Annotated in this window: 776 protein-coding genes, 49 tRNA genes, 10 rRNA genes, 1 other RNA gene, 8 pseudogenes and 1 riboswitch (1 of these 845 only partly in view); of the genes and pseudogenes, 323 read left to right on the top strand and 521 right to left on the bottom strand. The window is 44.0% G+C overall.

Features of this window, described 5'->3' with window-relative positions; all coding sequences use genetic code 11:
* Window positions 1-121, bottom strand: partial view of an ATP-dependent Clp protease ATP-binding subunit ClpA gene (gene clpA / locus AACU28_RS14050; RefSeq protein ID WP_004736550.1) — the 5' end (the start) only. Its footprint begins 2,153 nt before the window's first position; only the first 121 of its 2,274 coding nucleotides appear in the window; it begins with the start codon at window positions 119-121; its stop codon lies beyond the left edge, outside the window.
* A gap of 39 nt (window positions 122-160) precedes the next feature.
* Window positions 161-481: an ATP-dependent Clp protease adapter ClpS gene (gene clpS, locus AACU28_RS14045; RefSeq protein WP_004736549.1), complete on the bottom strand. Its 321-nt coding sequence runs from the start codon at window positions 479-481 to the stop codon at window positions 161-163.
* A 586-nt stretch (window positions 482-1,067) separates the two neighbouring features.
* On the opposite strand from clpS, the gene cspD reads away from it, so the two are divergent.
* Window positions 1,068-1,289 (top strand): cold shock domain-containing protein CspD, encoded by a 222-nt coding sequence (cspD, locus tag AACU28_RS14040; RefSeq protein WP_004736548.1) that lies wholly within the window; start codon window positions 1,068-1,070, stop codon window positions 1,287-1,289.
* A gap of 372 nt (window positions 1,290-1,661) precedes the next feature.
* Here the strand turns inward: cspD and AACU28_RS14035 are convergent, their stop codons facing one another.
* Entirely contained in the window at window positions 1,662-3,887 is a 2,226-nt protein-coding gene (locus AACU28_RS14035; RefSeq protein WP_121603086.1) for an NADP-dependent isocitrate dehydrogenase, read from the bottom strand.
* A 321-nt stretch (window positions 3,888-4,208) separates the two neighbouring features.
* Here AACU28_RS14035 and AACU28_RS14030 point away from each other — a divergent pair, with 321 nt between their 5' ends.
* Window positions 4,209-4,937, top strand: coding sequence for a pseudouridine synthase (locus AACU28_RS14030; RefSeq protein ID WP_102540031.1), 729 nt, complete (start codon window positions 4,209-4,211; stop codon window positions 4,935-4,937).
* 137 nt (window positions 4,938-5,074) lie between these two features.
* On the opposite strand, the gene AACU28_RS14025 is transcribed toward AACU28_RS14030, so the two are convergent.
* Entirely contained in the window at window positions 5,075-6,082 is a 1,008-nt protein-coding gene (locus AACU28_RS14025; protein ID WP_017083949.1) for a porin, read from the bottom strand.
* Between the two features lie 516 nt (window positions 6,083-6,598).
* On the opposite strand from AACU28_RS14025, the gene dinG reads away from it, so the two are divergent.
* The 5 genes from dinG to AACU28_RS14000 all read left to right on the top strand — a co-directional run bounded on the left by dinG (window position 6,599) and on the right by AACU28_RS14000 (window position 11,533).
* A complete protein-coding gene (gene dinG, locus AACU28_RS14020; RefSeq protein WP_121603085.1) occupies window positions 6,599-8,689 on the top strand; it encodes an ATP-dependent DNA helicase DinG in 2,091 nt (696 codons plus the stop codon).
* A 128-nt stretch (window positions 8,690-8,817) separates the two neighbouring features.
* On the top strand, window positions 8,818-9,597 hold the full coding sequence (locus AACU28_RS14015; protein WP_004736543.1) for a sulfite exporter TauE/SafE family protein: 780 nt from the start codon (window positions 8,818-8,820) through the stop codon (window positions 9,595-9,597).
* A gap of 22 nt (window positions 9,598-9,619) precedes the next feature.
* Window positions 9,620-10,168: a primosomal replication protein gene (locus AACU28_RS14010; RefSeq protein WP_121603084.1), complete on the top strand. Its 549-nt coding sequence runs from the start codon at window positions 9,620-9,622 to the stop codon at window positions 10,166-10,168.
* On the top strand, window positions 10,158-10,328 hold the full coding sequence (gene rsmS / locus AACU28_RS14005; protein WP_121603083.1) for a pleiotropic regulatory protein RsmS: 171 nt from the start codon (window positions 10,158-10,160) through the stop codon (window positions 10,326-10,328). The genes AACU28_RS14010 and rsmS overlap by 11 nt, the downstream gene beginning before the upstream one ends.
* A 71-nt stretch (window positions 10,329-10,399) precedes the next feature.
* Entirely contained in the window at window positions 10,400-11,533 is a 1,134-nt protein-coding gene (locus AACU28_RS14000) for a ribosomal protein uL16 3-hydroxylase (RefSeq protein WP_121603082.1), read from the top strand.
* Between the two features lie 158 nt (window positions 11,534-11,691).
* Here the strand turns inward: AACU28_RS14000 and AACU28_RS13995 are convergent, their stop codons facing one another.
* Window positions 11,692-13,809: a methyl-accepting chemotaxis protein gene (locus tag AACU28_RS13995; protein ID WP_054542790.1), complete on the bottom strand. Its 2,118-nt coding sequence runs from the start codon at window positions 13,807-13,809 to the stop codon at window positions 11,692-11,694.
* Between the two features lie 499 nt (window positions 13,810-14,308).
* Here AACU28_RS13995 and emrD point away from each other — a divergent pair, with 499 nt between their 5' ends.
* The 3 genes from emrD to xthA all read left to right on the top strand — a co-directional run bounded on the left by emrD (window position 14,309) and on the right by xthA (window position 18,918).
* Complete coding sequence (emrD, locus tag AACU28_RS13990; protein WP_121603081.1) at window positions 14,309-15,514, top strand: multidrug efflux MFS transporter EmrD; 1,206 nt, start codon at window positions 14,309-14,311, stop codon at window positions 15,512-15,514.
* Window positions 15,515-15,849: 335 nt separating this feature from the next.
* Window positions 15,850-17,940, top strand: coding sequence for a S9 family peptidase (locus tag AACU28_RS13985; protein ID WP_183091209.1), 2,091 nt, complete (start codon window positions 15,850-15,852; stop codon window positions 17,938-17,940).
* A 171-nt stretch (window positions 17,941-18,111) separates the two neighbouring features.
* Window positions 18,112-18,918, top strand: coding sequence for an exodeoxyribonuclease III (xthA, locus tag AACU28_RS13980; protein ID WP_121603079.1), 807 nt, complete (start codon window positions 18,112-18,114; stop codon window positions 18,916-18,918).
* A 123-nt stretch (window positions 18,919-19,041) separates the two neighbouring features.
* On the opposite strand, the gene AACU28_RS13975 is transcribed toward xthA, so the two are convergent.
* The 5 genes from AACU28_RS13975 to AACU28_RS13955 all read right to left on the bottom strand — a co-directional run bounded on the left by AACU28_RS13975 (window position 19,042) and on the right by AACU28_RS13955 (window position 25,341).
* Window positions 19,042-21,906, bottom strand: a complete 2,865-nt coding sequence (locus AACU28_RS13975) for an ImpA family metalloprotease (protein ID WP_121603078.1) — start codon at window positions 21,904-21,906, stop codon at window positions 19,042-19,044.
* A 225-nt stretch (window positions 21,907-22,131) separates the two neighbouring features.
* Window positions 22,132-22,809, bottom strand: a complete 678-nt coding sequence (locus AACU28_RS13970; protein WP_004736535.1) for an ABC transporter permease — start codon at window positions 22,807-22,809, stop codon at window positions 22,132-22,134.
* Between the two features lie 2 nt (window positions 22,810-22,811).
* On the bottom strand, window positions 22,812-23,552 hold the full coding sequence (locus AACU28_RS13965; protein ID WP_004736534.1) for an ABC transporter permease: 741 nt from the start codon (window positions 23,550-23,552) through the stop codon (window positions 22,812-22,814).
* A 78-nt stretch (window positions 23,553-23,630) separates the two neighbouring features.
* Window positions 23,631-24,401: an ABC transporter substrate-binding protein gene (locus AACU28_RS13960; protein WP_017107255.1), complete on the bottom strand. Its 771-nt coding sequence runs from the start codon at window positions 24,399-24,401 to the stop codon at window positions 23,631-23,633.
* Window positions 24,402-24,570: 169 nt separating this feature from the next.
* Window positions 24,571-25,341: an ABC transporter ATP-binding protein gene (locus AACU28_RS13955; protein WP_017107256.1), complete on the bottom strand. Its 771-nt coding sequence runs from the start codon at window positions 25,339-25,341 to the stop codon at window positions 24,571-24,573.
* Between the two features lie 790 nt (window positions 25,342-26,131).
* On the opposite strand from AACU28_RS13955, the gene AACU28_RS13950 reads away from it, so the two are divergent.
* The 7 genes and pseudogenes from AACU28_RS13950 to AACU28_RS13920 form a co-directional block, all read left to right on the top strand.
* A complete protein-coding gene (locus AACU28_RS13950) occupies window positions 26,132-27,673 on the top strand; it encodes a DUF3360 family protein (protein WP_004736531.1) in 1,542 nt (513 codons plus the stop codon).
* A gap of 307 nt (window positions 27,674-27,980) precedes the next feature.
* Entirely contained in the window at window positions 27,981-30,257 is a 2,277-nt protein-coding gene (pflB, locus tag AACU28_RS13945) for a formate C-acetyltransferase (protein ID WP_004736530.1), read from the top strand.
* A gap of 200 nt (window positions 30,258-30,457) precedes the next feature.
* A complete protein-coding gene (locus tag AACU28_RS13940) occupies window positions 30,458-31,459 on the top strand; it encodes a lipid A deacylase LpxR family protein (protein ID WP_054542035.1) in 1,002 nt (333 codons plus the stop codon).
* A 164-nt stretch (window positions 31,460-31,623) separates the two neighbouring features.
* Complete coding sequence (gene pflA / locus AACU28_RS13935) at window positions 31,624-32,364, top strand: pyruvate formate lyase 1-activating protein (protein WP_054542036.1); 741 nt, start codon at window positions 31,624-31,626, stop codon at window positions 32,362-32,364.
* 415 nt (window positions 32,365-32,779) lie between these two features.
* Complete coding sequence (locus AACU28_RS13930) at window positions 32,780-33,280, top strand: YfbU family protein (protein ID WP_004736527.1); 501 nt, start codon at window positions 32,780-32,782, stop codon at window positions 33,278-33,280.
* 396 nt (window positions 33,281-33,676) lie between these two features.
* The gene (locus tag AACU28_RS13925; protein ID WP_121603077.1) at window positions 33,677-34,246 is read left to right on the top strand and encodes an outer membrane beta-barrel protein; all 570 of its coding nucleotides are present in this window, start codon (window positions 33,677-33,679) and stop codon (window positions 34,244-34,246) included.
* Window positions 34,247-34,258: 12 nt separating this feature from the next.
* Window positions 34,259-34,336 (top strand): annotated as a pseudogene (locus tag AACU28_RS13920) (type IV pilin protein); the annotation flags it as partial.
* 202 nt (window positions 34,337-34,538) lie between these two features.
* On the opposite strand, the gene AACU28_RS13915 reads toward AACU28_RS13920, so the two are convergent.
* Window positions 34,539-35,294, bottom strand: coding sequence for a MipA/OmpV family protein (locus AACU28_RS13915; protein WP_183091193.1), 756 nt, complete (start codon window positions 35,292-35,294; stop codon window positions 34,539-34,541).
* A gap of 354 nt (window positions 35,295-35,648) precedes the next feature.
* Between AACU28_RS13915 and AACU28_RS13910 the strand changes: the two genes are divergently transcribed.
* The 3 genes from AACU28_RS13910 (at window position 35,649) to AACU28_RS13900 (ending at window position 40,572) form a co-directional block, all read left to right on the top strand.
* A complete protein-coding gene (locus AACU28_RS13910) occupies window positions 35,649-37,583 on the top strand; it encodes a PrkA family serine protein kinase (RefSeq protein ID WP_004736581.1) in 1,935 nt (644 codons plus the stop codon).
* 143 nt (window positions 37,584-37,726) lie between these two features.
* Window positions 37,727-38,998: a YeaH/YhbH family protein gene (locus AACU28_RS13905; RefSeq protein WP_017078142.1), complete on the top strand. Its 1,272-nt coding sequence runs from the start codon at window positions 37,727-37,729 to the stop codon at window positions 38,996-38,998.
* An 11-nt stretch (window positions 38,999-39,009) separates the two neighbouring features.
* Complete coding sequence (locus tag AACU28_RS13900) at window positions 39,010-40,572, top strand: SpoVR family protein (RefSeq protein WP_004736579.1); 1,563 nt, start codon at window positions 39,010-39,012, stop codon at window positions 40,570-40,572.
* Window positions 40,573-40,770: 198 nt separating this feature from the next.
* On the opposite strand, the gene sohB is transcribed toward AACU28_RS13900, so the two are convergent.
* The gene (sohB, locus tag AACU28_RS13895; RefSeq protein WP_009849001.1) at window positions 40,771-41,832 is read right to left on the bottom strand and encodes a protease SohB; all 1,062 of its coding nucleotides are present in this window, start codon (window positions 41,830-41,832) and stop codon (window positions 40,771-40,773) included.
* A 143-nt stretch (window positions 41,833-41,975) separates the two neighbouring features.
* On the opposite strand from sohB, the gene AACU28_RS13890 reads away from it, so the two are divergent.
* The 4 genes from AACU28_RS13890 to AACU28_RS13875 all read left to right on the top strand — a co-directional run bounded on the left by AACU28_RS13890 (window position 41,976) and on the right by AACU28_RS13875 (window position 48,301).
* Window positions 41,976-42,716: a YciK family oxidoreductase gene (locus AACU28_RS13890; protein ID WP_004736577.1), complete on the top strand. Its 741-nt coding sequence runs from the start codon at window positions 41,976-41,978 to the stop codon at window positions 42,714-42,716.
* 155 nt (window positions 42,717-42,871) lie between these two features.
* On the top strand, window positions 42,872-43,579 hold the full coding sequence (gene imuA / locus AACU28_RS13885; RefSeq protein WP_108122202.1) for a translesion DNA synthesis-associated protein ImuA: 708 nt from the start codon (window positions 42,872-42,874) through the stop codon (window positions 43,577-43,579).
* A 3-nt stretch (window positions 43,580-43,582) separates the two neighbouring features.
* On the top strand, window positions 43,583-45,067 hold the full coding sequence (locus tag AACU28_RS13880) for a Y-family DNA polymerase (RefSeq protein WP_121603076.1): 1,485 nt from the start codon (window positions 43,583-43,585) through the stop codon (window positions 45,065-45,067).
* A gap of 141 nt (window positions 45,068-45,208) precedes the next feature.
* On the top strand, window positions 45,209-48,301 hold the full coding sequence (locus AACU28_RS13875) for an error-prone DNA polymerase (protein WP_121603075.1): 3,093 nt from the start codon (window positions 45,209-45,211) through the stop codon (window positions 48,299-48,301).
* 332 nt (window positions 48,302-48,633) lie between these two features.
* On the opposite strand, the gene AACU28_RS13870 is transcribed toward AACU28_RS13875, so the two are convergent.
* Together AACU28_RS13870 and mlc are read right to left on the bottom strand one after the other, a co-directional pair.
* Window positions 48,634-49,575, bottom strand: a complete 942-nt coding sequence (locus tag AACU28_RS13870) for a chemotaxis protein CheV (RefSeq protein ID WP_004736572.1) — start codon at window positions 49,573-49,575, stop codon at window positions 48,634-48,636.
* A 168-nt stretch (window positions 49,576-49,743) separates the two neighbouring features.
* The gene (mlc, locus tag AACU28_RS13865; protein WP_017084008.1) at window positions 49,744-50,961 is read right to left on the bottom strand and encodes a sugar metabolism global transcriptional regulator Mlc; all 1,218 of its coding nucleotides are present in this window, start codon (window positions 50,959-50,961) and stop codon (window positions 49,744-49,746) included.
* Window positions 50,962-51,280: 319 nt separating this feature from the next.
* Between mlc and pyk the strand changes: the two genes are divergently transcribed.
* Window positions 51,281-52,729, top strand: coding sequence for a pyruvate kinase (gene pyk / locus AACU28_RS13860; RefSeq protein ID WP_004736568.1), 1,449 nt, complete (start codon window positions 51,281-51,283; stop codon window positions 52,727-52,729).
* A 180-nt stretch (window positions 52,730-52,909) separates the two neighbouring features.
* Here the strand turns inward: pyk and AACU28_RS13855 are convergent, their stop codons facing one another.
* Window positions 52,910-54,124, bottom strand: a complete 1,215-nt coding sequence (locus AACU28_RS13855) for a patatin-like phospholipase family protein (RefSeq protein ID WP_017088593.1) — start codon at window positions 54,122-54,124, stop codon at window positions 52,910-52,912.
* Between the two features lie 41 nt (window positions 54,125-54,165).
* Window positions 54,166-54,255, bottom strand: coding sequence for a cytochrome bd-I oxidase subunit CydH (gene cydH / locus AACU28_RS13850; RefSeq protein ID WP_099165371.1), 90 nt, complete (start codon window positions 54,253-54,255; stop codon window positions 54,166-54,168).
* 145 nt (window positions 54,256-54,400) lie between these two features.
* Between cydH and AACU28_RS13845 the strand changes: the two genes are divergently transcribed.
* Entirely contained in the window at window positions 54,401-54,994 is a 594-nt protein-coding gene (locus AACU28_RS13845; protein WP_029404968.1) for a hypothetical protein, read from the top strand.
* A gap of 111 nt (window positions 54,995-55,105) precedes the next feature.
* Here AACU28_RS13845 and AACU28_RS13840 read toward each other — a convergent pair whose 3' ends face one another.
* The 15 genes from AACU28_RS13840 to yceD form a co-directional block, all read right to left on the bottom strand.
* Window positions 55,106-55,510: a hypothetical protein gene (locus AACU28_RS13840; RefSeq protein ID WP_017078132.1), complete on the bottom strand. Its 405-nt coding sequence runs from the start codon at window positions 55,508-55,510 to the stop codon at window positions 55,106-55,108.
* A gap of 229 nt (window positions 55,511-55,739) precedes the next feature.
* Window positions 55,740-57,170: a PTS glucose transporter subunit IIBC gene (gene ptsG / locus AACU28_RS13835; RefSeq protein ID WP_004736562.1), complete on the bottom strand. Its 1,431-nt coding sequence runs from the start codon at window positions 57,168-57,170 to the stop codon at window positions 55,740-55,742.
* A 444-nt stretch (window positions 57,171-57,614) separates the two neighbouring features.
* A complete protein-coding gene (locus tag AACU28_RS13830) occupies window positions 57,615-58,382 on the bottom strand; it encodes a TatD family hydrolase (protein WP_017093784.1) in 768 nt (255 codons plus the stop codon).
* Entirely contained in the window at window positions 58,373-59,338 is a 966-nt protein-coding gene (locus tag AACU28_RS13825) for a DNA polymerase III subunit delta' (RefSeq protein ID WP_054547258.1), read from the bottom strand. The genes AACU28_RS13830 and AACU28_RS13825 overlap by 10 nt, the downstream gene beginning before the upstream one ends.
* Before the next feature lie 6 nt (window positions 59,339-59,344).
* Window positions 59,345-59,977, bottom strand: coding sequence for a dTMP kinase (gene tmk / locus AACU28_RS13820; RefSeq protein ID WP_065605493.1), 633 nt, complete (start codon window positions 59,975-59,977; stop codon window positions 59,345-59,347).
* Window positions 59,978-59,987: 10 nt separating this feature from the next.
* Window positions 59,988-61,004 carry an endolytic transglycosylase MltG gene (mltG, locus tag AACU28_RS13815; RefSeq protein WP_012603571.1) on the bottom strand — a complete coding sequence of 339 codons (1,017 nt, stop codon included), beginning with the start codon at window positions 61,002-61,004 and terminating at the stop codon, window positions 59,988-59,990.
* Entirely contained in the window at window positions 61,001-61,879 is an 879-nt protein-coding gene (gene pabC / locus AACU28_RS13810) for an aminodeoxychorismate lyase (protein ID WP_121603074.1), read from the bottom strand. The genes mltG and pabC overlap by 4 nt, the downstream gene beginning before the upstream one ends.
* A 104-nt stretch (window positions 61,880-61,983) precedes the next feature.
* Window positions 61,984-63,228 carry a beta-ketoacyl-ACP synthase II gene (gene fabF, locus AACU28_RS13805; RefSeq protein ID WP_004736554.1) on the bottom strand — a complete coding sequence of 415 codons (1,245 nt, stop codon included), beginning with the start codon at window positions 63,226-63,228 and terminating at the stop codon, window positions 61,984-61,986.
* A 93-nt stretch (window positions 63,229-63,321) separates the two neighbouring features.
* A complete protein-coding gene (gene acpP / locus AACU28_RS13800) occupies window positions 63,322-63,555 on the bottom strand; it encodes an acyl carrier protein (RefSeq protein WP_012603569.1) in 234 nt (77 codons plus the stop codon).
* A 166-nt stretch (window positions 63,556-63,721) separates the two neighbouring features.
* Entirely contained in the window at window positions 63,722-64,456 is a 735-nt protein-coding gene (fabG, locus tag AACU28_RS13795; protein ID WP_183091208.1) for a 3-oxoacyl-ACP reductase FabG, read from the bottom strand.
* A 25-nt stretch (window positions 64,457-64,481) separates the two neighbouring features.
* Window positions 64,482-65,405, bottom strand: coding sequence for an ACP S-malonyltransferase (fabD, locus tag AACU28_RS13790; RefSeq protein WP_017078125.1), 924 nt, complete (start codon window positions 65,403-65,405; stop codon window positions 64,482-64,484).
* A gap of 80 nt (window positions 65,406-65,485) precedes the next feature.
* A complete protein-coding gene (locus AACU28_RS13785) occupies window positions 65,486-66,436 on the bottom strand; it encodes a beta-ketoacyl-ACP synthase III (protein ID WP_010437276.1) in 951 nt (316 codons plus the stop codon).
* 5 nt (window positions 66,437-66,441) lie between these two features.
* A complete protein-coding gene (plsX, locus tag AACU28_RS13780; protein WP_017062152.1) occupies window positions 66,442-67,467 on the bottom strand; it encodes a phosphate acyltransferase PlsX in 1,026 nt (341 codons plus the stop codon).
* 9 nt (window positions 67,468-67,476) lie between these two features.
* The gene (rpmF, locus tag AACU28_RS13775) at window positions 67,477-67,647 is read right to left on the bottom strand and encodes a 50S ribosomal protein L32 (protein ID WP_004737376.1); all 171 of its coding nucleotides are present in this window, start codon (window positions 67,645-67,647) and stop codon (window positions 67,477-67,479) included.
* A gap of 44 nt (window positions 67,648-67,691) precedes the next feature.
* The gene (gene yceD / locus AACU28_RS13770) at window positions 67,692-68,219 is read right to left on the bottom strand and encodes a 23S rRNA accumulation protein YceD (RefSeq protein WP_004733994.1); all 528 of its coding nucleotides are present in this window, start codon (window positions 68,217-68,219) and stop codon (window positions 67,692-67,694) included.
* A 149-nt stretch (window positions 68,220-68,368) separates the two neighbouring features.
* Here yceD and AACU28_RS13765 point away from each other — a divergent pair, with 149 nt between their 5' ends.
* Window positions 68,369-68,950 (top strand): Maf family protein, encoded by a 582-nt coding sequence (locus tag AACU28_RS13765; RefSeq protein ID WP_121603072.1) that lies wholly within the window; start codon window positions 68,369-68,371, stop codon window positions 68,948-68,950.
* A 281-nt stretch (window positions 68,951-69,231) separates the two neighbouring features.
* Here AACU28_RS13765 and rluC read toward each other — a convergent pair whose 3' ends face one another.
* On the bottom strand, window positions 69,232-70,176 hold the full coding sequence (gene rluC / locus AACU28_RS13760; protein ID WP_017088582.1) for a 23S rRNA pseudouridine(955/2504/2580) synthase RluC: 945 nt from the start codon (window positions 70,174-70,176) through the stop codon (window positions 69,232-69,234).
* Between the two features lie 618 nt (window positions 70,177-70,794).
* On the opposite strand from rluC, the gene rne reads away from it, so the two are divergent.
* Window positions 70,795-73,953 (top strand): ribonuclease E, encoded by a 3,159-nt coding sequence (rne, locus tag AACU28_RS13755; RefSeq protein WP_121603071.1) that lies wholly within the window; start codon window positions 70,795-70,797, stop codon window positions 73,951-73,953.
* Between the two features lie 258 nt (window positions 73,954-74,211).
* Complete coding sequence (locus AACU28_RS13750) at window positions 74,212-75,759, top strand: SulP family inorganic anion transporter (protein WP_004733998.1); 1,548 nt, start codon at window positions 74,212-74,214, stop codon at window positions 75,757-75,759.
* 111 nt (window positions 75,760-75,870) lie between these two features.
* On the opposite strand, the gene AACU28_RS13745 is transcribed toward AACU28_RS13750, so the two are convergent.
* Window positions 75,871-76,320: a low molecular weight protein-tyrosine-phosphatase gene (locus AACU28_RS13745; protein WP_121603070.1), complete on the bottom strand. Its 450-nt coding sequence runs from the start codon at window positions 76,318-76,320 to the stop codon at window positions 75,871-75,873.
* An 84-nt stretch (window positions 76,321-76,404) separates the two neighbouring features.
* On the opposite strand from AACU28_RS13745, the gene cobO reads away from it, so the two are divergent.
* Complete coding sequence (gene cobO, locus AACU28_RS13740) at window positions 76,405-77,010, top strand: cob(I)yrinic acid a,c-diamide adenosyltransferase (protein WP_029224603.1); 606 nt, start codon at window positions 76,405-76,407, stop codon at window positions 77,008-77,010.
* Between the two features lie 235 nt (window positions 77,011-77,245).
* Here the strand turns inward: cobO and AACU28_RS13735 are convergent, their stop codons facing one another.
* The 3 genes from AACU28_RS13735 to apbC form a co-directional block, all read right to left on the bottom strand.
* A complete protein-coding gene (locus AACU28_RS13735; RefSeq protein ID WP_017095946.1) occupies window positions 77,246-79,372 on the bottom strand; it encodes an AsmA family protein in 2,127 nt (708 codons plus the stop codon).
* Window positions 79,373-79,478: 106 nt separating this feature from the next.
* Window positions 79,479-80,120: a uridine kinase gene (udk, locus tag AACU28_RS13730; RefSeq protein ID WP_004734002.1), complete on the bottom strand. Its 642-nt coding sequence runs from the start codon at window positions 80,118-80,120 to the stop codon at window positions 79,479-79,481.
* 258 nt (window positions 80,121-80,378) lie between these two features.
* Entirely contained in the window at window positions 80,379-81,455 is a 1,077-nt protein-coding gene (apbC, locus tag AACU28_RS13725) for an iron-sulfur cluster carrier protein ApbC (protein WP_017078118.1), read from the bottom strand.
* A gap of 158 nt (window positions 81,456-81,613) precedes the next feature.
* Here apbC and metG point away from each other — a divergent pair, with 158 nt between their 5' ends.
* Together metG and AACU28_RS13715 are read left to right on the top strand one after the other, a co-directional pair.
* Complete coding sequence (gene metG, locus AACU28_RS13720) at window positions 81,614-83,674, top strand: methionine--tRNA ligase (protein WP_017084023.1); 2,061 nt, start codon at window positions 81,614-81,616, stop codon at window positions 83,672-83,674.
* A gap of 221 nt (window positions 83,675-83,895) precedes the next feature.
* Complete coding sequence (locus tag AACU28_RS13715; RefSeq protein WP_017084024.1) at window positions 83,896-84,375, top strand: YehS family protein; 480 nt, start codon at window positions 83,896-83,898, stop codon at window positions 84,373-84,375.
* 142 nt (window positions 84,376-84,517) lie between these two features.
* On the opposite strand, the gene fadR is transcribed toward AACU28_RS13715, so the two are convergent.
* Entirely contained in the window at window positions 84,518-85,357 is an 840-nt protein-coding gene (fadR, locus tag AACU28_RS13710; RefSeq protein WP_065605503.1) for a fatty acid metabolism transcriptional regulator FadR, read from the bottom strand.
* Between the two features lie 639 nt (window positions 85,358-85,996).
* Here fadR and nhaB point away from each other — a divergent pair.
* On the top strand, window positions 85,997-87,589 hold the full coding sequence (gene nhaB / locus AACU28_RS13705; protein WP_004734008.1) for a Na(+)/H(+) antiporter NhaB: 1,593 nt from the start codon (window positions 85,997-85,999) through the stop codon (window positions 87,587-87,589).
* A gap of 411 nt (window positions 87,590-88,000) precedes the next feature.
* Window positions 88,001-88,510 carry a disulfide bond formation protein DsbB gene (dsbB, locus tag AACU28_RS13700; protein WP_032545975.1) on the top strand — a complete coding sequence of 170 codons (510 nt, stop codon included), beginning with the start codon at window positions 88,001-88,003 and terminating at the stop codon, window positions 88,508-88,510.
* A gap of 123 nt (window positions 88,511-88,633) precedes the next feature.
* Here the strand turns inward: dsbB and AACU28_RS13695 are convergent, their stop codons facing one another.
* Window positions 88,634-89,254 (bottom strand): YecA family protein, encoded by a 621-nt coding sequence (locus AACU28_RS13695; protein ID WP_017078113.1) that lies wholly within the window; start codon window positions 89,252-89,254, stop codon window positions 88,634-88,636.
* Between the two features lie 211 nt (window positions 89,255-89,465).
* On the opposite strand from AACU28_RS13695, the gene AACU28_RS13690 reads away from it, so the two are divergent.
* Both AACU28_RS13690 and dusC read left to right on the top strand, forming a co-directional pair.
* Window positions 89,466-90,020 (top strand): prepilin-type N-terminal cleavage/methylation domain-containing protein, encoded by a 555-nt coding sequence (locus AACU28_RS13690; protein WP_102481761.1) that lies wholly within the window; start codon window positions 89,466-89,468, stop codon window positions 90,018-90,020.
* A 71-nt stretch (window positions 90,021-90,091) separates the two neighbouring features.
* Window positions 90,092-91,048: a tRNA dihydrouridine(16) synthase DusC gene (dusC, locus tag AACU28_RS13685; protein WP_017084026.1), complete on the top strand. Its 957-nt coding sequence runs from the start codon at window positions 90,092-90,094 to the stop codon at window positions 91,046-91,048.
* Window positions 91,049-91,091: 43 nt separating this feature from the next.
* Here the strand turns inward: dusC and AACU28_RS13680 are convergent, their stop codons facing one another.
* From AACU28_RS13680 to yfbV, 4 genes are all read right to left on the bottom strand, one after another.
* Window positions 91,092-92,558 (bottom strand): GGDEF domain-containing protein, encoded by a 1,467-nt coding sequence (locus AACU28_RS13680; RefSeq protein WP_108112068.1) that lies wholly within the window; start codon window positions 92,556-92,558, stop codon window positions 91,092-91,094.
* 189 nt (window positions 92,559-92,747) lie between these two features.
* Complete coding sequence (gene malZ / locus AACU28_RS13675) at window positions 92,748-94,616, bottom strand: maltodextrin glucosidase (protein WP_121603069.1); 1,869 nt, start codon at window positions 94,614-94,616, stop codon at window positions 92,748-92,750.
* 190 nt (window positions 94,617-94,806) lie between these two features.
* Entirely contained in the window at window positions 94,807-95,772 is a 966-nt protein-coding gene (locus AACU28_RS13670) for an ABC transporter substrate binding protein (protein ID WP_017078108.1), read from the bottom strand.
* Between the two features lie 349 nt (window positions 95,773-96,121).
* Window positions 96,122-96,574, bottom strand: a complete 453-nt coding sequence (gene yfbV, locus AACU28_RS13665; protein ID WP_017084030.1) for a terminus macrodomain insulation protein YfbV — start codon at window positions 96,572-96,574, stop codon at window positions 96,122-96,124.
* Between the two features lie 344 nt (window positions 96,575-96,918).
* Here yfbV and AACU28_RS13660 point away from each other — a divergent pair, with 344 nt between their 5' ends.
* Together AACU28_RS13660 and pta are read left to right on the top strand one after the other, a co-directional pair.
* Complete coding sequence (locus tag AACU28_RS13660) at window positions 96,919-98,115, top strand: acetate kinase (RefSeq protein WP_004734016.1); 1,197 nt, start codon at window positions 96,919-96,921, stop codon at window positions 98,113-98,115.
* Window positions 98,116-98,262: 147 nt separating this feature from the next.
* Window positions 98,263-100,428 carry a phosphate acetyltransferase gene (gene pta / locus AACU28_RS13655; protein ID WP_004734017.1) on the top strand — a complete coding sequence of 722 codons (2,166 nt, stop codon included), beginning with the start codon at window positions 98,263-98,265 and terminating at the stop codon, window positions 100,426-100,428.
* 91 nt (window positions 100,429-100,519) lie between these two features.
* On the opposite strand, the gene AACU28_RS13650 is transcribed toward pta, so the two are convergent.
* The 11 genes from AACU28_RS13650 to moaA all read right to left on the bottom strand — a co-directional run bounded on the left by AACU28_RS13650 (window position 100,520) and on the right by moaA (window position 111,128).
* Entirely contained in the window at window positions 100,520-101,458 is a 939-nt protein-coding gene (locus tag AACU28_RS13650) for a glutathione S-transferase family protein (RefSeq protein WP_065605507.1), read from the bottom strand.
* A 354-nt stretch (window positions 101,459-101,812) separates the two neighbouring features.
* Window positions 101,813-102,799 carry a murein tripeptide/oligopeptide ABC transporter ATP binding protein OppF gene (gene oppF / locus AACU28_RS13645; protein ID WP_004734019.1) on the bottom strand — a complete coding sequence of 329 codons (987 nt, stop codon included), beginning with the start codon at window positions 102,797-102,799 and terminating at the stop codon, window positions 101,813-101,815.
* Window positions 102,796-103,767 (bottom strand): ABC transporter ATP-binding protein, encoded by a 972-nt coding sequence (locus tag AACU28_RS13640; protein ID WP_017078105.1) that lies wholly within the window; start codon window positions 103,765-103,767, stop codon window positions 102,796-102,798. Before AACU28_RS13640 ends, oppF begins: the two co-directional genes overlap by 4 nt.
* A 42-nt stretch (window positions 103,768-103,809) precedes the next feature.
* Entirely contained in the window at window positions 103,810-104,712 is a 903-nt protein-coding gene (gene oppC / locus AACU28_RS13635; protein WP_004734021.1) for an oligopeptide ABC transporter permease OppC, read from the bottom strand.
* A 15-nt stretch (window positions 104,713-104,727) separates the two neighbouring features.
* Window positions 104,728-105,648 carry an oligopeptide ABC transporter permease OppB gene (oppB, locus tag AACU28_RS13630; protein WP_004734022.1) on the bottom strand — a complete coding sequence of 307 codons (921 nt, stop codon included), beginning with the start codon at window positions 105,646-105,648 and terminating at the stop codon, window positions 104,728-104,730.
* Between the two features lie 116 nt (window positions 105,649-105,764).
* Complete coding sequence (locus tag AACU28_RS13625; RefSeq protein ID WP_017093479.1) at window positions 105,765-107,396, bottom strand: ABC transporter substrate-binding protein; 1,632 nt, start codon at window positions 107,394-107,396, stop codon at window positions 105,765-105,767.
* Between the two features lie 663 nt (window positions 107,397-108,059).
* Window positions 108,060-108,533: a molybdopterin synthase catalytic subunit MoaE gene (gene moaE, locus AACU28_RS13620; protein ID WP_102248946.1), complete on the bottom strand. Its 474-nt coding sequence runs from the start codon at window positions 108,531-108,533 to the stop codon at window positions 108,060-108,062.
* Between the two features lie 2 nt (window positions 108,534-108,535).
* The gene (gene moaD / locus AACU28_RS13615; protein WP_004734025.1) at window positions 108,536-108,781 is read right to left on the bottom strand and encodes a molybdopterin synthase sulfur carrier subunit; all 246 of its coding nucleotides are present in this window, start codon (window positions 108,779-108,781) and stop codon (window positions 108,536-108,538) included.
* Complete coding sequence (moaC, locus tag AACU28_RS13610) at window positions 108,778-109,257, bottom strand: cyclic pyranopterin monophosphate synthase MoaC (protein ID WP_004734026.1); 480 nt, start codon at window positions 109,255-109,257, stop codon at window positions 108,778-108,780. Before moaC ends, moaD begins: the two co-directional genes overlap by 4 nt.
* Window positions 109,258-109,269: 12 nt before the next feature.
* Window positions 109,270-109,782: a molybdenum cofactor biosynthesis protein B gene (gene moaB / locus AACU28_RS13605; protein WP_017084034.1), complete on the bottom strand. Its 513-nt coding sequence runs from the start codon at window positions 109,780-109,782 to the stop codon at window positions 109,270-109,272.
* 356 nt (window positions 109,783-110,138) lie between these two features.
* Window positions 110,139-111,128: a GTP 3',8-cyclase MoaA gene (moaA, locus tag AACU28_RS13600; protein ID WP_009848642.1), complete on the bottom strand. Its 990-nt coding sequence runs from the start codon at window positions 111,126-111,128 to the stop codon at window positions 110,139-110,141.
* A riboswitch (molybdenum cofactor riboswitch) is annotated at window positions 111,117-111,269 on the bottom strand. Its footprint overlaps the gene before it by 12 nt.
* A 194-nt stretch (window positions 111,270-111,463) precedes the next feature.
* Between moaA and AACU28_RS13595 the strand changes: the two genes are divergently transcribed.
* Entirely contained in the window at window positions 111,464-112,351 is an 888-nt protein-coding gene (locus AACU28_RS13595) for a YvcK family protein (RefSeq protein WP_017063463.1), read from the top strand.
* Between the two features lie 90 nt (window positions 112,352-112,441).
* On the opposite strand, the gene luxU is transcribed toward AACU28_RS13595, so the two are convergent.
* From luxU to uvrB, 3 genes are all read right to left on the bottom strand, one after another.
* A complete protein-coding gene (gene luxU / locus AACU28_RS13590) occupies window positions 112,442-112,786 on the bottom strand; it encodes a quorum-sensing phosphorelay protein LuxU (RefSeq protein WP_017063462.1) in 345 nt (114 codons plus the stop codon).
* Window positions 112,787-112,810: 24 nt separating this feature from the next.
* Complete coding sequence (gene luxO / locus AACU28_RS13585) at window positions 112,811-114,199, bottom strand: quorum-sensing sigma-54 dependent transcriptional regulator LuxO (protein WP_004734031.1); 1,389 nt, start codon at window positions 114,197-114,199, stop codon at window positions 112,811-112,813.
* A gap of 302 nt (window positions 114,200-114,501) precedes the next feature.
* On the bottom strand, window positions 114,502-116,532 hold the full coding sequence (gene uvrB / locus AACU28_RS13580) for an excinuclease ABC subunit UvrB (protein WP_121603068.1): 2,031 nt from the start codon (window positions 116,530-116,532) through the stop codon (window positions 114,502-114,504).
* 509 nt (window positions 116,533-117,041) lie between these two features.
* Here uvrB and AACU28_RS13575 point away from each other — a divergent pair.
* The 10 genes from AACU28_RS13575 to AACU28_RS13530 all read left to right on the top strand — a co-directional run bounded on the left by AACU28_RS13575 (window position 117,042) and on the right by AACU28_RS13530 (window position 125,997).
* A tRNA-Asn gene (locus AACU28_RS13575) sits at window positions 117,042-117,117 on the top strand.
* A 368-nt stretch (window positions 117,118-117,485) separates the two neighbouring features.
* Window positions 117,486-118,064, top strand: a complete 579-nt coding sequence (gene rsxA, locus AACU28_RS13570; RefSeq protein ID WP_004734039.1) for an electron transport complex subunit RsxA — start codon at window positions 117,486-117,488, stop codon at window positions 118,062-118,064.
* A gap of 2 nt (window positions 118,065-118,066) precedes the next feature.
* Window positions 118,067-118,660 (top strand): electron transport complex subunit RsxB, encoded by a 594-nt coding sequence (gene rsxB, locus AACU28_RS13565; RefSeq protein WP_004734040.1) that lies wholly within the window; start codon window positions 118,067-118,069, stop codon window positions 118,658-118,660.
* Window positions 118,661-118,667: 7 nt separating this feature from the next.
* Window positions 118,668-121,595 (top strand): electron transport complex subunit RsxC, encoded by a 2,928-nt coding sequence (gene rsxC, locus AACU28_RS13560; RefSeq protein ID WP_121603067.1) that lies wholly within the window; start codon window positions 118,668-118,670, stop codon window positions 121,593-121,595.
* Entirely contained in the window at window positions 121,595-122,641 is a 1,047-nt protein-coding gene (gene rsxD, locus AACU28_RS13555; RefSeq protein WP_004734042.1) for an electron transport complex subunit RsxD, read from the top strand. The genes rsxC and rsxD overlap by 1 nt, the downstream gene beginning before the upstream one ends.
* 13 nt (window positions 122,642-122,654) lie before the next feature.
* On the top strand, window positions 122,655-123,284 hold the full coding sequence (rsxG, locus tag AACU28_RS13550) for an electron transport complex subunit RsxG (protein WP_017085651.1): 630 nt from the start codon (window positions 122,655-122,657) through the stop codon (window positions 123,282-123,284).
* A complete protein-coding gene (locus tag AACU28_RS13545) occupies window positions 123,284-123,976 on the top strand; it encodes an electron transport complex subunit E (protein ID WP_004734044.1) in 693 nt (230 codons plus the stop codon). The genes rsxG and AACU28_RS13545 overlap by 1 nt, the downstream gene beginning before the upstream one ends.
* 206 nt (window positions 123,977-124,182) lie before the next feature.
* Window positions 124,183-124,818 (top strand): endonuclease III, encoded by a 636-nt coding sequence (gene nth, locus AACU28_RS13540; protein WP_010437137.1) that lies wholly within the window; start codon window positions 124,183-124,185, stop codon window positions 124,816-124,818.
* 126 nt (window positions 124,819-124,944) lie between these two features.
* Entirely contained in the window at window positions 124,945-125,361 is a 417-nt protein-coding gene (gene gloA, locus AACU28_RS13535) for a lactoylglutathione lyase (protein ID WP_004734046.1), read from the top strand.
* A 201-nt stretch (window positions 125,362-125,562) separates the two neighbouring features.
* Complete coding sequence (locus AACU28_RS13530; RefSeq protein ID WP_004734047.1) at window positions 125,563-125,997, top strand: DUF2753 domain-containing protein; 435 nt, start codon at window positions 125,563-125,565, stop codon at window positions 125,995-125,997.
* A 95-nt stretch (window positions 125,998-126,092) separates the two neighbouring features.
* On the opposite strand, the gene motY is transcribed toward AACU28_RS13530, so the two are convergent.
* The gene (motY, locus tag AACU28_RS13525; RefSeq protein WP_017080932.1) at window positions 126,093-126,974 is read right to left on the bottom strand and encodes a flagellar protein MotY; all 882 of its coding nucleotides are present in this window, start codon (window positions 126,972-126,974) and stop codon (window positions 126,093-126,095) included.
* Between the two features lie 188 nt (window positions 126,975-127,162).
* Between motY and rnt the strand changes: the two genes are divergently transcribed.
* A complete protein-coding gene (gene rnt / locus AACU28_RS13520; protein ID WP_017061178.1) occupies window positions 127,163-127,807 on the top strand; it encodes a ribonuclease T in 645 nt (214 codons plus the stop codon).
* A gap of 65 nt (window positions 127,808-127,872) precedes the next feature.
* Entirely contained in the window at window positions 127,873-129,198 is a 1,326-nt protein-coding gene (locus tag AACU28_RS13515; RefSeq protein WP_017084039.1) for a Na+/H+ antiporter family protein, read from the top strand.
* A 206-nt stretch (window positions 129,199-129,404) separates the two neighbouring features.
* Here the strand turns inward: AACU28_RS13515 and AACU28_RS13510 are convergent, their stop codons facing one another.
* Both AACU28_RS13510 and AACU28_RS13505 read right to left on the bottom strand, forming a co-directional pair.
* Window positions 129,405-130,034 (bottom strand): DsbA family protein, encoded by a 630-nt coding sequence (locus tag AACU28_RS13510; RefSeq protein ID WP_017079304.1) that lies wholly within the window; start codon window positions 130,032-130,034, stop codon window positions 129,405-129,407.
* A 97-nt stretch (window positions 130,035-130,131) separates the two neighbouring features.
* On the bottom strand, window positions 130,132-130,470 hold the full coding sequence (locus tag AACU28_RS13505) for a Grx4 family monothiol glutaredoxin (protein ID WP_017076187.1): 339 nt from the start codon (window positions 130,468-130,470) through the stop codon (window positions 130,132-130,134).
* Window positions 130,471-130,739: 269 nt separating this feature from the next.
* On the opposite strand from AACU28_RS13505, the gene sodB reads away from it, so the two are divergent.
* The 3 genes from sodB to AACU28_RS13490 all read left to right on the top strand — a co-directional run bounded on the left by sodB (window position 130,740) and on the right by AACU28_RS13490 (window position 133,102).
* Window positions 130,740-131,324 carry a superoxide dismutase [Fe] gene (sodB, locus tag AACU28_RS13500; RefSeq protein ID WP_004734050.1) on the top strand — a complete coding sequence of 195 codons (585 nt, stop codon included), beginning with the start codon at window positions 130,740-130,742 and terminating at the stop codon, window positions 131,322-131,324.
* A gap of 311 nt (window positions 131,325-131,635) precedes the next feature.
* Window positions 131,636-132,139 (top strand): VC2046/SO_2500 family protein, encoded by a 504-nt coding sequence (locus AACU28_RS13495; RefSeq protein WP_280544625.1) that lies wholly within the window; start codon window positions 131,636-131,638, stop codon window positions 132,137-132,139.
* Between the two features lie 279 nt (window positions 132,140-132,418).
* Window positions 132,419-133,102 (top strand): SDR family oxidoreductase, encoded by a 684-nt coding sequence (locus tag AACU28_RS13490; protein ID WP_004734052.1) that lies wholly within the window; start codon window positions 132,419-132,421, stop codon window positions 133,100-133,102.
* 190 nt (window positions 133,103-133,292) lie between these two features.
* On the opposite strand, the gene adhE is transcribed toward AACU28_RS13490, so the two are convergent.
* Window positions 133,293-135,998: a bifunctional acetaldehyde-CoA/alcohol dehydrogenase gene (gene adhE / locus AACU28_RS13485; RefSeq protein ID WP_017084041.1), complete on the bottom strand. Its 2,706-nt coding sequence runs from the start codon at window positions 135,996-135,998 to the stop codon at window positions 133,293-133,295.
* A gap of 638 nt (window positions 135,999-136,636) precedes the next feature.
* On the opposite strand from adhE, the gene AACU28_RS13480 reads away from it, so the two are divergent.
* Window positions 136,637-137,275, top strand: a complete 639-nt coding sequence (locus AACU28_RS13480; protein ID WP_004734056.1) for a YchE family NAAT transporter — start codon at window positions 136,637-136,639, stop codon at window positions 137,273-137,275.
* Between the two features lie 149 nt (window positions 137,276-137,424).
* Window positions 137,425-138,270 carry an ion transporter gene (locus tag AACU28_RS13475; RefSeq protein WP_029224605.1) on the top strand — a complete coding sequence of 282 codons (846 nt, stop codon included), beginning with the start codon at window positions 137,425-137,427 and terminating at the stop codon, window positions 138,268-138,270.
* A 70-nt stretch (window positions 138,271-138,340) separates the two neighbouring features.
* Here AACU28_RS13475 and AACU28_RS13470 read toward each other — a convergent pair whose 3' ends face one another.
* The gene (locus tag AACU28_RS13470) at window positions 138,341-138,862 is read right to left on the bottom strand and encodes a prepilin-type N-terminal cleavage/methylation domain-containing protein (RefSeq protein WP_102560685.1); all 522 of its coding nucleotides are present in this window, start codon (window positions 138,860-138,862) and stop codon (window positions 138,341-138,343) included.
* A gap of 120 nt (window positions 138,863-138,982) precedes the next feature.
* The gene (gene asd, locus AACU28_RS13465; protein WP_017079532.1) at window positions 138,983-140,101 is read right to left on the bottom strand and encodes an aspartate-semialdehyde dehydrogenase; all 1,119 of its coding nucleotides are present in this window, start codon (window positions 140,099-140,101) and stop codon (window positions 138,983-138,985) included.
* Between the two features lie 500 nt (window positions 140,102-140,601).
* Between asd (AACU28_RS13465) and nhaC the strand changes: the two genes are divergently transcribed.
* Complete coding sequence (nhaC, locus tag AACU28_RS13460) at window positions 140,602-142,038, top strand: Na+/H+ antiporter NhaC (RefSeq protein ID WP_004734059.1); 1,437 nt, start codon at window positions 140,602-140,604, stop codon at window positions 142,036-142,038.
* Window positions 142,039-142,126: 88 nt separating this feature from the next.
* Here the strand turns inward: nhaC and AACU28_RS13455 are convergent, their stop codons facing one another.
* The 3 genes from AACU28_RS13455 to yejK form a co-directional block, all read right to left on the bottom strand.
* Window positions 142,127-143,305, bottom strand: a complete 1,179-nt coding sequence (locus AACU28_RS13455) for a chemotaxis protein (protein ID WP_121603065.1) — start codon at window positions 143,303-143,305, stop codon at window positions 142,127-142,129.
* A 76-nt stretch (window positions 143,306-143,381) separates the two neighbouring features.
* On the bottom strand, window positions 143,382-144,752 hold the full coding sequence (locus AACU28_RS13450; RefSeq protein WP_121603064.1) for an Hpt domain-containing protein: 1,371 nt from the start codon (window positions 144,750-144,752) through the stop codon (window positions 143,382-143,384).
* 105 nt (window positions 144,753-144,857) lie between these two features.
* The gene (gene yejK, locus AACU28_RS13445; RefSeq protein WP_017079528.1) at window positions 144,858-145,862 is read right to left on the bottom strand and encodes a nucleoid-associated protein YejK; all 1,005 of its coding nucleotides are present in this window, start codon (window positions 145,860-145,862) and stop codon (window positions 144,858-144,860) included.
* Window positions 145,863-145,946: 84 nt separating this feature from the next.
* On the opposite strand from yejK, the gene AACU28_RS13440 reads away from it, so the two are divergent.
* From AACU28_RS13440 to AACU28_RS13430, 3 genes are all read left to right on the top strand, one after another.
* The gene (locus AACU28_RS13440) at window positions 145,947-146,174 is read left to right on the top strand and encodes a YejL family protein (protein WP_004734063.1); all 228 of its coding nucleotides are present in this window, start codon (window positions 145,947-145,949) and stop codon (window positions 146,172-146,174) included.
* Between the two features lie 28 nt (window positions 146,175-146,202).
* Entirely contained in the window at window positions 146,203-148,011 is a 1,809-nt protein-coding gene (locus AACU28_RS13435) for a DUF3413 domain-containing protein (protein ID WP_004734064.1), read from the top strand.
* 138 nt (window positions 148,012-148,149) lie between these two features.
* Window positions 148,150-148,240: transfer RNA gene (locus tag AACU28_RS13430), tRNA-Ser, on the top strand.
* 534 nt (window positions 148,241-148,774) lie between these two features.
* Here AACU28_RS13430 and AACU28_RS13425 read toward each other — a convergent pair.
* The 6 genes from AACU28_RS13425 to AACU28_RS13400 form a co-directional block, all read right to left on the bottom strand.
* A complete protein-coding gene (locus AACU28_RS13425; protein WP_121603063.1) occupies window positions 148,775-149,677 on the bottom strand; it encodes a DnaJ C-terminal domain-containing protein in 903 nt (300 codons plus the stop codon).
* Between the two features lie 135 nt (window positions 149,678-149,812).
* Complete coding sequence (gene dnaK, locus AACU28_RS13420) at window positions 149,813-151,702, bottom strand: molecular chaperone DnaK (protein ID WP_102560716.1); 1,890 nt, start codon at window positions 151,700-151,702, stop codon at window positions 149,813-149,815.
* A 108-nt stretch (window positions 151,703-151,810) separates the two neighbouring features.
* Window positions 151,811-152,317: a general stress protein gene (locus tag AACU28_RS13415; protein ID WP_121603062.1), complete on the bottom strand. Its 507-nt coding sequence runs from the start codon at window positions 152,315-152,317 to the stop codon at window positions 151,811-151,813.
* 753 nt (window positions 152,318-153,070) lie between these two features.
* The gene (locus AACU28_RS13410) at window positions 153,071-153,262 is read right to left on the bottom strand and encodes a hypothetical protein (protein ID WP_065204961.1); all 192 of its coding nucleotides are present in this window, start codon (window positions 153,260-153,262) and stop codon (window positions 153,071-153,073) included.
* A gap of 30 nt (window positions 153,263-153,292) precedes the next feature.
* Complete coding sequence (locus tag AACU28_RS13405) at window positions 153,293-154,477, bottom strand: NnrS family protein (protein ID WP_121603061.1); 1,185 nt, start codon at window positions 154,475-154,477, stop codon at window positions 153,293-153,295.
* Window positions 154,478-154,514: 37 nt separating this feature from the next.
* A complete protein-coding gene (locus tag AACU28_RS13400; RefSeq protein ID WP_121603060.1) occupies window positions 154,515-154,958 on the bottom strand; it encodes an RrF2 family transcriptional regulator in 444 nt (147 codons plus the stop codon).
* 325 nt (window positions 154,959-155,283) lie between these two features.
* Here AACU28_RS13400 and AACU28_RS13395 point away from each other — a divergent pair.
* Window positions 155,284-155,374: transfer RNA gene (locus AACU28_RS13395), tRNA-Ser, on the top strand.
* A gap of 65 nt (window positions 155,375-155,439) precedes the next feature.
* Here the strand turns inward: AACU28_RS13395 and AACU28_RS13390 are convergent.
* Window positions 155,440-156,360: a histone deacetylase family protein gene (locus AACU28_RS13390; protein WP_121603059.1), complete on the bottom strand. Its 921-nt coding sequence runs from the start codon at window positions 156,358-156,360 to the stop codon at window positions 155,440-155,442.
* Between the two features lie 261 nt (window positions 156,361-156,621).
* Here AACU28_RS13390 and AACU28_RS13385 point away from each other — a divergent pair, with 261 nt between their 5' ends.
* Window positions 156,622-157,308, top strand: coding sequence for an SDR family oxidoreductase (locus AACU28_RS13385; protein ID WP_121603058.1), 687 nt, complete (start codon window positions 156,622-156,624; stop codon window positions 157,306-157,308).
* 7 nt (window positions 157,309-157,315) lie between these two features.
* On the top strand, window positions 157,316-158,317 hold the full coding sequence (locus tag AACU28_RS13380; RefSeq protein ID WP_121603057.1) for a DUF3080 domain-containing protein: 1,002 nt from the start codon (window positions 157,316-157,318) through the stop codon (window positions 158,315-158,317).
* Window positions 158,318-158,370: 53 nt separating this feature from the next.
* Here the strand turns inward: AACU28_RS13380 and AACU28_RS13375 are convergent, their stop codons facing one another.
* Window positions 158,371-160,332, bottom strand: a complete 1,962-nt coding sequence (locus tag AACU28_RS13375) for a DNA topoisomerase III (protein ID WP_121603056.1) — start codon at window positions 160,330-160,332, stop codon at window positions 158,371-158,373.
* 194 nt (window positions 160,333-160,526) lie between these two features.
* Between AACU28_RS13375 and AACU28_RS13370 the strand changes: the two genes are divergently transcribed.
* Window positions 160,527-160,799 (top strand): hypothetical protein, encoded by a 273-nt coding sequence (locus AACU28_RS13370; protein WP_121603055.1) that lies wholly within the window; start codon window positions 160,527-160,529, stop codon window positions 160,797-160,799.
* A gap of 111 nt (window positions 160,800-160,910) precedes the next feature.
* Here AACU28_RS13370 and AACU28_RS13365 read toward each other — a convergent pair.
* From AACU28_RS13365 to AACU28_RS13345, 5 genes and pseudogenes are all read right to left on the bottom strand, one after another.
* Window positions 160,911-161,451, bottom strand: a pseudogene (locus AACU28_RS13365) (transposase).
* A gap of 264 nt (window positions 161,452-161,715) precedes the next feature.
* Window positions 161,716-162,684 carry a YadA C-terminal domain-containing protein gene (locus AACU28_RS13360; protein ID WP_121603054.1) on the bottom strand — a complete coding sequence of 323 codons (969 nt, stop codon included), beginning with the start codon at window positions 162,682-162,684 and terminating at the stop codon, window positions 161,716-161,718.
* A gap of 306 nt (window positions 162,685-162,990) precedes the next feature.
* Window positions 162,991-163,473 (bottom strand): hypothetical protein, encoded by a 483-nt coding sequence (locus AACU28_RS13355; RefSeq protein ID WP_121603053.1) that lies wholly within the window; start codon window positions 163,471-163,473, stop codon window positions 162,991-162,993.
* 493 nt (window positions 163,474-163,966) lie between these two features.
* Window positions 163,967-164,515, bottom strand: coding sequence for an NAD(P)H nitroreductase (locus AACU28_RS13350; RefSeq protein WP_004734087.1), 549 nt, complete (start codon window positions 164,513-164,515; stop codon window positions 163,967-163,969).
* Between the two features lie 245 nt (window positions 164,516-164,760).
* A complete protein-coding gene (locus AACU28_RS13345) occupies window positions 164,761-166,770 on the bottom strand; it encodes an NADPH-dependent 2,4-dienoyl-CoA reductase (RefSeq protein ID WP_004734088.1) in 2,010 nt (669 codons plus the stop codon).
* A 279-nt stretch (window positions 166,771-167,049) separates the two neighbouring features.
* Here AACU28_RS13345 and sppA point away from each other — a divergent pair, with 279 nt between their 5' ends.
* Both sppA and ansA read left to right on the top strand, forming a co-directional pair.
* Window positions 167,050-168,900: a signal peptide peptidase SppA gene (sppA, locus tag AACU28_RS13340; RefSeq protein ID WP_004734089.1), complete on the top strand. Its 1,851-nt coding sequence runs from the start codon at window positions 167,050-167,052 to the stop codon at window positions 168,898-168,900.
* A 118-nt stretch (window positions 168,901-169,018) separates the two neighbouring features.
* A complete protein-coding gene (gene ansA / locus AACU28_RS13335) occupies window positions 169,019-170,035 on the top strand; it encodes an asparaginase (RefSeq protein WP_004734091.1) in 1,017 nt (338 codons plus the stop codon).
* A gap of 206 nt (window positions 170,036-170,241) precedes the next feature.
* Here ansA and AACU28_RS13330 read toward each other — a convergent pair whose 3' ends face one another.
* Window positions 170,242-170,523, bottom strand: a complete 282-nt coding sequence (locus tag AACU28_RS13330; protein WP_004734093.1) for a YeaC family protein — start codon at window positions 170,521-170,523, stop codon at window positions 170,242-170,244.
* A 113-nt stretch (window positions 170,524-170,636) separates the two neighbouring features.
* On the opposite strand from AACU28_RS13330, the gene AACU28_RS13325 reads away from it, so the two are divergent.
* A complete protein-coding gene (locus AACU28_RS13325; protein ID WP_029222678.1) occupies window positions 170,637-171,443 on the top strand; it encodes a DUF2989 domain-containing protein in 807 nt (268 codons plus the stop codon).
* Between the two features lie 143 nt (window positions 171,444-171,586).
* Here the strand turns inward: AACU28_RS13325 and msrB are convergent, their stop codons facing one another.
* On the bottom strand, window positions 171,587-172,024 hold the full coding sequence (msrB, locus tag AACU28_RS13320; protein WP_017079511.1) for a peptide-methionine (R)-S-oxide reductase MsrB: 438 nt from the start codon (window positions 172,022-172,024) through the stop codon (window positions 171,587-171,589).
* 319 nt (window positions 172,025-172,343) lie between these two features.
* Between msrB and gap the strand changes: the two genes are divergently transcribed.
* The 11 genes from gap (at window position 172,344) to AACU28_RS13265 (ending at window position 188,701) form a co-directional block, all read left to right on the top strand.
* Window positions 172,344-173,339 (top strand): type I glyceraldehyde-3-phosphate dehydrogenase, encoded by a 996-nt coding sequence (gene gap / locus AACU28_RS13315; protein WP_026012234.1) that lies wholly within the window; start codon window positions 172,344-172,346, stop codon window positions 173,337-173,339.
* Window positions 173,340-173,632: 293 nt separating this feature from the next.
* A complete protein-coding gene (locus AACU28_RS13310; protein WP_121603052.1) occupies window positions 173,633-174,517 on the top strand; it encodes a D-hexose-6-phosphate mutarotase in 885 nt (294 codons plus the stop codon).
* Window positions 174,518-174,814: 297 nt separating this feature from the next.
* Window positions 174,815-176,851, top strand: a complete 2,037-nt coding sequence (locus AACU28_RS13305) for a methyl-accepting chemotaxis protein (protein WP_102571677.1) — start codon at window positions 174,815-174,817, stop codon at window positions 176,849-176,851.
* 193 nt (window positions 176,852-177,044) lie between these two features.
* Window positions 177,045-177,860 (top strand): 23S rRNA (guanine(745)-N(1))-methyltransferase, encoded by an 816-nt coding sequence (rlmA, locus tag AACU28_RS13300; RefSeq protein ID WP_102560680.1) that lies wholly within the window; start codon window positions 177,045-177,047, stop codon window positions 177,858-177,860.
* 75 nt (window positions 177,861-177,935) lie between these two features.
* Window positions 177,936-178,895 (top strand): ChaN family lipoprotein, encoded by a 960-nt coding sequence (locus AACU28_RS13295; protein WP_121603051.1) that lies wholly within the window; start codon window positions 177,936-177,938, stop codon window positions 178,893-178,895.
* Window positions 178,896-179,148: 253 nt separating this feature from the next.
* A complete protein-coding gene (locus AACU28_RS13290; RefSeq protein ID WP_029406343.1) occupies window positions 179,149-179,502 on the top strand; it encodes a hypothetical protein in 354 nt (117 codons plus the stop codon).
* 193 nt (window positions 179,503-179,695) lie between these two features.
* Entirely contained in the window at window positions 179,696-181,582 is a 1,887-nt protein-coding gene (locus AACU28_RS13285) for a BCCT family transporter (protein WP_017079506.1), read from the top strand.
* 193 nt (window positions 181,583-181,775) lie between these two features.
* Entirely contained in the window at window positions 181,776-183,353 is a 1,578-nt protein-coding gene (locus AACU28_RS13280) for an alkaline phosphatase (RefSeq protein ID WP_017092490.1), read from the top strand.
* Between the two features lie 398 nt (window positions 183,354-183,751).
* The gene (locus tag AACU28_RS13275; protein WP_108179998.1) at window positions 183,752-184,516 is read left to right on the top strand and encodes a hypothetical protein; all 765 of its coding nucleotides are present in this window, start codon (window positions 183,752-183,754) and stop codon (window positions 184,514-184,516) included.
* A 292-nt stretch (window positions 184,517-184,808) separates the two neighbouring features.
* Window positions 184,809-186,524 (top strand): dsDNA nuclease domain-containing protein, encoded by a 1,716-nt coding sequence (locus AACU28_RS13270; protein WP_121603050.1) that lies wholly within the window; start codon window positions 184,809-184,811, stop codon window positions 186,522-186,524.
* Window positions 186,521-188,701, top strand: a complete 2,181-nt coding sequence (locus AACU28_RS13265; RefSeq protein ID WP_259462738.1) for a DEAD/DEAH box helicase — start codon at window positions 186,521-186,523, stop codon at window positions 188,699-188,701. Before AACU28_RS13270 ends, AACU28_RS13265 begins: the two co-directional genes overlap by 4 nt.
* 375 nt (window positions 188,702-189,076) lie before the next feature.
* Here AACU28_RS13265 and AACU28_RS13260 read toward each other — a convergent pair whose 3' ends face one another.
* On the bottom strand, window positions 189,077-189,514 hold the full coding sequence (locus tag AACU28_RS13260; protein WP_017067609.1) for a YcgN family cysteine cluster protein: 438 nt from the start codon (window positions 189,512-189,514) through the stop codon (window positions 189,077-189,079).
* Between the two features lie 159 nt (window positions 189,515-189,673).
* Between AACU28_RS13260 and AACU28_RS13255 the strand changes: the two genes are divergently transcribed.
* Both AACU28_RS13255 and aqpZ read left to right on the top strand, forming a co-directional pair.
* Entirely contained in the window at window positions 189,674-189,922 is a 249-nt protein-coding gene (locus tag AACU28_RS13255) for a YkgJ family cysteine cluster protein (protein ID WP_004734153.1), read from the top strand.
* A gap of 93 nt (window positions 189,923-190,015) precedes the next feature.
* Window positions 190,016-190,705, top strand: coding sequence for an aquaporin Z (gene aqpZ / locus AACU28_RS13250; RefSeq protein ID WP_017084067.1), 690 nt, complete (start codon window positions 190,016-190,018; stop codon window positions 190,703-190,705).
* Window positions 190,706-190,800: 95 nt separating this feature from the next.
* Here the strand turns inward: aqpZ and recR are convergent, their stop codons facing one another.
* From recR to AACU28_RS13220, 6 genes are all read right to left on the bottom strand, one after another.
* A complete protein-coding gene (recR, locus tag AACU28_RS13245; protein WP_017079504.1) occupies window positions 190,801-191,400 on the bottom strand; it encodes a recombination mediator RecR in 600 nt (199 codons plus the stop codon).
* Between the two features lie 80 nt (window positions 191,401-191,480).
* Entirely contained in the window at window positions 191,481-191,810 is a 330-nt protein-coding gene (locus AACU28_RS13240) for a YbaB/EbfC family nucleoid-associated protein (protein WP_004734156.1), read from the bottom strand.
* A gap of 167 nt (window positions 191,811-191,977) precedes the next feature.
* Complete coding sequence (dnaX, locus tag AACU28_RS13235; protein WP_121603049.1) at window positions 191,978-194,263, bottom strand: DNA polymerase III subunit gamma/tau; 2,286 nt, start codon at window positions 194,261-194,263, stop codon at window positions 191,978-191,980.
* An 18-nt stretch (window positions 194,264-194,281) separates the two neighbouring features.
* Complete coding sequence (gene apt / locus AACU28_RS13230) at window positions 194,282-194,827, bottom strand: adenine phosphoribosyltransferase (protein ID WP_121603048.1); 546 nt, start codon at window positions 194,825-194,827, stop codon at window positions 194,282-194,284.
* A gap of 161 nt (window positions 194,828-194,988) precedes the next feature.
* Window positions 194,989-195,360, bottom strand: a complete 372-nt coding sequence (locus AACU28_RS13225; RefSeq protein WP_029222189.1) for a YbaN family protein — start codon at window positions 195,358-195,360, stop codon at window positions 194,989-194,991.
* Between the two features lie 360 nt (window positions 195,361-195,720).
* Window positions 195,721-196,824, bottom strand: coding sequence for a response regulator (locus AACU28_RS13220; RefSeq protein WP_004734168.1), 1,104 nt, complete (start codon window positions 196,822-196,824; stop codon window positions 195,721-195,723).
* A 228-nt stretch (window positions 196,825-197,052) separates the two neighbouring features.
* Here AACU28_RS13220 and AACU28_RS13215 point away from each other — a divergent pair, with 228 nt between their 5' ends.
* On the top strand, window positions 197,053-197,928 hold the full coding sequence (locus AACU28_RS13215; protein ID WP_004734167.1) for a LysR family transcriptional regulator: 876 nt from the start codon (window positions 197,053-197,055) through the stop codon (window positions 197,926-197,928).
* Between the two features lie 79 nt (window positions 197,929-198,007).
* Here AACU28_RS13215 and purF read toward each other — a convergent pair whose 3' ends face one another.
* The 9 genes from purF to AACU28_RS13170 form a co-directional block, all read right to left on the bottom strand.
* A complete protein-coding gene (gene purF, locus AACU28_RS13210; protein ID WP_004734166.1) occupies window positions 198,008-199,522 on the bottom strand; it encodes an amidophosphoribosyltransferase in 1,515 nt (504 codons plus the stop codon).
* 33 nt (window positions 199,523-199,555) lie between these two features.
* On the bottom strand, window positions 199,556-200,047 hold the full coding sequence (locus AACU28_RS13205) for a CvpA family protein (protein WP_004734165.1): 492 nt from the start codon (window positions 200,045-200,047) through the stop codon (window positions 199,556-199,558).
* A 61-nt stretch (window positions 200,048-200,108) separates the two neighbouring features.
* A complete protein-coding gene (locus AACU28_RS13200; RefSeq protein WP_004734164.1) occupies window positions 200,109-200,681 on the bottom strand; it encodes an SPOR domain-containing protein in 573 nt (190 codons plus the stop codon).
* Window positions 200,682-201,944: a bifunctional tetrahydrofolate synthase/dihydrofolate synthase gene (gene folC, locus AACU28_RS13195; RefSeq protein WP_004734163.1), complete on the bottom strand. Its 1,263-nt coding sequence runs from the start codon at window positions 201,942-201,944 to the stop codon at window positions 200,682-200,684.
* Between the two features lie 42 nt (window positions 201,945-201,986).
* Window positions 201,987-202,913, bottom strand: coding sequence for an acetyl-CoA carboxylase, carboxyltransferase subunit beta (gene accD / locus AACU28_RS13190; protein ID WP_004734162.1), 927 nt, complete (start codon window positions 202,911-202,913; stop codon window positions 201,987-201,989).
* 176 nt (window positions 202,914-203,089) lie between these two features.
* Window positions 203,090-203,884 (bottom strand): tRNA pseudouridine(38-40) synthase TruA, encoded by a 795-nt coding sequence (gene truA / locus AACU28_RS13185; protein WP_004734161.1) that lies wholly within the window; start codon window positions 203,882-203,884, stop codon window positions 203,090-203,092.
* A 196-nt stretch (window positions 203,885-204,080) separates the two neighbouring features.
* Window positions 204,081-209,105 carry a FimV/HubP family polar landmark protein gene (locus AACU28_RS13180; RefSeq protein WP_121603047.1) on the bottom strand — a complete coding sequence of 1,675 codons (5,025 nt, stop codon included), beginning with the start codon at window positions 209,103-209,105 and terminating at the stop codon, window positions 204,081-204,083.
* Between the two features lie 207 nt (window positions 209,106-209,312).
* The gene (locus tag AACU28_RS13175; protein WP_004734159.1) at window positions 209,313-210,326 is read right to left on the bottom strand and encodes an aspartate-semialdehyde dehydrogenase; all 1,014 of its coding nucleotides are present in this window, start codon (window positions 210,324-210,326) and stop codon (window positions 209,313-209,315) included.
* Window positions 210,327-210,338: 12 nt separating this feature from the next.
* The gene (locus AACU28_RS13170; RefSeq protein WP_054542235.1) at window positions 210,339-211,472 is read right to left on the bottom strand and encodes a 4-phosphoerythronate dehydrogenase; all 1,134 of its coding nucleotides are present in this window, start codon (window positions 211,470-211,472) and stop codon (window positions 210,339-210,341) included.
* 161 nt (window positions 211,473-211,633) lie between these two features.
* Here AACU28_RS13170 and AACU28_RS24570 point away from each other — a divergent pair, with 161 nt between their 5' ends.
* The gene (locus AACU28_RS24570; RefSeq protein WP_102384724.1) at window positions 211,634-211,846 is read left to right on the top strand and encodes a hypothetical protein; all 213 of its coding nucleotides are present in this window, start codon (window positions 211,634-211,636) and stop codon (window positions 211,844-211,846) included.
* 140 nt (window positions 211,847-211,986) lie between these two features.
* Here AACU28_RS24570 and fabB read toward each other — a convergent pair whose 3' ends face one another.
* Entirely contained in the window at window positions 211,987-213,198 is a 1,212-nt protein-coding gene (fabB, locus tag AACU28_RS13165; protein WP_010436883.1) for a beta-ketoacyl-ACP synthase I, read from the bottom strand.
* A 56-nt stretch (window positions 213,199-213,254) separates the two neighbouring features.
* Between fabB and mnmC the strand changes: the two genes are divergently transcribed.
* Window positions 213,255-215,402 carry a bifunctional tRNA (5-methylaminomethyl-2-thiouridine)(34)-methyltransferase MnmD/FAD-dependent 5-carboxymethylaminomethyl-2-thiouridine(34) oxidoreductase MnmC gene (gene mnmC / locus AACU28_RS13160; RefSeq protein WP_121603046.1) on the top strand — a complete coding sequence of 716 codons (2,148 nt, stop codon included), beginning with the start codon at window positions 213,255-213,257 and terminating at the stop codon, window positions 215,400-215,402.
* A gap of 167 nt (window positions 215,403-215,569) precedes the next feature.
* On the opposite strand, the gene AACU28_RS13155 is transcribed toward mnmC, so the two are convergent.
* The 3 genes from AACU28_RS13155 to AACU28_RS13145 all read right to left on the bottom strand — a co-directional run bounded on the left by AACU28_RS13155 (window position 215,570) and on the right by AACU28_RS13145 (window position 217,083).
* A complete protein-coding gene (locus AACU28_RS13155; protein WP_121603045.1) occupies window positions 215,570-216,091 on the bottom strand; it encodes an NADPH-dependent FMN reductase in 522 nt (173 codons plus the stop codon).
* A 188-nt stretch (window positions 216,092-216,279) separates the two neighbouring features.
* Entirely contained in the window at window positions 216,280-216,543 is a 264-nt protein-coding gene (locus AACU28_RS13150; protein WP_004734185.1) for a YfcL family protein, read from the bottom strand.
* Between the two features lie 9 nt (window positions 216,544-216,552).
* The gene (locus tag AACU28_RS13145) at window positions 216,553-217,083 is read right to left on the bottom strand and encodes an elongation factor P hydroxylase (protein ID WP_017079495.1); all 531 of its coding nucleotides are present in this window, start codon (window positions 217,081-217,083) and stop codon (window positions 216,553-216,555) included.
* 299 nt (window positions 217,084-217,382) lie between these two features.
* On the opposite strand from AACU28_RS13145, the gene AACU28_RS13140 reads away from it, so the two are divergent.
* Window positions 217,383-218,006: a trimeric intracellular cation channel family protein gene (locus AACU28_RS13140; RefSeq protein ID WP_004734183.1), complete on the top strand. Its 624-nt coding sequence runs from the start codon at window positions 217,383-217,385 to the stop codon at window positions 218,004-218,006.
* Window positions 218,007-218,114: 108 nt separating this feature from the next.
* Here the strand turns inward: AACU28_RS13140 and aroC are convergent, their stop codons facing one another.
* Window positions 218,115-219,200, bottom strand: coding sequence for a chorismate synthase (gene aroC, locus AACU28_RS13135; RefSeq protein WP_004734182.1), 1,086 nt, complete (start codon window positions 219,198-219,200; stop codon window positions 218,115-218,117).
* A gap of 297 nt (window positions 219,201-219,497) precedes the next feature.
* Between aroC and AACU28_RS13130 the strand changes: the two genes are divergently transcribed.
* Window positions 219,498-220,001 (top strand): GNAT family N-acetyltransferase, encoded by a 504-nt coding sequence (locus AACU28_RS13130; RefSeq protein WP_121603044.1) that lies wholly within the window; start codon window positions 219,498-219,500, stop codon window positions 219,999-220,001.
* A gap of 113 nt (window positions 220,002-220,114) precedes the next feature.
* On the opposite strand, the gene AACU28_RS13125 is transcribed toward AACU28_RS13130, so the two are convergent.
* Window positions 220,115-220,191: transfer RNA gene (locus AACU28_RS13125), tRNA-Arg, on the bottom strand.
* A gap of 210 nt (window positions 220,192-220,401) precedes the next feature.
* On the opposite strand from AACU28_RS13125, the gene folD reads away from it, so the two are divergent.
* Window positions 220,402-221,259, top strand: coding sequence for a bifunctional methylenetetrahydrofolate dehydrogenase/methenyltetrahydrofolate cyclohydrolase FolD (gene folD, locus AACU28_RS13120; protein ID WP_004734180.1), 858 nt, complete (start codon window positions 220,402-220,404; stop codon window positions 221,257-221,259).
* A 170-nt stretch (window positions 221,260-221,429) separates the two neighbouring features.
* Here the strand turns inward: folD and AACU28_RS13115 are convergent, their stop codons facing one another.
* The 5 genes from AACU28_RS13115 to AACU28_RS13095 all read right to left on the bottom strand — a co-directional run bounded on the left by AACU28_RS13115 (window position 221,430) and on the right by AACU28_RS13095 (window position 227,293).
* Window positions 221,430-223,244, bottom strand: coding sequence for a cation:proton antiporter (locus AACU28_RS13115; RefSeq protein ID WP_121603043.1), 1,815 nt, complete (start codon window positions 223,242-223,244; stop codon window positions 221,430-221,432).
* A 215-nt stretch (window positions 223,245-223,459) separates the two neighbouring features.
* Window positions 223,460-224,659 carry a NupC/NupG family nucleoside CNT transporter gene (locus tag AACU28_RS13110; protein ID WP_004734178.1) on the bottom strand — a complete coding sequence of 400 codons (1,200 nt, stop codon included), beginning with the start codon at window positions 224,657-224,659 and terminating at the stop codon, window positions 223,460-223,462.
* 205 nt (window positions 224,660-224,864) lie between these two features.
* Window positions 224,865-225,785 carry a LysR family transcriptional regulator gene (locus AACU28_RS13105; RefSeq protein ID WP_102534306.1) on the bottom strand — a complete coding sequence of 307 codons (921 nt, stop codon included), beginning with the start codon at window positions 225,783-225,785 and terminating at the stop codon, window positions 224,865-224,867.
* 188 nt (window positions 225,786-225,973) lie between these two features.
* A complete protein-coding gene (locus AACU28_RS13100; protein WP_017079489.1) occupies window positions 225,974-226,972 on the bottom strand; it encodes a lytic murein transglycosylase in 999 nt (332 codons plus the stop codon).
* A 30-nt stretch (window positions 226,973-227,002) separates the two neighbouring features.
* Entirely contained in the window at window positions 227,003-227,293 is a 291-nt protein-coding gene (locus AACU28_RS13095; protein ID WP_017084079.1) for a YcgL domain-containing protein, read from the bottom strand.
* A 221-nt stretch (window positions 227,294-227,514) separates the two neighbouring features.
* On the opposite strand from AACU28_RS13095, the gene minC reads away from it, so the two are divergent.
* From minC to minE, 3 genes are read left to right on the top strand one after another with little or no spacing between them, the layout of a single operon-like run.
* Window positions 227,515-228,177 (top strand): septum site-determining protein MinC, encoded by a 663-nt coding sequence (gene minC, locus AACU28_RS13090; RefSeq protein WP_017084080.1) that lies wholly within the window; start codon window positions 227,515-227,517, stop codon window positions 228,175-228,177.
* 21 nt (window positions 228,178-228,198) lie between these two features.
* On the top strand, window positions 228,199-229,011 hold the full coding sequence (minD, locus tag AACU28_RS13085) for a septum site-determining protein MinD (protein ID WP_009848498.1): 813 nt from the start codon (window positions 228,199-228,201) through the stop codon (window positions 229,009-229,011).
* 6 nt (window positions 229,012-229,017) lie between these two features.
* Window positions 229,018-229,281 (top strand): cell division topological specificity factor MinE, encoded by a 264-nt coding sequence (minE, locus tag AACU28_RS13080; protein ID WP_010436847.1) that lies wholly within the window; start codon window positions 229,018-229,020, stop codon window positions 229,279-229,281.
* Window positions 229,282-229,394: 113 nt separating this feature from the next.
* Here the strand turns inward: minE and rnd are convergent, their stop codons facing one another.
* From rnd to AACU28_RS13040, 8 genes are all read right to left on the bottom strand, one after another.
* Window positions 229,395-230,513, bottom strand: a complete 1,119-nt coding sequence (rnd, locus tag AACU28_RS13075) for a ribonuclease D (protein ID WP_032500282.1) — start codon at window positions 230,511-230,513, stop codon at window positions 229,395-229,397.
* Between the two features lie 142 nt (window positions 230,514-230,655).
* Window positions 230,656-232,350: a long-chain-fatty-acid--CoA ligase FadD gene (gene fadD, locus AACU28_RS13070; protein ID WP_102448545.1), complete on the bottom strand. Its 1,695-nt coding sequence runs from the start codon at window positions 232,348-232,350 to the stop codon at window positions 230,656-230,658.
* Window positions 232,351-232,456: 106 nt separating this feature from the next.
* Entirely contained in the window at window positions 232,457-233,413 is a 957-nt protein-coding gene (locus AACU28_RS13065) for an alpha/beta hydrolase (protein ID WP_121603042.1), read from the bottom strand.
* Between the two features lie 47 nt (window positions 233,414-233,460).
* Window positions 233,461-234,021 (bottom strand): Slp family lipoprotein, encoded by a 561-nt coding sequence (locus AACU28_RS13060; protein WP_102512607.1) that lies wholly within the window; start codon window positions 234,019-234,021, stop codon window positions 233,461-233,463.
* 39 nt (window positions 234,022-234,060) lie between these two features.
* Complete coding sequence (locus AACU28_RS13055; RefSeq protein WP_004734193.1) at window positions 234,061-234,366, bottom strand: hypothetical protein; 306 nt, start codon at window positions 234,364-234,366, stop codon at window positions 234,061-234,063.
* Window positions 234,367-234,457: 91 nt separating this feature from the next.
* Entirely contained in the window at window positions 234,458-235,159 is a 702-nt protein-coding gene (gene tsaB, locus AACU28_RS13050; protein WP_004734194.1) for a tRNA (adenosine(37)-N6)-threonylcarbamoyltransferase complex dimerization subunit type 1 TsaB, read from the bottom strand.
* 59 nt (window positions 235,160-235,218) lie between these two features.
* Window positions 235,219-237,147: an ATP-dependent DNA helicase gene (locus AACU28_RS13045; RefSeq protein WP_004734195.1), complete on the bottom strand. Its 1,929-nt coding sequence runs from the start codon at window positions 237,145-237,147 to the stop codon at window positions 235,219-235,221.
* 160 nt (window positions 237,148-237,307) lie between these two features.
* Window positions 237,308-237,508 carry a hypothetical protein gene (locus tag AACU28_RS13040; RefSeq protein WP_065606287.1) on the bottom strand — a complete coding sequence of 67 codons (201 nt, stop codon included), beginning with the start codon at window positions 237,506-237,508 and terminating at the stop codon, window positions 237,308-237,310.
* Between the two features lie 282 nt (window positions 237,509-237,790).
* Between AACU28_RS13040 and purU the strand changes: the two genes are divergently transcribed.
* Window positions 237,791-238,624, top strand: coding sequence for a formyltetrahydrofolate deformylase (purU, locus tag AACU28_RS13035; protein ID WP_017093523.1), 834 nt, complete (start codon window positions 237,791-237,793; stop codon window positions 238,622-238,624).
* 312 nt (window positions 238,625-238,936) lie between these two features.
* Here the strand turns inward: purU and AACU28_RS13030 are convergent, their stop codons facing one another.
* A complete protein-coding gene (locus AACU28_RS13030; protein WP_076646500.1) occupies window positions 238,937-239,533 on the bottom strand; it encodes a VOC family protein in 597 nt (198 codons plus the stop codon).
* Window positions 239,534-239,883: 350 nt separating this feature from the next.
* Here AACU28_RS13030 and argS point away from each other — a divergent pair, with 350 nt between their 5' ends.
* Both argS and AACU28_RS13020 read left to right on the top strand, forming a co-directional pair.
* Window positions 239,884-241,617, top strand: coding sequence for an arginine--tRNA ligase (argS, locus tag AACU28_RS13025; protein ID WP_121603041.1), 1,734 nt, complete (start codon window positions 239,884-239,886; stop codon window positions 241,615-241,617).
* Window positions 241,618-242,042: 425 nt separating this feature from the next.
* Window positions 242,043-242,471: an HIT family protein gene (locus AACU28_RS13020; RefSeq protein ID WP_121603040.1), complete on the top strand. Its 429-nt coding sequence runs from the start codon at window positions 242,043-242,045 to the stop codon at window positions 242,469-242,471.
* Window positions 242,472-242,607: 136 nt separating this feature from the next.
* Here AACU28_RS13020 and AACU28_RS13015 read toward each other — a convergent pair whose 3' ends face one another.
* From AACU28_RS13015 to znuA, 5 genes are all read right to left on the bottom strand, one after another.
* Complete coding sequence (locus tag AACU28_RS13015) at window positions 242,608-242,838, bottom strand: FeoC-like transcriptional regulator (RefSeq protein WP_076646498.1); 231 nt, start codon at window positions 242,836-242,838, stop codon at window positions 242,608-242,610.
* On the bottom strand, window positions 242,835-245,108 hold the full coding sequence (gene feoB, locus AACU28_RS13010) for a Fe(2+) transporter permease subunit FeoB (RefSeq protein ID WP_102456985.1): 2,274 nt from the start codon (window positions 245,106-245,108) through the stop codon (window positions 242,835-242,837). The genes AACU28_RS13015 and feoB overlap by 4 nt, the downstream gene beginning before the upstream one ends.
* The gene (locus tag AACU28_RS13005) at window positions 245,109-245,330 is read right to left on the bottom strand and encodes a FeoA family protein (protein ID WP_004734203.1); all 222 of its coding nucleotides are present in this window, start codon (window positions 245,328-245,330) and stop codon (window positions 245,109-245,111) included.
* Window positions 245,331-246,026: 696 nt separating this feature from the next.
* Entirely contained in the window at window positions 246,027-249,410 is a 3,384-nt protein-coding gene (locus tag AACU28_RS13000) for an AraC family transcriptional regulator (RefSeq protein WP_121603039.1), read from the bottom strand.
* Window positions 249,411-249,657: 247 nt separating this feature from the next.
* Window positions 249,658-250,542: a zinc ABC transporter substrate-binding protein ZnuA gene (gene znuA, locus AACU28_RS12995; RefSeq protein WP_121603038.1), complete on the bottom strand. Its 885-nt coding sequence runs from the start codon at window positions 250,540-250,542 to the stop codon at window positions 249,658-249,660.
* A gap of 83 nt (window positions 250,543-250,625) precedes the next feature.
* Between znuA and znuC the strand changes: the two genes are divergently transcribed.
* Both znuC and znuB read left to right on the top strand, forming a co-directional pair.
* Window positions 250,626-251,405: a zinc ABC transporter ATP-binding protein ZnuC gene (znuC, locus tag AACU28_RS12990; RefSeq protein WP_121603037.1), complete on the top strand. Its 780-nt coding sequence runs from the start codon at window positions 250,626-250,628 to the stop codon at window positions 251,403-251,405.
* Complete coding sequence (znuB, locus tag AACU28_RS12985) at window positions 251,405-252,190, top strand: zinc ABC transporter permease subunit ZnuB (protein ID WP_017084084.1); 786 nt, start codon at window positions 251,405-251,407, stop codon at window positions 252,188-252,190. Before znuC ends, znuB begins: the two co-directional genes overlap by 1 nt.
* A 167-nt stretch (window positions 252,191-252,357) precedes the next feature.
* On the opposite strand, the gene sucD is transcribed toward znuB, so the two are convergent.
* The 8 genes from sucD to sdhC form a co-directional block, all read right to left on the bottom strand.
* Window positions 252,358-253,230: a succinate--CoA ligase subunit alpha gene (gene sucD, locus AACU28_RS12980; RefSeq protein WP_004734209.1), complete on the bottom strand. Its 873-nt coding sequence runs from the start codon at window positions 253,228-253,230 to the stop codon at window positions 252,358-252,360.
* Window positions 253,230-254,396: an ADP-forming succinate--CoA ligase subunit beta gene (sucC, locus tag AACU28_RS12975; RefSeq protein WP_004734210.1), complete on the bottom strand. Its 1,167-nt coding sequence runs from the start codon at window positions 254,394-254,396 to the stop codon at window positions 253,230-253,232. Before sucC ends, sucD begins: the two co-directional genes overlap by 1 nt.
* Before the next feature lie 206 nt (window positions 254,397-254,602).
* A complete protein-coding gene (odhB, locus tag AACU28_RS12970; RefSeq protein ID WP_004734211.1) occupies window positions 254,603-255,811 on the bottom strand; it encodes a 2-oxoglutarate dehydrogenase complex dihydrolipoyllysine-residue succinyltransferase in 1,209 nt (402 codons plus the stop codon).
* Between the two features lie 21 nt (window positions 255,812-255,832).
* On the bottom strand, window positions 255,833-258,652 hold the full coding sequence (gene sucA, locus AACU28_RS12965; protein WP_017079473.1) for a 2-oxoglutarate dehydrogenase E1 component: 2,820 nt from the start codon (window positions 258,650-258,652) through the stop codon (window positions 255,833-255,835).
* A gap of 97 nt (window positions 258,653-258,749) precedes the next feature.
* The gene (locus tag AACU28_RS12960) at window positions 258,750-259,463 is read right to left on the bottom strand and encodes a succinate dehydrogenase iron-sulfur subunit (RefSeq protein WP_004734213.1); all 714 of its coding nucleotides are present in this window, start codon (window positions 259,461-259,463) and stop codon (window positions 258,750-258,752) included.
* 12 nt (window positions 259,464-259,475) lie between these two features.
* A complete protein-coding gene (sdhA, locus tag AACU28_RS12955) occupies window positions 259,476-261,242 on the bottom strand; it encodes a succinate dehydrogenase flavoprotein subunit (RefSeq protein WP_009847321.1) in 1,767 nt (588 codons plus the stop codon).
* The gene (gene sdhD, locus AACU28_RS12950) at window positions 261,243-261,590 is read right to left on the bottom strand and encodes a succinate dehydrogenase, hydrophobic membrane anchor protein (protein ID WP_004734215.1); all 348 of its coding nucleotides are present in this window, start codon (window positions 261,588-261,590) and stop codon (window positions 261,243-261,245) included.
* A complete protein-coding gene (sdhC, locus tag AACU28_RS12945; RefSeq protein WP_012604532.1) occupies window positions 261,584-261,976 on the bottom strand; it encodes a succinate dehydrogenase cytochrome b556 subunit in 393 nt (130 codons plus the stop codon). The genes sdhD and sdhC overlap by 7 nt, the downstream gene beginning before the upstream one ends.
* 414 nt (window positions 261,977-262,390) lie before the next feature.
* Between sdhC and AACU28_RS12940 the strand changes: the two genes are divergently transcribed.
* Complete coding sequence (locus AACU28_RS12940; RefSeq protein WP_004734217.1) at window positions 262,391-263,680, top strand: citrate synthase; 1,290 nt, start codon at window positions 262,391-262,393, stop codon at window positions 263,678-263,680.
* Window positions 263,681-263,816: 136 nt separating this feature from the next.
* Here AACU28_RS12940 and AACU28_RS12935 read toward each other — a convergent pair whose 3' ends face one another.
* The gene (locus tag AACU28_RS12935; RefSeq protein WP_102453294.1) at window positions 263,817-264,575 is read right to left on the bottom strand and encodes a Nif3-like dinuclear metal center hexameric protein; all 759 of its coding nucleotides are present in this window, start codon (window positions 264,573-264,575) and stop codon (window positions 263,817-263,819) included.
* Window positions 264,576-264,665: 90 nt separating this feature from the next.
* Between AACU28_RS12935 and AACU28_RS12930 the strand changes: the two genes are divergently transcribed.
* The gene (locus AACU28_RS12930; protein WP_121603036.1) at window positions 264,666-265,424 is read left to right on the top strand and encodes a DUF1853 family protein; all 759 of its coding nucleotides are present in this window, start codon (window positions 264,666-264,668) and stop codon (window positions 265,422-265,424) included.
* Between the two features lie 164 nt (window positions 265,425-265,588).
* Here AACU28_RS12930 and pgm read toward each other — a convergent pair whose 3' ends face one another.
* Window positions 265,589-267,235, bottom strand: coding sequence for a phosphoglucomutase (alpha-D-glucose-1,6-bisphosphate-dependent) (gene pgm / locus AACU28_RS12925; protein ID WP_121603035.1), 1,647 nt, complete (start codon window positions 267,233-267,235; stop codon window positions 265,589-265,591).
* 92 nt (window positions 267,236-267,327) lie between these two features.
* Complete coding sequence (gene seqA, locus AACU28_RS12920; protein ID WP_004734221.1) at window positions 267,328-267,867, bottom strand: replication initiation negative regulator SeqA; 540 nt, start codon at window positions 267,865-267,867, stop codon at window positions 267,328-267,330.
* 93 nt (window positions 267,868-267,960) lie between these two features.
* On the opposite strand from seqA, the gene AACU28_RS12915 reads away from it, so the two are divergent.
* The 3 genes from AACU28_RS12915 to fldA all read left to right on the top strand — a co-directional run bounded on the left by AACU28_RS12915 (window position 267,961) and on the right by fldA (window position 269,640).
* Window positions 267,961-268,722: an alpha/beta fold hydrolase gene (locus AACU28_RS12915; protein WP_102450870.1), complete on the top strand. Its 762-nt coding sequence runs from the start codon at window positions 267,961-267,963 to the stop codon at window positions 268,720-268,722.
* Window positions 268,723-268,830: 108 nt separating this feature from the next.
* Complete coding sequence (locus AACU28_RS12910) at window positions 268,831-269,049, top strand: DUF2788 domain-containing protein (protein ID WP_004734223.1); 219 nt, start codon at window positions 268,831-268,833, stop codon at window positions 269,047-269,049.
* 57 nt (window positions 269,050-269,106) lie between these two features.
* A complete protein-coding gene (gene fldA / locus AACU28_RS12905; protein WP_004734224.1) occupies window positions 269,107-269,640 on the top strand; it encodes a flavodoxin FldA in 534 nt (177 codons plus the stop codon).
* Window positions 269,641-269,736: 96 nt separating this feature from the next.
* Here the strand turns inward: fldA and AACU28_RS12900 are convergent, their stop codons facing one another.
* Window positions 269,737-270,243, bottom strand: a complete 507-nt coding sequence (locus AACU28_RS12900; protein WP_017092672.1) for a DUF4442 domain-containing protein — start codon at window positions 270,241-270,243, stop codon at window positions 269,737-269,739.
* Window positions 270,244-270,450: 207 nt separating this feature from the next.
* Here AACU28_RS12900 and fcrX point away from each other — a divergent pair, with 207 nt between their 5' ends.
* Complete coding sequence (gene fcrX / locus AACU28_RS12895) at window positions 270,451-270,900, top strand: ferric iron uptake transcriptional regulator FcrX (RefSeq protein ID WP_004734226.1); 450 nt, start codon at window positions 270,451-270,453, stop codon at window positions 270,898-270,900.
* Window positions 270,901-271,098: 198 nt separating this feature from the next.
* On the opposite strand, the gene glnS is transcribed toward fcrX, so the two are convergent.
* Together glnS and nagE are read right to left on the bottom strand one after the other, a co-directional pair.
* Window positions 271,099-272,766, bottom strand: a complete 1,668-nt coding sequence (gene glnS, locus AACU28_RS12890) for a glutamine--tRNA ligase (RefSeq protein WP_017084091.1) — start codon at window positions 272,764-272,766, stop codon at window positions 271,099-271,101.
* Between the two features lie 302 nt (window positions 272,767-273,068).
* Window positions 273,069-274,628 (bottom strand): N-acetylglucosamine-specific PTS transporter subunit IIBC, encoded by a 1,560-nt coding sequence (nagE, locus tag AACU28_RS12885; RefSeq protein WP_017079465.1) that lies wholly within the window; start codon window positions 274,626-274,628, stop codon window positions 273,069-273,071.
* 475 nt (window positions 274,629-275,103) lie between these two features.
* On the opposite strand from nagE, the gene nagA reads away from it, so the two are divergent.
* The 4 genes from nagA (at window position 275,104) to asnB (ending at window position 281,033) form a co-directional block, all read left to right on the top strand.
* Window positions 275,104-276,240 carry an N-acetylglucosamine-6-phosphate deacetylase gene (nagA, locus tag AACU28_RS12880; RefSeq protein ID WP_017079464.1) on the top strand — a complete coding sequence of 379 codons (1,137 nt, stop codon included), beginning with the start codon at window positions 275,104-275,106 and terminating at the stop codon, window positions 276,238-276,240.
* A 2-nt stretch (window positions 276,241-276,242) separates the two neighbouring features.
* Complete coding sequence (gene nagC / locus AACU28_RS12875) at window positions 276,243-277,457, top strand: DNA-binding transcriptional regulator NagC (RefSeq protein ID WP_004734232.1); 1,215 nt, start codon at window positions 276,243-276,245, stop codon at window positions 277,455-277,457.
* 84 nt (window positions 277,458-277,541) lie between these two features.
* Window positions 277,542-279,128, top strand: a complete 1,587-nt coding sequence (locus AACU28_RS12870) for a cation:proton antiporter family protein (RefSeq protein ID WP_121603034.1) — start codon at window positions 277,542-277,544, stop codon at window positions 279,126-279,128.
* Window positions 279,129-279,362: 234 nt separating this feature from the next.
* Window positions 279,363-281,033, top strand: a complete 1,671-nt coding sequence (asnB, locus tag AACU28_RS12865) for an asparagine synthase B (RefSeq protein ID WP_121603033.1) — start codon at window positions 279,363-279,365, stop codon at window positions 281,031-281,033.
* 87 nt (window positions 281,034-281,120) lie between these two features.
* Here asnB and rfaH read toward each other — a convergent pair whose 3' ends face one another.
* A complete protein-coding gene (gene rfaH, locus AACU28_RS12860; RefSeq protein WP_004734235.1) occupies window positions 281,121-281,627 on the bottom strand; it encodes a transcription/translation regulatory transformer protein RfaH in 507 nt (168 codons plus the stop codon).
* A 502-nt stretch (window positions 281,628-282,129) separates the two neighbouring features.
* On the opposite strand from rfaH, the gene AACU28_RS12855 reads away from it, so the two are divergent.
* Window positions 282,130-283,515: a peptide MFS transporter gene (locus tag AACU28_RS12855; protein ID WP_004734236.1), complete on the top strand. Its 1,386-nt coding sequence runs from the start codon at window positions 282,130-282,132 to the stop codon at window positions 283,513-283,515.
* Between the two features lie 90 nt (window positions 283,516-283,605).
* Here AACU28_RS12855 and hemH read toward each other — a convergent pair whose 3' ends face one another.
* From hemH to htpG, 3 genes are all read right to left on the bottom strand, one after another.
* Window positions 283,606-284,568, bottom strand: a complete 963-nt coding sequence (gene hemH, locus AACU28_RS12850; RefSeq protein ID WP_121603032.1) for a ferrochelatase — start codon at window positions 284,566-284,568, stop codon at window positions 283,606-283,608.
* Between the two features lie 277 nt (window positions 284,569-284,845).
* Window positions 284,846-285,490, bottom strand: a complete 645-nt coding sequence (gene adk, locus AACU28_RS12845) for an adenylate kinase (protein ID WP_004734238.1) — start codon at window positions 285,488-285,490, stop codon at window positions 284,846-284,848.
* A gap of 388 nt (window positions 285,491-285,878) precedes the next feature.
* Window positions 285,879-287,783 carry a molecular chaperone HtpG gene (gene htpG / locus AACU28_RS12840; RefSeq protein ID WP_121603031.1) on the bottom strand — a complete coding sequence of 635 codons (1,905 nt, stop codon included), beginning with the start codon at window positions 287,781-287,783 and terminating at the stop codon, window positions 285,879-285,881.
* Between the two features lie 269 nt (window positions 287,784-288,052).
* On the opposite strand from htpG, the gene AACU28_RS12835 reads away from it, so the two are divergent.
* The 3 genes from AACU28_RS12835 to AACU28_RS12825 all read left to right on the top strand — a co-directional run bounded on the left by AACU28_RS12835 (window position 288,053) and on the right by AACU28_RS12825 (window position 289,952).
* Window positions 288,053-288,964: a transcriptional regulator gene (locus tag AACU28_RS12835; protein WP_017084093.1), complete on the top strand. Its 912-nt coding sequence runs from the start codon at window positions 288,053-288,055 to the stop codon at window positions 288,962-288,964.
* A gap of 1 nt (window position 288,965) precedes the next feature.
* Entirely contained in the window at window positions 288,966-289,481 is a 516-nt protein-coding gene (locus AACU28_RS12830) for a regulatory protein ToxS (protein ID WP_004734241.1), read from the top strand.
* A gap of 150 nt (window positions 289,482-289,631) precedes the next feature.
* Window positions 289,632-289,952, top strand: coding sequence for a SelT/SelW/SelH family protein (locus AACU28_RS12825; protein WP_017090181.1), 321 nt, complete (start codon window positions 289,632-289,634; stop codon window positions 289,950-289,952).
* 30 nt (window positions 289,953-289,982) lie between these two features.
* Here the strand turns inward: AACU28_RS12825 and yfcE are convergent, their stop codons facing one another.
* The 5 genes from yfcE to AACU28_RS12800 are packed head-to-tail and all read right to left on the bottom strand — an operon-like array spanning window position 289,983 to window position 292,845.
* On the bottom strand, window positions 289,983-290,528 hold the full coding sequence (gene yfcE / locus AACU28_RS12820) for a phosphodiesterase (RefSeq protein WP_121603030.1): 546 nt from the start codon (window positions 290,526-290,528) through the stop codon (window positions 289,983-289,985).
* A gap of 47 nt (window positions 290,529-290,575) precedes the next feature.
* Complete coding sequence (locus tag AACU28_RS12815) at window positions 290,576-290,983, bottom strand: CBS domain-containing protein (RefSeq protein WP_004734244.1); 408 nt, start codon at window positions 290,981-290,983, stop codon at window positions 290,576-290,578.
* Window positions 290,980-291,330, bottom strand: coding sequence for a P-II family nitrogen regulator (locus tag AACU28_RS12810; RefSeq protein ID WP_004734245.1), 351 nt, complete (start codon window positions 291,328-291,330; stop codon window positions 290,980-290,982). Before AACU28_RS12810 ends, AACU28_RS12815 begins: the two co-directional genes overlap by 4 nt.
* On the bottom strand, window positions 291,320-292,114 hold the full coding sequence (locus tag AACU28_RS12805; protein WP_017079456.1) for a DUF1538 domain-containing protein: 795 nt from the start codon (window positions 292,112-292,114) through the stop codon (window positions 291,320-291,322). The genes AACU28_RS12810 and AACU28_RS12805 overlap by 11 nt, the downstream gene beginning before the upstream one ends.
* Entirely contained in the window at window positions 292,111-292,845 is a 735-nt protein-coding gene (locus AACU28_RS12800; protein WP_065606319.1) for a DUF1538 domain-containing protein, read from the bottom strand. The genes AACU28_RS12805 and AACU28_RS12800 overlap by 4 nt, the downstream gene beginning before the upstream one ends.
* A gap of 350 nt (window positions 292,846-293,195) precedes the next feature.
* Here AACU28_RS12800 and AACU28_RS12795 point away from each other — a divergent pair, with 350 nt between their 5' ends.
* From AACU28_RS12795 to AACU28_RS12775, 5 genes are all read left to right on the top strand, one after another.
* Entirely contained in the window at window positions 293,196-294,110 is a 915-nt protein-coding gene (locus AACU28_RS12795) for a TIGR01777 family oxidoreductase (protein WP_121603029.1), read from the top strand.
* Between the two features lie 43 nt (window positions 294,111-294,153).
* Window positions 294,154-294,981 carry an SDR family oxidoreductase gene (locus AACU28_RS12790; RefSeq protein WP_104215956.1) on the top strand — a complete coding sequence of 276 codons (828 nt, stop codon included), beginning with the start codon at window positions 294,154-294,156 and terminating at the stop codon, window positions 294,979-294,981.
* Window positions 294,982-295,376: 395 nt separating this feature from the next.
* Entirely contained in the window at window positions 295,377-296,231 is an 855-nt protein-coding gene (locus tag AACU28_RS12785) for a co-chaperone YbbN (RefSeq protein ID WP_121603028.1), read from the top strand.
* Between the two features lie 197 nt (window positions 296,232-296,428).
* Window positions 296,429-297,358: an SPFH domain-containing protein gene (locus AACU28_RS12780; RefSeq protein ID WP_004734251.1), complete on the top strand. Its 930-nt coding sequence runs from the start codon at window positions 296,429-296,431 to the stop codon at window positions 297,356-297,358.
* Window positions 297,359-297,361: 3 nt separating this feature from the next.
* On the top strand, window positions 297,362-297,817 hold the full coding sequence (locus tag AACU28_RS12775) for an NfeD family protein (RefSeq protein ID WP_121603027.1): 456 nt from the start codon (window positions 297,362-297,364) through the stop codon (window positions 297,815-297,817).
* A 36-nt stretch (window positions 297,818-297,853) separates the two neighbouring features.
* Here AACU28_RS12775 and cueR read toward each other — a convergent pair whose 3' ends face one another.
* Entirely contained in the window at window positions 297,854-298,249 is a 396-nt protein-coding gene (gene cueR / locus AACU28_RS12770; protein ID WP_017085964.1) for a Cu(I)-responsive transcriptional regulator, read from the bottom strand.
* 360 nt (window positions 298,250-298,609) lie between these two features.
* Here cueR and AACU28_RS12765 point away from each other — a divergent pair, with 360 nt between their 5' ends.
* Window positions 298,610-298,786: a hypothetical protein gene (locus AACU28_RS12765; RefSeq protein WP_004734254.1), complete on the top strand. Its 177-nt coding sequence runs from the start codon at window positions 298,610-298,612 to the stop codon at window positions 298,784-298,786.
* A 37-nt stretch (window positions 298,787-298,823) separates the two neighbouring features.
* Here the strand turns inward: AACU28_RS12765 and AACU28_RS12760 are convergent, their stop codons facing one another.
* From AACU28_RS12760 to zipA, 5 genes are all read right to left on the bottom strand, one after another.
* Complete coding sequence (locus AACU28_RS12760; RefSeq protein ID WP_004734255.1) at window positions 298,824-299,189, bottom strand: DUF2799 domain-containing protein; 366 nt, start codon at window positions 299,187-299,189, stop codon at window positions 298,824-298,826.
* A gap of 63 nt (window positions 299,190-299,252) precedes the next feature.
* Complete coding sequence (locus AACU28_RS12755) at window positions 299,253-300,644, bottom strand: hypothetical protein (RefSeq protein WP_004734256.1); 1,392 nt, start codon at window positions 300,642-300,644, stop codon at window positions 299,253-299,255.
* The gene (locus tag AACU28_RS12750) at window positions 300,625-300,780 is read right to left on the bottom strand and encodes a hypothetical protein (RefSeq protein WP_004734257.1); all 156 of its coding nucleotides are present in this window, start codon (window positions 300,778-300,780) and stop codon (window positions 300,625-300,627) included. Before AACU28_RS12750 ends, AACU28_RS12755 begins: the two co-directional genes overlap by 20 nt.
* A 389-nt stretch (window positions 300,781-301,169) precedes the next feature.
* Window positions 301,170-303,182, bottom strand: coding sequence for an NAD-dependent DNA ligase LigA (gene ligA / locus AACU28_RS12745; RefSeq protein WP_121603026.1), 2,013 nt, complete (start codon window positions 303,180-303,182; stop codon window positions 301,170-301,172).
* A gap of 92 nt (window positions 303,183-303,274) precedes the next feature.
* A complete protein-coding gene (gene zipA / locus AACU28_RS12740; protein WP_121603025.1) occupies window positions 303,275-304,318 on the bottom strand; it encodes a cell division protein ZipA in 1,044 nt (347 codons plus the stop codon).
* 229 nt (window positions 304,319-304,547) lie between these two features.
* Between zipA and cysZ the strand changes: the two genes are divergently transcribed.
* The 5 genes from cysZ to crr all read left to right on the top strand — a co-directional run bounded on the left by cysZ (window position 304,548) and on the right by crr (window position 309,535).
* Window positions 304,548-305,306 (top strand): sulfate transporter CysZ, encoded by a 759-nt coding sequence (cysZ, locus tag AACU28_RS12735; protein ID WP_004734260.1) that lies wholly within the window; start codon window positions 304,548-304,550, stop codon window positions 305,304-305,306.
* A 223-nt stretch (window positions 305,307-305,529) separates the two neighbouring features.
* A complete protein-coding gene (gene cysK / locus AACU28_RS12730; RefSeq protein WP_017079444.1) occupies window positions 305,530-306,498 on the top strand; it encodes a cysteine synthase A in 969 nt (322 codons plus the stop codon).
* A 302-nt stretch (window positions 306,499-306,800) separates the two neighbouring features.
* Window positions 306,801-307,058, top strand: a complete 258-nt coding sequence (locus AACU28_RS12725; RefSeq protein ID WP_004734263.1) for an HPr family phosphocarrier protein — start codon at window positions 306,801-306,803, stop codon at window positions 307,056-307,058.
* Window positions 307,059-307,194: 136 nt separating this feature from the next.
* Complete coding sequence (gene ptsI / locus AACU28_RS12720; RefSeq protein ID WP_017079443.1) at window positions 307,195-308,919, top strand: phosphoenolpyruvate-protein phosphotransferase PtsI; 1,725 nt, start codon at window positions 307,195-307,197, stop codon at window positions 308,917-308,919.
* Between the two features lie 106 nt (window positions 308,920-309,025).
* Entirely contained in the window at window positions 309,026-309,535 is a 510-nt protein-coding gene (gene crr / locus AACU28_RS12715; protein ID WP_004737851.1) for a PTS glucose transporter subunit IIA, read from the top strand.
* A 578-nt stretch (window positions 309,536-310,113) separates the two neighbouring features.
* Here the strand turns inward: crr and AACU28_RS12710 are convergent.
* The 4 genes from AACU28_RS12710 to AACU28_RS12695 all read right to left on the bottom strand — a co-directional run bounded on the left by AACU28_RS12710 (window position 310,114) and on the right by AACU28_RS12695 (window position 314,251).
* A complete protein-coding gene (locus AACU28_RS12710; protein WP_004736189.1) occupies window positions 310,114-311,247 on the bottom strand; it encodes a flagellin in 1,134 nt (377 codons plus the stop codon).
* A gap of 297 nt (window positions 311,248-311,544) precedes the next feature.
* Entirely contained in the window at window positions 311,545-312,678 is a 1,134-nt protein-coding gene (locus AACU28_RS12705) for a flagellin (protein WP_104215879.1), read from the bottom strand.
* A 122-nt stretch (window positions 312,679-312,800) separates the two neighbouring features.
* On the bottom strand, window positions 312,801-313,724 hold the full coding sequence (locus AACU28_RS12700) for a Dyp-type peroxidase (RefSeq protein WP_121603024.1): 924 nt from the start codon (window positions 313,722-313,724) through the stop codon (window positions 312,801-312,803).
* 65 nt (window positions 313,725-313,789) lie between these two features.
* Complete coding sequence (locus tag AACU28_RS12695; RefSeq protein ID WP_029222110.1) at window positions 313,790-314,251, bottom strand: DUF2919 domain-containing protein; 462 nt, start codon at window positions 314,249-314,251, stop codon at window positions 313,790-313,792.
* Window positions 314,252-314,360: 109 nt separating this feature from the next.
* On the opposite strand from AACU28_RS12695, the gene AACU28_RS12690 reads away from it, so the two are divergent.
* Window positions 314,361-314,705 carry a DUF2956 domain-containing protein gene (locus tag AACU28_RS12690; protein WP_054541672.1) on the top strand — a complete coding sequence of 115 codons (345 nt, stop codon included), beginning with the start codon at window positions 314,361-314,363 and terminating at the stop codon, window positions 314,703-314,705.
* A gap of 12 nt (window positions 314,706-314,717) precedes the next feature.
* Window positions 314,718-315,050: a DUF4156 domain-containing protein gene (locus tag AACU28_RS12685; RefSeq protein ID WP_017086263.1), complete on the top strand. Its 333-nt coding sequence runs from the start codon at window positions 314,718-314,720 to the stop codon at window positions 315,048-315,050.
* Window positions 315,051-315,173: 123 nt separating this feature from the next.
* Here AACU28_RS12685 and AACU28_RS12680 read toward each other — a convergent pair whose 3' ends face one another.
* On the bottom strand, window positions 315,174-315,461 hold the full coding sequence (locus AACU28_RS12680; protein WP_029224613.1) for a winged helix-turn-helix domain-containing protein: 288 nt from the start codon (window positions 315,459-315,461) through the stop codon (window positions 315,174-315,176).
* Window positions 315,462-315,666: 205 nt separating this feature from the next.
* Between AACU28_RS12680 and AACU28_RS12675 the strand changes: the two genes are divergently transcribed.
* The 4 genes from AACU28_RS12675 to AACU28_RS12660 all read left to right on the top strand — a co-directional run bounded on the left by AACU28_RS12675 (window position 315,667) and on the right by AACU28_RS12660 (window position 318,189).
* Entirely contained in the window at window positions 315,667-316,014 is a 348-nt protein-coding gene (locus tag AACU28_RS12675) for an ArsC family reductase (RefSeq protein ID WP_121603023.1), read from the top strand.
* Between the two features lie 99 nt (window positions 316,015-316,113).
* On the top strand, window positions 316,114-317,250 hold the full coding sequence (dapE, locus tag AACU28_RS12670) for a succinyl-diaminopimelate desuccinylase (RefSeq protein ID WP_121603022.1): 1,137 nt from the start codon (window positions 316,114-316,116) through the stop codon (window positions 317,248-317,250).
* Window positions 317,251-317,296: 46 nt separating this feature from the next.
* Window positions 317,297-317,971 carry a M15 family metallopeptidase gene (locus AACU28_RS12665; protein ID WP_121603021.1) on the top strand — a complete coding sequence of 225 codons (675 nt, stop codon included), beginning with the start codon at window positions 317,297-317,299 and terminating at the stop codon, window positions 317,969-317,971.
* Window positions 317,972-317,979: 8 nt separating this feature from the next.
* Window positions 317,980-318,189: a DUF2897 family protein gene (locus AACU28_RS12660; protein WP_004734277.1), complete on the top strand. Its 210-nt coding sequence runs from the start codon at window positions 317,980-317,982 to the stop codon at window positions 318,187-318,189.
* Between the two features lie 166 nt (window positions 318,190-318,355).
* Here the strand turns inward: AACU28_RS12660 and bamC are convergent, their stop codons facing one another.
* Window positions 318,356-319,402 (bottom strand): outer membrane protein assembly factor BamC, encoded by a 1,047-nt coding sequence (gene bamC / locus AACU28_RS12655; protein WP_017084128.1) that lies wholly within the window; start codon window positions 319,400-319,402, stop codon window positions 318,356-318,358.
* A 49-nt stretch (window positions 319,403-319,451) separates the two neighbouring features.
* Window positions 319,452-320,330, bottom strand: coding sequence for a 4-hydroxy-tetrahydrodipicolinate synthase (dapA, locus tag AACU28_RS12650; protein WP_004734279.1), 879 nt, complete (start codon window positions 320,328-320,330; stop codon window positions 319,452-319,454).
* A 374-nt stretch (window positions 320,331-320,704) separates the two neighbouring features.
* Between dapA and AACU28_RS12645 the strand changes: the two genes are divergently transcribed.
* Both AACU28_RS12645 and bcp read left to right on the top strand, forming a co-directional pair.
* Entirely contained in the window at window positions 320,705-321,247 is a 543-nt protein-coding gene (locus AACU28_RS12645; protein ID WP_017079431.1) for a glycine cleavage system protein R, read from the top strand.
* 12 nt (window positions 321,248-321,259) lie between these two features.
* Window positions 321,260-321,730, top strand: coding sequence for a thioredoxin-dependent thiol peroxidase (gene bcp / locus AACU28_RS12640; RefSeq protein WP_065681342.1), 471 nt, complete (start codon window positions 321,260-321,262; stop codon window positions 321,728-321,730).
* Between the two features lie 138 nt (window positions 321,731-321,868).
* On the opposite strand, the gene AACU28_RS12635 is transcribed toward bcp, so the two are convergent.
* The gene (locus tag AACU28_RS12635) at window positions 321,869-322,945 is read right to left on the bottom strand and encodes an AI-2E family transporter (protein ID WP_017084129.1); all 1,077 of its coding nucleotides are present in this window, start codon (window positions 322,943-322,945) and stop codon (window positions 321,869-321,871) included.
* Window positions 322,938-323,177 (bottom strand): sulfurtransferase TusA family protein, encoded by a 240-nt coding sequence (locus AACU28_RS12630; protein WP_004734311.1) that lies wholly within the window; start codon window positions 323,175-323,177, stop codon window positions 322,938-322,940. The genes AACU28_RS12635 and AACU28_RS12630 overlap by 8 nt, the downstream gene beginning before the upstream one ends.
* Window positions 323,178-323,355: 178 nt before the next feature.
* Here AACU28_RS12630 and AACU28_RS12625 point away from each other — a divergent pair, with 178 nt between their 5' ends.
* The 4 genes from AACU28_RS12625 to AACU28_RS12610 all read left to right on the top strand — a co-directional run bounded on the left by AACU28_RS12625 (window position 323,356) and on the right by AACU28_RS12610 (window position 326,334).
* On the top strand, window positions 323,356-324,810 hold the full coding sequence (locus tag AACU28_RS12625; RefSeq protein ID WP_004734312.1) for a beta-barrel assembly-enhancing protease: 1,455 nt from the start codon (window positions 323,356-323,358) through the stop codon (window positions 324,808-324,810).
* A 139-nt stretch (window positions 324,811-324,949) separates the two neighbouring features.
* A complete protein-coding gene (gene arsC / locus AACU28_RS12620; protein ID WP_017084132.1) occupies window positions 324,950-325,300 on the top strand; it encodes an arsenate reductase (glutaredoxin) in 351 nt (116 codons plus the stop codon).
* Window positions 325,301-325,306: 6 nt separating this feature from the next.
* Window positions 325,307-325,900 carry an NAD(P)H:quinone oxidoreductase gene (gene wrbA, locus AACU28_RS12615; RefSeq protein WP_017084133.1) on the top strand — a complete coding sequence of 198 codons (594 nt, stop codon included), beginning with the start codon at window positions 325,307-325,309 and terminating at the stop codon, window positions 325,898-325,900.
* Window positions 325,897-326,334 carry a DUF2069 domain-containing protein gene (locus AACU28_RS12610; RefSeq protein ID WP_004734315.1) on the top strand — a complete coding sequence of 146 codons (438 nt, stop codon included), beginning with the start codon at window positions 325,897-325,899 and terminating at the stop codon, window positions 326,332-326,334. The genes wrbA and AACU28_RS12610 overlap by 4 nt, the downstream gene beginning before the upstream one ends.
* A gap of 128 nt (window positions 326,335-326,462) precedes the next feature.
* Here the strand turns inward: AACU28_RS12610 and AACU28_RS12605 are convergent, their stop codons facing one another.
* Window positions 326,463-327,728 (bottom strand): DUF2066 domain-containing protein, encoded by a 1,266-nt coding sequence (locus tag AACU28_RS12605; RefSeq protein ID WP_121603020.1) that lies wholly within the window; start codon window positions 327,726-327,728, stop codon window positions 326,463-326,465.
* Between the two features lie 278 nt (window positions 327,729-328,006).
* Here AACU28_RS12605 and AACU28_RS12600 point away from each other — a divergent pair, with 278 nt between their 5' ends.
* The gene (locus tag AACU28_RS12600; protein ID WP_004734317.1) at window positions 328,007-329,245 is read left to right on the top strand and encodes a uracil-xanthine permease family protein; all 1,239 of its coding nucleotides are present in this window, start codon (window positions 328,007-328,009) and stop codon (window positions 329,243-329,245) included.
* Between the two features lie 150 nt (window positions 329,246-329,395).
* Here the strand turns inward: AACU28_RS12600 and upp are convergent, their stop codons facing one another.
* Window positions 329,396-330,022, bottom strand: a complete 627-nt coding sequence (gene upp, locus AACU28_RS12595) for a uracil phosphoribosyltransferase (protein WP_004734318.1) — start codon at window positions 330,020-330,022, stop codon at window positions 329,396-329,398.
* 168 nt (window positions 330,023-330,190) lie between these two features.
* Between upp and purM the strand changes: the two genes are divergently transcribed.
* Window positions 330,191-331,231 carry a phosphoribosylformylglycinamidine cyclo-ligase gene (gene purM, locus AACU28_RS12590; RefSeq protein ID WP_004734319.1) on the top strand — a complete coding sequence of 347 codons (1,041 nt, stop codon included), beginning with the start codon at window positions 330,191-330,193 and terminating at the stop codon, window positions 331,229-331,231.
* Window positions 331,232-331,351: 120 nt separating this feature from the next.
* On the top strand, window positions 331,352-332,038 hold the full coding sequence (gene purN, locus AACU28_RS12585; protein ID WP_121603019.1) for a phosphoribosylglycinamide formyltransferase: 687 nt from the start codon (window positions 331,352-331,354) through the stop codon (window positions 332,036-332,038).
* Window positions 332,039-332,178: 140 nt separating this feature from the next.
* On the opposite strand, the gene AACU28_RS12580 is transcribed toward purN, so the two are convergent.
* Both AACU28_RS12580 and lpcA read right to left on the bottom strand, forming a co-directional pair.
* Window positions 332,179-333,024, bottom strand: coding sequence for a class II glutamine amidotransferase (locus AACU28_RS12580; RefSeq protein ID WP_017080724.1), 846 nt, complete (start codon window positions 333,022-333,024; stop codon window positions 332,179-332,181).
* A 65-nt stretch (window positions 333,025-333,089) separates the two neighbouring features.
* The gene (gene lpcA, locus AACU28_RS12575) at window positions 333,090-333,665 is read right to left on the bottom strand and encodes a D-sedoheptulose 7-phosphate isomerase (RefSeq protein WP_004734322.1); all 576 of its coding nucleotides are present in this window, start codon (window positions 333,663-333,665) and stop codon (window positions 333,090-333,092) included.
* A 327-nt stretch (window positions 333,666-333,992) separates the two neighbouring features.
* Between lpcA and fadE the strand changes: the two genes are divergently transcribed.
* A complete protein-coding gene (fadE, locus tag AACU28_RS12570; RefSeq protein WP_121603018.1) occupies window positions 333,993-336,458 on the top strand; it encodes an acyl-CoA dehydrogenase FadE in 2,466 nt (821 codons plus the stop codon).
* Window positions 336,459-336,620: 162 nt separating this feature from the next.
* On the opposite strand, the gene AACU28_RS12565 is transcribed toward fadE, so the two are convergent.
* Together AACU28_RS12565 and dnaQ are read right to left on the bottom strand one after the other, a co-directional pair.
* Window positions 336,621-337,868, bottom strand: a complete 1,248-nt coding sequence (locus AACU28_RS12565; RefSeq protein ID WP_102444477.1) for a TIGR03503 family protein — start codon at window positions 337,866-337,868, stop codon at window positions 336,621-336,623.
* Between the two features lie 9 nt (window positions 337,869-337,877).
* The gene (gene dnaQ, locus AACU28_RS12560; RefSeq protein ID WP_017084141.1) at window positions 337,878-338,645 is read right to left on the bottom strand and encodes a DNA polymerase III subunit epsilon; all 768 of its coding nucleotides are present in this window, start codon (window positions 338,643-338,645) and stop codon (window positions 337,878-337,880) included.
* 56 nt (window positions 338,646-338,701) lie between these two features.
* Here dnaQ and rnhA point away from each other — a divergent pair, with 56 nt between their 5' ends.
* Window positions 338,702-339,166, top strand: a complete 465-nt coding sequence (gene rnhA / locus AACU28_RS12555) for a ribonuclease HI (protein ID WP_004734327.1) — start codon at window positions 338,702-338,704, stop codon at window positions 339,164-339,166.
* Between the two features lie 138 nt (window positions 339,167-339,304).
* Here rnhA and AACU28_RS12550 read toward each other — a convergent pair whose 3' ends face one another.
* Entirely contained in the window at window positions 339,305-340,087 is a 783-nt protein-coding gene (locus AACU28_RS12550; protein ID WP_004734328.1) for a class I SAM-dependent methyltransferase, read from the bottom strand.
* A gap of 53 nt (window positions 340,088-340,140) precedes the next feature.
* On the opposite strand from AACU28_RS12550, the gene gloB reads away from it, so the two are divergent.
* The 3 genes from gloB to AACU28_RS12535 all read left to right on the top strand — a co-directional run bounded on the left by gloB (window position 340,141) and on the right by AACU28_RS12535 (window position 343,227).
* The gene (gloB, locus tag AACU28_RS12545; protein ID WP_004734329.1) at window positions 340,141-340,899 is read left to right on the top strand and encodes a hydroxyacylglutathione hydrolase; all 759 of its coding nucleotides are present in this window, start codon (window positions 340,141-340,143) and stop codon (window positions 340,897-340,899) included.
* Window positions 340,900-340,969: 70 nt separating this feature from the next.
* Window positions 340,970-342,544 (top strand): LysM peptidoglycan-binding domain-containing protein, encoded by a 1,575-nt coding sequence (locus AACU28_RS12540; protein ID WP_017079415.1) that lies wholly within the window; start codon window positions 340,970-340,972, stop codon window positions 342,542-342,544.
* The gene (locus AACU28_RS12535) at window positions 342,541-343,227 is read left to right on the top strand and encodes a YIP1 family protein (protein WP_004734331.1); all 687 of its coding nucleotides are present in this window, start codon (window positions 342,541-342,543) and stop codon (window positions 343,225-343,227) included. Before AACU28_RS12540 ends, AACU28_RS12535 begins: the two co-directional genes overlap by 4 nt.
* A 107-nt stretch (window positions 343,228-343,334) precedes the next feature.
* On the opposite strand, the gene AACU28_RS12530 is transcribed toward AACU28_RS12535, so the two are convergent.
* The 21 genes from AACU28_RS12530 to rpsB form a co-directional block, all read right to left on the bottom strand.
* Window positions 343,335-344,177: an endonuclease/exonuclease/phosphatase family protein gene (locus AACU28_RS12530; RefSeq protein ID WP_121603017.1), complete on the bottom strand. Its 843-nt coding sequence runs from the start codon at window positions 344,175-344,177 to the stop codon at window positions 343,335-343,337.
* Between the two features lie 61 nt (window positions 344,178-344,238).
* Window positions 344,239-344,577 carry a nitrogen regulatory protein P-II gene (gene glnB / locus AACU28_RS12525; RefSeq protein WP_004738609.1) on the bottom strand — a complete coding sequence of 113 codons (339 nt, stop codon included), beginning with the start codon at window positions 344,575-344,577 and terminating at the stop codon, window positions 344,239-344,241.
* A gap of 130 nt (window positions 344,578-344,707) precedes the next feature.
* The gene (locus AACU28_RS12520; RefSeq protein ID WP_029222103.1) at window positions 344,708-345,019 is read right to left on the bottom strand and encodes a c-type cytochrome; all 312 of its coding nucleotides are present in this window, start codon (window positions 345,017-345,019) and stop codon (window positions 344,708-344,710) included.
* A gap of 58 nt (window positions 345,020-345,077) precedes the next feature.
* Window positions 345,078-346,412, bottom strand: coding sequence for a tRNA lysidine(34) synthetase TilS (tilS, locus tag AACU28_RS12515; protein ID WP_121603016.1), 1,335 nt, complete (start codon window positions 346,410-346,412; stop codon window positions 345,078-345,080).
* 124 nt (window positions 346,413-346,536) lie between these two features.
* Window positions 346,537-347,496 (bottom strand): acetyl-CoA carboxylase carboxyl transferase subunit alpha, encoded by a 960-nt coding sequence (gene accA, locus AACU28_RS12510; RefSeq protein ID WP_004734336.1) that lies wholly within the window; start codon window positions 347,494-347,496, stop codon window positions 346,537-346,539.
* A gap of 45 nt (window positions 347,497-347,541) precedes the next feature.
* Window positions 347,542-351,021, bottom strand: a complete 3,480-nt coding sequence (dnaE, locus tag AACU28_RS12505; protein ID WP_121603015.1) for a DNA polymerase III subunit alpha — start codon at window positions 351,019-351,021, stop codon at window positions 347,542-347,544.
* A 193-nt stretch (window positions 351,022-351,214) separates the two neighbouring features.
* Entirely contained in the window at window positions 351,215-351,835 is a 621-nt protein-coding gene (gene rnhB / locus AACU28_RS12500; protein ID WP_121603014.1) for a ribonuclease HII, read from the bottom strand.
* A 33-nt stretch (window positions 351,836-351,868) separates the two neighbouring features.
* Window positions 351,869-353,065: a lipid-A-disaccharide synthase gene (gene lpxB, locus AACU28_RS12495; RefSeq protein WP_004734339.1), complete on the bottom strand. Its 1,197-nt coding sequence runs from the start codon at window positions 353,063-353,065 to the stop codon at window positions 351,869-351,871.
* Window positions 353,066-353,194: 129 nt separating this feature from the next.
* Entirely contained in the window at window positions 353,195-353,983 is a 789-nt protein-coding gene (lpxA, locus tag AACU28_RS12490; protein ID WP_004734340.1) for an acyl-ACP--UDP-N-acetylglucosamine O-acyltransferase, read from the bottom strand.
* A 1-nt stretch (window position 353,984) separates the two neighbouring features.
* Entirely contained in the window at window positions 353,985-354,437 is a 453-nt protein-coding gene (fabZ, locus tag AACU28_RS12485; protein ID WP_004734341.1) for a 3-hydroxyacyl-ACP dehydratase FabZ, read from the bottom strand.
* 93 nt (window positions 354,438-354,530) lie between these two features.
* The gene (lpxD, locus tag AACU28_RS12480; RefSeq protein WP_017079409.1) at window positions 354,531-355,562 is read right to left on the bottom strand and encodes a UDP-3-O-(3-hydroxymyristoyl)glucosamine N-acyltransferase; all 1,032 of its coding nucleotides are present in this window, start codon (window positions 355,560-355,562) and stop codon (window positions 354,531-354,533) included.
* A 4-nt stretch (window positions 355,563-355,566) separates the two neighbouring features.
* Window positions 355,567-356,067, bottom strand: coding sequence for an OmpH family outer membrane protein (locus tag AACU28_RS12475; protein ID WP_004734343.1), 501 nt, complete (start codon window positions 356,065-356,067; stop codon window positions 355,567-355,569).
* Window positions 356,068-356,094: 27 nt separating this feature from the next.
* Complete coding sequence (bamA, locus tag AACU28_RS12470; protein WP_004734344.1) at window positions 356,095-358,500, bottom strand: outer membrane protein assembly factor BamA; 2,406 nt, start codon at window positions 358,498-358,500, stop codon at window positions 356,095-356,097.
* Between the two features lie 48 nt (window positions 358,501-358,548).
* Complete coding sequence (gene rseP / locus AACU28_RS12465; protein ID WP_004734345.1) at window positions 358,549-359,907, bottom strand: sigma E protease regulator RseP; 1,359 nt, start codon at window positions 359,905-359,907, stop codon at window positions 358,549-358,551.
* A complete protein-coding gene (gene ispC, locus AACU28_RS12460) occupies window positions 359,904-361,112 on the bottom strand; it encodes a 1-deoxy-D-xylulose-5-phosphate reductoisomerase (RefSeq protein ID WP_017086231.1) in 1,209 nt (402 codons plus the stop codon). The genes rseP and ispC overlap by 4 nt, the downstream gene beginning before the upstream one ends.
* A 51-nt stretch (window positions 361,113-361,163) precedes the next feature.
* Window positions 361,164-362,006: a phosphatidate cytidylyltransferase gene (locus tag AACU28_RS12455; protein WP_017084153.1), complete on the bottom strand. Its 843-nt coding sequence runs from the start codon at window positions 362,004-362,006 to the stop codon at window positions 361,164-361,166.
* A gap of 15 nt (window positions 362,007-362,021) precedes the next feature.
* On the bottom strand, window positions 362,022-362,774 hold the full coding sequence (locus tag AACU28_RS12450) for an isoprenyl transferase (RefSeq protein WP_004734348.1): 753 nt from the start codon (window positions 362,772-362,774) through the stop codon (window positions 362,022-362,024).
* 98 nt (window positions 362,775-362,872) lie between these two features.
* The gene (gene frr, locus AACU28_RS12445; protein WP_004734349.1) at window positions 362,873-363,430 is read right to left on the bottom strand and encodes a ribosome recycling factor; all 558 of its coding nucleotides are present in this window, start codon (window positions 363,428-363,430) and stop codon (window positions 362,873-362,875) included.
* 98 nt (window positions 363,431-363,528) lie between these two features.
* Window positions 363,529-364,260 (bottom strand): UMP kinase, encoded by a 732-nt coding sequence (gene pyrH / locus AACU28_RS12440; RefSeq protein ID WP_017072669.1) that lies wholly within the window; start codon window positions 364,258-364,260, stop codon window positions 363,529-363,531.
* Between the two features lie 156 nt (window positions 364,261-364,416).
* A complete protein-coding gene (gene tsf / locus AACU28_RS12435) occupies window positions 364,417-365,262 on the bottom strand; it encodes a translation elongation factor Ts (RefSeq protein WP_017072670.1) in 846 nt (281 codons plus the stop codon).
* 138 nt (window positions 365,263-365,400) lie between these two features.
* Window positions 365,401-366,135: a 30S ribosomal protein S2 gene (gene rpsB / locus AACU28_RS12430; protein WP_004734351.1), complete on the bottom strand. Its 735-nt coding sequence runs from the start codon at window positions 366,133-366,135 to the stop codon at window positions 365,401-365,403.
* Window positions 366,136-366,593: 458 nt separating this feature from the next.
* Here rpsB and map point away from each other — a divergent pair, with 458 nt between their 5' ends.
* From map to AACU28_RS12415, 3 genes are all read left to right on the top strand, one after another.
* Window positions 366,594-367,472 (top strand): type I methionyl aminopeptidase, encoded by an 879-nt coding sequence (gene map, locus AACU28_RS12425; RefSeq protein WP_004734352.1) that lies wholly within the window; start codon window positions 366,594-366,596, stop codon window positions 367,470-367,472.
* Window positions 367,473-367,610: 138 nt separating this feature from the next.
* The gene (gene glnD / locus AACU28_RS12420; protein ID WP_017084157.1) at window positions 367,611-370,232 is read left to right on the top strand and encodes a bifunctional uridylyltransferase/uridylyl-removing protein GlnD; all 2,622 of its coding nucleotides are present in this window, start codon (window positions 367,611-367,613) and stop codon (window positions 370,230-370,232) included.
* A 218-nt stretch (window positions 370,233-370,450) separates the two neighbouring features.
* A complete protein-coding gene (locus tag AACU28_RS12415) occupies window positions 370,451-370,834 on the top strand; it encodes a DUF3461 family protein (protein WP_004734354.1) in 384 nt (127 codons plus the stop codon).
* A 125-nt stretch (window positions 370,835-370,959) separates the two neighbouring features.
* Here the strand turns inward: AACU28_RS12415 and truC are convergent, their stop codons facing one another.
* Together truC and AACU28_RS12405 are read right to left on the bottom strand one after the other, a co-directional pair.
* On the bottom strand, window positions 370,960-371,709 hold the full coding sequence (gene truC / locus AACU28_RS12410; RefSeq protein WP_102494903.1) for a tRNA pseudouridine(65) synthase TruC: 750 nt from the start codon (window positions 371,707-371,709) through the stop codon (window positions 370,960-370,962).
* Window positions 371,709-372,023: a YqcC family protein gene (locus AACU28_RS12405; RefSeq protein ID WP_017084159.1), complete on the bottom strand. Its 315-nt coding sequence runs from the start codon at window positions 372,021-372,023 to the stop codon at window positions 371,709-371,711. Before AACU28_RS12405 ends, truC begins: the two co-directional genes overlap by 1 nt.
* Window positions 372,024-372,110: 87 nt before the next feature.
* Between AACU28_RS12405 and AACU28_RS12400 the strand changes: the two genes are divergently transcribed.
* Window positions 372,111-373,151 carry a DUF3549 family protein gene (locus AACU28_RS12400; RefSeq protein WP_017079398.1) on the top strand — a complete coding sequence of 347 codons (1,041 nt, stop codon included), beginning with the start codon at window positions 372,111-372,113 and terminating at the stop codon, window positions 373,149-373,151.
* Window positions 373,152-373,298: 147 nt separating this feature from the next.
* Window positions 373,299-373,607 carry a DUF3301 domain-containing protein gene (locus AACU28_RS12395; protein ID WP_004734358.1) on the top strand — a complete coding sequence of 103 codons (309 nt, stop codon included), beginning with the start codon at window positions 373,299-373,301 and terminating at the stop codon, window positions 373,605-373,607.
* Here AACU28_RS12395 and AACU28_RS12390 read toward each other — a convergent pair.
* Window positions 373,573-374,091: a GNAT family N-acetyltransferase gene (locus AACU28_RS12390; RefSeq protein ID WP_017095538.1), complete on the bottom strand. Its 519-nt coding sequence runs from the start codon at window positions 374,089-374,091 to the stop codon at window positions 373,573-373,575. The two genes, AACU28_RS12395 and AACU28_RS12390, sit on opposite strands and share 35 nt — an antisense overlap.
* A gap of 769 nt (window positions 374,092-374,860) precedes the next feature.
* Between AACU28_RS12390 and AACU28_RS12385 the strand changes: the two genes are divergently transcribed.
* The 3 genes from AACU28_RS12385 (at window position 374,861) to AACU28_RS12375 (ending at window position 376,584) form a co-directional block, all read left to right on the top strand.
* Window positions 374,861-375,145 (top strand): hypothetical protein, encoded by a 285-nt coding sequence (locus AACU28_RS12385; RefSeq protein ID WP_065205035.1) that lies wholly within the window; start codon window positions 374,861-374,863, stop codon window positions 375,143-375,145.
* A 121-nt stretch (window positions 375,146-375,266) separates the two neighbouring features.
* Window positions 375,267-375,710, top strand: coding sequence for a YaiI/YqxD family protein (locus AACU28_RS12380; RefSeq protein WP_004734361.1), 444 nt, complete (start codon window positions 375,267-375,269; stop codon window positions 375,708-375,710).
* A 118-nt stretch (window positions 375,711-375,828) separates the two neighbouring features.
* Entirely contained in the window at window positions 375,829-376,584 is a 756-nt protein-coding gene (locus AACU28_RS12375; RefSeq protein WP_121603013.1) for a MipA/OmpV family protein, read from the top strand.
* Window positions 376,585-376,689: 105 nt separating this feature from the next.
* Here AACU28_RS12375 and AACU28_RS12370 read toward each other — a convergent pair whose 3' ends face one another.
* The 3 genes from AACU28_RS12370 to AACU28_RS12360 all read right to left on the bottom strand — a co-directional run bounded on the left by AACU28_RS12370 (window position 376,690) and on the right by AACU28_RS12360 (window position 379,051).
* A complete protein-coding gene (locus AACU28_RS12370) occupies window positions 376,690-378,276 on the bottom strand; it encodes an AbgT family transporter (RefSeq protein WP_004734363.1) in 1,587 nt (528 codons plus the stop codon).
* A gap of 387 nt (window positions 378,277-378,663) precedes the next feature.
* A complete protein-coding gene (gene ykgO / locus AACU28_RS12365) occupies window positions 378,664-378,789 on the bottom strand; it encodes a type B 50S ribosomal protein L36 (RefSeq protein WP_010436457.1) in 126 nt (41 codons plus the stop codon).
* Window position 378,790: 1 nt separating this feature from the next.
* Window positions 378,791-379,051, bottom strand: a complete 261-nt coding sequence (locus tag AACU28_RS12360; RefSeq protein ID WP_004734366.1) for a type B 50S ribosomal protein L31 — start codon at window positions 379,049-379,051, stop codon at window positions 378,791-378,793.
* A 124-nt stretch (window positions 379,052-379,175) separates the two neighbouring features.
* Here AACU28_RS12360 and tsaA point away from each other — a divergent pair, with 124 nt between their 5' ends.
* The 5 genes from tsaA to AACU28_RS12335 all read left to right on the top strand — a co-directional run bounded on the left by tsaA (window position 379,176) and on the right by AACU28_RS12335 (window position 383,204).
* Complete coding sequence (gene tsaA, locus AACU28_RS12355; protein WP_017093235.1) at window positions 379,176-379,871, top strand: tRNA (N6-threonylcarbamoyladenosine(37)-N6)-methyltransferase TrmO; 696 nt, start codon at window positions 379,176-379,178, stop codon at window positions 379,869-379,871.
* A 101-nt stretch (window positions 379,872-379,972) separates the two neighbouring features.
* Window positions 379,973-381,688, top strand: a complete 1,716-nt coding sequence (locus tag AACU28_RS12350; RefSeq protein ID WP_121603012.1) for a proline--tRNA ligase — start codon at window positions 379,973-379,975, stop codon at window positions 381,686-381,688.
* A gap of 224 nt (window positions 381,689-381,912) precedes the next feature.
* A complete protein-coding gene (locus tag AACU28_RS12345; RefSeq protein WP_102449314.1) occupies window positions 381,913-382,602 on the top strand; it encodes a tellurite resistance TerB family protein in 690 nt (229 codons plus the stop codon).
* A 205-nt stretch (window positions 382,603-382,807) separates the two neighbouring features.
* On the top strand, window positions 382,808-383,011 hold the full coding sequence (locus tag AACU28_RS12340) for a YaeP family protein (RefSeq protein ID WP_009847436.1): 204 nt from the start codon (window positions 382,808-382,810) through the stop codon (window positions 383,009-383,011).
* Between the two features lies 1 nt (window position 383,012).
* The gene (locus tag AACU28_RS12335; RefSeq protein WP_010436438.1) at window positions 383,013-383,204 is read left to right on the top strand and encodes a DUF4250 domain-containing protein; all 192 of its coding nucleotides are present in this window, start codon (window positions 383,013-383,015) and stop codon (window positions 383,202-383,204) included.
* 63 nt (window positions 383,205-383,267) lie between these two features.
* On the opposite strand, the gene AACU28_RS12330 is transcribed toward AACU28_RS12335, so the two are convergent.
* Entirely contained in the window at window positions 383,268-384,590 is a 1,323-nt protein-coding gene (locus AACU28_RS12330) for an IS4-like element ISVbsp1 family transposase (protein ID WP_102265968.1), read from the bottom strand.
* A 282-nt stretch (window positions 384,591-384,872) separates the two neighbouring features.
* Here AACU28_RS12330 and AACU28_RS12325 point away from each other — a divergent pair, with 282 nt between their 5' ends.
* Window positions 384,873-385,199 carry a hypothetical protein gene (locus AACU28_RS12325; protein ID WP_004736794.1) on the top strand — a complete coding sequence of 109 codons (327 nt, stop codon included), beginning with the start codon at window positions 384,873-384,875 and terminating at the stop codon, window positions 385,197-385,199.
* Window positions 385,200-385,560: 361 nt separating this feature from the next.
* On the opposite strand, the gene glyA is transcribed toward AACU28_RS12325, so the two are convergent.
* Window positions 385,561-386,811, bottom strand: a complete 1,251-nt coding sequence (gene glyA / locus AACU28_RS12320; protein ID WP_009847439.1) for a serine hydroxymethyltransferase — start codon at window positions 386,809-386,811, stop codon at window positions 385,561-385,563.
* A gap of 347 nt (window positions 386,812-387,158) precedes the next feature.
* On the opposite strand from glyA, the gene AACU28_RS12315 reads away from it, so the two are divergent.
* The 3 genes from AACU28_RS12315 to AACU28_RS12305 all read left to right on the top strand — a co-directional run bounded on the left by AACU28_RS12315 (window position 387,159) and on the right by AACU28_RS12305 (window position 390,420).
* Window positions 387,159-387,761 (top strand): YitT family protein, encoded by a 603-nt coding sequence (locus AACU28_RS12315; protein ID WP_016784986.1) that lies wholly within the window; start codon window positions 387,159-387,161, stop codon window positions 387,759-387,761.
* 82 nt (window positions 387,762-387,843) lie between these two features.
* Window positions 387,844-389,409: a winged helix-turn-helix domain-containing protein gene (locus AACU28_RS12310; protein WP_121603011.1), complete on the top strand. Its 1,566-nt coding sequence runs from the start codon at window positions 387,844-387,846 to the stop codon at window positions 389,407-389,409.
* Between the two features lie 102 nt (window positions 389,410-389,511).
* A complete protein-coding gene (locus tag AACU28_RS12305; RefSeq protein WP_121603010.1) occupies window positions 389,512-390,420 on the top strand; it encodes a hypothetical protein in 909 nt (302 codons plus the stop codon).
* Between the two features lie 146 nt (window positions 390,421-390,566).
* Here AACU28_RS12305 and treC read toward each other — a convergent pair whose 3' ends face one another.
* The 5 genes from treC to gmhB all read right to left on the bottom strand — a co-directional run bounded on the left by treC (window position 390,567) and on the right by gmhB (window position 396,060).
* Window positions 390,567-392,252, bottom strand: a complete 1,686-nt coding sequence (gene treC / locus AACU28_RS12300) for an alpha,alpha-phosphotrehalase (RefSeq protein ID WP_121603009.1) — start codon at window positions 392,250-392,252, stop codon at window positions 390,567-390,569.
* A gap of 140 nt (window positions 392,253-392,392) precedes the next feature.
* A complete protein-coding gene (treB, locus tag AACU28_RS12295; protein WP_016791314.1) occupies window positions 392,393-393,817 on the bottom strand; it encodes a PTS trehalose transporter subunit IIBC in 1,425 nt (474 codons plus the stop codon).
* Between the two features lie 203 nt (window positions 393,818-394,020).
* Complete coding sequence (gene treR, locus AACU28_RS12290) at window positions 394,021-394,965, bottom strand: trehalose operon repressor TreR (protein WP_121603008.1); 945 nt, start codon at window positions 394,963-394,965, stop codon at window positions 394,021-394,023.
* Window positions 394,966-395,054: 89 nt separating this feature from the next.
* Window positions 395,055-395,390 (bottom strand): MliC family protein, encoded by a 336-nt coding sequence (locus AACU28_RS12285; RefSeq protein WP_004734375.1) that lies wholly within the window; start codon window positions 395,388-395,390, stop codon window positions 395,055-395,057.
* Between the two features lie 118 nt (window positions 395,391-395,508).
* Complete coding sequence (gmhB, locus tag AACU28_RS12280; RefSeq protein ID WP_004734374.1) at window positions 395,509-396,060, bottom strand: D-glycero-beta-D-manno-heptose 1,7-bisphosphate 7-phosphatase; 552 nt, start codon at window positions 396,058-396,060, stop codon at window positions 395,509-395,511.
* 240 nt (window positions 396,061-396,300) lie between these two features.
* Here gmhB and metN point away from each other — a divergent pair, with 240 nt between their 5' ends.
* From metN to AACU28_RS12265, 3 genes are all read left to right on the top strand, one after another.
* A complete protein-coding gene (gene metN, locus AACU28_RS12275; protein WP_004734373.1) occupies window positions 396,301-397,335 on the top strand; it encodes a methionine ABC transporter ATP-binding protein MetN in 1,035 nt (344 codons plus the stop codon).
* Window positions 397,325-398,008, top strand: a complete 684-nt coding sequence (locus tag AACU28_RS12270) for a methionine ABC transporter permease (protein ID WP_004734372.1) — start codon at window positions 397,325-397,327, stop codon at window positions 398,006-398,008. The genes metN and AACU28_RS12270 overlap by 11 nt, the downstream gene beginning before the upstream one ends.
* Before the next feature lie 81 nt (window positions 398,009-398,089).
* A complete protein-coding gene (locus AACU28_RS12265) occupies window positions 398,090-398,899 on the top strand; it encodes a MetQ/NlpA family lipoprotein (RefSeq protein WP_004734371.1) in 810 nt (269 codons plus the stop codon).
* Window positions 398,900-398,991: 92 nt separating this feature from the next.
* Here AACU28_RS12265 and AACU28_RS12260 read toward each other — a convergent pair whose 3' ends face one another.
* The 3 genes from AACU28_RS12260 to AACU28_RS12250 form a co-directional block, all read right to left on the bottom strand.
* On the bottom strand, window positions 398,992-400,197 hold the full coding sequence (locus AACU28_RS12260; protein ID WP_004734370.1) for a carbohydrate porin: 1,206 nt from the start codon (window positions 400,195-400,197) through the stop codon (window positions 398,992-398,994).
* Between the two features lie 405 nt (window positions 400,198-400,602).
* Window positions 400,603-401,379, bottom strand: coding sequence for a Zn-ribbon-containing protein (locus tag AACU28_RS12255; protein WP_017079382.1), 777 nt, complete (start codon window positions 401,377-401,379; stop codon window positions 400,603-400,605).
* 229 nt (window positions 401,380-401,608) lie between these two features.
* Entirely contained in the window at window positions 401,609-410,662 is a 9,054-nt protein-coding gene (locus tag AACU28_RS12250) for a VCBS domain-containing protein (protein WP_121603007.1), read from the bottom strand.
* A gap of 368 nt (window positions 410,663-411,030) precedes the next feature.
* Here AACU28_RS12250 and AACU28_RS12245 point away from each other — a divergent pair, with 368 nt between their 5' ends.
* The 3 genes from AACU28_RS12245 to AACU28_RS12235 all read left to right on the top strand — a co-directional run bounded on the left by AACU28_RS12245 (window position 411,031) and on the right by AACU28_RS12235 (window position 414,950).
* Window positions 411,031-412,344 (top strand): TolC family outer membrane protein, encoded by a 1,314-nt coding sequence (locus AACU28_RS12245; protein WP_121603006.1) that lies wholly within the window; start codon window positions 411,031-411,033, stop codon window positions 412,342-412,344.
* Entirely contained in the window at window positions 412,344-412,955 is a 612-nt protein-coding gene (locus AACU28_RS12240) for an OmpA family protein (protein ID WP_102444378.1), read from the top strand. The genes AACU28_RS12245 and AACU28_RS12240 overlap by 1 nt, the downstream gene beginning before the upstream one ends.
* Before the next feature lie 336 nt (window positions 412,956-413,291).
* On the top strand, window positions 413,292-414,950 hold the full coding sequence (locus tag AACU28_RS12235; RefSeq protein WP_108177419.1) for an ABC transporter substrate-binding protein: 1,659 nt from the start codon (window positions 413,292-413,294) through the stop codon (window positions 414,948-414,950).
* 100 nt (window positions 414,951-415,050) lie between these two features.
* Here the strand turns inward: AACU28_RS12235 and syd are convergent, their stop codons facing one another.
* Complete coding sequence (gene syd / locus AACU28_RS12230; RefSeq protein WP_017089736.1) at window positions 415,051-415,596, bottom strand: SecY-interacting protein; 546 nt, start codon at window positions 415,594-415,596, stop codon at window positions 415,051-415,053.
* Between the two features lie 131 nt (window positions 415,597-415,727).
* Between syd and queF the strand changes: the two genes are divergently transcribed.
* The 5 genes from queF (at window position 415,728) to xni (ending at window position 423,233) form a co-directional block, all read left to right on the top strand.
* Window positions 415,728-416,573: an NADPH-dependent 7-cyano-7-deazaguanine reductase QueF gene (gene queF, locus AACU28_RS12225; protein ID WP_108195360.1), complete on the top strand. Its 846-nt coding sequence runs from the start codon at window positions 415,728-415,730 to the stop codon at window positions 416,571-416,573.
* A 58-nt stretch (window positions 416,574-416,631) separates the two neighbouring features.
* Window positions 416,632-418,890, top strand: a complete 2,259-nt coding sequence (locus tag AACU28_RS12220; RefSeq protein ID WP_017087478.1) for a tetratricopeptide repeat protein — start codon at window positions 416,632-416,634, stop codon at window positions 418,888-418,890.
* A gap of 118 nt (window positions 418,891-419,008) precedes the next feature.
* Window positions 419,009-420,574: a GGDEF domain-containing protein gene (locus AACU28_RS12215; protein WP_004734387.1), complete on the top strand. Its 1,566-nt coding sequence runs from the start codon at window positions 419,009-419,011 to the stop codon at window positions 420,572-420,574.
* A gap of 376 nt (window positions 420,575-420,950) precedes the next feature.
* Window positions 420,951-422,318 (top strand): nucleotide 5'-monophosphate nucleosidase PpnN, encoded by a 1,368-nt coding sequence (gene ppnN, locus AACU28_RS12210; protein WP_004734386.1) that lies wholly within the window; start codon window positions 420,951-420,953, stop codon window positions 422,316-422,318.
* Between the two features lie 141 nt (window positions 422,319-422,459).
* Entirely contained in the window at window positions 422,460-423,233 is a 774-nt protein-coding gene (xni, locus tag AACU28_RS12205; protein ID WP_121603005.1) for a flap endonuclease Xni, read from the top strand.
* A 193-nt stretch (window positions 423,234-423,426) separates the two neighbouring features.
* Here the strand turns inward: xni and AACU28_RS12200 are convergent, their stop codons facing one another.
* From AACU28_RS12200 to pomA, 8 genes are all read right to left on the bottom strand, one after another.
* Window positions 423,427-425,457, bottom strand: coding sequence for a TonB-dependent receptor plug domain-containing protein (locus AACU28_RS12200; RefSeq protein WP_121603004.1), 2,031 nt, complete (start codon window positions 425,455-425,457; stop codon window positions 423,427-423,429).
* A 387-nt stretch (window positions 425,458-425,844) separates the two neighbouring features.
* Window positions 425,845-426,936 carry a 23S rRNA (cytidine(2498)-2'-O)-methyltransferase RlmM gene (gene rlmM / locus AACU28_RS12195; protein WP_121603003.1) on the bottom strand — a complete coding sequence of 364 codons (1,092 nt, stop codon included), beginning with the start codon at window positions 426,934-426,936 and terminating at the stop codon, window positions 425,845-425,847.
* Window positions 426,933-427,331 (bottom strand): DUF423 domain-containing protein, encoded by a 399-nt coding sequence (locus AACU28_RS12190; protein WP_121603002.1) that lies wholly within the window; start codon window positions 427,329-427,331, stop codon window positions 426,933-426,935. The genes rlmM and AACU28_RS12190 overlap by 4 nt, the downstream gene beginning before the upstream one ends.
* The gene (locus tag AACU28_RS12185; RefSeq protein ID WP_121603001.1) at window positions 427,321-427,944 is read right to left on the bottom strand and encodes an alpha/beta fold hydrolase; all 624 of its coding nucleotides are present in this window, start codon (window positions 427,942-427,944) and stop codon (window positions 427,321-427,323) included. The genes AACU28_RS12190 and AACU28_RS12185 overlap by 11 nt, the downstream gene beginning before the upstream one ends.
* The gene (locus AACU28_RS12180; RefSeq protein ID WP_017080068.1) at window positions 427,937-428,845 is read right to left on the bottom strand and encodes a transcriptional regulator GcvA; all 909 of its coding nucleotides are present in this window, start codon (window positions 428,843-428,845) and stop codon (window positions 427,937-427,939) included. The genes AACU28_RS12185 and AACU28_RS12180 overlap by 8 nt, the downstream gene beginning before the upstream one ends.
* Before the next feature lie 677 nt (window positions 428,846-429,522).
* Complete coding sequence (thiI, locus tag AACU28_RS12175) at window positions 429,523-430,971, bottom strand: tRNA uracil 4-sulfurtransferase ThiI (RefSeq protein ID WP_004734408.1); 1,449 nt, start codon at window positions 430,969-430,971, stop codon at window positions 429,523-429,525.
* A 339-nt stretch (window positions 430,972-431,310) separates the two neighbouring features.
* On the bottom strand, window positions 431,311-432,258 hold the full coding sequence (locus tag AACU28_RS12170) for a flagellar motor protein MotB (RefSeq protein ID WP_121603000.1): 948 nt from the start codon (window positions 432,256-432,258) through the stop codon (window positions 431,311-431,313).
* A gap of 12 nt (window positions 432,259-432,270) precedes the next feature.
* A complete protein-coding gene (gene pomA / locus AACU28_RS12165) occupies window positions 432,271-433,035 on the bottom strand; it encodes a flagellar motor protein PomA (protein WP_004734406.1) in 765 nt (254 codons plus the stop codon).
* Window positions 433,036-433,333: 298 nt separating this feature from the next.
* On the opposite strand from pomA, the gene xseB reads away from it, so the two are divergent.
* Genes xseB through dxs form a run of 3 tightly spaced genes read left to right on the top strand, consistent with a single transcriptional unit; the run spans window position 433,334 to window position 436,386 of the window.
* Window positions 433,334-433,576, top strand: coding sequence for an exodeoxyribonuclease VII small subunit (xseB, locus tag AACU28_RS12160; RefSeq protein WP_004734405.1), 243 nt, complete (start codon window positions 433,334-433,336; stop codon window positions 433,574-433,576).
* Window positions 433,577-433,596: 20 nt separating this feature from the next.
* Window positions 433,597-434,481, top strand: a complete 885-nt coding sequence (gene ispA / locus AACU28_RS12155) for a (2E,6E)-farnesyl diphosphate synthase (RefSeq protein WP_004734404.1) — start codon at window positions 433,597-433,599, stop codon at window positions 434,479-434,481.
* 21 nt (window positions 434,482-434,502) lie between these two features.
* Complete coding sequence (gene dxs / locus AACU28_RS12150; RefSeq protein ID WP_054542966.1) at window positions 434,503-436,386, top strand: 1-deoxy-D-xylulose-5-phosphate synthase; 1,884 nt, start codon at window positions 434,503-434,505, stop codon at window positions 436,384-436,386.
* A 125-nt stretch (window positions 436,387-436,511) separates the two neighbouring features.
* Here the strand turns inward: dxs and AACU28_RS12145 are convergent, their stop codons facing one another.
* The 15 genes from AACU28_RS12145 to AACU28_RS12075 all read right to left on the bottom strand — a co-directional run bounded on the left by AACU28_RS12145 (window position 436,512) and on the right by AACU28_RS12075 (window position 449,728).
* Window positions 436,512-436,871 carry a putative quinol monooxygenase gene (locus AACU28_RS12145; RefSeq protein ID WP_004734402.1) on the bottom strand — a complete coding sequence of 120 codons (360 nt, stop codon included), beginning with the start codon at window positions 436,869-436,871 and terminating at the stop codon, window positions 436,512-436,514.
* 50 nt (window positions 436,872-436,921) lie between these two features.
* Window positions 436,922-437,428: a phosphatidylglycerophosphatase A gene (pgpA, locus tag AACU28_RS12140; RefSeq protein ID WP_029222743.1), complete on the bottom strand. Its 507-nt coding sequence runs from the start codon at window positions 437,426-437,428 to the stop codon at window positions 436,922-436,924.
* Window positions 437,428-438,402, bottom strand: a complete 975-nt coding sequence (gene thiL, locus AACU28_RS12135; RefSeq protein WP_061022387.1) for a thiamine-phosphate kinase — start codon at window positions 438,400-438,402, stop codon at window positions 437,428-437,430. The genes pgpA and thiL overlap by 1 nt, the downstream gene beginning before the upstream one ends.
* 115 nt (window positions 438,403-438,517) lie before the next feature.
* A complete protein-coding gene (nusB, locus tag AACU28_RS12130; RefSeq protein WP_004734399.1) occupies window positions 438,518-438,985 on the bottom strand; it encodes a transcription antitermination factor NusB in 468 nt (155 codons plus the stop codon).
* Window positions 438,985-439,455, bottom strand: a complete 471-nt coding sequence (ribH, locus tag AACU28_RS12125) for a 6,7-dimethyl-8-ribityllumazine synthase (RefSeq protein ID WP_004734398.1) — start codon at window positions 439,453-439,455, stop codon at window positions 438,985-438,987. The genes nusB and ribH overlap by 1 nt, the downstream gene beginning before the upstream one ends.
* 280 nt (window positions 439,456-439,735) lie before the next feature.
* Window positions 439,736-440,845: a bifunctional 3,4-dihydroxy-2-butanone-4-phosphate synthase/GTP cyclohydrolase II gene (gene ribBA, locus AACU28_RS12120; protein ID WP_004734397.1), complete on the bottom strand. Its 1,110-nt coding sequence runs from the start codon at window positions 440,843-440,845 to the stop codon at window positions 439,736-439,738.
* 108 nt (window positions 440,846-440,953) lie between these two features.
* The gene (locus tag AACU28_RS12115; RefSeq protein ID WP_004734396.1) at window positions 440,954-441,610 is read right to left on the bottom strand and encodes a riboflavin synthase; all 657 of its coding nucleotides are present in this window, start codon (window positions 441,608-441,610) and stop codon (window positions 440,954-440,956) included.
* A gap of 84 nt (window positions 441,611-441,694) precedes the next feature.
* A complete protein-coding gene (gene ribD / locus AACU28_RS12110; RefSeq protein WP_061022389.1) occupies window positions 441,695-442,789 on the bottom strand; it encodes a bifunctional diaminohydroxyphosphoribosylaminopyrimidine deaminase/5-amino-6-(5-phosphoribosylamino)uracil reductase RibD in 1,095 nt (364 codons plus the stop codon).
* A gap of 40 nt (window positions 442,790-442,829) precedes the next feature.
* Window positions 442,830-443,279 carry a transcriptional regulator NrdR gene (gene nrdR / locus AACU28_RS12105; RefSeq protein ID WP_004734394.1) on the bottom strand — a complete coding sequence of 150 codons (450 nt, stop codon included), beginning with the start codon at window positions 443,277-443,279 and terminating at the stop codon, window positions 442,830-442,832.
* A 156-nt stretch (window positions 443,280-443,435) separates the two neighbouring features.
* Window positions 443,436-444,686, bottom strand: a complete 1,251-nt coding sequence (locus AACU28_RS12100; RefSeq protein WP_121602999.1) for a glutamate-5-semialdehyde dehydrogenase — start codon at window positions 444,684-444,686, stop codon at window positions 443,436-443,438.
* A gap of 66 nt (window positions 444,687-444,752) precedes the next feature.
* Entirely contained in the window at window positions 444,753-445,937 is a 1,185-nt protein-coding gene (proB, locus tag AACU28_RS12095; protein ID WP_017084187.1) for a glutamate 5-kinase, read from the bottom strand.
* Window positions 445,938-446,013: 76 nt separating this feature from the next.
* Window positions 446,014-446,403: a sigma factor-binding protein Crl gene (gene crl, locus AACU28_RS12090; RefSeq protein ID WP_004734391.1), complete on the bottom strand. Its 390-nt coding sequence runs from the start codon at window positions 446,401-446,403 to the stop codon at window positions 446,014-446,016.
* 143 nt (window positions 446,404-446,546) lie between these two features.
* Window positions 446,547-447,800, bottom strand: coding sequence for an esterase FrsA (frsA, locus tag AACU28_RS12085; RefSeq protein ID WP_029222300.1), 1,254 nt, complete (start codon window positions 447,798-447,800; stop codon window positions 446,547-446,549).
* Between the two features lie 89 nt (window positions 447,801-447,889).
* Window positions 447,890-448,354 (bottom strand): oxytetracycline resistance phosphoribosyltransferase domain-containing protein Tet(34), encoded by a 465-nt coding sequence (gene tet(34), locus AACU28_RS12080; RefSeq protein WP_017084190.1) that lies wholly within the window; start codon window positions 448,352-448,354, stop codon window positions 447,890-447,892.
* Window positions 448,355-448,438: 84 nt separating this feature from the next.
* A complete protein-coding gene (locus AACU28_RS12075) occupies window positions 448,439-449,728 on the bottom strand; it encodes an NCS2 family permease (RefSeq protein WP_017080057.1) in 1,290 nt (429 codons plus the stop codon).
* A 1,064-nt stretch (window positions 449,729-450,792) separates the two neighbouring features.
* On the opposite strand from AACU28_RS12075, the gene AACU28_RS12070 reads away from it, so the two are divergent.
* A complete protein-coding gene (locus AACU28_RS12070) occupies window positions 450,793-452,265 on the top strand; it encodes an aminoacyl-histidine dipeptidase (protein WP_017087469.1) in 1,473 nt (490 codons plus the stop codon).
* Window positions 452,266-452,436: 171 nt separating this feature from the next.
* Here AACU28_RS12070 and AACU28_RS12065 read toward each other — a convergent pair whose 3' ends face one another.
* Window positions 452,437-452,976 (bottom strand): DUF3332 family protein, encoded by a 540-nt coding sequence (locus AACU28_RS12065; RefSeq protein WP_004734414.1) that lies wholly within the window; start codon window positions 452,974-452,976, stop codon window positions 452,437-452,439.
* Between the two features lie 271 nt (window positions 452,977-453,247).
* Here AACU28_RS12065 and AACU28_RS12060 point away from each other — a divergent pair, with 271 nt between their 5' ends.
* Complete coding sequence (locus AACU28_RS12060; RefSeq protein ID WP_004734415.1) at window positions 453,248-454,294, top strand: succinylglutamate desuccinylase/aspartoacylase family protein; 1,047 nt, start codon at window positions 453,248-453,250, stop codon at window positions 454,292-454,294.
* A gap of 193 nt (window positions 454,295-454,487) precedes the next feature.
* Here AACU28_RS12060 and AACU28_RS12055 read toward each other — a convergent pair whose 3' ends face one another.
* A complete protein-coding gene (locus AACU28_RS12055; protein WP_004734416.1) occupies window positions 454,488-454,805 on the bottom strand; it encodes a DUF3622 domain-containing protein in 318 nt (105 codons plus the stop codon).
* 354 nt (window positions 454,806-455,159) lie between these two features.
* Between AACU28_RS12055 and AACU28_RS12050 the strand changes: the two genes are divergently transcribed.
* The gene (locus tag AACU28_RS12050) at window positions 455,160-456,170 is read left to right on the top strand and encodes an adenosine deaminase (RefSeq protein ID WP_121602998.1); all 1,011 of its coding nucleotides are present in this window, start codon (window positions 455,160-455,162) and stop codon (window positions 456,168-456,170) included.
* Window positions 456,171-456,261: 91 nt separating this feature from the next.
* Here AACU28_RS12050 and AACU28_RS12045 read toward each other — a convergent pair whose 3' ends face one another.
* Window positions 456,262-457,446 (bottom strand): NnrS family protein, encoded by a 1,185-nt coding sequence (locus AACU28_RS12045; protein WP_121602997.1) that lies wholly within the window; start codon window positions 457,444-457,446, stop codon window positions 456,262-456,264.
* Between the two features lie 308 nt (window positions 457,447-457,754).
* Between AACU28_RS12045 and AACU28_RS12040 the strand changes: the two genes are divergently transcribed.
* Entirely contained in the window at window positions 457,755-458,309 is a 555-nt protein-coding gene (locus AACU28_RS12040; protein WP_061022396.1) for a gamma-glutamylcyclotransferase family protein, read from the top strand.
* 165 nt (window positions 458,310-458,474) lie between these two features.
* Here the strand turns inward: AACU28_RS12040 and AACU28_RS12035 are convergent, their stop codons facing one another.
* Entirely contained in the window at window positions 458,475-458,807 is a 333-nt protein-coding gene (locus tag AACU28_RS12035) for a tRNA-binding protein (protein ID WP_004734420.1), read from the bottom strand.
* Window positions 458,808-459,004: 197 nt separating this feature from the next.
* On the opposite strand from AACU28_RS12035, the gene AACU28_RS12030 reads away from it, so the two are divergent.
* Complete coding sequence (locus tag AACU28_RS12030) at window positions 459,005-460,003, top strand: substrate-binding domain-containing protein (protein WP_017080052.1); 999 nt, start codon at window positions 459,005-459,007, stop codon at window positions 460,001-460,003.
* 219 nt (window positions 460,004-460,222) lie between these two features.
* Here the strand turns inward: AACU28_RS12030 and galM are convergent, their stop codons facing one another.
* The 4 genes from galM to galE form a co-directional block, all read right to left on the bottom strand.
* On the bottom strand, window positions 460,223-461,302 hold the full coding sequence (gene galM / locus AACU28_RS12025; protein WP_017091092.1) for a galactose-1-epimerase: 1,080 nt from the start codon (window positions 461,300-461,302) through the stop codon (window positions 460,223-460,225).
* Window positions 461,303-461,413: 111 nt separating this feature from the next.
* The gene (galK, locus tag AACU28_RS12020) at window positions 461,414-462,574 is read right to left on the bottom strand and encodes a galactokinase (RefSeq protein ID WP_017084196.1); all 1,161 of its coding nucleotides are present in this window, start codon (window positions 462,572-462,574) and stop codon (window positions 461,414-461,416) included.
* A 194-nt stretch (window positions 462,575-462,768) separates the two neighbouring features.
* Window positions 462,769-463,821: a UDP-glucose--hexose-1-phosphate uridylyltransferase gene (locus AACU28_RS12015; protein WP_121602996.1), complete on the bottom strand. Its 1,053-nt coding sequence runs from the start codon at window positions 463,819-463,821 to the stop codon at window positions 462,769-462,771.
* 261 nt (window positions 463,822-464,082) lie between these two features.
* The gene (galE, locus tag AACU28_RS12010) at window positions 464,083-465,102 is read right to left on the bottom strand and encodes a UDP-glucose 4-epimerase GalE (RefSeq protein ID WP_054547556.1); all 1,020 of its coding nucleotides are present in this window, start codon (window positions 465,100-465,102) and stop codon (window positions 464,083-464,085) included.
* Window positions 465,103-465,495: 393 nt separating this feature from the next.
* Between galE and ebgR the strand changes: the two genes are divergently transcribed.
* The 7 genes from ebgR (at window position 465,496) to ygjK (ending at window position 477,896) form a co-directional block, all read left to right on the top strand.
* Entirely contained in the window at window positions 465,496-466,479 is a 984-nt protein-coding gene (gene ebgR, locus AACU28_RS12005) for a transcriptional regulator EbgR (RefSeq protein WP_017060801.1), read from the top strand.
* 324 nt (window positions 466,480-466,803) lie between these two features.
* Window positions 466,804-469,920 (top strand): beta-galactosidase subunit alpha, encoded by a 3,117-nt coding sequence (gene ebgA, locus AACU28_RS12000; RefSeq protein ID WP_121602995.1) that lies wholly within the window; start codon window positions 466,804-466,806, stop codon window positions 469,918-469,920.
* 3 nt (window positions 469,921-469,923) lie between these two features.
* Complete coding sequence (locus AACU28_RS11995) at window positions 469,924-470,376, top strand: beta-galactosidase subunit beta (protein ID WP_121602994.1); 453 nt, start codon at window positions 469,924-469,926, stop codon at window positions 470,374-470,376.
* 165 nt (window positions 470,377-470,541) lie between these two features.
* Window positions 470,542-471,966, top strand: a complete 1,425-nt coding sequence (locus AACU28_RS11990; protein WP_004734429.1) for an amino acid permease — start codon at window positions 470,542-470,544, stop codon at window positions 471,964-471,966.
* Window positions 471,967-472,540: 574 nt separating this feature from the next.
* Complete coding sequence (locus AACU28_RS11985; protein WP_108117502.1) at window positions 472,541-473,974, top strand: amino acid permease; 1,434 nt, start codon at window positions 472,541-472,543, stop codon at window positions 473,972-473,974.
* Between the two features lie 448 nt (window positions 473,975-474,422).
* Entirely contained in the window at window positions 474,423-475,487 is a 1,065-nt protein-coding gene (gene ygjJ, locus AACU28_RS11980; RefSeq protein ID WP_121602993.1) for a protein YgjJ, read from the top strand.
* Between the two features lie 15 nt (window positions 475,488-475,502).
* Window positions 475,503-477,896 carry an alpha-glucosidase gene (gene ygjK, locus AACU28_RS11975; protein ID WP_121602992.1) on the top strand — a complete coding sequence of 798 codons (2,394 nt, stop codon included), beginning with the start codon at window positions 475,503-475,505 and terminating at the stop codon, window positions 477,894-477,896.
* 164 nt (window positions 477,897-478,060) lie between these two features.
* On the opposite strand, the gene AACU28_RS11970 is transcribed toward ygjK, so the two are convergent.
* The 4 genes from AACU28_RS11970 to AACU28_RS11955 form a co-directional block, all read right to left on the bottom strand.
* A complete protein-coding gene (locus AACU28_RS11970; protein ID WP_121602991.1) occupies window positions 478,061-481,207 on the bottom strand; it encodes a beta-galactosidase in 3,147 nt (1,048 codons plus the stop codon).
* Window positions 481,208-481,369: 162 nt separating this feature from the next.
* Window positions 481,370-482,596 carry an ABC transporter substrate-binding protein gene (locus tag AACU28_RS11965; protein ID WP_004734434.1) on the bottom strand — a complete coding sequence of 409 codons (1,227 nt, stop codon included), beginning with the start codon at window positions 482,594-482,596 and terminating at the stop codon, window positions 481,370-481,372.
* A 177-nt stretch (window positions 482,597-482,773) separates the two neighbouring features.
* On the bottom strand, window positions 482,774-483,625 hold the full coding sequence (locus AACU28_RS11960) for a carbohydrate ABC transporter permease (RefSeq protein WP_004734435.1): 852 nt from the start codon (window positions 483,623-483,625) through the stop codon (window positions 482,774-482,776).
* The gene (locus AACU28_RS11955) at window positions 483,625-484,545 is read right to left on the bottom strand and encodes a carbohydrate ABC transporter permease (RefSeq protein ID WP_004734436.1); all 921 of its coding nucleotides are present in this window, start codon (window positions 484,543-484,545) and stop codon (window positions 483,625-483,627) included. The genes AACU28_RS11960 and AACU28_RS11955 overlap by 1 nt, the downstream gene beginning before the upstream one ends.
* A 296-nt stretch (window positions 484,546-484,841) precedes the next feature.
* On the opposite strand from AACU28_RS11955, the gene AACU28_RS11950 reads away from it, so the two are divergent.
* The 3 genes from AACU28_RS11950 (at window position 484,842) to AACU28_RS11940 (ending at window position 488,140) form a co-directional block, all read left to right on the top strand.
* Window positions 484,842-485,924, top strand: coding sequence for an ABC transporter ATP-binding protein (locus AACU28_RS11950; RefSeq protein ID WP_017087456.1), 1,083 nt, complete (start codon window positions 484,842-484,844; stop codon window positions 485,922-485,924).
* Between the two features lie 281 nt (window positions 485,925-486,205).
* Entirely contained in the window at window positions 486,206-487,546 is a 1,341-nt protein-coding gene (locus tag AACU28_RS11945; protein ID WP_121602990.1) for an MATE family efflux transporter, read from the top strand.
* Window positions 487,547-487,837: 291 nt separating this feature from the next.
* Window positions 487,838-488,140, top strand: coding sequence for a DUF1330 domain-containing protein (locus AACU28_RS11940; protein ID WP_017084205.1), 303 nt, complete (start codon window positions 487,838-487,840; stop codon window positions 488,138-488,140).
* A gap of 190 nt (window positions 488,141-488,330) precedes the next feature.
* Here the strand turns inward: AACU28_RS11940 and AACU28_RS11935 are convergent, their stop codons facing one another.
* Window positions 488,331-490,028: a solute:sodium symporter family transporter gene (locus AACU28_RS11935; protein WP_121602989.1), complete on the bottom strand. Its 1,698-nt coding sequence runs from the start codon at window positions 490,026-490,028 to the stop codon at window positions 488,331-488,333.
* Window positions 490,029-490,129: 101 nt separating this feature from the next.
* Window positions 490,130-492,232 (bottom strand): alpha-galactosidase, encoded by a 2,103-nt coding sequence (locus AACU28_RS11930; RefSeq protein WP_121602988.1) that lies wholly within the window; start codon window positions 492,230-492,232, stop codon window positions 490,130-490,132.
* A 248-nt stretch (window positions 492,233-492,480) separates the two neighbouring features.
* On the opposite strand from AACU28_RS11930, the gene AACU28_RS11925 reads away from it, so the two are divergent.
* Window positions 492,481-493,554 carry a LacI family DNA-binding transcriptional regulator gene (locus AACU28_RS11925; protein WP_065606112.1) on the top strand — a complete coding sequence of 358 codons (1,074 nt, stop codon included), beginning with the start codon at window positions 492,481-492,483 and terminating at the stop codon, window positions 493,552-493,554.
* A 234-nt stretch (window positions 493,555-493,788) separates the two neighbouring features.
* Here AACU28_RS11925 and AACU28_RS11920 read toward each other — a convergent pair whose 3' ends face one another.
* Window positions 493,789-494,715, bottom strand: a complete 927-nt coding sequence (locus AACU28_RS11920; protein ID WP_102533775.1) for a LysR family transcriptional regulator — start codon at window positions 494,713-494,715, stop codon at window positions 493,789-493,791.
* 100 nt (window positions 494,716-494,815) lie between these two features.
* Here AACU28_RS11920 and chrA point away from each other — a divergent pair, with 100 nt between their 5' ends.
* Window positions 494,816-495,964, top strand: coding sequence for a chromate efflux transporter (gene chrA, locus AACU28_RS11915; protein WP_121602987.1), 1,149 nt, complete (start codon window positions 494,816-494,818; stop codon window positions 495,962-495,964).
* A gap of 150 nt (window positions 495,965-496,114) precedes the next feature.
* On the opposite strand, the gene AACU28_RS11910 is transcribed toward chrA, so the two are convergent.
* From AACU28_RS11910 to AACU28_RS11835, 16 genes are all read right to left on the bottom strand, one after another.
* Complete coding sequence (locus tag AACU28_RS11910; protein ID WP_121602986.1) at window positions 496,115-497,035, bottom strand: glycosyltransferase family 2 protein; 921 nt, start codon at window positions 497,033-497,035, stop codon at window positions 496,115-496,117.
* Window positions 497,028-498,809: a hypothetical protein gene (locus AACU28_RS11905; RefSeq protein WP_121602985.1), complete on the bottom strand. Its 1,782-nt coding sequence runs from the start codon at window positions 498,807-498,809 to the stop codon at window positions 497,028-497,030. Before AACU28_RS11905 ends, AACU28_RS11910 begins: the two co-directional genes overlap by 8 nt.
* Before the next feature lie 18 nt (window positions 498,810-498,827).
* Window positions 498,828-499,832 (bottom strand): tetratricopeptide repeat protein, encoded by a 1,005-nt coding sequence (locus AACU28_RS11900; protein ID WP_017080032.1) that lies wholly within the window; start codon window positions 499,830-499,832, stop codon window positions 498,828-498,830.
* Window positions 499,829-500,800 carry a type II secretion system F family protein gene (locus AACU28_RS11895; protein ID WP_102498635.1) on the bottom strand — a complete coding sequence of 324 codons (972 nt, stop codon included), beginning with the start codon at window positions 500,798-500,800 and terminating at the stop codon, window positions 499,829-499,831. Before AACU28_RS11895 ends, AACU28_RS11900 begins: the two co-directional genes overlap by 4 nt.
* A 3-nt stretch (window positions 500,801-500,803) precedes the next feature.
* Window positions 500,804-501,769, bottom strand: coding sequence for a type II secretion system F family protein (locus AACU28_RS11890; protein WP_102498636.1), 966 nt, complete (start codon window positions 501,767-501,769; stop codon window positions 500,804-500,806).
* Between the two features lie 9 nt (window positions 501,770-501,778).
* On the bottom strand, window positions 501,779-503,227 hold the full coding sequence (locus tag AACU28_RS11885) for a CpaF family protein (protein WP_121602984.1): 1,449 nt from the start codon (window positions 503,225-503,227) through the stop codon (window positions 501,779-501,781).
* Window positions 503,228-503,260: 33 nt separating this feature from the next.
* Entirely contained in the window at window positions 503,261-504,481 is a 1,221-nt protein-coding gene (locus AACU28_RS11880; RefSeq protein WP_017066692.1) for an AAA family ATPase, read from the bottom strand.
* A gap of 26 nt (window positions 504,482-504,507) precedes the next feature.
* Window positions 504,508-505,005, bottom strand: a complete 498-nt coding sequence (locus AACU28_RS11875) for a TadE/TadG family type IV pilus assembly protein (protein ID WP_181257507.1) — start codon at window positions 505,003-505,005, stop codon at window positions 504,508-504,510.
* Window positions 505,005-505,433, bottom strand: a complete 429-nt coding sequence (locus AACU28_RS11870) for a TadE/TadG family type IV pilus assembly protein (RefSeq protein ID WP_102498639.1) — start codon at window positions 505,431-505,433, stop codon at window positions 505,005-505,007. Before AACU28_RS11870 ends, AACU28_RS11875 begins: the two co-directional genes overlap by 1 nt.
* 2 nt (window positions 505,434-505,435) lie before the next feature.
* Window positions 505,436-506,704, bottom strand: coding sequence for a TadE/TadG family type IV pilus assembly protein (locus tag AACU28_RS11865; protein ID WP_102535117.1), 1,269 nt, complete (start codon window positions 506,702-506,704; stop codon window positions 505,436-505,438).
* 16 nt (window positions 506,705-506,720) lie between these two features.
* Window positions 506,721-507,017, bottom strand: coding sequence for a hypothetical protein (locus AACU28_RS11860; protein ID WP_102432818.1), 297 nt, complete (start codon window positions 507,015-507,017; stop codon window positions 506,721-506,723).
* Window positions 506,980-508,434: a type II and III secretion system protein family protein gene (locus AACU28_RS11855; RefSeq protein ID WP_102498641.1), complete on the bottom strand. Its 1,455-nt coding sequence runs from the start codon at window positions 508,432-508,434 to the stop codon at window positions 506,980-506,982. Before AACU28_RS11855 ends, AACU28_RS11860 begins: the two co-directional genes overlap by 38 nt.
* Before the next feature lie 8 nt (window positions 508,435-508,442).
* Window positions 508,443-509,192 (bottom strand): Flp pilus assembly protein CpaB, encoded by a 750-nt coding sequence (gene cpaB / locus AACU28_RS11850; protein WP_017080023.1) that lies wholly within the window; start codon window positions 509,190-509,192, stop codon window positions 508,443-508,445.
* Window positions 509,185-510,534 (bottom strand): ATPase AAA, encoded by a 1,350-nt coding sequence (locus tag AACU28_RS11845; protein WP_017080022.1) that lies wholly within the window; start codon window positions 510,532-510,534, stop codon window positions 509,185-509,187. The genes cpaB and AACU28_RS11845 overlap by 8 nt, the downstream gene beginning before the upstream one ends.
* 37 nt (window positions 510,535-510,571) lie before the next feature.
* Entirely contained in the window at window positions 510,572-511,102 is a 531-nt protein-coding gene (locus AACU28_RS11840) for a prepilin peptidase (protein WP_102561174.1), read from the bottom strand.
* A gap of 157 nt (window positions 511,103-511,259) precedes the next feature.
* Entirely contained in the window at window positions 511,260-511,430 is a 171-nt protein-coding gene (locus tag AACU28_RS11835) for a Flp family type IVb pilin (protein ID WP_086715348.1), read from the bottom strand.
* Between the two features lie 194 nt (window positions 511,431-511,624).
* Here AACU28_RS11835 and AACU28_RS11830 point away from each other — a divergent pair, with 194 nt between their 5' ends.
* The 3 genes from AACU28_RS11830 to AACU28_RS11815 all read left to right on the top strand — a co-directional run bounded on the left by AACU28_RS11830 (window position 511,625) and on the right by AACU28_RS11815 (window position 515,384).
* Window positions 511,625-512,368, top strand: coding sequence for a helix-turn-helix domain-containing protein (locus tag AACU28_RS11830; RefSeq protein ID WP_102535114.1), 744 nt, complete (start codon window positions 511,625-511,627; stop codon window positions 512,366-512,368).
* Window positions 512,369-512,451: 83 nt separating this feature from the next.
* Entirely contained in the window at window positions 512,452-514,140 is a 1,689-nt protein-coding gene (locus AACU28_RS11825; RefSeq protein ID WP_121602983.1) for an AMP-binding protein, read from the top strand.
* A gap of 338 nt (window positions 514,141-514,478) precedes the next feature.
* Window positions 514,479-515,384, top strand: coding sequence for a LysR substrate-binding domain-containing protein (locus AACU28_RS11815; RefSeq protein ID WP_121602981.1), 906 nt, complete (start codon window positions 514,479-514,481; stop codon window positions 515,382-515,384).
* Between the two features lie 56 nt (window positions 515,385-515,440).
* Here the strand turns inward: AACU28_RS11815 and AACU28_RS11810 are convergent, their stop codons facing one another.
* On the bottom strand, window positions 515,441-515,647 hold the full coding sequence (locus AACU28_RS11810; protein WP_017080015.1) for a DUF1127 domain-containing protein: 207 nt from the start codon (window positions 515,645-515,647) through the stop codon (window positions 515,441-515,443).
* Window positions 515,648-515,750: 103 nt separating this feature from the next.
* Between AACU28_RS11810 and AACU28_RS11805 the strand changes: the two genes are divergently transcribed.
* Window positions 515,751-516,701, top strand: a complete 951-nt coding sequence (locus AACU28_RS11805) for a LysR substrate-binding domain-containing protein (protein WP_121602980.1) — start codon at window positions 515,751-515,753, stop codon at window positions 516,699-516,701.
* Window positions 516,702-516,746: 45 nt separating this feature from the next.
* The gene (locus AACU28_RS11800; RefSeq protein WP_004734468.1) at window positions 516,747-516,965 is read left to right on the top strand and encodes a VF530 family protein; all 219 of its coding nucleotides are present in this window, start codon (window positions 516,747-516,749) and stop codon (window positions 516,963-516,965) included.
* Window positions 516,966-517,087: 122 nt separating this feature from the next.
* On the opposite strand, the gene fusA is transcribed toward AACU28_RS11800, so the two are convergent.
* Both fusA and radA read right to left on the bottom strand, forming a co-directional pair.
* On the bottom strand, window positions 517,088-519,175 hold the full coding sequence (gene fusA / locus AACU28_RS11795; protein ID WP_004734469.1) for an elongation factor G: 2,088 nt from the start codon (window positions 519,173-519,175) through the stop codon (window positions 517,088-517,090).
* Window positions 519,176-519,409: 234 nt separating this feature from the next.
* Window positions 519,410-520,792 (bottom strand): DNA repair protein RadA, encoded by a 1,383-nt coding sequence (radA, locus tag AACU28_RS11790; protein ID WP_017092478.1) that lies wholly within the window; start codon window positions 520,790-520,792, stop codon window positions 519,410-519,412.
* 161 nt (window positions 520,793-520,953) lie between these two features.
* On the opposite strand from radA, the gene AACU28_RS11785 reads away from it, so the two are divergent.
* Window positions 520,954-523,302, top strand: coding sequence for a PilZ domain-containing protein (locus AACU28_RS11785; protein ID WP_121602979.1), 2,349 nt, complete (start codon window positions 520,954-520,956; stop codon window positions 523,300-523,302).
* Window positions 523,303-523,424: 122 nt separating this feature from the next.
* On the opposite strand, the gene serB is transcribed toward AACU28_RS11785, so the two are convergent.
* Window positions 523,425-524,405, bottom strand: a complete 981-nt coding sequence (gene serB, locus AACU28_RS11780; protein ID WP_004734472.1) for a phosphoserine phosphatase — start codon at window positions 524,403-524,405, stop codon at window positions 523,425-523,427.
* Between the two features lie 109 nt (window positions 524,406-524,514).
* On the opposite strand from serB, the gene AACU28_RS11775 reads away from it, so the two are divergent.
* Window positions 524,515-525,126: a YtjB family periplasmic protein gene (locus tag AACU28_RS11775; RefSeq protein WP_017080011.1), complete on the top strand. Its 612-nt coding sequence runs from the start codon at window positions 524,515-524,517 to the stop codon at window positions 525,124-525,126.
* Window positions 525,127-525,364: 238 nt separating this feature from the next.
* Here the strand turns inward: AACU28_RS11775 and deoD are convergent, their stop codons facing one another.
* The 12 genes from deoD to ubiT form a co-directional block, all read right to left on the bottom strand.
* Entirely contained in the window at window positions 525,365-526,084 is a 720-nt protein-coding gene (gene deoD / locus AACU28_RS11770) for a purine-nucleoside phosphorylase (RefSeq protein ID WP_004734474.1), read from the bottom strand.
* A gap of 64 nt (window positions 526,085-526,148) precedes the next feature.
* Window positions 526,149-527,369 carry a phosphopentomutase gene (locus AACU28_RS11765; protein WP_029224167.1) on the bottom strand — a complete coding sequence of 407 codons (1,221 nt, stop codon included), beginning with the start codon at window positions 527,367-527,369 and terminating at the stop codon, window positions 526,149-526,151.
* 76 nt (window positions 527,370-527,445) lie between these two features.
* A complete protein-coding gene (gene deoA, locus AACU28_RS11760; RefSeq protein WP_026012373.1) occupies window positions 527,446-528,774 on the bottom strand; it encodes a thymidine phosphorylase in 1,329 nt (442 codons plus the stop codon).
* Window positions 528,775-528,885: 111 nt separating this feature from the next.
* Entirely contained in the window at window positions 528,886-529,662 is a 777-nt protein-coding gene (deoC, locus tag AACU28_RS11755) for a deoxyribose-phosphate aldolase (protein WP_004734477.1), read from the bottom strand.
* A 523-nt stretch (window positions 529,663-530,185) separates the two neighbouring features.
* The gene (locus tag AACU28_RS11750; protein ID WP_004734478.1) at window positions 530,186-531,448 is read right to left on the bottom strand and encodes a NupC/NupG family nucleoside CNT transporter; all 1,263 of its coding nucleotides are present in this window, start codon (window positions 531,446-531,448) and stop codon (window positions 530,186-530,188) included.
* A gap of 204 nt (window positions 531,449-531,652) precedes the next feature.
* Entirely contained in the window at window positions 531,653-532,516 is an 864-nt protein-coding gene (locus AACU28_RS11745) for a TatD family hydrolase (protein WP_121602978.1), read from the bottom strand.
* A complete protein-coding gene (locus AACU28_RS11740) occupies window positions 532,446-532,601 on the bottom strand; it encodes a DUF5363 family protein (protein ID WP_183091191.1) in 156 nt (51 codons plus the stop codon). The genes AACU28_RS11745 and AACU28_RS11740 overlap by 71 nt, the downstream gene beginning before the upstream one ends.
* A gap of 105 nt (window positions 532,602-532,706) precedes the next feature.
* Entirely contained in the window at window positions 532,707-534,287 is a 1,581-nt protein-coding gene (gene prfC / locus AACU28_RS11735; RefSeq protein WP_004734481.1) for a peptide chain release factor 3, read from the bottom strand.
* Between the two features lie 173 nt (window positions 534,288-534,460).
* A complete protein-coding gene (rimI, locus tag AACU28_RS11730) occupies window positions 534,461-534,916 on the bottom strand; it encodes a ribosomal protein S18-alanine N-acetyltransferase (RefSeq protein ID WP_029222735.1) in 456 nt (151 codons plus the stop codon).
* Entirely contained in the window at window positions 534,909-535,307 is a 399-nt protein-coding gene (locus AACU28_RS11725; RefSeq protein WP_029224631.1) for a DNA polymerase III subunit psi, read from the bottom strand. Before AACU28_RS11725 ends, rimI begins: the two co-directional genes overlap by 8 nt.
* A gap of 154 nt (window positions 535,308-535,461) precedes the next feature.
* Window positions 535,462-535,965 carry a GNAT family N-acetyltransferase gene (locus AACU28_RS11720; RefSeq protein WP_121602977.1) on the bottom strand — a complete coding sequence of 168 codons (504 nt, stop codon included), beginning with the start codon at window positions 535,963-535,965 and terminating at the stop codon, window positions 535,462-535,464.
* Window positions 535,949-536,476 (bottom strand): ubiquinone anaerobic biosynthesis accessory factor UbiT, encoded by a 528-nt coding sequence (ubiT, locus tag AACU28_RS11715; protein ID WP_004734485.1) that lies wholly within the window; start codon window positions 536,474-536,476, stop codon window positions 535,949-535,951. Before ubiT ends, AACU28_RS11720 begins: the two co-directional genes overlap by 17 nt.
* 258 nt (window positions 536,477-536,734) lie before the next feature.
* On the opposite strand from ubiT, the gene AACU28_RS11710 reads away from it, so the two are divergent.
* The 3 genes from AACU28_RS11710 to AACU28_RS11700 all read left to right on the top strand — a co-directional run bounded on the left by AACU28_RS11710 (window position 536,735) and on the right by AACU28_RS11700 (window position 540,863).
* Window positions 536,735-538,774 carry a sensor domain-containing protein gene (locus AACU28_RS11710; RefSeq protein WP_017084241.1) on the top strand — a complete coding sequence of 680 codons (2,040 nt, stop codon included), beginning with the start codon at window positions 536,735-536,737 and terminating at the stop codon, window positions 538,772-538,774.
* A gap of 178 nt (window positions 538,775-538,952) precedes the next feature.
* Complete coding sequence (gene ubiU, locus AACU28_RS11705) at window positions 538,953-539,966, top strand: ubiquinone anaerobic biosynthesis protein UbiU (RefSeq protein WP_121602976.1); 1,014 nt, start codon at window positions 538,953-538,955, stop codon at window positions 539,964-539,966.
* A gap of 18 nt (window positions 539,967-539,984) precedes the next feature.
* On the top strand, window positions 539,985-540,863 hold the full coding sequence (locus AACU28_RS11700) for a U32 family peptidase (RefSeq protein ID WP_183091190.1): 879 nt from the start codon (window positions 539,985-539,987) through the stop codon (window positions 540,861-540,863).
* 85 nt (window positions 540,864-540,948) lie between these two features.
* Here AACU28_RS11700 and AACU28_RS11695 read toward each other — a convergent pair whose 3' ends face one another.
* The 17 genes from AACU28_RS11695 to rlmE form a co-directional block, all read right to left on the bottom strand.
* On the bottom strand, window positions 540,949-542,286 hold the full coding sequence (locus AACU28_RS11695) for an MATE family efflux transporter (protein ID WP_004734489.1): 1,338 nt from the start codon (window positions 542,284-542,286) through the stop codon (window positions 540,949-540,951).
* 89 nt (window positions 542,287-542,375) lie between these two features.
* The gene (locus AACU28_RS11690; protein ID WP_017090142.1) at window positions 542,376-542,783 is read right to left on the bottom strand and encodes a MarR family winged helix-turn-helix transcriptional regulator; all 408 of its coding nucleotides are present in this window, start codon (window positions 542,781-542,783) and stop codon (window positions 542,376-542,378) included.
* Window positions 542,784-542,960: 177 nt separating this feature from the next.
* A complete protein-coding gene (gene nlpI / locus AACU28_RS11685; protein ID WP_004734491.1) occupies window positions 542,961-543,884 on the bottom strand; it encodes a lipoprotein NlpI in 924 nt (307 codons plus the stop codon).
* A 124-nt stretch (window positions 543,885-544,008) separates the two neighbouring features.
* Entirely contained in the window at window positions 544,009-546,129 is a 2,121-nt protein-coding gene (pnp, locus tag AACU28_RS11680) for a polyribonucleotide nucleotidyltransferase (protein WP_121602974.1), read from the bottom strand.
* A 379-nt stretch (window positions 546,130-546,508) separates the two neighbouring features.
* Window positions 546,509-546,778: a 30S ribosomal protein S15 gene (gene rpsO, locus AACU28_RS11675; protein ID WP_004734493.1), complete on the bottom strand. Its 270-nt coding sequence runs from the start codon at window positions 546,776-546,778 to the stop codon at window positions 546,509-546,511.
* Window positions 546,779-546,996: 218 nt separating this feature from the next.
* Window positions 546,997-547,950: a tRNA pseudouridine(55) synthase TruB gene (gene truB, locus AACU28_RS11670; protein ID WP_004734494.1), complete on the bottom strand. Its 954-nt coding sequence runs from the start codon at window positions 547,948-547,950 to the stop codon at window positions 546,997-546,999.
* Entirely contained in the window at window positions 547,950-548,363 is a 414-nt protein-coding gene (gene rbfA, locus AACU28_RS11665; protein ID WP_004734495.1) for a 30S ribosome-binding factor RbfA, read from the bottom strand. Before rbfA ends, truB begins: the two co-directional genes overlap by 1 nt.
* A gap of 134 nt (window positions 548,364-548,497) precedes the next feature.
* Window positions 548,498-551,188: a translation initiation factor IF-2 gene (gene infB, locus AACU28_RS11660; RefSeq protein WP_004734497.1), complete on the bottom strand. Its 2,691-nt coding sequence runs from the start codon at window positions 551,186-551,188 to the stop codon at window positions 548,498-548,500.
* A 22-nt stretch (window positions 551,189-551,210) separates the two neighbouring features.
* Window positions 551,211-552,698: a transcription termination factor NusA gene (gene nusA, locus AACU28_RS11655; RefSeq protein WP_004734499.1), complete on the bottom strand. Its 1,488-nt coding sequence runs from the start codon at window positions 552,696-552,698 to the stop codon at window positions 551,211-551,213.
* 35 nt (window positions 552,699-552,733) lie between these two features.
* Entirely contained in the window at window positions 552,734-553,189 is a 456-nt protein-coding gene (rimP, locus tag AACU28_RS11650) for a ribosome maturation factor RimP (protein ID WP_004734501.1), read from the bottom strand.
* Window positions 553,190-553,426: 237 nt separating this feature from the next.
* Window positions 553,427-553,503 (bottom strand) — tRNA-Met (locus tag AACU28_RS11645).
* 53 nt (window positions 553,504-553,556) lie between these two features.
* Window positions 553,557-553,641 (bottom strand) — tRNA-Leu (locus tag AACU28_RS11640).
* A gap of 16 nt (window positions 553,642-553,657) precedes the next feature.
* Complete coding sequence (gene secG / locus AACU28_RS11635; protein WP_004734504.1) at window positions 553,658-553,990, bottom strand: preprotein translocase subunit SecG; 333 nt, start codon at window positions 553,988-553,990, stop codon at window positions 553,658-553,660.
* Between the two features lie 278 nt (window positions 553,991-554,268).
* Complete coding sequence (glmM, locus tag AACU28_RS11630; RefSeq protein ID WP_004734505.1) at window positions 554,269-555,609, bottom strand: phosphoglucosamine mutase; 1,341 nt, start codon at window positions 555,607-555,609, stop codon at window positions 554,269-554,271.
* 21 nt (window positions 555,610-555,630) lie between these two features.
* Window positions 555,631-556,461, bottom strand: a complete 831-nt coding sequence (gene folP / locus AACU28_RS11625) for a dihydropteroate synthase (protein WP_121602973.1) — start codon at window positions 556,459-556,461, stop codon at window positions 555,631-555,633.
* 90 nt (window positions 556,462-556,551) lie between these two features.
* Window positions 556,552-558,522 carry an ATP-dependent zinc metalloprotease FtsH gene (gene ftsH / locus AACU28_RS11620; protein WP_102534911.1) on the bottom strand — a complete coding sequence of 657 codons (1,971 nt, stop codon included), beginning with the start codon at window positions 558,520-558,522 and terminating at the stop codon, window positions 556,552-556,554.
* A gap of 107 nt (window positions 558,523-558,629) precedes the next feature.
* Window positions 558,630-559,259 carry a 23S rRNA (uridine(2552)-2'-O)-methyltransferase RlmE gene (gene rlmE, locus AACU28_RS11615; protein WP_004734508.1) on the bottom strand — a complete coding sequence of 210 codons (630 nt, stop codon included), beginning with the start codon at window positions 559,257-559,259 and terminating at the stop codon, window positions 558,630-558,632.
* 114 nt (window positions 559,260-559,373) lie between these two features.
* On the opposite strand from rlmE, the gene yhbY reads away from it, so the two are divergent.
* Entirely contained in the window at window positions 559,374-559,670 is a 297-nt protein-coding gene (gene yhbY / locus AACU28_RS11610; protein ID WP_004734509.1) for a ribosome assembly RNA-binding protein YhbY, read from the top strand.
* A gap of 125 nt (window positions 559,671-559,795) precedes the next feature.
* Here yhbY and greA read toward each other — a convergent pair whose 3' ends face one another.
* On the bottom strand, window positions 559,796-560,269 hold the full coding sequence (gene greA / locus AACU28_RS11605; protein WP_017079993.1) for a transcription elongation factor GreA: 474 nt from the start codon (window positions 560,267-560,269) through the stop codon (window positions 559,796-559,798).
* 513 nt (window positions 560,270-560,782) lie between these two features.
* Between greA and AACU28_RS11600 the strand changes: the two genes are divergently transcribed.
* A complete protein-coding gene (locus AACU28_RS11600) occupies window positions 560,783-561,826 on the top strand; it encodes a porin (protein ID WP_121602972.1) in 1,044 nt (347 codons plus the stop codon).
* 139 nt (window positions 561,827-561,965) lie between these two features.
* Window positions 561,966-563,399 (top strand): serine-type D-Ala-D-Ala carboxypeptidase, encoded by a 1,434-nt coding sequence (dacB, locus tag AACU28_RS11595; protein ID WP_121602971.1) that lies wholly within the window; start codon window positions 561,966-561,968, stop codon window positions 563,397-563,399.
* A 134-nt stretch (window positions 563,400-563,533) separates the two neighbouring features.
* Here the strand turns inward: dacB and AACU28_RS11590 are convergent, their stop codons facing one another.
* Both AACU28_RS11590 and tyrS read right to left on the bottom strand, forming a co-directional pair.
* Window positions 563,534-564,379 carry a magnesium transporter gene (locus AACU28_RS11590; protein ID WP_121602970.1) on the bottom strand — a complete coding sequence of 282 codons (846 nt, stop codon included), beginning with the start codon at window positions 564,377-564,379 and terminating at the stop codon, window positions 563,534-563,536.
* A gap of 428 nt (window positions 564,380-564,807) precedes the next feature.
* Window positions 564,808-565,995, bottom strand: a complete 1,188-nt coding sequence (gene tyrS, locus AACU28_RS11585) for a tyrosine--tRNA ligase (RefSeq protein WP_004734518.1) — start codon at window positions 565,993-565,995, stop codon at window positions 564,808-564,810.
* A gap of 129 nt (window positions 565,996-566,124) precedes the next feature.
* Between tyrS and AACU28_RS11580 the strand changes: the two genes are divergently transcribed.
* Window positions 566,125-567,414 (top strand): peptidoglycan DD-metalloendopeptidase family protein, encoded by a 1,290-nt coding sequence (locus AACU28_RS11580; RefSeq protein WP_121602969.1) that lies wholly within the window; start codon window positions 566,125-566,127, stop codon window positions 567,412-567,414.
* A gap of 96 nt (window positions 567,415-567,510) precedes the next feature.
* Here the strand turns inward: AACU28_RS11580 and AACU28_RS11575 are convergent, their stop codons facing one another.
* The 3 genes from AACU28_RS11575 to erpA all read right to left on the bottom strand — a co-directional run bounded on the left by AACU28_RS11575 (window position 567,511) and on the right by erpA (window position 572,434).
* Window positions 567,511-570,618, bottom strand: a complete 3,108-nt coding sequence (locus AACU28_RS11575) for an efflux RND transporter permease subunit (protein ID WP_121602968.1) — start codon at window positions 570,616-570,618, stop codon at window positions 567,511-567,513.
* Window positions 570,619-570,628: 10 nt separating this feature from the next.
* The gene (locus AACU28_RS11570; RefSeq protein WP_121602967.1) at window positions 570,629-571,753 is read right to left on the bottom strand and encodes an efflux RND transporter periplasmic adaptor subunit; all 1,125 of its coding nucleotides are present in this window, start codon (window positions 571,751-571,753) and stop codon (window positions 570,629-570,631) included.
* 339 nt (window positions 571,754-572,092) lie between these two features.
* On the bottom strand, window positions 572,093-572,434 hold the full coding sequence (gene erpA / locus AACU28_RS11565; RefSeq protein WP_004734539.1) for an iron-sulfur cluster insertion protein ErpA: 342 nt from the start codon (window positions 572,432-572,434) through the stop codon (window positions 572,093-572,095).
* 296 nt (window positions 572,435-572,730) lie between these two features.
* On the opposite strand from erpA, the gene hemL reads away from it, so the two are divergent.
* From hemL to AACU28_RS11495, 14 genes are all read left to right on the top strand, one after another.
* Window positions 572,731-574,026 carry a glutamate-1-semialdehyde 2,1-aminomutase gene (hemL, locus tag AACU28_RS11560; RefSeq protein ID WP_017084255.1) on the top strand — a complete coding sequence of 432 codons (1,296 nt, stop codon included), beginning with the start codon at window positions 572,731-572,733 and terminating at the stop codon, window positions 574,024-574,026.
* A 343-nt stretch (window positions 574,027-574,369) separates the two neighbouring features.
* Window positions 574,370-575,455: an AI-2E family transporter gene (locus AACU28_RS11555; RefSeq protein ID WP_004734536.1), complete on the top strand. Its 1,086-nt coding sequence runs from the start codon at window positions 574,370-574,372 to the stop codon at window positions 575,453-575,455.
* Window positions 575,456-575,565: 110 nt separating this feature from the next.
* Window positions 575,566-576,588 carry a 16S rRNA (guanine(1207)-N(2))-methyltransferase RsmC gene (gene rsmC / locus AACU28_RS11550; RefSeq protein WP_017088379.1) on the top strand — a complete coding sequence of 341 codons (1,023 nt, stop codon included), beginning with the start codon at window positions 575,566-575,568 and terminating at the stop codon, window positions 576,586-576,588.
* Window positions 576,589-576,804: 216 nt separating this feature from the next.
* Window positions 576,805-580,194 carry a response regulator gene (locus AACU28_RS11545; protein WP_121602966.1) on the top strand — a complete coding sequence of 1,130 codons (3,390 nt, stop codon included), beginning with the start codon at window positions 576,805-576,807 and terminating at the stop codon, window positions 580,192-580,194.
* Between the two features lie 711 nt (window positions 580,195-580,905).
* Window positions 580,906-582,588 carry an ABC transporter substrate-binding protein gene (locus AACU28_RS11540; RefSeq protein WP_004734533.1) on the top strand — a complete coding sequence of 561 codons (1,683 nt, stop codon included), beginning with the start codon at window positions 580,906-580,908 and terminating at the stop codon, window positions 582,586-582,588.
* A 169-nt stretch (window positions 582,589-582,757) separates the two neighbouring features.
* A complete protein-coding gene (locus AACU28_RS11535; RefSeq protein WP_004734532.1) occupies window positions 582,758-583,744 on the top strand; it encodes an ABC transporter permease in 987 nt (328 codons plus the stop codon).
* 2 nt (window positions 583,745-583,746) lie between these two features.
* Complete coding sequence (locus tag AACU28_RS11530; protein WP_004734531.1) at window positions 583,747-584,772, top strand: ABC transporter permease; 1,026 nt, start codon at window positions 583,747-583,749, stop codon at window positions 584,770-584,772.
* Between the two features lie 2 nt (window positions 584,773-584,774).
* The gene (locus AACU28_RS11525) at window positions 584,775-585,758 is read left to right on the top strand and encodes an ABC transporter ATP-binding protein (RefSeq protein WP_102487634.1); all 984 of its coding nucleotides are present in this window, start codon (window positions 584,775-584,777) and stop codon (window positions 585,756-585,758) included.
* A gap of 87 nt (window positions 585,759-585,845) precedes the next feature.
* Entirely contained in the window at window positions 585,846-586,841 is a 996-nt protein-coding gene (locus tag AACU28_RS11520) for an ABC transporter ATP-binding protein (protein WP_017080764.1), read from the top strand.
* A 98-nt stretch (window positions 586,842-586,939) separates the two neighbouring features.
* On the top strand, window positions 586,940-588,661 hold the full coding sequence (locus AACU28_RS11515) for a glycoside hydrolase family 9 protein (RefSeq protein ID WP_121602965.1): 1,722 nt from the start codon (window positions 586,940-586,942) through the stop codon (window positions 588,659-588,661).
* Window positions 588,662-588,663: 2 nt separating this feature from the next.
* A complete protein-coding gene (locus AACU28_RS11510) occupies window positions 588,664-589,548 on the top strand; it encodes an N-acetylglucosamine kinase (RefSeq protein WP_121602964.1) in 885 nt (294 codons plus the stop codon).
* Window positions 589,549-589,560: 12 nt separating this feature from the next.
* On the top strand, window positions 589,561-591,522 hold the full coding sequence (locus tag AACU28_RS11505; RefSeq protein WP_121602963.1) for a beta-N-acetylhexosaminidase: 1,962 nt from the start codon (window positions 589,561-589,563) through the stop codon (window positions 591,520-591,522).
* Window positions 591,523-591,668: 146 nt separating this feature from the next.
* Window positions 591,669-594,074, top strand: a complete 2,406-nt coding sequence (locus AACU28_RS11500; protein WP_121602962.1) for a GH36-type glycosyl hydrolase domain-containing protein — start codon at window positions 591,669-591,671, stop codon at window positions 594,072-594,074.
* A gap of 74 nt (window positions 594,075-594,148) precedes the next feature.
* Window positions 594,149-595,561, top strand: a complete 1,413-nt coding sequence (locus AACU28_RS11495; RefSeq protein WP_102454388.1) for a phosphoglucomutase/phosphomannomutase family protein — start codon at window positions 594,149-594,151, stop codon at window positions 595,559-595,561.
* A gap of 153 nt (window positions 595,562-595,714) precedes the next feature.
* Here AACU28_RS11495 and AACU28_RS11490 read toward each other — a convergent pair whose 3' ends face one another.
* The 10 genes from AACU28_RS11490 to hrpB form a co-directional block, all read right to left on the bottom strand.
* On the bottom strand, window positions 595,715-596,743 hold the full coding sequence (locus AACU28_RS11490; RefSeq protein WP_004734523.1) for an ABC transporter ATP-binding protein: 1,029 nt from the start codon (window positions 596,741-596,743) through the stop codon (window positions 595,715-595,717).
* Complete coding sequence (locus AACU28_RS11485; protein WP_017088371.1) at window positions 596,743-598,368, bottom strand: ABC transporter permease; 1,626 nt, start codon at window positions 598,366-598,368, stop codon at window positions 596,743-596,745. Before AACU28_RS11485 ends, AACU28_RS11490 begins: the two co-directional genes overlap by 1 nt.
* A 245-nt stretch (window positions 598,369-598,613) precedes the next feature.
* Entirely contained in the window at window positions 598,614-599,627 is a 1,014-nt protein-coding gene (locus AACU28_RS11480; protein ID WP_017093921.1) for a Fe(3+) ABC transporter substrate-binding protein, read from the bottom strand.
* Window positions 599,628-599,924: 297 nt separating this feature from the next.
* Entirely contained in the window at window positions 599,925-601,154 is a 1,230-nt protein-coding gene (locus tag AACU28_RS11475; RefSeq protein ID WP_121602961.1) for an ammonium transporter, read from the bottom strand.
* 27 nt (window positions 601,155-601,181) lie between these two features.
* Window positions 601,182-601,520, bottom strand: coding sequence for a P-II family nitrogen regulator (glnK, locus tag AACU28_RS11470; protein WP_004738200.1), 339 nt, complete (start codon window positions 601,518-601,520; stop codon window positions 601,182-601,184).
* Window positions 601,521-601,779: 259 nt separating this feature from the next.
* Window positions 601,780-602,148, bottom strand: coding sequence for a YacL family protein (locus tag AACU28_RS11465; RefSeq protein ID WP_017088701.1), 369 nt, complete (start codon window positions 602,146-602,148; stop codon window positions 601,780-601,782).
* A 267-nt stretch (window positions 602,149-602,415) separates the two neighbouring features.
* Window positions 602,416-605,004, bottom strand: a complete 2,589-nt coding sequence (gene acnB, locus AACU28_RS11460) for a bifunctional aconitate hydratase 2/2-methylisocitrate dehydratase (RefSeq protein WP_026012369.1) — start codon at window positions 605,002-605,004, stop codon at window positions 602,416-602,418.
* Between the two features lie 272 nt (window positions 605,005-605,276).
* The gene (locus tag AACU28_RS11455; RefSeq protein ID WP_121602960.1) at window positions 605,277-607,610 is read right to left on the bottom strand and encodes a patatin-like phospholipase family protein; all 2,334 of its coding nucleotides are present in this window, start codon (window positions 607,608-607,610) and stop codon (window positions 605,277-605,279) included.
* 38 nt (window positions 607,611-607,648) lie between these two features.
* Window positions 607,649-610,048 (bottom strand): penicillin-binding protein 1B, encoded by a 2,400-nt coding sequence (mrcB, locus tag AACU28_RS11450; protein ID WP_102572184.1) that lies wholly within the window; start codon window positions 610,046-610,048, stop codon window positions 607,649-607,651.
* Window positions 610,045-612,543 (bottom strand): ATP-dependent helicase HrpB, encoded by a 2,499-nt coding sequence (gene hrpB / locus AACU28_RS11445; protein ID WP_121602959.1) that lies wholly within the window; start codon window positions 612,541-612,543, stop codon window positions 610,045-610,047. Before hrpB ends, mrcB begins: the two co-directional genes overlap by 4 nt.
* 34 nt (window positions 612,544-612,577) lie before the next feature.
* Here hrpB and sfsA point away from each other — a divergent pair, with 34 nt between their 5' ends.
* The 7 genes from sfsA (at window position 612,578) to panC (ending at window position 618,732) form a co-directional block, all read left to right on the top strand.
* A complete protein-coding gene (gene sfsA, locus AACU28_RS11440) occupies window positions 612,578-613,339 on the top strand; it encodes a DNA/RNA nuclease SfsA (RefSeq protein WP_019350583.1) in 762 nt (253 codons plus the stop codon).
* A gap of 135 nt (window positions 613,340-613,474) precedes the next feature.
* On the top strand, window positions 613,475-613,921 hold the full coding sequence (gene dksA, locus AACU28_RS11435) for an RNA polymerase-binding protein DksA (RefSeq protein ID WP_017073117.1): 447 nt from the start codon (window positions 613,475-613,477) through the stop codon (window positions 613,919-613,921).
* 198 nt (window positions 613,922-614,119) lie between these two features.
* The gene (gene gluQRS / locus AACU28_RS11430) at window positions 614,120-614,995 is read left to right on the top strand and encodes a tRNA glutamyl-Q(34) synthetase GluQRS (protein ID WP_121602958.1); all 876 of its coding nucleotides are present in this window, start codon (window positions 614,120-614,122) and stop codon (window positions 614,993-614,995) included.
* Between the two features lie 183 nt (window positions 614,996-615,178).
* Window positions 615,179-616,534 (top strand): polynucleotide adenylyltransferase PcnB, encoded by a 1,356-nt coding sequence (gene pcnB, locus AACU28_RS11425; RefSeq protein WP_004735460.1) that lies wholly within the window; start codon window positions 615,179-615,181, stop codon window positions 616,532-616,534.
* Window positions 616,531-617,013 carry a 2-amino-4-hydroxy-6-hydroxymethyldihydropteridine diphosphokinase gene (gene folK / locus AACU28_RS11420; protein WP_121602957.1) on the top strand — a complete coding sequence of 161 codons (483 nt, stop codon included), beginning with the start codon at window positions 616,531-616,533 and terminating at the stop codon, window positions 617,011-617,013. The genes pcnB and folK overlap by 4 nt, the downstream gene beginning before the upstream one ends.
* A 25-nt stretch (window positions 617,014-617,038) precedes the next feature.
* Window positions 617,039-617,833, top strand: coding sequence for a 3-methyl-2-oxobutanoate hydroxymethyltransferase (panB, locus tag AACU28_RS11415; RefSeq protein WP_121602956.1), 795 nt, complete (start codon window positions 617,039-617,041; stop codon window positions 617,831-617,833).
* An 8-nt stretch (window positions 617,834-617,841) separates the two neighbouring features.
* Window positions 617,842-618,732, top strand: a complete 891-nt coding sequence (gene panC / locus AACU28_RS11410) for a pantoate--beta-alanine ligase (RefSeq protein WP_017079968.1) — start codon at window positions 617,842-617,844, stop codon at window positions 618,730-618,732.
* Between the two features lie 106 nt (window positions 618,733-618,838).
* On the opposite strand, the gene AACU28_RS11405 is transcribed toward panC, so the two are convergent.
* The 3 genes from AACU28_RS11405 to AACU28_RS11395 form a co-directional block, all read right to left on the bottom strand.
* Window positions 618,839-619,609, bottom strand: a complete 771-nt coding sequence (locus AACU28_RS11405; RefSeq protein WP_121602955.1) for an ABC transporter permease — start codon at window positions 619,607-619,609, stop codon at window positions 618,839-618,841.
* A 1-nt stretch (window position 619,610) separates the two neighbouring features.
* Window positions 619,611-620,528, bottom strand: coding sequence for an ABC transporter ATP-binding protein (locus AACU28_RS11400; protein WP_017087409.1), 918 nt, complete (start codon window positions 620,526-620,528; stop codon window positions 619,611-619,613).
* Window positions 620,529-620,849: 321 nt separating this feature from the next.
* Window positions 620,850-622,481: a SulP family inorganic anion transporter gene (locus AACU28_RS11395; protein ID WP_029222729.1), complete on the bottom strand. Its 1,632-nt coding sequence runs from the start codon at window positions 622,479-622,481 to the stop codon at window positions 620,850-620,852.
* 287 nt (window positions 622,482-622,768) lie between these two features.
* On the opposite strand from AACU28_RS11395, the gene can reads away from it, so the two are divergent.
* The gene (gene can / locus AACU28_RS11390; protein WP_004735453.1) at window positions 622,769-623,428 is read left to right on the top strand and encodes a carbonate dehydratase; all 660 of its coding nucleotides are present in this window, start codon (window positions 622,769-622,771) and stop codon (window positions 623,426-623,428) included.
* Between the two features lie 77 nt (window positions 623,429-623,505).
* Here can and hpt read toward each other — a convergent pair whose 3' ends face one another.
* On the bottom strand, window positions 623,506-624,036 hold the full coding sequence (gene hpt / locus AACU28_RS11385) for a hypoxanthine phosphoribosyltransferase (RefSeq protein WP_004735452.1): 531 nt from the start codon (window positions 624,034-624,036) through the stop codon (window positions 623,506-623,508).
* Between the two features lie 337 nt (window positions 624,037-624,373).
* On the opposite strand from hpt, the gene AACU28_RS11380 reads away from it, so the two are divergent.
* Complete coding sequence (locus tag AACU28_RS11380; protein ID WP_017079965.1) at window positions 624,374-624,979, top strand: LuxR/HapR/OpaR family quorum-sensing transcriptional regulator; 606 nt, start codon at window positions 624,374-624,376, stop codon at window positions 624,977-624,979.
* A 190-nt stretch (window positions 624,980-625,169) separates the two neighbouring features.
* Here the strand turns inward: AACU28_RS11380 and lpdA are convergent, their stop codons facing one another.
* The 5 genes from lpdA to ampD form a co-directional block, all read right to left on the bottom strand.
* Window positions 625,170-626,597 (bottom strand): dihydrolipoyl dehydrogenase, encoded by a 1,428-nt coding sequence (gene lpdA, locus AACU28_RS11375; protein ID WP_004735450.1) that lies wholly within the window; start codon window positions 626,595-626,597, stop codon window positions 625,170-625,172.
* A 242-nt stretch (window positions 626,598-626,839) separates the two neighbouring features.
* Window positions 626,840-628,729, bottom strand: a complete 1,890-nt coding sequence (aceF, locus tag AACU28_RS11370) for a pyruvate dehydrogenase complex dihydrolipoyllysine-residue acetyltransferase (RefSeq protein ID WP_121602954.1) — start codon at window positions 628,727-628,729, stop codon at window positions 626,840-626,842.
* 26 nt (window positions 628,730-628,755) lie between these two features.
* Window positions 628,756-631,419 (bottom strand): pyruvate dehydrogenase (acetyl-transferring), homodimeric type, encoded by a 2,664-nt coding sequence (gene aceE / locus AACU28_RS11365; RefSeq protein ID WP_121602953.1) that lies wholly within the window; start codon window positions 631,417-631,419, stop codon window positions 628,756-628,758.
* Between the two features lie 62 nt (window positions 631,420-631,481).
* Complete coding sequence (gene pdhR, locus AACU28_RS11360; protein ID WP_009847596.1) at window positions 631,482-632,243, bottom strand: pyruvate dehydrogenase complex transcriptional repressor PdhR; 762 nt, start codon at window positions 632,241-632,243, stop codon at window positions 631,482-631,484.
* 480 nt (window positions 632,244-632,723) lie between these two features.
* Window positions 632,724-633,323 carry a 1,6-anhydro-N-acetylmuramyl-L-alanine amidase AmpD gene (ampD, locus tag AACU28_RS11355; protein WP_017087406.1) on the bottom strand — a complete coding sequence of 200 codons (600 nt, stop codon included), beginning with the start codon at window positions 633,321-633,323 and terminating at the stop codon, window positions 632,724-632,726.
* Window positions 633,324-633,406: 83 nt separating this feature from the next.
* On the opposite strand from ampD, the gene nadC reads away from it, so the two are divergent.
* The 8 genes from nadC (at window position 633,407) to yacG (ending at window position 640,554) form a co-directional block, all read left to right on the top strand.
* On the top strand, window positions 633,407-634,297 hold the full coding sequence (nadC, locus tag AACU28_RS11350) for a carboxylating nicotinate-nucleotide diphosphorylase (RefSeq protein WP_061022514.1): 891 nt from the start codon (window positions 633,407-633,409) through the stop codon (window positions 634,295-634,297).
* Window positions 634,298-634,551: 254 nt separating this feature from the next.
* On the top strand, window positions 634,552-635,025 hold the full coding sequence (locus AACU28_RS11345; protein ID WP_121602952.1) for a pilin: 474 nt from the start codon (window positions 634,552-634,554) through the stop codon (window positions 635,023-635,025).
* Window positions 635,025-636,710: a type IV-A pilus assembly ATPase PilB gene (gene pilB / locus AACU28_RS11340; protein WP_121602951.1), complete on the top strand. Its 1,686-nt coding sequence runs from the start codon at window positions 635,025-635,027 to the stop codon at window positions 636,708-636,710. Before AACU28_RS11345 ends, pilB begins: the two co-directional genes overlap by 1 nt.
* A gap of 14 nt (window positions 636,711-636,724) precedes the next feature.
* Window positions 636,725-637,954, top strand: coding sequence for a type II secretion system F family protein (locus AACU28_RS11335; RefSeq protein WP_102291214.1), 1,230 nt, complete (start codon window positions 636,725-636,727; stop codon window positions 637,952-637,954).
* 67 nt (window positions 637,955-638,021) lie between these two features.
* Entirely contained in the window at window positions 638,022-638,891 is an 870-nt protein-coding gene (locus tag AACU28_RS11330) for a prepilin peptidase (protein WP_121602950.1), read from the top strand.
* A 2-nt stretch (window positions 638,892-638,893) separates the two neighbouring features.
* Complete coding sequence (gene coaE, locus AACU28_RS11325) at window positions 638,894-639,508, top strand: dephospho-CoA kinase (RefSeq protein WP_108192748.1); 615 nt, start codon at window positions 638,894-638,896, stop codon at window positions 639,506-639,508.
* A gap of 26 nt (window positions 639,509-639,534) precedes the next feature.
* The gene (zapD, locus tag AACU28_RS11320; protein ID WP_017087400.1) at window positions 639,535-640,275 is read left to right on the top strand and encodes a cell division protein ZapD; all 741 of its coding nucleotides are present in this window, start codon (window positions 639,535-639,537) and stop codon (window positions 640,273-640,275) included.
* A gap of 81 nt (window positions 640,276-640,356) precedes the next feature.
* Window positions 640,357-640,554, top strand: coding sequence for a DNA gyrase inhibitor YacG (gene yacG, locus AACU28_RS11315; RefSeq protein ID WP_004735515.1), 198 nt, complete (start codon window positions 640,357-640,359; stop codon window positions 640,552-640,554).
* A gap of 312 nt (window positions 640,555-640,866) precedes the next feature.
* Here yacG and rplS read toward each other — a convergent pair whose 3' ends face one another.
* The 5 genes from rplS to ffh form a co-directional block, all read right to left on the bottom strand.
* On the bottom strand, window positions 640,867-641,220 hold the full coding sequence (gene rplS, locus AACU28_RS11310) for a 50S ribosomal protein L19 (protein WP_004735514.1): 354 nt from the start codon (window positions 641,218-641,220) through the stop codon (window positions 640,867-640,869).
* A 59-nt stretch (window positions 641,221-641,279) separates the two neighbouring features.
* The gene (gene trmD / locus AACU28_RS11305; RefSeq protein WP_004735512.1) at window positions 641,280-642,020 is read right to left on the bottom strand and encodes a tRNA (guanosine(37)-N1)-methyltransferase TrmD; all 741 of its coding nucleotides are present in this window, start codon (window positions 642,018-642,020) and stop codon (window positions 641,280-641,282) included.
* Between the two features lie 26 nt (window positions 642,021-642,046).
* Window positions 642,047-642,601, bottom strand: coding sequence for a ribosome maturation factor RimM (gene rimM / locus AACU28_RS11300; protein WP_004735510.1), 555 nt, complete (start codon window positions 642,599-642,601; stop codon window positions 642,047-642,049).
* Window positions 642,602-642,625: 24 nt separating this feature from the next.
* Entirely contained in the window at window positions 642,626-642,874 is a 249-nt protein-coding gene (gene rpsP, locus AACU28_RS11295; protein WP_004735508.1) for a 30S ribosomal protein S16, read from the bottom strand.
* Window positions 642,875-643,086: 212 nt separating this feature from the next.
* Window positions 643,087-644,481 (bottom strand): signal recognition particle protein, encoded by a 1,395-nt coding sequence (gene ffh, locus AACU28_RS11290; protein WP_004735506.1) that lies wholly within the window; start codon window positions 644,479-644,481, stop codon window positions 643,087-643,089.
* A gap of 200 nt (window positions 644,482-644,681) precedes the next feature.
* On the opposite strand from ffh, the gene AACU28_RS11285 reads away from it, so the two are divergent.
* The gene (locus AACU28_RS11285) at window positions 644,682-645,476 is read left to right on the top strand and encodes a cytochrome C assembly family protein (RefSeq protein WP_017079954.1); all 795 of its coding nucleotides are present in this window, start codon (window positions 644,682-644,684) and stop codon (window positions 645,474-645,476) included.
* Window positions 645,477-645,603: 127 nt separating this feature from the next.
* A complete protein-coding gene (locus AACU28_RS11280; RefSeq protein ID WP_004735502.1) occupies window positions 645,604-646,875 on the top strand; it encodes an HlyC/CorC family transporter in 1,272 nt (423 codons plus the stop codon).
* Window positions 646,876-647,079: 204 nt separating this feature from the next.
* On the opposite strand, the gene luxS is transcribed toward AACU28_RS11280, so the two are convergent.
* The 24 genes from luxS to pncC all read right to left on the bottom strand — a co-directional run bounded on the left by luxS (window position 647,080) and on the right by pncC (window position 666,248).
* On the bottom strand, window positions 647,080-647,598 hold the full coding sequence (gene luxS / locus AACU28_RS11275; RefSeq protein WP_017079953.1) for an S-ribosylhomocysteine lyase: 519 nt from the start codon (window positions 647,596-647,598) through the stop codon (window positions 647,080-647,082).
* A 24-nt stretch (window positions 647,599-647,622) separates the two neighbouring features.
* The gene (locus AACU28_RS11270; protein ID WP_004735500.1) at window positions 647,623-648,273 is read right to left on the bottom strand and encodes a transglycosylase SLT domain-containing protein; all 651 of its coding nucleotides are present in this window, start codon (window positions 648,271-648,273) and stop codon (window positions 647,623-647,625) included.
* A 10-nt stretch (window positions 648,274-648,283) separates the two neighbouring features.
* Window positions 648,284-649,852 (bottom strand): glutamate--cysteine ligase, encoded by a 1,569-nt coding sequence (gene gshA, locus AACU28_RS11265; protein WP_102448381.1) that lies wholly within the window; start codon window positions 649,850-649,852, stop codon window positions 648,284-648,286.
* Window positions 649,853-649,951: 99 nt separating this feature from the next.
* Complete coding sequence (locus tag AACU28_RS11260) at window positions 649,952-652,810, bottom strand: M16 family metallopeptidase (RefSeq protein WP_121602949.1); 2,859 nt, start codon at window positions 652,808-652,810, stop codon at window positions 649,952-649,954.
* A gap of 9 nt (window positions 652,811-652,819) precedes the next feature.
* A complete protein-coding gene (locus tag AACU28_RS11255; RefSeq protein ID WP_004735497.1) occupies window positions 652,820-653,281 on the bottom strand; it encodes a YqaA family protein in 462 nt (153 codons plus the stop codon).
* 6 nt (window positions 653,282-653,287) lie between these two features.
* Window positions 653,288-654,241 carry an NADP-dependent oxidoreductase gene (locus AACU28_RS11250; RefSeq protein WP_121602948.1) on the bottom strand — a complete coding sequence of 318 codons (954 nt, stop codon included), beginning with the start codon at window positions 654,239-654,241 and terminating at the stop codon, window positions 653,288-653,290.
* A gap of 171 nt (window positions 654,242-654,412) precedes the next feature.
* Window positions 654,413-655,543, bottom strand: a complete 1,131-nt coding sequence (locus AACU28_RS11245) for a sodium ion-translocating decarboxylase subunit beta (protein ID WP_004735495.1) — start codon at window positions 655,541-655,543, stop codon at window positions 654,413-654,415.
* A 9-nt stretch (window positions 655,544-655,552) separates the two neighbouring features.
* On the bottom strand, window positions 655,553-657,334 hold the full coding sequence (gene oadA, locus AACU28_RS11240; RefSeq protein ID WP_121602947.1) for a sodium-extruding oxaloacetate decarboxylase subunit alpha: 1,782 nt from the start codon (window positions 657,332-657,334) through the stop codon (window positions 655,553-655,555).
* A 31-nt stretch (window positions 657,335-657,365) separates the two neighbouring features.
* Complete coding sequence (locus AACU28_RS11235) at window positions 657,366-657,623, bottom strand: oxaloacetate decarboxylase subunit gamma (RefSeq protein ID WP_010435831.1); 258 nt, start codon at window positions 657,621-657,623, stop codon at window positions 657,366-657,368.
* Window positions 657,624-657,998: 375 nt separating this feature from the next.
* Window positions 657,999-658,075 (bottom strand) — tRNA-Arg (locus AACU28_RS11230).
* 83 nt (window positions 658,076-658,158) lie between these two features.
* Window positions 658,159-658,235: transfer RNA gene (locus AACU28_RS11225), tRNA-Arg, on the bottom strand.
* An 84-nt stretch (window positions 658,236-658,319) separates the two neighbouring features.
* A tRNA-Arg gene (locus tag AACU28_RS11220) sits at window positions 658,320-658,396 on the bottom strand.
* A gap of 100 nt (window positions 658,397-658,496) precedes the next feature.
* Window positions 658,497-658,573 (bottom strand) — tRNA-Arg (locus AACU28_RS11215).
* Between the two features lie 84 nt (window positions 658,574-658,657).
* Window positions 658,658-658,734, bottom strand: a tRNA-Arg gene (locus AACU28_RS11210).
* An 84-nt stretch (window positions 658,735-658,818) separates the two neighbouring features.
* Window positions 658,819-658,895: transfer RNA gene (locus AACU28_RS11205), tRNA-Arg, on the bottom strand.
* 84 nt (window positions 658,896-658,979) lie between these two features.
* A tRNA-Arg gene (locus AACU28_RS11200) sits at window positions 658,980-659,056 on the bottom strand.
* A gap of 85 nt (window positions 659,057-659,141) precedes the next feature.
* Window positions 659,142-659,234, bottom strand: a tRNA-Ser gene (locus tag AACU28_RS11195).
* A 48-nt stretch (window positions 659,235-659,282) separates the two neighbouring features.
* Window positions 659,283-659,359 (bottom strand) — tRNA-Arg (locus AACU28_RS11190).
* Window positions 659,360-659,405: 46 nt separating this feature from the next.
* Window positions 659,406-659,498: transfer RNA gene (locus tag AACU28_RS11185), tRNA-Ser, on the bottom strand.
* Between the two features lie 477 nt (window positions 659,499-659,975).
* Window positions 659,976-660,173 carry a carbon storage regulator CsrA gene (gene csrA / locus AACU28_RS11180; protein ID WP_004415691.1) on the bottom strand — a complete coding sequence of 66 codons (198 nt, stop codon included), beginning with the start codon at window positions 660,171-660,173 and terminating at the stop codon, window positions 659,976-659,978.
* A gap of 92 nt (window positions 660,174-660,265) precedes the next feature.
* Window positions 660,266-661,447: an aspartate kinase gene (locus tag AACU28_RS11175; RefSeq protein WP_121602946.1), complete on the bottom strand. Its 1,182-nt coding sequence runs from the start codon at window positions 661,445-661,447 to the stop codon at window positions 660,266-660,268.
* A gap of 220 nt (window positions 661,448-661,667) precedes the next feature.
* A complete protein-coding gene (gene alaS / locus AACU28_RS11170) occupies window positions 661,668-664,250 on the bottom strand; it encodes an alanine--tRNA ligase (protein ID WP_121602945.1) in 2,583 nt (860 codons plus the stop codon).
* Between the two features lie 323 nt (window positions 664,251-664,573).
* On the bottom strand, window positions 664,574-665,614 hold the full coding sequence (recA, locus tag AACU28_RS11165; RefSeq protein WP_004735435.1) for a recombinase RecA: 1,041 nt from the start codon (window positions 665,612-665,614) through the stop codon (window positions 664,574-664,576).
* 139 nt (window positions 665,615-665,753) lie between these two features.
* The gene (pncC, locus tag AACU28_RS11160) at window positions 665,754-666,248 is read right to left on the bottom strand and encodes a nicotinamide-nucleotide amidase (RefSeq protein WP_029222254.1); all 495 of its coding nucleotides are present in this window, start codon (window positions 666,246-666,248) and stop codon (window positions 665,754-665,756) included.
* 124 nt (window positions 666,249-666,372) lie between these two features.
* Between pncC and mutS the strand changes: the two genes are divergently transcribed.
* A complete protein-coding gene (gene mutS, locus AACU28_RS11155) occupies window positions 666,373-668,934 on the top strand; it encodes a DNA mismatch repair protein MutS (protein WP_017092190.1) in 2,562 nt (853 codons plus the stop codon).
* Between the two features lie 144 nt (window positions 668,935-669,078).
* On the opposite strand, the gene rpoS is transcribed toward mutS, so the two are convergent.
* The 13 genes from rpoS to rlmD all read right to left on the bottom strand — a co-directional run bounded on the left by rpoS (window position 669,079) and on the right by rlmD (window position 683,296).
* Complete coding sequence (gene rpoS, locus AACU28_RS11150) at window positions 669,079-670,059, bottom strand: RNA polymerase sigma factor RpoS (protein WP_004735404.1); 981 nt, start codon at window positions 670,057-670,059, stop codon at window positions 669,079-669,081.
* 98 nt (window positions 670,060-670,157) lie between these two features.
* On the bottom strand, window positions 670,158-671,072 hold the full coding sequence (nlpD, locus tag AACU28_RS11145; protein ID WP_121602944.1) for a murein hydrolase activator NlpD: 915 nt from the start codon (window positions 671,070-671,072) through the stop codon (window positions 670,158-670,160).
* Between the two features lie 34 nt (window positions 671,073-671,106).
* Window positions 671,107-671,733 (bottom strand): protein-L-isoaspartate(D-aspartate) O-methyltransferase, encoded by a 627-nt coding sequence (locus tag AACU28_RS11140; protein ID WP_004735402.1) that lies wholly within the window; start codon window positions 671,731-671,733, stop codon window positions 671,107-671,109.
* Window positions 671,734-672,477, bottom strand: coding sequence for a 5'/3'-nucleotidase SurE (gene surE, locus AACU28_RS11135; RefSeq protein ID WP_004735400.1), 744 nt, complete (start codon window positions 672,475-672,477; stop codon window positions 671,734-671,736).
* 76 nt (window positions 672,478-672,553) lie between these two features.
* Window positions 672,554-673,600: a tRNA pseudouridine(13) synthase TruD gene (gene truD / locus AACU28_RS11130; RefSeq protein ID WP_029405000.1), complete on the bottom strand. Its 1,047-nt coding sequence runs from the start codon at window positions 673,598-673,600 to the stop codon at window positions 672,554-672,556.
* 22 nt (window positions 673,601-673,622) lie between these two features.
* Entirely contained in the window at window positions 673,623-674,102 is a 480-nt protein-coding gene (ispF, locus tag AACU28_RS11125) for a 2-C-methyl-D-erythritol 2,4-cyclodiphosphate synthase (protein WP_004735397.1), read from the bottom strand.
* A gap of 2 nt (window positions 674,103-674,104) precedes the next feature.
* Window positions 674,105-674,806 carry a 2-C-methyl-D-erythritol 4-phosphate cytidylyltransferase gene (gene ispD, locus AACU28_RS11120; RefSeq protein WP_121602943.1) on the bottom strand — a complete coding sequence of 234 codons (702 nt, stop codon included), beginning with the start codon at window positions 674,804-674,806 and terminating at the stop codon, window positions 674,105-674,107.
* The gene (ftsB, locus tag AACU28_RS11115) at window positions 674,806-675,087 is read right to left on the bottom strand and encodes a cell division protein FtsB (protein ID WP_004735394.1); all 282 of its coding nucleotides are present in this window, start codon (window positions 675,085-675,087) and stop codon (window positions 674,806-674,808) included. The genes ispD and ftsB overlap by 1 nt, the downstream gene beginning before the upstream one ends.
* Window positions 675,088-675,398: 311 nt before the next feature.
* On the bottom strand, window positions 675,399-676,697 hold the full coding sequence (gene eno, locus AACU28_RS11110) for a phosphopyruvate hydratase (RefSeq protein ID WP_004735393.1): 1,299 nt from the start codon (window positions 676,695-676,697) through the stop codon (window positions 675,399-675,401).
* Window positions 676,698-676,778: 81 nt separating this feature from the next.
* Entirely contained in the window at window positions 676,779-678,419 is a 1,641-nt protein-coding gene (locus AACU28_RS11105; RefSeq protein WP_004735392.1) for a CTP synthase, read from the bottom strand.
* A gap of 132 nt (window positions 678,420-678,551) precedes the next feature.
* Window positions 678,552-679,367, bottom strand: coding sequence for a nucleoside triphosphate pyrophosphohydrolase (mazG, locus tag AACU28_RS11100; protein ID WP_004735391.1), 816 nt, complete (start codon window positions 679,365-679,367; stop codon window positions 678,552-678,554).
* Between the two features lie 247 nt (window positions 679,368-679,614).
* A complete protein-coding gene (gene relA, locus AACU28_RS11095; protein WP_004735390.1) occupies window positions 679,615-681,840 on the bottom strand; it encodes a GTP diphosphokinase in 2,226 nt (741 codons plus the stop codon).
* A gap of 136 nt (window positions 681,841-681,976) precedes the next feature.
* Window positions 681,977-683,296, bottom strand: a complete 1,320-nt coding sequence (rlmD, locus tag AACU28_RS11090) for a 23S rRNA (uracil(1939)-C(5))-methyltransferase RlmD (RefSeq protein ID WP_121602942.1) — start codon at window positions 683,294-683,296, stop codon at window positions 681,977-681,979.
* 165 nt (window positions 683,297-683,461) lie between these two features.
* Between rlmD and barA the strand changes: the two genes are divergently transcribed.
* The gene (gene barA, locus AACU28_RS11085; protein ID WP_121602941.1) at window positions 683,462-686,275 is read left to right on the top strand and encodes a two-component sensor histidine kinase BarA; all 2,814 of its coding nucleotides are present in this window, start codon (window positions 683,462-683,464) and stop codon (window positions 686,273-686,275) included.
* A gap of 288 nt (window positions 686,276-686,563) precedes the next feature.
* Here the strand turns inward: barA and acpS are convergent, their stop codons facing one another.
* The 11 genes from acpS to rpoE form a co-directional block, all read right to left on the bottom strand.
* Window positions 686,564-686,944: a holo-ACP synthase gene (gene acpS / locus AACU28_RS11080; protein WP_017077798.1), complete on the bottom strand. Its 381-nt coding sequence runs from the start codon at window positions 686,942-686,944 to the stop codon at window positions 686,564-686,566.
* Window positions 686,945-687,039: 95 nt separating this feature from the next.
* Window positions 687,040-687,777, bottom strand: a complete 738-nt coding sequence (gene pdxJ, locus AACU28_RS11075; RefSeq protein WP_009847651.1) for a pyridoxine 5'-phosphate synthase — start codon at window positions 687,775-687,777, stop codon at window positions 687,040-687,042.
* Window positions 687,774-688,502: a DNA repair protein RecO gene (recO, locus tag AACU28_RS11070; protein ID WP_012604785.1), complete on the bottom strand. Its 729-nt coding sequence runs from the start codon at window positions 688,500-688,502 to the stop codon at window positions 687,774-687,776. Before recO ends, pdxJ begins: the two co-directional genes overlap by 4 nt.
* Before the next feature lie 102 nt (window positions 688,503-688,604).
* On the bottom strand, window positions 688,605-689,576 hold the full coding sequence (gene era / locus AACU28_RS11065; protein WP_121602940.1) for a GTPase Era: 972 nt from the start codon (window positions 689,574-689,576) through the stop codon (window positions 688,605-688,607).
* Complete coding sequence (rnc, locus tag AACU28_RS11060; protein WP_004735383.1) at window positions 689,569-690,246, bottom strand: ribonuclease III; 678 nt, start codon at window positions 690,244-690,246, stop codon at window positions 689,569-689,571. The genes era and rnc overlap by 8 nt, the downstream gene beginning before the upstream one ends.
* A 26-nt stretch (window positions 690,247-690,272) precedes the next feature.
* Window positions 690,273-691,169: a signal peptidase I gene (gene lepB, locus AACU28_RS11055; RefSeq protein ID WP_004735382.1), complete on the bottom strand. Its 897-nt coding sequence runs from the start codon at window positions 691,167-691,169 to the stop codon at window positions 690,273-690,275.
* Window positions 691,170-691,414: 245 nt separating this feature from the next.
* Window positions 691,415-693,208, bottom strand: a complete 1,794-nt coding sequence (gene lepA / locus AACU28_RS11050; protein WP_017084320.1) for a translation elongation factor 4 — start codon at window positions 693,206-693,208, stop codon at window positions 691,415-691,417.
* Window positions 693,209-693,345: 137 nt separating this feature from the next.
* On the bottom strand, window positions 693,346-693,816 hold the full coding sequence (locus AACU28_RS11045; protein WP_017084321.1) for a SoxR reducing system RseC family protein: 471 nt from the start codon (window positions 693,814-693,816) through the stop codon (window positions 693,346-693,348).
* A complete protein-coding gene (rseB, locus tag AACU28_RS11040) occupies window positions 693,813-694,775 on the bottom strand; it encodes a sigma-E factor regulatory protein RseB (protein ID WP_004735379.1) in 963 nt (320 codons plus the stop codon). The genes AACU28_RS11045 and rseB overlap by 4 nt, the downstream gene beginning before the upstream one ends.
* Complete coding sequence (locus AACU28_RS11035; RefSeq protein ID WP_004735378.1) at window positions 694,772-695,395, bottom strand: sigma-E factor negative regulatory protein; 624 nt, start codon at window positions 695,393-695,395, stop codon at window positions 694,772-694,774. The genes rseB and AACU28_RS11035 overlap by 4 nt, the downstream gene beginning before the upstream one ends.
* Window positions 695,396-695,421: 26 nt before the next feature.
* Window positions 695,422-696,000, bottom strand: coding sequence for an RNA polymerase sigma factor RpoE (rpoE, locus tag AACU28_RS11030; protein ID WP_004735377.1), 579 nt, complete (start codon window positions 695,998-696,000; stop codon window positions 695,422-695,424).
* Between the two features lie 389 nt (window positions 696,001-696,389).
* On the opposite strand from rpoE, the gene nadB reads away from it, so the two are divergent.
* Window positions 696,390-698,006 carry an L-aspartate oxidase gene (gene nadB / locus AACU28_RS11025; RefSeq protein ID WP_004735376.1) on the top strand — a complete coding sequence of 539 codons (1,617 nt, stop codon included), beginning with the start codon at window positions 696,390-696,392 and terminating at the stop codon, window positions 698,004-698,006.
* A gap of 73 nt (window positions 698,007-698,079) precedes the next feature.
* Here nadB and AACU28_RS11020 read toward each other — a convergent pair whose 3' ends face one another.
* A complete protein-coding gene (locus tag AACU28_RS11020) occupies window positions 698,080-698,520 on the bottom strand; it encodes a protein YgfX (RefSeq protein WP_308822225.1) in 441 nt (146 codons plus the stop codon).
* The gene (locus tag AACU28_RS11015; RefSeq protein ID WP_004735374.1) at window positions 698,468-698,728 is read right to left on the bottom strand and encodes an FAD assembly factor SdhE; all 261 of its coding nucleotides are present in this window, start codon (window positions 698,726-698,728) and stop codon (window positions 698,468-698,470) included. Before AACU28_RS11015 ends, AACU28_RS11020 begins: the two co-directional genes overlap by 53 nt.
* 167 nt (window positions 698,729-698,895) lie before the next feature.
* On the opposite strand from AACU28_RS11015, the gene ygfZ reads away from it, so the two are divergent.
* The 3 genes from ygfZ (at window position 698,896) to AACU28_RS11000 (ending at window position 701,101) form a co-directional block, all read left to right on the top strand.
* Window positions 698,896-699,867, top strand: a complete 972-nt coding sequence (gene ygfZ / locus AACU28_RS11010) for a tRNA-modifying protein YgfZ (RefSeq protein WP_017095256.1) — start codon at window positions 698,896-698,898, stop codon at window positions 699,865-699,867.
* A 4-nt stretch (window positions 699,868-699,871) separates the two neighbouring features.
* A complete protein-coding gene (locus tag AACU28_RS11005) occupies window positions 699,872-700,333 on the top strand; it encodes an aminoacyl-tRNA deacylase (protein ID WP_029405992.1) in 462 nt (153 codons plus the stop codon).
* A 561-nt stretch (window positions 700,334-700,894) separates the two neighbouring features.
* Window positions 700,895-701,101 (top strand): DUF1107 domain-containing protein, encoded by a 207-nt coding sequence (locus AACU28_RS11000; RefSeq protein WP_004735370.1) that lies wholly within the window; start codon window positions 700,895-700,897, stop codon window positions 701,099-701,101.
* A gap of 148 nt (window positions 701,102-701,249) precedes the next feature.
* Here AACU28_RS11000 and AACU28_RS10995 read toward each other — a convergent pair whose 3' ends face one another.
* The 3 genes from AACU28_RS10995 to AACU28_RS10985 are packed head-to-tail and all read right to left on the bottom strand — an operon-like array spanning window position 701,250 to window position 704,264.
* The gene (locus tag AACU28_RS10995) at window positions 701,250-702,473 is read right to left on the bottom strand and encodes an FAD-dependent 2-octaprenylphenol hydroxylase (RefSeq protein ID WP_121602939.1); all 1,224 of its coding nucleotides are present in this window, start codon (window positions 702,471-702,473) and stop codon (window positions 701,250-701,252) included.
* Between the two features lie 12 nt (window positions 702,474-702,485).
* Window positions 702,486-703,664: a 2-octaprenyl-6-methoxyphenyl hydroxylase gene (gene ubiH / locus AACU28_RS10990; protein ID WP_102441585.1), complete on the bottom strand. Its 1,179-nt coding sequence runs from the start codon at window positions 703,662-703,664 to the stop codon at window positions 702,486-702,488.
* A gap of 24 nt (window positions 703,665-703,688) precedes the next feature.
* On the bottom strand, window positions 703,689-704,264 hold the full coding sequence (locus AACU28_RS10985) for a YecA/YgfB family protein (RefSeq protein ID WP_004735367.1): 576 nt from the start codon (window positions 704,262-704,264) through the stop codon (window positions 703,689-703,691).
* Between the two features lie 307 nt (window positions 704,265-704,571).
* Between AACU28_RS10985 and zapA the strand changes: the two genes are divergently transcribed.
* The 5 genes from zapA (at window position 704,572) to serA (ending at window position 707,948) form a co-directional block, all read left to right on the top strand.
* Window positions 704,572-704,880, top strand: a complete 309-nt coding sequence (zapA, locus tag AACU28_RS10980) for a cell division protein ZapA (protein WP_004735366.1) — start codon at window positions 704,572-704,574, stop codon at window positions 704,878-704,880.
* Window positions 704,881-704,891: 11 nt separating this feature from the next.
* Window positions 704,892-705,074: non-coding RNA, 6S RNA (ssrS, locus tag AACU28_RS10975), on the top strand.
* A 6-nt stretch (window positions 705,075-705,080) separates the two neighbouring features.
* Window positions 705,081-705,680 (top strand): 5-formyltetrahydrofolate cyclo-ligase, encoded by a 600-nt coding sequence (locus AACU28_RS10970; protein WP_017087218.1) that lies wholly within the window; start codon window positions 705,081-705,083, stop codon window positions 705,678-705,680.
* A 121-nt stretch (window positions 705,681-705,801) separates the two neighbouring features.
* On the top strand, window positions 705,802-706,458 hold the full coding sequence (gene rpiA / locus AACU28_RS10965) for a ribose-5-phosphate isomerase RpiA (RefSeq protein WP_017077789.1): 657 nt from the start codon (window positions 705,802-705,804) through the stop codon (window positions 706,456-706,458).
* A gap of 260 nt (window positions 706,459-706,718) precedes the next feature.
* On the top strand, window positions 706,719-707,948 hold the full coding sequence (gene serA, locus AACU28_RS10960; RefSeq protein WP_017077788.1) for a phosphoglycerate dehydrogenase: 1,230 nt from the start codon (window positions 706,719-706,721) through the stop codon (window positions 707,946-707,948).
* A 119-nt stretch (window positions 707,949-708,067) separates the two neighbouring features.
* On the opposite strand, the gene AACU28_RS10955 is transcribed toward serA, so the two are convergent.
* Together AACU28_RS10955 and AACU28_RS10950 are read right to left on the bottom strand one after the other, a co-directional pair.
* Window positions 708,068-708,781, bottom strand: coding sequence for an oxidative stress defense protein (locus tag AACU28_RS10955; RefSeq protein ID WP_004735362.1), 714 nt, complete (start codon window positions 708,779-708,781; stop codon window positions 708,068-708,070).
* Between the two features lie 110 nt (window positions 708,782-708,891).
* The gene (locus AACU28_RS10950) at window positions 708,892-709,788 is read right to left on the bottom strand and encodes a LysR family transcriptional regulator ArgP (RefSeq protein WP_029222260.1); all 897 of its coding nucleotides are present in this window, start codon (window positions 709,786-709,788) and stop codon (window positions 708,892-708,894) included.
* A 142-nt stretch (window positions 709,789-709,930) separates the two neighbouring features.
* Between AACU28_RS10950 and AACU28_RS10945 the strand changes: the two genes are divergently transcribed.
* Window positions 709,931-710,560 carry a LysE/ArgO family amino acid transporter gene (locus AACU28_RS10945; protein ID WP_004735360.1) on the top strand — a complete coding sequence of 210 codons (630 nt, stop codon included), beginning with the start codon at window positions 709,931-709,933 and terminating at the stop codon, window positions 710,558-710,560.
* Between the two features lie 111 nt (window positions 710,561-710,671).
* On the opposite strand, the gene mscS is transcribed toward AACU28_RS10945, so the two are convergent.
* The 5 genes from mscS to tkt all read right to left on the bottom strand — a co-directional run bounded on the left by mscS (window position 710,672) and on the right by tkt (window position 717,738).
* Window positions 710,672-711,538 carry a small-conductance mechanosensitive channel MscS gene (gene mscS, locus AACU28_RS10940; protein WP_029222261.1) on the bottom strand — a complete coding sequence of 289 codons (867 nt, stop codon included), beginning with the start codon at window positions 711,536-711,538 and terminating at the stop codon, window positions 710,672-710,674.
* 378 nt (window positions 711,539-711,916) lie between these two features.
* Window positions 711,917-712,993, bottom strand: a complete 1,077-nt coding sequence (gene fbaA / locus AACU28_RS10935; RefSeq protein WP_004735492.1) for a class II fructose-bisphosphate aldolase — start codon at window positions 712,991-712,993, stop codon at window positions 711,917-711,919.
* 155 nt (window positions 712,994-713,148) lie between these two features.
* Window positions 713,149-714,312: a phosphoglycerate kinase gene (locus AACU28_RS10930; RefSeq protein ID WP_004735491.1), complete on the bottom strand. Its 1,164-nt coding sequence runs from the start codon at window positions 714,310-714,312 to the stop codon at window positions 713,149-713,151.
* Window positions 714,313-714,478: 166 nt separating this feature from the next.
* Entirely contained in the window at window positions 714,479-715,528 is a 1,050-nt protein-coding gene (gene epd, locus AACU28_RS10925) for an erythrose-4-phosphate dehydrogenase (RefSeq protein ID WP_032545991.1), read from the bottom strand.
* A 215-nt stretch (window positions 715,529-715,743) separates the two neighbouring features.
* On the bottom strand, window positions 715,744-717,738 hold the full coding sequence (tkt, locus tag AACU28_RS10920; RefSeq protein ID WP_121602938.1) for a transketolase: 1,995 nt from the start codon (window positions 717,736-717,738) through the stop codon (window positions 715,744-715,746).
* Window positions 717,739-718,114: 376 nt separating this feature from the next.
* On the opposite strand from tkt, the gene metK reads away from it, so the two are divergent.
* From metK to AACU28_RS10875, 9 genes are all read left to right on the top strand, one after another.
* Window positions 718,115-719,269, top strand: coding sequence for a methionine adenosyltransferase (gene metK / locus AACU28_RS10915; RefSeq protein WP_004735487.1), 1,155 nt, complete (start codon window positions 718,115-718,117; stop codon window positions 719,267-719,269).
* A 368-nt stretch (window positions 719,270-719,637) separates the two neighbouring features.
* On the top strand, window positions 719,638-720,435 hold the full coding sequence (locus AACU28_RS10910; protein ID WP_004735486.1) for a DUF2189 domain-containing protein: 798 nt from the start codon (window positions 719,638-719,640) through the stop codon (window positions 720,433-720,435).
* Between the two features lie 78 nt (window positions 720,436-720,513).
* Window positions 720,514-721,014 carry a SprT family zinc-dependent metalloprotease gene (locus AACU28_RS10905; protein ID WP_012604825.1) on the top strand — a complete coding sequence of 167 codons (501 nt, stop codon included), beginning with the start codon at window positions 720,514-720,516 and terminating at the stop codon, window positions 721,012-721,014.
* A gap of 97 nt (window positions 721,015-721,111) precedes the next feature.
* The gene (locus tag AACU28_RS10900) at window positions 721,112-721,843 is read left to right on the top strand and encodes an endonuclease (protein ID WP_102489085.1); all 732 of its coding nucleotides are present in this window, start codon (window positions 721,112-721,114) and stop codon (window positions 721,841-721,843) included.
* A 159-nt stretch (window positions 721,844-722,002) separates the two neighbouring features.
* Window positions 722,003-722,734 (top strand): 16S rRNA (uracil(1498)-N(3))-methyltransferase, encoded by a 732-nt coding sequence (gene rsmE, locus AACU28_RS10895; RefSeq protein WP_102489086.1) that lies wholly within the window; start codon window positions 722,003-722,005, stop codon window positions 722,732-722,734.
* 9 nt (window positions 722,735-722,743) lie between these two features.
* Window positions 722,744-723,694 (top strand): glutathione synthase, encoded by a 951-nt coding sequence (gshB, locus tag AACU28_RS10890; protein ID WP_004735482.1) that lies wholly within the window; start codon window positions 722,744-722,746, stop codon window positions 723,692-723,694.
* Window positions 723,695-723,811: 117 nt separating this feature from the next.
* On the top strand, window positions 723,812-724,375 hold the full coding sequence (locus AACU28_RS10885; RefSeq protein ID WP_017095267.1) for a YqgE/AlgH family protein: 564 nt from the start codon (window positions 723,812-723,814) through the stop codon (window positions 724,373-724,375).
* 60 nt (window positions 724,376-724,435) lie between these two features.
* Complete coding sequence (gene ruvX / locus AACU28_RS10880) at window positions 724,436-724,858, top strand: Holliday junction resolvase RuvX (RefSeq protein WP_004735480.1); 423 nt, start codon at window positions 724,436-724,438, stop codon at window positions 724,856-724,858.
* Between the two features lie 98 nt (window positions 724,859-724,956).
* Complete coding sequence (locus AACU28_RS10875) at window positions 724,957-725,118, top strand: hypothetical protein (RefSeq protein ID WP_017090793.1); 162 nt, start codon at window positions 724,957-724,959, stop codon at window positions 725,116-725,118.
* 58 nt (window positions 725,119-725,176) lie between these two features.
* On the opposite strand, the gene AACU28_RS10870 is transcribed toward AACU28_RS10875, so the two are convergent.
* Both AACU28_RS10870 and AACU28_RS10865 read right to left on the bottom strand, forming a co-directional pair.
* Window positions 725,177-726,286 (bottom strand): PilT/PilU family type 4a pilus ATPase, encoded by a 1,110-nt coding sequence (locus AACU28_RS10870; protein WP_004735479.1) that lies wholly within the window; start codon window positions 726,284-726,286, stop codon window positions 725,177-725,179.
* A 14-nt stretch (window positions 726,287-726,300) separates the two neighbouring features.
* The gene (locus AACU28_RS10865) at window positions 726,301-727,338 is read right to left on the bottom strand and encodes a type IV pilus twitching motility protein PilT (protein ID WP_004735478.1); all 1,038 of its coding nucleotides are present in this window, start codon (window positions 727,336-727,338) and stop codon (window positions 726,301-726,303) included.
* A gap of 26 nt (window positions 727,339-727,364) precedes the next feature.
* On the opposite strand from AACU28_RS10865, the gene AACU28_RS10860 reads away from it, so the two are divergent.
* The 7 genes from AACU28_RS10860 (at window position 727,365) to hemW (ending at window position 732,248) form a co-directional block, all read left to right on the top strand.
* Window positions 727,365-728,069, top strand: coding sequence for a YggS family pyridoxal phosphate-dependent enzyme (locus tag AACU28_RS10860; RefSeq protein ID WP_017077775.1), 705 nt, complete (start codon window positions 727,365-727,367; stop codon window positions 728,067-728,069).
* Between the two features lie 112 nt (window positions 728,070-728,181).
* Window positions 728,182-729,000, top strand: coding sequence for a pyrroline-5-carboxylate reductase (proC, locus tag AACU28_RS10855; protein WP_065682910.1), 819 nt, complete (start codon window positions 728,182-728,184; stop codon window positions 728,998-729,000).
* A gap of 75 nt (window positions 729,001-729,075) precedes the next feature.
* The gene (locus tag AACU28_RS10850; protein ID WP_004735475.1) at window positions 729,076-729,633 is read left to right on the top strand and encodes a YggT family protein; all 558 of its coding nucleotides are present in this window, start codon (window positions 729,076-729,078) and stop codon (window positions 729,631-729,633) included.
* Between the two features lie 29 nt (window positions 729,634-729,662).
* Complete coding sequence (gene yggU, locus AACU28_RS10845) at window positions 729,663-729,953, top strand: DUF167 family protein YggU (protein WP_009847703.1); 291 nt, start codon at window positions 729,663-729,665, stop codon at window positions 729,951-729,953.
* A gap of 28 nt (window positions 729,954-729,981) precedes the next feature.
* Window positions 729,982-730,413, top strand: coding sequence for a DUF4426 domain-containing protein (locus AACU28_RS10840; RefSeq protein ID WP_004735472.1), 432 nt, complete (start codon window positions 729,982-729,984; stop codon window positions 730,411-730,413).
* A 48-nt stretch (window positions 730,414-730,461) separates the two neighbouring features.
* Complete coding sequence (locus tag AACU28_RS10835; RefSeq protein ID WP_121602937.1) at window positions 730,462-731,061, top strand: XTP/dITP diphosphatase; 600 nt, start codon at window positions 730,462-730,464, stop codon at window positions 731,059-731,061.
* On the top strand, window positions 731,061-732,248 hold the full coding sequence (hemW, locus tag AACU28_RS10830; RefSeq protein WP_121602936.1) for a radical SAM family heme chaperone HemW: 1,188 nt from the start codon (window positions 731,061-731,063) through the stop codon (window positions 732,246-732,248). Before AACU28_RS10835 ends, hemW begins: the two co-directional genes overlap by 1 nt.
* 124 nt (window positions 732,249-732,372) lie before the next feature.
* On the opposite strand, the gene glsB is transcribed toward hemW, so the two are convergent.
* Both glsB and trmB read right to left on the bottom strand, forming a co-directional pair.
* On the bottom strand, window positions 732,373-733,293 hold the full coding sequence (gene glsB, locus AACU28_RS10825) for a glutaminase B (RefSeq protein WP_004735469.1): 921 nt from the start codon (window positions 733,291-733,293) through the stop codon (window positions 732,373-732,375).
* A 187-nt stretch (window positions 733,294-733,480) separates the two neighbouring features.
* Window positions 733,481-734,200: a tRNA (guanosine(46)-N7)-methyltransferase TrmB gene (gene trmB / locus AACU28_RS10820; protein WP_121602935.1), complete on the bottom strand. Its 720-nt coding sequence runs from the start codon at window positions 734,198-734,200 to the stop codon at window positions 733,481-733,483.
* Between the two features lie 165 nt (window positions 734,201-734,365).
* Between trmB and mutY the strand changes: the two genes are divergently transcribed.
* From mutY to AACU28_RS10740, 16 genes are all read left to right on the top strand, one after another.
* Window positions 734,366-735,427 carry an A/G-specific adenine glycosylase gene (gene mutY, locus AACU28_RS10815; RefSeq protein ID WP_017077771.1) on the top strand — a complete coding sequence of 354 codons (1,062 nt, stop codon included), beginning with the start codon at window positions 734,366-734,368 and terminating at the stop codon, window positions 735,425-735,427.
* A 28-nt stretch (window positions 735,428-735,455) separates the two neighbouring features.
* Window positions 735,456-735,728, top strand: coding sequence for an oxidative damage protection protein (locus tag AACU28_RS10810; protein ID WP_004735465.1), 273 nt, complete (start codon window positions 735,456-735,458; stop codon window positions 735,726-735,728).
* Window positions 735,729-735,797: 69 nt separating this feature from the next.
* Complete coding sequence (gene mltC / locus AACU28_RS10805) at window positions 735,798-736,931, top strand: membrane-bound lytic murein transglycosylase MltC (protein ID WP_017077770.1); 1,134 nt, start codon at window positions 735,798-735,800, stop codon at window positions 736,929-736,931.
* 103 nt (window positions 736,932-737,034) lie between these two features.
* Window positions 737,035-737,110 (top strand) — tRNA-Phe (locus AACU28_RS10800).
* A 74-nt stretch (window positions 737,111-737,184) separates the two neighbouring features.
* A tRNA-Thr gene (locus tag AACU28_RS10795) sits at window positions 737,185-737,260 on the top strand.
* Between the two features lie 7 nt (window positions 737,261-737,267).
* Window positions 737,268-737,343 (top strand) — tRNA-Phe (locus tag AACU28_RS10790).
* A gap of 56 nt (window positions 737,344-737,399) precedes the next feature.
* A tRNA-Asn gene (locus AACU28_RS10785) sits at window positions 737,400-737,475 on the top strand.
* Between the two features lie 70 nt (window positions 737,476-737,545).
* A tRNA-Thr gene (locus AACU28_RS10780) sits at window positions 737,546-737,621 on the top strand.
* Window positions 737,622-737,628: 7 nt separating this feature from the next.
* A tRNA-Phe gene (locus tag AACU28_RS10775) sits at window positions 737,629-737,704 on the top strand.
* A gap of 74 nt (window positions 737,705-737,778) precedes the next feature.
* Window positions 737,779-737,854 (top strand) — tRNA-Asn (locus tag AACU28_RS10770).
* Window positions 737,855-738,240: 386 nt separating this feature from the next.
* Complete coding sequence (locus AACU28_RS10765; protein WP_121602934.1) at window positions 738,241-739,866, top strand: methyl-accepting chemotaxis protein; 1,626 nt, start codon at window positions 738,241-738,243, stop codon at window positions 739,864-739,866.
* 235 nt (window positions 739,867-740,101) lie between these two features.
* Window positions 740,102-740,177: transfer RNA gene (locus tag AACU28_RS10760), tRNA-Phe, on the top strand.
* 56 nt (window positions 740,178-740,233) lie between these two features.
* Window positions 740,234-740,309 (top strand) — tRNA-Thr (locus tag AACU28_RS10755).
* Window positions 740,310-740,333: 24 nt separating this feature from the next.
* Window positions 740,334-740,409 (top strand) — tRNA-Asn (locus AACU28_RS10750).
* A gap of 36 nt (window positions 740,410-740,445) precedes the next feature.
* Window positions 740,446-740,521: transfer RNA gene (locus AACU28_RS10745), tRNA-Thr, on the top strand.
* A 29-nt stretch (window positions 740,522-740,550) separates the two neighbouring features.
* Window positions 740,551-740,626: transfer RNA gene (locus AACU28_RS10740), tRNA-Asn, on the top strand.
* Between the two features lie 344 nt (window positions 740,627-740,970).
* On the opposite strand, the gene AACU28_RS10735 is transcribed toward AACU28_RS10740, so the two are convergent.
* The 22 genes from AACU28_RS10735 to dusA all read right to left on the bottom strand — a co-directional run bounded on the left by AACU28_RS10735 (window position 740,971) and on the right by dusA (window position 766,882).
* Window positions 740,971-741,366: a DUF2391 family protein gene (locus AACU28_RS10735; RefSeq protein ID WP_121602932.1), complete on the bottom strand. Its 396-nt coding sequence runs from the start codon at window positions 741,364-741,366 to the stop codon at window positions 740,971-740,973.
* A gap of 989 nt (window positions 741,367-742,355) precedes the next feature.
* Window positions 742,356-742,432 (bottom strand) — tRNA-Asp (locus tag AACU28_RS10730).
* A 30-nt stretch (window positions 742,433-742,462) separates the two neighbouring features.
* Window positions 742,463-742,578: ribosomal RNA gene (gene rrf, locus AACU28_RS10725) — 5S ribosomal RNA — on the bottom strand.
* 42 nt (window positions 742,579-742,620) lie between these two features.
* A tRNA-Thr gene (locus tag AACU28_RS10720) sits at window positions 742,621-742,697 on the bottom strand.
* A 73-nt stretch (window positions 742,698-742,770) separates the two neighbouring features.
* A 5S ribosomal RNA gene (gene rrf / locus AACU28_RS10715) occupies window positions 742,771-742,886 on the bottom strand.
* Window positions 742,887-742,981: 95 nt separating this feature from the next.
* Window positions 742,982-745,874, bottom strand: a 23S ribosomal RNA gene (locus AACU28_RS10710).
* 337 nt (window positions 745,875-746,211) lie between these two features.
* A tRNA-Ala gene (locus AACU28_RS10705) sits at window positions 746,212-746,287 on the bottom strand.
* Between the two features lie 21 nt (window positions 746,288-746,308).
* A tRNA-Ile gene (locus tag AACU28_RS10700) sits at window positions 746,309-746,385 on the bottom strand.
* Window positions 746,386-746,451: 66 nt separating this feature from the next.
* Window positions 746,452-748,006: ribosomal RNA gene (locus tag AACU28_RS10695) — 16S ribosomal RNA — on the bottom strand.
* Between the two features lie 426 nt (window positions 748,007-748,432).
* Window positions 748,433-748,548: ribosomal RNA gene (rrf, locus tag AACU28_RS10690) — 5S ribosomal RNA — on the bottom strand.
* Window positions 748,549-748,645: 97 nt separating this feature from the next.
* Window positions 748,646-751,539, bottom strand: a 23S ribosomal RNA gene (locus AACU28_RS10685).
* Window positions 751,540-751,982: 443 nt separating this feature from the next.
* A 16S ribosomal RNA gene (locus AACU28_RS10680) occupies window positions 751,983-753,539 on the bottom strand.
* A 411-nt stretch (window positions 753,540-753,950) separates the two neighbouring features.
* A 5S ribosomal RNA gene (gene rrf, locus AACU28_RS10675) occupies window positions 753,951-754,066 on the bottom strand.
* A 115-nt stretch (window positions 754,067-754,181) separates the two neighbouring features.
* Window positions 754,182-757,073: ribosomal RNA gene (locus tag AACU28_RS10670) — 23S ribosomal RNA — on the bottom strand.
* A gap of 355 nt (window positions 757,074-757,428) precedes the next feature.
* Window positions 757,429-758,983, bottom strand: a 16S ribosomal RNA gene (locus tag AACU28_RS10665).
* The 16S, 23S and 5S rRNA genes sit together here with 4 tRNA genes alongside, the layout of an rRNA operon.
* 676 nt (window positions 758,984-759,659) lie before the next feature.
* Complete coding sequence (locus AACU28_RS10660; protein WP_017093960.1) at window positions 759,660-760,436, bottom strand: phosphoadenylyl-sulfate reductase; 777 nt, start codon at window positions 760,434-760,436, stop codon at window positions 759,660-759,662.
* Window positions 760,429-762,156 (bottom strand): assimilatory sulfite reductase (NADPH) hemoprotein subunit, encoded by a 1,728-nt coding sequence (gene cysI, locus AACU28_RS10655; protein ID WP_017093961.1) that lies wholly within the window; start codon window positions 762,154-762,156, stop codon window positions 760,429-760,431. The genes AACU28_RS10660 and cysI overlap by 8 nt, the downstream gene beginning before the upstream one ends.
* Window positions 762,156-764,021 carry an assimilatory sulfite reductase (NADPH) flavoprotein subunit gene (locus tag AACU28_RS10650; protein ID WP_029406238.1) on the bottom strand — a complete coding sequence of 622 codons (1,866 nt, stop codon included), beginning with the start codon at window positions 764,019-764,021 and terminating at the stop codon, window positions 762,156-762,158. Before AACU28_RS10650 ends, cysI begins: the two co-directional genes overlap by 1 nt.
* Window positions 764,022-764,144: 123 nt before the next feature.
* Window positions 764,145-764,375, bottom strand: coding sequence for a hypothetical protein (locus tag AACU28_RS10645; RefSeq protein ID WP_004735813.1), 231 nt, complete (start codon window positions 764,373-764,375; stop codon window positions 764,145-764,147).
* Between the two features lie 192 nt (window positions 764,376-764,567).
* Window positions 764,568-765,254 carry a TIGR04219 family outer membrane beta-barrel protein gene (locus AACU28_RS10640; RefSeq protein WP_017080082.1) on the bottom strand — a complete coding sequence of 229 codons (687 nt, stop codon included), beginning with the start codon at window positions 765,252-765,254 and terminating at the stop codon, window positions 764,568-764,570.
* A gap of 114 nt (window positions 765,255-765,368) precedes the next feature.
* Complete coding sequence (pspG, locus tag AACU28_RS10635; protein WP_004735816.1) at window positions 765,369-765,590, bottom strand: envelope stress response protein PspG; 222 nt, start codon at window positions 765,588-765,590, stop codon at window positions 765,369-765,371.
* Window positions 765,591-765,880: 290 nt separating this feature from the next.
* Window positions 765,881-766,882, bottom strand: a complete 1,002-nt coding sequence (gene dusA / locus AACU28_RS10630; RefSeq protein ID WP_017080832.1) for a tRNA dihydrouridine(20/20a) synthase DusA — start codon at window positions 766,880-766,882, stop codon at window positions 765,881-765,883.
* Between the two features lie 161 nt (window positions 766,883-767,043).
* Between dusA and AACU28_RS10625 the strand changes: the two genes are divergently transcribed.
* Both AACU28_RS10625 and AACU28_RS10620 read left to right on the top strand, forming a co-directional pair.
* On the top strand, window positions 767,044-767,364 hold the full coding sequence (locus tag AACU28_RS10625) for a tyrosine-type recombinase/integrase (RefSeq protein WP_121602931.1): 321 nt from the start codon (window positions 767,044-767,046) through the stop codon (window positions 767,362-767,364).
* 76 nt (window positions 767,365-767,440) lie between these two features.
* Window positions 767,441-769,192: a KAP family P-loop NTPase fold protein gene (locus AACU28_RS10620; protein WP_121602930.1), complete on the top strand. Its 1,752-nt coding sequence runs from the start codon at window positions 767,441-767,443 to the stop codon at window positions 769,190-769,192.
* Window positions 769,193-769,212: 20 nt separating this feature from the next.
* On the opposite strand, the gene AACU28_RS10615 is transcribed toward AACU28_RS10620, so the two are convergent.
* Window positions 769,213-769,371, bottom strand: coding sequence for a hypothetical protein (locus AACU28_RS10615; protein WP_183091189.1), 159 nt, complete (start codon window positions 769,369-769,371; stop codon window positions 769,213-769,215).
* The gene (locus AACU28_RS10610; RefSeq protein WP_121602929.1) at window positions 769,371-769,550 is read right to left on the bottom strand and encodes a hypothetical protein; all 180 of its coding nucleotides are present in this window, start codon (window positions 769,548-769,550) and stop codon (window positions 769,371-769,373) included. Before AACU28_RS10610 ends, AACU28_RS10615 begins: the two co-directional genes overlap by 1 nt.
* A 247-nt stretch (window positions 769,551-769,797) precedes the next feature.
* Between AACU28_RS10610 and zur the strand changes: the two genes are divergently transcribed.
* Complete coding sequence (zur, locus tag AACU28_RS10605; RefSeq protein ID WP_017078243.1) at window positions 769,798-770,256, top strand: zinc uptake transcriptional repressor Zur; 459 nt, start codon at window positions 769,798-769,800, stop codon at window positions 770,254-770,256.
* 17 nt (window positions 770,257-770,273) lie between these two features.
* A complete protein-coding gene (locus tag AACU28_RS10600) occupies window positions 770,274-770,735 on the top strand; it encodes a chemotaxis protein CheX (RefSeq protein ID WP_004735847.1) in 462 nt (153 codons plus the stop codon).
* Window positions 770,736-770,874: 139 nt separating this feature from the next.
* Here AACU28_RS10600 and pgi read toward each other — a convergent pair whose 3' ends face one another.
* A complete protein-coding gene (gene pgi / locus AACU28_RS10595) occupies window positions 770,875-772,527 on the bottom strand; it encodes a glucose-6-phosphate isomerase (protein WP_004735848.1) in 1,653 nt (550 codons plus the stop codon).
* 326 nt (window positions 772,528-772,853) lie between these two features.
* Between pgi and AACU28_RS10590 the strand changes: the two genes are divergently transcribed.
* Window positions 772,854-773,273 carry a secondary thiamine-phosphate synthase enzyme YjbQ gene (locus tag AACU28_RS10590; RefSeq protein WP_121602928.1) on the top strand — a complete coding sequence of 140 codons (420 nt, stop codon included), beginning with the start codon at window positions 772,854-772,856 and terminating at the stop codon, window positions 773,271-773,273.
* A gap of 117 nt (window positions 773,274-773,390) precedes the next feature.
* Here AACU28_RS10590 and AACU28_RS10585 read toward each other — a convergent pair whose 3' ends face one another.
* Genes AACU28_RS10585 through AACU28_RS10575 form a run of 3 tightly spaced genes read right to left on the bottom strand, consistent with a single transcriptional unit; the run spans window position 773,391 to window position 777,103 of the window.
* Window positions 773,391-774,596, bottom strand: a complete 1,206-nt coding sequence (locus AACU28_RS10585; protein ID WP_102447833.1) for a BamA/TamA family outer membrane protein — start codon at window positions 774,594-774,596, stop codon at window positions 773,391-773,393.
* Between the two features lie 23 nt (window positions 774,597-774,619).
* Window positions 774,620-775,705 carry an alanine racemase gene (gene alr, locus AACU28_RS10580; protein ID WP_017080826.1) on the bottom strand — a complete coding sequence of 362 codons (1,086 nt, stop codon included), beginning with the start codon at window positions 775,703-775,705 and terminating at the stop codon, window positions 774,620-774,622.
* Window positions 775,706-775,711: 6 nt separating this feature from the next.
* The gene (locus AACU28_RS10575; RefSeq protein WP_004735852.1) at window positions 775,712-777,103 is read right to left on the bottom strand and encodes a replicative DNA helicase; all 1,392 of its coding nucleotides are present in this window, start codon (window positions 777,101-777,103) and stop codon (window positions 775,712-775,714) included.
* Window positions 777,104-777,279: 176 nt separating this feature from the next.
* On the opposite strand from AACU28_RS10575, the gene AACU28_RS10570 reads away from it, so the two are divergent.
* Complete coding sequence (locus AACU28_RS10570) at window positions 777,280-778,179, top strand: DUF481 domain-containing protein (RefSeq protein WP_029222163.1); 900 nt, start codon at window positions 777,280-777,282, stop codon at window positions 778,177-778,179.
* A 325-nt stretch (window positions 778,180-778,504) separates the two neighbouring features.
* On the opposite strand, the gene rplI is transcribed toward AACU28_RS10570, so the two are convergent.
* The 5 genes from rplI to rnr all read right to left on the bottom strand — a co-directional run bounded on the left by rplI (window position 778,505) and on the right by rnr (window position 783,520).
* Window positions 778,505-778,957, bottom strand: coding sequence for a 50S ribosomal protein L9 (gene rplI, locus AACU28_RS10565; RefSeq protein ID WP_004735854.1), 453 nt, complete (start codon window positions 778,955-778,957; stop codon window positions 778,505-778,507).
* A 38-nt stretch (window positions 778,958-778,995) separates the two neighbouring features.
* Window positions 778,996-779,223: a 30S ribosomal protein S18 gene (rpsR, locus tag AACU28_RS10560; RefSeq protein ID WP_000090472.1), complete on the bottom strand. Its 228-nt coding sequence runs from the start codon at window positions 779,221-779,223 to the stop codon at window positions 778,996-778,998.
* A gap of 132 nt (window positions 779,224-779,355) precedes the next feature.
* Window positions 779,356-779,769, bottom strand: coding sequence for a 30S ribosomal protein S6 (gene rpsF / locus AACU28_RS10555; protein WP_004735855.1), 414 nt, complete (start codon window positions 779,767-779,769; stop codon window positions 779,356-779,358).
* A gap of 292 nt (window positions 779,770-780,061) precedes the next feature.
* Window positions 780,062-780,802 (bottom strand): 23S rRNA (guanosine(2251)-2'-O)-methyltransferase RlmB, encoded by a 741-nt coding sequence (rlmB, locus tag AACU28_RS10550; RefSeq protein ID WP_004735856.1) that lies wholly within the window; start codon window positions 780,800-780,802, stop codon window positions 780,062-780,064.
* A 219-nt stretch (window positions 780,803-781,021) separates the two neighbouring features.
* Window positions 781,022-783,520, bottom strand: a complete 2,499-nt coding sequence (gene rnr / locus AACU28_RS10545; protein WP_017078239.1) for a ribonuclease R — start codon at window positions 783,518-783,520, stop codon at window positions 781,022-781,024.
* Between the two features lie 248 nt (window positions 783,521-783,768).
* On the opposite strand from rnr, the gene AACU28_RS10540 reads away from it, so the two are divergent.
* Window positions 783,769-785,178, top strand: coding sequence for an amidohydrolase (locus AACU28_RS10540; protein WP_065607474.1), 1,410 nt, complete (start codon window positions 783,769-783,771; stop codon window positions 785,176-785,178).
* A gap of 155 nt (window positions 785,179-785,333) precedes the next feature.
* Here the strand turns inward: AACU28_RS10540 and motX are convergent, their stop codons facing one another.
* Together motX and AACU28_RS10530 are read right to left on the bottom strand one after the other, a co-directional pair.
* Window positions 785,334-785,969, bottom strand: a complete 636-nt coding sequence (gene motX / locus AACU28_RS10535) for a flagellar protein MotX (RefSeq protein WP_004735859.1) — start codon at window positions 785,967-785,969, stop codon at window positions 785,334-785,336.
* 318 nt (window positions 785,970-786,287) lie between these two features.
* Window positions 786,288-787,604: an adenylosuccinate synthase gene (locus AACU28_RS10530; protein ID WP_017078237.1), complete on the bottom strand. Its 1,317-nt coding sequence runs from the start codon at window positions 787,602-787,604 to the stop codon at window positions 786,288-786,290.
* A gap of 172 nt (window positions 787,605-787,776) precedes the next feature.
* On the opposite strand from AACU28_RS10530, the gene AACU28_RS10525 reads away from it, so the two are divergent.
* Entirely contained in the window at window positions 787,777-787,965 is a 189-nt protein-coding gene (locus AACU28_RS10525) for a DUF2065 domain-containing protein (protein ID WP_026012244.1), read from the top strand.
* 181 nt (window positions 787,966-788,146) lie between these two features.
* Here AACU28_RS10525 and hflC read toward each other — a convergent pair whose 3' ends face one another.
* The 8 genes from hflC to tsaE all read right to left on the bottom strand — a co-directional run bounded on the left by hflC (window position 788,147) and on the right by tsaE (window position 797,705).
* Window positions 788,147-789,124, bottom strand: coding sequence for a protease modulator HflC (gene hflC / locus AACU28_RS10520; RefSeq protein ID WP_004735862.1), 978 nt, complete (start codon window positions 789,122-789,124; stop codon window positions 788,147-788,149).
* A gap of 2 nt (window positions 789,125-789,126) precedes the next feature.
* Entirely contained in the window at window positions 789,127-790,329 is a 1,203-nt protein-coding gene (gene hflK, locus AACU28_RS10515; RefSeq protein ID WP_004735863.1) for an FtsH protease activity modulator HflK, read from the bottom strand.
* 27 nt (window positions 790,330-790,356) lie between these two features.
* Complete coding sequence (gene hflX, locus AACU28_RS10510; RefSeq protein ID WP_004735864.1) at window positions 790,357-791,664, bottom strand: ribosome rescue GTPase HflX; 1,308 nt, start codon at window positions 791,662-791,664, stop codon at window positions 790,357-790,359.
* A gap of 44 nt (window positions 791,665-791,708) precedes the next feature.
* On the bottom strand, window positions 791,709-791,975 hold the full coding sequence (hfq, locus tag AACU28_RS10505) for an RNA chaperone Hfq (protein ID WP_004735866.1): 267 nt from the start codon (window positions 791,973-791,975) through the stop codon (window positions 791,709-791,711).
* A 192-nt stretch (window positions 791,976-792,167) separates the two neighbouring features.
* Window positions 792,168-793,100 (bottom strand): tRNA (adenosine(37)-N6)-dimethylallyltransferase MiaA, encoded by a 933-nt coding sequence (miaA, locus tag AACU28_RS10500; protein ID WP_004735867.1) that lies wholly within the window; start codon window positions 793,098-793,100, stop codon window positions 792,168-792,170.
* Window positions 793,101-793,197: 97 nt separating this feature from the next.
* Window positions 793,198-795,474 carry a DNA mismatch repair endonuclease MutL gene (gene mutL, locus AACU28_RS10495; RefSeq protein ID WP_121602927.1) on the bottom strand — a complete coding sequence of 759 codons (2,277 nt, stop codon included), beginning with the start codon at window positions 795,472-795,474 and terminating at the stop codon, window positions 793,198-793,200.
* Window positions 795,475-795,525: 51 nt separating this feature from the next.
* A complete protein-coding gene (locus tag AACU28_RS10490; RefSeq protein WP_017078233.1) occupies window positions 795,526-797,247 on the bottom strand; it encodes an N-acetylmuramoyl-L-alanine amidase in 1,722 nt (573 codons plus the stop codon).
* Complete coding sequence (gene tsaE / locus AACU28_RS10485; RefSeq protein ID WP_004735870.1) at window positions 797,241-797,705, bottom strand: tRNA (adenosine(37)-N6)-threonylcarbamoyltransferase complex ATPase subunit type 1 TsaE; 465 nt, start codon at window positions 797,703-797,705, stop codon at window positions 797,241-797,243. Before tsaE ends, AACU28_RS10490 begins: the two co-directional genes overlap by 7 nt.
* Before the next feature lie 247 nt (window positions 797,706-797,952).
* On the opposite strand from tsaE, the gene queG reads away from it, so the two are divergent.
* Window positions 797,953-799,095, top strand: coding sequence for a tRNA epoxyqueuosine(34) reductase QueG (queG, locus tag AACU28_RS10480; protein WP_121602926.1), 1,143 nt, complete (start codon window positions 797,953-797,955; stop codon window positions 799,093-799,095).
* Window positions 799,096-799,727: 632 nt separating this feature from the next.
* On the opposite strand, the gene AACU28_RS10475 is transcribed toward queG, so the two are convergent.
* The 18 genes from AACU28_RS10475 to orn form a co-directional block, all read right to left on the bottom strand.
* Window positions 799,728-799,803, bottom strand: a tRNA-Gly gene (locus tag AACU28_RS10475).
* A gap of 77 nt (window positions 799,804-799,880) precedes the next feature.
* Window positions 799,881-799,957: transfer RNA gene (locus tag AACU28_RS10470), tRNA-Met, on the bottom strand.
* 88 nt (window positions 799,958-800,045) lie between these two features.
* A tRNA-Gly gene (locus AACU28_RS10465) sits at window positions 800,046-800,121 on the bottom strand.
* A 77-nt stretch (window positions 800,122-800,198) separates the two neighbouring features.
* A tRNA-Met gene (locus AACU28_RS10460) sits at window positions 800,199-800,275 on the bottom strand.
* Window positions 800,276-800,336: 61 nt separating this feature from the next.
* A tRNA-Gly gene (locus tag AACU28_RS10455) sits at window positions 800,337-800,412 on the bottom strand.
* Between the two features lie 75 nt (window positions 800,413-800,487).
* Window positions 800,488-800,564 (bottom strand) — tRNA-Met (locus AACU28_RS10450).
* 103 nt (window positions 800,565-800,667) lie between these two features.
* Window positions 800,668-800,743 (bottom strand) — tRNA-Gly (locus tag AACU28_RS10445).
* Window positions 800,744-800,802: 59 nt separating this feature from the next.
* Window positions 800,803-800,879, bottom strand: a tRNA-Met gene (locus tag AACU28_RS10440).
* Window positions 800,880-800,940: 61 nt separating this feature from the next.
* Window positions 800,941-801,016: transfer RNA gene (locus AACU28_RS10435), tRNA-Gly, on the bottom strand.
* Between the two features lie 75 nt (window positions 801,017-801,091).
* Window positions 801,092-801,168: transfer RNA gene (locus tag AACU28_RS10430), tRNA-Met, on the bottom strand.
* Window positions 801,169-801,229: 61 nt separating this feature from the next.
* Window positions 801,230-801,305 (bottom strand) — tRNA-Gly (locus AACU28_RS10425).
* Between the two features lie 75 nt (window positions 801,306-801,380).
* A tRNA-Met gene (locus AACU28_RS10420) sits at window positions 801,381-801,457 on the bottom strand.
* Window positions 801,458-801,518: 61 nt separating this feature from the next.
* Window positions 801,519-801,594 (bottom strand) — tRNA-Gly (locus tag AACU28_RS10415).
* A gap of 76 nt (window positions 801,595-801,670) precedes the next feature.
* Window positions 801,671-801,747 (bottom strand) — tRNA-Met (locus AACU28_RS10410).
* A gap of 61 nt (window positions 801,748-801,808) precedes the next feature.
* Window positions 801,809-801,884 (bottom strand) — tRNA-Gly (locus AACU28_RS10405).
* A gap of 55 nt (window positions 801,885-801,939) precedes the next feature.
* Window positions 801,940-802,016: transfer RNA gene (locus AACU28_RS10400), tRNA-Met, on the bottom strand.
* A gap of 60 nt (window positions 802,017-802,076) precedes the next feature.
* Window positions 802,077-802,152: transfer RNA gene (locus tag AACU28_RS10395), tRNA-Gly, on the bottom strand.
* 179 nt (window positions 802,153-802,331) lie between these two features.
* Window positions 802,332-802,877 carry an oligoribonuclease gene (orn, locus tag AACU28_RS10390; RefSeq protein ID WP_004733351.1) on the bottom strand — a complete coding sequence of 182 codons (546 nt, stop codon included), beginning with the start codon at window positions 802,875-802,877 and terminating at the stop codon, window positions 802,332-802,334.
* Window positions 802,878-803,026: 149 nt separating this feature from the next.
* On the opposite strand from orn, the gene rsgA reads away from it, so the two are divergent.
* The 5 genes from rsgA to AACU28_RS10365 all read left to right on the top strand — a co-directional run bounded on the left by rsgA (window position 803,027) and on the right by AACU28_RS10365 (window position 810,075).
* Window positions 803,027-804,082 carry a small ribosomal subunit biogenesis GTPase RsgA gene (gene rsgA, locus AACU28_RS10385; RefSeq protein WP_004733350.1) on the top strand — a complete coding sequence of 352 codons (1,056 nt, stop codon included), beginning with the start codon at window positions 803,027-803,029 and terminating at the stop codon, window positions 804,080-804,082.
* A gap of 125 nt (window positions 804,083-804,207) precedes the next feature.
* The gene (asd, locus tag AACU28_RS10380) at window positions 804,208-805,119 is read left to right on the top strand and encodes an archaetidylserine decarboxylase (protein ID WP_121602925.1); all 912 of its coding nucleotides are present in this window, start codon (window positions 804,208-804,210) and stop codon (window positions 805,117-805,119) included.
* A 297-nt stretch (window positions 805,120-805,416) separates the two neighbouring features.
* The gene (locus AACU28_RS10375) at window positions 805,417-806,832 is read left to right on the top strand and encodes an SLC13 family permease (RefSeq protein ID WP_102454322.1); all 1,416 of its coding nucleotides are present in this window, start codon (window positions 805,417-805,419) and stop codon (window positions 806,830-806,832) included.
* 283 nt (window positions 806,833-807,115) lie between these two features.
* The gene (locus tag AACU28_RS10370; protein WP_121602924.1) at window positions 807,116-808,996 is read left to right on the top strand and encodes a methyl-accepting chemotaxis protein; all 1,881 of its coding nucleotides are present in this window, start codon (window positions 807,116-807,118) and stop codon (window positions 808,994-808,996) included.
* A 191-nt stretch (window positions 808,997-809,187) separates the two neighbouring features.
* Window positions 809,188-810,075: a DMT family transporter gene (locus tag AACU28_RS10365; RefSeq protein WP_016799445.1), complete on the top strand. Its 888-nt coding sequence runs from the start codon at window positions 809,188-809,190 to the stop codon at window positions 810,073-810,075.
* Window positions 810,076-810,209: 134 nt separating this feature from the next.
* On the opposite strand, the gene epmA is transcribed toward AACU28_RS10365, so the two are convergent.
* Entirely contained in the window at window positions 810,210-811,181 is a 972-nt protein-coding gene (gene epmA, locus AACU28_RS10360) for an elongation factor P--(R)-beta-lysine ligase (RefSeq protein ID WP_121602923.1), read from the bottom strand.
* A gap of 451 nt (window positions 811,182-811,632) precedes the next feature.
* Between epmA and frdA the strand changes: the two genes are divergently transcribed.
* The 4 genes from frdA to frdD are packed head-to-tail and all read left to right on the top strand — an operon-like array spanning window position 811,633 to window position 815,003.
* Window positions 811,633-813,456 (top strand): fumarate reductase (quinol) flavoprotein subunit, encoded by a 1,824-nt coding sequence (gene frdA / locus AACU28_RS10355; RefSeq protein ID WP_017096120.1) that lies wholly within the window; start codon window positions 811,633-811,635, stop codon window positions 813,454-813,456.
* Entirely contained in the window at window positions 813,456-814,220 is a 765-nt protein-coding gene (locus tag AACU28_RS10350) for a succinate dehydrogenase/fumarate reductase iron-sulfur subunit (RefSeq protein WP_004733343.1), read from the top strand. The genes frdA and AACU28_RS10350 overlap by 1 nt, the downstream gene beginning before the upstream one ends.
* Before the next feature lies 1 nt (window position 814,221).
* Window positions 814,222-814,605, top strand: a complete 384-nt coding sequence (gene frdC, locus AACU28_RS10345) for a fumarate reductase subunit FrdC (RefSeq protein WP_121602922.1) — start codon at window positions 814,222-814,224, stop codon at window positions 814,603-814,605.
* Window positions 814,606-814,616: 11 nt separating this feature from the next.
* Window positions 814,617-815,003 (top strand): fumarate reductase subunit FrdD, encoded by a 387-nt coding sequence (frdD, locus tag AACU28_RS10340; RefSeq protein ID WP_054547900.1) that lies wholly within the window; start codon window positions 814,617-814,619, stop codon window positions 815,001-815,003.
* Window positions 815,004-815,587: 584 nt separating this feature from the next.
* Here frdD and efp read toward each other — a convergent pair.
* Window positions 815,588-816,154, bottom strand: coding sequence for an elongation factor P (efp, locus tag AACU28_RS10335; RefSeq protein ID WP_004733338.1), 567 nt, complete (start codon window positions 816,152-816,154; stop codon window positions 815,588-815,590).
* Window positions 816,155-816,187: 33 nt separating this feature from the next.
* Between efp and epmB the strand changes: the two genes are divergently transcribed.
* The 3 genes from epmB (at window position 816,188) to AACU28_RS10320 (ending at window position 818,336) form a co-directional block, all read left to right on the top strand.
* A complete protein-coding gene (gene epmB, locus AACU28_RS10330; protein WP_121602921.1) occupies window positions 816,188-817,210 on the top strand; it encodes an EF-P beta-lysylation protein EpmB in 1,023 nt (340 codons plus the stop codon).
* Window positions 817,211-817,223: 13 nt separating this feature from the next.
* Window positions 817,224-817,742, top strand: a complete 519-nt coding sequence (locus AACU28_RS10325) for a prepilin-type N-terminal cleavage/methylation domain-containing protein (RefSeq protein WP_102572174.1) — start codon at window positions 817,224-817,226, stop codon at window positions 817,740-817,742.
* A 105-nt stretch (window positions 817,743-817,847) separates the two neighbouring features.
* Window positions 817,848-818,336, top strand: coding sequence for an MgtC/SapB family protein (locus AACU28_RS10320; RefSeq protein ID WP_004733333.1), 489 nt, complete (start codon window positions 817,848-817,850; stop codon window positions 818,334-818,336).
* Between the two features lie 65 nt (window positions 818,337-818,401).
* Here the strand turns inward: AACU28_RS10320 and AACU28_RS10315 are convergent, their stop codons facing one another.
* The 7 genes from AACU28_RS10315 to AACU28_RS10285 form a co-directional block, all read right to left on the bottom strand.
* Window positions 818,402-819,880 carry a sensor domain-containing diguanylate cyclase gene (locus AACU28_RS10315; RefSeq protein WP_019350854.1) on the bottom strand — a complete coding sequence of 493 codons (1,479 nt, stop codon included), beginning with the start codon at window positions 819,878-819,880 and terminating at the stop codon, window positions 818,402-818,404.
* Between the two features lie 240 nt (window positions 819,881-820,120).
* Window positions 820,121-820,678: a VC2662 family protein gene (locus AACU28_RS10310; RefSeq protein ID WP_004733330.1), complete on the bottom strand. Its 558-nt coding sequence runs from the start codon at window positions 820,676-820,678 to the stop codon at window positions 820,121-820,123.
* A gap of 674 nt (window positions 820,679-821,352) precedes the next feature.
* The gene (locus AACU28_RS10305) at window positions 821,353-822,417 is read right to left on the bottom strand and encodes an acyltransferase family protein (RefSeq protein WP_183091188.1); all 1,065 of its coding nucleotides are present in this window, start codon (window positions 822,415-822,417) and stop codon (window positions 821,353-821,355) included.
* 291 nt (window positions 822,418-822,708) lie between these two features.
* On the bottom strand, window positions 822,709-822,813 hold the full coding sequence (locus tag AACU28_RS10300; protein ID WP_241909124.1) for a recombinase family protein: 105 nt from the start codon (window positions 822,811-822,813) through the stop codon (window positions 822,709-822,711).
* Window positions 822,814-823,395: 582 nt separating this feature from the next.
* Window positions 823,396-825,042 carry a chaperonin GroEL gene (groL, locus tag AACU28_RS10295; RefSeq protein WP_017079119.1) on the bottom strand — a complete coding sequence of 549 codons (1,647 nt, stop codon included), beginning with the start codon at window positions 825,040-825,042 and terminating at the stop codon, window positions 823,396-823,398.
* Window positions 825,043-825,093: 51 nt separating this feature from the next.
* Window positions 825,094-825,384 carry a co-chaperone GroES gene (locus AACU28_RS10290; RefSeq protein ID WP_004733324.1) on the bottom strand — a complete coding sequence of 97 codons (291 nt, stop codon included), beginning with the start codon at window positions 825,382-825,384 and terminating at the stop codon, window positions 825,094-825,096.
* 182 nt (window positions 825,385-825,566) lie between these two features.
* A complete protein-coding gene (locus AACU28_RS10285; RefSeq protein WP_183091187.1) occupies window positions 825,567-826,685 on the bottom strand; it encodes an LPS O-antigen chain length determinant protein WzzB in 1,119 nt (372 codons plus the stop codon).
* 156 nt (window positions 826,686-826,841) lie between these two features.
* Here AACU28_RS10285 and AACU28_RS10280 point away from each other — a divergent pair, with 156 nt between their 5' ends.
* Both AACU28_RS10280 and AACU28_RS10275 read left to right on the top strand, forming a co-directional pair.
* Complete coding sequence (locus AACU28_RS10280) at window positions 826,842-828,191, top strand: MATE family efflux transporter (protein ID WP_121602918.1); 1,350 nt, start codon at window positions 826,842-826,844, stop codon at window positions 828,189-828,191.
* 60 nt (window positions 828,192-828,251) lie between these two features.
* Window positions 828,252-828,734 (top strand): methylated-DNA--[protein]-cysteine S-methyltransferase, encoded by a 483-nt coding sequence (locus tag AACU28_RS10275; protein WP_121602917.1) that lies wholly within the window; start codon window positions 828,252-828,254, stop codon window positions 828,732-828,734.
* Window positions 828,735-828,929: 195 nt separating this feature from the next.
* Here AACU28_RS10275 and gpmM read toward each other — a convergent pair whose 3' ends face one another.
* Window positions 828,930-830,462: a 2,3-bisphosphoglycerate-independent phosphoglycerate mutase gene (gene gpmM / locus AACU28_RS10270; protein ID WP_121602916.1), complete on the bottom strand. Its 1,533-nt coding sequence runs from the start codon at window positions 830,460-830,462 to the stop codon at window positions 828,930-828,932.
* 350 nt (window positions 830,463-830,812) lie between these two features.
* Here gpmM and wecA (AACU28_RS10265) point away from each other — a divergent pair, with 350 nt between their 5' ends.
* Window positions 830,813-831,877: a UDP-N-acetylglucosamine--undecaprenyl-phosphate N-acetylglucosaminephosphotransferase gene (gene wecA, locus AACU28_RS10265; protein ID WP_121602915.1), complete on the top strand. Its 1,065-nt coding sequence runs from the start codon at window positions 830,813-830,815 to the stop codon at window positions 831,875-831,877.
* 273 nt (window positions 831,878-832,150) lie between these two features.
* Here wecA (AACU28_RS10265) and wecA (AACU28_RS10260) read toward each other — a convergent pair whose 3' ends face one another.
* The 21 genes and pseudogenes from wecA (AACU28_RS10260) to AACU28_RS10160 form a co-directional block, all read right to left on the bottom strand.
* Entirely contained in the window at window positions 832,151-833,230 is a 1,080-nt protein-coding gene (gene wecA, locus AACU28_RS10260) for a UDP-N-acetylglucosamine--undecaprenyl-phosphate N-acetylglucosaminephosphotransferase (RefSeq protein ID WP_121602914.1), read from the bottom strand.
* Window positions 833,231-833,340: 110 nt separating this feature from the next.
* Window positions 833,341-834,561: a glycosyltransferase family 4 protein gene (locus AACU28_RS10255; RefSeq protein WP_121602913.1), complete on the bottom strand. Its 1,221-nt coding sequence runs from the start codon at window positions 834,559-834,561 to the stop codon at window positions 833,341-833,343.
* An 86-nt stretch (window positions 834,562-834,647) separates the two neighbouring features.
* A complete protein-coding gene (locus AACU28_RS10250; protein ID WP_121602912.1) occupies window positions 834,648-835,850 on the bottom strand; it encodes a hypothetical protein in 1,203 nt (400 codons plus the stop codon).
* On the bottom strand, window positions 835,847-836,839 hold the full coding sequence (locus AACU28_RS10245; RefSeq protein WP_121602911.1) for a polysaccharide deacetylase family protein: 993 nt from the start codon (window positions 836,837-836,839) through the stop codon (window positions 835,847-835,849). Before AACU28_RS10245 ends, AACU28_RS10250 begins: the two co-directional genes overlap by 4 nt.
* Window positions 836,836-837,831 (bottom strand): lipid II:glycine glycyltransferase FemX, encoded by a 996-nt coding sequence (locus tag AACU28_RS10240; protein ID WP_121602910.1) that lies wholly within the window; start codon window positions 837,829-837,831, stop codon window positions 836,836-836,838. Before AACU28_RS10240 ends, AACU28_RS10245 begins: the two co-directional genes overlap by 4 nt.
* Window positions 837,800-838,426: a CatB-related O-acetyltransferase gene (locus AACU28_RS10235; protein ID WP_121602909.1), complete on the bottom strand. Its 627-nt coding sequence runs from the start codon at window positions 838,424-838,426 to the stop codon at window positions 837,800-837,802. The genes AACU28_RS10240 and AACU28_RS10235 overlap by 32 nt, the downstream gene beginning before the upstream one ends.
* Window positions 838,427-838,495: 69 nt before the next feature.
* A complete protein-coding gene (locus AACU28_RS10230) occupies window positions 838,496-839,827 on the bottom strand; it encodes a hypothetical protein (RefSeq protein WP_121602908.1) in 1,332 nt (443 codons plus the stop codon).
* Window positions 839,820-840,836: an alanine racemase gene (locus AACU28_RS10225; RefSeq protein ID WP_183091186.1), complete on the bottom strand. Its 1,017-nt coding sequence runs from the start codon at window positions 840,834-840,836 to the stop codon at window positions 839,820-839,822. The genes AACU28_RS10230 and AACU28_RS10225 overlap by 8 nt, the downstream gene beginning before the upstream one ends.
* On the bottom strand, window positions 840,823-842,538 hold the full coding sequence (locus tag AACU28_RS10220) for an asparagine synthase-related protein (protein WP_121602906.1): 1,716 nt from the start codon (window positions 842,536-842,538) through the stop codon (window positions 840,823-840,825). The genes AACU28_RS10225 and AACU28_RS10220 overlap by 14 nt, the downstream gene beginning before the upstream one ends.
* Window positions 842,513-843,940, bottom strand: coding sequence for an oligosaccharide flippase family protein (locus AACU28_RS10215; RefSeq protein WP_121602905.1), 1,428 nt, complete (start codon window positions 843,938-843,940; stop codon window positions 842,513-842,515). Before AACU28_RS10215 ends, AACU28_RS10220 begins: the two co-directional genes overlap by 26 nt.
* Window positions 843,934-844,623, bottom strand: a complete 690-nt coding sequence (locus tag AACU28_RS10210) for an acylneuraminate cytidylyltransferase family protein (protein ID WP_121602904.1) — start codon at window positions 844,621-844,623, stop codon at window positions 843,934-843,936. The genes AACU28_RS10215 and AACU28_RS10210 overlap by 7 nt, the downstream gene beginning before the upstream one ends.
* The gene (locus AACU28_RS10205) at window positions 844,623-845,684 is read right to left on the bottom strand and encodes a nucleotidyltransferase family protein (RefSeq protein ID WP_121602903.1); all 1,062 of its coding nucleotides are present in this window, start codon (window positions 845,682-845,684) and stop codon (window positions 844,623-844,625) included. The genes AACU28_RS10210 and AACU28_RS10205 overlap by 1 nt, the downstream gene beginning before the upstream one ends.
* A 3-nt stretch (window positions 845,685-845,687) precedes the next feature.
* Entirely contained in the window at window positions 845,688-846,350 is a 663-nt protein-coding gene (locus tag AACU28_RS10200) for an acetyltransferase (protein WP_016789189.1), read from the bottom strand.
* Complete coding sequence (gene neuB / locus AACU28_RS10195; protein ID WP_121602902.1) at window positions 846,343-847,416, bottom strand: N-acetylneuraminate synthase; 1,074 nt, start codon at window positions 847,414-847,416, stop codon at window positions 846,343-846,345. The genes AACU28_RS10200 and neuB overlap by 8 nt, the downstream gene beginning before the upstream one ends.
* A gap of 7 nt (window positions 847,417-847,423) precedes the next feature.
* Window positions 847,424-848,614, bottom strand: a complete 1,191-nt coding sequence (gene neuC / locus AACU28_RS10190; RefSeq protein ID WP_121602901.1) for a UDP-N-acetylglucosamine 2-epimerase — start codon at window positions 848,612-848,614, stop codon at window positions 847,424-847,426.
* 16 nt (window positions 848,615-848,630) lie between these two features.
* Window positions 848,631-849,782, bottom strand: a complete 1,152-nt coding sequence (locus AACU28_RS10185; RefSeq protein ID WP_121602900.1) for a LegC family aminotransferase — start codon at window positions 849,780-849,782, stop codon at window positions 848,631-848,633.
* A gap of 12 nt (window positions 849,783-849,794) precedes the next feature.
* The gene (locus AACU28_RS10180; protein WP_121602899.1) at window positions 849,795-850,985 is read right to left on the bottom strand and encodes a UDP-N-acetylglucosamine 4,6-dehydratase; all 1,191 of its coding nucleotides are present in this window, start codon (window positions 850,983-850,985) and stop codon (window positions 849,795-849,797) included.
* A complete protein-coding gene (wecC, locus tag AACU28_RS10175) occupies window positions 850,985-852,250 on the bottom strand; it encodes a UDP-N-acetyl-D-mannosamine dehydrogenase (RefSeq protein ID WP_121602898.1) in 1,266 nt (421 codons plus the stop codon). Before wecC (AACU28_RS10175) ends, AACU28_RS10180 begins: the two co-directional genes overlap by 1 nt.
* Window positions 852,251-852,267: 17 nt before the next feature.
* Entirely contained in the window at window positions 852,268-853,392 is a 1,125-nt protein-coding gene (wecB, locus tag AACU28_RS10170; protein ID WP_121602897.1) for a non-hydrolyzing UDP-N-acetylglucosamine 2-epimerase, read from the bottom strand.
* A 384-nt stretch (window positions 853,393-853,776) separates the two neighbouring features.
* Window positions 853,777-854,097: a hypothetical protein gene (locus tag AACU28_RS10165; RefSeq protein ID WP_102453432.1), complete on the bottom strand. Its 321-nt coding sequence runs from the start codon at window positions 854,095-854,097 to the stop codon at window positions 853,777-853,779.
* A 183-nt stretch (window positions 854,098-854,280) separates the two neighbouring features.
* A pseudogene (locus tag AACU28_RS10160) lies at window positions 854,281-855,543 on the bottom strand (helix-turn-helix domain-containing protein).
* A gap of 286 nt (window positions 855,544-855,829) precedes the next feature.
* Here AACU28_RS10160 and AACU28_RS10155 point away from each other — a divergent pair.
* The 3 genes from AACU28_RS10155 to AACU28_RS10145 all read left to right on the top strand — a co-directional run bounded on the left by AACU28_RS10155 (window position 855,830) and on the right by AACU28_RS10145 (window position 857,617).
* Window positions 855,830-856,351, top strand: coding sequence for a hypothetical protein (locus AACU28_RS10155; protein ID WP_121602896.1), 522 nt, complete (start codon window positions 855,830-855,832; stop codon window positions 856,349-856,351).
* Window positions 856,303-856,875, top strand: coding sequence for an N-acetylmuramoyl-L-alanine amidase (locus AACU28_RS10150; protein ID WP_121602895.1), 573 nt, complete (start codon window positions 856,303-856,305; stop codon window positions 856,873-856,875). The genes AACU28_RS10155 and AACU28_RS10150 overlap by 49 nt, the downstream gene beginning before the upstream one ends.
* 406 nt (window positions 856,876-857,281) lie before the next feature.
* Window positions 857,282-857,617: a hypothetical protein gene (locus AACU28_RS10145; RefSeq protein ID WP_016784030.1), complete on the top strand. Its 336-nt coding sequence runs from the start codon at window positions 857,282-857,284 to the stop codon at window positions 857,615-857,617.
* A 470-nt stretch (window positions 857,618-858,087) separates the two neighbouring features.
* On the opposite strand, the gene AACU28_RS10140 is transcribed toward AACU28_RS10145, so the two are convergent.
* From AACU28_RS10140 to wecB (AACU28_RS10005), 28 genes are all read right to left on the bottom strand, one after another.
* The gene (locus AACU28_RS10140) at window positions 858,088-860,259 is read right to left on the bottom strand and encodes a polysaccharide biosynthesis tyrosine autokinase (protein ID WP_121602894.1); all 2,172 of its coding nucleotides are present in this window, start codon (window positions 860,257-860,259) and stop codon (window positions 858,088-858,090) included.
* 195 nt (window positions 860,260-860,454) lie between these two features.
* Entirely contained in the window at window positions 860,455-860,895 is a 441-nt protein-coding gene (locus AACU28_RS10135; RefSeq protein WP_004733272.1) for a low molecular weight protein-tyrosine-phosphatase, read from the bottom strand.
* 83 nt (window positions 860,896-860,978) lie between these two features.
* Window positions 860,979-862,112 carry a polysaccharide export protein gene (locus tag AACU28_RS10130; RefSeq protein ID WP_121602893.1) on the bottom strand — a complete coding sequence of 378 codons (1,134 nt, stop codon included), beginning with the start codon at window positions 862,110-862,112 and terminating at the stop codon, window positions 860,979-860,981.
* Between the two features lie 668 nt (window positions 862,113-862,780).
* The gene (locus AACU28_RS10125) at window positions 862,781-865,048 is read right to left on the bottom strand and encodes a YjbH domain-containing protein (RefSeq protein ID WP_121602892.1); all 2,268 of its coding nucleotides are present in this window, start codon (window positions 865,046-865,048) and stop codon (window positions 862,781-862,783) included.
* The gene (locus AACU28_RS10120; protein WP_121602891.1) at window positions 865,048-866,052 is read right to left on the bottom strand and encodes a capsule biosynthesis GfcC family protein; all 1,005 of its coding nucleotides are present in this window, start codon (window positions 866,050-866,052) and stop codon (window positions 865,048-865,050) included. The genes AACU28_RS10125 and AACU28_RS10120 overlap by 1 nt, the downstream gene beginning before the upstream one ends.
* A gap of 21 nt (window positions 866,053-866,073) precedes the next feature.
* Window positions 866,074-866,778: a YjbF family lipoprotein gene (locus AACU28_RS10115; RefSeq protein ID WP_102532960.1), complete on the bottom strand. Its 705-nt coding sequence runs from the start codon at window positions 866,776-866,778 to the stop codon at window positions 866,074-866,076.
* Window positions 866,779-866,917: 139 nt separating this feature from the next.
* Window positions 866,918-867,157 (bottom strand): hypothetical protein, encoded by a 240-nt coding sequence (locus tag AACU28_RS10110; RefSeq protein ID WP_017629890.1) that lies wholly within the window; start codon window positions 867,155-867,157, stop codon window positions 866,918-866,920.
* Between the two features lie 478 nt (window positions 867,158-867,635).
* Entirely contained in the window at window positions 867,636-869,549 is a 1,914-nt protein-coding gene (locus AACU28_RS10105) for a nucleoside-diphosphate sugar epimerase/dehydratase (RefSeq protein WP_121602890.1), read from the bottom strand.
* 14 nt (window positions 869,550-869,563) lie between these two features.
* The gene (locus AACU28_RS10100) at window positions 869,564-870,112 is read right to left on the bottom strand and encodes a sugar transferase (protein WP_121602889.1); all 549 of its coding nucleotides are present in this window, start codon (window positions 870,110-870,112) and stop codon (window positions 869,564-869,566) included.
* A complete protein-coding gene (locus tag AACU28_RS10095) occupies window positions 870,112-870,996 on the bottom strand; it encodes an NAD-dependent epimerase/dehydratase family protein (RefSeq protein ID WP_121602888.1) in 885 nt (294 codons plus the stop codon). The genes AACU28_RS10100 and AACU28_RS10095 overlap by 1 nt, the downstream gene beginning before the upstream one ends.
* Before the next feature lies 1 nt (window position 870,997).
* Complete coding sequence (locus tag AACU28_RS10090) at window positions 870,998-872,209, bottom strand: glycosyltransferase family 4 protein (RefSeq protein ID WP_121602887.1); 1,212 nt, start codon at window positions 872,207-872,209, stop codon at window positions 870,998-871,000.
* 45 nt (window positions 872,210-872,254) lie between these two features.
* Window positions 872,255-873,385, bottom strand: coding sequence for a non-hydrolyzing UDP-N-acetylglucosamine 2-epimerase (gene wecB / locus AACU28_RS10085; RefSeq protein ID WP_121602886.1), 1,131 nt, complete (start codon window positions 873,383-873,385; stop codon window positions 872,255-872,257).
* 2 nt (window positions 873,386-873,387) lie between these two features.
* On the bottom strand, window positions 873,388-874,497 hold the full coding sequence (wbjC, locus tag AACU28_RS10080) for a UDP-2-acetamido-2,6-beta-L-arabino-hexul-4-ose reductase (RefSeq protein WP_121602885.1): 1,110 nt from the start codon (window positions 874,495-874,497) through the stop codon (window positions 873,388-873,390).
* A complete protein-coding gene (locus tag AACU28_RS10075) occupies window positions 874,498-875,535 on the bottom strand; it encodes a polysaccharide biosynthesis protein (RefSeq protein WP_121602884.1) in 1,038 nt (345 codons plus the stop codon).
* A gap of 24 nt (window positions 875,536-875,559) precedes the next feature.
* A complete protein-coding gene (locus tag AACU28_RS10070) occupies window positions 875,560-876,723 on the bottom strand; it encodes a glycosyltransferase family 4 protein (protein ID WP_121602883.1) in 1,164 nt (387 codons plus the stop codon).
* Between the two features lie 20 nt (window positions 876,724-876,743).
* Window positions 876,744-877,937 carry a glycosyltransferase gene (locus AACU28_RS10065; RefSeq protein WP_121602882.1) on the bottom strand — a complete coding sequence of 398 codons (1,194 nt, stop codon included), beginning with the start codon at window positions 877,935-877,937 and terminating at the stop codon, window positions 876,744-876,746.
* Window positions 877,938-877,953: 16 nt separating this feature from the next.
* Complete coding sequence (locus tag AACU28_RS10060; RefSeq protein ID WP_121602881.1) at window positions 877,954-879,063, bottom strand: DegT/DnrJ/EryC1/StrS family aminotransferase; 1,110 nt, start codon at window positions 879,061-879,063, stop codon at window positions 877,954-877,956.
* A 29-nt stretch (window positions 879,064-879,092) separates the two neighbouring features.
* Window positions 879,093-879,500 (bottom strand): sugar 3,4-ketoisomerase, encoded by a 408-nt coding sequence (locus AACU28_RS10055; protein WP_121602880.1) that lies wholly within the window; start codon window positions 879,498-879,500, stop codon window positions 879,093-879,095.
* Window positions 879,501-879,515: 15 nt separating this feature from the next.
* The gene (locus AACU28_RS10050) at window positions 879,516-880,526 is read right to left on the bottom strand and encodes an EpsG family protein (RefSeq protein ID WP_121602879.1); all 1,011 of its coding nucleotides are present in this window, start codon (window positions 880,524-880,526) and stop codon (window positions 879,516-879,518) included.
* 45 nt (window positions 880,527-880,571) lie between these two features.
* The gene (locus AACU28_RS10045) at window positions 880,572-881,990 is read right to left on the bottom strand and encodes an oligosaccharide flippase family protein (protein ID WP_121602878.1); all 1,419 of its coding nucleotides are present in this window, start codon (window positions 881,988-881,990) and stop codon (window positions 880,572-880,574) included.
* Entirely contained in the window at window positions 881,991-883,019 is a 1,029-nt protein-coding gene (locus AACU28_RS10040; RefSeq protein WP_147434304.1) for a TDP-N-acetylfucosamine:lipid II N-acetylfucosaminyltransferase, read from the bottom strand.
* A gap of 22 nt (window positions 883,020-883,041) precedes the next feature.
* On the bottom strand, window positions 883,042-884,193 hold the full coding sequence (gene rffA, locus AACU28_RS10035; RefSeq protein WP_121602876.1) for a dTDP-4-amino-4,6-dideoxygalactose transaminase: 1,152 nt from the start codon (window positions 884,191-884,193) through the stop codon (window positions 883,042-883,044).
* A gap of 1 nt (window position 884,194) precedes the next feature.
* Window positions 884,195-885,352, bottom strand: a complete 1,158-nt coding sequence (locus AACU28_RS10030) for an ATP-grasp domain-containing protein (protein ID WP_121602875.1) — start codon at window positions 885,350-885,352, stop codon at window positions 884,195-884,197.
* On the bottom strand, window positions 885,349-885,999 hold the full coding sequence (locus tag AACU28_RS10025; RefSeq protein WP_121602874.1) for a formyltransferase family protein: 651 nt from the start codon (window positions 885,997-885,999) through the stop codon (window positions 885,349-885,351). Before AACU28_RS10025 ends, AACU28_RS10030 begins: the two co-directional genes overlap by 4 nt.
* Window positions 886,000-886,169: 170 nt before the next feature.
* On the bottom strand, window positions 886,170-887,030 hold the full coding sequence (rfbA, locus tag AACU28_RS10020; RefSeq protein ID WP_121602873.1) for a glucose-1-phosphate thymidylyltransferase RfbA: 861 nt from the start codon (window positions 887,028-887,030) through the stop codon (window positions 886,170-886,172).
* Window positions 887,030-888,118 (bottom strand): dTDP-glucose 4,6-dehydratase, encoded by a 1,089-nt coding sequence (gene rfbB / locus AACU28_RS10015; RefSeq protein WP_121602872.1) that lies wholly within the window; start codon window positions 888,116-888,118, stop codon window positions 887,030-887,032. The genes rfbA and rfbB overlap by 1 nt, the downstream gene beginning before the upstream one ends.
* Window positions 888,118-889,395, bottom strand: a complete 1,278-nt coding sequence (wecC, locus tag AACU28_RS10010; RefSeq protein WP_121602871.1) for a UDP-N-acetyl-D-mannosamine dehydrogenase — start codon at window positions 889,393-889,395, stop codon at window positions 888,118-888,120. Before wecC (AACU28_RS10010) ends, rfbB begins: the two co-directional genes overlap by 1 nt.
* A gap of 17 nt (window positions 889,396-889,412) precedes the next feature.
* Window positions 889,413-890,537, bottom strand: a complete 1,125-nt coding sequence (gene wecB, locus AACU28_RS10005) for a non-hydrolyzing UDP-N-acetylglucosamine 2-epimerase (RefSeq protein ID WP_121602870.1) — start codon at window positions 890,535-890,537, stop codon at window positions 889,413-889,415.
* Between the two features lie 837 nt (window positions 890,538-891,374).
* On the opposite strand from wecB (AACU28_RS10005), the pseudogene AACU28_RS09995 reads away from it, so the two are divergent.
* From AACU28_RS09995 to AACU28_RS09970, 6 genes and pseudogenes are all read left to right on the top strand, one after another.
* Window positions 891,375-891,608: pseudogene (locus AACU28_RS09995) on the top strand (N-acetylmuramoyl-L-alanine amidase); the annotation flags it as partial.
* Between the two features lie 271 nt (window positions 891,609-891,879).
* Window positions 891,880-892,314, top strand: coding sequence for a rhodanese-like domain-containing protein (locus tag AACU28_RS09990; protein ID WP_102482942.1), 435 nt, complete (start codon window positions 891,880-891,882; stop codon window positions 892,312-892,314).
* Between the two features lie 99 nt (window positions 892,315-892,413).
* The gene (gene secB, locus AACU28_RS09985) at window positions 892,414-892,890 is read left to right on the top strand and encodes a protein-export chaperone SecB (protein WP_004733234.1); all 477 of its coding nucleotides are present in this window, start codon (window positions 892,414-892,416) and stop codon (window positions 892,888-892,890) included.
* Between the two features lie 267 nt (window positions 892,891-893,157).
* The gene (gene gpsA, locus AACU28_RS09980; RefSeq protein WP_102482941.1) at window positions 893,158-894,222 is read left to right on the top strand and encodes an NAD(P)H-dependent glycerol-3-phosphate dehydrogenase; all 1,065 of its coding nucleotides are present in this window, start codon (window positions 893,158-893,160) and stop codon (window positions 894,220-894,222) included.
* A 183-nt stretch (window positions 894,223-894,405) separates the two neighbouring features.
* On the top strand, window positions 894,406-895,227 hold the full coding sequence (cysE, locus tag AACU28_RS09975; RefSeq protein ID WP_009847961.1) for a serine O-acetyltransferase: 822 nt from the start codon (window positions 894,406-894,408) through the stop codon (window positions 895,225-895,227).
* Between the two features lie 62 nt (window positions 895,228-895,289).
* Entirely contained in the window at window positions 895,290-896,441 is a 1,152-nt protein-coding gene (locus AACU28_RS09970; protein WP_121602869.1) for a murein hydrolase activator EnvC family protein, read from the top strand.
* Window positions 896,442-896,981: 540 nt separating this feature from the next.
* Here AACU28_RS09970 and AACU28_RS09965 read toward each other — a convergent pair.
* Both AACU28_RS09965 and AACU28_RS09960 read right to left on the bottom strand, forming a co-directional pair.
* Window positions 896,982-897,620, bottom strand: coding sequence for a TetR/AcrR family transcriptional regulator (locus AACU28_RS09965; RefSeq protein WP_004733226.1), 639 nt, complete (start codon window positions 897,618-897,620; stop codon window positions 896,982-896,984).
* A gap of 108 nt (window positions 897,621-897,728) precedes the next feature.
* Complete coding sequence (locus AACU28_RS09960; RefSeq protein ID WP_121602868.1) at window positions 897,729-898,892, bottom strand: nucleotide sugar dehydrogenase; 1,164 nt, start codon at window positions 898,890-898,892, stop codon at window positions 897,729-897,731.
* Window positions 898,893-899,043: 151 nt separating this feature from the next.
* Between AACU28_RS09960 and rfaD the strand changes: the two genes are divergently transcribed.
* From rfaD to AACU28_RS09940, 4 genes are all read left to right on the top strand, one after another.
* Window positions 899,044-899,985 (top strand): ADP-glyceromanno-heptose 6-epimerase, encoded by a 942-nt coding sequence (gene rfaD, locus AACU28_RS09955; RefSeq protein ID WP_121602867.1) that lies wholly within the window; start codon window positions 899,044-899,046, stop codon window positions 899,983-899,985.
* Window positions 899,986-900,119: 134 nt separating this feature from the next.
* Window positions 900,120-901,073, top strand: coding sequence for a lauroyl-Kdo(2)-lipid IV(A) myristoyltransferase (gene lpxM, locus AACU28_RS09950; protein ID WP_121602866.1), 954 nt, complete (start codon window positions 900,120-900,122; stop codon window positions 901,071-901,073).
* 77 nt (window positions 901,074-901,150) lie between these two features.
* On the top strand, window positions 901,151-902,494 hold the full coding sequence (locus AACU28_RS09945) for an O-antigen ligase family protein (RefSeq protein ID WP_259462667.1): 1,344 nt from the start codon (window positions 901,151-901,153) through the stop codon (window positions 902,492-902,494).
* Window positions 902,481-903,185: a glycosyltransferase family 32 protein gene (locus AACU28_RS09940; protein WP_121602864.1), complete on the top strand. Its 705-nt coding sequence runs from the start codon at window positions 902,481-902,483 to the stop codon at window positions 903,183-903,185. The genes AACU28_RS09945 and AACU28_RS09940 overlap by 14 nt, the downstream gene beginning before the upstream one ends.
* 87 nt (window positions 903,186-903,272) lie before the next feature.
* On the opposite strand, the gene AACU28_RS09935 is transcribed toward AACU28_RS09940, so the two are convergent.
* Genes AACU28_RS09935 through AACU28_RS09915 form a run of 5 tightly spaced genes read right to left on the bottom strand, consistent with a single transcriptional unit; the run spans window position 903,273 to window position 908,323 of the window.
* Window positions 903,273-904,352 (bottom strand): glycosyltransferase, encoded by a 1,080-nt coding sequence (locus AACU28_RS09935; RefSeq protein ID WP_121602863.1) that lies wholly within the window; start codon window positions 904,350-904,352, stop codon window positions 903,273-903,275.
* Window positions 904,349-905,398 carry a glycosyltransferase family 52 gene (locus tag AACU28_RS09930; RefSeq protein WP_121602862.1) on the bottom strand — a complete coding sequence of 350 codons (1,050 nt, stop codon included), beginning with the start codon at window positions 905,396-905,398 and terminating at the stop codon, window positions 904,349-904,351. The genes AACU28_RS09935 and AACU28_RS09930 overlap by 4 nt, the downstream gene beginning before the upstream one ends.
* A gap of 2 nt (window positions 905,399-905,400) precedes the next feature.
* Window positions 905,401-906,480 carry a glycosyltransferase family 4 protein gene (locus AACU28_RS09925; protein ID WP_121602861.1) on the bottom strand — a complete coding sequence of 360 codons (1,080 nt, stop codon included), beginning with the start codon at window positions 906,478-906,480 and terminating at the stop codon, window positions 905,401-905,403.
* Between the two features lie 10 nt (window positions 906,481-906,490).
* A complete protein-coding gene (locus AACU28_RS09920; RefSeq protein ID WP_121602860.1) occupies window positions 906,491-907,282 on the bottom strand; it encodes a glycosyltransferase family 2 protein in 792 nt (263 codons plus the stop codon).
* A 9-nt stretch (window positions 907,283-907,291) separates the two neighbouring features.
* The gene (locus AACU28_RS09915; protein ID WP_121603678.1) at window positions 907,292-908,323 is read right to left on the bottom strand and encodes a CDP-glycerol glycerophosphotransferase family protein; all 1,032 of its coding nucleotides are present in this window, start codon (window positions 908,321-908,323) and stop codon (window positions 907,292-907,294) included.
* 132 nt (window positions 908,324-908,455) lie between these two features.
* Between AACU28_RS09915 and waaA the strand changes: the two genes are divergently transcribed.
* Window positions 908,456-909,718 carry a lipid IV(A) 3-deoxy-D-manno-octulosonic acid transferase gene (gene waaA / locus AACU28_RS09910; protein ID WP_121602859.1) on the top strand — a complete coding sequence of 421 codons (1,263 nt, stop codon included), beginning with the start codon at window positions 908,456-908,458 and terminating at the stop codon, window positions 909,716-909,718.
* A 33-nt stretch (window positions 909,719-909,751) separates the two neighbouring features.
* Here the strand turns inward: waaA and AACU28_RS09905 are convergent, their stop codons facing one another.
* Window positions 909,752-910,465: a 3-deoxy-D-manno-octulosonic acid kinase gene (locus AACU28_RS09905; RefSeq protein ID WP_121602858.1), complete on the bottom strand. Its 714-nt coding sequence runs from the start codon at window positions 910,463-910,465 to the stop codon at window positions 909,752-909,754.
* A 96-nt stretch (window positions 910,466-910,561) separates the two neighbouring features.
* Here AACU28_RS09905 and AACU28_RS09900 point away from each other — a divergent pair, with 96 nt between their 5' ends.
* From AACU28_RS09900 to coaD (AACU28_RS09885), 4 genes and pseudogenes are all read left to right on the top strand, one after another.
* On the top strand, window positions 910,562-911,662 hold the full coding sequence (locus AACU28_RS09900; RefSeq protein WP_121602857.1) for a glycosyltransferase family 9 protein: 1,101 nt from the start codon (window positions 910,562-910,564) through the stop codon (window positions 911,660-911,662).
* A 1-nt stretch (window position 911,663) separates the two neighbouring features.
* The gene (gene coaD / locus AACU28_RS09895) at window positions 911,664-912,146 is read left to right on the top strand and encodes a pantetheine-phosphate adenylyltransferase (RefSeq protein ID WP_121602856.1); all 483 of its coding nucleotides are present in this window, start codon (window positions 911,664-911,666) and stop codon (window positions 912,144-912,146) included.
* A 313-nt stretch (window positions 912,147-912,459) separates the two neighbouring features.
* Window positions 912,460-913,212: a glycosyltransferase family 25 protein gene (locus AACU28_RS09890; RefSeq protein ID WP_121602855.1), complete on the top strand. Its 753-nt coding sequence runs from the start codon at window positions 912,460-912,462 to the stop codon at window positions 913,210-913,212.
* A 42-nt stretch (window positions 913,213-913,254) separates the two neighbouring features.
* A pseudogene (coaD, locus tag AACU28_RS09885) lies at window positions 913,255-913,362 on the top strand (pantetheine-phosphate adenylyltransferase); the annotation flags it as partial.
* 62 nt (window positions 913,363-913,424) lie between these two features.
* Here the strand turns inward: coaD (AACU28_RS09885) and AACU28_RS09880 are convergent.
* The 6 genes from AACU28_RS09880 to radC form a co-directional block, all read right to left on the bottom strand.
* Window positions 913,425-914,429, bottom strand: a complete 1,005-nt coding sequence (locus AACU28_RS09880) for an NAD-dependent epimerase (RefSeq protein WP_121602854.1) — start codon at window positions 914,427-914,429, stop codon at window positions 913,425-913,427.
* 91 nt (window positions 914,430-914,520) lie between these two features.
* Window positions 914,521-915,330 (bottom strand): bifunctional DNA-formamidopyrimidine glycosylase/DNA-(apurinic or apyrimidinic site) lyase, encoded by an 810-nt coding sequence (gene mutM / locus AACU28_RS09875; RefSeq protein ID WP_121602853.1) that lies wholly within the window; start codon window positions 915,328-915,330, stop codon window positions 914,521-914,523.
* 2 nt (window positions 915,331-915,332) lie between these two features.
* Window positions 915,333-915,863, bottom strand: coding sequence for a hypothetical protein (locus tag AACU28_RS09870; protein WP_121602852.1), 531 nt, complete (start codon window positions 915,861-915,863; stop codon window positions 915,333-915,335).
* A gap of 347 nt (window positions 915,864-916,210) precedes the next feature.
* On the bottom strand, window positions 916,211-916,378 hold the full coding sequence (gene rpmG / locus AACU28_RS09865; RefSeq protein WP_002535344.1) for a 50S ribosomal protein L33: 168 nt from the start codon (window positions 916,376-916,378) through the stop codon (window positions 916,211-916,213).
* Between the two features lie 13 nt (window positions 916,379-916,391).
* On the bottom strand, window positions 916,392-916,628 hold the full coding sequence (gene rpmB / locus AACU28_RS09860) for a 50S ribosomal protein L28 (RefSeq protein WP_004728407.1): 237 nt from the start codon (window positions 916,626-916,628) through the stop codon (window positions 916,392-916,394).
* A 292-nt stretch (window positions 916,629-916,920) separates the two neighbouring features.
* The gene (radC, locus tag AACU28_RS09855) at window positions 916,921-917,595 is read right to left on the bottom strand and encodes a RadC family protein (RefSeq protein ID WP_026012282.1); all 675 of its coding nucleotides are present in this window, start codon (window positions 917,593-917,595) and stop codon (window positions 916,921-916,923) included.
* Window positions 917,596-917,818: 223 nt separating this feature from the next.
* On the opposite strand from radC, the gene coaBC reads away from it, so the two are divergent.
* The 3 genes and pseudogenes from coaBC (at window position 917,819) to lpxL (ending at window position 920,811) form a co-directional block, all read left to right on the top strand.
* Window positions 917,819-919,060: a bifunctional phosphopantothenoylcysteine decarboxylase/phosphopantothenate--cysteine ligase CoaBC gene (gene coaBC / locus AACU28_RS09850; protein ID WP_108180977.1), complete on the top strand. Its 1,242-nt coding sequence runs from the start codon at window positions 917,819-917,821 to the stop codon at window positions 919,058-919,060.
* Between the two features lie 139 nt (window positions 919,061-919,199).
* The gene (slmA, locus tag AACU28_RS09845; RefSeq protein ID WP_016768952.1) at window positions 919,200-919,790 is read left to right on the top strand and encodes a nucleoid occlusion factor SlmA; all 591 of its coding nucleotides are present in this window, start codon (window positions 919,200-919,202) and stop codon (window positions 919,788-919,790) included.
* Between the two features lie 39 nt (window positions 919,791-919,829).
* A pseudogene (lpxL, locus tag AACU28_RS09840) lies at window positions 919,830-920,811 on the top strand (LpxL/LpxP family Kdo(2)-lipid IV(A) lauroyl/palmitoleoyl acyltransferase).
* 129 nt (window positions 920,812-920,940) lie between these two features.
* Here the strand turns inward: lpxL and pyrE are convergent.
* Together pyrE and rph are read right to left on the bottom strand one after the other, a co-directional pair.
* Window positions 920,941-921,584 (bottom strand): annotated as a pseudogene (gene pyrE / locus AACU28_RS09835) (orotate phosphoribosyltransferase).
* Between the two features lie 215 nt (window positions 921,585-921,799).
* Window positions 921,800-922,517 (bottom strand): annotated as a pseudogene (gene rph / locus AACU28_RS09830) (ribonuclease PH).
* Window positions 922,518-922,746 lie beyond the last annotated feature (229 nt).

The raw sequence follows: 922,746 nt of genomic DNA, 5'->3' as shown, positions 1-922,746 counted from the left end.
TGGCCGCATCATTTTCTAATAATGCTAGTAGGAGGTGTTCGACAGTCATGAATTCATGTCGCTTGTCTCGCGCACGAGCAAATGCACCATTTAAACTCGTCTCTAATTCTTTATTTAGCATAAGTACCTCCTAAGGGAACAACAGTGTTGTTCGAGCAATTTATACTTGCTCCATTGTACATAGTAGCGGATGCTCATTTTCCTTTGAGTACATCTTTACTTGCGCTACCTTTGTTTCCGCTATTTCAGCACTGTATGTGCCGCATATAGCTTTACCTTCATAATGAACCTTGAGCATCACTTCCGTTGCTTGTTCGATATCTAGTGAGAAGAATCGCTCTAGGATCTCGATTACAAAGTCCATAGGCGTGTAGTCATCGTTATTCAATACAACGTTATACATCGCCGGTGGCTTTACTTTTGTCTCTTCTTTCTCCAGTAAATCTGAGCCTGGAGATGCCCATTCAAAGTTTCTGCTCATATCGCTTTGCTAAGAGTTATTTTTCGGAAGTCGTGAGTGTTACGTCATTCAAATTTACCACATTCACGCATTACGGTGTACTAAGAAACTGCACCGAGAAACAGTACCAAAAAATATTCCTCTATACTGAGCCTAATCCACCATTTCCATCGCTGCAAATAAAAGATCTCTATTAACAGGATTAACATATGTGATTGATTAAAAAGACACCATAACTATTGATGCTAACGATAAGATTACCGCTAAGTTACTATTTAGTTAATAGTTTGCAGTTAATCTCGAATGTGATTTGTTATTAAAATTGATCACTTTTATACCAATTTACTATTGACTGCGCTCAATCATTAGCTACATTGGAGCTAAAAGGTTTTTCTGATACAACTTTATAACAAGATTCGAAATCGAGTAATACGCGTTAAGAATGACCAATAAGGAATAATTACGCAGGGTAGCGTTAATTTCCGTAAGCAATGTATGAGATTCAAGCTATCAGCTGAAATTCTTTAGTTGGTAGGAATGATATCAATCGCACTTACAACAATTGATATAACAACGTTAGTAACAAAATGCATGAGGGATGTATAGCATGGCTACAGGTACAGTAAAATGGTTTAACAATGCCAAAGGGTTTGGCTTTATTTGTCCAGAAGGTGAAGACGGCGATATTTTCGCGCACTACTCCACAATACAGATGGAAGGTTATCGAACCTTAAAGGCAGGTCAGCAGGTCGACTATGAAGTAGAAAGTGGACCTAAAGGCTCGCACGCTAGCTCTGTTGTTCCTGTAGAAGGCAGCGCCGCTAAATAGGCGATGGCCAAATCATGTTAACCTCCATCAGTCGTAATTAACGGCTGACAGGTAAGCAGAATATTGAAACCGCTCATTTGATACCCCTAATACAGGATTAAATGAGCGGTTTTTCGATCTAGAAGCTATAACGTCGCTCACAATACGATTCGCTCGAGGATGTTTGCCCCCAAGGTACTTCTGGGTCTAGGTCTAGGTCTAGGTCTAGGTCTAGGTCTAGGTCTAGGTCTAGGGAAGCATTATGAATAAAAAAGACGCTTTAACGTTATCGTTAAAGCGTCTTTCGTTTTGTCTTGGTCTACGATCTAACTGTCAGACCAAGCAACTCGTTAGTAAATCATGACCATAATTTGCTAACGGTGAGTCTAATCACTATGCGTCAATGAATGCGTTCAGTGTTGAACTTGGACGCATTAGTGATGAAACCAATGCATCATCAAGTAGGTAATAACCACCTAAATCACCTGCTGGACCTTGAGCGTTGTTTAGCTCAGCAACGATAGCTTCTTCACTTTCAGCCAATTGACTTGCCACACCTGCAAACTCAGCAGCAAGGTCAGCGTCAACCGTTTGCTCAGCAAGCGCTTTAGCCCAATATGCTGCTAGGTAGTAATGGCTACCACGGTTATCAAGCTCACCTACTCGACGTGAAGGAGATTTGTTTTTATCTAGGAACTCACCCGTCGCTTTATCAAGCGCGTCAGCTAGAACTTGTGCTTTAGCATTGCCAGTGACCACGCTTAGGTGCTCTAGAGATGCCGCTAATGCCAAGAATTCACCCAGAGAATCCCAACGCAGGTGGTTTTCTTTCTCTACTTGTTGCACGTGCTTAGGAGCAGAACCGCCAGCACCTGTTTCAAACAGACCACCACCGTTCATTAGTGGAACAATCGATAGCATTTTAGCTGACGTACCAAGCTCTAGAATTGGGAATAAATCCGTTAGGTAGTCACGTAATACGTTACCTGTAACAGAAATAGTATCTAGACCTTCTTTGATACGAACCAATGAATATTGAGTTGCTTCAAGTGGAGCAAGGATCTTAATTTCAAGACCATCAGTATCGTATTCAGGAAGGTATGCTTCTACTTTCTCAATAAGCTGAGCGTCATGCGCGCGAGACGCGTCTAGCCAAAATACCGCAGGAACACCCGATGCACGAGCACGAGCAACCGCTAGCTTAACCCAATCTTGAATTGGTGCATCTTTAACCTGACACATACGGAAGATATCACCTTCCTCCACGTCTTGCTCAAGAAGCACTGAACCTGAAGCGTCTACAACTTGAACCTGACCAGCAGCTTCAAGGATGAAAGTCTTATCGTGAGAACCGTACTCTTCCGCTTTTTGAGCCATTAGACCAACGTTTGGTACACTGCCCATCGTTGTAGGGTCGAAAGCGCCGTTCTCTTTACAGAAATCAATAACAGCTTGGTAGATGCTCGCGTAGCTACGATCTGGAATCATTGCTTTCGTGTCTTTTTGCTTACCTTCTGGATCCCACATTTGACCTGAAGAACGTAACATTGCAGGCATCGATGCATCAACAATGATGTCACTTGGAACGTGTAGGTTAGTAATGCCACGGTCTGAGTCAACCATCGCTAGTGGAGGCTGAGTTTCGTATACTGCTTGCAGGTCAGCTTCGATTGCCTGTTTCTGATCTTGAGGAAGTGCAGCGATTTTTGCGTATACATCGCCGATGCCGTTATTTACATCAACACCTAACTCGTTGAACAGCTGACCGTGCTTAGCAAATACGTCTTTGTAGTAAACCTTAACCGCATGACCAAAAATCACTGGGTCAGACACTTTCATCATCGTCGCTTTCATGTGAAGAGAAAGCAGTACACCTTGCTCTTTAGCCGATGCGATTTCTTTCTCAAAGAACGCAACCAAAGCAGCTTTGTTCATCACTGACGCATCAATGATCTCTTTATCTTGCAGTGCAAAAGCTGGCTTCAGTGTTTTCTTCGCGCCATCTTTGCCAACAAATTCGATGCTCACTTCTGTGGCACCTTCAATCGTTACTGACTTTTCGCTACCGAAGAAGTCTTTGTCGTCCATACTTGAAACGTGCGACTTAGAATCTGCAGACCATGCACCCATTGAGTGTGGGTTCTTCTTCGCATAGTTCTTAACAGAAAGTGGAGCACGGCGATCCGAGTTACCTTCACGTAGTACAGGGTTTACTGCACTACCTTTGATTTTATCGTAAGTCGCTTTAACGGCTTTCTCTTCGTCAGTGTTTGCTTCTTCTGGGTAATTAGGAAGTGCGTAACCTTTTGACTGTAGCTCTTTGATCGTTACTTGAAGCTGAGGTACAGATGCAGAGATGTTTGGAAGCTTGATAATGTTCGCTTCTGGTGTCTTAGCCAATTCACCTAGTTCTGCTAATGCATCACCAATACGTTGCTCTTCGTTCAAATAGTCAGGGAAGTTGGCAATAATACGCCCTGCAAGTGAAATGTCGCGAGTATCAACGTTAATACCAGAAGAAGCTGTAAAAGATTGAATGATTGGCAGCAGAGAGTAAGTTGCTAGCGCCGGAGCTTCGTCTGTAATGGTATAGATGATCGTTGGTTTTTCAGTAGGCATGAAATTTCCCTATAGTTCTTACAAGCTCATTTAAAGTATTGAGCATGTTATAAATTGACCAGTAAGCCACTCAAAGAGTGAAAACTGCTTACTCGATAGTCGTACTCTATCTTATTTTTCATGCAATCTTGATGACAGCATGAACCAAATCCGTGAGTGCGTTGTTATAATAAAACACGAAGGTATAATTAAACAAATCAGGCTTAAGAGTCCATCAACTTGTTCTATTTTGTGTCTTTTAGGCGCGCAAATGATAGCTCAATTCCGTTTCAGTGAAAACTTTTCAGCACACTTCGTTTACATTTTTGCAAGGTAGTTAACATGTCTACTCGCTCACACAGCGTATCTCGTTCAGACAAACCAGCTCGTGCTGGTGCAACATTAAAACAAAGCGGTAATAGACAAAACCGAAGCAGTGATAAAAATAACACGGGTAGTTCGCATAAAAAATCGCACTCGAGTAAGCACCGATATAAAAGTAAACCTACCAACGTGAAACCTAAGGTGGCAATCGAAGATCGCAAAGTCATTTTGTTCAATAAGCCTTTCGATACTCTCAGCCAGTTCACTGATGGCGAAGGCAGGAAAACACTCGCAGACTTTATTCCTGTTAAAGATGTTTACGCGGCGGGTCGACTTGATCGCGACAGTGAAGGGTTAATGGTCTTGACCAATGATGGCATCTTCCAAGCCAAATTGACTCAACCAAACTCAAAATCACCAAAGACTTACTGGGTGCAGGTTGAAGGCGCACCTTCTGAGGAAGATTTAGATAAATTGAGAAAAGGTGTGGAGCTAAAAGACGGCATGACACTGCCTGCTCAAATTGAGGTGATGTCTGAACCTGTTGTGTGGGAAAGAACCCCTCCAGTGCGTTTCAGAGCCGCAATACCGACAACATGGTTAGCGATTACTATCATTGAAGGGCGTAACCGTCAGGTAAGACGAATGACAGCAAATATCGGCTTCCCTACCCTGCGACTTATTCGCTATTCAATGGGCAACATGAATGTAGGACAACTTCAGCCTGGTGAGTGGAAAGAGATTTAAAGTGATACTTCGATAAGTAGAGAAATGGCCGCTATATAAGTGGCCATTTTTATATGCATTGATGAATTTCAGACACAAAAAAGCCAGTCATAAGACTGGCTTTTATCAACATTTAACAATTACTGATTAAGTAACTATTAGAAGCTGTAGAATGCAGCTGCGAAGATGTAAGTTTCTTCGTCGTTGCCTTTACCAGCATCGATGTCTTGTAGGATATCGATACCCATATCTACGCGGTCGTTAAGTGTGTACATTGCAGCAACGTTTACGCGAGAGATGTCTTTGTCAGCTTTGCCATCTTCAGTAGTAGAGTTAGCGTTGTAACCAGCGGCAAGAGTTAGTTGCTCAGTTACTGGGTAACCGGCAGATAGGTAGTAGCCAACTGTTTCTAGGTTAGTAGTGTTCTTAGTCGCTGTTTTGTCGTCTGAACCATCGTTAATCCAGAAGTTAACACCTAGGTCTAGCTCACCAACTTTAGAGTTACCAGATACAGAGTAAACTTGGTAATCAGCTTCGTCACGAGTTTCGTAACCACCGTAAACATTTACTACTTCGCTTTCAAAACCAACGTAACCGTTCACGCCTTTATCAGCAGCAGAGTGGTCGTCATCAGTTTCGAAGTAAGAGATACCGTAAGCGAAGCCTGAAGTAGCGCCTTGGAACTTAACTACGTTGAATGCATCAGAAGCATCACCAGCAGAAGAACCGAACTCGTAAGTCATGTCGCCAGCGCCATCAACTTTATCAAGAGCAGTATCGTTTTCCCAACCGAAAGATGCAACACCAACACCAGTGTCAAAACCTAACCATGCTTTATCAACGTCAGTACCGAATTCGTTTTTAACGCCGAAGCCGTTGTCGTTTTCGTCAGTTGTCCAGTTAAGTTCGAAATCAGTTTCGAAGTAACCAACTAGGCGGTTGTTTTTGTAGCTAACTGCTAGAGTAAGAGCTGTTGCCCAGTCATCGTACATCGCGTTAGTTTTAGTATCGTAGTAACCACCAAGACCAAGTGAACCAGAAACAGAGAACTGTTCTTTGTGCATTGGGTCAAATTCAAATGTTGGTTTTGCGTTGCCTAGGCCTACGTTCGCGAAAGCTGAAGTTGAAGCTGCTGCGATTGTTAGCGCTAATAGAGTCTTTTTCATAATAAATCCACTGCCTTTTCTAAGAATGGGAGATCCTTGCCCGGTTCCCTTTTTTTATTTTGTGCGACTGGTCATTACCACTCTTTGTTGGTTAATCACCGTCACTAAATTTCGAGGTCTAGATTGCAAAAGATTATCCTGCGTGTCAAATAAACTAAAAACACATCTAAAAAAAACACAAAGCAATAACAATCAAAGACTTACATTTTTTTTCATTGTTTTACGAGTAACTTATCCTTAGTTTTATCAGGAAATATAATAATATAAAAAAAGAACATAACAGCATTTAAAACCAGACAAGCCAATAAAAAAACAACAAATCAGAACTTAACACCTACAAGTCAGTCTTTTTTAATATTTATATTTCACAACATAAATAAAACCGTTAAGTTCCTGATGGTTCAGTTTTTTTTTGTGAACAAGATCTACCTTTGATTTAAAAGCAAGCTATTTCGCCGCAAATGTACCGACTAGTGATATGTGCTACTATCCTCGCTCCGTTATGTAGGTCACAGTATGCTAACTACTAAAATTCAAAAATCCATTCGCACCAGTTATCAAAACCTCCAAGATCAGTTGGACAACTTTGTACCTCGACGTGCTCAAAATTACCTAGTTGCAGAAATAGCTAAGACACTTTGTGGTCAATACCACAAAAGTAATCGCATGATTGTGGCTGAAGCGGGAACAGGAATCGGGAAATCACTCGCCTATCTCATGGCAACGATTCCTGTCGCTGTGCTAAATAATCGAAAAATCATCATTTCGACAGCTACAGTTGCCCTACAAGAACAACTCGTCAATAAAGATCTCCCTCTATATAGAAGACTTACTGATAGAGAGTTTTCTTTTATATTAGCGAAAGGAAGACAGCGTTATTGTTGCTCCGAGAAGTTAGCCGCTGCTTGTGGGCTTGATGGTGGACTAGTTGATGGTGGACAAATGGCCATGTTCGAGTCCAAACCAAAAAAGAAAGACATCGAACAACTCCAAACCATGTACCGCAGCCTAACCCAAGGTAAATGGGATGGCGACCGTGATTCGTGGCCAAAACCTATCGACAACATGATTTGGCAGATGATCGTCAGTGATAAACACAGCTGTAACAACAGTATGCCTACGCACAGAGACTGCCCTTTCCAAAAAGCGCGTTCAGAGCTAGATAAAGCAGACGTGATTATCGCCAATCACAGTTTAGTGATGGCAGATGCTGACCTAGGAGGCGGTGTGATACTGCCCGAACCAGAAAACAGCATCTATATATTTGATGAAGCTCACCACTTACCACACGTAGCCAGAGATCATTCCTCTGCGGCCGCAAGTTTAAAAGGAGCTGCATCGTGGCTCGAGCGTTTGAATCAATCCATCACCAAGCTTTCAGGCCTCGCCGACGAAAAGCGTGTTCATCGATTTAGAAATGAACTACAAGACTCAGTGCAACAGCTAATCCCTACCCTGACTCAAATGAGCAAACAGTTTGATGCTAGCCACTTTGAAGACGGCTTGTATCGCTTCGAGCATGGCGACTTACCTGATTGGCTAGAGAATGAATCTAAAGATCTCAAGCAACTCACACAAAAGGCGAGCCAGGCCGTTGCGAAGATTGCAGACCTGATTGCAGAACGAGTTAAAGACGGAGAGCTTTCAGCAAAGCTTGCAGAACCTGCACTTGCAGAAATTGGCTTCTATATACAAAGAACAGAGAACCTTGCCCAAGTTTGGCGCTTAATGGCTGAACCTAAGAGAGAGAAAGGAGCGCCTTTAGCACGTTGGCTTGAACTGAATAAAGAAAGTGAAGGCGATTTCGTTGTGAATGTTTCGCCACTAGAGGTGGGTTGGCAACTGGACCAACAGATCTGGAGTCGTTGCGTTGGTGCAGTACTCGTCTCTGCGACAATGAGAGCACTCAACTCCTTCAACTTTTTCTGCCATCAAGCAGGTATCAGTCAAAAAGCCGAGGACGGTGTACAATTTCTTGCTTTGGCATCGCCGTTTGATTATCAGAACCAAGCTGAGCTGGTTGTTCCTGCAATGAAGTACGAACCACAAGCACCTCAGTTTACTGAATATCTTATTGAAATATTGCCTAAGGTAATAGAAGACAACAAAGCCAATCTCGTTTTATTCTCTTCTTACTGGCAAATGAATAAAGTTGCAGAAGCTTTGGCAACAGATTTCGTTAAAAAGTCGTGGGCATTGCAGGTTCAAGGTGATACTTCACGAACCGAAATCCTAAAAAAACATAAAAAGCTGATAGACCAAGGTAAAACCAGCGTCCTTTTTGGAACGGGTAGCTTTTCTGAAGGTCTTGATCTACCTGGTGAGCTACTTGAAAACCTCGTGATTACCAAGATTCCTTTTGGTGTTCCTACCTCTCCTGTAGAGCGAGCACATTCAGAATATATTGAATCACGCGGCGGTAATCCTTTTATGCAGATTACTGTTCCAGAAGCGAGTAAAAAGCTTATTCAATCTGTGGGTAGATTGCTGCGTAAAGAACGAGATTCTGGTAGAGTCACGATCCTTGATAGACGCATAGTCACGAAGCGATACGGGAAATCCCTACTCGATTCGCTACCGCCTTTTAAAAGAACAATAAAATACTAATTTTACTGCCCTTAAGGTAGTTATGGGCCTGTCATCGCTAGGTCCTTGCATTCACAACCCAACATGGCTAATCCATTGATTATTCATGTGGCTGCCCTAACAGCCGATAACGAGAACACTAGCTATTTATGGAAATGATTGAGCCAACCATGTTGGTCATACTTGCCTTGGTTGCATTTGCAGCAGGCTTTATCGATGCTGTCGCCGGTGGCGGAGGGATGTTAACCGTCCCAGCTTTGCTATCGCTTGGTTTACCGCCACATATTGCACTCGGAACTAATAAGCTGGCCGCAACGTTTGCCTCATCAACTGCCGCTTTTACTTACTATCGTAAGAAACTGTTCAAACCTGAATGTTGGACCAATGCATTCATATCGACATTAATAGGTGCAACAATCGGCACCCTAACTGTTGATGCCATCAGTACAGAATGGTTAGAGAAGGTATTGCCATTAGTTATTCTTGCCGCTGCTGTCTATACCATTTTTCATAAGACTCCGGATGTGAGCCATAATGTATCTCCTAAACCGTGTCCGGTACTTAAAAGAAAACAAAAGTACCAAGGATTCATTCTTGGCTTTTATGATGGTGTTGCAGGCCCAGGTACTGGCGCGTTTTGGACGGTGAGTTCTATGGCGCTTTATCGCTTAAATATCTTACTGGCTTCTGGTTTGTCTAAAGCGATGAACTTCACTAGCAACTTCACCTCTTTGGTGACCTTTGCGATTCTCGGTCATATTGATTGGGTTCTAGGTTTAACCATGGGGCTTTGTTTGATGGCTGGTGCATTTGTTGGAGCACATTCTGCTATTCGCTTTGGTGCTACATTTATACGACCTGTCTTTGTGACTGTTGTGAGTGTCCTTGCGATTAAACTGGCTTACGAAGCGTGGTTTGTAAACTTATAGCCACCAGCCAATGGGAAGCGAAATGAACCATTTTTCAAATCTTAAAAGTGTACTGGATACCTTAATTGGGCACAGTTCTCAGGTCGACAAAGCCCGTGGTGCTTATCATCAAGCCTTGTTTGACCGAACCTTATTTAAGTGTAGCTCTTCTATTTTAATGCCCTACGCACTTGAAACTCAAGCAACGTACAACACCATTATTCGTGAACAACATACAAATCAACTGACCGCATCTCGGGCCAACTACCTGACGGAAAAGCTGACTAACCAGATAGCTGCAATCCAAAGGGAGCTCGCTAACCATGATTTACGCTTAGACCGAAAAAGTAAGTCAGGCAAAAATCTCAACGACCTATACAACGAACTCGCTCAGCACCAAGATTGGCAAAAGCGACTGGTCGATTTAGTACGAGTACGAAAGTTAGCGTTTGATTCTGCGCCTCGCCACAGTAAGAAAAAAGCGGACGAGGCTTGGCAATTAGCAAAAGAACGATTAGAACGCTGTGAAGACTCAATGAAAAATATTGAGAGACTGATTAACTTAGAGAACCCTAAGCGAAATGAACACTGATAACACATCATCACCACTGGATAATGCGCCAGAAGAAGTTAAGTTAGCTGTCGACCTGATCTATCTGCTCGAAAGCAACGAAATCGACCCAAAAGTGGCGTTAAAAGCAATTAAGATTGTCCAACAGGATTTACAAGCCAAACTAGCATCTAGCATCTAGCATCTAGCATCTAGCATCTAGCATCTAGCATCTAGCATCTAGCATCTAGCATAAAAACATACAGGATTCACATGTACCAACTTAGCTTTTCTATGCCCGAATTTCTTGAAAACTACTGGCATAAAAAACCAACCATCTTAAAAGGTGGCTTCCAAAACTTCGTCGACCCAATTTCGCCGGAAGAACTTGCTGGTTTATCGATGGAAGAAGAAGTGGATTCTCGCTTTGTTTCTAATCTCGATAACCAATGGACTGCAGAACATGGTCCATTCTCCGAAGAAAAATTTGGCGAGCTAACTAAAACACATTGGCAATTGATCGTTCAAGCAGCGAACCACTGGCACCAAGGTGCAAATCAGCTGACAGAAGCGTTCCAAGCTTTACCAAACTGGTTATTCGACGACCTAATGATCTGCTACTCAGCACCAGAAGGTGGCGTTGGCCCCCATATTGATCAATACGATGTATTCATCATTCAAGGCCAAGGTAAACGCCAGTGGAAAGTCGGCGCAAAAGATGTGGGCCAATACAAAGAGACCGTTCAAGCTTCTGCACTTCGTCAAATCGAAGGTTTTGAACCGATCATTGATGAAACCTTAGAGCCGGGCGATATCCTTTATATCCCACCGGGTTTCCCGCATGAAGGCAACACGTTAGAGCCATCAATGAGCTATTCTATAGGCTACCGCTCTCCTAAAGAGCAAGAGCTAATCAGCAACTTCGCCGATTTTGTGCTTGCTCATGATATGGGTGACGTTCATCTTCACGATCCAGAATTCAAAACGCAAGAAGGCTACGGCAAAATTCGTTCATCGGATTTAAGCAATCTCACTGACATGTTGAAATCTGCACTAGAGCAACCTGAAACCATCAGTGAATTCATGGGTTGTCTACTCAGCCAATCACGCCACCAGCTTGATATCGTCGCTCCTGATCCATTATGGACAAAAGAAGAGATCGCTCAGCACTTAGAGTCAGAAGGCGAGATCTGTCGAGTATCGGGCTTAAAAGCGCTCTACCATGAGAATGAAAGCAACACGGCTTACATCAATGGTGAAGTGGTCAAGGTTGAAGATGCGGATTCATCGCTACTAAACGTACTGTGTGATGACTCGGTGATTAACTCAGCAACCACTTTGACTCCTTCAGGTATCACTGTCGTGACTGAATTGGTAAACAAAGGTTACTGGTTTATCGAAGACTAACTTGGTTAATTGGTTTCGGTGGATATCATCGAGATCTAAAGCCTTAGAACCTTAGAAAAACAGAAAAGGGACAAATGAAATCTTCATTTGTCCCTTTTTCGATTCAACCGTTAGCTAAACTTAAATAGCCAAACCGTGAACAACTAGAGTGTCAACTACTAGACCTTGAACTGATTCACCAATTTCTGTTGCTGTTGAGATAGTTGCTCGATTTCGCTGCCCACTTGCTCAGAAGCTGCAGCTTGTTCCAAAATTTTCGCACTTAAGTCGCGAATGTTAACCACACTTTGATTCACTTCGCCGGATACCGATTGCTGCTCTTCTGCTGCTCTCACGATCTGGCTATTCATATCGCTGATCTCTTCAATTGAAGTGAAAATCGAACCAAGATCTTCAACTGCATTTTGAACATGTAACGCAGTATCGTTGGCTAAGATATTACCTTCTTGTATCGCTTCGACAACATCTTGAGTTCCAGCATGAACCTTGTCGATCACCGCTCTGATTTCACCAACCGATGATTGCGTACGACTTGCTAAGTTTCTTACCTCATCAGCTACAACAGCAAAACCTCGCCCTTGCTCACCCGCCCTCGCCGCTTCAATCGCCGCATTCAATGCTAGTAAGTTGGTTTGCTCAGAGATCCCTTCAATAACACTTAAGATTTCGGTGATGTTACCGTTATTTTTAGCTAACTCTTCAACAATAGGAACAGCGCTCGACATACGCTCCACCAGCTTTCTCATTTCTCCAGCTGAGAGCTCGATGACTTGTTGCCCTTGTCGAGCAGAACGGTTCGCTTCACAAGCAGCATCAACTGCAACTTCTGCATTTTGTACCACTAAGCCAGCAGTCTGAGTCATCTCTTCTGCAGCTGTTGCCACTAGATCGACTTCTTTAAATTGAGATTCACTGCTTTCACGTGTACTCGATGCTGATGCCTTAGCTTGACTTGTCGTACTCGCTACTTGCTCAGTGGTTTGAATCACTTCTTTAATCGTGTGCTGAAGCTTGTCTAAGAACAGGTTAAACCCTTGTGATAACTGACCAATTTCGTCTTGAGATTTCACTTCCAAACGCTGAGTCAAATCACCTTCACCAGAAGCGATATCATTGAGCCTTTCGACTACCTGTCGGATAGGCTTAACAATAGACAATGAAGAAAACGCGATAATAGCTAAACCAAAAAGAATAAAGATGATGCCTGCAATCACTTCCGTTTGGATGCCTTCGCTTACTTTAGTACTAATGATTGAATCCAATCGGTTAGCATCGGCAACCACACTCTCACGCGGGATCTCAAACAGCACGCCCCAAGTTTGGTTCGCCGCGGTAACAGGAGCAAATGCGAGTAACCACTCACCATTCTCACTCCACTGAGTCGTCACTTCACCACCGAAGATAAAGTCGGTCATTAAATCACTGTTGGTATTGTCACTTTGAAAGACCGAGCCGACTGCAATACTTGAGTCATCTGAAGCAATAACCGAACCGTCTAGGCTGACAACATAAACGGCACCAGCGCCATCAAATAAGCTTTGATCTGATTGCGTGACCACACTGGTCAAGCCATCTAGCCTTAGGTCAATACCCAAGAAGCCAATAGCAACATCATCAACTAAGATAGGTACTGAAATTGAAGAGGTAAGTAATGCAGTACCACCGCTGTTCACGACTCGTGGAGTACTAATACACGTTTGCCCTGAAGACAAAGGACAATAAAAGCGTTCGCTATTGCTATCATCGCTCAAGATAGGTTCTGACAGAACGTTCGCTAGAACATTTTCGCCGTTATCCGCCACCTTCCAATAAGGAGCAAAACGACCCTTTTCATTAGATCCAACATAGTCCGCATCGACATAATTCGCATCTTCACCATCAAGTAAATCAGGTTGGAAAACTAAATATGCACCTTGAATAGAATCAAAGTTCAAAACTGAGCGACGAACCATTTCATCTAACGCAGTACGAAGCTCTTCACTTGGGGTAAAGTTTTCATCCGCATTGTTCTTTAGAAACTGAGCACTGGCTGCTAACATTTCTGCGCGGTAAACCGCTTCGTCTACATAGCGTTGGGTTTCTTGAGCATTAAGCTGAGAAACAGACGCCAGCAACTGCTGAGTTTTATTGATAACTGATTCTGAGCTTTGAGATTTGATGACTTGTTGGTTACTGGTCGCGTTATAGATTGAAAAACCAATAAGAGACAGTGAAGTAATGATTAGACAGCAGCCTGCAAGCAGGGTGATTTTCCACTGTACCGATAGTGAGCGCATTTAATATCCTTATTTAAGCCAAAAGACTTCCATAACCGTAACTACCACATTGAGATGAATTGAAGAGCACAATGTAAATAAGTTTGACGAATAGCTTAGCGGATAATTACAGCACAAATTGCTTACATATAAAACGAAAGTTTACATAAATGTTAATAGGCCGTGTCTTTTGCCTTTTTTCTGTGATTTCAACTAAATGTATTCACGCCATCATGGGCCATGTAACTATTGAACTAACACTTTGGGCATAACCATAGCATCGAAATTTCTAGGAAAAACATTCCCCCTTTTGATCTTTGAGAACACAGTAACTTCGGATTAGTTTTAATAATCCAAACTATAGATTTTTATCTTGATCAACTTCACACTTTTTGATTGCTAACTCGGCATTCAAGATCTAATATCTCGCGCCTAGATTCCCTGAACACTTTATTCATTTGGCTCTCCTCAAAGGAGCGCTAAGGCTTTTTACGTCTTTATTTTTTGGAGAGATACGCAAATGTCCGCCTCGTTTCCATTAGCGAAACTTACCTTTTTAATCGCTATTCTGACTGCCGTAGGTCAAATGACTCAAACGATGTACGTGCCTTCTATCGGTCATATGTCGGGTGAGTTCTTGGTTTCGGCGTCTTCACTCCAAGCAGTGATGGCGTGTTACTTGATCCCTTATGGTCTGTCGCAATTTGTCTACGGTCCACTTTCTGATCGCCTAGGTCGTAAACCGATCATCGTGATTGGTTTGATCATCTACATCATCGGCACTCTGGTGGCATTGTTCGCTCACGAGTATGAATGGTTCTTAGCGGGTAGCTTTATCCAAGGTTTGGGTATCGGTTGTGGCGGTGCGATGTCTCGTACATTGACTCGCGACTGTTTTGAAGGCGCAGAACTGCACCGTGCAAACAGCTTAATTAGCATGTGTGTGATTTTCTCACCATTGATGGCTCCTGTATTGGGTGGTTACCTAACAGAAGCTTTCGGCTGGCGTTCTAGCTACTTGTTCCTTGCGCTGTTTGGTATCGCCGTTGTGATTACCATGATGACGAGCATGATGGAGACTCTGCCGAAAGAACGACGCAAGCATGAATCAGTTGCCAACAGCTACAAATTCGTTCTGTCTGACAAACGTTTCCAAGGTTTCTTATTGGTATTAGTCGCAACCTTTGCTGGCGTAGCGGTATTCGAAGCAGCGGCAGGCGTACTGCTTGGCGGTGTACTTGGCTTACCAGCAACCACAGTAAGCTTGTTGTTTGTCTTACCCATTCCGGGTTACTTGGTGGGTGCAGGCCTATCTAGTTACATCGCACAACGTCGCAGTGAGCGCCGCGTATTGAATGTTGGTCTAGTTGCTATCTTGGTAGGCTCAACAGTGGTATTTATACCGGGTCTATTCGGTCAAACAACAGCATTAACGTTGATTGGCGGTGCAACGATTTACTTCTTAGGCGCTGGTATCTTATTTCCAGCAGCAACTACGGGAGCGCTTTCGCCATTCCCATTCCACGCAGGTACAGGGGGCGCGATCCTCGGTGGTATGCAAAATCTAGGTGCTGGCATCGCAACACTATTGGCATCGTTCTTCCCTGCTCAAGACCAACTGCCACTCGGTTGCTTGATGATTGCAATGTCATTCATCGCCATGCTTGGTTTACGTTGGGTTAATCGTAAACCTGACCATTCAAACGAAATGCCATTAGCTATCTAAAGTAAAACTCGAACCCAGCCCAAACAACGAAGAGGGACATACTGAAAAGTGTGTCCCTTTTTTGTTTCGCATTTATTCCTTCCATTCTCACGTATCAGCAATTTCATTTAACATTACTTTGATTTTTTGAAAACAATAACAGACACTTACGCTGAAAGTGCATATCCAGAATCCAATTATAAATAACATCACTGGAAGAAACCTAACCAACAAAGGATGCTGGCATTAAAACGAGTAAGGTGCACACTAAGGATATAAAGATGCGTTTCGCTTTAACCACATTAGCCGTATCGGTCGCGCTTGTCGCCGGATGCAGCAATCAAGGAATAACAACCATGAACCACTACTCTCCATCGCAACTTGTCGCCCAGCAAACACAAGCTCCTGTTGCTAGGAAAGTCCCTCATGCAATGACGATTCATGGTGATACCCGAATCGACGATTACTACTGGATGCGCGATGATGAACGCCAAGACCCAGAGATCTTGAAACAACTTGAGCAAGAGAATCAGTACGCAGATACGGTGCTTAAACATACAGAAGCGGCACAAAAACAATTATTTGAAGAGATCAAAGGGCGAATCGCAAAAGACGACAATTCAGTACCGGTTCGCAAAGGCAGTTACTTCTATTCGAATGAAGTCACAGGTGACAACGAATACCCCGTTCACTTACGTGAAAAAGACTTTGCAGGCGCAGACAAGCAAATCATTTTAGACGTTAACGCACTGGCAAAAGAACATGAATTCTTCAGTGTTGGTGGCTTGACGATCAGTCCAAACGAAAACTTGTTGGCCTATGGCGAAGATACGCTGAGCCGCCGAATCTACACCATCAAGATTAAAGACCTCACGACAGGTGAATATCTGAAAGATGAAATTGAAGGTGCCTCAAGTGCAATTGCATGGCAAAACGACAACCAAGCCTTCTACTACATCAAGAAAGATCCACAAACATTGCTGGGTTACCAAGTTCTACGACATGTATTGGGCACATCTCAGACAAGCGATGAGCTAATCTACGAAGAAACTGACAGCGCTTACTACACCTCTTTGAGTAAAAGCAAAGACGGTGAACAGGTCTACATTTGGCACTCGAGCACTGAAACCAGTGGTGTTTCGATCATTGATGCCAACAACCCAAACGCGAAAGCAGAACCTTTCTACCCACGAGAGACTGGCATCGAGTACAGCATCGCTAAGCTAGATGATTGGTATTACATCGACACCAACTACCAAGCCGTCAACTTCCGTTTAATGAAAGTAAACACAGCAGACATGCATGACCGTTCAAAATGGGTCGACGTCATCCCAGCAGACGACGACACTCAACTTGTAGATTTCGAACTGTTTGATGACCATCTTGTTTACGAACAACGTGCGAATGGCTTGTCTACCGTGAAAGTTCGCCAACTATCAACAGGCAACGAGTTCCCACTTGAATTTAACGACACCGCATTTGCCGCTTACCTAACGAGTAACTATGAATTAGATAACTCAAAAGTTCGTGTCTATTACAGCAGCTTAACTACGCCAGGTACTTACTATGATTTCGATCTAAGTACAGCTGAATCTGAGCTAATGAAGCAAACACCTGTATTAGGTAATTTCGAAGCGGATAACTACCAATCAGAGCGAATCATGGTAGCGGCTCGCGATGGTCAACAAGTTCCTGTGTCTTTGGTTTATCGTAAAGATCTATTCAAGAAAGACGGTACCAACCCTATTTACCAATACGGCTACGGCTCTTACGGCCACACAATCGAACCAACCTTTGGATCGGCTCGCCTCAGCTTACTTGATCGCGGATTCGTTTATGCTATCGCACATATCCGTGGTTCAGAAATGCTTGGTCGCCCTTGGTATGAAGATGGCAAGAAACTGACCAAACAAAACACGTTCAACGACTTTATTGATGTCACTAAAGGGCTTGTTGAAGAAGGTTATGGTGCTAAAGATAAAGTATTTGCGGTAGGCGGCTCAGCGGGCGGTCTATTGATGGGCGCAATCATCAACCAAGCACCAGAACTGTACCGTGGTATTGGTGCACATGTTCCGTTTGTAGACGTGGTGACGACTATGCTTGATGAATCGATTCCTCTCACCACCAACGAGTATGACGAATGGGGCAACCCCAACGATAAAACCTACTACGATTACATGCTAGGTTACTCGCCATATGACAATGTGAAAGTTCAAAGCTACCCGAACATGTTAGTGACAACAGGCCTGCATGACTCACAAGTACAGTACTTTGAACCAATGAAGTGGGTGGCGAAACTGCGTGAAATGAAAACAGACAATAATGTGTTGTTGTTCAAAACCGATATGGAAGCTGGTCACGGCGGGGCTTCTGGTCGCTTCAAAAGATTGAAAGAAGACGCACTTGAATACGCGTTCTTTTTAGACTTACTAAAAACTCAGTAGACTCAGCGTAACTGTAGGTATTCACACAATTTAACGTCGCCATTTAGTCTTTATAAAGTGGCGACAGAAATTATTAAGCATGGTTAAATACGATTAACCATGAAATCCACCAAATCAACAAACCCTTGATAAACAAGCAAGCACAAGGGTTTACGAGAGGTATAAAAACAAATGAAAGTCATTAGCTTCAACATAAATGGCCTTAGAGCCCGTCTTCACCAACTGCAAGCTATTATCGATAAGCACCGACCCGACGTGATTGGTCTTCAAGAGATAAAAGTGCACGATGAAGCCTTCCCATTAGCCGATGTTGAAGCAATGGGTTACAAGGTTTACTTCCACGGCCAAAAAGCGCACTACGGTGTAGCAATGCTGTGTAAGCAAGAACCTATCTCTGTGCAGAAGGGGTTTCCTACTGACAATGAAGACCATCAAAAACGCATGATCATGGCGACGTTTGAAGATGAAAATGGTGAAAAGGTTACCGTACTAAATGGTTACTTCCCTCAAGGGGATAACATTAAGCATGAAACCAAATACCCGTATAAGCGTGAGTTCTACAAAGACTTAATGACGTACCTGAACGATTACCACAACAAAGATGAACAAGTGATCGTAATGGGCGACATTAATATCAGCCCTACCGATATTGATATCGGTATTGGTGAACCTAATGCGAAACGTTGGTTGAAAACAGGTAAGTGTTCTTTCCAACCAGAAGAGCGCGAATGGTTGAAAACACTGATGGATTGGGGTTTTGTGGACAGCTTCCGTTTACTACACCCTGAAGTGAACGATCAATACTCGTGGTTTGATTACCGCTCAAAAGGCTTCGTAGACAACCGTGGTCTGCGTATTGATGTGGTCCTCGCAACTCAAAAGCTTGCTGACAAATGTACTGAAGCCGGTATCGACTACGAACTGCGTGGCATCGAAAAACCGTCAGATCACGCTCCGATTTGGTCGACGTTTAAATAGTTATTTTTAGGTAACAAAACTTAGCCAGATCAAGCAGCAAACAAATAGTGCTCACAACGCTGATCAGAAGCTAATAAGGAAAGAGAGGAGATAATATCCCCTCTCTTTTTTATATCGTATGGTCTAGTTCAGCGGCCAAGCAGTCGTGCCATCAACATCCAGCGCTGCCTTGGCAAACTCGTCTAAACAATACCCTTGATTAGATGATGCAAAATATGTCAAAGGCATGTTACTTAGACTAAGAGCCGTGACTTGTTGCTTCGCTTTATCACTGAAACTGAACCCCCACATGTCTAAGTATTGCGTCATATTCCGTTCTGCAACGTAACTCAATGCGATAAGCAACCAATCATTGTTTGTAATATCTACCGCTTCTTGTCTCGTATAATCTGAAAAACCAATCGAGCCTTTTCGATCGTTCCAAAGTTCATCACCGCCTTTCAAGCGATTAAACTCTCTCTCAATCAAGTGCAAGCGCCCTAATAAATGCCAACCCGAATTCAATACACCCTGCTGCTCTGCAAGCATCATCATTTGAATGTAGATACGAGCTCCCCAACTCCAACCAGTTTGATTTTGAGCCGCCATAAAAGCATTGGGATCAGGTTGAGTCCGGCTCTGCTGTAAAAGCCGATACTGCCCTTTAAAATCTAAGCCTTGGCAAGAAGATACCTTTCCGGTGTCTTTGTAGTATTTTGATTTGCTAAAATACGAATAGTAGTTGGTTGTTGAATGACCATCCCATCCAGAAAATCTGAAACGACCTCTCTCTAATCCATGCCCTAACTCATGAAGATCACCATGCCCTAACGGGTGAAAAGACCAGTAAGCATCGTAAGGATTTCCTGAACAGCCGTAACCACAGTTCGCTTGATCGGCATTCATGTGCTTCACTATATCAATGTTCGCGATTTCCCAACCCTTTGCCTCACCGTATTGATGTACTTCAGTAATTTCATCAATCCCAGGACCTCTAAAACCTGCAAGCGCATGAGGAAAGTTATGTACATAACGCTCAGTGGCGAGTGCCATATCATGCGGCTGCGCCCAATCTGAGGCACCGATAGACTCTTTCATCTTGTCTAGTTTAGAATGGACTTCGAACCCAGGTGTAACCAACTCGGCCCAATCAAACTTTCCTTCTTCAAGCTGGGCGACAAAACTGTCGTTGTCGGCTTCACTTCGCCAAACAGGGTGTTGAGCAACATTCTCAAAACGCAGTTCAACATCAATATCATTGGTATCAAAATGAACCTGTAATGTTCCGCCATAGGCAGAAGTCAGATAAATCGTCTCTCCTGTTTTCACGGGATAGGTTACTGAGGTCAAAAACTTCGGCCTAGCATAGCCGTCATCGCCCGAAAATTCGTGAGTCGCGCCACTACGTAGGGTATTAAATGCTATCGATGTCGCCACCTCATTACCGTCCAAACGAGTCACTTTGATTGTCTTACCCGGCAAAGCATAAACACCAGCCGCACGAAAGTTTCTCTTAGACTCTAAGGAAATAAGCTTGGTGACCAACGGTACATTATCAAAACTCTTAGAGCTGAAATTACCTAAGCTTGGTTGCGCTGCATTATACAAACGGCTGTTGTATGTGGCGTAATCACTATAGTAAGAATGGAGAAACTCGATTCTCTCAGTTACGCCTTTACCCATCGGGTATTGAACATCTTGGCGATAACGATCAGCGAGTAACAGCAACAACTTTTCATATTCGTAATCATCGGTTGCAAACAGATCAATTTTTTTGCTATCAAGAGTCGTTAGGTGTGAACGAATACTGTTCGCAGCGGCATAGAACTCTTCATTCATGTTGGAATCGTCAGGACAAGATTTGTCATCACACGAATTCAGATCGATGGTGAAGCTGTTGTCTTTCAGTCGCTGTAAAAGCGCTTGTTGTTGAACAATATTATCCGGCATTCGATCTATCAGCTGTGTAGAATCCCAGTTCGATAAACCGAGCTTACGCCAATAGTTGTCGCCAACGTAAGTCATGTGCATTTCTGAAAATAGTGCGTTACCTAAATCCGTCATGCCGCCATCAAGGTGTAGATATAACACTGGTATATTTTTATTGAACGCCAAGCGTAAACCCGTAATCACATCTTCAATGTCATCACCATCATTCAGCTTTTGAGACAAAACCAGTAAATCAGGGTTATTGTTTTCAATGCATTGACTCAACTTACCGCCATCACAAGTATTGTCGGCATTAATAACCATTGAAGGATTGATATTGCTAGTCAACCAGTTGCGTGTAGCTTGGTCGTCAGGAAAATAATGAGATTGATCGAGCTGAGCTAATACGACATTTTGTGGTGAATCATTATCAGCAGCCCACTTAACCAAGTTTTCTAGCCAAATATCCATCTCTTCGTTGACAGAATCTGGAAAGCGTTGCTTAGTTCGAAACGGGTTACTTGCCAATGCTGCATAGCGACTGTTATCTGACGTATAACCCGCGATACCAATGACAAGCTCTTGGTCGGAATACCCATCTTGCATCGCTTTATTGGTTTGCAAGATGACATCGTTAAAACCATAAGTTGGTAAGATAATTGCCGTATCGTGTGTTGGATCCCAATGAAGATTGCGTAAAGGCTCACCATCAGAGTTTTGTGATAGAGCTTGCTTAATGTGGTTGTAGTTCGAGTTGTATTCAGTAACTAACGCTTGGCTTGCATCAATGAATTCATTGGAGTCTGCTACATAAGAAGCGTCACCTGTGGACAACGCCTTTTGAACAGCAGTTTGTGGAGCCGGAGTGATACCAGGCTCGCCACTTCCGCCGCCTTCATTACCTTCCCCTCCAGAACCTCCAGAACCTCCAGAACCTCCAGAACCTCCAGAACCTCCAGAACCTCCAGAACCTCCAGAACCAGTTTGGGCACTTTCACCGCCACTACCACCTCCACATCCTAAAAGTGATAACGCGATAACACAAACAACCAAATTCGACAGTAAGTAACTCTTTTTCATCATTATTCCATACAACAACAAAATTTCGATGAGTCTATCTATCGCCAAACCTAAAGCAATCAATCTCATGAATGCGTGAGTTTAATTTGAAGCAAGGTAACTATTTCGTTGGGATGTAGCTTCTCGAAAGTTCGTGGAATTCAAAAGCACACGACTTATTTAATGCTATTAAAAACGGCGCTATAGAAGCGCCGTTTTTTTAACTATGATTTGTACAAAGTGCAATTAGCTAAGTGGTCTTAAGTAAGCTAAGAAACGTTTCTCTGCGAATTTGAAAATCGCAATGATGATAAACGTTAACCCCATATAGAACAGGCCTGCCGTTAGGAACGATTCAAATGGCGCGTAGTAACGTGAGTTGACCAAACGGGCAGCTCCCGTTAGATCCATAATGGTTACGATACCTGCTACCGCTGAGCCATGAAGCATAAAGATAACCTCATTACTGTAAGCCGGTAATGCTCGACGTAAAGCACTTGGAAGAATGATGCGGCGGTATGTCTTGGGTGTGCTCATACCATAAGCTTTTGCTGCTTCAACCTCACCTTTAGGCAAGCCGTTGATAGCGCCACGAATGATTTCTGCTGTGTATGCCGATGTGTTAAGAATGAATGCCACCAAAGCACAAAACCATGCATTCTCCCATAGTGTATCTTTTACCGGGAAGAACTGATCCATTCCGTAGTAAATCAGGTACAACTGCACCAATAATGGCGTACCACGGAAGAAATAGATGAACGACCAAGCAGGGGCGTTAATCAGCATATTTGGGCTGTTACGAGCGATAGCTAATGGTATTGCTACACATAAGCCAATGATCAAAGCGACGCAAACCATCCAAGCCGTTGTCCATAAACCACTAAGGTAAATCGGCAGGCTTTCAATTATCAATGAAAAGTCCATAACTACCTCGCGTGGATACTGAATTTACGTTCAACCAACTTAAGCAAGCCCGTCGAAACACTGGTGAAGAATAGGAAAATAAGTGCCACTGTCATATAAAAGGTAAATGGCATTTTGGTTGAGCCTGCAGCCAACGCGCTAACACGTACCATGTCTTCTAGGCCGATAATCGAAACCAACGCGGTGGTCTTAAGTAAAACCAACCAGTTGTTACCAAAACCCGGCAGTGCGTGACGAATCATTTGAGGTAATAGAATACGGCGGAACGCTAATACAGGGCCCATACCGTAGGCCTTTGCCGCTTCCATCTCTCCGCTATCAACAGCCATGATGGCACCACGGAAGGTTTCAGCCATGTAGGCACCGAAGATAAAGCCAATCGTTAAGACACCGGCAATAAATGGGCTGACATCAATATAATCCGGTAAGTAAGCGGTCCACTCGTGGTTAGGGTCACTCGACGTGAACCACTCATTGAGCCACTCATTGATGGAGTACAAACTGTTGTTTAAAAGGATTTGTCCACCAAAGAAAATCAACATCATCAATACGAGGTCAGGAATGCCTCGAATAACGGTTGTGTAGAGGGTTGCGATAGCACGAGCCCAGCGATAAGGCGCGAGTTTAGCTAAGGCACCTAGCATACCAAGAACCATAGCTAAAATTAGCGACAGCAAGGCAACTTCGATCGTAAGCACCGCCCCTTTCAGGATCGAAGCTTCATATCCTTGTAAATCAAACATAATGAATTCCAACAGAACTGCGAAAAAGTTGGTAGACAGGGAGAGGATAACCTCTCCCTTAAGAAGTGACGCTAGAGATTACTGGCCGTATACGTCGTAGTTGAAGTATTTAGCCGCGATATCTTGGTAGATGCCTTTTTCACGTAGTGAAAGGATTGCAGCATCTAACTGTTTAGTCAGATCTTTGTCTTGCTTACGTAGAGCAATACCAAAACCATCGCCGAACCATTTAGGATCGGTTAGAGATGGACCAACAAACTCGTAGTCTTCGCCACCCGCTTTGTTGAGTACGCCTTCTTCTAGAGCCGATGCATCACCCAGAACAGCAGCAACACGGCCGTTAGCTAGGTCAAGGTAAGCTTCATCAAATGAACCGTAACGAACGATTTCTACTGTGTCGCCGTAGTTGTCTGTTAGGTACTTATCGTGAGTTGTTGCACGTTGAACGGCAATTTTTTGACCACTTAGATCATCAAAGTTAAGGCCTGCACCTTTTTTAGCGATGAACTTGTTTGGGATAAGTGCGTACTTACCAGTAAAGTCGATTTTTTTCTTACGCTCTTCTGTAATCGACATTGCCGCGATGATCGCATCATATTTACGAGCAAGTAGAGAAGGAATAATGCCATCCCAATCTTGCGCTACGATCTTACACTTCACCTGCATTTCAGTACAAAGTGCGTTCGCCATATCGACGTCAAAGCCTTTTAGTGAACCATCAGCTTCAGTCCAGCTAAATGGAGGGTAAGCACCTTCAATACCGAAGCGTACTGTTTTCCATTCTTTTGCTTGAGCTACGCCCGTTGCAGCAGTTGCAGCAAGTGCCGCTACTAATAACCACTTTTTCATATCCCTACTCCTGTGATTTAGGTTTTTATGTTTTGCTAATTTTAATATTGTGTTTGTTGTTACTTATTAAATTACTTGTTGTGTTTTATTGCTTATACCGCTGTCATTGACCTTAACAACAATATTTCAATTTTTATTTACTTCAATCGACTGCGTACATAGCTGCTTATTAGTAGATAGAAGAGATAAACTGTTGTAGACGCTCTGATTCAGGTGCCGTAAACAGTTTAGCTGGATCGCCCTGTTCTTCCACCAGACCTTGATGTAAGAACATCACGTGGTTGGATACATCACGAGCAAAAGCCATTTCATGTGTTACCACAAGCATGGTTCTTCCTTCTTCGGCTAAGTCACGCATTACACCAAGAACTTCCCCTACTAACTCAGGGTCAAGTGCAGATGTCGGTTCATCAAATAGCATTACTTCAGGATCAACCGCTAACGCTCTTGCAATCGCAGCACGCTGTTGTTGACCGCCAGATAAATGACCCGGGTAGTAATCTTTACGTTCATATAGTCCTACTTTCTTCAGTAGCAGCTCAGCATTTTCAATTGCTTGTGCTTTAGGTACGCCTAAGACATGAACGGGTGCTTCGATAACATTTTCGAGAACGGTCAGGTGAGACCAAAGGTTGAAGCCTTGAAAAACCATAGCCAAACGAGAACGGATTCGTTGAACTTGTTTTTCATTTGCAGGAACGGAAACGCCTTGGCGGTTATTTTTCATTTGAATTAATTCGCCATTAACCCAAATCTCGCCAGCAGTAGGTGTTTCTAAGAGGTTGATACATCTAAGGAAAGTACTTTTACCCGATCCTGAAGATCCGATAATCGAGACTACATCGCCTTTATGCGCAGAAAGTGAAATTCCCTTTAAAACTTCATTTTGACCAAACGTTTTGTGTAGATCCTTTATGTCCAGCGCTGGTACATCTTTCATGCGCTTTCTCTCCCAAGTTTGTGAAAATGCAAGGTACTCCGACCTTTTCATGCGATACAAACTAGCACCACACGGAATAACATGCAACAAATTATTAACCTAATAATTTGGAATAAATAGCGATTCACTCTGACTTATTATGCAAAAGGTAGCGTTTTCACCTCAATTTAATGAATGAGTTCTATCAATAAGTCGTAATTACCACTCTTACATTGTTTAAATAAAGTTAATCAAAATGAGATTCTCGTAGCCTGATAGCTCACAAGAAAAACACGTTTTGTGAACTTAGAAACATCGCTGTCGAAAACATACAACCAATGCATTCAGCACATCCCCTCCATCAATCACCGTTCTGTTTGAAGTCATTACACGGTAAGTATTTCAAAAGGAATGGATGACAATCGAATAATAGTGAAATAACTCAGTTGGCGTTGAGCATTCAGCTAATGCCATAACGGGAGAGGCTCAAAGAAGATTGGAAAACGTCAGTTTGTGAAAACAAATTACACTTTTTATCAACGGTACGTTAATGAATCGCTGCGTTTTGTAGCTTTCTTTCACATACACTCATAAAGTGATCAAGATCAATCACCCTAAAGGGTAAGCTTGTTAGACTCCTCAATACAAAATAAGGCATTAAAAATGCCAAACATTTCTTTTAACTTAGCTGCATAAAGCACATCAAAACCGTGCAACATAATGTTAATAAGTTATAACTAAGAAATAACGCAATTACGCGAACTTATTTAATTCAATTTTAGAATTACTAACATAAAAATATGAGGAATCTATGTCAGACGTTGTGAATAATGCGAACTCTGAAGTAGAAGAGAAAAGCTATAAAGAGCTACACCGCCCTTCTTCGGAATTTGAGAGCCGCTCAGATTATCTAGATCACGAACTTCAAATCATGAAGCCTCGCCGCTTCGGTTTAAACCTTCCAGGCCGTGATTTCCGTTTTGAACTTGAAGATCTTGTTCCTGCACTTGCTGGTACCATCGGTATCATCGCGATGTACTCAGCAGTTATGATGTCTTGGGCTGATGGCCTAACTCAAGCTTGGGATCACGTAAACCTAGGTAAAGACTTCGCAATTGAAGTTGCTCGTGTAGAAATGCTGATTCCTGCACTGCTGTTCTGTATTCTTGCTTCTGGTTTCTTCAACCCTAAAGCAAACCTTGCCGGTAACCACGGCCCAATGATTCCTCTTATTGGTACCATCGCTCTCGCTGGTGCTCACCCTCTTGCATTGGCAATCCTTATCGGTGTCTTCGGTCTAATCCTAAGTTTCCTAAAAGGCGGTTCCAAGCTGGTTAACCTGACTTCCGAAGGTACCGCTGGCGGCTTGCTCATTTTCTTAGGCCTAACAGGCACCATGAGCCAAATTAACTCGATTCAAGAATGGGCGGTTGGTCTTCAATCTTCTACTGTCGAAGCGGGTAGCATGGGTTACGTTGGTTTGATCGTTCTTGCTATTACGATTGCTATCTACGCTTTCTTAGCAAAAGTGAACAAGCGTTGGTTGGCTATCCCAGTTTGTGCATTCACAGGCCTTGCTATTGCATTAGCACTAGGTGCTGGTTTCGATATCGTATTCGAAACTGAAATGGGCATTCCAAACCTAAACCCAGTTTACTGGTGGGGTTCTACTTCTGAAGGTTGGATGCTTGGCTTGCCAAACGTTGAACACTTCATTGCTTCTTTACCATTCGCAATTCTTGCCGTAGCAATGTGGTCGCCAGATTTCCTAGGTCACCGTATCTTCCAAGAACTGAACTACCCTAAACGTTCTGAAAAAGTTCTGATGGATGTTGATGACACAATGACTATGTGTTCAGTTCGTCAAATGGTGGGTACTGCAGTTGGTGGTGGTAACATCACATCTTCTTGGGGTACTTACATGATCCCAGCAGCAATCGCGAAACGTCCAATTCCTGGCGGCGCAATCTTGCTTGGTTCTCTGTGTATTATTGTTGCGATTCTTGGTTTCCCAATGGACGTAGCTGTATGGCCACCAGTGATGCGTGTTGCGCTGCTTGTAGGTGTATCTCTGCCTCTACTTGAAGCGGGTATGCAAATGGTTAAGGATTCAAAAGATTCTCAAGCAGCTGGTATCTGTATCTTCGGTTCAGCGGTTGTTAACCCAGTATTAGCATGGGCACTGACTATGCTTCTAGATAATAACGGTCTAATTGGTGATAAAGAGCGTGCGAAGCGTCTATCATTTGTAGACAAGATTGTTATCCCAGTTGGCGTTTTAGTTATCTGTTTAGTAGCAATGCTTGCAGTTGGTATGCTAGAAAGTCAATATGGCCTAAAAGCTTGGCTATAATGGTTCTAACTACACAAAAGTAGTATTGGGATTAAAAAAAAGTTTGGGTGGCAACCCCTGCCACCCATTTTTTTTCAACTTTTTTTGGCATTTATTGATTTAGTTTAAGGTTTACAGAAATTTTTTAGCGTAGTCTTGAATACATAGAGTAAAGACAACATATAAAAGGTAGTGACAATATATATAACCATATGATGCGAATATGCTCATATATATTGTTATTAATAAGAGTGTACTACCCTTACGAGGGGCGCTGGCTCAACAGTGTTAATGTACGTATTTTTTCTACTAAAAAGGTAGGTATGTCATGGCAGAGCAATTTGCTAAAGCTTGGGAAGATTTTGCTGCAGGTGAGTGGCAAAGCGAAGTAAACGTTCGTGATTTCATTCAAAAGAACTACACGCCGTATGAAGGCGACGAGTCTTTCCTAGTTTCTGAGGGTACTGAAGCAACTAACAAGCTTTGGTCTTCGGTAATGGAAGGTATCAAACAGGAAAACGCAACTAAAGCACCTGTAGATTTCGATACTTCTGTTATCTCTACCATTACTGCTCACGATGCAGGTTACATTGAGAAAGATCTTGAGACTATCGTTGGTCTACAAACTGAGAAGCCACTAAAACGTGCAATCATCCCTAACGGTGGTGTACGTATGGTTGAAGGTTCTTGTAAAGCATACGGTGAAACTCTTGACCCAATGGTTTCAAAAATCTACTCAGAATACCGCAAAACACACAATGCTGGCGTTTTCGATATCTACACTCCTGATATCCTAAAATGTCGTAAGTCTGGTGTTCTGACTGGTCTTCCTGATGCTTACGGCCGTGGTCGTATCATTGGTGACTACCGTCGTGTTGCACTATACGGTATCAACTTCCTAATGAAAGACAAAGCGGCTCAATTCGCATCTCTACAAGAGCGTTTCGAGAACGGCGAAGATCTTTCTGCAACAATGCAATTGCGTGAAGAGATCTCTGAGCAACATCGTGCTCTAGGTCAAATCAAGCAAATGGCTGAGAAATACGGTTTCGATATCTCTGAGCCAGCTCAAACTGCTCAAGAAGCTATCCAGTGGACTTACTTCGGCTACCTAGCTGCTGTTAAATCTCAAAACGGTGCTGCAATGTCTCTAGGTCGTACTTCGACTTTCCTAGACATCTACATCGAGCGTGATATCGCTGCTGGCAAAATCACAGAAGACCAAGCACAAGAGATGATCGACCACTTCGTAATGAAGCTGCGTATGGTTCGTTTCCTACGTACTCCTGAGTACGATGAGCTATTCTCTGGCGACCCAATCTGGGCTACAGAGTCTATGGGTGGTATGGGTGTCGATGGTCGTACGCTAGTAACGCGTTCGAACTTCCGTTTCCTTAACTCTCTATACACTATGGGTCCTTCTCCAGAGCCAAACATCACGGTTCTTTGGTCTGAGCAACTGCCTGACGGCTTCAAGCGTTTCTGTGCGAAGGTATCTATCGATACTTCTTCTATCCAGTACGAAAATGATGACCTAATGCGTCCTGATCTTGGTTCTGATGATTACGCAATCGCTTGTTGTGTATCACCAATGATCGTTGGTAAGCAAATGCAGTTCTTCGGCGCTCGTGCTAACCTTGCAAAAACTATGCTTTACGCAATCAACGGCGGCGTTGATGAGAAGCTTAAGATGCAAGTTGGTCCAGTTGGCGACAAGATCACTGACGAAGTACTTAACTACGATGACGTAATGGGTCGCCTAGACACATTCATGGATTGGTTAGCTAAGCAATACGTGACAGCTCTAAACAGCATTCACTTCATGCACGACAAGTACAGCTACGAAGCGTCTCTAATGGCTCTTCATGACCGTGACGTTCGTCGTACTATGGCTTGTGGTATTGCAGGTCTGTCTGTTGCTGCTGACTCACTGTCTGCAATCAAATTCGCGACTGTTAAACCAATCCGCGACGAAGATGGCATCGCAACTGACTTCGAAATCGAAGGCGATTACCCTAAATACGGTAACAACGACTCTCGTGTAGATGACATTGCTTGTGAACTAGTTTCTACGTTCATGAACAAGATCCGTAAGCTTAAGACTTATCGTGATTCAATCCCTACGCAGTCAGTTCTTACTATCACGTCTAACGTGGTATACGGTAAGAAGACAGGTAACACTCCAGACGGTCGTCGTGCTGGCGCTCCTTTCGCTCCTGGTGCTAACCCAATGCACGGTCGTGATGAGAAAGGCGCTGTAGCTTCACTAACGTCTGTAGGTAAACTACCGTTTGCTGATGCTCAAGATGGTATCTCTTACACTTTCTCTATCGTGCCAAACGCGCTAGGTAAAGAACAAGACAGCCAACGTGCTAACCTTGCAGGCCTAATGGATGGTTACTTCCACCACGAAGCTGGCATTGAAGGTGGTCAACACCTTAACGTTAACGTTCTTAACCGCGAAACTCTTGAAGACGCAGTTAAGCACCCTGAGAAATACCCTCAGCTAACGATTCGTGTTTCTGGTTACGCTGTACGCTTCAACTCTCTAACTACAGAGCAGCAAGCTGACGTAATCGCACGTACATTTACTGAGTCTCTATAAGCTCACGCTAAATAGACGGTAAATATTATTAGCCTCGCCAATGTGCGGGGCTTTTTTATATCTGCTGTAAATCGCACTGAACTCACCTACCTCCCAAAATGTTAGGTTGAGCAAGAAAGCACCCAATCATTCACTTTTTTTCCACAAATTCACTTAAATTACGGTAATATCTCTGTTCATAATTTAAGAGTAACTGCTCCATGAAATACCTGCGTTGTTTACCCCTGATTCTCCTCTCTTTTTCATCTTTGGCATCTGATCGTTCTACGCTGACTTTTGCTTTAGATAACGATGGTATTTTTGGTGTTGACCAAGACTATACCAACGGCTTATTTCTGGGTTACACATCATCAAGTATTACGCCATATAATTGGGTAAAACCATTGAGTCTTTCCTACTGGGGGGCAAGCTCTCTAGACAAGTGGGAAATCACCATTGGCCACAAGATGTATACACCTTCTGACATTGAGTTAGAAACACCATCGCCTAATGATCGCCCATACGCAGGTTACCTTCACACCGAATTCAACTACATCAGCTTGAACCCACAGCAAGCCCAGCGTTTTAATATCACGTTTGGTACTACGGGCGAACGTGCACTGTCTGAAGATGCTCAAAAGCTGGTCCACTCGATCACAAAATCAGATGAACCGATGGGTTGGGAATACCAAGTTGATGATGAGTGGGCGGGAAGCGTTGGTTACCTAAGCCATTTCAACTTAATGCGTAATCAAGCACTAGCAAATACAGACTTCGAGATCTCTAACGTTTCAGAGATCAATGTGGGTAACTTTAGAAGTGATATCTCGACTGGTTTTATGTTTCGTTGGGGTACGGACTTAGGCGGTAACTTTGGTGCAGCTAACATCACCACAGAAAACCCATTCAAACCGGGCATGATCGGCGCATCAAACACAGGTTGGTTTACCTATGCAGGCCTTGAGGGTCGTTACCGATTCAACGATCTGACTATCGAAGGCGATCGTTCTGGTGTTGATGAATACGCTAACAAAAACAATGAAGATCCCGCTATCTACGATGTAACTTTAGAAAACATTCAAGCTACTGCTGTACTTGGTGTGGCATGGTATAACCAATACGTTGGTGCCTCTTTCGCACTAACAGCAAAAACACCGGATTACGAAGAAGCAAAAGAGTCAGTGTACACCACTGGCGGTATCACCATGTTTGCATTCTTCTAGCCACCAGTAAGGGCTTTCGTCCTTTACTTTTCAAGTTTAATAAAGGCAATCATCTTCACAGGTGATTGCCTTTATTTTTAAAGGTCTCGTTACCATTTGACCCTATTTTATGTACCGTTTTTGTAATAAAATAAACGGTATAAATTCCTCTACGAGAATAGCTCATGTCTACAACTGGTCGCATTCACTCATTCGAATCTTGTGGTACTGTCGATGGCCCTGGTATCCGCTTCATTGTGTTTCTTCAAGGCTGCTTAATGCGTTGTATGTACTGCCATAACCGCGATACATGGGATCTTCATGACGGAAAGGAAGTAACGGTCGAAGAGATCATCAACGAGGCAAAATCATACCGTCATTTCATGAAAGCATCGGGCGGTGGTATCACCTGTTCTGGTGGTGAAGCGATGCTACAACCTGAGTTTGTTCGTGACTTTTTCCAAGCGGCGCAAGCTGAAGGCATTCACACTTGTCTTGATACTAATGGCTACATTCGTAAGCACACTGAAGTGGTCGATGAAGTACTAGAAGCCTCTGATCTAGTGATGCTGGATCTTAAACATATGCGAGATGAGATACACCACGATTTCATTGGCGTATCAAACAGACGTACTCTGGATTTTGCACGCTACCTGCACAAAATCGGTAAGAAGACGTGGATTCGTTACGTGATAGTTCCTGGCTACACGGATACGCCTGAAGATGCTCATCTTCTTGGTGAATTCATTAAAGACATGGATAACATCGAGAAAATAGAACTGCTTCCATACCACAAGCTTGGTGCTCATAAATGGGAAGCGCTTGGTTATGACTACCCTCTTGAAGGTACAAACCCGCCAAGCAAAGAGAAAATGGACGAGATTGTTGCGGTTCTAAACCAGTACCATTCAAACGTAAAGTACTAGTACTGGCTAAAGTACCAATACTGACGACGTTAAACCCCCTTTTTAAACGCCTCAATTTCGATTGGGGCGTTTTGTTTTATGGTTATACCAATCGTAGTAAATAACTGGTCATCCTAGCTGGTTAAAACGCTCAATAACTGCGTTAGAAATTTTGATTGTAGAATAACCACTTATCGAAACTCTTTGTCGAATAGAGCTGCCTTGTTCTCAAGCCTTTTTCCTGCGCTATTTATGATCACTTATTTACTGTGATTGGTATCAAAACAATCCTTTCACTTTTCTTTACAACTTTTGTTTATCAATTCAAAAAATCATATTAAATCCGTGTTGAGATCATGTTTCCACTCGTAGGAATGCTGTTACTCTTACTGCAACAAAAGAATATAACATTTAGTTTTTTAGTGAGGCTCCTCCCATGGAAATGACCAATGCTCAGCGTCTAATTCTATCAAATCAATACTACCTAATGTCTCAAATGGATCCTGAGAACTCCGCTAAATACCAACGTCTACAAACGGTTGTAGAACGTGGTTACGAACTTCAAATGCGTGAACTTAATAAAGAATTTGGCTGTTTGACTGAAGCCGAGTGTCGCGAAGTTATCGACATCATGGAGATGTACCATGCCATGCAAGAGTCGAATAAAATGCTTGCAGAACAAGAACGTGCTGAAGTAGACCAACGTCGCCTACAGTTCCTAGGTTTTGATATCGCTTCTGAAGCTCAGAGCGTACATTACGTGCGTTTCCTTGTTGATTCTGAAGGTCTTTACCCTCAATTCGACAAAGCAGATCACCACTTCAATAGCCAAATGCCAATGCTAGAGAAGTACCGTCGCATGCTAACAACATGGCGCAACTGCCCTCGTCAGTACCACCTATGTGCGACAGAGCTATCTCAAATCTTTAGCGCTTAATACGTTAATAGATCAGCGATAACTTTTTAAAAAGTTTCAAGAAAAAGGGTTACTCATCATGAGTAACCCTTTTTTAATGTTCGCATACAAACAGAAAACGGGACTTATGAAGCGATGTGGATAAAAAGTGTACTTTATATACAGAAAACGCAATTAACCATGAAGATAAGATATTAAACATTGAACCATTTTCAATTAATTTCTCTGATATCGCCCATTAGCCAACGAACACAAACCTAGAATTTACAACCAATTAAGTCATTCATCTTTATTAATTCCACTTCGAAACATTTAATACAAATTAAAAACCACCGATCTATTTTGAACGGTGTTTTTTATTTCAAATAAGATAGCTAGAATGCTCCCCGAAATTTATTAACCAGAGCGATAAACAAAATGAGAACATTCATCCTTGCATCACTAGCTATCATGTCTACTTCAGCTTTCGCAGCTAACGAAATGTACGTACTTGGTGGCGTTGGCATCAACGAAGACGACACAGGCGTACAATTCACTGTTGGTTCACAAGTTCTTGATACAAATTTTTATCTAGAATCAACCATGAATTACATCGATTCAGATAACAGTGATGTAACTTCAGACGTAAACGGCAAGCTAACTAAGTACAAAGGCAATTTGAAACACTTCAAAATGTCTTTAGCTCCAATGTATAAATATAGCTTCGATGAGTCTTTTGCTATCTACGGTAAAGTTGGTCTTGCATACTCTAACCTCAATTCTAAATTAACGACTACTGATAAAGATGGCTCAGTGTATAACAAGCATTCAAATAGCGAATGGGGTGCAACTTACGGCATCGGTGCTGAATTTAAGTCAGCGCAGCCAATGTTTGGTAACTCGAAGTTTATGGCACGTGTTGGTTTTGATTGGTACGACTTCAGCTCAGGTGGTCTAAACCTAGGCAGTGACGGCACTCTAGGTCTACAGGCCGGTTTCACTTTCTAAGGTATGAAGTAGAAAGGTTTTACACTAATTGAGCTGATCATCGTTATTGCTATTCTTGGTATCTTAGCGTTAACCGCTGCCCCAAGTTTTCAAACCACTGGGTGAAGAGTTTGGTAGTAGGTTGATTTGTAGAAAAGTCACTGGTGGGAGCTAAATCTAGCCATGTCTTTCCTTGATTCGATTCGATTCGATTACTGTAATAATCGGTCGGTACTTCGCATAAATAAAAAGGGTTACTCATCATGAGTAACCCTTTTTTAATGTCCGCATTTAGAGAGGGAAACCAAAGCAACTAGAAGACGTAAGCAACACCGACGTTTGCGGCCATGTTGATGCCACTTTCAAGTATTGGGCTGTTCTCAATATCACCTTCAAGGTTGGTATAACGAACGCCACCAGTGACCCGGATATTTGGCGTCACATGCAAGTAACCACCTAAACTAATAAAGTACTGACCATCCCAGTCTGCATCGAACTCATTCAAATTAGTTCTCGACGCTTCTGCTGAACTCACCCCGTATAAGTGGTTATTCAAGCGCTCACTGTTATAAGCATAACCAATAGAGGGTGTAATCGCCCACCCATTGCGACGAATCGGTAAACGCCATGCAGCTTCCGCATAGATACCATTATGCCTAAACCCTAAGTCAGAGCCTGCTGTCGCTTCAAACATCCCGACCAAGGTGATCACTTGGTAGCTAATGCCACCTAATACTGATGCTTTACGTTCATCTAACTTTTGAATATCAACGTTATCAGAATCACCCGGCTTTAATGTTCTAGAATCATAAACCGCTCGAAACACAATATTCTGTGGTGAGCCCGCAGGAAGTAAGCGATAACCTGCACTGAATCCACGCATGAAAAAGTGCTCACCTTCATAACCAATCATAGGAATCACAGCGCGGTTTGACGGTGTATCTTTATAGACAGCAGGAGAATAAGAAGCGGCAACGCCCAGTGACCACTGTGATATTTTTGCATGTGTTGCTGTCGAAGCCAGTAACGCAACACTGATAGCCACTATTTTTAACCCATAATTCTTCACTATATCTACCTATTTATTGAGCAATTTTTGATAACGCTGCGCATTATATGGTACTTCATTCCAGTAAATCAATAGAGCTCAGTTATACATCTAATACACATAAATCCAGTGTGAGTATTATTAAGCGACCTAAAATCACAAAACAAACGGCTAGATCCCCTCGAATGTAAAATAATTGGATTCTACACGCCTCAAGTTGCCTATTGCGCTCGCTAGGTTTTTCACACGCAAAATTGTAAATAAATACATAATTGTTAAGCAAAATTGTGCAAGCGGGTCTAACCTTAAAATGTAGGGAGAGCCTATTTTTCAATCGCTCATCAGTTTTGACTGGTTAACAAGGGGAATGTGACTATGAGTATTTTTGACCACTATCAATCACGTTATGAAGCAGCCAAGGAAGAAGAGCTCACATTGCAAGAGTTCTTAGGGCTGTGTAAAGACGATAAAAGTGCTTACGCTAACGCTGCTGAGCGCTTACTACTGGCCATCGGCGAACCGGAGGTTATAGACACCGCTCAAGACCCCCATCTAAGTCGTATTTTCTCGAACCGTGTCATCTCACGCTACAGCGAATTTAAAGATTTCTACGGCATGGAAGATGCGATTGAACAGATTGTTTCTTACCTAAAACACGCTGCACAAGGCTTAGAAGAACGGAAGCAAATCCTTTACCTGCTTGGCCCTGTGGGCGGTGGTAAATCTTCCCTTGCTGAAAAACTCAAAGCACTGATGCAAAAGCTACCAATCTATGTGCTGTCTGCAGATGGTGAGCGAAGCCCTGTGAATGATCACCCCTTCTGTCTATTCGACGTAAACGAAGATGGCGACCTTTTGAAACAAGAGTACGGAATAGAGAAACGTTACATACGCTCTATCATGTCTCCTTGGGCAGCGAAACGCCTCCATGATTTCGGTGGTGATATCTCTAGATTTAAAGTCATCAAACTACGCCCTTCGATTCTCGACCAAGTTGCGATCGCGAAGACAGAGCCTGGTGATGAAAACAACCAAGATATTTCGTCTCTGGTTGGTAAAGTCGATATTCGTAAACTTGAACACTTCTCTCAAGATGACCCTGATGCCTACAGTTACTCTGGTGCGCTGTGTAAAGCCAACCAAGGTGTGATGGAATTCGTGGAGATGTTCAAGGCGCCAATCAAAGTCTTGCACCCACTTCTAACGGCAACGCAAGAAGGTAACTTCAACGGTACTGAAGGACTTTCTGCACTGCCGTTTGACGGTATGATTCTAGCTCACTCAAACGAATCCGAGTGGCAGACCTTCCGTAACAACAAAAACAACGAAGCCTTCCTCGACCGTGTGTACATTGTAAAAGTCCCTTACTGTCTGCGCGTCTCTGAAGAGGTTAAGATCTACCAGAAACTGCTTGAGCACAGTGAGCTGTCCAAAGCCCCTTGTTCACCAAGCACACTCGATCTGCTATCGCAATTCAGCATCCTATCGAGACTGAAAGAGCCAGAAAACTCTTCTCTGTTCTCAAAAATGCGGGTTTACGATGGTGAAACTCTAAAAGACACCGATCCAAAAGCGAAGAGCTACCAAGAGTACCGAGATTATGCGGGTGTTGACGAAGGCATGTCTGGGCTATCAACGCGTTTCGCCTTTAAGATCCTGTCTCGTGTGTTTAACTTCGACCAAGCCGAAGTAGCCGCAAACCCAGTGCACCTGTTCTATGTGATTGAACAGCAAATCGAACGTGAGCAGTTCCCTCAAGAGACCGCTGAGAAGTACCTTGAGTTCTTGAAAGGATACTTAGTGCCACGCTACGTTGAGTTCATCGGTAAAGAGATTCAAACTGCTTACCTAGAGTCTTACTCTGAGTACGGTCAGAATATCTTCGACCGCTATGTCACCTACGCTGACTTCTGGATTCAAGACCAAGAGTACCGCGATCCAGAAACAGGCCAGCTATTTGACCGTGCTTCTCTGAATGGTGAACTAGAGAAAATCGAGAAAACAGCCGGTATCAGTAATCCTAAAGACTTCCGAAATGAGATTGTGAACTTTGTGCTTCGTGCCAAAGCCAACAATAACGGTCAAAACCCAGTTTGGACAAGCTACGAGAAACTGCGCACTGTGATTGAGAAGAAAATGTTCTCTAACACTGAAGAACTGCTTCCTGTTATTTCGTTCAATGCTAAGACCTCAACGGATGATCAGAAAAAACACGACGACTTCGTTGCTCGTATGATGGAAAAAGGCTACACCGAGAAACAAGTGAGACTGCTATCCGAGTGGTACCTAAGAGTTCGTAAATCCTCATAACCAAACCGTACTGAGCTGCTCAAGTGAGCAGCTCGTACAAACCAATAACTTTTATACCCTAGTAAACGAATAGCTCTAATAAACCAATAACTCTTAAAACCTATAAAAAGTAGGATCGCGACATCAGCTGAGAGGGAGTTCTTATGGCACAATTTATCGATCGGAGGCTCAATGGCAAGAATAAGAGTGCTGTGAATAGACAGCGTTTCTTACGACGTCATAAAGAGCAAATCAAAGAATCTGTGGCCGATGCAGTCAACCGACGCTCAATCACCAATACTGAAACCGGTGAAGACGTCACTATTCCCCATAAAGACATCAAAGAGCCAAGCTTTCACCAAGGTCAAGGCGGCGTAAGAGAACGCGTTCACCCAGGTAATGACCAGTTCATCACGGGCGATAAAATTGAACGTCCTAAAGGTGGCGGTCAAGGTGGTGGCGCAGGCCAGGGTGACGCAAGCCCTGATGGCGAAGGCCAAGATGAATTTACATTCCAAATTTCAAAAGATGAATATCTTGATATTCTCTTTGAAGATTTAGCTCTTCCTAATCTAGAGAAGAATCAGGTCAACAAAATCACCGAATGGAAGACACATCGCTCTGGTTATCAAAGCGCGGGGATCCCTTCCAACATCGCGATCGTTCGTTCACTGCAGCAATCTCTGGCTCGTCGAACCGCGATGACAGCAGGTAAAAAGCGCGAGCTTAACCTACTGATGGAGCAGCTTGACCAAGTTAAAATGACGGAACCAGCACAACCCTTTGAAGAAAGTCGTTTAAAAGAAGAGATTGCCGAGTTACGTAAAAAAATTGAAAGCGTGCCATTTATTGACACCTTCGACCTGCGTTTTAAAAACTACGAGAAGCGCCCTATTCCATCTAGCCAAGCCGTCATGTTCTGCCTAATGGATGTATCTGGCTCAATGGATCAAGCCACGAAAGACATTGCGAAGCGCTTTTATGTCCTTCTGTATCTGTTCCTAAATCGCACCTACGAAAACGTCGATGTTGTGTTTATTCGTCACCATACTCAGGCTAAAGAAGTCGACGAACACGAGTTTTTCTATTCACAAGAAACCGGTGGCACCATCGTTTCCAGTGCACTGAAACTGATGAAGGAAATTGTCGCAGATCGCTATCCTGCAAATGAGTGGAACATCTATGCAGCACAAGCCTCTGATGGCGATAACTGGGCTGATGACTCGCCTCGTTGTAAAGAGCTATTAGTCAATACACTTCTGCCAACTTGCCAATATTACTCTTACATCGAAATAACACGCCGCTCTCATCAAACACTTTGGCACGAATACGAAAAACTCGAGAGTAGCTTTGACAACTTCGCCATGAAAAATATTAAAACGGTGGATGATATTTTTCCTGTGTTTAGAGAACTGTTCCAGAAAGAGACAGCGTAAGGGGGCTTGCCATGACAGCGAAATCAAACGTTGCAGAAAAAGACAAAGCGACACAGAAGAGAAACGACAAGATGCTGCCTGATGGTCCAGATTGGACATTCAACCTCTTGGAACAATATCACGTAGAAATCAAGCGTGTGGCGCAGCATTACCGTTTAGATACTTACCAGAACCAAATTGAAGTGATTACTTCTGAGCAGATGATGGATGCTTACTCGAGCATCGGTATGCCGATCAATTACAATCACTGGTCATTTGGCAAAAAATTCATTCAAACCGAGCAAAACTACAAGCATGGTCAGATGGGATTAGCGTACGAAATCGTGATCAATTCAGATCCTTGTATCGCATATCTGATGGAAGAGAACACGGTCACGATGCAGGCGCTCGTAATGGCTCATGCTTGTTACGGCCATAACTCTTTCTTTAAGGGCAACTACCTATTCCAAACCTGGACCGATGCCAGTTCCATCATCGACTACCTATTATTCGCTAAAAAATACATTACCGATTGTGAAGAAAAATATGGTGTTGCCGAAGTCGAACAACTTCTCGACTCTTGTCATGCCCTCATGAATTACGGCGTAGACAGATACAAACGCCCTGAGAAGATTTCCATAGCTGAAGAGACAGCAAGGCAAGAAGAACGTGAAGCGTATCTGCAATCTCAAGTCAATGAGCTGTGGAGAACTGTGCCTAAAAATCAAGACAAGGAAAAAGAGACCAAAATTCGCTTTCCTAGCGAACCTCAAGAAAACATTCTCTACTTTATCGAGAAGAACGCACCACTACTTGAACCTTGGCAGCGTGAGTGTGTTCGTATCGTTCGAAAGGTGAGCCAATACTTCTACCCTCAAAAGCAAACTCAAGTAATGAACGAAGGCTGGGCAACCTTCTGGCACTACACCATTCTTAACCACCTTTACGACGAAGGCTTGGTGAGTGACAAGTTCATATTAGAATTCCTACACAGCCACACCAGCGTGGTCGCACAGCCCGCCTACAACAGCCCTTATTTCAGCGGGATAAACCCTTATGCGCTTGGCTTTGCGATGTTTAGAGACATCCGACGTATCTGTGAAGAACCAACCGATGAAGACAAAGAGTGGTTCCCTGAGTTAGCCGGAAGTGATTGGTTAGAAGCGGTGCACTTTGCCATGCACAATTTCAAAGATGAAAGCTTCATCAGCCAATACCTCTCACCAAAGATCATTCGAGACTTTAAACTATTTTCTGTGCTCGACGACGACCGCAAAAACACCATTGAGATAAGTGCTATTCACGATGACCCAGGCTATCGCTTGATTCGTGAAAAGCTTGCGGCGCAATACAACCTAAGTAACCTTGAGCCGAATATTCAGGTGTTTAACGTCGATGTTCGTGGTGATCGCTCGATGACATTGCAGTATGTGCCTCACGGCCGTATACCGCTTGATAAAGGCTACGACGAAGTGATGAAACATCTCTATCGCTTATGGGGCTTTGATGTAATTTTGGAAGAGCTCAAAGATACGGGTCATAGAGAGATTCTGACTACTTGTCCAAAACGTAATGATTATGGAGCCAAGATTTAATATCAATCACAGTAAGTAAGTGCTTGGTATAAAACTCCGCTCCCCCTACAACATAGTGGTCACCCGCTCGGAAGTGGAGCAATAAAAAAGCGCATAAGTCTGATGACTTATGCGCTTTCTTTTTAAGGCTCAAACGTCTTCAATAGACGCAAGGCACTAAACCTAGATACTAGATACTAGAGCTAAAACTAAATAAGCTTAAACAATCGGCTTTTGGCCGCGTTCAATCAGCTTCATCAGCACGCTGTCTGCAGATTTACCTGCCACGCCCGCTAGTTTGTCTGACAGCTTTTTCTTCTGTACGTAGTGAATCGCTAGAACCGTTTTGTCCTTACATGCCGCTACGACTAAATCATCAGAAGTGCTGATCTCATCCACCAGCCCAAGCTCATGTGCTTGTGTACCAAACCAGTGCTCACCCGTTGCTACTTTTTCAAGATCGAGTGCTGGACGATGGTCACGGATGAAGTCTTTGAATAGGCCATGTGTCTCTTCGAGCTCTTCTTTAAACTTCTCGCGTGCTTTATCGCTGTTCTCACCAAACATAGTAAGTGTGCGTTTGTACTCACCCGCCGTTAGCTGTTCGAACTCAATATCATGTTTTTTAAGCAATTTATTGAAGTTTGGCAGTTGAGCAATAACACCAATAGAGCCAACAATAGCAAAAGGTGCAGATACAATTTTGTCCGCGATACATGCCATCATGTAACCACCACTCGCGGCTACTTTGTCTACCGAGATAGTCAGAGGCAGGCCTGCTGCTTTGATACGGTCGAGTTGAGAAGACGCCAAACCATAGCCGTGAACCATGCCACCGCCAGACTCAAGCTTAAGCAATACTTCATCACCTTCACGAGCCACAGCCAACACCGCCGTTACCTCTTCACGTAGCGAAGCCACTTCTTTCGCATCAATGCTGCCGTTAAAATCGAGAACGAATAGATGTGGTTCACGCTTGCTATCAAGCTCACCCTCTTTCGCTGCTTTTTTCACTTCTTTGCCACGTGATTTTACTTTTTCTTTTTCCGCTTTCTTTTCTGCTTTATCACGGGCTTTGATGAAAGCATCATCGTGTAGATGGTGCTCTAATTGTTCAATCGTCTGTTTATGGTGCTCAGATAGGTTCGTGATTTCCAGCTCACCTTTAATCGCGCTTGATTTTCCACCCACCGATTTAGCAATCACTAAAATTGCAATGATGGCGATTACAACGGTCGCAATCTTGGCTAAAAACAAGCCGTAGTCCAACAAAAATTCCAATGTCATATCCCCTAATGTATGAATTAGTGTATTGTAACCATCTTGTCACGATTACCAAGAATTTCTCATCATTCCTGCGTTTATCTGTGTGATTAAACACCAATGGAATGACGAACATAATAAAAGAAAGAAGGATAAGCACAGTGGATTACCCAATCTCTACAGATGCCCTCAAAGATAAAGTAATTTTGGTTACAGGTGCCGGTGCTGGCATTGGTCGCCAAGCCGCACTAAGCTTCGCTCAACATGGTGCAACTGTCATTCTGTTAGGCCGCAATGTTAAAAACCTTGAATTCATTTACGATGAAATCGAAAGTGCTGGTTACCCTCAGGCTGCGATCATTCCGCTAGACCTCAAAGGAGCAACAAAGCAGAACTACATTGATATGGCTGAAACCATTGAATCACAGTTCGGTCGTTTAGACGGCCTACTGCATAACGCAGGTGTGCTTGGCACGTTAAGTCCATTTGATCAAATCGATGAAGAGACGTTTGATGGCGTTATGCAAATCAACGTTAAAGCTGAATTTCTAATGACTCAAGCATTACTGCCTGTCATTAAAAAAGCTGAAGCCGGTCGTATCGTATTCACCTCTTCTACAGTTGGTCACTCTGGCCGTGCATTCTGGGGCACTTATGCGATTTCTAAGTTTGCTACCGAAGGCATGATGCAAATCCTAGCGGACGAACTTGAAGACACCAACATCCGTGTAAACGCGATCAATCCTGGCGGCACTCAAACACGCATGCGTGCAAAAGCGTACCCAGGTGAAGATGCGAACAAGCTGAAAACGCCACTCGACATCATCCCGCTTTATCTACACTTAATGAACCCAAGTGTGACAGACATTAATGGCCAATGTATCGATGCTCAACCTAAGTAACTGATATCATTAACCAACAGTAAGAAGCCGCTTCCATAGCGGCTTTTTTTGTATCTAAATCAACCATCTAATATTTAGTTCATCTGATTTTCGTCATTTTTCTTTGCATCTTTTCCATTGTTAAATATACTGTATAAATATACAGGTATTTAATTATGCATGAACTAATAAAAAACTTACAAGACCGCCAGCTAATCTGGACAGGGTTACAATCAACAACGCAAGGAAGTACTACTTCAACAGGCTATTCTCAATTGGATAAACAGCTTGATGGTGGCTTTCCGACGCATGGTGTTATTGAGGTTGAATCGCAACAAGGGATCGGTGAACTTCGCCTGCTTACACCCTATTTAGCTCAACAAAACTCACAACAATTGGCCATCTTCATTAACCCACCGGGGAAGATCTGTGCTGAGTTTTTTAGCAGCCAAGGTATTGAACTAGAGAACATCCTCGTTATCCAACCTCAGCGCGATCTCGATGCATTGTGGGCAGCTGAGCAATGCCTTAAAAGCGGCGCCTGTCACTCGGTATTGCTATGGGGAGCCGACCTAGAAATACACCAAACCAAGCGCCTACAAGCAGCAAGCGAAACCGGTAAGTGTCTGCAATTTCACTTTAAGGCCACCAGCCATAATCAGTTATCCCTACCCGTTTCTCTAAGCATGAAGCTATCTTCTCACGCCCAAGGGCTAAAGGTTGAGGTCACAAAAAGGAAAGGCAGTTGGTCGTATGGCAGCTTTATTCTAGACATGAGCCAAAATTGGCCGTTACTCACTGAAAAAATCACCCTTCAAGACAGTTCACATAGTGCTTTATCAAATAACACCGTGCTGGCTTTTCCTATTGCGAAACAAGGCTAGCGTATGTTGTGGCTTTATCTGCACTTTCCATCTCTGCAGTTGGATACCTTGTTTAATTCTGAGCTATCTAACTCCGAGAAAGTTCACTCTAATGAAGAGTCACACGAGCAACCTATTATCATCGTGGATGAAAAAGATCACCGTGTGCTGCAAGCTAACCAAGCTGCGCTGCAATCGGGAATTTCACTTGGTATGGGGCTAGGGTCTGCGGCGGCGCTTTGCCATAACTTACACGTCCACCCTTACAGTATTGAGCTAGAAAAAAGTAAGCTCAAAGAGATCGCTCAATGGGCGTATTTGGTCACTTCTGACATGGCTTTACTACCACCGAATGGTTTGTTGATTAAAGCATCTAATATGCTGTCACTTTACGATGGGCTAGATAACTACTGGCATCAGCTCAAAAGCCACTTAGAAACGCTCAATATCCAGTTCAGCTTCGCGACAGGTTACTCGCCACTTTCTGCGATCCTTTTGGGTAAGCAATCCATCAACCAAGTCACTAATAATGTTGAGCAAATGAAAGCATGGGTCAATCAACAAGCATTGAGTTCTAGTGAGTTGCCAACTAAGCAAGTGGAACGTCTGAACCGTGTCGGCATTAACTTAGTGGATGACCTATTGAAACTGCCTTTGCAAGATGTCGCACGTCGCTTTGATATCGATTTGGTGAACTATGTGGGTCGCCTTAACGGCCAGTTCAAGCACCCGATTGATTTCTACCATCCACCGGAGAATTTTCAGCAATATCTCGAGCTATTGTTTGATATTGAAAACATCCTGTTTATCGAAAAGCCGTTACTGAAATTATTAAATCAACTCGAGTGTTTTTTGAAGCTACGCGACCGAGTTGCTTTCGAGTTAACGCTGACTTTGCATCTGAGAGATAAAGACGACCACCCTGTCTCTTTCTATTCAGCACAAGGCGATTACCTTGCTGCAAAGTGGGCGAACCTGACTCATCTAACCTTAGAATCACTGAAGATCACGGCACCGGTTCAGGGGCTGACCCTTTCCGTAATTCGTCATGGAGAACCGCAAATGGCCTACCGTGATCTTTTTGATGGCAATACAGGAACACTTGCCGCGTTAGATTTGCTCTCATTACTGCAAGCTAAGTTAGGGCAAGCCTGCATTCAAACACCGAAAATACAACACGACCCAAGGCCAGAAAAAGCCAATCAGTACTCGCTTCCAACACTGAGTAAGTCTATGGCAAAGAGGCAAACACCCCCAGAGTTCGAGCAACAAACAGCGACTCTCAACATCAACCAACAGCGACTCAGGCCCAGTATTTTATTGCCAGAGCCCGAAGCCCTAACCGAAAATGTCACCTTATCCCAAGGCCCTGAGCGCATTGTTTCTGGCTGGTGGGATGGCGAGAAAATCATTCGTGACTACTTTATTGCTCACAGCGAAAACGGTCGGTGGCTATGGATCTTTAGAACGCCAGATAAGCAGTGGTTTTTACACGGCTTATTTAGCTAGCTTGTAGGAAAGTAAGTCAGTAAGAAAGCTAGTCTGTAAAAAAGTCAGTAAGAAACTTCGTTAGCTCGTCCGTTCCACGTACTCAATTTCAACATCCCTTTTCAATCATGTTCACTCGCAATGGTTAAGTAAGATTACGTTATGTCTCAGCAATACTCAGAGCTATTTTGCCAAAGTAATTACTCCTTCCTTGAGGGAGCCTCACACGCAGAAGAGCTTGTTTTACAGGCCGACTTCTTACGTTATAAAGCACTCGCTGTCACTGATGAGTGCTCGGTGGCGGGCATCGTTAAGGTTCACTCTGCAATCAAGCAACATAAACTGTCGCTCAAGCAAATTGTCGGGAGTATGTTTTGGTTAAATGAAGAGTGCCAAGTGATCTTGATATGCCCAAACAGACAAGCCTACGCCGAACTGTGCCGTATTATTACCAATGCTAGACGTCGTAGCACCAAGGGACATTATCAGCTCTCTGAGTGGGATATCATGTCGGCTAAGCATTGTTTTATTCTTTGGCTCCCTCAACAGAAAAATGAAGACGCACACTGGGGGCAATGGCTCTCCCAGCATCATTCAGGCCGGTTGTGGATCGGCTTACAACGACACCTAAAACAAACCGACCAGCAGTACACAGATTACTGCGTCGAGCTGTCACAACATCATCACCTGCCGATAACGGCTTGCGGCGGTGTATTGATGCACAATGCTAACCGCTTACCCTTGCAGCACTCACTCACTGCGATCAAGTACCAAAAACCCATTACTGAAGTGGGTAGTCACTTACTGGCCAATGCCGAGCGCTGTTTACGAAGCATCAATAAGCTCTCACGTATTTTCAAAGCGGAGTGGCTAGAAGAGAGCAACCGAATCTCAGAACTGTGCGAATTTGAGTTAAACAGTTTGCGCTACGAATATCCCAGTGAACTGATTCCTCAAGGTGAGACACCCATGAGTTATCTGCGCATGTTGGTCGAGAGAGGGAAACAAGCTCGCTTCCCACAAGGTGTGCCTAGCAACATTCAACAAATCATAGATAAAGAACTCGGATTGATTGATGATCTCGACTACCCTTTCTTCTTTCTCACCATTCATGACATCGTCATGTTTGCCAAAAGCCAAGGTATTCTTTATCAAGGTCGAGGTTCAGCGGCCAATTCCGTAGTCTGTTACTGCCTAGAAATCACCTCTGTCGATCCAAGACAGATCTCGGTGTTATTTGAGCGCTTCATCAGTAAAGAGCGCGATGAGCCGCCTGATATTGATGTCGATTTTGAACACGAACGCCGTGAAGAAGTCATCCAATACATCTACCAAAAATACGGTAGAGAACGGGCCGCGCTTGCTGCAACGGTCATTTCTTATCGCTTTAAAAGTGCGGTAAGAGATGTTGGTAAAGCATTAGGGCTACAAGAAGCCCAGCTCGACTACTTCATCAAGAACACCAACCGTAGGGACAAAAGCCTAGGTTGGCAGGCTCAGTTAACTCAATTGGGGCTGCAACCTGATTCTTTGAAGGGGCAACAATTTATCCACTTGGTGAATGAGATCATCGGCTTTCCACGTCACCTATCTCAACACGTTGGTGGCTTTGTCATATCTTCAGGGCCTTTGTATGAACTGGTTCCCGTCGAGAATGCCGCAATGCACGATCGAACCATTATCCAATGGGATAAGGATGATCTTGAAACATTGGGGCTGCTGAAGGTTGATGTGCTCGCGTTGGGTATGCTCTCTGCGATTCGTAAATGTTTCGACCTAATCAAACGCATTCATGGTCGCTCGCTAACGATCGCAGAGATCACACGCCTCAAAGACGATCCTCAGGTTTACGGCATGATTCAACGGGCAGACACAGTAGGGATATTCCAAATTGAGTCACGAGCGCAAATGAGCATGCTGCCAAGGCTTAAACCGAGAACTTATTACGACTTGGTGATTCAAATCGCTATCGTGCGTCCAGGGCCTATTCAAGGCGATATGGTGCATCCGTTCCTAAAACGTCGAGATGGCATTGAGCCAATCAGTTATCCATCTAAAGACGTGGAATCAGTACTGTCGCGCACCTTGGGTGTACCGATATTCCAAGAGCAAGTGATTAAACTCGCGATGGTGGCCGCAGGCTTCACAGGCGGAGAAGCGGATCAACTCAGACGCGCGATGGCCGCTTGGAAGAAAAATGGCAACGTCTTTAAGTTTAAAAACAAGCTTATCGAGGGCATGCAAAAACGTGGCTATGAGACAGAATTTGCCGAACAGATCTTTAAACAGATATGCGGCTTTGGCGAGTACGGCTTTCCTGAAAGCCACTCGGCTTCATTTGCAGTATTAGCGTATTGCTCAGCTTGGTTGAAATGTTACTACCCAGAATGTTTCTACGCTTCTTTGCTGAATAGCCAACCCATGGGCTTTTACAGCCCTTCACAGTTGGTACAAGACGCACAACGACACAATGTGGTGATACTTCCGGTATGTGTGAACGCCTCACAAGACAACCACATAGTCGTTGAACATCAGAACGGTTTAGCGATTCGCTTAGGGCTGCGACAAATCAAAGGATTCAGCGAGCATGGAATTCAAAGCGTGCTCGCCAATCGTCCACCATCCGGTTATCGACACCCTAGTCAGGTGAAACAGTTATCGATGAATAAGAAAGACATCGAACTACTGGCATCGGCCAATGCGCTACATAACGTTTCTGGAGACCGCTTCCAGACTCGCTGGGCGATCATGGACTCAGCCTCTGATCTACCTTTGTTTAACCAAGTCGATGACTATGCAGAAGATGATAATGGCGAGCTCTCATTGCATCAACCCAGTGAGATGCAAGATCTACTCGAAGATTTCACCAGTGTCGGGATTTCATTAAACAAACACCCAATCACTGTGCTCGAAGAAGCCAATCGATTAGGTCGATTCACACACATGAAGGACTTAATACAACAGAGACACAAATCCATGGTCACCGTTGTCGGATTGGTCACGGGTAAACAATCACCTGGCACCGCAGCTGGGGTCACCTTTGTCACATTGGAAGATAACACAGGCAATATTAATGTTGTGGTCTGGGGAGCCACCGCGCGCGCCCAACAACAAGCTTATCTCACAGCCAAGGCTTTAAAGGTACAAGGGATATTAGAAAAAGAAGGGGAAGTCGTGCATGTTATAGCGGGGAAGCTCATCGATATTACCGAAGAGATTGTTGGCTTGAACACCAAGTCTCGGGATTTTCATTAGCTATGTACCAACTGTTTTTCTATCGTTCATTGACTAAGAAACGATAGACGGAGAAACGAAAAAGGAAAGCATCAGCTTCCCTTCGATTCCAATTGTTGAGTTATGACTCAACTTCAGCTTCCGTACGTCTTTTCTTAAATTCCCTATACAGTAATAAGCTCAAAGTCATTACGACTTTAGAAGTCAACCATATCATTAAGAGGAACTACCTTAGATTGTGTGTGAAAAGTTACGCTAGTAGTTGAGCATATTTCGTTAAGAAAAATATGCTGTATGAATATTAGCAAACGTTTTCCATAAGGTCACTCAAAATAACCGTACAGCAGTCTTAATTATAAAATCTGACGCATTCGTTCTTGAGTCACTTCAACCAGAAGGTCCGGTTGGAACTTAGAAATAAAGCGATTACACCCTACTTTCTCAACCATGGCTTCATTAAAACTTCCACTTAATGAAGTGTTTAGCGTGATGAATAGGTCATGCATTCTTGGATCCGTACGCACTTCATGCGTCAGTTTATAGCCGTCCATTTCAGGCATTTCGGCATCGGTGATCATCAGCAATATTTCTTGATTGATGTCTTTGCCTTCATCACACCAACCCTTAAGTAAGGTCAGTGCTTCTAAACCATCACAACATTCAATAATGTTCAAACCCAGTTGCGATAAGGTACCTTTAATCTGGTTACGCGCGGTTGAAGAGTCATCAACGATAAGTACATTGCGTCCAACCATTTCATTGGCAAGTTGCTCATCTAATACACCGTCAGAAATCGAAACATCATAATCGATGATTTCAGCGAGTACCTTTTCAACATCAATAATCTCAACGATCTTGTGCTGCTCTTCTTCTTGAATATGCGTGATAGCCGTCAGGTAATTGGCACGACCCGTTGTCTTTGGCGGCGGCTGAATTTCAGTCCACGTCGTATTCACGATATTACGCACTTGTCCAACCAAGAAACCTTGCACAGTTCGGTTGTATTCCGTGATGATCAAGTTATTTTCTTGAGTCTCATCTCGTGACGGTGGGAAGCCAATCGCGCTGCGCAAATCGATAACAGGCACCGATTCACCACGTAGAGACGCAACACCCGTAATATGATGGTGAGAGCCCGGCAAGCGAGTGAGTACTGGCACTTTTAGGACTTCTTTCACTTTAAATACGTTAATCGCAAAAAGTTGACGACTGTTTAAGCTGAATAACAAGAGCTCCAGACGGTTTTCACCGACCAGTTTGGTTCTCTGATCAACCGAATTTAAAACGCCAGACATACAACACCTTAGTGACAAATAATAACTGTGGCTACAATAGCCTACTTCAATAGGTTAAAGCAAAGCGCCAATGCACAGAATGCTTAAACTAAGTACAACAAATGATGTTATACAAAGCTTAAGTACATGGAAAGGTTTCGGGTGAGGCTAAAAGACGAGTATAAGGAGTTAACCTTCAACAACTTTCATTAACAGTTGGCCATCATATAAGGCTTGTTTAACAAGCGCAGCACCAGGCATGGTTGCTTGTTTATAGAATCGAGATTCCACCAGCTCTAAATCTTGATGGTAAACCGATAAACTCTGCTCTTCGATACACTTTTGAATCGCAGGGTACAACACGCTTTTAGCCTGATTGATAACACCACCCACCAAGATTTTCTCAGGGTTGAAAAGGTTAATCACAATCGCTATCGCGGCACCTAAGTAACGACCTAGCTGTTCAATAACTTCAACAGCCAATGGATCGCCATCAGCAGCGGCAGCACAGATCTGTTCAATAGTGACATCTTCAAACACAGTTAATGACGATGCTTCACCATTAGCCAGTCGCTCTTTCACTTGATCACGGATCGCCTGAGAACTCGCGACTGTTTCTAAGCAGCCTCGGTTACCACAATGACAAAGTTTGCCCTGCTTATCGATCTGAATATGCCCAAGTTCACCGATATTACCGTGGCGACCTTGCAACACTCGGCCGTCAAGGATGATCCCAGCACCGACACCATGGTGAATCGAGATAAGAACTGAATTATCGTTGTCTTGTGAGTGACCAAACAGCTTCTCTGCTAATGCCCAAGCTCGGGTATCATTGGCAATAAAAACAGGCAGACCGGTTTCTTTGTAAATCTCAGGACCCAACGCTAAATTTTTAACGTTGTAGTGCGGCATCTGCAACACAATACCTTGCTCAGAATTCACAAGGCCCGGTAGCGTAACCGCAATGCTTGTTACCCTATCGAGTTGCTCAGCATAGGTTTGGAAAAATTCATCAATTTCATGTAGAAGACGCGCAAGTACATCATCTTGGTCACGTTCATGAATATCAATCTTGGTATCGATAAGCACGTCACCGCCCAATTCATGAAGCGCGATCGTCAAGTATCCGCGACCAAGACGCATCGACAGAAACTGCCAACCTTCGTTATTGGTTTGCAGACCGACAGCAGGACGCCCACGAGTCGTGGCTTCTTGAACCGTCGTTTCGTGAATAAGGTGAGCTTCAATGAGTTCACGGGTAATTTTAGTAATACTCGCCGGAGCCAACTCACTTTGCTTGGACAGATCGATACGAGAAATAGGACCTTTAAGGTCAATTAGTTTATATACACGACCAGCATTGACCTGTTTGATATGATCAATATGGCCCGGTTGAGCCATGTACATTTTACGCTCCAGAAATCATCAACGAGTTAATTTTTTTACTTTGCGAAGTAATTGTGAAGTCACTTGGTATATCGCCGTGACCAGTATCACGTATATACATGAATCTTTGTGTATCGAGTCAAATAGTTCGAGGAAAATTAACACCAAAATCGATAAATTGAGACTTAATTTTCAGAATAAAACATCGTTATTGAGCCCTGAATTCAATAATTAGAGACAAATAATGAAATATCTCCCTAGCTCCCAATAAATAATCAATTAATGCATATACTTAATTCAGTCTTTTAAAAGATTACTTGGCCTCACTCTAGGAGTATTCATGACAGCCGAATTAAGAAAAACGAAAATCGTCACAACGCTAGGCCCTTCTACTGATAAAGGTAACGTGCTTGAAGAGATCATCAAAGCCGGTGCCAATGTCGTCCGCATGAACTTCTCTCACGGCACCAGCGACGACCATATACAACGCGCAGAAAACGTCAGAGCAATTGCAAAAAGACTTGGCACTCAAATCGCTATTCTCGGTGACTTACAAGGCCCCAAGATTCGAGTATCGACATTCAAAGATGGTAAAATCCAACTTGCTGTGGGTGACAAATTCACTCTCGACAGTAGCCTAGGTTTAGGTGCAGGCAACCAACAAGCGGTCGGTCTTGATTATAAAGAATTACCTAACGACGTTTCAGCTAACGACATCCTGTTACTCGACGATGGTCGTGTTCAGCTGAAAGTGACCGAAGTGGAAGGCTGTCGCGTTCATACAGAAGTCATCATTGGCGGTCCACTGTCAAATAACAAAGGCATCAATAAAAAAGGCGGTGGCCTTTCCGCAGAAGCGCTGACAGAAAAAGATAAGCGCGACATCGTCACCGCAGCCCAAATCAAAGTGGATTACCTCGCAGTGTCTTTCCCACGCAACGGCGCAGACATGCACTACGCTCGTCAGCTTGCACGAGAAGCGGGCTTAGAAGCTCACCTTGTAGCAAAAGTAGAGCGAGCAGAGACGGTAGCCACTGTTGAGAACATGGATGACATCATAATGGCCTCAGATGTGGTCATGGTGGCTCGTGGTGACCTCGGAGTAGAGATTGGCGACCCTGAGTTGGTCGGGGTACAAAAACAGCTTATACGCCGTGCTAGAGCGCTTAACAGAACTGTCATCACCGCAACTCAGATGATGGAATCAATGATCTCAGCACCAATGCCAACCCGTGCCGAAGTGATGGACGTTGCCAATGCGGTACTTGATGGAACAGATGCTGTCATGCTTTCAGGTGAAACCGCTGCCGGTGATTACCCAGTTGAAACCGTAAAATCGATGGCAGAAGTCTGTATTGGCGCAGAGAAAATGGCGGGCATTAATAACCAATCTAATTACCGTATTGACCGTACTTTTGTCACCGCCGAAGAAACTGTCTCAATGGCAACCATCTATTCTGCAAACCATATGGAAGGCATTAAGGGCGTAGTCACTCTCACCGAGTCAGGCCGTACTGCACTGATGATGTCTCGTCTAAGTGCTGATATGCCTATCTACGCGCTGTCTCGTAACGAAGGAACACTTAATCGCTGCACCTTATACCGCGGTGTGACACCTATCTACTTCGAGACAGAAGCCGAAGATAGCTTTGACATTGCCCTATCTACGCTCACTTGCCTAAAAGAGAAAGAGCATCTTAAGTTTGGCGATCTCGTGATCGTCACTCAAGGCGACATTATGGACGTGGCAGGATCAACCAACTGTATGAGAATCTTGCCTGTCACTTAATCAGTTAGTGTTTGATTAGGTCAGTTCGTTGATCAGCGACCCAGCCAAGATCAAAAAAGGGTTATTGAACTAAGTTCAGTAACCCTTTTTCACTTCAGAACCTTGTTAGCTCATTACGTACTAACTTTCAAATTCGAGTATTACTTATCAATTTCGAATATTACTTAGCAATTTCGAATATTATTTATCAGCAGCGCAAGTCGCCAACTGTGGCATATGTGAGCTGCGAGCGTTTTCCGTTGAAGTATAGGTTTCTACAAATCGGTAACCCGCCTCTAAACCTAAGTCGTAATCGTACAGCAAATCTTCCTTGTCACTCATCAAAGAGCTCGACTTAAGCGGTTTGCTGGGTGCAATTTGAACAACAAACGCATCGTCCGGTGGAGAGTTCAAAAAGTTCTGAGTTAATGAGTAGGTCTGATAATGAACCATCAACATGTCAGCTAAGCCAGAATCAAACTTATCGCCAATCAAATGACTTAAACGATAAATATCATCAGCACCAAATAGCCATCGTCCACCATTGAGCAGGTCAAGGTGCCCTCTATCGCGCTTTTGCTCCTTTGAACGGAGAATTTGCTGCTGAAAGAATGACGTCCAATCGGTTTTCCATTGTTCTACTTTTTGTTGCCAATGATCTTGCACACTATCAAACGACTCACGGAACCATTCCAACTCCTCAGCCGATATAGGCTTAGGTGCTTTCATTAAGGCATGTTTACCTTGAATCTCCTTGGATAGCTCGGCTCCCTCTTCCAATACAGGCTCAGTACGTATCACGACTATCGATCGAGCTTGCCTACGCCATGCTTCTTGCACAGGAATAGACGCAGACACGCCACCGTCAACATAAGCACTGTCACCAATGAAGATTTCATCATTGTACAAACGAGGGATGGCACAGGTCGCAATCATCACTTTGTACCAGTCTTCTCCCATCAACGGAAAATAATGGTCTCGTAAGTCTTTAGAATCGGTTACTGCCGCCGAGAAATGGCGATCACCTAAGGTTTGTCGTCCCAAATCAAGATCAAGCTTGTATGGGTAAGCCATGATCTGTTCTAAGGCCCACTCTAAACCTAAGTTCTGTCGCTTTCGTATATAAGAGAAAAGATTGAAGAATTCTGGAGCCGTCGTTAAATCAAGAACGAAAGAACGACCTAGCCCTTTATCACGGCACAGATAGGCACACAAATTAAGCGCACCCGCTGAGGTGCCAAAGAATTCGTCGAAAGGGTCAAAATTAGAAAGAAGAAATGCGTCCAGCACACCAGCCGTAAAAATACTTCGCTGTCCGCCGCCTTGGGCAACCAGTGCTGTTTTTCCAGCAATAAACTTAGCGTAGTAATCTAAGTCTATTGCCGAATCAATATTGGTTATAATCCCACTATTCATTATTCCCTGAGTCTAGAAACTCAGCCTCGCAATAGATGGTATTAGCTACCAATCGCAATAAAGCCAAATGAAAGAATGATGGTGTAGATTACTACTGTTATTTGTAGCGCATTTTTCAGATTATGGTCCATAAACACCTCTGGCTTATTATTAATTTGTCGAGTATCTATTTAAGTATTATCAGGTGTGTGAAGTATCTTCAAGAATCGTCGAAATTAGTCGCACAATATTGATGTAACCATCACAATTAGTAAGTGTATGGATAAGGATATACTCATGAATAACAAAGCAAATATGATTGCGCTTGTTGCGCTCATTTCCGCTTCAAACTTGTATGCAGCGCCGGAAATTATTATCACTCCGATGATTGGTTATACAGGTGGTGGTAGCGTCGAAGACCAGGATGGTAATACTTATGATATGGAAGGTTCAGAAAACTTCACCTTCGCCATTGAAACTCCTCTTGAGAAAGGTCGTATCGGCTTTTTCTATTCCAATCAGAGCTCTGAGTTAGAAACGCTCAATCTAAGCTCCTCAATTCAATACCTGCACTTTCAAAGCAGTATCTACTACCCTGCTTCCTCTGCGTTGTCAGGATATCTAGGGTTAGGTCTTGGTGCTTCTTACGTTGATGTAGATTGGGCGAAAGATAAATATGGGTTCTCAACTTCTATCTTTGGTGGCTTAGAGTACAAATTCAGTAACCGCTTAGCGTTAAATACACAATTACGTTGGCTAGGTACTGTGGTCGACAACGACACTTCTGGTGTTTGTAACGTACCGAGCAATGGCCAAGACTGCATCATCCGCTTTGATACTGACTGGATGAACCAATTCCAAGCCAATGTTGGATTGAGTTTTACCTTCTAGGTTGAGTCCCCATATTGGATCAATCAGTCTTTAGACTAGAAGTATTCTAACGAAATGAAAAAACCAGCTTGATGCTGGCTTTTTCATTATAAAAACGGTTTTCAGTTCAACTTAGAACTTGTAGGTCACACCTAGTGCGCCGCCTACTTGTAACTCAACACCTTTGTACATGTCGAGCTCAGGGTGAACTTGTGCGTAAGCATTCCAACCTTCATAGAAATTCACTTTCACGCCTAGCGGCAAACGCAAACCAAAATCGTCATTCCATTCAGCCCAAGCACCTGCACCAACATACCAACTTAAAGGCGCTTCAGTTTCAAACTGACCACGCTTAAAAATATAGTCAAATGCGGCACCATCGTTACCAACGGTTGCACGATACTTTTGATCAAACTCAACAACGACACTTAAATCTTGGTCGAGGGCTAAACCAACTTCTAGGTTTGGAGCTTCAGAAGCGTGAGCGAACGAAATCCCACTGCAGCACATAAGGCCAATCAAGTAACGATGTTTCATAATATTCTCAGACTGTTTTGAAAAAACGGTAGGTTACTTGAATCATAGCTAAAGATGTCATCACTTGGTTAAAGATCGCAGCCATTAAACGATCAAGAACGAGTAACAACACATCGAGTTAAGTGGTAATTCACTGATTTTGAAAAGATGAAACGTAGAAAGGTCTTTATGTTGCAGAAAACAAAAAAGGAGGCCTTTCGGCCTCCTTTCAATTTATTGAATCAGTGAATTAACCGTTGTTACGAATCCACTCATCCATGTCTGTCTTAAGGTTGTCAGACTTAGTACCGAAGATAGCTTGTACGCCACCAGCAACTACAACAACACCTGCAGCACCTAGTTTCTTCAGTTTGTCTTGGTCAACAGCTTCTGTATCAGCTACTGCAACACGTAGACGAGTAATACAAGCGTCAAGACCAGTGATGTTCGCTTTGCCACCGAATGCAGCAACTAACTCACCAGCAAGCTCAGTACCAGTTGCAACGATGTCGTCTTCTGACTCGTCTTCGCGACCTGGAGTTTTAAGGTCAAGTGCTTTAATCACAGTGCGGAATACAATGTAGTAAATTGCAGCGTAACCAATACCACATACAACCATTAGGCCCATCTTAGACGCGTTGCCAGATAGAACTAGGAAGTCGATTAGACCGTGTGAGAAAGATGTACCGTGTACAAAACCTAGAGTGTTCGCAAGAACGTATGCAGAACCAGCTAGTAGAGCGTGGATTGCGTACAGTACTGGAGCAACGAATAGGAATGAGAATTCGATTGGTTCAGTGATACCCGTTAGGAATGAAGTCAACGCAGCAGAAGCCATGATGCCCATTACTTTAGCTCGGTTTTCAGGCTTAGCTGAGTGTGCAATTGCGATTGCAGCAGCCGGTAGGCCGAACATCTTGAACATGTAACCACCAGCTAGCTGACCGAAGCCATTGCCCGCTGCACGAGATGCGTCATCAGCAACTAGGTAACAAGTAAGAACACCGTTTTGAGTTTCGCCAGCAGCGTTTACACAAGTACCAGCTTCAAAGAAGAAAGGTACGTTCCAAACGTGGTGAAGACCAAATGGAATTAGAGAACGCTCAACGATACCGTAGATACCAAACGCCACTTGTGGGTTTTGGTGAGCAGCCCAATCAGAGAACGCAGAGATAGCGCCGCCAACTGGTGGCCATACTACAGATAGTAGGATTGCTAGACCAATCGCAGAGAAACCTGTGATGATTGGCACGGCACGCTTACCAGCGAAGAAGCCTAGGTACTCTGGTAGTTGAATACGGAAGAAACGGTTGAATGCCCAAGCAGCAACACCACCGACTAGGATACCACCTAGTACACCAGTATCGATTTTATCAACGCCCATTACACCAGCCATTACGCCAAGTGTAGCAGTCATGATGCCGTAACCAACGATAGCAGCTAGACCAGCTACACCGTCGTTATTAGTAAAGCCAAGTGCTACACCTACTGCGAACAGTAGTGCCATTTGACCGAATACTGAACCACCCGCTTGTTCCATTAAGTTTGAAACAATTTCTGGAATGAAAGGAAGGTCTGCTGCACCGACACCTAGCAAAATACCCGCAACTGGTAAAACTGATACTGGTAGCATCAGAGACTTACCAACTTTCTGCAGGTTAGCAAAAAGGTTCTTAAACATGTTTATGCTCCTGATAAAGATAAAATAATTATATGGGTTCTAACGGCACACCCCCGTAGCCTATATGTTAGCACCCAGTGAAAATGTAACCATGTATTGCATTATATTTTCTGCCGCTAAATATATATTGATGCGGAACTAACTTTCTAGTCACTTACGAAATTTAGTTTCAAAACACGTCTTGGATCACATGTCAAATCTAGAAATGCAATGCTTTACAAGACATTAAATCATTGAAATATAAATATATTTTTTGATGGGCGTATTATTTTACTGGGTAAATAAAATAGGAGCTAATGTTATTTTTAGTAACAAAATTACAAATGATGTAAATAGTGCTCTCAAGTTCAACATAATTAGTAAACATTAAAAAAAAACGTACTTTTGGTGATCAAAAACACAAAAAGGGAGCTTTCGCTCCCTTTTATTTGTTTAGTTAGTTTTTTATCGCAAAAAAAGTTTTCGGTAATTTTTGGTTGTTTGTTCAGCAACCTCTTTCATTGACAGCCCTTTCAACTGCGCGATATAAGCCGCTACTTCGACCACATATGCAGGCTGATTCTGTTTACCTCGATATGGAATCGGAGCCAAGTATGGCGAATCCGTCTCGATCAGCAACCTATCTAGCGGTAGGTTTTTCACAACATCTTTAAGTTCTGTGGCTTGTTTAAAGGTCACAATACCTGAGATCGAGATATAAAAACCTAACTCCATTGCCGCTTCGGCGAACGCTTGATCTTCAGTAAAGCAATGAATCACACCGCCGCACTTCTCTGCTCCACCATCGCGTAAAATAGCTAACGTATCTTCACGCGCGTTACGCGTGTGGATGATCAAAGGTTTATTAAGCTCAACAGCCAACTCAACGTGCTGCTTGAACCTAAGCTGTTGTAGTTCTGCCGTCTCTGGCTGGTAGTGATAATCTAAGCCTGTCTCACCTATCGCCACAACCTTTGGATTGCTCGCATACTCACGCATTCTTTCTAGACAGAAATCGCTCTCTACATCGAGAGGGTGAACGCCACAAGAAGCTTTAACGTTATCGAACGGCGAGATCATCTCAAGCATATTTTCAAACGAGTCTAATGTCACACCGACAGAAAGCAGTTGGTCTACGTTTGCTGCCTTCGCCTTATTAACCACGTCTTCTACACTGGTGTGTAAATCTTGGTAATCCAGTTTGTCCAAATGACAGTGGGAATCTACGAACATGTTTCCTCGCAAGTGGCAATCAGCCAGTTCATTATGAGTAGCTCCGTATTGAGCCCGGGGTGTTGCTTTAACTGCTCAATCAATATCAACAGTTTATTCGATGCTGCGTAAGCACTTTGATAAGACATTACCTCAACCAAAGCTTTCGCACTCGGAGTCATCGCCTGATTCGCCAAACCAAAATGCAGCTTTTGCACGTCAGACAGTAAGTGCCATAGCCAGCCTAGTTGAACCAAAGGATCTTTACTAAGCTCTGTGGAAAACTTCAGCATGTCAGGTTGAGTGCCTTTGATTACATTGACAAAGCCATCGAGCACTTTTGTTGAGGCTTCAACACCGCCTTGCTCAAACATGGCTTTCGCTTTCAAAGGCGCGTTGTCATTGAGCGCTAGAATATACTGCGGAACCGCTTTACCTACTTCCCCATCTAGCCAAGTCGATCCAGTATCCAACTGTGGGCTAACCACATTGAATTGCTGACAGCGGCTAATAATAGTCGGCATTAAGCGATTACTGTTACGAGTAGAAAGAATGAAGATGCACTTACTTGATGGCTCTTCTAGAGTTTTCAGCAATGCGTTCGACGCCGATTCGTTCATCGCCTCTGCAGGGTTAAGCAAGATAACGCGCAAACCACCTAACTGGGACGATTGTTGAGCCCAGCGGTTACTCGCACGTACTTGGTCAACGGTAATCGATTTACCTTCTTTCTCAGGTTCAATCACATGGAAATCCGGATGACTCCCCGACTTCATCAATTCACAACTGTGGCAAAATCCACACGACTCGCTTTCGTAATTAGTACACATTAATGCATCGGTAAGTTGGCTAATCAGCGCATCAACGCCGAGCCCTTCCGGTGCATTAACAATAACAGAGTTAGGAAAACGTTCTGCATCGAGACTTTTTTTCCACTCACTCCATACCGGTGTGAGCCAAGAATACACTTCAGCCATGACTACCTACTGTTTATTGAGCCAAGCACTGAGCGCGACTTTAATATCAGCGGCTACTTGCTCAATTTCTTGCTGCGCATTAATCACGAGTACAGAATCGTCTTGCCCTGCAATTTCTAAGTAACGCTCACGCGTGCGATCGAAAAATGAGATGTCCATTTTTTCAATTCTATCAAGCTCACCGCGGCCTCTAGCACGCTCTAGTCCTACTCTAGGGTCTAGGTCCAAATATAGCGTTAGATCTGGCTTAAAGCCGCCTAGCGTGGTTGCTTTCAGTGATTCCATCGTAGTGCGTGCTATCTGACGACCACCACCTTGATAAGCTTGAGATGACATATCATGGCGATCACCCAACACCCATTTACCGCTGTCTAATGCGGGCTTGATGACGTTCTCGACTAATTGAACACGTGCCGCGTACATCAGCAATAGTTCCGTCATATCTTGAAGCTTCTCACCTTCGTGCTCTTCTTTAACCAATGAACGCATCTTTTCAGCTAAGACAGTGCCACCCGGCTCACGAGTATTGACGATATCTTCAACACCCGATGCTTTTAATGTCTCAACGATGGCATTGATTGCTGTACTTTTGCCAGCACCTTCAAGGCCTTCAACTACGATAAATTTCGACTGATTCATAATTATTTCTTTATTTGTTTTTTCTTAATTGCTTTAAGTAAGCTCGTACTGCACGGTTATGCTCAGTCAAACTCTTTGAAAATACGTGACCGCCGGTTCCACTCGCAACGAAATACAGGTAGTTACTCTTCTCTGGATTCAGCGCAGCATTGATAGACGCTTTGCCCGCCATTGCAATCGGCGTCGGTGGTAAACCACTCATTGTATAGGTGTTGTATGGCGTTGGAGTACGTAAGTCTTTCTTACGTATATTGCCTTTGTAACTGTCGCCCATGCCGTAGATAACCGTTGGGTCAGTTTGCAGACGCATACGCTTGTTCAAGCGATTAACGAACACAGAAGACACACGTTCACGCTCTGACGCTACTGCAGTCTCTTTCTCAATGATAGACGCAAGAATTAGCGCTTCATATGGCGATTTAAGAGGCAGTTTATCGGCTCTATTTTCCCACTCATCATTGACCACGTTCATCAGATCTCGGTGGGCGCGTTTCAACAAATCTAAATCCGTTGTGCCATAGGTGTAGTGGTATGTTTCCGCTAAGAAAAGGCCTTCTAGCTTTTCATTTTCGATACCAAGCTTTTGTGCGATCTCTTTTTCAGAGACATCATTCAACGTCTGCTGAATGAATTCGTTGTCTTTTAGCTGAACAAGCCACTCGTCAAAACGACTGCCTTCTACGAAGGTAATGGTAAATTGGTGCTCCTTACCTTCTACAAGCACTTGTAGCGCCTGCTCTAGAGTTAAACCGGGTTCAAGCAGGAATGTACCCGCTTTTACGTCTACAAGCTCAGGATGTAACTTACGGATTAATTTCTCGTAAGGAGAAGCCTCAAAAAGCCCCTCGTTAATCAACTGTGCTAGAACACGGTTAAAGCTGCTACCTGAAGCAACGGTAACCACCTGCGGTTTTTCTAATTGAATAACTTGTTTCAGGTTATCTTGCGCTTGGTTGTAAACGTAGAACCCAGCAGCTGCGGCTGCAATTAGGCACAAGATAATAAAAATAAATAACTTTTTGATCACGAGTTTAGTTGTCCTTGAAGGCTACGAGTAACGGTTCCAATGTTAAATTGGGTATCACTAATACGGGTAACTGGGGCAACCCCTAAGATGGAGTTGGTCATGAAAATCTCATCAGCTTGCATGAGTTGAGATAAGCAGTAGTCACTAATTGTAACGGAAAGTTCAGCTTGATTCAGCGCGGTTAACACTTGCTTACGCATAACCCCCGCTACACCACTTTGCGTGAGTTGAGGTGTATATATCATCTGACCTTTGCGCCAAAACAGATTAGCCATGGTGGTTTCAATCACATTGCCCGAGATATCAAGAACTACACCATCAGCTTCATCGGCCTGATCCATTTCATCTTTCATCAAGATCTGCTCAAGACGATTATTGTGCTTATGGCCTGCGAGCAATGGGCTCAAACCTAGTGCTTGTTGGCAGATACCGAGTTCTACACCAGAATCTTGCCACGCTGAATAATGACTAGGGAAATCAAATGTACTGATGGTTATCGTTGGCTTGGCGATATTCTTGGTACTGTAGCCACGACCGCCGACCCCACGGCTAACGTGTAGCTTTATCCCAGCTTTTTGATTATGAGGCTTGTTTGTATCATGGAGGATCTTTGAACCATAAAGGCTCTTTGTTCCATGAAGATCGTTATCTTGGATATGTTGAAGTGCATTATCGATCCAAAGGCTAACAACATCCCAATCAAGTGTTGGTATACGCAACGCTTTAAGGCATTCGTCGACACGACATTGATGATCATAAAAATGCTGAACCTGACCCTCTTGGACAAGCATGGTGGTAAAACAACCATCCCCGTACTGGAACGAACGATCCAAGATATCGACAGTTTGCTGGCTTTCTCCATCAACCAAAAACATGTTTTTCCCCATAAAAAGAAACGGCTCAATGCTAAAGCATCAAGCCGTTTAAAAACAAGTCTAATTATGACTATCTACGAATGTTTACATCTTTAATAAGATGATTAAATCTTTTTGAAGATCAAACAGCCGTTTGTACCACCGAAACCGAATGAGTTACATGCAGCATATTCCATACCGCTAACTTTACGCGCAGTGTGGGGTACTAAGTCAATATCTAAGCCTTCTTCAGGATCATCTAAATTGATTGTTGGTGGAACAATTTGATCAATTAGAGACATCGCTGTGATAATCGCTTCAGCAGAACCTGCAGCACCTAGAAGGTGGCCTGTCATTGACTTCGTAGAAGAAACCAAGACTTGCTTGCTGCCTGCTTCGCCAAGAGCACGCTTGATGCCCTTAACTTCCGCTACGTCACCTGCAGGAGTCGAAGTACCGTGTGCATTAACATAACCGATTTGTTCACCAGTAATGCCAGCATCACGCATAGCCGCTTCCATTGCTAGTGCACCACCAGAGCCATCTTCACTTGGAGATGTCATGTGGTAAGCGTCACCCGACATACCGAAGCCAACTAGCTCACAGTAAATCTTAGCGCCACGAGCTTTAGCATGTTCATACTCTTCAAGAACCATCATGCCTGCACCGTCACCAAGAACGAAGCCGTCACGGCCTTTGTCCCATGGACGAGAAGCTTTTTGAGGCTCATCGTTACGAGTAGACAGTGCTTTAGCCGCACCAAAACCGCCCATACCTAGTGGTGTAGATGCTTTTTCAGCACCACCCGCTAGCATTGCGTCAGCATCGCCGTATGCAATCATACGAGCCGCGTGGCCAATGTTATGTAGGCCAGTCGTACATGCTGTAGAGATCGCGATGTTTGGACCGCGTAGGCCACGCATGATAGACATGTGACCCGCAATCATATTCACGATCGTCGACGGTACGAAGAACGGGCTGATTTTACGAGGGCCTTTTTCAGTTAGAGCCTTGTGACCGGCTTCGATCAAACCAAGACCACCAATACCAGAACCGATAGCAACGCCTACACGAGGAGCGTTTTCTTCAGTAATAGTTAGGGCTGAATCATCTAAAGCTTGAATACCTGCTGCGACGCCGTACTGGATGAACAAGTCCATCTTACGAGCATCTTTTTTAGTCATATACTCTTCGCAGTTAAAGTCTTTAACTAGACCTGCAAAACGAGTTGAGAAATTGGTTGCATCAAAATGATCGATATTAACGATACCACTTTGACCAGCTAGCAGGGCTTTCCAAGAAGATTCTACAGTGTTGCCTACCGGCGACAACATACCCATGCCAGTGACAACTACACGACGCTTGGACACGATATTACACTCCGGGGATTGAGGTGATTTAAGATGAGGATAGATGAGTTAGATAAAACACAGGCGGTCAAGGTGACCGCCTGGGAGAGATTATTACTGAGCGCTAGTTACGTAATCGATAGCAGCTTGAACAGTAGTAATTTTCTCAGCTTCGTCATCTGGGATTTCAGTGTCGAATTCTTCTTCTAGAGCCATTACTAGCTCAACTGTGTCTAGAGAATCTGCACCTAGGTCATCAACGAAAGAAGCTTCGTTTTTAACTTCAGCTTCGTCTACACCTAGCTGTTCAACAATGATTTTCTTTACGCGTTCTTCGAGGTTGCTCATTTTTTCTTTTCCTTTACAGAGTTCGCTTTATGCGATGTTTTCCGTAGTTTATTCAATCTATTGAAAGTTGCAAGGTCAACTTTTCTGGTCAAACCACAATTTTCACGATTTTAACCGAAATTACGTATGATCTTGACTTAAATCATGCACAAATGTTGCACATAATTTACACCATGTACATACCGCCATTGACGTGAAGTGTTTCACCTGTGATATAAGCTGCCGCAGGTGACGCCAAAAATACCACAGCTTCAGCGATTTCGCGAGGGTCACCTAGTCGACCTGCTGGTACATTCGCCAAAGTTGCTGCACGTTGGTCATCATTTAGCGCTTTAGTCATGTCTGTTTCGATGAAACCTGGCGCTACAGTGTTCACTGTAATACCACGAGACGCAACTTCACGAGCCATTGATTTAGTGAAACCAATCACACCAGCTTTTGCTGCTGCGTAGTTAGCTTGACCAGCGTTACCCATAGTACCTACTACAGAACCAACGTTTACGATACGGCCTTGACGCTTTTTCATCATGCCACGCAATACAGCTTTAGACATGCGGAAGATAGGCGTTAGGTTAGTATCGATGATGTCATTCCATTCATCGTCTTTCATACGCATAAGAAGGTTATCACGAGTGATACCTGCGTTGTTAACCAGAATGTCAATCGTACCGAATTCATCGTTGATGGTTTTCAGTGTAGCAGCAATTGAGTCAACATCAGTGACATTAAGAGCAAGACCTTTACCGTTCTCACCAAGGTACTCGCTGATTGCAGCAGCGCCGCCTTCAGACGTAGCAGTACCGATAACTTTAGCACCACGCTCAACTAAAAGCTCAGCGATTGCACGACCGATGCCACGGCTTGCGCCTGTAACTAGTGCAACTTTGCCTTCTAAATTCATCATAACTTCTCTATTAATTGGTTATTTACTTAGCAGCGTCTAGTGATGCAGTGTCATTAACTGCAGCAGCTGTCATAGTTTTAACAATACGTTTTGTTAGACCAGTAAGAACCTTACCTGGGCCTAATTCTAGTAGCTTTTCAACGCCTTGCTCATTCATCGCTTGTACACCTTCAGTCCAACGAACTGGGCTGTATAGCTGACGAACAAGTGCGCTTTTGATTTTTGCAGGGTCTGTTTCAGCAATAACATCGACGTTATTGATAACAGGCAGTGCCGGTGTGTTGAACTCTAGAGCTTCTAGAGCAACCGCTAGCTTGTCTGCTGCAGGCTTCATAAGGGCACAGTGAGACGGCACAGATACGGGTAAAGGAAGAGCACGTTTAGCGCCTGCTTCTTTACATAGTGCACCAGCGCGCTCTACTGCCGCTTTGTTACCCGCGATTACAACTTGGCCAGGTGAATTGAAGTTAACTGGAGACACAACTTCGTCTTGTGCCGCTTCTTCACACGCTTTAGCAATCGCTTCATCATCTAGACCGATGATTGCGTACATTGCACCAACGCCAGCAGGAACCGCTTCTTGCATCAGCTGACCACGTAGCTCAACTAGCTTGATCGCTTCTTTAAAGTCGATAACACCCGCACACACGAGTGCAGAGTATTCGCCTAGGCTGTGACCTGCTAGGTTTGCAGGTTGCTCTAGACCAAGCTCTTGCCATACACGCCAGATTGCAACAGACGCAGTGAGTAGAGCCGGTTGAGTACGGAAAGTTTCATTTAGATTTTCTACTGGACCATCTTGAACCAATGCCCATAGATCGTAACCAAGTGCTTCTGAAGCTTCAGCAAATGTCTTTTTAACAACATCATACTGTTCGCCTAGGTCAGCAAGCATACCGATAGCTTGAGAGCCTTGGCCTGGGAATACGATAGCAAATTTGCTCATTGTAATTTTCCTTTAAGCAAAGCAAAAAATTGAATAAGGCACATAAGTTATGTGCCTTGTTTGTTGATTATCGCTTGGGGTTAGAATTTAACTAACGCAGAACCCCAAGTGAAGCCGCCGCCAAATGCTTCGAGTAGAAGCGTTTGACCACGTTTAATTCGCCCGTCGCGAACAGCCTCATCAAGGGCCGTTGGTACGGTAGCTGCCGACGTATTGCCGTGCTTATCAAGAGTAATCACAACTTGATCAAGCGACATCGTCAGCTTTTTAGCGGTTGCCGAGATAATACGGTAATTCGCTTGGTGTGGAACTAACCAATCAAGCTCTGACTTATCCATATTGTTCGCCGCTAATGTGTCTTTAACTAGCTTAGAAAGCTGAGTTACCGCCACTTTAAATACTTCGTTGCCCGCCATGTGCAGCCATTTGTCTGCATCACCGCCACGCTCTGGAACTTCTAAGCTTAGAAGCTCACCATATTTACCATCAGAGTAAATGTGAGTAGACAAAATACCTGGCTCTTCGCTTGCGCCTACAACCACCGCGCCTGCAGCATCACCAAATAAGATGATAGTAGAGCGGTCAGTCGGATCACAGGTTTTTGACAGTGCATCCGCACCGATTACCAAAACGTTTTTACACATACCAGTCTTGATATGTTGATCAGCAACAGACAGTGCATAGACAAAGCCAGAACACGCCGCAGCTAAATCAAACGCAGGGCAGCCTTTGATACCAAGCTTACCTTGTACCTGACATGCCGAAGACGGGAATGTATGGCTACTGCTGGTTGTCGCGACGATGATTAAATCAATATCTTCTTTGTCGATACCTGCCATCTCAATGGCATTCTCAGCAGCGTAAAACGCCATATCCGCAACGGTTTCGTTTTCCGCTGAAATACGACGCTCTTTAATACCTGTTCTAGCAACGATCCACTCATCGCTAGTCTCTACCATTTTCTCTAAGTCTGCGTTAGTACGCACCTGAGATGGCAAGTAGCTGCCAGTACCTAAAATTTTGCTATACATGAAGACTAATAATGCCTCTCGAGTAAAACCGCTTCCAAACGATCGCTAATGCGGCTGGGGACTTGTCGTTTGACCTCGTGTACTGCTTCACCAATCGCGTTGACGACTGCAGACACATCAGCACTTCCATGACTTTTAATGACAATGCCGCGCAATCCTAACAAACTTGCGCCGTTATACTGGTCGGGGTTCAAGGTTTTTAATTCAGTAAATAGCTCAGAAAACAACATTCTGGCGATCCAACCCTTTATTGTTGAAGCCATCATGCGCGTTTTTAGCTTATCAATAAAGAGCTGAGCCGTACCTTCGCACGTTTTTAAGCAGACATTGCCCACAAAACCATCACATACGACGACATCAGCAGCATCTTGAAGTAATTGATTACCTTCAATATAGCCTATGAAGTTCACAGACTGAGTATTAGACAACATTTCCGCGCATCGTTTCACAAGGTCATTGCCTTTGATTTCTTCTGCACCGATATTCAAGATAGCGACACGTGGAGCGCGACCTAAATGTTGTTCTGCCAATGCACTGCCCATTACAGCAAACTGAAACAGTGAATCTGCGTCACTAGAAACGTTCGCTCCTAAATCAAGCATCCATGTACGATTGCCAGAAGCAGTAGGCAAAGCTGAAACCAATGCAGGCCTATCAATACCGGGAAGGAGTTTAAGTCTGAAACGAGATAACGCCATCAGTGCACCAGTGTTACCACCACTCACACAAGCATCAGCCTGTGATTCGGCAACCAGATCGATAGCAGCACGCATAGAACTACCTTGACTATTACGTAAGGCTAGTGAAGGTTTTTCAGAATTGGAAATGACTCGATCACAATGCTGGATACTCAAACGAGAATCAGGCATTCGACCTAATGAAGATAATTGAGATGTGATCGCATTTCGATCACCTATGAGAATGACTTTTAGCTCTGGGAAATACGACAGTGCCTGCACGGCGGCAGGCACTGTTACACGAGGACCGAAGTCCCCGCCCATTGCATCAAGCGCAACGGTTAGATTTTGCAAAGGTCAACCTTACTTGTTGATAACCTTTTTGCCGCGGTAGAAACCTTCGGCAGTCACGTTGTGACGTAGGTGAGTTTCACCTGAAGTTGCGTCTACAGAAAGTGCAGCTGTAGTTAGCGCATCGTGTGAACGACGCATGCCACGCATTGAACGTGATTTCTTGCTCTTTTGTACGGCCATTGACCCTACTCCTATGTAAATTCTTAAAGATACTTATTAATAAGTTACTTCTTTAAGTTTTTTAAAACATCAAATGGATTCGGCTTTTTATCTTCCTCAATTTCTTCAGGAAGTTCACCAAACACCAAGTTATTTGAGTTAACGCTACATTTCGCATCGTCGTGCATTGCTATTTGTGGCAATCCAAGGATGAACTCGTCTTCAACTAATTGAATCAGGTCTAACTCACCGTACTCGTTCAGATCTACCAAATCGTACTCTTCCGGTGCTTCCTCTTCACTTTTCTCGCTGTAAACAGGAGTATAAGTAAATTGGACATCGCACTCATGTGCGAAAACCTCATTACAACGTTGACACTCTAAATCGACTTCGACGTTAGCTTTACCAGAGATAACGACTAATCGTTGTTCATCAAGCCCAAATGACATTGAGACTTGCGCGTCACGTTTTACGCCTTCAGTTGTTTCAGTTAAACGCTTCAAAAGACTGACTTGAATGATACCATCCATATCGAGTCGTTTTTGAGCCGTTCTTGCCGGATCAACTGTACGCGGTATTTTTTCCTTTTGCATAGGGCGCGAATCTTATCTTCCAAATCGTGTTTAGTCAAAGGAAATGGCAAAAAAAATGTACTTTCCTACCTTTCCTGTTCAGAGCATTATGAATAGCAGGATAAGTTACGTTATCCTGAACTAAATGCTTACACGAATTGTAAATTAAAATGAGAAATTACCAACTAGTTTTAGCTTCTACATCTCCATTTAGGCAAGAGATCCTCAAAAAACTACAGTTAGACTTTGTCACAGCGAAGCCTGACTGCAATGAAACACCACTTCCAGAAGAGACACCTCAACAGTTAGTGATGCGTCTTGCCGACACAAAAGCCAAGTCTTGTACTGTCGAACAACCAAGCCTAGTGATTGGTTCCGATCAAGTGTGTGTGATTGATGGAGAAATCATTGGTAAACCACACACTCGTGAAAAAGCGATTGAGCAGCTATCTCGCCAAAGCGGCAAAAGCATCACTTTCTATACTGGGATAACCATATGGAACAGCGAAACCAATAAAGCCGACACTCGCTTAGATACCTTCATCGTACATTTCCGTGATTTAACACAGCAGCAAATCATTTCTTATGTTGAGAAAGAACAGCCTTATTACTGCGCAGGCAGCTTTATGTGTGAAGGGTTAGGTATCGCGCTATTTAAACAGATGGAAGGTAAAGACCCGAATACCTTGATCGGTTTACCTCTGATCGATCTGGTTGATATGTTAGAAGCGCAAGGAATGAGCGTACTATAATGGATACTCTCTCTTTGTTAGAGATTCCCTACTCCTTCCTTCGTCAGTCTAGGGAATGACGAAGATAGCCACATTATCCAATCAGCTCATGATGTAGAACCTGACTTTAAAAAGTCGTCATCCTCAAGAGCGAGGAAAGAGCGAGTTGAGGATCTTCTACAACAGATGAAAACAAAAAAGGTTGACGAATTTCGTCAACCTTTTTTGTTAATAGATAAGTAAGGCTAGAAACAGCTAACCCTTTCGTATCTAGTATCTAGTATCTCGTATCTCGTATCTTCTTAAAGCTTACGTAGACCAGTGAGTGCTCTCTCTAGCCTTTTTTCCATTGGAGCCGAGATATCTATCTTCTCTTCGCTACCTGGGTGGGTAAACTTAATGTTGGCGGCATGTAAGAACAAACGATTCAATCCTACTTTACCCGTGTAAGCATCAAAACGACGATCACCGTAACGGTCGTCCCAAGCAATTGGGTGGCCAGTATACTGAGCATGTACGCGAATTTGGTGCGTACGGCCGGTAATTGGGCTTGCCTGAACTAACGTCGCATCTTGGAATTTTTCCAAAACCTTAAAACGAGTTTCAGAAGCCTTACCATTCGGGTTAACGCGAACAATACTGTTTACTTCATTTTTCAATAAAGGGGCATTAACCACTTTACAGCTGTTCTTCCATTCGCCCATCACTAAAGCGAAGTAGTATTTTTGAACCGTTTTTTCACGGAACTGTGCTTGAAGGTGTCTTAGCGCTGAGCGCTTCTTAGCAACAAGCAAAATGCCAGACGTATCTCTATCAATACGGTGCACTAATTCAAGAAAACGAGCATCAGGGCGAAGTGCACGCAATGCTTCAATCGCGCCAAACTTTAGCCCGCTACCACCATGAACCGCAGTTCCTGATGGTTTATTCAGAATCAGCATGTGATCATCTTCATAAATGATGCACTGTTCTAATTCAGAAACCTTATTGAGTTTCGTGCTTGGCACGTTCTCTTCTGTTTTCTCTTCAATAGTGACTGGCGGGATACGAACTAAATCACCTGCTTTTAGTTTGTATTCAGCCTTGATGCGTTTTTTGTTTACGCGGACTTCGCCTTTACGCACGATTCGGTAAATCATGCTTTTCGGGATGTTTTTTAATTGGTTGCGTAAGAAGTTATCAATACGCTGACCAGCCATATCTTCGTCAATGTCGACAAATTGGACTTGGGTTCTAATTTCGCTCATTGGGCCATTGTATCACTGTCACTTTTGATAATTGAGATTTTCTTAACCCTATTCTGAACTTATTTATCTATAATCCCTGCCGATCTATCCCTAAAAGGTCATTGAAGTTCTATATTTCTTTGATTCTTCGAACAAAAAAGCACCAAGCTTCCTGCAAATTAAAATATCAATTGATAAATTATTTATAGACAGTGAGTTAGAGCTATCAAAACCCAAACAAAAACTGTTTTTTTTACCGCATTACGACAAAGCAGATTGCTGTGTTTACCGACCACTGCTATAGTTCACAGCTGCTATCAATGGATTGACTAATATTTAAACAGCTAACCATTCATAAGCAAGTAAATGAGTAGATGACTCAGATTAGACAGTGCTGCAATCGGCGTAAGACACGGTCAACTGAGTTCCTTATCGCTCTACTCACGTACACTCATGTTGAGTATTCACCGCCACATCGCGGATCATAGGCTAACTCCCTATGATGACTGACGTGCCCCAGAGCATCCCTACTCCAGCCGGGAGGCTGCACCGATAAAGCCATGGGATCTGGCACCATGAGAAACGAATAAAGCGATAAGACCAATGATGAAAATAAGAAAAGACAATGAGAATTTCTAAATGAAAAGAATGTTAATTAACGCAACTCAAAAAGAAGAGTTGCGTGTCGCTTTGGTTGATGGCCAGCGACTGTTCGATCTAGATATCGAAAGTCCAGGTCACGAGTCAAAGAAAGCGAATATCTACAAAGGACGTATTACCCGTATTGAACCAAGCCTAGAAGCGGCATTTGTTGATTACGGCGCAGAACGTCACGGTTTCCTCCCTCTTAAAGAAATTGCCCGCGAATACTTCCCTGAAGGTTATACATACCAAGGCCGTCCTAGCATTAAAGAAGTGCTAAGAGAAGGACAAGAAGTAATCGTACAAGTTGAGAAAGAAGAACGTGGTAGCAAAGGCGCTGCACTGACAACTTTCATCTCTTTGGCTGGTAGTTACTTAGTTCTTATGCCTAATAACCCTCGTGCTGGCGGTATTTCTCGTCGTATCGAAGGTGATGAACGCACTCAACTGAAAGCAGCATTAAGCACTCTTGAGCTTCCTCAAGGCATGGGCTTAATCGTGCGTACAGCAGGTGTTGGCAAAAGTGCAGAAGAGCTAGAGTGGGACTTGAATGTTCTATTGAATCACTGGGGCGCTATTAAGCAAGCTTCTGATTCAAATGCAGCTCCTTTCCTTATTCACCAAGAAAGTAACGTTATCGTTCGTGCGATTCGTGACTATCTACGTCGTGATATTGGCGAGATTCTAATCGACAGCAATACTATTTTTGAACGTGCACAAGCGCACATTCAATTAATACGCCCAGATTTCATGAATCGCGTTAAGAAATACGATGGTGAAGTGCCACTATTTAGCCATTACCAGATTGAAAGCCAGATCGAATCAGCTTTCCAACGTGAAGTTCGTCTTCCGTCTGGTGGTTCTATCGTGATCGACCCAACAGAAGCTCTAACTTCTATCGATATCAACTCTGCTCGTGCAACAAAGGGCAGCGATATTGAAGAAACAGCGCTAAACACTAACCTAGAAGCAGCCGATGAAATTGCACGTCAATTACGTCTACGTGACCTAGGTGGTCTTGTTGTTATCGACTTCATCGATATGACTCCGGTTCGCCACCAACGCGAAGTTGAAAGCCGTCTACGTGACGCCGTTCGTTTAGATCGTGCGCGTGTTCAGATTGGTCGTATTTCTCGCTTTGGTCTTCTAGAGATGTCTCGTCAACGTTTGAGCCCATCACTAGCAGAAGCAAGCCACCACATTTGTCCTCGTTGTACAGGTACTGGTGTTGTTCGTGATAACGAATCTCTAGCACTTTCTGTTCTACGTTTGATTGAAGAAGAAGCTCTGAAAGACAACACAGCACAAGTACTTGCTGTTGTGCCTGTTCCAATCGCCTCTTACCTTCTGAACGAAAAACGTCGCTCAGTAAACCACATCGAGAAGAACCAAGAAGTTAAGATTACTGTTGTTCCTAACTCTGACATGGAAACACCACACTTTGAGGTTATCCGTGTTCGTGAAGGTGAAGAGTTCGATCTACTCTCTTACTTGCTGCCTACCAAGCTAGAAGCTTTAAAAGAAGCAGAAAGCAAAGAACCAGTAGAACAGACTATTCGTCCTAAGAAGATCGAAGAGCCTGCTCTGAAAGGTTTCGCGGCTCCAGCTCAATCAGCACCTACTCCTGCACCAGCTCCTAAAGCTGTTGAAGAGAAGAAAGTTGAACCAGCTGCAACGCAAGAACCTAGCCTAATTGGTCGTTTCTTCAAAGCTATCGGTAGCTTCTTATTTGGCTCTTCAACTCAAGAAGAGAAGAAAGAAGAAGAGAAGCAAGAAGAAAAACCTAAGAACAATCGCAACAACGGTAACCGTCAACGCCGTGATCGTAACGACAACCGCCGTCGTAACCAACGTGGTGACCGCGGCGAACAACGTAACGAACGTGGTGACAATCGCAACGAAAACCGTGACAACAAACGCCGTCGTAAACCTGTACGTGATGAGAAACCTGAAGAGCAAAAAGAAGCAGCTCCACAGCAAACTCGTCAGCCTCGTAAGCCTAAGCAAGATCGTCGCAATAAGCCACGTGATGAGCAGAAGCAACAGGAAGAGCAAGTACCATCTAAATTAGCAGAAGAAGGTCTACAGCTAGCGGCAGAAGCTCAAGCTGATAAACCAGAAGCGCCAAAGGCGAAGCCTGAAGCAAAAGCTGTGAAAATTAAAGAGCGTCGTCAACGTCGTAAGCTGAACAAACTGGTTCGAGTTAAAGACCAGCAAGCTCAAGCAGAAGCTGACAACAATGCCGATAACGCTTCAAAAGAGCAAAAGGCACAAACAGCAAATCACGAACAAGCTGTGGCTCAAGAGCAAAAAGTTGTGGAACAAGTAGAAGCAACTCAAGTAAATGCTGAGCAAACAGAACAGGAAGAGCCGAAGCAACGTCGTAACCGTCGTTCTCCACGTCACCTACGTGCAAGTGGTCAACGTCGTCGTCGCGGTCGTGATCGTCGCCCTAACCCATTCCGCCTACGTAAAGGTGGTGTAGCTTCTCCTGAGATGGCTATGGGTAAAGTGATGCCTCGCTTCATTCCAAAACCTCACCACAATCAGACAAAACCTGAAGTGGCTGAAATGGACGTTGCTGTTGAAGCTCAAGTTGCTACTGAAACTCAAGTTGCTGTTCAGGCTCAAGAGCAAAATACAGCTCAAGAGAATGCACCTCAAAGCAACGTAGTGATGGCTGGCGGTTTTGCTTGTCCTGAATTAGCTATGGGTAAAGTAATCATCTCTCGTGAAGACGCGGTTGTTGCTGAAGAAACTCGCTCTGAAGCTCAGGTAACTGAAGCTCCTGTAGTCGTTGAAGAAGCACCAGTGGTCGTTGAAACTGAGAAAGTTGAAGCTCCAGTGATTGTAGAATCGACGAAAGTCGAAGCGGCTGTTGCAGTAGAAGAGACAACACCAGTTGTTGAAGCTGAAAGTGCAAAAGTTGAAGAAGCGCCTGTTGTAAAAGCAGAAGCTCCTCAAGCTGCACCAAAAGCAACGGTTGCTAAGAAGCAAGCAGGCTCACCAATGACTAAAGCTCCTGGTCCACAAGAGATCAAAGAGATTGAAGTTGTTGCAGCTCCGTTCCGCGCTGAGCGTTTTGTACCGAAAGGTGCAGGTAGTCAGGCAGCGTCGAACCAAGCTGGCGCAGGTATGACTAAGCCAAACTACTAGCGATTACTGATAGATAATCACAAGTAAATAGAATCAAAGGCTGCTTATTAAAGCAGCCTTTTTCATATCTACTAATCGAATAAAAATTAACAGATATATTACTCAAAGTTAGGTTCAACCTTGAACTTAGTCACATTTTTGGGTAGCATTCGCGCACTTATCTTTTCGACACTTCGCTATTGCCGCTCTTTTCCATCACTGTTTGGCTACGCAATACACTCGTGTCGGTAAATCCATTTTTAGCATAGCTGAGCAAACATGTTCGAATTCCCACAATTTTCAAAGCACTCTGTAAAGAATGACGTGCTTTCAGGTCTTACAGTAGCCCTAGCTCTGGTACCTGAAGCCGTAGCATTCGCCTTTGTTGCTGGCGTTGACCCAATGGTTGGTCTTTACGCAGCATTCATCGTAGGTTTAATCACTTCCGTTTTCGGTGGTCGTCCAGGTATGATTTCTGGTGCAACTGGCGCAATGGCCGTTGTAATGGTGAGCCTAGTGGCAACCCATGGCGTTCAATACCTATTCGCAGCCGTTATGCTGGCTGGCCTTCTGCAAATTGCAGCGGGTGTATTCAAGTTAGGTAAATTTATCCGTATCGTTCCACACCCAGTAATGATTGGTTTCGTGAACGGTTTGGCAATTGTGATCTTCCTAGCTCAGCTTGGTCAATTTAAAGCGCCAGACGTAACGGGTGCATTAACTTGGTTACCAAGCGGTCAAATGACACTGATGTTAGGCCTAGTCGCACTCACTATGGGTATCATCCACTTCCTACCTAAACTCACTACAGCAGTACCTTCTTCATTGGTAGCTATTGTAACGGTAACGGCTTTGGTTGTAGGCCTTGATCTTGAAACTCGTACTGTTGTTGACTTCCTACGTACTATGTCTGGTGACGAAGCCGCTACGCTAGCGGGCTCTCTACCAACGTTCTCTATTCCTGCAGTTCCGTTTTCTTTCGAGACACTTCAGATCATCCTGCCATACGCAATTATCCTTGCAGCTATCGGCCTGATCGAGTCTCTACTGACACTAACGGTACTAGACGAAATGACAAACACTCGTGGCCAATCTAACCGTGAATGTGTTGGTCAAGGTATGGCTAACGTAACGTGTTCTGTATTCGGTGCGATGGGTGGTTGTGCGATGATCGGTCAATCGATGATCAACGTAAACTCAGGCGGTCGTGGTCGTCTTTCAGGTATCGTAGCGGCAGTCGCACTACTGATGTTCATCCTGTTTGGTTCTGCACTGATTGAAATGATTCCTCTAGCAGCACTTGTGGGCGTAATGTTCATGGTTGTTATCGGTACGTTTGAATGGGCAACCTTCAAGCTTGCGCGTCGCGTTCCTAAGCAAGATTTCTTCGTTATCGTTCTGGTTACCGTGGTAACAGTACTAACGGACCTTGCGGTCGCTGTTGGTGTGGGTGTTGTTGCTTCGGCACTAATGTTCGCATGGCAACATGCTAAACACATCTACGCAGACAAATCAGTTAACGCTGAAGGCTCTAAAGAGTACAAAGTTAACGGCCCAATCTTCTTTGGTTCAACCGCTAACTTCCTTGAGTTGTTTGACGCATACAACGATCCACAAGATGTTATCGTTGATTTCGCAAACTCACGCGTAACAGACCACTCTGCAATTGAAGCGATCGACACGATTGCTGACCGTTACGCTGCACTAGGTAAAACACTTCACCTTCGCCACCTAAGCCAAGACTGTGTTGCTATGCTGCACAAAGCCGGTAGCTTAGTTGAAGCGAACGTTGCAGAAGACCCAATCTACAAAGTAATGTCTAAGTAAGCTTAGTCATGGCTTAAAGCTAGATTTAGAAAGGCCGACATTCGATGTCGGCCTTTTTTATATCGATGAACCTTGATACTTTATCGCCCAACCAAGAACACAGCCTCTACGCTACATTGAACGCAGTATCGCTTCGCTAGACTCTTCGATTAAATCCAACACCAACTCAAAGCCATTTCCCTCACCATAATAAGGATCCGGTATCTCTTGATATTGTGACTCTCCAAAGCTCAAGAATAGCGCAAGTTTGTATTGAAGGTGGGCTGGGCACTGATTCGTTAAATCATCTAAATTCGCCTGATCTGCGGCTAGTATTAAATCAAACTCATCAAAATCATGCATCACTACCTTGCGAGACGTAATACCTTTGAAGCTGTAGCCACGATTTTCACCTGCTGACTTAGAACGTGAATCTGGTGGGTTACCTTGATGAAAGCCAATCGTCCCCGCGGAGTCGACCGTTACATCAATATCCATCTGTTGAGCTTTCTTTCTAAGCACCGCTTCACCTGTTGGCGAACGACAAATATTCCCCATGCAAACAACGAGTATCTTTTTCATCCGTAATCACCTGTTCTTCCGATGGTTTTTGCTATCGTTAAGTTAGGCTATGATAGGCGCAATCACAACTTAAAAGGATTTGTTATGTCGACCGAAGACAACAAAGAACAACGCCATAAAGCAAGACAACAGAAAGTAAAAGAACAAGTTGATGCACGAGTGGCTGCAGCACAAGAAGTGAAAGGCCTGTTATTGGTTATCACTGGTAACGGTAAAGGTAAATCAACATCCGGATTTGGCACCATCACTCGTGCCGTCGGTCACGGTAAGAAGTGTGCAGTCGCTCAGTTTGTGAAAGGAACTTGGGACAACGGCGAAAAAAACGTTCTCCAAAAGCTAGATGTTGAATTCCAAGTAATGGGGACTGGCTTTACATGGGAAACCCAAGACAAAACAAAAGATATTGAAGCCGCACAACGTATCTGGAAAGAATGTCAGCGTATGTTGGCTGATGAGTCCATTGACGTGATTCTGTTTGATGAGCTGACTTACATGGTGAGCTATGGCTACATCGAGCTAGATGAAGTGGTAGAGGCTCTGAATAACCGTCCTAAAATGCAGTCAGTAATCATTACTGGCCGTGGCGCGCACCGTACTCTTACAGAGATGGCGGATACGGTATCTGAAGTCCGTAACGTGAAACACGCTTTCGAATCGGGTGTTAAAGCACTGCAAGGTGTCGACTGGTAATCACATTCAACTAGAGATCCCCGACTCGGTCATTCTTCCCTCTCGGGGGTGACGACCACTAGACTGTCACGTACTTGAACAAAGCACGACAACCTATCGTCATTCCCTAGAACGAGGAACGAGTCTCATAGGGAGTCTCTTTGCTTACTAAGCCCGGATAATAATCAGCACCCAAACAAAAGCGCCACTCCTACAACAGGAATGGCGCTTCTTTTATATGCGAGTTAGGTAAAGATTAGTTAAAGAAACCTTTCAACAAACCGTCAACCGCTTCTTTGGTCTTCTCGTCTTTGATCTTATCCGTTAGCTTATTCACACCACGGTCGATCTCTTTTTGTGCTTTTTGCTTCAACACATCATCAAAAACAAGCGCAAATTTCGGGTCAGCCCATTGGCCTGTTACCTTAATTGGGATGGTCACATCTTTCAGGTCATCAATGTTCTTACCGCCCTGACCTTCAAGCGAACCAACAATCGATGTACGTACAAGGAAGTCGACCGTTTCATTAATGAAGTTTGCTTTACCTTGACCTGTCACGCGTAGCAGTGGTGACTGTGCCGATAAGTCGTTCGTTGAAACCCAACCTTTGTCGACCTTCAGTGTCGCTTTCATTGCACTGAAGTCCGTTTTTTGAGCTTCATTTGTGCTTTCAACTTTTTCGCCTTTGATCTTAGCGTAGTTTTCTCGAATCAATTGAGCAACGTTGATGCCATTCACCGCACCATCTTCAAAGTTAATCACGATAGTACCGACTAGGTTCTTCTTGATTCCTGTTGGCGTCAGGCTCTTACCTTTAACGTTAACATCGATATTACCGGTACCTTCCAGCATGTCGTTGTTCGCTACATCAACCAGTAACGGTTGAACCTTCACACCTCTAATTTTCTTCTTAGCCGTGTAAGTCGCTGGTGTTTTACGAGCGTCTAGCTTAGCGGTCGCAGAAATAGAACCTTGGTAAAGATTCGATGTGAATGAGGTTAGCTCTGCGATACCACGGTTAACCGAAAATGCCGTTTTAACATTCTGCATCTTCGCGTTGTTCGCCTTGAACTTATCAATCGTGATGTCACCTTTCACGTCTAACGTTTTCAGAGCCGACAGATCAGGTTCTACTTCTTTAGCAGGAGCTGAACTACCAGAGTTTGACGTTGAGCCACCAGCAGAACCAGAAGGAGCTGTGCTCGCTGTTTCTGTTGTATTGCCTAAGCCTAAGAACTCGTCCAAGTCGATATTCGGGCTATGAAGAGAGAAACGAACCTTTGGTATTTCAGATAGGGTTACGTCTGCTTTACCGTCTAAAGCAATAGCGTTAGCTTGTAGCTTCTCTAACACAAAGCTCAGGTGGCTCTTATTAAGATCGAAGCTTAAATCAGACAGCATGTCGACTTTCATTGGAGACTGAGGAAGCGTGTCACCTTTGAATGTTGAATCTAACGTTAGCTTATTCAGCGTTACTTTTGAAATCGCGCTATCAACCGTAAGTTCACCGCCACCTTTAAGATCAAGGTCAAGGCCAGCCGCATTGCCGATTACAGCGTAAGTCAGTTGGTTTACCTTATCGAACTCAAACGTATTCAAACCAATCTTTGCTGACTCAATCGACGTTGCTGGATCATTGAACTTAGCGTTTAGGTCAATATTACGCAGTGCGTAACTTGCGAAGCCTTCCGCTAATTTGAATTCTGCACTGCCGTTTGCAGAGAACTTCTGTTGGTTGTTTTCACCAGAAGCCGCAAACGTCGCGGTTGTCCATGTATCAACGGCAAACTCAGAAAGGTTCAAAGACACATCGTATAGCTTAGTGAATGAACCTGCTTGCTTGTCGTCCATCTCAAACAATGCATTTGAAACAGTGACGCCTGCAAGGTTGATCGTCCAACCAGATGCGTCTGTAGCACTTTGCTCTTGAGGCGCAGGTGTTGATTCAGAACTTGCGTCGGCTACAGGCTCAGACTCTTGAGGAGCTGATGCTTGCGTTAGCGCGTCGATATTCTTACGACCATCTTTAAGCGTTTCTAAATAGAATTCTGCACCATCTAGAGTAATGTTGCCGATCTCTAGTTGGTTGCTAAATAGCGGGGTAACCGAAACATCAACGCCAACGGTATCAACCTTAAACAGGTTTGGTTGGGTGAATCCTTCAGGGTTACGTAATTCAGTTTGACCAAGTTCGAAGCCAATAGATGGGAAGAATTGCCAGCTGATATCGCCCTCGATCACGAGCTCTAGGCCTGTGTGTTTTTGGGCTTGTTCGACAATTAATGGCTTAAATTGGTTAGGGTTCACTAACAGCACTAGTGCCAGAATTGCTGCAACGACAACAAACACTGGTACAGCTATGAAAATGAGTAGTTTCTTCATCCGCATATTCCTTGCTTAGATTCCAAAAGAAAGTGGCACTATAAAAGTGCCACTGATTCGGTAAAAAATAAAGCTAAGTGAGTCACTTAGGCAAATTTTTATTCGATTAAGACTTCAACAACTTCGCAATGTGCGCTTTTAGCACGTCAATCGCAATACGGTTTTTACCACCACGAGGAACGATGATGTCTGCATGTTGTTTTGAAGGCTCGATAAACTGCATGAACATTGGACGTACTGTTTCTTGATATTGCTTAAGTACCGTGTCCATTGTACGACCACGTTCTTCTACATCACGCTTAACACGGCGTAGTAGACAGATGTCTAACGGTGTATCCATAAACACGCTTGCGTGCATTAGTTTACGAAGGCGTGGGTCTGTTAGAAGCAGAATACCTTCTAAAATGATCACTTTCTTAGGTGTAAGTGTAGTCGTTTCAGAAGTACGTGTGTGTTCTGTGTAGCTGTATTCAGGAACTTCTACCGCATTGCCACTCATTAGCTGCTGTAGGTGTTCACATAATAGATCATGATCCAGTGCATTTGGGTGATCGTAGTTAGTTTTAACACGCTCTTCCATACTCAAGTGGCTTTGGTCGCTGTAGTAGCAATCTTCCGTGATAACACCAATTTGATGGTCGCCTACTTTCTCGCGCAACTCATTATAAATTGTACTAGCAATCAGACTTTTTCCTGATGCTGAAGCGCCAGCGATACCTACGATGACACATTGATTATTATCAGACATTAATTTTGCACCCGATATGGTTTGGTGGTGGGAAGAGATAAACCGCCTGATTATAGGGGCTAAACAACATAGATTCTAGTCGCCATTCTAGCTAATTGCAGTCAAATTGATGTTATCTATACATTAAATGAATACAATCGTTTGCTTTAGAATAACTGGCGTACAACTATTTGCACAAACCCAACGGCTCTTTAGCCAAATACAAAAGCTATTTATCTCACCCAAACATTATTTATACGGCCTTAAGACTTATCTACTCTAATCAACCATAGAAAAGTTGATCGCTTCCGGTCTCGCTTTTCCCGTCCAGAACATTTTCGCAGCCACATTTTCAGCCAATTCTAGGTAATGACGAGTGTGTTCGCTGTCCGGGCGACGTATAACCGTTGGGCAACCCGCGTCGATGTCTTCTCGTACATCAATATGCAGTGGAATTTGCGCCAAAATATCGAGGAAGAACTCTTCCGACATGGCTTCTGCACCACCAGCACCGAAGATATGCTCTTTTTCGCCACAGTGACTACAAATATGGTAGCTCATGTTTTCCACTAAGCCTGCAACTGGCACGCTCACTTTATCGAACATCGCTACACCTTTACGTGCATCGGCTAAAGCCAAGTCTTGAGGAGTCGTCACGACTACCGCGCCCGTTACTGGGATCTGCTGTGAAAGCGTTAGCTGAATATCACCTGTGCCCGGTGGCATGTCGATAACAAGATAATCCAACTCTGGCCATACGGTTTCGTTAACAAGCTGACCTAAAGCCTTCGCTGCCATTGGGCCACGCCAGATTGCTGCATCATCTTTCGACACAAGATAGCCAATAGAATGAGTAAAAATGCCATGCGCCTCGATTGGCATCATCCATTTGTTGTTCTGTACTTCTGGCTTGGCATCCAACTGACCGAGCATCATAGGCACAGATGGACCATAGATATCCGCATCCAACAAGCCCACTTTTGAACCTGACTTAGATAACGCAAGCGCAAGGTTTACCGAAGTTGTCGATTTACCCACCCCACCCTTTGCTGACGTCACGGCGATAATGTTCTTAACGCCTTTCAATGGTGTTGCGACTGTAGTTTCTAGCGCAGACGGCTTCACTTTTACTTCAAACTGAAAAGTGCTGACAAGCTGTTGTTCAATCTGGGAGTGAATCCACTGTTCCAGTTCAACCGCGAGCTGATTAGCTGCAAAAGGCAAGGTAATGACAAATGACCCACGAGGATCAACCGATACTATATTTTGGTGTAGCGCCCACTCTGGGATGAGGATTGGTGACTCGAACTCATTCAACCATGAACAGAAATCTTGCTTAGAAGTAAAGTTACGCATTGGGGCTCCTTTTTTTATTTATGCTATCACCCACGAGATGAAGACTGAACCCCTAAAAAACTAGGGGAATCCTTTGTCTGATACCTTGGCGTATCACACGTTATAAAGTAGTATTACCTCTCAAAATTTATACCTATCAAAAAAGCGAATTATTAAGTATGGCAACTGATCCAAGACAACTTTTGGTAACTTGTGCGCTTCCGTACGCTAACGGCTCTATTCACCTTGGCCATATGCTTGAGCATATCCAAGCTGATATCTGGGTTCGATACCAGCGTCTGCGTGGCAACACTGTAAACTTCATCTGTGCTGACGATGCTCACGGCACGCCAATTATGCTTAAAGCTCAACAGATGGGTATCACGCCAGAAGAGATGATCGCTGCTGTTAGTGAAGAGCACCAAAAAGACTTCGCTGGCTTTGATATCAGCTTTGATAACTACCACAGCACACATAGCGAAGAGAACCGTGAACTGGCTTCTCACATCTATCTAGAACTTAAAAAGAACGGCTTCATTTCTAGCCGTACTATTTCTCAGCTTTTCGATCCTGAGAAAGAGATGTTCCTACCAGACCGCTTCGTAAAAGGTACTTGCCCTAAGTGTAAGTCAGAAGACCAGTATGGTGATAACTGTGATAACTGTGGTGAGACATACAGCCCAACTGAGCTAATTAACCCTAAATCAGCGGTTTCTGGCGCAACTCCAGTAATGAAAGATTCTGAGCACTTCTTCTTCGACCTACCTCAGTTCGAAAGCATGCTTAAAGAGTGGACTCGTTCTGGCTCTCTACAGAATGAAACTGCAAACAAAATGCAGGAATGGTTCGAGTCTGGTCTGCAACAGTGGGATATCTCACGTGATGCACCTTACTTCGGCTTCGAAATCCCAGGCGAGAAAAACAAATTCTTCTACGTATGGCTAGACGCTCCTGTTGGCTACATGGCTTCTTTCAAGAACCTATGTGACAAGCGTGACGATCTAAACTTTGACGAATACTGGAAGAAAGACAGCACAACTGAGCTTTACCACTTCATCGGTAAAGACATCGTTTACTTCCACAGCCTATTCTGGCCTGCAATGCTAGAAGGCGCTGGTTTCCGTAAGCCAAACAACGTATTCGTACACGGCTACGTAACGGTGAACGGTGCGAAGATGTCTAAGTCGAAAGGCACATTCATCAAAGCAAGCACGTACTTAAACCACCTAGACCCTGAGTGTCTACGCTACTACTACGCTGCGAAACTAAACAGCCGTATTGATGACCTTGACCTTAACCTTGAAGACTTCACTCAACGTGTAAACGCTGACGTCGTAAACAAGATTGTTAACCTAGCGTCTCGTAACGCTGGCTTCATCACGAAACGTTTTGAAGGCAAACTTGCTGCTGAATTTGCAGAACCTGAGCTATACAACGAATTCGTTGCTGCTGCTGAGCGTATCGGTCAGCTATACGAAACTCGTGAGTTCAGCCGCGCTATCCGTGAAATTACTGCACTAGCAGATAAAGCTAATCAGTACATTGACGAAAAAGCACCTTGGGTTCTTGCGAAAGAAGAAGGCAAAGAGAAAGAGCTTCAAGAAGTTTCTTCTGTCGGTATTAACCTATTCCGCGTGCTAATGGCTTACCTGAAACCAGTTATGCCAGAGCTTGCGGCTCGCACTGAGGCTTTCCTAAACGAAGAGCTAACGTGGGAAGCGATTGCTACACCGCTAACTGATCACGAAATCACTAAGTTCAAAGCGCTGTTTAGCCGTATTGATCCGAAGAAAGTGGAAGCAATGATCGAATCTTCTAAAGAAGATGCAGCCGCAGAAGCAGCTGCGAAAGAAAAAGCAGAAGCTGAAAAAGAGCAAGCAAGCCAAACTGAGCTAGACAAAGAGCCAATCGCAGACGAGATTGAGTTCGATGCCTTTGCAGCAGTCGATATGCGTATTGCTCGTATTATCTCATGTGAAGAAGTACCAAAAGCGAACAAACTACTGAAGTTCCAACTGGACATCGGTGGTGAAACTCGCCAAGTATTCTCTGGCATCAAGTCAGCATACAAACCTGAAGAGCTAGAAGGCAAGCTAACCGTAATGGTTGCAAACCTAAAACCTCGTAAGATGAAGTTTGGTATGTCTGAAGGCATGATCCTAGCCGCGGGCCCTGGTGGCAGCGACCTGTGGATCCTTGAGCCACACGAAGGTGCTCAACCTGGTATGCGTGTAATGTAATTCTGGCTTCAGTCAGATAACAAGCACTCATAGCGAAATCCCTAATGCACTTTTAACTTGAATGAGTTAATAAGCATTGGGGATTTTTTATATCTACCGAAAATAAGCGTTCTCTGTTAGAGTCGCCGTCAACTATGCTATGTAGAGTAGAAATTGGTTTGTCGACGATAACGGGCTAACCAACACCTCTTTACTCTCCAAACCCTTTTTAGGAATCCCCAGTGACTAACAACGAAATCTTGCGTCGTATTCAACACGCGCTAAACCTTAAAAATGCACAGATCATTAAAGCTATCGAGCAAGCTGATGTGACCGTTGCTCATGACCAAGTGATCAACTGGCTAAAAGAAGACAACGACAAGTCATGCTCTACGATGAAAGATAAAGAGTTAGCGGTATTCCTAAATGGTTTTATCAACCTTAAGCGTGGAAAAAAGGAGGGTGTTCAGCCTAAACCTGAAGTTGCTCTGACTAACAACATGATTTTCATGAAGCTGCGTATTGCGTTGAACATGAAAGCAGAAGATGTATTAGATATATTAGAAGTGGTAGGCATCAGCCTAAGTAAGTACGAAATTGGTGCCTACTTCCGTAAGCCAGAGAACAAGAACTACAAAGTATGTGAAGACCAACTACTTTGCGATTTTCTAAATGGCGTGCAATTTACTAACCGTCCAGACTCAGAAGAGTTTGCAGGGTAAGTTACTGCCTATTGATAAGTTTTCACCAACTATCGATAAATAAAAAGCGGCGAGATAATTTGATTATCTCGCCGCTTTTTCGTTTTCTTTACGTCGTTTACTTAATAAGTAAACCAACCTAACAGTACTTTAATGAAAAGACTTAGCTGTCGTCTTCAGTAAAGTTTGTTGGTAACGTTGTTTTCATCTCGTTCCAAATCTGTGCGCTTGCGATACCGTAGTTACGAATCACAAGTGGCAAGTTTTCACGCTCACCACTTTCACAAATAACAAACAAGTCTTTGTAGAACTCCATGGCTAAGCGACGAGCTTCTGGGTTAGAGAAGTAGTAGCTGCCAACACGGTCGTACAATTTACGAACACCGTTGAAGATCAGACCATAAATTTGGTTACCTGAATGGAATGCTAAACGTTGGAAAAGCATGTAATCGTAGAAGTTAAAAGTTTTAGCAACTAAGATCGTTTGACGCTTCGTTTCATCTTTTTCTACGTCTTCTTTCACTGATTGTTTGATCTTGTCAGCGTACGGGGAAGACTCTAAGAATTCATCCCATGTCGGTGCCGCAAGTAAAGCTTCACAAGATTCAATCACGTTAGTAATCGTACGCTCAGAAGCTTCTTTATTTGCTTTAAATGCATAACGCATAAAAATAGGGCTGATGTTGGTACGTGCAGCAAGTAAGTCTTCTACCATTTTGCTTGCGTTATCAACATCCAACGTCATTAATGTATCAAGAATATGAAGACCTGACGTTTCCATAAACTGGTTAACTTTAGTTGGCTTACCGTGTTGTATTGTCAACCAACCATCACGAGCAAGACGCTGAAGTACTTCACGAAGCGTAGTACGTGTAACACCAATCAGCTCAGAAAGCTCACGCTCTGCGGGCAAGATAGAACCTGGAGCGAAACGGCCATTCCAAATACTTTCAATGATATACTTTTCTGCAAATCCTGCCGGGCTTTTAGCCTTAATGACCATCTACACTTCAATCCAATTTAATTATTCTGTTCTAATTTACTCATCATACCACTAGTTCACACCCAGCGGAAACACCCTCAAAAATTTTACTCCTCCAAAACACCAGTAGAGTTAAAACTCTAAAGTTCAGCACACGTTTGCACCCTAGGTTTGAAAAGCAAGCAACGATAAACCACCATTTCAACAAACTATTAACACAACAAATTTTCTTTAAAATCAATGAGATTGGTCATAATTTCAAAGTTATTAATTTGCAATATTAAGTTGTAATAATCATATATAAACCGTCGTTATTCTGTTAATTTCAATCATTTCGCTGAAATATTGATTCTAGTCGGTTTTTATCACATTTTAAGTGGTATGCTTGCGCTACTTTGATCGCGTTTCTCAACAAAAAAGAGGTATTTTTAGGGCTACAGGGGTTTTCCTGTTGACTAAATGTTATCTAAGAGTAGAGTTGCGCTCAAAAATTAGCAGTGCTTGAGTTTCTAAGGGAGTGACTTGGCAAGACCACAGAACATTACATGGAATGTAGTTTTTCTAAGTCACTGTTAGTTATAGTTTTTAACAACCTCTATAGCTCGATTCTCAAATGTTGTATTGCTTATCTATTCATAATCAACATAAAAGAGTATTAACATGCCGATGTCTCTCGGAAACGCTTTTATCAAGAACTTCCTTGGTAAGGCTCCTGATTGGTATAAACTTGCCATCATTTCCTTTTTAATCATCAACCCGTTTGTTTTCTTCCTAGTTGACCCATTTGTTGCGGGCTGGCTATTAGTGGTTGAGTTTATTTTCACTCTAGCTATGGCTCTAAAATGCTACCCTCTTCAACCGGGTGGTTTATTGGCAATTCAAGCGGTCGCCATTGGCATGACCAAACCCGAAATGGTTTATCATGAGCTACAAGCAAACCTTCCAGTTTTACTCTTATTAGTATTCATGGTTGCTGGCATCTATTTCATGAAAGAACTTCTTTTGTTCATTTTCACGAAGATCCTGCTTGGCATTCAATCCAAAGTTCTACTCTCTGTCGCTTTCTGTATCGCAGCTGCTTTCTTGTCAGCATTCTTAGATGCTCTAACAGTAATCGCCGTTGTTATTAGCGTTGCGGTTGGCTTCTACTCTATCTATCACAAGGTTGCATCAGGTAAGGGCACAACGTCAGCGCACGATCATACTCATGATGAAGAAATCTCTGAGCTTACACGTGACGATTTAGAAAACTACCGTGCTTTCCTACGTTCACTACTTATGCACGCTGGTGTGGGTACTGCACTCGGTGGTGTAATGACCATGGTAGGCGAACCGCAAAACTTAGTGATTGCTAAGCAAGCAGGCTGGGAATTCGGTGAATTTATCATCCGTATGTTGCCAGTAACATTGCCTGTATTCATCTGCGGCATTATCACTTGTGCACTTGTAGAGAAATTTAAAGTATTTGGCTACGGTGCAGAACTGCCAAATAACGTTCGCCAAATCTTAGTTGAATTTGACAACAAAGAACGCGCAAACCGTACAAAACAAGACGTAGCAAAACTATGGGTTCAAAGTGCAATCGCAGTTTGGCTTATCGTAGGCCTTGCGCTTCACGTCGCTGAAGTCGGTTTGATTGGCCTTTCAGTTATCATCTTAGCAACGGCGTTTACTGGTGTAATTGAAGAACACTCGATGGGTAAAGCCTTTGAAGAAGCGCTACCATTTACTGCACTTCTTGCTGTCTTTTTCGCTGTCGTTGCTGTAATCATTGACCAGGGACTGTTTAAGCCAGTGATCGATGCAGTACTTCACGTTGAAGATAAAGGCGCACAGCTCGCACTATTCTATGTGGCCAACGGTATCTTATCGATGGTGTCAGATAACGTGTTCGTAGGTACGGTTTACATCAACGAAGTGAAAACTGCACTGGTTGAAGGCATCATCACTCGTGACCAATTTGACCTACTTGCTGTTGCTATCAACACAGGTACTAACCTACCTTCTGTTGCTACGCCAAACGGTCAAGCTGCATTCCTATTCTTATTAACATCGGCACTTGCCCCGTTAATTAGACTGTCTTACGGCCGCATGGTTATCATGGCTTTGCCATATACTATCGTACTGGCTCTTGTTGGCCTTGCTGGTATCGTGTTCTTTGTTGAGCCTATGACCGCTTGGTTCTACGATGCAGGTTGGATCATTCAGCGTACTGGTGAGGTTGTCGCTCCAGTTATCTCTGGTGGTCACTAATCCGATTTTGTGTTGCGAAACACAATAAGTGTATTTAGGGCGTGTTGACCTTTCGAGCTGATTTTGCAGCGAGTTGCTGGGTATTTATACAAGGCAGAGGCTTTGATATGTAGCTAGCCTACATGAGAAGCCGATAACGTAGTAGAAATGACCAGCAAACGCTGCCCGAAGGGTTCGGCTAAAAGCGTTTTACTCTTTGTTGAGGGGAATTTGCTTAGAATAACTAGGCTACTTTCCCCTCGCCGCGATTAAAACGCTTTTATCTCGAACAAAATTTAACCGCGAAAGGTTAACACGCCCTAGCTAATCAAAAATATTAGTTGATTAGGAAACTTATCCAAGATAAAAAGCTCTGAGTATTCAGAGCTTTTTTATTTTATAGACGGGATTAAATTCGTGAACTTTTTTGCAATGCTCAAAGACTTCTCTAAGGGACGTTTATCTTGGCTTTTACTGCTGGCTTTTATTGTCTTTTTTGAGGCATGCGCTCTCTTCTTTCAACACGTGATGATGCTTGGCCCTTGTGTTATGTGTATCTATGAGCGCGTTGCTATGCTTGCTATCGGTGTCGCTGCAATGATTGGTGCTATTGCTCCGAATAACCCAATATCACGTTGGTTAGGCCTTGCTGGTTGGGGATTTGGCGCCTACAAAGGTTTGACGTTGGCTTTAGAGCACGTCGATTACCAGTTTAATCCGTCTCCTTTCGCAACCTGTGATTTATTCGTTACTTTCCCTAGCTGGGCACCTTTAAACCAATGGGCTCCGTGGATGTTTGAAGCTTACGGTGACTGTAGCAAGGTGGTATGGCAGTTCTTAGAGCTTTCAATGCCTCAATGGCTAGTGATTATCTTTGCGGGTAACTTGGTTGCTTTCGGTTTTGTGGTTATATCTCAATTTGTAAAATCGAAAAACGATTAACACTAGATCATCTAAATTAGAACAACAAAAAAGTCGACCACAAGGTCGACTTTTTTATCGCTAAAGATTTTTATCACTTAAAGAAAGTCTGTTACTCAAGCTGAGTTACTCAACAAGCCGTGATTAACTGTTTTTGCCACAACATTGTTTAAACTTTTTTCCGCTTTCACATGGGCAAGGGTCGTTTCGACCGATATCTTTAAATGGGTTCACACTCTGTGACTTATTACCCAGCATCGCCTCATCAGCCGCCATTGCAACCTCTGAAATCATCAGATCTATTTGATCGATTAAATCGGCAAGTGCTGGTGGATTTTCGAGCCCGGCCGCAACCATTTGTTGTTGAGTTTGCTCTTCATCAATCCCAAGCATCAAGGTTGTTAGGAGTGCTTGCAGCATACGCAGAGTACCATCCGCGACAGTCACACTTTGCCACTGCTTTTCCACTGTTGGCCAAACCATCATGAAGCCTTCAGCGAAATCCGCGAATTGTTCGTTAAAGTCACCATCAACAAGTACGTCTGTCAGTAAGTATTCACTACGCTGAATCAGGTTGTGCTGGCGATTAATCTGTTCCGTCACGATTGTTACAAGCTCTTTACCTGTTTCAGGTGCAACGATAGCTAACCATTCTTCTGGATCGAGTGGTTTAGTCGCTAAGTTGGAAGCAAGGATTGAACCTTCAATGAACTGTGGAGTAATGTCAGTGATTGATTCCGGTAGGCTTAATAATTGATATGTCATGAAAGCTCTGAATATTGGGGCATTTTCGATATTATAACGCCATACTCCCCAAGATGTCGCCAACCACTTACCTCTGTTTTCCCGCCAGTAACCATACGCAAACCATTGCTATTCAAATATCGTCGACATTTTACTTATTTCGCTTTGATAATCAGAATATTGGGTGTAAAAAGCCCACTGAAACATTCAGTTACATATAGGCGTATTCATCATGAAATCAAGGTCCCAAGGTTTTACATTACTCGAGCTTATCGTGGTGATCGTTATTTTAGGTGTATTAGCGGTAACCGCGGCGCCTCGTTTTCTTGGTGTTCAGCGAGACGCTCATGAAGCGTTAGCGCAAGGTGCGTTTTCAGCATTTAGAAACAGCATCGATATGTACCACTCGCAATGGCTTGTCGATGGTGAGCCTGCTTTTGATCAAGTGGTGAATTATGGTGAAGGAGATGTATATCCGTCGGAAACTGGTTTTCCAATTTCGGTTAGAGAACAACCGCCTACAGGAGATCCGCAAGTAGAAGGTGACCAATGTGTGGCACTTTGGAACTCTTTAATTGATTCTGATTTAGTCGCTCGTTCTCAATATGACACTGGCTTTATCCTTCCTTCTGATGAAGCGATTGTTAGTTGGTATACAGGAACACCCGAGTGCTATTACTACTACACTCCGAGCTTTACAACTTCTGAACGTTTACCCATTCTCTATTATTCACCGATTACCGGAGAAGTGAGAGTAACCCGAGAAATGGCGAACACCGCTCCTTAGTGACAATCTAACTAACAAACCGTACAATCACGCCTCGAATTTTTCGGTTCACTTAGTTTCGGTAAAGCAGCATGCGAGTAATACTTGGCCCTATGGAGGGCGTACTAGACCACCTAATGCGTGAGATTCTTACAGAGATCAATGATTACGATCTCTGTGTGACAGAGTTTGTGCGCGTCGTTGATCAACTTCTTCCTCCGCATGTGTTCCACCGTATTTGCCCAGAGCTGCATCAAGGCTCTCAAACCATGGCTGGTGTGCCAATCCATCTGCAACTTCTAGGGCAACACCCGAACTGGATGGCCGAAAATGCTTTTCAAGCGGCAAACTTAGGCGCTAAAGGCATTGATCTTAATTTTGGGTGCCCAGCAAAAGCGGTAAACAAAAGTAATGGTGGGGCTTCACTGCTAAAAGAGCCAGAGCTCATCTATCAAGTGGTGAACGCCTGTCGAGAAGCAGTCCCTGCGCACATTCCCGTGTCCGCAAAAATCCGATTGGGTTGGGAGCACCCGGAAGAGTGCTTTGAAATTGTCGACGCTATCGAGCAAGCAAAAGCTGACGAACTCACTGTGCATGCAAGAACCAAAGTAGGCGGCTATAAAGCCAGTGAAATCAAATGGGATTACATCAATCAAATAAGAGAGAAAACCTCTCTGCCGTTGATTGCTAATGGGGAAATCTGGAACTACCAAGATGGTCAAGATTGCATAGAAGCCACAGGTGTTGATTCATTGATGGTCTGCCGCGGCGCTTTTAATATTCCCAATCTTGGCAACGTTGTTAAGCACAACCACCAGAAAATGCCATGGGATAAAGTAATCGCACTTTTACTGCGCTATTCCGAGTTTCAAATTAAAGGGGATAAAGGCATGTACTACCCCAATAGAGTGAAACAATGGTTTGTCTATTTAAGTAAAGGCTACCCTGAAGCGAACGAACTATTTAAAGAAATTCGTACTTTCAAAAAAGCGCCACCTATTGTAGAGCGCCTTCAACGTTATCAAGAAGAATACCACCAACCCGTTTGAGTTAGTTCCCCCCCCTATCGCAATATTGAACTTCATAGAGTGGCTAAAATACGATCTGGTCTTTACCTGTCGTCTTAGCCACGTACAGTTTTTCATCGGCGTATTTAAATATCTCTTCAAAGTTAAGCTTGTTTTGCTCTGTTTCAACAATACAAACACCGCCAGACACCGTAAAACCATTAGGAACAATGTCGGCCGAGTTTGCGCAGACCGCATTTTTTACACGCTCTAATGTCCTTATCAACGTCTCACGATCATCGCCTTTCATATAAACGACAAACTCTTCTCCGCCAAACCGTGCTGCCACATCACTACTTCGAACACTGTTACTAATTTGACGTGACATATAACGAATCACATCATCACCTTTATCGTGACCATGAGTATCGTTAATTGACTTAAAATCGTCTATATCAAATACCGTTAAGGCAAACAGTTGATCGTGCTCTACGCTGCGCCAAAACGCTTCTAAGCCTCGTCGATTCAATAACCCGGTCATTGGGTCTTTAGCTGCTAATTCTTTGAAGTAACCACGTTCAATATTGGAGTTAACATAAAAGAAAATCGTAACCGAGAACAGATACACGATAATAGCGACGATTAGGCTGTCTTTTTCATAAACGAAAAAGTGCTCCACTTCGTTAGCAAGATCCAACTCGTAGTACATCGCATGATGAGACGCGACCCCTTCTAGCTTAATCTCGTGATAGAACGTGGCCGTATCAATCGGGTTAGCTAAAGTCGTATCAATAATATCGATCCGACCCGCTAGGTGCTCATTAGAGCTCGCGAGTAACCTGTCAGCATCAATATCTACTGAGAGCATCCCTTGGTGCACTCCTTGATGGAACACGGGAATCGTCATACTAATAATTCGGTCAAGGGAGTCAAACCGATATGCAGGGCCAGATAAAGTCAGTAGATCTGGGTTGTTAGCGGTTCTTTGCCAATATGGACGGCTTTTGATGGTCGAAAGTAATTCCTTTCCTAGCCCTTTAGCAAAATCTTCCGGTGACGAAATAACGTATCCGCGTTTATCAATAAAATGCACACCATTGTGGAATTCATCAAGTTGAGAGAGAAATGAAAGAATAGGTGCTAGAGCTATTTTCTCGGAAGCACTTTTATAGGTACCGCTGGTTTCTGTACACAAAGATTCTTCACCGACCAGCATATAATCAATATCAACGGAAGGAATGTCGGTAGTTTTGCCATCGGCAAGAAGCAGGCTATCGATAGGCCAAATACGGCAAAGACCATCAACCACTTGCTTGTTGTGGTCGAGGAAAAGAGGATTACCGGATTTGTAGTAATTTGAGAAACTGTAGTCTAAGGCGGTGACAACTTTAGTGGTTCCTTTGAACACATCTTCAATACGGTTGAATTCGCTGCTGATGTCTTTTTCTACCGCGTCAAAGTGGTTCTTTCCTATTAGGCCAAGTAGCATCGCGGCGATCACTGCGGGAAACCCGAAGACAAAGGTAAGGCTAAAGTGCCTGTTTACTTTCATATAATGTGCTCTTAGCGATCAGCTGTTTTCATTTACTTCATTAATATTATTACATTAATGGACATTTTCCTCGAGGTAAAAGAGTGTAAGTTGATATGAATCAGGCCGTATCATTGAACAATCGACTCCTTTAAAAAACTACCCCTGCATTAAGCAGGGTTAGCGGATACTGTCTTAGTCAGTTTAAATTCAACGATTTACCACGTCATAAATCTTAGCTTCCATCGCTGTGACCACAAGATCAACGACACCATTAACAATTGGCTCGCCCTTCACTTTACCTTGTAAGTCAATCAACTCACCTTGTAATTCAATCAACTTCCCTTGTTCTTGTCCGAGCATCCACACAGGTAAAGACAACACTTTTTCATCTTGAGATAGGTTGAGCACAACCAGTGTCTTTTCACCCCTAAGGCAACGAGTAAACACTAACGTCTCTGCATCACAATATAACTCTAGGTAAGCACCACTTTGTAAGCTGCAGCGTTCTGTTCTCAATTTTATCAACGCTTTATGGAAAGGGAACCAATGCGAAGTATCTTCTTTATCCCACGGGAAGCATCTGCGATTATCTGGGTCTTGACCACCTTCTAATCCCACTTCTGTCCCATAGTACAAACATGGAGTTCCGACATAAGTAAACAGTAGTGTCAGCGCCAGTTTTTGCTTAGCTTGGTCACCATTTAGAAGCGTTAGCAGTCGAGCCGTATCATGACTGTCCAGTTGATTTAGCTGCGATAATTGATTCAACCAAGGAACTTTAGCTCTCGCTTCAGCTAACCAATCAGAAAAAGCCAACATATCAATATCAATCGGCTCGTACGCGATGTCTTGCTTTGCCAATAGCGCACGAACTGGGTGAGCAAATCCATAATAGTTCATCGACCCGTCTTCTTGCTCTCCCTGTAACCATGATGTGGCCTCGAAGAAGTGCTCTCCCAAAATGTAGGCTTCGGGGTTCTCTGCTTTTGCTGAGTCACGGAATGCTTTCACATAATGTGCGTTGTTATAGGCTCCCTCCCCTTCACCTAACATATGAATCACATCGAAGCGCCAGCCATCGATGTTATAAGGTGCTTTTAACCAGTGCTTAATCACAGAGTCTTGTGACTGGTATATATGTTCTCGCACGGAAACATTGGAGAAGTTTAAGACTGGAAGTGAGCTAATATTTTTCCAACTAACATATTGCTGAGTGTTTTCGGGGTCGAAAAAATAATAGTCATGAAATGCCGAACCTGGGTTGTCATATGCACCGGAGTCAGTGGCTTTCAGTTTATCAAACCAAGGGTGCTCAACCGAAGTGTGATTAAATACCGCATCCAGAACGATTCTCATATCACGCGTGTGAATGTCTTTTGAAAGTGCAGAGAACTCATCATTGGTCCCGAAATGGGAGTCGACATTGTAGTAATCGGTTGTGTCGTATTTATGGTTGCTCGGTGACTGAAAAATGGGGTTGAGATACAACGCGGTGATGCCTAGATCTTGTAGGTAATCTAACTTGCTATGAATACCCGCTAGGTCTCCACCAAAGAACTCTGCGGCGCCCGTTCCATTGTGTCCTTCGACAGGCTCGCCCCATTCTTTCACTACGACATCTAAGGTATCTTCTTTTAAGCGATACTCGCCCGCTTTGACACTGATAGTCGGATTTCCGTTGCAAAATCGTTCAGGGAAGATTTGATAAAATACCTGCTCCGACACCCATGATGGTGGGCGATGTTGGGTATTAAACTTAAAGTGAAACTCACGACTCGCGACGCGGCTATGGACGCCCTTAGCATCAAGCCAATACTGTCCTTTTGAATCGACAAGCTTGAACGCATAGTGAGTAACGTTTCTGTCTGTATTCGCAGGGAAAGAGGCTTGCCACAGCGTCAACCGCCCTTCAGTACCAACTTGCACCATGTCGAGTAGATACTCTTCGTTATCTGGCTCATGCCTCAACTGAACCTTATTCCAGTCAGTGCGTTCAGACACTAATGTTACGGTTAGCACACCCTCTTTTTCGTGAAAGTAATCGGAGGTTTGAGCATGAAAGATAAAAGGTTTCATAGCGGTTCTCGAGCAATATTTAATTTGCTTAAGATATGAAAAATTTCTTTGACCACAACGAGAAAAATAACATCAGTCAAAGTAGATCACGCTTTGTAGATCCACTTTGTTTACAGTAAGTCGATTTCTCTCAAAATGATCAAATGAATCGACCATTTTTCAAGAGGAGGTCCAATTTTCAATTACTCCATCAACGGCTAACTATCGCACGATCAATCACAGACTGAGGCAATGTGACACCAAGCTCTCGAGCAGCATCCAAATTCACAACCAGTTGCGAACTCTGTGCAGTTTTAACACTCAGCTTCCCCGGTTTTTGTCCGTTCAGAATAGCAGCTACATAATCGGCGGTTTGCACCCCAACATCATAGTAGTCTAGACCTAAGCCAGCTATCGCCCCCTTACCCACATAAGACGTCGCTCCGGCAACCACTGGCGTTCCAGCCCGGTTCGCAGCTTCTATAAGCCCTTCGATACCACTTGCAACAGTGTTATCTGTCAATGCGTAAATAACATCAGACTTCTTAGCAATGGATTCGGTTTTTGATTCTACATCATCGATGGTTAGCGCTTTTTCAGTGTGCAGAGTAAAACCAAAGTCTCGTGCCGACTTCTTCAATAGCCCAACTAACGCGACGGCATTTGCCTCGGCGGGGTTATAAACCACCCCGATTGAATCTGCATTAGGGAGTAGCTCTTTAATAAGAGATACGTGCTGGGAAATAGGTGATAAGTCAGAAAGGCCCGTGACATTTCTTCCCGGTTTATCCAATTGTTTAACAAGCCTTGCACCGATAGGGTCCGTAACCGCGGTAAATACAATCGGTATTGAGCGAGTCGCAGAGACCAAAGCTTGCGAAGTCGGTGTCGCGATGCCAACTAAGACATGAGGGTTTTCGCTGACGAGCTCTCTGGCAATTTTTGCTGCCTGAGCGGGGTTACCATCAGCCATTTCATAGGAGAATTCTAAATTTTTTCCCGGTTCGTAACCTTTGGCTCTTAACCCTTCAAGAAGCCCTAGACGCGTCGCATTCAGATCTGGATGGTCGACAACTTGTGAAACCGACACTTTGGCGACGTTCGCCATTACATTGCCAGTCCATAGCAACAACAGACAGCTTAAAACTGCTGCCAATACCTTTCTTACAGAACTCATTATCGCTCCCTAAATCAAGCTCTACTCGTTATTACTCGCTCGAAGAGAACAACATCAAAAATCACTATTGACATTATTACCAGTAACCATTGATAACTTGAAGTGATATTTAACAAAAATACAACAAGGTTCGAATTATGCGGGGATAAGCGGGTTTGTTTAATTTAAAAGGTAAGAAACTCAATGAATACAAGATAAGCACGGCAAATAAAGGCAAGGCTATGTGGATCAAGGGAGGCTAAGCGAATAAAAGACAAGTGAAGCGATTAGAAGAGAGGAGCAAATCTGAGAACGAGTTATCGATGATGTATGACTGTTCTCAGACTAGAGGGAGAGATAAGACGACCTGCTAGAACCAACGTTCCATTGAAGATTTGTCTAGCTGACGAAATGCGCGATTCAAAATGATCGCCAACTCTTTGTAACGAGGGCGTGGTTTCATTGGTTCCAATGCAAAACCTGTTTCGCTGATCTTCTCGTGCAACTCTCGATACCAAGAAACCAATGCTGGCGGTAATTGAGTATTCGAACGGTTACCTAACCACCACATGCCTTGAAGCGGCAAGCTGATCGCAAACAACGCCATAACCACAGCTTGCGGCATCGCATGATAATTGTTGAAGACCATTTGTGTCAGAATACTAATAGCAGCTATCGCTGGCATCACTTTCACACCAAAACGCGTGGCTTTAATGATGCGCTGTTCAGGGAAGATAGCGTTTAACTCTTTTCGAACAGGCCAGAGATCCATGTACTTTTGGCCATCTTTTAAACTGCTCGCTAAACCAACTCTATTACTCATATGAGTCTCCCATTAAAAAAAAGTTGAAATCATCAACTAAAAACACAAAAATTTGACGAAAAATAATATTCTTTCAAATTTTTTTGTTATATTTGCACAATATCGCTATTATTTGCAGACCTCAATCTCATTGTTGCCCTTATTTACAATTTAAGCAACTTTGAGACGACTTCTGCAAGGAATGCAAAAGCCTCTTTTTCTGAAAAAGTGCGCTTTCACTTTAATACGGAAATTAACGTTTTTTTGACCAAGGTTAGTACGCAAGCCTATGTGCTTCGACTATTCTTGAGATTAATTTTCATCCTTAACTGATTTCGATCAGAAAAATAAACAGGTAGTCATTAATGTCTAAGCTAGTTTTAGTTTTAAACTGTGGTAGTTCTTCTCTTAAATTTGCTGTTGTTGATGCAGAAACAGGTGCTGAGCACCTAACTGGTCTTGCTGAGTGTCTTGGTCTTCCAGAAGCTCGTATGAAGTGGAAACTTGACGGCAAGCATGAAGCACAACTAGGCGCGGGCGCAGCTCACGTAGAAGCACTATCTTTCATGGTAGAAACTATTCTTGCTTCTAAGCCTGAGCTTAAAGCTAACCTTGGCGCTATCGGTCACCGTATCGTACACGGTGGCGAACAGTTCACTTCTTCTGCACTTATCACTGATGAAGTTCTTAAGGGTATTCAAGACGCTGCGACTTTCGCACCTCTTCATAACCCAGCTCACCTTATCGGTATCGAAGCGGCTCAACAGAACTTCCCTGGCCTACAAAACGTTGCTGTATTTGACACTGCGTTCCACCAAACAATGCCTTCTGAGTCTTACCTATACGCTCTACCGTACAACCTGTACAAAGAGCACGGCATCCGTCGTTACGGCATGCACGGTACTTCTCACCTGTTCATTACTCGTGAAGTTGCTGGTCTACTAAACAAGCCAGTTGAAGAAGTTAACATCATCAACTGTCACCTAGGTAACGGCGCATCTGTATGTGCTATCAAGAACGGTCAATCTGTAGATACTTCTATGGGTCTTACTCCTCTTGAAGGTCTAGTAATGGGTACTCGTTGTGGTGACCTAGATCCTGCGATCATCTTCCACCTACACGACGCTCTTGGTTACTCTGTTGAAGAAATCAACAACATGCTAACTAAAGAGTCTGGCCTAGCTGGTCTAACTGAAGTGACTTCTGACTGTCGTTTCGTTGAAGACAACTACGGTGAGAAAGAAGAAGCAACTCGTGCAATGGACGTGTTCTGTCACCGTCTAGCTAAGTACGTTGCTGGTTACACTGCAACTCTAGAAGGTCGTCTAGACGCAATCACTTTCACTGGCGGCATCGGCGAGAACTCTGGCCCAATCCGTGAAATGGTTCTTAACCGCCTAGGCATCTTCGGCATCGAAGTTGACAGCGAAGCTAACCTTAAAGCACGTTTCGGCGGCGAAGGTACTATCACTACAGCTAACAGCCGTATCCCTGCAATGGTTATCTCTACTAATGAAGAGCTAGTAATTGCTGAAGACACTGCGAAACTAGCAGGTCTTTAATTGATTTTCCTGACTAGCTTCACTCGAAGCTAGTCAGTTTTTCATATCAAGAAAATGGGGCTCAACTTCTATTCCTACCCCAATTTAAATGTCGGTAGGAATAGCAGTTGAGCTTTTTTTATTTCCAATAGTCAAAGGTGTTCGTCAATGTCCCGTACTATTATGCTTATCCCTACAAGCGCTGGTGTTGGTCTTACTAGTGTTAGCATGGGTGTTCTTCGCGCTATGGAGCGTAAGGGCGTAAGTGTTTCTTTCTACAAGCCAATCGCTCAACCTCGCAGCGGTGGTAATCAACCTGATTTAACGTCTACTATCATCAGCGCAAACAGCGACATTAAGATTGGTGAGCCAATCGCAATGACTAAAGCTGAAGCTTTGATCGGTAGCGAAAAAATGGACGAGCTTCTAGAGTCTGTTGTTGAGCAATACAACAAGATAAACAAAGATGCAGAAGTAACGCTTATCGAAGGTCTAGTACCTACTCGTAAGCACCCATTTGCTAACCAAGTGAACGCGGAAATCGCTAAAACACTAGGCGCAGAGATCGTATTCGTTGCGACTCCGGGTACATACAACCCTATTCAGCTTAAAGAGCACATCGAAGTAGCATGTTCTAACTTCGGCGGCACTAAAAACAAGAACATCTCAGGCGTTATTATTAACAAACTGAATGCACCTGTTGATGAAGCTGGCCGTACTCGCCCTGACCTTTCTGAAATCTTCGATGATGCAGATAGCGCTCAACAAGCGAACCTTGAAGTAATGCAAATCTTCAACTCTAGCCCTATCCGTGTTCTTGGCTGTGTGCCATGGAGCATCGACCTAATCGCTACTCGTGCGGTTGATATGGCTAAACACCTTAACGCTGAAATCGTTAACGAAGGTGAAATCTCAACTCGTCGTATTAAGAGCATCACTTTCTGTGCACGTTCTCTACCGCACATGATTGAGCACTTCAAACCAGGTTCACTGCTAGTAACTTCTGCAGACCGTCCTGACGTTATCGTTGCTGCGGCTCTTGCTGCCAAAAACGGTGTTGAGATTGGCGCAATCCTACTGACTGGCGGTTACGACATTCCAGAAAGCATTGCTAACCTTTGTGCACCAGCATTCGCGTCAGGTCTACCGATCTTCAAGGCTCAAGGTAACACTTGGCAGACGTCTCTAAACCTACAGAGCTTCAACCTAGAAGTTCCTGCAGACGATAAAGAGCGTATCGAGTTCGTTAACGATCACGTTGCAAGCCACATTGATGGCCCTTGGATTGATTCTCTATCTGAAGGTACTCAAGGCATCCGTCGTCTAAGCCCACCAGCATTCCGTTACCAGTTAACTGAATTCGCTCGTAAAGCGGCTAAGCGTATCGTTCTTCCTGAAGGTGATGAGCCACGTACTGTTAAAGCAGCTTCTATCTGTGCTGAACGCGGTATCGCAACTTGTGTGCTTCTTGGTAACCCAGACGAAATCCGTCGCGTTGCTGCACAACAAGGTGTTGAGCTAGGCGCTGGCGTTGAGATCATCGATTCTGCATCAGTTCGCGAAAACTACGTAGCTCGTCTAGTAGAACTTCGTGGCGCTAAAGGTATGACTGAAGTTGTCGCTCGTGAGAAGCTAGACGATTCAGTATTCCTAGGTACTATGATGCTTGAAGCTGGTGAAGTTGACGGCCTAGTTTCTGGTGCTGTTCACACAACGGCGAACACAATCGTTCCTCCGTTCCAGATCATCAAGACGGCTCCTGATGCTTCTATCGTATCTTCAATCTTCTTCATGCTTCTGCCTGATCAAGTGCTTGTATACGGTGACTGTGCGATCAACCCAGATCCAACAGCTGAACAGCTTGCTGAAATCGCTATCCAATCTGCAGATTCTGCTGCGGCATTCGGTATCGACCCACGCGTTGCTATGATCTCTTACTCTACTGGTGAATCTGGTAAAGGTGCAGACGTAGATAAAGTACGTGAAGCAACCAAACTTGCTCAAGCGAAACGTCCTGATCTAGTGATCGACGGTCCTCTTCAGTACGACGCAGCAATCATGGAAAACGTAGCCGCTTCTAAAGCGCCTAACTCTCCAGTTGCAGGTAAAGCGACAGTATTCGTATTCCCAGACCTAAACACGGGTAACACGACTTACAAAGCTGTACAGCGTTCAGCAGACCTAGTGTCTATCGGTCCAATGCTTCAAGGTATGCGCAAGCCAGTAAATGACTTGTCTCGTGGCGCTCTAGTAGACGATATCGTTTACACAGTAGCTCTAACGGCTATCCAAGCAGACCAAGCAGCTCAAGCTGAAGAAAAAGTAATTAACTAATTTTTCTTTTGTAGAAAGCAAAAACCCTAGATTCTTATCTAGGGTTTTTTATGTCTAATGCTTAAGGTTATTTGATACTTTTAAGATTAATCTAGCCTCGCCCATGGGCTGACTCTAAATCTAATGCTGGTCCTTTGGGCACAACTTGAGTCGGATTAATACCAGTGTGGCTGTAATAGTAGTGACGTTTGATGTGATAAAAGTCGGTCGTCTCTTTAATACCTTCGACCTGGTAGAGCTCTTTTAAGTAGCCCTGAATATGGACGTAGTCTGAAATTCGCTGCTTGTTACACTTAAAGTGACCAACATACACTGCATCGAATCGAACCAGAGTGGTAAACAACCTCCAGTCTGCTTCTGTGATGTCATTACCCGCTAGATAACGATGTTCACTAAGATGTGCATCTACTTTGTCTAACGCCTCAAATAACGCGTCATACGCTTCTTCATAAGCTTCTTGTGTCGTTGCAAAGCCAGTACGATAAACGCCGTTGTTGATGTTCGGATAAATATAATCATTCCACTCATCAACCTTCTTTGCCAACTCCCATGGATAGTAATCATCCGTGTTGCCTGTTAACTCATTAAATTCTGAGTTGAACATGCGAATAATTTCAGACGACTCGTTGCTCACGATGGTGTTGGTTTTCTTATCCCATAGCACTGGAACCGTTACTCGCCCTGAGTAATCAGGCTTGGCTTGAGTGTAAATTTGGTGCATACGAGTATGGCCGAATAGAGGTTCAGGTAGCCCCATTTGCCACCCTTCACTCATCATGTCTGGGCAGACGACCGTCACGTCAATATGATCGGTTAGCTCTTTAAGTTCACGGAAGATTAAAGTTCGGTGCGCCCAAGGGCAAGCCAATGATACGTATAAGTGATAACGACCGCTTTCTGGCTGAAATTGTGCACCGGCTTTGTTCTCTATCCAATGACGAAAGCCTGCATCTTCGCGAACAAACTTGCCACCGCTTTCCTTGGTGTCATACCAAACGTCATGCCAAACACCTTCAACTAACTTACCCATATCCAAACCTCTGTCATCCAAAATTTTTTATACCAATCACAGTAAGTAAATGTTCAGAAATAGCGCAGAGAAAAGGCTTGAGAACAAGGAAGAATTTTTCTGTTAGTAGTTATTCTACAATCAAAAATTCTAACGCCGTTATCGAGCGTTTTAACAAGCTAGGATGAGCAGTTATTTACTACGATTGGTATTAGTATAAAAAAAGCCAACTTTTTCAAAACTAGAAGAAGTTGGCTTAGTTGTTCAAATAATTTGATGAAGGTGAAGATCCTCGAATACGTAAGCATAAAAAAAGCGCAACCTATAAAAAGTTGCGCTTAAGCCTGTCACAGGCTGAACCGTATCAAACGGGTTCTAGACTTGTACGTGCAAGCAAGATACTGCGTGTACGTCATCGCCTTGAATGGTTGGCTTGGTTTGCGCGCAGGCCTCGGTTGCTTCAGGGCAACGAGTACGGAACACACAACCCGATGGTGGGTTGATTGGCGATGGTAAATCACCTTCCAACATCTGAATCGTTTTGCTGCGCTCTAAGCGAGGGTCTGGGATCGGAACTGCAGACATCAATGCTTTGGTATATGGGTGTTTAGGGTCTGAGAACAAGGCATCTGATTCACCTAGTTCAACAGCATTACCTAAGTACATCACCAATACACGGTCAGAGATGTGTTTCACAACCGACAAATCGTGCGCGATGAATACCAAAGACAAACCTAACTCTTTCTGTAGTTCCATAAGAAGGTTTACTACTTGAGCTTGGATAGAGACATCCAGAGCAGAAACCGGCTCATCACAGATGATCATCTTAGGCTTCAAGATAAGTGCACGTGCGATACCGATACGTTGACACTGGCCACCAGAGAATTCATGTGGGTAACGGTTGATTACGTTGGGTAGTAGACCAACCTTTGCCATCATCTCTTTAACTCGATCTTTCACTTCCTGTTTAGAAAGCTCTGGATAGAAAGTTTGTAGAGGCTCAGCAATAATATCTCCAACTGACATACGTGGGTTAAGCGATGCTAGCGGGTCTTGGAAGATCATCTGAATCTCTTTACGAGTCTCACGACGCTTCACTTCCTGCATCTTAGTCAGGTCTTGACCTAACCACATAACCTCGCCTTCAGTTGCCTCAACTAAACCAATAATTGCGCGTGCAAATGTTGACTTACCACAGCCAGACTCCCCTACTACACCCAGAGTCTCACCTTCGTAAAGGTGAACATCCACACCATCAACCGCTTTAAGGTTTGATGGTTTCGCCCAAGGCCAAGCAGACTTAGCCGCAATGCTAAAGTGAACCTTAAGGTTTTTAATATCTAATAGTAATTCTTTACTCATTTTGTCCAAGTCTCCCAATCAGAAAAACAAGCACGCTGGCGATCTTTCGCAAATGGCTGCAAAATTGGTGCTTCTTGCTTACAACGGTCCATTACTCGATGACAACGATCTTGGTAAGGACAACCTGTTGGCAGGCGAAGTAAGTTAGGTGGGTTACCTGGAATCGTCGGCAGAATTTCACCTTCGGTATCCAAACGAGGAATTGCTTTAAGCAGGCCTTCCGCATAAGGGTGGCTAGGCTCATAGAAGATTTCATCTACTGTGCCGTATTCCATGGTACGGCCAGCGTACATCACTAGAACTTTGTCACAAGAACCGGCAACGACACCCAAATCATGGGTGATCATGATGATTGCTGTATTGAACTCATCTTTAAGCTCGTTCAGCAATTCCATGATTTGCGCTTGAATGGTTACATCCAACGCCGTTGTTGGTTCATCAGCAATCAGTAGTTTTGGACGACATAGCAAAGCCATTGCAATCATCACACGTTGACGCATACCGCCAGAAAATTCGTGTGGATACATGGTAATACGTTTACGTGCCTCAGGGATTTTCACCGCTTCCAGCATACGTACTGATTCTTCGAACGCTTCCGCTTTGCCCATGCCTTTATGCAGCATAAGCACTTCCATCAACTGATCACATACTTTCATGTAAGGATTCAGTGACGTCATTGGATCTTGGAAGATCATCGCGATCTGTTCAGCGCGAACTTTGTTCAGTGCTTTCTCAGGTAGATTGAGAATCTCATTACCTTCAAACTTTGCACTGCCTGAGATGATGCCGTTCTTAGCCAGCAGTCCCATCAGTGCAAATACCGTTTGAGATTTACCCGAACCCGACTCACCAACAATACCCAGCGTTTCGCCTTGATTGAGTGAGAAGTTCAGGTCGTTTACTGCGGTTACGATACCATCTTGCGTGGTAAATTCGACGCGCAGATCTTTGACATCTAATAAGCTCATTATTGCTTCCTTAATCTTTTATAGCTTTTAATTGCTATTTCTTTATCTGTCTTTTGGATCAAGCGCGTCGCGCAGACCATCACCTACGTAGTTAAAGCAGAACAGCGTAACTACCATGAATGCCGCTGGGAATGCCAGTTGCCAAATAGCAACTTCCATTGTTTGCGAGCCTTCTTGTAACAGCGCGCCCCAACTTGTCATAGGCTCTTGAACACCAAGACCAAGGAAAGATAAGAACGATTCAGTAAGGATCATGCTTGGAATAAGGAGCGTTGAGTAAACCGCAACAATACCCAATACGTTCGGTACGATATGACGTGTAATGATTTTCCATTTACTGACACCACATACGTGCGCAGCCTCAATGAACTCTTTACTACGTAAACTCAACGTTTGGCCACGTACAATACGCGCCATATCGAGCCAAGCAATCGCACCGATAGCAACGAAGATAAGTACGATATTACGACCAAAGAATGTCACCAGTACGATAACTAGGAACATGAATGGCACTGCGTATAGGATCTCTAGGATACGCATCATCACTCGGTCAGTGCGACCGCCAATGAAGCCTGAAGCTGCACCGTAAAGCGTACCAATCAGTACCGCTACGAATGCACCCATCACACCAACCATAAGTGAAATACGGCCACCGATCATCGTACGAACATATAGGTCACGGCCTAAACTGTCGGTACCAAACCAGTGATCAGCATTTGGGCCTACGTGCATTGCGTACCAGTCAGTATCATCGTAAGCATGCTGTGCCAACATAGGTAAGAAGATTACCGATAGCACCATAACAATTAGAATGAACAGACTGATCATTGCGGCTTTGTTGCGCATAAAACGAATACGCGCATCCTGCCACAAGCTACGACCTTCAATTTCCAAACTCTCAGAGAATTTTTCGATCGCTTCTAAGTTTTCTTTTTTCTTCAACATAACCATGCGTCCCTGCTAGTAGCGAATTTTCGGGTCAATAAGCGCTAGTAAAATATCAACGATTGCGTTGAACAAGATGAATAGGAAACCAATCAAAATGGTTACACCCATTACTAACGAATAATCACGGTTAAACGCGGCATTAACAAACAGCTTACCAATACCCGGTAGGCCGAAGATGGTTTCAACAACAACTGAACCTGTAATGATACCTACAAACGCAGGCCCCATGTATGAAACAACAGGTAGCATTGCTGGCTTAAGCGCATGTTTAAGAACGATATAACGGTAACTTAGACCTTTAGCTCGAGCGGTACGGATAAAGTTACTGTTTAGGGTTTCAATCATGCTACCGCGAGTGATACGAGCAAAGGTTGCTACGTATAAAAGAGACATCGCGATAACGGGTAGGACGATGTACATGTACGTACCACCGTGCCAACCACCTGCTGGAAATATATGCCAGTGTAGAGAGAATAGGTAGATAAGCGCTGGAGCCAACACGAAGGATGGCATCACCACCCCGAGCATGGCGGTCGACATTATGGTGTAGTCGATCCAGGTGTTGTGCTTCAAGGCGGCAATGGTTCCGACCGTTACCCCCATCAATAATGTGAAGATAAAGGCAACAAAACCTACCTTCGCAGATACTGGAAGCGCAACCGCAATCAGCTCATTTACTGTGTAATCTTGGTATTTAAAAGATGGACCAAAGTCACCCTGAAGGATGTTGGTCAAGTACGTGGTGTACTGTTCAAATACAGGTTTATCTAAGCCGTATTTAGCTTCGATGTTAGCCATAACTTCTGGCGGTAATGGACGTTCGCTTGAAAACGGGTTACCCGGTGCGAAACGCATGAGAAAGAAAGATATAGTGATCAACACCAACATGGTTGGAATCGCTTCAAATATCCTTTTCATAATGAATTTAAGCATAAACTCACTCTTTCAGTCTGTGACAATTAAAATTAGAAAGACGCTACATGCGCGCTCTGCGCATGTAGTGTCTGTATCGTTATAGTTATATTAACTTTTTAGAATCTAAGCTCTTATTATTGAGCTTTGATGTATAAGTCTTTCGAGAAGATCTTATCTTCCGCGTTGTTAGTAGGGAAGCCACCAACGTGCGGATTTAGTAGACGTGATTTCACGTATTGGTAGATAGGTGCGATAGGCATGTCTTTAGCCATTAACGCCTCAGCTTCTAGGTAAAGTGCTTCACGCTCTTCTGCTGATGTAGAGTTAAGTGCTTTATCAATGATTTGGTCGTACTCAGCGCTATCGTAGTGAACACCACCGGTAGTGTTGTTACTCTTCATTAGCGTTAGGAATGACGACGCTTCGTTGTAGTCACCACACCAACCAGCACGTGCTACTTCGAAATCACCTGAATCTTTAGAAGATAGGTAAGTTTTCCACTCTTGGTTTTCAAGCGTTACTTTAAGACCCAGTGTTTTCTTCCACATAGAACCTAGCGCTACAGCAATCTTCTTGTGGTTTTCAGAAGTATTGTAAAGTAGGTTGAAGTTTAGTGGGTTGTCTTTGCCGTAACCCGCTTCTTCAAGAAGGCGTGCAGCTTCTTCATTACGTTCTTTTTGAGACATCTTGCCGTAAGCAGGAAGTTCAGGGTTAAAGCCAGCTGTGATTTCAGGCGTTAGGAAGTAAGCTGGTTTTTGACCTTGTGCTAGGATTGCGTCACTTACGATATTACGGTCAATTGCGTAAGAGATTGCTTTACGTACACGAACATCATCAAATGGTGCTTTCTTAGTGTTAAAGATGTAGTAGTAAGTACATAGGTTACCCGCTACAGATACATCTTCCGCATACTCTTTCTTAAGGCGCTTGAAGTGCTCAGTTGGAAGTTCATTTGTAAAGTCGATTTCACCAGATAGGAAACGGTTCATTTCCGCAACTTGGTTTTCGATTGGTAGGAACGTTACTTTATTCAGAACAGTTTTATCATTGTTCCAGTATTGATCGTTACGCTTGAGTACTAGGCGTTCATTAACAACCCATTTATCGACAGAAAACGCGCCGTTACCTACAAAGTTACCCGGCTTAGTCCATTGGTCACCGAATTTTTCAACAGTCGCCTGATGTACTGGCTTCATTGTTGTGTGGCCCATCATCATTACGAAATATGGTACCGCTGTATCTAGTTCAACAACAAGCGTGTTTGCATCTACAGCTTTAACACCTAGCTCACTCTTGTCTTTCTTACCCGCTACGATGTCTTTCGCATTCACCATCTTGGTATATTCCATGTACCAAGCATATGGAGAAGCAGTGGCAGGATCGACTGCACGTTGCCAGCTGTAAACGAAATCTTCAGCTGTTACAGGATCGCCGTTAGACCATTTTGCATCTTTACGTAGGTGGAAAGTGAATGTTTTGTTGTCCGTCGTTTCCCAGCTTTCGGCTACACCTGGGATTGTATTACCTTCGCCATCTTGGTTCACTAGACCTTCTAGAAGATCACGAATTACGTGAGATTCTGGTACACCTTGAGATTTGTGTGGGTCGATAGTCGCAACTTCAGTACCGTTACCGCGAACAAGTTCCTGAACTTTTGCTAGTTCTGTGCCAGCTGGAACTTCAGCAGCGATAGAAAGAGTAGAAGTGGCAGCCACTGCCAAACCAGCACCTAGAAGAAGGGCCTGAGTGATTTTATTCTTGTACATTTAATAAACTCCAAGTTTTACGTATTGCATCCATGACTTCTTTGCTAAGTTCACTGAACGGCAGTGATTTAGATTTATTTAGCTCAAAATTTAAGCATAAAAATCTAAAACCTTACAAAGATTGAGGCACACACTATCAACCATTGAAGTAATTTGCCATAAACAAGTCGCAAAAAATCGGATAATTCTCCGAATTACTCAAGGTAACAGTGTAAATCTCTAATAAAAACCTAATGAATAGTTAATTACACATAGGAATTAATTAAAAAACAGCCTTTAGTGTTGATGTATCTGAATTGATACTTTTATTTAGCATCTTATGCTAGAACACTGTCGGCAAATTAACATTAATGCCACATGAAATCTAATTGCACATCACATATCCCCTAAATAGACTGCACTATTTGTGAGGATTATCACTTTATACAAAACAGCATAAAGCACTGCACCAAAACAGATTTGGAAATGCACCAAGACAGACTAAATCACGCGTTGAATTCATATGCAACTTGACTGCTTAACCATTTATTAAAGAACCTTTTATTTATAAATCACTTTGTGGCACGCACAAAAAAGCCGACGTCAAACGTCGGCTTTCTTACTATCTACGTCCCAATCTGAAATACGCTTTCACGTTAAGATCGAAACACGCTATGGAGTGGATTACTTCTTCCAACGCTCCGCTGCTTTCGCGTCGGAGTCTCGAGAGTCAACCCAACGAGTCGCCTCAGTAGTACGTTCTTTTTTCCAAAACGGCGCTTTGGTTTTCAGAAAGTCCATAACAAACTCACACGCTTCGAAGGCAGCGCCACGATGTGCACTGGATACACCAACGTAAACAATCTGGTCACCGATATCTAGGTCACCAACGCGGTGAATCACTCGCATCTTCTGGATAGGCCAGCGCGCTTCAGCTTGATCACAGATCTCACTCAGAGACTTCTCTGTCATACCCGGATAATGTTCTAGAGACAAACCAATCACGTTGTCGCCAAGGTTCATGTCGCGAACTTTACCTACAAACGTCACAACCGCTCCCGCAGCCGTACCTTGAGCTAGATAATCGTATTCGTCACCCACAGAAAAGTCTTCAGCAGTAACTAATACTCTTGGATCAATAACTCGAGAGTCATTCATGGTTAACCTCCAGTAACTGGTGGGAAGAAAGCCACTTCGTCGCCGTCTTTCACTTCAGTCGTCAAAGGTACAATTGATTGGTTGAGTGCTGCCAGCAGCTTGCCCTCTTCCAATGCGATATCCCATTTGCCTTCTTGTGTTACAAGGTGGCTGCGAATCGCTTCAATAGTATTGTATTGCGCATCGATCTCTAGGCTATCAACACCGACAAGTTCACGAGTTTGTGCAAAGAAAAGTACAGTAATCATGATTCCACCTTGAAGTGACCTGATTTACCACCCGTCTTCTCTAACAGGCGCACATTCTCGATAACAATGTCTTTCTGAACAGCTTTACACATATCGTAAATCGTTAGCGCGGCAACAGAAGCGGCCGTTAACGCTTCCATTTCTACGCCTGTCTTACCTGCAAGCTTACATACCGATTCGATACGAACCTTGTTTTCAGACTCAATGGCTTCAAGTTGTACTTCTACTTTAGTGAGTAGCAAAGGGTGACACAGTGGAATCAAGTCCCACGTCTTCTTCGCTGCTTGGATACCAGCAATACGTGCCGTTGCGAAAACATCACCTTTATGGTGGCTGCCAGAAACAATCAGCTCTAGCGTTTCTGCTGACATTTGAACGAAAGCCTCTGCTCTCGCCTCACGTACTGTCTCTGCTTTAGCCGACACATCGACCATGTTCGCTTCGCCAGACGCGTTAATGTGTGTAAATTGGCTCATGCTCAATCCACCTTATACAGAAAGATGTGGCATGAAGTTACAAGGACGGTGACTCGCATCCATCTGTTGCTTGATGATCTTAGTCCAACCTGTGCGGCAAGCACCTGTAGAACCTGGCATCGCAAAGATTACTGTGTGGTTAGCAAAACCCGCAATCGCACGAGATTGAATCGTCGATGTACCAATCTCTTCGTAAGACACTTGACGGAAAAGCTCACCAAAGCCTTCTACTTCTTTATCGAATAGTGGTTTAAGTGCTTCAGGCGTGCTGTCACGAGATGTAAAACCCGTACCACCAGTGATCATAATCGCTTGAACGCTTTCGTCAGCAATCCACTGAGATACGATCGCACGGATCTTGTACATATCATCGATAACGATTTGCTTATCAACCACGTTGTGGCCTGCTTCTTTAGCATGCTCAGCTAGGTAACCACCTGACGTGTCATTTTCTTCTGTACGAGTATCTGAAACGGTTAGTACTGCGATGTTTGCTGCTTGAAATTTGCTTTCTGCGTGACCCATTTGTTCACCTATATAAATTTTTCAATTATGAGGGCGTGTTGACCTTTCGTGATTAAATTTTGTTCGAGATAAAAGCGTTTTAATCGCGGCGAGGGGGAAGTAGCCTAGTCATTCTAAGCAAATCTCCCTCAACAAAGAGTAAAACGCTTTTAGCCGAACCCTTCGGGCAGCGTTTGCTGGTCATTTCTACTACGTTATCGGCTTCTCATGTAGGCTAGCTACACCTCAAAGCCTCTGCCTTGTATAAATACCCAGCAACTCGCTGCAAAAATCAGCTCGAAAGAGCAACACGCCCTAGACTGATTCGCCTAGCTTAAAGAAGCTGAGCGATAAAATGCTTTAGAGTATATAGCGGGTTAACCGCCGATTGACGCCAAGTTTGGAGTCATGCCACTGTTGCCATCGTGTAAGAAGTGGCTAACGGACTTGGTTTGAAGCTGAGCCTGAATTCGATCAATGAGCTCTTGCTCTTGTTGATCTTCTTGAATTAGATCTCTCAGTTCAACACCATGGTCGCCAAACAGACATAAGTGAAGTTTACCGGTCGCAGAAACACGCAGTCGGTTACAACTCTCACAAAAATCTTTCTCGTAAGGCATGATCAAACCAATTTCACCCTTGTAGTCTGGGTGGACAAACACTTGCGCGGGGCCATCATTAACGGCTTTGACTTTTAACAGCCAACCATTAGCAATAAGCTGGTTGCGGATCGCAACGCCAGACACATGGTGTTTATCGAACAACTCGTCCATCTCGCCGGTTTTCATCAGCTCGATAAAACGTAATTGAATAGGTTTGTCTTTGATCCAATTAAGGAAGGCTGGTAATTCCTGACTATTGAGGTCTTTCATCAATACGACGTTGACTTTGACTTGTTCAAAGCCAACCTCAAACGCTTTATCAATGCCTCGCATAACCTCTGTAAACTTATTCTCACCAGTGATCTGATGGAACATGCGCGAATCTAAACTATCCACGCTCACGTTTATATGGGTTAAACCAGCATCACGCCATTGCCCTACTTGTTTCTCCATGCGGTAGCCATTCGTTGTGGTGGCTACTTTTTCGATGCCTGGAGTAGAAGCAACGGTATGTATGATTTCAGGAAAGTCTTTACGCAGGCTCGGCTCTCCGCCTGTAATGCGGATCTTTGAGGTACCACAATCTGCAAACGCTTTTACAACGCGTTTGATCTCGGGAACACTTAAAAAAGACGAGTTTTTTTGCCCTGACGGTTTGTAACCATCCGGCAAGCAGTAAGTACATTTAAAGTTACAGACGTCTGTAACCGACAAGCGCAAGTAATAAAACTTGCGATGGAATCTATCTTCGAATTGTTGCGCCACGGAACACCTTTCCAAACACGGGAGGCATAATCATTTCCAATTAAGCCCTTGTGACAACATGTCACTGGCTCTTGATGCGTATCGGTACAGCAAATACCACTGTGCGACTTAGCATGCGAGAGCTCGGAGTTATGGCAACCGCACGTTATATTCACACGCGCAGTAGCTGAGTAATAAAATACTTAATATTTGTACGTGAATCTAGCTCTGATGACAAAAAACGGGTCACATCGGCAAAAAAAACGTATCAAACCCTCAAAATAACTCTTGTTGAGTATCTGACGAGAAGCATTTAACCTAAATTATAGTTGGTAATAATCTAACAAGAACAAAAAATGAATATTTACTCTTCAAAGAAAGTCGTAGCAATCGGTGGGGGCCATGGCTTAGGTCGCATGCTGGCTGCATTAAAAGACTTTGGTAACAACGCAACTGGCATTGTTGCAACGACAGATAATGGTGGTTCCACCGGAAGAATTCGAGACTGCCAAGGTGGTATTGCTTGGGGAGATACACGCAACTGTATCAACCAATTAATCACAGAACCTTCAATCAGTTCGATGATGTTCGAATACCGCTTTCGCGGCCAAGGTGAACTCGATGGTCACAACTTAGGTAACCTAATGCTAACGGCACTAGACAACCTTTCCGTTCGCCCATTGGAAGCAATTAACCTAATTCGAAATATGCTCAAGGTCGATGTCAATATCGTCCCAATGACCGAGCACCCTTCTGACCTCACGGCTTTATCAATGGACGGTCGTTGGGTAACTGGCGAAACCAACGTTGATGACATGACAGAAAAGCTGCGCATGATGGACTTATCTCCAGAAGTACCGGCAACCAAAGAAGCTGTTGCTGCAGTTGAGCAAGCAGACTGCATTGTCCTTGGACCAGGAAGCTTTTTAACCAGTGTGATGCCCCCGCTGCTACTGCCAGAAATTGGCAAAGCAATCGCGGAAAATACCAAGGCAAAAGTTATCTTCGTTGAAAACCTTTCGCCAGAGCACGGCCCTGCAGGAAAAATGACGCTTCAAGAACAATTGGAGTGGTGTGAACGTACCTGTAAGGCAAGAAAAATAGACATTGTACTGGGCAATGAACCACACCCTGAATTAGAAGGGCAATGGAATTGTGTGACCACTGATCTTGCCTCTCCTAACCGAGATTGGCGACACGACCGTTTAAAACTCCAACAAGCGATTAGGGATCAACTGGCTTAATGCTTGTCGCTTAGGCTAGACGACAGAGACCAGTAAAAACAAAAAAGGAGCATCATGCTCCTTTTTTAGTCTCTTTAATAACTAGCCGCTTTAGAGATCCGTCATCAACTGCTGATATTCAGTGTACGTTGATAACAGGAGCTCTTGCATATCTTGGAAATCAATCTCGGTTACAGGCAATGCTTGCTTCACTTTTGCGTCTAAGCTAATCGCAAAACTACACAAAGAGTCTGCGCCAAAACTCGCAGCGCTACTCTTAAGTGCATGGCTTATATCAGCCAAGTACTTAGATGTATCCGACGCTTTATTTATCTCTAGATGTTCGTAGTAGCCTTTCAACTCACCTAAGAAGATTTCCAGCAAAACTGGTACATTCTCTTGCCCTATTTCACCGGCAAGCTCATCAACTTTTTGCTGATTTAATACTTTCGTCATTATGATTTTCTTATTGTTTGGTGATTACTGCTTCGCATTCCACGTTTGCAACTTACGGTATATCGTCGATGGACTGACATCTAAGAAACCGGCCGCGCGGGGAATGTTGCCGTCACACGCTTTTATGGCCTGTTCGATAGCCGTCTTCTCAGTGATCCACAATGGGAAAATATCTTTTACCGTGATGTCTTCGTTCTGCTTCTCTTTCAAGCGCAAGCTGTTTTCAATCGGTTGGTTCAATGGTGGTGGAAGCATGTTGAGAGTAATCTCTTTGCCGTTATTCAATACCACCACGTTCCGTAATACGTTTTGTAGCTGACGAACGTTACCCGGCCACTCATATTGATTAAAGCGATCAAGCACTTCCTGAGCAAAACGCACAAACGCCTTACCTTCCTCAACCGACATGTAACCTAGTAACGAGTACGCAATCTCGATGACATCTTCACCGCGCTCGCGCAATGGCGGCAGGTGCAATGGAATCACGTATAAACGATAGTATAAATCTTCTCTAAAGCGACCTTCTTGTACTTCTTTCCAAGGGTCACGGTTGGTTGCACATACGAAACGAACATCGACACTCTTCATCTTCGAAGAGCCAACTTTTTGAAAAGTACCGGTTTGGATAAAGCGCAGCAGCTTGGTTTGCAGCTCTAAGTCCATTTCGCACAATTCATCAAGGAATAGTGTTCCGCCATCAGCAAGTTCAGCGGCACCTTGACGATCAGTTGCAGCACCGGTAAAGGCGCCTTTAACGTGGCCAAATAGCTCACTTTCAATTAGATCTTTAGGGATAGCCGCACAGTTAATCGCGATGAAAGGCTTGTCACCACGCTTGCTCGCCGCATGAATAGCTTCTGCACATACCTCTTTACCCGTACCACTTTCACCCGTGATGAAAATACTGGCTTTACTCGATGCTGCAGAGTCGATAGTTCGGTAAACCTGCTGCATGGTTTGGCTACTACCAATGAAGCCTTGGTAATTTTGGTTTCCCGGATGTTCCGAGCTATTTTTAAGTTTGGTGGCTTTGCGGATCGCGTTGTTCACCGTAATACGGAGTCGGTCGGCTTCACACGGCTTGATAAGGAAATCTTGAGAACCATGACGCATGGCTTCTACGGCGGTATCGATAGAACCGTGAGCCGTCATGAAGATAACCGGAACTTCAGGGTATTTTTGTTTTACAGCAAATAGCACGTCCATACCCGTCATGTCAGGCAGACGTAGATCTAATAAAATAAGGTCTGGGATTCGATGATTCAAACTCTCGATTGCATCGCGGCCAGTGCCGACAATGTTGATATCAATTTCGAGCGGTGTAAGATACGAGCGATATAAAGCTGCTACCGAAGCGGTATCCTCGACCATCAACAAATACTTCGATTTGTTATCTAGCGTTTTTGATTGCATATCCTAGCCATTTATAATTTGCATTTCTTATTATAGTCGCATTCCGCTTTGCATTATGCAAATTAGCCACAATATTTGTAGTGTGTTTTTTTACTTACTTCAAATAATCAATGTTTTATCTATCTGGCACGAACGATGCAACGGTATAAATGACCTTCGGGTCACCTAGCCAACTGACGTTGTTAGTGGACCGAGTGTTCACAAACGTAAGCCAGTAGAACATTTACTACTGGCTGTTTTTTTGCCTGAAACACTCTCAATTCTTGTATTGAGGGGAACAATTCTTCGAATGAAAAGTGAGATTAGCTGTTGGTAATAAACTGCTTTCTTAGCTGCTCAATTTCATCACGCTTCTGTGCTGCCAATTCAAATTCTAGGTTCTGAGCATGCTGATACATCGCAGCTTCTAGCTTGCTGATCTCTTTATCAAGCTGCTGTGGTGTAAGCACTGCATAACTTTCAGAAGGTTCAGCAACCTTAGATAACGGAACTTGTTTAGACTGTCGCTGTTGTTTGGATTTAGTCAGGTCACCCAGCTCCATAATGTCTTTGATATTACGTTTCAACGCTTGCGGCGTGATGCCTTGCTCTTCATTGTAGGCTTGCTGCTTCTCACGACGACGATCGGTTTCATCAATCGCTTTTCTCATCGACTTAGTAATCGAATCACCATAAAGGATCGCTCGACCTTCCAAGTTACGCGCAGCACGACCAATGGTTTGAATCAGAGAACGCTCAGAACGTAAGAAACCCTCTTTATCAGCATCAAGAATCGCCACCAGCGATACTTCCGGCATATCCAGACCTTCTCGAAGTAAGTTAATGCCCACTAACACGTCGAACTCCCCCAAACGTAGGTCTCGAATGATCTCTACACGCTCCACGGTATCGATATCTGAGTGCAAGTAACGAACCTTAATACCATGCTCACTAAGGTATTCGGTTAAGTCTTCTGCCATTCGTTTAGTCAACGTAGTGACCAATACGCGCTCTTCTTTCACTGAACGGATTCTAATTTCAGACAGCAAGTCATCCACCTGAGTCGCGACAGGTCTTACTTCGATGATTGGGTCTAACAGACCAGTAGGACGCACCACTTGATCAGCAATCTCACCATCTGATTTCTCAATCTCATAATTACCCGGCGTGGCCGACACAAAAATGGTTTGTGGCGCGATCGATTCGAACTCTTCAAATTTCATCGGACGGTTATCCAACGCAGAAGGCAACCTAAAGCCAAACTCAACCAAAGTTTCTTTACGAGAGCGGTCACCTTTATACATGGCGCCAATTTGCGGCACAGTTACATGTGACTCATCGATGATCAGCAAACCATCATCAGGCAGGTAATCAAATAACGTTGGAGGCGCTTCCCCTTCCGCACGGCCACTCAAGTATCGTGAATAGTTTTCGATACCGGAACAGAAACCCAACTCCGTCATCATCTCGATATCAAACTGAGTTCTTTGAGAAATACGCTGTTCTTCGAGAAGCTTGTTGTTGTCTTTTAAATATTGAGCCCTATCGCGCAACTCATCCTTAATCTTCTCAATCGCCTCAAGGATCTTCTCTCTTGGGGTTACATAGTGAGTTTTTGGATAAACTGTAAAACGCGGTAAGTCTCTTTGTTTCACCGCACCAGTCAGAGGATCAAAAATACTAATGCAGTCCACTTCGTCATCGAACATTTCAATTCGAACCGCATCTTGGTCAGATTCTGCTGGGAAGATATCAATCACCTCACCACGAACACGGAACTGACCACGTTCAAATGCGACATCGTTTCTTGAATATTGCAGCTCAGCTAAGCGGCGTAGGATGTCTCGCTGATCCATCACCTCACCACGACTCAAATGAAGCATCATCTTCAAATAAGACTTAGGATCACCAAGACCGTAGATAGCCGATACAGACGCAACAATAATGGCATCTTTTCTTTCTAACAAAGCTTTGGTAGCTGAAAGTCTCATTTGCTCAATATGAGCATTTATCGACGCATCTTTCTCGATAAAGGTATCCGTGGTTGGAACGTAGGCTTCCGGTTGGTAATAATCGTAGTAAGAAACAAAGTACTCAACGGAGTTATTCGGAAAGAAAGATTTCATCTCGCCATAAAGTTGAGCTGCCAACGTTTTGTTAGGGGCTAACAAGATTGCAGGTCTTTGAGATTGAGAAATGACGTTGGCTAACGTAAAGGTTTTACCAGAGCCCGTAACCCCTAATAGAGTTTGATGTGCCAAACCGGAATCTAATCCATCTAATAATTTGGTTATCGCAGTCGGCTGATCTCCGGATGGGCTATAGTCCGATACCAAGTCAAAGAGTTTACTCATAGGTCGCCATTTCCATACTGTTTTTATAATCAGGTCATTGTCACTCTAGGAGGAGTGTAGTTGCAACTATTATCTAGAGAAATGCATCTTAAGATTAGATATCAGTGATAGCTTTTACTTTTAGAACTTGGTATTATCCGTGCCCTTGCAAGATCTCTTCAGCTAGATCACTCAATTTTTAATCCACTACTTTTCCCCAAAAAATCTAAAAATAGCACTTGTTTTACTGTATATTTTATAATCGTCAAAAGTTATACAATCGTGATATTTTGATACAAATCTTTTAAATACATTACCTTACCTCAGATTTTTATATTCTCAGATTTATCCCAATTATTGTTGTTAAAGTTTCACACACATACTTATCCACAATTTTGGTGGATAACTAAAGAAAGGCTAAATCCGGTAAGGCGTCCAAGAAAGTAAAGTTTTTTATATTATTTTTTTCTGCTATTTTTTATTGACAGAAATTCAGACTATTATTAGAATTCGCGTCGCTAACAAGCAATTCCCCTTTAGTTCAGTTGGTAGAACGGCGGACTGTTAATCCGTATGTCGCAAGTTCAAGTCTTGCAAGGGGAGCCAAATTTAAAGAAGCCGCATCACTCGATGCGGCTTTTTGCGTTTTAGCGGTTTGGGAACGTATTCGACTCGCAGCTTTCCTTCTCTTTTTGATAGTTCTGAGCACCAAAAATCCACAAATATGACCCTATTCTTAGGAAGAAAATCGAGCTCAATTCAAGAATGATCTTATAAAAGATCCAATTCAACTACTCCTACAAACTTGTCTCACGAAGTAAAAATTGGCCGTCTATACTTACGGTAACTTTAATAATCAATCGATTACCTGATGTTTTTTTCACCAAGTGTCTAAATCCCTAGTGATCCTTGGTTGTTATTAGGTAAGCAAAGCAGGATAATATCGGGATCGGAATCTCAAGAATTAATCCATTATGACCGAATACCTTTTGTTGTTGGTTGGCACTGTGCTGGTCAATAACTTTGTGCTAGTGAAGTTTTTAGGGCTATGTCCTTTCATGGGAGTCTCCAAGAAACTGGAGACTGCGATTGGCATGGGCCTCGCGACGACTTTCGTTCTGACGTTAGCGTCGGTATCTGCATACCTAGTAGAAACCTACATCCTTACCCCCCTGGGTATTGAATACCTGCGTACCATGAGTTTCATCTTGGTTATCGCGGTAGTTGTTCAATTTACGGAAATGGTCGTTCACAAAACCAGCCCAACTCTATATCGCCTGTTGGGTATCTTCCTGCCTCTTATCACCACCAACTGCGCTGTATTAGGTGTGGCACTTCTGAACATCAATGAAAACCACAACTTCATCCAGTCAATCATCTATGGTTTCGGCGCGGCTGTTGGTTTCTCTCTTGTTCTGATCCTATTTGCTGCAATGCGTGAGCGTATTGCGGTTGCTGATGTTCCAATGCCCTTCAAAGGCGCATCGATTGCGATGATCACAGCAGGCCTAATGTCTCTGGCATTTATGGGCTTTACTGGGTTGGTGAAATAAGCATGAGCACCATCTTAATTGCAATCATTGCACTCGCCGTTTTAGCCGCCGTTTTTGGCGCTATCTTAGGCTTTGCTTCTATCCGCTTTAAAGTGGAAGCCGATCCGATCGTTGATCAAATCGACACCATATTGCCGCAAACTCAGTGTGGTCAGTGTGGCTACCCAGGTTGTCGTCCATACGCAGAGGCGATCGCTAACGGAGACAAGATCAACAAATGTCCTCCGGGCGGCCAAGCAACCATTGAGAAGCTAGCAGATTTAATGGGCGTAGAAGTTGAAGACTCCGCTCATGACTTAGATAACAAAGTAAAAACCGTTGCCTTCATTCATGAAGATATGTGTATCGGCTGTACCAAGTGTATTCAAGCCTGCCCTGTTGACGCCATTGTTGGTGGTACCAAGGCACTGCACACAGTAATCAAAGATGAATGTACAGGTTGTGATCTATGTGTCGCACCGTGCCCTACTGACTGTATCGAAATGATTCCAGTGGCAACAACGACTGAAAATTGGAAATGGCAGATGAACATCATTCCTGTTACTGATATCACTAACCAAGCAACTGATGCGACCGCGTCAGAGCCTAAAGCATAGGGTTAGTATGATCTCTTTAATTGAACAAATTCGCACGGGCTCTATTTGGAACTTCCCAGGCGGTGTGCACCCTGCTGAAAACAAGAAACAGTCGAATACTACTGATATCGTGCATGCAAGGCTTCCTGAAGAAATCGTTCTTCCGGTGAAACAGCACATCGGTAAGCCCGGTAACTTGTTGGTTGCTGTCGGTGATGCCGTACTAAAAGGTCAACAACTGACGGCCTTAGAGACTGGTTTCACTTTGCCAGTACATGCACCAACATCGGGTGTGATTACCGCTATTGAACCACGAACCACCGCTCACCCTTCAGGCTTGAGTGATGTGTGCGTGGTGATTAAACCTGATGGCCTAGACTCTTGGATTGAAAAAAATCCAGTTGAAGATTTTTCGACAAAGACTTCTGACGAACTGCTTGATGTGATTCGCCAAGCTGGCATTTCAGGCATGGGCGGCGCAGGCTTCCCTACGGCTAAGAAGCTTCAATCCGGCTTAGGTCGTACCGACATTTTGATCGTCAATGCTGCGGAATGTGAACCTTACATCACCTCTGATGACAAGTTGCTTCAAGAACATGCCGACGAAGTATTAAAAGGCATCGAAGTGGTTGAACACATTCTTCAACCAAAGCTGACGGTTATCGGCATTGAAGACAACAAACCAGACGCGATAAAAGCACTTGAGATTGCAGCAAAAGACAAAGATATCGTCATTCGTGTTATCCCAACTAAATACCCTTCTGGTGGTGAGAAGCAACTTATCAAGATCCTCACCAACAAAGAGGTTCCAGCTGGCGGCATTCCTGCAGACATTGGTGTTTTGGTTCAGAACGTCGGCTCTCTTTACTCGATTAAGCGAGCGGTAATTGACGGCGAACCCGTGGTTAACCGCGTGGTGACTTTAACCGGTAAAACCTTTAAGCAACCTCGTAACGTTTGGGCGCTATTAGGCACACCAGTACATGAGTTACTTGAAGAGTTTGGCTACAAAGCAGATAAAAAACTGCCGCGTTTAATTTTGGGCGGCCCGATGATGGGCTTTACCTTGCCGCATGCCAATGTGCCAATCACCAAAACGTCGAACTGTATTTTAGCGCCAACGCGTCGTGAGATCTCACCAAGCACTTACGAAATGGAATGTATTCGTTGCAGCGCATGTGCTGAAGCTTGTCCTGCATCTCTACTTCCTCAACAACTGCAATGGCATGCGAAAGCCAACGAGTTGGATAAGTGTGAAGAGCTGAATATTAAAGATTGTATTGAATGTGGTGCTTGTGCGTTTGTCTGCCCTAGTGAAATCCCTCTTGTTCAGTACTATCGCCAAGCGAAAGCCGAAATCAAAACAAGAAAAGATGAAGCGACAGCTGCAGAGCGCGCCAAGATTCGTTTCGAAGAGAAAAACGCTCGTATGGAGCGTGACAAAGCAGAACGTGAAAACCGCTTCAAGAAAGCTGCTGACAACCGTCGTAAAGATATGAAATCAGCCGATGGTGATGATGCGATTGCAGCTGCGATTGCTCGCGTTAAAGCTCAAAAAACAACAGTAGACCAAACACCTAATGCAGAACCAGCAGTGAAACCTGCGGTAGCCGCTGCGATTGCTAAGGCAAAAGCGAAACAAGCTGCAGCTCAAAAAGCAAACGACGCCGGACCTGATAACTCTGAAATGTCTAAGTTACGAGAAGAGCGTAAGAGACAAGCTAGAGAACGTAAGGCACAACAAGCTGCAACGGATAATCCAGCAGAGAACTCTGGCGATACTAAGAAAGATGCTGTCGCTGCGGCTATTGCTCGCGCTAAAGCAAAGAAAGCTCAACAAGCGGAATCAGCGTCTGAAGCTTCAGCTGAAAGTACTGGCGATGCCAAGAAAGATGCTGTCGCTGCGGCTATTGCTCGCGCTAAAGCCAAGAAAGCTCAACAAGCGGAGTCAGCGTCTGAAGCTTCAGCTGAAAGCTCTGGCGACGCTAAGAAAGATGCCGTCGCTGCAGCCATTGCTCGTGCTAAAGCCAAGAAGGCTCAGCAGGCAGAATCTGCTTCTGAAGCTCCGGTTGAAAAATCAGGTGACGCTAAGAAAGATGCAGTCGCTGCCGCTATTGCTCGCGCTAAAGCCAAGAAAGCTCAACAAGCGAAATCAGCTACTCAAACCGAAAGTGAAGCGCCGGTTAAAAGTTCTGGCGACGCTAAGAAAGACGCAGTCGCTGCAGCAATTGCTCGCGCTAAAGCGAAGAAAGCACAACAAGCAGAATCAGCTGCTCAAACCGAAAGTGAAGCTCCAGCTAAAAGCTCTGGCGATGCCAAGAAAGACGCAGTCGCTGCGGCCATTGCTCGTGCTAAAGCCAAGAAAGCTCAACAAGCGGAATCAGCAGCTCAAACCGAAAGTGAAGCTCCAGCTAAAAGCTCTGGCGATGCTAAGAAAGATGCTGTCGCTGCCGCAATTGCTCGTGCTAAAGCCAAGAAAGCACAGCAAGCTAAGCAGGTCGAAGCAGAAGCAACCGCTCCTGAAGCTGTAGTTGAAATTGAAGTGGAAGCTGAGATTCGATCAGAACCAGTCGATCCTAAAAAAGCAGCTGTTGCTGCCGCAATTGCTCGTGCTAAAGCAAGAAAGGCGCAGCAAGCTAAGCAGGTCGAAGCAGAAGCAACCGCTCCTGAAGCTGTAGTTGAAATTGAAGTGGAAGCTGAGATTCGATCAGAACCAGTCGATCCTAAAAAAGCAGCTGTTGCCGCTGCAATAGCTCGCGCTAAAGCGAAGAAAACACAGCAAGCGAAACAGTCCGAGACAGAAGAAACACTTAAGCCTGTGACCGACATTAAGACTGAGACTCAACAAGAACCAGTCGACCCTAAAAAAGCAGCAGTTGCTGCAGCGATTGCTCGTGCTAAAGCAAGAAAGGCGCAGCAAGAGCAAGACAAAAAGAATAATGAGGAGAAAGAGTAGTGGCCTTCTTTATCGCCAGCTCACCGCACGCGCACAATCGTAGAAGCACCCCTGATCTCATGAAATGGGTCGCTATTTGTGCATTGCCAGGTCTACTAGCTCAAACCTACTTCTTTGGATGGGGCACGCTCATCCAGTTAGTATTTGCTATTGCACTTGCTGTTACCTTTGAAGCCGCTGTAATGCTGCTAAGAAAACGTCCGCCAGTGATGGCATTACGTGATTACAGCGCTGTTGTGACCGCTTGGCTACTCAGTGTCGCGATTCCCCCACACTCTCCGTGGTGGATTCTAGTGATAGGTATGTTCTTCGCTATTGTCATCGCTAAGCACCTATATGGCGGCCTTGGACAAAATCCATTTAATCCAGCGATGGTCGCTTACGTTGTTTTGCTTATCTCATTCCCAGTTCAAATGACGAGTTGGAATGCGCCGACCAGTTTAACGGCTGAAGCTACGAGCTTTGTTGACTCATTTTTGATGATCTTTACTGGCTTCAATAATGAAGGTTTATCTCTGCAACAAGCGCGTCTAGGTATTGATGGCACAACGATGGCAACGCCACTCGATGCCTTCAAAACCGCATTAACGGCAGGTAACACAGCGTCTGAAGCTCTGTCTCAACCGCAATTCAGCTGGCTAGCTGGCGTAGGTTGGGAATGGGTGAACCTTGCTTACCTAGTTGGTGGCTTGGTACTTATCAAGCAACGCGTGATTCAATGGCATATTCCGGTAGCTTTCATCGGCAGCCTTGCGCTGTTTAGCCTGGTATTCTTAATCTTAACTCCAGGTGAAACCGCTTCGCCAACCATTCACCTATTGTCTGGCGCGACTATGCTTGGTGCATTCTTCATTGCAACCGATCCGGTTTCCGCCTCGACGACAGTGAAAGGTCGCTTGGTATTTGGTGCGCTGATTGGCGGGTTAGTCTTTATTATCCGCAGTTGGGGTGGCTTCCCTGATGGTGTGGCGTTCGCGGTATTGTTAGCCAACATGTGTGTTCCACTGATTGACTACTACACCAAACCTCGTACATACGGCCACTAAGGAAGCAGATGCTATGCTAAATGCAATTAAGAAAAACGGTCTTGTACTTGCGATTTTTGCCTGCGCTTCGACAGGTTTGGTGGCCGTTACTCACTACCTGACCAAAGATCAGATCAAACAGCAAGAACAGGCTCAGTTACTGTCTGTTCTTAACCAAGTGATCCCGCACGATCTGCACGATAATGAACTATTTTCAGCCTGTACTCTGGTTCAAGCAGAAGAGCTGGGCACTGAACAAGCAATGCCGGCTTATATTGCTACACTCAACGGTGAACCTAGCGCGATTGCGATCGAAGCCATTGCTCCTGATGGCTACAATGGTGCAATAAAAGTAATTGTTGGGATGAAAATTGACGGTACCATTTTGGGTACACGTGTGCTTTCCCACAGGGAAACTCCGGGGTTAGGCGATAAGATAGACCTTCGAGTGAGTGATTGGATACTCTCTTTTGCAGGTAAACAAGTAACCGAGTCAAATCTTGATCGTTGGAAGGTTCGTAAAGATGGTGGTGATTTCGACCAGTTTACTGGCGCGACCATCACACCAAGAGCTGTCGTGAAGTCCGTCAAACAGGCGGTGCAGTACGTTAACCAAAACAACCAAGCATTGCTTGCTCAACCTCTAAATTGTGGTGGTGAATAATGAGTGACCATAAAACACTGATTAAAAATGGCATGTGGGCCAATAACCCTGCCCTAGTGCAACTTCTTGGGTTATGTCCGCTGCTGGCTGTATCGTCAACAGTCACTAACGCACTTGGGCTAGGTATCGCTACCTTGCTTGTATTAGTCGGGTCGAACGTGTCTGTTTCTCTGGTTCGAAACCATGTGCCAAAAGAAGTGCGTATTCCAGTATTCGTGATGATCATTGCATCACTGGTAACCTGTGTTCAACTACTGATGAATGCCTACGCATACGGGCTTTACCTATCTTTGGGTATCTTCATCCCACTGATCGTAACCAACTGTATCATCATTGGCAGAGCTGAAGCCTTCGCGTCTAAAAACGAAGTGCTACCTGCTGCTCAAGATGGTTTCTGGATGGGCCTTGGCATGACATCGGTACTGGTTGTATTGGGTGCGATGCGTGAGGTTATTGGTAACGGAACCCTATTTGATGGCGCAGACTTGCTCCTTGGTGATTGGGCTTCGGTATTGCGCATCCAGATATTCCAATTTGATAACAGCTTCTTGTTAGCCCTGCTACCACCAGGTGCCTTTATTGGTGTTGGTTTCTTGATTGCTTTGAAAAATATCATCGACAACCAAGCTAAAGCTAGACAGCCCAAACAAGAAAAACCAGCTATTGAACGCGCTCGCGTTACCAATGCCTGATAAGTTACAGTAGCTTAAACCCTGCTGAGTAACTCAACCGCTCAGCAGGTAAATAGATAAACCAAGTACACATAATAATGACGCTCATAAGAGCGCGTAACCGATGATAAAGCCTGAACCATTGCGGAACTTGTTATTTTAAAACGAGTAAGTTTGAAAGAACTCCGCCGGAACTCAAGCCCTAACTATTTGAAAGTAATGTCGCTATGAACAATGTAAAACGAGTAGAAATACTTGAGCGTTTAAGAGAAAACAATCCCAAGCCAGAAACTGAGCTTAACTGGAACAGTCCTTTCGAGTTGCTGATCGCCGTGCTCTTATCTGCGCAGGCAACCGATGTCAGCGTCAACAAAGCCACTGATAAGCTTTACCCTGTGGCTAATACTCCACAGGCTATTTTCGACCTAGGTGTCGATGGCCTAAAAGAGTACATCAAGACCATCGGTCTGTTTAATTCGAAAGCAGAAAACACCATCAAAACGTGTCGTATGCTGCTTGACCTACATAATGGGGAAGTACCGGAAGATCGCGCTGCATTAGAAGCCCTTCCAGGCGTTGGTCGTAAAACAGCAAACGTAGTGTTAAATACTGCATTCGGTTGGCCAACCATTGCCGTTGATACTCACATCTATCGCGTATCAAACCGCACTAAGCTCGCCATGGGTAAAACCGTCGATGATGTCGAAGCAAAGCTACTTAAAGTTATCCCAAAAGAATTCAAACTGGATGTCCACCATTGGCTCATTCTTCATGGACGTTACACCTGTGTTGCGCGTAAACCACGCTGTGGCAGTTGTATCATTGAAGACCTGTGTGAGTTCAAAGAGAAGACGGACGTCTAGGCTCATAAACTGTTAACCCTAAGCGAAAGAAGCTAACAAGCCTATTGGCCAAAAAGCGCCGCGTTTATCTAGCGGCATAAAACAGAATTACAAAAACGTATACATAATTAAAGCTAGGAGCAAATCATGTCAAACGGTCGTATTTTACACACCATGCTGCGCGTGGGTGATCTAGACAAGTCTATCGAGTTCTATACCAATGTAATGGGCATGCAGCTATTACGTAAGAACGAAAACAAAGAGTACGAATACACGCTGGCTTTCGTTGGCTTTGGTGACGAATCTCAAGGTGCTGTGATTGAGCTGACTTACAACTGGGGTACCACTGAATATGACCTTGGCTCAGCTTTTGGTCACGTTGCTATCGGTGTTGATGACATCTACACAACGTGTGATGCAATTAAAGCAGCAGGCGGTAATGTAACGCGTGAAGCTGGCCCTGTAAAAGGCGGCTCTACTCACATCGCATTCGTTAAAGATCCTGACGGTTACATGATTGAGCTAATTCAGAACAAACAAGCAAGCGCAGGTCTAGAAGGTTAATTCCTCAACCTCTATACGAAGTTGGGCTTGAACGCCTGATGAAATGAAAAAAAGAAGCGAGCACTGTGCTCGCTTCTTTTTTATCACTCTCACCATAATCGATATTCTCTACCAATTATTCTTAACAATCTCATTGATGAAACTTTACATGATAATGATTATCATTTAAATTAACCACCTATTGATTAGTGAGGTAATACAATGATTAGCGAATGGGAAAAACACACGTTACTTGCCGATACTGCATTGCAGCTCGACGATCCTGTACGAAGTATTCTTCACTATCAGCAAGCACTGAACTTGAGCGAAGAAATCACTGAGCGTACCGATATTCAGGCTGACGAACGCCTACTGATCTCAGTGATCTCTTGCCACAATCTCGCACAATTCTGGCGATGGGCTGGTGATACCGAATACGAGCTCAAGTATCTTCAATTGGCTTCAGAAAAAGTGCTGACACTGATCCCGCAGTGCCCTAACACTCAATGTTCCAGCTTTATCGATTCTATTGGTTGCTGTAAGAAAGCGCTGATCGATTTCATGAAACGCCATCCCAATCCTAAAATTGCTTCTATGGTAGAAAAGATCGATACCGCGACCAACTGTGAAATGATCGCTCGTTTCCGCTTGAACTAAACGAGTTACGTTTAGACAATGGCTCCAAATTTTAAAGACAAAAAAGCCCGTCATTACGACGGGCTATCTGATTTCAAAACAAGCAATTATTCTGATTAAACCTGCGTACGACCTAAAGAGATAACAACGCGTCGGTTCTTGTCTTTACCAATTGGCGAATTGTTGTCTGCAATCGGGCGACGTTTACCATAGCCCTGAACTTGGATACGATCTTCTGGCAAGCCTAAAGATTTGAAGTACTCTCTTAACGATTCCGCTCTGCGCTCTGAAAGGTTTTGGCTAATACCTTTGCTGTCGACAGAATCGGTGTACGTTGCCACCAGCACAAGATCGATGTCTTGGTTATAGCGAACGTAATCGGCGATCTGGCTCAGCCTTTTGCGCGACGACTTGTTCAGCTGATCACTATTACGGTCGTAGTGCAAAATAGTGAAAGAGATATCTTCAAAGCTGTAAGGCAACAGGTTAGCAACACAGTCACTGAACACATTGTATTTTTCTTGGAATAACACCGACGACAGCGACACTTCGATTCGCTGATCTCGGCTCTGCCACTCTTGGTAACTGAATGTCGGGTAGCGACCTTTCTCCAACTCACTCAAAATCCCCCAAGCTGTTTGACCACCGACGTAGCCATCAAATTGTTGGAAGAACTTAATGGTTGTCATGCGATCAGCACTTTCACCCGGACGCCAAGGTGGCGGCATCGAAATCAAGCTGACATTACGCGTAGCACCCATTGGGCGACGCATTTTAAGCTCAAAGTCCAAAATGATTTTTTTACTCGCGCGAGATGAGAACTCAGCATCACCAAAATTTGGGATAGGGTGAACCAAGCGGCATTCGAGTGGCGTGTTGGCCACCATCTCCCACTTTGACTGTTGAGGAGATGCTCCATAACGCTTTTCTTGTGCCATTACTGGTAACGACATAAGTAGCGAAAATAGCATTGAACCTGTTATGAGTTGTTTCTTCATAAAGTGGAGTATCTCTTAAGCAATTCGTTTAACAATGCAGCCAATTGCCGCATTTTTCTCTCACGTTTAAATATGCAATTATCAAGCCGCAATGGATTAGGTAATTTATGATTTATTGCCCTTCCCTAGTTTTTATCACTGCTATTATCTGCAATAATGCAGCCTTAATCACACTTATTTGGGCTAACATGACTGTAGAAAACGAAGCTCTGACCCTAAAAAAACGCTTTCGTGGCTATTTTCCAGTGGTCATCGACGTGGAAACCGCAGGGTTTAACGCTGAAACCGATGCATTATTAGAAATCTGTGCCATTACATTAAAAATGGATGAGAACGGAGATCTGCACCCTGCATCAACGCTTCATTTTCACATTGAGCCTTTTGAAGGCGCAAATATAGAGCAGGCAGCATTAGACTTTAACGGAATTAAAGACCCATTTAGCCCATTACGTGGTGCTGTGTCGGAACAAGAAGCCCTTAAAGAAATCTACAAGCTAGTGAGAAAAGAACAAAAAGCATCAGATTGCAGTCGTGCAATCATGGTTGCTCACAACGCTACATTCGATTTGAACTTCGTTAATGCAGCAAGTGAGCGCTGTAAGCTTAAACGCGTCCCTTTCCATCCATTTGCTACTTTTGACACTGCAGCTCTTAGTGGTCTTGCCTACGGTCAAACCGTTTTGGCTAAAGCTTGCCGCACTGCAGGGATGGAATTTGACAACAAAGAAGCACACTCTGCTTTGTATGATACGCAAAAAACCACAGAGTTATTTTGCGGCATTGTAAACAAATGGAAAGCCCTTGGTGGTTGGCCTCTTGTTGACGAAGAATAAAAAATAGAGTCGGTAAACGTTCACTCGTATTGCCTTCATAAAAAACACAACATCCCGAGAATAATATGAATCCTGTTGTAATTTCAGTTTGCATCATGCTTGTTTTAGCTTTGATGCGCGTAAACGTAGTCGTTGCTCTCACGTTCAGCGCAATTATCGGTGGCGTAGCCTCTGGTATGGGCTTGAACGACGCAGTCGCGGCTTTCGAAAGTGGATTAGGTGGTGGTGCAACTATCGCACTTAGCTACGCTATGCTTGGTACATTCGCTGTTGCTATCTCACGTTCTGGTATCACTGACCTGCTTGCTCAAAGCGTCATTAAGCGCATTCACGGTAAAGAGAACAGTGCAGCATCTAATGGTCTAAAATATGGCATCCTAGCGTCTTTGATCCTAGTGACCATGTCTTCGCAAAATGTAATCCCTGTACATATCGCCTTTATCCCAATCTTAATCCCACCTCTATTAGGCGTATTCGCAAAAATGAACCTAGACCGTCGTCTGGTTGCGTGTGTGCTGACTTTTGGTCTGATTACACCTTACATGGTGTTACCGATTGGTTTTGGTGGCATCTTCCTAAACAACATCCTGCTAAAAAACCTTCACGACAACGGTCTTGAAAACGTAGTAGCAAGCCAAGTACCAATGGCGATGTTGTTACCGGCTGCAGGCATGATCTTTGGCCTTCTTACGGCCGTGTTCTTTACTTACCGTAAGCCACGTCAATACAAAGAAACGTCTCATACTGTTGTTTCAACCGAAGTGAAAGAGATCAACAAGAAGCACATCCTAGTGGCTGCTGCTGGTATTGTTGCTGCGCTAACGGTTCAGCTATCGACAGGTTCTATGATCATCGGTGCATTGGCTGGTTTCATGGTATTCACCTTCGGTGGTGTAATCGCTTGGAAAGAGACACACGATGTCTTCACCAAGGGTGTTCACATGATGGCAATGATCGGTTTCATCATGATTGCAGCGGCAGGTTTTGCAGCGGTAATGAAGCAAACAGGTGGCGTTGAGTCTCTGGTTGAAGCGCTTTCAACAAGCATTGGTGACAACAAACCTCTAGCGGCATTGCTTATGCTAATCGTTGGCCTGTTGGTAACAATGGGTATCGGCTCTTCGTTCTCTACGATTCCAATCCTTGCGACTATCTACGTTCCACTAGCAGCAGCATTTGGCTTCTCGCCAATGGCAACCATCGCTCTAGTTGGTACAGCTGCAGCACTCGGTGATGCGGGCTCTCCGGCTTCTGACTCAACATTAGGTCCAACGTCTGGTCTAAATGCTGATGGTCAACACGAGCACGTTTGGGAAACCGTTGTACCGACATTCCTGCACTACAACATCCCACTGATCGTATTCGGTTGGATTGCAGCCATGGTTCTGTAATTAGGTTCTGTAGTTAAAGAGTCCTACGCTCACTTTTATAAAGACCGCCTCGTGCGGTCTTTTTTGTTCCTGGGATTCATTCCACTCTTCCTTCCTCTCACTCTCACTCTCACCCTCAATGAACCGGCAACGCCAAACAAAAAAGGCTTACTCTAATGAGTAAGCCTTGGACATAATTTACGTTAATACAGACAGCTCTAGCTGAATTATGCAGCGGGAGCGTTATTCACCAATACTTCGCGAATAGACTTAAGCGTCGCTTCCGTTGAATGGTAATCCAGTTCTACTGCCGTAAAAATACCATTTACTTCAAGCATTAACGTCGGGTAAGAATGCACACCGATCGCTTCTTTAAAGCCTAACTGGTCATCTAATTCGCTTTCCAATAACTTACTAGAAAGATCATTTTCAAACTGTTGTACATTCATCCCTAGCTCTTCAGCTAACTGCAAATGCGTTTCTTGACTGTGTGGCAACATCGCACGAAGGTAGTAAGCGTGTTGAATTGCTTCAAGCATCGCTTCGTAATGGTCTTGAAAACCAGCAGCGATCACGGCACGACAAGCAGGGTAAGTGCTACGAACTGGTTGGCATTCAGTCCAAAATTCGTGGTTGAACTCAGTACCCAACTTAGCTTCAATCTGCTTCCAGATAGCTTGCAGCTTACCTTTCATCTCTTCTGACATTGGATCTTCAGAATCAGGGGCCAAACCACCGACTACGTAGTTAAACTCAATACTCGCAGGTAGCTGCTGTTTTAAGAGTTCTAATGTTGGCTTATAACCCCAGCACCAACTGCACATTGGGTCATGCACATAATGAAGTTTTACGTCCATTGTTCATTCCTTATCGAGTCTTTCAAACCATTCAAACAAAAAAGGAGCCTCATTAAGGGCCCCTTCCATTCAATATTTAAGCGCAAAGGCTTAAAGCTTACTCAGCGTCGTCGCCAGCTACTTTTGCAGCCGCTTCTTTAACGATTGGCTGAAGTTCGCCTTTTTGGAACATCTCAAGAATGATGTCACAACCACCGATCAGCTCACCGTCAACCCAAAGTTGTGGGAACGTTGGCCATTGTGCGTAAGCTGGAAGCTCTGCACGGATGTCAGGGTTTTGTAGGATATCTACGTAAGCAAATTTTTCACCACATGCCATTAGAGCTTGAGATGCTTGAGAAGAAAAACCACAGCTTGGCAGCTTAGGAGAACCTTTCATGTAAAGTAGAATGGTGTTTTCTTCAATTTGCTGTTTGATTTTATCGATAGTTTCCATTGCTTCCTCGTTAATGGATTACGGCTTTTATTGCCTTTATTCTACCCCAAACCAAAAGAATAAAAACCATATAAAAAAAGCGGTTTACGAGCTAAGCTAACAATTCACACAAAAGTGATGAATTAAGCTTTTAATAAAGTAAAAACTTGCTAAACTATATCGCAAGTCAGCAAATTGACCATGGTTGGCTGTAAAGCGAACCATGAATAATAATATCACTGGAAGCAATCGAAAGAGTTAACTCTTTCATATCAATGGAGAATTGAGCAATGGCATTTGAACTACCGGCTCTTCCTTACGCGAAAGACGCGCTAGAACCACACATCTCAGCAGAAACGCTAGATTTCCACCACGGTAAGCACCACAACACTTACGTTGTTAAGCTAAACGGTCTTATCCCAGGTACTGAGTTTGAAGGCAAAACACTAGAAGAGATCGTTAAGACTTCTACTGGTGGTGTTTTCAATAACGCTGCTCAAATCTGGAACCACACGTTCTACTGGCACTGTCTTGCTCCTAAAGCAGGCGGCGAACCAACTGGCGCTGTTGCAGAAGCTATCAACGCTGCATTCGGTTCTTTCGAAGAATTCAAAGCGAAATTCACTGATTCAGCAATCAACAACTTCGGTTCTTCTTGGACTTGGTTAGTTAAGAAAGCTGACGGTTCTCTAGACATCGTTAACACTTCTAACGCTGCTACTCCTCTAACAGAAGAAGGTGTTACTCCACTTCTAACTGTTGACCTATGGGAACACGCTTACTACATCGATTTCCGCAATGTTCGCCCTGACTACATGGCTGCATTCTGGAACCTAGTAAACTGGTCTTTCGTAGAAGAGAACCTAGCTAAGTAATTATTACTTACGCTGCGCTATTTATAGCGAGTTATCTATTGAAAGCTCATGCCTCGGCGTGAGCTTTTTTGTATCTGTCGTATTCCACAAAATCTAGAACTTTCTTAGCCTATTAACCTATTAACCAGTTAGCCTATTGACCAGTTAGCCTATTGACCAGTTAGCCAGTTAGCCAGTTAGCCAAGAGAGCTTACTTCTCGACCAACTCCTAGCACTCTTCCCCACCCTGCATAAATTCTCTATTTGCCTGTAATTAAACACTAAAGTTTGCCGACTCCATGCCGTTAAAGGTGTATCCAATGAGAGGCAGCATGCAAATACATACTTTAGACAAAGCAGGAATCATCAACGAACTGAAGTTCGGCATCGGGATCAGCCAAGCGGTTGAGCAAGGTCGCCGTGCGGATTTCGCGTTGCTGTTGTCTATGTTTTCTAATGACGTTCGTGATTGCACGCCGATTGACACCATTGAAGTCACAGAGACAACTGAAGATCGCCTGCGTAAACACTTCGGCGTTGCAGAACCGCAGCAGCTGCGTTCGAACCAATCTTCGTATGAGATTTCAGCTCAGCAATCTAATCATTTTCATCAAGCTAGCCTTGCCAGCGCAAAACTCAGCCATTACTTGAAACCGGAAGCGCTTGCCTTCATGCCTGAAGATACAGCCAACTTACCCGAAGAGGTTTACCAAAACCTTTCTGGTCATGACCGACGTAAATTGGCAAACAAACAGGTACCTGATTTGCCACTTGCTACCCTCTACAATGAACTATCAACTGCCCAGCGTCAGTACCAAATACAAGCTCAAGTATAGCGGTCACCTACTTTTCCTCTTTTTCGCTCTCTATCCACTGTTATTCTTGATTAGTTCGCCGCATTTCAAATCATTCACATGCGTGATATGAACCACCAGCCTTGGGTGAACATGAAATACGAGTTGTCGATTACTACTTGAAGTTACTGCGAAATGTGAGCTGCCACTAAGTTCATAAAAACTTATCAATTGGCACGCCTTAGTTTGAACCTCTTCACACCCATTGTATGAAATTTAACCCATCCTTATCCGACATGGACGATTTATTTAGGTGCTGGGATGGAAATAAAAAGCTCAATCATATTGGTGACATCTGCAGGCTCGCAACTCGGAGGGACGATTGCGAACCACTTTGTTAACCTGGGAGCCACAGTCATCCTTTGTGATAAAGACACGGAAGCACTTCAAGCGACCTATTTACAATGTGCTCGTTTTTCTGACTCGGTTTACCACTACACGCTCAAAAGTAATGACAACCAAGCAATTCTCAGCGTGTTTGATTTTATTCAAACCACCTTCAACACTACGCCCGATGTACTGGTCAATAATTGGATAAGCTCCCCGATGCCAAGCCTAATTGGCGATCAACCTGTCAGTAGCTTTATCAATGATCTTTCTTCTATGGCTACGACTCTTTTCGCATTTGGGCAAATCAGTGCCGAGAGATTGCGAGAGGAGGATAAAGAAGGCGTTATTGTGAATGTGATCTCTCACGATGACTTCCATGACGTGTCCGGCTTAGAAAGTGCGAACTCAATGATTACTGGCTTTACCCATAGCTGGGCCAAAGAACTGACTCCATTTGGTATTCGAGTCGGCGGTGTTGTCCCGGCAATCCATAACTCCGATGGCAAGCTCAACCGATGCCACTGGGCTCAGCTGCAAGATGAACTGACCAGAACAACGGAATACATCGTCTCTAATGATTACTTTAGTGGGCGAGTGGTCGCTGCTGAGGTTTAGTTCTTCCCCGATGCCAAGCACATTTGAGCCATTCATTTCTAATCGAGTGACATTACTCTAGCCTTTCAAGCCGCGTAGATCAGGCAACAAACATAAAAAAAGCCCCAGTCTCTCGACTAGGGCTTTGATCTTTTCCCGATAGATAAGGTTCGTGCTAGCGAAAACTTATCTCAAAACTAATGCTTACTTATTACGCGTTAGCTTTTTCTTTTTTAGCTTTTGGCGCTTTCGCGTCAGCTGGCTTTTGGTCAGCTTTCTTAAGAATCACTGTAGTGCCTTCGAAAGTTTCACCTTCAACGTAAGGAGTACCGAAGTAAGACGTTGTTAGTACTTCTTTTAGCTCAGTGATTAGTGGGTAACGTGGGTTAGCACCGGTACACTGGTCATCGAACGCTTCAACAGCTAGCTCGTCTAGTTTAGCAATGAAGTCAGACTCGTTAACACCCGCAGCTTGGATTGATAGTGGGATGTCTAGGTCGTTCTTAAGCTCTTCTAACCAAGTTAGTAGACGTTCAATCTTCTGAGCAGTACGGTCACCAGCTTGGCTTAGGCCTAGGTGGTCAGCAACTTCAGCGTAACGACGACGTGCTTGTGGGCGGTCGTACTGAGAGAATGCAGTTTGCTTCGTTGGGTTATCGTTCGCGTTGTAACGTACAACGTTTGAGATAAGTAGTGCGTTAGCAAGACCGTGTGGTAGGTGGAACTCAGCACCAATTTTGTGAGCCATTGAGTGACACACACCTAGGAATGCGTTCGCAAAGGCAATACCAGCAATCGTTGCAGCGTTGTGTACTTTCTCACGAGCGATTGGGTCTGCTGAACCGTTTTTGTAGCTTGATGGTAGGTATTCTTTAAGCATCTTAAGAGCTTGTAGAGCTTGACCATCAGAGTATTCGTTCGCAAGAACTGATACGTAAGCTTCAAGAGCGTGAGTTACGGCATCGTAACCACCGAACGCTGTTAGAGACTTAGGCATGTTCATTACTAGGTTAGCATCAACAACAGCCATGTTTGGCGTGATTTCGTAATCCGCTAGTGGGTATTTAGCACCAGTCTTGTCGTCAGTAACAACGGCGAAAGGCGTAACTTCTGAACCCGTACCTGAAGTTGTAGTGATACATACAAGCTCAGCTTTTTTACCCATTTTAGGGAACTTGTAGATACGTTTACGGATATCCATAAAGCGCATTGCAAGTTCTTCGAAGTGAGTTTCTGGGTGCTCGTACATAACCCACATGATCTTAGCAGCATCCATTGGAGAACCGCCACCTAGAGCAAGGATTACGTCAGGCTGGAAGCTCTTCATTGCTTCAGCGCCTTTCTCAACAACAGACAATGTTGGATCCGCTTCTACATCGAAGAATACTTGAACTTCAATACCTTGAGATTTCAGGATTTGTACTACGTCATCTGCGTAACCGTTGTTGAACAAGAAACGGTCAGTTACTAGGAATGCGCGTTTCTTACCTTCTAGGTCGCTCATTGCGATTGGAAGGCTGCCACGACGGAAGTAGATAGACTTAGGTAGTTTGTGCCACAACATATTTTCAGCTCGCTTCGCTACAGTTTTCTTGTTGATAAGGTGCTTAGGACCTACGTTCTCAGAGATAGAGTTACCACCCCATGAACCACAACCAAGAGTTAGAGAAGGTGCAACGTTGAAGTTGTACAGGTCACCGATACCACCGTGAGTAGTAGGGATGTTGATTAGGATACGAGCCGTCTTCATCTTGTCACCGAAGTAACGAATACGATCTGCGTTTACGTCTTGGTTAGTGTAAAGACCAGACGTGTGACCGATACCACCGATTTCAACCATCGTTACCGCTTGAGCAACAGCATCTTCGAAATCGTCTGCGCGGAATAGACCTAGAGTTGGAGACAGTTTCTCGTGAGCGAATTCGTCATCGTAAGAAACTTTACCAAGACCTTCACCTACAAGAACTTTAGTATCAGCAGGAACTTTAACACCCGCCATTTCAGCGATTGCTGGAGCAGGTTGACCTACGATTTTAGCGTTTAGGTTGCCGTCGATAAGAAGAACTTTACGTACTTTGTCTGCGTCAGTTTTAGATAGAACGTGAGCTTTGTGAGAAGCAAAACGCTCTTTAACTTCGTCATATACTTCGCTAACTACGATTGCAGCTTGCTCAGAAGCACATACTACGCCGTTATCGAATGTTTTAGACATAAGAATAGATGCTACAGCACGTTTGATGTCAGCTGTTTCATCGATAACTACAGGAACGTTACCAGCACCAACACCGATAGCAGGCTTACCAGAAGAGTATGCTGCTTTAACCATGCCTGGACCACCAGTAGCTAGGATAAGCGCGATACCGTCGTGCTTCATAAGCGCGTTAGAAAGCTCTACAGATGGTTGGTCGATCCAACCGATGATGTCTTTTGGTGCGCCCGCTTTAACAGCCGCATCTAAAACAAGTTTAGCAGCGTCGTTAGTAGAGTTCTTTGCACGTGGGTGTGGCGAGAAGATGATGCCGTTACGTGTCTTAAGAGAGATTAGAGATTTGAAGATTGCTGTAGAAGTTGGGTTCGTTGTTGGAACGATACCACAGATGATACCTACAGGCTCAGCGATAGTCATTGTGCCTAGGCTGTCATCTTCTTCTAAGATGCCACATGTTTTTTCGTCTTTGTATTTGTTGTAGATAAATTCAGATGCAAAGTGGTTTTTGATAACCTTATCTTCAACAATACCCATTCCAGATTCAGCAACTGCTTGTTGTGCAAGTGGGATACGAGCGTGGTTAGCAGCAAGAGAAGCTGCACGGAAGATTGCGTCTACTTTCTCTTGAGAGAATGTTGCAAATTCTTCTTGTGCTGCTTTAACGCGAGCTACTAGAGCATCAAGTTCCGCTAAGTTAGTTACAGGCATGGTGGATCTCCTAAAATAATAAATATTAAAAACTTTTTATTAAATTCGCTGCTTGCTTTTAACCTTAAACATCAGCGTTCTTAGTAAATTGCTTTCAGGACTGAGTATATTATTTCACTGTGTGAAAAAAATTGACCCAGATCAGTTACCCAAAAAGAATTAACCAGAAAGTAGTAAGGCAATCGCAAAAATCAACTTAAGAGCATGATTTACATAGATTAAAATCACACTTTTCGTTAGCGCAAAAAACAAGCAAACAGACAACTTTTTTCTACATAGCGTCATAAACTGTAAAAAAGTTTCATTTTTAGTCCGTTAAATTACATGTATACAGCTATATTCGTGCTACTGAGAGTATATCCATACCGTTGCAGCGGCTAGATTCTGACATAATTTTTATTAAATTCGTGCGATGGTTAACAGTTACTCAATAACAAGTTACAAAATGAAACACTAACAACTAGCTTTCAACAAGGCGAATACAAAAGTGAGATTCAATTAGTTTTTCTAAAAAAAATCCCCTATTTCAGGTTAGTTTTTTTCATTCGTGCAAATTCAGTTTGTCCCTTACATTACGCGCTCTGACTATTCACAGATCAACACTTCTACTTTAAGTACGCTAACTGGAGACCGCTCTCATGCAAGGCTTAGAACTCGCAATTTTTATGCAATTCTTCCTTGGGCTTGTTGCTGCCGTAAACCCTATCGGCATCATGCCTGTTTTTGTTTCTCTTACTGCTCATATGCCGCCAGAAGAGAGGAACAGGACAGCCTTACAAGCAAACATTGCTGTTGCCGTTATCCTGATTGTGTCGCTTGTTGCGGGGCAAATGCTGCTTGATATGTTTAGCATCTCGCTAGATTCATTTCGTGTTGCAGGTGGTTTGCTATTGCTGAGCATCGCATTTTCGATGATGAGCGGTAAGCTCGGTGAAGATAAACAGAACAAACAAGAGAAATCTGAATACATAAGCAAAGAGCAAATCGGAGTTGTTCCACTGGCTATGCCGCTAATGGCGGGTCCGGGTGCAATCAGCTCGACCATTGTTTATGGGTCTCGCTATCCAGCAGCCATTGATACCGTAGGCATCGGCATTAGTATCATCGCGTTTGCAACATGCTCTTGGCTTCTGTTCCGTTCAGCGCCAGTTATCGTTCGCTTTTTAGGTCAAACGGGTATCAACGTGATCACTCGTATCATGGGCTTGATTCTTGGCGCATTGGGCATCGAGTTCATCGCCAATGGCCTACGTAATCTGTTCCCAGGTTTGGCATAACGTTTAACGGCATTTCGGTTGCTCTATAAAGGGCAACAATATTGAAATATAGATGAGGCGAGTAAAGCAATTGGGCTTTCACTCGCCTCGTTATTATGAAGCTTGTATAATGATTGTTAATGCATTTAACAGAAGATGAATCTTTCCTTATGTCACGCAAGCCACTCAAGCATCATTTGTACGTCATTATCTTTGGTACTCACACGCCAGCCGGACGTGCATTTGATATCTCTCTGATCGTTGCAATCTTGGCTTCGCTGTTGGTTCTGATCTTAGAGTCCATACCTAATGTGATGACCGAATGGTCACAGCAGCTGCGTTATATCGAATACACCTTTACAGCCCTCTTTACTCTCGAGTATTTGTTGAGACTTTATTGCTCTCCAAAACCTAAATCCTACGCCACCAGCTTTTACGGTGTCGTTGACCTATTGGCGATTCTTCCAACCTACCTAGCGATCATCTTCCCAGGCGCTTCATTTATGGGTGTAGTGAGACTGCTGCGTGTGATGCGTATCTTCCGAATCCTAAAACTGGTTCGCTACCTGCAAGATTCCAATATCTTGTTGCGCTCACTGTTGATGGCACGACGAAAGATACTGATCTTTTTCAGTACAGTGGGTATCTTGGTCGTTATCTTCGGCGCTCTGATCTTTGTTATTGAAGGACCAGAAAATGGCTTCACCAGTATTCCCCACAGTATTTATTGGGCAATCGTAACCATCACCACGGTTGGCTACGGTGACATGATCCCCCAAACTGCGTTAGGTAAAGCGATCGCTTCACTTACCATGCTATTGGGTTACTCTATCCTAGCCGTCCCAACGGGTATCATTACCGCAGAACTCAGTAATGAAATGAACTCACACAAAGAGTTGGTTAAATGCCCGAACTGCAACCGAGCAGGCCATGATTCGGATGCCATGTATTGCAAACACTGTGCGAGTGAATTGGCAGACCCAGACAAGCGTGTCGTCACCGACGAAACAGAATAAAAACAAAAAAAGAGCCCCTAAAGAGCTCTTTTACTTTATTAACTAACCTAACTATTCATTAACAGCATCATTAACAGCCGTCTGTGAAGACCTCTACTTTATAGTCATCGTTCGCTTCCATCGCAGCCGTGTATTCCACGTAGCATTGCGTATTCTTGATAGCGGTATTGAAATCATCACCCACCATATCCTTTAGATACTCAGATCGAGTGATAACCCAAATGTCAGGGGTTTGCACTGAGCCATTATTATGCGCTGCCCATGTCCACTCAGTAGTCAGGTCATGAAACCCTGAATCAATCGCTAAAAAGTTTTCCATTCCCCCCTTTTCAACCGCGGGGTAACCAAACTTCACTCGCCCATACTCAGGAATCAAATATGATTCTTGGTCTTCCATACCTTCCACGGCGGCTTTTTCAAACGCCAAATCAGCCGCAGTATGGACAGATGCTCCCAATCCTTCAATAACCGAAGCCCTTGCATCATGTTGTATGTTTAAAAACCTAGGTGCTGCAACAACCGCTAAAACACCAATAATGACGATAACAACAATCAACTCGATAAGAGTAAAACCTTTAAGGTTTGCTTTCATTTTCTAGCTCCAACTTTAAGACGCACGAAAGGTAAGGTTTTAAAGTCAGGCTTCTGTCATCAGAAACAAAAAAAGCGCCCTAAGGCGCTTCTTCGTTAATTATTCTCAAAAATGAGGCAGTTACGCTTTCTCAGCAAGGATAATGCGCAAAGTACGACGTAGTGGTTCTGCAGCACCCCAAAGTAATTGGTCACCGACAGTGAACGCGTTCAGGAAGTCGTTACCCATCGACATCTTACGCAGACGACCAACTGGTACAGACATAGTGCCTGTTACTTTCGCTGGCGTTAGCTCCTGTGCCGTGATGTCACGGTCATTAGGAACCACTTTAACCCAATCATTGTGCGTCGCGATGATCTCTTCGATCTCGTCCATTGGCACGTCTTGCTTAAGCTTGATTGTTAGTGCTTGAGCATGACAACGCATTGCACCGATTCGTACACAAGTACCATCAATCGGGATTGGCTGACCATCTAGGCCAAGAATCTTGTTCGCTTCAACACCTGCTTTCCATTCTTCTTTGCTTTGACCATTTTCACGCTTCACATCGATCCAAGGGATTAGTGAGCCCGCAAGCGGAGCACCAAATTGGTCTGTTGGGAATGAAGATGAACGAATGGTATCAGCGACTTTTTTATCAATATCAAGGATGGAACTTGAAGGGTTTGCTAGCTCTGAACTTACGCTATCGTTGATCACACCCATTTGTGAGATCAGTTCACGCATGTTCTTAGCACCTGCACCAGAAGCCGCTTGGTAAGTCATGGCACTCATCCACTCGACCATGCCTTTCTCGTAAAGGCCACCCAAAGCCATAAGCATTAAGCTCACAGTACAGTTACCACCAACGAAAGTGTTAGTACCGCCGTGAATGCCTTGCTGAATTTGAGCCAAGTTAACAGGATCAAGAGTGATGATTGAATCAGCGTCCATACGTAAGGTAGAAGCCGCATCAATCCAGTAACCTTTCCAACCTGCTTGACGCAATGCTGGGTATACTTTTGATGTGTAATCGCCACCTTGACAGGTAATCACAGCATCAAGCTGTTTTAGGCTATCAATATCAAAGGCGTCTTGAAGTAGACCCGCATCTTTACCACCTAGAACAGGGGCAGGAATACCAATCTGAGATGTGCTGTAATAAACAGGCTCAATCAAGTCGAAGTCTTTCTCTTCAACCATACGTTGCATTAGTACAGAACCAACCATACCGCGCCAACCAACTAGACCTACTCTCATCGCTCACTCTCCATGTATAAATTAAAAATTGCTCTCCCCCATCTATAAGTTTTTCAGAAACAGAACTCAAGCGCTTTTTGTCAAAAAGTGTAACTTTTTCGTTTCTTTTAAGTGAACGTAATGAATCGTGCAGTTATCTCTGTATCGACATTCAATGTCTACACCATTGTTAAAGCACCCATTATCGTCAGATTCAAACATTTACATCGCCAAAACCGCTTGAATCGACACCCATCACAAACAGTAAATCCCTCTTTTAAACCAAGGTTAATCAGAATTATATTTTACAAAACGAAAACAACGTGCGACAAACTTCAACATGTAACAATCATGAATTTAACAAAATTTCAGATTATGAAACCACAATTGATTGAGTTAGCAGTCAAATATCACAACTTGGGCGTATTTTTTCGATATAATAAACTAATTACTGTAGTGTCCGTTTTGCACCACACACTATAACGAAGCACTATAAATGCTCGAATTAACAAGAGGCTTTTATGAAGCAGAGTAAAACTCGCCTACCGAACCTATTACAGGTATTCATCGCGTTAGGACTATTTCTATCCCTTGCTTTTTCCTTTACAGCAAAGCTTGACCTTCCAATTCAACTTGCCTTGTATATTGGTTGGTTCATTATCATGGTTCTTGGTATTCGTCTTGGCCACGAATACAAAGACTTAGAAAAAGCAGCACTCAAAGGAATATCCAATGGCTTAGGCGCAGTTTTAATACTTTTAGCCGTTGGCGCTCTTGTTGGTACTTGGATCTCAGGCGGGATCGTACCTACTATCATTTACTATGGTCTGAAAGCTATCCATCCTTCTATCTTCCTTTTAGCGACCATGATCATCTGTTCTCTAACCGCATTGGCGACCGGTACGTCTTGGGGTGCTGCGGGTACTGCAGGCATCGCGATGATGGGTATTGGCCAAGGCTTAGGTGTTCCAGCACCAATTACAGCGGGTGCGGTGCTATCAGGTTGTTACTTCGGTGACAAGATGTCTCCACTTTCTGATTCAGTGATTCTGGCTTCTTCAATGTCTGGTGTCGAAGTGGTTGAACACATCAAGGGTATGCTGCCTGTTGCGCTAATCAGCTACATTATTACTGGCATCATGTTTACTGCGTTTGGTTTCCACTACGCAGGTAATGTTGACATGAGCCAAGTAGATTCTGTCATCAAAGCAATGGAAGTTCAGTTCTACATCACGCCTTACTCATTCGTTCCAGTACTGATCGTGCTTGGCCTGTTGGCTTTCCGTATGCCTTCATTCCCAGTAATCAGCTTTGGTTCTCTGCTAGGTATTATCTGGGCAGTCATGATCCAAGAGATCGATTTCCTAACGGCATTCAACACTGCTTGGGCACCGTTCTCTATCTCATCTGGCGTAGAATTCATTGATTCAATTCTTAACCGTGGCGGCATGTCTTCAATGCTTGGTTCGGTTGCGGTTATCGTATTTGGTCTAGGTTTTGGTGGCTTACTGGATAAAGTGGGCGTACTAGAGACAATTGCTAAAGTGTTTGAGCGCCGCGTAAACAGCGCAGGTTCACTAGCAACGAGCACAATTGGTACGGCTTTCATGGGTAACGTGTTCGGTTCTGCGATGTACGTATCGTTAATCCTTACGCCAAAAATCTGTGCGAAGAACTACGACCGTTTGGGCTACAAACGTAAGAACCTATCTCGTAATGCTGAGTTTGGTGGCACGTTAACCTCAGGCATGGTTCCTTGGAGTGATAACGGTATCTACATGGCGAGTATTCTAGGCGTTGCAACGCTATCTTACGCACCGTTCATGTGGCTAAGCTTCATCTGTATCATCGTGACTATCGTGACCTCTTACATGGGTTGGTTCGTTGATAAGTGTGAACCAACAGCGCCTGCGTTTGAAGCTGAAGAAGCGACAGAGTTAAGCAAGCAGCAAGCGTAAGTCATTAAAACGTTAATCATTTAAATACAAAAAGAGCGCCCTAGAGCGCTCTTTTTTGATCTACATAGTTACTGAATTAGTAATTTACTTATTTGTTGGCGGTTCGCTTACCCAACCAGTAACCGATGCCTAACGGTGCAAAGAACACCACTAAGATAAACAGAATGAAGTAGATAATCACACTTTTGATTAACTCCATCAGCTTATCAATCGCCAGTACCACCACCTCTTGAGATACGCGGTCAAGGTCTTGCGTAAACAACTCCCTTTCTGAAGTCACGATACCTGCAATCTCAATGCGCTCTTTCGCAATCATCTCTACCAGAGCTTCTCTTTCGCGTGTCACCATTTTTTCTAACGCCACACGCTCTTCAGTGAGCATCGCTAATTTCTGGTCTGTCTTGTCGCTAAGATCGTTGAGTAGAGGCTGCATTTCTGTCGACATAATAGAAGCCAGTGTTTGCATGTACTCAGGGTTGTTCTCGATGAAGTCTTGCATGCTTGCTGACGTTTGACGAAGACTTTCTAATGTCATAGATAGGTCTTCACCCGTTAGCGAGCTGTTTAACGCAACCAGCTCCGCTTTCCAAGACATTAGTTTAGGCGCCTGGTCAGCCATCAAACTTAAACGATCGGATGCGTCACTCATTGCTTCTGGCATAGTGCCTAAGCTCTGGACAATTTGCGACTCGTCTTTACCTAGGTAGCTCAGCCATTCACGGTAAGCAGGTGTGCTTCTGAATGTGAGGTCTTTAAATGGGTGGCTAGCAGCAAACTGCGCAACGAACACTTTGCTGTTCTTGAAATCACTGGAGCTCAATACACCCTTTGCCAGTTTTTCTGCTTCTTGATCAAGAAAACGAGCAGTCTCTACCGCATCATCCGTCGCGAACAGATACGCGCCATCGCCTTGGCGATAAAACTGATTCATTTGGGCAGTGAACACCCACGAGTCGATTAAGGCAGACATCGGTGAAGCTTGATAAGCCGCTTGCTGTAAGCCCTGCTCCGCATGGATCTTCCAAAGCAAGACGTAAGATTGATGTAAGGTGTCATCAGCAGGATAAGATTGAGCAATGAGATCGGCTGAGTCTTCTACTCGCATAAAAAACATCTTGGCGTATTCACGCGTCATGATTCGAGCATTCAGCTCTTGTTGAGTGAGAGGCGTCGTCTGAGTATCTAACTTAACTTCTAATAGAGAACAACCACTTAGCACAATACTAAGCACCAACACCATCCAACGTCGACTCGAAAATCGTGACATGTAAACCTCTGACAAAGACTAAGGGCGCGGATTGTATGAGCACTTCGTCAGAGTATTGTCAAAATTCCTACAAAAGTTAACGCTGCTTATCTAAATATTCAAACGCAGCATCTATAGAGGCTTTTATTGCCGCCTCTAGTTCTTCTAAATCGTGTTCACTGATCGCTCTCGACTGTTTCATTGTCATTTCAATGGTTGCTGCAATGATCGCTAATCGAGACGCTTTGATACTGCCAGCGACACCTTTTAAGCTATGTACAATACGAGCAGCAGAGGTTTCATCTTTAGTGAGAAGAGATTTGAACTTCGTGTAATCATCAGCGTGATCTTGTACAAAAACACCAAGTAGCAATTCGACAGACTCAGCATCACCATCAAGCGTTTCTAGCATGTCTTCAATATCAATCGCAGGCTTTGAATCAGTGACACTTGCGATGTGTTTCTCTGCCACTGGAGCTTCCTCAGTGTTCTGCTGAACAATTTTCTGGCTTGTTACGTTAACGCCCTCTTGAGGTTGAAGGTCGGGATGTTTACTTGGTGGCGTAATCTCCAATACGGAAGAGTCATCACTTGGTTGCTTCACCGCAGAGAGAGCATTTTCCTTACTTGAAGCGGTTACTGGTTCAGGACTCAGTTCTGTGTCTGCTTGTTGAATCAATTTTCTCGATCTAACGCCCCACAACACTAATGTGATCATCGTTACCAAGCTTAAACCTAGCATCACTAGCAATAGGTTAAACTGACGGTCATGGAACTCAGCTTCAAGTTTAATGATCTGTTCGTTCACCGAGTTTTTCTTGATTTTATCGACTAAATAATTGAGCTGAGCGTAATCACTCAACAACGCTGAGGCATCAGCCAATAACTGTTGCAGTGCGTCTTGCTCTTCAGTTTTTAATGAATATGATTTTTCTAGAATGGAATCAAACGCACGATAAGTCGCTGACGAGCTTTGATTGTCAGAATACATCGCTTCAAAGACAACAACGCCGAATTCATTGAGTAGCGGTTTTAGTTTAGGGGAAAGCTCTTTATCAGCGCGCAGTATCTTAATATTGTCAACGATGTCTTGAACCTGACTTTCTATCGGGATGAACTCATCAAACTTTTCTAGGAACTGATCGGCTACGTAAAGCAGTTGATTCACATCAGGGCGAAACAAGGCGTGTTGAAAATCAGATTCAATCTGCAGTCGGATCGAATAAACCAACTGAGCATCAAGTGCTAACTCATTGATACGAGAGACTCGCAGCGGCTCAGAGAAATAAAGCGATTGCCTCAATTCATTGACGCGAATGCCGAGTTCTTCAATTTGAGCAAGAGAATTGGTGTAGGAACGGCTTAGATTAAGGAGAGCCAATGAAGGAAGTAGCCACAGAGCCAAGAGCACAACCAAGAAAGTGGCCGGTTTTTTAAAGCGTTTGGGCTTTGCTACTGATTGTTCCATCTATATTCCTTGTGCGTGTTAACTTGAAGCCATGACACTTGCTAAAAGACTAAGCACAAAACAAGCGACAACATATTGCTGCCGCTTTTACTCGTTAACTTCGGACTATGACTTATTGCGAGTCAGTTGGTCACGTAAGTTCGGTGGAGTGCCTTTAATCGTTAGCGTGTCTGTCTCCGGATCGTAAAAGATACGTTCGCCTAGAAGCAGACTATCAAAACTAACATTCAAACCGCCACCAGCACCAACAAATTTTGTTAGTTTACGCATAGTTGCGCGATCAGCAGGGAAACTGTCTTCTAACTCGTAGCCTTGCTCACTAGTATAGTCAAAGAAGCTTGTACCATCTGTGCTTGCTGGCAGTTCTCCAGAAAGTTCACGAACTTGAACTTCATCGCCCGCTTTTAGCTGTTCGTTACAGTAATCCGCAACCTGCTTTTTATAGCTGATCGCTTCTTCTTTTTCTAACTTAGAGTCTGAAACGAAATCTTCTACCGCTTGCATCAGTACTTGGTTTTGCTGTTTCGCATCCAAACCGACTTCAGCTTGTAAGAAATCTAAGAAGAAATCCGCGACTTTACGGCCAACACGTCCTTTAATGTAAGTTAAGTAACGGTTTGACTCTTTGTCTGTGTCGTATGTTGAAAGATCAAGGCGCGCCACAATATCCATCTTTGAGATATCAAGGTAATCAGTCGCACTGATGTCTAGCCCTTCAGTCACTTTCAAACTTTGGTTCGAAGGCAGTAAACCGATGAAAAGGTAGTCTGTCGCCAGTGATTGGTATTCAGCGAGTACCAAAGTGCCTTCGTCAGCAAATGGGTACTTCGATAACTCATCTTTTAGACGTAGCGCACTTTTTTGAGAGAAATCATAAAAACTTTGCTCTCCCGCTCGAAATTCATGCAACGACTGCTGGAATTCGCTGTCGGATTTGAAAGAACCAAACCCTTTGCCTGCTTTTGAATTAAAAACACGGTGAAGTTCAGCAACTAGGCTTTCAGATGAAGCATCGTTCTCTAGAGATTCAGCACGATAGTTAACAATCAGTTCATCCTGATCGTTCTTGCTCAGCTGGTGTAAAATTACGTTGGAAAGGTGAAGGCTCATAGTGAAAATATTACCGTTCAGGTTTCAGTTGTCGTGCATAGTAGGTTATCATAAGCCGCTTTTACTATCATTATTAGAGTCCTTATGCCGATTATATCTAAATACACAGATGATCAAGTTGAAAAAATCCTAGCTGAAGTAGGTGCTGTACTCACTAAGCACAAAGCTTCACCAGAACTTTCACTGATGATCGCTGGAAATATCGCAACCAATGTCTTAAATCAGAATGTTGCTGCTTCACAACGCAAAGGAATTGCTGAAAAATTTGCCGAAGCTTTAATCTCTTCTCTTGAAGATAAAAAGTCTCACTAAATTTGATTGACGGATAAAAGAATTATAAATGGTAGACAGCGCAAACTCATATAGCGATCGCGTATCTCGACTTGTTGGTTGGGGTCACTGGTTTGCATTTTTCAACATCATTGCTGCGATGTTGATTGGTACTCGTTATATTACTCAATCTGCTTGGCCAGAAACCCTACTGGGTCAATTTTATTTGGCTGCATCTTGGGTTGGTCATTTCGGGTTTTTAGTATTCGCGCTTTATCTATTAGTGCTGTTTCCGCTCACTTTTATTCTTCCGTCGAGGAAGTTATTACGTTTGGTTGCCGTTTGCTTTGCAACCATAGGTTTAACTGTCCTACTGATTGATACCCAAACGTATCAAAATATAAACCTCCACCTGACACCTGTCGTGTGGGAGGTTTTATTCAGTGGAGAGGAGTCTGCATTCACATCTGATTTGCAACACCTCTTCATTGTTATGCCACTTATCTTCTTATTACAGCTAGGTCTGTCTGAGTGGGTTTGGCGCAAGCAACGTAAACTGTCTCATAAACACATTGGTCGTCCGATTACTGCCGTCTTCTTCTTGTGTTTCATCAGCAGCCACTTGACCTACATGTGGGCTGATGCGTATTTCTACAACCCAATTACTAGCCAGAAAGCGAACTTCCCACTGTCATACCCAATGACAGCGAAAAGCTTTATGGAAAAACATGGTCTGTTAGACCGTGAAGAGTATCTACAGCGTTTAGAAGCCAACAAAGAGAACGTAAACTTAGTTAGCTACCCGCTCGAAAAAATTCAATACAACCGCCGCAGTGATGATCTTAATATCCTGATGGTGAGTGTAAACAACCTTCGCTCTGATGCACTTAATGCCACAGCGATGCCAAACAGCTACGCATACTCACAACAATCGATCAACTTCACCAATCACTACAGTTCAAGTAACGACATGTTTGGTATCTTCGGTTTGTTCTATGGCCTTCCAAGCAGCTATGCAAGCAGCATCGAAGCTCAAGGTTCAAGTGCAGTACTGTTGGACGTTTTAGATAATCACAATTATAAGTTTGCGGCTTTCAGTGGCGACAACTTTGACGATGCACTTTACTCGGAAATCATCTTCCGAGGCCGTGATGTTATGCCAGAGCAAGCAACTTATGATGACAAAAGCGCGATACAAGCTTGGTCTAACTGGATTCAATCACCACAAGCTAAACGTCCTTGGTTTAACTTCATTGAGCTGACCACGCTGGATAACTTCTCTAGCTACGATTCAAGTTCAGAGTCAGACTCAACGTTAACGACAGCAGAACGTTTTGCTGCAGACTATCAAAAGTCTGCTCAAGCAGCCGATGCTCAGCTAGCAACAATCTACGCTGAACTGGAACGCTTAGAGCTAACCGACAACACGGTGGTTATCATTACCTCTAATCACGGTAGCGAGTTTAACGAAACTAAGACCAACAGCTGGGGCGCAAACTCCAACTACAGTCGTTATCAGTTACAAGTGCCACTGTTTATCAGCTGGCCTGGTAAGTCTGCTTCTGAATACACTCACCGTTCTAGTCATTTAGACGTGTCCGTAACGTTGATGCAAGAGCTATTGGGCGTATCTTCAAACCCAACAGATTTCAGTAGCGGTCGCAGCCTGTTTAATGAGCGTAAAAGAAAGTGGATTCTCGCGGGTGACTCACGTGAACTTGCCCTTGTTACCGACCAGCAAACCACTGTGTTAGATAAATTTGGTAACTACAAATTGTACGATCAGAATTACAAGCGCCTGAAAAACGTAAGCCCTCGCTTACCGGTATTGATGCAAGGCCTGACTGAGCTACAGCGTTTCTACACAAAAAATGACTAAATAGTCACCAAACAGAAAAGGGAAGCTAATGGCTTCCCTTTTTTATTGCCGCTAATGACTAGAAAACAAGCAACCAAACAAGATTATGATAATTAAGGGTTTACAAGGCAGTCTCCCCCTTATATTATTCACGCCAATGGAGGGATGGCTGAGTGGTCGAAAGCACCGGTCTTGAAAACCGGCAACCGTTAATAGCGGTTCTAGGGTTCAAATCCCTATCCCTCCACCACTTTAAAGAAAGCCGCTGAGAAATCAGCGGCTTTTTTGCATCTAGCGTATAATCAATCGCGCCTAAGATCTGATCTTTCACAATCCCTAGAACGTTGTTGCACAATTAAGTTTAGAAACGGAACTGCCCAGTTCTGTGTTTTTTAATCAACGAGGCAAGTTTCAGGCATACCAAGTCCAGCAAGCTTATTCAGAGCTTTGTGATCCATACCATCAATTCAGGACATCCAGCTAAACGACTTTCATCTAGGACCGAGTTGGCTAGTTCACGGCTGAATCATTCCAGTGTCTGTTTACTTTAACAAACTCGATTTTTGCTTAAATCCAATCTATCCGAACCTAACGATCTAGTGCTCTAACTGTAACTCTAAGTCGATATCTGCCTATTTTATAGGGTTGTGACAAACACTCTCAGATGTAGGCTACACCTTGATGTCGGTGCACCTTCAATACGATTTACACGTTCGAGTATTGTTGACTCCATTGATTTGAAGTGGGGAGTTTCTGTATCTTCAAAGGCAAACGTTTAAGGTGATTAAAGTGTTTCTTTGAACTGCTCTAAAAGTTCTTTTTGCTGATCCGTTAATTGGGTCGGTGTATCTACGTGAATGCTGACTAATAAATCGCCGGTAACACCTTTACGGTCAGTAACACCTCTACCTGAAACTTTAAATTTGCGTCCGCTCTGTGTGCCTGCGGGCATTTTAAGTTTAAATTTATTATCGAAGACCTTGACTTCAACTTCGCCACCGAGTGCCGCAGTTACCATATCAATATGGCTAGTACAAATTAGATTGTTTTCTTCTCTTTTTAATACTGGGTGGGGGCGAGTTTTTATGACGATTAACAAATCACCCGCGGGTCCACCGTTAGCACTAAGTCCACCTTTTCCAGAAAAGCGGATTTTTTCTCCGTCTTTTATCCCAGCAGGTATCTTAACGTTAATCTTCTTTTGCTGCCCATTCATTGGCAGGTCAACGATTTTGTCAGTCCCTTTTACCGCGTCAACAAAATCAACGGTCAGATTGAACTCAAGATCTTGCCCTTTTCTAGGACGAGCGCGACCACCGCCTCTTGCTTGTGAAAAGATATCTTCAAAACCACCGAAGCCACCACCGCCAAAACCTTGATTTTGTTGTCGGAACCCACCACTAAACATATCTTCAAAGCCACCCTGGGCAGAGTGTTGTTGGCGCTGACCAGAACCGCTGTTGTCAAACGCAGCATGACCAAACCTATCGTACTCTTGACGTTTTTCTACGTTGGTTAAAATCTCGTATGCTTCTTTAACTTCTTTAAAGCTTTCTTCTGCACGCGCATCATCTGGATTTTTATCCGGATGATATTTCATGGCGAGTTTCTTATAAGCTTTCTTGATTTCTGTTTTCGAGGGAGCCTTAGAGACACCTAACACTTCATAATAATCTCTTTTGGACATGCTCTTTTTCTCACTAAATAAACGAAAAAAGGGCGCTCGAGTGACCTCTAACGCGCTAAATAATACTGCAATGGTATTCTTCCAAAATGAAGAGCTCAACTGTTTCTTAAAGTAAGTTCACAGTTGAGCTCCTTGTTATTTCATTTCTTCAAAGTCAGCTTCAACTACATCATCATCTACGTTTGACTGTGCGTCATTCGCATTTGATTGTGCTTGTTGTTGAGTATGTTCTGTTAACGTTTTCACTGCAGTAGCAAGGGCTTGCGTTTTGCTATCAATAGCTTCTTTGTCATCCAAAGTACATGCATTTTCAAGTTCTGATATCGCTGTTTCTATCTGATGTTTATCATCAGCAGCCAGGCTTGAGCCTACTTCTTCTAATTGCTTGCGAGTAGCATGAATTAATTGGTCCGCTTGGTTTCGAGCAACAACTAAATCTTCGAACTTTTTATCCGCTTCTTTATTTGCTTCTGCTTCTTGAACCATTTTCTCAATCTCAACATCACTCAAACCACCAGAGGCTTGAATAGTGATTTTTTGCTCTTTGCCCGTAAGCTTATCTGTTGCAGACACATTTAAAATGCCATCAGCATTCAAATCAAAGGTCACTTCAATTTGAGGTAAACCACGAGGTGCAGATTGAATACCTTCTAGGTTAAATTGTCCTAAAGATTGATTTAACCCAGCTTGTTTACGCTCGCCTTGTAAGACATGAATCGTCACAGCGCTTTGGTTATCTTCCGCTGTAGAGAATATTTGATTCGCTTTTGTTGGAATTGTTGTATTTTTCTCTACTAGTTTGGTCATCACTCCGCCCATGGTTTCTATACCTAGGGATAGTGGCGTAACGTCGAGTAACAATACATCTTTAACATCACCTACAAGTATGCCACCTTGTACAGCTGCACCCATAGCAACTGCTTCATCAGGGTTAACATCTTTGCGTGGCTCTTTACCGAAAAATTCTGTTACCTTTTTTTGCACCATCGGCATGCGTGTTTGACCGCCCACCAAAATGACATCATCAATATCAGTTATAGAAAGTTCAGCATCTGCCAAAGCAACTTTCAATGGTTCTAAAGAACGCTGCACAAGGTCATCAACAAGTGATTCCAACTTAGAACGCGTTACTTTTACGTTCATATGTTTAGGCCCTGAAGCATCCGCAGTAACATAAGGAAGATTCACATCTGTTTGCTGAGTTGAAGACAATTCAATCTTTGCTTTTTCAGCCGCTTCTTTTACACGCTGCATGGCTAAAGGATCATTCTTAAGATCAATACCCTGTTGTTTTTTGAATTCATTAACCAAGTAATTGATCATTCTGTTATCGAAGTCTTCACCACCTAGATGAGTGTCACCATTTGTCGCAAGCACTTCGAAGGTTTTTTCACCATCAGCTTCATCAATCTCAATGATTGAAATATCAAATGTACCACCGCCCAAGTCATAAACTGCAACAGTGCGGTCACCTTCGTTTTTATCAAGACCGTACGCTAGTGCAGCTGCTGTTGGCTCGTTAATAATACGCTTAACTTCTAAACCAGCGATACGACCTGCATCTTTTGTTGCTTGACGCTGTGCATCGTTAAAATAGGCAGGGACTGTAATAACCGCGCCAGTAACCTTCTCACCAAGGAAGTCTTCCGCTGATTTCTTCATTTTCTTTAGAATTTCAGCTGAAACTTGAGATGCAGACATTGATTGACCTTTTGCTTCAACCCACGCATCACCATTCTCCGCTTCTACGATTTTATAAGGCATGATTTCAATATCACGCTGCACTTCTTTATCTTTGAAGCGACGTCCAATCAGACGCTTAATTGCAAACAATGTGTTTTCAGGGTTGGTTACAGCTTGACGCTTTGCTGGTTGACCAACCAATGTCTCACCATCGGTATACCCTACAACAGATGCTGTTGTGCGTTCGCCCTCTGCATTTTCGATAATACGAGGGGTCTCTCCATCTAATACAGAAACACAAGAGTTAGTTGTACCTAAATCGATGCCAATAATTTTACTCATAATAATACCCTTATTAATTTGCATAAGATTTCTTGTGCAAATTTTAAGTTTGATTTCTTAAAATCAAACTTCACTCTACTTATCTAATTAAAACAATGCCTTATGAAATCATTGCTCTTCGTGAACATCAACAGAGTGATGACTCAGGGTATCTTTAGCTACCGCAGCCTCTCCTTCATCAAGGTCTAAAACGATCAAAAACTTGTCCATCTTAACCGCCGTTTCATATTTGACTACACTATCTTTCGGTATCCCCACGCTGACCAATGCACCACCTAGAGCACTAAAGCCACCCGTAATCGCAGCACCCTCGATAGCTCCTACAAATGCTGACACTAAAGGTCCAGCAACAAGCAGTGCACCAAACGTTGGAACCCAAAACATTCCAGATCCCAATAATGCACCCCATATCCCGCCCCATAATGCGCCAGATTTACCCCAGGTTTTCACTCGATCACGCATGTTATAAAAGCCAGTAGCGTGTTCTTCTTTTTCTAACCCTTTGCCAACAATAGACATATGATTTACATCAAAGCCACTGTTGACTAAAGTTGTTATCGCTTCTTCCGCTTCTGCGTGTGTATTAACTACAGCTACAACCTTATTTTTTTTCATGCTTATTTCCAATTAATCTATTTAATAATGACGATCGAGAACCAATGAATGAAACCTCATGAGGGTTCATCATTCTTCTCATCACAAAACACGAACTACAAAAGAGGCAGTACCTCTACGTAATTAAGCGAGCAAGGTTACCTAAATCAGCCTATCGCTCTGTGTTGATGAGGAGAAGTTTAAGTAAGCAGGAAATGGAAATCATAATACAACCGTAAAATACCTATAAAACCTCAATAAAAACATTAATAAACAATTGCTTAGTAATAATTATTTATAATTACTTTATGTCACATGAGCATTATTTTATGAGTTCTGAATAACAGGAGAGGTAAAGTTATCAAGTTTGAGTGAGTATCAAGAAATGAGCTAAGATAATTTATGATGATTGATTTTTTAGGTGACGATATTCGCCTAAATATTGGAGATGGCAGATTTTGTTGTTTAATTCGGTGAGGAAGCAACAAAGCCCATTGTCAGTTACGAGACGATATTGGTGTAAAAAGTATGGTTCAATTTATTGTAAGAAGCGGTTAAGCAATGAATGTCATCTAAGCGTTGATTCATGCACTAATATATTTCGAGAATTTATACGATGGCGAAAAATGGGTCATCATACAAGGTCACATCAGACACAATATACCTATCCCCAATCAAACATACTTTTGAACAATACAGGTAATCAAATAAAAAAAATCCAGAGGCTTCATCTAAGTCTCTGGATTTCTAAATTTGGCTTGAGCGCTACTTTAATTAAGCGTTTTCTTGCTTAGTCTCTTGCTGCTCTGCTTGTTTCTTTTGTTCAGCTTCATTTGCTTTTTCTTCGTGGTTTGAACCACCACATCCGCCACAACAGCTCATAATCATACTCTCTTTGATTGTGTTTAAGTCATTCACTGCAGACATAATATTAAAGATGTATTTTAAATGCAACTTTAAAGTCATCAATATTGCACATTCGCAACTTGTAGTAATTTAAGCTTTTGGTTTTATTAAAATTGGTAAGTACAACACAACGAAACAACTGTATGCAGCGACCCACAGAGCGCTGGATAAGGTGATGATAGAGACAATATCATGGGTAAAGTATCCACCAAACACTCGAACAATAAAGGCAAAAACAATGGCGATTAACGCCGCAGTCATTATTTTACCAATCGCAATAGCTCGACCTGTATGTCCTAGAGAAACACGTGAGATCATTGATAAGATCATCACTCCCATTCCACCAACGGTTAATGCATGAATCGCTTGTGATTGTGTGACCAATGACGAAATGATCGAAACGCCATACAAGACCAACCCTAACGAAATGGCCCAATAGCTTAAGTGTAAAGACCACACAAGAGGAGTCTTAAAAGCGACCCATATTTTCCACCTTACCGCCCTAACCGCATTTGCCAAGCCACTGACAATAAAAACGAAAGCAACGAGACTTTGTGGAACTGGAAGTATCTGAAAGCTCAACACAACGGCGAAAATCGTGCTCACAATGCTCAGCTTTTCAAGCCATGGTAATGCAGGGGTTCGTGGTGTCTGTGTGCCATTAGCGGTAAACATAGGAAAAACTCGTCCACCCATAATGCACATGACTAGGGTCACCAACAGCACCATGCTTGTGCTAGCTTGTGAAATTAAGACTGGCTGCTGAAATAAAACGCCATAGTGCATTGCGGCATTGGCAAAAGTCATTAGCAATAAAATGGGGACGAACAACAGGTTTCGCCAAAGCTTCACACTGACAATATTGTGAGCAAGATAAATTACAGCGATCGGTAAAAACAGTAAATCGAGTCCAGCCACCAGCCAAGGGCTTAGAACCTCAGGTAGGAACATGGCTATTCTCGCACACAACCAGATAGCCAGAAGTATCATTAACCCGTGTCCGTTAATGCTGCGAACACCCGTCCAATTTTGTACGGCCGTCAGTAAAAAACCAACCACGACAGTGGCTGCAAAGCCAAACAACATTTCATGAATATGCCACCACATTGCACCGCCATAAACATTTAAGGTTTCGCTGCCATTCCAAAACGCGGCCCACCCGACTAACGCTGCAATACTAAAAAGTGACGCAAACAAGAAAAACGGTCGAAACGCGAGTTCAAAAAATGCCGTCATTGAAACGCCATTGTTAGGGTTTTGATTTAAATCTTTCATCATCGTAAACCTAGTGAGTAAACAAACTTGCTTACTTTTAAATAACTTCAACCGCCAAAAGTCGCCCTAGCTTGTAGCTGTGCCCTTCGCCAAGGAGATCTTGTAAGCTATAAGCATCTAAGCTTTTGTAAAAACACTCTTGAGCTTCAGCAAAGATAGTTTTCAATTGGCAATTTGGTGTAATGACACAGCTATTATCCTCACCAAAACATTCAACCAAGTTACGTTTGTCTTCTAACTCTCGAACTAACGTACCGATGTTGATCTGACTTGGATGGCAACTGAGTTTCAAACCACCATTTTTTCCTCTTGTGGCGATCAGATGTCCTTTGAGGTTGAGTTGCTGAACGATCTTCATTAAGTGGTTTTTAGAAATACCATAACTGTTAGCAATGTCGCCGATGGTGCTAAGAGATTGGTTGTTGATCGCTAAATAGATCAGCACTCGCAGGGAATAATCAGTGTAACGTGTGATATGCATGGTGGGATATTTCACTCTATAAGATGCATTCATTATGAATCTTATAGACAGCAAAGGCAAGTTAACCCTAATGAGGAATGGTGGCTACACACCAAAAGCTAAGGCTTCGGTCCTAATTACGTTCCTCACATCAGTTGTATTAGATCCTTTCTCCATTCTCCTTCCTCAAACGATACCTAACCCCCTAAGCCGAAACGATCAGGAACATTTTTCGATGTATTTTCACTCTAACCATATAAAAATGCACAAACTTGTTCATAAAAAAAGCAGTCAGTTGATAAGGGTATTTACAAGCCTAAGCCACCCTTATATTATACGCGCCATTGGAGGGATGGCTGAGTGGTCGAAAGCACCGGTCTTGAAAACCGGCAACCGTTAATAGCGGTTCTAGGGTTCAAATCCCTATCCCTCCACCACATTAAAGAAAGCCGCTGAGAAATCAGCGGCTTTTTTGTATCTGGAGATCACACAAGCTCACCGCTCAACTGCTAACAGCAAATGCGGCCTTCAATAACTGCATGTGAATCGGTACCAAATCTTGATGTTGAGTTCGATATCCGCCACCGACTACGCATGCCATCGGAATAGACTCTGATTTCGCTAACTCAATCATCAAACAGTCGCGTTCAAATATCCCTTTTGTCGAAACATTCAAGTAACCCAATTCATCGTCTTGATGGATATCGATCCCCGCATCATAAATAATCAGATCAGGTTGATGGTGAGCAATCGCTAACTTAGTGACTTGTTCAAAACAACGTAAGAACTCTTCATCCTCTGTTTCACGACTTAACGGCACATCTAAATCAGATAGCGGTTTTCGTGCAGGGAAGTTTTTGTCGCAGTGGAACGACAAAGTAATGATGTCGTTATTCTCTTGGCAAAGAGTCGCTGTGCCATCACCATGATGAACATCGCTGTCGACGATAAGCACTTTATCGATATGCTCAAAGGTCAGCGCGTGTTTTGCCGCTAACACCAGATCGTTCAACAAACAAAAGCCACTGCCAAAATCATGATGCGCATGATGATAACCACCACTCAAATGAATCGCTAAACCACTCTCTATTGCCATTTCAGCGGCCAAGCAGGTTCCACCACTTGAGTAGAGTGTTCTTTCGATAAGTTGTTCACTCCAGGGGAAACCGATACGTCTCATCTTTGCTGCGGGCAAATTACCAGAAACAAGCAAATCCACATACTCACTATCGTGAATCTGTTTTACCTGTTCAACCGAAACTGGCGTTGGCTGGAACATTTCGAATGCATTACCCCATTGTGGATCGCTACCCATTAACGCTTCAACAGCACTGTGTAACAACTGATATTTGTTAATCGGGTAACGGTGACCTTCTGGTAAAGGTAACTGCGAATAGATTGGGTGGTAAATTAAAGGAATCATAATCAGGTTAATTGCGTATCTTTCTCAAAATCATAACAGTCTCAGCCTAGGCGACAACCTTAATTGATGATAATAGTTATCATTATCTTAGCTTTAAAAAAGAGACAGCAATGAAAAACCTAATACTCATCTTTGGGGTGATCTGCGGCTCAGTAGCAGCAGTAATGATTTTTATAGGAATGCTAATGGCCAGTTGGTGGAGCGTTGATTTTCTCGTGTTAAGCCATCAAACTTAACTAATTGAACTAAAAAGGAATCACCATGAGCGTTATTTTCATTACTGGAGCAAATCGCGGCATTGGCTTAAGCCTGACTCAACAATACTTGGAAGGTAGCCACAAGGTGTACGCGACTTATCGTGATGCCAATTCAGCAAAAGAACTGCTCTCTCTCGCAGACCACAACAGCAATCTAACCTGCATTCAATTAGAGATAACCGATTACCAAGCGGTGAGCCACCTCACTTCGCAAATAGAGTCGATTGATATCTTGATCAACAACGCTGGCTACTATGGTCCTAAAGGTTATGGTCTGGGTAATACCGATGTCGAAGAGTGGCGCCGTGTATTCGAAGTCAACACCATTGCGCCATTGAAGCTTGTCGAGACTCTATTACCTCTTATAGAAATTAGTGACGTCAAAAAGATCGCTTGCCTGTCTTCTAGAGTCGGTAGCATGTCCGAGAACACCTCAGGAGGCGGCTACATCTATCGCTCCTCCAAAGCCGCTCTAAACTCCGTTGTGAAGAGCTTAAGTAACGACTTAACGGATAACGGCGTTACGGTGTTAGCTCTGCATCCTGGTTGGGTACAGACCGAAATGGGCGGCCCTAATGCTCTGATCGACACCGGCACCTCAGCTTCTGGTCTTATAAAAGTCATCGAGTCCGCGAATACTGAAGTAAGTGGTCACTTCTTTAATTTCGATGGCAGCGAAATAGACTGGTAACCCGCAGATGAGTGATGGCCCTCTCTCAAACCTAGTTAAGCACTCAACACTGTTTTGTCTGACGGTGATGCTAGCTGGCTGTTTTAGTGATGGCCCCGGAGGCTTATTCGACGACTACCAAACCAAGATAGCCAGAGTACAAGATGCTGACGAGATAAAAGAGGAACGGGAATTTGAAAGCCTACCGAGAAAACGAGAACTGCTGCTTGACGTGCCCTCGCTTTCTATCGGTTTAATCGACAGTTACCAGCTTCGTCAGTGTGGATTGTTCAATCTGATTGCAGAAAGAAATTCGGTTCTTGGGAAAGTCGCGGATGAGTTTCGTAATTACGATTATCAAGTCGCCCTACTTGCAGGTGTTGGGAAATGTTTATCCGGTAGCGAATTAGACCCTGAGGTCGTAGAGCTACTGAAAGAAATCGAGCAGCAGAAACTCACACAGTTTCCGCGGCACCAATGGAATCTAATCTATGCCAGCGATGCCATGCAGTCACAAATGCGTGGTAGTCAGTGGTTACACGCTGATATCGGCGATCAGGTACGACAAACCAGTGATGCCTTAGAACATATCAATCAAGCGTTAAACGTTCCGCTCGTTTCGGGAAAGACTACTGAGGTTCAAGAAGTATTAGAAAAGAGCTCTACGCTCGGGGATTTATACTACTCGCTCACGCGAGCTTCATCCGAACTTGATACCATCACCAAACAGCTGACAACTTTTGATGACAATATCATCTGTGGTAAACAACGAGATACGACTAAGTTTCGCTATATCAACAATGTGTTCGAGCAGCAATATATAGGCAAAGTTCAGCCGTACATGGCGCAATTAGATGGCTACTATCAGCAGTTAGCCCCGCAACTTGGTATGTTTGACGCGCAGCCTGACTTGCACAGTTATTACTTTCCCATCAAAGATGCGCATCACGCCTTTCGATCATCAACTCGTCGCCATGTAGACTATTGGCAGCAGCTGTTTAAACGTTGTGGGCGCAAGGTCGGTCGTTAATATTGATTCCCAATATCAATAATGGGTGTTGTTAGCTTTCAGTTTCTAACTGATTAACTTTTAGCGCCTTTCTTCGCGTAAGTCTTCTTCCTTGTCCCACCGCCTTTACGGCGCTTGAATGCTGGTCTTTCAACTTTAGGAAGATGACGCAGGGATTCAGGGACTTCACCTGTTTTTACCTTACCCATTAAGCCATCGATCTTACTTTCTAGCGCTTGCATGAAGGGTTGATACGCTTGGTTTCGCTCAGCCATACCTTGCAACTGATGCTCCCAGTGAGCCGTCATGTCGGGAAAGGTCGAGTCCCCAGGTAAAGCATTAATCAAACCTCTACCTGCAGGGCTACTATGGATGCTTTTACCTTGTCGCGTTAACAGTTGTCTCTTGAACAAAGTATCTAGAATACCCGCTCGGGTTGCTTCCGTTCCAAGGCCATCGGTCTCTTTCAAAATGGCTTTAAGGTCTTTGTTCGCGACAAAGCGCGCGATACCTGTCATCGCTTGTAGCAAGGTCGCTTCCGTGAAGTGCTTTGGTGGTTCGGTTTTCTTATCACCAATAATACCTTCACGACACGTCAACACGGTTCCTTTATCCAATGGAGGAACCGTATCCGTACCATCACCTTTTTCTTCAGTGTCCGTTTTCCCCATCAACACCTTCCAGCCCGGGTGGATAAGCTGACGTCCTTTAGCGATGAACACGCCACCAGCGATATCAAAAACCAGCTTAGCATCGGCAAAAACCGCAGGTGGATAGAATTGCATTAGATACTGGCGAGCGATTTGCTGATAGATTTTCATCTCGTTGGCAGACAGGCCGTTCACCGATGATTTCTTCGGTGTTGGGATTATCGCGTGGTGAGCATCGACCTTGCTGTCGTTCCATGCTTTGGATTTAAGAGAAAGATCCGCACCTTGAGCACCACTTTGCAGCTCTTTCGCATTGTTAGCGATAGCATCCACGACCGACTCTCTTTGTGAGTAGTGATCTTTAGGTAGATAGCGGCTGTCAGAACGCGGGTAAGTGATGAGTTTGTGTTTCTCGTACAACGACTGACAGGTGTCCAACACCTGCTGAGCACTCATACCAAAACGTTTAGACGCATCAATCTGCAAAGCTGACAGCGAGTAAGGCAGTGGCGCAGCTTGTTTACTTTGCTTTTGCTCTGATTCCGTCACCGTCGCGGGTTGATTCGCAATTCGGTTAGCAACGTTCTCAACCAATTTTCGATTGAGCACCCGGCCTTCTTCATCTTGCCATGGCTTACATGCTTCGCTTGGTTTCCAACGCGCTCGAATATCAAAGCACTGGCCGTTGTTTTGGTAAGGGATCAGCGCATGCAGAGTGAAGTAATCTTTCGGAATGAAGTTTTCGATCTCTTCATCACGCCTTACGACCAAACCAAGTACAGGCGTTTGCACTCGCCCTACCGACAACACGCCTTGGTAACCCGCCTTTTGACCAAGCAAGGTGTAAGCTCGGGTCATGTTCATGCCATACAGCCAATCGGCTCTAGAGCGTGCTAAAGCAGAAATAGACAATGGAATAAAGTCTCGGTTACTGCGCATCTGAGAGAGCGCACGCTTTACCGCTGGTAAGTTCAAATCGCTGATCAGCAGCCTGTCCATCGACTCTTTCTTGGCCTTAGACACCTTGCAGTAATCGATCACTTCATCCACCAGCAGCTGCCCTTCTCTATCCGGGTCACCCGCATGGACAATTTGGGTCGCGTCTTTCAATAGCTTTCGGATCACCGTGAGCTGTTTGCTGGAAGTCTTGCGTGGTCTTAGTTGCCATTGCTCTGGCACGATAGGAAGATCGGCTAAGTTCCACTTCTTATAACGGTCGTCATAAGCGTCTGGCTCAACCTGCTCCAATAAGTGTCCAATACACCAAGTCACCACATCCCCATTACCACATTTGATAAACCCTTGGTCTTTCTTCTGTGGATTCGGTAGTGCGGCGGCAATCGCGCGGCCGAGGCTTGGTTTTTCAGCAATAATAAGGCGAGACATGTTTTTCCAGATGCTACAAACAATTAGGGACACATTATCTAATTCCTACCCCGCCAAGAATCAGCATGACAGACTGTAAAAGGTAATGCAGGTGAGTTTAATTACTTAGACCCTGATTTTATTGATTATCTAACGGGAATGATACCCATATAACAGACTTTATAACCTATGGACGTGTTTCGACTAAGACACAGTTGAACGATGGAAAACTATGTAAGCAAATCCAATTCTCTCCCGATCAGAAGATAATCGATGAGCACAACGGACGTATTGTTAACGAATACTTCGATGCAGGGCTATCTGTGTACAAGGGTGAACACATGGCTGATGGTGGGGTATTGAAGGAAATCTATGATGATGTACTTAACGACCATTACAAACGTGGTACAGCGCTCTTGATGTACTCATCAGATCGATTCAGCCGACAAGAACCAGAGCAAACTGCAAACTACAAACTACTTCACTGATTTAAACTGGAAGGCGTTTTGATATGGACATACATTGATGGGTTTGCAGAAGTACGAGGCCTTGTTACGTAATTCGGACAGAAAACCAAACCGTCTGAAGTTGAGCAATTCTTATACAACATACTGAACTTCAGGCATACCAAACCCTGTAAGCTTGCCCAACGCTTTTATCATGGAGTCGGTTGCCAACCTGAGCATTGTAGTTTCTTAGACTTAACCTCCCGCCTAGTAACTGCTTCACACGATACATGGCTGTTTCAGATAGCGAACGCTTATGATAACCATACCGCTTTTTCCAATTCTTGTTGGAGCCGTAAATCTTTTGGCAACCCACTGCTAAATTGCGAGGATGTCCTTGTTGCCAGAAGGCTGCCACTTATCTTGGTGGGATAAACGGAATGTTAGCCAGCTTAAATACTGAGCCCAGAAAATCTTGTAGTGCTCTCAATGGCATAGAGAAAATGCGTTTTACCATCAATGCGGTAGTAATGGCTAGGTCACTGAATCGACGTGGCCTACCACGCTTACTCTGCTTGCTTTGTTTCCACTCTTTTATAGTTTTTTCATCAATCCAGAAAGTGAGTGTTCCACGCTTGATTAAGGCTTTATTGTACTGTTTCCAGTTAGTTGTTTTATAACAAGGTTTCGGCATAAAGCTACGATGATTGACTGATGTAACCGATCAGATCATAACTTCCTAGTTTAGTTCCATCGAGTTACGCAACAAAGCCATTGCAAGACAACATAAATCAAGTAGTACAAAATTGTTAGGTGCACCATAGGCTTAATAAGGTTCTTGGAGGACTCTGATTGATTACTCAGTTCATCACTAGATAAATTGAAACCAAAGCCTTTTGAAAACCCCGCTTGAGACTCTTAGAACAAGCGGGTAAACACTAGGTTTATAGGGTATTCGTTAGAATGCGTACTGTGTACCCGCACCAATTACAACATCATCCGAAGACGCTGCAAGTGTGCCTGAGGCAGACCAACCAGTATCAACAAAAGAGTGAGCAACACCAACAGAGATAGCAGCTTCTGAACCTGCGTAACCAACACCCGCACCAAATGCTGTCTGACCGTTAGTTACCATTGGACGCGCATTCACTGTCGCAGCGTTAAGTGCTTGTGTTTGGTCAATACGTGTATCAAGGCGGTCAACTTCGTTGAACAGCGTTGCAATGTCTGAAGTGTTTTGTTGGCCTTGTGCATAGATTTCATCAATCTGTGCTTGTTGTTGTGCTGCTTGTTGTGCTGCTGCACGACCTGATTCATTCAGATTGTTACCCGATTCAACAAGTTGTTGTACCGCTTCTTGAACGCGTTCAGGGTCGATACCAACAACAGGCATTTCTTCTTGTGGTGGACGAACGTCTGGAAGTGGAGTAGGTTCAGAATCTTCAATTGGAAGTTTAATTTCTAGCTTCTCATCACGTGCTGCTTGGTTAGCGTCACGCTGTGCTGAAAGTTCTTTAACACGGTTATCAACCTTAGTGTGGAAGTCGTTCTTGTTGATAGTAACGTTTTCGTTAGTGCCGTCTGTATTAACTTTTGTGAATACTAAATCATCACCTTGAACTTCAACACCGTAACCATGTGTATTAGCACGTGCATTGATTTCTGTTAGCCAAGCATCACCATCCCAACCTGAAACTTTGTTGTTAACGTGGTCAACAGCCTTTGCTGAAATTACTGTACCAAGAACCGCTTTGTCTGCTTCGCTTAGGTGCTTAGGCAATTCGATAATAGGAAGAATCGGATCGATAACTACATCAATTGGATCAACACTTGGCAAGCCTTGAGGCGGTAGAACTGGATTAGTGTCGATTGCTAGAGCGTTGAAAGAAGTAGCAGCGATTAGTGTAGCAAGAATTGTCTTTTTCATTTTTGATATACCCTATCTAAAAAATTTAATGTTTGTGTTGCAGTTAGTGCAACGAAATAATGATTTAACGCCAAAAAAACGGTGATACCATTCTCTTGGCACTAATGCGTAATGATACGCAAGCCGTCTAAAATAAAAGGGAACTTAACGCTGCCCCCTTTCTTGTGCCGCCCATTAGATACTTTGCGTAACAATACGCAATACATCTAAAATAAAAGGGGACTTAACGCTGCTCCCCTTTCTTGTGCCGTCCATTTTACACAATGCGTAACAGTACGCAATGCTTTATTTGAAATAATTTAAACTTTATTTTAGAACACTCGTAAGCGATTGATTCATATAGTACATTACTGATTTACCAAGAACAGCTTCCAATGCATCAACAGCTTCTTCTTTAGTCATTGTGTTCTCAAGAACACCAACCATACGATAAACACCCTTCTTTATGTTGTTATCGGTGTTGGTCACAACTGAGTTTTCAATGATCATCTTTATTACCATAGCAAAAAACCAATCATGCATAGCTTCAGCCCATGATTCTATGAACACTTGCTTATTATCAAACTTCAGGTGTTTAGCTAATATAGGTAATATGTGACCGCTTAACGCGTCGCCAAAGTCAGCACGGTGTGGATAGTATCGTTGAATAGAACTATTAGTTGTTTTGAAGTGCTTTGATACACGTTCATAACTGATTGCCTCCCAACCTTCTTCTAAGAAGATTTGAAGTACATAAGCATCAAACGCTTCTTTTTTGCGTTGTCGCTCTTGTGGTGAAATGTAGGCCATTTTTGTATACCATTGTGAAGACCAATGATTAACTATACGCAAAAAGCACCTGAAGGTGCTAATTGTTTTTGTTTGGCAAAAAGCACCCGAAGGTGCTAATTGTTTTTGTTAGAATGTAAAGAATTGATCACCCATTGCAGTTACCCATGAATGAATGCTTTACTTGCTCTCAAATGATCAATGAACAACTACCAATGAAAACACCTTACCTTCCAATGCTCTTCCAAAATCGCGTCTTTGCGGGTAATAGCGTTGAATGCTGCTATTAGTAGTCTTGAAGTATTGGGAGTTATTAAAAACGTTGGCATGGGCTATACGAACGCTTACAGATTGATTTAGATGCAACAGTAAGAATTGTTCACCTATCTGACCTGTTCAAAGTCACAACTGTCAAATCACAACAGGGTAAACGTTCTCTAATGTGGCCCCTAGAAATCAAGGAAAACTGGTTGTTTATACAGTTAGCATTCCACTATTCAAGCTTCAGCTTTCTTTATAAGAACTCGACGAACTTTGAGAAGTCACGTTCTGGCGCTTTCATTGGCGTACAGCCCGGAGTACCCAAATATAGGAAACCAACGATTTCGTCGTCGCCTTCTAGGCCGAAAGCTTGGTGAACTTCAGGGTGGAACATCCACTTACCTGAACGCCAAAAACCTTGGAAACCTTGTGCAACGGCAGCCATTTGCATGGCTTGCGCAGCACAACCTGCAGATAGGTGTTGTTCGAACGCGGGCACTTTTTCGTGCTCAGTTACCTTTGCGATGATAGTGATCACCATCGGTGCTCGAAACGGCGCTTTTTTAACTTTCTCAATGACCGCTTCTTCGCTCTCGTCAGCTTGTGCTGCACGAACCAAAATATCAGAGAGCTTCTGTAACCCTGAGCCTTGTGCGATAACAAAGCGCCATGGTGTCAATGCGCCGTGGTCTGGAGCACGTAAGCCCGCTTTAATGATATTTTCTAACGCCACACCTTCAGGTGCCGGATCAGAGAGTTTTGCGATTGAGCGTCTGTTGAGCAATAGATCCAAAGCATCCATTTGAAGTCCTTACTAATTTTTATTGTTTGTATAATTGAACTGTAGCACAGAACACAAACGATAATAAATCTCAACGGCTGTCTATTTGAAGCAATATTTGAAACGACACTAGAAACAACAAAGGCCCCTAAATCTATGACTTAGGAGCCTTATTTATCTGTCTAGTCCAAGCTCAGTTACCCGTCGAGTTCAGCTTATTGAACTTTCTAATTCAAGCTTATCAAACGAGAACATTCTGTTTGTTGTTAAAGCTTAATCGCCAGCTCAACACCTTGTCGAATCGCACGCACGGCATCCAGTTCACCTGCGTAATCGGCACCGCCTATCACGTGTAGTTTGCCACCAAACTCTTGCCACATGTCTTCGAATGGACGAACTGAAACTTGGCCCGCACACACGATAACGGAATCGGCATCGAGTACCTGATCTTTCTTACCAACGCTGATATGCAGACCTTGGTCGTCAATCTTGTTGTAGCTCACGCCTCCAAGTAAGTTCACACCACGTTTTTCTAATGTGCGTTTATGAATCCAACCTGTAGTCTTACCCGGACCTTTACCGACACGACCCGCTTTACGCTGCATCACCCAAACCGTTTTATCACTGAACGAATCAGGGTAAGGATAAAGTCCACCAGGGTGTTCCATATTCTTATCAATGCCCCACTCATGCAGCCAGTCATCCAAGCTGTGAGAAGTCGGCTCTGTTAGCATAGTTGCCACATCAATACCGATACCACCGGCACCAACAATCGCGACTTTTTCGCCTACTGGTGTCTTTTCTCGAATCAAGGTTTGATAATCGATTACGTTTTCTTGGTCAATCCCTTCAATATCAAGCTTTCTTGGCTCAACACCGGCAGCCATCACGACTTCATCGTACTTCAACAACATCTCAAACGTCGCTTCAGTATCCAGTTTTAAGTTCACGCCTGATGCATCTATTTGATTAGCAAAGTAACGAATCGTTTCTCTGAACTCTTCTTTACCCGGAATCTGCATTGCCAATCTAAATTGTCCACCGATACGGTCATTTTTCTCAATCAGATCAACATTATGACCACGCTGTGCCAACGTCGTCGCGCAGGCTAAACCAGCAGGCCCAGCACCAACCACGGCAATAGTTTTGGTCGCTTGTGCAGGCTGAACAACAATTTCAGTCTCGTAACAAGCACGAGGGTTCACCAAACAACTCGCTCTTTTGCCTTTGAATACGTTATCAAGACAAGCTTGGTTACAACCGATACAGGTGTTAATGAACTGAGCTTGGTCTTGAGCCGCTTTATTAACAAAGTCAGGGTCTGCCAAGAATGGACGAGCCATTGATACCATGTCGGCCTGTCCTGAACTGAGGATACGTTCAGCCTCTTCTGGCGTGTTGATACGGTTACATGTCACCACTGGGATCGACACGTATGGTTTAACTTTTTCCGTCACCCAAGAGAATGCTCCTCTTGGAACTTGTGTCGCAATAGTCGGGACACGAGCTTCATGCCAACCAATACCAGTATTAATAATGGTCACGCCCGCTTCTTCTAGCTTCTGAGCCAAAAGTACAACATCTTCGAACGTGCTGCCTTGCTCAACCAAATCCAGCATCGATAAGCGGAAAATAATGATGAAATCTTTACCCACCGCTTCGCGAATCGATTTAACGATCTCTAGCGGGAAACGCATGCGCTTCTCATAAGAACCGCCCCATTCGTCATAACGCATGTTGGTACGTTTACAGATAAATTGGTTAATCAAGTAGCCTTCAGATCCCATGATCTCAATGCCGTCATAGCCAGCAACCTGAGCTAGTTCTGCACTATTGGCAAAAGCACCGATGGTCTTTTTAATTTGACGAGGGCTCATCTCACTCGGTGCAAACTTAGCGATTGGCGCTTTGATGCCCGAAGCACTTTGCGCGAATGGGTGCATTGCATAGCGGCCAGCATGCAGCAACTGAAGAGCAATTTTACCGCCATGCTTATGCACGGCCTCGGTAACAACTTGGTGAGCTTTTGCGTGCTTAACTTTACTGAACTCAGCACTAAATGGGGTCAATCTGCCACGTAAATTAGGAGAGAAACCACCGGTAACAATAAGGCCAACGCCTCCTTTTGCTCGCTCTTCATAAAACGCGGCAAGCTTGTGGAGGCCTTCTTTATTTTCTTCTAAACCCGTGTGCATTGATCCCATCAATACACGGTTACGTAACTGAGTAAATCCAAGATCGAGTGGTTCGAGTAAATGTGGGTACATGGCAGACATCACTTCTATTATTATATCCTTGTGGTCTGACCACAATATAACTCAATCACCAAAAGTTCAAACAACCGTTTACATTTTTGTAACACCGATCATAATGCAGGACGCATTAATCGTTCAAAAGTCCTTAATCTGTCTACACTTAATGAGAATATATATCGATTAACAATTCTTGGTGTAGTTTGAGCTAGGGAATTATCGTAGGATACTAAGCAGTTCATATTATTGAGATTAATAGTACTGTTGCTTGTTAAAGCCACGTGATCTCACTGCGGAGACATAATGAAAAAGATATTCAAATTTATAGGTATGATCTTTAAAGGGATTTGGAAGCTCATCACGTTTGTGCGTCTTGCGCTCGTTAACCTCTTCTTTTTACTCAGTATCGCCATCATCTACTTTGTATACTTCCACTCAGACACAACTCAGCCCACTGTTCCACAGGAATCGGCTTTAGTACTTAACTTGTCTGGTCCTATCGTGGAGCAAAGTCGCTATATCAACCCGATGGATTCGGTCACAGGTTCACTACTTGGCAAAGACCTTCCGAAAGAGAACGTCCTGTTTGATATTGTTGAAACGATTCGCTACGCCAAAGACGATGACAACGTTACTGGTATCGTTTTAGCACTCAAAGAACTGCCAGAAACCAATCTGACCAAGCTTCGCTACATTGCTAAAGCGCTTAACGAGTTCAAAGCAACTGGCAAACCAATTTATGCGGTGGGTGACTTTTACAACCAAAGCCAATACTACCTAGCCAGCTACGCAACTAAAGTCTTCCTGTCACCAGATGGTGGGGTTCTTCTTAAAGGCTACAGCGCTTATTCGCTTTACTACAAAACGTTATTAGAGAAGCTAGACGTCAACACGCACGTGTTCCGTGTTGGTACCTATAAGTCAGCTATCGAGCCTTTCATTCGTGACGACATGTCAGATGCAGCGAAAGAATCTGCTTCTCGTTGGTTAGGCCAATTATGGGGCGCATACGTTGATGACGTGAGCAACAACCGTCAGATCGACGCGAAAACGCTGAACCCAAGCATGGACTCTTTCTTAAAAGACCTTGAGTCGGTTGATGGCGATATCGCAAAACTGGCAGAGAAGCTTGGTTTAGTTGACGAACTGGCAACTCGCCAGCAAGTACGACTAGAGCTTGCTGACGTCTTCGGCAGTGATGGTCAAGACAGCTATAACGCGTTTGGATACTACGAGTACCGTACAACCATGCTTCCAGACCTAACCAGTGAATCGCACGATGTTGCTGTGATTGTTGCTAGCGGCGCAATTATGGATGGTAAGCAGCCACGTGGCACCGTTGGTGGCGACACCACAGCAGCACTACTTCGCCAAGCGCGCAACGACGACAAAGTAAAAGCCGTTGTACTTCGTGTAGACAGCCCAGGTGGTAGCGCATTTGCTTCAGAAGTGATTCGCAATGAAATAGAAGCGATCAAGCAAGCGGGCAAGCCGGTTGTTGTCTCTATGTCTAGCCTTGCCGCTTCGGGTGGTTACTGGATCTCGATGGGTGCGGACAAGATCCTGGCTCAACCAACAACCTTAACTGGTTCTATTGGTATCTTTAGTGTTATCACAACTTTCGAAAAAGGGTTGAACGATATTGGTGTTTACACTGATGGCGTTGGTACGTCGCCTTTCTCTGGTCTTGGTATTACGACTGGGCTTAGCGACGGCGCGAAAGATGCGTTCCAAATGGGCATTGAAAACGGTTACCGCCGATTCATTAGCCTAGTTGGAGAGAATCGCGGCATGGAAGTCGATGCTGTCGACAAGATCGCTCAAGGCCGAGTATGGACTGGCCAAGATGCAATCCAGAAAGGTCTAGTCGATGAAATTGGTGATTTTGATGATGCGATTGCGGCAGCGGCTTCACTTGCAGAGCTTGAAACCTACAACATCTACTGGGTAGAAGAACCACTTTCAACGACTGAACAATTTATTCAAGAATTTATGAATCAAGTTCAGATGTCGATAGGCTTTGATATCCAATCAATGATTCCAAGCAGTTTACAACCTGTTACTCAGCAGTTAGCTCAAGATAGCCAGCTGTTAGGCAACTTTAACGACCCACAAGGCCGATACGCTTTTTGCTTAAATTGCCAAGTTCAATAAGATAAGGCTAACGCTTTGTTATCAAGAGGTGCCTCTGTGTGAGGCGCCTCTTTTTATTGCATGATAATTCGCTATAATCGCCCCCCTGTTCCCTATATCACACTAAGTATTAATCGCCATGGAAAGAAAACACATCTATATCGCGTATACCGGCGGCACAATTGGCATGCAGAAGTCTTTGGACCACGGCTATGTCCCAGTCGCAGGTTTTATGGATAAGCAGCTAGCTGGCATGCCTGAATTCCATCGCCCAGAAATGCCTGAGTACACCATTCATGAATACTCTCCATTAATGGACTCTTCAGATATGACGCCACTTGATTGGCAGACTATCGCTGATGATATTCGCGCGAACTACGATAAGTACGATGGTTTCGTTATCCTACACGGTACAGACACAATGGCTTACACCGCCTCTGCTCTGTCTTTCATGCTGGAAAACCTCGGCAAACCTGTGATTGTTACGGGCTCTCAGATCCCATTGGCAGAGTTACGTTCAGACGGACAAGCAAACCTGCTGAACGCTCTGCACATTGCAGCGAACTACCCGATCAACGAAGTGACACTGTTCTTCAACAACAAGTTGATGCGCGGTAACCGCAGCACAAAATCACACGCAGATGGCTTCAATGCGTTTACCTCTCCAAACCTAACCCCATTGCTAGAAGCGGGTATCAATATCCAGATCAGCAATAACGTTAAGGTAAACGAGCAACCTGAAGGTGCTTTCAAGGTTCATAACATTACTCCGCAACCCATCGGTGTAATCACTATGTACCCAGGCATCTCACATGAGGTGATTCGCAACACACTACTACAGCCTGTTAACGCAATGATTTTGCTTACTTTTGGTGTTGGTAACGCACCACAAAATCAAGAGTTACTTCAGCACTTAAAAGATGCATCAGAACGAGGTGTGATTGTAGTGAACCTAACTCAGTGTTTGGCGGGTAAAGTCAATATGGGTGGTTACGCGACGGGTTGTGCACTAGCAGAATCTGGAGTTGTCAGTGGTTACGATATGACACCAGAAGCGGCACTGGCGAAGTTACATTACCTGTTGAGCCAAAACTTAAGCTACGAACAAGTGAAGGATCAAATGCAACAAGTGTTGCGCGGTGAGATGAGTTTATAAGCTTGTTCAGCTAGAGGTTTAGAGCTATAGGTTCAGAGGTTTAGCTATGGGGTTAGCTATACGTTTAACCAAAACCTTCGCATTAACCCAGTCGTTTCATGGGTATCGCAGGCGTTTAACGTGAACTAAATCGTTTTATTGCTTATAAATAAACGGCTTAACAGTTAAAGGGGTGGCACAGTGCCACCCCTTTGTGTAATTTAAGTCTAATGATTCGGGTTAACCCTAACAATATCTTCTTGGTCTGACTTAAATTGCTTCTTAAGCTCAGACTTAGATTTAAAGCTAATATCACCACCAGCTGCAATTGTCATATGTTGAGCTTCGGAGTTATGTTTAGATTGATATAACATAACTGCTTGCATACACGAGTCGCGCTGTTCTTTAGAGAGCGCCGTACCTTCTGGCCATTTACCCGTCTCAACGGCGTAAGTTAAACGTTCGTAGACCTCGGGTGTCATTGCGCTAAGAAGTTGTTCTGCATCCATGATAAAGCCTTAGTTTTAACAATTTTCACCAGAAAATAACCCGTAACAGAATTGAGTCAAGAACCTGACCGATAATAAGTGCATTCGATCACAAGTGAAGGAATATGAAAATGATGAAACGGTTGGCGATCAGCCTATTACCTTTCACTCTGGTTGGGTGTCTTGAAGGAAATAAAAATACCGATCAACTCTGTCAAAGTAATCCGGGGCTGCAGTGTGAGGAATTGAACATGAACGATGGGCAATGTCGCGTCGCACGTACCGACCTCATCTGGCATCGATTTGAAGTTCAGAAGCAACCCTCCGAAGCCAATAAGATTAAAGAGTTCAAGTTAGTCACTGCGTACAAAAAGTGCCTAGAGCTTGCGGCGCAGATCGAGACGATTGATCAATCTAAGCTGCAAGAGCGTCGCTTTACTTCTTTAATGCACAGCATCGAAGAGTCTGAGCGTATTGTAGATGAACTATCACAATCCAATACACCGGAAACGCTTTACTTCTTGTGGTCACAAACCGGGGACACCAACGCCAGACGCAGTTTCCTACAACTAGAAGGGAAAGAAGCGTTAAATACGGCAGAAATGCAATATGCCTTAGCCACCTTCTATACCACCCGCGATCATGCAAAAACGCTTAAGCTACTCAATAATGCGTTAACGCTTTCAAATGGTTCGGTCGTCAACACTGAAATCTTCAAGTCGATGGCCAGTATCAACCACAGCCTTGGTCATATGGAAAAAGCGTATGTGTGGGCAATGGTTGCCAAAGACTTTGATGTGCCCATTGCTTCTGAAGCAGAGCTCACTGTGCTGTATCGTTTCGACAAACCTCAATACAAGCAATTCAATGATGATGCTGAAAAGATTGTCGAAGCCATTGAAGACGGCGTTTACACCGCGTCTATAGTGCCGAACTATTAGTTTTGATTTCTTCATGCACAAAAAAAACAGCTACTTCATGGTAGCTGTTTTTATTTGTACTAGAGTTAATTCTGAAATCTTGGGTTGTTCAATAGTCCTTAATCGACAAGTACGACCTGTAAGGATTAAACAATTGTGACAAGTTATTTCGTACTTTTGTCATTTTTGTTGAAAATTAACGACACAGAATTAACACAGAATCGCTCACCTGTTGTCTGTGGGCCATCAGGAAAAACGTGACCTAAATGGCTATCACAAGCAGTACAACGGATCTCCACACGCTTCATTCCGTGACTTAGATCTTCTATATAGCGTACTGCTTCATCATTCACTGGGGCATCAAAGCTTGGCCAACCGCACCCTGAGTCATATTTGTTATCCGACAGAAACAAAGGGCTTTCACAGCATGTGCAGCTATAGACACCAGTGTTATGGTTGTGCAGTAACTTACCGCTATATGGGGCTTCAGTACCACGTTCACGGCACACAGCAAATTCGTCGTCCGTTAGGCGCTCACGCCAGTATTCATCAGGCTTTATCATATTCCCTCCCTTTTGAACCACGTTAATATCTCTCCACATTCTCTGTTATTATATTTACTTTTTTCTATAAAGGCTTGCATATCAGTCGTTTTGTAGCACATACTTTCTCACCAGGAAACATTGTACATATACACTCATAAGTGAATCATCATTTAGGGGTATTTTACCCAACTGGAAGGGTACAGAGCCACTTGCAATGGTCAATTTTCAACCACTTACGCCCAATTGTTAAGAAAAGCGGCGCTTTTTTTTGACATTAAACAAGTTAAGTCGGATTATCTATTGCAGATGTATACTGGATTCTGTAATTTTACTACCAGTTATCTTTAATCAGAAATTAAGTTGTGGAGCAACTACAATGACTATCAAAGTAGGTATTAACGGTTTTGGCCGTATCGGCCGTTTCGTATTCCGCGCAGCTCAAGAGCGTGCAGACATCGAAGTAGTAGGTATTAACGATCTAATCGACGTAGAGTACATGGCATACATGCTTAAGTACGACTCAACTCACGGCCGTTTCAACGGTACTGTTGAAGTTGAAGGCGGTAACCTAATCGTTAACGGTAAAACTGTACGTGTTACAGCTGAGCGTAACCCAGAAGATCTTAAGTGGGATGCTATCGAAGTAGACGTAGTTGCTGAAGCAACTGGTCTTTTCCTAACTGACGAGACTGCACGTAAGCACATCACTGCTGGCGCTAAGAAAGTAGTTCTTACTGGTCCTTCTAAAGATGCAACTCCAATGTTCGTAATGGGCGTTAACCAAGCATCTTACGCTGGTCAAGACATCGTTTCTAACGCTTCTTGTACTACTAACTGTCTTGCACCTATCGCTAAAGTACTTAACGATAAGTGGGGCATTGAGTCTGGTCTTATGACTACAGTTCACGCTACTACAGCAACTCAAAAAACTGTAGATGGCCCTTCTGCTAAAGACTGGCGCGGTGGCCGTGGTGCTTCTCAAAACATCATCCCATCTTCAACTGGTGCTGCTAAAGCTGTAGGCGTTGTTCTTCCAGAACTAAACGGCCTTCTAACTGGTATGGCTTTCCGTGTACCAACTGCTAACGTATCTGTAGTTGACCTAACTGTTAACCTAAAAGCATCTGCATCTTACGAAGAAATTTGTGCTGCAATGAAAGAAGCTTCTGAAGGCGAAATGGCTGGCGTTCTTGGTTACACTGAAGACCAAGTAGTATCACAAGATTTCATCGGTGAAGTTCAAACTTCAGTATTCGATGCTAAAGCTGGTGTTGCTCTAACTGACAAATTCGTTAAAGTTGTATCTTGGTACGACAACGAAATCGGTTACTCAAACAAAGTTCTTGACCTAATCGCTCACATCTCTAAGTAATTTCTTTTTAGAAATAGCTTTAGATAAGCATTAGCGAAGACTGTTTTGAGCAGACTTTGAAAAAGGCGACCTTAGTGTCGCCTTTTTAATACCCGCTATCTTTTAAACGGCTTCGCCCCCGATCGCCAAAATGCCTTGGCTAGTCACACACTAAAACTTAAGCTAAACCTAAACCTAAAACTTAAGTCAAAACGCAAAATTTAATTCCAATACTGGCTCTGCTTGTCACTCATAAAATCACAAGCACTGTTCTAGCCAGCATTTGAATTCAATTTCCTTAGAAGGATCATGTAATGGATTTATCTACTCTAACTACACTGACAGTACTTTCTGACAACGTGACTATCGTTGAACACGAAGGTGTAAAATTGGTTCGCGTTATCCACGATAAAGCAAACGCAGCCATTTCATTGTTTGGAGGCCATGTGGTGTCATTCCAACCACAAGGTCAACAAGACCTTATTTGGATGAGCCAACAAGCTAAATTCGATGGAAAAACAGCCTTACGTGGTGGTATTCCAGTATGTTGGCCTTGGTTTGGTCGCATTGCAGCACCGGCACATGGCTTTGCACGTTCAAGCGAATGGCAATTAGTTGAGCACCGTGAAAGCGAAGCTGGCGTGATTGTAAGCCTAGGCCTAAAGCCGAATGAAGAAACTCTGGCAGTATGGCCGCATCAGTTCGATGCACGTTTAAATGTTGAGATTGGTGACCAACTAAAAGTAACTTTGGATGTGAAAAACACAGATTCACAACCATGGACTTTCTCTGGAGCACTACACACTTACCTAAACGTTGGTGATATTCATAACACAACTACAACCGGTATGGGTGCTGAGTACATTGATAGCCTGCAAGGTGGCAAGATCTGTCAAGGTGGTTCTGAACTGGTACTAACCGACACGATTGACCGCGTTTACACGCAACCAGAAGCGCAAATCTTTGTTGCTGACAAAAAGCTGGATCGCACGCTAACGGTTGAGAACCACGGTCATAACTCTGCAGTATTGTGGAACCCGTGGGCTGAAGGCGCTGCTGGTATGGGCGACATGCAAGACGACGGTTACCTAACCATGATGTGTGTAGAATCAACACTGCACGCACCAAGCCTAGAAGCAGGCAAAACGCTACAGCCTGGCGAAAGTCACCAGCTGATTACGGTGATTTCTTCAAACTAGGCCTCTAGCGAGTTTAATTAGACAAAAAATGCAGCTCATAAAGCTGCATTTTTTATTGCCCCTAACCTTACACGTACCGTCCAGTAATCAACATCTTAACACAAGCCAGTAGTCCATCGCCTCTCCGTTTAAACCCACGCCACGTGGTTCTCATCACTCTAGTTTATAAATATAACTATCAATTCATTAATTATTATCAATTACTGCCGATAAATAAGTACCTATGATAGAAAGCTCAATAACAAACTTCCTTAAAACCACTTAACAACACCTCAATGAAGACAGGATAGTGAATTCATGTTCGAGAAATACAAAAATCAAAGTGTTGGCTTCCAACTTAAGTTGGTCATTTTGCTGTGCTTGCTTATCGCCTTTGGTTCCATTGCAACACTCGTGTACCGCAATGCCTCACAGGTATTATTAGACAACACGTTAAAAGAACACCAATCCAAAGTAGAAGCGATGGCCAAAACCATCTCTGGTCAGTTTGATGCTTACCTGCATACCGCTAAAGTTTTAGAATCCACTTTTCGTAACGGCTACCTAGCAGGTGTTTATGTTGAAAGTTATGACGTTGAGTTCAACGGTCATTCTATTCCTAACATGACTCAATACGGTGAGAGCCTAATCAACGACACCAAACTGGTTGATAGCTTTACTCGCGACACCGGCGCCGTAGCGACTCTATTTGCCCCATTTGGCGACGACTTTATTCGTGTCTCGACTTCTCTTAAAAAGCCTTCAGGCGAACGAGTTGTTGCGACCACGCTAGGGAAAAATCATCCAGGCTATAGCAAGCTCAAAAATGGCCAGCCTTATTACTCGCAAGTTAAGCTCTTCGGCCAACGTTACATCACCTACTATGCGCCTTTGACCAATGCTCAAGGCAAAGTAAACGGTATCTCTTTCATTGGTCTGCCAGTAGAAGAGGCGACTCAAAGCCTGTTTGAATCTCTACGCTCGGTTTCTTGGGGGGATACGGGATACACCATCATTGTTGATAACGAGAAAGAGCATCAAGGCCAGTACTTACTGCACCCTACTAACGTTGGCGGTGGTAAATCGATTGTTGATGTTGCTGACTATGACGGCAACAAACCTTTCTATCAGATCTTTGAACAGCAATCCGGTTTGATTCTCTACCCTTTTGAGTACCAAGGAACGGTAGGTGAAAAATATCTCGTCTACACTGAAGTTCCTGGGTGGGATTGGAAACTGCTTGGCGGTACTTTTATCAAGGAAGTGACCAAGGGCAGTGATGAACTGTTGAAGCTCATCGCTATTATTGCCACCTTGATTGCTGCCGCTACCATCGTCGCGTTAACCTTCGTTTTAAACCGTACACTGACGCCACTAACGACGTTAAACGAGTACATGCTGCGTTTAGGAAAAGGCGAAGTAAGCCTGCATATCCCAAACAATGGCAAGCAGACGAAAAACGAGATCAGCAACCTAAATACCGGCGTTGCAAACATGGCTGCTCAATTAAATACACTCGTTGGAGAAATTCGTACGACCAGTGATCAAGTACAAAACAGTTCTAGCAGTGTGTCACAGGATGCTAGCCACAACCTGAGCCAATCTGACCGCCAACAAGCACAGGTTGAGCAAGTCGTTACCGCCATTGAAGAGATGGCTACCTCGGCAGAATCTGTAGCGCAGCAAGTGAATAGCATTGCTGAAAATGTTCGCCTTGCAAATGAAGACAGCCAGAAAGGTTTAGAAGTCGTTGAAGGTGTGTGTATTGATGTTGCCCAGCTGAATGATCAATTAGACAAGTCAGCATCGGCCATCGAGCAAGTGAGTTCTGATAGCGAAAGCATTCAAACCGTCACTAAGATGATTGATGACATCGCAGAACAAACCAACTTACTTGCGTTGAACGCTGCGATAGAAGCAGCACGTGCGGGTGATCAGGGTCGTGGTTTTGCCGTTGTCGCTGACGAAGTAAGAACATTGGCTCATCGTACTCAAACGTCAGTGCAAGACGTAGTGAGCATCATCGAGAAGTTGAAATCTTCCACTAACAATGCCGTAAACCTGATGACACAAAGCCAATCGAATGCCAACCAAGTACTCGATAAAGCGCAAGAAGCCGGTACGGCTCTAGAGTCGATTGCCTCTCAAGTTGAATCTATTGCTTCTCAAGCTGAAACCATCGCTGCGACATCAGAAGAGCAAGCTCAGGTTTCTCAAGAAATAGCAGCGAACGCACATGCGATCAGCGACCTCAACCAGCAGAGCCGTGAAACGAGCGCTAAGACCTCTCACAGTGCTGATGAACTTCAAAAACAAGCTGAGTCGTTAAAGAACCAAGTTAACTTCTTTAGCTAGAAGCCGAGTTCACTGTTTCTATCAGTGACTTGCTCATAACCAATAGAGCCAACCATACGTTGGCTCTATCTCTTCACTAACTGGCTATACCTATTCACGGATTGCCGTTAGCCAAGACAGCTGCGTTTATTCTAGCGCCCCACTATGCTTCCTGTTAAAATTTTGGACTTGAAATTTCTACCTCGAGTTCGCAATGACTTACCAATGCCCTTTGTGTCACCAACCTTTATCTCAAAACGATCGTACGTTTAAGTGTGAAAAGAACCATCAGTTCGACCTAGCGAAAGAAGGCTATGTCAATTTGATGCCAGCACACCACAAACGCTCAAAAGATCCAGGTGACAACAAAGAGATGATGCAGGCTCGTCGCCGCTTCCTTGAAGGCAACCACTACGATCCAATGCGCCAAGCCGTTGTTGGTTTATGCGCTAGCTATCTGCCAGAAACAGCCCCTAACCTATTAGATATAGGTTGTGGTGAAGGTTATTACACCAATGAAATTGCGGTAAACCTTCAAGAAAAGAATGGCGCTACTTTTGGTCTAGATATCTCTAAGATTGCTATCAAATATGCCGCTAAACGCTACCCAGCGGTCGACTTCTCAGTCGCTTCGAGTCATCGCCTACCCTTTGCTGAAAATAGCTTAGATGGCATTCTACGCATTTACGCGCCTTGCAAGGCAGAAGAGCTGCAACGCACCATCAAAGACAATGGTGTGGTGATCACCGTGACACCTGCTAGCCGACACCTTTATCAGCTGCGTGATGCGATTTATGATGGCGTTCGTTTGCACGATGAAGATCCAGAGATGATCGAAGGTTTTACTCTTGAGCACCAAGAGCAACTAAACTATATGATGGAACTATCGGGGTCAGACGCATTCGACCTGCTACAGATGACGCCGTTTGCTTGGAAAGCGAGTGAAGAGTTTAAACAACAACTCACTGATTCAAAGCAATTCAACTGTGAAGCTGACTTTATGCTACGAGTGTACCGCAAACAACTTTAATTGATATTGATTATCGTTTGCATTGAAATCTCATCTTGCCTCCTTTAGTATGCGTGTTCTTCAAGGAGGCATTTCATGCAACGTATTATTCTTATCGGATTAGCGACCCTGCTTACAGCTTGTGCTAATCAACCTTCAAACAGCACTTCTCAAAAAGTGGCTAACACGCAAACGCAAGCCGTTTCCACATTCTACGACTACCAATTCGCGTCTCCACAAGGTGAAGCGCTTTCTCTCAATGCATTACCTAAACAGCTGATTGACGCTGATGTGGTTCTTATTGGCGAATGGCACACTCACTCGGCAATCCATCGCTTTCAAACCGACTTCTTAAAAGCGCGCCGCAATGCCACATCAAACATTGCGCTTTCAATGGAACAATTCACTCGAGAGCATCAAGACACATTAAACCAATATCTAAATGATGAGATTGGCGAACAAGTTCTTATGTCTCAAGCGGCTGCTTGGCCAAATTACGAAAGTGATTACCGCGCGTTAGTGGAGTTCGCTAAAACCAACAACGTCGATATCATTGCGGCAAACGCACCAAAACCCTTTGTACAGTGTATCGGCCGTAAAGGGTTATCCTATCTAGATCAGCTAACGACGGAACAACGTCAATGGATTGCTTCAGAAGTGGATACTGGCGATAGCCCTTATAAAGAAAAGTTCATGGCTTCGATGCATCACGGAGCACCAGAGCAAACAGAAAAACAGTTTGCGGCTCAAGTCACATGGGACGAAACCATGGCAGAGTCGATTGTTGATTACCTCGCATCAAACCCAGACCAACAAGTGATTCATGTGGCCGGTAAGTTCCACACCGAAGGTGGTTTAGGCACGGCAGCATCGATTCTACGTCGTAACCCTGATTTGAAAATTGCCATCATCAGCCCAGTTGAAGAGATCTCATCGGATAGCAGTGACTATCAGCTTGAAGTTCTCTCGCCACCGGCTCGCTTTGTTAAGAAAGAGAACCGAATGAAGGCATACAAGCACCTATCTAAGCGCGGGTCCGCTCTCAAGTGCGACTAAACTCGCTATCCAGACTTAATCTTATTCAAGTTTAGGTCTAGCATGCTACAAGTCTGGCAAATTAAAAGCTTGTTCAATCGCGCCCTAAGATAAATATTGATATCGGCATAGGAATTGCTTAATTACCAAGCAGTTTTGATTAAGCAGACGAAGATACATTGTGCGAATAAAAAAACATCACCACGGTGATTAAATGCACAAGTTTTTCACACCTCTGCCGATACTATATTTAAGGATAGGTAAGGAGAGCGATATGACGCCAGTAGGAACGAGTAACACTCAGCTGTATTCACCTTCGCAAATGAACGCACAAGCTAAAAGCATTGAAGCTGACAAGCCTGCACCTCTTAAGGTTGAGCAAAATACCGTTAAGCTTTCCGATGAGGGCAAAGCCCTATTATCTGCCCTTAAAGAAATCGATAAAGAAGCCAAGAAAGTCGAAGCTGAAAACGCGACCGTTACTGATAAGGTTGAGTCATTTGCTCACGGCGCATTAGGTATGGATCACCCAGATAAGATTGAAGAAGAGGAAGATAACTCTTATTCAGCAGGGCAATACTTATCCGCAGCGGCAACGGTTGGTGGCATTCTTCTCGCTCTTATATAACCTTACTTTCCTTTACGGCATTCCTTTCACCGCACCACGTGCATTGTTTGCACAGCACTGCTTACATTGTCCCTATTGCTCTGAGCCTCTTTCATTGCAAAAAATCGATTTGTCGTCACGACAACAGACCTGATTTGTCCTAAAAAACGAGTTCACGACATAATTCCGCTCTCATTTTAATGGAATAATACTCGTGAAAAACTCTTTTGCGCTTATTGATAAGCCAACCTTTTTTGGTGCGATAGCACTCCTACTCACGATCATCTTCCCGCTGATTATGTTCCCGACGCAAGGAGCAGACTGGATCGCGGTCGCTAAAACCTTTATGACAGACCAACTTGGTTTCTTGTACCTAGCGCTTGGACTCGCAGCTTGTGCCTTCATGGTCTACGTTGTGTTCAGTGATATGGGACAAATTAAACTGGGTGAAGCCGATGAAGAACCTGAATTTAAAACCGCTTCATGGGCAGCAATGCTTTTCTGTGGTGGTATCGGGGCAAGTATCTTGTATTGGGGTTGTATCGAGTGGGCTTACTACTACCAATCACCGCCTTTTCAACTAGAACCCGGCAGTGAAGAAGCCGTTCGTTGGGCTGCGACCTATGGTTTATTCCACTGGGGTCCAATTGCTTGGTCTATCTACCTAATCCCTGCTATTCCAATTGCCTACTTTTTCTATGTACGTAAACAACCTGTACTAAAAATTTCTAGCGCATTAATGCCAGTATTGGGTGAACACCATAGCCGCGGCGTTGCAGGTAAAGTTGTAGATATCCTATTCATCTTTGGTCTATTAGGTGGCGCAGCAACAACGTTAGGTTTAGCAGCACCTCTTATTACTGAAGGTCTTAACCACTTATTCGGCCTACCAAAAAATAACGTCACTCAAGTTATGGTGCTTCTGGTTTGTACTGCGATATTCGCATACTCATCGTATGCGGGTTTGGAAAAAGGCATCAAGATCCTCAGTAACATCAACTTCTGGGGCGCAATGGGCTTATTGATATTCGTCCTAATCGCTGGCCCAACGATTTTCATGCTTGAAACGGGTCTAGACTCGATTGGTCGCCTATTGTCTAACTTCTTTGTGATGGCAACGTGGGCAGAACCATTCGGCGGCTACGGTACGTTCGAAAATACCCATTTCCCACAAGATTGGACCATTTTCTACTGGGCATGGTGGCTAGTTTTTGCACCAAGCATGGGCCTGTTTGTTGCGCGTATCTCTCGCGGCAGAACCATTAAACAAATGGTGTCAGGATCTATCTTCTTTGGTTCATTAGGCTGTTTCTTATTCTTCATGATCTTAGGTAACTACGGTTTATCCCTACAGTTATCTGGTGAGCTAGATGTCGTTGCAATCCTAAACGAAGAAGGCGCAACCAAAGCTATCTTCTCGATGCTGGCACAACTGCCAATGAGTACGTTAGTGATCGCCGTATTTACACTGTTGTGTATTATTTTTACTGCGACAACCTTTGACTCTATATCTTACATTTTGGCTTCTGTGGTTCAGAACAACGTGACCGAAGAGCCAATGCGTTGGAACCGTATGTTCTGGGCATTCACACTGTCGTTCTTACCAACGATTCTGATGTTCTTGGGCGGTCTAAGCACGCTTCAAACCGCTGCAATTGTCGGTGGCTTACCGCTACTGGCTATCTCTGTGATGTTGATGATCTCAGCCGTTCGTGCAACGAGCCTCGATTTACGTCACCAAGAGAGTTACATCGAGCCGACGATTAACATCGAAGAGCTGCCAGACATGGATCCATGGTCGGCAGAAGGGATGGCACTGGCACAGTTCGAGAAAGAGAAAGACGCAGCACAAGAAGCCGCAGAACTTGAACGTGAAGCTTATAAAGCCCTTGCTGATGTGAAGAAAGAAATCCGCGCTTATGTTCTTGAACAGGGTGCACAAATGGAAACACATGAGCTTCCTGAAAACCTACAACAAGCACTTGAGCAGGCTGAAAACAACCTAAGCACAGCTCAAGCGAAAAAAGTTGAGTTATCAGAGCAAGCTCAGAAAGCTCGAGTCGCGTTCAATCAGGTGGTTGCAGAACTGCCACTTGCTTGACATTAGCCATGACACAGTCCATTTATTTGGACTCTCCTAAATACGACAAAGGCTCACAGAAATGTGAGCCTTTTTTTATGCTTTTCTAAAAACTTGAGTTATTGCTCAATTTCATATTGATGAAACAAATATGAAACGACTTTGACACAAATCGGTGTTCTAATCATCCCGCTTATATAAAAAGGGATAACTAATGAAGCACTTTATGAAACCAATTGTTACCGCAGTGGTAACCTCTACACTCTCATTCAACGTACTTTCAGCAGAAATCAAAAATGTCATTCTGATGATCGGCGACGGCATGGGACCTCAGCAAGTTGGCTTATTGGAAACCTACGCAAACCAAGCGCCAAATTCCATCTATAAAGGGAACAAAACGGCCATTTATCAACTTGCTCAAGAAGGGGTTATTGGTTCATCCCTAACGCATCCGGAAGACGCAATCGTAGTGGATTCAGCTTGCTCTGCGACCATGCTTGCAACGGGTATCTACAGCGGTTCAGAAGTGATCGGTATCGATTCCCAGGGTAACCATGTTGAGACAGTACTTGAGAAAGCGAAAAAAGCAGGCAAAGCGACTGGCTTAGTTTCCGACACGCGCTTAACTCACGCGACCCCTGCTTCTTTCGCCGCTCACCAACCTCACCGTTCTTTAGAGAATCAAATTGCATCTGACATGTTAGCAACGGGCGCTGATGTGATGCTCTCTGGAGGACTGCGTCATTGGATTCCTAAATCGACCAACGACAAAGGTGAAACCTATAAGCAACTTGAGAAACTGACTCAAGGTGATGTTTACCTAAAATCGAAGCGTAAAGACGACCGTAACCTGCTGACTGAAGCAGAGACAGACGGCTACCAACTGGCGTTTAATCGCAATATGCTAGACGATGCTAAGGGCGATAAACTACTTGGCCTATTCGCCTACTCAGGCATGGATGATGGCATCGCTTACAGCAACAAGAAAAAGAGTGGCGAACGAACTCAGCCAAGCCTGAAAGAGATGACACAAAAAGCGCTCAACATCCTATCCAAAGATGAAGATGGCTTTTTCCTAATGGTCGAAGGTGGCCAAATCGACTGGGCGGGACACAGTAACGATGCAGGCACCATGCTGCATGAACTGCTCAAGTTTGATGAAGCGATCCAAACGGTGTATGAATGGGCAAAAGATCGTGAAGACACAATCGTGATTGTGACCGCAGACCACGAAACAGGCTCTTTCGGTTTCAGCTACTCTTCTAACGACCTACCAAAACCACAGAAACGTTCTGGCGAAGCCTTTGCTGATCGCGACTATGCACCCAACTTTAACTTTGGCGCATTCGACATTCTTGATGGTTTATACAACCAGAAGCAAAGCTACTACGGCATGATCAGCGAATTTCAGAAGTTGGATAAATCGCTGCAAACACCTGAAAAACTGGCTGAGATCGTCAACAAAAACAGTGAATTCCCTATCACAGCGGAACAAGCGAAAAACGTATTAGCCAGTAAGCCGAACCCATACCGATTGGCTCAGCACAAATACTTGTCGGCAGAAGAAGTGCCTGCTATCAACGATTTCGATGCTTTCTTCCCTTATAACGACCGTGGCAACCTGCTTGCTCGTGAACAAGCAACAGGCCAAAACATCGTTTGGGGTACAGGTACACACACTCACACACCAGTGAACGTGTTTGCTTGGGGCCCTGCTGAAAAGATACTGCCAGTTTCGAAAATCATGCACCACTCAGAACTGGGTGAGTACATTAAACAACAAGTAAACTAGCCTGAATCTTTTTTGCTCGTTTAACTTTAGCGCCCTTCGGGGCGTTTTTTGTTTTTAGATTAAGAAATAGTAGCAACTGCATCTTATTTAACCACCATGTTACTTACACATATTAAGCTATTAACTCAATATCATAATCCAATTTAAGAAACGGTAATTCATACACTTAAGGAGTTCTTTTTATACAAAAAAATTGTTCTAGATGCTACCCGAAAGCTAACCACAAATGCTATTCTACTAGGCTCAATACAACCCTATTGGTATAAATCAATTTAGACGAGTTATCATCCACTAACTGAAACGCCTACCGAACAAGAAGCTCGAATTTTCGTTCAATGATCCACAATTCAAGTGGCTTATAAAATAATTAAATTGATTGCACATGGAGATAAACAGAAGTGAACCCTGTAGTTGATAAGCTTACTGACCCAACATTCACAAACTCATCAAAAGGATTAATGACACTGTTTTGCATAGGGTTGGCACAAATGGTTATTGGTGTTGAGCTAACAGATACAAAGATAGCGATTCCTTGGTTCCCCACTATCAATTTCCTTAACCCCCAGAACTTAGTGCTTCTTTATTGGGGAGTCGTAGCTTATGCGATGTATCGCTACATTCTTGAACATCATACACAATTTAGAAAACAATGGTTTCATGCACTAGCGATAAGTTTGCGAGTCGGCCAAGTTGGAGAAAATTTCGTTCGTAAGAACATATATCTCACTGACCTTTTCTATGACGTTAAAACAACTGAAGAAAACGGCTACCACTCAATTAGCATTACAACTTATGAATATGAACATTCAGAACGAGATGTGGGGAGCATACTTACCTTCAAGTTCTCAACTGATTATAAATTTGAACTTCTTGAATGGAGTGAAAACCCTTCATATAGCATTGATGAAATAGCTATCCATGATAAACCGCTAAGGGATGCATGGGGCTTAGAAGCAAAAGCTAGTGATGTCGGAGAGCCTGTTTATCTAACGACTAAAATAGCTTCCTCTGCTTACCGATTTTGGCTAGCACGCTTCCAACTTAGGGGTTATGTAAGAACGATGCTGACCAGTCGAGAGGTTTTCGATCTAACGTTACCTTTGGTTTTCAACTTCTCGTTGTTTCTTATATGGGCTTACGACGAACTATCAAAAGTTGTTTAATGAATAACGAAACTAATTACCTTAATTGTCATTATTACTATTTACTTCCGGAGAGACAACACCAAAGGTCTCACAAAATTAGCTTCAACCAATAGAAATAAGACAAAGCGTCACTAAGCATCTATACACTCTTTTCTATGGCTTCATAGGCTGGTCCAAAAAACTAGAAATAGCTTTAGATCAGGTGTACTAATTCTACACAATGGGCAATTGAAAACCTTCATTGAAACTGGCGAACTGCCGGAGGATGTATAAATCGCTCTATGAAATCTATTAATTAATAGGAACCTTGATGAGTTCAACTGAAATGGAGCAATCCGATAGTGGTGGCCCAGGAGCCCTAAAAGGGTTTACCTTTCAAAATTTTGCCGCGGCTTATTATGTCTTAAGTATGCTGAGAGATAAGTCGTTAAAGTCTGTTCGGTGTGAGGTTGTTGACGATATTGATTTGGTTTTCGATAATCGAATAGAGTACGTTCAAGTAAAAACGACTGACAGTGATACTAAATGGTCAATTACAGAGTTTGCTGAATCGTCGACGAAAACGATGCCAAAAACAGGACAACAGAAAAAAGACCAAATTGTAAGTAATGAAGATTCCATCCTACATAAATCCATGGCGTGTGATAAAGCCACATTACCTGGTCACTTCCGAATATTAACTACTCGTGACGTCAAGAAAGAACTTCTATTATTAAAAATTGATTTGGAAACTAGGAAAACGAAGGCTGGTAAAGACAAACTCTTAGCATCTCTTCAACGAAAGATTAAGTTTAAAAAATCCCGTAAAGCTACCGAATTCAAAACACCAAATGGGAACGATGTCGAATATTGGTTGAACCATGCTGAATGGACCGTAATCCCAACCTCTATTCAATTAGAGCTAGCTTGTACTAATATGATTTTGCAATCGGCCCAAGACCAGGGTATTTATCTCAACGCCAACAATGATGATAAGAGAATTTTAAGCTCACTTCTTACTACCCTAACAAAGAAAAGTGCTACATCTAGAGTACTACACTCTGCGTCTGACAAGTCTTATCATCGAGTTGAATTCATAAAATGGTTCAAGGATGAAATTGAGTTTTACTCAAACCTTAATCAGACTCATGTGAAAATTTACTCAACTAATACCAATAAGTTGAAATCTATCCTCGAGGTGTTTTTTAACGACGCATCTATGTATGACATTCCTGACTATGAAGGTGATAAGATTTGTACAGGCTTACACGGCGGATACCAACGAAGAGAGTACACCTATAAAAAAATCGCCAAAAACATACTTTCATGGCTGCCAGAAATATTACTACTTCCCAGTGAACTAGCTGATCATCAATCACACCGTTTCAATGATAAAGTTACGATTTACGCTAGTAGAAAAAAACAACATTTAAAATATATCAATGAATTAACTGCTAAGGCTCTACTTCATTCGACAATTAGAACTAAACATAAATCTCAACCAATAGCTGCTAATTTATACTTTGATAATGATGCCGGGACATACTTTGACAACATTCATATACTGTTAAATGATCACTCGCCCGATACATTATTGATGGGTTTCAGCCATCTTATTGAAGGTGATTTAAAAGCTGCTATTGATAATGTCGTTACTAAATTTGACGATTTAATCGGCTCAGAAGAGTTCGATACGCAACAAGAAAAAATCCTTGAAGCAAAGGACCAAAATGATGGGTATTTATTAAAGCACAATCTTGACGAAATACTTTCGTCAACCTCTTCATTAGACAAACACCTTGATCGCTTTAGGTTTGCGTTTTTCTTGGGCTATGAGTCAAGCGAACTGAATTGTAGTAGTAAAAATATGCCTAAAGACTATTTAGTAAATCTTGAAGATGAGGTGAAAAGCAAATTCAATAGATTAGTTGAATGCTTAGTTGAAGAAAGTGAGTTTTATAAAGATGTACATATTGATGTATATCTATACCCTATCCCATCTATTTCATCTCTTACTCAAGCGGTTAAAGTGCAGGTGGAATCATGATTGAAACAAAAGTAGCCCCTCAAAAGTATCTTGAGAATGTTAAGAATGGTGAATTATCACCGTTCTTGTACTTAAAAAAAACTAACCAATATCTATCAGAGCCAACAAACAAAGCTTTGGGTCGAGAATTACTTATAAGAGCATTAGAGGAAAATATACTTTTTGAAAAACATGCTCCTCTTTTTCAGAACTTAGTTCGTAAAGCTGGGCTATACCCATACTTAAAAAAATATTTCCAAAATCTATCCCCAGAGAAGCAGTTAGTACTAGATCTTTATCAAAGTAATTTTGATGAAAATTTTATTTTCCACTCAATGCAAGCCAGAATTTTCAACCTTTTGGCCTCTGGAAACAATGTCGTTTTGAGCGCACCTACAAGTATGGGTAAAAGTGCGATTGTCGATGCTCTAATAGCAGAAGACACGCTCAATAAGATTGTGATAGTAGTTCCGACAATAGCTCTTATTGACGAAACTAGAAGACGTATTCAAAAAAGGTTCAGCGCTGGATATCAAATAATTCACCATGGTTCTCAAGAAAAACGTAGAAACAAAGTTATTTACATTTTGACTCAAGAGAGAGTTAACGAGCGCACTGACCTAAAGAATATCGACTTATTTATTGTTGATGAGTTTTATAAGCTTGCATACAATAACGATGATTCTTCAAGAGTAATAGCTTTAAACATCGCATTAAGTAAACTTATCACTGTGTCAAAGCAATTCTACTTAATTGGCCCTTATATAGATGCAATTAGAGGAATGGAAACAATACAACGCGATTATGTGTTTATTCCATCCGAGTTCAATACCGTAGCTCTAAATATTCATGAGTACAATATTGCAGCTATGGATCTAGAATCCAAAAATCGTCAGCTAGAAAAGATTGTCAATGACCACAATGGACAAACTATTATCTACTGCAAATCAGCGACCTCGATCGCACAAATATCCCGTCACTTGCAAAGCTTACCTCATATTTCAGAATCTAAATTTTCCTATTCCGGCGTAGGGCCATTAAGAAGCTACCATAAGTGGCTTACTAAGCATTATGGTAAAGATTGGGGTTGCACTAATGCAATTCAGCACGGCATTGGTATCCACCACGGAGCCTTACCTAGAGCAATCCAACAGAAAAACATTGACCTATTTAACTTGAGACTAATCAAGACATTAATATGCACATCGACTTTAATCGAAGGGGTAAATACATCTGCTGAAAATATTATTATTTATGACAATAGAAATGGTACACCTAAAATAGACAACTTTACCCATAAGAATATTTCTGGACGAGCGGGTCGAATGAACCAGTACCTAGTCGGTAATGTATTTTGTTTAGAGACCCTACCCAAACAAGAACTACAAACCCAAGTAGTCGACCTGCCGCTCGGACAACAAGACAATGATTCGCCCATAAATCTACTTGCAGGTATCCAACCTGAACACCTTTCAGATTTAAGCTATGAAAATCTAAACCGCTTTGCTAAAAGTTCAGATGTTCCAATAGAAATAATTCGAAAACATTCGACATATGACGTAGACGTTATTACTGAGGCATATGACTTAATCACACGTATGTCTATCTCTGAGATGGAACAAGTTTCAACAATCAAAAAGCCTAAGAAGTACCTAATAATTCTTCTGACTGACTTCATTAAAATGGTGGAACTGGGTGCTTTACGTCGCCTTAACCTACACCATAAACATAGCGACGAACTCCAAAATAGAATTGGGTGGTATATCTACTCCAAAAGCCACTCTGCTTATATCAAAGAGCGTATAAAATATATTTATGAATTGAGACAAGATCAAAAGTCTCGGACAGAAGATACGGACAAAGAACTGAAAATAATTAGAAATATATTTAGATATGCTATTCCAAGATCTTTACAGCTTTTAGAAGACCTCCTTAACTACGAGTTCTCTCTCCTAGAGCTACCTCAAAAAGCAGATCTTGGTTACCTAATTCATTTATTTGAACATTGTCACCTTTCTTCTGCTTTCTCCGCTTTAGAAGAAATGGGGATTTCAATAGAGACTTTGGAAAAGCTCAAAACTGAACGATTAAGCGAAGCAAATATAGATTCACTAGTCCGATATTTACGTTGGCATTATGAATCCCTTAAACAGCTAAACTCTGTTGACAAAATGTTTATCAAGCAGGCGATTTCCTAGCGATAACTGTGCGTAACCTTAAAGACGACAAAAGAAAACCTTAGCTTTTCGATACTTACCGTCATACCTTAATGGGAGGCACATTCGTAAATGCTTAGCCACCAAAGGTAAAGCGCTCGCTAGTGAGAAATTGACTCTTAAGGAAGTGGATTCTAAACGAAGGCTTACTCAACTCAGTGATTGTTGAGCTATGAAGAATTCGTGTGTGCATTAAACAACAAGTAAACTAGCCTGAATCTTTTTTGCTCGTTTAACTTTAGCGCCTTTCGGGGCGTTTTTTGTTTTAATTTTTTAAGTCTTTAAGCTAAGTAAGTTTAAGTTTAGGCGACGCCAAATAGCAAAACAGCCGCTAAAGTGCGGCTGTTTTTATAATACTTAGCGATTCGGATGATTCAGAATGTGGTCTTCCCAATCGACAACATCGATTTCGTATACCACTTTGTTACGAACACTTTCACCTGCAGCATGCATCTCTGATTTAGAACCCGTAATCAATGGGTGCCACTCAGGAATCGGCTTAGATTCAGATAGAAGACGGTAAGCACAAGTGTCTGGTAGCCAATGGAATTCATGAATCTTGTCACGAGTCAGCTTCAAACACTCTTCACCTGAAGTGAAGCGGTTCGGGTAGTCTTTACAAGAACATGTTTTGTCGTTTAACCAGCTGCACGCCACGTTGGTGTAGTAAACTTCATCACTATCTTCATCCATTAGTTTATGCAGGCAACACTTACCACAACCGTCACACAGTGATTCCCACTCGTTCTCGGTCATTTGCTCTAGTGTCTTTTCTTGCCAAAATGGATTCGTCATAGGATTACTTCTTACTCTTTTACTGGGGTGCGTGTTATACCGCTAGCCCATAAAAAGTTCAAGGATAATAATTGTTCATTCTTTGATTCAATCAACAGCTGTCACTCTCATCATTTTTTGCTACTATCGCGCACCCTGTTATTTAGTGAGTTTAATTTGATGGAATGTCGCCTAGGTTGTGGAGCTTGTTGTATCGCTCCAAGTATTACATCTGCTATTCCTGGAATGCCTAATGGTAAGCCTGCTGGTGTGCGCTGCATTCAATTAAATGAGCAAGATCTATGCAAATTATTTGGTCAACCTTCACGCCCGAAGGTATGTCACCAGTTCAAAGCCTGCCCTATCATCTGTGGTAAAACAGACCAAGAAGCGCTTGATAACCTTATTGAGCTCGAAGCAATAACCTAACAATACTTTTCTTCTTATATATGCCCAAGATTTCACAACTTTGATAGATCTAAACTATCTTATTGATACTGGTAAAGATTAATAAGGATAGTTATGAATAAGTATATCGCAGAAATGTTCGGTACGTTTTGGTTGGTGTTAGGTGGTTGTGGTAGTGCCGTCTTAGCCGCGGCTTTCCCTGATGTGGGAATTGGTCTACTCGGAGTTTCCCTCGCCTTTGGTTTAACCGTACTCACCATGGCTTTTGCTATTGGCCATATATCCGGTTGCCACCTTAACCCTGCTGTCACCATCGGTCTATGGAGTGGTGGTCGCTTTGATGGCAAGGATGTTGCGCCTTATATTATTGCCCAAGTGATTGGCGGTATTATCGCGGGCGGCGTGCTATTTGTGATTGCTTCAGGCCAAGCTGGCTTTGATGCCGCGGCATCTGGCTTCGCTTCCAATGGTTATGGTGAGCACTCACCGGGTGGCTATTCGCTAACCGCAGCACTCGTGTGTGAAGTGGTCATGACTATGGTGTTCCTATTTGTGATCATGGGGGCAACCGATTCGAAAGCACCGGCTGGATTTGCACCTATCGCGATTGGTCTTTGTTTAACCTTGATCCACCTTATCAGTATCCCCGTCACTAATACCTCTGTGAACCCTGCTCGAAGTACTGGCGTAGCCGTATTTGTTGGGGACTGGGCTGTTTCGCAATTATGGCTATTCTGGATTGCACCGATTATTGGCGCCGTGATTGGTGCTGCGATTTACAAAGCCGTGCGTGGCTCTGATTGATCGTTTGAAAAGGTTTTAGAGTAGACGCGTTTCAGAATAAAGCTTTATAACAAAAAAGAAAAAGCCGCTTAGTGATGATTCACCAAGCGGCTTTTTTAGATCTTATGACGACCGAGTAAGGAGTGCGAAAGCGTGGTGCCATCCACCAGCTCTAGCTCACCACCGACGGGAACACCATGGGCGATACGGCTAGCGTTCACTTCATGGGCATTACATAGCTCAGCAATGTAATGCGCTGTTGCTTCCCCTTCTACTGTCGGGTTAGTCGCTAGAATTACTTCAGTGATATCACCACGACGTAAACGGTAATCCAAGACATCGAGACCGATATCACTTGGACCGATACCATCAAGTGGTGAAAGATGCCCCATAAGCACAAAGTAACGACCTGAATATTGGCCAGTTGCTTCAATGGCTGCAATGTCTGCAGGGCTCTCTACTACACAAATTTGACCATTTTCCTGACGTTTAGGATTGGTACAAATGTGGCAAGTATCTTCTTCAGTAAAAGTACGGCACTCATTACAATGACCAATTTCGGTCATTGCTTGGCTAAGAGCTTCAGCCAACTGTAGGCCGCCTTTTCTATCGCGCTGTAACAAATGAAAGGCCATACGCTGCGCCGACTTGGGGCCAACCCCAGGTAGACAACGTAAGGCCTCCATCAAATGCTCCAGCATATGACTGGTACGCATATTTAACCGTTCTAACTTTAAATAACGGCTTATTCAAGAACAAGCCGTTGGAAGAGACAGGTCTCTTATAAATAAGTCGCTTAGAAAGGCATTTTCATACCTGGTGGAAGTTGCATCCCACCAGTTACGCCAGCCATTTTCTCTTTTTGAGTCTCTTCAACACGACGAGCTGCATCGTTGAAAGCGGCTGCGATAAGATCTTCAAGCATCTCTTTATCGTCTTCCATTAGGCTTTCATCGATATCAACGCGACGAACACTGTGACTACCAGTAATCGTAATTTTTACAAGGCCAGCACCTGACTCACCTGTAACTTCCATATTTGCGATTTCTTCTTGAAGCTTTTGCATGCGTTCTTGCATTTGCTGGGCTTGCTTCATCATGTTGCCCATACCGCCTTTACCAAACATGTTATTACTCTCTGGTCTAATTGGTTTATTAAAATCATTTAAGCTACTAGGGCTTAAATGGGGGTTAAAACACTGTGATTCAACCCCACGAGTTCAGTTCTCTGATTTGCTTTCCAAGGATGATATGCTCATCACTAAATGAAAGGCATATCGATATTGGAGGAACACTATATTGGACGAACGCTGTCTCTATCCAACTCGGCAGCAAAACGTCTTTCGATAAACTGTACGTTGGCATCGTTTTCCAAACTGGTAAACGCGTCTTTCAACTTACTTTGATACAATCTTTCTCGCAGTTCTAGCGGTGTTTCTCCACCATCACCAATTTCAACACTCAAATGACACTCTTCTCCAAGCACAGTATTGAGAGACTGTAATAGCTCACTCTGTGCACGGTCCGTATTCAAGTGAGCCTGGCTCGCTCTTAACGTTAAGGTGATTGATGTGTCAATCTTAGTAAATACTGAGTTCAATGCTAACTGTTCAACAAGCTTGGCTGTCTCTAGCTTTTGAATCGTGGCGGACCATTCATCTTGAACAACCGACTCTTGAAGCAATTTATCGACCATTTCTGGTGTCTTAATATGCTCTAACGCACGCTTGATCTGAGTAGGTGTAAGCTCTTTGCTCACCTCTTTCACTACAGGTTTAGACGGTTTCCAGCGATAAGGTTCATTATCGTTGGTCACATTTTCTGTCGAAGAGGCGGTTAAAGAAGCTGGCGACACCCGCTCAGAACCACCGTGTTGCTGAGCAACTCGGTCAAGAACTGAAGTTTTAGCTGGTGTCGCTTTAGCCTTTTTTGGCGCCGAACCTTTGTTTTCTGTTGCTGCACCACCTCTACGTTGAGAACGCAATTGGTGACGTAAACCACTCACAGGCGAAGTTGCACGCGCTGGTTGCTCTTGCGAAGCAGAAGGAACAGGTGGAACAGAAGGTGCAACGGGAGCAACATTTGGCTGCTCTTGATTCTGATAATTAGCTTGCTGAGTCATGGGACTCATCGGCTGCTCTGTGCCGTAGCTTGGACGCTCATCATAAGCAGGTGGCGCGTCATACTGACTGTGCGGGTAATCCTGTTCTGGATAACCTTGGTTGCCTGAATGATCAGCGTAACCTTGCGAATCTGAATATTGGTTCTGATTCTGCGGCGGTTGCTGTTGCACAGGCTGCTGAACAGGAGCTTGCTGAGACACTTGAGGCTGTGAAACCGCTGGAGCATGAGCTGACTGTCTCGGAGCGGCCATTGGCGCAGCTTGACTCACTGGCTGAGCAACACTCTGAACCTGGTTCTGAACCGGATTCTGAGCTGCAGGAGCAGGCGCTGGGCTAGTCGACTCAGTCGAGATAGCCGTAGCAACAGTTTGCTCAGCAGGTCTGAATGCCAACATACGCAGAACCACCATCTCGATACCAACACGAGCGGTTGGCGATAATGGCAAGTCTTGACGCCCTTTCAACACTATCTGGTAGTAGAGTTGGATGTCTTGAGGGCTTAACGCTTTGCTCAGCAGTTCTAGCCTTTCAGCATCAGGCTGAGCCTTGTCTAAAGTCGATGGCAGAGCTTGATACATCGCTAAACGGTGTAATTGAGTCGCAAGTTGACTCAGCAATCCATCCCACTCAACGCCATTTTCAGCAAGAGCTTGAATGCAAGCCATCGCTAATTGTGGTTGTTTACTGCTAATCGCTTCAAGTAGATGAATCGCTTGGTCTGTATCCAGCGTTCCAAGCATGTGAGCAACAGTGTCTGTCACTACATTGCCATTACCTAATGCGATAGCTTGGTCTGTTAGGCTAAGAGCGTCACGCATACTGCCATCAGCAGCATGAGCAATCATTCCAAGCGCACGAGATTCAGACGTCACATTTTCTTGTTCAAGAATATGATCGAGTTGCTCGTGGATATTATCAACGCTAATCGGCTTAAGGTGGAATTGCAGACAACGTGACAATATCGTCACAGGAAGCTTTTGCGGATCCGTTGTTGCGAGCAAGAACTTCACATACTCAGGCGGCTCTTCTAAGGTCTTTAGAAGCGCGTTAAAACTGTGCCTAGACAGCATGTGTACTTCATCGATTAGGTAAACCTTGAAGCGACCACGTGCAGGCTTGTACTGAACATTGTCCAGAAGCTCGCGGGTATCTTCTACCTTAGTACGTGAGGCAGCATCGATCTCGAGCAGGTCAACAAAACGACCTTCATCGATCTCTTTACAGGTTGCACATTCATCACAAGGGGTTGAAGTAATGCCTGTTTCACAGTTGAGTCCCTTAGCAAACAAACGGCCGATGGTCGTTTTACCGACACCTCGTGTACCGCTGAATAGGTAAGCGTGATGCAACCTATTTTGGCTAAGGGCATTCTCTAATGCTGTTAAAACATGGGCTTGACCAACCACTTCTTTGAATTTGGTTGGTCGCCATTTTCGCGCTAACGCAAGATAGCTCATGAATAATTCCGAAAAGGATTAGTGACCGTCGAATTCGCAGATGCTAAACACTTCTAGACCTAAGCCTTGTAAGCGCTTGTCACCACCGATTTCTGGAAGGTTAATAACAAATGCAGCGTGTTCTACCACACCACCAAGCTGACGAATCAGCTTTGTTGTCGCTTCAATCGTACCGCCTGTTGCTAGCAAGTCATCAACCATCAGCACTTTATCGCCTTCGACGATAGCATCGGTATGGATTTCTAGCGTATCAGTGCCGTACTCAAGTTCATAAGATTGTGCCACAGTTTGACGAGGCAACTTGCCCGGTTTACGAACAGGGATGAAGCCGACACCTAGCTCAAGAGCAAGAGGCGCACCAAATAGGAAACCACGAGCTTCAGTACCAACGATCTTAGTAAAGCCCATGCCCTTGTATGTGTCCATTAACAGGTCGATTGTCGCTTTGTAAGCGGCAGGATCTTCCATCAAGCTTGTTACGTCACGGAACAAAATACCCGCTTTAGGGTAATCAGGAATGCTTTTGATGCTTGCTTTGATCAGAGAGATTTTTTCTGTGTTCATAATCTTATGCACTTCATTAGGCCGCTTTCCAAACTCTCGTTAACGAATCAAACATCAACGCTCGGAATTAAGGAAAGGTACGATTGGTATTCATTGCAACGAGAGTCATAACTCTGATTGCTGAAATAATAAACGCCCGCTATACAAGCAGGCACACTGGCTTAATGGTAGTGATTTTCTTTGCTGTCAGCAACCAACTCATGGGTTGGAAGTCGCATAAACCATGTGAGAAGAATAACAAGTACACAAATTAGGAAAACCTTGACCCAAATGATCGGGGCAAAGTAGATCGATAACGCAAAACTCAACAAGATAAAGAACACGCCACGCGTTTTAACTTGTTTGGTCACAGCACCGTGTTGATACCAATTGTTCAATAACGGGCCGAGCGTTTTATGCTCATGCATCCATTTGTGAACTTTGGGGTTGCTTCGCATGAAACATGCACTGGCAAGAAGGAGAAAAGGCGTGGTTGGCAGAACGGGTAAAACGATCCCTAGAACTGCAAGAATGATACAAAGGCCACCAGCAATATTGAGGCTTAAAACTCGAACGCTAATTGTGGCCTCCTTGAGTTAGCTATCACCGATCGGCGACGATAGCTTAACTAGAATGTTGCGTAACCATTGAATACTCGGATCAACGTAAGGGTTGCTGGTAGTAATGGAATCGCTAAAAATGCGGCTAAAAATCCTAAAAAATAGAATACATTAAACGGGTCTTGAAAGTCTTTGTTATCTGCCATGATTGCTTCTTGTTTTTGTTAGTAAAGGTAAGTATCTGGCGAACCAAACCCGCTTTGCTAAATCGACATTTAACAAAAAAGGCATAGCCACACCATTTGCGCAACTATACCTTAATCAATTATTCACAAAAACCGAGGAAATATAGGGTTAATCAGTGGACCCTTGGTGTATGTCTAAACTAAAACTGGCCGATCCAAGCAGGCTCAATGATAGCTGGCAGCCTTGTTCAATCGGAAGATCCCGTGTAATGAAGTTCTTCTTACAGTTCTCACCCAAGCGCTCGCCCGCCGCAATATGTTGATTCAATTCGCCATTCGACCATTGTCCATCTAAACCCGCAGGTAAAATAGAGATAGTTCCCACAGCAAGATCAGCAACACCAAACAAAGCATTCACAGGGGTCGAACATTTAGAGCAACGAATCCCCTTCTCCAAAATTTCCGCAATATCTTTGAGATCAACATTAAAATCTTTTCTATTTCTGATGTAATCGTGGAATAACGCTCTCACCAACAATGTGGCCGCTGAGCCGCCGTTATCAGAAGACGACGAATCGACAAGGTAGAAAGCAAACTGCCCGTTCATCATCCACGCATAATCAAACACAAGCGGCATCATTTCTGTTGATTGCAGTAAACGGTAACTGCAACGCCATGAGCCTTGTCGTGTGTCTTTCTCTGGAAGCAGCGCGTGCAATAAATCTCTTGCAGCACTCGGGTTATCTTGCAGGTAGTTTAGATGCCAATGCAGCTCTTGGTCTTCAGGGATCTCGCCACCGTCATCAACGCAGAACCATTGGCTTGAAAAATCTCGTTGGTCTGAAATGTTATCGAACGAATCTGTCAATGTATTCGCAATCGCACTTCCTAAGTGACCGTGATCCTCTAGAGGTTTCGCTAAAAAGTCTTTGATACCAAATCGTAATGCTTTCGCCACATCAGACATATCATCAGTGCCAGACACAACGATCATAGGCAGTGACGGATACTCTAAACTGAGCTCTTCTACAAGCTCAATGCCATCCAGTATCGGCATTGATAAGTCACACACAATTAAATCTGGCGCTGAGTCTCTAAGTTTTTGCAGAGCGTCCAGCCCATTTTCAGCCTCAACCACTTTATAACCAATCTTGTCTAAGTACGCGCTGGTTATCCGGCGAAAAATAGGATCATCATCAACCAACATAACGCATTTTTGGTTGAGAACTTCCTGAGCCGAGGTCATAACTGGCTGACTGTGAGTTTTGTACATAATCTCTAACCTCACAAAACTAAGTCGAATTATTATTGTTATCTGTTCTAAGAACTAATATAAAACTTAGTAATAAAATACTAAATACACAAATGTTCACTCTTTACTGGTAATTCGTGACAAGGGTTGGAATACTGGTAAATAGTGCAACGAGTTGACGTAACGCAAACATTGATCTCAATATTACGTATAAATTAGATGAGATTGTAAACAAATGTGTCTGGATTTATGAAATTAGATGATTTAAACCTCTTTCGACTTGTCGTTGAAAATGGGAGCTACACCGCAACATCGCGCAAGACAATGATTCCGGTTGCGACCATTACACGACGCATCCAAGCCTTAGAAGATTCTTTGAACCTAAGGCTTCTCAATAGACACGCGCGTAAACTCTCTTTAACAGAGGCTGGCGAACGTTTTTTCAATGAATGCTCACCGTTACTACAACGTCTATCTTCTACTGCAGAAGAACTCACTGACGTGTGTAAGGGTGCTTCAGGGAAGATTCGCATTACCGCCCCCTCGAACCTGACCAAGCGCATGATGATGCCGATGTTCAGTGAATTCATGACTCAATACCCTGATATCAATATTGAGCTGATGATGAACAACCAAGCTGATCAGCTTGATCCAACTGAGTGGGATGTCATTTTCAGAGTCGGCCCGCAGCGTGATTCAAGCTTAATCGCAAGAAAGATCAGTGAAGTGAAGGATATTCTTATCGCGAGTCCTGACTACTTAGCGAAGAACCCGGCACCAAGTCATGCAGAAGAGCTCGCGAATCATTCGCTACTTAAAGGCTATCCGCTGATTAAGTGGCAGCTGAGTAATTCGAATGAAGAGACGGTCGTGAATAGCGAGAAAGGTCGTTTCAACGCGAATGCGCTTAATGTCGTAAGACAAGCCTGTTCAGAAGGCCTAGGTATCACCCTAATGCCTGACGTAATGATCCGTGAATACATTGAAGATGGCAGCTTAGTGCAAGTCTTAGAAGACTGGAGTGCTAACCCTCGTGATATTTACATGCTTTATAACCACAAAGACCACCTGCCAGAGAAGGTTAGATTGTTTATCGATTTTGTGATCGCATACCACATTCACTAAGATTCAATCCCCTTCCCCCGCAAACAAAAAAACCAGAGCCGATGCTCTGGTTTTTTATTACTCATTTTTTATGAGTACGCTAAGCGCCTTCGTTATGTAACTCTAGGTTCGCGAGATCTTGTTGGATCTCACGCTCAACCTTTGAATCGTCATTACGTAAAGAGTCTAGGAAATCTAGGTACGCTTGGTCGATATCGCCCGTTACATACTCGCCGTTGAATACAGATGTATCAAAACGAGAGATGTCTTGATTACCCATACCTACCGCCGAGATTAAGTCTGGTAGCGTTTGGAAAATCAAAGCGTCTGCACCGATCTGCTTACAAATCGTTTCGTTGTCACGGCCATGAGCAATAAGCTCCGTCGCGCTCGGCATATCGATGCCGTAAACGTTCGGGAAACGAACCTCAGGAGCAGCAGAAACCATGAAGACTTTGCTTGCGCCAGAATCACGAGCCATCTCAATGATCTGCTCTGATGTCGTGCCACGAACAATAGAATCATCAACCAATAGAACGTTCTTACCTTTAAACTCAGAACGAATTGCGTTGAGCTTACGGCGAACCGACTTCTTACGCTGTTGCTGACCCGGCATGATAAACGTGCGGCCAACATAGCGGTTTTTCACGAAACCTTGACGGTATGGCTTATTGATCGCTTGAGCAATTCGTAGCGCAATATCATTCGATGTTTCAGGGATTGGAATTACCACGTCAATGTCTAGGTCTGCGTACTCTTCTTTAATACGCTTGCCTAACATCTCACCCATCTCAACGCGTGCGCTGTAAACCGAAATTTTATCAATGAATGAATCAGGACGAGCAAAATAAACAAACTCGAAAATACATGGGTTTAATTGTGGGTTATCTGCGCATTGTTTAGTGAAAAGCTCACCATTGAATGTTGCGTAGATAGCTTCACCAGGGGCAACATCGCGCATAAAATCAAAACCAACAGCGTCTAACGCTACCGATTCAGACGCAACCATGTACTCAGTTTTACCGTTAATTTCACGCTTACCAAGACACAGTGGACGAATACCATGTGGGTCACGGAATGCGATCATACCGTGGCCGATGATCATCGCTGTCACTGCGTAAGCACCACGAATAGTACGGTGCACGTTTGCAACGGCGCGGAACACATCTTCTGAAGTCACATTACCTTTAACAGTATCGATTTCATGAGCCAATACGTTCAGTAGAACTTCAGAATCAGAGGTTGTGTTGACATGACGACGGTCTTTTTCGAACAACTTCTCACGAACTTCACTTGCATTCGTTAGGTTGCCGTTGTGCGCCAACGTGATACCAAAAGGAGAGTTTACGTAGAAAGGCTGCGCTTCAGAAGCACTCGAGCTTCCCGCTGTAGGATAACGAACATGACCAATACCCACGTTACCTTGGAGGCGTTGCATGTGTTTTGCTTCAAAAACATCTTTAACTAAACCGTTCGCCTTACGCAGACGGAAACGATTGCTTTCTATGGTACAAATACCAGCGGCATCTTGGCCACGATGCTGCAATACCGTTAAAGCGTCATAAATAGACTGGTTTACAGGTGTTGAACCCACGATTCCAACAATACCACACATGTCCTAATCCTCGATTTTCGACATTAACTGGCGCTAAAGCGCGCCAGATAAGAAACTAGATGTTGCTTGTAAATGCTCAAAGAACGGCGCAATGATTCGGCTAAACTCCGGAACCAACTGCGAATTCTCCCACCACTCAGAACTTGGGAATGCAGTAAACGCATCCATGAAAAACAACACTGCTGAGACAATCAGAACACCACGTAAGCCGCCAAAGACGACACCGAGGATTCTGTCTGTACCCGACAGGCCTGTTTTCTGAACTAGCTGACCGATGACATAGTTAACTAAGGCACCGACAACTAACGTTGCAACAAATAATGCTGCTATCGCAGTTCCGTTTCGAAACATCTCATCTTCGATATTGGTGAAGTACATGGCTAATTTAGCGTAGTACTGGCTAGCAATAAAAAATGCTCCAAACCAAATAACAAGTGACAACGCTTCTTTAGCGAAACCGCGAACTAAACTGATCACGGCAGAGAAGCCGATCACGCCTAAAATGACAAAATCTAACCAATTCATGAATTCTTCATCTTAAGTTGGCGCGCATTTTAACAGAAAAAATGCTGACGCAAACGTTTTCTTATGGATTTAACGGTTTAAATTTGAGCAACTGGCCTTTTGAACCCGTAATTTTTTCTAATTCCTTAATTTGTCGCTCAAGTTTGGATTTAGAGACATCCGGGCCAATAATTACTCGCGTAAACGTTTTTTCTTGCTTGGTGTGAGCCTGGTAACCACGCTTTTGTAAATCCTTAACAACGTTTTTTGCGTTGTCAGCATTCTTCAAAGCCATCAATTGAATAATCCAAGCACTGTCTTGGTATTCATTTTTTTCAGGTACTGGCTTAACCACCACGGCCACTTTATCCGCTTCTTTACTATTTGAAGCCGACGCAGTTTGCTTATCTGAATTATCAACACCACTTTCAACCACTCGCTCAACCGGAGAGTCCGGCAGTGCAATCTGATCTTCAACAGGGTCGAGTACTTCAAAAACTTCTACATTACTATCAAGCTCTGGCTTAATCGGAATGCTTGCAAACTCTTCTTTATAGTGGAGCTTCTTACCATCCAGCACATCGGGCAATACAATCACACCAATGGCCACTAAAATGATGGTACCGACTAATCGGCTTTGGAATTTACTTGCCATTTAGTTTCCTTTTTTCTGCCAATGCTCCAATACTTCACCCACAGTATGGAAAGAACCGACCACCAGTACAACATCGTCACCTTTAACAGAAGCTAAAGCCGCTTCAAACGCTGCTACAGGGTTTGAATGCTGCTCTACGCCTTGAGGTAGGCTTTGACACAATTCAGCAGCCGTTGCGGCTCGTGGGCCGTTCAGCGAAGCTGGGTACCAATGTGTTGTGATTGGTGCTAATACTTCCAATGTCGCAGGGATATCTTTGTCATGAAGCATGGCGACTACAACGTGTAAATTTTTGCCTGCATACTTCTTTGTTACTTGCTGCGCAAAGTATTCAGCCGAATGCGGGTTGTGCGCAACATCAAGCACAATCACGGGTTGTTCGCTAATTTTCTGCATACGCCCAGGTAGCTGTGCGTTCTTCATGCCATTAACGATGTTCACATCGCTAATGCTAAGTTCTGAAGTACCTAATGCCATCAATGCTGTTGCTGCGTTAGGTAGCGGCAGGCTTGGAATAGGCAGTGATTCTAGTTGGAATGCCCCACTACGCCAGTTCCAAGTATCGCCGTCTACATCATAGGTGTATTGAATGCCCACCTGATAGAACTCAGCCTTAATGTCATCAGCGTGAGCAGCAACCGTAGCTGGTGGTTTAGGTTGACCACAGATAGCCGGCTTGCCACTACGATAAATACCGGCTTTCTCAAAACCAATCACATTGATGTCATCACCTAGCCAATCAACATGGTCGACAGCCAAACTGGTAATCACAGAAACATCATGCTCAACGATATTCGTCGCATCTAGGCGTCCACCTAGACCCACTTCTAATAACACAACATCAACCGCTTCAGTTTGAAAAGCACGTAACGCCGCTAAAGTCCCATATTCGAAAAAGCTAAGGCTGATCTCGCCGCGCTCTTTCTCAATGAAATTGAAAGACTGAACCATCTTTTCATCGGATAGATCTTGGCCGTTAATACGAACACGTTCGTTATAGCGAATTAAGTGAGGAGAACTGTAGACACCAACTGAGTAACCAGCATCCAACAGAATAGCTTCCATTAGTGCACACGTTGAGCCTTTGCCATTAGTTCCGGCAACAGTAATAACGTGTTGAGCAGGTTTGGTGAGGTTTGCCTTAGAGGCGACGGCCTGAACTCGGTCTAATCCAAGATCAATAGCACTTGTGTGGATGTTTGATAAATAATCAAGCCACATCTCCAAAGAGGATGTGGCTTGAGGAATAGGTTGTTGACTCATCTAACTCATAACCATGATTAAGTAGGTTTGTTAGAAGGTACTTTACCCTTTTTCTGGCGCTTCTGGTACTTCATAAGTAGCTTCATTCGGTGAATCGTTCACAGAAACTACTAATGGTGAAGGCTGGTTGGTCATTTTAGCAACAAGGCTTGCAACGCGCTGACGCATCTCACGACGGTCAACGATCATGTCGATAGCGCCGTGGTCGAGTAGGAACTCACTGCGTTGGAAACCTTCAGGAAGGTCTTCACGTACAGTTTGTTCGATTACACGACGTCCAGCAAAACCGATAAGCGCTTTTGGCTCACCGATGTTGATATCGCCAAGCATTGCCAAACTCGCAGAAACACCACCCATTGTTGGATCAGTCATTACTGAAACAAACGGTAGGCCTTTCGCAGATAAACGCTCTAGAGCAGCACTGGTTTTTGCCATTTGCATTAGAGACATCAATGCCTCTTGCATACGAGCACCACCACTTGCAGAGAAACAAACTAAACCACAGTTGTTCTCAATAGCCGCATCTACCGCTTTCACAAAACGAGCACCAACAACAGAGCCCATTGAACCACCCATAAATGAGAATTCAAAAGCACACGCTACGATTGGTAAACCTAGTAGTTCACCTTTCATTGCGATCAGCGCGTCAGTTTCACCACTGTTCTTTTGAGCAGTAGAGATACGTTCTTTGTAACGCTTAGAGTCTTTAAACTTCAGTTTGTCTTGTGGCTCAAGATCAGCACCTAGTTCAACGCGCTCACCTTTGTCTAGGAATGTATCCAGACGGCGACGTGCCTTCATGCGCATGTGATGGTCACATTTTGGACACACTTCTAGGTTACGCTCTAGTTCAGCATGGTAAAGAACCTGCTCACAAGAAGTACATTTAGTCCAAACACCCTCAGGGATAGACGCTTTACGAGATGTTACGATGTTGCTTTTTTCTAAAATCTTTTCAAGCCAACTCATGGAAGACCTTTTTGTTTCGATTCTTACGCTTGATTGCGAAAGAAATAAATTTGGGAATTATGCGTGGGAATTAAAGCACATAAAACAGCGACTGTAGATAAAAAACTGGTTGTACCTATTTTCTGGCACTATTTTACGCACGAAACCGTAATATTTTTTGAACCTAAGTCTCACATTTAGTTCAAATTATCCGGTAAAAACAGAGGTCCAATTGGCTCTCGTGGTAACTCAAAATGTTCAGGATAATCAACATCTACCAGATACAAGCCTTCCGCTTTGGCTGTTGCGCCAGCCACTTTTCGATCTTTAGCCTCTAAAAGCCACTGGATCCACTCTGGTTTTTGCTCACCTTTACCTACTGCAATTAGGCTACCCGTAATATTCCTCACCATGTGGTGAACAAACGCATTCGCTTTAATATCGATCACTATGTAGTGTCCATGACGAGTCACGTTTAAGTGAATCATGTTTCTCCATGGACTACGAGATTGACAATGTGTCGCTCTGAATGAAGTGAAGTCGTTCTCGCCTAACAAGTACTGACCCGCTTCATGCATCTTTTTTTCATCAAGGTGACCATGGTAATGGCTCACGCCTGAATTCAGAATGCCAGGACGTAGTGCATGATTAAAGATAATGTAGCGATAACGGCGTGCAGTTGCAGAAAAACGAGCGTGGAAATCCTCATTCACTTCTGTCGCCCAACGAACCGCAATATCTTTTGGCATGTTGGCATTCGCGCCCATTGTCCAAGCAACCATTTTACGATCAACATTAGTTTCAAAGTGAACGACTTGTCCCGTACCGTGAACACCGGCATCTGTACGACCTGCGCACATAACCTCTACAGGGTGATTCGCGACAACTGAAAGAGCCTTTTCCAATTCTTCTTGGACACTTTTCACGTCTCGTTGGCGCTGCCAACCAAAGTAGTGGGTACCGTTATATTCAATACCTAAAGCAATTTTCATGTTCTTGTTCTCTTTGAAAATGGGCAAGAAGTATATACGGAAATGAGTGCTAGCCCAAATAGGATGGGGCTAAAACTGCAATAAACAATCACTACCGCCCTAGACGGTGGTTTTAAGAAGCCAAATAAAACAAAGGCGCTTGGGCTCACCCAAAAATAAAGGGTAGCCAACGCTACCCTTTATGATTTTTTTAAATTTATCGACCGTTTAAGGTATCGATAAGATTCTTTGCCTCTCGACGAATATCATCGCTCCCGTCAACTATCGCCTCTTCTAGAAGTTTAATTGCACCTTGCGAATCACTCATCTCGATATAGATTTTAGCCAAATCGAGCTTGCCAGCAGCTTCTGCATTGTTGTCGACATCATAGTTGCCGATATCACCGATAACATCAGGGAATTCATTGAGACCAACATCCAGCTTCAACTCTTCATCATCTGGATTAATGGCTTCTTCGCCTTCTTGCTCTACTTGAGCCATCAGTTCGTCAATCGTCATGTATTGCTTATCACGACTGTTACCTGACTCTGTTAGATTATCTTGTTGACCCCAATTCTCTTCTTTAATTTTAGGTTCAGCTTGTTTTTCAGCCGATGCCCAAATCTCTTGTTGATCGTCAGGAACACCATTATGCATGCTTGATTGCTGCTCTGGAGCTAAGTTAAAGCCTTTCCAATCTTCACCGCCAACTTCAAGCATCGCATCGATATCGAGCCCTGCACTGTCAATCGACGTTGCATCTAATGGCTTCTCAAACATATTGTCGACTGAGTCTTGTACATCTTCTGAAAGCAACTCAGCCAATGCTGTTTCATCAAAATCGTCAAAGCCTTCTAGTGGTTCGTCTTGAACCGCTGTAGGTGCTGAGTTTGATTCTAAAGACGTTGAATTTAATCCTGAAGATGAACTCGGTGAATCATCTGGTTGTGCGAACGCTGCCAGTTCAGGTTCTTCTGCATCTGAGAAACCTGCTTCGCCCGAGAAACCCTCTGTATCGGAGAAGTCGTCAGCGTGACTAAAGCTTTGCGGGTTTGAGAACAAATCATGCAACGCATCTTGCTCTTCACCTTGAGGACTAAAAGAAGTCAGTGGTGTCGGCTTCTCTGCAAACGCATCTGAGATGGCTTCGTCTTCACCGTATTCAGGCAAATCAAGCTCATCGAACTCGACGCCTTCTTCTTCCGCTACTGGCTCTGCGCTGCTTTGCTCAATATCATCTAAAACAGAGTCTGCTTTTGCGCTTTCTTCGTCATATTCAGGAAGGTCAAGATCATCGAACTCAAACTTTTCTGCCTCAGGAGCGAGATCTTGCTCTAACTGAGCTTCATCAGGCTCACTAACGACTTCCGCCAATGCATCTTCTTCACCAAACTCTGGCAGTTCGAAGTCATCAAACGAGAACTCGTCTTCTTGTCCTAGAACTTCAGCTTGTTCCGTAGCTTCAACTTGCGGTGCCGTTTCTGCTTGAGGTTCAGCGTCTAGTTGAGTTTCAACAGCAGGAGTAACTGGTTCTGGTATTACTTCAGCTTCAGCATCGGCTTCTGTCAATGCGTCTTCTTCATTAAACTCAGGAAGTTCGAAGTCATCAAACGAGAACTCTTCTTCGCTGTCTTGTCCTGGAACTTCAGCTTGTTCCGTAGCGTCAACTTGCGGTGCCGATTCTACTTGAGGTTCAGCGTCTAGTTGAGAATCAACCGCAGGAGTAACTGGGTCTGGTATTACTTCAACATCAGCTTCAGCATCGGCTTCTGCCAACGCGTCTTCTTCATTAAACTCAGGAAGCTCGAAGTCATCAAACGAGAACTCTTCTTCGCTGTCTTGTCCTGGAACTTCAGCTTGTTCCGTAGCGTCAACTTGCGGTACCGTTTCTGCTTGAGGCTCAGCGTCTAGTTGAGAATCAACAGTAGGAGCAACTGGTTCTGGTATTACTTCAACATCAGCTTCAGCGTCCACTTCTTCCAACGCATCTTCTTTAGCTGTATCGTCTCCAATCAGCCAATCATTGTCTTCTGGTACACCGAACTCATTTGGAATGATTTCTGGCATATGTGCAGCACGGACTGGCTCTGGCTCTGGCTCTGGCTCTGGCTCTGGCTCTGGCAAGGATTCAACGATATTTTCAAGTTCATCGCTACCTTGAATTTTCGGTTCAAAGTCAAAATCAGAGTCTATATTCGCAGGAGATTCAACATCATCAATGGCTTCGGCTAACCAATCTTCTACCGTTTCTTCATCGTCTTCAGAGATATCATTTAAAGACGACGGCGAAGCTTGATCTTCAGTACTCGCAGCGATGTCTTCACGCTGATCTTGTACGTCGGCTTCTTTCGGTTCTAATTCTTGTTGCTCAGTGTCTTCTTGAGTCGACTCTTCAAAAACTGGTTTGTCAAAGTCAGAATTCTCAGAGAGCAACGAGTCAACATCCAGCTCATCATCTTTAACAGATGACACCGCTTCTTCTGGTGATAGTTCATTACTATCAGAAAGAGACGTTTGTTCTGGTTCCAAAGCACTTTCAATTGATGCTTCAGCTGTCTCTTCAGTAGCTTGCAACGAATCGCTGTCATCAGAAGTCATCAGCTCATCAATCAATGCTTCATCTGTTGTTTCTAGTGCGTCATCAAGCAACGCATCCGTTGCAGGCGCTACACCAAACAAGTCATCGATAAAGTCATCACGATTAAAGGCTTCATCATTTTCTGGCTTAACATCAGCACCGTCTTGAGTCAGTTCTAAATCTAATGAAGTATCACCAACAAGTTCAGGTTGTGGTGTTTCAGTAATGTCCGTTATTTGCTCAGACTCGGCTTCAGAAGGCTCTGACGTTAATTGAGTATGTTCAACATCTGAATCCTTGATAAGGTCGTCGCTGGCTTTGTCAGAACCAAAGGCAGCATCTAGCTCTTTATCAAACGTCTGCTCTTCTGATTCAAGCTCGTCTTCAATACCACTTGTCAGTAAATCATCAAACGGGTCTAAAGATTCAGATTTTGGTGAATCGGCTTGGTCCGCTGAAAGCGCATCATCCGATAGTTCACTATCAAGGAAATCATCCAGTAAGTCGGTGCTCTCTGCATCGAGTTCGAAATCATCATCAGAATCTCCGATTAATTCATCCAGAGTTTCCGTGCTGTCTTCTGCAATGTTTAGCTCATCATCAGTCGATAAACCAGAAAGCTCTTCAAGTTCGGATAAGGCATCAAAACCTAAAGGCTCACTTTCAGGCTCATCATCCGATTCATCGCCCAGCATTTCATCAAGGAGTTCGGTCGAGTTGCTTAGGTCAACGTCATCCCCTTCCAACTGCTCATCAAGTAGATCAACGCTGTCTTGAGTCTCTTCATCAACGATTGGCTTATCAAACTGAGACAGGATGTTTTCGATATCATCATCGGACGCCAAACCATTGTTTAGGTTCGTCGCTATTTCATCGTCGCTATCGAGGTTGAAAGGATCATTCGCTTGCTCGTTCTGAGCGGCAACCTGAGCAAAGATGTCATCAATATCATCCTCTACACTAGGAGCTGCGGATTGAGTGGTCTGTTGTTCAGAGATCAGAGCATCAATATCAAAATCGTCATTGCTTATGTCCGAAGGCGTAGCATCGCTTTGTTGTTCTGAGATAAGCGCATCGATATCAAAATCATCGGTTATTGATGTGTCGGCACTAGAAGTAGAATCACTTTGCTCTTCCGAAATCAAAGCATCGATGTCGAAGCTATCATCATCTTCGTCATCAAGAGAAAACAGGTCATCTAATAGTGACTGGTCTAATTCGTTAGAGCCTAAATCTTCAGTCTCGGATTCTTTAGATAGCAGTGCTTCAATGTCATCAGCAGACATTGCGTTATCATCTGAGAGGTCAAAATCGACTTCATCTGTATCAAGTGCGCTTTCTGCGCTTTTATCGAGCGCGCGCTCCATCTCTTCAAGACCAAGCGCTTTCTCTTCACCATTAACACTGATGCCGTTGCTGCTGTCCAAGTCTAGATCATCAAAGTTAGTGTCTAAATCACCATTTTCGCCAATGCTCGCAAATGGGTCATCATCTTCACCGTCGAGATTGAAATCGAGATCAGATTCATCCAATCCTGCAAATACATCGTCTTCTTCAGCAAGAGCTTGGTCGTCAAACAACTTATTGGCGTCATCTTCAGTGCCAAACAAGTCATCGTCTAAAGACAGCTCGTTAAGGTCGTCCATCTCGTCGCCCAGTGTAATAGGCGCGACGCTGCTTGGTTCAGGCTGAATCGTTTGTTCTTGAGTGGTTTGCTGTTGTTCTTCATTTTTAGAACGACGGCCTATCAGCATCACGATGATCAAACCAAGTAGAAGACCCGGAATAATCGCAAGAGCCGCAACTAACCAACCATTAGATAACAGTTCATCCATGGCACTTGGTGCCATTTTTTCAATTTCGGCGTTCTTTCTACGCTCTTCATCAAGCAGCTTTTCCACTTCGCTACGAATGCGGTCTTCATCACTGAGCTCTGTTTTTAGCTCATCCACTTCCAATTGAACATTCGACAGCATCAAACGAAGTTGATGGTTTTTTTCTTCAAGTGACAGTAACTCAGTTTCTGAAAGCTCTAACTGCTTCTCAAGGTGGTTCATTTCCTTGGCACCGGTTAGCGGCTTGTTACTCACTATCTCTTGATTACCAATTATCGATTTATCGACAACTTTAGGTTCACTAACCTTGGCTTTGGATTGTGCATTTTTAGGGGCTACATCTGGTCGACTTGGCGCTTGCGCTACTTTAGGTTTTGAAGCGGTAGGCTTTGTCGCAGGCGCATCAAGCTTAGCAAGGTGCGAGTTCATGATGTTGATAGCTTGCTGCGTCGAACTTGCACGTGCTTGCTCTAAAGAAGGCACACGTAAATTACTGGCAGGCAGCAGGCTATGGATATTCTGATTTTCAAACGCTTGTGGGTTTAAGCGATAAATCGCCAACAATGTTTGTTGAACTGAAACGGAGTTATCAGGGCGTAACCTTGAAGCAATAGACCATAGCGTTTCTGAGCCACGAGTTGGACCATAGAAACGTGAAGGCTCAGCGCTATTCAATTGCGCTCTTTGAAGAGGTTCTGAAAACGTAGGCGCTGATTGTATCTGGCCATTAGGCCCTACAACTCGAATGGAATCTGCACGAACAACGGAAATCTGAGTCGCAATGATAAAGGCAAAAGGCATTAACCACGGCTTGAAAAATTGAAACATAAAAGGCTCAGCTAGGTGCTTAAATTCGGAAAAGTGATGATCTATTAAATATATCGGATAAATGACGTAAAACTATAGAGATGAAAACAAAAAATGTGTTGCAGCAACAATATTCGCAGCAATTTCACACAATTTGACTAACAATATTTTCAATCGATTAAAAAAGCCCCACTAAAGAGTGAGGCTTGATAATCAAAGCAATGAAGCTTAGAAGTAATCGCGAATCAGAACTTCAGCGATTTGAACTGCGTTTGTCGCTGCGCCTTTACGAACGTTATCAGCTACTACCCACATGTTCACGCCGCTGTGATGGCTGATGTCGCTACGAATACGACCAACCATTACGTGGTCCTTACCACCCGCATCACGAACTTGAGTTGGGAAGTCTAGAGCTTGGAATACTTCAACGCCTTCCGTGTTCTCTAGAAGCTGAATAACTTGCTCTGCACCGATTGGCGCACGAGTTTCAACGTGTAGGGATTCAGCGTGACCGTAGAACACAGGAACACGAACACAAGTCGGGTTCACCGTGATTGACGAATCAGCAAAGATTTTCTGAGTTTCCCAAACCATCTTCATTTCTTCACGTGTGTAGCCGTTCTCTGTAAATTCATCGATTTGAGGAATACAGTTGAACGCGATCTGCTGTGAGAATGCTGACTTGTCAGCTGGCATGCCGTTAAGAAGCTTAGCAGTTTGGCCTGCTAGCTCATCGATACCCGGCTTACCTGCACCAGACACAGATTGGTAAGTAGAAACGTTAATACGCTCAAGACCTACTTCATCGTGAATAGGTTTAAGTGCTACTACCATCTGAATAGTAGAACAGTTAGGGTTCGCGATGATGTTGCGGTTACGGAACTCAGCAATCGCTTCAGGGTTCACTTCTGGAACAACCAGAGGAACATCGTATTCATAACGGAAACGTGATGTGTTATCGATAACAACCACACCTTCGTCAGCGGCGATTGGAGCCCAACGTTCTGAAAGCTCGCTACCTGCAGAGAAAAACGCAATATGTACTTGAGACCAATCGAAGTCTTCTACGTTTTGTACTTGTATTGTTTTGCCGTTAAAACGGGAAGTTTTGCCTTCACTACGTTCACTTGCTAGTAAGTGCATTTCACCGACAGGGAATTTACGCTCTTTAAGTACTTCAAGAATGGTTTCACCAACCGCACCAGTCGCACCTAAAATAGCAATATTAAATTCTTGGCTCATTGTTTCTCTCTTTTATAAAGTTGGCTTTACCATAAAACCGAGTTTAGATAACGGCGTTAAATTACAAGATTCGTCGCCCGTTAACTCGACTGCACTGTACTCTCTGCGGTCCCAATATTCTTTACGCATCTTGTCAAAAGAACCCGGCGTAGAGATATTGCGACGGAATAAGGCGTCGTCTTTGCGCACATCATAGATCAACTGAGTCAAATTGTGCAGTGTTGCTTCATCCCAAGCTCTATCTAATTTCATTTGAGGCACTGGCGCTGTTGGCAGAAGATCGCTTGCATAAGCACGCTGTTCAGTACCTAAAAACTCACAATAACTGTTGAAGATCATCGTGGTACCACGTGCTTTACCCTCTAAACCGTAGCCCGCTACGTGAGGAGTTGCAAAAGCAAGCAGTGGAAGTAGCTCAAAATCGACTTCAGGCTCAAACTCAAATACATCAAGAACGGCAGTAAAACCATCGGCTTTTTGCAAGCGAGCTTTTAACGCTTGGTTATCAACAACTGGGCCACGAGCTGCATTAATCAAAATTTGATCAGCACGTAAGTTGTTCAGCACTTGCTCATTGATCAAGTGATGTGTTGGGAACTCACCCGTTTTAGTAATTGGCGTATGCATAGTGATCACGTCCGATTGCTCAAGCAGTGTCTCTAATTCAGTAAACTCACGAGTATCACCCTCTTGTTGTTTTAGAGGATCGTTCAGCAGAACTTTGATACCAATACCTTCAAGGCACTTCGCTAAGTAGCTACCTACCTGACCGCAACCGATAATACCGACCGTTTTGTCGAATACAGAGAAGCCTTGTTGCTGCGCAAGTACCATCATTGCGCTGAAGGCATACTCAGCGACACCCACCTTGTTACAGCCAGGCGCCGCAGTAAAGAAAATGCCACGCTCTTTCATCAATGCTTGGTCGACATGGTCCATACCTGCCGTCGCAGTGCCGACAAACTTCAGCTTGTTGGCTTTGCTAATCAATGACTCATTCACCTTGGTGACAGAGCGAATCATCAATGCGTCTACGTCAACTAGATCGTCAGCAGTTAATGTGCGACCAGACTTCATTGTCACTTCCCCTAGCTGGCTAAATAGCGCTTCAGCATAAGGCATATTTTCGTCGATTAAGATTTTCATTTGGCGAGTACTTTAGTTGGGGTCTATCGACCTAAATGTGAATTGAAATGATTGTGCAAAATTCCACACTCGGTGTCGAGTAGCAAATGGAATACATTATATATAAAGGGCTACGTTGGCATTTATCACACCATATTCCAAAACCGAATCAACACTGAAGATTGTGTAGCCCAGAAACGAAAAATGCCCGATTGAATAAACAATCGGGCAAACATCCAGAACAAAAGGATCCTATCTCGCTCTCCAGGAGACAGAGTCTTGCGTCTGTTCAACCAGTACTAACCAAAGTCAGCACTGATCAAGCTCTGGAAACCTTTCAACTTCTAAATCTTGATTTAAAAAGCTATTTTCTAAAGCGAAGCTTACAAAGCTAGGGTTAAAAAACACGCTTAAAACCATATTTATAAAAGCTATGTTCTGATGGTCATGATTACTGGGCGACCTGTGCGTGTTGAATCTGCATTCACGTCACCCATTAACGATTAACCTTTTATTAATTTAACCTTGGCTTCAATTAGCCTTGGTATTTTTTGATTACTAGCGTTGCGTTCGTACCACCGAAACCAAAGCTGTTAGACATAACCGTTGTTAGCTCTTGTTCACGAGCTTCCGTTACGATGTCTAGGCCTGCGCCTGCTTCGTCTAGGTTTGCAACGTTAATGCTTGGTGCGATGAAGCCGTTATCAAGCATTAGCGTTGAGTAAATTGCTTCGTGTACACCAGCCGCACCTAGAGCGTGACCTGTCATCGCTTTAGTTGCTGAGATTGCCGGGCTGTTTCCGCCAAAGACTTCTTGGATTGCGCCAAGTTCTTTAACGTCACCCACAGGAGTTGAAGTACCGTGAGTGTTCACGTAGTCAACGCCATCAACGTTTTGCATTGCCATCTTCATACAACGAACCGCGCCTTCACCAGAAGGAGCAACCATGTCGTAACCATCTGAAGTTGCGCCGTAACCCACGATCTCGCCGTAGATTTTTGCGCCACGAGCAACAGCGTGCTCAAGCTCTTCGATAACTAGCATGCCGCCGCCACCAGAAATAACGAAACCGTCACGGTCAGCATCGTAGGTACGAGAAGCCAATTCTGGAGTGTCGTTGTATTTAGTAGAAAGTGCGCCCATTGCGTCGAACATCATAGTCAGAGACCAATCCAGCTCTTCACCGCCACCAGCGAATACAACGTCTTGTTTACCCAGTTGGATAAGCTCCATTGCGTGACCAATACAGTGTGCAGATGTTGCACATGCAGAACTCATAGAGTAGTTCACGCCACGGATTTTGAATGGTGTAGCAAGACAAGCAGAAACCGTAGAAGCCATTGTACGTGGCACCATGTATGGACCAACGCGCTTCACGCCTTTCTCACGAATGATGTCTACTGCGTTTACTTGGTTTAGAGATGAAGCACCACCTGAACCCGCTACGATACCCGTGCGGTCATTAGATACTTGATCTTCAGTTAAACCAGAATCAGCAATTGCTTGCTCCATTGAAAGATAAGCGAATGCCGCTGCATCACCCATAAAGCGCATTTTTTTGCGATCGATATGGTCAGCAGGGTTCATTTTTAGGTTACCCCAAACTTGAGAGCGCAAGCCATTTTCCTTGAACTGCTCTGAAGCGGTAATACCAGATTTACCCTCTTTCAGTGATGCTAAAACTTCTTCGACGTTGTTACCGATACTTGAAACAATACCCATACCGGTGATTACGACTCGTTTCATGTGACATTCCTATAATTCTAAATTCAGCTAGATGATAACTAAGAAGCCTAACAAAAGTGGTCAGCTTTCCTAGAAATTCGTACAATCCCTACCAACATATCGCTTCAAATCACAAAATGATAGATTTTATGACTTCAATTACTAATGCAGAACTGGAATGGAATGAGTCTGGCACGCCAGTTTCAGACCAATTTGACGACGTTTACTTCTCTAATGTTAACGGTTTAGAAGAAACTCGCTACGTCTTTTTAAAACAAAACCACCTTCCAGAGCGTTGGCTTGAACATCAACAACGCCGTTTTGTGATAGCTGAAACCGGTTTTGGTACAGGTTTGAACTTTCTCGCAGTCTGGCAATGGTTCGATGCTTTTATTAAAGATAACCCACAAGCGATGACCAAAGAGTTACATTTCATCAGTTTTGAAAAATATCCTCTCAATAAAGAGGATCTCATCAAAGCGCACCAATCGTGGCCAGAATTAGCGGAGTATGCGACACAACTCCAAAAACACTACCCTATCGCCCTGCCTGAATGTCACCGTATTGTGCTTGGTGATGGTGCGATCACGCTTGATTTGTGGTTTGGTGATATTAAAGATTGTATGCCAAACGTGCCGACCCCGCATGAAGGTTTGGTTGACGCTTGGTTCTTAGATGGCTTTGCGCCAAGTAAGAACCCAGAAATGTGGAATCAAAACCTATTCAACGGCATGGCCAAATTGGCAAAACAAGATTGCAGCTGCGCCACTTTCACCGCCGCTGGTTTTGTTCGCCGTGGTTTAATCGAAGCTGGCTTTGCGATGAAAAAGGTCAAAGGCTTTGGTACTAAGCGGGAAATGATTGCCGGCCGACTTGATGAGAAGCACGCCCACACCAACATTAAACCTTGGTATGGCCTAGCTCAACACAGTGATTCACAAGATATCGCCATTATCGGTGGTGGTGTTGCCAGTGCTGCGCTTGCAAAAACGTTAAGCCGACGTGGTAAAAACATCACCCTTTATTGTGAACACCAACAAGCTGCGGGTAATGCCTCGGGCAACAACCAAGGTGCGATTTACCCGTTATTGAGTGAAGCGACATCGAACGTGTCTCGCGTGTTTGGCCCAGGGTTACTGTTTGCTCGTCAATTTATTAATCAAGCGGCTCAGTCTGTTCAATTTGATCACGACTGGTGTGGCGTGAACATTTTGATGTGGGATGAAGGCTCCACTAAAAAGCTCAACCGCATGTTGGAAGGCAATTTTCACACAGACTTGATTCAGCGCTTAACGCCAGAGCAAGCCAACGAAAAGATTGGTTTACCGGTCGATAAAGAGAGTGTTTACTTTCCATTGGGTGGGTGGCTAAGCCCTCTTCAGCTTACTCAAGGTTTGATTGGTAAGTTAGAAGAGACAAACCAAGTGAGCGCACACTATCAACACCAAGTTACGCAACTTGAATGGTTAGAAGCAGAGCAGCAATGGTTGCTGACGATTGAGACACCTCAAGGTGAAATTCAAACCAAGCACGATCAAGTGGTTGTCGCGAATGGACACAAGTTCACCCAATTTGAACAAACTCGCCCCGTACCTCTGACACCAGTTAAAGGGCAAGTAAGTCATATCCCGACTACAGAGAATCTCAGCCAGTTAAAAACGGTATTGTGCTTTGATGGCTACCTGACGCCACAAAACCCAAATAATGGTCACCACTGTATTGGCGCGAATTACGATAAAACCAATATCGACCAAGAGTTTGATATTGAGGTTCAGCAACATAATGGCGAGCGCCTGCATGGGTCGCTACCAGACCAAGCATGGACAAAAGATGTCGATACCAGCGGCAACTTAGCGCGCCAAGGTATCCGCAGCGTGAGTCGAGATCACCTACCATTCGTCGGTAATGTTGGCGATTTTGAATCCATCAAAGAGCAATATCAGAATCTGCACAACTTTAATCCGCAGCGTGATGCTAGCGACGATATCGAACCTGTTAGCAGCTATCCGAACTTGTTCTGCTTTATCGGTTTAGGTTCGCGTGGTTTGAGCTCGACCCCTCTTTTAGCTGAAGTTTTAGCATCGCAAATTTGTGGCGATCCTCTACCTCTTCCGGTTGATGTGCTCGAAGCCATTCATCCAAGTCGAATGTGGATTAGAAGATTACGCAAAGGCAAAGCGTTAACAGAAGGTTGGGTTTCAACGAAACAAACCAGTGCGGAATAGTCGATTCTAGACTAGGTCTAAATATTCAAATAAGTATTAGGACGACCCAAACAAAAAGCCCGAGCATCTCTCAATGCTCGGGCTTTGTTTTTCTATCTTGTCTGCGTCGCTGCTTCTTATTCTAGAGCCGTTAGTTACTTTGCAGCTATTCGCTTTACTTTCCGCTTTTACAGCTTAGCAATCACGTCTTTAATTTGAGCGGCAATCTCTTCGTTGCTAATTGAACCCGACTCAAAATCAAAGTTATCGTAGAAGCTTGGTACTGAAAGTGACGCTTTAACGTTACCGCCAAAAAATGGTGCTGAACCTGTTGCTGCGCCAAGTACAGTCTGTGCGCCACCCGGGCCCGGTGAGGTTGCTAAGTAAATCGCAGGCTTCTCACCAAATACTGAACGCTCAATGCGTGTCGTCCAGTCAAATAAGTTTTTGTACGCTGCTGGGTAATGACCGTTGTGTTCAGCAAACGAGATAACGAATGCATCGGCTTCAGTTAGGTCACGTAAAAATGCTTGAGCGCCTTCCGCTTGGCCAATCTCTTTTTCAGTGTCTTCACTGAACATAGGCACGTTGTAATCGGTGATGTTTAGGACTTTTACTTCAGCACCTTCAATCAAGTTTGCTGCGTAAGTTGCTAGTGCTTTATTGATAGAGGTAGAGCTTGTGCTTGCGCCAAATGCGATAACTTTCATGATGTGACCTTTTCTGTAATTCCGTTAAGTGGGATTAGAATAACGTAGTCAGAAAATGGAACCATCACAAGAAATGAACGGACTCATTCAAAAATTTCGAATGAGTCTCAAATTATTGGTTCGCTCAAAAATGAGGAGGAAGAGTAATGAGCGAATTACGGTAGACGAATAATGCTAGACGAATAAAATTAAGCTTGGTTTTGCAGCTCAACCCAAAGGTCATTAACGATCGTGCGATCGGCTGGCGTCAATTCAGAACGCGCGTCTTCTAGGCTCTTCTCAATACGTAATTTAACTTCTGCTACGTCTTCAATGCCGTCTTCTTCACATGAAGCCACTGAAAGAGAAATATGACCACGTAAGTAACCACCAGCAAACAGTTCATCGTCTGATGCGTTTTCAATGCGAGCATCAATTACTTCAAGTAGTTTTTCTTCAAATTCGATAATCATAATATTCTCTTATTTCACAATAAATTGGCTAGTACATAAAGGTGCAACATCATAGAAGCTGCGTAATGCTTCAGAGAGCATTTTCACGCGAGGCGGAAGACCAGCTTCAAAGATACCCATGACTTCGCTGTGTACTTTATTCATAAAGGCCAAACGATCTGGCTCAAAATCGCCGTGTAGATTGTCACAGCTGACATTAAAAGGAAAGCCTGCACTGGTCGCAATGATCCATTCATACGCTTGTGGGCGAATTTCTACTTTTTCAAACTCAGCTTGAACCGACTCAGTTCGGCCATCAGGCTCATACCAGTAACCAAAATCTTCCAATAAACGACGCTCAGGACCAGCCACACACCAGTGTGCTATCTCGTGAAGTGCTGACGCGTAAAAGCCGCGAGCAAATACGATACGGTGATGAGAAACCTCCCCATCGGCTGGCAGGTAAATAGGCTCGTCCGCTCCCAGTTCTAGCTTGGTATTAAAGCTCTCGAAAAAGGTTTGATTGAAAATGTCGATGATATCTGGGTATTGGTGCGTCATAAGATCAAATTTAAATAAAAAGAACTGGGGCATTTTGCGTTTTTTTAAGCGCTCGGTAAAGCCCTATCACTGGCAATGACATTAGGTTCATCATAATACTTTACGATGACAATCGATTGCTGATCCCAGATTACACCATTTTGAGGTGAATGATTAGTTTAGCTAATCTGAAATGCCTATTCACGGTACAAATATTCATTCGTCAATCAGCGTTTTTACTACTACACTCGCGCTTCATTTTTATATCCCTATGGCCTATAAGACTCCAATTTATAGACCTAAATTATAGAGCTACAGCAATGCTACTAAGTGTTTTGTATATCATTGGCATCACGGCAGAAGCCATGACCGGCGCTCTCAGCGCTGGCAAACAAAAAATGGATTGGTTTGGTGTAATGTTGGTTGCAAGTGCAACGGCAATTGGCGGCGGTACAGTACGAGATATCTTACTCGGCCATTACCCTTTAGGTTGGGTTGAAAACCCACAATATCTGGCGATCACCTGTATCGCGGGTGTTATCACAACAGGACTGGCTAAATGGGTAATCAAGCTAAAAGGGTTATTCATTCGTTTGGATGCGCTGGGGCTTATCGTATTCAGTATCATTGGTACTAAAGTGGCGATGACCATGGGTCTGCACCCAATGATCTGTATGGTGTCTGCATTGGTTACTGGCGTATTTGGTGGCCTGCTGCGCGATCTTATCTGCCGTCAAACACCATTGGTTCTGCATGAAGAGCTGTACGCATCTGTCGCCCTTGTCGCTTCAGGTTTATACCTAGGTTTGCTTGAGCTTGGCATTAACGACGTAACAGCAACGATTGTTACGCTTGTAGTTGGCTACTTGCTGCGTATGGCTGCCGTAAGATTCAAATGGCGCTTGCCTTCGTTCCAGCTTGATCCGGAAAGCTCTGTGCATTAGATATTCTCAATGACGCAGAATATAAAAAGGGTTGCTTCATTACGAAGCAACCCTTTTTTGTTTCTATCAAATCAGTTTCAAATCTGTTTTGAATAAAACGAAGCAGAACTAGATTTTTGGCGTTTCTGTTGTCACACCAAAGTTTTGACCACGGTGACGTAGCAAGTGATCAAGCAATACAATCGCTAACATCGCTTCTGCGATAGGCACTGCACGAATACCAACACATGGATCGTGACGACCTTTAGTGATTAACTGCGTTGCTTCACCGTCTTTAGTGATCGTGTCACCAGGAACAGTAATGCTTGATGTTGGTTTAAGCGCAATGCTCGCCACAATATCTTGGCCAGTAGAAATACCGCCTAAGATACCGCCAGCATGGTTGCTGCTGAAGCCTTCTGGAGTTAATGGATCACGGTGTTCACTACCGCGTTGATTAACGACATCAAAGCCATCACCAATCTCAACACCTTTCACCGCATTAATGCTCATTAGAGCGTGAGCAATGTCAGCATCTAAACGATCAAAGATTGGTTCACCAAGGCCTACAGGCACTTTAGTCGCAACCACTTGAATCTTCGCACCAATCGAGTTGCCTTCTTTTAGCAGGTCACGAATCAGTTGGTCAAACTCAGGCACTTTGTCGGCATCTGGGCAGAAAAACGCGTTGTTTTCGATCTCATTCCAATCCACTTTATCAATTGAGATGTCACCCATTTGAGAAAGATATGCTTGGATTTCAACACCAAATTCTTGTTTCAGGTATTTCTTCGCAATTGCACCTGCCGCAACACGCATTGCAGTTTCACGAGCAGAAGAACGACCGCCGCCACGGTAATCACGCACACCGTACTTTTGATGGTAGGTATAGTCAGCATGACCAGGACGGAATTTATCTTTAATTTCGGAATAGTCTTTAGAGCGTTGGTCTGTATTTTCAATCAATAGACCAATAGAAGTGCCCGTAGTTTGGCCTTCAAATACACCTGATAAGATTTTCACTTCATCCGCTTCACGGCGAGCCGTTGTATAGCGAGAAGTACCAGGGCGACGACGATCCAAATCTCTTTGAAGGTCTGCTTCGGTAATTTCTAATCCTGGTGGGCACCCATCTACGATACATCCTAGTGCGATACCGTGACTTTCTCCGAACGTAGTCACGCGGAAATGTTGTCCGATACTGTTTCCTGCCATTACTTCCTCTAAATCAGCCATCACTCAGAAGGTTTGATTCCTAAACCGACTGGCTAATAGCCTTACTTGTCTATTCTTCGTGAATTCATAGTGGCTTTATTACTAAATGATGTAAACCCCAAAAAACGAACAATTTTAACTTTCTATTACATAAGCCGAATGAAATGAATAACGAGGGAAAATTAGTGGCGCTTTAAAGTGGTGATTTTGAATAGTTTCATGGCCAGTTAACAAAGGTTAATGAACTCGGTTTGAATACTCTCTATGTTGTAGCCCAAAATAATAAGGAGAAAAGTGATGATCGAGTGGAGAGTTAAAAAATTTGCGGAGCTGTCTGTTCAAGAGCTCTATGATTTCTTACAGCAAAGAGTCGATATTTTTATCGTGGATATGAACACTCCCTATAGTGATCTAGACGGCAAAGATAATCATCCAGAGACCTATCACGTCATGGGTTATGAGAACGGACACCTAGTGGCTTACAGTCGAATTATGGCTCAGAAGCTTGGATACCCCGTAGATGTTCTCCCTCTGCTCGATTCTGATGCAGATGATGTTTGTATCGGGCGAGTGATCGTAGCGAAAGAATGCCGAGGTAAACAGATAGGTAACCAGCTCATGCAAGTCAGTTTTGATACCACTCGGAAGATCTACCCTGATTGCTCAATTTTTATTTCGGCACAAGCTCATCTTAAAGATTATTATGGTAAGTTCGGTTTCGACGTAGTGACCGATCGTTACTTGGAAGATGGATGCAGTATGCTAGGCCTTAGATATACCCCACAGCTCGTTGCCGTTTAGCAAAAACTGAAAGACAAAGGCATCTAAAGACACAACATGGTATTGAAATATTAAGTCGTTCTGAAATGCAAAAAACCCGACAACTCAGAGAGTTATCGGGTTTCTTTAAATAGTGGTACGCCCTGAAGGATTCGAACCTTCGACCACCTCCTTAGAAGGGAGGTGCTCTATCCAGCTGAGCTAAGGGCGCGCTACAGGAAAGGATTATACGAATTCGAATCAGTAAAGCAACGGCTTTATCTAACATTCTGATCCAAGTGAGTAAAAAAAGGGCAATAAGATTATAAGTGTTGGAAAATAGAACAAAGCAAACGTTTGCTTGATGGTAATCAAAAAGATTTTCTGGAATAATGCGCCAAAACATCAGCCACTAACTTGAATATCAATACTAAGGAAATTCATGACTGCTCAAAATATTGATGGAAAGCTAATTTCTCAAACGGTTCGCTCTGAAGTAGCGGCACGTGTAAAAGCTCGTACTCAAGCTGGATTACGCGCCCCGGGCCTAGCGGTTGTTTTAGTGGGTGAAGACCCGGCATCTCAGGTTTACGTTGGCAGTAAACGCAAAGCGTGTGAAGAAGTTGGTTTCGTCTCGAAATCTTTTGATTTACCAGCAACTGCCACCGAACATGAATTGCTAACGCTAGTCGATCAACTCAACGAAGACCCAGAGATTGATGGCATTCTAGTTCAACTGCCTTTGCCTGCTGGTATCGATACTACTCACGTTCTTGAGCGTATCACACCTGAAAAAGACGTTGATGGCTTCCACCCATACAACGTAGGCCGTTTGGCTCAGCGTATGCCTAAGCTGCGCTCTTGTACGCCTAAAGGCATCATCACGCTGCTTGACCGTTACAACATCGATTTACGCGGCAAGCACGCGGTTGTTGTTGGTGCATCAAACATCGTTGGTCGCCCAATGACTCTAGAACTGCTTCTAGCAGGTTGTACGACAACAACATGCCACCGCTTCACCAAAGACCTTGAAGGTCACGTACGTCAAGCAGACGTTGTTGTGGTTGCCGTTGGTAAGCCTAACTTCATTCCTGGTGCTTGGATTAAGAAAGGTGCTGTTGTGGTCGATGTTGGTATCAACCGTTTGGAATCTGGCAAGCTCGTTGGCGACGTTGAATACGATGTGGCTAAAGAGAGCGCAAGCTTCATCACACCAGTTCCGGGTGGTGTAGGTCCAATGACAGTGGCAAGCCTAATCGAAAATACTATGATCGCTTGTGAGCAATTTCACTCGAAATAGTCGGCAATGACAGCTTAGGTAGTAATACCAGTGGCATGAATTGCCTCGCCCTAGAGTAAAATAAGCTAGGGCAAAATTAAAAAGCCGCAGCGTGAAGACGTTGCGGCTTTTTTGATACTGAGCGATTCGTTTTTGATACAAAGCGACTCGCTTTAAATACAGAGCACTCGCTACTTATCCGGAGTATCGATACCTTCAATCTCTTCCGAAGGCGGCAATAAACTAATGACCTGACACTCCGTTGATATGAGTTTTTCCAAATCAGAACCTTGCGTCACTAAACGGAAATCACCGCCAGTAATCACACCCAATGGAATCGCTTTAGGATACAGCGCGTTAAACTCATTAAGGTCAAATGCTTCGGTCAAACCCGTGCTCTTAATTTGGCTACCTTGAGCCATCAAGGAGTTAAGTTTGGAATAGGTAACCCCTTCTGAAAACAGGCTTCTATTGCCATCACGGCTCACCTGATGCCTTTCATGTTTATTTTCTGATGATTCAAGTTCAAACACCTTATTCTCACCAAACTCATCTTGATAGTGCATACTGACTAATGGGTTGGTTTGACGGTAAGGCGAAACGATCATGGCACGCCCTATCCCGTCCAATTCCAGATTATTTTCAGCATGGCTCGAAGCTGGATTACCGAAATAGACATTCAAGTTGTCCATGCGCGCTAAGCGAATGCTCTCCCAGTTGGTATCGGCAAGCACACTGTTGATATTGTGTGTCGCCAGCACTTTGGCAAACTGACGTGAAAAATGAGTCGCACCAAAGAAAATAACCCCTTGTGCCTTCTCTTGAGTCACACCCAGCCTTCTAGCCCACCAACTCGCGGTTAGGCTCTGAATCACAACCGTGCCTATGATGACCAAGAACACCATTGGCACCAGTAGGTCAGCCCCTTCGATTAATTGCTTCTCTTGAAGCTTGATTGCAAATAGAGAAGAGACTGCAGCAGCAACGATCCCGCGAGGCGCCATCCAGCTCAAAAACCATTTATCTGCTGAAGTAAGATCCGTGCCGATCCCGCTGATCCACACACTTAGAGGACGAGCCACCAGCATGACGACCGCTAATAAGCCAATTCCGCCCCAACCTATTGAGAGGAAAGTCCCAGAATCAAGCCTGCTCGCTAACAGTATAAACAACGCAGAAATGAGTAACACAGTCAGGGTTTCTTTGAATTCAATAATGTCTTCGAGATCCAAGCCTTTCACATTGGCGAGCCAAATACCCATAATGGTCACGGTTAATAAACCGGACTCTTCACTCAGATCATTTGAGAAAGAGAACGCCGCCAGCATTAATGTCAGAACCGCCACGTTACGCAAATAGTGCGGAACCCAATGCCCTTTCAGCATCTTGGCAATCAAATGGCCACCGATGATCCCTAAGCCCAAACCAATGGCTAAAGTTAGCCCCAACGCCGACAGAACATGGCTTGTAGGATCGGCTGAAGAGACAATGTATTCGTAAACGAGAACGGCAAACAGAGCGCCAATCGGGTCAATCACTATCCCTTCCCAGCGCAAGATACTGCCTAGCGAAGATTTGGGTTGAATGCTGCGCAGCATGGGAACAATCACCGTTGGGCCAGTCACCACGACTAATGCAGCAAACAGCGCCGCCAATGGCCAACTGAAATCGACAAAATAATAAGCCCCCACCACGATGCACGCCCATGTAATCAACATGCCGAAACTCACTAAGTGAGTCACCATGCGGCCATGGCCTCTGATTTCTTTGAAATTAAGAGTCAATGCACCTTCAAACAGAATGATGGCGACCCCTAATGAAATCAACGGGAACAGTACATCACCAAAAATGGCATCAGGATTAAGGATGTTTAGACCGGGACCTAACAGCAGGCCAACGATAAGCAAAGGAAGAATAGCGGGAAGACGCAAACGCCAACCAAGTAGCTGGCAAGCCAAGGACAAGAGTCCAATTAACGCCAAAGAAGAAGTGATCGACAAATCCATTTGTGCCCCTAAACATTTGTACCACACCCTGTGGTACAAACTTATTCACTGAAATAAGAAAGCCTACGTTCTTACACTATAGGCTCTCTTTATCATACTAAGCGAATATTATTGTGGTTAATCAGTCACTTTACTATAGGGAGAGCAAAGCCACGATTAGCTAACTAGGTGATTATGGCCGAGTTAGAAAGTGCTTATAAGTCACCAATGATTACTTATAGAGAAAGCACCACGCCCGCAATCGCTGCGCTCATTAGGTTGGCAAGCACACCCGCACAAATTGCTTTAAAGCCGTATTGTGAGATGAAAGAACGACGCTCTGGAACCAAGCTGCCCAAACCGCCAATCAGAATTGCCATCGTAGAGATGTTTGCAAAACCGCATAGCGCGAAAGTAACGATCGCTTTTGAGTGCTCACTCAGTGCGTCTTTTACGTCCATTAACTGGATGAAAGCCACAAACTCGTTCACAACGATCTTGTTACCGATCAGCGAGCCAGCAACCACAGCCTCAGACCACGGCACACCGATCAGCCATGCAACGGGTGCGAACACATAACCTAGAATAAGTTCGAAGCTTAGGTTTACGCCAAACCAGCCACCAACAATACCTAACAAGCCATTCAGCATGGCAATCACACTGATAAAGGCCAGAAGTGTCGCGCCCACAGCAACGGCAATACGAAGTCCAGACATAGCCCCATCTGCCATTGCCTCAACGACGTTTGTTGCTCGTGGAATTTCAACGTCAGACTCAATATTTTCTTGAGCCTCATCTGCGCTGCCAGGTACCAAAATCTTGGCCATCAATAGACCAGCAGGTGCCGACATAAACGCTGCAGCGATAAGGTAATTCAAATCAACACCAAGCGATGCATAACCCACTAACGTACCACCAGCAACAGAAGCTAAACCACACACCATTACGGCAAACAGCTGTGAATCCGTCATGTGCTTCAAGTAAGGTTTAACCACCAATGGCGCTTCGATCATGCCAACAAAAATATTCGCAGTAGCAGACAGTGACTCCGCACGACCTGTACCTAAGAACTTTTGCAAAGCCCCACCGATTAGGTTGATCACCTTTGGCATAAAGCCGATGTGATACAAACCTGAAATCAATGCAGAGAAAAAGATAATGATGCCGAGAACGTTAATAGCGAATACAAATCCGTTATTCGTTAGGCCACCAAATAGGAAGTTAATCCCCTCTTGACCGTAGTTGATCAAACTAGACACTGCACCAGTGGCTGCATTCAGCACTTCTTTACCCATTGGCACATACAGAACCAGTAGGGCGAATGAGATTTGCAGTAAGAAAGCCAAAGAGACGGTTCTTAGCGGGATATTTTTTCTGTCCGTAGATAGTAACCAAGCGGTTACTAAAATAGTGATAATTCCAAGTAGGGAAGCCATGTGCGTCAACCTAAAAGTTGTAGGTAGGAAAGGCGACGCATTCTATAGAGGAAATCGTTTGCGGCAAGTTGAGGTTGTTAATGTGATGTTGGTTGAATCACTCTTTAATAGCCCCTCCCACTAAGTCATTGAATTGTAATAATTAACTTTGATTAAAAAACAAACTTTTTCCATATGGAAATTATATTTATAGATTGGGAAACAGTTAGCGGTGCAGTTCAACGCAGGTTTTGAGGTTTTTGTCCCAATAAGTCGGTGATCCGATATGATCTTTGATGAACTCAATCACTGCAGAAAGCTTCTTCGGCATGTTCTTTCGGCTCGGATACACGGCATAGAATGGCATCAGCTGACTCGCTCGCCATTCCGGTAAAACTTGGATGAGCTTGCCCGTTCTAAATTCTTCTTTGACTAAGTAAGTCGCTAGGTAAGCAATGCCCCAGCCTGATACTGCCGCGTCTCGTACCGCTTCAGCCAAATCCACCGAGTAATCGCCCGCCACTTTAACACTGAGATTTTCTTGGCCGTTATCAAATGCCCATGACGTGTAATCACGTTCACGGCTGCGGTAGATAAGACAGTTATGGTCAATCAGATCAGATGGCACGTGTGGAGTCCCTGCCTTAATCAGATAATCCGGTGATGCGGCTACCACAAACTGGCTGTCGGCTAGGCGCTGCGCAATGTAACCTTCAGGTAAGTCTTCATTGTTAGTGATCCAGAGATCCAAACGCTCCTCAATCATGTCCACTTTGTAATCGAACAAATGCACTTCAATTCTCAGCTGAGGGTAAAGCTGTCTAAGCTGGTCAATCGCTGGAATGATATGCAGTGTGCCAAATGACTGAGACAAGCCTATGCGGAATATTCCAGAAATGTCGTCACGCTGGCTATCCATGTCCATTTGAGCCGCTTTCACCGTATTGAATAGCTGCTCACAATGCTGATAGAACACTTCTCCAGCTTCGGTTAACGTAAGGCTGCGTGTGGTTCTTTGCACTAACTTGATACCTATCGAATCCTCGAGCAAAGCAATTTGTTTACTGATGTGAGATACCGACACATTCAAGCTTTTTGCTGCACTGGTAAAGCCTTCATGCTTGATTAACGCATGGAATATCACCATCTGTGCGGCTCTATCTGTTAGCACAAAACCACCTTCTTAAATCTCTGAAATATAAAATAAAAAGGACTCCGAAGAGTCCTTTAATCTGTTCTGCCTATAGTAGGCTAAATGCTATTCAAAGCGACCTAGTTCTATTAATCAGATTAAGTCTATTAATCAAATTAGGTCTATTAATCAAATTAGGTCAATTAATCAAACTTAATTCTATCGGCTAGGTGGCTGACAGCCAAAGCAAAGTAGTAAGAACGATTCCACTTCATTAACACATTGTAGTTATTGTAAATGAGGTACGAACGGCCAGTTTCATCGTCTGGCATAATTAACCAAGCTTTAATATCTTCATCAAGCGTTGGTAATGGGCGATCGTCATAACGCTTAATACCAAGTTCAGACCACTCTTTTAGGTATTTCGCTTTGTCTTCGTCTCGACCTTGCATCTCAATAGACACGGTTGATGGAACGTGAACCTGACGCCCCCAAGTATATTTGTCATCCCAACCCGATTGGCTGAGATAATTAGCCGCCGAAGCAAACACGTCTTCTTCGGTACCCCAAATATCTTTCTTGCCATCACCACTGCCATCAGCGGCGTAAGCTAAGAATGAGCTTGGCATAAACTGAGGTTGCCCCATCGCGCCAGCCCAAGAGCCTTTCATCTCTTTTGGTGCAATATGGCCTTGATCCAGAATCTTCAATGCCGCCATCGCTTCGCTACGGAAGAAGGCTTCTCTGCGACCTTCATAAGCCATGGTTGTTAGAGCATCAATAACACTGTAATTCCCCGTGAACTTACCAAAATTACTCTCTACACCCCACAGAGCGACAATGAATCTTGGTTGAACACCATATTCATCACCAATACGCTTTAACGCCGTGTAGTGTTTCTTATAGAGTGATCTCGCCTGCTTCACTTTCCAGTCAGGAACCGCACGTGGAATGTATTCATCCAGAGTCAGTTTCTTTTCTGGTTGGTTTTTGTCAGCTTTTACCGCTCTTGGCTTAAACGTCACACCATCAAAAGCTTCATCAATGATCGCTTCAGAAATACCTTCTTCACGACCTTGTTGCTTTAGTTTTTCTACATATTGCTCAAAGCTAAGCTCTTCAGCTTGAACCGAGCCAATGGTCAGGCTATTACCCAATAGTAATGCCGACACAGCCAATATGGTTTTCGAAAATTTACTCAACGATCACTCCTCCTTGAATTGAGGTGGCTATCACTCTTCGTCTTGACCTTTTTTTTGAGCTTTACGCTCTTTATGAAGCTCAAGTTCGTTAACTGGTGGTGGCGGAACCTGCAAAAAGAAACCATCGGTGTTCAGTGATTCTCTCACTTTATCGATGTTCACTTGAGCCAGTTTACGGCCGTCCATTTTAATTACCATTACAAAACTAGGTTTACCAAACATTTGCATCAATGCGTCAGGAACTTGTGAAAAATCATCCTTCTTAGGGATATAAAGGTATGTTCCTTCTTTCTTTGAACTTTTATATATAGAACACAGCATGACAAACCTTTTTTAAATGTTTATGACTACAAAACTCTCACTTGCGAGATCAATAGTTTATGTTAGGGAAATATTGGGAACAAAACGTTCATTTGACAACAAGATTACTTGCTGTGCTTGGTTTGGGAATATAACATGATAAACCTAGTTTCAGGCAATGCCCTTTATTTTATTGATAAAGAAATTGTACCAATCCGCTATTGAGGTCCTGTAGTTTTTCGATGTCTAGTAACCCAGATCTAAAAGGTAGCAGTTTCACGCTATCTGTTTTGCACTTATCCGATGATCAAGTCGAAAATGCAGTGTCTTTTCTTCAAGAGAAGGTAGACCAGGCACCCACTTTTTTCGCAGCTGCGCCTGTTGTTATCAACATTAGCAAAGTCGCGGGCGATATAGATTTCGTGCAACTGAAAAATGGTATATCTCAAGCGGGCATGATCCCGGTTGGTGTGGCAGGCTGTTCAGATAAACGCATGCAAAACTTAGCCAGAGATGCAGGTTTTGCCGTGATGACAGCAAGTAAATCACCTTCTCAAGCTCCGGCGAAGATGGCCCCGATAAAGGTGGTGAGAACCCCGATACGTTCTGGTCAGCAGGTGTATGCGAAAGATGGCGATCTATTGATCCTCAGCCATGTGAGCGCTGGCGCAGAAGTCATTGCCGATGGCAGCATCCATATTCATGGCACTTTACGTGGCCGTGCGATTGCAGGTGCAAGTGGTCAAACTGAAGCAAAAATAATTTGTAATGATTTACAAGCCGAGCTGGTTTCCATTGCAGGAAATTACTGGCTCAGCGATCAAATTGAAAGCGAGTACTGGCAGAAGAAAACCATGTTCAGTATGGCAAACGATGTATTACACGTTGATGTCCTCGCAATATAAGAGAAATAAAAGGAAAACAGAATGGCACGCATTATCGTTGTAACGTCGGGTAAAGGCGGGGTAGGCAAAACGACCTCCAGTGCAGCTATTGCCTCGGGTCTGGCTTTAAAAGGGAAGAAAACCGCAGTCATCGACTTTGATATCGGTCTGCGTAACCTAGATTTAATCATGGGTTGTGAGCGTCGTGTTGTGTACGACTTCGTTAATGTTATCAATGGTGAAGCGACGCTGAACCAAGCGATGATCAAAGACAAGCGTACAGAGAACCTGTTCATTCTTCCTGCTTCTCAAACTCGTGATAAAGACGCACTAACAAAAGATGGCGTTCGTCGTGTGTTTGATGAATTGGATGAAATGGGCTTTGATTTCATCATCTGTGATTCTCCTGCGGGTATCGAGCAAGGCGCTCTAATGGCGCTTTACTTTGCTGATGAAGCGATTGTAACCACCAACCCTGAAGTCTCTTCTGTACGCGACTCAGACCGTATTCTAGGTATTCTTGACTCTAAATCTCGTCGTTCAGAAGACGGCTTAGAGCCAGTGAAAACACACCTTCTACTGACTCGCTACAATCCAGCACGCGTAACTCAAGGTGAGATGCTCAGTGTGGAAGACGTTGAAGAAATCCTGCACATCTCTCTACTGGGCGTGATTCCAGAGAGCCAGGCAGTACTGAACGCATCGAACAAGGGTGTGCCAGTTATCTTTGACGAAGCAACCGACGCAGGTATGGCTTACAATGATACTGTAGAGCGACTACTGGGTAGCCAAGTGGACTTCCGTTTCTTAACGGAACAGAAGAAAGGCATCTTCAAAAGACTGTTCGGGGGCTAATACGCAATGTCATTATTAGAGTTTTTTAGACCACAGAAAAAGACAACCGCAAACCTAGCCAAAGAGCGTTTGCAGATCATTGTTGCCGAGCGACGCAGCCATGACGACCCAGCGCCGTCTTACTTGCCGCAACTGAAAGAAGACATCTTGAAATGTATTGCGAAGTACGTTGAAGTCGATCCATCAATGGTTGATCTGACGTTCGAACATAAAGATGACGACATCTCAGTATTAGAGCTGAACGTTAAGCTTCCAGAAGAAGATCGATAACTAAAGCCTGAGCTGTGCTTATCAATACTCAATAAAAAAGAGAGCCTAGGCTCTCTTTTTTATGTCTGAAACTTTTATCTCTGCAGCATTCGTTGCTTACTGAAGATATAAGGTTATTTGATTGCTTTATTTAGCTTCTCACCAACCACGTCTAGGCGCCAACCTTGCATTACATCAGGCAGCTTCTCTGGATTACGATCGTACTTCCAAATCCAGCTTAACACTTGATTAAGTTGCTTCTTCGATGCCAAAAACTCAGTCGCTAAACCACTGTGTTGCGATGCTGTTTTCACTTCATCTTTCAACACTTTGAAGAGTTGCTTGTAACCTGGGTAGTCCATTAGACGTTCTACTGGCGCTGGGTACTCTTCTTCTGGCGTATGCTCAGCTAATTTCACGATTGAGCTGATCTTCGCACCATGGCGACGCACAGAACGGTAATCAAACCCTTCCTGCTCCATATGCTTAGGATCTTTCATCGCGAAACGCGCTACTGCCCATAAGTCTTGCTCTTTAAAGACAAAGTTCAGCGCTAAGTCACGCTTAATCGCTTCTTTTAAACGCCAAGTTGCTAGCGGTCTTAAAATAGCTAGCTGCTGAGGCTTTAGCTGCCACGCGCCTTTAATATCAAGGTAAGCGTTATCTGGGTTTGCTTTGCGGATGCGCTTAGCCACTTGTAAATCAGACTCTTGTTGCGCCGCTTCCCACCAGCCCGCTTCCATCACTTTTTCTAGAAGCTTGTTGTACATTGGCATCAAGTAGTGAACGTCTGCTGCTGCGTAGTCGAGTTGCTTTTGAGAAAGCGGACGCGCTAGCCAGTCGGTTCGAGATTCACTCTTATCTAGGTCAACACCTACAAACTCAGAAACTAGAGCCGCAAAGCCAGTTGAAAGACCATGACCTAAGAAGGCTGCCATGATCTGCGTATCAACCATTGGTGTTGGCGTACAGCCAAATGCGTTCTGGAATACTTCTAGATCTTCGCCACACGCGTGCAACACTTTCAGTACTGAAGTGTCTTTCAACAGCCCAACAAACGGGGTCATTTCATCAAGAGCAATAGGATCAATCAGTGACAGCGTTTCACCATCAAATAACTGAATTAAGCCTAATTGAGGATAATAGGTTCTTGTACGAACGAACTCTGTATCAAGCATAACAACATCGGCTTCACGTGCTTGTTGGCAAACTCGCTCAAGGTCTTTCACTTGGGTAATGATTTGATAATCCACAAAAACTCTCACTGATTTTACTTTGATCGCCGGATACAAAAATGCCGACATTAACTGTCGGCATTCTAACACCATTTTTCAGCGCTCGCTTAGATTAAGCGCCTGAATGGTTTCGGGTGCTAATTTCTCGCGAACCCGAGCATTACTCGCTTGCGCGTTTGGCAAGCTCTGCGTCATTTTCTTCACGAAGCACTCTGCGCAAGATTTTGCCTACATTGGTTTTTGGTAGTTCTTCACGGAACTCAATCAATTTAGGGATCTTGTAGCCAGTTAGGTGTTCACGACAGTGCGCGATAATGTCTTCTTTGGTTAGGCTAGGGTCACGTTTCACAACGTAAATCTTAACCAGCTCACCAGACACCTCATGAGGTTGGCCGATAGCCGCAACTTCTAACACTTTACCATGCAGAGCCACAACATCTTCAATCTCGTTCGGGTAAACGTTGAAGCCTGACACTAGAATCATGTCTTTCTTACGGTCTACGATGTACAACAAGCCTTCGTCATCAAACTTAACGATATCACCAGTCGATAACCAACCATCTTGGTCGATCACTTCTTTGGTCGCTTCTGGACGTTGCCAGTAGCCTTGCATCACTTGAGGACCACGAACCTGCAATTCACCCACTTGGTCATTGCTAACTACTTTACCTTCATCATCAACAATACGAACTTCTGTCGATGGTACTGGTAGGCCGATTGCACCCGTATAGTCTTTCAGATCGTATGGGTTACCCGTTACTAGAGGAGCACACTCGGTTAAACCATAGCCTTCAAGTAGATGGACACCTGTCGCTTTCTTCCATTGCTCAGCAACAGCGCGTTGAACCGCCATACCACCGCCAACAGATAAACGCATATTACTGAAATCCAACTCGTGGAAATCTTCGTTATTGACTAGCGCATTGAACAAGGTGTTTACGCCAGTAATCGCGGTAAACGGAACCTTTTGCAGCTCTTTAATAAAGCCAGGAATGTCACGAGGGTTAGTAATCAGAAGGTTACGACCACCCATCTCAACAAACAGTAAGCAGTTCACAGTCAGTGCGAACACATGGTAAAGCGGCAATGCCGTTACCACCAATTCACGGCCTTCTTGCAGAACAGGGCTATATGCCCCTTTCGCTTGAAGTACGTTCGCAATCATATTGCGGTGCGTTAGGATTGCGCCTTTCGCTACGCCCGTTGTACCACCCGTGTACTGTAGGAATGCGATGTCATCGCCAGCCATAAATGGCTTCACATACTGTAGGCGACGGCCTTTGTGCAGTGCTTTTCGAAATGAGATAGCACCCGGCAGATCGTACTTAGGCACCATGCCTTTTACGTATTTCACTACGAAGTCGACAATCGTACCTTTTGCTCGTGGCAGCATTTGCCCTAAGCTGGTTAGCACAACGTGTTTCACCGGAGTTTTATCAACGACTTTTTCTAGCGTGCTCGCAAAGTTAGAAACGATAACAATCGCCTTTGCGCCAGAGTCATTCAATTGATGTTCAAGTTCACGAGGCGTGTACAGTGGGTTGACGTTCACTGCAATCATACCTGCACGCAGTACACCAAAGAGTGCAATTGGATATTGCAGCAGGTTTGGCATCATCAGCGCGACACGATCGCCTTTCTTCAGTTTTAGATCATTCTGCAGGTAAGCAGCAAAAGCACGACTGCGCTCTTCAAGCTTACGGAATGTCATGATAGACCCCATGTTCTCGAATGCTGGTTGGTCTGCGTACTTCTGTACTGACTGTTCGAACATTTCAATAAGAGATGGGTACTGATCTGGGTTGATCGTCTCTGGTACGTCACTTGGATAACGTGAAAGCCAAGGTTTGTCCACTATGTTACTCCTCGTTTATCAGCTGACGACTGCTTCGCCGCTTTTTATCATTGCGGTATTACAGCACAGCTTTAGTGCATGAGCACTAAAAGGCTCAAACACTTGTTTAAATTTTGTTAACTACACCAAGAATTAGCTCTGAAACTAGCTCTGGGCTCTCTAAATGGCAATGATGTCCGCCAGGAACAGTCTCTATATTCAGAGAACTATGGGCTGATTTGTAGCGATTATGCTGCAAATGTCGGAATCCATCATTTCCTAAAACTATTAATTGAGGGCATTCAATAGCCGCCATGATCGCTTCAGCATGCGCTTGTGACATTCGATATAACGAGTCACATTTTAGGTTAGGGTCGCATCGCCATTGCCAAGAGTTATCAAACTCGGCACTACCTTGAGCTACAGTTGCTTGATCAAAAGCAGCTTGATCTACTGTCGTTTCCTCAAAAGCAACTTTAGTAACAACAGTTCGATCAACAGTACTTAGCTCAACGATTCCTCGTTCAACAATAGGAGCAATGAGTTCTGCTTTGATTTGATTGGCGTGAGCTCTCAGCTTAATAGCATCCTCAAGACTTGCCAGAGGACGTGAAGGCTTTCTTCGCTGTCGAAGACGACTGAGTACCCCATCCCTCAAACGAGAGACTGTTTCGTGGGGAGCTTCTGAAAGAGGTCCATGACCTTCAATTTGAATTAATCCTGACACCTTTTCAGGAAAGGCGGCACTATAGCAACTTGCGATCAATGCACCAAGTGAATGTCCTACCAGTACCAGTCTGTTTGGCGATAATTTAGTCACCAACTGATGCAAATCATCAATATAGTCGTGAAATGGGTAGTAACTGCCCGACTTATGCGATGAAAACCCATGGCCAAAGAGGTCAATAGCAACCAGATGAGAATTTGGTGAAAGTACTTCTAGATTTGATATAACAGAAGAAAAACTCGATGAGTTATCTAACCACCCATGAATAAAAACGACCGTCGTAGCGGTCGTTTCGGGGTTACCAATCTGTTGTGTTGCAAGCGTCCCGCTCGCAAGAGAGTATGACTTTTCAATCATTGATTGTATGGTGTCCCTATCGTTTAGTGTGTCGATTTCAGGTTCGACTATTCCACATCTTGAATCACACGGCCTGACTTAGGCATGGTTTGAAAGCTGCGGCAATGCAAACTGCGGCAAGAGTAGTAGGTTGGCGCAAAGTCGTTGATGACCACTCGCTCGGTGATCTGCCATAAACGTTGGTTGTAGACATTCATTACAGGGAAGGTATAAGGGTAATCACCAACGGTACCATCTTCAGTACCATTTGATGTTCCAACCAAGGTGATTAAACGGCCTTCAGCAAAGCTCAAAGGTTCTACATAGCCATCAATGTAACCAACAAAACGCCCTTTTGGCTCGGCATCAATATCTGGTTTACCGTTACTTGAGATAGGTAAGTTAACCACTTCAACACGAGTCTTATCTTGTAAGTTAGTGACTTTAGCTATCACACCACCTAAACGAACGTCACCAGCGTCTGGCACTGTGTTTACCCACTCTTGGTAGTCAGTTACCACCTGTTCAGAGTTTGCATTAAGTTCTTCTGGTAGAGATGAGCAACCCATCACCATCGAAGAGAAGGCGACAAGGAAAAATAAGCGAGATTTAGAAATGAGAGAAAACATAATGCTGGTCCTTAGAAAAGGATAAATGAAAGCACAAAGCTAGATATAAATATCGACCCCAATAAGCTTCGCAAGTTCCTCTTTTTTAGCTTGATTCATCACGTCCATATACTCCTCCATCGCACGTCGTCCACGCCCTTCTGGAAGATCATATTGAACCTGAGCTTTGTGGATCTCAGATTCTTTGACTTGGCGAATCGAATGCGAGACAGCATTCGCGACCTTAGTTGGCTGACCAACTGAGGTTTTTGCATCGCCTTTTTTTACCTCGTTCTTTTTGTTGGTTCGATTGGTTTTGGATGTATTGCCTATCGAAGAAGGAGGTAAGCCGTTTAGTGAAACCATGCTTAAAGAGTTTATTACCTGATGTTAATGATTGTGTATCTGTTTTTATTTTGGCTCTGCAAAGTGAATGCAAAGCCAAAATAATACGTATTTACTCTCGACCTGGCAGTTTTTTCCACGTCACTTTATCACGAAGATAAACAGGCTCAGACTCTTCTGCTGCAACCGCTTTACCTTCTGCATAAGCAAATTGAGCAAGGAACGCCATGTCTTGAGCTTCTGGAAACAGGACTTCACACGCTTTGGTGTTAATCGCTAGTGTGTCCATGTGCTCTGCATACGCTTCCCAACCGGTGCCGACTTTTGCCCATGTCTCAGAATCCGCTTCAAGCTGCGCAGCTAATTCGCTTGGAGGCGTGACACATTCCGCATCAACCGCAGTCCAACGACCATCGTCTTCACGGCTGTAACGAGCCCAATATACTTCACTCATGCGAGCATCAATCGCTGTAGCTACGTGAGTTTCACCAAATTTACGGTAGCTGCCTTGCGCCATCGCGGCCAGTGTAGATACACCGATCATCGGTAAATCAGCACCAAAAGCCAAGCCTTGAGCAATACCGATACCAATACGCACACCCGTGAAACTGCCTGGGCCTTGGCCAAACGCGATTGCGTCGATATCGGTTAAAGCGACATTCGCTTCTTTCAGTACTTCATCAACCATAGGTAGAATTTTTTTCGTATGGTCTCGAGGAGCCTCTTCGCTACGTGCGAACACCTGGTCACCCATTACTAGTGCAACTGAACAGTTTTCAGTTGCGGTATCTACTGCAAGAATTTTCGCGCTCATTCGTGTCTCAAATATTCGTTATCTAATCTAAAAATAATGGCTAAGCTCAACAATGCCAATTACTCAGCAGCGGTTGAATGGTCTTTAGCTAAGAATTCTTTAATGATCCCTAAGTCACGGGTACGTGGGATAGGCGGTAAACTCGCCAAAAATACACCACCGTAATCGCGGGTCACCAAGCGGTTATCGCAAATAATCAAAGCGCCATTATCACGTTTATCACGTATTAATCGGCCAACACCTTGTTTCAAGGTAATCACTGCGTCTGGTAACTGTACTTGTGCAAAAGGATCACCCCCTTTTAACTTACAGTCCTCGATTCGAGCCTTAAGTAACGGGTCGTCTGGGGCGGTAAAGGGCAATTTATCGATGATAACACAGCTTAATGCGTCGCCCCTAACATCTATACCTTCCCAGAAGGCGCCAGTGGCCACCAGCAATGCGTTACCTAATTCCATGAATTCGGCTAAGGTTTTTTGCTTACTTGTCTCACCTTGTAACAGAACTGGAACCGAGAGCGTTTCACGGAATCGTTCCCCCAACTCTTTCATCATGCTGTGTGAGGTGCACAAGAAGAAACAGCGACCTTGGTTTTGCTCAATCACAGGGGTCAACATTCTTACTAGCTTATCCGCTAAGCCCGGGCTATTTGGTTCGGGAAGATAGCGAGGTACACACAAACGCGCCTGATTTGGATAGTCAAACGGGCTTGGCAGTGAAAACTGTGCTGACGGTTTTAACCCGAGTCGAGAGGTGAAATGGTCGAAATCATCCGACACCGCTAGCGTTGCTGAAGTAAACACCCAAGCACCCGGTTTAAGCTCGATTTGTTCATGGAATTTATCCGCAACCGAAAGAGGCGTGATGTGCAAAGCAAAGTGGCGTGGCGTGGTGTCATACCAATAGGAATAACCGGTAATCGACACATCACACACACGTTCGATACGCGACTTAATCATGGTTGCACGCTCGAAAGCCGTGTCTAACAACTGACTTCGACCCAACGCTAATTTCAATACATCCACAGCCAGTTGCAACGCATCTTGTAAACGCACGAGCTCTCTTGCAATCGACTCTGACTTCAATGCTTCACGCCAGTTACCACGAAAGCCGGTGTCGCCGAGCACAATGCGTAAATCGGCGGCTGATTGAATGAGCCTCTCGCCAACCTTTTGCAGCTGCCGCATGTCTTTGGCTTCAGTGCGGTAAGCGATTTCAATGTCTTTGGCTAGTTCTTGGATTTGTCGGCTTGATACTGATTGTCCGAAATACTGACTGGCGATATCAGGAAGTTGATGCGCTTCATCGAAGATAAACACATCGGCTTCAGGTATCAGCTCACCAAACCCGGTTTCTTTGATAGCTAAATCCGCGAGGAATAGATGGTGGTTTACTACGACAACATCCGAATCCATCGCTTTTTTACGCGCCTTAAGCACAAAGCAATCAGTGTAGCTCGGGCATTCTTTGCCTAAGCAGTTTTCGTTAGTCGAGGTAATGGTTGGAATAACTGGGCTATCTTCAGCAATATCATCGCAATCGCCTAAGTCACCAGTTTGAGTCGCCGAAGACCAGCTGCGCACTTTCACCAACTGAGCTAACAGCGTTGGATCGGTATGAGTGCCATGACTTTCGATCATCTGGCGACTGAGCCTGTCCAAACACAAATAGTTTGAACGACCTTTCAGCAGAGCAACCTGACCATAAAAGCCAAGCGCATCGACCATTAATGGTAAATCACGATGAAACAACTGCTCTTGAAGGTTTTTAGACCCCGTACTGATAATAGTTTTCTTGCCACTAAGCAGTGCCGGTACTAGGTAAGCAAACGTCTTACCGGTACCCGTCCCTGCCTCAACAACCAATTGGCTTTGTTGCTCAATGGCCTGTGAGACTGCCTCAGCCATATCCAACTGAGCTTGTCGTGGTTGAAACCCAGGGATCGCTTTACCCAGAGCACCATCAGCAGAAAACGTTTTAGATATCATAGAGTACGTGGTTTAGAAAAATAGAAGGCGAATTATGGCAGGTTTAGTGAGCCGGTGCGAATCAGAAATGACTGCACACCGGAGGTGTCTATCGAATAGAACATAGCAGGCTAAGTCTTGTTAACCAACCTAGCCCAAAACAAATGAAGGGGTTGTTTAACTACTTGCGATTCAAGTAACGAGATAACCAAGGCGCACCAGAAAAACCGGAATCACTTGGTTGCATAGCTTTAGCAGCATCAGTCGGAGAAGCTTTGCTTTCCCACATTTCATCAAGAACGTTGTCGTCCACCTGAACATCACCCACTAATGAATTTACACGCTTACAATACAACTTTTTCGCTAGTAACTCTTTATCCATAAATGATCACCTATGCATGGCTGAAATGTTGGCTCGCTCTAGTGGAACTTGACCGAGAATATCGGTTAAAACCGTCAGAAATCTAACCTCTACCTAAATTTATTAAGCCTCTCTATTTATTAATCCCCTAAATGAACGGTAGATTTTGTTGAAACCAAATTGATAATAGATTAATTATAACGGTGATATTGCGGCTCAGTTCACCGTTCGACGGCCTGCATTAAATTTGAAGAATCCCGATTGCATATAAAAAAGTGCAACATTCATGGAAGTAAGATGCAAATGGAAAGAAAAACTTTATTAACACATTGTACTGACGCCCCAGGCCTCATCTCAAAGATCACCAACATTTGTTACAAGCACCAACTCAATATTATTCACAACAATGAGTTCGTTGATAACACTAGTGGTCACTTCTTTATGCGTACCGAGCTAGAGGGTTACTTCAATGACGAAACCTTGCTTGCCGATTTAGACCAAGCATTGCCAGAGAATGCGAAACGTAAGCTGATGGGCTCTTCTCGTAAGCGTGTCGTGATACTCGTGACTAAAGAAGCTCACTGCCTTGGCGATATTCTGATGAAGAACTTTGATGGCAGCTTAGATGTCGAAATCGCGGCGGTGGTTGGCAACTACGATACTCTGCAAAGCTTAACCGAGCGTTTTGATATTCCTTATCATCATGTTTCTCACGAAGGATTAAACCGTGAAGAACATGAGAAGAAGATGCTTGAAGTGATTGACCAGTACGAGGCGGACTATCTGGTGCTTGCTAAATACATGCGAGTGCTGACTCCGGGGTTTGTTGAGAAGTACAACCACAAAATTATCAACATTCACCACAGCTTCTTGCCAGCATTCATTGGTGCTAAACCATACCAACAAGCATATGAGCGCGGCGTAAAAATCATTGGCGCAACCGCGCACTTCGTGACAAACGATCTCGATGAAGGCCCAATCATCAAGCAAGACGTGATTCCAGTGGATCACAACTTCAGCGCGAAAGACATGGCTCAAGCGGGTCGTGACGTAGAGAAGAACGTGTTGAGTAAGGCTTTAAACAAAGTGATCAATGATCACGTGTTTGTTTACGGTAACAAGACTGTGATTCTGTAGGTCGGAGGTTCGATTTCCGGTAAGACTTCCAGTTAGAACCCAATAAAAAACGCGCAACAGGGTTAACCCATTGCGCGTTTTTTGTATCTGATGATCTGACTAGCTTTATGAGATTCCCGACTACGCTCCTTCGTCGCTATCGGGAATGACGAACTCGGTGATGAATCTTCTAGCTATAGGCTCTAACATACGCCCTCGAACGCTCAGTCTGTCAGCATCCAAAGATGACTCTGGCCAATACCATCAAACACCCCGTCATTCCGACGAGCCTAGGCGAGATCAGGAATCTATCCCAGCTATTCTCTGCTCAAATTAAGCCTGTTCTGACTCAACAATTTTCTTCAAAGAGTGTGGATGCAGCTTAATACAAATGCCTTGATGTTTAAAAGCCACCGTTGGGTTATTCAAACGTTCACCCTCGCCTTTCGGGCTAGAGAGTTTTATCTTAACGCCTTGCTCTGCCAAAGTTTCAAACTTAGCAGCGAACTGCGGGTAAGTTTCTTTAAGATCCGCTAGATACTGTTCGGCAGTTTGCGCGTGAGAAGGAATCACAAACTCGACATGTTCCCAATCTTGGCTTGGATAAATTTTACCTTCTGCTGGATATGGCAACTCTAAGCACTCAATCTTCCAACCAAGGCTTTGCAATGGCTCATCGAAAGCCAACACCACAATTGGACGGCCATTGATCATCGCTTCTGAAATTGTAGAGCCATATTCAGACCAAGCCAGATGTGCTGATTTCGCAAGCTCAGTTTCATTAATTCTTAATGCAATATGATCCGCTTGAGCAAAGCTTAAATCTAAACCCAGTGCATTTCCTAGGTTCTCAATTTTCGCCATAAACGTATCAAGGCGCGCAATCATTTGTTGTGGTTCTAGTTCGGCTTGCTTCAGGCTCATCGTCATTGTCTTTGTTCTCCAAATAATGGCTGCATGGTATCAGTTTTACTTTCAGCAACAAGCGTTGCTTTTACAAAAAAACGTTCAAAAAGTACGGTGTCTTACTTTCCTAAATAGACAAACCTGGCTTGGTCAAAGTCGATTGTCAAAAACCCCTCAGGAAATGTTAATTTTCTATCAATTCGACCTATAAGAAACCCCACAAAATTGGTATGATTAACGCCATTTTTGTGAACTTAAACAGAGTCTGTTGTTCATTTCGGCATTAAATCGTTAACTCGAAGCATAATTAACCAAATTTAATACCCACGAAATAACGGCCACTCTTATTCATCCTTGAATTGAAGGAAACGCGTGTGAATATCCAAGCACTGATTAATGACAAAGTATCTCAGGCTCTAGAAGCCGCTGGCGCACCTGCAGGCTCTCCTGCGGCTGTTCGCCAATCTGCAAAACCACAATTTGGTGACTACCAAGCAAACGGCGTTATGGGTGTTGCTAAACGACTAGGCACCAACCCACGAGAATTTGCTCAAAAAGTATTGGACGTTCTAAACCTAGACGGTATCGCTTCTAAAGTTGAAATCGCAGGTCCAGGTTTCCTAAACATCTTCCTAGATGAAGCATTCCTAGCACAACAAGCAGACGCAGCACTGGCTGACTCTCGCCTTGGTGTTACAGCAGCTGAAGCACAAACAATTGTTGCTGACTACTCAGCACCAAACGTTGCAAAAGAAATGCACGTTGGTCACCTACGTTCAACGATCATCGGTGATGCTGTTGTTCGTACACTAGAGTTCTTAGGCCACAAAGTTATCCGTGCTAACCACATTGGTGACTGGGGTACTCAATTCGGTATGCTTATCGCAAACCTTGAGCGCATCCAAGCTGAAACTGGCGAAGTTTCAATGGAACTTTCAGATCTTGAGCAGTTCTACCGTGAATCTAAAAAGCTTTACGACGAAGACGAAGAATTCGCAGTGAAAGCACGTGGCTACGTAGTGAAACTGCAAAGCGGCGACGAATACTGCGCTGAAATGTGGAGAAAGCTGGTTGACGTAACCATGGTTCAAAACCAACGTAACTACGATCGCCTGAACGTATCACTGACACGTGATGATGTAATGGGTGAAAGTATGTACAACCATATGCTTTCAAACATCGTTTCTGACCTACAAACACAAGGTCTAGCAAAAGAGTCTGACGGCGCACAAGTTGTATTCCTAGACGAATACAAAAACAAAGATGGCGACCCGATGGGCGTTATCGTGCAAAAACGTGACGGTGGCTTCCTATACACCACCACCGATATTGCATGTGCTAAATACCGTTTTGAAGAACTGGGCGCAGACCGCGTACTTTACTTCATTGACTCTCGTCAGCACCAACACCTAATGCAAGCTTGGACTATCGTTCGTAAAGCGGGTTATGTTCCTGAGTCTGTCTCTCTTGAGCACCACGCGTTTGGCATGATGCTAGGTAAAGATGGTAAGCCATTTAAAACTCGTGCAGGCGGTACAGTACGTCTTGCTGATCTTCTGGACGAAGCAGAAGTGCGTGCAACTCAGCTAATTGAATCTAAAAACCCTGAGCTAGCAGAAGACGAGAAGAAAACCATCGCGAACACAGTTGCAATGGCGGCTGTTAAATACGCAGACCTTTCTAAGCACCGTACCACTGATTACGTGTTCGACTGGGAAAACATGCTGGCATTTGAAGGTAACACAGCACCGTACATGCAGTACGCGTACACTCGTGTCGCTTCAATCTTTGCTAAAGCAGGCATTTCTATGGACTCTCTTGAAGGTGAAATCAAAATCACTGAAGAGAAAGAGAAAGCCCTTATCGCGAAACTTCTACAATTTGAAGAAGCGGTACAGTCTGTTGCTCGTGAAGGTCAACCGCACATCATGTGTAGCTACCTATTCGAACTTGCTGGTCAATTCTCTAGCTTCTATGAAGCGTGCCCTATCCTTGTGGCTGAAGATGAAACCGTTAAACAGAGCCGCCTGAAGCTTGCTGCACTGACAGCTAAGACTATCAAGCAAGGCCTGTCGCTTCTAGGTATCGAAACTCTAGAGCGCATGTAATTCCCTTCGGGTTACAATGAATAAATACAAAGGTTGATGTTAGAGCATCAACCTTTTGTTTTATTTGGAGGTTTCGTTTACTCGTTTATCTTTGCGACGAGTCGGCCTACGCAGCAAGAGATCTCCTACTACGCTCCTTCGTCGCTATAGGAGATGACGAAAATAAGTGTCGTTAGTCCAACTCGACATTAATGAACTTATCAAACTACACCGAATCGTTACCGCCTATAGTTAGGGACAAACGTAATAGGAAATCTCCTCCAAACGCGTAACACAAGCAAAGCCATTCGCTAAAACTCTCCCCGCCCGTCATTCCCTACAGTGAGGAACGAACGTGATAGGGAATCTGCTTATTGAGAACGTAAGCGCTAGCCACATCCCAACTCCAACCTTATACTCAAGTAAAACAATTAATTGGAAAGATCATGAACTTTGAACTTCACCCACAGTTAGCAAAAGACACCACGCTTATCGGCGAATTTCCACTAAGCTTGGCACTGCTAAGCAAAGACAGTGCTGTGCCTTGGGTTATCTTGGTACCAAAACGTGCCAACCTAAAAGAGTTGCACCATCTGCCAATGAAAGAACAACAGCAGTTCTTGCTTGAGTCTCAAGCGGTAAGCCAAGCATTAGAAGCGACATTCCAACCAGACAAGTTAAACCTAGGCGCGCTGGGTAACATGGTGCCACAACTACACATTCACCATATTGCACGTTTCAAAGACGACATCGCGTGGCCAGGTCCAGTATGGGGCAACACCAAAGGCGAACAGCGCAGTGAAGAACAACAAGCCGCAATCCATACTCGTATTCAAAACGTTTTATCGCTGAGCTCTATCTTTAAGAAAGCGTAATTCGAGTTCATCTCACTACGCATTAAAGCAAGGCTGTTCAGAATAGACACATGACAAAAAGCCGCTCATCTAAAATAGGTGAGCGGCTTTTTATTGTCTAATCTCGTCGTTTTCAACGAGAGTATGAAGCTCTGAACTACATCATCACATTCAGTGACAGACCATCTTGTTTGCTGATGGTGTAACGAATACGTGTTGTATGGCCATGCTTGTTGGTATCGACCAAGCGGGAAACTTTCCCTTTCTTGACCCAAAAACTCAGCATCGCATCGACACCGTCTTCGCTCATTCCAAACTTAGACGCGAGTTCACTACGAGCAGCGACACCTTCGTTATCGATGTATTGATGAAGTTCAGTTAAAATCATACTACTTGCACCTCTAACGCTTTTTGCTTACTGCCGATTTTCTTGAAGACGCGATACGTCACCACAAAGCCACCAGCAATTGCCACCATCCACACAGCACTACTTACTGGGTGTACAGCGAAGTTTGCTGCTTGGTAGTAGAAAGTTGCACCGAAGTAACCAAGAGCCATTGTCCATACCGCAATGAAGCGGGCAAACGTCTGACCAAACTCACGTACATAAGCGCCCATCGCAGCAACACAAGGTGTGTAAAGCAGGATAAGAATCAAGTAAGCAAACGCAGCGTGGCCTGATACAAACTTGTCTTTCAAGTTACCAAAGATCGAAGTATCAACCTCTTGATCTGCAGCCACAGAGCTTGAGTCAGACAAGTCGCCCACTTCAATGCCTAATGGATCTGAATAGCTCAAACCAGCTAGGTTTTCAGGGATAGTCATGACGGCTTCTTGCAAGCTTGCTGCTAAATCGAATTCAGCCGCTTCTTCATCTGATGGCGTGGTGTACAAGCTGTTTAATGTACCAACAACGGCTTCTTTCGCAAAAATACCCGTAATAATACCAACCGTTGCAGGCCAGTTATCTTCAGTAATACCAATAGGTTGGAACACTGGAGTCACAACTTGAGCCGCTTTAGATAGCACTGAGCTTTCGCTGTCTTCGTTACCAAAACTGCCGTCCATACCTAATGAGTTCAGGAAGCTAAGAATAGCCACAACCATTACGATGGTTTTACCTGCGCCAAGCACGAAACGTTTCAGCTTCTGCCAAGTTTTCAGCATCACGTTTTGCACGGTTGGCAATTCGTAATCTGGCATCTCCATAACCAAGCTATCACTGCTACCAGGATAGATAGTATTTTTAAGGAATAAGCCCGTAAATACAGAAGCTACAATACCCATGATGTACAGAGCGAATACGACATTTTGTCCGGCACCAGGGAAAAACGCAGCTGCGAATAGTGCGTATACTGGCAAACGAGCTCCACATGACATAAAGGGCGCCATTGATGCTGCCAGTTTACGTTCACGCTCTTGGTCAAGAGTACGGGTTGCCATGATTGAAGGTACGTTACAACCAAAACCAAGTACTAACGGAACAAACGCTTTGCCCGGTAAGCCAATCTTCTGCATCACTTTATCAAGTACAAATGCAGCACGAGCCATGTAACCCGAGCTTTCTAATACCGCTAAGAACAAGTAAAGCGCGGCAATAACCGGAATAAAGGTCGCAACCGTTTGAATACCACCGCCGATGCCATCGGCAAGAATGGTGACTAGCCAAACCGGTAAATGGCCATCTAATAAGTGGTGTCCACCATCAACTAATATTGCGCCAACACCAATATCAAAGAAGTCGATAAACGCACTACCGATATTGATAGAGAACATGAACATTAGGTACATGATGACGAAGAAGAAAGGAATACCGACCCATTTATTCAAAATGAATTGGTCTGCTTTCTCAGTAAAGTTACGGCTTAGTTTCCCTTCACTGCGACGAACACGTTTACAAAGGTCATGTAAGAAAGTGTATTTAGCGTCAGCAACAGCAAGGTCAATATCGAAATCGGCACCTAGGCGCACACTGTCGATTTGAGTACGAGTTTGAGGAGCCAATCCGTTCAAGACTAAGTAATCGTTTTCTAAAGCACGAATAGCCAGAGCTCGGTGAGATACATCAGCATCATCAAATTGTGACTCAACAGAAGGGATAAGAGCTTCTAACGCGGCATCGTAATCAATAGAGATAGGATCAAGACTCACACCTTGAACAAGCAGTTTATGCAGACGCTCTTTAAAACGTGCAACTTGGCCTTTGTCGTTTGCAGACAAGCTTAAAACTGGACAGCCAAGCTCTTTCTCTAGCGCTTTAAGGTTAATCACCTGACGCTCACGCTTTAATACATCCATCTTGTTCAATACAACGATCATTGGGCGACCCAACTCTCGTAATTGTAATGTCATGTATAAGCTTCGTTCTAAGCAGCTTGCATCTACAACATTGATGATCACATCTGCAGGGTGAGTTAGCACAGCACGAGACGCGATAGATTCATCGATACTGTTCGCATCATTACCACTGTCTAGTGCGTAGATACCCGGTAAATCCGTTAGCTGAAACTGATCACCAGCATGCGAATACAAACCCGTCTTCTTTTCTACGGTTACACCAACCCAGTTACCAACGTGCTGCTTAGCACCAGTTAAGGCGTTAAATAATGTTGTTTTACCACTATTTGGGTTACCAACGGTAAGAACTTGATAATCCATTTAGATAACCTCGATTTGTTCTGCAATGCTTTCACGAATGGCGATAGAAACACCTCTCACCTCCACTTGAAGTGGATCACCCATCGGCGCACGACGGATTAGCGTCACCTCAGTTTTTGGCAACATGCCCATAACCATAAGTTTTTTTCTAACGTCTGGTGTTAAGCCTGTTAGTGCAACAATAGAAGCCGCTTTTCCTTGCTCGAGTTGTGAGAGTTTCATAAATGCCCAATTCGTGACTGATAATGAGAAAGATTGTTATTACCGCCATGATACACATACATGACCACAATTCTATTGTGTGAAATCAATGTTTTCGAAAATACATACTCGTAAATTTCGTTAAAAACGTTTACGTCAAAAACGTTACTTTCAACAAACAACGAGAACTACCTCACTAATACCAATCAAGAAAAACCAACACAAATCATTAATTATCAATAACTTAAAATAATGTCGGTTTTCTCATGGCCATCTGTCGTTAATTTTATAAGTAAAATAAGTGGGCAGACGTATAGTTACTCCAACGAAGAGAAACTACTTCTCTTTAGTTTTATTCCAGAGGTGATGTGGCTTGCCATATCACTCCGGCAGCAAGCGAAGGTGTCCTTGGCACCCGTGGTATAGTCCCCCCGGCTATACCACGATATTTTTTTTCTTCCTTTTGTTTTATCTCAACAGCCTTTTAAACTACCCACTGCTCTCTATCTCTATCTCTATCTCTATTGATGTGAACTAATCAACTAAACCCCTGTGTCTACTTTTTAGGGGCCATATCATATCTCGTATCTCGTATCTCGTATCTCGTATCTCGTATCTCGTATCTCGTATCTCGTAGAAGCATAAAAAAGCCCCAACACGAATGTCGAGGCTTAGAGTATCTTTATCTATGTGGACGTAGAGTAAATCCGCAGCTCACTACTCTTCGCTGTTTTCAGCAAACTTAGATGGCGACATACCAAAATGGTGCTTAAACCTCTGACTGAAATAGGAAGGGTCATTAAAACCAGAATCAAACGCGACGTCTGAGATCTTCTCTCCCGCAAGTAACCGCTCACACGCATGCTCTAAACGCACTTCATTCAAATGCTCTTTAAAGGTCTTGTTATAAGCCGATTTAAAGCGTCTCTGTAAGCTTCTCTCAGACATGAACAAGTACTTAGCAGTAGTTGCAGTACTGAACTCTGCATCGGCGTAGTTTTCGCTCACAAGCTGCGACACTCTGTTTTTCCACTCTTGTTCAGCACTCAACCTTTGTTGCTCTGGCGTTGAAGCGGCAAGCTTAATGGTTTCAATCTGCTCAATGGTGCTAGCTTCCAGATTATCCAGCACTTGATATTCAATCGGCCACGAAAGCTGAACCTTATTTTGATAGTCAGAAACAAACGCGTTCAGCTCACCACCACTCTGATTCATCAATAGAGGTAATTTTTCGATATTTAGATCAGTCGATTTTCCGGTGTTGTCACCCATGCTTGATGCCAATTTAGGGAAAGGCATCCCATGATCTCGAATCGTAACGACAAGATGCTCCTTCACTTCTTCAACCAGAACCACCATGCTTTGTGACTTAAAGTTTCTCTTGATGATGCTCGCAACCAAGTTGTTGAAAATAATATCGAGATTAAAATACAGCAAGGATACGTATCGTTGTTTGGTATCAACTCTAATATCCAGTTCAATACCCGCTTTGGCTAAATCATCTTGCCAAGCTTTGAGTACCGCTTCTAAGATCAAAATTATATCGTAACTGACCTTCCCTTCTCCTTGAGGTGTATTACTCAATTGAGCCAAGCCATTTTTCAGCGTTAAGATTGGCGACTTGCCTTTCTCATCATTCCAATTCGGGAGCATCGCAGCAATATGATTAACTTCAGATGAAAGTTCATTTGCTGTGTGCGATACAAGCGCACTCTTAACTGATAGCTGCTTTTTAAGCTGTTGATTGGTCGTCAACAGAATGCGACTTTGGTGCCTCAGTTGATCGGTTTTTAATACAACTTGCGCTTTTAGGTGTCTATTGGCAAAAGTGACATAACGCGAACGCCAAAAAACCAAGATAGTCACAACACCAATCAGCAGTGCCAGAGAGCTTGCGGCAGCCCAATTGCTCAGATACCAAGGCTCAGCGATTGAGAAGCTTTGATTCGTTGACACAAAGCGATAATGCGAGTCCTTAACGGGTTTAACTTCCAGTGTATAGTCCCCCGGAAGAAGATGGTCGAGCGTTAACAAGCCTCCTTCAAATTCACTCCAAGGTTCATCGTCGCTCAGGCGATACTCCATCGCAGGGGCAAACGTCGCAGGTAGGATGCCCAACTTAAAACTCATGGATGAACCATAAGGGATTTCATCCAAATCAGCAGTCTTACCACCAAGTGATACGGTTTGCTGATCAACACTGATCTTACTCAGCAATGCTCGACTATGAGGTGTTGTTGATACCAATAACTCATCAGATAACGCACTGACTACGCCATACTTTGATCCAAAAATAAGCCTCGTAGATTGGCTGCCTTCGCTGTCAAACAAGGCACATGCCCCTGCCGCCAGTTCATTGGTGATCAAGCCAAATGGTGAACCGATATGTTTATGCAGTTGCCCATCCAGTCCGTAATAGCTGATACCTTTCGAAGAACCTAACCACACACCATTGTCATCGCTTATTAAGCAATTTGGGCTAATATTGTCTTCAACAAGCGTGACCTCTTGAATAATAGAGCTGTCATAAGGGATTCGATACACGCCATAACTACTCGCAAACCATTGAGCCCCATCCTTCGCTTTTTCAATATCGACCACTTTGCCAAATCGTTCACTTGAGCGACTAAAACTAATCCGTTTATCAATAAAAGAGTAGAAGCCGTGGTCAGTGCCTATATAAATACGACCTTGTAACCCTATATTGAGAGCAGTGATTTTTGCTGGCAAAAACTTATCAACTAACCAGTCAGTACCGTACCCCGTCAGCTTCATGGTTTCGATAGATAACGAATAAAGGTCTTGCCCCGATGTTATCCAAAGTACGTTATCAGCTTGAAGCGCAAAGTTCTCAACGTGTACCCCTTTGATAGACCTTGGTAAACCGATCACTTCAGGCTCTAACGTATCCGTATTAAAACTAATAATGCCTTCTTCTGTAGCCAACCAAATAGAAGAACCAAAGACCTCAAAGTCCTGTACCGAGTTGGAGTAAACACGAATTGGACTAGCTTTGCTTTGAGCATCGACCAAATAGAGGCCCATTGAGGAAGCAACCCAAGATAATTGTTCACTAACCGGCTGTACTTTGTTTATCACGACACTACTTGAGTGCATTCCCATACCCGTTAATGGCGTTCTTGAGAATGTCTTACTGAACAGTGAGAAATATCGGATGCCGTTATTTGTCGCAACCCACATCCCACCAGCATGGTCGTTGATTAACGAATATATTTTCTCTCCCGGTAACGAGAAATCTTGATTAGCGGCTTGTTCGAATCGTGTAATTTGACCCGTAATGAAGTTATAACTAATGAGTCCATGCTCAGTGCCAATCCAATATTGGTCTGAAGTTTCAGCAAGCGAGAGAACGTGCGACCCTTTTATTTTGTTCTCTTTATCTGGATTCGCGAGATCAACAATCACCGCACCATTTAAAGTGCCAATCACTAACTCTCGTCTAGCATTAGAAAAATAAACCGTCTCAATATGGTGCTTATCTGATGCAGTGATGTGAGTAAACTCTTGCGCCTCAGAAAGGTAAGCACCAGAACTGGTCGCGAGTACCCATTTTGACAACACCCACTCCGCATCGTTAATCGCAATATCACTGCTATTGTTATATCGATACAGTTTGAGTAGTGAGTAGGTGGTAAATTCTAAAGATTGAGTGTTGTAAGTATAAAAATTACTGCCATCTGTGACCCAAATATAATCACCTGATGAGCCGATATTCGCGATCTCAGCGCCGGGGCTTAAACTAAACGCAAGTTCATTGCCAATACCAGGGCTGTGTCGGTACACCTCATTATCAAAAAATGTCCAAAACTCATCGTTAAGAAACGCGACTCTTTCTGAAGAAAATTGCAAAAGGCTGCCCTTTCGAGGGAATAGGGTTCGGCCATCATAAAAGAGTACTTTTCCATGGACATCATGAACCCATAGCCCGCCACCGGCACCTAAGTACAAGTTTTTAGCCGCAAGAAAGTTCCCTTGCGCTTGAACGGGCAAAGGATAGAAAACGGAGGGTGAGGTATTTACCGCGAGAACGCTAAATGAGGTGCTCATTAACATGAACATTCTGAAGATAATTCGATACAACTTTTCATCCTGAACAGCAATAACACATGAAATTATGGTGTCCACAACGTCTTATCGCTGCTGAACCAAAAATTCAGTTTTTTTGTGCTTATTATTATCTTTCTATTTTAGCGGAAATTAACAAAGGAGAAAGGAGGTTTGCTATTTGTTGAGAGGTTTTATCTTAGCGGTCACGAAAATGCCGCAAAAAGCGGCATGATTCATAAATTAACGAGAGCAAAGTGTCGTTAGGAATATTGGTTATTGATTACTTAGCACTCAAGCAGCTGGTGTAGCTGTCTGTAAGTTGCTGAAGAAAATCGAAATAACTTCCACTCTTCACTTCAACCTGTGAACCAACAGGATCAAGTTGCCCTTGCTTAGCATTGCTTCCGCGAGTCACCGATTCGATCACAGCCGGTGTAAATTGAGGCTCTGAAAATACACATTGAACATTTTCACGCACCAAGGTTTTCTTGATAGCTATCAAGCTTTTTGCACCCGGCTTGCGCTCTGGGCTCACGGTAAAGTGGCCTAAGTTATTTAACTCAAACTCCTGTTCGAAGTAGCCATACGCATCATGGAATACGTAGTAACCTTTGTCTTTCACTGGCGCAAGCTGTTCATTAATTGACTGCTTCTTCTCTTTCAAAGCAATCAAAAATGAGTCTAGGTTCTCTTGATACGCCATTGCGTTATCAGGGTCAGATTCAATCAACTTAGCTGAGATATATTTTGCCGCGACTTCAACTTGGTCGATGCCCAACCAAAAATGCGGGTCATGGCTACCATGATGGTGTCCTTCATGAGCATCGTGATCTTCATGCCCAAACTCTCGCAAGTTAATTCCTGGAATCTCACTGATCTTGATAACGTTTTCTTTTGAACCAATCACCTTAGTCAGAAAGGCTTCTAGGTCAGGACCAAACCAGATAACCATATCGGCACTGTGAACTTTTTTGACATCCGATGGCTTAAGCGCATAATCGTGCGGCGAAGCATTGCTGTTCATCAACACATCCGGTTCACTAACGCCCTGCGTTAATTCTGTCACAATCATTTGAATTGGTTTAAAGCTTGTTAGAATAGTATTGGCACTTGCGACACTTGGCGCTAAAAGCAAAGTAGCAAGTATAAAAGATGAACGTGACATAATCCCTCGATAATAGAAAAGTAGCTTAGGCTTGAGGTAAATGTTACATTATAACATTAGCGAATTGCAAATGAGTTCTATTCATGGATAACTTAATCCAACTAGATTCTGTGAGCGTCGAATATGACGGTCGAAAAGTTCTAGACAACATCTCTCTAAATATAGAGCGCGGCAGAATCACTACCCTCATTGGGCCAAACGGTGCAGGAAAGTCGACATTAGTCAAAGTGGTACTGGGTTTACAAACTAAATTTTCAGGCACAATAACAAAAGCTAAAAAACTGAAAATTGGCTATGTACCGCAAAAATTAAAGCTCAATGATTCACTACCGCTCAATGTAGAACGTTTTCTAAAGCTCACTGGTAAGTTCAGTCAGCAGGAGATCCTTGAAGCATTGAAGCTCGTTGGCGCCGAACATCTGCAAAAGAGTAACATGCACCAGCTATCTGGCGGTGAAAACCAACGTGTGCTGATTGCTCGTTCATTGCTAAGAAGACCAGATCTACTTGTTCTTGATGAACCAGCTCAAGGCGTTGATGTACAAGGGCAAATAGACCTGTATGACCTGATTGACACCATTCGTCACCGCTTTGGTTGTGCCGTATTTATGGTTTCACACGATCTGCATTTAGTGATGGCAAAAACAGACGATGTTATCTGCTTGCACCATCACATCTGCTGTTCAGGCGCACCTGCAGACATCAAACACCACCCTTCGTATATTGCGCTCTTTGGCACCGCGACCCAAGAAACACTAGCGTTTTATCATCACCAACACGAACATCACCATCATGATCTTGCAGGCCAGCCTGTCGAAGGCGACGTGCATGAATGTTCAAACCATAAACACGGACATCACTAATGCTTGAGTTTCTTCTTCCCTCTATTCTGGCGGGTTTGGGTATTGCGCTAATTGCAGGCCCATTAGGATCGTTCGTGGTATGGCGCAAGATGGCTTACTTTGGTGACACGCTTGCTCACGCTTCTTTGATGGGCTTAGCACTTGGCTTTCTGTTCAACATTAACTTGTATCTCGCGCTGCTGATTTGTTGTTTGATGCTGGCTGTGTTGCTAGTGACTTTACAAAAACAAAAGCTAGTCGCGACCGATACCTTACTGGGTATATTGGCGCACAGTGCTCTGTCTTTGGGTCTTGTTGCTGTGAGCTTCTTAGATAATGTTCGTGTTGATCTAATGAGCTACTTATTTGGTGACTTGCTTGCGGTATCTCCGACTGATTTAGTGTTCATCTATGCGGGTGCTGCTGTGATTGGTTTAGTGCTTGCGATATTTTGGCGACCACTGCTTTCAACGACAGTAAATGAAGATCTTGCAGCAGTAGACGGCATCAACATTGACTTAATGCGTCTTATTTTGATGTTGCTGGTTGGTATCGTGATTGCAGTCGGTATGAAGTTTGTGGGTGCATTGATCATGACGTCATTGCTGATAATCCCAGCGGCAACGGCAAGAAAATTCGCCAATACACCCGAACAAATGGCATTCCTCGCCTCAGTTATTGGTTCTATCGCTGTGTTCGGAGGGTTGAGCTTGTCTTGGTTCTATGACACGCCAGCCGGCCCTTCTGTTGTTATCAGTGCAGCAGCAATGTTTATGCTGTCTCAAATGTACAGAACCCGCGCCTAAAGTGAAAAGTCGAGATTCATTCTGGCTTTTAACAACACAACAATTGATGTGGTTGATGCGATAGTCGATCAAAAAAATCGGTCACAAAAGAAAAAGGCTTGGTCAATGACCAAGCCTTTCTTATATCGTTCAGTTAGCTTCTATCTCGTTAGATAAAAGCCAGCTGATTACCAACCCGTGATTTCACGTAGGCCTTTACCGATGTCAGCAAGAGACTTAACAGTCTTAACGCCTGCTGCTTCTAGCGCTGCGAATTTATCTTCAGCAGTACCTTTACCGCCAGAGATGATTGCGCCAGCGTGGCCCATACGTTTACCCGGAGGAGCAGTAACACCAGCGATGTAAGATACAACTGGCTTAGTTACGTTTGCTTTGATGAACTCAGCAGCTTCTTCTTCCGCAGTACCACCGATCTCACCAATCATTACGATTGCTTCAGTTTCTGGGTCTTCTTGGAAAAGTTTTAGGATATCGATGAAGTTTGAACCTGGGATAGGGTCACCACCGATACCAACACATGTAGACTGACCAAAGCCTTCATCTGTTGTTTGCTTAACTGCTTCGTACGTCAGAGTACCTGAACGAGATACGATACCTACTTTACCCTTCTTATGGATATGACCAGGCATGATACCAATCTTACACTCGTCTGGAGTGATAAGACCTGGACAGTTAGGACCGATCATGCGAACGCCAGTTTCTTCTAGCTTCACTTTAACGTCGATCATATCTGTAGTAGGGATACCTTCAGTGATCGTTACGATCAGTTCGATACCTGCATCAATTGCTTCTAGGATTGCATCTTTACAGAAAGGTGCTGGTACATAGATAACTGTTGCTGTTGCGCCAGTTACTTCTACTGCTTCACGTACTGTGTTGAATACTGGAAGGCCTAGGTGAGTTTGACCACCTTTACCAGGTGAAACACCACCAACCATTTGCGTACCGTATGCGATAGCTTGGTCTGAGTGGAATGTACCTTGACCGCCAGTGAAACCCTGACAGATTACTTTAGTGTCTTTGTTAATTAATACAGACATTATTTAGCCTCCGCAGCAGCAACAACTTTCTGAGCAGCATCTGTTAGAGATACAGCAGCAATGATATCAACATCAGAATTAGCAAGTACTTCGCGACCTAGGTCTGCGTTTGTACCTTCTAGACGAACAACGACAGGAACTGTTACGCCAACTTCTTTAACTGCACCAATAATACCTTCAGCGATCATGTCACAACGAACGATGCCACCGAAGATGTTTACGAGTACTGCTTTAACATTGTCATCAGAAAGGATGATCTTGAATGCTTCAGCTACACGCTCTTTTGTTGCGCCGCCGCCTACATCAAGGAAGTTTGCTGGCTTGCCGCCGTGTAGGTTTACGATATCCATCGTACCCATAGCAAGGCCTGCACCGTTAACCATACAGCCAACGTTGCCATCAAGTGCTACGTAGTTCAGTTCCCACTGAGCTGCGTGCGCTTCGCGCTCGTCTTCTTGTGAAGGATCGTGCATTTCACGAAGCTTTGGCTGACGGTACATTGCGTTTGAGTCAATGTTGATCTTGCCGTCTAGACAAAGAAGGTTACCTTCATTTGTAATAACAAGCGGGTTAATTTCTAGTAGAGCTAGGTCGTACTGAGCGAACATTTCACCAAGACCCATGAAGATCTTAACGAACTGTTTAATTTGATCGCCAGCTAGGCCAAGTTTGAATGCCAATTCACGGCCTTGGTAAGCTTGAGGGCCAACTAGAGGATCGATCGCAGACTGGTGAATCAACTCTGGAGTTTCTTCAGCGATTTTCTCAATGTCCACGCCGCCTTCAGTTGACGCCATGAATACAATTTTACGAGTTGCACGGTCAACAACAGCACCTAGGTAAAGTTCGTTAGCAATGTTTGATGCTTCTTCAACTAGGATCTTTGTTACAGGCTGACCATTAGCGTCTGTTTGGTAAGTCACTAGGTTTTTACCTAGCCACTTTTGTGCAAACTCTTTAACGCCTTCTTTAGTGTCATGTAGCTCTACGCCGCCCGCTTTACCGCGACCACCAGCGTGTACTTGACACTTAACGACTTTCTTGGCTGTACTGATACGACCTGCAGCTTCGAAAGCTTCTTGTGCTGTATCACATGCGAAACCTTCTGGTACAGGCAAACCGAATTCTGCAAACAGCTGTTTGGCTTGGTATTCATGCAAATTCATTTTGATATTCCGTTTATTTTCCCTTAAGGGATTATTATTTCCATAACGACACAGTTTCCTGTGGTACGTCTGTAGGGTCTTCTCAAATCAACTGCTGTCCATTTTCTAATGGCTTTACAGTTCAAGTGAAGGCCAGACGTTGAGCAGCCTAGCCTTTGAAACTTTTTACGTCTAGCTAACGAGGTTAACTAGACGTTTTAGCGATACTAAACGTCTAATAACAGACGTGCAGGATCTTCTAGAAGCTCTTTGATAGTCACTAGGAAGCCAACTGATTCACGGCCATCGATTAGACGGTGATCGTAAGAAAGCGCTAGGTACATCATTGGTAGAATTTCTACCTTGCCATCAACAGCCATTGGACGATCTTGGATTTTATGCATACCCAAAATTGCCGCTTGAGGCGGGTTGATGATTGGCGTAGACATTAGAGAACCAAATACACCACCGTTTGTGATAGTGAAGTTACCGCCCATCAGTTCATCAACAGTTAGCTTGCCGTCACGGCCTTTGATTGCTAGCTCTTTGATGCCTTTTTCGATGTCAGCAAAACCTAGTGTGTCACAGTCTTTCAGTACTGGAGTCACTAGACCGCGTGGCGTAGATACCGCCATGCTGATATCGAAGTAGTTGTGGTAAATGATATCTGTACCATCAATCGAAGCGTTAACTTCTGGGAAACGCTTCAGCGCTTCTGTTACTGCTTTCACATAGAAAGACATGAAACCAAGACGCGTATCGTGACGCTTCTCGAATTGGTCTTTGTACTGCTTACGAAGGTCCATGATTGGTTTCATGTTCACTTCGTTGAAAGTAGTCAGCATTGCTGTGCTGTTCTTCGCTTCTAGAAGACGGTTTGCAACTGTCTTACGTAGGCGAGTCATAGGCACGCGTTTTTGGCTACGAGCCGCTGCTGGCGCTTCAACTGCTGGTGCAGATGCTGCTACCGGAGCCGCTTTCGCTGCTGCTAGGTGCGCGTCGATGTCTTCGCGAGTAATACGACCACCAACACCAGTGCCTTTGACGTCAGCTGGTTGTAGGTTGTGTTCTGCAAGAAGACGACGAACAGCTGGGCTTAGTGCGTCGTTGCTTTCTTCTGTCAGTGCCGCTTTGTGGCGCTTATCAGGAGAAGCTTCTGTATCTTCAGTGGTATCTTTCGTTGGTTCACCAGCGACAGCACCAGGTTTGATCTTTGCAAGAAGCTGCTTAGAAAGTACCGTAGCACCCTCTTCTTCTAGGATAGCTTCCAGAACACCCGCTTCAGGAGCCGGTACTTCTAGAACTACTTTATCTGTTTCGATGTCTACAATGACTTCATCACGTGCAACGGCTTCGCCTGGTTTTTTGTGCCAAGTCGCCACTGTTGCATCAGCCACAGATTCAGGTAAATCTGGAACCAGAATTTCAATTGTCATGTGCGTATTTTCCTTTTACTTCTAGTTCTTAAGTAGGGTCAAAGCGTCGTCAACTAACGCTTTTTGTTGTTTCAAGTGTACCGACATATAGCCAACAGCTGGTGATGCTGATGCAGGACGACCTGCATATTGAATATCAGCACCCACTGGAATAGCAGCTCGGAAATTATGTTGGCTACTGTACCAAGCACCTTGGTTTTGTGGCTCTTCTTGACACCAAACGTAATCGACTACATTTGTGTATTGTGCGATTGCAGCTCTCACGTCCTCGTAAGGGAACGGGTAAAGTTGCTCAATACGTACAATAGCGACATCGTCTTGCTCGTTCTTACGTCTTTGATCAAGCAGGTCAAAGTAAACCTTACCTGAACAGAACACGACGCGTTTTACGTTCTCAGGAGCCAGATCATCAATTTCTGCGATAGCTGGTTGGAACGTACCTTCTGCTAGATCTTCCATAGAAGACGTACATAGAGGGTGACGAAGCAATGACTTAGGTGACATTACGATCAGTGGACGACGCATTGGTCGAACAACCTGACGGCGAATCATGTGATAAACCTGTGCCGGCGTTGAAGGAACAACAACCTGCATGTTTTGTTCAGCACATAATTGAAGGTAACGTTCAAGACGAGCAGATGAGTGCTCTGGGCCTTGGCCTTCATAGCCGTGAGGAAGCAGCATAGTTAGACCACATAAACGTGCCCACTTTTGCTCACCTGACGAAATGAATTGGTCGATTACAACTTGTGCACCGTTTGCGAAGTCACCAAATTGTGCTTCCCAAAGGGTTAGACCGCTTGGTTCTGCCGTTGCATAACCATACTCAAATGCGAGTACCGCTTCTTCAGATAACACAGAGTCAAATACTTGGAATGGCCCTTGTTTATCATGAATGTTCGCAAGAGGAACATACGTGCTTGCATCTGATTGATTGTGCAGTACTGAGTGGCGGTGGAAGAACGTACCACGACCTGAATCTTGGCCTGAGATACGAATACGCTTACCGTCATCAACAAGTGTTGCGTAAGCCAGAGTCTCGGCCATACCCCAATCGACTTGTTTCTCACCATTCACCATGGCAGTACGATCGTTGTACAGTTTGTTTACTCGACTTTGCAGCTTATGGCTGTCTGGGTATTGACAAAGTTTGCTACCAAGCTCTTTCAGGCGCTCGATATCAATCTTGTTGTCCCATTCGATGTTCCAGTCGTGACCTAGGTAAGGTGACCAGTCCACTGAGTGAAGTGCCATTGGGCGCCACTCTTTAACCACAACTTCACCGTGATCAAGTGCATCACGATACTCGTTAACGAGTTGAGTTGCCGTATCAATACCAAACTCACCGCGTTCCATTAGCACGTCAGCATAAAGCTTACGTGGCGTTGGATGCTTCTTGATTTTTTGGTACATCAAAGGCTGCGTTGCATTCGGCTCATCGGCTTCATTGTGACCGTGGCGACGGTAACAAACCAAATCAATAACAACATCACGCTTAAACGTATTACGGTAATCTAATGCAAGACGTGCTACGAAAGCGACAGCTTCTGGATCATCAGAGTTAACGTGGAAAATCGGAGCCTGAACCATCTTCGCGATATCGGTACAGTACATCGTAGAACGTGTATCGCGAGGGTTAGACGTTGTAAAACCAACTTGGTTATTTACAACGATACGAACCGTACCACCAACACAGAAACCACGAGCTTGAGACATGTTGAACGTCTCTTGTACTACACCCTGGCCAGCGATAGCTGAATCACCATGGATAGTAATTGGAAGTACGCGGCTGCCATCTTTATCGTCTAGACGATCTTGGCGAGCACGTACCGAACCGATAACTACCGGGTTTACGATTTCTAAGTGAGATGGGTTAAATGCAAGTGCTAAGTGAACGTTGCCGCCTGGTGTTGCGAAATCCGCAGAGAAACCTTGGTGGTATTTCACATCACCAGTGCCCCACGAGTCATCGCTGTGCTTGCCCGCAAACTCGTCAAACAGGTCTTGTGGCTTTTTACCAAGCACATTGACCAGCATGTTTAGACGACCACGGTGAGCCATACCAACAACAACTTCACGCATGCCCTGTCCACCTGCATGACGAATAATTTCCTTCGTCATTGGGATCAACGCATCACCACCTTCCAATGAGAAGCGTTTTGCGCCTGGGAATTTAGCACCAAGATAGCGCTCAAGACCTTCAGCAGCAGTTAGCTCTTCTAGGAAAGCTTGCTTTTCTTCTTTATCGAAAGAGGGTTGACCAGAAACAGACTCTAAACGTTGTTGGATCCAACGCTTTTGCTCTGTGTTAGTCATGTGCATGTATTCAGCACCAATCGAACCACAATAAGTTTGCTTTAGAGATTTGTACAAATCTCGAAGCACCATCGTCTCTTGGCCAATGGCGTAAGAGCCGACGTTAAACGTCTCATTGAGGTCATCTTCGGTAAGAGTGTGAAAAGAAGGATCCAGTTCAGCGACTGTATCTCTTTCCCATAAACCTAGGGGGTCTAGATTTGCTGATTGATGCCCTCGGAATCGATAGGCATTAATAAGTTGCAGAACCTTTACTTGTTTCGCATCGACATCTGGATCACTAACTTGGACACTGTAATGCTTTGTTTCTTGAGCGAGTCGACGGAAGTATTCACGAACACGAGAGTGTGGTTGTTCCACTGCTTCTGAAGCTTGCACAGGCAATTCTTCAAAAACACTTCTCCATTCGTCACTTACCGAATCGGGGTCACTTAGATACAGTTCATAGAGTTCTTCTACGTACGTTGCATTGGCGCCAGCCAAGTGTGAAGACTCGAGCCATGCCTTCATCACGCCGTTGTGCATATTTTCCCTTAACCAGTAGTTTTCACGTTTGCTGCGGTCTATGCCGAGCTATTAAAAGGCCGCCCCAAAACTTCTAGGGCGGCAATTTTTATATAACTTAAACCGAACGATTCACAAGCATGGTCTTGATGTGACCAATTGCTTTCGTCGGATTTAATCCCTTAGGACAAACACTTACACAATTCATGATGCCATGGCAACGAAAAACGCTAAATGCATCATCAAGATCGGACAGACGTTCGTCTGTCGCCGTATCTCGGCTATCTATTAGCCAACGGTATGCTGCAAGCAGGCCAGCTGGTCCAATGAACTTATCTGGATTCCACCAGAATGATGGGCACGAAGTCGTACAACATGCACACATGATACATTCATACAAACCATCTAAATGAGCACGCTCATCAGGGCTTTGTAGGTTTTCACGAGCCGGTGGCACATTGCCATCAGACACTAAGAACGGCTTAACTTTTTCGTAGTTATCGTAGAACTGAGTCATGTCTACGATTAAATCACGCACGACAGGCAAACCTGGAAGTGGGCGAATTACGATTTTATCTTGGCCAGTAAGAGCAGACAGAGGCGTAATACACGCCAACCCGTTTTTACCATTCATGTTCAAGCCATCAGAACCACATACACCTTCACGGCATGAACGGCGGAATGAAATCGTTGGATCTTGCTCTTTCAAAAGAATAAGCGCATCCAAAAGCATCATGTCAGAGCCTTCTTCCACCTCTAAGGTGTACTCTTTCATGTAAGGCTTCTGGTCCACATCTGGGTTGTAACGGTATAAAGAGAAATTCAGTTTCATGGTCATATCTCCTTAGTACGTACGTGCTTTCGGCGGGAATGCTTCACGATGGATAGGTTCCATGTTCACGCCACGCTTAGTCATACTTTCTGATTCTGGGTTGTAAAGTGAGTGGCATAGCCATTGCTCATCATCACGGTCTGGGAAGTCAAAACGAGCATGCGCTCCACGACTCTCTGTACGGAAGTTTGCTGCAACCGCAGTTGCGAATGCCGTTTCCATTAAGTTTTCAAGCTCTAAACACTCAATACGTTGCGTGTTGAACTCTGTCGACTTGTCTGAAAGGTGTGCATTCTTAAGACGCTCACGAATCACTTTAAGCTCTTCTAAGCCATCAGCCATCGCTTTACCTTCACGGAATACAGAGAAGTTGTTCTGCATACATTGCTGAAGATCTTTACGAATTACCGCAGGGTCTTCACCGTCTGTACTGTTTTCCCAACGATTGTATCGCTCTAATGAACGTTCAATGTCGGCTTCAGTTGCAGGTTTTGCTTCAGCTTGCTTATTCAGAGTCTCACCAAGGTGAAGACCTGTCGCACGGCCAAACACAACCAAATCAAGTAGCGAGTTGCCACCTAGACGGTTTGCACCATGTACAGATACTGAAGCGATTTCGCCACAAGCGAATAGACCTTGAATTTCAACGTCTGTACCGTCTTCAGTTTGTTTGATTGCTTGACCAGAAACCTGCGTAGGAACACCGCCCATCATGTAGTGACACGTTGGGATTACAGGAATTGGTTCTTTAACTGGATCAACGTGAGCAAACGTACGAGAAAGCTCACATACACCCGGTAGACGAGACTCAAGCGTCTCTTTACCTAGGTGATCAAGTTTCAGCTTAATGTGAGGACCCCATGGGCCATCGCAACCACGACCTTCACGAATCTCAACCATCATCGAACGAGCTACCACATCACGACCTGCTAAATCTTTAGCATTCGGAGCATAACGTTCCATGAAGCGCTCGCCGTCTTTATTGAGAAGGTAACCACCTTCACCACGACAACCTTCTGTTACCAAAACACCTGCACCAGCGATACCCGTTGGGTGGAACTGCCACATTTCGATGTCTTGCATTGGAACGCCAGCACGAATTGCCATGCCAACACCGTCACCAGTGTTAATGTGTGCATTCGTTGTTGATGCATAGATACGACCAGCACCACCAGTAGCAAGGATTGTTGCCTTCGCTTTGAAGTAGCAAACCTCGCCCGTTTCCATACAAAGCGCGGTAGTACCTAAGATTGCACCATCTTCGTTTTTAACAAGATCCAGTGCATACCACTCAGAGAAAACCGTCGTTTTGTGTTTAATGTTTTGTTGGTAAAGCGTATGAAGCAGTGCGTGACCAGTACGGTCAGCTGCCGCTGCAGTACGAGCCGCTTGCTCACCACCAAAATTCTTAGATTGGCCACCAAACGGACGTTGGTAAATACTGCCGTTATCAAAACGAGAAAATGGAAGACCCATTTTTTCTAATTCGATAACCGACTCAGGGCCATTTTTACACATGTATTCGATAGCATCTTGGTCGCCGATGTAATCGGAACCTTTAACCGTATCGTACATGTGTTGTTCCCAGTGATCTTCATGCGCATTACCAAGAGCAACGGTGATACCACCTTGCGCAGATACAGTATGAGAACGAGTTGGAAAAACTTTAGAAAGCAACGCACAAGATAGGCCTTGCTCAGAAATTTGTAGCGCGGCGCGCATACCAGCACCACCAGCACCGATTACTACAGCATCAAACTCACGAACAGGAATAGTCACTTACGCACCCCACAAAATAAACAGACCAGAGAAGAAATATCCTAGAAGAACCGCAACAACACCGACTTGAAGACCAACGCGCAATTTTGCACATTTGATGTAGTCAGTTAGTACTTGCCACAAGCCGATCCACGCGTGAACCAAAATTGAAGTAAGTGCTAACATGGTGAAAACTTTAGTGAAAGTACCACCAAAGAATTGCGTCCAAGATGCGTAAGAAATATCACCTGAGAAAGCACAGAAGCTCACTAGGTAGATAGTGTAAAGCGTCATAATGATGGCTGTTGCACGAATCAATAGATAATCATGCACACCATTACGACCAAAAGTAGAAACGTTGTTTACCATACTAAGATCCCCGCTAGTAGAGACAATACCGCTGTTGCTGCGAATGCAACCTTCGCGCTCTTAGCGCCAGATTCCAGCTCTTCAAAGTGACCAAGGTCCATAAGAAGGTGACGAATACCACCAGCAATGTGGTAAGCCAAAGCGGTTAAAATGCCCCACAGAATAAACTTCACGAAGAAACCGTCGACAATGTCGCTAGCTTCCATAAAGCCTACAGGGGAAGAGAGGGAAATGGATAGTAACCAAAGCAGAATTCCGATCGCAACAAAAGTAATCACCCCAGACACACGGTGTAGGATGGAAGCTATTGCTGTGATAGGAAAGTGGATGGTCTGTAAATCTAAATTAACAGGTCTTGTCTTTCTTTCTTTCACGGGCTCGCTCACTCAGCTCCATTGAGCATGATGGTCATTAAATAACCTTATGTATTGTTATGGACAAAATTTGATTGCAAACCTTCAAAATTTAACATTAACTTAACAAATAACGTAAGTTGAGCCTTAGATAATTGTAAAATAATTGTTAACAGCTAGGTTTCTGAAGACACCTCACATTTCTTCTTAGCCTTGCATTTATAAGGTTTTAACCAAACTTTTCAGCGCCACTATACGGCTGGCAACATTCTAATACAATTGATGCAACAAATAATGCTACACAGAACAGATTTTTAACGAATTTAATGTAAAAAACACTAACAAGTGCACACAAAGCTGCAGAAAAATTGACTTTCTCACGTAAGACCAGTAAAAAAATGGCACATAAACATCCTGGACGGATTAATAATAACAAAGGAGATTGTTATGGCGGATAAGAAAGCTACCCTTCATATTGAAGGTCAAGCACCGATCGAATTGCCGATTACAGAAGGTGTACTTGGTACTCCGGTCATCGACGTTCGTACACTGGGTTCTAATGGTTTTTTCACTTTTGATCCTGGTTTTCTTGCCACTGCATCTTGTGAATCGCAAATAACTTATATTGACGGTGGAAAAGGTATTCTTCTACACCGTGGTTATCCAATTGATCAACTGGCCAATAACGCTGATTACTTAGAAGTTTGTTACATTCTTTTATACGGCGAAGCCCCTTCTCGAGCTCAATACGAAGAGTTCAAGACGACAGTCACACGTCACACCATGGTTCATGAGCAAATTGCTAGTTTCTTCCACGGTTTCCGCCGTGATGCTCACCCAATGGCTGTTATGTGTGGTGTGGTAGGTGCGCTTGCTGCGTTCTATCATGATTCATTAGATGTTAATAACGACACACACCGTGAAATTGCGGCATACCGCCTAATTTCAAAAATGCCTACACTGGCTGCAATGTGTTACAAATATTCTATCGGTCAACCGTTTATCTACCCGCGCAATGACCTAGGCTACGCAGAAAACTTCCTACACATGATGTATGCAAACCCATGTGAAGAATACGAAGTAAACCCTGTTGTGGCTCGCGCAATGGACAAAATCTTTACGTTACATGCTGATCACGAACAAAATGCTTCAACGTCAACGGTTCGTTTAGCAGGTTCTTCGGGTGCAAACCCATTTGCTTGTATTGCTGCTGGTATCGCTTCTTTGTGGGGTCCTGCTCACGGTGGTGCTAACGAAGCTTGTCTAATGATGCTTGAAGAGATCGGTAGCGTAGACAACATTGAAGAATACGTAGCAAAAGCAAAAGACAAAGATGACCCATTCCGCCTAATGGGCTTTGGTCACCGTGTCTACAAGAACTACGATCCGCGTGCAACTGTAATGCGTGAAGCGTGTCACGAAGTACTTAAAGAGCTAAACATTCAAGATCCACTACTAGACGTAGCAATGGAACTTGAGCGCATCGCTCTTTCTGATGAGTACTTTGTTTCTAAGAAGCTATACCCGAACGTAGATTTCTACTCAGGTATCATTCTGAAAGCGATCGGTATTCCAGTATCTATGTTCACAGTAATCTTCGCGATGTCTCGTACTATCGGTTGGATTGCACACTGGAACGAAATGCACAGCGATCCGACGAACCGTATCGGTCGTCCTCGTCAGTTGTACACTGGTGAAGAACAGCGTGATTTCCAAGCTCTACACGAGCGCGAATAGTAAAGTTTCGACTTTTCTAATCGATTGAAATCAAAAAGGGTTGATGTATTAACATCAACCCTTTTTTGTCTTCCAGTATTTCGTATCACTTCAATGAAGGTACAAATATCCAGAAAGTCATAATCTCTAAACGTGGTTACACTGGATTATCAATATCGATAAATTCTACGTCTAAGCCATGTTCTTTCGTTAGCCATTCACCTAGCGCTTTCACACCATAGCGTTCTGTTGCATGGTGGCCTGCGGCAAAGTAATGAATGTCTTGCTCACGTGCAGAGTACGTTGTGCGCTCTGAAATTTCACCAGAGATAAATGCATCAATACCTTTAGACGCAGCTAACTCAATGTAGTCTTGACCACCACCAGTGCACCAACCGACAGTCGTAATCATTTTATCTTGGTTTTCTGGAGCGATATGTAATGGCTTGCGGTTCAAAGCTTGACCAATCTTTTCTGCGAACTCCGCACCTGTCATTGGTGAACTCAACTTACCAAACATCGCAACAGATTGTGGATGCCCTTCCAAGCCGCCTTCAACTTCAATGTCGAGCAACTCTGCAAGCTTGGCGTTGTTACCAAGTTCAGGGTGGATATCCAGTGGTAAGTGGTAACCCAAAAGGTTAATGTCATTTTTAATCAAGGTACGAATGCGCTTACCCTTCATACCACGAATGGCTTCTGACTCACCTTTCCAAAAGAAACCGTGATGGACCAATAAAGCGTCTGCGTTCAGTTCTACCGCTTTATCAATTAATGCTTGAGAAGCTGTAACACCAGTAACAATGCGCTTTACTTGAGAAGTACCTTCCACTTGAAGACCATTAGGACAGTAATCTTTAATCTGCTGTGGCTGAAGTTTTTCGTTAAGTAGCTTTTCTAATTGTAAGTTATTCATTTTTCTTTCCAGCTTAACTTTATAATAACGTCGTTATATCAATTTACGGGTAGAATGTCGAAAGCCCCACGATGAGTTTATGAGGAACCGATGACAGCACTGCAACGTTTTTACCAATGGGTCATCGACTCACCGCCGTTACTGAAAATTAAGCCACCGATTTCCGATCTTGGTGCATTCTTAAGCCCCCAAGCCATCGACTCATCACACACTTATAACGGAAACCCAAGGTTAGGTTTCCTCTACCAGCATCTATGTGAACAAGTCATTGAAGCCTCACCTGATTATTCGGTCAAGTACGATGAGATTCAGATTAATGTAGATGGCAGAACACTCGGTGCTATCGACTTTATTCTTGAAAAAGAGAACAACCAAAAGCTGCAACACTGGGAAGTCGCGATCAAGTTTTACCTGCTCCATGAACAGACATGGTTTGGTCCTAACTCTCACGACCAATTAGATAAGAAGTTAGACAGGATGCTCACCCATCAACTTGGCATGTCCTCTTCAGCGGCGTTTGTGGAGCAATATCCAGAGATCGATGTCGACTCAAAACATCTCCTCATGCAGGGTCGTCTATATACCAACCCATTCTTAGATCAAAAAGTACCTACTGAATGTTTAGGCTATGACATTAATTCAAGCCAAGTAAACGGTTTTTGGTGTTATCAAAACCAAGCCCATTTAATTACTGACGTGCTCTACCCTCTCACCAAAGAGCAATGGGCAGCTGGCACTGATGACTTCACCTGTGAACCTATCATCGAGTTTGGTGATCGCTTCGTTCATGGGCAAACTAAATCAGGGCAGTTTTGGTTTGTGATGCCACAAAGTTGGCCACACGGATAGTATAACCTACTCAGTTGTACAGTAATTCAACCACCTAGCTTTAGCCGCTTTACCCACTTTACCCACTTTACCCACTTTACCCACGAGCTGATATAAAAAAGGGCTGATGCTTTCACATCAACCCTTTCACTATTTACCTTGTGACTCTACTAATCGGTATTCGATTATAGGCCAGCCGCTGCAAATACTTGATTAACAATCTCTTGAGCTTCTGCTTCGATTGCTTTCAGGTGCTCTTCACCTTTAAAGCTTTCACAGTAGATCTTGTAGATGTCTTCTGTACCTGATGGACGAGCAGCAAACCAACCGTTTTCAGTCGTCACTTTTAGGCCACCAATCGCAGCACCGTTACCTGGAGCGTGTGTTAAGCGTGCAGTAATTGCATCGCCAGCCAGCGTCTCAGCAGAAACCATCTCTGGAGATAGCTTTTTAAGCACATCTTTTTGAGCGCCATTTGCTACCGCTTGAATACGGTTGTACTTAGATTCACCGTGTTTAGCAGCAAGCTCTTCGTAATATTCTTGTGGGTTCTTACCCGTTACTGCTGTGATCTCAGCCGCAAGCAAACAAAGAATTAGGCCATCTTTATCTGTTGACCAAGGCGTTCCGTCTTTACGTAAGAAAGATGCACCCGCACTCTCTTCACCACCGAAACCAAACTGACCGTTGTATAAGCCATCAACGAACCATTTGAAACCAACTGGCACTTCGCAAAGTTCACGGCCTAAGTCAGCAACAACACGGTCGATTAGTGCACTTGATACTAGTGTTTTACCCACTGCAACGTCTTTGCCCCAACCTTCACGGTTACGGTATAGGTAGTCAATACAAACCGCTAAGAAGTGGTTTGGATTCATCAGGCCTTTTGGCGTAACGATGCCGTGGCGATCGTAATCAGGGTCGTTACCAAACGCTAGTTGATAGTCATCTTTAAGCGCCAGTAAGCCTGCCATTGCGTACGGAGAAGAACAATCCATACGAACCACACCATCTTTGTCTAGAGACATAAATTGGAACGAAGGATCAACCGCTTCACTGACCAGAGTAAGATCTAAGTTGTACGCTTTGCCAATTTGACGCCAGTAATCAATACCGCTGCCACCCAGTGGATCAACACCAATCTTGATGTTTGCTTTCTGGATCGCTTCCATATCAACCACGTTAACCAAGTCAGCAACGTATGGTGCAACTAAATCAACTTCTTTCACTAGCTTAGACTGTTTAGCCTGTGCGATAGGAGTACGCTTTACACCTTGCATTTGCTCAGCAATGATGACGTTCGCACGATCTTCAATCGCTTGAGTTAGCTCAGCCTCAGCAGGGCCACCGTGTGTCGGATTGTATTTAATACCACCGTCTTGTGGTGGGTTATGCGAAGGCGTGATAACAATGCCGTCTGCTTTTTTGTCATTCACTAGGTTATGCGTAAGAATCGCGTGCGAGATACCTGGTGTTGGAGTAAAGCCATTGTTTTCTTGAATAATAACTTCAACACCGTTGGCTACAAGCACTTCGATTACAGTAGAAAACGCAGGCTCAGAGAGAGCGTGAGTATCTTTACCTAGGAAAAGAGGCCCTGTTGTACCTTGCTCAGCACGAACTTCAGCCACCGCTTGTGCGATTGCTAGAATGTGGTTTTCATTAAATGTTGATTTGTCTGCTGTACCACGGTGACCTGAAGTACCGAACAGTACTTTGTGGTCTGGGTTAGTAGCATCCGGTTGCTGTAAGAAATAGTTAGCAACTAAAGCCGGAATATTATGAAGATCTTCCTGCTGAGCTTTCTGCCCAGCACGAGGGTGCATAGCCATTTTTCGACATCCTTATATATAAAATTTAAAAACAAAAAAACCTCATAATATCTTCTTATCCATGGATATTATGAGGTTTAAATCAGATTTCGTTAAATTGAACCTGTTACTTTTTCTATCAATTCTGCTTGGAAACTCATGCGGCTCATAAGCTGTTCAACCATTTGTCTTTTACGGCTAGTGTTATTATTAGTTATAACCCAAAAAGGACTTTGTGGAATGGCTTTAGGCTTAGTTGTGTTGCCGTTTGCTAGCAGGGTCTCTTCGTTGTCTGCAAAGTAAACACGCTTGCGGCCTTTTACTTGAGTTGCTTCTGAAAAGCTTAAAGGGTCGATTTTATGCAGTGTCGATAACACAAGCATGAAACGATCAATGGCTTTCTTCAGTGATGCAAACTCATCTGATATTAGTAGTGAGCGCATTTCTTTAACACCATCGAACTTCTCTGGAGTAAAGCCTACCTCTTTGCTAACAACGATACCTTTTGGCTCAACGATCTCTTCGATCGGAACCATGCCTTGGCTATCAACCTGTAATAAGCGGCGCAGAATATCTGAAGCGCTTTCGCCAATACGTTCTGTCTGACCCGCAATAAAACGGTATAGGTCCTCATCAACCTCAATTGTTTTCATTCGCTTTTCACAATCTCAATGTTTAAACTCAGGGGGATTATAGCGAGATCCGCGCGGATACTCTACGTCAAACCCACCATGAATAAGATAAAAATGTCAGTACAGCTCAACTATAAATTAGAAGGTGCGGGTCACACCATTGTTTTGATCCATGGATTATTCGGTAATCTGGACAACCTTGGCTTGCTCGCTAGGGATCTAAAAGCCGATCACCAGGTACTTAGTATCGATCTACGCAACCACGGCCAATCCTTCCATAGTGACACTCACAGCTATAAAGCAATGGCACAAGATGTGGCTCAACTACTGAATGATCTTGAGTTAAATGATGTCACTGTGATTGGTCATTCCATGGGTGGCAAGGTAGCGATGGCGCTGACACAACATCTTACGCTGCATAAATTGATTGTCTTGGATATGGCACCAGTCGCGTACACCCAAAGTCGTCACGACAACGTATTCGCCGGCCTACAAGCCGTGATAGAAGAAAAACCGACCTCACGCTCAGACGCGCTTAAGATCCTCGCAAAACATATCGAAATTGATGGGGTTCGCCAGTTCTTGACCAAATCTTTGTTCAAAACGGAACAAGGCATCATGGAATGGCGCTTCAACGTTGCTTCGTTATTGAGCAACTATCCACAAATTATTGGTTGGGAACCGATCGAGAAAACCTCGGTCAAAACCTTGTTAATAAAAGGTGGGGATTCTGATTACCTCACAGCTGAGCATCAAACCGCCGTTCAACAGCAGTTTTCCAACGCAAAGGCTCATGTTATCGCTAACACGGGACACTGGTTACACGCGGAAAAGCCAGCTGAAGTACTCCGTGCAATAAGAAAATTCATCGCTTAGATAGGTTGATTAGTCGATATAAATGAGAGCTGTGTAATCACAGCAGATTAACTTTATCTCACAACAGTGATATAGTGCGCCCAAGCAAATTTGGTATATAAGGTTCCCATGCTTTACGACTACATGAACATCATTGAATCTATTGGTTTAGATCTTCTGTTTGCCGCGATTTTCTTTCTAATCGGAATGGCAATTAAAGACGTTCTAAAGGAAGGAAATGTTCCTGCATTTGGTCGTCGCATCGTATGGTTAGTACTTTTCCTTGGCTGCGCAGGTTTTATCGCAAAAGGGATAATCCAACTAAGCTGGGAAGGAACTGGAATCTAACGATTTCCTCCGAACTTTATTACACCGACAACAGACAAAATGAAAGGTAATGATTCTATGGCAAGTGTAGGTCTCTTCTTTGGTAGCGATACAGGTAACACTGAAGCTGTTGCTAAGATGATTCAAAAGCAATTGGGCAAGCAGCTCGTTCAAGTTCAAGACATTGCAAAAAGCAGCAAAGAAGATATCGATAACTTCGATCTACTGCTGCTTGGTATCCCTACGTGGTACTACGGCGAAGCACAATGTGATTGGGACGACTTTTTCCCTGAGCTAGAAGCTATTGATTTTTCAACTAAGCTTGTTGCTATCTTTGGTTGTGGCGACCAAGAAGATTACGCAGAATACTTCTGTGATGCTATGGGTACTATCCGTGACATCGTTGAAGCGAAAGGCGGTACTATCCTAGGTCACACATCAACTGAAAGCTACGAATTCGAAGCATCGAAAGGCTTAGTTGAAGGCGATGACAGCCAATTCGTTGGTCTATGTATCGATGAAGACCGTCAACCTGAGCTAACTGATGAGCGTGTATCTAACTGGGTTAAACAAATCCACGAAGAAATGTGCCTAGCAGAGCTAGAAGACTAATTCTCTACCGATTGTTAATTGTTACAATTAATGACCGATATGTAGATATGAAAAAACCTCCTTATAGGAGGTTTTTTGCTATTTAATGTTCACCAATCAACACTCAGCTTCTAATGCTTCGTCATCATCTCTAAATTGTGGCTTCTTTCTCACATACAGGGTTCGCTGAATTTCTGACACTACATTCCCCTGCTTATCTTTAACGTGGATAATAAATTCGGGGAAACACTTCTCACCAAGCTGCGTCTGACGATAGATATCATCCAGTTGCCCTTGGCTTATCTCAAAATCTGCATACAAGTCGGATTGACCCGGCTTGATAAAGTTAATACTCGCCTCTTTATCCCAAACATAATATCGCTCACCTAAAATTCCCATTAACATCAAAGAGTAAACTGGATCGGTAAGAGAAAAGATACTGCCGCCATATTGAGTACGATTGGCGTTCTTATTCCACCAGCGCAGCTTTAGTATCGTCTTAACAACCCTAAAGTCAGGGCTAATGTGAGCTATTCGAATTCCCGATCCCCAAAAAGGAGGCCAAATATTGAGAGCAAATTTTACAATGTTGGGTTTATATATTTTTGCGAGTTGCTTATTCATAACAACATTCCATGTTCATATCAGAAACACCGTCAGCTTGACTGGTCGTACCTCCACTATAAGTGAGATACTTCCAATTTACAAAACAGATTGTGATGTCAGTAAGTAACCCTTTGAAGTTCGTGGTTTATTGTTATGCCTGACTAAACTATAATGGTATTAATATTGAATTCTGTTAATTGCTGCAGATCATCAACAGGAAAGTATATGTCAGACAATAATCAAGCGCTAAAAGATGCTGGTCTTAAAGTGACCCTCCCACGGCTCAAAATTTTAGAAGTATTACAACAACCAGACTGCCAACATATTAGTGCTGAAGATTTATATAAAAAGCTGATCGACTTAGGTGAAGAGATAGGTCTTGCGACCGTTTATCGCGTACTGAACCAATTCGATGATGCTGGCATTGTAACTCGCCACCACTTCGAAGGCGGCAAGTCTGTATTTGAACTTTCAACACAGCATCACCACGATCACCTAGTATGTTTAGACTGCGGTGAAGTTATCGAATTCTCTGATGATCTTATCGAAGAAAGACAAAAAGAAATCGCTCAACGCTACAACGTACAGTTAACTAACCACAGTTTATATCTGTATGGTAAAAGCATCACTGGGGATTGCAAAGGCAACCCAGACGCACATAAAGCGAAGAAGTAACACAGAACGCTGGCTTAGGCCGGCGTTTTTTATTTGGGCTGATACCGTATTAAGAATCACAGCAACTTGGTCCACAATTTGGTTATTTCCCAGACACAAAAAAACCGGCTCTAAGCCGGTTTTTTATTAAGCGAATCTTGAGAAACTAAGCTTTAAGACACTAAGCTTGGAAAAACAGAGTTGAGAAAAACAAAGCCATTAAGCTTCAGTTTTACCCCAAGTGTCACGTAGACCAACCGTGCGGTTGAATACTAGTGCGTCTGCTTTAGAGTCTTTCGAATCCACACAGAAGTAGCCTGTACGTTCAAACTGGTACGCTTGCTCTGCTACACCTTCCGCTAAGCTAGGTTCAACAAAACCATTTAGCGTAACAAGTGATTCAGGGTTTAGCGTTGCAGCGAAGTCATCAGCAGCGGCTGGGTTTGGCACTGTGAATAGACGATCGTACAAACGAATCTCAGCAGGCAGCGCTTTATCAGCAGATACCCAGTGGATAACGCCTTTCACTTTGCGACCATCTGCAGGATTCTTACCCAATGTTTCATTGTCGTAAGAACAGAAGATAGTCGTAATGTTGCCTTCTGCATCTTTTTCGATACGTTCAGCTTTGATCACGTAAGCACCACGAAGACGAACTTCTTTGCCAAGAACCAAACGCTTGTATTTCTTGTTTGCTTCTTCACGGAAGTCGTCACGCTCAATCCAAACTTCACGTGTAAATGGAACTTCACGAGTACCCATTTCTGGCTTGTTCGGGTGGTTTGCCACTGTCAGTGTTTCTACTGTATCAGCGTCGTAGTTTTCAATCACGACCTTGATAGGGTCAAGAACAGCCATTGCACGAGGTGCATTTTCGTTCAGATCATCACGGATACAAGATTCAAGTGAGCCGAACTCAATCATGTTCTCTTGCTTAGTCACACCAATACGTTTACAGAATTCGCGAATCGAGCTTGAAGTGAAGCCACGACGACGCAAACCAGAGATTGTTGGCATACGTGGATCGTCCCAACCTTCAACTAGGTTTTCAACCACAAGTTGGTTCAGCTTACGCTTCGACATTACCGTGTATTCAAGATTCAGACGGCTAAACTCGTACTGACGAGGTTGGCAATCAATCGTGATGTTGTCTAGAACCCAGTCATACAAACGACGGTTATCTTGGAATTCAAGCGTACAGATAGAGTGCGTAATGCCCTCTAGCGCATCAGAGATACAGTGAGTGAAGTCGTACATTGGGTAAATGCACCACTTGTCAGCAGTCTGATGGTGGTGAGCAAAACGAACACGGTAGATAACTGGATCACGCATAACCATGAATGAAGAGCTCATGTCGATCTTAGCACGTAAACATGCTTTGCCTTCTTCGAAACCACCGTCACGCATTTTTTCAAACAACGCTAGGTTTTCTTCAGGGCTGCGATCACGGTATGGGCTCGCTTTACCAGGCTCTTTTAACGTGCCACGGTATTCACGGATCTGCTCAGGACTTAGCTCGTCAACATACGCTAAGCCTTTATTAATTAATTCCACAGCATAAGCGTAAAGCGTATCGAAGTAGTTTGATGAGTAACAAATATCACCCGACCATTCGAAGCCTAACCAGCTTACATCATTCTTAATTGACTCAACGTATTCAACGTCTTCTTTTTCAGGGTTTGTATCATCGAAACGAAGATTACATTGTCCCTGGTAGTCCTGAGCAATACCAAAGTTCAAGCAAATAGATTTAGCGTGACCAATGTGCAGGTAACCATTTGGCTCCGGCGGGAAACGAGTATGCACGCTACTGTGTGTACCATCCGCTAAATCTTTATCGATAATTTGGCGAATGAAATTCGATGGACGAGCCTCAGCTTCACTCATCTATAGCACCTCTATGTATTTAGTATTGTCAGAGAAAGTTATCTTTCATATCCGAGACAAAGGCGGCTTTTGCTGCCTATCAAAGATAGAAAGATCATTGTTGCTAATCATCCACAATTCTTCGCCTTTGCACAATAAGAACCATCAGTTAATTGTGATTATTTCTGCTATTCGATGAAGAATAGAACGAACCTTGTTCACTGGCCTTACATGACAGGCACAAAAAAGCCTCCCGTGTGGGAGGCTTTCAATTTGAAACTTAGTTAAGAGCCGTTGTTACGTCTTAACAAGTACTTCCTTTACTATGGAAGTTTTACATCAGATAGGTCTTCACCTGCACCGATAGCTTTCATTTCGCCAGCGACGATTTCAGCTAGTGGGCCTAGGATAACCTGTAGGTTGTTCTCACCTAGTTTAACCACACCTTTAGCGCCAAGTTTCTTAAGAACAACTTCATCAGCGATAGAGCGGTCTTTAAGAGTTAGACGTAGACGAGTGATACAAGCATCGATTGAAGTCAGGTTTTCGTGACCACCTAGAGCTTTCAGGTATTGACGAGCAACGTCACCTTTTGGCGCGTCACCAGCAGGAGCTGCTGCAGCTTCGTCATCATCTTCACGACCTGGCGATTTCAAGTTGAAAGCGCGGATTGCGAAAGAGAAAGTGAAGAAGTATAGAGCACCGAATGCTAAGCCAATCAATAGTAGAGTGAATGGTTTAGTTGCTAGACCCCAGTTCAGTACGAAGTCAATTAGACCAGCAGAGAAACCGAAACCGTGCAGAGTACCAAACATGTTTGCTACTACTAGAGACAGACCTGTAAATACCGCGTGCATTGCGTATAGAGCAGGAGCTAGGAATACGAACATGAATTCTAGCGGCTCTGTGATACCTGTTAGGAATGAACAGAATGCAACTGAGAACAATGCGCCACCAACTTGGCTACGTTTTTCAGCAGGAGCAGCTAGGTACATTGCAAGTGCAGCACCTGGTAGACCGAACATCATTACTGGGAAGAAACCGTTCATGAATACGCCAGCGCCTTTATCGCCACCGAAGAAACGGTGTAGGTCGCCAGATTTAACTGTTTCAGTCACTTCTTTAACAACAGTAGTAATCTCTGGAGTTACTGAGTTAGCGAATGTGAATGTATGCTCTTGACCAACAACTAGAGTTTTAGCCAGTGCAGGGTCAACACAAAGTTGAGTGATGTTAGCGAATGCGCCTTGACCAGCAACGATGATTTCTTGACACGTACCCATACCGAACCAGAAGTATGAGTTCAATACGTGGTGTAGACCTACAGGGATTAGTGCACGGTTAAGAGTACCGTAAACGAATTGGCCAACAGCACCAGACGTTGATACCGCGTGAGCTAGTGCATCTAGACCAGATTGAATACCAGGCCAAACCACACCAGACACAGCACCTGCAACAAGTGCAAATAGACCGGCCATGATAGGTACTAAACGTTTACCCGCGAAGAAAGCCAGCCACTCAGGAAGGCGTGTTGCATGGAAAGCGTTGTAAGAGTGACCTGCGATGATACCTGCGAAGATACCGCCGAAGAATGACATGTTAACGTCTGCGTTAATTGTCGTTGCTGTTGCTGTTAGTACGAAGTAAGCAACTGCACCAGCAAGACCCGCTGCGCCGTTACCGTCTTTAGAAAGACCAATCGCGATACCTAGACCAAATAGCAATGGTAGGTTACCGAAGATAGCACCACCAGCTTCTGCCATGAATGGAATATCAAGTAGATCGCCTTGACCTAAACGTAAAAGAAGCGCCGCAATCGGAAGCGTTGCGATTGGTAGCATTAACGCCTTACCAAGCTTCTGTGCATATCCTAGAATATTCACCAGTTGTTTCCCCCTATAGGATTTTTTAGAATTCGTTTGAGAAACTTATTTTAGTCGCTCAATTTAGTCCTATTCAGTGTATTCAATTAATTTTGCTCCGCAAATTAAAACCTTACCATTTGTGATCGTAATCACCAGTTTTTACCAAATCCAGAGGTTTTTGCTAGCGAGATCATAAAACTTATTTTATCATTCAAAAAAATGAACGTTTATAGATAAAATCTAAACCTAATCATTAGACAAAATGATGCTATCTCTGGGTTTACACTGTCCAATAAACAATCATTAAAAGTGAACCTAAATGTATATCTATAATTAATTGTTCATATATTTTTCAACAACTTAAATCGCTTCCCATCTTGAAGCCGTTTGCCCATAAAAGATAAATCGTTACGTAAATGATGCTCGCAAACTAAGTCCACATTTAGGTAACGAACAAATTTTAAAGATCTCACGAAATAAGGATTAGCTGACTATGTACGCGCTAAGTAACTGTAAAATTTACACTGGTAGTGATGTTCTAACCGATCATGCTGTTGTAATCGAAAACGAACTGATCAAAAAAGTCTGTCCTATCTCTGAATTACCAGAAGGAATCGAAGTTCGCGACCTAAACGGAGCAAACCTAAGCCCAGGCTTCATTGACCTACAATTGAATGGTTGTGGCGGTGTAATGCTTAACGATGAGATCACTGCAGACACAATGCAGATCATGCACAAAGCAAACCTTAAATCTGGCTGTACTAGCTTCCTGCCAACGCTAATCACTTCTTCTGACGAAGACATGCGCGCGGTTATTACCGCAGCTCGTGAATATCACAACCAATACCAAAACCAATCTCTTGGCCTACACCTTGAAGGTCCGTATTTAAACGTTGCGAAAAAAGGCATTCACAGCGTCGATCACATTCGTAAATCAGACAGCGAAATGATTGAGCTTATCTGTGAGAACAATGACCTTGTTGCAAAAGTAACATTGGCTCCAGAACTCAACGACCCAGAACACATTGAGCGTCTGCGCAAAGCTGGTGTGGTTGTTTCGATTGGTCACACGAATGCAACGTATGCAGAAGCGCGTCAAGGTTTCGAATCAGGTATCACTTTTGCCACTCATCTATTCAATGCAATGACTCCTATGGTTGGTCGTGAGCCTGGCGTTGTTGGCGCGATTTACGACACGCCTGAGGTTTATGCTGGCATTATTGCCGATGGCTTCCACGTTGATTACGCAAACATCAGAATTGCGCATAAAATCAAGGGAGAAAAGTTGGTATTAGTGACGGATGCCACAGCTCCTGCAGGTGCTGACATGGAATACTTTATTTTTGTCGGTAAGAAAGTATATTACCGTGATGGTAAGTGTGTTGATGAAAACGGCACACTGGGCGGCTCAGCTCTGACTATGATTGAAGCAGTTCAGAATACAGTTGAGCACGCCGGTATCGCTTTAGACGAAGCTCTTCGCATGGCTACGCTATACCCAGCTACGGCTATCGGTGTAGAAAGCAAGCTAGGTCGAATCAAAAAAGGCATGGTTGCAAACCTAGCTGTATTTGACCGAGACTTTAACGTTAAAGCGACTGTTGTTAACGGACAATACGAGCACAATTAAGTATGAATGGCGGACAAATAGGTAACGTAGACTTAGTTAAACAACTAAACAGTGCGGCGGTATACCGACTAATAGACCAACAAGGGCCTATCAGTCGTATACAAGTGGCTGATGTAAGCCAACTCGCACCGGCAAGTGTTACAAAAATTACCCGCCAACTTTTAGAGCGCGGCCTAATTAAAGAGGTTGCGCAGCAAGCGTCTACTGGCGGTAGACGCGCTATCTCCCTAACCACAGAAGTAGAGCCTTTTCACTCTGTCGCTGTGCGCTTAGGCCGAGACTACATTCAAATAAGCCTGCATGACCTTGGCGGTCGTGAGTTGGCTTTCCAACAGCAAGACCTGAATTACTCAGACCAATCAGACCTCACCCAAGGCTTGGTCAATAACTTGAAGGCTTTCATTGCTGAACACCAACCAAAGATCGACCAACTGATTGCCATTGGTGTCACTCTTCCTGGCTTGGTTAACCCAACGACAGGTGTGGTTGAGTACATGCCAAATACAGACATCGATAACCTTGCGTTAAGCGACATTATTCGCGATACATTCCATGTTGCTTGTTTTGTTGGTAATGACGTTCGAGGAATGGCACTTGCTGAGCACTACTTCGGTGCAAGTAAAGACAGCCAAGATTCTATTTTGGTTAGCGTTCACCGTGGTACTGGTGCTGGAATTATTGTTAATGGTCAAGTTTTCCTTGGCCATAACCGCAACGTGGGTGAAATTGGTCATATCCAAATTGATCCACTTGGCGAGCAATGCCAATGCGGTAATTTCGGTTGTCTTGAAACCGTAGCGGCAAACCCTGCCATTGTTGAACGTGTCCAAAAGCTAATTAAGCAAGGTTATGAGTCCTCGCTAACAGAGATTGAACACATTACCATTCAAGATGTATGTGACCATGCTATCAATGGCGACGAACTGGCTAAGCAAAGTTTGGTTCGAGTAGGTAATCAACTGGGCAAAGCTATCGCAATGACGATTAACTTGTTTAATCCTCAGAAAGTTATCATTGCTGGTGATATTACAAAGGCACAAGAGATTGTTTTCCCTGCAATTAAGCGCAATGTAGAGAATCAGTCGTTAACGGCTTTCCATAGCGGCCTGCCTATTGTAGCATCACAGATCGATAAACATCCTACGATGGGAGCTTTTGCCATGATTAAGCGCGCCATGCTCAACGGTGTGTTACTTCAAAAGCTTCTTGAAGACTAAAGAAAAACAACTCTGATTTTCCGCGGGCCGTGTTTGTATAAACACGGCCCGTTTTTTTAAGCTAGGGAACTACTACTACAAGTTATGGAACTTATATTAATATCCACTGCGTTTATTGCAGGATTTATTGCTTTAAAGTGTCACCTTCCCCCATTGGTCGGCTTTTTGGTCGCTGGTTTTGGGCTCTTTGCTCTGGGTTTTGAAACCAATGAAACCATCATTACCTTGGCTGACCTTGGTGTCACCCTGCTTCTATTTACGATTGGCTTAAAGCTCGATATCAAAACCCTGCTCTCTAAAGAGATCTGGGCTGGCGCAACAATCCACAACCTTTTATCCACTCTGTTTTTTGCGGTCGCCCTGTTTGGTTTTAAATTCCTAGGTATTTCCTCGTTGGCAGCCATGTCAATAGAACAGATTGTTCTACTCGGTTTTGCCCTTTCATTCTCTAGTACCGTATTCGCAGTTAAGTCTCTGCAAGAGAAAGGGGAAATGAATGCGACCTATGGAACATTAGCGATCGGTATTCTGGTCATGCAGGATATCTTTGCCGTGGTCTTCTTAACGGCATCGACAGGCAAAATTCCAGAGTGGTATGCCATCGCACTGTTCGCTTTGCCATTCTGTCGTCCATTGTTCTACAAAGTCCTCGACTGGGTTGGTCACGGCGAAATGTTGGTGCTGTTCGGCATTTTCTTCGCATTGGTCGTCGGTGCAGGCTTGTTCCAGTTTGTAGGGGTTAAACCAGATCTAGGTGCTCTGATCTTAGGTATGTTGTTAGCCGGTCACCCAAAAGCTTCAGAGCTGTCGAAATCGCTGTTTAACCTCAAAGAGCTTTTCCTTGTCTGCTTCTTCTTGAATATTGGATTATCCGAGCAACCTACCATTCAAGGCTTTATGCTCGCCATCTTATTTTTACTGTTGCTGCCAGTGAAAGGCGTGCTTTACTTCTTGGTACTCAACCGCTTCAAATTCCGTGTTCGAACCTCTCTACTCGCCTCTCTATCATTATTTAACTACAGTGAATTTGGTCTTATCGTCGGTGGTCTTGCCTTTAAGATGGGGTGGATGTCTGGCGATATATTAGTGGCGGTGGCAATTGCGGTTTCGTTGTCGTTCTTAATCGCTGCTCCTTTAAACAAAGCGGGTCATAAGCTTTATCAACAGTCAGGTAAGTGGCTCAAAGAGCACGCTGCTGAAAAGCTTCACCAACGTGATAAACGAATTGATCCTGGTCGCGCACAAGTGCTTATTCTTGGTATGGGCCGCATTGGTACCGGCGCCTACGATGAATTGCGTTCTCGCTATGGCAAGGTTAGCTTAGGTGTCGAAGTTCGTGAAGAAGCCGCACATAACCATAGAAGCCTTGGAAGAAACGTTATTTCTGGCGATGCAACTGACCCAGATTTCTGGGAGCGTATCTTAGATACAGCAAACGTGAAGCTAGTGATCTTGGCGATGCCTCATCACCAAGGTAATCAAACAGCCTTAGAACAGCTAAAATCACGTAATTTTAAAGGTCAAATCGCAGCCATTGCTGAATACTCCGACCAGCTAGAAACATTGAAAGAGAATGGTGTCGATGCAGCATTCAACATCTACAGTGAAGCTGGTAGTGGTTTTGCTCGACACGTATGTGAGCAATTAAACCCTAACATCAATAAGATCTAATCCTAAACATTGTCTAGTTAACCTCTCAAAATTGCTGTTCTTTTGCACTTTTGAGAGGTTTTTGTTTAAAAAACCAACCGCAATTAGACGCAACTCAACAAAACCACCTTAAAATTAGATAATTTCTAACATAAACCCCTTTATATTATTTTTTTGCTCACATTCGGTTGCTTTTTTTAGCCAGAATGGCAAATTGAATACAGTTGATTTAGAAATTATTTAAAAGGAAGTTCTATGTGTTCAGTATTTGGCATTCTCGACATTAAAAGTGATGCCGCAGCACTTCGCCCTATTGCTTTAGAAATGTCTAAAAAGCTTCGTCACCGTGGCCCAGACTGGTCTGGTATCTATGCTGGTGAAAAAGCAATTCTTGCTCACGAGCGTTTGGCTATCGTTGGTCTTAACAGTGGTGCACAACCACTATACAGCCAAGATAAAAAGCACATTCTTGCAGTGAACGGTGAAATTTATAACCACAAAGAACTTCGTGCACGCTATGAAGATAAGTACCAGTTCCAGACTGATTCTGACTGTGAAGTTATCCTAGCGTTATACCAAGAAATGGGCGCGGACCTTTTAGAAGAACTTAACGGTATTTTCGCATTCGTTTTATACGACGAAGAGAAAGACGAGTACCTAGTCGGCCGTGACCATATTGGTATCATCCCGCTTTACCAAGGCTACGACGAGCACGGCAACTACTACATTGCTTCAGAGATGAAAGCACTCGTTGAAGTATGCAAGACGATCAGTGAGTTCCCTCCTGGTAGCTTCTATTCTTCGAAAGATGCAGAGCCTCAACGCTACTACATCCGCGATTGGAATGAATACGCTGCGGTACAAGGTAACAGCACAAGTAAAGAAGAACTGACTGAAGCGCTAGAAGCTGCAGTTAAACGTCAACTAATGACAGATGTACCTTATGGTGTACTTCTATCTGGTGGTCTTGATTCTTCAATCACTTCAGCAGTAGCTAAACGTTTTGCTGCAATGCGTATCGAAGACGATGAGCAATCAGAAGCTTGGTGGCCACAACTACACTCATTCGCAGTAGGTCTAGAAAACGCGCCTGACCTTATCGCTGCTCGTGAAGTTGCTGATAAGATTGGTACCGTACACCACGAGATGACTTACACCATTCAGGAAGGCTTAGATGCAATCCGTGATGTTATCTATCACATTGAAACTTACGATGTAACGACGATTCGTGCTTCAACGCCGATGTACTTGCTTGCTCGTAAGATCAAGGCAATGGGTATCAAAATGGTACTGTCTGGTGAAGGTGCTGATGAGATCTTTGGTGGCTACCTGTACTTCCATAAAGCGCCAAACGCAAAAGAGTTCCACGAAGAAACCGTGCGTAAACTTCTTGCTCTAAGCATGTTTGACTGTGCTCGCGCCAACAAATCTCTTGCAGCATGGGGTGTTGAAGGTCGTGTTCCATTCTTGGACAAAGAGTTCATCGATGTAGCAATGCGTTTGAACCCTGAAGATAAGATGTGTGGTAACGGTAAAATGGAGAAACACATTCTACGTGAGTGTTTTGAAGACTACCTACCAGATTCAATTGCATGGCGTCAAAAAGAGCAGTTCTCTGATGGTGTTGGCTACGATTGGATTGACACATTAAAAGCAACGGCTGAAGAAAAAGTAACGGATCAACAAATGGAAGCTGCGAAGTTCCGTTTCCCTTACAACACGCCAACAACCAAAGAAGGTTATGCTTACCGTGAAATTTTTGAGGAGCTATTCCCTCTAGAATCAGCGGCAGAATGTGTACCTGGTGGTCCTTCAGTTGCTTGTTCATCAGCGAAAGCGATTGAATGGGATGAGTCATTCAAAAACTGTGTCGACCCATCAGGCCGTGCAGTACAAGCCGTTCACAACGATGCTTACAACGCTTAGCGCGTTTTGAACAAACCCTAAAGACTAAAAAAGGCGCATTATGCGCCTTTTTGTTTTAAGCCTATTTTTTGCTTTGTATTACTGCACTTATGCGTGAGCTTGTAGTGCTTCGTTCTCAATACTGATCGGAACCACTTTGCTGATCATTTTTACCAGCATAATAGATCGAGCTTCACCATCTTTCTGATGGAAAATAGCTTCAACCCCAGCAAACTGACCACTATTGATCTTGACCACTTGCCCTGATTCAAACTCAACACAGCACTCTTCAGGTTCATCTTCGCAACACTTCTCAAACTCTTTCAGTTCATACACTAAGTCGCCTTGGACTTCATGTGGCCTTGCGCCAAACTTAATAAAGTCGACAACGCCACGAGTCGAACGAACAGTAGTAAAACTTGGACCCTGTTCGTAGTCAAAACGTACAAAGATGTAAGATGGGAATAGCGGTTCTTTGACCTGCTTCTCTTTCCCTCTCACGACCTTCTTGACATCGATTTGAGGATAAAAGCACTCTACCCCCTGGTTTTCTAGGTGCTGTTGAGCGCGTTTTTGATCACCACGCTTACAGTAAAGTAAATACCAACGTTTCATTTTACTAGCCATTTTCTATTTTGGGACATATTACCACAAGCCTAAAACCGTTAATCACCGTTAATAAAATGAATCCTGATAAGCAATAAATTATGCGTAACAGACCAACTTATCAACAAAAAGCCATAGGGACAAAAAGTGGTTAAGCATTGTACAGGGAACATTTACAGATAAAAAGACGCATTATTGTAAGGCTATGTATGCGACACACAAAAGGAACGCGACACCATTTAAATACAGAAACCATCCAACAAACCAATCAATTGGACGGTTAGCATTCGATAATTCTTTTAAAAAGAACACTATGCGCTCAACTCAAAACTGGAAAATTAGTTTGCAGCACGCATTGTCTGGGCAACATTCCCAATAAAACCCCATATTTTCATGAGCTTATAAAAAAATAGTTATCGTGACCATAAAAGACGCCTATTGCAGATGGTTATTCCACTCTGTATACATAAGGAACTATAAAATCTTTTAATACCTAAAATTAGTAAAACTTATGCCAAGCAATCACAACATCTTTGGCCACCCTAGAGGCCTATTTCTACTTTTTAGCACAGAGCTATGGGAACGTTTCTCCTACTATGCAATGCGTGCGATCCTTGTTTTATTTCTTACCGATACCACTATCAATGGTGGCCTTGGTTGGTCAACAAAAGATGCCCTCGATCTTTATGGTATCTATACCGGTTTAGTCTATATCACGCCATTAATCGGCGGCTGGCTTGCCGATAACTACTTAGGACAACGTAAATCGATCCTAGTGGGCGGTGTATTAATGGCATTAGGCCAATTTACGCTTGCTCTTCCTAACGGCGCTATTGGCTTAGACCAAGTAAATGCTCTTTATCTAGGTTTAGCACTGCTTATCAGTGGTAACGGTATGTTTAAACCAAACATCTCGACCATGGTTGGCGACCTATACCAAGAAGGCGATAACCGACGTGACGGCGCTTTCACCATTTTCTACATGGGCATCAACTTAGGCGCGCTACTGGGTGGCTTAATTTCAGGTGCTGCAGTCGATTCATTCGGCTGGAAAGCTGGCTTCTTAGCCGCTGGTATCGGTATGGTTATTAGCTTAGTTATGCAGTTGACGATGGCTCAGTCATGGTTAGGCAACATTGGCTCAGTACCTGCAGCTGCACGAGCGAAAGCGCTGAACAAATCGAAAGAGAAAACACCACTGACCAAAGAAGAGTTCGACAGACTAAAAGTTATTCTGGTTATGGGTCTGTTCGTAATCGTTTTCTGGGCTGGCTTTGAACAAGCTGGCGGTTTGATGAACATCTACACTCAACAATATACGGACCGTATGATTGGTGGCTTTGAAGTTCCTGCAGCTTGGTTCCAATCTCTGAACCCATTCTTCATCATTACACTTGCACCAATCATTGCTGCATTTTGGGTCAAGCTTGGTAAGCGTGAACCAAACTCGCCAGTGAAATTTGCGATGGCGTTGTTTTTCTTAGCACTAGGCTTTGTGTGCATGATGGGCGCAGTAATGGAGCAAGGCGGCGACCTAACAGTGAAAACATCAATGCTGTGGCTAGTCGGTGCTTTCTTCTTCCATACCCTTGGTGAGCTTTGTCTATCTCCTATTGGCCTGTCGTTGGTCACTAAGTTAGCTCCGCTTCGTCTAGCATCGTTAATGATGGGGGCATGGTTTGGTTTCAATGCTGTCGCAAACTACGTAGCTGGCCTTGTGGGTTCTCACGTTGGTGAGCTTGGCGCAATGTCTATCTTCGGTGGTATCGCAATTACAGCGACAATAAGTGGCGTCTTACTGCTTCTTTGTGCTGGCAAGCTTGTATCATGGATGCATGGTGTAGAAACCAACATGACGCTTGAAGCAGAACCAAAAGCAGAAACTTCGGTCGCTTAATATCTAGATCTATTTCAAGAAGAAACATCAAGATCAAAAAGGGCTGCTCAATGAGCAGCCCTTTTGTTATCTATTCAATCGACATATCAGTTAGCGATGAAGCGCCACTAGTTCAGCCATCATGTCGATGTGTGAGTCTCTGTCGTTGAGACACATAATGTAGCTAAAGTCTGAGCCACCAGCATTAATGAACGTCTCTTTACACTGGTCAGAAATCTCTTCCAACGTTTCCAAACAGTCAACCGAGAACGCAGGAGCCATGATATCAATCTTCTTGATGCCCTTACTCGGCAGTGATTCAAGTGTCTCGTCAGTGTAAGGCTTCAACCACTCTTCTCGACCAAATCGAGACTGGTATGTCATAGTAATATCGCCCGCAGATAAGCCTAACTCAGCAGCAAGTAATTTTGTCGTCGCTTCACAATGTTGAGGGTAGATGTCACCTTCATCAGCGAGTCGCTTCGGAATACCGTGGAAAGAACACACTAAATGATCACCTCTGCCATTTTTATCCCAATGACTACGAACACTTTCAGCCAATGCTTTTGCATAGCTTGGGTGCGCGTAGTAGTCGCGAATAAAGCGATAGCTCGGAATCACTGGCATCTGCTTAAAGGCTTTGGTTAAACCATCAGAAACAGCCGCTGTGGTTGTACCTGAGTACTGAGGATATAAAGGCAGGACGATAATATCTTCAACACCCTGCTCCATCAGTTGCTCGCCCCCCGTCTTAAGGCTTGGGTTGCCATAGGTCATACCCAGCGCTACGGGCATCTCTAATTTTTTCTGGAGCTTGTCGGCTTGTCTTTGAGAGTACACAAGCAATGGTGAGCCTTCATCCATCCAAACAGACTGATACAGTTTAGCCACTTTCGGTGCTCTAATCGGTAAGATCACCCCATGTAAAATAGGACACCAAAGCCAACGCGTTAGATTTACGACTCGCTTATCGTGTAAGAATTCACTCAAAAATCGACGAACGCCAGCCGGGGTCGCCGAATCTGGTGTTCCTAAGTTCACCAGTAAAACGCCCTGCTTTTTATTATTTTCCATAGATACCTGAGACCAATGTGTGATTTTCTGGAACGTAATATACTAATCGGCATAAGTTTAAGATCATTGTTATGCCACTAAATTTAAGAATAATCGTTCTTAACCTGGGTTATCACAACATCACCTTGAGCGTTAGCCTCGCGAATCTAAACAGTACCGCGTAAACAGTGCACAATCGAGTTTATCTAGATAAGTATATTACTAAAAATTGAAACAAAAAAAGCGACCTTAACGGTCGCTTCCAATATATCAAATTCTAAAACTGGCTGTTAGCCAATTATGCTAGTGCTTTCTCAAGTTCTGCACTAACTTCAGCAACTTGCTTAGTACCATCAAATTTAAGGTACTTAGTGTTACCTGCTTCTGCTTCCTTACCGTAGTAAGAAATAAGCGGAGCCGTTTGATCGTGGTATACGCCTAGACGTGCACGAACTGTTTCTTCTTTGTCGTCATCACGTACCACTAGCTCTTCGCCAGTGATGTCATCTTTACCTTCTTCTTTAGGTGGGTTGTACACACTGTGGTATGTACGACCAGAAGGAAGGTGAGCACGACGACCAGCCATACGCTCAACAATCACATCGTCAGCTACGTCGAATTCAACAACGTAATCAACAGCAATGCCCATTTCTTTTAGGCCATCCGCTTGTGGGATTGTGCGTGGGAAACCGTCTAGTAGGAAACCTTTCTCACAGTCATCTTGAGCGATACGCTCTTTGATTAGACCAAGGATAATTTCATCAGAAACTAGCTGACCAGCGTCGATTACTGATTTTGCTTGCTTACCAAGCTCAGTACCCGCTTTGATAGCAGCACGTAGCATGTCACCAGTTGAAATTTGAGGGATACCAAATTTGTTCATGATGAAGTTAGCTTGAGTACCTTTACCCGCGCCAGGAGCACCTAGAAGAATGATGCGCATGTTTAATCCTCTTATAAAAATTATGATTTATACCGAAGCTCACTATCCCGCCTTTCTGGTTTAATTTAGGTTAAACAAGAGAGGTTAGGTAACAACTGAGGCTAAGCACAACTGTAAACAGAAGCAAAACGGTAAGTTTCGGTATAACGTTTAAAAATCATACAACTGGAGACGATAGGTTCATAGCACCAGCTGATTAGGTCGAGCATTCTATCACATTAATATTCAATTTGGCTGAAATTAAGACTAAAGAATGTATCGACAGCGTTTGCGTTCGTCTTGTTAGCGACTTTAGCTACATTTCGATGAATTTAAGCGACGTTCATAAAAAAAGCCCGCATTAGCGAGCTTTTATTTATAATTATAGGCTTAGCCCAAAGTCGAAAGACTAACGTTTTGTTAGTAGCTCGTTGATTGCACCTAAGAATTGTGACGGATCTTCCATTGAGCCTTTTTCAGCCAGCATAGCTTGGCCAAGTAGTAACTCAACCCAACGGCCGAATGCTTGTTCGTCCGCTTCATCAGCCATCTGCTTAACTAACGCATGTTCAGGGTTAATCTCAAAGATGTACTTCACCTCAGGAGCAGCTTGACCCGCAGCTTCAAGAAGTTTAGCCATTTGAGTGCCCATCTCGAAATCATCGGTAACAACAACAGCAGGTGTAGTTGCTAACTTGAATGTCGTGCGAACCTCTTTAACACGATCACCTAGGTAAGATTGAGTGCGCTCAACAACAGATTTGAACTCTTCTTCTGCCTCTTTTTGCTTCTCTTTCTCTTCTTCGCCTTCGAACTTGCTTAGGTCTAAGCCCGCTTTGGTGATCGATTGGAACTGCTTACCATCAAAATCAGTCAGGTAGTTCATTACGTACTCATCAATACGATCGTACATTAGAACCACTTCGATACCTTTTGCTTTGAACTGCTCCAAATGCGGGCTGTTCTTAGCGGCAGCGTAGTTATCTGCTGTTAGGTAATAAATCTTGTCTTGACCTTCCTTCATACGTTCAACGTAAGACACTAGGCTGATAGCTTGGTCAGCAGAGTCAACTTCCGTTGACGAGAAACGAAGTAAACCAGCGATTTTTTCTTTGTTCGCCATGTCTTCCGCTGGGCCTTCTTTCAGTACAAGGCCAAACTCTTTCCAAAACTCTAGATACTTATCATTGTCATTCTTCGCCATGCGCTCAAGCATAGTCAGGACACGCTTGGTACATGCGCCACGAAGAGACTGAGTTACCTTATTATCTTGCAAGATTTCACGAGACACGTTCAGTGGTAGATCGTTTGAGTCAATCAAGCCGCGAACGAAACGCATGTAAGATGGCATGAACTGCTCTGCATCATCCATGATGAATACTCGCTGTACATAAAGCTTAAGGCCGCTCTTATGGTCACGATTCATCATATCCCAAGGTGCTTTAGCTGGGATGTAAAGTAGGCTTGTGTAGTCGTTCTTACCTTCAACTTTGTTATGGCTCCACGTTAGTGGATCAGCAAAGTCGTGAGATACGTGCTTGTAAAACTCTTGGTACTCTTCTTTCTCGATATCAGACTTGTTACGAGTCCAAAGCGCTTGAGCCTTGTTAATCTGTTCCCAATGTTTCTCTTCGGTGTCTTTACCTTCGTCATCTTTAACCGCAGTTAAGATAGAAACAGGGATACCGATGTGATCAGAGTATTTACCAATGACTTCACGCAGACGCCATTCATTTAGGAATTCTTTACCGTCTTCGCGCATATGAAGAATGATATCAGTACCACGAGACTCTTTAGTGATGTCTTCGATGGTGTAATCACCTTCCCCTGCAGAGTGCCACTGAACAGCTTCATTACTCGCTAGACCTGCTGCACGTGTGCGAACCGTTACCGCGTCTGCAACGATGAATGCAGAATAGAAACCAACACCAAATTGACCAATCAATTGAGAGTCTTTGCTTTGGTCTTCAGGCAGCTTTGAGAAAAAGTCTGCAGTACCCGATTTAGCAATCGTACCTAAATGCTCAATAACGTTGTCGCGGCTCATGCCGATGCCGTTATCAGAAATCGTTAAAGTATTGGTTTCAGCGCTAAAAGATAATTTTACGCCTAGGTCTGCATCACCTTGGTAAAGGTCACCGTTTGACAAGGCTTGGAAACGAAGCTTATCAGCCGCGTCAGATGCGTTAGAGATCAGCTCACGTAGGAAGATTTCTTTATTTGAATACAGTGAGTGAATCATTAGGTGAAGTAGTTGTTTTACTTCAGATTGAAAGCCACGAGTCTCTTTATTTTGCGTTGCTGTTTCGCTCATTTTTACTCCAAAACATCTATACTTTATGTTGAATACCATAGGGGCGTAACACTTGATGCCACTCTTATGTTCATTAACATGAGGATGACAAATGTAAATTCAAGGTCAAAAATCATAAAAACACTGTTTTTTTGATCTGTTTTTATTATCCTTGAGCCTGATAAATATAAAAGAACATAAAAGAAGCCATGATTTGGTGAAGAATTAACGGAACTTCACCTGAGATTTGTCTATTTCGCACTCAAAATCATCCAAAATAGAAGAATTCAATGAGCAATATCGGCACAAAGTTTATTCTCGCACAGCGGTTCGTATTCGATCCAAATAGCAATTCACTTGTTGACCAAATGAGCGACGGCGAAGTCGTGCGCCTTGGCAGCAATGAAAGCCGCATTCTCCTGATGCTGTCAGAAAGACCCAATGAAGTTATCACTCGTAATGAATTGCACGAGTATGTTTGGCGAGATCAAGGCTTTGAGGTTGATGACTCAAGCTTAACGCAAGCAGTTTCGACCCTGAGAAAGATGCTCAAGGACTCAACCAAATCTCCAGAATTCGTAAAAACGGTACCTAAACGCGGTTACCAATTTATTGCAACCGTTGAACGCTCTGCACCACTTTCATCAAATGATCAGCCAGCAGCGGCTGAAATTGCAGAAAATGACGTAGAACCTATCTTAACGTTTGCAACGCCTACAATGACCGAAGAAGCAATGACTGAAGCTGTCGAGCCCGAGTCAATTACAAAGTTTCAAGAAACCAAAGTTGAAGTGGAACCAGCAACAACACCAACTGCTACCCCGGTTAAAAGCACCAATAAGTGGTTAGCGTTTTCGTTATTGCTTGCGGCTTTCATCATGCCAATTCTGGTTTTAACGTTTACTAACCCAGCAGAGTCAGAATTCCGTACATTAACGGAAGTGGATGGTGTAAAGATTCAAACCCCAATCAATCACCCTGACCTCAGTAGTTGGCTACCAGCGATAGAGAAGTGTGTAATGCGTTACAACACCAATCACACTGGTATGTTGAAACCGACTGAGGTGATTGCAACAGGCGGACAAACCAACAACCTTGCCCTCAACTACATTCACCCGCAAGATTACTCTAGCGAAAATGTAACCCTAAGAATTTACGCAAACCAGTCGGATGTAAACGACATTTGTAACGGTGGTCAGTAACATGAAATTAAAAGTATCGATTATTTTACTGGTTCTATCTGCATTCTTAAGTGGTTGGTTATATTGGGGCAGCGACGCAAAAGTCGAGCGCTTGCTCACTCAGCATGAGTGGCAATCGAAAATGGTGACTCTGATTAGCGACAACAAGCAAGCTGATGCAATCGGCCCGCTGCGTAGAGTTGAACTATCATCGAATGCGAAATACCTACCAAATGGTACGTACCTGAGAATGTCAGTGGTTAGGCTGTACAGCACTCAAACTGCACCTGCGAATGTGATCAACATATCAGAAACAGGTCAGTGGGATATTAACGATAACTATTTACTGATTTCGCCAACGGAGTTTAAAGATGTAACTTCGGCTGAGCGCCAAGACTTTTCGGAAGAGCAACTCGAGCTTATCACTCAAGTGATTAAGATGGATGCAGAGCAAAGCCGACGCATTGATATTATTAATCAGAAAGCACTGCTGCTCACTAGCTTAAATCACGGTTCTACCGTTTTGTTCTCAAACTAAAACTGGTTCCAACTAAAACTCTGCAGTTATTTTTGTATAAAAATAGCTGAATACCATTAAACGGTAAACCAATAGATAAGGGGCATGATGCCCCTTTTTTTTGTTAGCCGTTGGTATCAAATTACGGATGTAGCATTTTAAGGATTAACTATGAATACGGATCAACCAAATCTGACGCCAGCTAAAGAGACAGCAACAAAAGCGACAATCGCAATACACTATTGCCGTCAGTGTAATTGGATGCTTCGTTCTAGTTGGTTATGCCAAGAGCTGCTGCATACCTTTAGCGAAGAAATTGAACAAGTGAGCTTGCATCCAGACACCGGAGGCAGGTTCGAAATCTTTTGTAATGGTGTGCAGATTTGGGAAAGAAAAGCAGATCAAGGTTTTCCAGAAGCGAAAGTTCTGAAGCAAAGAGTGCGAAACATCATTGCTCCAGACAGAGACCTCGGCCACGTAGACTCAAAGTGAGCCTTTTCTAACGCCGCCGATTGAGTTTATTTAAAGCTCGCCACTCACAATTACTTCACCTTCAAGGCTAATGACTTTAAAGGTATTATGTTCATAGATGCCATGGCTCGCTGCGTGACCATCTCGTGGGAATGTCACCGAACTAGGGTTAAAGATAAAGATATCATCTTGGTATTCGGCAACTGGAATATGGGTATGCCCATGGGCAATAATATCACCCGCCTTTAGTGCTGGTCGTTTAGTGGTGTTATACAAATGACCATGGGTTAGAAAGATACGCTGACCTGATTCCAATAACACCCATGAGTAATCCATCATCATTGGAAAAGACAACAGCATTTGATCCACTTCACTGTCGCAGTTACCACGAACGGCGATGATCTCTTGAGAAAACGCATTCAACTTCTCTGCAACCGCCGGTGGATTGTATCCTTCTGGAATCGGATTTCTTGGCCCATGATTCAGAATGTCACCCAATAGCACTAAATATTGCGCACCAGATGCTTGGTAGAGTTCTAATACCTTTTCTGTTGCTGGCAGCGAACCGTGTAGGTCTGAAGCAAAAAATAATTTCACACGTACTTCTCCATAAAATTTATGAGCCTATTGTACGTATCTAAATGCTACACGTCATCTCTCGCCATACCGTTGATCACGATATTATTGTAACTAACCATACCGACTATCTTGTTATCACGAACTACTGGCGCGCGACTGATACCAAAGCGTTCAAACAGGCGAGCGCAATACTTTACGTTCATCTTAGCAGATACGCTTAGCGCTGGCTTGGTCATGATTTCATAAACATTGGTTCGCTTCGGAGATCGATTTTTAGCCAACACTTTCTTTGCTATATCATTCATCAACACGATACCGTACTCGTCATCCTCGTGGCGTTTATCGACAATGATTGCCTTCACTTTGTGCTTTTTAGCCATCTCTATCGCTTCTAACACCGTAGTTAACCCATCGATAATCACATACGTATTGGCCATGACATCGCCTACTCGGATCTTTTCACTGGTACTCATAGCTCATCCTCCACAACCTTTGTTAACGTCTCAACTTGGTGCGCAACGCCTACTGCATCTTCCACATCTATCTGTACTGCAATACCCTGTCCCGATTCTTGGTCAAACTCCCCCACCTCACTAATTCTTTCAAGAATATGCCTTGCTAGATGCTCCTCAACGACAAACAGCAGCACATCTTTTTGCACCTCTAATGTTAATCCGAAGAAGGTGCGCTTTTGGTTTAAGCCCTGCCCTCTGGCATTATTAATCACGGTTGCTCCGGTTGCGCCCGCATCACGCGCGGCATCGAGCACAATGTCGGTTTTGCTCTCTTCTACAAACGCTAGGATAAGTTTAAAGCGCATCTTTGCTCTCCTTAGAGGTGTGTAAACGGTTTAACCATTGGGTTATTTGGGCGTAGCTCATCACCGAAATGATGGGGAACAAACTCGCAAAGGCGATTAAGCCGAAACCGTCTATTACTGGATTTCGTCCCGGTACAGTTGAAGCAAGCCCTAATCCAAGAGCCGTCACTAAAGGTACAGTCACGGTAGATGTCGTAACCCCGCCTGAATCGTAGGCCAATGGAATGATCAATTTGGGGGCGTAAAAGGTTTGAATCACCACAATGACATAGCCACAAATAATGTAGTAATGGATAGGATCGCCCGCAACAATACGGTAGCTACCCAATGAGATACCGATGGCAACGCCTAATGCCACAGCGATTCTCAGTCCGTTAACACTGATACTGCCACCGGATACTTGGTTTGCCTTAATCGCTACAGCAATCAAAGAAGGCTCGGCTATCGTGGTACTAAAACCAATACAAAACGCAAACAGGTAAACCCAGTAATAATCAAACCAAGCCAATGAAAGGCCAGAACTGATCTTAAACTCAGTCAAAAAGCTTGGTTCGGTGAGTTGCATTGCCATCGTCTCCCCTAGAGGGAATAACGCGAGCTCCAACCCCATCAAAAAGAGTGATAAGCCAAGAATGACGTAAAAGAAACCGATGAGCACTTTGGCAAGGTTATTGATAGGCTTACGCAGTACCGCTAACTGAAAACCGAAGATGATCACCGCAATCGGAATCACATCCATCACAGTGCCTAGAAAGGTGTCGATAAATTGCTGCACACTGATCATGTCACCACCATCCCGTACACCATGACAAACATCATCGGCAGCAGTGAAGCAAAGGCGATCAATCCAAAGCCATCAATCATCGGGTTTCGCCCTTTAATCGCCGAGGCTAAACCCACTCCCAATGCTGTCACTAACGGAACGGTGATCGTTGATGTTGTGACACCGCCAGAGTCGTACGCAATCCCAATAATGTTTTCCGGGGCAAATGCAGTGAGCACCACCACACCAATATAACCACCGATGATCATGTACTGAATTGGCCAACCTTTTAAGATCCGAAGTACTCCTAATAGAATGGCAATGCCGACCGATAACGCCACGGTGAAGCGCAGGCCATCGGCATATTGTTCCCTTTCATCTAAAGAGTTGGGAATAACACCACCTTCAGCTGCAACTTCTGCTGCTTCAGCAGCCACTGCGGTTAACGCGGGTTCGGCAATGGTGGTACCAAAACCTAAACAGAAAGCGAAGGTCAATAACCAGAACACGCTCCCTTTTCTGGCAAATGCTTGCGCCATCGATTCGCCAATCGGGAACAACCCCATTTCAAGGCCAAAGATAAAGAAAGTCAGCCCAAAGACCACCAACACTAAGCCAGTTAGAATAGACAAAAGATGAGGGAGTGGTTCTTGCAGGACGACAAGTTGGAAGAAAGCAATCACCGCCACGATCGGCAAGAGATCCCTTAGGCTACCTAACATGGCTCGAAACAAAGCAAGCACTGCCGTCATCGCAACTCCTTGTGACTGAAATTGTGTCTGGTTATTAATTACTAATAATCATGACAAATCCTTATCATTCCTTATGTGACAAATATTACGCAGTTGGTAACATATCGGAGTAAAGTGCATAAATGTGATAGCGGTATATACCCAAGTAACCTCAAGATGCGTGGCTCAGCGAGAGTTGCCTAGTTTGCAAACGAGCTAGGTGGATTTAATTTCACTCCTGAGTAAATTGCATAAGGCGTAAATTAGGTATCACACGATTGAAACCAACTGATCGTTATAGTGATTTTTTCGTATTGATTGGCGTTCAAAAACAAGCCATGTCTATAATTATGTTTAATAGGGAGATTGGTATGAAGATATTGTTAACGGGTGGTACGGGATTTATTGGTTCTGAATTGGTCAAAAGCTGGAATACTGACGACGTGACATTGTTGACGCGGAGCCCCGAAAAAGCGAAGCAAAACCTAAATCATCTGAACCAGAATAACCTTCATTACATTCAATCTCTTGATGAACTCAGCGATCTCAATGACTTCGATGTTGTGGTCAATCTTGCTGGCGAACCGATCGCTGACAAGCGTTGGAGTGCGGAGCAAAAAGAGAGGATCTGCAATAGCCGCTGGCACATTACCGAAAAACTGGTCGAGTTAATTCATGCCAGTAGCAACCCACCGGAGGCTTTTATTAGCGGCTCAGCCGTGGGTTACTATGGCGATCAACAGCAACACCCATTTGATGAATCACTACAAGTAGAAGACGAAAGTTTTCCTCACAAAGTCTGTGCTCATTGGGAAGAGATAGCCAAGAGAGCACAATCAGAAAGCACACGCGTGATACTACTACGAACAGGTATTGTACTTGGTGAAAATGGCGGTGCGCTCAAAAAGATGCTTATGCCGTACAAACTCGGAGTTGGTGGGCCGCTAGGTTCAGGCGAGCAATACATGCCTTGGATTCACATGCTGGATATGGTGAGAGCCATCAACCACTTATTGTCGATTCCTCATGCTCAAGGGGAATTTAATATGTGTGCCCCGCACCCCGTCACCAACAAACTTTTCAGCAGCACACTCGCCAAACAACTACGCCGACCGCATTTCTTGTTCACGCCTAAGTGGGCAATGTCGCTTCTGATGGGTGAATCTTCTTGTCTCCTCTTTGACAGCATTCGTTCTAAACCAAAGAAGCTCACTGAAATGGGATTTATCTTTAGTTACTCAAGAATCGAACCGGCACTAAAAAACTTGTTACAACATCAAGACTAATTCTTTACTCTAAAGCGATAGAGACTCTAATAAAGGATTAAGTGTGAACAAGTCGATTCTTATCACTGGTTGCTCAACAGGCATTGGCTATACATGTGCTCATGCACTTCAAAAACGCGGCTTTCATGTCATTGCATCTTGCCGTGACCCACAAGATGTTCAACGCCTTCAAGATGAAGGCCTCACTTGTATTCAATTAGATCTTTCCAACCAAGAGAGTATCGAGAATGGCGCCAAGCTTGCGATTGCACTCGCACCTAACGGATTGTATGGGTTATTCAATAACGGCGCTTACGGTCAAGCAGGCGCGCTAGAAGACTTACCGACCCAGGGGCTCAGGGAGCAATTCGAAACCAACTTCTTTGGTTGGCATCATCTTGTTTGTCAGATCCTCCCGCACATGCGCGAACGTGGTGAAGGCCGAATCGTGCAAAACAGTTCCGTATTAGGTTTTGCCGCAATGAAATATCGTGGCGCTTACAACGCTTCAAAGTTCGCGCTAGAAGGCTGGACAGATACGTTACGTTTAGAACTGCATGGCAGCGGTATTCATATCTCGTTATTGCAGCCAGGTCCAATAGAAACCCAATTTAGAAATAATGCCCTGAAAGCCTTCAATAAATGGATCACCATTGCTGGCAGCGCTCATCAAGAAGCTTATCAACAACAAAAAGACCGACTCGAAAAAGAATCATCGAACAACGCTTTTGTTCTTCCGCCTGAAAGTTGTGTTGAGCCAGTTTATCACGCACTCACCGCAGAGAAACCAAAGCTAAGATACCGAGTTACGACCCCGACTAAAGTGTTCGCGGTATTGAAAAGGATTCTGCCGAGTCGCTGGCTAGACCCTATTTTGAGAAAAGCTGCATAATTTTCTAACTTTGAATGCACAGTCGCAAACTTTAATGTAACGATGTAATTTTTCCGTAACAATAAGATGTCATGATTTATCCTATCTCATCAATTACTCTCAATTGGTGAATCTAATCTGGATATTTCATGACTTTAAACCGCCTTAATTGGGTAGGTGTGAGTGTGGCGATTACGTTGTTTATTCTGTTTTGAGTATCTCACGCAATATCTCACTGACCACCTCAATGATTACGCTATGCCTTCTATGTAGAGATAAACATCCTATCAACATCGAAGCATAGCGTTTTTTATTTTTGTCTCTTTTTATCTGAGATACCCCAGTTAGATCTTGAAGTTACCGACTTATCCCCCCATATTTGCAACGTATCCATAAACAAACCTCAAGGAACGTAAATGCAATCTCCGCATATTGTTGAACTTAATGAGCAGAACTTTCGTCAAGTATTAGAAGGTTCGATGCAGACCCCTGTACTCATCCAATTTTGGGCACCAATGAGCCAGGAGAGCGCCCAAGTCATTCCTGAACTGCAAACATTAACTCAGCAATACAATGGCGCTTTCACCCTAGCCCTATTGAACTGCGAGCAAGAGCAAGCCATTGCTAGCCAATTTGGGGTTCAAGCACTACCGACTATTGCACTGTTTGTTAACGGTCAGCCTGTCGATGGGCTTGGTGGCCCTCAGAGCTTAGAAGCCATTGTTGAAATGCTAAACAAGCACCTTCCTAGCCAAGATGAACTTGCATTACGTCAAGCTCTAGAGCAAATGCAAGCAGGTGAGCACACACAAGCACTGGCAGCAATGCAACAACTTCCAGCTACGCTAACAAGCAAAGGCGAAATAAAACTGGCGATTGCAGAGTGTTTGTTAGAAACGCAACAGTTTGATCTTGCTGAAACTCAACTAGCCACCATTCCTCTTGAGTACCAAGACAACTACTACAAAGGCTTAGTCGCGAAACTTGAACTTCACAAGCAAGCAGCAGACAGCCCTGAAATACAGGCATTAGAAACCGCTCTTCAGCAAGACCCGAGTGACGCTAAGACTGCCTCTAAGTTAGCATTGCAATATCACCAAGTGAACCGCAACGAAGAAGCGATGGAGCTGTTGTGGTCTTTCCTAGCAAAAGATCTAAATGCTTGCGATGGCGATATGAAAAAAGAGTTCATGGACATCTTAAGTGCGCTTGGGCAAGGAAACCCAGTTGCCAGTAAGTACCGTCGACAACTCTACTCTCTGCTTTACTAACAAAACCCTAACATCGTTAGATTAAACATCGAAAAGTGACAATTTAATCAATTAGTTTATTAAATGAAACAATATAAAATGGGCCATAAAATCAATATTTTATGGCCCATTTCTCGCTTATAAATTTGCTCAGAATTTAAATATGAGCCAGTATCAATAGTGAACTATCAAAAACTTAAACTTACAAAGGATTTTGTATGGCTATTGATACATTAATTACTATTGGCGTCTTTACTGTCGTCGCACTACTGTTCATTTTCGCTGGTGTCAAAACCGTTCCACAGGGCAACAACTGGACCGTAGAGCGCTTTGGCCGCTATACACAGACACTCAAACCAGGCCTAAACCTGATCATTCCATTTATCGATAAAGTCGGACAACGCATCAGTATGATGGAACGAGTTCTCGATATCCCAGCTCAAGAAGTCATCTCCAAAGATAATGCTAATGTCATGATTGATGCTGTCTGCTTCGTACAAGTTATCGATGCACCGAAAGCGGCTTATGAAGTAAATGACCTTGAGCATGCGATCCGTAATTTAACCCTCACCAATATCCGTACTGTACTTGGCTCTATGGAACTGGATGAAATGCTTAGCCAGCGTGACATGATCAATACCAAGCTGCTAAATATCGTGGATGAAGCAACTAACCCATGGGGCGTAAAAGTTACTCGTATCGAAATCAAAGATGTACAGCCCCCAGCTGATTTAACCGCCGCAATGAATGCCCAGATGAAAGCTGAGCGAAACAAACGTGCCGACATTTTATCGGCTGAAGGTGTAAGACAAGCTGAGATCCTAAAAGCGGAAGGTCATAAGCAATCAGAAATCTTAAAAGCGGAAGGTCAAAAGCAAGCAGCCATCCTGCAAGCAGAAGCTCGTGAGCGTGCAGCAGAAGCAGAAGCAAAAGCGACAGAAATGGTCTCGACAGCCATCGCTCAAGGTGACATGCAAGCGGTCAATTACTTTATTGCACAAGGTTACACCGACGCACTGAAGTCTATTGGCCAAGCTGAAAACGGCAAGATAATCATGCTACCACTCGAAGCGACTGGCCTAATGGGTTCTGTTGCAGGTATCGCAGAGATGTTTGCACAAAGCAACGACAAGGGTAGTAAGGACTAACTTATGTTCGAGTTACTAGAGCAAGTAAACCACTGGCATTGGTTAGCATTTGGTCTAGCGCTGCTAGCCCTAGAGCTGGTTGGTACTGCTGGTTACTTTTTGTGGATAGGCATATCTGCCATGTTGGTCGGAGCGCTATTAGGCGCGCTACCAATCGGTTGGCAGATGCAATGGTTGTCCTTTGCGAGTTTTTCACTTATCACCACTTGGTTGTGGTGGAGAAGACAACTATCTAATGACAGGCAGTCAGACGCAGGGCGAGAGCTAAATCAAAGAGAAAAACAACTTGTAGGGCAAACAACTCGAGTCGACACTGACATTCAAAAAGGCAAGTGTCGCATCCGTCTAGGTGATACTACGTGGTCAGCTGTTAGTGCTCAGGACTTAGAAGCAGGCACAGAGGTGATTGTCACTGCTGTAGATGGCATAGTATTAACGATTACTCCAACTAAAGAGTAATTCAAGCATTCCTTATTAAAGCCATAAGTAACCAAATTATGGCTTTTTCTCTACAAGTGAATCAATGATCGGGCAATGGCTATTTGAGTCACCTGGACATTGTTCAACCCACTCTTTCAATGTCTTCTGAATTGCCAATAGATCTTCAATTTTTTTGTTTACTTCTTCCAATTTACTAAGCGCTTTTGCTTTAACGTCGGCACTTTCTCGACAAGGATTGTCAGCTAATTCAACAAGCGCACGGCACTCATCAAGCGAAAAACCAGCGCTTCTTGCTTTCGCAACGATCCCAAGCTCTTTAATCTGCTTCTTATCATAACTTCTATAACCATTTTCCGAGCGGAAAGGCGCAGTGATAACCCCTTTGTCTTCGTAAAGACGAATAGATTTCGTTGATAAGTTAGTAAGTTTAGCCGCTTCACTTATGTTCATGATATTACTCTAATAACCAGTTGCACTTTATGCATTTATGAACCTTTACTGCCTTTGATGCAAGAAAAAATAATACGCCTAGAGTCCGTCAATACATAACAAATATAATTTGAGAAAATAAAGTCTTCTGTTTATAACCGTTTTGCTTTCAACAAAGAAAATACCTTCCATTTACGGACACTTCCAGACACCAAGAATCAATAAGTTACTGATTGATATGTTGAAATTAACTTTTGTTATTTTTCATTAAAAATTTTTATAGAACTTTGATCTTTCATCAACCGTATACATAATTGAGTATTAAGCATGACGTTTAAATGCGATTTATTTTAATTTTGGTAAGTTTAAAGGATGGCAAACATGAAACTTTTAACTTTAGCGTTAGCCTCAGTATTTATTTTTTTAGCCCCTAACTCGATTGCTCAAAACAGCGCGGGAAAAGTATTTGGTGCAGGTGTCCAGTGCACATTTAGTGACGGGGCAGTAAAACATCTCCCCCGAGAATTATGTAAGGCATATGGTGGTTCTCATCAATAAAGCTTCATTTGGTAGGTAGGGGTTAAAATACCTCAACCTACCTAACTCGGTAAAAATCAGCTCCAATAAATGCATCCCAACCTCTTTGCCACTCAGCTTTGATCATCACCTCTTGAGGCATATCCGCGCATTGATCTGTATACCTTGTCCCTGTAATCCCTTTTTCAAATGCTTTGAAGGGATCACAATACTCTGATTTTCCTTTTTCATAACCAGCAAGGTAAGCCGATTCATCAAACTCTACCTTTTCTTTGATACTTGCCAACGAGTCATTATCTATCGTATACCCGCGAGAGCCAAAGCGCTCACCTTGACCATACCAAAACTCAGAAGCTGTTTTCGGTGGAGAGGTGCATGCGGCTAAACTAAAAGCGATTAATGTAACGGCAATAATACGTTTCATAAATATCTCCTAAAAAGCAAAAAAGCTGGGCACTAGCCCAGCTTCAATTACCATGTCATCAACTTACTTTACAGAAAAAGGAATTGTTAACATAAGTTTAAAGTCTTCTTCATCTTGGAATAAGTTCGTGTAACCAGTCCAGTTTGGTGCATCGGTGTCGTTGTAGTAGTTAGTGTAGTAGAAACTAACGTTTGCGTCTTTCAAAGCACCCGCTTGAATTGCGTAGTTTGCAAAGAAGCTGTATGAGTACTCTGTTAGATCCTCGAACCCTTGAGCTTCAGAACCAAAGCCGTACGCGCCGTTCACACCAGCACTAAAGCCTTTACCACCGATATCAGAGAAATCACGAGCTGCTGATAGGAAGAAAGCAATTTCACCATCATGGTTAAAGTCAGAACGGTTATTCCACCAGATGTCATAAGCGCCATTTGAGCCACCATATTGACTAGTCAGACGGTAAGCCATATTACCAGCTAGAGCTGAATCAACTGATTCTGCTGCGGTATATGTAGCTTCAGCACGGTAAGAGTATTGACCTGAAGAAAACGCTGTTAGCATCGCAGCTTGGAATGCAGTGCTGTCATACTGCTCGTCATCATCAACTACATAAAGTTGTGGAGACCAGTATAAACCACCATCTGTGGTGCCCTTAACCTTAACATGGAAGTTCTTACGATCGCCGTCTGTCAATGCACCGTAACCAACATCAACTGAGATACCATTTTGCATAGCATAACGACCACCTATTGAGTATAGAGTACCCGCATCTTCGCCATTTGTAGTTTGGAATTCATACGTTTCTTTGAACCAAGGAGCTTTGTACTCATCAGCAACAACCAAGCCTAGAGATAGATCACCAAATGTCGCACCAACTTCACCACCCATGTAAGTACCAGGGGCAAAAGACCAGTTAACTCCTAGAGAACTTGGTACTGATGGTTGGAAATAACCAAGTTTAGCTGTAGCACTGTCACCAAACTTGAATTTAGCACTTGCTGTAGCAAACGAAACGCCGTTATCAGTACAGTCAGAATCCCAAGTACCTGAACAACCGCTATCAGAAGGGTTCTTATCATATGGGTTATCAACACCCCAAAAGTTCATCTCATGGTCTGGACCACCATTGTTCCACATGTCAAATGTTGAATAAATAACAACATCTGCACCAACAACACCACCAATATAACCAGAGTTAAAACCTAAATTAGCAAAAACTGAACCATGGTCTAGGTTAGTTACTTTTTTAGTATTGTTGCCATTCGCATCGACGTTACCACGATCACGAGCACGCATCATGAAATTAAGATTACCGCTAATTGTAGATTCAGAGAAGAACTCAGACACTTCACCAGAATACTCAGGACCGATTGGATCTTCGGCCATAGCTGGAGCAGCAGAAAGTGCACCTACCATTGCTGCAGTAATCGCAGATACTTTAAAAAATTTGTTTTCCATGGAATAAAACTCCTAAAAATGGATATAGCTGTTTGAATATTCCCCGCCTAAAGTTGGCCGCCGTAGAGAGAAATACCTTTTCTTGTTTGAGAACCCTAAACTCTGAATTCTCTATTTCCTTTCTGGTTATGCACATCGTGTGCATCCATGGCATTAAGACTAACTTCGCCCTCAAAAAGATCAATGAGAACTTAATTTTCATCTAAAAAAATATGAGTTGGTGCAAATTTAGTAGGTACTTAGTGATCCAGATCGATAAATTGTAAAGCTCACAACCAAAAATAACAAAAACAATAACTATCAATTACTTAAAGAAATACCACCCTTATAAACATAGAAGTGACTCGCATTTTCAATACAACCATCATGGTATTTCATTAATGTTGAGCAGCGTCACTGTCCTGATTTTGGAGTTCGTATAGGAACAAAATTCTCAACAATTAAAAAGACATCTAATTTGTAGCAGACACAAAAAAAGCACTCCCTTTAAAGGAGTGCTTTTGAGCTTTTTTTACCTTGGTTTACTTACGAAATAAGTGCAATTAGATCTTCTTCCGTTCTTATTTCGATACCTAAATCTTGTGCTTTAGTCAGTTTAGAACCAGCGGCTTCACCAGCGAATAAGATATCCGTTTTCTTAGATACGCTACCGGTTACTTTCGCACCCAGAGCTTGCAGTGCTGCTTTGGCTTCACTACGACCTAATTTAGATAATGATCCCGTCAATACAACCACCTTACCTTCTAATGGCAGTTCTTGATCATCTGCAGCTTCTTCGATTGCAGGCCAGTTAACACCTAGATCTAACAACTGTTCGACTACAGCTCTGTTTTTCTCTTGTGAAAAGAAGCTCGTGAGGTGACTTGCTACGATGTCACCAATATCTGACACTTCAACCAACTGTTCATGAGTGGCAGCTTGAACCAACTCCAGCGTCTTAAAGTGTTGAGCTAAGTTCATAGCCGTCGCTTCGCCCACTTCTCGAATCCCTAGAGAATAAAGGAAACGCGCTAATGTCGTGTCTTTAGCTTTATTAAGCGCACTCACTACATTCTGTGCCGATTTAGGCCCCATGCGGTCAAGAACCGTAATCACGCCAGCGCTTAACTTAAAGAGATCGGCTGGAGTTTCTACCATTTCACGGTCTACAAGCTGCTCGATCACTTTTACGCCAAGACCATCAACATCCAGAGCCTTTCTAGACACAAAGTGCTTAAGCGCTTCTTTACGCTGTGCCTGACACACCAAACCGCCTGTACAACGCGCTACAGCCTCGCCTTCAACGCGTTCTACTGCAGAGTTACATACAGGGCAAGCATCAGGGAAAACAATGTCTCTAGCCGTTTCAGGGCGACGATCGAGTACAACAGCCACAATTTGCGGAATAACGTCACCGGCACGACGGATAATCACGCTATCGCCTACCTTCACACCTAAACGAGCGATCTCATCGGCATTGTGTAAAGTGGCATTACTAACCGTCACGCCGCCTACGAAGATAGGTTCCAGTTTAGCCACCGGCGTAATAGCGCCAGTACGGCCCACCTGAAACTCAACGTCATTGAGCAGGGTAATCTCTTCTTGAGCTGGGAACTTATAAGCAATTGCCCAACGTGGTGCTCTAGCAACAAAGCCAAGCACTTCTTGAGCCGCGATATCGTCGACTTTGATAACAACGCCATCAATCTCGTAAGCCAACGCATCACGACGAGTCATAATATCTTGGTAATAGGCTTTCACGTCTTCAAGAGAGGTCAGTTGCTTAGTCTCAGGGCACATAGGTAAGCCCCAACCTTTAAGCTGTAAAAAGCGTTGATAGTGACTATTTGATAGCTCAGCGCCTTGTACAACACCGACACTGTATGCGTAGAAAGCCAATGGACGTTTCGCTGTAATACGAGAATCAAGCTGACGCAGGCTACCTGCAGCGGCATTGCGTGGGTTAACAAAAACTTTGTCGCCCTTCTTCAAAGCCATCTCATTCAATTTATCGAAGCCTGCTTTGGGCATAAACACTTCACCACGAACCTCAATGCGTTCTGGCCAACCTTCGCCTTGCAACTTAAGCGGAATAGAGCTGATCGTTCGTACGTTTTCTGTGATGTTTTCGCCAGTAGCGCCATCACCACGCGTTGCTGCCTGAACTAAGGTGCCATTTACATAGAGTAGGCTTACCGCTAAGCCATCAAGCTTAGGTTCACAACAGAAAGTCTTAAGGTTTGCGGTTGGCGCTCTATCAGACATTCGCTTATTGAACGCATCTAAATCTTCATCAGAGAAAGCATTGTCCAGAGAAAGCATTGGGATCTCATGAGTCACTTGAGTGAAACCATCGAGAGGCTGACCACCAACACGTTGGCTCGGAGAATCTACCGTCACTAGCTCCGGGTTCTCTTCTTCGATCTTTAGCAATTGCTGCATTAATCGATCGTACTCGACATCAGGGATCTCAGGGCTATCTTCTACGTAATAACGAACGGCATGATAGTGCAGAGTTTCTCTTAACTGCTCTAAGGTAACTTGAATCGATTCTTTCATATCATTCTCTGTCGTGATTGAAATATCAAAAAGGGCTCCCTTAGGAGCCCTTTTCTATAAATATAGATTATTTACAAGGCTAAACAATACGGCTAGGCATTCGTAGCCGTCATAAAGTCTCTGATTTGCTTACGGTAGTCTGACAAACGATTGGGCGTCATTAAATTACGTGACTCGTCCAAAACGTTTCCGCCCATATCATCAGCAATTTTCTGAGCTGCACTCAGCATTACATTGAAGTTCTGATCAGCTTGACCGTAACAAGGCAGCGTCATGAAGAACGAAATACCTTTCGTTGTAAAGTCGGCGGGATCATCATGTTCTAGAGTTCCCGGCTGCATCATGTTCGCAACACTGAAAATAACTTTGGGCTCATCGCTAGATTGTGCAAAGCAATGGTAGATAGACATCTCACCATAAGTTAGGCCGTTATTCTCCATACTACGGAAAAGTTCAGTCCCTACAAACGGGATCTCTCCAGCACAGTGAACATTAAGAACAATCACTTCTAAGCCAAGTTCTTCATCTGGCTTAGCTTCTTCAACAGGCGCGGCGCTTTGTGGAGCAACGACCTCTTTCGAAACAAGCGGTTCACTTAGCGTCAATGATTCACTAGGAACGAGTGGCTCGGTAACCGAATCAGAAGCTTCTTCAAACGAACCGTACTGCTCTTGAAAACCAGCATGACTTTCTTTTTGCTCGTCAGTCAATTCAAAGCTTGGAACCTCTGGTTCAGTGGCCTCTTGTATGTCTTCAGGTTCACTCTCGATCTGAACTGGTTCTTCTTTAACACTGAAAGAAGGAAGATCATTCAATTCGATGTCGTCTTCGATAACTTCTTTCGTTTGTGGCGCAGTAAGTGGATCTGAGTCAATCAGCGGATCAGTCTCAGATGGTGAGACTGCAAAATCCGGCTCTTTACGCTCTTTTCGGATTATCTCAAAATCATCTTCTGGGGCGAATGAACGGTTTGGGATCGTTTCTGCTTCATCTAAGCTGTCGTTATCAAGCTTACCAAGCGGCTTATCTCCAAACTTTGCTTTCCCTTCTTTTTTACTCGTCCATAGACCATGGAACAATAATGCGGCGATAGCTAATGCGCCAACAATAATGAGTACAAATCGCAATTCCTGCATTTTTCGCTCTCAGCTTTCTTAGTCGACTAGCTATAAACACGCTGTCACTAAGTTGGGTTAATTTGGCTAATCTCACTACTCTATCAAAAGTAGCCACTGTTTTAGAACAACTTAATACAATTAGTTCCTTACATGGTGTGATTTTCACCACGCTTTTTTTCTTAATTTCGGTCTAGTACACTAGGGATGTTTGCTATTTAACCAAATTCACATGTGACCTAATTTAAATATGACTATTGAATCTGTTCCCCGCTCAGGCTTTGGCTATTTTATTTTCGGAATAAAAATCGCTTTGTCGCCGAGCATTCGTAAGTTTGTACTAATGCCACTTATTGCTAACGTGTTACTCGTTGGTGGTGCCTTGTTTTATATCTTCTCCAACCTAAACACTTGGATTGAGGGCTGGATTGGCGCATTACCAAGCTTTTTGTCGTGGTTGTCATACATTCTATGGCCACTACTTGTGTTAACCGTCTTAGCCACGTTTTCGTATTTCTTTAGTACGCTCGCTAACTTCATTGCCGCACCTTTCAATGGGTTGCTGGCAGAAAAGGTAGAAGAGCTACTCAGTGGCAAAAAAGTGAATGACGATGGTTTGCTGGATGCACTCAAAGATACTCCACGTATTTTAGCGAGAGAATGGCGCAAGCTTGTCTACATTCTGCCAAAAGCGATAGGTTTATTCCTACTTTTGTTAATTCCAGCACTAGGACAAACCGTTGCGCCGTTTTTATGGTTCATTTTCACAGCATGGATGTTAGCGATTCAGTACGCCGACTACCCATTTGATAACCATAAAATCAAATTTGATGATATGAGAAACAATTTGAAACAAAAACAAGGTAAGAGCTATAGCTTCGGTGCACTTGTGTCTGTTTTCACGACGATTCCAATTTTAAATCTGATCGTCATGCCCGTTGCCGTCTGCGGCGCTACTGCAATGTGGGTTGCTGAGTTTAAAGACCAAGCTCTGCGTTCTCGTCTATAACCTTCATTCTCTCTTTAACAACGCCTATCTTTTTGAAGTTCTGAACACAATAAAGATAGGCGTGAACTCTGCTACATATCTATATGATATAACTTTTTAATCCTTTTACCTTTTTTTCAACTTGTTTAATCTAAATTCAAGCTAAACAAACATCGAAAGACACTAGACGGTAAAGTGATTGATATACTACGTTTAGTTCTGTCATTAAATGAAGGAATATCGCATGAGCAAGATCTACGAAGACAACACCCTAACGATTGGTAACACACCGCTAGTCCGCCTTAACAAAGTAAGCAAAGGCAACGTTCTAGCTAAGATTGAAGCTCGTAACCCAAGTTTCAGCGTTAAGTGTCGTATCGGTTCAAACATGATCTGGGAAGCAGAAAAAGCAGGAACTTTAAAACCAGGTATCGAGCTTGTTGAACCTACCAGTGGTAATACAGGTGTTGCTCTTGCATTCGTAGCAGCCGCTCGCGGTTACAAGCTAACGCTAACGATGCCTGAGTCAATGAGCCTAGAGCGTCGTAAGTTGCTTAAAGCACTAGGTGCAAACTTAGTACTGACTGAAGCACCAAAAGGCATGAACGGCGCGATAGCTAAAGCAGAAGAAATTGTCGCTTCAGACCCAGAAAAGTATCTGCTACTTCAGCAATTCAACAACCCAGCTAACCCACAAATTCACGAGAAGACAACTGGCCCTGAAATTTGGGAAGCAACAGATGGCGAAATCGATGTATTTGTCGCTGGCGTAGGTACCGGCGGTACGCTTACTGGTACAAGCCGTTACATTAAAGGCGAGAAAGGTAAAGCGATCACTTCAGTAGCGGTTGAACCAGCAGAATCTCCAGTGATTGCACAAGCGCTTGCTGGCGAAGAAATCAAACCAGCCCCACACAAAATCCAAGGTATTGGTGCAGGCTTTATCCCTGGAAACCTAGATTTAGACCTTATCGACCGTGTAGAGCCAGTAACTTCTGAAGAAGCGATTGAGATGGCTCAACGCCTAATGAAAGAGGAAGGTATTCTTGCGGGCATCTCATCTGGCGCAGCGGTAGTAGCGGCGAACAGAATCGCGGAACTACCTGAATTTGCAGGAAAAACCATTGTCACCGTACTGCCAAGCTCTGGCGAACGTTACCTAAGTACAGCCCTATTTGCAGGCATCTTTACGGAGAAAGAGAACCAACAATAATATGTGGTCAAATCAATTTTTCGTCCAAAAAAGCCCCGTTTAGGGGCTTTTTTGTTGATCCCTGCCCCACCTTTGGTAATATCGGGTCTGTTTTATTTTTCGCTTCAAAATAAAAGAAGCAATAAACAAATTCTGAAAGTCATGAGTACTCAACAAAAGACGACCATGGCTGGATAAAAATTTATAACCAGTCTAAGTTCTAACACGAACATGGCGTACTAGCCTCTAGCGCATTTGGGCTAAAGCAGTTAAGCTAATCTGGTTACAAACTTACAAAAAATAAATTAATTGGGGTATATAAAATGTACGAGAAGCAAGTAGAAATCACAGCAGAAAACGGCCTTCACACACGTCCAGCTGCACAGTTCGTTAAAGAAGCAAAATCTTTCGATGCTGACATCACAGTGACTTCTAACGGCAAAAGCGCTAGCGCTAAAAGCCTGTTCAAGCTACAAACTTTAGGCCTAGTAAAAGGTACTAACGTTACTATTTCAGCTGAAGGCCCTCAAGCTCAGCAAGCAGTAGACCACCTAGTTGCTCTTATGGATCAACTACACTAATACGGTCTCCTTCTTTCAAAGCCATTTTGCACAGCAAAGTGGCTTTGTTCGAAATAGATAGCGATAAGCGCGACATTAGTCGACGACTTAAAGTCACACATTCTCCCGTTTACAGTTGAACAACTAAGGTAAGGCTATGATTTCAGGCATCCTAGCATCTCCTGGTATTGCTTTCGGTAAAGCACTACTACTTCAAGAAGATGAAATTGTCCTAAACACTCAATCTATCTCAGACGATCAAGTTGAAGCAGAAGTTCAGCGTTTTTTTGACGCTCGTAACAAATCTTCTCAACAACTTGAAGTTGTAAAGCAAAAAGCACTTGAAACTTTTGGCGAAGAAAAAGAAGCAATCTTTGAAGGCCATATCATGCTGCTTGAAGATGAAGAGCTAGAAGAAGAGATTTTAGCACTCATCAAGAAAGACAAAATGCACGCAGACAACGCGATCTACACAGTGATCGAAGAGCAAGCTGTTGCACTTGAGTCACTTGATGATGAGTACCTAAAAGAACGTGCGACTGATATCCGTGATATCGGTACTCGCTTCGTTAAAAATGCACTAGGCATTAACATTGTGTCTCTAGCAGATATCAATGAACAAGTTATCCTAGTTGCTTACGACCTAACGCCATCTGAAACTGCACAAATCAACCTAGACTACGTTCTTGGTTTTGCTTGTGACATCGGCGGTCGTACATCTCATACTTCAATCATGGCACGTTCACTTGAGCTTCCAGCTATCGTTGGTACTAACGATATCACTAAGCAAGTTAAGAACGGCGACATGCTTGTGCTAGACGCGATGAACAATAAGATCATCATCAACCCTTCTGACGCTGAATTAGCAGAAGCTAAGAAAATCAAATCTGATTTTGAAGCAGAAGCGGCTGAACTAGCAAAACTTAAAGACCTACCAGCTATCACACTTGATAACCATCAAGTAGAAGTTTGCGGCAACATCGGTACAGTTAAAGACTGTGACGGTATCCTGCGTAACGGTGGCGAAGGTGTTGGTCTGTACCGTACTGAATTCCTATTCATGGACCGTACTGCACTTCCTACTGAAGAAGAGCAATACGTTGCTTACAAAGAAGTAGCTGAAGCAATGCACGGTGAGTCAGTGATTATCCGTACTATGGATATCGGTGGCGATAAAGATCTACCATACATGGATCTTCCACAAGAGATGAACCCTTTCCTAGGCTGGCGTGCAGTACGTATCAGCTTGGATCGTCGTGAAATCTTACGTGACCAACTACGCGGCATTCTTCGTGCATCTGCACACGGTAAGCTACGTATCATGTTCCCAATGATCATTTCTATCGAAGAGATCCGTGAACTGAAAAAAGCAATCGAAGAGTACAAAGTTGAACTTCGCGCTGAAGGTCATGCTTTCGATGAAGACATCGAAATTGGCGTAATGGTTGAGACTCCAGCAGCTGCTGCAATCGCACACCACCTTGCTAAAGAAGTGGCTTTCTTCTCTATCGGTACTAACGATCTAACGCAATACACTCTTGCAGTTGACCGTGGTAACGAGATGATTTCTCACCTTTACAACCCACTGTCTCCAGCGGTTCTTCTTGTAATCAAGCAAGTAATCGATGCTTCTCATAAAGAAGGCAAATGGACAGGTATGTGTGGCGAGCTAGCAGGCGATGAGCGTGCAACTCTACTTCTTCTTGGTATGGGTCTAGATGAGTTCTCTATGAGCGGTATCTCTATCCCTAAAGTTAAGAAAGTAATCCGTAACTCTAACTTCGCAGAAGTTAAAGCTATGGCTGACGAAGCGCTATCTCTACCTACAGCTGCAGAAATTGAAGCTTGCGTAGAAAAATTCATCGCTGAGAAAACTCAGTAATCACCAAGAGCTTAATAAAGTTAGACGGCTAAAAATAGTCGTCTAATTTGTTAGATTGGTATAGTATATTCTACAGAATAAAACTAAACGTTAGGAGCATGACACAATGGGTCTGTTTGACAAACTGAAAAAGCTTGTATCTGATGACAGCGCTGATGCTGGTGCAATCGAAATCATCGCACCTCTTTCTGGTGAAATCGTAAACATCGAAGACGTGCCAGATGTAGTTTTCGCTGAAAAAATCGTTGGTGACGGCATCGCTATCAAACCAGCTGGCGATAAAATGGTAGCTCCAGTTAACGGTACTATCGGTAAGATCTTCGAAACTAACCACGCATTCTCTATCGAGTCTGACGACGGTGTTGAGCTTTTCGTTCACTTCGGTATCGATACTGTTGAACTTAAAGGCGAAGGCTTCACTCGTGTTGCTGAAGAAGGTCAATCTGTTAAAGCTGGTGACACTATCATCACTTTCGACCTAGCGCTTCTAGAAGAGAAAGCGAAATCTACGCTTACTCCAGTTGTTATCTCTAACATGGACGAAATCAAGGAGCTGAACAAGCTTTCTGGTTCTGTAACTGTTGGCGAAACTCCAGTTCTTAAAGTAACTAAGTAATCTCGATTACTTAACTGCTTTAATTAAAACGCTACCTAAGGGTGGCGTTTTTTGTGCCTGCTATATTTGTTCAATACCTCAGATAGGCATTACTGACTATCACACCGAAACCCTTCTCCTAGCTCCCTCAACCAATGACAACTACACTGACCGTTTGTCCCCTGCTATCCGACCTAGTTTTTTACTAAACGTTGTTATGCGCTATTCAAGGCATTTCGCCTATACATCAAATTACACTTGTGAATTTTAACAAACAGGGATCTCTGATATCTCGTTCTACTCGATTCTGAGATGACGACTAAAGACTTCGATTCAGGTAGGCAATAAGTCAAATACCTCTCTATAGCCGTCATTCCCTACAGTGAGGAACGAACGTGATAGGGAATCTCGCTTTTGCTTCTATTAACCAGCATTGCACTTTTCCAAATACACCTTCGCCAAATTGCAGGCAATAAAAAACCCAGCCGAAGCTGGGTCTGTTTAGCGCTCATCTCTCACCACGAGCTAATTTGTGGAAGCCTAACGTTAACGTTTATGATTCAATAACGCTTAATAAGTCAACGTGGCTTTTTAATCGATTAACCTAGTAGGCTAAGTGCCGAGTTCGGAGCTTGCTTCGCTTGAGCAAGGATCGAGCTTGAAGCTTGAGAAAGGATCTGAGACTTAGTCATCTGAGTCGTTTCTTTCGCGAAATCGGTATCTTTAATACGGCTCTTAGATGCGTTAACGTTCTCGTTAATGTTGTCTAAGTTGCTGATAGCGTGGTCGAAACGGTTTTGGAAAGCACCCAGTTCAGCACGGTGGCTATCTACATACTTAAGTGCCGCATCGATTACTGCTACAGACTCTTGTGCGCCGCCAACTGATGTTACGTCGATAGTATCAACCGTTACATCTTTGCCAGGTTGCATGCCTAGTTCGCCAGCAAGGCTGCCAGAGAATGCCACTTCGCCTTCAACTTTGTTGTTACCAGTAAACATTTGTAGCTTACCGTCTTCAGTTACAGACGCTTTAACAGAGTCTTGTTGACCGTTGATGTACGTTGCTAGCTCTTCGATGTCATCGCCCGCTTTCGCAGACACATCGATTTCTTGTGCTTGGCCGAAGTTATCAGTGAACGACATTTTTAGGTCGTTTGCGCCAGCTTGAACGTTCCAGTCTTTGTCTTTTGCGTTCTCAGTTTGGTAGCTCTTACCACCCATCTGAGCGTTATCAGAGCGCATGTCTTTCAGTTGAAGCATTACCGCTTCACCGTTGTCCGCACCGATTTGGAATGATTTAGTACCGTGAGTACCGTTAAGCAGCTTGTTACCACCAAAAGACGTCGTTTCCGCGATACGGTTTAGTTCGTCGTTCAGTGCTGTTACTTCTTCTTGAATCGCTACACGCTCAGATTTTGAGTTTGAGCCGTTTGAAGATTGTAGAGACAAATCACGCATACGTTGCAGGATGTTCGTTGTCTCGTTCATTGCACCTTCAGCAGTTTGTGCAATAGAGATACCGTCGTTCGCGTTACGTACAGCAACATCAAGACCACGACTCTGAACGTTCAAACGGTTCGATATTTGTAGGCCCGCAGCGTCATCTTTCGCGCTGTTGATTTTAGAGCCTGAAGCTAGACGCTCCATTGATGTTTGTTGTGCGCTGTTTGCGTTGTTTAGGTAACGTTGCGCTGTCATCGCTGAAACGTTTGTATTTACATTCACTGCCATGGTGACTTCTCCAATTGATTTTCCGGTATAGCGGTTTCCGACGTCTCGGAAAACCAAGTAGTTATCTCTAAGTTACTATTAATAACGGCGTGAATGCTGAAACCTTTAGGAAAAAAACAACAAAATTAACGAAATAGAGAGAAAGGGGAAGAAAGCGTGACTGGCAGTGAAATTATCAAAAAAAGATGAGAAAAACACTAAAGTTGTCGATAAGTCGGTCGAGCGAAAAGTTGTGCTTTTATTAACCAAAGGGCTTTAGTTAAGCTGAATTGCCTTTATAAGATTCGAAGTGATTTATTAACCTAACAAGGTTAAGGCAAGATTGGGCGCTTGCTTAGCTTGAGCCAAAATAGTGGTACTGACTTGTTGCAGTATTTGTTGCTTGAGCATTTGAGTGGTTTCTTTAGCGTAGTCGGTATCTTTGATTCGGCTGTTGGATGTCGCCAAGTTCTCATGAACATTTTCAAGGTTATTGATGGCATGATCAAAACGATTTTGCATTGCCCCTAGTTCAGAACGATGACTATCAACATACTTCATCGCTGTATCCAAAATAGAGACAGCACGCTGCGCGCCACCTACATCAGTGACATTGATGTCATCGACTGATTCGTAATAACCCGCCGACATCGAAAGCTCACTGGCTAACGAACCTGAGAAAGAGATCGTGCCTGCAGTGTCTTCGCCAGACATATAGATCTGAAGCTGTCCTTCATCATTGACGGAAGCAGAGACGAGATCCGTTTGACCATTAATATAAGTCGCCAACTCTTCAATATCATCGCCCGCTTTCGCGTTGATGGTGATCTCTTGTGGTTGACCAAAACGGTCGGTAAACGACATCGTCATATCATTCTGGTTGGATTTGACTGCCCACGCGTCACTTGCCATGCCATTGGCGACATAGCTAAAACCACCCATGTTGATGTCATCGGTACGCATATTTTTCAAACCTATCTGCACCGCTTCACCAGAACTGCCACCGATTTGAAATGAAGAACTACCAAAGCTACCGTTAAGGAGTTTTTTACCACCAAACGAGGTGGTTTCAGCAATTCGATTCAACTCATCATTTAGAGCTGTCACTTCTTCTTGAATAGCGGTCCTTTCCGACTGGCTATTCGAGCCATTACTCGCCTGCAGTGACAAATCTCGCATACGCTGCATGATATTGGTGGTTTCATTCATCGCTCCTTCTGCTGTCTGCATAATGGAGATACCATCGTTAGCATTACGAACAGCAACATCAATGCCACTCATCTGTGCTTCTAATCGATTCGAGATTTGTAAGCCAGCCGCATCGTCTTTTGCACTATTAATACGGCTCCCTGAAGCTAAGCGCTCCAAAGATTGATTCAGCATGTTATTAGCATTAGAGAGGTTTCTCTGAGCTACTAAAGCTGAGACATTTGTATTAACAGTTATAGCCATAGACCTTCACTTACAAAAATATGAATAAAACTCACGATTGCTCTTATATCGACCCGTTCATCTAAAGCTTTAATAAAAAAAGGAGCCCTGAGGCTCCCGTTCTTTACTGCATACGAGGTGATTTACTTAATCGTTAATGCACTCAACATGTCAGTCGAAGGCGCAAAGTAGTAAGCGCCTGTCACTGCTTTAGTAAAGCGAAGCAGTTGGTCTGTTTTACCATCTGTTACGCCGTACATGTTCTCTAGCATCGCATCGAAGTTATGACGAACATTACAGTAAGCAATGAACAGTAAGCCGTGATCGCCCGTAGCGGTACCGTAAGGTAGGCTGTGACGAACAATCTTAAGACCCTTGCCTTCTTCTTTGATATCTACGCGACCAACGTGAGACGCCGCTGGAACATCATCTAGCTCGATAGAGTCCGGTTTAGTGCGGCCAACCACTTTCTCTTGTGCTGAGACATTCAATCGATTCCAAGCCGGCAGGTTGTGCACAAAACGCTGCACCATCACATAACTACCACCAGCGAATTCACCTTCAGGAACAATCGCTACTTCAGCGCGCTGTGCGTCTTTTGGGTTTTCAGTGCCATCAACGAAATCAGTCATGTCACGAGAATCTAGGAAGCGGTAACCGTAGGTTTCATCAACTACTTCAACGTCCACAGCTACTTCAGATAGCAATTTACGTAAGATAAAGAAGTGCAGGTCATGTCGATTTGAATGGCAGTGAATCAGAACATCAGACAATGTGCTCGGTGCAGTGACATCACCTTCACCAAGCGCAGGGAAATCAATCAAATCAGAGGGAGCAGCTTGCTCGAACTTATCCCAAAAAGCTTTTGAAAACGCAACCGATGCCGTTAAGTTTGCGTCTGGTTGAGTTTGGTTTAGTTCGTCGATTAAACTCGGAAGCTTTTGAAGTTCCGCTAATACGTTAGCAGCGTTCTCATTCACTTTTAGTTGAACATAAAGAGCGAAAGGCCCTGCTTCTGGCAAGATAGCACTTTGAATTTTAGGCTGCTCATTTGAGGTGTTAAGCATAGATTAATCCTTTCATTTTTAGCTTCTTAGTATAATTGTGAATGGGGCAAATGTTTTGATGAAAATCAGTCTTCGTGCTCAACCACTTTAAAGCAATCCCTGGCGGCATGGCTATTGGTTAGATAAAGCGCTAACCATAGGAGCAACAATAGGGTGATAGCATTAGACCAACGGAACCATCCGTTATCTAAATAGATTAAATAAAGTGTATGGGTTCCTTGTGCCAAGATAGCCATCATGGAGACCCAACGTCCCCATGAAACCACTTTATTAAGGCGCTTTCTATCTGGTGATCTGAGTCCAAACAACCACATGAGTAACAAGCTCGGAATACTCAATGCAATCCCAACATAAAACATTTGATGATCTGGATAGATGATTTCGAGGATATCAGTGCCCGACTCTCGGCTTGCACCTGCAACAATGAAAACGACCAAAGCTTTCGCCAGAAATAGCCAACCTAACCATAATAGGATTGGGGCTTTTAAAAAGCCGTGCTTGTCGTATTGTTCTATGGAGTACCGCACAAATCTCACTTTCACTTATTTTCAAACCAACACTTTAACGCAAATCATTCATACTTAACTAGGTTTGCGTTATCTTATTGGTTAATCCGTTTTAATTATCGAACTCAGTATGAAAAAGAAAACTAATACACCATCTGTTGAATCTCAACAAGAAGCACTGAAGATAGCCAAAGCGACGCAAAAGCCAGCTCAAACCAAAGAACAAACCAAGTTGATTGCTCAAGGTATCGAGAAAGGCATCGCACTCTATAAAAAGCAGCAGAAAGAACGTGGCCGCCAAGCCGATAAAGCTAAAAAGCGCGTACAGAAAGAGAAGCAGACTCTACAAGCGAACCAAGACCAAGAACAGAATGTCGACTCGAATAATGAAACAACATCAAATCACGCCAGTAAATTGCCGTGGTTATTATTGTTCGCAAGCTGGATAGGCTTCGCGATTTATTTGATGAAATAACAGGATAAGCGTATGAAAAAGGAATTAGTCGCTTTGGCTATGAGTAGCGTGTTACTCGGTTGCACGACACCGACATCAACGCCTCATAGCGAAGCTGCCAACGTGCAAATGGATTACCATGGCGTGATTAATATCGATAAATGTCAGTATAAAGGGGAAGTCACTGGCAGCGAGGGCCATTGGTATAGTTACCTGTTTTACCCAAATGACACCTTGATTCAGGGCGCGATGAATGAGCTCAAGTCAAATACGATTGAGCTAGGTGCAGATACCGTGATATTTACACTTCCCCAAGACTTTTCCACTTCCGTGACTATGTTGGGCACTGCCTATTTGTGTAAGTAGTTAGAAACTGTGTAAGTAGGTAGAAATATAGTTAGACAGCTCAGCGCTCAAATGAGCGAGAGGCTACCTCTTCTATTTCTACTTCTACTTCTACTGCAAAAAAGAAAGCCAGCTTTCGCTGGCTTATGCACTAAATCCAAGGCTTATTGCTATATCGCCTTTACGCTGGATAACCCATTGACTGTCAAATGGACCCCAGTCGGATAACTGGTAATAGCCATCATTATGACGTCGCCCATCTTGAACAAACATAAGTTCGATACCGATCCCCGGTAACGCCTTGAGTACATCTTGAATAGTACGACGAGGCCAACCCGTTTTTTCGATGAGTTTAGGCACATTTGGCCTATCAAGGCTTTCCACTAACAATGCTAAATATAGCCGCCTTGCAAAAACAGGACTCAACTCCATTGACACCTCCTATATATGTGCAACTCAATTATTTCTTTTTTCGCTGACAACATGTTGAGGTTGATCAATAAGTCTCCAATAGTGACATTTTCTTACTGTTTTTTTTCACTCTATGAAATATTCCTCACTCTATTTTGTCTGAATTGCAGCTTCCTGATAGGATTCAACTCATAACAACGAAATAAAATCACCCAAAGGAAGAACAATGACTATCACTATGTTTGGCATTCCGAACTGCGACACCATTAAAAAAGCAAAGAAATGGCTCGAAGCTGAAGGAATCAAGTTCGAATTTCACGATTATCGCAAACAAGGCATCACTGAAGAGTTGGTTACGACCTTCTGTTCAGAACTTGGCTGGGAACTTGTATTGAACAAACGTGGTACGACTTATCGCCAACTTTCACAAGAACAGAAAGATACATTAACGGAAGACAAAGCCGTGACTCTGCTTGTTGAACAACCAGCAATGATTAAGCGACCAATACTAAAAGTAGACGGTAAGCTTCATATCGGATTTAAAGCAGACCAATACGCCTCTATTTTTGCTTAGAGCACTGTATTTAGATAGACAGACTACTGGACGTTGATCATTAAATCAGCGCCCTAAAAATTAATGACTAGACGTTTTATTTAAACAAGGAATTCAAGGATGACAGATAGCCCAACTTTGGCTCTGGCAAAAGACCTCATTAGCCGCCAATCAGTAACCCCTGAAGATGCAGGCTGCCAAGATTTAATGATTGAACGCTTAAAAGCACTCGGCTTCGAAATCGAAGTGATGGTATTTGAAGATACGACGAACTTTTGGGCTCGCCGTGGTACAGAGGCGCCTCTATTTGCCTTTGCAGGCCACACCGATGTTGTACCTGCAGGCCCGATTGAACAGTGGCACACCAAGCCATTCGAACCGACTATCGTAGATGGTTTCCTACACGGTCGCGGCGCGGCAGACATGAAAGGCTCTTTGGCTTCAATGATCGTTGCTGTAGAGCAGTTCATTGCTAAACACCCAGACCACACAGGCTCAATCGGTTTCCTTATCACGTCAGATGAAGAAGGCCCTTTCATCAACGGTACAGTCCGTGTTGTTGAAGCACTAATGGCCCGTGGTGAAAACATCGATATGTGTATTGTTGGTGAACCATCAAGTACTGAGTATGTTGGTGACGTTGTGAAGAACGGCCGTCGTGGTTCTATTACTGGCGATCTCACGATTAAAGGCACACAAGGTCATGTTGCCTACCCTCACCTAGCGAACAATCCAGTACACAGCTCTCTACTTGCGATCAACGAACTGGCAACGACCGAGTGGGACAAAGGTAATGACTACTTCCCACCAACCAGCTTCCAGATCCCAAATGTAAGTGCGGGCACGGGTGCGTCAAACGTCATTCCTGGTGAATTTAATGTTCAGTTTAATCTTCGCTTTAGTACAGAATTAAACAACGACATCATCGTTGAACGAATCACAAAGACGCTCGACAAGTATGATTTCGAATACGATTTGAAATGGACATTCAATGGCGACCCGTTCTTAACAGACGCAGGCTCACTGCTTGATGCTATTGTTGATGCCGTTGGCCACGTTAATGACGTAAAACCAGCACTACTGACTACAGGTGGTACATCTGACGGACGCTTTATTGCGCGCATGAAAGGGCAAGTCGTAGAGCTAGGTCCGGTTAATGCAACCATTCACAAGGTTAACGAATGCGTGAAAGTGGCTGACTTAGAGAAGCTAACCGACATGTATGAGAGAACATTAGTGAACCTGTTCGCTAAATAGTTTTTTCATCAGCGATTGATAGCATCTAATTATTGAGAGACGCGTTATGACACCAGAGCAGCTTACCGGGCAATCAGATTCTCATCTGGAACCTAACCTGATTGGCACCAAGACATTCTTGGTTCACTGTGATGTCAAAGATGACCTAAACAGTTTGATTGAAGCTGCTCAACTCGCTGGCTTTAAAATGGAGATTGCCAGTGGCTTTCGCGACTATGAAAGGCAATCTCTAATTTGGAACCGTAAGTTTTCTGGTGAAGCACCAATATTAGACTCAGAAAGCCAACTACTGGATGCCTCAACACTCAGTGAACAGCAAAAGTTGTCAGCGATACTGAGGTGGTCTGCACTGCCTGGGGCGAGTCGTCACCATTGGGGTTGTGACTTTGATGTCTTTGCTCGTAATCACTTACCTGAAGGCACACAGCTGCAACTGGAACCATGGGAATACCTTATTGGCCACCAGCAAGCGTTTTACCAATGGCTTTATGCCAATGCATCTCAATTTGGGTTCTTCTTTCCGTACAGCCAAGACCTCGGCGGTGTGGCGATAGAACCTTGGCATATCAGCCATCGAAAAGTATCGGAGTTGTGTTTATCACAGTTATCTCCCTCTTTACTTGGCAAGCAACTCCAATCTAAGCCAATATTAGGGTATGAGATTATTATGGAGCAGCTAGACGAGATCTATGCGCGCTTCGTGGCGAATATCAGTCATTAGGAGCGCATATGTTGGAGTGGCTTACAAACCCTTGGGTGATCATCATCATCGTGGTTAGTGTTGTGGTGGGTAATATTGCTGCGCTCAAACAGACCGCCAATATGGATCTGACAGGTCGTAACAAAACAGAGAAAGACTTAGACAAGCTCAATCAATTGGATAAACAGAACCAAGAGAAAGCTCAAAAAGATGAGTCTACGGACAACAAAGACGCTTAATTTTGTAGCTCTAAGGAGCCAATCTAATTTGCTAATAATCCGCTGACGACTAATCAACGAATACAAAAAAGAGGACACAATGTGTCCTCTTTTTTATTGGCTTTAGCTAACCACAGGGCTGATATGACTTACTCTGTGGTTTTTCAGCTATGCTCACTCAGCTTACTTACTCTGCATCAGCTTCTTTGTCATCTTTGGTTTGGTCAGCAACATGTGCTAATACCGGTACCATTGACTTCAGTAGCTCTTCTTCTACTGGCTTACCTGATGCATCCGTTACGTTAATTGACGTACGGTTACCAAGATCACCAAACAAGAAGGTGTAAGTGCCTGGAGCCAAATCAATGGGTTGTAGGCCAATTGTCTCCCAGAATTCATCATCTGGCGCAGCATACTTAGCTTTTACAGTACCTTGAGACTGGTTACGCTCTTCAAGCTCAAAGCCCATCGTCGGTAGCAAGGTAGGCAAACGCTGCCACAATACATTGTATGGAGTACGAGCAATGATCACTGGGAAGCCACTACGGTCGGCACCCATTGAGATTGGAATGCGTTTAACCAGCTCTTGTGCTTTCAACGCTGCTTCAGCACGAAGGTTTTCATCGTATTTTGCCATCACTAGGTTCGTTAAGAACGCGTTATAACGCTCCTTATTGGTTGCCGATACCGGCTTCTCTTCAGAGCCTTCACGCCAATCGATAAGGTTGATCTTGAAGCCATGGCGGTTGTTCGCTTGGAAACGAGAGATAGAGTAGCGACTGCCGATCTCTACTTCTTCATCTTCAGAAACCCAAGTAACCCAATCGGTCTCAATATCGTTTTCTGACTGTTCACGAATACCAATGCCACGTTGTGCCAGCATATCTACAGCCGTTTGCCACACGCGGTCTGCCTCTTCAGCACGAAGAAGCCATAGTGTCACTTCACCATTCTGACGTTCAGCTCGAGCACCAGGGATCAGCTCAAGAACCTGTTGCGGCGGACGAATATCCACTTCACGGCCTGTACCACCACTGAACTCACCGCTTGGGATGTCAAAATTTGGATAGAACTGAGGTTGAGCATCTTCAGGCAGCTGCCATTGTGAAAACTCAGGTGTTTCTAAGTATTCGAAATCATCTTTGGCTTGGCGACGTTGAGTCGGGCTGCCAGAACATGCTGTAAGAACGAAAACAGCCAGTGATCCAATCACTAGCTGGTGAGAATACTTCATTTATACTCCTAAATGCCGAAGGTTCACTTCGGCATCACTTCATACGTTTTTAGTAAATGCACGCTTCAGTCATTGCTTGAGCAACAACGGGTTGAGCTGGCTTTGACAATTCAGTCAACGGTAGACGTAAGCCACCTTCAGCAATCAGACCCATTTTATGAACCGCCCATTTTACGGGAATAGGGTTGGACTCAACGAACAAATTCTTATGTAGAGGCATTAAACGCTCATTGATCGCTTCTGCTTCTTCAAACTTGCCTTCTTTCGCTAACTTGAACATGGTTGCCATATCAGCGGCTGCAACATTGTTTGTTACAGAGATCACGCCATCGCCACCACGCTTAACAAATTCTAGACCTGTTAAGTCATCACCACTTAGTAAGATAAAATCTTCGCCACAAAGTTCACGGTGAATTGCAATTCTGTCGAGATCACCCGTCGCATCTTTAAGTGCAACGATGTTTTCGATCTCAGCAAGGCGAGCAACCGTTTCAGGTAACAAGTCTACAGCAGTACGACCTGGTACATTGTATAGGATTTGTGGAACGTCACTGACTTCAGCAATCGCTTTGTAGTGTTGGTACAAACCTTCTTGAGTCGGTTTGTTGTAGTAAGGCGTTACGCTCAGGCAACCAGCAATACCAGAACCATTCAGCAAACGGCTGAATAGAACAGATTCGTGAGTTGCATTTGCACCTGTACCAGCGATAACGGGAATACGACCATCAGCAAATTCAACGATCTTATTGACGACTTTGACATGCTCTTCAATAGTGAGTGTTGAAGACTCACCTGTTGTGCCAACCGCAACCAGACCATCACTACCTGCAGCAACATGGTGCTCAACTAACTTTTTAAGGCTGTCGAAATCCACTTCACCATCTGTATTAAATGGCGTAACTAGCGCAACGATACTTCCTGAAAACATGTCTATCTCCCTTAATTTATTCTTTTTGCATGTTACTGTAAGCCAATCAATAAACACAAGACATTAAAGTGGCTTACCGGCAACATCTGCATTAAATATTGTCGTATGTTTGAGGTAAAACGACTTCTAACGGCGTTCTACCGAGAATTTGGGTAACCTGCGTTCAATCTAGCGGATAGCACAGCACTGGATGTCAGTAGCAAGTAAGCTGTGCTCTCACCACTCAATCTCATTTTTTAACGCTCTCGATATTCTTATCATTGGTTGCATGTTAGAAGCAAGGTGCCTCATAAAAAGCCCCGTACGCACGCTTATTCCACGAGCTAACTGTGCTAACATGCATGAATCAATGGAATATAAAGAGACGTGATTTTATGACTCAACATCTAGTAATCACAGCTGTGGGCACAGATCGCCCAGGTGTATGCAACCAAGTGGTTCATTTAGTCACCCAATCAGGCTGTAACATTATTGATAGCCGTATCGCTCTATTTGGCGAAGAATTTACGCTTATCATGCTACTGTCTGGAAAGGCAAACAACATCACCCGCGTTGAAACCACCCTGCCCTTGCTTGGACAAGAGCACGACTTGATTACGATTATGAAGCGAACCTCAACTCATGATGTTATTGAGAACTCTTACACAGTAGAGGTGTTCGTTGAGTCAGACGATAAAATCGGCCTTACCGAGCAGTTCACTCAGTTCTTTGCTGACCGCAACATAGGACTCGACTCGCTGAGCGCCCGAACCATCAATAAATCTAAAGTTCAGCTCGACAACGACCAATTCCATATCTCTATTACCGCTTCTGTGCAATCAGAATGTAATTTGATGCAGCTACAAGAAGAATTTGACGCGCTGTGTCAGAGCCTATCCGTACAAGGCTCGCTCAACTTTATCAAAAACAGTTTTTAAAAAGGAAATATCATGAATACGCTAACGGCTGGTGTTCCAGCACCTGCTTTTTCTCTTCCTGATCAAGATGGCAATATCGTATCTCTTGGTGACTTCAAAGGTAAAAAAGTCCTTTTCTATTTTTACCCAAAAGCAATGACTCCAGGTTGTATTGTGCAAGCTGAAGGTCTGCGTGATATCAAAGCACAACTTGATGACCTAAATGTGGTTGTTCTAGGTGTGAGTGTTGATCCAGTAAAACGCCTACCAAATTTCGTCGAGAAGAAATCTCTAAACTTCACACTGCTATCAGATGAAGACCACAGCGTTGCTGAGCAGTTTGGTGTTTGGGGAGAGAAGAAATTCATGGGCAAAGTGTACGACGGTCTGCACCGTATTAGCTTCCTAATTGATGAAGAAGGTCAGATTGAACACGTCTTCAACAAGTTCAAGACTAAGACTCACCACGAAGTGGTTCTAGGCTACTTCAATCCAGAAGCTTAATGCTGTTTCTAGTGAATTGATGACCTAATTTCATACCTAGATGATCTAAGTTCACAATTGACTAATCCAAATACAAAAAGGCCGAATATCATGGATATTCGGCCTTTTTAATACTTACTCAACTGTATTGATCTTCAATTACGATTGATGCTCGGGGTCATCGTCGAGAGCATGACTCGGTAAAGCATTCCAAACCGCTTTTACCAGCGTAGCAAGCGGGATAGCAAAGAACACGCCCCAGAATCCCCACAGTCCGCCAAACACCAATACCGCAACAATAATCGCGACTGGGTGCAGATTCACTGCTTCAGAGAACAAAACCGGAACGAGCACGTTGCCATCTAGCGCTTGGATAATACCGTAAGCCAATAACAGCCAGTAGAACTGAGGCTCTAATCCCCACTGGAACAGGCCAACAATCGCAACTGGAACGGTCACAGCTGCCGCACCGATATAAGGAATCAGTACCGAGAAGCCCACCGCGACAGCCAGCAGAGCTGAATAACGTAAATCTAGAATCGCAAAGGTCACGTAGCTGACACCACCGACGATCAAGATCTCAAGTACCTTGCCGCGAATATAGTTCGAGATTTGTTGGTTCATCTCAACCCAAACCTTGGTCGCTAGACGACGATTTTTCGGTAGCACACCACTCGCCATGCTGATCATCTCTTCTTTATCTTTTAGTAAGAAGAAGATCAACAGTGGCACAAGAATCAAGTAAACCGCAAGCGTAGCCAAGCTCACAAGGGAAGCTAAAGAACCTTTAACAACACTTTCACCAAAACCTAATGCTTTATTTTTCGCGTTAGACACAATCGATTCAACGATCTGCAAGTTTGCTAACTCAGGATAGCGCTCAGGAATGGTCGCGATGAACTTCTGTAAGCCGCCATACATACTTGGAATATCATTGATGAGATTACCCACTTGCTCCCAAATGGTAGGCACTAAGCCAAACAGCGCCAGCAACATCAGGCTAAAGAACATCATGATGACTAGCATCACCGATGGCGTTCTTGGAACACCGAGTCTTTGGAGTTGGGTAACCGGCCACTCAAGCAAATAAGCCAATACAATAGCCACCAACAATGGCGCGATGAGATGACCAAAGAAGTAGATCGTAATAAAGCCGAAGAGAATGATGGCAACCAAACTGACAGCATGGGGATCAGAGAAACGTCGTTTATACCAACGATTGACCATTTCAAGCATCTGACTGCAATTCCTTTTTAGTGACGAGGAGATGATAGTAATTAGAGCAAACCTCAGTGATGACGTCATAGGCTTGCTTAGACAAAAAAGTAACAATATCTTTCATTGAGCTGTTATCAGAGACATAAATTGACAATGATTGCCCTACTTCTAACTTTACACTGTGACGCTTGGCTAATAATAGTGCCATTGGACAGCGCTCTTGGCGTAAATCTAGAATATTAGGTGTCATTCTTGAGCTCGATGCTTATTATAAGGGTCGTATTGTAATCTGTTTTTGAAAACGCGCCATCATTCATTCATCTTCCTTCATGATAGCGCACGCACTCGGCAAAGGTTACATCAGATAAAGAACCAATTTGCATTGCACTTGTCTTACTGTCAGAAGAAACGGAGTATTACTGACTAATATGTTTAAACGCGCTCGCTCAATCGCTTGCTTATGCATCGCAGCTACATTAAGCACCCCAACGTTGGCGAATACCAACAGTTTGGAGCTACCCGATATCGGCACCGCTGCTGGCGGCACCCTCACTATCGACCAAGAACTTATCTATGGTGATGCCTACATGCGCATCATCAGAAGCAGCCAGCCTATCGTAAACGACCCGGTTCTCAACCAGTACATTGATACGCTTGGCCATCGTCTTGTCGCAAGCGCGAATGATGTCAAGACACCTTTCCAGTTCTTTATGATCCGAGACCGCAACATCAACGCCTTTGCATTCTTTGGTGGTTATGTTGCTTTGCACTCAGGTCTGTTCCTGCATGCACAATCTGAAAGTGAGTTGGCTTCAGTATTAGCGCACGAAATCGCGCACGTTACCCAACGTCACTTAGCGCGTAGTATGGAAGATCAAGCGCGTCGTTCTCCAGCAACCATCGCAGCGCTAGCAGCCTCTGTATTATTGGCCATTGCAGCACCTGAAGCAGGTATCGCAGCTCTAACTGCCACAACCGCTGGTAACATGCAGAGCCAGATCAACTACACCCGTAGTAATGAAAAAGAAGCTGACCGCTTTGGTATCAATACACTGGCGAAAGCAGGGTTCGATGTGAATGCGATGCCGCGTTTCTTCGGTCGTTTGGCTGATGAATACCGCTATGCAAGCACACCACCCCCAATGTTGCTGACTCACCCATTACCAGAAGATCGAATCACCGATTCACGCGCTCGCGCTCGCAGCTATCCGCCACTTAAACTGGCTCCATCACTGGATTACCATCTAGCAAGAGCTCGCATTGTCGCGCGCTATGCGGGCATTAATAACGATGCTGCTCTAGATTGGTTTGAACGTAAGCTGAAGAAAGCACCTAAAGCCTTGGTTCCATCATTAGAGTATGGCCAAGCACTGGTTTACTTAGATTCTAAAAAATTAGATAAAGCTGAGCCGATTCTGACCAAGCTCATCAACAGCGATCCAACCAACCTGTTTTATCTAGATGCCATTTCAGACCTCCATATTGAACAGAAAAAGCCTGAGATTGCGATTAAAGAACTCGAATCAGCACTGGTTCGCCAACCAAACAACCCTGTTCTAACCATTAACTACGCCAATGCGCTGATTGAAAATGAAGACCTACAGGAAGCCGTTCGCGTGTTGCAACGTTACACGCACGATAACCCGAACGACACCAACGGCTGGCACCTACTTTCAAAAGTAAATACAAGCCTTGGTAATAGCGACGAAGAACTGGCTGCTCGTGCAGAGATCTTGGCACTGCAAGCCAACTGGAACAAAGCGATTCAGTACTATACGCAGGCTAGTCAAATCGCAGAGCTCGGCAGCCTAAAACAAGCACGTTACGACGCCCGAATTGATCAACTAATGATTCAGCGTGAACGCTTCTTGTCGTTACAGTAAGTGTATTTATTGGCAGCGGTTCGTTGTCAGAAGAAAAAGAAAGCTCAACGTTACATAGTAAAGAAGCCACTCAAGTGGCTTCAACTGAACAATTGCTTCAACTGAACAATTAAATCAAAAATAATAATGAGGAAGAACCATGTCCGTCGTGATTTATCACAACCCACGCTGCTCAAAGAGCCGTCAAACTCTAGAACTGCTTGAAACAAACGGCGTACAGCCAGAAGTTATCAAATACCTAGATACGCCTTTAACTATCGAGCAACTTAAAGTGCTTTTCACGCAGCTTGGTTTTGACAGTGTTCGCGAAATGATGCGCACCAAAGAAGCGGATTACAAAGAGGCAAATCTTGGCGATGCATCGGTTACCGATGAAGATCTATTCTCAGCAATGGCGACAAATCCAAAACTGTTTGAACGCCCTGTTGTTGTTGCGAACAACAAAGCAAAGATTGGTCGTCCACCAGAGCAAGTGCTAGAGATTCTGTAAGCCGATATGAGCATCAACATTCTTGTTCTCTACTACAGCCGCCACGGCAACACACGAGCGCTAGCAAGGCAAATTGCACGAGGGGTTGAATCTATCCCTAACTGCGAAGCCATGCTAAGAACCGTGAACGACGTATACACAGCAGAAGAGCAGCCTGATTCGCGTTATCAGCCGACCGATCCTATCGCGACATTGCAAGAGCTCCGTTCTTGCGATGGTTTAGCACTAGGCAGTCCGGTTTGGTTTGGCAACATGGCTGGACCTATGAAGCACTTTTGGGACAGCACAACATCACTGTGGATTAATGGCGATCTGATCGATAAGCCAGCTTGCGTGTTTACCTCTTCTTCATCACTGCATGGCGGGCAAGAGACCACACAACAAAGCATGATGTTGCCACTGCTTCACCATGGCATGTTAGTGGTGGGTATCCCCTACTCAGAACCTGCGCTGCACACCACTCAAACTGGTGGCACACCCTATGGTGCGAGTAGTACCGGAGAGAGCGCTTCATTAAGCAAAGATGAAATTGAGTTGGCGCAAAACCTAGGCAAACGCCTAGCGCGCATCGCAATAAACCAGAAGGGAATTTCTCAATGATGTATATGCCAGAGAAGGCGATGTCTCCCACAACCAAGCTATTCCGCTACCTTGCTTTAGCGGGCAACTTGTCGCTTTTATTCTGGGTGATTGCTTGGCAGATGACACTTTCGCCGCACCCTCATCTAAGTAATGTAACGCTTGCGATCGCTTGGGCTATACCGCTGTTACTGCCATTACCGGGCATTCTTGCAGGTAAACCTTATACGCATGCTTGGGCGAACTTTGTCTTAATGCTCTACTTCCTACACGCATTAACTATTTTGTATGTAGACGGTGGCGAGCGCTTATTAGCGGCTGTAGAACTGCTTCTGACGACTCTAGGCTTCGCGGGCAATATCTTATTTACTCGCTTTCGAGCCAAAGAATTAGGCATCAAACTTAAGCGCCTTTCTGAAGTAGAAAAGACCGAGAAAGCTAAGTTCGAGCAGTAACCTGGATTAGGTTGTCCTGATCTAGTATCAATAGAAAAAAGTGACAACAAACAAAAAGCCCTGCGAGATTTCTCTTGCAGGGCTTTTTTCATGAATTCATTTCAATCGGTCATGTCAGAAGACAATCACTAGCGAACCCATTCGTATACTAGGCTTGGCTTAGCATGTACTGGCGCAACAACTGTTAGCTCTTCCGAGCCAGACATATTCGTTAGCTTAGCATCCGCTTCAGTTGATAACTCACTACCTTTGATGACTTGAACACTTGGGTCAGCTTCGTTAGCCGTCGCTTCTGCGCCATCGTCCAGGGTCGTATCAGTAACAGCTGCTGAATCATCGCCTACAGACATGGTGTTGTCTTGCGTTTTAAATTCAGGGCTCACTTCAGGTTCAATATAAGATTCTTCAACCTTTGCGACTTGGCGAATGCTTTCCACTTCTTGCTCAAACTCTTGTTGAGTCGACAATAAGTGAATTCGGAAAGTTACTTCGTTATTCTGAATTTTCAAAATATCTAAGCTTGCCACCGAGTTTAAACGCTTAAGTGCATTCTCCAATTGGAAGAAGTCTTGTGCGTTATTCAGGCTAATAAATTGCGTTAAAATCGACTCTGATGATTCACTTGCTACTGTCACCGCACTTTTACCTGCGTAGTAGTTACTGATTTGGTCGACAAGTTTCTTAGAAGTCGTCGCGCTGTTGCCCGATAGCGAACCACTGACTGGCGATTTTGGTGCACTCGTCAATTGGTTTGGCTTTTGATCGTATAGAGTCCAACGTAGACCTGAAGATTGAGCTTTTATCACCAGAACAGCATCAACCGGGTAACGCTGACTCGCTTTACTGATCGGTGTAACAAAGCTACCCCAAAGATCAGAGGTCGCAATACCCGTAATGTCATCAAAATCACCCACTGGTAGCGTTAGAGGCAAACCTCGCTCTTTTGCGTTGGCTTGTAAACCTGCCGCTAATTGTGAGTTGGAGTGTTCCCACACAATATTCTTGTCGTAGTTCTGTTCTTCCACCAGCCAAACAAGGATATTTGAGCGAGTATCAGGCCAGTACGGCAATTGTGCTTGAGTCAGTAGCGAACGGATTTGAGCGCCGTTAAAACGCATGCGCAATGTTGATTGGTCATTGCTTTCACCAAAACTCATTTGAGACATGTACTGCGAACTCTTACGCATCGCCTTTTGAATCGTCTCATTCGAAGCGACATCAGTTTGACCAGTCGCACGTATCAATACCTGCTCCATGCCGGTATTTCTTGCCACTTGTTCTGGCTGTTTGTTTTCAGCGTTAATCGCAACTTCAGCACTAAAGATATCTACTTGAGTTAAGGCATAACTCGGAGAGGCTAATAGTCCCATCAACAACAATGCTATGTAGCGCATACTGATCCTAATATTCAAATCTTGTGCCTAGATGATAAGCAACTATGGATTGAGGGGCAAGGTCGATAGCGCCCACTGTGTTTAATAACCACAAAATATCACCTGGCCATGATAAATCGCTCACTTATAAACTGAATTTTTCGAGCTTTGACGAATATAAAATATCACTAAGATAAATAAATTTGATCTATTTGGTGTGGCAATCGATTGCTAAGTGATAGAATCCCGCGAATTTTATTTTTCACTTTTCATATAACGACCATTTTTAAGGACATAACATGAAGAATGCTCTGCAAGGTGCACAAATGCTGTTTGTAGCTTTTGGTGCGCTTGTATTAGTGCCGCTACTGACTGGACTCGATCCCAACGTTGCACTCTTTGGCGCGGGTATCGGTACCCTTTTATTCCAACTTATTACACGCCGTTCAGTGCCAATCTTCTTAGCGTCTTCTTTTGCATTCATCGCGCCTATCATGTTTGGTATTCAAACTTGGGGTGTCGGTGCAACTATGGGCGGCCTAATGGCAGCAGGTGTCGTGTATGTATTAATGGGCGCATTGATTAAAGTGCGTGGCGTAGCCTTCATCCATAAACTGCTTCCACCCGTGGTGGTTGGCCCTGTGATCATGGTTATCGGCTTAGGTCTTGCGCCTGTTGCAGTAAACATGGCGCTAGGTAAAACCGGCGATGGTGCGGTTCAACTTATCGATGCAGACGCCGCGTTATGGATCTCGTCTATTTCATTGCTAGTGACGATTGTCATCAGTGTTTTCTCGAAAGGCTTCCTTAAATTATTGCCTATCTTTGGTGGCATTGTTGCGGGTTACGTAACGAGCTTGGTATACGGTGTCGTTGATTTTACCCCCGTAGCTCAAGCAGCTTGGTTAGCGCTACCAAACTTCACTGCACCAGAGTTCAACATCAACGCTATCTTCTTTATGGTGTTTGTGGCAATTGCACCTGCTGTTGAGCACGTGGGCGACATGCTTGCTATCTCGAACGTAACCGGTAAAGACTACCTTAAGAAACCAGGCTTACACCGCACTATTACTGGTGATGGTGTGGCAACGATTGCCGCTTCTATGCTGGGCGCGCCACCCAATACAACCTACAGTGAAGTAACGGGTGCTGTAATGCTGACTAAAGCATTCAACCCAGTGATCATGACTTGGGCAGCAGTGACAGCGATTGTTCTGGCTCTAGTAGGTAAGCTAGGCGCTCTTCTGCAAACGATCCCAGTTCCTGTGATGGGCGGCATCATGATTCTACTATTTGGTTCTATCGCAACCGTAGGCTTGAATACTCTAATTCAGAATAAAGTAGACCTACATAAATCACGCAACCTTGTGATTGTGGGTATTACGTTAGTCTTCGGTATTGGCGGCATGGCATTTGGCATCGGTGACTTTAGCCTACAGGGCGTAAGCTTATGCGGTATCGTGGCAATCCTACTTAACCTAGTCCTTCCTGAAGAATTAGGCGACAACACCGTAGTAGACAAAGCTCAAATCGATTAATTTATCGGTAAGGCTAGATTCAAAAGAATCACAACCTAACAAGATCAAAAAAGGGAGAGCATCGAATGCTCTCCCTTTTATTTATACGGCTAATTAAGCAGGTTCAGTTAAGTTTAAAAACTCTTTAAATTAACTTAAACCGAAACTGAATTACTTAGTACCGAAGATCTTATCACCAGCATCGCCAAGACCAGGAACAATGTAGCCCTTGTCGTTTAGCTTCTCATCGATTGCAGCCGTGTACAGCTCAACATCTGGGTGCGCTTTTTCTAGAGCAGCGATACCTTCAGGAGCAGCAACAAGCACAAGAATCTTAAAGTGCTTACAACCTTTCTCTTTCATAAGGTCGATAGTCGCGATCATAGAACCACCCGTCGCAAGCATTGGATCTACCACTAGAGCAATACGCTCGTCGATGTTAGATGCAAGCTTGTTGAAGTATGGTACTGGCTCAAGTGTTTCTTCGTCACGGTAAATACCAACAACGCTGATGCGTGCACTTGGGATGTGCTCTAAAACGCCGTCCATCATGCCTAGACCAGCACGTAGGATTGGCACTACAGTTACTTTTTTACCTTTGATTTGGTCAACTTCTACTGGACCGTTCCAACCGTTAATCGTCACACGCTCAGTTTCAAAATCTGATGTCGCTTCGTATGTTAGAAGGCTACCCACTTCTGTCGCTAGCTCACGAAAACGCTTAGTGCTAATGTCACCTTCACGCATCAGGCCAATTTTATGTTTTACTAGCGGGTGTTTCACTTCAACAACTTTCATTTCCAACTCCGGCAATATTTAAACAAACCTGTAGATTATACACGAACTGTGGGGTTATTTCAGAATCTTTATTCTAATAAAAAAAACGCGCAAACGTTTGCTCTTGGTAATCAAGCCCTGTTAGAATAGCGCCGTTTTCACATCCAACTTAAGTTCGAGGACTATCCCGTGAGTGGTAATACTTCTTCTCTAAGCTACAAAGACGCTGGTGTTGATATCGACGCAGGTAATGCACTAGTAGACCGTATCAAAGGTGCTGTTAAACGCACTCGTCGCCCTGAAGTAATGGGCGGTATTGGTGGCTTTGGCGCCCTATGTGAACTTCCAACGAAATACAAAGAGCCAGTACTTGTTTCAGGTACTGATGGTGTTGGTACTAAACTTCGCCTTGCTTTGGATCTGAAAAAACACGACACCATTGGTATCGATCTAGTGGCAATGTGTGTGAACGACTTAATCGTTCAAGGTGGTGAGCCGTTATTCTTCCTAGACTACTACGCAACAGGTAAGCTAGATGTAGATACAGCTGCAGACGTTGTTTCTGGTATCGCTGAAGGTTGTGTTCAAGCTGGCTGTGCACTAATCGGTGGTGAAACGGCTGAAATGCCTGGCATGTACGAAGGCGATGACTACGATGTTGCTGGCTTCTGTGTTGGTGTCGTAGAAAAAGCTGACATCATCGATGGCACTAAAGTAGCTGCAGGTGACGCACTTATCGCTGTTGGTTCAAGTGGTCCACACTCAAACGGTTACTCTTTAATTCGTAAAGTTCTAGAAGTTTCTGGTGCTGATAAAAGTGAAGAGCTAGAAGGTCGTACTATTGGTGAGCACCTACTAGAACCGACTAAGATTTACATCAAATCGGCACTTAAGATGATTGCTGAGCATGACATTCATGCTATCTCGCACATCACAGGTGGTGGTTTCTGGGAAAACATCCCACGCGTACTTCCTGAAGGCACTAAAGCAGTGATTGACGGAAAAAGCTGGGAATGGCCTGCTATCTTCAACTGGCTACAAGAGAAAGGGAACGTGGAAACATTTGAAATGTACCGCACTTTCAACTGTGGTGTAGGCCTAGTTGTTGCTCTACCTAAAGATCAAGCAGACGCTGCTGTTGAACTACTGAAAGCTGAAGGCGAAAACGCTTGGGTTATCGGTGAGATCGCAAACTCTGAAGCTGGCGAAGAGCAAGTAGAAATCAAATAAGTGATACGCTCACTTACTTAGTTAATCAATGAGGACCTTATGGTCCTCATTTTGCTATTTAGCCCGCAGAAAACCTTAGTTTATGTAGGTACATTGTAAATACTTCGGTTAACCAATCGCATGACCCACTCTATGAAGAACAGCCATTCTATGAATAACAGTCACTCTAAGAAAAACATCGTCGTTTTACTCTCAGGAAGCGGAAGTAACTTGCAAGCCATTTTGGATGCCTGTAACAGCCACACGATTGACGCCTCTGTTAAGGCCGTTTTCTCAAATAAAGCGGATGCTTTTGGTCTAGAGCGTGCAAAATCAGCAGGTGTTGACGCTCACTCGGTGAATCCAAAAGAATTTAACTCCCGTGAAGAGTTTGATCATGAATTGATGGTTCAGATCGATGCGTACCAACCCGATCTAATCGTACTCGCTGGCTATATGCGTATTCTGAGTTCAGAGTTTGTTCGCCATTACGCGGGGAAAATGATCAATATCCACCCTTCTCTGTTACCTAAGTACCCAGGCCTACACACCCACCAGCGTGCCATTGATGCGCAAGACAAAGAACACGGCACCAGCGTTCACTTTGTTACCGAAGAACTCGATGGTGGCCCTGTGATCTTACAGGCTAAGGTGCCAGTATTTGGAGATGATGATGCTGACATGTTAGCAAGTCGAGTGCTGACTCAAGAACACTGCATTTACCCTATGGTCTGTAAATGGTTTGCCGAAGATCGCTTATCGATGGTAAACGGGCAAGCTGTCTTAGACGGTAAAGTATTAGGCAATCACGGTTACGCAGAAGAGTAATTCGTATAACGGTTCTCGCAAAGTAAATCACTGAAGAGCAGCCCTTAAAAATCAGAAAACAAAAAGGCCGCTTACTGACTTATTAGTTCAGTAAGCGGCCTTACTTTTGTTCGGATCAAAAATGATACTATTCGGAACGTTTAGCTCAATGGCTCAGTTGGTGCTTGGCTTGCAACCTTTTTAGGTGCATAAGCAACACCTTCCAATGCTTTGTGGTTATTGCCGATCAGCTCACCAAAATGAAACAACGCGTATTCGCCCGGCTTCATTCTAAACCACTCTTCATTGCATGTTAGAGGCTGAGTTGCTACCACCGTGACCACATCATTCGGCGTGGTCTCTTCTTGGAAGTTTATCTCAACATCTTCATCAATCAGGCTCGCATTACCAAAAGGCGCGCGTCTTGTTATCCAGTACAAATGATTCGTACAGTAGGTCATCACGTACTCGCCATCACTGAGTAACATGTTGAAGACGCCTTTCTCTCTTAGCTGGTCACAACACTCAGCGACAAAGCGAAACATACCTTCCATGTCTTGAGGTGGCTCAGGAAAACGGTCTTCTAGTTGTTTCACTAACCAACAGAAAGACAGTTCACTGTCCGTCTCACCGACCGGTCTGAAACGACCACTAACCAGATCATCGTAATCCGTTAATTGGCCATTATGTGCGAAGGTCCAGTATCGTCCCCAAAGCTCACGGGTAAATGGGTGAGTATTTTCTAGATTAACGCCACCACGATTGGCTTGACGGATATGACTGACAACAGCTTGACTTTTAATTGGGTAGTTTTGAACCAACTCAGCGATCTTGGATTCACAACTAGGGTTAGGATCTTTAAACGTACGGAAACCCTTTCCTTCATAGAAAGTAATACCCCAGCCATCGCGGTGCGGGCCGGTATTGCCTCCACGCTGCATAAGACCAGTAAAGCTAAAACAAATATCAGTTGGCACATTCGCGCTCATACCGAGCAATTCACACATGGTTTAATCTACTCCCTATCAAAACCAATGGAGCCTAAGTTGGGCCCCAAATGTCTTTAAAACTATTATTCCATTTCTTTTTCAACAAGCTGAATCACAATGTGGATGATCTTAATGTGAATCTCTTGGATGCGGTCAGCGTAACCAAAATGTGGAACTCGAATTTCGATATCGGCACAACCTGCCATTTTACCGCCATCTTTACCGGTTAGCGCAATGGTTTTCATGCCTTTAGCTTGAGCAGCTTCAATCGCTTTCAAAATGTTGGCAGAGTTACCTGAAGTCGATAAACCAAACAACACGTCCCCCTTACGACCTACCGCTTCTACATAACGAGAAAATACGTGGTCGTAGCCAAAGTCGTTACTTACACAAGATAAATGGCTAGGATCTGAAATCGCAATACCAGCGTAACCTGGACGATTTTCACGGTATCGGCCAGTCAGCTCTTCCGCGAAGTGCATCGCGTCACAGTGTGAGCCACCATTACCACAAGAAAGTACTTTACCTTCTTGCTTAAATGAATCTGCAATCAGTTTTGCGGCAGCTTCAATTTGGGCAATGTTATGGTCATCACTCAAGAACTTGTTAAGAACGTCAGCAGCTTCGTTCAATTCACTTTTGATTAGGTCATGGTACATAAGGCTTATCTCTTATATTTTTTTACGCAACTTAAAGTACGTGAAATGAGAGCTGAGGGTTTTTCCCTCTATTACCTGAGTTTACCCACAAACATGAAATAGTGTCGACACTTAAGCCCAAAGATTGCCACCTTTATTAGCCTGTCACTGCCGATCCGCCCAAATATTCGCCACCAACCTCTCACAATTAGAACTTTAACTCTATTGAGATCACTTTTTATCCACTTTAGAGTTTTACAAATATTTAATATTTTGTTTACACTTGACTGGTTAGACCTCTTACCTAAACTTAATAACAATAAGTGATCTCTGAAAAGGAAATCGATCATGAACATATTGCTCTCCCTACTCGGCATGACAGCTGTCTTAAGCGTCTGTCTTTACCATAGAGTTAGCCTAGTACGCGCATTAATCGTATTAACCGGCGCAATGGTAGCATTAACACTGTTTGGCGGCGTAGCTGTCACTGGCTGGCTTTGTTATCTCTTAGCCATTGCGATTTTTGCTGTACCGGCAATTCGTCAGACACTGATCAGTCAAAAAGCGCTTTCTTTGTTTAAGAAAGTACTGCCTGCAATGTCTCAGACAGAAAAGGAAGCATTAGAAGCGGGTACTGTATGGTGGGAAGCAGAGCTGTTCAAAGGCAAGCCTGAATGGAAGAAACTTCAAAACATCGCTGACCCGAAGCTGTCTGAAGCTGAGCAAGCATTTTTAGATGGTCCAGTAAATACAGTGTGCGAAATGGTCAATGATTACCAAGTAACGCATGAGCTGGCTGATTTGCCACCAGAAGTATGGCAATACCTGAAAGACCATAAATTCTTCGCAATGATCATCAAGAAAAAGTATGGCGGTTTAGAATTCTCAGCTTACGCTCAATCTTTAGTGCTACAAAAGCTAACGGGCGTTTCTAGCGTATTGTCATCAACCGTTGGTGTACCTAACTCGTTAGGCCCAGGTGAGCTATTGCAGCACTACGGTACAGAAGAACAAAGAAACCACTACCTACCCCGCTTAGCGGAAGGTAAAGAGATCCCTTGTTTTGCCCTAACTAGCCCAGAAGCAGGCTCAGATGCAGGTTCAATCCCCGATTACGGCATCGTATGCAAAGGTCAATGGCAAGGCGAAGAAGTTCTAGGTATGCGCCTCACTTGGAACAAGCGCTACATTACCCTTGCACCTGTCGCAACAGTATTGGGACTTGCGTTTAAATTACGAGATCCAGACGGCCTACTTGGTGACAAGCAAGAGCTCGGTATCACTTGCGCGCTTATCCCTACAGATTTAAAAGGCGTGAAGATTGGTAATCGTCACTCCCCACTTAACGTACCGTTCCAAAATGGCCCAACCCAAGGTGATGCTCTCTTCGTTCCTATCGATTTCATCATTGGTGGCCAGAAAATGGCCGGCCAAGGCTGGCGTATGCTGGTTGAGTGTCTATCTGTTGGTCGTGGTATCACACTGCCTTCAAACTCAACGGGCGGCATTAAATCGGCCGCGCTGGCAACCGGTGCTTACGCTCGTATTCGTCGCCAGTTCAAACAACCTATTGGTCGTATGGAAGGGGTTGAAGAGCCGCTTGCACGCCTAGCAGGTAATGCCTACGTAATGGATGCAGCGAGTAACCTAACGGTTGCAGGTATCGATCTTGGCGAAAAGCCTTCGGTTATCTCAGCAATTGTGAAGTACCACTGTACTCACCGTGGCCAACGCAGCATCATCGATGCGATGGATATCGTCGGTGGTAAAGGTATTTGCTTAGGCCCATCAAACTTCTTAGCTCGTAGCTACCAAGGCGCGCCAATCGCGATTACCGTGGAAGGTGCCAACATCCTAACTCGTTCGATGATCATCTATGGTCAAGGTGCAATTCGTTGTCATCCTTACGTACTGAATGAAATGGAAGCCGCTTATTCTGAAAGCAGCGATGCGCTTGATAAGTTTGATTCAGCGTTAGCAGGACACGTTAGCTTTACGATGAGCAACCTAGTCCGCAGTGTGTGGTTTGGTTTAACTGATGGTCGAGGCTCAAACACGCCAACACCATCTAATAAAGCGGACAAACAAACTCAACGCTACTACCAAAAATTGAACCGCTACAGTGCCAACTTAGCGCTACTTTCTGACATTTCAATGGCCGTTTTGGGTGGTTCACTGAAACGCAGAGAGCGCCTATCAGCAAGATTAGGCGATATCCTAAGCCAACTGTACCTAGGTTCAGCAACACTTAAGCGCTTCGAAAGTGAAGGCAGCCACGCTGAAGACTTGCCGTTAGTACATTGGGGTATGCAAGATAGTTTACGTCAGACTGAAGTTGCGATTGATGAGTTCCTAGCGAACTTCCCTAATCCTGTGATTGGCCGTTTACTTCGTGTTGTGTTGATGCCATTCGGTCGCATTCGTCGTGCACCAAACGACAAACTGGATAGCCAAGTCGCGCACATTCTACAAACGCCAAGCGAAACACGTTCTCGTATCGGCCGTGGCCAGTACTTGGAAGCGACTGAATACAACCCAGTAGGTAAGATTGAAAAAGCGTTAGAAGTGATTCTTCAAGCAGAACCTCTATTCAACAAAGTCTGCAAAGAGACGCACCAAAAGCGCGCTTTCTTACGACTAGACCTTGTTGCTCAATTAGGGTTAGAGAAAGGCATCTTAACGCAAGAAGAGGCAAATTTGCTGATTAGCGCAGAGGAACATAGACTGTACACGATTAACGTTGACGACTTCTCTCCAGAGGAGCTTGCAGCAAAGTCTCAGTACCCAGACCAATCGATTGATAACGTCGCTTAAGGTTAGAAAAAGAAACAAAAACGGGACTCCTATGAGCCCCGTTTTTTTTGTTCATGACATCGTTGTCACAAATTTTAATACTTACATTCTCGAGGCTTACTTTCTCGAGATTTGTTCTCTCGAAGTTTGCTCTCTCAAGACAACTCTAATGATATAGGCGAGTTACTTAGGAGCCTTAAGCTGCATCTCTGGTTGAGCTTTTTTCTTCGCCTTTACCCGACGAACCACAAACCAAATCAATAAACCTAATAGAATCGCGACCACATTACCCACCGCAATAATGATCATACTGCGCTGTCTGTCATCTTCTCGCTTCTGAAGTATCATCAACTCTGCTGCGATACGCTTTTGCTCAGCAAGCGCTTCTTCTTGCAGGCGTCGTGACTCCGCTAAGTCGATATCTTCAACAACGCTGTACGAGTGCTCAGTAATGGGAAAGATCAATGGACGTTGGCTTGAGGCATCAGTGGCGTAAACCATCCCCGACCAGTTATAAATCCCCAAATCGCCATTATAAGGCACCTCTAAAGCGACTTTCATTGCATCGACTTCAGCTTGGCCCTGCTTATACATTTGGTATTCATCCGGAGCCTTGTGTTCAACATGAACCGCTAACGAACTCGGCGCAATCATGCCCGGCTCCCCTGAAACGACAATCGTATGAGGCTGCCCCTCTTTTCGAGACTGAATGAAGGTTGTAGTGATCGGTGTTGGGTACACCAAAACTTCTTGCTCTTGCGCTCGCAGGAACACACCATTGCCAGAAGTAATACGCGCGCGGTATTTACCTGGCTCAATATCAATCGGCAACGACACAGTGAAAACGCCATCTCCGGCTTTTTCATCAAGACCACTGCCATCGTCGGCAAACTCGCCCATCACAACCGGAATTGGGCGCGCCTCTCTCACTAAAGACTCTTCATTTTCAACGAACTTAGTAAAAGTGACCTTAAGTTTCACGCGATCTAAAAAATCACGCAGCACAAGAGGCTTGCCGTCAGAGGTCAAACGAGCCGTAAATTTAATGTGTTCGGTTTGATACAGTTTGTCTGGGAAGTCATTGGCATCCAAAACAAGGTGAGACAATAGCTTGATGTTGTTCTTAGGTGAGACCTTACCAACCGCTTGCCAAGGTCCTGGCATCGGTTTGTCGATAGAGATAATGTCCATGGATGATTCTTCGTACCAACGGACATTATCAGCATTGCGCCAAGAGTAGTATTTCTTGCCATCCGGACGAACCAAAACGACAGGTTTAGAGTTATCGGCTCGATAAATCACAAAGGTAACTTGTTCAATACTGGGATCAACTCGAAAACGGTTGTCCAATAAACTCATTACGGATTCTGTTGCCGCATGTAAGCTAAAGCTTAACAGCAATAAGTAACCAGTAGCCAATACCCTTAACATAGTTTCTCCCTACTGACGCCAGAGGCAGCTTCCGCTTTTCTCGACGAGATCTAAACGACTTTGATGCGCTTCTACTTCATCGGCCGTAGCTCGTAAAACCTTTAGGGATTTTCGACCACTTTCTGCTCTTCGTATACTTTCACCTTCACCTTCCTTTTGGCCGGCGTTAAATTGCAGCGAAGTTTGCCCACCCGTCATCAATAAATAGACGTCGGCTAGGATCTCCGCATCGAGCAATGCGCCGTGGAGAGTACGGTGCGAGTTATCAATACCGTAACGATCACATAAGATATCTAGGTTGTTTCTTTTGCCTGGAAATATCTTCTTCGCCATGGCCAAGGTATCGGTAACTTTACAGTAGTCATCCGTTTTACCTATCGCAGGGTTGAGCTTCTCAAATTCATAGTCCATAAAACCCGTATCGAAGGGCGCGTTATGAGCTACCAGCTCAGCACCTTTGATAAAGTCGAGAAACTCTTTATGTATGTCTTGGTATTCTGGCTTATCAATCAAGAATTCATCGGTAATACCGTGAACGCCAATCGCCTCTTCTTGAATCGCACGATCGGGCTTTATATAGACGTGGAAGTGACGCCCGGTCAGCCTACGGTTGATGATCTCTACCGCACCAATTTCAACGATGCGATGCCCCATATAGTGAGGGCCACCTTCTGTATTCATACCGGTGGTTTCGGTATCGAGTACAATGATGCGCTTATTTTCGTCCGAACTGTTTTTTTCGTTCGTGTTTTGTTCTGGAGTGCTACTGGTATTCATAAGGATAACTGTGTCAGACTATGCCGATAATGTGCTTGAGGTAATAGTATCAAATCATGACGAAACAAGTTGAAATTTTCACTGACGGTTCTTGTTTAGGCAACCCAGGTCCTGGTGGCTATGGCATCGTACTTCGCTATAAAAAAGTAGAAAAGACACTAGCCGAAGGCTTTACACTAACGACCAACAACCGTATGGAAATGCTCGCAGCTGTCATCGCTCTCCAAGCACTCAAGGAACCTTGCTCTGTAATTCTGACCACGGATAGCCAATACGTTCGCCAAGGCATCACACAGTGGATCCACAACTGGAAAAAGCGTGACTGGAAAACCGCCGACAAGAAACCGGTTAAAAACGCAGACCTGTGGCAAAGGCTCGATAAAGAAACTGCTCGTCATAGTGTTGATTGGCGCTGGGTTAAAGGACACGCTGGGCACCGAGAAAATGAAATGTGTGATGATTTAGCGCGAAATGCAGCGGAGAATCCGACTCAAGAAGATACGGGCTATCAACCAAGCTAACCGTCTTTTAAATGAGATGCAGATTTCAGAAACAGATTCATACTTTCCAAACCTGATTGATAGTTTCCTAACCTGATTGATAGCTTCTTAAACTAGTTGATAATTGATTAACCTAATTAATAGATGAAAAGCCGACTACTAGTCGGCTTTTTCTGTTTTCAACGGATATGAAGCTTTAGCTGAATCCATGGTACGACGCGTATTGGTCCTAAAGCTTGCTCCAACCGGAGAGAAACGTCGCTTAAGGTGCCAATGTGGCTTGATAGGCTTAAGTGGGTAAGTTCGTTTACGAGCAACAATAAAGTATTGGCTACCAGCAAAGGAAGCACAGCCGCCTAAACTATTCTCCAACCACGTCCACATCGCCTGATACTTACTCATCGGAAATAGTGCATAGGTATCGCAGTGAATCACTTCGTAGTTCAATACACCTAACCAGTCTTTAATTCGGTTTGGCGTGTACATACGTCCACTCCAAGGCAAGCTGTTCTTTCGCCAAGGCAGTAAACTTGCGAGTCCGGTAATACTAAACGGATTGAAGCCAGTAATGATGATATAACCATCGTCCATCATCACTCGGTCGACTTCTCTCAATAATCGATGCGGGTCATTGCTATAATCTAACTGATGACTCAGCACCACAACATCAAAGCTTTTCTCCAAAAAGGGTAAATTATAGACATCCGCTATCACATTATGTAATGGGTTCTGGATATCTAGGTTTACTTGATGTTGAATGTTGCATGTGCAGCTAGAAATCTCACTACTGAGACCGCCAAGCTTGAGCATATGGTAACCAAATAGCTTTGGGCACCACTCATCGAGTCGAGTTTGAATAGATTCTCTCAACCAGTCCCCATTGTGCAATTGTGCCCAAGTGTAAGGACGCTCAAACTTCTTTCTGCTACGTGCTGGCTTCATCAATAACCTGTCTCACTTATTCTGTCTCACTAAAAGTGACTGGAGAATCAATAATGTTACATATCAAAAGCATACCTGCATTTAACGACAATTACATCTGGCTGATTCAAAATAGCGATCGTCGTTGTGCTGTCGTCGACCCTGGTGATGCGGCTCCAGTATTAGAGTACTTAGCACATCATGAGCTAACTTTAGATGCAATCTTGATTACACACCACCACCATGATCACATTGGTGGCGTTCCAGAACTAGTCAGACAGTTTCCAAGCATAGATGTTGTGGGTCCAAGGAATGAACCAATCCCGACCTTAACTCACCCCGTTGATGATGGTGACCAATTAGAATTGTTTGGTGAAGTATTTTTAGTACTCGGGCTCAGTGGCCACACCGCTGGTCACATTGGTTATGTGGGCGATGCCAAACTATTTTGTGGCGATGTGCTGTTTTCAGCAGGCTGCGGTCGAATCATGGAAGGCACGCCACAGCAAATGTTTGATGCACTGAACAAGATCACAGCACTTCCTCAAGAAACCGAGGTTTACTGTGCTCATGAATACACCGCCGCGAACATCGCTTTCGCATTAGCGGTTGAGCCTGACAACCAACATTTGCAGCAATATCGCGACCAAGTGAACCGACTGCGAGCTCAGAATAAGTCGACCATCCCCACAAATTTGAGACAAGAGAAGTTTGTGAACCCTTTCTTGCGCTATACCGAGCCAAGTGTAGTGAAATCAGTATCTAATCGTACTGAGCAGACCGATCCTTTATCGGTATTTACCGCTTTACGTGCGTGGAAGAACGAATTTTAACAAATACAGACTTGTCACTCATAGGGGGTGGCAAGTATTATCACCGGCCGTTAATTAAAAAGGCTGTAACATGCGAGTTAAGTACAGCTGGGCTTTGGTATTACTACTTTCTGGTTGCCAATTAACTCAGTCAGAGAATCCAGACCAAGCTTCCGAGCAAACCAACACATCTCCTACTAAAGAAGTTTCTCAAGCGAACGCTTCATCAGAAGCAACAGCCAAAGAAGATCAAAAAGTTGAAGCACCTGTCGTTACTCCACAAACACAAGAAGATGTTTGGAAACGTATTGCGATGCAACTTGAAATGGAAGTACCCGACCAAAAGAAGGTTGATTACTACCGAACTTGGTATTTAAAGCACCCTAGTCATCTAAAAACCGTCTCACAACGTGCTGAACCTTTCCTTTATCTGATCACAACTAAGATTGAAGAAAAAGGCTTACCACTAGAATTGGCACTATTACCCGTTGTAGAAAGTTCTTTCGATGCGTTTGCCTACTCTCATGGCAGCGCTGCAGGTCTATGGCAATTCATTTCTGGCACAGGCAAAGACTACGGGCTTGAACAGAACTTTTGGTATGATGGCCGCCGCGATGTTGCCGCTTCTACCGACGCCGCATTGGACTTCCTCTCAGACCTTAACCGACGTTTCGATGGCGACTGGAACCATGCCATTGCTGCCTATAATAGTGGCGGCGGTCGTGTAAACAGTGCTATCCGCAAGAACAAGAAACTGGGTAAGCCAATCGACTTCTTCTCTTTGGACTTGCCAAAAGAGACCAGCAGCTACGTACCTAAACTGCTTGCTCTAGCTGATGTGATTGCCAACCAAGAAAAGTATGGCATCGATATCCCTGCGATTCCAAACAAGCCAGTACTGGCCCTGGTTAACCCAAACGAACAGCTTGATTTAGCGATTGCTGCAAGCTACGCAGGTATTCCAGTCAAAGAGCTGCAAGGCTACAACCCGGCTTACAACCAGTGGGCGACAGCACCTGAAAAGCATCAGCAATTATTGCTTCCCCTAGGCTCTGTTGAAAAGTTCAACAAAGAAGTGGCGGCCAATAAAGGCAAAGGCATGAAGTTGGTGCGTTACAAGGTTCAGTCTGGTGACAGCATTAGCGTACTAGCAAGTAAATATAACACCACCAGCAAAGTGATCCGCTCTGCAAACGGTTTGAGCAACAACAATATTCGTATTGGACAGCACTTACTTATCCCAACATCCACCAAAGACGACAAGACATACGCACTAAGCGCTTCAAATCGCCTAGCAAGCACACAGTCGAAGAGTCGTGGTCAATATAAGCTTAGTCATACCGTAAAAAGTGGTGACAGCCTATGGACGATTGCACGCGCAAATAAGGTATCTCACCAATCACTGGCTAAGTGGAATGGTATGGGGCCACGCGACACGCTTCGAATTGGTCAAGAACTGGTCATTTGGAAGAATAGTTCCGACGGTGCCATCATCCGAACTGTCTTTTATAACGTAAGATCAGGTGACACAGTCAGCGGTATTGCATCAAAGTTCAAAGTAAAAAGCGCAGATGTTGTAAAATGGAACGCTTTGCAGAACAAGAAATACTTACAGCCAGGACAAAAACTGAAGCTGTATGTTGATGTAACTAAGGTAAGTGTATGAACCCGTCAAGTAACCCACTCGTCATGCTGTTGGATATATTCCGTTCACCAACAGCTTGTTTCTTAGCGCTTTATCAGCGAAGTGCTTGGGGATGGCAACCCTACGTCGTATTAATGCTCAGCCCGTTTTTATTCTGGGGTGCTTATTTTTCGAATGTAGATTTTGCATGGTTAAGTGCAGAATTGTCACAACAACTGGCTCAAACGAACCCTGACCAATTGGCGTTACTTGACAGTAATACCTTACTCGCGAGTGAAATCATCAGCGATGTGTTTGGCCGTACGTTAACCATCATTCTGTTGGCATTCTGGTTTAACCTAGCAACCAAACCAAGCCAGCATCAACATAGCTTTTGGCGATGGTTTGCAGCGGCATCGGTTGTGATATTCCCGGCTGTTTTAGGTGATGTAGCAAGCTACGCAAGCCTGATACTCAAGCATGGACAAGTGATGAGCTACGCTGCTGACTTGAACAGCTTAAACGGCTTAATCAAGTTACCACTGACCAATGATTGGTCGCAGTTTGCCAGCTCTTTACCACTGTTATTACCATGGTATATCGTGTTGGGTTATGCAGCCGTATTAACGTGGACTGAGTTTGAGCGTGGGCAAGCGCTTGTGATTTCAGGCTTACCATGGGTTGGTTATTACCTAATCTGGGCGCTCTACATTTTAATCTTTTAAGTTGAAGAGATAAGGCTAGCGAAGACTCTCTAGCCTATTTGTTCCGTTAGATTAACCAAGGTAACCACCGTGCGAATGGTAAAGCTCCAATGACTAATAGCTAATCACTATTTAGCCTTAAAGGTGACTCGCATAGGGTTATGATCAGAAGCGTCCGTAATGGGCGCTTTTGCATTTTCTACCTCTAGCCCTCGATAGAACACATGGTCGAGCACCAATCCTGTCATAAACTGAGTTCGGTTATCCGGTTCAAAGGCAACCTCCGTCAAACCGACCTGTTCCAACGCGCCTTTCAATACCGCAAAGCGAGCCTCACTCCAGCTATTAAAATCCCCAGCAAAAATAACAGGCCCACGATACTTTTGCAGATTGTCAGTTAAGCTCTTCAGCTGAGCCTCGTAATCTTCCGTACCAAAGGTAAAATTCACAGCATGGATATTAATAACCGCCAGTTGTTCGCCGTTACTAAGTTGGTAACGAGACCAAAGCGCCGATTTAGGCAATTGAAGCCAAGGCTCTTCATGAGTATAAGCACAAGCTTCGATCGGTAAATGCGTCGCTAAGTTAAGTACACCAGCACTTTGTTCAAAGGCTTCAAACGCATTCACACGAGTGCTTCCCCACTGGCCGCTTGTCACCCATTGGCGAAGCTCTACTGTCATACTCGCTTCTTGCAGCAATACAAGATCGCTTCCTGCCGTCAATTTGTTCAGTTCACTCTGCCAATTACTGCGATTTTGCTTGTAGATATTCCACACGGTAATGCTTAGTCCATCAGACACGTCAATCGCTTTCGGTGCGGAGTTTTGGTAGCAACTGTAGATGTCGTTACTGGTACTTTGAGAGGAAGTGATCAGGTTGGGCTTATTCGGGATCACGAAGATAAAATGAAAACTAACGACAGCAAGCGTTATCAATACGGCGATAACAATGATGGTTTTCTTAAACATACAGCACCCTACCAGAAATGAAAAAGGAGCGATAAACGCTCCTTTTTGGGTAATAGTTTTTTTATACGGCGTCTTCGTCTTCTTCGCCAGTACGAATACGTACCACACGTTCAACGTCAGTAATGAAGATCTTACCGTCGCCGATTTTACCGGTTTGAGCCGTTTCGATAATGGTATCAACACACTGGTCAGCCACTTCGTCGGTCACAACGATTTCCAATTTCACTTTAGGTAAAAAGTCGACCATGTACTCTGCGCCGCGATATAGCTCAGTATGACCTTTCTGGCGTCCAAAACCTTTAACTTCAGATACTGTCATACCCGTAATACCCACTTCTGCAAGTGCTTCACGTACATCATCAAGTTTGAATGGCTTGATAATGGCTTCAATCTTTTTCATGTTCATCCCTTAAACTGTGCGAATAGCTCATTATCGGTTAGCTATAGTAAACATTCAATGAAAAAAGCCAGAGCTTTAAAGCTCTGGCTCGAAATTTATCATCTTGTTTAATCAGCGCTTTGAGAAGGTTTTACTTAAGGCTTGCGTAGTAAGCGGCTAGATTAGCGATATCTTCATCACTCAGCATAGAAGCTTGAGCCTGCATCACAGCGGCCAAGCCACCATTGCGCTGTTTTGTTTTGTAAGCGTTGATCGATGAAACGATGTACTGCTCGTTTTGTCCTTTCAGGTTTGGGTAACCTGGGATCATAGCGATACCATCGGCGCCATGACAAGCCGCACAGATTGCTGCTTTAGCTTGGCCCGCAGCAACATCACCCGCCAGAGCGTTACCACTCAATAGTCCAAGTCCGAGAACTAATCCTAGTGTAATTTTCTTCATTGCATATTCCATTAATTATTTTTATTAAAGTGACGGTGAATTGTGACACAAACTTTTTCTACTTGCTCCAAAGCGCTTCACAATCTTGACCTTCGTAGTTTTTATCTACGAATAAGCCTAAAACAGCGATCACTCGATCGCCATCCATTAATATCGGCGTTCTGCGTCTTAACCAACTGGGTACTTGGTATTCCTGAAACAGCTTCTTGAGTTTTCTACTATGCCCGCGCCCAACAGGGTGAGCCGAAAGTCCTTCAGGGTTAAAGATCACTCTTAGTGTTGCGTTTGTATCCGACAAACTAAAGCTTTGCACATCACGGTGGTTCGATGCGCCATCACTCAGTGCTGAATTTAAGCGTAGCTCCCCTAAGCCATCGGGTAGCGTCAAACTCTCTCCCATTGAAAGATGGCTTTGCCAGTCGGATAGGTCTTTAGTCTCTCTCACCAAATAGAGCTGATGATTAAAGCGTCGAACTTCGGCATCATTCAACACCAGCTTAGGGTTGGCGTCCGCCTGAGCGCATGCGACTTCATCCCAAATAAGCTTGAGCTGCTTTTGACTCGGCATCGGTTGATTACAATGACTCAACCACATTCTTATCAGTCGCGCTCGTAACAAGTCTGAATGTTGGAATAACGCCTCAATGATTAAGCTCTGGCTATCTTCCAAAGCTTGCTGGAAGTGTGATTCAAGCAACTCATCGAGCAGCAACTCTTGCTCTGCGCAAAGCTGAGCACTGCGACTGACCGCCTCTCGAAAATTGGGCCAGCGCTCAGTCAGCGTTGGCGTTACTTGATGGCGAATAAAATTGCGGTCAAAGCGAACGTCTTGATTACTCTCATCTTCGACCCAAGTTAAACCCATGTCGTGCGCCGACGCTTCAATGTCTGATCGAGTCACTGAAAGTAGCGGTCGAACGATAAACGCTTCGCTAAACGACATCACTTTCGCCATTGAAGAAAGCCCTTTAGGGCCACTTCCCCGCTTCAACGCTAACAAGAAAGTCTCAAGTTGATCATCGATGTGTTGACCTGTAACAAGCACATCGCCCTGTCTGATGTGCTGCTGAAAAGCTTGGTATCGAGCATCTCTAGCCAGCTTTTCAACGCTTTCACCACTGTTGATATCCAACGAGACTCGGTCTACAGCTAACGAAACTGACAAAGCATCACACCATGTTTGGCACTGCTCTGCCCAGTGATCAGCGTTCTTGCTTAAACCGTGGTGAACGTGCACCGCGCAGCACTCAATGCCATGCGTTTGCGCGTACTGCGCTGCTAACTCTAACAAGACTCGAGAATCAACACCGCCACTGAAAGCCACGATCAATCGACTAGGCTTGAGTGCGCTTTGATGAAGTACAGATGTGAAGGTTTCGATTAAGTGAGTCATGAGCGAGTGAACCATGAGAGTAGGTTTGAGGGGATAATATTTTAATAATAAAAAAGGGTTGGCACTGAGTCCAACCCTTTCATCATCTTGTTACTTGAAGCTGCCTCATTTCAAGGCACGCTTATCAGCAGTAACCGTAGCTCATTAGGCGTTGGTAACGACGCTCAAGTAGTGCTTCGTTATCAAACTGCTCTAGCTCTTCTAGCTGTTTAACTAGCATGTCTTTCATGTTCTGAGCCGTTTGTACTGGATCGCGGTGCGCGCCACCTAGAGGCTCAGGAATGATTTCGTCGATAAGCTCAAGATCTTTCAGACGAGGAGCAACTAGGCCCATCGCTTCAGCAGCTTGTGGTGCTTTATCTGAATCACGCCACAAGATTGAAGCACAACCTTCTGGAGATATTACTGAGTACGTAGAGTACTGAAGCATGTTCACGTAGTCGCCAACACCAATAGCTAGTGCACCACCTGAACCGCCTTCACCCACAACGTTACAGATAACTGGCACAGATAGGCCAGCCATAACTTTAAGGTTCTTTGCGATCGCTTCAGATTGACCACGTTCTTCAGCACCAACACCTGGGTATGCACCCGCTGTGTCGATGAAAGTAATGATTGGCATGTTGAAACGCTCTGCCGTTTCCATTAGGCGAAGTGCCTTACGGTAACCTTCTGGCTTTGGCATACCAAAGTTACGAATCACTTTTTCTTTAGTCTCACGACCTTTCTGGTGACCAATAACCATAACAGGACGACCATTTAGACGAGCCATACCACCCACAATTGCTTTGTCGTCAGCGAAAGCGCGATCGCCCGCCATCTCTTCAAATTCTGTGAAGGCATGCTCCAGGTAATCTTTGGTGTACGGACGTTGCGGGTGACGAGCAAGTTGAGCTACTTGCCATGCACCTAGGTCACTAAAGATTTTCTGTTTAAGCTCTAAGCTTTTTTTCTCTAGTTGTTCAATTTCTTTGTCTAGATCTACCGCTGTGTCACCACCGTGACGTGAAACGTCACGTAGCGCTTCGATTTTTGCTTCAAGTTCAGCGATAGGCTTTTCAAATTCTAGAAAGTTCAGGCTCATCTATGAATCCTTGTTGATTCAGCTCCACAATCATGGAGCTAAATTTTAGTTAAATTCGAGTTCTACTTGGCTATTTCCAAGCAGCTGTTTTAATTCGTCTAGTAATGTATCACTTGGCGTCACACGCCATTCTGTGCCCAATGTTAACCGCGCTCTAGCGTCGGCACGCTGGTAGTATACATTGACTGGGACCGTTCCGGCTCTATAAGGTTCTAAGATTTGACTAAAGCGTTCAAAAAATTGACCATTAATTTGGGATTGGTCGATAGATATCGACACCCCACGAGCATATTTCTCACGGGCGCTTCCTAAGTCCATGACCTCGCGCGCGGACATTTTAAGCCCACCATTGAAATCATCAAAGCTGACCTGTCCAGAAACGACCACTATTTTATCTTTTTCGAGCAATTCAGCGTAGCGATCGAGCGCATCCGAGAACAACATCACTTCCATTCGCCCCGATCGGTCGTCGAGGGTCATCAAACCAATTCGAGTTCCGCGCTTCGTGGTCATTACCCTAGCAGCAATGACCAAACCTGCAATCGTTAAAGACTGATCACGACGCGTCGGCGTCGCATCTTTCAAGCGACAGCTGGTGTATTTCGCGAGCTCTTTAATGTACGCATTAACCGGGTGACCCGTTAAATACAAACCTAACGTCTCACGCTCACCTTCAAGCCAAACCTTTTCAGGCCACTTCGGTACTTGGGTATACTTGTGTTCCACCTCTTCCGGAGCGTCAGTCAACACGCCAAACATATCCGATTGACCAAAAGACTCAGCGTGGTGATGTTGGCTTGCCGCCTTAACCGCATCTTTCAATGAGGCCATCATCGCTGCTCGGTGAGGACCTAATCTATCTAAGGCGCCCGACAGAATCAACTTTTCGATAACACGCTTGTTCACTTTTTTCAGATCAAGTCGTGCACAGAAGTCGAACAAGTCTTTAAAGTAACCGCCTTTGTTACGCGCTTCAATAATGGCTTCAATTGGGCCTTCACCCACCCCTTTAATCGCACCGATGCCATAAACAATCGCACCATCTTCATCCACATTAAAACGGTATAAACCGGAATTAATATCGGGTGGAAGAAGCTTGAGCTTCATACGGAAACATTCATCAACAAGGCCAATAACCTTCTCGGTGTTATCCATATCCGCGGTCATTACTGCCGCCATGAATTCTGCAGGGTAATGCGTTTTAAGCCATAGCGTTTGATAAGAAACCAGTGCGTATGCAGCCGAGTGAGATTTGTTAAAGCCGTAGCCCGCAAACTTCTCTACCAAGTCAAAGATCTTCATGGACAGTTCGCCATCAACACCATTGGCTTCAGCACCTTCTTTGAAGGTACCGCGCTGTTTTGCCATCTCTTCAGGCTTTTTCTTACCCATCGCACGACGCAACATATCCGCTCCACCAAGCGTATAACCCGCAAGGATCTGAGCGATTTGCATTACTTGTTCTTGATACAGGATGATGCCGTACGTAGGTTCTAGTGTTTCTTTTAACGACTCGTGTTGCCACGTTTCATCAGGGTAAGATACAGCCTCTCGTCCGTGTTTACGGTCGATAAAGTTATCTACCATGCCTGATTGCAGAGGGCCCGGACGGAACAAGGCCACCAATGCGATGATATCTTCAAAAGAGTCGGGTTGTAGACGCTTGATCAGATCTTTCATACCGCGTGATTCCAGTTGGAATACCGCCGTCGTTTCAGAATTTTGTAATAGGTTAAATGACGCTTGGTCATCTAGAGGAATCGATTCAATACGAACCGGCTCTTTACCCTCTTTCTTCAAGCGTGGGTTTACGAGGCCTAACGCCCAATCGATGATGGTCAGGGTACGTAGACCCAAAAAGTCGAATTTAACCAAACCGGCGGTTTCAACGTCATTCTTATCGAATTGCGTTACTGGGAAGTTACCTTCTGCATCGGCATAGATGGGTGCAAAGTCAGTGATCGTGGTGGGTGAGATAACAACACCACCCGCGTGCTTACCGGCATTTCGCGTACAACCCTCAAGAATTCGACACTTATCAATCAGTTCGCGTACTTCTTCATCACCGTCGTAGAGTTCTGGCAATGCTGGCTCAGCAAGGAAGGCCTTCTCTAGCGTCATGCCCGGATCAGGCGGAACCAGCTTAGAAATACGGTCAACGAAACCAAACGGGTGGCCCAATACACGGCCAACGTCACGAATTACCGCTTTTGCCGCCATAGTACCAAAGGTGATGATCTGAGAAACGGCATCACGACCGTACATCTCGGCTACGTGGTCAATAACTTGGTCGCGTTTATCCATGCAGAAGTCGATATCGAAATCGGGCATAGATACACGTTCTGGGTTCAAGAAACGTTCGAACAGCAAGTCATATTCAAGTGGATCAAGATCGGTGATATCCAATGCGTAAGCCACCAAAGAACCGGCACCAGAACCACGGCCTGGGCCTACTGGTACGTCGTTATCTTTTGACCACTGGATGAACTCCATTACGATCAAGAAGTAACCCGGGAACCCCATGTTGTTGACAACTTCAAGTTCAATCTTAAGTCGCTCATCGTATTCAGGTCTGCGTTCAGCTCGAATTTTCTCATCAGGGAATAGAAACGCTAAACGACGCTCAAGGCCTTCTTCTGATTTTTTAATCAAGAAGTCTTCAATCGCCAAACCTTCCGTTGGGAAGTTAGGTAAGAAGTATTCGCCCAGTCGAACTGTTACGTTACAACGCTTAGCAATCTCGACACTGTTTTCCAGTGCTTCAGGGATGTCTGAGAACAACTCACACATCTCTTCTTCACTACGCAAGTATTGTTGTGAGCTGTAGTTTTTCGGTCGACGTGGATCAACCATAGTGAAACCATCATGAATCGCCACACGAATTTCATGGGCGTCAAACAAGTCTTCAGATATGAAAACCACTTCGTTGGTCGCGACAACAGGCAGGTCTTCTTGTTCAGCAAGCTCTAGCGCAAAGTGCAGATACGACTCTTCATCCGGGCGCCCAGTACGAATGAGCTCCAGATAAAAACGGTCTGCGAAATGTGTTTTGTAAAACTCAACGCTGCTTGTAACCAACTCTCGATTGCCTTTCAGCAACGCCTTACCAATCTCACCCTCTTTTGCTCCCGATAGAAGAATCAGGCCTTCGGCATGTTCAATCAGCCACTCTTTATCAATAACTGGCTGATGTTGTACATGACCACGAAGGTAAGCTTTTGAAATCAATAATGTTAGGTTGTTGTAACCTTTATTATTCGCTGCAATAACAGTGAGTTTGGTCAATTCATCGCCAAAATCCGGAGACTGCATCAAGAAGTCAGCACCAATAATTGGCTTAACCCCACACCCATGGGCAGTACCGTAAAATTTCACCAAGCCACATAGGTTAGTAAAGTCGGTCAATGCTAGAGCAGGCATACCCATTTCAGCGACTTTCTTTACTAATGGTGGCACCTTAGATAGGCCATCCACCATCGAAAAATCACTGTGTACGCGTAGGTGAACAAATTTTGGATCTGACATTATTTTTCCTGAGTTCTAGGTTTAGGCCTAGGATTACAACTGTGTGTATTCTATTTTTTTCTACCGCAAATAAGCAACTTTATTCGATGCCTTGCTCCGGTCAACATGAGTCTAAGCAATATAAAGCCCTAATCAATATAAAGCTCTAACCAATACTAAGCCCTAATCAATATACAGCCTTAGCCGACGAGCTTTAATCGAGACCTAAAATGCGCTTTACTGGCTTAAAGCTTTTGCGGTAATGCTCGGTTACGCCATGTTTTTCAATCGCTTCGAAATGCGCTTTGGTCGGATAACCTTTATGTTTAGCAAAACCAAACTCTGGATGAAGTTTATCAAGTTCTTCCATCTCTTGGTCACGAACAACTTTAGCGATGATAGATGCCGCACTGATTTCAGCAACTCGCAAGTCCCCTTTTACAATAGCAAGACCATCCATCGGCAGTTCAGGAACGCGGTTTCCATCGATTAGTGCCATATCAGGTTGAACGCTTAGCCCTGCGATCGCTCGCTGCATAGCAATCATGGTCGCTTGCAGAATATTCCACTCATCAATTTCTTGCGGGGAACAACGACCAACAGACCAAGCCAAGGCTTTCTCTTTGATTTCAGGAAACAGAGCCAGACGCTTCTTCTCAGACAGTTTCTTTGAGTCGTTCAAACCTTCGATTGGATTATTAGGATCGAGGATAACCGCAGCTGTAACAACATCGCCAACTAACGGCCCGCGCCCTACCTCATCAACACCAGCAAATAACGGGTAGCCTTGAGGATACTCAAAAGGAGGAAGCTCTTTTTTCTCTTTTACTGCCATAATTCTTCTCTTAATGTTCTGTAAACAAGCACTTTATGATTCAACACATGGTCGATCTATCAATTTCAATACCGCATTAGCGGCTTGTTTATCCGCGTCTTTACGAATCCAATGATGCATCTCGGTAAAGCGTTCGATTAATGCGCTGTTATCAGCGGATAGCATCTTATCGACAGACGGAAACAAGAAGTCTGGGTGACACTCTTCAAGAATATGCTCTTTCACAATCTCTTCGCCAGCCAAAATGTTCGGCAACGATACGAACTCAGTAATCGATAATTTCTTAACAATATAACCCGTCAGTTTATTTACTTTGTAGCCAACGACCATTGGGCGTTTCAACAACATGCATTCGAGAGCAACAGTACCCGAAGCTAACAGAACAGAATCAGCAGCGGTAATCACGTTGGTGGCGGTATCTTCTACCAATGTAAATTCAAGTTCAGGTGCCGTCGATTGCCAAATTTCAGTGAACTGCTTTTTACGTTGCTCATTAACGAGCGCAACAACAAAGTTGATATCAGGGTATTTTTGCTTAATACGCTGGCAAGTCTCAATAAAGGGTTGAGCAATCAAACTCATCTCACCACCGCGACTACCCGGTAATACGGCTAACCAAGGCTTATCTTGATCTAAACCTAAAAGCTCGCGAGCTTCTTTTTTATTCGGTTCTAGTGGAATGGTGTCTGCCAATGTATGGCCAACAAATTCACAAGCAACATTATATTTATCGTAGAATGCCTTTTCGAACGGCAAGAAAGCCAGTACCAAGTCGGTTGCTTTGTCGATTTTAAAGATACGCTTTGGACGCCATGCCCATACTGAAGGGCTGACATAATGAACGGTCTTAATACCCGCGTTCTTAAGATCCAATTCAAGTCTTAGGTTGAAATCTGGCGCATCGATACCAACGAAGACATCTGGCGGGTTTTGAGTGAAATACTTAACCAGTTCCGCTTTCACTTTTAACAAACGAGGTAAACGACCAAGCACTTCTACAAGCCCCATCACGGCAAGCTCTTCCATTTCGAAAAGAGACTCACAACCAAGCGCTTTCATTTTTGGTCCACCAATACCCACGAATTCAGCATTCGGATATTGTGATTTGACCGCTTTAATAAAACCCTCGCCAAGCGTGTCACCCGAGAGTTCTCCGACGACGATACCTACGCGTAGAGGTTCATTCGAAACAAAGTCCGAGCTATTGGTTGCTGCTTCTTGCTGTGCCATAGTTTTCCAATTCCCTTGTTGCCTAAAACAAAAAAGACCGCCCAATGAGTAGCGATCTTTTTGTTATACCAATCTGATTAAGTCATTATTGTCGTACTTGCGCTGATTGGTAAACAATCATATCAAGTATTAACGAATAATACCGCGCTCAGAGTTCTCTAGCATTTCTAGCATAGGAGTAACCGAAGTAAACTCTTTCGCCATTTCAACTAAAGCCGCTTTCGCTTCTTCAAGTGTTTTACCTGAACGGTATAACTCTTTGTACGCTTTCTGTAGTGCACGAATTTCTGGTTTCTCAAATCCGTTACGCTTCAGGCCCACTAGGTTAAGACCAAATGGAGCCGCATGGTTACCCTGTGCAAGCACGTACGGCAGTACATCTTGTACAACAGCAGAACAACCGCCAATGTAGGCGTAAGCACCTATTGAACAGAACGGGTGAATCGCAGATAGCGCCATTACACCAGCGTAGTCACCCACTGTTACGTGACCGCCAAGAATAGCGTTGTTACCAATGTGAGTATGGTTACCAACAATAACATCGTGTGCTACGTGAGCATTAACACAAAGTAAGTTGTCATCACCGATCACTGTGGTTGCTTTGTCTTGAGTTGTACCACGGTGGATTTGAACCGCCTCACGAATCACGTTGCGATCACCGATCACAACTGTTGTCTCTTCGCCACCGTATTTCTTATCTTGGTTCTCTTCACCGATAACTGCGTGTGGGAAGATGCGGTTTTCTTTACCGATGGTCGTGTGACCTTTGATCACCACATGCGACATCACTTCAGTGTCGTCACCAATTGTCACGTTACCAGCAATGTAAGTGAAAGGCCCAACCGTCACGTTAGCACCGATAGTTACATCACCTTCGATTACTGCTGCCGGGTGAATTTTTGCTGTTTCATGAATCATATTAAAACTCTCTACGAGCACATTTAAGTTCAGCTGAACATACAACTACGCCGTCAACTTTAGCAACGCCGTTAAACGATGCAATACCACGACGCTCTTTTAAGAATTCAACTTCGATAATCAGTTGGTCACCTGGCACTACTGGCTTGCGGAATTTAGCTTTATCTACACTTGCAAAGTAGTAAAGCTCGTTACCAGAAGGGGCACCAAATGATTTAAATGCTAGAAGACCAGTTGCTTGCGCCATTGCTTCTAAGATCAACACGCCTGGGAATACAGGCAGTTGAGGGAAGTGGCCTGTGAACTGAGGTTCGTTAACAGAGACATTCTTAATCGCAGTCAGTGTTTTTTCTTTTTCAAAGCTAGTCACACGATCAACCATTAAGAATGGGTAGCGATGAGGTAATAGTTCCTGAATTTCAGTAATGTTCATCGTTGTCTGTTCAGTAGTCAAAGTCGTATTCCTATGTATATTCTTTATTTAATTAGAAGGATTATAAACGAAAAAGACTCGCTGTACGCGAGCCTTTTATTAGAAATGCTGGAATTATGATTCCGCGCTCTTCTCGATAAGTTTTTCAACGGTTTTCAAACGCTTGTTCATTTCATCAATACGATGTACACGCGTTGCTGTTTTACGCCAATCTTTGTTTGGCTGTAAAGGAATACCCGAAGAGTACATGCCTTTCTCAGTGATACTGCGCATTACCATCCCCATACCGGTGATTGTAACGCCGCCAACGATTTCAATATGACCATTAATCACACAACCGCCACCAATAATACAGTACTTACCTATCGTCGTGCTGCCTGCGATAATAGTACCACCGGCAATAGCAGAACCATATCCGATGTGAACATTGTGAGCAATTTGAAGCTGGTTATCTAAGATAACGTTATCTTCAATGATTGTGTCATCTAATGCGCCACGGTCGATGGTTGTACACGCGCCAATTTCTACACGGTTACCAATGCGAACTGAACCGACTTGTGGAATCTTAACCCACTCACCTTTCTCGTTCGCATAACCAAAGCCATCAGAGCCAATGACAGTGCTTGATTGAATCAAACACGCGTCACCAATCACGACTTCATGGTAAACACTTACATTAGCCCATAGCTTAGTGCCTGTGCCAATATTTGCATTTTTACCAATAAAACAACCAGCTCCGATGATCACATCATCACCAAGTACCACACCAGACTCAATCACAGCGTTCGCACCGATAGACACATTTTGTCCAATGGTTGCATCGCTTGAAATTGAAGCAGAATCAGCGATAGCCGCTGCGGGTGCAGGAGTAGTATCAAGCGCTTGAGCAACTTTAGCAAAAGCAACGTAAGGGTCGCTGACCACAATCACGTTGGTCTTACACAGTTCGCGCTCACTCTCTTTAACCATAATAGCGGATGCTTTACAGTCACCAAGGTGCTTGCTGTACTTCACGTTCGAAAGGAACGTAATGTTTCCTTCTTGCGCTTTATCCATAGGAGCAACTGCTGAAACGGTAACCGTACCGTCTCCGTGTAGCTCTCCCCCGGTAATCGTTGCCAATTCGGCTAAAGTCAGGTTCTTCATAAACTTATTTCAGTGATTTAATTACTTGCTCAGAGATGTTGTATTCCGGCTTGCCGTACTGCAGAGCTTGAATATCAACAATCATGTCGTAGCCTTCTTTCTCTGCAACTTTAGTTACAGCATCTTGAATCACTTTGAATAGCTTCTGCTTCTCTTGTGCTTCACGACGTTGGCTTGCTTTTTCTAGTGCTTGAGCTTTGATTTTGTACTTACTGTCTAGTTGACCGACTTCGATACGAAGCTTCTCAACTTCGTCAGGACCTAGTAGTTCACCATCACGCTTAAGCTTTTCAATCTTAGTTTTTGCTTCTGCTTGAATGCTCTGCAGCTCAGCAGCTTTATCTTTGAACTCTTCCTGCATTTTTTGAAGAACAACTTCGCGCTGAGGTAGAGCCTGGAATACTTGTGCAGTGTTTACATAACCCACTTTTTGCGCAGCTTCAGCAGCTGTTGCAAAGAAAGAAGAGCTAAGAACTACAAGGCCTAAACCTGCTGCTTTAATCATATTTTTCAAAATATTGTCCTTTAAATATTAGAAAGTTCTACCAATGGTAAATGTGAAGAATTCCTCATCATCACCTTCGTAAATTTTAACGGGTTTCGCTAGAGAGAAAACCAATGGGCCCATCGGCGACATCCATTGAAGGGCTGCACCATAAGATGAACGGTAATTTGTTGGATCAGAGTAATCGTAGTAATACTGGCTGCCACTGTTAGGTGCACCACGGTCTACGAACTCGGTATCCCATACACTTGCCATGTCAAAGAAGACACTGGTTCGAATCTGGCTACGTGCTTCATCAGAAGCAAACGGCGTAGGTACAATTAACTCTAAACTTGCCAAGGCAACCGCATTACCACCAACCGAATCATCGGTTGCTGAGCTGTACGTTGGGTTGTTACCCGTACTGCTCCCGTAAACGGCTTTTGGACCCGCTGAGTTAGAGCCAAAGCCACGCAACGTTGTAAAGCCACCCGCGTAGTAGTTCTCGTAGAATGGGAACAAGTTATCATTACCATCCGTTTGACCGTAACCATTACCATAGCCTAATCGGCCACGCATCAAAAGTGTGAACTCATGCTTTTTGGTCAGCGGGATGTAATGTTTTACATCGTACTGAGCTTTGAAGTACTTAGCGTCAGAGCCTGGTACAGTCATTTTAGCGAAAGCACGTTGGTGGTTACCCTCGGTTGGGAAGAAACCACGGTTAAGGTTGTTACGAGTCCAAGAGATATTGATATCGAAGTCATCAGTTAAGATGTTTTCGTCACCATATTGGTCAATACTTCTCGCGAACTGTTCCACTTGGATATAAGTCGGAACGTTACCGATCTTGTTGTGCGTATAGCCAACACCAAATTCGATACGGTTCAGCTCATCCATAGGGAAGCCCCATGTAAGGCTGGTACCGTAACTTTGGTTGGTATAGTCGACAATACCCGCTTCAGAGGCTTCGAATTCGTTGTAGAAGATCTTACCGCCTAAGCTCACACCATCAAGGTTCCAGTATGGGTCACGGTAGTCCAAGCTCACGTTCTTTTGGTAATCGTTCATCATGGCGCTTACGCCAACACGGTTACCAGAACCAGCAAAGTTGTCTTGTTGTAGACCAACTTGGAAGCTGACACCTGATTCGGTACCGTAACCAACACCAAAGTTGATGCTGCCTGAGTTCGCTTCCTTAACGTTGTAAACCAAGTCAACTTGGTCTTCACTGCCAGGAACACGCACTGTTTGTACATCAACCGTTTCAAAAAAACCTAAACGGTTAAGGCGGCTCTTACCAGTGTCAATTGACTTAGAGTTAAGCCAGCTGCCTTCCATTTGACGCATTTCACGACGTAGTACTTCATCTTTGGTCGAGTTATTACCCGTAAATCGAATATCACGAACGTAGATACGGCTGCCCGCTTCTACATTAATAACCAATGACACTTCTTTGGTCTCATCGTCAAATTCAGGAATAGTACGTACTTGTGGGTACGCATAACCAGACTCACCAAGAATACGCTTTACGCCCTCTTCTAGTGATGTAACAGAAGAGCCGTTGTACGTATCACCGTCTTCAAATGGTACTAATGCTTCAAAATCAGCCTCACGACCAATCAGCTCACCGCGAAACGCGACATCTTTAACGGTGTAGGCTTCGCCTTCATCAATACCAAGCGTGATGTAAACGCCTTTCTTATCTGGAGAGATCGCTACTTGTGTAGAATCCACCTTAAATTTAAGGTAACCACGGTCAAGGTAGTACGATTTCAACGCTTCGATATCACCCGCTAATACTTGCTTCTGGTATTTTTCATCCGCAAGGAAATTCCACCATGCAACATCAACATTCAGGTTGAAACGGCTCAGTAGCTCAGCATCAGAAAAGACTTCATTACCAATAAAGTTGATTTGCTGAATCTTAGCGGATACGCCTTCAGTAAATACAAACTTAAGGTCAGAACGGTTACGTGGCAAAGGTGTCACAACCGCTTTTACTGTCGCGTTGTACTTACCAACACTGTAGTAAAAATCTTCAAGGCCTTTCTCGATGTTACTCAGCGTTGTGCGGTCAAGGGCTTCACCTTCACGAACACCAGATGCATCTAGGTTCTGCTGAAGTTGCTCTTCTTTGATCGCTTTGTTCCCTGAAAATGAAATGCTTGCGATGGTCGGTCGTTCTTTTACTTGAACAACTAAAACACCTTCATCGCGAAGGACCTTAACATCCTCAAAGTTACCTGAAGCATACAGTGCACGAATGATCTCAGATACATCGCCTTCATCCACTTCATCGCCAATACGCACTGGCATCTTCAGTAGAGCTGCACCAAGTGCAACACGCTGTAAACCTTCGATCTTGATATCTTGAACTACAAAGTTTTGTGCTCCGTTCGCAGCCACACTAGTGGCCAATAGACTTGCGAACAGAATTTGCTTAATCGCCATACTTATTCTAATTATTCCTTGCTACTACCAATGCCTGTGAGAAACCATTCACAGACGAGTAAAATCATTAAATATTGCCAGAGCCATCAAAGAGAAGAGGATTGCACCTCCCACTCTGTATCCCATTTCCTGAATTTTTTCAGGGACAGGTTTACGAGTAATGGCCTCAATAGCGAAAAAGAGCAAATGTCCGCCATCAAGCATAGGCAGCGGAACCAAATTAATAATACCCAAATTGACACTAATCAGAGCCAAAAAGCCTAAGAAGTAAACCAAACCGTAATCGGCGGTTGTACCTGCGCCTTTAGCAATTGAAATCGGGCCACTCAAGTTGTTTAAGCCGACATCGCCAACGATGAGCTTCTTGAGCATTGTCAGTGTCAAACCAATGATTTGACCTGTTTTATCAAATGCTTTTCCTACAGACTCAATTACACCAAATTGTAACTCAAAGCGATAATCTTCTGGCCATTCTGCGACTTCTGGAGCAATACCCGCATAGCCGATTATTGAACCATCAGAAAGCTCTCGACTTTTTGGCGTCATAGACAACGACTGTTCAAAACCATTACGCAGTACAATAAGGTTCATGGATTTCATCGGGTTCGAGCGAATTAACTCAACAACCGACTGCCACTGTTCAATTGGCTGCCCATTAATTTCAACAATTTTGTCACCAGCTTCTAGCCCCGCAGAGTATGCAGCGCCATCATCAATAACTTGAGCAAGCACTGTTGATATCTCTGGAGAGTACGGTCTAAAACCAAGCGTTGTCATTGCAGACTCAGTTTCTGGGTTGAACGACCAGTCTGAAATATCCAATGTCACCTGTTGCTCAAAGCCGATATCGTCTTGAGAAGAAACCGTTACTGTCATGGATTGATCACCAATATGTGATATCAAACCCATATTGACTGATTCCCAATCTGCGGTTTTGATTCCTGAAATAGATTTAAGTTCCATTCCAGTTTCAATTCCGGCTTGTGCAACAATAGATTGCGGGGTGACCTCACCGATCACCGGTTTAACCGCAGGCACGCCAATCAAAAATACCAGCCAATACGCAAACACCGCAAAGATAAAGTTAAATGCTGGGCCTGCACCGACTATCGCCGTGCGTTTCCACAATGGCTTCTTGTCAAAAGCGTATTGCTGCTCTTCTTCAGAAAGGTCGTCAACACGCCCATCGAGCATCTTAACGTAGCCGCCCAGCGGAATCACTGACAAGCTGTATTCAGTACCATCACGGCCGATCTTGCTCCAGATTGATTTACCAAAACCAATCGAGAATTTTTCTACTTTCACACCACAACGACGAGCAACCCAGAAGTGTCCAAACTCATGAACAGCAACCAGAATACCAAGCGCTACAATAAAAGATGCGAAGTTCCACAGAATTCCACTCATGCTAGCTGCTCTTTAATAAATTGAATGGCTATTTGACGAGACATATTATCGAGCTCAAGAAGGCTTTCCAAGCTATCTAAGCCCTCAGAGCTATATTGTTCACATACTTTGCTCATAACATGCTCATTAATGACAGCAATATCGGTAAACTTAACCCGATTGTTCAAAAAGGCATCGACTGCAATTTCATTGGCAGCATTAATTGCTGTTGTTGCATGCTGCCCTAGGTAGCACGCTTCAATTGCTAATCTTAAACATGGGTAACGGCTAAAATCGGGTTCTAGAAAAGTAAGCTCGCCCACTTTGGTGAAATCCAGAGGCTTAACGCCGGCTTCTGTACGCTCAGGATAAGACATCGTCAAAGCGATTGGCGTCGCCATATCGGGTTCACCCATTTGAGCAAGTACCGAGCCATCCTTGTACTGGACCATTGAATGAATCACAGACTGAGGATGAATAATGACTTTTAACTGTTCTTGAGAAGCATTAAATAGCCACTTAGCTTCAATATACTCAAGACCTTTATTCATCATGGTCGCAGAGTCAACAGAGATCTTAGGGCCCATAGACCAGTTAGGGTGTGCAATAGCGCGAGCCGGTGTTACCGAATCTAACTCAGCAACATCCGTATAGCGGAAAGGACCGCCAGAACCCGTCAAGAGAATATGGTTGATACCGTTCTCTTCCAGATTACAACGACCTAGATGGGTTTGTACATTTTGCGGTAGGCATTGGAAGATAGCATTATGCTCACTGTCTACAGGAAGTAGTTCAGCACCGTACTTTTCCACGGCGTCTATAAACAACTGCCCTGACATCACCAAGGCTTCTTTATTAGCAAGCAAAATACGCTTACCAGCCTTAACCGCAGCCATCGTAGGAAGTAAACCTGCCGCTCCCACAATCGCAGCCATTACCGTGTCCACTTCCTCTAGAGAAGCAACCTGACACATGCCTTCTGGGCCTGAAAGTACTGTAACGTTAGGGTAATTAGCGGACAGTATTTCAGTCAGCTGAGATGCTGCATCAGGGCAAGCCATAGCAATATAGCTTGGTTGCCACTTTTCAACTAACGCCAACATCTTTTCGACATTCGACCCGGCAGCCAGTGCCACGACCGAATAGAGATCTGGGTTTTGTTCAACGACTTTTAGTGTACTTGCACCAATTGAGCCGGTAGCGCCAAGGATAGTTAGATTTCGCATCACATATGACCGTAGAAATGAAATAAAGGGCAGAATCACTGCCCTTTATTATTAGAATGCTAAATAAAGCAAAGCAAAGACAGGGAATGCAGCCGTTAAGCTATCTATTCTATCAAGTATACCACCATGACCAGGAATCAGATTACTGCTGTCTTTCACCCCTGAAACACGCTTAAACATGCTTTCAACAAGGTCACCAAGAACAGAGATAACGACAGTCACAAGGGTAATTACAATCATGTGAAGAGGACTTGTGAATTGGATATCAAATAAGTCAGCAAAAATCCAAGCTATGATCACTGCTGTAATAATGCCACCAATAAGACCTTCAATCGTCTTATTAGGGCTTACCGCTGGTGCCATTTTACGCTTACCAAAACTCTTTCCTGAAAAATAAGCACCGCTGTCAGCTGCCCAAACGAGCAAACAAACAAACATCACCAATTTTGCACCGTGGTAAGGATCAACATCAATACCGTTAGCGCGCAGAATAACCACACTCCAAAAAAATGGCAGCAGAGTCAGCACGCCAAATGCGTGACGAAGGAGAGAAGAATCTTTCCATGCGGGCATAGACTTAGGGTAAGTCACCGCCATACCACTCGCTATTACCCACCAAATAGAGCCAATCGTTAGAATGGTGTAGTGAGCGCTAGATAAATGATTAAGGCTAAATGCATCAAAAGGGATAAAAGCAAAACTTGCAGCACTGACTACAACCGTTGGAATCAGCGCTAAATAACGCGATTTGCTTTCAACAAACTGAGTCCACTCCCAAAAGCCCAATAGCGAGATTACTGCTAGTGAAAGAATAAACGTGGGAAGTGATAACTCGAAAATACCTAGAATAACTAGGGGAGCTAAAATCAACGCCGTAATAATTCGTTGTTTCAAACCAAAAAATCCTTATTAACTGTCCATCAGAGCTTTAATTTGCTCACCAGTGCATCCAAAACGACGCTCGCGGTTTACAAACCAAGTCACAGCTTCTACTAAGCTGTCTTCATTAAAGTCTGGCCAGAATTGTTCAGTGAAATACATTTCGGCGTAAGCCAATTGCCAAAGCATAAAGTTACTAATGCGGCACTCGCCACTGGTGCGGATAAGTAGGTCAACTTCAGGAATATCTGCCATAGTCAGGTGCTGTGTAATCATAGCTTCATCAATGTCATCTACATTAATATCGCCAGACTTTACCTGTTGAGCAATTGAGGTCATTGCCTGCTGGATATCCCACTTACCGCCATAATTAGCAGCAATATTAATAACCATACCCGTATTGGTACTAGTCAAAGCTTCTGCTTCTTCTATCTTCTTTTGGAGTCGATCATTGAAACGACTTTTATCACCAATAACACGCAATTGTAGATTATTTTTATGAAGTTTTTTTACTTCACTCGACAGCACTGAAATAAACAGTTCCATCAAGATACCGACTTCTTCTTCAGGACGACGCCAGTTTTCGCTACTAAACGCAAAAAGTGTAACGGCCTTAATGCCAAGTCTGGCAGATGAAGAGATGGTTTTACGAACGGCTCGAACACCGTTTTTATGACCAAAGACGCGAGGCTTGCCCTGAGCTTTTGCCCAGCGGCCATTACCATCCATAATGATAGCAATGTGTTTAGGAAGAGAGTCTGTGAACGCTTGAGAATTATGCATAAAAGAGTGAATCAAATTCTAATAGTCGAACAGAGTAGCATAAAAAAACGCTGAACCGTGAGTACAGCGTTTTTCCGGAAAGAAAAGAATATGGAAAATTAAACTTCCATCAACTCTTTTTCTTTAGTTGCTAGAACTTCATCTACGTTCTTAACCGCAATGTCAGTTAGCTTTTGAATTTCGTCTTGTGCTCTACGATCTTCATCTTCAGAGATTTCTTTGTCTTTCAGAAGTGCTTTTAGATCGCCATTCGCGTCGCGACGGATATTACGGATAGCAACACGGCCACCTTCAGCTTCACCACGAACGATTTTAACGAGGTCTTTACGACGCTCTTCCGTTAACGCTGGAAGTGGTACACGAATAACCGTGCCAGCAGACATAGGATTTAGGCCTAGGTCAGATGTCAGGATTGCTTTTTCAACTAAAGGAGTCAGTGTTTTATCAAACACTGTAATTGCTAGTGTACGTGCATCTTCTGCAATAACGTTAGCAACTTGAGCCAAAGGCGTTGGTGCACCGTAGTACTCTACAGTAAGACCAGACAGTAGGCTTGGGTGAGCACGGCCTGTACGAATCTTTTGCAGGCTATTTTTAAGTGCATCTACACTTTTATCCATACGCTCTTGAGCGTCTTTTTTGATTTCGTTAATCACAATTTCACCTTGATTATGTTCTTTCTTCAAGAAAGCTTTTTATTTGGAGTGATAAGGATAAGCTTACCAAAGCATAACACCTCAGTAAGCCCGAAAAATTAGTCAGCGTCGCTGATTAATGTACCTTCAGTTTCACCCATAACCACGCGACGTAATGCGCCTGGTTTATTCATGTTAAATACACGGATTGGCATTTTGTGATCACGTGCTAGCGTAAATGCAGCCAAATCCATCACTTTAAGTTCTTTTTCAAGAATAGTGTTGTAAGACAACGTATCATACAGCTCTGCGTCTGGGTTTGCTACTGGGTCAGCAGTAAATACGCCATCTACCTTTGTCGCTTTTAGAACTACGTCAGCTTCAATTTCGATACCACGTAGACACGCAGCAGAATCTGTAGTGAAGAATGGGTTACCAGTACCAGCAGAGAAGATCACAACACGACCTTGACGTAGTTGGCTGATTGCATCTGCCCAGTTGTAGTCGTCACATACACCTTTAAGAGGGATAGCTGACATTACACGTGCATTTACGTAAGCACGATGCAGGGCGTCACGCATTGCAAGGCCGTTCATTACCGTTGCTAGCATACCCATGTGGTCACCAACAACGCGGTTCATACCTGCTTCAGCAAGGCCTGCACCACGGAAAAGGTTACCGCCACCGATAACAACGCCTACTTGAACACCTAGTTCAACCAATTCTTTTACTTCTTGAGCCATACGATCAAGGACCGTCGCGTCAATACCAAAACCTTCTTCGCCTTGTAGTGCTTCGCCGCTAAGTTTTAACAGAATACGTTGATACGCCGGTTTAGGGTTCGTAGTCATGGAGTTTACCTTCCAAAGAGTTGATGATTAACAGTCATGGATAAAAACTGAAGAGCTCAGTTTGCATTCATAACAGCTAACAGCCGAAAAATAATTCACTATTCATAAAAAGACCGCAGCATTTGCCACGGTCTTTTTCAATCAATACACTAAGGATTAACCTTGTTGTACCGCTGCAACTTCGTCTGCGAAGCTCATTTCAGCCGCTTTCTCGATACCTTCACCAACTTCTAAACGAACGAAGGTAGTAACTGATGCGCCTTTCTCTTTAAGAATGTCAGCAACAGTTTTCTTAGGTTCCATGATGAAAGCTTGACCAGTAAGAGATACTTCGCCCGTGAATTTCTTCATACGGCCGATAACCATTTTCTCAGCGATCTCTTGTGGTTTGCCTTCGTTCATAGCGATTTCAACTTGAACAGCTTTTTCTTTTTCTACTACGTCAGCAGGTACGTCAGATGGGTTAACGTACTCAGGCTTAGAAGCAGCAACGTGCATAGCGATGTGCTTAAGCGTTTCAGCTTCGCCTTCACCAGCAACAACAACACCGATTTTCTCGCCGTGACGGTAAGAAGCAAGTGCAACACCTTCGATTAGCTCAACGCGACGGATGCTGATGTTTTCACCGATTTTAGTTACTAGCGCAATACGTGCGTCTTCAAACTTAGCTTGAAGTGCAACGATATCTAAACGCTCTGCTAGAGCAGCTTCAGCAACTTCGTTAGCGAATGCAAGGAAACCTGCATCTTTAGCTACGAAATCAGTTTGGCAGTTAACTTCAAGAAGAGCAGCAACGCCAGCGTCTTCTTTAATAACGATTGTGCCTTCTGCAGCAACGTTACCAGCTTTTTTAGCTGCTTTCGCTGCGCCAGATTTACGCATATTTTCAATTGCTAGCTCGATGTCGCCTTCAGCAGCAACAAGCGCTTTTTTACATTCCATCATGCCCGCAGCTGTGCGTTCACGAAGTTCTTTAACTAGAGCTGCAGTTACAGTTGCCATTCTCTATTCCTCAGTTAATTCTAAAAAAGATAAAAAACAGGGGCCTCATTAAATGGCCCCTGATATTGACTGTATTTAGCTTGCTTCAAATATCAATATGACACCTGAATATGAACTAAATATGGCTCAGAGCCGCTATTATTCAGCTTCTACGAAACCGTCTTTTTCAGCAGCAGCAGCGATAACAACGTCTTTGTTACGGCCTTCTTTAACCGCGTCAGCAGCAGCGTTAAGGTAAAGCTGTACTGCACGGATTGCATCGTCATTACCAGGAATGATGAAGTCAATGCCGTCTGGGTTAGAGTTAGTATCAACTACAGCGTAAACTGGGATACCTAGGTTGTTAGCTTCTTTAACTGCGATGTGTTCGTGATCAGCATCGATTACGAATAGAGCGTCAGGTAGGCCGCCCATGTTCTTGATACCACCAAGAGATTTCTCTAGCTTCTCCATTTCGCGAGTACGCATTAGAGCTTCTTTCTTAGTAAGCTTGTCGAAAGTACCGTCTTGAGCTTGCGCTTCAAGTTCTTTCAGACGCTTGATAGACTGACGAACAGTTTTGTAGTTCGTTAGCATACCGCCTAACCAGCGGTTGTTAACGTAGAACTGGTTGCTGTTGATAGCAGCTTCTTTAACAGCTTCAGATGCAGCACGCTTAGTACCAACAAAAAGAACTTTACCTTTCTTCTCGCCAACTTTAGCAATTTCAGCTAGAGCTTCGTTGAACATTGGTACAGTTTTTTCTAAGTTGATGATATGAACTTTGCTACGAGCACCAAAGATGAATGGCTTCATTTTTGGGTTCCAGTAACGAGTTTGGTGACCGAAGTGAACACCAGCTTTAAGCATATCGCGCATTGATACAGTTGCCATTTTAAAATCCTCTATGGGGTTAGGCCTCCACACTCCCCATGAATCCGACCCCTAACAACTAACCACTTTTCAGCCGTTATCTGTGTTGTTGAGGCACCCCGGAACATGTGTCGGAATGTGTGTGATTTAAAGAAATAAGTTAGTGGACACAAAGCTTGTTTCGCCAAATGGAGAAAACAGTCCTGATGTCCGGCGCGCTTTATACCATATTTTGTCTATCTATGGCTAGAAAAAAATCTAAAAATGGCGACTGCTATACTGATCTTTGACACTGTATTTCTCTTATAAAGAGTATCAATAACACAAGAGACAAACCGTCTAAATTTGAACACTATTCAATCATGCTTAGTAATGTCCACCAGCATTATATGGGTATCAGAATGTTGCGCTAAAATGCTGCACTGCTAGAATAGCCCCAATATGCACACTTAGGTGCTACCAAATTTAAGAGATATGCAATGGCTGTAAAAATTAAAACTGCTGAAGAAATTGAAAAAATGCGCGTTGCCGGCAAGCTGGCTTCAGAAATTCTAGAGATGATTGAACCTCACATCCAAGTGGGTACAACGACAGAAGAGCTAAACCAAATCTGTCATGAGTACGCTCTAGAAAGAGGCGCATACTCAGCACCACTTGATTACCACGGTTTCCCTAAGTCAATCTGTACTTCTATCAACCACATCGTGTGTCACGGTATTCCAGCATCACAAGATGAGACGGGTAGCACAGGTCAATTCAAACCTGCAGTACTAAAAGATGGCGACATTCTAAACGTTGATATCACTGTGATTGTTCCTGATGACGAAAATGCTGATCTAAGTGTTCGTCCACAAGGCTACCACGGTGACACATCTAAGATGTTCCTTGTGGGTGAAGTTTCTCCAGCAAACAAACGTCTGTGTATGGTTGCTCAAGAAGCACTTTACGAAGGCATGCGTCAGGTTAAACCAGGTGTTCAACTTGGCCAAATCGGTACTGCTATTGAGAAGTACATCAAAACAAACAACAAGAACAACCCACGCGCTAAATTCTCTATTGTAAAAGATTACTGTGGCCACGGTATTGGTTCTGAGTTCCACGAAGATCCACAAGTCGTTCACTACAAAAACAGTGACCGTACCGTACTGAAAGCAGGCATGTGTTTCACTATCGAGCCAATGATTAATGCGGGTAAGTTTGGTTGTCGTCTAGATGACGAAGATAGCTGGACAGTGTACACAGCAGACAGCAAGAACTCAGCTCAGTGGGAACACACTCTAGTTGTAACGGATACTGGTTGTGAGGTACTAACACTACGCAGCGACGATACGATTCCACGTATCATGAAGAACGCTTAGTTCAACAAGCTGAATACCTCAGACTTTTAAAAATATCCTCGCATGTCGAGGATATTTTTTTATCCGCTCAATTTCGATTTTCCATCAGCTTCTGTTAAATTGTTTACTATTCTCATTTGCTTGCACGGATAGCAGACTATGCCTTATCAATGTCCCCTTACGTTCAATGACGAACAAATTGAAATCTGCGAAATAAAAAATCAGCTCGAAATCTTCACGCAGTATCAAAAAAATGAATTTCTGAATCATCATCCAGTCACCGATTTGGTGCTGCTTCGTTCCGAATACATGGATTTGCTTCTCAATCGTTTATGGGAGCATTTTGGATTCAACAAACTGCCTCATATTTCACTTGTTGCGGTGGGAGGCTATGGCCGTGGTGAACTACACCCTTTGTCCGATATTGATATCCTCATTGTCTCGCAAAAAACACTGCCACCCGCACTGGGTGAAAAAGTCAGTCAATTCATTACCCTACTCTGGGACTTAAAACTCGAAGTCGGCCACGCGGTGCGTACCATTGCAGAGTGTCTTGAGATCGGCACCGATGATTTAACCGTTGCCACTAACCTGCAAGAATCGCGCTTACTGTGTGGCAGTGAAGACACCTTCCAAGAGCTGAAGCTAAAGATTCATTCCGATTCATTTTGGCCAAGTGAGACGTTTTACAAAGCCAAGATTCAAGAACAGAGAGAGCGTCATGCTCGCTACCACGACACCACCTATAATTTAGAACCGGACATAAAATCGACTCCGGGAGGGCTCAGAGACATCCACACCCTGAGCTGGGTTGCGCGTCGACATTTTGGTGCAACGTCTTTATTGGAGATGAGTAAATACGGCTTTCTAACCGATGCTGAATATCGTGAGTTGGTCGAGTGCCAAGATTTCTTGTGGCGTGTTCGCTTTGCACTGCACATTGAACTGCGCCGTTACGACAACCGTCTCACATTTGCCCATCAAGCTCAGGTAGCGGAACACCTAGGTTACAGTGGTGAAGGCAACCGTGGCGTCGAGATGATGATGAAAGAGTTCTATCGAACACTTCGCCGCGTAGCTGAGCTCAATAAGATGCTGCTTAAGTTGTTCGATCAAGCGATCATCAATGGCGGTCAAACACAAGAAGCCGAGATTCTCGACAACGACTTCCAACGTCGAGGTTCATTGATCGAAGCACGTAAGCCGGCTCTATTCCAAGCGAGACCAGAAACGATTCTCGATATGTTTATCCATATCGCGAATGACTCTTCTATCGAAGGGGTAAGCCCACCAACATTGCGACAACTGCGAACCGCACGTCGCCGATTGAATCGCTTCTTGCATACCATTCCTGAAGCTCGTGACAAGTTCATGGATTTGGTTCGCCACCCAAATGCACTGCACAAAGCCTTTAGTTTGATGCACAAATTGGGCGTGCTATCGGCCTATTTACCACAGTGGAGCCAAATTGTTGGTCAAATGCAGTTTGATCTGTTTCACGTTTACACCGTGGATGAACACAGTATTCGCCTACTCAAACACATCAACCGCTTTGGCCAAATCGAGAACCACGATAAACACCCTATCTGTTGTGAAGTGTATCCACGAGTTCAAAAGAAAGAGCTGTTGATTCTGGCGGCTATCTTCCACGACATAGGTAAAGGCCGCGGCGGAGACCACTCAGAAATTGGCGCTGTTGAAGCTTACTCTTTCTGTATTGAGCACGGACTATCAAAGCCAGAAGCCAAACAAGTCGCGTGGCTAGTACAAAACCACCTGTTAATGTCAGTGACCGCTCAACGCCGTGATATCTACGATCCGGACGTAATCACAGAGTTCGCCAAGAAAGTACGCGACGAAGAGTCGTTAGAACTGCTGGTGTGTCTAACGGTAGCCGATATCTGTGCAACCAACCCAGAACTATGGAACAGTTGGAAACGTACCCTACTCGCAGAACTGTTCCATTCTACGCAGCGAGCACTGCGTCGCGGCTTGGAAAACCCAGTCGATGTCAGAGACCGTATTCGTCATAACCAGCAAATGGCATCTGCACTGCTGCGTAAAGAAGGCTTCACGGCTCGTGAGATTGAGGTTTTGTGGCAGCGTTTCAAAGCTGATTATTTCTTGCGTCATACACACACTCAAATCGCATGGCACTGTGAACACTTACTTCGCTTAGAAGATCCGAGTCAACCTTTAGTGCTTATCAGCCAAAAAGCGACACGTGGCGGCACAGAGGTATTCGTTTACTGTAAAGACCAAGCGGCACTTTTTGCGACCGTGGTTGCCGAGCTCGACAGACGCAACTTTAACGTTCACGACGCACAAGTCATGGTCAGTAAAGATGGCCACGTTTTGGATACCTTTATCGTACTGGATCAGCACGGCGAAGCGATTGATGAAGCAAGACACAAAGCCGTCGCTAAGCATCTAACTCATGTTCTGGCTGATGGCCGCCCAACTAAGATTAAGACTCGTCGTACGCCACGTAACTTGCAGCATTTCAAGGTAAAAACCTTAGTTGAGTTCCTACCAACCAAGAGTAAGAAACGCACCTTGATGGAGTTAAGAGCTCTTGATACGCCGGGGTTGTTGGCTCAAGTCGGTGCAACCTTTGCAGAATTAGACATTAACTTGCACGGTGCGAAAATCACCACCATAGGTGAGAGAGCTGAAGATTTGTTTATTCTGACCAGTGACGCGGGAGGCAGACTGTCTGAAGAACAGGAACAAGCACTAAGAGAAAGGTTAACTGAGCATGTTTCAGAACTCGCACCTTAGAAAGCTAATTTAGTGCTAGAAGTAAGTTATGACTAGGAAACAAGTTTAGCTCTAGGAATAGCTTTAATAGCCAAATAAGTGTGGGCAAAGATAGAGAGCGATCTTGCCCACAACTTACAATCAATTCACAGATATCAACTATCTAGCTCGTCGTTAGGCTGCTACATTGATCAAGTCAATTACATAAAAGTATTACATTCATAACCTAGAGGTCGCTTATGTATCCAAACCTCACTGGCTTAGGTATCCACGAACCTAAACAGATTGAACGTTACTCCCTTCGCCAAGAAGCTCATAAAGATATCCTGAAGATTTACTTTCGTAAGCAGAAAGGTGAACTGTTCGCGAAAAGCGTTAAGTTTAAGTACCCACGACAAGTAAAAAGTGTGCTTGTTAGCGGCGGCAATAATCAATACAAAGAAGTGACAGAGATTAACCGCAACCTCACTCTTGTGATTGATGAGCTCAACAAGATCACCAAACCGACGCCAACCGCTGAGGTCGATGTGAAGCAGAAGATCCTTACCGACTTACGCCACTTAGAGAAGGTTGTATCAAGTAAGATCGCAGAGATCGAAGCCGATCTAGAAAAGCTGAAATGATCCCGCGATGAGCGACTAACTAACATTAGTTTTACCGCTAAGATTGCATAGACACAAAAAGGGCTGATATCACTATCAGCCCTTTATTTTTATTCTATTTTCTATGTTTACTAGACGCCTGGTCTTTACTTAGACGACCGTGCTTCAGCATTCACCAAGCTGGTATCCCACTCAAAGGTTTCAAATAACCTTAACCACGTTTCATCTAGGCTGGCCTTCATTACTAATTCTTTCTTTGTAAAAGGATGAATGAAACGCAACTCAGAAGCGTGCAACAACAAACGGTGTGAATCTAAATCATCACGGAACAATCGGTTATGTTTACCATCACCATGTGAAGTATCGCCTACAATCGGGTGTCTTAGGTGAGCCATATGACGACGCAGTTGATGTTTACGTCCTGTCTTTGGCATCATCTCAACTAAGCAATAACGACTGGTAGGAAAACGGCCTGTTGAATACGGCACTTCGACTTTCGCTAACGGCTCGTAAACGGTGACGGCTTCTTGTGGTTCTTTGTCTTCTTTTGCAAACTTGTCTGCGATCTTATCCAACTCGACCTTGAGTGCGTAGTCGAGCGTATCACCTTCTTCTATCCAACCACGAACAATCGTATGATAGGTTTTTTGCATCTCATGGTTAGCGAACATCGGCATCACCTGTGAAGCAACCTCGCTCGACAACGCAAACACCAACACGCCAGATGTCGGTCTGTCTAAGCGATGCAATGGAAATACATGCTGACCAATTTGATCTCGCAGTGTCTGCATAACAAATTGAGTCTCGTGTTTATCGAGCCATGAGCGGTGTACTAGCATGCCGGCTGGCTTATTCACCGCGACAAAGTACTCATCTTGATAAATGATCTCTAACATTACGCACACACCTCATCAATACTCTGAATCGTCACTAGCAGTTCAGCTTTATCTGCCTCATTTTTCCATACCTCACCAAAATAAGGATGAATCGCAAAGCCTCTCGGTAGGCTCATTTGTGCATCCATCATTGCGTTGATCTTTACGATAAAGATCCACTGCAACCACTCTTCTGGCTGTAGCGAGTCAATCGCAAAAGGCTCAACGCTCGCCAGAGCTTCATCCGAAGGTGAAACATCGCTCCATAGGGAACATTGGCGCATTTGTTGTTCTAATTGTTGAAGTAAAAGAGGTAACTTTGTGGCTGCTGTCATTTTTCACCAAGTTATTTATCTAGTGACCTTGAAATTGGGGCATAGAGTACCATCTATTTAGGAAAGAAAGTTAGGAGCTTTATTACTATGGAAACGATTCACACGCTCACTCAGTTGCTAAAGAATAGCGGTTGCCAATACGATATCTACGACCTCGGTCGCCGTATCCAGAAGATCGACAACACCCTATTCTCTGATGTTGAGCAGGGGAAACAGCCATACCCGTTTCCACTTCAGAAACAAGCTCACTTAGCCATTAGCTACTGGAACGAACACAAACAGCCATGGATTTGGTTTCTAAAATTCAAGCTAGACGAAAGAGGCCTACTGCATCAAGGCGATGTAGGTAATTTTCTTAAGTTTGTTATCGAAGCAATGGGCACGCGTTTGAACGGTGATATCAGCGAAGAGCAACAACAAAAGCTGTCAAACAACCCTTATACCTTCAAACCTTCTGAAGACAAAATGGCCGTATTCCATAGCCAAGTAAGAGCAGGTTTAGACCTTGCCACGAGCCAATATTACGAGCACGCTCAGCATTACTTCACTGGCGAGCTAGGCTGGGATAACTGGAAAACGGTTGGACTACAAGGCATCACCGATATGTGTGCGCGTTTAGGCAGCCAACAAAACGGTGTCTCTATTCGCAAAGCCATCAATAAGCTGCCATCAGAACCGCTATACGCGACGCTAGGTGCGCTTGAGCATACACAAATCAATGACAAACTCGCGCAACGCTTACAAGAGCTTGCAGAGAATGAGATCGCTAGTAAAGAGCCTGATTTGTTCTTACTTTCAGCCTTGGTTCGTGCCCTTTCCGGTGCAGAACAAGGGATCGCGAATAACATCATTAACCAAGTTCTGGCTAGCCCACGCTTGAGCCACCAAGAAGTGTTGATTGGTTTAGCGGGTCGCAGCTGGCATGCGCTACAAGACCCCGCGATAGCTGAGCAATTCTTGCTACGTCTCGCACAAACGGGCAATCAAAACCTGTTCAATCAGTTATTTGCAGATTTAGTGATGATTCCGACACTAAGAATGGTATTTTTACCCTTGTTGAATTCGAACCCATCACCTGAGCTCGCCAACGCATTGATTGAGTTACAACAAGCGGCTAAGTCTCAATAGTAGGGTAAATCAATACCGGATTAACTGAAGCACATGCTGGCTCAAGTAACGGACCAGTTCAATAGCTCGTAAAAACAAGCCCAATAGCTCGTAAGAGCATGCTCAAAACACGATTGGAATAGAGAGATAAAAGGAAGTATGGATTAAATGATAGATAACTTATTGGCTATTTTGATGCTGTGCTTCTTTTGCTTTTTCTTTTGGCAGCAGCGCAGGCAATCAGAGCTTGCGAAAACTGCCATTGCGAGAAAATGTAAAGAGCTCGACTTGCAACTATTAAGCGTTGCCTTCAGTGGTCATAAATTTAAGATGCGCCATGAGCTAACCACCATTTGGCGCTGGCACACTGTGTACCAATTTGAGTTTTCGGCATTGGGTGATGACCTGTACCAAGGAAAACTGACCATGGTGGGTTTCCGCTCTATGCGGTTTGAGCTACAGCCTCATAGAATGTAACGTCGCAATACGCGGTATAACTATATTCATGATAAGGGCCAAACTGATCTTGTTTGGTCTCTTTAAATGCAAAGCCTAACTTTTCGAGTAACTTAATCGATGGGTTATGACCGACATTAACGGTCGCAACCACATTCGTTAAGTGCTCTTCAAAACACACCAAACTGAAGAAAGGTTTTAGCACTTCGCTAGCAAGGCCTTGATTCCAAAACTCCTTGTCTAGAATAAATCCCAGTTCATGCTTCCCTTCCTCAGACGAAACAAACAAATGTCCGAGGTATTCGCGGGTTTGGTTATGGATAATGGCACGACAAAAACCGACGTTGTCGTTCAATATTTCTTGAAATAGGTGTTTTGCAGAGGCAATCGAATGCGGCCCGTTCATTTCAGCACGATTAATTGGGCAGCAATTCAACTTGATAAAGTCGTGTTGTAGCTGTTCGGTATAAGGTACCAACAGCGTTCTTGAGGTTGCTATCGTCATAAAACACTCCTTGTGTTGACCATTAGCAGAAAAGCAGATGTTGCGCTCTTAGATGAAAAAGCTCTCGATTAAAAAGAGCCCCTAGATAGAGAAAAGCCTCAGATAAAGAAAAGCCCCGACACCGAAGTGTCAGGGCTAGGGTCTTACTCGCAGCAGTCCGGCTACTAATAAATGCTCCATGCATCATCCATAATAGTGGCTGTAATCCTTCAGCTCTTTCCTTTACTTCGCCGTCCTAGCGGTGTCCAATCATCCTGAAAGCTAACAATCCTAGTTAGCGCACATCACTTGTTCCGTGAGCGGTGTCCTTTACATCGTCCTGATGCTAATCCAACCCTTTAAATCCTAAAGGTGTCCATTGTCATTCCGTTGCAGCTAACTTCCTGTTAACTGGCTGTATCCCTACAATGTCCTTACGCTCCATGCTTGACTACTCAATCCTAAGTAACCAAATCTTCATCCTGAAGATAACCAAATCCTTGGTGCTTTCCTGTTCCGTGTCAGAATCCTTCCGACAAGGTTTAATTTACGCGATTTAGGATTTTGGACAATAGATTTGCATCACACTTTCAATTCAATAAAGTTGTTAATTATATAAAACAATTAAAATTCAAAAGCTTAGCCATATGCACTTAAATCTCTCTAGTGATGTATTCGTGTTATCTCACAGCCTTTGTAAGAGATCTCTCACAAGCTATGGGCGGTTTTATGATTCGCTATCATTCACCGGAGCGAGTAAAATGACCAAAGACTAAAAATGGAGGTCAACATGCTGACAAAAGATGTGTCTGAAGAGTTGAAATCAGTGCTTGAAGGACTGCAAGCACAAGGGAAAGAGCCGACAGTTGCTTTAGTTAAAGCTCGTATGAGCACATCTGTGCCGATGCCTGCTTTGATCACAACTATCAAGAGCTGGAAAAGTGCGAATCGCGTACCTAAAGTGGAAGTCGCGACACAAGAAGAGCCGGCACTTGATCGTGTTAGCCAACTGGAAAAGCAAGTCCTTGAACTTACCGCTCGCGTTGCCACGCTTGAAGCCAAATTAACTGAGTAATAAGTTAACTGAGCAATAAGTTAACTGGCCAATAAGGCAACTGAGCAATAAGGCAACTGAGCAATAAGGCAACTGAGCAATAAGTTGACCGATAAATAAGCTAACAGAGAAATAGAACACTATGAAGATATGGGTTGATGCGGACGCTTGTCCAAAGGTTATCCGTGAAACAATCGTACGCGCAGCTGAACGCACAGGGGTGGAATGTACCTTTGTCGCGAACCATTTGGTTCCCGTTCCTAAACGCAATAACATTCACTCAATTCAAGTGCCAAGCGGGTTTGATATTGCAGATGATGAAATCGTAAAACGCACTGAACCCGGCGATCTCGTGATTACCTCTGACATCCCTCTGGCTGATGAAGTGATCACCAAAGGTGCGCTTGCTTTAAGCTCTCGCGGCGAGCTTTACACCAAAGAGACCATTAAAGCGCGTCTCAACATTCGTGACTTTATGGATACTATGCGTTCAAGCGGCATCCAAACTGGCGGACCAAGCACCCTTTCTCAAACCGACCGTCGTGAGTTCGCAAACCACCTCGATCGCCTGTTAGCTAAACGCTAGCCACAGCCTTTCTAATGACGACAACTTTAGAAGTCGTCATTTAGTCGCTATAGCCCCGATGAAATTTTAATCGACATACTCCGTTCTTGATATTTATTACAATAACGGAGTATTGCTTATGATTCGCCAAATAGCCCTCTCACTATCCATTCTTTTTGGTAACACCCAACTTTCTTTTGCTGATGAAAGCTTTGCCGATGAGCACTTTGCTGATCAAGAGTACGGAATCATCGGAGGCAGCATCACCTATGGTGAAAGTGTTTTCTCGACTAAAAGTGCCCCTCAATTTGGCGCGACACCCAACCTATTCTATTCAGGACCGAAAGGCTTTATCGATGGTAGCTTAGCCAATTGGCAACTGCTCCCTTATGTGGGGCTATCTGGAAATTGGCGCTTTGCTGAGGTGTCAGACACTTTTGTGGACCTACCTAATGGCATTCAAGACAGAGATGGTAATGGAGAGCTGGGGATAACGTTAGGTACGGTAGGCGCACGACTTACCTACTTACACGATGTGACTTCAGAACATAGCGGCTACGAAGTTCAGCTTCACTTAGGCAGAACATTAGAAACCTGGACGCAGCCATTCACCATTACGCCCTACCTAGAGATCGATTATCGTGACAAGAAACTGTCCAATCACCTTTATGGTATTTCTAACACCGAAGCTTCTGCCTCAGGGTTAAACCAGTTTGATGCAGGGTCAACGTTTGTTTATCAAGCGGGGTTAATCGGGCTCTATGAGTTCACGCCAACTTGGATTGGTATCGCTCGAGCAGACTTAATTCATCACGACAGCGACAGCGCGTTGATACAACGAGATTTAGGCTGGTCATTTGAACTAGGCGTTACCTATCGGTTTGCGGGGTTGTAAGTTTACTGACTAAAACAAAAAGAGCCTACATCAATGCAGGCTCTTTGGTATCTCGTCTTTTATTCAGTTGATAAGCGAATCGAAATGTTCGCCTATCACCGTTCACTAAGGCGTGTAGTACGTTGCAGCGCCTGGACCTACTGGTAGACCAAATACGAATACCCATAGGTAGAACAAGATGCTCCAACCGAACATGAATACCATTGAGTAAGGCAACATGGTCGCGATCAGTGTACCGATACCTAGGTTCTTCATGTAGCGAGTTGCTACGGCAAGGATAAGACCGAAGTAGCTCATCATTGGTGTAATGATGTTCGTTGTTGAATCACCGATACGGTAAGCCGCTTGAATCGTTTCAGGTGCGTAGCCTACTAGCATTAGCATTGGAACGAAGATTGGCGCTGTTACTGCCCACTGTGCAGAAGCTGAACCGATCATCAGGTTAATGAAGCCACACATTAGGATGAATGCGAAGAACAACATTGGACCCGTTAGGCCAATATCCTGAAGGAATGTTGCGCCACCTACAGCGACTACTTGACCAAAGTTCGTCCACTTAAAGAAAGCAACAAACTGCGCAGCAAAGAATACAAGAACAATGTACATGCCCATTGAAGACATAGACGTTGCCATTGCATTAATCACATCACGGTCATTCTTCATTGAACCAGTAACTTTGCCGTAAACAAAGCCAGGAATAGCAAAGAATACAAAGATAAACGCGACGATGCTTTTCAGGAATGGAGAACCTGAAATCGTACCTGCCTCTGAACGCAAAACACCGTCAGCAGGAACCACAGTCCAAGCTAAAAGTGCACTCACGATTAATACAGCAACACCCGCTAGCTTAAGGCCTTTCTTCTCAATTGCAGTAAGCTTACCCATTGAGTCATTTGAAAGATCTTCAGATGCGTCTTCATCGTTATATTTACCTAACTTAGGTTCAACAATCTTCTCTGTTACCAATGCACCGGCAATCGAGATAAAGAAGGTCGAAACAAACATGAAGTACCAGTTTGATTCAGGGCCAACAGAGTAAGAAGGATCAAGCATTTGTGCCGCTGTTTCTGTAATACCAGAAAGCAGTGGATCAACCGTACCAATAAGTAGGTTTGCAGAATAACCACCAGATACACCAGCAAATGCTGCCGCTAGACCTGCTAATGGGTGACGACCCAATGAGTGGAAAAGCATTGCTGCAAGAGGGATAAGTACTACGTAACCTAGCTCTGAAGCCGTGTTAGAGATAATACCGGCAAATACCACGGTTACAGTAACCATGCGCTGAGATGCGCCCATTACCATGCCGCGCATTGCCGCAGATAATAGACCTGAGTGTTCAGCTATCGCAACACCTAGCATTGCAACAAGCACAGTACCAAGTGGCGCAAAGCCAACAAAGTTCGAAACTAGATTCGTTACGATGAGTTGTAAGCCTTCAGCATTAAGTAAGCTTACAACGTGGATCATGCCATCAGCAGCACGACCGCTAGCACCTTCTGGGCGAGGATCCATTACAGATACTTCGAAGTAACCAGCAATTCCTGAAGAGACTAGGATTGCGACACAGAAGATTGCGAAAAGAGTGATTGGGTGGGGTAAAAGGTTCCCCAAATATTCAACGCCATCGAGAAAGCGGGTAAAAATTGGTTTCTTTGGCGAGTTGTTTTTTATTGAAGCTGATGAACTCATCAGTTCCCTCCTTGTAGTGATTCCTGTGCAATTGTGACAAAAATGTTCAAATTGCCAGCGCAGAGTACGCGACAAAATTATCAATTAGAAATTCAAAATGTTACAAAATGTGTAACAAATGACTACTTTTAACTCTATAAGAACAATTAATTAGCAAATAAATCTACATTAAATACAAAAACTAGATTTATAATTCACAAGAACACATTCACTACAAAAATAACTGGCGATATAACTCATTGATTCATTTGAAAATAAAACACAGCATACGCTAATTTAACACGCAATATTCTGCAAGGTTCCTCTCGAAGGAAAAGAAAAACAGACAAATGAATGAAGTTTGACTTTCCCCTCGTTTTTACACTCGTGTCACATCAATTTGACTGACTATTTTTGAACCGCTTTGAATCTCGGGTTGGATTTACAGATGACATAGTGACGGCCTCTGCGCTTTACTATTTGGCAATCTGGATGACGGCTTTTCGCACTTTTAAGTGATTTTACAACTTTCATTCTATTTCGCTCCCTTACCTAATTGACCAAAGCGACGAGTAAAGTTAGCAACACGTCCCTCTTTATGTAGCACTCGCTGTTTACCCGTATAGAAAGGGTGCGACTTTGCAGACACTTCAATCGTGAAATAAGGGTAAGTATTGCCATCTTCCCATTCGATAGTACGTTCTGTTTTCAACGTTGAGCCAATCAAGAAGTACTCATCAACACTGGTGTCGTGGAACACCACTGTGCGGTAGTCAGGGTGGATATTCGGTTTCATTGTATTTCCCTAAACATTTAAATTGATACGTTATAACATATCAAATGATAATTATTATCAAAAGAAAAACAAGCGATTTTATGATATTTTTCCGCCATAGATCGTAATTAGAGAACGTCCACTCATGTACTCCATTGAACCTATTGGCTTTATAGAGTCTCCCTATAAAGAGAAGTTCGCGGTACCCAGGCAGCCTAGATTGGTGCCAACATCCACCTCAAGAGTCAGGTTGGTTGACGCAGCAAACTGCCTTGAGTCTGTTCGAGATATTGAGCAATTTAGCCATGTGTGGTTGTTGTTTTTGTTCGATAAGAACCTTGAAGCAGGCTGGAAACCAACCGTGAGACCACCTCGCCTTGGCGGGAATGAACGTATTGGTGTCTTCGCGTCTCGTGCCACCTTTAGGCCGAATGGAATTGGCATGTCCGCGGTTAAGCTCAAAGGTGTATCTCAAGAAAAGGGACAAACTTGGTTGGACTTGGGCAGTGTTGATCTCGTTGATGGCACACCTATCATCGACATCAAACCTTATATCCCCTACTCGGATTCAATTCCCGATGCACGAGGAGGGTTTGCCTCCGATGAACCTGAAGTGTTAGATGTGAACTTCTCGCAGCAAGCCCAAAGTAAGCTGTCTGGTCACCCACAGGCGCGCCATATCATTCAGGTGATCAAAGAAGTGCTAGGCCAAGATCCACGACCCGCCTATAAGAAAGGCAAGCCAGACAGTAAAGAATATGCGGTAAATTTGTTCGATCTTAACGTGAAATTCGTTGTTGAAACGCTTTTCATCAATGTTACCGACATTGAACGCTTTTGAGATCCCAAATAGGCTGATATTATATGCGGCTATATCAGATTTGCTGTGGTCACAAACGACAGCAAGTTTTCTTTTATCAATGATGAAACGGATACCATAGAATGCGTACCAGTAACTACCTTCTTTCTACTCTGAAAGAGACTCCAAACGACGCAGAAGTTATCAGCCACCAGCTGATGCTACGTGCAGGTATGATCCGTAAGCTAGCTTCAGGTTTATATACTTGGCTACCTACTGGTCTACGTGTACTGCGTAAAGTCGAAAATATCGTTCGCCAAGAGATCGATAATGCAGGTGCCGTTGAAATCTTGATGCCCGTAGTTCAACCGTTTGAGCTTTGGGAAGAGACTGGCCGTTCTGAAAAGATGGGTCCTGAGCTACTTCGTTTCACAGACCGTCACTCTCGTCCTTTCGTTCTTAGCCCAACAGCTGAAGAAGTAGTGACGAGCCTAGTACGTAACGAGATCAGCTCTTACAAACAGCTACCTCTAAACCTGTACCAAATCCAGACTAAATTCCGTGATGAACGCCGCCCTCGTTTTGGCGTAATGCGTGCACGTGAATTCTCTATGATGGATGCGTACAGCTTTGATATCGACAAAGAAGGCTTAGAAAAATCTTACCAAGCGATGCACGATGCTTACTGTAAAGCATTCGACCGCATGGGCCTTGAATACCGTCCAGTATTAGCAGACTCTGGCGCAATCGGCGGCAGCGGCTCTCAAGAGTTCCACGTTCTTGCTGAAAGCGGCGAAGACCTAATCGCATTCTCTTCTGAATCTGATTACGCAGCGAACATCGAGAAAGCAGAAGCACTAGCTCCTACTGAAGAAGTTGCAGCGCCTACTCAAGAGATGGAACTGGTTGATACGCCAAACGCAAAAACAATCGCAGAGCTTGTAGAGCAGCACGGTCTAGCAATCGAGAAGACAGTTAAGACTCTATTCGTTAAAGCTTCTGATGAAGTAGATGCAGACATCATCGCACTGATCATCCGTGGTGATCACGAGCTTAACGAAGTGAAAGCAGAGAATCTTCCACAAATTGCTTCTCCACTCGAGATGGCTTCTGAAGAAGAAATCCGTGCAATTGTTGGTGCAGGTCCTGGTTCACTAGGTCCTGTTGGCCTAGAGCTACCATTCATCGTTGACCGCTCTGTAGCTGTAATGAGTGACTTCGGCGCTGGCGCAAACGTAGACGGTAAGCACTACTTTGGCATCAACTGGGGTCGTGACGTAGAGCTTGCTCAAGTTGAAGACCTACGTAACGTTGTTGAAGGCGACCTAAGCCCATGTGGTCAAGGTACTATCCAGCTTAAGCGCGGTATCGAAGTTGGTCACATCTTCCAACTAGGTAATACTTACTCTAAAGCAATGAACTGTAACGTGCTTGGTCCTGATGGTAAGAGTGTAATCTTAGAAATGGGTTGTTACGGTATCGGTGTTTCACGTGTTGTTGCTTCAGCTATCGAACAAAACCACGATAAATTCGGTATCACTTGGCCAGATGCACTAGCACCGTTCCAAGTTGCTATCGTACCAATGAACATGCACAAATCTGAGCGCGTTAAAGAAGCCGCTGAGAAGCTATACGCTGAATTAACGGCTATGGGTATCGAAGTACTATTCGATGACCGTAAAGAGCGCCCAGGTGTTATGTTTAAAGATATCGAGCTAGTGGGTATCCCTCACACTATCGTTATCGGCGATCGCAGCATGGACGAAGGTAACTTCGAATACAAAAACCGTCGTACTGGTGATAAAGAAGTTATCGCAATGGACACGGTTATCGAGCACCTTAAAGCTCAACTAGCTTAGTAATTAAGTAACTGAATAAGTCTGTATTGACTAAATAATTGGTTACTCGCTAGATAAACATTGAAAGGCTGCCATTAGGTGGCCTTTTTTGTGCCTGTCATTTCGCTTCAAACTCCCTTCTATTTATCAGTAGAGTAAATAACGTAAGTTAATCCCCTGTTCATCTTTAAATCCGTATATTGGTGTCATCAACTTTTTGGACATGCTCACCATTGGAGGTATCGATGGATATCAAAAGCTTACTGAACCAAGCACTTAAATCAGATCTCGTTAAACAAGGCACTCAGAAACTTTCACAAGGGTCTTCAAGTTTAAGTGGCCTAACTCAAGGCAGCAATGGCAAGAGTATCAACAAAAGCACGCTCGGAGCCTTCGGTGCAGGCGCAGTTGGCGGAGGACTCTTAGGTGCGTTAATGGGCTCGAAGAAAACCAAGAAAATGGGTAAGAAAGCCGCTGGTATTGGTGGCGCAGCAGCACTTGGCGCTCTCGCTTACAAAGTCTATAACGACTATCAGTCTAAACAAGGCCAAACACCGAATGCCGAACAAGCTCAATTTGATGAGAACGACTCAAACCATAGTGTGCTGATTCTAAGATCTATGATTGCTGCGTCCAAAGCCGATGGTCATGTCGATGAGGAGGAGATGGCAAAGATCGAGCAAGCGGTCGAAAATATGGGCGCGGACTATCAACTGACTAAACTGGTCTCTGAAGAACTGCACAAGCCACTCGACCCAAGTGAGATTGCTCAGCTCGCAACTTCACCTCAACAAGCGAGTGAGATCTACTTAGCCTCTTTGATTGTGGCTGACGAGCAGAATTTTATGGAGAAGGCCTACCTCAAAGAGTTAGCTAAGCAACTCAACCTTGCAGATGAAGTTACTTATCAACTTGAACAGCAAATATCTGGTTAAGCGGTCAATATTAGGCTAATCAATAAATATCATGCTAAGCCGCAAATACACGCTAAGTAGCAGACTAGCAAAGTGATACGCTGAGCATTAACAGAATGAGATATTGAGCAAGAACAAACTAACTCTGAACTTAACCAGATCCACTTTGTTTTTGCTTATCTCTATGTGTATATTGAGATCAGTTATCATTTGGTTAGGTATAAAAATGAAAGTATACGATTGTTGTGATTTGGTGCGTGAACTGTATTCTCAAATTGGCAGTGGCGACCAAGGCTATATCCCTAAAGCGATCACCTGCGCGGTAAAAACATTGAATGACCTTGCTGCAGATGAATCTCTTCCTAAAGAAGCACGTGATCGCGCTGCATTTGCCGCAGCCAATCTGCTGATCTCAGATTTCGAGGACTAATATGAACCTCGCTAATTTTGAAAAGATGGATCCAGTGATGTTGATGAGTATCGTCAACATGAAACTGCGTGACGACTTCGGTGGTGACTTGGATCGAGTGGTCAACTTCTACGAAATCGACAAAGCAGCATTGATCGCTAAACTTGCGTCTGCTGGTTTTGAGTTCCTTCCAGAAGCCAAACAGTTTCGATAGTCATTAAAAACAAACTTGATTTTGAAAGGCCAACCTCAGTGTTTAATGCCGTTCGGATAAGCATTATTGCTTGAACCTGAACGGATATTTGGCTGGGACAAAGAGGACTGAACGTGGAAACGTTCGGTCCTTTCTTTTATCTGGAAGAATGAAGTGACTCAAACTGTCTCTCATCCTTTTCAGTTTTACAGGTAGAGTTCCGTCTGGACTTAAAGCTAACCAACGTAATTGCGCATCAATAAGGTTAATTGCGGCGGTAAAACTGACCCTAGTCGCTCGAACCCCGGCTTCTGAGGCTATCTTAACCATCTCTAATCGCACTAAGTTATAGGCAAGTAATACGCCCCAAAGCTCTTGCTTCACACCGGCAGAAAAACGACTTCGTAAAGTGACGTGACTTTGCAGTTGAGTCTGTTTAATTTCACCATAACCTTCTTCTATCTCCCAGCGTTGCCAATAAATACGCAGCAGGCTTTCTAGCGAGTATCTACTAGGGTCTGTAAGTGAAGTAATAAAACCTTTTATCTCACCTTTTGGCTCTTGATATAGGATTAGTCTGGCTTCCCAACGTGCGGGTAAATTCGGATTCTGCCGTTGAGCTTGAGGAGAGATGGGCATTGAGATGAGCATGTCGTTCTCCGCATATTTCTCCAACACTTCATAGCGTAGCTTACGTTTTGCAGGCATTAACCAGTGAGCATTTTCCGCACTCTCTTGCCACGACAACAAGAGGTCTGCCGAGAAATAACAACGATCAAATAAGGTCAATGAATGTGCGGGGATATCATTGAATAGACGCTTAGCTAAGGTCGTTTCACCGACATGACAGCCATCAAAAGCCGCACCCATAATCATTCGTGTTTCTGTTGACATCAAAGCGACTAAACGAAGTTGAGGATAAGGTTTCAATTTTTTAGAGATGAACCCAAATTCTTCAGCGTTCTCTGGGGAATCTTGGCACCTAAATGTTGTTCCATCGACAGCAAGAACATTAAGCTCTAAGTCCTTATCTTGTTGAAGGATATCTCCGTTCCAAGCCTTTACCGTTGTGTGAAACAGAGCCGCTAACGGACTCTCATCTAGACGTCGGCGTGAATCAGTTAGGACACTGGGCGCAACACGAGACCAGCTATCTTCAGGTTTAGGCTGAAGTGCAATGTCTAATGAACTGCATACCTCTTTGATAGACATGTTGCGTTGCAGCCCCATCCAAATAACTAACCAGACAGCTTGCTGAGCGGGAAGTCGGCGTCGTCTTATGCTCGCTTTATTGGTTTCAAGAAGAGCTTGTTCTATCCACTCAATCTGAATGGCGTCGACGACAGATTCATAATTGTCGGCATCTTCAATGGTCTCGTGTGCCATTGCTAATTCTTGTTCAAGCATAAAAAATCCCCATCAACGTTGTTGATGGGGATTATCTGCTAACTGCAAGATCGTTCAAGTCTTCTTAAACGATCGGCATTAAACCTCAGTGTTGGTCTTTTTTATTGGTGATACGTATTGGATAAACATGTAGTTAACCAGTTATAAATTATCTGTCTACATCTATACTTTTATATCTTAGAGTCAACGAACGCTCCTTGAACCGAAGCGTATTGTTGTATAGGCTACCTCAAATAGCATATAAAACTCATCACCCAATCTGATGATAGCGAAGGATTAACAATGAAAAGACTCGGACTTTTGGCAGTTTTCGCTGCAACACTGACTGCAGGTTGCGCTTCAAATACACAGCAAGACAACTTTCGTGAAGCCTCTTTTGAGCTGTGTAATACCGAAGTCGATATCTACTCAGTAAGCCATGATGAGCGAATTCGTATCGTCTGTTCTGATGGTTCTAAATTCGCTTTGAACAGCGAAGATACACTAGAAGTAATGCGTGATATCAACATCGACTACTGCGATGGCGAAGGCTTAGGCAAATTCAACGAGAGCCGCAGCTACTACTCGTTTAGATGTAAGTCAGGTACTTTACTGAGCATCAAAAAGTAAAACCGATACCAACAAACAGCAAAGGGTTGATGTGCAAACATCAGCCCTTTTTAGTACCCGCTCCTTATTACTCAGACAGCTAATCTTCAAACGTAAAAAAGGCTCCTATCGAGGAGCCTTTCAAATCGTATTTTTCAAAGTAGTCGTTTGAAATTCTAGGAGAGCACGCGGAGCTTACGGATGTAAGTGAGCATGCTCAACAACGACTTTATTACTTACGAATACAAAAAAGGCTCCCAACAGGAGCCTTTCAAATCGTATTTTTCAATCAAATAGCTTTAGTTCAAGGAAAAGGCGCGGAGTTTACGAATGTAAATGAGCACCTTTGACACAGAAATTAAGCTATTTGAGCCAGAAAAAATTAAGCGTAAACTGGTAGACGCTTACAGATATTTAATACTTTTGCTTTAGTTGCTTCGATAACAGACTCATCACCCATGTTATCTAGGATGTCACACATCCAACCTGCTAGCTCTTTCGCGTCTGCTTCTGAGAAACCACGACGAGTGATAGAAGGAGAACCGATACGGATACCTGAAGTAACGAACGGGCTACGTGGATCGTTTGGTACTGAGTTCTTGTTCACTGTGATGTTAGCTGAACCTAGTGCTGCATCTGCTTCTTTACCTGTGATGTCTTTGTCGATTAGGTCAACTAGGAACAGGTGGTTCTCTGTAGAACCTGAAACGATGTTGTAACCGCGTGCTAGGAATTCAGCCACCATTGCTTTTGCGTTAGCAACAACGCGAGCTTGGTATTCTTTGAACTCTGGCTCTAGAGCTTCTTTGAACGCTACTGCTTTACCAGCGATAACGTGCATTAGAGGACCGCCTTGGCCGCCAGGGAATACTGCTGAGTTTAGCTTCTTGTAAAGATCTTCACCTTCGTTAGAAAGGATAAGACCACCACGAGGACCAGCAAGCGTTTTGTGCGTTGTTGTTGTAACAACGTGAGCGTGTGGAACTGGGTTCGGGTAAACGCCTGCAGCGATTAGACCCGCAACGTGAGCCATATCTACGAAGAAGTAAGCACCTACTTTGTCAGCGATTTCACGCATGCGCGCCCAATCACAAACTTGAGAGTAAGCTGAGAAACCACCGATGATCATCTTAGGTTTGTGCTCGATAGCTAGCGCTTCCATCTCTTCGTAATCGATTTGACCTGCTTCATCGATACCGTAAGGGATGATGTTGTAAAGCTTACCAGAGAAGTTTACTGGAGAACCGTGAGTTAGGTGACCACCGTGCGCTAGGCTCATACCTAGAACAGTATCGCCAGCATTCAGTAGTGCCATGTATACAGCGTTGTTTGCTTGAGAACCTGAGTGAGGTTGTACGTTCGCGTATTGAGCGCCAAACAGTTCACATGCACGTTCGATTGCTAGAGTTTCAACTTTATCTACGAACTCACAACCACCGTAGTAACGCTTACCAGGGTAGCCTTCAGCGTATTTGTTTGTAAGTTGAGAACCTTGAGCTTCCATTACACGTGGGCTTGTGTAGTTTTCTGAAGCGATAAGTTCGATGTGCTCTTCCTGACGAAGAGTTTCTTCTTGGATAGCTGCGAATAGGTCCGCATCGTAATCAGCAATGTTCATGTCACGCTTAAGCATCTGTATCTCCTGACTCAGATTGTACTGAAAGTTTCAAAAAAACCACACAACGACCGAAAGCAAACGTTTCCGTCACCGTTTTGATGTGACGCATTCTACATAATTTGATCTAGGTCATAAAGAGCTAATTGCAATTTTATCATGCAGTTTTTTCATAATCACATATAAGATTCATCATGGTTATTAAGCTTATCCAACCAAAGATGACGCTTACTGTCAATTTTACGCTTTACACCCTGTAAAACGCAGATTACATAGGTTTACCTTAATTTTGCCCCTCAAGCTACCGAAAGCTAAGGTTTTTCTCTACTATGCACGCCTTTATTGGTTAGGTAATTATTAAAACGATGGAAAAACACTCACGTAAAGAAGATTGGGTAGCTATTCTCACTGGCACGTTTTTAGTGGCGTTAGGCGTCTTCTTTTTACAGTCAGCGAACCTGCTTACCGGTGGTACTACTGGCTTGGCTCTGCTTTTGAGTCAATTCTTACCTGTAACCTTCGGTATTTTGTACTTTGTGGCCAACTGTCCATTCTATTTATTAGCGTGGAAACGATTTGGCCGTAGCTTTGCCATTAGCAGTGCAATTGCTGGTGCGTTAGTTTCTGTGTTTGCCGATCATTTATACCTAGTTATCTCACTAGAAGTTCATAACGAGATCTACTGTGCTGTTGCCGGTGGCTTATTAATGGGCTTAGGTATGTTAATCCTATTCCGTCATCGCTCAAGCTTGGGTGGCTTCAACGTATTATGTTTGTTCATCCAAGACCGCTACGGCATCTCTGTAGGTAAAACTCAGATGGGCATTGATGCCTGTATTCTGTTTGCTTCTTGCTTCTTCGTATCGCCTTGGGTAATTGCCGTTTCGGTATTGGGCACCGCAGTATTGAACATCGTATTGGCAATGAACCACAAGCCTACTCGTTACTCGGTGAATTACGCGTCTTAATACCCATCCCCCTATGAATTACTAGCTGTTTTTAGTAACAAAAACAGCTAGAATTTAGGTTTTATAAACCGTCGCCTTTTCTATGCAAGATTACCTCTCCAGCGCCAAAGACCAACAAGCCTCTATTTATATTGAAGGCTTGGAGTTCAACCCCAACACACGAGTCTTAAGCTGCGACGAGCAGGTCATTGATTTAGAGCCTCGTTCTATCGAGCTCTTAGAGTTATTTCTTACCAGCGTTGGTCAACCGCTCGCCGCCGAGCACATCATTGAATCTGTCTGGCAAAGCAACTTCATTTCCAAAAATGTTCTGACCAACCGAATCAGTACGTTACGTTCAGTACTTCAAAAACACCTGCCTGATAGCGACGCAACCAAAATACTAGTGACTTACCCACGTAAAGGCTATTTTCTAAACCCAAACTCGGTTAGTTTTGCCGCGACCTCCCCTGAAACTGCACCGAATGATGCAGAACTGGAATCTCCAGTCAGTCAAGAAGGGAATAGATCTAATCCAGTTAACCCTTGGTTAATCGTGGTGTCTTTGGCTTTGCTGATCAGCACTGCGGTAATGGGTTACATGCTTTGGCAATCTCCCACTCGCGCTTCAGAAATTGAACGTGACCAACGCTTGATTCCTAAGGTCGAGCTTCTCCTGAACCGATTGGATGCCATTGGTGAGAATTCCAGAAAATACCGAAAAGTCGTAAAAGCATTATTACTTCAACAGCAGATTGAATACGCCTACACCGATCTTGCTAACCAAGATGCGCCAAGCTACTTCCTTGACCCTATTGATAGCTCTCCCTTCTTTCCGGGCGCAAAGAACATGCGTACCAGTGATTACCTGCTTAACATTCAGCTCAAAGATCAAGAAGTGGACAAACGCCTTATCGCAAAGATAAGCCTGATTTACCCAAACTCAGGGAAGCTCGCATTTGGTGGTGTTTACTCTATTGATGTCAATAATATCAGCAGCAGCCTTATGGAGATCAACCGAGAGCTAGCTAACTACTTTGCACTGCCAGCACCATTACCGCCAGAATGGTCAGTCGACAATGCCGAAGTCAGCGAATTGCTAAGTGGAAAAGCCATAGCGCTGGATGACATCAAGCTCAATACCATGACGTCGACTCTGATTGCGCGTCAACTTGCGCTATTTGAAACAGATCAGAAGAAGCTCGTCGCGTTCACTAACCTTGTTCAAACTCGTTTTAACCGACTACCAGACGAACTGAAGCTGTGGCTTGGTATCATTCATTTCAAACTAAGAGACCTGCAAACCGCAAAAGAGCTTCTGACCAATACCTCAGGCAACTCTACGATCGAAAATGCGTTGGTTTATATGATGGTTTCTCATATCGCTTATAAGCAAGACAACATGGAGAAGTTTCGCCTGAACTACATGGAGTCTCTAGTTGCCTTATTGAGAGTGGTTCCATCCGAAGATCTATTCGCCCGGCTATCCAAACCAGAATCAAAATCGACCTGCCTGCAACCTTGGAAGAGCTTGAAGCTAAGCATTAAAGACCCACTTATCATAAAACAGTGGGAAAGCTTAATGCTGAATTACTGCACAGCTGTTGGGCAACAGATCTCAAATCAAAACAAAAAACCATTTAAAATAAATAACTTAAACATAAATTAAGATCTTATGTGACTTCGTTTTTTGCCCTGTTTACTCCTCAAACAATAGCATTCCTAAAAACATCGGGCCCACCAAGGGCTTCCAACTTTAGGAATGTTCAACATGAAAAAAACAATGACGCTGCTAGCAACCTCTCTCTTTGCTCTCTATGGTTGTGGCGGCGGAGGCGGCTCTTCTTCTGGTTCAACAGATGGTAACAAAGGTCCAAACAATCAGGTTGATTACCCAATTGCGTGCTCTGAATTTGCCCCTAAATCAGAAACAACATTAGGCTACTCATTTACCACAGATGGTCAGACTGAAGGCTTGATGACAATGAGCTTCACACCTGTAAGCGGTGCGCTCATTATTACAGGGCTAGAAGAAGAGACTGGTAATGAAGCAGTTGTTCAAGTTATCAATGACCTCATCAATAACGGCATTACCGAGTTCTATGTTTCTGAAGACATCATCATAAATGTTGAAGGTACCCAAGAAGACGGCAGTATTTATTTTGCAGGCCCCGACCGCAGTCTGCACGAGATCACCAACGCTTACTTCATTGGTAGCCAATACATCACGAGAATGATGTACAGCAGCCCAATGTTCCGTTTGAAAGGAACAGACGTAAGAGAGAGCAACCCGATCATTGATATCAGTGAGGAAACCGTTTCGTTGCAAGTCACGTTAGATGGCGAAGCAGTCGCTAACATGCTGAATGACTTTGAAGACCACTCGTGGGTAGCAAGCCTTCCAACTGACGCCTCGTGCTTAGTTACATGGCAACAACAGATTGAAGAAACAGGTGTGCGTAAAAGTTTTAAGATCTCTGATAAATCAATCGAAGCTGCGAACCTAACAGAGAAAAACACCTACTACATCAACTGTGAAGGGATGGATTCGACAGAATTTGGCACATCATCAGAGCGCTGGTTCAACCCTAGCATCGGCTTGATTGAACAGATTGAATTGATGTCTGTAGAGCAATCTACTATTGAAGAATCAGCAGCGATACTGACCTCAATTAGCTAGCCTTGACTTAGATTCACTAAACCTAAGCTTAACCGCGAGCAAACCGCAAACAATAAAAAAGGCTTTGGGGAGCACTCCAAAGCCTTTGTTCAAACCTAAACCTTTAGGGGGAACTGAGAATTAGGTTTATTGAAATAGTAACGAAGCTAATCTTCAATCAAGAGAATACGAGTCTCGTAAGGTCGTAGCACTTGGTGATGAGACGTAACTAAACTCTCGCTCACTTGATAATTGGATAACAGGCTCTTAGCCTTCATCATCTCAAAACGCTCAGGTAAAACGCATTCAGCCTCTTTACCATAGTAGTTGTTAATGCACAGCAGAGTTTGTCCTTCACTCTCACGAACATACGCAAAAATGGATGGATGCTCAGGCAGTAGGTCTTGATAGCTACCATGAGTAATCACCGGTACTCGTTTACGTAACTCAATCAAAGCCTTGTAGAAGTAAAATACAGAATCTTTATCTTCCAACGCTTGCTCAGCGTTGATCTCAGCGTAGTTATTCGCAACATCTAACCATGGCTGTGATAGCGAAAAACCAGCGTAAGGCTCGCTGTTCCATTGCATTGGTGTACGAGAGTTATCACGAGATTTCTGCGCTAAAATCGCCATCATATCTTCATGAGTAACACCGTCACGGTTAACCATGATGTCATACATATTGGTACTCTCTACATCACGATACTGGCTGATCTCGGTGTAACCTGGGTTGGTCATACCAATCTCTTCACCTTGATAGATATACGGCGTGCCTTGCATCATGTGGACTGACGCAGCAAGCATCTTGGCTGATTCAACGCGATATTGCTGGTCGTTACCTAAGCGGCTCACGACTCTTGGTTGGTCGTGGTTACACCAGAATAGTGCACCCCAACCTTTTCCGTTCAAGCCAGTTTGCCAGTGGTTAAAGATTGACTTGAGCTGTAAGAAATCGAAGGGAGCATTGGTCCACTTCTCACCATTGGTGTAATCGACCTTAAGGTGGTGGAAGTTAAACACCATCGATAGCTCGCTGTTATCAATGTTTGAATATTGCTGACAATGCTCCAACGTGGTTGAAGACATCTCACCTACGGTCACGCTACCGTATTTCTGGAATACCGCTTCGCTGATCTCTTTTAGATATTCGTGCACACGTGGGCCATCGGTATAGAAACGACGACCATCACCAATATCATCATTAGAGAAATCTTGCTGCTTTGAAATCAGGTTAATGACATCGAGGCGGAAACCATCGACGCCCTTCTCTGCCCAGAAGCTGATAACGTCTTTTACTTCTTCGCGTACAACCGGGTTCTCCCAGTTGAGGTCGGCCTGTTCTTTCGCAAATAGATGTAAGAAATACTGACCAGTGGCTTCATCCATTTCCCATGCATTACCACCGAACTTAGACTGCCAGTTGGTTGGTGCTTGACCGCTTACTGGGTCTTTCCAGATGTAATAATCACGGTATGGACTGTTTTTGTCACCCAGTGCAGACTGAAACCATGCATGCTCTGTTGAAGTATGGTTTACCACGATATCCATCACGATACGGATGCCACGTTGATGCGCTTCAGACAGTAACAAGTCGAAGTCTTCCATGGTGCCGAATTGAGGGTTAATCGCGTAGTAGTCTGAAATATCGTAGCCATTATCGATCATAGGAGATGCGTAAACTGGGGTTAGCCAAATCGCATCCACGCTCAAGTTTTTGAGGTAATCCAGTTTCGAAATGATCCCTTTGATATCGCCAGTACCTTTACTGCCACTGTCACAAAAGCTCTTTGGGTAGATTTGATAGATGGTTGCGGTTTTCCACCAGCTTTCATCATGTTCAGTCATCGCCATCTCTAACACTCACTTACCTGAAAATATAAAATAAAAATCACCATGTGAATCATGGTCGAATAGCCGTTATAACTAAAAGAAAAAGCTATAAATAAGAGAAAAAGCGATGACTTACTTGAAGTCATCGCTTGTTAAATGCATTACGCGTTGGCGGTTTCTAGCTCGCCTTTCATCTGTGCTCGTTTATAGAAAAACAATGTCAGCGTTATCGGCAGTACAACCGCCACCAGCATCGCGACTAAGTAAATCGACCAATATTGAGGTTGAATCGATAAGATACCCGGCAAACCACCAACACCGATACCATTCGCCATCACACCTGCACTACCACAGATTGCAGCCGCTGCGGCACTGCCGATCATTGCGCTCAGCATTGGGAATTTGTATTTAAGGTTGATGCCGTACATCGCAGGTTCCGTTACACCTAGGTAAGCAGAGATTGCTGCTGGTACCGAGATGTCTCGTTCACCTTCACGCTTACTCAAAATAATAATACCAACTACAGCAGATGCTTGTGCAATGTTTGATAGCGCAATCAAAGGCCAGATTGGTGTGCCACCTAAGTCTTGCATCAGTTGTAGATCCACAGCGTTGGTTGTGTGGTGAATACCTGTAATAACCAAAGGTGCGTATAGGAAGCCAAAGACCACTGAACCAAGAATCGCGAAGTCGCCGGTCATTGCCACTTTGGCAGCGAATGCCACACCATCACCTAACATACGACCGAATGGGCCAATGAAAGCGTGCGCTAGAATCACAGACAAGATGATCGAGACAAATGGCACGACAACCAGGTACAGATAAGAAGGAACAATCCGCTTAAGGTTGGTCTCAATGAAAGCCAGAGCCACACCCGCTAACATTGCAGGGATCACCTGAGCTTGATAGCCGACTTTCTCAATCACGAACAAACCAAAGTCCCACACCTCAGGCACCGATTTACCTATCATGTAAGCGTTCATCAATTGTGGAGAAACCAAGGTCACACCGAGAGTGATACCCAGAATTGGCGTTCCGCCGAGTTTCTTAACAGTTGCCCAACACACACCAACCGGTAGGAAGAAGAAAATAGCTTCGCCGATCAACCATAAGAATGAGTGAACGGTTGCCCAGAATTGGCTGATCTCAACCAAGGTTTTGCCGTCGAACATGCGAATGTCGCCAATCACATTACGGAAACCAAGAATCAAACCACCAGTAATAATGGCAGGTAGCAGTGGTACGAAAATTTCAGCTAAATGGGAGATACCACGCTCAAGGAAATTCATGTTTTGACGAGCAGCCAACTTCGCCTCATCTTTTGATGATGCATCTTTACCAGTTTGCTCAATCAGAAGTGCGTACACCTCATCAACCTCGGTGCCAATCACGACTTGGAATTGACCTGCGTTCGTAAAGCAGCCTTTTACCAGTTTAAGCTTCTCTAATTCTGCTTTGTTCGCTTGTTCCGTATCGTTCAATACAAAACGCAGTCGAGTTAGACAATGGCTGACACTCGCAATATTCTCTTTGCCACCGACTAACTCGATAAGACGCGCAACGTCTTGCTTCGCTATCTTACTCATACTACCCCACCCTGGTTTCATTCAATTACTCTTCTAAACCATGCAGCTATAACCACTCGATTTAGATCGATGGGAACATTCCCAATTACGGGTATTATAATGCCCTCATGAATAATGAATTAAAATGGGAACAGTCCCATTAATTGAAAGAGATCACACTCTAATTTTAATCTAAGCGGTTCAATTTCGCTTGATTGAGTGAATTATAGAATAGGAGATTGAGTGTGATGAGAGATCTCTGTATTGCCTAAAAGCTGAGAGATCAATAGATTAGCAGCTAATTTCCCCGCAGATTGATATCCAGGATCAATGCTAAATACTCGAGGGAACAAGAAAGAGAGAAGATCATTGCCACCAACGCCAGTCACCACCACATCTTCACGTTGTAACTCTTGCAGACGTTTGATTACGCCAAGAGCCAGTGTATCACTCGCACAGACAATCGCTTGAGTCGCAGGAGCAAGCACCTCATCCACCAACTGATAAGCGCTTTCATGATGAAGTTGACCAGTACGATAGTTCGCAATTGAACCTGTATTTTCACACCACTCGAGATAAGCCTTAAGACGCAGTTCGCCGGTTGATTTGTCACTAGGATCAACGCCAATGAAGCCAACCTCAGAGATCCCCTGATCTGCTAAATGCGTTAACGCACTATTGATCACCTGTTGGTTATCATAGTTAATCGACGTCACGTTCTCGGTATCCAGAGCAATCACCACCGCTTTGTGTTCCCAAGCTTCAATCGCAGGAATATCACAGTCAGTAAAACCGAATACAATGATGCCGTCTACATTGCGACGCTTGAGAACCTGCAGATGCTCATTGGCTTTTTCTCTATCAAGCTGACTTTCCATGATCACCACATCGTAATCCGCTCGATACAATTCGGCCAGCATCGTACTTACCGCTTTGTTTTCAGAAGGAGAGTCCAGACGAGAAATGATTACGCCGATGACTTTTTGACTGCCACCGCGCATAGACTGTGCAGACTTTGAAGGCGAGTACCCAGATTCTTGAATTACTCTTTCCACCCTTTCACGGGTTTCAGGTTTCACTTTTGGATCATTGGTCAGAACGCGAGATACGGTTGACTTACCAACACCGGACAGCTTAGCAATATCGAGAATAGTGAGTTTTTTGCTCATAAAAAGTCTAACGTTAAAGGGAAGAGAGGAAAAAGCGAGGGCATACCCCCTCACTTAACTGTTTGTAAATCCTAGAAGTTAACTATGACTTACTTTCGGCAATTTTTATAGACGACACGACCAAGTTCTAGACGTGCGTTGTCACCTTTAGTGCGTAAGGTGACGCTATTGATCAGTTCAGAGGTTCCATCATCTAAGATGTACTTCGTTCCTGAACCTGCCGCTATTTGAGTTAGGCGATATTCATTCTCAGGCAAACGTAATACCGCTTTTTCATTACCAAGGTAAGCGACCTTAAATGAAGCGTCAGACTCACATTGATAAGTCACGAATTGATCGTCCGAGACTGCACCATCAAGCGCCGCGGATTTAGAACACCCGACTAACGCTACCGTACATAGAGATGCTGCCAACAATGCTTTCATACTGCGTTCCTCATCTTTATATAGTTAACGGCGCTGATATCTTATTTATGGGTTAGCACCCCAGTTGACTGGTTAGAACCCACGTAATAAGTAAGCCTGTTAACGATAGGAAAATGTATCAGCCTTTTAGGAAAGCTGGTACATCTTTAATGCTATCTAGCACGACACTGGCAAGTGCCTCACCCTTTTCAGTCACGGGTTTACCGGTTCTCACCAATACTCTGGTACCAACACCAGCGGCTTCTGCGGCCATCATGTCTTCAGCTTTATCGCCAATCATGACAGAGTTAGCCATATCAATTTTAAGAAAATCACGCGCCGAAATGAACATACCAGGTTTAGGCTTGCGACATTCACAATCTTGCTTGTAGTCGCCAATGCCGTGTTCAGGGTGATGAGGACAGTAATAGATACCATCTAACTCAACGCCATTATCGACAAAGTTCCAATCCATCCACTGCGTCAAAGAAAGAAAACGATCTTCGCTAAACTTGCCACGTGCTATACCAGATTGGTTGGTCACAAGTACCAATAAATAGCCCATATCTTTAAACGCTTTTGCCGCTTCAAACACACCATCGATGTATTCAAAGTCATGCTCATCATGTACGTAGCCATGATCAACGTTAATCACACCATCACGATCTAAAAAAACAGCCGGTTTAGACAAAATTCAGTTCTCTATCAACTCTCTATTAATCATTAATTATTACACGCTTTATTTGCTTCATCACTATCTATTTAGTTTTGCGTTCGTTAACGATTTGTTTCTACCTTAGCAACACAATCGACGTTTAGCCGTCTAGACGTAAAAATATCTATTGACTTAGATCATAGAACACCATAGCATCGTCTGTAAATCGAGCGAGCTATCGACATATTATTCTGTTCCACCTGCACGGGTTTCTCTATGATTAAAGTGAATCAAGTCAACAAGGTTTTTTATCAAGGCACTAAAGAAATCAATGCCTTAATCGATATCAACCTTCACATACCTCAAGGTCAAATCTTTGGAGTTATCGGCTCTTCAGGTGCAGGCAAAAGTACCCTGATCCGTTGTGTAAATATGTTGGAAGCCCCGACCTCAGGTGAAGTGATTGTTGACGGTATTGACCTGACAAAACTCAGCAAATCAGAACTCAGCGAAGCTCGCCGTAACATCGGCATGATCTTCCAACACTTCAATCTGCTGTCTTCTCGTACTGTATTTAACAACGTAGCACTGCCTTTAGAGCTTGCTGGTAGAGATAAAGCTGCGATTGAAGCGAAAGTGAGTGAACTACTTGAGCTTGTCGGTCTATCGGATAAGCGTGATACCTACCCTGCGAACTTAAGTGGTGGTCAAAAGCAGCGTGTCGCGATTGCTCGTGCGCTAGCGTCAGACCCAAAAGTACTGCTATGTGATGAAGCGACCAGTGCGTTGGATCCAGCAACGACTCAATCTATTCTTGAGCTGCTACGTGAAATTAACCGTAAGTTGAGTATCACTATCCTACTGATTACTCATGAAATGGATGTGGTTAAAAGCATCTGTCACGAAGTCGCGATCATTGGTGATGGTGAGCTAGTAGAGAAAGGCACTGTGGGTGAAATATTCGCACACCCTAAAACAGAGCTGGCACATCAGTTCATTCGTTCAACGCTCGATCTAACGATTCCTGAAGATTACCAAGCACGTTTGCAAGATACTCGCGTAAACAGCAGCTATCCACTGGTACGCCTTGAGTTTACAGGTGCAACGGTCGATGCTCCGTTGATGACGCAAATCGCACGCAAATTCAACATCGACGTTAGCATCTTAAGCTCTGACCTTGATTACGCCGGCGGCGTGAAGTTCGGCATGATGGTTGCTGAATTGTTCGGTAATGAAGCAGATGATAATGCTGCTATCCAATTCCTACGCGACAACAATGTAAAAGTAGAGGTGCTTGGCTATGTCCTTTAGTTTCAACGAGATTGCTGACTGGATCAGCCTTAACGGTAACCTTCTATTAGGCGCAACAGGTGAAACTCTTTACATGGTTGCTGTTGCAGGCATCGTTGGTTTCGCTGTCGGAATCCCATTAGGCGTGATTCTACACACGACTAAAAAAGGTGGTCTGTTAGAGAACACCAAGCTAAACAAAATTCTTGGTGCGGTTGTCAACGTAGGCCGTTCCGTGCCCTTCTTAGTACTGATGGTTGCAATCATCCCACTGACTAAGATGTTGATTGGTACCTTCATCGGTACAACAGCAGCGATTGTTCCACTAACGATTGGCGCTATCCCATTCGTTGCTCGACTTATCGAAAGTGCGCTACTTGAAGTACCAACAGGTCTAGTAGAAGCAGCTCAATCAATGGGCGCAACACCAACACAAATCATCAATAAGGTTCTGCTTCCTGAAGCACTTCCGACTATCATCAACTCAGTAACGATTACGTTAGTGACTCTGGTGAGCTACTCAGCAATGGCCGGAACTGTAGGCGGTGGTGGCCTAGGTGATGTCGCGATTCGTTACGGATTCCACCGCTACGATGTGACCATCATGGCAGTGACAGTAGTAATGTTGATTGTGCTGGTACAAATTATTCAATCAATCGGTGATTCATTGGTTCGCCGCGTTGACCACAGATAAAGACTCAGCGTTAAAACGCAAACTATCTAAGACAAGAGTCGTCTGAACCAAATTAAATAGATTTATTAAAAGGAGATTATTATGAAATTTAGCCTTAAAGGTTTACTGACTATCGCAGCGGCAGCTTCAGCGCTAGTACTAGCAGGTTGTGGCGAGAAAGAAGTGGATACTTCTAAAATCAAAGTTGGCGTAATGGCAGGTGCTGAAGCACAAGTTGCAGAAGTAGCGGCTAAAGTAGCAAAAGAGCAGTACGGCCTAGATGTTGAGTTAGTGACTTTCACAGATTACGTAACACCTAACGCAGCGCTAGATGACGGTTCGATCGATATCAATGCATTCCAACACGCACCGTACTTAGATCAGCAAGTGGCTGACCGTGGTTACAAGCTAACAATCGCTGGTAACACGTTTGTTTACCCAATTGCAGGTTACTCTAAAGAAGTTAAATCGGTAGATGAAATCCAAGACGGCGCTCGTATTGCAGTACCAAACGATCCAACTAACCTAGGTCGCTCTCTACTTCTTCTTGAGCAACAAGGTCTACTTGAACTTCGTGAAGGCGCTGGTCTTCTAGCAACCGTTCGTGACATTGTGGGTAACCCTAAGAATCTAACGATTGTTGAACTAGACGCAGCTCAACTGCCACGTTCTCTTGATGATGTTGCACTGTCTATCATCAACACAACTTACGCGAGCTCTATCAACCTGACTCCGCAAAAAGACGGCATCTTCGTTGAAGACAAAGACTCTCCATATGTAAACCTAATCGTTTCTCGTGAAGAAAATCTAAACGCTGAAAATGTACAGAACTTCGTAAAAGCTTACCAAACTGAAGAAGTGTACAACGCAGCTTCTGATATCTTCCAAGGTGGCGTAGTTAAAGGTTGGTAATCAACTAAACGACAGCAACCTATAGATACCCGAAGGGGCTGACATAACGTCAGCCCCTTTTTTAATGGTTATGATTTACAAGAAAGTTCGACTTACCACCAAGCTTCCACTTGCATACCAACGCTCATTTCACTGTTTTTACCTTCACCGAAGGCATTGTCATTTTCAGCATCGTTTAGGTAAGTCGCAAAGATACGGAATTCAGGACGAGACCAGAAACCCACTTGTGGAACCCAGGCCTGAGCGATTGTAAATTTACCACCCGCCCCATCTTTGTTATCGATAGTTTCAACAAAGCCACCAATTTCAAGAATGGTACGCATACGCTTGTCCCACTTGTAAAGCGGGCGAATTACCGCACTGAAAGAATCATCATCACTGTTATTAGCGCCAACACCGGTTGATGCTGCATAACGTACTGTGTGGCCAAACTCGATGTTCTCGCCAATCGCAAGCACGCCCCAGTTAATCAATCGGAAACCCTCGGCGTCATTATTGTTTGCATCACGTACGATGCCCTTACCGGTACCAAAGGTTGTCATCTGCTCGGCATAGCCAGAGTTAGCAACCTGTAGAATCGTTTTGTTGAAGCCACCAGTAAGATTTTGATTCAAACTTGCCGTTAACATTACGCTGTCATCCGCATCGATCGTTTGACCTTGTTTTTCATTGGCGAAGTTCATATCAATACCGACCTCAAGATCCGCATTGTTCCACAGTGGAATCCCGGCATAGCGCACGTCTGCAATCATGGCTGTGGTTTCTTTGCCATCAAATACATCACCCGTAACGGTGTCTTGAATCAAAGCTACCGATAATTTACCTGGGCCCATATTGATGTGTTCAACACCAGCACCAATACCACTGACATCCCAGTAGTAGTTGTCAACGATGTGCACATCATGACGCTGGTAGTAACGTTCACCCGCCCAAATTCCAATGTCCTTATCTTCAAAAAGCCCCACAGCCTGAACATTCAATTGCACCACATCAACGCTTTTATCCGCCGCGTTTTCATCTTGGCCTTGCCAGTACGACAACATGGAATCAACTAAAAATGAAACGTCGTCCTCTGCATACACCTCTTTCTTAAAACCAAACTCACCATACAGGTCATTTTCGTTGCCGAGTCGGCCAACTTTACTCACCTCCCACTTGCTGTTTGAGCCGCCTTCATTACTCAGGCCAACGCCTCCGCGCATGTAACCATTGAACTCCAATGGCGTGGTTTCATCAGCGTATAAATTAGGGGCAAGTAAAGCAGTAGAGAGTGCAGCAGCAATAGGTAACAGTTTCATCGTCCATTCCTTTCAGATCTAGAATCAGGTTATTTTTATAAATGGGAACATTCCCATGGGATCGATCCCATTTATATTGAGAAGAATATAAATTGAAAGAGAACTGATTGATTATTGTGATCAGGCTAACTATTGAGGTAACTAAAAGTTGATGGGTGTTGGATTATTTCTATGAATACGTTGGAGCTACAGAAAGAGGGGAATATCACGTTCTGTACCTACTTGGGGGGGAACAGTAGCGAACAATTAGGGAGTAATAAAGATTGGGAAAAGATAGCTTGTGAGTCGCGAAATCGAGTAAGAAAACAAGATGATAAACGATTGATATAAAGGGGAAATCGATATCGGAGCACTTAAGCAATACTCCGATATCTAAAATACGACGTTTAAATAACCACAGAAGGGTTACTTCAGGTGATCCCAAGAGATGTTTGACACCAATCGACAGTCATCACACTTGAAATAGAAAATATCGTGAATAGGCGTATCAAGCAGCCATTCGCCACCACATTGTGGGCATTTACGCTCTTTTTCAGCTTTTAAGCTAATGCCGCCCACACGGTATAAGTAGTAATACGTTGGGATCTTAGTGAGGTACTCAATGCGCCCTCTCAAGCCCCAGCCGCGTTTGAACAATACGCTTTTGGTATCGCTAATCTCGGTCAGCGTTGCATGTTCAGCACGGCAACCCCCGCCCATTTGTACTTCATCACAGGCTTGCCATTCAGTCTGCCATTTCAACACGGCTTTATGGTCACCATTGAAGGTTGGCGGGTTGCGGTACAAAGGGATCGGCAACAAGCTATCGCCACTACGCAGCGGCGAACAGGTATGCACGAATGTCGTGTATAACACCTGCCAACTTGGCGTTTCATCTTCTGCCACTTCTTCTGAGTTCAGATCTCGACCAAGCAGACGCATCTTAGGTGCTAATAAACTCGCAGCTGATAAGCGTTCAAAACAGACCTTTACGAAATCTGAATGATTACGTGGGTGCAAGCTGTCTTGCTCTGGGCACACAACGCGAACATAGAATTCGCCGTCGCCCATCACGATTGGAAACTCACGGCCTAGCACTTGTCCATTGTAACGAAGTGCATCCATCAAGCCATTAACTGCCTTATCGACAGCGCTGACCGTTGTGTTATCAAAACACTCAAATTGAAGCTCTAGTACGTACATCTATTTACTATATGTGGTTCTATTAATAGCATCATTATAACGACTATTTATACTATTGTACTTAGCTTAATAATACGGATGACCCCGAATTAAATAAATATTCGCTTATAGCTTAATCCTACTGCCTGGAGCTCTAGAGCAGCCAGTTAAAAACGCATATCATCTTCAGGCAAGTAGAAAACCAATTGATTGGCTTTCTACTCTGTTCAACACAAGTTAAACCACGTTTTTACGTAAAAGTTTGTTGTTGGAACAACTGCTCTACAATTTCATTGGATGTTGTCATAGCGCTCATATCGAAGCCTGATAAATCCAAGTTGGTCATCTCAACTGCAACAGATTGGCCAGATTCCGCTTCGATCGCTAACTCAATACTACTATCCGCAGTTAATGAAGCTGTAACATGCTCTAGTAGCATTTCCATATTAGTAACATCATCTCCAGTCAGGTCAAGAAGGTCTGTGAGGTCAATATTGTCATCACCAAAAGTGAAATCAGTAATAGTATCGCGTGACAAACCATCCACTGAGTCTTGCTCAAAAACAAAAGCGTCTTTGCCCTCTCCCCCCGTCAAAATGTCATTACCTAAGCCACCAATGAGTACATCATCACCTTCACCGCCAAGTAAAAAGTCATCCCCTTGGTTACCATGTAAGGTATCACTGCCTTGCTGGCCGAGTAGTATATCAATACTTTCAGAACCAAGAATCGTATTACCCAACTCATCGCCAGAAAGTGTCACACTCTCTTGAATGACAGGGACTGCTCCTTTTTCGGTTAGAATTAAACTAAATACATTGTCACTGTTTTGCCCTTTACCGTCCGTAACCTCAAAAGCAAAATTCATATTTATTTGCTGACCATTCGACAAGTTAAAGTTCTCGTCTTGGGTAAAGTTATAACTTCCATTTGAGTATACTTCCAAGACACCAAACTCTGTTGTCACACTCAGAAGACCATTTTCACTAGCAACAGAAGAGGTCACATTGGGCGGTGTATCAAAGCCCATAAACTCGGTATTCATCAATCTAAAGTCATTAGTTTGAGTAGACACCTGTAGCGTATCACCATCGGGATCGAAACTACCCGACAATAACTCACCAGCAATAGGCTCCGGCGTGTAATGTTTAAGCAGTTGTCCTAAACTTTCTCCAGAGTCTACATATACGACAGTATCAGTAATGCCATTCATTGCATCCGCAACATTTTCGTCACCACGCGTCGCAATACCAATACCATAAACAGAAGCTTGGTTATCTTGAACATATTGCTCCCAGCGGTCACTTAGGTCATCAGCAACCACAGCCCCGTCTCTAGGGTTCGGAGCTCCATCTGACATGAAGAAGATAGAATCATGGCTCTCGATTGGCTGCTCTTTAAGTAAAAGATCCCAATCCAGTTCACCTTGATCGTTTAGGCCATCCTGCCACGGGAAACGATTAGAACTATCACTTGGTGCCATGACAGCTTCCAAGGCATCATTGTAATCGGTGTTCATTCCTCTATTGTCGATCCAGCACCACTCATTCACATACTTATTGACATCCGTCAGGTAAGTCATGTCCGTGAGCTCACGCCCATTCAGCTCTGGCGGACGTGTCATCTCAAGAACGTCACCAAGTTCAAACCAACTTTGCTCTTCAGTTTCACCTGCAAATTTAACCAAGCGAATGTAGCTATTTGAAGCTCCACCTTGTTGTATTAGATCTTCAACCATTTCATGTAGAGCTTCTGCTGCCTTATACGCTCTTGACTCTGTACGTGAAGCAAGAACTTCATCCGGTAAGCCACTATCTCTATACGTATTCGTCCCATCAAAAGTCCGAGTCATACTGCTAGAAACATCGAACACAACTGTGATCTTATTGATAGGTTGCTCTTCTACTTCAGCAAAACCAACTACTGCAGTGTTCTCCGGCGCCCTATTTTCAAAGACATTCAGAGTAACTGTAGTTTGATCTAAGTCGCTGCCATCACTTGCTTCTACGAACAATTCATGAGCTGAAAAAAGATCAAAATCTAAAGCGTCTGAATCTTTTAACCAAATCTCTCCCGTATTACTGTCTATGCGGAATTTGTCACTATCATCCCCTTTAAGGGTATAAGTGATCGTATCGTTGTCAGGGTCAAATGCTGCAACTTTACCAACCAAAATTCCGCTCTCATGCTCAGCAACGTCAAAACTAATGGTGTCGGTGGTTGCTAAACCGTGTCCATCAGAGCCTCGAATCTGATCTTCATCGTTTGGAGAAATAAATTCTGGGGCACCGTCTTTGATATTTATTGTAATATCGTTAGTTGCAATATCACCATCAGCATCAATGACTTTGAATGCAAAGCTTTCACTTTGATCACCATCGACATTATTCGCTTTATAGTCATACCAACCATTTTCAAAATTAATCGTTAACTGGCCAAAGTTCGTTTCTACTTCAAGCAGAGAATGTTCTGAAACTTGAGAAGATATCCCATTAACATCCGTTTTCGATACTGTGCCTGTTTGTTTATCAAACTGGTAGTTTTCACCTTTGATTTCAATAGAATTAACCCATTGAATTTCACCGCCAACTTGAGAAAAAACATCACTTTGAACTTCACCAGGAACGGTAGTCACTAAAACATTCTCTACATTTGACTCGTCAACAACCAATGCAGAACCAGAACTAGTCGCCACTGGTTTGAGATAATTCAAAGAAGCACTATCACCAATACCAAGCGCCCAAATATTATTAAAGGTATGCCCATTAGCTGACATTCCATTTTCCATCGCTAATTCTAGAATCAATTTTTCTTCGGCATCTGTCGGAGCCACTCGGCCAGCTAACAAGTCATCATAATGTGATTGGCTACTAAAATGCGCCGGGTCTAAGTCATCCATTAAGCTTGTTCGAGCTTGAGAGGAATAGAAATCTTGACGAGTCCAGCCACTGAAATCTGAAGGCTGCCCATCAGAGATAAAGTACAACTGGGTATTAGAACCCGCGACTTGGCTAGAGAAACTATCAGCTGAAACGATATCTTCAACCTGCTCAATCGCTTCATAATAAGGTGTCCAACCAGATGGAGATACAGTAGCAAAGAAATCTGTAATGTCTTGCTCTGACTCGATCCAACTAGAGATTTTACCGCTTGGAGAACCAGAGTGAGTAGCAATTTGGAACTTCACATCTCCCAGTTCATGGTATTTCTCAAACATACTTTTTATTGAAGTTTGTGCTAGATCCCATCTTGTCGTTTGCACACCATTTGAATCCAGAACGGTATCCTTCATAGAGTCAGATGCATCTAGTGCAATCACGACCGAGTTAGACTGAGGTTGCACATCTTTTATCGTATGTTGATGAACTCCAGCTTCAGGAACAACATCAACCACTTCAATATTTAGCTGTGCTTGCTCCACTTGATGACCGACATCTAGCGTGATATTTAACTCAAGCATCAATGAATCATTACCCTGTTCTAGATGATCAAGTGCCGCATGTTGCGATACTTGATACTCACCAGTAGCCTGATCAATCTTTGCCGAAAGCACATCAACTCGATGACCATTAACCTCAGTAAACGCACTAAATTCTGTTTGGTCTTGAGAAAGTTCAAACTGGACTACCAAACCGTTACTCGTTAAACCAAAAAGATCTTGTGTACTATCGAATCGATACTCCGCTTCTTCCGCTGAACCAAGATCTGCATCAAGTTCACCTTCGACAAATACGGTCTGATTCGCACCTAAGTCAGATTCTTCAAGAGTAACTGATTCATTATCAAGTGAAATAGATTCTCCGATTATGGTAACGGTGACGCTGGCTGTATCCTGCAACCCATCCTCATCTTGAATAGTGTACTCAAACTCTACAGTTTTAACTTCACCTGCACTTAATGATTGCTCTGTTAACGGTAAGCTATCTAGGTACTTTTCGGCATCAAAAACAAATTGACCGTTTTGAAGCGTTATATAGTCCGCCTGTGGGTAATCAACAATAGTTAACTCATCGTTTTCTGGATCACTATCATTGGTGAGCACATCTAAAGTTAATAGGCCAGTTCCGTGTGTGTGGTAATTACTATCGAAAGACGTTAAATCAGCAGACACTTCAGTAACGAAATATTCGGAACCTTTAGGGTCAACAACCCCATCTTTATAGCCAATTGCAGACAATTCAATCGTATCAAAGTAGCGTCCGGAGGCATCAATAGAAACTAATTGGCTACCACCACGATTTCCTTCAAATACGCCTGTTGCAATTAATTCACCCTCAAAATAGGCTTTCCATACGCCTTGCTCAATACCCGGTTCCCAGCTTCCATTATTTGTATCTGTCCATAAGTTTTTAACTTCAACTTGTGCATGATTAGCAAGTTGATTATTAGCAAAAGTGAAACTCATCGCTTCACTCTTCTGAGTTGCATCATCGTAACCAATTTGGCCAGATTGAACACGATCAGAAGGGTTATCAAGTTCAGAATGCACACCGTATTTATTGTCACCATCCCCGGTGTAATCTGCCAGAGTTGCATCTGCAACTTTTTCTCGAGTCACACTGTCAATCACATAGACATCGACTTTGATATCGTTGCTGGTTATCCAGTTCGATGAATCTAATGTTTTGGTTTCAGTCGTGATGCCTTTGTCATCTAGAGCAGTCGGACCTTCATTAACGTCACCGACTTTTATATGTACTTGAGCGGTGTCTGTCTCTCCGGACTCATCGGCAACGAGCACATCTACACTGTAGCTTTCATTGTCTTCGTAGTTGAGTGATACACCAGATTTCAATGAAATCTCACCAGATGCAGCATCAATCTGAAAGAGGTCGGTATGATTGCTAAGAGAATAGGTCAATTGACTTGCGCTATCGACATCAAATGCCCCGACCTGACCAACAGTTTGACCTTGGCTATTTTCAGGCACAGAGAATGAATAAACATCATCATCAACGAGTCCCAAACTGTTTAGGCCATGCGAGTCGTTGTTGCCACTGACAAATTCAGGTTTATCGTCTGTTCCAGTGATGGTCACTGCAATCTCATGCGTGCTGCCATCCGCAGTTTCTACCGTGAAGGTGCGAATAATTGGAGTCGAGTCGGCGTCCAGCGCTTGAACATCCGCGTGGTCATTGTTGAGCGTGTACGTCCACTCCCCGTCCGCATCGATACTGAAGGTGCCGTAATTGCCATCTTGAATATCAGTCTGCGCGGTAAACACCGCTTCGTCCAAATCCGGGTCGTCAACATTAAGGTTGCCGCCCGCGGTCAGCGTTACGTCTTCTTGCACTGCGCCTTTATCATCACCCGGAATACTTGGGGTAATAACCGCCGCGTCGTCGGAGCCCGTGATGGTCACTGCAATCTCATGCGTGCTGCCATCTGCAGTTTTTACCGTGAAGGTACGAGTGATTGGATCTGAGTCGGCGTCCAGCGCTTGAACATCCGCGTGGTCATTGTTGAGTGTGTACGTCCACTCCCCGTCCGCGTCGATACTGAACGAACCGTAGTTGCCATCTTGAACATCGGTCTGCGCGGTAAACACCGCTTCGCCTAAATCCGGGTCGTCGACATTGAGGTTGCCGCCGGTCGTTAGCGTCACGTCTTCTTGCACTGCGCCTTTATCATCACCCGGAATGCTTGGCGTGATAACCGCCGCGTCGTCTGAACCCGTGATGGTCACTGCAATCTCATGCGTGCTGCCATCCGCAGTTTCTACCGTGAAAGTGCGAACGATGAGATCAGAGTCGGCGTCTAGCGCTTGGACATCCGCGTGGTCATTATTGAGCACATAGGTCCACTTACCGTCTGCATCGATACTGAAGGTGCCGTAGTTACCATCTTGAACATCAGTTTGCGCGGTAAACACCGCTTCGTCCAAATCCGGATCGTCAACATTGAGGTTACCGCCGGTCGTCAGCGTCACGTCTTCTTGCACTGCGCCTTTATCGTCACCCGGAATGCTTGGCGTGATAACCGCCGCGTCGTCTGAGCCCGTGATGGTCACTGCAATCTCATGCGTGCTGCCATCCGCAGTTTCTACCGTGAAAGTGCGAACGATGGGATCAGAGTCGGCGTCCAGCGCTTGAACATCCGCGTGGTCATTATTGAGCACATAGGTCCACTTACCGTCTGCATCGATACTGAAGGTGCCGTAGTTACCATCTTGAACATCAGTTTGCGCGGTAAACACCGCTTCGTCCAAATCCGGATCGTCAACATTGAGGTTACCGCCGGTCGTCAGCGTCACGTCTTCTTGCACTGCGCCTTTATCATCACCCGGAATGCTTGGCGTGATAACCGCCGCGTCGTCTGAGCCCGTGATGGTCACTGCAATCTCATGCGTGCTGCCATCCGCAGTTTCTACCGTGAAGGTGCGAATAATTGGAGTCGAGTCTGAATCTAGCGCTTGGACATCCACGTGGTCATTGTTGAGTGTGTACGTCCACTCACCGTCCGCATCGATACTGAACGTGCCGTAGTTCCCATCTTGAACATCGCTCTGCGCGGTAAACACCGCTTCGTCCAAATCCGGATCGTCAACATTGAGGTTGCCGCCGGTCGTCAGCGTCACGTCTTCTTGCACTGCGCCTTTATCATCACCCGGAATGCTTGGCGTGATAATCGCCGCATCGTCGGAGCCCGTGATGGTTACTTGAATTTCATGGGTGCTGCCATCCGCAGTCGCGACCGTGAAGGTGCGAATAATTGGAGTAGAATCTGAATCTAGCGCTTGGACATCCGCGTGGTCATTGTTGAGTGTGTACGTCCACTCACCGTCCGCATCGATACTGAACGTGCCGTAGTTACCATCTTGAACATCGCTCTGCGCGGTAAACACCGCTTCGTCCAAATCCGGATCGTCAACATTGAGGTTGCCGCCGGTCGTCAGCGTCACGTCTTCTTGCACTGCGCCTTTATCATCACCCGGAATGCTTGGCGTGATAATCGCCGCATCGTCGGAGCCCGTGATGGTTACTTGAATTTCATGGGTGCTGCCATCCGCAGTCGCGACCGTGAAGGTGCGAACAATTGGAGTAGAGTCTGAATCTAGCGCTTGGACATCCGCGTGGTCATTGTTGAGCACATAGGTCCATTCACCGTCCGCATCGATACTGAACGAACCGTAGTTCCCATCTTGAACATCGGTCTGCGCGGTAAACACCGCTTCGTCCAAATCTGGATCGTCGACATTGAGGTTACCACCGGTCGTCAGCGTCACGTCTTCTTGCACTGCGCCTTTATCGTCACCCGGAATGCTTGGCGTGATAACCGCCGCGTCGTCTGAACCCGTGATGGTCACGGCAATCTCATGCGTGCTGCCATCCGCAGTCGCGACCGTGAAGGTGCGAACAATTGGAGTAGAGTCTGAATCTAGCGCTTGGACATCCGCGTGGTCATTGTTGAGCACATAGGTCCATTCACCGTCCGCATCGATACTGAAGGTGCCGTAGTTACCATCTTGAATATCGCTCTGCGCGGTAAACACCGCTTCGTCCAAATCCGGATCGTCAACATTAAGGTTGCCGCCCGCGGTCAGCGTCACGTCTTCTTGCACCGCGCCTTTATCATCACCCGGAATGCTTGGCGTGATAACCGCTGCGTCGTCGGAGCCCGTGATGGTCACTGCAATCTCATGCGTGCTGCCATCCGCAGTTTCTACCGTGAAAGTGCTAACGATTGGAGTAGAGTCGGCGTCCAGCGCTTGAACATCCGCGTGGTCATTGTTGAGAACATAGGTCCACTTACCGTCTGCATCGATACTGAACGTGCCGTAGTGACCATCTTGAATATCGGTCTGCGCGGTAAACACCGCTTCGCCTAAATCCGGATCGTCAACATTGAGATTGCCGCCCGTCGTCAGCGTCACGTCTTCTTGCACTGCGCCAATATCATCACCCGGAATGCTTGGCGTGATTACCGCCGCGTCGTCTGAGCCAGTGATGGTCACTGCAATCTCATGCGTGCTGCCATCTGCAGTTTCTACCGTGAAAGTGCGAACGATGGGATCAGAGTCGGCGTCTAGCGCTTGAACATCCGCGTGGTCATTGTTGAGCACATAGGTCCACTCACCGTCTGCATCGATACTGAACGTGCCGTAGTGACCATCTTGAATATCGGTCTGCGCGGTAAACACCGCTTCGCCTAAATCTGGATCGTCAACATTGAGATTGCCGCCCGTGGTCAGCGTCATGTCTTCTTGCACCGCGCCTTTATCATCACCCGGAATGCTTGGCTTGATTACCGCCGCGTCGTCTGAGCCAGTGATGGTCACTGCAATCTCATGCGTGCTGCCATCTGCAGTTTCTACCGTGAAAGTGCGAACGATGGGATCAGAGTCGGCGTCTAGCGCTTGAACATCCGCGTGGTCATTGTTGAGCACATAGGTCCACTCACCGTCCGCATCGATACTGAACGTGCCGTAGTGACCATCTTGAATATCGGTCTGCGCGGTAAACACCGCTTCGCCTAAATCTGGATCGTCAACATTGAGATTGCCGCCCGTGGTCAGCGTCACGTCTTCTTGCACTGCGCCTTTATCATCGCCCGGAATGCTTGGCGTGATAACCGCTGCGTCGTCTGAGCCAGTGATGGTCACTGCAATCTCATGCGTGCTGCCATCTGCAGTTTCTACCGTGAAGGTACGAGTGATTGGATCTGAGTCGGCGTCCAGCGCTTGAACATCCGCGTGGTCATTGTTGAGTGTGTACGTCCACTCACCGTCCGCATCGATACTGAACGAACCGTAGTTGCCATCTTGAATATCGGTCTGCGCGGTAAACACCGCTTCGTCTAAATCTGGATCGTCGACACTTAAATTACCGCCGGTAGTCAGCGTCACGTCTTCTTGCACCGCGCCGTCATCACTTCCACTAATAATAGCGGATACTGATTCAGAAATAACATCAATAGAAGAATTCAAAACAGTGTTCAAAGTGACTTGTTGAGCTTCATTTACCCCCTTGGTCTCAAAGAACGTTTTCGCTAAAACTTCCACGCCATCTCTTTCAATACTTCCAGAAGTTATCAAACTAGATCCACTGACATTTCCAGACGCGGTAGCAAATTCACTCCCTAATAAAGTAGGGTCTAAGCCGTCTTCGAGAGCATTGAATAACGCAATAACATCTGGTGATATGTCAATATTTTCGTGTTGATCAACAAACGTAATTTCAGGTTCTTTATTGCCTTCAAACGTTTCGACAATAATTTCACCAGGAAACAACTGCTGCCCAGGTTCGACTACTTTAATTTTACCATCTAAACCTATAACAACATACGTTTCTACTGCTAACTTCATTCTGTCGACCACTGCTCATATCCCCTAGAAATCATCGATTAGATTCATCAATCAAACCCAACACAACAAGCTCATTTATTGACAAGAAAAATAATTGGGTAATTTATCATCAAACGGCCCATATAAAACACGCACTTTTATGGGCTTAAATTTTCATGTTTTAAATTTGTTTTATTTTTATTCAAACAATAATATTTTATTAAAACATTCAAAATTGAAGAAGTGATATATATTTTTCGATTAAAAATAAGTTTATAGCCAGTAATAACCTAAGAATATTGAATGACATTCTTTAAGCATTGTCATTCATTCTAAATCAATAAAAACAAATAATGATTTAAATATTATTAACAAATTGGAGAATTTCCTTGAAGCTAATTTACTGTAGCTTACTGTGCAGTGGACTTTTATTACCACTACCTTCTTGGGCACAGTCTTTAGAGCAAGCGGTATCACAAACCTTTGCTACAAATCCAGAAATTAAAAGTGCGTTTAATGAATATATAAGCAAACGCTATTTAATTGATGCATCTACAGGAGCCTATAAACCGAGTTTGGATTTAGATGCAGGAGTAGGATATGAAGCAATTAATCCGTCTTCTGAAATCGCTCGCGGATCAACTGAAATGACACGTAGAGAAGCATCACTTACGCTAAATCAGTTGATATGGGATGGTTCAAAAACTCTGAATGATATTGATCGTGTCTCTGCAGATGCTGAGTCAGTTCGACTCCAGCTATTATCGAATGCACAAAATACAGCACTCGACGTAGTCAGAGTTTATATTGAGACTATTGAAGGCTTTGAGATTCTCGCTCTATCAGAGAGTAATCTCGCAACACACGAAAAAATATACGTGGACATAAAAAAGCGCACTGATTCGGGTATCAGTTCAACTGCAGATCTCACGCAAATTGAAGCTCGCCTAGCAAAAGCACACAGTAATTTAATCGCAGCTGAAAACAACTTGATTGACTCACAGACCACTTTCATACGCCTTGTTGGAGAAGCTCCTCAGTCCCTTGTTTTTCCTCGAGCCGATAAAAACTTTATCCCATTAACGTTAGAGCTAGCTCAAGAGCAAGCCTATGAATCTCATCCTGTTATTAAAATATCACAAGTGGATGTTGAGTCTGCAAAATTCCAATATAAACAAAGTCAATCGAACTACTTCCCAACACTTTCTTTTGAAGCTAAGCAGAGCTGGAAAGTGGATGCTGGAGGAATAAAAGGTAGTAGCGATGAAACAACAGCGATGATACGACTTAATTATAATCTTTATAATGGAGGTCGAGATTCAGCAAAGAGCTCAGAAATGGCTTACCAATTAAACAAAGCCAAAGATTTACGAGAGAGAGCATATCGATCAGTTAAAGAAGAGCTACAACTTTCTTGGAGCGCTTTAGAAATGACATCTCAACAAAAAGTGTTCCTTGCAGATCATGTGGACTCGGCTTCTGAAACAGTAATTGCTTACGAAAAACAATACTTAATAGGCAAACGTACTTTGCTCGATCTTTTGAATACTGAAAATGAACTTTTCGAGTCACGAAAAGGTTACGTTGAAGCAAAATACTCCGAGCAATACGCTAAATATAGAGTCCTTACTTCTACAGGCAACCTATTGAATGCATTGAGAGTTAACTTACCAACAGAGTGGACAGATAAGGTGGATTACTAATGTACAAACAAACCATTTTTTGGTCTTTTCTATTTTTTACTTTCAACATTCAAGCAAGTGATGAAATTAGTTACATCCCAACCCCGACTATAAGTCAAGTTGCAGACCAGTTTGACCAAGATAGTGATGGGGTCATCAATGAAAGAGACCTTTGCCCAGACACCCCTCAATTTGCTGAGATAGACAATGATGGATGTGGAAGCCTTGTTGAGACAGAGGATTCATATGTTATTCGAATCTTATTCAATAATGACTCCGATATAATAAATTCAATTTATGATCAGCAAATCAAAGGTATGGTTAACTTCTTAAAGCAGTATTCGAATACCGCAATTGAAATTCAAGGTTACGCCAGTAACGTCGGAAATCACCAATACAACATGACTCTTTCGACACGTAGAGCTAAACAAGTTCGTAACAAAATAATAAATTTGGGCATAAAAGAAAGTCGAATAAGGATTGTAGGCTTTGGTGATACTCAACTGAGTTCAATAGGTATTGATGAAATAAGCCATGCTCTAAATCGAAAGGTTACAGCTACGGTCGTAGGGCATAAAGGTGAAGTAAAAGAAGAGTGGAATATATTTACAACTCTTCCAAAAGCACATTAACACGATAAGATGGGATGCAGTGCATCCCATCCTCGTCTCAATATTGAGACTTTATAATAACAACCAAAAAACAACCACCTATTATTTATAAATAGTTATATTATTAGCCCGAAAATAAAAAGGGAAATAATGGTGTGTTAAAATTAGCAATCACTTCACGCCAATATAATACTAATAAAGTTTCATACATTACCAGAATCATCAAATAATGCTTATAACAACATCGTTAATAGCGTATGTACACCATATTCCCAACTCTATATTTAGATTAGCTCAACTATATCCACAGAACTCGATTTACTTAAAAGCCCAAACACATTATATAGCGATAGAAATATGACTGAAACATGCCTTCGCAGGCTAAACCAATTGTTGGGCCACTACGATCATTCAGTCCTTTATGAGGTTAACTTAGATGAACTGGAAAACGTGTTTGCCACCTCCCGACGTAACACATCCAACATTCTAAAAATTTTAGGGGATTACAATTGGATTTTCTGGCAACCAGGTATAGGGAGAGGGAAAAGTAGCACCATCCAAATAACAGTCTCAATGTATCAAGCAATCTATCAGACCGTTAGCAGTGAAATCGAATCAAGCAACTTTGACGTTATTGCTAAGATTCTACATACCTATCAAGAAGTTGCGGCCAATGCTTTAAATCAAGCAATGCTTGAATCCAATAGAAATAAAGAAGAATCAAATTCTCTAGTGATCACTCAATATCCTTGGGTTAATGAACTAAATCCAACTTTGACTTACCGGTTTTCAGAGCTACAAATAGCTCGAAGTCTTTACGACACCTTACTCATAGTTAATGTACACGGGAAATTGGAGACTCAACTAGCCTATGATTACAGGGTAGATGGCAAACGTATCTACCTCTGGATCAGACCAGAAGTAATTTGCCATGATGGATTGCCTTTGACTATAGATGATGTGGTCTTTAGCCTTAGAGAACTAAAAAATACACAAGGTCCAGTTAGTCTATTATTCAAGCAAGTTGAAGATATCTATTTTTCAGAGTCTGAAAGAGCCGTTTGCATTCAACTAGAAAGTGAAAATCCACTTTTCCTATATTGTCTTGCTACAGCGAATGCTTCAGTTTGTACTAGTCGCAGCCTTTCCTTCTCTAAGAAGAGAAATATACCCATCGGTACCGGTCCATTCTCACTATCTTGTTGGGATAAAGATAAGGTCGTACTAAGAAAGAACCCACATTACTTTGCTAAAAACGCATTGCTTCAAGAAATAACGCTTTCACACCAAGGCAGCCAACTTGAGCACTTTGTAAGTTTCAATCATCCAGCCCTCGAAACAGAAAAGCATCTAATCCAAGCCTTTTCATACTTAGCTTATAATATGCGTGAAAGTAGTGATATTTCACCCCACACGATCGATAACCTTTTTAAGTACCTAAAATCAATTCGAAACCAATTTAGCGCCAGTGAAAACTTACACCCGATGACACTAAATGAGTCTTCTTCATGCTCTATAAACCCGATTTCGACACCTATATTAAGTGGAAAGTTGGTCTTAACGCACCCGAAATGGACAATTAAGTATCTTGAGCACCTTTCTAACTGGTTAATTAAAAAAATTTCCGAGACAGGTATAATCGTGGATGTCGTTATCTTACCCAATGCGAGCACACCAGAAATGCTTAGAGATCAAGCCGATCTCTTATTTGTAGAAGAGGTTATAGAACAACCCCTAGAGTTCGGTCTTTATGAATGGCTGTTAGCCAGCACTGCCATTCGATTTATTTACCCTTATGAACAACTTTTAGAACACACATCTGACCTTCATAAGCAATTAGCAAATGAAGACCAACTACCGCAATTAGTCACGCGGTTTAATCAACTATGTTCTGAAAGCTCTTTACTCCCACTTTTTTGGGGACAAGAAGAAGTAGTTCAAGCGAAACAAGTTAATGGGCTTTACATAAACAAGTCGGGATACAGTGATTTTTATAAGCTTTGGATCAATAACTAACCAATAGTGTAAATATCATCGTCAACCTAGGCTTAGGTTGACGTTCCTAGTCTTTTGGTATCATAGAAAGTCTTCATTAGAAGAGCTCACTTGATTCTATTTATACCGCTGGTTGTAGCTTTTCTAAAAATTCTGCCAATGTCTCGGCTAATACATCACGATTTTTGGTGCCTAAGCGCTCTAGGATCACGTTACCCGTCAGATTACAGATAGAGATAACATCTAGCTCTGCATCGGTCGCGGCAATGAAAACCGTGGGTTTTAGCTTTAAACGACGCTGAGTGACTAAGTGACCCAAAATGTTTTCTTGCAGGCATTCGAAGTCTTCATCACTCCAAATCTGTAACAGAGTCAATTCGTTACCATCGAAGGTCGCGTTCATATCTGCGCTGAATTGTGCACCGTAGAAAGTTTTAATGTCTTCATGCAGAGTCAACTCAATACCGGTTTCAACGTTGGTGAAATCCGCGAATTGCTCACGTGGATAGTGCTTCCACAACACGGCGTCGCCACTCTTTTCTTCTACGCATGGCGATACGATGTCCACCAACTCCTCATTACGAGGTAAGCTTTGGTGTTGCTGCTGCCACGCGTCAACGTATCGCTGACTAAAAGAAAGTAGTGCGTCTTGAGCACGTTGAGTCATGAAAATCTCCTAAACACAAAATAATAAATAGAATCCGAGCCCTTTCCGCGCCGATTAAGCGATGACTTAATGACAGGGTAATGGGGATTCAGTAAAATCGACCCCATTCTAATCGAATTTGAAACGAAAGTATGAGCAAATATTCTGACGCAAAAGAGCTAGCGGGTTTAACCCTTGGCCAAAAAACTGAGTACTCTAACCAATACGATGCAAGTTTATTGCAGCCAGTACCTCGTAGCCTTAATCGCGATGATCTTGCGCTAAACGGCGAGCTGCCTTTTGTTGGTCATGATATTTGGACGATGTACGAGCTTTCGTGGCTAAACATCAACGGCCTACCACAAGTAGCGGTGGGTGAAGTTTTCATCCCAGCCACCAGCCAAAATTTAATTGAATCAAAATCTTTCAAACTGTACCTAAACAGCTATAACCAGACTCAATTCGAAAACTGGGCTCAAGTCACTGAGCGCCTGACCCAAGATTTGTCTGCATGTGCAGGCGAACCTGTGATTGTGAATGTAAACTCAGTAACCGACTACACTAACCAACCTATCGTGACGATGGAAGGTGACTGTATCGACAACCAAGATATCCAAATCACCAGCTATGATTTTGAAGCGTCACTGCTTGAAGGTGCAGCTGGCGAACAAAAAGTAGAAGAAACTCTGCATAGCCACCTGTTGAAGTCGAACTGCTTGATCACCAACCAACCGGATTGGGGCAGCGTTGAGATCGCATATTCAGGCAAGCAAATTGACCGTGAAGCTCTGCTACGCTATTTAGTTTCTTTCCGTGAGCACAATGAATTCCACGAACAATGCGTTGAGCGTATCTTCACTGATATCATGAAATACTGTGCGCCATCGAAGCTAACCGTGTTTGCACGTTACACGCGTCGTGGTGGTCTGGATATCAATCCATACCGTTCAACAGAGCAAGATAGACCAAGCCACAATAAGCGTATGGCTCGCCAATAATCAGGCGTGAACCACCCACACTTATTTGAACCTACCAAATCTTTAAAGGGACATTGAAATGCGTTGGTTATACGTTGTTAGTCTATTTATTTTAAGCTTAAGCACATCGGTCAATGCGTCGGTTTATTCGTCGGCGCTACTCAATGAAGCCAATAACTTGGTTGAGATCGAGCCGAGCCAAGCAAAACAAATGGCCAACAGCTACCTAACGCTTCGTGTCCTTTCTGATCAACGTGAGAAAAGCCCTTCAGCAATTTCTCGCGAAGAGACAGACTCTTCAATTAGAACGCCAAACAGCAGTATCGATGCGTATAAAATCTTAGCCAAGGCGGAATACAACCTAGGCAACATTCGTATTGCGATTAAAAACATCGACAAAGCCTCTGAGCTCGCAAAAACCTATAAGCTTAATTACTTAAAGCTGGACCTTCAGATCCTAAAAGTTCGTTTACTTTGGCTGAGTGACAGAAAGTCAGCCACAGCAACAGTAGAGCTGACAAGTATTGAAGCAAACCTAGAATCGGTGAATAAAACCTTACGTTTAACAGAAGGTATTACCTATCGTTTGATCATGCTGAAAGCTGATATCGCCTCTTATGACAATAAGGTCGACGAAGCCGAGAAGTTCTACCAAGAAGCGAAAACCTACCTCGATCAGCGTTACTCAGAAAAAGTTACCATCGACTACCACATCTCGGTCGGTGAATTTTATCTAACACATAAAGAGTACAACCACGCACTCTCTGAGTTGTTGTATGGCTACTGGAAATCAGTAGAAGGTAACCTGAGTTCACGCTTAGCCAAGGTCAATCGCCTGCTTGCACAGCTTTTCTTTGAGCGCCAAGTCTTAGACAAGGCATTAGAACATCTATCTCAAGCTGCTGATTTTTACGATAACTTTGAAAACTCTCCCATATTAGCTCAAGTACTTAAAAAGATGGGTGATGTGTACTTCTTACAAGGTAAATATAACCTTGCTCTTGTGCATTTTTTCAACGTCCTTGACCACGAAAGTACCGACAGAGATATCCACCAAGTCATCGATATTCGTCTAAGTCTATCGGCAACTTACTTACGCCTCTATAACTACCCTCTAGCTGAGCAGTACTTAACCCGTGCCCTTGAACTGCTTGAGTACACCGACATTCCAAAACTGGAAGGTCGTGCTGCGCTATTATCAGCAGGATTGGCTTACCACCTGCAAGAGAGCGAAGATGTGATAAAGCATGCGACACGTGCACTTGAGATATCACGCCAGGTAGAGAATATGCGCCTGTCGCAACGCTCATACTATTTACTCTCCTTGGGTTATGAACAGGCAGGTCGTCCACAGCAAGCATTGGCAAATCTCAAGCAATACAACAGCCTTGTCTCTTTAGAGCAGCAAAAACTCAACCGTGTTGGGGAAGACGCATTCCGCCAACAAAAAGAGTTTGCCGAACAAACCCTGCACTATGCTGGCCAAGAACAAGAGCTAGAGAAATACAAACTAGAACATCGTAAGTTCCAAAAGATTTCGTTTGCCCTATTCTTGTTCAGCATTGTCTTATTCTTCTTTGTGCTGCGCCGAGGCTACCTCATTCAAACCTTAGCCAAAGAGGTCGATTCACTGCGTACCGACCTCTTTACGCATTCGCGTTCTAAGCTTCCTAATCTAAGAATGCTGAATGCGAAACTCTCAAATTCATTGGAACAAACCAGCCAAACCTTTGAGCAGTGGCAGCTTGGTGAATTGATTCATGAACCGCTCAACGACCGTTTACGCTTCGTGATGATTGACTTACCTTTCCTACGTAATATGTACACGCAGAACGGTTACAAAGCAGGCCTAGAACTCGAAGATGCTTTTGGTGAATTCCTCAAATCTAAGCTTGAAGGCCCAGCTCGTGTCTACCATTTCTCGGATGCGAACCTGCTTTATATCGAGCCCAACGCTGACCGTGATTTATCACCTGAAGCTCTGTTCAGGAAGATTCAATCTTGGGTTAATAACTTCGAACCCGAGCGAAACATCAACCGAACAGTCCGTATGGGCATCGCTGACTACCCGTTCCTGCCACGCGCTTACACTGCAATTAACGACCAAGAACTACTCGATGTGTTATTGATGTCGACGAATCTAGCGCGTGAGATCAGTCTCAAAGAGCGCAGCAGTCAATGGGTATACTTAAAAGCTATCGATAATGCGCCCGCAGCGAGCCTTGCAACTGGTAACATAAGAGAAGCGTGTAAACATGCGATTAATCAAGGGTTAATAAAGATACAATCGTCATACCAGAATGAGGACAACATCAAAAAAATGCTAAAAGATGACTGATTTGCGAGCGGTTAAGAGCGGCAAGCCGTGACCTTATTTTTAGTTTTGTTATTATCGATGCAACGGAATTTCATCAAAATGATCGAGCTCGGTCTACGCGGCGCTAATTAATACATCTATGGGCATTCTTGAAAAAGACATTCAGGCGCAACTCCACCAGCTGAAACTTCAGTTGGAGCAGGTCCGTTTGACGCAAAGAGACACCTCGTTCAAATTTATTAGAGAACAAAAAGTTCTAAAGCGTATCGTCACATCTTTAAGTGACGCATGTGTTGGCAGTAACAGCCATTTAGATGAAAACCTCATTGCCCTTCGGGAAGAGCTAGAAAAGCAAAAAGACATTAGCTCGATGATCCCAAAGCTGGCAGTATTAGAAAGGATGCTTAAGCAGAAAACGTTGGCTATGGATAAACAGAACGGATATCTGGACGATAGCATTAAGCACAGTGGGGAAACGCTGCAACGCATAACAGGCCTTCCAGCGCAGCTTAAACGCGACCTACGAAACTTACTTAGCTTCTCCGAATGCAATGGCAGTCAGAAAGTCGACCATGCCATGAAACTTCTCGGTATTTATGAGCGTGCCATTAAGATTATGGCGAATAACTCACGCACTCATTTTGCCGACGTTACGCATTCTCCAGAACAGGAACTCCTTTCCGACCTATCAAACGAATTACAACATCTGATCACTGAACTCGATTTCGAGGGTGAATCGGGTGACTTGCTTACCGATATTCGAGCGAAACTGCTACTGGGTGTTTCCACACAAAATCTGCTTGAGCTGACACTTCAGATCCTCAAACTGGTAATTGAAGGCACCAACCTAGAGCGTAAGAAGTCTGAACAATTTATCGATCAGCTAAACTCCTCGCTGGCCTCCAGTATCAAAACGGCAGACCAAAATGCCGATCAGAGCCAAAGTTACTTTGAGCACCGCCAAGGCCTTAACTCTGAGTTAAGTGAACTTGTCATTAAGAGCCAGAACTCTGTAGAGAAAGCGAAGGAAATTGATAGTTTAAAGCGAACGATTAATCCGCTACTCACTGAAATCGCGTCTCTTTCAGAAAGACTGAATCACGCAGAACAGAAAGAACAAGCTCTAATAGAGAGAATGAGTTATGGGAAGACTCAGTTAGATTCACTCTATGAAGTCACCCAAGATTACCGCAAGCGCTTAGAAGATCAGGCTCAGCGTATGCTACTTGACCCGCTCACTAAAGTTTACAATCGCACCGCCTTTACTGATCGCTTAGAGCTTGAGTATCGCCGTTGGATTCGTGCACAACACTCACTGCGCGTAGTGCTGCTCGACATAGACAACTTCAAAGCCATCAACGACAGCTTTGGTTATACCGCGGGTGATAAGGCACTTAAAATCATCGCGAGAACAATTACTAAAGAAGCAGGCACAACCGATACCGTGGCTCGCTTTTCTGGAGAAGAGTTTGTCTTGCTGTTGCCAGAACAAACCGATGAATATTGCCACCAAGTGATTCAAAACATCCAAGCTCAAGTAAGCCGCCTACCCTTTAAGTTCCGTGACCAACAAATCACAATTACCTTGTGTGCGGCAAGTACTCAGTTTAAAGAGTCTGATACGCCTGAAGAAGTATTAGAGAGACTGAATAAGACGCTAAACAAAGCAAAGCAACGCGGTACCAACCAACTTGTTTGGAACTAAGCCAGCCTTAGATTTAATTTATTTCATTTTTTCAAATACTTATCACATACCATTTCCCTCAATGTTTGCTAAGCTAATGATTAACATTCGCTTAACAAGCATTCTTGGCAAGCAATGCTGTATATACGCTCTTAATTTATTTTATATTAGCTCTTAAGCATCTATACATCTGCTACTAAGCACCCATGTATATACCGTTAAGCACCTGCATATAGACTGTTAAGCAAGATTATATAATCCATTAAGCAACGCTGTCGTAACGGTTTCGTCTGGTTAACTCTCTCACCTTTAACCAAACACTTTCAACGTTTGCTTCTCACTCTCGAGCCAGAGGGTCACTTCAACGTCCCCCTGCTCTTTTCAACAAGGAGGCACTATGATCACTCATATCAGCCCTGCCGGTAGCATGGATTTACTCTCTCAACTTGAAGTTGAGCGTCTTAAGAAAACCGCGTCTAGTGATCTGTACCAACTGTATCGTAACTGTACGTTAGCGGTACTTAACTCGGGTAGCCACACCGACAACTCCAAAGAGTTGCTCGACAAGTATCAATCGTTTGATGTTGAAGTCGTGCGACGTGAGCGTGGTATCAAGCTCGAACTGAGCAACCCACCAGAGCATGCCTTTGTCGATGGTGAAATCATCAAGGGTATCCAAGAGCACCTATTCTCAGTGCTGCGTGACATTGTCTACGTCAACATGCATCTTGCAGACAACCAAAGACTCAACCTGACTAATGCTACTCATATTACCAACCTCGTATTTGGTATTTTGAGAAATGCAGGCGCACTTACGCCGGGCATCGAACCTAACCTGATCGTGTGTTGGGGTGGTCACTCAATTAATGCCACTGAATACCAATACACTCGCGAAGTAGGTAATGAACTTGGCCTACGTGAACTCAACATCTGTACGGGTTGTGGACCAGGTGCAATGGAAGGGCCAATGAAAGGCGCGGCGATTGGTCACGCTAAGCAGCGCTATACTGATCATCGTTACTTGGGGCTTACCGAGCCTTCAATCATTGCTGCAGAGCCACCAAATCCGATAGTGAACGAACTGGTGATCATGCCAGATATCGAGAAGCGTCTTGAGGCATTCGTTCGTATGGCGCATGGCATCATTATTTTCCCTGGTGGCCCCGGTACGGCTGAAGAGTTGCTGTATATCTTAGGGATCATGATGCACCCAAATAACGTCGACCAACCCATGCCGATTGTATTAACGGGTTCAAAAGAGAGTGAAGCTTACTTCCGCTCTATCGATAAGTTCATCGGTGAAACCCTCGGGGAAGAGGCTCAGAAACACTACGAAATCGTAATTGATGATCCAGCACGCGCTGCGAAAATCATGAAACAAGCGATGCCAGATGTACGCTCTCACCGTAAAGAGACCGGCGATGCTTATAGCTATAACTGGTCACTGCATATTGAGCCTGAGTTCCAACTGCCCTTCGATCCGACACATGAGTCTATGGCGGCACTTGATCTTCATATGGACCAGAAAACAGAAAGCCTTGCGGCTAATTTACGCAAAGCGTTTTCTGGCATTGTGGCCGGTAACGTCAAAGCCGAAGGTATTCTAGAGATAGAGAAACACGGCCCATTCCTGATTGATGGCGACAAAGAGCTGATGACCAAAATGGACCAACTGCTGAATGACTTTGTTGAACAACATCGCATGAAACTGCCGGGTGGCACTGACTACGTTCCTTGCTATAAAATTATGCCTAGCAGCGAATAACGACAAGTGATTGATAACAGGCCATAAGCATAAAGCTAAACAAGTCATGACGTTTACGTCGCCAACGTTTCAACTCACCAAGTGATACGTTACTATAAGGGGCTAGCAGCCCCTTATTTATTGCCTATTTAGTGGAAACTTATGTCTATCCATCTTGTTATTATCGATGCTTTGAATCTCATCCGACGCGTTCACTCTGTTCAGCCGGACCCAACCGATATTGCAAGAACCATCACCACCACAGCTCGTACTCTTAATCGCATCCTAAAAGAATCAAAGCCAACCCATATCATTGCGGTATTTGATCATCATTTACAAGATCGAGGCTGGCGTGCAGAAGTCCTTCCTGCCTACAAGCAAAACCGCAAGCCGATGCCTGAACCATTAATGAAAGGCCTTGATGCTATCCAACAAGCTTGGTGGGAATTAGGGATTGATTCACTGCTATCTGATGGTGATGAAGCGGATGATCTAGTCGCTACGCTCGCTAAGAAAGTGGCCGATCACGGAGAAACGGTCACCATCATCTCTACGGATAAGGGCTACTGCCAACTGTTAGCACCAACGCTACAGATCCGTGATTACTTTCAGCACCGTTGGTTAGATAAACCCTTTATCGAAGCGGAATTTGGCGTAAAACCTGAACAGCTCGCAGATTACTGGGGATTAACGGGCGTCAGCTCAAGCCAAGTGCCGGGGATTCCTGGAGTTGGACCAAAAGCGGCCAAAGAGATATTAACAACGTATCCAGATATAGAAACGGCATTCCTAGCTGAAGACTTACCGAAAAAGTATCGCAAGAAATTCGATGAGCATATTGAATCGGCTCGCGTATGTAAGCTCGTTTCAGCACTCAAAACAGACATCGATTTGGGCTTCAATCTGCAAGATATTCGCTACGAAGCGGTGTCTTAATCCGACGTTACAAATTCAGTCGCTAAAAGCTAGAAATAGATCGCTTATAGATCAATCCATTAGAAACACCGTCATTCGAAAGCAGAAAAGCCTTAGTCTAAACTAAGGCTTTTTGTGGTTTCATTTTAATACGAAACATTTCACTTATACTGATAACTCTCTATTTCTAGAGTGACTTGCAGTAAAGAGTGGATTAGAAGCTATAAGCGATTGAGGCTTTGAAGTTACGACCTGCTTCGTAGCTGGTGTACTTATCTGAACCCCAAGAGATACCAAAGCCAGTATGCTCTGCGTACTTCTTATCAAGTAGATTATCGACACCAAGATTCACTTCTAGATCTTTAGCAAACGTAGGTGTGTAAGCCGCCCAGATGTTATGCGTTGCGAAACCTGCGCGTTTAATTTCATCACCATCTTCATCCGTGTAATCATTACCCGGAACAAAACGTGAATCCCAACCAAACACAAACTCACTGTTTATGCTGTAGTTAAAACCAGCCTTAAAGTTATGAATACCGGTTTTATTCATGTGGCTTGTCTTGCCATTTTTCAGGCTCTTTTGCTCGCCATCTGAGTACGAATGGTTAGCGTAAACACTTAACGCATCTAACTCATAGCTTAATACCGTTTCAACACCCCACACTTCAACATCATACTGGTTAGCTAATGTTGAGTTGTTCTTGGTTGGGTGCATTTGATTATCAAGATTGTAGGTGTAAGCCGTGAAACCTAAGATAGCGTAATCAGCCGCAAGCAAACGTGTTAACTCGTAATCAAAGCCCGCTTCATAGTTGTTACCCGTCATCGCCTTGGTATCAGACTGGTCAACATCAGGAGCTGCTTTCATCGTTAACGTTTCTGGTAGTGATGCACCTTTAAATAGACGACCGTAACCAACACGAAGTTTTAAGTTATCCGTAGTTTGGTATTCACCCTTGAACTTTGGAGACAGCTGATCAAAATCACCCGTGTAAACACCGCCCAACTTGTGAACGTCGTAACGAAGACCCGTGGTTAAGCGGAAATCGCTGAACTCATACATATCTTGCACGTAAAGGCCGTAAGCGGTAACCGTGCCGCCATCCATGCCGTACTTCTTGGTTTCGCCTTGCTTTGAACCGCTTTGGTAAACGCCATCGCCAGCATCAATCCATTGTTCAGCTTTGTAACCATCAAGACCGTAAGTAAGCTCATGCTCACCAACCCAAGAAATGTTACGAATGTCACCACCGATGGTTGTCACGTTGTATTCACGATCTGGAATAGCAATTTTACCGTCTTTAATCCAGTCGCCGTTCGCGTCTTTGTCCCAAGCAGTATCAACAAGCGCATCACGCTCCATGTACTGACGGTTGTAGTAAACATTGGTTTTCAGATGTACCAGATCACTACCCGTATCGTATTCATGTTGCAGAGTCACTGTATCGCGATTTAGTGAGTGGTAGTTGTGTTCATCATCAGCATACAGTGCACCTGCCTTCTCACCAGAAAGTTGACGCTTACCGCCATCGTTGTAACGGTTGAAGGTCAGTTTAAATTCATTGGCATCGTTCGGGATGAAAACAACCTTAGCCATACCAGATTTAAGCTCGCCCTGCTTTGATGTTACAGCTTCCTGATCAGGAATGTGCAGATCACCATCTTCTGAGTAGTTTGCAATACCCATAAACTGTAGCTTGTCGTTCACTTTTGCATACACAGCGACATTGGTTGCGAAACGCTCATAAGCCGTTTGATAGCTCGTTTTTACTCGTGCACCGACACTTTCGCCCGGCTTAAGAAGATCGCTAGGATCTTTGGTTTCGTAGCTAAATGAACCGTTAATCGCACCAGAACCCGAAAGTGCTGAGTTACCGCCGAGTTCAATTTCAGCACGCTTTAGCATCGCAGGGTCAATCGCCTGATCGCCCGAGTGGTGAAATAGCTGACCTTCTTGACGAGCACCATCAATGGTCACAACAGCAAATTTGTCTTCCATACCACGTACATAGACTTTACGTGAGTAGCGTGCGTTTCCGTCTACCGTTACGCTAGGCATGGTGTTTAGAACATCTTTGATGTCCGATGCTTGTTTCTTTTCAAGGATATCTGAATTTATTTCTGTCTGAACAAGTTGATCAAGAGCGGAACCGATAACGACAACGGTTTCTGTTTCGTCTGCAGCAAGGGCAGTAAATGAAGTCAAGGCAACCGTAACGGCCACTGATAATGCTTTAAGTTTCATATTGTGTTTTTATAGTTTATAGAATCAAGTAAGGAGGCGTGAATATTACACACTTTGAATGATAATTCTTATCATTTACATTCTTTACTTACATTCACTTACTTTTAATAAAATCACTTTTGGCTAAGATGTTCTTGTTGTAAAACTGACTAGTTTTGCCACTGAATTATTAAATAAACCCTTCTTCGTATCATCCCTGAATTAGGTAGCCGTAAGTCTCGATCTCTTACGGCTTTTTTAGGCTTCAATCGCAGAAGTTAATTACAAATCAGCGACGATAACCAAACCGTTTGCCAAAAACGTCACCGTTCACATAACCAAACTGCAGATACAAAAAATGCCCCTTAAAGGAGCATTTTCTTTATCACTGACACACTAATGTAAATATTAGTACGGCGAGATATTCGAAAGCGACTGAATATGCACCGTGATCTCTTCGCGATCGTGGTAAAGGTGCTTCGCCTGCATCTTGAATTTAACTTTGTTATCAATCAGGAACTGTTTCAGGTTCTCGATATCCTGCAGTACTTCATCGTAACGGCCTTTCATTGGCAGTTTAAGGTTGAACAATGCTTCTTTCGCCCAGCCTTTGATGATCCACTCACCCATTAAGTGAGCAACACGAGCTGGCTTCTCAACCATGTCACAGATAATCCAAGTCACGTTCTTACGGTCAGGTTCGAATTTAAAGCCATCTACCATATGGTGCTTGATTTGACCCGTTTCCATTAGGCTTTCCGCCATCATGCCGTTGTCAACACAGTGAACGAACATAGAACGCTTAACCAGTTGGTAAGTCCAACCACCTGGACACGCGCCTAAATCTACGCCCCACATACCTGGAGCAAGACGCTCATCCCACTCATCACGAGGGATGAATACGTGGAACGCTTCTTCTAGCTTCAATGTAGAACGGCTTGGCGCATCTGATGGGAACTTCAAACGAGGAATGCCCATAAAGAACTGTGAGTTGTTAGTTGGGTAAGAGTAACCCACTAAGCAGTGACCCGGAGCGATAAAACATAAGTGAAGCACAGGCTTCTTAACATTGTCTTTCGCAGTCATCAGGCCTTTACCACGCATAGCTTGACGCATTGGCACGGTAAACTTACGGCAGAACTTCAAAAGCTCTTTCGCTTCATTGGTGTCTGGCGTTTCAATACGGATATCGCCACAACGTGGGAAACCTTCTTTCTCAGAAAGCGCCTCAAGAATTGGAGAGATACGATCATCAGTCGGAAGATCTTTGATTTCAGCTGCTACCGCGATCATTTGACGAGCAAAGATCAGCGATTGGAAGTCGATCTCTTTAACCAATTTATCGGCTTCGCCTGCTTGATAACATTCAAACAATACAAAGCCTGTATTGTTCTTTAAGCGAGGAAAACCAAACACTTCCAGTTGTGTTGCCTTGTCTTGAATTTCGCCAGCACATTCTTTTTCAAAACCAGAGCGACAATAAAGTAGTACGTGTTTCACTGAGTTACCTCTTTTATATTCAAAGCAGCGAAGGAGAAGACTCCCCAACCAATGATAAATAGTAGACCACCAAACGGAGTGATAGGGCCAAACCATTTTATTCCTGTCAGTGCCAAGCCATAAAGGCTGCCACTAAAACAAAGGATGCCGATGATAAAGCAAATTGCCGCAATGAAAAAATATTTTTGTGATTTAACGCCAAGTTTCATCTGCAGCAGAGCGCCACACGCCAATATCGCTAAAGTATGGATAAACTGATACTGAACACCCGTCTCAAACACGCCTAGCAGATATTCTGGCAAGATAGCTTTCAACCCGTGAGCCGCGAAGGCACCAAGCATCACAGCAATCGCACCAGAGATACCTGCAAACGTGAGTAAATACTTACTTCTCATTGAGTACCTCTTTGATAAACGCTGACAGCTTCTCAACGGTTAAGGCAATATTCTGCTGCTCTGTGTAACCAGAGCTCTTACGAGGCTTAAAGCTGTGATCACCGTCTGGGATAAATTCAACACGAATAGAATCCGACAGGTCGAAATCAGCAAACTCTTCACGCTTACCAAAGGTATCGCGCTCACCCTGCAAAATAAGACATGGCTTTTGTAACTCAGCTAAGTGCTCACCTTTGTACTTCTCTGGCTTACCTGGAGGGTGGAAAGGAAAGCCTAAACAGGCCATCGCTGCCACCTTATCAACTTCAGACAAATGGCTCGCCATACGCCCTCCCATCGATTTACCGCCAATCACAAGCTTATCGGCATCGCACTGCTTAATGATGTCTTGGTAAGCTTCAAGCAGCTTAGGGGCTCTGTCAGGTGGACGACGCTTGCCATCTTCAGCACGTTTAATCATGTAAGGGAAATTAAAACGAATCACTTGTATCCCTTTAAAGGCTAACCCTTTTGCTACCGACTGCATGAATTCATGGTCCATACCTGCGCCAGCACCATGTGCAAAGACAAAGGTGATTGGATTGTCTTCACCATCAATGATGACGTTATTCATCGAGTAAATCCTCTTGTTCACTTTGCGCTTTCGCCAGCATCCAATCGCGGAAGGTGGCGATACGGCCCATATCGGCTTGTTTCTCATGACAAACCACATAGAAGGCATTCTTGCTCACCAACACTTCGTCAAAAGGCGCAATCAAACGACCCGCTTCGATTTCAGGTTGCGCCAACACGTTGTTACCCAGTGCAATACCTTGGCCGTGAGCTGCCGCCTGCAACACCATGGTTGAGTGACTAAAGATAGGGCCGTGATTCACGTTAACCCCATCGATGCCATTTTGCTTAGCGAACTGCTTCCAATCCTTTCGAGAAGTATCATGTAATAGCGTATGACATGCTAAATCGCTTAGAGATTCTAATGGTTTGGTACCAAGCAACACTGAAGGTGAGCAAAGAGGGATCAAGTATTCTTGATAAAGCTTATCGGCTCTAAGCCCCGACCAATTGCCTCGACCATAATAAATAGCTACGTCTACGTCATCGGTCAGCGAGCCTTCATCCATATCAACGGCTTTAATTCGTACGTCGATATCAGGTTCTTGCTGATTAAAGTCTGCAAGCCTTGGCACTAACCATTGAATGGCAAAGCTTGGCGGTAAGCTGATGGTCAATGCGCCCTTCTCACTTCGCTCAAGCACTTTATCCGTCGCTTCAGCCAGTGATGTAAAAATATCTTTGATGTCTAAGAAGTAGCTCTGACCTTCTTCAGTCAGCAGCAAAGAGCGATTTCTTCGACGAAACAGCTTCAAAGACAAGAATTCTTCAAGCGCTTTAATCTGGTGACTCACTGCAGCTTGAGTAACAAACAACTCTTCTGCAGCGCGCGTAAAACTCAAGTGTCGAGCAGCGGCTTCAAACACTCTTAGCGAGTTTAATGGGGGTAATCGACGAGACATAGGTACTCTCTAAATAAGCATTAGTTTTTTTTATCTGAAACATTATAATTTGTCCATTGCCTAGCGGCCAGAGAAATTCTATATTTCATCCCGCAGCAGCTAGCCTGAACGGCTTGATTCTCTCTAGAATCAATTGGTTTAGCTCCTGCGATGTTGTGTTTGCAAACTCGTTCTTTTCGAGTTGGGTAGAGTTCTACCAAATGTTTTGTTGCAGTTCTATACTGAAACGAGACATGTACTTCCTGTATTTATTTTGACCTGTCTGTCAAATTTGTTTACACCGCCTTATGGGCGGTGTTTTTTTATGTGCAAAGAAAAATAACAACAAGTTTATCAATAGCTGTGCTAATTAATCTTTGTTATTTTTCATCGTTAATCACAGAATCAGACACCCACTCAAATAATCAACTGAACACATACAAATAGAACCATTGAATAGCACTAAAAAGTAACAGAGTTCCTCAGATACTCACACTTCTTCGGTCACCTACAAGCCAACTCAAACCCCATCATTTCAATCTCAGAATATCAATCTCAGAATATCAAGACAGAGCATGATGATAACTCGACAAACTCGCGCCTCTTACTGCCTACTGTAAAACATTCACAATAGAAAATAAAAAAGCCGCTTACTTTTCAGTAAACGGCTTTGCAAAATATTCGGCTACTCTATACCACTATGGGCGGTAAACCTTCACGTTATGGAAGCCTTGCTCTTTTAAATAAAGTGCCTGTAGACGGCTCATTACACCGCGGTCACAGTACAGCAAGTACTCTTTTGCTTGGTCCAAGTCGCCAAACTGAGTCGAAAGCTTGAAGAACGGGATATGTTTAATTTCAACACCATCGATCTCTAGTGGGCTTTCGTCTTCTTCGTCTGGGCTACGGATATCAAGAACGATAGCGTGCTCAGCAACAGCTTGAACTTGTTCAACTTCCGGCGCTTGCTCTTGGCTCTCTTTCTCGATGTCACGGATATCCATAACTCGAGCGTTCTCGATCACTTGCTCCAGCACTTCAAAGTTAAACTTAGCTTCTTCTGCTTCTAATTTGCCTTTCTTCGCTTTCACTGTTGGCTTCTTAGAAATAACACCACAGTACTCAGGCATTACTTTCGCAAAGTCTTCGGTGCCAATCTTACGAGACAGGTCGATGATGTCTTCTTTGTCCCAGTTAATAAGCGGACGAAGGATCAAAGTATCGGTCACGTTGTCAATGTGGCGAAGGTTAGTTAGCGTTTGGCTAGAAACCTGACCTAATGCTTCACCGGTTACTAGGGCTTCTATACCGAAGCGTTCTGCAACCATACCACCAGCACGCATGAACATACGCTTAAGAACCACGCCCATTTGGCCATCTTCAACGTTCTCAAGAATCTCTGCGACTACCGGTTCAAAATCGATAGAGATGAACTTCACCTTTGCCGATGAGCCGTATTTATCCCATAGATAGTGAGAAACTTGCTTAACACCAATTTCGTGCGCAGGGCCACCTAGGTTAAAGAAGCAGTAATGCACTTTAGAACCACGTTTGATGTGTAAGTAGCTTGAAACGCCAGAATCGAAACCGCCAGAGATCAAGCTCAGTAAATCTTCTTGAGTACCTAGAGGGAATCCGCCTAGGCCTTTATGACGTTCAATAACTTGGTTTAGCTTTTCGTTCTCGACTTCAACTTTAACGGTAATATCTGGATTTTTCAGTTTTACTTTTGCTGATTCAACCGCTTGGTTTAAACCACCACCTACGTAGCGTTCTAGCTCGATAGAAGTAAAGTCATGTTTACCACGACGCTTGGCTCGCACAGAGAAAGTCTTGCCTTCAATAAGAGCACCGCTTCGTTCAAGAACTTGCTCGTAAATATTGTGCAGGTCTTTAAATTCTGATTGCTGAACCTCAAGGGAGTGATGAATACCCGGAGTTTGCGTCAATACTTCGAGTGTTTCTTTAAAGTACTTGTCGCTCTCAGACGTCACTTCGATGTAGTCACGGCGGTTGAAGACAGCCACAGACTCAGTACGACGCTGAAGAATAGTACGAATATTACGTTCTAGAATCTTTGTGAAGCGCTTACGCACCGATTCACTTTTAATAAAAATTTCCGGATGAGGCTTAACAATAAATTTCATAGTACTTTCACGCCAATAAGGTTCACAAATTTTAGTAGGTTCATCACCACGTAAAAGGTCATTTCACATAGTTATTGAAGCAATAATAGATCAATATTAAATCTAAGGGCGCGAATTATACATGAGAAAGTGAAGCAAGGAAAAGAGTGGTTGCTTTAACCCGATAATTAAACCGCCTGTTATTAAAAGTAGCAGGTTTCAAAACGACATAAATACCGCTGAGAGCATCATTGAAGACCAGAAAACAAAAAGCCCAACCTCATCATAAGGTTGGGCTTTCGATGCTATCTGCTGACTAACGTATGTGTACCTGAAGACTAATCGCGGTCTCTCTGCCTATTACTGACCAATAACAGGTACTTCATCACTGTAAAGCGGCTCACCCTGCATAATGCTGATTTCAACACGGCGGTTGAGGCTACGCTGCCATTCAGTATCGTTCGGCTCTACTGGCTCTGTGTCGGCCATACCGCGCACTCTCAAGCGTTGATGAGAGAAGCCACGCACCTTTTCCATCTCTTGAGCCACAGACACCGCACGCTGCGATGATAAGTCCCAATTAGAACGATAAAGCTCTGAATCAAGTCTCTGGTTATCGGTGTGACCAGAAATACGAACAATGCCCGGTACATCTTTTACCAATTCAGCCACCTGTCTAACCAATGGTCGAAACTTAGGTTGTAGGAAAGCAGAACCCGATGGGAATGCACCCTTCTCACGAATTCGAATCACAATCTGCTGGCCAAGGTTTTCCACCTCAATCGCGCCTTGGTCGATCTCTCGCTCCAACGCTTTCTTGATACTTTCCATCAAGGTTTCCATCTCTTGCGATTGAGCTTCGGCTTGCTGTTGCTGTTGGTCTGACTCAGAGTTTTGATTGTCGTGAGTTGAAACCTCTGGCGACTTGCCTCCCGTCATCTTGCCTTGGTCACGCATTGTGCCGCCAGCACGCTCAGATTCACCTTCATGAAACTCAAGCGTTTGCTGCGTAATATCAATCGTCTGCTGCATGATCACATCAATCGGTGTCGGCTCTGGGCGACCAGGACGGAACTCTTGTGCAATGATGCTGGTGCCTTTAGGAATGTCTTTCACTTCCAAGCGGTTTTGCACACCAAACGCAAATTTCATCGAGCCAGCGATCTGTTTGAACTTCAGTACGTCCATCTCAGAGAATGAGAGCAGCAGTACGAAGAAACACATCAGCAGTGACATCAAGTCAGCAAATGTCCCCATCCATTGAGGTAACCCCGGAGGAGGACATTTACATGGATTGTCTTCATCCATCTTCAAATCCTCTTACGCGGGTTCACCATCAATCGTGCGCTTACCTTCATTGAGGTAGCTCTTGAGGTAACCATCGATAACTCGTGGGTTCTGACCATCTTGAATCGCTAATACACCATCCATAACCAAACGACGGTTGAGTGTCTCTTGATCACGACGCAGCGCAAGCTTGTCCGCAATTGGGAAGAACACCATGTTCGAAAGAATTGCACCGTAGAGGGTCGTTAAAAGTGCTACCGCCATCGCAGGGCCGATCGCTTTTGGATCATCCATGTTAGAAAGCATGGCAACTAAGCCAACCAAGGTACCAATCATACCCATCGCGGGTGCTACATCACCAAATGCAGAGAACACCTTCGCGCCCTGCTCATGACGCTCTGTGGTTAATGCGATGTCTTTTTGCAGTGCAGCACGCACCACATCACCATCATGGCCATCTACTAATAGGTCGATGCCCTTTTGCATGAAACTGTTGCTGATTTCCATTTCTTCAAGTGCCAAGAAGCCACCCTTACGTGCTGCATCCGCCATCTCTACCACTTTAGCGATAAGATCTTCAGGCTCATCGGCCTTAAACATAAATGCTTTGCCAGCGATTTTGGTTGCTCCAAAGAATTGTCCCATGGTGAACTTCATTAGAACAACAAACGTTGAACCACCCACCACGATCAAAATGGATGTCGTGTCATAGAACATCCCGAGGCTTCCACCTAGGATCATTGCCATGATTACAAAGGCAAATCCACCAATCAAACCTATTAGGGTTGCTAAATCCACTGAGCACTCCTCATGCTTTTTTGTAGCTCTACGTCGACGATAATCTTTTTATCGGCCAGACTATAAGATCTTTTAGTAAATTCTTGGCCTAAATATCACACTTTTCGTTTTTGAATCACAATTATTGGCTTACTTTGCTCTTATCCTTAGCGCATAAACTCGATAAAGCTAAGGTTATTCAACCAAAGTGAGTTCAAGCCCCTTAAAAACGAACTTTCTAGCAAAATTTCTTGGTTACATTTGACCATCTCAGCGGCCTAGGGTAACGTTCGTTCATATTTCCAAACGCAGATTTATTATGGCTACTAAGAAACCTGAAAATATGAGCTTTGAAGCGGCTATCGAAGAGCTTGATGGCTTGGTTGATCAACTAGAAAATGGTGATCTAGCTTTAGATGATGCGCTGAAAAAGTTCGAACGAGGCATCTCCCTCGCTCGTGCTGGTCAAAGTAAACTAAACGATGCTGAACAGCGTGTTAGCATCTTACTGCAAAATGATGAAAATGCAGAACTTAGTGACTTTAACCCACAACCAGAATAACGAATTGTATGAGATCCCCTATGATCGAGACTTTATTGTCTTATCAAGCACGTAATAACGAGCAACTGAACCTTTGGCTTGATCGCCTGCCACACCAAAATCAGAACCTTATCAACGCGATGCGTTATGGGTTACTTTTAGGCGGCAAACGCGCACGTCCATTTCTTGTCTACATTACAGGGGAAATGCTCGGCTGTACCGCTGAAGAACTCGATACTCCAGCTTCTGCAATCGAATGTATTCATGCCTATTCTCTGATTCACGACGACCTTCCAGCAATGGATGACGATGAACTTCGTCGTGGCCATCAGACTTGTCACATCAAATACGATGAAGCAACGGCAATTTTAACTGGCGATGCCCTACAAACTCTCGCGTTTACTATACTTGCGGAAGGCACATTAAGTGCTGACGGGGAAAGCAATCGCGTTCGAATGATTCAACGCCTAGCTGAAGCGTCTGGTGCACAAGGTATGTGCATTGGACAAGCTCTTGATATTGAAGCTGAAAACCGCTCTGTCACGCTAGAAGAGTTAGAAGAAGTTCACCGTAACAAGACTGGCGCTCTAATGAAGAGTGCGATTCGTTTAGGTGCTCTGGCTGCTGGCGAAAAAGCGTTTGAAGTGATGCCTCAATTAGATAAGTACGCCGATGCAATCGGGTTAGCCTTCCAAGTTCAGGATGATATTTTAGATATCATTAGCGATACCGAAACTTTGGGTAAACCACAGGGCTCTGACCAAGATTTGAACAAAAGCACCTACCCTTCTTTGTTAGGTTTAGAGGGCGCTCAAGAAAAAGCGCAAACTCTGCTACAGGAAGCGCTTCAAGCTTTGGCTGCAATCCCATACAATACCCAGTCACTCGAAGAGTTCGCCCGATACGTCATCGAGCGCAAGAACTAAGACAATAAGCGCGCATTACCTATGACTCTTGATATATCAAAGTACCCAACTCTTGCTTTGGCTGATAAGCCAGAGGATTTGCGTCTACTTCCAAAAGAGACGCTTACACAGCTTTGTGATGAATTACGTACCTATCTTCTTAACTCGGTGAGCCAGTCAAGTGGTCACTTAGCGTCAGGCTTAGGTACAGTAGAGCTAACCGTTGCTCTGCACTATGTGTATAACACGCCTTTTGACCAATTGGTTTGGGATGTTGGCCACCAAGCCTACCCACACAAGATTCTTACAGGTCGTCGCGACCGCTTGTCGACTATCCGTCAAAAAGATGGACTGCACCCATTCCCATGGCGTCAAGAGAGCGAATACGACACCCTATCGGTTGGCCACTCTTCAACATCGATCAGCGCCGGACTTGGTATGGCGATCAGTGCGAAGAAAGAAGGTAAGAACCGTAAAGTCGTCAGTGTCATTGGTGATGGCGCGATTACCGCAGGTATGGCCTTCGAAGCCATGAACCACGCGGGCGATATTCACAATGACATGCTGGTTATCCTTAACGATAACGAGATGTCGATCTCTGAAAACGTAGGTGCTCTGAACAACCATCTAGCTCAAGTTCTTTCTGGCAGTCTTTACACGTCAATTCGTGAGGGTGGCAAGAAAGTGCTATCAGGCGTTCCGCCGATTAAAGAGCTCGTTCGTCGTACAGAAGAACATTTAAAAGGCATGGTTGTCCCCGGCACCATGTTTGAAGAGTTAGGCTTTAACTACATTGGTCCAATTGATGGTCATGATGTCAATGAGCTGATTAAAACGCTGAAGAACATGAGAGATCTTAAAGGTCCTCAGTTCCTGCATATCATGACGAAGAAAGGCAAAGGCTACGAGCCAGCTGAGAAAGATCCAATTGGCTACCATGGCGTACCTAAATTCGATCCTGCACATTCAAGTCTACCTAAGAGCACCAGCTCTAAACCAACTTTCTCTAAGATTTTTGGCGACTTCCTGTGTGATATGGCCGCTCAAGATCCTAAGCTAATGGCGATAACGCCAGCAATGCGTGAAGGTTCTGGTATGGTGCGTTTCTCGAAAGAGTATCCAGAACAGTACTTCGATGTAGCAATTGCTGAGCAACACGCTGTGACACTAGCAACTGGTATGGCGATTGCGGGTGATAAACCGATTGTGGCTATCTACTCAACTTTCCTACAACGTGGCTACGATCAACTGATCCACGATGTGGCAATCATGGATCTACCGGTTATGTTCGCTATTGACCGTGCAGGCCTTGTCGGTGCCGATGGTCAAACACACCAAGGTGCGTTCGACTTAAGCTTTATGCGCTGCATTCCAAACATGGTGATCATGGCACCAAGCGACGAAAACGAATGTCGCCAAATGCTATACACTGGCCACCAGCACACAGGCCCAAGTGCCGTTCGTTACCCTCGTGGTAATGGCATGGGTACAGAGATTCAAAGTGAGTTTACTGCGCTAGAGATTGGTAAAGGCCGTATCGTTCGCGAAAGTGCAAAAGTAAAAGATGGCTCGAAAGTCGCTATTCTGAGCTTTGGTACTTTCCTTGAAAGTGCACTTCAAACCGCAGACGCTATCGATGCGACAGTTGCAGACATGCGTTTTGTGAAACCGCTAGATGAAGCCCTGATCAAGCAACTTGCTGCTGACCACGATGTACTAGTGACTATCGAAGAAAACGCGATTGCAGGTGGTGCGGGGGCGGGTGTGATTGAATTCTTGATGCAAGAGAAGCTGCTAATGCCGGTATTGAACCTTGGCCTACCAGACAAGTTCATTGCTCAAGGTACTCAAGGTGAGCTGCATGAAGAGCTTGGCTTAGATGCGAAAGGTATTGAGAAGTCTATCTCCGACTACCTTGCCAAATAGCTTTCACAAGCAAACAGCATAAGCGACAAAACAAAAAAGGTTGGCCCTAGGGTCAACCTTTTTAGTATCTGCTAACTGATAAACTATTCGTTGTTTAGCTGTTAGTTATTAGCAATTAAGCCTGCTTAGCAACAAGGCTTAAGCACTGGCGCGTCATAGTTCTCTGGTTCGTCAGAGTAGATAGCAACGTTGAAGTTCTCAACCAAGCCTGTCTCTTCAACACACTGCTCTTGGAAGAACTGTTGAATCTCACGACGTTGACAGTGTGCTTCGAATGCTTCGTTGTCCGCCCAGATCTCATTGAATGCAATAGGGAAACTCTCACCCTCTGCAAATGGGCTCTGAATGTGACGAGTCACTGTATATTGGATACAACCGTCTTCACGCATTGTGTTTGGCTCTAGTGATTTAAGAACTTCAAACAACTCGTTCAATTTGCCTTCTTTAGGCTGAAATTGAGCAACACAGTAAACCTTCTTAGACATTGTAAATCCTTGTTTTTATGTATTATTGTTCGTTCTTTAGATATTGATTCTTAAACGAGCCAACCTGAAAAATGAGCCACTGCATACAGCGAAATCGCCGCCATAATACCCGCCACGATATCATCAATCATGATACCTAAGCCGCCGTGAACTCGCTTGTCTAACCAACCAATTGGCCAAGGCTTTACCATATCGAAAAAACGAAACAGAACAAAGCCGGCGAATAGCCATTTCCAATCATTAACAGGAATACCCAACAACGGCACTAGGCCCATGGTGATCCAAAAGCCCGCAAACTCATCCCATACAATAGAGCCGTGATCGTGCACGCCCATGTCATCAGACGTCACTTGGCATATTTTGATACCAATAATGCAGCTCACAACCACAAGAATGACATAAATAGGGAAAGGTAACTGAACCAGCAATAGATAAAATGGGATCGACGCAAGCGTGCCCATGGTGCCGGGAATAATCGGCGATAAGCCACTACCAAAACCCGTTGCCAATAAGTGCCAAGGGTTTTTAAGAGAAATAAGAGAAAGTGGGTTTGTCATCAATTAACCTTAAAGTGATCGTAACCAGTTAAGTTCCAACTCAGTGGTTCACCATTATTGTGTAATTCAAAATATTCTACAGGTCTTATCTGGCCAATGCAGGTGACTTTTGTTCCAGTGTGTGACAAAGCACTTTCCAATGAACCTTTATTCTCTTCCGGCACAGTAAAACACAGTTCGTACTCTTCACCACTGGTCAACGCATACTGTTGAGCCGAAGCAATATCAGATGCGAACTGGCGTAGTTCTGGAGAAATTGGCAGCGTACTCACATCAATGCTCGCACCAACCTGAGAACGCTTAAGGATATGTTTTAAATCAGCAATAACACCGTCAGAGATATCAATAGCAGACGAAGCAAGGTTCACGAGCGCTTGACCAGCCAATACTCGAGGAACGCTCAGATAGTGCCTTTCTTCAAGCTCGAGAGCGTAAGGTTTGACTTTGTTCTGTTCAGGATCAAGCAATACTTCTAGGCCGGCTTTGCTATCACCTAGGTTACCCGTGACGTAAATCCAGTCGCCCACTTTAGCGCCATCTCTACGCAGTGCTCGACCTTCTGGCACAAAACCTTGTACAGTCAATGTCAGACTTAATGGCCCCTTGGTTGTATCACCGCCAATTAACTGAATACCAAAGTAGTCAGCGAGCTTGAAGAAGGAGTCACAGAAGGGAGCAAGCCATTCTTCATCGACTTCTGGCATAGTTAACGCAAATGAAACCCAAGCAGGTGTCGCGCCCATAGCCGCAAGATCACTGATGTTCGAAGCTAACGCTTTATGCGCCACCCATGCAGGATTCGCTTCGGCTAAAAAGTGCGTACCTGCAACTAAAGTGTCGGTGCTGATCGCTATCTCAACATTGCCCGGCGCTTTGACCAAAGCACAGTCATCGCCCGCAGCCAGATGTACGTCTTTACGTTGTGGTTGTCGATTTACAAAATATTTTTCAATCAGGTTAAATTCGCCAGACATCACATGCCCTATCTTTAGTCTTCATACAAATCACCGTAATTATTGAGATTACAGAAATTTAGTTACAAAAAAGGCCAGCATAAAAGCTGACCTTTAGATTCAATATACGAACGTCTTATTTCTTACGAACGTGTGGTGCAGCTTTATCAAGCACACCGTTAACAAACTTATGGCTGTCTTCTGCTGCAAATACTTTTGCAAGCTCGATAGCTTCGTTGATAACCACTTTGTATGGTACATCTTCGCGACGAGTCATCTCGTACATAGCTAAACGTAGAAGCGCTAGTTCCATCAAATCCAGATCTTGCATAGGGCGAGATACGAATGGACGAAGCTTGCTATCAAGTTCCATGTGGCTAAGAGCAACACCAGTCAGTAAGTCGCGGAAGTATGCAACGTCTGTTTCTGGCATAGCTAGAGCAGGTTCTGCGGCATGATGCTCTTCTTCATCATACTTACCACCAGATAAGAACTGTTCTTCAACGGTAGCAATATTTTCTTTAGTAATTTGCCAAGAATAAATTGCTTGTAGAGCAAATTGACGTGCGTTACGACGTGCGGCTGGTTTCACACTGGCCCCCATTAGGAATCGATTTCAGAAAGAACGTTGATCATCTCAAGTGCGCTAAGTGCGGCTTCTGCACCCTTATTACCAGCCTTGGTTCCTGCGCGTTCAATAGCTTGATCGATCGTATCAACAGTAAGAACACCAAACGCGACTGGAAGTGAAAACTCCAGAGACACTTGTGCCAAACCTTTATTACATTCACTACAAACATAGTCAAAGTGAGGTGTACCGCCACGGATTACTGTACCAAGAGATACAATCGCATCGAACTTACCTGTTTTTGCAACGCGTTGCGCTACAAGTGGAAGTTCTACTGCACCAGGGCAACGAACAACAGTGATGTTGTCTTCGCTTACTTGTCCATGACGCTTTAAAGTATCGATTGCACCAGAAAGTAAACTTTCGTTAATAAAACTGTTGAAACGAGCAATAACGATAGCAATTTTTGCATTTGGCGCTGGGAAGCCACCCTCGATCACTTTCATAAGCCTTCCTTTAACTATTTTCATCAAGTGAGAATCGCCGGATTCTAGCACAAAACTGTGAGCAATATCTAATGCTAATTTAGAAGAACAGACACCGGAGATGTAAAGATGATAACGCAGCACGGCTCTCAACCATATAGGAGCAACCAGTAGTCAAGCTCGTGTATTTAACACGTTTTGAATCGGACTTAACTACTTTGCTCTTTTGGCAAAACGAATCACCAAAAGAGCCACTGGAATCATCGGTAAATTATGTTGCTATAAACAGAGATATATCGACTTACTCGCAAACATACTCAACAACGTTAAGACCAAAGCCACCTAATGCGTGGTAACGCTTGGTGCTTGAAGAAAGCAGACGCATATCATGAACACCAAGGTCTTGTAGAATCTGAGAACCCACACCAACACGACGCGAGGTACCTTGCTTTTTAGCCATGGTTGGCTGCTCGTTCTTATCTTGAGCTTCGAATGTCTTCACTTTGTGAATCAAAGAATCAGACGACTCTTCGTTACCCAGAATAACCAACACACCGCCTTCGTCGCCAATGCGCTTCATCGCTTTATCTAGCGACCAGCTGCGCTCAGTACCACGGTCTGAATGAAGCAGATCGGTGAACGTGTCATGCAGGTGAACACGCACTAAAGGAGCGCCTACAGACAAGTCGCCTTTTTGCATTGCGTAGTGGATCTGGTTATCAATCGTGTCACGGTAAGTCACAAGCTCAAAATCACCAAACTCTGTTGGCAAATGACATTGTGCTACGCGTTCAATCGTCGTTTCTGTGTTGTTGCGGTATTCAATCAAGTCAGCAATGGTGCCTAATTTGATATCGTGTTTTTCAGCGAAGACTTCAAGATCAGGGCGACGTGCCATGGTGCCGTCGTCATTTAGGATCTCAACGATAACAGATGCTGGCTCACAACCTGCTAGACGAGCTAAATCACAACCTGCTTCAGTGTGGCCTGCGCGTGTTAGAACACCACCTTCTTGAGCTGTCAGTGGGAAGATATGACCAGGTTGAACTAAGTCAGCCGCTTTCGCATCTTTTGCCACAGCCGCTTGAACGGTAACAGCGCGGTCTGACGCAGAAATACCCGTTGTTACGCCCTCAGCAGCTTCAATTGAAACCGTAAAGTTTGTCGTGTACTGAGCGTTGTTGTCTTGAACCATAGGCGCTAGACCCATGCGATTTGAACGCTCTTTGGTCAACGTTAGGCAGATTAAGCCACGGCCATACATCGCCATGAAGTTAATCGCTTCTGGCGTGACATGTTCTGCTGCCATGATCAGATCGCCTTCATTCTCGCGATCTTCATCATCCATCAGGATAACCATTTTTCCTAGGCGAATGTCTTCAATAATTTCTTGAGGAGTACTAATTGGCATTGTTCTATATCCTTTGAAATGGTTCTGCTTCCTAGAACCGACACTATTTAAACCTGATGATATTGCTTCGCTTTACAAAGTCTCGCTTAACACACTTTGTACCAACGATTAGGCAAAACCATTCTGCTGTAAGAATTCCATCGTTAATCGAGATTCAGGCTCAGACTCTTGCTGCTGGCCTTGCAGTAGACGCTCCATATAACGCGCTAATACATCGACTTCTAGATTCACTTTACGACCAACATTGAATTGATCAATGGTGGTTTCTGAAGAGGTGTGAGGAACGATAGTCAACTTAAAGGCATTCTTGCGTAAATCATTCACAGTCAGGCTAATACCATCAACAGTGACTGAACCTTTTTGAGCTACGTACTTTGAGATCTCTGCAGGCATTTCTACCCAGAACTCAATCGCACGACCGACTTGGTTACGCTCAACAATCTCACCCACGCCATCAACGTGACCCGATACGATATGACCACCGAAACGCGTGGTCGGTAACATTGCTTTCTCTAGGTTGACCTTGTCGCCGGCTTGGTAATCCACAAAACCCGTTTTTTTCAGGGTCTCAAGCGAAAGGTCTGCACTGTAGCTGTGATCGTTATACTCAACGACCGTCAAACACACACCATTGGTCGCGATACTGTCGCCTAACTTAACGTCAGCCATATCAAGATTACCAACATTAACCGTTACGGTGATGTCTTCTCCGCGGGGAGTGATTGCACTCAATGTACCTACGGCTTCTACAATTCCTGTAAACATTTTAAAACTCTTTTTGTTGTCAACAACACGTATGTAGTTGGAGTAACTATTTCTACTGTGGTTTCGTCACGATTTATTTCGCGACTATTGGTTAGCCGCAATTGATTTCGCAATAATAGGCTTCGCGACAATGCGAATATCCACACCAACCTGTCGAACATCTTTGATTTCTAGGTCAATCACATCAGACATTGAAGTGAGCCCTAATGCGCCCATCAAACCTCGTCCGTCACTGCCCATAAGTTTAGGCGCTAAATAGAGGATTAGCTCATCCACTAGCCGTGCTTCAATCAAGCTCTTGGCCAATGTCGCGCCCGCTTCGACCCAAATATGATCAATATGGTTCGCTGGCAATTGACGCATCAGATCGTGCAAATCGAGCTGACCTACCTCTGTGGTTCCGACTTCAATATCAGCAGACGCTTCAGCGACTCTCAATACCGATGTTGGAGTTTGGAATAACTTGAGCTCAGGACGCAGTTGATTTTGACGATCAAGAATCACGCGAATCGGCTGACGCAGCTCGTCTTCAGCGTAATGACCTTTGATACTGCTTGGCAACTCTGCCCAACGAACATTCAACGACGCGTTGTCTTCAATCACCGTCTGGCTAGTTGATAGCACAGCGCCTGATTTTGCTCGGTAGTTCTGAACATCACGACGCGCTTCTGGCGATGTGATCCACTGGCTTTGACCATTTTCCAATGCCGTTTGCCCATCAAGGCTAGCGGCCATCTTTAACTGAACGAATGGCATGCCCGTTTGCATACGCTTGATAAATGCAGGGTTCAAGTCGAGAGCATCTTGCTCTAATAAACCGATTTCAACCTCAATACCCGCATCGCGTAGCATTTTGATACCACGACCTGCAACTTTTGGGTTTGGGTCCTGCATGGCACAAATCACTTTGGCTACTTGAGCCTGAATCAAACCTTCAGCACAAGGTGGCGTTCGACCATAGTGCGAGCAAGGCTCTAGCGTGACATAAGCAGTCGCACCTTTTGCCTTATCGCCAGCCATTCGCATGGCATGTACTTCAGCATGAGGTTCACCGGCTTTGGCGTGAAAACCTTCACCAACGATCTGACCGTCGGTTTGCACGATGACACAACCCACATTCGGGTTTGGCGCAGTGGTGTAAATGCCGCGTTTTGCTAACTGAATAGCACGCGACATCATTTTAAAATCTAGGGGAGTAAAGTTTGACATGATTGAAGAGTTAATCCTCTAATTTAGCGATTTCTTCGCCAAACTCTCGGATGTCTTCAAAGCTGCGGTAAACAGAGGCAAAACGAATGTACGCCACTTTATCCAATTCTTTCAATTGGCCCATCACAAGATTACCAATCATCTCGCTTGGTACTTCACGCTCACCAGTTGCACGGAGTTGTGACTTAATCGTACTGATCGCAAGTTCAATCGCATCAGCACTCACTGGGCGTTTTTCTAGGGCGCGCTGTACACCACCCACCATTTTATCTTCATTAAATGGTTCGCGGTTTCCATTCGACTTTATGACTTTCGGCATCACAAGTTCTGCCGATTCGAAAGTCGTAAAACGTTCACTACATGCAAGGCATTGACGGCGACGACGAACCTGATGGCCATCGGCTACCAGTCTTGAATCGATTACTTTAGTGTCGTTCTCTGAACAAAAAGGACAATGCATATCACCTCCAAATAATTGAATATCAGTGTAACGGAATTGCCAAACGTTAGGAAAGAAAAAGGGCCAATTAAGGCCCTTTTGTGTGGTGATTCATTGATTATTGCTACTCGATCGCCATTTCAAAAATGAGCTGAGGAGTAAAATTAACGACCAGCGTTAACCGCGAACTAAATAGTTCGCTTTACCTACCCATTTGTAGCTTGTCAGTTCTTCTAAGCCCATTGGGCCGCGAGCGTGCAGCTTCTGGGTTGATACTGCGACTTCAGCGCCTAAACCAAACTGTGCGCCATCAGTAAAACGTGTTGATGCATTCACATAAACCGCCGCAGAACCGACAGAGTTAATAAAGCGCTCTGAGCTCTCTAGGCTGTTGGTCATGATCGCATCTGAGTGACTCGCGTTGTGTACACGCATGTGGTCAATCGCTTCTGCCACATCCACTACCACTTTTACGCCTAGCGTGTAGCTTAGCCACTCAGTGTCAAAGTCACCTTCAACTGCATCACGTTGGTCTTCAAAACCTGCTAGCAGTGATTTTGCACTGGCGTCAGCAACCAAGGTTACCTTACCTGCTAAACGCTGTGTCAGCTTAGCAAGGAAAGCCTCAGCAACCGCTTCATGCACTAGCAGCGTATCCAATGAGTTACATGCAGATGGACGTTGAACTTTCGAGTTTTCAACCACATCAACAGACTTCTCAAGATCAGCGCTCTCATCAACAAAGATATGGCTGATACCGAAACCACCGATGATAACTGGAATAGTACTGTTCTCTTTACACATCTTGTGCAGGCCAGCACCGCCACGAGGAATAATCATATCCACGTAGTCATCCAGTTTAAGCAGTTGAGAGACAAGTTCACGATCAGGTTTTTCAATGTACTGAACTGAAGCGGCAGGAAGCTCAGCTTTCTCTAATGCAGACTGGATAACTTTAACCAGTTCCATGTTCGAGAAGAACGTCTCTTTACCACCACGTAGAATACTTGCGTTACCTGTCTTCAAACACAGAGCTGCAATATCGATAGTTACGTTCGGACGCGCTTCATAGATAACACCAACCACACCAAGTGGCACACGGCGGCGAGAGAGTGACATACCGTTTTCCAGTACCTTACTGTCCATTTCGCTGCCTATTGGGTCATTCAGGCTAATCACGTTACGCACATCATTAGCGATGCCGATTAAGCGCTCTTCATTAAGAAGTAGACGATCAAGCAGTGCGTCGGTTAAACCCGCTTCGCGACCTAATTCGATATCTTTCGCGTTCGCTTCTAAAATCGTTGCTGCGTTTGCTTCTAGCTCATCAGCGATAATCGCCAATGCTTTATTCTTTTGCGCCGTAGATGCGGTCGCTAGGTGGAAAGCAGCGTCTTTTGCTGCAATACCCATGTTAGTTAAATCCACGTTTAACTCTCCCTAAATTCTGTCTGTCTTTGGATGTAAAAAGGCGATTCGCCTTATCATCACAAGCTACTCTTGGATTACAACCAGGTCGTCACGGTGAATGACTTCTGACCCATAATCGTATCCAAGAATGTCGCCAATATCTTTACTGTGCTTGCCTGCAATTTTTGCTAGGTCTTGGCTTGAATAACTGGCGATACCACGCGCAATTACTTTGCCTTTACTGTCTGTGACTTGGGTGACTTCACCACGAGAGAATTCGCCTTTAACTCGAACAACCCCTTTCGCCAACAAGCTACTGCCTTTAGTGTTAACGGCATTCACCGCTCCATCGTCGACTACGATGTCACCAGCAGAAGCTGGGCCCGCTAGAATCCAACGTTTACGGTTTTCAAGCGCTTCAGCTAAAGGCAAGAAACGTGTGCCTTGTGGGTTGTCACTCAATGAATCAAACACCACATTTTCAGCACTGCCCGCAGCAATAATCACTTCAATACCCGCACGACGAGCAATATCAGCTGCCTGCAGTTTTGTCGCCATGCCGCCAGTACCTAACGTAGTACCACTTCCGCCTGCGATCTTACGCAGTGTGTCATCAATAGTTTTCACTTCTTTGATGAGCTCAGCATTTGGGTCTTTACGAGGGTCTGCGGTAAACAGGCCTTTTTGGTCAGTGAGTAACAAAAGCTTATCAGCGCCACATAAAATACCAACCAGTGCCGACAAGTTATCGTTGTCGCCCACTTTAATTTCATTAGTGGCTACTGCGTCGTTTTCGTTTACTACCGGAATAATATCGTGCTCAACGAGCGCGTTGATCGTGTCACGTGCATTAAGAAAACGCTCGCGATCATCGAGATCAGCACGAGTCAGTAGCATCTGGCCAATTTTAAGGCCATAGATAGCAAACAAAGACTCCCAAACTTGAATCAACTGACTTTGCCCAACTGCCGCAAGCAATTGTTTGCTCGCCATTGAGTTGGGAAGTGCGGGGTAACCAAGGTGCTCACGTCCGGCCGCAATTGCGCCAGACGAAACCATAACCACAGAGTGGCCTTGTTTTTTTAATTCAGCACATTGACGAACCAGCTCAACCATGTGAGCGCGGTCTAATGCCAATGTTCCACCAGTTAAGACACTGGTACCCAGTTTAACAACGACAGTTTTACGCTGTGTTGTTGTCCCGCTTTGATGATTTGTTGTCATGAAGTCTTTTATGAATAAAACAAATAAGAGGTGATGTTTTAGCAATCAACAGGGGAATTCACAAGCAGAAAAGGTGCGAAATCGCACCTTTTTGCTTTATAGAGAAGAGTAACCTTCAAAATCAGACGAATTCGACAGACTCTTCGTCTAACTGAACGCCGATTTCAAATTTCTTTTGAAGTTCGTCAACCAGCTTTTGGTGAAAGGCTTCTTGAGTTCGAGACACCTCAGCGACCGCCTTTTTAGGTAATGGCAAAGGATCCCAGTTACCATCAATGTTGTATTTACCCGTGTTGTACTTCGCCGAGAATCCTTCTTCCGACTTATCCAACTCTAACCACCAGCCCCAGAACTCACGCTCTTCTGGTGACTTTTTATCGTTCACACACACAGACAAGCAATCAAAAATGTAGTGACCATCTTCTGATTGCGGCTCCCTCAAGTAAGGCCCAATAGCCTTTAAAACGTTTAATAAGCGATAATGCGTAGGTTGTTGTGTCACTTCTGACATATTGAATCTCCATTTCAATGTTAAGAATGACGTTACTCAGACTGCAATACGTAGAAAGCACGCAGTTGGATTTTATAAATTTTCTCTGAGTATCAGGTACTTACTTTGTACACTTTTCATGCTTAACTAATTTCGGAGAAATGTCATCTAAATAATTCATCCTCAAGCCACTTTATCGCTAATTCGAGGGATTGCTCATACCCCTGTGTAATTGATTTGGTTTTGATTTTCTTCGCTTTGCCGTAATCACTGTAAATAGCAACCAGTTGATTATCCAGATGCGGTGAAACAGGGTCACCTTCCAAAGCCAATGCCAAAATAGGAACACTGGTTTTACTGTTAGCCAACAAGCCTTGCACCTTCAATGACCAAGCCATCAGTTGCCCAGAAAGGCTATTGATATCCACCGCCCCTTTACCAAGACGCGAAGCCAATACATCCAAGTGCATCTTAGGCATCTGCTTTAGTTTGTCGGCATGAACAAAGATATCGTGGATCGGAGCCCCTAAAGAGATACAGGCTTTGAGTTTATGTTGCTCAAGGAACGACAACCTCACCATCGCGTTACCACCGAATCTGAACCCAAACAGACCGACTTTATGATGGTCCACCCATGGAATGTTAGGCAGTTCATTCAACACGGCTTGGTGCAGGCAAGAAGAGTCTTCGGTTAGTGGCCAATGCGAACTGTGCCCTATCGACGGCATATCAATCGTTAGCATCGCAATATTTTTCGGTGCTAGGTAATCTCTAAACAAACGCCACATGTCAGTTTGCAGGCTATCTAAACCTGCACTCACGATCACGACAGGTTGTGGTTTGTCTGTTTTGGTTAGATGTAAGTTCGCCTTAATCTTTTTGTTTTGATACGGCACTTCGATTTGTTTGACGATCAATTTGGTGTGTTTGATCGCTTCAGAATACGCCGCATTCGCTAATACCTGTGCCTGAGCAGCAAGGTTATCGTTCTTTAGATGTGGGTAGCCCGCAATGCTGAAACACAACGATGCTGAAAACAACTCTTCAGCCATCTCTTCGCCGCTCTTTTCATTCGAGCGATTTTGGTGCTGCATGCCCAGCTTGGTCCACTCGTATGCCCAGTTACCGCTGCGGTAGCCCATCACGGTATCTAACCACTCATCAGTGGTACGAGAATTATCGGATGACGCGATGCGTGCCAATACCGCTTCTTGCTCAATTGGGTTAACGCCTTGCCATACCCACTGAAGACGTCTTAGGTTTCGATACCAAGATGAGTTCTGCTCTTCACGCTTTTTATCCAGCAGTTCTTCAGAACTTGGCATGTAGCGAGTAAGCATTGAGGTCTCTTTGGCCTGCTTGTGCTTTACAAACAAGGTTTCCGAAAGGTTCGAGCTCGTTTCTTCTGATTCAGACATTGGGATACTTAATAAGAAATGGTTGTTACTAATCATATAAAAAAAAATGACCCTATAAAGGGTCATTTCTCAAAAAACTAAGTTTACACTTATTTTGACTTGCGATTTACCGGCTCAACGAAGCTTAGGCTAGTATCCCAAGGTTGCTCAATCCATGTGTCTTGAGCGATATCCACGATGTACTCGTCTAGTAAATCAGCACCAGATGGCTTAGCACATACAGCGATCAATTTCGCTTTAGGGTACATTTCGCGAAGCTTGCGTGCAGTATCACCACTATCAACAAGATCTTCAACGATTAGGAAGCCTTCGCCGTCACCTTCAGGTGCTTTAACGACTGTCATATCACGTTGGTGATCGTGGTCGTAGCTAGAAATACAAATCGTATCTACGTGACGAATACCCAGTTCGCGAGCCAAGATTGCACCAGGAACCAAACCACCACGGCTTACTGCCCAGATGCCTTTCCACTGCTCTGCTGGCATTTGCTTTTCAGCAAGTTGACGGCAGTAAGTCTGCATGTTGTCCCAAGTGATAACGAATTTGTTGCTCATAGTATAAAACCTAATAATTTTGTCATGTTATTAGAGGCTATGCCTTACATAGCCTCTTCAGCGATTAAGCAGAAATCTAGACGATTAAGCGAAAATGTATTTAAGAATAAAGATAACCGACATTACCCACACAGCAGGTGAAACGTCGCGACCTTTACCACTTAGCAGCTTAATTGCAGCGTAAGCGATGAAACCTAGTGAGATACCCTCAGCGATAGAGTACGTCAGCGGCATAAGCAGACATGTTACCACGACTGGTGCGGCTTCCGTAAGATCACGCCAATCAATGCCAACTAGGCCAGACATCATCAGAATTGCTACATAGAAAAGTGCACCTGATGTTGCGTAAGCCGGAATCATACCTGCAAGTGGCGAGAAGAAAAGAGCCAGTAGGAATAAGATACCAACAACAACAGCAGTTAGACCGGTACGACCGCCTTCAGCAACACCCGCAACACTCTCAACATAAGAAGTTGTGTTTGATGTACCTAGCAATGCACCAATAGATGTTGCTGTAGAGTCAGCAAGCAGTGCTTTGTTCAAGCGCGGTAGTTTACCGTCTTCTTTGATTAGGTTTGCTTTCGTTGCAACACCAACCAAGGTACCCGCGGTATCGAACAAATCGACGAACAAGAATGCGAATACAACTGAAATCATACCGATTTCAAATACAGCAGAGAAATCAAGCTGCATGAATGTAGGAGCAAGGCTTGGTGGTGTCGACATGATGCCGCCGTATTGAACGTCACCGATCGCAATACCAATCGCTGTGATAGCGAGAATCGCGATCATTACTGCGCCTTTCACACCACGGTGTACAAGAGCAATAGTAATGAAGAAACCAAGCGCACCTAACATTGGCGCAATCGCAGTGATATCGCCCAGTGAAACTTTAGTCGCTGGGTTAGAAACAACGATGCCTGCATTGCTAAGCGCGATAAACGCAAGGAAAAGGCCGATACCCGCAGAGATACCAACACGCAGAGACATAGGGATCGAGTTAATAATCCATTCACGAATCTTAAAGATACTTAAGAAGATGAAGATCACGCCTGATACGAAAACCGCTGCCAGAGCAACTTGCCACGTATAACCCATACCCATTACAACAGCGTAGGTAAAGAATGCGTTCAAGCCCATGCCTGGTGCTTGAGCAATTGGGTAATTAGCAACAAAGCCCATGATGAAACAGCCAATAGCAGCCGCTAAACAGGTTGCTACAAATACAGCGCCATGGTCCATACCAGCATCAGCTAGAATCATTGGGTTTACAAAAATGATGTAAGCCATTGTTAGGAAGGTGGTTAGACCTGCGATGATTTCAGTGCGCACATTGGTGCCATTTTCACTGAGTTTGAATAGCTTTTCGAACATTATCGAATCCTATAAGGGTAAAAAGTAAACGGTTGCGTAAACGATTGGCTGTGGATTATAAAGTTATCAAATAACAAATTCCAGATAGAATTAAGGCTCTAATCGATATTTATCAGAATGCCGTATGAAACAAAGCGATTACAAATGAGGAATAACAAGAATAATAACCATTAAAAACAATAGATTAAATGAAATAAAGGCGATGTGATTACTTGGTTATTTTTTCAACCGTCGGTTATTTCCATTGAGAATGTAGCCATCATATTCTCAATTTAAACCCACAAGAGTTGTGTATTTTTCAACAGGATCAGTAATAAGACGCAAATTGATATTTTGGCGTTTAAAAAACAACCACTCAGAACAGCAAAGAAAGTGACAAGCGAAAGCGGTTTGGAAAAGTAGCAGGCAAAAAAAACGCCACTCAAAACTGAGTGGCGGTAGAATCTGTCAACCAAAAGGGCTGTAAAAGAATTCCAATATATAGGGGTGAACAAAACTGTTCGAGTTACATGCTTACGGTATTAGTAACCAAAGCTTGTAGGGTATGCAAAGTTGCTAGTGTAAACAGAGCTGTTAATCCAGAACATTGCAGATGGTAAACCTTTCATAACTATCACCTTAATAAATCAATAAAAAACGAATTTGATTTCTCGGTTCCTTGGAGGCGATAAAACGGACTCATCCTTTGAGCATTTACTCTTCATCTCAGAAGTTGGTTATTAATATACCCTAAAGAAAAAAGATTACAAGTATTTTTTGCTATGCGTCACACTTTTGGCCATTTGTGGTTATTTTGAAAACTTATTTCTGTAATTAAATTACAGAATAGAATTAAACAAACGTTTGCCTGCGCCATTTATAAGCATCAAGTCTCTTAATTATGATCAGGTGGACAAGATCGCTTTCAAAATTTGAGGTATTTGAGGTTTATAACCGCTACTCGTCAAAACGCTCAAGTGGTATGCTGTTGCCATCAAAACAGACCCATATTTTAGATTTTTATTCTAAGTTTTTACCTATATAAATCCTAAATATATGGTTATCAAATAAAAAAGGAGTCATCCGTGTCTGAATTCCATTCTGAGATCAGTAAATTGTCCCCTGCCCCTATTTGGCAGTTTTTCGATAAAATTTGTTCAATCCCGCACCCTTCGAAACATGAAGAGGAGCTTGCTCAATACATTATTGCGTGGGCAACAGAGCAAGGCTTAGATGTACGTCGCGACCCAACGGGCAACGTATTCATCAAAAAGCCAGCAACGCCGGGTATGGAAAACAAAAAAGGTGTCGTGCTACAAGCTCACATCGATATGGTTCCACAAAAGAACGAAGACACTGATCACGACTTTACAAAAGATCCAATCCAGCCATACATCGATGGCGAATGGGTTACAGCAAAAGGCACAACGCTTGGTGCTGATAACGGCATGGGAATGGCTTCTTGCTTAGCCGTTCTTGCTTCAAACGAAATCCAACATGGCCCTATCGAAGTTCTACTCACTGTAGATGAAGAAGCAGGCATGACTGGCGCGTTCGGTCTTGAAGCGGGTTGGTTAGAAGGCGATATCCTTCTTAATACTGACTCAGAGCAAGAAGGCGAAGTGTACATGGGTTGTGCGGGCGGTATCGACGGCGCAATGACATTTGAAATTGCACGTAATGCGATTCCAGCTGACTTCGTAACACGCAAGCTAACGCTAAAAGGCCTAAAAGGCGGTCACTCTGGTTGTGACATCCACACCGGTCGTGCAAACGCAAACAAACTGATTGCTCGCTTCCTAGCGGGTCACGCAAAAGAGCTAGACCTTCGCATCGTAGAATTCAAAGGTGGTAGCCTTCGTAATGCGATCCCTCGTGAGGGCTTCGTAACGGTTGCGGTTCCTGCTGCAAACCAAGAGAAATTAGCTTCGCTATACAACTACTACACTGAGCTGCTTTCAACAGAGCTAGGTAAAGTAGAAGACAGCATCGTGACTTTCAATGAAGAAGCTTCTGTAGAAATGGGCGCACTAGCGTCAGCAGACCAAGCTCGCTTTATCGCGGCACTTAACGCATGTCCAAACGGCGTGATTCGTATGAGTGACGAGATTGAAGGTGTTGTTGAAACGTCTCTAAACGTAGGTGTTATCACAACAGAAGAAGATTCAATCACAGTACTTTGCTTGATCCGTTCTCTTATCGACTCTGGTCGTAGCCAAGTAGAAAGTATGCTTCACTCTGTTGCTGAACTAGCAGGCGCTAACATCGCGTTCTCTGGTGCTTACCCAGGTTGGAAACCAGACGCAGATTCAGAGATCATGCATATCTTCCGCGACATGTACGAAGGCATCTACGGTCACAAGCCAAACATCATGGTTATCCATGCTGGCCTTGAGTGTGGTCTGTTCAAAGAACCTTACCCGAACATGGATATGGTTTCTTTCGGCCCAACGATCAAGTTCCCACACTCTCCTGATGAGAAAGTGAAGATCGACACAGTTGAGCTGTTCTGGAACCAAATGGTTGCATTACTTGCTGCGATCCCAGAAAAAGCATAAATCGATTCGCTAGTGTTTTTCAGTAAATGGTGTTTTCCAAGAAATGGGCTCTTCAATAAATAGCACTTTTCAGTAAACACCGTTTATTAAGAACAAAATAAAACAGGTACTCAATGAGTACCTGTTTTTGTATCTAATCTTTGTCACTGCTACTTGTGACTAAATAAATAATTAAGCGCGTGAAGCCGCGTAGCTTTCTAGCTCATCAATTGAAGTTTGTGCCACTACTTCGCCGTCGATGAAGTACGTCACCATCTCGCCTTCACGAACACCGATTAACGTCGCACGCTCACCAGACTGGTAAGTGATGTCCATTTGGATTGTGTTTTCGTCGATCTGCTGCATTTGACCTTTCTCAATCATATCGGCACTCGTGATCGGGCCTACTGGCGCTTCAGTCAGTGACTTATCAAGCTGATCGTTGATATCAAGGTAAGTATCAGTCTTAGTATCAAAGATGTGCGGAGCACCTGTTAGTGGGTTGCTACCCGTCCAGAACTCTAGTGAGTTGAATACTAGGTAATCGGCAGCAACCGTTAGACCATACGCAGGTGCAAGTAGTATGTTCAAACCACCACGAGCGTAACGGTTATCAACAGCCTTCACGTTAAACTTCATTAGATAACCGGTTACTGCGTTACTACCCACACAACCAGATAGAGCAACAGATACCACTGCTAGTGCTACAACTTTTGAAATTGTTTTTTTCATTTTGATCTCGATATTTGAATTTGGCCGCCAAAAAATGGCGATGGATAATACCAACCAACCGAACAATAAATATCAGCGTTAAATCAATGTATTGTCAGGAAATTCACAATTCTAAACCCCTTCTAACTAGCTAAATCAAAAACAGAAACCAATTAAGAAACGCCTCCATAAAAAAGTTTTGTCGTCACCGTAAAGCGATTGATTCGTACTAAAAATCAACGATTGATACATTCCGTGTTAGCGAATTATCACCATGTTGAGAACAACCTAAATGGCAAGACTAAAACCTAATCAACCCTTCGAATTACTTGGTTATACTGTTCAGCCAGGACAGAGAATGGAGATTGAACTGCAAGCGGCTCAGCTTTACACGCATTCTCCACTTTCAATCCCGATTGAAATTATTCATGGTCGCCAAGCGGGCCCAACACTGATGGTAAACGCGGCGATCCACGGAGATGAACTAAACGGTGTTGAGATTGCACGACAACTGACCAATGCGATTGATCCAAAAAAACTGAAAGGAACACTACTTGTTGTGCCTATCGTTAACGTATTTGGTTTTATCCATAAGTCTCGTTACCTACCAGACCGTCGTGACCTGAACCGTTGCTTCCCTGGAAGTGAGAAAGGATCACTGACATCACGCATCGCTCACACCTTCTTTGAGAACGTAGCGAAGCACTGTGATTACATTCTGGATCTTCACACGGGTGCGATTCACCGTACTAACTTGCCACAGATCCGTGCAAACCTGTCGAACCCTGAAACACTGCGCATCGCAAAAGCGTTCGCAACACCCGTGATCATAGATTCTCCACTGCGTGATGGTTCATTGCGCAGCGAAGCGGAAAAGCTAGGTATTCCTGTATTAACTTACGAAGGTGGTGAAGCGCTGCGTTTTGATCACCTAGCGATTCGTGCGGGTTACCTTGGCGTACATCAAGTGATGAAAGAAATCGGCATGCTGCGCCCTAACCGTAAGAAGTTACCAGAGCCAGTATTGAGTAAATCGACCAGTTGGATCCGCGCTGAATCAGACGGCATTTTGCGTAATATGGTAAGGCTTGGCGAACAAGTTGAAGCAGGACAAACCCTGGCTTACATCAGTTCTCCATTGGGTCACCAAGAAGGCCAAGTAATCACCACTAAAGGCGGTATCGTGATTGGTCAACAAACTCTACCGTTGGTAAACGAAGGTGACGCAGTATTCCACATTGCTTACTTCAAGCAAGATGATGATGAAGTGGGACAGTCTGTAGAGAGTTATATTGAAGAAGTCGCGGAAGACGATTGGCTGACAGCGCTAAACAACTAGGACCGAATTCGGGTAATTAGTGAATCAGATACTTAGCCACCAGCCATGAGTGGTTACGTGATCCAGACTAATACGCCACAAATGAAAAAGCCCCGATAAACTTTTAACTAGAAAGAGAAAAGCTATATCGGGGCTTTTTTTACTTGTCCCTTATCTTAAAATTAAGGGACCTGTAAATTAATTGTGCACTGGATTACTCAGCGTCTTCTTGCTCTTCTTCACGAGCTTTTGCGCGTGCTTCACGTGCTTGCTCAGCTTTAAGCTCTTTAGTGTGACGTAGTTCGTCACGCTCTTTACGCTGCTCTGATTTACGCTCGTTACGTTCAGCTTGGTTTGAAATGAAAGATGCTAGCTCTTTCTCTGCCCACTCTTGTGCTAGAGCTTCAGTTTCGAAACCAGACTCACGCTTAGATACTGTTGTGCTGCGAGATGTTACTTGACGAGTAATCTCTGCACACCAACCGTTGCGTTTTTCTGTAAGGCGGATATCAAATTTTTTGTTCTTAGACATGTTCTATTTTTTCCTAAGGGAGATCATTAAGGGATCGGTCACTTTGATAACTCCATCTAAGTGAGCATCTTTTAACACCATCCCTTGGTAAGCGCGGTATTAGAGCACAAATCAATGAATATTGCTGCAAATATTTGCAGCGGATCACACTCCCATGCTGCAAATCGTTTGCGCCGGATTTCAATGGGTTCGTAACTCTCGATTCATCATCAACTTCTGTGCAATTTTATCGACAACAATGAAATGAACTATGCTCAAACAGAGATAAATGAAAGAGATAACCTGCAGGCTCAGGTTTACAGACTCTACTGTCTCGCCTACTCCGCCCATAATTAAAATAGCTAAGGAGTTGCTATGGATAGCTTCATCAAACATTTACCCAAGGTTGAGCTGCATTTACATATTGAAGGCACGCTAGAACCTGAGCTGATGTTCCAACTGGCCAAGCGCAATAACGTGTCGATTCCCTTTGATAACCCAGACCAAGTAAGAGACGCGTACCAATTCCACAATCTTCAGTCTTTTCTCGATATCTATTATCAAGGCGCTAACGTACTGATTCATGAACAGGATTTCTATGACCTGACTTGGGCTTATCTACTCAAGTGTCAACAAGATAATGTGGTTCATACTGAGATCTTTTTTGACCCTCAAACCCACACCGAACGTGGTATTGCCTTTGAAGTCATCATAAGTGGGATTACTCAAGCTTTGAATCAAGCCGAGCAAGAACTAGGGATCAGCAGCCAGCTGATCATGTGCTTTCTGCGCCATCTTGATGAAGACAGCGCTTTTGAAACACTCCAACAAGCCCTTCCCTACAAAGATAAGATCATTGCCGTCGGGCTGGATTCGTCGGAAAAAGGAAACCCGCCGGAGAAGTTTAAGCATGTATTCCAAGAGGCGATCAACCAAGGGTTCCTGACCGTCGCGCACGCCGGAGAGGAAGGCCCTGCGCAAAATATTAGTGACGCGCTGAGCTTGTTGGGCATCACCCGTATTGATCATGGCGTTCGCTGTGTAGAAGATGAAGACTTGATGGAACAGCTAATCGCTAAACGCACACCGCTGACCGTATGCCCGCTATCGAATACCAAGCTAAAGGTCTTCAACACCATGCGAGAACACAATATCGTCGAGTTGCTGAGAAAAGGATTGTGCGTCACCATCAATTCCGATGATCCGGCTTACTTCGGCGGCTATATGAATGATAACTTCCTCGCCGTCGCCAATGCTCATCCACTGACGAAAAACGAATTAGCGCAATTCAGTATTAATGCTGTCGAAGCGAGTTTCATCTCGCCTCACGCCAAAGAAGATCTCATTGCACAAGTGCGCCAATATCTTGCCGAGAATACTCACTAAGAGAATGGATCTTTGAGAATGGAGCTTTGCTGCGATCAAAAAAGGGAAGCTCAGTGCTTCCCTTTCAAAATGGGTTCGAAAATCAATAGGCTTAGCCTGGGTGACCATCCACTCTTGGCGTTAAAAGCATCATGCCGAACTTCCAGATAAACAACCCGAATGCTAACGTCCATAAACCCGCGCTGATGTTCACCATCTCAAATAAATACGCAGGGAAGAAAGTCACACCTACGCTGCGAACCAAAGCCGCGATAAAAATAGCCGAGAACGCTAACGCCATACTTGGCCCTTTATAGATTGCACGACCCGTGTGCCCCATTGTCACGCGCGTAATCATCGCAAGAATTAACCCACTCAAACCGCCAATTGCAAACAAGTGCAGCATGTTGTGGCTCGCGAACGGGTTGTCTAATAAACCACGTAGCAGCAAGCTTAAAGGGATGCATAGGTAAGCCGCATGCAGCGACCACACCAAGGGTTCAGATAACGTAGTCCAAGGCTTCCAGCGGATAAAGCGCACCAACTGAGTCACACCTGCAAATACCATCAACTCATTGCCGACTTGAGCAAAGGTCAATGGGAAGAAGCTCAATACAAATAAGCCAACCAAAGGTAGATTCGCTAACCATTCTAACCAAACTAGTGGTTGTGCTTTTTCAAAATCGAAGCGACGTGCCGTGAAGAACGGAATCACTCGCCCACCCATCACTGATAGCAGCAAGGTAAACCACCATAACATTGCGTGCCATACTGCAGACGATGGGAATGGAGGCATACCTTTAACGGTCGCGTAACTAGCAAAGTTCGCCACGATAGCCAATATAAACAGCGGCACAAAGAATAGATTCTTCCAGCCTTTCGATTTAACAACTCGGAAACCAATTTCGTAAGCGGCGAAGATTAAGAACAACGCCTCAACCGATGAGATCAGCCATAACGGTGCGGGGGTCCAAAACAGAATACGAGGTGCTAACCACAAACCAACCAGTGCGGCTAATCGATAGTGTTTGGTTCCATTGACACCCGTCCACGTTTGCACCGCAGTTAACACAAAACCGACCACAATCGCCATGGCAAAGCCAAACAGCATTTCATGTACGTGCCACCAAAGCGCCGGTACTTTTAGCATTTCTGGCTGACCGTTTTGGAACATGATGACCCAAGCCACAATCGCGATCACAGCATAGAGACTGCCTAAAAAGAAGAAAGGTCTAAAACCTAATCGAAGATATGCAGGAATCGCATCTTCTACACTTTTATCTGTGATATTTAACAAACTCGTTCCTCATTTCAGATAACAAGCCAAGAGTGGCTTCTGGGAATTGCTATTTCATAGTCAAATTCATGATGCAGTAATCATCACTGCAATATTGCCTAACACAATGCATGAAACGCGCCAAAGGTATAAAGCCAATAAAAACAATCAACAAGGAGTCATTAGGCTTCAAAAAAGTGTCAATTAAACACACCCCATAAAAGTCATTTAGACTCATGAGTGTGTAAAATAAAAAACTACTGACATTTGATGAAGCCAAACATATAGTAAGACTAGTCTCAAATACAAAAGAACAGACAGGGAACGCGATGTATATTTTTGGTTATGGTAGCTTGATCAACTCCTCTTCTCGTCAACTCACAGGTCAAACAGGGCAAGCGATTCCTGCGATAGTGCATGGCCTAGTTCGTCATTGGAGTAAGATCGATGACAGCTATGTGTTGTCACCTTTGATCGTGAATCTCGGTGAGGGACAAGTGAATGGAGTTTTACTTGAGGTGGATGATATTGCGCTGACTGAGTTTGATCGCCGTGAGCGTGGTTATCACCGAATCGAATTAAAGGCCTCTCAGATAGAAAGCCAAAATAAGTTTAAACAGGATCAATCGATCTGGGTTTACATCAAAGACGAGATTCAAGCACCTTGCGAAAACAGCCCTATCGTTCAAACCTATGTCGATACGGTATTAGCAGGATGTTTAGAAGTGTCTGAAAGCTTTGCGGCGCACTTTGTTCAACACACACAAGGTTGGCATCACCCATTAGAAAATGATCGCCACCAGCCTAAATACGGCAATCTTGCTGGGGTTTCAGATCACCACCACAGTGTGATTGATGGCTTGATACTGACTGTTCGAAGCTAGTTGATGTACGTTATTAATGGATATACGTTGTTAATGGATGTACATAGTTAATTGATCTACACAGTTAATTAATCTACATCGTTAATTAATCTACATCGTTAATTAATCTACATCGCCAGTTAATCTAGGTTGGTGAGCTCGATCGTTCACCAACCTAAAGCGATCTTAAACGACACGAATACCTGCAGGCATCGCACGTTCCGGGGTCAGCAATACACTTTCAGATTCATCTTCCGTTTCGGCACATAACAACATGCACTCAGAAGTGTGGCCTCTCATCTTCGCCTTCGCTAGATTACACAAAACAACAACCTGCTTACCCATCAACTCTTCTTCGGTGTAGTAAGGCACTAGGCTGGTCACCGTTTGTAGCGTCTTCTCGCCGATATCCACTTGCACGATGTAAAGCTTGTCTGCGTTTTCATGACGCACAACCTCAATGATCTTACCCACACGCATTTCTAACTTAGCAAAGTCACCATAAGAGACAGTATCCATTTCTCACTTCCTATATTGATTTATTTTCACTCATTAAATCATTTACTAAAATTAAGTAAAATGTAAATGTTTACACTAGCATTAAGCCTAATAATTACAAGCGGTAAAGATCTCATTACTGGAAGTAAAATGAGAGTTTCGTTGCCTTGCACTCATTGTCGGTGTTAAATAGATGCAGCAATGTATAGAGGTTAAAAATGGCAACAATTAAAGATGTCGCAAGGGAAGCAGGTGTTTCTGTTGCAACCGTATCTCGAGTCGTGAATAAGTCTCCGAAGGCAAGTGCGAACTCAATTGAATCCGTCACCAAAGCGATGTCTAAACTCGGCTATCGCCCGAATGCCAATGCTCGCGCGCTGGTAAGCCAGAGCACCAATACCGTCGGTGTGTTGGTTGGTGATATCTCCGATCCTTTTTTTGGCACGCTGGTTAAGGCTGTCGATAATGTCGCTCGTGAGAACGGAAAGCATATCCTCGTCGGTAATGGCTCACACGATCGTGAAGAAGAAAGACAAGCGATTGAGTTACTGATCAATAGCCGTTGCGACGCCTTAGTGATCCATTCAAAAGGCCTGACAGACGAAGAACTGATTGCCTATGCAAAAGAAGTCAAAGGCTTAGTGCTGATCAATCGCTATATTGCTGAGATTGCCAACCGTTGTATTTTCTTGGACAACAAGAAAGGCGCGTATCTTGCGACTGAATATCTGATCCGTCATGGTCATAAAAATATTGCCTGTATCGCTTCATCGCACAGCATTGAAGATGCAGATGAGCGTGTACAAGGTTACTTGTCAGCACTCTCGGATTACAAAATAGCGTTATCTGACAGCTATATTGAGTACTCAGCTCCCACCAGTGAAGGGGGTGAATACGCGATGACTAACCTATTAACCAAGTCTCTGCCGATCACAGGCATTGTTGCGTACAACGATTACATGGCGGCAGGTGCTTTGTCTGTCCTAGATGAAAACGGTATTCAAGCGCCGGACAAAATGTCGATCATCGGTTTCGATGATGGCTTGATTGCACGCTATGTTCATCCAAAGCTAACCACCATTCGCTACCCGATTCAGATGATGGCAGAGAAAGCGACACGACTCGCGTTGCACTTAGCCAAAGGTGAAAACACCTCAACGGAGCCAATGATGTTCTCTCCGACTTTGGTGCGCCGTAATTCGGTAGAGAAAATCTAAGTTCTGGTCAACTCACCAAACAACAAACAAAAAAAAGCCCTAACAGAATCTCTTCTGTTAGGGCTTTCCTACCTTACTCGGATACCCAACAATCGCGCTTAATAAACCGCACTCTTGTTGAGCGCCACTTTTGCTCATCCCCCAAGAACAACGCGATAACTCACATCGTTCTATTCACAAACAAAAGCAATTGGCATAACCGTTTTGAGCTAGAGCGTACTAGTTTGAAGAATCCCCCGAAAATTCAAACTGGTAACAGGTACGGTAGTTATATTCTTGTTCAGGCTTGAGAATACAACTGTCCTGCTTCCACTCTGGGTGGTTAGGAGAGTCAGGTAAGAACTGGGTTTCTAACGCCAATCCAGCGTAGTCTTCATAGCTGCCACCACTTCGGTTTGGTGTACCACCAAGCCAGTTTCCGGTGTATAGCTGCATCGCAGGTTTAGTTGAAAATACTTTTAGTGTGACGAGCGCATCCGGTGACGTTACGGTAGCGGCGCATTGAGTGCGCTTACAGCCGTCAGCCAATAAGAAAGAGTGGTCGTAACCCTTTGCTGCTTTCTGCTGTTCATCACCCAACAAACGCTCTGAGATCATCATAGGCTGATTGAAGTCGAAGCTAGTCGATTTCACCGATTTAAGATTGCCTAGTGGAATACCTACCGAGTTGGTCGGTAAGAACTGATTGGCGTTGATGCTCACAATGTGTGACAAACAATCGTGCCCGGCTTCTGCACCAAGTAGGTTGAAGTACGCATGATTCGTTAGGTTGACCACGGTTGGCTTGTCTGTGGTTGCAGAGTAATTAATTGAAACTCGATTGTCTTCGGTAATGTCATAACGCACCGACACATTCAAATTCCCCGGAAATCCTTGGTCGCCATCAGCAGACTCTAGAGTGAACACCACTGACGTTTCGCTTTGCTCGGCAATATTCCAACGACGTTTATCAAAACCGTTCGGACCACCATGTAAAGTATTGCCCGCTTGGTTGGTTTCCAGCTTGTAGTTTTGACCATCAATTTTGAAACGACCATTGGCTATGCGGTTAGCATAACGACCAACAGTTGTACCCATATAGCTGGCTTGTTTATCGAAGTTCTCCATTGAGTTAACACCCAACAAAACCTCTCTTTTATTTCCCTTTACTGGCAGGATACAGCTCAACCATGTTGCACCAATGTCCATGAATGTCACTTCCATGCCACGCGTATTTGATAGCGTCACTAACTGAGCGGGTTGGCCATCATAGGCTGGAGTTTGTGTCATGGATTGATGCAGGTTTTGCTCTTGTGTCATTCTAAATTCCTTCTAGTGCCAGTAAAAAGCCTCTACCTGAAATAAAGGCTTTAGCATTTGGCCTACCATGATCTTTTTAGTTGGTAAGCTCTATATTAAGTCTCGAAGCGTTTAGATTACTTCAACTAAGCCTGCTCCGTCTTTCGCTTGGCACACATAAATAGATTCTTTTAGACCCGTCGCCGCTTGATATTTCTGCTCAACGGTTGCTTTAATTTCATTAACCAATGCAGGTGGAACCAATGCCACAATACAACCACCGAAACCACCGCCAGTCATACGCACACCACCTTGGTCACCAATCACGTGTTTTACCAGCTCAACTAAGGTGTCGACTTCTTTGACTGTAATTTCAAAATCATCACGCATTGACGCATGTGATTCAGCCATCAATTCGCCCATGCGTTTCATATCATGAGTACGCAGAGCTTGAGCCGCTTCAACGGTACGGTCATTTTCGGTTATCACGTGACGCGCACGTTTCGCAACCATCTCATCCAACTCAGACTCTTTCGCTTTGAACTGTTCAATAGTCACATCACGAAGTGCAGGAACACCAAAGATGCGCGCCGCTTCTTCACACTGTTCACGACGCGTGTTGTATTCGCTGTCGACCAAGCCGCGTTTCTTGTTTGAGTTGATGATAACCACAGCCATATCTTCTGGCATTGAAACCGCTTGAGTTTCTAGGCTACGACAATCCAAAAGCATCGCGTGATTTGCGCGACCTTCTGCAGAGATCATTTGGTCCATGATGCCGCAATTACAGCCCACAAATTCGTTTTCGGCTTGCTGACCATTTAGCGCCACTTCGGCTTGGCTGATCTCTAGGTTGTAAAGCACCTTGAATGTCTGACCGATGACCACTTCCAGTGCCGCAGAAGAACTTAAACCTGCACCTTGAGGCACGTTGCCCGTTACAGAGATGTCTGCACCTGTAAATTCAAAACCACGACCTTTTAAGCACTTCACCACACCACGAATGTAGTTAGCCCACATCTTATCTTGTTGGAAGGTGATCTCTTGAGTTAAGTCGAACTCATCTACTGCATTTCCGTAGTCCACTGATACTACGCGCACGATGTTGTCGTCACGCTTAGCCGCTGCGACTACCGTTTGGTAGTTAATGGCACACGGTAGAACAAAACCATCGTTGTAGTCAGTGTGCTCGCCGATCAGGTTCACACGACCTGGCGCTTGGATAATATGAGTCGCTTGGTAACCAAGGACTTGCTCAAAAGATGCTTTCACGTTTTGGATTAGGTCAGACATAAGTAAACTCTCTGGTTAAACTCTTTGTTCAATTGGTTATGGCCCCTTTACGGCACCACTTTAATTCTTTTAGATCCCCTACCGCGTTCGTCTCTCACGGTAGGGAATGACAACATCAGCTTCTCACCTGCCGTCATTCCAGAATCGAGGGACGAGATATCAGGAATCTCGCTCGTTATCTACGAAACAGGCGATTACTGCTCTTTGTAGTGAACGTCACTCAAATCACGCAGACGCTGTGCCGCTTGTTCTGCGGTTAAATCACGCTGAGACTCAGCCAACATTTCGTAGCCGACCATGAATTTACGAACCGAAGCACTGCGCAACAGTGGCGGGTAGAACAACGCATGTAGCTGCCAATGGTCGATGTCAGTACCTTCTTCGAAGAACGGCGCATAGTGCCAGCCCATTGAGTAAGGGAATGAGCATTGGAATAAGTTGTCGTAACGGCTCGTCAGCTTCTTGATCGCAAGCGCTAAATCATCACGCTGCTCGTCAGTCAGTTCACTCATACGGCGGATGTGTGCTTTTGGCAGCAACATGGTTTCAAATGGCCACGCTGCCCAGTAAGGCACCACTGCAATCCAATGTTCAGTTTCAACCACAGTGCGAGACCCGTCTTTCATTTCAGCTTCAACGTAATCCACTAAAAGATTAGAACCTTGCTGTTCAAAGTACTCTTTTAACAGTTTTTCTTTGCGTTCAATCTCGTTGGGTAAAAAGCTGTTTGCCCAGATTTGACCGTGTGGGTGTGGCTGAGAGCAGCCCATGGTCTCACCTTTATTTTCAAACGCTTGAACCCACAGGTAGTCTTTACCTAGCTCTTCAATCTGTTCATTCCAGGTATCGATAACACCACGGATCTTGTTTACCGGAAGCTCCGGCAGCGTTTTGCTGTGGTCCGGAGAGAAACAGATCACGCGGCTCAACCCACGTACACCTTGAGTCTTGAATAGAGGGTTATCAGACTCTGGAGCATCAGGTGAGTCAGGCATCAACGCCGCGAAATCATTACTGAATACATAAGTGCCGTCGTAATCTGGGTTTTCATCGCCCGAAATACGCGTATTGGTTGGGCACAAGAAACACTCTTTCTCATACGCAGGAAGCTGCGCAGTCGATGGTTTTTCATCTTGTCCACTCCAAGGACGCTTTGCTCGGTGCGGTGATACTAAGATCCACTGACCCGTTAATGGGTTATAACGACGGTGCGGATGGTCTACTGGGTTAAATTCAACTTTTGACATGTTTAGATTGCTCTCAAATTTTGTGTCTTGGTCAATTCCACCAAGATGAATAATTCTTCTACAAGGAGATTCCCTATCACGCTCGCTCCTCGCTGTAGGGAATGACGTGTGATCTCGTTGTGCTATTTGCGCAAAGGCAACCGCTTCATAGCCTTATGCTCATCCGTCATTCCAGAATCGAGGTACGAGATATCTGGAATCTCTCTTCATCTGCATTCCCCAAAGAAATTGGAGTTGCAGCTAACAACGCTGCGACTTCAATTACGAAGGGGAATAGCCGTTCGGGTTATTCGACTGCCAATTCCACGTATCTGCCGTCATCTCCATCACGCTACGCGTCGCCTTCCAGCCAAGCTCGCGCTCTGCTTTTTCAGTGCTTGCCCAGCATTCAGCAATATCACCAGCGCGGCGTGGGCAAAGTTCATAAGGAACTGGCTTACCCGATGCTTGTGCGAAGGCTTCAACCATCTCGAGTACGCTTGAGCCTTTGCCCGTGCCTAGGTTGTAAATGTGTAAACCCGCCTTCTCGCCAACCGCTTTCAATGCGGCTACGTGTCCGTCCGCTAAATCCATAACATGAATATAGTCGCGAACGCCTGTGCCATCGACTGTTGGGTAATCGTTTCCAAAAACAGCCAATTTGTCGCGACGACCTACCGCTACTTGAGCAATAAACGGCATCAGATTGTTTGGGATACCTTGTGGGTCTTCACCCATAGTGCCTGATGAATGGGCGCCAACTGGGTTGAAGTAACGCAGTAATGTCACACTCCAATCGTTCTCAGCGTTGAACAAATCACTCAAACATTCTTCGACCATGTACTTACTGCGACCATAAGGATTAGTTGTTGCACCCGTTGGAGAGCTTTCAGTAATTGGCACCACTTCTGGATCACCGTAAACGGTAGCCGAAGAGCTAAATACAATGCTCTTCACACCCGCTTTCTTCATGCTGCGAGCTAACACTAATGATCCATTGACGTTGTTATCGTAGTACTCCAAAGGCTTGGACACCGACTCCCCAACCGCTTTCAGGCCAGCAAAGTGAATCACAGCTTGGATATCGTTTTCTGAAAAAACGCTATCTAGAAAAGATTGATCACGAATGTCGCCAAGATAAAAAGTTGGTCGCTTACCGGTCAATGATTCGATTCGCTCCAGTACTAGCTCTTTACTGTTGCAAAGGTTATCAACAATGATTGGCTCCATACCCGCCTGTATCATTTGAATACATGTATGACTTCCGATGTAACCCATGCCGCCCGTAACCAGTACTTTCACAATCAACCTCTCTTTGTCGTCATTCTTGGACTAACTCGAACTGACATTCAGCTCAGTAGCACCGTATGCCAGAAATAGTAGCAGCCATTTTGACTATAATTCTGTGATCAAAACCACGAAGTGTAAACGTTTACACTAACTCATATCATTGTGACTGAACGTGACATAGGGAGAACCTATAAACAAACACATCTAATTCATTGAATTTTAATAAGATAATTATAGATAGTTAGATTTGAGACATCATAGAGGAGTTGAGCATTTATTTTACTAAAAGTTAATGCAATGACTTCCAGTTTGATTACAATAGGTCTGTAGAATAAAGAGGTGCATTGCTTTTTTACTAAATACCAATTTCAAAGCAGCGCAATGTTCCAATAACAGGAAGTGAGTATGGCAACGTTAAAAGATATCGCGACTGAAGCACATGTTTCATTGGCTACAGTTTCAAGGGTTCTCAATGAAGATCCAACATTAAGCGTCAAGGAAGAGACCAAAAGGCGTATCTTTGAAATTGCAGAGAAGTTGGAATACAAAACCAGCAGCTCACGAAAAGCCGTTAGCAGTAAAAAACAAAATCATCACTTCCTTGCTCTGTATAACTACAAGCAAGAAGCTGAAGTGAATGACCCTTACTATCTATCGATTCGCCACGGGATTGAAACCCAATGTGACAAGATGGAAGTTAAACTAACCAACTGTTATGAAAGTAAAATACACGTAAATTCAGCACCTATTACTGGTGTATTGTTGGTGGGAAGAATGACACCGGAGGTTATCGAACAAGCCAAAAAGCTAAGCGATAATATCTGTTATGTCGATTTCACTGATCACTCTGAACCTTATGACTCTGTCGATATCGACCTGGCTTTGATCAGCAAAGAGATCACCAACTTCTTTATCAACCAAGGCTATCAACGCATTGGTTTTATTGGCGGACAAGATAACGTCAACACTCCTGATATTCGCGAAGTCGCCTTTGCTGAATACGGTAGCCTTAAGAATGTTGTCAGCGAGCAAGACATCTATCGTGGAGACTTCTCTAGTTCTTCAGGTTATAAGCTTGCAAAACAGATGCTAGCGACGGGCGACTACCCTAAAGCCATGTTTATTGCGTCAGATTCCATCGCAATTGGTGTTTTACGAGCCGTTCATGAGCACGGATTAAACATTCCTGAAGATATTGCGTTGATTAGTGTAAATGACATCCCAACAGCTAAATTTACCTTCCCATCTTTATCGACTGTTCGTATTCACTCTGAACTAATGGGAATTCAAGGCGTTAACCTGTTGATTGAGAAAGTACGCGACGGCCGTACTATCCCACTACGTGTCTATGTACCAAGCAAATTAAAGCTGCGTGACACGACAAAATAGTTAGAAATATCAAATAGATAAATCAAGGCCACCTTTACTTACGGTGGCCTTTTTTGTACCCATCACATACGCCTATATACACATACCAGTCTCTTTAGACTGCTTCATAAAACAGCCAATAGCATTCTTTTAAGTGGATCACACAGCACTGTAAAAAGACCATAAAAAACGTGATGGAGTTAAAGTAAAACGTTTTCACTAATTTCATTTAGTAAAAGTTTTACTAATAATTACCTCAGTCCAAAAATACTCGTATTCACTACGACCCAATTACGCATAAGAACGTCGGTCAGCAAATTGCATTTAGGCCGAGAGAGAGGCAACGTGAACAACTGGGAAAACTTCCTGAACTTACATGAGAACCGTATGGCACCGCGTGCATATTTCTTCTCATACGCATCAGAAAAGAATGCAAAAACGTTTCAGCGTGAACTTAGCAGCCACTTCCAACTATTGAGTGGCCAATGGAATTTCAGCTATTTCACCAATCCACTATTGGTTCCTGAAGAGTTCTACTCTCAAGAAATGAAAGACTGGGGCTACATTACGGTTCCAAACATGTGGCAAATGGAAGGCCACGGCGATCTTCAATACACAGATGAAGGTTTCCCATTCCCAATTGATGTACCTTTCGTACCATCAGACAACCCAACCGGTGCATACCAACGCTCTTTCTTCCTTGGCGAAAGCTGGGACGAGAAGCAAACCATCATCAAATTTGATGGCGTAGAGACTTACTTCGAAGTTTACGTAAACGGCGAGTACGTGGGTTTCAGCAAAGGCAGCCGCCTCACCGCTGAATTCGATATCTCTAACCATGTAAAAGCAGGCAACAACCTACTTTCTATTCGTGTGATGCAGTGGGCCGATTCAACCTACATTGAAGACCAAGACATGTGGTGGACGGGCGGTATCTTCCGTGACGTTTACCTAGTGGGCAAAGAACAGGCGCACGTTCAAGACGTTACCGTTCGTACTGACTTCGACGACGCTTACCAAAGCGCTACTCTGTCGTGCAAAGTGGAACTAGAAAACCTAGCAGCAGCGGTAAACGCAACCCTTGAGTACGCATTGCTTGATGGCAGCCAAGTTATCTCGCAAGGCTCTGTAGATAGCTTAGCCATTCCTAATACATTGACTGGCGGCAATGCGAATACTCAATTCTCTATTGATGTGGTTAACCCTGTTCAATGGAACGCTGAAAACCCTTACCTATACCAACTGTTGCTTACGCTGAAAGACGCTGACGGCAAGGTGCTGGAAGTGATTCCACAACGCGTTGGTTTCCGTGATATTAAAGTTCGTGATGGTCTGTTCTACATCAACAACAAGTACGTGATGCTGCACGGTGTGAACCGTCACGACAACGACCACCTGAAAGGTCGTGCTGTTGGCATGGATCGCGTCGAGAAAGACTTAGTACTGATGAAGCAACACAACATCAACTCAGTACGTACAGCGCACTACCCGAACGACCCACGCTTCTACGAACTGTGTGATATCTACGGCCTATTCGTGATGGGCGAAACTGATGTCGAAACACACGGTTTTGCCAACGTTGGCGACCTAAGCCGCATCACTAACGATGCTGCATGGGAAGCGGTGTTTGTTGAACGTATCGAACGTCATATTCACGCTCAAAAGAACCACCCTTCTATCATCATGTGGTCACTGGGTAACGAGTCTGGCTACGGTTGCAACATCCGTTCTATGTACGATGCAGCAAAAGCGATTGATGACACCCGTCTAGTTCACTATGAAGAAGACCGCGATGCTGAAGTGGTCGACATCATTTCGACCATGTACTCACGTGCTCAACTGATGAATGCCTTCGGTGAATTCCCACACGAAAAGCCACGCATCATCTGCGAATACGCACACGCAATGGGTAACGGCCCAGGCGGTTTAACCGAATACCAAAACGTTTTCTACAAGCATGATGCCATTCAAGGTCACTACGTTTGGGAATGGTGTGATCACGGTATTCTGGCGCGTGATGAAGCAGGCACAGAGTTCTACAAGTACGGCGGTGACTACGGTGACTACCCGAATAACTACAACTTCTGCATGGATGGTTTGATCTACCCAGACCAAACTCCAGGCCCAGGCTTGAAAGAGTACAAGCAAGTGATTGCCCCAGTGAAGCTTCGCGATTTCGATGCACAAACGGGCACCTTCACAGTAGACAACAAGCTTTGGTTCTCAAACATTGATGATTACACCATCACGGCGGAAATCCGCGCTGAGGGTGAAACCATTGCGGTACAGCACATCAAGATTGAAGAGCTGGCTGAGAACTCTAGCCGTGAACTGACGCTTAATTTGCCAGAGCTTGATGAGCGTGAAGTGTTTGTGAACTTTACAGTTCGTAAGGATTCTCGTACTTCATACAGCGAAACGAACCACGACATTGCGGTTTATCAGTTCCAAGTGAAAGAGAACACTGCACAACTTGACGCCTTCACTAACAATAATGCGACAGCACTGAATGTTGAAGAATCTCGCTTAGCCTACCTAATCAAAGGCCACAACTTTGCTCTGAACTTCTCGAAAGTGAACGGCAAACTGACGTCATGGTTAGTGAATGGCGAGGAACTGATTAAGTCTGAGCCTAAGCTGAACTTCTTCAAGCCAATGATTGATAACCATAAGCAAGAGCACGATGGTTACTGGGAGCCTGCACACCTACAGATCATGCAAGAGCACTTCCGCACGCTAAACGTTGAGCAAGTTAACGACAAGGTAGAGATCACCACCACCAGCATCGTTGCTCCACCAGTATTTGATTTCGGCATGCGTTGTGAGTATCGCTACCAAATCAGTGCTGAAGGTCAACTGAACGTTGAGCTAAGTGGCGAACGTTACGGTGATTACCCTCACGTGATTCCAGTGATTGGTTTCGACATGGGCATTAACGGCGACTTCGACCAAGTTCAATACTACGGCCGCGGTCCTGAAGAGAACTACCAAGACAGCAAGCAAGCCAACATGATTGATGTTTACCAATCAACCGTGGCTGACATGTTCGAGAACTACCCGTTCCCACAAAACAACGGCAACCGCCAACACGTTCGTTGGGCTGCGCTTTCAAGCCGCGCGGGTAATGGTATTGCAGTAAAACCACAGCAAGAAATCAACTTCAGCGCATGGTTCTACACCAACCAAAACCTACATCAAGCACAACACACCATTGAGCTAGAGAAGAGCGGTTACATCACACTAAACCTAGACCACCAAGTGATGGGCTTAGGCTCAAATTCTTGGGGCAGCGAAGTGCTCGACTCTTACCGAGTTTACATGGACGAGTTCCGCTACGGCTTAACTCTGATTCCATTCCAAGCAGGCGATTGCGACGCGCAGCACCTAATCAATCACAACTTTGGCGATGAGTTTTTTACGGCGAATCCACCGAAAGCTCAACCACAACAGAACGAGGCATAAGCGATGATCGTTTTAGACAACCTAGAGCAATTTAAAGTCGTTTACCGCGACGGTCGTAAATGGCAACGCTGTGTAGAAGCGATTGAAAACATCGGCAACATCAAAGATGGCGTGATGTATTCCATTGGTGACTCACTGGCTTACATGATTGAAGACGGTGTGGCTCGAAATACAGAAAGCTTCACCGGTAACCGTCGTTACTTCGACGTGCATTACTACCTAGAAGGTCGTGAAACGGTTGAGTTTGCAGATAAATCTCAACTTGAACAGACCCAAGCTTACAGCGATGAGACTGACCGAGAACACCTAATAGGTAACGGCGAGACTTGCGAGTTAGCTGAAGGCCAAGTAGCGATCTTTGATAACAGCAAAGCCTACCGATTCCACGGTGATAACCGAGTTCGTAAAGTGGTGCTGAAAGTGACTATCGAAGACGGTTACTTCCTTAATAAGTAAGTAACTGAAGCTAAACAAACGAAAGCAACAACAAGATCTATTCACAGTGTGTACCGAGCCTTGCCGTTCAAGGCTCAGTCACACTGCACAACGCCTTTACGCTTCTTCCCTACAAGGAAGCCTAAAGAAATAACGACTATAATTACGTGACCCTTGGAGGACACTATGTCTGAATCTGTACGCGGTAAGTTAGGTAAATTTGCCTTGCTCTCCATGACATTTGCAGCGGTATTTAACGTTCGCAACATTGTAAATAACAACATCGAATTGGGATTGAGTTCTGCTCCTATCTTTTTGCTTGCGACCCTTATTTACTTCATTCCATTCGTGTTCATTATTGCTGAATTCGTATCAGCAAATAAAAACTCTGAGTCAGGCATGTATGACTGGCTTAAACAACCGCTGGGTTCAAAAGCGGCCTACTTAGGTTCATTCCTATATTGGTTCGTGAACCTATTCTGGTTTGTATCATTACTGCCCAACGTTATCGCATACGCGTCTTACGCGATGCTTGGCTACGAGTACGCCTTCTCTCCGATAGTGACTTCGGCAATCTCAATAGGTCTGTTTGCAGCAGCGACACACATCTCGACCAAAGGTGCGAGCTGGTTAGGTAAAATTGCAGAGATCGTTGCATACGGTGTATTTGCACTGTTCGCGGTTTACGTTATCGGCGCCATGATGGCACTCGGTGGTAACCATGAGCCGGTAGAGCCAATCACGCTTGAAGCCATGACACCAACCATCAACTGGGCAACGTTAGGCATTATGTGTTGGATCTTCCAAGCAGCCGGTGGTGCAGAAACCGCAGCCGCTTACCTAAACGATGTTAAAGGTGGTCATAAGTCTTTCATCAAGGTGATCATCAGCGCGGGTATCGCTATCGGTATCATGTACGCAGTCGGTTCTCTATTAGTGAACGTATTCGTTGCACGTGATGAACTCACTTATGCTGGCGGCATGGTTGAAATCTTCACTGGTATGGCGAACTACTTCGACATTTCACAATCTCTAACGGGTCGCTTCGTCGGTATCATTCTGTTCGTCGCTATGTTCGGTTCGATGATGATGTGGACAGCAGCGCCAGTAAAAATTCACTTCTCTGAAATCCCTAAAGGTGTTTACGGTGAGAAAACGACTGAGCTTAACGAACACGGCGTGCCTGTTCGCGCAGCATGGTGGCAATTCGCTTTCGTATTCCTAATGCTAGTGGTTAACGGCTTCGGTTCTGAGTCTGTACAAGACATGATGAACACAGCAATCAACCTAACAGCAGGTACCGCAATGTTACCGCCTATCTTCATCATGGTGGCGTACTTTGTATTCCGCTTGAAGCATGACGATACACCACGTGACTTCCGCATGGGTACTCGAGTTCAAGGTATGTCTGTTGTGTCAGTACTTATCGGTATTTTTGTTGTAAGCATGACGGCATCAGCATTCCCAACGGGTGTAGACTTAATGCAAGCGTTCTTCGTCAACGTATTTATGACGGCTGTATTCTCAGCTATCGCTTGGTGGTGGATCTCTCGCTTTGAAAAGAAGCAAGCAGGTAAAGATGCAAAGCTAGAAGCGGCTAAACAATCGTAATACTTAGCAGCATTAGAACTAATTTCAAAAGCGCCTGTCATGGCGTTTTTTTGTTTTAAATCAGATAATTAAAAACCAACACCCGAAAATAAAAACGCCATTCCGTCAAGGATTTACTTCACGAAAAACGTTAATTAAATCGTAATAAAACCCGAACAAAAACAAAGGTAAAACATTAACTAAATTTATTTACTCAAGGTCACATATTTGATCAATTTTGATTAACTTCCCGCCGCTTAATCTTTAATCTTCTTGCTGAAGAGACGAACGAGTTCATATTTAAAAACGACAAAAAGCCCCTACAAGCCTTAAAAATCGTCGTTCATGAAACAAACAATCTCTTTGATGAACCTCTTAACCTTTAACTCTTTGTTTTGGTAATAACTTTACTGAAAAGTAAGAAAGAAAAGCACTAAGAAGTCCGATCGTAAATCTATAAAAACAACAATGAGCCAACCCTGACAAAACAAAGCGGGTGTTTGCCAAACCAACATAACAATAAAAGTGCGGCCTAGAGCCTCCCTCTCTAGGACCAAGTTATAACGATCATCAACGTGATTCACCGGAGAACATCATGTCCGAAAATAAACGCAGTACGATAGGCAAGTTTGCCCTACTGTCTATGACCTTCGCGGCGGTATACAGCTTCAACAACATCATTAACAACAACATCGAGATAGGCCTTTCCTCGGCGCCGATGTTCTTTCTAGCCACCATCTTTTACTTTGTGCCTTTTTGTTTGATCGTCGCAGAGTTTGTGTCACTGAATAAAAACTCTGAAGCGGGCGTTTATTCTTGGGTTAAAAGCTCTCTAGGCGGCCGCTGGGCGTTTATTTCGGCTTATACCTACTGGTTTGTTAACCTGTTCTTCTTCACCTCTCTGCTGCCTAGAATCATCGCCTATGCGTCGTATGCGTTCTTAGGGTTTGAGTACATATTCACGCCAATCACCACGGCGATCCTCAGCACCATTTTATTTGCGATTGCTACGCACATTTCAAACAATGGCGCGAAACTACTAGGCCCCATCACCTCACTAACATCGTCGCTTATGTTGTTGCTAACAATGTCTTACATCTTGTTGTCTGGCGGTGCTTTGATCGGTGGTATCGAGCCAGCAGACCCAATCACCATTGAAGCGATGACACCAAGCTTTAACTGGGCATTCCTTGGGGTAATAACTTGGATCTTTATGGCGGCTGGCGGTGCAGAATCGGTCGCGGTTTACGTTAACGACATCAAAGGCGGTCACAAGTCTTTCGTTAAGGTGATCATCATTGCCGGTATCTTCATTGGTGCGCTTTACTCGGTGGGCTCTGTGCTTGCGAACGTTTTCGTTGCTCGTGAAGAACTGAAGTTTACTGGCGGTTCAGTGCAGGTATTCGAAGGGCTAGCACGACACTTTGGGTTGTCTGAAATCCTAATGAATCGCTTTGTGGGCGTGGTTTCATTCACGGCGATGCTAGGCTCTCTACTGATGTGGACAGCGACACCCGTTAAGATTTTCTTCTCTGAAATCCCTAAAGGTATCTTCGGTGAGAAAACGGTCGCTCTAAACAAACAAGGCGTTCCAGAGCGTGCGGCTTGGATTCAGTTCTTGATTGTGATTCCACTGATGTTCATTCCGACACTGGCGTCCGATACGGTTCAAGATCTGATGAGTACCATTATCAACATGACAGCTGCAGCATCGATGTTGCCACCGCTATTCATCATGATCGCGTACCTTAATTTACGTTTGAAGTTGGATCACTTACCTCGTGATTTCAGAATGGGTTCACGTATGACAGGCATTACCGTGGTCTCGATTCTGATCGGCATTTTCACTGTTGGCTTCTTTGCGTCAACCTTCCCAACAGGTGCTGACATCATGACCATCATCTTCTACAACGTGGGCGGGATTGTTATCTTCCTTGGCTACGCGTGGTGGAAGTACGGAAAATATGAAAAAAGCTTATCTCCAGAAGAGAAAAAACTAGAAGCAAAACCTGAACCGGCGAACGCTTAGTTTTCCCTGCACTCTGATTTAAACTTCAGGCACTCTGACTTAAACTTCAGGCACTCGCATTTAAACTTCAGGCACTCACATTTGGTGAGTGCCTTTTTATTTGTCGGTACATTTCCACTAACCATCTCGATTAAATCAAAGCCATTCAAGAATCAAAACATTCGAACCAACAATCTAACCACCCATCAAACAATTCACCTCCCGAATACTTACAACCCTAGCCATACCTCTGCAAATTCAACTGAAAGTCAAAATAAAAACAAAGTAAATATTTACTAAAAATAGATCACACTTTTAAACTTAATTAATTTTAAACATCAAAATTATCATTAATATTGGTTTTGCGATCGTAAGTAACCTGACCAATACGCCTTGAAGAGCACCCCATATTAGAAGTCAGAACTGCTTGCGAACCTTCATTTATAACCCCGACACAGAAGTGATTAAAATGAAAAGTAGTTTTACTAAAAACACTCTTATTACAAGCTGTATTCTTGCTGCCTTAAGTACCACTGCCCACGCGGAAGAGTCCGCGGCAAACCACAGTGATACTCAGCCCCCTCAGACAGAAACTGAAACCCTATTTAACTTTTATGGTGAGCTTGGCCTTGGTGGTCACGTGGCACTCGAAGGTGATGATAAAGGCCGCTACGCAGACGGTACTTACATTGAAGCTGGCTTGGCTATCGAGCACGGTAATTGGTTTGGTCTTGCTTATATGGAAGGCTGGACAGTACAAGCCGACGACGAAGGCAATGCTTGGGCAACGGGCCACGGCTGGGGCGGCTTTGAAGGTGGTTTCAACCGCTTTTACGCTGGCTACCGCACAGATAACAAAACAGAATTAATGATTGGTCGTATGGACTCTTCATTAGATGACGTTCAATGGTGGGGTGACCCTACGGTTGAATACGGCTACGCGATCTCAAACACGCGAGACGTGCACCTTGGTGTGAAGATTCAAAACCTAGAAGGCAAGCTTCGCTACAGCGTTTCTTTCGCGCCAGAGTCTGACTTCTCTGAAGACGATGCTCTTGTTCACTTCGGTAAATACGACAGCTTCGCAGACCAATGGAAAGATAAGAACGCCATGGTCAATGGTTACCTCCAATACGATCTGACCGACGACTTAACCCTAATGGGTGGCGGTGAAGTTCGTAACAACGATGGTGGTGAACTATTGCTATTGGGTGCTGAGTACAAAAACTTCGCCACTCGTGTTTGGCATGATACCGATAAAGGCAACCAAGAGTCTTTCGGTAGCGAGTCTGGTATTCAAACCAGTGCATGGTACGAAGCGGCACAAGGCGTTTACCTATCTGCAGCCTACAACTACGCAAACTTTGACGGTGACAATGGCGACAAAGAGATCACCTCTTACATCAATGCTGGCGTTTGGTACGAATACGGAAACGGCGCATTTGCGACTGCGTTCGACAGCCGCTTTGGCGTAGGCAGCGACACTGAAATCGGCGACGCGCAAGTGTTCGCAATGCAATACTTCTACTGGTAATAACAGGAACTCATCATGAAACTGAATAAATCATTCGCAGCTCTCGCTATCGGTGCAGCCCTTGTCGTTACTGGTTGTGCTTCAAACTCAATCTCTGGCTCTGGCTCTGACACAGAACAACTGCAAGCCAACGAATTTAAGAACGTTATCGACCGTACTGGCTCACCTGAATACATGCGTGACTACGACTTCGATGACCACCAACGCTTTAACCCATTCTTCGACCTAGGTGCATGGCACGGTCACCTGCTGCCAGACAGTGCAGAAGGCATGGGCGGCTTCCCTGGTACTGCGCTGCTTACCGAAGAATACATCAACTTCATGGCTGATAACTTCGACCGCCTAAGCGTGTTCAAAGACGGCAAAAAAGTGGCTTTCACTATGGAAGCTTACAGCCTACCGGGCGCATTGGTTCAGACGCTAAAATCTGACGATGTGACCGTAGAAATGACGATGCGTTTTGCTTCAAGCCGTACCTCTCTGCTAGAAACCAAAATCACTACCGACTCACCGGTTGAATTGGTGTGGGATGGTGAACTGCTAGAAAAGACGCACGCCAAAGAAGGCGTGGCACAAACCGACAAAACAATCGCTGAAACTTACCCTGAGTATGACCGTCAAATCGTCGCAACCGACGATGGCTTAAAAGTGACCTTCGGTAAGGTTCGTTCGACATGGGATCTACTGACTTCTGGTGAGTCTGAATACCAAGTTCACAAGTCGATTCCAACGAAAACCACGGTTGACGGTTTAGCGTTTACTTCAACGGCAAACATTGAAGCATCGACGACTATCTACACCACATACTCGCATGTTCTAACGGCAGAAGAAGCGCAAGCGGAACAGCCTGAAATCAAAAAGATCATGGCAAACCCTACCGACTTCTTAGCGGCATCAGCAGAACGTTGGGAAGGCTATCTTGAGATGGGTTTAACCAACCCGAACGCGACACCAGAGCAAGAGCGTGTTGCGGTTAAAGCGATGGAAACCCTAAACGGTAACTGGCGTGGCGCTGCAGGTGCGATGGAGTTTGACTCTGTGACACCATCCGTGACGGCGCGTTGGTTCTCGGGCAACCAAACTTGGCCTTGGGACACATGGAAGCAAGCCTACGCAATGGCTCACTTCAACCCAGATGTAGCGAAAGATAACATCCGCGCGATGTTCGCTTACCAAATTCAGGCTGACGATGCCGTTCGTCCTTGGGATGAAGGTTACGTGCCCGATCTACTCGCTTACAACCTAAGTCCAGAACGTGGCGGCGATGGCGGTAACTGGAATGAACGTAATACCAAACCAAGCCTAGCAGCATGGGCAGTAATGGAAGTCTATAAGACCACCAGCGATGAAGCTTGGCTCGAAGAGATGTATCCAAAGCTCGTGGCGTACCACGATTGGTGGCTGCGCAACCGTGACAACAACGGCAACGGCGTACCTGAATACGGCGCAGCACGTGATAAAGCACACAACACACCGGAAGGTGAAATGTACTTCACCGTGGTTCGTGGCGATAAACACGAGACAGTTATAGGCCAAGCTGCACTGGATAAAGTGATTGCTGAAGGTAACTACGATTACATCGAAAGCCCAGCACAAACAGCCGCGTCTTGGGAGTCAGGTCGTGACGATGCAGCCGCATTTGGTTTCATCGATAAAGATCAGCTAGACGCGTATGTAGCGAATGGCGGCAAGCGCAGCGATTGGGATGTTGAGTTCGCTCAAAACCGCGCTGAAGACGGCACACTACTGGGCTACTCACTACTGCAAGAATCTGTCGACCAAGCAAGCTACATGTACAGCGATAACAAGTACCTAGCAGAAATGGCTGACATTCTTGGTAAAGACTCAGAAGCGAAAGAGTTCCGTGAAAAAGCTGAGCATCTATCGAACTACATCAACACCTGTATGTTCGACGAAGGCACTAACTTCTTCTACGACATTCGTATCGAAGACAAACCACTAGCGAATGGCTGTGCAGGTAAACCGATTGTAGAGCGTGGTAAAGGCCCTGAAGGTTGGTCACCATTGTTCAACGCTGCTGCCACTCAAGCTAACGCTGATGCAGTTGTCTCTGTAATGAAAGATACAGAAGAGTTCAATACCTACGTTCCACTAGGCACAGCAGCGCTTTCTAGTCCTGCATTTGGTCCAGACATTTACTGGCGTGGACGTGTATGGGTGGATCAATTCTACTTCGGCCTAAAAGGCATGGATAGCTACGGCTACCGTGACGATGCGATTGAAATGGCAGGTGCGTTCTTTGACCACGCCGATGGATTAGTTCAAGACGGTCCAATCCGTGAAAACTACAACCCACTAACCGGCGAACAACAAGGCGCACCAAACTTCTCTTGGAGTGCGGCTCACTTGTACATGCTTTACAACGATTTCTTTACTGACGCAGAGTAAATCGAACCTTTTTACCTGTCCTCTGAGATTCATTAATACACCGGCTCAATAAGATACGGCGATTTAACAAATTTCAGGCTTTGGCACTCAGCGTTATGTTGAGTGCCTTTTTTATATCTGAAGCCAAATAATCGAACAAACAAGCATTTAGACTATTTGGCCTACTATGATCCTTTTACTCCATTCGCTGTACTTTGACCGTTCTCACCACAATAGAAGCGCACCTGATAATGGTAATGCTCTTTCAATAGTTTGTATTCATCATGAACACTTGGTGTCCATGAGTCGTCACCGCCAACCCCCATATGGAAGCCATCCACATAAACAAACAGCTGTTCTTGTTCGGTTAAGTCACAAGTATGTTTTGCCTTCTGTAGCTGCTGTAACCCAAAACGACTGACTGAGAAATGGAAGTCTCCTTGCAATTCGAATGCGCCCACTTTTGCCTCACGAACATCGCAACGCAAGCCACAATCAGAAGGGAAAATATACGGGGTATGCATTTGTTCAATGTTCTGCTGATATCGCCCCATATGGGCTGACATTTTTCGATCTGGGTAGTTTTCGTGTGGCCCACGACCAAACCATTCCACCCCATCAGGCACATGCTTCAAAGCAAACTCAAAACCGACTCGAGGCAGAGATGGCAAACCTTTCGCCGCTTGAACATCCACATCTAACTTAACCTCACCATCGGTAAATAATTGGTACCGCCAAGTCGACAACAAACGAACCTGACCTTCCACTGTGTGAGCAATGATTGCCGTCACCGACACCCCGTTTTTCTGAGTGATGGATGAAAATTCGATACATTCTGGAGTGAGCCTATCTAACCTCATCGCCTGCCAGCGTGCTATCCATGAATTAGGGTCGACGCGGTTTGCTTCACTGACACCGATATCGTTGTCCAATGGTGCACGATAAAAGTTATCTCGAAGACCACTCGCAAGCTGTTCCACCCCTTTGATTTTCCAGCTCTCTAGTGTCCCAGATAATCTGTCAAACTCTACTTGATAAGTATCACCACTCACCGTCAGCAGCGCATCGGTTTCAGTCACTTTCGGTGGAAGTTGAGATAGGTTGGCATCCAACATCAATTGCGGCTGAGTAGGTAAGCTAAACTGTTCAGTCGCCGTCACATGACCTTTATCCGCCCATGCCGTATTGGTGTTTAATACCACTTCGAGATTAAGGTAATTAAGCGCATTGACCGTATGAGGAATAGTCACACCATTAAGCTCTATCTGGACACTCTCGCCCGCACCAACCATCAATTCGATACAACCATCGCTCGTCACCACACCATTCTGGGTAACCGTCCAATTCAACGTTTCAATCCTGCTGGTCACAAATAGGTGTTCGCTGTGTACCTCAATCACCAGTGGTGATGCAGAAACCAGCTTGAACTGATAAAACTGTTGCGCCTTTTTCACTTCATGCAGCGTTGGATGCACCGTTCGATCTGGGAATACCAAACCATTAATGCAGAACTGGCGATCATTAATCTCGTCGTCGAAATCACCACCGTATCCCCAATACGGCTTGCCTCTCGAATCGGTTTTTGTGATCCCTTGATCGACCCAATCCCAGATAAATCCGCCCTGTAATCTTGGGTTGTCTCTAAACGCCTGCCAGTATTTATCAAAGCTACCTAGACTGTTCCCCATTGCATGGGCGTACTCACAGAGAATCAGAGGACGTTGCTCGTTTGGCAGAGCGATCGCTTTGCGAATACCCACGCGAGGTGTCACTTCAGGTTGACTCTCAACAACAGGTAAATCCCAATCAACCCGCGCATACATAGGACATAAAATATCGGTCGCTGCTGTATCTGCCCCGCCACCTTCATACTGAACGGGACGTGTTGGATCCGTTTGTTTCACCCATTGATACATCGCATGGTGATTACGACCAATCCCCGACTCATTACCCAACGACCAAATGATCACGCTGGCGTGGTTTTTATCGCGCTCCACTAACCTTGTCATTCGTCTCATGTACGCATTCAACCACGACGAATCATTAGACAGTCGACACATCGGAAACTGACCATGGGTTTCCACATTCGCTTCATCAACCAAATACAGGCCATACTCATCACACAATTCATACCACAATGGGTGATTCGGATAATGAGCAGTTCTAACGGCATTGAAGTTATTTTGTTTGAGCAGTTTGATGTCTTGAATCATCCCTTCACGAGTCATGGTGTGACCCAATTCAGGGTAATGTTCATGGCGATTCACACCACGAATCAGCAACGGCTTACCGTTAACTTTGAGCAAACTATCGGTAATTTCAACACATCGAAATCCGACATCGTAAGCCTCACAATCGACAAGCTCATCATGTTCATTGAGCAATGACACCACACAACGATACAGATAAGGTGATTCGGCACTCCACTTGTTCGGGTTCACCACTGAAATACGATGTTCAGCGACTTCAGACCAAGGCCCTTTCTCATCCACAACTCGCTCACCAAAGCCCACGATTTGAGGTTCACAAACCAACTGTCCTTGAGCATCATAAAGTTCAGCTCTCAGCTTATCGAAGCCTTCTACATCATTGCTGTGCTTGGTTATTTGCGTAGAAATATTTAAAACCGCATCGCGATAGCAAGCATCTAGCTGAGTCTCAATACCAACATCCTCGATTGCGACCTTGGACTTTCTCAATAAAGTCACATCACGGAATATGCCGCTGAGCCACCACATATCTTGGTCTTCGAGATAAGAACCATCAGACCAACGCAGCACCATGACTGCGAGCGTGTTCTCACCCACTTGCAAGTATTCAGATACATCAAATTCCGCCGGTAATCGACTGTCTTGCGAATAGCCAACCCACTTGCCGTTACACCACAGATGGAACGCTGAGTTAACGCCATCAAAGGTGAGCCTATGGGTATCTAATAGCTCCGGTTCTGTGCAGTTAAAATGCGTTCGGTAGAGCCCTGTCGGATTATCGCTAGGGACGAAGGGAGGGTTATCAGCGAAAGGATACTTCACATTGGTATAGATCGGTTTATCAAAGCCTTGCATCTGCCAGTTGCTTGGCACTGTGATCGACTTCCATGAGGAATCATCAAAATGTTCAGAGACAAACTCTTCGCAGACCAACTCAGGCGAATCGAACAGCTGAAACTTCCAAACCCCATTGAGAGACAAGGTGCGTGACGAGTTCTTCCCCACAGCCTCAGCCAACGAGGTGTAACCATTCAAAGGAGCATGAGCCTCAACAACGTTATGATGAGTGATGTGTTGGTTTTCCCATTCACGGGCAGAGATGATTTGAGAGAAAGTTCTCATTGAGTGTTCCTTACGATAAACCGTTCAAAGTGAATCATTGCAAGTGATACTCAGTGCTCCATAACATTCAAACATGACGAACACCAACGAATCAGCACTGGCAATAATCCCTAAAGAGACAAAAGAAAAGCCGCAGCCAGAACCGCTGCGGCTATTGAGATATTACTTAAAGGTACGCTTGCTCACCTTATCGAGTTTCTTTAAGATTTTTTCGATTCGGTCAGGGTGAACCATAAACTCTTGGAAACCTTTCATGCCCTCTTTGGCCATCGCAGGATCGGTATCACGGTCATAGAACTGAGCCGTACCATCGGTAGAAGCAAGCATTGCTACACCTTTATCTAAGAACGGATCTGACTTGGCTTTGGCTTTATTGTTGGTCGGGATTTGTAACAGCATCTCATTGATCAGCTGTTGGTTTTCAGCGCGAGCAACAAACTCTAAGAACTTACGAGCATCTTCCTTATTTTTTGCTTTAGAAGGAATGTGTAACGTATCCATTGGCGCGTCTTCTGACATCGGAATACTTGGGTCGATGACAGGAAATTGGAAGAAATCCATCTTGCCATCTAACTCAGCAGGGAAGTTAGGCGTGATGAAGTTCCCCATGAGGTACATCGCCGCTTTACCGTTGTACAAGAAAGGTTGAGCTTCTTGCCAAGAATAAGAGGCGTGATTTTCTAGATAGTAACCAGGCTCAACAAGCTCAGCCCAGTTAGCGAACGTTTTCTTCACACGTTCGTCAGAATAAGGCACCTTGCCTTCCATCAACTGAATATGGAAATCCAAGCCGTTGGTACGCATGTTGATGTAATCAAACCAACCCGCAGCAGTCCACAAGTACTTAGTACCAATCGCAAACGGTGCTACACCATTTTCTTTCAGCGTTGCCGATGCCGATTTCAGATCATCCCATGTTTTAGGTTCAGCAATTCCATACTGTTCAAAGATGTCTTTTCGGTAGTAGATACCCCATTGGTAATACGTGTATGGCACACCAAATTGCTTGCCATTTACCGTCATTGCAGGTGCGGCTGACGCGAAGTCTTGCTTCATGTTGTTGTCAGTCCAAATATCACTCACATCTTCAAACAGGCCGCGGTCAACAAAGGCTTTCATTCGGTTACCCGCATACCAAAAAACCACGTCCGGCGGCGAAGTGACCAACCAATTACGAATCGTTGTTTTATACGACTCGTGATCGTACAAATTGTACTTAACCGTAATATCTGGGTTTTCTTTTTCAAAGCGGTTAATGATCTCACCCCACGCCTCTTTCGGCGCTGGATCAGAAGCATCAGAGTTGATGACTAAGGTGCCAGCAAACGATGTTGCAGACATGGAGGCAGCGAGCACTGCAGAGGCAGCGATATGTTTCACGTATTTCATATTGAGGTCCTTGTTATGGAGCTAAGCTCTCTAAGTCCAATTCTTATTGTTTTCTCTCGTAGGGTGGTTCGTGTTTTAGTTTCTCTTCAATGATTCATCCATTCGGGATGTCGGTAGCAATAACGGCTTATAACAGCCGATATTGCTAGGTTCGTGTATCGATTCTTATCTCTTTATTTACCCTTTGGTCGCACCTAATGTCAGGCCTGCGATAAAGTGCTTTTGCATGGTAAAGAACAGCACTACCGGTGGGATAGCCGCGACCACTGCACCCGCCGACATAAACTGCCAAGACGCCAGCCATTGGCCTTGAAGTGAGCTCAACCCCGCAGTCACAGGGCGAACGTCATCACTCTGAACCAGTACTAGTGCCCAGAAGAAATCGTTCCAAATAAAGGTAAACACCAACACGGCTAACGCCGCTAAAGCTGGGCGAACCAAAGGGAGTACGACATGCCAGAATATTTTCCATTCACTCACCCCTTCAACACGCGCCGCTTCGATCAAGGCATCAGGGATCCCGACGATAAAGTTACGCATGAACAAGGTACAAAAGCCGGCTTGAAAAGCGATATGGAAGAAAATCAGCGCCCAATGGGTATCGTAAAGGCCAAGTCCAATCGTTAGATCACGCACTGGAATCATCAAAATTTGGAACGGAACAAAGTTGCCCGCGATAAACATCGCAAAGATCCAAACGTTGGCTTTGAAGTTGTATTTCGCCAAGGCATACCCAGCCAGAGTCGAGAGTGCGACAGCCCCTGCGACCGCTGGCAATGTGATGATCAAGCTATTGATTAGGTACTGCCCCATCGAGGTCGAGGTAAAAACTTGGGTGTAGTTCTCTATGAATTGAATCTCGCTCGGCCAGCCCCAGTAATTACCTTTGTTGATGTCATCCATTGAACGAATCGACGTCATCATCACGGCGATTAGCGGTAATAACCACATCACGATCGAGATAGGTAACGCGACTCGGTAGCTGATATTAGTAAAGCGACCGGCTTTTTGAATTGGTTGCGGAAACATTATTTTTCACTCCTTAACATGCGCCACAAGAAGTAAGCGATATAGATATCCATAATCAGAAACAGCACCACAGAAACCGCTGCACCGTAACCCATTCGATAGTTAAAGATAGACTCTTCATACATTTGATACGCCAGTACCGTCGAGCTGCCCCAAGGTCCACCCGCCGTCATGGTTGCCACTAAATCGAAAGAACGCAGGGCACCAATCACGGTCACGACCACGGCGATAAAAGTCGCCGGTCTTAGTTGAGGAAGCACCACATACCAGAGCATGCGCCACTTCTTTGCACCATCCAGTCGCGCCGCTTCTAATTGCTCTGGGTCGAGGTTATTCAACCCCGTGAGATACAAGATCATGCAGTAAGAGATTTGTGGCCATAGACCTGCGGCAATGATCCCGTAGGTCACATAGTCTTCGTCAGCGAGTATGGAAATAGGCTCAAAACCGAACGCACCCAATACCATATTGAAAAGGCCAAATGAGGGATCATAGAACCAGGAGAACACTAGACCAACCACGACTTGAGAGATAACAAAGGGGAAGAAAAATAAGGATTTTACGACACGAATGCCTTTCACTTGTTGGTTTAAGAAAAGGGCAATCGCTAAGCCACACGGTGGCGCGAGCATAAAGAAGATCAACCAAAGGAAGTTATTCGTTAACGAAGTATAAAAAGCATCTGAGTCAAATAGCTCACGATAGTTCTCAAGCCCCACCCACTCTTTTTCACCTAGCCCGTCCCACTCAAAGAAGCTCAGCCAGATACTGTCCAAGATGGGGTAGATAACATAGAGAGAGAAGATAGCGATGGCTGGCGCCAAGAACAGCCAAGGCGACACCTTAGAACTAATGCGCCTTTTCTTTTTCGCCGATGGGATGCGATTTTCTGGGTATATCGTTTTCACAGATTGCTCCATTTCCCGAAATTCCTTGTATTAAAAGCTTCATTTACTATTTGATTAATTTCCACCTAGATTTCTAAATTCAATCTAGCAACTCAGCATTTATGGTAATTACGTTCAAATATTAGGCTTATTGATAATATTACGCACAGTTATGTTTTATTTTTGTAAACGTTTCCACAAAAATCAGTATAGATCGCCAAATTTATATGACCACGATCAATAAATCATGCGAGGCACCTAACAAATTTCTGATGAAAGCGTATGTTTTAAAGGCAAAGAGATGCAGTCCAACGAAGCAAGGAGAGAGCATGGCTGATATCAGCTTAAAACAGGTCATCAAACGATATGGTGATGTTCAAACGATCCATGGTGTTGATCTAGAAATAAGTAACGGCGAATTCGTAGTATTCGTTGGACCGTCTGGTTGCGGCAAATCAACTCTCTTACGCTTAGTTGCTGGCTTGGAAGAGATTACTGAAGGTGAGATCCATATTGGCGATGATCTGGTTAACGATGTCGATCCTGCCGAGCGTGGTGTGGCGATGGTATTCCAATCCTACGCCCTTTATCCGCATATGACGGTTGAAGAAAACATGGGCTTTGGCCTGAAAATGAACGGGGTAGCTAAAGAAGTCGTCGAGAAACAAGTCACCAGTGCAGCGAAAACGCTTCAACTAGATCCTTTATTGAAGCGTAAACCTAAAGAACTGTCAGGTGGACAGCGTCAGCGTGTTGCTATTGGTCGAGCGATTGTTCGCAACCCAAGAGTGTTCTTATTCGACGAGCCTTTATCAAACTTAGATGCTGAACTTCGTGTCGATATGCGGTTACAAATCGCCAAACTACACCAAGATCTGCAAAATACCATGATTTATGTCACGCACGATCAGGTCGAAGCAATGACGCTCGCTGACAAGATCGTGGTACTAAGAGACGGTCGAGTAGAACAAGTCGGTTCACCTCTCGAACTGTATCATTCTCCACAAAATGAGTTCGTGGCTGGCTTTATTGGCTCTCCGAAAATGAACTTCTTACCGTGTATCGTGAACAGCACCTCAGAAACTCATGCCCAACTGACCGTCAATGGACTTAATAAAATGACTCTACCATTGCCAAGTGATGGCCTTGCCGAAGGACAAAAATTGACTCTTGGTATTCGACCAGAACATTTGGAGATCAATGGCGAGTCAGATATCACGATTGAGTTCCAGAGCGAAGTGGTAGAACGATTGGGCAATAGTACCTATATGTTTGGCCAATCATGTGGCGTTGATAGCTTTAAGGTCCACCTACCTGGCGATCAGGAAGTCGCACGCTATCAGTCTCTCAATTTAAATTTCGCATCAAAAGATTGCCATCTGTTTGATGCTGAAGGTCAGCGTATTAACTAGACTTTAAAAACGGTAGAGCTAGCTCGATGTCGCTAGCTTTACCACTTCATTTCAAACTCATTTCTTGTGCCACTTTTAAGTAGTTAAACGCTTCCACTTTCTTCCTCTTTACCTTATGAAACACCTCTCAAAAGTTTCATAACTCACACCTAAATGTTGGCCTCAGAAGACTTATTCGAACTTTATTTACCCTTAATAGCTATCCGGACATTAATTTGATAGTCGTTTACTCAATAATGGCTAAACTATAGTGTCGCTTACCCCTTTCTGAGAAAACCCAAATGCCTAATGCTGATTCCACCCTAAATAAACGCATGGGAATCGTTGCGCTCACCTGGCCAATTTTTATCGAAGTTCTTCTAAGAACCGCACTCAACACCAGTGATGTATTCATGTTGTCGGGGTACTCAGACAAAGCCGTGTCTGCCGTTGGGGTTATCTCTCAGATATCCTTTTTTCTGATCATCGTCTCAACCATGGTCAGCAGCGGTACAGGCATCCTAATCGCACAATACAACGGTGCCTCTCGCACTCAAGAGAGCGCTCATGTGGGCGTGGCGAGTATTATCTTGGCCATTATTACCGGTGTGTTACTCAGTATTATTGCGATTCTTGGTGCTGAATATTTTATTCCGCTCTACCAACTGGAAGCTCAAGTCGAACAGTACGCTCAAGAGTATCTGTTTATCAGTGGTGCTCTCACCTTTAATGTCACGATAGGTGTCGTTCTCACCACGATTCTACGCAGCCATGGCTATTCAAAATCACCGATGGTCATCAACATGATTGCAGGTGTTATCAACATCTTCGGCAACTACTGCGCACTTTACCAACCTTTCGGGTTGCCAGTGTACGGCGTACAAGGGGTTGCAACAGCGACAGTCATTAGCCAAGTGATCGGCTTATTGATATTAATCGGTGTCGTAAGAAACAGAGGCATTGACCTACCGATGAAACAGTTCAAATCTGTGCCTAAAGCTATCTATCAAAAAATCATGAAGATCGGCTCTATGAATGCTGGAGAAGTACTCTCTTACAACATGGCGCAAATCAGTATTACCTTCTTTGTGGTTCAGATGGGAACGTCTTCATTGGCCGCATTTACTTACGCACAAAACATCGCACGTCTCTCTTTTGCCTTTGCCTTAGCCATCGGCCAAGGTAGCCAAATCCAAACGGGTTATTACATTGGTAAAGGTTGGATAGATGAGATAGCCAACCGTGTACAACGCTATTTTGTGGTTGGTTTCATCGCCTCTATCAGCATTACCTGCGTGGTCTATATTTTCCGATTCGAGATTTTGGATCTCTTCACTCAAGATCCAGAGATCATCGCACTGACTGCCGCACTCATCGCAGGCTCGATACTTTTAGAAGGTGGTCGCGTGTTTAATCTGATTTTCATTTCTTGCTTAAAAGCCGCAGGCGATATTAAGTTCCCGATCAAAATGGGCATTCTTAGCATGTGGGGCATTGGCGTTGCGATGAGCTATTTACTTGGTGTGCATTGGGGTTATGGCGTATTTGGTGCTTGGATGGCAATCGCGATGGACGAATGGTTCCGCGGATTGATTATGGTTCGTCGCTGGCGAGCGAAGAAATGGACTCGATTCTCTTTGTAGATCATTTAGAGCCTTGCTGATTACCACTCGAGCTATGTGTTAGAACCCATGTTAATACTGTGCCCAGAAACACTCTGGGTACACTCAATAAGGTACTTGTACCTAACTCAAAATGACAGCCCCCACCTAATGTTACTTTCAGATAACCCGAGTTGCCCTCCATTAGTTATAAATTCATCAAAAGCGCACTACTATTACCTTACTCGTTAACTATGTCGTTAATGACCGAATGCTAAGCACGCACTGCTACTAATAAGCACAAAGCCACTGGCATGATAGGAGAACAAGATTATGTCTTATTACTCAGTACTAGAAGTTACGCCAACCACTGACGCTTGGGTCGCTGATTACATCGAACCAGCAACCAGACTCGTCACAAAATATGGCGGTAAATATCTAGCTCGCACTGCTAGCCACGAAAACGTAGAAGGTAACGCTGAGCAGCCTGCATTGCGTGTCATCATTGAGTGGCCATCAAAGCAAGCTGCCGTTGATTTCATTAATGACGCGGAATATGCCCCACACTTAGCTGCACGCACTGCAGGTTCAGTTAGCCACCATGCGCTTATCGAAGGTAAAGACGACCTAGCGTAATCGAGAGTCCAATTTCCGATTAATATTTAGATATAAAAAGACCCCCAATAATTGGTGTCCAACTATTGGGGGTCAGTTCATAGCGCGGCTTTTTTTATTCACTTTATAGTAATTAGCCTATGGCGAACCTTTTACTCAAAATCTATAAACTATTAAATAATATCAGATAGTTAAAAGCCAATTTAAGTAATTAAACCGGAGCTTCAATGCCCTTCTGACGCTTTGCTAATCGGCCAAAAATACCGACTAACATTACAATGCCGCACACACCGTACACCTGCATGATGGTTGGATCATCCGAGACAAAACCAACATCAGAGAACATCACGTAAGCACCTAATACCATGTAGAGAATGATAGCCGAAGCTTCGAAACGGAACTTCCAAGGTGTGACATCGATATTTTCATTCACAGGCATCACGTAATCATCTTCACGTGGCATAAAGTAGCCAATGATGAACATCAGCGCTGTACATACAACAAACAGAATCGCCAATTGGTGTAAGAAGTGAATAGGTGTTTTGAACACTAACTGCATCGCAGCGTATGAACTTACAAATACCACCAATGCCACTTTAGCCGCTAGAGCTGGCACACGTTTAGAGATGTAACCCACAAACACGATAGTGAAGATTGGCACACTGAAGAAGCCCGCTACCATTTGTAGGTATTGGAACAAACCTTCTGGTGCGTACATGATGAACGGTGCAATGCACACAGAGATAATCGCGATCACAACGCCAAAGATACGGCCTTTACCCACCAGCTCTTCATCTGTTTTACCTTGGCCAAACAAAGGTTTGTAGACATTCAATGCAAATAGAGTGGTCGAACTGTTAAGCACACCATTAAATGTACTTAGGATGGCACCAAACATAACCGCGACAAAGAAGCCAACCAACGGCTTAGGCAAAACTTCGTTAACCAAGCGCGTGTACATAGTGTCTGGATTACCGGCATCTGCACCAAACATGTGGAATGCGATGATGCCTGGAATAATTAGGAACAGTGGAGAGATAACCTTAATCGCACCAGCAAGAATCACCCCTTTCTGACCTTCTTTTAAGTTCTTAGCACCCAACGCACGCTGGATGATTGATTGATCCGTACCCCAGTAGTAAAGGTTCACAAGTAGAAGACCTGTAAACAAGGTTGAGAACGGCAGTGGATCAGTATCTGTACCAACCGATTGCAGTTTCTCTGGCGCTGCATAAAGCAGAATATCCAAGCCAGCACCAAAGCTGCCCTCGCCCAACACCATCAAACCAAACACGGGGATCATCATGCCGCCAACAATCAGGCCTACGCCATTAATCGTATCCGCAATCACAACCGCTTTTAGGCCGCCATAAATCGCGTAAAAGAAGCCAAGTAGACCAATCGTCGCCGAAATAAGGGCTATTGAACTAAACTCTGAAATATTTAGCAGAGCTTGAACATCAAAGATCTCCCCTAAAACAACGGCACCGGCATAAAGTGTGGTTGGCAAGATATTGATGACGTACTGGCACAAGAAAAGTAACGTCACAAACTTCTTCACCGACATGTCGTAACGGCTCTCTAAGAAGTCTGGAATCGTCGTTATCCCTTGCTTCAGGTAACGCGGTACCAGCATCAGAGCGATGATTACTAAAGTGACACCAGAGGCCACTTCCCACCCCATGACACTCATGTTGTGGGTATAAGCTTGTGCACTCATACCAACAAAGCTAGTCGCGCTTAAGTTGGTTAAAATTAGGGAGCTGGCAATCAAACCACCGGTTAAGCTTCTTCCGCCGAGAAAGAAGCCGTCTTGTGAGGTGTTCTTGTCATTTTTAACTTTGTTGTAGGTAAACGCGACAACAAAACCAGTAAATAACAAGAATGACAGCAGAACTGTAATAGACATTTTGTTTTCCTTAAGTTTAGTTATTGCGGCAGCAATTCCTCGCTGCCGATTATATTTTTATATTTAGAATTTTATTTGTAGGGGAGCTCAGAGTTAACGCTTCATATCTTTTTCAGATGAACAATCAAGGCTGACTCTGGGTCTAGAATCGGTAAGGTCAATCCAATTTCCTTGAGGTTATCGCCACTCAGGGTCAACGTTTTGTCGAGCCATTGGGGGCGCTGTTTCATCAACTGGAAACTGGTTTTTGGCATGTCCACTAACTTCACTTGATACATCGCGTTGTCTTCCACACAGCTAATACGAAGTGGCGAAGGCAGAGCATATTCAGGCATCGCCAATTGGCACACGGTGATCAGCATTTCATCGTCATTTTCAACGCCATAAATATTCTGATTTTTGTCCGAAGGATCCATTCGGAAACTACGACCAGAATGCAAAACATGACGAAATTGCTTATGCAGTGAGATGTAATGTGAGAATGCTTGTTTCTCTTCCGGTGACTCTTTAACAGGGTCAAGCTCAACACCCATGTGCCCCATGAGTGCAGTTACACCACGCATATTGATGCTGTGACGACGGTTGGTTGAGTGGCATTCTGCTGGGCCAATGTGCGCCCCCATCACTTCTGGTGGGAAGAAGTAACTCATGCCTTTCTGAATGGCTTGGCGCTCTAAAGCATCATTACAATCCGATGCCCAGAAACGATGGGTTCGTTTTAGAATTTCAAAATCGATACGGCCGCCGCCCGAAGAACAAGATTCAATCTCGACTTCTGGGTGCGCTAAATTCAACTCATCAACAAGGCGGTATAGCGCTTTAGTTTGACCATGCACAGCAGCTTTACCTTGATGCCCAGGTTGAACCAACTCTCGGTTCATGTCCCATTTAAGGTAAGTGATGTTGTATCGAGTCAAAAGCGCATTGAGGCGTTCATACAAGTAGTTAAAACACGCTTCATTTTGTAGGTCTAACACATACTGCCAACGGCCAGATGGTTGATGATACCCTTGTAAACCAAGCACCCAATCAGGATGATTTCGGTAAAGATTAGAATCTTGGCTTACCATTTCAGGTTCAACCCAAAGGCCAAACTCCATACCCTGTTGGTTTACATGTTCAATCACAGGCTCTAAGCCATTTGGATATTTCACCTCATCCAAATACCAGTCGCCCAGTGCCGTGCGTTCACCATCACGCCCCACAAACCAACCATCATCAATAATGAAACGCTCAACGCCCATCACGCCCGCTTCTGTTGCCATCTTCATGATGTAGTCAGGCTTGTGATCAAAATAGATCCCTTCCCATGTGTTTAAATGAACGGGACGAGGTTTATCGGTTGGGAATTTAATAATGTTGTCGCGAACAAATTGTTGAAAGCGTTGCGCGATGCCATTTAAACCTGAGTTGCTGTAACAGCCATAGAGCCAAGGTGTCTGATAAGTAGCCTCTGGTTCTAGAATCGATTCACCCGCTAGCAATAACTCTCCCGCTTGAACAAAGCGGCGGCCATCACTACGAACATCCGCGCGCATTTGGTGGTTACCGCTCCAACCCAAATGAAATCCCCACACCAAACCGTTCTGCTCTGAGAACCCTTGAGTGCCTGCAAACATGCCAGGGAAGTTTTCATGTGAAGTACGACCGCGACGGTTCTCTTGCATGAAGCCGCCGTGTTCAAAACGCTGACGTTGCGTTTGAAATTCATGACACCAACGGCCATGGAACGTCATGAGTTCGTTGGCATGATTCGGCAATGGCAACGTAGAAGAAAGCTTATTCAGGTAGTATTTATTGCTGCCTTTATTGGTGACGGTTACACGCTTTTGGACGACGTCAGATTCGGAATCCAGCTTAATCTCTACCTTAAGGTTCAGTTGAGCAACCTTGTCTTCAAGGAAAAAACACGCCTCTTGATCTTGAGCATCGTAACGAACGGTCTTAAAGACAGGAGCCCAATCACGCCCTTCTCTGTGACCTTCAATGCCTGGAGCGTTAAAGTGTCCACTGCCTAACTCAGGGCAAAGAGAAAGTGGCACATCCACATCAAGTCGAGCTTGAGAAATCGGTCTTTCTGTCGAAAGCAGAAGATCTTCATCAATACTTGCGATCTTTGCCCCCCAATGCAAAACCTCTGGAACACGCCCTGATTTAATGATCAAACTATGGTTTTTACTCTTTAAGTGAATAAATTCGTTCATTACTAATCTCTATTGTTTTCGTAAACATAATATAGAAATAATAGTGAACCCATCACGCCAGATTAGTATCCAAAACCCACAAAATCGTGATGTAAATTGGCTTTAATATTCGAAAAATTTGCACAAGATCGACTGTTTCCGGAAACATTTTTAATGTTTTAAAAGACATTTATTTGAGAGTGAGCAGAGTTTAGTTTGGTAAATTTCGGTAGGCTTATTTCACTCTAAAATATTCGATGAGCAGAGCGATGAGTATCACCTTCAAAGACGTAGCAAAACTGGCAGGGGTATCTACCCAGACAGTATCTCGAGTAACCAATGGCTCACAAGACGTCGCGGAATCCACCCGCAACAAGGTTAACGCCGCCATAAAGCAACTGGGTTATGTACCCAATAAAGGTGCTCAAATGCTCAGTCGAGCCAAGTCCACCAGCGTTGGTTTAGTCACGCTCGATATGGCACTGCATGGCGCAGCAATGATCGCCAATGGCGTGCGAATGCAGGCTCATGATATGGGTTATGGCGTCGCTTTCTCTGTTGTTTCCGAGCCTAATCTCGCGAACACCCGTGAGGCTATTCGTGAACTGATGGCTCAACAGGTCGACAGCATTATTCTGAATGTGCCTTTAGAGAGTGCCGATGCAGAATGGTTAGTGGAACAATATCAGCACCTCAACCTTATCTTCATTGATGTTCCCTCTAACAGCCAAGTGAACTATGTTTGCGGTGATCATGCGGAAGGAGCAAAACTGGCGGCTCAACATCTACTTGAGAGCGGACGAACGGACTTCCTGTTAATCACTGGTCCGAACGAATCCAGCGCCTCAAAGATTCGTCACCAAAGTTGGTTAGCCGCGTTATCAGATGCAGAGAGTAAGGTGCAGTATCAATATCAAGGAAACTGGCAAGCAGAAAGTGGTTATCTTGGTGTTCGAGAAGCTGTCGCTAAACAAGCCGTATTTGATGCCGTGTTAGTGGCAAGTGACCAGATGGCATTAGGGGTTTTACGCGCGCTGCAAGAGCTGCAGATTCCAGTCCCTGACAAGGTTGCTGTCGTCGGCTTTGATGGCATCGAGGACAGTGCGTTTTTTAATCCACCACTGACCACCATCAAACAGGACTTCACCACGATTGGCCGACAAGCAGTGGTACTTGCAGAGAAGCTCAACGCCAACTCACAAGATGCTTTACTGCAGCACCATATCGAAACGGCATTACTCCCAAGAGAAAGCAGCCAACCTAAGGTGACGGCTCACTATGAAAAACAAGAGATCGAGCAACTGCTAAAAAGGATTCAGACCCTTTTGCCAGAATCGACATAAAAGAAAAAGCGCTAGGGGGAGCTAGCGCTTTAAGACCAACTAAGTCCGTTTAGCCTGGTAGTTTTTTAAGCTATATCATGAGGATATAACCATTTTTTTACTTAGGTAAATCAAAAAGCCTATTCTTTACGACTGCTTTGAGTCGTAAATTAAGTATAGTCACGTTCTGGTAATTAACCGGATTTTTTTAGCGATAATTTGGACAAACTTAACGTCAAATCGCAGCTCATAAATTTACTCACTAATCACAGATGAAATAGCTTTAGCAATCAACTTTCTAAGTAATTTATTTTTATCATCTAGATGCTTTGCCTTGCGATAGACAAGCTGTATATCAAAATCCGGAACATCGATAGGTGGTTTCACCGCCAGTAAAGTATCTTCGGTATCAATATCATTACGCGCCACGAGCCGAGGAACAATACACAACAACTCTCGACCACGAATTAATCTTTTTACTGTCAAGAAGTTACTTGAAGATATAGCGACTTTTCGACTGAAACCTAGCTCAGCCAATCGAATATCAACACCCGTTTTTAGAGCCCCTGCAGGAGAAACCAATGCATGTTCTACAGACACAAACTGATCTAAAGACATTGGTTGTTCAATAGATAAAACCGACTGATCGAACAAACACACGTGTTGCTCTGTATACAAATGCTTTGTTCGATAAGGCTTTGGTACCTCACCAAAGCTGCCTATCGCAATGTCTAGCTTAGCCTCTTCAAATACCTGCTGGTAATTGGTTCGATTAACGTTAAGAAATGCAACTTGAGAGTTTGGCGAAGCTTGTTTAATAAAATCGAAGATCATTGGGCCAAACATCTGTTCCGCGTAATCGGTAAGCCCTATTTTCCAGCTGCCTCTATAACTATCAACTTCAAACCTTTTGGACAACAGAACTTCAGATTGAATAGTATTAAGCAACGCATCGACGGTGCTTGATAATTCAATGGCTCGGTCGGTCGCTTCCATCTTGCTACCGACACGCTCAAACAAAGGGTCATCAAACAGCTTTCTCAGTCTTTGTAAGCTATGACTCATCGCAGATTGGCTGACATAACAACGCTCAGCAGCCTTACTCACGCTATTCGTCTTATACAAAGCCTGCAGTGCAATCAATAAGTTAAGGTCAATTCCTTTCCAGTTAAAATCAGCCACAAATCAATCCCATTTCATTCATAATTATAATTAAAACAATTAATTTGAATCATAGTTCAACTCCACCTAAATTACGCTAAACATTTATCTGGAATCGATCATGCTTTCAATTTTTAAAACCTTTTTCTGGCTTGGCTGGATTAGCTTCGGTGGACCAGCGGCACACATTGGCTACTTCCGTAAAACCTTTGTTGAGAAACTGAATTGGTTATCCGACGAAGAGTACGGGCAAATTGTCGCCCTCAGTCAATTTCTGCCGGGTCCAGGCTCAAGTCAGGTTGGCTTCGCGGTTGGTTACAAAAAAGGTGGCTTAACCGGTGCGATTGCCGCATTTGTCGGCTTCACCTCCCCTTCAGTCATCCTAATGTTGATATTGGCCTTAGTGAGCAACCAGTTGTTAGAAGCGCCGCTTTTCATTTCAATCATCCACGGACTTAAGCTACTCGCGGTCGTGGTTGTAGCTGACGCCACTTTCGGCATGTACAAAAACTTTTGCCAATCAAAGGTAGCAACAGCACTGTGTGTGATCACCGCGATTGTTCTACTTTTGATTCCTGGGATCTGGCCTCAAGTCTTAGTGCTCCTATTTGCAGCAATCATTGGCAGCAAATTTTTAACCTCACACGAATTAAAAACAGCACCTTCGACGCACAAGATATCGTTAACACCACTCGTGATTTTCGTTGCTTTACTGGTTGGTCTGCCTCTATTCAGTGCTTACTCTCAAGGCATTGAAGTATTTGGCTTGTTCTACCAAGCAGGCAGCTTGGTATTCGGTGGCGGTCACGTGGTTCTTCCGTTGTTACAGAATGGCATTGGTGACCAACTGTCTCAAGATGCCTTCCTAACAGGCTATGCCGCAGCGCAAGCCGTACCGGGCCCGATGTTTACGTTAGCCACTTACCTAGGTTATGTATTAATGCCATCAGCACCGATCACAGGGGCACTGCTCGCAACGATTGCGGTGTTCTTACCGGGCTTCTTGCTGCTACTGGGCGTACTGAAGAACTGGCAGGCAATTGCGAGTAAGCCTCTAGTAGCTGGGGCGCTTACAGGTGTGAATGCGGCTGTAGTCGGCTTATTACTTGCGGCTCTATACCAACCCATCTTCACAAGTGCAGTGAGTAGCGGCTTAGACTTCGCTCTGATCATTGTTGGTGTTTGGCTATTGAAAACCGTGAAGATGCCGATTGTAGGTTTAGTGGGGATCTTCATGTTATTGGGTGCGATTACCGGTCTCGCAATCTAAGTAATAATTGAGAGTAAGAGGTAGGGGAGCTAGTCGCCTACTTCTTACTTTAATCAAAATCGTCATCACAGCAGCAGCTATACAATTGCAACTCCACCTAGCACTTCAAGCACTCGAGTGCAGCTCCCTTGGCCAAAAACCTCAGCCTAATTATTTATCGTCCTTAAATCTTAAAATAGAGAGTATTCTCATCTCTCGCCTACCTCGTGATACGTTATCGAGTATCAAACCGCAGAAAAAAGACATCACAGCGATCAAAGCTATTGAGCTAGACAAAACAGCTGTAGGTAGCCTTGCCACTAAACCCGTGTCAACGAATTCAACAATAACGGGAATACCTAAGCTCAATGAAATAAGACCAAGCAATATCGAGAGCACGCCAAAGAAAAACATTGGTTTTACATCTCTCAATAAGAACAAGATAAAGTTGAGGATCTTGAAGCCATCACTCAAGGTGTTCAGTTTGCTAGCGGTTCCTTCCGGCCTAGATTGGTACTGAGTTGAGACTTCTTTAATGGACATATTATGGTGTAACGCATGCACGGTGAGTTCTGTTTCTATTTGGAAGCCATCGCTGAAGATAGGTGCGGTTTTGACAAATCGATGGCTCATAATTCGATAGCCAGAAAATACATCATTCAATTGTGCATTGAATGCTAAGTTAATCAGTGATGAAAACATCTTGTTGCCAAGGATATGTCCTTTAGGATATGCACCAGAAGAGCGCTCGCGACTTCCAATAATCATATCGAGCTTTTCATTATTTAATTGCTCGATCAACACCGGGCACACTGACGCATCGTAAGTGTCATCGCCATCAGCCATCACATAAACATCAGCCTCAACATCAGAGAACATCCGCCTCACGACTTCCCCTTTACCTTGGCGAAGCTCATGTCGCACAATCGCCCCTGCTTGTAACGCCTCGTTGACCGTGTTGTCGGTTGAATTGTTGTCGTAAACATAAATGGATGCATCAGGTAAGGCTTTTTGAAAAGAGGTAACCGTTTCGCCAATGGCTCCGGCTTCGTTATAACATGGGAGTAATATTGCTACTTTCTGTTTATTCATGCTCACTCCTTACTTTAAAAACTCGGTAACCATCCTCAATTCCATCGTATGTAACATCTAGCCAAGCAGGAATGTTATCTCCATAAAGCCTTCTAATTAAAGAGTCCTCGCTTCCAGAATTCTTGAGGAGAGATAAGTGAGGATCATTACCGATCAATATATAATCAACCTTTTTATCTACTATTTTTTTTCTTGCCAGAAACATGTTCTCTTCCAGCATCACTTCGATTAAAAATTGGTTGCCCACAATATTTCTATGATAAGGAGCAGCAATTATACTGTTGTTCGTTTTAGCTAATACAGGTGCGCCAGTTTCTATTCCAGAAAGGATAGTATGTGAATTGATACCGTTATCTTTTAGTACATTAAAGATACTTGGTGACTTGTATTCATCATCAAAGGTAGTGGTAATTTCCCCTGTTGGAGACAATGCAATAATGAAAAATGCTACCGATAACGGAGATCCAGAAAAAATAATGATGATTTTTAATATTGTGGATCTGACATATTCAGATAGTTTAATAATAAAATATGCTTGAAAAGGTGCAGCTAAAACAAAGCACAACCTTATTACTCTAACCTGCCAAAATATCGCAAGAGCTAAATTAAACATGAATATGAGATACAGTACTGTACAGTGGTGATTTTTAATTCTTAAAACTGGGTATAGAATAGCGGGTACCAATAGTAAGGCATAGTTATCAACAGAAAAGAAACCTTTAATTTCTATGTAATCAACTACAGATTTAGCCTCGGTGACCTGATCTAGCCAGTACAGCTTAAGTATCGGTGGGTAATCAATAAACAAAGCACTGGTCAGTGAGGGATAAAGGATCACAACCGGAAATAAACACAACAAACCAAGGGAAACAAACAATAATATTCTTTGTTTTAAGCTCATGTCATCATTAGTCAATCGATTGTAAATATTAACAAACACCCAGCCACTAAGAAAAAGAATAATGAGAATGAATGATATTTCATCATATTTTAAAACAAAAAACTCATCGTAAGGTCTATTTAATAAAACAGCAAAAATAGAAAAAATAGTACAAGTTACGTATAGATTGGAGATGTAACTAAACCATCCGTTATGAAAAAAGCTGCAATGAACCGTATAAATGACAAAGAAAGCCATAAATAACAATATATTCTCCATTCCTGTCCACAACGATAAAGACAGAAAAGCAGATTGAGCGTAAACACGCCATGATTGTTTAAGATTGTGAATAGTAATAGGTGTTAAAGACAGAAACAGTGTTGCTAATATAAGTTGAATATTGTGATGATCAATAGAACCGGGTAAGAAATGAATAATTGAAGGGGAAGAAATAGCGAACATCATGCTTATGAAGCGATACTTACCTCCAAAGTAATGCTCACATAAATAAAAACATGACAGTGCGTAAAACAACAAATAAAACAATGGGACAATAGAAATTGAGATTGCATACGCAATACTGTCATCAACCATAAATAGCAATGGGAAAGCGACTAAAGATAGTATTAGGTCAGGAAATCGAGACCAATGAATAATAATACCATCAGCGGCATTGAAGTTGCTCATCGGCTCTAGATACCAATGGCCGTTCTTCATCCACTCTTGAAACTGAACAAAACGCATATAGTCGTCATTGTCATTCAAGTTGAGTATTGAAACGCTTTCCCACTTATAAAGAAATATCACTGTGGCACAAACTAGCCAAAGAGCAGAAATTGCAATGATATCTTTATTAAAGCTTTCGCTTTTAGGCAATATGAATATCCTTTTCATTGAGCCAAAATCAAATCCCTATTGCTCCATCTCTCTCACTTCCGCTAGTGCTCTGTTTAAGTTTTCATTAGCCACTTTATAGTAAGATGATTTTTTATTGATAGCTTGTTGTAAATAAGGAACTGCCTGGTCGGGCTTTCCTTGTAATATCAAGAAGTAGCCGACATTATTTAACGCCTCCGGAGCTTCCATATGCCTCATGAATACGTTGGTTGCTTTTTTTATATCCCCAGATGCTAAATAAATAAGCGCTAGGTTATTTTGAGCTTTTTCATTATTCGGATCCAACTCTAAAGCTGAACGCGTGTATTGATAGGCTTCCTTGTAGTTACCGTACATGTAATGAGAATAGCCCATATTCAACAAAGCTTTGACTGAACTTTTATCTATCGTCAGTGACTTTTTAAAGTACTCTTGTGCAATCTGATGCTTACCATCAACATCTTCCAGTACACCAATCCCCATATAAGCCAATGCAGGAGACATACTATCGACCTTCAAACTGGCCACTTCACTTTGGCTCAATGCTTGGTAGTTCTGGATAGTTTCACTGCTTTTTAAACGAACTTGGTCTGAATTAATCGCTTTAAAAAAATAACTCCGTCCTTCATCGGTACGACGTTGTTTGGTGTATAGAACGCCTAACTGCTCCAAAACTTCAGTGTGGGCGGGGTTAAAATCTAGCGCTGCAAGGTAAGCTTTCTCGGCCAACGCATAGTTACCGCGAGACGAATGTATTTGGCCAATAGTGAACAGAGTTTTATCGTGAAACTCTTTTTCAGGGAAAGACAAAGAGCGTATGTATTCATACAACGCCAAGTCTATATTGCTGTCTCGCAGAGCAATGTCACCGCGCATAATTGCTTCTTTTTCATTTAGCGGTGGATCATCACTAGTCAAACTATCGATTGGTTTACCCGAATACAATTCGGCATCAAATTGGTTGGTTGGTTCATCAGAAGATGCACAACCAAGTAGCAAAATTGGCAATAGTAGTAGAAGAAACTTATTGTATAACATCATAAACTTGCTCCCGGCGCACTTAATGCGTCCATTACGATCAAGAGTCCAGGGCCAAGTGCAACAATGAAAAAACAAGGCCAAATAAATATCAACATGGGGAATAACATTTTAGTCGGTATTTTCGCCGCGATTTCTTCAGCGGCTTGCTGACGCTTATCTCTAAAATCTTCAGTATAGTCACGGAGCGTTTGCGCTAAACTTCCGCCCATTCTCGATGCATGAGAAAGCAAAGAAACCAAGCCTTCCAATTCGACTAAACCGGTTCGTTCGATAAGCTGCCTAAGCGCATCAGGCATAGTGACGCCCGCTTGAATTTTAGCAAACACAGTCTCTAGTTCATCCGCAAGTTCAGGCTGAGAGATATAAAGCTCTGATGCAACACGTCCAAGAGCTGCATTAAAGCCAAGCCCTGATTCAGTACATACCACAAGAAGATCAAGCGCATCAGGGACGCCGTTTCTGATTTTTTTCTGACGCTCTTTTTGTAGCTTACTGAGAATAATATTAGGTGTGAATGTGCCAAGAAAAACACAGGTCATGATGAGTAATTTATTATACTCTCCACCTAACGCTATGTAATAAACCATAAAGCCCGCGACGATACCTATTAAGCTAGATAAAACCTTCAACGCATAGAAAACCGATAACGAGCTCTTCTCATGAAACCCTGCATGCATCAACTTTTCTGAGTAAGTTTCATTATCTTTTTTATTACCTTTACTTATAAAAGGGCTTAATGATTCTAACGTATTCGAGAAGTCGTATGGTTTTCTGCCAGTAGGTGCCCCGTCTTCTGATATCTGTCTCAGTTTCTTGTCCAAAGGAGAACGAGCTCCTAAAAATAGAAATCCAAGCGTTAGCGTTAACAAGACTGTTGTAAGCAAAATCATCGAATAGATAACCATCTGAGAGCTAACTCCAAAGTCTGCTAACATCTGCTTCCAAACTTCAATATTTAATAATTCCATAGGTTATATCTCTATGCTGATGATCTTTTTAATCCACAAGGCTCCGATAGCCAAAAGAACAATACCGACACTCACCATGGATAGGCCGCGGGGATCTTTATAGAGTGGCTCGATATACTCAGGACTAGCGACCCTTAATGCGAAAAACAAACCAAAAGGAGATAATGTTAAGATCCATGCGGATAAACGACTTTCAGCAGAGAGCGTTCTGACTTTCCTTTCCAGTTTAAAACGCGCTCTAAGTACTTCAGATACCTTTTGCAGATTCTCAGAGAGATTACCCCCAGTCTCTTTTTGCAACATTACAGCACTAGAAAATGCCAACATTGAGACGGTTGGTACTCGTTCTGTCATCTGTAGAATCGCCAAGCGTAAGTCATAACCATAGTTAAGTAGGTTATAAGTATTTTTAAATTCAATACCGATTGGATCTGGAAGTTCTTCGCCAACTTCATTGAATGATTGGACGAGCGGTTGTCCAGCTTGCAATGCGCGTCGAATAATATCTAAAGCCTCAGGAAGTTGTTCCTCAAATCGAGCCATTCGGTAAGTCACTCGATTTTGCACAAATAGATAAGCGATAACCCAAACAAAAATGAACGCCCCCACACTGATGAACCATACTTGGTTGGTCATTATCGATATCAACGTGAGCAACACACCACAAAGAGAAACAATGAGTAAAAAGCGGCTCAATGCCAATTTAAAGCCGGCTAGTTCTAGCATTTTCTTTAAGCCAGCAAAATATGGAATGACGATTAATTTGCGGTCTACTGGAGATAATTCTTTGTTATAGTGTTCTTTGAGTAATGATAAACTCTCTGCATCGATATTACGTTGCGTCTCTTTTAAGCGGCGAGACAACTCTTTGTGCTTCGCTTTTTTCCCTGCTGCAGGGAGCAACAAAGCTTGAGAGATAAAAAGCACCGCAATGAATAATAGACCTAATGAAACGCTTACATTGTCCATAATCTCTCCTTAACCTTTGGTCTCACTAAAGAGCTCGAAAGGCAGATCGAGTCCACGTTTGACTAACTGGTCATGGTATTGAGGAACGACCCCCGTTGCCGTGAAATAACCGATAATATTGCCGTCTTCATCAATACCTTTACGCTGAAAACGGAATATTTCCGACATCGTGATCACCTCACCTTCCATGCCGTTGATCTCTTGGATACTCACCATCCGACGCTTACCATCTTCTTGGCGCTCCATTTGAACAACAAGGTGTATAGCCGAAGCTATTTGAGCACGTAAATTTTTGGTTGATATGTTCCACCCTGCCATCGAGAACATGTTTTCGACACGACTTAAGGCATCACGAGGGGTATTCGCGTGAATGGTAGCAAGAGATCCATCATGACCGGTATTCATCGCCGCTAGCATGTCAACGGCTTCACTACCCCGCACCTCCCCAACCACGATTCGGTCTGGTCGCATACGCAAGGTATTTTTAACCAATTCACGCTGGCTGATTTCTCCCTTTCCTTCTAGGTTCGAAGGACGGGTTTCGAGGCGAATGACATGTGGTTGTTGCAGTTGTAATTCTGCCGAGTCTTCTATGGTAATAATTCGTTGGTCTCGCGGAATGAAACCAGAAAAGATATTCAGTGTGGTTGTTTTCCCTGACCCCGTCCCTCCTGAAATCAAGATATTCAGCTCACCTTTCACCGCAGCCTCCACAAATTTAGCCATCTGAGGCGAGACTGAGTCGTAACCAATTAAGTTATCCATCGTCAGACGATCGACAGCAAAACGACGGATCGAAACTGAAGGGCCATCGAGTGCGAGAGGCGGGATAATCGCATTCACACGGGAGCCATCAACTAAGCGGGCATCTACCATAGGTGATGCTTCATCTATCCGACGACCAACCTGGCTGACGATACGGTCAATAATGTTTCTTAAATGGCGGTCATCAAGAAAAGTATAGGGCGTTTTTTCGAGTTTCCCCCTTCGCTCAACGTAGACACTTTTTGGGCCGTTGACCAATATATCCGACACAGTTTGATCAGCTAATAAGGGCTCCAACGGGCCAAGGCCAAAAACTTCATCTTCTATCTGTTTGATGACCCGTTTACGACCTTCTGCGCTGAGTGCATGACTACCATCATCAGCCATCAACTGAACGATAGCTTCATGCAAATCTAGCTTAGCGCGCTCTTTCTCCAAGCTAGAAAGTAATCCTAAGTCTAACGTTTCAAGCAACTGCTTGTGAAAGAAGTGTTTGATTGATAATTCTTGCTCCAGTACTTTTCGAGCTTCATCGATCGCTTTCTCCTTTTCAACGCTCGCTTCTGTCCGAGAGTGACTGGACGTCTCAGCACTTGATAAACGTTCAACAGGATTGGCATCTTCTGAATCATGCGAAATCTGTTCTACTTTTTTTTCAAACTCTGGATTTACATTTTTTCGTTTAAAGAACATCACAATCCCTCGTGTTTACTTTTCATCAACCCATTATGAAAACAACTTTTTCAGCCACCCTTTCTCTTCCTGCTCTGGTGGTGAGAGAACATGAGATAAGTCGATGATAGAGCGAGTAATAGAGCTTTTCTTCCTAGACTGAACTAACGGCTGCCCCAAATTGGCACTCTCTAGCGCGACTTTAAAATCGTTAGGCATAAGATGTATGTCGTGGTTGCCCACTGCCTGCTCAATGTCTTTTAGCTTAATTGAATGTCGCTTTTCATAACGGTTGAGAATGACCTCTATTGAGTCACTTTGTAAGCCGTACTCAAACTTCAGAGACTTAATTAGTCGGCTCGTGTTTTTTACTGACACTAAGCTCTGTTGCAAAACCAAAAGTACTTTAGTCGCAGGTGATATTGCTGATGCAAACACGTGATCTAAGCCTCTAGACAGGTCAATGATCACATAAGGGTAGAAACGACGCAGAATTGGAAGTAATCTGCCAATTTTCTGAGCCTGCTCGAAGTCATCAGCGTTATTTTCATGTTTAAAGCTTAGAACATGGAGGCCTGATTCGTGTTTATTTACCAAAGAGCCCAAAGACATTTCATCCAAATCATTCGAACTGTTGATCGCATCAGAAACGCTATAAGTCGGCACTATGTTCAAATAGTCTGGAATCACGCCAAACTGAAGATCGATATCGAGTAAAAGAACTTCATTAGGGTGTTGAGTGGCCATCTCAATGGCAGTATTTAGCGCCAAGGTGGTTGCCCCCATCCCTCCTTTGGTATTCAAAAACAAGATAAACTCTCCGTAACTGGAGTTCTCAAGCTTTTCGGAAGCGGTTTTCTTCAATAATGGAAGTAAGTCCGATAGAGTCACATTATGAGACAGAAAATCTGATGCCCCTAAGCGAAGTGCGATTTTTAATGATCCATTATCACTTTCATCACCGAGCACAACTAAAGACAAATCCTTGTCTTCTAAAGACAAATCATACCCTTGTAACTCAACCATTTTTTGAGCCCAATTCCCATTAGCTTCAACAAAAATAAGCTCTGGGACATCTGCACTTTTTAGGTATTCTTCACTCATTGCCGCAAGAGAAAACGAGGTCACATGAACATTTCGGCATTTTTTTAGTTCTTGACTCATATGCGAATGAAAGCCGTCAGTACTGTAGACTAACCAGACCTTTAGATTCGTTCTTAAACGCGTCATATCTTTATCGTTTTCATTCGGCGTTATTTTGATCGCTTCCCCCATACATTCATCTCCTTTTAAATAACCTCTTATGGGCATCTATTCCATATGTTAGTGCTAGTTTCAGTTTCAGGCCTCACCACACCCAAACTTTCTGCGGGTAGTATTGTTTCAAACGCAGGGGCAGCAAGAAATCCATTCTCTCCTAGAAAGCTTAGGTTACTGATTAACTGAATGCCATAACCCGTAGCCCTAGCACGCACAAATTTAATGCTGCCAAAGTTTGCTTCAAAATCAGAAGCAACCTCTCCCCCGCTCGCGTCTAAGTAAGCCACTTCTAAGTTCGCATTAGTAAATCCAACAAGAGGAATATCATCCACCACCATTCCCGCAATATTATCTCTATCTAGGACGTAACATACCGTCGCTAACCTAGCAGCCTTCCTAGTCGCTTCACTGACCATTTGCAGCGAAAATATATAGGCACCTAACGCTAAAATGAGAAAGAGCAACAGAAAAATTAATGATGAGACCAAAGTGAACTCAATAATGGCAAGCCCTTTGGTTCGTCTTTTAAGTCTTATCATCACAGCACCCTCATCACTGAAGTCACACTTAATGGAACAGCAAAATTCTCATTCGAAAAAGGAATAGACAAGAAGAGTGGAACATAGTCATACGTCACACTAACTCTGACATAACTATCGCCTGAAGGCGGGGTTACGGTCACATCCGATGTCGTTAATGAAGATAATACAGCGGTCCCTGCACTGTTCTGACCATAGACCACGACATTCTGAATTTCAGACGTCGGTGCGATGGTTCCACCAATGGTTCCATACACTTCACTAACCGCATAACGAGCGCCATTTTGCACTGACTTCGATATCACATTGTAGTGAACAAGAATATTGCCAAGCTCTAGAACTAAGACTAGAAAAAACAGTAAAACGGGAGTCGCAATGACCATCTCTACGGCAGCAAATCCCTGTTGAAATTGATTAGATTGCTTCATGATCAAGATTCCCCACTATCGGGGTCCTTATACAGAACAATCTTATAAGTCCCTTCTGTTGTCGACGTTGTACTACCTGATCCACCTGCAACACTGCAAGAGTGGATAAACTCACCAAAAACGGCGGGTGTACCTGAGTTGTTAGTTGGTGCTTTTTGTAACAAGAAAAAACAGCCAATCTTGTGCACGGTAAAGTCAGTTGCACCACCACTTTTACCAGAGCAATCCACCATAGGAATGGGTAAAATACGACGCCAAGCGACACCATTAGATGCACACCCAGAACCACCGTTTGCGATGCAGGCGTTGGTATCTGACTCATATTGAGCATAGGTATAACTTCCGTCAGAATCGATCTCTCCCGTACCGGCATCAATCGTTATTTCATTGGTAGGTTCTGTAGTTACATAATCTGAAGGGTAATCGGATGCCGATAAGCCACCACCATAATCTCCAAAACGAGTATTCAAACCATCGCCTGTAGGGCCAACTGTACCACCTGGTTTGGTTGTTATGTCTTCACCAATTTTGATTGGTTGGTCATAACTACCACCTAAACCTTCTTTAACTGTTTTACCACCAGAGCCGAAATCCAATAGGTGATAATTACCATTACCCATTTCAGATAGTTTGTTATCCCCTACTTTAAGAGCATGAACGGTGCCGACTTCATAGCCAAATACATTAACTATCTCTTCACCTGTCACATCGTGATAGCCATCTTCTGGATCAATATCGTTATCCGAAGTGCCATCACCAATACACACACCAATGGGTACAACGTTATTAACTACATCTTGACCTGAGCTGGGGCCAGCAACGGCACTTGCTGATACTGCCTTATCAAGGCCAAACATATGAATGAAAAATTCATCCATCTCTAGTGCATCTACGCGAACTCGCACATAAACATCTTCATTTGCACCGAACGTCGCCGTGCCAGTAAAATCCTGTGGGTCATTCGAATAATCAATGCTTATAGAAGCGGTCGAGAAATCAATTTCTTGGTTCCCTGTTGAAGCCGCCATGGCATTGAGCGCCGTACCGACTTCTGCGTCCACCGCGTCTTTATCTTTGCTGTTGTCTAATATGGTTGCGGCAGCCAGCGCTGCAGAATCAACTGCATTTTGTAAGCGCGTTTTATTTACAACCATATGGTTTATGTCTACAGCTAGCGCTGAGACAGCTAGAAAAACCAACAAAGCAGCAGTAATCATCACCGCAACTAAGCCTTGTTGTTTTTTAGGGCTTTGTGATACTCGATACAACATATGAGTACCTCCAGATTTAGTTAAAATCTTCTAAGATCTGGCTACTACTTCCGGACAGATCGTTTTCACCTCTGCCAACATATCTGTCGTAACCAGTCTGCATCCGCTCCCCTGTACCATCAGGTACTTCGAGTAAATTCTCTTGGGTAGCATTAGGGTTATACGTTTGCTCTGTTTTCACTAGTGCTACCGAATGCCCTAAACGAGCATCGTTCGCACAGCCAACTAATAACATTGCGAGAAAGATCATCATTATTTTAGTCATATCTATCCCCTTATAAATCGTGCCCAAATGAGCCTTCGCTACCACCATCGGTCGGTGATATATCCTGTGAAGCTTGAGATTGCTCTGAATCAGATTCAGACGGTTCAGCTATGTAAGCGCTTCGGCCTAACAAGTAATATTCCAGATCATTAGGATCAACAAAGGCATCAGTTGGCAGTGTTACCTTACTTCTATCCACCGGTTTGGCGAGTCGAGGCGTAACAAGAATGACCAGCTCAGTTTCTCCAGACACATACTCTTGACTATTAAAGAGCTGACCTAAAATAGGCACATCACCAATACCCGGCATTTTGTTGCTGACATCTCTGACATTCTCACTGAGTAAACCCGCAATACCGATTGTTTGGCCATCGGCTAACTCAAGCGTCGACGAAGCACTTCGTCTAGTAATTGGAGGGATAAGATAGGTCGCATTGGTAGTTCCAGGATCAATAGTTAACGAACTACTATTAGCTATTTCACTGACATCAACAGCCAAATTCAGATTGATTTTTTTATCACTAAGCACTGTCGGGATAAACTTTAAACCTACCCCATATTCTTTGTATTCTATGGTAATACCGTCGTCGTCAGGTACTGGAATGGGGAACTCACCACCGGCTAAAAACTCAGCCTTGGAACCGCTTAGTGCGGTTAAATTTGGTTCAGCTAAAACTTTCGCCACACCGTTTTGTTTCGCAACATCCAATGCGAAAGTAAACAAGGTATTACTATCAATGAAAGACCCTAAAATACCGTAATCAGTAGAGGTTGGGATATCGAAGATTGGGGTTGCTCCTAACACACCCGCAGGTACTGAAGACGCTCCCCAAGAAAAATTCGAACCACTTGTTTGGAAGAAATGAAAATTCGCATCAAACTTTCTGACCAAGCTTCTCTGAACCTCTGCAACCGTCACCTCTAACATGACTTGTTGAGCACCACCAATAGACATTAGGTTAATAACACCTGTCGCTGCAGCTTGTTCACTGCCGCTTTCTTTTGATTCGTCAGCAGCCTGCCCCGATGAATAAGTTTCCGCGATTCGCATCGCCACATTCATTTGTTGCTGGTTACTGACCTGACCACTTAGCAGTAAGCGATTCTGCGCACTGTGCACTTCAATAGTTTCATCAGGAAGGAACTCATATAATTTAGCTTTGAGGCTATTAAGATCATGAGTAACCTCGATGTTAATAGACTCGATCAACTGACCTCGTGAATCCCAAGCCATTAGGTTTGTCGCACCTAATTTTTTGCCGATTAAGAACAATTCATTTGATTTTAAAATTACAATATCTAAGACTTCAGGATCACCAAGAGAAACCTTCGCCGCTTTTCCCGACAGCACTACATGCGTAGATTTATGATGTGGAACCGTGACTGTTTTTCCTGTCTGCAATGCCGCAACACTGGCCGTCGAAAAACAAATCAGGCTCAAAACACACGCAATTAATATTTTCATATTTCACCTCAATCCTTGACGCGCACATTAGATGTTTCTGTACCTTTGATAATGGTGACACTTGGTCTAGGCACATATCGACGAACCACTTTTTTCTCTACTTCGTGTGGGTTTCTCAAGGTCAGCTGAATACTGCCTTTGCTTTTAGCCGTGAGAAGTTTCTCGGCCTCTTTCGGCGTCATCTCAAGAGTTACCGCTCGTACAATAATCGGACTGTTTTCTTTCGTTTTAGCCGTTTGGTCTACAGCCAAAACCTTAATATCTTTAAGAACGGTTTGAGTCGCTGCAGAATTTTTTCCGTAAGAAACGGTATTGAGAATATCAACCTTATTACCCGGTAATAAGAACCCCGCCACACCAATAACATCATCAACACGTATCGTTACCGCACGTTTATTTTCAGGGATAAGAGCGGCAAGTGTTGACCCTTCTCCTGGTACAGTAAATCGTAACTTGTGAAGCACCTCTCCGGCATAGATAGTATTCGCAACAACCTTGCCAATCAGATCCGCTTTATCTGAATAGTTATTTTCATTAATCCAATCAACTTCCATCAACCTGGTGGTTAAAAACTGATCCTCGATAATGGTTCCGGCTTCAATTTCTTGTGATGCGACAACAACGGGGTGACGCTCGACCGTTTCAACTTCAACGGTTGGCTGAACTTGATCATCCATCCACTGCTTAGCAAAAAATACAGCCGCTAAGCCGAATACTACGGACAGTAAAAACAGTAGGAAAACTTGACTCTTATTCATTATTCTCTTCCTCGTGTCCATCAGAGGTAAAATAGACTTCCCATGCCATGGAAAGAATATCGAATGTGATAACAGGTGGGAGTTGCTCAAACGAAAGAATGTCTTTGCTTATACCAACGAGATCTTTCGGCAAACAGGGGAAAAGTGGCACCTTAAGAAGCGTGTGCATTTGAGACAAACGCTCAAAGAAACCATCTTGAAGCTCCATCTCTTTTTCAGCGACGACGCTCATCCATAAAGCTTCATAATCTCGCTGATTCAGCGGCTTGAATTCAATTTTGTAACCTAAACGACGTAGAAATGCAGGGTCGCTTATTTTCTTGGGATTTAGATTGGTAGAAAAGGCAAGCGTTAGAACAAACGGCATCGTGATTTGCTGGCCATTAGGTAGCGATAAATAATCAAAGGAATATTCCATTGGTACAATCCAACGATTAAGCAAAGCATCGACAGGCATGGGCTGACGACCCAGGTCATCAATGATAAAAATCCCATTATTTGCCATCATTTGTACAGGCGCTAACCAAACACGACTGTTCTCAGAATGATTGACTTCAAGCATATCCATAGTGAGCTCTCCACCCACCTGAATATTCGGCCTTTCACAATTAAGCCAACGCTTGTCGTATTGATCTTTGAGGGAGATACTTTGATCGCTGCCGTTACTATCTAACGGTTTATGATGTTGTGCAGAAAACACCTTGATAATGTTACCTAAGGCATAGACTGCATAAGGAATGAAAACAGACGTATGCAGCGCATTGACAATACGTGAAGCTACAAATGTTTTACCCGTCCCCGCATGCCCATACAGCAACAAAGCTCGTCCCGAATTTATTGCTGGCCCCAATACCGAAATCATTTTGTCGACACCATATACATCATTCAGTGCAGCTTCGACATGTGGCCGAGTCACTAGCTCTGCTCTTAGATCCTGCTGCTTTACCACATCACTATATTGAGTAAGTGAAACGGGGGCAGGACCTAAATAAGCATCACGTTTAAAGGCAAGATCAGCTTCTTCAAGTCCTTTCTCAGAAAGGGAATAGCGGACGTGACTATGAGATGCAGATGAGAGAGAAAGGTTCGAGGTTGGTTGAAAAACTTCAATCAATGACTTTGTTCTCAACACAGCCAACGCACTTTCAACAATATGTGTCACAACACATAAATAGTTAGAAAGATCTAAAACATCCGACTTGGGGTAGGCTGACAGGTGCTTCAACACAAGGTTTTCTATAACAACTTCAGGAACACCCAACATATCAATAGATGTAGGAACGGCTGGGGCTGAAATTTGAGGCTTCAAAGTTGTTGGATCAGTACGCCCTATAATATCCATATATTATTCCTCTCCATGAAGCTAACCAACAACAGATTTAAGTAAAGTAGCTATACATCGCCAATCCCATGACAACAGAGGGTGCAAAAGGCATCGTCACCTTATTTGAATACCTAGCGTGCAAACTCGCACTTTCATCCAATACTGGTGTCACTCCACCAAGCACGATCAGCTTATTTTCAAAATAGCCTTTAATACTAAGACTGTTCGAGTTGGAAAAGTTATATAGCAGGTAGAAAGTCCCGATCACTCCAGAAGAAAGTAAGATAAAGTACGACGCATCAAGTAATTTCCCCCACCCAAGATACATCCCCACAATACCTAATAGCTTCACATCTCCTGCAGACATAGCTCTTACAAAATATAAGAGTAATCCAAAACAAAAAAACACCACAAATCCAACGAAGGACATTAAAAAAACATCAAAGGTGTAATTGCGGTTAAACATTGATAAAAAATACACAAACAAAAACAGTATCAATATTTTGTTTGGTATACGATGCTTCTCAACATCGTATACCGAAACTGCAATTAGCAATGCCCAAAAAACTGAAGGCTCATTAATCATATATTTAATTCATACACTCAAAATAATGCTCTGGATTTTACTAAGTAAGGCTGTTGCCATCCCAGAAAAAACCAACCCTATCGCAATAACAAGTAAGGCAGCAGCGATAATATAGGAAACCGAAGTAAGCCCTCTTTGCTGCCTCACTCCTTTCCGATCATAAACCACCAACGATTGTATTCAGTTTGGCTGCCAGAGTATTCCCTAAACCAGAAAATACGGTTGTCATACCTAATACTAATAATGCTGCACCGATTACGTACTCGATAACAGTCAACCCTTCTTCATCTTTCATGAATTCTTTACAATTATTCAAAAACTTATCCATGAGAACCTCTCCTTGATTTACGTATCAGGCTTTGTTTACCTGTAAACTAAATCTAGAGGTGAGAGATATATTCGGTTAGGATTTTTTTGCCATTCACTTGCACTTTTTTGTGGTACTTCTAATCTAATTGTTACGTATAGTAATTTAGCTAATTTTAAAGCCACATTTAAATATGAAATAGAGTTGGTATTTATATGAAAGTAGTAACACCTTTATTATCAGATAAGGATAGTGATTTTAACGCTGTTATTATCAATAAAATAAGCCACTACTTTCCTATTGAAAACTTTGGACAAGATATATCTATAATCAGTAACTTAGATGTAAGGTTAGTGTTTTTCATATTGAATAAGCCAGATAAACTTCAACTACTTACAATGGCTTTATCTATTTGCGAGAACCTAAATAAAAGAATAGTCATTATTTGCTCAGACCCGTTACCTAATATCGTTCGAAATCATAAGAATATATTTTTTATTATCGAAACAAACAGTAAACATCTGACCAGTAAGTTCGAAGAACTACAACGTAAAACGCAACATATCTTCGAGCCTCACTTTGATCTCGACCGAGATACAAACAACAACAATCAATTACCTGCAAAGTTGTTTACCTCTGAAGTCGTTAACTTTGTTATGGACAACATCAACAAAGAAATCAGAGAAACAGAAATCGCAGAAAAGTGTCATTGTTCAACAACCTACTTTTCTAAGAAGTTTCATCTACACTTTGGGGTAAGCTTTAGAGACTTTGTGTGCGATAAACGAATCCTGTTAGCCAAAAAGTTAATCGAAGCCGATACCGAATCAAAAATAGCTGTTATTTCTTACCAATGTGGATACAAGGATGTGTCGTATTTTTCAAGAATCTTTAAGAAAAGGACCGGAGTAACACCCGCAAGTTACAGACGTGCCTGCACGGATAACAGAAAACGCTAATTTTACTCCCTAAAAGAAAAAATCATGGTACATTTAACATGATTTTAACAAAAATAACTTAGCGAAAAACATGGAGTTAGACAATGATTCAGCCTAACGAGTTTAGCCAAGAAAAAGCAACAGCTCTCCCTACACCCAATGACATGATTTTAAAATGGGCAGAAGAACGCCCAGATGAAGTCTATTTAAAACAAATCATTAACCGCCAATTTGTTGAGTTCACTTATAAAGAAGTGGCCGACAAAGCACTAAAACTGGCGTCAGCATTAGAAGGACTCGGAGCCCAACCCGGCGATCGAGTCGCTATCGTTTCAAAAAACTGTGCAGAGTGGTTTATCTGTGACCTTGCCATGATGTTAGGAGATTTTGTCAGCGTCCCAATCTTTCCAACAGCGGGTGCAGACACAATTCAATACTGTATTGAACACAGTGAAAGTAAGATTGTAATTGCAGGTAAGCTTGATGATCCTAAAGCCACTCAAAAAGTACTCGATGATAATCCGAGTCTAATTAGTATCTCGTTACCCTACGATACTGCCGCTAAGTGCCAGCACACTTTTGAGCAACTTATCGAGACACATGAACCCTCAACCAAAAGACCTCAGCATCACGATGATAAGCTGATGTCGCTTGTTTATACTTCGGGTACGTCTGGGTTACCGAAAGGCGCAATGCTCACGTATGGTGCCTTTACATGGTCAGTTCAGAGATTAATCGATCACATTGGTATCCAACCTGGCGATCGCCTGTTTTCTTATCTGCCGCTTGCCCATATAACCGAACGAGTGTACATCTTTGGTTCTTCAGTGATGGGTGGGGTGGTTACTGCTTTCCCTGAATCTTTAGACACATTTATTGATGATGTAAAAATGCATCGTCCAACTTTGTTTATTTCAGTTCCTCGTTTATGGACTCTATTCCAACAACGAATCCAAGATAAACTTCCACAGAAAAAACTGAACTTCTTACTTAAAATTCCGTTCGTGAATAACCTAATTAAGAAGAAACTGGCTGATGGTCTGGGGTTAGACCAAGCTCGCGTTCTTGGCTGTGGCTCAGCTCCAGTATCACCAGCTCTACTTGCATGGTATGAGAGTGTTGGCCTACACATTACCGAAGCTTGGGGAATGACTGAGTCTTTCGCCTACAGCACGATTAACCACCCGTTTAGAGCCGACAAAATTGGTACTGTAGGTAACGCTGGTCCGGGCATTGAACTCAAAATTGCAGAAGACGAAGAGATTTTAGTTCGAAGCAAAGGCATGTTCTCTGGTTATTACAAAAATGACATTGCAACTCAAGAATCTTTTAACTCAGAAGGTTGGCTTCATACGGGCGATATTGGTGATATCGACAGCGAGGGCTATTTAACGATTCGTGGGCGTAAGAAAGATACCTTTAAAACCGCGAAAGGCAAGTTTGTCGCTCCTGTACCAATCGAAAATAAACTCTTTGAGTACAGTCGTGTAGAAATGATGTGTTTGATAGGCTTAGGCTTACCTGGCCCTATCCTGCTCGTAGTACCGCATGACTTCCCTAATTTTGATCGGGCTCGTTACGAAAGAACAAGCAAACGCGTCATTGAAAAAATGAACGAACAGCTAGCTTCGCATGAGAAGATTAAAGGCGTACTGATGATTAAGGAACCATGGAGCATCGACAATGGTGTTCTTACTCCGACTCTCAAGATAAAGCGACATATCCTTGAGCAGAAATACCATGAAGTCGGTCATAACTGGCCGAAAGATAAATTGGTAGTTTGGGAAGAGTAATCAAAATCGAGAAGGAGCCAGTACGGCTCCTTTTTTGTAAGCTCAACTTATAGGTATTTAGTGTAATCAGCCGCATCATTGCTCCCATTGTCCAGACCGATGTCCTCCTTCATTCGACTGCTCAGCGATTCCGAAGTAATAACTTGTCTCGATTTAGCCGTCTTACTCATCTTGGTTTTATCATTAACTTTAAGCATCTGATTAACAAATCTGCCGACCCAACAGGTTATTGTTTTCATTTTACCTCTCTTGTATTCCTTGTTTATTTGTCGCTATTATGAAAACAACCTGTTCGATAATCGAACAACCATTATTAACAAGAACTATAAGCTGAGATTATGGACAATAGACTGCGTCACCTTTCAGGCCTCCGTTACTTTGAAGTTGCAGCACGCTTGAGCAATTACAGCAAAGCGGCTGAAGAGCTGTTCGTCACTCAAGCAGCCGTCAGCCAGAAGATACGACAGTTAGAAGAACAGGTTGGATGTAAGCTCTTTATTCGTAAGGGGCGCGCAATGACTTTGACGCATGAAGGGCACACACTTTTTAGACATGTCTCTGATGGATTTCAAGAGGTTCTGCTGGGGTTAAACAAGATCCAATCAGAACCTATTCAAGGGCTGCTTGTTGTTAGAAGTCCCCCCTCTTTTGCTTCTCGTTGGTTACTGCCTAGGCTGTGGAAGTTCTCGGTAAAGCACCCAGAAATCCCAATTAAGGTGCTAACAGGGTCTGATACCCCAAATTTAAAACATGGCGAGATTGATGTGGCTATTCTGCAGGGCGAGGATCTATGCGTTGAAGAAGGCTTGACTCTTGAGATGCTAATCAACGAACCGGTTTACCCTTTTTGTTCCCCTGAACTCGCAAACTCTTTGAACTTCACATCACCTGAACAACTCCTCAAATGTTGGTTGATTCAGTTTGATAGCGGTTGTTTCCCGTGGGAGGAATGGTTTAGGCAAGCAAACATATCGACTCAAAGCAGCACCATTCAGTGGATGGAAGTCGGTACCTTTGATATGGGGTTAACCACGGTCATGGCGGGACATGGGGTTTGCTTGGCAACAGACAGCTTGGCTGGTGACTTCATCGAACGCGGCTTGCTAGTGAAGCCCTTTGATATAGGCATGACACCCGGTGTTCAAGTCAACCTATGCTTTGATCCTAACTCCCCGAGAGAAGAGCGTATTGCGGCGTTTACTGAGTGGCTGCATGAAGAGGTTTCTGATATCTCAAAGATCTAGCATTGGTTTTGGCGTAACTCCTCCTAAGAAGAAAGAGTTACGTCTGATCACCTGAATCACTCCCAAAATGCTTTTCTCACCTCTTCATTAGCCTGGCCTCGGGTAATACCAACATCTTCAAGTAAATGATCTGACAGTTCAGCTAGGTGCTTTCTCGTTCTACGGTTCTGAAAATACAGTTTAAATTTAGAATAGTATTTCTTAACTGATAATGATGAAAAGAATGCTTGATGACTATTTTTTCCCGCAGTTATTGTATTCATAACCTTTCTCCTGTTGATCTTTCGCTTTGTTATGGTCAATAATCGACCAACAGAGCAACATCGACAAACGATAGATACTGACATTCAGTTAAGGAAAACTAATGTGAGAGAACGCACCCCACCATTCCAAGGGATCTACTATTTTTATACTGCGGCTGAAACTGGCAGTTTTAAGCTCGCAGCTGAAAAGCTGTTTGTCACGGCAGCCGCCGTCAGCCAACAAATTCGCCAACTTGAAGAATGGCTAGGCGCAGACTTGTTTATTCGCCAGCACCGAAAAATAGTACTCACTCACGAAGGTGAAGTACTTTACCTGCAAGCAAAGAAAGGCTTTGCCCACATTCAAGATGGTGTGAGGCGAATTAACCAAGACCCAAACCCTACTCAACTTTCTATTTCAACCGTGCCATCATTTGCCCAACACTGGTTGGTACCTAGAATTGGCGACTTTCGCGATCGTCACCCAGATCTATCCATGTTGATTGAACCGACCAACAAGCTCGTGACGTTTGAAGATTCTAATGTCGATGTCTGCGTTCGGTATGGTCACGGTAACTACCCAAATATCGAGTCTCGTTGGTTAATGGACGAGGTGGTTTACCCAGTTTGTCACCCGATTTATCAAGAGAAGCATGGGATCCATGACATTGACGATCTACACAAAGCTGAATTGATTGAAGATCGATGGCCAGATATGGATTGGAATCTATGGCTAGACATTGTTGGAGCGAAGGCAGGACGCTCATCATTGCAATTTGATGGCTCGCATTTTGTTTTAGAAGGTGCATTATCCGTACAAGGCGTTGCTCTTGTGAAGCACAGTTTGGTGTATAGGTATTTGCAGGAAAAGAAACTCGTTCGAATCGGTAACTTAGCACTCAAGCCTAAATACAATTACTTCTTATGCGCCCCCGCTGGCTACTTTCATCGAGAAAAGATAAAGCGTTTTGAGGCTTGGATGCAAAATCAGGTTCGGCTGTTTGGGAATAGAGGTCGAGAAGAACTTTCTATTATCGATACAGATTACCAACTTAAATGGTCTGATAATTCATAAAGCGAAACTGATATACTGAGCTCAAATAAATGGCGAGAACATCTCATGACACAAGACAATAATCCACTTCACGGTATCACTCTACAGAAGCTACTGACTGAATTGGTTGAACATTACGGTTGGGAAGAGTTGAGTTACATGGTGAACATCAACTGCTTTAAAAAAGATCCAAGCATTAAATCTAGCTTAAAGTTTTTGCGTAAAACAGATTGGGCTCGAGTGAAGGTTGAGTCGATTTACATTGAGTTAAAACAGAACTCTTAAGTCTTAGTCTTAGTCTTAGTCTTAGTCTTAGTCTTAGTCTTAGTCTTCCAAGAGTAAGATAACAAAAAGCCCCGCAAGCTTTCACTTGCGGGGCTTTTTTAGTTAATTTAGAAAAGAGCTAATTACTTACCAGCTTCTTTTTCTGCTTTAACTTTAGCGATTACTTCTTCTGCCACGTTCATTGGACATGGAGAGTACTGTGCGAATTCCATAGAGAATTGGCCACGGCCTGAAGTAATTGTACGTAGGTGACCGATGTAACCAAACATTTCTGAAAGTGGTACGTCAGCTTTAATACGAACGCCAGTTACGCCAGCTTGTTGATCTTTGATCATGCCACGACGACGGTTAAGGTCACCGATAACATCACCAACGTGATCTTCTGGAGTAAATACGTCAACGTTCATGATTGGCTCAAGAAGTTGCGCGCCAGCTTTAGGCATAGATTGACGGAATGCACCTTTCGCTGCGATTTCAAATGCGATTGCAGATGAATCGACTGCGTGGAAACCACCATCGTAAAGTTCAACTTCAACGTCTAGCGTAGGGAAGCCAGCTAGTACGCCGTTTTCCATCATGCCGCCAAAGCCTTTCTCAACAGCAGGCCAGAATTCTTTAGGTACGTTACCGCCAACAACTTTTGAAGAGAACGTAAAGCCAGAACCAGGTTCGCCAGGCTTGATACGGTAATCGATCTTACCGAATTGACCAGAACCACCAGACTGTTTCTTATGCGTGTAGCTATCTTCAATTGCTTGAGTGATAGTTTCACGGTAAGCAACTTGAGGAGCACCAACTGTTAGGTCAACGCCGTAAGTACGCTTAAGGATATCTACCTTGATGTCTAGGTGAAGCTCACCCATACCTTTCAGGATAGTTTCGCCAGTTTCTTCGTCAGTTTCAACTTGGAAAGATGGATCTTCTGCAACCATTTTACCGATAGCGATACCCATTTTCTCAGAACCGCCTTTATCTTTTGGAGATACAGCGATAGAGATTACTGGAGTTGGGAATACCATTGGCTCAAGCGTTACTTGATCTTTAGGATCACATAGAGTGTGACCTGTTTGCACGTTCTTCATACCAACGATCGCAATGATGTCACCAGCTTGTGCGCTAGTTAGTTCGTTACGGTCATCAGCTTGCATCTCAACCATACGGCCAACACGCTCAGTTTTACCTGTGAATGAGTTAAGAATCGTGTCGCCTTTGTTCAATTTACCAGAGTAAATACGAACGAAAGTTAGAGCACCGAAACGGTCATCCATGATTTTGAATGCAAGCGCTTTAAACGTTTCTTCAGTAGAAACGATAGCGTGGTTGCCAGTTTCTTCGCCGTTCTCGTCCATTAGAGGTTGAGGATCAACTTCAGTTGGAGAAGGTAGGTAATCTACAACAGCGTCAAGAATGATTTGAACACCCTTGTTCTTGAATGCAGAACCACAGTAAGTTGGGAAGAACGCTAGGTCACGAGTACCTTTACGGATACAACGCTTGATGTCTTCGATAGAAGGCTCTTCACCTTCCATGTAAGCTTCCATTAGGTCATCGTCTTGCTCTACAGCAGTTTCGATTAGCTCTTCACGGTATTGCTCTACGTCATCTACCATGTCCGCTGGAACATCTAGAATTTCGTAGTTTTCAGGAAGACCAGTGTCATCCCAAACGTATGCTTTACGGCTTAGAAGGTCTACAACACCCACGAATTCATCTTCGCGGCCGATTGGTAGAACCATAACTAGAGGAGTTGCGCCTAGAACGTTTTTAACTTGGTCAACAACGTTGTAGAAATCTGCACCCATACGGTCTAGTTTGTTAACGAAGATCAGACGAGATACTTCTGATTCGTTAGCGTAGCGCCAGTTAGTTTCTGATTGTGGTTCAACACCACCAGAACCACAGAATACACCGATACCGCCATCAAGTACTTTAAGAGAACGGTATACTTCAACTGTGAAGTCAACGTGTCCAGGAGTATCGATAACGTTTAGACGGTGACCGTTCCAGAAACAGCTTACAGCTGCTGATTGGATAGTAATTCCGCGCTCAGCTTCCTGTTCCATGAAGTCAGTAGTTGATTCGCCATCATGTACTTCACCAGTCTTGTGGATCTGACCAGTTAGCTTAAGGATACGCTCAGTGGTAGTTGTTTTACCCGCATCAACGTGCGCGAAAATACCAATGTTTCTGTATTTCGATAAATCTGCCATTGTCTTACTCTGTTAATAGGATATAAAATGCGCGCAGAGTATATCACAATCTGTGAAGACTGATAGCTTTGCATGCATTTGGGACTAAAAAACTTTGCCTTTTTCTAACATATAGAAAAAGGCAATCTGTAGAAACAATCTAAATGATTGTTAAGTTTAGTGCTAACTTAAAGCGAAAATAGCGTTTAAGTTAGACTGAATTTCTGCTGTATAGAGTAGCTGAAGTGAGCTCAATTACAACTCATCAAAAGCATTAATTGCTTCTGATAATTTTTTCACACCGTGGATCTGCATTCCTGGAATGCCCCCTTTTGGCATGTTGGCCGCCGGAACAATCGCTCTCTTAAAGCCATGTTTAAATGCCTCATTTAAGCGCTCTTGCCCGCTCGGTACAGGTCGAATCTCACCCGCGAGGCCTACTTCCCCAAATACCACCACATCTTTTGGCAATGCACGGTCTCTGAAACTCGAAAGTAAAGCGATCACTAATGCAAGATCGGCACTGGTTTCGGTTACTTTAACACCACCGACGACATTCACAAACACATCTTGGTCAGCCATTTGTAAGCCGCCATGTTTATGCAGCACGGCTAATAACAGTGAAAGCCTATTTTGCTCTAGACCAACAGCAACACGACGTGGATTAGCGAGCTGGGAATAGTCCACCAGCGCTTGGATTTCAACAAGAAGTGGACGTGTCCCTTCCCACACAACCATGACCGAACTGCCCGAGGTTTCTTCTTCACCGCGAGACAAGAAAATAGCCGATGGGTTGCTGACTTCTTTAAGACCTTGGCCTGTCATTGCAAACACACCCAACTCATTGACCGCACCAAAACGGTTCTTGTGACTGCGCAGCGTTCTAAAGCGGCTATCGGTTCCGCCATCTAACAGCACGGAACAGTCAATAATGTGTTCCAGTACTTTTGGCCCCGCTAATGTGCCGTCTTTAGTTACGTGTCCCACCAAGAACACCGCAACGTTGTTCTGTTTCGCATAGCGCGTTAATGCGGTTGCTGACTCACGAACTTGAGCAACACTCCCTGGCGATGATTGAACATCAGCGACATGCATAACTTGGATTGAGTCGATAACCATGATCTTAGGTTGCTCTTTTTCGGCAACCTGACAGATCTTATCAACATTGGTTTCAGAGAGCATTTTGAGATGTTCTTTCGGTAAACCGAGTCGAGAGGCTCGCATCGCGACTTGTTGCAGTGATTCTTCACCTGTGACATAAAGTGTTGGCAACTGAGAAGAGAGCTGACACATGGTCTGCAGTAACAGTGTTGATTTACCGGCACCTGGGTTACCACCAATCAGAATTGCAGCGCCAGGTACGACACCACCACCGAGAACGCGGTCGAGTTCTTTGAAGCCACTGCTAAAGCGAGGGACTTCTTGCAGGTTAATTTCCGATAATGTCTGAACGCTCGATTCTGTTGCCCCACCCGCGTAACCACCACTGAGTCGTTCATTACGCGCAACTTGAGGTGAAGCCGCTAACCTAACTTCGGTAATCGTGTTCCAAGCACCACATGCATTGCACTGCCCCTGCCAACGTGGAAAGTCAGCACCACAGTCATTACACACATAAGCTCGTTTTGCCTTAGCCATAAAACCTCAATAATTTACTCAGTTACACAATGATGTTGTCAATTTGTGACTTATTTGACCGTACGGGTGAAAATAAAAGTTGCAGTCATACCACTTATACTTAAAGATCGATTTAAACTAGTCGATAACATAAACGTACCGTCCATTCTAACAAGAAAAGTATGCAGCAATCTGAAATTCTATCTGTAGCAGAGCGACTCATCCCAGCCTACCACGCTGAGGATTTCGACTTCCTTCTTTCTCAAATGACAGAAGGTGAATCCCCGTCTCTGAAATTGCTCGTTAAAATGGAACTGAATCGTATCATGGCTCCGTGCACAAAGAGCATTGATTTACGCGGACGTATTGACACTGAATGCCGTCAATTTACGTTAGATGGTCGTAAACACTGGCTTGATGATATTGCTTTGAACGCGTATCAACGTGGTACTAAAAAATTTAAAGGCTATACAGAGGGCGCGTGGGAGTTAGTGATGACTCCGCGAACTCAGCCACTTCGTAATATCGTTAAAACCTCGTCTCAACATAATCAAGATCTCACTAACGCTAATAGCCCATATGAAGCGGAAGCCATTAACCTCGGTTACGACTTAAAGCGTCAAGAAAACAGACTCAAGATTAGCTCACAGGTTGAGATCACCACATCTAAAGGCCAAAGCCTACACGGTGTGACGGTTGATATTTCCCCGTCGGGTGCAAAATTCAAGGTACCAAGCGCCTTTAAGTACAACCTCGGTGAGATCATCAGCGTTAAGTTCACAGAGCTTATCGAAAAGTCGCAAGAAAACGATGTTTACCAAGCGGTCGAATTCCGCGTTCTGGGCATTGATGAGTCTTACGAGAATAACGCCGTCAAATTTTTAAGAACCATCAAGGTAAGCAATAACAATATTGTAGCCCGCTTGCTTGATGAGTCTTTGAATAGCTCAAGCAAGAAAACCAGCCATGAGAATCAAGATAGAATCATTCGAACTCGTACTCGAGGTATCGAACACACCTATCTCAAGCACACCTGTAATCTTCCTCTTTTCTTTAGCGGCAGTGAACTAAAGCTTGCTCTACTTACGGATAACAACCATCCGCTGTGGCAATACTGGCACGATGAGCGAAACCAACAAGCTCTGGGTACCCTGTTCAATGAACAACGAATGAACTTGCTGGCTAAACCTGGCGTAAAGGGAACCAGTAACGTTATTTACTCGTTTACTCATGAGCATCAAGACAAGACCTTGTTCTACTCAATGATGCTTCCTGAAGCCTCTCGAGAGCAAAGACAGTTGTTCTGGCACATCGGGGGGAAACGTAAAAGCTGGAAGGCGTTCAAGTTCTCGGTGTTCGAACTTTCAGACACTGAGAGACAAGCCTTAGCCAAGCACTCGGATACGTTAGCTCAAAGCTCAGCACAACTGACGCATTGTGGAATCTTGCAAGAGATTGGCGATCACGAAAGTGCGGCTGACTATCTATTGAGTGAAAAACCACGTATTCCAAGCAGTGAACTGAACCGCTTCCGTCATCCGCGCTCTGTAGTGGGGAATATTCAAAGTATCTACTTCGACTCTCAAACTCGTCGCAAAGAACCGAGGTATCAATTTAAGTCACCGTTACAGCTCACCTCACAAGATGGCGCCGCGGCTAACGGACATACCTTAGATATCTCAAAACGTGGACTCAGCATTGCTCTTGAGCATCCGATGGTACTCAAGATTAATGACCCGGTATTAGTAAACTTCAATGAACTGCAGCTCTACGACAAAAACCTGCCATTAAGCACCGTGCCTTACCACGTGATTCGAGTCAGCCCGAATGGTCGCAACGTGCAGTTGGTTATCGCCGAGAACACGAAGACAATGCGTACTATCGCCTTTCTCAATGGGCTTATCGATCAAAACCAAAGCAAGTTGATTAAGAAGAAAGAGATACTGCCAACACATTCTCTGCTCGAGTCTCTACACAACATTTTGCTGAGCAAGATGGTCAGCAACCCAATATTCATTGATAAACCGGGCTCAACACTGCGTTGTAAGATCATTGGCGTAAACTTCCCTCTGAATAAACACTTAGCACTGCTCGCTAAGCTTGGTCACAACCAAAAGTTCTCACTCGAACCTATTTTCAAAGGGCACTCTAACTCGCTGTTGGCTGAACCACTGAAAAGAATTGAAGGTGCTGAACCTAAACACCATGATATCTATATTGCTGCGGTTAAGTTTGGCGACAAGATCCAATCCGTACACACGAAGTTGGTCAAAGACTTCGCCTCGGCAAAGGAACGCATCTTATTCATCAAGAAAGCTCAGCATTTAGGTGACGTGTATGTACTACGAGTCACTACTGCACCTATTTTTAATCCGCTAACGAGTTTATTTCAATCTGATTTAGAAGAGCTCTCACGCATCAGCATGCACCAAGCCAAGAAGCTAGAGAATGAGGTCACGGCTTTTATTGGTTATGGTGAGATAGAAGATATTACCGATGAAGTGTTGATTCGATTGGAGCTAACACGCTAACTTCGAACAGTGTCTTAACTTAAGCATGAAAATAGAAAAAGCAGGCTGATAGCCTGCTTTTTTTGTGTCTGAGCCACTATAGCTAAATAAGATACATAGCCAATAGCACTTAGGTAGAACCCCTAAGGCTTCGCTTGCCAGCTGATTTTTTGCTGCTTAGCTAGTACACCCGACAAGATGCAAAGTACCCCGCCTAAACCGGCATAACGCACAGCAGTTTGAGCTTGTTGCTCTACTTTTGGTTTCGCATGGTAGGCGATGCCTAAACCTGCAGAACCCATCATAACCAAGTCATTAGCACCATCACCAACGGCAACAGTGTTATGCAGTTCCAATTCGTACTCTTCAGCTAACTCTACCAAGATATCCGCTTTAGTCTGCGCCGAAACAACATCGCCTAAGACTTCACCCGTCAATTTACCATTAATGATTTCAAGCGTGTTTGACTGAGCGTGGTCAAGATCAAGCGTATCTTTCAGATAGTCAGAGAAGTAAGTAAAGCCACCTGAAGCAATTGCCGTCTTCCAACCAAGCTTATTCAGAGTATTCACTAGCTCAACCAAGTCTGGCATGAATGGCAATGATTGACGCACTTGCTCCAAAATAGATTCATCCGCACCTTTCAGTGCACCTACTCGTTGACGTAGGCTCTGTTCAAAGTCGAGCTCACCTTGCATTGCTCGCTCTGTGATTTCAGAGACTAATTCCCCCACTCCAGCTAGCTTTGCAATCTCATCGATACATTCAATTTGAATCGCTGTGGAATCCATATCCATTACAATCAAACCTGGCTTAGATAGGTCTGGGACCTCGCTAAGGCAAGCATAATCAAGCTTTAAGGCCTGTAGGATTTCTTCGTGCGCTGGTGTTAGGTTGCCTGACATCAAAGCCACTTCATAATGCCCTACCTTCCACGTATCAAGAATGGTGTTGTAAGTGCCTGTGAAAAAATCGATGTCATCGAATGATTGTGGTGATAGATACTCACCGAATACAATCCAGTTGGCTTTGGCTTTAGCGAGTTGAGAAGCGAAACGAGTCTCGGGGAGTCGAGTTAATAATGTTGTATGCCTTTTTATCGGCAGATATTTCTGAGCGTCCATGTGTATGATTCCTAATTAACTATGCTAAACGTTAACCTATTGCAATTTGAAAACGCAAGTCTCAATATGTCTTAATCATAACATTTGTTTATTTCAGGCTTCGTGAAACATGAATGAATCATTGTTCTCAATACGTAACGCTTTACGAATGCTAGCCCTCATTTTGCTGGCTACTATGTTCGTTGTAACGATTAAAAATACAGTCGTGATCAGTAAAGGTAACGAGAAGATCCAAGCAAAGCAGCTAGAAACGCTGACTAAGTTGCTTATCTCTCAGGCATCACTTTCTGCCAGTAAAGCGATCACACAACAAGACCAAGAGCGACTGCTTGATCTCACCAATCAGCTGTCTCAAGATCGCTTGGTATTCGATACCACGATATACGATGCAGAGGGGATTCGACTGGCTTCGAGTGAAAAAGCACTCTCAGTACGCGAAGTTCTAGGCTTAGATACGCCACTTTCAACAGCAAGTATCGGCAGACAGCAATTAGTTGAACCTATCTACTCTCCAGAGAAAGCGATCATTGGATTCATTCGTGTGACCTTTGAAACGGGTAAGATGACGGCGATTTCTGATCACCATTATCGTAAAAGTGATCGCTACATGATCGGCATGGTGTTGATGGGGTTTGTCAGTGGCGTGCTGTTTGTCATGCTCATTCGTAGAAGAAAAACCAAGTCTGGTGAGAACTTGCTGCTTAAGAATGCAAACTCATGAGCTTTGTTATAAGGTCTTGGGTCTTGGAATCACGAAATAAAAACCTCGGATTAGGCAAGATGAATTATTTCGATTGAAATCACATAGCCTTCAGAATCCAAGAAATAGCGATCAGTAATACATCATTACCAATAAAAAGCCCCGACGCTCAGGCAGCGACGGGGCTTTTTGTTATCTGTTAATTTGGCTAGCGATATTTATTCGAGAGCTAGAAACAACTTAAACCACAAAGTAACTCTTACTCTTGATCACCAAGAAGCACAGAGTCTAGTGCGATAACCATCATGTCGTTGAAGGTCGTTTGACGCTCATCTGATGTGGTTTGCTCACCAGTTTTGATGTGATCAGAAACAGTACAAATAGTCAGAGCTTTTGCGCCGTATTCAGCACACACACCATAGATACCTGCAGCTTCCATCTCGACGCCAACAATGCCGTATTTGTCCATCACTTCGAACATCTCTGGATCTGGCGTGTAGAACAACTCTGCCGAGAACAGGTTACCCACTTTTACGTCTACACCACGCGCTTTTGCTGCATCTTCTGCCGCACGCACCATTTTGTAATCTGCGATAGCCGCGAAGTCATGACCTTTAAAGCGAATACGGTTCACTTTTGAGTCAGTACACGCGCCCATGCCAATCACCACATCACGCACTTTGATATCTTCACTCACTGCACCACAACTGCCGACACGAATGATCTTTTTCACACCAAAGTCTTTGATCAGCTCAGTCGCGTAAATAGAACAAGATGGAATGCCCATACCGTGCCCCATAACCGAAACCTTACGACCTTTGTAAGTACCCGTGTAACCAAACATATTACGAACATCACACACCTGAACCACTTCTTCTAAGAAGGTTTCAGCGATGTATTTAGCGCGTAGCGGATCGCCTGGCATTAGAACTACGTCAGCGAAATCACCCATTTCAGCATTAATATGTGGAGTAGCCATTGAAAATATCCTTAATCTCAAAACAAAAAAGAAGAGAGAGGTTTCCCTCTCTCTTAGTTAACCATTATAGAAAGCTTGTACCGTATCCCATTGGCGATGTGCCAAAGTATGACGCTAAGCTTTGACCGATATCAGCGAAGGTATCACGACGGCCTAGAGAGCCTGCTGGAACCTTGTTACCGTAAACAATCACAGGGATATGTTCACGAGTATGGTCTGAACCCGGCCATGTTGGGTCACAACCGTGGTCTGCTGTTAGGATAAGCACGTCATCTTCTTTCATCATATCGATGATTTCATTGATGCGGCCATCGAAGTACTCTAGCGCAGCTGCGTAACCTGCAACATCACGACGGTGGCCGTATGCTGAGTCGAAATCAACGAAGTTAGTGAACACGATAGTGTTGTCGCCCGCTTCAGTGATCGCTTCTTTGGTTGCTTCAAATAGCGCTGGAATACCTGTTGCTTTGGTTTTCTGAGTGATACCACAACCTGCGTAAATATCAGAGATCTTACCGATTGAGTGAACGTTGCCGCCCTTCTCATCAACCAGCTTCTGAAGTACCGTCGCCGCTGGTGGCTCAACAGAAAGGTCACGACGGTTACCAGTACGTTCGAATTGACCTTTACCTGCGCCAATAAACGGACGAGCGATAACACGACCAATGTTGTAGTCAGCTAGCTCTTCACGAGCAATCTGACAAAGATCTAATAGGTTTTGTAGGCCGAATGTCTCTTCATGACATGCGATCTGGAAAACAGAGTCTGCAGAAGTGTAGAAGATTGGCAGGCCAGTCTTCATGTGTTCTTCACCTAGGTTATCTAGGATTTCTGTACCCGATGAGTGGCAGTTACCTAAGAAGTCAGATAGACCAGCACGCTCAAGGATGCGATCAGTCAGTTCTTTTGGAAAGCTGTTCTCTTTGTCGGTGAAGTAGCCCCAGTCAAACAATACCGGCACACCTGCGATTTCCCAGTGACCTGATGGCGTGTCTTTACCAGAAGACAGCTCAGCAGCATGACCGTAAGCGCCAATGATCTCAGCGTCTGCGTCCATACCAGGAGCAAAGCGACCTGTCGACTCTTTGTGAGCCATCGCTAAACCTAGCTTAGACAGGTTTGGCAGCGTTAGTGGACCTTTACGATCCGCGTTATCTGCAAGGCCTTGATCACAATGGTCAGCAATGTGACCCATTGTATCCGAACCTACATCGCCGAATGTGTCAGCATCCGCTGTTTCACCGATACCGAATGAATCTAAAACTAAAATAAATGCTCTTTTCATTTTCTTCACCAACTTATTGCTCTTTGCACCAGAACTCTGTTTATCGGTATACACGAGGTATACCGATACCTTTTATTTACACGTCTTCAGAACGAATCTGACGGTAAACATCTGGCGTTGCTGTATATTCTCCACCCACAGTGATTGCATTTTGTAATGCCGTCGCAGCTTCTTGCCACTGTTGTTCATTGCGAGCATGAATCATTGCTAATGGTTTATCGTCGCTTGCTACTTCGCCAAGACGAATGAAGCTATCAAAACCGACTGCATAATCAATGCTGTCTGTTGCTACGCGGCGACCACCGCCCATACCAACGACAGCCATACCAATTGCACGCGTATCCATCGCTGATACTACACCGCTTTCGAGTGCGTACACTGGTTTAACAATTTCTGCTTTTTCTAGGTAGTTATCGTAGTTCGTTACGAAATCTACTGGACCACCAAGGCCCGCTACCATCTTACCGAAGCACTCTGCTGCTTTACCGTTATCCAGTACAGCCATCAGTTTTTCACGCGCTTCATCTGAATCTTTTGCTAGGTTACCCAGCACCAACATTTCCGCACACGACGCTAGCGTGATTTCCAACAAACGTGGATTACGGTATTCGCCTGTTAGGAATTGAACCGCTTCACGGACTTCAACTGCGTTACCCGCTGAAGAAGCCAGAACTTGGTTCATGTCCGTTAGGATTGCTGTTGTTTTAGTGCCTGCACCGTTTGCTACTGCAACGATAGATTTTGCTAACTCTTCAGATGCTTCATACGTTGGCATGAATGCGCCTGAACCGACTTTTACGTCCATTACTAGAGAATCAAGACCAGCGGCCAGTTTCTTAGATAGGATTGAAGCGGTGATCAGTGAGATGTTGTCTACTGTTGCTGTGATATCACGAGTCGCATAAACACGCTTGTCAGCCGGTGCTAGGTCGCCCGTTTGACCGATGATAGCCACGCCAGCTTCTTTGGTTACGGCACCAAACACATCGTTGGTTGGTGTAATGTTGTAACCAGGGATAGATTCTAGCTTGTCTAGTGTACCGCCAGTGTGGCCTAAACCACGACCAGAGATCATTGGAACGAAACCGCCACATGCTGCCACCATAGGGCCAAGCATCAAAGAAGTTACGTCGCCAACACCACCAGTAGAGTGTTTATCAACGATTGGGCCATCAAAGTTCATGTGGCTCCAGTCAATTACCATGCCTGAATCACGCATTGCACATGTTAGTGCGATACGTTCTGGCATCGTCATTTCATTAAAAAAGATAGCCATTGCGAATGCGGCAATTTGGCCTTCAGAAACCGTGTTTTTAGCGACACCTTGGATGAAAAAGTTAATTTCTTCTGTGGTCAGTACTTCGTTATCACGTTTTCTGCGAATAATTTCTTGAGGTAGATACATTAGTGCCTCCCAAACTCTAGTGAGTATGGTGTGTAGGGAAAGAGGTAATATGGAGTGACTTAACGCCACTCCATCAAACAGACTTAATTTTTATATACCCGAATGGGTAAATTAGTATGCTGCTGGATCAGCAGTCTGGTCTGTCACTTCTAATGTATTAAGAAGGTTAGTTAGTAGGCTTGAAGCACCAAAACGGTAGTGCATGTTGTCTGCCCATTCAGCGCCTAGTAGCTCATCAGCCATTGCTAGGTAAGCTTGAGCATCTTCAGCTGTACGTACGCCACCAGCTGGTTTGAAACCAACAGTTTTAGCCACGCCCATGTCACGAATAACTTCAAGCATCATGCGCGCGAATTCAGGAGTCGCGTTTACTGGCACTTTACCTGTTGAAGTTTTGATGAAGTCTGCACCTGCTTCGATACAGATCTGAGAAGCTTTCTTGATCAGTGCTTCTTCTTTTAGCTCACCAGTTTCGATGATCACTTTAAGCGTGATGTCACCACAAGCGGCTTTACATTGCTTAACTAGCTCAAAGCCAACTTCTTCGTTGCCAGCAATAAGAGCACGGTATGGGAATACTACGTCAACTTCGTCTGCGCCGTACGCTACCGCTGCTTTCGTTTCTGCAACAGCAATTTCGATGTCGTCATTACCATGAGGGAAGTTAGTTACAGTCGCGATGCGTACTTCTGGAGTACCTTGCTCACGCAACGCCTTCTTAGCGGCTGGGATGAAGCGAGGGTAAATACAGATTGCAGCGGTGTTACCAACTGCAGTCTTCGCGTCATGACAAAGCGCCACTACTTTTTCAGTAGTATCGTCATCATTTAGCGTCGTTAGGTCCATAAGTTTAAGTGCACGTAGAGCTGCTGCTTTTAAATCGCTCATTTCTATCTCCGATCAATATATTCAAATAGTTAACTACTTCGCCACCCATCCAGTATAGATGGATATTTTAGTAATGCTCAGTAGTCACAAATGAACGGACTTGGTTCCCTGAAGACTTGATAACTTTCGCTATCAATTGCAATCCTTGTCACCGCACAGTACCAGTTTGGTCTATGGCACAACAAATCAGTCATGTTGTGTCTAACATCTATAGCGTATCGCTAAGTTTGGCTTAATCCCAGAAGAATAACCTTTAGATAAATCCAAGCAGTTACTTTCTTGCCAACAAGAGACATCCTGTCCCTTAAGCTTATACATTATAGGTATCCATCAATAAATTGTAGTGCTCCTTAGAACGCAAACGGTTTGTATCTCAAAAAAACATTCTAGACCCATTTTCGACTCCAAGCATTCACTCATGCTAATGCTCAAAATCACTAGGCCCAAAAACAAAAAAGCCCCGCAGCAATTTCTTGCTACGGGGCGATATTATTATGGCGTCTATATATCGATTTCTAACTGATTAGAAAGACAGGAAGAAGCCAGCAATTGTTGCTGCCATCAGGTTAGATAGAGTACCAGCTACAACCGCTTTAACACCCATACGTGCGATGTCGTGACGACGGTTTGGAGCAATACCACCTAGACCACCTAGAAGAATCGCAATTGAAGAAAGGTTTGCGAAACCACATAGAGCGAACGAGATAATTGCTTGAGTCTTAACAGACATTACTTGACCAGTCGCTTCAACGATTTGAGCGTTGTCACCGATGTATGGTACGAAGTTTAGGTATGCAACGAATTCGTTAACAACTGTCTTCTGACCAATGAAAGAACCAGCAATAGTTGCTTCTTCCCATGGAACACCAATGATGAATGCTAACGGTGCGAAGATCCAACCTAGAAGAAGTTCTAGAGTTAGGTTTTCCATACCGAACCAACCACCGATGCCACCTAGGATACCGTTGATAAGAGCGATTAGACCGATGAATGCTAGTAGCATTGCACCAACGTTAAGTGCTAGTTGTAGACCAACTGACGCACCGCCAGCAGCTGCATCGATAACGTTAGCAGGCTTGTCGTCGCCACCGTCGATGTCTGAACCTAGGTTCTCGTCAACTTCATCAGTTTCAGGCTTGATGATTTTAGCGAATAGTAGACCACCAGGTGCTGCCATGAATGACGCTGCTACTAGGTACTCTAGAGGTACACCCATAGATGCGTAACCCGCTAGTACACCACCAGCAACAGATGCTAAACCACCACACATTACTGCGAATAGTTCAGAGTTAGTCATTTTAGGAACAAATGGACGAACTACTAGAGGTGCTTCTGTTTGACCAACGAAAATGTTTGCTGCTGCAGACATTGACTCGGCGCGAGAAGTACCTAGAGCTTTCTGAAGACCACCACCAAGAACCTTGATTACAACTTGCATCGCACCAATGTAGTAAAGTACAGAGATAAGAGCAGAGAAGAAGATTAGTGTTGGTAGAACTTGGAATGCAAAGATGAAACCGATACCGTCAACTGAGAAGTTAACAAGGCTACCAAATAGGAAGCCAGTACCATCTTTACCGTAGTCGATCACGTTTGCTACACCAGCAGAGAAACCTGCAAGTAGATCACGACCCCAAGGGATGTAAAGTACGAATGCACCAAGTGCGAATTGGATAGCGAAAGCGCCACCCACTGTTCTGATATTAATTGCTTTGCGGTTGTCGGATAGTAGTACTGCGATTGCAATCAGTGCAACCATTCCGACGAGGCTCATAAACAGGCTCATAGTTTATGACTTCCTTATTAGTTATTTATTGGCGTGTTACAAAATGGGGCTATAAAGCGGAGGCAATTATACTCATGCGACCACTAATAAAGTAATGCCGTCCTCACACTTTCGTACAAGATTCATGTACCATTCACACGCAAATGTGAACCAAATCACAAGCTCAGTGCAATTTACGCAAACGATAAACAAAAACCTTCGATTTCATTCACATATACCGAATGCACGATGGCTATTTTGCCAAATTTGCGCTGCAACCGATTGCTTTGACTCTTTTCTAAGCAAAAATAGTTCATTTAAGATCGTAACTAAATGTTTGGAATGATTAACATTTCCTTGATTACCATACGTGGGCATATCCGGTGCATCCGTTTCTAATACCAGGTATTCAAGAGGTAGTTTTGCGATGGTTGTGCGTGTTTTTTGTGCTCTTGGGTAAGTAATCGTTCCACCGACACCAATATAGAAACCGAGCTTGATCCACGCCAAAGCTTGCTGTTCACTCCCTGAAAAACCGTGAATCACCCCGCCAAAAGTGAACTTGTGCTGCTTTGATAATTCAATGAGTCGGTTATAAGACTTCCTCTCATGGATGATCAAAGGCAGCTCAAATGCCTTCGCTAGCTCCATTTGTTGGATGAAAAAGCGTTCTTGTTTCTCCCGCTCGACATCGACAAAAAAGTCGAGACCACACTCTCCTATCGCAACGCATTGACGGCTTTTTGATGAGAGTAATTGGCGAAGCTCTGAGAATTGCTCGTCATTGGCTTGATCTAAAAAGTAAGGGTGGAAACCTAAGGCGTAGTAAACATTAGGGTAAGATTTGGCGATTTTATCGAGCTTCGACCAGTTACTTTGGCCAATAGAAGGAATAAGAATCTTCTCGACTTGAGCTTGTTTCGCTTCTTTAAGATAGCTATCAATACTTTGATCCAGTGTATAACCTTGCTCAAAAGCCTCAAAATCCGCATGGCAATGAGTATCAAACAGCGGAAGATTACTTATTTTCTGTGTCATCTTCCCTACTCTCTGTTTGTTTCCCTTGGGGATCACGACGATAAGCAACACAACTGCGCTTGTTCTCAGGCGTTAATCCAAGCTCTTCACACCACTTATCGTATTTCTTAACCCAAATTTTTATCCAACTGAACATAATTGCCTCTAACCTCAGCCTCTAAACCTTAAATAAAACGCATTAAAAAACGCCTATTGCAGAACAATAGACGTTTTTGTTTAACTCGAATAGAGCGCGGAGAAATTAGTGCTCGCGCGTCGCTCGGAACTGAACGTCAGGGAAACGTTCAGAAGCTAGGTTCAAGTTCACCATTGTAGGTGCGATGTAAGACAGGTTATCACCACCATCTAACGCTAGGTTAGCTTGGTTCTTACGTTTGAACTCTTCTAGTTTCTTCACGTCATCACATTCAACCCAGCGAGCTGTTGCAACGTTAACACCTTCGTAGATAGCTTCTACGTTGTATTCCGCTTTCAAGCGCGCTACAACTACGTCAAACTGAAGTACACCAACCGCACCAACGATCAAATCGTTGTTCTGCATAGGACGGAATACTTGTACTGCGCCCTCTTCAGAAAGCTGAACCAAACCTTTTAGAAGTTGCTTCTGCTTTAGTGGATCGCGTAGACGAATACGACGGAATAGCTCAGGCGCGAAGTTTGGAATACCAGCGAACTTCAAGCTTTCGCCCTGAGTAAAGGTATCACCAATCTGGATTGTGCCATGGTTATGCAAGCCAATGATGTCACCAGCATACGCTTTTTCAGCTCGCGCACGGTCGCCCGCCATGAAAGTTACCGCATCCGAAATACTTACGTTCTTGCCAGTACGAACATGATTCATCTTCATACCTTGGTTGTAAGTACCCGAAACGATGCGCATGAATGCGATACGGTCACGGTGTTTTGGATCCATGTTTGCTTGGATCTTAAAGACGAAGCCAGAGAACTTCTCTTCTGTCGCTTCAACATCACGCTCGTTAGCTTGACGAGTTTGAGGGCCCGGAGCCCACTTAGTCAAACCATCTAGCATGTGGTCAACACCAAAGTTGCCCAATGCTGTACCGAAGTAAACAGGCGTTAGTTCACCAGCAAGGAACAAATCGAGATCAAACTCAGGACATGCGCCAATAACCAATTCAAGCTCTTCACGAACACTGCTCGCCAGATCTTCGCCAACAGCTTCGTCTAGTTCAGGGTTATCTAGACCTTTAATGATGCGAACTTCTTGGATCTCATGGCCGTGGCCAGATTCGTACAAGATCGTTTCATCACGATGTATGTGATAAACACCTTTAAACTCTTTACCACAACCGATTGGCCATGAGATTGGAGCACAAGCCATACCTAGCTCGCTTTCCACTTCATCAAGTACTTCCATTGGGTCACGAACGTCACGGTCAAGTTTGTTCATAAACGTTACGATTGGAGTATCACGTAGACGCGTTACTTCCATCAGTTTACGAGTACGATCCTCGACACCTTTCGCAGCATCGATAACCATCAAACAAGAGTCAACCGCTGTTAGTGTACGGTACGTATCTTCCGAGAAATCTTCGTGTCCTGGAGTATCGAGTAGGTTTACTAGGCAATCATTGTATGGGAATTGCATTACCGACGTGGTTACCGAAATACCACGTTCTTTTTCCATCTCCATCCAGTCAGATTTAGCGTGCTGGTTAGAGCCACGACCTTTTACGGTACCCGCTTTTTGAATTGCGTTTCCGAATAAAAGAACTTTTTCAGTAATCGTGGTTTTACCCGCATCCGGGTGAGAGATAATTGCAAACGTTCTACGTTTGCTCACTTCTTGTTGGAAAGACATAGTCGCCCTTTGCTGATCTAAAGCGTAAAAAGGGCAAGTAGATAATACTTGCCCTTGAATTCTGTGTGCGGATTATACAGAAAGCGAGTCACTTTCTAAAGGGTCAGTTTACACCCTATTTTGTGGCTAATTCTATGGTTAGTTATCTAGTCGGCTAAAAGACGTAACACGCCCTAACTAAACGACATAAAAAGATAGCTCATAATGATCGCATCTTCGTTGCCTTGCTTGGTTGGGTAATAGTTACGGCGGCGGTCGACTTCATTAAAGCCAGCTTTCTCGTAAAGATTGAACGCATTCACATTACTTTCGCGAACTTCCAGCCAAGCACTTTCCGCGTCAGCTTGTTCACACATATCGAGAAAGTGCTCAACCAAAGCCTTGCCGTAACCTTTACCTTGCTGCTTAGGGTCAACCGCTATCGTCAGCAAAGTAACCTCACCGACAATGTTCTGAGCATAGAAATAGCCGACAACCTTTCCATCGACTTCTAAAACACGATGGCTGCCTCCACGACTATTAAGATCACGGATCATATTTTCAGACCAAGGATGAGAATGCGCGGTCTGCTCAATTTGCCAAATTGCGTCTAGGTGTTGTTCTGAAGTGGGTAAAAGTTGATTAGTCATAAGCACAAATTTGTTGCCATAAGTCGCGGCGATGTTGGTTATTACCGTTAATGTCAGACAGTAATGGAGATTGAAGTGTTTTTGCCTTCAGTTCATGGGCAGATTCGCAACCAGCAAACCATACCCATTCAACCGAACCTAAATCCACAACAGACAAGTGTTGTGGTTGAAGGTGTAAAGCTTGAGATAAGTCGAGCTTGATACTTTTAAGTACGCGTTCAAACATCACGGCGAGATCTTCCTGAGGTTTTTCAGGCGAAACCAGTAGCAACTTGCAGTCGCTCGATAGTGGAATCAATTCAGATTCGTAGCCAACCAAACGCTCTGGGTGACTAAGCTCCCATTGGCTGATGCCCATCTCTTGCAAGTATTGTGCGTGTGTTTGTGACATATCTAGCGGTGTAACCTTAGGTTTGTTGGTATTGCTCTTCTTAGAGCGAACTGAAAAGGAGCTCATTGGGGCTGATACTAACAAAAAATAAAGGAGCATCAAGCTCCTTTATTTAGACTAAATCAGTTTGTATCGGATTACGTGGTAAATCAGCTTATAAGTCGTTGAACTCTGGGCTGTAAGCAATCTCACCAGAATGCCCAGCAAACACACCTTCTACCAACTCAATCGCTTGGAAAGCACCTTCAGGTACATCCCAAACACAACTCAGGCCAAACTCGCTCGCAGCCTTAAAACCAAAGCGGCCGTAGTAAGCAGGATCACCAAGCACAACACAGGCTGGGTAACCGAAATCTACCAATGTAGAAAATGCGTCTTCAACCAGTGATTTGGCAATACCTTGATTGCGGTACTCTTCTTTCACTGCGAGAGGCGCAAGTCCCTGCCAGTTATGATCGTCACCATGGAGAGTGATAGGACTAAACATCAGGTGACCAACCACCTCACCGTCATCTGAACAAGCCACCAGCGATAGCGTTAAATGGCTATTCTCACGCAAGCTCATAACCAAATTAGCTTCTGCATCTGTTTCAAAAACAGATTTCAATAAACGATCAATGACAAGTATATCTGCCGGTGCTTCAGTTCGAATAAGCATTCATTACCTCACTTTGTGTATCTGGGGATTGTACTCCCTTCTGCACAAAATCAGCTAATTGATTTAACAAAGTTTTCATAGGAGTCGGCAATACGTCTAAATCTACGCTATCCATCAAGTTTTTGACTTCTAAACCAAGCTCTGTATCGCCCTCAATAGACAGTCTACGTTGAAAGAAAAGCGTATCTGGGTCTTCTTTACGCCCGGCAATCAGCACAAGATCGTTAAGGTTTCCGCTAAAGCTTACATCTTCAACAACCTCGTTATCAGCTACAACTAGTTGCTCATTTTGATAGCTAATACACCAACTTAACCCCATATCTTTTATTGAGACTTTAAGCCACTTGTCTTCTAAGAATTCAAAGTCACCGTCCTCTAAAGCTTCCTTAAAGACATTCTTAAGCGCCTCCAATAAGGCTCTTTTTTGTACTGTTTTAGGCAATAACTGGACTGGAGATCGCAAAATTGATGCGGCATTTTGAACTAGTTGAGTGCGAATCTTGTTTATCACGTGACTTATCCGTAACTTTGTCAATAATATGGAATGCATCATAGATGATGTTGAAATCTCAGTTACTGTTATGTATCAAATTAACTTCGGTTTGATACTCGACCTTTAATATCCTGAAAATCACAGTTATAGTAACTCAGGTCATGAGAATTACAGCGGATCGCTGCACTCACAGGTAAATATCGATAGCCACACAAAAAGTAATAAATATTTATCGATAGTGAATATTCAAGCTCTTGGAGAATTGGTAGTACTTTGATGCCTCCCCAGCAACTACAACATTGGTTTACCCAGCTAACAGCAAACAGTCCGTTCTTTTTTGCGGTACTTGACGCCCAACATAACTATTTTATGGTTAATGAGCGTTACTGCGATATTGCTGGTTTGAGTAAAACCGAGCTTGCTGGCATGAATGACCGCCAAACATTAGGTGAGCAATTCTACCAACACCTTAAGCCTTACTATGAGCGTGCATTCAATGGTGAAACGATTGAGGCCGAAGTCACGCTCAACGAAACTGACCTCGATACCAGCCTTCATTTCAGCCTATCTCCGCTGACGAATGGCAACAAAACCGACTACATTGTCTTTCATGCCTTCGACACATCAGAAAACCAAGTACTTGCCCGTTCTTTAGAAGAATCCGAAGCGAAATTCCACAAGCTATCTCACCTACTCCCTGACGGATTACTGTTAGTTGAAAGTGACTACATCTTGTCATCAAACCCAGCAGCAGCACGCTTGCTCGGCTTTAACTCCACCACCGAGTTAATTGGCGAAGAGTTAGGACGATTATTCATCGATGAACAAACCAAAACAGTCTTCAATAATAACCTCAGTTCTATTATTTCCGAGTCTGGTTTGGTTTGCTTAACGGGTGCCCGATGCGGCTTTGAACGTAAAGTTCAACTCAACATCGACTCCACCACTATTCTTGGAAGTAACACTCAGCTTGTGCTTATCCAAGATGCACAAGAGACCACAAAGCAGTATACGCCTGCAAACAGTGAAGATGCCTACATCGATGCACTGACCAAGCTCTACAACCGAGTTGGGTTCACCAAACGTCTTGAGCAGTTCATTCAAAACGATACGCCAGTTGTGATGCTCTACTTAGATATTGATAACTTTAAGAATATCAATGATTCACTAGGTCATCATATTGGCGATAAAGTGATTAAAGAGGTTGCTTCACGCCTAAAACGTTTACTGCCTCGTCAGGCCGTTATTGGTCATTTAGGCGGGGATGAGTTTGGTATTATCCTGCCAGAACCTGAACATCAGCGAACGCCTGAAATGCTCGCTGAAAAGATCATTTCCCTGATCAATCAACCCTTCGATCTTCACCACTTTAGTAAGCGCTTAGCCTGCTCGATTGGCAGCGTGAGCTTTCCTCAAGATGGCACCGATGCTCGTATCTTGCTGCAAAATGCAGACACCGCAATGTATGAAGCGAAAGATCGTGGACGTAACCGCCTGATCAAGTTCAACGAACAGATGAACAAAGAAGCGCGTATGCGATTGTGGTTGGAGATAGAGCTACAAAAAGCACTGCAACAGAATGGACTTGAGGTTTGGTATCAACCTAAGGTTAACGCGCGTGATTTCACCATCAACGGTGCAGAAGCGTTAGTGCGCTGGAAGCACCCAGTAGAAGGCTACATCAGCCCTGCCGCATTTATCCCAGTTGCGGAACGTGCTGGTCTTATCGAACAGCTTGGTCGTGTAGTAATGCGTGAAGTATTTGCGACGGTTAAGCGTTGGAAGATGCAAGGTATCTTGCCAGGTAGAGTGGCGATCAACTTGTCTCCAGAGCAATTTGGTAACCCGAAACTGATTGATTACGTTGAAAAGTTACTTCGTTCAACAGAGCTTGACCCTAGTGCTATTACGTTTGAGCTGACAGAAAGCGCGGTGATGAGTGATAGTGAACACACACTTCAAATGCTTAACGCTATAAAGAAACTCGGCTTTGCTTTATCTATCGATGATTTTGGTACGGGCTACTCTTCTCTGTCTTATTTGGCTCGATTCCCAATTGATGAGCTTAAGATTGACCGTGCTTTCATTTCTGATATCGATACGCTACCAAAGCAAATCACTGTAATTGAAAACATCATCAACCTGGGTAAATCTCTCGATTTAACGGTAGTGGCAGAAGGCGTCGAAACCAGTGAACAAGCGACCCTGCTTTCTAACCTCAACTGCAGTTCAATTCAAGGATTCCACTTCTATCGCCCACAACCGAAACAAGACGTCGAAGAGCTGTTTGCCCAAAATCGTCGCCATAAGAACTAGTACACGATTCAACTATCCCCCGGTCAAAAGCCACACCAAAGCACAAAAGCCTTACTAGTCAGTACCCCAAACGGAGTAAAAGCAGATTTATCCATCTAAACCTGCCTTACATCAATTCCGTCATTCATAATTCTTCATAAAATACTCGCTTCAATTTCATTCTACTGGTAGTGAGCAAATGGAACTCTTATGCCCAGCGGGTAACTTACCTGCTTTGAAAACCGCTATTGATTGTGGTGCGGATGCTGTCTATATCGGATTCAAAGACGATACCAATGCCCGACACTTTGCAGGCCTTAACTTTGCGGGTAAAAAGCTCGATCGTGCTGTGCAATATGTGCATGACCGCAACAAGAAAATTCACGTTGCCTTAAATACTTTTGCTCACCCAAATGGCTTCGAACGCTGGACAAATGCCGTAGACAACGCCGCAGCACTAGGTATTGATGCGCTGATCATTGCTGATATCGCAGTGCTTGAGTACGCAGCAAACAAATATCCAGAACTAGAATTGCATCTATCGGTTCAAGCTTCTGCGACCAATGCGGCTGCAATCGACTTCTACCACAAGAACTTCAATGTAAAGCGTGTGGTATTGCCTCGCGTATTGTCGATTCATCAGGTCAAACAGCTTTCTCGTAACATCACCTCTGACGTTGACCTTGAAGTATTCGCTTTTGGTAGCTTGTGCATCATGGCGGAAGGTCGTTGTTACCTCTCTTCATATATGACCGGCGAATCACCCAATACCGTTGGTGCTTGTTCTCCAGCAAAATACGTTCGCTGGCAAGAAACAGAAACAGGTCTAGAGTCACGCTTGAATGAGATTCTTATCGACAAGTACGTAGCTGGCGAAAACGCGGGCTACCCAACGCTGTGTAAAGGCCGCTTTGAAGCAGAAATCGATGGTGAGCGTAAACGCTATCACGCACTTGAAGAGCCAACCAGCCTCAACACACTGTCTATGCTGCCTGAGCTATTTGCTGCCAACGTTGCCTCAGTGAAAATTGAAGGTCGCCAACGTAGCCCGGCTTATGTCGAGCAAGTGACTCGTACTTGGCGCGCAGCTATCGACCGCTACTTAGCGAACCCAGAACAATACCAAGTGGAACAAGCTTGGAATGCGACACTGGCGAATGTATCTGAAGGTACACAAACCACGCTTGGCGCTTATCACCGTAAATGGCAATAGAGCCAAATGGAGAACTCAATGAAATACGCATTAGGCCCTCTTCTTTATTTTTGGCCAAAACAAGACGTTGAAAGCTTCTATGAACAAGCGAAATCAAGCTCTGCTGATATCATCTATCTAGGTGAAGCCGTGTGTTCAAAGCGTCGTGAGATTAAAGCAAAACACTGGATGGATATTGCTAAAGAGCTGTCGGCTTCAGGTAAGCAAGTCGTACTTTCCACCATGGCATTGCTAGAAGCACCAAGCGAAGTCAACATCATGAAGAAGTACATTGATAACGGTGACTTTGCGATTGAAGCCAACGACGTCTCTGCGATTCAATTAGCAAGCGAAAGCAAAGTGCCTTTTGTGGTTGGCCCGGCGGTTAACACCTACAACGCACGTACTCTGAACCTGTTCTTGAAACAAGGTATGACGCGTTGGTGTATGCCTGTTGAGCTTTCTCGCGAATGGCTAAGCAACGTAATGACACAGTGCGAAGAGCTTAATATCCGTAATAAGTTCGAAGTAGAAGTATTTAGCCACGGCTACCTACCGCTTGCTTACTCAGCACGATGCTTTACCGCTCGCGCAGAAAACAAAGCCAAAGACGATTGCGAAACCTGCTGCATCAAATACCCTACTGGCCTGCAAGTCGATAGCCAAGAAGGCCAGTCTGTCTTTAACCTTAACGGTATTCAAACTCAATCCGGTTACTGCTACAACCTAGTCAATGATCTACCGAGCATGCATGACTTGGTTGATGTGGTTCGCTTAAGCCCATTGGGCATCGATACCTTCTCTGAAATCAATAACTTCAGAGCGAACGAACAAGGTAAAAATCCAAAGACCATTGAAAGCCGCCAATGCAACGGTTATTGGCATCAGCTTGCGGGTTTAGACGTTAAGAACATCTAGTTCTTCGAATTGAACTAGCCAGCAACACATACAAAAAAGGTCTAGCATTCGCTAGACCTTTTTTATTCAGCTCAAGAAAAGCGACCTATGCTGTCGCTGTTTCTAGCGGCGCATCGTCGAGCTTCTTTACGTCTTTATAGAGCATAATCATAACCACTACGCTTAGCGCGATATTAGACAGTGGATAGGCAATCCAAATCCCCGGCACACCGTACAATTTAGGCATGATGTACAAGAAAGGTAATTGGATAAGCATATTCCCTATCGTCACAAACATCGCTTTACTGCCTTTGTTCACCGCCTGATAGTAAGCACCCGCTACCACCAAGAAGCCATCAAGCGCCAGTGCAAACATGTGCAGTCGGATACCCAACACTGTGTACTCGACTAGCTGAGGTTCATCCGAACTAAACACAGAAACGAACTCACGTGGGAATGCGTTCAGCAGCAATACAAACGCGACACCGATCAAGACTGAACTCACCATCGCAATCTTAAGTAACTTACGAATATTGGCTTGATTACGCGCACCATGGTTGTAACTCACTAATGGCTGCATGCCGTTGGCAATACCTTCCGCCGTGAGATAATAAACCGTCACTATGTAGCCCAAAATAGCGTAAGCACCAATCATCAGCTGGTCGCCATATTGAGAGAACAAGGCATTGTGCAGCGCCACCATCATTGAACCATAAGCGTACATAAAGAAGCTCGATGTACCAATGGCGAAGATTTCAGGAATCACCGATAACTTCAGTCTCAGTTCATTCCAACGTAAGCGTAGGTTTGCTCGACGTGAGAAAAAGTAAGCCAACCCCAAACCCGTTACCACAAACTGAGCAATTGCGGTTGCCAATGCAGCACCCTTCAATTCCCAACCAAGCTGCGCGATAAATAGGTAATCCAATACAATATTAATCACCGCACCGACAATCATCAGTATGGTGGCCAAGTTAGGACTGTCATCGTTACGCAGTAAAAACGGCATCGCGATAGAGCCTAAAGTGAAGACACTAGCGCCAATCAGAATATGTAAGTATTGCAGGCCTAGTTCATATACTCGCCCTTCAGCACCCTGCCAAAGCAAGAAGTTATCGGCAAACAGAAACAACAATCCAGAAACAATGGGGGTTATCGCCAACAACAATGTTAGACCGGTTGCTAAGATCTGCTTAGCGCCTTTGGTGTCTTTTTCTCCTTGGCGGATCGAGACAAGCGCACCCGTCCCCACTCCCACGAGCATACCAATACCGAGGATCGACCCAATAACAGGCCACGCGACGTTAATGCCCGCAAGTCCATCGGCCCCTACATAACGGCCAATGAAAATACCATCCACCACTTGGTAAAGGCCATTAACTAACATGGCCGCTACCGTAGGAATTGTGTATCGCCAGAATTGACGACTAATTGAGTTACTCATTTCTTACTCTACTTTCTTCAGTGAGTCGCATATCAATGGGATATGACTCGTAAAACTAGTTAACAAGGCTAACTAAATATCTAAATTATTTATTTCAAAGCCTTGTTTAATAATAGGTTCAGCTGGTGGGATTCTTGCTCAGACAAGCGACTTTCCAGTACCTGTGCCATGACCTGATAGATTTTACTTTCTTCTTCCAAACCGACTTCAGCCTTTTGGGTCAAAATCACCAGCTTTGATCTCGCATCTTCAAGAGACGCTTTGCGCTCAACTAGACCTTTTCTTTCTAGCCTTTGAACCATAGTCGTCGCAGAAGGTTTTGTCACCTGCATCTCAATAGCGAGGTCTGTTAGTCGAATAGGCTCTAACGATGCTTGAATGACCTTCAAATAATCGTACTCATTGAAACTCAACTGGCAGATAGGATCTTCATTAACTTGAGTTCGCCATATCTTAGAAGCAAAGCGTTCAATTTTTTCTAGATTTTGGTCCAGCATAGATTTCCAACCACAGAATTTATATTTAGTTAGCAAGGCTAACTATTTTAATCTTGTTTAAATAAAATGCAATCAAAAACGAGCCCCCCCCCCCCCTTGTTTATAAAAAGGAGCATAAAAAAGGAGCATAAAAAAACCGCTGACAGGCAGCGGCTTTTCGGAATCAAAATGTATCGCTTACTTAGCGTTAGCTTCTTCTTCGGCCTCAGCCAACTTAACTTGCGCTAAATGCTCGGCTTTAAGCGTAGTGAAGATACGGCTTAACTCTAAGAAAGAGTAACGGTGTTCTACGTATTCATACACGTTAAAAGAAACCGCTAACTTGTACAAAGAGATCGCATTCGCGTAATCACCATTCATGTGGTGACGTTTAGCAAGGTAGAAGTACGTTTCAGTCAGACGTTGGGCTAGGAGCGTGTTGTCGCGAGTCCCCGTAAGGATAGCTTTGAAAGCCTGCTCTTCGGTAATATCATCAAGCATGATCGCAACTAATACCCAACCCCACTGCTCATCACGACTCTCGTAACGCTTTTGCAAATCAAGCTTTGCTTGTTCTGGTGTGAGTTCATGCTGAATGATGTAAAGCCACAGAGCGCGAAACGGATCGCTAGGATCATCGGCGTAGTGCTTCATCATCTCTTCGTTCGCTAAGTCATAGCGCTCGCCATAGTAGAGTGCGATAGAGCGATTTCGTTCTGCATATGAGTTTGCAGGATCAAGCTCTAACGTAGAATCAAAAGATTCATAAGCGGCATCAAACTCCCCTACTTGCGTAAAGTAAACACCCAAAAGGTTGAAGATATCAGGTTGGGCGGGGTTCAATGAAAGAGACTGATTGAAATCAAGACGCGCTAAATCACGCAGGCCAACGCTGTCGTAGTAATTACCACGCTCGAACAACATTTTAGCTCGAACTTCATCGTTCAAATCTGGGCGCTGTAATAACTGACTAAGACGCGCTATTTGCACTTCTTGCTGAACACTTGGTTGAAGCGGTACAGCCATTGGTGGATAAACCCAACGTGAGGTGTTATCTGATGTTGTCGCACAACCAGTTAGTACAAGCAGTAAACACATACTCGCGGTTTGAAACCATTTCACAAATAATTACTCCTGTTATGACCGCAATAAAAAAGGGGAGCGATATGCTCCCCTTTATAACATGCTTTTTTACCAATGGGTTAGAAATCACTAAAAAGCGATATTCCCATCGATAGGCTGAGAATTACTCAGCAGCAGGTGCTTCGCCTTCTGCTGGCGTTTCAACTGCTTCTTTCATGCTCAGACGTACACGGCCTTGACGGTCAATTTCAAGAACCTTAACTGGTACTTCTTGACCTTCAGTTAGGTAGTCAGACACTTTCTCAACACGCTTGTCAGCGATTTGAGAGATGTGTACTAGACCATCTTTACCTGGAAGGATAGTAACGAATGCACCGAAGTCAGCTAGACGAGCAACTTTACCTTGGTAAATGCGGCCAACTTCAACTTCAGCAGTGATCTCTTCGATACGGCGGATAGCTTCTTGAGCAGCTGCGCCTTCAGTAGCAGCAATCTTGATTGTGCCATCGTCTTCGATTTCGATTGTAGTACCTGTTTCTTCACAAAGAGCACGGATAACTGCGCCGCCTTTACCGATAACATCTTTGATCTTATCAGAGCTGATTTTCATTGTGTGGATACGTGGAGCGAATTCAGAGATATCTTCACGAGCACCAGAGATAGCTTCATCCATTACAGAAAGGATGTGCTTACGTGCACCTTGCGCTTGGTTAAGAGCAATTTGCATGATCTCTTTAGTGATACCTTCGATCTTGATATCCATCTGAAGAGCAGTGATACCAGCGTTAGTACCTGCTACTTTAAAGTCCATGTCACCTAGGTGATCTTCATCGCCAAGGATGTCAGAAAGAACAACGAAATCGTCGCCTTCTTTAACAAGACCCATTGCGATACCCGCAACAGAAGCTTTGATTGGCACACCAGCATCCATAAGTGCTAGAGATGTACCACATACAGAAGCCATTGAAGAAGAACCGTTAGATTCAGTGATTTCCGATACAACACGAACTGTGTATGGGAATTCGTCAACAGAAGGCATTACTGCTTGGATACCACGTTTAGCAAGCTTACCGTGACCAATTTCACGACGCTTAGGAGAACCAACGAAACCAGTTTCACCTACACAGTATGGAGGGAAGTTGTAGTGTAGAAGGAAGTTATCTTTCTTCTCACCCATTAGGCTGTCGATGATTTGAGCATCACGTTGTGTACCAAGCGTTGCAGTAACAAGTGCTTGAGTTTCACCACGAGTGAATAGAGAAGAACCGTGTGTACGTGGAAGAACACCAGTACGTACGTCTAGCGCACGAACCATGTCTTTTTCACGGCCATCGATACGTGGGTTGCCAGCAATGATGCGGCTACGTACTACGTTTTTCTCTAGAGAACCAAGCATGCCGCGGATTTCGCGCTCATCTAGGTTTTCGTCTTGTGCAATTAGAGCTTCAACAGTGTCGCTCTTGATTGCGCCAACTTGCTCGTAACGAGCCATTTTCTCAGTGATCTGGTACGCGTCAGATAGACGTGTTTCAGCTTGCTCAGCAACTTTAGCTTTAAGCTCAGTGTTAACTGCTGGCGCTTCCCAGTTCCAAGATGGAGTTGCAACTTCAGCAGCAAACTCGTTGATTGCTTTGATTACAACTTGTTGTTGGTCGTGACCGTAAACAACAGCTGAAAGCATTTCTTCTTCAGATAGGTTATCTGCTTCAGATTCAACCATAAGTACTGCGCCTTCTGTACCAGACACAACTAGGTCTAGTTTAGAGTTTTCAAGCTCAGTATTTGATGGGTTAAGAACAAGTTCGCCGTCGATGTGACCAACACGTGCAGCACCGATAGGACCATTGAATGGCGCACCAGAGATAGCAAGCGCAGCAGACGTTGCGATCATAGTGACCATGTCTGGGTTTACGTCAGGGTTGATAGAAACAACCGTAGCGATAACTTGAACTTCGTTTTTAAACGCACTTGGGAAAAGTGGACGAATTGGACGGTCAATCAGACGAGCTGTTAGCGTTTCGCCTTCAGAAGGACGACCTTCACGCTTGAAGAAACCACCAGGGATTTTACCCGCAGCGTATGTACGCTCTTGGTAGTTAACTGTTAGAGGGAAGAAATCTTGGCCTGCAACAGCTTCTTTCTTAGCAACAACAGAAACGAATACTGATGTATCGTCCATAGTCGCCATTACAGCAGCAGTAGCTTGACGTGCCATTACGCCCGTTTCTAGAGTAACGGTGTGGTTACCGTACTGGAACGATTTTACAACTGGTTTTTCAAACATTGTATATCCTTAGCTCTAAAGTCATGACTTTAGATTAAGTGAAGATTGACTCAAGATATTACCAATCGCGACTAGTGAAAAGAGACTTGGGAATGATGCTTCTTTGTATGAGTTCATACGCCGAATTAAGACCAAATCCGCCTTTGAATAGTCGCGACCTATTGGCCGACATCTGTGACTGTAACGTCTTGAGAGGTTGATTGCCCAGCGTTGAAAACGCATAGGCGGGCGTAGTATAAACTATTTTTATTAGGAGAGATATTTCCTATCAGAAAAAGCCAGATGATATTCTGTGCATCCGGCCAAGCATTTTCTTACGGGTACAAAAAAAGGAGCATAAATGCTCCTTTTCTTCAAACTGTCTTTGCAGACATCGCTATTAGCGACGTAGGCCTAGACGCTTGATTAGATCTTGGTAACGAGTAAGGTTTTTGCCTTTCAAGTAATCAAGAAGCTTACGACGGCTAGAAACCATACGTAATAGACCACGACGGCTGTGGTGATCGTGTTTGTGCGCTTTGAAGTGACCTTGTAGGTGGTTGATAGAAGCAGTAAGTAGTGCTACTTGTACTTCTGGTGAACCTGTGTCGCCTTCAGATTGTGCGTATTCTGCAACGATTGCTGCTTTAGTTTCTGCATTCAGAGACATAAATCTCTCCTGATAAGAGTAAGTTTATATTTGTAGCAGCCAATCTCTGATTCAGCCGCTACGCGAGCCGAGGATTATAGGGAAGTTTACGAGTTGGTGCAATAACAATCGAACTCATGAAAAACGAAAAAAGCGAACCACCTAAATTAGGCGTTCGCTTTCTGTCTTATTTGCTCGCTTTTCACGACTCAGCGCTAAGATCAGACACTATGTAAGCGCTAAGCTTGTGGCTCTTCATCTCTGAAAACAACCAAACGCTTCGGTGCAACTCGGCCATCTTCAGCAATTTGAGCAACGCCAACAAACAGCTTCTCTTCACCGCTTGTCATGCGAACGGTACCTTCAGCAGGAGCGCCTGCGACTTGAACGGGCATACCGTGCTGAACAAGATCAGTCAGTTCCGCATTCAGGTTAACTTCAGGTAAGTCTTCTACAGCCGTGTCCATTGGCATTAGCAATGGATCAAGCAACTCTTTAGGTGCAATCTCTTGCGCTTGTGCTTGCTCTAGAATTTCGTTCAGCTGTTCCAAGGTAACCATGCGTTCATACGGGTACTTTGCAACACCAGTACGACGAAGCATTGTCACGTGAGCACCACAACCTAACATTTCACCAAGATCGTCGGTAATTGTGCGGATGTAAGTACCTTTAGAACAATGCACTTCCATCTCAACTTCATCACCTTCAAAGCGAAGTAGCTCAATGGAATACACAGTGATCTTGCGAGACTCACGAGGCACCTCGATACCTGCACGTGCATATTCATACAAAGGCTTACCTTGATACTTCAATGCAGAGAACATTGATGGAATCTGGTCGGTTTCACCTTTGAAGCTTGCAATGCAGCGTTCAAGTTGCTCTTGAGTCACGTTGATTTCACGCGTTTCAACCACTTCACCATCAGAATCTGAGGTGTTGGTACGCTCACCAAGCTTCGCGACAACAACGTAGCGCTTATCAGAATCTAGAAGAAACTGAGAGAACTTCGTTGCTTCACCAAGACAAATTGGCAGCATGCCAGTCGCAAGAGGATCCAGAGCACCGGTGTGCCCTGCCTTCTCTGCAAAGTAAATACGCTTTACTTTTTGCAGTGCATCATTAGATGAAATGCCTGTTGGCTTATCTAACAGAATTACCCCGTTTATAGGGCGACCTTTACGACGGCGAGCCATTACTCTTCATCCTTAGACTGAGTTTCGTCAGTGCGGCCAGATTCTTCTTGCTTACGCTTGTCATCGTTCAGAACTTCACTTACAAGGTTAGACATACGCATGCCTTCTACCAATGTGTTGTCGTAAGTAAAACGAACTTCAGGCGTTAGACGGTGACGAATACGCTTGCCAAGAGCCATACGAACTGGCACTTCATGCTCTTTAAGAGCAGCAAGACATGATTCAGGTGTTTGCTCACCGATACATAGGAAAGTCACGAACACTTTTGCGTATGCAAGGTCACGAGACACTTCTACATCTGAAATAGTTACCATACCAATGCGTGAGTCACGAACTTCACGTTGGAGGATAAGTGCGAGCTCTTTTTGAAGCTGCTGAGACACACGTTGTGTGCGGCTAAATTCTTTTGACATTTTCTTTTCTCACTTAGAAAGATGGGGGGCTTGGTAATTACCAGCCCCCCATGGTGTATTCAACAACCGATTACTTAGTACCTTTACAGGTAATGTTAGTAACCTTAGTCAATATGTCGAGTCGTACTGACTGATTAGTCTAGAGTACGTTTAACTTCAACAATTTCGAATACTTCGATCTGGTCACCAACGCGAACGTCGTTGTAGTTCTTAACGCCGATACCACACTCGTAACCATTTTTAACTTCTTGAACGTCATCTTTAAAGCGACGAAGTGACTCTAGTTCACCTTCGTAGATAACAACGTTTTCGCGAAGTACGCGGATTGGGCTGCTACGCTTAATCGTACCTTCAGTAACGATACAACCAGCGATTGCACCAAGTTTAGGCGACTTAAATACGTCACGAACTTGAGCAAGACCAATGATCTCTTGACGGAATTCAGGAGCAAGCATACCGCCCATTGCCTGTTTAACTTCGTCGATCAGTTGGTAAATGATTGAGTAGTAACGTAGATCTAGGTTTTCATTCTGAACCGTACCACGCGCAGTTGCGTCAGCACGAACGTTGAAACCAAGGATGATAGCGTTAGAAGCGGCTGCAAGAGTTGCATCAGTTTCCGTAATACCACCAACACCAGAACCTACGATGTTAACTTTAACTTCGTCAGTTGACAGTTTCAGTAGAGAGTCAGCAATTGCTTCTACAGAACCTTGAACGTCAGCTTTAAGTACAACGTTAAGTTCAGCAACTTCACCAGCCGTCATGTTCGCGAACATGTTCTCTAGTTTCGCTTTTTGTTGGCGAGCTAGTTTAACATCACGGAATTTACCTTGACGGTAGTTCGCAACTTCACGCGCTTTACGCTCATCACGTACAACCGTTGCTTCATCACCTGAAGCAGGAACGCCAGAAAGACCTAGAATTTCTACAGGGATAGATGGACCTGCAGTTTCGATGTCTTTACCGTTTTCATCGCGCATTGCACGAACACGGCCGTACTCTTGACCACAAAGAACGATATCGCCTTTGTTAAGAGTACCAGACTGTACTAGTACTGTTGCAACTGGACCGCGACCTTTATCAAGACGAGATTCAACAACAACACCAGATGCCATGCCTTCTTTAACTGCTGTAAGCTCAAGAACTTCAGACTGAAGAAGGATAGCTTCTAGAAGACCATCGATGTTTGTACCCTGTTTTGCAGAGATGTGAACGAAGATGTTCTCACCGCCCCATTCTTCAGGGATAACGTCGTATTGAGCTAGCTCATTCTTAACGTTGTCTGGGTTTGCACCCTCTTTGTCGATCTTGTTCACAGCAACAATCAGAGGAACGCCTGCCGCTTTCGCGTGCTGGATTGCTTCGATTGTTTGTGGCATTACGCCATCATCAGCGGCAACAACAAGTACAACGATATCTGTCGCTTGAGCACCACGAGCACGCATAGCTGTAAACGCCGCGTGTCCAGGAGTATCAAGGAACGTGATCATGCCGTTGTCAGTATCTACGTGGTAAGCACCAATGTGCTGTGTGATACCGCCAGCTTCGCCAGACGCAACGTGTGCTTTACGAATGTAATCAAGTGTAGAAGTTTTACCGTGGTCAACGTGACCCATGATAGTAACAACAGGAGCACGACCTTCTGCGACAGCATCGCTATCACGGTCAGCTAGCACTGCTTCTTCTAGTTCGTTTTCTTTACGTAGGATAACCTTGTGACCCATTTCTTCAGCAACAAGTTGTGCTGTTTCTTGGTCGATCACTTGGTTGATAGTCGCCATAGCGCCCATCTTCATCATTACTTTGATAACTTCAGTTGCTTTAACTGACATTTTGCTAGCCAGTTCAGAAACAACGATAGTTTCGCCAATAGCAACATCAGATTTAGCAACAGTTGCTGACTTATCGAAGCCTTGCTGCATTGAAGTTGGTTTAGCAAGCTTACCTTTACCGCCACGACCACGTTGGTTACGACCACCACGATTGTTGCCAGGTTGAGCTGCTGGAGCAGGTTTCTTCTTGCGACGACGAGGAGCTTTCTCATCTTTTTTATCAGCCGCATCTTCTGCTTCACGAGCATAAGTAGAAGTAGTCACATGGTAATCCGCAGATTTCTCTTGCTCTTTCTTCTTCTTCTCTTCTTCAGACCAACGTTCTTGGTTCTCTTCTGCTAACTTACGAGCTTCCTCAACAAGCTTAGCTGCTTCAGCTTCGGCTTTACGAGTTGCTTCTTGCTCTTGACGAGTTTTAAGTTCATCCGCTTCTTTTTTCGCTTGTGCGTTAGCGTCTGCATTTTTTGAATTCATGTCTTTTTTAGCCTTTTCAGCTTGTGCGCGTTGAGCCTTCTCTTCAGAATCACGTTTTGCATCCGCTTCACGTGTTACTTTTTCTTCGGCTTCGCGCTGTGCTTTCTCTGCAGCATCACGTTTCGCTTGCTCTTCAGCATCGCGTTGTGCTTTCTCTTCCACTTCACGATTAGCTACTTCCTCAGCTTCACGTTTCGCTTCATCTTCAATAGTGCTGCGCTTCACGTAAGTACGCTTTTTACGTACCTCTACTTGAACATCCTTACTCTTACCGCCTCCAGCGGCAACACTTAGCGTGCTGCGGGTCTTGCGTTGAAGAGTTAAACGAGTCGGTTCTGTTTCGCCTGAAGTATCGCCATGCTCCTTTTTAAGGTGCGTTAGCAATGTTTGCTTCTCTGAATCAGTCACTTGATCCGACCCTGCTTTCTTCATTCCTGCATCAGCAAGTTGTTCAATTAAGCGGTCAACTGGCGTACCAATCTCTTCACTCAGTGCTTTAACTGTTAATTGTGTCATACCGCTTTCTCTCCTTGCTGAATTATTCTTCGTCGCCGAACCAACAGATGTTACGCGCAGCCATAATCAGCTCGCCTGCTCGCTCTGCAGTTAGGTCTTCGATGCCTTCTAGTTCATCAACGCCTTGGTCAGCTAGGTCTTCCAATGTCGCAACGCCTTTTGCTGCTAGCTTGTAAGCCATTTCACGCTCAAGACCTTCAAGTGCAAGTAAGTCTTCAGCAGGCTCAACACCGTCGAAAGTCTCTTCTTTCGCTAGCGCTAGAGTAGTCAGTGCGTCTTTCGCGCGGTTACGTAGTTCTTCAACGATACCTTCGTCTAGACCGTCTACTTCAAGAAGCTCGTTCACAGGAACGTATGCCACTTCTTCAAGTGTAGAGAAGCCTTCTTCAACAAGCATTTGAGCAAAGTCTTCTTCAATGTCTAGGTGCTTCATGAAGTTTTCAATAGAAGCAACGGCTTCTTCTTGGTGCTTCTTCTCTAGATCAGCAACAGTCATTACATTCAGTTCCCAACCCGTTAGTTGAGAAGCTAGACGTACGTTTTGACCGCTACGGCCAATCGCTTGTGCCAGGTTATCGGCTTCAACAGCGATGTCCATAGAGTGTGCATCTTCATCAACGATGATTGAAGCAACATCAGCAGGCGCCATTGCGTTAATAACGAACTGAGCTGGGTTATCGTCCCAAAGAACGATATCGATACGCTCACCGCCAAGATCATTAGAAACAGCTTGTACACGTGCACCACGCATGCCAACACACGCACCAACAGGGTCAATACGTTTGTCGTTTGTTTTCACAGCGATTTTAGCACGAGAACCAGCGTCACGTGCAGCACCTTTAAGTTCAATTAGCTCTTCACCAATCTCAGGCACTTCAACGCGGAATAGTTCAGCTAGCATTTCTGGCTTCGAACGAGTAACGAAAAGCTGGAAACCGCGAGCTTCTGGTTTAACTGCGTAAAGAAGACCACGAACACGGTCACCTGGACGGAAGTTTTCACGAGGAAGTTGGTCGTCACGAAGGATTACCGCTTCAGCGTTGTTACCTAGGTCTAGAATAACTGTGTCACGGTTAACTTTCTTAACTGCGCCAGTTACGAGCTCGCCTTCGTTGTCAATAAACTGTTCAACGATTTGAGCACGTTCTGCTTCACGTACTTTCTGTACGATAACTTGCTTAGCCGTTTGAGTCGTAATACGGTCAAACGTTACTGATTCGATATCATCTTCAATGAAACCGCCAAGTTCGATCTCTGGATCATCGTACTTTGCAGCTTCAATAGAGATTTCTTTTGTTGGGAATTCAACTTCCTCAACAGCTTCCCAACGGCGGAAAGTTTCGAAATTACCCGTTTTACGGTCAATTTCTACACGAACTTCAATTTCTAATTCGCTTTTCTTTTTTGTTGCCGTTGCAAGCGCGATTTCAAGCGCTTCAAAAATACGCTCACGAGGAACTGCTTTCTCATTTGAAACAGCTTCTACTACCGCCAAAATTTCTTTGTTCATTAATCTAGCCTCTTAAGCTCTTCTCACTAGGAGAACTAAAATTTAGGGATCAGGTTAGCTTTCGCAATATTGCTCAGGACGAATTCTTCTTCTTGTCCTTCAACCAATACTTTCACTGTCTCGCCTTCGATAGATTGGATATCACCTTTCCATTTACGACGGTTGCCGACAGCCATTTTCAAAACGATGCTTACCTCGTGACCAATAAATTGTTGGTAATGCTCTGCTTTGAACAGTGGTCTCTCTAAACCTGGTGAAGACACTTCAAGGTTATAAGCCACTGAAATTGGATCTTCAACGTCCATTACGGCACTTACTTGGTGACTAACCTCAGAGCAATCATCTACATTGATACCATTTGGTGAATCGATGTAAATACGTAGCGTTGAGTGCTCACCAGCACGAATAAATTCTAATCCAACTAACTCATAACCTGATGCTGCTACTGGAGCGTCAAGCATTTCAGTAAGTTGTCTCTCTAAACCAGTCATTTAACCACTCCAGAAACAAAAAAAGGGCTCAAAGCCCAATTTAAATTCCAAGCAAACATTATCATCTAAAGGCATTTACAAATGCTTAGATAACAAAAAACCCCGTATAAGCCGGGGTTTTTGTTGCTGGACCCTTATATGTTAAGTGTCATCACATTCGATATCACACTTAACTCACAGTGAGGTTCACACTGTGCAAACTTGCTACCAATACAAGCTATATAATAGCATTGAAATTGGTTGCGGGAGCCGGATTTGAACCGACGACCTTCGGGTTATGAGCCCGACGAGCTACCAAACTGCTCCATCCCGCGTCCGACTTGTGAGCATTATACGCCCAACAAGATGTTTTACAAGTTTGTAAACATGGTGCCGAGAGAGGGACTCGAACCCTCACACCCTAAGGCACTAGCACCTCATGCTAGCGTGTCTACCAATTTCACCATCTCGGCATCAAATCTTTGCAGCTTATTGTGGAATTTCGTCGCCTTGCGTCGGAACTTCACTCACTGCATCTTCAGCTTGCTGAATTACCTGACCTTGAGTCGGGTCAATCCATTGTGACTCAGTTTTATGTGTAGACATATTACCAAGCACTAAGCTAAGGATAAAAAATGTAGTTGCAAAAACTGCAGTCATTCGGGTAAGGAAATTTCCTGAGCCACCAGCACCAAACACAGTGTTTGAAGCGCCAGCACCGAAAGAGGCTCCCATATCTGCGCCTTTACCTTGTTGAATCAACACTAGGCCAATTACACCAAGCGCTGCCAACAGGTAAATCACAAGTAGAACTGTAAACATTTTTCCACCTATGTTCCTAATTGTTGAGCCAGCGCCGTTCAAAAAACTATTTTCAAGAACAAGGCTAGCGACCTCCTAACTGAAGGCCGAGCAATACTAGCGAATGCGACGATGGCTGACAAGGGGAATTTGCTAAAAAATAAGCCTTTACCAAGCGAATGGTTAAAAAAAGGTCAAAAGCGACACAAAACTCATTTACGTCTCTTTTGACCGTTATATAAGTCAATCACTTCTAATCACAGGCGCTATTCGTTTCGCCGGTTAAGTAAAAGGTTAAATTAGCAGTTTGCTTTTACTGCATCTGCAATCTTAAGCGCAGACGCTTGAACAAGCTCTGCGTCTTCGCCTTCAACCATGACACGCAGTAGTGGCTCGGTACCAGACTTACGTAATAGCACACGACCTTTCTCGCCAAGCTCAGCTTCTACTTCTACAACCGCCGCTTTCACCGCTTCTGCTTCGAGTGGATTTGAGTCACCGCTGAAACGAACGTTTTCTAGAACTTGAGGATATAACGTCATACCTTGAGAAAGTTCATTCAGTGTCATTTCACTGTCGACAACTGAAGCCAATACTTGCAAGGCAGCAACGATAGCATCACCTGTCGTCACTTTATCTAATAGGATAACGTGACCCGAATTTTCTGCACCGATCTTCCAGCCTTTAGCAAGAAGTTGCTCCATGACGTAACGGTCACCAACAGCAGCACGAACAAACGGAATACCTAACTGCTTAAGGCCGTTTTCCATACCAAGGTTGGTCATTAGTGTACCAACAACGCCACCTTTCAACTCACCACGACGCAACGCATCACGAGCAATGATGTAAGCGATTTGGTCACCATCAACCTTATTACCTAGCTCATCAACCATGATGATGCGGTCACCGTCACCATCAAAGCCTAGGCCTAACGCTGCTTTTTCTTCAAGTACTTTAGCTTGCAGAGCACGCACATCTGTCGCACCCACTTCGTGGTTGATGTTAGTACCATTTGGTTCAACACCCATTGCAATCACTTCAGCACCCAACTCTTTAAATACCGCTGGCGCAATGTGGTAAGTCGCACCATGTGCGCAATCCACCACAATTTTCATGCCCGCTAACGTCATTTTGTGTGGGAATGTACTTTTACAAAATTCGATATAACGGCCAGCTGCATCATTTAAACGTACAGCTTTACCCAATGCAGAAGATTCCACGCACTCGATATCTTTATCTAGTTCAGCTTCGATAGCCAACTCAATGTCATCCGACAATTTAGTGCCTTCAGAAGAGAAGAACTTAATGCCGTTGTCATAGAAAGGGTTATGCGATGCAGAGATAACGATACCAGCTTCAGCACGGAAAGTTTGTGTTAAGTAAGCAACAGCAGGTGTTGGCATTGGGCCAGTAAACGTAGCCTGAAGACCCGCAGCAGCAAGGCCAGCTTCTAACGCAGACTCAAGCATATAGCCAGAGATACGAGTATCTTTACCAATGATCACTTTCTTGGTGCCCTGCTTCGCAAGAACACGACCTGCAGCCCAGCCAAGCTTCAGAACAAAATCAGGTGTAATCGGGTATTGGCCAACTTTGCCACGTACACCATCTGTGCCGAAGTAACGTCTTTTATCAGACATATTGATTTTCCTTAATTATTATTAGTGATTGTTATTCATCACTTCGATTATCTTCATCGCTTCCAATGTATCTTCAACATCGTGAACGCGAATAATTTGTGCGCCTTTCATTGCAGCGATAGTCGCGCAAGTGACACTGGCTACCATGCAATCTGCTGGGGCCTTGTCCAGTAGCTTAAAGATCATCGATTTTCTCGACATCCCAGCTAAAACTGGCAACCCAAGCGTATGAAATTTTTCAAGGTGCGCTAATAGGTGGTAATTGTGTTCAATGGTTTTACCAAAACCAAAACCAGGGTCCAGAATCAGCTGTTCTTTTGAGATTCCTACAGCCTCACAAGCTTCCACTCTTTCTTGTAAGAATGCTTCAACATCCATTAGAACATCGTCGTAAACTGGGCTAGCTTGCATGGTTCTTGGTTGGCCTTTCATGTGCATCAGGCAAACAGGAACATTAGCCTCAGCGGCAGCTTGTAGGGCACCTGGCTCTTGTAAAGCGCGTACATCATTGATCAAATCAGCACCCGCTTCAACAGCTTGGCGCATCACTTCCGCTTTGCTGGTATCAATAGAAATCCAAACATCAAACTTGGTACGAATCGCTTTAATTGCAGGAATAACTCGAGCGAGCTCTTCCTCTAAGGAAACGTCCGGTGCTCCAGGACGAGTCGATTCACCACCAATATCAATAATGCTAACGCCGGCTTGAATCATTCGTTCAGCTTGCAGCAATGCATTGTCTAATGAGTTGAATTTTCCGCCATCAGAGAAAGAATCAGGGGTGACATTGAGGATACCCATTACATGTGGGCGGTCTAAAACGAGCGTTTTATTGTTTGCTTTTAATATCATGAAAGGCAGGTCTTAAAGAGTAAAAAACACCTTGGGCTATAAACAGAAAAACCCTGAGCGTACTCAGGGTTTTAATTTATAGCTTAGCGATTAAGAATCTTTGTTTTTAGTATCATCTGATTCAGATTTAACTTCTTCAACTTTCGATTCTTCTGGGTCTGCTTTAGCTTGTTCTTCTGATTTAGCTTCAGCTTCAGGCTTGGCTTCTTCCTTTGCAGGTTCTGCTTTTGCTTCATCACCCCAACCAGCAGGCTCGCGAATCTCGTCTTTACGTTCCATCAAGTCATCAATCTGACCTGCATCAATCGTTTCAAACTTCATCAGCGCATCTTTCATCGAATGCATGAGATCCATGTTCTCTTCAAGAATCTGCTTCGCACGAGCATAGTTACGGTCGATAAGAATACGAATTTCTTCATCGATAAGTCGAGTTGTATCGTCAGAAACATGTTTCGCTTGGCTCATGCCACGACCTAGGAAAACTTCGCCTTCTTCTTCAGCATATAGAAGAGGACCTAGTTTTTCAGAGAAGCCCCACTGCGTTACCATCTTGCGAGCAATATCAGTTGCACGTTCGATATCGTTAGACGCACCAGTCGAAACCTTGTCTTTACCGTAGATAAGTTCTTCAGCAAGACGACCACCGTACAAGCTAGAGATCATTGACTCTAGGTGTTGGCGAGACATGCTTACGCGATCTTGCTCAGGTAGATACATAGTCACACCAAGTGCACGACCACGTGGAATGATTGACACCTTGTACACTGGATCGTGTTCAGGTACCAAACGACCAACAATTGCGTGGCCTGCTTCGTGGTAAGCTGTTGACTCTTTCACTTCTTCAGACATCACCATTGAACGGCGCTCTGCACCCATCATGATCTTATCTTTCGCAAGTTCAAACTCAACCATCGATACATTGCGTTTGTTACCACGAGCTGCAAATAGCGCCGCCTCGTTCACAAGGTTCGCAAGATCTGCACCAGAGAAACCTGGAGTACCACGAGCAATCAGAGATGGTTCAACATCACCTGATAGTGGAACTTTGCGCATGTGCACTTTAAGAATCTGTTCACGACCACGTACATCAGGTAGACCAACCACAACTTGACGGTCAAAACGACCAGGACGAAGTAATGCAGGGTCTAGCACGTCGGGACGGTTAGTCGCAGCGATAACAATAATACCTTCGTTACCTTCGAAGCCATCCATCTCAACCAGCATTTGGTTAAGTGTTTGCTCACGTTCATCGTGACCACCACCAACACCAGCGCCACGTTGACGACCTACAGCATCGATTTCATCGATAAAGATGATACAAGGTGCTGCTTTCTTCGCTTGCTCGAACATGTCACGCACACGAGATGCACCAACACCAACAAACATTTCAACGAAATCAGAACCTGAGATAGTAAAGAACGGTACTTTCGCTTCACCAGCAATTGCTTTTGCAAGCAATGTCTTACCAGTACCAGGAGGACCGACCAACAGGATACCTGTCGGGATCTTACCACCCAGTTTTTGGAAGCGACTTGGGTCACGAAGGTAATCCACAAGCTCTTTCACGTCTTCTTTTGCTTCGTCACAACCAGCAACATCCGCAAACATCGTTTTGATTTGTTCTTCGCTCATCATTCGAGCTTTGCTCTTACCAAAAGACATCGCGCCTTTACCGCCGCCGCCGCCTTGCATTTGACGCATGAAGAAAATCCACACACCAATCAGTAAGATCATTGGGAACCATGAGATGAAGATAGTGCCAAGCAGGCTCTGCTCTTCAGGTGGTGTACCCTGAACTTTTACGTTTTGATTAATTAAGTCATCAAGTAGCTTTTGATCATAAACAGGCATGTAAGTTACATACTTAGAGCCACCACCACGACGTGTGAAAGTGATTTCGCTGTTATTGAACTGTGCGTCTTGAATCTGGCCTTGGCCAACTTCCTGTACAAACGTGGTGTAATCTACTGCTCTGCCGTTACTTTCCCCAGGGCCAAAGCTCTGGAAGACCGACATCAACACAACCGCGATAACAAGCCACAGAATTAAATTTTTTGCCATGTCACTCAAGGTGTAAGCCTCTCGATAACTAATTGTAATTAAAGGTAGGGTACTACAGTTTGTAACCTGTAGCCATGTTGTTAACTCTCACTCTTGGAAGAGAATCGTTAACCTTTGTAACCAGTTGCTACGATAAACACTTCACGAGATCGAGCTCGAGAAGAGTCGGGTTTTCTCACTTTGACTGTTTTAAACATCTCACGGACGTCCTTAACATATTGGTCAAACCCTTCGCCTTGGAATACTTTTACAACAAAACTACCATTGGTAGCTAGAACTTGTCGACACATATCCAAAGCTAATTCAACTAAATACATAGCTCTCGGCTGATCCACAGAATTGTTGCCTGCTATATTAGGTGCCATATCAGACATCACGACATCAACCATGTTTGGTTGTATACGTTCCAACAAGGCATCTAGCACAGCTTCTTCGCGGAAATCACCTTGTAAAAAGCTCACTCCAGCAATCGGATCCATAGGTAGCAAGTCACAAGCAATGATTTGACCGTTGTCTCCGATAATCTTAGCAGCATATTGAGACCAACCGCCAGGCGCTGCGCCCAAATCCACAATGGTCATCCCAGGAGTCAGCAATTTATCTTTCGTTTGAATCTCTTCCATTTTGAAATAAGCACGCGAACGATAGCCTCTTTTTCTTGCTTCATTTGCATACTTGTCGTCGAAGTGTTCCTTCAACCAACGGCCTGAACTGGCCGAGTGTTTCTGTTTGCTCATTGGATACCTAAATTGGAGGAAAGTACTAATTGCTGAATAAATTATAGTCTTCAGCTTTAGATGGCGTTAAAATAGGTTTTTTCAACCCTAATACTAAATAAAATTGGCCGCGTAATGAACCTAAGTACCAAACAAAAGCAGCATCTAAAGGGCCTAGCTCACAGTTTAAAACCTGTAGTGCTAATGGGCGCAAATGGACTTACTGAAGCTGTTCTAGCGGAAATCGAATTAGCTCTAGACCACCACGAACTGATCAAGATTAAAGTTGCATCAGAAGACCGTGAGACTAAGCAACTGATTATCGATGCAATTGTACGTGAATCTAAAGCTGAGAAAGTACAGACTATCGGTAAAGTTCTAGTACTGTTCCGTCAGTCAGAAGCACGTAAAATCGAGATTCCACGCAAATAAGCTAGTTTGACATCAAGCTAGCTCCACAATAAGAAAGCCACCGTGCTTATCTTTTAGTGTAGCGTGAGAAACGAAAAAGGTCGCATTAGCGACCTTTTTACTTATTAGAACCAAAGTAAATTCAATTAGATGTATTCTACTTTGTCGATTTCGAAATCTTTATCACCGCCAGGTGTAGAGATAATAACCTCGTCACCTTCCATCTTACCAATAAGGCCACGAGCGATCGGTGATTTCACCGAAATGCGGCCAGTTTTGATTTCAGCTTCATCTTCAGAAACGATTTGGTAACGGAACTCTTCATCAGTATCTACGTCAATCAAAGTAACCGTAGTACCAAAGATAACCTTGCCTGTGTTATCCATTTGAGTTACGTCGATGATCTGAGCTAGCGATAGCTTGTATTCGATATCTCGAATTTGAGCTTCACAAATACCCTGCTCTTCACGAGCGGCGTGATATTCAGCGTTCTCTTTCAAGTCACCGAGTTCACGAGCTTCACCTATAGCTGCTGAAATAATAGGACGTAGCTTAAGTAGGCGATCTAATTCGTCACGTAGCTTCTGAGCGCCACGTACTGTCATTGGAACCTTTTCCATTTTTTACCTCTATGCCAAAGCTTTCTTTGGCCAACATAAATACACCCAACGCATTTATTGGGTGATAGAAACAAAACGATTTGGCTTAGTGTAAACAAACTTTATGGCTAAATCACCTTTATTCCACTTTGCGTTATAAAAGCTTTATCTAGGTCTAAATTACAGACATCACAAAAATGAATAATAACTCCCCCATCAATAAGTAGGGAGTTAAATACCTAAAAAAACAAAAAACAAACAAAATAAACACAGATCACACTTTTATAAAAAACACTTTAAAACATACACTTAAACAACAAGAGATATAATAAAACAGTGTTCATTTTTTAGTTTTATATCATTTTACTAACTAACTATGGAACTTTAGAGGTAAAAAGTAACCCATGGATTGCACTGGCATTTTTCAGACTTCTGTTCTAATCATGATTATGAAGCCTGATTAATACAGGCAATACACAAAAGGGTTCAAATCCTTGATAAAACTTCTATGGACAGTAATTAGGAATTAATAACATGAACAAGACTATGATCGCGCTTGCTGTATCGGCTGCAGCTCTTGCTACTAACGCAGTAGCAGCGGACGGTAAACAAGCTGGTGGTATCGACGGTACTTCTGTATACAGCTCAAATGGCACTTCTCTTGAAATCGGTGGTCGTGCTGAAGCTCGTCTATCTATGAAAGATGGCAAAGCTGAAGACAAAACACGTGTACGTCTTAACTTCCTAGGTAAAGTTGAAATCCAAGACGGCTTATATGGTGTTGGTTTCTACGAAGGCGAATACGAAGCTAACGATAGCAGCGCAACTAACAGCGACTCTATTGACCACCGCTACACTTACGCTGGTATCGGCGGTACATTCGGTGAAGTAACTTACGGTAAAAACGACGGTGCGCTAGGCGTAATCACAGACTTTACTGATATCATGTCTTACCACGGTAACTCAGCAGCAGACAAACTTGCAGCAGCAGACCGTACTGACAACATGCTTTCTTACAAAGGTCAATTCCAAGACCTAAGCGTTAAAGCAAGCTACCGCTTTGCTGACCGTTCTGAAACTAACGGAGAGTTCAACGACAACGGTGAAGATGGTTACTCTCTATCTGGTATCTACGCAATCGGCGATTCTGGCTTTAAGCTAGGTGCTGGTTACGCTGATCAAGACCTAGAAAACGAGTACATGCTAGCAGCATCTTTCCGCACTGAAGCTCTATACTTTGCTGGTGTATTCACAGATGGTGAGAAAGCTACTACTTCCGGTCTTCTAAACAAAACTGTAGATTACACAGGTTACGAATTCGCAACTGCGTACACGCTAGACAAAACTGCGTTTACTCTAACGTACAACAACGCAGAAACTAACGATGAGACTTCTGCTGATAACGTTGCTATCGATGCGACTTACTACTTCAAGCCTAACTTCCGTACTTACATCTCGTACAACTTCAACCTAATCTCTGAAGGCGACAAGATTGGCGGTACTTCTCTAGTAAACGGCACAGCATCTAAAGCACAAGCTGAAGACGAGCTAGCTCTAGGTCTACGTTACGACTTCTAATTCTAATTCTAATTCTAATTGTTTAATTGTTTAATTGTTTAATTGTTTAATTAGTTAATTGAGAATCAAAACGCCCGCTATCTAGCGGGCGTTTTTTATATCTGTATACTGAAAACATCAGCCATCCAAGAAATCTTCTATGCGCCTTCTATCCACACTACTTGTATGTAGTTTTTCCATTAGCGCTTTCTCAGTTAACGCTTTCGCTTACCCCCCTCTAGATAAACTGCCTGATGGCAGTAGCACAAGTGTAATTTTGGAATCCCTGAGAGGCGATTCAAACAAAATGAATTCCAACAGTGATGGCTTCTACCCGCCCGCCAGTACTTTAAAGCTGGTGACAGCCCTGGCTGCTAAGTTGGAGTTAGGGGATGACTTTCACTACACGACCAGCATTGCCCGTTCTGGGAATGACTCAATCATTTCATTTAGTGGCGACCCGACCCTACAACGAGAACAGCTTAAAAGCCTTTTGGCTCAATACGCAAAATCTCAATCCAGAACCATCAAGGGCAACTTATACCTAGATAACTCGACTTTTACGGGCTATCAGCGAGCCGTTGGCTGGCCTTGGGACATTCTAGGGGTTTGTTACAGCGCGCCTTCGAGTGCGATGACCTTAGACAGCAACTGCGCACAAGCCTCTATTTATACAAAAGATAATGGCAGCACTCGTGTCTATATTCCCGCTCACTATCCGATAGACGTGACAACCACCGCAGCCACCGTAACTCGATCAGGGCAGAAGGCGACACAATGCGACTTAGAGCTCATTACCACTCCAGACAACGCTTACAAGCTCTCTGGTTGCTTAGTAGAGCGTAAGAAGCCACTACCACTCAAGTTTGCGATTCAAAACCCCGAGCTTTATACCTATCAAGTCGTGGGCTCGCTTCTTAAAGAGCTGAAAATCCAAGTTAATGGCGATATGATTATTGGTAAAAAAGCTAAAGCAGATAAAACCAAGTTAGTCGCGAGCCACCATTCAGAAAAGCTTCCTGAACTGCTCGATACCATGCTGAAGAAATCAGACAATCTAATAGCAGACAACCTAACCAAAACACTGGGTGCAACGTTTTATGTCCAACCGGGCAGCTTCAATAACGGCACAGAAGCAATAAAGCAGATATTACTGACCAAGGCCAACATTGATCTAAGCAAAGCTCAGTTGGTCGATGGCTCAGGATTATCGAGAAATAATCGTATGACCTCGCAAACCATGGCTCAGGTTCTGCGTTACATCTGGGATAACGACAAACAGATCAACCTAATTGAGGCAATGCCAACATCAGGTACTAATGGCACGCTTAAATACCGTCAAAGCATGAGGAAAGCACCAATCCAAGGTAATATTATTGCGAAAAGTGGGTCTTTGTACGGTAGCTACAACATGGCAGGTTTTGGTTTAGACAAAGCGGGCAATCCAAACTCTCTGTTTGTACAGTTTGTCCGTGATTACTTTCCGGAAGAGCAAGATCCAGAAAAACCTGTAGAAGCACCAATCACCCAGTTTGAACGTGCTTTCTACAAAGATGTGGTCGAATTCAGTCAAACACAAAGCAAATCTAAGTAATGTTTAGCTCTCTGTAAGCTTCTACTTAAACAATAAAAATGGCGCTGAAGATTTAAGATCTTCAGCGCCATTTTTATCCCTAAGGTGTTTTTCTTCGAAAGTGTTTTTTTTTCCAGAATATTTATTTAAGGGCGTTAAGCAATGCCCAAGAATGAATTCACTACCGTGAAGTAAATCCACATCCCCGAAATATCGACTACTGAAGCCAAGACAGGGCTCACCAGCACCGCAGGATCTAACTTGAATAACCGAGCAACAATCGGCAATCCAGCGCCAAGTACGGTTGATATTGTCACTTGAATAAACAGAGCGACAGCAATCGCGTAAGCAATCATATTAATGTCGTAACCACCCGTTGATTGGTTGTCACTGAACAGTAAGATGCGGCCTATCATCACCAAGGCAATCGCAAGTGCTAAGCAAATCGCGACTCTAAATTCTTTCCAAAGAACGTTCGCCCACTGGCGTTTCTTCAATTCCCCTGTGGCTAAAGCTCTAATGACCAAAGTCGCAGCTTGTGTTCCTGTGTTGCCACCCGCAGCGGCGATTACCGGCATATAAATCGCAAGAAGTACTAGCTGGCTAAGGATATCTTCATACTGAGCAATGATAAGCCCAGAGACAATACCCAGTAACGCCAAGGCAATAATCCAACCGATACGTTGCCTTACATGGCTTAGCACTCCAGTCGAAAGGTAACCTTGTTGCGGTTCAACCTCTGAGTAGATCAGCCCTAGTTGGTGAGCTAGATGTCGAGAGCGCTTCTCAAAGCCCTGCTCTTCTAGCTCACTAAGTAAAGTCTGAATCGTACTAAGAGAACATTGCCCCAGAACTAACACCGCATCTTCAAGCGGCATTCTGTTCAAAAGGTTAATTTGTTGCTCACGTCCGTACTGTTGAAAGGCATTAGATACAGCTTGGATGTCTTGCTCTGTGTACAAAGCTTCGATAGATAAAAAAGTGTTGTTCATTACCGTCATGGCGAATCTCCCGATTGGCAAAGGTAACGACCATCAAAACAAATAGCATAAGTTTATAGATTTATAGATTTATAGATTTATAGATTTATAGATTTATGCGCACCAAGAGCTGAAAGCTACTGGTGTGTCTACTTGTTAGAATCTAGTGTGTGGAAAAGAATGAGGGGGAAAAACAAAGATACCCTACCCGAACGGCAGGACAATAGATCAATACCGAGACGGGTTATTCTTCTCCATTCAAACTAGGAGGATGGTCGGTATTGTTCATAAAAATCTCCAGAATTACTGTCAATATGACAGCGCGCATAGTGTAGCAATAGCCGTTCAAAAACTTCGTCAAATTCCTGTCAATAAATAGGAGTCAATAATTAGGGGCAATAAAAAAGGCATCCGTAGATGCCTTTTCGTTAAATCATTGAGATTTAATATTACTTGATAGTAATACGAGCAAACTTACGCTTACCTACTTGGTAAACTGCAGTACCAGCTTCAGGTACGAATTTGCTATCTTCAATCTTCTCGCCTTCAAGCTTAGCAGCACCTTGCTTGATCATACGCATCGCATCAGAAGTAGAGTTTACAAGACCCGCTTCTTTTAGAACGTTCGCAATCGGTAGGCCGGCTTCGAATTCAAATTCAGGCATTTCATCAGGAACTTGGTTCTTAGCAAAACGGTTAACGAACTCTTGCTCAGCGGCTTCAGCATCTGCTTCACTGTGGAAACGAGCAATGATCTCTTTCGCTAGAAGTACTTTAACGTCACGAGGGTTTTTGCCCGCCTCAACGCCAGCTTTCAGTTCCGCAACTTCTTCAAGTGGACGGAAAGACAGTAGCTCGTAGTAGCTCCACATTAGATCGTCAGAGATAGACATGATCTTACCAAACATCTCGCTTGGTGCTTCGCTAATACCGATGTAGTTGTGCGCAGACTTAGACATCTTCTTAACGCCGTCTAGACCTACAAGTAATGGCATCATCAGTACCGCTTGTGGTTTTTGACCTGCTGCTTTTTGCAGTTCACGACCCATTAGAAGGTTAAACTTCTGGTCAGTACCACCAAGCTCAACATCACTCTCTAGTGCAACAGAGTCGTGACCTTGTAGAAGTGGGTACATGAATTCGTGGATTGCGATCGGTTGACCACCAGCGTAACGCTTTTTAAAGTCATCACGCTCAAGCATACGAGCAACAGTTTGGTTAGAAGCAAGACGAATCATGCCTTCTGCACCAAGCTCAGATAACCACTCAGAGTTGAAACGAATTTGCGTTTTCGCAGGATCTAGAATCTTGAATACTTGCTCTTTGTAAGTTTCAGCATTCTTCAATACGTCTTCACGGCTTAGCGGTGGACGCGTTGAGTTCTTACCTGATGGATCACCAACCATTGCAGTGAAATCACCAATAAGGAATGTCACTTCATGACCAAGCTCTTGGAAAGCACGAAGCTTGTTAAAGATAACCGTATGGCCTAGGTGGATATCTGGAGCAGTTGGATCGGCACCCAGCTTAATGCGTAAAGGACGACCTTCTTTTAGTTTCGCAATCAGTTCGTCTTCTGGAATCAGTTCTTCTACGCCACGTTTGATCTCGGCTAGTGCAGCTTCAATACTCGCCATTCTTGTTCACTCCCACAGATTTGGCAAAAATATAATAATTAGACATCTTACTTGAATAGCGATGTATTTTGAAACCAGTTACACTATTCCGTCGTCGATTTTCATAATATTTACAGAACGAACCGGAACATGTTGTCTATTTTTGCACGCCTTCCTATTTTGCACCGGGCTTTTATCGCATTTTTTAGTGCCGTAATTTTCGTCGCGATCTTCTTACTCCCCGATGTCAGCAGTTTACGTGACGATACGGGCGCTTTAGTGGTGGGGAAACATTACCCACTGACTATCAATGCATCTGCACTTGTTAGCTCGAGTGACGCACCGCCGACGGCAGTGCTTAATTGGGAGAAATACACCGTTCGTTCTGGCGAAAGCACCTCTGTTTTATTCGAACGCATTGGCCTCTCATACCGCTTGCTGATCACGCTACTCAATACCAATAATGATATTAAGAAGCAACTGTCTGACCTAAGACCTGGCGATGTATTGCAGTTTGGTTTTGATGAAAACAACGACCTTATTCAGTTAAAACGACAACTTAGTGCGTTTGAAAGCTTCAACATCACTAAGTCTGGCGATTCGTTTACCTCTAGCATCGACAAGAAAGAAGTTGCCTACCAATACAATTACGCTGAAGCCAACATCACGTCTAACTTCTGGAATGCAGGCGTTAGCGCAGGTTTAACCGCAAACCAAATCATGGAACTCGCCGGTATCTTCGGTTGGGATATCGACTTTGCATTGGATATTCGTAAGAACGACAGCTTCAAAATCTTGTACCAAGAGAAAGTGGTTGAAGGTGAGGTGGTTGGTCGCGGTAAGATCATGGCAGCCGTATTCAAAAACCAAGGCGATTCATTTACCGCGGTATTGGATGATAAGAGCGGCAACTACTTCGATGAAAATGGTCGAGCAATGAAGAAAGCGTTCTTGCGCTCACCAATTGATTTTCGTCGCGTAACATCGAACTTTAATCCTACCAGGAGACACCCAGTAACCGGTAAGGTTCGAGCTCACCGCGGTACTGACTACGCAGCCCCTGTTGGCACACCTATCTGGGCAGCTGGTGACGGTATTGTTCAGAAATCGGGTTACAACCAATTCAATGGTAACTACGTGTTTATCCGCCACAGCAACACCTACATCACCAAGTACCTGCACATGAAGCGACGTATGGTGAAAACAGGTCAGCGCGTAAAACAAGGCCAAACCATTGGTACTTTGGGTGGCACAGGCCGTGTGACTGGCCCGCACTTACATTATGAATTCTTGGTTAATGGCGTACATAAAAATGCGCGTACCGTGAAATTACCGCAATCTAAGTCGTTAACAGGTAAAGCAAAAGCAACATTTATTGCGAACTCAGAAATTCGATTGAGTAACCTAGAGCGATACGGCCAGTTACTAGCAACTAATTAGGTTACTAGCGACTAATTAGACTAATAGCCATATAAACCAACGAAAAGAGCGCCCACCAAGACGCTCTTTTTATGTCCGTCGAACTAGGACTTATCTTTAACCGTCGTTACTTGGGAGCACATCGGGCTTCTTATCTCGCCCTAGCATCAGCAAACAAGGCGTCAGCACCAAAGTTAGTACTGTAGCAAAGGCCAAACCTCCCGCAATGGCTGTAGCAAGTTGCGACCACCATTGCGTGCTCGGCGCGCCGAATTCTATCTTTTGATTAATCAGATCGATGTTCATTTCTAACACCATCGGCATCAAGCCTAAAATGGTGGTAACCGTAGTTAGCATTACTGGCCTTAAACGCTGAACACCCGTCCTGAGAATCGCATCTCGCTTGTCCAAGCCGCGTTTTATCAGTTGGTTATAGGTATCAATCAGCACAATATTGTTGTTTACCACAATTCCTGCCAACGCTATCACTCCAATACCGGACATCACAATGCCAAACGGACGCTGGAAGATAAGCAAACCAACAAACACACCAACCGTTGAGAACAGCACCGCACTAAGAATCAAAAACGCTTGATAGAAGCTATTGAACTGAGTAATCAAAATCAAAGCCATCACCGCCAATGCAACTAAGAAAGCACTTTGTAAGAAGGCTGACGAGTTTTCTTGTTCTTCATTTTGACCACGAATACGAAACTCGACACTACTTGATAAGCCTAACTCACTTAACGCTTGCTCAATCTTTGGCAGTTCGAGTGCAAGGTTATAGCCCTCTTCCATATCCGCCATGATGTTCACGACACGCTTACCATCAAGACGCTTTATCGTGTCCTGCTTATGGTCTGGCACAATCTGAGCAAAGTTAGTGATCGGCACCAAGCCTGCTGGTGTTTTAACTCTTAGTTGGTCAAAGCGCCCAATATCTCTTTTATCGCTTGGATAGCGCACCAAGATATCGACCTCTTCTGAAGAATCATCTGGGAGGTAATCGCCAATCTTTAGCCCGTTAGTGACGAATTGAACGGTATTCCCCACCAAGGTCGCATCAGCCGAAAAACGCGCAGCATCATCTCTGCGAATATCCACTTTCCAATCGATGCCATCTTTACTCGCGGTATCACTTATATTGGTCAGTGCCTGATTGCCATCCGCCCAGTTTCTTACAATTTTTGCAGCCTGATTCAGCTGCTCTGGTGTTCTTGCCGAGAGCTCAATCACTAAGTCATTCTCAACCGGAGGCCCTGCATCTGGAAACTTATATTCAATCTCGACCCCTGCGTATTGATCGGTGTACACCTTTAATTCTTCAATGATCGCCTTAACACTGCGACGGTATTGCCAATCAACAGGGGTAATCGAGATCAAACCAATCTGATCATCACCACCCGTACGCGTATAAACGGTATCGAACTCATCATGATTGAGCATCATCAACTCAATATCACGCATGATGACATCTTTCTCTTGGATAGACAGATCACCATGGGAGCGAACTTTGACGTTAAAGAATGGCGGATCCACTTCTGGGAAGAACTCTGCGCCTAGACCTGCCTTTGAGTAAGTAAATCCAACCGCAACTGCAAGTAATATCGCACTGAACAGAATCTTAAAGGGGTGCTTAATCGCAATCGACAACGTGTGATAGTACGCTTTGGTTAAGCCTGTCGCTTGTGAAAAATCACCATTATGCAGTGCCACCATTCGAGCTTGGCTTTTGGGCGATACATATTGAGGTTTACCAATCAAACCACCGAGTACAGGCACAAACAACAACGCCATAATCAATGAAGCGGTTAAGGTTGCAATCAACGTTAATGGCAGGAACTTCATGAATTCGCCCGTTACATCCGGCCAAAACAGTAACGGAGCAAATGCAGCCAAGGTTGTAGCCGTTGATGCCGTTATTGGCCACGCCATCCGTTTCGCTGCATCTCGGTAAGCAGCTTTACGCCCTTCACCTTCTTGCATTCGCCTGTCGGCAAACTCGGTAACAACAATTGCGCCATCGACCAACATACCAACCGCCATGATCAACGAGAACAGCACCACGATGTTGACGGTTAGACCAAACACAGACAACACCAACAATCCCGTGAGGAACGATCCAGGAATTGAAATTCCGACCAATAGCGCGGTTCGAACACCAAGAATGGCGATGATAACGATCACCACTAAAATGATGGCGGACAAGATATTGTTTTGAAGATCGTTGAGCATGATCTTCACATCTTTAGATTCATCCCAGGTGTATTTAACTAATAAGTTATTTGGCCATTCCGCTTGTTGTTGAGCACCAGCCATAACCGCTTTAACTAACTCTACGGTTTCGATGATATTTTCACCTGCACGCTTCTTGATATCCAAGACCACCGCAGATTTACCATCTAAACGGGCAAAGCTTTCAGGATCTCGAAACGCTCGACGAACCGTGGCCACATCGCCAAAAGTGACCACCTGCTTGCCATCAACTTTGATTGGCAACTCAAGTACGTCTTTTAAGGAGTTAAACACCGAAGGGACTTTGACCGAAAAACGCCCGTAGCCTGTATCAACAAAGCCTGCGGCCACCACTCGGTTATTCAAAGCAATCAGATTATAGATGTCCGCTTGATCTAGGCTGTAACTCTCCATCAATAATGGATCAACGATGATTTCTACTATGTCATCGCGATCGCCTGCAATATCGACTTCAAGGATCTGACGATAGCTTTCGAGTTTATCTCCGAGCTCTCGAGCGATTTGTACTATGGTGCGCTCAGGCACGGTACCAAACAGAACCACTGACAACACAGGCTGCTCAGAAGCGAGGGTAACTTCATTTACAGTCGGCTCATCGCTATCTTCTGGCAATTTGGGCTTAGCCAGATCAACCGCGTCACGAACATCAGCCATCGCTTTAGTAAGATCGACGCCAACATTAAACTCTAACACCACAGAGGCGTGCCCTTCTGCTGCGGTTGCTGTCATCTCTTTTACGCCTTCGATTGACCTAAGCTCTTGCTCAATAGGTCGAACTAATAAACGTTCTGCATCCGTTGGCGAGATCCCTTGGTGCCCGACCGAAACATAGATAATTGGGATGGTAATATCTGGGCTCGATTCCTTAGGTATCGTGATATAGGTGACGACACCGGCGACAAGGATTAACGCTAAAAGGGAGAGCATTGTTCGAGCTCGAGACAAGGCTGCATCAATAATTGAATACATCGGCTATCTCCTACTCAGCAATTACATTAGAGAGTTCAGCGCCTTGCTCAACAGCAATCACAGAATCACCATCACGAACAAAACCTTGGCCGACTGTGATGATATCGACGCGTTGTCCGAGTCCTGTGAGCCAAACTCCATCTTGCTCTGCCTTTACTAGCTGAATGCCTACAAATTTCACGGTTGGTGAGTCATCGACTGAAACCAAAGTTTTGACCCCAAGGTTACCTGCCTCATCCAGCGCCAGCATGGCAGGTGTAATCTTGATTGCATCTCTTGTTTCTAGGTTGAGGGTTACTTCTGCACTGACACCTGCAGGTAATAGGCCTTTGGAATTATCGATTTCAATCTCTATTGGGAAGGTATTAGTAGCAGCAGAAGAGATACGAGAAACATAACGTAAAAGGCCTTCCGCTTCTTCTCGCCCTAACAAACGAACCAAAGCAGATTGATTGACTAACAAGTGTTGGATATGACGCTCACTGACATCGGCCTCAATAACCAAAGGATCGAGGTCAATCACACCTGCGACAGGGTCGCCAACGCCAACGAAATCGCCCAGTTCCACCATCAAGTCTTGAACCACACCAGAGAAAGGTGATGTGATTACTGTGTTCTTTAGAGCCAATTCCGCATTGCGTTTCATGGCCTTTGCTTCCGTTAGTGAAGCCTCTGCGGTGGTATAGGCTATCTCGCCTTGCAACCCTCTTTTCTTCAAAGACTGTGCTGCTTTGAATTCTTTTTGCTTCAAACGATATAACGCAGATGCTCGCTCCAACTGGATCTCTAAATCGCCTTTATCAATCTGCGCAATGGCTTGTCCAACTTTAACCGCATCGCCCTTAACAACGTTCAATCTAACAACCTTGCCCGCCACTTCAGCCCCCAAACGAGCATGTCTATCGGGTGCCGTTCGACCATAGAGATCAATCGTTTTAAAGGTCGGTGATGAAGTAAATGTTTGAAAAGAGACCTTCGCCAACGGAATTTCTGTCACTTTTTTCTCAGACGACTCTTCCGCTTGCCCTACGCCTAAACCAAGCCAAATCGACAACAGCACAACTAGAATCAGAGAAACCAACCACGGCTGCTTCAGTTTCTGAAAAAGTGGAGAGTTAGAAAATAGAGTGGGCATAGCAAATCCTTTTGTCCGATGTTATTAAGGCGCGCTAATTAGCTTAACACTGTCATATGCAACATCCTGATGCACTGCGGTAACCTTAACAGACCCACACCCAACGAAGTTGGACTCTATCGACAGTTTAAAAAATATGGCGTTTACTATAAGGCAGCTGGATAAAATAAAGATTACACATTCCCACCCTAAATACCTCTTAGTGTGTATGGCTAGAACAGGTCGAATTACTGTCTGTTTTATATGATGTATTTCTTAAAAACAAAAACGCCGAGCATGAGCTCAGCGTTTAAAATATTTTTAATGTAGCTCTCAGTTCAAGCTACCTTTCAGTTCACGTTAGACGCTAAATGATGCACCACAACCACATGTTGTTGTCGCGTTCGGGTTGTTCACAAAGAAACGAGCGCCTTCTAGGCCTTCAGTGTAATCAACCATGCCACCCATTAAGTACTGTAGGCTCATTGGGTCAACAACCAGCGTAACACCGCTGTTTACAATAGTAGTGTCGCCATCATTTACTTTTTCATCAAATGTGAAGCCGTATTGGAAACCACTACAACCGCCACCTGTAATGTATACACGCAGTTTTAGTTCTGGGTTTTCTTCTTCAGCAATTAGCGTTTGTACGCGTGTAGCTGCTGCATCAGAAAAAGACAATGGGATATTTACTTCGCTCACGACAACCTCTCTTACCTGTGTCAAAAACAACATGATACAAATCTAATTCGAGACCATAGTTGTTGAGTATTTTCTTATATTCTGGTGATTATCTAATACCTGACTGAAACGTTCAAGTATTCACCACAGGATCGTTCCTTTTACTGTCGTAAACTCGCCCATATCTGACAATTAAAACGTGTAACCACACAAAACAACCAGATTCGGGGGATTATATCGGCGAAAGCATTCCTAGTTGGATTCTGGATAGGTACAATGCGTGCCAATTGGTCCGACAGTCAAAAGAGGATATATCAATGACCAAATCAGCAGAACTGTATCAAAAGGCACAGCAAACTATTCCAGGTGGCGTTAACTCTCCAGTGCGCGCTTTTAACGGTGTAGGTGGTTCTCCAATCTTCGTTGATAGAGCTGACGGCCCACTTCTTTTTGATGCTGATGGGAAAGCATATATCGATTACGTTGGCTCTTGGGGCCCAATGATCCTTGGTCACAACCACGCAGTTATCCGTGAAGCTGTCATTGATGCAGCGCAACGCGGCCTTAGCTTCGGTGCTCCAACCGAAACTGAAATCAAAATGGCTGAACTTGTCTCTGAGATGGTTCCATCAATGGAACAGCTACGTATGGTGAGCTCAGGTACAGAAGCAACAATGAGTGCGATTCGTCTTGCTCGTGGCTTTACTGGTCGTGACAAAATTCTTAAGTTTGAAGGCTGTTACCACGGTCACGCAGACAGCCTACTGGTAAAAGCAGGTTCTGGTGCACTGACTTTAGGTCAACCAAGCTCTCCTGGCGTACCAGCTGATTTTGCGAAACTAACGCTAACAGCAACCTTCAACAATCTAGATTCAGTACGTGAAATCTTCGCAGCAAACAAAGGCGAGATCGCTTGTATCATCGTTGAGCCTGTAGCGGGTAACATGAATTGTATCCCTCCAGTAGAAGGCTTCCACGAAGGCCTACGTGAAATCTGTGACCAAGAAGGTGCGTTGCTAATCTTTGATGAAGTAATGACCGGTTTCCGCGTTGCTGAAGGTTGTGCTCAGGCTTACTACAACATCAAGCCAGACCTAACGTGTCTTGGTAAAGTGATTGGCGGCGGCATGCCTGTGGGTGCTTTCGGTGGTCGTAAAGACGTGATGCAATACATCGCGCCAACGGGCCCTGTTTACCAAGCGGGTACGCTTTCAGGTAACCCTGTTGCTATGGCAGCTGGCTACGCTTGTTTGAACCTTCTAAGAGAAGAAGGCAACGAAAAGCGTCTAGCATCAAAAACTAAGCAACTGGCTAATGGCTTCAAGCAACTTGCAGACAAGCACGGCATTCCAATGCTAGTCCACCAAGTTGGCGGTATGTTTGGTTTCTTCTTCACAGATCAAGAAACTGTGACGTGCTACGAAGATGTAACTAAGTGTGATGTCGAACGCTTCAAGCGCTTCTTCCACCTAATGTTAGATCACGGTGTTTACCTTGCACCTTCAGCATTCGAAGCAAGCTTTACTTCTCTTGCTCATGGTTCAAAAGAACTGGATGCAACACTAGAAGCTGCTGATCGCTCTCTTGCGATCATTGCTGCTGAAAGTAAATAGTCGAAAGCACTTTATAAGTTGCTAACCAATTGAATTTAGGGCTGCATTAGATGCAGCCCTTTTTAATACATCACGCTCGCTAACCACAAATATTGCAGCTTATTTACTGTTCGATTAAGGCTAAAACTGAACCAAAAACGCCTAACGTTCCCAGAAAAGAAAAACCAACAACATCAAGGTGCCAAGGAACATTCTGAACCAAGGGATCTCTTTTTTTGTTTGCTGTTCTTCATCTTGGCATTTCTTATCTTTATTACAGCATCCCATTATCAAAACTCCTCATTGCTAACTCTCTGTTTTGCAGCCATTATAAACTCAGAACGCAAATATAGAGACCATTAACGTGTCAGAAAAACTCAAAATCAATACCAGCCACTGGGTGATCATCATTGCCCTACTTGCGGCGGCTTATGCTTGTTACTTGCTTATAGAGCCGTACGTAAACTCAATCGTGATGGCCTTTATCATTTCACTATTGATGTTCCCGATCCATGAGTGGCTTGAAAAAAAGCTCCCGAATAAAGAAAACATCGTCTCTCTGCTGTCTTGTGTGATTCTGACTTTCATTATTGTTATCCCTTTATTGGCAGTATTCGCAGCAATTGTTCAGCAAGGCTCTCTGTTCTCTCAGAACACCTACCAATGGGTGACCCACGGCGGTATTCAGACTTTATTTGCACACCCATTAGTGGTCAAAGCGCTGTCATTTGTGAATAACTACTTGCCTTTCGACAACATTGAGCCTCAAGCCATCGCACAGAAAGTCGGTGAGTTCGCGACCAGCTTTGGTTCAAAACTGGTTGGTATCAGTGCAAAAATCCTTGGTGATGCGACCAATTTCTTGATGGATTTCTTCTTGATGCTGTTTGTTCTGTTCTTCCTACTAAGAGATCACGACAAAATCATCAGTGTGGTTCGTCATATTCTGCCACTATCTCGTAGTCAAGAAGACAAGCTTCTAACCGAGATTGAGCAAGTATCGAAATCAGCTGTAATGGGTTCATTCTTAACCGCAATAGCACAAGGTTTTGCGGGCGGTTTAGGTATGTGGATTGCCGGTTTCCCAGGCCTATTCTGGGGCACCATGATGGGCTTTGCCTCTTTCATCCCAGTTGTGGGTACCGCATTAATCTGGATCCCAGCAGCAACTTACTTGTTCCTAACTGGTGATACCACATGGGCGATTTTCCTAACGGTTTACTGTGTAGCGATTGTTGGTTCTATTGATAACCTGCTTCGTCCGCTGCTGATGCAAGGCAGTGCAGGCATGAATACCCTGATGATCTTCTTCTCACTGTTAGGTGGTATTCAATTGTTTGGCCTAATTGGTCTTATCTACGGCCCACTAATCTTTGCGATTACCATTGTCCTATTCAACATCTATGATGAAGAGTTTAAAGACTTTTTAAATCAGCAAGACAAGAGTTAACGAACTTGACGTCAACTTGATTGGCGAACCCGTATTAAACACTTCAAGCTTTGGGCGGATTATGCGAAAATCCGCCCTCATTTTTTGCTAACGATTCAATAGAGTGTCCTATGTCAGCTTATATTGCCCCAAGCCAGATTGCTCAACGCCAACTCGCCTACTTTGAAGGCAAACATGTTTTAGTTGCTGGTGAGGCAGAAGACTTATTCCCTGTTGAATTAGCGAAACATTGTGAATCAGTCACCGTGTTTACCTCTAATTACAGCTACTACCGTCAATTAGAAGGCTGCAACACCATCCAACGTTTTTATGGTGCGGAGTTTACCGAAGAAACCAAAGCCGACTTAGTGATGCTGTACTGGCCAAAGGCTAAAGCAGAAGCGGAATTTCTATTGGCGATGTTATTTGCCAAGCTAGGTAAAGATACCGAGATTGTCGTAGTTGGCGAGAATCGTTCTGGTGTTAAAAGTATCGAGAAGATGTTCGCTCCTTACGGCAAAGTCGTGAAATACGATTCGGCGCGCCGTTGCTCTTTCTACTGGGGTCAATGCTTCGAGCAACCACAAGCCTTTAACCTGCAAGACTGGTTTAAAACCTATACGGTTAACATTGATGAGCAATCACTGACTGTAAAAAGCCTTCCAGGTGTGTTTAGTCACGGCCAATTTGATGTAGGTAGCCAACTGCTACTTGATACTCTGCCAAAGCTGAAAGGTAAGGTACTGGATTTCGGTTGTGGTGCAGGTGTATTAGGCGCGGTAATGGCATCTCGTCACCCTGATATCGAGCTAGAAATGTGCGACATCAGTGCATTTGCCGTGGCATCAAGCCAAGCTACGTTAGAAGCGAACGGTTTAACGGGAAATGTCTTCGCCTCAGATGTCTATTCCGACACATCAAAAGACTACCAATTCATCATCAGTAACCCACCATTCCATTCTGGTTTGGATACAAGCTACAGCGCGACTGAGACCTTACTTGCTCAGGCTCCTAAGCATTTGAAACGTTCTGGCGAGATGATTATTGTTGCGAACAGTTTCTTAAAATACGTTCCAATTATTGAACAAGCGTTTGGAAAATGCGCGACTCTAAATAAGACCACTAAATTCGCGATCTACCACGCAAACAAATAGCCTATCTAGCACAGCGCAGGGTCATTATCTGCGCTGTCTGTTCATATTTCTATCAAAACTCTATAAAAATGAGCTTTTGCACACGCTTTAAATACCACTTACTTGTCAAAGTAAAAAAACTCGTTAATTTCGTTAAATTGGAACCCGTTAATTCTATTCTCTGTACTTGTTTTCAGCCCTTTTAGCAGTACATCAAAGGAAAGTAGTACCCAATTTATGTTTAGATTCTATCGTAAGCAGAAGTTTAAGCGCCTTCAAAATACCCTAATGCTGGCATTTCTTGTCCTCAGTATTACCCCAGTGACACTTATCGCGATATTTTTCCTCCAGTCGCACAGTCAGGATCTTCAGGAACAAAGTACTTCGCACCTTGTTTCGGTCCGTGATACTAAGCAACAGCAAATTGTCGATTACCTACAAGCTCAAGAGTCCCAAGTCATGGGTTTTGTTCGCTCAGAATTAGCCAATGCCAGTGGCGGGCGATTCTATGGTTTAATCAATGCGTTTCAACGCTTAGGGTTAGATATTGACGAAGCGCGCAGTAATGCGCAGCAGCGTTACATTCAAGGCTCTGGCGATCAAATCAAGACATCGATTCTTCCAGAATCTAGTAGCTTTATTGGCAGCGAACGTTATCGACTGCTTCACAAGCGCTACCATAACTCATATCAAGAATTGCTTAAGCGTTCAGACTTTGATGACATTCTATTAGTCGACATTAACGGTAACGTCGCTTACTCAATCTTTAAGCGTGATGATTACGGCACTAACTTGCTAACAGGTAAGTACAAAGATTCAAACCTAGGCGTTACCTTTCAACGCTTAGCAAAAGACGTAAAAGACAAACGTAAATCCAACGAGGACTATACACCGGTTATCGTTTCTGACTTTAAAGATGAGAACGGTAAGCAGACGGCTTGGTTAGGTGCGCCTATTGTTCAACAAGGCTACCTGCACAGTTACGCCATGTTTAGGCTGCCAATCAATGGGATTACGAAGCTAATTGCGGATCTCAACAAGAGTTCAAATATTCAAACACTGCTTGTGGGGGATGATCACCTGCCACGCAGCCTCGCCCATTCGCAAGAGTCGATTAATTTAAGCTTAGACGTTGTCGACAAAGCATTGGCTGGCGAAACAGCCGTTGGTACGTTCAACAACACTCAAGATCAAGCGATCATCGCAGCATATACCCCAATTGAGCTGAAATACGCAACATGGGCTCTTGTCGTAGAGCTGCCAGAAAAAGAGGCGTTTGCCCGTATTCATCAGTTAGAGAAAATTTTCGTGATCGTGATGCTCACAGCGATCATTCTTGTGTTTGTCGCATCGCATTATCTGTCCAATTTCATCACTTCTCCTCTCCTCAAGCTCACATGGGCTGCCGAGAAAGTCTCTGCAGGTGATCTTGATGAAACCATGATCAATACCGAACGCAAAGATGAAATAGGCCGACTCGCGGTTAGCTTCGAAAGAATGCAGCGATCGATCCGTGAAAAAATGCAGCTCATCAAGAGCCAAAACGGTGAGCTTGAGGACAACCTTAAGACCATTCAAAAGCAAAACGAAGAGTTGCAACTGGCGAACAAACTTAAAGATGAATTCTTAGCCACCACCTCACACGAATTGAGAACGCCATTGCATGGCATGGTTGGCATCGCTGAAGCGCTAATATCTGGTGCTAACGGCCCTATTCCTGCCAACCAGAAGTACCAACTGGATATCATCATCAATAGTGGCCAGAGGTTGGCGACACTGGTTGATGACCTGCTTGATTATCACAAGATGCGCTATGGCAGCTTGGATATTAAGAAGTCTGCTGTTGATTTATCTGCAGCCACCAGCTTAGTGCTTGAGTTATCTCATCACCTGTTAGGTAACAAGCCAATCCGCATCATTAACCAAGTGCCAAGTGATTTAGGGCTCGTTTCATCGGATCCTCAACGACTTGAGCAAGTGATGTATAACTTGGTTGGCAATGCCATCAAGTACACATCAGAAGGTAAGATTGTTATCTCAGCAAGCGTCATCGACGACAACATTCGAGTACAAGTTGTTGATACCGGCCAAGGTATACCTGCTGAATATCTTGAACACATCTTTGAGCCATTGATTCAAGCTGGCCAAGACGCAAGTAACTATCGCCAAGGTGCCGGCCTTGGGTTATCCATCAGTCGTCAGTTAATTGAGTTGATGGGTGGTTCACTGTACGTAAGTAGCCAGCCGATGCTTGGCACTACATTCAGCTTCACATTACCTTTAGCTACCCAAGAAGAACTGGATAGCTACAGTGAGTCAGGGAGCTACTCACACTTCCAAGCGCCGGATTTAATTGATAACACTCAGCAAGAAAACAGCGCTATCAGTGAAAACCCAGATGGCCCGTTATTGGTTATCGCCGATGATGAGCCGGTGAACCTGCGCGTATTAGACAGCTTCTTGAAGCTAGAAGGTTATCGAGTTCGCACCGCCTGTGACGGCCCTGAGACCATTGAACTGATTGAAAAAGAGAAACCAGAGTTACTTCTGCTCGACATCATGATGCCAGGTATGAGCGGCTATCAGGTTTGTGAAGCACTGCGTAAGCAATACGATCATGCACAATTGCCAATCATCATGCTAACGGCACTCAACCAAGCGGAAGACCGGGTTCGCGGTTTCGAAGCGGGTGCCAATGACTATTTATCCAAGCCTTTCAACAAACAAGAACTGGCGGCTCGAATTACTGCGCACCTATCAGCAAGCAAAGCTGAGCAAAGACGTCTTGAGAATGATCAGCTGCAACTAGAACTTAAACACAGGGCCATGGTTGAAGCTAACCTACTAGAAACTCAAGGCCGCTTGTTGGAACAGTTGGAGTCAGCCCCTGAAGCCATCATCTGTATTCGTGATGACCAACGTATTCGCTTTGCCAACGAAGCGGCTGCTAAGCTGTTTAGACGTGGGCAAGAACAACTCAAGCGCTCAATGGCCGACGAGATCATCGCGCCTAAATACCTGAAGGTGGAACAAGCTCACTACTGTGGTGATATTGATATCTATATAGACGACACACGTCAGCGTATTCCAAGTGATATCCTTAAGCTACCTGAAGGCTCAGGGCTCGACACCATGTATATCTTCAATGTCGGTGGTGGCGTTAACTCAAACCGAGTCAATAACCTTGAAACAGCGGTTGAGGCACTTTCAAGCTACGCCTTTGAAGGTGACAAAGATAAGCTTCAACAACTGAAGGAGCTTGGCGGTGAATTTACTCGCCTTGCTGATAAGGCAACTGGTGAGGGTAAAAACAAGCAAGAGCTGATGCGTGAAGTACTAGTCGATGTCATGACCAATGCCATTACCTACTGGGAGTCTGTTACTGGGGAGACCAAGTTTGCTTTCGCAGAAAAGAGTGGCTTATGGCGAGTCTACTTAGACCGCAGTACCCTACAAACTAGAACGCTAGACAAATACCTACGAGTAGAAACTCTACCGAAAACACCTCGCTGGCGAACGGTACTGAGCTCTATCGAATTCATACTTGAGCACTGTAAAGAACAAACACCAGAAAGAACTCATATCGAGATGCTAAGGGATAAACTACAGAAACTACTGACCAGTTAAACCCTGAAGTAAGATCACGATACTGTAAATAATGGAGCCCACTTAGCGTGGGCTTTTTTGTACGCCTAACAATCACAAAAAGTAGAATCCCAACGCTTGCAACGCACTTTTTTTACGTCTTTAAACAAGGAGAAATTCACGCCAATTACGCACAGTGCGTGCTCGTAACCGTCAGTACTTTTCGTTCTATTCTCAATCATATCTGACCGTTATCTGACTCTTTGTTGCAGTTTGAGAAGCGAGTCACAACAGAACGGCAGATTTAATTTTCTAGGGAAATTTAACGTAAAAGCGGCAAGTGACCAAGATCTACAATTACAAAACCCTAGCCTAAAGCTTTATAATAAAAAGCCCAGGTAGTTAGTGACCACTTACACCCAGCCGATACAGCAAAACCAAATGCGAGTCACATCACCTTAACAATTGCGCACAAAAAACCACCAAAGCACCCCATTTTGACGTTAATGACGTGGGATTGCTTGTTTTTAACGTTTTTGACGGGAAACGAGTTTGATTAATTCATCGATAAGGTGTTTTCTTACTCCTGCCAAAGGCCTACAGGCCACTCTTACCACTTCTCAGAATCAACGATGAATCTGGAGCAATGAAGAAGAGGTAGGCCTTTAACTAGAGTGTGTATCTACTAAACAATTTAGCGACAGATAACATTCAATCCATTAGTGAAATGAAAGCAAATAGTAAGGAACAGCTATGCTTGCCAATATAAAAAAAACAGCAATAGCAACAGCAATTATTGCAACTGCTACAACAGGTTTTGCATCAGTAGCAACAGCTGCAGAACGCAGTGAGTTGACTATTCACCCGAAAGAGTACACTACATTTGTACGTAACTTTAACCCGTACCTTGGTGCTACTAACCTACATACTACAACCGACTTCCTTTATGAGCCGCTAGTAGTATTCAACGAAATGCACGGTAACACTCCAGTGTTCCGTCTAGCTGAAAACTTCACAATGTCAGATGATCTGATGAGCGTAGTTTTCGACATTCGTAAGGGTGTTAAATGGTCTGACGGAGAAACTTTCTCTGCTGATGATGTTGTTTTTTCTTTCAACCTTGTAAAAGAGAAACCAGAGCTTGACCAATCTGGCATCAACTCTTGGGTAACTTCTGTAGAAAAACTGAACGACTACCAAGTTAAGTTCAGCCTAACAGAAGCTAACTCGAACGTACCTTACGAGATTGCTAAAGTACCAGTAGTACCTAAGCACATCTGGAAAGACGTGAAAGATCCATCAACGTTTACCAATGAGAATCCAGTAGGTTCTGGTCCGTTTACAGAAATCGATACGTTTACAGCTCAGCTATACATCCAGTGTGCTAACCCGAACTACTGGGATGCAGACAACCTAGATGTTGACTGTCTACGTGTTCCACAAATTGCGAACAACGACCAGTTCCTAGGTAAAGTTGTAAACAGTGAAATGGACTGGACGTCTTCTTTCGTTCCAGATATCGATCGTACATACGCTGCAGCTAGCCCTAAACACCACTACTGGTACCCGCCAGCAGGTACACAGGCATTCATAGTTAACTTCAAGCACCCTGATGCTGCGAAGCATGAAGCATTGAGCAACGTTGAATTCCGTCGCGCTTTCTCTATGGCTCTTGACCGTCAAACTATCATCGATATCGCATTCTACGGTGGCGGTACTGTGAACGATTTCGCATCGGGTCTTGGCTACGCATTTGAAGCTTGGTCTGATGAAAAAACTCATGACAAGTATAAAGGCTTCAACACTTACAACGCTGAAGGCGCGAAGAAGCTTCTTGCTGACGCTGGCTTCAAAGATGTAAACAAAGATGGTTTTGTTGATACTCCATCAGGCAAGTCTTTCGAACTAATGATTCAATCGCCAAACGGCTGGACTGACTTCAACAACACAGTTCAACTAGCGGTAGAACAGCTAAACGAAATCGGTATTAAAGCGAAAGCTCGTACACCTGACTTCTCTGTTTACAACCAAGCAATGCTTGAAGGTACATACGACGTAGCATACACAAACTACTTCCACGGTGCGGATCCATACACGTACTGGAACAGTGCTTACAACTCATCACTTCAATCTGGTGATGGTATGCCTCGTTTCGCGATGCACTTCTATCAAAACGACAAGCTAGATGGTCTTCTAAACAGCTTCTACAAAACAGCTGATAAGAACGAGCAGCTAGATATTGCACACGGTATCCAGCAAATCATCGCTGCAGACCAAGTGACAATCCCAGTGATGTCTGGTGCTTACATGTACCAATACAACACGACTCGCTTCACTGGTTGGTGGAACGAAGAAAATCCAAAAGGCCGTCCAAACATTTGGGCTGGTATTCCAGAGCGTCTACTTCATGTACTGGACCTAAAACCAGTTAAATAAGTAATCGTTCAATCTTTGCGGCGTAACTTCTTACGCCGCTTATAAAAATCCCCACACTATCAATTGAAAGTATGGCGCTAGTCGTCAGGGGATTTTTCGTTCCAAATTTCGCTAGGAGCGACCTGAATCCAGAAACAGGGAAACAATCTGGGTGAGTAAGGTGTGAGTTATGGGTTATTTTTTAAGACGTTTGTCATTTTATTTTGTCGCGCTATTAGTTGCAGCGACGTTAAACTTTATTATTCCAAGAGCAATGCCTGGTGACCCAGTTACCATGATGTTTGCGAACGCTTCTGTACAAGTTACTCCTGAGCGTATTGCGGCAATGAAAGAACTATTAGGCTTCGTTGATGGTGGCTTACTGGTTCAATACGGCGCATACATGAAGAACATTCTAAGCTGGGAGCTTGGTACATCAATTCAATTCTACCCACTTTCAGTAAATACACTGTTAGGTGGCGCATTCGGTTGGTCGCTATTCTTAGCAGGCACTGCCGTTATTCTTTCTTTCTCGATTGGCTCAATCCTAGGTATTTTTGCAGCGTGGAAACGTGGCAGTAAATACGATGCCTTTGTTACTCCAGGGATGCTTATTCTACAAGCCGTTCCTCAAGTTGTTATTGCCATGCTTGCGCTATTTACCTTCGCAATTGGTTTGAAGTGGTTCCCAACTGGCTACGCCTATACCGCTGGTACGATACCTGACTGGACAAGTTGGGCATTCATCAAAGACGTTGCTTACCACGCTTTCTTACCTCTGGTATGTGCTTCGGTTGTTCAAATTGGTGGCTTTCTAGTAAACATGCGTAACAACATGATCAACCTACTCGCAGAAGACTACATCACCATGGCGAAAGGCAAAGGCCTTAGCGAAAACCGAGTGGTATTCAATTACGCAGCTCGTAACGCGATGCTACCAAGTGTGACAGCACTTTCGATGTCTCTAGGTATGGCAATCGGCGGTCAGTTAATTATCGAAATCATCTTTAACTACCCAGGTCTTGGTAGCGTACTTTTCAACGCAATTAACGCTCGTGACTACCAAGTATTGCAAGGCCAACTGCTTATCATGACGCTATTCATGCTGTTCTTTAACCTTGTTGCAGACATGCTTTACGTTGTTCTTGACCCTCGTCTTCGTAAGGGTGGTAAATAATCATGAAAGATATTCTAAAACTCATTTGGCGCAATCCGATGGCCCTAACCGGTGTCATCATCCTAAGTATTTTTATTCTTGGTGCTATTGCGGCTCCATTGATCACCAAACATGTACCCGACAAGCGTACAGGTAACCCACACGAGTACCCTGGCTTCGTCGTTAAGTCTGCACAAACGAATCCTGATGGCTGGGTTGCTCAAAACCTAGCAGACGACCGTCGCACACTTATCATGTCTAAGAAGGCAGATCACGTACTGGGGACAACTCGTATGGGTCGTGATGTTTGGTCACAAGTGGTATACGGCGCACGTGTATCTCTGGCTGTAGGTTTTGGTGCGGGCCTTACCGTATGTTTACTCGCAACGGTTATCGGTGTTTCCGCAGGCTACTTTGGCGGCCGTGTCGATGACATCTTGACAGCCGCAATGAACATCATGCTGGTTATTCCTCAATACCCATTACTGTTCGTCGTTGCAGCCTTTATCGGTGAGGCAGGGCCACTCACCATAACCTTAGTTATCGGCTTTATGTCCTGGGCTTGGGGCGCGCGTGTTGTTCGTTCCCAAACGTTAGCACTGCGTGAAAAAGAGTTTGTAAAAGCCGCTGAAGTTTTGGGTGAATCTTCATTCCGTATCATCTTCGTAGAGATTCTTCCAAACCTTATCTCTATCGTTGGCGCGAGCTTCATCGGTTCGGTGATGTACGCAATCATGATGGAAGCTACGATTTCGTTCCTAGGTCTTGGTGACCCGAACACAATCAGCTGGGGCATCATGCTTTACAACGTTCAAACCTCTTCATCAATGCTGATTGGCGCTTGGTGGGAACTGTTGGCTCCTTGTATCGCATTAACACTACTTGTAACTGGCCTTGCTCTGCTTAACTTCGCGGTCGATGAAATTGCCAACCCGCAACTGCGTTCTCACAAAGGCATGAAGCGTTGGAAAAAACTAGCGGCTCAAGATAAAGAAGAACGTGAACCAGAACTACCACCACAAAATGCACTTTGGAGCGGAGATAAATAATCATGTCTGAAGCACTAATTTCAATCCGCAACTTATGCGTGGATTACATCACAGAGTCTGGCGATGTTCGCGCGTGTAATAACGTAAGTTTTGACATCGCTCCGGGTGAAGTATTCGGCTTAGCTGGTGAATCTGGCTGTGGTAAATCAACCGTTGCTTTCTCTCTTATGCGTCTTCATAAGCCGCCCGCTTACATCAGTGGTGGTGAAGTCATCTTCAATGGTGAGAACATCCTTGAATACAGTGACGAACGCATGCAAGCGTTCCGCTGGAGCGAGATGTCGATGGTATTCCAGAGTGCGATGAACGCACTCAACCCTGTACTTCCAATGGAAGAACAGTTCTGTGATGTGATTATGCATCACACCAACATGACTCGTGAACAAGCTAAGCAACGCGCTGAAGGTCTACTTGAAATCGTCGATATTCACCCGAGCCGATTGAGTGACTACCCTCACCAATTCTCTGGCGGCATGCGTCAACGCTTAGTTATTGCTATCGCTTTAGCATTGAATCCAAAGCTGATCATTATGGATGAGCCAACGACCGCGCTTGATGTGGTTGTTCAACGCGAAATCCTACAAAAGATCTATGCACTAAAAGAAGAGTTTGGTTTCTCAATTCTGTTCATCACCCATGACTTGTCATTGATGGTCGAGTTCTCTGACCGTATCGGCATCATGTACTCCGGTGAGCTTATCGAGGTCGCGAACTCTCAAGATATTCTAGAAAACCCTTACCACCCTTACACCAAAGGGCTGGGTAGTTCTTTCCCTCCACTAACAGGGCCAAAGACAAAACTAGCGGGTATTCCGGGCAACCCTCTGAACCTCCTAGAGATTCCTGAAGGGTGTCGTTTCCAAGCTCGATGTGACCGTGTACATGAAGCTTGTACTAAGGTGCCAACCAAGCTGCGCTCTATCGACCCGGGACACTTGTCTAACTGCCACCTGTACGGTGACCCAATAGTACAAAGAAAGCTATAGCTTGCACGCTGAATCAGCGTGGATAACGAATAAGGCGGCTCGACCGTCGAAAAGCAAGCAAAGCGAACAAGGATTCTGGAGACAATTATGAGCAAAGATTTCGGTCAATTATTGGTAGAAGGCAAGAATGTCGTAAAAGACTTCCCAATAAGCAGTACCACCATTCAAACCCCAATGATGCGTGCGATTAACGACGTGTCATTCAAGATGTACAAAAGCCGTGGCCTAGCGGTGGTTGGTGAGTCTGGTTCAGGCAAATCAACAACAGCAAAAATGATCGCAAAAATGTACGCGCCTTCGGGCGGTACGATCGAATACAAAGGTCGCGATATCCAAGAGATCTCAAGCAGAAAAGATCTCATGCACTACCGTGAAGGTGTGCAGATGGTATGGCAAGACCCGTTTGGTTCACTGAACCCAACACACAATATCTTCCACCACATCGCTCGCCCTTTGTTGATCCACAAAAAAGTATCTCCGGGCAACAAGAAAGAGTTACAGGAACGTGTATACGATCTTCTAGAGCAAGTGGGGTTAGTACCACCGCAAGCGACAGCAGAAAAGTACCCTCACCAACTCTCAGGTGGCCAGCGTCAACGTGTCAACCTTGCACGTAACATCGCGGTAGGTGCGGAAGTTGTTCTCGCAGATGAGCCAACCTCAATGCTTGATGTATCGATTCGTGCTGGTGTCTTGAACCTAATGGAAGAGATGAAGTTTGAGAAGCAAATGTCTCTACTTTACATCACTCACGACATCGCAACGGCTCGCTACATCGCTGAAGACCTTTCCGTAATGTACGTTGGACACATGGTGGAATGGGGCGATACCGATGACGTTATTGCTAACCCTCAACACCCTTACACTCAGCTATTGGTTTCGGCAGTTCCAGATCCTAAGAAATCGATCCACGACCAACTCGCAGGTAACAAAGGGGAGATCCCACTTTGGACACCAGTATCAGCAGGTTGCCCATTTGCAGGACGTTGTACTCACGCGATGGACAAGTGTAAAGAACAGCTGCCAGGAGTTACACAGTTAGCTGATAACCACTTTGTACGTTGTTACCTACACGAAAGCTAAGCAATAAAGTCCAAGTTAGGGTCTGCGGACCCTAACTATTTATATCCAAAACATTCAAGTACCTAGCCAATAGAAACTAGGACTGTCGGAGAATATTGATGCTGTTATTGACCAACCATATTGGCTATGAGTCCACAGGCCCAAAGCAAGCTATCTTACAAACAAAGAAAGCTCGTCTATCGAGCACTACGGCTTTACTCGTCTGTGCAGACAATCATATGACTGTCGGAAGTTTTGATGTGGTTAAACAAGGCCGCGTAGCAAATTGGCATCAAGGGCAATTCTTCACTATCGATTTCAGTTCAGTTACTGAATCTGGTCGCTACTACCTACGTTTTGACAACCTGCGTTCAGAAGTATTTGAGATTGGTAGCAACCTATTAATGAACCACACATTCTCTGATGTGCTTCATTACTTTAAGTCACAACGCTGTGGCGGTATTTTCGACAAAAAAGATCGACAAGCACAAATTCTAGGTACCGACAGATACGTCGATGTCCACGGAGGATGGTATGACGCATCAGGAGATGTCAGTAAGTATTTTAGCCACCTGTCTTATGGTAACTACCTAAACCCACAACAAATTCCAATGGTCGTTTGGAGCATGCTAAAAAGTGTACGCTTGACTAGCCATAACCCAGACTTCCCAAAATTCTCCATGACTCGTTTAACGGAAGAGGCTCTGTTCGGTGCCGACTTCTTAGTGCGTATGCAAGACGCAGACGGATACTTCTATATGACGGTATTCGACAAATGGAGCAAAGATATCAATCAGCGCGACATCTGCGCTTATGCGACTCAAGAAGGCCATAAATCAACAGACTTACAAGCTGGCTACCGACAAGGCGCAGGTGTTGCTATTGCAGCACTGGCTGCTGCATCTGAGCTTGAAACATCTGGCAGTTACTCGAGCCACACCTACCTTGAAACGGCTGTTAAGGGTTACTGGCACCTAAAAGAGTACAACCTCCAGTACCTAAACGATGGTGAAGAGAACATCATTGATGAGTATTGCGCCCTACTCGCAGCCAATGAGCTGTATCGCGTAACTCAAGACCAGCAATACCTAATAGAAGCAAGAACTTGGGCGACTCGTTTAATCTCTCGCCAACAGTCAGATAATTCATTTGATCACTTCTGGTCTGCAAATTCTGATGGCTCTCGCCCATACTTTCATGCAGCAGAAGCTGGCCTTCCGGTGATTGCGCTATGCGAATACATCGACAACGAAACCAATGCTGAACTAAAAGAACAGGCTCGCACAGCTGTTGAGCAAGCTTGCCAATTCGAAATCAACATTACCGACAAAGTCATCAACCCATTTGGCTATCCAAGACAGTACGTTAAGTCTGTCGATGGTGATAAGCGCGATGCCTTCTTTGTCGCTCAACAAAACGAAACAGGCTACTGGTGGCAAGGTGAAAACGCACGTCTTGGTTCAATTGCGACCATGGCGTACTTAGTTCAACCACACATTCAAGATACCGATCTTCAAAAGCGCTTAATCCAGCTTTCACAAAACAGCCTTGATTGGATTTTAGGATTGAATCCTTACCACATGTGCATGCTCGATGGTCACGGTCATAACAACCCAGACTATCTACCACAGCTTGGTTTCTTTAATGCGAAAGGCGGGATCTGCAACGGCATCACGGCGGGCTTTGACGATGAACAAGACATCGCATTCAATCCACTAGCTCAAAAAGACGACATGCTTCAAAACTGGCGCTGGGGTGAGCAATGGATCCCTCACGGCGCTTGGTTCCTATTGGCAACGGCTTCGCAATTCAACTTCCTAGCACAAAGTAAGGAGCAATAATCATGACTCTTTACTACGTAGGTATTGATGGTGGAGGCACTTCTTGTCGAGCTCGAATTCGCGATGACCAAGGCAAGCTGGTTGGTGAAGCAAAGAGTGGCAGTGCCAACATTCTATTGGGTGTTGATGTTGCAATGAACTCTATCGTTGATGCCATCACCAAAGCCGCACAACAAAGCCAACTCGACTCTAACGATTTTTCTAATATGCATGTTGGTTTGGCGCTAGCTGGCGCAGAGCAAAAATCAGCATGGCTCGACTTCATGGTACAAGCTCACCCTTTCGCAAGTATGACACTCAATACAGACGCTTACGGCGCTTGCATTGGTGCTCACAACGGCCAAGACGGTGCAATCATGATTGGTGGCACAGGTTCATGTGGTATCTACCTAAACAAAGGCGAACAACATGTGGTTGGCGGTCGTGAATTCCCAATTTCGGACCAAGGCGGAGGCGCAGTGATGGGCCTTCGTTTAATTCAGCAAGTTCTACTCGCTGAAGATGGTATTCGCAACAAAACCGCGCTGACCAAACACGTTATGAATCATTTCAATAATGATGTTGATGCGATCGTGGCGTGGTCAAAAGGCGCGATTCCAAAAGATTACGGTCAATTTTCTCCAGTTATTTTTCAATTGGCTAATGAAGGAGATGAGCTGGCTATCGAGATGCTCAAGCAAACCGCTGCTGATATCGAAATGTTTGTCTTAGCACTACACCGAAAAGGCGCTGACAAGGTGTGCTTAATGGGAAGTATCGCTGAGCGTATTCTCAACTGGCTATCACCACCAGTACAACAATGGATCGTTAAACCTCAATTCGACGCTATCGAAGGCGCATTGATGTTTGCCGGAAAATCACAACACAACTTGTATCAACAGGCTTAGCAGGGGAGTTATATGAATTATCGCATCGACTTAGCTGTTCTTTCTGAACAAAAAAATAACTGCCGATTCGGCCTTACGGTACATAACTTAAGTGACCTCGACGTACAAGATTGGTCACTGCATTTTGCCTTTGACCGATTCATCCTTCCTGAGAGTTTGTCGCAAGGTGAATTGACTCAAGTAGGAAGCTTTTGCTCGTTCAAATCAAATTCGCCAGTGTTAAAAGCCAATAACCATTTCTACCTTGAATTCAGTATTCAAAGCGCACCATTCCGCTTCTATTCTGATGGCCTTAACGATGCCTTTATCCAGTCACATCATGATGGGGAAACATCGGTACTGCCTGTCGCGATATCACCCATTGTTTTGGCTTCGCCATACCGTGAACGCAATCAAATTCCTGAAGTAAGCGCAGCTCAAGTGGCATTGATTCCTCAGCCGAATCAGATCGAATTTCAGCAAGGTAGTTTCGCGCTAAGTAACTTCGCGCTAAATAACGACTGCAGAATTGAGGTTCAATCTCATCTTGCTAATAAGGCAGTCTCTTGGTTTCAGCAACAATTGCTCTCGACCTTTGAGTTGTCTCTTTCGAACGCGCTTTCAGCTGAACTTTCAAAAGACGAAAGTTGCGACATGCTATTTCGCAGCAACCCGACATTAGATGAAGCCGAATACAAGCTCACCATCACTGAACAACAGATTATTGCTGAATCAGGCAGCCAGTCTGGCTTCACACACGCCGTGGCAAGCTTGATTCAATTGGTTCGACAACTGGATGCCGAGAGTTTTTCTATACCATGTTGCAAAATCGCCGATCAACCTCGTTTCAAGTACCGAGGCATGATGTTGGATTGCGCTCGTCACTTCCACTCAGTGTATCAAGTGAAGCGTTTAATCAACCAATTGGCGCAGTACAAATTCAACGTTTTTCATTGGCATCTAACCGATGATGAAGGCTGGAGAATTGAGATCAAGAGCCTGCCTCAGCTAACGGAAATTGGCGCTTGGCGTGGTCCTGACCATGCATTAGAACCGCAATACACCCACATTGCGGATAACTATGGCGGCTTCTACACGCAGCAACAGATTCGCGAAGTGATTGAATACGCAGAGCAACGCAGCATCACGGTTATTCCTGAAATCGATATCCCAGGACACTGTCGCGCCGCAATCAAATCACTGCCAGACATGCTGGTAGAGCAAGCTGATATCACTCAATACAAGAGCATTCAGCACTACAACGACAACGTGCTAAACCCAGGTTTACCAGGCACTTACCAATTTCTAGATGCCGTTATTGAAGAAGTGGCAGAGCTGTTCCCTAGCGAATTGATCCACATGGGCGCAGATGAAGTGCCACCAGGAGTGTGGAGCAACAGCCCTGCTGCTCAAGCTCTGATGAAAGAGCATCAATATAAAGACAGCAAAGACTTGCAAGGTCACCTATTCCGTTATGCCGAGAACAAACTCAAGCAACTTGGCAAGCGCATGGTGGGCTGGGAAGAAGCGCAACACGGCGACAAAGTCAGTAAAGAGACCATCATCTACTCGTGGCTCAGTGAAGAAGCTGCAGTGAATTGTGCTCGCCAAGGCTTTGATGTGGTGCTGCAACCTGCACAGTTTACCTATCTCGACATGACCCAAGATTATGCACCGGAAGAACCGGGCGTAGATTGGGCTGCCGTTATCCCATTAGAACAAGCTTACACCTACGAAGCACTTGCTGAGATATCCGACACCGACCCAATTCGTAAGCGGATCCGCGGAATTCAGTGTGCTCTATGGTGTGAGATCGTCACCAACCAAAAGCGTATGGATTACATGGTATTCCCAAGAATTAGCGCTTTAGCTGAAGGATGTTGGACACATAAAAACAACCGAAATTGGCTAGATTACCTATCTCGCCTAAAAGGGCATCTGCCATTACTCGACAGACTCAATGTTGATTATCGCAACCCTTGGAAAGCTCAATAAAACACAACCAAAGCAACGCTCACATCGAGCGGTTGCTGACTCAAGTTAAGTTACTAACTCAAATTAAGGTGCTCAGTCAGATAAGACTCAGCATCACTATTTAAAAATTAGCTGCATAGATGCAGTTTGTTAAAAAGGAAATGACAATGAAATACGGCTATTTCGATAACGACAATCGCGAATACGTCATCACTCGCCCTGATGTACCAGCACCTTGGACAAACTATCTAGGTACTGAAAAGTTTTGTACCGTGATTTCGCACAATGCGGGCGGTTACTCGTTCTATAATTCTCCGGAATACAACCGTGTTACTAAATTCCGTCCAAACGGCACCTTCGACCGTCCAGGGCACTATGTTTACCTGCGTGATGATGAGACGGGCGATTACTGGTCTATCTCTTGGCAGCCTGTGGCAAAGAGCCTAGATGAAGCGAACTACGAAGCTCGTCATGGTCTGTCATACTCAAAATTCAAGTGTGAATACAGTGGTATTACAGCAACCAAAACGTTATTCGTTCCTAAGGGTGAAGATGCGGAAGTTTGGGATGTAGTACTGAAGAACAACACTGACAAACCAAGAACCATCAGCACATTCTCGTTCGTTGAGTTCTCTTTCAGCCACATTCAATCAGACAACCAGAACCATCAGATGTCTTTGTACTCTGCGGGCACGTCTTACCAAGAAGGTGTTCTGGAATACGACTTGTACTACAACACTAACGACTTTGAAGGCTTCTACTACCTAGCTTCAACTTTCTCACCAGATAGCTACGACGGTCAGCGTGACAACTTCCTTGGCATGTACCGAGATGAAGCAAACCCAATTGCGGTTGAAAATGGCAAGTGTTCTAACAGCGCTCAAACCTGTTACAACCATTGTGGTTCTCTGCACAAGCAATTTACGATTCAACCGGGTGAAGAAGTTCGCTTTGCGTATGTATTAGGTATCGGTAAAGGCAACGGTGAACGCCTACGCGAGAAGTACCAAGATACAGCCAACGTAGATGCAGCTTTCCAAGGTATCAAAGATCACTGGGACGAGCGTTGCAACAAATTCCAGGTTAAGTCGCCAAACGAAGGCTTAGACGCCATGATCAACACGTGGACGCTATACCAAGCGGAAACCTGTGTGGTTTGGTCGCGCTTTGCATCCTTCATTGAAGTCGGTGGCCGTACTGGCCTTGGTTACCGTGATACGGCGCAAGACGCGATCTCAGTGCCTCATGCCAACCCACAAATGACCAAGAAGCGCATTATCGACCTGCTTCGTGGCCAAGTGAAAGCAGGCTACGGTCTACACTTGTTCGATCCAGACTGGTTTGATCCCGAGAAAGCTGACGTTGAACCTTCAAAATCACCAACGGTTGTTCCAACACCGTCAGATGACGACAAGATCCACGGCATTGACGATACCTGTTCTGATGATCACCTATGGATCGTTCCAACCATCATCAAATACGTAATGGAAACGGGTGAACACGATTTCTTTGATGAAGTGATTCCATACGCAGATGGTGGCGAAGCAACGGTTTACGAGCACATGAAAGCGGCGCTGAATTTCTCTGCAGAATACGTAGGGCAAACCGGTATCTGTAAAGGTCTTCGCGCAGACTGGAATGACTGTTTGAACCTAGGTGGTGGTGAATCTTCAATGGTTTCATTCCTACACTTCTGGGCGCTACAAGAATTCTTAGACCTAGCTAAGTTCCGTAATAACGATGCTGACGTTACTAAATACACTGAAATGGCAGCGAACGTTCGCGAAGCGTGTGAAACGCACCTTTGGGATGACGAGGGTGGCTGGTACATCCGTGGTCTGACTAAAAATGGCGACAAGATCGGTACCGCTCAACAAGCTGAAGGTCGTGTGCACCTTGAGTCAAACACGCTAGCGGTTCTATCTGGCGCGGTATCTCAAGAGCGTGGCGAGAAAGCGATGGACGCTGTCGATGAGAACCTTTTCTCTGAATACGGCCTACACCTAAACTCTCCTTCATTCGCAACACCAAACGACGATATCGGCTTTGTAACTCGCGTTTACCAAGGCGTTAAAGAGAATGGTGCAATCTTCTCTCACCCGAATCCATGGGCTTGGGTAGCAGAAGCGAAGCTAGGTCGTGGTGACCGTGCTATGAAGTTCTACGACGCACTTAACCCGTACAATCAAAACGACATGATTGAAACGCGTTACGCAGAACCATACTCGTACGTGCAGTTCATCATGGGTAAAGATCACCAAGACCACGGCCGTGCAAACCACCCTTGGTTAACGGGTACGTCGGGTTGGGCCTACTTCGCGGTAACCAACTTCATTCTTGGTGTTCGTACAGGCTTTGAAGGCTTAACAGTTGATCCATGTATCCCGACTGATTGGCCAGAGTTCGAGGTTACTCGTCAATGGCGTGGCGCGACTTACAACATCACAGTGCAGAACCCGAATGCAGTAAGCAAAGGCGTTGCCTCTATCACTATCAATGATGAGTCAGTTGAAGGCGCAATCCCGGTACAAGCAGAAGGCAGCGTGAACGAAGTTATCGTTGTACTCGGCTAATCACTTAATTTGATGAACAGCTCCTATCTCAAGTCTTTACTGGCTTGAGATAGTGAGACTAAAAGGATTTTCTAATGATTAAATTTGGTACTGGCGGCTGGCGCGCGTTTATTGGTGAAGAGTTCACTAGAGAAAACGTCCGCTTAGTGGCACAAGCACTCTCTAACATCATCAATAATGAAGATGCAGCGAAAAACGGCTTCGTTATCGGCTATGACCGCCGCTTCCTTTCAGATAAAGCCGCGTGCTGGTTTGCTGAAGTATTGGCAGCCAACAACATCAAAGTGAGCTTTATCGACAAGTTCGTTCCGACTCCTATCGTGATGTTCCAAGCGAAAGAGATGGGGTGTGTCTACTCAGCCTGTATTACCGCTTCTCACAACCCTGCTGATTACAACGGAATCAAGGTTTTCATTGAAGGTGGCCGTGATGCTGATGAGATCATCACAGAGAAGATTGAACAGCAAATCGCAACACTGACCAACGAAGACGTTATCCGAGTCGATTTTGAACAAGCATTAAACGACAAAGAAATCGAGATCATCAACCCAATGAACGCCTTTGTTGACTCGATTATCAACGCTATTGATATCGAATCGATTAAGAAAGCGAACCTACGTGTACTGATTGACCCAATGTTTGGCGTGGCGAAAAACGCACTGCAAACCGTGTTAATCAGCGCTCGCTGTGATGTCGACGTGATCAACGATGGTAAGAACCCAGATTTCGGTGGTCTCATGCCATCTCCTAATGCAGCTACGCTCTACCGCTTGAAGCATTTGGTAGCAGCAGAAGGCTATGACATTGGTATTGGTACCGATGGCGATGCCGACCGTTTAGGCATCATCGATGAGAAAGGTCACTTCATTCACCCTAACGAAGTGTTACTGCTTCTTTACTACTACTTATTGGAATACAAAGGCTGGAAAGGCTCTGTCGTGCGTAACATCGCCACCACACATCTGCTCGACAAAGTAGCGGCAGACCATGGTGAGAAGAGCTTTGAGGTTCCTGTAGGCTTTAAGCATATCAGCTCTCAAATGGAAGCCGATGATTCACTAATTGGCGGTGAAAGCTCTGGCGGTTTAACTATTCGAGGTCACATCAAAGGTAAGGATGGCGTGTTCGCATCGAGCTTACTGGTTGAGATGATCAGTGTGACAGGTAAGAAACTCTCTGAGCTGCTTGATGAAATCTACTCTAAGTATGGCTATGCGTATACGGCAGAAGGCGATTGCAAGTTTAAACCTTCAGAGAAGGAAGCGCTCTACACCAAGATCTACGTCGAAAAACAACTGCCTGAATTTGAATACGAAATTGAAAAAGTCAGCTATGAAGATGGTGCCAAGGTGTACTTCAAGAATGGCGGCTGGGTGATTGCTCGTTTCTCAGGAACTGAACCATTGCTACGAATCTTCGCAGAAATGGAAGATAAAGACACTGCAGAACATGTTCTTCAAAAAGTGAAAGACTTCCTCTCTCTATAGGCTTATAGAGCGCAGCAGTCTTGTATGGGACTTAACAAATCACTGCCTTGTTAACCCCCTATAGATGAAGAACTTTTGCCCAGTACTTTCGATTAAAGTGCTGGGCTTTTTTATAGTTCATCACGAATTATCGGTACTATGAGTTGTACCTAATTAGAACGCCAATACGCCTTTGGTATCCACTTTTACGTTGACCGGCATACCAACTTCAAGCGCTTCTGACGAGGTTGCCAATAGCTTTTGACCATGTGCTTCAATAACATAACGACAGTGGTCGCCCATAAATTGCTGCTCTAGTACTGAAATAGCACTGTCTTGTTCGTAACTAGCTTGGATATGCTGTGGTCTTAAAAGAAGCTCACACGCACTGCCAAATTCAATCTCCGTTTGTGGTTTAGCTTCAACCACACCCAAGCTGGTTTCAAACTCCAGCTCTGAAATACGCTGTGCATTGAGGTAACTGCCGCCGCCCAAAAAGTCTGCAACAAACTTACTCGAAGGGTGGAAATAAAGCTCCGATGCCGAACCATACTGTTCAATCACACCATGGTTCATTACTGCCATCTTATCTGCAAACGCGAACGCCTCTTCACGACTGTGAGTCACAAAAATAGCCGTCACACCCTGCTTCTTAAATATTTTACGAATCTGAGAGATCAACTCATGGCGAACCTGAGTATCGATGTTTGAGAAAGGTTCATCCAATAACAATAAATCTGGCTTGTATGCTAAAGAACGAGCAATCGCTACGCGCTGCTGTTGACCACCAGAAAGTTGATGTGGGTATCGGTCACCGAATTCATCTAAATGAACCAGCTCCAACATCTCTTGGACTTTCTCTTTCTTTTGCTGATCAGAGAGATCTTTAAGGCCAAAACCGACATTCTGGTTTACCGTCAGGTGCGGAAACAGGGCGTAATCTTGGAAAATCATACCGATGTTTCGTTGCTCTGGTGGCAACCAATTATCACCATCATCAATGGTTTGACAGTTCAAGCTCATGATTCCGCTACTTAATGGAAGCAGGCCTGCAACCGCCTTAAGCAAAGTTGTTTTTCCGCAGCCACTGGCACCAAGAAGACAAACAATTTCACCATGCTCAACTTCTAACGAGAGCGATTCCAAGATGGTTTGCGACTCATATTTGCAAGTCAGATCTTTAATTGATAATGCACAACTCATTAGTGTTTCTGCTCCAAAGAACGGTTAACGATGATCAGAGGAATTAAACCCACCAACACCAATAATACAGCAGGCATTGCCGCCAACTCTAGGTGCTCATCTGAGGCATAGTTATAAACATAGGTCGCCAATGTTTCGAAGTTGAAAGGACGTAACAGCAATGCCGCATTTAGCTCTTTCATTGATTCGATAAACACCAGTAAACCTGCGATCAACGCGCCGCGTTTAATCAAAGGCAAATGGACACGACGTAACATCTGGTTGGTATTACAACCCATGGTTTTAGAAGCCATATCCAATGAAGGAGATACTTTACTCAAGCTACTTTCGATACTGCCGATCGCCACTGCAGAAAAACGCACGACCATTGCAAAGATAAGCGCAAACATGGAACCAGAGAAGATCAAACCAGGTCGTCCCCACTCCATCACTTTAGCAATGTCATTGACCAAGTGATCCATAAACAATACAGGTACCATCACGCCAATCGCTAATACGGTGCCTGGGACGGCATAGCCCATCGAAGCAATACGCATGTAAGCCTGATTTTTCTTACCTGGGCTAACACGCTGATTAAAATTCACAATCATCGCAATGATAACGCCAATAATCGCCGCGACTACTGACACATAAAGGCTGTTAACCGCATACTCTCTGAATTCAGGCGTCCAACTTTGCGCAAAGTATTTGTAGGCATAGATCATCAACTGGCCAAGAGGGAACAAGAATGCAACGCACACTAATCCCCAACACCAGAACAGTGCCAACCATTTTTTCCAACCGGACAGGTCGTAGCGAAAGTCTTCACGACTGCTGAATTGATTCTGGAACAGTTTCTGTTTACGACGGCTATAGCGCTCTGAACTCAACAGTAGGATCACGATAACCAGCATAATTGCCGATATTTTCGCTGCAGCCGTTAAACTTGAGTAACCTAACCAGGTATCGTAAACCGCTGTCGTTAAGGTGTTGACTGCAAAGTAACTCACGGTACCAAAGTCACCGATGGTTTCCATTGCGACAAGCGATAGACCTACCGCCATAGAAGGACGAACAAGCGGTAAAGAGATACGACGAAAGCTTTCCCAAGGTGAGCATTTTAGCAACCGAGCGGATTGTAATAAGGAGACGTTTTGCTCCATAAAGGCCGCGCGGCACAACAAGTAAACATAAGGGTAAAGAACGAGGGACAGAACAATAATGGCACCCGATAAGGTTCTAATATCCGGGAACCAATACTCACCGGGCCCCCACCCAGTCAGATCTCGCAGTAGCACTTGAACAGGGCCTGCAAAGTCGAACCAATCGGTAAAGATATACCCGACAATATAGCCTGGCATAGCTAATGGCAGTACCAGTGCCCACTGTAAAACACGCTCACCCGGCACACGGCACATTGCCATAATCCAAGCAGACGGAATACCAAAAACTAAAGACAGGAACATGGTTCCTATGACTAAAACCACCGTATTGTAAGCATAGGTGGGCATCACTGTGGACATCAGATGAGAAAATAGCTCATCTGTTTCTCCAACAGCCGTCGTAAAAATCGCTAAGATCGGTAAAACCAGCAATACTGCAATAATGCCGCTACTGGTGTTCCATAAATAATTCTTTTCTTTCATCGCCTAACTACAACGAGGCTTAATGAAACACAAATGCATTTGCAAATACATCTCATATCCTTTTAATGGTGGGGTTATTTATACCCATATACTGTAACGACTTCAAGGTGAGATGCTAATAACTCAAGGGATCAACGACGAGCTTTGTATCAAAAAGTGATTTTCCAAAAACAAACAACCCCAAGTGACCGAAAATGGCGACTTGAGGTTGTCATTTTACTTGGGCCGAAGCCTACAGTAATAAATTAAAGATCGAACTTAACTTCATCTAATAACTTGATTGCTGCTGCGTGGTGGTCAGCGATCTGGTCTAGAGAAATTGTATCAGCTTTGAATTCACCCCATGAAGCAACAAGCTCAGAAGGTTTAACGTCTGCTTTCACTGGGTATTCGTAGTTCACTTCTGCGTACATGCTTTGCGCTGTGTTACCAGATAGGAATTCCATTAGCTTAACGGCATTCTCTTCGTTTGGAGAGTATTTAGCCATTGCCATACCAGAGATATTCACGTGAGTACCTGTTGTCTCTTGGTTAGGGAAGTTAATGTAAACAGAGTCAGCCCAAGCTTTTTGCTCTTTATCGTTAACCATCTTACCTAGGTAGTAGCTGTTGCCAAGAGCAACATCACATAGACCTTCTTTAATCGCTTTAACTTGTGCGCGATCGTTGCCTTGAGGCTTACGTGCTAGGTTTGCTTTTACGCCTTCTAGCCACTCTTTCGTTTCAGCTTCACCTTTGTGAGCGATCATCGAAGATACTAGAGAAACATTGTATGGGTGCTTACCGCTACGAGTACAGATTTTGCCTTTAAATTCAGGCTTAGTTAGATCTTCGTAAGTGAACTCTTCGCCTAGACGACCAACACGGTCACGTGAAGAATAAACGCTACGCGTACGAGTTGTTAGAGCAAACCACTCGTTAGCAGTATCTTGGTACTGAGCAGGGATGTTCTTTTCAAGTACATCACTTTCAACAGACTGAACTAGACCTTGTTTAGTTAGTTCAGATAAACGACTGATATCGACAGTTAATACAACGTCAGCTGGGCTGTATTCACCCTCTTGAGCTAACTTCTCTGCTAAACCTTTTTTAGCAAACTTAACGTTTACTTTAATGCCAGTCTCTTTCGTGAATTCCTTGAACATAGGCTCAACTAGGAAAGGTTGACGGTAAGAGTATACGTTCACTTCTTCCGCAGCCATTGCTGTCGGGGCAATCACACTACACGCTAGAGCTGAAAGTGTTAGCAGTTTTTTCATTGTAAAATCCTTTATATCGAAATGATAATCTATATCAGTTGCGTTATTATATTCATCAGTAACATAATTACAATGATGTCCGACAAAAAATTCGTCTACTCAGCACCATCAAGCTCGCACTTTTGTAACAATGTATTTCAAGAGATATTCATATCATCTCCTATTCAAAATACTCGCTCACTCTCTCTTGAAAGATCATTGTTGCTTAGACATAAATAACAAGAAACCCCATAACCAATGGTTATGGGGTTTCTTAAACTAGCTTACTCTTTGTCTACATTAAGCTTTATTCTTTGATTACTTGACTGATACAAATTCAGGGTAAGCGCCAACACCACAATCGTGCATGTCCATACCTTCTAGTTCTTCATCTTCGGTTACACGGATACCAATTGTTGCTTTAAGCACTGCCCATACCGCTAGGCTAGCTCCGAATACCCATGCAAAGATTACTGCTGCACCCAATAGTTGAGCACCAAACGTTGCAGCCGCGTTGCTTAGAGGCACAGCCATTAGACCGAAGAAGCCACATACACCGTGAACTGAGATAGCACCCACTGGATCATCAATCTTCACTTTATCTAGAGCAATGATGCTGAATACAACCAAGGCACCAGATACCGAACCAATCGCTACAGAAAATAAAGGTGATGGTGATAGAGGGTCTGCAGTGATTGCTACTAGGCCAGCTAACGCACCGTTAAGAATCATTGTTAAGTCTGCTTTACCCCAAGTTGTTTTACATACTAGTAATGCTGCGATTGCGCCAGCTGCTGCTGCTGCGTTGGTGTTAAGGAAGATCTGGCCAACCGCTGTCGCGTTTTCAAAGTCTGAAACCATTAGCTGAGAACCGCCGTTGAAGCCGAACCAACCAAACCATAAGATGAACGTACCTAATGTTGCTAACGGCATGTTTGAACCAGGGATTGGGTAGATTTCACCATTTTTACCGTATTTACCTCGACGAGCACCGAGTAACAATACGCCAGCAAGCGCAGCCGAAGCACCAGCCATATGCACGATACCTGAACCTGCGAAATCACTGAAACCTGCTTCTGATAGGAAGCCTCCACCCCAAGTCCAGTAACCTTCCATTGGGTAGATAAACGCTGTTAGAACCACAGAGAAGATAAGGAATGACCAAAGCTTCATACGCTCGGCCACTGCGCCCGAAACGACCGACATTGCCGTTGCAACGAACACAACTTGGAAGAAGAAGTCAGATTCTAGTGAATGGTCTGCGCCTTCACCTTGAGTACCAATTAAAGTACCAAATGAAGGCAACCAACCACCTTCACCGTTATCTACGTACATAATGTTGTAGCCAACCACTAAGAAAGTCGTACAAGCAATAGCGTATAAACAGATGTTCTTGGTTAAAATTTCTGTGGTGTTCTTTGAACGAACTAGGCCAGCTTCAAGCATTGCGAAGCCTGCTGCCATCCACATGACCAACGCACCTGAAATGAGGAAGAAAAAAGTGTCTAGTGCGTAACGTAGTTCCATTACTGTTGTCGTAAGTTCCATATTAAAGTCTCCAGTCCTTGTAATTCTTTAAAGTGCTTCAGCATCCATTTCACCAGTACGAATACGTACGGCTTGGCTTAGGTCATACACAAAAATTTTGCCATCACCGATTTTTCCGGTATGTGCTGCTTGGCTAATCGCTTCAACAACTCGGTCAACGTTTTCAGCTTGGGTAGCAATCTCTAGCTTCACTTTTGGTAGGAAATCCACTTGGTACTCCGCACCACGATACAATTCAGTGTGTCCCTTCTGACGACCAAAACCTTTCACTTCAGAAACTGTCATACCTTCAATACCCACATCAGAGAGCGCTTCGCGTACATCGTCTAATTTGAATGGCTTAACAATGGCATTTATTAATTTCATATTCGTTCCTTAAATTCTTCACTTAATCCGTTAATTCTCTTATTACAATCCAAGTAGCGTGCCAAAACTTTAAGTCATTGATTTTAAATAATATGTAAATGATAAGGTCATAAAAACGAAAAAAGCCGCACCAATATGGTGCGGCCTTTTCACTATCTTAATGCGTTGCGCTATTGTTGCTCCAGTTTTGGGCAACCAAGCCTTCAAAGCTCTAAATGACTTAAGAATAGGGGCTAACTAGCGAGTAGAAAGTTAGACCTTAATAGCCTAAAAAGTCCATCCAGCGTTCGATAAGTCGCTCGAAATCATCGATTCCACAGCTTGCTTGGCTTTCACAGTTATAGAAGTCGAATTCACTGCCCTCTTCCATCTCTTGCTCATGCGCTAACACGTTTTCCTGAATCGTTACGTCATCTTCATTGATAGCAAGGCTGATCTCTTTGCCAAGCAGCGTCACTTCATTACTCAGATCCTGTCGAGATTGTTCAATCAACGCCATCACGTGATCCAGTTTCTGCTTATCTTTCCCGATCTCTTCTTGAAGCCAGCGGCCAACAATTTCATGACCCATGCTGCACTTTACATAGTACTCGCCCATTAAAGTGTTTCGTGTAAATTCAAATTCCATAAAGGCTCCGCGCACTAATGACAGATAGGGTAAAAAATGAGGCGAGAGTATATAGCGAAGTCATCAAGAGATCGAGTCGCTCGTAAACTAACATTCAGACATAAAAAAACGCCTACCGAAGTAGACGCTCTATCATTTGGGTTCCTCTAAATAGTTGGAGTTGCAGCTAGGCGACAAGTACGTTCATCCCTATGAGCATAGAAGCTCTATGTGATTAGGGGGAACGTACGCAGTCAACAACGCTGCAGCTACAAATATAACGAGGAACTAAGCTGGCTCTTGGAAGATAACGGTATCTGCTTTCTCCGTGTACTGACCCATTTTATGGAAGTTCAGGTAACGGTATGTATCAGCAGCGGTTGCATTAATCTTCTCAGCGTACTCTAGGTACTCTTCTTTCGTTGGGATACGACCAAGAATCGCACCAACAGCAGAAAGCTCAGCAGAAGCTAGGTAAACGTTCGCACCATTACCCAAACGGTTCGGGAAGTTACGCGTTGACGTCGACATAACCGTCGAAGCATCAGCAACACGAGCTTGGTTACCCATACATAGTGAACAGCCAGGAGTTTCGATACGTACCCCAGCACGACCGAAGATGCCGTAGTAGCCTTCTTCTGTCAGTTGGTCTTTATCCATCTTCGTTGGCGGAGCAACCCATAGGCGAGTATTTAGTGAGCCGTTAAACTCTTCTAACATCTTACCTGCAGCACGGAAGTGACCAATGTTGGTCATACAAGAACCGATGAACACTTCTTGAATCTCTGTCCCTTGAACATCAGAAAGAAGACGAGCATCATCTGGATCGTTTGGCGCACATAGGATTGGTTGGTCAATATCAGCAAGATCAATCTCGATAACATGCGCGTATTCCGCATCTGAATCAGCAGATAGCAACTCAGGATTCGCTACCCACTCTTCCATTGCCGTAATACGACGCTCAATCGTACGAACATCACCGTAACCTTCAGCAATCATCCACTTAAGCATAACGATATTCGAGTTCAGGTACTCATCGATAGACTCTTGAGATAGCTTAACGGTACAACCTGCAGCTGAACGCTCAGCAGATGCATCAGAAAGCTCAAATGCTTGCTCTACAGACAGGTGTTCAACACCTTCAATTTCTAGTACACGACCAGAGAATTCGTTGATCTTACCTGCTTTCTCTACCGTTAGTAGACCTTGCTTGATACCGTAAAGCGGAATTGCATGTACTAGGTCACGTAGTGTGATACCCGGTTGCATTTCGCCTTTAAAGCGAACCAAGATAGATTCAGGCATATCAAGAGGCATAACACCTGTTGCCGCCGCAAATGCGACCAAGCCAGAACCCGCAGGGAATGAAATACCAAGAGGGAAACGAGTATGCGAGTCACCACCTGTACCTACAGTATCAGGAAGAAGCATACGGTTTAGCCATGAGTGAATAACACCATCACCCGGACGAAGTGAAACACCCGCACGGTTCATGATGAAATCAGGTAGCGTATGGTGAGTGTTTACATCAACCGGTTTAGGGTATGCAGATGTGTGACAGAAAGACTGCATTACAAGGTCTGCTGAGAAACCAAGACACGCCAGATCTTTAAGTTCATCACGAGTCATAGGACCCGTAGTATCTTGAGAACCCACTGTCGTCATTTTAGGTTCACAGTACTGACCAGCACGTACACCTTCAACGCCACACGCTTTACCTACCATCTTCTGAGCTAGCGTGTAGCCTTTATCAGAAGCTAATGGATCGATTGGTTTAGCAAACAGGTCTGTTTCAGCTAGGCCTAGAGCATCACGAGCACGACCTGTTAGGCCACGACCAATGATCAGTGGAATACGGCCACCAGCACGAACTTCGTCTAGCAAAACTTTGCCTAGTTCAAAGTTTGAAATCACAGAACCGTTCTTGTGAACAACACCTTCGTACGGGTAGATATCAATGATATCGCCCATGTTCATGTCTTGTACGTTCAGTTCAATGGGTAGTGCGCCTGAATCTTCCATTGTGTTGTAGAAGATTGGTGCAATTTTACCACCAAGACAAACACCGCCAGTACGCTTGTTTGGTACAAATGGGATATCTTCGCCCATAAACCAAAGCACTGAGTTCGTTGCCGATTTACGTGAAGAACCTGTACCAACAACATCACCAACGTAAGCCAGTTGAATGCCGTCTTTTTGCATTTCTTCAATCTGTTTGATTGGACCAACATTACCCTGTTCGTCAGGAGTAATGCCATCACGTTCCATTTTCAGCATCGCTTTCGCGTGTACTGGGATATCAGGACGTGACCATGCATCAGGCGCTGGAGATAGGTCATCGGTATTCGTTTCACCAGTGACTTTAAATACTTTAACGGTAATTTTTTCCGCTACTTTGTCTTTAGCTGTAAACCATTCAGCATCAGCCCAAGATTGAAGCACTTGTTGTGCTGAAGCATTACCTGCTTTCGCTTTCTCTTCTACGTCGTAGAACGCATCGAACATAAGTAAAGTATGAGACAGGGCTTTAACAGCGATTGGAGCAAGTTCAGCGTCATCTAGTAGAGATACTAGAGATTCGATGTTGTAACCGCCTTGCATAGTACCAAGCAGTTGTGCAGCTTTTGCTTTGCTTACTAGTGGAGACGTCACTTCACCTTTAGTGATAGCCGTAAGAAAGCCCGCTTTTACATAAGCAGCTTCATCTACACCCGGTGGAATGCGGTTTTCTAGTAGGTCAAGAATGATTTCTTCTTCACCTTGAGGTGGATTCTTCAGAAGTTCAACTAGGCCAGCTACCTGCTCAGCATCTAGTGGTTTTGGAACAACTCCCTCGGCAGCACGTTCTTCGACGTGTTTACGGTAGGCTTCAAGCACGACTTTTTTCCTCTCATTGCGGTTCACTTCTTACCTTCATAATTGTTAGTAAAATAAAGAAGTGAACATCCTTGGAAACTTGGCTCTCCATTGCCATTTTTGTCATTCAATTTGTATTGATGAGCGGCGTCATAGAGGCCAAACTGTGGGCGATAGAATAGCAAATTTAACGTTAAATTAAAATCTTATCATTTTGACCAACATAGCAAGTTAAGACGAAAGTCCCACTATTTTTGCCTAATTACGCAGTTAAACGGCTACTCTACGCATGATTATTTGTAGGAAGTACCGACAATCAAATAGACCGAATCATAGTTATCTTCAGTTCGGCCATAAGCCAAAATGATCGGTCCTATTGGCGAATCGACACCTGCAAAAACAGAACCTGCGGTGTACATTGGTGCTTCATCAATGGTTAAATCATTGTTCGACCAAACACCACCATGTTCTATGGATGCACCTACGTAGAACGGTGATTTAAAGAGGCCGAAGTCATTTTCAAACCACTTATAACGATAGATAAGGCTGGTGTAGGCCAGGTTCTGACCTATCATACTATTCCTTGGAATACCTGACAGGTTTAAGAAACCGCCAAGCTCTTTGGGATCAATAGGAAAAATCGAGTTCTTACTCTCTACAATACCGTAATCAAGCTTTGCGACTAAAGTATGCTTCTCAATACTCTTTGCTGCCATGAAATTAGCCGAAAACTCATAAACCGTATCGCTTTCAGACCCTAGATCCGGGGTATCTCCAGACGTGTTGTCCTCAAAGTCATCATGGGAAACAAGATATTCTAAATCGACAAAGTAACCTTCCGTTGGCAAACTAAAATTATCTAAAGTATCGAGTCGATAACTAATAAACCCGCCTATACGTGTATACGCTCCGTTACCAAAAGATGGTAGCGAAGAAACCTCCAAACCCCCATCAGTATAACGAGCACCAAATTTCAGTTCTTGCCACAACGTCGGTTGATAGCCTAATGCTAATTCACCGACATATTCACTATAAGTCAGTGGGACATAGTCTGTAGTCGCCTCTAATGTCGGCTCTCCAACCTCCCCCTCAACCACGGACAAGTTTCTGTTTTCCTTACTGTAAACAATCGATGCAGAAGTGAACAGTTTTTGACTCGAAAAGAAGGGCGAGTAAAGTTCCGCTTCAATTCGTTTGTCAGTACCCATCTCGACGTTAGTTCTTAGCTCTGCACCATGCTTATTAATATCGGTAAAGTTGGCTGAGACACCGATCGAGTACTGACTGGTAGTAGAGAAATCATCTTCAAGAAAGAATCGAAAGTTGAGGTAGTTTGGGCCCCAAGACTTTTCGTTCACATCGACTTGAAGTTGGTCTTCACCGTCAACGTTGTCAAATTCATAAGTGACCAACTCAAATCTATCCAGTGCATAGAGATCTTTCACTTTAGATTCGATTTCACTGGTTTTCAAAACCTCACCAGAATCAAGGTTTAAGCGGTTTTCGATCAACTTATCTGAATAGTGGGTGTTGTTGTTGATGACCACCCTATCGACGACAGTTTGATCGCCATGTTTCAGCTGCTTTCGAGCTTGTTGCTTATGCTCGATATACTTCTGATAGTCCGCGTTAGAAAGTGACAGCTTAGAAAGCTCATCAGTATGCTGCTTAGCGGCTTCATAGCCCGCGAGGAAAGCCGATGGCATTTTATCAAAGTCAGTCGTCTCCATTTGCCCAACATCAGGACGCAGGAAAACATCATCATCAGTCAGTGTTTCAGCTTGCTCTTGAGTGCTGCGTTGGACCAAATAATTAGAGAGTTGGTCAGCTGCCGCTAGAAAATTCGTGAAGTCTTCTTTGCCTTTGTAATTGGTACTGATATCCACCGCAATGACGATGTCCGCGCCCATCGCTCTAGCAACGTCGACTGGCATATTATTGGTGACACCACCATCAACCAGCATTCGGCCATCTAATTCATAAGGGGGAAGCGCGCCGGGAACTGACATACTGGCCATCATCGCATCAACAAGGTGACCATGGTCGATGACCACTTCTTCAAGCTCAATAATGTCGGTTGCGACTGAACGGTAGGGAATAGCAAGATGGTCAAAAGAGTCGAGTGGAGATAGGTTACCTGTGGTCTCACGCAGAATACGCAACATATTCTGACCTTGAACCACACCTTTCCTAGCTTTGATTTCGCCCCAACCTAAACCGAGATCGGTGTTCAGTTGGTAGCGGTCTTCATATTCTTTGTCACGCACTCGGCGATCACTACGGTTAACGCGATCACGATAGCCGCGATTCCAATCAACCGTATAAATAAAACTTTCAATCTCATCAGCACTCATCCCTGTCGCATAAAGCCCACCAACGTAAGAACCCATGCTGGTACCGGTAATGTAATCGACCGGAATTTGCATCTCTTCTAGCGCTTTAAGTACACCAATGTGAGCCGCTCCTTTGGCTCCTCCACCAGCAAGCACAACAGCAACGGTTGGTCTTTTATGAGCTTGTCCAGCTTGCTGAGATTGTTCCACCGGTGTCACAGTCGATGCAAACAGCTGAAAACTGATCACAGTACCGACAATGCCTAAGCCGCTCACTATCCAACGAGAAATCATTCTTTAAACTATCCTTGTCATTCTTTTCTTTTACGACTTTACCACTGAAAAAGCTTTTTTAGCCACTGTTTTGGTTGACTTTCACAACCCTTTTTAATGTTTCCATTCTCATCCCAAACCGGCAGTTTAACCGTACCGTCACAGTCAAACTCTAAAGCCCCTTGAGAAGTTCGAGTAAAACTTGCCGTCGTAATGCCATTCGGCCAAGGCAACAGTAACTGCTCTGGAGTTCGATGTTTCAGATAATCGGCATAGACACGTAGCGCACCACTAGAGCCCGTGAGTTTAGTCGGCTTATTATCATCGCGCCCTAGCCAGATGGTAGTGACTTCGCGACCATCAACACCCACGAACCAACTGTCTCGGCTGTCATTACTGGTGCCCGTTTTACCGGCTAATCCTGCCCATGCAAACTGACCTTGCAGGAAACGCCCCGTACCTTCAGACACACCACGTTTCATGGCATAAGTTGTCAACCAAGCTGCTTGCTGGTCAACGCTTTGTGATACACGAGGGATCGACTGATATAGAACCTCACCATCGTTGTCAACAACTGAACGAAGCGCAGACAAAGGTGCGATACGGCCAGAGTTGGTGATGGTTTGGTACATCTGCGCTACCTGAAATGGGGTCAATGAGAATGAACCCAAAAACATCGATGGCACTGGACGAATTTCGTTTTTATCGACACCCAGTTTTCCAATCGTATCCGAAACGCTATCAATACCTAACTGCATGCCCAAACGAACCGTTGGTACGTTGTAAGACTTAGAAAGCGCCACATACAAGGGCACATCGCCACGGAACTTACGATCGAAGTTTCTCGGGCTCCACACGCTGCCTTTACTGCCTTTCAAGCTCAGTGGCGTGTCCTTCAATGTTGTCGCCAACGTGTACTTCTGGGGTTGATCTAGTGCGGTTAAGTAGATTGCAGGCTTAACCAAGGAACCAATAGGACGACTCGCATTCAAAGCACGGTTAAAGCCATCGTAACCAGTACGCTTACCACCGACCATCGCACGAATTTCACCAGTATTTCTATCCACGGCAATAGCAGCAGCCTCTAGCTTGTTACCTGCCGTTTTAGATAAATCAGGCACTTTACGAGCAATCGACTTTTCTAGCTTATCTTGGGACACCGGATCCAGAGAGGTAAAGACTCGAATGCCTTTCTGAGCTTCAAATCGGTCACCGACATATCTCTTAAGCTCAATGTTTACTTGCTGGAAGTAAGCGGGCTGACGGCTCGCAATACGTGGGTTATCTTGAATATCCAAGTCTCGGCTTGCGGCTTCTTCGTACTGTTTCGGCGTCAATATGTCTTGTTGCATCAGCAAACGTAGAACCAAATCACGTCGAGTCTTCGCTCGCTCAGGGTAACGAACCGGGTTGTAATACGAAGGTCCTTTGACCATGCCGACCAGCAGTGCTAGTTGATCGATTCGGAGTTCTTGAATCGGTTGCCCGAAGTACAAGCGAGATGCTAATCCAAAGCCATGAATCGCTTGCCCACCATTTTGCCCAAGATAAACCTCGTTTAAGTAGGCTTCTAAGATGCGATCTTTGCTGTAACGATGATCCAAGATAAGTGCAATGTAGGCTTCGCGAACCTTGCGCCACAATGTGCGCTCGCTAGATAAGAACAGGTTTTTTGCCAATTGTTGCGTCAACGTACTGCCACCTTGTACGGTTCGCCCTGCTTTTACATTGACCACCATTGCACGAGCGATTGCCAGTGGCGATACCCCATCGTGCTGATAGAAATTTCGGTCTTCGGTTGCCAGCAATGCATCAACCATCACCTCAGGGAACTGATTACGTTTTAAGAACAGACGCTGCTCATCGCTGCTTTTTTCAAGCATGCCAAGCATTTTCGGTTCAACACGCAGATACCCCATGTCGCCTTTCTTCTCTAGCGACTGAATACGAGTTAACTCGTTACCGTTGAAATGCAGCATCACATGACGATCCGCTTCCGGTCCATCGACAAACTCGAACGGGCGACGAATCATTTCAATCTTGGTTGAGGAAGAAGAGTATTCGCCAGGGTGACGAGGGGCGTTCACCTTACGATAATTGAGTACATCCAGCTCATTCTTAACCTGCACCAAACTCACCTGAGTTCCCGGAGACAGGTCCAGCACTCGCGCATAAACCACGGTTGGCAAATCAAACAACTGACCTTCAAAACGCTGCTTGACCACTGAATCAAGATAAATACCGACGAACAACAGCAATGCAGCAAGTGCCAAGCCGGCTTTCCAAGAAATGCCCCACAGGATCTTCAACCAACCTCTCTTGCCAGGCGGCTTAGCTTTAGGTTTAGTCTTTTTCGCTGCTGCTCTTGGCTTTCTAGGCTTGGCTTTGGTCGCTGGTGACTTCTTTGCTGGCGCTTTTTTAGGTGGTGCCTTTTTTGGCGTTAACATTTTGGTCATCATCGATTCAACTGTCGTTTAGTTTTAGTGGTTGCTACATGATTAGCAGGGTCATCTGGCCAAGGATGTTTTGGGTAACGGCCTTTCATTTCTTTTTGTACTTCTTTGTACGCGCCAGCCCAAAAGCCAGCTAAATCTTGAGTAATTTGTAGTGGTCGCTGAGCTGGAGAAAGTAGCTCAAGCACCACTTTTTTACGCCCTTGCGCGATCAATGGCGAGTCTTGTTCACCAAAGACTTCCTGCATTCGTACTGAGATCACTGGCTCAGACTGATACTGGTAGCGAATTGCTTTTTTACTGCCCGTCGGCATCAGATAGTCGGTAGGCAGCCATTGATCAATTTCTTGATTCAACGGCCAACCAAGGTATGCCGACAGTGCTTGTTCAATCGATACATTCGACAGCCCTTTGGCAGACTTAATGCCATTTAAATACGGCGACAGCCACTCATCAAGATGTTCAACTAAACTCGCATCATCCATCGCTGGCCAATCATGCTCAGGCATCCAAAGTTCTGCACAGCGTACCCGCTCAACCAGCTGTTTAGCCGAAGGGGTCCAATGTAAGCGATCCAGCCCGCATCGAGCGATATAATTGAGTAGCGCTTTGCTCGCCTGATTCGCATCAGGCTCTGGTAAAGCTTTGGTGCTGATAATCAACTTGCCCAAAGACACTCGCTGCTCTGCCACTAAGCGGCCACGTTTTTCATCCCAATCGGCGTAATCGGAACGCACAAACAGTTTTGGGAATTCAGCTTCTAGCTGCGAAATATCAACGGCAGTGGCTAAGAAAATCTGACTGGCTCGCCCTGTACTGCGCATCAAATCAATTACTACGATATAGTCATTGTTCGCCAATGGATCATCGTCACGAACCTCAGCCCCGTGGCCATTCGCAAGAAGGAAAGCACTGCTGGTTGCGCTTCTCACTTGTGCAATTCGGTCTGGGAAGGCAAAACAAAGCACTAATGGTAGCAATGATTCGTCAACTTGTGACAAATCTAAGTGATGTTTGAGTTTGCTGGCGAGACTTTTCGCTCGCTGCATCACAACGCTATTTTTTGAGTGTTTTCTTTGCTTCAGTCGATGCAACGAATGCTGAATATCCGTCACATTGCGCTCTGGCTCTTCAAGTAAAGCGGCAGCAACAATCGCGACATTCAGTAGTTCTTGGCTGCTTTGTTGCGCTTTAACCAACATACTGGCGATGCGAGGTTCAAGTCCTAAGCGTTGAGCCTGTTTTCCTAGTGCCGTAAATTGACCATTACCGTCTAACAGTTCCAGGTTTTGTAAGAGTTGCTTGGCTTGTTCTGTTGAAGCTTTCGGTGGAATGTCTAACCATTGCAATTCATCAGCACTTGCGGCTCCCCATTGTGTCAATTCAGACACCAACGAAGACAAATCAGAATGAAGAATCTCAGGTTCTGGCACAGCAGGTTGCTGCATCAACTGTGTTTCACTGTACAAGCGAACACACAAGCCCTCTTCGATTCGCCCTGCACGACCCGCTCTTTGTTCAGCTGAAGATTGCGAGATTTTCACTTGCTCGAGCTTAGTAATACCGGTTTTCAGATCGAACTTTGCCACACGTTCAAGCCCGGAATCGACCACCAGTCGAATGCCTTCAATCGTTAAAGAAGTCTCAGCAATATTGGTCGCTAACACCACTTTTCGACGCCCTTTCTCTGATGGCGCGATCGCTTTTTGTTGTTGAGGAAAGCTGAGCTGACCGTACAAAGGACACACATCGATATCGCTGGCGAGTTGTTCTAGTTGAGATTCGACTTGTTTTATCTCCGAGACACCCGGCAAGAAAGCCAAAAGTGAGCCTGACTGTTTCTCCATCAGAGAACGAATCACGTTGGCCATATTAGGGGCTAAATATTCATTCGAGCCTAATGGCTGATAACGGAAGTCGACCGGGAAAGTTCGCCCTTGTGATTCAACATACTTGGCATCAGGCAACAAAGATTGCAGCGCGTGTTGATCTAAGGTTGCCGACATCACCACCACTTTTAGATCATCACGCAGTGCTTCTTGGATCTCCAAACTAAAGGCCAGCGCGGTATCTGCATGGATACTGCGCTCATGAAACTCATCAAAGATCACCATATCAACCCCAGTCAATTCAGGGTCGGTTTGGATCATTCTCGTCATAATCCCTTCGGTTACGATTTCCAAGCGAGTCGCACTGCTGGTTTTAGATTCACCACGAACTCTAAAACCTATGCTCTCTCCCACTTTTTCTCCCAATTGGTTGGCTAAGTAAGTTGCGATATTCCTTGCCGCCAAACGCCTCGGTTCAAGCATAATGATTTTGCCTTGAACGGCGTTGGTCTTAACTAACTGTAAAGGGAAGAATGTTGACTTACCCGCACCGGGAGCGGCCTTTAGAATAAGTTGAGTGTGTGTTTCTACGCCAGCGAGCAGATCTGGCATCACAGCTTCTATGGGCAGTTGTGGCAATGGGAGAACCTTGTGGTGTAATGTTGGCAACATTGTACATAAAAACCTACCTGTCTAAATAAGTAATATGCACTTCAATCCTCCATTAGAGCCAGCGACTCTTATTAAACGCTATAAACGTTTTCTCACTGACATCCAACTTCCAGACGGCAGCGAACGTACTATTCATTGCGCTAACACAGGAGCAATGACGGGATGTGCGACCCCTGGCAATACGGTGTGGTACTCAACCTCAGATAATGTAAAAAGAAAATACCCAAACAGCTGGGAGATCTCAGAAACAGACAAAGGTCACCGTATTTGTGTAAATACTGCGCGAGCAAACCAGTTGGCAGTGGAAGCAATTGAAAATAATACTATAGTTGAACTCTTAGGCTATAACGCGTTACGAACCGAAGTGAAATATGGCAGTGAGAATAGTCGAATTGATATTCTGCTTGAAGATAACGAAAAGCCGCCTTGCTATATCGAAGTAAAAAGCGTCACTTTGCTCGACGAACAACAAACGTCCACTAAGCAACAAATATCAACTAAGCAAAAAACGTCAACCAAAGGACAAGGCTTTTTCCCTGATGCGGTCACCACTAGAGGCCAGAAACATCTGCGTGAACTCACAGAAATGGTCGAATCTGGAAATAGAGCCGTACTTTTATTCACTGTTTTGCATTCAGGTATTGAAAAAGTGTCTGCGGCACACCATATAGACGCCAAATATTCGTTATTACTTAAACAAGCACAAGACGCTGGTGTTGAAGTGCTTTGCTATAAAGCAGAGCTCAGCAGTACTCAAATACAACTAAAACAAGCTGTTGAATTTATCAATAGCTAAGCAAAAATGCTGAACTATTCACATTGATTGCAAGTTTGAACAAGAGTATTTGCCACCATTCGTTCTTTCTGCTATAGATACCCGCCTTAAAATTAGCTGCTTTGCAGTTGACTAGGTGTAAATAGGAGATGCTGTATGCCAGAATCTAAGAAAAAAGCGCTAGGCATCCTAGCCATCGCAGGTGTTGAACCGTACCAAGCAAAGCCAGGTGAAGAATACATGTCACCTGAGCAAACGGAACATTTTACAAAAATTTTAGCAGCTTGGCGCAACCAGCTCAGGGAAGAAGTTGATCGTACTGTGCACCACATGCAGGACGAAGCAGCAAATTTTCCAGACCCAGTTGACCGTGCTTCTCAAGAAGAAGAATTCAGCCTAGAGTTACGTAACCGTGACCGTGAGCGCCGTCTTATCAAGAAAATTGAGAAGACACTAGACAAGATCGAAGAAGACGATTTCGGCTTCTGTGACTCTTGCGGTGTCGAGATTGGCATTCGTCGTCTTGAAGCTCGTCCAACTGCTGACCTTTGTATTGACTGTAAAACACTTGCAGAGATCAAAGAGAAACAGATGCAAGGTTAATTCTTGCGGATGTAAAAAAGGGAGCTTTGGCTCCCTTTTTTGTTTGTTATCCAAGCTGAATATTTCAAGATTTTGATAGTAAATCAACAGCTTTGACTTGTTTGTACGTATTAATACGATGACTAAACGAACCAAAGTAATAGATAAACGTCTTAAGAATCGGCTACTGCGGTACCATCAAGATTAGGTTTTTCACTTATGAATTATATCGGGCGCTTTGCACCATCACCGTCAGGTCCTCTTCATTTTGGATCACTAGTTGCTGCTCTTGGTAGCTACTTTCAAGCGAAATCTAACCAAGGACAATGGTTAGTTCGCATGGAAGACCTCGACCCACCAAGAGAAATGGCCGGCGCTGCAGACCTCATTCTTAAGACGCTTGAGGCTTACCATCTATTTTGGGATGGTGAAGTCGTCTATCAAAGCCAGCGTCATGGCTTGTATCAAGCTCAAATCGATCAATGGGTCGCTGACAATCAAGCCTACTACTGCCAATGCACACGCAAGCAGGTAAAGTCTCTGGGTGGTTTTTATAATGGTCACTGCCGAGACGCAGGTTTGATTGATTCAGGCGAACAAGCCGTGCGCTTGTGCATGGACTTTCCAGTCGAGTCTTTTGACGATGTTCGTCACAGTACGATTCAAATCCCTAAAGCATTGGCTGAAGAAGATTTTATTATCAAACGCAGAGATGGATTGTTTGCCTATAACTTGGCGGTTGTCCTTGATGACATCGATCAAGGGGTAACAGAAGTCGTAAGAGGCGCTGACCTGATAGAGCCTACAGGCCGACAAATCAGTTTGTATAAGACACTCAAGCAAAAAACCGTGAGTTACTTGCACTTACCATTGGCAACCGATGGCTTGGGGAATAAACTGTCAAAACAGAACCATGCCACCGCGATCGATCTCGACAACCCAAAACCAACGCTGCTCGACGCTATGCGATTCTTAGGTTTTGGTATCCCGCATGCCCTCTGTGAGGCTTCAATGGATGAGATTTTGTTATGGGGAACTCAGCAATGGAACGTCAGCCAGTTACCTGATAGTTTACAAAAAGAGCACAGCGATTAGCTCAAAACTAACGGTAAATAGCAAAAACGACACATAAAAATGCCATAACCAACTGCAGTGGTTAAGCAGACGATGTTCTCAAATGGCTCGCGCTAAGCTATCATTAGCCGCAATTAAACTCTGCACTACCACTTTGGACTAAGAGAAAAACAAAGTTGGCGATACCTACTTTGTTCTAAACTAATGAATACAAACGACAATACCCCAAGCGAACAACGCGGATTCCACGAATTAGCTCTGAATATATATACTCGTCAAGAGCACAATATTTCACGCAAGCAGATCAGCGACAACGCACTAAAAGTGCTATATCGCCTGAATGGTGCGGGTTTTGACGCATTTCTAGTCGGTGGTGGTGTTCGCGATATCTTATTAGGCTCACAGCCAAAAGATTTTGATATTGCGACCAACGCAACACCAGAACAAATCAAAAACCTCTTCAGAAACTGTCGCCTTATCGGTCGCCGTTTCCGCTTAGCACATATCATGTTTGGTCGTGACATCATTGAAGTGGCAACTTTCCGTGGCCACCACCAAGAGCCATCGAAAAACGTATCTGCGCAATCTGATGAAGGCATGCTGCTACGCGATAACGTGTACGGCAATGTTGATGAAGATGCAGAGCGTCGTGACTTCACTATTAATGCGATGTACTACAACATTGCAGACTACAGCATTCACGATTACGCGGGTGGTGTGGAAGATTTAGAAGATAAGCTGATCCGCCTAATTGGCGATCCAGAAACTCGCTACCGTGAAGACCCGGTACGTATGCTTCGCGCGATGCGTTTCGCCGCTAAACTGGATTTCGATATTGAAGAAGACACAGCAGACCCTATCGAAGAGCTGGCACACCTGCTAAAAGATATCCCAGCAGCGCGCCTTTACGAAGAGTCTCTGAAATTACTTCAATCAGGTCACGGTTTAGAAACCTATCACCTAATGCGTGAATACAATCTGTTCCAACAGATGTTCCCTGCAATTGCAGAGCACTTCACTGAAGGTTACGACTCTCATACAGAGCAGATGCTTGACTTAGTACTCGACTCAACCGATCTTCGTATCGAAGATGGCAAGCGAGTAAACCCTGCATTTATGTTTGCAGCGATTCTTTGGTACCCAATGAACAAGCTTGCAGACAAGCTTGTCGCTGAGCAGGGTATGGCGCATTACGATGCGATCATGGAAGCGAGCAACATCATTCTTGACCAACAAGTTAAGTCTATTGCTATTCCTCGTCGTCACACGGCGACCGTTCGTGAAGTTTGGCAACTGCAATTACGACTGCCTCGTCGTAACGGTAAACGTGCTGTTCGTCTTATGGAACTGAATAAGTTCCGTGCTGGTTACGACTTCCTAGAAATGCGTGGCGAGATTGAGGGTGGCGAAACCAAAGAACTAGCAAAATGGTGGGAGCGTTATCAGACCGCAGGCCGCAACATGCGTCAAGCGATGGCTAACGACGTTGCAGCACCATCAAAATCAGGCCATCGTCGCCGTAAGACTTACCGAAACAAAAAGAGTAAGCAGTCCGAATGATAACGGCTTATATTGCGGTCGGCAGCAACCTTGCCGACCCAGTTAGCCAAGCAAATTTGGCTATCGAAACGCTAAAAAGCCTACCGCGAACAACGTTTATTGCGACCTCTCAGCTATATAGTAGCACTCCAATGGGGCCGCAAAACCAACCTGACTACATCAACGCGGTAGTATCAATCCAAACCGAATTAACGCCAATTGAACTGCTTGATTGCACTCAAAAGATCGAGCTAGAGCAAGGGCGCGTCCGTAAAGACGAGCGTTGGGGGCCAAGAACTTTGGATCTCGACATTGTGTTATACGGCAATGAGGTGATCGATTCAGAGCGCTTAATCGTTCCTCATTACGGAATGAAAGAACGAGAGTTTGTACTTTACCCGCTTGCTGAAATCGCACCAAGTTTACAACTCCCTGATGGGACTGAGCTGACAGAACTACTCAAAATAGTTGATAAGAACGGGCTCAATGTTTGGCAATAATAGCCAAGCGCATTAAGGAAAACCAATGAAAAAAGTAACCATTAACGACCTGATCAAATGCAAACGTGAAGGCCGTAAATTCGCGACGTCGACAGCTTATGATGCGAGCTTTGCTCAGTTATTCGAAAGCCAAGAAATGCCAGTTCTGCTTGTCGGTGACTCACTGGGTATGGTTCTACAAGGCCATAACGACACATTACCAGTAACCGTTGAAGACATTGCTTACCATACTCGCTCAGTGCGCGTAGGTAGCCCAAACTGTCTTCTTATGGCTGACATGCCTTTCATGAGCTACGCAACGCCAGAGCAAGCCTCTGAGAGCGCAGCAACCTTGATGCGTGCTGGTGCGAACATGGTAAAAATCGAAGGCGGAAGCTGGTTGGTTGATACTGTGAAGATGCTAACAGAACGTGCAGTACCAGTATGTGCACACTTAGGCTTAACGCCTCAGTCTGTGAACATTTTTGGTGGTTACAAAGTGCAAGGTCGTGACGACGAGCAAGCCGACAAAATGGTTGCTGACGCTCTAGCACTGCAAAACGCAGGTGCTCAAATCGTTCTCCTTGAATGTGTGCCCGCTTCATTGGCAAAAAGAATTACAGAAGCTTGTGACGTACCCGTTATCGGTATCGGCGCAGGTAATGTTACCGATGGTCAGATCTTGGTTATGCATGACATGTTCGGTATTTCTGCGAACTACATGCCGAAATTCTCTAAGAATTTCCTAGCTGAAACAGGTGATATGCGTACAGCCGTCGCTCTATACAAAGAAGAAGTAGAGAGCGCACGTTTCCCTGATGATGCTCATACAATCGCTTAGGAGTAACTATGCAAACTTTTGCTGAAATAGCGGCTCTTCGTGAGCAGATTAAACAGTTTAAGCGTGATGGACGTACGGTTGCTTTTGTCCCGACAATGGGAAACCTGCATGAAGGTCACCTGACTCTGGTCAAGAAAGCTCGTGAACTGGCTGATATTGTTGTGGTAAGCATCTTTGTTAACCCGATGCAGTTTGATCGTACTGATGACTTGAACAACTATCCTCGTACGTTAGAAGCTGATTTAAGTAAGTTAACAGCCGAAGGTGTTGAGCTCGTGTTTACACCGACACCAGAAGTCATGTACCCAGATGGATTAGATAAACAGACGTTTGTTGAAGTTCCAGGCATATCTCACATGCTTGAAGGCGCGTCTCGTCCAGGTCACTTCCGCGGCGTATCAACGATTGTCGCTAAACTGTTTAATATCGTTCAGCCAAACTTTGCATGCTTCGGTGAGAAAGACTTTCAGCAACTTGCTGTTATTCGCCAGATGACAACAGATTTAGCGTTAGACATTGAAGTTGTCGGTGTAGCGACCGTTCGTGAAATGGATGGCTTGGCTATGAGCTCTCGCAATAGCAACCTAACGATTGACGAGCGTCAACGAGCTCCAGTTCTAGCGCGCACTATGCGTTGGATCAGTAGCGCTATTCGTGGTGGCCGCGATGATTACGCGTCAGTGATTGAAGATGCGACTGACCAGCTACGCGCAGCTGACTTACAACCGGATGAGATCTTTATCTGTGATGCGAAAACGCTGCAAGCGATCACGTCAGAAACGACTCAAGCTGTGATTCTGATGTCAGCTTTCCTAGGTAAGACGCGTCTTATCGATAACCAAGTTCTAGATTTGGTTACGGAAACAAAAGAAGAATTAAAAGAAGAAACGGCTGAATAGTCGGCTTCTGCTCTTAACGCAAAACAAGAACACCAAACGCAAAACATAAAAAAGGTCGATGTTATATCGACCTTTTTCTTTACCTGTTACTTAGATTAATCAAAGGTTAGCTACGTAAGCCAATCCCCTTAGTCACTAGGTAGTGTGCAACGCCATACAGCGCTACGATAAACACACCCAATACACCAAACGACGTTACAATCCCCACATCAGACACGCCTAAGAAGCCATATCTGAACGCGTTAACCATGTACACAATTGGGTTCAGTTTCGACACACCTTGCCAAAATTCAGGCAATAGACTGATCGAGTAAAACACACCACCAAGGTACGTCATCGGCGTTAAAATAAAGGTCGGGATAATAGAGATATCGTCAAACGTGCGTGCAAATACAGCGTTGATTAAGCCACCCAGAGCGAACACAACCGACGTTAGAAATACTGTCGCAATAATCACGCCCCAATGGTCAACTTGCAGGTCGACAAAGAAAAGCGATACGAAGGTGACTATGGTACCCACTAACAAGCCACGCACCACACCGCCCATTACGAAACCAGCAATGATCACGTAGTTAGGAACTGGCGCTACAAGCAGCTCTTCAATGTTCTTCTGGAATTTGGCACTAAAAAACGACGAAGCAACGTTGGAATATGAGTTAGTGATCACCGACATCATGATCAGGCCGGGAACAATGTATTCCATGTAACTAAAGCCGTTCATTTCACCAATACGCGCACCAATCAAGTTGCCAAAGATGATGAAATACAGCGTCATGGTAATCGCTGGCGGGACAAGCGTTTGCACCCAGATACGAGTAAAGCGATTGATCTCTTTGGTCAACAAGCTACAGAAAGCGGTCCAATATAGGCTGTACATATTATTTACTCCCCTCACGGACAATACTCACAAATAGCTCTTCTAAACGGTTTGCTTTGTTACGCATAGAGAGGACTTTCACCTGCTGTTCACTCAATTGAGCAAAGATGGTATTCAAACCTAGGTTCTTGTCGATTTCGATTTCTAGCGAACCATTAACCATCACTTGGCTATTCACACCTTCAAGTTTAGGTTCAGTGGCGCCCTCTTCAAGATCAAGAATAAAGGTCTCTGCACTCAACTTACCCAGCAGCGACTTCATTGTTGTATTCTCGATCAGCTCACCACGGTTGATGATACCAATGTTACGACACAACATTTCCGCTTCTTCTAGGTAGTGCGTCGTCAAGATAATGGTAATACCCTGCTTCTCATTGATCTCTTTCAGGAACCCCCACATTGAACGACGCAGTTCAATATCAACGCCCGCCGTTGGCTCATCAAGAATCAACAAATGAGGCTCATGCATCAGCGCACGTGCGATCATCAAACGACGCTTCATACCACCAGACAAGTTACGTGCACGTTCGCCACGCTTTTCCCACAAATCGAGCTGAGATAAGTATTTTTTCGCTCGCTCTTTCGCCAGTGCTTTTGGCACACCGTAATAACCCGCTTGTTGTAGTACGATCTGCTCAACGGTTTCGAACGGGTTAAAGTTAAACTCTTGAGGCACTAGACCTAAGTTCTGTTTCGCCAACTCCAGATCGGTATCAATGTCGTAGCCGAACACTTTAACCTTGCCTGAAGTTTTGTTAACCAGTGAAGAGATAACACCAATGGTGGTTGATTTACCTGCACCATTTGGACCAAGCAGAGCGTAAAAATCGCCTTTTTCTACTTGTAAACTAACGCCTTTAAGAGCCTCAAAGCCCCCTGCATAAGTTTTTCTTAATTGCTCAATTTCTAATGCATACATAGAGATAGACTGCCATTTGCTATAGATAAGATGTTGATGACCGAGCTTGAGGAAGAGAGTAATGCTTAAAACGAGCTAGCAGAAAACTAACCCAAACTTGTTTACTCGGCCATTTTGCAAACAAGTTTATCGTTGATTAACGATTAATACAAATACCGAGTGAGGGTTTCTTTCGAAAGCGAACAAGAATATTGGCTATGTGAAGACCAATTCAGTGTTCAGCAAATATAAAAATGCCGTTAAGTTATTCACTTAACGGCATTAATCACCAATACTAGATTTGGCGTCTATAACTAATTCATGTCAGATTATTGCTGAAAATTAGACTGACTCAAATTGATGTTCATCTCTATCAACATAGCTTGTTGCAGCTGTCAGAGCTTCATATCTGAATCGGTAAGTGTTGGATTCCGGCACAAGATCAAGCACGTGGAATTTCTCTAGCTGCTGACGAGTATTCTCATTCGGACACAGCAAGTACACTTCACACTGCGCATCCAACGCATCTTTAATCGCATTTTCTAGTGCAAGCCCAACCGTCACATCAATCATAGGCACATCTGTCAGATCTAGAATCATCGCTTCGTAATCAGAGATACTAGAGTGCTGACGTGAAATCGCCTTTGAAACACTGAATATCATTGGCCCAGAAAGGTAAAAGAACAGCACTTTACCATTGGCACTATCCAGTAGCTGACGTTCGCTATCGGTCAATGGGATATCGTCTTCATCATCACCATCACTGATCGCCTTAACTTGTCTGGCTTGCTCTCGGCTCAATCTTTCAATAATCAGGATGTTCGAGATAAAAACACCCAGTCCGACAGCAATAATCAAGTCAACAAACACAGTCAACAGCATCACGCCGTACATTACGCCCATGCCGGCATAACTCACCTTGTGTGCTCGCTGGATAAAGCTCCAGTCAAGAATATTGAAACCAACATACATCGCAATGCCAGCCAATACCGCCATAGGGATCGGTTCGGTTAAGCCACCAGCAACCAATACCACCAATGCCAAAACTAAGGCTCGAATAACACCAGAAAGTGGAGAGCGAGCACCCACCTGAATATTGGTTACGGTACCCATGGTTGCGCCCGCACCGGGTAGCGCACCAAACAAACCAGAGATCATATTCGCGATGCCTTGGCCACGAAGTTCTTTATCTGAATCATGTTCTTTACGAGTCAGTGAATCTCCGATAACCGCAGTCAGAAGCGTATCAATACAACCCAACGTACCCAGCACCAAGGCATCAATAACCATGGTCGTAAATTGTTCAGAACTGATTGTCGGAATAACGAGAGAGGGTAAACCAGCAGGGATCTCACCAATACGGCGAATAGAGTCGGTATCGAAAATAATGACGGATAAAAGGGTGACAGCAACCAAAGCAACCAGTTGAGCGGGCACATACTTACGATATTTAGCCGGAAAGCCAAACAGAATACCGAGTGTTAATGCCCCTAAAAACAGTTCGCTTATTTTCAGATGGGCTAACGTATCAGGTAATGCGGAAAGCGTGCCCATCACCCCGCCAGATGGAGCCGCATGTCCTAACAATGGTGATAACTGCAAGATAATCAGAATAACGCCGATACCCGACATAAACCCAGAAATCACGCTATATGGCATCAAAGTAACGTATTTTCCGAGCTTTAAGGTACCAAGTAATATCTGAAAAGCACCCGCCATCATGACTACGGTAAAAGTCATTGCCATTCCGGTTTCAGGATATTTGGCCACCATGCTTGTCATCACAGCTGTCATGATCACCGTCATCGGCCCGGTAGGCTCTGATATCAAACTGCTTGAGCCGCCAAACAGTGCGGCAAATAGGCCAACCATGATGGCGCCCCAAAGGCCAGCTTCCGCGCCCGCACCAGACGCAACACCAAATGCCAACGCTAAAGGCAATGAAATGATGGCTGTGGTTACACCGCCAAACATGTCTCCTTTGAGACTGATATCCGCAAAACGACTTCCAAACAAAACACACCTTCCTGATGATGAAAATGACAAACCTTATCACTTTAACAAATGAGTTAATCAGACAGAAAGTGTTAATTCAATCACATTATTCATGACTTATAACCAGATAGTAGTTTCTGTGCTAAGTTAATGATCTTAACGACTAGAACACGTCAGATGAGTACGTGTTGACGCAGTTTTTACGGGATTGAATTTGTAACATTGTGTATAGTTACAATTCTTAATGAAGGGATGTAAGACGCAAAATGCCAGAGATTAAACAGCTTTTTGAAAACAACTCTAAATGGTCTGAAGAAATTCGATCTCAAAGACCTGAGTATTTTACAACGCTTGAAGAAGGGCAAAGCCCTGGCTTTCTATGGATTGGCTGCTCTGATAGCCGAGTACCGGCCGAGCGTCTCACTGGTTTGTATTCTGGCGAACTGTTTGTTCATCGAAATGTAGCAAACCAAGTGGTTCATACCGATCTCAACTGCTTATCCGTTGTGCAATACGCCGTTGACGTACTCAAAGTTAAACACATCATTGTATGCGGTCACTATGGCTGTGGTGGTGTTAATGCAGCGATTGATAACCCTAAACTTGGCCTTATCAACAACTGGCTACTCCACATTCGCGATAACTACCTTAAGTACCGTAAGCAAATTGAATCTCTACCTCGTGAACAATGGGGTGACAAGTTGTGCGAAATTAACGTTGCAGAGCAAGTCTACAACCTTGGTAACTCAACCATCATGCAAACCGCATGGGAACGTGGACAAGATATTGAAATCCACGGCGTAGTTTATGGTATTGGTAACGGCAAGCTACAAGACCTTGGCGTTCGTTGTTCAAGTAATGACACGTTAGAAAATAGTCACTTAGAAGCGCTTGAAAAAATCCTATCGTCTCCAACTCTTGGTTAACCTTTAACGTCTAACCAGTAGATATAATAAAGGCTCGCATTGTGCGAGCCTTTATTGTTTTTCTTCCAGAGCAGTGATTACTCTTGAGGTACTACTTTACCGATGTACGGTAGGTGACGATATTTTTGTGCGTAGTCGATACCAACACCAACAACGAACTCGTCAGGAATCTCAAAACCAATCCACTTTGTATCGACAATCACTTCACGGCGAGAAGGCTTGTCTAATAACGTGCAGATTTCGATAGATTTAGGGCCACGTAGGCTCAAAATCTCTTTCACTTTAGTCAGTGTGTTACCTGTATCGATAATGTCTTCTACAAGCAGAACATCTTTACCTTGGATATCATCATCAAGGTCTTTCAAAATACGAACGTCACGTGAGCTTTCCATGCCGTTGCCGTAGCTAGACGCGGTCATGAAATCAACTTGGTGAGTTAAATCGATAGCACGAGCAAGATCCGCCATAAAGACAAAAGATCCACGTAATAAGCCAACTAAAACTAGATCTTCACTGCCTTTATAGTGCTCCGTGATCTGCTTGCCTAGTACGTTCACTCGATCCTGAACTTCTTGCTCAGAGATCATGACTTCAACTGTATGCTTCATACTGCTCTCATTTTATTTGGTGATTGCGACGAATGTTGACAGTTTCGTCAGTTGTGTCGCTCAATTTTGTGAGTAAGTCTAGCACTGCTCAAATACCCACACCACCTTATGGTTCTAATTTACTGTGAGATTCTCAATTAAATGTGCGCTGATGCCCTATCCAATACTCGCTTCCTTTCACATCAATCCTGATCACGCTTTATGTATCAAGTTTGATGTAACTGTCTATAAAACAAGCTCAAAGGATTGACCATTCGCATATGCACCATTACACTCATCTTGGCTTAAATAATAATAAAATCATTAATATAAAAATTTCGTTGGCAAGGAAAATAAAATGGACTCAATATCTAAGAGACCTAGAACTAGGCTTTCACCTTTAAAAAGAAAACTTCAATTGATGGAAATCGCTCTTGAGGTATTCTCTCGCCGCGGTATCGGTCGTGGTGGACACGCTGATATTGCAGACATCGCTCAGGTGTCTGTAGCAACCGTATTTAACTACTTCCCGACCCGTGAAGATTTGGTTGATGAAGTACTAAATCACGTTGTACGCCAATTCTCTAACTTCCTTTCAGACAATATCGATCTGGATATTCACGCAAAACAAAACCTACATAATATTGCGACTGAAATGGTGACGTTAGTGGCTCACGATAGCCATTGGTTGAACGTATGGTTTGAATGGAGCGCTTCGACTCGTGATGAAGTATGGCCTCTATTCGTAACCACCAACCGCACTAACCAAATGTTAGTACAAAACATGTTTAGTAAAGCGATCGAACGCGGCGAAGTTTGCGACGATCACGATCCTAAACATCTAGCGAACCTATTCCACGGCATCTGCTACTCACTGTTCATTCAAGCGAAACGTGTAGAAACGCCAGAAGAGCTTTCAAGCTTAACGGATAGTTACTTGAACATGCTGTGCATTTATAAGTAGATTCGAGTAAATAATTTAAGGGTTGGCCTAATCGGTCAACCCTTTTTTGTCGTATATAATCGCTCTTCGCATCCCGAGCGCAGCGTACTCGCATCTCGGAGTGAAACGTTCCTGTTCCTTACTTCAGATATAAAAAAACCGCTGACGAATCAGCGGCTTTTAAAAACATTAGCGAGTGGCTAAAGAAGAATTACTTCTTCTTTTTTACTGCTTTTTTGTTTGGAAGGTCTGTGATTGAACCTTCGAATACTTCCGCAGCTAGACCAACAGACTCGTGTAGAGTTGGGTGAGCGTGGATAGTAAGAGCGATATCTTCTGCATCACAACCCATTTCGATTGCTAGGCCGATTTCGCCAAGAAGTTCACCACCGTTAGTACCAACAACAGCACCACCGATTACGCGATGAGTATCTTTATCGAAGATCATCTTAGTCATACCGTCAGCACAGTCTGAAGCGATTGCACGACCAGAAGCAGCCCAAGGGAAAGTAGCAACTTCGTAGTTCAGGCCTTCCGCTTTCGCTTCTTTCTCAGTCTTACCTACCCAAGCAACTTCTGGCTCAGTGTACGCAATTGATGGAATTACTTTAGGATCGAAGTAGTGCTTCTTACCAGAGATAACTTCAGCAGCTACGTGACCTTCATGCACACCTTTGTGAGCAAGCATTGGTTGACCAACAACGTCACCGATCGCGTGGATGTGAGGAACGTTAGTACGCATTTGCTTATCAACATTGATGAAACCACGCTCATCAACTTCGATACCCGCTTTTTCAGCGTCGATAAGTGCACCGTTTGGAACACGACCGATAGCAACAAGAACAGCATCGTAGCGCTCAGCTTCAGCTGGTGCTTTTTTGCCTTCCATTGAAACGTAGATACCGTCTTCTTTCGCTTCAACAGCAGTCACTTTAGTTTCAAGCATTAGCTTGAACTTGTTCTTGATGCGTTTAGTGAAGACTTTAACGATGTCTTTATCCGCAGCAGGGATAACTTGATCGAACATCTCAACAACTTCAACTTTAGAACCTAGAGAGTGGTAAACCGTACCCATCTCAAGACCGATGATACCGCCGCCCATGATAAGCAGTTTTTCTGGTACTTCGTTTAGTTCTAGTGCATCCGTAGAATCCCAAATACGTGGGTCTTCATGTGGGATGAAAGGAAGTTTGATTGGGCGAGAACCCGCTGCAATGATTGCATTATCAAAGTTAATTGTTGTCGTTTCTTCGCCAACAACTTCGATGCTGTTAGGACCAGTAAACTTACCGAAACCGTTAACAACAGTAACATTACGCATCTTAGCCATACCGCCAAGACCGCCAGTCAGTTGATCAACTACTTTGTCTTTCCAGATACGAACTTTGTTGATGTCCGTTTGTGGCTCGCCGAATACAACGCCGTGCTCTGCCATCGCTTTTGCTTCTTCAATTACTTTAGATACGTGAAGAAGTGCTTTTGATGGAATACAACCAACGTTTAGACATACACCACCAAGAGTGCTGTAACGTTCAACTAGTACTGTTTCTAGACCTAAATCCGCACAACGGAATGCCGCTGAGTAGCCAGCAGGACCTGAACCAAGTACAACAACTTGGGCTTTAATTTCTTTGCTCATTGTGACCTCTTGTAGTCATTATCCCTAACAGGCTGAGTAGATGTTCTTAAAATTATTGGGCTTTCAAACAGGAAACATTTTACAGAGATGTTAACAGTGTGAAAGTAGCTTTAAGTTAGCCTGTGAGCTAGACAACAATTCCCCCGCAGTTTATGAGAAATGCCGGAAACTGTTCTCTAAAAATAGTCTTTATATAAAGAATTAAGGTGACCCGAAAGTCACCTTAATAATTACTTTCTCAATTACAGTACTAGACGACGAATGTCAGATAGTGCGCTGTTTAGGAAAGTAATGAAGCGTGCACCTTCAGCACCATCGATCACGCGGTGATCGTATGATAGAGACAGTGGAAGCTGTAGACGTGGTTGGAACTCTTTACCATTCCAAACTGGCTTAATCTCAGACTTAGATACACCTAGGATACCTACTTCTGGAGCATTTACGATTGGAGTAAATGCAGTACCGCCAATACCACCAAGGCTAGAGATTGTGAAACAACCGCCTTGCATGTCTGCTGCTGTTAGCTTACCAGAGCGTGCTTTCTTAGAAACAACCATTAGTTCTTCAGATAGCTCGTAAATACCTTTCTTGTTCACGTCTTTGAAAACAGGAACAACTAGGCCGTTTGGTGTATCAACTGCGATACCCACGTTTACGTACTTCTTAAGAATGATGCTTTCGCCATCGTCAGAAAGAGACGAGTTGAATGCAGGGAATGCTTCTAGCGCTTTAGCAACAGCTTTCATGATGAACACAAGTGGAGTGATCTTCATGCCAGTGTCTTTCTTCGCTTCGATTGCATTCTGTTCTTTACGGAATGCTTCTAGCTCAGTGATGTCTGCATTGTCCCACTGTGTAACGTGCGGGATCATTACCCAGTTACGGTGCAGGTTAGCGCCAGAGATCTTCTTAATCTTAGAAAGCTTCTGAACTTCAGTTTCGCCGAACTTGCTGAAGTCAACTTTTGGCCACGGTAGTAGACCAAGAGCAGAACCGTCGCCGCCTTTGCCAGATGCTGCAGCACCAGACTCTAGACGCTTAAGTGCATCTTTAACGTAAGACTGAACGTCTTCTTTAAGGACACGGCTCTTACGACCAGTACCTTTAACCTTAGAAAGGTTAACGCCAAATTCGCGAGCAAGACGACGAACAACTGGAGAAGCGTGCGCGTAGTCACCGTTCTCTTGGAAGTCGCCAGCTGCTGGAGCTACTGCTTCTGCTTTAGGAGCAGGTGCGGCTGCCGGAGCTGCTGCTTGTGCTGGAGCTGAAGCCGCTACTGCTACTGGAGCTGCGCCTTCAACAACGAAAGTCATGATTGAAGAGCCTGTTGACACTTTGTCGCCAGCTGCAATCTTGATTTCTTTTACTGTACCAGCGAATGGTGCAGGCACTTCCATTGAAGCTTTGTCGCCTTCAACAGTAATTAGAGATTGCTCTTCTTCTACTGTATCGCCAACCGCTACCATGATTTCAGTAACTTCTACTTCGTCGCCACCGATATCAGGAACGTTCACTTCTTTCTCAGCAGATGCTGCTGGAGCCGCTGCAACTGGTGCTGCCGCTGGAGCAGGAGCTGCTGCAACTGGAGCGCCAGAACCTGCCACTTCAAATACCATTACTAGAGAACCAGTAGATACTGAATCACCAGAAGCGATCTTGATTTCTTTAACGATACCAGCGAATGGTGCAGGAACTTCCATTGAAGCCTTGTCACCTTCAACAGTAAGAAGAGATTGCTCTTCTTCTACTGCGTCGCCAATAGCTACCATGATTTCAGTTACTTCAACTTCATCACCGCCGATATCAGGAACGTGAACTTCTTTAAGCTCAGCTGCTGCAGGAGCAGCTGCAACTGGTGCCGCCGCTTCAACTGCTGGCGCAGCCGGTGCTGCTGCAGCACCTTCCGCTTCGAAGATCATGATAAGAGAACCAGTAGAAACAGAATCACCTTCTGAAATCTTGATTTCTTTAACGATACCCGCTTGAGACGCAGGAACTTCCATTGAAGCTTTGTCGCCTTCAACAGTGATCAGTGACTGCTCTTCTTCAACCTTGTCGCCAACGTTTACAAGAATCTCAGTTACTTCAACCTCGTCAGCACCGATGTCTGGTACATTAATTTCGATTGTCATTGTATTTACCTACCTTAATGCCAGTCTTATGCGTATTGCGGGTTAGTTTTTTCAGTGTCGATATCGAACTTAGCAATTGCTTGTGCAACTACAGACTTCTCGATATCACCACGTTTAGCCAGTTCAGTTAGAGCTGCAACTACGATGTAGCCAGCGTTAACTTCGAAGTGACGACGTAGGTTTGCACGGCTGTCAGAACGGCCGAAACCATCTGTACCAAGTACTTTGTAAGACTCAGTTGGCATGTACGCACGTACTTGCTCAGCGTAGTTCTTCATGTAGTCAGTCACTGCGATTGCAGGTTCTTTACCAAGAACAGTCGTGATGTACGGTACTTTCTCTTCAGCTTCTGGGTGAAGCATGTTGTCACGCTCTACCGCTTGGCCGTCACGAGTTAGTTCGTTGAACGACGTTACAGAGAATACGTCAGATGCTACGCCGTACTCTTCGCTTAGAATTTCAGCGGCTTTACGCGCTTCGTTCATGATAGTACCAGAGCTCATTAGTTGAACTTTGCCCTTAGCACCAGCGTGAGATTCAAGTTTGTAGATACCCTTACGAATGCCTTCTTCAGCGCCTTCTGGCATTGCTGGCATTGCGTAGTTCTCGTTCATTACTGTTAGGTAGTAGTAAACGTTCTCTTGGTTCTCACCGTACATGCGACGGATACCGTCTTGCATGATTACCGCTAGTTCGTAAGCAAACGTTGGGTCGTAAGAGATACAGTTAGGGATCGTGTTCGCTTGAATGTGCGAGTGACCATCTTCGTGCTGTAGACCTTCACCATTCAGTGTTGTACGACCTGCAGTAGCACCTAGTAGGAAGCCACGAGCTTGTTGGTCGCCTGCTAACCAAGCCATGTCGCCAATACGTTGGAAACCGAACATTGAGTAGTAGATGTAGAACGGGATCATCGGTAGATCATTTGTGCTGTATGAAGTTGCAGCAGCAACCCATGAAGCCATAGAACCTAGTTCGTTGATACCTTCTTGAAGAACTTGACCAGACGTTGCTTCTTTGTAGTAAGAAACGATGCCTTTATCTTCAGGTGTGTATTCTTGACCGTGTGGGTTGTAGATACCAACCTGACGGAATAGACCTTCCATACCGAATGTACGAGCTTCATCACAGATGATAGGAACAATGTTCTTACCAATGTTCTTATCTTTAAGAAGGATGTTTAGCGTACGTACATAAGCCATAGTTGTAGAGATATCACGCTTCTGCTCACCTAGTAGAGGTGCGAATGCGTCTAGCTCAGGAACCTTGAACTCTTGAGTAAACTTAGGAAGACGTGCAGGCGTGTAACCGTGAAGAGCGTTACGACGAGCGTGCATGTATTCGTACTCAGGCGTGCCTTCTTCTAACTTCAGGTAAGGAAGCTCTGTGATTTTCTCATCAGAAAGAAGGTCTTCTAGGCCTAGGCGATCACGTAGGTGTTGAACATGAGTCATGTCCATTTTCTTAACACCGTGTGCAATGTTCTTACCTTCAGCCGCATCACCCATGCCGTAACCTTTAACAGTTTTAGCTAGGATTACAGTTGGCTTACCGTTTGTCTCTTGTGCATTGTTGAATGCAGCAAACAGTTTAGAAGAATCGTGACCACCACGCTTAAGAGCGAAGATTTCGTCATCAGTCATGTCTGCAACTAGTGCAGCTGTTTCTGGGTACCTACCAAAGAAGTGCTCACGTACGTATGCGCCATCTTTAGATTTGAATGTCTGGTAGTCACCATCGATAGTTTCGTTCATTAGTTGAAGAAGCTTACCAGTCGTGTCTTTAGCCAGTAGTGAATCCCAGTTGCTACCCCAGATAACTTTAACAACGTTCCAACCTGCGCCTTTAAATAGGCCTTCAAGTTCTTGGATGATGCTACCGTTACCCATTACAGGGCCGTCTAGACGCTGTAGGTTACAGTTGATTAGGAAACATAGGTTGTCTAGCTTCTCACGCGCAGCGAAAGAGATAGCACCACGTGATTCTGGCTCATCCATCTCACCGTCACCTAGGAACGCGTATACGCGTTGCGCTGAAGTTTCTTTCAGGCCACGGCCATCAAGGTACTTAAGGAAGCGCGCTTGGTAGATCGCAGAGATCGGACCAAGACCCATAGATACAGTAGGGAACTGCCAGAACTCAGGCATCAGTTTCGGGTGCGGGTAAGAAGGGATACCTTTACCATCAACTTCTTGACGGAAGTTATCTAGCTGTTCTTCAGTTAGACGACCTTCAACGAATGCACGAGAGTAGATACCTGGAGAGATGTGACCTTGGTAATAAACTAGATCGCCACCGTCTGTCTCGTTTGGAGCACGGAAGAAGTGGTTGAAACATACTTCGTAGAACGCTGCAGCTGACTGGTAAGAAGCCATGTGACCACCAAGGTCTAGGTCTTTCTTAGAAGCACGCAATACAATCATGATTGCGTTCCAGCGAATAATCGAACGAATACGACGCTCAAGAGTTACGTCACCAGGGTAAGCTGGCTCTTGTGCTGCTGGAATTGTGTTGATGTAGTTTGTGTTGATGCCTGTAGCCATATCAACACCATCTAAACGCGCTTTATCTAGAACTTGTTCTAGTAAAAACTGTGCACGTTCTACACCTTCTTCACGTACTACTGACTCAAGAGCTTCTAACCAATCTTGAGTTTCCAGAGCATCAACGTCATGCTTCATGTCAGACATGGCGATCTATCCTTTTTGTTAGTTGGATTCTACTAAACACGTAAATAGCCGAAGTATTACGGCTATTTACCCTGTTGAATTCGACGTAAAGAACGTTCGCGGCGCGATTCTTCTTTGGTCAAATCCATCAATGTTTCTTCGATGTAAGCTAAATGAGAATGTGACATTTCACGCGCCTGTTCTGGCTGCCCTGAAACGATCGCATCTACAATGTTAGCTCGATGTATACTCACTTTCTCCACAACGTCTTTACGACGATGCAACAGCTTTAAATTTTCTAAGACATTTTGTTCGAGTAACGGAGCCAAACTACGAACAATGTGTAATAACACCACATTGTGCGCTGCCTCTGTTAAAGCAATAAGAAAAGCCATCACTGCTGCAGATTCGGCTTCAATATCACCCTTATCTTGCGCGCCGCGAATTTTTTCTTGGCATGCTTGAATTCGAGCAAAGTCTTCATCAGTGCCACGCAATGCCGCAAAGTAAGCCGAAATCCCTTCCATCGCATGACGCGATTCCAACAAGTCTAGTTGGGTTTCAGAATGGGACGACAACAAATTAAGCAAAGGATCTGAAAAGCTTTTCCAGATATTTTCGCTAACAAACGTACCTCCACCTTGACGGCGAGTAAGCAAGCGTTTTGCTTCTAAACGTTGTATCGCTTCTCGGATTGAAGGACGAGACACATCGAACTGTTTCGCTAGTTCGCGCTCAGGCGGCAACTGCTGCCCTGGAGCCAGTGTTCCTTCCACTATCAACCTTTCTAACTCTTGTTCGATGACGTCCGAGAGTTTTGGCTGACGAATCCTTTGATAAGCCATAGTTTGTTGTTCTTCTTTTTCTTCGCTGACAATTGGTAATACCAATTTTAAGTTGGGCAGAAATTAACATAATTAAAACGCCACTGTCCAGTGCAAAATTGACCTGCATCATAGAACACAGCATGAATTAACCATGATTTAACAAATGAAATTTAAAACAGCAACCAAATTGGTCTTACCATTTACAGGGGTAATACTTTTGGGGAGGTTTCGTGCTAGAAAGTTTCAGGATAAAAATGAATTGTTTCAGAAAGATTAGTGCCACTTGTTTAAAAATCAAACCAAGCGCACATTTAGGATGGAAATTCTGTTCATAAGTTTTAATAAATTAGCGTTTGATAAGCTCGTCACACTCTCGATTTATTGATGCTCTCCTCTCCACCACTTTCTTTACATAGCAACAACAAAAATTCACAAGTCATTATGCCAGGCGTTGACTATTCAACGCCTAACAGCAGTAAGGCTATCTATAGTTGAGGCTTAGCCCTTGAGCTTTTCTTTAAATTTCTGCCAGTCGAAAACCAAGCCAGGATCGGTTTTGCGCAGAGGCGCAATATATTGGTGGCCTGTGATTCGTTCAGTGGTAATTTGAGGGAAGCTCGATACCAGTGTTTCCGTTAATTGGGTAAGCGCTTGATACTGCTGCTCGGTGTAAGCCACAAAGTCACTGCCTTCCAGTTCAATACCAATCGAATAGTCATTACACCTTTCACGGCCGGCAAAGCTGGACTGGCCAGCATGCCAAGCTCTATCAAGGAACGAAACAAACTGCACAACCTCACCATCACGACGAATCAAGCAGTGTGCAGACACACCCATTTGGTGAATCACCTGAAAAAATGGATGCTCTTCTGGGTCAAGTTTGCCCGTAAAAAACTGTTCGATGTAAGGCCCACCAAATTGCCCCGGAGGTAAACTAATGTTGTGAACCACCAGCAGAGAGATATCGTCGACGCTAGGTCTAACATCAAAATACGGGGAAGGAACATGCCGAGCGTTGTCATACCATCCGTTGAAGCTGATCGTCATCTTGGTCTCACTTTCTTTTCTGCTAGCACAATAAGATGTGACCTTACCCATAGAGCAGTCACGCTAGCCTCTTTAATTTGAAGTTAAGCAAGAGTATCATTCCATTCCCACTCCCTTTCAAGATTAGATTTGCGATGAAAAACACACATAACAGCCACCAACGCCTTGACTACTTAAAAGAGCAACTGCCTCTCGAGATCACTCGCTCAGTGGCTGAGACCATCAAAGAAGATCTAGGCGGAACTTTAGATCCAGCGGCTGATATCACGGCAAGTCTAATCCCAGCAGACGCAATCAACAGCGCAACCATCATTACGCGTGAGCACGGTGTGTTCTGTGGTAAAGCTTGGGCTGATGAAGTGTTTAAACAGTTGGGCGGTGAAGTCACTATCGAGTGGAACGTAGAAGATGGCGACAAAGTTGAACCAAACCAAACGCTTTGTAGCTTAACTGGCCCAGCACGTGCACTATTAACCGGTGAGCGTAATGCAATGAACTTCATTCAAACGCTATCGGGTTGTGCGACTACAACAGCAATCTACGCAGACAAAGTTAAGCACACAGAATGCCGCTTGCTAGACACTCGTAAAACAATTCCAGGCCTGCGCAGCGCACTAAAATACGCTGTTGCTTGTGGTGGCGGTTTCAACCACCGTATTGGCGTTTTTGATGCTTACCTAATCAAAGAAAACCACATCATCGCCTGTGGTGGTATTGAAAAAGCTATCTCGACAGCAAAAGAGCTTAACCCGGGTAAACCTGTGGAAGTTGAAACTGAAAGCCTAGAAGAGCTAGAGCAAGCGATCAGCGCTGGCGCAGACATCATCATGCTAGACAACTTCACCACAGACATGATGCGTGAAGCGGTTAAAATCAATGCGGGCCGCGCTGCATTAGAAAACTCAGGTAACGTCACTCTCGACACTATCGCAGAGTTCGCTGAAACGGGTGTTGATTACATCTCGGTAGGTGCACTGACTAAGCATCTAAAAGCGATGGACCTATCCATGAGATTTAAAGCGTAATTAACTGAATAGTAAATATATTTCCGTCAAAGGCATTGTTGATAACAGTGCTTTTTTATTACCTAAATTATCAGTATTTCAATCACTTATTTAAGTTGGTCGCATAATTTTGCGCGCCATATGAAACACCACACTAATAAACACGAAACCACTCGCGGCCAAACCTGAACACCATTCCACTTCCCCATCTCGACTTCTATTCTTTCCATCAACCAGTGCTTGCGCTGAAACAAACTAAACAATGGAATAGAACAATGAAAAACAAAAACAAAAGAACAAATCAGAAAGGCTTTACGCTGATTGAATTGATGATTGTAGTGGCTGTGATTGGAGTACTGTCAGCAATAGCAATGCCCCAATATCAAAAATATGTAGCCAAATCTGAAGTAGCCTCTGCTCTTGCTACTCTTACTGGTATTAAAACAAACGTAGAAGCTCATACGGTAGAGAATGGGCTCTTCCCTAGTGGTAGCAATGAAGAAACACCAAGCAAACTTGGAAGCCCTGAAATGCCACTCGGAACTGTTGGATTTTCACGAACAGATAACACTGACGGAGGCGCTATTACCTTTACTTTCGGTAATTCGGTTAGTGATGGAGTAAGTAGTTTAGTTTCTACTAAAAAATTCACTCTTACGCGTACAGCTGTTACAGGTGCATGGGAATGCAAGTCCCCAACAGGAAACGATAATATTCCTTCTGAGTTACTCCCTAAGACTTGTAAGTAATGCTAACGAATCTCCCAACCGTTCTCCGTCAGGCTGACTTACTTAGCCTGACTCAGGAACAAGCCGTTGCGGAACATGTACATGCTTCCGGTGTTTCTACGCCTGAAGCTTTGCTCGTTCTTGATTTCTTCACCGGCGATTCCTTAGCAAATAACATCAAAACCATTTTCGGTTTACCGTTAGTACAACTAGCCAGTACTGACTACGAGACCTTGTGTGAGCAATTAGGGCTTCGTGAGCTTATAACCAAGTATCGCGCTATCCCAATATCTGTTTCTAGCTCCACTCTCACACTTGCCTCGGCCGACCCGACCGACTTACAAGCTGAAGATGACTTTCGATTCGCGACCGGATTGCAGATTGAGTTAGTTGTCGCTAACTACTCTGAACTAGAAGGTGCAATACGAAAGCTGTATGGCCGTTCTATTTCCGGGCAAGATTCGAAACGTAAAGAGATCACCCAAGATGAGCTAGCCAACCTTGTTGAGATATCTGACGACGAGATAACTTCGATTGAAGACCTCAGCCAAGATGACTCCCCTGTCAGTCGCTTTATCAATCAGATTCTAGTCGATGCAGCACGTAAAGGCGCATCGGATATCCACTTCGAACCTTATGAAGAAAACTACCGCGTACGTCTACGTTGCGATGGCATCCTTGTCGAGATCCAACAGCCCGCTTCTCACTTAAGTCGTCGTCTATCGGCTCGCCTGAAGATTCTCGCCAAACTCGATATCGCCGAGCGTCGTTTGCCTCAAGATGGTCGTATTAAATTACGTTTAAACGACGAACTGGCGATTGATATGCGTGTATCTACACTGCCAACATTATGGGGAGAAAAGATCGTTCTTCGTCTTTTAGACAGCAGCGCTGCCAATCTCGATATCGATAAGCTCGGTTACAGCGAGGATCAAAAAGCACTCTACCTTAATGCATTGAAACGCCCGCAAGGTATGATCTTAATGACCGGTCCAACCGGCAGCGGTAAAACGGTTTCTCTCTATACTGGCCTTCGCGTACTCAACACCACTGAACGCAACATCTCAACAGCCGAAGACCCTGTTGAAATCAACCTGTGTGGCATCAATCAGGTACAAGTGACGCCTAAGATCGGCTTTGGATTTGCTGAGGCGCTGCGATCATTTTTACGACAAGATCCTGATGTGGTGATGGTCGGAGAGATCCGAGATTTAGAAACCGCAGAGATCGCGATAAAAGCCTCGCAAACAGGCCACTTAGTGCTTTCGACACTTCACACCAATTCTGCAGCAGAAACCGTGACTCGCCTCTCTCATATGGGGATAGAACCTTTCAACCTCGCTTCATCATTAAGCCTGATTATCGCCCAACGACTGGCAAGACGATTGTGCGACCACTGTAAAGCCGCTGATGACTCACCTGATATATTTCTACGCCACTCTATTCCCAATAGCCAAATCATCTACAAAGCCAACTCACAAGGGTGTAATGAGTGTAATCAGGGATACTCGGGGCGAGTCGGTATCTATGAAGTCATGCCGTTTAGCGACCAACTGAAAAATAGCCTGATAGACAAACCGAACGCGTTAGCCATTGAAAACTTGGCACGTCGAGAAGGCATGAGAACTTTACAAGAATCTGGGCTAGATAAACTGCTTGAAGGCACCACCAGCTATCAAGAGCTACAACGTGTTCTATACCTATAATTCACGGAGCGAAAATGAGTAGTAAAAGCAAACAATCACAACTAAAAAACTACCATTGGAAGGGAATTAATAGTTCTGGCAAGAAAGTATCAGGGCAGAGCTTAGCGCTCACCGAATTAGAAGTGCGGGAGAAGCTCAAAGAACAACACATTCAGATTAAGAAAATCAAAAAGAAAAGCATCTCAGCAATCACTCGTTTAACCCATCGAGTCAAAGCCAAAGACATCACTATTTTGACTCGCCAACTGGCTACCATGTTGGCGACTGGTGTGCCGATCGTGCAAGCCATCAAGCTGGTGTCAGACAATCACCGCAAAGCAGAAATGAAATCGATTTTATCGCACATCTGCAAAGGTGTAGAAGCCGGCACGCCAATCTCAAAAGCGATGCGAACCGCAAGCCGCCACTTTGATGACCTCTATACCGACTTGGTCGCGACAGGCGAACTTTCTGGCAACCTTGCACAAGTCTTCGAACGCTTGGCGACCTATCGTGAAAAGAGTGAGCAACTAAAATCCAAAGTTATAAAGGCACTCATCTATCCTGCAATGGTTGTTGCGGTCGCTCTTACCGTTTCCTACTTAATGCTGACCATGGTCATTCCGGAATTTGAATCGATGTTTTCAGGCTTTGGAGCAGACTTACCTTGGTTCACCCAGCAAGTGCTTTATCTTTCCCATTGGATGCAGGCTTACAGTTTCTATACTGCCATCGGTATTGGTTTATTAATTCTGTCTTTTCAGCAACTGCGTCAGCGCTCCTACTCGATTCGACTTTCAACCAGTCGCCTTGGCTTACGCTTTCCTATCTTGGGTGCTGTCATCACCAAGGCATCGATTGCAAAGTTCAGCCGAACACTTTCAACCAGTTTCAGTTCAGGAATTCCTATTTTAACCAGCCTTAAAACAACGGCTAAAACCGCAGGCAACCTGCATTATGAATCGGCCATCATCGAGGTTCACCGTGAAACTGCCGCAGGCATGCCGATGTACATTGCAATGCGCAATACCAATGCCTTCCCAGAGATGGTTTTGCAGATGGTGATGATTGGTGAAGAATCAGGAAATCTTGATGATATGCTCAATAAAGTCGCTTCCATTTACGAATTCGAAGTAGACAACACCGTCGATAACCTAGGTAAGATTCTAGAGCCACTGATCATCGTATTTTTAGGCACCGTAGTTGGTGGACTTGTTGTCGCGATGTACTTACCGATCTTTAATCTTATGAGTGTGTTAGGATAGTTAAAAGCAACTAAACACCCATGAGCAGCCAACCTCTGCTCACCTTGATTAAGTGGTAAAGGACACTATGGAAGTATTTCACTACTATCCTTGGCTATTCCCCGTATTAGCTTTCATTTTTAGCCTTCTTATCGGCAGCTTCCTCAACGTAGTCATACACCGTTTACCGATAATGATGGAACGAGAGTGGCAACAAGAGTGCTCGGAGTATTTCTCTCAATATAAAATTCCAGCACCAGAGGGAAAGTTTAATCTCAGCATTCCTCGTTCTACCTGCCCGAAATGTAAAACCCAATTAAGAATCATCGACAATATTCCAGTATTAAGTTGGTTGTTCTTAAAGGGCAAGTGCCATAGCTGTGCTAACCCAATCAGCGCTCGTTACCCATTGGTCGAACTGCTTACTGCGATACTTTGTACCGTAGTCGCGAGCCACTTTGGTTTCAGTTACTACGCCATTGCTTTGATTTTTTTCACGTTTGCATTGATTACCGCAACCTTTATCGATCTCGATACTATGCTGTTGCCTGATCAAATTACCTTGCCTTTAGTTTGGTCTGGTATCGCGTTAGCTCTGTTTAATATCAGCCCAGTATCTCTTCAAGATTCCGTAATTGGCGCAATGGCAGGCTACCTAGCACTTTGGTCGGTTTATTGGCTGTTCAAGCTGTTAACAGGCAAAGAAGGCATGGGTTACGGCGACTTCAAACTTCTGGCTGCACTTGGCGCCTGGCTTGGCTGGCAGCACCTACCAATGATCATTCTTTTGTCGTCGCTGGTCGGTTTAGTTTTCGGCTTGATTCAACTTCGCTTGAAACAGCAAGGCATAGATAAAGCCTTTCCCTTTGGACCTTACCTTGCGATTGCGGGTTGGGTGAGTTTGATGTGGGGCAGCGACATCATGGGCTGGTATTTCACTTCTGTACTAGGAATTTGACCATGGCAATCATTATCGGATTAAGCGGTGGTATCGCCAGTGGAAAAACCACCGTTGCTAACCTCTTCAATGAGCATTTTAATATTGATATTGTCGATGCTGATATCGTTGCACGCGAAGTCGTTGCAGTGGGCAGTGACGGCTTAAAGCAAATTACCGACCATTTTGGTGAGGCTATCTTACTTGAAGATGGAGCACTCAACCGAAGTAAGCTGCGTGAGTTAATCTTCTCGGATCCCACAGAGAAACAATGGCTCAATGACCTGCTTCATCCCATGATCCGTAACAAAATTGACAGTGACCTGTCTAAAGTCACATCCCCTTATGGTTTATTAGTCGCACCGCTATTGGTTGAAAACCAAATGCAAGGTATGGCCGATCGCGTATTAATCGTTGATGTGCCAACAGAAGTGCAAATAGAGCGTACGATGAGTCGTGATAATGTTTCTAGGGAACAAGTTGCATCAATTTTAAAATCACAGGCTTCAAGAGAACAACGCTTAGCAGTTGCAGATGACGTGATTAAAAACCATACTAAAAACCAAGAACTTTTGCCTCAAATCACAGATTTACATCAAAAGTATCTGGCAATCAGTACTGTAGATGGGTCAGAATAGAATAATGTTGAATGAAGGTTTGCTCGATGATCACCCACAAATTTGAACATCCTCTAAATGAGAAAACACGCATCTACTTAAGAGTTGAATCACTCTTGAGGCAGCTGCACTTGTCTTCTACATTTTCCGATGCTCAACAGTATCAACTCTTTTTCCGTTCCATCTTTGATCTGATTGAAATCTTCGAACAGATCCAACTTAAGAGTGAACTTGCAAAAGATATTGAGAAGCAGCGTGTAACCTACAAAAGCTGGTTAGATGTTGAAGGTGTCGATCAAGAGATGCTAACTTCACTACTCAACGATATTAGTAACATCTATCGTGAACTGATGCAGGCGGAGCGTTTTGGGCAGTCACTTAAAGAAGATCGCTTCTTGAGTGCCATACGTCAACGCTTTAATTTGCCAGGTGGCTCATGCTGCTTTGATTTACCCGCACTGCATTATTGGCTGCATCTTCCTCTCGATAAGAGAATGCGAGATGCCAAAGCTTGGATGGATAGCCTACAGCCTCTGTATGAAGCTCTAACACTATGGTTAAAGCTCACCAGAGAGACTGGTCACTTTAAAGAGCAAATTGCTCGCGCTGGCTTCTTCCAGAGCGATGCTGATGAAGCGAATATCCTTCGCCTTTCTATTCCAATGCAATACGGTGCCTACCCGATGATCTCTGGGCATAAAAACCGTTTTGCCGTTAAGTTCATGAGCTTTGAAACAGGACAAGCCTGCACTCAAGACATCGAATTTGAATTGGCTGTCTGCAGCTAATTAATTTCCTTTTATAGTTTGGCTTGAGCCCTCACTCGAGCCTAAACTCTTTCTTACAATACCCTCTAATTAAGAATCACTATGTCGAAAAAAATCACCATCGTTAAATGCCCTCAATGTAATGCCGACGTTGAATGGGGCGAACAAAGCCCACACCGCCCGTTTTGCAGTAAGCAATGTCAGATGATTGATTTCGGTGAATGGGCAGACGAAGAGAACAGCATCGCTGGCGCACCAGACATGTCAGATAGCGATGGTTGGTCGGAAGACCCACACTAAGCGAGTAACGAGTAACGAGTAACGAGTAACGAGTAACGAGTAACGAGTAACGAGTAACGAGTAAATTTTGAAGGGTTGGCGTTTAACGTCAATCCTTTTTTATTGCCTATAGCATGGTACGAATAGAGATTCCCTAATCCTCCCTTCGTCAGTCTAGGGAATGACGGTTCAATGTGAGTTTTGTTTTAGTCCGTCATCCCCAAGAGCGAGGAACGAGTGAGTTCGGGATCTCTTACCTGTGAAACTCTAAATAGCAGACACAAAAAAGCGGAGCCAAATGGCTCCGCTTTTATCGATAGAATGCAAAAAGAATTACTTCTTAGTAAGCTTCTCTTTAATACGAGCTGACTTACCAGAACGCTCACGTAGGTAGTACAACTTGGCACGACGTACTGCACCACGGCGTTTAACTTCGATGCTATCAACCATTGGAGAGTGAGTTTGGAACGCACGCTCTACGCCTTCACCGTTCGAAATCTTACGAACTGTGAATGCAGAGTGTAGACCACGGTTACGAATAGCGATTACAACGCCTTCGAAAGCCTGTAGACGCTCACGGTCACCTTCTTTTACCTTAACCTGAACTACAACAGTGTCACCTGGTGCGAATTTAGGAAGGTCTGATTTTAGTTGCTCTTCTTCAAGAGCCTTGATGATGTTGCTCATTTGTATAAATTCCTAGAATAAACTGATACTAAATTTAATAGGTTACTGCTTGCTTTTCGTTAAGAGCGTTGCTCTTTAATGAATTCAGCCAGTAATTGTTCCTGTTCGTCAGTCAGAGCTAGGTTTTCCAGGAGCTCTGGTCTTCTTAGCCAAGTTCGGCCCAACGATTGTTTTAATCGCCAGCGACGAATGTCCTTATGGTTTCCAGACTTGAGTACCGATGGCACATCTTTATCGTCTAGCACCTCAGGGCGCGTATAATGGGGACAATCTAGCAAACCATTTGCAAAAGAATCTTCTTCTGCTGAAGCGAAATCTCCAAGTACACCCGGAACAAACCGAGAGACTGAATCAATCAACGTCATGGCTGGCAGTTCGCCACCCGTCATCACAAAATCGCCAATCGACCATTCTTCGTCGACTTCAGATTGAATAATGCGCTCATCTACCCCTTCATAGCGACCACAAATAAGAAGCAAGTTCTCGTTTGTTGCCAACTCTTCAACACCTTTCTGGTCGAGTTTACGACCTTGAGGTGAAAGATAGATTACTTTCGTCTTTCCCGGTGCTGCTTGCTTGGCAGTTTGGATAGCATCGCGCAAAGGCTGAACCATCATTAACATGCCAGGACCACCACCGTAAGGTCTATCATCAACAGTGCGATGTTTATCATGAGTGAAATCGCGAGGATTCCATGTCTCAATAGATAAAAGACCTTTTTTAACCGCTTGACCTGTTACTCCAAAATCAGTAACAGAACGGAACATTTCAGGAAACAGGCTAATAATGCCAACCCACATGTGTTCTCTCGCTCTGTAATTTGGAGTTAGAATCCAGGATCCCAGTCAACTTCGATCCGGCGAGCTTCGCGATCAACTTTCTTGATCACTTGCTCTTCAAGGTACGGTACTAACCGTTCCTTTTGGCCAAAAGCATCTTTAAGATTTGCTTTAATTACTAGAACATCGTTCGAGCCAGTTTCTAATAGGTCAGTGACCTCACCAAGGTCGTAACCTTTAGTGGTAAAAACTTGCATACCGAACAATTCGCGCCAGTAGAATTCATCTTCTGACAATTCAGGTAACGAAGCAGGGTCAATAGCAATTTCAAAGTTAGTCATCAGTTGCGCGTCTTCACGAACATCTAATCCCGCTAGCTTACATACATAACCTTGGCCATGACGTTTCCAGCTCTCAACTTTGTACTCAACCCACTTACCCTTTTGGTTTAAATACCAAGGGCTGTAATCAAATATGCTTTCAGCATTGTCTGTGTAGGAGAACACTTTAAGCCAGCCACGAATACCATAGGTAGACCCAAGTTTACCCATGACAATTCTATTATTTTGCTCGCTCATCGTTTCTTTACCCTTCATCGACATAAGCTATTTCTCTTTAAAAAAGAATTAAGCCGCTTTTTGAGCGTCTTTAACTAGCTTAGCTACACGATCAGATAGAGATGCGCCTTGACCAACCCAGTGGTTAACACGATCTAGGTCTAGACGTAGACCTTCTTCTTGACCTTGAGCAGTAGGGTTAAAGAAACCTACTTTCTCGATGAAACGGCCAGTTACAGAGTTACGGCTATCCGCAACTACGATTTGATAAAATGGGCGCTTCTTTGCACCGTGACGTGCCAAACGAATGGTTACCATGTCGTCCTCTTTGCTTTCTTAATAAAATAATTAACCCCAAGTATAAGTAAATAGCTTGGGGTCTCGTGCCAAATTAAAGCCCCGGAATTTTACTCTTATTCCGGTGCAATGCAAGGGCTTTAGCTATTTTTTCACCAACATAGCAACCGGACACTTTCTGTGACACGGCTAACACTATGAAAAGTAACGTAGCTAAAGCTTACATTTGTAGATTATCGACCAAACGGGTTAAAACCACCACCCATTCCGCCCATACCTCCACCGCCGCCCATCATGCCTTGCATGTTGCGCATCATGCCTTTCATTCCACCTTTCTGCATTTTCTTCATCATCTTCTGCATTTGAGTGAACTGTTTAAGCATACGGTTTACATCTTGTACCTGCGTACCAGAACCTGCAGCAATACGCTTTTTGCGTGAGCCTTTGATTAGGTCTGGACGCTGACGTTCTTTCATTGTCATAGAGTTGATGATCGCTTCCATTTGCTTGAACATCTTGTCATCAACTTTATCTTTAACGTTGTCTGGTAGCTGAGACATACCTGGAAGCTTATCCATCATGCCCATCATGCCGCCCATGTTTTTCATCTGACCAAGCTGCTCACGGAAGTCTTCAAGGTCAAAGCCTTTCTTCTCTTTGAACTTCTTAGCCAGTTTCTCTGCTTTCTCGGTATCAACGTTTTTCTGTAGGTCTTCAATAAGAGACAGTACGTCGCCCATACCTAAGATACGAGAAGCAACACGATCTGGGTGGAATGGCTCTAGTGCGTCAGTCTTTTCACCAACACCTAAGAATTTAATCGGCTTGCCAGTGATATGACGAACAGACAGTGCAGCACCACCTCGCGCATCACCATCAACTTTCGTCAAGATAACACCGGTTAGTGGTAGCGTATCACCAAAAGCTTTTGCAGTGTTCGCAGCATCTTGACCAGTCATTGCATCAACAACGAACAGAGTCTCTACTGGTTTAATCGCAGTATGAAGCTCTTTGATCTCGCCCATCATCTCTTCATCGATAGCCAAACGACCAGCAGTATCGACAATTAGCACGTCGTAGAATTTCTTCTTCGCATGGTCGATTGCAGCGTTTGCAATATCAAGAGGCTTTTGATCAGCTGAAGATGGGAAGAAGTCGACGCCAACATCGCTTGCTAACGTTTCAAGCTGTTTGATTGCCGCTGGACGGTAAACGTCGGCAGACACAACCAAAACTTTCTTCTTGTCACGCTCAGTCAGGAGCTTAGATAGCTTACCTACCGATGTGGTTTTACCCGCACCTTGTAGACCTGCCATTAAAATAACAGCTGGCGGCTGTGCTGCTAGGTCAAGAGCCTCGTTAGACTCACCCATCACCGCTTCAAGCTCAGCTTGAACGATCTTAATGAATTCTTGACCAGGTGTTAGAGATTTAGAAACCTCAACACCCACAGCGCCTTCTTTTACGCGCTTAACAAAATCGCGGACAACGGGCAGTGCAACGTCGGCTTCAAGTAGCGCCATACGTACTTCACGCAGCGTCTCTTTTATATTGTCTTCGGTCAGACGACCTTTACCGCTGATGTTCTTCAGCGTTTTGGATAGACGATCCGTTAAATTATCAAACATAGTTTTCTCTTCGCTCAAAACTGCGACTATTACTGTGAGTATACATTAGCGCGGATTAGAGTCATACCCGTTGTAGAGCGTTAATCATCCACGCTTGTGATGTGAGACATTATTCACTTGGAATTGAATGAGGTTCACCATAGCCCCAAAGAGCGATGCGAGGTATAATTCGCCAATTAGTAATCATTTAAATGGATACCATGGACAGTCTTATTGCGATCGCAGCGGCCTTTCTTTATACAATGGCGATTTCCACGATCATTCCAGGTCTCGTGCACCAAACAGGAATCCGCGTAAAAACGGTGTTTATCAGCGCATTACTTGCTTTAGCTTTCCATGCTTGGTTGCTTGGCGATTTAATTTTTAATGCCAGTGGCCAAAACCTCAGTATCTTGAACGTTGCTTCATTGATCAGTTTAATCATCTCTTTGGTCATGAGCGGTGCGATGCTCAAAACCCGTTTGTGGTTCATCTTGCCGGTTGTTTATAGCTTCGCAGCTCTAAATCTAATGGCTGCCACTTTTCTTTCAAGCACGTTCATCAAACATCTAGAGAATGACCCAAAGCTGCTACTGCACATCTCTTTGGCTTTGTTCTCATACGCGACGTTGACTATCGGTGCGCTATACGCCCTACAACTTGCGTGGCTAGATCACAAACTTAAAAAGAAAAAAGCGTTAGTAATAAACCCTAACCTACCTCCTTTAATGATGGTGGAAAGACAGCTTTTCAAGATCATTCTGATCGGTAATGGCTTATTAACAGGTACTTTATTGACAGGCCTTATCTTCGTACAAGATATGTTTGCTCAAGGAAAAGCACACAAAGCTGTATTGTCTTTTATTGCTTGGGTTATCTACTCCATCCTTCTATGGGGTCACTATCAGAAAGGTTGGCGTGGACAAAAAGTCACTTGGTTCGCACTTGCCGGTGCCAGCATGCTCACATTAGCCTACTTCGGTAGCCGCTTCGTTCAGGAAATCATCCTGAATTAGTCTGTAAAATGAAGGCAATGTCTCACACACCTTGCCTTTAAAATATTGAGTCCGTTAGATTCAATTGACATCTCGACCATGTTCGGTCATAAATTAATCAAGATACACAAATAGGAAAAGAATAGTTTTGGACGACATATCAACGGGTATCTTATTTGCGCTACTCGCGTGTCTCATTGTAATTTCTGGTTATTTCTCTGGTTCCGAAACGGGCATGATGTCCTTGAACCGCTACCGTTTAAAGCACTTGGCCAATACGGGTCATAAAGGTGCCAAACGCGTAGAAAAACTTCTGAACCGCCCAGACAGATTGATCGGCCTCATTCTCATCGGCAACAATCTCGTCAACATTCTTGCGTCTGCGATCGCGACTATTCTTGGTATGCGCATCTACGGGGATATCGGCGTAGCGATTGCTACCGGTGTCCTGACTCTCGTGATCCTCGTGTTTGCCGAGGTAACCCCAAAAACGATCGCTTCCCTGTTTCCAGAGCGTGTCTCTTACGCCAGTAGTATCCTTTTAATGATACTGATGAAGGTACTGTCACCATTGGTGATATTGGTGAACTTCATTACCAACGGTTTTATTCGTATCTTAGGTGTTAAAGCCCGCCACGATGCGACCGACCACTTAAGCTCTGAAGAGCTGAGAACCGTGGTAAATGAAGCGGGAAGCCTAATACCTCAACGCCACCAAGATATGTTGGTATCTATTTTAGATTTAGAACACGTGACCGTGAACGACATCATGGTGCCTCGAAATGAAATCACTGGCATCGACATCAATGATGACTGGAAATCTATCGTTCGCCAATTAACTCACTCCCCTCATGGGCGTATTGTGCTATATCGTGACCAGATAGATGAAGTGGTTGGCATGCTTAGGTTACGAGAAGCTTACCGCTTGATGCTTGAAAAGAACGAATTCAATAAAGAGACACTGTTGCGTGCTGCGGATGAGATCTACTTTATTCCTGAAGCGACACCACTCAATATCCAACTACTTAAGTTTCAGCGCAATAAACAGCGCATAGGTTTGATTGTGGATGAGTATGGCGATATCAACGGCTTGGTTACCCTTGAAGATATTCTAGAAGAAATCGTTGGTGAGTTTACGACCTCAATTGCACCAAGCTTATCTGAAGAGATCACACCGCAAAGCGATGGCAGCTTCTTGATTGAAGGCAGCGCCAATATCCGTGACATAAACAAAGGCTTGCAGTGGACACTACCTACAAACGGCCCAAGAACACTTAATGGTTTAATACTGGAACACCTTGAAGACATTCCAGAAAGTCACCTGAGTGTTCAGGTTGCGAGTCATCCAATGGAAATTGTCGAACTCGAAGAGAACCGTATCAAGCTCGTTCGCGTGTTCCCGCAGATCGTTAACGGATAAAAGTGGTTTGCTGGACTGGGATAACTAAGTGAGTAATCACAAGCTCACTGCGACAACTGCCTAACCCTAAAATATGTCTCGTCCTAAAATACGTTGACGAAAAAGGCCCGGTTCATTGAACCGGGCCTTTTAGTATCTAACTCGCTCTGTCTCTAGAGTGAAATGTATCTAGAGTGAAGCGTATTCAAGGTGAACTAACAATGACTAGTCGATCTTAAGCTCTTGAAGCATCGACTCTGGCAGTGCCAGTTCATCATTTTTGTTTACAGAGATACCGGCAGCGATGATCGCATTAGCGATATCTTTAGCTTCATCCAAAGAGTGCATTGCCGCGGTACCACATTGGTACTCGTTCAGCTCAGGGATCTTATTTTGATTCTCAACTTTCAGCACATCTTGCATTGCAGCCAACCAACCGTCTGCTACTTGCTGCTCTGAAGGCGTACCAATTAGGCTCATGTAGAAACCAGTACGACAGCCCATTGGTGAAATATCGATAATCTCTACATCTGAACCGTTCAATTGATTACGCATAAATCCTGCGTAAAGGTGCTCTAGAGTATGGATACCTTTCTCAGATAGGATGTCTTTGTTTGGCGCAGTAAAACGCAGGTCAAACACAGTGATGGTATCCCCTTTTGGGGTTTGCATTGTTTTAGCTACACGAACTGCAGGTGCGTTCATGCGCGTGTGATCAACAGTGAAACTATCTAATAAAGGCATTGCTCTTCTCCATGACGGTTGGCTTTAGAAAAACCAACTTCTATTGTCTTCTAGTTCTTTACGACACTGTTTAAGCTGCCATCCATAATCTTTTGCTTGCTGTTCGACTTTGCGCGCCACCTTAATCAACGATGGTTTGCTATTGTATGACTTGCGCTTATAGCCACCACGACCTTCATGATAAGCCAGGTATTGGTTATACGGATCCCATAGTGAGATACCAAGCTGACGACGCGTCTCGCTGGTGTACCAACCGATGAACATCAATGCATCATCAAAATTGGTTCTTGAGCCACCGTTATTGGTCGCCTTTTGGAAATCTTCCCAAGCAGGGTCTTGAGCTTGTGCATAACCGTAGGCACTACTCACGCGTCCCCACGGAATAAAGCCAAGAATGTAATCTTTAGGTGGGCGCGCATCATGACGATAGCTACTCTCTTGTTTCACAAAAGCCATCGCTACGTTGATCGGCGTACCCCACTCTTCTTGCATATCGAGTGCATCTTCATACCACGACGGGTGTTCTCTGAAGATGCTACACAAGTTATCTTGCTGCTTTGGCGGTGGCGTTGCACATCCAACCAATAGGCTAGAGACAACACCAACAGTCACTACTGGCAACCATTTTCCACTTACGCGTTTAGGCTGGCCTAATAAGGCTTGCTTCCTTTCCACCAAAGTCTCGCTATGCTTTTAAATACGAAAAATAATCCGTTAAGAAGCTGTCAAAATCTTGAGTGCTTGCTTCTTCACTTTGTTGCTGAGCAATCACAGAGCGTTGAACTTCCGCTTCCATCAACTCAGCTGAGTAAACTTTATATTGGTGTGCTTTGTGTTGCTGAGCGTACGTTTTTCCTAACGCACAACCCACTTTACCCAAGCCACCTAATTTTTTGGTCTCTTCTAGCAACTGGCCAGAAATAGTCAGCTCTGGGTTATCGATCCAAGTTTCAAGCGTATCGCACGTTTCTTGGTATGCACGACCACCTTGCTCAGCATCCATCAACTCAGCGATAACACGAAGATCTTTGAATACGCGTTTAGCCCAATCTTGTAGAGACAGTCTCTCGCCATCACAACCAATCTTGAGTTCTAAACCAACCTGACGACCTTCTAAGATCACCTTGTTCCAGTTATCGCGCCAGCATTCAAGTTCGCAGTTATCCATCTCAGCAGAGTCAGATAGAACACTCCAAGTTAAGAATAGATCGAGGAAGCGAACTTGTTGCTCATTGATACCAATTGAGCTGAATGGGTTTACGTCCAAAGAACGAACTTCGATGTACTCAACACCAGCACGAGCCAGTGCTTCCGATGGTTTTTCACCACTTTTCGCCACGCGCTTAGGGCGAATTGGCGCATAAAGCTCGTTCTCGATTTGAAGAACGTTACTATTCAATTGACGGTATTCACCATCAACCTTAGTGCCAATCTCAGCAAACTCTTCTGATGGCGTGCGAATCGCTTGGTTCAGACCTTCAAGGTACTGGTCTAGGCTGTTGAAGCCAATCTTTAATACGCTTTGAGCACTATTGGTGTAGCCAAGATCACTCAGGCGAAGTGCCGTTGCTTTTGGCAGATACAGTGTCTCGCCAACCTTCTCAAAAGGTAGCTTTGTCTCTCTTCCTTTGATGAAAGAAGGACATAGTGCAGGTGAAGCACCGAAGAAATATGGGATTAACCAACCAAAACGGTAATAATTACGAATCAAACCAAAGTACGCATCTGACTTAGCTTCACAACGCGTTTCTTCTGTTTGCTCTCCAAACAGGCTATCCCAAAAACTTTCTGGGAAAGAGAAGTTGAAGTGAACACCAGAAATAATCTGCATCAGGCTACCGTAACGGCGCTTTAGGCCTTCACGATATAGCGTCTTCATTTTGCCGTTGTTAGAGGTGCCGTATTGCGCTAGCTGAATGTAATCTTCACTGCCTACGTAACAAGGCATAGAAAGCGGCCACATCTTTTCGCCATCTAACTTGGTTTGTGTGAAGTGATGGATATCAGACAACTGATTCAAAAGCGTCGGAACGTCGTTAGAAACAGGCGTAATAAACTCCAGTAGCGACTCAGAAAAATCGGTCGTTACCCATCCGTTCATCAACGCAGATCCCAAAGCCTTTGGGTGCGGCCCAGTCGCAAGATGCCCATCTTCCGTGTAGCGTAACGTTTCCCTTTCAACACCACGACCAAATTGAGAGAAGGTCTTAGGGTTGGTTGCAACTTGCTTTAGTCGCGCAGCAAAATCAGTCAAAATTCAGTTCACTTATCTTATATCGTTCTGATTAGAACTATCATAAATTAGGTTGGAGGAGAAAAATAGAGTCTTTTCCCTCCCCCTTTAATGTGTACTCTAACGAATGATTTCAAGCTCTTCTATTGGAATATCTAACTTTTCTAGTTGAGGACGAAGCGAAGTCGCGTCGCCAACAACAATTATTTGATAATCATTCGGGTCAAACCATTTCTTCGATAGCTCGTTTAAGGTCTCTTTTGAAACCGTTTCAACTATCTGATTACGCTGTTGTAGGTAATCTTCATCAAGGCTCAATGCAACAATATTACTCAACAATCCAGCCTTTTGACTTGGCGTTTCGTATTTAAGCGCATCTTGTTGACCGACGGCAAGGCGCATAAATTTCACCTCTTCGTCAGTTAATCCACTCTGACTAAATTCATTTAGCTCGGCGATAAACTCTTGAATCGATGGAACCGTCGCATTGGCTCTCACTTGAGCACTAAATACTACCGCACCAGTTTCACGAGTACTCGCGAAGTAACCGCTCGCACCGTAAGTGTAGGCTTTGTCCTCACGTAGATTCTGGTTGATACGGCTATTGAAGTTACCGGCTAAGTTAAAGTTGGCTAACTGGCTCAAATACAACTCACCCGTCGCGTCGAAAGGTAAACCTTTACGCACTAAACGAACAATACTTTGCGGTGCACCCGGTTTATCAACTAAATACAGGTGCTGTCCTGAAAGCTCTTTGATGATCTGAGGACGCGTTAGTGGTGCCGCATCGCCTTGCCACTGTTCAAAGAATTGTAGCTGTTTTCCCACCTCTTTCTTCGAGATGTCTCCCACAACAACAATATTGGCACCTTCCGGTGTGTAGTGTTGTGCATAGAATTTTTTCACATCATCTAAGGTTAGATCCGATAGAGACGCCTTGGTGCCATCGCTTGCTCGAGCAAAAATACTGTCACCAAATAGCACTTCACGGGTTGCTTGAGAAGCCATCCAGCTTGGTTGTTGATGCTGATAGACAACACCTTCAAGCATCTGCTTCTTAACACGTTCAAAGTCTTGCTCATCAAACTTAGGCTCAAACAGAACCTCTTGTACGATCGCTAAGGTTTGAGGCAGGTTTTTCTCTAGCGTTGAAACCGAGATATCCGTGGTATAACTGCCTGCGCCAATGCTAACGCTACTGCCAAGCTTATCTAAGGTCGCCTGTAGTTCTTCAACCGTTCGTTTAGTCGACCCCTCTTCCATCATCGAAGCCGTTAGGTTCGCTAAGCCTTCTTGACCTTTACGAACATAGCGTTCGCCTGCAGGCAGTTGAATTTGCAGCTGTACTGTCGGCGTTTCACTGGTCACGGTACCAATCAAGTCAGTGCCGTTTGCAAAGTGCATGCGGTACAACTCAGGCATGGTCGCTTCAACACCAAAGTTCACTTCTGGCATCACGCTGCGATCAAATGTGTTTGGCGCCTTTCTGAAATCCAGTTGGTCTTCCGTCACCTTGCTGTATTCAGGAAGGGTACGTGCAGGTGTGGTAAAGGTAGCCTCACGAACCGCTAAGTCGAGTTTTTTCTTAGGAACCACACTCAACGTAACCTTGTGCTTGCCTTCGATGAAATCTTGGTATGCCTTACTTACGCTTTCTGGAGTAACCGCTCGAATTTGATCGAGTTGCGATTCAATGCGATCCGGCTGACCATAGAAGGTTTGGTTAGACGCAAGCTGTGAAACCTTGCCTTTAACACTTTGCAGTGCAAAAACTGCATCCGCTTCTGCCATACCAGTGATCTGGTCTAAACGCTCTTGTTCAACGCCCTCTTTCGAGAATTGATCTAAGGTATCCATCAGCTCTTTGTTCAGAACCGTCAAATCGCCTTTTTCACCTGAATTACCCATCGCATACACATACATGGTACATGCAAGCTCAGCACAATCATGGAAAGATCCTGCGCTCACTGCTTTTTGCGTTTTTACGAGGTTTTGATACAAGTAACTGTTGGTGCCAGAACCTAACACGTTGGACAGTGCATTCAATGAAGCCTGCGTCTCTTCACCACGATACGTTGTTGGCCAACCAACAAGCACCATCGGCTGACGAATATTATCTTTTAAGGTGATGTACTTGTCTTCAGTCAGCACTGCAGGTTGCTTCTCTGCCGCCTTAACTTCAGGTCCTTGAGGGATAGGGCCAAAGTACTTGTTAACCCACTCTAGCGTGTCATCAACGTCGATATCACCACCGATCGTTAACACGGCATTGTTTGGGCCATACCAACGTAAGAAAAATGCCTTAAGGTCATTCACATCAACACGATCTAAGTCTTCAACATAACCGATAGGTTGCCACGAGTAAGGGTGACCTTCTGGATACAGTGCTTCTCCCATGCGCTCCCACATCAAACCGTAAGGGCGGTTTTCATAGCTTTGCGCTCGCTCATTCTTAACCGTGCCTCTTTGCACCTCAAATTTCTTTTGAGAAACCGCATCTAACAAGAAACCCATTCTGTCTGATTCTAACCACAACATTTTTTCAAGTTGGTTAGAAGGAACGGTTTCAAAGTAGTTAGTTCGGTCACGATTGGTGGTGCCATTTAACGAACCACCTGCTTCGGTGATAATCTTGAAGTGCTGTTGATCACCGACGTTCTCTGAGCCTTGGAACATCATGTGTTCAAAGAAGTGAGCAAAGCCTGATTTGCCAATCTGTTCACGAGCAGAACCCACATGATAGGTCACATCAACATGAACAAGTGGATCAGAATCATCAGGAGAAAGAATAACGGTCAAGCCATTTTCAAGCTGATACTTCGCATAAGGAATCACGACTTTATCTTTAGAAGGCTTAACCTCTTCTAACAGAGTGACGCCTTCCTGTAACGAGGAAAAGAAGGGTGTTGAGCTAGGTACATTGTAAGAACAGCCAGCAATGGCGATAAGAGAAAATGTACCAAGTAAAACCTTTTTCATAGGTTCTCCTTAGAAAAAACCGAAGTAGATAGCAGCAAGTAAGCTGTAGCGAGCGGCTTTGCCAATCGCTATCAAAATAACGCTAGGGATAAATTTCATTCTCAGCCAACCCGCAGCCAGACACAAAGGATCACCAATGATGGGTAACCAACTGAATAACAGTGTCCAGTAACCATAACGGCTCAGCCAAGCCATAGCCTTATGACCATGCTTTTCAGATTGAGTTCGATTAGGCAACCATAAACCAATCCAATAGTTGGTCAGGCCCCCCAAAGTATTACCGAGTGTCGCCAGAAGAATGATCGATGATGTTGAGAACTGATCTAAGCTCAAGGCTGCCACAAGGCTCGCTTCTGATCCCCCGGGCAATAATGTGGCACTCAAGAAGCCACTAATAAAGAGTACCCACAGCGCCGAGTCAGAGAACCACAGCGCTATGTTTTCAAACAGAGAATTAAAAAACTCTAGCACTGCATATCAACCTTCTTGCATTTTAAGTAGTAACTTGCCTCTGGTGTGTCCGGTTTCAACCTGTAGATGAGCTGACTGCGCTTCGTCTAACTGGTAGATACCTTGAATTTCTGTTTTGAGCAATCCGACACTGACCATGTACAGCATAGTGTCCATTTGCTCTGGGTTTGGCTCAACCAGCATGCCTGATGCAGTAAAGCCTAATAATGTTGCTTTTTCGCAGATCAATTCTGCAGATAAAGTTGGGACTGTCACCACTCTTGCGCCATCTTTTAGACACTTCAATGCATCGAGTGCGGTATCGCCACCGACCAAATCAATCAGCACATCAACATCAGAGACTCTTTCCGATGCCGGAGCAAACTTATAGTTAATCGCATGAGCGCCTAGCGTTGCTAAGTAATCAAGATTCGCTTCGCTACAAGTTGTATAAACCTCGGCTTTCGCTGCCACGGCGATTTGAACCGCTAGATGACCAACGCCGCCAGCACCCGCTAAGATAAGTACGCGATCGCCCTCTTTCACTTCAGCTTTGTTGAGTGCTTGGGCTGCCGTTTGGCTGGCTAGTGGTAATGCAGCAGCCGCTTCTAGAGTCACCGAATCAGGAACCATGCTTAATGCCGCTTCTGGGACACACACATATTGGCTGTAACCGCCACCTTGCAGTGGGAAACCAATAAAGCCTGCCACGTTGTCGCCAACCGTAAAGCGCTCAGCCTGATCCCCTAGGGTGACAATTTGCCCTGAAATGTCGTAACCAGGTACCCAAGGCAGGTTATCTTTGTTCTGTGCTGCAGCCCAACCAAGGCCAGCACGGGTTTTGACATCAATCGGATTAATGCCTGAAAAAGAAACTTTAACCACGACCTCCCCGGCTTTAGGCTCAGGAATAGCACTGGTTTGAATACTGAGGTTTTCGACGCCGCCGAATTGAGTAATCGCTATCTGTTTATTTTCCATTTCCACATTTCCTTGATTGATAAAAGCCCTAATGAGCAAGCACCCTAATTGATAAAAAGAAAGGGATGCGAAAGCATCCCTTTGACTATAAACCATTTAATAAGGCTAAGTTAACCGCTCATTCGTAAATTGACGACCAATTAACGTAACGATACGTGACCTAGGAACCTACTAACCCACTAGAGCTAATAGAATACCCGCCGCAACCGCACTACCAAGTACACCAGCCACGTTCGGGCCCATCGCATGCATCAACAAGAAGTTTTGAGGGTTTGCCTCAAGGCCAACCTTGTTTACAACACGAGCCGCCATCGGAACCGCTGATACACCGGCCGCGCCAATCAATGGGTTGATGTCTTCTTTAGAGAAGCGATTAAGCAACTTCGCCATTAACACGCCACCCGCCGTACCAATACTGAACGCCACCGCACCTAAACCTAAAATACCCAGCGTCTCTAAGTTCAAGAACGTGTCCGCTTGAAGCTTAGAACCGACACCTAGGCCAAGGAAAATAGTTACGACGTTAATCAGTTCGTTTTGAGCTGTTTTTGAAAGGCGATCAACCACACCCGCTTCACGCATTAAGTTACCCAAGCAGAACATACCTACTAGAGGTGTTGCTGAAGGTAGGAACAGAATCGTCATCAGTAGTACAGCAAGCGGGAAAAGGATCTTCTCGGCTTTACCAACGTGACGTAACTGCGCCATCTTAATCTTGCGTTCTTCCGGCGTCGTTAGCGCTTTCATGATAGGTGGCTGAATAATAGGAACTAAAGCCATGTAGCTATAAGCCGCAACTGCAATGGCACCTAGTAGGTCAGGAGATAACTTACTCGCCAAGAAGATCGCGGTTGGGCCATCGGCACCACCAATGATCGCAATTGACGAAGCATCTGCCATTGAGAATTCCATTCCTGGAACATAGTTCAGCAAGATCGCACCAAATAGCGTTGCGAAGATACCAAACTGAGCCGCAGCCCCCAGCCATAACGTTTTAGGGTTAGCAATCAACGCACCGAAGTCCGTCATTGCACCAACACCCATAAAGATCAGCAGTGGGAAAATACCCGTTTCAATACCAATGTAGTAAACGTAGTAAAGCAAACCACCGGGATCAGTAAACCCAGCATTTGGAATATTTGCTAATACAGCACCAAAACCAATCGGTAATAAAAGTAACGGTTCAAATCCTTTACGAATTGCCAAAAACAACAATAAGCAACCTACCAGCATCATACAAATCTGGCCGAACTCAAAGTTAGCAATCCCTGTTTCAGACCATAAGGTCATCAATCCTTCCATGGTACTCCCTTACGCTAAGCTTAGTAGTGGAGCGCCTACAGTAACTGCATCGCCTTCTTTAACATTCAATTCCTGAACGATACCACCACGAGCAGCACGAACTTCCGTTTCCATTTTCATCGCTTCCAAGATCAGTAGCACATCGCCTTCAGCCACTTCAGCACCAGGCTGAACGATAACTTTGAAGATGTTGCCTGCTAATGGAGCTGGAACCGCTTCTGCATCAGAAGCCGCAGCTGGTGCTGCTTGAGACGCTTGTGCTGGTTTCACTGATGGAGATACTGATGTCAGTTCGCCTTGAGGGCCAACTTCAACATCATAAACTTGGCCATCAACCTTCACACTGTAGCTTTCAATGCTACCTGCAACAGGCTGTGGTGCCGCAGCAGGAGCTGCCGTTTCTGCAGTTGGTGCAGGTTCAAATGCTTCAGGGTTACGACGGTTCTTAAGGAACTTAAGGCCGACTTGTGGGAAAAGTGCGTATGTCAGCACATCATCAACGGTATCTTCAGCGAGAGAAATACCATCTGATTTCGCTTTCTCTAAAAGGTCTGTCGTTAACGTATCCATTTCAGACTTAAGTAAATCAGCAGGACGACACGTAATTGGCTCTGCACCATCTAACACTTTCGCTTGCAGTTCAGCATCAACCTCAGCAGGCGCTTGACCGTATTCACCTTTCAGTAGACCAGCAGTCTCTTTAGTGATGCTCTTGTAGCGCTCACCCGTTAAAACGTTGATAACCGCTTGAGTACCAACAATCTGAGAAGTAGGTGTTACCAAAGGAATGTAACCCAGCTCTTTACGTACGCGAGGGATCTCTTCGAGCACTTCGTCCATACGATCGGCTGCGCCCTGTTCTTTAAGCTGGCCTTCCATGTTGGTTAACATGCCGCCAGGAACCTGAGCAATCAAGATACGTGAATCAACACCTTTTAGCTGACCTTCCCATTTCGCGTACTTTTTACGTACATCACGGAAGTAAGCCGCGATGGGTTCGATCTGATCAAGCTTAAGATTGGTATCACGCTCTGTACCTTCTAACATCGCAACAACCGTTTCGGTTGGCGTGTGACCGTAAGTACAGCTCATTGAAGAAATAGCGGTGTCTAGAATGTCGATACCCGCTTCAACGGCTTTAACCGCTGTTGCAGTCGATAGACCTGTTGTCGCGTGGCTATGCAACGCTAGAGGAACGTCACACGATGATTTGATACGTGTAATCAGTTCTTCGGCTTCATAGGGCTTTAATAAACCTGACATATCTTTGATACATAGTGAGTGACAACCTAGATCCTCTAGGCGTTTAGCCAAATCAACCCAAGTATCTGAGTTGTGAACCGGACTGGTTGTGTAAGACAACGTACCTTGAGCGTGACCACCAACATCAATCGTTGCTTTCACTGCTGTTTCAAAGTTACGTACGTCATTCATCGCATCAAAAATACGGAATACGTCCATGCCGTTCTTATGGGCACGTTCAACAAATTTTTCTACTACATCATCCGCGTAGTGACGGTAACCCAATAAATTTTGACCACGCAGTAGCATCTGCATTGGTGTGTTTGGCATCGCTTTTTTCAGCTCACGCAAACGCTCCCACGGATCTTCTCCTAGAAAACGAATACACGAATCAAACGTTGCGCCGCCCCAAGTCTCTAAAGACCAGTAACCGACTTTATCCAGTTCTGCCGCAATTGGCAGCATATCTTCGATACGCATACGAGTAGCAAATAGTGACTGGTGCGCGTCACGAAGTACCACATCTGTGATAGCTAGTGGTTTAGACATGCTCATAAACTCCTTTTTAATCCTTTAAATGCTACTTAGCAGTAGACGCACGGTATTGATGAACCGCGGCCGAAATTGCTGCCACTACCTGTGGACTAACAGCTGAAGGGTTTGATTGTGATTTTTTAATTTTTTTAGGTGCTGCGATCGGCTCTGGTACTTCTTCTGGTACCAGTTTTGACATCAACCGAACGAGGTAAACTAGAATAGTTAGGAAAATAAAGACAACGGACATCCCCGTTATCATTAGAGTCGCCGCATCTCCTAGCAGGCTTCCAATATTAGTCATGTTGCTTCCTTTCTTCGTCATCCTGACATACGTGCAGGATTTCAGCGAATAGTGATCCCGACCCATGGATTATCTCGATTGGTAAAAGTTTGTCAATTTTGTTTAAGGTTCTGTTACGGATAACGCACACATAAGGTTAATTATTCGCCTATCAGATCACATAAATCTGTCAAATACGTCATTTATAGATATTTAAACTGTGACTTAAACGGGGCTTTTCTTAGAAATGATATGAGAAAGGTGGAATAACAAAGAAGCAATCAAGAATTACTTTAAATACAACAAGTTAAACAACGACAAAATTTAACATTATCGCAACAAATTTGCAGCAGACATAAAAAAAGCCTCGTATAAACGAGGCTTTCTTTAATAAGGTGGTGCGCCCTGGAGGATTCGAACCTCCGACCGCCTGGTTCGTAGCCAGGTACTCTATCCAGCTGAGCTAAGGGCGCAACGGTTTCGATATTAAGCCGTTAGTTAAGGCAATAAAGCAAAACTAAACGTTCAACATCAGGATTACTAAAAACCCTAAAAGTGGTGCGCCCTGGAGGATTCGAACCTCCGACCGCCTGGTTCGTAGCCAGGTACTCTATCCAGCTGAGCTAAGGGCGCAACGGTTTCGATATTCAGCTTTCAGTTAAGGCAATAAAGCAAAACTAAACGTTCAACATCAGGATTAATGAAAACCCTAAATAGTGGTGCGCCCTGGAGGATTCGAACCTCCGACCGCCTGGTTCGTAGCCAGGTACTCTATCCAGCTGAGCTAAGGGCGCAACGGTTTCGATATTAAATTGTTAGTTAAAGCAATAAAGCAGTTAAGGCAATAAAGCAAAACTAAACGTTCAACATCAGGATTAGTGAAAACCCTAAAAGTGGTGCGCCCTGGAGGATTCGAACCTCCGACCGCCTGGTTCGTAGCCAGGTACTCTATCCAGCTGAGCTAAGGGCGCAACGGTTTCGATATTAAGCTTTTAGTTAAGGCAATAAAGCAAAACTAAACGTTCAACATCAGGGTTAATAAAAACCCTAAATAGTGGTGCGCCCTGGAGGATTCGAACCTCCGACCGCCTGGTTCGTAGCCAGGTACTCTATCCAGCTGAGCTAAGGGCGCAACGGTTTCGATATTAAGCTTTCAGTTAAGGCAATAAAGCAAAACTAAACGTTCAACATCAGGATTAATGAAAACCCTAAATAGTGGTGCGCCCTGGAGGATTCGAACCTCCGACCGCCTGGTTCGTAGCCAGGTACTCTATCCAGCTGAGCTAAGGGCGCAACGGTTTCGATATTAAGCTTTCAGTCAAGGCAATAAAGCAAAACTAAACGTTCAACATCAGGATTAATGAAAACCCTAAATAGTGGTGCGCCCTGGAGGATTCGAACCTCCGACCGCCTGGTTCGTAGCCAGGTACTCTATCCAGCTGAGCTAAGGGCGCACGGTATCTTCAAGTGAAGAAGTTGTGAAATATATCACATTCTTGTTTCTACGAAACAAAAAAAAGGCCATAGGCCTGTAATGAATGGCGGTGAGGGAGGGATTCGAACCCTCGATGCGGCTACAAACCACATACTCCCTTAGCAGGGGAGCGCCTTCGGCCACTCGGCCACCTCACCTAATTCATTATTCTTATCCATTACTTCTTAACAAAGTAATCTAAAGAATGGTGCGCCCTGGAGGATTCGAACCTCCGACCGCCTGGTTCGTAGCCAGGTACTCTATCCAGCTGAGCTAAGGGCGCACATTGTTACTTCTGTGTTTGCTTGCAAATTCAAACGTGCAAGAAATGGCGGTGAGGGAGGGATTCGAACCCTCGATGCGGCTATAAACCACATACTCCCTTAGCAGGGGAGCGCCTTCGGCCTCTCGGCCACCTCACCGTCTTGCGGAGGCACATATTACGTTTTACCGAAAATATGTCAAACACTTTATTGAAAAAAACCGGACAAAAACATTCAACCGTTTGCAATTTAATCAAAGCGCTTGCAAATTGAACTTATAACATCCAATTAGCGCTTTTTCCCTTAAAAATTAAGGTGAAAGATTGGCAATAATTAACAGCGGAAAACAATTATCTAATTTATCTCGCAGTAAGTGTAACTGCTGATTGCACCATACTACGGGATGCTCTATTTCGCCATAGGGTAAGTCAGTAAAACTTGAACTATGGCAAACAAATATCATGATGCTTCAATAAGAGTTAACTCTGGTGGCTTGGCTTTTCTATATCAAGCACTCCATCCAGCATCTAAAACTAAACCAACTAGTGAATCAACCTATTGCTAAGTTGTGATTATGTGCACCCCAAGATCAAAAAAGGCTAGCAACAATGCTAGCCCCTCTTCTACGCAAAAGTATTAGTAGTTGCCAGATGCAACGTTACCATTACCTTTTTCAGCTTGAATGCGCATGTAGATCTCTTCACGGTGAACAGATACTTCTTTAGGTGCGTTAACACCAATACGTACTTGGTTACCTTTAACGCCTAGTACAGTAACTGTTACTTCATCACCAATCATCAGTGTTTCGCCAACACGGCGAGTCAAAATTAGCATTCTTTGCTCCTTGAGTAATCTCTAAATTTATCTAGCTACGAGAGCATTATCCAACAAAAGTTATATTTTCGTAAACTATCGATTGAGTTTATTTAACCAAAATGCACTTCTTTTTTAAGATAACCCTGTGTTTCACGCGCTACGATGTATGCATTGTGTAATATGTTAGCAGCTATATCGACTTGCGTTGGTGATATCACCAAAGTTAAAGACTGCTGCTGCAATAAGTGATGTTGTACATCAATTTCGCCTTCAGACAACAATCCATGTGAACTGACCACAATTTCTTGCGTTCGGCTTCCTACCACAGTTAACAAACTAACATATTCACTATTACGGATTTTTTCAGCAAAAACTAGTTTTAATTTAGCACTTATGTCCGGTTTGATAATGAGCGCTGCCCGTTCTGTTTCCTCGATCACACTACAGACTTCGATCCCTAACAACTGGCAATGCGACATGAGAGACGGTAAATCTTGATTCAAACACTCGATGCGAACCATATCTCTTTGAATGGCTATCCCAGCAATATCATTCAAACAATCATTACCCGCGATGAGAGTGCCCTCGCCTTCTTCAAAACTCGAAAGTACTCTCAGTGGTACATTGTGTCGCCACGCATACTGAACACATGGAAGGTGCAAAACCTTAGCGCCTCTGCGAGCCATTTCTTCCATAGAGGGAAAGTCTAAGGTATCTAATTTTTTAGATTGCTTAACCACTCTAGGGTCGCAGGAATATACGCCATCAACGTCGGTATAGATCTGACACTCTTTAGCTTGAAGCGCGCCCGCTAATGCAACGGCCGTAGTATCTGAACCACCTCGCCCTAAGGTTGTGATATCACCTTTCGCGTTAACGCCTTGAAAACCTGCAACAATGACAATCTGGTCATCATCTAACAGCGCTCTAATAGGAGCGGTATCAATACGCTCAATCGTCGCATTATTATGATTAGAATCGGTGTGTATCTTGGCTTGATAGCCGGTCATCGATGTCGCTTCATAACCCAACTTGTGCAACGTCATCGCCAACAAAGCCATGGAAACTTGTTCTCCAGCCGTTAACAGCACATCCAACTCTCTAGCATTTGGCACGCTATCAACTTGTGAAGCTAAGTTAACTAACCGATTTGTTTCACCTGACATAGCAGAAACGACAACCAAGATCTGGTTCCCTTCATTTTTCGCTTCAATGATTTTTTCTGCTACATGATGGATCCGCTCTATTGAACCCACCGACGTTCCACCAAATTTCTGCACGATAAGAGGCATTTTCACCCGTCCTCACCTTCCCAAGACCAATGTCTATATATGACAAAAAAACACATACTCCGCGTCAGGGCGAAGCAATAAAAAATTAACCAAGGAGTCTAACGCCACCATTAGACTTCTTGGTTAATCTCAATCAAACCTTGTTTAAACACACTTCCAATAGGCAAAATAAAAGATGCCCAATCAACTGATTGGGCATCTTTGTATCAATTACTTAAGCTTAAAGACGCTCTTCTAGCCAAGTACGCACAGATTTAAGCGCTTCTGGCAGTGCTTCAACGTCTGTACCGCCCGCTTGAGCCATATCTGGACGACCGCCGCCTTTACCGCCAACTTGCTCCGCAACCATCTTAACGAGGTCACCCGCTTTTACTTTGCCGATAAGGTCTTTGGTTACGCCAGCAATCAAGCCAACTTTACCATCTGCGATATTCGCAATCAGGATGATGCCGCTACCTACTTGGTTTTTAGCGTTATCAACCATAGTACGTAGGTTCTTGTTGTCTGCGCCTTCAATTGCAGCAACCAAAACTTTAGTACCAGAGATGTCTTCTACTTTACCCATGATATTTGCGCTTTCTGCAGCAGCCATCTTTTCTTTAAGCAGTTGGATTTCTTTCTCTAGCGATTTTGCTTTCTTAGCTGATTCAGCCAATTTCTCTTCGTAAGCGTTAGCCTGAGCTTCTACTGCATCTAGAGCAGCTTCACCCGTTACCGCTTCAATACGACGAATACCCGCAGCAATACCACCTTCAGAAGTGATCTTGAATAGGCCGATATCACCCGTGTTGCTTGCGTGGATACCACCACAAAGTTCAGTCGAGAAATCGCCCATAGATAGAACGCGAACTTCATCATCGTACTTCTCGCCAAACAGTGCCATTGCACCTTTTTCTTTCGCTGACTCGATGTCCATGATGTTGGTTTCAATCACGTGGTTCTTACGAACTTGTACGTTAACCAAACGCTCTACTTCTTTAATCTGTGCCGGTGTTACCGCTTCAAGGTTAGAAAAGTCAAAACGTAGGTTGTCTGGCTTAACTAAAGAACCTTTTTGTGCAACGTGCTCACCTAGAACTTCGCGCAGTGCAGAGTGAAGTAAGTGAGTTGCAGAGTGGTTTAGTGAGATAGCAGCACGACGCTCAGCGTCAACCGTTGCTTCTACTTTATCGCCTTGAGCAAATACACCTTCAACTAGCTCACCGTGGTGCGCAAATGCGTTACCTAGCTTCTGAGTGTCTTGTACTTTGAATAGACCAGATGCTGTTTTTAGCGTACCAGCGTCACCACATTGACCGCCTGACTCTGCGTAGAATGGTGTCTCTTCAAGGATGATGATTGCTTTGTCGCCAGCCGATAGTGAAGATACTTCTTCGCCGTCAACGAATAACGCAGAGATTTCACCCGCACCTTCAGTCGCTGTGTAACCACAGAACTCAGTGTTCGTGTCTACTTTGATCGTCGCGTTGTAATCAGTACCGAATTGGCCTGCTTCACGTGCACGCTTACGCTGTGCTTCCATCGCCTTCTCAAAGCCTTCTTCATCGATAGTAAAGTCGCGTTCACGAGCTACATCGTTAGTAAGGTCAGCTGGGAAGCCGTATGTATCGTAAAGTTTGAAGACTGTTTCACCGTCAAGCTCTTTGCCTTCAAGTGCGTCTAATGCGTCGTTAAGGATAACCATGCCACGCTCTAGCGTGCGACCAAAGTTCTCTTCTTCGATGCGAAGTACTTTTTCAACAAGCTCTTGCTGTTTCTTAAGCTCTTCAGCCGCAGAACCCATCACTTCAGCCAGTACACCCACAAGTTTGTGGAAGAACACGCCTTGTGCACCAATCTTGTTACCGTGACGAACTGCACGACGAATAATACGACGTAGAACGTAGCCACGACCTTCGTTTGAAGGCATTACGCCATCAGCGATTAGGAATGAACAAGAACGGATGTGGTCAGCAATAACGCGCAGCGATTGGTTAGATAGGTCGTCGTGACCTACTACTTCTGCTGTCGCCTTGATTAGCTTTTGGAATACATCAATTTCGTAGTTAGAGTGAACGCCCTGCATGATTGCAGAGATACGCTCAATACCCATACCAGTATCTACAGCTGGCTTAGGTAGCGGTTCCATAGTGCCGTCAGCGTGACGGTTGAACTGCATGAATACGTTGTTCCAGATCTCGATGAAACGGTCACCATCTTCTTCAGGTGTACCAGGACGGCCGCCCCAAATGTGCTCACCGTGATCGTAGAAGATTTCAGTACATGGACCACAAGGACCTGTGTCACCCATTGTCCAGAAGTTATCAGATTCAAACTTCTTGCCGCCTTCTTTGTCGCCGATACGAACAATCTTGTCAGCTGGAATGCCCACTTTCTTGTTCCAGATATCGAACGCTTCGTCATCTGTCTCGTAAACCGTTACTAACAGACGCTCTTTCGGCAAACCTAGTGTTTCAGTCAGGAATTCCCAAGCAAACCCAATCGCTTCTTCTTTGAAGTAATCGCCAAAGCTGAAATTGCCTAGCATTTCGAAGAATGTGTGGTGACGAGCCGTGAAACCTACGTTTTCAAGGTCATTGTGTTTACCACCCGCACGTACACAACGCTGAGCCGTAGTTGCTCGAGAGTAGGCACGCTTTTCGGCGCCTAGGAAGCAATCTTTGAATTGGTTCATACCTGCGTTAGTGAACAGCAGGGTTGGATCGTTATGTGGAACTAACGATGAACTGTCTACGATTTGGTGTTCTTTGCTCTCAAAGAACTTAAGGAACGCGTTGCGAACCTCATCAGTGCTCATGTACATGCAGCTCTTCCTGAAAATAGTCGAGTTAGAATTTTGCCGTATTGTAGATCATGGTTAAGGCTTCGACTAGTTTTCTTGTAGAAAAGACACCCTTGGGCAGGATTTTAGTTGGAAATCGATAAAATGAAGAATATTCCACTAGCTCAGATAGGGAACAAACAAAAAATTGGCAAGCTACCTCAAACAACCAAATAGATCTAGCAAGGCGCTGCAAGGATGGGGACAGATACTTTGACAAAAAAAGCCCCGCATAAAATATGCGAGGCTTCCTATTCTTTCAAAGCGGATGTTCATTTCAAACACCCGCTCTATAAACCGTTAGCTTATAGCTCTTCGTTTTCTTCTTCTTTCTCTGCGCCTTTTTCTTCAAGAACAGCAGGAGTCAGTAGCAATTCGCGAAGCTTAGTGTCAAGTTCCAGAGCGATCTCTGGGTTTTCACGTAGGTGCTTACAAGAGTTTGATTTACCTTGGCCGATCTTGTCGCCTTTGTAGCTGTACCAAGCGCCCGCTTTCTCTACTAGCTTATTCTTAACACCTAAATCGATAAGCTCACCTTCGCGGTTGAAGCCTTTGCCGTAAAGGATTTGAGTTTCAGCTTGTTTGAATGGTGCAGCAATCTTGTTCTTAACAACCTTGATACGAGTCTCGTTACCAACAACTTCATCACCATCTTTGATTGCACCAGTACGGCGAATATCAAGACGAACAGATGCGTAGAACTTAAGTGCATTACCACCTGTTGTTGTTTCTGGGTTACCGAACATTACACCAATTTTCATACGAATTTGGTTAATGAAGATAGCCATACAGTTAGACTGTTTAAGGTTACCTGTCAGCTTACGCATTGCTTGAGAAAGCATACGCGCTTGAAGACCCATGTGGCTATCGCCCATTTCGCCTTCGATCTCTGCTTTAGGTGTTAGTGCAGCAACCGAGTCAATAACAAGAACATCGATAGCACCTGAACGAGCCAGTGCATCACAGATTTCTAGAGCTTGTTCACCGGTATCAGGTTGAGATACAAGCAAAGCATCGATATCAACACCCAACTTTTGAGCGTAGATAGGGTCAAGTGCGTGTTCCGCATCCACGAATGCACACGTTTTACCCACTCTCTGCGCTGCAGCAATAAGCTCAAGCGTTAGCGTTGTTTTACCTGATGATTCTGGACCGTAAACTTCAACGATACGTCCCATCGGTAAGCCACCAGCACCTAGTGCGATATCTAGAGATAGAGAACCTGTAGAAATAGTTTCTACGTCCATTGTGCGGTTATCACCAAGACGCATGATAGAACCTTTACCAAATTGCTTTTCAATCTGACCAAGGGCTGCAGCTAACGCTTTTTGTTTATTCTCGTCCATTTCTATCTCCACATAATCGGTTGTTTCAACAAGCGACTTAGAATCTATTTCTAACCCACAAAGGGGTGACTAATTGGCTTTTATTATACTGTTGATTCATACAGTGTCCATACCTGTATGAAAATAATTTGTACAAATGTTACTTGTCTTCCATTGATAGGTAATCATAAATAACTTGTAAGGCATGGTGCGTAGCTTGTTGGCGTACTTGTGATCTATCGCCTGTAAATACATGCGTTCCTACTTTGTTCCACCCATTTACTGCTTTCCAAGCAAAACACACAGTCCCTACCGGTTTCTCTTCCGTGCCGCCGCCCGGGCCAGCAATACCGCTGATAGACACAGAAATAGTACCGTTTGAATGTTGCAGTGCCCCGTGAGCCATTTCTATAACCACTGGCTCACTCACAGCACCAAACTCAACTAAGGTTTCAAGCTGAACACCGATCATCTCTTGTTTCGCTTCATTACTATAGGTCACGAAAGCACGGTCAAACCAAGCCGAGCTACCAGCAATATCCGTTACCGCGCTTGCAACGCCACCGCCAGTGCAAGATTCAGCCGTCACTAATACATGTTTATGCTTCGCAAGTAAGTGTCCGAGTTTTTCACTAAGAGCTTGAGTCGTCTGCATCTTTGGCTTCCCTTAATCTAGATGTATATCATTTGGATTTGCATCTTTTCGCATGTGTCGCTTTTCGCACGAAACGCTTTCACGTATCCTAAGCCGCAATAGAAATAAACGAAAGAAGTTAACTGTGAAAGCCGATCAAAAACATACTCCTATGATGCAGCAGTACCTAAAACTAAAAGCAGAAAATCCAGAAATTTTGCTGTTCTACCGCATGGGAGATTTCTACGAGCTTTTCTACGATGACGCTAAGAAAGCCTCTCAACTCCTCGATATTTCACTAACTAAACGTGGCTCTTCAAACGGTGAGCCTATCCCTATGGCGGGCGTTCCATACCATGCCGTGGAAGGTTATCTTGCGAAGTTAGTGCAGTTGGGCGAGTCCGTAGCAATTTGTGAGCAGATTGGTAATCCAGCAACTTCAAAGGGCCCGGTTGATCGCGCTGTCGTAAGAATTGTGACACCAGGGACAGTAACGGATGAAGCATTGCTTTCTGAGCGTGTTGATAACCTTATAGCCTCCATTTACCACCACAATGGTAAATTTGGCTACGCGACGCTTGATATTACTTCTGGTCGATTCCAACTATGTGAGCCGGAAACCGAAGAAGCAATGGCGGCAGAGCTACAAAGAACGTCACCACGTGAACTGCTATTCCCTGAAGATTTCGAACCTGTAAATTTGATGGCAAGTCGTAATGGCAATCGCCGTCGCCCGGTATGGGAATTTGAATTAGATACAGCGAAGCAGCAACTGAATCAACAATTTGGTACTCGTGACTTAGTTGGTTTTGGTGTTGAAAGCGCAAAACTAGGTTTATGCGCTGCGGGTTGTCTGATCCAATACGTTAAAGATACGCAACGTACTGCCCTTCCGCATATCCGTTCACTCACAATGGATAAGCAAGATCATTCTGTGATCCTTGATGCGGCTACTCGCCGTAATTTGGAGATCACCCAAAATCTTAGTGGCGGCACCGATAACACCCTATCTGAAGTGCTTGACCACACCGCGACGGCTATGGGCAGCCGCATGCTTAAGCGTTGGTTACATCAACCAATGCGCAATATCTCTGCACTCGATCAGCGCTTAGATGCGATTGGTGAGATGAAAGATTTGGCTCTATTCACAGAGCTACAGCCAACCTTAAAGCAGATTGGTGATATCGAACGTATTCTCGCTCGATTAGCACTTCGCTCTGCTCGCCCTCGCGATATGGCGCGTCTTCGCCAAGCGATGGAATATTTGCCAGAGCTTGCTGAAACACTGACGCAGCTGAAGCATCCATACCTGACTCAGCTTGCTCAGTATGCTTCGCCTGTGGATGAAGTATCAGAGCTGCTTGAGCGTGCGATCAAAGAGAACCCACCCGTGGTTATCCGCGATGGTGGTGTGATAGCAGAAGGCTACAACGCCGAGCTAGATGAATGGCGCGACCTTGCTGCAGGTGCAACCGAGTTTCTAGATAAGCTTGAGCAAGAAGAGCGTGAACGTCACGGTATCGACACGCTAAAAGTTGGCTACAACAACGTCCACGGTTTCTTCATTCAGGTAAGCCGCGGACAAAGCCATCTTGTGCCACCACACTATGTTCGCCGCCAAACGCTGAAAAATGCAGAACGTTACATTATTCCTGAGCTGAAAGAGCACGAAGACAAAGTTCTCAGCTCTAAATCGAAAGCCCTAGCTATCGAGAAGAAGTTGTGGGAAGAGTTGTTTGATTTGTTATTGCCTTATCTAGAGCGACTACAAAACATTGCATCTTCAGTCTCCCAGCTTGATGTTCTACAGAACTTAGCTGAACGTGCAGACACCCTTGATTACTGTCGTCCAACCATGACAGAGTCTGCTGGTGTACAAATTCAGGCTGGTCGTCACCCCGTTGTTGAACAAGTGATGGACGAACCCTTTATTGCTAACCCTATCGACCTCAACGATCAACGTAAGATGCTGATCATCACTGGTCCAAACATGGGTGGTAAGTCGACCTACATGCGTCAGACCGCACTCATTGCGCTGATGGCTCATATCGGTTGTTATGTACCAGCAGAAAGCGCGACGATTGGCTCTATCGACCGTATCTTTACTCGTATTGGCGCATCCGATGATTTGGCTTCGGGTCGTTCAACCTTCATGGTTGAGATGACAGAAACCGCAAACATTCTGCACAACGCGACACCAAATAGCCTTGTGCTAATGGACGAAATCGGTCGTGGTACCAGTACTTACGATGGTCTATCTCTAGCTTGGGCAAGTGCGGAATGGCTAGCGAATCAAATCAATGCGATGACACTATTTGCAACGCACTACTTTGAGCTAACTGAACTACCAAACCAAATACCAACCTTAGCGAACGTACACTTAGATGCGGTTGAACATGGCGACAGCATTGCCTTTATGCACGCAGTTCAAGAAGGTGCAGCAAGTAAATCTTACGGCCTTGCGGTTGCTGGATTGGCTGGTGTACCTAAAGCGGTAATCAAAAATGCACGCGCGAAGCTGACTCAGTTAGAGGCATTGAGTATCGACTCTCCGACATCAAAGCCAAGCGGCGTTGATATCGCTAACCAACTGAGCCTGATACCTGAACCGAGTGAAGTAGAACAAGCACTTGCGAATGTTGATCCAGATGATCTGACACCTCGCCAAGCATTAGAAGAGCTCTACCGTTTGAAGAAGTTGCTTTAGTCTCTTTCCAAGTAGCTTGTTATTGTCATTCTGTACTGTCGCTTGAATCGGCAGCATAAAATACAAAAACCACAAACAAAAAAACGCTGACTTAAAGTCAGCGTTTTTATTTGTCTTCTATTCAAAGAAACATCATCAGTTCATTTAGTCGTTTTCTACATTGAACAGATTTTCCATATTCAGACCTTGCTTGATAAGAATCTCACGTAGACGGCGAAGGCCTTCAACTTGGATTTGACGAACACGTTCGCGAGTCAGGCTAATTTCACGGCCTACTTCTTCTAGTGTTGACGGTTCGTAACCCAGTAGTCCAAAGCGACGTGCAAGCACCTCTTTCTGCTTAGGATTCAGTTCATCAAGCCAGAAAATCAACGAGTTCTTGATATCGCTATCTTGAGTTGAAACCTCAGGATCTGAATTGTTGATGTCTGGAATAATATCCAACAGTGCTTTCTCACCGTCACCACCAATTGGCGTATCAACAGAGCTCACTCTTTCGTTTAGACGAAGCATCTTGCTCACATCACCAACAGGCTTATCTAGCTTAGAAGCAATCTCTTCTGCCGTTGGTTCATGGTCAAGCTTTTGTGATAGCTCTCTTGCGGTACGCAGGTAGATGTTCAGCTCTTTCACAACATGGATTGGCAAACGGATAGTGCGAGTCTGATTCATTAACGCACGTTCAATGGTTTGACGAATCCACCATGTCGCGTAAGTTGAGAAGCGGAAACCACGTTCTGGGTCAAATTTCTCTACGGCGCGAATCAAACCTAGGTTGCCTTCTTCAATAAGATCAAGAAGTGCAAGACCACGGTTACTATAGCGACGTGAAATTTTTACCACTAAACGCAGGTTACTTTCGATCATGCGTTTACGTGCTGCTTCATCACCGCGCAGAGCTCGACGTGCATAAAGCACTTCTTCTTCAGCGGTTAGTAGTGGTGAGAAACCGATTTCGCCTAGATAAAGCTGAGTAGCATCTAAACTTTTAGACGTAACTTCAACTTCTTCTTTCGCTTCGGTTTTCTTTTTGACTGTTCGTTTTGCTTTTCCAAGAGCTTCCGGTTCCGTGGTTGCTTGGTTAAGATCGAACTCTTCTTTGGTTACTGCATTGCTTATACTCATAACGCCTCCCCCTGGCGAAATTAGCATGACATCACAACTTGATATGTCGCTAAATGACTATGTCACTCCATACAATACGTAATTTTTGCATATTGTATTTAAGGTAAATATCGTTTTGGATTAACCGATTTACCTTGGTAACGAATCTCAAAGTGCAGCCTAACACTGCTGGCTCCAGAGCTTCCCATAGTTGCAATCTTCTGCCCTGGTTTCACACTTTGCCCTTCAGATACTAATAGTCGGTCGTTATGCGCGTATGCACTTAAGTAATTATCATTGTGCTTCACAATCACTAGATTGCCGTAGCCTCGTAGTGCATTACCCGAATAAACAACCGTTCCCCCTGCAGTAGATACTATTGGCTGACCTCGCTGTCCTGCTATGTCGATGCCTTTATTTCCTTGTTCGCCTACAGAGAAATTCTTGATTACTCTCCCTTTAGTTGGCCATAACCATTTGGATACTTTATCACTTGTTGGTTTGGTGGACGGTGTAACATTCTGTTTACCTTTAGAACCAACATACTCCTTTGATTTGGATTGTTCAACCTTCTTTGGTGGATCTTTTTTCACCACTTTGGTGGTAGTTTGAGCTGGAGCAGGTTTAGAGTTTTTACTCTTCTGTGGCGTAGTTTTCGGTTTACTTGCTGTCGATGACGTAGTGGATGCCGCGACAGGCGCAGCAACGGCTGCAACCGCTACTGTTGATTTACCATACGCTGGCGCATTGTAACTCGGGCGCCACAACTTAAGCTTCTGCCCCGGGTGGATAGTGTAAGGAGCAGCGAGTTTGTTATAACCGATTAGGTCTTTAACGTCTTTATTGGTGACATAAGCAATGAAGTAAAGGGTGTCGCCTTTTTTTACTTCATAGTAACTGCCGCGATAACTACCACGATCAATCGATGAGTAATTCTTGTTTAGGCTTGAAACGGGCGCAGGTGAATTCGCCGCACACCCAACAAGTGCACAACTAAGCAATAAAGTACTTCCTTTTAACAACTTCGAACGCATCGACTCTCTATCCACCTACACCATTAGTCTTTTATTAAGCTAGCTCACCAGGGACGAGAGGTACAAATCTCACCATCTCGATAACACTCGATAAAAACTCGTCACCATGGCGAACAATCTTCAACAATTGCTGTTCGTCATCACCGACAGGAATCAATAAGCGACCACCATCTTTCAGCTGTTGCAAAAGCGCTTGAGGAATCGACTCTGCGGCAGCAGTTACGATAATCGCATCAAAAGGGGCTTTCGAAGACCACCCTTGCCAGCCATCACCGTGCTTGGTTGAAATATTGTAGAAATCGAGCTGTTTAAGACGACGCTTGGCATCCCATTGCAATGATTTAATTCTTTCAACCGAATACACATGATCAACCAGTTGAGCCAAGACCGCCGTTTGATAACCTGAGCCGGTTCCGATTTCTAAAACACGGCTATCTTGCTGTAATTCTAGCAACTCTGTCATCTTAGCAACAATGTACGGCTGAGAAATCGTCTGGCCCTGTCCGATAGGAAGCGCATTATTATCATAAGCTTGATGATACATCGCCTGTGATAAAAAGCTCTCTCTCGGCAGTTGATAAATAGCATCAAGAACCTTTTGATCCTGAATGCCATTTTCAATCAGAAAAGTAATTAAGCGCTCTGCATGCGGATTACTCACTTACTTCTCCTCTAACCATGTAGTCATCGCACCCAACGACTCGTGGGCAGTCAGGTCAACTTGTAATGGTGTTACCGATACAAAGCCATGCTCGATAGCGTAAAAATCCGTGCCTTCACCGGCATCTTGCTCTTTTCCCGGAGGACCAAGCCAATAGATATCATGACCTCGTGGGTCTTTTTGCTTAATCATATCTTCAGCATGATGACGAGCACCTAAGCGTGTCACCTGAGTACCAGACAACTGCTCTAAAGCTAAATCAGGGATATTGACGTTTAACAGGCGATTGGTTGGGATTGGGTTTGCTAAATGTTGTTCGACGATACGACGAGCAATGGCCGCCGCTGTCTTAAAATGTTTTTTACCCACCAGAGAAAACGCCACCGATTGAACGCCTAAAAAGTGCCCTTCCATTGCGGCTGCCACTGTGCCTGAATAAAGCACATCGTCACCCAAGTTAGCACCATGATTAATACCCGTTAATACCAGATCAGGCATATCATTCTTTAGCAGTTCATTTAACGCAAAATGTACGCAGTCGGTCGGTGTTCCTTGTACCGAATATGTATTTTCGGTAATTTCTTGAACACGTAAAGGCTGTTCTAAAGTTAATGAATTTGAAGCGCCCGAGCGATTACGGTCAGGTGCAACAATGATAATTTCAGCAAGATCACGTAATTCATTGGCCAGCTCATGAATACCTTGAGCGTGCACACCATCATCGTTGCTGAGTAAAATCTTCATCTTGTATCCTTTCTTTTGTTCCAATGCCAAGTCACTTAATTTCCGATATCAAGTGACTTCGCTCCAAGCAGAATCGTTATTGCTCGTAGCTTCTCTCTACGTGAACTTCTTCAACCAATTCACGAACAATAGCGGTTGCGAAACAACCTGCATCGAGAGAGAACTTAAGGGTGACATTGTCTTCGTTCACTTCCCACGCTAAACCCATCGGCTTCAGCGAAGCTTCACGGCGATCATGGCGCATACGGTTGCCACAAATAAGAGCCATTAGATCCGGTTCAGCATCAAGGTGTTTCTGCTCTAAAGCTTGAGAAGCATCCGTCGTCGGTAACGCATTATCTCCTGCTAAAGCAACAGTAATAAACGCAGAGCCGTTCGCGATGTCTTGGTTTACCGCTTCGATGTTATCCGCTGTTACCGCTAATTGAGCGCCGTCTTTCACGACAATATCGCCAACCAATGCCGACGCAAACGCATCTTGCTCAATACGGTCAGAAAGAATTAAGTTGTAAATCCAAGAACGAGCCGCAGAAAGATACAAGCTGCGCTTATTCTGATTACGCGTACGAACGTTTTCACGACCCCAACGACGAGCTTCAGATAAGTTGTTACCTTCATTACCAAAGCGCTGAGCACCGAAGTAATTTGGCACGCCCACTTGAGCGACTTTTTCTAAACGCTTCACCACATCATCACAATCCGTTACTTCAGACAAAGTTAGCTCGAATTGGTTGCCAACTAAATCGCCTGGACGTAACTTTTTGTTGTGACGTGCTGTCGCCAAGATCTCAATGCTTGGGTATTGTGCGAGAAAAGCAGAAAAGTCAGGTTCACCCTTTGGTAAGTGCACGCTTAACCACTGCTCAGTCACAGCATGACGGTCTTTCAAACCAGCCCAGCTAACATCTTTCGACTTAACACCACACGCTTTAGCCAGTTCGTTTGCTACGAAGCTCGTGTTCTCACCAGTTTTACGAATACGCACCATTAAGTGCTCGCCTTCACCAGTAAACTCAAAACCCAAGTCTTCATTAACGACAAAGTGTTCGGCTTTTGCTTTTAGTTTTGCTTTCGCAGTTGGTTTACCGTTTAGGTAAGCCAATGAAGATAAAATATCTGACATGCTGTTCTTTTCGTGTTGGTGCTTACGCACTTTTAGTAATTAGGACCACCGCTTCACATGCGATGCCCTCTTTGCGACCTGTAAAACCTAAACGCTCGGTAGTCGTGGCTTTTACATTCACATTGCTAATGCTTGTTTCTAAATCTTGAGCAATGGCTTGGCACATAGAGTCTATATGAGGAGCCATCTTTGGAGCTTGCGCCATGATAGTAATATCCGCATTACCAATCACATAACCTTGCTCTTTTACTCGACGGTAAACATCTTTAAGCAATTCGCGGCTATCTGCGCCTTTCCACTCATCATCCGTATCAGGGAAATGACGACCAATATCACCGGCTGCAATTGAACCCAGTAAAGCATCGCATAATGCGTGCAGGGCAACATCACCGTCTGAGTGTGCGATAAGACCCTGTTCATAAGGGACACTCACGCCACCAATAATTACCGGGCCTTCACCGCCAAATTTGTGTACATCAAAGCCATGGCCAATACGAATCATCATTATTCCTTATTCTGACTTAAATAGAACTCAGCCAAAGCTAAATCTTCAGGCTGAGTAATCTTAAAATTATCTGAACGCCCACCAATCAATGCTGGTGATAAACCTTTCCACTCAAACGCAGAGGCCTCATCGGTAATCGAAACGCCTTGCTGCAAGGCCTCACTCAAGACTTTCCGTAAAGGCTTAGATCGAAACATCTGAGGGGTAAGCGCATGCCAAAGATCGACGCGATCGACCGTGTGTTCAATTTGTCCTTGAGCACCACGCTTCATTGTATCGCGGACCGGCGCAGCTAAAATCGCGCCCACATCATGGGTCATAGCCCCAGAGATCAGTTTGTCGATATCGCTCAATTGGATACAAGGCCTAGCGGCATCATGCACCATCACCCAATCACTGAGTTGCTGTTGGGCAATATAGTCCAGAGCAGAAAGCACTGAATCGGCTCTTTCCGTTCCGCCGGAAACTCTGATCACCTGTGGATTAAGGTTAAGCGGTAATTCAGAGTAGTAAGGGTCATCGTCGCTGACCGCTACCACAATTTTAGACACTTGAGGGTGAGACAACAGTTTCTCAACCGTGTGCTCTAAAATCGTTTTACCGTGAATTTGAAGATATTGCTTGGGACGGTCTGCCTTCATTCGGCTGCCGACGCCCGCAGCGGGGACCACTGCAATAACGCTTTGAAGTTGGTTCGACATTAATGAGATTCCTCACCAATAATACGATAAAACGTTTCGCCTTCTTTCACCATTCCCAGCTCATGACGTGCGCGCTCTTCTATCGCGTCTAAGCCTTGGCGTAGATCGTCGATTTCCGCAAACATCTCAGCATTGCGAAGATGAAGCTTTTCATTTACTTGCTGCTGAACTTGGATTTCGTTGTTCACACCGTAGTAATCAGAAATACCATTTTTACCGAGCCACAGTGTGTGTTGTAGCCAGCCAAACACTATGAGCAGTACTAAAGCAAAAATTCGCATAACACCTTTCGCCGGTTGAAAAAGAAGGAACTAGAATAAGGCACATATATACCATAATGCGCTTATTGGTGCGAGATATGTGGTGTCAGGGAATCAATAAGTCGGGGAATTATTGTTATGCGAAACCCAAGATCAGATTCCCTATGTCTTCCTTCGTCAGTCTAGGGAATGACAAATTATGAGTATAAAAAGTGAGATAAAGAGCCTAGAGCTTCTTCATTTCACTTTTCTACAGACAAAAAAATGCCCCGCATAAGCGAGGCATTTAAAGTTTAGATTAACAATTCCGTTGGTTTAAAACCAAGAGTGAATTATTGACCTTTAACTTCTTTAAGACCGTTGAAAGGAGCTTTAGAACCTAGAGCTTCTTCGATACGGATAAGTTGGTTGTACTTAGCAACACGGTCAGAACGGCTCATAGAACCAGTTTTGATTTGACCTGCAGCTGTACCTACCGCTAGATCAGCGATAGTTGCATCTTCAGTTTCGCCAGAACGGTGAGAGATTACTGCAGTGTAGCCAGCGTCTTTAGCCATCTTGATAGCAGCTAGAGTCTCTGTTAGAGAACCGATTTGGTTGAACTTGATAAGGATAGAGTTAGCTACGCCTTTCTCGATACCTTCAGCAAGAATCTTAGTGTTTGTAACGAACAGATCGTCACCAACGATTTGAAGCTTGTCGCCTAGAAGTTCAGTTTGGTGCTTGAAGCCATCCCAATCTGACTCGTCAAGACCGTCTTCGATAGAAACGATTGGGAAGTTGTTAGCTAGTTCAGCTAGGTAGTGGTTGAACTCTTCAGAAGTGAAAGTTTTACCTTCGCCCTTCATGTTGTAGATGCCAGCTTCTTTGTCGAAGAACTCAGATGCTGCACAGTCCATAGCAAGAGTAACGTCTTTACCTAGTTCGTAACCAGCAGCTGCAACAGCTTCTGCGATAACTTCTAGAGCTTCAGCGTTAGATTTAAGGTTAGGAGCGAAACCACCTTCATCACCAACTGCAGTGCTGTAGCCTTTAGACTTAAGAACTTTAGCTAGGTTGTGGAATACTTCAGCGCCGATACGCAGACCTTCTTTAAGAGTTTTAGCGCCAACTGGTTGGATCATGAACTCTTGGATGTCAACGTTGTTATCAGCGTGCTCGCCACCGTTGATGATGTTCATCATAGGTAGAGGCATAGAGAACTGACCAGCAGTACCGTTTAGCTCAGCAATGTGCTCGTATAGAGGCATGCCTTTAGCAGCAGCAGCCGCTTTTGCGTTCGCTAGAGAAACAGCAAGGATAGCGTTAGCGCCAAACTTAGACTTGTTCTCAGTACCGTCTAGATCAAGCATAACTTGGTCAACGTCAGCTTGTGCTTTAGCATCTTTACCAACTAGAGCGTCAGCGATTGGGCCGTTTACAGCTTCAATTGCTTTAAGAACACCTTTACCTAGGAAACGTGATTTGTCGCCGTCACGTAGCTCAAGAGCTTCGCGAGAACCAGTAGATGCGCCAGATGGAGCAGCAGCCATACCTACGAAACCGCCTTCTAGGTGTACTTCAGCTTCTACAGTTGGGTTACCACGTGAATCGATGATTTCACGACCTAGAACTTTAACGATCTTAGACATTGAATGTTTCCTTCTCGTTGAATATATAAATGTCAAATTTAAAGGTAGCAGCACAACTTACGCAGCTACCTGGATTCCTTTTTACTTTTCTAATTCGCCGCGCTGGAATTCACCAGCCGCTTTAACGAAACCTGCAAACAATGGGTGACCATCGCGAGGTGTTGAAGTGAACTCTGGGTGGAACTGAGCAGCAACGAACCATGGGTGGTTCGGGTTCTCAATAACTTCAACCAGTTTCTTGTCCGCAGATAGACCCGATACTTTTAGGCCCGCTTTTTCGATTTGTGGACGAAGATTGTTGTTCACTTCGTAACGGTGACGGTGACGTTCATGGATCGTCGCGCTACCGTATAATTCGTAAGCTTTCGTCCCTTTCGCTAGGTGACAAAGCTGTGAACCAAGACGCATTGTGCCGCCTAGGTCAGATTTTTCAGTACGCTCTTCAACTTTACCTTCGCCGTCAATCCACTCAGTGATTAGGCCAACAACAGGGTATTTAGTTTCTTTGCAGAATTCAGAAGAGTGTGCCCCTTCCATTTTCGCAACGTTACGAGCGTACTCAATAAGAGCAACTTGCATACCTAGACAGATACCTAAGTAAGGTACTTTGTTTTCACGAGCGTATTGTGCAGCAAGGATCTTACCTTCCACACCACGATCGCCAAAGCCACCAGGAACTAGGATTGCATCTAGGCCTTGTAGAACTTCAGTGCCTTTAGACTCAACATCTTGTGAATCTACATATTTAATTGTGACACTTAGGCGATTTTTCAAGCCTGCGTGTTTCAGCGCTTCATTTACTGATTTGTATGCGTCAGGCAGTTCAATGTACTTACCAACCATACCAATCGTCACTTCACCTGTTGGGTTAGCTTCTTCGTAAATTACTTGTTCCCACTCAGACAGATCAGCTTCTGGTGCATTGATACCGAAACGCGTACATACAAGATCATCAATGCCTTGAGCACGGATTAATTGTGGGATCTTGTAGATTGAATCTACGTCTTTCATAGAGATAACGGCTTTTTCTTGTACATTACAGAAAAGAGCAATTTTCTTACGTTCGTTTGCTGGGATAACACGATCAGAACGACAAACTAGGATGTCAGGTTGAATACCGATAGACAGTAGCTCTTTTACAGAGTGTTGCGTTGGCTTAGTTTTCACTTCACCCGCAGCTGCTAGGTATGGCACTAGAGTAAGGTGCATGAACATTGCGCGTTCACGGCCTAGTTCTACTGCTAGCTGACGAATCGCTTCCATGAATGGTAGAGATTCGATATCACCTACAGTACCACCAACTTCAACAAGCGCGATATCGTGGCCTTTAGCACCAGAGATTACGCGTTCTTTGATAGAGTTAGTAATGTGAGGAATAACCTGGATTGTTGCACCTAGGTAGTCACCACGACGTTCATTACGTAGAACGTCAGCATAAACACGACCTGCTGTGAAGTTGTTACGCTTAGTCATCTTGGTGCGAATGAATCGCTCATAGTGACCAAGGTCAAGGTCAGTTTCAGCGCCATCTTCCGTAACGAACACTTCACCGTGCTGAGTCGGGCTCATAGTGCCTGGATCAACGTTGATGTAAGGGTCAAGCTTCATCATAGTCACTTTAAGACCACGAGCTTCTAAAATAGCCGCAAGAGATGCTGCTGCAATACCTTTACCTAGAGAGGATACAACCCCGCCAGTAACAAAAATGTAATTTGTCGTCATGTTTAACCTGAAATTGGTTGAATGAGGGAAATGGATTACTTCTGGACGGGATGAAAATATACCAGAAGCCCCTTATCGCCACAACGTGAAATCTATCACACTGCAATTTTTTATTTTTTGCTTCAAATCAATTCATGATAAAAGCTTTGATGATCTTTTCTCCGCCACTTTGACTTCATCCCACATGGAATCAAGCTGTTGTAGAGAAAAGTCGGTCAAAATTTTATCTTGCTGACGAACTTTTTGTTCCACACCTTTAAAGCGGCGTGAAAATTTCAGATTGGCTTTATTGAGAGCCGTTTCTGGATTTTTACCCAAATGTCGCACTAAATTGACGGTAGCAAACAACAAATCACCCAGTTCTTCTTCAACTAAATCTTCGTTTGGCGTTACTTGAAGTGCTTCTTCTAGCACCTCATCAACTTCCTCTAAAACCTTATCGGCGACCGGGCCGATAGAGTCCCAATCGAAGCCAAATTTCGCGACTTGCTTTTGAATCTTTGTAGCACGCGAAAGTGCAGGTAGAGAGTTTGGTATTGAGTCTAGAATACTTTCTTGAGTTTTGCCTGCCTGTGCTTTTTCTTTGGCTTTTTCAGCTTCCCAGTTCGCATTAATTTCTTCATCACTGGCAAATTCCGTATCAGAGAACACATGCGGATGGCGGCGCGTTAGCTTCTCATTGATACCGTCGACCACATCAGAGAACTCAAACAAGCCCTGCTCTTTCGCCAGTTGGCTGTAGAAGATCACCTGAAACAGCAGGTCGCCCAACTCTTCTTGTAGATTTGGCCAGTCTTTGTTGTGAATCGCGTCCACCACCTCGTAGGTCTCTTCGATAGTATGCGGCACAATTGTTTCAAAATTTTGTTTCAAATCCCAAGGACAGCCACCTTCAGGATCGCGCAGCTTAGCCATAATCTGTTCAAGTTGTTCAATCGGGTGATTCATCGTTTTCTTCCTATTCACTGTCTTTGATTTTTAAATTTAAAGCTTTTGCGAAAACTAAAAAAGGTGAGTAGCCAAAACCACTCACCTTTGTTGATACTGTCTAATTCTCTAAATTACGCATCTTTCACTAAGCAGTTGTTACTTTAACAAGGCAACAAGCTTTCGCGATTCCTGAGCATAGCTCGCCTATGTGATGGAACAAGAAAGCGCAGTTAACGCAGTAAAAGTGACTAATGCAACGTGAAAGTTAGCCGAGGCGTTTTACACTCATGACATCTTTGATTTGCTCTACTCGACTTGTCACTCGACTCAGAATCTCAATGTTGGTCACTTCCAAATCGAAATCCATCACCGACAGCTGACGTTTATAGTCAATACGGCTCTTCATTGTCGTCACACTGACTTTTTCGTTCAAGAACAGGGATGTTATGTCTTTCAACAAGCCGGTACGTTCTAGCGCCTCTACACGCAGCGTTAAGATATACGAGCCTACGAAACCATCGCCCCACACAGTATCGATGATACGTTCGGGGGCATGTAGGTTAAGTTCACTTAACTGTTCGCAATCGCTACGGTGCACTGAAATACCGCGACCTTGAGTTATGTAACCTTTGATCACATCGCCTGGGATTGGCTGGCAGCAACGAGCTAAGTGCGTCATTAGGTTATCGACACCTTCAACAACGACAGCATCCTTTTTCGGACGACTCTGATGAGCGGGCTTATTGTCAGACTCAAGCAACTTTTCGAGCGCTTTTTTATCTTCTTCTTCCGCTGTCGGCTTGTTGACCAAAGCATTGATGTGATTAACGACTTGGTTGATACGCATATCGCCGCTACCAATACCCGCATAGAGCTCATCTGGAGTATTGACGTTGAATCGTTTCAGCGCGTATTGCTCGGCATCTTTCAGCGTCGCTCCGACTCTGCCTAGCTCGACTTCTAGAATATCTCGTCCGGCTTCAAGGTTTTTCTCACGACTCTGAGCACGGAACCAGGCGTTAATTTTTGCACGAGCTCGACTCGAATGAACAAAGCCTGTGGTCGGGTTTAACCAATCACGTGATGGGTTCGGTTCTTTTTGAGTGATGATCTCAACTTGATCGCCCATCGCCAGTTTATGAGTAAACGGGACGATTCGACCGGCTACTTTGGCACCGATACAACGGTGTCCAACCATCGAGTGGATGTGGTAAGCAAAATCCAACGGTGTTGCACCCATTGGTAAATCGACTACATCACCACGAGGTGTAAAAGCATAAACACGGTCATCAAAGACTTGGCTACGCACTTCATCCAGCATTTCACCAGAATCCGACATCTCTTCTTGCCAGTCGATAAGCTTACGAAGCCAGGTGATTTTCTCATCGTAGCCACTGCGTACGCCGCTTGAAGCACCTTCTTTGTACTTCCAGTGCGCCGCAACGCCTAATTCAGAGTCTTCATGCATCTGCTTGGTACGAATCTGAATTTCAATGGTCTTGCCTTCAGGGCCAAGAACTACGGTATGAATCGATTGATAACCGTTGGGTTTAGGGTTTGCCACATAGTCATCAAATTCACTTGGGAGGTGTTTATATTTGGTGTGAACCACACCTAAACCGGCATAACAGTCTTGCAGTTGGTCTGCGATAATACGCACCGCACGCACGTCAAAAAGCTCATCAAACTCTAAGCCTTTTTTCTGCATTTTACGCCAAATACTGTAGATGTGTTTTGGTCGACCGCTGACTTCAGCATTGATGCTTGAGCGGTTCATTTCTGACGTTAAATCGTCAACAAAGTCAGTGATGTATTGTTCGCGCACGATACGGCGCTCAGACAACTGTTTAGCAATCTGCTTATAGATATCTGGTTGTTGGTAGCGGAAAGCGTAGTCTTCAATTTCCCACTTTAGCTGACCAATACCTAAACGGTTTGCTAGAGGAGCATAAATGTTGGCACACTCTTTTGCTGCCGCACGGCGCACAGCATCAGGGGCCTTTTTCACTTCGATTAGGTTACAAATTCGCTCTGCTAGTTTGATGACGACGCAACGGAAGTCATCCACCATCGCAAGCAGCATTCGTCGAACATTATCGACTTGACCCGAGGCAGCACTGCCTTCAAGGGTGACGTTTAGCTGGCCCAAAGCCGCCATTTCTTCCACGCCATCAATCAGTTTTACGGTTTCCTTTCCGTAACTTTCTTCAAACGCTTCACGCTCAAAAACACCGCTTGATACGACAGGGAAGAGTTGCGCTGCCACTAAAGTTGCGCGATCCATAGACAAGGTGACCAAGATCTCGATCATCTCGCGCCCACGCCAAAGCAAAAGCTCGCCTTGCTCGTGATCTTTTAATAGCTCTTCGCAGTGACGATAAACTTTGGTCAGTTTATTCGAGGTTTTTGCGTCTTGATTCAATGACGCAATCCAATTATCTAGCTCAAACTGTTCGCTTGGGTTTAAATGTGCGCTTCGTACCGCAACCATCATGCCTTCCTAGTTATTATGTTTTATACCCAATTCAATATGACTAACTGATTCCAAGTTAGTTCGACTCATATTGATATCAGCGCAGGCTTCCCTGCACCTTTGTGATTCATTTTTAAGCCTTGTTTAAGGGCCTCTAAGCCTTGATAAAGAGAGCCATCGATTCTAGATGACTGGTGTGTGGGAACATGTCCAACATACCAAGCTTGGCTAGTTGATAGCCTTGTTTTTCTAAGCTCTCTGAATCTCTAGCTAGAGTAGCAGGATTACACGAAACATAAACCACACGCTTCGCACCTAACCCTGAAATTTGATCAACGATCCCACTCGCTCCAGCACGTGCTGGATCAAGTAAGATTTTATCAAATCTTTCTTTTGCCCAAGGCTGTGAAGACAGCTCTTCTTCAAGGTTCGCTTGGTAGAATTCTGTATTACTCAATTGATTCAAAGTCGCGTTAGACGTGGCCTGTTGAACCATTTCATCGACACCTTCAACACCCACTACAAACGCAGATTGTTGTGCAATAGGCAAACTGAAGTTCCCTAAGCCACAAAACAGGTCGAGCACTCGCTCATCGGCTTGAGGCTCTAGCCACTCAATCGCTTGAGCAACCATTTGCTGGTTCACTTTCTGGTTAACTTGGATAAAGTGGTTTGGCTCAAAAGGTAAAGTCACGCCTGTTTCGCTATAAGCTGGCGCATCACCGACTAAACGAACGAGCTTGTCCGTTTCAGGCATAGTATACAACGTGGCACCTTCCGCTTTAGCGAGTGCAATCAATGCTTGCTCATCTTTCTCAACCAAAGGCTTAAGGTGACGCAGGACCATCACAGGGCCAGTATCGCCCAACACCAATTCAACGTGTCCTAAAGACGTAAGGTTGCTGAAAGTATTGAGTAAACTTTTCAGTTTTGGCAGCAATACATTAAGGCGAGGATCCAGCACGGCACAATCGGTGATGTTTTCTATCTGCTTACTTTGTTTCTTACGGAAACCGAACTGAAGCTGCTGTGTCTTCTTATCAACAAATAGGCTGATACGCGCGCGACGTCGATAACCGGTATCATCACCCACAATCGGCTCAACAACTTCGGTGTTAGCCGTTTGGTATTGGCCCATCAGGTGCGTCAAAGATTGCGATTTATGCTCAACCTGAGAAGCGTAACCAAGATGTTGAAGGTGACAGCCACCACACTGATTAAAGTGCTTACAGAATGGCTTTAAACGCAGCTCACTCGGTTTAAGTAATTTGATGAGTTTTGCTCGCGAAAACTTACTTTTGCTCTCAGTAAGTTGAATAACCACCTGCTCACCGGGCAATGCGCCATCAATGAAAACAGGTTTATTCTTCTGATAAGCGATGCCAGCGCCATTGTGATCCATTCGTTCAACCAAAACCGATTGATGCTTGGTCTCGAGTTGAGTTTTCTTTTTTGGTTGGAAAAAACGTGCCATTGCTTGTGCCTAATGTATCTTTTAATAAGTAATTGGTATCCAGGACTCACTATTATGTCTTGGAATCATTGTCGAACGTCACGGCTTTGATTAAGCTTACCGTTCACTTAACCGCCATTGTGTGCGTTATTTTCCCATATCCAGACCTCGATGTAATTAAAGAACATGACCAGATATGGCTTAAGAGCCCGTGTAATTACCTTAACTCTAGCTCCAACCTTGATTATTGGGTTGCTATTGAGTGCATTTTTCTCATTTAACCGCTATCAAGACCTTGAGGGCCAAGTGGTTAATACTGGTACTAGCATCATTGAACCGCTGGCAATTGCTAGTGAGTCAGGCATGAAGCTCGAAAGTCGAGAGTCTGTTCGTCAGCTTATTAGCTATGCGCATCGAAAAAACTCTAAGCTAGTGCGCAGTATTGCGGTGTTTGATGAACGTCATGAGTTGTTTGTAACCTCAAACTTCCACCCTGATTTTGAAAGCCTGACCTATCCGAAAGATAAACCCATCCCGCATTTAAGCTCATCGAACCTGCTCGATAATACGCTGATTCTTCGGACACCAATCATCGCTGAAGGTCAATACATCAACTCAGCCAATGGGCAGTCTCAAGCCAACCAAGCGATCGGCTATATTGCAATAGAGTTAGACTTGTCGTCACTTCGATTGCAGCAGTATCAAGAAGTGTTCTCTGCCTTCTTGGTGTTGATTTTGGGGCTGGGACTTTCTGGTGTATTTGCTTTTCGCTTGATGCATGACGTCACCCAACCGATCACACACATGAAAAACATGGTCGACCGAATTCGTCGTGGTCATCTCGATGTGCGTATCGAAGGCAAAATGCACGGTGAGCTAGACTCACTGAAAAACGGTATCAACGCGATGGCGGTATCGCTATCAGAATATCACGTCGAGATGCAGCACAGTATCGACCAGGCTACGTCTGATCTGCGTGAAACCCTAGAGCAATTAGAGATTCAAAACGTTGAGTTAGACATTGCGAAAAAACGCGCTCAAGAAGCGGCTCGTGTTAAATCTGAGTTCTTGGCTAACATGTCTCACGAATTGAGAACACCGCTTAACGGTGTGATTGGCTTTACTCGTCAAATGCTTAAGACTCATCTATCGACCAGTCAAACAGATTACTTGCAAACCATTGAACGTTCAGCAAATAATCTACTCAGTATCATCAACGATATTCTTGATTTCTCGAAACTGGAAGCTGGTAAATTAGCGCTCGAGAACATCCCATTCGAGTTCCAAGCTAGCCTTGAAGAGGTTGTGAACCTTCAAGCGACCAACGCCCATGAGAAAGGCCTAGAGTTAACTCTTAAGATAGACCCGAAAGTGCCACCAGGCGTTGTTGGTGACCCGCTGCGTATTCAGCAGATCCTAACCAACCTCGTTGGTAACTCAATCAAGTTTACTGAACGTGGCAACATTGATATCAGTGTTGAACTTCGTTCACAAAGCGAAGACAGCATCGAGTTGCAATTCATGGTTCGCGATACAGGTATTGGTATCTCTGAGCGTCAACAAGCTCAGCTATTCCAAGCCTTCAGCCAAGCCGACGCAAGCATCTCTCGTCGTTATGGCGGTACGGGGCTAGGCCTAGTTATCACCCAAAAACTGGTCAGCCAAATGGGTGGTGAGATCAGCCTAACCAGTCGCCTACACCAAGGTTCAACCTTCTGGTTTACTTTGAGACTATCAACGACTGATATGCCGATGACTGAGCTGATTGAGACTCAGTGCCTGCAAGACAAGCAGCTGCTGCTTATCGAGCCAAACATGCAAGCGGCGTCGATTACTCAGCAAATATTAACCCAAGAAGGCTTAGTGGTAACGTATCGTTCGGTAATGCCTGACGAGTCGACCTCGTATGACTACGTTCTACTCAACCTAGCCGCGAACCAAGAGTATCAATTTGATACCGTGAGTGGTTGGGCGATTGGCGCGAAGAAAATCGCTCAGAACGTGATTATTGGTACGCCGAGTACTGAGCTAGCTTTGGGTGAACAATTGATGAAAGAGGTTGATGTCCAATGCATCACCAAGCCTCTCTCTCGTAAGAAACTTCTACAAACTCTGATCTCTAATCAAGCACCAACCTTGATTGCACCAGCGATTGAAACGCACTCGGAAGAGAAGCTGCCGCTCACTGTATTGGCGGTCGACGACAATCCTGCAAACCTTAAATTGATCACCGCGCTACTAAAAGAGCGTGTAGAGACGGTCATCAGTTGCCCCAGCGGACAGAAGGCCATAGACAAGGCGAAGGAGACCCCATTTGATATCATCTTCATGGATATCCAAATGCCGCAAATGGATGGTGTGACGGCCTGTAAGAATATAAAAGAGCTAGCGAATAATGCGAATACCCCCGTCATTGCCGTCACAGCACACGCGATGGTTGGCGAACGGGACCGTCTGCTTGAAGCCGGCATGGATGACTACCTAACCAAACCGATTGAAGAGCACGTGTTACAGCAGGTTCTGATTCATTGGAGCCCTACCTCTGAGGTTGAGCACATTGAAAAAATAGACCCAGCCCACCCGGCAGTCTCTGCGGAAGTAGACAACAGCTCAGTTTCAGATTCTGAGGCTAACGTGCATAAGAATATCATCATTGATTGGCAAGCAGCTATGAAGCAAGCCGCCAACAAAGAAGACCTCGCACGCGATATGCTACAAATGCTAGTCGACTTCATTCCTGAGGTTTATGAAGCCGCAGAGAAAGCGATAGAAGACAGTGACTACCCCGTTGAAGCGCTGACACACATCATCCACAAGATGCATGGCAGCAGCTCATACAGCGGTGTACCAAGGCTGAAGTCGGTGTGTGCGACGATAGAGAAAGAGCTGCGTTCTGGCACTTCCGTTGAAGACATTGAACCTGAACTTTTTGAACTTCAGGATGAATTAGATAAGGTTCAAGCAACCGCGATTCATTATTTGAAACCAGCCAAGACTTAGCGAACATTTCTTACTCACAAATATTCGTCAAACGGTTTACCAGCCAATAAAAAAGCAGAGCTCATGAGCTCTGCTTTTTTCTGTCTAGAACCTAGAGCACCAGATATAATACCAATCACAGTAAGTAAGTGATCAAAAATAGCGTAGGAAAAAAGCTTGAGGACAAGGCAGGATTTTTCGATAAGTAGTTATTCTACAATCAAAAATTCTAACGAAGTTATCGAGTTTTTTAACAAGCTAGGGTGAACAGTTATTTACTACGATTGGTATAAAGTAACGGTAATCTATTTACGACTCGAGTAGTACCGTCGCCACCGCATAATGGCGCTCATCTGAGATAGTCAGATGAATCGACTTTGTACCACTCGCTTCTGCGATTTCACGCGCCTTTTTATGTAGGCTTAGAACTGGCTTGCCATGCTCATCGTTTGAAATCTCGAAATCGTGAAAGGTCACACCAAGCGCGATACCCGTGCCCAACGCCTTAGATGCCGCTTCTTTTGCAGCAAAGCGTTTTGCAAGGTAACGCCCTTTTTGCTTCAGTTGCTGAAATACTTCAAACTCAGAGTCGGTCAAAATACGCTGAGCAAAAGCGTCGCCACTTCGTGACAGTGCCTTTTCAACACGTTCGATTTCTGCGATATCTGTACCTAATCCAACAACAGCCATGTTTACCCTACTACCAAACTTCTATCTATTAACTTTATCGATTCTACTGATTAACCACTTAACGCTTACTACTAAACTAATGACGAGTTAAAGAACTAAGCGTTGTTGCGTGCTGTTTCCATCACGGCTTTCATGTCTGCAACGGCTTTATTCAAACCATCAAAGACTGCGCGTCCCATGATCGAGTGACCGATGTTCAACTCGTAGATCTCAGGAAGTGCCGCAATCGGCGCTACGTTGTGATAAGTCAGACCATGACCAGCATTCACTGTGATACCAAGATCGTCTGCGTAGCTTGCGCCTGCAGCAATCTTTTTAAGCTCATCTTGCTGATCTTCTTCTGTTTTCGCATCAGCGTAATGACCAGTATGAAGCTCAATGAACGGTGCGCCACACGCTTTTGCTGCATCGATTTGCTCACGATCTGCATCGATAAACAGAGATACTTTGATACCCGCTGCCGACAGTTTTTCCGTCGCTGCTTTGATCTTTTCAAGTTGACCAACCACGTCCAAGCCGCCTTCCGTCGTCAGCTCTTCACGCTTTTCTGGAACCAGACAAACGAACTCAGGATTAGTATCGAGTGCAATTTGAACCATCTCGTCCGTCACTGCCATCTCTAAGTTCATGCGAGTCTGGATTGTCTCAGCAAGAATACGTACATCGCGATCAACAATATGACGGCGATCTTCGCGCAGGTGAATGGTAATGCCGTCAGCACCCGCACGTTCAGCAATTTCAGCTGCGTGTACTGGATCTGGGTATTTAGTACCACGTGCATTACGTAGTGTAGCAATATGGTCGATATTAACGCCTAAAAGGATTGAGCTCATTTTCCAATACTCCGTGCTCTAGAGAGGGCTATTGTTGGCATAAATAGCTCTCTACTTTTTAATGGTTTGCCGCCAAGATACGGCTTTAAGGCTATGCGTGTAAAGCGTTTTGCTGCTTTTAACTGCTCTTTAGTGATAAACCTACGTTCACTAATTGCGATAAGTTCATCGCCCATAAATGTCAGGTTATCTCGACGTACAGAAGCGATGAAACCTTTCTGCTCTCGATAGCGATAAGTCATGCTTGGATCGATCGCTTCACCAGTACCAGCACAATGCAAAAAGTCGACGCCATACCCCATAGCGGAAAGCAGAGCCAATTCAAAACGACGTAGCGCTGGCTCAGGGTTCTCATTATGAGCGAGTTCTGTTAAAGCATGAAGATAGTCGTGAAAAAATGCGGGCATGGCCACTTCAGCCATCAACACACGGCCAACTAGCTCATTGACATACATAGCGGAATACAGATTAATACCGGCAAGAGGAAGCCCCAAGCTGATGGGTTCAGCTTGGCGTAACGTTTTCATTGAACCATTGCCAGACCACTTAAGCAGCAGAGGCGTAAAAGGTTGCAATGCACCTTTCAAATTAGAACGCTTACTCCTTGCACCTTTAGACATCAACGTCACCCTTCCGTACTCTTCACTGAAGACGTCCAGAATTAGGCTCGACTCACTGTATGGTCGACGGTGCAACACAAAGCATCGCTGTAACCCTTCGCTCAATCACTTACCCTTCTTACAGATACAAAAAGAGAGAGTTCGCACTCTCTCTTGTATTTATATTCAATTCAACTTTCTTAATATCAGAAAGTGACGTTCAATATATTATAGATCGTCGATGTAGCCTAACGAGCGAAGTGCACGCTCATCGTCAGCCCAACCAGACTTAACTTTAACCCAAGTCTCTAGGTAAACCTTACGACCGAATAGTTCTTCCATATCGATACGAGCTTCACGACCAATCGTTTTGATCTTCTCGCCCGCTTTACCAATCACCATCTTCTTCTGACCAGTACGTTCAACAAGAATCAAAGCGTTGATGTGGAAGCCATCGTTATCAGGGTTGTAATCGAAACGCTCGATTTCAACCGTTACTGAGTAAGGTAGCTCTTCGCCTGTGAATCGCATCAGTTTTTCACGGATGATTTCAGAGGCCATAAAGCGCTGTGAACGATCCGTTACGTACTCTTCAGGGAAGTGATGCGTCGCTTTAGGTAAAGAGTTACGAACGTGCTTACGCAGTACATCGATATTCTTACCTTGCTTCGCCGAGATTGGTACAACATCAAGGAATTCCATCTTCTTAGACACTTCCATCATGTGCTGCATCACGTCTGTACGGTCTTGAACGTTGTCTACCTTGTTAATACAAAGTACGACTGGGAAATCTGTTTTTCTCAGCTTGTTCAGTACCATTTCATCGTCGTCAGTCCAGTGAGTACCGTCAACAAGGAAAAATACTAGGTTCACATCGCTCAGTGAGCTGTTCGCCGCACGGTTCATCAAACGGTTGATTGCACGCTTTTCTTCGATATGAAGTCCAGGAGTATCAACGTAGATCGCTTGGTAATCACCTTCAGTTTCTACACCCATAATACGGTGACGTGTCGTCTGAGGTTTACGTGATGTGATCGAGATTTTCTGACCCAAAATATGGTTCAGAAGCGTCGATTTACCTACGTTTGGTCGACCCACGATAGCGATGAAGCCACAGTGTTGGTTTTCCGGTAGGCCCGTTTTTTTGCTATCAGATGAAAAGAATGCATCGATATCGAAATCTTGATTGTTATCAGACATTGCTTAGTTGCTCTAATGCTGTTTCAGCAGCCGCTTGTTCTGCCTTGCGGCGGCTAGTGCCTTTACCGATAACAGGTTTATCCACACCTGCCACTTCACACTCAACCGTAAACTCTTGGTTGTGTGCTTCACCTTTAATATTAGTCACTGTGTAGACAGGTAGGGGATTTCTTCGACCTTGTAAAAACTCTTGTAAGCGAGTTTTCGGATCTTTTTGAGATACACCAGGCTGAATAGACTCTAGGCGAGATTGGTACCAGCTTAAAATAATGCGGCGAACAACCTCGGTATCACTATCTAAATAGACAGCACCGATGATCGCTTCTACTGCATCCGCTAGAATAGAATCACGACGGAAACCGCCACTCTTCAACTCACCTGGACCTAATTTTAAGTAATCTCCTAGTTCGAATTCACGACCTAGTTCTGCCAATGTATGACCACGTACTAATGTTGCGCGCATGCGGCTCATATCACCTTCGTTTACCTTAGGGAAACGGTGGTAAAGATCATCAGCGATAACAAAACTTAAAATTGAATCGCCCAGAAACTCAAGACGTTCGTTGTGTTTACCTGCGGCGCTACGGTGAGTCAGCGCCAGATGGATAAGATCGGCATCATTAAACTGATAGCCAATCTTTCTCTCTAGTTTATCAATTGGAGAATTCATGCTCTCTCGATGTGTTATGTGATCGATTAGTGAATCCCACCGATGCGATTAAAACGCACACCAGTAGGAATCCATGTTGGAAGTACACTGTCTGAACCGCGTTCGAATTCGAAGCTGATCCAAATAGCAACGGCCTTACCAACAAGGTTTGCTTCAGGGACAAAGCCCCAGTAACGGCTGTCAGCACTGTTGTCACGGTTATCACCCATAACAAAGTATTGGCCTTCTGGAACGATCCACTCGTTAACACCATTGCGAGGTTGATATGCTTGCACACGATCACGACGTAATGGGTTAACTAAAATTTGGTGCTCCACATCACCCAGCTGTTCATTCAGCTGAATCAGAGGCACACCATCTTGAATAAATTGGCTTTCTTCAACGTGACTTAACTTCACTGGTTTACAGCTACTGCCACCCTTCGCTTGAATGCAGACTTCTTTATTGCTGCTGTAGCGAATGGTATCACCCGGCATACCAACAACACGCTTAATGTAGTCGATATTCGGCTGAGGTGGGTATTTGAATACGATTGAATCACCACGTTCTGGTTTGCCCGTTTCGACCAGTTGAGTGCGCCATACCGGGTCTTTTAGACCGTATGCGTACTTCTCTACTAAGATGAAATCACCAACCAATAGTGTTGGCATCATCGAACCAGATGGGATTTGAAACGGTTCATAAATAAATGAACGCAAAACCAAAACAAATGCAATTACAGGGAAAATGGACACACTGTTCTCAACCCACCAAGGCTGAGCCGTAACTTTTGCGCTGGTTGCAGCGTCTAGGCCATTCGATTGTGCTTCAACGTCAGCCAGTTTTTGTTGGCGTTTCTTCGCCCACACAAACTTTTCCAACGCCCATACAATGCCGGTCACTAGAGTTACGATCACTAAAATAAGCGAAAATGTATTAGCCATTGATATCCCTTAAATTTCATTTCTTTAAAAATAACGAAAGTGAAAGAGTATAACCCTTTCACTCTGCTTAATATTTCTAATCTGTATCAATCATGCTGACTAAATGCTGGGGAGATTACGCAGGAAAAATCGTTTAGTTCGAGGCGCAAAGTGCAGTGACTAGTGGGCCTAATTGCAATCTTTGCAACAAAGAAATAAACGATTTTAACCAGTAATGTTCAGCAGATAGTTAGTGCGATTGATACCTAGTCTTTACCAACATGAAGAATCGCTAAGAATGCTTCTTGAGGCAGTTCAACGTTACCGATCTGCTTCATACGCTTCTTACCTTCTTTTTGTTTCTTAAGAAGTTTCTTCTTACGACTGATATCACCACCGTAACATTTTGCGATTACGTTCTTACGCAGTTGTTTCACTGTAGAACGAGCAATGATGTGGTTACCAATCGCTGCTTGAATCGCGATATCAAACATTTGACGAGGGATGAATTCTTTCATCTTCTCAACCAGTAGACGACCGCGAGACTGTGCAATGTCTTTGTGCGTAATGATTGCTAGTGCATCAACCGTTTCGCCATTAAGCAATACGTCTACACGAACCATGTTCGACATTTCAAAACGTTGGAAGTTGTAATCCAGTGACGCATAGCCACGAGATGTTGATTTCAAACGGTCGAAGAAGTCTAAAACCACTTCTGCCATTGGCAGGTCGTACGTCACAGCAACTTGCTTACCGTGATAAACCATATCCACTTGAACACCACGTTTTTCTACACATAAGGTAATTACGTTACCTAGGTAGTCTGACGGTACAAGGATATTACAACGTGCGATAGGCTCACGAATCTCTTCTACATCATTAGTTGCAGGCAGTTTAGCCGGACTATCAACGTAAAGAATGCTGCCATCCGTTTTTACAACTTCGTACACTACGGTTGGTGCCGTTGTGATTAGGTCTAGGTCGTATTCACGCTCTAAACGCTCTTGAATGATCTCCATGTGAAGCATTCCTAAGAAGCCACAACGGAAACCAAAGCCAAGTGCTGCTGAACTTTCTGGTTCGTAGAACAGTGATGCATCGTTCAGGCTTAATTTGCCTAGTGCGTCACGGAAGTTTTCGTAGTCATCAGACGATACTGGGAATAGACCTGCATATACCTGAGGCTTCACTTTTTGGAAACCAGGTAGACGTTCTGTGCTGCCGCCTTTTGCAAGCGTCAACGTATCACCAACAGGTGCGCCAAGGATGTCTTTAATACCACAAACAACCCAACCAACTTCGCCAGTATTTAGCTCTGTTGTGTCGATTTGCTTAGGTGTGAAGATACCTAGACGGTCAACACCCCAAACTTGGTCTGTCGACATTACTTTAATCTTGTCGTTCTTCTTCAGCTTACCGTTCTTGATACGAACCAAAGAAACAACGCCTAAGTAGTTATCGAACCAAGAGTCAATGATCAACGCTTGTAGTGGCGCGTCTGGATCACCTTCCGGTGGTGGGATAGCTGTTACGATGTTTTCAAGAACGTCATCAACACCGATACCGGTTTTTGCAGAACAACGCGTCGCTTCCATCGCATCGATACCAACGATCTCTTCGATTTCTTCAGCAACACGCTCAGGTTCAGCAGCAGGTAGGTCAATCTTGTTCAAGATTGGCACTACTTCCAGTTCCATTTCGATAGCGGTGTAACAGTTTGCTAGAGTTTGTGCTTCAACACCTTGACCAGCATCCACAACCAATAGCGCGCCTTCACAAGCGGCTAGAGAACGAGATACTTCGTAAGAGAAATCTACGTGTCCTGGAGTGTCGATAAAGTTAAGTTGGTAAGTTTCACCATCTTTCGCTTTGTAATCTAAAGTCACACTCTGCGCTTTAATTGTAATACCACGCTCGCGTTCTATATCCATAGAATCGAGGACTTGAGCTGCCATCTCACGTTCACTTAACCCTCCACAAACTTGGATTAAGCGGTCAGAAAGGGTCGACTTACCGTGGTCGATGTGGGCGATAATCGAAAAATTACGAATGTGCTTCATAGGCTTGGTGTGACTAAACTCTTTGAATAGGGATAATAAGAAAGCCGCGACGCGTCCAATCTACAGTCAGCATTGGTGGCGGCATTTCAATCAAGTTGGCAGATTCTACCCAATTTAAGGGCAAGAAGCATCATAAATTAGACGAGAGGCTCACCTAGGATTCGAATCAAGACGACTTCTTGCTTGGATTTGTCTTCCATTGGTTTGGCTAACCGCTTCGCTAAGGCAATACCACCAGCAGTAAACAGCGCTGCACTTAAGATAACAATGCCCTCGCCCCCTTGGAGTAAGGGTTGCAACAAGAGTTGTCCAAAACCAGCACCAATCATCAACATGAAAAGTGGAATGAGGTAAACAATCGCCGCAGACTGCAGTAAGCTTTTTTCTGGAAAGCCAATTTCCACGATCTGTCCGGCTTTAACTAAACTTTTGGTTTTAAGCTGCCAAAACAAGGATTTATTGCCAACGGCCTTGGTCACAATACCCGTTCCGCAGCTTTTTTGAGATGAACAACTGCTGCAACTGGTTTGTTGTTCGCAGCTCAGTTGAACAAAGTATTGTTGACCGCTTTGTTCAACCGAGCTAACGGTTGCCAGCGCCGTCATCATTGCGCTGGTACCGGTTTATTGAACGTAACTGATTGCGCAATACGTTTGGCGGTTGCTGGCGGAATATCACCCACCACAGAGATCTCTTTGTCACCAATCACTAAGCTGTGTAACGTTCTGCGTCCTTGGCGTACCAACTGCCCTTTCAATGAATGTTCGTCTTTATCGGCGATATAAACTGAAAAGCTAAACAACCCATCACTGAAAAGTTGGCTTTCAACCATTTTATCGGTCGCAGCCATTGGATAACGACTAAGCTCTTTTGACTTAAATCCTTCAGGAATCCAAGAGGCTTGCCAGTTAGTTTCACTCACTAAGCCTTCCGGCAGCGATAAGACTTTCGGCAGTTGAGCGCTATTCAAGCCCCCCATTGCCTCTGCAATCTTATCGTTCACCACGTAAGAGATAGTACGGTACTGTTCAAGCACTTCGCCGTCACGATCCAACAGATCGGCACGCAAAGGAAGACTCGTTTTTTCATCTACCCAAACGACGTAAGAGTAACGAAGGCCATCTTTCGGCACCACGCGCAATACTTGCGTAGTACTTCCAGCTTCACGAGCACGACCCACTTTAACGAAATCGTAATAGTCGTTGAGCGCGTCAATATCTCGATTAATCATCGGAATAACAGGTGCAACCATACTGCCAGATTGAATGGTAAACGGTTCTGTACCCGGTTCAATATAACTGACTTCATCACCACGTCGAATAACTTCACGGATAGGCCCGCTCAAGTAAACAAGGTGTGCAAGTTGTTGGTCGTCGTTAACCGCATGGCGATAAACAAGAGGTTCAATACTGCTCTTCTTGATCAAAATGTAGGAGAGTTCGTAATTTAGATGCTGACTGGCCTCGTTCATCTGATGTAACAACGCCTTTGCAGTGGGTTCCTCTGCAAAGGCTGTTGGAGACATCAAGCTGAACAGTGTCAGTGCACTGACCAGGATTTTCTTCATTCAATGTCCGATTCTAGATGTGCATCTTGCATTGGCGATGCATCACTGTTTAATCTTAGCTGCAGCTCATAATCCTCTAGCATTGCATGAACGCGTTTACGCTGCTCTTGCAAGTTAGCTTCAGATGCTGGCTTCTCAACAGAGTCACGCGTTAAGCTTACTGGTTCCGCAGAACCCGCAAATGGAATCGTCTGGAGTACAGGCAACTGCTCTGGCGCAGCAGGGTCGCTGCCACCATATTGTTGAACACCTAATACAACGACTAGTGAGACACACGCTGCCACGGCAACTTGTCCAAACTGTTGTAACCACGCCGGAAGCTGACGCTTCGCTTGCTGAGGTTTAGGCTGCTCTTCAATTGGAGCAACAGTTGGTTCAACATGCACTTGGTGCAAGTTCGGCATTGCACTATGTGCAGGCTCATTATCAAGCGCTGCCGCAACACTGTTAGCAATGTTCCACTCTGGAGTTTCTGGCGCATCCCCACGCATAACATCACCAATTAGATGGTAACTCTGCCAGGTATCCATGCTTTCTTGATCAGATTCGAGATCTACAATGAGAGCTTTATCGATCGTTTCACCATCCATGAGTGCCGAAAGCTTTTCTTTATCAGCCATTATTTTCACCATAATTATTACAAGTTCTAGCGTTGCAAAAGAGGCTTAATTTTCTTTTCCACCGCTTCACGAGCTCGGAAAATACGCGAACGTACGGTTCCTACAGGGCAATCCATTACTTCTGCAATCTCTTCGTAGCTCAAACCTTCGAGCTCACGCAACGTCATTGCAGTTTTTAAGTCTTCTGGTAGCGCTTCAATCGCTCCAAAAACAACTTGTTTCAATTCGTTTGACAGCGTTAAGTTCTCAGGGTTCGATATTTCTTTTAACGCGCTGCCTGTTTCGTAATATTCTGCATCTTCTGCATCTACATCTGTTGCTGGCGGCCTACGGCTCTGGGCAACGATATGATTTTTAGCGGTGTTCACGGCAATTCGGTACAACCATGTATAGAAGGCACTCTCGCCACGAAAGTTAGGTATCGCGCGGTAAGCTTTAATAAAAGCTTCTTGTGCTACATCAGGTACATCACCGGAATTATTCACGTATCGAGAGATAAGATTACAAACTTTATTTTGGTACTTAACCACTAGTAAGTTAAAAGCCTGCTTATCTCCACTCTGAACTCGCTCAATCAACACTTGATCGGTTAGCTGCTCGTTCATTCGAGCGGGTACTCCTATTGTTATAACCCTTACCTTCACAGATATGGGTACTAATTATGCGAAATGTAGTATTGACACCACCGTCTACAAGAGCACTATTGTGACTAAGCCAAATACCGAAAGTTCCAACTTTCTTAAAATTATTTGCCATTATTGTTTCACAATGTGATGTAATAAAAATAGCTATCCCTATCAATTTGGGGAAACTTGAGCAAAAGCAATGGTATTGAGCAATTAAATATTTCTAGATAGCTGTCTATACATTGATTTTGTGTAGCGTTTTAGGATGACTCTGGAGAGATTATAACAGTCTTAGCCAAACTCCTAAAACAAGACAACGTCAATTGAGAGTGGACAACTCGACTATAGCCCGGGATTTAATAAGTTTTATGAACGCAAACCGTGAACATCAGTGTGATGTATTAGTGGTAGGAAGTGGTGCGGCAGGCTTGTCATTAGCCTTACGTGTAGCAGAACATGCAAAAGTAATTGTATTAAGCAAAGGACCACGCAGCGAAGGATCGACGTATTACGCACAAGGTGGTATCGCCGCGGTGTTCGATGAGTCGGACAGTATTGAGTCTCATGTAGAAGATACTCAAATTGCTGGGGCTGGGTTATGCGAAGAAGATACAGTTCAATTCATTGCTGAAAATGCTAAAGAGTGTGTGCAATGGCTGATTGATGGTGGTGTTCCATTTGATAAAGATGAGAACAGCACGGAAGGCCAACCAAAATATCACCTCACTCGTGAGGGTGGCCACAGTCACCGCCGAATTCTGCACGCTGCCGATGCAACTGGCATGGCAATGCAAACCTCACTGCAAGATAACGTCAACAATCACCCAAACATCGAGATCTTCGAGCGTCACAATGCGCTAGATTTGATCACAGAAGATAAGGTTGGTGGTTCGAAAGACAAGGTTATCGGTGCCTACATTTGGAACCGTAACCAAGAACACGTTGAAACCGTGCGCGCTAAATTTGTTGTGTTAGCAACAGGCGGCGCTTCAAAAGTTTACCAATACACCTCTAACCCAGATGTCTCTTCAGGTGATGGTATTGCTATTGCTTGGCGTGCGGGTTGCCGTGTAGCCAACCTTGAGTTCAACCAGTTCCACCCGACTTGCTTGTTCCACCCAGAAGCGCGTAACTTCCTACTGACGGAAGCACTACGTGGTGAAGGTGCCTACCTGCGTCGTCCAGACGGTTCCCGCTTCATGAAGGACTTCGACGAGCGTGGTGAACTGGCTCCGCGTGATGTGGTTGCTCGTGCGATTGACTTCGAAATGAAGCGCCTAGGTGCTGACTGCATGTATGTTGATATCAGCCACAAGCCTGAAGACTTCATCACAACGCATTTCCCAATGATCCATACGCGTTTGATGGATTTAGGGATTGATATGACCAAAGAGCCGATCCCGATCGTACCTGCTGCGCACTATACCTGCGGTGGTGTAATGGTTAATAAGCAAGGTCAAACCGACTTAACTAACTTATATGCGATTGGTGAAGTGAGTTACACCGGCTTACACGGTGCGAACCGCATGGCGTCAAACTCACTGCTTGAATGTGTTGTTTATGCTTGGGCAGCAGCAAAAGATATCGTTGAAAACATCGACCAATCTCAACTGTGCGCTGAACTGCCTGCATGGGACGAAAGCCAAGTCACCAACAGTGATGAAGAAGTGATCATTCAGCACAACTGGCACGAGCTAAGGCTGTTCATGTGGGATTACATGGGTATTGTTCGAACGGATAAACGTCTAGAACGTGCAATGCGCCGTATTCAGATGCTGCAGCAAGAAACTCATGAGTACTACAGCTACTTTAAGGTTTCGAACAACCTATTAGAACTGCGTAACTTGCTACAAGTAGCTGAGCTAATGGTTCGCTGTGCGATGCAACGTAAAGAGAGCCGCGGCTTACACTACACGTTGGATTACCCAGAACTTGCAAAAGACAGTGGCCCAACGATTCTGACGCCAGAGAGAAACCAGTCGTAATCATTATTTGAAAGCTATTAGCTAATCAACTAAACGCAATCAAACGAAAAGGAGCCTAGTGCTCCTTTTTCTTTTATCTCGCGTTCTCATTTGCCTCGTGCGATCGTTGTAAGTTCACCAGAAAGTGGCGATATTCACGCTCACGACAACTATCACGCCAAAGCATTACCGAATGCCCACATTCGAATTTTAGTTTGACGAAAAACTGTGCCCAGATCTTATCAACAGACTTAAGTGTGTAGGATTGGTCATTGAGTCGAATCTCGCCATCTTCTTTATAATCAAAGCATCCATGTGCTGTATTCAAGATTACATGATTGGCTTTAAACAAACTGAACATTAAAGCTAAACAATAGAGGGCAACAACGAGCGGGATAGAAGAAAAGACGATGAAAAACAAAAGGCACCCAGAAACAGTGCCTTTTGCAAATAATGCGGAATATGAAGGTTTAAGCTGAAGCTTAACGAACCTTGCTGAGGTTATGCGCGACAATTTTATCAACCATTGAAGCATGGCCTAGATTTTCACTGCGCCCATGTCCCATAACCCAAGTAAACAAATCTGGGTCATCACACTCAAGTAGAGAAACAAACTCACGCTGTTCCTGCTCTTGCAATGAATCAAAACACTCTTCAAAAAATGGCATGATGACTACATCAAGTTCTAACATGCCACGACGGCAACCCCATTTAATTCGTGCTTTCTGCTCTGCAGTGTACATTGGCTATCCTCACCTATAATTTTTCTTTCTCGGAGTGTAACAAGTCATACGCTCTGCAACTACTATGTGAGTCACAGTCCCTATCTAAGCTCACAAAAAAACCTAGGCTGACAAAGAAACAGAACCGGATTAACATAGAGCCAAATAAAATTCTTAGGAAAGATAAAATGGATTGGAAAAACACATTTCAGCCGCTCGCTCATACGCAAAATGAATCGCTTCCAGAACTGATGATGACACACGTGTCGGATTGGAGCGCAATCACCATGATAGGCGATGACAAAAAGTCGTACCTACAAGGTCAAGTAACGTGCGATGTCGTCACTCTTCCTAATGATGAATCTACATTAGGCGCGCATTGTGATGCGAAAGGAAAGGTTTGGAGTATCTTTCGTTTGTTCCACCACAATGGTGGTTACGCACTTATGCAGCCGAAATCGGCAATTGAAGTCGAGTTAGTTGAAATCAAGAAATACGCCGTGTTCTCTAAAATTGATATCGAGCAGACGTCTGACGTTGTTATCGGAATCATGGGCACTTCAGCGAACCAATACGTTGATTCGATTGCAGAGGGTCAAGGTAAAGTGCGTGCTATCTCTGGTGGTACAGCCGTTCAAGTCTCAGACAACCGTTGGGCTCTACTTGTTACTCAAGAAGCAGCCGAAGCCTTGGTATCAGGCAGCTCAGCTGAAAAAGTATCGGAAGCGCTTTGGCAGTATCATGAAATTCTTGATGCTCAGCCTAACCTATCAAAAGCAGAGCAAAACGAGCACATCCCTCAAGCCCTTAACCTACAAGCCATTGGCGGTATCAGCTTTTCAAAGGGCTGCTACACAGGTCAAGAAACGGTTGCTCGTGCCAAGTACCGTGGCATGAACAAGCGTGAGATGCGCATTGTTTCTGGAACAACTTCAGATGTGCTGTCTCTAGAGAATACGATTGAACTTGAACGTAGCGTGGGTGAGAACTGGCGTGGTGCAGGCCGACTATTAAACGTCTATCAATTTGCTAATAACCAAGCGATTGGTTTGATGGTACTGCCAAACAACCTTGATGACGATGTTCAGCTTCGACTGACCGCGCAGCCTGATCAAACATGGAATATCCTGCCACTGCCTTACAGCCTTGACGACGAGTAACCACGTGGAAACACTGATTACACAATGGCTGGATCAACAGCAGGTGAACTATCGCCTGCTGATGCAAAGTAAACCAACCACCAGCATCGAAGAAACAGCTCAAGAGCGAGGCATCGACGCCTCTCAAATGGTGAAGTGTATTTTGCTCAAGGATATGGGCAACCAATATGCGTTGGCCTGTACTGCTGGTGATCGCTCTGTCGACCCCAAGAAAGTACGCTCGGTACTGAATTGCCGTCGAATGACCTGTGTATCACTCGCTGATGTTGAAACGATCACAGGCTTTAAGGCTGGGTGTGTTGGCCCTCTTGCTCTAAAGAGATACATGCCGATCATTTTTGATCCTTCAATTCAAAAAAACTCGACGGTTACTATTAGCTCGGGTGAACGAATGGCTGGTGTTGCGCTGGATCCCAATGATCTTATGGCCCTTTGCGCACCAATCGTTGCTGACATCAGTCGATGATCTTTTCGATCGCGTCATCGTTCGCAAACTTCAGTACAACTTTTCATTGAATACATTTTTAGTGTGAAGTTCGTCATAAGAAGAACACGCCAATAATAAATAGTTACTCAAAATAAAAGCATAAGTAGTCACAAAGGCAAATTTACGTTATTGTGAATTTACTGACTAGCTTTTAAGCAAATCAGTACAAGTGAATCCACTGAGTAACATCAGTATCCACTTTTGTGTAATGCATCTGTGACTATTCGCCCGTTTTAGACGGGCTTTTTTTTGTCAAAAATTTACAATTTGATTACACAAACAAAAAAATCCCGCCTATTCTTATACTTGTAACATTATCACTGCTTAATACCGGACAGGAAAGTTCACAGCAGTTCACTACTCAGTATTATTTTGGGGAGGAGCTCACGTAAAAATAGATATTTACTGAAGAAAGTGCTTAGAACAGCACAAATATCTAATTCACGTCAACTCTACTGCATATTACTCCATGCTTATCACAATTATTATCTCGGAGTTTTTCTATAATATGCAGGCTAGGTAAATATAAGGATAATTAAAATGAGACTGTTTAAGCGCTATACACCGAGTATGATTGCTAAACATGTAAGTCGACTTTTCAAAGGACGAATCTACATTTACGGCGTAGGAAAATTTGAGTTTGATAACGGTAAACTCGTGCTGCCAGACCGAGCAGAAAGGCGTCACTTTCAAACGGTAAAAGAAATAAATAGTGAAATCATGAAACTGCGCTGCGCATACGCATGACCTGATTCTCTACAGAATTAAAAACAAAAAGGGTTGGCATAATGCCAACCCTTTTTTCGTGTTCAGATTGAGTCAATGGCAATCAGCTCCAGCTGCTGACCATCAACAACGCCTCACCCGTGCGCGACTATTGATTTGCGATTGTTGATTATTGGTGCGTAACTGGACGCTTGGCTAGATCAGGAAGATTGCCTGACAAACCCAGTGCTCGCTTCATGATTTCATCTTTCGCACCCGGTAATTGACCCGCGAGCTTCATACCGATACCACGAATCAGCTTCTTGGCTGGGTTATCGCCTTCAAACAGATCTTTAAAGCCCTGCATTGAAGCAATCATTTTCGCCGCCTCTGCTTTTCTCCAGCGCTCGTAGCCGCGAAGATTACGCTTGGTGCCAATGTCTTCACCCGCAGCCCATAGCTTTAACAACTCTTGCGCTAAGCTTGCTGCATCTAATAGGCCAAGGTTCACGCCCTGCCCTGCTAATGGGTGAATGGTATGAGCAGCATCACCAACCAAAGCCACACGCTCTACCGCAAAGTCACGCGCATAACGCATGCGCAGTGGGAAGGCAAAACGGTCACCAACCACTTCGCACAATCCAAGCTTCGAGTCGAACTCTGCCGTTAGCTGCTTATTAAAATCAGCATCCGACATGGATGCCAGCTTCTCGGCACGATTAGGCTCGGTAGACCAAACAATCGAGCTCATGTTGCTTGGTTGCATTGGTAGGAATGCCAATGGACCTTGAGGCGTGAATATTTGACGAGCAACGCTGTGGTGCGGCTCTGTGGTTTTAATGTTCGCGACAATCGCACTGTGTCCATAATCCCAATGTGTTAATGGGATATCTTGCTGCTTACGAACCCAAGAGTTTGCGCCGTCCGCTCCAACAACCAACTTAGCGGTCAGTGCTTGGCCATTATCTAGCGTTAGCCATGCTTCGCTTTCACCAATCGCCATCGTTTTGCACGTCGCGGGCATGTACAGGCTGACATTATCTTGCTTCTTCACCTGATCAAGCAGTGCGAGTTGAATCACACGGTTCTCAACAATATGACCGAGATTCGGCTGAGCCAAACGTGTCGAGTCAAATTCAATACGAGCAAAGCTATCTTGTTCCCACACCTCCATCGCTTGGTAAGGTGCAGCACGTCTTTGTTCAATGCCTTGCCATGCGCCTAGGTTACGAAGAATCACTTCACTAGAGCGGCTCAATGCCGACACACGCACATCAGGCAATTCGCTAAGCCCTTCACTGGGTGCCCTGCCTTCAATGACGGCAATTCTTAGGTCACTGTCTTTCAACGCAGCAGCAAGCGCTAGGCCAACCATGCCCCCACCAACAATCGCGATATCAACACTTTGCATCATTATTTTTCTACCTTATCTTTCTACTAGGCCAAGCGTATGACGCAAAAGTGGACCTTTAAGTGGTGGAAGGTTATCAATTACGGCTAACCCAAGATTACGCCCAATGCGAGCGGTCAAAAAATCGTTTGAGAATAAATGGACTAGGCTTGATGTCAGCGTAATCGTCGTGTCTCTATCTTGTTCTCTACGCTTTCTAAAGTTAACAAGACCAGTGTAACGCCCAACATCATCGAGTTGGGTACACAACTCTTCCGCCAAGGAAGCCACATCACGAATGCCAAGATTAAAACCTTGTCCTGCAATTGGGTGAAGCGTTTGAGCGGCATTACCAATAATCGCAAATCGATGAGAGATATTTTGCTGACGATGACGAAGAATCAGTGGGTAACTGGCACGCTTGCCTACCTTCTCGAGTCGGCCAAGTCGCCAACCAAAGTCATTCTGCAACTGCTCAAGAAATTCGTTGTCGTTTAGGGTCATCACTTTTTGCGCTTGCTCCGGTGACAAACACCAAACTAGCGACAAACGGTTGTCACTCATCGGTAATAAAGCGACTGGCCCATGATGAGTAAAACGCTCAAATGCTCGACCTTGATGAGGTTCGCTCGCCACGATATTGGCAATCACAGCAACTTGTTCAAAGTCATGCTCACTCAATGAGATATTGAGTTGTTGGCAACAGGTTGAGATAGCGCCATCGGCAGCAACCAATAACTTAGTTGTTACTGTTTGCCCATTTGTCAGTTCAATCGTCGTTTGCAACTCTTTACGTTCGACTTTACTAACAGACTCAGGGCAAAGCATCGTAATTGCAGCTTCGGACTCAAGCTTCTGCTGATAGATTCGACCCACATCCGCCAACTCCACCACGTAGCCAAGCGCATCAACAGCAAGCTCTTCACTGTAAATGTCCGTCATCCCGGCATGCCCTCTATCCGATACATGAATATCTTTAATCGGGGTTGCTACCGGAGCGATAGATTGCCACAAATGCAAAGAATCAAGGATCTGTACCGTGCCATAAGACAAAGCGATCGAACGAGAATCAAAACCAGGGTGAGCTTGATGATCAACCTGATAAGGCTCTACTACCGCGATCGACAGTGAACCTTGACTAAGGTGATTCAGAGCAAGAGCTAAGGTCGCCCCTGCCATTGCGCCACCAGCAATTACAACATCATACTGAGCCATTATAACCTCAAACCGACAAGCGGATTAATGAATGGTTGGAGCCGCATCTTCAGATGGGCGAGCACCGAATTCAGCATGAATCGTTAGTGCACACGCTTTTACGTGTTCAATAACGTGCTCTAGAAGCTGTGCTTGCTCTTCCATATCATCGTCTTCGTCAATGCCTAGCTTGGCCATCTCTTCAAGATCAGCCAAAGCTTCTTTGGTACCGTCAGACGCTTTATTCAATTGAGCGCCAACCAAGCCTAAACCAGAAATAAAGTGGTTAATCCAATCAGACACACCGTCCGCAAGATCAAACAGGCTTGCGCTTGCGTCTTCGTCCGGCAACAACATAGACAGCTCCATGCCTGAACCTGTGATTTCGCTGGTCGTTACTTTTAATGTCGCTTCCGCTAGCGTTAATGCGCGATCTGGCCAGCCCATACCTTCATTGGTGTAATCAAAGATCAGTGGTTGCCAGCTTTTATCTGCCAGGTTTAAGCCTCCGCTCAACATACCTGTTAATAAACCATGCATCTCAGCAGGGTTTACGGCTAGGCTTGCCGATTGAAGTTCAGTCGCAACCGTTAGGTAGTCAGGTAAAGTAGTTTCGCTCATCAGATAGCTCGCTCAGTTATTCTTTATATCGATAGTATAATCGTACCACTTCACCCCAATTCTGATAAGCATCGATCCTGAGCAATTGAAGGATGACTGACTACCAATTGTTCAATTTGCTGAATTACTGTGTGCTCAAGCTCTCATTTACAAACAGTCACTCTGAAAAGCTTGAATCTTAATAGCGGTTTACCTATAGTTTCTCCCTCAGAGGAGATTGCTTCCTCATCGGTACTTGCACTTTTTCTTTGTAAAAATATGATAAAGGGCAACAGCCTTAAATAGTGCGTTAAAGAGTTCATCCATCATGAGTAATCAAGCGGTAGACGTTGAAATATTAGGAAAACTGACTCGAGTGAATTGTCCCCCAGGGCAAGAAGAGTCATTGATTGCAGCGGCGGCCGATCTTGATAATCGATTGAAAGAGATGGCTGAACGTACTAAGGTAACCAATGAAGTGAAGCTGCTAACGATCGCAGCTCTGAACATTTGCTATGAATTACAAACCAAGAAGTTTGAAGCAAATGATGAACAAAACGCACTGACCGAGCGAATGGAACAGCTCACGACATCACTTTCAGATGTCCTCAGTAAAGTTAAGCACGGACAGCAATAGCGTACACAAAATTTACCCTGGAGTGTTTGTCAGAGGATTCACGTCCCCGAGCCGATAAGCAATCCCTAAGGGTTAGTACTTGAGTGCTATTGAGCATGCTCGGTCCGCCGAGAAGCCTACGGTAATCATTGCTGATCCGCCTTGAACTCGCTGGTTCAAGGGCCATCTATTCTCAACGGCACTTTGGGGTATCCCTTCTTATGAAGACGCTCACACGCAGCGAATTTCGCAAACAGATCCGTATCAAACGCAATGCCTTATCTGGCGACCAACAAACTCAATCCAGTATAGACTTAGTTAAGCAGTGCATGCAGCTTGATGAGATTCAGTCTGCACAACATATTGCCCTCTATATCTCTATCGATGGCGAACTCGATACCCAGCCTTTAATTGAATGGTTATGGGCGCAAGGCAAGCAAACTTATTTACCAGTATTACACCCCTTCTCTGCCGGACATCTGCTGTTTCTACATTACTCTCCAACCACACCCACTGTTTTGAATAAGTACGGCATTGTCGAACCTCAGCTCAATCAAATGCTGGTTAAACCTTGTCAGCAACTCGATCTCATTCTGACTCCCCTTGTGGGCTTTGACTCTCAAGGGCATCGCTTAGGCATGGGCGGCGGATATTACGATCGCACCTTGGCTCGATGGTTTGAGACTGGTGAAGGCGCAACGCCAATTGGTTTGGCTCATGATTGCCAGCATGTCGATACACTGCCAATTGAAGAATGGGACATTCCGTTACCTAAAATCGTGACTCCGAGTAAAACTTGGCAATGGGAAAACAGCCATTAAAGCGCTATAATCGCGCCGCAAACGTTAACCTCGATATCCAAACGTTAACCCAATATCCAAACGTTAACTTCAATACGCGAACGATTAATTCAAAGCGCAAGACCTTATTCAGGAGAATGGCATGACTCAAGATGAAATGAAAAAAGCAGCTGGCTGGGCAGCACTTCAATATGTTGAAGAAGGCAGCATTGTAGGTGTAGGTACTGGCTCTACAGTAAATCACTTCATCGACGCACTAGGCACAATGAAAGAAAAAATCAAAGGTGCGGTTTCAAGCTCTGTAGCCTCTACTGAAAAACTAGAAGCACTAGAAATCAAAGTATTTGAGTGTAATGACGTATTCAAGTTAGACATCTATGTTGATGGCGCAGATGAGATCAACGGCTCACGCGACATGATCAAAGGTGGCGGTGCAGCTTTGACTCGTGAAAAAATCGTAGCGGCTATCTCTGATAAGTTTATTTGCATTGTTGACGGTACTAAAGCGGTTGATGTGTTGGGTAAATTTCCACTGCCTGTTGAAGTTATCCCAATGGCACGTTCATATGTTGCACGTGAACTAGTAAAGCTTGGTGGTGACCCAGTTTACCGCGAAGGTTGCACAACCGATAATGGCAACATGATCCTAGATGTATACGGCATGGCGATCGAAAACCCGAAACAATTAGAAGATATCATCAACGGTATCGCTGGTGTGGTGACGGTTGGTCTATTTGCTCACCGTGGTGCTGATGTGGTTATCACAGGCACACCTGAAGGTGCAAAAATTGAAGAATAAATAATAGAAGATTGAGTTTTTCTGTTACTTCATTACATACGGTGCCCAAGGGCGCCGTTTTTTTGCTTTTCGCCTGTAAAATTATGTCTTATTCCGTAATTTTCTTACCCAAAACATTTTTTTTTTGTTACTTTATTGTTCAGAAGACGCACAGGGAAAACGTTTGTCTCCTGACAAAGTGGTGAATAAGTTCCTCTTTTAGCCGTTTTGTAGCACGTGCGCCGCATTTGCCCAACCTTTCCATTTTAAGGACGAGAACAATGGCCAAAGTTTCACTGGAAAAAGAAAAAATTAAAATTCTACTTCTAGAGGGTCTTCACCCTTCTTCTGTAGAAGTACTGCAAGCCGCTGGTTACACAAACATTGAATACCATAAAGGCTCCCTACCTGAAGATGAACTTCTTGAAGCAGTGAAAGATGCTCATTTCATTGGTATCCGTTCTCGCACCAACATCTCCCAAGAAGTTATTGATGCAGCTGAAAAGTTAGTTGCAGTCGGTTGTTTCTGTATTGGTACTAACCAAGTTAACCTTCAAGCGGCAGCAAAACGCGGTATCCCTGTTTTCAATGCACCGTTCTCAAACACTCGAAGCGTTGCTGAGCTGGTTCTTGGTCAAGTTCTATTGCTACTACGCGGTATCCCAGAGAAGAATGCTCTTGCTCACCGTGGTATCTGGAAAAAGAGTGCTGACAACTCTTACGAGGCTCGTGGTAAGCGTTTAGGTATTATTGGCTACGGTCACATTGGTACTCAGCTGGGTATTATTGCTGAAAACCTGGGTATGCGAGTTTACTTTTACGATATCGAAAACAAGCTGTCTTTGGGTAACGCAACTCAAGTTCACACTATGACTGACTTGCTGAACAAGTGTGACGTGATCTCTTTGCACGTACCTGAAACCAATGAAACGAAGAACATGATGGGTAAAGAAGAGTTCGAGCGCATGAAGCCTGGTTCTATCTTTATCAATGCAGCACGTGGCACGGTAGTCGATATCCCAGCTCTGTGCGGCGCCCTAGATTCTGGTCACCTTTCAGGTGCAGCAATCGATGTATTCCCAACGGAACCAAAAACCAATGCTGACCCATTTGAGTCACCATTGATGCAGTTCGATAACGTGATCCTAACGCCTCACGTGGGTGGTTCAACTCAGGAAGCACAAGAGAACATCGGTGTTGAAGTAGCAGGTAAGCTTGCAAAATACTCTGATAATGGCTCAACGCTATCAAGTGTTAACTTCCCTGAAGTATCATTACCACTGCATACGGGTGCTTCTCGCCTGCTGCACATTCACGAAAACCGCCCGGGTATCCTAACTCAAATTAACACCATCTTCGCAGAGGAAGGGATTAACATTGCAGGTCAGTACTTACAAACTGCAGCAGATATGGGTTATGTGGTTATCGACGTGGAAGCGAATCGTTCAGAAGAAGCTCTGCTTAAACTGAAAGAGATCGAAGGCACAATTCGTGCTCGTCTACTTCACTAATCATCGAATTAGATCATAAGTAAAAATAGAAAAGGCTCTCGTAATGAGAGCCTTTTTAGTATTTGGCCTACTGTAGGTAAATAGATCATGATGATCTAATCCCTCCTGAGGTATGTTCACTACTCTTCTAGTTGATAGATCACATTCACTCGATCACGAATGGTGATCGTCGAATCTTCATAAGAATTCGACTCGGTTCTCGCATCCATCGCCATTGAACGCATCAATACAGGCTGAGAAGATTGTGCGTTGTAATCTACGCGCCATACATCACCTAACTCGCGCTCAAAACCACTCGCCAATGATTTAGCTTTTGATGTCGCATCTTTAATGGCCTCCAAGCGCGCTTGCTCCTGATACTTAGCTTGGTCACGAACCTGAAGTTGGATATTATCGATCTGGTTAATACCCTGCCCAATGGCAATATCCATGTAGTCATTTAAGTTGGCTAGCTCATTCACTTGAACAGTCACATTACGTGATGCACGGTAACCAACCAGTTCAGGTTTACCATTTTTCGGGTAATGATATTGAGGAGATAAATACAGGTTAGAGCTGTGTACATTCGCCTCATCAACACCCGCTTGATGTAGCTTATTTAGAAAGCCAGTCACCACTTTATCAACTGTGTTTTTAGCCTGCTCAGCAGTCATCGTCGATTCCACGACTCTAACAGAAAATGTCGCCATATCTGGTGTCGCGATCACTTCACCATAGCCTGTCGTTGAAATATGCGGAAAAGATGGCGAGTCAGCCAATGATGGAAAACTCACAGCACTCAATGCTGCAGTAAGAGTAAGAGACGTTGCTAACATCTTTGGTACAAACTTCATTAGGTAGACCTATGCTGAACAAATGTTCTTTTATCATAGAGCAATTTGTCACATAACCAATCCCGCGACAGGACTTCTAACACAACTTTGACGCTGCAAAAACCAACAGCTTACTGAGGTAAGTGGTTGTGGGCATAATTTAATATCGCTTGAGAGATCTCTTTTAATACCCCGCTCTCTAATTGCCAATGGTGCCAATAGATTCGATAGGACAACAAAAAGCCGGGCGTAATATCAATCAAAGCACCAGACTCTAGCTCCTCGATAATCTGCAATCGAGGAATCAAACAATAGGCAACGCCCGACAATGCCAAGCGTACAAATGCTTCTGAGCTGCCGACAGTATGATTGATCACGCTATCTCTCGGGACGTTAAAATGATCATGCAAAAACTTCTTATGCAGATCATCGTATTGGTCGTACGAAACCGCTGGGGCTTTGGTTAGTGTTGAATAGTTCACTCCATCAGAGAAGTAACGTTGATGGAAGCTAGGGTTCGCCACACACACATAATCCATTCTTCCAAGATAGTCCGCACTGCAACCCGGAATAGGTTGAGGTTCGAGGCTGATTGCCCCAGCAACCTCACCACTTTTAATCTTCTCAATGGTTCTTGATTCACCATGAATCGCGAGGTTCAACTCAACTTGACGTGAATTCATCACATCAGATAACGCAGGAAGTAACCATGTCGCCAAGCTATCAGCATTGGTCGCAATAGACAGAGAAAGAGGCTGAGTTCCCTCTTCGTTCATCAACTCTGGGACAAGCTCGTGCTCTAACAAGCGAACACGACGATACAAACCCAACAGTTTTTTTCCTGCTGGTGTTGGCCTTGGTGGGCTCTCTCTTACCAGAGCAGGCTGTGCTAACCATTTTTCCAGTTGTTTGATGCGTTGAGACACCGCAGACTGGGAGATATATAACTGCTCGGCTGCCCTTTCAAAACTGCGTTGTTTCACCACAGCATCCAGTGCTTCTATCCATTTATAATCCAATCCACGCATCAACTTGCTTCCTTTTTGACCTGATTACCGCTCACATTAGCAACTCTAATAATAGATTAAAATCATTAATTATACTTATTTAAGGGGTCGGAGTATCTTCGCCATATAGCACGTAAATATCGTTAAATAAGTGGAGGTTGAAATGAATTTTTGGGTTTTATTACAAGGTTTTGGTCTAGGGGCGAGCATGATCATCCCTATTGGCGCTCAGAACGCGTACGTCTTAAATCAAGGGATTAAACGCAATCACCACCTAACCACAGCGACGATTTGTAGCCTACTCGATACCTTGTTCATTTCATTGGGTATCTTTGGTGGCGGAGCGATCCTGTCGCAAAATGAATTACTGCTCACCTCAGTGACACTGGGTGGTATCGCATTCCTAACCGTTTATGGTTTATTGTCATTGCGCAGTGCGTTCAGAACACGTACTAGTGATGAATCAAAGGGTGAGATACTGGCTCGTGGCAAGCGCACCGTTGTTTTAGGTGCATTGGCAGTAACCGTATTAAACCCGCATCTTTATTTAGATACTGTAGTGATTCTTGGATCCATAGGCGGGCAGTTTGAAGGCAACGATAGAATAGCTTTTGCTATGGGGACTATCTTAGCTTCATTCGTGTGGTTTTACTCTTTGTCATTAGGCGCTGCAAAGCTAGGCCCAACTCTATCGAAACCCAAAGTTAAGAAAGGCATCGATATCGCGGTAGCAACCATGATGTTCGCTATTGCCCTTGTGCTCGCCAATGGACTCATTGAGCAGTACGGCTAAATCCGTTCATATTGAGTCATCCACAAACTTAACTCATCAAAAAAAAGGCGGATAACCTAAGTTATCCGCCTTTCCTTATAAAAGCTTATAGCTAAAAAAACTAACTAGAGATTAAGCTTCTACTTTATTCATGTGTACATCCATTTGCGGGAATGGGATTTCGATACCTTCATTATCCAAGCCTTCTTTGATTGCTTGCATCAGGTCGAAGTAAACATTCCAGTATTCTGCAGTGCTAACCCATGGACGAACGACAAAGTTAACTGAAGAATCCGCTAGTGTGTGAACACCAACTTGAACGCCAGGCTCTTTCAGTACACGCTCATCAGATTCACAGATCTTAGTCAGTAGCGCTTTTGTTTTTTGAAGATCGGCATTGTAAGAAACACCAATCATTAGATCAATACGGCGCGTATCATGACGAGAGTAGTTAGTAATTGGGCTACCAATAACGCTGCCGTTAGGTACTACAACCATTTTGTTGTCTGGTGTTGTTAGAACGGTTTGGAAGATCTGAATTGAATCAACTGAACCCGCTACCCCACCAATTTCCACGTAGTCACCAGACTTGAATGGACGGAATGCCACGATAAGTACACCCGCAGCAAAGTTAGATAGTGAGCCTTGTAGTGCAAGACCAACAGCCAAACCAGCCGCACCAATAACAGCGACTACAGATGCAGTTTGAACGCCTAAACGACCAAGTGCAGCAATTAAAACAATAACAAATAACAAGTAACGAACTAAACCATGGACGAATTCCACAACTGCTCGGTCCATTTTCTTCTTCTGAAGAACCTTAGACACGCTATTCGCTACTGCTTTAACAATAAGATTACCAATAAATAGAATTATCAGTGCTGAGATAATGTTTACACCGTATTGAATAAACAGATCTGAGTTATTTGTTAACCACTGCTCTGCGTGAGACAAACCATCCACAATTGGAGTCTCAAGCGCTGTCGAACTATCAGCCATAATGTGCATCCTCTATATAATATGCTATGAGCTAAACTGCCTTAAGCCAAACCTACCCAACAACAAAATAAACCGTACAACTCATGTTAAGTCGTTGTGTTAAAAGTAAATTAAAGCCAAGTCCTTTTTTATAAACTGAACCAAGTTCAATTTTTCGGCACGATATCCTATCTTTGACAGATTGCAAAGTCATATTTATGTAAGCTTTTGAATTAATAAAACTTACCAATAAACACAAATACCGATAACTAAAAGACTACGAAATTTATTCACCGCACGCTAGGTTTTTCACATATTTAGTACAAGTTTTTATCAGACATAAAAAAACCCGCTCAATGAGCGGGTTTTTAAAACTTAAAGAGTACTTAATTCAAAGAATTACAGTACGTCTACAGCGTTAAGGTCAGCGAATGCTTTCTCAAGACGAGTAACCATTGAAGACTGACCAGCACGTAGCCATACGCGTGGATCGTAGAACTTCTTGTTTGGAGCAGCTTCGCCAGTTGGGTTACCGATTTGACCCTGTAGGAAATCACGGTTCTCAGCTTCGTAAGTACGAACGCCATCCCATGAAGCCCACTGAGTATCAGTATCGATGTTCATTTTGATAACGCCGTAACCGATAGACTCTTGGATTTCTGCTTCAGAAGAACCAGAACCACCGTGGAATACGAAGTTAAGAGCGTCAGCTGCAATGCCAAACTTCTCAGCACAGTATGCTTGAGAGTCACGCAGGATAGTTGGAGTAAGTACAACGTTACCAGCTTGGTAAACACCGTGTACGTTACCGAAAGAAGCTGCGATAGTGAAACGTGGGCTAACCGCGTTTAGTTTCTCGTATGCGTATGCAACATCTTCAGGAGAAGTGTAAAGCTCAGATGCGTCCATATCAGAATTATCAACGCCGTCTTCTTCACCACCAGTACAACCAAGTTCAATCTCGATTGTCATGTTTAGTTTAGCCATGCGAGCTAGGTAAGCTGCACATGTTTCGATGTTCTCTTCTAGAGACTCTTCAGAAAGATCTAGCATGTGAGAAGAGAATAGTGGCTTACCAGTTTGTGCGAAGAACTCTTCACCAGCGTCTAGTAGACCGTCGATCCATGGAAGAAGTTTCTTAGCAGCGTGGTCAGTATGAAGAATAACTGGAACACCGTAAGATTCTGCTACTGCGTGAACGTATTTTGCACCAGCTACAGCGCCAAGAATTTGTGCGCCTTGACCTTCAAGTTTAACGCCTTTACCAGCGAAGAAACCAGCACCGCCGTTAGAGAACTGAACAACAACTGGCGCTTTTGCTTTAGCAGCAGCTTCAAGAACAGCGTTGATAGTATCAGTGTTGATTACGTTTACTGCAGGAAGAGCAAATTTGTTTGCTTTTGCTACTTCAAATACTTTCTGTACGTCATCGCCAGAAATTACACCAGGTTTTACAAAATCGAAGATCTTAGACATGGAAATAGTCCTATTTATTCTATCGTTTTAAGATTAAAAAACTTAAGTTTAAAAATTTGCAATCGTTTGCTCACAACTTATGCCATTCTAGCAAAAAAGTGTGATATGCAGCAAACGTTAAAAGGCGAGATTCACATCTCGCCTTTCTAAATCAATTACGCTTTAGCACGCTCTTCAAGCATTGCTACTGCAGGAAGTACTTTACCTTCAACAAACTCAAGGAAAGCGCCGCCGCCAGTAGAGATGTAAGAAACATCTGCTTTGATACCGAACTTGTCGATAGCTGCTAGTGTGTCACCACCGCCTGCTACTGAGAAACCTTCAGAGTCAGCGATTGCTTTAGAAATACCCGCAGTACCCGCTTCGAAGTTTTTGAACTCGAATACGCCTACAGGGCCGTTCCAAAGAATCGTTTTTGCGTTGCCGATGATTTCAGCTAGAGCTGCAGTTGAATCTGGGCCAAGGTCGAAGATCATGTCGTCGTCTTGAACTTCAGAAACGTGCTTAATTTCAGCTTCTGCGTTTTCGTCGAATGCTTTAGCACATGCAACGTCAGTCGCTACTGGGATAGCACACTCTTTCATTAGCTTCTTAGCCGTTTCAACTAGGTCAGCTTCGTATAGAGACTTACCTACGTTGTGGCCTTCAGCAGCGATGAACGTGTTCGCGATACCACCACCAACAACAAGTTGGTCAGCGATTTTAGAAAGAGATTCTAGAACAGTTAGTTTAGTAGAAACTTTAGAACCACCAACGATAGCCACTAGTGGGCGAGCTGGATTGTCCATTGCTTTACCAAGAGCTTCAAGCTCAGCAGCTAGAAGAGGACCAGCACATGCTACAGGAGCGTAAGTACCAACGCCGTGTGTAGAAGCTTGAGCACGGTGAGCTGTACCGAATGCGTCCATCACGAAGATGTCACATAGTGCAGCGTACTGCTTAGAAAGTGCTTCTTCGTTCTTCTTCTCGCCTTTGTTAAAGCGAACGTTTTCAAGAACAGTTAGTTCACCAGCGTTTAGCTCAAGACCATTTACGTAATCTTTTGCTAGTTTAACGTCGCAGTCTAGTGCGTCGTTTAGGTAGTTAACTACAGGAGCTAGAGAGAACTCTTCGTTGTATTCGCCTTCAGTAGGACGACCAAGGTGAGAAGTAACCATAACTTTTGCGCCAGCTTCTAGGCAAAGTTTGATAGTTGGTAGAGATGCAAGGATACGTGCATCTGAAGTTACTTTACCGTCTTTTACTGGTACGTTTAGGTCAGCACGGATGAATACGCGTTTACCTGCAAGTTCCAGGTCAGTCATCTTGATCACAGACATGATTTGTCCTCTCAAATTTAAATAAAAATAAAGTTTTGGAAACTCAGCAACCCTGCTAAGCCTATAAATTATTCAACTGGTAATTCTTTAACTACTCATAATATGTGGACACTTAGTATTTATTTCAAGCTAAAAAATAAATAATCCACACATTTGCTTCTAGGTCTTACTTCTTGCCTTCAGAAGCTTGCATTGCAAGAACCGTATCCAGCATCCGGTTCGCAAAGCCCCATTCATTGTCACACCACACAAGCATTTTTACTAAGTGGCCGTTGCTCACTCGAGTTTGTGAACCATCAACAATTGCGCTATGGGGATCGTGATTAAAGTCGATGGAAACGAGCGGCGCTTCAGTATAGTCAACTATATTGTGTAATGTACACTGGGATGCATTAACAATGGTTTGATTTACGTCATTAACTTTCACATTTGCATTAATTGTGACACTTAAATCCATCGCAGTGACGTTTACCGTCGGCACACGCACAGATATAGCTTCAAATTTGTTAGAAAATTTCGGGAAGATTCTTTCAATACCTTTATGCAATTTGGTATCGACAGGAATGATGGATTGGCTTGCAGCTCGAGTACGACGCAAATCGCTGTGGTATGCATCAATAACTTGCTGATCATTCATTGAAGAGTGAATGGTCGTGATGGTACCAGACTCAATACCAAAGGCATCATCCAGCACCTTAATGATAGGGACAATACAGTTGGTGGTACATGAACCATTGGAAACGATTCGATGATCGGCTTCGATAGTCTCGTGATTCACACCATAGATAATGGTGTTATCAAGGTCATTAGCACCCGGATGCGAGAACAGCACCTTTTTCGCTCCAGCAGCGATGTGTGCTAAGCCGTCATCTCGGCAACCGTAAACACCGGTACAATCGAGAACAATATCGACTTCAAGGTCACGCCAAGGCAGCAGTTCAATATCAGCCAGGTGTAAGATACGAATGGTATCAAACTCTCCTTTATCTTCAGCACCAATGCCATGATGAACATAGATGTGCTCTTGATCGTTTGAGATTTTCTTGCCGAAGCGGCCGTGACTGGTGTCGTATTGCAATAGGTGAGCCATAGCGTCAGGCTGAGCAAGCTCATTGACCGCTACTACTTTGATTTGTTGGCTTTTGCCACTTTCATAGACAGCGCGCAATACATTGCGCCCTATTCGTCCAAATCCATTTATCGCGACTTTTAGCATAGTTCCGTACATCTAACCAAAATTTCGTGCAACAGATGATAACTGAATCCTACCTAAAAGGCATTACTTGAATAACTCAGCTTACTTATGACAGATTGATCTGTTGCTTGTAAGCCTTAGTCTAAGTGATAACAAACCCCAGATACAAAAAAACCGAGCTTAAAGCTCGGTTTTTTCTTTCATTTTACTGTTAGCACTAGGCTAGCAATCAATGATTAAGCAAGAAGTTCTTTCGCTGTGTTTACTACGTTTTCAGTAGTGAAACCGAACATCTTGAATAGCTCGCCTGCTGGTGCAGATTCGCCAAACGTTGTCATGCCGATGATCTTGCCACCGAAGCCAACGTACTTGTACCAGAAGTCAGCAATGCCAGCTTCAACAGCGATACGAGCTGTAACGTCAGATGGAAGTACAGACTCACGGTATTCAGCGTCTTGCTTATCGAATGCGTCAGTTGCAGGCATAGATACTACGCGTACTTTCTTGCCTTCAGCTGTTAGTTCAGCAGCAGCGCTAACCGCTAGTTCAACTTCAGAACCCGTTGCGATGATGATTAGCTCTGGCTTGCCAGCACAATCTTTCAGGATGTAACCACCCTTCGCGATGTTTGCTACTTGCTCAGCGTCACGATCTTGTTGTGCAAGGTTTTGACGAGAGAAGATAAGTGCAGAAGGACCATCTTTACGCTCGATTGCCAGTTTCCAAGCAACAGCAGACTCAACTTGGTCACATGGACGCCATGTGCTCATGTTTGGAGTCAGACGTAGAGATGCGATTTGCTCAACAGGTTGGTGAGTAGGACCATCTTCGCCTAGGCCGATCGAATCGTGCGTGTAAACTTGGATGTTCTGAATTTTCATCAGAGCAGCCATACGCATTGCGTTACGTGCGTATTCCATGAACATTAGGAACGTTGCGCCGTATGGTACGAAACCACCGTGCAGAGCGATACCGTTCATGATAGCCGTCATACCGAATTCACGTACACCGTAGTGGATGTAGTTACCAGAGAAGTCATTTGCTTCAAGCGACTTAGAGCCAGACCACATAGTCAGGTTAGAAGGCGCAAGGTCAGCAGAGCCGCCCATGAATTCAGGTAGCATAGCACCGAACGCTTCTAGAGCATTTTGAGAGGCTTTACGTGATGCGATGTTTGCTGGGTTAGCTTGAAGATCAGCAATGATTGCGTTTGCTTTCTCTTCCCATTCAGCTGGTAGTTCGCCGTTTGTACGACGTTTGAATTCTACTGCTAGCTCTGGGTGAGCCGCTGCGTATGCGTCAAATTTAGCATTCCACGCTGCTTCTTTCGCTGCGCCCGCTTCTTTCGCATTCCACTCAGCTGCGATATCAGCTGGAATTTCGAAAGGACCGTGCTCCCAACCAAGCGCCGCTTTAGTTGCTGTAATTTCATCAGCACCTAGTGGAGCACCGTGACAGTCGTGCGTACCCGCTTTGTTTGGAGAACCAAAACCGATGATAGTTTTAGTACAGATAAGTGTTGGACGAGGATCCGCTTTAGCCGCTTCAATCGCAGCGTTGATAGCATCAGAATCGTGACCATCTACCGCTGGGATTACGTGCCAGCCGTAAGCTTCAAAACGCTTAGGAGTATCGTCAGAGAACCAACCTTCAACTTCGCCATCGATAGAAATACCGTTGTCATCCCAGAAAGCAACCAGCTTACCAAGACCTAGCGTACCGGCTAGAGAACATGCTTCGTGAGAGATACCTTCCATCAGACAGCCATCACCCATGAAAGCATAAGTGAAGTGATCGACGATGTCGTGGCCTTCTTTGTTGAACTGTGCAGCCAATGATTTTTCAGCCATCGCCATACCAACAGCGTTGGTGATGCCTTGACCTAGAGGACCCGTCGTTGTTTCGATACCAGGAGCGTAACCGTACTCTGGGTGACCTGGAGTCTTAGAGTGCAGTTGACGGAAGTTTTTCAGGTCTTCAATTGAAAGCTCGTAACCTGCAAGATGAAGCAGAGAGTAAATCAACATTGAACCATGGCCGTTAGACAGAATAAAACGGTCTCGGTCAGCCCACTCTGGGTTTGCTGGGTTGTGGTTCAAGTGACCACGCCAAAGAACTTCAGCGATGTCAGCCATACCCATAGGTGCGCCAGGGTGGCCTGAATTTGCTTGTTGAACGCCATCCATGCTAAGTGCGCGAATTGCATTGGCTAGATCTTTACGAGAAGGCATGTCTGCTCCTGAGTACATAAGCGATTTAAAAAGAGATTGATGCTAAAGTTTTCATTTTTATTAGCGCGGGTATTCTCTCAAACGACTTTAGCGACTGCAAACGTTTTACTGGCATTTTAACGGTCATTTTTCGCAATTTTCGAACATTTACATCACTTAGCAATGTGTTATCCCGACCGATACGCAAACGTTTAGTTATGACATATCATAAAAAAGAGCTTGTAATTCGACCGCTGGAATTTAGAATAGCCGTCTAGATGTAGAAACACCTACAAAATATACTGTATTTAATGGCGGCGCTTCCTAGCTTGCGACGCCTGAAATTATTTGCATTTAACTATTTGCAACTAAAAACTAAACTAAAAGTGGAGCTCTCATGGCTAAGCACCTATTCACTTCTGAATCTGTTTCAGAAGGCCATCCAGATAAAATTGCAGACCAAATCTCTGATGCTGTTCTTGATGCCATCTTGGAACAAGATCCAAAAGCACGTGTTGCTTGTGAGACTTACGTAAAAACCGGCATGGTTATGGTTGGCGGTGAAGTAACAACGTCTGCATGGGTTGATATCGAAGAAATCACTCGTGAAACAGTTCGTGAAATTGGTTACGTTCATTCTGATATGGGCTTTGACGCTGACTCTTGTGCAGTACTAAACACAATCGGTAAGCAGTCTCCAGACATCAACCAAGGTGTTGATAAAGCCGATCCTAAAGATCAAGGCGCAGGCGACCAAGGCATCATGTTTGGTTACGCGACTAACGAAACACCAATCCTAATGCCAGCTCCAATTACTTACTCTCACCTTCTTGTTAAGAAGCAAGCTGAAGTACGTAAGAGCGGCAAGCTTGACTTCCTTCGCCCAGATGCGAAATCTCAAGTTACGTTCCAATATGACCAAGGTAAGATTGTTGGTATCGACGCAGTTGTTCTTTCAACTCAACACTGTGATTCAGTAACAACACCTGACCTACGTGAAGCGGTAATGGAAGAGATCATCAAGCCAGTACTTCCTGCTGAGTGGATCAACAAAGACACTAACTTCTTCATCAACCCAACAGGCCGCTTCGTAATCGGTGGCCCAATGGGTGACTGTGGTCTAACCGGTCGTAAGATCATCGTTGATACCTACGGCGGCGCAGCTCGTCACGGTGGCGGTGCATTCTCTGGTAAAGATCCATCAAAAGTTGACCGTTCTGCAGCTTACGCAGCGCGTTACGTTGCGAAAAACATCGTTGCTGCTGGCATGGCTGACCGTTGTGAGATTCAACTGTCTTACGCTATCGGTGTTGCAGATCCAACATCTATCATGGTTGAAACGTTTGGTACTGAGAAAGTAGCTCACGAGATCATCATTGAAGCTGTTCGTCAAAACTTCGACCTACGTCCATACGGTCTTCAAGAAATGCTGAACCTTCTTCAGCCTATCTACAAAAAGACGGCTGCATACGGTCACTTCGGTCGCGAAGAGTTCCCTTGGGAAGCGACGGACAAAGCAGCAATCCTTGCGGACTTCGCTGGCCTAAAATAATTTAGCCACTGCGATTTGTTTCTTTAAAGCCCTTACTTCTTAGTAAGGGCTTTATTTTTATGTACTTACCGAACTTTCACTCGCCATTCTCTTATCTAACGCCCTTCTTTACCGTTAACCACTTAGTATAAAAATCCGCTGATAATTTGTGTTTTCTAACACTACTGACAATAGTTAAGGTAACTCCTAGGCGATCAAGCTCACATTTAACTTAAATTAATTCAGTCTGATAACGCTCGTTAAATGTAGGCAAGAACAATAACTGGGATGACAAAGAGCTGTTTAGCTCAACACCATAACGCTCTCGTAAGCGACACCTCTGAGCCTTGTGGAATTATAACTAGGACGTTATTTAACTAGGGGGATCTATGCCTCGTACCGTGCACCCATCCGAACTAAACGATAAGAAACACAAGGTCAGCGATCAGGATTACGCTCGCACCATTCCTTGTAATCAAGTAAGCATATCAGCCCCATTCCACTGGTTATCGCTTGCACTGCATGACTTAGTGAAAATGCCAATAATCAGCGCATTTTACGGATTGTGTTTCATGGCTGCGGCCATCGCCATCGTGCAACTAGTCCAATGGCAAGGAACACACCTAGTCGTCATGCCAAGCTTGATAGTCTATATGTTGATAGGACCCTTTCTTGCTCTTGGCCTATATGACGCAAGCTGGGAAAGAGAGAAAGGACATTCCCCAAGCTTGTTCCACTCAATGAAAGCAATTACTCGCAACTCCACCCACCAATGGGCCTTTGCGATTGTGTTAATGGTTGCAATGATCTTTTGGATGCGGATTGCTGCGTTATTGCATGCGCTCTACCCTTCCGTACAAGGAGCACCATTAAGCGAGTTTGCACCATTCCTGATTACGGGTTCGGTGATTGGATTGGTTATCGCTAGCCTGATATTTAGCATCTCAGCATTTTCGATTCCATTGATGATGGAAAGACGTGTAGATGTAATGAGTGCCATTTTTACTAGCTTCAACGCTGTTAAATCAAACATCCCTGCGATGGTCGTTTGGGCTGGTATCATTGGCGCTGGTATCTTAGTCGGCTTTGCGACCTACGGTGTCGGTATGATTGTAACGATGCCATTGCTTGGTTACGGAACATGGCATGCTTACCACGAAATCATCAAGAAGAAACATCACGTTTAAATCGTTTCACGATCGATGAGCAATGTTATGATGAGGCCTTAGCTTAAACGCTGAGGCTTTTTTTGGAGTTAACAACGCTTGTCTTACACCCCGCAACAACATCGAGTAAATAAGAAACTGGGCGAATGCCTAGCTATCGCTAATCAACATTTTTCTCGTGAATTTCCATGCCCAACCGTCACTTACAAGTTAAGAGGAAAGGCAGCGGGAAAAGCCTACCTTCAGTTAAACGAGATTAAACTCAACCAAGTGCTATTCAGCGAAAATGAAGACGCCTTTATTAACGAAGTCGTACCTCATGAACTCGCACATCTGATCACACATCAGGTATTCGGACGAGTTAGGCCTCACGGGAATGAGTGGAAATACGTGATGGAAAAGGTATTCAATGTACCGGCCAGAACGACTCACAGCTTAGAAATCACCTCAGTGCAGGGCAAAACTTTTGAGTATCGCTGTGATTGCACCACTTATCCCCTGTCGATAAGACGACACAATAAAGTCATCCGCAACCAATCAACTTATCGTTGCCAACAATGCCAGCAAACCTTAGCTTTTACCGGCCTTCAATTGAGCTAAGTCTTGATCTCACAAGTTAACGCGAATAAATGTAATAGAGAGAACTAACATTTGAGTGCTAGACTGTTGTTTATCATACTTTCATCAGTCTTTTTCCATGCAAAAAACCACTCAAAAAGCATTTGGCCTATCGGTGTCTTTCTACCTATCAATAGTATTTGGCCTACTGGTAACCCAAAGCGTTTTCGCCGCTCCACCAAGTTCGTTCTCCAAAGCCAAAAAAGAAGCCGTGAAGATTTATCTCGATCACCCGACTTCATTTTATTGTGGTTGTGACATTACATGGAAGGACAAAAAGAAAGGTATCCCCGACCTCGACGGCTGTGGTTATCAAGTGAGAAAACAGCAAAAACGCGCTTCCCGTATTGAGTGGGAACACGTGGTTCCAGCTTGGCAATTTGGCCACCAGCGTCAGTGCTGGCAAGATGGCGGACGTAAGAACTGCACTCGCAATGACAAAATATTCAAATCGATGGAAGCCGATCTTCACAACTTGACTCCGGCAATTGGCGAGGTTAACGGTGATCGATCCAATTACAATTTCAGTCAATGGAATGGAATGGATGGCGTGAGCTATGGTCAGTGTGAAATGCAGGTCAACTTCAAACAGCGTAAGGTTATGCCGCCAGACAGAGCAAAAGGTTCTATCGCGCGTACTTATCTTTACATGAGCCAAGAGTATGGTTTCAAGCTCTCTAAGCAGCAAACTAACCTGATGATGGCGTGGAACAAGCAATTCCCTGTTGATAAGTGGGAATGTACTCGTGATGAGCGAATCTATGCCATCCAGGGGAATCACAACCCATTTGTTTTCCCTGCTTGTAGATAACACGACTCAGTCAACCTACATCTCCAATTGCCTCCATCTCAAACAAGAGTTTCAGAATTGCCCCTGAAACTCTTGCTCTACCCTTGTTTTTTCAACTAAAAGCATCCATGTTAGGCAGAGACAAAATACCCAAATGAACATATTTATAGGTTTACCAGCATGAGAATCCCTCGCATCCATCACCCAAAACGCATTCATCAGTTAGGTTCACTCGCTTTAGACGAAGATGCCGCGGGTCATGTTGGTCGAGTCCTTCGTATGAAAGAAGGTCAAGATGTTCTTCTATTTGATGGCAGTGGCGCTGAATTCCCTGCGACAATTGCTGAAGTATCAAAAAAGAACGTCACAGTTAATGTTACTGAACGTATCGAGCGCAGCAGCGAATCTCCGTTAGACTTACATTTAGGCCAAGTGATTTCACGTGGCGACAAAATGGAATTCACGATTCAGAAATCGGTTGAGCTTGGTGTGAACACCATTACCCCGCTGATTTCAGAGCGCTGTGGCGTTAAGCTTGATACTAAACGCTTCGAGAAAAAGCTTGCACAGTGGCAAAAGATTGCTATCGCAGCATGTGAACAATCTGGCCGTAATACGGTTCCAGTTATTCGCCCAATCATGCAACTTGAAGAGTGGTGCAGCGAACCGAGCGAAGCGTTAAAACTAAACCTGCACCCTCGTGCAAAATACTCAATCAATACCCTTCCAGAGCCGATCAGTAAGGTGCGCCTATTGATCGGTCCTGAAGGTGGACTGTCAGCTGAAGAAATCGGTATGACAGAACAATACAAATTTGAAGAGACGCTACTTGGCCCACGTGTACTTCGTACCGAGACAGCAGCTCTAACCGCAATTACTGCCTTACAAGTCCGTTTTGGCGATCTAGGCTAGGAGAAAAAAATGATCAAACTTGGCATCGTAATGGATCCAATTTCATCCATTAACATCAAAAAAGACTCTAGCTTTGCCATGATGCTTGAAGCTCAGCGTCGTGGTTACGAAATCCATTACATGGAAATGGATGATCTACATTTAGATCAAGGCGTAGCCATTGCTGACACTAAGGTTGTTGAACTAAAAGAAGATCCAAACGGTTGGTACGAGTTCAAATCAGAACAGACTATCGCGCTATCCGATTTAGATGCGGTACTAATGCGTAAAGATCCTCCGTTTGATACTGAGTACATCTACGCAACTTACATTCTTGAGCGTGCTGAAGAGAACGGCGCACTGATCGTCAACAAACCACAAAGCCTACGTGACTGTAACGAGAAGTTGTTCACGGCATGGTTCCCTGAACTGACACCGACCACCATCGTGACTCGTAAAGCTGAAAAAATTAAAGCGTTCCGAGAAGAACACGGTGACGTGATTCTAAAACCACTTGATGGCATGGGCGGCGCGTCTATCTTCCGAGTGAAAGAAGGCGATCCAAACGTATCAGTGATCATTGAGACTTTAACTAACCACGGTCAGAACTACGCAATGGCACAAACTTTTGTTCCAGACATCAGCAATGGTGATAAGCGTATTCTTGTGGTTGACGGTGAGCCAATGCCTTACTGTCTAGCTCGTATTCCTGCAAAAGGGGAAACTCGAGGTAACCTTGCTGCTGGCGGTACAGGTGAAGCTCGTCCTCTAAGTGAAACAGACTGGGCTATCGCAAGAGCAGTTGCTCCTGCACTGAAAGAGAAAGGCTTAATCTTTGTTGGGCTTGATGTTATCGGCGACAAGCTGACTGAAATTAACGTGACTAGCCCTACTTGTATCCGTGAAATTGAAGCCGCTTTTGATATTTCAGTTACAGGTAAATTAATGGATGCAATTGAGCGTCGCGTTAACGCTAAATAGCCTAAACTAAAGAAAGCCTTAGCTATTCGAAAACACAGAAATATCTAGGCAAAGAATCAATGAGCGGCATTACGCCGCTCTTTTTCCTTTACTGGGAACACACTGGCAGGAGGCTCTATGAATTTAACGAACCACTTTCTGGTTGCTATGCCCGGAATGAAAGACCCATACTTTCAAAATTCGGTGATTTACCTTTGTGAGCACAATGACGAAGGCGCGATGGGTTTGATGATCAACGCCCCTATTGATGTCACTGTCGGTAGCATGCTTAAGCAAGTTGAGGTTGATTCTGATCAGCCAAAACCCAACCAAGCAAGTCTTGATAAGCCTGTATTGAATGGTGGACCGGTCGCAGAAGACCGTGGGTTTATTTTGCACAAACCTAAAGGCAGCTATCAATCCAGTATCAGCATGACGGATCAAATCTCAGTGACAACCTCAAAAGATATCTTGATGGTGTTAGGTACAGAAGATGAACCGATGAATTATCTAGTCGCACTTGGTTATGCAGGGTGGGAACCCGGGCAACTGGAAACCGAACTGACCGAGAACTCATGGTTAACTGTTGAAGCCGATCCGAAGGTCATCTTCGATACACCGATTTCTGACCGCTGGAAAGTCGCCGTGCAGATGTTAGGCATTAATGCGGCTCAGCTTTCAGCAGACGCTGGCCACGCCTAGCCCGACTCAGATCAATAAAATAAACAGACACTCTCAAACACAGATTAATTTGGAAACCCCATGTCACGAACAATTATGGCATTTGACTACGGTACAAAAAGTATCGGCAGTGCGATAGGACAAGAGATCACAGGTACAGCTAGCCCTTTAAAAGCCTTTAAAGCGAAAGATGGCATCCCAAACTGGGATGATATCGAGAAGCAAATTAAGGAGTGGCAGCCGAATCTGATTGTGGTTGGATTGCCAACCGATCTTCATGGCAAAGATCTAGCAGCCATTACACCAAGGGCGAAGAAGTTTGCCAATCGCCTAAAGGGGCGCTTTGGTGTCGATGTTGAGCTACATGATGAAAGACTCTCGACCACAGAAGCAAGGGCCGACCTTTTTGAAATGGGTGGCTACAAAGCACTAAGCAAAGGCAATGTCGATAACCAATCCGCAGTTGTGATTCTAGAAAGTTGGTTTGAAGCACAATATTCTTAGTTAAAACTAAGTGATTAACATTTGAGCTAATTTATGATCCCACACGAATTTCACGCCGTAGTGTCAGTGCAATTCATAATAAGGACGTGGGAGTTCATATGAAAATTTTTCTAGTCATCTTCGCTTCTCTAGCAATCACAGCATGTAGCTCTATGAGCGGAGGCTCAGCAGGTTATACCGGTGAACAATATCCGACAAAAATCAAATTAGAGAAGGAACGAGGATATTCTGGTAACAACAATAGTTACGGCAACCACTAATATATCCAGACCAAAAAAAACCGCCTTCACAGCGGTTTTTTTAGTATTCAGCATCAATCTAACCCATATCAATCTTCACGCCAGCCAAAGCACCTGTTCCGTAGTCATCATCACCACGTCTGGTTTTTAGCATTAAGCGTAAGTCATTCGCAGAATCAGCACTGTGGAATGCGTCTTCTTCACTGATCTTGCCTGCAAGCACCAAGTCATACAACGCTTGGTCAAAGGTCTGCATACCAATCTCTTTCGATTTAGCCATCGTCGCTTTTAGTTCATGCAACTCACCACGACGAATCAAGTCAGACACTCGCGGGCTGTTGAGTAGAATTTCAAACACGCCATGGCGACCGCTGCCATTCTTATCTCGGATTAATTGCTGAGCGACCACACCACGCAGGTTCATCGACAGATCAAACAAGAATTGCTCTTTTTGCTCTTTCGGCACCAAGTGAAGAATACGTTCTAACGCTTGGTTGGCATTATTGGCGTGCAGCGTTGCCATACACAAGTGGCCAGTCTCAGCGAAAGTCATCGCATATTCCATGGTTTCACGGCTACGGATTTCGCCAATCAAAATCATATCAGGAGCTTGGCGCAAAGAGTTCTTAAGCGCGACTTCGTAACTCTCGGTGTCGAGCCCAACCTCACGTTGTGTCACGATGCACTTTTTATGTTCGTGTACGAATTCAATTGGATCTTCAACCGTCAAAATATGCCCTGAGCGATTGGTATTGCGATAGCCTGTCATTGCAGCCATCGAGGTTGATTTACCAGAACCTGTTGCCCCAACCACCAGCACAAGTCCGCGCTTAGCGATTGAAAGGTCTTGCAGCACATCAGGAAGCTTTAATTGCTCAAAGGTTGGGATGTTAGTCTCGATACGTCGAATGACCGCTCCAGGTAGCTCTCGTTGAAAGAATGCACTGACACGAAAACGACCAAAGTCACGTACGATGGCAAAATTAGCCTCTCGCGTTTGCTGATATTCATCGCGTCGGTCTTGATCCATCATCGCATCAAGTAACTGAGCAACCTGAGCCGCATTCAATTTCTCGCCTTGAGGTCGCAGTTCACCATCGACACGAAACAGGATAGGCGCATCAACGGTGATATAAAGATCCGATGCTTTTTGAGATAGCATCCCTTCAAGGATTTGATTCAATTCCATTTTGTTCACCTTGATTAAAACATTGAGGTTTCAATTTCGATCTTTTTCTCGACCTCTTCTGAATCAACCAGACCTTGAGCCATCAACTGCTTCGCATTTTGCTCCATGGTCTGCATACCGTGTGCCGCCCCCGTTTGAATAATCGAATACATCTGCGCGACCTTATCTTCACGGATCAAGTTTCTGATCGCAGGTGTCGCCATCATGATTTCATGACAAGCCACACGACCGCCACCAACACGCTTCAACAGCTTCTGGGCAATCACCGAACGTAACGATTCAGACAACATTGAACGCACCATGTCTTTGTCGCTACCCGGGAATACATCGATAATACGGTCTATGGTTTTTGCCGCAGAGCTCGTGTGCAAAGTACCAAAAACTAAGTGACCCGTTTCTGCTGCAGTTAGCGCTAAGCTGATAGTCTCTTGGTCACGAAGTTCGCCGACAAGGATTACGTCTGGATCTTCACGCAACGCACTACGCAATGCCGCTTTGAAGCTGTGAGTATCGCGATGCACTTCTCGTTGGTTGATTAGGCATTTGTTGTTGGTATGAACAAATTCGATCGGGTCTTCAATCGTCAATATATGCTTATTATGGTTACGGTTAACGTAATCCACCATCGCAGCCAAAGTTGTCGACTTACCTGAACCAGTCGGCCCTGTGACCAATACTAGCCCTTTTTCATAATTAGATATTCTTTCAAATATCTCAGGAGCCCCTAGCTGTTCAAGGGTGGGAATCTCTACTGGAATGGTACGGAACACAGCAGAGCAGCCACGAGATTGGTTAAAAGCATTAACACGGAAGCGACCAACGTTGGGTAATTCAAAAGAGAAGTCGACTTCCAGTTTTTCTTCGAACTCACCGCGTTGTGAATCACTCATGATCTCAAAAACCAAACGATGCACATCAGCATGGCTCAAAGCTGGTATTCCAAGCTTCCTTACTTCACCATCTATACGTACCATTGGAGATACACCCGCAGAAAGATGTAGATCTGACGCGTTATGCTTTACACTAAAATCTAGTAACTCAGTGATATCCATTTATTTTCCCTTAAGTAAAGTCAGCTATGAGTAGTATTCAACAAAATATCGAACAAATCACCTCACAGATACGTAGTGCTGAGCAAAAGTGCGGACGAGCTCCAGAGTCCGTGCAACTTTTAGCCGTCAGCAAAACTAAGCCTATTGATGCGATTCTAGAAGCCGCACTCGGAGGCCAAGTTGCCTTTGGTGAAAACTATGTACAAGAAGGTGTTGATAAAGTAAAACACTTTTCAGAACAACATTCTAACCTAAATTTAGAGTGGCATTTTATTGGCCCAATTCAATCCAATAAAACCCGCCCAATCGCAGAAAGCTTCCAATGGGTACATTCTGTTGAACGCGATAAGATCGCACAAAGACTTAGTGATCAACGACCAAGCGAACTTCCACCTTTGCAAGTTTTGATTCAGGTAAACACCAGTGGTGAAGAATCCAAGTCTGGAACGTCAGAAGAAACAGTTTTTGCACTCGCGGAGTTGATTTCGTCGCTCCCTAACCTCACTTTAAGAGGATTGATGTCGATTCCTGCAAACGTATCTGACTATCAATCTCAGCTTAATGCATTTTCTCAACTGGCGGAGCTTAAAGATAAGCTAGCCGCAAAGTATCCAAACATAGATACCCTTTCGATGGGTATGAGTGGTGATATGGATGCAGCAGTTGAGGCTGGCAGCACTATGGTTCGCATTGGAACGGCTATCTTCGGTGCTCGTGATTACGCGAAATAGCACAGCACGTAACAAGAAATAGCTACAACAAGCAACAACAAGTGGCAACGAAAAATACAGTATTGATACCGCTTCGCTTTAACCGCGCAGCGACACGCTCAGGATTTTATATATGGAACATAAGAACATCGCCTTTATTGGGGCGGGAAATATGGTTCGCTCGATTGTAGCGGGCTTAGTGGCGAGTGGTTACCCAGCGCAAAAGATTACTGCAACAGCGCCTTCAGACACCAGAAGGCTGCCGTTAGAGCAAGAGTACGGCATCAATACCACCAGCGATAATATTGCCGCAGCAGAACAAGCAGACGTTGTTGTGTTATCCGTGAAGCCACAAATGATGGTTGATGTATGTAAACCCTTACAAGGTATCGACTTCAGCAACAAACTGGTTATCTCAATTGCCGCGGGTATTAATGCGAATCGACTCAATGAGATGTTAAACTGCCAGCTGAACCTTGTGCGTGTGATGCCAAACACGCCATCACTACTTGGTAAAGGGATGAGCGGCCTTTATGCTGACTCAACGGTTAGTCAGGGCGATAAAGAGTTCGCTTCTCAGCTAATGCAAGCCGTAGGTGAGGTAAGCTGGGTTGAACAAGAGTCTGGTATCAACAACATCATTGCAGCGGCGGGGAGTGCTCCGGCTTACTTCTTCCTGTTTATGGAAGCGATGCAAGCTGAAGCAATTAACCAAGGTTTTGACCAAGAAACCGCTCGTAAATTAGTGCAGCAATCTGCATTAGGCGCGGCAGAGATGGTGGTAGCGAATCCAAATACTGAATTATCAACACTGCGTGAGCAAGTGACTTCAAAAGGCGGAACGACCGCAGAAGCATTGCGCACGTTTAACGACCATCAACTATCAGACATCGTAGCGAAAGCCATGCAAGCGGCGGTTGCTCGAGCTGAAGAGATGGAAAAACTGTTTTAATACTCGTTACAGTACAAAAGCATTGTGCCGTTCGGGTGATACCTAGCGGCAAGTAAATCCGAAAAAGGAAACAATATGAATTCGATGAGCTTTCTGATCTCGACCGTTTTTGATCTTTACATCATGGTTGTGATCTTGCGTATCTGGCTACAAGCATCACGTGCAGATTTCTACAACCCATTCTCACAATTTATCGTAAAAGCGACACAACCGGTTGTTGCCCCGCTACGCCGAGTGATTCCATCAATAGGCAGCCTTGACCTTGCGACGGTTGTCTTCGCTTATGTGCTGTGTGTACTTAAGTTCGTCGCTCTAAACTTGATTATCTCTGGCGGTGCGGCTGTATTTGATATCAGCTTCCTGATCTTTGGCGCACTCTCTCTGCTCAAAGCGGCTGGTGGTTTGATTTTCTGGGTTCTGCTAATCCGTGCAATCCTGAGCTGGGTTAGCCAAGGCCGTAGCCCAATCGAATACGTATTCCATCAGTTAACAGAACCAATGCTAACGCCAATTCGCCGTATCCTTCCTGATATGGGTGGCTTCGACCTAAGTGTGCTTGTTCTGTTCATTGTTCTGCAATTTGCGAACTTCCTAATGGGCGACATGATCGGTCCTATTTGGTATCAGCTATAATTCAAGTACGAACATCAGGTACTTTGACGATGCCAAAAGCAGTTTGGGCCGAAGAAGACGATATTCTTCTTCGGCTCTATATCCAACCCAAAGCAAGCCGAGACAAGATTGTCGGCTTGCACGGAGAGGAACTGAAAATTGCCATTACTGCACCACCGGTTGATGGCAAAGCAAATGCTCACTTAGCGAAATACCTTGCGAAACAATTTAAGGTCGCGAAAGGGCAAATTAAGATAGAAAAGGGAGAGCTCGGTCGGCATAAGCAAGTTCGAATATGCTCACCAAGTCAGATCCCAACTGAAGTCAAAGCCATCCTATGATGGCTTTTTGCTATTTATTGGAGTCATTATGCGTCTATGGATAACAGCACTACTCACCGCTCTAATTGCCCTACCAAGCTCGGCAGGACAGTTTAAAAGTATCAAGGATGTCGAGGTTCATTACTCGGCTTTCAATTCCACGTTTTTAACTGCACAGGTCGCTAAGCAATATAAGCTGAAACGAAACGGATACTCAGCGATTCTAAACATCAGCGTGCTAGACAACGCTTCCCTAGGCAAGCCTGCAACAACGGCTAAAATTACGGGAACAGCACGAAACCTAGTAGGTAACACTCGCACGCTTAACTTCCGTGAAATAAAGGAAGGCGATGCGATTTATTACCTTGCAGAGTTCCCTATCACTCACGAAGAAAACATCACTTTTAATATTGATGTTAACGCAGGTTTGAAAGGCACTGGACCACTGCGTTTCACACAAAAATTCTATATAGAAGAGTAGCTTCAAAGCTCACTTTTCTAGTCATTAACTTATTAGAGCCACATCCCCATGAGTAAGATTGTTTTAGCAACAGGCAACCAAGGTAAAGTTCGCGAGATGGCAGATATTCTGTCTGAGTTTGGTTTTGACGTTGTCGCGCAAAGTGAATTTAACGTTTCAGAAGTCGCTGAAACAGGAACGACTTTCATTGAAAATGCCATCATCAAAGCTCGCCACGCAGCGAAAGAAACAGGGCTGCCAGCCATTGCTGACGACTCAGGTTTAGAGGTTGATTACTTAAATGGTGCTCCGGGCATCTACTCAGCGCGTTACTCAGGTGAAGGGGCAACCGATAAGCAGAACATCGAAAAATTGCTAAACGCGATGCAAGGTGTCGAAACTGAAAAGCGTACTGCGCGTTTCCACTGTGTATTGGTACTAATGCGTCACGAAAACGATCCAACACCATTGGTGTGTCACGGTAAATGGGAAGGTCGCATTCTGACTGAAGAACACGGTGAGAATGGCTTTGGCTACGATCCTGTCTTCTTTGTACCAGAAGATAACTGCGCCTCAGCAGAACTTGAATCTTCACGTAAGAAGCAACTATCACACCGTGGTAAAGCACTTGCGTCACTATTCAAGACTCTCAAGGAGCAAGCTCTGTAATGCACAATGCAGCGCTAATACCACCCGCACTTAGCCTCTATGTACACATCCCATGGTGTGTACAAAAGTGTCCGTATTGTGATTTTAACTCTCACGCTCTCAAAGCCGAGATTCCTGAAAAAGAGTACATCGATGCACTGCTTGAGGATCTCGATACCGATATCGAAAAATACCAACTCAATGGCGCACCTCGCCCATTGCACTCGATCTTTATTGGTGGCGGTACCCCAAGCCTGTTTTCTCCTGAAGGAATTGGCCGATTGTTACAAGGCATTGAACAGCGCATCCCGTTCAAACCTGAAATAGAAATCACCATGGAAGCCAACCCGGGAACTATCGAAGCTGAGCGTTTTGCAGGTTACCAAAAGGCAGGCATTACTCGAATCTCGGTGGGTGTGCAAAGTTTTGAGCAAGAGAAACTGGAAATACTTGGGCGTATTCATGGTCAAGATGAAGCGGTCAACGCAGCTCATTTAGCACATAAGATTGGATTGAATAGTTTCAACTTAGACTTAATGCACGGCTTACCCGATCAGAATATTGAACAAGCGTTGGCTGATTTGGATAAAGCGATCGAACTCGACCCTCCGCACTTATCTTGGTATCAGCTAACAATAGAACCTAACACCATGTTCTATTACAAAACGCCAACGCTGCCTGATGATGATGACCTTTGGGATATCTTCGACCTAGGCCATAAAAAGCTCGCGGACGCAGGGTATGTACAATATGAAATTTCAGGCTACAGCAAGCCGGGATATCAGTGCCAACATAACCTTAACTACTGGCGCTTTGGTGACTATCTAGGTATTGGCTGTGGCTCTCATGGCAAGCTAAGCTTTGCAGATGGACGCATTGTTCGCACCACTAAGGTTAAGCACCCGAGAGGCTATTTAGCGGCTTACCAGAACATGGTGAAACCGTACCTATCCGATGAGTTTGAAGTGCCGAATGAAGACCGACCTTTTGAGTTCTTTATGAACCGCTTTAGGTTAATGGAAGCGTGTCCAAAACAAGATTTCATCGATACGACTGGGCTTGGCTTCGACTCGATTCAAGAAACGATTGAATGGGCAAAAGAGCTAGGCTACTTGAATGAAACCGACACTCACTGGCAGATCACTGAAAAAGGGAAGTTATTCCTAAATGATTTGCTGGAAGCCTTTATGGCAGAAGAAGACGAATAGATCGAGATTCGAGAAGCATTGCGTAAGGGTTGGCTTTAGGGTCAACCCTTTTTGTTTTATAGCCCTCTCTCGGAGCGAAGCGTTCTATAGGACAAAGTCCGTGCTCGAATCTCGCATCTTTCTTCTAAAAAATAGAACGACCAATACGCTCAGAGAGTAATTCTAAAGCCTGAGTTCCCGCTAGTGAATTACCCGATGCGTCCAGTTCTGGAGACCACACCGCGATCGTCATTTCGCCAGGAACAATCGCAATAATCCCGCCACCGACACCAGACTTTCCGGGCATTCCAACACGATAGGCAAACTCTCCCGCCCCATCATACAAGCCACATGTCGCAAGCAAAGCATTCAGCTGTTTGGTTTGAACTGGCGTGATGATCTCTTTCTTGGTCTGAACTGACACACCTTTGTTTGCCAAATAGCTAAAGGTCTTCGCCAAGTCAACACAGGTCATTTTAAGCGCACAAGCATGAAAATAATTGTTGAGTACGGGAATAACATCGTTCTCAAAATTACCAAATGAACGCATCAAATAAGCGATGGCAGCATTGCGATCGCTGTGCATCATTTCAGAAGCTGCCACAACCTTGTCATACACAATATGAGTATCACCGGATAGCTGACGTACAAATTCTAATAAACGGTGCCTTGGTGCAGATAGACGGCTTTGCAATAAGTCAGCAACGATAATCGCACCTGCGTTAATAAACGGGTTACGAGGGATGCCGTGTTCCATCTCAAGCTGAATCATCGAGTTAAAGGCTTGTCCTGAAGGCTCCTTCCCTACTCGTTGCCAAATCTCTTCCGGCTTATACAACACCATCGCTAACGTCAGGCTTAAAGCTTTAGAGATTGATTGCACGGAAAAGGCTTCATCGGCATCGCCAGCTTGAATGACTTCACCTTCATTGGTGTATACCGCAATCGCCAGTTTCTGATTCGATACGCGAGCCAATGCAGGAATATAATCAGCGACCTTTCCCTGACCAATTAAAGGGCGAACTTCATCTAAAATCTCGGCCAAAATAGCTTGAGTTGGTTTCATGTTTGCTTACTTCTTTATTGTTATTTTTGTAGGGGGTGTGACATTACTTTCTGTCCTTAAACCTTTATCGCAATAAAAGCCTAAGGACAAAAAAGCCAACATTACAATAATGTTGGCTTTAATCAATCCCATAAAGTGTAGGGTTTAATCCTAAGTCGGATTCACCTTCACTTAATTTGATTCAGAATTACTTAGTACGCTTAAACTTAATGTCCCAAACACCATGACCTAAACGGTGGCCACGCGCTTCAAACTTAGTTAGCGGACGCTCGTCTGGACGAGGAATGTAATCCCCATCTTCAGCGATATTCTTGAAGCCTGGAGCTACGTTCATCACTTCAATCATATGTTCTGCGTAGTTTTCCCAGTCTGTTGCCATGTGGAAAATACCAGTATCAAGTTGCAGCTTACCGCGAACCATCTCTGCAAACTCAGCCTTAACGATACGACGCTTATGGTGACGAGCTTTGTGCCATGGGTCAGGGAAGAACAGTTGCAGTGTATACAGGCTGCTGTCTGGAATCATGTGCTCAAATACTTCTACTGCATCGTGACACATTACGCGTAAATTCGTTACACCCGCATCGCGAGCTGTACCTAAACACGCACCAACACCTGGGCTATGAACTTCAATACCTAAGAAGTTTTTCTCAGGCGCATTCTTTGCCATTTCAACCAGTGATGCACCCATACCGAAGCCAATTTCTAGTACAACAGGGTTGTCGTTACCAAACACTTCTTTCCAATTAAGAAGTTCTGGGTTGTAGTCGATACCCATTGTTGGCCAACATTCGTTCATCGCGTTTTCTTGGCCTTTTGTTAAGCGGCCTTCGCGGCGAACAAAACTACGGATCTTACGAACCAGTTTGCCGTCTTCAGTATATTCGTTAGTGGTCACTTCACTCATTGATTTTTGCCTGCACATTGATTAATCAAAGCGGGGATTATCCAAAGAATTGCCTCCGGTGCAAGTCTTTCCGTGGATAAATTCCCACACAATTTGTCTGTTTTACATCCAACCGTAAGTGTGGTGCAATTTCACTCCTAATAATAGCAAAGCATAGAGCATGTCGTGACTCCTTTCGCAACCGCCATATTAAAGTGGTATGACGCCTTTGGGCGTAAAGAATTACCTTGGCAACAAAACAAAACCGCCTACACCGTTTGGCTATCTGAAATCATGCTTCAGCAGACTCAAGTCGCCACGGTGATTCCATACTACCAGCGCTTCTTAGAACGCTTTCCAACGGTTATTGACCTAGCGAACGCCGAACAAGATGAGGTGCTGCACTTATGGACAGGGCTTGGCTATTACGCGCGAGCTCGTAACTTGCACAAGGCTGCCAAGATTGTTGCCGAGCAATACGGTGGTGAATTTCCACTTTCTATCGAAGAAATGAACGCGCTACCGGGTATTGGACGCTCTACTGCCGCTGCAGTGCTATCCTCTGTGCATAAACTTCCTCATGCAATTCTTGATGGCAACGTCAAGCGTACCTTGGCGAGAAGCTTCGCTGTAGAGGGTTGGCCGGGGCAAAAGAAAGTCGAGAACCAGTTGTGGGAACACGCAGAAACACACACTCCGCAACAAGATGTCGATAAGTACAATCAAGCCATGATGGATATGGGTGCGATGGTTTGTACTCGTAGCAAGCCCAAATGTACGTTGTGCCCGATTGAAAGCATGTGCGAAGCTAAGAAGCTCGATCGACAGCTCGATTTCCCAGGCAAGAAACCGAAGAAAGAAAAACCAATAAAAGAAACATGGTTTGTGATTCTGTACCACGATAATCAAGTATGGCTCGAACAACGCCCTCAGTCTGGTATCTGGGGAGGACTGTTCTGTTTCCCTCAAAATGAAAACGCAGAGATCGAACATCAATTAGATCTTCGTTCGATCAAAGATAGTGAAACCGATTCGATCAAGACCATGATTGCGTTTCGACATACTTTCAGCCACTACCATTTAGATATCACACCTGTATTAGTAAAATTAGATAAACAACCAGATTTGATAATGGAAGGGACTAAAGGTCTCTGGTATAACTTATCAAAACCGGAAGAAATTGGCCTAGCCGCTCCTGTAAAGCAGCTTATTGAGAGCCTACCCTTTGAACTGAACGACGACGTTTGAATCAACGAACGCGATAAGAGGAACCACTATGAGCCGCACTGTATTTTGTGCTCGCCTTCAAAAAGATGCTGAAGGCCTAGATTTTCAACTTTACCCAGGTGACTTAGGTAAGCGTATCTTTGACAACATCTCTAAAGAAGCTTGGGGACAATGGCAAAGCAAGCAAACCATGCTTATCAATGAGAAGAAGCTAAACATGATGGATCCTGAACATCGTAAACTTCTTGAAACTGAGATGGTTAACTTCCTTTTCGAAGGTAAAGATGTCGTTATTGATGGCTACACTCCACCAAGCGAATAAGACATTTATTTAAGCAAATTTTAATGACATCATGGTTAACGCTGCGATGTCATTTTTGTATGAGGAACTATGAAAAAGCTAAGTTACTTCCTAACAGCCATGTTGTTAACTGGCTGCAGTCGTGAATTTGTCGAAAGCCTTTATGATGTTAATTACGAACCAACCAACCGATTTGTCAGTAATTTAGCGGAGCTACCCGGTCAATTTGAAAAAGACACTGGGGCGTTAGATTCTTTAATTAATAGCTTTTCTGGCAATATCCAAAAACGTTGGGGCAGCAGTGAAGTAAAGATGGCGGGCAAGAGTAACTATGTGAAATACATAGATAATTACTTGAGCCGTTCAGAAGTAAACTTTAGCCAAGGTCTAATCACAGTTGAAACCGTATCCTCAACGGATCCTAAAAAGCACCTCAAAAATGCAATAATGACGACACTTTTAACGCCAGATGATCCTGCGAATGTCGATCTATTCTCTTCCAAAAGCATCAAGTTAGAAGGCCAACCTTTCCTCTATAACCAAGTCGTTGATCAGGATAAGAAGCCAATCCAATGGACATGGCGCGCTAATAAGTTTGCTGATTACCTGATCGCCAATAACTTAAAAACTAAGGAAGTCGACTTTAAAAAAGCGTATTACGTCGAAATTCCAATGGTGGCCGATCACGCCAGCAAACGAAGCTATAAGTACGCAGATATCGTTCGTCGCGCATCTCAACGTTATGACATTCCTGAAGACTTGATTTACGCGATCATCAAAACAGAAAGTAGTTTCAACCCATACGCCGTGAGCTGGGCGAATGCTTATGGACTTATGCAGGTAGTCCCAAAAACTGCAGGTCGAGATGTCTTTAAGCTTGTCAAAAAGAAACCTGGCGAGCCGAGCCCTGAGTATTTATTCAATCCAGAAAACAACATTGATGCGGGAACTGCGTACTTTTACATCCTTAAAAATCGTTATTTGAAGGACGTGCAACACCCAACCACACTCGAATACAGTATGATCTCAGCATACAACGGTGGCACTGGTGGGGTACTCAATACCTTCAGTAAGGACAGAAAACGGGCAATGCGTGACTTAAACTCATTGCAACCTAGTCAAGCTTACTGGGCACTTACAAAGAAACACCCAAACAAAGAGTCGCGTAGATACTTAGAAAAAGTAACAAAATTCAAGAAAGATTTTAACCAAGGTAAAACGTAAGCCTCACTTTTGAATAAAAAAACAACTAACGAACGTTTTTTTTAATTATTTTCAAAAAAGGTGTTGACGGTTATGCAGAAAATCCGTTTAATAGCGCTCCGTTGCCCGGATAGCTCAGTCGGTAGAGCAGAGGATTGAAAATCCTCGTGTCGGTGGTTCGATTCCGCCTCCGGGCACCACAATTTGATTTGTTGGTGTCATTACTCTTTAACAGGGAGTAGCAACACGAACAAAAGCATAAAGAATTTAGTGTGCCGACTTAGCTCAGTAGGTAGAGCAACTGACTTGTAATCAGTAGGTCACCAGTTCGACTCCGGTAGTCGGCACCATTCTTTTGCCTCGATAGCTCAGTCGGTAGAGCAGCGGATTGAAAATCCGCGTGTCGGTGGTTCGATTCCGCCTCGAGGCACCATTATTTGGTACTTAACAAATAATGGTCTTTATAGACCTGATGTTGAGACAAGTAATTCCCCTTTAGTTCAGTTGGTAGAACGGCGGACTGTTAATCCGTATGTCGCAAGTTCAAGTCTTGCAAGGGGAGCCATTTTCAAGAACTTCATTTTATATGAGGTTTTAATTAGAGAGTTTACTCTCTAAAGCAAAGAATTTAGTGTGCCGACTTAGCTCAGTAGGTAGAGCAACTGACTTGTAATCAGTAGGTCACCAGTTCGACTCCGGTAGTCGGCACCATTCTTTTGCCTCGATAGCTCAGTCGGTAGAGCAGCGGATTGAAAATCCGCGTGTCGGTGGTTCGATTCCGCCTCGAGGCACCATTATTTGGTGCTTAACAAATAATGGTCTTTATGGATTATTTATACCTAAAAGAACATTGTTAAACACAAATAATTCCCCTTTAGTTCAGTTGGTAGAACGGCGGACTGTTAATCCGTATGTCGCAAGTTCAAGTCTTGCAAGGGGAGCCACATTCAAGAAAGCCAAGTCGAAAGACTTGGCTTTTTTTCGTTTGAGCAAAAGCTAACTCTATTCAGTATTGCCGCCAGCCCAACATCAAGCCTTAATCCCCCCCCCCCATAAAGTTAAAGACATCCCCTTTTCGATATCGATAGCACCAATCCTTGAATTCGTTCAAACCCTCTCGATACAAACTAAACCACCTCTGAAATTAAGCACCTTTAGCCGCTTATCGTCACTTAAAAATAAACAACACATCAATCTGTTACTTTTTTTTCTTCGGAAATTTAATCTCTATCATATTTTGATATCTTTCTAATATCTGCCTTACAACACTTAGATTAAGATTCGATGAATTATATCTAATACTGATTATTGAATCGCTACGCAGGAAAATATGAAATTAAAAACGCAAGCTTACTTACTATCGGGCATCATCTTGGTTGCTCTACTAGCGTTAACTGCTACAGGCTTATGGACCTTAAGAGTTGCTAGCAACATGGACAACAAAGCTCGCGTAACAGAGCTGTTTAAGAGCGCATACAGCATTCTTACTGAAGTCGAAAAAATGGCGATTGATGGCACACTAGAAGAACAGCAAGCTAAACAACTTGCGACTCGCCTACTACGTAACAACATCTATAAAGACAATGAATATGTCTACGTCGCAGATGAGAACATGAGGTTTATCGCGACACCATTAGATCCTCAACTACACGGAACCAGCTTTAACGACTTTAAAGATGGCGACGGCAATAGTGTTGGCCAGCTAATCCAAAGAGTACTTGGCAATCGTACTGGCCAGATCATTGAGTACACCTGGACACAAAAGCTTCCAGACGGAACGATTGAAGAAAAACTGTCTATTGCAGAGAAGACTCCGCATTGGGGTTGGGTTGTAGGCACCGGTATCGGCTTCAATGAAGTTAACGCTCGTTTCTGGTCTACCGCTCAATGGCAGCTGTTCCTTTGTGTCGTGATTGCTGGTCTTATCCTATCGAGCTTGATTGCATCCATTAAGCGCATGCTAGCGCTTCTTGGTGGCGAGCCAAACGATGTAAGAGAAGCGGTACAAGCCGTCGCAGAAGGCCGCATTCAAACCTCTTTCGAAAATCAAGCAATCGACGGCAGTATTTACCACGCCGTACAACAAATGAGTAAGTCGTTAGCCGAGCTAGTCTCAAACCTTAATGCATCAATGCTGGCATTAAGAGGTGAGTTACAGCGCGTGGAAGATCGTGCAGGTTCTATAGCTCAGCTGACCGAGACTCAGCAACAGTCGACTGAGATGATCGCGACAGCTATGACGGAAATGGCCTCTTCAGCCAACAATGTTGCTGATTCAGCGGGTGATACTGCGCGTAATACTGACGAAGCTGATAAACAGAGCCAACATACTCAGCAGCTAATTCACAACACGGTAGATAACATTCAAGGTCTAGCAGGCCAACTAGGAACGGCCAGTGAAGCCGTCGCTAACCTAGATAGCGATGTACATAACATCGTTAAGGTCTTAGACGTCATCGGTGATATTGCAGAACAAACTAACCTTCTAGCGCTAAATGCGGCAATTGAAGCTGCGCGCGCTGGTGAACAAGGCCGCGGATTTGCGGTTGTGGCTGATGAGGTTCGTAACCTTGCAGGTCGAACACAATCAAGCACCAAAGAAATCCAGCTAATGATCAATAACCTTCAAGAAGGCTCTCGTAACGCAATAAAAACTATGGAAGTGTGTGCGACGACCAGTGAAAGCACCGTAACAGAGTCCCAGAATGCCTCTGAAGCTCTACAACAGATTGTTATCGCATTAGAGTCTATTTCATCGATGAGTCATCAAATCGCGACAGCCGCCGCTGAGCAGACTCAGGTGAGTGACGATATTTCGAAGCGTATCAATATGATCGAAGAAAGTGGCAACCAACTGAGTAATGTGGTGACAGAAAGTCATAACAGCACTCAAACTCTCGCCTCCCTTTCTAACGAATTAGAAGCTTGGGTTAATAGGTTTGAAGTAAAACACTAAACTCTCGAGTAAATTCTTAAATATAAAAGCACGTTTTCATACGTGCTTTTTTTGTTTCGGTGCCTATTCCGTCCAGTTAACCGTAGTTTCAGTATCTTTTAGAGCATGCTAGACCTAGGTTTTTAGCCCCAAACGAACAAAAACAATCCACTAAGTATAGAAAAACATCAAACGATACTTTTTTTGCAATTTAATGTTGACCCAGAACGCGAAAACACGTTTAATACACCTCGTCGCCCGGATAGCTCAGTCGGTAGAGCAGAGGATTGAAAATCCTCGTGTCGGTGGTTCGATTCCGCCTCCGGGCACCACAATTTATTTGTTGGTGTCCTAGACAACAACAGTAAAGCACAAAGAAATATTATGTGCCGACTTAGCTCAGTAGGTAGAGCAACTGACTTGTAATCAGTAGGTCACCAGTTCGATTCCGGTAGTCGGCACCATTTCTTTAAAGCTTTAAGAATAATTCCCCTTTAGTTCAGTTGGTAGAACGGCGGACTGTTAATCCGTATGTCGCAAGTTCAAGTCTTGCAAGGGGAGCCAAGTTAATCATCAAGCATAGGCTTTTTGATTCATGATGCCGACTTAGCTCAGTAGGTAGAGCAACTGACTTGTAATCAGTAGGTCACCAGTTCGATTCCGGTAGTCGGCACCATTCTCTTGATTAGAGACTAAATAATCAATTCCCCTTTAGTTCAGTTGGTAGAACGGCGGACTGTTAATCCGTATGTCGCAAGTTCAAGTCTTGCAAGGGGAGCCAATTAAAAGAAGCCGCATCATTGATGCGGCTTTTTTGCATCTAAAGATCCTAACTTTTCAATACAACTACCCTCACCTTTCAAATACCATATTCAATTCAGAAACCAACCGTTTTTATATCCTTCCAAAGCTACAAATCTTCGCTACTTAATACTCTTCAAAATCTCCCAACAACAAACGACACATTCACGTAAGAGTCAGTCACAGTACGTTGCTACTCATTTTATTGATGAGGAGATCGGTTGAAAAAATCAATGCTAAGTTTGGAGGTGAGAAAGCTAAATAACGGTTCAAATAAGCGTTAGAAAGCTCTGTAAGGCGCTTCAATCCAAATTGACACACAGGTCACTCTTTATCAAAACTATCCACTACAATAGCGCCCATAGAGGCTGGCATTGAAATAACAATCACTCTTTTGATCGATACGACGGGATCACTCAATAGAGGTAATTTGTCTAGGCAAGTCAGTACCAAAGCAACGACCATTGCCGTCATGACGTAAGCAATAACTATTCTGAAAATAAACACCGGCAACCGTGCGACAATATCTTTCTGAAATACACTCTCATACGTATAGAAGCCGAGGAACACAGCTGATAGTAAAAATAACAGCAATAGATTAGCGCTCGGTAAAGTCTCTCCTAACTTCCACGCTTCTTCAGAAAAAGAAATCGGCACGGCCAAAGCAAAAGATCCTACAAAGATCTGGCTCGCATCTTCAAAGTTAAAGCTTAATTTCATAGTTCGACCCATTAGGTTTTAAGGCTTTATCTATTTTTAAAATAATCACAAAATTATACGCCGCTGTTTCTATTCTTACCAAGCAACAGAAATGACACTTCTTAGCTTAAGATTAGTCGTAATACCTTAAACATAGCTTGAACTAACCAGCAAGAAATCAATATGTTCAGAGTAAAAACGGTGAAAACAACTAGTTCATATCGAGTCAACAAGCACATCAGAATCGAAGAGAGACCGGTAAACATCCTAAGATACCAGTGCCTAGAACCAAAGAATTTCAATCAGTTGGGTGAAAAATATCACGGCACGGATCGAGGGATACTCTATTTCTTAGCTTATATATCCTTCTGGCATCACTTGGGGAGCTCAACCTAGCGACTCTCACCTTCAAACTGACTCTAGTTCGATTTCACCCTTTAAAATGCTTCGAACAAAGTGCTTAATGCTATAGAGAGTGGTTTAAGCTCAATGCATAACAAGAGCTATTAAGTCTACTCATTAAGGACTCTAGCGTTCTTAGCGAAATCCTCCATACACATCAGGCTACCCTCTAGATTCACTGATAGGCCAGAAGTCAGGTTTCCTAGACGAAGGGCTGTTAGCTAATACTTGAGGGAGACTCCAAGCACTGAGCAAGCAGGATGAGTTGTAATGCTCGTATAGTTTCAGGTATTGAATGGGGGCGCTGAGTCAGAACAGTCTCATTAACCTAACTTACAACGTCGTATGGCTCGAGTATTTGATCAGTAAGCTTAAAGAGTTGCATGCGTTTGAAGCCTTTCTTGTGTCAAACCACAATTGGAATCAGAAATGATGTGATTCTAGTCGTAGGATTGGGATTTCTGATAAATGACGGAATAATAGGGACGCGTTGGCTAGGAGTTATGGGGTACGGGAAATCTTATGTGGAAGTCATTAGATGGAGGGGCGAAACACTATAATTTAGATGTAAAAAAGCCCCGCTATTGCTAGCGAGGCTTCTAAATAAATGGCGGAGTGGACGGGACTCGAACCCGCGACCCCCGGCGTGACAGGCCGGTATTCTAACCAACTGAACTACCACTCCGCAGTGTCTATTCAGCATAATGCAATTTAAGCCTGACGATGTCCTACTCTCACATGGGGAAGCCCCACACTACCATCGGCGCTATTGTGTTTCACTTCTGAGTTCGGCATGGAATCAGGTGGGTCCACAATGCTATGGTCGTCAAACAAATTCTGTTGTCAACTTGATGAATCAAATCAACTAAATAATGGTGCTGATACCCAGACTCGAACTGGGGACCTCACCCTTACCAAGGGTGCGCTCTACCGGGCTGAGCTATATCAGCAATTCAGGAATCGTTTAAAGACGATTCTGAAAACTTTTTGTCTTCACTTTTTAAAAGTGAAAATAAATTTAGAGCCTGGCGATGTCCTACTCTCACATGGGGAAACCCCACACTACCATCGGCGCTATTGTGTTTCACTTCTGAGTTCGGCATGGAATCAGGTGGGTCCACAATGCTATGGTCGCCAAGCAAATTTTAAAATTCGGAAAGCTTATCTAAAAGTATCTCTTCAAACGCATTCAAGGTCTGGTACATCTGAGTCCACAAAACCCCTTGGGTGTTGTATGGTTAAGCCTCACGGGCAATTAGTACAGGTTAGCTCAATGCCTCGCAGCACTTACACACCCTGCCTATCAACGTCGTAGTCTACGACAACCCTTTAGGACACTTATAGTGCCAGGGAAAACTCATCTCAAGGCTCGCTTCCCGCTTAGATGCTTTCAGCGGTTATCGATTCCGAACTTAGCTACCGGGCAATGCCATTGGCATGACAACCCGAACACCAGAGGTTCGTCCACTCCGGTCCTCTCGTACTAGGAGCAGCCCCTTTCAATTTTCCAACGCCCACGGCAGATAGGGACCGAACTGTCTCACGACGTTCTAAACCCAGCTCGCGTACCACTTTAAATGGCGAACAGCCATACCCTTGGGACCGACTTCAGCCCCAGGATGTGATGAGCCGACATCGAGGTGCCAAACACCGCCGTCGATATGAACTCTTGGGCGGTATCAGCCTGTTATCCCCGGAGTACCTTTTATCCGTTGAGCGATGGCCCTTCCATTCAGAACCACCGGATCACTATGACCTGCTTTCGCACCTGCTCGAATTGTCATTCTCGCAGTCAAGCGGGCTTATGCCATTGCACTAACCACACGATGTCCAACCGTGTTTAGCCCACCTTCGTGCTCCTCCGTTACTCTTTGGGAGGAGACCGCCCCAGTCAAACTACCCACCAGGCACTGTCCGTAATCCCGATTCAGGGACCAACGTTAGAACATCAAAACTACAAGGGTGGTATTTCAAGGACGACTCCATCACATCTAGCGACGCAATTTCATAGTCTCCCACCTATCCTACACATGTAGGTTCAATGTTCAGTGCCAAGCTGTAGTAAAGGTTCACGGGGTCTTTCCGTCTAGCCGCGGGTACACTGCATCTTCACAGCGATTTCAATTTCACTGAGTCTCGGGTGGAGACAGCGTGGCCATCATTACGCCATTCGTGCAGGTCGGAACTTACCCGACAAGGAATTTCGCTACCTTAGGACCGTTATAGTTACGGCCGCCGTTTACCGGGGCTTCGATCAAGAGCTTCGACCGAAGTCTAACCCCATCAATTAACCTTCCGGCACCGGGCAGGCGTCACACCGTATACGTCATCTTACGATTTTGCACAGTGCTGTGTTTTTAATAAACAGTTGCAGCCACCTGGTATCTGCGACTCTCGTCTGCTCCATCCGCAAGGGACTTCACTGATAAGAGCGTACCTTCTCCCGAAGTTACGGTACCATTTTGCCTAGTTCCTTCACCCGAGTTCTCTCAAGCGCCTTGGTATTCTCTACCCGACCACCTGTGTCGGTTTGGGGTACGATTCCTTACAATCTGAAGCTTAGAGGCTTTTCCTGGAAGCATGGCATCAATGACTTCACTACCGTAGTAGCTCGACATCGTATCTCAGCGTTAAGAAAGTCCGGATTTACCTAAACTTTCCGCCTACGTACTTGAACCTGGACAACCGTCGCCAGGCCCACCTAGCCTTCTCCGTCCCCCCATCGCAATTGTAAGAAGTACGGGAATATTAACCCGTTTCCCATCGACTACGCCTTTCGGCCTCGCCTTAGGAGTCGACTTACCCTGCCCCGATTAACGTTGGACAGGAACCCTTGGTCTTCCGGCGAGGGAGTTTTTCACTCCCTTTATCGTTACTCATGTCAGCATTCGCACTTCTGATACCTCCAGCAGCCCTTACAGACCACCTTCAACGGCTTACAGAACGCTCCCCTACCCCACATACCCTAAGGTACGTAGCCGCAGCTTCGGTGTATAGCTTAGCCCCGTTACATCTTCCGCGCAGGCCGACTCGACCAGTGAGCTATTACGCTTTCTTTAAATGATGGCTGCTTCTAAGCCAACATCCTGGCTGTCTGAGCCTTCCCACATCGTTTCCCACTTAGCTATACTTTGGGACCTTAGCTGGCGGTCTGGGTTGTTTCCCTCTCCACGACGGACGTTAGCACCCGCCGTGTGTCTCCCGGATAGTACTTACTGGTATTCGGAGTTTGCAAAGGGTTGGTAAGTCGGGATGACCCCCTAGCCTTAACAGTGCTCTACCCCCAGTAGTATTCGTCCGAGGCGCTACCTAAATAGCTTTCGGGGAGAACCAGCTATCTCCAGGTTTGATTGGCCTTTCACCCCTAGCCACAAGTCATCCGCTAATTTTTCAACATTAGTCGGTTCGGTCCTCCAGTTGATGTTACTCAACCTTCAACCTGCCCATGGCTAGATCACCTGGTTTCGGGTCTAATCCTAGCAACTGTACGCCCAGTTAAGACTCGGTTTCCCTACGGCTCCCCTAAACGGTTAACCTTGCTACTAAAATTAAGTCGCTGACCCATTATACAAAAGGTACGCAGTCACACCACGAAGGTGCTCCTACTGCTTGTACGTACACGGTTTCAGGTTCTATTTCACTCCCCTCACAGGGGTTCTTTTCGCCTTTCCCTCACGGTACTGGTTCACTATCGGTCAGTCAGTAGTATTTAGCCTTGGAGGATGGTCCCCCCATATTCAGACAGGATATCACGTGTCCCGCCCTACTCGTTTTCACTGATTATGATGTGTCGGTTACGGGGCTATCACCCTTTATTGCGAGACTTTCCAGACTCTTCACCTGCATCATTAAAAGCTTAAGGGCTAATCCAATTTCGCTCGCCGCTACTTTCGGAATCTCGGTTGATTTCTCTTCCTCGGGGTACTTAGATGTTTCAGTTCCCCCGGTTTGCCTCCTGTTGCTATGTATTCACAACAGGATACTTGCTTATGCAAGTGGGTTTCCCCATTCAGGAATCCCAGACTCAAAAGGTTATTACTACCTAATCTGGGCTTATCGCAAGTTATTACGCCTTTCATCGCCTCTGACTGCCAAGGCATCCACCGTGTACGCTTAGTCACTTAACCATACAACCCGAAAGGGTTTCTATTTGCTTTCACTTTATAAAGTGAAGACAAATAAGCGTATGGCAACTAACCAAGGTTTTTGGTTGTCATCAAGAAGGGTTAATTCTTGATAACTGTTTGCCGGACTCAATTGTGAATCAATGTAAACATTGATTCGAATACAAGACACTTGAATGTGTTTGTTGTGTTCATCTAATGAAAGATAAACATTGAGAACTTTTAAATTTGATTGAATTACTCGTAAGTAAATCAATCAGTCAGCTTTCCAAATTGTTAAAGAGCTTGATTCAAACTAATGAACCATTTTTAAATATTTTCAGATAAAAACACTTAAAGATGGTGGAGCTATGCGGGATCGAACCGCAGACCTCCTGCGTGCAAGGCAGGCGCTCTCCCAGCTGAGCTATAGCCCCATCTTTGTTTCTAATCGATATTGGTGGGTCTGAGTGGACTCGAACCACCGACCTCCCGCTTATCAGGCGAGCGCTCTAACCAGCTGAGCTACAGACCCAATATCGTCTCTTTTACTTTCTAAACCTAATCAATCTGTGTGGACACTCATCGTGGTATCTTCGTATAAGGAGGTGATCCAGCCCCAGGTTCCCCTAGGGCTACCTTGTTACGACTTCACCCCAGTCATGAACCACAAAGTGGTGAGCGTCCTCCCCGAAAGGTTAAACTACCCACTTCTTTTGCAGCCCACTCCCATGGTGTGACGGGCGGTGTGTACAAGGCCCGGGAACGTATTCACCGTGACATTCTGATTCACGATTACTAGCGATTCCGACTTCATGGAGTCGAGTTGCAGACTCCAATCCGGACTACGACGCACTTTTTGGGATTCGCTCACTATCGCTAGCTTGCTGCCCTCTGTATGCGCCATTGTAGCACGTGTGTAGCCCTACTCGTAAGGGCCATGATGACTTGACGTCGTCCCCACCTTCCTCCGGTTTATCACCGGCAGTCTCCCTGGAGTTCCCGACATTACTCGCTGGCAAACAAGGATAAGGGTTGCGCTCGTTGCGGGACTTAACCCAACATTTCACAACACGAGCTGACGACAGCCATGCAGCACCTGTCTCAGAGTTCCCGAAGGCACACCTGCGTCTCCGCTGGCTTCTCTGGATGTCAAGAGTAGGTAAGGTTCTTCGCGTTGCATCGAATTAAACCACATGCTCCACCGCTTGTGCGGGCCCCCGTCAATTCATTTGAGTTTTAATCTTGCGACCGTACTCCCCAGGCGGTCTACTTAACGCGTTAGCTCCGAAAGCCACGGCTCAAGGCCACAACCTCCAAGTAGACATCGTTTACGGCGTGGACTACCAGGGTATCTAATCCTGTTTGCTCCCCACGCTTTCGCATCTGAGTGTCAGTGTCTGTCCAGGGGGCCGCCTTCGCCACTGGTATTCCTTCAGATCTCTACGCATTTCACCGCTACACCTGAAATTCTACCCCCCTCTACAGCACTCTAGTTCACCAGTTTCAAATGCAGTTCCGAGGTTGAGCCCCGGGCTTTCACATCTGACTTAATGAACCACCTGCATGCGCTTTACGCCCAGTAATTCCGATTAACGCTCGCACCCTCCGTATTACCGCGGCTGCTGGCACGGAGTTAGCCGGTGCTTCTTCTGTTGCTAACGTCAAGATGCGCAGCTATTAACTACACACCCTTCCTCACAACTGAAAGTACTTTACAACCCGAAGGCCTTCTTCATACACGCGGCATGGCTGCATCAGGCTTTCGCCCATTGTGCAATATTCCCCACTGCTGCCTCCCGTAGGAGTCTGGACCGTGTCTCAGTTCCAGTGTGGCTGATCATCCTCTCAGACCAGCTAGGGATCGTCGCCTTGGTGAGCCATTACCTCACCAACTAGCTAATCCCACCTAGGCATATCTTGACGCGAGAGGCCCGAAGGTCCCCCTCTTTGGCCCGTAGGCATTATGCGGTATTAGCCATCGTTTCCAATGGTTATCCCCCACATCAAGGCAATTTCCTAGGCATTACTCACCCGTCCGCCGCTCGACGCCCATTAACGCACCCGAAGGATTGTTAGTGTCGTTTCCGCTCGACTTGCATGTGTTAGGCCTGCCGCCAGCGTTCAATCTGAGCCATGATCAAACTCTTCAATTTAAGATTTTGTGACTCAATGAATACTGACTTCAAAACTAATATTTACCGCTCTTTCGAAAAAGAACAGAAACATGTAATTCTAAAGCTATTACCATTCCAACAGAATGGTAATGAATTGACTGTGCCAAAATTAAGTAAACTTAATTTTGTATTGGTCACTCAGTTCATTGAAATCAAATTTGTTACCGAAGTAACTGTTTTATCCAAAGGATAAAACGTTTTGATATTCATCAACGAGTGCCCACACAGATTGATAGGTTTAAATTGTTAAAGAGCGTGTTCTCTAAAAAGAGAACGCTTTCAGTGCCTTAGCACTTAAGCAGGACGCGTATAATACGCTTTCTACTTTGAAAGTCAACATAAAACTCTAAGAAACTTAGAACTCTATGGTGACTTGTCTATTAAATAGACAAAGTCGAAATTAAAGCCTGGCGATGTCCTACTCTCACATGGGGAAACCCCACACTACCATCGGCGCTATTGTGTTTCACTTCTGAGTTCGGCATGGAATCAGGTGGGTCCACAATGCTATGGTCGCCAAGCAAATTTTAAAATTAGGAAAACTGATTTAAAAGTATTTCTCTTCAAACGCATTCAAGGTCTGGTACATCTGAGTCCACAAAACCCCTTGGGTGTTGTATGGTTAAGCCTCACGGGCAATTAGTACAGGTTAGCTCAATGCCTCGCAGCACTTACACACCCTGCCTATCAACGTCGTAGTCTACGACAACCCTTTAGGACACTTATAGTGCCAGGGAAAACTCATCTCAAGGCTCGCTTCCCGCTTAGATGCTTTCAGCGGTTATCGATTCCGAACTTAGCTACCGGGCAATGCCATTGGCATGACAACCCGAACACCAGAGGTTCGTCCACTCCGGTCCTCTCGTACTAGGAGCAGCCCCTTTCAATTTTCCAACGCCCACGGCAGATAGGGACCGAACTGTCTCACGACGTTCTAAACCCAGCTCGCGTACCACTTTAAATGGCGAACAGCCATACCCTTGGGACCGACTTCAGCCCCAGGATGTGATGAGCCGACATCGAGGTGCCAAACACCGCCGTCGATATGAACTCTTGGGCGGTATCAGCCTGTTATCCCCGGAGTACCTTTTATCCGTTGAGCGATGGCCCTTCCATTCAGAACCACCGGATCACTATGACCTGCTTTCGCACCTGCTCGAATTGTCATTCTCGCAGTCAAGCGGGCTTATGCCATTGCACTAACCACACGATGTCCAACCGTGTTTAGCCCACCTTCGTGCTCCTCCGTTACTCTTTGGGAGGAGACCGCCCCAGTCAAACTACCCACCAGGCACTGTCCGTAATCCCGATTCAGGGACCGACGTTAGAACATCAAAACTACAAGGGTGGTATTTCAAGGACGACTCCATCACATCTAGCGACGCAATTTCATAGTCTCCCACCTATCCTACACATGTAGGTTCAATGTTCAGTGCCAAGCTGTAGTAAAGGTTCACGGGGTCTTTCCGTCTAGCCGCGGGTACACTGCATCTTCACAGCGATTTCAATTTCACTGAGTCTCGGGTGGAGACAGCGTGGCCATCATTACGCCATTCGTGCAGGTCGGAACTTACCCGACAAGGAATTTCGCTACCTTAGGACCGTTATAGTTACGGCCGCCGTTTACCGGGGCTTCGATCAAGAGCTTCGTACCGAAGACTAACCCCATCAATTAACCTTCCGGCACCGGGCAGGCGTCACACCGTATACGTCATCTTACGATTTTGCACAGTGCTGTGTTTTTAATAAACAGTTGCAGCCACCTGGTATCTGCGACTCTCGTCTGCTCCATCCGCAAGGGACTTCACTGATAAGAGCGTACCTTCTCCCGAAGTTACGGTACCATTTTGCCTAGTTCCTTCACCCGAGTTCTCTCAAGCGCCTTGGTATTCTCTACCCGACCACCTGTGTCGGTTTGGGGTACGATTCCTTACAATCTGAAGCTTAGAGGCTTTTCCTGGAAGCATGGCATCAATGACTTCACTACCGTAGTAGCTCGACATCGTATCTCAGCGTTAAGAAAGTCCGGATTTACCTAAACTTTCCGCCTACATACTTGAACCTGGACAACCGTCGCCAGGCCCACCTAGCCTTCTCCGTCCCCCCATCGCAATTGTAAGAAGTACGGGAATATTAACCCGTTTCCCATCGACTACGCCTTTCGGCCTCGCCTTAGGAGTCGACTTACCCTGCCCCGATTAACGTTGGACAGGAACCCTTGGTCTTCCGGCGAGGGAGTTTTTCACTCCCTTTATCGTTACTCATGTCAGCATTCGCACTTCTGATACCTCCAGCAGCCCTTACAGACCACCTTCAACGGCTTACAGAACGCTCCCCTACCCCACATACCCTAAGGTACGTAGCCGCAGCTTCGGTGTATAGCTTAGCCCCGTTACATCTTCCGCGCAGGCCGACTCGACCAGTGAGCTATTACGCTTTCTTTAAATGATGGCTGCTTCTAAGCCAACATCCTGGCTGTCTGAGCCTTCCCACATCGTTTCCCACTTAGCTATACTTTGGGACCTTAGCTGGCGGTCTGGGTTGTTTCCCTCTCCACGACGGACGTTAGCACCCGCCGTGTGTCTCCCGGATAGTACTTACTGGTATTCGGAGTTTGCAAAGGGTTGGTAAGTCGGGATGACCCCCTAGCCTTAACAGTGCTCTACCCCCAGTAGTATTCGTCCGAGGCGCTACCTAAATAGCTTTCGGGGAGAACCAGCTATCTCCAGGTTTGATTGGCCTTTCACCCCTAGCCACAAGTCATCCGCTAATTTTTCAACATTAGTCGGTTCGGTCCTCCAGTTGATGTTACTCAACCTTCAACCTGCCCATGGCTAGATCACCTGGTTTCGGGTCTAATCCTAGCAACTGTACGCCCAGTTAAGACTCGGTTTCCCTACGGCTCCCCTAAACGGTTAACCTTGCTACTAAAATTAAGTCGCTGACCCATTATACAAAAGGTACGCAGTCACACCACGAAGGTGCTCCTACTGCTTGTACGTACACGGTTTCAGGTTCTATTTCACTCCCCTCACAGGGGTTCTTTTCGCCTTTCCCTCACGGTACTGGTTCACTATCGGTCAGTCAGTAGTATTTAGCCTTGGAGGATGGTCCCCCCATATTCAGACAGGATATCACGTGTCCCGCCCTACTCGTTTTCACTGATTATGAGATGTCGATTACGGGGCTATCACCCTTTATTGCGGCACTTTCCAGAGCCTTCATCTGTCTCATTAAAAGCTTAAGGGCTAATCCAATTTCGCTCGCCGCTACTTTCGGAATCTCGGTTGATTTCTCTTCCTCGGGGTACTTAGATGTTTCAGTTCCCCCGGTTTGCCTCCTGTTGCTATGTATTCACAACAGGATACTTGCTTATGCAAGTGGGTTTCCCCATTCAGGAATCCCAGACTCAAAAGGTTATTACTACCTAATCTGGGCTTATCGCAAGTTATTACGCCTTTCATCGCCTCTGACTGCCAAGGCATCCACCGTGTACGCTTAGTCACTTAACCATACAACCCGAAAGGGTCTTAGCGTATGGCAACTAACCAAGGTTTTTGGTTGTCATCAAGAAGGGTTAATTCTTGATAACTGTTTGCCGGACTCAATTGTGAATCAAACTAAAGTTTGATTCGAATACAAGACACTTGAATGTGTTTGTTGTGTTTATCTAATGAAAGATAAACATTGAGAACTTTTAAATTTGATTGAATTACTCGTAAGTAATCAATCAGTCAGCTTTCCAAATTGTTAAAGAGCTGATTCATAATGAACCATTTTTAAATACTCTGATAAAAGAATACTTAAAGATGGTACCTAGGGGATCGAACCCTGTTACCGCCGTGTATTAAGGGCGGTGTCAACAGGCCTCTAGACGAACGTGGTACAACTAGTATCTCTTTTACTTTCTAAACCTAATCAATCTGTGTGGACACTCATCGTGACTATCTTCGTATAAGGAGGTGATCCAGCCCCAGGTTCCCCTAGGGCTACCTTGTTACGACTTCACCCCAGTCATGAACCACAAAGTGGTGAGCGTCCTCCCCGAAAGGTTAAACTACCCACTTCTTTTGCAGCCCACTCCCATGGTGTGACGGGCGGTGTGTACAAGGCCCGGGAACGTATTCACCGTGACATTCTGATTCACGATTACTAGCGATTCCGACTTCATGGAGTCGAGTTGCAGACTCCAATCCGGACTACGACGCACTTTTTTGGGATTCGCTCACTATCGCTAGCTTGCTGCCCTCTGTATGCGCCATTGTAGCACGTGTGTAGCCCTACTCGTAAGGGCCATGATGACTTGACGTCGTCCCCACCTTCCTCCGGTTTATCACCGGCAGTCTCCCTGGAGTTCCCGACATTACTCGCTGGCAAACAAGGATAAGGGTTGCGCTCGTTGCGGGACTTAACCCAACATTTCACAACACGAGCTGACGACAGCCATGCAGCACCTGTCTCAGAGCTCCCGAAGGCACACCTGCGTCTCCGCTGGCTTCTCTGGATGTCAAGAGTAGGTAAGGTTCTTCGCGTTGCATCGAATTAAACCACATGCTCCACCGCTTGTGCGGGCCCCCCGTCAATTCATTTGAGTTTTAATCTTGCGACCGTACTCCCCAGGCGGTCTACTTAACGCGTTAGCTCCGAAAGCCACGGCTCAAGGCCACAACCTCCAAGTAGACATCGTTTACGGCGTGGACTACCAGGGTATCTAATCCTGTTTGCTCCCCACGCTTTCGCATCTGAGTGTCAGTGTCTGTCCAGGGGGCCGCCTTCGCCACTGGTATTCCTTCAGATCTCTACGCATTTCACCGCTACACCTGAAATTCTACCCCCCTCTACAGCACTCTAGTTCACCAGTTTCAAATGCAGTTCCGAGGTTGAGCCCCGGGCTTTCACATCTGACTTAATGAACCACCTGCATGCGCTTTACGCCCAGTAATTCCGATTAACGCTCGCACCCTCCGTATTACCGCGGCTGCTGGCACGGAGTTAGCCGGTGCTTCTTCTGTTGCTAACGTCAAGAGATAGCGCTATTAACACTACCCCCTTCCTCACAACTGAAAGTACTTTACAACCCGAAGGCCTTCTTCATACACGCGGCATGGCTGCATCAGGCTTTCGCCCATTGTGCAATATTCCCCACTGCTGCCTCCCGTAGGAGTCTGGACCGTGTCTCAGTTCCAGTGTGGCTGATCATCCTCTCAGACCAGCTAGGGATCGTCGCCTTGGTGAGCCATTACCTCACCAACTAGCTAATCCCACCTAGGCATATCTTGACGCGAGAGGTCCGAAGATCCCCCTCTTTGGCCCGTAGGCATTATGCGGTATTAGCCATCGTTTCCAATGGTTATCCCCCACATCAAGGCAATTTCCTAGGTATTACTCACCCGTCCGCCGCTCGACGCCCAACAAATCCTCCGAAGATTCAATATTGTCGTTTCCGCTCGACTTGCATGTGTTAGGCCTGCCGCCAGCGTTCAATCTGAGCCATGATCAAACTCTTCAATTTAAGATTTTGTGACTCAACGAATACTGACTTCAAAACTAATATTTACCGAAGTAAACATGTAATTCTAAAGCTATTACCATTCCAACAGAATGGTAATGAATTGACTGTGCCAAAATTAAGTAAACTTAACTTTGTATTGGTCACTCAGTTCATTGAAATCAAGTTTGTTACCGAAGTAACTGTTACTACCTAAGTAATAACGTTTTGATATTCATCAACGAGTGCCCACACAGATTGATAGGTTTAAATTGTTAAAGAGCGTGCTCTCTAAAAAGAGAACGCTTTCAGTGCCTTAGCACTTAAGCAGGACGCGTATAATACGCTTTCCACTTTGAAAGTCAACATAAAACTCTAAGAAAACTTAGAACTCTATGGTGACTTGTCTATTAAATAGACAAAGTCGAAATTAAAGCCTGGCGATGTCCTACTCTCACATGGGGAAGCCCCACACTACCATCGGCGCTATTGTGTTTCACTTCTGAGTTCGGCATGGAATCAGGTGGGTCCACAATGCTATGGTCGCCAAGCAAATTTTAAAATTCGGAAAGCTGCTTCTCTATTTAATAGAACTTTAAAAGTATTTCTCTTCAAACGCATTCAAGGTCTGGTACATCTGAGTCCACAAAACCCCTTGGGTGTTGTATGGTTAAGCCTCACGGGCAATTAGTACAGGTTAGCTCAATGCCTCGCAGCACTTACACACCCTGCCTATCAACGTCGTAGTCTACGACAACCCTTTAGGACACTTATAGTGCCAGGGAAAACTCATCTCAAGGCTCGCTTCCCGCTTAGATGCTTTCAGCGGTTATCGATTCCGAACTTAGCTACCGGGCAATGCCATTGGCATGACAACCCGAACACCAGAGGTTCGTCCACTCCGGTCCTCTCGTACTAGGAGCAGCCCCTTTCAATTTTCCAACGCCCACGGCAGATAGGGACCGAACTGTCTCACGACGTTCTAAACCCAGCTCGCGTACCACTTTAAATGGCGAACAGCCATACCCTTGGGACCGACTTCAGCCCCAGGATGTGATGAGCCGACATCGAGGTGCCAAACACCGCCGTCGATATGAACTCTTGGGCGGTATCAGCCTGTTATCCCCGGAGTACCTTTTATCCGTTGAGCGATGGCCCTTCCATTCAGAACCACCGGATCACTATGACCTGCTTTCGCACCTGCTCGAATTGTCATTCTCGCAGTCAAGCGGCTTATGCCATTGCACTAACCACACGATGTCCAACCGTGTTTAGCCCACCTTCGTGCTCCTCCGTTACTCTTTGGGAGGAGACCGCCCCAGTCAAACTACCCACCAGGCACTGTCCGTAATCCCGATTCAGGGACCAACGTTAGAACATCAAAACTACAAGGGTGGTATTTCAAGGACGACTCCATCACATCTAGCGACGCAATTTCATAGTCTCCCACCTATCCTACACATGTAGGTTCAATGTTCAGTGCCAAGCTGTAGTAAAGGTTCACGGGGTCTTTCCGTCTAGCCGCGGGTACACTGCATCTTCACAGCGATTTCAATTTCACTGAGTCTCGGGTGGAGACAGCGTGGCCATCATTACGCCATTCGTGCAGGTCGGAACTTACCCGACAAGGAATTTCGCTACCTTAGGACCGTTATAGTTACGGCCGCCGTTTACCGGGGCTTCGATCAAGAGCTTCGTCCGAAGACTAACCCCATCAATTAACCTTCCGGCACCGGGCAGGCGTCACACCGTATACGTCATCTTACGATTTTGCACAGTGCTGTGTTTTTAATAAACAGTTGCAGCCACCTGGTATCTGCGACTCTCGTCTGCTCCATCCGCAAGGGACTTCACTGATAAGAGCGTACCTTCTCCCGAAGTTACGGTACCATTTTGCCTAGTTCCTTCACCCGAGTTCTCTCAAGCGCCTTGGTATTCTCTACCCGACCACCTGTGTCGGTTTGGGGTACGATTCCTTACAATCTGAAGCTTAGAGGCTTTTCCTGGAAGCATGGCATCAATGACTTCACTACCGTAGTAGCTCGACATCGTATCTCAGCGTTAAGAAAGTCCGGATTTACCTAAACTTTCCGCCTACATACTTGAACCTGGACAACCGTCGCCAGGCCCACCTAGCCTTCTCCGTCCCCCCATCGCAATTGTAAGAAGTACGGGAATATTAACCCGTTTCCCATCGACTACGCCTTTCGGCCTCGCCTTAGGAGTCGACTTACCCTGCCCCGATTAACGTTGGACAGGAACCCTTGGTCTTCCGGCGAGGGAGTTTTTCACTCCCTTTATCGTTACTCATGTCAGCATTCGCACTTCTGATACCTCCAGCAGCCCTTACAGACCACCTTCAACGGCTTACAGAACGCTCCCCTACCCCACATACCCTAAGGTACGTAGCCGCAGCTTCGGTGTATAGCTTAGCCCCGTTACATCTTCCGCGCAGGCCGACTCGACCAGTGAGCTATTACGCTTTCTTTAAATGATGGCTGCTTCTAAGCCAACATCCTGGCTGTCTGAGCCTTCCCACATCGTTTCCCACTTAGCTATACTTTGGGACCTTAGCTGGCGGTCTGGGTTGTTTCCCTCTCCACGACGGACGTTAGCACCCGCCGTGTGTCTCCCGGATAGTACTTACTGGTATTCGGAGTTTGCAAAGGGTTGGTAAGTCGGGATGACCCCCTAGCCTTAACAGTGCTCTACCCCCAGTAGTATTCGTCCGAGGCGCTACCTAAATAGCTTTCGGGGAGAACCAGCTATCTCCAGGTTTGATTGGCCTTTCACCCCTAGCCACAAGTCATCCGCTAATTTTTCAACATTAGTCGGTTCGGTCCTCCAGTTGATGTTACTCAACCTTCAACCTGCCCATGGCTAGATCACCTGGTTTCGGGTCTAATCCTAGCAACTGTACGCCCAGTTAAGACTCGGTTTCCCTACGGCTCCCCTAAACGGTTAACCTTGCTACTAAAATTAAGTCGCTGACCCATTATACAAAAGGTACGCAGTCACACCACGAAGGTGCTCCTACTGCTTGTACGTACACGGTTTCAGGTTCTATTTCACTCCCCTCACAGGGGTTCTTTTCGCCTTTCCCTCACGGTACTGGTTCACTATCGGTCAGTCAGTAGTATTTAGCCTTGGAGGATGGTCCCCCCATATTCAGACAGGATATCACGTGTCCCGCCCTACTCGTTTTCACTGATTATGATGTGTCGGTTACGGGGCTATCACCCTTTATTGCGAGACTTTCCAGACTCTTCACCTGCATCATTAAAAGCTTAAGGGCTAATCCAATTTCGCTCGCCGCTACTTTCGGAATCTCGGTTGATTTCTCTTCCTCGGGGTACTTAGATGTTTCAGTTCCCCCGGTTTGCCTCCTGTTGCTATGTATTCACAACAGGATACTTGCTTATGCAAGTGGGTTTCCCCATTCAGGAATCCCAGACTCAAAAGGTTATTACTACCTAATCTGGGCTTATCGCAAGTTATTACGCCTTTCATCGCCTCTGACTGCCAAGGCATCCACCGTGTACGCTTAGTCACTTAACCATACAACCCGAAAGGGTCTTAGCGTATGGCAACTAACCAAGGTTTTTGGTTGTCATCAAGAAGGGTTAATTCCTGATAACTGTTTGCCGGACTCAATTGTGAATCAAACTAAAGTTTGATTCGAATACAAGACACTTGAATGTGTTTGTTGTGTTTACCTAATGAAAGATAAACATTGAGAACTTTTAAATTTGATTGAATTACTCGTAAGTAATCAATCAGTCAGCTTTCCAAATTGTTAAAGAGCATAAAGCAAAAAGCTTTAATCAATAACTTACGTTATTAATTAAAGCTCTGGCTTTAACTAAATCTAAACCATCAATCTGTGTGGACACTCATCGTGACTATCTTCGTATAAGGAGGTGATCCAGCCCCAGGTTCCCCTAGGGCTACCTTGTTACGACTTCACCCCAGTCATGAACCACAAAGTGGTGAGCGTCCTCCCCGAAAGGTTAAACTACCCACTTCTTTTGCAGCCCACTCCCATGGTGTGACGGGCGGTGTGTACAAGGCCCGGGAACGTATTCACCGTGACATTCTGATTCACGATTACTAGCGATTCCGACTTCATGGAGTCGAGTTGCAGACTCCAATCCGGACTACGACGCACTTTTTGGGATTCGCTCACTATCGCTAGCTTGCTGCCCTCTGTATGCGCCATTGTAGCACGTGTGTAGCCCTACTCGTAAGGGCCATGATGACTTGACGTCGTCCCCACCTTCCTCCGGTTTATCACCGGCAGTCTCCCTGGAGTTCCCGACATTACTCGCTGGCAAACAAGGATAAGGGTTGCGCTCGTTGCGGGACTTAACCCAACATTTCACAACACGAGCTGACGACAGCCATGCAGCACCTGTCTCAGAGCTCCCGAAGGCACACCTGTGTCTCCACTGGCTTCTCTGGATGTCAAGAGTAGGTAAGGTTCTTCGCGTTGCATCGAATTAAACCACATGCTCCACCGCTTGTGCGGGCCCCCGTCAATTCATTTGAGTTTTAATCTTGCGACCGTACTCCCCAGGCGGTCTACTTAACGCGTTAGCTCCGAAAGCCACGGCTCAAGGCCACAACCTCCAAGTAGACATCGTTTACGGCGTGGACTACCAGGGTATCTAATCCTGTTTGCTCCCCACGCTTTCGCATCTGAGTGTCAGTGTCTGTCCAGGGGGCCGCCTTCGCCACTGGTATTCCTTCAGATCTCTACGCATTTCACCGCTACACCTGAAATTCTACCCCCCTCTACAGCACTCTAGTTCACCAGTTTCAAATGCAGTTCCGAGGTTGAGCCCCGGGCTTTCACATCTGACTTAATGAACCACCTGCATGCGCTTTACGCCCAGTAATTCCGATTAACGCTCGCACCCTCCGTATTACCGCGGCTGCTGGCACGGAGTTAGCCGGTGCTTCTTCTGTTGCTAACGTCAAGAGATAACGCTATTAACGTTACCCCCTTCCTCACAACTGAAAGTACTTTACAACCCGAAGGCCTTCTTCATACACGCGGCATGGCTGCATCAGGCTTTCGCCCATTGTGCAATATTCCCCACTGCTGCCTCCCGTAGGAGTCTGGACCGTGTCTCAGTTCCAGTGTGGCTGATCATCCTCTCAGACCAGCTAGGGATCGTCGCCTTGGTGAGCCATTACCTCACCAACTAGCTAATCCCACCTAGGCATATCTTGACGCGAGAGGTCCGAAGATCCCCCTCTTTGGCCCGTAGGCATTATGCGGTATTAGCCATCGTTTCCAATGGTTATCCCCCACATCAAGGCAATTTCCTAGGCATTACTCACCCGTCCGCCGCTCGACGCCCAACAAATCCTCCGAAGATTCAATGTTGTCGTTTCCGCTCGACTTGCATGTGTTAGGCCTGCCGCCAGCGTTCAATCTGAGCCATGATCAAACTCTTCAATTTAAGATTTTGTCGGCTCAATGAATACTGACTTCAAAACTACAAAAAGTAATTCTAAAGCTATTATCTTTCCAACAGAAAGATAATGAATTGACTGTGCCAAATACTTTCTTTCTACAAGAGAAAGTAGTTATTCGTATTGGTCACTCAGTTCATTGAAACCAAAGTTGATTCCGAGGAATCTGTTTTACTTCTCTTAATTAAAAGGGAAGATAAAACGTTTTGATATTCATCAACGAGTGCCCACACAGATTGATAGGTTTAAATTGTTAAAGAGCTTCTCTTCGTTGTGACTTACATCACTTCGGAAGAGGCGGCCATTCTAGCGTTTTAATTCTCAGTGTCAAACACTTTTGAAAATTAATTTCTACTTTTAAAAAGTAGAAGCGAATAATCGCTTAAAGCTAGTTGCCTTACTAACATTCTTCGCTGAAGCCTTGTGGCGTCTACCGTGTCAGTGAGGCGGCATTATAGAGATGTTCCTCACATTGGCAAGTGTTTATTAAAGAAAAATGTAAAAATAACGGTTAGATGACGAATAAACACTCAAAGCCTTATTTATGCAAGTTTAACTACAAAGTACCTACAGAATAACCACAGACTTATCCACAATTGCTCTAATTTTCATCCTAGAAAACAAAAAAGCTGCCTTATGGCAGCTTTTTAAATGGCAATGAGTCTAAATCCCAGAGCCATATTGCTCTCCATCGTCTTCATGGAGACCACATTCTCGTTTTAGACCATTAAAACGGGTTTCTTCTTCAGTCATACCCGGTTCCCATTTCTTAGTCGTATGAGTATCCCCAACAGAAAGGTACCCCTGCTCGCGAAGTGGGTGGTAACTGAGACCATGATCTTCTAAGTAATAATGAACATCTTTATTTGTCCAATCAATTACTGGCAAGAACTTAAACACACCATTTTGGATAGATAAGATAGGCAAGTTTGCACGCGATTGAGATTGCTCTCTTCTCAACCCAGAAAACCAAGTGCCCGCCTCGAGCTCATCCAGCGCTCTTCTCATCGGTTCAACTTTATTAAGCTTGTTGTACTTCTCTATCCCTTCTATACCTTGATCCCAAAGTTTGCCATATTGCGCTTCTTGCCAATTAGGGCTCTGCTGAGAACGAAAGACTTGAAGGTTTAGAGTCAACTTCTGACTTAACTCATCGATAAAGCGATACGTTTCCGGGAATAGATACCCAGTGTCCGTAAGAATAACCGGAATATCGGGTTTTGCTTGAGTCACTAAGTGCAGCATCAACGCCGCTTGGATTCCGAAACTAGAAGACACAACATGTGTCCCTTCTAAATGTTCTAGTGCCCACTTAACTCTTTCTAATGCGGTTAGCTGCTCTAACTCAGCATTGATTTGTCCAAGACGAAGTATTTGCTCCGTCTTAGTCAATGCGAGTAGCTCTGCTAACTTCAGTTTTGAAGCGACAGAATTATGCATGCAGATCCCTCTTTGAAATGATCACCTCTTCGATGATGCCAGCTCGGATTGTAAAATCACCGAACCCTTCATTGTCGTTACGTTCCGTAGCCCAACGTCCCACCAGCGAATCAATCTCTTCTAAGATCTGAGCAGAAGTGATGTTCTCTTTATACATCTTCGGGATACGAGTTCCGGCTTTGTTGCCACCTAAGTGCATGTTGTAACGCCCCGGCGCCTTACCGACTAAACCCAACTCAGCCAACATTGCACGACCACAGCCGTTTGGACAACCCGTGATGCGAAGGATGATGTTATCTTCTTCTGGTAATCCGTGTTTCTTCAGAATGTCTTCAACATCCGTTACAAACTCAGGAAGAAAACGCTCAGCTTCTGCCATTGCTAAAGGACATGTTGGGAATGCCACACAAGCCATTGAGTTTTTACGCTGCTCGGAAACGGCATCATCCATCAGACCGTATTGACGTGCCAGTTTTTCAATTTTTGCCTTTTGGCTCTTAGGTACACCGGCAACAATGAGGTTTTGGTTCGCTGTCATTCGGAAGTCACCTTTGTGGACCTTCGCTATTTCAGCAACACCTGTTTTCAGCGCTTTCCCAGGGAAATCAAGTAAACGACCATTTTCGATGAATAACGCTAAGTGGTGCTTACCATCAATGCCTTCCGCCCAACCGATACGGTCGCCACGGCCAGTAAACTCATAAGGACGGCTTTCAGAAAACTCAACGCCTGCACGTTTTTCTACTTCTGCTTTGAATACATCAATACCAACACGGTCTAATGTGTATTTGGTTTTTGCGTTCTTACGGTTCGAACGGTTACCCCAATCACGCTGAGTTGTTACCACCGCCGCTGCTACATCTAACGTTTTATCTAATGGCACAAAACCGAAATCGTCAGCTTTACGTGCATAAGTAGAAGTATCGCCGTGCGTCATTGCAAGACCACCGCCCACTAATACGTTAAAGCCCACCAGCTTTCCGTCTTTAGCAATCGCGATGAAGTTAAGATCGTTAGCATGAACATCTACGTCATTTTGCGGAGGAATTACAACCGTCGTCTTGAACTTACGTGGTAAGTAGTTGCTACCTAAGATAGGTTCTTCGTCCGTTGTTGCTAGCTTTTCACCATCTAACCAGATTTCTGCATAAGCACGAGTCTTAGGTAATAGATGTTCACTGATCTTTTTCGCCCACTCGTAGGCTTCTTGATGGAGCTCAGACTCAACCGGGTTTGTGGTACACAAAACATTTCGGTTTACGTCACCCGCCGTCGCAATGGAATCAATACCAATACTGTTTAGTGTTTGGTGCATTAACTTAATGTTCGGCTTCAACACACCGTGAAACTGGAAAGTTTGACGAGTTGTGAGACGGATAGAACCATAAGAGGTGCTTTCATCTGCGAATTTATCAATCGCGAGCCACTGCTTCGGAGTGATGATCCCGCCAGGCATACGAGCACGCAGCATGACATTATGTAAAGGTTCTAACTTTTGCTTGGTACGTTCGTTACGAATATCACGGTCGTCTTGTTGATACATACCGTGGAAGCGGATCAACTGAAAGTTATCAGCAGTAAAGCCACCCGTAATTCTGTCTTGGAGATCTTGTTCAATCGTACCGCGAAGATTTTTACTTTCACGCTTAAGACGTTCATTGTCAGCCAAAGGTCCCAGTACTTGACCTAGCACTTCTTGCTCGATTACTTGCTTGCTCATTAGTACACATCCCTTTGGTAACGTTTCGCTTTACGTAAGTCATTAATATATTGTTCAGCTTGCTCGCGGCTCTGATTGCCATGTTTTTCCGCAATTGTAACTAACGCTTCATGAACATCTTTCGCCATTCGAGTCGCATCGCCACATACATAAAGGTACGCGCCCTCTTGAAGCCATTGCCAAACCTGAGCCGCTTGTTCGATTAAGCGATCTTGAACATAAACCTTTTCTTTTTGGTCACGACTAAAGGCAACATCAAGCTTGGTTAGCGCACCAGACTTAAGGTACTTCTGCCATTCAACTTGATATAAGAAATCTTGAGTGAAAGTTCGGTCACCAAAGAACAGCCAGCTTTTGCCTTCAGCATCATTGTTTTCACGCTCTTGAACAAAACTGCGGAACGGTGCGATACCGGTACCCGGGCCGACCATGATGATTGGTGTATTGTCGTCTTGTGGTAATTTGAAGTTATTGTTGTTCTCAACAAACACCTTCACTTCACCACCTTCTTCAAGACGTTGAGCTAAGAAGCTAGAAGCTCCGCCTAAACGAGACTCTTCGCCTTTTTGATATTCAACGAGACCAACTGTTAAGTGAACCTCTTCATCTACTTCTGCTTGGCTTGATGCAATAGAATAGAGACGCGGTGTCAGCTTACGCAGTAGACCAATCAATTCATCAGCCGATAGCTTAGTTTTCTTCTCAGCTAAAACATCGACAACTTGAGTATTACCCGCGTATTCACGAAGCTTGTCTTTATCTTCCACCAGCTTGATTAACTTCTTGCTGCCCGAAAGCTCAGCAAACTTAGTCACAAGTTGAGGATTTGAAGATGTAATCTCGAATTTACTGACGAGTGCGCTGTGGATAGATAAGTTGTCACCATCGACATCAACACTTTCGATACCAGACAACCCAACCTTAGAAAGGATCTGATTAGCGAGCTCTGAACTGTTTTCAAACCATACGCCTAGCGCATCACCCGGTTGGTAAGTAATACCCGACTCATCAAGATCAATCTCGATGTGACGAACATCTTTGCCCGAATCACGACCAGTGATCTTTTGGCTCGTCAATAGTGTCGCGGTATATGGATTTTGTTTAGTGTATTGCGAATGACCGGCAGCCGCTTGACCTACTGGTAATTGGACCACATCGGCTTCAGTACCTGTCGATAGCGTCTCTTTTACTTGCTCTAATGCTTTAGCGCGCCATTCCGTTGCTGATTCTTCGTAATCAACATCACAATCAAGACGGTCGACAAACGATTTAGCACCAAGCTTAGCGAGGAAATTATCGAAATCTTTAGCCGTTTGGCAGAAGAACTCATAGCTTGAGTCACCTAAACCAATCACACCGTATTGTAGGTTTGATAATTTTGGCGCTTTCTTCGATTGTAGGAATTCATGCAACTCAATAGCGTTATCAGGGGCTTCGCCCTCACCATTGGTTGAAGCCACAAAAATGACGTGTGTCTCTTTGGCTAGGTTCTTACCTTTATAATCACTTGCATCGAAAAGCTCGACAGCAATACCTAAGGCTTTAGCTTCTGCCTCAAGCGATTCAGCGACGCCTTTAGCATTACCTGTTTGAGATGCGAAGATAATGCTGAGCTTACCCGCTGGCTTAGCCGCTACTGCAGCAGCCGCTTGAGCGATTGGCGCAGCTGCACCGACAGGCTGAGCTTGGCTCACTCCCCAAAGGTAACCACTGACCCATGCCAGTTGTTGTGAAGATAACTCAGAAACAGTGTGTTGAAGATGACCCAATTGTTGGTCATTAAGTGGTGCTGCTAGCCCAGGTAACTCATTAGCCCCAGACTGTGCATTATTATTTTGTGAAGACTCTTTCTTATTTAAAGACATGGTCACGACATCCCTAATCATTGCGTGACGATAGATTAACCACTCCTTTTAATAACAAGAAAGAATAGAAAAGTATGTTTTATAACTTTTTGGAAGTAAAAACCGATTGAAACGTAAATTGACTTACTGGTTTTCAATACGCACTTGCTGAAAGCCAACCGCCATTGCCGATTTAGATGCTAGGTCTAAATCCGCGTAATGGCACTCTTCACCATGAACATCAGTAAGCAGAACAAAGCCACCTCCCATATGGCGAAACTCCACAACCCAAGACCCTTCTTGAATTGAGGGCTCTATGATCGCTTCAACTAACAGGTTTTCTCTATATAAATTTCGTAATTCATTGAGTGTCATATTCCATCCCTTGCTTTGACCTCACAACATAGACCTTATAAGAATAGACGCTAATTAGCTCTCTGTATAAAGGATGGTCGAAAGTGATGAATGTGCTAACTAATTCCAGAAGGATATAACCAATAGATATAAAAAAACGCCACTTAATAAAGTGGCGTTCTCAAAATTCGTTCTAAATTTGCTTTATATGGCCTAGAAGCGCACTTCAGCGCCAGCAAACCAGCCATCAACCATGACAAACTCTTTGCCAACCTCTGAAGAGAAGAACTCTTCCGAATCAAGGTCGATCACGCGGTAACCACCACGCAGTGCTACTTCAGTTTCTGCTACAGGAATTCGGTACTGAACACCCGCCATCAAATCCGTGCTCTTAATACCACTGCTATCACCGAACTCCATCGTACCAATGATATCGAAATTGGTCTCAGGAACGTTGATCTCTGCGTTACCGTAGAAGCTCCAAGTGAATTCATCAAAGCTTGTTTGAGTGCCATTTTGAGGCTCGATGTAATTCGAGTTTGAATACTGAGTAAACGTCACACCCGCATCGAAGTTCATCAGCTTGTGATCTAACAACGTGTAATAGAAGGTGTAGTCGTACTTATCGAAAGCCAATGAATCTGCATCAACAGAAGTATAGCGAAAGCTAGCGTTTGGTAGCATCGGGGCATTATGCTCAAATGCGAAATACAACGAAGGTGAGTTAGAATCATCATCTTGTCTAACTTCGTTTAGCTTTGTACTTCCCCACCACATATCGGCACCGACTTTAGCCGTGTAAGAAAACTCTTCTTCAGCAGACACTGCCGAGCTTAAAGATAGCATTCCCACTAAAGCAATTAATGGCATTTTATTCATTTGAGATAGCTCCAATTCCATATCGTTGTGCTAATTGTATGCACATTCATAGATTATTGGGGAAAATTCTATCACACATCTTAAATTCTCAAACGATAAACCGCTGACGATCAAAGATTTGACGACACCATGACCTTAGTAACGTCTTTGGTTAGAACTGTGTACAAAGTTTTTGAAAAACCAGATACCCAATGCAATTACAATTAACCAAGGCAGCAACTTAAACACAACCCCCATCATACCCAAGACCAACATGACGACTAACGCGATTCCGGTTGCAGCCAATACCGTCATAAACGTGATACCAGTGACAAGTAGAGTTGCGACGAAAATAAGAACAAAGATTAATTCAAACATAATGGTCTCCCTAATGAGTTAATGACCTATCTTTCCTACCTTCTAACATTGCAGCTTCCATACCAAGTTAGTAAAACCAATAAAACCCTTACTTATCAGGTAAATAAAAAGCCACACATCTAAATGCGTGGCTTTTAAAGAAACTATCAATGGCAAATTTAGCCTCTAGTGGCGAATTTAACCTTAAGTTTTAAGCTTTAGTTTTTAAGCTTAGGTTTTTAAGCTTGGTTTTTTAACCTTAAGTTTCTAACCTTGGGCTTTTAAGCTCGAACTTTTAACCTCGAGGGAGGTTATACGTTTAGTTCTTTAGGGATCTTAGCCAATGCTGTCTGCATCACTTCGATACCTGCACCTTTCTTATGTGCGTTTTCACTGATGTAACGACGCCATTGTCTTGCGCCCGGCATGCTTTGGAACAAACCAAGCATATGACGAGAGATGTGTCCTAAGCTTGCACCATTTGAAAGCTCACGCTCAATGTACGGGTACATTTCTTCAACCACTTGTGAGCGCTTCTTGATTGGCGTGTCTAAACCAAAGATCTGCTGATCAACTTCAGCCAAGATAAACGGGCTATGGTAAGCCTCACGACCGATCATCACACCATCAAGGTGTTGCAAGTGCTCTTTAGTTTGCTCAAGAGTAGTAACGCCACCATTCACGGCAATCACAAGATCAGAGAAATCTTTCTTGATTTGGTATGCACGATCATAATCTAGCGGTGGAATCTCTCGGTTCTCTTTCGGGCTAAGGCCACTCAACCATGCTTTACGCGCATGAATAGTAAATTGCTCACAGCCGCCTTTTTCAGAAACCGTCGAAACAAACTTAGTTAAGAACTCATAAGAGTCTTGGTCGTCGATACCAATACGCGTTTTCACGGTAATTGGAATATCAGTGACTTCTTTCATCGCCGACACACAATCCGCCACCAGCTCAGGCTCAGCCATTAGGCAAGCACCAAAGCGACCATTCTGAACTCGGTCGGAAGGGCAACCGACATTAAGGTTGATTTCATCATAGCCACGCTCACCAGCAAGCTTGGCACACGCCGCCAGATCAACCGGGTTTGAACCGCCGAGTTGAAGTGCAAGAGGATGTTCTTGCTCGTTATATTCTAGAAAGTCGCCCTTACCATGTAAGATCGCACCCGTTGTTATCATTTCCGTGTACAGAAGCGTCTGCTGAGAAAGCAAACGGTGAAAGTAACGACAGTGGCGGTCAGTCCAATCCAACATGGGTGCAACGGATAAGCGGTTAGCCGCGTATTTACTGGTATTGTCAGGTTTCATAAAACGTTACTCAAAATCTATACACTGCATATATATACAGAAACTCGCTAGTTCTGCCGCAAACTCACCCGTTCAGTACGCCTATAGTACGTATTGATGAAGTGAAACGAAGGCATCTAGCATTAAAAAGAACACTTCAAAGCGGTGAATCACGCTTCACAGTGGACATTGTAGTCAAAAATAATTGGGCGATTATACACAGGGAATCGAAAACATTCAGGAACAAAGACGAACTTATTTTCCCTTACAACTCACGAAGTGTTAGTGCAGGTTTGCAGCGAGTAAGAAACGAATTGGGTATTGAGGATTTGAGGTATCACGACCTACGAAGAGAGGGAGCGAGTCGCTTGTTCGAAAAAGGCTATTCGATTGAAGAGGTAGCTCAAGTTACTGGACATAGAAACTTGAATGTTTTGTGGCAGATATACACACAAATTTTTCCACATAAGCTACACAATAAAAAAGATCAGTCCATAAAATAAGCGCTTGATATAAAATTAATTGCTCAATATATTCACCTTCAAATAAACCTTACAATAATAAATGGTATAAAAATAAATGAGCCAAGACATAAAGTTAAGCTGGACTGAAGGATTGAAAGTTAACAAGGTATTTTTCCCTGAAGATAAATTAGACAGGGCAAAATATGCAACCTTTCTAACCAAGCTTCTTGCTTCACAAGGCTATGACAAAGCTAGAGAGGAAGATGAACAAAAACAAAACTATGTCCTGAATTTAAACTCTGAATGGGGTTCAGGAAAAACATACTTCCTGAAACGCTGGTCTGAAGATGTTAAAGAATTTTACCCTACTGTCTATATTGATGCTTGGCAAAAGGATTACTCTGATGACCCATTAATGACGGTAATCTCATCCATAATAGAGCAACTAAGGAAGCAAGCAGGAAAAGATAAAGATGCACCTGAGTTCAAAGTACCTAGAAAACTAATTGGTCTATTAAAGTCAGCCGCTCCAGGTATCGGTAGAGGTTTGTTCAAACGCTATGTTGGAATTGACCCAACTATGATTATGAACGCTGATGAGGATGAGGACGCTATTGGACCAATCAAAGGTGATGATGGCAAAGATGTTCTAGACGATGATGGTAAACCAATTGATATGAGCTTCGCCGCGTCCGAGGCCGTCAAGCACTTAATTGATGAGCATGATGCTAAAAGTGCCGCAATAGATAGCCTAAAGAAAAGCGTATTCGAGTGGGTTGAAGCTGTCGTCGGGCTAAAGAAAAAAAGCTTACCTGCTTTTATCTTTATCGATGAACTAGATCGCTGTAGACCAAGCTATGCAGTAGAGATGCTAGAAACTATTAAGCATATCTTTAACATAGAAGGAATTGTTTTTGTGGTTGCTACCGATACTGACCAATTACAACATGCCGTAAAAGCTGTCTATGGTGAGGGCTTTAACGCTAAAATTTATCTCGGTCGCTTCTTTAACAGCCGCTATAGCTTGAAGTCCCCGAACCTAGAAAACTTCCTTGAAGTGCACTGTGATTATAGCAAACTGTCTGGAACCTACTTTAGAGACTTGAACATTGAAGTTCTTCCCTTCAATGATGATGCAAACACCACCCTAAAAAACATATCTGTGATGTTGGATTCTTTAAAGGTTTCTGCAAGAACTGCAATACAAATTACGGATAGAGTTATAGCTACTATCTCTAACATGCCTAGAGGTTCAAAAGTTGATATTTTAATGTTAACTACATTATTATGCATACAAGAAAAAGACAGCAACCTCTTCGATGAGATCATAAGTGGCACATTTCAAAGAAAGTACCAAAAGGGTGACACCGAAAAGACAATCTACTTAGATACTTTTTTCGAGTCTTATATATCCGAACGTTCTCAAAATCGACTTTTAGAGATGTACTTTAGTCCTTCAGAATTAGTATCAGAGTATTCAGTTAATCGCTACCAACCCCTAAGAAGAAACCCTTACAGGGATGGTTGCTACCGACTAACTGTAATTGAATACCTAAAAGAAATTTTTTCTCCCCATTTTAATTCGTCGACCAACTCGATAAATCACACTATGTGGATAGGACAAAATACTTCACGCTCACAAGAGCAAACACCTACAGGAAAGATATTCAATACTCTACTGGAGAAGTATTCTAATACTCCATCAAATTCAGACAAAATTCTGTATGAATCAACAGCGCTTTGGCTGAAGTTCTTCTATATAGAAAAAAAATTCGAAACCATTGACATAGATGAATACAAGGATTTCGTTGAGTTAGCATCGCCGCTCGATTGGATGGGGCAAGAAGAATTGCCAGAAATTAGTTAACCTGCTTTGTAAAGCCCCACTTATGTGGGGCTTTTATTTTCCAACCGAGTCAAACGCTCATCCATCTTTTCCATCATTAAACGCAACCACTTAACATCGGTTTTAAGTGTAATGCCTACACCTACCCCGCTAGACAAGGCACTAACAACGGCAACAATTATTGTCTGATACTCTGCCATTACTTAAACTCATTGCGTAGGGTTTCCCATAGGCCAAATACTATTGGAGCACTTGCGCCAATAATGCCACCGAATTGAACACCATCTGCCGATAAACTCGCGGTGATAAGTTCAGGGTGACCAGCTACCAAAGCCGCTCCCGCACCCAGTAACGCTAAACCTTTCTTAGTCGATGACAAGCTAATGTCGATTGAGAGCTTTTTATTAAAAGCACCTTATTGCACATTTTTTTATAAACATATTCACCAGATCTCTAATTCAGCCTCATTAATCAGTTATGCCTTGAGTCACACTGTCATTTTGAGTTACCTTGTCTTATTCAAAGTCGTGGGTCACAATACGCTCTGTACCTGACTTTAATAGAAATCATTGGCTCCCAAAACGTAGTAACCTAGAAATAGGGTTTGAATAGGGATGTCCGATTGAATGGTGAAAAATTTGGACCACACATTAATAGAGCAAGTTGAAGGGATATGCGCATCTCGAGGCGTTAGATTAACACCTCAGAGAAAGCGAGTGTTTGAGCTCATTTTCTCTAATAAAAAAGCCTCTAGCGCTTATGAATTATTAGAGCAGTTGAAAGTCAGTGAACCGCAAGCCAAGCCTCCTACAGTTTATCGTGCTTTGGATTTCTTGTTGGAACAAGGTTTCATTCACCGAGTTGAATCAACCAATAGCTTCATATGTTGCTGTTCTTGCAATGCAAACAAACATTTCTCCCAACTACTGATCTGCGATAAATGTGGCACTGTGATAGAATTGCAAGACGATGCGCTTGTCACTCTACTCGCTAGTAACGCTGAGAAGCATGGCTTTCAATTGACCAATCATGTCATTGAATCGCATGGCATTTGCCAATCTTGCTCCTCCGAGATGAAAGAATAAGATTATAGAAGAACATTATGCGCGCTGAATTTGTAAACCCGTTTTTAGCTTCTTTGATGAATGTACTAAAAACGATGGCTTCTCTAGAATTGAAGCCACAAAAACCAAGAGTTAAGAAAGATGAGATCGCTCGTGGTGATGTATCCGGCCTAATTGGTATGGTTGGCACACAATCTCGTGGCTCAATGTCGATCACTTTTGATGAAGGTCTTGCCCTAGAAATCATGGAAAACATGTTGGGTGAACGACCAAATGGCTTGAACGAAGAAGTGACCGATATGGTGGGTGAAATCACTAATATGGTGACTGGTGGTGCAAAACGTATTCTTGCAGAAAGCGGCTTTGATTTCGACATGGCAACGCCAATCGTCGTATCAGGTAAAGGCCACACCATTCGTCATAAGTGTGAAGGAGCTATTATCATCATGCCTTTCACATCTCAGTGGGGTAACGCCTTCATCGAGATCTGTTTCGAATAGAGACAATCGAGTAAATAAAAAAACGAAAGGCTGACGTACATACGTCAGCCTTTTTTATTGCCGTAAAATCAACGGACATAAAAAACGCCAACCGAAAGGTTGGCGTTTACAGTTATTACTTGGTGTTACTTAAACAGTCTTAAGCTTTAAGCGCTTTAAATGCGTTGATTAGACCGTTAGTTGAGCTGTCGTGAGATGTTACTTGAGCATCGTCAGCAAGCTCTGGAAGAATTTGGTTTGCTAGTTGCTTACCAAGTTCTACACCCCATTGGTCGAAGCTGAAGATGTTCCAGATAACGCCTTGAACAAAGATCTTGTGCTCGTACATCGCGATTAGGTTACCTAAAGAGCGAGGGTTGATTTGCTTAACAAGAATAGAGTTCGTTGGACGGTTACCTTCAAATACTTTGAAAGGTACAAGCTCAGCCACTTCTTCAGCTGTTTTGCCAGCCGCTAGGAATTCAGCTTCCACTGTCTCTTTTGTCTTACCGAATGCTAGTGCTTCAGTTTGAGCAAAGAAGTTAGACATTAGCTTCTGGTGGTGATCAGATGCCGGGTTGTGGCTGATAGCAGGGGCAATAAAGTCTGATGGGATCAGCTTAGTGCCTTGGTGAATCAGTTGGTAGAAAGCGTGTTGGCCGTTAGTACCAGGTTCACCCCAGATGATAGGACCTGTTTGGTATTCTACTGGGTTGCCTTCACGGTCAACAAACTTACCGTTTGATTCCATGTTACCTTGCTGGAAGTAAGCAGCAAAACGGTGCATGTACTGATCGTAAGGTAGAATCGCTTCTGACTCAGCGCCATGGAAGTTGTTGTACCAAACACCAATAAGAGCAAGGATCACTGGAATGTTGCTTTCAAACTCAGTTGAAGCAAAGTGGTTATCCATCTCGTGTGCGCCGTCTAGTAGCTCAGCGAAGTTATCGAAGCCGATAGAAAGAGAGATAGAAAGGCCGATTGCAGACCATAGTGAGTAACGACCACCAACCCAGTCCCAGAATTCGAACATGTTGTCAGTATCAATACCAAACTCAGCAACTGAAGTTGCGTTAGTTGATAGCGCTGCGAAGTGCTTAGCTACGTGTGCGTCATCACCTGCTTCAGCCAGGAACCAATCACGAGCAGAGTGTGCATTCGTCATTGTTTCTTGAGTCGTAAATGTCTTAGATGCTACTAGGAACAACGTTGTTTCTGGGTTAAGAGGCTTAAGTGTCTCAACAATGTGAGTGCCATCTACGTTAGAAACGAAGTGCATGTTCAGGCGAGTTTTGTATGGCGTAAGTGCTTCAGTCACCATGTATGGACCAAGGTCCGAACCGCCGATACCGATGTTAACTACATCTGTGATCTCTTTACCTGTGTAACCTTTCCACTCACCAGAAACGATGCGGTGCGTGAACAGTTCCATTTTTGCTAGTACTGCGTTCACTGCTGGCATTACGTCTTTGCCATCAACCATTACTGGGTTGTCGCTACGGTTACGTAGAGCAGTGTGAAGTACTGAACGACCTTCAGTCTTGTTGATTGCATCACCGCCGAACATTGCTTCGATTGCAGACTTAACTTCAGTCTCGTTCGCAAGAGCAAATAGGTGCTGCATCGTTTCAGCATCGATAAGGTTCTTAGAGTAATCCACTAAGATGTCAGAACCGAAACGAGTAGAAAAGCTCTCGAAACGCTTTGCATCTTGAGCAAACAGCTCTTTCATATCCATATCTTGAGCAGACTCAAAATGTGCAGTTAGAGCTTTCCACGCTTGTGTTTGCGTTGGGTTGATATTTTTCAACATGGTATCTATCCCGATGTTACTGTAGGTTTTATTCTAAACGTCACCTGGGTGATGAATAGAACCCCCGATTAGGCGAAAGTTTATATTTTTCTGTGATGACCAAACCGCGTCACCACTGAAAGATTCTTTGTAATTTTTTTTCACGACGTATTATGCCGCATATGAAGAGCTGTACCTTGAGATAAATCAGGATTCGATTTCCTGATACAAGAATCGGTACAGACTCTAGCTCTAACATAATTAAATGTGAGCGATACCTGATAAATTCAAGTTCAAAAGATAGCGTTAAACCACTTTTTTTCCAAATACATTATAAAGGATGGCGTATGTGGATTCAGAAGACTATACACCTAAATGCACGAAAGCGTGGATTTCATCTCATTACTGATGAAATTGAACAACAGATACACGATATCAATTCTCTATCTGTTGGTTTATTACATCTTTTTATCCAACATACCTCTGCCAGCCTCACGCTAAACGAGAACGCTGATCCTACCGTCCGTGACGATATGGAGTCACACTTTAATAAGTTTGTACCTGAGCGAGCACCCTACTACAGACACACCTATGAAGGCGATGATGACATGCCAGCCCACATTAAAGCATCGACACTTGGCACCAGTGTGACAATACCAATTAGCAGTGGTCGTTTAGCTTTAGGAACATGGCAGGGCATTTACTTAGGAGAACACCGAGATTGTGGTGGAAGCCGTACGGTTATTGCGACCATTCAAGGTGAATAACCTTAAGTAGCCAGCTATAAAATATTATTAAAAACATAATGATAGAAAACAAAAAAGGGTGACACAGTTATGTGCCACCCTTTTAAAATATGAGATATTCGAGTTAGTAAAACCAGATTAGAAAGGCTGGTTTATCATGACCCTAAAGGTCCCTTCATCACCACCTCGAGCTAACTCAGCACGAACAACAATACCCTCTACTTGGAAACGAACCGCGCCGCCTAGGCTCCATTTCATATCCGAGTGCAGTGTTTTTATATCGTACTCATCCGCAACGCGCCCGACTTCGGCAAACGCGACCCATTGCCACCAAGGCAAATCGTAGTAGTTAATCAGTGGGATATCACCCAAAGGTTGCCAATCAGGAATTACTCGGTACTCAGCAGAGTAATGAACCGCAGAACGTCCGTGGTAGCGACCTCCGGTATAGCCTCGTAAGCGATATAAACCACCCAATCGAGCTTGTTCAGTTTCCGGTGGACGAGCACAATCTTGCCCAGAGCAGTTATCCCAGGTTGGCGTATCAGCAGTATAAAAATCGAGCGCCACGACTTGTTGGTCGAACAGGTCACCTAAAGGGCCTAATGCGAAGTACTGACTGTTTTGGAACGTCCACTTCAACCATAAATCATCGTTAGACCAGCTTTCTGCGCCAGTCGTGAATTCAAGGTTAGTATGAGAGCCTGTGGTTGGGTTACGCGTGCTATCACGGTTATCCCAATCCAATGCCAGACTAAAGCCTGTCGCCTCTTCAGTATTATTTAAACCTTCTAGCTCACGAGCCGTATAAAAAGGCGTGAAGATAATCGAACTGACACCCGACTCGACGGGCGAAGCAAAACTCACATCTTTGATTGGCTGAAAAGCCCCTAACAAGCCATGTTCTGCAACATTGCCCCAAGGTAGCAAATACTTGAATTCAAACTGATAGTTTTGCTCTAAGCCATCGGCAATGGTTTTATCATCAATAGATGAATCGTTGTCGCCTTGAGAGCCAATGTAATAAGGATTGTCGTTGAAGCGCGCTTGGTACATCTGAGTACTGAACAAAACATTCTCAGACAAAGCGTAGTTAAAGGCCGATAGAAAACCGACGTAACTGTCTTTGTCTGAATAAAGCGCCATACCAAACAGAGCGGCTTGAGGTTGCCAAACGCCCTTTGCGACACCCGCAACCCCAAAGGTATTGCCCAAAGTTTCAGTACTAAAATAGAAAGGGACAAAGGCTGAATCTTTTTCTTCGCTCAAGACAGAAGAAGAAAAGCTGACACTGGCTAACGCCAAGACTGACGTTAGCCAGTGTCGAGTAGTTCGCTTGAACATCATTTAGTTTACAAGATCCATAGCTACTTCACATACTCCATCGCAACACGCGAAGTCAGCTTAGTGACTAGCTCGTACGCGATAGTGCCGATATGTTCTGCTACTTCTTCTGAAGGTAAATCTTTACCCCATAATGTCGCTTCATCACCGACTTTATCTGCAGCATCAGGGCCAAGGTCAACCGTTAGCATGTCCATTGACACACGTCCTGCGATCGGTACTTTTCGTCCATTAACGAACACTGGAGTGCCGTTAGGAGCCATGCGTGGATAACCATCACCGTAACCAATCGCGATCACGCCAACCTTGGTATCACGTTCACTGGTCCAGTTAGCGCCATAACCTACGCTTTCACCCGCTTTAACATCACGAACCGCAATCAGATGTGAGGTCAGAGTCATCACAGGCTTAAAGCCAAGTTCTTGCGCTGATTTATCAGCAAAAGGCGAAACACCGTAAGAGATGATTCCCGGACGAACCCAATCAAGGTGGCTATTAGGCCAAGCCAATAGACCCGCAGAGGCAGCAAGTGAACGCTCACCTTCACAGCCGTCAGTGAGAGATAAGAAAAGCTCAGTCTGTTCAACGGTGGTTGCTCTATCAAGTTCATCAGCACAACCAAAGTGGCTCATGTAACGTAGAGGTTTGGCAACATTCGCACATTGATGCAAACGCTCAACAAAGTTTTGGTATTGCTCAGGGCGAACACCTAATCGGTGCATGCCACTGTCGACTTTAAGCCATACCACAACGGGTGTTTCCAAATCTGCATTCTCAAGCGCGCTTAATTGCTCTTCACAATGCACCACAGTTTGAATGTTATTGGTCACCAGGATGGGTAAATCACCCGAAGAGTAAAACCCTTCCAGCAACAAAATGGGTTTAACAATACCACCAGCTCGCAGTTGTAAGGCTTCTTCAATACGCGCCACACCAAAAGCATCTGAGTTCTTAGAGTGCTTGGCGATATGCAGTAAGCCGTGCCCGTAGCCATTGGCTTTCACAACCGACATAACTTTACACTGTGGAGCCTTCGATTTTATCTGATTCAAGTTATGTTCGAGCGCGTTTAAGTCAATGCTTGCCGTCGCTGCTTTCATGTAAGTCATTAGCGATTACTCATCATCAAATGCAGGGCCTGCATAGTTATCAAATCGGGAGTGTTGACCTTGGAATGTCAAACGAACCGAACCGATCGGACCGTTACGTTGCTTACCAAGGATGATCTCTGCGATGCCTTTCAATGAACTGTCTGGGTTATAAACCTCATCACGATAGATGAACATGATCAAATCGGCATCTTGCTCGATAGAACCTGATTCACGCAAATCCGAGTTAACTGGGCGTTTATCAGCACGTTGCTCTAGGGAACGGTTAAGCTGAGAAAGTGCGACAACCGGAACGTTCAGTTCTTTCGCCAACGCTTTCAATGAGCGAGAAATCTCGGCAATTTCAAGAGTACGGTTATCTGATAATGAAGGAACACGCATTAATTGAAGGTAATCTATCATGATCATAGAGATACCATCATGCTCACGAGCAATACGTCGAGCACGCGAACGCACCTCTGTTGGTGTTAAGCCCGAGCTGTCATCGATATACATATTCTTCTTATCCATCAGAATACCCATACTCGACGAAATACGAGCCCAATCTTCATCGTCTAATTGACCGGTACGAATCTTGGTTTGGTCGACACGAGAAAGTGACGCTAACATACGCATCATCAGCTGTTCGGCTGGCATCTCAAGAGAGAAGATTAACACGGGCTTATCTTGCTTCATCGCCGCGTTTTCACACAAGTTCATCGCAAAGGTGGTTTTACCCATCGATGGACGCGCAGCAACAATGATTAAGTCAGAACCCTGCAAGCCTGCAGTTTTCTTGTTGAGGTCGTTAAAGCCAGTATCGACACCTGTCACACCATCTTGTGGCGATTTATATAAGATTTCGATACGTTCTAGCGTCTTCTCGAGAATGCTATCAACGTTTTGTGGGCCTTCGTTTTCACTTGCTCGGCCTTCTGCAATCGCGAAGACTTTACTTTCAGCCAGATCAACCAGCTCTTCCGATGTACGACCTTGAGGGTCATAACCAGAATCGGCGATCTCATTCGCCACACCGATCAAGCTACGAACCAGTGCTCGCTGTGCCACGATATCTGCATACGCATTAATGTTAGCGGCACTTGGGGTGTTTTTGGCTAAGTCAGCAAGGTAAGCAAAGCCACCTACGTCTTCTAGCTGCTCACGAAGCTCTAAATGTTCAGAGAGTGTAATCAGGTCCAGAGGAGAACTTTCTTCAAGGATATCCTTTACCGCTTCAAAGATCAGACGGTGAGGACGGCTATAAAAGTCTTTGGCCACAACCTTTTCAGCAACTGTATCCCAGCGTTCGTTATCCAATAACAAACCGCCAATAACAGATTGCTCAGCTTCTAATGAATGTGGTGGGACTTTGATGGCGTCCACCTGATCGTTGGCTGATTTCTGACTTTTGGTATCCACTATGACTACACTCAATAACTAATAATGATCGTTCATTATACCCAAGAACACTCATTTGTAATCCGTTCCTAAGCGTTTGTTTTATTCTTCAGGAAGAATTTACCTATTGCTGACGGAATTAACCAAGGGTAGCATTACGATCCTGCCATTCACTCACTGTATAACTAGAGGTATGCGTGTCCAAATTATTGGCTCTGAGCACTGGTCTTCTAAGCTCTGGTCTTCTAAGCACCAGCCTTCTGAGCTCTCCGTTGGCCTTAGCTGATGATGATGCTAAAGCCTCTGTCGATGCAATCCTCGACTCTATAGTAGTTTCAGAACCTACTGTTGAGCCGATCGTCGTTGCACCGACACCTGAAAAAGATATGGATATCGCACCAAGTGATACGAGTGACACAGAACTGCCGAACCCACTCAAGACGGAAGTCGAATTTGGGTATCAGTCGCATACTGGTAATTCTGATTCACGATCGCTAAATGCCCGCCTAAACGGTGAGTATACGGCTGGCCGTCATAGAACCAGTGGCGAGTGGAAATACTACAACCTCTACAAAGACGGTGAAGAAGATAAAAGGCAATCGACTTACTCAGCTCAGAGTGACTACAAGTTAAGCCCTAAAACCTACCTCTACGGCAGCTTTAAAGGTGTCGATTCACGATACAGTGCTTACTTTAAAGACTACACAATCTCTAGTGGTTTGGGTTATCAGTTCTCGAACACTGAAGAGTTTGTGTTGGAAGTCGAAGTCGGACCGGGTTTTCGTTACCAAGAACCGAATCTCGATGAATTGGACGACGATGACATCATCTTCCCAGAGATTGTTGAAGAGGCGATTTTCCGTGGCAATGTGAATACATCATGGCAGGTGTTGAAGAATTTGCAGCTCAAGGCTGATGTGACGTTAGTATCTGGCCACAGTAACCTGAAATTTGATACTGAATTAGAAGCGATCAACGATATTACTGACAATATCGCACTGAAGATTGCTCACTCTCGTCAATACCACGATAAAGTGCCTCACGGATTAAGCAAAGAAGACTCTGTGCTGTCGATTAACCTGCTCTTTCAGTTCTAATCTCAAGAGCAATTCTAATCTCAAGAGCAATTCTAATCTCAAGAGTAGTTCTAGTCTCAAGAGTAGTTCTAGTCTCAAGAACTATTCTAATCTCAAGAGCAGTTCTAGTCTCAAGAACTATTCTAATCTCAAGAGCAGTTCTAATCTTAAGGCCACTTCTAACCTGAGAACAGCCTGTTCAGCAATAACAGCTTTTGGATCACTGTAAGCTTTTTACTTACCATAACCCCTTCGCTATGTTTTTCTATATTTCAGACATAAAAAAACACCAGCCGAAGCTGGTGTTTAAAACTTTCAAAAGAAAGAATTCGTCTTGGTACTGAAATTACTCAGCTGCAACGATAGCGATTTTCGCAGTAGCAAAAACTTCAGAGTGAAGTTGGATGCTTACTTCGAATTCGCCGATGTTACGTAGAGCGCCTTCAGGTAGGCGTACTTCGCTCTTAACTACTGCAACACCAGCTGCTGTAATAGCATCTGCGATGTCACGAGTACCGATAGAACCGAATAGTTTGCCTTCGTCACCAGCTTTAGAAGCGATTGTAACGCCTTCTAGAGTGTTAACTGTCTCTGCGCGAGCTTCTGCAGCAGCTAGTTGCTCAGCAACTTTAGCTTCTAGTTCAGCACGGCGAGTTTCGAACATAGCAACGTTGTCTTTAGTTGCCATAACTACTTTACCCTGTGGGATAAGGAAGTTACGAGCGTAACCAGATTTAACGTTTACTTGGTCGCCAAGGCCACCTAGGTTACCGATTTTATCAAGTAGAATAACTTGCATTATCTTAGTCCTCTTAAACTATTGTTAACTATTACCGATTACTGATGCTTGTCAGTGTACGGTAGTAGAGCTAGGTAACGAGAACGCTTGATAGCGCGAGCTAGCTGACGTTGGTATTTAGCACTTGTACCAGTGATACGGCTAGGTACAATTTTACCAGCTTCAGTGATGTAGTTTTTTAGAGTTGCTACGTCTTTGTAGTCAATCTCTTGTACGCCTTCTGCAGTAAAACGGCAGAATTTACGACGACGGAAGAAACGAGCCATGGGCTATCTCCTGATCTAAATTTAATAATGCGGTATTAACACAGGCTTATAAATAAGCGTAAGCAAATGCTTGTAGTGAAAATACCTAAACGAGTTGAATAAAATTTAATGACCTAAAAGGCCAAAAAAGAATTACTCAGCAGCAGCTTCTGGCTTAGCTTCTTCTTCACGACGTGGTGCACGTTCTTCACGGTCATCACGACGAGGAGCACGCTCTGCACGCTCTTCTTTTTGCTTAAGCATGATAGATTGCTCAGTCACAGCGCCTTTAGTGCGCATGATCATGTTACGTAGAACTGCATCGTTAAAACGGAAAGCAGTTTCTAGCTCGTCCATCACTTCTTGGCCAGCTTCAACGTTCATAAGAACGTAGTGAGCTTTGTGAAGTTTGTTGATTGGGTAAGCCATTTGACGGCGGCCCCAGTCTTCTAGACGGTGGATAGTACCGCCAGCTTCAGTGATTGAACCAGTGTAACGCTCGATCATGCCAGCAACTTGCTCGCTTTGATCAGGGTGAACCATGAATACGATTTCATAATGACGCATTTGGTTGCTCCTTACGGATTATTAGCTTCCACGAAAGGCTCGGTCGTCCAAGGGAAGCAAGGAACTAAAGAAAAATGACCGAGTTTTAAGGACGGCAAATATTATAGAAAGAACCCGGTATTGGCAAGCGGTATTTGGCTAATAATGAAACAGTTTTTCTTTCGCCATCTAGCCATCTGACAAACCAAACGATTCCGTCATAACAGCCTAAAAAGAAACGCCCACCAGCAAGTGGTGAGCGCTAATAAATTCAGATACTTAGAGTCGTTTTGCCTTTTGACTCAGCTTAACGCTATTGAGCTAGGCGCTGACGTACCGCTTCGAACAGACAGATGCCTGATGCTACCGAAACGTTGAGGCTCGACACGCTGCCTGACATTGGAATCTTAATTAGGTCATCACAGGTTTCACGCGTTAAACGACGCATGCCGTCACCTTCTGCGCCCATCACAACGGCAAGAGGACCCGTTAGCTTCGCTTGATAGATATCATGCGTTGCTTCACCTGCGGTACCCACGAACCATACACCCTGCTCTTGCAGTGCACGCATTGTACGAGCTAGGTTGGTTACGCGTACTAGAGGAACGGTTTCAGCTGCGCCACAAGCAACCTTACTTACGGTTGCCGTTAGCGGCGAAGAGCGATCTTTAGGTACGATAACAGCCGCTACACCCGCAGCATCCGCGTTACGTAGACAAGCACCTAGGTTATGAGGGTCTGTTACGCCATCTAGAACCAACAACAGAGGCTGTTCGTGCTGCGCTAGGATATCATCTAGGTGAGTTTCATTAAGCTGCTTAGCAGGCTTCACCTTAGCAATAAGACCTTGGTGATTTGCACCCTGTGCTTTTTCATCAAGCGGCTTACGGCCCATTTGTTGAATCGACACACCAAATTGCTGCAGTTGATTCAGTAATGGAAGAAGACGATCGTCTTGACGACCTTTAAGCACGTACGCTTCAATAAAGCGCGCTGGATCTTTTTCTAGTACGGCTTTCACCGCGTGAATACCGTAAATAAATTCGTTACTCATTGTCTCTGGTTACTCTTATTGCTCAGAGATGAATGACATCAAACCCGATGCACCCACCCCTGTGTTGTTTATTTCGAGAGTATGCGTCTTGCGCCTGATACTCTCGCATTAAAGTCTTTTCGCGTTAAAGTCATGTCACATTAAACTAGCGCTGTGCTAAACCTAATTAGCAAAGCGCCTTATTAAGCTTAAGACTTATTAACCTTAAGGCTTATAAACTTAAGACTTATCAGCCTTTGGCTTACGACTTGCGGTACGCTTTTTCTTAGCTCGCGCCTTCGCAGCACCGGTTTTATTCGCTGACTTCTTCTTAGCTGAACTTTCAGAGCTACCGTCTGGTCGCTTAGTAGGTTCAACTAAAGGCGTCGCAGGTACACCCGGCTTATTACTCTTCACCGCTGAACGCTTCTTGCTTTTCGCCTTTTTCATCGCTTCAGCTGCACGCTTCTTGGCTGTTTTACCTTTACCACGAGGCTGACGATCGGTGTCTTCTAAATCAAAGTCGATTTGGCGAGTTTCTAGATTAACCGCAGAAACCTTCACTTTAACCGAATCACCTAAGCGGTAGATGTTACCTGAGCTTTCACCGACTAAACGCTGACCAACAGCATCAAATTGGTAGTAATCATTCGCTAGCGCTGAGATATGTACCAAGCCATCAATGTGCAGTTCAGTGAGACGAACAAAGAAACCGAAGCCAGTCACGTTAGCAATTACGCCATCCATCACTTCGCCGACATGGTCTTGCATGTACTCACACTTCAGCCAGTCGTTCACTTCACGCGTAGCATCATCAGCACGACGCTCAGTCATTGAACACTGCTCGCCGTAGAAGTCCATATCATCGAAAGTGTAGTGGTAACCACCCGTTGGCGTCCAACGCTCACTCTGACGGCCTTCTTCTTTCGCAATAAGGTACTTAATCGCGCGGTGCAATAGCAAATCTGGGTAACGACGAATTGGCGAGGTAAAGTGAGCATAGCGTTTAAGAGCTAAACCAAAGTGACCTGCGTTGTCCGCGTTGTATACCGCTTGCTTCATCGAGCGCAGTAGCATGGTTTGGATTAACTCACGATCTTCACGCTCATTAATCTGTTGCATCAGTTGTGCATAGTCTACTGGTGATGGCGACAGGCCACCTTCCAGCGTTAAACCTAGCTCACTAAGGAAGCTCTTAAAGCCCGTTAAGCGCTCTTCTCCCGGAGTATCGTGAACACGGTATAATGCAGGTTCTTTCGCTTTTTCTACGTAAGACGCCGATGCGATATTCGCAAGAATCATACACTCTTCGATGATCTTGTGTGCATCGTTACGGATGACGGGCTCAATACGGTCAATCTTACGATCCGCATTGAAGATAAACTTAGTTTCTACCGTTTCAAACTCAATCGCACCACGCTCATCACGCGTTTTCTTAAGCACCTTGTACATCTTATGAAGCTCTTCAAGATGTGGTACTTCAGGCTCGTAACGCTCACGAAGTTCTTCATTGCCATCTAAGATAGCGCCAACTTTGTTGTAAGTCAGACGGGCATGAGAGTTCATTACCGCTTCGTAGTGCTTGTAACCCGACAGTTTACCTTTGTCTGAGATAGTCATCTCACACACCATACATAAACGGTCGACTTGAGGGTTCAATGAACATAGGCCATTAGAAAGGACTTCTGGCAGCATTGGCACAACTTGTGACGGGAAGTATACCGAGTTACCACGGTTAATCGCTTCTTTGTCTAGCGCGGTATCTGGGCGAACGTAGTAACTTACGTCAGCAATCGCTACCCACAGGCGCCAGCCTCCGCCTTTCTTCGCTTCACAGTAAACCGCATCATCGAAGTCACGCGCATCTTCACCATCAATGGTAACCAATGGCAGTTTGCGTAGATCAACACGTCCTTCTTTTGCTTCTTCAGGAACATGCTCACCGAGGTTTACGATTTGCTTATCTACCGCTTCAGGCCACTCTTGTGGGATCTGGTGAGTACGGATCGCGATCTGCGTTTCCATACCCGGAGCCATGTTTTCACCAAGAACTTCGGTCACTTTACCCATCATGTTACGAGAACGACCACCACGATCCGTAATTTCAATCACAACCACATTACCCATTCGAGCACCGCCTTTATGCTCGGTAGGGATCTGGATGTCGTGACTAATACGAGAATCATCAGCAACCACGTAAGAATGGCCGTATTCTAGGAAGAAGCGGCCAACAAGTGGCGTTTTGCGCTCTTCAAGAACACGAACCAAACGACCTTCACGACGACCACGTTTACTGTTGTCAGTAGGCTGAGCCAGTACGTAATCACCGTGCATGATGGTTTTCATCTGGTGATGCGGCAACACGATATCATTGTCTTTACCCACACTGCCGTCTGGGCGAACCCAACCATGACCGTCTTTATGACCAATCACATAGCCTTTAATCAATTCCATCTTCTCAGGCAATGCATAGCACTGACGACGGGTAAAGATAAGCTGTCCATCACGTTCCATTGCACGTAAACGACGACGCAGCCCTTCATATTGTTCCTCTCCAGCCAAACCCAAAGCTTCGAATAGATCGTTACGGTTCATTGGGATATTCGCGTCTGTTAGAAACGAAATAATGAACTCTCGGCTTGGTACTGGGTTTTCGTAATTTTTCGACTCTCGGTCTGCAAAAGGATCAACAGTGGTTGTCGCTGTCGTGTTTTCTGACATTGGTGTGTTTTTTGACATAGGCGGGCCTGCTTAAGCAAGGAATGTATATACCCCTAGTATATCTGATGCTAGGGGTAAGCTACAGATATGCTTTGGAAAAGCCTAAAATAACCTAAGATTGATACATATCTTCACTTTGTGAAACATCGCTTCATAGAGGCGGACTATCATCAAAATTTCAAGCAAACGATAAAACAAACGTTTGCGCCATGAATGAAATACACTATTATCCCGACACTTTACCAACTCCTGTTCTGAGTATTGATATGAAACTAAAACGCACCCTATTGGCTTCAGCAATGGCAAGCCTCGCTCTATTTCCATTTGCGAGTTCAGCAATGGAAAAAGCTGACCTGATGATTACCGATGCAATGGTTCTAACCATGAACCAAGACAAAACGGTTTATGAGAGCGGTACTGTTGTCGTAAAAGACAACAAAATCATTGCCGTTGGTGATGCTTCACTAGAGAAGCAGTACCAAGCGAAACAAGTGTTAGACGTGGATGGCGATATCGTCATGCCGGGTCTCATCAATACTCATACTCACGTATCGATGACGGTTTTCCGCTCGTTGGCCGATGATGTGCCTGACCGTCTTCACCGTTATATCTTCCCTCTAGAGAAGAAACTGGTATCGCGAGACATGGTACGCATTGGCGCTAATCTCGGTAACGTTGAAATGGTAAAAGGCGGTGTCACGACTTACGCCGACATGTACTACTTTGAAGATGAAGTTGCGAAAACTGTCGATAAGATCGGTATGCGTGCCATTCTTGGTGAAACCGTGATTAAGTTCCCAGTCGCTGATGCGGCTAATGCGGAAGAAGGCATCCAATACGCGCTGAATTTCATTGAAGAATACAAAGACCACCCGCGTATCACACCCGCGTTTGCACCACACGCGCCTTACACCAACACCACTGAGGTTCTGCAGAAGATCTCTAAGCTCTCTCTAGAGCTCGATGTACCAGTAATGATTCACCTAGCAGAATCACACCGTGAAGAAGAGAAAATCGCCGAGCGTTCAGATGGGCTATCACCGGTTCAATACATGGACAGCATTGGCGCACTCAACAAAAACTTGGTGGGTGCACACATGATCCTTGTTGACGATCATGATATCGAGCTGGTGAAAAAATCCGATATGGGTGTGGCTCACAACATGAGTGCTAACATCAAGTCAGCAAAAGGCGTATCTCCTGCGCTTAAGATGTATGACGAAAACGTTCGTATTGGTTTAGGTACTGATGGCCCGATGTCTGGTAACACACTGAGCACCATTGATGAATTCAACCAAGTCGCTAAAGTTCACAAGCTGGTTAATAAAGATCGTGCCGCAATGCCACCGATCAAAGTGATCGACATGGCAACAATGGGCGCAGCAAAAGCGCTACACATGGAAGATAAGATCGGTTCTCTTGAAGCCGGCAAACTCGCTGACATCATAGTGATCGATACGAAAGCGCCAAACATGGTTCCAGTCTACAACCCATACTCGGCATTAGTTTACTCGGCTAACTCGGGTAACGTTCGCCACACCATCGTTGACGGTAAGATCATCATGCAAGACCGCGACATGCTAACCGTCGATGAAGATAAGATTCGCCAAGAAGCACTCGATTTCACTAAAGTCGTTCGTAAGACAGTGATTGAATCTGGTGAAGTTGTTCAATAACGCCACCGAGTGAGATAAACGGTTTACCGTTAAGATCAAAAAAGGCCTCATAGGTATTTACCTACGAGGCCTTTTTAATACGGTATCTTTCTATATCAAGATAGATGGTTAACGAGTGCAGTCGTTCACCATCTAACCTTAATTAATATTCGTAATTACCAGAACACGTCTCGACGTTTTGCTCGAGCGATAATATTGTCCGGCATTCTCTGTTCCAGACCGCTTCGAAGCACGGTGATGCGTTTGTGTTGCCTATCATCCGCAGTCACCGAGTTGTATAACCAGCGGTAAGCATCTTCATAATCTAACGGGCTACCGTAATCACGCAGCAAGAGTTCCGCTAGGTGAATACTCGCACTTAGGTTACCCATAGAGGCCGCTTCACGTAAATACGGAATCGCGCGCTCTTTGTCTTGTTGAACCAAGGTTCCACGAGAATAATAACGACCTAGCTGCTCTAGTGCAGCCGGTAAACCTTGATGCGCCGCGTTTTCCATATAGTAAATGCCAAGCTCGACATCTTGTGGAACACACACGCCCCAAGCCAACATATCACCGTATAAAAACTCATAAGAAGGTAAGCTAATACGCGTTGCACGAGCAACGATATCTTCAACTAACTGGCACTTATCAGCTTTCACTCGCTCTAGGTGTTGATTATTCTCGATTAAATTAATCAGTTCAGCTTCTGTATATATTGGAACGGGCTCTCCCACGTCAGTCAAATTTGCATGACTCAAGGGTGAGCTCAGCGCCATTATCAATGAAGCTGCTACAATTCGTAGCTTCATACCTGCACTCTATTATCTGTCGCTAAAGTTATCTATTGAGGGCCGCAGAGGATTTCTACACGCACAAAACAGGGTGAACTTCACTTTCCATGATATCTGTATCGGCAATAACCCTGACGGCTTTAGACAAAACTTGCCGCTAATGGGCAATATTTTGCCTGATGACGCTTAAAAGATCACCATCAAAGAGTGCGTGGCTAAATTGCAGGTATTAAAAAGCCGACTTAATAAAGTCGGCTTTTAGAAAACTATTTCATTATCAGAGCACTTTAATTACCACAGCACGGTTAGTGCCTGGTAATAATCACTCAGCGGGCATTATGCGCCGTATGGGTGAACCTTGATGATAGTTTCGTTACGATCTGGGCCAGTTGATACGATATCAATTGGAACGCCAGTTAAGTCTTCGATACGCTTGATGTAATCTAGAGCAGCTTGTGGAAGCGCGTCGATAGATTTAGCACCAAATGTGTTTTCAGACCAACCAGGCATTGTTTCGTAGATTGGCGTCGCTTCTTCGAATGACTCAGCAGCCATTGGAGAAACTTCTAGGATAGAACCATCTTTCATCTTGTAACCAGTACAGATTTTTAGTTCTTCTAGGCCATCTAGAACGTCTAGTTTAGTTAGACAGATACCAGATAGAGAGTTGATTTGGATTGCACGACGCATAGCAACAGCATCGAACCAACCAGTACGGCGTAGACGACCAGTCGTTGCGCCAAACTCGTGACCAACATCGCCTAGGTGCTTACCAACTGGGTCTTGTTTTTCAAGGCCATCGTATAGCTCAGTAGGGAATGGACCTGAACCAACACGAGTACAGTAAGCCTTAGTAATACCAAGGATGTAACCGATGTGACGAGGACCAAAACCAGAACCTGCAGCAACACCACCAGCAGTCGTGTTAGAAGACGTTACGTATGGGTAAGTACCGTGGTCGATATCTAGTAGCGTACCTTGAGCACCTTCGAACATGATCTTGTCGCCGCGCTTACGTGCTGCGTCTAGTTCGTCAGTTACGTCGATAACCATCGCAGTTAACATGTCTGCGTAGCTCATCGCTTGCTCAAGAACTTCTTCGTAGCTTACTGTTTCAGCTTTGTAGAAGTGCTCTAGTTGGAAGTTGTGGAATTCCATAACTTCTTTTAGCTTCTCAGCAAATGCTTCTTTATCGAAAAGGTCGCCAACGCGTAAACCGCGACGAGCAACTTTATCTTCGTAAGCAGGACCGATACCACGACCCGTTGTACCGATAGCTTTAGCGCCACGAGCGATTTCACGCGCGTTGTCGATTGCAATGTGGTACGGAAGAATTAGAGGACAAGCTTCAGAGATGAAAAGACGCTCACGTACTGGGATACCGCGATCTTCAAGAGGTTTCATTTCTTTAAGAAGTGCGTCAGGCGATAATACTACACCGTTGCCAATAACACATTTAACGTTATTGCGTAGGATACCTGATGGAATTAAGTGAAGAACGGTTTTTTCACCGTCAATTACAAGTGTGTGACCTGCATTGTGACCGCCTTGGTAGCGAACCACGTATTTTGCATCTTCAGTTAAAAGGTCAACGATTTTACCTTTACCTTCATCACCCCATTGGGTGCCTAGAACGACTACGTTATTTCCCATCTTTCCAATTTCTGTTGCTAATTAAAAATGGATTCTAGCACCGAATCACATTTCTTGCAGTCATTTTTTGTTCATAATTGTTAAAGCTAACGACAAGCAAATTTGCAATGACACCGCGAAGATCCGTAAAGATGCTGATATTATTATCTTTTTACAGGCAAAAGGCAGCAACATGTCTAATTCTATCTGGCTCGCAATCGGGCTTGTTCTTATCGTTGAAGGGCTGGGGCCCTTGATTGCACCCAATGGCTGGAGAAACATGGTTGCTCAATTAAGCCAACAGCCAGACACGCAACTGCGCCGAATTGGCGGTTGCCTTGTGGTTGCCGGCGTCGTTATCGCTTTCATGACCTACCGCTAGGCTTTCTCAAAGCACGACTCTGTCACTCGATTTCCCTCGAGGACGCAATGGCGAATATTCAGTCTTTAGTCTTTAGTCTTTAGTCTTTAAAGAATAGAAAACAAAAAGGCTCCCATAATGGGAGCCTTTTAAGTTTTAACGTATTTTGCTTATTGAGCTAAGCATCCGCTAACGCATCAGCTTATTTTGCTGGAGCGCCGCTTGCTTGATTCATGTATTGGAAGAAGTCAGTCTTCGGATCCAGTACTAGAATGTCGCTCTTATCGCTAAATGATGTCTCATAAGCTTGCAATGAACGCATGAAGCCATAGAACTCAGGATCTTTACTGTACACATCAGAGTAAATCTTCGCTGCTTCTGCATCTGCATCACCACGAGTGATTCGAGCTGTACGGTCAGCTTCTGCAAGAACTGTTGCTACTTCTAGCTCAGCTTGAGCACGGATAACTTCTGCTTTCTCACGACCTTGAGAACGGTGTCTACGAGCAACCGATTCACGTTCTGCACGCATACGGCGGTAGATAGATTCACTGATTTCGTCAGGAAGGTTAATCTTCTTCATTCGGAAATCAACAACTTCAACACCTAAATCAGCCATCGCGCTTTCTGACGTTCCAGACAAAACGTTTTCCATGATCTTATCGCGTTCGCCATCAACTTCTAGCGCTTCTGCAGCCGCTACCGTTGTGACAACTTCGCTATCAGCAGAGTCTGGCAGGATGTCCTTATTACGAGGGCCTGACACGATCTGCTTAATTTCACGAGCACCAATTTCAGAACGAAGAACATCTGTCACTTTACGCTCAAGAAGTGCTTCTGCCGTCATGATATTACCGCCGCCAGTACTCAGATAAAAACGTCCAAAATCAGCAATACGCCATTTTGCGTAGGTATCAATTAGAACGTCTTTTTTCTCAGATGTTACGAAACGGTCAGAACGACCATCCATCGTTTGAATACGAGCATCAAGTACTTTTACGCGATCAAACATAGGCAGTTTAAAGTGCAAGCCTGGTTCATAGATTCGTGATACGCCGTTGTCATCGAGAACTCGACCAAAACGAATTACCATGCCACGCTCGCCTTCTTGAATCACAAATAGTGACATCAATAGAAGGGCAATCGTCACAACTAATACAGGGATCATTAATTTACGCATTATTAGTATCTCCCTTGACGTGAACTGTCTGAACGAGTTTGAGTGCTAGACTTTGGATCCGCTTGAGTTTCTAACTCAATTTGATCGTAAGTTGATGATGCTTTTGCAGGGCGAGTGCCCGACTGAGAACCACCTTGTGCGCCTAGCTTATCAATTGGTAGGTATAGCAAGTTACCGCTTGATTCAGAATCAATCAGGACTTTCGATGTGCTTGAGTACACTTTTTCCATTGTATCAAGGTACATACGGTTACGTGTTACTTCAGGAGCAGCTTGGTATTCAGGTAAAAGCTTCTCAAACTGAGCAACTTGACCTAGAGCACCATTAACTGTGCGCTCTGAGTAACCCACCGCTTCTTTCTTCAAACGCTCAGCACGACCTGTTGCTTTTGGAAGAATGTCATTTCGGTAAGCTTCAGCTTCACGCTCAAAACGCTCTTCATCCTCTCGAGCCGCGATAGCATCATCAAATGCATCTTTAACTTGCTCAGGTGGACGTGCTGACTGGAAGTTCACGTCAACAATCAGAATACCCATGTCGTAGCTATCAATAATACGGTTCAACGTTTCTTGAGTGCTTTGACGAATCTGCTGACGACCACTTGTTAGGATACTATCCATTAGTGAGTCACCAATTACCGCACGAAGCGCAGAATCAGTTGCTTGACGTAAGCTATCGTCCGCATCCGTTACACGATACAAGTACTTGTATGGGTCAGAAACACGGTATTGAACGCCCATTTCAACCGTCACAACGTTTTCATCTTTCGTTAGCATGGTGCCAGAAGCACGTAGAGAACGAATCGCTTGAACGTTAACCAGTTGCTCATCTTTGATTTCATCGATGAAGCGTGGGTGCCAGTTAAGACCCGGTTCTTCGATACGGTCGAATTGACCCAGTCGAAGTACAACGGCTCTTTCTGCTTCGCCAACGGTGTAGAAACCAGCGAAGAACCAGATAGCAATCGCAATGACAGCAATGACACCAAAGCCAATCGCACCGCCACCACCAATAGATGGCCCGTTACCGTTGCCACCTTTTTTACCAAACTTGCCACCTAACTTTTGACTTAGTTTACTAAACACTTCGTCTAAGTCTGGCGGTCCTTGATCTCGGCCGCCGCGATTATTGTTCTTACCCCAAGGGTCATTATCGCGGCCGTTATTATCGCCGTTGTTATTATTTCCAGGCTCATTCCACGCCATTAGAAAGCTCCATCATTTGATATGACGTTATACTGTAGCAGTCTCTTTGGTAACGATAAAGTCACCTAAGAGCGCCCCTTCTCTTTTTTCAAGTTTAGACCAATCTATTTGTTGCATTCGGATATCTATCAACAAGTTACCATTTTCATCATACTCTTCCTGTTGAATACATTTCATCTCGAAGAATAAGCTGCGAATACGGCCTTGATGTTGATGTGGAATACACAACCGGAATTGAACCATTTGACTCGCTAAACGCTCAGTTAAAGCCTCAAACAGCAGTTCAATCCCTTCTCCTTCCATTGCAGAAACCCAAACAGCGCGTGGTGCGCCCTCTTCGTCTCTTTCAATTCGAGGTTTTTGGTCTTCCATGCAGTCAATTTTGTTCATGACTACAAGGGTTGGCACTTCATGAGCATCGATTTCTTCTAATACTTCATGAACAGCCTGAATGTTCTCACGAAAGCGGTCATCACTGGCATCAACAACATGTAACAAAATGTCAGCTTCCTGCGTCTCTTGTAACGTAGCCTTGAACGCAGCGACCAAGTCGTGTGGTAGATGACGGATAAAACCTACGGTATCTGCGAGAATTGCAGGCCCGACATCTGCCAATTCAATCTTACGTAGTGTTGGGTCTAGAGTTGCAAACAGTTGGTCTGCCGCATAAACACCTGCACTAGTGATTTGATTGAAAAGTGTTGATTTCCCTGCGTTGGTATAACCAACCAAAGAAATTGTTGGGATTTCAGCTCGATTACGAGCACGTCGTCCTTGTTCACGCTGCTTAGCCACTTTCGCTAAACGACGTAATATCGCTTTTATACGGTCACGCAACAAACGTCGATCGGTTTCCAGTTGAGTTTCACCTGGACCACGAAGACCAATACCACCTTTCTGCCTTTCAAGGTGAGTCCAACCACGAATCAATCGGGTAGAGATATGACGAAGCTGAGCGAGCTCAACTTGTAGCTTACCTTCATGAGTTCGCGCACGTTGTGCAAAGATATCTAAGATCAAACCCGTGCGATCAATCACACGACATTTACACAATTGCTCGAGGTTTCGCTCTTGGGCAGGAGAGAGAGAGTGGTTAAAAATCACAATTTCAGCACCGGTCAGCTGAACGGCTTGAGCGATTTCTAGGGCTTTACCTTCTCCAACGTAGTATTTAGGGAGTGGGGATTGTCGGCTACCAGTAATCACTTGTAGCGTTTCTACCCCCGCTGAGGAGACCAGCATTTCACATTCGCTTAGGTCTTCCCATTCTCCCTCTTGCGTGAAGTTGATATGAACAAGTACGGCTCGCTCGCCGGATTCATAACGGTCAAACAAGCAACCAACTCCTTATTACAGCGCAAGCTGTATCAATTGAACGATTAATCTTCAGTCTTCTCTGGACGATCAGATGGCGCACGCTGTTGCTCGCCGCTGTGGTGACTAACTGCACGAGCAGGAACCACAGTAGAAATCGCATGCTTGTAAACCATTTGGTTTACTGTGTTCTTCAATAAGATCACGAATTGATCGAAAGACTCGATCTGACCTTGCAGCTTGATGCCGTTAACAAGATAGATAGAGACTGGAATGCGCTCACGACGGAGTGCATTTAGGAATGGGTCTTGTAGCGATTGCCCCTTAGCCATTTTATTTTCCTTATTTATATTTTGTTGTAATTATTTAGCTAGTGGTGCACAAAAAGGTGCGGCCTTTGCATCTGAGCTAAACGAATAAAAAAACTCCGTTGTTATTGAAAGGCTGTGATTTTTAAAAGCCTCAATAACTGATCCTTTTCAGAGTATATTCACGCAAAAGCGATCACATTATACACAGCAATACTAATCAGATGCTATTGCATCTGAAAGAGTTTCTAACGCCTGTTCAATGTTTTCGCTATCCAACCAAGTTAAATCATCCCAACTGCGTAACCAGGTGATTTGTCGCTTGGCCAATTGACGGGTTGCGCAGACACCACGGAAAACCGCTTCGTCTAAATCGCAATTCCCATCTAAATAATCCCACATCTGCCTATAACCAACGCATCGGATCGATGGCAGTTCAGGGTGAAGATCGTCTCTGGCATATAACGCCTTCATCTCATCTTCAAACCCCGCCTCTATCATCTTCTCAAAGCGAAGTTCAATGCGGCGATGGAGCTCTTTCCTTTCCTTGGGAGCTATTGCAAATTGTTTTACACGAAATGGCAGGCTATCGCCTTTCGTTTGAGTTAGCTCTGTTAATGTTTTACCCGAAATTCGGTAAACTTCCAATGCCCTTGAAAGCCTTTGTGGATCATTTGGGTGTATTCTTTCAGCGGATACGGGATCTATCTCTCTTAATTGATCATGCAATGCCTGCCAACCCTGTTCAATAGACTCCGCTTCAATCTGCTTACGAATCTCTTGATCCGCGGCCGGTAATGGCGATAAGCCTTCCAACAATGCCTTGTAGTACAGCATTGTGCCACCAACCAGTAACGGGATTTTTCCCTCCGCTACAATCTTATTCATTTCATTGATCGCATCACGACGAAAATCTGCCGCAGAATACGCTTCGCTTGGATCGAGAATATCAATCAAACGATGGGGCGCGAGCGCGAGCTCTCCTGCATCCGGTTTAGCGGTGCCGATATCCATGTCTTTGTAGATCAATGCTGAGTCGACACTGATGATCTCTACTGGGTACTTCTGACGTAAGCGGATAGCTAAATCTGTTTTTCCTGATGCCGTAGGGCCCATTAAAAACAACGCTAAAGGTAATTTTTCAGTCATGATATTTTGTATTTGTTTCTCTGTTAGAGCGCTTTATAAAAAAGGGCTTCGTATCGCGATACATTCAGTTGCAAAGATAAATGCCATCGCGAAAAAGTTAAACCGTAAACGCGGCTATGGTCGCTGAAAAGTCGATAGGATTTACAAACTCTGGATCATCTAATGGAAGTAGACCATGCCAAAGCTGTTCAAGTTCCCCAACTAGTTGAACCGCCTCAGATAAAGTGTAGTCGCTTTTTACTTGTGCCGTTTGAATCCCGATCCAGTTGACCAATGATGGCAACATATCGTTAAAAACAGTAGCAGCGTGATTATCGACAATCTGAGCGTTTAATGAAGCCGCGTAAGATAACAGATCTGGGATCAAAATTTGTAAGTTTTGCTGCCTCAAAGGAGAAGGCACGCCCATCACCATTACCGCTTCACTGTTTCGCGCCTTAAGCTCAATCCCCAATAACGCCAGTGTTTGGCTCAACGCCTTAGCAACCTCGACAAGTTCACTACCAAGCTTAATCGATAAAGGCACCAATAGCGGTTGGCTTTTTAACGCCCCTTCTCGAGTATCAAGTTGGCCAATCACACGTAGCAATTCCGCTTTGGCTAAAGACACCAATACGCTGCCGTTTTTGTTTCCCATTACCAAATATTGGCGTTCCACTACCGAGACGGCTTTGCCTAAGTCCGTCACAGGAGCTCTTGGTTTTGAATGAACAGGATTCTGTTGATCAGGCTTAGCTTCTTTATTTTCGATATTTTCGATATTTTCTATGTTGTCTCTGGTTTCTACTGGTGCCACATGCTCTTGAGGAGATGATGGAACAACAACTTGACCACCAAAATCTGGCGTTTTCAGAAGCTCTTTATAGGCTTTCACTTCTCGCTTAGAGGGCGCGGGTTCACCGTGATGCTGGTTTGGCTCTTTCTCTTTTTTAGGTTCAGGTCGGGACTCGATCCACTCTTGACGAGGAGACCCGGTAAAACTGGTTTCGCGAGCCGACGAGCCTGTGTTAGCTGAACTAATGTTAGTAGACGAATCTAAGTTGGTTGAAGAGCCCCTGCTAGGCGATGCACCAATGCTAGATGATGAACCTCGGTTGGCTGTTGAGCTATAGCTCTGCCCAGCATCATTAACGCTGTGTTGAGGTTGATCATAAGCGCGCTCAGACTCTGCTTTTCTCGGGTAGGCTGGCGTTTGCTCAATAGCATGTCGCTCACTATCAGAGACTTGGGTTTGATCCGAACGGCTAAGCATTGTGCTTTCAGGCTCTGAGAAACTGGCCACTTCACCGATACCAGAGTTCGAGCTATCTTGCTGATGATGAATCACTTCTGACTGATGAAACGCAGACTGCTTAATCGGTGCTGCATCAATTTGTTTACTTTGGGCTAGTCCATCACTCAGTGCTTGATAAATAAAGTCATGTACAAGACGAGCTTGATGGAAGCGCACTTCGTGTTTTGCAGGGTGAACATTCACGTCCACCTGATGTGGGTCTAGCTCAATGAACAACACATACGTCGCAAATTGGTCTGGGCGCAGGCTGGTTTCGTAGCTTTGACGAATCGCATGATTGATCAGCTTGTCACGCATCATACGACCATTCACATAGCAGTATTGCAGATCGCTTTGTTGTCTTGCTCCTTCTGGCGTGGTGATCCAGCCATGAAGTTTTAGGCCTTGATGCTCAAGTTCGATCTTAAGCATATGACGAACAAAAGGATTGCCACATACCGCAGCGATTCGCTTTTCTGCTTGAACTTGTGTTTTGGCAGCGCGGTACTGACGAATCATTTTACCGTTATGGCGAAGGTTAATCGTCACATCAAAGCGACTCAATGCGATGCGTTTAAGCAGCTCATCGATATGTGTGAATTCAGTTTTCTCGGTGCGTAAAAACTTGCGGCGTGCTGGCGTATTGAAGAACAGGTCCAACACCTCAACCGAAGTACCAATAGGATGCGCCGCAGGCTGCAGTTTCACCTGCATATCCCGACCTTCACTGTGCGCAGCCCAAGCTTGATCTTGAGTCGCAGGGCGTGAAGTCATGGTTAAGCGCGCAACAGAGCTAATACTCGCGAGCGCTTCACCACGAAAACCAAGGCTAACGATCGCCTCAAGGTCATCAAGGGTATGGATCTTGGAGGTAGCATGACGACTCAGCGCCAAGGCAAGCTCATCTTTAACGATGCCCTTGCCGTTGTCACGAACGCGGATCATCTTAGCGCCACCTTTCTCGATATCAATATCGATACGTGTGGCACCCGAATCCAAACTGTTCTCAACTAGCTCTTTTACAACAGAAGCTGGTCTTTCTACCACTTCACCCGCTGCGATTTGGTTAGCTAATCGAGCTGGCAGTATTTTGATCGTCATATTTATAGCTACCTTACTGCCATTGATGGAAACATGTCTGCGTTAAAAAGCTTATTTGTGCGGAATAATCAACACCTGCCCCACCGCTAGGCTGTCAGATCGTAGCTTATTCGCTTGGCGAATACTGTTAACACTCACGCCGTATTTCGAAGCAATCTTGCCAAGGTAATCACCTCTTGCGACTTTATGTTTACGCAGAGGGACATCTTTCACTTCAACCGTAATACGTAGCTTCTGACCCACTCTAACGGTTTCAGACTTCAAGCGGTTCTCACGTTTGATATCTGCCACCCGTACTTTGTAACGGCTGGCTATCTTGCCTAGGTACTCTCCAGACTTAACCGTGTGAGTGATGGTCTTAGTTTTCACTGCGCTGCTTGATGATGAGCCTGAAGCACTGCTTGGGATCTTAAGCACTTGGCCGATCGCTAGGCTGCTCGATTTCAGATTGTTGAATTTCATCAACGTCTGTGTCGAGGTGCCATATTTACTCGCAATCACCGATAGAGACTCACCACGAGACACTTTATGCTGGCTCACGCTACCCGTTGACGACGTTGCGTTAGACAAGATAATCCCTTCAGGTGGGTTAGCCTTCAAATACTTAACGACCGCTTTGGTCACTGCTCGTGCCAATTTATCTTGGTGCGAACGTTGGAAGAGCAGCTTCTCTTCGGTCGGATTCGAAATAAAGCCCGTCTCGACCAAGACCGATGGTATCTGTGGTGAACGTAATACCGCCAAACTGGTATTGATTGGTTTACTGTTATGAAGCTTAGCAACCTTACCCATCTCAGACAGAATCGTGGTTGCAAGCTTATAGCCCTCTTTCTGTGAGTGGCTGAACTGCAAATCAAGCAGAGTTTGGTTTACGTTCTTATCATCAATATTGCCAGTGAAAGCCGCACCGCTACCACCGAGTAATTCAGACTGCTTCTCTTTGTTCTCGATCCATCGAGAGATCTCGGTATTTGCGCGTCGAGTATTCAACACAAACACCGAACCACCTCTTGGTTGAGGGGTTGTAAAAGCATCCGCGTGAATAGAGATAAACAGATGAGCTTCGTTTTCACGAGCAATCGCAACACGTCGGTTAAGGTTTACAAAGTAGTCGGCGTTACGGGTCATGCGAGTTTTGATCCCAGGAACCGCATTCAACTGTGCAGCAAGCTTACGAGAAATACTCAGAGTCGCATTCTTTTCATACTTACGACTTGGACCAATAGAGCCTGGATCCTCACCACCGTGACCAGGGTCAATCACGATCAGAATGTCTTTCTGACGTTTAACCTGATTAATATTTTTGCTCACCGTTGGTTTACTCGGCTTCGACGTCGTTGTCCCCTTACTTGCCGCACCATGAGGTAGATCGATCACCAGACGATGTCCGTACTGACCACCAGGAGTCGGGCTAAGTTTAAACAACTCCGCTGTAGAGGACTTCTTCAACTCAAAAACCAAGCGATAGGTATTTTTGTCTGGCGGTGAACTCTTACGAATCTTAGATAGAACGGGGCTATCTTTCACCACAACCGGTAACTTAGTTGCAAGGTTGGTATGTTTTAAATCGACCACTAAACGACTCGGGCTACTCAAGGTGAAATAGCTAAAGTCCGCTTCTGATTTTAAGTCGATAACCACACGAGTTTCTTCTGGAGAAGGCCAAACCCTTAAACTTTTCAGTGAGTTTGCAGAAACAAGTGAAGAAAACAGTATAGAAAAAACAGCAGCCATCATGGCTACTGCTGAAATAAGGCGTCTAGAAATCAACATAACTCCAACTGACTAAGTAAGCGCTGTCCGTATTCACTATTAGCGGTTAAAGAAACAATACGGTGATCGTCTTGGTAACGAATATCAATGTCCAAATCGGCTTCTGGTAGCATCCCATAGCCTTTCTCAGGCCATTCAACCAAACAGATAGCATCTGGTGTGAAGTAATCACGAATCCCCATGAACTCCAATTCTTCAGGATCGGCTAAGCGATAAAGATCGAAGTGATATACCTGCCAATCGGCAAGTTGATAAGGTTCAACTAGAGTATACGTTGGGCTCTTTACATTTCCTTGATGGCCAAGTGCTTTTACAAAGCCACGACTGAAGGTCGTTTTACCTGCGCCAAGATCACCATGCAGATAAATAGTCGTCTGCTGTGAGCAAAGATTAGAAAGCTCCGTCCCTAATTGAATCGTTGCTTGTTCATCTTTCAAAGTAAATTGTTTCGTGCTCATGAATACGTTCTCTAAAAATCGATCGTTGACTATATAAAAATCAAAAGAACAAGAATAGTAAACCGTGATGCTTTTAGTAGACAAGCACTCAAGTGTAAGTTCTATGAAAAATACTGATCAAAACACGTCAGTTCTGGTCAATATCACTAAGATCCGTTAAGATCCGCCCCCATTTTTGCCGAACCTAATTTTAATTAGCCTTATCTCTAATTGTAAAACAGAGAAAATAAGAATTAAGAATGAAGCCATGAATCTAGACCATCTTGCTGAAAAAATTAAAATCTGGGGAAAAGAGCTCGGCTTTCAAAAAGTTGGCATCTGCGATGTTGATTTAAGTGAACACGAAGCCCCTCTTCAAGCATGGCTAGATGCTGGCAACCACGGCGAAATGGATTGGATGGCTCGACATGGAATGATGCGCGCACGTCCTGATGAACTTCATCCAGGCACCATTCGAGTGATCAGCGCCCGAATGAACTACCTACCACCAGAAGCTCAGTTTGCCTCTAACCTAAGCGATACCACTCAAGGCTATATCAGCCGTTATTCTTTAGGCCGCGATTATCACAAATTGTTCCGTAACCACTTGAAAAAGCTGGGACAAAGGATCGAAAAAGAGGTCGAAGGTTTAGACTCACGTCCTTTCGTGGATTCAGCGCCTATTTTGGAAAGACCGCTCGCTCAAAAAGCGGGGCTGGGTTGGACAGGTAAACACTCGTTAATTCTCGATAAAGACGCGGGCTCTTGGTTCTTCCTAGGAGAATTGTTAGTTAACATTCCTCTTCCAACAGATGAACCCAGTGTCGATGAGTGCGGCAAATGCACCGCATGTATCACTTCTTGCCCAACGGGTGCCATTATTGCTGATGGCGTAGTGGATGCTCGAAAATGTATTTCGTACTTAACCATTGAATACGATGGTGTGATCCCGGAAGAATTTAGAGACGCCATTGGTAACCGTATTTATGGTTGTGATGACTGTCAGTTAGTTTGCCCGTGGAACCGTCATGCCGAACTCACAGAGCAAACAGACTTTCATCGTAGAGAAGATTTCCAAGAAGCCGATCTGGTTTCACTTTCAAGTTGGGACGAAGCCACCTTCCTAAAGAAAATGGAAGGCTCAGCAATAAGACGTATCGGCCACACCCAGTGGTTACGCAATATCTTTGTTGCTATGGGCAATGCGCCATTTCAACAACGCATTGTTGAAACACTAGAATCTCATCAAGGCAAAAACGAAATGCTAGATGTGCATATTGAATGGGCTTTGAATAAACAACTACAACAGTTACCCAACGCTAGCGGTGTGCAAAGAAGTAGCAGTAAAATCTCCACCAAAAAGCACAGACTGATACGTATTGTTGAGAAAGGACTGCCAAGAGACGCCTAGCCCTTTAGGCATCAACGATTGGCTAGCTAACCTACCTAAATAGTCCAACATTTAAGACAACCCGTTGCACATAATTTTAGAACAATGTTTGACCTTGTTCTCAATTTTAGCAATGTGGAAAAAATTCAGAACTCTCGTAAACTTCCGACACTCTCACAAAGTTAAACACAGTACCGATAAATGATTAAGATCAAAAAACAACAAGTTAACGATCTTTTATCAAATTCAAGATAAACACTCAAAGTTATAAAAAACAACAAGTTACGATCGCCACAATTCAGCTAATATATTGAAAACAAGAAAGATCTTTTGGGGATATGTAAAGAATTAAGTCTGAAATAACTTTATCAACCAAGTTATCCACACCTAACATTTTGTGGATAAGTCTGTTTATAGATATGAAAAACCTCAAGTATCTGCTTCAGAGACCTGATGTTTACTAGCATTCCAGTTGCTAAGAAAAATTTAAGACAAAAAAATATCCACCATGATGGAGGATTATTTGCTTTTTGGGGGGATTATGCTTCGCAGCATTAAAGAAAGAGCGTGACCTTTAAGGTCGCCTTTAAACTCTGTGATCTAAAGAAAAACACGGTGGCTTAAAGAATCTTAATAGCTTTTTAGAAGAAAGCTGGAGCGATACATCGGGTTCGAACCGATGACCTCAACCTTGGCAAGGTTGCGCTCTACCAACTGAGCTAGTATCGCATTAGTTAATCGTTAATACTGTCTGCTAAGAAGCTAAGCGCTTACTGAAAGGCAGTGTACAACGTGTAACTGTAATGTGGTTGCGGGAGCCGGATTTGAACCGACGACCTTCGGGTTATGAGCCCGACGAGCTACCAAACTGCTCCATCCCGCGTCCGGATGTTTCTCTTTTCGCTTCATTAACGTTAAGTACAATGAAACTAAACCATTTTCATCTTCAGCATAAAGCGTGAGATAGAATTTGGAGCGATACATCGGGTTCGAACCGATGACCTCAACCTTGGCAAGGTTGCGCTCTACCAACTGAGCTAGTATCGCATTAGTTAACCGTTAATACTGTCTGCTAAGAAGCTAAGCGCTTACTGAAAGGCAGTGTACAACGTGTAACTGTAATGTGGTTGCGGGAGCCGGATTTGAACCGACGACCTTCGGGTTATGAGCCCGACGAGCTACCAAACTGCTCCATCCCGCGTCCGGATGCATTATTTGAGTTAATGACTCTATATTCCCAACATCAATCCTAAGAAAGAAATTGGAGCGATACATCGGGTTCGAACCGATGACCTCAACCTTGGCAAGGTTGCGCTCTACCAGCTGAGCTAGTATCGCTTAGTTAACCGTTAAACTTGTCTGCTAGAAACTAAGTTCTTACTGCAAAGAAGCTATCAACGTTTAGCTGTAATGTGGTTGCGGGAGCCGGATTTGAACCGACGACCTTCGGGTTATGAGCCCGACGAGCTACCAAACTGCTCCATCCCGCGTCCGGATGTTTCTCTTTTCGCATCATTACCGTTTAAGACAATGAGACTAAACCATTTTCATTCTGAGTACTTTCTCTAGGAGATGACTTCTAAGAACTGAATTTGGAGCGATACATCGGGTTCGAACCGATGGCCTCAACCTTGGCAAGGTTGCGCTCTACCAACTGAGCTAGTATCGCATAAGCTAACCGTTCATCTTGTCTGCTAAGAAGCATCAAGCCAACGTTCAACTGTAATGTGGTTGCGGGAGCCGGATTTGAACCGACGACCTTCGGGTTATGAGCCCGACGAGCTACCAAACTGCTCCATCCCGCGTCCGGATGCATTATTTAAGTTAATGACTCTATATTCCCAACATCAATCCTAAGAAAGAAATTGGAGCGATACATCGGGTTCGAACCGATGACCTCAACCTTGGCAAGGTTGCGCTCTACCAGCTGAGCTAGTATCGCTTAGTTAACCGTTAAACTTGTCTGCTAGAAACTAAGTTCTTACTGCAAAGAAGTGATCAACGTTTAGCTGTAATGTGGTTGCGGGAGCCGGATTTGAACCGACGACCTTCGGGTTATGAGCCCGACGAGCTACCAAACTGCTCCATCCCGCGTCCGGATGCATTATTTAAGTTAATGACTCTATATTCCCAACATCAATCCTAAGAAAGAAATTGGAGCGATACATCGGGTTCGAACCGATGACCTCAACCTTGGCAAGGTTGCGCTCTACCAGCTGAGCTAGTATCGCTTAGTTAACCGTTAAACTTGTCTGCTAGAAGCTAAGTTCTTACTGCAAAGAAGCTATCAACGTTTAGCTGTAATGTGGTTGCGGGAGCCGGATTTGAACCGACGACCTTCGGGTTATGAGCCCGACGAGCTACCAAACTGCTCCATCCCGCGTCCGGATGCATTATTTAAGTTAATGACTCTATATTCCCAACATCAATCCTAAGAAAGAAATTGGAGCGATACATCGGGTTCGAACCGATGACCTCAACCTTGGCAAGGTTGCGCTCTACCAACTGAGCTAGTATCGCATAAGCTAACCGTTCATCTTTTCTGCTCAAAACTAAGTTTTTACTGCAAAGAAGCTATCAACGTCTAACTGTAATGTGGTTGCGGGAGCCGGATTTGAACCGACGACCTTCGGGTTATGAGCCCGACGAGCTACCAAACTGCTCCATCCCGCGTCCGGATGCATTATTTAAGTTAATGACTCTATATTCCCAACATCAATCCTAAGAAAGAAATTGGAGCGATACATCGGGTTCGAACCGATGACCTCAACCTTGGCAAGGTTGCGCTCTACCAACTGAGCTAGTATCGCATTAGCTAATCGCTGCTCTTACTGCCTTGGCAATAAATGGCGCTTAACTGTAATGTGGTTGCGGGAGCCGGATTTGAACCGACGACCTTCGGGTTATGAGCCCGACGAGCTACCAAACTGCTCCATCCCGCGTCCGGATGCATTGTTTAAGTCAATGAGTCTATTTCCCAACATCAATCCTAAGAAAGAAATTGGAGCGATACATCGGGTTCGAACCGATGACCTCAACCTTGGCAAGGTTGCGCTCTACCAACTGAGCTAGTATCGCAATCTGAAACGTCTTTCGTCGTTCAGGGCTGCGAATTATAAGAGCATTTTTTTGTGATGCAAGTCCTTAATGCAAAATTACGAAAGTTTTTACTCAACTGCTGTAAAAGCACGCAGATTTGCAAAAAAATCAGCTCTTATGTCCCTGAAAAGTTAGATAAACGTGATCATTTGATCTGATTAGATGTTAATAATCGTTTTTCGGTAGTACTGCAGTTCAGCGATCGACTCACGAATATCATCCAACGCAAGGTGACTTCCCGACTTTGAAAAACCATCGAGTACTTCGGGTTTCCAGCGACGAGTCAGCTCTTTCAGGGTACTTACATCGACATAACGGTAATGGAAGTACTCTTCCAACTCTGGCATGTGTTTGTATAAGAAACGGCGATCTTGGCCAATGCTGTTACCACAAATCGGTGATTTGCCTTTTGGTACCCACTTCTCAAGAAACTCAATCGTTTGTTGAATAGCCTCTTGCTCTGAAACCGTGCTTTCTTGAATTCGTTTCACTAGGCCGCTGCCGGTGTGGGTGGTTGTACACCACTCGTCCATCTTGTCCAATTCACTCTGAGGTTGGTGAATAGCCAAAACAGGTCCTTCAGCCAGGATGTTAAGCTCACTATCAGTAACGATAGTAGCAATTTCAATGATTTTATGAGTTTCAGGATCAAGTCCCGTCATCTCTAGATCAACCCAAATCAGGTTCTGATCGCTAAAGGACATAAGGCGTCGCCTATTTGTTTATGTATAAAAGAGGTACTATACCCAAATAACTATACTCAAACTAGCTTTAGGGCCATCGAAATCAATGGTACCAACAACATTCCGTTTGAGTCCTCAATCATCAAGTTAGATGTGTTAAGTGAAAAATTGTGGCTAAAAAAAAGAAGTTAACCAAAGGTCAAGTGCGTCGTGTACGTAGCAACCAGAACAAGCGACTCAAGAAAGAAGATTCTATCCAGTGGGATGAGAACATGCTTGGCGGAACAAAAAGCGGACTCGTAATTACGCGCTTTGGCCAACATGCCGATATCGAAGATCTTGAAACCAACGAAGTTCACCGTTGTAACTTACGCCGCAGTATTGAAACGTTAGTTTCTGGAGACAAAGTCATTTGGCGCGCAGGGCTTGAATCAATGGCCGGCATCTCTGGTGTTGTAGAAGCCGTTGAGCCAAGAACATCAATGCTAACTCGCCCTGATTACTACGACGGCCTAAAACCGGTTGCTGCTAACGTTGACCAAATGGTTATCGTTTCAGCTGTACTGCCAGAGCTATCACTTAATATCATCGACCGTTACTTGATCGCCTCTGAAACGGTGAATATTGCCCCTTTAGTTGTGCTCAATAAAGTCGACTTGCTGACAGAACAACAAATTAGCGAATACCGCGAAACGCTGAAAATATACGAGAAAATCGGCTATAAAGTCATGTTCGTCAGTAAAGAGTCGGGTTACGGCATCAAAGAGTTGGAAGCCGAACTGAAAGATCGTATCAACATTTTCGTTGGTCAATCTGGCGTAGGTAAATCCAGCGTAGTGAATGCACTCATGCCAACATTAGACATTGAAGAAGGCGCGGTTTCTGAAAACTCAGGACTGGGTCAACACACTACGACTGCAGCGCGTTTGTATCACTTCCCTTCTGGTGGTGATCTTATCGATTCTCCAGGGGTACGTGAATTCGGCCTATGGCATTTAGAACCCGATGAAGTCACTGATGCTTTCATTGAATTCAAACCATACCTAGGTGGTTGTAAATTCCGTGACTGTAAACACAATGACGATCCTGGATGCCTTCTACGTGAAGCCGTTGAAGACGGTAAAATTAGCCGCTTACGTTTTGCTAGCTACCATCGCATTATTGAAACAATGGCTGACAACAAAGATAACCGTCAGTACTCACGCAGCAAGAAAGCCGATCTCTAATCGCGTTTTTGTGAACAAATGTGTGCATTTACTGACAATTGGCGCGAATTTAAGTAACATCTCGCGCCCTAAACCGTCATCGACAGATTTAATTGAAAAACAATTAGCATTGGAAAATTAATACAATGGATAAGATTAAAGTTGGATTGCAGTACTGGATCCCACAACATGGATTAACTCGCCTAGTCGGCAAACTTGCGTCTGCTAAAGCGGGCGGCTTAACGACAGCGATCATCAACTGGTTCATCAAGCAATACAAAGTGAACATGGATGAAGCTCTGCATAGCGATCCAAAACACTTTAAAACATTCAATGAATTCTTCGTGCGTGAATTGAAAGAAGGCATGCGTCCTATCGCTGAAGGTGAGTCTGTTATTGTTCACCCTGCAGATGCACGTGTAAGCCAATTTGGCCCAATTACTGACGGTCAACTGATTCAAGCTAAAAACCATAACTACTCAGCTCGTGAGCTATTGGGTGGTGATGCTGCTCTAGCGGATGAATTTAAAGACGGCGAATTCGCAACGCTTTACTTGTCGCCAAGTGATTACCATCGCGTGCACATGCCATGTGACGGCACACTGCGTCAGATGATCTACGTTCCGGGTGACCTTTTCTCAGTTAACCCGTTAACGGCAGAGAACGTTCCAAACCTATTCGCACGTAACGAGCGTGTGGTTTGTATCTTTGATACTGAGTTTGGCCCAATGGCACAAGTGCTGGTTGGCGCAACTATCGTTGGCAGCATCGAGCAAGTATGGGCTGGCACCATTACTCCACCTCGTGGTAACTCAGTTTACAAATGGGATTACCCTGCACAAGGTGATACAGCTGTCGTCTTGAAGAAAGGCGAAGAGATGGGTCGCTTTAAGCTTGGTTCAACGGTTATCAACCTGTTCGCTAAAGACGCAATCAAGTTTGACGAAACGATGCAAAATGGTGAGAAAACCGTTCTAGGCACCCCTTTCGCGCATATTGCGGGCAAAGACGTTGAGACTGAAGCTGTTGATTCAACAGAGAACACAGACCAAGTCTAACTCTCTGAGTTAACTTAGTAAGCTTTAAGGGCGCGTTAGTTTTCTATTTTTAGAGAATAACGCGCCTTTTTCTTATCTAGTTCGAGACATTTCCCTTAAAGATTTCAACAAATCTAACTACCGATAACCTTATTCTCAACGAGCAGTACGTCGAATTACCAAGAAAAAAGATTGACCAAAAACAAAACAACTGTCGAAACCTTAAACAACTTTCCGATTTTACAACCCGTCTCCAAGTACCAAAAAACCAGATAACTTACTCTATTTGAAGATATTTTATTCATAGGGTCTTTGTACATGCCTAAACTCAATGTTGGCGTTCTGGCCAAGCTGTTGATTTGTTTTGCGATTCCCTTGGGCGTGTTATTCATGCCGATAGATTCAATACCAATCGATGATCTCACGCTGATTCAACACCGCTTGTTGGCAATATTCTTGTTGGCTGCTCTACTGTGGGTGCTTGAACCTGTTCCGGTATTCGCCACTTCCATTTTGATCATAGCACTTGAACTGGTGATGATTTCTGACAAAGGCTTACACCTATTTAGAAATCCACCAGCGGGACACGATCTCGGTGAGTTAATCAAATATACCGACATATTCGGTGCATTTTCGTCACCAATCATCATCCTCTTCATGGGTGGTTTCGCTCTTGCGATATCCGCATCCAAATACGAACTCGACAACAACTTAGCGCGAGTATTACTCAAACCATTTGGTACAGAACCACGCTTCATTATGCTCGGCTTAATGCTGATCACCGCCGTGTTCTCAATGTTCATGTCAAATACCGCAACGACGGTAATGATGCTCGCACTGCTAGGTCCAATCGTGGCGTCAGCACCAAAAGGCGACATGGGCATCAAGGCGTTGGTGTTGTGTATTCCAATTGCTGCTAACACCGGTGGTATCGCGACACCAATCGGTACACCACCCAATGCCATCGCACTGCAATACCTGACGGGTGAGAACAGTATCGACTTCCTTAGCTGGATGATGATGGGCTTACCCTTTGTGATCATCCAACTGACCATCGCTTGGTTTCTCCTACAAAAACTCTTCCCTTCTAAAGAAAGAAATATGGTGCTCAAGCTTGATGGTCAATTTAGAAAAAGTTGGCGAGCGATTGTGGTTTACATCACCTTCGCTGCGACAATCTTATTGTGGATGACCACCAAACTGCACGGCATGAACACTTATGTGGTGTCTATCATTCCATTGGCGGTGTTCACTCTCACCGGCATCATGGGCAAAGAAGAGCTCAAGCTGATTAACTGGGATGTGTTGTGGCTAGTAGCCGGTGGTATTGCGATTGGTATAGGACTCGATAAAACAGGCTTAGCCGTGGCACTCGCACACGCGATTGATTATGAGTCGCTCTCACCAACAGCGGTAGTGCTAACGTTATCCATCGTATGCTGGTTAATGGCGAACTTCATGTCAAACACCGCAACGGCCAACTTACTGATGCCGATCGCCGCTGCGATTGGTGCATCAATGGAAAGCTTGGTTGCGATCGGAGGCCTGCAAGGACTACTGGTTGTGGTCGCTTTCTCTGCATCGCTAGGTATGATTTTACCCGTATCGACACCACCAAACTCGTTGGCCTACTCGACCGGGCTTATCGAAAGTAAAGACATGGCGAAGATGGGGATTATCTTAGGGATTGTCGGCTTGCTGATGGTCTACCTCGCACTGTTTATTATCACCTAGCACGTTAGCTTATTATCACCTAGCACGTTAGCTTTTCACTACAACCCTCCAGATAGCAATCATGATTTCGCTATCTGGAGGGTTTATCAGTTTTTAATCGATAGATAATTGTGATTCTACTTCACGGTTTATTAAAAATAACGATAAGTCATTTTAAATTTTTGATTTTAAACACATTTACCAACATCAAGACAACGGCACTATACACGCATCAGAGACACACCAATTCACCATCAAGTACGTCACTGTAATTAGGTTTTTGTCTAATAGAGAGGAATAGACCTTGAGACATACTATTAAGTTTAAAATTCAGATCGCGATTGCGGTCATTATCGCCGTCGTGAGTGGCGCTCAAGCCTGGATATCAGTTAATCAGCTCACTCAAGAAACCGAGGTCGCGATTAACCAAGAAATGAAAAATGTCAGTGTTGGCACCACCAATTACATTGCCGATTGGCTCTCAATCCGCAGTGATATGATGCTTGCCAATGAATCGACTATTTCAAGTAGTAGCAACTCTGATCGCGAGTTATTAATCACCAAGCAAGCCGGACAATTCTTGTCTGTTTATGCAGGATTCAGCGATGGCACGATCGCCTATGGCGACAAAGGTGAAGATTGGCCAACAGGCTACGACCCGCGCACTCGCCCTTGGTATAAAGATGCAAACGCAACATCAGACCTCATCATTACCGAACCTTATCAGGACTTTGACGGCAGCATTGTCATCAGCTTTGCGAAAGCATTCAATGGCGATAGACAAGGTGTTCTCGCGGCCGATCTAACCGTAACCAGCATTATCGATACGGTTCTCAATGTAAAACTGGATAACGATGGCTTTGCGTTTTTAGTCGACGGCAATAACAACATTGTGGCCTACAGTGATGAAGAACTGAGTCAAAAACCACTGACCAGTTTGAATCCAGAACTCACAACCAACAAGGTGTCACAACTGCTCCAAGACCAAATGATCACCACTCTCACTTGGCCGGGTCAAGGCGATAAGCTGGTCTATATTGCCAATGTCCCGAACACCGATTGGTCGTTAGGTATTGTTATCGATAAAGAAATGGCGTTTTCTGCAGTATCCGATGCCATTCAATTCATCACGCTGACCTCTTTGGTGTTGTACATCATCATTTCAATTGCGAGCACAATGGTGATCAACCGCCTACTTTCTCCATTACAAACCTTGTCTGAAGCCTTAACTCAGCTCGCTCAAGGCAGAGGTGACCTCACTCAGCGCATTGATATCACACGTATGGATGAGATTGGCAAACTTGCCGAGCTCGTGAACCAGTTCTTAAGCCAGATGCAAAGCATGTTGAAGGGCGTAATAGAGCACAGCCACGATTTAAACAACCATGCAGAGAAAGCCAATCAACTGGCGACCCAATCTTCGATTAGCGTTGAGAATCAACAAAACGATATCAACCAAATTGCGACCGCGATTCATGAGATGTCCGCCACCGCAGCCGAAGTGGCTAGCCATGCCGAATTAACGGCATCCGCTTCTCAAGCATCCGCTACCGCTTGTAACGAAGGCCAAGAGGTCATCCAACAAAACCGCGATGCGATTACTGGCTTGGCGACTCAAGTTGAAGACGCCGCCAATGTGATTCGTGAATTAGAGAGCAATGCTCAAAGCATCAACCAGATCCTCTCCACCATTCAAGGCATTGCCGAACAGACTAACCTGTTGGCATTGAATGCGGCGATTGAAGCTGCTCGTGCAGGTGAACAAGGTCGTGGATTTGCGGTTGTGGCCGATGAAGTGCGCGTGCTCAGCCAAAGAACGCATGGCTCGACCGAAGAAATCCGCGTGATGATTGATACGCTGCAGAAGAATACCGAACATGCCGTTGAAAGCATGACCACCAGCACTCAACTGGCAGAGAACAGTGTTGGCTTCGCAGAACAAGCCCATGGCAGCCTGACTAAAATCACGCAAGCGATCACTGAAATCAACGACATGGCGCTGCAAATAGCCAGTGCTGCAGAAGAGCAACGCGCGGTCAGCGAAGACATCAGTCGTAATACGCAAGGAATCAAAGACGCCTCCGACGATTTGGCACAACAAGCGGAAAGCAGTCGCAATAGCTCAAATGAAATGAGCAGCGCTGCTGAGTCGATGCGCCAAGATGTAGAGCGCTTTAAGGTATAGCGCTTTGAGGTATAGCGCTTTGAGATATAGCGCGCCTCAAGCAAAGTAAGTTGAACCACGCCAGCAAGCGACAGCTGACATATACTAATAACTGAAACAAAGTCGTTCTTTCATAAGAATCACTTTGTTCTCAGTTCGGTTTGATGCATATTGATGAGCTAATTTATCCCAGACACAAGGATGTTATTCAGATGGGATTCGAATGGTTAGCTCTAGCTGCCGCTTTTCTTTGGGCGATTGCGAGCCTAATGTCAGTAAAGCCTGCTCAACACTTAGGTTCTTTCGCCTATAGCCGCTGGCGAATGGGTTGTACCGCGATCATCTTATCAAGCATGGCTTGGTTTACTGGTGGTTGGTCAAGTGTGGAAGCTGACTTAGTCACGCCGATGATGCTGTCAGGCCTGATTGGCATCTTCATTGGTGATACCGCCCTATTTGCTTGTTTGAACCGAATGGGACCGCGCCAAGCGGGTTTGCTGTTCTCTTGTCACGCCGTGTTCTCGGCGATTCTTGGTTACTTCCTGTTTAGCGAAAGCATGACTTCGGTGGAGCTTATTGGCTCGGCGTTGGTGTTTAGTGGTGTATTAACTGCGATATTCTTTGGTCGTCGTGGCCAAGCGAACAACCAACTCGAAACCATTAAGGGCACGGTGTGGATTGGTGTTGCGTTGGGAATCACCGCCGCGATCTGCCAAGCATTGGGCGGCATTATTGCCAAACCCGTGATGCAAACTAGCATTGACCCAATAGCCGCCTCTGCCATTCGAATGATCACCGCCTTTGTTGCTCACTCACTTTTTCGTTTAACGGGCGCCAAACTTTCACGCGCACTTAACCCAATGAATAAGCAGATATTCGCGATTACCGCGGTTAACGGCTTTTTGGCAATGGCGGTGGGAATGACGCTGATCTTGTACGCGTTGCAAGAAGGCAATGTCGGTATGGTCGCACTGTTATCTTCAACCACGCCCATCATGTTGTTACCAATACTCTGGCTTTACACCAAGCAGAGACCAAATGCCTACGCTTGGATAGGTGCCATTGTTGCCGTAGTGGGTACTGGGATTCTGGTTAGCTAGTAGGCACCGGTATTTTGGTCAGATAGAGCACCGGCATTCTGGTTAGCTAGTGAAGCGGATTGAAAGCTGAGAGTTAATGGTTAACCGTTAATAGCTAAGGACTACTAACTCTCAGTAAAAACAAAAGCAAAAAGCTAAGAGCGTGGGAAAGGAAAAGCCGTCACATCATCGATGTGGTCGTAGCCGAGCGCCAGCATGATCAGACGATCGATACCTAGAGCAACACCGGCACAGTCTGGTAAGCCCGCTTTTAATGCCTCAATCAAGTGATGGTCAATCGGTTGAGGCGATAAGCCCATCTCAATACGTTTGGCATTATCATCTTCAAAGCGCTGAAGTTGTTCTTGTGGTTTATCGAGTTCATGGAAGCCGTTTGCCAATTCAATCCCTTTGAAGTACACCTCAAAGCGATCCGCCACTCGTGGATCATTCGGGTTAATCTTAGCTAACGCTGCTTGTGATGCTGGGAAGTCATAAACAAACGCAGGCACTTGCTGCCCTATCTTAGCTTCAACCCCAATACTAAACAGCAGCTGCAATAACGTGTCGCGGTCTTGTTCTGGATCTGCAATGTCGCTGAGCCCAAGTTTCGCTGCTGCTTGCTTTAGCGTATCCATCGAATCTTCCAGTGGACACACACCCAACACATCAATAAAGGCTTGTTGGTAAGTCATTCGCTGTGCTGAGCCTGATTTAAGCACCTGCTGTAACAGCAAATCCATTTCATCCATCAAGTCATGATGATCAAAGCCAACGCGATACCACTCCAACATAGTGAACTCAGGGTTGTGATAACGGCCATTTTCTTCGTTACGGAAAGACTTACAAATTTGGTAGATACAGCCACTGCCCGCCGCTAACAGTCGTTTCATATGAAACTCTGGGCTCGTCATAAAGAACAGTGGCTGGCCGTGCGCATAACCCGGCCCTACGAATTCAGTTTTGAACGTATGCAAATGCACATCCGTCACCGTGGCGTGACTCATTGCCGGCGTATCCACTTCCATCACGTTTCTTTCTATGAAGAACTGGCGAATTTGATTAAGGATATCAGCACGTTGCTTTAATTGCTTAATGGTTGCGGCGGGTTGCCATGTAGAGTGCATTATTAAGTTCCATATCACTGAATTCTAGGCGACGAAAATTACCACCTTTCGTCTCTTTTGTAAGCTTCTATCTGTCTATTGATGAAAGCAAAATGTTGTTTTAATGAAGCCAGAAAATTACGTTCTACAATACAATTATCAATACAGCTTTCACATCAACATTGATAACGAAAATCATACTCAACAAGCCGTTAACACCCGCCCTGTGGGTTAATCGTTATCAACAATTCATTGCCGTGATTGCAGTCACATAACCTATAATTTCTATGCCTCCATATGCATTACCGACCTAAAAACCCAAATGCATCAATTTTTGAAATGCCTTCCTCTCTTACACTGAACCTACCACTTAAGGCTTAGGGGTGCTAAATGGTTCCTACGATTTAGAACCTCCTAAATAAGCTTTTTATAATAACAAGCGGAATACTCCGCATCACACTGGAGAATAACTGTGAAGACAATTACCACAGATATCGCAGTCATCGGCGCAGGCGGCGCTGGTCTTCGTACAGCTATCGCTGCGGCTGAAGCTAATCCTGAATTGGAAGTAGCACTGATTTCTAAAGTTTACCCAATGCGTTCGCACACGGTAGCAGCAGAAGGCGGTTCAGCAGCAGTAATTAAAGACGAAGATAGCCTAGATAACCACTTCAACGATACTGTTGGCGGTGGCGACTGGCTATGTGAACAGGATGTTGTTGAATACTTTGTTGAAAACTCGACTCGCGAAATGATCCAAATGGAACAATGGGGCTGCCCATGGAGTCGTAAAGAAAACGGTGAAGTAAACGTACGCCGATTCGGCGGTATGAAAGTAGAGAGAACGTGGTTCGCAGCGGATAAAACCGGCTTCCACATGCTTCATACTCTGTTCCAGACTTCGATGAAGTACGACACAATCAAACGATTTGATGAGTACTTTGTGGTGGATTTGATCGTTGAAGATGGCGAAGTACAAGGCCTAATCGCGATTCATATGTCTGAAGGTGAGCTTGTTACGATTAAAGCGAAATCTGTTGTATTAGCAACTGGTGGCGCAGGTCGTGTTTACCACTGTAATACTAACGGCGGCATCGTAACTGGCGACGGCATGGCAATGGCTTATCGCCACGGTGTACCACTGCGTGATATGGAGTTCGTTCAATACCACCCAACAGGCCTACCGGGCACTGGCATCTTGATGACCGAAGGTTGTCGTGGTGAAGGCGGTATCATCGTCAACAAGAACGGCTACCGTTACCTACAAGATTACGGCATGGGCCCTGAAACTCCAGTGGGCGAGCCGAAAAACAAATACATGGAACTGGGTCCTCGTGACAAAGTTTCTCAAGCATTCTGGCACGAGCAGCAGAAAGGCAACACCATCAAGCACCCACTTGGTGATGTCGTACACCTTGACCTTCGCCACCTTGGTGAAGAGTACCTGCAAGAGCGTCTTCCGTTCATCTGTGAGCTTGCAAAAGCGTACGTAAACGTAGACCCAGCAAAAGAGCCAATCCCAATTCGCCCTACCGTTCACTACACCATGGGTGGTATTGAAACTAACGGTACGTGTGAAACTCGCATTAAAGGCCTATTCGCCGTTGGTGAATGTGCTTCAGTTGGCCTACACGGTGCAAACCGCCTAGGGTCTAACTCTCTGGCTGAGTTCGTCGTATTTGGCCGCGTAGCCGGTGAACAAGCCGTGAAACGTGCCGCTGAATTCAAAGGCTGGAACGAAGAAGCTATCGCTAAGCAAATCAAAGCGGTTGAAGATCGTATCGCGGGCATCTTGGCTCAAGAAGGCGATGAGAACTGGGCTGACATCCGTACTGAAATGGGTCACACCATGGAAGCGGGTTGTGGTATCTACCGTCAAGAAGACTTGATGCAAGAAACCATCGACAAAATCACTGAACTGAAAGCGCGCTACAAGAAGATCAGCATTAAAGACAAAGGCAAAGTGTTCAACACTGACCTACTTTACGCTATCGAAGTGGGCTACGGTCTTGAAGTTGCTGAAGCAATGGTTCACTCAGCGATCCTTCGTAAAGAATCTCGCGGTGCACACCAACGTCTAGACGACAACTGCACAGAACGTGATGACGTGAACTTCCTGAAACACTCTCTATCTTTTTACAACGAAGATGCAGCACCAACCATCGACTACAGCGGCGTTAAGATTACTAAATCTCAACCTAAAGCTCGTCTGTACGGTGAAGCAGCCGAGAAAGCCGCTGCCGCTGAAAAAGCAGCAGAAGAGAATGCGAAGAAGAGCGAAGAGGAGCAAGCATAATGTCAGCGAATCGAATCCAAAAAATTGAAATCCTGCGTTATGACCCTGAGCACGATGCAGAACCTCACTTTCAAACCTTTGAAGTTCCGTTTGATGAAACCATGTCAGTACTTGATGCGATCGGTTACATCAAAGATAACCTAGATAAAGACCTGTCTTACCGTTGGTCTTGTCGTATGGCGATTTGTGGTTCTTGCGGCATCATGGTTGATGGCGTGCCAAAACTGGCATGTAAAAGCTTCTTACGTGACTACCCGAATGGCTTCAAGATTGAGCCTTTGGCTAACTTCCCAATCGAGAAAGATTTGATTGTCGACATGACGCCGTTCATCGAGCGCCTTGAAGCAATCAAGCCTTACATCATTGGTAACGACCGCAAGCCAGAAGATGGCACTAACATCCAAACTCCAGAGCAAATGGCGAAGTACAAACAGTTCGCTGGCTGCATCAACTGTGGTTTGTGTTACGCAGCGTGTCCTCAGTTTGGTCTAAACCCTGAGTTCATCGGCCCTGCGGCACTTGCTCTTGCTCACCGCTACAACCTAGATAGCCGTGACAATGGTAAAGCAGAACGTATGAAGCTTATCAATGGCGACAATGGCGCTTGGGGCTGTACGTTTGTAGGTTACTGTTCTGACGTATGTCCGAAGAAAGTAGACCCAGCGGCTGCAGTAAACCAAGGTAAAGTTGAGTCTTCAATGGACTTCGTTATCTCGATGTTTAAACCTGATGGCGAACCGGTTAAAGCGACGGAGGAAGCGTAATATGAGCAATCGTAAACCTTATGTTCGTGAAATGAAGAGAACGTGGTGGAGCAACCATCCGTTCTACCGTTTCTACATGCTACGTGAAGCGACTGTACTGCCTTTGATTCTATTCACTCTGTTCCTAACCTTCGGTTTGGGTTCGCTAGTGAAAGGGCCTGAAGCGTGGGAAGGTTGGTTGAGCTTTATGGCTAACCCTGTCGTTGTTGGTATCAACATCGTGGCACTGCTAGGCAGCTTACTGCACGCTCAGACCTTCTTCAGCATGATGCCTCAAGTAATGCCAATCCGCCTTAGAGGCAAATTGGTAGATAAAAGAATCATCGTACTGACCCAGTGGGCAGCGGTGGCATTTATTTCTTTAATCGTTCTTATGGTGGTGTAAGGAGCTTCGTTATGAACACAAATTACAAAATGAAACCTGTTAACCACGATCCGAAACGCTCTGATGAGCCAATCTGGTGGGGCCTATTCGGCGCTGGCGGTACTTGGTTCGCGATGATCACACCAATCACGATTTTAGTGCTGGGTATCTTAGTGCCAATGGGCATTATCGATGCGGATGCAATGAGCTACGAGCGTGTGTCTGAGTTTGCCACCAGCATTATCGGTGCGTTATTCATCATCGGTACGCTAGCTCTGCCAATGTGGCACGCAATGCACCGTCTTCACCACGGCATGCACGACCTTAAGTTCCACGTCGGCGTTGCAGGTAAAGTGGGCTGCTACTTCGTTGCAGGCCTAATCAGTGCACTGTCTGTTATCTTCATCTTCATGATCTAACAGTTAAGAGCAGATTCGGGATTCGAGTAAACGAGTATCGAAGAGCTTAAGAGCAGATGCGGGATTCGAGTAATCGAGATTCGAAGAGCTAAAAGCAGATACGGGATTCGAGTAATCGAGATTCGAAGAGCTTAAGAGCAGAAAAGCGAAAGCAGAGCTAGGTTATCCAGCTCTGCTTTTTTGTTGTTTGTTGAATATCTTATATCTCTGACTCGGCTCTGATCTTCCTGCTTTTCGTATCTCTCATCCCGCTTACTTTAATCTGCTCTTCCCGCTTTTCGTATCTCACATCTCGTTTACTCAAACCTGCCCTTCCCGCTCTTCGTATCCCGCATCTCGTTTACTCGCATCTGCTCTTCAAGCTCTTCGTATCTCACATCCCGTTTACTCGCATCTGCTCTTCAAGCTCTTCGTATCCCGCATCCCGCTTACTCGTATCTGCTCTTCAAGCTCTTCGCATCCCGCATCTCGATTACTCGCATCTGCTCTTCTGTTTTTCCTGACCGCCAGATACAAAAAAGGCCGCTCATAAGCGACCTTTTCTATTTCACTGAGCCATCCTAAACAAGATGGACACAATCAAATTATTTTACACGACCAACGTATTCGCCAGTACGAGTATCAACTTTAACAACTTCACCGATAGCGATGAATAGAGGTACACGAACAACCGCGCCTGTTGCTAGAGTTGCAGGTTTACCACCCGTACCCTGTGTATCGCCTTTCAGGCCAGGATCAGTTTCAGTTACTGGGATCTCAACAAAGTTTGGCGGAGTAACAGTGATAGGGTTATCATTCCACAACGTTAGAGTACAAACGTCATTTTCAACTAACCATTTTGCTGAATCAGCGACTGCTTTTACGTCTGCTGCGATTTGCTCAAATGTTTCGTTGTTCATGAAGTGGTAGAATTCGCCATCGTTGTATAGGTAGCCTAGTTCAACGTCAACAACATCTGCAAGCTCGAAGCTTTCGCCTGACTTGAATGTTTTCTCTAACACTTTGCCTGACAGCAGTTTACGAAGTTTTACACGGTTAAACGCTTGGCCTTTACCTGGCTTAACGTATTCATTGTCGATAATTGCGCAAGGCTCATTATCTAACATGAATTTTAAACCGCCTTTGAATTCATTGGTGCTTACTGACGCCATGATTTTCTCTTCCACATCTTTGAGTTAATTTCAATGCCGCATATCATAACCCGAAAAGTCGAATCTGTTGAGCAAAACTGGCTCAAACAACTATCGAATGCGATCTCTGACCCGACAAAACTGCTTGAGGCATTGGAAATAGACCCAACACCGTGGCAAGCAGGCTTCGCTGCTCGTGAATTATTTGCACTTCGGGTACCCCTTAGCTTTGTCGAACGAATGGAAAAAGGCAACCCACACGATCCATTACTACGACAGGTTTTACCGCTAAACGAAGAGTTCGAGGTTCATCAAGGCTATTCCGCGGATCCATTGGAAGAGCAAGAAAACGCGATCCCGGGGTTGCTGCACAAATACAAAAATCGTGCACTGATGATTGTAAAAGGAGGTTGCGCGATTAACTGCCGTTACTGCTTCCGTCGTCACTTCCCTTATCAAGATAACAAGGGCTCGAAGTCTGTTTGGCAAACCAGTCTCGACTATGTAACCCAACATCCCGAGATAAACGAAGTGATCTTATCCGGTGGCGACCCGTTGATGGCCAAAGACAGCGAACTCGAATGGCTGATCAATGCCATCGAACAGATTCCGCATGTAAAAACCGTTCGAATTCATAGCCGATTACCGGTTGTGATCCCAGCTCGAGTGACGGATGAACTGTGCCAACTGTTAGCTAACACTCGCCTCAATGTGGTGATGGTCAGCCATATTAATCATGCCAACGAGATTAACTTAGAGCTCAAGCAAGCCTTTCATAAGCTAAAGCAAACTGGGGCCACTCTGCTCAATCAAGGCGTGATGCTAAAAGGTGTAAACAACAGCGCTAACTCATTGAAAGAATTAAGCGAAAAGCTATTCGACGCCGGTGTTTTACCTTACTATATGCATGTACTTGATAAAGTTCAGGGCGCCGCTCATTTCTATATTTCAGATGAAGAAGCCAAGCGTCACTTTAAGGGATTAATCTCTGAGGTTTCTGGCTACCTCGTACCTAAGTTAACTCGTGAAATTGGCGGACGCAGCAGCAAGACGCCACTCGATCTACATATTGAATAAAGAAGTTGCCGAAATGAAGACGTATCCGAAAAACAAGCCATCCTCACACAGAGGTTTTACTATGATCGAGTTGGTCATCGTAATTGTTATTTTAGGCATTATTTCAGTGACTGCGGCGTCGAAATTTCTCAATCTACAGAGTGATGCTCGTATTTCAGCCCTTCAAGGTTTGAGAGGCGGTATGCAAAGTGCTGCTGACATGGTTTACCCGATTGCAATTCAGCAAGGTTTAGAAAAGTTAAGCGCTGCTAAAATTACAATCGAAGGTGACAACATAGAACTTGCATATGGATACCCAGCGGCAGACTCAGCAAATGCTTGGAGTCTGTTGATTGAAAGTACTTTCGCAGATTCCATATTTAATGCGAATGATCCTGCTGAATGGTATTTCCATAATACTTCTAAAGAAATACCATGGATTCGTTTCATGACCAAAAGTAAGAAGAAATCTTCGGAAGACTGCTTCTTACTTTACAACGAAGCAACCTCTTCTTCTGCGCCTAGCTTTGAATTAACAACAAACGGCTGCTAGCTTTTAAGTCACCTCTATCAGTCGTTAAGACAAAAATTTTTTGTTCGATCGTCCGGTCTATTATTAGCATACTCGGCTCTATTCTAAATTTTTAGGAGGGGTGATATGTCACAATTTATAGAACAAACTCTCAACCTTGCCCCCTTTAGCTGGGCAGGTCTTGCGGCATGTATGCTGTGTGGATCGTTGATAGGAATCGAAAGGCAAACACGCGGTAAACCCGTCGGAATCCGAACGTCGATTCTGATCATCAGTGGTACCTATTTCTTCCTCACCATGGCGATTAGCCTATCCCCCAACACGCTCGATCAAGCTCGTGTGCTCGGTCAGATCATTACGGGGGTTGGATTCCTTGGTGCAGGGGTCATGATGACATTGGATGGCAAGATTCATGGTGTGACTTCAGCTGCGATTATCTGGGTACTCGCTGCATTAGGGATGATGATTGCCTTAGGCCATCTCTCTCAGTCTGTCATCATCACGCTAATGGCGCTGGTTATCCTGCTTGGCGTCGACAAGGTGGAAAATAGCTTCCAGAGCCTGCGTCGTGGTGTGCATCAGAAGTGGATGAGAAAAGGCCGCGTGAAGAAGTAACCTCAACCTGAAACAGACATTAAAAAGGCCTAGTCACACGACTAGGCCTTTGTGTATCCAACTAATTAATACACCTGAATACACACCTGGTTCTTACCTGCAGCCTTGGCCTTATAGAGCTGCTCATCCGACGAACGAATACTCTGGTTTTCCCACAAGTGCCCGACACTGTCGAACTTATACAGAGAGTAGAGCGTCGCGCCACCAGACACTGAGATATTCACCTTGTCACCTGTTGGGCATCGATAACTTTGCAGGCTAATGTCGTTTTGAATTCGTTCAAAGATCGACGAAAGCAACTCCGAAGATTCACCCGTGATCGCGACAACAAACTCTTCACCACCAAACCGTGCCACGATATCTTGTTGTCTAACGCTGTTCAGCATCAACTGAGCAACATGGCAAATCACCTCGTCCCCCACTTTATGGCCATGCTGATCATTAACCACTTTGAAATCATCGATATCAAACACACCAACACCAATAATCGGCTGTTCATCCTGAGCCAGTAATCGAGCTTCAAAGCCACGTCGATTCAGTAAGCCCGTTAATGGATCGCGCATTGCTAGGTCATTCAAACGCTGGTGTTCTTGTCTTGTATAAAAACGCCATAGCCATAAAACCGAGAGCAAATACAAAACCAACAGTATCGAAAGCTGAATCTTCTCCATCGCCAATACATGCAGAAAGTGCTCGATCTTATCTTCTTCAATGCTCAGGTATAGCTGGGTGTTAATGTCATCAACATACAGAGGCTTGGAATAAGTAAAGTCCATAAACCCGTACTTGTTTGCGCCTCGAGTACTGGTGACTTTATAACCATGGGTAGGGTTCGATACGAGGTTAGAGACATAGCCATCGACACCCAATACCCCTTTAAACTCGCCATTAACGTAGATCCCTTTGGTTAAGGTCACCACTTTCTTACCTGTTAAGTAATCATCGTATTGACCGGTATACACTACCTGATCTTGCCCCTGAGCTAAGCCAAAGCGAATCGTATTAATCCAATATGGTCGGCTATTTACGACAGAGTCGAACGTATCGCCTTTCATATATTGGGCAATATCGGAGGGAGAAGAGATAATAAACTTCTCTTTTGAAATAAAGTAAATCGCAGAGATGGTCTCTATGGTATTGGCAAAATAAGCCATGGTCGGCGCGATAAACAGGCGCTTCCCCGCCTCGGTATAAAGGTCCGATTTCGGGTCGCACATCTCGCGAGGGCCAGAGAACATAAAGTCAAAGCGAGGGGCATGCTGCTCTTCACTGGTGAAATAGCACGTTTCATCTTCGATCTTTTTCTCATGCGAGAATACGTAGGTGTCACCATGCAGTGGGTAGAGCGCAGTGATGTTGTACTCAAGTGCATTAATGATCTGTGTGAGCTCCGCTAAAGAGCGTGTCACGCCTTGGTTTTCGATTCCATACTGTTTATCTGATTCTTCCGCTGAATCAACGAGCAACAAGCTCAAAACTACTAAAAAACTGGCGGTTAGACTTAAAAAAGCCTTTTTAAAATCGACGGTATGGGGATTAATCAAAGCATATAAATCATCGTTGAGAATTTATCGCACATTGTACTTATAAGTAAAAATACTGCAATAGCAAATATAAAACAGAATGCTTATTGAGTCATTTGAGATATGTGAGTTAGGAATGGAATGGAAAGCAATGACGCCTAAGCTCAAGGGCTTAGGCGTTAATAGGTTTAAACATTGAAAGCTTTAAGCCTTACTAAAAAAAGCAACTCGCCAATAGGGAGTTGAAAGGCTCACTACAATTTACTTAGCAAAGTTCACAATCGGGAAGCACGGGAAGAAACCGTTATCAGCACAGTTGATCAAGCCAATTTGCACGCCTTCGATTTTGTTGGTTTTGTTGAAGATACCAACCTGAACCGTCGACACTTCTGAAAGGTTCGCAGCACCCACATCAACCATAGTGTTGCCTTCAGAGTAGTTTACGAAGCTCACGTTCGCGCCTTTCACATCATTAGTGATGTTCACTGCACCCAAGTTCAAACCTGTCGTTTTTCCTGGGTTCCAGTTGAATATACCCAAAGAAGCACCGGTCATTTCTTGGTTTACTTTATGCGCACCAAAAATACCCAGGTTCACACCCGTCGTGGTTTGTGTTTCTGACATACCCACAACCGCAAGGTCGACACCTTTAACGTCGTTCACTTGTCCGTGAAGCAAAGCCAAGCGTACACCGCCAACCGCATCTGAATCCGGAGCATTGAAGCCGTTGATCGTTGAAAACATAACAGGCGAAGAAGCAAATGCTGCCGGTGCCATTACTGCTGCAGACACAGCAAGTACTGAAAGTAATTTTTTCATTGGGGAGTCTCCACTGACTTATTGTTGACTTGATTAATCCATTTTCAATCAAGCATTTATTATCCTTTATTCAACAGCTATCCATGTTAGATCAATGTCATAACTGTACTGTTGAATATAAGACGCAAAATCATAAAGAGCAATGGAAAAGCAGATCAAAGGAAGATGCGGGATGCGAGTAAACGAGATGCGAAGAGCAAAGGCAGAGATAAAAGCAGAAACGACATGACAAGAACTAAAGGCAGGAGACCTGATGCTTAACTATTCTAGTGACTTGATTAAAGCTCCTAACATGCGTCCGATATGAACCGACGGTTCTCTCGTATCAAAGTCGCTAATATTTCAAGCGAACCAGAAAAATGCTTTCACTCTTTCAGAGTAATATTTGCAACCGCAATGGAGCGAACTGGTATACACGAGTAAAAAGCGGCATACATTGTTAGTCATGAAGGGGGCAAAACCATGACTTACGGTTATTATTCTAAAGGATTCACACTCCCGCAACTAAAAGCAGCATACGATCAATGTGTCGAACAGATTATTTGGCGAACATTCCCAATAGGACCTACCTAGAGGAAAAATTGCAAAAAACAAAACCCATCCTAAATACATGCTCTGGGATGGATTTTCTATTTGTCACATGGGTATAACCTAGCTCCATAAGCTACTAAGTTTTAACTTCTAATATCACGCTTGTTTTCTTTAAGGATGCTAAGTACCCGGCTTATTTTTTTACACTGTGAAACTAAACTCCCTTCAATATACCTATAACTCAAATATGAAAGGAGCAAGGTCAATACTGTATAAGTAGAAAACAATAGTAAATCATTGTTATAATAGTCTTTAGTACTAAAAATATAGCTACAAATTGGAATAGATATTGCTGCATGGATTAAATATGTAGAATAGGAATAATCGCCTAACTTTTTAAACGGTAAAAAAATATAACTCTCAAATAATTTACCGTTACACATGAGAAGCGCAACCACCAATAAAACAATAGCAGTTATTTTATAGAGTTGAGCACCTCCATAGATAAAGAAACCACAAGAGAAAGACAACAACAGCAATGATATAAGGTTATTAGTCTTGAATAAGCCTTTAGTATAGCCAAGTCCAATAATAATCCCCCAACCAAACTCACGAATATATTGAGATTCAAAAAAGAAACTATAGGCATCAAACGGCCATAATTGACGAGAAAACAACAATAAAACAACTACAGGTATAAACCAATACTTCCTGAAAATTAGCATACTAGACATGCATATTATATAGAATGACACTTCAAATAACAAAGTCCAACCAACTGTTAAGTATGGATAAGCTCCAAGAGAGGGTGATGGGTTTTCATGATGTATGAACAATAAGGACTTTATCAGCGATGACACTGTCCATCCTGAAGTTATAGCATCTGGTATAAAAAATGAGAGAATAACCATTACTAATGTATAGAACCAATAAGGGGGTATCACTCGTAACAATCTATTTATTATAAACTTTTTTGCATTTAGCATTCGCTGTGCGCTTAAAAATATAATAAAGCCACTGATAACAAAGAATATATCAACCCCAAGCTTTCCATAATGCATAAGAAAATAGCCTATATTTCTTCCGAATATACTTTTCGACATATCCCAGGAAAAAAACAGTTGACTATAGTGATGATAAACAACAAGCCAAGCCGCCACTCCTCTTAGGATCTGGAGTGATAATATTTGTTGATTTTTCTTGTCCAAAGCAGACACCTTTAATACATCATTATGGTTAGTAAAAAGGTTAATCATACCCTAAATTAAGATGCTGTAAATTAAATATATACTTCGTTTTTACAACCATCTTTTACTAATAGATAAACACTTGAAAGACTAACATCAAGTACTTTCGCTATTTCTTATTTACTCGTACCACTAGCTATAAGCTCCAAGCTTACTTAGATCTAACAATCGGTTTACGCCTTTTGAATTTGCAATAGCAATGCCTTCAGCTTGCCTTTCAAGTACCAACTGCTGCTCAAGCTAGCAACCGCATCAATCATCAATCATCAATTGATCTGTCGGTGATTGTTTATTGATGTCAAGGTTCAGTACCACCAGCGATACTCCCTTTTGCTCCAAATAATCGACTACTTCCAACAGATGTTTTGTGTTTATTGCCAACCGACAAAGCTTGGTTACTGTTATTGCGTCCCCTTCTCACACACAATACAGCCTTGTAGTGAACTGTAGACAGTCTACCTTTGCTCCTGACTCTTTTTCTCTGAGCACCTTGTCACATGCTTTCAAGGCAGGAATAATCTTGCGAAAAAGACGCTTACGCTTAAAGGGCTTAGCGGAATTCACAAAAGAAAATGGCGGTGGTATCAGGCTTTAAGTTGTGATGAGAAGAAGTACGGAAAATTCGATTCAGCTAGCTAGGGGCGATATGATATTTGACGATTACTTTCAGAACTATTCGCGAGAGGAGCTGCATACCTACATTTTCATGGATTGAAACTTAGAGAATCCTAAACGAGCCAATTAATCAGAGGACTTTATGTTTGATGAAATTCAAGAGACGCAATGGCACTCAGGACAGCTAGTACAAGAGAAAGGATGGAATTGCCATCAAAAAAGGGATGCCAGCGTCTTCAAACTAACATCCCTCAGTGTCTACATTGGTGTCCATGTTCGATTTTAAGTCATTATTTAATAATACCTTAAATCAACATAGGCGACTTACATCATGCCGCCCATACCACCCATACCGCCCATGCCACCCATATCAGGCATTGCAGGGCCAGAATCTTGTGGCTTATCAGTGATCATCGCTTCTGTTGTGATCATAAGACCAGCAACCGATGCTGCGAACTGAAGTGCAGAACGAGTTACCTTAGTTGGATCTAGGATACCCATTGCAATCATGTCACCGTATTCGCCAGTAGCTGCGTTGTAACCGTAGTTACCTTCACCAGCGCGAACGTTGTTAGCAACAACAGATTCTTCATCACCAGCATTGGTCGTGATTTGACGGATAGGCGCTTCCATTGCACGTAGTGCAACGCGGATACCTACGTTTTGCTCTTCGTTGTCGCCTTCAAGGCCAGCAACTTTAGACGCTGCGCGGATAAGTGCAACACCACCACCAGCAACCACACCTTCTTCAACAGCAGCGCGAGTTGCGTGAAGTGCATCTTCTACGCGGTCTTTCTTCTCTTTCATCTCAACTTCAGTCGCAGCGCCAACTTTGATTACTGCAACACCGCCAGCTAGCTTAGCTACGCGCTCTTGAAGTTTTTCTTTATCGTAGTCAGACGTTGCATCTTCGATTTGTTGACGAATTTGAGAAACACGACCTTTGATCATCTCTTCATTACCCGCACCATCGATGATGGTTGAGTTTTCTTTAGTGATCGTAATACGCTTAGCTTGACCTAGGTCTTCTAGCGTTACTTTCTCAAGGTCTAGGCCAATCTCTTCAGAGATAACCGTGCCGCCCGTTAGGATAGCGATGTCTTGCAGCATAGATTTACGACGGTCGCCGAAACCAGGTGCTTTAACAGCCGCTACTTTAACGATGCCACGCATGTTGTTCACAACAAGAGTTGCTAGCGCTTCGCCTTCTACATCTTCAGCGATGATAAGAAGTGGACGAGATGCCTTAGCAACCGCTTCTAGAGTCGGAAGAAGTTCACGGATGTTCGACACTTTCTTGTCGATAAGAAGAATGAACGGGCTATCTAGATCAACAGAACCTGCTTCTTGGTTGTTGATGAAGTAAGGAGATAGGTAACCGCGGTCGAACTGCATACCTTCAACTACGTCTAGCTCGTCTTGCAGAGCCTGACCTTCTTCAACCGTGATTACACCATCACGACCTACTTTTTCCATCGCTTCAGCAATGATGTTACCTACTGTCGAATCAGAGTTCGCAGAGATAGTACCTACTTGCGCGATAGCTTTCGTGTCTGAACAAGGAACAGATAGGTTCTTGAGCTCTTCAACAGCTGCGATAACCGCTTTGTCGATGCCGCGCTTAAGATCCATTGGGTTCATGCCAGCAGCAACCGCTTTTAGGCCTTCAGCGATAATAGACTGAGCCAATACTGTCGCTGTTGTTGTTCCGTCGCCCGCCGCGTCATTCGCTTGCGAAGCCACTTCTTTAACCATTTGTGCGCCCATGTTTTGGAACTTGTCTTCAAGTTCGATTTCACGTGCAACTGAAACACCATCTTTAGTGATCGTTGGTGCGCCAAATGATTTGTCTAGAACAACATTACGGCCTTTAGGACCTAGCGTTACTTTTACTGCGTCAGCCAGAACGTTTACACCTTCTAGCATTTTAATACGTGCGTCGTTACCAAATTTAACGTCTTTAGCAGCCATCTTAATTTCCTTTAAAATTCTTTATTAAATCAGTTCAATGTGTGGCGCGGATTACTCAACGATCGCCATGATGTCGTTTTCAGACATGATCAGAACTTCTTTGCCGTCGATCTTTTCAGTTTTAGTGCCGTAGCCTTCAGAAAAGATAACAGTATCGCCAACTTTAACGTCCAATGGTTGTACTGAACCATTTTCTAAAATGCGGCCTTTGCCAACAGCTAGAATAGTACCGCGAGTTGATTTTTCAGCGGCAGAACCAGTTAGAACGATGCCACCAGCAGATTTAGATTCAACTTCTTGGCGCTCAACGATAACTCGGTCGTGTAGAGGACGGATATTCATCGGTCGGATCTCCTGATAATTTCCATTTAATTTGATAGTTGCCACGATTGGCATGGGGTTACCCAATATGTTGGGGCGATGTGGAAGAACCCAAGGGGGGAGGTGGACTTTTTGTGAGGAAACTCAAACAACAAGGAGTGAGAAAAGAAAAATGGCCAGTGATAACACTAGCCATTAGAAACTTAGTCTTCTTTTCTAAACACAAAACGTATTAGAACGATCGCAACCCCAAACATACCACCTAACAATGTTCCAAATATAACTATCAAAGCACGTTTAGGTTTATCACGAGTTATCGGTTTTTCAACATTATCTAAGTAACGGAACGTTTGAAACTCAGCATTTCGATCAATTTCAAGATTCTTCAACATATCCAGTTTTGCATTTATTTGTTGAAGACGAGGCTCAATAACACTTAAATTTTTAACTGACTCCAGGGCTTTAACTTTTGCATCTAAGCCCTTAGCACCGAGATCGATGCTAAATAGCTCACTCTCATTGCCTGTTTGAATTGGTCTATCGACTCCTGCAGACTTGGCAATTTGGGCTGCATATTTTGTTCGCTCAGTTTCAACTAACAACTTAGTACTTGCCTGGCTTTCTAAAATTCTTTTTTGTTGAATCAGCTCATTATGCTTGCTATTCACTATAGCGCGTAAGTTATTAAATGCATCTTCACGAGCTTTTAACTCTGTAGTCAAAATGTAAGCTGTTAACAAGTCGAAACTACTTTCCTTAGTCGTTGTTTGAAAACTAATAGTATATGGTGAATTAAGCTCCTTTTTGTCGACTTTAGAAGCAGAAATACTATCAAACCATTTAGCATATAAGATTCTAACTTCATCCGGTGTCATATTAGAACTATCAACTAGCATAGAGTTTTTAAACTCCTGAAACTCAGCACTATTACCTAAGAAATCTCTCTTATTATCCGCAGAGTTAAAGATATTCATAAAACGCTGAAACAATACCTTAGGGTCAACTAAACTATCCAGTTCTTTACTGACAAGGACGGTGCCATCCTCTTGATAGATATCGAAAATAGGTTGAAACTGCTTCACTTGTTGCTGATATGCAGCTAAATTTTGGGGTTGACCCTTTGTGATCTTTGCATTGGAAGACCACAACTCTTGAGCTAACAAAGCAAAAGTAATACTACTAGCAGTAAATAAAGCAGTCACCAATATGACAATTAACTTGCCGTCCCACAAGGCCTTAAAAAGCTCTATCAAATCAATCTTATCGCCCGTTGTATCCATCGATGGGTCTTGCGGGGAGTGTGCTTGTGTATGCTGCTTCACTGTAAATCTCTCAAAACATCTAAATTAATAACGGCAGAATGCTATCACACCGTATGCTGTTAGTATTGTGTGATTTGTAAACTTTATGAAAGCGATCTTCAGACTACTCACAATTCACTGTATTCTACTCATATTCTAGTTCAATCGGCGTTTTGCATGCAAGATAAGCACGGGCTATTAACTGCCCCAATTGAGAGTACATTGCGTACCATGACCATACCGACCATATTCGGTATGGTGTCGATCTTGATGTTTAACCTCGTCGATACTTTCTTTATCTCATTGTTGGGTACTCAAGCCCTTGCTGCGGTGAGCTTTACCTTCCCAATCACCTTTGCGATTAACTGCATCACCATGGGGATAGGTATCGGCCTTTCGACATGTATTGGGCGGTTGCTTGGCCAAGGCTGCGCGCAAAACGCAGCAAGGTTTACCTGTCATGGATTATTACTCGCATTACTTCTGGTCTGTTGCGCTTCCGCCGTTGGCATTATCTCACTCGAACCCCTATTTACTTTGTTGGGTGCCGAAACAGAGTTACTGCCTCTGATATCCGAGTACATGCTGATCTGGTATGTCACCATTCCCCTATTAGTGATCCCAATGGCAGGCAACAGTGCCATTCGTGCCAGTGGCGATACCAAAACGCCCGCTAAAATCATGATGCTGGCAGGGTTAATCAACGGCGTTCTCGACCCTTTGCTCATTTTTGGATACGGCCCCTTCCCTGAATTAGGGATTCAAGGTGCTGCAATTGCCAGTGGTTTCAGTTGGTTTGGCGCTCTGTGTTGCTCGCTGTACATCTTGATTAAACGAGAGAAGCTTCTGGCTTTACCGAATATCAAAAACATCCTTAGCGATTGGCATCAAATACTCACCATCGGCACTCCTGCTGCGCTGTCCAACGCGCTCAATCCATTAGCCGGCGCCATTATTATGATGATGTTGGCCAAACAAGGAACTGAAGCCGTTGCTGCTTATGGCGCTGCCCAGCGTATTGAATCCATTCTTATCATTGTGTTGATGTCTCTGACCTCGGCCCTTACGCCTTTCATGGCGCAGAACTTTGGCGCAAACAACCCTCAACGCAGCTTTAAGGCATTGTTTCTGAGTATGCGTTTTGCTGTGATGTTCCAAGGTTTGATTTTCTTGATGATGGTACCACTGAGCATCCCCTTAGCCGCTCTATTCTCTCAAGAAGAATCCGTACGAGGCATTTTGTGGCATTACTTGTTGGTCGTTCCCTTTAGCTATGGGTTCCAAGGTATTGTGATGATGCTGATCAGCGGCATGAATGCCATGCATCAACCACTCAAAGCCTTTCAATGGAGCTTCATGCGTTTGTTTGTCTTTACCTTGCCGTTCGCTTGGATCGGCAGCCAAATCGATAGTGTCGAAGGGCTGTTTATAGGCTTAGCCTTGGGGAACGTCATGGGTGGTATTTCAGGGTATTGCTTTGCACTTCGTGTTAGGGGTAAAGCAGATGCGGGATGCGAAAAGATATAAGAGCAGATTCGAGATTCGAAGATCTTGAGAGCAGAAAGAGACTAAAAGAAGGAAGATGACATGGAAGACACCACTTACAAAATGCTTTATGACGCACCAATTGGCAAGATGATCATTGTGAGTAATGGTGTGTCGCTTATTGAAATTGACCATGTAAATCATGAAGAGCCAATGACTAGCAATCCAGATGACCTTTGCCAACTGGCAGCGAAACAGTTAGATGAGTACTTTGCAGGTCAACGAATAGAATTCGATTTGCCATTAAGAGCGATAAAAGGCACTGACTTTCAAAAAGCAGCTTGGCAGGCTTTAACAACCATTCCTTATGGCGAAGCCATCAGTTACGGTGAGCAAGCAAAGAGAATGGACAACCCAAAAGCCGTAAGAGCTGTGGGTGGCGCAAATGGCAAGAATCCATTTAGTATTGTTGTTCCCTGCCACCGAGTGATTGGTGCGAATGGGACATTAACCGGCTACACCGGTGGCATGAACCGCAAAGAATGGTTGTTGGATTTTGAGCGTTCAGTTTTGAAAGCAAGATGAGAGTAGCGAGTGACGAGATGCGAAAATATATAACAGCCCTCATTCTGTTAGTGACCCGCTTACTCGCATCATGCACCAGCCCTTAAGCTCTTCGATACTCGCTTACTCGTATCTCGCATCTATAAAAAAGCCCGCACTTTGAAGTACGGGCTTTCAAAATCGTTAAAGCTCAACGTGAACCGCTGAGCCAAACAATTACTTAACGATCACATCACCTGACATCTCAGCCGGGATTGCGATACCAGACAGAGAAAGCATCGTTGGTGCTAGGTCAGACAGCTTACCGCCTTCTTTGAACTCAACGTTTTTGCTGCCCACGTAGATAAGTGGCACTGGTAGATTAGTGTGCGCTGTGTGGATACCGCCCGTTTCTGGGTTTACCATCATTTCCGCGTTACCGTGGTCTGCAGTGATAAGCAGTTGACCGTCTGCTTCTTTGATTGCTTCAACCACTTTACCAAGACATTCGTCTAGTGACTCTACGGCTTTAACCGCTGCATCGTAAACGCCAGTGTGGCCAACCATGTCACAGTTAGGGAAGTTACACACGATAGCGTCGTATTTGCCGCTTTTGATAGCTGCAACTAGCTTTTCAGTTAGCTCTGGTGCGCTCATTTCTGGCTGTAGATCGTACGTTGCTACTTTTGGAGACGCAACAAGCTGACGCTCTTCGCCTTCAAACTCGTCTTCTTTACCGCCGTTGAAGAAGAAAGTCACGTGCGCGTATTTCTCTGTTTCAGAGATACGTAGCTGCGTTTTGCCTTCTTTCGATAGCCACTCACCGTAGGTGTTCTCTAGAGAAGCCGGTGGGAATGCACATAGAAGTGGGATGTCTGCCGCATATTGAGTCAGCATCACGAAATCGATCGTTGGGAATACGTTACGAGCAAAACCGTCGAAATCAGGCACGAATGCACGCGTAATTTCACGGGCACGGTCGGCACGGTAGTTCATGAAGATAACCGCATCGCCATCAACGATAGCGGCTGATTCTTCGCCTTCCGCTTTGATTTCAGTCGCTTTCACGAACTCATCGTTTTCGTCACGAGCGTAAGCTGCTTCTAAGCCAGCAACCGCTGTATCAAACGTGAATTCACCTTTCGCTTCGGTAAGCAGGTCGTAAGATTCTTGAACGCGATCCCAGTTGTTATCACGGTCCATTGCGTAGTAGCGACCAATAAGCGAAGCCACACGGCCTTTGCCTAGCTTAGCAAACAACTCTTGGAAACGAGCTAATGTGTTTTCTGCGCTACGAGGCGGCGTATCACGACCGTCTAGGAATGCGTGTAGGTAGATTTTCTCTGCGCCACGCTCTGCTGCCATTTCAACAGCTGCGTAGATGTGATCTTCATGAGAGTGAACGCCACCTGGAGACATAAGACCCATGATGTGCACGGCTTTGTCTGCTTTAACTGCTTTATCAACAGCATTCACTAGCGCTTCAGTTTGAGCGAACTCGCCGTCTGCGATTGATTTAGTAATGCGCGTTAAATCTTGGTATACCACGCGACCCGCACCAATGTTGGTGTGACCCACTTCAGAGTTACCCATTTGGCCATCAGGTAGGCCTACATCTAAGCCAGAAGCCGAGATTAGCGTGTTAGGTTGGTTAGCAATAAGACCGTCTAAAACTGGAGTCTTAGCGTTCGCGATAGCGTTGTCTTGGTTGTCTTCACGGTAACCGTAACCGTCAAGGATCACTAGAGCCATTGGCTTCTTAGCTGACATAGGACTGACCTCGTTCAATTCAAAATAAATCGGTATAAAAACAAATTAGCGTAATTTTACTACAGTTTACAGTCAAAACTGTAGCGGAAGATCAAGAAACGTCGCAGGTAGGCGGATCGGATGTGAAAAAAAATGTCATTTTGTGTTTAAGGCACCTACAAAGCTTAAGTAATAATACTGGCCAAAGCATCGTAGCCACCATTCTTAATTAACATTCAATTACATACTAAAACCGAATATCACACTCAAAACACGCCCAACAAAACATACTCAACCAAGTGTACATATTGATAGTTTTAGCGTAAGATACACGCAAATAAACTCCTACAAAAAATTGGCTAGAGTTCATCATGTTATTAGAGCTATCATTTGTTGGCTTTTTCTCCTTTTCCTCACTCTTTTTGATGCGAAAAGTGGCGAAAGCCGTCGGCTTAGTGGATAAACCCAACGAAAGAAAGCTGCACAATGGTGCGATCCCACTGGTAGGCGGTATTGCTATCAGTTTATCGATAGGCCAGTTTATCGTCACGCACCCCGATGTGATTCCCCATAGCCAGCTCTTTTTAGCCTCTATCGCCGCGCTGATTTTTATCGGCGCGCTTGATGACAAATTCGATATCAGTTTCAAGATTCGCCTTGTGGCTCAAGCGTCCCTCTCCATTTGTATGATGTATTTCGCCGATATCCGACTAGAGCACATTGGTAACCTCTTTGGAACCGGAGAACTGCACTTAGGGTTCCTGAGCCCTGTAATCACGGTACTTGCAGTGATTGGTGCTATTAATGCGTTCAATATGGTCGATGGCATTGATGGCCTGTTAGGTGGCCTTGCGATTGTGACATTTGCGGGTATCGCCATTTTGCTTAAAATCGACAGTCAACACGGCTTAGCTTACTTGTGTGCTGTATTCATTGCCGCGACTATTCCCTATATTTTAATGAATCTCGGTATTCTTGGGCGAGAGCGTAGAGTTTTCATGGGTGATGCTGGCAGCATGATGATTGGCTTTACTGTGATTTGGTTACTTCTGGGCGCAAGCCAAGATCCATCAGAAGCCATGATGCGACCGATTACTGCATTATGGCTAATTGCTGTCCCGCTGATGGACATGGCCGCCATCATGTTCAGACGCGTACGACGCGGTGACTCCCCTTTCAAGCCCGACCGTGAACACCTACACCATATTTTCCAACGCCTTGGTTTTACATCGCGTCAAACGCTCGCCATCATTTGTGCCATCGCAAGTAGCTTTGCTGGCTTCGGTATCTACGGTGAATTCCTAGAGATCGCTGAATCGACCATGTTCATCCTGTTTATGATGTGTTTTGCTTCATACACTGTAGCCATGAGCTATGTTTGGCGTATCACAAGCTGGATTAGAAGTTGGCGTAACCTTCCAGAAAAAGTCTACTAGTGATTAGAAGTGTATTAATGGCTTAGGTTTTCAATTGAAGATGATTGAGAGCAAAAGTGCTTACATCTAAAACTTCTTAAGCTAAACGCAAAAAGGGCCCAATCTCGACATGAAATTGGGCCCTTTTTCTATGTTTGTCTTAGTTTGAGCTATTGTAACTTAACTGCTTTAACTCTTTAACTCTTTAACTCTTTAACTCTTTAACTCTTTAACTCTCTGATTTACCCAGCTAAGCACTGCGATAGTAGACTTGTCCGTTAACGACACATCAAACTATTTCGCTTCTAACTTCTTCCACTTTCTTACAATCTTGGCCATCTTAAATGAGTGCGTCATCGCGTAAGTGTGCAATAAGAAACACGCAACAATGGTGTAGAACATAATGTATTCTGGTACTTGGAAGTATTCGCCTAATAAGCCCAGCGTTGAATAGGCCAATTGCACCAAGCAAATCACCACTAGCGACTCGCGTGGTGTGAAACCGATGCGCTGCATGATGTGGTGAAAATGCTCGCGGTCAGGGTAGAACGGAGAATGCCCCTTACGAATCCGACGGATCATAATGGCCATCATATCAATCAAAGGCACCGCGATTAACCACAAGGCGGTCACAGGTCTAATCATATACTTGGCCTCCTCGTGTTGCGTTCCGCCAATTAACACCCAGATGACAATGAAGCCGATCATCATGCTGCCGGCATCGCCCATAAACACTTTACGCAGTTTGCCAAAATACCCTAAATTAAACAGAACAAAGGGTAATAAGATCACCACCATCACCGCCATAAAAAAGGCGTAAAACTCGAGTTCATAAGCGAAGAACACCACACCTAACGATGCAAATACCACCATGCTTAAGCCACCTAGCAGCCCATCAATACCATCGACCATGTTAAAGGCGTTAATGGCAGCAATCACGGCAATTACAGTAACAATACTGTCGACCACTATTGGGAAATCTAGCACGCCTAAGCCGAACACATCACCAACATGAGAGAGGGTTAATCCAGAATAATGCATGATGATCAGCGCTAAGATGGCTTGCACGCCCATTCGGAGCTTAAAGCTGATATCAAAACGGTCGTCAGCCACTCCAATCAATACCAGTGCCGTTAAGCACGCTGCCGCTATCTCTACATTCTTGAACTCAGCTGCATTCACGTAAAGGAAGTACAACACAGTGATGCAGAGAGAGATCCCACCCACCAAAGGAACCACACCTTCATGATGTTTTCTGGCATTTGGTTTATCGACTAAGCCAACGGCATAGCCCACTTTACGCATACAGTACAACACCGAAAAGGAAAGAAAGAAGAACAGGGAAAGTTCGACAATGTATTCAAACAGTGACATGGGTTTAAGCCTTGGGGAGAATTGAGGTGATTATGAGATTATGAATTAAATTGAATAGATAACATCTAAAGGTGTTTCAACCCAATATTAAGTTGAGACGATTACCCTCTTTAGCCAACATGCTTTTCAAAAACAGAGACCATATCCGCCGCCATAATATCTCGGCTAAACTTAGGGGCAGCTTCTATACTGCTGGTTCGTACTTGCTGGTACAGTTCTTGGTCTTCATGTAGTTTTAAGATTGCAGCAGTAATTTGATCTACACTTTCACTTTCGACTACCAGACCTGAATTTGTCTCGCGAATAATAGCGGTGGCTTCACCCTCTGGCACGCTCATTATCGTTGGTATCCCCATACCCATGCATTCAAAGATTTTAGAGGGTATAACGGTTTTAAATAGCTCGCTATTAACTAAGGGAACCAATGAAACGTCGCAAAGAGACCATAACTTAGGCATCATCTCTTTTGGCTGTCGATCAATGAGCACTACATTCTTAAGGCCTTTTTGCTGGATTAGGTCAACGACTTTTTGTCTAGCTGCCCCGCCTCCGGCAAAAACAATGCGAATATTATCATCATGTTGCAATCTCTCCGCCACAGATACTATATGCTCGAGCCCATGAGCCATGCCGTGAGTACCTATATAACCTGCGACAAACTTACCTTCTAACCCATACTGTTTTGCAAGCTCAGTATCTTTGTCCTGTGGTCCATATTTAGATAAGTCGACACCATTAAGAACGACTTCAATCTTGCTTCCACCAACTCCACGCTCAATGAGCTCCTTTTTGAATGCGTGAGTCACTGACACAATTGCGTCCGCTCGCTTATAAAGAAACATCTCTATTTTTTCGAGTAGGCGAATTGCTTTGCTGTCTTTCATCGCACCAACAGCTGTAATCGAGGCTGGCCATATATCACGTAGTTCGAAAACAAATGGCTTTCTACGAATTGCAGAAAGTGCCCATCCGGCGCAAACACAGAAGAACTGAGGTGACGTCGCTACGATAACATCCGGTTTCTTCTGAAACAGCCCTGCGATGAAGCCCGTTACCATGAATGACATGTAATCCAGAATACGTTTTACAAAACCTTCATTCGCAGTGATGAACGTTTTTACACGAACAACATTTATGCCATCAAGATCTTGAGTTTGATACCAGCGATTTTTAAACCCATCAAATACCTTACCCTCAGGAAAGTTTGGTGCACACGTAATCACCGTCACTTTATGACCTGCTTTCACCCAGCGGATAGCATGTTCATAAGTTCTGGTTGCTGGCGCATTGCCTTCTGGTGGGAAATTATCTGTCAAAAATAGAATATACATTTAAGCTCTTTTAAGGCTTTAGCCAATTTAATTATTTTGCAAAATAAAAAACCGAAAATAAATTTATTCATGGCTCTTTTTAAAAATTAAAATCGTATTTTTGAAAAAAACACGAATTTAAGAAAAAAATAAAGGAGAGACATATATACAATTGTTGGAATACCAAAGAGATTACCTATCGCACCTCCCATCAACCAAGGTAACATCACAATAGATATATAAGTAAGTAACATCGTATTCGTAATTAGGCTATCAGTGCTAAAAGACTTCCTTAGATATCTAACAGCCACACCTAAAACCGTACCTGTTATTAATGAAAAAACAAAATAAAAATACCTACCAAAATAATAAACACCCTCACCAAAGTTAGTAACTGTTAAATTAAACGCTCCAGACAAAGCTTCTTCTGGTTTAGGGTAAGTTAAATATCCCATCAAGCGTGTAATATTTATCTGAAGAAAGTCAACACTATTGACAGGATATCCGGTTAATAAAGAGCTCAGTTTATTACCGAATGCATATAATAGTGCCATCCACGCATCATCCCCACCATAAGGAAATATATTCCAAACTGCAACTGTCCCCTCAGAAGAAACTGATGTGGCTCGGGCCAATAAATATGAAAGGGCAACATCCATATCTAAACTCATGAAATAACTTGCAGAAACTAACATAAGTCCAAAAAAACAAGTCCCTACAAAAACAAGGTATCTAAATTTCAAAACTGGACTTAACTGAATTAATCCTGCGGAAGATATCAACAAAGCTGTATATTTAAACCCAGTTAACATACCAACAGAAATAGTCATTATATATACTAGTATCAGACGATTCCGTAAAAATCTAGACCTTGTAGAAAGTAAATATATGGCACTACACAAAGATATAATCCCAGCAGGTAAAAACATTGTGACAAAATTGTAAAAAAAGCCAAATGGGCCTAAGTTAGCTCGTAACTCCCCTCTGCCTATTTCACCATTTAACACAGCACCAGCCCCAAAGATCAACATTACACATATACAGAAAAGTATAATTCCCATACTTTGCGTATAAAGCCATTTAACTTTAAAATCGGAATAAAAACTTTCCGGTTGAAATTCTACTTGTCGGACCTTCCAAAAAGCAATAAAACAACAAACTGACAGTACAATAACTATGTGGATAAAATTACTTACCTTGATGTAATTGTCTATATCACCATATAAGTTAATCTGATGCTGAGAGAAGTTAAACAAACCAACAAACGGAAGCCATAAATATAGTAAAATAAAACCGAATAGTACTTTCATCGATAAAATTCTTTTCCAGAAATAATAGAAAACCCATGAGTTCTATAGTTTTCATTGCAGAATTTATCAAATATTGACAATGAATAACGAGAAAAAGCCTTCGGGTGGCCGATAGCTACAAAGTTTTTATGACCCTTATCAACATTAAAATTCAATGATTCTTGCAAATAACTAATTTTAAAACCATCTACTGAAGCTACAGAATAAGAAGAACGAATCAACAACTTGAAAATATCTTTTTTCCCCGCTCCTATGGGGCTTCCATCACCATAAATTTTGTGTTTCTTCATCTTAAACAACCTAATTAAAGCCAATTGCCAATAAAACATTGGACTAACTTTATATGAAGAAATTGGTAGTTCCACCATTCCGCCAGATTCTTCTTGTAATATATCATCAGAAAATACCCAAAAGTCTTTATCTGGTGCATGTCTATAATCAAACATATGTGTTTCTGAGTTATAATACCCTCCTTTGAAAACCGTACTATCAAGCCAGATATTATGCTTTTCAAACGCTTTTTTCAAATGAGAAAAAGGCTGAATACACCACCCCCCAGCCCTGTAGGCAAATACTGGACTATTGGTGAGTTCCTCTAGTACCTTTTTATAGTCACCAACAATTCGATCGACTTCCTCAGCAGAAAAGGCATTAAGAGTGAAGCGATTACACTTAAACAACCACTTACCGCCAGCATAAACCGCATCCTCCCAATGAGGATGGATATGCAATTGGACACTGTGACCTTCACCACACAGACTTTTTATCTGAGATGTTACGATTTTCAAGTCTCTTTTCAATACCTCATGCTCATCACAAAATTGATTCAGTTTAATCAAGTAACCAGCATCGACAAAAAACGTAGCCTTAATATCGTAACTATTTAGTATTTTTAATAACCTCTCCGTAGGCTCAATAATACTTTTCTCTAACGTGCCGCTATTAGACCCGAAAAATAATTCATAATCAAAAGTTAGAAAAATCTTCATTCTTCATCCTCAACTAACTGAGCTATAGGATCTGAATATTTCATTCCTTTAAAGAAAAAATAGCTCTTAACTGCAAAATTATATAATTTGAATTTAACTGGTGAAAAAATGACGTTAAAAGCATACCCCTTATCAAGCTCAGATCCAAATCGAGACTTAAAGCGTTGAATACCCTCGAATTTTGAACCAGGATCAACCCTCAATCTTGCTCCTACAAAATCATAATTTGATAAACCTAATGATTTCAAATGTAAGATAATACAATGCTGTAAAAAATTCACACTTCCTGTAAATGGCTGAGGTGAACTTCCTCCATATAGATAATAGCCACAGTTATCGTCATATAGAACAACTGCAGTACCTTGTAGTAAGTTGTCTTTATAAACAGCGGCTAAGAGCAAATTATCCGGAATATCACGTTGTAGATTTGTTAAAAAACTCAAAGATGGGAAATATGGTGAATTTTGACGTTCAAGTGTTTCTTTTATATTTCCATAAACAGTGTTAATAGAATCAGAAAAAACAACCTTAACTCCATCCTTTTCTGCTTTTCTAATCACATTTCGATGTTTTTTATGATAACCACCAATTAAGTCACTTTCGGACTGTTGTAAATTTAATAGGTAGCTACCCCAAGGGACTGTATTTATTTCCTTCGGTACTTTTTTAAAAACGCAATTTGATTGAGCTTTTCCAACAAAATCACATAATTTATTTTCTTCCAGGTATATCATCACAGCTCGAAGAAACAATGCTTCATCTTCATTCTCATTACCTGAAAAATTAATTGGTGTCGATGTGAAAATTAGCCGTTTGAACATTATCTTTTTATCGATAGTGTAAGGGATAATAAATACGTCTGATATCAACCAGCCAAAAATTGAAGATTTTGCTTTAAGGTAATCTTCTTTGGCAAATACGGGAAGTTCTCTGCCCAATTTAGATATAAATTCTGATTGTTTAGTTACATTTCTTACTTTTATTTTTGACATTATCAATCTCTGAAAGGAATATTTCGGGAGTATTCATTTTGGTTGAAAGGTTAACTAGATCTCCAATGTCACAATCCCACCAACAAGAATCTAATAACTGTTTAATTATTTCTGGAGAAAAACGATAGCCAATTAATTTAGCAGGAGCTCCAGCAACAATAGCATAGGGGGGAACATCTCTTGTAACAACACTCCCACCACCAATTATAGCTCCATGTCCTATAGTTACACCCGCAACAACTATCGCATTAGCATAAATAAGAACATCATGACCAATTTTAGTAAAACCTTTATCTTCATACTCATTATATAAGTCAGTGTTAATATAACCTCGGTTTGAAGAATAAAATATTGGGCTTGTTGAGACCAAGTTATGCGGGTGTGGACCGACTCCAATTTTTACATTATGGGATATTGAGCAATACTTACCTATCGATTTAGTATTTGCGTCAATCTGGGTATATTCATTTACAAATGTGTAGTCATCAATACTAACACCTGACTGTACCTTTACTTTCTCTCTTAATACAACCCCTTTACCTAGCCTTACATTCGGCAACACAAAGTTTGTATATATGGTGGCAGAAGGAAACATCACCTTCTTTAGGAAAAAAAAACAAAAGAAATAAGTATTTTTTTTAAAGCTATTTAACAAGTTAACACCTCAAAAAATTTCATTAATGCTAATTTTATTTTGCATTAATACTCTTTCATCAAGATCTTTCAGACATATATACCGTTCGGGATAACTCAACATATAATATTTCATCGGATTATCTTCCATAACATCAAAAATATATGTTTTTTGTTTATAATGAATCGAATCAAAATGACAAGAAGAATACACTGATATATGAGCAAGACTATTATATATATACTGTTCTGTTGTGAATTCTTTGTTAAGTAAAATGTTTATCGAAGGTAGACTCTCAGCATTACGAAAAAAATCATCCAATGCCTCTCCCCCTTCGTTAGGGTGAGGAAGGTATAATAATTCAAGATTATTATCAGATAAGATAGCTTCAGAATCACGAAAGAACACTAAGATTTCGTCGTAGAAACCACCCTGACCTGTAAATACGACAAATTTCTTTCCTGGCATCGTTAATTCAGAGTCAACCAAAGAGTACTTCAAACGACCCGTTATAGCTATTTGATTAGGTTTATAATAGCCCGCATTGATTAACTCCTCTTTCCAAAATTCATTATAAACGAAAACATTGTCTGGTGTCGGTAACAGTGCCGATTGGCATTTATAATTATATGCTCGATGCGTGCTGCCAATTAATCCGTGTTGGAGTTCAATTATTTCAACATTTAGACCTTTCAATATACTGACTAATTCTGTGTTTGAGTAGGCAGAAACCACATAACTCTTAGAGAGATTAAATGGGTATAAAAATGTTTTATACAGATAATAAGAGACTATAAATTTTGTATGCACCGCAATTAATTCTTCTTTGGTTACTACAAATCCGCATTTCTCAAGGTCACAATAAAAATCTTCTGGTATATCAAACTTAATAAAAAACTTATAAATTTTAGTGAAAATAACTTTCAAGGGAGCTAATAAATAGCTATAGATAACGACATCATGCTCTTTCAAATATGTATGATGTTGCATTAGATTTCTAGGGTGCTCTGCACTTAAAAGATAAATCAGTGGCTCGCAATTAAGTTCATTGCTTGGCAGATAAGAGTCCAACGACTTACCATTATCGGAAAACAATCCAGAGCCAGCACCAATGTATAAATTAGAAACTTTCGCTCGAAATATTAGTTTTATATAATGAAAAATCGACAGAAAAAATAGATAGATACCATTTTTACCCAAGTAACCTGCGGTAGATGCACTTCTAATACTATTTGGTAGCGACTTAGCATAGAGGTAATTCTTTATATTTATCCATGAAGTCGTATTTTTAAATCTAAATATTTCCGAGGTATCATGATTAACTTCAAGTGAGGATAACTTTTCTATCATAATCTTATTCAACCACGACTCTTTTTAAGGTAGGGCTAAGTGCCGTTAATATTTCATAGGTAATTGTATTATGGACTCTTGCTAGCCTAGATACATCATTAAACAGTGTGATAAATTCATCCTTACCTTCTATAGAGAAAGAGTCCATTGACACTCTTCCCATAATTTCTCTTCCGTCGTCTATTCGATACTTTTTACTTTCATTTAACCTAAAGAAACCATCGCCGTAGCCAATGTCATAACAAGAGACCGTAAGTTCATCATATACATTTATATAGGCAGTGCTTCCGTAACCAACAGTTTCATGCATAGCTATTTTACGTGTAGATATTTTTTCCGCGATTAGAGACATTACAGGTTTTAAATTCCCTTGCATTAGATCGATATCAATATAACCATAAGTACCTATCCCTACTCTGAATAAGCTGTACTCATTAACATCAACTTTGTGAGAGGCACATGTATTGGCACAATGCACTCTAAAAATAGTATTTATAGATTTGGATATTTTCTTCACACAATGTTTAAGAACTGTTTCCTGAAAAATAAATCTCTTGCTATTTTCGTCTGCTGATAAGAAATGAGTAAAAACGCCTTCTAAATTTAAATATTTATCCTTAATGATTTTAATTGCTTCATCTATCTCACAAGGTAATATGCCATTACGATGCATACCCGTATCAATTTTTAATTCAATATTAGAATTTTTTTTAACCCTATGTAATTGCTCAAGAGATAAAATAGCTACTCTTCTTGACCCTGTATACTCTATCTTTCCTGTCCCATATAAAATGAGAATACTATCAAAATCTAAGTACTCGATCATTGAAGCTTCAATATCATTTTTTACAAAAACATTGCTTATACCATAGTCTCTACAGAGCTGGGCAATTTCTACTATTCCATGGCCATATGCATTGTCTTTAAGGCCGACTGCCAGTTTTTCCTTCCCATCGACAAGAGAAGAAAAATAATCCAAATTATGAAACAGATTACTTTTATTAATTTCAATCCAAGCCATAAACATCTTCTACACTGTCTATTAAAAATAAAATCCTGTTCATTTTCATACAATTTGCGAGGACATCACTATTTATTTTATTACTTTTTACTAAACTCTGGATAATTTCAATGTCGATATAATCTGAGATGTGATTATATTTTTCTAATTCAAGAGCAACATAATCAGTGAAATCTTTTTTCTTTGCCCAGTTATTATAGTTCATCACGCCTTGTCCTTTTAATACATAGAAGGCTAAGCTAGATATTTTTTGTAATACATTGGGTTTATAAATATCAACGGCAGTTTTATGGTTCTGTTGTTTAATGTTGGCCAATTCAGGTAAACGGTCTCGAATAAAGCCCTCAAAAAGTTTACGATCATAAATATCATCTTCATTCCACGTTTCGACTACGTTAAGAAGAAAAGGTGTATAAGGTGTATAATTTTTTTTCTGGTTAATAATACTTTCAAATGCGCCGGACTTATTTTTTTGACCTAGAATTCCGATAGCATAGTTCATTAACTTTTCAGTCTCACTTGCACCTTTAAACTTAGTCAGATAAGTCTCAACACTACTCTTTATATCTTCAATTTCTTTTTTACTTATAACACCTTCTATTTCAAGGGGAAGCTTATCTTGCAAATCAAAGACATTCCCAAATAAGTAATTAAATCCCTTTTTAAGTTTATAATTATTAACTTTAAATTTTAAATCTGACTGTTGAGAGAATATGGTATCTAACAAATTTAACGTTCTATTTTTACTATAAAACGGCGAAGAACCAACTATAAAACCACTAGCACCTGTCAGTAACACATCAAAATTACATTTTTTAATCTCAGGAATTTTAAAAACTTGAGAAGAGCAAATCGGAGCATTGACGCAATCAAGATTATTTTTTTCTTCATAACTCAATTCATTAAAATCAAGTTTTCTGTGCTCGAGTTCGAAATATTCAACAACAAGATCTGAACTAGAGTGGTCATTAGATTTCCAGAAAATGTTTGGTTTTTCCTGACCAATTATAAAACTTTTCAATGGCATTTTTAGTTGCTTGGCATAGTGAGGAATAATCCTAGAATCCATTCCCCCACTAACACCAATGCCATATATCGTACTATCAATGTTTTTATTTTTTATATATTTAAAAGAACTCGTAAGCGCAGTATCTAATGCATCATATTTCTCATCTCTTGATAGTTCGTTTACAGACAATCTAAATTCCCAGTACTGCTCTATTGATAAACTCGAGTTTTCATATTTTGCCAAGATAGAATTTTCAAAAACACTTAAACCATTCAATATAGTTTTGTAGGTTGTTGATGCATTGAAGAATAATTGCGTTTTCATTTCAGTAATATCGACGTCGGCTAACAAATATTTATCATGATGTACTATCGACCAAAAGCTATTACTTATTGAAAATTCATTTTTCATACTATAATATGTCAACTCTCTTCCTGACTTGTCATTTAAGAAATATATTACATCAGAAATAGAATCATAAACAACTAATGAAAACTCCCCAACCACCTGTTCAGCTTTAATTTTATCTAAGTTAATGGATATTTCTATTAGCTGTTCTACTTCGCAAGAGAATACTTCTCCAGTAAGAAAATAGAAATATCTTTCTTTATAAACCGAATGTAATTCATTGATGAAATATTCGTTAATTCTTATTGAGCCTTCAAACTCATTTTTTGATATCAAAATACTCATTTACAACCCTTTTAAAAAACTCTATTTCAAATAAAACCAAGGTGAATGTAAGAACAAAAATCATCACCATCGCTTTGTAAAGCATATGATCTATCATTTGACAAATTAAAGATAAAATAAACAACGATATAATAAACGACATTGACTTAAAATTGTTAAATGTGAATTGAGTCTTATTTCTCACAATGATAATTAATATAACTGTTGTAACAAAGAAACCTAACAACGTACTTATCGCAGCCCCAACTAAACCAAAATATTTAGTCATGAAGAAACCCAAAATAGATGTAACTATTGCTCCTATTACAATTCCTATTGTTTTTAGCTTAACTAGTTTAGGTTCAAGGGACAATACATTCGTATTCAAGAAGTAGATACTTTTAATCGCGCCTAGAAAAGAAAGATAAATAATAACATCACTAGACTCGTAATAATCCTTGTCAAATAATAGTGTAACAAAAAATGGACTTAGTACGGATATTATCAAAGCTATAAAACTAGTGAAGTAAACAATGTAATCGCTCATTCTATATATATCTGAAAAACATTTATCACCAGACTCATATTTCCCAAAAAAAATAGGCGTGTATGCACTATTGATAGCTAAAGATATCAAACTAACTAACATCGCTATTTGATAGCCTACAAAATATACTCCTACAGCAGTTAAACTGATAAACTTTATAATAAAATACCGGTCAACAATAGAACTAACCAAACCAATCCCGTCGACTGGAACAATGGGAAGACAATAAGTCAACGATTCTTTAATATATTTTTTATTTAGTCCAAATCTAACCTTTTTGGATAAAAGAATAAGAAAGATAATTGCAAAAATTAAATTAGAAAATAGTAATGACAATATATAACCATCATGCTTCAAGTCTAAGTTAATGATAGTAAAGAGCATTAGTGATATTTGTATAGAAAAGTAACAATTAAATAGAACCATATACCTAAAAATATTCTGCATAGCTTTCAAAAGTGCGAAATATGCAATTATAATAGGTTGGAGCGAACCAATAATTAATGCGTATATTATATATGGATTAAAATCTATTTCACTGAAAAATAATTCAAAAAAATCCTTTCCGAAGATTAGCACAATAGACATCATGAATAGAGAGACCAAAGCCAACAAGGTAAAGTTTGTCCCTAAAAACTCCCTAAGCAACTCTTTATCATGCTTATACTTAAAGTAATAGCGAGTAATTGACGCCTGAATAGACAAAGAAAAAGCGATAATGAAGAAGGGGACTAGCATTAACACCGAAGCAACAACCCCATACTCATCAGGAGTCATATAGCGCGTAAAAACAGGTAACAATAGAAACAAAATGCCTTTCTGCACGCCTTCAACCATCGCGTAGGAAGCAGAAAAGCGCCACAATCTTTTCAGCATGACATTATCGCTTGAGCTATCTTAAAATCTATTTCTTCATCAATATCGACTGAACGAGTACGAGGCATAATCGAAGCAAAGGATGGCATGATTATCGTTGCACTTTGTTCTAAGAGTTTTTCCACCTTCCAGATATAAATTGCACCATTTAAACGATACTCTCTGTCAAGATCTTGGCTTCGCTTCCCTCCTTCTTTTATAAAGTTATCCATTGATAGTGAGTCATCAAGCCTGTTACACCATGCCGAGGGGTGATCAACCTCACACACAGATATAACGCTTGAAGCCCCTCTTAAATTATAAAGATTATAAGCACACTTGATATCCTCTTCATTCCGAAGTGGAGATGTTGGCTGTAAGAGAACGACATCGGTAAAGTATATGTTATTATCTTGGAACCAGTCTAAAGTATGCTTTATAACATCTATACTCTTTGCTGTATCACTAGCTAGGCTAACTGGACGGATAAAAGGAACTTTTGCACCATATATTGTTGATGTTTCAGCAATCTCCTGATCATCTGTACTTACTACTATTTCATCAAATATTTGACTATTTATAGCAGCCTCAATAGTCCAAGCTATTAACGGCTTCCCTGCTAATGGCATTACATTTTTTCTTGGTAGTCGCTTACTGCCACCTCGAGCAGGAATAAGCGCCAATACTTTTTTAATTTTGGTCATTAGAGCATCTCTAGGCTGTGAATATCAGCTTGAGCACGATTAAAATCATCCATACGACCTATATCTAACCAATATTCATGAATAGGGAACATCAGCACCTTTTGTCGCTCTTCCATATGTTGTTCAAGCAACGTAGGCATGTCAATTTTCTGATTTTTTTCTACAGATTGAATCACTCTTGGAGAAACCACATAAATGCCGGCATTAACAAAAAAACGCTGAATAGGCTTTTCGACCATACTGGTAATTTGGTTACCTTCACCATTAATCACACCATATGGGATTTGATAGTCATATTCACGTACACACATTGTTGCGTCTGCATCATTTTCTATATGGAAGTTCAATAAACGCTGGAAATCGACCTTGGTCAAGACATCTCCATTAATCATGATTAACGGCAGGTCTCTAGACATACTATCAGGTAATAAGCCAAGTGCCCCACCAGTGCCAAGAGGGGCGTCTTCGTGTACATATGAGATACTAACGCCTAAATCGCTACCATCACCAAAGTATTGGTGGATCTGTTCAGGCATATAATGGGTTGATATATAAAAGTTGTTAAAGCCTGCTTTAATAAAACTTTTGATCACGGTCTCTAGAATTGGCTTATCACCCACTTTTAACATTGGCTTAGGGCAGTTGTCTGTTAGTGGGCGTAAGCGAGTACCAAAACCTCCAGCCATAATAAAGACTGGGTTTTTATACCGATCTTTACTCAATGCACTATGGAGGGTTTCAAGACCAACAATTCTACCGTCCTGATCAATTAATGGGACAGACAAAATTTGCTTTTGCTCCATTAACTCAACAAGAGATTCTTTAGAAGCCCCAAACTTAGCCGTAATAGGGGAAGTGTTCATCACTTTCACCACGGAATCACTTAGCGTCAAATCATTAAGTAGACCGCGTCGAATATCCCCATCCGAGATCATTCCTAGCAATTTCTGCTTTTGATCAACAACGACAGCAACACGCAATGCTTCACTGTTAATGATTTCTAATGCCTGTTTGATTGTACTTGATTCAGGTATCAGCGTTTTTTGCCAACAATGACTCATATTCTACCTTTTCTCAGAATTTATTTTGATTGCAACTCTAGCAGGAAACACTATGGTATTTTCCTTTACCGATTGTGTCAGGGTTGCCCCTGCACCCACGACAGTACCACTAGCAATAGATATTCCCTGGATAACGGTAGAGCCTGCTCCAATATAGACATTGTCTTTTGTCTCTACTTGACCACACAGTGTCGCTTTAGGTGCAATATGGTTATATGTACCAACACTGCAGTCATGCTCCACTAAGGCACCTGTGTTGATGATACTGTGGCTTCCTACTGTTGCCCCTATTTGAATGATCGCCATAGGTAAAATCTGAGCGCCAGTTTCAATTTTAGAGAAAGGGGAAACGAGTGCGCTATCTGCAGTAACTGTCTCAAATCGATAACCCAAAGAAAGAAAATACTCATTAATCTTTTTCTTAAAGTTCGATTTCGGCATCATTCCGATACCGTTTACTAAACGAATTTTATCTTTATCGAATGTCAAAACATCTTCGTCATTTTTCAGATGTGTCATTCCTTTAAACACTGAACGTTGGCTTATGTCTTCTGGGCTTACGACCGCAAGAATTTCTCTTCCTTGATTAAGTAAGATTTCAGTGAGAATAGAGGCATGACCACCTCCGCCAATCATTACAATAGGAAGCAAAGACTCATCACTCAATGATCAGCTCTCCGACTTTGTAATTTTTACTCGCTTTGTTTCCGATCAACTCCCAGTAACGATATGGCGATAATCCTGAACCTGGGCGTTTAACTGTGAGGTTAGATTCGGTCAGCTCCTCGCCTTCTTTAATATCTCTTGCTGCTACTAAGCTTTTTCGAGCCACCGATTTGTTCTTCACCTCTGATACTGTCGGTGTTTTTACGCTAGAGCCCAAGGCGGTTTCAACTTGACGAATAGCTTTTACCATTGCCTCTAGCTCTTGTGGCTCAAGAGAGGCCTTATGATCAGGACCTTCCATATTCTTATCTAATGTAAAATGCTTCTCGATCAGAACGGCCCCACGGGCAACAGCTGCAATTGGAATCGTTATTCCTTCGCTATGATCTGAATAGCCAGCCTCGAGATCAAATGCTCGGCCGAGTGTATCCATTGCTTTTAGGTTGATTTCTTCCATTGGTGCAGGATATTCTGTCGTGCAATGAAGAATTGTTACTTTTTCTTTTAACGCTTTTTGACCAGCTTCTGATGCATAGGCCTCTTGAAAGCCCAACATACAAGGCTCCGCATTTTCACCTGCAGTATAACCGAAGGCAATAACCCCTAATGCTATCTCAATTTCAGACAGTGTCGCCATACCGGTAGAAACGATAAGATCACACCCTGTTCGAGCATGAGCTAAGACAAGAGGCGCATTCGTTAACTCACCAGAAGGTAGCTTTAAACGCGTCAAACCTAGGTCATTAACTAGAAAGTCTAAACTTTCAAAATCGAAGGCCGTAGATAAAAACTCAATCCCGAGAGAGTTACAGTATTTAACTAGTTTATGGTGAGCCTCGAACGAAAGCTCTAAGCGACTCAGCATAGCAAGTTGCGATTCTTGCTTTTGCGTATTCGTGACTTGGTAATCCGCTTGCTTAGCTTCTTCTGTTACTAAGTTTTTAGCTTTAAACGTTTGAAACTTTACGATATCTGAACCGGCTTTATAAGCTGCGTCAACCAAAGCAAAAGCTAAATCTTCTTGCCCATTATGGTTAACACCCGCTTCGGCAATAATCAATGTCATTACAATCTCACTCTACTTTCTTACTTAAGTCAGGTTCAATATTTACGTCAAAAAATGCTTTGCAAGGGTCAAAACGTAAATCTTTGATCATTTCTATGACTTGCTTACTACTGTCACCTTGACCATAAGGGTTCTCAATCATTTCACCTTTAACTTTGTACTTTCTATCTACTGCAAGTTTGATAGCAGTGCCGATTGATTCCTTAGTAGCACTAGCATCAAGAACACTTTTGGCCGCTAGGCGCCCTTTTTGTCTTGAACCAATATTGACCGTTGGAACATCAAAAGCCGGAACTTCAATAATACCACTCGACGAGTTTCCAATGACTGCAGCAGCGTGCTTGACTGAACTTAAATAGCGTATTTGCCCGAGGGAGGGGATTGCCAGCACGCGGCTTGGTTGTTTCGCTGCATAAGCCTCTAACATCGGAATGATTCGACGCCCGCCATCATCCGCATTGGGATAAGTCAGTATAATTTGGTGATTCGGGTATTCATCTAGTGCGTCTAACAAAGCTTGAAAGCTATCCTCTGGGGATTCATCTCCGAGAGTCACAGGATGGTAGGTGACTACAAAATAAGGACCTGTAAGATCAAAGTTCAGTGATTCACTCAACTCTGAAATCGTCATAAAAGAGCCTCTATTCAAGTGATCTAAGCCAATCGCACCAACGTTTTTTACTCGTTCTGGCGATTCACCTAATTGAATGACTCGATTTCGATATTCGTCTGTTGACGTGCCATGCAGGTAGCTCAATTTGGTAATAGCATGACGGATCGCATCATCGTAAGCGCCTTCGGTTATTTCCCCACCATGCAAATGTATAATAGGAATACGGAGTATCATGGCAGTTTGTGCTGCAGCTAGAGCTTCAAAACGATCTCCAAGAATGACAAGGACATCGGGTGCTAATCGTGACAATGCATCAGCAAAACCTAGAACGCCCAAACCCATACTTTTTGCCGTTCCTACCGGCGAGTCAGAAGACAGCAAAATCTCTATTTTCTCGTCGATCAGGAAGCCATCTTTTTCTATTTGCTTATAAGTATCACCAAATTCTGGAGATAGGTGCATACCAGAAACGAGCAACTGTAATGTTAGATCTGGGTCGCTTTGTATGTCTTTTAAAAGCCAAAAGAGCAGACCATACTCCGCTCTGGTACCAGTAAAGACCGCGACTTTTTTATGTGTCTGCATCGTGTATTAAACCTACTTAGCTTTTAATTTCCACCGGTGTACTTGGAAGGTTAATTAGGTGCGCTTCGATAAATTCAGAGTAAGTAAGATCACCGCGCATTGCATTTTCAAACATTGGTAACCTGTGCATGAGCTGCCAAATTGGGCGAGTCATCACACCTGCACTGTTTGTGCCCGCAAGGATCTCTTCTCTACTTTTTTTATCTGGGCAAATAATGGCATTTAACCAGTAATTCGACTCGGCATAATCTGGCTCAGTAACAAACTGAAAATCAGTCCCACTGAAAAGATTTTCGTAGCATTTTGCCAGTTGTCTTTTTTGCTTTAAGTACTGCTCAATAACTTCCATCTGTGCGCAACCCAATGCCGCGTTTAGATTAGGCATACGGTAGTTAAAGCCCGGTTCATCATGGAAAAACTCGTAGGGGTGAGGCACTTTCGCTGTCGTCGTGACATGCTTGGTTCGTGCTCCTAGCTCCTCGGTTTTACACAAGATCATACCGCCACCACCAGTTGTGATGATTTTATTGCCGTTGAAGCTGACCGCACTCACGTCACCCATTGTCCCTGTGTGCTTACCCTTATAAAAAGAACCTAGGCTTTCTGCAGCATCTTCGACTAAAACAAGGTTCCATTTGAGGCAAACTGCAACCAGCTCATCGAGCTCCACAGGGTGACCAAAGGTATGCATAGGGACAACCGCTTTAATTCGTTTGCCTGTCTGTTTATGAATGCAACCCGCTACGGTTATTTCGGCATGCTCACTTAAGAATGCATCCACCGCTTTAGGGCAAAGACCCAAACTTACTGGAGAAACATCCACAAAAATCGGCTCGGCGCCCATGTGATACAGTGCATTACAAGTCGCAACGAATGTCAGGGCTTGTGTTATAACGAGGTCGCCTCGTTGAACTTCAGCCATATACAAAGCCGCATGCAATGCCGCAGTACCATTGACAGTTGCTACTGCTTTAGCTGTACCAGTATACGCTTCAATCTTTCGCTCAAAATCATCAACAAACTTGCCAACGCTAGAAACAAAGGTACTGTCAATCGTTTCCATGACGTAGGCTCTTTCTTTGCCATTAAACGTTGGTGCGTGCAGCGGAATGAATTCGTCCGTTTTGTAGGTATCTCTAACAAATTCAACAATAGATGTCGCTTTCATTACTTACTCCGCTTACATCTTGCTATCGAGGTATTTACCGGTTTCTTTGTGCCCAAAATCAGGAATCATTGTAAAAAAGAGTTTTACAATTTGCTCCTTGGTCCAAGCTCGCTCGTCTTTCATCTCTGAAATACTGTTTTCAAACAAAGAAAGTAGCTCTTGCTCATAAAGAGGGTCGTTTTTAATAATGCCTAGATTTGTAAATCGAGACATATCCAATTCTTCTTTATCCGTGAAAAACTCTTCAAAATCTTTCTCGCCCGTTGTATCACTCGCAGTAAACAAACATGGCCATTTTCCTTGTTCAGGAAGTGTATGAGCTAATTGACGAGCTTCTTCTTCTGTTTCACAAAGATAAGGTTCATAGCCAAGTTGTTCTAAGTATTTCACTGCAATATCAGCAAACGAAATCAGATGAAGAGCTTCGCTCAACTTAGGGAAGAAAATGTCACGATTTTCACCAAAGATACAAGACATTAGACATAGCTCACCTGACTCTTGAGGTGTCACGAAGTAACGCTTGATATCGTTTGGAGCCACGATAGGTTGGCGTTTTTGAATACGCTGATTGAAACCATGCAATAGTGAACCATCTGAGAACGCAACATTGGCAAAGCGTGCTGTTGAGATCGCCATTTGTTCACTTTTTCGCATTAGGAACATTTCCATAATACGTTTAGAAGCGCCCATCATATTGACCGGGTTTGCCGCTTTATCTGTCGATACACAGAAGTATTTTTTCGCGCCAGCATCAATAGATTGTTGAATAGTTTTATCTGTATTAAAGACGTTTACATCGATCATTCGCATCAATGTATAAGGATCTTTCTCGCTTCTAACATGCTTAAGTGCGGATAAGTTCAACACATAATCAAACTTGCCATCTGCTTTGATGAACGCATCGTACTCTAGAGAGCCTATGTCCAAAGCGAATGTTTGGAAGTCTCCATTGATGTAACCAAATGAGCTACGAATATCACGAACCAGTTCAACCATGTTATTTTCGCTAATATCAACAACGTGTAATTTTTTAGGGTTTCGTTTAAAGATCTCTTTGGTCACAGCTTGGCCAATTGAGCCTGCACCGCCAAGCACAAGGAAGCGAGATTCTGAGACGATGCGCGATAATTCGGCTTCTTGATTTTCAATGTCTTGTGTAAATAATGCATCGGTACGACCGATTAAGGATAAGATTGAGCTCATTACCAAATCCCCTTGGTATCAACTAAATACGGTGAATTCAATGACTCAACTTTAAATTCTTTGTGGTCTACTAGCATTACATGAATATCCGCATTTATCTTTGCCTCTTCAAACCCCTGAAGCTCTACTTGCTCTAGTGTGCTAGGTAGTTCATGAATGTTCGGTTCAACAGCAATAACACGGCCTGTATGTAAAGAAGATATTTCTTTCACTATTTGCATCGCAGGGCTCTCACGTAAATCATCGATATCAGGTTTAAAAGCTAAGCCATAGCACGCAATAGTAATATCTTTTGCTGTCTTTTCAGAGTTCTCTTGTAGACAGTCTGCAATTGCCATTTTAGTTTTACCGACAACCCAACCAGGTTTGCTGTCATTAACTTTTCGTGCCGTATGAATCATCTGAGCTTCAACTGGTGTCTTTGAAACGATAAACCAAGGATCAACGGCAATACAGTGACCACCAACACCTGGACCTGGCTGGAGGATATTCACACGAGGGTGACGATTTGCTAATGCAATCAGTTCCCAAACATTTATATCTAACTTATCACAGATAACTGAAAGCTCATTTGCAAACGCAATTTGAACATCACGAGAGCTGTTTTCCGTCAGTTTCGCCATTTCTGCAGTTCGAGCATTAGTGATAACACATTCACCTTTGACAAATGTTTGATATAACTCTACTGAGCGTCGTGAGCATTTAGGTGTAAGACCGCCAATAACACGATCGTTTTCAACCAACTCACGAACCACATGACCCGGTAATACACGCTCAGGGCAATGTGCAACATTAATATCAGCGTCTTCCCCATGAGTTTGTGGAAAGGTCAAATCCGTGCGAGCTTGAGCTAACCAATCAGCCATTTGCTCTGTTGCGCCAACGGGTGACGTCGACTCTAGAATGACTAGATCGCCTTTTTTCAAGACAGGAGCAATAGCTTTGCTTGCAGCTTCAATGTAGGAAAGATCTGGAGCAGGTACTTCACCGTCATTACAAGGTAGGAAAGGGGTTGGCACAGCAATAAGGAAGGCATCAGCCGCTTCAGGTGCAGTCACCGCTTTTAGATAGCCCTCAGTTACCGCCGCGTTTACGATCATATCAAGCTCAGGCTCAACGATATGAATCTTTCCTTGATTGATAGTGTCGACAGCATGTTGATTTACATCAACACCAACGACTTGTTTTTTACGTGATGCAAACATTGCTGCCGTTGGCAGACCAATGTAGCCCAAACCTACAACGGATACTGTTTCGAAAGACATATATACTTCTCGTTAAATTATTTTGCTAGAACATCTAGAATTCGTTGGCACGCTTTACCATCACCATAAGGGTTATGGGCAAAACTCATCGCTTGATAAGCTTTTTCATCTAATAACAACTCACTCAGATTACTTGTTATTTCATGTACATCAGTACCCACCAACTTAACAGTTCCTGCTTCAACTGCTTCTGGCCTTTCTGTAGTATCACGCATCACTAATACAGGTTTACCCAGTGATGGAGCCTCTTCCTGAATACCACCGGAGTCAGTTAAGATGATATGAGCGCGGTTCATCAAGTATATAAATGGTAAATACTGCTGAGGTTCAATAAGGTAGATGTTTTCAATACCTGCAAGAATGCGATTGACAGGTTCGCGGACATTAGGGTTTAAATGCATAGGATAAACAATTTGAACTTCTGGATGCTTTTGTGCAGTCAAAGCTAGGGCTTCACAGATACGCTCAAAGCCGCCACCGAAACTTTCACGGCGATGGCCAGTTACCAAAATGAGCTTTTTGCTCTCATCTAGAAATGGGAACTGCGCAGAAAGTGTTGCGTTCAAATCACTATCAGAATCAATTTTGTCTTTTATCATCAATAGTGCGTCAATCACTGTGTTGCCGGTAACGCTAATATCTTCTGAATTAAAGTTTTCTTTTAGAAGATTCTCTTGTGAGGTTGCCGTGGGGGCAAAGTGATATTTGGTTAAAGCGCCCGTTAAGCGGCGGTTGCCTTCTTCTGGCCATGGTGAATAAATGTTACCGGTACGAAGGCCTGCTTCCACATGACCTACAGCGATTTGCTCATAGTAAGCCGCAAGGCTTGCAGCAAATGTCGTTGCAGTATCACCATGTACTAAAACCACATCAGGTTTGAATTCTTCTAAAACAGGTTTAAGCTCTAATAGAATACGAGCGGTCACTTCGTTGAGTGTTTGCCCCGCTTTCATCAGATTCAAATCGTAGTCAGGCGTGATTTCAAATAGTTCTAATACTTGGTCAAGCATTTCACGGTGCTGAGCGGTTACACAGCACTTAGCTTCAAAGCGATCATCGGCCGCTAAAGCATGAACAAGTGGTGCCATTTTGATGGCTTCTGGACGCGTGCCAAAAACCGTAAGGATTTTTTTCTTAGTCATTTTATGAAACTTCCAACCGACAGGTGAAATGAAAAGAGGTGATTTTTATAACTTTTGGTCTCAGCATTAAAATTACACTGAGACACTTTTTATTCATTTTGAGACAGTCGATTCTCGCCTATCCCTTATAAAACCTAGAATTTGCTTACTTTTTAAAAACCGCCCCAATAGGCCGCCAAAGCGGCCTTCAACCTTTAGGCTTACCGCATAACTTGCTAGCAAGTCGCATTTGGGTACGCTACCGCCCTTAGGTTTGGCTCCTACAGGCAATAGTCACAATTTGTTCGCTTTATGCGGTTTTCATACGGTTTTAATTTGCTGCGTATTCTAGCAAAGTAAGTGCATATTGACTAGTTTGGAATTTACCCTATTTGGACAAGCCTCTCACCACGCGTTAACCCAACGGAAGCATTGTACGTCTTGTAGATACTGAGTCCCTATGTGGTACCTGTTTTCTTGTGCTGCATCGCAATAGCGCTTTTCTATATCAATGAAAATGTTGCCGTTGCGGTACAGCGAGACGAAGCTTGGGTTATTGTTTACCGCCAATAACGCTTTAATCTCGGTGCGTGTTAGCCCTTGTGGGTAGTGGCTAACCAGCAGTTTCAAGAACTCGCCTATACGCCCTTCCACTCGCGCTATCTCTTTTTCTAAAATGGTTACTTTTTCTTCCGTTGTCAGTTTTTTTAGGCTGGTATCGTCCATTTGCCCTCTCCCTAATTCTACTTTTGTCTCTTGACGTTTTTGTCTGTATTCGCGCTTGGTCTGCCCTAGCCTTTGGTTTTCCTAAGCCTTTGGTTTTCCTAAGCCTTTGGTTTTCCTAAGCTCTTGGTTTTCAATAACTTTGGGCTGTGTGAGCAAGCGCTTCGCCTGTGAGTAATCGAATGGTCACTGCTTAGAATCCGTGCCGGGCGATTTAGCTTGAACTAGGGCCTTGATGCGCGCTTCGAACGGGTTGGTGGTGCTTTTGGCTTTGTAGTCCGCTAGTGCCTGAGAGACAGGTGTGGGGGTTTGAGATTTGCTTTCGGCTTGATTGCTTTTGATAGGCTGCGCTTGGTTTGAAGCAGCTGTAGGCGCATCTACTTTTATTGATCCTACGGCTTTTATCGATTGAGATTTCTTTGAGGGTTTCACCGTTTTTGTTTGCTTAGCCGCTTTAGCTTGTTTATCCGCTCTTGTTTGTTGGGTAAATGGCGATGAGTCTCGCTTCGTTTTGGCTTGGGCGCTTCTTCTTAGCCAGCCATTCACAAAGTGGCCAATGTGCTCAAAGGGTTTGCGCTTATCCGGGTTGATGTACAACCACGCTTGCATGGCATGCAGCTCTTGCAGCACATCTAACTTTGGGTAGGTGCGTTCTAATATGGTGGTGAACTCACGATAAATCGGCGCGCTGCCCTCTTTGGTGAGCAGGTGAATCACGGCTTCATTCTATTGGCTTATGGGAGTGGTGGTGGCTTGAGGTGTTGCTAGCTCTTTTTCAAGGGACAAGGGTGTTTCAAGATCTGGGGCTACTTCAAGGGCAGGAACTTGGTCAGGAGTCTTTCCTGTATCAAGAGTATTGTCTGTTGCAGCGCTCGGATCTGTTTTACAAGAAATGTCTGTTTTATGTTCTTTATGAAAGATTATGTGTGCCAGGTGATCACTCTCCGTGTTGGATCCTGAGTCACCCAGGTGGGTGTCTGAATGCTCGGTTTTCTGCACATGCTCTGTTGTCTTTGTACGTTCTGTCTTCTGTGCATTTTCTGGCAAGGCTGGCGGTAAGCCTGGTTGTTCTACATTGGCGTTATCTAGGTCGGTTTGATCATTTTGGTCTAGCTCTCTGTCTTCTTGATCGAGAGCTCTGGCTGCTTGGTCTAGATCGGCCTGCTGAATGTGGCTATCGCTGGGTAGGCGCAGCTGATAGATATTGCTGCGCTGGCGTCCTGAATCATCAAACCGCTTTATCCGCTTAACAAACCCTTGCCTTTCGAGTTCGTTGACGTGTCGTTTCACGGTTCTTACCGACACTTCGCAATATTGCGCCAAGTAATTTAGGGAAGGGAAACACACGCCACGCGCGTCTGCATTGTCGGCCAATTTTAATAACGCCAACTTGCTGATGGGCGAGCCGGTTTTTAATGGGATAAAAGAAAGAATAAGAGAAACACACATGGTTAACGCTCCTTGTTAAATGATCATTCGTACAGAAATCCATTGATATAAAGGGCATTAACAACACTTTTTGGCGCTTTAGGGGCGAAAGGCCTATGCGATAAGTTGTAAGAAAAGATGTTTGGTTAATCGCCTCGGATAGATATGCAACATCAACCTTATTAAGCAATGACTTTTCGAAGCACCTCTCACTTTTTTGTGTTCCTCTGTTTTCGTGTTATTCCCGCCAACCCCAATCAAGAATGTTGAAGTACATTGCCCTCCCCATGCAGCAATAAGGTGCTTAATGAAGGCGATAGTTTCTCTTTTTATTTCAGTGTATCAACCCGGTATGGCGAGCATCGAATGCCGACCTTATTCCCTCAACCAGTCGCGCCACCCACTGTTGCGTGATGACCAATATGTCGGCAAGAGCAGTGACGCTGGGGGTTATAAAAACAAGGCTGATGAGGACAAGGGTTATGAAGATAGGCATTTCGACGACCTGCGCTTTGAAGATCCCGATTTCGAAAGACCTGACTTTGAAGATGCTCGTTTTGAAAATCCCAGCTATGACGATATTTGTTGGATGATCAGCCGAGCACGGCGCAGGCAGCCACTGGGTTACTGCGTGATGTATTTACGTTATGTAAACCACCACTCTGGTTATGCCAAAACCGTAGCCACCAGTTTGCGACAACACATCGCATTGCACCCTAATTTAAAAGAATCGTTATCAATGTCTTTAATCGCCTATTTACAACAACACGAGGATTTATTTTGTCAAACACTCTACCAGCAACTGATCGAGTTCCACACCAGCCGTTAGAAGCGTCTGCTGATTCACAAAAACTGGCTGACTCAGAAGAGCGAAGTCCTTCGTTAGAGCCTTGTTTTTCACTCGCGCCCTACTCCTTCAGTCTGGTTTCGGTTTTACTCCGTTTGCCTCATTGCCCGGCATTCTCATTTATTACGGTGCATTGCAGCGCCACGCCACCACAGCAAGATGTAGACGTAGCCGAGATTCGTCGATGGCATAAAAAGAAAGGCTGGCGCGATGCGGGGTATCACTTTGTTATTCGTCGCAATGGGGATGTCGAACTTGGCAGGCCACTGTCGCAAACCGGTGCGCATGTGAAAGGACACAACAAGGGCAATATTGGGGTTTGTTTGGTCGGAGGCTGTAATGCTGAGCTGCAACCAGAAGACAACTTCACACTTGCGCAGCGTAAGGCGCTGTTTGGTTTGGTGGCAGCGTTACAAGAGCAGTTCTTGATTTCAGATGAGAATGTTAAGGGGCATAAAGATTGGGGTGTGAATAAGGCGTGTCCGGTTATGGCTTTAAGAGCTTAAGAGCAGATGCGGGATTCGAGTATCGAGATTCGAAAGGCTTAAGAGCTGATGAGAAAAGTGAGAACAATAAAGTGAGAGTGGTGCTTTTAGCTCCTCCCCTTTATCACGACTGTTACTTGGCAAGAAATATCCAATATAAGGGGAGGCAGGGAGGGGTTGGTTAGGCATTAGCTAGCAACCCCCTCTAACTCCCTCTTCTATTAACATCACCACTCACAATAGTCCGGTGTTCAAGAGGGAGGACAAAAAGCTAAGTCTTCGAATAATTTGAAGTGCAGATGTGGGATTCGAGCCAGCAGGATACTGAAGGCTTAAGAGCAGATTCCAGACACTTCGTTCCTCAGTTCTGGAATGACGAGAGAGGCGAGAAAGGTGCAATATAACCATCAATAAACCAAGGAGCAGTATGACATTGTTCGGAAGAATATTCGGGAGCCAGTCTTCTATTAACAAAGGATTAGATGCACTCACCAACACAGGAGATGCGATGTTTTTTACTGATGAAGAAAAAGCGAAGCACAAGCTGGCACTGCTTAAAGCGTATGAACCTTTTAAGTTGGTACAACGCTACATTGTGTTGTTGTTCACGATTCCTTATGTAGCATTGCATGTGATGGTGATTCTAGGTTGTATGCATGGTTACGATTGGAAGCCGTTGGGGGAAATGACCAATGAAGCGTTTGGTTATCCGGTGTTAGCGGCGATTGGTTTGTATTTAACGGGTGGGGTGGTGAAGAAGTAGAAGAGCAGATGCGAGTAGCGAGTAGCGAGTAAACGGGATGCGAAAAGCTAAAAGAGCAGGTTCGAGTGGTGCTTTTAGCTCCTCCCCTTTATCACGATTGTTACTTGGCAAAAAACATTAATATAAGGGGAGGCTGGGAGGGGTTGGTTAGGCATCGCTAGCAACCCCCTCTAACTCCCCCTTTTCTTAACACCATCACTCACAATAGTTCGGTGTTCAAGGGGGAGAACCAAAAGCGAAGTCTTCGAATGATTTAAAGTGCAGATGCGAGTGGATAAATAATAGATACGGGTAACGAGTAAACGAGATGCGAAGAGCTTAAAAGAATAGATGCGGGTAGCGGGTAAACGAGTAACAAAGAGATGAAGAGCGGATTCGAGTGGCGCTTTTCGTATCTCGCCACTCTAATCTCGTATCGACCTTTCAGCTCTTCGTTTACCCGATTACTCGCATCCCGTTACTGCTCTTATCTACTTCTTGTCGCTCGAATATGCGTAGTTGTAGTAACCGTAGCCGTAAGAGCTTGATGCTTTCTTCTCGATGGCGTTGAAGATAACGCCTTTCACTTCGATGCCCGATTGTTCGAAACGGTTACGAGCCACATCGATCTCTTTAATGGTATTTTGACCGTAACGCGCGACCATTAATGTGGTGCCAGCGAAGGCGCCGACAATACTTGGGTCGGTTACTGCAAGTACGGGTGGGGTATCGACAATCACCAAGTCATACTCTTTAGCTGCCCATTCCATTAGCTCCGCAAAGCGTGGGTGCATCAGCAACTCAGATGGGTTGGGTGGCACTTGGCCACGAGTAATAACGTCTAGGTTTTCTACTGGTGTGGTTTTAACGGATTGAGCGAACTCTTGCTTGCTGCTCAACACATCAGAAAGGCCGTTATCCCAATTCACGCCAAAGCTTTGTTGTAAGTAACCTTTACGCATATCGGCATCAATCAACAGTACTTTTTGGCCTGTTTTTGCGGCTACTGCGGCAAAGTTGGTCGAGATGAATGATTTACCAATGCCCGGTGCAGGGCCAGAGATCATCAAGACGTTGTTTTTCGCTTCTAGCATCGCAAAGTGCAAGCTGGTACGCAGGCCACGCAGTGCTTCAACCGAAAGATCCGCAGGGTTAGATTCGGCAAGCAGAGCTTGAGTCCCCTTGGTTTGCTGTTTCTTCGATTTAAAGCGGTTGGTTAGCTCAATTTGTAAATCTGATTTTGGCACCGCTGCATAAACAGGCAGGCCAATTTGTTCAATTTGGTCTGGGCTTTCAACGCCACGGTGGAACGCCGCTTTCACGAATACAAACGCCACACTCAACATACCACCCAGTAGCGTCGCCAATACAACAATCAGCGGTTTCTTCGGTTTAACGGCGCGAGCGTAAGCTTGTGCATCATCTAAGATACGAACGTTACCAACCGTACCGGCTTTAATAATGCTCAGTTCTTGAACCTTGTTTAACAGCTGGATGTAGATTTGTTGGTTTACTTCAACGTCACGTGTCATACGCAGTACTTCACGTTGTGTTTTTGGCAGCTTTTGTACTTGCTTGTTCAGGCGCTCTCGCTCACCCAATAATGTTTTTCGCTTATCAATCAGCGACTTATACGCCGGATGATCTTTAGTAAAACGCTGACTGATATCACTCTCTTTGAACGTTAGCTCGTTCAATTGCGCTTCAAGCTCTACCATTACCTTTAGGGTTGATTGTGCTTCTAAGCCTAAGTCGATCGATTCGTTCTTTTGGCGATAATTGTTCAGTACGTCTTCATAGCCAGTTAGCTCAGATTTAATACCCGGAAGGTGGCTCTCTAAGAACTGTAGGCTCTTCTCTGCTTCCGCTGAATTACGTTTCACGTTTTGTAAAAAGTAGATCTGGCTAATATGATTAAGGATTTCAGAAATCTGTTGCTTGTTTTCACCTTCAAAGCTTAACTTCAAAATACCAGTCTGCTTACCTTGCTCAGACAGAGACAAAGAAGCTTTCAACCATTCGATCGCTTCTAGTCGGCTACGTTGACCTATTGAGAATTCAAAATCGTTATGCGATTCAAAACCAGCCACAAACAAGCTGTAGTCATCGGCTGTTGCTAGCTCACCCACTTTGCCTTGCAAGATAACGCGTTCATCGTCACGAACCAGTTGGTAGGTGCCTTGCTCAGCATCGATAATCTGAATGGTGTGTGCGTAACCATTCGCGTAGCTTGGCAATGTAAAACGGCTTACTGAGATGTGGTTGATGTCACCAGTTAAGCGAGCAAACCCTTTACCTACAATGGGTGCATAGTTAGGAGATGTCACCGTCGTGAGGTTAAACTTATCCACCGTTTCGCCCAAGATCATACGAGATTTGATGATCTCCACTTCTGTCGTGGCAGAAGAATCCTGAGAGAACATGTCTCCCATATCGCCGACCATCGATGAAATACCGCCAGAGCTCTTCTCTTCAATTTGGATCAGGGCATCGGCTTTGTATATCGGCGTTGAAAGCAATGCAAACGCAATACCCAACACAGCAAAAGCGAATGTGGTCAGCATGATTAGCCATTTAGCGTCCAGCAGAATGCCAAGCAGTTTTCCTAAATCTATCTCATCAGAGTTATCTGTGTGTGATTGCTGAGATGGTTGTGTCGTCATCAGATTGCTACTTCCTAAACTAGTATTTTGAAGAGAAGTTAAAAACGGCTTATGTGCTTCTCTTTTATATGATTCTATTAATGGCTATATGTCACAGCTTTACTGGGTATACCTAAAGTTTAACAGGGCATCTCTAAAGCTTAACTGGCTATATAGAAAGCTTAACGAGCTTTAGCTAACGCTTAACTTTATTCTCTAAAGCTTTTTTGCCCAAGCTTGTGCCGCTTCGTCAATCAGCTTGTAAGCGTACTCAAAGGCTTCACGGCTTTGACGGTGCGGGTCGGGGATGTCTTTTTGGCCAATCCACTGACCAAACAGCATGGTTTTACCACGTGCCTCTGGTGAGATTTGAGTGAGCGCTTCTAAGTGGCCCTTCTCCATTACCAAGATCAAGTCATACTGAGCACAAAGCTGTGGTGTCACTTGCTGCGACTGGTGATTTTCAACATCGACCCCATTTTCAGCGGCAATTAAGATTGCGGTGTCGTCTGCTGGCTTGCCAATTAAACGGCTTTTTTCAGCGGCGATGCCAGCAGAGGCTACCTCTTTGTTAGGCAGTAATTTTTGAAGAACGCGCTCTCCCGTAGGGGAACGACAAATGTTACCCACGCAGACCACTAAAATTTTATTAAACATAATTGTCTCTAATTGTATTGGGCCTATAAGCATAAAAAATCAGGTTACACGCTAAATGCAACCTGATGATTAATATTCAGTTATTACCAATTACGAACGCGTAACATACCTTCGGTTAGGTCGTTGAAGCCTGAAATGGTTGGTACAAGCTGACCGATTACACGGTTCCAGCGGCTGATTGGCGCTGCCGTTACGTAGACAATGTCGTAAGGCTTTAAATCAAATTCAGTGCCAATCACTAAGGCTGATGCATCTTCCATATTCAGTTGGTAGACGTCCGCCATGCGTTCTGATTTATCATCAGAAGTTCGGATCACAAACACACCCGTTGCATCTGCCGTCAGCTGGTTAATACCACCTACGTTGCTGAGTGCTTCGGTTAGGCTCATCCCAACACGATCAATCTTGAGTAATTGAGGATCGTTCACCTCACCCATCACGAACACTTTTTGGTTGTCATTACGCGGTACGTGAACAATATCACCGGCTTGCAGTAAGCGGTTTTGGGTTAAGTCACCACGTTGCATTAAACCATAAAGCGAAAGGTTCTCTTCCACGCCATTGCGGGTTAATGAAACATTACGCCAATCCGCATCTTCAGATAAACCACCAGAGCGGTTCACGGCATCCAGTAATGTTAATGGGATATTGGTGATTGGCTGCTGGCCAGGTTTAGATACTTCACCAGTAATATAGGTTTTCTTAGATCGGAAAGCTGCTACGTTTACATCAACTTGAGGGCTTTCGATGTATTTCGCCAAACGTTCCGCTATATCAGAACGAATTTCACGAACCGTTTTTCCTGCAACTTCTACTGTACCAATGTACGGGTAGAAGATGGTGCCGTCAGCATGAACCCAGTTACCCGCTTCTGTGCTGCTACGGTAAGAGCCCGCAGGAATCGTCAGTTCAGGGTGATCCCAAATGGTGATATTTAAGATGTCACCGACACCGACTTGGTATTCATATTTGGCGATATCAACATCAAGTTCCGGGTTTGCTTGTGAAACCGACAATGTACTTGTTTGGTAAGTTGATACTAACTGTGCAGTCAGCGGATACACATTCACCACTTCTGAAATATCAGACTCTTGCTGTTCCTCAGAGGGCTGAATCACATTCTTACCACCGGTAGACAGGTGAGTACCTGGAGTCGTACACCCTACAAGCAATGCAGGTATAAGCGCGAAAAGGAGACGATTTTTATTGATCTTCATGTTTACCAAGTCATAGAAACGGAATGTGTCGTGATATCCCAAAGGACACCCAAAGGAAGTTAGAACAAACAATTTTATCAGCTACGCAGTATTTAAGAGAGTTAAGGAGAGCTATTACCGTGATCTCGCTTCCATCTTGATATCAAAGATAGGAATGCTACCGCCCCTTGATATTCCGCGACATCACACTGCGTAGTTAATTTTATCCTATCAATATGGAATTTGAATAGGCGTGTTTTATCTAAGGAACGTAGCAACAAAGTGCGCTGCATACGGTTAGTTTAATCCGTAAGCATTATCCACAAATTGTGGTTATTATCAACCTAGTTGAATGGTTAAAGAGTTAAAGAGCTTAAGAGCAGATACGGGATGCTTTTAGCTACTCCCCTTTATCGCAGCTGTTATTTGGCAGAAAATACCAACATAAGGGGAGGTTGGGAGGGGTTGGTAACACATAGATTAACATCCCCCTCTAACTCCCCCTATGATGGCCATCACCGCTCACAAACGAACGGCGTTCAAGGGGGAGAACCAAAAGATAGACTTTCGTAGGCTCAATTTCTCTCACCTACTTTAAAGCTCTTCAAGACCCGATTACCCGAACCTCGTTACTGCCCTTCCCCTGCTCTTCGCATCCCGTTTACTCGTTACCCGCATCTGCTTTCAAGCTACTTCACGCTACTTGGTCTTTGGAACCAAGGTGAGCGCGCATCGGTTTGATCGAACAAGTTGTATTGCTTATTCAACACTTGTCCGCCATCACGCGTGATCGGTAACCAGGTAAAGCCAGCGCGGCTTGAGCTTGGTTTCACTGTGACTAAATCAAACGGAATTGATACGTAGAAGCCTTTGGTATAGCTGCCTTCACCGTATTCTTCGGTTGTCATGTCGGTTAAGCTGACAAACGCACCGGCAATCACGCCGCTCTTGAACTGCTTAGAGAAGTCGACACGAGTACCGATATCACCGGCAAGGAATTTACCTACGCCGACTTTCAGCAAGGTATCGCTCAAGAAGTCCCATTGTGGGGTGTAGTAACCGGTAATAAAGCCAGTCGTGCCTTTATCAATCACTTTATACGTTCGGCTGCTGTCATCTGGGTTGACTTGGATCTCATCATCAAACGTGCCGAACCAGCTTTCAGGATCACGCTGACTTATCGCGGTCATGTCTGCACCAATGGCCCAGTTTTGGTTGAATGGGCGGTAAAGAATTTCACCACCTACGCCAGCAAACATGCTCTCTAGGTAACCACCATAGGCTTGGGTGTAGACACCGCTGCCGTAGTCTTCAAACCAAGTCAGTTGTAAACGGTCTAAGCGAACCGGGTCATCAACATAAGAGCGGAACAAGGTTCTTACTCTTGGCGTTTGGTCGGTGCCGTCTGATGGGATTTCGTAATTAAACTTGTCGTAGTTATCGACTAAGTTGACATAAAGCGAGCCCGACAGTTCGACATTGTTTAACGCCCAGAACGAAGCGTTGGTGTATAAGCCCAAACTGTACAAGTAGAAGTTTTCAGCCGAACCGAACGATTGAGCTAGGTTTGGTGAAATCGACACATCGAATCGCTCTCGCCCATCGTGATAGATAACGGATTTCTTGCGTTCTAATTCGTGAGTATTTGTTGCGTCACTGGTTTGAGCATTAAGGTAATGATTGTTAGCCGCCGCTTTGAATGCTTGTGCATCTACCGTTGTCTCGGTGAGTTCCATCGATTTATCGTTTTCGATGATTTTATAGGTATCGATGTAACTCGGTACCGCATTGGCAATCACGGTCGCACCACGTTCAAGGGCGATGTCTCTGTCTCGGTATTTAACCTGAGTGCCCTTTACTATAATGCTGTTATCGTCGACCAAGATTTGCGCTTGTTCATAGCCCGCGACGGTTTCAAGTTCTTCTGCAAGGGCCGCCATATCAATATCGTCAACCGTCTCGACATCGCTTGGGCGCAATTCTGCGGTTTCGGTATCTCGCCACACAGAATACATTTCATTGAAGTTAGTGGAGAGATCAAAACCAAGGGTTAAGGTATCGCCTCGCTCATAGCTCACTTTAGCCGAACCCCAATCAGTGAAACGGTACACAGCGCCGACGTTCCATGGCGTGTGTTGTGTCATGTCGACACCACCGCGCACAACCGGGAAGTCTTGAGAGTAATCATTGCCATCGTATTCAAGCTTCAAGGTTAGCGGCTTATACGGGGTTTGGTATTCAAAGCCGCCATAAATCGCCGCATCACCTTTAAACCAGCGTTCAAAGTCAACACTGCCGCCATTGCCTTTAAAATCAGACGGGCGTTCACAATACTTGTCACTGGCTTTACACAATGGGTTGGTGAAGTTGCCACTGGTGCCCATGTATCCCCAAGCCATGCCCAAAGTGAAATCAACAGGGCCAAAGCGTTTGGTGGCCGCAACAAATTCGCCATCAAATAAACCGGTACCACCAAAGTCACGTACACCGACCGATACTTCAGGTAAGTAATACCCTTCTTCGATTAAGCGCAGTTTAAAGTCGATGCCTTTATCTGTGTATTTGGTACAGCCACTGAATGAGTTTTGAGAACAATCTTGGTCTGCGCCTCCGCTATAGAGCAGGTCTTGTACTTGTGTATAACGAATGGTGGTTTCAAGCCAAGGCATCACCTGTAGGCTGACGTTATAAAAGTAGTATTCATTATTAAACGAAGCACTAAAGTTAAACTCGCCTTCTGGTGCCATTCGGCCTGTTGGCATTTGCATTAAGCCAACACCACCAAAGTTCATTTGTGACGTTCTGTATTCTGTGTCGTCAAATGATGATTTTTCTGCTCTGATCGAAGAGGAATCAATGGTTGTTTCTGCAAAAACAGAAGTGCTGTTCGTTATTAACAAGGCGCAGGTAACCGCTGTGCACACTGCCGATAGAGGGAATGATTTCTGTTTCAGCATTACAGGCCAACCTTATGACGTAGCAAATCGACGATATCTTGGTTCAACGTTGAGTATTCTGATGGCAAAGAGTAAAACGCCATAAATACGATGGCACCTGGTGCTAGGTAAACTGGCTGTTCGTTCCAGTAAGCGTATTGAATGGTTTGCACCACGCCATCTGGCTGAACAACATACGCCACGCTTTTATCTGCGGATTCACCAATAAAGCCGTTCGGCAATGCATCGAGATAATCATTCAACGTTCCATGCTCAATCAGATTCATTGTTACCGACTCTTTCATTGCCCCCATCAACTGAATGGACGTTGGTCGTTGTGGCAAGTACAGAGAAAAGGCTTGAGTTTGACTAGTAGATGCTCTTTTTATGGCAGTAGACGACAGCTTGTTAGTATGAGAACTTGAAACAAGCAGTGGATTCTTATCTGATTGAGAGATAACCGCATTACGATCTAACTCAATAAAAACTCGATTGAGGTATTGGAAAGAGGCTAACTGTTGCTTTACCAGTTTTGCTTCTGGTTCTTCTACCGAGAAAGCGTCAAGTTGGTTAAATACATTGCGCTTTTTGGCTTCGATATCTTTGTTAGCTTGGTTAACTTCAGTAGCTTTATTAGATTCATTAGCTTGAGTATTGGTTTTATCAAACAGTTGAGCCGAAAGGGGGAAGTAACCAATACTGCCGCTAGCATTTTCGTTAGAGCTAGCATTCGCATTAAAGCTAGCGTTCGCGTCGTCTAACACCTGAAGCAATCGAACGTTAGCTTTATACTCAAGCGTCACACCTTGAAGAGGAAGCTCAATTGTTGTCTTAATCGACGAAGAGCGTTCAGGCGTAACAAGATCAGAAGCCGCAGAAGCGTAGCTAACAGTGCACAGAGAGAACAGCGCGCCCAAAGCTAACAAGTTTCTCATCATTAACAGAGCTCTTACCGTTAATAAAGTTCTCACCAATGGCAACCGACGTCCCGTCATTTTTGATGCGTGACTCATATAATTCATCATTTTAGTTCATTACCCTGTTCGTTAATTACTTTGATAATGCTTAAGGACGGTTAGCTCAAGCCTTGTCATATCAGGGCCTAAATACTGTATGGTTTTGACCACTTTGCCTTTACTGTCGACCCAATATTCGTTGGTTATGTCTTGCTCTAACATTGGGAAGTTAATTTTTTCTTGGAACTTCTTGGTATCGATAGACGCTAACGGTGTTTCAACCGTTTCATTTCCCGCATACGTTCGGGTAATGTTCGCTTTATAGCCGAATCGATAGTTAGGTTGCCAGTCGTACACCGCTTGCCATTTTTGAGCTCCGGGGTTAGCTGACACATCAAACGCAGAAGAAGAATCTGGTGACGAGCTGTTTGCAGAAGAGAATGCATCCAACGGTTGGAATGCCAAACCAGAGAGGTTTTCATAAGGAAGCAATAGCGTTTGTACGATACGTCCATTTTCAGTGACAATCATCGCTTTGTCAGAAGACATCCACTTTAACTGCTCTGCGCCCGTTTGAGGGTTTTCACCGACGTAGGCCAAAACCATGAAGATTTTGCCTTGGTCGTTTACTTCTGCATAAATGCTGGAATAAGGTAAGGTTTGAATGTATTCCTTGGATAGCTCAACATCAGAGCTTCCAAAAAAGGCTTCATCAAAAGTAGAATTGACGTCTTGAAACTGCTGAGAACAACCAGCAAGAAAAAGACCAAGAGATACGATTAGAGGTTTAAGCATGGCGAGTTCTGCTTCCTAGCAATCTGGTTGCTGCTGTCTAATATCGAAAATTAATCAATTAGATATAAAAAAACCACTTTATGCTTTCACATAAAATGGTTTTAAACATACATTAACTAAAACATGTATTACTCAAAAATTATCGAGTAGTTGTTGTAGTTGTTGCACCGCTTTCGTTAGAAGCAACCGCTACAGCTGCTGCTGCCGCTACTGCTGCTGTCGCTACTGCAACTGTTGTTGCTGTGCCAGCTGCTGCTGCAGATGCACCAGTACCTGCTGCTGTGCCAGTGCTTGAACCAGCTGCCGCTGTTTCTTCTGCTGCAAATGCAGCACCTGAGAAGCTAACTGCTAATGCAGCTGCTAGAGCCATCTTTTTCATAATGATTTCCATTAATATAAACGTTTATATGTAGAGAGTGATTTTCACACCCTCAATCAGTTGCTCAGCTTAAACAACTGATTGATCATGATAGATAATAACCACAATCAAGTAAATGAGTAAATCATAAGCAATACCTTATAAAGCACTATTTATGAAATAACTTCACATAAATATGAGCGCAAAGCCAAAGCCAATGTTTGGTGTAGATAGCAACCCTATCAATGACTGTCTACATTCCAAGGAAGAACTCCCTCTTTCATGCCTAATCATTATTGATATGAGTACAATATAGCCAGTACAAGGGGAAGTTAGAAGAGGGTTGATTGTGCATAACTAGAAACTACACGCTCCGCTAAATAGAGCGCTTCGCTCCGATAACCGCAGAATTAAGGAACATTTCAGGCATACACACTCTATAGTCTCTTAGTCTCTTAGTCTCTTAGTCTCTTAGTCTCTTAGTCTCTTAGTCTAGACTCTAACGTATAACTTCTGCCTTCCAAAGCAAATCACCAATACCATCAACAGGAGTAAAGCCCGTCGGTGCATCAATTAATAATTGTCGAATAGTTGCATGATCAAAATTATGACAAGCCATATCTAAATCATTTAGTAATTGGGTATATTCATCTAAAGGTAAAAACTCTTCATGAGCTGTCATAATACGCTCATGAACCGTTTTCCCAACGTTATCTCCAATCAATAGCTCTTCATATAGTTTCTCACCTGGGCGAAGGCCAGTACATCGAATTTCAATATCACCATCAGGATTATTGTCGCTTTTTACTTCAAGGCCAGATAAATGAATAAGATTACGAGCAAGGTCGACTATCTTCACCGACTCTCCCATATCTAAAACAAACACATCTCCGCCTTTCCCCATCGCTCCAGCTTGAATAACTAATTGAGCAGCTTCAGGAATCGTCATAAAGTAACGAGTAATATCTTGATGAGTTAATGTAATTGGGCCGCCTTGTGCAATTTGCTTTTTAAATAAAGGAATAACAGAACCTGACGAACCTAGCACATTCCCAAAACGTACCATACAGAAACGCGTACCATTATTTTTTTCATTTTCAACTTGAGCTAAAGCTTGTAAACCAAGCTCAGCCATCCGCTTAGTTGTGCCCATTACGTTTGTAGGTCGCACAGCTTTATCAGTTGAAATTAAAACAAACGATTCAACCTGAGCTTCAATCGCAGCTTGGGCTGTATAATTTGTTCCAAAAATATTATTACGAACACCTTCAACCACATTATATTCAACTAGAGGAACATGTTTATAGGCTGCAGCATGATAAACAGTCTGAACCTTAAACGCCTTCATCGTTGCAGCAAGTCTATTTAACCGCTGAACAGAACCAAGTAAAGGAACTACATTTATCGATAACTTTTCATTTGCAATTATTTGTGATAACTCATGTTCTATCTGATACAAACTAAACTCAGAAAGTTCAAATAACACCAAGGTACTTGGTTTATTCAGAATTATTTGTCGACAAAGTTCAGAACCAATAGAACCACCTGCCCCAGTGACCATGACTACCTTATCTTTAATGTTAGCTTCCATTAATTTTGCTTGAGGCGTTACAGCAACACGTCCCAATAAATCATCAATAGAAACTTCTTTAAGCTGGCCAATAGAAAGTTTTCCATTAACCAAATCATCTAAATTAGGAATTGTCAGAACTTCAATATGCAACTTTGCTAAAGACTCAATAATTACTTTTTTCTGCACTTGAGAAGCTGAAGGGACCGCCAATAATATTGTTGATACACAGTGTTTTTTAATTAATCGCTCAAGGTATTTATGCCTATAAATAGTAATGCCTTGCATCGTGGTTTTATGCTTTCTTCTATCATCATCAATAAACGCGACAGGATGAAACTCTTTGCCTTGACGTAGTATATTAGCAAGCTGTAATCCAGCCGAACCAGCCCCATAGATAAGCACTTTCTTTTTTTGTTTACCTAATAAATCAGAGACTAAAACCCGAACGATTAACCTTGACCCACCACATAGCACAACTAAGTATGTTGCATATATAACAGGAATCGAACGTGGCATATACAGATAGTTAAAATAAGAGAAAACAACAATGAAAGCAGAAGAAAACAATGCAGAAATACAGATGCTCAATACCGCATGCAAACTTAAATAACGAAGGATCGCACGATATAAGCCACTTTTAGTAAAAACAAGCAATGTACATGGAATCAATATCGCTAACAGTTTCCAATAAGAGACTTGCTGTATGTAAGTTTCAATACCATCTAAACGTGTAGCAAATGCTGCCCAAAAAGCAAAGATAATAAATAAAACATCAACAACTACACTAACAAGACGTTTTAATGGTCTTGGCATACCCCAAATCGGTTGTAAAAATTGCATGATTATTCTCTTTATTATTTAACCGCATCACCAGAACCACTACCAGTAGCAGTCATAATAATATATTTAAAGTAGTCTTTTACGGTTAATGTATCTATCATTTTTTTATCTGTTTTAGCCAGTAATAGTGGTGTAGACATATCAATATTCTGAACTTGAGCTAAACCAGTAACACCAGGCAAAACATCATAGACTCTCAAAGCGTCACGTTCTTTAATCAGTTCTTCTTGGTTAAATAAATTGGGGCGAGGGCCAACTAAACTCATTTCTCCCTTTAAAACATTAATAAGTTGCGGTAATTCATCTATCTTTGTTTTGCGCAAAAATGCCCCTAATTTAGTAATAGATGCATTATTAGCCAAATGGCTCGCAACCGATTTTGTTTCAACAGACATAGTACGGAACTTAATCAAATTAAATGGCTTTTTATTACGCCCTACTCGCTCTTGAACAAAAATCGGTGAGCCGGTATCAAATAACCCTACAATAATAACTACCAATAAAATCGGCCATAAAAATAACAAGCCCAAAAAAGCAGCCAAAAAATCTAAAATACGTATCATTAAATATTCTCTAAAAGTAAATCCATTGCTTGTTGCATCGTATAAGGGGGAACCCATCTTAACACTTCTTGTGCATTTGATGAATCAACCTCTAGATTTCCAACAAGCTGCTCAACCATAACTTCCTTGCCAAGTAACTTGCCAGCTAGCCTCATACACCATACAGGGGTTGGTAATTGAATAACTCGTTTATTTAAACCTTTTGCGATTGCATTCGTAAAATCTTTGATAGATACAGCTTGCCCATCAGAAGCTAAAAAAGTATGTCCAGCAGCCTTTGAATCGTTTGCACAAGTAATCAATAAATTTGCGAGATTTTGAACCGAAATAAAATCACGCTTATTATTTACTAAACCAAATGGTAATACTGGTACTTTATTTATCAAACGTGTCAGAGAACCAAAGTTCCCTGGGGCATTAGGGCCATACACTAAAGTTGGTCTAACAATAACAACTTCTAATCCTGTTTCACCTGCAATTTCTTTTAGTCCAACTTCTGCATCATACTTTGATTGTGTTTGGGCTGAAAACAACCCTTTATTTTCATCAATAGAAGCCGTACTAACAAAAACAAATCGTCTCACACCACTCGCTGCTGCGTCCCTTGCTAATTTCAATGTACCTAACGTATTAGTCTCAAATATCACATCTAAATTATCTGATTTATTATGAGCGATACCCGCAAGGTGTATCACTACATCAACATTATCAAATGCATTATTCCAAGATGTATTCTGATTAATGTTCTCAACAATAAATGTCTCACAAAACAATTCCTTTTTATTTGACACTCGAGTCACACAACGATGAATACAATCCATTTTGTCTTGAAGTAATACCTGCTGCCCTATAAAACCTGTAGCACCAGATAATAAAATATTCATACTAATTAACCTTTAATACATCATTTAGGATTTTTTCTAATCGCGTAACCAATTTTTCTTTACTAAAAAACGAATTCGCATATTGTTTACCATTAAAACCTAAGGCATTTCTTTCAGGCAATGGCATCTCGCTAATTTTTTTAATATTTTCATATAGCGAGTAAGCATCACTTGCAGAACAACTTAAACCACAATTAGCAATATCGATCAGTTTTTTTCCTTCACCATCGAGCATTGCCAAAATAGGTAAAGACGACAACATATACGATTGTATCTTCCCTGGTATTGTACGTTCAAAAATATCATTTGGCTTTAAAGACACTAGTGCGACATCGGCTTTTGAGTAAAACGTAGGCATCATATCTAAAGGATGCTGTCCATGTAACACAAATAAGTCATCTAATTGGTGTTTTTTTATTTCAGATTGAAGCCAATTAAACTTACGGCCATCACCAACAATAGAAAAAACAACACTAACCTTATTTTCTTTTAAGATTCTAGCGCATTCAACAATAGACTCAAAATCCTGAGCATCTCCAACATTTCCAGCAAAAAGAATAGTCAATATAGACTCTTCCTTATCCCCTCCACAGGACATATTAAATTGGTCTTCAGCCCAATTAGGAAAAAGCTCTAATTTAGTATTATCGCTACTACGTCGACGAACTGCATCTAAATAAGATTCAGATTGACCCAAAATCACATCACAATGCTTGTATATCCATGAGACTAAGCGACCTACCATATTTAATGATTTTTTAGACTTAATCATCCCTACAGCCTCTAATGATTCAGGCCATAGATCTAAAGACCACATTACGATTGGAATATTTTTAATACATTTAAAAGAAATAGCAGGAATTGCAGCCGTTACAGGACTTAACTGACAAACAAGAATGACATCAAACTCTTCACCCTTTAGCTTTAGTGGACCATAGAGTGAACCCGACAACACAAACGACAGATAATTTATTAATAAATTTACACTGCCTTTTTTACGAGTATAAATAGGAGTCCGGATGATAGGCATATCATGAAAATAACTAAATGCTGCAGGCTCTTTTTTATACTCATCAAAAAGAGTCCCTGAAGGATAGTTCGGTTGACCGGTAAATACCGTTATTTCATGACCACGATCTTTTAGGGCTACACACAAATCATTAATTCTAAAATTTTCAGGCCAAAAGTACTGACTAACAACAAGAATTTTCACAAAATCTCCAGATAAAATTACGGGCTATTTAAGCCCATAATTTCTTTAATACTCTTTCCAAACAACACGCTTAACGTAATCTGTATAAGAATGAATTATTCTTACCATTTTATCAGACACGTTTGGCATACTATAATCATATACAGGACGTAGTAAGCGCTTATCTCCACTTGGTTGAGATTCTAATATTTGCAGTGCTTGCATTACACGCTCAACACTTAACCCTACCATCATAACTGATGCTTCTTCCATCCCTTCAGGACGTTCATGTGCCTCACGCAAGTTTAATGCTGGGAAGTTCATAATAGAAGATTCTTCATTAATAGTCCCACTGTCTGAGAGAACAGCCTTGGCATTTTTCTGAAGGTGGTTATAGTCGTGAAATCCTAGCGGCTTAAGCAATTGAATATTTTCATGAAATTCAATCCCTTGGGCTTCTATTCGATTACGAGTTCTAGGATGCGTTGAAACAATCACAGGTAAATTATAGTGCTCTGCAACGGTATTTAAAGTTTCAGCCAGTTTTGCCAATTGCTTTGGAGAGTCTACATTTTCTTCACGGTGAGCGCTCACCACAAAAAATTGACCCTTTTCAAGTTCTAAACGAGACAGTACATCTGAGCCATCAATTTGAGGCATATAGTGGCTTAATACCTCAAACATTGGGCTACCTGTTTTGATCACACGATCAGCTGGCAAACCTTCCGCAAGCAGGTAGTCTCGCGCAATAGAGCTATAGGTTAGGTTGATATCTGCCGTGTGATCAACAATGCGTCGGTTAGTCTCTTCTGGAACACGTTGGTCAAAACAACGGTTACCCGCTTCCATATGGAAAATAGGCACCTTCCGACGTTTAGCCGGAATAGCCGCAAGGCAAGAGTTAGTATCGCCTAATACCAACATTGCATCAGGTTTAATATCCTCTAAAGCTTGGTCTACTTTTATGATAACTTGACCAATCGTTTCTGCCGCATTCTTACCCGCAGCATCTAAAAAATAATCAGGCTTACGAACCCCTAGGTCATCAAAGAACACTTGGTTTAGCTCGAAGTCATAGTTTTGACCAGTATGTACAATAGTATGTTCACAGTGATCATCTAATTTAGCTAGTACACGAGATAAACGAATTATCTCTGGGCGAGTTCCGACAACACTTACTACATGTAGCTTTTTCATTTTCAAACCTTAAAATTAACAGTATCTGGCTTTTTAGGGTCAAATATTTCATTTGCCCAGAGCATTACGATTAACTCACTTTCGCCAATATTGGTTACATCATGAGACCAACCTGGGGCAGTTTCAACAATACGAGACTCTTCACCATTAACAATCAATTCATAAGAATCACCGGTGGTGATGTGCCGGAACTTAAATGATGCTTTACCACTAATAACTAAAAACTTCTCAGTTTTAGTATGGTGATAATGACCACCGCGAGTAATACCTTGGTGGGCAGTGAAGAATGAGAATTGACCAGAATCTTTGGTTTTAAGCATTTCAACAAAGGTACCGCGCTCATCACTATGACGAGTCACAGAGTAAGCAAACTGCTCCGGAGCAAGATAACTAACATAAGTTGAATACAGTGCACGAACAAAACCTCCACCCACTTCTGCAGAAATCATACTTCCACGGCTTTCTTTAAACTCCGTAAGTAATGAAGCAACTTCGCCAACCGTTGTTTGGTAAATAGGCTCAACGTGGCTGTATTGCTCATCGCTTTTAGTCAAATTACTTAACAAGTCAACAAATGACTGACAAACATCGTCAATATATACTAAGCTAAGTGCAGCTTCTGAGTTATTAATTGTTATGGGTAAATCATTAATAGTGTTGTAACAGAAGGTGGCAACAACAGAATTATAATTAGGGCGACACCATTTACCAAATACATTCGGTAAGCGATAAATATATGTCGCTGCACCTGTTTTTTTCTTGTATTCAGCAACAGCGAGCTCTGCTCCAGCTTTACTCTTACCGTATGGGTTTTCTAATTCAGCTTGGATTGAGGAGGTTAGAACGATCGGTGTTTCAAGCTTTGCTTCAATCAAGGTATTTATGATTTTCTGTGTTAGATCCGTATTGCCTTTTTTAAAGTCTTCATCATTTTTCGGGCGATTGATGCCCGCAAGGTGATAAATAAAATCAGCAGACTTCACCTTTTCTACAATGCTTGCGTCATTGTCATCAACAGTGATTTTTGCAATATTTGAAAAACCAGCTTCATTTAGAAATACGCATAGATTACGTCCAATAAACCCAGCAGCACCCGTAACTAGAATATTCATTTATACACCCTCTGGTACATTGATATTACCAGCTTCAATCTCCCGCATAAAATCAAGTTTACGTAGTAAAACTTTCATACCTTCAACGTCTAAGCGCTCAGTATTGTGCGAGTTATAATCCTCGATGGCTGACAGGTCTTTTTCACCCTCTTCAGTGTACTGTGCGTAGTTCAAGTCACGGTTATCCGCAGGAATTCGGTAGTAATCACCTTGGTCTTGAGCAACGAACATCTCTTCGCGGCTACATAAAGCTTCAAACAGTTTCTCACCATGGCGCGTACCTATCACACTAACTTTATGTTCAGGTTTACCAATCATTTCTAAAATTGCCTGTGTCAATACGTCAATTGTTGCAGCTGGTGCCTTTTGAACAAAAATATCTCCATTTACACCATGCTCAAACGCATGAATTACTAAATCAACAGCATCATCTAATGTCATCATAAAACGCGTCATTGATGGGTCAGTCAAAGTGATTGGTGTACCCTCAATTATTTGACGAATAAACAGAGGAATAACACTACCACGTGAAGCCATTACATTACCGTAACGAGTACTAGAGATAACTGTATTCGTACCTTCCAAGTTACGGCTCTTAGCAACAATCACTTTCTCCATCAATGCTTTAGAAATACCCATTGCGTTGATAGGGTATACCGCTTTATCTGTACTCAAACAAACAACACGGCTTACACGGTGAAAAATTGCTGCATCTAAAACATTTTCAGTACCAAGTACATTGGTTTTAACAGCCTCCAATGGATAAAACTCACAAGAAGGTACTTGCTTTAGTGCAGCTGCATGATAAACATAGTCGACACCACGCATTGCAGCCGAAATACTTTGTGGATCACGTACATCGCCAATATAAAACTTTAGTTTTTCATTGTTAAATGCTTTACGCATATCATCTTGCTTTTTCTCATCTCGAGAGAAAATCCGGATTTCTTTAATGTCACTATCTAAAAAGCGACGAAGTACAGCGTTACCGAATGAACCGGTACCACCAGTGATTAATAAAGTTTTATTGTTGAACATACATATTCCAAATAATGAGTATCATCAAATTGATTTACTGCAACGTTCCGCAGTTTCTATAAACCTTCTCGCATAATTTTCTAATGAGTATTCACCTATCACTAGCTCATTTGCCTTTCTACCCATACTTCTACAGAGGTCAGTATCGTCAAATAAACGTTGCAGAGAAAATTTTAATCTATCAACATTCACAAAATCAAGGTAGATCCCAGTCTCATCAGTGATGACTAGATCTAGTTCAGTCCCATCGGCAGGGCCACTAATTACAGGGAGTGAGTGCGCAAATGCATGATTAATTGCAAGACCACCAAGACCGGGTAAAACACAAAAGTCACCTAATAGAAAATAATTACTAAGCTTTGCGTGTTGAGCACCAACAAATGAGACTGATTCAATAATACCCAACTCAGAAGCTAAATTTTCTAAATTTTCACGTTCAGGTCCATCGCCAATTAACACCAAATGCATATGGCTTGGCTGTCTCGAACTCTGTAACTGGCTGAAAGCTGTTAACAATAAGTCAATTTTTTTCTGTATGAGCATTCGACCGCAATATACACTCACTCTATCTGAATCTTTAATAGATAACTCATCTCTTAAAGCTGCTAAGTCATATTCAGATATGGAACTAATATTATTGATAACATCTTGCTCATCTATTGTATTATGGCCAACAATAATGTTTTCACTTGGCACTCCCAGTGACTCATAATATTTTTTAGAATAAGTACCATACGAAAAAATGGCACTCGCCTTATTTGAACAGAATTTTTGTATTGCATCACCGACTTTAGATCTAATGTTATTATCGCGATGTGGAATTGCACCAAGTGACCACCAAATTACTGGATACTTTTTTCCAATAGATGAAATAAACAGTTGCATAGCGTTTCCAACACTACTCAAGCCATCGATAGCAATAACATCAGGTTTAAAAGACTCTATATTTTCAATCAAGTCGGAACTTGGACCAGGCACTCCTACAGAGTTGAACATATTTCCTATTAAGCCACGGTGGGACTTTACAATGGTAAAGTTCAAAACAGAGTGATCATATTTATATGCACTCTTAGACAATTCAGAAGATGCACAAAAAACAGACAGCTCAATGTTTTCTTGCTTACCTATATGATCAAATAGCGGAATATTATATGCACTGAGTGTATTTTGAATAATGAAAATTTTCACTAATTTACCTACTTATAACTCTACTTTACGTCAAGGGTAACAATACTCGATAAGTAGCTATCAAGTTGTTCGCAAATCGCGGTTAGTTCATACTTATCTGAAAACAAATTATAGGCCGCATTTCCGTAATTCATTAATTCATCTTCACTCATTTCAACAAACTGAGTTATTGCTGTATGTAATTCACGCTGGGTATCAGCTTTCATGACAATTCCAGCCTTATACTCATCCAACCAAGGCAGTTCAGCTTTTAAGTTTGTTATAACTGGCGTTGAAGTAGATAATGCCTCAACAGCCGCTAAGGGTGTTTCTTCGAAGATATTAGGTGAAATTACATAGACATCAGCGGTCTGGTAAGCAGCCCAACGATCATCTGCATACAAAGGTCCACATAGACGTACTTTTCTATCAGCATCGTTCTTAGCAATAATAGAACGAACATTATTTTCTACACCCTCGTCATTCCCTACTATTATCAGAGTGCATTGTTCATCATTTTTTGTAGCTTCAATGAACGACTCAACCAAAAGAGGAACCCCTTTGGTTGGGTGTAACCTTCCTAAAAACAAAAATAGCTTATGATCTGGTTCTATGTTAAATCTCTGACAAAATTCTTGTCTAACAATATTCACATCAGTTAAATGGGGAATACCAGATTTAGCAACAGCAAGTGGAAGAAGCCTAATTGCTTCCTCTTTTCCACCAAATTGTCGATAAACTGATAATTCGTTATTTGTTTGCCCTAATAGTAAAGCCGCACTTTTCACCATAGGAAACACGAACAATTTATCGTAAATAGACTTAATAAATCCAGCCCTTGATGGTAGAGACCCGAAGGAGTGCAATATAATGGGCACATTGAATTCTCTCGAAAACTTTAACGCAATAACATTTAACAAAGAGCGAGTTTGTGGTAAGTGAATAACATCTATATTATTAACGTTATCCACTAAATACTGGTATATTTCATTATAAGAAAAATCAAAATAGAAAGATCTTCGCCAGTCATTATATTTTTCAAAATAGTTTACGGTTACACCATCTTCAAAACCTGACCACTGTTCACCTTCTAATGGCTTATTTTCTTTTGGTGTATAAATGGTAACTCTGTGCCCCATTTTAGCTAAACCATTAGCATAGTCGGCCATGATTCTTGGGGGGCCACCATGGGTCCAATTGGGAGCGCAAACTAATGATAGTTGTAAGATATTCATATATTAGAACTCAGAATTAATCTAAAGGGACATAACTGTTAACGGCGTTAATAACAAAATTCACATCACTGTCTTTCATTACCGGACTCATTGGAATACTTACAATAGTGTCATGTATCAGCTCTGTAATCGGAAACGATTGTTCATTAAGATCGGAATAAGCCTCCTGCTTGTGAGGAGGGATAGGATAATGAATCAAAACTTCAATATTATTTTTATTCATGTGTTCAATAAATAGGTCCCTGTTATCACAACGTAATACAAACAGATGCCACACATGTGCTGATTCATCGCTGCAATATGGAAGAGTTACATGTTTATTATTTATCTCAGATAAATATCTAGACGCAATTTTCTTTCTTATATTGGTATCAGCAGTCAAACCCTTTAGCTTAACGGATAAAAATGCAGCTTGCAGTTCATCTAACCTGCTATTACAACCTTTATATTCATTCACATATTTTTTTGATGAACCATAATTTCGTAGTTTTTTTAAGCACTCTAAAAGCTTTGTGTCATTAGTGGTTATAGCTCCACCATCTCCAAGTGCCCCCAAGTTTTTACTAGGGTAAAAACTGAAACCAGCAGCATCAAATAAAGACCCTACAGGAGTTCCCTCATATAAAGCACCGTGAGCTTGAGCGCAGTCTTCTATTACTTTAAGGCCATGCTTAGTGGCAATTTCTTTTATTTCATTGGCTTTAGTAACTTGCCCATAAAGATGGACAGATAAAATAGCTTTGGTTTTATCTGTTATACTAGCCTGTATTAAACCAGGGTCTAGATTATAACTTCCCAATTCAGGTTCAATAAGAGTAGGAACGAGGCCATTTTCACTTATTGCCAGGATACTGGCGATATAAGTATTAGCAGGAACAATGACTTCATCTCCTTTTTGCATATAGCCCATTTCAATGTAGGCTCTAAAAATCAATGACAACGCATCTAACCCATTGGCAACACCTAATGCATGTTTGACTTGACAGAATTCTGCAAATTGCTTCTCAAAATTATCAACTTCTGGGCCAAGAACATACCAACCAGATTTGATCAAACGGGCAGAAGCCTCAATGAGTTGCGATGAATACTGCTCGTTCATTAACTGTAAATCTAAAAACTTAATCATTGCCAACTCCTTTAAAAAATTTCATTAAATCATGCAACGTTGTTGTTACAAAAGGCTAAAAACTGGTCATATTCTCTTAGATAATCAGATTCATCGTATAGGTCACTAGCCAGCATTAATAGTACGCAATCATCAGAAAAATCATACATTTCGTGCCAGACCAAAGGCTCGATCATCAATGCTTGTGTCGGGCTATCAATCAATACGTCTACCTTTTCGGTACCATTATCTAAAAGAAAACGACAAGACCCAGCTAAAACGATAGCTGCCTGAATGAGTTGTTTATGCGCATGAAAACCACGCCTAACACCAGATTTGGTTTCAAATATGCTATATACACGTTTTATGTCAAAGGGGATATGGCTGCCATATTCAGCGACAACTAAACCTCCACGCTCATCCCCCAACGATGGGAGATCAATTTTTAAAAAATCCATAAAAACCTCAAACAACTACGACAAATGTAAATATATGAAAGCATAGTTTCTTATAAACAATAACATTAACAAAATAGAGAATATTAAACTAGATGTGATATAAACTTGCTTTGAAAACACTCCAAACGACTTAGAAATAATGCTCACCATAGATGGAAATAATATTGCATAAAACGGTAACGAAAAAGATATAAACCTGTACCCCATTCCAATTGAATTAAAAAAAACAGATGTTAAAAATAAAACAATAATTGCATTCGCAAAAGCAATCTTTGAATGGTGGAATTTTTTGTATAATGCCAGTGTTAAAAAAAACATAACGGTATACTGAATAGGTGAAGAGAATTTAAATCCTTCACTATTATTGATATAATACTGAATTTTAGATGGCAAGTAACTATTAAAATATTCACCTAGTGGTACAAAAAACATAACACCAAAAATACTAGTAGCTAACACACCAAGAATAAAATAGCCCCTAACCTTAGTAAAGGGGATTAGCAATAGAACACTGGTAGACAAATGGGTCAATGGAACAATGATAAATGAAAGTAAATACTTCCAATTATGACGACTAAAAAACAACATGAGAATACAGAAGAAAGAGAGAGCTAGACCATGTCGAAGAACATTTGAAAAATATTCATAGAAGCGATAATCAGACAATAGGAAAATTAAAGAAAAAAGTGGACTGATCGATTTACTTAATACAAAATACAAAATTGGAAATGAAATGACAAAAGTAACCAAAAATTTAAATATAAAGAAACTGTGGAAAGAGACTTTCTCTAATAAATTTGCAACAATACCATAACCATAATCCAACCCACCTAAAATAGACGAACAATCTTTCCCATTTTCCACAAGACAACTAAAATGTTCACTATAAACAGGCGTATCATTTCTGTATTTATTTACGTCACTACGATTACTCGAAATTAACGATAACGCAATAGAAATAATTATAGTTATAGCAAAAATTAATATACTATATTTGCTAAATTTAATTGCACTCGTATTACTCAAAACTTTCGCTCATCCAATAAACATTATAATTAAAAATAGAATTACTCATTTATCTATAACCCAAAGAGATCTTTGCTTTCTGAAATACACAAAGCTTTTAGCCACTAAAGCAAGACCAAACACAAGCCAAAGTATCATAAATTCTTTAAAATATAACTTTGCAAAAAAAACATGCATTACAGACAAGACTAAACAGCAAGTTGAAACTAAATAAATAGATGCTCTAGGTAACTTTTTCCAAAAATAACATGATAACTCTGTACGAATAATCAAAAAGCACCAAAATGAGATAGCAGTTGCAGAAGCCGCGCCCTTTAAACCATAAGCCGGAACGAGAATGTAATTAAGAGAAATATTAATTAATAATGCTAAAACAGAACCAATCATGATAAATTTAGTTTTTTTCGCTAAGTTAATTCCCACAACAGTAACTTCTGATAAGGTATAAAATAATGGGTAAGCAACACAGGCAACAAGCAGGAACTCAACACTTGCGTACTCAGTAGGGAGTATATATGGTAGCAGCCACGATAAAAGACCGGCGAGAGAAAAGAGACTTCCGATGGCAAAAGTCATCCATCTTGTCACCGCATCCACATTTTCTAAACCTTTACCTTTTGCAGCCCACTCGTAAACCATTGGCGCCCATATTGTTGAAAAAACGCTCTGTAATACTAATACCACACCAGAAAAACTGATAGCTACAGAATATATACCTAATGAATCAAACCCCAGATAATGCTTAATAAAAACTCGATCTAATGAGGTCATACACCAGAAAGACAAACCGGATATAACCAAAGGTAAGGAAAACTTCAATAATTCGACTTGAAATGATTTATTGAACTTAGCTTTCATCGCTAATAGCCACTCTTTCCGTGTAACAATTACTGAAACTACTACAGCAAAGAGAACCCCCATTATCTGAGCCAATAATAACCAAATAAAGGCTTTTTCTGAAAGAAAATACGAATAATAGAGCAAAACCAATACTGTTATAAGTTTAATCGATATTTGAGTTATAGAAAACAACCATCCTTTACTTTCCATTCTCAAAATCATACTTGAGCTTCTATAAATAAAGAGAAGAATGGCGTAAGTAACAATAATAAGCATTGGAACTAGGCCTTCAACTCCAAACCATCCCTGAGACCAAGGAAATAACAAAACGAAAACCGACATAACTGCTGAAAGAAATATAAAACCAGGTAGAAAGGTTTGCATTAATAACCGGGGAGAATCGTCTTCATCATAATAAAAACGGACATATGCCTGATCTAATCCGAGAGATAAAACCAACAAGCAGAAGCTTGAAAACATTACGACAAAATTCATTTTTCCTATTATTTCAGGTGGAAAAATCCATGCCGTAAGTGGGACAGACAGCAAACTCAAAGCAGCCAGGCCAATTGGACCTATTGAGAATGATAATATTCGATTAAGTAGTGGCTTCTCCTTTATCATTTAATTTCCTATCCACGACGCTAATTGACTAACCAGTGTTTTTTTCGAGAAGGCACGACTGATAATGTCCCTATTATTTTTTAACGACAATTCAGGTAGCCTTACTATTTCTTCATCATTAATGTCTCCAAGCACAAGCCCTAAGCTTAAGAAATATTTCGCTGAAGAAACATTAAGGTTCATATACACAGTAACACCAAGGCCTAATAACGTAATGATATTCCCCATGGCTTGTTGGCGATTATGTGCAAATATTGCAATATCAATATTGGACTGCCATTCTCGGTATTCTTTTAGGGACATAAACTCAAACATAGGTACAAATGAATCACCATGGATTTTCTTACCAACACCCGAAATATGTTTCGCGTGAGTTTGATCTCCGTATGACAGCGGCACAAACAATGTATAGGAAGATGGGACCCCATGCTTTAAGCGATGTAAAATTTTTTCATGGTTGTTTTCTGGATCTGCTGAATTTCCCAACTGAATAGATAATGGAAGGGAGGATTCTTTTTTAGCCAATTGCAAACTATTGTCAAAACAGTTACTTTCGTACACTAGACAATATACATACTGACCTTTAGCCTTATATTTTTCTCGAACATGCACTAAGTCACCCTCTACGCAAGTAACCAATCTACCTATACGAGGCGCAATGATTCTTTTACAGAACTCAGAAGTATGATGCATTACCGATAGTAATAAGGGAGCATTTTTGCCGGGCGCATCAGGATATATATCCCCGCCCCACATGACCCATGAACACTTCTTTAGCAGCCAAGGCTGTGCCACTAATAACAAAATTGTCCCCAAATCAAATAAACCATGTAAAACAATTTCATCCGCTTGGTTCATTTCATAACCAATTTTGAAATTTCGTAGCAGCTTACCTTGAAGATACTCTAAGTCTTCACCCGCTTCGATTGGATAGTTATCCACATTTGACCCAAATGTAATAAAGCGATGTTTGTTTACAGTTAATTCATTACGAACAAGGCGTACAAAAGCAGGAATGAACTTATCCAAATAACACACATGAAGTATTTTTTTAGGCACTTGTACAAGCCCTATCAGAAAAAAAACAAGTAACTTCAGAAATGACCTTATCTACATCTTCTATAGTCATCCCATAATAAATAGGTAAGCGTAACAACCTTTCACTCTGACTGCTAGTATGTAAGTCATATCCAATGAAACTCGAATACTTCCCCCCTGCAGAAGAACTATGTAGAGGTATATAGTGAAATACTGCCATTATACCTTTAGATTTTAAGAATGAGATCAATGAAGAACGCGTATTAATATCCTTAACTTTAATATAAAACATATGCGCATTGTGATTAATTTCCACAGGGATACTAGGTAAATCAATAAAACCCAATTCATTCAGCTTCGTTAAGCCTGTATAGTAACGTCGCCATGTAGCTAATCTATTGTCATTAATCAAAGTGGCGATTTGCAACTGGCTCCAAAGATATGCGGCTTGAATTTCACTGGGTAAGTAACTGCTGCCTAAATCAACCCAAGAATATTTATCAACCATACCTCTAAAGAACAAACTTCTATTAGTTCCTTTTTCACGAATAATTTCAGCTCGTTCAGAAAACTTAGAATCATTTACAATCAATAATCCGCCTTCACCACCAGACGTATAATTTTTTGTCTCGTGAAAACTAAATGTACCTATATGACCAATAGTTCCTAAATATTTACCTTTATAAGTTGTCATCATCGCTTGGGCAGCATCTTCAACAACATATAATTGATTTTTAGCAGCTATGTCCATTATTGCATCCATTTCACACGCCACACCAGCATAGTGCACCACTACTATAGCTTTAGTTTTTGGTGTGATAGCTGCTTCAATCAACGATTCATCAATGTTCATTGTATCAGGTCGAATATCGACAAACACCACCTTTGCCCCTCTTAGCACAAATGCATTTGCCGTGCTCACAAAGGTGAAACTAGGCATGATGACTTCATCACCAGGTACGATATTTAAGAGAATAGCTGCCATTTCCAAGGCTTGTGTGCAATTAGGCGTCAATAAAGCTTTATCACAGCCAAGTACTTGCTCAAACCATTGATGACAAAGTTTCGTAAACTTCCCATCACCTGACATTTGGTCACTATGCATTGCTTCCAAAACATATTGGTCTTCATTACCTGTGTACGGTGGTTTGTTAAAATTAATCATTTTATATCCCTAACTTAGTCAATATAGAAGGCAATTCAGAAAAAGGGGTGTTTATGAAAGAATAGCCAAACCTTTCTGCGCTACTGGTAACCTCGCCATTAAAATTTTTATTCTTTTGAGTTTTTATAATTTGTACATCTTTCATGCTTTCAATTTTCGATAAACAATCGAACTCCTCCGAAGAAAAATAATACACTACCATGGAGCAATAGTCCGCATTGTCTAAATCATTACCTTCAGGAAAGTGAAAGTCAGTATTTACGGCTATATCGACGACTCCATTAGTGAAATCAAAACCAGTATTATTTTCGACCAAATAAGAGCCAATGAAATCCCCCCCCATACGCCCGCCAACCTCAATTATTTTAACCTCATCATTAGAGTCTAATTTAATTTCAGAGTGTGACGCACCATACCTGACTTCCAAACAATTTAAAGCATCTGTTACAACTTTACATATTAGCGACTTTTCCCTAACACTAATCCTGGCGGGTGATAAATGACCTCTTTCAATAAAACTAGGAGAGCCTGTTGTAAATTTTTCTGTAATTTGTAATATTTGATGTTTACCGGAATGAGAAATACTCTCAACACTAAACTCACGGCCATCAATAAATTCTTCAATAAGAATATCATTTACAAAAGAACACTCTTGGCTTTTTTTAATCGCATAATCCAATTCATCAAGAGAATTAATTAATGTAATTCCACGACTTCCAGAACGATCTATCGGCTTTACAATAGAGGGTATACTTAATTTACGATTATCAACCTCTTCTGTCGAAGATACTAATTGGAAAAGAGGTACTGGAAGGTTTGCATTGAACAATGCTTGCCTCATTAGATATTTATTCGTCGTTAGTTCGCTACACCTTGGTGAGTTTCCAACTAAATTTAATCTATTTGCAATAAAGTTAACGGTTATAATGGCAAGGTCAGACGCGATACTAACTACACCATCAATGCCAATCACTCGACATTTTTCTAAAATAGCTTCTTTATCTGTAATGCTTATTGGGTAAAAATAATCTGCTTCAAACTCTCCTACATCACCTGTTTCCCATGCAAAAACATGTGTCTCATAACCTTTACTCTTAGCTTTGAGTATTAAATCAAGTTGAAATTCATTTGCACCAATAATTGCTATTTTTTTATTCATTTAATCTTATTCCAAAAAGTTTCATCAATACAACTCAAATCCAAATTAACTTCTGGAGAGAATAAAATTCCTTCGTATTGCTCTACGCTTATTTCCACTTTATAATCAAGAATTTTAAAAATAGAATCCAATAGAATTATACAGCCAGCCCGAAATGACTTATCAAATGCATCCGTAATAGGAATGTCGGTTTTAAATATTGCTTGAGAAATTATTTCCCCGGTATCGACCCCCTCATCTACTTGATGACAAGTCACACCAGAAAACTTACACTTGTTTGAATACGCTTTTTCAATAGGTGCTACACCAATAACGCCACCGAATAACGGCAGTAAAGAGTAATGAAGGTTAATAAATTTGTCACGGAATAAATTAATCGTATCAGGGTCTATTATTTTATGCCAATTAGTGATTATAACATCTGGATTTATTGAGCTAATTATACGTTGTAGATTTTGAGGGTTAGCTCTTGAATATGTTATTTTATATGACTCTATTTCTATTTCTTCACAAAATGTTAACCCACCACAATCCCGATCAGACACACAGTAAAACTCAGCCTGAGATTGTGGCATTAGATTAAAGTAATTATGAACAAACTTTAAGTTACCACCATTACCCGAAACTAAAAACAGTATTTTTTTCATAAAACATGTCCTGTAATTTTTGTGATTCTTTAATGACTTTATCAGAAAAAACACTCTACGCTGGAGTAGAGTTCATCGAAGCACCTCAATCAATCGAGGGGTGGGGTAGACCATTAATGACCTAGAAGGAATACTTTTGAAGGCTTCTACGAACTATAATTTTTCATTAGTCATAATAAATTTTTCAAATATTGACCATAGCTATTTTTCATCATCGGCCTTGCTAATATCTCTACTTGTTCTTTAGTCAGCCAACCATTATTGAAAGCAATCTCCTCTAAACAAGCAATTTTATAACCTTGACGCCTTTCTATCGTTTCAACAAACATTGCCGAATCCAATAGTGATTCATGCGTACCAGTATCTAACCAAGCAAACCCTCGCCCTAACAGCTCAACATTTAACTTGCCTTTTTCAAGATAGGCTTGATTAACGCTTGTTATCTCAAGCTCTCCACGCTCCGATGGTTGTACTTGTTTTGCAATACTAACAACATCGTTATCATAGAAATACAAGCCTGTTACAGCAAATTTGGACTTTGGTTTGACTGGTTTCTCTTCAATTGATAACGCCTTCATATTTTCATCAAAATCAACAACACCAAACCGTTCAGGGTCTTGAACTTGATAGCCAAAAACTGTCGCTCCAGAAGTTTTAGAAGCAGCTTTTAATAGAAGTGGAGAGAAGCCATGTCCCCAGAAGAGGTTATCACCTAGTACTAAGCAAACAGAATCATCACCGATAAATTCTTCACCAATAATAAATGCCTGAGCTAAACCATCAGGACTCTCTTGAACCTCATAACTTAAATTAATACCAAAATCACTACCATCTCCTAGCAAGCGAACAAAAGCATCTTTATCGTCAGGAGTTGTAATAATTAGAATATCTTTAATGCCAGCAAGCATTAATACCGACAGTGGGTAGTAAATCATCGGTTTATCATAAACAGGTAATAACTGTTTAGAAACTCCTTTAGTAATAGGATATAGACGCGTTCCCGAACCACCAGCTAATACAATACCTTTCATTACTTTATATCTCCTGTTACTACACCTAGGCGCTCGCGTTGGTAACTACCATCTTGCACATTTTGACACCACTTAGAGTTATCTAAATACCATTGCACTGTCTTACGAAGGCCCGTTTCGAAAGTCTCCTTCGGTGTCCAACCTAATTCTCTTTGCATCTTAGATGAGTCAATAGCATAGCGACGATCATGACCTGGGCGATCTTGTACATATGTTATCTGCCCGGCATACTTAGTGTTTTTTGGAACTAACGTGTCAAGGATGTCACAAATAGTGTTTACAACTTCAAGATTCTGCTTTTCATTGTGACCACCAATATTGTAGGTCTCTCCTACTTTACCTTCGGACACTACCTTATAGAGCGCTCTAGCATGGTCTTCAACGAACAACCAGTCACGAATTTGGTCACCCTTTCCGTATATAGGAAGATCTTTTCCTTCCAACGCATTAAGAATAACCAGTGGGATCAATTTTTCAGGGAAATGATACGGGCCGTAGTTGTTTGAACAGTTAGTGACGATAGTTGGCAGGCCGTAAGTACGCAGCCATGCGCGAACTAAATGGTCACTTGATGCTTTTGAGGCAGAGTAAGGGCTAGATGGTTCATAGGATGTCGTCTCCAAGAACATTGGGAGCTCAGTCCCCTCAGGAACTTCATCAGGGTGAGAAAGGTCACCATAAACTTCATCTGTAGATATATGATGGAAGCGAAACTCTGCTTTAGCTTGATCTTCAAGTTTATTCCAGTACTCGCGCGTAGCTTCCAATAAAGTATATGTTCCAACTATATTCGTTTCAATAAATGCAGCAGGACCTGTGATAGAACGATCAACATGCGACTCTGCAGCTAAGTGCATTACCGCATCCGGTTTATGCTCAGCAAAAACACGGTCAAGTTCTGAACGATTACAAATATCTACTTGCTCGAATGCATAACGTTCATTTGAATCAACATCGACAAGTGACTCTAAGTTACCCGCATAAGTGAGCTTATCAACGTTTATAACGCTGTTCGATGTATTACTGATAACATGTCGAATAACTGCTGAGCCAATAAAGCCTGCACCACCAGTAACTAAAATTTTCATTATGCCCATACTCCCTTTGTATCCACAATAACGAGGTTCTCTGGTAGCTTTTGTAATTTCTTAAACTCTGAGTGATCAACTAACAAGACAGCTATGTCCGTTTTATTAATTGCTTCATCTAATTCAACTAGTTTTGCATTATTAGAAAATGAAGAAGAAAGTTTAGATATATTTGGTTCAATAAAACTAACTACTGAAGGGTGCTCTGCTGCAATTTTTTGCGCTATCGATAATGATGGGCTCTCTCGCAAATCATCAATATCAGGTTTGAATGCGAGACCAAAACAGCTAATACGTACGTCTGAAGCTGTTTTAGTCGGGTTTGCCTGTAGAAACTCTGCAACAGCTAGTTTTACTTTATTAATGACCCATTCAGGCTTTGCATCATTCACTTTTCGCGCTGTGTGTATAATTTGTGCTTCAACTGGTGTTTTTGAAACAATGAACCAGGGATCAACTGCGATACAATGACCACCTACGCCTGGCCCTGGTTGTAAGATATTGATTCGAGGATGACGATTAGCTAAAGATATTAATTCCCACACATCAATATCTAACTTATCGCAAATAACTGACAATTCATTCGCAAAAGCAATTTGCACATCACGACAACTATTTTCGGTTAGTTTGGCCATTTCTGCAGTACGTGCATTAGTAATAACACAGTCGCCCACAACAAAGTTTTTATATAGCTCCACTGAACGCTCTGAACAGCGTTTTGAAATACCACCAATTACTCGATCATTTTCAACTAGTTCACGAACAACATGACCAGGTAAAACACGCTCAGGACAATGTGCAATATTTACATCCGCATGTTCACCAACGCGTTGTGGAAAACTTAGATCAGCACGAGCTTCGGCCAGCCAGTCAGCCATCTGCTCAGTCGCACCAACAGGAGATGTTGATTCTAAAATAACTAAATCACCTTTTTTTAGAACAGGTGCAATTGCTTTGCTCGCAGCCTCAATATAACGAAGATCTGGCTCAGGAACTTCTCCTTTAGCACATTCTTTGAAAGGAGTAGGCACAGCAATTAAAAATGCATCTGCAGGCTCAGGTTTTGTAACCGCTTTTAGGTAGCCTTCAGTTACGGCTGCCTGCACTAGCATATCAAGATCAGGTTCAACAATGTGTATTTTACCTTGGTTAATAGTGTCCACTGCATGTTGGCTAACATCTACCCCAATCACTCTTAACTTTCTTGATGCAAACATTGCTGCGGTCGGTAGCCCGATGTAACCTAAGCCTACAACTGAAATTGTTTCAAAAGACATTATGCTTCCCTAAAGTTCTATTTTGCTAATTCGTTCAAAATTATTTTGCAAGCCTGCCCATCCCCGTATGGGTTGTGTGCAAAACTCATTGCTTCATATGCAGCTTTATCAGTCAATAAAATCTGTAAGTTCGCTGTAATCATATTTACATCAGTTCCAACTAATTTAACCGTACCCGCACCAACCGCTTCTGGCCGCTCGGTCGTATCGCGCATTACCAATACCGGCTTACCTAGAGAAGGGGCTTCTTCTTGAATACCACCCGAGTCGGTTAAAATGATATGCGCGCGACTCATTAAATAAATAAATGGCAGATACTGTTGAGGTTCAATAAGATGAATATTATCGATACCCGCTAATATACGATTGACGGGTTCACGGACATTTGGATTTAAATGCATCGGATATAGGATTTGCGTGTCTGGGTACGCTTTAGCGGTGATAGCAAGCGATTCACAGATGCGCTCAAAACCGCCACCAAAACTTTCACGGCGATGGCCGGTAACCAAAATTAACTTTTTGTTTTCATCTAAGAACGGGAATTGAGCAGAAAGCGTGGCGTTCAAATTTCTATCAGAATCAATTTTGCTCTTTACCATTAACAAAGCGTCAATTACGGTATTCCCCGTTACTAAAATATCTTCTTGATTAAAGTTCTCTTTTAAAAGGTTTTCTTTTGATGTTTGAGTTGGTGCAAAGTGATATTTGGTTAACGCGCCCGTTAATCGGCGATTACCTTCTTCAGGCCACGGTGAGTAAATGTTGCCGGTACGAAGACCAGCTTCCACATGACCTACTGCGATTTGCTCGTAGTAAGCAGCTAGGCTAGCGGCAAACGTCGTAGCAGTATCACCATGCACTAAAACCACATCAGGTTTAAAATCTTCTAGTACTGGTTTAAGCTCTAACAAAATACGCGCGGTGACTTCGTTGAGCGTTTGACCGACTTTCATTAAGTTCAAATCATAGTCTGGCGTGATTTCAAACAACTCTAAAACTTGATCAAGCATTTCACGGTGTTGAGCGGTTACACAGCACTTTGCTTCAAAGCGATCATCTGCCACTAGAGCATGAACAAGAGGTGCCATTTTGATGGCTTCTGGACGTGTGCCAAAAACCGTAAGGATTTTTTTCTTAGTCATCTTATGAAGTTTCCAACCGGCAGGTTAAATTAAATAATTGATTTTTATAGTGCTTAGTCTCGGTCAATTTTAAGACACTGAAACACTTTTTATTCATTTTAAGACAGTCGACTTTCGCCCATCCCTTATAAAGCCTAGATTTTGCTTACTTTAAAAAAACCGCCCTGATAGGCCACAAAACGACTTTTGTTCAACCTTTAGGTTTGCCATTCATTCGAATTTGGTTACGCTACCGCCCCTAGGTTTGGCTCCCAAAGGCAAGATGGTACTACTTTTAAGCAGTTCCATACGGTTCTAATTAGCATTCTAATGTCAATTTTAGCAACATACGTGTGTATTAACCAGCGTATTCCTTTGTCTAACTTGCCAGCCTGTGACCACTTACTCACCCAACGAAAACATTGCTCGTTTCGCAAGTACTGGGGTCCTATAAAGTAGCGTTTTTCTATATCAATAAATGTTACCGTTTCGGTAGAGCTATACGAAGCTTTGGTTATTGTTTACCGAAAATAACATTTTGATTTCTGTGCGTGTTAGTCCGTATGGCTAGTAACTCACCTGTAAGGCTGAGTGACGAGCGTGGGTTGTTGAGGAACCATTGGCTAGGTAGCCGGTACCACTTGTTCAGATGATATTGCTTGTTCGGACTTTATCGCTTGCACGGCTTGTTTAAGCTTCGCTGTTATTCTTGATTTAGCTGCCTTTATTGATGCTGAAAATCTTGTTGGTGTAGATGCCGCCTGTTTATCCGTCCTTGTTTGTTTAGATAATGGTGATAAACCTGGCTTTACGGCTTCTACGCAGCCAGTCGTTGACGAAGTAGCCAATATGCTCAAAGATTTACTCCGTATTCCTTGCTTTCCGGAGTTCTCTTTTACTACGGAGCATTACAGCGCTACACCGCCAAAGCAAGATATTGATGTGGCTGAGATTCGCCGATGACATAAAAGGAAAGGCTGGCGCGATGTGGGGTATCACTTTGTTATTCATCGCCATGGAGAGGTCGAACTTGGTAGGCCGCTGTCGCAAACCGAAGCGCATGTGAAAGGACAAAAAGCAGATGGAGGGGGCGGCAAGTGACGGTTAAGCAAGAGATAAATAGCTACGCTAGGCTGAGAAAAACAGTATGGCAAGATACTTCTTTCCTCAGTTCTGGAATCACGGAATAGTGGGATGCGAAAAGACCAAGAGGGGGGACGGGATTAGAGTGAACGAAATACGAAGTACTAAGAAAGAGAGGTAACACTGAGTTCCACAACGCCTTCCTCTGTATTCTCATATCCTTTCTCGCTATACTCCTGACCTATAGTTTTTCGCCCAATAACGAATAAGAGTTCAAGATATGCAAGAGTTAGTTCCATTTGTTCAAGAGAATATGATTTTAGCCGTCGTATGGATCGGCTTGGTTGTTGCCATCATTGCGAACGTTATCAAGACATCAAACGCAGCCTACAAAGAGATCACGGCAGCGCAAACCACACATATGATTAACCGTGAAAACGGCATTGTGGTTGATATTCGTACTAAGGATGAGTTCAAAAAGGGCCATATTACGGACGCAGTTCACATTTTGCCGTCAGATATCAAAGCAAATAGCTTTGGTAGCCTTGAAAGCCACAAAGCAGACCCAATCATCGTAGTATGCAAGACAGGTCAAACTGCTCAAGAAAGCGCTAACCTACTGGTTAAAGCAGGTTTCGAAAACGTAAGCGTACTGAAAAGCGGCTTAGTGGCTTGGAGCGAAGCTAACCTTCCTTTGGTTAAAGGTAAGAAATAGGTTAAAGGCAAGAAGCGGCTGACCGATAAACTAACTTTCAGGCTTTGTTCGATAAATATAATGAACAGAGTCTAATTTAAAATTTTTAAGGACAAGAAAATGGCTGAAGCAGCACAACAAGACGCACAACAAAACTTCGCAATCCAACGTATCTTCCTAAAAGACGTATCTTTCGAAGCGCCAAACTCTCCAGACATGTTTCAAAAAGAGTGGAACCCAGATGTAAAACTGGACCTAGACACTCAAAGCCGTGAACTTGGCGAAGGCGTTTACGAAGTCATCCTACGTCTAACTGTTACAGTTAAGAACGCAGAAGACACTGCATTCCTTTGTGAAGTTCAACAAGGCGGTATCTTCTCTGCAAGCGAAATGGAAGCTGGTCAACTGGCTCATTGCCTAGGTGCATTCTGCCCGAACATCCTGTTCCCATACGCTCGTGAAACGATTTCTAGCCTAGTGGTTAAAGGTACGTTCCCACAACTGAACCTAGCGCCAGTAAACTTTGATGCTTTGTTCATGAACTACCTACAAAACCAAGCTCAGCAAGCTGAACAAACTGAAGGCGAGCAAGCTTAGGTTTTCAAATAGAGCTTAGGTTTTCAAGTAGAGCTTAAGTTTCGAAATAGAACTACTCTGACTAATGCTCAAATCGCTTATTTTTAAGAAGCTGGGCTTTTATTAGATAGCTAGTTTTCGTTAAATAGTTAGCTTTTAAATGCACATCGCAGCTTCTGCGATGTGCATTTTTTATTTACACTGTATTTTGATAGAGAGCTTTTTCTTCTTAATTTAGAAAACATCTCAAGAACTCTTCGAATTCCCTCATTATTTTTAGGTGGAAGCATGACAGAAACAACTCGCCCGACTCACGCGACAGCCGCTTACGGTAAAGATAGCGCTTACGGTAAAGACATTGCGATGACAGTGATTGGCGCAGGTTCTTATGGGACATCTTTAGCGATCTCTCTAGCGCGTAACGGTGCCAATGTTGTTCTTTGGGGACATGACCCTGTTCATATGGCTCGCCTTGAATCTGAGCGTGCGAACAATGAGTTTCTACCAAATATCGCTTTTCCAGACAGCTTAATTATTGAGTCAGATATAGAAAAAGCCGTGACTTCAAGCCGAGACCTTTTGGTTGTCGTTCCAAGCCACGTGTTTGGTATCGTTTTAAATAGCCTTAAGCCTCACTTAACAGAGAACTCTCGTATCTGCTGGGCGACCAAAGGCTTAGAGCCAGAAACAGGTCGCCTACTTAAAGATGTCGCTCACGATGTACTTGGTGATGGTTACTCACTGGCTGTTCTATCAGGCCCTACTTTTGCCAAAGAGTTAGCGATGGGTATGCCAACGGCTATCTCTGTCGCTTCACCTGATGAAGTTTTCCTAGAAGAGCTGCAAGAGAAGATCCACTGCGGTAAAACATTCCGCGTATACGCAAACTCAGATTTCATTGGTATGCAGCTTGGCGGCGCAGTCAAGAATGTTATCGCAATTGGCGCAGGCATGTCGGATGGTATTGGCTTTGGTGCTAATGCTCGTACCGCACTTATCACTCGCGGCTTAGCTGAGATGAGCCGATTAGGTGCAGCTCTTGGCGCGCAACCAGAAACCTTCATGGGTATGGCTGGGTTGGGTGACTTAGTACTCACCTGTACTGATAACCAATCACGCAACCGCCGCTTTGGTTTGGCACTTGGCGCAGGCAAAGATGTCGATACCGCACAAGAAGAAATTGGCCAAGTCGTTGAAGGTTATCGCAACACCAAAGAAGTTTGGTTATTATCAGAACGCATGGGCGTTGAGATGCCAATTGTTGAACAAATTTATCAAGTGTTGTATCAAGGGAAAGATGCACACTTAGCAGCACAAGATTTACTTGCACGAGACAAGAAGTCAGAAAGATAGTAAGAGCAGATACGGGATATTGGTAACGCAAGAGCAGTAGAGAGATTCGGATAAACGAGATACGAAAGATGAAGAGCACATTCAAAGTTCGACGGATATGCTTTTCGTTACTCGCATCTCGCGACTCTAATCTGTACTTCTAAGCTCACTCGCATCTGCCCCTTAAAAATAATGGATGGTAAAATGAAACACTGTGAACAACAAAAAGTTTGGCAATGCATTGTGAAGGAAGCTCGACAGCAGTCGGAGCAAGAGCCTATGCTTGCGAGTTTTTATCATGCCACGATCATCAACCATGAAAGTTTAGGTGCAGCACTTAGCTACATCCTAGCAAACAAGCTAAAGACGGCTTCAATGCCAGCAATGGCGGTGCGTGAAGTGGTTGAACAAGCATTCAAGCAGGACCAATCTATTATTGATGCTGCCGCTTGTGATATCTGCGCGACGGTAAATCGAGATCCTGCGGTCGAGATGTACTCGATGCCTCTGCTTTATCTGAAAGGCTACCACGCCCTTCAAGGTTACCGAGTGGCTAACTGGTTGTGGAAGCAAGGCCGTATCGCACTTGCCACTTACTTACAAAACCAAATTTCTGTTGCATGCCAAGTGGATATTCACCCGGCAGCTCGTATCGGTAAAGCGATCATGCTCGACCACGCGACAGGCATTGTAATTGGTGAAACAGCCGTCGTTGAAAATGATGTATCGATTCTTCAAGACGTGACCCTTGGTGGTACCGGTAAAGAAGGTGGCGATCGTCACCCTAAAATCCGCGAAGGCGTAATGATTGGTGCCGGCGCTAAAATACTCGGCAACATTGAAGTGGGTGAAGGGGCGAAGATTGGTTCTTGCTCTGTGGTTCTACAAGCCGTACCACCTCATACAACAGTCGCTGGCGTTCCTGCAAAAATTGTCGGAAAACCGAAAACCGACAAACCCTCTTTGGATATGGATCAAGGGTTCAACGGTCGCTCTCAGAACTTCATCCATGGTGATGGGATTTAAAAGCAGATGCGGGATTCGATTCAGCGAAATTCGAAAAATTAAGAGCAGATGAATACAACTAAATGACGATAATGATGAAACAAATTCGAGCCATTAGCCGGACTCTTCTGATATCTACCAGCCTTTGCGCTGCTCTTTTATCTACATCGTCATTTGCCGCCTCTCAGGGGGAACTGAAAGGCGTATCGAGTGAAATCTCTCGCCAACAAAAAAACCTTTCCTCACAGCAGAAAAAACTCGATAGCCTACAGGCAAACCTCAAGAAACAAGAGCTGTCGATTGTGTCGCTTGAAAAAGCGATACTAGACAGTAAAAAGCAGCTCAATACGGCCAATGCAAATATTGCCAACTTAGACACCAAGATTAAAGCGCTTACGGCTCAGAAAAAAATCCATACCGACAAGTTAGAGCAACTGATTCAAACTTACTACATGACAAGTCGAGCTAAAGCGTCTTCTCACATCCTCAACACAGGTGTGGAAGAAGATCGCATCAGTCACTACTACCAACACCTTGCCAAAGCGCGCTCCGCAACAATCAAAACGATTGAACAGACGCAACTTGAACTAGAAGAGAGCCATAAGCAGCGTCAACTTGAGCAAGAACAGATAGCAACATTGTTAAAACAGCAAACCACCAAGCGCGATAAGTTATCTCAGACTCAAACGCAGCGTAAGAAAACGGTTGGCAGCATCAAGAAAAACATCTCGGGTGATAAGAGTTACTTGGCGGAGCTTCAGCGCAATGAAACTCGCCTAAAAGCTGAAATAGCGAAAGCGGAAAAAGCTGCTCGCGAGAGACGTAATGCAATCCCTATGGATGGGTTAGCCAAACGTAAAGGCAAACTGCCTTGGCCAATCAAAGACAAAGTTCTGCATAACTACGGCTCACGCCAAACGGGTCAAATAAACTGGAAAGGCATGGTGATCAACGCCAAGTACGGTCAGCAAGTTAAGTCTGTTTATTCAGGTACGGTGGTATTTGCAGAGTACTTGCGTGGTTATGGCTTAGTGGTACTACTTGACCACGGTAAAGGCGATATGACGCTCTATGGCTTTAACCAAGCACTTTTAAAGAAAGAAGGTGACAAGGTTAAAGCGGGCGAAGCCATCGCGCTTGCTGGTGACACTGGCGGCCAAACGCGTCCATCACTGTATTTTGAAATTCGAAGAAACAGCCAAGCTCAGAATCCAAAGAGTTGGTTAGTTCGATAAAGAGCAGATACGGGATTCGAGTAAACGAGATGCGAAGAGCTTAAAAGCAGATGCGGGATGCGAGCAACCGAGATGCTAAAGGATCGGGGCGAATGTTCCAGATACAGAAGGGTTAAGAGTAGGTTCGAGGAAAAGGTACTAATTAATCTTGAGCAACCCAAAAGAGTTAAGAGGCCTTGAACTAGTCACTTACAAAACTTCGTCATTCCAGAATTGAGGAACGAAATATCTGGAATCTCAGTCTCATATATTATTTGTCATGTTTAATTCACCACAACACAAAGATTCCCTATCACGCTCGTACCTCGCTGTAGGGAATGACGTCGCTATTTACAATGCGTGATGAAAAAATCGATACGAATAACATGTTAACCAAGAGCTTTAAAAAGCGAGTGCAGTAATCGTATTAATGAGTAACCACCGCTCTTCGTATCTCGAATCTCGGTTACTCAAATCTGCTCTTCCCCGTTCTTCGAATCTCGGTTACTCGCATCTGCTCTTTAGCTCTTCGAATCCCGCATCTCGCTTACTCGTCTCTTTCTATTTAGAGTTCAACGCCCTTACACCATCTTCCAATAATGTCAGCTGCTCAAAACCTTGGGCAGTCGCAATAGGCTTCACAGTAGCTATCATCTGTAGCATCCCTTGATGTACAACTTGCTCGGTAATTTGGGCTTTTGGAGACATCGCAGACTGATAAGCCAACCAACCTGATGCGATCAAGTGAAGAGAAGTGACCATCGACTTCATTTCCGTATCCGTTGCTTTGAGCAAGTTCAACTCAACGAAGGCTCTCATAATATCCACAAGATTCGTTTGCAGCTTTTCTTGAACGGCCATGTAATCAAGGTGGAGTTTTTCATCACGTGACAATATTTCAGGTAAGTTCGCATAGAAGAATCGGTACTTCCACATCAACGTGAAGATAGAATCTAAGTAGCGCTTTAGTAGCGTCAGGCTTTCTTGTTGCCCTTGAATCGGTGTGAACCTTTCAAGCAATTCTGTTGAATAGAGCGTAAAGATGTCACGTACAATTTCTTGTTTGTTACGGAAGTGGTAGTAGAGGTTACCAGGGCTAATCTCGATATGCTCAGCAATATGATTGGTCGTAATACTACGCTCGCCGTGCTCATTAAAAAGCTCTAGAGCAGCGTAAACAATCTTGTCACGTGTTTTCATCAGTTATTAGTATCCCTATCCGTTTAGTGGTTCAGTATATCGCCACTAAGCGGATAGATCGAGCTGATAACATCTGGTCTAATTAGCATTAGCTAAAATAAAACCAGATCAATCACTGCCAAACAGGTCTCGTGTGTACACCTTATCTGCAACGTCTGATATTTCATCGACCATTCTGTTGGATACAATCACATCTGATACGGCTTTAAACTCTTCGAGATCAGAATACACCTTCGAGTTAAAGAAATGCTCTTCTTCCAACACAGGTTCGAATACGACCACTTCAATACCTTTAGCTTTCAAACGCTTCATGATGCCTTGAATCGACGACGCACGGAAGTTGTCCGAGCCGGCCTTCATGATCAAGCGATAGACACCTACAATTTTAGGCGAGCGCTTAATAATGGACTCCGCAATAAAATCTTTACGGGTGCGGTTAGCGTCAACAATAGCGCCCACAATGTTGTTTGGTACATCTTGATAGTTAGCTAATAACTGCTTGGTGTCTTTCGGTAAGCAGTAACCACCGTAACCAAATGAAGGGTTGTTGTAATGATTGCCAATTCGAGGGTCTAAACCCACACCTTCGATGATCTGACGAGAATCCAAACCATGCGCTTCGGCGTAAGAGTCGAGCTCATTGAAATAAGAAACACGCATCGCCAAGTAGGTATTTGAGAAGAGCTTTACTGCTTCCGCTTCTGTGGAGTGAGTAAACAGTACGTCGATATTCTCTTTTTCTGCGCCTTCAACAAGAAGGTTTGCAAACACTTTCGCTCGCTCAGAACACTCACCAACAATAATGCGTGATGGGTGCAGGTTGTCGTACAGGGCTTTGCCTTCACGTAAAAATTCTGGCGAGAACATAATGTTTTCACAGTTTAAATCTTGCTTAACGCGCTCAGTATAACCAACAGGTACCGTTGATTTGATCACCATGACGGCATTGGGATTGATATCCATGACGTCTTTAATGACCGATTCTACAGAGCTGGTATCAAAATAATTATTTTTTGGATCATAATCGGTTGGAGTAGCAATGATGACAAACTCAGCATCTTTGTAAGCCGCTTTATCTGTTGTCGCCCTGAAGTTCAGCGTCTTATTTGATAGAAAGTGCTCAATCTCATTATCTACAATCGGCGACTGCTTATTATTCAGCATTGTCACTTTTTCATCGATGATATCTACCGCGACTACTTCATGATGTTGTGCTAACAGCATTGCGTTTGATAGACCCACATACCCAGTACCGGCTACTGCAATCTTCATGATAATACCTATAGTTTTGAGTAATTAACTCAACATAATTTATAACTTAGCTTGCCGTATCATACTCTGGTTGGGGAATTATTCCACTAGCCCGCTTTATCCATTCCTTGCTATACTCGTGACAGTTTTGTATTCAAAAGAGTTAGAAATTATGATTATCGTAACGGGTGGTGCTGGCATGATTGGCAGCAATATTGTTAAGGCGCTAAATGAAGCGGGCCACAACGATATTCTGGTCGTCGACAACTTAAAAGATGGTAAGAAATTTAAGAACCTTGTAGACCTAGACATCACTGATTACATGGATCGTGATGACTTTCTAACTCAGGTTATGGCTGGTGATGATTTCGGTCATATTGAAGCGGTTTTCCATGAAGGTGCATGCTCTGCGACCACTGAGTGGGATGGCAAATACATGATGCTCAACAACTATGAGTACTCAAAAGAGCTACTTCATTACTGTGTGGAGCGTGAAATTCCCTTCCTATATGCCTCTTCTGCTGCCACTTATGGCGAAACCGATACTTTTATCGAGGAGCGAGAGTACGAAGGTGCATTGAATGTCTACGGCTATTCAAAACAACAATTTGATAACTATGTTCGCCGATTAACCGCGGATGCTGCAGCGCATAACGAAACGCTTCCACAAATCGTTGGCTTCCGTTACTTCAATGTTTATGGTCCACGCGAGCAACACAAAGGCAGTATGGCATCAGTAGCATTTCACCTAAACAACCAAATGAACGCCGGTGAGAACCCGAAACTGTTCGCGGGTAGCGAAACCTTCAAGCGTGATTTTGTGTATGTTGGTGATGTAGCAGCAGTAAACCTTTGGTTCTTAGAAAATGGTGTTTCTGGCATATTTAACCTAGGCACCGGCAATGCTGAGTCGTTTGAAGAAGTCGCCAAGGCAGTTATCAAACACCATGGTAAAGGCGAAATCGAAACGATTCCTTTCCCTGAGCATTTAAAAGGCGCTTACCAAGAATTCACTCAAGCAGACCTAACGAAGCTTCGCGGTACAGGTTGCGATATCGAGTTTAAAGCAGTAGCCGATGGCGTTGCTGAGTACATGAAGATCGTAAACGCTTAACGGTATATTTCAGATTAGGACCAATAATACACCCTACTTTTAGCGTGTATTATTGGGAATGTCTAACGAATATAATCATTCCCAGAGTGACCGATATTAAGTTAACTCTCTGATTTAAATAATGTAGTGAATGAATGACCACACAACGCAATGATTTTGATCCAAAAGCTTACAATCCTGAGTTTGAATGGGGTTTTCTAGCTCCTAAATACTGGGGAACTTGGATTGCTGTTTTGTTATCGTCTTTAGTCTGCTTCTTACCTAATAGCATTCGTTTAGCATTAGCTAAGTTTATGGCTAAGCAAGCTGTAAAAATTAAGAATAAGGCTAACCGCCGGGCTCGAGTGAATCTTGAGATGTGCTTCCCTGAGCAATCTATCGAAGAGCGCGAAGGAACTCTCTATCAGTCATACGTTACTTCCATCTCATTTTTGATGGGATTTGCCTCACTGACACTCAAGAGTAAAACTTGGCTAGAGAATAACACTTCGATAAACGGCCTGAACAACCTAACCGATATTACAGACAGTGGCGATAATGTAATCTTGCTGGTGCCACACACATGGGCTATCGATATCCCAGCGGTATTATTAGCTTCACGCAATTTACCTGTATCTGCGATGGCGAAAGCACAAAAAAACAAACTCAGTGACTGGCTAATGCACCGACAGCGCGTGCAATACGGCGGTCGTGTTTATGATCGCAGTGGTGGTATCAAACCTTTCATCAAGTCAGTACGTGATGGGTACCTGGGTTACTATCTCCCTGATGAAGATCTTGGCCGTGAGCACAGTGTTTTCGTTGATTTCTTTGCTACTCAAAAAGCAACAATTTCAGGCCTTGGTCGACTATCGAAACTGAGTAAAGCTAAAATAGTTCCTTTGTTTGCTCAATGCGATAGCAGTACTGGCCAATACACCCTGGACTTCTACCCTGCTCTACCCTTCCCAACAGGAAGCGAAGAGGAGGACGCACGTATGATGAATCAATGTATTGAAGATTACGTGAGTAAGAATCCTGAACAATATATGTGGATCTTAAGGTTGCTTAAGACTCGTCCAGAAAACAACATAAACCCTTATAGATAATGATTAAATTGAAATATTTTCAGGAAAATGAAACGACTTTTAGCTTGGTATTACTTTCATGCATAACGGGCTATTTTATGTTCAAAACATCCTACCGTTATGTTGGGGATGTTTTCCAAACCATCATCTATTTAGGTACCTTGAGTGCATTATACATACACCGTGTTAATATAATTAATTTTAGAGTTATCCAACTATTTATTGCTTCTATCATCATACAGACTATAAGTTGGTATAGTTTATATTTATTGGATCCAGAATATACTAACGTTCTATCATTGACTTGGCTTGGCTATTTTTTTGTATTTTTCGTTATAGCATATTGGCTAAAAGGTGATAATAATAAAATAAATATAACCCTGTTTGCTTTCTCCATTGGTGTAATACTCACATGCCTACTACATTCGAATGATATCTACTCTGATTACTCCAAAATAACGAAAGGGATTAGAGTTGACTATAACTTCATGAACGCAAACCATTCGGGTGCACTTCTTGCTGCTTCTTTGATAATTATTACATATATCGCTTCTAAGGCAAAACTAAGTATTGGAAAACTAATACCATTATTGGTATTAGTATCTACCACTATTTTTCTTTTAATGGGAACACAATCTCGCTCTGCTTATGTTGCACTCGCAATCCCATTTATCATTTTATTTTTTTCCAGTTTTAAAAAAAATAAAGGCAACCTTGTTGTTGTTTTTATGATTTTATTAGCCACCCTAGTTAGCTTTATTTACTCGTCTCTTCCACGAGTAAACTATGAAGCGAAAGAATTTCAAGAGAAATACGATCAAAGTGTTGAAAATAACGTAAGACAAACTGAAGTTTTAATTGACAAAAACTCTCCGATCAAAGAAGTTGCAATTAAGGAAAAACCTCAAACTAACGAAGCTACAACACCTTTTTATTCAACAAAAAATCCGGTTAACAAATTAACATCTCGAGAAAAAATAATTCACAAGTTGGATGGATTTTCTGAGAATATACCTTACACCTCCGTTGGTATTAGGGTCCATTCCTGGATCGATACAATTAAGCAATTCCTCTTTAACCCTATCTTAGGGTTAGGGAATAATGCAAATACGTATATTTTAGACCATTCAAATCATACTGAAATGTATGAAAAATACAAAATCAGGCACCTACATAGTAGTTACATGGAGTTAATCGCTTCCTATGGTCTAGTTGGCATCATACTGTTGGTATATTTATATACTCATGTTTTTAAAATTGCTAGAAATAGAGGCTCTCGTGATATATTAGTTTTTGCCGTTTGCCTATATTCATTCTTAGGAGTTTTGAATTTATTTGAGTCATACCTCTTTGTTAAAAGCGGCGTATTAATTCACACTTTAGTTCTTGGTGTGTTATACAGCTATAATTTTAAAGGTGATATTGAAAATGAAGCAAAATAAAACAATTCACGCAATCTGGTTAGGAGGCACTCCGAACAGTTTCTCTAATGCATGCATCGATGATTGGGAAAAGCAGGGGTTTACTTATAAACTTTGGCTAGATGATAACCCTGTCGTAATCGACTTGATAAATGGCTGTGAATTTGCTCGAGAATGCTATAAAAGAGAACTCTATGCTTTCGTCACCGATTACTTACGCCTAAAAATATTGTCTTTAGAAGGTGGGCTTTATTTAGATACAGACGTAACAATTACCAAAGATCCCTTCCCACTATTTGATGAATTGTCTTTTTCTGCTGGGTGGGAAAGTGATAAATTCCTAGGAAATGCAATAATTTACGCCGATAAAAACTCAAAAATATTAGCGAAGCTTGTTCATTTCTATGAAAACGAAATAATGTCATCTTCGCTATATATGGGGCCTAAGGTTTTATCCTACAAGTTAACTCACGATGGTTTCCAAGAATTAGAACCATGTCGATTATATGAACAAGCTTATTTTTATGCATATGATGGAAAGAAACTATTAGATATAAATAATCATACACCTCGCTATATGACTCACTGGTATCAACACTCTTGGAAAAGTAATAAAGGTATTATTTTTTTAAAATCCAAACATAAAGGGGTTTGGGGAAAGCTGTATACTCAACAAAAATACCTTTTCAAAATTAAAAACAAGTTTAAATAAGATAAGTGAAAGGGGGATATAGAATCCCCTTCCTTACCTTGAATATGATTTATAACTAACCTATTAATCGGCTAAATCCCCATGAATTTAATATAAATTAAGTTGATGGTAAGCTTCAGTTATGCACATAGCCGAAAACTTATTATTAAATGGAACAGTATAATGTTGGCTGTGAGATAACATTTTATCCATATTTTCTGGCAGATCACTCTTTGTAGAAATTACGAGTTGGTTATCACCGACGATTTCATTGATACCACCCGAGCAATTCGTAGTAAGTACAGGTTTTTCCAAGGCTATTGCCTCTATCAATACCGTAGGTAAACCCTCGAAATCAGAGGTCAGCACTAAGCCTTTAGAATGCTTTAAATAAGGGTATGGGTTCGCTAAAAAACCTTTAAAAATGACACGGTCTTCAAGGCCTAGAGCTTTAACTTGTTGCTGAGCTTTCTCTAACAGGCCACCATTTCCAAGTAAGACAAGCTTGACTGATGTGTTAGTCATTTTTGAGAATGCATCAATCAAACGATCATGTCGCTTAGCTCGATTGAATCGTCCAATGTGTACAAGATATTCACCTAAACTCTCCACATCAACGGTTGCACTAGCTAAATGTTCAAGCTCTCCTGACTCTGTTGGGTTATAAATCACAGTATTTGAGAACTTAGATTCAAATGATGATTCGTACTCACGTTTTGAAGCTTCAGACACAAAAATCAGAGGGTGATTTTTATAAGTCGCGTTTATTTTTCTTTTTATTTGTTTTTTCTTAAGCCAACCTTTCCCTAGTAAAAACGCCGAATAGTATGAACTATGAATTACGTGATGTACTCGCAAGGTACTTTCAGACATGATCTTGTCAGCTAACAACATGTTACTGAGTACCAGAGCGTCTTTTGATATTTTGTCACTTATATATTGTTCGACAGATCTAGCTACGTTCTTCTTGTATGTAAGGCGTCTTAACCCCTTTTTAGAAACGTTACAGAAATCACTCACAAAATGTACACGATATCCGTTTATATCGTGTTCGATGGCTTTTTCTATACAGACAATATGGCATTGATAGCCCTGATATTTTTCCATAGCTTTGTAAAGGTTGAGTACAAACTTCTCGGCACCACCACCTCTTAGAGCTGATATTACAAAAACCATTTTTTTTATCAAAACATTGCCTCTAAGCGTTTATTTAAGTCTAAAAAACTTTCTTTCCATTGATTATAAATCTCAGCCTGCATCTCAGCTTCATCATCCGTTATTAAAGTCATTCTACGGCAAAAACCTTCAAATCCCATACCAGCACTAGAGTATACAGAGAAGACTACTGGTGAGCCTGAAGAAGCAAACACCAACAACTCCAGTGGGATTTTACTTTTTATAAAATTAGAATCTTGAAACGCATTTTTATACTTATCTTCATTTTCTCTTGGGTGCACTTTAAAAACATATGTTAATTTTTGAGCTTCAAGGTGCTCCACCATTCTTCGATAAACGGTGATATCATGCCCAAAGTCACTCATTCCAGAGATAGAGATAGGTTGAGTTGCAATAATCACATCAGGAATCACCACGTTTGAATTATCCAATTTAAAAATTGAATACAAGAAGGTGTTGACGTTATTAGGATCGATGAAGTCTATACGTTGTACTTTCTTTGCAATCTGGCTAGAGGCCAATTTAGGGTTAAGTAAATGGATAAACTTGCAGCGTCTATCATCTCCAATATAACGCCGGCCTTTTTTATTGGAAAGAAAACGGTCAGTGAGACTTAGCTCTGTACCTGTATAATTCGATAACCCGTCTTCTATAACCTCATAAAAAGGAAAAGCTAAACGTATTAATCTTGAAAGGCGGTTGCGATCATTGAATAAAAACAAACGAGTTTTTTCCTCTACAAATGCCTCACTCAACACCTCACTTTCATATAACTTATTAGCTGTTCTTTTTTTAAAAAAATCACTCTGATAATTAGCAACAGCAAAACATTTATGAATAAACCCCATACCACCACGATATATTTCTTTAAGAAGTTTTTTTCTCCCAATAAACTTCACGGTAATGGTACTGGGTAAGATAGATAAATCGAAGCTTTCAGGATCAAGTCCCTGTTGATCCGTAACAACTATTATTCTACTTTCCTGCTCTACCTCATTTAATGATTTCAATAAAGCAAATAGAAAGTGCCGTAATGTAGAACACAAATATAGGTTCATGACTATCTACTCAACAATCTATCAAAAAATTCCAAATGCTTCTTAACTGTCACTCGTGAACTGAAGCTTTCATCTAGGCGCTTCTTAGCCGCTTCACTCATTGCAGTGCACTTGGCCTTATCTTGTGCGAGCTTGTCCATCGCCTCACCTAACGCTTTAGCGTCACCGGTCGGGACAATATAACCAGTCTCACCATCTACAACGAGCTCAGGGGCACCACCAGTAGTTGTCACGACAGAAGTTGTGCCATTAGCCATGGCTTCGACAATCGTACGTGGTAGACCCTCCCCGCTGATCGATGGCTGAACTTGAAAGTCTGCCATACACATGATCGAAGGGATGTCAGTACGATGACCAATGTAGTGAATTCGCTCACTCATAGGGCTCGCTTTCATCTCATCAAAGTGAGGCTCATAGCCGCTGCCCGCTAAGATTAAGTGGAAGTTTGGTGCAGTAATGTATTTGGTCGCCTCAAGTAAAACAGATATACCTTTACTTGGCCTTACATGCGCTGCAGTAATCGCGACTACATCATCTTCATTCAAACCAAACTCGGAGCGCTCGGTTGGTGGCACTTTATACCAATCCAATTCATGCCCTTTGTATATGGTAACAACGTTATCTTTGTTCTTCCAAACGCGCTTCACCACATCTTGTCGAACCGCTTCAGAAACACAGACTATGCCATCTACACGAGGGTGAAGTTGCGTTAAATAAGCACTAGGGTCATGTCGATATAACCCTCCGGTTGTACCTCGATAAACGACTAACTTAACGTTAAAGCCAATACACGCAAACGCGGCATTGGGGATAGTCTTAGAGTTAAAAGCATAGCAGATGTCGTGATCATGCGTTTTTAGCTCGTGGCGAATTTTTTTAATGGTATCAAAACAAACTTTACGCTTTGGATAACCATCAACGACTCGAATGCCGTACTCTTCTAACTTTGAGACATGCTCAGACTCACCTTGGGTCATGATAGTGACTTGGTGACCTTGACGCGCAAGCTCAATAAAGATTGCGGCTTCAGGGCGTAAACTGTTCCATGCATGCAAGTAAGATGCACAAACTAAAATTTTCATCTATCGGTTCCTATTTGGCTTGGTCTTTTGAGCTGTCTTCTGAACGGTTTTCAAGAATCCACAAACCGACGTATTTATTGAAATTCACTTGAGCGTAGGTCATCGCCATAATGAAGCCGACACTACCATCCATAAAGCCGCGGCGAATAATATAAACAAGGAAAAATGTCCATGCCGCTCGTAACAAGGCCAAAAATAAGCCGTGTGATTTCTTGCCTTTACGATGGTATTTTTGGGAGCCAAGCCAAGCGTACTGCGCTGCTTTATCTAAACCATGGCCATAATCGCGATGGGTGTAATGAAGAAGAAACCCCTTCAATATCCCTGTCGAGCCTTGCTCTGGAACAACCGTCTCATGAACCTCATCAAGCGTATATCGAGAACCGTCTCTCTTGAACAACCTTAAGACTGCACGAGCGCTACGGCCATACTTGAGCGTTGTCCCATAAAGGGTCACTCCCCAAGGAAGTTTATAAGCAGTATGTTTGATTTGATCTTGTTTTAATAATTCAACAAGAGCCTTACTCATCTCTTCATCTAACGCTTCATCAGCATCGATTGATAACACCCAATCACATGTAGCTTTATCTAAAGCTCGTTGCTTTTGTTTACCAAAGCCCGGCCAGTCTGTGATGGTCACGTTGTCTGTGTATTTTTGGCATATCTCAACGGTTGCGTCTGTTGAACCACTGTCTAAAACGATCAGCTCATCGGCAATATCAACGACAGATTTAAGGCAAGTTTCAATTCGGTCTTCTTCATTCTTGGTGATAACAATGACAGACAGGGTATGTTTTCTCATTATTCAGCCCTAGAATTTCCAATAGTTTAATGATTTACGGATCTTAAAATTACGAATCCAATTTTTTGGTTTTCTATCTTGCCAGCCACTTTCCAACACATCGGTAATAGCATTCAGAACCCTAGCCGACGATTGTCCATCTAAATGCGGTGTAATTGACGGGCCGTAATTAGCGATAGCGTCATCTCTAGCTTCATCAGCTAGCATGGCTTGCTTAATAGCTGATTCTAACTGTTCAGCCTGAGCAATATTAATAAAGCTTGCTTGAGGGTCACGATTATTTACCGTGACAACAGGCTTATTGAGCAACAAGAATTCCTGAAATATCGATGAGTTGTCACACACCATAACATCAGCTCGATGTTGCATTTCAATCACTCGGTCATTATCGAAAAAGAGAAGGTTATCCCCTTCCAGTGCTTGATATTTTACTCGTGTCTCTTGCTTCATTTTAGGGTGTAATGTCACTAACCATTGCCACTGACTACTTTGGCTTAGTCGCTTTAACTCTTCATAAACCAGTTCAGCACACGATAAACTTGGCGAAAACGTCGAAGCAAACAGAATTTGAGGTCTCTCATGACTCTTCTCACCAGCTTGATAACTAAACAAGCTATCTAGCTTCAACCACCCAGTCTCTTTTACTTGAAAATAGCCGCGTTGCTTGGCTAACGGCTCAAGCGAACTTGTTCTTTCATGGCCTTCAGTGCAATACAAATCAAATAGACCACGCTCAGGGTATAAGTTCCCTCGTTTGCTCTCGTTTAAGCCATGAAATACTTGCACCTTCAATCCTGGAATAAACGCAGGAACGCGATCACCGGGCACTAGAACAGCCGAAGGGTTAAAAGAGACAGCTTCAGCTAAAGAGACGCTCTGTTCATGCTCTAGTAAAAGATGTTCAGAAGCCTCATCACCAACAAGCAACCACTTAACATCGTGGCCGAGCTGCTTCGCGTAATCATAAAAGGGACGAAGGATAGCAAATGAGTAATTTTGCTCGACGTAGAGCAAGAAACGATAGGTTTGATCGGTTTGCATAAGCGATGAGATAAAATTCACCATTTCCGTTTGAAAGTGCAACTAAGCATTTAATTATAACGCTCTTTACTTTCGAGATTGAAGAAAATACTCTTCTCAATACTGATTTTACCTTCTGGTGTCACTGTTCTTATGCTTATACGACTTTTCTACACTCTCATATTGTCACTAGCCTCTCCGCTACTGCTGTATGGGCTTTATAAGAGTAAACCAGGCAAACCAAGTTTTGGTCAGCGTTGGAAAGAACATTTCGGGATCACGCCGCAAACTCAAGGTAAAAGCCCTATCTGGATTCATGCCGTGTCGGTTGGTGAATCTATTGCTGCGATGCCTGTTATCAAACAATTGAAACAGCGAGATCCAAATCAAGCCATCATCGTTACCACGACAACCAGCACGGGTGCTGAGCAGATAGACAAGCTTGGTGATTTGGTCGAGCATCGCTACATGCCGATTGATTTTTCTTGGTGTATTCGAGGTTTTTTGAAAACAGTTCAGCCTAAACAGATGCTAATCATGGAAACAGAATTATGGCCAAACACACTGCACTGCGTCGCTAAAGCTGGTATCCCCATTTCGGTACTCAACGCTCGCCTATCCGAACGCTCGTGCCAGCGTTATGCTAAATTCCAAGCCGTTTTTGACCTCTTAGCCAAAAACCTGTCTCAAGTACTTTGCCAATACCCAAGTGATGCTGAACGCTTTGTGAGGTTGGGGCTAGATAAAGCATCTGTGCATGTAACAGGATCGCTCAAGTTTGATATTGAAGTTTCAGCTGAACAAGTATCGAAAGGTAAAGCGTTACGTGAACAAATTGGCTTTGAACGCAGTGTATGGATAGCGGCCAGCACTCACCAAGGTGAAGATGAAATTGTTTTAGATGCTCATAGGCAACTTCTAAAAGACAACCCTAATGCCTTGCTGATGATTGTGCCTCGTCACCCTGAGCGATTTAACCAAGTGTTTGAGCTAGCTAAACAGCGCGACTTCAACACTATCACTCGAACAAGTCAGCAGCCAATAACGTCTGAGGTTGAAGTCTATATTGCGGATACGATGGGAGAAATGTTGGTATTACTCGGCGGATCTGACGTGTGCTTTATGGGAGGAAGCCTTGTAGGCGATAAGGTAGGTGGTCACAATCTTCTAGAGCCTGCGGCCCTGCAGTTACCTTTACTCAATGGTCCTAGCTACTTTAACTTCAGCGAGATCACAGACAAACTGCTGGAAGCCAATGCCGTGGTTATTTGTCAAGATAGCTGTGACATTGCAAGCCAACTCAGAGAGCTGTTCACCCAACCTAAATTACGTAAAGATAAAGGCTTAGCCGCTTATCAAGTTGTTGAACAAAACCGAGGAGCGTTGGATAAAACCTTGGCATACATTCTTAATTAATAGCCATTCTTAGCTAACAACTATTTGACCTAATTAGCCTTGGTAGCCCTTTAACATCGGCTCCCAATCCGACTCTTGCCATTGAATCTGGCGCTTGTTCACTTCTTTTAAGAACGAGCGCTTTAAGCGATTCAAGTTGCCTTCTTTCCAGTCATCACCCGCTTGCTGACCACACTTATCAAAGTCAATAATCCACACCCTTTGCGAGTCATCAAGCAGGATATTATGAATGTTGAGATCGGTATGATTAACCCCAGTATCGTGCATCTTGCGTACCTCTTGGCCAATTCGACGATAAACATCCGCATCTATCGGGCCATTGGCCAAGACATCAACCAGATCTTTGGCATTGGGAATTCGTTCAGACATTAAGTCCGCTCGATAAAGTAGTCCGCTTTTAATGGCTCTAGCAGCAATGGGCTTCGGTACATTCACACCTGCGTTTGCCAATGCCTTGAGAACATTAAGCTCCATTGCACAGCGCGTGCTTTCCCAATCAGAGAAACAATATTGGTCTTCGACTAGCTTCCCAAACAATCCGCCACGGCGATAATGGCGCAATGCGGCCTGTATTCCATCAAGCTGAATGAACCATGTGGTACCGCGTCCTTGAGCACTGCCTGAAATGACGTCTTGTTGCTGCCAATATTCAGCCTCAAAGATCTGAGCGATATCGCCCTCTGGTACCTGAGCCAAAAGTTCAGGGTCGTACCAAATTGTTTGGTTCTTGGTGCTAATCGTTTCCATCTATGAGGCCTTTGGGTCGCTTTTCGTCATTGCTATTTTACAACTAATGCGAGTATCTGCATAATTCTGATGTTATTCACTTTTTTCGGGCACTTTATGTCACTGTTCTCAACTGCACCTCAATCTCTTTGCATACTTCGCCTCTCCGCGATTGGCGATGTTTGTCATGCTATTTCTGTGGTTCAAGCCATCCAGAAGCAGTGGCCTGAAACGAAAATCACTTGGATAACGGGCAAAATAGAAGCCATGCTGATCGGCGATCTACCCGGTATTGAGGTGATTGTTTTCGATAAGAAACAAGGCTTCAAAGGAATGCGTGAATTATGGCGCCAGCTATCTGATCGTAAATTTGATGCACTTCTGCATATGCAAGCCGCACTCAGAGCCAGCGTGCTATCTTGGGGAGTTAAAGCAAAGTGTAAAGTAGGTTTTGGTAAAAATCGTACTCGTGAAGCTCAATCACTCTTTACCAACCGCCATCTACCTATCTCGGACAAGTTTCATGTACTGGATAACTTTGCCGAATTTGCTCGCTACATTGGTGTACCCTTCGATAAGCCTCAATGGGATATCCCTTTAACACTTGAAGATGAACAACTAGCAATCAGTACCATGGCAGACAAACCGACCTTGGTTATCTCCCCTGCTGCGAGCAAAGATTCTCGCAACTGGCTAACAGAGCGATACGCTGCTATTGCTGACTATGCTGTCGAACAAGGCATGCAAGTGGTGCTATGTGGTTCTCCGGCACCAAGAGAAGTTAACCTGGGTAACGACATCGAAAAATTATGCCAGTCGCCAGTAACCAACTTGATTGGCAAAACGAACTTGAAGCAACTGACTGCCGTACTGAAACATGCAACGGTGGTATTGGCACCTGATACTGGCCCAGCTCACTTGGCAACCACGCAGTCAACTCCTGTAATAGGCTTGTACGCACACAGCGATCCTCGTAGAACAGGCCCTTACAACGATCTCGATATCGTAGTAAGTGTTTATCAACAGCATGTAGAAGCACAACAAGGTAAGCTAGTCGAAGACCTTCCATGGGGAACCCGTGCGAAGGGTGATGATTTGATGAAAGACATCACCGTCGATATGGTAAAACAGCAACTCAACAAAGCCTTAAACTCTCGCCAAACACTAAATTCAGACGAAGCACTGGACTCGAATAACACATTAAGCAAGGACAGCTGATATGAGCACACACGTTATTTACCCAGGGACTTTTGATCCCGTAACCAATGGCCATCTTGATATTATTATTCGTGCCGCAAGCATGTTTGACCATATCACCGTCGGGGTGGCAGCCAGCCCAAGTAAAAAGACCATGTTTGAATTAGATGAACGAGTTGAGCTACTACGTGATGCGGTGGCTCACCTGTCTAATGTATCTGTTGAAGGGTTTTCGGGGTTACTGGTCGATTTTGCTAAACAGCAACAAGCGAATGTGTTGGTGAGAGGCCTAAGAACAACCATGGATTTTGAATATGAGTTCGGGCTCACTAGCATGTACAGGAAGCTACTGCCTGGCCTTGAAAGTGTATTTTTAACGCCCTCAGAGGAGTATGCATTCCTCTCTTCGACAATAGTTCGAGAAGTGGCCATCCATGGTGGGGATATTCGTCAGTTTGTGCCACAAAAAGTGGCTGCAGAAATAAAACTCAAAACGACAAACTAATCCTCTCTTCTCCAAAAAATAACATAGCGCTCATTGAGCGCTATGTTTTAGTAGATGTAATACCAACCCTAAAAACTTCTCAGGACAGGGTTATGGTCTCAACAAAGGTTCCGAACTCAAGACCAGGGAGCTTGAAAAGTCGAGTATCAAAGCTACTTCGTGGTAGTCCTTCATTGAAATGAATCCGTTTTTCTCTAACGTTAGAGTGAATTACTCTTTCTACAGTTATAATCTCTTAGAAAAAGGAACAACCATTACAAAAAATCTAAGTGAGTGATAACATATCGCTCTTATATATGAATACATACAATTTATGAAAGCATACTGCATTACTTTAAAAGGCAATGATAGCCGACAAATATCAACAGCTAATGCTCTCAAAAGTGTTCAGGTTGATTTTGAGTTTTTTATTGGAGTGGATGCGCGAACCGATCAACACCCCCTACTAACAAGAATTCACGATAGAGCTTTTTTACACAATATGGGCAGGTCGCATGCAATTGGAGAAGTTGGATGCTATGCAAGCCATTACCTTATTTGGCAAAAATGTATAGAGCTCAATGAACCCATTTTAGTCTTCGAAGATCATGCCAATATTGATATCGACATATTTCGCAATACTCTGACTATCGCCGAGCAGCATATTAAGCAGTGTGGTTTTATTCGCTTACAAGACAGTAAGAACAAATTGCATTATCCTGTACGCCACTACAAAATCCAGAAACTTGTAAAATACTTAAAAGTTCCTCAAGGTACAGCTGCCTATGCTTTATCCCCTAACGCAGCAAGATCTTTTATTAAGCATAGCCAAGTTTTTAGTTACCCCGTAGATGTATTTTTGAGAAACACTTGGGCCCATAAACGCCCCATGTTTGGCGTTTCTATTGCGGGGTTACAACGTAGTAAACAGCCTTCCATTATTGGCGATCGTAAACATAAAGGTAAAAAAAATTACTTTATAGCCTTTATGAAGATTGTTAACAAAATAAAAAGCATGACGTTTAACCTGACAACCAATATTTGTCACCTTGTTGCCTTAGGTAAAGAATACAGACCAAAGTTATAAAGGTAGAAAAACGAAACACTGACTTTCCTCACCATAAACCAATTCCTTACTAACATAATTGTCCGTGAAGTCACTATTCATGGCGGGGATATTAGTCAGTTTGTGCCACAAAAAGTAGCAACCGAAATAAAACTCAAAACAGCTAAATAGTCCTCATGAACAGAAGAAAAATAGCGCTCATTGAGCGCTATTTTTAATGAAACCGTGACTTTTTAAAGCGAGTAATAGGCTTTATACCAATCCGCGAAAGCTTTTGCTCCTTCTTGGATCTTCACTTGAGGCTTATAGCCAACTGCTTCAAACAGATCGTCAGTATCAGCGTAAGTCGCGTACACATCACCTGGCTGCATTGGCATGAAGTTCTTTTTCGCTTCAACACCTAGAGCACCTTCTAATGCTTCTATGTAATCCATCAATTTAACGGGGCTACCATGGCCGATATTAAATACGCGATATGGTGCTGAACTGGTTGCAGGTGAGCCTTGCTCCACAGTCCAATCTGGCTGCTTAGCTGGAATACGGTCTTGAACACGAATAATACCTTCAACAATATCATCGATATAAGTGAAATCACGCATCATGTCGCCATTGTTATAGATGTCGATCTGTTTACCCGCCACAATTAAGTTCGCAAACTTAAACATCGCCATATCAGGGCGGCTCCAAGGTCCGTAAACGGTAAAGAAGCGCAGGCCTGTCGTCGGTACATCATATAAATGAGAGTAGGTATGCGCCATCAATTCATTCGATTTCTTAGTCGCGGCGTATAGTGAAATCGGGTGATCAACACTGTCTGCTGTATGGAATGGCATTTTTTGATTCAAGCCATAAACAGAGCTCGATGAAGCGTAAACTAGGTGTTCAACCTTGTTATGGCGACAGCCTTCAAGAATAGCTAAATGACCAACAAGGTTGCTATCGGCATACGCCATCGGGTTATCAATTGAGTAACGAACGCCAGCTTGTGCCGCTAAATGAATAACACGGTCAAACTTTTGCCCAGCAAACAGCGTTGCCATGCCTTCTCTATCAGCAAGATCCAGCTCGATAAAAGTCAGGTTTTCATGTTCAATGCGTTTTAGTCGGTCATGTTTTAAAGAGACTTGGTAGTAATCATTTAAGTTATCAATACCGATAACCTCATGTCCTGCCGCACATAGTCGCTCTGACACTGCGGAGCCGATAAAACCGGCAACGCCAGTTACTAAATATTTCATTCTACTATTCTCAATTCGTATCATTAATGTAATTGTAGCGACTAGCCCGCATATCTACTAGCAGTAAAAAGTTAACGTAAGTTCAGTTTTTTTAAACTTGGCACTCTTCACAAAAGAACGTATTCCTCTGCCCTATTTTTAACTCTTGAATTAGAGCTTCACAGTTAGGGCACTTTTCACCGGCTTTCCCATACACTTGTAGCTCTTGAGCAAAATACCCCGGCTTGCCATCCGCTTGTGCGAAATCTTTGAGTGTAGTACCGCCTTGTTTGATGGCGGTAGCGAGTACTTGTTTGATCTCTTTGGTTAACAAGGCCCATTCTTCTTTTGTCACTTTGCTTGCTGGCCGCAAAGGATGGATTCGTGAAGAAAACAGCGCTTCATTGGCGTAGATATTTCCCACGCCGACCACCACTTTGTTGTCCATAATGAACTGTTTGACGGCAACTTTACGCTTTTCTGCTTTTTCAGCAATGTAATCTGCGTTGAAGTCGTCAGTTAGTGGCTCAGGACCAGAACCCAGTAATACTGTATGTATTTCATCAGGCGCCGACCATAACCACGCACCAAAGCGACGCGGATCGTTGTAACGCAATATCTTGCCATTGGTTAACTTAAGATCCACGTGATCGTGCTTGGCCGCTGGAAAATCGGCATCTAACACGCGCAGTGAGCCAGACATCCCAAGGTGAACAATGGCTGTTCCGGTATCAGTTTCTATCAATAGGTACTTAGCTCGGCGTGAAATAGAGCGAATCACCTGCCCTTCTAATCGCTTAAGTTCTTGAGGGATATCCCAACGCAATTTAGGTGTACGAAAAGTCAGAGTTTTAATTTTCTCACCGACTAAATGAGGCGAGATCCCCATTCGGCTTACTTCAACTTCGGGTAATTCAGGCATAGTTAGTCGTCCGATTTAGGTGATTTTTCTGATATAGATAGCTTGTCTGACTTAAATGACTGGTCTGAGCCAAAACTTGGAAACAAGTAGCTCTCTTCAATAGACACCGCCAACCACTGATCATTCCAGTTTTTTAGCAGCCAGAACTGAGGCAGTTGATAATAGGTAATGCGTTGTGGTTCTTCTTGATCTTGATACCACACCTCGATGGTGTGCGGGGTATTCAGTTGTGGTGAGAGGTCGGTATAGGTTTGAGAATCGACTTCGGTACCCACAAGCTCTTTCCATCGCTGCGACAACTCTTGTGCACTGGTAGTTTGAGGAAGTGTTGTATCTTTAAATTGATAAACCCAGTGATCGTCTTCTAGCACAACTGACCAATTAGCAAAGTGCAAAGCTTGAAGCTCAGCTGCTGGATTTAAAAGAGAAGGATAAGGGCTGCTGACCGTAACTTCAGGTTCGGGCTCGATCAAATAAGCTTTGATCAATGTTGGAAGGTTTAACACCCCAATAAAAGCAATCACACTGAACATGAGTATGTTGTTCCATCGGCGTCCACGATATCTCATCTGATTCTGCTCATCTAACCTATTGAGTGTTCAGTATATCGTGAAAAAGGCGATACTTTCTATGTTGCGCTATTTTCTATCACATAAGCCCATCGGCAAGTGTAATGTCTGTGCGGTAGGTGCCAAATTGAGCCAATGAAACTTACGTCTATCAAAAACACTTAGTCTTCTCGAAAAAGCTTAGGCTTATCAAAAAACCTTAGACCTCTCAAAATAATGGGGCTTCCTAAATTTTGGGCATAAAAAAACCCAGCTATAAGCTGGGTTTTTAATTTATTCTTCTATAAAAGAAGAGACAAAGGGGCTATCAATTACTTGATTTTAGCTTCTTTGTACATAACGTGCTGGCGAACTACTGGATCAAACTTTTTGATCTCAAATTTGCCTGGCATGTTACGCTTGTTCTTGTCAGTTGTGTAGAAGTGACCAGTTCCAGCAGAAGATACTAGACGGATTTTCTCACGAATGCCTTTAGCCATTGCTTAATTCCTCTTAAACGTTTTCGCCACGTGCACGGATATCAACAAGAACAGCATCGATGCCTTTCTTATCAATAATACGCATGCCTTTAGCAGTTAGACGTAGTTTAACAAAACGTTTTTCGCTCTCTACCCAGAAACGGTGAGTTTGTAGGTTCGGCAGAAAACGACGCTTGGTAGCATTGCGTGCGTGTGAACGGTTATTACCCGTTACTGGACGCTTACCAGTTACTTGACATACTCGGGACATGAATGTCTCTCCAAATCGTTTCAGCTCGATATCAACCTTGGTGGCCGAACCTCTCTATCAATTCTGAAAATAGAGGTAAAAACCATAATGGAAAATCCATTCAAGGCTATCAAAGGTCGCGTATTATACTAACTTGACATGCATTGCTCAAGACCCGAACAGATCCTTTTTAAGGATTTCGTGATCTTTTTTTGAACAGGGCAGCTATTTGAGTAATCAGAGCTGATTTAAGGTTCTAAAATGTGGGCGGAATGATAGCAGATTTAACGCAACTAACAACCTAAAATGTGATTCAAATCCATCCGCGTTCTGCAAAAGAGATAACTTCGCCATCTCCAACCACAAAATGGTCGAGAATTCGGATGTCCACCAGCGCCAATGCGTCGGTTAATCTGCGTGTAATTCGCCTATCTGCTTGGCTTGGCTCCGCGACACCAGAAGGATGGTTGTGCGCTAGGATTAATGCTGCTGCATTATGATGAAGTGCCCGTTTCACTACTTCTCTAGGGTAAACTGATGCGGCATCGATGGTTCCTTCAAACATCACTTCATCCTTTATTACTCTATTTTGGTTATCTAGGAACAAGATATAGAAGGCTTCTCGCTGGCGATCGCGCAATATACTCGAAAGATACAACTTGGTATGGCTTGGGCTAGTGAGTGCATCCCCTCGAGATAAAGTCTCTGCCAAATAACGTTGCGTCATCTCTAAAACAGCCTGCAACTGGACATATTTCGCCTGCCCCATCCCTTTATGAGCACAAAACTCAGTCTCGGTTGCAGAAAAAAGTTGGCGCAGTGAACCAAAATCTTTGATCAACTTGTCAGAAAGCTCTAAAACATTCATTCCTTGTGTGCCCGTTCGAAGAAATATCGCTAACAACTCCGCATCACTTAGAGAATCTGGCCCTCGACTCAGTAACTTTTCTCTTGGCATCGACTCAACAGGCATCTTACTTATAGGCATATAAAGGCTATTTAGGGTCATGAATACGATCCGTCAGCTTAATGAGCTTGCAACCAGAGATCCTTTGATAAAGAGAAAAGGAAACGAGTCGCTAGCAAAACCGTGTAATTGATAAGTTTGATAACACCAATTTGATGAGCATCAAGTCTGTTCGAATTCTGCTTCTAGGCACTAATCCTTTGTTCTGATATCGTAAGTCCCAGAGAAATTAAGGAACAGAATCATGCAAACATTGGTTAATCAACTGGATAACGCTGACCTACAAGGCCTAGCTGGGAAAAAAATCCTACTTGGCATTAGTGGTGGTATCGCTGCGTATAAATGTGCCGAACTGACTCGACGCTTAATTGAACGTGGGGCGCAAGTACAAGTCGTGATGACGAATGCAGCCAAGGAGTTCATCACTCCTCTCACCATGCAAGCCGTCTCTGGAAGGCCAGTATCTGATAGTTTGCTTGATCCTGCTGCTGAGGCTTCCATGGGGCACATCGAGCTAGCGAAATGGGCTGACCTGGTATTATTAGCACCGGCAACCGCTGACCTGATTGCGCGCATGACCGCAGGCATGGGTAACGACCTACTGACCACTTTGCTTTTAGCAACCGATGCGCCAGTTGCGGTATCTCCGGCAATGAACCAACAGATGTACAGCCACCCTGCAACTCAAGAGAACATCGCGACGCTAAAACGTCGTGGCTGTGAAATCTGGGGCCCTGCCGCAGGCGAACAAGCGTGTGGTGATGTCGGCATGGGTCGTATGCTAGAACCAATGCAGCTCGTGCACCGTTGTGAAGACTTCTTCCAACCTAAGCCGCTTGCTGGCCGTTCGGTGTTGATTACTGCGGGTCCAACTCGTGAAGCCATCGACCCGGTGCGTTACATTACCAACCATAGCTCAGGCAAGATGGGCTATGCACTGGCTGAAGCGGCCGCTAAACAAGGCGCAACAGTGACTCTAATCAGTGGCCCTGTTTCACTTGCGACGCCAAACAAGGTCAATCGCATTGATATCGACAGCGCACAACAGATGTTTGATGCCGTTACTGCCAACGCAGCTCAACACGATATTTTCATCAGCTGCGCCGCGGTGGCCGATTACCGCCCTGAGACCATTGCAGACCAAAAGCTTAAAAAGGTCGATGGTAAAGACGACATGACCATTCAAATGGTTAAGAACCCAGACATTGTCGCTTCTGTCGCCTCAATGACGGAAGGTCGCCCATTTACTGTTGGCTTCGCTGCAGAAACTCAAGATGTTGAGAAGTACGCGCGCGGCAAACTGGAAAGAAAGAACCTCGATATGATTTGTGCTAATGATGTCTCTGTCGAAGGACAAGGATTCAACAGCAGCAGTAATGAATTGCACCTTTATTGGAAAGACGGTGATAAATCTCTGCCACTGGATAGCAAAGACACACTTGGTTTCCAGATCCTCGATCAGATCCAACAACTTATTGTCGAATAAATATACGATTTCGCTCTGACAATGTGCTGACACCTCTCGATTCTGTTGACCTAGGGCTCACAAAACTAGGAAACAGAATTGAATGGTGTTTATAATCCTGCTTCACTCAATCCTCATCTTTAGGAAAGGAAGTAAATAGATGGCTGGTACTCGAAAATCAAACCGTCGTGAAGAAATCCTACAAGCTCTCGCACAAATGTTGGAATCGACCGAAGGTGCTTCTCGTATCACAACGGTAAAGTTGGCCAAGCAAGTCGGCGTATCTGAAGCTGCGCTCTACCGCCACTTCCCAAGCAAAGCTCGCATGTTTGAAGGCCTAATTGAGTTCATTGAAGAAGCGTTGATGTCTCGAATCAACCGTATTCTCGATGAAGAAAAAGACACTCTTGAGCGTATCCGCCTCGTGATGCAACTAATCTTAGTCTTTTCTGAGCGCAACCCTGGTTTGACTCGTATTTTGTCGGGCCATGCCCTAATGTTTGAGAATGAGCGCCTGCGTGAACGCATCAATCAGCTTTTTGAGCGCATTGAGACTCAACTTCGACAAATCCTGCGTGAAAGGAAGCTTCGTGAAGGGAAATCATTCCCTGTTGATGAGAAGATCTTAGCGGCTCAACTGCTCGGTCAGGTTGAAGGCAGCTTGAATCGATTTGTACGTTCTGACTTCAAATATCAACCGACAGAAAACTTTGATGCTTATTGGGCACTGCTGAGCGCTCAGATTAAGTAGCAATCAAATTAAGTAGCAATCAAATCTTAAGTGATGGTTATGACGACGAAAACTTCTCCGACAAACAGTACGGCACAACACGTTATTACTAAGCCACCTTTTACTCTGGCACTACTCCACCCTAAATACTGGGGAGTGTGGTTCGGTTTTGGGCTATTGGCGCTTATCGTTAATGTTCTCCCTTACCGTATATTATTACTGCTAGGTCGTTCATTGGGCTCTCTTGGGGCTCGCTATGGTAAAAAGCGCGTAGCGGTCGCAACACGTAACTTGGAACTCGCCTTCCCAGATAAGCCTGCTGATGAAGTCGCGGCTATGGTCAGTGAAAACTTTAAAAATACCGGCATGGCACTGATCGAAACCGGTATTACCTGGTTTTGGCCGACGTGGCGTTTCAAAAGAATCCTAGTTGATAAAGACACCCAAACACTGCGCACTCACAAAGCCAACGGTAAAGGTGTTTTGTTGTGCTGTGTACATGCCTTGAATCTAGAGATCACTGCGCGAGCAATGGCCGTTCTTGGTATTTCTGGTTTAGGTGTTTATCGCCCGCATAACAACCCAGCTTACGAGTTCATTCAATACCGTGGTCCGTACTCAGAACGGCAACCGTCTTATCCACCGTAAAGACGTGAAGCGTATGATTCGAATCCTGCGTCAGGGTGAGATCCTTTTCTATCTGCCGGATCATGACTATGGCCGTAACAAGTCTGTGTTTGTGCCTTTCTTCGCAGTAGAAGATGCGTGTACCACAACAGGCACCAGTATTCTGGCTTACACTAGCCGATGTGCACTTGTTCCGGGGTCTGGTTTTAGAAATGCCGATGGTAAGTATGAAATCATGGCGGATGAGTCCATCGAAGATGACTATCCACGCAAAGATGAAAAAGCCGCGGCCGCTTATCTAAACCGTTATCTTGAGAAGATTATTTTGCGAGCGCCAGAGCAATGGATGTGGCTGCACAAGCGTTTCAAAACCATGGAAGACCCAGAAATTGAGCGCGGTATTCGTTATAAATAGATAAGAAAGCAGCTCATCTCAATAGAAAAGTAAAAGGCCCGAAAGAGTTATCTCTCTCGGGCCTTTTTGCTTTTTCGATTCTTAACCTAGAGCGCTAAACCATCAGGTTCAACTTCTTCAGTTTACGAATTAGATGCCGTATTGAGCGCGGTAACGCTTTTACTGACTCTAGGTGTGCTGCGTCTGTGCCTTTCTCTTCAAGGAAAGTCACCAAGTCTGTCAGGCTAACGATTGAGATAATCGCACAACCGAAGTCACGCTCTACTTCTTGAATCGCAGACAATTCGCCTTTGCCTTTCTCTTGACGGTCGATAGCAACAAGCACACCCGCTAAGTCAGCACCGTTTGCTTGGATGATTTCCATCGACTCACGGATCGCTGTACCAGCAGTGATCACGTCATCCACTAGCATGATGCGACCTTCAAGTTCGCTACCCACTAGGTTGCCACCTTCACCGTGGTTCTTCCGCTTCTTTACGGTTGAAGCAGTAAGGCGTGTCCAAATCGTGGTGATCAGCGAGTGCAACCGCTGTTGTCGTTGCAATTGGGATACCTTTGTACGCAGGGCCAAATAGTACGTCGAACTCAATGCCTGAATCTGCCAATGCTGCTGCGTAGAAGCGACCTAAGCGTGCTAGGTCACGACCTGTATTAAACAATCCAGCATTGAAGAAGTAAGGGCTCTTACGGCCAGACTTTAAAGTAAACTCACCAAACTTAAGTACTTCTTTCTCTAGTGCAAATTCAATAAATTCACGTTGATATGCTTTCATGTTTTTCCTCTACGTTTATCCAATAAAACTTAATTAACTTAAACTCTTCTTAGTATCTTCTTAGTAGTCGTGTTTTCCGCTAGGCAACAAGCTTACGAAACCCGTGAGCTTACGAGTAGTAAGTGATTCGGGTGAGTAAGCACAGTTAACAACGCGGAGGGCGCGAATACGAAGAAGATAAAAAAATAGCCCCCAATGTGGGAGCTATCTAGAAACTAGTCGGCCAACGCAGCTTTCTGCGCTTCGACGATATCGATAATGCCCTTATTCGCCAGGGCTAAAAGCTGCATCAGCTCTTCGTGGCTGAACGGTTTCGCCTTCTGCGGTGCCTTGAATCTCAATCATCTTACCGTCTTCCGTCATTACAACGTTCATGTCGGTATCAGCTGCTGAGTCTTCAACGTACTCAAGGTCACACAGTGCTTGTGCACCAACGATGCCCACTGAAACTGCCGCTACGTGGCCTTTCATTGGGTTCTTTTTCAGTTTACCGCTTGCAAGTAAGCTGTTGATAGCATCAGCCATTGCAACGCTTGCACCTGAGATAGAAGCAGTACGAGTACCGCCGTCTGCTTGGATAACATCACAATCGACAGTGATCATGATTTCACCCATTACTTTCAGGTCAACAACAGCACGTAGGCTGCGAGCGATCAGACGTTGGATTTCCATCGTACGACCACCTTGCTTGCCGCTCGCCGCTTCACGACGGTTACGAGTGTGCGTTGCACGTGGCAGCATGCCGTATTCAGCCGTTACCCAACCCTTTCCTTGGCCTTTTAACCAACGCGGTACGTTTTCTTCTACCGTCGCATTACATAGAACTTTAGTGTTACCGAACTCAACTAATACAGAACCTTCAGCATAAGCCGTGTAGTTACGAGTAATTTTAATTGGACGAATTTGATCTACAGCGCGGTCATTTGGACGCATTGGTATCTACCTTATTTAACAGTCTGAAGTGATTTACTATCGAAAGAGTGCATCACCTAAGAAAGGGGTGAGACAGTTTTGATTGGGGCAAGATTATATAGCAGTTTATCTTTCAAATCTATTTACCATTCAAAGCGACTTACGACTTAAAGCGACTTGCGACTCAAAGATACTTACCGTGAAAGGCTATTTATCGCGGAAAAGCGACAGGCTTCGGGTGCACCCCGTA

It is taken from the genome of Vibrio sp. SBT000027, from assembly GCF_963894355.1.
GTDB lineage: Bacteria > Pseudomonadota > Gammaproteobacteria > Enterobacterales > Vibrionaceae > Vibrio > Vibrio splendidus.
This window is presented reverse-complemented; position numbering and strand designations above follow the sequence as displayed.

What these genes read in the sequence shown, in the direction of transcription:
- clpS (WP_004736549.1), bottom strand. Translation starts at nt 481, where the DNA reads ATGAGCAGAAACTTTGAATGGGCATCTCCAGGCTCAGATTTACTGGAG.
- cspD (WP_004736548.1), top strand. Translation starts at nt 1,068, where the DNA reads ATGGCTACAGGTACAGTAAAATGGTTTAACAATGCCAAAGGGTTTGGC.
- AACU28_RS14035 (WP_121603086.1), bottom strand. Translation starts at nt 3,887, where the DNA reads ATGCCTACTGAAAAACCAACGATCATCTATACCATTACAGACGAAGCT.
- AACU28_RS14030 (WP_102540031.1), top strand. Translation starts at nt 4,209, where the DNA reads ATGTCTACTCGCTCACACAGCGTATCTCGTTCAGACAAACCAGCTCGT.
- AACU28_RS14025 (WP_017083949.1), bottom strand. Translation starts at nt 6,082, where the DNA reads ATGAAAAAGACTCTATTAGCGCTAACAATCGCAGCAGCTTCAACTTCA.
- dinG (WP_121603085.1), top strand. Translation starts at nt 6,599, where the DNA reads ATGCTAACTACTAAAATTCAAAAATCCATTCGCACCAGTTATCAAAAC.
- AACU28_RS14015 (WP_004736543.1), top strand. Translation starts at nt 8,818, where the DNA reads ATGGAAATGATTGAGCCAACCATGTTGGTCATACTTGCCTTGGTTGCA.
- AACU28_RS14010 (WP_121603084.1), top strand. Translation starts at nt 9,620, where the DNA reads ATGAACCATTTTTCAAATCTTAAAAGTGTACTGGATACCTTAATTGGG.
- rsmS (WP_121603083.1), top strand. Translation starts at nt 10,158, where the DNA reads ATGAACACTGATAACACATCATCACCACTGGATAATGCGCCAGAAGAA.
- AACU28_RS14000 (WP_121603082.1), top strand. Translation starts at nt 10,400, where the DNA reads ATGTACCAACTTAGCTTTTCTATGCCCGAATTTCTTGAAAACTACTGG.
- AACU28_RS13995 (WP_054542790.1), bottom strand. Translation starts at nt 13,809, where the DNA reads ATGCGCTCACTATCGGTACAGTGGAAAATCACCCTGCTTGCAGGCTGC.
- emrD (WP_121603081.1), top strand. Translation starts at nt 14,309, where the DNA reads ATGTCCGCCTCGTTTCCATTAGCGAAACTTACCTTTTTAATCGCTATT.
- AACU28_RS13985 (WP_183091209.1), top strand. Translation starts at nt 15,850, where the DNA reads ATGAACCACTACTCTCCATCGCAACTTGTCGCCCAGCAAACACAAGCT.
- xthA (WP_121603079.1), top strand. Translation starts at nt 18,112, where the DNA reads ATGAAAGTCATTAGCTTCAACATAAATGGCCTTAGAGCCCGTCTTCAC.
- AACU28_RS13975 (WP_121603078.1), bottom strand. Translation starts at nt 21,906, where the DNA reads ATGAAAAAGAGTTACTTACTGTCGAATTTGGTTGTTTGTGTTATCGCG.
- AACU28_RS13970 (WP_004736535.1), bottom strand. Translation starts at nt 22,809, where the DNA reads ATGGACTTTTCATTGATAATTGAAAGCCTGCCGATTTACCTTAGTGGT.
- AACU28_RS13965 (WP_004736534.1), bottom strand. Translation starts at nt 23,552, where the DNA reads ATGTTTGATTTACAAGGATATGAAGCTTCGATCCTGAAAGGGGCGGTG.
- AACU28_RS13960 (WP_017107255.1), bottom strand. Translation starts at nt 24,401, where the DNA reads ATGAAAAAGTGGTTATTAGTAGCGGCACTTGCTGCAACTGCTGCAACG.
- AACU28_RS13955 (WP_017107256.1), bottom strand. Translation starts at nt 25,341, where the DNA reads ATGAAAGATGTACCAGCGCTGGACATAAAGGATCTACACAAAACGTTT.
- AACU28_RS13950 (WP_004736531.1), top strand. Translation starts at nt 26,132, where the DNA reads ATGTCAGACGTTGTGAATAATGCGAACTCTGAAGTAGAAGAGAAAAGC.
- pflB (WP_004736530.1), top strand. Translation starts at nt 27,981, where the DNA reads ATGGCAGAGCAATTTGCTAAAGCTTGGGAAGATTTTGCTGCAGGTGAG.
- AACU28_RS13940 (WP_054542035.1), top strand. Translation starts at nt 30,458, where the DNA reads ATGAAATACCTGCGTTGTTTACCCCTGATTCTCCTCTCTTTTTCATCT.
- pflA (WP_054542036.1), top strand. Translation starts at nt 31,624, where the DNA reads ATGTCTACAACTGGTCGCATTCACTCATTCGAATCTTGTGGTACTGTC.
- AACU28_RS13930 (WP_004736527.1), top strand. Translation starts at nt 32,780, where the DNA reads ATGGAAATGACCAATGCTCAGCGTCTAATTCTATCAAATCAATACTAC.
- AACU28_RS13925 (WP_121603077.1), top strand. Translation starts at nt 33,677, where the DNA reads ATGAGAACATTCATCCTTGCATCACTAGCTATCATGTCTACTTCAGCT.
- AACU28_RS13910 (WP_004736581.1), top strand. Translation starts at nt 35,649, where the DNA reads ATGAGTATTTTTGACCACTATCAATCACGTTATGAAGCAGCCAAGGAA.
- AACU28_RS13905 (WP_017078142.1), top strand. Translation starts at nt 37,727, where the DNA reads ATGGCACAATTTATCGATCGGAGGCTCAATGGCAAGAATAAGAGTGCT.
- AACU28_RS13900 (WP_004736579.1), top strand. Translation starts at nt 39,010, where the DNA reads ATGACAGCGAAATCAAACGTTGCAGAAAAAGACAAAGCGACACAGAAG.
- imuA (WP_108122202.1), top strand. Translation starts at nt 42,872, where the DNA reads ATGCATGAACTAATAAAAAACTTACAAGACCGCCAGCTAATCTGGACA.
- AACU28_RS13880 (WP_121603076.1), top strand. Translation starts at nt 43,583, where the DNA reads ATGTTGTGGCTTTATCTGCACTTTCCATCTCTGCAGTTGGATACCTTG.
- AACU28_RS13875 (WP_121603075.1), top strand. Translation starts at nt 45,209, where the DNA reads ATGTCTCAGCAATACTCAGAGCTATTTTGCCAAAGTAATTACTCCTTC.
- AACU28_RS13870 (WP_004736572.1), bottom strand. Translation starts at nt 49,575, where the DNA reads ATGTCTGGCGTTTTAAATTCGGTTGATCAGAGAACCAAACTGGTCGGT.
- mlc (WP_017084008.1), bottom strand. Translation starts at nt 50,961, where the DNA reads ATGTACATGGCTCAACCGGGCCATATTGATCATATCAAACAGGTCAAT.
- pyk (WP_004736568.1), top strand. Translation starts at nt 51,281, where the DNA reads ATGACAGCCGAATTAAGAAAAACGAAAATCGTCACAACGCTAGGCCCT.
- AACU28_RS13855 (WP_017088593.1), bottom strand. Translation starts at nt 54,124, where the DNA reads ATGAATAGTGGGATTATAACCAATATTGATTCGGCAATAGACTTAGAT.
- cydH (WP_099165371.1), bottom strand. Translation starts at nt 54,255, where the DNA reads ATGGACCATAATCTGAAAAATGCGCTACAAATAACAGTAGTAATCTAC.
- AACU28_RS13845 (WP_029404968.1), top strand. Translation starts at nt 54,401, where the DNA reads ATGAATAACAAAGCAAATATGATTGCGCTTGTTGCGCTCATTTCCGCT.
- AACU28_RS13840 (WP_017078132.1), bottom strand. Translation starts at nt 55,510, where the DNA reads ATGAAACATCGTTACTTGATTGGCCTTATGTGCTGCAGTGGGATTTCG.
- ptsG (WP_004736562.1), bottom strand. Translation starts at nt 57,170, where the DNA reads ATGTTTAAGAACCTTTTTGCTAACCTGCAGAAAGTTGGTAAGTCTCTG.
- AACU28_RS13830 (WP_017093784.1), bottom strand. Translation starts at nt 58,382, where the DNA reads ATGTTCGTAGATTCCCACTGTCATTTGGACAAACTGGATTACCAAGAT.
- AACU28_RS13825 (WP_054547258.1), bottom strand. Translation starts at nt 59,338, where the DNA reads ATGGCTGAAGTGTATTCTTGGCTCACACCGGTATGGAGTGAGTGGAAA.
- tmk (WP_065605493.1), bottom strand. Translation starts at nt 59,977, where the DNA reads ATGAATCAGTCGAAATTTATCGTAGTTGAAGGCCTTGAAGGTGCTGGC.
- pabC (WP_121603074.1), bottom strand. Translation starts at nt 61,879, where the DNA reads ATGTTTTTGGTTGATGGAGAAAGCCAGCAAACTGTCGATATCTTGGAT.
- acpP (WP_012603569.1), bottom strand. Translation starts at nt 63,555, where the DNA reads ATGAGCAACCTCGAAGAACGCGTAAAGAAAATCATTGTTGAACAGCTA.
- fabG (WP_183091208.1), bottom strand. Translation starts at nt 64,456, where the DNA reads ATGAATTTAGAAGGCAAAGTTGCACTAGTTACAGGCGCAAGCCGTGGC.
- fabD (WP_017078125.1), bottom strand. Translation starts at nt 65,405, where the DNA reads ATGAGCAAATTTGCTATCGTATTCCCAGGCCAAGGCTCTCAAGCTATC.
- AACU28_RS13785 (WP_010437276.1), bottom strand. Translation starts at nt 66,436, where the DNA reads ATGTATAGCAAAATTTTAGGTACTGGCAGCTACTTGCCATCTCAGGTG.
- rpmF (WP_004737376.1), bottom strand. Translation starts at nt 67,647, where the DNA reads ATGGCCGTACAAAAGAGCAAGAAATCACGTTCAATGCGTGGCATGCGT.
- yceD (WP_004733994.1), bottom strand. Translation starts at nt 68,219, where the DNA reads ATGCAAAAGGAAAAAATACCGCGTACAGTTGATCCGGCAAGAACGGCT.
- AACU28_RS13765 (WP_121603072.1), top strand. Translation starts at nt 68,369, where the DNA reads ATGAGAAATTACCAACTAGTTTTAGCTTCTACATCTCCATTTAGGCAA.
- rluC (WP_017088582.1), bottom strand. Translation starts at nt 70,176, where the DNA reads ATGAGCGAAATTAGAACCCAAGTCCAATTTGTCGACATTGACGAAGAT.
- rne (WP_121603071.1), top strand. Translation starts at nt 70,795, where the DNA reads ATGAAAAGAATGTTAATTAACGCAACTCAAAAAGAAGAGTTGCGTGTC.
- AACU28_RS13750 (WP_004733998.1), top strand. Translation starts at nt 74,212, where the DNA reads ATGTTCGAATTCCCACAATTTTCAAAGCACTCTGTAAAGAATGACGTG.
- AACU28_RS13745 (WP_121603070.1), bottom strand. Translation starts at nt 76,320, where the DNA reads ATGAAAAAGATACTCGTTGTTTGCATGGGGAATATTTGTCGTTCGCCA.
- cobO (WP_029224603.1), top strand. Translation starts at nt 76,405, where the DNA reads ATGTCGACCGAAGACAACAAAGAACAACGCCATAAAGCAAGACAACAG.
- AACU28_RS13735 (WP_017095946.1), bottom strand. Translation starts at nt 79,372, where the DNA reads ATGAAGAAACTACTCATTTTCATAGCTGTACCAGTGTTTGTTGTCGTT.
- udk (WP_004734002.1), bottom strand. Translation starts at nt 80,120, where the DNA reads ATGTCTGATAATAATCAATGTGTCATCGTAGGTATCGCTGGCGCTTCA.
- apbC (WP_017078118.1), bottom strand. Translation starts at nt 81,455, where the DNA reads ATGCGTAACTTTACTTCTAAGCAAGATTTCTGTTCATGGTTGAATGAG.
- metG (WP_017084023.1), top strand. Translation starts at nt 81,614, where the DNA reads ATGGCAACTGATCCAAGACAACTTTTGGTAACTTGTGCGCTTCCGTAC.
- fadR (WP_065605503.1), bottom strand. Translation starts at nt 85,357, where the DNA reads ATGGTCATTAAGGCTAAAAGCCCGGCAGGATTTGCAGAAAAGTATATC.
- nhaB (WP_004734008.1), top strand. Translation starts at nt 85,997, where the DNA reads ATGCCGATGTCTCTCGGAAACGCTTTTATCAAGAACTTCCTTGGTAAG.
- dsbB (WP_032545975.1), top strand. Translation starts at nt 88,001, where the DNA reads ATGCTCAAAGACTTCTCTAAGGGACGTTTATCTTGGCTTTTACTGCTG.
- AACU28_RS13695 (WP_017078113.1), bottom strand. Translation starts at nt 89,254, where the DNA reads ATGACATATCAATTATTAAGCCTACCGGAATCAATCACTGACATTACT.
- AACU28_RS13690 (WP_102481761.1), top strand. Translation starts at nt 89,466, where the DNA reads ATGAAATCAAGGTCCCAAGGTTTTACATTACTCGAGCTTATCGTGGTG.
- dusC (WP_017084026.1), top strand. Translation starts at nt 90,092, where the DNA reads ATGCGAGTAATACTTGGCCCTATGGAGGGCGTACTAGACCACCTAATG.
- AACU28_RS13680 (WP_108112068.1), bottom strand. Translation starts at nt 92,558, where the DNA reads ATGAAAGTAAACAGGCACTTTAGCCTTACCTTTGTCTTCGGGTTTCCC.
- malZ (WP_121603069.1), bottom strand. Translation starts at nt 94,616, where the DNA reads ATGAAACCTTTTATCTTTCATGCTCAAACCTCCGATTACTTTCACGAA.
- AACU28_RS13670 (WP_017078108.1), bottom strand. Translation starts at nt 95,772, where the DNA reads ATGAGTTCTGTAAGAAAGGTATTGGCAGCAGTTTTAAGCTGTCTGTTG.
- yfbV (WP_017084030.1), bottom strand. Translation starts at nt 96,574, where the DNA reads ATGAGTAATAGAGTTGGTTTAGCGAGCAGTTTAAAAGATGGCCAAAAG.
- AACU28_RS13660 (WP_004734016.1), top strand. Translation starts at nt 96,919, where the DNA reads ATGTCTAAGCTAGTTTTAGTTTTAAACTGTGGTAGTTCTTCTCTTAAA.
- pta (WP_004734017.1), top strand. Translation starts at nt 98,263, where the DNA reads ATGTCCCGTACTATTATGCTTATCCCTACAAGCGCTGGTGTTGGTCTT.
- AACU28_RS13650 (WP_065605507.1), bottom strand. Translation starts at nt 101,458, where the DNA reads ATGGGTAAGTTAGTTGAAGGTGTTTGGCATGACGTTTGGTATGACACC.
- oppF (WP_004734019.1), bottom strand. Translation starts at nt 102,799, where the DNA reads ATGAGTAAAGAATTACTATTAGATATTAAAAACCTTAAGGTTCACTTT.
- AACU28_RS13640 (WP_017078105.1), bottom strand. Translation starts at nt 103,767, where the DNA reads ATGAGCTTATTAGATGTCAAAGATCTGCGCGTCGAATTTACCACGCAA.
- oppC (WP_004734021.1), bottom strand. Translation starts at nt 104,712, where the DNA reads ATGTTGAAGAAAAAAGAAAACTTAGAAGCGATCGAAAAATTCTCTGAG.
- oppB (WP_004734022.1), bottom strand. Translation starts at nt 105,648, where the DNA reads ATGCTTAAATTCATTATGAAAAGGATATTTGAAGCGATTCCAACCATG.
- AACU28_RS13625 (WP_017093479.1), bottom strand. Translation starts at nt 107,396, where the DNA reads ATGTACAAGAATAAAATCACTCAGGCCCTTCTTCTAGGTGCTGGTTTG.
- moaE (WP_102248946.1), bottom strand. Translation starts at nt 108,533, where the DNA reads ATGAATGACTCTCGAGTTATTGATCCAAGAGTATTAGTTACTGCTGAA.
- moaD (WP_004734025.1), bottom strand. Translation starts at nt 108,781, where the DNA reads ATGATTACTGTACTTTTCTTTGCACAAACTCGTGAACTTGTCGGTGTT.
- moaC (WP_004734026.1), bottom strand. Translation starts at nt 109,257, where the DNA reads ATGAGCCAATTTACACACATTAACGCGTCTGGCGAAGCGAACATGGTC.
- moaB (WP_017084034.1), bottom strand. Translation starts at nt 109,782, where the DNA reads ATGGGTCACGCAGAAAGCAAATTTCAAGCAGCAAACATCGCAGTACTA.
- AACU28_RS13595 (WP_017063463.1), top strand. Translation starts at nt 111,464, where the DNA reads ATGAATATTTACTCTTCAAAGAAAGTCGTAGCAATCGGTGGGGGCCAT.
- luxU (WP_017063462.1), bottom strand. Translation starts at nt 112,786, where the DNA reads ATGACGAAAGTATTAAATCAGCAAAAAGTTGATGAGCTTGCCGGTGAA.
- luxO (WP_004734031.1), bottom strand. Translation starts at nt 114,199, where the DNA reads ATGCAATCAAAAACGCTAGATAACAAATCGAAGTATTTGTTGATGGTC.
- uvrB (WP_121603068.1), bottom strand. Translation starts at nt 116,532, where the DNA reads ATGAGTAAACTCTTTGACTTGGTATCGGACTATAGCCCATCCGGAGAT.
- rsxA (WP_004734039.1), top strand. Translation starts at nt 117,486, where the DNA reads ATGACCGAATACCTTTTGTTGTTGGTTGGCACTGTGCTGGTCAATAAC.
- rsxB (WP_004734040.1), top strand. Translation starts at nt 118,067, where the DNA reads ATGAGCACCATCTTAATTGCAATCATTGCACTCGCCGTTTTAGCCGCC.
- rsxC (WP_121603067.1), top strand. Translation starts at nt 118,668, where the DNA reads ATGATCTCTTTAATTGAACAAATTCGCACGGGCTCTATTTGGAACTTC.
- rsxG (WP_017085651.1), top strand. Translation starts at nt 122,655, where the DNA reads ATGCTAAATGCAATTAAGAAAAACGGTCTTGTACTTGCGATTTTTGCC.
- AACU28_RS13545 (WP_004734044.1), top strand. Translation starts at nt 123,284, where the DNA reads ATGAGTGACCATAAAACACTGATTAAAAATGGCATGTGGGCCAATAAC.
- nth (WP_010437137.1), top strand. Translation starts at nt 124,183, where the DNA reads ATGAACAATGTAAAACGAGTAGAAATACTTGAGCGTTTAAGAGAAAAC.
- gloA (WP_004734046.1), top strand. Translation starts at nt 124,945, where the DNA reads ATGTCAAACGGTCGTATTTTACACACCATGCTGCGCGTGGGTGATCTA.
- AACU28_RS13530 (WP_004734047.1), top strand. Translation starts at nt 125,563, where the DNA reads ATGATTAGCGAATGGGAAAAACACACGTTACTTGCCGATACTGCATTG.
- motY (WP_017080932.1), bottom strand. Translation starts at nt 126,974, where the DNA reads ATGAAGAAACAACTCATAACAGGTTCAATGCTATTTTCGCTACTTATG.
- rnt (WP_017061178.1), top strand. Translation starts at nt 127,163, where the DNA reads ATGACTGTAGAAAACGAAGCTCTGACCCTAAAAAAACGCTTTCGTGGC.
- AACU28_RS13515 (WP_017084039.1), top strand. Translation starts at nt 127,873, where the DNA reads ATGAATCCTGTTGTAATTTCAGTTTGCATCATGCTTGTTTTAGCTTTG.
- AACU28_RS13510 (WP_017079304.1), bottom strand. Translation starts at nt 130,034, where the DNA reads ATGGACGTAAAACTTCATTATGTGCATGACCCAATGTGCAGTTGGTGC.
- AACU28_RS13505 (WP_017076187.1), bottom strand. Translation starts at nt 130,470, where the DNA reads ATGGAAACTATCGATAAAATCAAACAGCAAATTGAAGAAAACACCATT.
- sodB (WP_004734050.1), top strand. Translation starts at nt 130,740, where the DNA reads ATGGCATTTGAACTACCGGCTCTTCCTTACGCGAAAGACGCGCTAGAA.
- AACU28_RS13495 (WP_280544625.1), top strand. Translation starts at nt 131,636, where the DNA reads ATGCAAATACATACTTTAGACAAAGCAGGAATCATCAACGAACTGAAG.
- AACU28_RS13490 (WP_004734052.1), top strand. Translation starts at nt 132,419, where the DNA reads ATGGAAATAAAAAGCTCAATCATATTGGTGACATCTGCAGGCTCGCAA.
- adhE (WP_017084041.1), bottom strand. Translation starts at nt 135,998, where the DNA reads ATGCCTGTAACTAACTTAGCGGAACTTGATGCTCTAGTAGCTCGCGTT.
- AACU28_RS13480 (WP_004734056.1), top strand. Translation starts at nt 136,637, where the DNA reads ATGCAAGGCTTAGAACTCGCAATTTTTATGCAATTCTTCCTTGGGCTT.
- AACU28_RS13475 (WP_029224605.1), top strand. Translation starts at nt 137,425, where the DNA reads ATGTCACGCAAGCCACTCAAGCATCATTTGTACGTCATTATCTTTGGT.
- AACU28_RS13470 (WP_102560685.1), bottom strand. Translation starts at nt 138,862, where the DNA reads ATGAAAGCAAACCTTAAAGGTTTTACTCTTATCGAGTTGATTGTTGTT.
- asd (WP_017079532.1), bottom strand. Translation starts at nt 140,101, where the DNA reads ATGAGAGTAGGTCTAGTTGGTTGGCGCGGTATGGTTGGTTCTGTACTA.
- nhaC (WP_004734059.1), top strand. Translation starts at nt 140,602, where the DNA reads ATGAAGCAGAGTAAAACTCGCCTACCGAACCTATTACAGGTATTCATC.
- AACU28_RS13455 (WP_121603065.1), bottom strand. Translation starts at nt 143,305, where the DNA reads ATGTCACGATTTTCGAGTCGACGTTGGATGGTGTTGGTGCTTAGTATT.
- AACU28_RS13450 (WP_121603064.1), bottom strand. Translation starts at nt 144,752, where the DNA reads ATGGAACAATCAGTAGCAAAGCCCAAACGCTTTAAAAAACCGGCCACT.
- yejK (WP_017079528.1), bottom strand. Translation starts at nt 145,862, where the DNA reads ATGAGCCTTCACCTTTCCAACGTAATTTTACACCAGCTGAGCAAGAAC.
- AACU28_RS13440 (WP_004734063.1), top strand. Translation starts at nt 145,947, where the DNA reads ATGCCGATTATATCTAAATACACAGATGATCAAGTTGAAAAAATCCTA.
- AACU28_RS13435 (WP_004734064.1), top strand. Translation starts at nt 146,203, where the DNA reads ATGGTAGACAGCGCAAACTCATATAGCGATCGCGTATCTCGACTTGTT.
- AACU28_RS13425 (WP_121603063.1), bottom strand. Translation starts at nt 149,677, where the DNA reads ATGTCCAAAAGAGATTATTATGAAGTGTTAGGTGTCTCTAAGGCTCCC.
- dnaK (WP_102560716.1), bottom strand. Translation starts at nt 151,702, where the DNA reads ATGAGTAAAATTATTGGCATCGATTTAGGTACAACTAACTCTTGTGTT.
- AACU28_RS13415 (WP_121603062.1), bottom strand. Translation starts at nt 152,317, where the DNA reads ATGAAAAAAAATAAGGTTGTAGCTGTAGTTAATACACACGCAGAAGCG.
- AACU28_RS13410 (WP_065204961.1), bottom strand. Translation starts at nt 153,262, where the DNA reads ATGACTTTAAAGTTGCATTTAAAATACATCTTTAATATTATGTCTGCA.
- AACU28_RS13405 (WP_121603061.1), bottom strand. Translation starts at nt 154,477, where the DNA reads ATGAAAGATTTAAATCAAAACCCTAACAATGGCGTTTCAATGACGGCA.
- AACU28_RS13400 (WP_121603060.1), bottom strand. Translation starts at nt 154,958, where the DNA reads ATGCATATCACACGTTACACTGATTATTCCCTGCGAGTGCTGATCTAT.
- AACU28_RS13390 (WP_121603059.1), bottom strand. Translation starts at nt 156,360, where the DNA reads ATGATTCCTTTAATTTACCACCCAATCTATTCGCAGTTACCTTTACCA.
- AACU28_RS13385 (WP_121603058.1), top strand. Translation starts at nt 156,622, where the DNA reads ATGAGCGTTATTTTCATTACTGGAGCAAATCGCGGCATTGGCTTAAGC.
- AACU28_RS13380 (WP_121603057.1), top strand. Translation starts at nt 157,316, where the DNA reads ATGAGTGATGGCCCTCTCTCAAACCTAGTTAAGCACTCAACACTGTTT.
- AACU28_RS13375 (WP_121603056.1), bottom strand. Translation starts at nt 160,332, where the DNA reads ATGTCTCGCCTTATTATTGCTGAAAAACCAAGCCTCGGCCGCGCGATT.
- AACU28_RS13360 (WP_121603054.1), bottom strand. Translation starts at nt 162,684, where the DNA reads ATGAAAAAGACAATTCTTGCTACACTAATCGCTGCTACTTCTTTCAAC.
- AACU28_RS13355 (WP_121603053.1), bottom strand. Translation starts at nt 163,473, where the DNA reads ATGGCCTACATTTCACCACAAGAGCGACAACGCAAAAAAGAAGCGTTT.
- AACU28_RS13350 (WP_004734087.1), bottom strand. Translation starts at nt 164,515, where the DNA reads ATGGATGCTTTGGATCTATTGCTCAACAGACGCTCAATCGCAAAACTC.
- AACU28_RS13345 (WP_004734088.1), bottom strand. Translation starts at nt 166,770, where the DNA reads ATGTCTGCCATGTACCCACATTTACTCGAACCACTCGATCTTGGATTT.
- sppA (WP_004734089.1), top strand. Translation starts at nt 167,050, where the DNA reads ATGAAAAAGATATTCAAATTTATAGGTATGATCTTTAAAGGGATTTGG.
- ansA (WP_004734091.1), top strand. Translation starts at nt 169,019, where the DNA reads ATGGAAAGAAAACACATCTATATCGCGTATACCGGCGGCACAATTGGC.
- AACU28_RS13330 (WP_004734093.1), bottom strand. Translation starts at nt 170,523, where the DNA reads ATGGATGCAGAACAACTTCTTAGCGCAATGACACCCGAGGTCTACGAA.
- AACU28_RS13325 (WP_029222678.1), top strand. Translation starts at nt 170,637, where the DNA reads ATGAAACGGTTGGCGATCAGCCTATTACCTTTCACTCTGGTTGGGTGT.
- msrB (WP_017079511.1), bottom strand. Translation starts at nt 172,024, where the DNA reads ATGTGGAGAGATATTAACGTGGTTCAAAAGGGAGGGAATATGATAAAG.
- gap (WP_026012234.1), top strand. Translation starts at nt 172,344, where the DNA reads ATGACTATCAAAGTAGGTATTAACGGTTTTGGCCGTATCGGCCGTTTC.
- AACU28_RS13310 (WP_121603052.1), top strand. Translation starts at nt 173,633, where the DNA reads ATGGATTTATCTACTCTAACTACACTGACAGTACTTTCTGACAACGTG.
- AACU28_RS13305 (WP_102571677.1), top strand. Translation starts at nt 174,815, where the DNA reads ATGTTCGAGAAATACAAAAATCAAAGTGTTGGCTTCCAACTTAAGTTG.
- rlmA (WP_102560680.1), top strand. Translation starts at nt 177,045, where the DNA reads ATGACTTACCAATGCCCTTTGTGTCACCAACCTTTATCTCAAAACGAT.
- AACU28_RS13295 (WP_121603051.1), top strand. Translation starts at nt 177,936, where the DNA reads ATGCAACGTATTATTCTTATCGGATTAGCGACCCTGCTTACAGCTTGT.
- AACU28_RS13290 (WP_029406343.1), top strand. Translation starts at nt 179,149, where the DNA reads ATGACGCCAGTAGGAACGAGTAACACTCAGCTGTATTCACCTTCGCAA.
- AACU28_RS13280 (WP_017092490.1), top strand. Translation starts at nt 181,776, where the DNA reads ATGAAGCACTTTATGAAACCAATTGTTACCGCAGTGGTAACCTCTACA.
- AACU28_RS13270 (WP_121603050.1), top strand. Translation starts at nt 184,809, where the DNA reads ATGAGTTCAACTGAAATGGAGCAATCCGATAGTGGTGGCCCAGGAGCC.
- AACU28_RS13265 (WP_259462738.1), top strand. Translation starts at nt 186,521, where the DNA reads ATGATTGAAACAAAAGTAGCCCCTCAAAAGTATCTTGAGAATGTTAAG.
- AACU28_RS13260 (WP_017067609.1), bottom strand. Translation starts at nt 189,514, where the DNA reads ATGACGAATCCATTTTGGCAAGAAAAGACACTAGAGCAAATGACCGAG.
- AACU28_RS13255 (WP_004734153.1), top strand. Translation starts at nt 189,674, where the DNA reads ATGGAATGTCGCCTAGGTTGTGGAGCTTGTTGTATCGCTCCAAGTATT.
- aqpZ (WP_017084067.1), top strand. Translation starts at nt 190,016, where the DNA reads ATGAATAAGTATATCGCAGAAATGTTCGGTACGTTTTGGTTGGTGTTA.
- recR (WP_017079504.1), bottom strand. Translation starts at nt 191,400, where the DNA reads ATGCGTACCAGTCATATGCTGGAGCATTTGATGGAGGCCTTACGTTGT.
- AACU28_RS13240 (WP_004734156.1), bottom strand. Translation starts at nt 191,810, where the DNA reads ATGTTTGGTAAAGGCGGTATGGGCAACATGATGAAGCAAGCCCAGCAA.
- dnaX (WP_121603049.1), bottom strand. Translation starts at nt 194,263, where the DNA reads ATGAGCTATCTTGCGTTAGCGCGAAAATGGCGACCAACCAAATTCAAA.
- apt (WP_121603048.1), bottom strand. Translation starts at nt 194,827, where the DNA reads ATGAACACAGAAAAAATCTCTCTGATCAAAGCAAGCATCAAAAGCATT.
- AACU28_RS13220 (WP_004734168.1), bottom strand. Translation starts at nt 196,824, where the DNA reads ATGTACAAAACTCACAGTCAGCCAGTTATGACCTCGGCTCAGGAAGTT.
- AACU28_RS13215 (WP_004734167.1), top strand. Translation starts at nt 197,053, where the DNA reads ATGAAATTAGATGATTTAAACCTCTTTCGACTTGTCGTTGAAAATGGG.
- purF (WP_004734166.1), bottom strand. Translation starts at nt 199,522, where the DNA reads ATGTGTGGTATTGTTGGAATCGTGGGTTCAACACCTGTAAACCAGTCT.
- AACU28_RS13205 (WP_004734165.1), bottom strand. Translation starts at nt 200,047, where the DNA reads ATGAATTGGTTAGATTTTGTCATTTTAGGCGTGATCGGCTTCTCTGCC.
- AACU28_RS13200 (WP_004734164.1), bottom strand. Translation starts at nt 200,681, where the DNA reads ATGGCAAGTAAATTCCAAAGCCGATTAGTCGGTACCATCATTTTAGTG.
- folC (WP_004734163.1), bottom strand. Translation starts at nt 201,944, where the DNA reads ATGAGTCAACAACCTATTCCTCAAGCCACATCCTCTTTGGAGATGTGG.
- accD (WP_004734162.1), bottom strand. Translation starts at nt 202,913, where the DNA reads ATGAGTTGGCTTGAAAAGATTTTAGAAAAAAGCAACATCGTAACATCT.
- truA (WP_004734161.1), bottom strand. Translation starts at nt 203,884, where the DNA reads ATGAAAATTGCTTTAGGTATTGAATATAACGGTACCCACTACTTTGGT.
- AACU28_RS13180 (WP_121603047.1), bottom strand. Translation starts at nt 209,105, where the DNA reads ATGTTTCAATTTTTCAAGCCGTGGTTAATGCCTTTTGCCTTTATCATT.
- AACU28_RS13175 (WP_004734159.1), bottom strand. Translation starts at nt 210,326, where the DNA reads ATGAGCCAAGAATTTAATATTGCTATTTTAGGTGCGACTGGTGCGGTT.
- AACU28_RS13170 (WP_054542235.1), bottom strand. Translation starts at nt 211,472, where the DNA reads ATGAAAATCTTAATCGACGAAAATATGCCTTATGCTGAAGCGCTATTT.
- fabB (WP_010436883.1), bottom strand. Translation starts at nt 213,198, where the DNA reads ATGAAACGAGTCGTAATCACCGGTATGGGTATTGTTTCAAGTATCGGT.
- AACU28_RS13155 (WP_121603045.1), bottom strand. Translation starts at nt 216,091, where the DNA reads ATGAAAGTTATCGCATTTGGCGCAAGCACAAGCTCTACCTCTATCAAT.
- AACU28_RS13150 (WP_004734185.1), bottom strand. Translation starts at nt 216,543, where the DNA reads ATGATTATCGAATTTGAAGAAAAACTACTTGAAGTAATTGATGCTCGC.
- AACU28_RS13145 (WP_017079495.1), bottom strand. Translation starts at nt 217,083, where the DNA reads ATGACGCACCAATACCCAGATATCATCGACATTTTCAATCAAACCTTT.
- AACU28_RS13140 (WP_004734183.1), top strand. Translation starts at nt 217,383, where the DNA reads ATGCTACTAAGTGTTTTGTATATCATTGGCATCACGGCAGAAGCCATG.
- aroC (WP_004734182.1), bottom strand. Translation starts at nt 219,200, where the DNA reads ATGGCAGGAAACAGTATCGGACAACATTTCCGCGTGACTACGTTCGGA.
- AACU28_RS13130 (WP_121603044.1), top strand. Translation starts at nt 219,498, where the DNA reads ATGATCGAGTGGAGAGTTAAAAAATTTGCGGAGCTGTCTGTTCAAGAG.
- folD (WP_004734180.1), top strand. Translation starts at nt 220,402, where the DNA reads ATGACTGCTCAAAATATTGATGGAAAGCTAATTTCTCAAACGGTTCGC.
- AACU28_RS13115 (WP_121603043.1), bottom strand. Translation starts at nt 223,244, where the DNA reads ATGGATTTGTCGATCACTTCTTCTTTGGCGTTAATTGGACTCTTGTCC.
- AACU28_RS13110 (WP_004734178.1), bottom strand. Translation starts at nt 224,659, where the DNA reads ATGGCTTCCCTACTTGGAATTATCACTATTTTAGTAACCGCTTGGTTA.
- AACU28_RS13105 (WP_102534306.1), bottom strand. Translation starts at nt 225,785, where the DNA reads ATGGTGATATTCCATGCGTTAATCAAGCATGAAGGCTTTACCAGTGCA.
- AACU28_RS13095 (WP_017084079.1), bottom strand. Translation starts at nt 227,293, where the DNA reads ATGCTGTGTTCTATATATAAAAGTTCAAAGAAAGAAGGAACATACCTT.
- minC (WP_017084080.1), top strand. Translation starts at nt 227,515, where the DNA reads ATGTCTAGTAACCCAGATCTAAAAGGTAGCAGTTTCACGCTATCTGTT.
- minD (WP_009848498.1), top strand. Translation starts at nt 228,199, where the DNA reads ATGGCACGCATTATCGTTGTAACGTCGGGTAAAGGCGGGGTAGGCAAA.
- minE (WP_010436847.1), top strand. Translation starts at nt 229,018, where the DNA reads ATGTCATTATTAGAGTTTTTTAGACCACAGAAAAAGACAACCGCAAAC.
- AACU28_RS13065 (WP_121603042.1), bottom strand. Translation starts at nt 233,413, where the DNA reads ATGATTGAAAAGTCATACTCTCTTGCGAGCGGGACGCTTGCAACACAA.
- AACU28_RS13060 (WP_102512607.1), bottom strand. Translation starts at nt 234,021, where the DNA reads ATGTTTTCTCTCATTTCTAAATCTCGCTTATTTTTCCTTGTCGCCTTC.
- AACU28_RS13055 (WP_004734193.1), bottom strand. Translation starts at nt 234,366, where the DNA reads ATGGTTTCACTAAACGGCTTACCTCCTTCTTCGATAGGCAATACATCC.
- tsaB (WP_004734194.1), bottom strand. Translation starts at nt 235,159, where the DNA reads ATGAGCGCGAAAATTCTTGCAGTAGATACCGCAACTGAAAACTGTTCA.
- AACU28_RS13045 (WP_004734195.1), bottom strand. Translation starts at nt 237,147, where the DNA reads ATGATATCTAAAACGTTTTCTGCTGATGGTGCTCTGGGTAAAGCGATC.
- AACU28_RS13040 (WP_065606287.1), bottom strand. Translation starts at nt 237,508, where the DNA reads ATGGATAAAGAGTTACTAGCGAAAAAGTTGTATTGTAAGCGTGTAAAT.
- purU (WP_017093523.1), top strand. Translation starts at nt 237,791, where the DNA reads ATGGAAAGAAAAACTTTATTAACACATTGTACTGACGCCCCAGGCCTC.
- AACU28_RS13030 (WP_076646500.1), bottom strand. Translation starts at nt 239,533, where the DNA reads ATGACGATGAGCCTGAAGCAAGCCGAACTAGAACCACAACAAATGATT.
- AACU28_RS13020 (WP_121603040.1), top strand. Translation starts at nt 242,043, where the DNA reads ATGAACTTTGAACTTCACCCACAGTTAGCAAAAGACACCACGCTTATC.
- AACU28_RS13015 (WP_076646498.1), bottom strand. Translation starts at nt 242,838, where the DNA reads ATGATTTTAACTGAACTTCATCAATACATCGATAACGAAGGTGTCGCT.
- feoB (WP_102456985.1), bottom strand. Translation starts at nt 245,108, where the DNA reads ATGGATTATCAAGTTCTTACCGTTGGTAACCCAAATAGTGGTAAAACA.
- AACU28_RS13005 (WP_004734203.1), bottom strand. Translation starts at nt 245,330, where the DNA reads ATGAAACTCTCACAACTCGAGCAAGGAAAAGCGGCTTCTATTGTTGCA.
- znuA (WP_121603038.1), bottom strand. Translation starts at nt 250,542, where the DNA reads ATGTCACGTTCATCTTTTATACTTGCTACTTTGCTTTTAGCGCCAAGT.
- znuC (WP_121603037.1), top strand. Translation starts at nt 250,626, where the DNA reads ATGGATAACTTAATCCAACTAGATTCTGTGAGCGTCGAATATGACGGT.
- znuB (WP_017084084.1), top strand. Translation starts at nt 251,405, where the DNA reads ATGCTTGAGTTTCTTCTTCCCTCTATTCTGGCGGGTTTGGGTATTGCG.
- sucD (WP_004734209.1), bottom strand. Translation starts at nt 253,230, where the DNA reads ATGTCTGTATTAATTAACAAAGACACTAAAGTAATCTGTCAGGGTTTC.
- sucC (WP_004734210.1), bottom strand. Translation starts at nt 254,396, where the DNA reads ATGAATTTGCATGAATACCAAGCCAAACAGCTGTTTGCAGAATTCGGT.
- odhB (WP_004734211.1), bottom strand. Translation starts at nt 255,811, where the DNA reads ATGACAATTGAAATTCTGGTTCCAGATTTACCTGAATCTGTGGCTGAT.
- sucA (WP_017079473.1), bottom strand. Translation starts at nt 258,652, where the DNA reads ATGCACAACGGCGTGATGAAGGCATGGCTCGAGTCTTCACACTTGGCT.
- AACU28_RS12960 (WP_004734213.1), bottom strand. Translation starts at nt 259,463, where the DNA reads ATGAAACTGAATTTCTCTTTATACCGTTACAACCCAGATGTGGACCAG.
- sdhD (WP_004734215.1), bottom strand. Translation starts at nt 261,590, where the DNA reads ATGGTAAACAACGTTTCTACTTTTGGTCGTAATGGTGTGCATGATTAT.
- AACU28_RS12940 (WP_004734217.1), top strand. Translation starts at nt 262,391, where the DNA reads ATGGCGGATAAGAAAGCTACCCTTCATATTGAAGGTCAAGCACCGATC.
- AACU28_RS12935 (WP_102453294.1), bottom strand. Translation starts at nt 264,575, where the DNA reads ATGAATAACTTACAATTAGAAAAGCTACTTAACGAAAAACTTCAGCCA.
- AACU28_RS12930 (WP_121603036.1), top strand. Translation starts at nt 264,666, where the DNA reads ATGACAGCACTGCAACGTTTTTACCAATGGGTCATCGACTCACCGCCG.
- pgm (WP_121603035.1), bottom strand. Translation starts at nt 267,235, where the DNA reads ATGGCTATGCACCCTCGTGCTGGGCAGAAAGCTCAGCAGGAAGATCTT.
- seqA (WP_004734221.1), bottom strand. Translation starts at nt 267,867, where the DNA reads ATGAAAACAATTGAGGTTGATGAGGACCTATACCGTTTTATTGCGGGT.
- AACU28_RS12915 (WP_102450870.1), top strand. Translation starts at nt 267,961, where the DNA reads ATGTCAGTACAGCTCAACTATAAATTAGAAGGTGCGGGTCACACCATT.
- AACU28_RS12910 (WP_004734223.1), top strand. Translation starts at nt 268,831, where the DNA reads ATGCTTTACGACTACATGAACATCATTGAATCTATTGGTTTAGATCTT.
- fldA (WP_004734224.1), top strand. Translation starts at nt 269,107, where the DNA reads ATGGCAAGTGTAGGTCTCTTCTTTGGTAGCGATACAGGTAACACTGAA.
- AACU28_RS12900 (WP_017092672.1), bottom strand. Translation starts at nt 270,243, where the DNA reads ATGAATAAGCAACTCGCAAAAATATATAAACCCAACATTGTAAAATTT.
- fcrX (WP_004734226.1), top strand. Translation starts at nt 270,451, where the DNA reads ATGTCAGACAATAATCAAGCGCTAAAAGATGCTGGTCTTAAAGTGACC.
- glnS (WP_017084091.1), bottom strand. Translation starts at nt 272,766, where the DNA reads ATGAGTGAAGCTGAGGCTCGTCCATCGAATTTCATTCGCCAAATTATC.
- nagA (WP_017079464.1), top strand. Translation starts at nt 275,104, where the DNA reads ATGTACGCGCTAAGTAACTGTAAAATTTACACTGGTAGTGATGTTCTA.
- nagC (WP_004734232.1), top strand. Translation starts at nt 276,243, where the DNA reads ATGAATGGCGGACAAATAGGTAACGTAGACTTAGTTAAACAACTAAAC.
- AACU28_RS12870 (WP_121603034.1), top strand. Translation starts at nt 277,542, where the DNA reads ATGGAACTTATATTAATATCCACTGCGTTTATTGCAGGATTTATTGCT.
- asnB (WP_121603033.1), top strand. Translation starts at nt 279,363, where the DNA reads ATGTGTTCAGTATTTGGCATTCTCGACATTAAAAGTGATGCCGCAGCA.
- rfaH (WP_004734235.1), bottom strand. Translation starts at nt 281,627, where the DNA reads ATGAAACGTTGGTATTTACTTTACTGTAAGCGTGGTGATCAAAAACGC.
- AACU28_RS12855 (WP_004734236.1), top strand. Translation starts at nt 282,130, where the DNA reads ATGCCAAGCAATCACAACATCTTTGGCCACCCTAGAGGCCTATTTCTA.
- hemH (WP_121603032.1), bottom strand. Translation starts at nt 284,568, where the DNA reads ATGGAAAATAATAAAAAGCAGGGCGTTTTACTGGTGAACTTAGGAACA.
- adk (WP_004734238.1), bottom strand. Translation starts at nt 285,490, where the DNA reads ATGCGCATCATTCTTCTAGGTGCTCCTGGCGCGGGTAAAGGTACTCAA.
- htpG (WP_121603031.1), bottom strand. Translation starts at nt 287,783, where the DNA reads ATGAGCGAAACAGCAACGCAAAATAAAGAGACTCGTGGCTTTCAATCT.
- AACU28_RS12835 (WP_017084093.1), top strand. Translation starts at nt 288,053, where the DNA reads ATGAGCAATATCGGCACAAAGTTTATTCTCGCACAGCGGTTCGTATTC.
- AACU28_RS12830 (WP_004734241.1), top strand. Translation starts at nt 288,966, where the DNA reads ATGAAATTAAAAGTATCGATTATTTTACTGGTTCTATCTGCATTCTTA.
- AACU28_RS12825 (WP_017090181.1), top strand. Translation starts at nt 289,632, where the DNA reads ATGAATACGGATCAACCAAATCTGACGCCAGCTAAAGAGACAGCAACA.
- AACU28_RS12815 (WP_004734244.1), bottom strand. Translation starts at nt 290,983, where the DNA reads ATGAGTACCAGTGAAAAGATCCGAGTAGGCGATGTCATGGCCAATACG.
- AACU28_RS12810 (WP_004734245.1), bottom strand. Translation starts at nt 291,330, where the DNA reads ATGCGCTTTAAACTTATCCTAGCGTTTGTAGAAGAGAGCAAAACCGAC.
- AACU28_RS12805 (WP_017079456.1), bottom strand. Translation starts at nt 292,114, where the DNA reads ATGATCAGTGTGCAGCAATTTATCGACACCTTTCTAGGCACTGTGATG.
- AACU28_RS12800 (WP_065606319.1), bottom strand. Translation starts at nt 292,845, where the DNA reads ATGACGGCAGTGCTTGCTTTGTTTCGAGCCATGTTAGGTAGCCTAAGG.
- AACU28_RS12795 (WP_121603029.1), top strand. Translation starts at nt 293,196, where the DNA reads ATGAAGATATTGTTAACGGGTGGTACGGGATTTATTGGTTCTGAATTG.
- AACU28_RS12785 (WP_121603028.1), top strand. Translation starts at nt 295,377, where the DNA reads ATGCAATCTCCGCATATTGTTGAACTTAATGAGCAGAACTTTCGTCAA.
- AACU28_RS12780 (WP_004734251.1), top strand. Translation starts at nt 296,429, where the DNA reads ATGGCTATTGATACATTAATTACTATTGGCGTCTTTACTGTCGTCGCA.
- AACU28_RS12775 (WP_121603027.1), top strand. Translation starts at nt 297,362, where the DNA reads ATGTTCGAGTTACTAGAGCAAGTAAACCACTGGCATTGGTTAGCATTT.
- cueR (WP_017085964.1), bottom strand. Translation starts at nt 298,249, where the DNA reads ATGAACATAAGTGAAGCGGCTAAACTTACTAACTTATCAACGAAATCT.
- AACU28_RS12765 (WP_004734254.1), top strand. Translation starts at nt 298,610, where the DNA reads ATGAAACTTTTAACTTTAGCGTTAGCCTCAGTATTTATTTTTTTAGCC.
- AACU28_RS12760 (WP_004734255.1), bottom strand. Translation starts at nt 299,189, where the DNA reads ATGAAACGTATTATTGCCGTTACATTAATCGCTTTTAGTTTAGCCGCA.
- AACU28_RS12755 (WP_004734256.1), bottom strand. Translation starts at nt 300,644, where the DNA reads ATGGAAAACAAATTTTTTAAAGTATCTGCGATTACTGCAGCAATGGTA.
- AACU28_RS12750 (WP_004734257.1), bottom strand. Translation starts at nt 300,780, where the DNA reads ATGTGCATAACCAGAAAGGAAATAGAGAATTCAGAGTTTAGGGTTCTC.
- ligA (WP_121603026.1), bottom strand. Translation starts at nt 303,182, where the DNA reads ATGAAAGAATCGATTCAAGTTACCTTAGAGCAGTTAAGAGAAACTCTG.
- zipA (WP_121603025.1), bottom strand. Translation starts at nt 304,318, where the DNA reads ATGCAGGAATTGCGATTTGTACTCATTATTGTTGGCGCATTAGCTATC.
- cysZ (WP_004734260.1), top strand. Translation starts at nt 304,548, where the DNA reads ATGACTATTGAATCTGTTCCCCGCTCAGGCTTTGGCTATTTTATTTTC.
- cysK (WP_017079444.1), top strand. Translation starts at nt 305,530, where the DNA reads ATGAGCAAGATCTACGAAGACAACACCCTAACGATTGGTAACACACCG.
- AACU28_RS12725 (WP_004734263.1), top strand. Translation starts at nt 306,801, where the DNA reads ATGTACGAGAAGCAAGTAGAAATCACAGCAGAAAACGGCCTTCACACA.
- ptsI (WP_017079443.1), top strand. Translation starts at nt 307,195, where the DNA reads ATGATTTCAGGCATCCTAGCATCTCCTGGTATTGCTTTCGGTAAAGCA.
- crr (WP_004737851.1), top strand. Translation starts at nt 309,026, where the DNA reads ATGGGTCTGTTTGACAAACTGAAAAAGCTTGTATCTGATGACAGCGCT.
- AACU28_RS12710 (WP_004736189.1), bottom strand. Translation starts at nt 311,247, where the DNA reads ATGGCAGTGAATGTAAATACAAACGTTTCAGCGATGACAGCGCAACGT.
- AACU28_RS12705 (WP_104215879.1), bottom strand. Translation starts at nt 312,678, where the DNA reads ATGGCTATAACTGTTAATACAAATGTCTCAGCTTTAGTAGCTCAGAGA.
- AACU28_RS12700 (WP_121603024.1), bottom strand. Translation starts at nt 313,724, where the DNA reads ATGCTTAACACCTCAAATGAGCAGCCTAAAATTCAAAGTGCTATCTTG.
- AACU28_RS12690 (WP_054541672.1), top strand. Translation starts at nt 314,361, where the DNA reads ATGAAAAAGAAAACTAATACACCATCTGTTGAATCTCAACAAGAAGCA.
- AACU28_RS12685 (WP_017086263.1), top strand. Translation starts at nt 314,718, where the DNA reads ATGAAAAAGGAATTAGTCGCTTTGGCTATGAGTAGCGTGTTACTCGGT.
- AACU28_RS12680 (WP_029224613.1), bottom strand. Translation starts at nt 315,461, where the DNA reads ATGGAGTTGAGTCCTGTTTTTGCAAGGCGGCTATATTTAGCATTGTTA.
- AACU28_RS12675 (WP_121603023.1), top strand. Translation starts at nt 315,667, where the DNA reads ATGACTATCACTATGTTTGGCATTCCGAACTGCGACACCATTAAAAAA.
- dapE (WP_121603022.1), top strand. Translation starts at nt 316,114, where the DNA reads ATGACAGATAGCCCAACTTTGGCTCTGGCAAAAGACCTCATTAGCCGC.
- AACU28_RS12665 (WP_121603021.1), top strand. Translation starts at nt 317,297, where the DNA reads ATGACACCAGAGCAGCTTACCGGGCAATCAGATTCTCATCTGGAACCT.
- AACU28_RS12660 (WP_004734277.1), top strand. Translation starts at nt 317,980, where the DNA reads ATGTTGGAGTGGCTTACAAACCCTTGGGTGATCATCATCATCGTGGTT.
- bamC (WP_017084128.1), bottom strand. Translation starts at nt 319,402, where the DNA reads ATGAAGTATTCTCACCAGCTAGTGATTGGATCACTGGCTGTTTTCGTT.
- dapA (WP_004734279.1), bottom strand. Translation starts at nt 320,330, where the DNA reads ATGTTTTCAGGAAGTATCGTTGCGCTAGTTACGCCATTTAATACAGAT.
- AACU28_RS12645 (WP_017079431.1), top strand. Translation starts at nt 320,705, where the DNA reads ATGACTCAACATCTAGTAATCACAGCTGTGGGCACAGATCGCCCAGGT.
- bcp (WP_065681342.1), top strand. Translation starts at nt 321,260, where the DNA reads ATGAATACGCTAACGGCTGGTGTTCCAGCACCTGCTTTTTCTCTTCCT.
- AACU28_RS12635 (WP_017084129.1), bottom strand. Translation starts at nt 322,945, where the DNA reads ATGCTTGAAATGGTCAATCGTTGGTATAAACGACGTTTCTCTGATCCC.
- AACU28_RS12630 (WP_004734311.1), bottom strand. Translation starts at nt 323,177, where the DNA reads ATGACACCTAATATTCTAGATTTACGCCAAGAGCGCTGTCCAATGGCA.
- AACU28_RS12625 (WP_004734312.1), top strand. Translation starts at nt 323,356, where the DNA reads ATGTTTAAACGCGCTCGCTCAATCGCTTGCTTATGCATCGCAGCTACA.
- arsC (WP_017084132.1), top strand. Translation starts at nt 324,950, where the DNA reads ATGTCCGTCGTGATTTATCACAACCCACGCTGCTCAAAGAGCCGTCAA.
- wrbA (WP_017084133.1), top strand. Translation starts at nt 325,307, where the DNA reads ATGAGCATCAACATTCTTGTTCTCTACTACAGCCGCCACGGCAACACA.
- AACU28_RS12610 (WP_004734315.1), top strand. Translation starts at nt 325,897, where the DNA reads ATGATGTATATGCCAGAGAAGGCGATGTCTCCCACAACCAAGCTATTC.
- AACU28_RS12605 (WP_121603020.1), bottom strand. Translation starts at nt 327,728, where the DNA reads ATGCGCTACATAGCATTGTTGTTGATGGGACTATTAGCCTCTCCGAGT.
- AACU28_RS12600 (WP_004734317.1), top strand. Translation starts at nt 328,007, where the DNA reads ATGAAGAATGCTCTGCAAGGTGCACAAATGCTGTTTGTAGCTTTTGGT.
- upp (WP_004734318.1), bottom strand. Translation starts at nt 330,022, where the DNA reads ATGAAAGTTGTTGAAGTGAAACACCCGCTAGTAAAACATAAAATTGGC.
- purN (WP_121603019.1), top strand. Translation starts at nt 331,352, where the DNA reads ATGACCCACTCTATGAAGAACAGCCATTCTATGAATAACAGTCACTCT.
- AACU28_RS12580 (WP_017080724.1), bottom strand. Translation starts at nt 333,024, where the DNA reads ATGTGTGAATTGCTCGGTATGAGCGCGAATGTGCCAACTGATATTTGT.
- lpcA (WP_004734322.1), bottom strand. Translation starts at nt 333,665, where the DNA reads ATGTACCATGACCTAATCAAAAGTGAATTGAACGAAGCTGCTGACGTT.
- fadE (WP_121603018.1), top strand. Translation starts at nt 333,993, where the DNA reads ATGAACATATTGCTCTCCCTACTCGGCATGACAGCTGTCTTAAGCGTC.
- AACU28_RS12565 (WP_102444477.1), bottom strand. Translation starts at nt 337,868, where the DNA reads ATGTTAAGGGTATTGGCTACTGGTTACTTATTGCTGTTAAGCTTTAGC.
- dnaQ (WP_017084141.1), bottom strand. Translation starts at nt 338,645, where the DNA reads ATGAATACCAGTAGCACTCCAGAACAAAACACGAACGAAAAAAACAGT.
- rnhA (WP_004734327.1), top strand. Translation starts at nt 338,702, where the DNA reads ATGACGAAACAAGTTGAAATTTTCACTGACGGTTCTTGTTTAGGCAAC.
- AACU28_RS12550 (WP_004734328.1), bottom strand. Translation starts at nt 340,087, where the DNA reads ATGAAGCCAGCACGTAGCAGAAAGAAGTTTGAGCGTCCTTACACTTGG.
- gloB (WP_004734329.1), top strand. Translation starts at nt 340,141, where the DNA reads ATGTTACATATCAAAAGCATACCTGCATTTAACGACAATTACATCTGG.
- AACU28_RS12540 (WP_017079415.1), top strand. Translation starts at nt 340,970, where the DNA reads ATGCGAGTTAAGTACAGCTGGGCTTTGGTATTACTACTTTCTGGTTGC.
- AACU28_RS12535 (WP_004734331.1), top strand. Translation starts at nt 342,541, where the DNA reads ATGAACCCGTCAAGTAACCCACTCGTCATGCTGTTGGATATATTCCGT.
- AACU28_RS12530 (WP_121603017.1), bottom strand. Translation starts at nt 344,177, where the DNA reads ATGTTTAAGAAAACCATCATTGTTATCGCCGTATTGATAACGCTTGCT.
- glnB (WP_004738609.1), bottom strand. Translation starts at nt 344,577, where the DNA reads ATGAAAAAGATTGAAGCCATTATCAAGCCATTCAAACTTGATGATGTA.
- AACU28_RS12520 (WP_029222103.1), bottom strand. Translation starts at nt 345,019, where the DNA reads ATGAAGAAAATTACACTAGGATTAGTTCTCGGACTTGGACTATTGAGT.
- tilS (WP_121603016.1), bottom strand. Translation starts at nt 346,412, where the DNA reads ATGACTCACTTAATCGAAACCTTCACATCTGTACTTCATCAAAGCGCA.
- accA (WP_004734336.1), bottom strand. Translation starts at nt 347,496, where the DNA reads ATGAGCCTGAACTTTCTAGAATTTGAAAAGCCTATCGCTGAACTTGAA.
- dnaE (WP_121603015.1), bottom strand. Translation starts at nt 351,021, where the DNA reads ATGTCAGATCCAAAATTTGTTCACCTACGCGTACACAGTGATTTTTCG.
- rnhB (WP_121603014.1), bottom strand. Translation starts at nt 351,835, where the DNA reads ATGGCAGTAAAAGAGAAAAAAGAGCTTCCTCCTTTTGAGTATCCTCAA.
- lpxB (WP_004734339.1), bottom strand. Translation starts at nt 353,065, where the DNA reads ATGGCACAGCAAGAAGCAGCAACCAATAGCTCGGACTTTGTTTCGAAT.
- lpxA (WP_004734340.1), bottom strand. Translation starts at nt 353,983, where the DNA reads ATGATTCATGAAACAGCAAAAATTCACCCGGCAGCAGTAATCGAAGGT.
- lpxD (WP_017079409.1), bottom strand. Translation starts at nt 355,562, where the DNA reads ATGAAGAACCTGACTTTAGCCGAATTGGCAACGATTACCGGGGGAGAG.
- AACU28_RS12475 (WP_004734343.1), bottom strand. Translation starts at nt 356,067, where the DNA reads ATGATTAAAGCAGCAGGTTTAGGCCTTGTAGTTCTTAGCTCTTCTTTC.
- bamA (WP_004734344.1), bottom strand. Translation starts at nt 358,500, where the DNA reads ATGGCGATTAAGCAAATTCTGTTCGCAAGTCTATTGGCCACTAGTGTG.
- rseP (WP_004734345.1), bottom strand. Translation starts at nt 359,907, where the DNA reads ATGAGTGGAATTCTGTGGAACTTCGCATCTTTTATTGTAGCGCTTGGT.
- ispC (WP_017086231.1), bottom strand. Translation starts at nt 361,112, where the DNA reads ATGCGAAATCTAACTATCCTTGGCGCTACCGGCTCAATTGGTGCAAGT.
- AACU28_RS12450 (WP_004734348.1), bottom strand. Translation starts at nt 362,774, where the DNA reads ATGCATAATTCTCAAGCGTTCACAGACTCTCTTCCTAAACACATTGCT.
- pyrH (WP_017072669.1), bottom strand. Translation starts at nt 364,260, where the DNA reads ATGACTACGAACCCTAAACCGGCGTATCAACGTATTCTGTTAAAACTT.
- tsf (WP_017072670.1), bottom strand. Translation starts at nt 365,262, where the DNA reads ATGGCAACTGTAACTGCAGCTCTAGTTAAAGAACTTCGTGAACGCACA.
- rpsB (WP_004734351.1), bottom strand. Translation starts at nt 366,135, where the DNA reads ATGGCAACTGTATCAATGCGCGATATGCTTAAAGCTGGTGTTCACTTC.
- map (WP_004734352.1), top strand. Translation starts at nt 366,594, where the DNA reads ATGGCTGTAAAAATTAAAACTGCTGAAGAAATTGAAAAAATGCGCGTT.
- glnD (WP_017084157.1), top strand. Translation starts at nt 367,611, where the DNA reads ATGCCTTATCAATGTCCCCTTACGTTCAATGACGAACAAATTGAAATC.
- AACU28_RS12415 (WP_004734354.1), top strand. Translation starts at nt 370,451, where the DNA reads ATGTATCCAAACCTCACTGGCTTAGGTATCCACGAACCTAAACAGATT.
- truC (WP_102494903.1), bottom strand. Translation starts at nt 371,709, where the DNA reads ATGTTAGAGATCATTTATCAAGATGAGTACTTTGTCGCGGTGAATAAG.
- AACU28_RS12405 (WP_017084159.1), bottom strand. Translation starts at nt 372,023, where the DNA reads ATGACAGCAGCCACAAAGTTACCTCTTTTACTTCAACAATTAGAACAA.
- AACU28_RS12400 (WP_017079398.1), top strand. Translation starts at nt 372,111, where the DNA reads ATGGAAACGATTCACACGCTCACTCAGTTGCTAAAGAATAGCGGTTGC.
- AACU28_RS12395 (WP_004734358.1), top strand. Translation starts at nt 373,299, where the DNA reads ATGATAGATAACTTATTGGCTATTTTGATGCTGTGCTTCTTTTGCTTT.
- AACU28_RS12390 (WP_017095538.1), bottom strand. Translation starts at nt 374,091, where the DNA reads ATGACGATAGCAACCTCAAGAACGCTGTTGGTACCTTATACCGAACAG.
- AACU28_RS12385 (WP_065205035.1), top strand. Translation starts at nt 374,861, where the DNA reads ATGCTGACAAAAGATGTGTCTGAAGAGTTGAAATCAGTGCTTGAAGGA.
- AACU28_RS12380 (WP_004734361.1), top strand. Translation starts at nt 375,267, where the DNA reads ATGAAGATATGGGTTGATGCGGACGCTTGTCCAAAGGTTATCCGTGAA.
- AACU28_RS12375 (WP_121603013.1), top strand. Translation starts at nt 375,829, where the DNA reads ATGATTCGCCAAATAGCCCTCTCACTATCCATTCTTTTTGGTAACACC.
- AACU28_RS12370 (WP_004734363.1), bottom strand. Translation starts at nt 378,276, where the DNA reads ATGAGTTCATCAGCTTCAATAAAAAACAACTCGCCAAAGAAACCAATT.
- ykgO (WP_010436457.1), bottom strand. Translation starts at nt 378,789, where the DNA reads ATGAAAGTTGTAAAATCACTTAAAAGTGCGAAAAGCCGTCATCCAGAT.
- AACU28_RS12360 (WP_004734366.1), bottom strand. Translation starts at nt 379,051, where the DNA reads ATGAAACCGAATATCCACCCTGACTACCGCACAGTGGTGTTCCACGAC.
- tsaA (WP_017093235.1), top strand. Translation starts at nt 379,176, where the DNA reads ATGTACTCCATTGAACCTATTGGCTTTATAGAGTCTCCCTATAAAGAG.
- AACU28_RS12350 (WP_121603012.1), top strand. Translation starts at nt 379,973, where the DNA reads ATGCGTACCAGTAACTACCTTCTTTCTACTCTGAAAGAGACTCCAAAC.
- AACU28_RS12345 (WP_102449314.1), top strand. Translation starts at nt 381,913, where the DNA reads ATGGATATCAAAAGCTTACTGAACCAAGCACTTAAATCAGATCTCGTT.
- AACU28_RS12340 (WP_009847436.1), top strand. Translation starts at nt 382,808, where the DNA reads ATGAAAGTATACGATTGTTGTGATTTGGTGCGTGAACTGTATTCTCAA.
- AACU28_RS12335 (WP_010436438.1), top strand. Translation starts at nt 383,013, where the DNA reads ATGAACCTCGCTAATTTTGAAAAGATGGATCCAGTGATGTTGATGAGT.
- AACU28_RS12330 (WP_102265968.1), bottom strand. Translation starts at nt 384,590, where the DNA reads ATGCTTGAACAAGAATTAGCAATGGCACACGAGACCATTGAAGATGCC.
- AACU28_RS12325 (WP_004736794.1), top strand. Translation starts at nt 384,873, where the DNA reads ATGAAAAGACTCGGACTTTTGGCAGTTTTCGCTGCAACACTGACTGCA.
- glyA (WP_009847439.1), bottom strand. Translation starts at nt 386,811, where the DNA reads ATGCTTAAGCGTGACATGAACATTGCTGATTACGATGCGGACCTATTC.
- AACU28_RS12315 (WP_016784986.1), top strand. Translation starts at nt 387,159, where the DNA reads ATGGAAAAACACTCACGTAAAGAAGATTGGGTAGCTATTCTCACTGGC.
- AACU28_RS12310 (WP_121603011.1), top strand. Translation starts at nt 387,844, where the DNA reads ATGCAAGATTACCTCTCCAGCGCCAAAGACCAACAAGCCTCTATTTAT.
- AACU28_RS12305 (WP_121603010.1), top strand. Translation starts at nt 389,512, where the DNA reads ATGAAAAAAACAATGACGCTGCTAGCAACCTCTCTCTTTGCTCTCTAT.
- treC (WP_121603009.1), bottom strand. Translation starts at nt 392,252, where the DNA reads ATGGCGATGACTGAACATGATGAAAGCTGGTGGAAAACCGCAACCATC.
- treB (WP_016791314.1), bottom strand. Translation starts at nt 393,817, where the DNA reads ATGAGTAAGATAGCGAAGCAAGACGTTGCGCGTCTTATCGAGTTAGTC.
- treR (WP_121603008.1), bottom strand. Translation starts at nt 394,965, where the DNA reads ATGAGCAAAAAACTCACTATTCTCGATATTGCTAAGCTGTCCGGTGTT.
- AACU28_RS12285 (WP_004734375.1), bottom strand. Translation starts at nt 395,390, where the DNA reads ATGAAAGCATTGTTGGCAGCATCTCTATGTACGGTAGCGTTAGTCGGG.
- metN (WP_004734373.1), top strand. Translation starts at nt 396,301, where the DNA reads ATGATTAAAGTGAATCAAGTCAACAAGGTTTTTTATCAAGGCACTAAA.
- AACU28_RS12270 (WP_004734372.1), top strand. Translation starts at nt 397,325, where the DNA reads ATGTCCTTTAGTTTCAACGAGATTGCTGACTGGATCAGCCTTAACGGT.
- AACU28_RS12265 (WP_004734371.1), top strand. Translation starts at nt 398,090, where the DNA reads ATGAAATTTAGCCTTAAAGGTTTACTGACTATCGCAGCGGCAGCTTCA.
- AACU28_RS12260 (WP_004734370.1), bottom strand. Translation starts at nt 400,197, where the DNA reads ATGAAACTGTTACCTATTGCTGCTGCACTCTCTACTGCTTTACTTGCC.
- AACU28_RS12255 (WP_017079382.1), bottom strand. Translation starts at nt 401,379, where the DNA reads ATGTACGTACTAGAGCTTCAATTTGAGTGTTTTGATAACACAACGGTC.
- AACU28_RS12250 (WP_121603007.1), bottom strand. Translation starts at nt 410,662, where the DNA reads ATGAAGTTAGCAGTAGAAACGTATGTTGTTATAGGTTTAGATGGTAAA.
- AACU28_RS12240 (WP_102444378.1), top strand. Translation starts at nt 412,344, where the DNA reads ATGTACAAACAAACCATTTTTTGGTCTTTTCTATTTTTTACTTTCAAC.
- AACU28_RS12235 (WP_108177419.1), top strand. Translation starts at nt 413,292, where the DNA reads ATGACTGAAACATGCCTTCGCAGGCTAAACCAATTGTTGGGCCACTAC.
- syd (WP_017089736.1), bottom strand. Translation starts at nt 415,596, where the DNA reads ATGACTCAACGTGCTCAAGACGCACTACTTTCTTTTAGTCAGCGATAC.
- queF (WP_108195360.1), top strand. Translation starts at nt 415,728, where the DNA reads ATGAGCAAATATTCTGACGCAAAAGAGCTAGCGGGTTTAACCCTTGGC.
- AACU28_RS12220 (WP_017087478.1), top strand. Translation starts at nt 416,632, where the DNA reads ATGCGTTGGTTATACGTTGTTAGTCTATTTATTTTAAGCTTAAGCACA.
- AACU28_RS12215 (WP_004734387.1), top strand. Translation starts at nt 419,009, where the DNA reads ATGGGCATTCTTGAAAAAGACATTCAGGCGCAACTCCACCAGCTGAAA.
- ppnN (WP_004734386.1), top strand. Translation starts at nt 420,951, where the DNA reads ATGATCACTCATATCAGCCCTGCCGGTAGCATGGATTTACTCTCTCAA.
- xni (WP_121603005.1), top strand. Translation starts at nt 422,460, where the DNA reads ATGTCTATCCATCTTGTTATTATCGATGCTTTGAATCTCATCCGACGC.
- AACU28_RS12200 (WP_121603004.1), bottom strand. Translation starts at nt 425,457, where the DNA reads ATGAAACTTAAAGCATTATCAGTGGCCGTTACGGTTGCCTTGACTTCA.
- AACU28_RS12190 (WP_121603002.1), bottom strand. Translation starts at nt 427,331, where the DNA reads ATGAGAAGTAAGTATTTACTCACGTTTGCAGGTATCTCTGGTGCGATT.
- AACU28_RS12185 (WP_121603001.1), bottom strand. Translation starts at nt 427,944, where the DNA reads ATGAATAACGTCATCATTGATGGTGAAGACAATCCAATCACCTTTGTC.
- AACU28_RS12180 (WP_017080068.1), bottom strand. Translation starts at nt 428,845, where the DNA reads ATGTCTCGTCGATTACCCCCATTAAACTCGCTAAGAGTGTTTGAAGCC.
- thiI (WP_004734408.1), bottom strand. Translation starts at nt 430,971, where the DNA reads ATGAAATTTATTGTTAAGCCTCATCCGGAAATTTTTATTAAAAGTGAA.
- AACU28_RS12170 (WP_121603000.1), bottom strand. Translation starts at nt 432,258, where the DNA reads ATGGATGAAGACAATCCATGTAAATGTCCTCCTCCGGGGTTACCTCAA.
- xseB (WP_004734405.1), top strand. Translation starts at nt 433,334, where the DNA reads ATGGCTACTAAGAAACCTGAAAATATGAGCTTTGAAGCGGCTATCGAA.
- ispA (WP_004734404.1), top strand. Translation starts at nt 433,597, where the DNA reads ATGATCGAGACTTTATTGTCTTATCAAGCACGTAATAACGAGCAACTG.
- dxs (WP_054542966.1), top strand. Translation starts at nt 434,503, where the DNA reads ATGACTCTTGATATATCAAAGTACCCAACTCTTGCTTTGGCTGATAAG.
- AACU28_RS12145 (WP_004734402.1), bottom strand. Translation starts at nt 436,871, where the DNA reads ATGTCTAAGAAGGTTTACTGTGTTGCTCAATTTCAGCCTAAAGAAGGC.
- pgpA (WP_029222743.1), bottom strand. Translation starts at nt 437,428, where the DNA reads ATGACAAACCCACTTTCTCTTATTTCTCTTAAAAACCCTTGGCACTTA.
- thiL (WP_061022387.1), bottom strand. Translation starts at nt 438,402, where the DNA reads ATGTCTGGCGAATTTAACCTGATTGAAAAATATTTTGTAAATCGACAA.
- nusB (WP_004734399.1), bottom strand. Translation starts at nt 438,985, where the DNA reads ATGGGGGCCAGTGTGAAACCAGCCGCACGTCGTAACGCACGTCAATTT.
- ribH (WP_004734398.1), bottom strand. Translation starts at nt 439,455, where the DNA reads ATGAAAGTGATCGAGGGTGGCTTCCCAGCGCCAAATGCAAAAATTGCT.
- ribBA (WP_004734397.1), bottom strand. Translation starts at nt 440,845, where the DNA reads ATGCCAATTAGTACTCCTCAAGAAATTATTGAAGACATTCGCCTAGGA.
- AACU28_RS12115 (WP_004734396.1), bottom strand. Translation starts at nt 441,610, where the DNA reads ATGTTTACAGGAATTGTAGAAGCCGTAGGTACATTGAGTGCAATCACT.
- ribD (WP_061022389.1), bottom strand. Translation starts at nt 442,789, where the DNA reads ATGATGTCGCGTGCTATTCAGTTAGCAAAACGCGGCATTTACACCACT.
- nrdR (WP_004734394.1), bottom strand. Translation starts at nt 443,279, where the DNA reads ATGCATTGTCCTTTTTGTTCAGAGAACGACACTAAAGTAATCGATTCA.
- crl (WP_004734391.1), bottom strand. Translation starts at nt 446,403, where the DNA reads ATGTCAGAAGTGACACAACAACCTACGCATTATCGCTTATTAAACGTT.
- frsA (WP_029222300.1), bottom strand. Translation starts at nt 447,800, where the DNA reads ATGTCTGAATCAGAAGAAACGAGCTCGAACCTTTCGGAAACCTTGTTT.
- AACU28_RS12075 (WP_017080057.1), bottom strand. Translation starts at nt 449,728, where the DNA reads ATGTTCGAAAAGCTATTCAAACTCAGTGAAAATGGCACCAATGTGCGC.
- AACU28_RS12065 (WP_004734414.1), bottom strand. Translation starts at nt 452,976, where the DNA reads ATGAAAAAAACAATTTCAAAAGTTGTAGCACTAGCAGTGGTATCTGTT.
- AACU28_RS12060 (WP_004734415.1), top strand. Translation starts at nt 453,248, where the DNA reads ATGGCAAGACTAAAACCTAATCAACCCTTCGAATTACTTGGTTATACT.
- AACU28_RS12055 (WP_004734416.1), bottom strand. Translation starts at nt 454,805, where the DNA reads ATGTCTAAGAACAAAAAATTTGATATCCGCCTTACAGAAAAACGCAAC.
- AACU28_RS12050 (WP_121602998.1), top strand. Translation starts at nt 455,160, where the DNA reads ATGGATAGCTTCATCAAACATTTACCCAAGGTTGAGCTGCATTTACAT.
- AACU28_RS12040 (WP_061022396.1), top strand. Translation starts at nt 457,755, where the DNA reads ATGTATATTTTTGGTTATGGTAGCTTGATCAACTCCTCTTCTCGTCAA.
- AACU28_RS12035 (WP_004734420.1), bottom strand. Translation starts at nt 458,807, where the DNA reads ATGGATACTGTCTCTTATGGTGACTTTGCTAAGTTAGAAATGCGTGTG.
- AACU28_RS12030 (WP_017080052.1), top strand. Translation starts at nt 459,005, where the DNA reads ATGGCAACAATTAAAGATGTCGCAAGGGAAGCAGGTGTTTCTGTTGCA.
- galM (WP_017091092.1), bottom strand. Translation starts at nt 461,302, where the DNA reads ATGACACAAGAGCAAAACCTGCATCAATCCATGACACAAACTCCAGCC.
- galK (WP_017084196.1), bottom strand. Translation starts at nt 462,574, where the DNA reads ATGTCTGACCTAATCCAAAACGTGAAAGCATCTTTTGAGCAAGTCCTT.
- AACU28_RS12015 (WP_121602996.1), bottom strand. Translation starts at nt 463,821, where the DNA reads ATGTCAAAAGTTGAATTTAACCCAGTAGACCATCCGCACCGTCGTTAT.
- ebgR (WP_017060801.1), top strand. Translation starts at nt 465,496, where the DNA reads ATGGCAACGTTAAAAGATATCGCGACTGAAGCACATGTTTCATTGGCT.
- AACU28_RS11995 (WP_121602994.1), top strand. Translation starts at nt 469,924, where the DNA reads ATGATCGTTTTAGACAACCTAGAGCAATTTAAAGTCGTTTACCGCGAC.
- AACU28_RS11990 (WP_004734429.1), top strand. Translation starts at nt 470,542, where the DNA reads ATGTCTGAATCTGTACGCGGTAAGTTAGGTAAATTTGCCTTGCTCTCC.
- AACU28_RS11985 (WP_108117502.1), top strand. Translation starts at nt 472,541, where the DNA reads ATGTCCGAAAATAAACGCAGTACGATAGGCAAGTTTGCCCTACTGTCT.
- ygjJ (WP_121602993.1), top strand. Translation starts at nt 474,423, where the DNA reads ATGAAAAGTAGTTTTACTAAAAACACTCTTATTACAAGCTGTATTCTT.
- ygjK (WP_121602992.1), top strand. Translation starts at nt 475,503, where the DNA reads ATGAAACTGAATAAATCATTCGCAGCTCTCGCTATCGGTGCAGCCCTT.
- AACU28_RS11970 (WP_121602991.1), bottom strand. Translation starts at nt 481,207, where the DNA reads ATGAGAACTTTCTCTCAAATCATCTCTGCCCGTGAATGGGAAAACCAA.
- AACU28_RS11965 (WP_004734434.1), bottom strand. Translation starts at nt 482,596, where the DNA reads ATGAAATACGTGAAACATATCGCTGCCTCTGCAGTGCTCGCTGCCTCC.
- AACU28_RS11960 (WP_004734435.1), bottom strand. Translation starts at nt 483,625, where the DNA reads ATGTTTCCGCAACCAATTCAAAAAGCCGGTCGCTTTACTAATATCAGC.
- AACU28_RS11955 (WP_004734436.1), bottom strand. Translation starts at nt 484,545, where the DNA reads ATGGAGCAATCTGTGAAAACGATATACCCAGAAAATCGCATCCCATCG.
- AACU28_RS11950 (WP_017087456.1), top strand. Translation starts at nt 484,842, where the DNA reads ATGGCTGATATCAGCTTAAAACAGGTCATCAAACGATATGGTGATGTT.
- AACU28_RS11945 (WP_121602990.1), top strand. Translation starts at nt 486,206, where the DNA reads ATGCCTAATGCTGATTCCACCCTAAATAAACGCATGGGAATCGTTGCG.
- AACU28_RS11940 (WP_017084205.1), top strand. Translation starts at nt 487,838, where the DNA reads ATGTCTTATTACTCAGTACTAGAAGTTACGCCAACCACTGACGCTTGG.
- AACU28_RS11935 (WP_121602989.1), bottom strand. Translation starts at nt 490,028, where the DNA reads ATGTCTATTACAGTTCTGCTGTCATTCTTGTTATTTACTGGTTTTGTT.
- AACU28_RS11930 (WP_121602988.1), bottom strand. Translation starts at nt 492,232, where the DNA reads ATGAACGAATTTATTCACTTAAAGAGTAAAAACCATAGTTTGATCATT.
- AACU28_RS11925 (WP_065606112.1), top strand. Translation starts at nt 492,481, where the DNA reads ATGAGTATCACCTTCAAAGACGTAGCAAAACTGGCAGGGGTATCTACC.
- chrA (WP_121602987.1), top strand. Translation starts at nt 494,816, where the DNA reads ATGCTTTCAATTTTTAAAACCTTTTTCTGGCTTGGCTGGATTAGCTTC.
- AACU28_RS11910 (WP_121602986.1), bottom strand. Translation starts at nt 497,035, where the DNA reads ATGAATAAACAGAAAGTAGCAATATTACTCCCATGTTATAACGAAGCC.
- AACU28_RS11905 (WP_121602985.1), bottom strand. Translation starts at nt 498,809, where the DNA reads ATGAAAAGGATATTCATATTGCCTAAAAGCGAAAGCTTTAATAAAGAT.
- AACU28_RS11900 (WP_017080032.1), bottom strand. Translation starts at nt 499,832, where the DNA reads ATGATGTTATACAATAAGTTTCTTCTACTACTATTGCCAATTTTGCTA.
- AACU28_RS11895 (WP_102498635.1), bottom strand. Translation starts at nt 500,800, where the DNA reads ATGGAATTATTAAATATTGAAGTTTGGAAGCAGATGTTAGCAGACTTT.
- AACU28_RS11890 (WP_102498636.1), bottom strand. Translation starts at nt 501,769, where the DNA reads ATGGACAATGTAAGCGTTTCATTAGGTCTATTATTCATTGCGGTGCTT.
- AACU28_RS11885 (WP_121602984.1), bottom strand. Translation starts at nt 503,227, where the DNA reads ATGTTCTTTAAACGAAAAAATGTAAATCCAGAGTTTGAAAAAAAAGTA.
- AACU28_RS11880 (WP_017066692.1), bottom strand. Translation starts at nt 504,481, where the DNA reads ATGGGGGAAGCGATCAAAATAACGCCGAATGAAAACGATAAAGATATG.
- AACU28_RS11875 (WP_181257507.1), bottom strand. Translation starts at nt 505,005, where the DNA reads ATGATAAGACTTAAAAGACGAACCAAAGGGCTTGCCATTATTGAGTTC.
- AACU28_RS11870 (WP_102498639.1), bottom strand. Translation starts at nt 505,433, where the DNA reads ATGAAGCAATCTAATCAATTTCAACAGGGATTTGCTGCCGTAGAGATG.
- AACU28_RS11865 (WP_102535117.1), bottom strand. Translation starts at nt 506,704, where the DNA reads ATGTTGTATCGAGTATCACAAAGCCCTAAAAAACAACAAGGCTTAGTT.
- AACU28_RS11860 (WP_102432818.1), bottom strand. Translation starts at nt 507,017, where the DNA reads ATGGTGGTAGCGAAGGCTCATTTGGGCACGATTTATAAGGGGATAGAT.
- AACU28_RS11855 (WP_102498641.1), bottom strand. Translation starts at nt 508,434, where the DNA reads ATGAAAATATTAATTGCGTGTGTTTTGAGCCTGATTTGTTTTTCGACG.
- cpaB (WP_017080023.1), bottom strand. Translation starts at nt 509,192, where the DNA reads ATGAATAAGAGTCAAGTTTTCCTACTGTTTTTACTGTCCGTAGTATTC.
- AACU28_RS11845 (WP_017080022.1), bottom strand. Translation starts at nt 510,534, where the DNA reads ATGGATATTATAGGGCGTACTGATCCAACAACTTTGAAGCCTCAAATT.
- AACU28_RS11840 (WP_102561174.1), bottom strand. Translation starts at nt 511,102, where the DNA reads ATGATTAATGAGCCTTCAGTTTTTTGGGCATTGCTAATTGCAGTTTCG.
- AACU28_RS11835 (WP_086715348.1), bottom strand. Translation starts at nt 511,430, where the DNA reads ATGGATAAGTTTTTGAATAATTGTAAAGAATTCATGAAAGATGAAGAA.
- AACU28_RS11830 (WP_102535114.1), top strand. Translation starts at nt 511,625, where the DNA reads ATGAAAGTAGTAACACCTTTATTATCAGATAAGGATAGTGATTTTAAC.
- AACU28_RS11825 (WP_121602983.1), top strand. Translation starts at nt 512,452, where the DNA reads ATGATTCAGCCTAACGAGTTTAGCCAAGAAAAAGCAACAGCTCTCCCT.
- AACU28_RS11815 (WP_121602981.1), top strand. Translation starts at nt 514,479, where the DNA reads ATGGACAATAGACTGCGTCACCTTTCAGGCCTCCGTTACTTTGAAGTT.
- AACU28_RS11810 (WP_017080015.1), bottom strand. Translation starts at nt 515,647, where the DNA reads ATGAATACAATAACTGCGGGAAAAAATAGTCATCAAGCATTCTTTTCA.
- AACU28_RS11800 (WP_004734468.1), top strand. Translation starts at nt 516,747, where the DNA reads ATGACACAAGACAATAATCCACTTCACGGTATCACTCTACAGAAGCTA.
- fusA (WP_004734469.1), bottom strand. Translation starts at nt 519,175, where the DNA reads ATGGCAGATTTATCGAAATACAGAAACATTGGTATTTTCGCGCACGTT.
- radA (WP_017092478.1), bottom strand. Translation starts at nt 520,792, where the DNA reads ATGGCTAAGGCAAAACGAGCTTATGTGTGTAATGACTGTGGTGCTGAC.
- AACU28_RS11785 (WP_121602979.1), top strand. Translation starts at nt 520,954, where the DNA reads ATGCAGCAATCTGAAATTCTATCTGTAGCAGAGCGACTCATCCCAGCC.
- serB (WP_004734472.1), bottom strand. Translation starts at nt 524,405, where the DNA reads ATGGACGCTCAGAAATATCTGCCGATAAAAAGGCATACAACATTATTA.
- AACU28_RS11775 (WP_017080011.1), top strand. Translation starts at nt 524,515, where the DNA reads ATGAATGAATCATTGTTCTCAATACGTAACGCTTTACGAATGCTAGCC.
- deoD (WP_004734474.1), bottom strand. Translation starts at nt 526,084, where the DNA reads ATGGCTACTCCACATATTAATGCTGAAATGGGTGATTTCGCTGACGTA.
- AACU28_RS11765 (WP_029224167.1), bottom strand. Translation starts at nt 527,369, where the DNA reads ATGAAAAGAGCATTTATTTTAGTTTTAGATTCATTCGGTATCGGTGAA.
- deoA (WP_026012373.1), bottom strand. Translation starts at nt 528,774, where the DNA reads ATGTATCTACCTCAAGAAATTATTCGCAGAAAACGTGATAACGAAGTA.
- deoC (WP_004734477.1), bottom strand. Translation starts at nt 529,662, where the DNA reads ATGAGCGATTTAAAAGCAGCAGCTCTACGTGCACTTAAACTTATGGAC.
- AACU28_RS11750 (WP_004734478.1), bottom strand. Translation starts at nt 531,448, where the DNA reads ATGAGCCTGTTTATGAGCCTCGTCGGAATGGTTGCACTGATTGCAATC.
- AACU28_RS11740 (WP_183091191.1), bottom strand. Translation starts at nt 532,601, where the DNA reads ATGTTCAGTTGGATAAAAATTTGGGTTAAGAAATACGATAAGTGGTGT.
- prfC (WP_004734481.1), bottom strand. Translation starts at nt 534,287, where the DNA reads ATGTCTTTCCAACAAGAAGTGAGCAAACGTAGAACGTTTGCAATTATC.
- rimI (WP_029222735.1), bottom strand. Translation starts at nt 534,916, where the DNA reads ATGACTAATCAACTTTTACCCACTTCAGAACAACACCTAGACGCAATT.
- AACU28_RS11725 (WP_029224631.1), bottom strand. Translation starts at nt 535,307, where the DNA reads ATGTCACAAACACACGCACAATACTTGCAAGAGATGGGCATCAGCCAA.
- AACU28_RS11720 (WP_121602977.1), bottom strand. Translation starts at nt 535,965, where the DNA reads ATGCTTATTCGAACTGAAGCACCGGCAGATATACTTGTCATTGATCGT.
- AACU28_RS11710 (WP_017084241.1), top strand. Translation starts at nt 536,735, where the DNA reads ATGCCTCCCCAGCAACTACAACATTGGTTTACCCAGCTAACAGCAAAC.
- ubiU (WP_121602976.1), top strand. Translation starts at nt 538,953, where the DNA reads ATGGAACTCTTATGCCCAGCGGGTAACTTACCTGCTTTGAAAACCGCT.
- AACU28_RS11700 (WP_183091190.1), top strand. Translation starts at nt 539,985, where the DNA reads ATGAAATACGCATTAGGCCCTCTTCTTTATTTTTGGCCAAAACAAGAC.
- AACU28_RS11695 (WP_004734489.1), bottom strand. Translation starts at nt 542,286, where the DNA reads ATGAGTAACTCAATTAGTCGTCAATTCTGGCGATACACAATTCCTACG.
- AACU28_RS11690 (WP_017090142.1), bottom strand. Translation starts at nt 542,783, where the DNA reads ATGCTGGACCAAAATCTAGAAAAAATTGAACGCTTTGCTTCTAAGATA.
- pnp (WP_121602974.1), bottom strand. Translation starts at nt 546,129, where the DNA reads ATGTTTGAAAAACCAGTTGTAAAATCGTTCCAGTACGGTAACCACACC.
- rpsO (WP_004734493.1), bottom strand. Translation starts at nt 546,778, where the DNA reads ATGTCTCTGAATGCAGAAACTAAAGCAGCAATCGTTGCAGAATACGCA.
- truB (WP_004734494.1), bottom strand. Translation starts at nt 547,950, where the DNA reads ATGGCTCGCCGTCGTAAAGGTCGCCCTATAAACGGGGTAATTCTGTTA.
- rbfA (WP_004734495.1), bottom strand. Translation starts at nt 548,363, where the DNA reads ATGTCAAAAGAATTTAGCCGCACACAACGTGTGTCTCAGCAGCTTCAA.
- infB (WP_004734497.1), bottom strand. Translation starts at nt 551,188, where the DNA reads ATGACACAATTAACAGTTAAAGCACTGAGTGAAGAGATTGGTACGCCA.
- nusA (WP_004734499.1), bottom strand. Translation starts at nt 552,698, where the DNA reads ATGAACAAAGAAATTTTGGCGGTAGTAGAAGCTGTTTCAAATGAGAAA.
- rimP (WP_004734501.1), bottom strand. Translation starts at nt 553,189, where the DNA reads ATGACTGGTTTAGAGAGACAACTTACTGAAATGCTTGACGCTCCAGTA.
- secG (WP_004734504.1), bottom strand. Translation starts at nt 553,990, where the DNA reads ATGTTTACAGTTCTACTTGTGATTTACCTGTTGGCAGCGCTTGGTGTA.
- glmM (WP_004734505.1), bottom strand. Translation starts at nt 555,609, where the DNA reads ATGTCTGATAAAAGACGTTACTTCGGCACAGATGGTGTACGTGGCAAA.
- folP (WP_121602973.1), bottom strand. Translation starts at nt 556,461, where the DNA reads ATGATATTAAAAGCAAACAATAAAACGCTCGTTTTAGACCGCCCACAT.
- ftsH (WP_102534911.1), bottom strand. Translation starts at nt 558,522, where the DNA reads ATGGCAAAAAATTTAATTCTGTGGCTTGTTATCGCGGTTGTGTTGATG.
- rlmE (WP_004734508.1), bottom strand. Translation starts at nt 559,259, where the DNA reads ATGAGCAAACAGAAACACTCGGCCAGTTCAGGCCGTTGGTTGAAGGAA.
- yhbY (WP_004734509.1), top strand. Translation starts at nt 559,374, where the DNA reads ATGAACCTAAGTACCAAACAAAAGCAGCATCTAAAGGGCCTAGCTCAC.
- greA (WP_017079993.1), bottom strand. Translation starts at nt 560,269, where the DNA reads ATGGAAAAGGTTCCAATGACAGTACGTGGCGCTCAGAAGCTACGTGAC.
- AACU28_RS11600 (WP_121602972.1), top strand. Translation starts at nt 560,783, where the DNA reads ATGAACAAGACTATGATCGCGCTTGCTGTATCGGCTGCAGCTCTTGCT.
- dacB (WP_121602971.1), top strand. Translation starts at nt 561,966, where the DNA reads ATGCGCCTTCTATCCACACTACTTGTATGTAGTTTTTCCATTAGCGCT.
- AACU28_RS11590 (WP_121602970.1), bottom strand. Translation starts at nt 564,379, where the DNA reads ATGACGGTAATGAACAACACTTTTTTATCTATCGAAGCTTTGTACACA.
- tyrS (WP_004734518.1), bottom strand. Translation starts at nt 565,995, where the DNA reads ATGGCGAGTATTGAAGCTGCACTAGCCGAGATCAAACGTGGCGTAGAA.
- AACU28_RS11580 (WP_121602969.1), top strand. Translation starts at nt 566,125, where the DNA reads ATGTTGTCTATTTTTGCACGCCTTCCTATTTTGCACCGGGCTTTTATC.
- AACU28_RS11575 (WP_121602968.1), bottom strand. Translation starts at nt 570,618, where the DNA reads ATGTATTCAATTATTGATGCAGCCTTGTCTCGAGCTCGAACAATGCTC.
- AACU28_RS11570 (WP_121602967.1), bottom strand. Translation starts at nt 571,753, where the DNA reads ATGCCCACTCTATTTTCTAACTCTCCACTTTTTCAGAAACTGAAGCAG.
- hemL (WP_017084255.1), top strand. Translation starts at nt 572,731, where the DNA reads ATGACCAAATCAGCAGAACTGTATCAAAAGGCACAGCAAACTATTCCA.
- rsmC (WP_017088379.1), top strand. Translation starts at nt 575,566, where the DNA reads ATGTCAGCTTATATTGCCCCAAGCCAGATTGCTCAACGCCAACTCGCC.
- AACU28_RS11545 (WP_121602966.1), top strand. Translation starts at nt 576,805, where the DNA reads ATGTTTAGATTCTATCGTAAGCAGAAGTTTAAGCGCCTTCAAAATACC.
- AACU28_RS11540 (WP_004734533.1), top strand. Translation starts at nt 580,906, where the DNA reads ATGCTTGCCAATATAAAAAAAACAGCAATAGCAACAGCAATTATTGCA.
- AACU28_RS11535 (WP_004734532.1), top strand. Translation starts at nt 582,758, where the DNA reads ATGGGTTATTTTTTAAGACGTTTGTCATTTTATTTTGTCGCGCTATTA.
- AACU28_RS11530 (WP_004734531.1), top strand. Translation starts at nt 583,747, where the DNA reads ATGAAAGATATTCTAAAACTCATTTGGCGCAATCCGATGGCCCTAACC.
- AACU28_RS11525 (WP_102487634.1), top strand. Translation starts at nt 584,775, where the DNA reads ATGTCTGAAGCACTAATTTCAATCCGCAACTTATGCGTGGATTACATC.
- AACU28_RS11520 (WP_017080764.1), top strand. Translation starts at nt 585,846, where the DNA reads ATGAGCAAAGATTTCGGTCAATTATTGGTAGAAGGCAAGAATGTCGTA.
- AACU28_RS11515 (WP_121602965.1), top strand. Translation starts at nt 586,940, where the DNA reads ATGCTGTTATTGACCAACCATATTGGCTATGAGTCCACAGGCCCAAAG.
- AACU28_RS11510 (WP_121602964.1), top strand. Translation starts at nt 588,664, where the DNA reads ATGACTCTTTACTACGTAGGTATTGATGGTGGAGGCACTTCTTGTCGA.
- AACU28_RS11505 (WP_121602963.1), top strand. Translation starts at nt 589,561, where the DNA reads ATGAATTATCGCATCGACTTAGCTGTTCTTTCTGAACAAAAAAATAAC.
- AACU28_RS11500 (WP_121602962.1), top strand. Translation starts at nt 591,669, where the DNA reads ATGAAATACGGCTATTTCGATAACGACAATCGCGAATACGTCATCACT.
- AACU28_RS11495 (WP_102454388.1), top strand. Translation starts at nt 594,149, where the DNA reads ATGATTAAATTTGGTACTGGCGGCTGGCGCGCGTTTATTGGTGAAGAG.
- AACU28_RS11490 (WP_004734523.1), bottom strand. Translation starts at nt 596,743, where the DNA reads ATGAGTTGTGCATTATCAATTAAAGATCTGACTTGCAAATATGAGTCG.
- AACU28_RS11485 (WP_017088371.1), bottom strand. Translation starts at nt 598,368, where the DNA reads ATGAAAGAAAAGAATTATTTATGGAACACCAGTAGCGGCATTATTGCA.
- AACU28_RS11480 (WP_017093921.1), bottom strand. Translation starts at nt 599,627, where the DNA reads ATGAAAAAACTGCTAACACTTTCAGCTCTAGCGTGTAGTGTGATTGCC.
- AACU28_RS11475 (WP_121602961.1), bottom strand. Translation starts at nt 601,154, where the DNA reads ATGGAACTTACGACAACAGTAATGGAACTACGTTACGCACTAGACACT.
- glnK (WP_004738200.1), bottom strand. Translation starts at nt 601,520, where the DNA reads ATGAAATTAATAAATGCCATTGTTAAGCCATTCAAATTAGACGATGTA.
- AACU28_RS11465 (WP_017088701.1), bottom strand. Translation starts at nt 602,148, where the DNA reads ATGGAATTTGAATTTACACGAAACACTTTAATGGGCGAGTACTATGTA.
- AACU28_RS11455 (WP_121602960.1), bottom strand. Translation starts at nt 607,610, where the DNA reads ATGATTTCTCGTTGGATAGTGAGCGGCTTAGGCATTGTCGGTACTGTG.
- mrcB (WP_102572184.1), bottom strand. Translation starts at nt 610,048, where the DNA reads ATGATGACCAAAATGTTAACGCCAAAAAAGGCACCACCTAAAAAAGCG.
- hrpB (WP_121602959.1), bottom strand. Translation starts at nt 612,543, where the DNA reads ATGTTGCCAACATTACACCACAAGGTTCTCCCATTGCCACAACTGCCC.
- sfsA (WP_019350583.1), top strand. Translation starts at nt 612,578, where the DNA reads ATGCACTTCAATCCTCCATTAGAGCCAGCGACTCTTATTAAACGCTAT.
- dksA (WP_017073117.1), top strand. Translation starts at nt 613,475, where the DNA reads ATGCCAGAATCTAAGAAAAAAGCGCTAGGCATCCTAGCCATCGCAGGT.
- gluQRS (WP_121602958.1), top strand. Translation starts at nt 614,120, where the DNA reads ATGAATTATATCGGGCGCTTTGCACCATCACCGTCAGGTCCTCTTCAT.
- pcnB (WP_004735460.1), top strand. Translation starts at nt 615,179, where the DNA reads ATGAATACAAACGACAATACCCCAAGCGAACAACGCGGATTCCACGAA.
- folK (WP_121602957.1), top strand. Translation starts at nt 616,531, where the DNA reads ATGATAACGGCTTATATTGCGGTCGGCAGCAACCTTGCCGACCCAGTT.
- panB (WP_121602956.1), top strand. Translation starts at nt 617,039, where the DNA reads ATGAAAAAAGTAACCATTAACGACCTGATCAAATGCAAACGTGAAGGC.
- panC (WP_017079968.1), top strand. Translation starts at nt 617,842, where the DNA reads ATGCAAACTTTTGCTGAAATAGCGGCTCTTCGTGAGCAGATTAAACAG.
- AACU28_RS11405 (WP_121602955.1), bottom strand. Translation starts at nt 619,609, where the DNA reads ATGTACAGCCTATATTGGACCGCTTTCTGTAGCTTGTTGACCAAAGAG.
- AACU28_RS11400 (WP_017087409.1), bottom strand. Translation starts at nt 620,528, where the DNA reads ATGTATGCATTAGAAATTGAGCAATTAAGAAAAACTTATGCAGGGGGC.
- AACU28_RS11395 (WP_029222729.1), bottom strand. Translation starts at nt 622,481, where the DNA reads ATGTTTGGCGGTGTAACCACAGCCATCATTTCATTGCCTTTAGCGTTG.
- can (WP_004735453.1), top strand. Translation starts at nt 622,769, where the DNA reads ATGCCAGAGATTAAACAGCTTTTTGAAAACAACTCTAAATGGTCTGAA.
- hpt (WP_004735452.1), bottom strand. Translation starts at nt 624,036, where the DNA reads ATGAAGCATACAGTTGAAGTCATGATCTCTGAGCAAGAAGTTCAGGAT.
- AACU28_RS11380 (WP_017079965.1), top strand. Translation starts at nt 624,374, where the DNA reads ATGGACTCAATATCTAAGAGACCTAGAACTAGGCTTTCACCTTTAAAA.
- lpdA (WP_004735450.1), bottom strand. Translation starts at nt 626,597, where the DNA reads ATGAGCAAAGAAATTAAAGCCCAAGTTGTTGTACTTGGTTCAGGTCCT.
- aceF (WP_121602954.1), bottom strand. Translation starts at nt 628,729, where the DNA reads ATGACAATCGAAATTAATGTACCAGACATCGGTGCTGACGAGGTTGAA.
- aceE (WP_121602953.1), bottom strand. Translation starts at nt 631,419, where the DNA reads ATGTCTGACATGAAGCATGACGTTGATGCTCTGGAAACTCAAGATTGG.
- pdhR (WP_009847596.1), bottom strand. Translation starts at nt 632,243, where the DNA reads ATGGCTTATCAAAGGATTCGTCAGCCAAAACTCTCGGACGTCATCGAA.
- ampD (WP_017087406.1), bottom strand. Translation starts at nt 633,323, where the DNA reads ATGGGTAAGGTCACATCTTATTGTGCTAGCAGAAAAGAAAGTGAGACC.
- nadC (WP_061022514.1), top strand. Translation starts at nt 633,407, where the DNA reads ATGAAAAACACACATAACAGCCACCAACGCCTTGACTACTTAAAAGAG.
- AACU28_RS11345 (WP_121602952.1), top strand. Translation starts at nt 634,552, where the DNA reads ATGAAAAACAAAAACAAAAGAACAAATCAGAAAGGCTTTACGCTGATT.
- pilB (WP_121602951.1), top strand. Translation starts at nt 635,025, where the DNA reads ATGCTAACGAATCTCCCAACCGTTCTCCGTCAGGCTGACTTACTTAGC.
- AACU28_RS11335 (WP_102291214.1), top strand. Translation starts at nt 636,725, where the DNA reads ATGAGTAGTAAAAGCAAACAATCACAACTAAAAAACTACCATTGGAAG.
- AACU28_RS11330 (WP_121602950.1), top strand. Translation starts at nt 638,022, where the DNA reads ATGGAAGTATTTCACTACTATCCTTGGCTATTCCCCGTATTAGCTTTC.
- coaE (WP_108192748.1), top strand. Translation starts at nt 638,894, where the DNA reads ATGGCAATCATTATCGGATTAAGCGGTGGTATCGCCAGTGGAAAAACC.
- zapD (WP_017087400.1), top strand. Translation starts at nt 639,535, where the DNA reads ATGATCACCCACAAATTTGAACATCCTCTAAATGAGAAAACACGCATC.
- yacG (WP_004735515.1), top strand. Translation starts at nt 640,357, where the DNA reads ATGTCGAAAAAAATCACCATCGTTAAATGCCCTCAATGTAATGCCGAC.
- rplS (WP_004735514.1), bottom strand. Translation starts at nt 641,220, where the DNA reads ATGAGCAACATCATCAAGGCTCTTGAAGAAGAGCAACTAAAATCAGAC.
- trmD (WP_004735512.1), bottom strand. Translation starts at nt 642,020, where the DNA reads ATGTGGGTTGGCATTATTAGCCTGTTTCCTGAAATGTTCCGTTCTGTT.
- rimM (WP_004735510.1), bottom strand. Translation starts at nt 642,601, where the DNA reads ATGTCGATGAAGGGTAAAGAAACGATGAGCGAGCAAAATAATAGAATT.
- rpsP (WP_004735508.1), bottom strand. Translation starts at nt 642,874, where the DNA reads ATGGTAACCATTCGTTTGGCACGTCACGGTGCAAAGAAGCGCCCATTT.
- ffh (WP_004735506.1), bottom strand. Translation starts at nt 644,481, where the DNA reads ATGTTTGATAATTTAACGGATCGTCTATCCAAAACGCTGAAGAACATC.
- AACU28_RS11285 (WP_017079954.1), top strand. Translation starts at nt 644,682, where the DNA reads ATGGACAGTCTTATTGCGATCGCAGCGGCCTTTCTTTATACAATGGCG.
- luxS (WP_017079953.1), bottom strand. Translation starts at nt 647,598, where the DNA reads ATGCCTTTATTAGATAGTTTCACTGTTGATCACACGCGCATGAACGCA.
- AACU28_RS11260 (WP_121602949.1), bottom strand. Translation starts at nt 652,810, where the DNA reads ATGAAAAAGGTTTTACTTGGTACATTTTCTCTTATCGCCATTGCTGGC.
- AACU28_RS11250 (WP_121602948.1), bottom strand. Translation starts at nt 654,241, where the DNA reads ATGGAAAATAAACAGATAGCGATTACTCAATTCGGCGGCGTCGAAAAC.
- AACU28_RS11245 (WP_004735495.1), bottom strand. Translation starts at nt 655,543, where the DNA reads ATGGAAGGATTGATGACCTTATGGTCTGAAACAGGGATTGCTAACTTT.
- oadA (WP_121602947.1), bottom strand. Translation starts at nt 657,334, where the DNA reads ATGTCTAAACCACTAGCTATCACAGATGTGGTACTTCGTGACGCGCAC.
- AACU28_RS11235 (WP_010435831.1), bottom strand. Translation starts at nt 657,623, where the DNA reads ATGACTAATATTGGAAGCCTGCTAGGAGATGCGGCGACTCTAATGATA.
- csrA (WP_004415691.1), bottom strand. Translation starts at nt 660,173, where the DNA reads ATGCTAATTTTGACTCGCCGTGTTGGCGAAACACTGATGATTGGTGAT.
- AACU28_RS11175 (WP_121602946.1), bottom strand. Translation starts at nt 661,447, where the DNA reads ATGCCTCTTATCGTGCAGAAATTTGGTGGAACGTCGGTGGGTTCAATA.
- alaS (WP_121602945.1), bottom strand. Translation starts at nt 664,250, where the DNA reads ATGTACATGAGCACTGATGAGGTTCGCAACGCGTTCCTTAAGTTCTTT.
- recA (WP_004735435.1), bottom strand. Translation starts at nt 665,614, where the DNA reads ATGGACGAGAATAAACAAAAAGCGTTAGCTGCAGCCCTTGGTCAGATT.
- pncC (WP_029222254.1), bottom strand. Translation starts at nt 666,248, where the DNA reads ATGCAGACGACTCAAGCTCTTAGTGAAAAACTCGGACACTTACTTGCG.
- rpoS (WP_004735404.1), bottom strand. Translation starts at nt 670,059, where the DNA reads ATGAGTATAAGCAATGCAGTAACCAAAGAAGAGTTCGATCTTAACCAA.
- nlpD (WP_121602944.1), bottom strand. Translation starts at nt 671,072, where the DNA reads ATGCGTTCGAAGTTGTTAAAAGGAAGTACTTTATTGCTTAGTTGTGCA.
- surE (WP_004735400.1), bottom strand. Translation starts at nt 672,477, where the DNA reads ATGAAGATTTTACTCAGCAACGATGATGGTGTGCACGCTCAAGGTATT.
- truD (WP_029405000.1), bottom strand. Translation starts at nt 673,600, where the DNA reads ATGTCAGATATTTTATCTTCATTGGCTTACCTAAACGGTAAACCAACT.
- ispF (WP_004735397.1), bottom strand. Translation starts at nt 674,102, where the DNA reads ATGATTCGTATTGGCCATGGCTTTGATGTACACAAATTTGGCGGTGAA.
- ispD (WP_121602943.1), bottom strand. Translation starts at nt 674,806, where the DNA reads ATGTCGAACCAACTTCAAAGCGTTATTGCAGTGGTCCCCGCTGCGGGC.
- ftsB (WP_004735394.1), bottom strand. Translation starts at nt 675,087, where the DNA reads ATGCGAATTTTTGCTTTAGTACTGCTCATAGTGTTTGGCTGGCTACAA.
- eno (WP_004735393.1), bottom strand. Translation starts at nt 676,697, where the DNA reads ATGTCTAAGATCGTTAAAGTTCTAGGTCGTGAAATCATCGATTCACGT.
- AACU28_RS11105 (WP_004735392.1), bottom strand. Translation starts at nt 678,419, where the DNA reads ATGACGACAAATTACATTTTTGTTACTGGCGGGGTTGTATCCTCTCTA.
- mazG (WP_004735391.1), bottom strand. Translation starts at nt 679,367, where the DNA reads ATGAATCACCCGATTGAACAACTTGAACAGATTATGGCTAAGCTGCGC.
- relA (WP_004735390.1), bottom strand. Translation starts at nt 681,840, where the DNA reads ATGGTTGCGGTACGAAGCGCACATTTAAACCCAAGCGAACAGTTTGAG.
- rlmD (WP_121602942.1), bottom strand. Translation starts at nt 683,296, where the DNA reads ATGGCACGTTTTTTCCAACCAAAAAAGAAAACTCAACTCGAGACCAAG.
- barA (WP_121602941.1), top strand. Translation starts at nt 683,462, where the DNA reads ATGACCAGATATGGCTTAAGAGCCCGTGTAATTACCTTAACTCTAGCT.
- acpS (WP_017077798.1), bottom strand. Translation starts at nt 686,944, where the DNA reads ATGGCTGTTGTTGGATTAGGTACAGATATCGCAGAAATCGAACGTGTT.
- pdxJ (WP_009847651.1), bottom strand. Translation starts at nt 687,777, where the DNA reads ATGAGCTCAATCCTTTTAGGCGTTAATATCGACCATATTGCTACACTA.
- era (WP_121602940.1), bottom strand. Translation starts at nt 689,576, where the DNA reads ATGTCTGATAACAATCAAGATTTCGATATCGATGCATTCTTTTCATCT.
- rnc (WP_004735383.1), bottom strand. Translation starts at nt 690,246, where the DNA reads ATGAATTCTCCAATTGATAAACTAGAGAGAAAGATTGGCTATCAGTTT.
- lepB (WP_004735382.1), bottom strand. Translation starts at nt 691,169, where the DNA reads ATGGCTAATACATTTTCGCTTATTTTAGTGATCGTAACTCTAGTGACC.
- lepA (WP_017084320.1), bottom strand. Translation starts at nt 693,208, where the DNA reads ATGAAGCACATTCGTAATTTTTCGATTATCGCCCACATCGACCACGGT.
- AACU28_RS11045 (WP_017084321.1), bottom strand. Translation starts at nt 693,816, where the DNA reads ATGATGACGGCGCTGGCAACCGTTAGCTCGGTTGAACAAAGCGGTCAA.
- rseB (WP_004735379.1), bottom strand. Translation starts at nt 694,775, where the DNA reads ATGAAGAAAATCCTGGTCAGTGCACTGACACTGTTCAGCTTGATGTCT.
- AACU28_RS11035 (WP_004735378.1), bottom strand. Translation starts at nt 695,395, where the DNA reads ATGGCTGATAAAGAAAAGCTTTCGGCACTCATGGATGGTGAAACGATC.
- rpoE (WP_004735377.1), bottom strand. Translation starts at nt 696,000, where the DNA reads ATGAACGAGCAGCTAACCGATCAAGTGTTGATTGAGCGAGTTCAGAGT.
- nadB (WP_004735376.1), top strand. Translation starts at nt 696,390, where the DNA reads ATGAACGCAAACCGTGAACATCAGTGTGATGTATTAGTGGTAGGAAGT.
- AACU28_RS11020 (WP_308822225.1), bottom strand. Translation starts at nt 698,520, where the DNA reads ATGCTTCAATGGTTGATAAAATTGTCGCGCATAACCTCAGCAAGGTTC.
- AACU28_RS11015 (WP_004735374.1), bottom strand. Translation starts at nt 698,728, where the DNA reads ATGTACACTGCAGAGCAGAAAGCACGAATTAAATGGGGTTGCCGTCGT.
- ygfZ (WP_017095256.1), top strand. Translation starts at nt 698,896, where the DNA reads ATGGATTGGAAAAACACATTTCAGCCGCTCGCTCATACGCAAAATGAA.
- AACU28_RS11000 (WP_004735370.1), top strand. Translation starts at nt 700,895, where the DNA reads ATGAGACTGTTTAAGCGCTATACACCGAGTATGATTGCTAAACATGTA.
- AACU28_RS10995 (WP_121602939.1), bottom strand. Translation starts at nt 702,473, where the DNA reads ATGATGCAAAGTGTTGATATCGCGATTGTTGGTGGGGGCATGGTTGGC.
- ubiH (WP_102441585.1), bottom strand. Translation starts at nt 703,664, where the DNA reads ATGGCTCAGTATGATGTTGTAATTGCTGGTGGCGCAATGGCAGGGGCG.
- AACU28_RS10985 (WP_004735367.1), bottom strand. Translation starts at nt 704,264, where the DNA reads ATGAGCGAAACTACTTTACCTGACTACCTAACGGTTGCGACTGAACTT.
- zapA (WP_004735366.1), top strand. Translation starts at nt 704,572, where the DNA reads ATGAGTAATCAAGCGGTAGACGTTGAAATATTAGGAAAACTGACTCGA.
- AACU28_RS10970 (WP_017087218.1), top strand. Translation starts at nt 705,081, where the DNA reads ATGAAGACGCTCACACGCAGCGAATTTCGCAAACAGATCCGTATCAAA.
- rpiA (WP_017077789.1), top strand. Translation starts at nt 705,802, where the DNA reads ATGACTCAAGATGAAATGAAAAAAGCAGCTGGCTGGGCAGCACTTCAA.
- serA (WP_017077788.1), top strand. Translation starts at nt 706,719, where the DNA reads ATGGCCAAAGTTTCACTGGAAAAAGAAAAAATTAAAATTCTACTTCTA.
- AACU28_RS10955 (WP_004735362.1), bottom strand. Translation starts at nt 708,781, where the DNA reads ATGAAGTTTGTACCAAAGATGTTAGCAACGTCTCTTACTCTTACTGCA.
- AACU28_RS10950 (WP_029222260.1), bottom strand. Translation starts at nt 709,788, where the DNA reads ATGCGTGGATTGGATTATAAATGGATAGAAGCACTGGATGCTGTGGTG.
- AACU28_RS10945 (WP_004735360.1), top strand. Translation starts at nt 709,931, where the DNA reads ATGAATTTTTGGGTTTTATTACAAGGTTTTGGTCTAGGGGCGAGCATG.
- mscS (WP_029222261.1), bottom strand. Translation starts at nt 711,538, where the DNA reads ATGGCTGATAGTTCGACAGCGCTTGAGACTCCAATTGTGGATGGTTTG.
- fbaA (WP_004735492.1), bottom strand. Translation starts at nt 712,993, where the DNA reads ATGTCTAAGATCTTCGATTTTGTAAAACCTGGTGTAATTTCTGGCGAT.
- AACU28_RS10930 (WP_004735491.1), bottom strand. Translation starts at nt 714,312, where the DNA reads ATGTCTGTGATCAAGATGACTGACCTGGAACTTGCAGGTAAACGCGTA.
- epd (WP_032545991.1), bottom strand. Translation starts at nt 715,528, where the DNA reads ATGCTAAAAGTCGCGATAAATGGATTTGGACGAATAGGGCGCAATGTA.
- tkt (WP_121602938.1), bottom strand. Translation starts at nt 717,738, where the DNA reads ATGCCTTCTCGTAAAGATCTAGCCAATGCAATTCGCGCACTTAGCATG.
- metK (WP_004735487.1), top strand. Translation starts at nt 718,115, where the DNA reads ATGGCTAAGCACCTATTCACTTCTGAATCTGTTTCAGAAGGCCATCCA.
- AACU28_RS10910 (WP_004735486.1), top strand. Translation starts at nt 719,638, where the DNA reads ATGCCTCGTACCGTGCACCCATCCGAACTAAACGATAAGAAACACAAG.
- AACU28_RS10900 (WP_102489085.1), top strand. Translation starts at nt 721,112, where the DNA reads ATGCAAAAAACCACTCAAAAAGCATTTGGCCTATCGGTGTCTTTCTAC.
- rsmE (WP_102489086.1), top strand. Translation starts at nt 722,003, where the DNA reads ATGAGAATCCCTCGCATCCATCACCCAAAACGCATTCATCAGTTAGGT.
- gshB (WP_004735482.1), top strand. Translation starts at nt 722,744, where the DNA reads ATGATCAAACTTGGCATCGTAATGGATCCAATTTCATCCATTAACATC.
- AACU28_RS10885 (WP_017095267.1), top strand. Translation starts at nt 723,812, where the DNA reads ATGAATTTAACGAACCACTTTCTGGTTGCTATGCCCGGAATGAAAGAC.
- ruvX (WP_004735480.1), top strand. Translation starts at nt 724,436, where the DNA reads ATGTCACGAACAATTATGGCATTTGACTACGGTACAAAAAGTATCGGC.
- AACU28_RS10875 (WP_017090793.1), top strand. Translation starts at nt 724,957, where the DNA reads ATGAAAATTTTTCTAGTCATCTTCGCTTCTCTAGCAATCACAGCATGT.
- AACU28_RS10870 (WP_004735479.1), bottom strand. Translation starts at nt 726,286, where the DNA reads ATGGAATTGAATCAAATCCTTGAAGGGATGCTATCTCAAAAAGCATCG.
- AACU28_RS10865 (WP_004735478.1), bottom strand. Translation starts at nt 727,338, where the DNA reads ATGGATATCACTGAGTTACTAGATTTTAGTGTAAAGCATAACGCGTCA.
- AACU28_RS10860 (WP_017077775.1), top strand. Translation starts at nt 727,365, where the DNA reads ATGAGTAGTATTCAACAAAATATCGAACAAATCACCTCACAGATACGT.
- proC (WP_065682910.1), top strand. Translation starts at nt 728,182, where the DNA reads ATGGAACATAAGAACATCGCCTTTATTGGGGCGGGAAATATGGTTCGC.
- AACU28_RS10850 (WP_004735475.1), top strand. Translation starts at nt 729,076, where the DNA reads ATGAATTCGATGAGCTTTCTGATCTCGACCGTTTTTGATCTTTACATC.
- yggU (WP_009847703.1), top strand. Translation starts at nt 729,663, where the DNA reads ATGCCAAAAGCAGTTTGGGCCGAAGAAGACGATATTCTTCTTCGGCTC.
- AACU28_RS10840 (WP_004735472.1), top strand. Translation starts at nt 729,982, where the DNA reads ATGCGTCTATGGATAACAGCACTACTCACCGCTCTAATTGCCCTACCA.
- AACU28_RS10835 (WP_121602937.1), top strand. Translation starts at nt 730,462, where the DNA reads ATGAGTAAGATTGTTTTAGCAACAGGCAACCAAGGTAAAGTTCGCGAG.
- hemW (WP_121602936.1), top strand. Translation starts at nt 731,061, where the DNA reads ATGCACAATGCAGCGCTAATACCACCCGCACTTAGCCTCTATGTACAC.
- glsB (WP_004735469.1), bottom strand. Translation starts at nt 733,293, where the DNA reads ATGAAACCAACTCAAGCTATTTTGGCCGAGATTTTAGATGAAGTTCGC.
- trmB (WP_121602935.1), bottom strand. Translation starts at nt 734,200, where the DNA reads ATGAGTGAAGTGACCACTAACGAATATACTGAAGACGGCAAACTGGTT.
- AACU28_RS10810 (WP_004735465.1), top strand. Translation starts at nt 735,456, where the DNA reads ATGAGCCGCACTGTATTTTGTGCTCGCCTTCAAAAAGATGCTGAAGGC.
- mltC (WP_017077770.1), top strand. Translation starts at nt 735,798, where the DNA reads ATGAAAAAGCTAAGTTACTTCCTAACAGCCATGTTGTTAACTGGCTGC.
- AACU28_RS10765 (WP_121602934.1), top strand. Translation starts at nt 738,241, where the DNA reads ATGAAATTAAAAACGCAAGCTTACTTACTATCGGGCATCATCTTGGTT.
- AACU28_RS10735 (WP_121602932.1), bottom strand. Translation starts at nt 741,366, where the DNA reads ATGAAATTAAGCTTTAACTTTGAAGATGCGAGCCAGATCTTTGTAGGA.
- AACU28_RS10660 (WP_017093960.1), bottom strand. Translation starts at nt 760,436, where the DNA reads ATGCATAATTCTGTCGCTTCAAAACTGAAGTTAGCAGAGCTACTCGCA.
- cysI (WP_017093961.1), bottom strand. Translation starts at nt 762,156, where the DNA reads ATGAGCAAGCAAGTAATCGAGCAAGAAGTGCTAGGTCAAGTACTGGGA.
- AACU28_RS10650 (WP_029406238.1), bottom strand. Translation starts at nt 764,021, where the DNA reads ATGTCTTTAAATAAGAAAGAGTCTTCACAAAATAATAATGCACAGTCT.
- AACU28_RS10645 (WP_004735813.1), bottom strand. Translation starts at nt 764,375, where the DNA reads ATGACACTCAATGAATTACGAAATTTATATAGAGAAAACCTGTTAGTT.
- AACU28_RS10640 (WP_017080082.1), bottom strand. Translation starts at nt 765,254, where the DNA reads ATGGAATTGGAGCTATCTCAAATGAATAAAATGCCATTAATTGCTTTA.
- pspG (WP_004735816.1), bottom strand. Translation starts at nt 765,590, where the DNA reads ATGTTTGAATTAATCTTTGTTCTTATTTTCGTCGCAACTCTACTTGTC.
- dusA (WP_017080832.1), bottom strand. Translation starts at nt 766,882, where the DNA reads ATGAAACCTGACAATACCAGTAAATACGCGGCTAACCGCTTATCCGTT.
- AACU28_RS10620 (WP_121602930.1), top strand. Translation starts at nt 767,441, where the DNA reads ATGAGCCAAGACATAAAGTTAAGCTGGACTGAAGGATTGAAAGTTAAC.
- AACU28_RS10615 (WP_183091189.1), bottom strand. Translation starts at nt 769,371, where the DNA reads ATGGCAGAGTATCAGACAATAATTGTTGCCGTTGTTAGTGCCTTGTCT.
- zur (WP_017078243.1), top strand. Translation starts at nt 769,798, where the DNA reads ATGGTGAAAAATTTGGACCACACATTAATAGAGCAAGTTGAAGGGATA.
- AACU28_RS10600 (WP_004735847.1), top strand. Translation starts at nt 770,274, where the DNA reads ATGCGCGCTGAATTTGTAAACCCGTTTTTAGCTTCTTTGATGAATGTA.
- pgi (WP_004735848.1), bottom strand. Translation starts at nt 772,527, where the DNA reads ATGTTGAAAAATATCAACCCAACGCAAACACAAGCGTGGAAAGCTCTA.
- AACU28_RS10590 (WP_121602928.1), top strand. Translation starts at nt 772,854, where the DNA reads ATGTGGATTCAGAAGACTATACACCTAAATGCACGAAAGCGTGGATTT.
- AACU28_RS10585 (WP_102447833.1), bottom strand. Translation starts at nt 774,596, where the DNA reads ATGTTCAAGCGAACTACTCGACACTGGCTAACGTCAGTCTTGGCGTTA.
- alr (WP_017080826.1), bottom strand. Translation starts at nt 775,705, where the DNA reads ATGACTTACATGAAAGCAGCGACGGCAAGCATTGACTTAAACGCGCTC.
- rplI (WP_004735854.1), bottom strand. Translation starts at nt 778,957, where the DNA reads ATGCAAGTTATTCTACTTGATAAAATCGGTAACCTAGGTGGCCTTGGC.
- rpsR (WP_000090472.1), bottom strand. Translation starts at nt 779,223, where the DNA reads ATGGCTCGTTTCTTCCGTCGTCGTAAATTCTGCCGTTTTACTGCAGAA.
- rpsF (WP_004735855.1), bottom strand. Translation starts at nt 779,769, where the DNA reads ATGCGTCATTATGAAATCGTATTCATGGTTCACCCTGATCAAAGCGAG.
- rlmB (WP_004735856.1), bottom strand. Translation starts at nt 780,802, where the DNA reads ATGAGTAACGAATTTATTTACGGTATTCACGCGGTGAAAGCCGTACTA.
- rnr (WP_017078239.1), bottom strand. Translation starts at nt 783,520, where the DNA reads ATGTCAAAAAACACACCAATGTCAGAAAACACGACAGCGACAACCACT.
- AACU28_RS10540 (WP_065607474.1), top strand. Translation starts at nt 783,769, where the DNA reads ATGAAACTAAAACGCACCCTATTGGCTTCAGCAATGGCAAGCCTCGCT.
- motX (WP_004735859.1), bottom strand. Translation starts at nt 785,969, where the DNA reads ATGAAGCTACGAATTGTAGCAGCTTCATTGATAATGGCGCTGAGCTCA.
- AACU28_RS10530 (WP_017078237.1), bottom strand. Translation starts at nt 787,604, where the DNA reads ATGGGAAATAACGTAGTCGTTCTAGGCACCCAATGGGGTGATGAAGGT.
- AACU28_RS10525 (WP_026012244.1), top strand. Translation starts at nt 787,777, where the DNA reads ATGTCTAATTCTATCTGGCTCGCAATCGGGCTTGTTCTTATCGTTGAA.
- hflC (WP_004735862.1), bottom strand. Translation starts at nt 789,124, where the DNA reads ATGCGTAAATTAATGATCCCTGTATTAGTTGTGACGATTGCCCTTCTA.
- hflK (WP_004735863.1), bottom strand. Translation starts at nt 790,329, where the DNA reads ATGGCGTGGAATGAGCCTGGAAATAATAACAACGGCGATAATAACGGC.
- hfq (WP_004735866.1), bottom strand. Translation starts at nt 791,975, where the DNA reads ATGGCTAAGGGGCAATCGCTACAAGACCCATTCCTAAATGCACTCCGT.
- miaA (WP_004735867.1), bottom strand. Translation starts at nt 793,100, where the DNA reads ATGACTGAAAAATTACCTTTAGCGTTGTTTTTAATGGGCCCTACGGCA.
- mutL (WP_121602927.1), bottom strand. Translation starts at nt 795,474, where the DNA reads ATGACGATCAAAATACTGCCAGCTCGATTAGCTAACCAAATCGCAGCG.
- AACU28_RS10490 (WP_017078233.1), bottom strand. Translation starts at nt 797,247, where the DNA reads ATGTTGATTTCTAGACGCCTTATTTCAGCAGTAGCCATGATGGCTGCT.
- tsaE (WP_004735870.1), bottom strand. Translation starts at nt 797,705, where the DNA reads ATGAGCACGAAACAATTTACTTTGAAAGATGAACAAGCAACGATTCAA.
- queG (WP_121602926.1), top strand. Translation starts at nt 797,953, where the DNA reads ATGAATCTAGACCATCTTGCTGAAAAAATTAAAATCTGGGGAAAAGAG.
- orn (WP_004733351.1), bottom strand. Translation starts at nt 802,877, where the DNA reads ATGTCCTTTAGCGATCAGAACCTGATTTGGGTTGATCTAGAGATGACG.
- asd (WP_121602925.1), top strand. Translation starts at nt 804,208, where the DNA reads ATGGATAAGATTAAAGTTGGATTGCAGTACTGGATCCCACAACATGGA.
- AACU28_RS10375 (WP_102454322.1), top strand. Translation starts at nt 805,417, where the DNA reads ATGCCTAAACTCAATGTTGGCGTTCTGGCCAAGCTGTTGATTTGTTTT.
- AACU28_RS10365 (WP_016799445.1), top strand. Translation starts at nt 809,188, where the DNA reads ATGGGATTCGAATGGTTAGCTCTAGCTGCCGCTTTTCTTTGGGCGATT.
- epmA (WP_121602923.1), bottom strand. Translation starts at nt 811,181, where the DNA reads ATGCACTCTACATGGCAACCCGCCGCAACCATTAAGCAATTAAAGCAA.
- AACU28_RS10350 (WP_004733343.1), top strand. Translation starts at nt 813,456, where the DNA reads ATGTCAGCGAATCGAATCCAAAAAATTGAAATCCTGCGTTATGACCCT.
- frdC (WP_121602922.1), top strand. Translation starts at nt 814,222, where the DNA reads ATGAGCAATCGTAAACCTTATGTTCGTGAAATGAAGAGAACGTGGTGG.
- frdD (WP_054547900.1), top strand. Translation starts at nt 814,617, where the DNA reads ATGAACACAAATTACAAAATGAAACCTGTTAACCACGATCCGAAACGC.
- efp (WP_004733338.1), bottom strand. Translation starts at nt 816,154, where the DNA reads ATGGCGTCAGTAAGCACCAATGAATTCAAAGGCGGTTTAAAATTCATG.
- epmB (WP_121602921.1), top strand. Translation starts at nt 816,188, where the DNA reads ATGCCGCATATCATAACCCGAAAAGTCGAATCTGTTGAGCAAAACTGG.
- AACU28_RS10325 (WP_102572174.1), top strand. Translation starts at nt 817,224, where the DNA reads ATGAAGACGTATCCGAAAAACAAGCCATCCTCACACAGAGGTTTTACT.
- AACU28_RS10320 (WP_004733333.1), top strand. Translation starts at nt 817,848, where the DNA reads ATGTCACAATTTATAGAACAAACTCTCAACCTTGCCCCCTTTAGCTGG.
- AACU28_RS10310 (WP_004733330.1), bottom strand. Translation starts at nt 820,678, where the DNA reads ATGAAAAAATTACTTTCAGTACTTGCTGTGTCTGCAGCAGTAATGGCA.
- groL (WP_017079119.1), bottom strand. Translation starts at nt 825,042, where the DNA reads ATGGCTGCTAAAGACGTTAAATTTGGTAACGACGCACGTATTAAAATG.
- AACU28_RS10290 (WP_004733324.1), bottom strand. Translation starts at nt 825,384, where the DNA reads ATGAATATCCGTCCTCTACACGACCGAGTTATCGTTGAGCGCCAAGAA.
- AACU28_RS10280 (WP_121602918.1), top strand. Translation starts at nt 826,842, where the DNA reads ATGCAAGATAAGCACGGGCTATTAACTGCCCCAATTGAGAGTACATTG.
- AACU28_RS10275 (WP_121602917.1), top strand. Translation starts at nt 828,252, where the DNA reads ATGGAAGACACCACTTACAAAATGCTTTATGACGCACCAATTGGCAAG.
- gpmM (WP_121602916.1), bottom strand. Translation starts at nt 830,462, where the DNA reads ATGTCAGCTAAGAAGCCAATGGCTCTAGTGATCCTTGACGGTTACGGT.
- wecA (WP_121602915.1), top strand. Translation starts at nt 830,813, where the DNA reads ATGTTATTAGAGCTATCATTTGTTGGCTTTTTCTCCTTTTCCTCACTC.
- wecA (WP_121602914.1), bottom strand. Translation starts at nt 833,230, where the DNA reads ATGTCACTGTTTGAATACATTGTCGAACTTTCCCTGTTCTTCTTTCTT.
- AACU28_RS10255 (WP_121602913.1), bottom strand. Translation starts at nt 834,561, where the DNA reads ATGTATATTCTATTTTTGACAGATAATTTCCCACCAGAAGGCAATGCG.
- AACU28_RS10250 (WP_121602912.1), bottom strand. Translation starts at nt 835,850, where the DNA reads ATGAAAGTACTATTCGGTTTTATTTTACTATATTTATGGCTTCCGTTT.
- AACU28_RS10245 (WP_121602911.1), bottom strand. Translation starts at nt 836,839, where the DNA reads ATGAAGATTTTTCTAACTTTTGATTATGAATTATTTTTCGGGTCTAAT.
- AACU28_RS10240 (WP_121602910.1), bottom strand. Translation starts at nt 837,831, where the DNA reads ATGTCAAAAATAAAAGTAAGAAATGTAACTAAACAATCAGAATTTATA.
- AACU28_RS10235 (WP_121602909.1), bottom strand. Translation starts at nt 838,426, where the DNA reads ATGTTTCCTTCTGCCACCATATATACAAACTTTGTGTTGCCGAATGTA.
- AACU28_RS10225 (WP_183091186.1), bottom strand. Translation starts at nt 840,836, where the DNA reads ATGGCTTGGATTGAAATTAATAAAAGTAATCTGTTTCATAATTTGGAT.
- AACU28_RS10220 (WP_121602906.1), bottom strand. Translation starts at nt 842,538, where the DNA reads ATGAGTATTTTGATATCAAAAAATGAGTTTGAAGGCTCAATAAGAATT.
- AACU28_RS10215 (WP_121602905.1), bottom strand. Translation starts at nt 843,940, where the DNA reads ATGCTGAAAAGATTGTGGCGCTTTTCTGCTTCCTACGCGATGGTTGAA.
- AACU28_RS10210 (WP_121602904.1), bottom strand. Translation starts at nt 844,623, where the DNA reads ATGACCAAAATTAAAAAAGTATTGGCGCTTATTCCTGCTCGAGGTGGC.
- AACU28_RS10205 (WP_121602903.1), bottom strand. Translation starts at nt 845,684, where the DNA reads ATGAGTCATTGTTGGCAAAAAACGCTGATACCTGAATCAAGTACAATC.
- neuB (WP_121602902.1), bottom strand. Translation starts at nt 847,416, where the DNA reads ATGACATTGATTATTGCCGAAGCGGGTGTTAACCATAATGGGCAAGAA.
- neuC (WP_121602901.1), bottom strand. Translation starts at nt 848,614, where the DNA reads ATGCAGACACATAAAAAAGTCGCGGTCTTTACTGGTACCAGAGCGGAG.
- AACU28_RS10185 (WP_121602900.1), bottom strand. Translation starts at nt 849,782, where the DNA reads ATGAAAGCGACATCTATTGTTGAATTTGTTAGAGATACCTACAAAACG.
- AACU28_RS10180 (WP_121602899.1), bottom strand. Translation starts at nt 850,985, where the DNA reads ATGAGCTCAATCTTATCCTTAATCGGTCGTACCGATGCATTATTTACA.
- wecC (WP_121602898.1), bottom strand. Translation starts at nt 852,250, where the DNA reads ATGTCTTTCGAAACAGTATCCGTTGTAGGTTTGGGCTACATTGGTCTG.
- wecB (WP_121602897.1), bottom strand. Translation starts at nt 853,392, where the DNA reads ATGACTAAGAAAAAAATCCTTACGGTTTTTGGCACGCGTCCAGAAGCC.
- AACU28_RS10165 (WP_102453432.1), bottom strand. Translation starts at nt 854,097, where the DNA reads ATGGACGATACCAGCCTAAAAAAACTGACAACGGAAGAAAAAGTAACC.
- AACU28_RS10155 (WP_121602896.1), top strand. Translation starts at nt 855,830, where the DNA reads ATGAAGGCGATAGTTTCTCTTTTTATTTCAGTGTATCAACCCGGTATG.
- AACU28_RS10145 (WP_016784030.1), top strand. Translation starts at nt 857,282, where the DNA reads ATGACATTGTTCGGAAGAATATTCGGGAGCCAGTCTTCTATTAACAAA.
- AACU28_RS10140 (WP_121602894.1), bottom strand. Translation starts at nt 860,259, where the DNA reads ATGACGACACAACCATCTCAGCAATCACACACAGATAACTCTGATGAG.
- AACU28_RS10135 (WP_004733272.1), bottom strand. Translation starts at nt 860,895, where the DNA reads ATGTTTAATAAAATTTTAGTGGTCTGCGTGGGTAACATTTGTCGTTCC.
- AACU28_RS10130 (WP_121602893.1), bottom strand. Translation starts at nt 862,112, where the DNA reads ATGAAGATCAATAAAAATCGTCTCCTTTTCGCGCTTATACCTGCATTG.
- AACU28_RS10125 (WP_121602892.1), bottom strand. Translation starts at nt 865,048, where the DNA reads ATGCTGAAACAGAAATCATTCCCTCTATCGGCAGTGTGCACAGCGGTT.
- AACU28_RS10120 (WP_121602891.1), bottom strand. Translation starts at nt 866,052, where the DNA reads ATGATGAATTATATGAGTCACGCATCAAAAATGACGGGACGTCGGTTG.
- AACU28_RS10115 (WP_102532960.1), bottom strand. Translation starts at nt 866,778, where the DNA reads ATGCTTAAACCTCTAATCGTATCTCTTGGTCTTTTTCTTGCTGGTTGT.
- AACU28_RS10110 (WP_017629890.1), bottom strand. Translation starts at nt 867,157, where the DNA reads ATGAAAAAGATGGCTCTAGCAGCTGCATTAGCAGTTAGCTTCTCAGGT.
- AACU28_RS10105 (WP_121602890.1), bottom strand. Translation starts at nt 869,549, where the DNA reads ATGCAATTTTTACAACCGATTTGGGGTATGCCAAGACCATTAAAACGT.
- AACU28_RS10100 (WP_121602889.1), bottom strand. Translation starts at nt 870,112, where the DNA reads ATGATACGTATTTTAGATTTTTTGGCTGCTTTTTTGGGCTTGTTATTT.
- AACU28_RS10095 (WP_121602888.1), bottom strand. Translation starts at nt 870,996, where the DNA reads ATGAATATTTTATTATCTGGTGCTACAGGTTTTATAGGGCAGCAGGTA.
- wecB (WP_121602886.1), bottom strand. Translation starts at nt 873,385, where the DNA reads ATGAAAAAGCTACATGTAGTAAGTGTTGTCGGAACTCGCCCAGAGATA.
- wbjC (WP_121602885.1), bottom strand. Translation starts at nt 874,497, where the DNA reads ATGAATATTCTAGTTACGGGTGCTGCTGGGTTTATTGGACGTAATCTA.
- AACU28_RS10075 (WP_121602884.1), bottom strand. Translation starts at nt 875,535, where the DNA reads ATGTTCAACAATAAAACTTTATTAATCACTGGTGGTACCGGTTCATTC.
- AACU28_RS10065 (WP_121602882.1), bottom strand. Translation starts at nt 877,937, where the DNA reads ATGAATATCTTACAACTATCATTAGTTTGCGCTCCCAATTGGACCCAT.
- AACU28_RS10060 (WP_121602881.1), bottom strand. Translation starts at nt 879,063, where the DNA reads ATGATTAAGTTTTTAGATTTACAGTTAATGAACGAGCAGTATTCATCG.
- AACU28_RS10055 (WP_121602880.1), bottom strand. Translation starts at nt 879,500, where the DNA reads ATGGATTTTTTAAAAATTGATCTCCCATCGTTGGGGGATGAGCGTGGA.
- AACU28_RS10045 (WP_121602878.1), bottom strand. Translation starts at nt 881,990, where the DNA reads ATGATAAAGGAGAAGCCACTACTTAATCGAATATTATCATTCTCAATA.
- rffA (WP_121602876.1), bottom strand. Translation starts at nt 884,193, where the DNA reads ATGATTAATTTTAACAAACCACCGTACACAGGTAATGAAGACCAATAT.
- AACU28_RS10030 (WP_121602875.1), bottom strand. Translation starts at nt 885,352, where the DNA reads ATGAATAAAAAAATAGCAATTATTGGTGCAAATGAATTTCAACTTGAT.
- AACU28_RS10025 (WP_121602874.1), bottom strand. Translation starts at nt 885,999, where the DNA reads ATGAAAAAAATACTGTTTTTAGTTTCGGGTAATGGTGGTAACTTAAAG.
- rfbA (WP_121602873.1), bottom strand. Translation starts at nt 887,030, where the DNA reads ATGAAAGGTATTGTATTAGCTGGTGGTTCGGGAACGCGTCTATATCCT.
- rfbB (WP_121602872.1), bottom strand. Translation starts at nt 888,118, where the DNA reads ATGAAAATTTTAGTTACTGGTGGTGCAGGCTTTATTGGCTCAGCAGTT.
- wecC (WP_121602871.1), bottom strand. Translation starts at nt 889,395, where the DNA reads ATGTCTTTTGAAACAATTTCAGTTGTAGGCTTAGGTTACATCGGGCTA.
- wecB (WP_121602870.1), bottom strand. Translation starts at nt 890,537, where the DNA reads ATGACTAAGAAAAAAATCCTTACGGTTTTTGGCACACGTCCAGAAGCC.
- AACU28_RS09990 (WP_102482942.1), top strand. Translation starts at nt 891,880, where the DNA reads ATGCAAGAGTTAGTTCCATTTGTTCAAGAGAATATGATTTTAGCCGTC.
- secB (WP_004733234.1), top strand. Translation starts at nt 892,414, where the DNA reads ATGGCTGAAGCAGCACAACAAGACGCACAACAAAACTTCGCAATCCAA.
- gpsA (WP_102482941.1), top strand. Translation starts at nt 893,158, where the DNA reads ATGACAGAAACAACTCGCCCGACTCACGCGACAGCCGCTTACGGTAAA.
- cysE (WP_009847961.1), top strand. Translation starts at nt 894,406, where the DNA reads ATGAAACACTGTGAACAACAAAAAGTTTGGCAATGCATTGTGAAGGAA.
- AACU28_RS09970 (WP_121602869.1), top strand. Translation starts at nt 895,290, where the DNA reads ATGACGATAATGATGAAACAAATTCGAGCCATTAGCCGGACTCTTCTG.
- AACU28_RS09965 (WP_004733226.1), bottom strand. Translation starts at nt 897,620, where the DNA reads ATGAAAACACGTGACAAGATTGTTTACGCTGCTCTAGAGCTTTTTAAT.
- AACU28_RS09960 (WP_121602868.1), bottom strand. Translation starts at nt 898,892, where the DNA reads ATGAAGATTGCAGTAGCCGGTACTGGGTATGTGGGTCTATCAAACGCA.
- rfaD (WP_121602867.1), top strand. Translation starts at nt 899,044, where the DNA reads ATGATTATCGTAACGGGTGGTGCTGGCATGATTGGCAGCAATATTGTT.
- lpxM (WP_121602866.1), top strand. Translation starts at nt 900,120, where the DNA reads ATGACCACACAACGCAATGATTTTGATCCAAAAGCTTACAATCCTGAG.
- AACU28_RS09945 (WP_259462667.1), top strand. Translation starts at nt 901,151, where the DNA reads ATGTTCAAAACATCCTACCGTTATGTTGGGGATGTTTTCCAAACCATC.
- AACU28_RS09940 (WP_121602864.1), top strand. Translation starts at nt 902,481, where the DNA reads ATGAAGCAAAATAAAACAATTCACGCAATCTGGTTAGGAGGCACTCCG.
- AACU28_RS09930 (WP_121602862.1), bottom strand. Translation starts at nt 905,398, where the DNA reads ATGAACCTATATTTGTGTTCTACATTACGGCACTTTCTATTTGCTTTA.
- AACU28_RS09925 (WP_121602861.1), bottom strand. Translation starts at nt 906,480, where the DNA reads ATGAAAATTTTAGTTTGTGCATCTTACTTGCATGCATGGAACAGTTTA.
- AACU28_RS09920 (WP_121602860.1), bottom strand. Translation starts at nt 907,282, where the DNA reads ATGAGAAAACATACCCTGTCTGTCATTGTTATCACCAAGAATGAAGAA.
- AACU28_RS09915 (WP_121603678.1), bottom strand. Translation starts at nt 908,323, where the DNA reads ATGCAAACCGATCAAACCTATCGTTTCTTGCTCTACGTCGAGCAAAAT.
- waaA (WP_121602859.1), top strand. Translation starts at nt 908,456, where the DNA reads ATGCTTATACGACTTTTCTACACTCTCATATTGTCACTAGCCTCTCCG.
- AACU28_RS09905 (WP_121602858.1), bottom strand. Translation starts at nt 910,465, where the DNA reads ATGGAAACGATTAGCACCAAGAACCAAACAATTTGGTACGACCCTGAA.
- AACU28_RS09900 (WP_121602857.1), top strand. Translation starts at nt 910,562, where the DNA reads ATGTCACTGTTCTCAACTGCACCTCAATCTCTTTGCATACTTCGCCTC.
- coaD (WP_121602856.1), top strand. Translation starts at nt 911,664, where the DNA reads ATGAGCACACACGTTATTTACCCAGGGACTTTTGATCCCGTAACCAAT.
- AACU28_RS09890 (WP_121602855.1), top strand. Translation starts at nt 912,460, where the DNA reads ATGAAAGCATACTGCATTACTTTAAAAGGCAATGATAGCCGACAAATA.
- AACU28_RS09880 (WP_121602854.1), bottom strand. Translation starts at nt 914,429, where the DNA reads ATGAAATATTTAGTAACTGGCGTTGCCGGTTTTATCGGCTCCGCAGTG.
- mutM (WP_121602853.1), bottom strand. Translation starts at nt 915,330, where the DNA reads ATGCCTGAATTACCCGAAGTTGAAGTAAGCCGAATGGGGATCTCGCCT.
- AACU28_RS09870 (WP_121602852.1), bottom strand. Translation starts at nt 915,863, where the DNA reads ATGTTCAGTGTGATTGCTTTTATTGGGGTGTTAAACCTTCCAACATTG.
- rpmG (WP_002535344.1), bottom strand. Translation starts at nt 916,378, where the DNA reads ATGGCTAAAGGCATTCGTGAGAAAATCCGTCTAGTATCTTCTGCTGGA.
- rpmB (WP_004728407.1), bottom strand. Translation starts at nt 916,628, where the DNA reads ATGTCCCGAGTATGTCAAGTAACTGGTAAGCGTCCAGTAACGGGTAAT.
- radC (WP_026012282.1), bottom strand. Translation starts at nt 917,595, where the DNA reads ATGCCTATAAGTAAGATGCCTGTTGAGTCGATGCCAAGAGAAAAGTTA.
- coaBC (WP_108180977.1), top strand. Translation starts at nt 917,819, where the DNA reads ATGCAAACATTGGTTAATCAACTGGATAACGCTGACCTACAAGGCCTA.
- slmA (WP_016768952.1), top strand. Translation starts at nt 919,200, where the DNA reads ATGGCTGGTACTCGAAAATCAAACCGTCGTGAAGAAATCCTACAAGCT.